The sequence below is a fragment of the Luteimonas fraxinea genome (assembly GCF_021233355.1).
Taxonomy (GTDB): domain Bacteria; phylum Pseudomonadota; class Gammaproteobacteria; order Xanthomonadales; family Xanthomonadaceae; genus Luteimonas; species Luteimonas fraxinea.
This window is the reverse complement of record NZ_CP089507.1, coordinates 686,760-1,609,505: the sequence shown is the minus strand read 5'-3', so window position 1 is coordinate 1,609,505 and position 922,746 is coordinate 686,760. Positions and strand designations below refer to the sequence as shown.

Genomic DNA, 922,746 nt, shown 5'->3' with positions numbered 1-922,746 from the left:
GTTTCGGCACCGCGGACCGCTACAACTTCGCGCCGAACAACCTGCTGCTGACCCCGTCGGAGCGCAAGTCGGTGTTCGGCCAGGTGCGTTTCGAGTTCACCCCGCAGGTCTCGGCCTACGCGCGCGTGCTCTACAACGAGCGCACTTCGGCCAACCAGGCCGCGCCCGAGCCGATCTTCCTCGGCACCGATGCCGGCGTGTACAACCCCTACGCAGAAAGCACGCTCACCATTTCCGCGCTCAATCCGTTCAATCCGTTCGGCTTCGACCTCACCACCGAGGGCGACAACCCGAACCTGTTCCTGCTCGCGCGTCGACCGGTCGAAGGCGGCCCGCGTCGCTACCAGCAGGACGTCAAGACCTGGTACGCGGCCGGTGGCCTGGAAGGCACGTTCGGTGTCGGCGTGCGCACCTGGAACTGGGACGTGAATCTGGTGCGCAGCCAGAGCCGCGCCGAGCAGACCAATTCGGGCAGCTACAACATCCGCCGCATCAACGAAGCGCTGGGTGATCCGGCCGCGTGCGCCGCGATCGCCGGCTGCACACCGCTGGATCTGTTCGGCGGCCCGGGCACGATCACCCCGCAGATGCTCGCCTTCATCCAGCCGATCGTCCGCGACGAGAGCAGCAACACGCTGACCCTGGCCTCGGCCAACGTCACCGGCGATCTGTTCGAGATGTGGGCCGGTCCGCTGGCATTCGCGGCCGGCGTCGAATACCGCAAGTACGAAGGCAGCTACACGCCCGATCCGATCACCGTCGCCGGCGAATACAACGGCGTGCCGTCGGGCATCACCCGCGGCGATTACGACGTCAACGAGGCCTACGCCGAGTTCAGCGTGCCACTGATGCGCGACACCGTGTTCGGCGAGACCCTCGATCTCAGCATCGCCGGTCGTTACTCCGATTACTCGACCTTCGGCGGCGAGACCACCGGCAAGGTCGGCCTGCGCTGGCAGCCGGTCGACGAACTGCTGTTCCGCATGAGCTACGCCGAAGGCTTCCGCGCGCCGTCGATCGGCGAGCTCTACGGCACGCTGAGCCGCTTCGACGCGACCCTGGTCGATCCGTGTTCCGGCGCCGCCGTGGTGTCGCCTGCCTGCGCCGCGGACGGTGTGCCGGCTGGCTACGAGCAGACCAATTCGCAGATCTCGGTGGTGACCTCGGGCAATGCCGATCTCGAACCCGAGCGCAGCCGCAGCCTGATGGTCGGCTCGGTCTGGAGCCCGTCGTTCGCCGACGAGGTGTGGTGGTCGGACCGCGTCGATCTCGGCGTGACCTTCTATCGCCACCACATCGACGACGCGATCCAGGCGCCTGATGCGCAGGCGATCCTCGAGCGCTGCATCGCCACGCGCGATCCGTTCTCCTGCGCGTCCTACGAGCGCAGCGATCGCGGCCAGATCATCCGCTTCGACGACATCCTCGCCAATCTCGGCACGATCAAGACCGACGGCTGGGACTTCACCGCCGCGTGGACGCTGCCCGAACGCGACTGGGGCCGCCTGCGCTTCGACGCCAAGACCACCTGGGTCACGCGCTACGAACTGGCGAACGAGACCGGCGAACTCGAACCGCGTCGTCCGGGCGTCGAGGTCAACAACAGCGCGATCCCCGAGTGGAGCGGCACCCTGGTCACCGACTGGACCCGCGGCCCGTGGTCGCTGGCGTGGACGGTGCGCTACATCGACAGCCTCGTCGAATCCTGCGGCGGCGCCAACGGCTTCCCGATCTGCGACGACAGCGACAACGACGTCAACGGCCTCGGTTCGACCACGTACCACGACCTGCAGCTGTCCTGGCGCAACACCGCCTGGCTCAAGGGCACGCGTCTGGCGCTCGGCGTCAACAACGTGACCGGCAAGGAACCGCCGGTGTGCCTGAGCTGCAGCCTCAACGGCTACGACGCCTCGACCTACGACCTGCCGGGCCGCTTCATCTACGCGCGTCTGGGTATCGATTTCTAATCGCGGTGAGGCGTCACTGATACGGGCGGATCGGCGCGAAGTGATCTGACGGATTGCGCCATCAAGCCCTCACCCGCTTCAACGGGGGAGGGCTTTTGTTTTCACAAGATGGGTAGAGCGCACCGAAACCCATCGTCGTCATCACCGCTGCCTGCATCTGAAAGGGCAAGAGATCAAAGCCCCTCTCCCGCTGGGAGAGGGGTTGGGGTGAGGGCAGCAGGTCGCGCGGTTCTCGATCAGCGCGCGCTCGATTCCGCTCTTTGCCATCGCGAGCGGCAAGACTGCAAAGATGGGTTTCGCTGCGCTCTACCCATCCGACGGAACGCGATGAAGCCTCAACGCCGCAGCGCGCTCTCGGGCACGTGCAGTTCGGTCGACAGCGCCAGATGGTCCGAGAACGCAGCCGGCAGCGCCTTCATGTCGGCGCACTTGAGATTGCCGGTGACCAGGATGTGGTCGATCGCGCGCTGCGGGCGCCAGCTGGGGAAGGTGTGCACCGCGCACGACGGCGGCTGCAGACCGGTCTGGCGATAGAGCACCGACATCTCCGGCCGGTCCGATGTGCAGTTGAAGTCGCCCATCAGCACCGCGTGCGGATGATCGGCCAGCACTTCGGCGATGAAGGACAGTTGCGACAGCCGCGACTGCGCGCCCAGCGACAGATGCGCCACCGCGACCACCAGACCCTCATCGCCTTCGCCGAATCGGCTCAGCAGCACGCCGCGGCCGGAGATGCGGCCGGGCAGGGCATGGTTGACGACCTCGATCGGCTCCAGCCGGCTCAGCAGGCCGTTGGCGCTGGACGCGACCGCACCAACGCGCCGGTTCGGCTGGTGGGTCCAGTACTCGAAACCGCCGCGCTCGGCGAGGTAATGCGTCTGGTTGGTGAAACCCGAGCGCCAGCTGCCCGGGTCGGCTTCCTGGAGACCCACGATGTCGTGGGTGCCGGCGAGCGTGGCGATGGCGTCGAGCGCCGTGCGCTTGCCGGCCGGCAGCAAGTGGGACCAGCTGCGCGTCGCGTAGTCGCTGTAGCGACGCGTGCTGGAGCCGGCCTGGATGTTCGCGCTCAGCAGCTTGAGCTTGCGCGATGCCTCGGCGGCCTGCGGATCAGAGTTGTTCACAACGTTGGACGCTTACTGCGCCGCACGCTCCATCGCGACCAGGTGGTCGGTGATGCGCAGGATGTCTTCCAGCGACTTGCCGCCGATCACGCGGTACTTGCCGTTGACGACGATCGTCGGCGTGGCGTTGATGCCGCTGCGCACGGCGAACTGGCGGGCGCGGCCGAGGTTGGCGTTGACCGCGAAGCTCTGCATCGTGCTGGTGAAGCGCTGCTGGTCGATACCCAGCGTGCCGTAGAACGCGGCGATCGCGGCGGCGTCGGCATTCGGGCGCAGCTTCTTCTCGAGGTGGATCGCGTTGAACGTGGCGTCGTGGGTGCGCGACAGCGTGCCCATCGTCTCGGACGCGAAGAACGCGCGCGGGAAGTTGTCGCTCTCGTCGAACACGGCCGGCAGCGCGACGAAGTTCACGTCGCCCGGCAGGCGCGCCTTCCACGCGTTGACCAGCGGTTCGAACGCGGCGCAGTGACCGCACCAGTAGGCGAACACTTCGGCCACTTCGATTTCGCCCGAGGCGTTGGCGAACGGCTGGCCGCCCTGGATCTCGACGTAATCGGTGCCGGCGACCGGGGCCGGGCCCTGCGGCGCGACGACCGGATTGCTGTTGGCGGCGGGTGCTTCGGCCTGCGGATCGGTCGGCGCGGCAGCGTCGCCGACCGGCGCGGCATCGGCAGCGGGCGCTGCAGGCGCGGTCTGCGCCGGCGTCGCGGCCGTGGCATCCGGCGCGGCGGCAGGATCGGGTTGCTGGCTGCAGGCCATGAGCAGGACGGGCGCGAGCATCAGGAGCAGGGTGTGGCGGATCTTCATGGTGTCTCTCTCGAAGGAAATCGTTCGATGGGCGGCGCGCGTCAGCGCTGGGCGCGTTCGCGTGCGATCAGCTGGTCGGCAATCACGAGGATGTCCTCAAGCCGCCGTCCCATCACCCGGTAACGGCCGTTGATGATGAGCGTGGGCGTGCCCTCCACGCCACTGCGCACCGCGAACGCGCGCGCGGCGTTCAGCCTTTCGTCGGTCGCCGGACTCGCCATCGCTGCCGCGAAACGGGCCTGCGAGCGCGCGCCCTGGGTCACGTAGAACGCCGCGATCGCATCGATGCTCGCACCGCTGCGCGGCAGGACGGATGTTTCGTGTACGGCCGAGAACACCGCGTGATGGCTGCGCGCATCGATGCGCTGGGCCTGGGCAACGAAGAAGCCGCGGGCGAAGTTGTCGCCGGCCGAGAACGCCGCCGGCAAGTAGGTGAAGCGCACGTCGCGCGGCGCCTTCGCGCGCCAGGTGTCGACCTGCTTCTGGAAGTGGAAGCAGTGCACGCAGCCGTAGGAGAAGATCTCGACGACCTCGATCTTGCCGTCGAGCGGCTGCCAGGGCTGGCCGTCGGCGATCAAGGCGTAGTCGAGGCCTTCGACCTGTGCGGCGGTCTGCGCGGCCGCCGGCAGCCAGGCGGATGCGGCGAGCGCGGCGATCGCGAACAGGTGGCGCCAGGCACGGGGCAGGGACGACATCGTCGGGTTACTCCGGAATGCGGACGCCGTGCACGCGTCGGCCCCGGCGCGCGGAAGCGCGGGGGCCGTCATCGGCACGGCGAAAAAGGGGATGTGCAGGTTCAAGTCGACAGGGTGCCGGAGGCCGGCACCGGGCACTGCATCACGGCGTTTCGGGCGCCGGTGCGGGCGCGGGCTCGGCGCCGGGCGCAGGTTCTGCGGCTTCGAGCGCTTCGTCGGCGGTCGCGTCGGTCGCCGGCACGGCCTGCTCTTCGGCCGGCACCGCCGGCGCCGGCATCGACGCGGCCTGGGCCTCGATCGCGGCCAGCATCGTCGGGTCGGGACGTGCATGCAGGCCCTGCATGTAGCTCGACACCGCTTCGATCTCTTCGTCGGTCAGCGACTTGGCGACCGCGGCCATCACGTTGAACAGATGCTTGTCGTCTTCGCTGCTCTGGCCTTCGCGGTAGGTATAGAGCCGCCCGGAGCTGTACCAGGCCTGCTGGCCGCCGACATGCGGATACGCCGGGCCGGGATTGCCGCTGCCCGCGGGGCCGTGACAGGCCATGCAGGCCGGAATGCTGCGCTCGGTGTCACCGCTGCGGAACAGCTTCTGGCCGACCTCAAAGAACTTCATGCCCTTGTAAGGGCCGGCGTCGACCACCGAGTCGTCGGCGATGCCGGCGCCACTGGTCTGCTGGGCGAAGTGCGCGCCGAGATCGCGCATGTCCTGCGCGCTGAGCGGCATCGCGAACGGCTGCATGATCGCGTTGACGCGCTCGCCGCTCTTGAACAGCGCGAGCTGGCGGGCCATGTAGCGCTCGCTCTGGCCGGCGATGCGCGGGTAGAGGCTGGGATCGGCGTCGGCGTTGCCGTCGAGGCCGTGGCACGCGGCGCAGGCGCCGGCGAGCTGGGCGCCCTTCTGCGGATCCCCATGCGTCGTCTTGGTGAGTTCGGCGACGGCGTTGTCGTCCAGGTCACGTGTTTCCACTGCCGGCGCGTCCGGCAACGGCTGCACGGTGGACTGCGCGAACGCGACAGCGCCCACGGCAATGACAACAAGACCGGCGATACCAATGGCGCGAGCGTGGCGCATTGCTGGGCTCCGAGATCTTTCAACGCCGGTCCGACAGGTGCCGGCCGCGAGTCTCCGGATTATGTTGGCCCGCACCGGGCGGGTCAAACCGCGCGGGCAAGCCGGCGCCGGTCGTGCCAAGCTATTGCGATGTCCAATCCCTTTGCACGCGCCAAATATCTGTTGGCCGCCCACACCCCGCAGCAGCTTCCTGCAGACGGCGGGTACGAGGTCGCATTCGCCGGCCGCTCCAACGCCGGCAAGTCCAGCGCACTGAATGCGCTGTGCCAGCAGAACGCGCTGGCCCGTGTGTCCAAGACCCCGGGCCGCACCCAGCAGCTGGTGTTCTTCGATTTCCCGCCGTACGACAACCGCTTCCTCGTCGATCTGCCCGGCTACGGCTACGCCAAGGTGCCGCGCGACCTGAAGGCGCACTGGCAGGCGTTCCTGGCCCAGTACTTCCGTGAGCGCCAAGCGCTCAAGGGCCTGGTCGTGGTGATGGATATCCGCCATCCGCTCAAGGAATATGACCGCCAGATGATCGCGTTCGCGGTCGAGCACGGGATGCCGGCGCACGCGCTGCTGACCAAGGCCGACAAGCTGGGCCGCGGCGCGGCGGGCAATACGCTGCAGGCGGTGCGCAAGGAACTGCTGGCGCTGCACGGCGACAAGGTCAGCGTGCAGACCTTCTCCGGCGAGACCAACATCGGCATCGACGAAGCGCGTGGCGTCATCGCGGGCTGGATGGAGATCGGCCGCCCGGCATCGGGCCGTGCACCGCGCGCGCCCCGCGCAACGGCCGCGCCGGGCACCCCCGACACCACGTCCTGATCCATCGCCGGTGGGGCGCCGCGGATTCCGCGGACCCACCGCGCAAGGCGCAGGCTGCGGCCTGCCGCGCTCGCGTCGGAATCGGGAACACTGCGACACCGCCGGCGGGGCCGACAGCGATGGGCGGGCCGCTTATAGTGCCGGCCTGCGGGCAGTGCCCGATCGCGAGTCCGAGCCTTGTCCAGCCCCAGCCACGTCGCCGACACCCCGATCACCGACCGCGCGACGCTCGTCGAGGTGCTCGCCTCGGGCGAGAAGCCGATCGGCGACTGGCGCATCGGCACCGAGCACGAGAAGTTCGGCTTCCGTCTCGATGACCTGCAGGCGCCCACCTTCGATGGCGACCGCGGTATCGAAGTCCTGCTGCGTGGCCTGACCCGCTTCGGCTGGGAACCTGTCGACGAGGGCGGCCGCACGATCGCGCTGCTCAAGGACGGCGCCTCGGTGACGCTGGAGCCGGCCGGCCAGCTGGAACTGTCCGGCGCCCCGCTGGAGACGATCCACGACACCTGCAGCGAGGTTGGTGCGCACCTGTTCGAGGTCAAGAGCGTCGCCGACGAGCTGCGCCTGGGCTTTCTCGGCATGGGCTTCCAGCCGAAGTGGCGCCGCGACGAGATGCCGTGGATGCCCAAGGGCCGCTACAAGATCATGCGCGACTACATGCCGAAGGTCGGCGACCTCGGCCTCGACATGATGACCCGCACCTGCACGGTGCAGGTCAACCTCGACTACGCGACCGAAGCCGACATGGTGAAGAAGTTCCGCGTGTCGCTGGCGCTGCAGCCGATCGCGACCGCGCTGTTCGCCGATTCGCCGTTCACCGAAGGTCGCCCGAACGGGTATCTCAGCTACCGCTCGCACATCTGGACCGATACCGACGCCGACCGCACCGGTATGCTCGATTTCGTGTTCGAAGACGGCTTCGGTTATGAGCGTTACGTCGACTACCTGCTAGACGTGCCGATGTACTTCTCCTACCGCGACGGCACCTATCACGACGCCAGCGGCCAGAGCTTCCGCGATTTCATACGCGGCGAACTGCCGGCGCTGCCGGGCCAGCTGCCGACGCTGCGCGACTGGTCGGACCACATGACCACCGCCTTCCCCGAGGTGCGGCTGAAGAAGTACCTGGAGATGCGCGGCGCCGACGGCGGCCCGTGGAACCGGCTGTGCGCGCTGCCGGCGTTCTGGGTGGGCCTGCTGTACGACGATGCCGCGCTGGATGCGGCTTGGGATCTGGTCCGCGACTTCACGATGGTCGAGCGCAACGCGCTGCGCGACGACGTGCCCAGGCACGGGCTGAAGACGCCGTTCCGCAGCGGCACCCTGCGCGATCTCGCCGTCGAGGCCCTGAAGATTTCCGCCGGCGGCCTGCAGCGCCGCGCGCGCCTCAACAGCCGCGGTCAGGACGAACGAGTGTTTCTCGACGCACTGATCGAAATCGTCGAGGCCAACGAGACGCCGGCCGAGCGCAAGCTCGCGCTGTTCCATGGCGCCTGGAACGGCGACATCGACCGCGTGTTCCGCGAGTTCGCGTACTGACGCACGCCTTGCACGACAGTCACGCGGGGCTTGTGTAACGTGGCTGGATGAACGCCCACGACGACCTCCCCCTGCCGCTGCGCGAAGTCGGTTTCGCGAAGACCGACACCCTGCTCCGCGATGACGTCCGCCGCCTCGGTGCGATGGTCGGCCACATGCTGTCCGAGCAGGTCTCGCCTGCGTTGCTCGACCAGGTGGAAGCGGTCCGCCGCGCGGCGATCGCGCGTCGCGAAACCGGTGCGCCGGTCGACACGCTCGCCGATGGCCTGGCCGATGTCTCACTCGACGATGCCGATGCGCTGGTACGCGCGTTCGCCGCGTATTTCGGCGCGATCAATCTCGCCGAACGCGTGCATCGCATCCGTCGCCGTCGCGATTACCAGCGTACCGGCGACGCGCCGCAGCCCGGCGGGCTCGAAGCTGTACTGCATGAACTCAAGGACGCCGGCGTCGACCTGCCGCAGCTCGAAGCCACGCTCGCGCGCCTGCATATCGAACCGGTGTTCACCGCCCATCCGACCGAAGCCGTGCGCCGCGTGTTGCTGGAGAAGGAACGCACGATCGTCGAGCGCCTGATCGCCGACATCGACCGCGAGCGCACGCCGACCGAGCGCCGCGCCGACGACGCGCGCATCGTGCTTGCGCTCACCTCGGCCTGGCAGACCTCGGAATCGCCGGCGCGCAAGCCGACCGTCGCTGACGAGGTCGAGCACGTCGGTTACTACCTGTCGAACGTGCTCTACCGCGTGCTGCCGGTGTTCTACGAAGCGCTCGGCGATGCGATCGAATCCGTCTACGGCGCGCGTCCGTCGCTGCCGCAGGTGCTGCGCTTCGGCACCTGGGTCGGCGGCGACATGGACGGCAACCCGAACGTCAATGCCGACACCATGCGCGCCGCGCTCGGCGCGCAGCGCAGTCAGGCGCTGGCGCAGTACCGGCGTGACCTGCGCGGGCTCGGCAACGTGCTGACCCAGACGCTGGGCCGCGCGACGATCGACGAAGCGATCACCGCGCGCGTCGACGATTACCGGCGCCGCCTGCCCGACGCTGACGCCACGCTCAACCCGCGCCACGCCGACATGCCGTACCGGCGCCTGCTCGACCTGATGCAGCTGCGCCTGCGTCTGACCGACGCCGACCATCGCGCGGGATACGCGGACGCCGATGCGTTCTTCGCCGACCTCGTGCTGATGGATACGAGCCTGCGTGGCAACCGTGGTGATCATGCCGGCCTGTTCGCGCTCGAACGCCTGCTGTGGCGCGCGCGCACGTTCGGCTTCCATCTCGCCGCGCTGGATCTGCGCCAGGATTCGGCCGTGCACGATGAGGTCCTCGGCCGCATCGACGGCAGCGACTGGGCCGCGCTAAAGGTCGATGCACGCGTCGAGCGTCTGCACGCGATGCTCGATGCGCCGCCGAAGGCCAACGGCGCACTGTCGAACGAAAGTGTCGCCTCGACGCTGGGCGTGTTCGACGCGGTCACCGATCTGCGCCGCAGTCATGGCGCATCCGCGACCGGCCTGTACATCATCTCGATGGCGCGCAGCGCCGCGGATGCACTCGCGGTGCTGGCGCTCGCCCGCATCGCCGGCTGCGTCGAAGGCGACCAGGTGCCGCTCGACGTGTCGCCGCTGTTCGAGACCGTCGACGATCTGCAGGCTGCACCGGTGGTGATGCGCGCGCTGTTCGACGACCCGCGCTATCGCGCGCATCTGGCGTCGCGAGGCGAACGCCAGACGGTGATGCTCGGGTACTCCGACAGCGCAAAGGACGGCGGCCTGCTGGCGTCGCGCTGGGCGCTGCAGCGCACCCAGGTCGAACTCACCGCACTCGCGCGCGAGGCCGGCGTGCGCATCGTGTTCTTCCACGGCCGCGGCGGCTCGGTGAGCCGCGGTGGCGGCAAGACCGGACGCGCGATCAATGCCGCGCCGCGCGGCTCCGTCGATGGCAGCTTGCGCGTGACCGAGCAGGGCGAAGTGATCCATCGCAAGTACGGCATCCGCGCGCTTGCGCTGCGCAATCTCGAACAGTCGACCGCCGCGGTGCTGCAGGCGACGCTGCGCCCGCGTGCGCCCGATCCGCGCGAAGACACCTGGCGCGCGATGGCGACCGATCTGGCCGACGTGTCTCGCGCGCATTACCGCGCGCTGGTGCACGAACGCGCCGACTTTCCCGACTACTTCCGCGCGGCCACGCCGATCGACGTCATCGAGCGGCTGCAGATCGGCTCGCGCCCGTCGCGCCGGCGCGATGGCGGCATCTCCAACCTGCGCGCGATTCCGTGGGTATTCGCCTGGGCGCAGAACCGTTCCGGCCTGACCGGCTGGTACGGCCTCGGCACCGCCCTGCAGCACGGCATCCAGACCTACGGCCAGCAGGCGATGACCGAGATGGCGCGCGACTGGCCGTTCTTCAGCGCCGCGCTCGACGACGTGGAAATGTTGCTGGCCAAGACCGACATCGCAATCTTCGAACGCTATTCGCGCCTCGCCGGCGACGCGCACGACGCGTTCTTCCCCGGCATCCTCGACGAATGTCTGCGCACGCGCGACGCGATCCTGCTGCTGAAGGAACAGGACGTGCTGCTCGCCGACGACTATCGCCTGCAGCTGTCTATCCGTCTGCGCAATCCCTACGTCGACCCGATCAGCCTGCTGCAGGTCGAACTGCTGCGCCGCTGGCGCGCTACCGAGCGCGAAGACGAGTCCTTGCTGAGCGCGCTGGTGTCGACCGTCAACGGCATCGCGGCGGGCATCCAGAACACGGGCTGAGTTGTCGACGGGCGTCGTGCAACTGTCGCGATGCCCGGCGCACACTCCGCTTTCCGCAACAGGAGCATTCCGATGACTGCAGACGACCTCGTCCTCCACACCAATCCCATGTCCCGCGGCCGCATCGCGCGCTGGATGCTGGAGGAAACCGGGCAGCCGTATCGCGTCGAGCTCGTCGGCTTCGACGGTGGCAACCGCTCGCCGGAATTCCTCGCGGTCAATCCGATGGGCAAGGTGCCGACGCTGGTGCATGGCGGCGCCGTGGTCACCGAGGCGGCTGCGATTTGTGCGTATCTCGCGGACGCATTCCCGCAGGCCGATCTGCTGCCGGATCCGACGCCGGCGTCGCGCGCCGCGTATTTCCGCTGGCTGTTCTTCGCCGCCGGCCCGGTCGAAACCGCGGTCACGGCCAAGTCGCTGGGTCTGCTGGCGCCGCCCGAACGATCGAGGATGGTCGGCTACGGTAGCTTCGACCAGACCGTCGACGTGCTGGAGCAGGCCGCGGCTTCCGCAGCACCGTGGATCACCGGCGCGCGCTTCACTGCGGCCGATGTCTATGTCGGCAGCCAGATCGCCTGGGGCCTGATGTTCAAGTCGCTGCCGGCGCGTCCGGCCTTCGTTGCGTACGTCGAGCGGCTGCAGGCGCGACCCGCGTGGCAGCGCGCCAGCGCGCTCGATGACGCGGCGATGCCGAAGCAGGATTGAGCCCGCGGCGGCGCCGAAACGCCGCTGTCACATTTCCCCGGTGCAATGCCATCCGCCATGGATGGCACGGGTCCGCGCGACCGCTGTCGCCGCGCGCCCGTTTCTGCACTGTCGTCCCCCGGTCAGTCAGCGTCTGCCGCATCACGACCCGGGACTTCCCATGCTGTTGTTCGTTTCTGTCTTCCAGCGGCTGCGCGCATGAGCGCCGTCGCCATCGCCGCCAACGACGACGGCGTATCCGCCGCCACAGCGGGTTTCGCCATGGTCTACCAGCCGATCGTGCGACTGCAGGACCACCGCGTGATCGCGCACGAGGCGCTCATGCGACCCGACGACGGCAGTTCGCCGCTGCAGCTGCTCGATCGCGCCCGCACCGAAGGCGTACTCGGCGAACTGGAGACGCGCGCGGTGCGCGGCGCGGCCGCCGGTTACGACTTCGCCGGCGGTGGCCTGTTGCTGCTCAATCTGAGCGCGCACGCGATCCTCGGCGGCAGCACGCGGCCGCAGCAGGTGCTCGAAGCGCTGCAGGCCGGTGGCCGCGACTTGCGCAACTACGTGGTCGAGATCACCGAGCGCGACATCGTCGAGGACTGCCAGCAGCTCGCGCATGCGATCGGCTATCTGCGCGCGGCCGGCGTGCGCATCGCGCTCGACGATTTCGGCAACGGGCATTCCAACTTCGAGCTGTGGCACGAGTTGTCGCCGGAGTTCGTCAAGATCGACCGCTTCCTCGTGCATGGCCTGGCCGACAGCGCGGGGCGGCTCAACATTCTCAAGGCGCTGGTGCAGGTGGCCGACGGCTTCGGCACCGAACTGATCGCCGAGGGCGTCGAGCGCATCGAGGATCTGCGCGTGCTGCGCGATCTCGGCATTCCGCTGGTGCAGGGCTACCTGCTCGGGCGGCCGTCGGCGACGATCTCGCGCACCGTGTCCGACGCGGTGCGCGCGACCGCGGACGACAAGATCCAGGTCTGGCCGCGCGACGACCGGCCCAGCGCGTTCCGTCGCATCCTCGCCGAACACATGCTGATCGAGGCACCGAGCATCCGCGACTCGGCGACCAACCACGATGCCGAAGTGCTGTTTCGGCAGAACCCGCAGCTGACCGCGATTCCGGTCGTCGATCGCGATGATCTGCCGGTCGGCCTGATCAACCGCCGCGCGTTCAACGAGCAGATGGCGATGCCGTTCGCACGCGAACTGCTCGGCCGCAAACCCTGCACGACGCACATGAACGCATCGCCGGTGCTGTGCGACGTGCGCCGCAGTGTCGACGAGATGTCGCAGATCCTGCTCGGCGAAGACCAGCGCTATCTCTACGACGGTTTCATCATCACCGACAACGGGCGCTATCGCGGCGTGGGCACCGGCGAGGCACTGGTGCGACGCGTGACCGAGCTGCGCATCGACGCCGCGCGTTACGCCAATCCACTGACCCAGCTGCCCGGCAATATCCCGATCACCGAGCACGTACGGCGGCTGGTCGAAACCGGCCAGGGCTTCGTCGCCTGCTACTGCGATCTCAACCACTTCAAGCCCTACAACGATCAGTACGGCTACTTCCTCGGCGACCGCATGATCCAGCTGGTCGCGTCCACGCTGTTGCGGCATGCCGATCCGCGCTGGGATTTCGTCGGCCATGTCGGCGGCGACGATTTCGTGATGCTGATGCAGAGCGACGACTGGGCGCTGCGTTGCGAGCGCGTGGTCGGTGAGTTCAATGCCGCAGCGCTGGCGCTGTTCGATCCCGAAGACCGTGCGCGCGGCGTGCTCGAAGGCGAGGACCGCAGCGGCCGCTACGCGACGTTCCCGCTGACCACGCTGACGATCGGCATCGTGCAGGTCGCCGCCGGTGAGCGCAGCGGCGCCGAGGACATCGCGTCGAGTGCGGCGCGCGCGAAACGCGAAGCCAAGCGTCGCGGCCTGTCGGTGCACGTGCTCGAACGCCAGGCCTGACAGCGCCAAACATCAGGACAGCGTGGCCGGCAGGTTGTGCGAACCGGCGACGTAGACGACCTCGAAGCGTCCATGCGCGGCGCTGCGCAGCGTCGTGCGGCCACCGAGGCGCAGGTCGTCCAGCAGCACGTCGCCTGCGATGGGCGTACCCGTCGATGGCGCGATGTCCAGACGCTGGCCCGGCACGAACGGCAAGACCGGTGCGCGGGTGAGGTAATGCGTGAGTTCCGGGCGACCGAAGCGCTCGCACAGCGCGGCGAAGCGCGGGCCGTCGAGAAAATCGTGCAGTGCGTCCGGCGTTCTCCACAGGTAGTACAGCGCGTAGCAGGGTGTGTCGCTCGCCAGCAGGAACAACTTGGCCGCGAGGCCGGGCAGCACGTCGAAGTCCGGCCCGATGACACGGATGCGCTCACGGATTTCGGTAAGCTGGGCGTCGGCCAGCGGGATCGCGTAATGGGTCACGAGCATCGGTGTACCCCGTCTTTCAGACGCGCGTTCGCGTGGTGATCGAACGGCCCCGGCCTCATGGCGCCGCAGCCGAGCGGTCGGCATCGGTCACATCGCCCACGGTGTAGAACTCGCTGGCGATCTTCCACCGGCCGCCCACGTCGATCAGTGTCAGCGTCTTCCAGCCTGCGCCGCCGCTGCCGTCGTCACGCAGGGTCACGAAACGCAGGGTGGCCTGTGCCAGCGCGCCGTCCTGCGCAATCCGGATATCGCTGAAGCCCTGACGGTAACGCCGGCCGCTGTGGAACACCGACCGGCGGAACGCGGCGACGCCGCGGGTCGCGCGCGAATCCAGCGCCGGGTCGACCTCGCCGGGTGCGCGCACGGCGTGGAAGGGGATGTCGTCGTCGAGCAGTGTGGTGGCGAACAGGGCTTCGTCGCCGGTGGACACCGCGGTCCGGTAGGTTTCCAGCACCTGCACGATCGCAGCGTGCGCCGGCGCCGGCGTGTCGGTGGCATGCACGCACGCCGCGCCCAGCAGGAGAGGTAGCAGCGCTGCACCGATGCGGCGGCGCGATGCGGGTGGGAGTCGTAGGCGGGGCATGTCGGCGACCTGTGTTCGAAGGTGTCGACGCAGTCTAGAAAGCCGGCCATGATCAGGAAAACGAGTTCTGCTCACCTGTCAGATTAGCGATGCTAACGACCAATCTGGATCTGTCCGCGCTCCGCACCTTCGTTGCCGCCGTCGAACTCGGCGGCTTCGGCCGCGCCGCGCGCGTGGTGCATCGCACGCCGGGCGCGGTGAGCCTGCAGCTCAAGGCGTTGGAGGACCGGCTCGGGCAGCCGCTGTTCGTCCGCGAGGGCAAGCGTCAGCGGCTGACGCCCGCCGGCGACACCCTGCTGCGGTATGCGCGGCGCCTGCTCGATCTCAACGACGAAGCGTTGCTGGCCCTGCGGGACATGGCCGCCAGCGGCGAAGTGCGGCTGGGCCTGCCGCAGGATCTGGCGGACGGCTGGCTCGCGCAGGCGCTCGGCCGGGTGACGCGCAGCTATCCGTTGGTGCGCGTGCAACTGCAGATCGGACGCAGCGCGGAGTTGCGCCGTGCGCTGGATGCGGGCGCACTGGATCTCGCGATCGTGTTCGGCGCGCAGGCAGTCGACGCCGGCGCGCAGGTCGCCTCGCTGGACGTGCACTGGTGGAGTCATCCGGACCTGTCGCTGCCCGCGGACGCGCCGGTGCCGCTGCTGGTGCTGGAGGCGCCGTGCAGATTTCGCGATGCGGCGATCACGGCGCTCGAACAGGCCGGGCGCACCTGGCGCATCGCTACGTCGAGCGGCAGCGTCTCCGCGTTGTGGTCGGCGGCCGAAGCCGGTCTCGGGGTCACGCCGCGCACGCCCTTGGGCGTGCCGTCTTGCCTGGCGCAGGCCGACGCGGCGCTCGCGCTGCCGAAGCTGGCACCGGTCGGGCTGCATCTCCACACGCTCGACGGGGCGACGCATCCGATCGTCGAGTACCTCGCTGCGCTTGTTCGCGATTCGCGCGCGGTCTTCGAAGCAGGCTCGCATCCATAGCGGCGCGCGTTACCCGCCAGGCGCGATCGCGCCGGTCCACGAGTCCGCTGAGGTGCAGCATCGCGTCCCTAGACTGTGCATCGACACGTTGCGGTTCGCGGGCGATTCCGTCGCTTCCCGCGCATATTCCGGGGCACGTCACTGCGTCAAAGCCCGTGCTCGCGTATACTCCCCCAGAGTATCGAGACGCCGTCGCCATGCCGCATTCGCCCGAGGAAAAAAAGCGTGTCCTGTTGCGCGTGCGTCGCATGCGCGGGCAGCTCGATGCGCTCGAGCGCGCGCTGGAGGCCGGCGCCGACTGCGGCCCCGTGCTGCAGCAGCTCGCCGCGCTGCGCGGCGCGGTCAACGGGCTGATGTCCGGCGTGCTCGAAAGCCATCTGCGCGAGGAACTCGGCCAGCCGGCCGACTCGCCCGAACACCGCCGCGCCAGCGTCGACGATGCCGTCGCCCTGGTGCGGACCTATCTCAAGTAACCATCGTTCTGTCGGGAGTCCATCATGAAATCACGTGCCGCCGTTGCGTTCGCCGCGGGCGAACCGCTGAAGATCGTCGAGATCGACGTCGCACCGCCGCAGAAGGGCGAAGTGCTGGTCAAGATCACCCACACCGGCGTCTGCCACACCGATGCGTTCACGCTGTCGGGCGACGATCCCGAAGGCCTGTTCCCGGCCGTGCTGGGCCATGAAGGCGCGGGCATCGTGATCGAAGTGGGCGAAGGCGTGACCTCGGTGAAGCCGGGCGATCACGTCATTCCGCTCTACACCGCCGAGTGCGGCGAATGCCTGTTCTGCAAGAGCGGCAAGACCAATCTGTGCGTCGCCGTGCGCGCCACGCAGGGCAAGGGCGTGATGCCCGACGGCACCACGCGCTTCTCCTACAACGGCGAGCCGGTCTACCACTACATGGGCTGCTCGACCTTCAGCGAATACACCGTCGTCGCCGAAGTCTCGCTGGCGAAGATCAACCCGGATGCGAATCCCGAACACGTCTGCCTGCTCGGTTGCGGCGTGACGACCGGCATCGGCGCGGTGCACAACACCGCCAAGGTGCAGGAAGGCGATTCCGTCGCCGTGTTCGGTCTGGGCGGCATCGGCCTCGCCGTGATCCAAGGCGCGCGCCAGGCCAAGGCCGGCCGCATCATCGCCGTCGACACCAATCCGTCGAAGTTCGAGCTGGCGAAGGAATTCGGCGCCACCGATTGCATCAACCCGAAGGATTTCGACAAGCCGATCCAGCAGGTCATCGTCGAGATGACGGACTGGGGCGTCGACCATTCGTTCGAGTGCATCGGCAACGTCAACGTGATGCGCGCCGCGCTCGAATGCGCGCACCGCGGCTGGGGCCAGTCGGTGATCATCGGCGTCGCCGGTTCGGGCCAGGAGATCTCGACGCGTCCGTTCCAGCTGGTCACCGGCCGCAAGTGGCTCGGTACCGCGTTCGGTGGCGTCAAGGGCCGCACGCAGCTGCCGGGCATGGTCGAGGACGCGATGAAGGGCGACATCGAACTCGCGCCGTTCGTCACCCATACGATGGGTCTCGACGCGATCAACGACGCCTTCGACCTGATGCACGAAGGCAAATCCATCCGCTCCGTGGTGCACTACTGATGACTGATTTCATGGATACCATCGCGCTCGAAGCCGCGATCGAACATCTCGACCTCGAACAGGAACAGCGCGATGCGATCGCGCAGCTCGACGACGGCGATCTCGAACAGATCGACCAGTCCATCCTGTCGGCGCTCGACAGCAGTTGGAAGAAGGCGGGCTTTATCGCCTCCGGTGTGATGATCGCCGCGCCCGACGAGCACGAGGAGCTGCCGGAAGTGCTGTACACGATCCGCATCCGCGCGCTGGTGCAGGCCGGTCGCATCGAAGGAAAGGGCGATCCGCAGGTGCTCAAGACCTTCGAGATCCGTCTGCCGCAGGGCGGCCGCTGACATGGCGCTGGAGCGCGTCGAGCACCGCGCCTGTTTCGGCGGCTGGCAGGACGTCTACGAACACGTCTCGAAGACGCTCGGCTGCACGATGCGCTTCGCGGTCTACCTGCCGCCGCAGGCCGAACACGCGAAGCTGCCGGTGCTGTACTGGCTGTCGGGCCTGACCTGCAACGAGCAGAACTTCATCACCAAGGCAGGCGCGCAGCGCTACGCGGCCGAGCACGGCGTGATGCTCGTCGCGCCCGACACCAGCCCGCGCGGCGACGATGTCGCCGATGCCGACGGCTACGACCTCGGCAAGGGCGCGGGCTTCTACGTCGATGCGACCCAGGCGCCCTGGGCCACGCATTACCGGATGTACGACTACGTCGTGAACGAGTTGCCGGCGCTGGTCGAGGCCGAACTGCCGGCGAACGGCGCACGTGCGATCAGTGGTCACTCGATGGGCGGTCACGGCGCATTGGTGATCGCGCTGAAGAATGCCGGCCGCTATCGCAGCGTGTCGGCGTTCTCGCCGATCGTCGCCCCGAGCCAGGTGCCGTGGGGCGAGAAGGCCTTCGGTGCGTACCTCGGCGATGACCGCGCTGCGTGGCGCGCATACGACGCGACCGCGCTGGTGGAACACGCGACCGAGCGCCTGCCGCTGCTGATCGACCAGGGCGATGCCGACGAGTTCCTCGACGGCCAGCTCAAGCCGCAGCTGCTGCAGGCCGCGTGCGAGGCCGCCGGTCATCCGATCGAATTGCGTCTGCAGCCCAGGTACGACCACAGCTATTACTTCATCCAGAGCTTCATCGGCGCGCACATCGCGCATCACGCGAAGGCGCTGCACGCCCAAGCCTGATCAAGGACGCGCATCGTTGGCGAAGAGCCGGCATGCGCGGTTCTCGTGCGTCCGCGCTGCATGCTAGCGTCGCGTTTCATGCGTTCCGGGGCGAAGACGATGTCGATACGACGGGTGTGGCTGCTGTGCTGGCTCTGTCTGCTGTGCGCGTCGTTCGCGGCAGGCGCTGCCACGGCGGTGCCGTCCTGGGGCGCGCCGCAGTCGAGCGCGGTCGACACGCCGCCCGAAGCGCTGAAGCCCGGGGCCTGGATCTGGGCGGGCGACGATCCCGCGCTCGGTCCGATGGTGATGGTCGTCAGCCTCGACGAGCAGCGCGGCTACGTCTATCGCAACGGGCTGCGGATCGCGGTGACCACGGTCAGCACCGGCAAACCCGGACACGCGACGCCGACCGGTGTGTTCACCATCCTGCAGAAGGATCGCGACCACCACTCGAACAAGTACAACAACGCCGCGATGCCCTACCAGGAGCGGCTGACCTGGGACGGCGTCGCGCTGCATGCCGGCGGTCTGCCGGGCTATCCGGAATCGCACGGCTGCGTGCATCTGCCGACCGAGTTCGCACGACGTCTGTTCGGCGCGACGACGCTGGGCATGACCGTGGTCATCGCCGAGGACGGACACGCCTCGGCCGATGCCGTGCATCCCGGGCTGCTGGCGCCGGTCGACCCCACCAGTGGTGCATCGATCGCGGCCCTGCCGCTCGACGACGGTCAGCCCTGGCGCTGGACCGCCGATGACGCGACCACCGGTCCGCTGTCACTGGTGCTCAGCCGCAGCGACCAGCGCCTGATCGCACTCGCCGACGGGCGCGAGGTCGGGCGCGCGCGGATCGTCGTGCCGCCGTCAACCGCGCCGCGCGGCACGCATGTCTACGTGATGGGCGCCGGCACGTTGCCGGTGCATGTGGATGGCGTCCCCGATGGCGAGTTGCCGCAGTGGCAGTCGATCGCGGTGCCGGGCCGCGAGGCCGATGCCGGCCAGACGCTCGATCCCGCGCTGCTGGCCGGGGTGCAGGTACCGCCGGGATTCGTCGAACGCGTGCTGCCGCGGCTGCGGCCCGGCACCGTGCTGGTGGCGACCGATGCGCACGTGCTGCCGGAAACCACCGGCCGCGGCCAGCGCGTGCTCGACGCGTTGCCACCGGAACACTGATCGCCGCGGCTCAGTCGCGCAGACGGAAATCGGTGTAGGCGAAGCGCGCGTCGCGCAGCACGGTCTCGCCCTGCACCAGCGGGAGCGGCGCGGCGAACATCGGGCCGTCGTACACACAGGTGTGGAACTCGCCGTGCTCGCCGCAGGGATCGATCTGCGGCGGCAGGGCATCGAGCAGGGTGCCGTCGAAGACGTGGCCGGCGAAACGCGCGTCGAGCTGGGTGGTGTCGACGCAGCACAGTGCCGCGGACAATCCCTGCTGCTGCATCTCCCGCGCAAGCGTCGGCGTGTCACTGCCGAACAACGGAAACAGCGCGTCCCAGTCCAGCTTCGCGCATTGCGCTTGCCGCCACGCGCGGATGTCGTCGAGGAACAGGTCGCCGAACGCGATCGTACGCAGGGCGGGCCAGCGCATGCGGGCCGATCGCAGCGCATCGGCGAATGCGGCCTCGTAGATCGTGTTGTCGGCAGCCTGCGGCATCCGGGCTTCGATCACCGGCAGACCTGCGGCGCGCGCCTGCGCATGCAGCACCTCGACGCGGATGCCCTGCATCGAGATGCGCTCGAAACCTTCGGTGATCGTCGTGACCAGCGCGACGACCTCGACATCGTCGCGCTGTCGCAGGACGTGCAGCGTCCAGGCCGCGTCCTTGCCGCCGCTCCAGGACAGGAGCACCGGCGTAGGCACTGCGGCCATCTCAGCCTGCGCGGACGTCGCGCAGTTCCCAGGCGCTGCCGGCGAGCAGGCGCAGGCGATGCTTGAGCACGGTGCTGGAGATCGAGGTGTTCACGACCAGATCGACGCCGAGATCGCGGTCTTCGCCGCTGACCTGCGCGCCGGGATCGGTGATGCCCAGCGACGGATCGACCTCGTCCGGATCCGGCTGCTGGTCGCGCCAGCGGGCGAACAGCGTGTCGCCGCGCAAGGCTTCCTGCAGTTCGGCCGCGATGCCGGCGGCGCCCTGCGCACGGATGGCGTGTTCGCCCGAAGCGCGGGCCTGCTCGGGTTCGGGCAGTCGGATCAGATAGCGGGTACTCATGCGGCGTCCATTCGGCGATACGAGAAGGCCGTCAGCCTAGCAACCGGGCGCGTTAGAAATCCGTCATGTGGGGCGGGTAGGCACGAGTCGCGCCCATTGTCCGAAGCGGGCACGGTTCAAAAACGCCATCACGGCTGCAGCTTCTTTACGGCCGTCATTCCCGCGCAGGCGGGAATCCAGTGCCTTCGCCCCTCGGGCAGGGCTGCATTCACTGCGCGTCGCGCGGTGCGGAGCGCGATACCTCACCGCACAGGCAGCGCTCCTGGATCGTGGCCAGGCGGCGCTTGATGACGCCGTTCCCGCCTACGCGGGACCGACGGGCCGGACGTCCACGCCCCGACGCCTTACGCGAACGCATGCGGCGGTGCCGCGAACCCGAGCGTCAGCGAGCCGGAGCCCACGTTGACCATGCCGGTCACGCTCATCACCGTCTCGAAGCGTTCGACGTGGTGTTCCTCGCACGCGGCGACCAGCGCGGCGTAGCCGGGCAGGGCGCGCATCTGGTCGAGCTCGCCGCCGTAGCTCAGGCACAGCGTCGGGGTAAGCAGGCCGGCGCGCACGCGCTCGACGGCGAACGCGAACAGTTTCTCGGCCGCAGGTTCGAAGCCGCGGACCTTGCCGACCGGGCCGGTGTCGCCGCGATGGCAGTGCAGGATCGGCTTGATGTCGAGCGCGCCGCCGATCAGTGCGGCGAGCAGGCTCACGCTCTTGTCGCCGCGATGCTTGATGCGCGCGCGGAGATAGCCGAGATCGCGCGGCACCATGTAGGCGTAGCTGCGTTCGGCGAGGAATTCGAGACGGCTGCGGATCTCCGGCGCGCTGGCGCCCGCGTCTCGCAGGCGCACCGCTTCGACCGGCAGGATGCCCTGGCCGGCGAACACCTGCTGCGAATCGACGATGCGCAGCGCGAACGGTGTGGTGCGGCCGGCTTGCGCGCGGATCGGCTTGTATTCGTTGAGGATTGCGAAGCTCGCGTGGGTCGCGTTGTCGTGGATCTGGCTGCGATGGCGCGTGACCGTCAGGCAGAACACGTAGTCGTAGTCGATGACCAGCTGCTCGAGGAACAGCGCCTTGATCTTGTCGGCGGGAAACGCCGAGGTCTCGGCGGTGTGGCGGCCGGTGACGTGGCTTTCGATGAAGTCCAGCGTCGCGCGTTCGTCGCGCAGGTCCACGAACTCGGACTGGCCGATCTTCACCGTCACCGGCAACAGATGGATGCCGTGAGCAGCCAGCCACTCCGGCGGCAGATCACAGGCCGAGTCGACGACGATTCCGATGCGCATGCGTGCTCCCATTTATCGCGTGGCCGGCGCCCGTCTGTGCCGACGGGTCGCGGGTCGGGCGCGCGTCGCGCCCGCTGGCACTCTACGCGATCGGCGCCGTAGCCCGCATCTCAGCTGCGTGCGGCGCCGACCGGCAGCTGCGCAAGGCGCTGCATTTCCGGCGTGTCGAGCAGGCCGGGATCGGTAAGCGCCGCGAGTGCGAAGTCGTGCGCGTCCTCGCCCCAGAACAGCGCGTCACCGATACGCAGCGTCGGCACGCCGAACACGCCGGCGGCGATCGCCGCATCGGTCTCCGCGCGCAGCCGTGCCTTGACCGCTGGCGCTTCGACATCGGCCGGTAACAGCTGCGCTGCGGCCAGCACAGGGGCCAGTGCCTCGACGCTGTCACCGGCCTGTCCCTGCGCCCAGATGTGCGCGAATACCGCGTCGATCACATCCGGGTCCGCATTGGCGGCGACCACCGTGCGCAGCGCCGCGATCGGGTTGAACGGATGCGCCGGCGGAAACACCAGTGCAACGCCGTCGCGTTGCGCGCGCCAAGCGACGTGCTGATAGGTGAAGGTGCGCTTGGCCGGAATCTCCGCCGGCCCGCGATTGCCGATCGCCGACAGCACCGCCGCGAACAGGATCGGCACCGGGCGGATGTCGTGCGTCGCGAGCAGTGGTTTCAGCCGGCGCCACTGCAGGTACGCGAAGGGCGAGACGACATCGAAGTACCAGATCGCAGGCATCGCAGGCTCCATCTTCGAATGTGCCGGTATCAGCGTGTGGCGCTTACTCCACGCCGCCGCCGACCCCGATCGCGACGATGTAGATGATCAGCGGCAGCACCACGATCGCGACCACGGCGCCGAACAGGAACACGCGGCGGCGTTTGGTCATCGGCGGCTTGGGGGTTTTCTCGTTGGAACTCATGGCGGGTATCCGGGCAGGCAGAAGCGCCCGATCCTAGGCATCCGCATGTGACGCGCGTGACGTGCAGCCGGACGGCGCAACCGCAACCGTGCCCGTCAGCTGCCTGCGCGTCGGCTCGCCGCCATCCGCTGGGCGCCGAGGAAGGCACGCATCGAGGCGGGCTTCACCGGCTTGGTCAGCACGCGATAGCCGCGGATGCGCGCGGTCTGCTTGAGCGTGTCGCTGCCGTCGGCGGTCAGCAGCGCGCCGGGCACGTCGGGCGCGATGCCGCGCAGCGCGTCGAGTGTGTCGAGGCCGTCGAGCCGGTCGTGCAGGTGGTAATCGACCAGCATCACGTCCGGTAATTCGTCCATGCACGCGATCGCCTCGTCGATGGTCTTCGCGCACAGTGGCTCCACGCCCCAGCGGCGCAGCAGTGCGCGCATGCCGGCGAGGATGTCGTCGTCGTTGTCGACGCACAGCACGCGCAGGCCCTGCAGCGATTCGTCGTGCAGCGGCGCCGGCGTGGCGGTGGGCGGCAGGCTCGCCATGACGCTGCGCGGCACGGTGATCGAGAACATGCTGCCGCGGCCGACGCTGGAGCGCGCATCGAGCGTGTGGCCGAGCAGACGCGAGATGCGCTGGCAGATCGACAGGCCCAGACCCAGACCGCGACCGTCCCAGTCGAAGTTCTGTTCGTAGCGATGGAACTCGTCGTAGATCTGGCTCATGTGGTGCTCGGGAATACCCGGCCCCGTATCCCAGACCTGCAAGGCGACCTGGTCGCCCCGGCGCCGCGCCGACAGCACGATGCGACCGGTACGCGTGTAGCGCAGCGCGTTGGCGAGGAAGTTCTGCAGCACGCGGCGCAACAGCCGGCGATCGCTGCGCACCGCGATCGGCAGCGCGTGCAGGCGGATGTCGAGCTTGCGCGCCTTGGCCATCGGCGCGTACTGGCCGGCGAGCTGGCGCATGAGTTCGGAGACGTCGAGATCGGTGATCTCGGGTTTCAGCGCGCCGGCATCGAGCCGCGAGACGTCGAGCAGACCGTCGAGCAGTTCCTCGGCCGCACGCAGCGACGTGTCGACACGTTCGGCAAGATGCTTCTGCTCGGCGCCGTCCTGGGTTTCGCGCAGCGCCGAGGTGAACAACCGCGCGGCATTGAGCGGCTGCAGCACGTCGTGGCTGACCGCGGTGAGGAAGCGCGAGCGCGATTCCTGCGCGGCTTCCGCTTCGCGCGTGCGATCGGCGACGCGCTGCTCCAGCGTCTCGTTGATGTCGCGCAGCTCGCGCTCCACGCGCTTGTAGTCGGTCACGTCGCTGTAGCTGGTCGCGTAACCGCCGCCCGGCAACGGCTGGCCGCGCAGTTCGATGACCTGGCCGTTGCCGAGCACGCGCTCGGACACGTGCGGCGAGCCCGCGCGCATGTAGGCGATGCGCTTGTCGATCTCGGTGTCGATGTCGATGACGTCGCGCGGGCCCAGCTCGCCGCGCTCGGCGTTGTAGCGGATCAGGTCGGCGACCGGACGGCCGACGTAGAGCATGTTGTCCGGATAGCCGAACAGGCGCTGGTAGCTGCGGTTCCAGGCGACCAGCCGCATCGTGCGGTCGACCACGCTGACACCGTGATCGATGTTCTCCAGCGTCGACGACAGCACTTCGCGGTTGAAGCGCAGTTCCTGGCCGGCCTCGTCGAGCATCGCGACGACTTCGTCGACCTCCATGCCCGAGCCCTTCAGCGCGCTGGTCATCAGCAGGCGCGCAGACGATGCACCAACGGCCGCCGCGAGCTGGCGTTCGGTGAACTGCAGCCAGGTGCGGTCGGCCGGCGCATTGAGCGCGAGCGGCTTGCCCTGCACCTGCGCGTGTTCGTCGAAGGCTGCGCGCGCGGTGCGTTCGCCGACGATGCGGCCGGTCAGCGTCAGCAGATCGGGAATGCCGACATTGCCGCTCCAGTCCTCGGACGCGAACGTGCGGCGCTCGGCGTAGGGATCGAGAAACGGCGCTGCGCGCAGGCGCTCGTCGAGCGTCGGCCGCCAGCGCGCCGACACCAGCAGCAGCGCGCCGACGTTGAGCAGCAGCGACCAGAACGTGCCGTGGGTCAGCGGATCCCAGCCGGCGAGTCCGAACAGTGCATGCGGCCGCAGCCAGTCGATGCCGAACGGACCGGTCGTCAGCCACTGCGGATCGAGCCAGCCCGACTGCGTGAGCGTCGGCAGCAGCAGCGTGTAGGTCCACACGCCGAAGCCGATCAGCAACCCCACCTCGACACCACGCCGGCTCGCGCCGCGCCAGTACAGGCCACCGATCAGCGCCGGCGCGAACTGCGCGACGGCCGCGAACGCCATCAGGCCGAATGCTGCGAGCGTGGTCTCGGTGCCGCTGGCGCGGTAGTAGCCGTAGGCGAGCGCGGCGAGGCCGACGATCGCGACGCGGCGGATCCACAGCACCGTGCGCGCGACGTTGCCGCCGTGGCGCTCGGCATAGCCGCGGCGCAGCAGCAGCGGCATCACCAGATCGTTGCTGACCATCGTCGCCAGCGCGACCGAGGACACGATCACCATGCCGGTCGCCGCCGAGAAGCCGCCGATGTAGGCGAACAGCGCCAGCGAATCGGCATTCATCGCCATCGGCAACGCGAGCACGAAGCTGTCCGGCGCCACCGGGCCGTCGCGGCCGAACAACGCCACGCCGGCGCTGGCGATCGGCAGCACCATCAGACAGATGATCACCAGATACCCGCCGAACAGCCAGCGCGCGCGGCGGATGTCGCGCACGTCGCCGCATTCGACGATCGCCACGTGGAACTGGCGCGGCAGGCAGATCAACGCCGCGAACGCGAGCAGACACTGCGCGACGAAACTGCTGGGCGGCGCGTTCTCGACCAGCGCGTGCGTCGCCTCGACGAGCTTCAGGTCATTGCTGTCGAACCACGCGATTGCGAACACGCCCACCGCGACCAGCGCGACCAGCTTGACCAGCGATTCCAGTGCGACCGCCAGCATCATGCCGGGCCGATGTTCGGTGGCATCGACCTGGCGCGTGCCGAACAGGATCGCGAACAGCGCCATCAACGCGGCGACGTAGAACGCCGGATCGCCGAACGGCGTGACCGGATCGTCCGGCCCGCCGAGCACGCCCAGACTGATCGCCACCGCCTTGTACTGCAGCGCCAGATACGGCACCGCGGCGACCAGCGCGATCAACGCGACCATCGCCGCCAGGCGCTGCGAACGGCCATAGCGCGAGGCGATGAAGTCGGCGATCGACACCGTGTTCTGTGACTGCGCGATCAGCGCCAGCCGCTCGAGAATGCGCCAGCCGAACAGCAGCAACAGCAGCGGTCCGAGATAGATCGGCAGATACCCCAGCCCCTGCCGCGCCGCCGTGCCCACCGCGCCGTAGAACGTCCACGATGAGCAGTACACCGCCATGCCGAGGCTGTAGACAGCGGTGCGCAGCCACGGCCGATCCGGGGACAGCGGACGCCGGTCGCCATACCAGGCCACACCGAACAACAGCGCGGCATAGCCCAGCGACACCAGCAGCAGTACCCAGCCCGGCACCATTCCCGTCCCCTCGATCCGAAGCGGCCGAGTGTACGGGGCGAGGGGCGGCGCGTGGGCCGGGGCGTGGGCCCGGAGGTTCTTCCGCTGCCGTTATTTCGCGTTCCCGTCGTGCGCGCTTCTGCCTTTGTGTTTGCCTCTGCCTCTGCTTGTGCTTGTGCTTGTGCGTTGGCGTTTGCTTCACCGCCGTCATTCCCGCGAACGCGGGAATCCATTCTGCTTTTGTGTTGTTTTGGATCCGACTCCGACTCCGACTCCGGCTTTGGACTCGGCTTTGGCTTTCAGCCTTTGACTTGAATCGAGCCGTAGAGCGAGCCGAGCACCGGAGCCTGGCGTGGCCGAAGAGCAGCCCATGTCTGAGCGCAGCGAGTTTGGGCTGCGTGCCGCGTCAGGCGAGGAGCACAGGGGACCGATGCGGCTTCATCGCATCGGCTCGCGTCCGGCGAAGACGGTTTTGCTTACTTTTGCCAAGACAAAAGTAAGCCGCGCGACAGCGCGGAAGCCCTGTCCTTGATCTTCGCTCCTGCGGTTGATTCCTTAATTTGCTTGGAGCGTCGAAGTCGAAGCAACGAGCTACGAAGCAGGCAAGTGCAGAGCTTTCGCCCGCTGCGCGTGCGAGTCCCTTTTGGATGGACCCAAAAGGAACCAAAAGGTCCCTTCGCCGGACGCGATCCGCCGCGATACAGCCGCGGCGGTCCCCTGCGCTTCTCGGCCGACGGGGCACGCAGCCCAAACTCGCTGCGCTCAGACATGGGCTGCTCTTCGACCCCGCCGCCCTGCGATGCTCGGCTCGCTTTACGGCTCGATTGAGATCAAACGCGTGGAGCGAAAGCGAAAGCCAAAGCCAAAGCCAAAGCCAAAGCGCAAAAGCCGAACAGCCGAACAGCCGAACAGCCGATGCGAGCGTCAGCTGGCGTCAGACCTTCGCCGGCGCCAGCAGATCCGCGTGATGCCGCGCGGCCACGTCGGGGTGCGAACGCAGGCGGCCTTTCAGCGTGTTCTGGCCGACCTGATGGAACAGCGGATTGTGGGGATCGCGGGTATAGCCGCTGGCCTCGCGGGCGAGGTCGGGCGGCAGCGTCAGCGCCGGCACTGTCGCGTCCAGGCGCGCGCCGAGGAAGAACGCGGCGGAGAGGCGTTCGGTGCCCGGCGGTGGGCTGCTGACGCGGTGCACGGCTGCCTTGAGGTAGCCGTCCGATGCCAGCTCCAGCAGCTCGCCGATGTTGACGATGTAGGTGCCGGGCCGCGGGATGGCGTCGATGATCCGGCCATCGTCGAGTTCGATCTGCAGACCGCCGACGCCGTCCTGCAGGATCAGCGTCAGCAGCTCGCTGTCCTTGTGCGCGCCCACGCCTTGGTCGTTCTCCACCCGCTCGCGGCCGGGGTAGCGGATCAGTTTCATCAGCTGGTACGGGTGGTCGCGATAGAGCGGGGCGAACACGTCGCGCGGCTGGCCGAGCGCTTCGGCGCAGGCCTGCAGCAGGCGGAGCAGGACATCGGTGACCGCGTCCTGCCAAGCCAGCACGACCGGACGGAATTCCGGGAGTGCCGCGGGCCACTGGTTGGGGCCCTGCAGACGGGTCCACGCCGGCACGCCGGGCGCCTGCGGCACCGCCTCGCGCTCGGCGCCGATGTCGATCTGTTCGCGCCAGTCGGCCTTGCCGCGGGTCAGTTCGGCGCCGACTTGGTTGTAGCCGCGGAAATGTGGGGAATGGACCATCGCGATGGCCTGCTTGTCCGCGTCGGGCAGAGCGAACAGCGCCCGCGCCTGCTGCAGCAGTGCGGCGTCGAGCTCGGGCGGTACACCGTGGTTCCCCAAGTAGAAGAAGCCGACCTCGCGTGCGCCCTGGCGCAGCGTCTGCAGCGCGGCGGCGCGATCGCCGGGGCTGCCGGCTTCGAGTTGCGACAGGTCGATCAGCGGCAGCTGTCGTTGGGTAGTGGACATGGTTCTATCCTCGGGGACAGACACATTGGAGAACAGGTGGCGCGACCGCACGCGCATCGCGTCGGCGTGTTCGACGATGAAAAAAGGAGACCCGGAGGTCTCCTTTTTTCGTCCGTCCAGGTGTGGCGCCGTCAGTACTTCGGGACGCCGCCATCCACGCTGTCGCTCCAGGCATCGATGCCGCCGGCGACGTTGTAGACGTGGGTGAAACCCTGGTTGCGGAAATGCTCGGCCGCCTGCTGGCTGCGACCACCGTGGTGGCACAGAAACGCGAGCGGTGTGTCCTTGGGCAACTGCTGCAGACGGGTGATCGCGTCGCCGTCGAGCACTTCGAACGGGCGCGCGACGCTGGCGGTGGCGCGTTCGTCCGGCGGGCGCACGTCGACGAGGGTCAGCGTGCCGGCGGCAAGACGATCGTTGGCGTCGGCCGGGCTGATGTCCTGCACCGGCTTGGGCGCGTTCGGGTTATCGATGACCAGACCGCGACCGCGGATGTCGTCGGCGAAGTCGATCGTCATGCCCTCGGCGCGGCGTGCGCCGGCGAGGTCGAACTGCACGTCGATGCCGTCGGCCTGGGCGATGATCGCCGAAGCGCTGCGCGGTGCGAGCTGCAGGCGGGTGCGGAAGTTGCCGTCGATGTCGACCTGCAGCACGTAATCGCCACCGGCATCGCCGACGGCCTTGGCGATCATCTCGCGCGCGGCCGGGGTGATCGAGATCGACGGCGGCGTGCGGTCCGGCGGGGCGACGCCGAACAGGCCGTGCAGCTCACCGCTGCCGACCATCTGCTCGATGATGTCGCTGCCGCCGACGAGCTCGCCGTCGACATAGAGCTGCGGAATCGTCGGCCAGTCGCCATAGGCCTTGATGCCTTCGCGGATCTCGCCGTCTTCGAGCACGTTGACGGTCGCGTAGTCGATGCCCACCGCTTCGAGCGCGGAGATGGCCTTGGCGGAGAAGCCGCACTGCGGGGTCGTCGGCGAGCCCTTCATGAACAGCACGGCCCGGTTGCCCTGCAGCAGGGTTTCGATGCGGGTGCGGAGAGCGGGGTCGAGAGACATGGCATGGATCCGGTGTGCGGGAACGATCCACATGGTACCGCGGGGCCCTCGATGCAAGCCCGCAACTGCCGCCTGCGGGCCCGGAACACCGCGTTGCGCGGCGGTGCCGATGGCATCATGCGCGCCATGTCCGTGCACCGCCCGCCCCGTCGTCCGCAGCTGTGGCTGCCGCTGCTGATCGCCTCGCAGCTGCTGATCGCGCTGGTCTGGTGGCAGTTGGGCTGGACGATCGGCCTGCCGCTGCTGCTGGCCAGCCACGCGCTGTGCCTGTGGGGCGTGCTGGCACCGGCCTCGCGGCTGTACGGCCCGGTGCTGACACGGCTGCCGGGCGAAGGCGTGTGGCTGACGATCGACGATGGTCCGTCCGATGACACCCGCGCGCTGCTCGATCTGCTCGATGCGCACGACGCGAAGGCGACGTTCTTCCTCGTTGGCGCGCGCGCTGCAGCGCGCCCGGACCTCGTGCGCGAGATCGCCGCGCGCGGCCATGGCATCGGCAACCACAGCCAGACCCATCCGCAGGCGATGTTCTGGGCACTCGGACCGGCGCGGATGCGGCGCGAGATTCTCGACTGCCAGCGCACGCTGGTTGAAATCTTGGGTCATGCGCCGGTGTGGTTCCGCTCGGTCGTCGGTCACACCAATCCGTTCGTGCATGCGCCACTGCGTGATGCAGGCCTGGCGCGCGTCGGCTGGAATGCGCGCGGATTCGATGCGGTGAAGGCGGATGTCGACGACGTGGTCGCGCGGATCGATGCCGACCTCGCGCCCGGCGCGATCGTGCTGCTGCATGAAGGCGCGAAGCACGGCGGCAATGTCGCGATGGTCGAAGGCGTGCTGATGCGGATGCGGGCGAAGGGATTGCGGGCGGTGTTGCCGGATCAGGCGGTCTGACGGTCCGTCGAAGCAACCAGCGATGCTTGATGGGTTGCGCTGCGATCTACCCGTCCTGCGCAGCTGCGATGCGGGCATGGTCGAATCTGACTTGTAGCGCGTGCTCCCATCCCTCACCCCAACCCCTCTCCCGGGGGGAGAGGGGCTCGAACCGCACGATGCGGCCGTTTGTAGGATGGGTAGAGCGCAGCGAAACCCATCGTAGGGCTGTCGCAAACAGCATCGATTAGCGAAAACTGGGCTTATTCCGCCCGCAACCAGGCCAGCACGGCACCGATGTCGTCGGCCTCCAGCAGCAGTTCCGCCACAGCGTGCTGACCCGTTGCCGCCGCCGTCGCGGCCAGCGCGGCGCTGCACATCAGTTCGCTCCAGTCGGGCGCGGCGACGAGGCCGGCGAGCAGCGGCAGGCGCGACAACGCGGTGACGTAGCCGTCGATCAGATGGTCCGGAATCTCCGCGTCGTGCGCGGCGCGGGCGAGTTCGATGCTGGCGGGCAGTACGAAGTGACTCGGCGTCGCGCGTTCCGGCGCCTCGGCGAGGATCGCGACGATATGCGGGACAGCGGCGAACGAGGCGGAGAACACCCTGCCTTCGTTGCACAGCGAATCCCACAAGGAGTGCCACGGTTCGCCGAGGCAGTCGTCTCCGCTCGCGCCATCGAGCTGCGCGAGCAGCGCGGGAATGCCGCGCGCATCGCCCTGCGCGCAACGCAATGTGGTCCAAGACGGATCGTCGAGCGCCAGCATCGGCGCATTCGGCAGGCCGTCGCGCGCGGTCACGTGCGGATGCCGACGATCAGCCAGTTGTTGAACGGCGTGTCGCCGTACAGCGGGCGCAGCGTCGTCTGCAGGCCTGCGCCTTCGAGCTGGCCGCGCAGGCCGACGGCGGTCGGATAGCTCTTCGCGCGCTCCTGCATCCAGCCGGCGAAATTGGCGAGGCGGTCGGTGATGCGCGAGGTGCGGCTGCGCGAGGTGTCGTCAGCGAGGCCGCTGCGGATCACCAGACGCGCGCCCGGCACCAGCATCGCGATCACGTTGTCGAGCAGTTCGCGCTGGCGCTCGGGCGACAGGTACTGCAGCACGTCGAGGATCGTCACGCTGCCATGGTGCGCCGGCAGGCCGACGCCGAGATCGAGCACGTCGAGCTGCACGTCGGCGAGTCCGGTGCGCGCGACGACTTCGCGGCCGCGACGGATCTTGGCCGCGTCGATGTCGACGCCGGTGAACGGCAGCGCCTGGCCATCGGCACGCAGTGCATGCGCGAGCAGGCCCAGGCCGCAGCCCAGATCGAGCACCGGCGCGGTCGTCGGACGCAGCGCCTGCAGCACGCCCGGATACAGCGGATCGGTGCGCAGCTTGGTCAGCGTGTAGTAGTAGTCGTAGCGGTTGCCCAGCGCGTGCTTCGGCAGGAATGCGCGCGCGATGTTGCGCGCGTCCTCGCGCGGATACGGTGCGGTGGAGAGCGGCGTGGTGTCGGAAGTGGTCGCAGTCATGCCCGCGACAATAAGCCGCGCGCGACCGGCAACGCCAGCTGCATCCACTCGGTATGCAGTGCAGCCAAGGGATGCAGGCCGTCGTCGGCGAGCATCTCCGCCTCGCCGCCCTGCGCGCGACTGACCGCTGCGATGTCGACGAAGGCAACGCCGTGCGCCGCGCAGATCGCTGCAGCAGCAGCGTTGTAGGCATCGAGTTCGCGCGCGATCGCGGCGACGTCGCGCCCCGAATGCGCACCGAACGGAGTCACGCCCCAGTCCGGAATCGCGAGCACGAAGACACGCGCCGCATCGCCACCGGCGAAGCCGGTCGCGCGGTCCAGCAGCGCCGAGAACGCCGGGCCGTACAGCGCAACGTCGCGGCCGCGGTACTGGTCGTTGACGCCGATCAGCAGGCTCACCAGATCGAAGGGGCCGACCGGTGCTGCGGCATCGATCGCCGCATCGAGTTCGTCGGTCGTCCAGCCGGTGGTCGCGATGACTTCCGGCGCGTCGAGCGCGATGCCCTCGTTGCGCAATGCATCGGCCAGCTGCACCGGCCAGCGGTCTTCGGCGGCGATGCCTTCGCCGATCGTGTAGCTGTCGCCGAGCGCGAGATAGCGGCGCGGGGCAGTCATCCGCCGGCGCGGGCCTGGCGCTTCGCGATCGGCACGACCTTGCGGGCGTCGGTGATCTGCCGTTCCAGCACGCGATGGATGCGGGCGAAGACCTCGCGCAGCTGCGCGGGTTCGGGCAGCAGCGTCACGCGGAAATGGTTGCGATAGGGCACGTTGAAGCTGTTGCCCGGCACCACCAGCACGCCTTCGGCTTCCATCAGTTCCAGCGCAAACGCGTGGTCGTCGAAGCCCTGGCTGAATTCCTCGGCGATGCCGGGGAACGCGTACAGCGCACCGGCCGGCGCGACGAGGCGCAGATACGGGCTCGCGTCGCAGGCCTCGACGACCGCGCGGCGCGCCTCGTGCAGACGGCCGCCGGGTGCGCACAGGGCGCTGATCGTATCGATGCCGGTCAACGCCGCTTCGATCGCGAACTGGCCGGGCACGTTCGCACACAGGCGCAGCGCACCGAGCAGGTCCATCGCATTGCGGAAATCGCGGCTGCGCACTTCGCTGCCCGACAGCACCGCCCAGCCCACGCGCCAGCCGCAGGCGCGATGCACCTTCGACAGGCCGCCGAAGGACACGCAGGGCACGTCACCGGCGATCGGCGCGATCGGTTCGAACGGCGCGTCGTCGTAGGTGATGCCGTCGTAGATCTCGTCGCACAGCAGCAGCAGCTCGTGCTTGGCGGCGATCGCGACGATGCGCTCGAGCAGCGCACGCGGATACACCGCGCCGGTCGGATTGTTGGGATTGATCAGCACGATCGCGCGCGTGCGCGGCGAGACCAGTGCTTCGAGTTCGTCGGGATCGGGCAGGAAGCCGTTGCCCTCCTTGCACTGGTAGAACACCGGGCGACCGTCGTTGAGGATCGTCGCCGCCGACCACAGCGGGTAGTCGGGCGAGGGCACCAGCACTTCGTCGCCGGGATTGAGCAGCGCACGCAGGGCGATGTCGATCAGTTCGCTCACCCCGTTGCCGACGAACACGCGCTCGGCCGACACGTCCTGCGTGCCGCGCGCGGCATGGAACGCGGCGATGGTCTCGCGCGCCGCCGGCAGGCCCTGCTGATGGGTGTAGGGATCGGTGTCGTGGATGCGTTCGGCGATCGCGCGCTGCAGGTGATCCGGCGCGCGGAAGCCGAACGCACCGGGATTGCCGATGTTGAGCTTGATCAGCGTGCGGCCCTGGCCCTCGAGTTCCCGCGCTCGCCGCGCGAGCTCGCCACGGATCTCGTAACGGACTTCGGTCAGGCGTTCACGGGTCTTCAGGGGGGCGGACATCGGCGGCGCTCGGCGCGGGAATGTCGCGCGATGCTAGCGGAAAAGCCGGGTGAATGCGGCCCGGGCCGACGAGTGGCGGAGCTCGGCGGTTCGCGCCGGGACGCCTGGCGCCCGTAGAATCCGCGGCATGACGACCGCCCGACGCAGCGCTTGAACCCCGCCGATCCGAGTCCCCCAGACGCCGCGCTGCGCGCGATCGGCTGGCCCTTCGACGGCGCCCCGTCGGGCCTCTGGGCCGAGGTCATGGCCACGCACGCACAGGCACTGCCGATGCGCGTGGTCGAGCAGCACCGCTCCGGATATCTGGTCGCCGGCGCGCCGGGCGAGGCGATCGCGGTCGAATCGCTGCCCGACTGGTTGCGCCGCAGCGGCTACCGCAAGGGCACGATCGCGCCGGAAGACCGCGCTGCGGTCGGCGACTGGGTGCTGGTCGAAGACGGCAAACGCATCGTTGCGATGCTGCCCCGGCGCAGCGCGATCAAGCGCGCCGCCGCCGGTGAGCACTACAAGCAGCAGCTGATCGCCGCGAACATCGACACCGTGCTGGTGGTCTGCGGACTCGACGCCGATTTCAATCCGCGCCGCATCGAGCGCTATCTGCTGCTGGTGCAGGGCGGCGGCACGCCGGTGATTGTGCTGACCAAGGCCGACAAGCCCGAGGCCGACATCGCCGCCGCCGTGGCCGCGCTGACCGAGATCGCCGGGCTCGGTGTGGCTGTAGTGCCGGTCAACGCGCGCGACCATGACAGCGCCGCGGTACTGCACCGCTGGCTCGGCCCCGGCATGACCGCAGTGCTCGTCGGTAGTTCCGGCGCGGGCAAGTCCACGCTGACCAACAGTTTGCTCGGCGTCGAACGCATGAAGACCGCCGCGGTGCGCGAAACCGACGACCGCGGCCGCCACACCACGACCCACCGCGCGCTGATTCCGCTGCCGTCGGGCGCCTGCCTGATCGACACGCCCGGCATGCGCGAACTCAAGCCGACCGGCGAAGAGGACCTGTCGGAAGGCGGATTCGCCGACGTCGAAGCGGTCGCGGCGCAATGCCGTTTCCGCGACTGCACGCATGGCGACGAACCGGGCTGCGCGGTGTGGGAGGCGGTTGATGCGGGCACGCTCGATCCGGGGCGCCTGGGCAGTTACCTGAAGCTGCGCGACGAACTCGCCGGCGCCGCGGGCCAGCTCGCGACGCGGATGGCGCAGAAGGTGGAGAGTCGGCCGTCCGGAAAAAAACCGGGTGCGAAGACGGGGGGGCGTCCGGGGGTGAAGCCGGCGAAGCGTGGGTCGGATTGGACGAAGGAGGAGTAGGGCGTTTCGGCGCTCTGGTCGCTTCGGTTCTGAAGCATCGCGACGGCGTCGGCCCTCACCCCAACCCCTCTCCCGGAGGGAGAGGGGCTCAGAAAGCGGGTGCTCGCCATGACCGAGCCCCTCTCCCGCTGGGAGAGGGGTTGGGGTGAGGGCAACCGGTCGCATTAACCGTCCCGACACGCGCGCTTTTGAACCGTCCCGACGTGCGGCGCTTCCCGAACCAGATGTCGCCCGCTTTGAGTCCCCCGCCCCAATCCGCTAGCGTGACCACACCGCCTGCCGGAGTCCCCGATGCCCGACGCCATCGCCCATCACGCCGCGCTCGATGCGCGCATGGTCGCGGCCGCGCGCGGGATCCGGGTGTTGAGTCTGGCGAGCTGGCCGCCCGAGGCGCAGCAGCGATTCCTGTCCGTGTTCGCGGTCGGGCGCCGGGAGATGCCGGAGATCGCGTATCCGGTGCTGGACTTTACCGACACCCGCCGAAAACTCGCCGCGATCGGCGCCGCCGCCGATACCGGGCATCCACTCGGCGCCTACATCGGCGAATCGACGCAGGCCTGGGACGAGGCCGCGCAGTTGCTGGAATCGCTCGGCACCCCTGCGGCCAGCGGCCACGCGATCGCGCTCTACGGGCGACCGGATGCGGCGCTGCCCGGCGGTGCGCTGACGACCTGTGATGCCGCGCGGCACTTCATCCACATCGCCGACGAACTCGATCCCGGCCTGCTCGCCGATGTCGAACATCCGACGCTCGATGCCGCCACGCTGCAGGCGCAGTTGCAGACTGATCTCGATGCGCACTTCGGCACGCGCGTGGTCGCGGTGGAACTCGATCCGGGCATGATCGCCAAGGCCGCAGCCGGTGCGTATCGCCTGCGTCTGCGCAGCGACGCGCGCTACTCGATTCACGACCGCGAACAGCTGCTGCAGCACGAGGCCTTCGTGCATTCGCTGACCGCGCTCAACGGCCGCGAGCAACCGCTGCTGCCGAGCCTGGCGATGTCGTCGCCGCGCACGACCTGCACGCAGGAAGGACTGGCGGTGTTCGCCGAGCAGATCACCGGCAGCATCGACATCGGCCGGATGAAGCGGGTGAGCCTGCGCATCGAGGCGATCGCGCGTGCACTCGACGGCGCGGATTTCCTGCAGGTGTTCGATTACTTTCACGACGCCGGGCAATCGGCAGCGGAAAGCTTCGCGTCCGCGCAACGCGTGTTCCGCGGCGTGCCGCTGACCGGTGGGCATGCCTTTACCAAGGACGCGGTGTATCTGCGCGGGCTGATCGACGTGCACACGTTTTTCCGCCAGGCCCTGGCCGCGCAGCGTCTGCCGCTGTGCCGGCAACTGTTCGCCGGCAAGATGACGCTCGACGACGTGCGACGCCTGTCACCCCTGTTCGACGACGGCACGCTCGCACCGCCGCGCTGGTTGCCGCCGTGGCTGGAGCGCACCGGCGGGCTGGCCGGCATGCTCGCGTTCTCGCTGTTCGCGAACCGGATCCGGATCGATCAGCTGTAAAAGCGTGCCATTGCCCGTGATGGGTAGAGCGCAGCGAAACCCATCGGCACAACCGGCATCAACGCTCGAACCGCGGCGGCGTCACCGTCGAATGCAGCAGCCGCACCGCATTGCCGAGCGTCACCGGATCGGCGCCTGACAGCAGCGCCTGCAGACGCGGTCGATCCGCATCGAGCCCCGGCACCAGGCCCACCCAGGCATCACGGCCGCCGTCTTTCGCGGCGTAGAGGCAGCGGTCGGCGATTGCGGTGGTCTGCTGCCAGTCGCCGAGCGTCGGCCACGCGGACGAGAACGGCCACGGCGCGAAGCCGATCGAGCAGGTCATGCGCAGGCTCGCGCCATGCGCGAGTGCGATCGGCGTGTCGGCCACGGTGCTGCGGATGCGTTCGGCCAGACCGGCCGCGGCATCAGCATCGTCGAGCCGCGCGACGAGCATGAATTCCTCGCCGCCCCAGCGCAGCAGCAGATCGCCGTCGCGGGTCAGGGCGCGCATGCGCGCAGCGAACTGCACCAGCGCTTCGTCGCCGGCCTGATGGCCGTGGCCGTCGTTGATGCGCTTGAACGCATCGATGTCGAGCATGAAGAAGAACAGCGTGTCCGAGCCGCGCCGGCCGGGCGCGTGCACGGCTTCGCGGGCCAGCCATTCCTGCAGCTCGCGACGGTTCGGCACCTGGGTGAGCGGGTCGAGGCGCGTGGCCGCATCGAGCTGGGCGTTGCTCTGCTGCAGCTGCCGGTTGGCCTGTTCCAGCTGCGCGGTGCGCTCGGCGACGGTGCGATTGAGCAGCTCGACGCGCTCGCGTTCGCGCTGCACCGCGCGCCGCGTGCGCCGCACGAAGAACGCCACGGCCAGCGCCGCCAGCAATGCGTACAGCACATAGGCCAGCGGATGCCGCCACGGCGGTGGTGGCATCGCGATCGTCAGCACGCGCGATTCGCCGAACTGGCCGTCGCGGCCCGCGGCCTGCACTTCCAGCCGGTAGTGCCCCGCCGGCAGATGGTTGAGCGAGAACTCGGTGCGCGCCTGGTGCGGATAGATCCAGCCGGTGTGCAGGCCGTCGACGCGATAGCGCAACTGCGCGGCGGCTGGCGCGAGGAAATCGATCGCGGTCATGCCGATGGTGAAGACGCTGTCCTCGTCGCGCAGATCGATGCCGGGCGTGTAGACGATGTCGGTCTCGGTGCCGCTGCGCGCATCGGTGTCGGACTGGCGGCTCAGCAGTTGCAGGCTGGTCAGCACCGGATGCGCGGACGCGCTGCGCCGCGGCAGCTGCATCGGCGCGATCACGTCCACGCCCATCGTGCCGCCGAAGTACAGCAGGCCGTCGCTGCCGGTGTAGGCCGAGCCGCTGTTGTATTCCTGGTTGCGCAGACCGTCGCGTCGGCCGAGGTTCTGCACGATGCCGCTCTCGGGGTCGTAGACGCTCAGGCCGAGATTGGTGCTCAGCCACAGGCGCCCGCCGATGTCGGGCAGGATCCGGTAGATCACGTTGTTGGTCAGACCGTCGCGTTCGGTCAGCACCGAGGACACACCGGTCGCGCGATCGATGCGGTACAGACCGGCCGCGAATGCGCCGACCCAGATCGCATCCGCGTCGCCGTGGATCGCCCACACCGAGCGGTGCATGCCCGCGCCGGAGGGCTCGACCTGCGCGAACACGCCGTCGCGCAGCCGCCACAGGCCGCGCGTATTGGTGCCCACCCACAGGCTGCCGTCCTGGTCGCGGTAGAGCACCGTCACCACGTCGCCGGCGATCGCCGCGAAGCGCGGATCGGCCTCGATTCGTCCGTCGCGCAGCTGCATCACGCCGCTGCGCGTGCCGATCCACAGCGCCTCGTCTTCGGCCAGCAGCGCGTCGATGCGCGCATCTGGCAGGCCGTCGAAGATGTCGACGCGGCCGTCAACGTGCAGACGACGCAGGCCGACCTGGGTGCCGACCCACCAGCCGCCATCGCGCGCGCGTTCGATCGCGCGTACCGACAGGTCCGCGAGTCCGGGGATCGCACACCAGCCCGCACGCGGACCGTCGCGCATGCGCAGACCGCTGTCGGTGCCGATCAGCATGCGCGCGCCGTCGCGACGGATCGCGCGGATGCTGTGGCTGTCCCAGTCGTCCATCGTGCCGACGCCCGCGCCGTCGTGACGGATCACCGAAGCCAGCGGCCGCACGCGATACAGGCCCGAGGTGTAGGTGCCGATCCACCACGCGCCGGTCGCGCCCTGATGGAAACTGGTGATCGCACTGCGCGGCGGATTGTCGAAGCGCAGGCGTCGCGGCCGGTCGCGGCCGGGCGCGAGCTGCACTACCGCACCGTTGCCGTAACCGGTCAGCACGCGGCCGTCTTCGAGCCGGATCATCGCCGTCGCGTCGACGCTGGCCACGCCGAGCACGGCCAGTGACCAGTGCCGCTGCAGACGCGCGGCGGTATCGAGCCGGAACAGGCCGGCATCGGCGGCGAGCACCCACAGGCCTTCGCGGCCTGCCTGCAGCGACACGCAACGCCGCGCGCCAGGCAATGCCGGCAGCCTTACCAGTCCGTCCGCTTCGACCGACCACAGCCCGCACGCCGCATCGAGGGCGACGGGGCGCTTGCGCGCCGCCGACCACGCGAGACCGACGATCTCGCCGGTCGCGCCCAGCCTGCGTGCGCCGCGGATCTCGGCGTCGATGTGATCCACGCCGGCCTCGGTGCCCAGCCATGCGCCGCCGGCCGGATCGAGCAGGATGCGCACCACGCGCGCATGCGACAGCCCGTCGGCGACGCCGAGCCGGCGCTGCGTCCACGTCGGCAGATGTACGACTTCCAGACCGGCATCGTTCGTGCCCAGCCACATGCGCGTGCGCTGCGGCTCGAAGGCGAGGCTGTCGATGCTGCTGCTGACCAGATTCGCGCCGCCGACCGGCTGGTCGGGCGCGTTGCGGTACGCGCGGAAGCGATGACCGTCGAAGCGGTTGAGGCCGTCCTGCGTCGCGACCCACAGAAAGCCCTGGTCGTCGCCGGTCATTGCCGAGACCGTCAGCTGCGACAGGCCTTCGTCGAGGCCGTACATCTCCAGGCTCAGCGGCGGATCGTCGACCGGGTCGGGCACCTGCGCCGACACGGTGAACGACGCGCACGCCAGCAGCGTCGCGGCCAGCAGCTGCGTCGCGATGCTGCGCACACGGCCGACCGCGCCGACGCTGCACGCATCGACATGCACTGGCTGGCACGCGCAGCGCGCGCTGGCGACGGCTTTCTTACGCAATTGGTGTTCCCCCTTTGCATAGTGTGCCTGCGAATTCCGTGCCAGCGTGACCGGCGTCGCATTCCGCGGTCCATGCCAGACTGCACGCCATGGACGCTGCTCCCACCATCCTCGTCGCCGACGACCACCCGTTGCTGCGCGCCGCCGTGCTGCATGCACTGCGCGACAGCCTCGGCCAGATCCGTGTGATCGAAGCCGCCACCGCGTCGGCGCTCGAACCCGCACTCGACGCGCATCCGGACATCGAACTGGTGCTGCTGGATCTGACGATGCCCGGCGCACGCGGTCTGTCGTCGCTGGTCTGGTTGCGAGGTGAGCGGCCGGAACTGCCGGTCGTGGTCATCTCGTCCAACGACCACCCGCGCACCGTGCGCCGCGTGCAGCAGTTCGGCGCGTCGGGCTTCATTTCCAAATCCGCGCCGGCCGAATCCATCGGCCAGGCAGTGGCGAACGTACTCGACGGCGGCAGCTGGTTTCCGCCGTTGACGGCGGAGCGTTCGGAAGAAGACGCGCAACTAGCCACGCGTCTCGCCCAGCTGACCCCACAACAGTTCCGCGTCCTGTTGGGCATCGCCGACGGCCTGCTCAACAAGCAGATCGCGCATCAGCTCGGCCTGGCGGAGAACACCGTCAAAGTGCACGTGACCGCGATCCTCAAGAAGCTCGAATGCCACAGCCGCACGCAGGCCGCGGTGCTGGTGAAGGCGTTGGAGCGGGAGGATGAGGCGTAGGGTTCTAAGCTTCTGCACGCGGACGCAACTTCAGTCCTCAGGGTTCTCCGACTCTCGTCGCCCCAGCGAACGCTCGGGCCCATTTTGATTTTCGTGTAGAGCCTCAGAATCCGAATGCATGACCAGCCATTCGGCTGTTGAAAAGCGTTTCCAGCGTTCGCTGGGATGACGGTAGTAAGGTTTCGCGAGCGCGAGCGCGAGTGAGCGGCGGTCGCCCACATTCCGTTATGTCTAGTCCCGTCATCCCGGCGAACGCCGGGATCCAGCGACTTGGCTTCGAGGAAAGTGCAAAGACACTGGATTCCGGCTTTCGCCGGAACGACGGTATTTAGGGACTCGCCGGGCGCGCAGCAGCGCGCCCCCTCAATACCCCCGCAACCGCATCTGCATCATCAGCGCCCGCAACGCAGGCGGCCGCACCGGTTTCGGCAGAAATCCCTGACCCGCATCGCGCGCCCGTGTGCGCAAGGCCGGGTCGGTTTCGCCGGTGACCAGGATCGCCAGCGGCACCGCGCTCCAGCGGTCGCAGAGGGTTTCGAAGAGAGTGGGGCCATGGTGTTCGCCCATGCGCACGTCGAGCAGCACGATGTCCGGCGCTTCGCCGCGGACCGCGGCGGCGAGTGCGGCGTGCGGGCCGTCGGCGAGCGGCACATCGCAGTCCCAGCGTTCCAGCAGCTGCCGCGTCGCGGCGCAAATCTGCGGGTCGTCGTCGATGACCCAGACGCGGCAACCGCGCAGCGGGGCGTCGTCTTCGGCCGGCACGCCCGGCGCGATGGGTTCGATGACCGGCTGCGCCGGCGCCTCGCTCAGCGGCAGGCAGACGCGGAACACGCTGCCGGTGCCGGGGCGCGAGCGCAGATCGATGCGGTGGCCGAGCAGGCGTGCGATGCGATCGACGATCGCCAGCCCCAGGCCCGCGCCGCGGTCGCCAGCGTTGCCGTCGTCGAGGCGGCGGAACTCCTCGAAGATCTCGCGCTGGCGGTTCGGCGGAATGCCCGGGCCGGTGTCGTGGACTTCGATCCACAGGCGGTCACCATCGCGGCGCACGCCGAGCACGATGCGGCCGCGCGCGGTGTAGCGCACCGCGTTCGACAGGAAGTTCTGCACCAGCCGCCGCAGCAGCGTCGCATCGCTGCGCACCCAGACGCGCGTGGGCACGTGATCGAAGCGCAGGCCGCGTGCCTGCGCGAGCACGCCGGTCTCGCGCGCCAGGCCTTCGAGCAACGGACCCAGCGCGACTTCGCGGATGTCGGTGCGCAGCGTGCCGGTCTCCAGTCGCGAGATGTCGAGCAGGCTGGCGAGGATGCCGTCCTGCGCCGACAGCGCGCCCTCGATGTTGTCGGCGATGCGCCGCGTCTCATCGTCGCGCAGACGCGCGCGCAGGCCGGCGGCGAACATGCGTGCGGCATTGAGCGGCTGCAGCAGGTCGTGCACCGCAGCGGCGGCGAAGCGGCCCTTGTAGCGGTTCGCGGCTTCGGCCTCGGCGCGTGCCTGTTCGAGATCGGCGGTGCGCTCCGCGATGCGGCGTTCCAGCGCGTCGGCCAGCGTGCGCAGTTCGCGCGCCGTGGTCTTGTAGGTCGTGATGTCGGCGTAGCTGGTGACGAAGCCGCCATCGGGCAGCGGATTGCCGCGGATTTCCAGCACCGTGCCGTCGTACTTCTCGCTCTCGCGCATGTGCGGCTTGCCGCTGCGCAGATGTTCGAGACGACGTTCGATCGCTTCCTCCACCGGGCCCGGACCCAGCAGCCCGCGACGCGCGTTGTAGCGGAACACCTCTTCGATCGGCGTGCCCACGCGTACCAGATCCGGCGGGAACCGGAACAGTTCGATGTAGCGCGCATTCCACGCGACGATGCGCAGCGCCGCGTCGATGATCACCACGCCCTGCGGCAGATGCGCCAGTCGCCGGCTCAGGCCGGTGTCGGCTTCCTGCGCCGCGGCGACCAGGCCGTCGCGCGCGCTGCGCAGTTCCTCGGCGTGATGCCGCACCAGGGTTTCGAGTTCGTCGCGGCTGCGCCGGCGCAGCGCACCGAGGCGCACGCGCTGTTGCAGGAACAGGGTGAGGAACACCAGCGCCGCCCAGGATACGCCGGCGATCGTCGCCCACTCGCGACCCGCGGCCGCGATCGGCGCGGCATCGTGCAGCAGATGCAGGGTCCAGTCGGTATCGGCGACCGGCGCGCGCTGCCACAGCCACGTGCCGGGCATCGCCGGCATGTCGACGCGCACCACCGCGCCATGCGCACCGGCGTTGCGCAGCACCTGGCCGGCATACGCGCGCAGCTGCTCGCCTTCGTACTGGCGCGTGGCCACGAGCTCCTGCCGCGCCTCGGTATCCAGCGGCGCGAGCACGCGATAGCGCCACGCCGCGCGGCTGGCGAGGAACACCACGTCGTGCGCGTCGCTGGCCAGCACCAGATCGCCGTCGTCGGGCCAGGTCTGTTCGATCGCCGCCAGTTCGATCTTGATCGCGATCACGCCGACCGCGCGGCCGGCATCGTCGCGCAAGGCCTCGGACAGGAAATAGCCGGGCACCGACGTGGTCACGCCGATGCCGTAGAAGCGTCCCCGGCCATCGCGCAGCGCCTGCTGCACGTAGGGGCGGAACGCGTAGTCCTCGCCGACATTGCTGCCGGCATCGCGCCAGTTGCTCGCCGCGATCGCGATGCCGCGTGCGTCGATCAGCGTCAGCGTCGATGCGCGCGTGGTGCGGTTGGCTTCTTCGAGGCGCTGGTTGAGGCGCGCCTGCGCGTCGGCGTCGACCGGTGCGGCCACGGCGGCGCGCAGGTCGGGATCCAGCGCCAGCACCTGGGGCAGCGCGCGGTAGCGTTCGATGCGCTGGTTGAGCGCCTGCGCCTGCAGGTCGAGCTGTTGCGCGGCTTGCGCCGATTGCGCGTCGAGCGCGCGCCGGGAGCCTTCGCGATAGCCGAGGCCGGCGACCAGCACGAGCCCGCCGCAGGCGATCAGCACGGTCAGCAGCAGGCGTCGCAGGCGCGGTTGCGTACGCATCGCGCGGACTCAGGCGCCAGGCATCGCGGACGCCGCGGGGGCGCGGCGTCCGCGCACGATCAGAAGTGCACCTGTGCGCGCACTTCCACGATTTCCGGACGGCTGGTCGCGCCGTTGCGGGTGGCGTTGGCGCGCACGTAGTTGGCCTGCAGCTTCACGTACGGGGTGAGGTACCAGTTCGCGCCGAAGGTCCAGTCGTGCTGGCGGCCGCCGTTCACCGGGCCATCGTCGAGATCGAGCGTGCTGTAGCGCGCGGCCAGCTCCACCGCGCCGTAGCCGTTGGCCGGCTTCGGGTTGGCGACGTTGCCGGCCGAATACACACGGCTCTCGCCGGTCAGCAGCCAGCTCGCCGCGAGATACCCGCCCTCGGCGGTGTAGTCGGACAGGCCGTTGTCGCGGGCGATGTCCGCGCGCAGCAGTTCGCCCTGCATCGACACCGGGCCGTTGATCCAGATGCCTTCCAGGCCGGTGCGCTGGATGTGGTTGACCGGCGCCAGGCTGCCGGTGTCGACCAGACGCGTGTCGGTGAGGTTGGTGCCGGGACGCGCGCGCAGGCGCGCCGTCGGGTCGAACTGCACACCGCGGCCGTCGGTCCAGCCCTGCGGGTTCTCGCGCGACGCGGCGATGCCCAGGTGCAGCACGTCGCCGGCGGCCTTGCGCGGCGTCCACGCGGCGCGCGCGGCGTAGGTCTGGCCGGGGTTGTCGCCCTGCAGATCCTGACCGCCGTAGCCGCCAACCTGGAACAGCGCCTTGTCCTGCTCGAGCGTCCATTCCACGCCGGTGCGGCGGCCCTGGTAGATCGCCTGGATCGGCGACGCCAGTTCCATGAACGTGCCTGCGCGCGAGCTGGTCACGCCTTCCAGACCCACCGGCACCTTCATGTAGCCGATGCGCAGCTTGCCGAGGTCGCGGTCGAAGAAGTGCTTGCTGTCGAAGCGCACGAACACGTCGAGCCAGCTCTTGGATTCGAAGTCGAAATAGACCATCGCGTCCCAGACGCCGGCCTTCTTGACCGTCGCGCCGAACTCGCGGCGGCGCAGGCCCTCGTTGTCCTCGAGGCGCGGGTGGCCCGCGAAGTCCGCGCTGTCCCAGGCGAAGTTGCCGGTGAGCGCGATCTCGGTCTCGTTGGCGAAGGTGAATTTCGGCGGCCAGGCCTGCGCGCCTTCGGCGGCGAAAACGGGCGTGGCGGCGGTGCAGGCGCACAGCACCAGAAGCGGGGGGAGAACGTTGCGCATGGAATCCTTGGGGAAGCGGCAACCGGACGCGGGGGCGGCGGGCTGCGGTGGGGGGCGATCGCGCGCAGGCGCGCGACCGGAGAAGTCTAGGGCGGCAGCGTCTCGCGGGCACGTGAGCTAATCCAAAAGGATTAGGAATGCGCCCTTTAACACCAATGCGCTATCGGCAGCGTGGACGCGCCCGCGTACAACGCATCGCCTGCATCCACATCCGCTGGATGCGCACACCCGGTACGCACCCATGCACGCCATTCCTTCCAATGTTCCGGCCGCGCCGCGGCTGCCGTGGTACCGCCAGCTGTATGCGCAAGTGCTGATCGCGATCGCACTGGGCGCGTTGCTCGGCCATTTCGAGCCGGCGTTCGCCGAACAGCTCAAGCCGCTCGGCGATGCCTTCATCAAGCTGGTCAAGATGATCATCGCGCCGGTGATCTTCCTGACCATCGTCACCGGCATCGCCGGCATGACCCACCTGCGCACGGTAGGCCGGGTGTTCGCCAAGGCGATGACCTACTTCCTGTTCTTCTCCACGCTGGCGCTGGTGATCGGCATGGTCGTCGCGCACGTGGTGCAGCCGGGCGTGGGCATGAATATCGATCCGGCTTCGCTCGACACCGCCGCGGTCGAAGGCTACGTGCAGAAGTCGCACGAGATGACGCTGACCGGCTTCATGCTCGACATCATTCCCGGCACGCTGGTCGGCGCGTTCGTCGACGGCAACATCCTGCAGGTGCTTTTCATCGCGGTGCTGTTCGGCATCGCGCTCGCGCTCGTCGGCGAGAAGGGCAAGCCGATCCTGTCGTTCCTGGAAACGCTGACCGTGCCAGTGTTCAAGCTGGTGCACATCCTGATGAAGGCCGCACCGATCGGCGCGTTCGGCGCGATCGCCTTCACCATCGGCAAGTACGGCCTGTCGTCGCTGGCGAACCTGGCGTGGCTGGTCGGCACGTTCTACGTCAGCGCGGCGCTGTTCGTGCTCGTGATCCTGGGCGCGGTGTCGCGCGCCTGCGGCTTCTCGATCTTCAAGCTGATCCGCTATCTGAAGGCCGAATTGCTGCTGGTGCTGGGCACGTCGTCGTCGGAATCGGCGCTGCCGTCGCTGATGGAAAAGATGGAAAAGGCCGGCTGCCAGAAGTCGGTTGTGGGTCTGGTCGTGCCGACCGGTTACTCGTTCAACCTCGACGGCACCAACCTCTACATGACGCTGGCCGCGCTGTTCATCGCCCAGGCAACGAACACCGAACTCACGCTGTGGCAGCAGATCACCCTGCTGCTGGTCGCGATGCTCAGCTCGAAGGGTGCCGCCGGCGTGACCGGCGCAGGCTTCATCACGTTGGCCGCCACGCTGTCGGTGGTGCCGACGGTGCCGGTCGCGGGCATGGCGCTGATCCTCGGCATCGACCGCTTCATGAGCGAATGCCGCTCGATCACCAACTTCATCGGCAATGCCGTCGCCACCGTGGTCGTCGCGCGCTGGGAAGGCGCACTCGACCGCGACCAGTTGGCCGCCGCGCTCGACGGCAAGCCGCTGCCGGTCGCCGCCGCGCCCGATCCGGCCGCAGGCCCGGGCGACCGCAACGTGCTCGCGCTGGACTGAGGGCGCGCACGAAGCTTGAAACGATTCACACGCAACGCCCTGGGAGGGGACCCATGACGACACGACACCGCTGGGCCGGCCTGATCGCCGGCCTCCTGCTCACCTGCACCGGCCTGGCGCATGCCCAGGCCGGCACGCAGATACTCGACCTGTGGCCGGACGGCCATCTGCCGCAGGTCGTCAGCGGCCCGGAACTGGTCGGCAACGAAGGCAGCTCGATGGGCGCGGTGACCCGTGTCTCGCAGCCGCGCCTGGAGATCCATCGCCCGGCGAATCCCAACGGCACCGCGGTGCTGATCCTCGGCGGCGGTGGCTACTTCCGCATCCAGGTCGGCACCGCGGCGCGACCGATGGCGCAGTGGCTCGCGTCGATCGGCGTGACCACGGCGGTGCTGTACTACCGCATGCCGGTCGACGGCTGGCCGGCATCGGCGCCGTTCGCCGACGGCCAGCGGGCGATGCGCCTGCTGCGCGCGAACGCCGGCGAACTCGGGATCGATCCCACGAAGATCGGCGTCATGGGTTCCTCGGCCGGTGCGAATCTCGCCGGCATCCTGTCGACGCGCTTCGACCACGATTTCTATCCGGCGCTCGACGCCAGCGACCGCCTGCCGTCGCGCCCGGATTTCCTGGCGATGCTCTACCCGGTGGTCACGCTGAAGCCGCCGTACGACACCACGCGCAGTCGTCGCGAACTCGCCACCCAGCCCGACGCCGTCGAGGCGTATTCGGTCGAAGGTCACGTGCGCAGCGACATGCCGCCGGTATTCCTCGCCCACGCCGCCGATGACCGCATCGCCGACGTCAACCACAGCCTGCTGATGTTCCAGGCCGCGCGCGCGCAGAACGTGCCGGCGGAACTGCACGTCTTCGATCGCGGCGGCCACAGCTGGGGGCTGGGCAAACCCGGCACGCAGGTCGCGCAGTGGCCGCGCCTGTTCGTGACCTGGGCGCGCGCGAACGGCTTCATGGCCGCGCCGCCGGTCAGCCTGCAGCCGCTCACCGGCCAGACCGCGCCGCTGGCACCGCCGCCGGTCGACAGCGACGACGCCGACCTCGAAGAAGACGGCGACTGAGCCGTCCACGCCTTTGCATCTGCTCCATGGGAGAGACAACCGAATGAATCGCACACACACCCGCGCGCTGGCTGCGGGCGCGCTGCTGGGCCTGGCCACGCTGCCCGCCTTTGCCGCCGATACCGCCACCGAAACCGAGCTGCGTGAACTGATCCGCCTGCAGGCCGAACAGATCCAGCAGCAATCCGCGCAGCTGCAGGCGCTCAATCAGCGCCTCGACGCGATGGGCGCACCGGCCGTCGCCGCAGCACCCGCCACCGCGCCCGTCGATGGCGTGCAGGCACAGATCGACGCCGCCGTTGCCGACACCCGCCAGGACGACATGGCGATCCTGCAGGCCCAGGTCGCGCAGCTCGCCGCGAGCGGCGGCACCGGCGGCGGTGGCGGCAACGTCAGCTGGCGCCGCGGCGGCCCCGAGTTCCGCAACAGCGATCGCAGCTTCACCTTCAATCCGCGCGGCCGCGTGCTGGTCGACTTCTCGTCCACCCACGGTTCCGACTTCGACACCCGCAACATCACCGGCACCAACCTGCGCCAGGCGCGTCTGGGCGCGCAGGGCACCATCGGTGCGCTGGGCTACAAGATCGACGCCGAACTCTCGGACAACACCGTCAGCCTGTCGGATGCCTACCTGAGCTGGGACACGATGCTCGGCAGCATTCCCACCGAGTTCTACGTCGGTAACAAGCTGAAAGACCGCGCCATCGATTCGAGCACCACACTGACCCGCACGCCCTTCATGGAACGCAACGCGGTCGCCAGCGTCGGCATGCCGGCGAGTGGCTACTTCGGCCTCGGCGTGCAGATGAAGATGATCGGCCAGAACTGGCACACCACCTTCGGCGTCACCGGCGACGACGTCGGCAACACCGGCACCGAGACCGATTCACTGACCTATTCGTTCCGCGGTCATGTGAATCCGATCAAGCGCCCGTCCGGTTTCCTGCATGTGGGTGGCTGGTACGTGCATGAGGATTACGGCGTCGACACCAACCGCATCAACCGCACTCCGCGGGTGGCCTCGCGCTTCAACGACAACGTGCGCGTGTCGGCCAGCGCCATCAACGATGTCACCGGCGAGAAGGTCTGGGGCGCGGAGCTGGGCGGGACCTGGCGCAACGTCTGGGCCTTCGCCGAGACCAGCGAAACCACGCTGCGCTCGACCTCGGTCGGCGAAGTCGACCAGAAGGCCCACTCGGCCTACGCCGGCTGGCTGATCACCGGCGAGAAGCCGGGTTTCAGCGCCCGCTCGGGCGTCTGGGGCACCACCCGCGTCGCGCGCCCGGTCACCGACGGCGGCATCGGCGCCTGGGAACTCGCCACGCGCTACGACAAGTACGACTTCACCGACGCCGCGCGCGGCGGCGAGGGCGATTCGTGGACGCTGGGCCTGAACTGGTACCTCAACAACTGGTCGCGCGTGATGTTCAACTACGTGCGCTGGAACACCGACAACCAGGTCGGCGCCTATGCGGGCATGGATTCGGGCAACACCTTCAACATCCGCACCCAGGTGGTGTTCTGACCGGCCGTTCCGACCGGTCCTGAAGCGGACCACACGCCCCCGTCCAGGGGTTTGCGCGGGGCGGGGTTAGAATCCTGTCCCGCGTCATTTTTTCCCAGAGTAGATCCCCCGACGATGTCCAACGACGAATTCCGCCAGGCCGCCCTCGACTATCACCGCGCGTCGCCGCCCGGCAAGATCACGGTCAGCGCGACCAAGCCGATGCTGACGCAGCGCGATCTCGCCCTGGCGTATTCGCCGGGTGTCGCCTACGCCTGCGAGGAGATCGTCAAGGATCCCAACGCCGCCAGCGAGCTCACCGCGCGCGGCAATCTGGTCGCGGTGATCTCCAACGGCACCGCGGTGCTGGGCCTGGGCAACATCGGCGCGCTGGCCGGCAAGCCGGTCATGGAAGGCAAGGGCGTGCTGTTCAAGAAGTTCGCCGGCATCGACGTGTTCGACATCGAAGTCGACGAGACCGATCCCGACAAGCTGGTCGAGATCATCGCCAGCCTCGAGCCGACCTTCGGCGGCATCAACCTCGAAGACATCAAGGCGCCGGAGTGCTTCATCGTCGAGCGCAAGCTGCGCGAGCGGATGAAGATCCCGGTGTTCCACGACGACCAGCACGGCACCGCGATCATCGTCGGCGCGGCGATCGTCAACGCGCTCGAGATCGCCGGCAAGCGCATCGAGGACGTCAAGTTCGCCACCACCGGCGCGGGCGCCGCGGGCATCGCGTGTCTGGACATGCTGGTCGCGCTGGGCCTCAAGCCCGAGAACATTCTCGCCTTCGACCGCGACGGCGTGATCCACACCGGCCGCGACAATCTCGATCCGGACAAGGCGCGTTACGCGCGCGACACCGACAAGCGCACGCTGGCCGAGATCCTCGTCGGCGCCGACGTGTTCCTCGGCCTGTCGGCGGGCGGCATCCTCAAGCCGGAAATGGTCGAGGCGATGGCGCCGAACCCGGTGATCCTGGCGCTGGCCAATCCGTATCCGGAAATCATGCCGGAGGACGCCAAGCGCGTGCGCCCGGACGCGATCATCGCGACCGGCCGCAGCGACTACCCGAACCAGGTCAACAACGCGGTCTGTTTCCCCTACATCTTCCGCGGCGCGCTCGACGTCGGCGCGACCGGCATCAACGAAGCGATGAAGCTCGCCTGCGTCCACGCGATCGCGCAGCTGGCGAAGGAAGAAGCCAGCGATCTGGGCAGCGCCTACGGCGAAGAGATCCCGAGCTTCGGACGCGAATACATCATCCCGCGCCCGTTCGACCCGCGCCTGCTGACCATCGTCGCCCCGGCCGTTGCCGAAGCGGCGATGGCATCGGGCATTGCGCTGCGTCCGATGGAGGACATGCGCGCGTATCGCGAGAAGCTCGGCCAGTTCATCCACCGCACGGGCCTCGTGATGAAGCCGGTCTACGACCGTGCGCGCGGCGACCGCCAGCGCATCGTCTACGCCGAAGGCGAAGAGGAAGTGGTGCTGCGCGCGGTGCAGACCGTGGTCGACGAAGGCCTGGCGACGCCGATCCTGATCGGCCGCCCCGACGTCATCGACATGCGCATCAAGCGCCTGGGCCTGCGTCTGGTCGCCGGTCGCGATTTCGAACTGACCAACATCAACGACGATCCCCGCTTCAACGAGTACTGGCAGCACTACCACGCGCTGACCTCGCGTCGTGGCGTGACGCCGGATTCGGCGAAGAACCTGCTGCGTTCGCGCCCCACGCTGATCGCCGCGATCATGGTCGACCGCGGCGAAGCCGACGCGATGATCACCGGCATCGTCGGCCGCTTCCACAAGAAGCTCGGCTACGTGCGCAGCGTGCTGGGTCTCGACCCGGGCCTGCAGAGCACCTCGGCGATGACCGGCGTGGTCAACGACCAGGGACTGTGGTTCTTCGTCGACACCCACGTGCAGCCCGACCCGACCGCCGAGCAGATCGCCGAGAGCACCATCCAGGCTGCGTACCGTCTGAAGCTGTTCGGCATCGAACCGAAGATCGCGTTGCTGTCGCACTCCAACTTCGGCAGCCACGACGACCCGAGCGCCCGCAAGATGCGCGAAGTCCGCGAGATCCTCGTGCGCCGCGCGCCGAAGCTGGAGTTCGACGGCGAGATGATGGGCGACACCGCATGGGACGAATCCCTGCGCCGTCGCATGCTCCCCGACACCACGCTGAGCGGTCGCGCGAACCTGTTCGTGTTCCCGAACATCGACGCCGCCAACATCACCTACAACATGATCCGCGTGATGACCGGCGGCGCGGCACTCGGCCCGATCCTGATGGGCGTCAACAAGCCCGCGCACATCCTCACCCCGTCCGCCACCCCGCGCCGCGTCATCAACATGACCGCGATCGCCTCGGTGGATGCGCAGATTCGAAAGGCGCAGCTGGCGGAGGGTTGATGGCCCGTTCGTGCGAGGTTTCGGCTTCGCGTTGAACAGCACCTTCCGCCAGCGGGGCATTGCGCCCTTTACGGGTGGAAGGTTGGCATGGGGGCAAACGGTCCGGTCGCGGCGGAGCTGATTTGGGCCGCTGCACCGATTTCGTTTCGATCGGCTGATGCGCCCGCCCTCACCCCAACCCCTCTCCCGGAGGGAGAGGGGCAGAAAAGCCAGAGCTCGCGATAACCGAGCCCCTCTCCCTTTGGGAGAGGGGTTGGGGTGAGGGCAGACGCCCGCAGTGATCCGCTCGAATGAAGGCGCACCCCCGCCTTAATCCCCAACGAACATCTCTCCGACCCCGCTCCGACGTGGCGCTGTCGATCCTGCGCCGCGACAAGCCGGGACGGATTCCCGGCAGAGCCTGCCGATGCGCAACCCTCCTTTCACCGGTGCCGGACGCCTGCTGCGTGCGACCGGGCATTCCTGGCGTGGCCTGGTCGACACCTGGCGCAGTGAAGCCGCGTTCCGCCAGGAACTGCTGCTCGCCGCCCCGTTGCTCGTCCTCGTGTTCGCGCTCGATCTCGCGCCGCTGTCGCGCGCCTTGCTGCTCGCCACGCTCGGCCTCGTGCTCGTCGTCGAACTGCTCAACACCGCGATCGAGGCGGTCGTCGATCGCGTCGGCGCCGACTGGCATGCGCTGAGCGGCAAGGCCAAGGACGCAGGTTCGGCGGCGGTTACGGTGAGTCTGCTGCTGCACGCCGCGGTCTGGATCTGCGTGCTGTGACCGCCGAATCCCTCACGCGCATGCCGGCACTGTTCGGCGTAGTCGCCGGCGCGGTTACATTCACGCTGCTGCTGGCCGCAACCGGCGGCGACGCCTGGTGGGCCGATCACCTCTACGCCTGGCAGGGCGGCACCTGGGCCGCGCGCGATGCCTGGTGGAGCGCGGAACTGCTGCACGTCGGCGGGCGCCGTTTCAGCATCAGCTGCTGGATGCTGGCGGCCGTTGCATTGGGCCTGACCTGGAGCGGTCACGTGCCGCAGGCATGGCGTCGCCCGCTGGGCTACGTGCTGGTGACGGTGCCGCTCGCCACCTTGCTGGTGGCGGTTCTCAAGACGCGTACCGGCATCGATTGCCCGTGGGATCTGCAGCGCTACGGCGGCACGCATCCCTGGCTGTCGCCATTCGACGCGCGCCCTGCAGCACTGGGCCCGGCGGCCTGTTTTCCGGCGGCGCATGCCGCGGCCGGCTATGCGTGGGTGGCGCTGTACTTCGCCTGCGCGGCAGCCGGTCCATCGCTGCGGAACTTGCGACATCTCGGCCTCGCGTTCGGACTCGCGCTGGGTCTGCTCTTCGGCATCGTGCAGCAGCTTCGCGGTGCGCATTTCCTGTCGCACGATCTGTGGGCGCTGACGCTGTGCTGGCTGATCGCGGCGCTGTCTGCACGCGTCTGGCTGCCTGCGCAGCTGCGCGACTCCATATCCACGCGCACGGTACCCATCCACGCAGCGCATGGCGCACTGCGATGAGTGCGCGTCCCTGGCGCGGGCAGCTGGTCCAGGCGCAACGCAGTGGCTGGCTGACGCGGCCGCAGGTCGCCTCCGAATCCCTGCTCGCAGGCACCTGCCTGTACTTCGTCGCGATCTGCAACGTCGGCTTCTGGCAGGCCGCCGTGCACGACGGCGCCTCGCCCGGTCTTCTGGCCTCGCTGTGCGTGGCGATCTTCGCGCTGCACGCATTCCTGTTCGGCTTCGTGGCGATCGGGCGCGCGCTGCGGCCGGTGCTCGCCACGCTGATCGTGGTCACCGCGATCGCCACGTTCTACATGCGCCATTACGCGGTGCTGTTCGATGTCGAGATGATCCTCAACGTCCTGCACACCGATCCCGCCGAGAGCCGCGAACTGCTGTCGCCATGGCTGGTGCTGCATGTGCTGCTGCAGGCCGGGCCGCCGCTGCTGGTGCTGGCGTGGGTCCGGGTGAGGCCGCGTCCGCTGCGCCAGGCGATCGCCGCGCGCGCGGTGTTTCTCGGTGCGATGGCGTTGCTGGCGACCATCGCCGTGCTGCTGTCGTCGCAGGGCATGTTCGCGCTGATGCGCAGCGATCACGCACTGCGTTACCGCATCACGCCCGGCAATCTCGTGGTGTCCACGGTGCGCGCACTGACCGAAGCGCCCGAACCGCCGCCGGGACAGCGCCTGCCGATCGCCGCCGACGCCGCGCGCGTGTCGCGTCCACCCGGCGAGAAGCCGAGGCTGCTGGTGCTCGTCGTCGGCGAAACCGTGCGTGCGCAGAACTGGGGCCTCAACGGCTACGCACGCCAGACCACACCGCAGCTGGCGCAACGCGACATCGTGAACTTCAGTGACGTGCAGGCCTGCGGGACCAGCACCGAAGTCTCGCTGCCGTGCATGTTCTCGCTGCAGGGCCGCGCGCATTACGACAAGGCCGCGATCCGTGCGCACGAGTCGCTGCTCGATGTCGTCGCGCGCAGCGGCGTGGACGTGCGCTGGCGCGACAACCAGTCCGGCTGCAAGGGTGTGTGCGACGGCACCGGCATCGAGCACACGCAGGCCAGCGACGCGCCCGCACTGTGCGAAGGCGACCGATGCCTCGACGACATCCTCCTGACCGGTCTGCGCGAGCGCATCGACGCCACGCCCGGCGATCTGATGATCGTGCTGCACCAGCTCGGTAATCACGGGCCGAACTATTTCGAGCGCTATCCCGCCGCGTACGAGACCTTCAAGCCTGCCTGCCACACCGCGGAGCTGAGCCGCTGCACACCGGCGCAGATCGCCAACGCCTACGACAACGCGATCGGCTACACCGATGCCTTCCTCGCCCGCGCGCTGGATCTCGTGCAGCAGCAACAGGGCCACGATGCCGCGTTGCTGTACGTGTCCGATCATGGCGAATCGCTCGGCGAATACGGCCTGTACCTGCACGGCGCGCCGTATGCGATCGCACCGTCGCAGCAGCTGCATGTGCCGATGATCGCGTGGGTGTCGTCCGGGCTCGCGGCTGACATGGATCTGGACATGCGCTGCCTGCGCGCACGGTCCGGCGCGCCGTTGAGTCACGACAATCTGTTCCATTCGGTGCTGGGGGTGTTCGGGGTTCGGACGAAGGCCTACGCGCCGGATCTGGATCTGTTTGCGCCGTGTCGTCGTACCGTTGCGCTGGAATGAGATTCGAGCCGGTCTGGTCCGCGCTGCCCTCACCCCAACCCCTCTCCCAGAGGGAGAGGGGCTCGGTTACTCGCAAGGCCAGCTTTTTGAGCCCCTCTCCCCTTGGGAGAGGGGTTGGGGTGAGGGCAGACGCCCGCAGCAATCCCACCGCAGTAACCACGCGCCAGAATTCCGTAAGACGGATAAAGCGAAGCGATTCCCATCGCCCCACCAGCGCCGCGAACACCCAGCAGCGCCAAACACTTCAAGCGCGCAACACGATGCGCAACCCACAACCCACTTACGGCGCGACCAACCCCCGCACCACATCAGGCAGCAATTCCAGCTCGTCCTTGAACACCAGCCCGTCGCCGACCGGCAATTCCTCACCCGGCGCACCGATGGCCGAGCCGGTCAGAAACACCACCGGCACGCCCGGCAGCATCGCGCGCGACAGGCCCATGGCTTCCGCACCGGAGAAACCCGGCAGGTTCACGTCCGACAGCACCATCTGCGGTCTGAAGTCACGCAGCAGGTCGGTCAGGCCCGCTTCGCCATACGCGCGGCGGACCTCCACTTCGATGCCCGCGTCGCGCAGGGCCAGCTCGGTGAGCTCGGCATCGTCGCGCGAGTCGTCGACGATCAGCACCCGCAGCGGCGCGCTCACGACCGTCATTCTTCGTCGGGCGTTTCGTTGAGCACGGCCCAGAACTTGCCGAGCGTGCGCACGGCTTCGAAGAACTGGTCCACGTCCACCGGTTTGACCACGTAGGCGTTCACGCCGAGGTCCCAGCTGCGCGCCAGATCGCTTTCCTCGCGCGACGACGACAGGATCACCACCGGCATGCGCTTGAGCGTTTCGTGCTCGCGCAGCTGCTTGAGCACTTCCAGGCCGTCCATGCGCGGCATCTTGATGTCGAGCAGCAGCACCGCCGGATCGCCCGGTGCGCGGTCGGCGTACTTGCCACGCTGCAGCAGATAGTCGAGCGCTTCCACGCCGTCTTCCACGTGCACGATGGGATTGGCGAGATGGGCGTCGCGCAGTGCGTCGATGGCCATTTCCGCGTCGTGCGGGCTGTCCTCGGCGAGGAGGATCGTGCGGATTTCGCTCATGTCAGGGAATGTCCTGGAGTTGAAGATGCACCCGCTTCGGAGACCGAAGCAGGCAGGGTGAAGTGGAACGTGGCGCCCTTGCCGGGCTCGGCCTCGGCCCAGATGCGACCACCGTGGCGACCGAGCACGCGACGCACGCTGGCCAGCCCCACGCCGGTGCCCGGGAACTCGGTCGCCGAATGCAGGCGCTGGAACACGCCGAACAGCTTGCCCGCGTACTGCATGTCGAAGCCGGCGCCATTGTCGCGCACGCTGAACTGGTAACCACCATCGGCGGCGCGGTGGCAGTCCACTTCGATCTGCGCCGGCTCGCTGCCGGTGCTGTACTTGACCGCGTTGCCCAGCAGGTTGAGCCACACCTGCCGCAGCATGTTCTCATCGCCGACGATGATCGGCAGCGGCGTGATCGTCCACTCGATGCGATGGCCGGGATATTCCGACGCCGCGTTCGAATCGAGCATCGCGCGGGTGTCGGCGACCATCGACTGCAGGTCCACGCTCTGCAGGCGCAGCGCGCTGCGGCCCAGGCGCGAATACACCAGCAGGTCATCGATCAGCGCCGACATGCGCCGCGCCGAACCCCCGATGACACCGAGGTAATGCGTGGTCTTCTCGTCGACCTCGGTGCCCAGGTGCCGGCCCAGCTTGTCGGCGAAGCCGGCGATGTGGCGCAAAGGCGCACGCAGATCGTGCGACACCGAATAGCTGAAGGCCTCCAGTTCGCGGTTGACGTCGGAAATCTGTTCCACCTTGCCTTCGAGCTGCTGGTTGAGCTCGCGGATCTGGCGTTCGCTGATCGTCTGCGCGGTCACGTCGGACGCGGTCACCAGCACCACCGCATCTTCGCGGTCGGGCAGCGGCATGCGCCGCGCGTTGATCAGCATGGTGCGTTCGATGCCGTCGACCGTGCTCTGGTTGAGGCGGTGGTCCCACAGCTCGCGGTCGCGGGCCAGCACGTCATGCAAGCGGCGCAGCGTTTCCGCGTTGTCCCACGCACCTTCGCCGATCTCCGCCAGCCGCTCGCCGCGGATCTCGCCGCCTTCCACGCCATAGAGTTCGGCGAACGCGGCGTTGTGCATCACCACGCGCTGGTCGCGGTCGATCAGCACGATCGGCTCGCGCACGCTGTCGAGCACCAGCGCCGAACGGTTACTCGCCCGCGCGGCCAGCCCTTCGGCCTGGCGGCGACCGCTCTGCTCGCGCAGCGCGAAATAGCTCGCGCCCAGCAGCAGGGCCAGCTGCACAAGCATCGACGTCCAGCGGGCGATGTCGGCGTTGCGGTCGGCGCGATACGCACGGTCCTTGCGGGCTTCGAGCAGACGCTGCTCGTCGGCCACGATGTCCATGATCAGCCGCTGGATGGGATTGAGCACCACCATGTTGTCGATCTGGTCGTCGGTCGCCGACTCGGCCGCGCGGGTGACTTCGGCGATCCGCGCCAGGCGCTGTTCCAGATTGCTGCGCAGTGCGCCCAGGCGCGCCTGCTGTTCCGGGTTGTCGCGGGTCAGCGCCAGCACCGCGTCCACGTTCGGCAGCACCCGCGCATTGGCGTCGTCGATGCGCTGGCGCAGAAGCGGGCTGTCGATGCCGCGGGCGCGGGTCATGGCCGCTGCTTCGAGGCTGCGTGCATCGGCGTTCACCGTCTGCATCAGCGATTCCACCTCGCGGGTGTGCAGCACCTTCTCGGTCGCGTAGTCCGCTTCGCTGATCGCCGCCCGCATGATCAGGAACGGCCCCACCACGATGGCCACGATCGCAATGCCCAGCGCGGGCAGGCGCCAGCGGCTCAGCAGGGAAGGAGCAGGTGCGGTGTGCGGCATCGGGGCGGGCGTCTCGCGCGGACGGAGCGGTCGCGCATGATGCCGCATCCACCCCTGAACACGGGATCATGGGGGTTGGCCCCGGCGCTGGCAACGCGGACCGTCCGCTGGCGTCCGGTGTCAGTCGCGTCCCCCTGTTAGAATTCAGGGTCCGAACGACCCCCATGAGACGCGGGCATGCGCGCCGCGCTGGAGCACAGAATGAACTGGCTGAACGACGTCCTGCAGAACGACCCCGATCCGACCGAGACCCGCGAGTGGGTCGAGTCGCTCAAAGCGGTCATCGACGTCGGCGGTCCGGAACGCGCCCACCAGCTGCTCGAGAACATGGTCGAGCTGACGCGCCGCGCCGGTGCGCATCTGCCGTTCGCGCCGACCACCGAATACGTCAACACCATCCCCACGCATCTCGAGCCGAAGATGCCGGGCAATTCTGAGCTGGAGTGGCGCATCCGCTCCATCATCCGCTGGAACGCGATGGCGATGGTGGTGCGTGCGAACCGCAAGCCCGGGGATCTGGGCGGCCACATCGCCAGCTTCGCCTCGTCGGCCACGCTGTACGACGTGGGCTTCAACCATTTCTTCCGCGCGCCGTCGGCCGATCACCCGGGCGACGTCATCGCAACCCAGGGCCACAGCTCGCCGGGCATCTACGCGCGCTCGTTCCTCGAAGGCCGCTTCACCGAGACCCAGCTCGACCATTTCCGCATGGAAGTCGACGGCCAGGGCATCTCGTCCTATCCGCACCCCTGGCTGATGCCCGATTACTGGCAGGTGCCGACGGTCTCGATGGGCCTGGGTCCGATCGCCGCCATCTACCAGGCGCGCTACTGGAAGTACCTCGAAGCCCGCGGCCTGATGCCGAAGTCCGACCGCAAGGTGTGGTGTTTCATGGGCGACGGCGAGACGGACGAGCCGGAAAGCCTCGGCGCGATCTCGGTCGCCGGCCGGGAAGGCCTCGACAACCTGGTCTTCGTCATCAACTGCAACCTGCAGCGCCTCGACGGCCCGGTGCGCGGCAACGGCAAGATCATCCAGGAACTGGAAGGCGGCTTCCGCGGCGCCGGCTGGAACGTCGTCAAGACCGTCTGGGGCAGCTACTGGGATCCGCTTCTTGCCAAGGACAAGGACGGCATGCTCAAGAAGCTGATGATGGAGACCGTCGACGGCGAGTACCAGAACTGCAAGGCGTTCGGCGGCGCGTACACGCGCGAGAACTTCTTCGGCAAGTACCCCGAAACCGCGAACCTCGTCGCCAACCTCAGCGACGACGACATCTGGCGCCTCAACCGTGGCGGTCACGATCCGCACAAGGTCTTCGCCGCCTACCAGAACGCGATGGACACCAAGGGCCAGCCCACGGTCATCCTCGCCAAGACGGTCAAGGGCTACGGCCTGGGCAGCGCCGGTGAGGCACTCAACCCGACCCACAACACCAAGAAGCTCGACGACGAAGCCGTGCGCACCTTCCGCGACCGCTTCAAGATTCCGGTGTCCGATGCGGCGCTCAAGGACGGCGAAATCCCGTTCTATCACCCGGGCAAGGATTCCGAGGAAGTGCAGTACATGCTCGAGCGCCGCCAGGCGCTGGGCGGCTTCCTGCCGCAGCGTCGCCGCAAGAGCACCGAGACGCTGAAAGCGCCGGAGCTCAAGGTGTTCGACCGCCTGATGCAGGACACCGGCGAGCGTTCGATCAGCACCACCATGGCGTTCGTGCAGTCGCTGTCGATCATCCTGCGCGATAAGCAGGTGGGCCCGCGCGTCGTGCCGATCGTCGCCGACGAAGCCCGCACCTTCGGCATGGAAGGCCTGTTCCGCCAGCTGGGCATCTACGCCCCGCAGGGCCAGAAGTACAAGCCGGTCGACCGTGACCAGCTCTCGTACTACCGCGAAGACGCGGCCGGACAGGTGCTGGAAGAAGGCATCACCGAAGCCGGCGCGTTCTCCAGCTGGATGGCCGCGGCGACCAGCTACAGCACCAACGACGTGCCGATGCTGCCGTTCTACATCTACTACTCGATGTTCGGCTTCCAGCGCATCGGCGACTCCGCGTGGCAGGCCGCCGACATGCGCGCCCGCGGCTTCCTGCTCGGCGCCACCGCCGGCCGCACCACGCTCAACGGCGAAGGCCTGCAGCACGAGGACGGCCACAGCCACCTGCTGGCCGGTGCCATCCCGAACTGCCGCGCCTACGACCCGACCTTCGCCGGCGAAGTGGCGGTGATCCTGCACTACGGCATGCAGCGCATGCTCGACCAGCAGGAAGACGAGTTCTTCTATCTCACCCTGATGAACGAGAACTACAGCCACCCGGCGCTGCCCGAAGGCGCGGCCGAGGGCGTCATCAAGGGCATGTACCTGCTCAAGGATGCCGGCAAGGCCAAGAAGGGCGAACTGCGCGTGCAGCTGCTGGGCTCGGGCACCATCCTGCGCGAAGCCATCGCCGCCGCCGAGCTGCTGGACAAGGACTTCGGTGTCACCGCCGACATCTGGTCCTGCCCCAGCTTCACCGAGCTGCGTCGCGACGGTTGGGATGCCGAGCGCTGGAACCGCTTCAACCCCGAAGCCAAGACCCCGCGCAAGGCCTACGTCACCCAGTTGCTCGAAGGCCGCCAGGGCCCGGTCATCGCCGCCACGGACTACGTCCGTGCGTTCGCCGATCAGATCCGCGCGTTCGTCCCGGCCACGTACACCGTGCTCGGCACCGACGGCTTCGGCCGCTCGGACACCCGCGCCAACCTGCGCCGTCACTTCGAGGTGGACCGTTACTACATCGCCCAGGCTGCGATCGAGGGCCTGATGAAGGACGGCAAGATGACCGGCAAAGATGTCGCCCGGGCGATCAAGCTGTACAAGATCGATCCGGAGAAGGCGAATCCGGTTGGGGTTTGAGGTCTTAGGTTAAGCGTTTGAAGGGCGGCTCTTGCCGCCCTTTTTTTTCTTTGTTTTGCATTATGGTTCGCCTAACACGTTAGCCTCTAGAACGGCGGCCTTCTGAAAGTTCGGCGCTGCATGGCTTAGGCCTAGAGGGCAAGCCACCTATTTAATTGGTGATTCAAATGATTGAAATCAGCAGCATTGATAAAGACGAAGTGATTTCTAGTTGGGTGCTCACGGGGTGTTGTGACTATCGGCATGCACTACAAGTCCTTTTTCCTCTGGTGGACAGGTTTGAAGCCCAAAGGAAGATACAAAGCCCTGCATTCTACGAGCGACTGCGTCGCGACATCCTTGGCGGATGCATAATGCCGCCAATAACGGTGGCTATCGTTGATCCCGAAGACAAATTCTCTTTAGATTTTGATTTCAAAAGCTATATAAACGAAAATCTAGCAAACGGATACATCTTAGACGGAATGCAGCGGCTTAATAACCTGAAGGCCGTGAGTGAAGACCCAGGTTTTGACGGAGAACGTCGCCTTTATGTCTCGATAGTTATTGCAGACAAAAAGGATATGCTTCTATATCGAATGATCACTTTGAACAACGGCCAGAAGCCAATGAGCCCAAGGCATCAGATCGAGGTTCTTACGCAAGAGCTATTTGATTTTCGTGAGCTCAGCGTAGACGTTCAGACTGAAAAGGAAAGATCGGAGCGCGTCGTCCGAGGAGCCTTCAATCTTGGTGACATATCCAAAGGTTATCTGGCTTTCTTAACCGAAAATTTGCACAACGATAATAACCGGATTATCGCGGAGAAGATGGATGAATTAATCATCTCAAAAATAATGCAGGCTGGTCCCGTTGAGGGCGTCCAGTTTCAGTCTGTCCTAGAGATGATTGATCGGTTCGCTGAAAACGCGCCCGCCAAAAACTGGCTAAAAGCACAGAACAATATCGTTGGATTCTGTGTGGGTGTTAAGCACTCTTATGATGAGCTTCAGGGAACAAACGCAGAAGAGTTTGGAACGCTTTGCGAGAAATTCGATGAAGCATTCAAAGCAATCAATGCATCGAAGGTCAACTTAGGAAAGTACAGAAGAGAGCTTTCCTTCAAATACATAAAGTCAATCAACGTCCTTAAAAAATTCAGCGTGGGCAATCTTATTGAATGGTGCAACGACGAGACGGCAACATAATGTCGATGAGCATCATTCTTGAAGATCGTGAGAATTTTTCAGCTCAAGGTCTGACGCAGTTTGAGTTCTCTCCAGAAATCCGGCCCGAAGCTGCATGCATCAGACTGCTTCTCGGTACCTGTGAGGTAACCAACACTCATACGGGGGTGAGGGTAGCGGTTGAGACGAATTTCTTAGAGTCGCCAGAGATAAAGAATGAGCGGGTTGATCTCTCTTTCTTGGATCATTATCAGGAGGGGTTGTCGTCCGTTGACTATCAGAACCATTTTATGGGGTCCCCTTCTAGAAATAGGGTTTTCTATCGCGATTTCCTTGACGAGATGTCAGTGGCTTGTAGTGCAGCAGAGCAGCGACTCGGGGTTTTGTCGTTTCTTCACGCTTATAGAGCATACGAAAGAATTTCATATGCCTTTCCATTGATCTACGCATCCAAAACCAGTGACTACATAGGATCATTCGGCAAGCTCAAGGATTGGATTTCAGATAAGAAGGCGGATGGATCCTCTGCTGGGGAATTGGCATTTTTCAAAAACTTCTTGCAAGCTTTCTACTCTGAAGACGAACGAAATGCGACGCTGGATTTCAACTTTATCGGTTCTGAAGACATCAGGCGCAAACAGTTCAGCTTGGTAAAAAATCATTTGCTAAAGTGGAATGAAGACGATGTAACAGTAAGCACAATAGAGAACGAGAGGATATCGGTAAAGTTTTCAGACCTGCATTCGCTTTTGTTGAGCACTAGAAATAGGTACTTTCATCAGATGAGTGGACGCGGCGACAACATAAAGCAATCGGGAATTGTCGACGCGGAGACATTCTTTCAGGTTCTGTCGAGGCCGTTAATAACTTACATTTCGGTAATCTTTCACGACATAATTGTTTTTGAGATGAGGCGGGAGTAGCTTCAGAGCACGGCCGCCTTGGATAATTACGCTGTGAGAGGAATTGAATTTCACGCGCTAACTAGGTTTTATAATTTTTGATACTGAGTTTACCGCTAAGCTGGCGCCTCGCGCTGGTCGGTGCTAGTAGATATTACGAGGTCGATCTATTGCTTCGATTGAGATGTGAACAGTGCTTGTGTCGATCCATTGCACTATCTCGTTTGCAGCCGCTTCGACGGACGCACTTACTGCGCATTTCCAAACAACAATTCGCCATTCCAGTTCGATGAATGCGTGCGTAGCATGCGCGTCCCTTTCGTGGTTGAGTTGCAACTTTGCATCCCAAAAATTATCGCCGAGTCACTGGGAGTCGTAAGCGCGGGCATCTTTCATGTAGATGTCAGAGCAACCGTATACAAAAACGGCGACCTTTCTACCAAGAAAGAGCAAGTCAGGATTGCCAAGAGGTTTGCAGCTATGCAATCGATACCTGAGCCCCTGTCGCCAAAGCGGACTTCGGAGCTCGAAGCCGGGCGCGGTATTATTTCAGCTGACTCGGGACATCAACGCTGAGCGCTTTTCTGCGGTCGTCACACCAACCATCTTCATGTAGCTAACGGTGCCAGGTTAACTTTGAGCTCCCGTCAGTAGTCAAAATTTGAGTAAGGTCGGGAAGCTTAAGATGCTAGTTTCGCGTGCGTAAGAGCGCAAAGTGACGGATTCGATTATCGACCAACGACGCGCTCGCTGAAGATGACGTCAGGGTGCGATCTTGATCCGTTCCATGGGCACCTCACTTCGATGATCTGCTGCGATACCTTTGTGGTCAGGTCGTACCAAAGATGCGCAATGCTATTGATCGTCATAAACAAGCGTGTCGCTGCATCGCACTCTTTCAGGCGCGTACATGACTGAGAAAATAAGTCCAGAGACCCGCTCGCGCATGATGGCGGGGATTCGGGGAAAGAATACGAGGCCAGAGTTGACCATCCGGCGTTGGCTGCACGCAGACGGATTTCGCTTTCGATTGTTCCGACGCGATCTGCCTGGCCGTCCCGACATTGTTCTGCCGCGATGGAATGTAGTTGTGTTCGCCCACGGGTGTTTCTGGCACGGTCATCAAGGATGTTCTTACTTTCGCCTGCCTAAAACGCGACCCGAATTCTGGGAAGGCAAGATCAGGCGAAACTCTGAGCGCGACCATGAGGCAATAGGCAAACTGGAAAAAGCAGGTTGGCGCATAGCAGTGATCTGGGAGTGCGCACTACGCAAGGAGCCAGAGGTAACGCTTAGTCGCCTATCCTCATTCATTCGGTCCGCACAGCAGAAGCTGGAACTCGGACCGGGTTAGCGCCAGCGGCGGCTTACGACAGTGCCTCCTGGACAACGCCCGCGATCTGATGCCCCAGCCACGGAGGCACAGCGTTACCGACCTGCCGCCGCTGGCTACCTGCTGGTCCCTCGAAGATGTAGTTGTCGGGAAAGGTCTGGAGACGGGCTGCCTCGCGCACAGTGAGGCTTCGCAGCTGGAGTGCATCCGGATGGATGTAGTAATGCCCATCCTTGGCAATGTGACTGGTCACCGTTGATGACGGAGCGTCGCTACGCTGGACCTTAAAACGGTCTACGAAGCGATTGTTCTCGAACCAACTGCGATGCATAGGATGAAGCTGGCTCGGAAACTCGTTGCAACCTCGTGGTGAGCGACCGTTCTCTGCGGTGAACGCAGCTGCAAATCCGTAGCGCATCAGGTCGCTTGCCATGTGTGCGCGCGCTTGGTGGTTGATCACGCCATTGAGGCGTGGATCACTAATGAATTTTTCCAAGTGCGCGGGCATCTTGCAATTCGTCTTGCCCTCCAGCCAGCGCTCGCCTGGTCCAATGTCGTCGCCCTGCAGGGCCTCGTCGGCAAGCTGCCTCAAACGCTCGGCCGTAGGCTTGTGGAGCGATCGCGAGTAGCTCGCGCAGTTGCGCAGTAACTTGTGCGAGAACTTTGGCCAAGAGTTAAAAGACGTATCGGTCAGATTGCTCCTCAAGCGCGGCAAGCCGCTGGTCATGTCGGCAACCGTATAGCGCTCTTGCTGCGGCTGAAGTGCCGAAATTGGACGCGCAGCACCATCAAGGACGCCGATCAGGATGACGCGATGACGCGCCTGCGGCAGTCCGAGTGCTTCGGCATGAACAACGAAATCACGAGGTTCCCAGTTCCTGCCGTCGCCGAGCGACTGGACAAGGGGCTCTATGTGATAGCGGGGGCCGCGGGGGCCGCCCGGCCGCTGCAAGCCTTCGAACATCTCGCTAAAGACGCTCTGTCCTGCCAACTTGGACGACAGCATGCCCTTTACATTTTCCAGTACGAAAACGGCAGGGCGGAACTTGGCGAGGATAGTCAGGTAATGCTGGTAGAGGTAGTGCCGTTCATCGTCTTCGGGCACATAGCCCGCCTTCCCGCGGTTGCGCGCCCGCCCAATGAGGGAAAATGCCTGGCACGGCGGGCCGCCCACGAGCACCCACGGCGTGCCGCGGTGCTCGGCCTCGGCCGAAACAGTCCGTATACGTCCGCGCAGCATTTCGTCGTGCTCTGGATCGCCCAACCTCAATTGCATGACCTCATGACAGGCGGCATCCCATTGGGACCGGGTTGCCTGAGTCCAAGGCTGCGGCGTCTGTCCAGCTGCGTAGTGGTAGTAGCTCTCTGGCACCTCTGCTGGCCGAAACTGGCGGAAGAAAGCACGAGTTCGCAATGTCTGCGCTGCGTGGACATCCATCTCCGCGGACGCCATCAGATCGAAAGCTCTAGACGAGCGCTCTCGTCCGAAGGCAGCGAAGCCCTCGCCGAGGCCGCCGGCACCCGCGAAAATGTCTACGACGGGAATTGCAGGCACGGATCAAATCCAATATCGGGGCGCTTGGGCGCGGGAAGATCGCAGGCGCGAGAGGCCAATGTCAAAGATTTTTACACGGTGCGATTGACCGCGGTAGCGTGTAGCTTACGGAAGCCAGTTTACGACAAGGAGGGCGGATCGGCTGGCCTCCTCCCGCAGCTGATCCCTGAAGAAAATACAGTTGCATGCGCGTGTTGCGAGCCGAAAAGCGGATGGACCAAGGTGGGTGGGGACTATGGAAGGCAGTGAACTGACGCTGCGGCCGAGCGCAGCAAGGTTGCTGGAGTCAATGCGGGACATCGGCTACTCCTTTGAGAGTGCCTTGGCTGATATCGTCGACAACTGCATCTCAGCAGCCGCGACTGAGATCCGGATCCTCAACGATCTCGATCCGGATGAAAGCCCGTTTCTCGCCATTGTGGACAACGGCCGAGGCATGAGGCCGGCTGAACTGACTGCCGCCATGCGCCATGGCAGTCGCAGCCCTCGCGAGATCCGTGAGGCTGGCGATCTGGGCCGCTTCGGCTTGGGCATGAAGACTGCCTCGTTCTCTCAGTGCCGACGCCTGACGGTGGCCTCGCGAGTGGATGGTGTCTGGGCGGCTCGCCGCTGGGACCTCGATCGGGTTATAGAGACCGATGATTGGTTGCTCCAGTGCCTCGGGGATGCCGAGATTGCTGCGCTACCGATGATCGACCAGATGGCAGGCGATGGGACACTCGTGCTCTGGCAGAAGCTCGATCGTCTCGACGCCGTAGGCTCTCGGCCCGAGCACGCATATGCGGCTCTCAACGAAATGTTTGCCACTGCACAGCGGCATCTTGCCCTGACCTTCCATCGCTTCATTGCGCCAGAGCCCCGCGATGGAGTGTCTCCTGTGCGGATGACGGTGAACGAAGCGCCGGTCGATGCTCTTGATCCATTCGCCCGCCTCGGCGAGCCCCAGTCGGAGGCGCACGAGGTCGAAATTCTGAGCCACGGCGGAAGCGATGTCGTCGTTCAGGCATTCACGCTTCCCCACCAGAAGCGATTGACCTTGACACAGCTCGCCGAACTTGAACTTGGTGAGAGCCTCGTGCAGACACAGGGGCTCTATGTCTACCGAGCGCGTCGCTTGATTGCCGGGGGCACCTGGCTTTTGGACTGGCCCGAAAAGCCGAACTTACAAAGCTGTTGCGGGTGCGAGTTGATGTGCCGACTTCACTTGATGCCCAGTGGAGCATCGATGTGCGCAAGTCGCGCGTGCGTACGCCGTCCATCATCCGTGAACGACTGCGGCCACTTGTCCGCCGTATGACAGAAGCAGCCAAGAGACCCTACACCTACCGCGGCGTGCGGGAGGCGGCGTCAGCAGGACTGCCGATGTGGGCGCGCGTAGAGGAACGCGGCGCTGTGCGTTACGAGGTGCGTCGTGAGCATCCGCTGATCGAGTCGTTGCAAAAGGCGGCTGGTACGCGAGCCAGCGTTGAGCCGCTTCTCATTGCGATCGAAACCACGCTGCCGCTGGAAGCCCTTTTCGCTGATGTAGCTGGCAGTCCGGAAACGGTCCGCCAGCAGGACATGGACGCAAGCGAGCTTGAACAGCTCCTTGCGGCCTTCGTCGAGGCCATGGCGCCTGGGCAGGACACTCTGCCAGCAGCCGTCGCAGAAGCAATTCTCGCCACTCCGATCTTTACCGCCCAGTCCACCGCGCGCACCGTTCTTGAGCAACTGCGACGCATTGAGACCTGACACAAGGACGATTCATGCCTCACGAGCAGCTTCTTGGCCTTGCACGCACCGCCATGGCGCAGCAAGCCGCGCAAACCCCGGAACAAATTCAAGATCGTGTGCGCGAGCTGGCCGCACTTCCGTTTCTGAGCCCTCCACCCACACAAAATGACATTCGCGAGGCAGCTCAGCAGATCGAGCGCGAGTTCAAGGTTGTGCTCGGAAGCTCGCACACGATCCAAGCAACTGGTCACCGGCCTTGGTTGCGTGCAAGAAAGCACGAGATCGAGTTTCGCTATTGGGACCGCTACCGCCGCTACCTGATTGCTGAGGGCTTGGGCGAGCCGGTGGTCAACAAGGTCAGCGAGATTACAGACACGATCGTAGACCTGGCGGGCGACCCGAAGATCGAGGGGGCTTGGTCGCGACGCGGTCTGGTCGTCGGGCATGTGCAGAGCGGAAAGACTGCGAATTACCTGGGCGTCATCAACAAGGCGGCGGACGCCGGTTACCGCGTCGTCATCCTGATTGCGGGCGTGCACAACAACCTGCGCTCGCAAACACAGGAGCGGGTCGACTTTGGGTTCGTAGGGCGCGACAGCGATCAATTACTCTCTAAGCAGGCCAACGCAGCCAAGGTGGGAGTCGGTGGCCTTGCCCCGGGATTTACCGCGACCGCCTACACGAGCCGGGCAACAGATTTCAGCAGGCCGAGAGCTGAAGGGCTAGGCATCCCGATCCAGAACAGCCGTGAGCCCGTTATCCTCGTTATCAAGAAGAACCCCGCGATCCTGCGGAACCTCATCGACTGGATCCGCGGGACCAGCACCGAAAGTGGCGGGTTGACACTGCCTATGCTCGTCATCGATGACGAGGCAGACAACGCATCCGTCAACACCTCAAAGGATCCTGAGGCACCGAGGACCATCAATCGCCTGATTCGGGAGCTTTTGAACCTCTCGGCGCGAAATGCCTATATTGGTTACACGGCTACACCGTTCGCCAACATTTTCATTGACCCTGATCAAGAGACCGATGGCCAAGGAAAAGATCTTTTTCCTCGCGACTTCATCGTTGGGCTTGACGCTCCTTCGAACTATGTTGGCGCGCACGACTACTTTCTGTCCGACGACGCGGACTGGTTGACGGTTGACCTTGAAGGAACCGAAGACTGGCTTCCGACGACACACAAGATCACCTGGACCGTCGAAGGGTTGCACGAAACCCTCATCGAAGCGATCGACTGCTTCGTGCTTTCTAAAGCTATCCGGTTCCTCCGTGGTCAGGGGGCCAAGCATCACTCCATGCTGGTCAATGTTTCGCGCTTCACATGCGTCCAAGGTGATGTTGCGCGCGAGATTGATCAGCATCTGACCGGTATGAAGGCATCGATCCAGAACCGCTACGCGTTACCGGTCGAAATTGCGTTGCGGGACCCGTCCATGCATTCCTTGCACAAGACATGGCAAAAGCATTACGCCCATGCGGACGAGGCTTGGGCTGCAATTCAGAGTGAGCTGCATCGAGCAGCTGCCAGCATGTCAGTCGTGCAGGTCAACGCCTCGAAACAGTCTGGCAAACTAGATTACAGAGCCCACGCCGAAACGGGTCTCAATGTAATAGCGGTAGGTGGCAACTCGCTCTCCCGGGGTTTTACCCTGGAGGGGTTGACGGTCAGCTATTTCCTTCGCAACACCCAGATGTATGACACGCTTTTGCAGATGGGGCGGTGGTTTGGCTACCGCGACGGCTTCAGGGATCTCTGCCGATTGTTCCTGCGAGAGGACGCCAGTGACTGGTATGGCTTTATCGCGGGCGCAACTGATGAACTCCGAGACGAAATCCGGCGAATGGAGCTCAATGGTCTGACGCCAATGGATTTTGGCTTTGCGGTGCGCAGTCATCCCGGCACTTTGATGATCACGGCCAAGGACAAGATGCGCACCGCGAAAGACATGGTGCGACAAGTGGGGCTCGCCAACTCGATGGTCGAAACATCGGTGCTGCTGTCGGCCGAGTCATCACGCACTGGCAATATGGCTGCGTTGGAAAGGGTTGTGAGGGCTGCGCAGAGCCTTGGTCCGTCCGAGGCGACAGGAGAGGAGCGAGTTCTCCCGACGCAGATTTTCCGTTCCATCCCGACAGAGCATGTGCTCGATTTCATCGCGTCGTTCGGGGTGCATCCGGGTTTGCTTGAGATGCAGGCCTCACCGCTCTCGGACTACATCCGCAAGCGTGGTTTCGCAGAGTGGGACATCGCGCTTTACTCAAGCAGTCGAGCGATTGGCGATGAGGTCCTGGATGTTCATGGAATAGCGGTTGGCGCGCAGAAGCGTTTTGTACATGATCGGAGAAACGCGCTTCTGGTGTCCGGAACAAAGCGTCGAGTGGCGTCTAGGGGAGCTGAGAAGGTCGGACTGAACCCGCTTCAGATCAGAGAAGCAATCAAGGCTCACGGCTCGGACATCAATGTCCCTGATAAGGCGTACCGCGCACAGCGTTCGCGGCCTCTTTTGATGTTGCACCTGCTGCGCGTCCACCATCGTGACCCAGACACCAAGCCTGACACGCCAGGGGCGATCCACGCTGCCTATGGTCTGAGCTTTCCCGATCTTCCTTCCGGTCAGAAGGAAGAGCTAGTGACCTACGCAGCAAATCTGGTCGCTTACCGGGAGCTGTTCGGCAACAGCGTGGACGAGGACGACGACGAAGAGGCGCCAGCCGATGCATGAGGATCCCTGGGCGCGCATTGAGCCCGCCGATCATCTGGTTGGCCATCGAATTGCCGAGGACCATCCGCTGGCCGTCTACTGGACACGCCGACATGATGGCGCGAGAGGAGTTCTGTTCAAGCATGCCCATGCGGAGCAGTTGCCAACCGAGCGACCCCTGCTGGAGGGCATTGTGGTCGAGATAGGGGACGCGCCGTCGTTGTCAGTAGCGCTCTATCTCAGCGACGAGACGCACCATGAAGTTTTCGATTTGATGTGCAGGGACATCATTGAGGCATCTAGTCGTGCGGTCGACACATCGCACGCCACCGCAGCGATCTTTCGTCGCCTCGATCACTGGCAAGCGATGCTCGCCGAGGGACGAAGCAATGATCTGACTACGCAGCAGGTGCGGGGTCTCATGGGGGAACTGTGGTTCCTAGACCAGATTGCGGCGCGTCGCGGCGTAGCTGCTGGTATCAGTGCTTACGTTGCCCCCGACGATCATCCACAGGACTTCGCACTTCCTCTTGGGCTTGTCGAGGTCAAGGCTAGACTTGCGGGCAGCTGTCAGCAGGTGTCCATCTCCTCGCTCGACCAGCTGGAAGCGGCAGGCATCCCGTTGGTTCTCTTGGTCGTCGAATTCATCCCTGACATGGAGGGTGGGTCCCTCAACGATGTGGTGGACGGGCTAAATGGCCAAGCCAACGAGGCTGGTGCTGCTTGGGAGGCGCGGCTTCGCATGTCGTTGCTGCGGCGGGACTACACGCGCTCCGACCGCTACAACGGACAGCGCTACCGTATTGGCGCCGTGCGCGCATTTCATGTCGAGCGGCAGTTTCCGCGCCTTGTGCGATCGACAACGGACATGCGCGTGCTCGGGGCTTCCTATTTGCTCGATTTGACGGGTCTTGGCGATTTCGAGGTCGAGCCTTATTCCACCATCGCGAGACTGTTGGGTTAGGTATGGACGAGGACACCCTGCGCTATCGCGAAACGCTTCTTGGCGAGATCCACGCTGAAGGACAGGCCGAGGGCGACTACAGTCGAACCCGCTTTATTGACCGAGCCTGCTCGCTTCTCGAAAGCGCCGAAGAACTTACTGAATATCACCTCTGTCGGGCGCATACCGTCAGTGCGAAGGGTGGGCTCGTGCAAGTCGACGCCTACTCGTTTTCGCCTTCGGACGGCGTGGTGAACCTGATCATCGCGGAATGGTCGGGCGCCGACTTTCCCGAACCGATCATGACGGAGGAGGCGCGTCGACTTGTCCAAGGTGCTTACAGGTTCCTGGAAGGCAGCGTGCACGAACGGCTCTCAGACCGCTGGGATGAGAGCAGCGATGCCCATTCCTTCTCGCGGGAGCTCTTTGCATTCGCTACCGGCGAAGAGTTCTCAAAGGTCTACATCTATCTTGTGTCTGACCGTCCGCTGGGTGCGCAGACCTCAAAGACATTCGATCTGCGCTTGGGCACAGCCGAGATCGAGGTGCAGCTCTGGGACATCACGCGCATGGCGCGCGTCGAGGCATCCAGCAAGGGGCGTGAAGACATACGCATCGATTTCCTGTCGGAGTATGGGCGGGGGGTGCCGGCGCTTGCCGCTGGATCGGATCCGGATGGGCGCTACACCTCCTATATGTGTGTGATCCCTGGCGGCGTGCTTGCAGGGCTCTACGACCGTTTTGGTGGGCGCATCCTCGAACAGAATGTGCGGGCATTCCTGGGTGAGGGGCGCAAGGTCAACAAGGGGATCAGGGAAACCCTGCGCACACAGCCAGAAATGTTCTTCGCCTTCAACAACGGCCTGACGGCAACGGCCGCCGATATCGAACTTGCGCGCACAGAAGAGGGCGATACCGAGATCGTGGCGGCCACAGGCCTGCAAGTCGTCAACGGCGGGCAGACGACGGCGTCGCTCTTTTGGGCGCACAAGGCGGGGGTGGACCTGTCGAAGGTGCAGGTCCAGATGAAGCTATCGCGTCTGGCAGAGGAGGGATTTGACGACGCCGTGCATAACATCGCGCGCTACGCCAACGCGCAGAATGCGGTTTCGGCATCCGACCTCTTCGCCGGCCATCCATATTTCAAGCGCCTCGAAATACAGTCGCGCGAGACGCTTGCCGCTGGCGGTGCTAACGGACTGGGCGGCTACTGGTATTTTGAGCGCACCACGGGAGGCTACAGGGTCGAGCAGCGCCGCCGCACCGGGACTGCACTAAAGGTCTGGCAGATGCTCAATCCAAAGTCCCAGTTGCTGACGAAGACCGATGTAGCGCGCTATGAGATGACGTTTGCCTGCCAGCCGCACTTGGTAAGCGCAGGCGCCCAGAAGAACATCGCGGCGTTTGGCAAGACAATTACGCAGTTATGGGACCAGAACCCCGAGAAGTTTGATGCTGCCTACTTCAGGCGCATCGTGGGCCGCGCCATCCTCACCCGCTCTCTCGATGCCCTGATCCCGAAGCAGCCATGGTATGGCGGCTCGATCCTGCGGCCATTGTCGACTTACACACTGGCATTGATGAGCCAGCGGATGAGCGAACTTGATATGGAGCCAGACTATGAGGCGATCTGGCGATCGCAGCGCGCAGCCCCCGAGTTCATCGATGAAGCGCTGCGCTTGGCCGAGCTCGTGCAGCCACTCCTCAAGGACATACCGCTCGAGCAGGTGCGTAACCGCCTCATCACGGAGTGGGTGAAGCGCGAGGGGTGTTGGACGCGTATTGAATCATCGTCCTTGCGGCTCGATGCGGCATTCATCCGCACGCTGCTGCCCGCGGCGGTGCTGGCGAAGGGCCCTGTGCCTTGGCATCTCCGTGCCCAGCAGCTTTGGCGCGAAGGCAAATGGAAGAAGCTCCACGCGTGGAACGAGGTCGAGCAGGTGCTGACGCTTGACGAGGCTGACCTAGTGAAATGGGCCTCAGTCGCAACGCCGTTCTCGCCCAAAGGCTTTAAGCTGACGAAGCTAAGGGAAGGTTACGACCGAGCGCTGGTGAACGGATTCGTCTGAGCTGGCAGGCATGGGCGAGTACATCGAATCTCACGCAATCTGAAGTCGCGCCGGGGGCTGCGTGCTAATCGCGTCCACAGTTTCTCGTTGCCGTCATTCGCACTTTTGCACAAGCTCGCGATGCGGTTTGATCTTGCGAACTTTGACCATGTGAACTTTGTTAGGCGCTGGAACCGTATGGCGCGCAGCGGCCAGCACCTTTACTAGGCGGCCGGCGGAAGTGTCTCCAATCGGGCAGCCGAAGCACTGCGTCGGCGTACATGGCGGCTAACATCGTCTCCATTCCGTCGATGACCAGCGGGCCGCGGGTGCCGATGTCGGGACCTTCATGTGGGCTTCCGCAGAAGCCGGAGGCACGAAATGCGCGCGCAGGCAGCCATCGATGCAGGTATCGGTATCAGGTCATAGGGGGCTGATACGCCCGTGACACAGCACCCCTTCGCTTTCCAAGTTAAAGCACTGTCGAGCCTTGCGTGCTGTTTGGTGCTGGAAGAAGAGGAATGGGCGCCAGCAGCCGAGGTGCTCGATTCCTCGGCCCACGTGTCCGGCTACCCGAGGAGACTCGGGGATCACGCGTTGCTGGCGCATTAAAAATTGCTTGTGGGAAGCCACAGCCGCTATCAGTGCACTTCTCGAAAACGGAGAGACAATCTCTTACACCCCGCTCAGCATGGGAAGCTAGCAGAAGGTGCTACATTTCATGAAGAGCCTGACGTAGCGGGAGTTTGCGAGGCATGCTGTCGATCCCAGTTGCCATTGCCGGTTCACGTGCCGAAAAAATCTCCTCGCGCCATCTTCTCTGCCCGCATCAAGCAAGCGCGGGATCTGAGGGGCATCCCGAGCCAACGGGCGTTGGGTGTGATGATGGGATTGACTAAGAAGCGCGCCAGTAGTCGAGTCAACCGCTACGAGAACGAGGCCAGCGGTGTCGATCTGGATGGCCTTGAGACGTTGGCTCAGGCGTTGCGCGTGCCGATGGCATATCTGGTGGCCGAAGACGAAGCTACGGCCGATATTCTTCTCTCCCTCGCGGCGCTCTCGGCCGGAGAGAGGCGCAAGCTAGCAGCTAGGCTTAAAGAAGAGTTCCAGACGTCGGCTACGCCGGAAGACGTAGTGCACGGTCCAGATGAGGCGTCGGGCTGAGAGCTCAGCGCTCTCCATACTCGTTGCCAGTGCGCCTGCTGTCCTTCAAGCGATGAGCTGACGCTCCTTCAACGCTTCGTTCCGGCCTTCAGCTCTGCAGCTATTCTTCGCTGCTCTGATGCAGTCATTCTTGCCACCACAAGGATGACCTCAGCTAGCGCATCGCTATCGGCGAGAAGATAGGCCAGAGGCACGCCGAGCTCCTTCGCCAACTTGGCGGCAGTGGCAAAGTCTGGCTCAGATGTACCAAGCTCGTATCGGGTAACTCTGCTAGACACCACGTCCTCCGAGAGTCCAATCCTCCTGCCGAGTTCTCTCTGAGAGATGCCCAATGCGAGGCGCGCCTCTTTCAGGCGTCGAGAGAACATCGCGTTGGTAGAAGGAAGTGCCATGACCCTTAGAAGCCGTTGCTGCAATGGCTACAGGATGGCTTTCCTGCCACAAGCATGTATGCTACAACAAATGTAGCAACCGGAACTGCTGGGGGACTTGCGCCGTTGGCGCAGCGGTGAGCGATGTCTTTGAGCAACGAGTTGCCCGCTGGCGCGGGAGGCTTTGTGTCGGCACCACTAGCTACATTAAATGTAGCTAGTGCTTAGTCGGATTTGAGAGCGGTAGATCCATTCATCGCATCGGCAATCGAAAAGGACGAAAGGAATCAGCATGAGGACACACACGTTACGTCGGGCCATCTCCATCGCCCTGTTCGCCGTCGCCAACGGCGCAACGAGCCTGGCCACCGCGCAGGACGCGGATCAACGCGAGGCGGCACAGGTCGCGAACGAAGCGCAGGACGCGCAGCACTTCGACCTGCCGCCAACCGCGCTTGATGCCTCGCTGGGTGCCGTCGGCGCGCAGAGCGGCCTTCGCATCACCTACCCGCCGTCGCTGGTGGCAAACCGGCCGGGGCCGGCGGTCCAGGGCCGCATGCACTGGCGCGAGGCCATGGCCCGGCTGCTGCAGGGCAGTGGGCTGGAATACCGGCAAGCCGACGACGGCACTGTGGTGATCGCGCCTGCACACGCGGAACCCGAGCGCCGCGTTGCACCCGCATCCGCGGATGCCCGCACATCACAGGGCGCGAACGCGACCGACCTCGAAACGATCACCGTCACCGGCACCCGCATCCGCGGCGGCACCACACCGTCACCGGTGATCACGCTCGGCAGCGAACGCATCCGCGAAGAGGGTTTCGCCGATCTCGGCGAAGTGATTCGCAGCGTGCCGCAGAACTTCAGCGGTGGGCAGAACCCTGGTGTCGCGGCAGGTGCCACGCAGGGCGCTGGCGGCCTAGCCAACCAGAATCTGAGTGGTGGCTCGAGCTTGAATCTGCGCGGCCTGGGCCCGGACGCCACATTGACGCTGCTCAATGGTCGGCGCCTGTCTTACGGCGGTTACGTGCAGGCAGTCGACATTGGCGCCATCCCGGTTGAGGCTGTCGAACGCATCGAGATCGTGCCCGATGGTGCATCGGCGATCTACGGTTCGGATGCCGTAGGCGGCGTGGGCAACGTGATCCTCAAGCGCGATTACGAAGGCGTCACGCTGGGGACAAGGTACGGCCGCTCCGCGGCAGGCGGTCTGGGCACGCGGGACTACGCAGTGACAGCAGGTGCGCAATGGGAGCGGGGTGGGGCAATCCTCACGTACAAGGACGTCTCGGTGGATCCCATTCGCGCAGATCAGCGCACCTACACAGCGCAGCTGCCTTCGCCCACATCCATCTATCCGGGAAGCGAACTTAGAAGCGCGTTGCTCAGCGTGCATCACGCGATAGGCGACGCGGCGGAGTTACGGCTTGATGCGCTGGCAACCCGGCGCAGCCAGGACTACAGCTACTACTACGAGACCACCACCGCGTCCTACAACCGGCTGACACCCGACACCCGCGCCAGCTTCCTGGCACCCGGCGTGGACATCTTTCTGCCCGGTGACTGGACGCTGACATTCGGCGCAACGCATGGCCGCGATGATCTGGAAAACTTGAACACTGGCGTGGACCTGGCGACGGCTGCAGTGGTGCCGCGGATCGACGAATGTCTGTGCAACGACAGTCGTTCCTATGAGGTGGGCGCAGAGGGGCCGGTGTTCGCATTGCCGGCAGGCGACATCCGCCTCGCGGCAGGCATGGGCACCCGACGCAACGCCTTCCAGCACCTCAACCACCTGACGGGTCGCACGACGCTGGATGCGGAAGAGGCAAGTCGTTTTGCGTATGCGGAGGCGGGGGTGCCGCTGATGGGCAGCGGGGCCGGTAAACCCGATGCCGCGCGCCTGGAGCTCACCGCGGCGCTGCGTCACGAGGACTACGACAGCTTCGGTGCTGTCACGACGCCCAGACTGCGCGCGCTTTACGCGCCCGGGAGCACTTTCACCCTCAAAGCATCCTGGGGGCGCTCCTTCAAGGCGCCTACGCTGTATCAAATGCATGCGAGTCGGCTTGCGCAGCTGGTGCCTGCTGCCTACGTGGGCGGCGCGGGGTACGCCCCCGAGGCGACCGTTCTGATTCAAGGCGGCGGTAACCGGGATCTGGACGCCGAGCGGGCGCGCACGCAGACCGCGTCAGTCGCGTTTCATCCGGATGCGGTGCCGGGGCTGCTTGCCGAGCTCACGTGGTTTCGGATCGCATACACCGATCGTGTGGTGCAGCCGATCACCAACGCGGCTCGCGCCCTGGCGGATCCCAACTACGCGCCCTTCGTGGAATACGCACCGAGCAGTCAGCGGTTGGATGAGGTGCTCGCGTCTGTAGAAAACTTCTACAACTCCACCGGCGCGGTGTATGTGCCGAGCGATGTGGCTGCACTCGTGCGTTACGGCTACACCAACGTGGCCGAGCAGCAGATTGAAGGCCTTGATCTATCCGGCTCCTATGGATTCGCGCTGGGGCCCGGCAGACTGACCGTGCGCGGCGCGGTGTCCTGGCTCGACATTGCGCAGAAGACCAGCCCGCTGGCGCCAGCGTTTGATGTGTCCGGCACCCTCTACAACCCTGCTCGCGTGAACGGCCGCTTTGGCACTGCCTGGTCGCAGGGCCCAGTCTCAGCCTCGCTCTTTGGCAACTACACAAGCGGCGTGACCGACACGGCACGCGCGCAGAAGACCGGCTCGTTCACCACATTCGATGCCGCGCTGCGATATGCAAGCGAGCGGCCCAGCGGACTGTTCTCCGGCACGGAGCTTGCGGTCAATGCGCAGAACATCTTCAACCGAAATCCGCCGCTGCATACGCCGTCGAGCTGGATCCACCCTGCGTACGATTCCACCAATTATTCGGCAATCGGGCGCTTTGTCAGCGTTTCGCTCTCGAAGCACTTCTGAGTCATGGACAGCCTCTTTACCGTGGGTTGGACTGCGTCGCACGCGCGCACACGTTTGTTGTTGCTACGCGTTGCTGCGCCTGTCTTGTTGGCGGTGACATCTACGGCGGCAGTCTCCGCAGAAGGAAATGCGCTCTCGCCCAGACGCTTGGTCGAAGTGACGGATCTGTCCGCACCTACGATCTCTCCCAGCGGAAGGCAGCTGGCGTTTCGATCCGAGCAAGCGTCGGTCGAACGGAACGACTACGACTGCTTCTGGTTTGTGCAGTCGTTGGAAGGCGGCGCTGCGCCGGTGCGAGTCGCGAGCTGTGGAACCCTCTCGCGGAACTCGGCGGGAGAGGTCTCGACTCCGCTGGTGCAGTGGTCGCCAGATGGGCGATGGATCTACTTCCTTGCCATGCTGGACGGGCGCGTCGATGTCTGGCGCGCGGCGGCTGACGGCTCCGGCGCGTTTCCGGTGACGCAGGACGCAGCAGACGTGCAGGAGTTCCGTCTCCATGCGAGCGGGCACCTTCTCGACTATCGAGTCGGCGCCGAGCGCGAGCGCGTGCTGCGGGCCGAGGCGGACGAGTACAGCAGGGGTATACGGATCGATGCGTCTGTTCCGTTGGGGCAGAACTTGTTCCGTTCCGGCACTGTGGATGGACGGCCCGCAACCCAGCGCCTGGGGGAGTGGTTCGATCGTGTCTCTTTGTTGCATGACGCGACGAGCCGTTGGGTGACCCTCGACGTGGGGACAGGTGAGGTGCGGCCCAGTGTGGGAGTGGAGAGTCCGGGCGGACCCGCGCTCGCTGTCTTAGCAGGCGCCAAGCCTGGCGCGCACTGGCAAGCTGCGAGCGAGCCAGATGGCACGCGCACTGCCGTCTTGACGCGTGTGGGCGACGGACGCGGTCTGTTGGAGCAGCCGGACGTCCAGTTGTCGGTACTGCATGGCGCTGCGCAATCACCCAAGGTTTGTGACGCCGCCTTGTGCGTAGGCCGGCAGATCACCGGCATCCAGTGGCGACCCGGCTCGGACGACGTTGTGTACACGGTGACCGACCCTGCTCGCGGGTTGGGCCAAGCCCTACTCTTGTGGAACGTACGGAATGACCAGGTCACAGAGGTTGCCAGCTCGGATGGACTGCTCAGCGGAGGCCGAGCGCGGTCCAGCCCATGTGGCTTGTCGCAGCATCATTTGGTCTGCGTGGCTGCAGATGCTCGCCGCCCACCACGCCTTGTGCAGATCGATCTCGAATCGGGCATGCAGGACGTCCTCTTCGACCCGAATGTGGGACTCGCCCATGCGATCGCCAATGGACCGGAGATCAGGTTGCTCCAGTGGCAGGACGATCACGGTCAGGCTTTCACAGGCCAGCTCTACCTGCCTAAGGCAGACGCCGGGCGTACCGCACCCTTGTTCATCAACTACTACCTGTGCACCGGATTCGTGCGCGGCGGGGTAGGGGATGAGTGGCCTCTACTGTCCTTTGCCGAGCAGGGAATAGCCGCGCTCTGTATCAACGCCGCTCCTTATCAGCTCAACGCGCGAGAGCGCTACGACGCCGGCCTTTCTGCGGTGCGCGGTGCAGTGCAGCTGCTTGCGAGCGAAGGAATTGTCGATCCCGCGCGTGTGGGGATGGGAGGGCTTAGCTTCGGCGCAGAGACCACCTTCTGGACGCTGATGCACTCGGACCTCCTGACCGCCGCATCCGTCGCATCGCCCGGGATCTCGACGCAGTACTACCGCCTAGGCAGCCTGATGGGCGATAGATTCCACGCGGGCCTGCAGTCCTACTGGCAACTCGGGGCTCCAGATGAAACGCAGGAGCAGTGGAAGCTGATTGCGCCCGATCTCAATCTGGACAAGTTGAAGGCACCGATACTCATGCAGTTGCCGGAGCAGGAGTTCATGCACTCAGTGGACTACGCCGTGCCGCTGTCACGCGCGAACCGCGCGGATGTCTATGTGTTTCCCCACGAGCCACACCAGAAATTTCAGCCTCGGCACAAACTTGCTGCGTACGAACGGAACCTCGACTGGTTTCGATTCTGGCTGAAAGGGCACGAGGACCAAGCTGTGGGAAAGCGCACTCAGTACGATTACTGGCGGAAGATGCGAACGCACTCGGGGGAAGAGCACGCGGCCACGTCACCGTGAACTGTCTTGCTGCCGAATCCAGTTTTCGACCCGGCAGAGATCGAGAACTCGCGTAAACGATCTGTCGCGGGACGGCATCTGTGTCCTGTTGAAGGCCCGGAGTGCATCCGCATCGATGAGGCCCTTCGAAGCGAGATGGCCGTCCAGCAAGAAAGCCTCCATCTGCAACTTGTTTCGCTGATAGGCCTCTCCCAGGAAGCCGATCAACGTGCCCTTGCTGCGGCGATTGAACACCTTCGCCGGCAACAGGTCCTGAAACGCGCCGCGTGCAACAGCACGGTTATTGCCGCCCCTGATCCACATCCAGCTAGGCGTTCGAAGACAGGCCTCCATAACAGGTTGGCTGAGAAGCGGCATACGGAGGAAGCGATGCATACGTCGGGGGGCGTAGTCCATGAAGATCTGATTGCCCGCCAGCTCATAGATCCGTTCCTGGTCGCCAGGCAAAGCTCCGGGCGGCGCATCGAACCAGGGGTGCTCAAGTGCCTGCGCAGCGGCGCCGCCGCAAGAGAGGAACGTCGTGTCCGGCCGATACGGCAGAGGCGCCACGCGCAGCTTGCGCAGTGCAAGCCGGGACGCGCGCCAAAGAGTGCACTCGTGCAGATGTGCGAGATCGTTCAAGGCACGCACACCGCCGACAACACCGAGTTCCTTGAACGCGTCAGCGGCCGGGGCCGCAGTTCTCAAGTAGCAGAAAACGCTATCTCCACCCGCGCCGACAAACGCGGCATTCGCGGCTGTTGCTGCCGCTGCTGACTCCATCGCTTGGTCGAGAGCCTGCTGCAACGGACCAACTCCAGGCCTGACGGGATCGGCCGGATCAACAAACGAGAACGCCAGCGCATCGAATGCGATCTCGTGCGTTCGCAACTCTGCAGGCAACGCATCGGCCACGGCGCCGGCGTACACGCGCTCATCTGAGCCGGGGTCGGGACTCAGCAGGGTAGAGCAGGCAACGCTGGCCGAAGTTTCGCGTAGCCCTGCAGCCACGATCGATGAATCCAGGCCGCCCGAGAGTTCCAGATGCACTGCGCCATCGATGCCCGCGAGCGCGCGCGTCGACATGAGAACAGCAGCTCTCACGGCGCACTCTGCCTCCTTGATGTCTGTAAAGCGCTTTTCAGGCGAGACCATCGCCCAGGGCGACCAGACCTGTTCGATCGTGACGTCCGAGCGCTGGATGCCGGCACATTCGCCGGGCAACAACTCAGCAACGCCATGCAGCGCTGTGCGCTGTGTGCGAAGAAATGGGAAGGTCAGGTAGCTGGCAAGATAGTCCCAATCGATTCGCCTGTCGTAGAGCTTCAAGGCGACAGCAATCCCGATATCCGAAGTGACAAAACTTCGGCTCCCATCGAAACCGTAGACGCACGCCATCCCGGATGACGCGCTTGGTGATCGCGTAACAGAGAGTTCTCCGTTCGGGCCAGCGTGCAGGAACACGTACTCGCCCCACCAGCGACGCACGATGAAGTCGCGAAGTGCGTTCGCATCGCTCACCATTGGGCACTGTTCGATATGGACGATGGGCTTGCCCACATCGTCGAACGCATGCCCGATGAGTGCAGTGCGATGGGGCAGGGCCAGGACGGGCGTGCCTTCCGCCGCGAGAACTTGGAAAGTGGAGTTCGACAAAGCGAAGTCCAGTGACCGCCGCTGCAATGACAGCTGACTCCCAACAGTCGGAGGGTGGCGGCCGATGTCTGCGCTCGACGTGATCAGGTAGCGGTAGCACATCTAGACGATTCCGATTGGCGTGTGTGAGCGCGCACTGCCCAGCGTGTCGTTTAAGACCGTATTGCCCACTTGAACCCAGCAGTGCGCTGAGAAAGGCTCACAGGTGACACCGAGGACAACCGGGGCGCTGAAATCTCGTCGCGCGAGGAAGAGCGAGAGCGCCAGGGAGTCGAGCAGGCAAGATGGTTCGATTGGCACATACCGCCGTACGCGTTGAAAGCGGTGCGCGATCTGCGCCAGGTGCTCGTCCACGACGCCCGGCTCATCAGCTAGCCGCCGGCGGCGCTTGTGTAAGAGGGAAGAACTCGCACTAAGCGATTCCTTCAAAGGCCGTGCCTTGAGCCGATACCGCACCCTTGCGAGGAGGATCGCAACCTCCAAAAGAAGGCGGAAGTCGATCCGCGTGCGAACCTCTTCGTGATCTTCAAGGCTGTGTTGCGCGGCGGGGATTGGGAATTCCCTGTCGGACGTTCCGAGCGCTCGCAAACCAGCCGCAATGTTCAATGGAAGTTGGAGATCCGTCTCGGCGTTCCTATCGCCTCGCAGAACTGCGTTGACGATGTGCTCTTGCTGCGCCGGCAGGCGGAAATAGCGGTCAGCTACGACATCAAGGAAGACGAGATGATCGTTGGCATGACAACACCAGAGATCTGGTCCCAATCTGTAAGCCATCTCCTGCTCCAAGCAAGTGGCGCGCCTTGCGGCGCGCCGTTGTTGCTCAGTCTTCGGAAATGCCGGGCATGGGCAGCCCGCCGAAGCCTTCGGTGGCGATCACGCCGCCCTGGGTCTCGACGCTAGCAACGCCGAGTTCGATCACCTCGTCCCGCGCATCGGCGGGGATGTTGTCGTTGGTCTTCATTGCAGTCCTCCTGGGTTGCGCCACGGAGCATCCGTGGCAGGTCCAACCTAGGAACCGGCACAAGTAATTCTCAATTGATTCTTGCTTGATGCAGCAGAAATACTTGACGCTTTGTGATCTCAGTCGCGAACATCGGGTCGATCACTCGGGAGGCTGCCGCAGTCAGCTACTCAATGCAGGGCATCTCGCTTCTGACTCAGGTGCGAGACGATCTTGGGGACCATTGCAATACGCCTTTGATGAAAAGCGCGCACGCCGGCCTTGAGCGAAGTGAGATCCCGCGCCGCCCAGTGGCTGTACAGCTCAGCGAGTTCGTCGTGGGCATTACCGATGAGGGATTGCTTGGCACGTCGGATCGGCGCGAGTTGGTCATTGGTTCGCTTCACTGCTTCATGCAGCTCCTCAAATTCGACAGCCTTCGCAATGGCGTCGAACAACTTCCATGTCGATTTCGGCAGGTCTTGGGGATCTAGTGGCGGCAGCGACTCTGCGGCCAAATGCGCGGCCGCGGTTCTATCGACAGCCTCAAGCAGGAGGATTTCCATCCAGTCGTAGCGGTCGCGCAGCGCTGCCTCGAAGGGCAGGGGCACATGAAAGCCGCCGCGGGCATGAAGCTCGACCAGGCCAGCCCCTGCCAGCCGATGGAGCGCGTACCGCACGGGCGTGACGCTTGTCCTGAACTCTCGCGCCAAAGTCAGTGGCTCGACGTGCTGGCCGGGCTGGTAGCGACCTTCCTGAATTGCCCGTCGAATGCGCTCGTAGAGAAATGTGCTCTTGGTGTGGATCGCGTTCATCGCGGAACTCCATGTCAGCGTAAAGCGTCGTCCTTGTTGAAAAGTACTACAGAGTAAAAGCTTGCGCGAATACCACTTTTTGCAATCGGTGGCCCGTAAGCGAATGCTATCTGGTGAGAGTCGTTTTCGAATCCGTCGAAAAACAAATCTTATGGCGCTGCTCCAGTCCCATGTGCGGCCGAGTGCACCAGCACGATCATCTTTCGTCAGGTCTGCTTCTCATTGGAACAACCTGCCATGCCGTGCCAAGACGCTGTGCGCGTTCGGCTGGATGAGTCGTCAGGTGGCAACAGAGCTTAGACGGTCCGTCCGTTGATGGCAGAGCGCATGCCAATTGTTCTGGGCGAGGCAAATATGGCGCCTCCCTTTCAGTGAACCGTCGAGCCTTCCGCGGTGCGCTCAGCCAGCTCGCTCAAGGCAGAGCACATTGAGCAGAAAGCTGACCACCTCATTCCCGTCTCCAGCGGCCACCGCTGTCTGCGCAGTGCGCCCGCCCAGCACGGCAATCGGATCGGAGCTGTACCAAGCCTCGACCTGCATTGGATCGTTCACTACGCTAACGGCCAACTCGAGCACCCGGCGTTCGGCCACCGGAGGCGTCATTGGTCCCTCTCCGCGCTAGTCGTCCCAGGCATTGCAACGACGAATCGGGCCCCACCGTGTGGGACAGGTTCGAAGTGCACTGTCCAGCCATGCGCCATGCAGATCTCCCGCACGATCGCCAGCCCCAATCCTGCCCCGTCACTCGCAACTGGCCCGCGCCAGAAGCGCGCGAACAGATGCACGCGATGCGCGCTTTCTACCCCGGGGCCTTCATCCGTGACGGCAAGGCCGCGTCGCGATACGTGGAGTGTCACGGTGCCGCCAAAGGGCGAATGGTTCACCGCGTTCTCGAGCAGATTCTTGAGCAGCACGAACGCCGCGCCGTCATCGAGATCCACCCACGCCTCGGGGCCGTCGTGACAGATCTGCAGGGTCACGCCTCGACGTTCGGCGAGTCGGCCGAGATAATCAACGCCGTCAGCCGCCAACGCCCACAACGATCGGCGGGCGAAGCGATAATTATGACCCTCACTGACCTCGGCCAGATGTAGCAGCTGCTTGACCTGGCGGCCCATCAGTCTGGTCTCGCGCAGCATGGCCTCGCGGTTCTGCCCGCCTAGTTCGATCTCCGCCTGCAAGAGTGCCAATGGCGTCTTGAGCTCATGGGCGGCATGCGCCAGAAACGCTTGCTGCACCCGAAATCCTTGTTCGAGCCGCTCGAGCGCGGAGTTCAATGCGTCGATCAACGGCGCCACCTCTGATGGCACGTCACCGATGTTCAGGCGCGCCCCCAGCGTACGCGGCCCGATACCCGCAGCGATCGCTGACGCACGCTGCAGCGGTGTCAGCGCGCGGCGCACGGTGAATAAGATCACTAGAAAGAACACCAGCAGTGCGCCTACCACGGTCGTTATCGCGGAGCCCAGGTAGAGTTCCCGCGCGTACTCGCCCAGCCGTGCTTCGAAGCGACTGCTGTGTGCGGCCTGAAGCCGATACGACACGCTGCCTGAGATTACGTCGCGCTCTCCTACCCGCAGTTGCACCCGCTCTCCGTCGTCACGAAGTTCCAGGCTGTCAGTACCGAGCGGCGTACGCTCCAGCGCCTGCAACGCCGGACCATCAAGGCTGGGGAGTACAGTTCGCCCGCTTACATCCACTACGCGAAACGCGGTGTCCTTGCGCAACGCGTCATACATGTCCGAGCTTGATACCGGCCTGTACAGCAAATCCCCGTTCGCAGCGATATCGAGACTGAGCTCAAGCTCATCTAGCTTTTCCTCCACTTCCGCATCAAGCAGATAGTCGGCATCGCGTACGTGGTGCAATACCAGCAGTAGCAGCGCAGCGGCGGCGGTTGCGGCAAGAAAGGCCGCCAGCGTCGCGCGCAGCAGCCGGGCTACCAGGCTAGCGGGGCGCATCGACGTCTCTCAAAGCGAATCCGTGCCCACGGATGTTTTCCAGAAAAAGCGCGGCATCGATCGCCGTCAGTTTTCGCCGCAGTCGGTGCACGGCGACGTCCAGGGCGTTCGGGGTGACAGCATCCGTCAACCCCCAAGCCGCCTGCTCAAGACTTTGACGGCGCACGGGCTGGCCATCGGCGCGCACCAGGCAAATGATCAACTGCAGCTCTGCTGGTGACAGCGTCACCACTTCGTCGCCGACAGCCATGCAGCCCGCCTCGGGAATCACACGTAATCCGCCACGGGTCATTTCAGTGGGCTGCATTGCGGGTGGCCTGCGCAGTAGCGCACGGACTCTGGCCAGCAGTTCCTCCATCGCGAACGGTTTGGCCAGATAGTCGTCGGCGCCCGCCTCCAGCCCATCTACGCGATCGCGCAGTGCATCACGCGCAGTCAGAATCAGACATGGCGTGCGACATCCATCGACGCGCAGGCGGCGGACCAGATCGAGCCCGTCTCCGCCCGGCAATCCGCGATCCACGATCAGCGCGCCGTAGTCGCGCTCGTTGAGCGGATGCCACGCCGATTCCATCGTGTGGAAGACATCTACGACGATCCCCGCTGGTTGCAGCCCGCGAACGATCAGATCGGCCAGGCGCTCGTGATCCTCGATAAGGGCAATGCGATTCATGAAGACGACCTGGCAGGACAAGAACGAGTGCGGGTCAGAACCCGCGTGAAACACCTAGCACCAGTTGCGCAGTGCCGCTCGTATCCCCTTCCAGCAGCGGACTGTCGCTGAGTTCATTCGGCAAAAACTGGTAACGCAACAGGCCTTGCAGACGCCACTTGCCGGCCAGCGGATGCGAGAACGCAACACCGACATGCGGCACCAGCGCTGCGTCGGGTTGGTAGCCGACACCCGCGAAGGTCTCCTCCGGCGCAACGCCGTAATAGTAGTTCGCCATGTCATCGGACATCCAACGTACGCCCACGCCGGGAATCAGCGTCGTGCGCCCCAGCTGCACGCGGTAACCGTAGTCCGCGGACAGCTCATATCCGCTACTGGTATCAGTGATGTCGGCCAGTGCACGCACGTGCAACTGGTGGGCGTCCCACTGCCATCGCGCCGCAATGCCTGCATCGGCCGCGTTGTCGCGGTCGTCCAGCCGGTCAAAGTCAACGCCATTGACTGCAAGTTCCTCCCGACCCAGATCTTTCGTGTCGAACCCGTCGAACCGGCCGGACACCATGGCGTCGAGCGAAAATTTCGGCGTGTTCCAAAGATGCATGCCCAGCGTGACGCCCTGCCAATAGAAGCGTTCACCCTGGAAATTGATCAAAGGTGCCGGGCGCAGCTGGATGTCTTCGCCGGCATAAGCGGTGTCCTTGGCCGAAACACCCAGACCAAGGGTCCAACGGTCATTGGCTGCCCTGACTTCCTGCTCGCTGGAATCTGATTGGGCGAACGCGGACAGCGGGAGCAGCAGCGCGAGGAACAGGACAGGTCGGATCATGGACAGAGGCCGCTTGGGAGGGGCGCCCACTGTGCGGGCTCGCCTCTTACACCAGACTTACGCGCCTGACGCCGTCGGCGCGACGTTCCCCTCAACTGAGTAGCAGGCTGCTTTGGAGTCCAATTCCCAACGAAGGAGATTGGACGTGTAGAAGCGTTTCAGCGAAGAACAGATCATCGGCTTCCTGCGTGAGGCCGAGGCCGGGCTGCCGATCAAGGAGTTGTGCCGTCGGCACGGCTTCAGCGAGGCGTCGTACTACTTATGGCGCAGCAACTTCGTCGGCATGAACGTGTCCGAAGCCAAGCGACTGAAGGAACGCGAGATCGAGAGCGCGCGGTTGAAGAAGCTGCTGGCCGAACAGTGCTTGAGAACGAGGTGCTCAAGGACGTGTTGCGGGAAAATGGTGAGCGCACCGGTCCGCCACGAGCATGTGCGCTACGTGGCCGGCAAGGGATTAAGCGAGCGGCGCGCCTTGCGCGTGGCGGGGATGAGCGCCAGTGCGTTGCGCTACACGCCGCGTCCGGATCGCAATGTCGAGTTGCGCGGGAAGACCCAGGCACTGGCGCATCTGCACAAGCGCTACGGCGTCGGAATGATCTATCTCAAGCTGAGGCAAGGCGGCCACGTCGTGAGCTACAAACGCGTGGAGCGGCTGTATCAGCAGGCGAAGCTGCAGGTCCGCGCGACGATCTGCGGCAGCCCGCAGATGTTGGCCAACTTCCGCCGGCTGCTCGACGCGCACGGCTTCGAAGCCGCCCCGCGCATCGGCACGCCGGGCCAGTACGTCTTCAAGCGCACGTTCGTCGAGAAATGGCGCTGAACCCACTACAATCGGCTATTCCTCGGAGAACACCGCATGAAGATCCTCGTGACCGTCGACGGCAGCGATATCAGCGGCCGCGCCCTCAAGTTCGCCGCCAAACTCTCCAAGCAATTCGTCAAGGCTGGCAGCGTGACCGTGTTGCACGTGGACCTGCCTGCGTTTCCCGGCGTCCAGCGCAAGATCGGTGCGGAGGCAATCCGCGCCTATCATCACGACAACCACGAGCACGTACTTTCGATCGCGCGCAAGGCGCTCGCACGCAGTCGCATCGAGGTCGAAGAGGTGCACGAGGTGGGCGAGGTCGCCGAAACCATCCTCGCGGTGGCCCGCAAGCGCAAGATCGACTTGATCGTCATGGGCTCGCACGGACGTTCGGCGGTCAAGGGCGTGCTGCTGGGCTCGGTCTCGACTAAAGTCATCGCCCAGACCGAGATCCCGGTCACGATCATCCGTTGACCGTTGACCGTTGACCGTTGACCGTTGACCGTCGGCAGGCGGGCACACACCCCGCCCCGCCTCAGCCCTGCAGCGCGGCCTTGATCGGGCCGCGCAACGATTTCGGCGTCGCCCGCGGCGCATGGCGGCCGATCAGGAACTTGGTGAAGTTCCACTTGATCGCACGCGCGCCCAGCACGCCGCGCTTCTGTGCCTGCAGCCAGGTCCACGGCGGATGTGCATCCGCGCCGTTGACGTCGATCTTGGTCGACATCGGGAAATAGACCGCGTAGTGGAGCGCGCAGAAATCCCGGATATCCGCCGCCGCGACTGGTTCTTGGTGCCCGAACTGGTCGCAGGCGAAAGCCCAGCGCCACCAGCCCCTGGTCGCGTTAGTCGCGCCACAGTAACTGCAGCCGGGCGTACTGCGGGGTGAATCCGCACTTCGACGCGGCGTTGATGATCAACAGTAGGCGATCTTCGAAATCGGACAGCGGTTGCGGCGAGCTGTCGAGGCTAGTGGCATGGAAGACGGTGCCGGCAGCGGAAGGCCGTCGTGCGGTGCACGCCCAGTCGCGAAGCAGCCTTGTGCACGCTCAGGCCTTCCTCCCGCGCCTGCGCCTGCGCCTGCGCCTGCGCCTGCGCCTGCTCCAGCCATTTGCTTCGATGGCGCAAACGCGCCAACGGCGTTTCGGTCAGGCGGTGAGCGTGACACCGCAGCCTCGGCACCTGAAATGCTGAAAGCCGTGCGCCTGCCCGTTACGCACCAGATGTCGGCTCTGGCAGTGCGGGCAGGCGCTGGGGCTCTGATGCCGGGCCAGAACCCATCGCTGGACACTTGGCTCTGCAGCGCCAACACCTGATCGCTGATGAAGCGTCAACTCGACCAACTGCGCCTGCAATCGCCTCAATTCGCGCTGGCGCATCGTCATCTCGGGGCCGGACAACCCGGCTGACACAGTAGAATCGGGCAGGACTGGATCAGGCGATGAGACCGTCACTACTCAACGCGAACCGCGCCTTCTGATAAGGAGGGCCCAACGGGGGTGAGCGACGGCGCCACTCGCCCAGGGTGTCGACATGGACCTCCGGATATTTCGCCGCCGCCCTCGTGCTGACAGTGGGAGGTGGAAGGCCAGCGCCTGCACGTTCCAGTTCGCGGTCAACGGCGGCGGCGCGTTGAGCGCGGTAGTCGTCTTCGCTCCGCTTCAGTTCAATCGTCATCCAGGGCGATGGTTTGGTTCCGTGACGCGAAAATAGTAACGGGTTCGTCACGCGCCTCGTCGAGCCCTGACTTGTCCACGCCCTTGAGCCCGTTCCACACGCGCGGGCTGCTGGCGATCATCATTTCCTCGACCTCGCCGAACGCCCCTCGCAGGCGGCCCTACTCCTGTTCGGTGTAGCGCTGCGACACGTCGGCGATGCCCTCTGCCCCGCGCACGTGGTGATGCAGCATCTGCGACACTAAACGGCTCTCGCCGAACGGCTGCTGGTGGACAGCGGGTGCATGCCCGCTGGCGGTATCGTCGACGCGGGCTTCGATGAACTGCGCTGGCCACTGCCGGTACGACCGGGCGACGAACTGCGCGTGGAAAGCGAAGTGCTGGACGTGTGCGCGTCGAAATCGAATGCGCGGATCGGTCTGGCAAAAGTCCGCACGACAACGCTGAACCAGTACGATGCCATCATGCAGAGATCCGTCGGGCGGTCCCGTGCACGGCATCGGTTGTGCAGGAGCGCGTGAAGGCCTTCCAACCGGTCCTGCGGTGTGCCTATCTGCAGGCCGGGCGCGTCAGGCGGCGCGCGCTCATCCCGCCATCCAGCCGATCACCAGTGCGTTGATCAGGTCGATGAAGAAGCCGCAGACCAGCGGCACGATGAGAAAGGCCCGCGGCGCGGCGCCATGCTCGCGCGTCACCGCACTCATGTTGGCGACGGCGGTCGCGGTCGAGCCCAAGGTGATACCGCCGAAGGCGGAGCACATGACCGCCGCCTCGTAGTTGCGTCCCATGACGCGGAATACGACGAAGACCGTGAACACGATCACCAGCGCGACCTGCAGCAGCATTACCGTCCCGATGAACAGCAGCATCGGTTGCAGGGCCCACAGCTGCAGCCCCATTAGCGCCATCGTCAGGAACATGCCCAAGCTGATGTCGGAGACCAGCGCCAGGCCCGGTTGCATCGTGTCGTAGCGCCACATGCGGCCGCCGCGCGGTGCGAACAGATCGCCGAGGCTGCGCAGCGTGATGCCCGCCAGCAGGCAGCCGACGAACGCAGGCAGGTGAAGCCCGGTGGTCGCGATCAGCGCGGATACGCCTTGGCCCAGCAACAGGGCAACATTGAGCCAGAGCAGCGCCAGCAGCACGCCGTAGTAGTCGAGCTGGTTGCGCGTGGCATCTCCATGCAGGGTGCCGACCTCGAGGCCGGCATCGGCCGATGGCATCACCGCATGGCGGCGCATCAGCCAGCTGGCGATCGGCCCGCCGATCACGCAGGCCGCGATCAGTCCGATCATGTTCGCTGCCAGGCCCAGCTCGCCGGCGCCTGCAATGCCCAGGGTTTCGACGAAATGCGGCGTCCAGGCCACCGTGGTGCCGACCCCGCCGGTCAGCGACACCGAGCCGACCATCAGCCCCGCACGCGGATCCAGCCCGAACAGGCCGGCCAGCACCATGCCCAGACCGTTCTGCATGACCATGAAGCCCGACGCCAGCAGCACCAGGATCGGCAATGCCCAGCCGCCCAAGGCCAGGGCGCGGATGTTGGAGTTCAGGCCGAGGGCGGCGAAGAAGTACAGCAGCAACATGTCGCGCGCGCCCAGCTCGAAAATCACTTGCAGGCCCGCGCCGTAGTACAGGGCGCAGACCACCGCCGCGCACAGGGTGCCGCCAACCACCGGTTCTGGAATGCCATAGCGGCGCAACAGCGCGACGCGGCCGGTCAGGCCCTTGCCGACAAACAGCAACAGGATCGCCAAGGTGAAGCTGACGAAGGCATCGACTGCGAGAACGCTGTCTGCGCCGGCTGCCATAAGCATCAGGGCTTTCCCCGTGGAGGGCGCGCGGTTGACGCTAAAGGGCGGGAAGGGCAGGGGGCAGGCAGACGGGAAAGGAGTGGCAGGACGCGAAATGGGGACATCGACATGTATGGATCGGCGCCGATGGCGCCCGGACTCCTTGCAGTGGAATAAGCGCGTCAATCGGGACCGGCCCGGATTTCTCTAGCAACCAGGTAGTCGTTAGCGCGCTCTGCATGCTAGCTTAACGAACTGCGAGTCGTTCATTGATCCAGGTCAAGGCGATCGGCGTTCGGCTGCCACACGCTCGCTTTTTCGCTCACTGGTTGGGTCGTCGAATGCGTATTGTCCTGCTCTCGCCGCCATCAGACATTGCTTCCGAGCAGGCGACACCGACCGCTGCCTTACGCCTGTCTGCGCCGCAGCTTGGTACGATGCTTCAGCAGGGGGCATGCCGGTGAACGGTCCGTTGCATGGCAAACGCGGCCTGGTCATCGGCATCGCCAACGATCGCAGCATCGGCTGGGGATGCGCGCAGGCGCTTCGCGATGCTGGCGCGGAGCTGGCGGCGACCTGGCAGGACGAGCGCGCACGCCCCCACGTCGCGCCATTGCTCGAGGGCCTGCCGGTCACGATCGCGCAGCCACTCGACGTGCGCGCCCCGGCGCAGATGCAGGCCCTGTTCGACGCGATCGCAACGCGTTGGGGCAGCCTGGATTTCCTGGTGCATTCGGTCGCGTTCGCGCCGCGGCAGGACCTGCATGGCCGCGTCGTCGACAGTTCGGCGGACGGTTTCGCGCTGGCCATGGATGTGTCGTGCCATTCGTTCATCCGCCTGGCGAAGCTGGCGGAACCGCTGATGCCCCACGGCGGCAGCCTGGTGACGATGAGCTACCTCGGCGCCGAGGACGTGGTCGACCGCTACGGCCTGATGGGCCCGGTCAAGGCGGCGCTGGAGAGCAGCGTGCGCTACCTCGCCGCGGAACTCGGGCCCGCGGGCATCCGCGTCAATGCGATCTCCCCCGGCCCGGTCGACACCCGCGCCGCCTCTGGGCTGGCCGGTTTCGAGGCCCTGCTGGCGCAGGCCGAGCAGCGCGCGCCGATGCGCCGCCTGGTCGGTATCGACGAGGTCGGCGCGCTATGCGCGTTCCTGGTCGGCGAGGGCGCGCGCTCGATCACCGGCGACACCCACTACCTCGACGCCGGCTTTCATCTGCTGAGCTGACGCCTTTTCCTGTTCACGGATGCCTGTCCCGATATCTACCACCAAGCGCAAACCCCTTCTCATCGCCGCGGTCGTCGTGGCCGGCGTCGCCATCGCCGGCTACGCCTGGTTCTCAAGGCCGGCGTCGGGGCCGGGCGAGGGGTTCGTCAGCGGCAACGGGCGAATCGAGGCGACCGAGATCGATGTCGCCAGCCGGATACCGGGCCGCCTGCGCGAGCTGCATGTACGCGAGGGCGATTTCGTCGAAGCGGGCCAAGAGCTCGGCCAGATGGACACCGACGTCCTGCGGGCGCAGCGCGACCAGGCCCAGGCCCAACTGGCCCAGGCCACTACCGCGGTCGCCACCGCGCGTTTCCAGGTGGCGCAGCAGGAAAGTCAGCACGCTGCCGCCACGGCCGGTGAGCGTCAATCCTCTGCTGGGCTGCGCGCGGCGCGGCAGCGCCTGGAGCGCAACCGCGCACTGGCCGCGCAACAGATGGTCTCGGCGCAGACGCTGGACGATGTCGCCACCGATGTGGCTAGCGCCGAGGCTGCGCTCGCCTCGTCACGCGCCCAGGTGGCCGCGGCGCTGTCGGTGATCGAGACCGCGCGCTCGCAGGTGGCCGGTGCCGAGTCGGCGGTCGACGCCGCCGCCGCCGCGATCGCCAGCATCAATGCCGACATCGCCGACGCTGCGTTGAAGGCACCGCGGGCGGGACGCGTGCAGTTCGTGGTCGCCCAGCCCGGCGAGATCGTGACCGGCGGCGGGCGGGTGGTGAACATGATCGACTTGTCCGACGTGTTCATGACCTTCTTCGTGCCCGAGGCCGTCGCCGGGCGTGTCGCATTGGGGGCCGAGGTGCGGATCGTGCTCGATGTCGCGCGTGACCGGCCGATCCCGGCCACCGTCTCGTTCGTCGCCAGCCAGGCGCAGTTCACGCCCAAGACGGTAGAGACCGCGAGCGAGCGCGAAAAGCTCATGTTCCGGGTCCGTGCCCAGGTGCCCGCGGAACTGCTGCGGAACTACCAGGAACAGGTGAAGACCGGCGTGCCGGGCGTGGCCTGGATCAAGCTCAATCCCGACGCGCAGTGGCCCGCGTCGCTGGCCGCCGCGCAGCGGGACTGACCGATGGCGAACGATGCGCCGCCGGTGGTGCGCTTGCAGGATGTCCGGCTGGCCTACGGCAAGGTGGACGCGCTCAGGGGCGTGGACCTGGACATTCCCGCCGGGTGCATGGCCGGACTGATCGGCCCCGACGGCGTGGGCAAGTCGAGCCTGCTGTCGCTGGTGTCGGGTGCACGGGCCGTGCAAACGGGGCGGGTCGAGGTGCTGGAGGGTGACATGGCCAGCGCGGGGCACCGCGCTGCGGCCTGCCTGCGCATCGCCTATATGCCGCAGGGGCTGGGCAAGAACCTCTATCCCACGCTGTCGGTCGAGGAGAACCTGCAGTTCTTCGCGCGCCTGTTCGGACACGGCCAGGCCGAACGCCGGCGCCGCATCGACGAGCTGACCCGCGCCACCGGCCTGCATCCCTTCCTTGATCGCCCCGCCGGTAAGTTGTCGGGCGGCATGAAACAGAAGCTCGGCCTGTGCTGTTCGCTGATCCACGATCCGGACCTGCTGATCCTCGACGAACCCACCACTGGTGTCGATCCGCTGGCGCGCGCGCAGTTCTGGGAGCTGATCGACAGTATCCGCGTCGACCGGCCCGGCATGAGCGTCCTCGTGGCCACCGCCTACATGGACGAGGCGCAGGGCTTCGACTGGCTGGTGGCGATGGACGAGGGCGAGGTGCTGGCTACTGGCACGCCGGCCGAACTGCTGCAGCGTACCGGCAGCACATCGCTGGAAGCCGCCTTCGTGGCGCTGCTGCCTGCGGAGAAGACCCGCCACCACGCGCCGGTGGTGATCCCGCCGCTGGACGTCGACGCCGACGACATCGCGATCGAAGCCCGGGACCTGACCATGCGCTTCGGCGATTTCGTGGCCGTGGACAGCGTGAGCTTCCGCATCCGCCGCGGCGAGATCTTCGGCTTTCTTGGTTCCAACGGCTGCGGCAAATCGACCACGATGAAGATGCTGACTGGCCTGCTGGCCGCCAGCGAGGGCCGGGCCTGGCTGTTCGGCCACGAGGTGGATCCCGACGACATCGCCACCCGCCGCCGCGTCGGCTACATGTCGCAGGCGTTTTCGCTCTACAGCGAACTGACCGTGGATCAGAACCTGGTGCTGCACGCGCGCCTGTTCCATGTGCCAGAGGGCGACATCCCCGCGCGCGCCGACGACATGGTCGCGCGCTTCGGATTGGAGAAGGTGAAGGACGAGTTGCCGTCGGCATTGCCGCTGGGCATCCGCCAGCGCTTGTCGCTGGCGGTGGCGATGGTGCACACACCCGAACTGCTGATCCTCGACGAGCCCACGTCGGGCGTGGACCCGGTGGCGCGCGATTCGTTCTGGCGGCTGCTGGTGGAACTGTCTCGCCGCGACAAGGTCACGATCTTCATCTCCACGCACTTCATGAACGAGGCCGAGCGCTGTGACCGCATGTCGATGATGCATGCCGGCAAGGTGCTCGACAGCGACGTGCCGGCGAAGCTCGTCGAAAAGCGTGGCGCACGCACGCTGGAGGAGGCGTTCATCGGGTACCTGGTCGAGGCCGGCGGCGGAGGCCCCGCGCAGGCCGACAGCCCGAACGCGGCAGTGGCCGACCCCGCGTTGCAGGAGGCGCCGCATCGGCGCAAACGCTTCAGTTTCCAGCGGCTGCTCAGCTACGCTTGGCGCGAAGCGCTGGAGCTGCAGCGCGATCCGGTGCGCGCCACGCTGGCGCTGGGCGGTTCGCTGATCCTGATGGTGGTCATGGGCTTCGGCATCGGCACCGACGTCAACGACCTGCGCTACGCCGTGTACGACCTCGACCAGTCCGCGCTGTCCAACAGCTACCAGCTCGACATCGCCGGCTCGCCGTACTTCCTTGAACAGCCGCCGATCACCGGCTACGACGATCTCGACCGGCGCATGCGCAGCGGCGAGCTGACCCTGGCGCTGGAGATTCCGCCCGGATTCGCGCGCGACGTGGCTCGCGGCACGCCGGTGGCGATCGGCGCCTGGTTCGACGGTGCGATGCCACAACGCGCGGAAACCGTGCAGGGTTACCTGCAGGGCATGCACCAGCACTGGCTGGCCGAGCAGGGCCGCATGCGCGCCGGCGCATCGGCCGCCGGCGAGATCTCAGTGCAGAACCGCTTCCGCTACAACCCCGACATCAAGAGCCTGCCGGCGATGGTGCCGGCGGTCATCCCGATGCTGCTGCTGATGCTGCCGGCGATGCTGACCGCGCTGGCGGTGGTGCGCGAGAAGGAGATGGGCTCGATCATCAATCTTTACGTCACCCCGGTCACGCGCACCGAATTCCTGATCGGCAAGCAGCTGCCCTACGTGGGATTGGCGATGGTGAACTTCCTGCTGATGGTGCTGCTGGCGGTGACCCTGTTCGGCGTGCCGGTCACCGGCAGTTTCACGACCCTGGTGCTGGCGTCGCTGGTGTTCTGCATCATCGCCACCGGCATGGGCCTGCTGGCGTCGGCGGTGACCCGCAGCCAGATCGCGGCGATGTTCTTCGCGATGATCGGCACGCTTATCCCGGCGATGCAGTTCGGCGGCATGATCGACCCGGTGTCCTCGCTCGACGGCATGGGCCGGGTGATCGGCGAGCTCTATCCGGCCAGCCACATGTTCACGATCAGCCGCGGCGTGTTCAATAAGGCGCTGGGCTTCGGCGATCTGTCGGCCAACGTGTGGCCGCTGCTGCTGGCCGCCCCGGCGATCGTCGGGGCGGCGATCCTGCTGCTCGGCAAGCAGGAGCGCTGAGATGCGGCGGACGCTGGCCAACATCTACCGCCTCGGGGTGAAGGAACTCTGGAGCCTGTGGCGCGACCCGATCATGCTCGCGCTGATCGTCTTCACCTTCACCTTCGCCGTGTACTCCTCGGCCTCGTCGATGCCCGAGACGCTCAACAACGCGCCGCTGGCGGTGGTGGACGAGGACAATTCCCAGCTGTCGCAGCGCATCGTCTCGGCGTTCTATCCGCCGCAATTCGCGCCGCCGGCGATGATCGGCCACGCCGAGGTCGACCCGGGGCTGGACGCGGGCACCTACACGTTCGTGATGAACATCCCGGTGAACTTCCAGCGCGACGTGCTGGCCGGTCGCGCGGCGCAGATCCAGCTCAACACCGACGCCACGCGCATGACCCAGGCGTTCACCGGCAGCGGCTACATCCAGCAGGTGACGATGGCGGAGATCAACGAATTCGTCAGCCGCTATCGCGGCCGCGCCGCGCCGCCGGTCGACCTGGCGCTGCGCGCGCGCTTCAACCCGGCGCTGGACAAATCCTGGTTCGGCGGGCTGTCGCAGATCATCAACCAGATCACGATGCTGTCGATCATCCTCACCGGCGCGGCGCTGATCCGCGAGCGCGAACACGGCACCATCGAACACCTGCTGGTGATGCCGGTCACCCCGGCGGAGATCATGCTTGCCAAGATCTGGTCGATGGGCCTGGTGGTGCTGGTGGCCGCCGCGCTGTCGCTCAACGTGGTGGTGCGCGGCCTGCTGGACGTGCCGGTGGCGGGATCGGCCACGCTGTTCTTCGCCGGCGCCGCGCTACTGCTGTTCGCCACCACGTCGCTGGGCATCTTCATGGCCACCGTGGCCCGCAACATGCCGCAGTTCGGCATGCTGGTCGTGCTGGTGCTGTTGCCCCTGCAGATGCTGTCGGGCGGCAGCACGCCCTTCGAGAGCATGCCGGCGGCGGTGCAGCGGGTCATGCAGCTCGCACCCACCACGCATTTCGTCGAACTGGGCCAGGCGATCCTGTTCCGCGGCGCCGGACTGGACGTGGTATGGCCCCGCTTCCTGGCACTGCTGGGCATCGGCGGCGCGTTGTTCTTCCTGTCATTGCAGCGCTTCCGCAACACCATCGCGCAGATGGCATGAGCGCCTCTTCCGTCTTCCACCGAGCAAGGAGCCAATCATGCAAGAGGTGACCCTGCTGCCGTTCCAGCTGTACCGTGCCAACCTCGAGTTGCAGTTGAGGATCTGCAAGCTGCTGCAGGAAGGCGGGCGGCACTGGCTGGAACTGAGCGAACACCTGAGCCGCGACGGCATCGTCGAAACCGACACCGAGCTGCGGGCGCTGCTTGAATCGGGCGATTGGCAATCACTGTCGGCGCTGCCGGCTGACTCGCTCGGTAGGCTGTTCCAGCAGCGGCTGGGGGACGGCCAGGCCGCGCTCCAGACTGCGATCAGAGCGCAGAACATCTTTGCCGAAGGTCTGCAGTCGGCGCTGTCGAGCTGGCAGCGGGCCACGACCGAAGTCTTGCCCGCGGCGGCGGAGGCGGACGTCTGGACCAATGGTCCGTGGGCGCCGTTGCTGGGCGCCTGGGCCGCGCCGCTGACGGCTGGCGCGCGCGCGCAGAAGGCGCACGCGGATGTAGCCGCGACCTCGGCTGCGCAGCCAGCCAAGCGCCCGGCACGCAAGACTGCCAGTCCGCCCATGCCCAAGCCGGCGGCTAAGCAGACCCCTGCGCGTAAAACATTCAGAACATCCGCCCGCACCAGGCCCTCGGGTGCGCTGCGTGGGGATTAATGCCGGCCACGCGCAGGTGGTGTCGACATCGGCCGCGCCGGACTGGCATGCACTGCCGGTCAACGCGGTGCTCGACATGCTGGATACATCCGCGCAGGGCCTGCGCGGCGAGACGGCTCAGGCGCGTCTGGCCGCGCATGGCCCAAACGCGCTGCCAGCGATGCGTCCGGTGCCGGCATGGCGGCGGTTCCTGCGCCATTTCAACGACCCGTTGATCCTGTTCCTGCTGGCCGCCGCGCTGGTCGCGCTGCTGTTGCAGCATGTTGTGGATGCAGCCGTCATCGCGGTGGTGGTGCTGATCAACGCGATCGTCGGATACATCCAGGAGGGACGTGCCGAGCAGGCGATGTCAGCGCTGCGCGCGATGCTGTCGGCCAACGCGCATGTCCAACGCGACGGCGCCCGGATCGAGGTGCCGGTGACCGGCCTGGTACCAGGCGACGTGGTGCTGCTGGAGGCTGGCGACCGGGTGCCCGCCGATGCGCGTCTGCTGCGGGGGCGCGGATTGCGGATCGACGAATCGGTGCTGACCGGCGAATCGGTGCCTGCCGACAAGACCAGTGAACCGGTCGCAGCGGATGCGGACCTGGCGACGCGGGCATCGATGCTCTATTCCGGCACGCTGGTCGCCTCGGGCCAGGCTAGTGTCGTGGTGGTCGCAACAGGGGCGGCGACCGAGGTCGGGCGCATCGGCACGCTGCTCGGTGGCGTGCAGGCGATCACCACGCCGCTGCTGGCACAGATCGGGCAGTTCGGCCGGCGCTTTACCCTACTGGCGCTCGTGCTGGCCGCGGCGCTGTTCGCGTTCGCCGTGCTGTGGCGCGACTACGCATGGCTGGATGCGCTGATGATCGTGGTGGCGCTGGCGGTGGGCTTGGTGCCCGAAGGCCTGCCCGCGGTCATCACCATCACCCTGGCCCTGGGCGTACGCCGCATGGCCACGCGCAACGCCATCATCCGGCGGCTGCCGGCGGTGGAGACGCTGGGCGCGACGACGGTCATCTGCACCGACAAGACCGGCACGCTGACCCGCAACGAGATGACCGTGCGCCTGGTGTGCACGGCCGCCGGCGCGGTGCAGGTCGAAGGCAGCGGCTATGCGCCCGAGGGCGCATTCGGGCCGGCGACCGGCGCCGAAGCCGCACGCACCGCTGCCGAGGGCGTCGCCCGCATCGGCGCGCTCTGCAACGACGCCCGCCTGCAGGACGTGGACGGCGCATGGCAGGTGGATGGCGATCCGATGGAGGGCGCGCTGCTCGCGCTGGCGTTCAAGGCCGGCGTCGACGTGTCCGCGCTGCACGCGCGCCATCCGCGTCTGGACGAGGTGCCGTTCGACGCTGGGTACCGTTTCATGGCCACCCTGCATGCCGAGCCCGATGGCGGTGCGCTGCTGTGCGTGAAAGGCGCGCCCGAGCAGGTGCTGGCGCTGAGTCGTGGGCAGTTGGACGCGGAGGGTAGCCTGCAGTCGCTCCAGCCGGAGGCTTGGCAGCAGGCGGTGGATGCAGCGGGCGCGCAAGGCCAGCGCGTGCTCGGCTTTGCCCAGGCGCGCTTGCCGCAGGTGCCGCCCGGGTTCGGCCTGTCCGACGTGAGCGATCTGGTGTTCGCGGGGATCGCCGGATTCATCGATCCCCCGCGCGAGGAAGCCAGGCGCGCGGTGGCCGAGTGCCGCGCGGCCGGCATCGCGGTGAAGATGATCACCGGCGACCATGCGGCGACCGCGCAGGCGATCGCCCGCCAGCTCGAAATCGCCGACGCTCCCACCGTCGTCACCGGGCGGGCGCTTGAATCGGTCTCCGATGCGGCGCTGCCGGCGCTGGTCGAACGCACCGACGTGTTCGCCCGCAGCAGTCCCGAGCACAAACTGCGGATCGTGCGCGCGCTGCAGTCGCTGGGGCACACCGCGGCGATGACCGGCGACGGGGTCAACGATGCACCGTCACTCAAGCAGGCCGACATCGGCATCGCCATGGGGCACAAGGGCACCGAGGCGGCCAAGGAGGCCAGCGAGATGGTGCTGGCCGACGACAACTTCGCCTCGATCGCTGCGGCGGTGCACGAGGGACGCGCCGTCTACGACAACATCCGCAAGGTGGTTGCCTGGACGCTGCCGACCAACGGCGGCGAAGCGCTGACCGTGGCGCTGGCGATCGTGCTGGGCTGGTCGCTGCCGATGACCGCGCCGCAGATCCTGTGGATCAACATGGTGCTGACGATCACCCTGGGCCTGGCACTGGCGTTCGAGCCGCCCGAGTTGGGGGTGATGCAGCGGCGTCCCCGGCGGCGTAGCGCAGCGCTGATTTCACCGTTCATGCTGTGGCGGATCGTGCTGGTGTCACTGCTGTTCAGCGTGGGCGCGTTCGGCATCTTCGGCTGGGCGCAGCAGCGAGGCCTGGATATGGACACCGCGCGGACGATGGTGGTCAACGTGTTCTGCGTGATGGAGATCGCCTATCTCTTCAGCGTGCGCTACCTGCATGGCAGCGCCTTCACCTGGCGCGGCCTGGTCGGTACGCCGGCGGTGCTATGGGCGGTGGCCGGTGTGGTGGTGGCGCAGTTGGCCTTCACTTATCTGCCGTGGATGCATCTGCTGTTCGACAGCAGGCCTGTGCCGTGGCTGGAGGGTGGGGTGATCGTGCTGGTGGGTGTCGCATTGCTGGTCGTTCTCGAATGCGAGAAATGGGTGTTGCGACGACTGGATGTCTTTGAAGAGCTGAAGCACGCGCCGGATCCATCCGTTGCGCGGACAGGAGAAACGCGATGAGCGTCAACGAATCGAACGGTAGCAGCGGCGTGCTGCTGGCAACCGACCGTGCACCGCGTTGCGACCGCGCGCTCGACCGCGCGCTCGTACTGGCACGCAGCCTGGGTGGGACGGCGGTCGCCGCGACCATGGTCGATCCGGGGACGCGCCAGGCCGAAAAAGTCCTGCGTCGTAAGCAGCCCGACTGGTACCGCGCCACCTCGCTGCGGACCCGTGCCGAGCGCTGGCTGCGACGCGAGGTCGCCCAGCCGGGCGTCGCGTGGCGCGTCCACGCGGGCGAGGGCGATGCCGGAGCGCAGCTCAACGGCATCCTCGACGGTTGTGCCGGCGACATGCTGGTGGTGACCGGGCCGGTGCGGCCGGGCGTGCTGAGTCCGACCGTGTTCGGTTCGACCGTCGACCACCTGCTGCGACGAGAGCGGATTGCGCTGCTGACCGTGCACGAGCGTGTGCATGGCGAATATCGCCATATGGTGGTGGCGAGTGATTTCTCCGCGCCGTCGCTGGCTGCGTTGCAGCGTGCACGCGCGTTGTTCCCCGCAGCGCGGCTCACGGTGCTGCATGGTTTCGAAGTGCCGTTGCTGGGACTCATGAACACCGGGCAGGACGAGACGGTCGCGCAGGTGCGCGCGCAGCTGCGCGAGGCGGGGCAGGCCCTGTTGCACAAGCACGCGCCTGATGCCGAACTGGTGGTGGAGCACGGCGATCCCGCGAGGCTGGTGCAGCAGCACGTCGAGAGCGTCGATCCGGATCTGGTCGTCGTCGGTACCCACGGGCGCGGTGCGGTGTACGAATTGCTCGTTGGCAGCGTCGCCCGGCGCATCGTTGCGGCCTCGGCCGTCGACACACTGCTCATCCGCAGTTGATGGACGCGCCGGCCACGCGGGGTGGCCGGTGCACGAACTGGAATGCACATGACCCCCACATCCACAGCCGACGACACGCTGCAGGTTCTGCGCAACCGCACCTTCGACGAACTGGTCGTCGGCGAGCGGGCTGTGCTCGAGCGCAGCCTGACGATGCAGGACATCCAGGTGTTTGCCGCAATGTCGGGCGACGTCAATTCCTTCCATGTCGATCCGGCATTCGCGGCCGGCGCCCGCTTCCACGAGGTCATCGCGCATGGCATGTGGGGCGGCGCGCTGATCTCGGCGGTGCTGGGCACGCGCCTGCCCGGTCCCGGAACGATCTACCGCAGCCAGTCGCTGCAGTTCCGTGCACCGGTCAAGGTCGGCGACCGGCTGCGGGTCGAGGTCGTCGTGCTGCGCAAGGACCCGGCCACGCGCGGCGTGGTGCTGGACTGCCGGTGCACCAACCAGGCGGGCCAAGTGGTCATCGAAGGCGAGGCGGATGTCGTGGCGCCGTCCGAACGCATCGAACGCGCGCGCACCATGCTGCCGGAGATCCGCCTTGATGCTGCAGGGGGCGAGGGACTGGTGCGCTTGCTGGCGCATGTCGCAGCGCTGCCGCCGATCCCGGTGGCGGTGGTGCACCCCTGCGATGCGCCGAGCCTCTCGGCAGCGCTGGCGGCGCAGGCGGCGGGGGTCATCGAGCCGATCCTGGTCGCGCCGCGCGCGAAGCTGGTCGCGGTGGCGGCCGAGGCCAGCCTGGACCTGTCCGGAATCTTGATCGAGGACGTGCCGCACAGCCACGCGGCGGCCGCGCGCGCGGCCGATCTCGCCCGCCAGGGCACGGTCGAGGCGCTGATGAAGGGCAGCCTGCACACGGACGAGCTGATGGCGGCGGTTGTCGCCTCGAGCGCCGGGCTGCGCACCGGGCGCCGGGTCAGCCACTGCTTCGTATTGCAGACGCCGCATTACCCGCGCGCGTTCATCGTCACCGATGCCGCCATCAACCTGGCCCCGGACCTGGCGCAGAAGGCCGACATCATCCGCAACGCGATCGAACTGGCGCAGGTGATCGGCGTGGTCAAGCCGCGCGTCGCGATCCTGGCCGCGGTGGAGACGGTCACCGCGTCGATGCCAGCCACGCTCGATGCGGCGGCGCTGTGCAAGATGGCCGACCGCGGCCAGATCACCGGCGCCGTGCTCGACGGTCCGCTGGCCTTCGACAACGCGGTCTCAATCGCGGCCGCGCGCACCAAGGGAATCGTGTCCGAGGTGGCGGGCCAGGCCGACATCCTGGTGGTGCCGGATCTGGAAAGCGGCAACATGCTGGCCAAGCAGCTGATGTACATGGGCCAGGCCGCCAGCGCCGGGATCGTCATGGGCGCGAAGGTGCCGGTGATCCTGACCAGCCGCGCCGATTCGGGCGCCTCGCGCCTCGCCTCATGTGCGATCGCCGCGCTGGTGGCGCATCACTATCGGACCACACCGCCGTGACCCGTGATCAGGTGCCCCACGATCCCGCCACGCATGCGCCGATGGCGCCCGCTTACGAGCACGAGCACGAGCATGTGGACGTGCGCGATCCTGTCGGGCAGGCGATGGCCCTGCTGCATGATCCCGTGTGCGGGATGGCGGTGGACGCGCGGTCAGCGCATCGACGCGAGCACGCTGGGCACGTGCTGCTGTTCTGCAGCGCGCACTGCGCGGCGCGTTTCGACGCCGACCCGGCACGCTGGCTGCACGCTGCGCCGGCCGGTAACGTGCCTGCAGCCGTCGTGGCAGACGGCGCGGTGTACCTGTGTCCGATGCACTTGCAGATCCGCCAGGACCATCCCGGCGCGTGCCCGATCTGCGGCATGGCGCTGGAACCGGAGATGCCAACGCCAGACGACGACACGCCCGAACTGCGCGACTTCTCCCGACGCTTCTGGTGGACACTGCCGCTGACCGTCTGCGTGTTCGGACTGGCGATGTTCGGCCACCGCCTGCACCTGTTCGACATGACGGTGCAAAGCTGGGTGGAATTCGCGCTGACCACACCCGTGGTGCTGTGGGCCGGGGCGCCGTTCTTCGTCCGCGGCTGGCAGTCGCTGCGCAACCGCAGCCCCAACATGTGGACCTTGATCAGCCTGGGCACCGGCGCGGCGTTTGCCTACAGCGTCGTGGTCACGGTCGCGCCCGGGGTGTTTCCCGCATCGTTCGCGTCGATGGGGCGGGTGTCGGTGTACTTCGAGGCGGCGACGGTGATCGTCTCGCTGACCCTGCTCGGACAGGTACTGGAACTCAAGGCGCGGGCGCAGACCTCGGCGGCGATCCGCTCGCTGCTCGGGCTGGCGCCTCGAACCGCGCGCAGACTCTCGGCCGATGGCGACGAGGCGGACGTGGCGCTGGCCGATGTCCAGGTCGGCGACCGCCTGCGCGTGCGCCCGGGCGAGAAGGTGCCGGTGGATGGCGTCGTGCTGGACGGGGCCAGCGCCGTCAACGAATCGATGCTGACCGGCGAGTCGGTGCCGGTGCGCAAGATGCCGGGCGACCGGTTGATCGGCGCCACCCTCAACACCACCGGTGCGCTGGTGATGCGCGCCGAGAAGATCGGCGGGGCCACCGTGCTCGCGCAGGTCGTGCAGATGGTCGCCACCGCGCAGCGCTCTCGTGCGCCGATGCAGCGCATGGCCGACACCGTGGCCGGCGGCTTCGTCATGGCGGTGGTGGCGATCGCGGTGGTCGCGTTCTTCGTCTGGGGCTGGTGGGGTCCGCAGCCGAGTTGGGTCTACGGCCTGATCAATGCGGTTTCGGTGCTGATCATCGCCTGCCCCTGCGCACTGGGGTTGGCAACGCCGATGTCGATCATGGTCGCCACCGGACGCGGTGCCAGCCACGGCATCCTGTTCCGGGACGCGGCCGCCATCGAACGTCTGGGCCAGGTCGATACGCTGGTGATCGACAAGACCGGCACCCTCACCGAAGGCCGTCCCGCGTTCCGCTGCGCGGTGCCCGCCCCGGGCTTCGACGCCGGTGAGGTGCTGCGGCTGGCGGCCAGCCTGGACCAAGGCAGCGAGCATCCGCTTGCCGCGGCCATCATGCGCGAGGCGCGCGAGCGGCAGCTGGATCTCGAGACCGTGGCGGCGTTCGAATCGGATTCGGGCATTGGCGTGCGCGGCATGGTCGAGCGCCGTGCGCTGGCGCTGGGCAACACCGGACTGATGCGCCAGGCCGGCGTGGCAGTCGATGGGCTGGTGGCCGAAGCCGAGGCCCTGCGTACCGAGGGCGCCAGCGTGATGTACCTCGCCGTCGACGGCCGGCTGGCGGGACTGCTGGCGGTCGCCGATCCGGTCAAGGCGGGCACGCCCGAGGCGCTGGCCGCGTTGCGTGCCGCCGGCCTGCGACTGGTCATGGCGACCGGCGACGGCTTGACCACGGCGCGCTCGGTGGCCGCGCGGCTGGGCATTGACGAGGTGCACGGCGAGGTGCAACCCGCCGACAAGCTGGCCCTGGTCGAACGGCTGCAGCGCGAGGGGTGCGTCGTGGCGATGGCCGGCGACGGCATCAACGATGCACCGGCGCTGGCGCGCGCCGATGTCGGCATCGCGATGGGCACCGGCACCGACGTGGCGATGGACAGCGCGGCCCTGACCCTGGTCAAGGGCGACCTGCGCGGCATCGCCACCGCCCGCGCGCTGTCGCAGGCGACGGTCGCCAACATGCGTCAGAACCTGCTGTTTGCCCTGGTCTACAACGGCCTGGGCGTGCCGTTCGCCGCCGGTGTCTTGTATCCGTTCACCGGCTGGTTGCTGTCGCCGATGTTCGCCGCGCTGGCGATGAGCCTCAGCTCGGCGTCGGTCGTGGGCAATGCACTGCGGCTGCGCCGGCAACGGATCGGCCCGTCCACACCCCAGGCCGCGTCGCGGAGCCGGGCATGAGGCTGCCTGCCGCCGCCGACCGCTATCCCACCCGCGGCGATCTGGTGCTGGTGCTCAACTGCGGGTCGTCGAGCATCAAGTTCGCGCTGTTCGACGCCGGACATGATCCGCTGCCGCGCACGCCGGTGTGGAACGGCAAGGTCCAGGGCATTGACGGTCCGGCGCCCACGTACGGCGAGACCGGCGTCGCACCGGCAGCGGTCGCGCTGGATCAGGCGCAGCCCTACCACGCGGCGCTGCAGCACATCCACGACGGGGTATTGGCGCGCCTGGGTGGACGCAGGCTGCGCGGCATCGTCCATCGTGTCGTCCACGGCGGCAGCCTGTACTCGGCGCCGGTGCGCGTGGACGCCACCGTGCTGGCCGACCTGAAGACCTACATCCCGCTGGCGCCGCTGCACCAGCCGTTCGCGCTCGAAGCGATCGAGGCACTGCTGGACGCGTGTCCGGAACTGCCGCAGGTAGCGTGCTTCGACACCGCGTTCCACGCCACGCTGCCCGACGTCGAGCAGGTCCTGCCGTTGCCGCACGCGCTGTGTCGGCCTGGGCTGCGCCGCTACGGATTCCACGGCCTGTCCTACGACTATCTGTCGGTCGCCTTGCCCGAGCGCCACGGCACGCGCGCACGCGGGCGGGTGATCGCCGCGCACCTGGGCAGCGGCGCCAGCCTGTGCGCACTGCAGGACCTGCGCAGCGTCGCCACGACGATGGGTTTCTCCGCGCTTGACGGTCTGATGATGGGCACCCGCACCGGGGCGCTCGATCCGGGTGTGCTGCTGTACCTGATGCAGGTCGAACACCTGACCTCCGAAGAGCTCGGCCGCATGCTTTACCACGCGTCGGGGCTGTTGGGGGTGTCGGGCATCTCGTCCGAACCGCGCGTGCTCGTGCAGCACGAAAGCGATGCCGGCGAAACCGGCGCGCGTGCGCGTCTCGCGCTGGCGTTGTACGTGCGCCGCATCGTCCGCGAGATCGGCGCGCTGGCCGCGGTGCTCGGTGGCCTAGACCTCCTGGTGTTCACCGCCGGGGTGGGGGAGCACAACGCCTTCGTCCGCGACCGCGTGTGCAGCGCGCTTGGCTGGCTGGGCATTGCGCTCGATCAAGGCGCCAACCAGGCCGATGCGCCGATCATCTCCACCGCCGACAGCCGCATCGTCGTGGGCGTGGAGCCGACCAACGAAGAATGGATCGCGGCCCGGCACGCGGCGTCGGCATTCGCCGCCGCATCGACCGGACGCGCGGTCGCAACACCGAACTGAAGGAGAACGTGATGCTGCTGGGGCTCGACGAATCGATCTGGAAAATGATCCTGCTGGTACTGGTGTTGCCGGTCCTCACGGTGGGCGCGCTCAACGTGATCTACCGCAAGCGCGGCGGCATCAGCCAGGGCTGGGGCGGCGTGCTGGTCGTCGCCCTGGCGGGCATCGTCGGCGTTCTGGTGATCCTCGACAAGGTGCGGCTTTGAGTCGCACGCGGCGACGGCCGCGTCGCCCCGGTCCACGGGCGCGCCTGCTCGTGGCCGCACCCGCGCTGGGGCTGGCGATGATGCCGCTGCTGGCATCGGCCCAGGACGCGGTCGACTGCCGCACCGAGGCTACGCAGCGCATCGGCGCGCCGGTGGTCAACCTGCGCATCGACAACGACACCTTCGGGGGCCGCGACCAGGACCAGGGCTACAGCAACGGGCTGCAGGTCACGCTGGTCTCGCCCAATCTGGTCGACTACACCGACGACCCCTGCCTGCCGTCGATCGCACGCAGGCTCAACCGCTACATGGATGCGCTGTACGCCGATGCGTTCGAGCAGCAGAACATGGTGGTGACCCTGGGGCATGCGATCTACACGCCCACCGATCCGGTGCCGGTCGCGCTGATCGAGGACGACCGGCCATATGCAGGCGCGCTGCTGGTTGGTCTTGGCTACAACGCACGTCACGGCGACCGCCTGCGCACCAGCCTGCTGCGGGTCGGCGTCGTGGGGCCCGCCGCCCTGGGCGGCAAAGTGCAGAGCGAGTGGCACCGCATCGTCGACGCGGACCGCTTCCGTGGCTGGGACAACCAGTTGCGCAATGAACCGGTGTTCCAGTACATCCACGAACGCATGCGGCGCTGGCCCGGCAGCGCGTCGCGCGATCGCGGCGTGTGGGATGCGATCGGGCATGCGGGCTTCAGCGTCGGCAACTTCGCCACCTACGCCAACACCGGCATCGAGTTCCGCCTGGGCCTGCGCCTGCCCGATGATTTCGGCAGTACGCCGGTGCGCCCGGCCGGTGAGAACACCGCGCCGCGGATCGTGTTCGACAACCGCTGGAACGGGCATCTGTTCGTGACCTCGGACGCCCGCTGGGTGCTGCGCGACATCACCCTGGACGGCAACACGTTCCGCGACAGCCATAGTGTCGACAAACGGGCGTTCGTCGCCGACGTGGGCTACGGCGTGGCAGTCACGCGCGGGCGCTGGAAGCTGGCCTTCGCCCGCTACCACCGAACCCGCGAGTTCGAGCGCCAGCGGGAACGACCGGTCTACGGCAGCTTCACCATCGGCCGGCAGTTCTGAGCCGCTTTTCCCTGGAGAACGATCCGCCCATGCGACGCCTCGTCCTGCCGATGCCCGGCAACCAGACCTTCGCCACCCGGCTGGCCGCCGCCTGCGACGGCGATCCCGGGCGGATCGAAACCCGCCACTTCCCCGACGGCGAGAGTTACGTCCGCCTGCTCGACGACCCCGCCGGGCGCGTGGTCGATCTGGTCTGCACCCTGGCGCGGCCCGACCCCCAGTGCCTGGCGCTGCTGTTCTCCGCCGATGCGGCGCGCGAGCTGGGCGCGACGTCAGTGAACCTGATCGCGCCGTACCTGGCCTACATGCGCCAGGACTGCCGCTTCCACGACGGCGAGAGTATCAGCTCGGGCACCTTCGCCCGCCTGCTGTCGTCGACGTTCGACCAGGTGGTGACGGTGGACCCGCACCTGCACCGCTACCCCGCGCTGGGCGCGCTGTACACGGTGCCCACGACCACCCTGCAGGCGGCGCCGTTGCTGGCCGACTGGATCGCCGCGCACGTGGACGCACCGCTGATCGTCGGTCCCGACGAGGAAAGCGCGCAGTGGGCCGGCGCGATCGCCGGGCGCATCGACGCCCCAACACGTGGTGCTGCGCAAGACCCGCCATGGCGACCGCGACGTCGAGATCGCCTTCCCCGACCTGTCGTCGTGGCGCGACCGCACGCCGGTGCTGGTCGACGATATCGCCTCGTCCGGGCGCACCCTGGCCGTGGCCGCGCGTATGTTGCGCGAGCAGGGCCTGAAGACCCCCGAGTGCGTGGTGGTGCACGCCCTGTTCGGCGACGACGCCTGGGAGACGCTGGTCCCGCTGTTCGCCCGCATCACCTCCACCGATGCGGTACCGCACCCCAGCAACCGCATCGCACTCGCGCCCCTGATCGCCGACGCGCTGGTCTGGGGTCTCCGGACTGAGCCGACGACGACAGGAGTACCGCTGACCACCGCCATATCGACACGTTTCTCCGGGAGAGAGCACACCATGCCGATCGACACCGACGTAAGCGCCCGCTGGCGCGCGGGCCACGGCCCGATCATCCATCGCGCCGACACCGGGGCGCACATCGACGCGCTGGTCGCGCAGCGCGCCTCAGCCCGGCCGACGATGTCTTCGTGCGGCATCGAACGGGTGCTCGACATCGACACCGAGGACCAGTTGGTCGCGTCGGTGCTGTCGAAGAAGATCGCAGCCGGCACCACCCACGTGCTGATCGACATTCCGGTCGTGCTGACCGCGAAGGGTCCGCAGCCCGGAGGCGGCCGAGCGTCCGGCGGACCTGCTGTCGACCACTGCCGCGGCGTTCGGCCTCAAGGTGCCGTGCCTGCAGACCGACGGCCACCAGCCGGTGGGACGCGGCTTCGGCCCGGCGCTGGAGGCCCGCGACGTGCTCGTGGTGCTGCACACCACGCCCGATGCGCCGCGTGACCTGCGCGCGCGCGCTGCCACGCTCGCCGGTGCGCTGCTGGAGATGGCCGGCGCGGCCGCGCTCGGCGCCGGTCTGGCCCTGGCCCTGTACACGCTCGACAGCGGACAGGCGCGCGACCGCTTCGAGCGCATCTGCCGCGCGCAGGGCGGTCTGCGCACGCCACCGCGGGCGGCCTGCGTGCAGGCCTTCGACAACCGCAAGCTGGCGCGGCTGGCCAAGCTTGCCGGGACGCCCGAGCGGCCGGTCGCCAGGCTGCACCTGGAGATCCGGCCTGGCGACGAGGTCGCACGTGGGCAGCCGCTGTTTTCGCTGCATGCGCAGACGCGGGGGGGGGGCGCTGGCGTATGCGCTCGACTATGCGCGCCGGGCCGGCGACATCGTCCAGATTGGTGACTGAGCCGGTGGCGGTCCGCGCGCCCACCGGCGCCCGCCTGGATTCAGGCGTCGGCGATCAGCGGCGCATCGTCTTCGGCGGCCCATGCCGGCAGCTGGAACGGGGCGCCGGAGACCTGCATGACGTTGCGCAGGCCTTGGCCGATGCGGACGATGTGCCCCAGGTCGTTCATCAGCGACCCCAATTGCACGCCATCGACCTGACGGTTGCGGGCCATGACGAACAGGTGCTGGCGGAACTTACGTTCGAAGGCCTGCGCCTGCGTCGCCAGCGCCGCCAGGCGCGGCGCCCACGCCGCCGGGTCAGGTTGCTCGAGCGCCAGGGCATGCAGCGCGCGCAGTTGGGTGAGCAGATGTCGGCGCAGCGCGAGGTAGGCGTCGCGGCGGGCCCCGTCCGCGCACGCCAGTTGCACGCTCAGGTTGACCTGCAGCTGGCGCGCGTCCTTGACCGCATTGACCAGTTGCAGGGCGACCAGCTGCGAGTGGGTCCACGCCTGCTGGTGGGCCTCGTCCAGCGGCACGTCCAGTTGCCCCATGAACGTCAGCAATTCGCCGTAGACCCCCTTGACGTGCCGCTGGTACACCGCCTCGGCATCCAGCGCGCGCGCGTCGGGGCGCGCTTCCAGGCGGGCCGCGTTGGGCTGGGCGCAGGTCAGCCGGTCGACTGGCAGGTACAGCGCGTGGCAGATCACCTCCAGGCTCAGGCGGGCCGAGGTGGCGCAGTTCGGCGGCCACGGCCATGAGCGCGGTGTCCGCCGATTCCAGCGCCGCGGCGTCCAAGTGCCGGGCCCGGGTGCGTGCGATAACGGTCGCACCGGCCAGTTCGGTGATCAGCACCTCGGGTTCGGCGCGGTCGGGCAGCCAGCGCTCCAGCGCCGCGGCCAGGGCCTGTTGGCACGGCCAGAACAGGGCCGCGCCGGATGCGTTGAACAGGGTGTGGAACAGCGCCAGCTGCAGTAGCGTGTTGTCGCCGAAGCCGCCCCAGCCGGCCAACGTGCGCACCAGCCAGGCCAGCGGAGCAAGCAACGCTAGTGCCAGGATGGCGGTGACGCCGTTGAACAGCACGTGCGCCAGCGCCAGCCGCTGGCCGCTGCGGCTGCCGCCGAGGACGCCGACGAAGGCGGTGCTGACGCTGCTGCCCACGTTGGCGCCGATCGCGATCGCCAGTGCTTGGCCCAGCGCCAGCTGCCCGCTCGCCAGCGCGGCCAGGGTCAGCATCAGCGTGGCATGGCTCGACTGCAGCACGACCGTGGCGAGCGCGCCGGCCCCGGCGAACAACAACGTGCCGGCGATCCCGTCGGCCCCGATGCCGCTCAGGTCGAATTCGCCGCCGAATGCGCCGAAGCCGACCTTGAGCTGGTCGATGCCCAGGAAGATAAAAGCCACGCCCAGCACCACTTGGCCGGCGGCCTTGCCACGCGCGCCGGTGAAACCGGCCAGCACGCCGAACACCAGCAGCGGCAGCGCCAGTGGCGACAGGCTGACGTCCTGGCCGGCCAGCGCCAGCAGCCAGATGCCGCTGGTCGCGCACAGGTTGGCGCCGAGGATGATCGCGATGCCGCCGGCCAGCTGGATCAGGCCCGCGCCGAGGAACGCGATGGTCAGCAACGACACCAGCGTGCTCGACTGCAGCAGCACGGTGCCGCCGATGCCGAACAGCAGGCCGCGCATGCGCGTGCGGGTGCTGCGGCCGAGCACCTGCTCCAGCCGGCTGCCGGCGAGCTGGCGCAGGCCGTCCTCCAGGCACTGCATGCCGAACAGGAAGATCGCCAGCCCCGCGCACAGCTGCAGCCAGCCCGCGTCGCGCCAGAACGACCACGCCAACGCGATCGCCGCGAGCGCGGCGAGCAGGAACCGGGCGGGCTGCGACGGACTCCGTGGATCTGGGGGCGTCGATTATCGGCCAATGCGCACCGCGCGTGGCCGGCCCGCAGCGCAGCGTCCCGGATCTGGCGATGGACGCACCGCCGCCTGCATTTCGGTCGATCCCGTTTTTTTTCCCACAGGCATCAAGGAGACCCCCATGCCGCAGACCTCCCTCCCGTCCCACGACCGTGCCGCGCCTTGGCAGGAAGTCGTGACGCCCGGCCGCTTCACCGGATTGAAGGTCGTGGTGACCGGTGCCGGCTCCGGCATCGGCCTGGCGACCGCCCTGCGCATCGTGCGCGAGGGCGGGCGCGTCGTGGCCAGCGATCTCGATGCCGGGCGGCTCGATGCGCTGCGCGCCGCCCAGCCCGAGGTCATCGTGCCGGTCGCCGGCGACATCACCGACGACGCGCACCTGGCTGCAATCATCGCGGCCTGCGACGGCAGCCTTGATGGCCTGGTCAACAACGCGGGCATCATCGACGGATTCACCGCGCTGGGCGACACCAGCGACACGCTGTGGGCGCGGGTGATGGACGTCAACCTCAACGCGCCGTTCAAGCTCACCCGCGAGGCGCTGCCGATGCTGCAGCGCTCGGGTGCGGCATCGGTGGTGAACGTGGCGTCGGAGGCCGGCCTGCGCGGCTCGACCTGCGGCACCGCCTACACCACGTCCAAGCACGCGCTGATCGGCATGAGCAAGAGCGCGGCGTTCTTCTATCCCGGCGTGCGCGTCAACGTGGTCGCGCCCGGGGCGGTGGCCACCAACATCGTCGGCACCGTCGCCTCGGAGTGGGCGTATGCGCGCGCGCAGGCGGTGAATACCGCCATCGGCCCGCCGCAGGCCCAGTCCGACCAAGTGGCCGCGTCCATCACCTTCCTGCTCAGCCGCGATGCGACTAACCTCACCGGGGCGGTGTTGCCCTCGGATGGTGGTTGGTCGGTACGCTGACGGCGGTGCCCGGCCACGGGTGGTCGATCGAGCGCACCCGTGGCAGTGGGCGGGGCCGTGCAGTTCGCGCAGATGCCGGCCGATAGCCTGGTTTTCCCAGACTGCAAACTTCAAATTCTCCACACATTCTTCTTCCAGAATGCATCGCCTCCGTCACGCGTGAGTCCCTGCATGTCCTCCGCCGCAGCCTCGACCCGGCCCCTGGCACTGCGCCGTGCCCCGATCGCCACACGGCGCCCGGTCGGCAGGCCATGGCTTGCCCGAAGGGGGCACTACAGGCGGGGGGATCACTTTGGGAAGGGTCTGCGGCTGAGGCAGCGGCGTGATGACCGGTACTGCGCGGGTCCGCGCCGCGTGCCCTTCTCCGCGCGAGGCGATGTCCGCACGCGGACCCGGCAGTCGTGGACCGCCCGCGTGATCGCGTGGAGGCGGCCTTGATGCCGCATCGTCCGTTTTGGAAGGGGATCAAGAGAGTGCTCCAGATCATCGTGTTGCTTTGCCTCGCCTTCGTCGTCGCGGTCGTGGTCATCCGCTGGCGGCACCCGCTGCCGCCGGTGGAACCGCGGACCGCGTCCACGCTGGCCGCCGACACCGGTGACACGGCGCTGGGCCGCGGAATCGCGGCGATCGTCGCGGACCGCGACCCCGTGCTGTCGGGCGTGCGCATGCTCGACGACGGCCGCGATGCGTTCGCCGCGCGTGTGTTGCTGGCCCGCGCCGCGGAGCGCACGCTCGACGTGCAGTACTACATCTGGCACGACGACCTGTCCGGCGGGCTGATGCTCGAAGCGATGCGCGACGCCGCCGAGCGTGGTGTCCGCGTGCGAATGCTGCTCGACGACAACGGCATCGCCGGACTGGACGCGCACTTGGCCGCGCTCGACCGCCATCCCAACGTCGAGATCCGGCTGTTCAACCCCTTCGTGATCCGCAGCCCGAAATGGCTCGGGTACGCCACCGATTTCCTGCGCCTGAACCGGCGCATGCACAACAAGAGCTTCACCGCCGACAACCAGGCCAGCATCGTCGGCGGGCGCAACGTCGGCGACGAGTACTTCGACGCCCGCGACGAGGGCCTGTTCGCCGACCTCGACGTGCTGACCATCGGTCCGGTGGTGGCCGAGGTCTCGGCCGACTTCGACCGCTACTGGGCCAGCGAGTCGGCGTATCCGGCCAGCCGCATCCTGCCCGCCGCCGGCGATGACGCGCTGGAGATGCTCGCTGCGCACGGCGGTGCCCTCGGGCACGATGCGGCGGCGGCCGACTACGTGCGCGCGGTGCGCGAGCTGCCGTTCATCGCGGAAATCCTGGACGGGCGGCTGGCGTTCGAATGGGCACCGATCCAGATGATCAGCGACGATCCGGCCAAGGGCGTCGGCCAGGCCGTCGGCGACGGGCTGCTGACCCATGCGCTGCAGGACGCGATGGCCCGGCCGGGCCGCGAGGTGCGGCTGGTGTCGGGCTACTTCGTGCCGACCGATGCCGGGGTGGAGGCGTTCACCGCCCTGGCCCGGGCCGGCAAGGACGTGGCCATCTTCACCAACGCGTTCGAGGCCAACGACGTCTGGGTGGTCCATGCCGGCTACGCGCACCACCGCCGCGCCTTGCTCCAGGCGGGTGTGCGCCTCTACGAGATGCGCGGTGCGCAGGCGGACGGGCCGCGTCCGCGCCGGCACCTGCTGGCCACGGGCAGCGGCTCGGGCAGCGGCGATGGCCCGGTGCTGCGCTCCAGCGGCGCCACCCTGCACGCCAAGACCTTCGCGATCGACCGCCGCGAGGTGTTCATCGGCTCGTTCAACTTCGATCCGCGGTCGATGCACCTCAACACCGAGCTCGGCTTCCTGATCGGCAGCCAGGCACTGGCCACGCGGATCTCCGACGCGTTCGACACCCGCATCCCCCTGACCACCTACGAGGTCGTGCTGGCGCAGGACGGCCGGCTGAACTGGATCGAGCGCGATCCCGACGGCGGCGCCGTCGTGCACGTCGCGTTACCAGGTCAAAGTGTAGTGAGCGATGAAGCCGAGCTCGCGTTCCCAGGAGCCGAAGCAACCGATTCGGGCCATCGCAGTCAGCGCTTCGTCGAGCGTCTTGTCGCTGAGCGCGCCGACGTTGACGCTCCAGGCCAGCTCGCGGCGACCTACCGCTTTCTGACGCTTTACATGCGTCTTCAGCTCGGCAACGACGGTCTTCAGCGTACGGCGAGGCACTAGGGTTACAGAAAAATCCTGGGCGTTCGTAGGGCAAACCACTGCAGCTCACCGACTTCTGAGGACCCGTGTGGACAGAGAACTACGGGCTGGAAGCGATGAACGGATGCGGGATAGGAAAATTCTTACAAGACATTAGGGGAATGGAGGGGTAGCGTCTCCGGCCCTACACAGGCAACTTGGCACTCAGCACGTGCGTGCGTTTGGGCAATACCTCCTCAGTTCCCCCAATCGCCGGTCCTCGGGCCAGCGCACGTTGCTCTTCTGTATGGATGCGGCCCGCGCGATCAGGTGGCGAGGTTTGGCTGTGAGGCGAATCCGGTGAGGTACGGGCTCGCTAAAGGTCGAAAAATAGGGACGGCTACTTGGCCGTCCCTTCTCTTTGCGCTTTGAGTCGCGTCCGCTCCGCATAAAGCTCAAGACTGCGGCTGTCCTCACGAGGCTCCGCTCTGTCCGTCCCATGGCCGCTGATGGCATCTTTGGATGAATGCGCGTTTTCGCACAGAAAAGCCTGGCTACGTGATGGTAGCGTGGCCAATGAGCCACGCTGATGCCAACGCCGACCAACTCTCCTACCTTGTCCAGCATGGACGTCTACGAAGTGCGTTGGAGCAGATCAACCAGGTTGCTGGGTGTCGGTTTACCGCCATCTTCAGATTCGACGACGGCGATCTTCGCAATCTTATCCTTGTAGATAAGGAAGACCTGCTTAATCTGGTCATGGACACGATTCCTGTCCGGGACTCTTACTGCATGTTTGTGCGGCAGTCTGAAGACGTCTTTTCAGTGGACGACTCTTTGACCGATGACCGTGTCCTCGGTCATGCGAAGCGGTCTGTGCAACGCACTTATATCGGATATCCACTTCGCACCTCTTCAGGGAAACTGTTCGGAACGCTTTGTCACTTTGATTTCTCCCCCGTGACGGTCTCTGACTTTGCAAAGAAGCTTACTGTTGAGTTTATTGCGAGCTTGAACCTAGAAGCGATCGAAGAGGCAGCGTTTCTGGATGTGGAAAGGCGATTCGAGTCGCTGCGTCTGATGACAGACTTGATCACAAGTTCTTCTGCGACCGTCGAGGAGGCGCTGGAGGCGTTTCGCGAATTCGCGGCGCCTCTCAACAGCGAGTCGGTCAGCCGCCTTTCAGCAGCACAGGCGTTTGCGATGCAAATCAAAGTAAACGATCTCGAAAAGTTGATCATCAAAAAGACAGCGCGTCGGGATGCCGGGATTTCGGCGCGCGACTGATCCTGTTTGAGGGGGCATGCGCGAGATCACAGGCGCCCTTCAGATGGACGCTGAGCTAGCGCGTCTGCGGGTGAGCAGCACCATTTCGATTCCGCAAAGCGGTTCGGTGGTGCGAGCATCGTAGAGTTCGACGGTCTGTTTGCTGCACGTCCGACACCAGCGACGGAAGCGGGCATGCCAGGCTTGGTCAGTCGGCAGATTGCTTCGATTGAGGAAGTCGCCAAGCGCGAACAAGCAGGAGTCAACGTTCTCAGACTCCTCCCAGTAAGGAACGTCGAAGATCCAATCAAAGTTCGGCGATTTTTTTTCGGCGAAGGCGCCGCAGCACTAGCCATGTGCGACTCTCCATGTGCCTAGCCTTGCGGCGAATAAGCAATACTACGCTCAGAGCAGCGTGGCGCCTGTGCGGTGGGACACACCTCCCGAAGACGATGCTGCAGTTGGGAGCGAACGTTGGCACTGCCGCTGGGCGCCCTGATGGCATTAGCCACGGGCTGAGGGAACACGCTGTCCATGCGCTTCGTACGCGATGTGAACTCAAGAATATTTCGGGCTTGTCTGCGATCATCGAGCGTGGCATCGTTCCGCGCCTTCAACCTTCTGTGCCCTGCATGCCCGTTCTTGAATAGCTCTGTTCAATGCGTTGGCGATGCTTGATGAGGGGCTGGCGCCGACGGAAGAGCCCCTTTACGAAACGCTTGCGAAAGCAGGGCTGGCCCATGCAGATTTTCCGCGGCTGACGCGGGCGGGGCGCGACCTTTTTGACGCGTTGCGGCTGCACCACGCGCCGGTTCAGTCCCGACGCCTTTAGCGACGGCCGGGCCTATCGAGTCCGGGACAGCTGATCCCATTCTCAGCCTTCACGTCTCTGAGTCCTTCGCTCACGAGGACATCGGCATGGTTCTGGTGAGTTCCACCATCTCGATGCCACCCACATGACCCAGCGAACGAAGCGTGTAACCCGTGTGGGCGGGTTGCTGCATGGCGCACCAGACACGAAAAGAAGAGGCCCAGCGGTCATCCCTCACCGCACCACTGCGCGCGAGGAAATCTGTCAGAGCAAACACACGTGATTCCTGGCAGTCGCCATCACGGCTCCAGTGGGGAATGGTGTGCCGGGAATTCTCCTAATTTCGGGCATGGCGATTGTGACCGGGAGCAAATGCCGAATGGCGGCATGTCGATGTTTGCGCTGCAATGCACGCCACCTCAGTTCTGACGAACACTCTATTCCCCGCATGCAGGCGCGCCCCGCGCCGCGCCCCTGCTGGGACTGGTATAGGCGTGAGAGAATGGCCTCATCGACCACGAAGGAGTGACATGGGGCATCAAGCGACCAATGCGGCAGAGGCGTTAGCGCAGGCCTCTACAACGATCATGGGCATGCTGGCGGTAGGCGAAAAGCCCCGTAGGGTCCTGTTCCCCGAAGCACTTGCTGACGAAATCCGACTTGCACTGTCGCTGACAGCCGGGGGGTTTCGTCGGCCTGAGGTGCCCCTTCACGTGCTGGGAATCCCTTACTACTTCGAAGGCACCGAACTTGTCGTGGAGCCTGCGTCCAATCCCTGAAGCGTCCGACCTCCCAACGGGTCAAGAATCTGCTGGATCTCGGCGTTGACGTTGATGGGCCGCAAGCCCAAGTGCCGCTCCGAACACAACGAGCGACGGAACTGTCAGTGCGGCAAACCCCATGACCTGAAACAGCTTGGCCGCGAGGATCCCTCCCAGCGAGAACGTGCCGAGCACGAGCAGCATGAGGCTAAAACGTTTGCGCGGAAGGCGATCCCCTCGCACCGTCTGCCCAACTACCAGTCCCAGGTCAGTGAAAAAACCTGTGAGGTGCGTGCTACGGATCGCCGATCCACTATAGAAAGACGTCATGGCGTTCTGAAGACCGCATGCCGCAGCCGCCAAGCTGGCTCCTAAACCATGTTGGCGTGTGAGCAGATAGCTGGCTAAAAGGAGCAGCACGCCTTCGATGCCGAGAGTCAGCACGTAAGCTTCCGAAAGCGCCTTGTCCTTAAGCACCAGTCCCCCGAGGAACGCTCCACCAAAAAAGCTTGCCATGACTGCAAGGAGGATCCCCGCGACGCCCCATTCTTGGTTGGCGATCGCAATGCTCTGAAGGGAGGCTGTTCCGGTTAGGTGGCTCAGCGCTTGATGCTCGAAGCCCAAGTAGCCCACCACGTTCACCATGCCCGCGGTGAACGCCAGCAGTGCCGTGCCGACCCAAGCAATTCGGGGCACCTCAATTCCCAAAGCCGCCTCCTTGAACGCATAGGATCTTGTGTTCGATAGAGCACATTATCGAGGCTAGAGGGTTGTGCCGTCATCTTCAGTTCGGCCAACAATGGGCCTGATATCGGAGGGGGTCAGAAGTGGACGGCCTCTAGCAGAAACTCAGGAGGTTGCTAACCCAGCCGTATTCGGTTGCCGCCTTGTTTCTTTGCTTCGTAGAGCGCCGCATCCGCTTTGGCGAACCAGTCTTGCCAGTCCTTCTCACCGTCAAAGAGGGCGGCGCCGACCGATACAGTCATTGGGCCTGACGGGCTTGACGACTGTTCCGCGACCACGCGTCGCATGCGCTCCGCCGCGCTCTCCAGGGCGTCGATTGAACCGATGGGTAGGACCATGACGAATTCTTCGCCGCCAAATCGATAAACCTGATCTCGCTCGCGAAGCTGGTTTTGAAGAACATGAGCCACCTGCTTGAGCACCACATCGCCGGCAGCATGGCCATGGGTATCGTTGACGGACTTGAATCGATCGAGATCGAGGATGAGCATGCCAATGGCCGAGCTTTTTCGGCTCACAGCCTGAACCAAGTCGGTCTCCATGGCACGACGATTGGGTAGTTGAGTAAGGGGGTCGAGCGAAGCGAGACTATGTAAAAAGCCGCTGTGGTCTCGTATCTGCACCGAAAAGAACAGTGAGAACAAAAAGATCAGGCACCAGGTCGTCAGTGTTGTGTAGAGGTAGACGCTGGAATCCCCGCTCAAAGAAAGAGCGCCAAAACCAATCAGAACCAACGAGCACGCGACAGCGACCTTGACCGGTGCAAGATAGAAGGAGGACATAAGCGCGAGGTAGATCCATCCGTGCGAGTCGAGGCCAACTCGATAGAGCACCGCACAGCAGAAAACTGTGTTGACTAAGCACATGAGCGAACCCGCGACCTCAGCGCGTCCTGGCGCCCACGCCCAGCGAACAATCGCGAGCGTCATGATGGTCACTGATGCATCGATGAACGCCTGCACGTAGTTCTGCTGCAAAATCCGGAAGACTGAGAAGCCCGCGGTTGCAAGGGCGATCATTGCACCCATGAAGGTAACGATGGCGAGGCGGTGGCTGACCTGCAACCTGTTCAACATGAAATCGTCCTGAAAGGGCGTCCAAATCCAGACGGGTATGTATATGTAGGCCCCTGAAGGATGAGAGAGGTGAGTCCGTCATCTTGAGCAGCTTCGGCTGGAGCAGTAGTGCGAGTCCGATTGGGCTCAGCAACCGCCAGTCGCGGTAGCCGTCAGATCGGCAGCGCCAGGTAGGCGTTGTTCGATGTTTCTGTCTTCACTGTCTTTAGACGGTGCCGACCCTATTCATATCGGCTTCTACACTACTGTCTGCCCCAAGATGAGCATTCCGCACCGGCGAACCACGGTCTTGCTTGTCGACGACGACGCGCGATTGGCCGCATTGACCACCGACTGGTTGGAAAAAAAAGGCATCGCGGTCGACTACGCAGCCAGTGGCTCTGACGCGCTGAACTTGGCCACGGAGCAGCGGTTTGACGCGATTCTACTTGACATCGACATGCCCGGGATGTGTGGGATCACGGTGTGCCGCAGGCTTAGAGATACTTCTAACGCTTCCACGCCGATCGTCATGCTCACGGCGCGCGACAGCATAGAAACCAAGGTCGCAGGCTTGGAAGCTGGAGCGGACGACTACGTGGTCAAACCCTTCTGGCCAGATGAGCTCATAGCGAGGATCGAAGCGCTAACGCGCAGGACGCGGAAGGAGGTCGCGCCTGAAGCGGTTGAACTCGACGGTGTCAGGGTCGATCCATGGTGTGGGGAAGTCACGCGGGATGGCAAGCTCGTCAGAGTTCTGCCGACGGGCATGGCGATCCTGCTCGCCCTAATGCGGGCGCATCCCCGGGCGCTAACGCGGCAAGAACTTTTGGTTGAAATCTGGGGAGCGCATTTGCCCGAATCGGATTCCCTTCGGAGTCATATCTATCAACTTCGAAAGCATCTGAACGCGGGATTCGACGAGCCTCTTATCGAGACACTGCCGGGCGCAGGTATGCGGTTTCGCGCCCCGCGGGCTGGTGAAGGAATTCGAGGTGCCTAGGTTTTACAGGTCGCATGCAATCGGGTCATCGAGCATCCAAGCGATTCCAAAGTTCTTCGCTGACCCCTTCCAATACTTCCAACCGAGGCTTACCGAACAGATAGCCTTGGAACAAAGGCACGCCTAGCTCGCGTAATTGAAGATACTCTTCGACCTGTTCCACGCCCTCCGCCAAGACGGTGCTGCCAAGAGCTTCAGACATCTGGACGATGCCCCGGATGATGGCCACACGATTTGCGTCTACGTGAACGTTCCGAACCAGCGCCATATCCAGCTTCAGTAAGTCAGGTTGGAAATCGGCCAAGAGACTCAGGCCGGCATAACCGGCCCCGAAATCGTCAATCGCCGTCATGAATCCGCGGCTCCGGTAGTCTCGAAAGATCTTTGTCAGGTGATCGTGGCTTCGCACCCGCTCGGATTCGGCCGTTTCGAACACAAGCATGTTTGTGGGGAAGCCGAATGCCTGCGCGGCCGCCAAAGTCAAACGGATGCACGCTGCGGGCTCATAGACCGCGTTTGGAAAGAAGTTGATCGATAAGCGCTGCTGTAGTCCGAGCCGCGCGGCGGTCTCGATAGCTTTCACTCGGCATGTCTGATCAAACCGATAAAGTTGGTCTGGCGTCACTCGGGCGATGACCTCGCCAGCGCCACCTCCCATGGCTGATCGGACTAGGGCTTCATAACCGAAAATGGAGCGGTCTCGCGCGTCCACAATCGGTTGAAACGCCATCCGGATATCGAAGTCGAGCTGTTCACCGGTGGCGCAAGCTTTGCACGGGGCAGGATCTGGAAACTGAGTGAGAAGTCTTTGCAGGTGCACGAGCCGCCTCGGCTACGTTCGCGTGAGGACGCAAATGTAATCGATTCGCAAGGTCGTGTGACGCTGCGGCAATGTGTCGTTTAGTGGGGTCGAGGGCTGTTGGAGCTTGCAGATCGCGCGTGCGTTTGATTGTGGGCCTAGTGCTGCCCGCGATGACCCAGTGGCCGCCTTCGACTCGCGTTGCCAACGCGCCCTAAGATCGAGCCCCGGGCCGGCTAAGGCAGAACAGCGCGGTGGAGCTGTACGCAGAAGAAGCGGCGGCTCGATTTGCGAATTTTTCACGAAAGATCGCCTCAGCGGCGGCCACTTCGTCATGGGCCGTGGACATTCGAGGAGTAGCTTGTCAGAGGGGCGCTGGAGGACGCATGGTCAAGACTTTGAAGCACGATGCAGACCGGCTGGCCTTGATTCGCAGCCTCGACCTGCTGTCTCTGGCAGGGAGCCCTGATCTTGATCGCATCACAGAGCTGGCTGCCTACGCCTTCCGGGTCCCCATCGCTTTGATATCGATTGTTGAAGAAGCAGAGCAACGGTTTATTTCTGCTGCAGGCACGCTCCTTGAGCGCACCGAGCTTGAAGCATCGATTTGCGCGCATGCCATTGAGCAGCAGGATGTTTTCGAGGTGGAAGATCTCTCGCTCGACGAGCGATTCCGAAGCAACCGCCTGGTCACGGGCTCGCCCAAGATGCGCTTCTACGCAGGCGCGCCGCTAATGATTTCGTCTGGCCATGCAATTGGGACCATCTGTCTGATTGATCACGTGCCACGCGCACTCACGGACGACGAGCGCGACAAGTTATGTTCGTTTGCGCGTTTAGTGGTGGGCCAAATATCCCTTTTGCGTTCCATCGGACGACGAGACCCGATGACTGGGCTGCCTAACCGGCAGCAGCTGGTGGGCGACCTCGTAGACATGCAGCGTACGAGGGCCGATGCAGGAATGCACTGGTTCTGCATTTTTGACATCTTGGATATCCAGAGCGCAAACCGGGTAGTCCAGGCCGTTGGTTTGGCCCCAATGGAATCGATCATCCGGCAGATCGGATACCGTCTCAGCGATCTACTGCCGTCCTCCTCGCCGCTCTACCACGTTGGTGTCACACGGTTCGCCTTTGTTGCAGAAGAACAAGCCGAGGGCGAATTGTGCGCTCTTTTGGCTCAGCTTAAGGCCGTAGCGAAACAGCCAGTGACCACGCATGGCCTTGTTCTCCAAGGCATGTTCTTCTGTGGCATCACAACGTTCGATCTCTCAGACACGTCGGACGTGTTGCGCCGGGGCGTGACGGCCATGCATGAGGCCATCGAGAAGCGGAAGACGTGGTGCCGTTACAACTTGGAGCGAGATGCCTCTCTCCAAAGGCGATACGCGCTAGCGACTGAGGTAGAGAGCGCAATCGAGAACGAGGAATTCTTCTTGATGTATCAGCCAAGACTCTGCATCGAGACCTTGCGGCTAAGGGGGGCAGAAGCATTGCTTCGCTGGCAACATCCAACGCTTGGGGCGATCAGTCCAAACGAGTTCATTCCGGTCATCGAAAGCACCATGCTCATGCCGACACTCACCCAGTGGGTGCTGCGTCGCGCCCTGCAACAAATGCAGGAGTGGGATGAGCTTGGCGTTGTTCTGGACGTCTCAGTGAATCTTTCAGCATCGGACTTCAACGATGGCACGTTGCCCGGTCAGGTGATGGCTACCGTAGAAGAGTTTGGAGTGGACCCAAAGCGTGTTGAGCTTGAAGTCTCCGAAAGCGAATGGCTACGCGGCAGAAGTGGGGTGGTAGAGCAGCTCGAGACGCTGCGATCTCATGGCTTCGCAGTGGCACTGGACGACTTCGGGTCGGGCTACAGTAATTTTTCCTACCTCAACGAATTTCCGGCGACCATCATCAAGCTCGACAGGTCATTGATCACCGGCATGGAGAACGACGCTCGCCGTTCGACGCTCGTGCGCACACTCCTAAAGCTTGCCGCCGAACTCGGCTATAAAACCGTGGCTGAAGGGGTTGAGTCGGCAGAACAGCTTGGTTTGCTCAAGAAGTGGCATTGCGTTGAGGCGCAGGGATTTTTTATCTCCAAGCCTCTTGAGCCGGATCGATTGCTGGAGCTGGTTAAAGCGTCGGCTTCTTCGTAGCGTAAAGTTCGTGTTGCCCGCTAATGGTTGTCTTTAGCCCCGCTGCGTGTTTTAACCGGGGCGGCAGATCTCCGGCCACGGTGTGCCGAAGCAGCCGCGGTTAGTCGATCCGAAATCGTCTGCTTGCACGGCTGTACTTGCATCGCTCTCGTACCTCAAGCCAGGCATTCGGTCGAATACGGCGCCAGCTGCAATAACAGGAATGGACGCGCTTCTCACGGCCGTAGCTAAGTGAACGGAATAGACAGGTGCGACAAGTTGTCGCGCGGCGGCGCTCGGCGACAGGTTTAAAATGCCATCCGACGGCATGCACACAACTGGATGCTGCTGAAGCAGAGATGTGAGGTCATGCGTGCGCCTCGCGATCAGTGGTATCGAGTGGCAGCCTGGAAGAAGATCGAAATGTACGATTGGTTCCCGATAGTCTTCATTGTGTTCAAGGTGGTCGTGCTTGGCACCGGCATGTTCTTCGCGATCAAGTGGCATCACGATCAGGCGAAAAAGGACGCGCAGGAGAAGAAAGACGCGCAAGGGAAGCGGGACGCGCTCGAGAAGAAGACGCAGTACGACGGCAGCGGGCCGTAAGCGGCCGCCATATACGTCAGCCCGGGTTTGTCCCGCTATCCGACTCAATCTCCACCGCGTCTCCGTTGAAGTAGACGACCACGCCCATGATGTGCAGCGGCAGTTCGTCGTCACGACGGGCCGATTGCGAGCGGCGCATGGAGAATTCGAGTTCCGGGCGCAGGCGCAGCGGAACCTGGATGCGCCGCGGACGTTTGCCCCGGGAGTGCATGAAGAGGATCTGGCCTTCGATGTCGGTGAGCAGGCTCAAATAAAATCCTTGCCGCAGTTCTTAGAGAGGAGTGCGAATGACTGCGTCGCCTCAGGCCCGGGCGGCGTCAGGCTGCCCAAGGCGAGCAGTGTCCGGATGTACGTCTCAAGAGTTGAGACGTGGCGCGGCCGCCCGGCGGCGTCGGCACGGGTGCGGGGATGCAGCAGGCCTGGCCCGAACTTGGGATGCTCCGGGCCTACTGCACCATCGGCCGCATGGCGCGCTCGTACGCGTTGTAAGCGGCCGCCGCATCGTTGTGTAAGGCCCCTGGAAGTAGCCATGACCGATGGCAGGCGCTGCGCGCATGGCGCGCGGCTAGCCTGCGCGTCGTGCCGAGGGGAATCGAGGGAGAGGGGTGTGGGTCGACGGTTCATTCGCTTCGTGCCGGCCGCGTTCGCGGTCGTGTGCGCACCTGCGTTCGCGGTCGAGATCGACGGGCGTATCGATGCCGACGAATGGACGGGCGCGCAGCACATTGTCGACTTCCGCAAGGTGCAGCCGCTGACCGGTGAGCCCGGCTCGTTGCCCACGGAAGCCTGGGTGCTGGCGACGCCGGACGGCCTGGCCGTTGCGTTCCGCAATGTGCAGCCGCCTGAGGTGACGCGCTCGCGCCAGAAGGTGCAGCGGGATTTCGAGGAGCAGGTGGACCGGGTCAACGTCTTCATCGATTTCGATGGCGATGGACGCACCGGCTACGCCTTCACCGTGAGTGCGAGCGGCGGCATCGCCGACGAGATCATCACCAACCAGAACGATTTCAACAGCGACTGGGACGGGCAATGGCGCCATGCCGTGGCCGAAGACGACGATGGCTGGTCGGTCGAGTTGCTGATTCCCTGGCACACCGCGCCGATGCGCGACGGCGTGGACGGGCAGCGCACGCTCAAGGTGTTTCTCGCGCGCGTGATCGGCTCCACCGGCGAACGCATGGCCTGGCCGGTGGCGAGCTTCGAGCGGCCGCGCTTCCTGTCCGACTTCGCGCCGATCACGGTGCCGGAGTACAGCCAGTCGCTGCTCGCGGTCACGCCGTATGTGTCGGGGTTGTACGACAACGTACGCAAGGGCCGCGACTTCAATGCCGGCGTGGACGTGTTCTGGAAACCGAGCAGTCGCTTCCAGCTCGCCGCCACCGTGCATCCGGATTTCGGCCAGGTCGAGAGCGACGATCTGGTGGTGAACTTCAGCGCCATCGAAACCTTCATCAGCGACAAGCGGCCGTTCTTCACCGAGAACCAGGGCATCTTCGAGCTGACCACGCCGTCGGACTTCAGCCAGCAGCTCTACACGCGGCGCGTGGGCAGCACCGGCGATATCCAGGCGGCGGTCAAATTCAACGGCAGCTTGGGCCGTGCGAACTACGGCGTGTTCGCCGCCGAGGAAGACGGGCCGACCGGCCGCGCCTACCAGGCGCTACGGTTGGTGCGCGATTTCGAATCCCAGAATCTGGGCGCGATGCTGACCCGCGTCGACGATCCGTTCCGGGCACGCGAGGCGACCGTGCTCGGCGTCGATCACAACTGGCGCCCGACCGAGCGCTGGAACGTGCGCACACGCCTGCTCGGCAGCCGCATCGAACAGGCAGGCGACACCGAACAGGATGTCGGCGCCACGCTGTGGGCCGATTACGAGATGGACGACGGCTGGCGCCAGCAGTGGATCGCCATGCATTTCGGCGACGCGCTGGAGATCAACGACTTCGGCTATCTGTCGCGCAACAGCACCAACTACCTGCACTGGGAAGTGCGCAAGCGCTTCACCGATCTGCCGGAGACCGCGCGCAACGCATCCATCGACTGGCGCTGGCGCGTCAGCACCAACCACAACGACCGCGGCGACAAGCTCGGCGACCAGTTCCGCATGAGTCGCCAGAGCCAGCTGCGCAATGGCGGCACTGGCGAGGCGCAGCTCGAGCTCGACAGCGCCGGCGTCAACGACCTGCTGCTGCGTGGCAACGGGCTGGTGAAGCTGCCGGAAAACTTCAGCGCGACGTACGAGTACGAGCGCCCGCGCGAAGGCAACTGGGCGCCCGAGTACGGCGTCGAAGTCTTCAGTGGCGGTCTCGCCGGCAACGACGAGATCGGCTATGCGGGCTGGCTGGGCGGCACGTATTTCGTCAGCGACGCGTTCCGGTTGAATGCGGAGCTCGTGGCGATCCGGCGGCCGGACTGGCTGATCTGGCAGGGCCCGGTCGAGCCTGGACTGGTCGGTGCGTTCGACGGTCGCGAAACGCGACTGAGTGCCGGCATGGACTGGACGGTCGACGCGCGCCAGGAGCTGCGTGTGAAGCTGCAGGCCATCGGCATCGGCGCGCGTGCCACTGGCGCGTGGCGTTTCGATCCCGCCGGCAACGCGATCGCGGGTACCGATGCCATCGACGATTTCAACGTCCGCAACCTCGGCTTCCAGGTGCGCTACCGCTACGAGCTGGCGCCGCTGTCGTATCTATACGTGGTCTACGCACGCGGTGGCTTCGCCCGCCAGTCGGGTAGCGACGGCGTCGACGATGCCTTGTACGACAGCCTGTCGCTGCGCGACGACGAACAGCTGATGGTGAAGCTGAGCTACCGCTTCGAGTTGTAGCGCGCACCGGGTTTCCGGCCCGTGGCGTCTCAGCCTTTGAGGCGGCCACCGGCCACGCTGCGCGGATGGAATGGCAGACCAACCCCTTGCTGCGGGAAGAGATCGGCGTGGCGCGGCGCGTGCCGCGGACGATTCCGCTGCTCTACGACTGGCGCGTGTGCGCCGGCGTCACGCTGCTGATGTGGAAGGGCAAGACGGTGGGCGCGGTGTATCCGGGCGGCCGCTACTGGCTCAAGTGGCGGCGCAGGGAATACGCCGGCACGGCAGCGTCGCCGGCACAGGCCAAACGGTTCATGGCGCGCTGGGTCGGGGCGCGTCGCCACACCGCGCCGCTGCTGGACGAGGACCTGCCGCCGAAAGCGCTGGTGCCGCTGGAGGCGTTCCTGCGCGAGTACGAGGCGCAGGGCTATTGAGCGCGCTGCGACCGATGCGCAGGACTGGCGCGTCGCCTCAAGCCGCGGATGCGACCAGCGGCGTTTCGGATTTCGTCGGGTAACTCAGCAGCCACAGCAGCACGAGCAGGCCACCGACCGGCGCCAGGCTGATGAGTTGCCACCAGGGGCTGAAACCGGCATCGCGCAGGCGCCGGGTGCAGGCCGCGATCCAGGGCAGCAGCACGACCAGCGATGCGAGTTGCAACGGCAACGGGCCGGTCGCCTCGCTGAGCAGGCCGGCGAGCGCCAGCACCATCGCCACGGCGAGCGCGAACCACCAGAAGTCCGCGCGTCCGGTGGTGCCGGTGAACGCCAGGCCGCGCAGCACGCCGTCGCGCATCGCCGCGATGGCCGGCTGGCTCGGCGCGGGTGTGCCCAGCAACAGGCGCTCGGCCGGCACTTCGAAGACGGCGGCGAGCGCGGTCAGGGATTCGGTCGATACCTTCGCCCCGGATTCGAGCCGCTGGATGGTCCGCAGGTTCAGCCCGCTGAGCTCGGCCAGTTGCTCCTGCGACCAGCGCCGGCCGGTCCTGAGTTCGCGGAGGTAAGCGCTGTTGATCTGCATGGACGTGCCTCGCTCGATGGTCCCGGATGGCGGCGATCTTCCCGCCGCCGGCGCCCCGGCGCTACGACTTGGAGCCGACTCGGGGACGACACGGGCCTGTCAGAGCCACTTTGGCGGGGATGTTCGCAGTCTGCTCGACGCCGGACGGCGCTGTTCGTCGCGGCAGGCCGGCGGTCCCGCGAACCGAACCTGCACGGACTGCAGTGCCCACACGCACGCACTGCGCTGCGGGCCGGGTTTGAGCGTACTGTGCAACGAGGACATCACGCGCGCGGGAAGCGCTCGCGGCGTCCGAAGCGAGGCGCTGCGAAGGCACTCCGGATCGCGCGACCCGCGATTCGGGAGAGATCGCATCGTCGAAGCGGTGACCGGACTGGCGTCTGGTGACCGGTCTGCAGGCAGAGCATCGCCAATCCATTGCGCTATGTAGGACACCCGGCAGACGAAGCCGACCGGAGGGACGGGGCGGTGTTCTGTAACGGCCACGAAGGCCGTTCTATCGATGCCTGGGCACCGACGTGCTTCAGGCGGGACGCTGTGGGTGACGACGTGCCCGACACGTACAACTGGTTACTGGACATCCCGTTCTGGGAAGAGACGCCGCTGGGTCACGAGTCGAAGATGTTCGCGCTCGATGATTTTCTGGCGCGCAGCAATCGACCGGGTGACCTGGCGTGGTATGCGCATTTCAGCCGATGGTGTCGCGTGCGGCATGCCGACACGCTGGAGCACTACGATGCCCGCTCGCTGGGGCCGGTGCACGGGGTGGAAATGCTGGTCGTCACGCGGCATCGGCCGTTCCGCCGGATGGGATCGGCGCAGACGGTCAACTGATGGGCGGGCAACGCATGCCGCCTTCCAGACGCGGCCACACCTGATCGCAACGCACGCGCGTTTACGGTGACGTCCTCTGCGAGCCCCGCTCGCGATCGCAGGAGCTCGCCATGCCAGAGCCGACCATGACCGCCATCGCCATCCGCGGCGGCACCGGCGATGCCGACGCGCTGCATCCGGTGCAGCTGCCGCGGCCGGTGCCCGACGACGGCGAAGTGCTGATCCGCGTGCGCGCGGCCGGCGTCAATCGCCCGGACATCGCCCAGCGCGGCGGCACGTACCCGCCGCCGCCCGGTGCACCCGACACGCTGGGCCTCGAAGTCGCAGGCGAAATCGTGCGCGGCGCGGGGCGCTGGAAGGAAGGCGATCGCGTCTGCGCGTTGCTGGGCGGTGGCGGCTACGCCGAGTACGCGGTGGCCGATGCGCGTCACGTGCTGCCGATCCCGGACGGACTCGACTGGGCGCATGCCGCAGCGCTGCCGGAAACCGTGTTCACCGTGTACGCCAACGTGTTCGAACACGGCGCGTTGCAGCCGGGCGAATGGCTGCTGGTGCACGGCGCGACGTCGGGCATCGGCGTGGCTGCGATCCAGATGGCCAAGGCGGCCGGCGCGCACGTACTGGCGAGCAGCCGCGGCGCGGACAAGGCGGCGCGAACCCACACCCTGGGTGCGGACGTCTCCGTCGACACGTCGACGATGGATTTCGGCGCGATCGCCAAGGAACATGGCGGCATCGACGTGGCGCTGGACATGGTCGGCGCGCCGACGTTCGACGCCACGCTGGACGCGCTGAATCCCAAGGGCCGCATCGTCTACATCGCGACGCTCGGCGGCCCGGTCCTGCAGGTGCCGGTGATGCGCCTGATGCAGAAGCAGGCCGTGCTCACCGGCTCCACCTTGCGGCCGCGCAGCGCGGACGAGAAAGCGAGGCTGGCCGTCGCCGTCGAGCGCATCGTCTGGCCGTGGATCGCCGACGGACGCGTCAACGCGATCATCGATCGCAGATTCCCGCTGCGCGAAGCTGCTGCCGCGCATGCGTATCTTGAGAGCGGCGAGCACTTCGGCAAGGTCGTGCTGGAGGTCGCATGAGCACCGCACCTGCAGAGTTCCCGGTCGGCACGATCGACGCGCACTGGATCACGCTCGACGACGACGTGATGGGCGGCCATTCCCGCAGCCGCGCCGAGGTACGTGCGGGCGTGCTGCACTTCACCGGCGCCACGTCGCTGGACGACAACGGCGGCTTCGCCTCGATCCGCGCACGCGGCGCGTTCGATCTCGACGGCGCGCGCGCGATGCGGCTGCGTGTTCGTGGCGACGGTCGCGCTTACCAGCTGCGCATCGCCACCGATGCACGGCATCGCGGTTCGAACGTCTCCTGGCGTGGCGACTTCGACACCCGCGCCGGTGCCTGGATCGAAGCGACCGTCGAGTTCGCCGACATGCAGCCGACGTATCGCGGCACGGTGCTCGACGGCCCGGCGCTGGACCTGTCGAAGGTCGAAGAAATCGGACTGCTGATCGGTGATGGGGATGCCGGCGAGTTCCGGCTGGAAGTCGAGTGGATCAGGCCGGTGGCGCGATAGCAGCCCGGAGCCCGGGCCCGCTACGATGCGCGCTGGCTTCGGACACAGGAATGGCCACCGGATGCGTCGGACAGGATGTCTGCTTGCGCTCGTGTTGTGGAGCGGCGCTGCGCACGCCGCGGTGTCGTGGGCGCCGATGCACCCGACGTCGGTCGTGCAGGCCTCGGGCGATCCGCTCGGACCGGACGGTGCGGCATTGGCACTGTCGACCGAAACGGCAGGCCCGTCGGGATCCGGCGCGATCACGTCTCTGGATGCGACGGCGTTCCGCGGTCGCGAGGTCGAGCTGTCGGGCATGCTCGAAGTCACGCAAGGTGTGGGCGCAGCAGCGCTGTGGTTGCGTGCGGACGGTCCTGGCGGGCGTCTCGCGTTCTCCAGCACGGGCAGCCGTCCTGTCACGCTGCAGAACAGCGCGCAGCCGCGCACGCTGCAGCTGTACATCCCGCCGTCCGCGACGCACCTGAAGTTCGGCATCACCCTTCAGGCGCCGGGTGCTCTTCGCGCCAGTGCATTGAGACTGAAGGCATTGGATGCGGCGCCGGACACAGGCTCTGCCTACACGCTGCTGGACACGGCGATCTCGACGATCCGGGCGCATGCGCTCCACACCGGACAGGTCGACTGGGCGGCGCAGTCACGTCGATTGACGCCTGCGCTGAAAGACGCGCCCCCGCAGGAGGCGCATGCCCACATCGACGCGGTGCTCGAAGCGCTCGGTGATGGGCACAGCGCACTCCTGCCCAGGCGTGCGGCAGCGGACTATCGCGCCGACGCCGTCGCCACGCAGCCGATCGAAGCGCATGTGCGCGATGACGTGGGCTACGTGCGGGTGCCGGGTGTGCGTGGATCGGATCGCGAGGCCGGCCGGGTCTTCAGCACCGCCCTGTGCCAGGCCATCGCATCGCACGGCGCTGCAGCGTCGTCGGGCTGGATCGTCGATCTGCGCGGGAATGGTGGCGGCGCGATGTGGCCGATGCTCGCCGGCTTGCGTCCCTTGCTGGGTGATGTGCACATCGGCGCCTTCAAAGACCGTGCAGGCGCGTCGAGCGCGTGGAAGCCCCGGCCGATCGATGCCTGCAGTGCGGACCTTGCACGCAGTCCGGTGGCGGTGCTCATCGGGCCGGGCACCGCGAGTTCGGGCGAAGCGGTGGCGATCGCATTCAAGGGGCGCGTCATGACGCGATTCTTCGGACAGACCACCGCCGGACTCGCGACCTCGAACCAGACGTTCCCTCTGCCCGATGGCAGCGTGCTGATGCTCACGACTGCAGTGTTCGCCGATCGCGCGGGACAGGCGTATCCGGACGGCGTTCCACCGGAAGTTCCAGTGGAGGCCTCGCAGGACGCGATCGACATCGCCGCGGACTGGCTGAAATCGCAGCGTCGTTGAGCGCGAATTGCGGGATGTCGAGTCGAATCAGGTGCGCGGCTGCGCCTGCTCTGCGTACCAGTCCGCATACGGCGAATTCCTGACCAGGTGCCGGTTGTAGTCCGGCGTGCCGTCGGTCCACCACACCGGGCCGCGTTCGCCGAGTGCGTGCTTGGCGGTGTCGACGTCGCGGCGCGCCTGCGTCAGCGCATCTGCGTCATCCGCCTGCTTTGCAGCTTTCACCGCGCGGCGCGCGTCCATCAACGCGTCGACGAGGCGCTGACGTTCCGCCTCCGGCAGCTCGGGATTGCTGGTGCGCCACAGTCGACCGCGCACGATCAGATAACGGCCGTCGGGTGTGCGCAGTTGCGGCATGCGAAGTGCGATGGGGTGTGGTGGTGCGCGAGTCTAGGCACGGACATCGTGTGCTGGACGCATGCGTGCTGCGATGCGCGCTTCACGGAATGCGAAGGCGTGCGCGGCGAGGATCGGTGTTCCGGGCCGTGGATGTGATGCGCGGCCGCAACGTACGAGGTCCGCATGTCCCAGACGAAATCCGCTGCGCTCGAGCCCTCATCCATCGCGAAGGCGCTCGCCGTCGCGGTGTTCTCGACCGCGTTGCTCGCCGCGTGTTCGCCCGCCGACGACGCAGCCGAACCTTCAGTCGACGCGCCTGCGATCGCGCCGACGCCGACTGCTGCCGACGAAGTTGCGCCCGAGCCTGTGACACCTGCACCGGTTGCGGCGAGCGGCACCGTAGGGGGCGACGGCTCTGAGATCGTGCTCGACACCTTGAGCGAGGCCGATCTGACCGGCGCGAATCTGTCGGGCGAACTGGCCTGCAGTTTTTCGGAGGACGGTCAGCAGCCATTGCTGCACGCGATGGGCGTCGTCGGTTCGCAGGATCCCGCGCAGGGCGTCGTCAAAGTCGCCGGGTATGTCGAACCCGTGCGCGCGCCGGGTGGCTTCGACGGCATGACGCAGAACCCGACATTCACTGGTCAGGGCAAGACGATCCGCATCGAAGAAACCGGCGCGGCGATCGGCGGTGGCGAGTCGCCGCCGCGTCCGGCGACGCTGACCTATCTGCGCGCCGATGGCGCCAGCCGCACGATCGAAGGCCGCTGGCAGTGCGGGCCCTGATGTCGCAGCGATAGCAACGCAGATGTCACGCAGCACATCAGGGCAGCTTCGGCTGCCCTGATGATGTCAGTGCTTGTGACGCAGACAGAACGCGAGGATCAGCGCTGACGCATCCGGTCCCTTGGCATCGGTATGGCTGCCTGACGGATCGCCGCCGCTCCACGCATGGCCCGCGCCGGCGATCAGCACGTGTTCGACACGAACTCGACCTTCGGCATCGACGAAGGCGGTGTGCGTGCACTCGCGGCCGTTGATCTTCGTGGTGCCCGACAGCTCGGCGCGCAGCGGCGCGACGGTCGTGTTGCCGGCCGTGGCATCGGCCACGATCGCGCTGCCGTTGTCGGGCCGCACGGTGTGGTCGGCGGTGCCGTGCACGACGATCGTCGGCACGCGCTGCGCATCGCCCTCGGGGCGCGTTTCAGGCCGCTTGCTGCGGCCCTGCATTGCGGCGAATGCGCCGGGCACGTCGGTCGCCGCGGCGAAGGGCAGACCCGAATGTGCGCCGACGGCGGCGAACCTGTCCGGATACGTGCGGCCGAGGATCACGGCCATCGCCGCGCCAGCGGACAGGCCGGCGACATAGACGCGGCGCGTATCCACGCGGTGATTCCGGGCGACGTCGTCGACGATACCGGCCAGGATCGCGGGCTCGCCGGCGTCACGCGTCTGGTCTTCGCTGCGGAACCAGTTCCAGCATTTCTGCCCGTTGTCGCGCGCGGTCTGCGCCGGGTACACCACGATCACACCGTGGGCATCGGCGAGGGCATTCATGCGCGTACCGGCCGCGAAATCCGCAGGCGTCTGCGTGCAGCCGTGCAGCATCATCATCAGCGGCGCGACGGCCGCATCGGCCGCATCGAGCCCCGGCGGCACGTACAAGGTGTAGCTGCGCGTGCCGGCGTGGTTGCTGTAGCTGTGTTCGGTGGTCGTGCCGCGCGCGGTACGCGTGGTCGGCTCAGCGCCATGCAGGTGCGCTGTCGCCTGATCCGGTGCGGGCGCCGCATCTGAAGACGACGTCTGCGAGGATGCCGGCGCGTCCGGCGACAACAGACCGGCCTGCTGCAGCGCGTCCTGGATCGTCTTCTGCACGCCGGTCGCATTGCCGTCGGCGTGGATGCCGGCGGACGACAGCGCATCCTGGATGGTGGTCTGGATCTGCTGCGCACCCGCAGTGCCGCGGGCGAGCACGGATTTCGGAACCAGTGCGGTCATCGCCGGCGCATGCCGACGGAACAGGGAACTGAAGGATTTCAAGAGAGGCGCCATGCGGAGAGGGGGAGTCCGCATGTGCAGCCTACGATCGGGCGTGTGAGCGCGATGATGCGGTGCAGCGCCGGGCCTGAACGGATGACGCGGGATGCAGCGCCAAAGCGACGGAGCGGGTTCGGTCCCCGCTCCGCGCAGGTCGATCAGGGCGAGACGCGGCCTTCGATCGAATCGTCGAGCGTCTTGCCGATCGCGGCACCGACGACCATCTTCGACGCGGCGACGAAATCGCCGTGCTTGTTGTCCCAGTAATAGCCGCCGGTCGGCTTCACCTGGATCACGGTGATGCGCGGGTCGTCCTTGCCCTCGGTGAACCAGGTTTTCATGATCGGGTTCCACAGGTCCTCTATGCGCTGGCGATCACGGCTGATCGTTGCGTGGCCATCAAGGGCGAGAAAGCCGGAATGCTTCGACGCCTGGAAGTACAGGCGCACGGCAGGATCGGCCTCGATCTCGGCATTCTTGTGACTGTCGGACGCACTGAGGAACCAGAGCGCGCCGGATGCGTCGGCCTCTTCGATCGCCATCGGCCGCGTGCCGCCGGTCTCGCTGCCGGACAGCGGCGTGGTGCAGAAGAAGCACGATTCGGCATCCTTAGTCATCTCGCGGATGCGCGCGGCCGCATCGGTGCCGGCGAGGTCCTCGCGGTTGTGTTCGGGCTGGTTGCGGTTGATCGAATCCATCGGTCTCTCCGGAAGATGTGGTGCGAAGCCGCGCGTTGCAGTGGTCAGCACAAGGCGCGGTGGATGGACGCGTCAGTGCGCGCTGGTGCCCGGCGTCGATGTCGCCTCGTCGTAGGACGTGCGGTTGGCATCGTCGGAGACGTTGGTGACCAGCGGGCGGTCGGTGCTCGACGGCGTGTCCTCTTCGATCTCGAGTGCAGCAGACGAACGGCGCTGCCAGGCCTGATACGCGAAGTAACCAAGTGCACCGACGGCGGCGATTCTGAGAAGTCCCATGGAGATGTCCTGTATCGGGTTGTGGGGTGAGCGCGGGTGGGTATCGGAGCGAGCACGCAGGCCATCCAGATCTGGCGGCCTGCGTGGAATCGGGACGCTGCGCCTGATGCCGTGAATCCGGAGCGATGCAACGGCATTCATTTGCGATGGGCCAGCGCATCGACAGGCGGGCTTCATGTCGCCAGACGCATCTGTCTGTGAAAACCGCGCGGGCCGAGGCATGGACACCGCCTGGCCGTGTCGCCAAGATGCTTGCGGGGAAAATCAGGACAGGGGGGCGTTATGGCGCGTTGGATGCGTCGTGTGTGCGGGGTGCTGCTGTGCATCGTGCCGGTCGTGGTATGGGCGCAGCCACCTGCGGTGGATCTGGCGCCGTATCTGCGGCAACCGCAGTTCCAGCGGGTGAAGATTTCACCGGACGGCGACTACTACGCGGTGATCACCGCACTCGAAGACCGGACCGCGCTCGCGGTGGTGCGTGCATCCGACAACGTGCCGACGGCCAAGGTGATCGGCAAGCGCGATTCGGTGGTCGAGGATTTCTGGTGGGCGAACGACGAGCGCATCGTGGTCTCGCTCGCCAGCAAGCGTGGGTCGCGCGACCAGCCGAGCTCGATCGGTGAACTGCATGCGGTGAATGCCGACGGCAGCCATCCGCGATTGCTGGCCAGCCCCTATGGCGCGCGCGGGCCATTGGATACCACGGTCCAGTTGCTGCTCGAGCCGTCGGTCTACCTGTTCGACACGTTGCCCGGCGACAGTCGCAAGGTGCTGGTATCGGCGGTCCCGCAGACCAGCGATCCCAACGTGCGCGTGGAGCGGCTCGACATCTACACCGGCCGGCGCGACCTGGTGGCGATGGTGCCCGTGCGACGCGCGACGTTCCTGGCCGACGCGCAAGGCCGCGTGCGCTTCGCGTCCGGCGCGAATGCCGACAACGTGCAGAAACTGTTCTATCGCGACGACGACGACAGTCCGTGGCGGCAGATCGACGCAACCGCATCGACTGCCCGGAATGCCTACGCGCTGGGGTTCTCCGACGACGGCCGTGTGGCGTATCTGCAGGTCGAACAACCCGATGGGCCGGATGCGATCGTGTTCTGGGATCCCGTCACCGACCGCTATACGGAGCTGCTGCGCGACGCGAAGGTCGACCCGTACGGCATTCTCTACGCGCTCGACGGACGCACGCCGATCGGCGCATCGTTCATGACCGATCGCGTGCGCAACCGGTTCTTCGACAACGCGCATCCAACCGCACGTCTGTATCGCAGTCTGGAACCTGCCTTCGATGGCGACGCGATCCGCATCACGTCGACCAGTGGCGACGGCCGCCTGGCGCTGGTGTCTCTGTGGAGTGATCGCAACAGCGGCGACTACTTCCTGTTCGACACCGTGGCCAAAACCGGCAGCCGGATCTTCGCGCAGCGCGAATGGCTGCATCCGGCGGACATGCTCGCCAGCCGCGAGGTGTCCTTCGCCGCGCGCGACGGCCGCCAGATCCATGGCTACCTGACCGTGCCGCGCGCACGACCGGCCCGGTGCCGCTGGTCGTCCTGCCGCATGGCGGGCCGTTCGGGGTATTCGACCAGTGGGCCTACGACGAGGACGGCCAGGTGCTCGCAGCCGCCGGCTATGCGGTGCTGCGCGTGAACTACCGGGGCTCGGGCAATTACGGCCGGGCGCACCTCGATGCCGGCGCGCAGGAGTGGGGCGCCGCGATGCAGGACGATCTCACCGACGCCACCCGCTGGGCGGTCGAGAGCGGTATCGCGCAGGCGGACCGAATCTGCATCTACGGCGCGAGCTACGGTGCCTATGCGGCGCTGATGGGCGCGGCGCGCGAACCGGATCTCTACCGGTGTGCGGTCGGCTACGTCGGTGTCTACGACCTGGAAATGCTCCATCGCGAGCAGTCGGCCGGCAGCCGCTCCGGCCGCACCTGGGCGAGCGAATGGATGGGTGCGCGCAACACCCTGGCCGCGCGCTCGCCGATCACGCTCGCCGACCGGATCCGCATCCCGGTGTTCCTTGCGGCCGGTGGGCAGGACCTGCGCGCCCCGCTGGCGCACAGTCAGCGCATGGAGCGTGCACTCAAGCGTAATGGGATGCCGGTAGAGACGCTGTACTACCCGAACGAGGGACACGGCTTCTACACCGAACCGCATCGACGCGAGTTCTACACGCGGCTGCTGGGATTCTTGTCGACCCATCTGGGCGGCGCGGTCGCGAAGTAGGCAGTTCGAAAGAGGCGCTGCGCGAGAGCGACAGCGCGCGCGGAACGGCACACGATCCTGTCGTGCTTCGTCCAGAACGCAGCTGTCTGGCCGGATCCCGCCGAGCGCGCCGTATCTATTGACGACGGCGCGACCGACCCACGCGTTTGCAGCCCGCATTTTCCGGCCGCGAAGTCCTGCGGCTGACACCGCTGCCTCCACGATTTCACATCGATCGCGTGCGCCAGGGCTCTAATGGAGGCGATCCACCGTTCGTGCGTCCCGCAAGCGCAAGTCCCGCACTTCGACTTGGAGGCCCAGATGCAGAACGACTTGCAGATCGAAGTGCGTCGTCAGCCGCAATCGCTCCTCCACGTGCATGTGCGCGGCGATGCGACGTTCGCCCACACGATGGCGTACTGGCACGCGATCGCCGAGGCGGTCGAACAGCAACCCGCGCAGTCGCTGCTGCTGGTGGACGAACTGATCGGGCCCGCGCTGACCGCGGGCGAGTGGGTCCGGCTCGTGAGTGAGCTCGGTCCGCGACTTGGACGCCTGCGGATCGCGCACGTGAAGCCGCACGGTCTCGACACCGTCGAGTACTGCGTGCTGTCGGCGATGGGCGCGGGTCTCGATGCGCGCGTGTTCGAAGACGCCCGCATGGCCAGCCTGTGGCTGCGCTACGGGCCCGTCGACGCTTAGGCGATCCGCCCACGCGCATGCAGCGCGTCGTAACCGGCGGTCTCAGCCGTAGCGCGCGAGGAACATGTCGACCGCCCCTTCGGCGACCTGGCGCTGCTGCGCGGCATCGAGTGCAGGTTGACCCATCGACATCTGCGGCCAGAACGCGAAGCCCTTCACCAGCGACTGCAGCTGGTGCGAGGCGAACAGCGGATCGTCGATCTTCAGTCGGCCATCGGCGGCGGCGGCGCGCACCCAGGTGGTGATGCCTTCCTCGCGGTCGCCGAGACGTTCGAGCATCTGCCGCGCGAGTTCGGGCGAGTGCAGGCCGGCCGCGATGGCGACGCGGGCGAGATCGACGAAATGCGGATCGTCGAGCAGGCGCAGCTTCTGGTCGACCAGTTCGAACAGCTGCGCGCGCAGCGGCCGGTCGGCGCGGTAGGCGAGATCGGGGCCGCCGACGCCACGCGCGAACATCTCTTCGAGGATGCGCAGGAACAGCGCGTCCTTGCTCGGGAAGTGGTTGTAGACGGTGCGCTTGGACACGCCGGCGGCCGCGGCGATGCGGTCCATTGTGGTCGCCTCGAAACCGGCGGCGCGGAATTCGGCCACGGCGGCATCGAGGATCGCCGCGTGCTTGCGGTCGGTCAGGCGGGTGGGCGTGTCGTCGGATCCGGGCATTCCGCAAGTTTACACCGGGGGGTTTACTTTCCGGATTCGATAACTACACTGCACGGTGTAGTTCCTGCCATGGATCCTCGAATGCCTGCGTCTTCCTCCGCCACGCCACGCCGCCGGATCCTGCGTCGCCTGGTCCTGTCGATCCTGTTCCTTTTCGGAGTCCTCGCCGTGAGTGCCTGCACCCTGTCGTTCGTCCGTACCAGCCAGCCCGTTGCCGACCATGTGGCCTCGCCGCAATCGGCCGAGGGCCGTTTCCGCAATCCGCAGCCGCGGCCGCCGATGGGCTTCGCGAATGGCGCGAAGCTGTGGTGGGATTTCATGTTCAACAAGCCCGGCGGCACCACGCCACCGCTGCCCACGCCGGTGCTGCCGATGACGCGCGCCGCGCTCGACGCCGCACCGGACCGCAGCCTGTATCGCCTCGGCCATTCGACGCTGCTGATCAAGCTGCGTGGCGGGTTCTGGATCACCGATCCGGTGTTCGCCGAACGCGCCTCGCCGGTGTCGTTCGCCGGGCCGAAACGTTGGCACGCGCCGCCGATCGCGCTCGAGGATCTGCCGCCGCTGCGGGGCGTCGTGCTGTCGCACGACCATTACGACCATCTCGATCGCGAAACCGTCGTCGCGCTGGCGCAGCGCACCGAGGTCTTCCTCGCCCCGCTCGGCGTCGGCGACCGTCTCGTCGCATGGGGTGTGCCGCAGGCCAAGGTGCGGCAGTTCGACTGGTGGCAGTCGGCCGAGATCGACGGCCTGCGCTTCACCGCGACGCCGGCGCAGCATTTCTCCGGTCGCGGCCTGTTCGATTCCGATCGCACGCTGTGGGCGTCGTGGGTGATCGAGGATCCCTCGAACGCCGCAGATGACGCCGGCCTGAAACTCTTCTTCAGCGGCGACACCGGTTACTTCGACGGCTTCGCCGAGATCGGCCGCCGCTTCGGACCGTTCGATGTCGCGGCGCTGGAGACCGGCGCCTATGACCGTCGCTGGGCCTTCGTGCACATGCAGCCAGAGCAGACCGTGCAGGCGCACGTCGACCTGCAGGCGCGCGTGTTGCTGCCGGTGCACAACGGCACCTTCGATCTGGCGATGCACGCCTGGGACGACCCGTTCGAGCGCGTCAGCGCGATCGCTGCCGAGCGGTACGTGCGCCTCGCGACACCGCGCATGGGCGAGCGTGTCGACCTGACCGCGCCGCAACCCGGCAGCGCTTGGTGGCGGGAGATGCGGCGCGAGTGATGCAGCATCGATGGGTGCGCAGCGCCAGGCCGATGCCACCGACACGGGTTTCGGAGTGGCAGAAGACGCTGGCGTCCATCGCGCTGCAGCTGGGTGCCCGCACCGGGGACGCGCCGCGTGCACCGGTCGAGGCGTTGTTGGATTCGTTGCACAACGGCGGCGATGCGCTTCGCAAGGCGATGTCGCGTTTGCAGAAATCGCGAATGGGTCAGCAGTGGCAGCGGCAGATGGATGACGCGTCAGACCGCGCGACGGCGCAGTTGCAGTGCGCTCCTGACCAGACGCCGGAGGGCGGCGCCCGCGGACCGTAAGAGCGCCTCGCATGCCTGCGTGCGGGTCATGGAAAACATCGCATCCTTGATCTAGGATTCCGGCCAGGCACCACACGGAATACGTCGGTGCGAATGGCGTCCCGCGGGACGCGCACACTGGATTTTCGAAAGGACTCGAACGTGATCAGAATTCTGTTGCTGGGCATGGCCCTGGTCGTCGGTGGCGTGTTGGCGTACGAACACGGGCACCGCATTTCCGAATCGGACGTGCGTGCGCACGTGCAATCACAGCTGGAGGCGACGCGCCGGTTCGACGGCGATGCGCTCTGCGATTCGATGGCCAAGGACTATCGCCTCCAGGGCGTGTACTACGTCGCTGGCACCCACGAGCGGCGGGACACACGGCGCGACGAGACGTGCCGCAATGCGCGGGACGGCCTGGCGGCCCTGCAGTCGGTGTCTGCGCATACCGGCGGGCTGCTGGCAGTGGATATCAGTTACGAGATCACCCGGATCGAACTGGCGCCGGGTGGCCGTCGTGCGTTGGTCGAGGCGACATCGACCGCGAAGATCGGCGGTCGACTGTTGTCACGCACGCGTGCAACAGGCCATCTGTCGCGCGCGTTCTGGCGGGTGCGCGATCACGGCGGCGAGGCGCAGAACTGGATCTATATGCCCTGACGCTGCTGCACGCGCGCACCCGCGGCTCAGGGCGCGCCGAATCCCGGACTCGAATGCGAGGTGCTGCGCGGCACCGACGTATCGAGGTCTTCGTCGGCGATCAGCGGATCGCCGTGCGGTGCGGTGCGCGCGCCTGCGTCCGGCAACGATCGCAGGTCCTGCTGCGGCAGCACGGTCTGTGCATCACGCTTGCGCTTCCACGCGCGGAACGCGAAATAGCTTGCCGCGCCAGCGGCAACGATCCTCAACATCTTCATGGCGACTCCATCGATCGGGTGGGGATCGACAGGGTGGCGAGGATGCGGTGAGCCGCACGTGACCCGCCGCATGCGTCGGAAAGCGAAACGTTCATGCCGTGATTCCGCCGCTGCGCAGCCTCGATGCGTCAGTCCATGTGCCGCAACGCATCGATCAGCGCCCGCAACGCCGGCGGTGTCTGCCGGCGGCTCGGGTGATAGAGGTGGTAGCCGGGAAACGTCGGGCACCACGCGTCGAGTACCTGCACCAGACGTCCGGCGGCGAGATCGTCGGCGACCTCGTGGTCCATCACGTAACCCAGGCCCACACCAGCCCGCACGGCGGCCAGCGTCAGCGGCACTTCGTCGACGACCAGCGGGCCCTGGGTGCGCACGTTGTACTCGCGGCCATCGCGTTCGAACTCCCATGGCAGCAGGCCCCCGGTGCTCTTGAGCCGGTAGCCGATGCAGGCGTGGCGATCGAGATCCCCGGGCGACACCGGCGGCGCATGGCGGGCGAAGTAGTCCGGCGTGCCGACGACGATCGTGCGCAGATCGGGACCGACGCGCACGGCGATCATGTCGCGGTCGACGTGTTCGCCGAAGCGGATGCCCGCGTCGAAGCCTTCGCCGACGAGATCGGTCAGGCCGTTGTCGATGCTCACTTCCACGCGCACGTCGGGATTGGCCAGCAGGAACGCGGGTAGTTTGGGTTCGAGCACCATCTGCGCGGCGTAGGCGAACGTCGTGATACGGACCGTGCCCGACGGTGCATCGCGCCAGTCGCCCAGCGCCAGCAGTCCGTGTTCGATCTCCGCGAGCGCCGGTGTCAGGGAACGCAGCAGGCGTTCGCCGGCCTCGGTCGGGGCGACGCTGCGCGTGGTGCGCGCGAGCAGGCGCACGCCGAGCCGGGTCTCCAGGCCGCGCATCGCATGGCTCAGCGCCGACGGCGACATGCCCAGCGTGCCCGCGGCCTTGGTGAAGCTGCGCGCGCGGGCCACGGCCGCGAAAGCCAGCAGATCGTTGAGTTCGCCTCGTTGCATTGCTGCAGTGTGCTCACAAGCCCATGCGGCCGGCAACGGCTAATCCTGCGCGGCCGTCGCGCCTAGCCTGTGTGCAGAGCGCCACCCCCGCGGCGACACGACTGGAGACCTCCATGGACCTGACCCATTACCGCAGCCTCGGCCGCTCCGGCCTGCTGGTGAGCCCGCTCGCGCTGGGCGCGATGACCTTCGGCACCGAGCGCTGGGGCACCGATGCCACCGCGTCGCGCGCCGTGTTCGATGCCTACGTCGAGGCCGGCGGCAATTTCGTCGACACCGCGGATCTGTATTCGGCCGGGCGCAGCGAGGAGATGCTGGGCGGCTTCATCGCCGATGCCGGCCTGCGCGACCGCATCGTGCTGGCGACCAAGTCCGGTTTCCCGCGCTTGCAGGGCAACGCACACGGCGGCGGCAACGGCGCGAAGAACATCCGCACCGCGCTCGACAGTTCGCTGACGCGTTTGCGCACCGATTACATCGATGTGTACTGGATGCACGTCTGGGACCGGCTGACGCCGCCCGAAGAGGTGCTGCTGACGATGACCGATGCGGTGCGGTCCGGCCGCATCCTGCATTACGGCTTCTCGAACACACCGGCCTGGTACGTCGCGCGTGTGGCGACGCTGGCGCAGGCACACGGCCTGCCGGTGCCGATCGGCCTGCAATACCAGTACTCGCTGCTCGATCGCGGCGTCGAACTCGAGATCCTGCCGGCCGGCAATGCGCTCGGTCTCGGCCTGGTGCCATGGAGTCCGCTCGGTGGCGGACTGCTGACCGGTAAATACAGTCGCGACAAGCTCGCCGATGCCGCGCGTGCCTCCCGGTTGCCGGGTGATGCGAGCGGCGACGGCGGTCAACGCAGCGATGACGACGGCCGCCTCGATGGCGACAACCCGTTCGGCGGCATGCTGTTCACCGAACGCAACTTCGACATCGTCGATGCGGTGCGCGCGGTGGCCGACGAGATCGGCCGTTCGATGGCCGAGGTCGCGCTCGCGTGGACGGCGCGTCGGCCTGGCGTCTCGTCGGTGCTGGTCGGTGCGAGCCGCGTCGAGCAGCTGCACCAGAACATCGCATCGCTGGATATCGAATTCACCGCGGCGCAGCAGGCGCGCCTCGACGCTGCGAGCGTGCTGCCGTCGATCAATCCCTACTTCATCTTCCAGTTGCCACCGCAGATGCTGTTCGGTGTCGCGCACGCGACCGGGTGGGCCGCGCGCTGACGTATCCACGCGGCGCGTGTCGCATCGCACGCCGCCCCCACGCAGTGACGACCCGCGCCTCTACACTGCATCGTCCTATCCACGGAACGCCGCATGCCGCCTCGTCCGCTGTCCACCACCGGTCGCATCTTCGCCTCCGCGGCGTTCTTCGAAGCGCTCACCTGGGCCGGTCTGTTGATCGGCATGCTGCTCAAGTACGGCACGCAGACCACCGAGCTTGGTGTGTGGTTCTTCGGCCGACTGCACGGCGTCGCGTTCCTGGTCTATCTCGCGGTCAGCCTGTTCGCGTGGATCCGTCTGCGCTGGCCGCTGTGGGCGGTGCTGGTCGCGTTGCTCGCCGCGATCCCGCCGCTGCTGACCATTCCAGTGGAGATGTGGTTCCGGCGACGCGGATTGCTGTCGGCGTCCCGCGACTGAGCGTGACCTATTCGAGGCCTCTTCTCTAGGCGTCTCTTCCCGAAATTGCACGACGGCAGCGTGTTCGACTTTCTTCTCGATCACCGGAATCCCTGCTGCCCTGCAACTTGACAGCGTTGTCATCGGGCCCGAAAGTCCCGCCCTTCGCGTGTGTCCGCACGCATCCGAACGCTTCGAAACTCCCTGGGGAGGGAACACATGGACCGACTCCGCCGGTCGCGGCTGCGCCTCGCGCTCACGCCGCTCGCCTTTGCCACGATGGCCTTCAGCGCTGCCGCGCAGGACACCGCCACTCGGACCACGCCGCCCGCGAACGACGAGGCGTCGACGCTCGATGCGGTGATCGTCACCGTCGAACGCCGCGAGCAGGATCTGCAGAAGTACGCAGGCACCGCGCAGGCGATCTCCGGTGACGATGCGCGCGCGCTGGGCATCAACAACGAACTGCGCAACATCCAGACCGTCGTGCCGGGCCTGAGCATGTCCAACCAGGAAGGCAACCTGGAGATCTTCATCCGCGGGGTGGGCTCGGCCAACAACACCGAGCTGGGCGATCCAGGCGCCGCGCCGCACATCAACGGTGCCTACATCGCGCGTCCGCGCGGCCTGGGCGGCATGTTCTACGACATCGAACGCGTCGAGATCAACAAAGGTCCGCAGGGCACTTTGCGCGGGCGCAACGCGCTCGCCGGATCGCTCAACATCGTCACCAAGCGGCCCGATCTCGAACAGTTCGGCGGCTACGTGCAGCTCGAAGCGGGCAATCGGGACCATCAGGCCGGCGAGTTCGCGATCAATCTGCCCCTCGGTGGCTGGGCGGCGCTGCGCTTCGCCGGTTACAGCGTCGAGAAGGACAGCTCGTTCCGCAACGCGGGTGATCCGCGCCTCGATCCAGCCGGCATCCAGGACGAGAAGGGCGGTCGCGTGTCGTTCCTCTACCAGCCCGACGACAAGCTCAGCGTGTTCGCAATGGCGGACATGGGCAAGGAAGGCGGCACCGGCTATCCGGGCGCCAATATCTGGAGCGCGGCCTGCGGCAGCGCCGATCCCGATACCTGTCCCGACAGCCCTGGTCTGTCGCCCGACGATCTCGACCTGCGCAACGTGGTCTATCGCGGCGCACAGGGCACGCTCGACAGCACCAACTGGGGCGCGATGGCGAACGTGAGCTACGACTTCGGCCCGATCGTCGCCGAATACAACACCAGCTATCGCGATGTGGACTACCGCCAGACCAACGCCGCCAGCGAAGGCATCCTGTGGGAAGGCCGCGACGTCAGTCCGCGTGGACCGGGCAACCCCGACGGTTTCGACTACGACAACTTCTCGACCCAGTACTGGGAGACGCTGTCGCAGTCGACCACGCACGAGCTGCGGCTGTCATCGAACGGCGATGGCCGCTTCCAGTGGACCGGCGGCGCCTTCCACTTCAACGAAGACCAGCAGGTCGGTTACCTGTCGCTCGCCGACAAGGGCACCTGGTTCTCCGGCACCGAGTTCACGATGCCGCGCGTCAACGGCCGCTCGACCGCGCTGTTCGCCGACGGCACATTCGAGGTCAACGACCGCACACGCGTGAAGGCCGGCGTGCGCCGCACGCGTGAAGCCAAGTCGCGTTACGGCATCGGCGGCAACTGGGCGCTGGGTCTGCCGGGCCAGGGCGGCGACTTCGCGACACGTCTGGGCACCGAAGGCTTCGCACCCGCCTTCATGAAGCGTCCGAACTTCGACGTGACCGGTCTGACCTCGGACGCGGACAAGGCGCGCTTCCTGCTCGAGGGCATCCTGCAGCACGGCCAGCGCGACACGATTCTCGACCAGATCGGCGGCGTGGCGAACGGAGGCGCCTTCGGTTGCGTCGATCGTCCCGACATCGGCGGCGACACGATCGACTGCCCGTACCAGCCGTGGGTCCAGGTCAACGCAATACCGTCGCAGCAGTTCGGCGAGAGCCGCTTCCAGTTCAACGACTGGCGCACGGGCGTCGAGTTCGATCTGACCGACGACCACATGCTCTACGCCACGGTGTCCACCGGCCACAAGTCCGGCGGCTTCAACGACACCTTCGACGTCAACGTGATTCCCGAGACCTTCAGTCCCGAGTCGATCAAGGCCTACGAGATCGGCAGCAAGATGAGCCATCGCTGGTTCGGGCGCCCGGGCTCGTTCAACGTCAGCGCGTTCTACTACGACTACACCGACCAGGTGTTCCAGGACCTGACGGTGATCTCGCTCAACGCGAACGGTGAGCCGGCCGGCTACTCGCTGGTCAACCGCAACATCGGCCGCTCGGCGATCTACGGTATCGAGGCCGAGAGCGTGACCCGCTTCGGCGCGGGCTTCATGCTGCACATCAATGCGCTGGCTCTCGACAGCGAAATCAAGGAAGGCACGGTCGGCGACGCACGCAGCCAGAACTACGGCGCCGGTGGTGTGACCTCGCTGATCGACCTGACCGGCAACGAGTTGCCGTTGGCCTCGCGCTTCACCGGCAACGTGCGCCTGCAGCACATGCGCGAGCTGTCGTTCGGTTCGCTCGACTGGCAGTTGCTGGCGTCCTACCGCTCGGCCTATTACCTGACCCAGTACAACAATCGCGACGTGGTGTACGTGGACCAGGCCGGCGATTTCGTGCGGCAGGAAACCGCGGCCGAAGCGGGCTTCCCGGACCGCCAGCGCGGTGAGGTCACGCTCAATGCGGGCATCGGCATCACCTCGCTCGACGGTCGCTGGCGCTACGAGCTCTACGGCAGCAACCTGCTCGACAACGACGTGTCGCAGAAGGCCATCGTGGGTTCGCGCCTCAACATCCGCTTTCTCAACGATGCACGTGCCTACGGCATGCGGGTGCGTTACCAGTTCTGATCGACAGGCGTGTCCTGTGCATCGGGACACGCAGCGCCTTCAGGCCACCGGGTGCCCGCGCATCCGGTGGCCTTATCGTTGGGTGATGCGTGCGCCGCGTGGCCTGGATCGGTATCGCGATCGCTTCAGCGCTTGACCGCCAACACGCCGTCGAGCGCGAGTTCGGTTTTCAAGCCCGATTTCTCCAGTCGCCGTGCGACTTCGCGCGGGACGTCGCGGCCGCTGGTCAGGCGGTTCGGTGCGCCGGTGTAATGGAACAGGCGGCCGCCACGACACAGCACGCGCGCGAGGTGGTCGTAGAACACCTGCGAATAGAGTTCGCCGGCGATGCCGAAGCGCGGCGGGTCGTGCAGCACCGCGTCGACGCTGGCGTCGGCGATGTCGACGATCGCCTGCGAGATGTCGGCGTGCGCGAGGTGCAGGCGGCTGCCGGTTTCCGGCGCGTCGGGATCGGGCGACCACGGGTTGAGCGTGCGCAGCCACAACACGTCTTCGTTCTTTTCGAACGAGCGAATCTTGGCGACGCCCGATTCGAGACAGCACGCGGCGAAGTAGCCGAGGCCGCCGCAGGTGTCGAGCACGGTCTTGCCGCGCGGCGCGACGAGCGCGACCTTCTGCCGCGCGTCCTCGATCGGCGAGATGCGCGCTGACACCAGCATCTTGATGCCGTCGATCTCGAACGTCGGCGGACCCCAGTCAGTCGGCACCAGCTTGATCAGCGAGCGTCCGTAGCGCGACACCGCGGTCCAGTCGTCGCCGTCCAATACATAGAGCGTGCGGTCCTTCAACGTGCCCGGCCACGGATACGCATGGCCGCGCCACGACCAGTGGTCGCCTTCGAACGTCACCGTGTCGACGTTGCGGCCCAGATCGAGCGAGCCCGTCCAGTCGCCCGCGCCGGCACGTCGCGCGGCCAGCATCGCGTCGGCGGTGTCGCGGGTCAGCAGGGGGCCGGTGGCGTGGGGCATCGCGGGATCGGGTCGCGGATCGGGCGGGCATCGTAACCGGTCCGCGTTCCGCCCCTGTCCGATTGTCCGCGCTTCGACGAGAATCGCGACTCCGGACGGATCCCGTCCCCTCATCGGAAGTCGTCGCATGCGCGTTGCCGCTTTGAGCCTGGCCGTCTCGGCTGGATTGCTGCTGTCGGGATGTGGATTCAACGTGTCGGGAAGCGGTGATGGCGACGGCGCCGCGTCGACCGCGAGGACGGACGACAGCGCGACAGCGCTGGCGCTCGACGGTGAGGTGTCCGGCGAGATCACCTCGTCGAGTGGCATCAACTACAGCGACGGCAGCCGCTACCAGCGCTTCTCGCTGCCGCTGACCGAAGGTCAGGCCGTATCGCTGACGCTGGAAGGCGCGCTGCCCGGCACATTGGCGGTGTTCAACGGCGATCAGCTGATCGCGCAAGGCGAGGGTCCGGGTCTTGCGTTCCGCGCGAAGTCGGCGGGCGACTATCTGGTCGCGGTCAGCGGTCGTGGCGCCGAAGCGTTCGGCCCGTTCCGCCTGGGCGCGAAGACCATCGCGGCCTACGACGGCAAGCCGCTGATGGGCGAGGGCGAAGTCATCGACTGGCTGACCGGCAGTGCGCAGGACTACACGCTGCACGTCGAGCGCCCGGGTCTGTACACGATCACGCTCGCGTCGAGCGCGTTCGATCCGGTACTGCGCGTGCGTGGCCCGAACGTCGAGGCCGAGAACGACGACAGCGGTGGCGGCACCGATTCGATGCTGCGCCTGTTCCTCGAGCCCGGTACCTACACCTTGAACGCGGCTGCGCTCGAAGACGCGGGTCGCGGCGATTTCAATCTCGCCGTGCGCTATGCACCGCTGCCGGGTGGAATGGTCACGCGTGACGGCACGGCACTGGTGTCGGGCCAGGTTGCCGTCGCGCGTGTCGACGGTGGCAGCGGCCGCCGCTTCGTGCTCGATGTGCCGAATGCCGCGCAGGTGACCTTCGAAGCGCGTTCCGACGAGTTCGACACCGTGCTGCACATCGACGGTCCGGGCGGCACCTTCGAAGACGACGATGGCGGTTCGGGCACCAACTCGCGCCTGTCGACGCAGCTCGCCGCCGGACGCTACGAGGTGCGTGTCGAAAGCCTGGGCGGCGGATCGGGCATGTTCGAAGTCGAAGCGCGCATCGACGGTGTGGACGCACCGGTCGTGGAAGCCGTGACTGCACCCTGAATTTCCGCAATGCGTTTGTGTGCGCGGCATGTGGACTCGCATGCCGCGACTGTTCTGGCGGCGTCGGGTTCCTCATCGCCGTAAACGGAACTTGAACGTATCGGTGTCGAATTCGTGCAGGACGCGTGAAGGTTTGTGTGCGCTTCAGCCTTGAAGGTCTTTACTGCGGCCCGCGACGCCCCCTTGGCGTTGCGGAATTTCCCCCGCAGACGCGCGATCGAGTCATCGATCGAGCGCGTCCAAGACCAAGAAAGGATGGCCCCGATGAAGAAGCTCCTGATTCCCGCCGCGATCGCGGCCGCGCTGTGCGCTCCCACTGCCTTCGCCCAGAGCGCCGGCGGGGACACCTACCGTCCTGATCTGCAGGTCGGCCAGGGCAATGCCTTCGTGGCCGGCAACGTCGGCCGCACCGACGGCGGCACCGCCGGCCGTTTCGGCACCGGCGATTTCAACGTGTTCGAAAGCCGCGACGGTCGCAAGACCGGCTACGGCCTGGTGGGCGGCTACCGCTGGAAGCTGTCGCAGAACTTCGGCCTCGGCGTCGAGGGTGGCTACGCGGACCTCGGCAATATCGAAGTGCGCAACATCAACAACGGCGACGACGTGAACCAGCGCGCCGACCGCAATGCGCTGCGTGGCTGGCAGGTGGGCGGAAACGCGCGTCTGAACGTCACCCCGGCCTGGTACGTCAGCGGCCGCGGCGGTTTCTTCCGCGCGTCCGACAACAACGTCGACTACTACAACTCGGTCGGCCAGGATCTCGGCCTCGAGAGCGGTGGCAGCGATGGCCGCAACAGCTGGTACGCCGGCGTCGGCACCGGCTGGAACGCCACAGAGAACTTCAGCGTCGGCGTGCATTACGACTACTACCGTGCGAAGTCCGGCGACGTGCGTGATCCGATCTCGGGCGCGCGCTTCGAAGGTCCGAAGCGCTCGACCGCGCTGCTGGGCCTGCAGGCCGAGTACACGTTCTGATCCAGCGTTGCTGATCTGCTGCAATGAAAACGGGCGCCCCAGGGCGCCCGTTTTTGTTTGCATCGCGTTCGTACGGTGGGTGGCGCGCAGAAAAACCTGCTGCACCTCGATACGCCGCGAATGATGGGTTTCGCTGCGCTCTACCCATCCTACGTGTGGGGTCCGTCGGCTCAGAACACGTAGTTGATGCTGACCAGCGCCGTGCGCGGCGCGCCCGGCATGCTGGTCGAACGCCAGTAGTCGGTGTCGGTGAGGTTGGTCACCGCCAGCGTCACCGTCCACGGCATCACGCGCCATCCGAGCGAGGCGTCCCAGCGCGTGTAGCCGGCGCGTTCGCTGGTGTTGGCGGCGTTGTTGAACACCGGGCCGCGATAGGTCACACCTACTTCGCCGTAGAACGCGCCTTCCGGTGCGTAACGGATGAACGCATTGCCGGTCTTGCGCGCGACGCCGATGCGGTACTTGTCCTCGTTCGCCGGCGTCATCTTGTCTTCGACGACCTTGGCTTCCTGCAGGCCGAACCCGCTGCGCAGATACCAGTCGCGTGCGAGTCGGCCGGTCAGGCTCGCTTCGACGCCGCGCGAACGCTCGCTGCCGCGCACCGCAAACGTGAAGGGTTCGTTCTCGGGATCCGGCCGATAACGCACGTTGTAGAGCTCGAGCTCGTACACCGCGAGTTGCGAAGACAGACGTCCGTCGAACCAGTCGCTCTTGAGGCCGGTTTCGAGCTGGCGCGAGTATTGCGGCTCTTCGTCGAACACCGCGTTCTCGGCGACGGCCACGCTCATCAGGCCGCGACCGCCGTAGGGCGCGAAGTTCTTGCTGTAGGACGCGTAGACGCTGTGCGCCTCGACCGGCTGCCAGATCACGCCCACACGCGGGCTGAGGGTGGTGCCGTCGTAGTTCCGGGTCTGGTTGGTGATGCGGTTGGTGGTGCGGAAGTCGAAGCGGTCGAAGCGCGCGCCGGCCAGCACCTTCCAGTGATCGCCGAACGCCATCAGGTCCTGCACGTACAGCGCTTGCGATTCCGCGCGGTGGCGGTTCGACGTGCGCGCCGCGCCGCGCGGTGTCTTCGGTGCGACCCACTGCGGGTTGTAGGGATCGACGCCGAAGGGATACGCCAGCGACGGGTCGGAGGTCGCCGCGGACGTCGACAGGTCCGGATTGCGCTGCTCGCGGCTGTCCTCGATGCCGACCAGCAGATCGTGTTCGATCGCGCCGGTGCGCAGGCGTCCGGTCAGATCGACCGTATTGCTCAGCGTGCGGTTTTCGGTTTCCTGCCAGGCGCGGGTGAAGGTCATCAGGCCGCGCGTGGTGCAGGGGCGGCCATTGCTCAGCAGGCGACCGTCGGTGCCGCAGTAGGTGCCGGCGTAGAGATGGTCGAAGTCCTGGCTGACCTCGCTCAGCGCTGCGGTCCATTTCACCGACCAGTCGTCGGTGATGCGGTAGTCGAGCACCGAGCGCGCCATGCGCATCGTGTCTTCGACGAAGTCGTGCGGGTGCGCATAGGCGATGCGGTGCGACACATCGGCCGGCAGCGCGTCGTAGGCCGGTGCGCGGTCGGGAATGCGATGGATCTTGTCGTAGGTGTACTGGCCCAGCCAGGTCAGGCCGTTGCCGTTGTCGAACAGCACGCTCGGCGAAATCATGCGGTTGTCGTTGGCGATGCCGCGACGGAAGCTGTCGGCTTCCTCGTAATCGGCCGTCAGGCGCACGGCCCACTGCGGCGACAGCACTTCGTTGATGTCGAGCGTGCCGCCCTGGTTGTTCCAGCTGCCGAACCGGACGTTGGCGCTGCTCACGCCGTCGAAGCGCGCCTGCTTGCTGACCAGGTTGACCATGCCGCCGCCGAGGCCGCGGCCGTACAACACCGAAGCCGGGCCTTTGACGATCTCGATACGCTCGACGTTCGCGGTGCTGCGACGCACCTGGCCGGCGGAGCGCACGCCATCGCGGTAGATGTCGTTGGAGTCGGCCTCGAACCCGCGCAGCAGGATGCCGTCGCCGCGCATGTCGTAACTGGTGTCCACGCCGGGCGTGCCGTCGAGCAGCACGCTGAGGTCGTTGAGGCCGTAGACCTTGGACTTGCTCATCTCCAGCGTGTTGATCGTCTGCGGCACGTCCTTGGGATCGAGCGCGGTCTTGGTTGCGGTCGACACGGTGCCCGGACGGCTGTCGTCGCGGTCGAGCACGTCAGCGGTCACGACGAGGGTGTCGAGCGTGGTCGCGGACGGCGGCGGCACCTGCGCGGCGGCCGGCAGCATCGCCAGTGACAGGCAGACGGACAGCGCGCGACGTGCGGGGCGCGGTACGCCCCCGGAGAGATTGGTCACTTGGATTCCCGGATGAATACGGCCGGCGGCCGGATTGGCGCGCATGCTAATGCGAATCATTCTCGCAAACAAGAGCCCAACATCAACGGGGTGGGTGCGGTATCGGAAAACGCCGTGTCGTCGCGTCGTGACTTCGCCTCCACGTGTCAGCACGGGGGCTGACCGGACGCCTGCCTGTCCCGGGCGGTTTCACGGGTGCGCCATGGCGCGCCGGGCCTGATGGCCGCCCAACCCCCGCACTGGAATTACCATGTCTTCAGTCAACGCCACGCCCCGCGTCCGCCTGCATATCGACGACACCGGAGGCGACGGCCGCCCGGTCGTGCTGATCCACGGCTGGCCGCTGTCCGCCGAATCGTGGAAGGCGCAGACCGGTCCGTTGCGCGATGCCGGCTATCGCGTCGTGGCCTATGACCGCCGTGGTTTCGGCCGCTCGGAAAAGCCGCCGACCGGCTACGAATACGACACGCTCGCTGCCGATCTCGCCGGCGTGCTCGAAGATCTCGATCTGCGCGACGTCACCCTCGTCGGCTTCTCGATGGGCGGCGGCGAAGTCGCGCGCTACATCGCCAACTACGGCGAAGACCGCCTGCACAGCGTCGTGTTCGCCGCTGCCGTGCCGCCGTACATGCTCAAGACGTCCGACAACCCCGACGGTCCGTTGACCGAAGACAAGGCCAAGGAAATGGAAGACGGCCTCAAGCAGGACCGCGACACCTTCTTCGACGGCTTCACCAAGGATTTCTTCAGTGCCAATAGCGAACTGAAGGTCGACGAGAAGACGCGCCAGGAGGCGATCGCGTTGTGCAAGCAGTCCGACCAGACGGCCGCACTCGGTTGCATGAAGGCCTTCGGCACCACCGATTTCCGCCAGGATCTCGAGAAGGTCACGGTGCCGACGCTGGTGTTGCACGGCGACAGCGACGGCACCGTGCCGTACGAGGGTTCGGGCAAGCGCACGCACGCGGCGATCGCCGGCAGCGAGGCCGTCGTGGTGCCGGATGCGCCGCACGGCTTCAACGCCAGTCACGCCGATGCGTTCAATCGGGCGCTGATCGCGTTCCTGCAGAAGTAAGGCTTCGACCGCGAAGACCGACTTCGAAGGCCGCGTCCATCCCGACGCGGCCTTCGTCTGTCCGGCTCACTGAATCGTCGCTCGCCAGCGGGCCCATGGCCGGCCGCATCGACGACCACGTCATGCCGACGCACGCACCTTGCACCCAGCCCCCGAACCGGAAGCCACGCCATGTCCGTTCCGACCCCCGACACCTTCGCCCGTTACGACGAGCGCCTCGCCACCCCAGGCCCCGACGAAGCGGAGCTGGCGGCCGATCTGGTCGAGGTGCTGCAGTCGATCCAGCAGATCACCCTGGAGGATGAAGGCCATGGCCTGCGCGCCGTCCACGCCAAGAGCCACGGCCTGCTCGAAGCCACGCTGCACATCGACGACGGCCTTGCGCCGGAGCTCGCGCAGGGCCTGTTCGCGCAGCCCGGTCGCTATGACACGGTGCTGCGCCTGTCGACGACGCCCGGCGATCTGCTGTCGGATCGCGTGTCCACGCCACGCGGTGTCGCGATGCGGATCTGCGGCGTCGAAGGTGCGCGTCTGGAAGGCAGCGAGGACATGGCCGTGCAGGAGTTCATCCTAGTCAATGGGCCGACCTTCAACTCGCCCAACGGCAAGTCCTTTCTGCGCAACCTCAAGCTGCTGGCCAAGACCACTGATCGCATGGACCGCACCAAACGTGTGATCTCGGCGATCCTGCGCGGTACGGAGCGCGGCCTCGAAGCCATGGGCGGCGAGAGCGCCACGCTCAAATCGATGGGAGGCGAGCCGCCGAACCATATTCTCGGCGAAACCTTTTTCACGCAGTTGCCGATCCGGCATGGCGACTACATCGCCAAGTACCAGCTGGTGCCGGTGTCCACATCGCTGCGCGCGCTGACCGACGTCCGCCTCGACCTCAAGGACGACGACGCGATCCGCGATGCGGTGGTCGCGTTCTTCGGCGCCAACACCGCCGAGTGGGAATTGCGCGCGCAACTGTCGACATCGCTGGCCGACATGCCGGTCGATGACGCATCGGCGGAGTGGGATGAGGCGCGCAGCCCGTTCCGCACCGTGGCGCGTCTGGTGGCCGGACCGCAGGCGGCGTGGACGCAGGCATTGAGCCGCGAGATCGACGATGGCGTGGGCTTCAGTCCTTGGCACGGCCTGGCCGCGCATCGCCCGCTGGGCGAGATCATGCGACTGCGCAAGCCGGCGTACGAGGCCTCGCACCGGTTCCGTGCGCAGCACAACGGACAGCCGCTGCAACGGGGATGTCCGTTCGCGGGCGCTGGTTCGCGCGCGTGATGTGTTGCGCTTGATCGGCACCGCGTCGTGGTGCGCATGACGCGACGCCGATGCCGCCCGCGCGCTGGCATCATGCAGCGATGCCGCCGCTGACCCTCGATCATCTGCGCCGCCATGCGGTGGCGCGATCCCTGTTCAAGCCCACCACGCTGATGCGCGCGGTCGGCAGGCTCGGCTTCGTGCAGGCCGATCCGATCCGCGCACCAGCGCGCGCGCAGGACCTGACGTTGCGCCATCGCGTGGTCGACTATCGCGCCGGTGATCTGGAGCGCCGCTATCCGCGACTGGCGCTCGAAGAGGATTTCTTCGTCAACTACGGCTTCCTGCCGCGCGAGACACAGGCGCTGATGCATCCGCGCACCGCGCGCGAAACCTGGACGCCCGCGCGCTGGCGGCAGGCGCAGGCCGTACGCGCCTTCATCGCCGAACGCGGCGCCGTGCATCCGCGCGAGGTCGACTCGCATTTCGCCCACGGCAAGGTCGCCAACTGGTTCGGCGGCTCGTCGAATGCCAGCACCCAGCTGCTCGACGGCATGCACTACCGCGGCCTGTTGCGCGTCGCCCGCCGTGATGGCGGCACGCGGGTCTATGCGCTGCGCGAGCCGGATGCGGCGCAACTGGATGCGGACGAGATCGACCGGCGTCTGGACCGGATGCTTGATCTGCTGGTGCACAAGTACGCGCCGTTGCCCGAAGCCAGCCTGCGCCAGTTGATGTCGTATCTCGGACGCGGCGTGCCGCAATGGCATGCCGCGCGCGCTGCAACGCTGACGCGCTCGCGTGCACGCCTCGGCGGCGCGCGCATCGAGGGTGTCGACTGGGTCTGGCCCGCCGACGAATCACCGCAGAGCCGGCGCTGGCGGCCCGATGCCGGTGTCCGGCTGCTGACGCCGTTCGATCCGGTGGTCTGGGACCGGCGTCGTTTCGAACTGCTGTGGCATTGGCGTTACCGCTTCGAGGCCTATACGCCGGCGCCGAAACGCCAGCTCGGCTATTACGCATTGCCGCTGCTGTGGGGCGATCGCGTGATCGGCTGGGGCAACGTGTCGGTCGTCGGCGGCGTGTTGAACGCAAGCTTCGGTCATGTCGACGGCAAGGCGCCACGCGACGCGGCGTTCCGCGACGGACTCGACGCCGAACTCGAACGCATGCGGGCGTTCCTCGGTCTCGCGTGACGCGTGCGACGCAGCCCGTGGCGCGTCGCACGCACATAGCGGCTTACTGGATCAGATTCACCTGCAGCACCGCCGTGTCGGTCAACAGGCCGAAGTGCCCGGTCGGGAGGGTGTGGCTCGCGGTCTCGGCCGGCAGCGTCGAGCTGTGCACGCCGGCGACGGTGCAGACGCCGCCGTAGCAGACGATCTGGTCGATCCAGGATTTGATCGAGTACGTCTTCATGCCGAGCGGCTTGCCGGCCAGCGATGCCAGCAGCGGACTGTTGATTGACAGACCCTGCGCGCCGCAGGTCGAGGTGACGACATTCCACGGATATGTGCCGCAGCTCCACAGGCCGCGATACGCACCGGCGATGCCGACGAAGGTCGCGACGTCGTTGACGAGGCCGTAGTTGACGATCTGCTTCGCCGCCAGGGTGACGCCCATCGAGTGGCCGATGACGTCGATCTTGCCGGTGCACGAGCGCGCGATCGCCTCGACCAGCGCGTCGAGGACGGGCGTTTCCTCGCTGCCGCTGTGGTCGTTGCACGCGGCGCAGGTCTTGCTGCCCCAGTCGGGGCGCAGGATCTCGAAATCGGTCCAGCCGCGGGCGCGCAGTTCCACGTAGGTGTTGTCGAAATGCGCGGGCTTGCCGGCATTGCCGTGCACCAGCACCACGGCGTCTCGGCACGCGGCTTGCGCGGCTTGCGCGGCCGAGGCGAAGAAGGCAACCAGCAGGATCAGCAGCAGTCGCAGCAGCCGCGTGTCGCGGCGATCGAAGAATCGGAGCATCGGACTTCTCCCACGGCCCGAAGGCCGCACGCAGGTGGCGCGGCCGACGGCGCCGGTCGCGAGCCGGCCATGTGGGGGAGAGGGCCAGTGGCCGGATGTCAGCACGCACGCGCCACGCGCGGCATTGGACCTTCGGCCAGTCGTGACGGCGTGCGCGTTTGGGGCGTCAGGGCTTCTCGCCGACCCAGACCTGCATCTCGACCGTCTGCAGCAGGCCGTAGTTGGTCAGGAACGCCACATCGGCCGCGTCGCGTCCGTAGGCGACGACGATGCGTCCGCCGCGCGGCGCCGACTGCGTCGCGTCGAAGGTGTACCAGCGGCCGTCGAGATAGGCCTCGAACCAGGCATGCAGGTCCATCGGTTCCAGGCCATGCAGATAGCCGACCACCATGCGCGCGGGAATGCGCAGGCTTCGGCACAGGGTGATGCCCACATGCGCGTAGTCGCGGCAGACGCCAGCGCCGTGTCCCATCGTGTCGAGCGCATCGGTGGTCGCATCGCTGACGCCGTAGCGATATTCGATGTGGCGACGGATCCACGCGACGATCGCGCCGACCTGGCCGGCGCGCGGGCCCGCCTCGTCGACGATCTCCAGCGCACGCTCGAACGTCCGGTCGCTCGGGCAGTAGCGGCTCGGCAGCAGATATTGCAGCGTGTGGTCGGGCAGGGCGGCCGGTGGCATCGGTGCGGTCCACGGCGCCACCGCGATGTCGCGTTCGGTCTCGACTTCCAGTTCGGTGCGGATGCGCATCCGACCGCTGTGCACGACGAAGCGCTGGCACAGATTGCCGAACGAATCGACGAATTCCGTGGGCCGCACATCGGGATCGAACGCGTAGTGCTCGCTGACCAGCCACTGGGCGTCACCACTGCGGGGACGGAGCATGGCGACGACGGCGCAGTCCACCTCCGCCTCGACGACGAGTTCGCAACCGGCCAGCAGGCGCATCGTGCATCCAGGAGAGGGAAAGACGCAGCGTGGGCGTCGCCGCGTGTAGCGGGTGTCGCGGTGGCGGCGCTGCGGCCGGGCGCGTAGGCTGACGCGCACCCATCAGCCCCTCCGATTCCCCGCCATGTCCGACGCCGAAGCGGCACAGCGCGATCTCGCGGCCATCAACCGCATCGCGGCCGTGCCCAAGATCCTCGAAGTCATCACCCGCACGACCGGCCTGCGTTTCGCCGCGGTCGCGCGCGTGACCGACACGCGCTGGACGGCCTGCGCGGTGCGAGACGAGGTGGCGTTCGGACTGGCGCCGGGCGGTGAACTGGAACTGCGCACGACGATCTGCGACGAGATCCGCCAGCATCGCCAGCCGGTGGTGTTCGGACACGCCAGCCAGCACCCGGAGTTCGCCGATCACCACACGCCGCGGCTGTACGGTCTGGAGAGCTACATCTCGGTGCCGATCCACCGGGCCAACGGCGAGTTCTTCGGCACGCTGTGCGCGATCGACCCGCTGCCGTCGGCGGTGGAGACGCCGGAAACCCTGCAGATGATGGAGCTGTTCGCCGAGCTCATCGGCACCCAGCTCGAAACCGACGAGAAGCACGCGTGGAGCGAGGCGGCGTTGCATACCGCGCTGGATGTCGCCAAGGCGCGCGAGCGTTTCATCCATGCGGTCGGCGACGACCTCAAGGAACCCATCCAGGCGCTGGTCATGGATGCGTACCTGATCCGCACGACGCCCGGCCTCGCCGACGACATCCGCGCGCGCGTGGTCGGCATGGAAACCAATCTCTGGCACATGGCGTCGGTGGTGGGCGGCATCAACGATTTCGCACACGACAGGTTGGCCAACGGCGTGCCGCTGGTGCGCACACCTGCCGCCGAGGTGGCGATCGAATTGCAGCGCGTGCTGTCGCAGGTGGTCAGCGCCCACCCCGAACGCGCGCTCGTCACGGCGGCGCGTGTCGAGCGCGATGTCGATTGCGATGTCGAACGCCTCGGCCAGTTGCTGGTGAATCTGGCGAACAACGTCCTGCGGCACGTCGCGCCGGATGCAACCGTGTCGATCGATGTCTCGACCACCGACGAGGCCCTGGTGTTCAACGTGCAGGCACCCGGTCTGGTGCTGTCGGGCAACGAACTCGACAGCGTGTCCGGCCCGCTGACCGGGCGTGGGATCGATACGCGCCCGCCGCGCTCCTGGGATTTCTTCATCGCTGGTGAGATCGCCCGCGCGCACGCGGGGCGGATCGACGCCGCGACGGTTGCCAGTGATACACGCCTGTCGTTCGTGATGCCGCTGCATGCGGCTGTTGTTGCAGAGACGCCGGCATCGGGCCACCTCGCCGAAGTGTGAGCCCTGCGGTTCGACAGTGGGCGAACTGCTGACGTCCTGACGTTTAGGACGAGACGGATACGTCGGGATTCACGGTCGTTCGACGATGCGGGCGCGAGCGTGACAGGCCCCGCCTTTCGAGAACAGCCGTCATGAACCAGCCCGCGCAGCAGCAGGATGTCCCCGGCGTCGAGAAAAAGCTCGATCCACCCGCCGACCATGGCGAAGACAGCTATCGCGGCAGCGGCCGGCTCGCAGGCAAGGTCGCGATCATCACCGGCGGCGACAGCGGCATCGGCCGCGCGGTCGCACTCGCGTATGCACGCGAAGGCGCCGACGTGCTGGTGAGTTATCTCAACGAAGACGAGGACGCGCGCGAGACGCAGCGCCTGGTCGAAGAGGCCGGGCAGCGCTGCACACTGATGCCCGGCGACATTGCCGATCCCGCGCACTGCCGCGCGATCGTGCAGACGGCCATCGACGTGTTCGGCCGCCTCGACATCCTCGTCAACAACGCCGCCTACCAGATGAGCTACGACTCGCTCGACGAGATTCCCGATGACATGTGGGACTACACCTTCCAGGTCAACGTCAGCGCGATGTTCCACCTGTGCAAGGCCGCGGTGCCGCACATGCAGCCCGGCGCATCGATCATCAACACCAGCTCGATCAATTCCGACAAGCCCAAGGCGACGCTGCTGCCGTATGCGGCGACGAAGGGTGCGATCGCGAATTTCAGTGCGGGTCTCGCGCAGCTGCTGGCCGACAAAGGCATCCGCGTGAACTCTGTCGCGCCGGGCCCGATCTGGACGCCGCTGATTCCGTCGACGATGCCGCCGGACGAAGTGGCGTCGTTCGGTTCGCAGGTCCCGCTCAAGCGTCCCGGCCAGCCGGCCGAATGCGCGCCGATCTATGTGCTGCTGGCGTCGGACGAAGCGAGCTACATGAGCGGTGGCCGTTACGCGGTGACCGGCGGCGCGCCGATCCTCTGATCCAGCTGAGCGTTTCCGTAATGGTGCACGGCGAGGCGCGATTTCTTCACCCCGGCATTGCGGCACGCGGTGCATATCGTTCCCACCCTGCAATCCAGCAGGCCGGAGACATCGACGTGGACAAGAATCGCAGCGAAGGCATCAAGAACCAGGTCAAGGGCACCGCGAAGGAAGTCGTCGGCAAGGTCACGGGCAACACCTCCAAGGAAGTGGCCGGCAAGGCACAGAAGACCGCCGGCAAGGTCCAGAGCGCGGTCGGCAAGGCCAACGACGACGCCCGCAAGGGCCGCTGAAGCGGCGGCAGGTGTCACGGATGGGCGGCTTCGGCCGCCCTTTTCGTGTGTGCGGTCTGGAGTGTCGCTGTTGCGGGATGACCAACCACAGCTCGATACGAGTGTCACTGTTCAGATCGCGAGATACGAGCACCTCTCCCTCAGGGAGAGCGCCTGCCCCGGACCTGATCCGGGGTCGACGCGCGAAGCGCGTCGGGTGAGGGCCCGTCTCCCGCGCGAAACAATTCCGAGACAGCGTGTGCGTCGTCAGACGTGCCTGTCCGCGCTCAAGGCGCCGTCACCCGCTCGAGTTCTTCGAGCATCGCGAACGCAGCACCGCGCGAACGCCCACACATCTCCAGCGAAGGCCGCAGCGATCCGCAGAACGCCGGCCGCTCCGGCCGCCCGAACAGGCGACACCGCAAACGATCATCCAACTGCACACATGCCACACCGGCCGGCTTGCCATCGGGCATGCCCGGAATCGGCGAGGTGATCGAAGGCGCGATGCAGCAGGCCGCGCAGCCGTCCCGGCATTGCACGACGGATCAGCGCGCGCCGCGCACGATCGCCAGCGCCAGCAGCACCAGTCCCGCCGCATCCAGCAGCGCCAGCGGCACCGCCAGCAGCGCGAACGTCATCTGCACCTGCGTCGCCGACATCGCCGCACCCATGACGTACATCTGCAGCAGCGGCCAGCCGAGCATCGCCAGCACATTCGTGAGCAGCAGCAACCCGAAGCCGAGCAGGCCTGCCCGGCGCGATGCGGGCGACAGCGTGCGGCGCTGCGTGACCAGCACCAGACCGACGACCAGCGCGATCAGGATCGGCAGCCGGCCCGGCAACTGGCTGGCGATCATCAACACAAGTTCGCGAAGGTCCATTACGAGACTCAGTCCGCGTTGACCAGCAGCGCATTGCGCGACTGCAGCGACTCGAACACCGCCGTGGTATCGGGCCGCACGCCGTGCCACAGCGCGAAACTTTCAGCGGCCTGTTCGACCAGCATGCCGAGTCCGTCGATCGTGTCGCGACAGCGATGCGCGCGCGCCCAGGCCAGGAACGGCACCGACGCTTCGGCATAGCTGAGATCGACGGCTGCGGTGCGCACGCCGACCAGCGATCGCGGCAAGGACAGCATCGTGCCGCCGCGCCCGGCCGAGGTGGCGTTGACGATCAGTTCGAACTCGCCCAGCTCGCCGAGCTGTTCGAGATAGCGCGGGTGCACGCGCCCGGGTTCGCCGAGCGCATCGGCCAGTGCATCGGTGCGGGTTGCCGTGCGGTTGACCACATAGAGTTCGCTGATGCCCGCATCGAGCAGCGCCGGCGCAACACCGCGCGCTGCGCCACCCGCGCCGACCAGCAGCGTGCGGCGACCACGCAGGTCGAGCCCGTGGCGCTCGGTCAGATCGCGGACCAGGCCCGCGCCGTCGGTGTTGTCGCCATGCCAGGCGTCGCCTTGGCGTACCAGCGTATTGACCGCGCCCGCGCGTTCGGCGCGCTCGCTGCGCGTCGATGCCAGTCCATGCGCGAGCTCCTTCAGCGGCAGCGTGACGTTCGCGCCGGTGCCGCCGTCGGCAGCGAATGCCGCGAGTGCATCCGCAAAAGACCCCGGCGCCGTATCGATGGCGTCGTAGGCAATCGCGATGCCGGTCTGCGCACCGAACGCGGCGTGGATGCGAGGCGACAGTGAATGCGCGACCGGGTGACCGAACACGGCAAGACGGGCTGGCGACATGGAAATCTCTGAATGCGACACGCCGGGCTGGCGTCGCCGCAGTCTAGCGGCGCGATGCGATTCCGGCGTCACGATGCAGGGGTTCTACCCGACGCCCCGGTACGGAAAAAAAGTGACAACGGCATGCGCCCGCCGGGTCAAAAAGTTGTATACAACGTCACAGAACCGATGGCGTGGTACGGCAGGGGGCTCGCCCGCGATCGGAAGGAAGGACGTCGATGCAGTCGGCAGTCGGACGGCATCGTCGTTTGGATCTGGCAGGTTCCATCACTAGGGGATACATCCGCATGTCACGCATTCGAAAGGTCGGGGTGGCTTCGGCCCTGCTCGGCCTCGCCGTCGTCGCGGTCGCGAGTACCGCACTTCCGTCCCGTGTCCCGGTCATCGGGAACGCGGTCGATTCCGCCAAAGCGAGCGTCGGTTCGCTGTTCGGCGCCACGTCGTCCGATGCATCCGTTGCGACCGCCACCGGCGGCCGCGCGGCCACGCCCGCAGCGCCGGCGCCACTGTCGTCCGGGACGCCCGAGCGCTACATCGTCGTCTTCGAAGAGCCCGCGCTCGCCGGTTACAAGGGCGAGATCAGCGGCCTCGCGGCGCCCGCCCGGCGCACCGATGCGCGCGGCAAGTCGCGCCTCGACGTCAAGAGCGCGACCGCGCGCAACTACGTCAACTACCTGCAGGGTCGACAGTCCGATCTCGTCGGCGCCATGGCGCTGCGTGTCGGTCGTCCGATCGATGTCGAATACCGTATGCAGCACGCACTCAACGGTGTGGTGGTCGAGCTGACCACGGCCGAAGCCGCGCGCATCGGGCAGCTGCCCGACGTGCAGCTGGTCGAGGCCTATCGCGAATACGTGCTCGACACCGACACCGGTCCGAAGCTGATCGGTTCCGAAGCCGTGTGGAACGGCACCTGGGCGGGTGCGACCGGCCAGTTCCAGGGCGAAGGCATCGTCTACGGCATTCTCGATTCGGGCATCAACTTCGGTGCGCCGTCGTTCACCGCGGTCGATCCGATCGACGGCTATCAGCACATCAATCCGCTGGGCGCCGGCAACTACCTCGGCACCTGCCAGACAGGCCAGGTCGACGCCGGTCGCTGCAACGACAAGCTGATCGGTGGCTACAACTTCGTCTGCGGCGCGCCGGGCAACCAGTGCGGCCTGCCGAACATCCGCGAAGAACCCGGTTTCGGCGACACCAACGGCCACGGCAGCCATGTGGCCTCCACGGTCGCCGGCAATCGCCGTGACGCCCTGTTCCGCGGCAACATGCGCCGGATCTCCGGCGTCGCGCCGCGCGGCAACATCGTCGCCTACGACATCTGCTACACCAACACTGCGACCGGTCAGGGCCTGTGCCCGAACAACTCGGCAGTGGCAGGCGTCAACCAGGCCATCGCCGACGGCATCGTCGACGTGCTGAACTACTCGATCGGTGGCGGCGCAGCACCGTGGAGCGAAGCCGTGTCGCTGGCGTTCCTCAACGCTGTCGATGCCGGCATCTTCGTGGCCTCGTCGGCCGGCAACAGCGGTCCGGGCCCGAACACCATGGGTCACCTGGAACCGTGGGTGTCGTCGACAGCCGCTGCCCAGCACGGTCGTGGCTCATTCGCGCTCGCGCTCAATGTGACTGGTCCGGGCGATGTGCCCGAGCCGCTGCAGCCGGTCCTCATCGAGGAGGGCAACACCGGTACGCCGTTCACCGCATCGATTCCCGGCACAACGCCGCTGCGGGTCAGCGCAACGATCGATACCGCGAGTGACGGCTGCGTGGCGTTTGCGGCCAATACGTTCCAAGGCGCCATCGCGGTGATCCGTCGCGGCACCTGCGGCTTCATCGACAAGGCCAACAACGCCCGGAATGCTGGTGCGGTCGCGGTCGTGATCGCGAACAACGCGGCCGGCGGCATCATTCCCGGGGCGGCCGGCGCCACCATCCCGGTCTTCGGCATGCCGCAGGCCGATGCCAACCTGCTGCGTGATTTCGTCGCTGCCAATCCGACTGCGACCGCCGGCGTGCAGTACCCGCCGCTGGTGCTGCCGAATGTCGCCGACGCACTCGGTGCCTTCAGCTCGCGCGGTCCGGCGGGCACGTTCGATCTGGTCAAGCCGGACGTCACCGCGCCTGGCGTGAGCATCCTCGCCGTCATCGCCGGCACCACGATCACCGGCTTCGAAAACGCGGTCGATCTGTACAACGGCACCTCGATGGCATCGCCGCACCAGGCCGGTGCTGCAGGCCTGATCCGCCAGGCGCGTCCGACGTGGTCGGTGCCCGAGATCAAGTCGGCGCTCGCGCTGACCGCCAAGACCGAAGTGTTCAAGGAAGACCAGGTCACGTTGGGCACGCCGTTCGACAAGGGCAGCGGCCGCATCCAGGTCGACCGGGCAATCAACGCCGGCCTGGTGATGCACGAGACCAAGGCGAACTACCTCGCGGCCGATCCGGCGCTGGGTGGTGATGTGTCGGCCCTCAACCAGCCGAGCATGGCGAGCCGCAACTGCTACACGAGCTGCAGCTTCGTGCGTACGTTCCGCAACCCGCACGGCAGCGCGTCGAGCTGGCGCATCAGCTTCGCGGGCGTCAACGCGACGGCAGTGCCGTCGACGCTGAAGGTGCCGGCCGGTGGCACGGCGTCGGTGCGCATCACCGTCAACACCCGTGCACAGGCAGCCAATGGCGTCTTCAGCTTCGGCGAAATGCGTCTGGAGTCGACGGGTCCGATCCTGGGTGTGCAGCGCGCACCGCTGACGCTGCCGATTGCGATCGCGATCCAGGCGCCGGTGGTCAAGCTGCCGGATTCGATCACCCTGGCACTGGCGGCGGGTCGCAGCGGTACGGCAACCGGTTCCGTCGGCAATGCAGGTGGTTCGCCGCTGAGCTACACCGTGGCCAACACCGGTAACGGCAGCCTGCCGGTCGCCGATCGTCTGCGTGGCACGTTGACCAACGGGTATCGCGGCATCCACCGCACCGATGCAGGCACGCCTGTGGCACAGATGGTGGCCGATGACTTCGTCATCGAGTCACCGACGCGCCTGACGTCGATCTTCAACGAAGGCTTTGCGGTCGGTGGCACCTTCACTGCGACGCAGGTGGGCTGGGCGATTTACCCGGATGTCAACGGACTGCCTGCCGGCAATCCGGTGACGACCCCGAATGCTGCGGTGTGGCGTTTCGCGGGTGCGACCAATGCCCCGGGCGTCCAGGTCTCGGGAGCCAATCTGGGCTTCAACTTCAACGCTGCGGGCCAGAGCAACGTCGTGCTGCAGCCGGGCCGCTACTGGCTCGTGGCATACACGCGCGGCGCGTACGCCACGACGTGGGCGTGGTACGCGTCGCCGGTCGGGAACGGCAGCTTCGCGTTCATCGAGATCGCCTCGTCGGGTGCCGGCAACTGGTCGCTGCTGAACAACTACGCAGGCCTGTCCATGCAGGTGCGCGGTGAAGTGGCGTGTGGTGCGCCGTGGCTCGGTGCGGTCACCCCGGCGTCGGGTACGGTGCAGCCGGGCGCGAGCCAGGCCAACCGTCTGGCGGTCAACGCGGCCGGTCTGGGCGCGGGTCGCCATGTCGGCCACCTGTGCGTGAGCAGCAACGATCCGGCGACGCCGAAGGCAGCCGCTCCGGTGGTGCTGACGGTCAACTGATCGATCGCTTCAAGCTGTACGAAAACGCCCGGGCTTGCCCGGGCGTTTTCTTTGGGGCCGTCGTAGCGGACGACACCCCGCGAGCCTCGATACCGTCGTTGTGATGCCACGCGCGGTGCCGATACAGCGGCGGATCATCACGCTGCGCGAAACGCAGAACGCCCGGCATTGCCCGGCGTTTTCCGTTGCACCTGGACGCGGCGTCGAGCGGCGCGGCTCAGCCCTCGCGCAACCAGCGCGCAGCATCGAGTGCGAAATAGGTCAGCACACCGTCAGCGCCGGCGCGCTTGAAGCCGAGCAGCGCTTCGAGCGCGCACTTGCGCTCGTCGAGCCAGCCGTTGGCAGCGGCGGCCTTGAGCATCGCGTACTCGCCGCTGACCTGGTAGGCGAACACCGGCACGCCGAACTCGTCCTTCGCACGGCGCACGATGTCGAGGTAGGGCATGCCCGGCTTGACCATGACCATGTCGGCGCCTTCGTCGAGATCCTGCGCGATCTCGCGCATCGCCTCGTCCGAATTGCCCGGGTCCATCTGGTAGGTCGACTTATCGGCCTTGCCGAGCGCGCCGGACGAGCCCACCGCGTCGCGGAACGGGCCGTAGAAGGCGCTGGCGTACTTGGCGGCGTAGGCGAGGATGCGCGTGTGCACGTGGCCTTCGGCTTCGAGCGCGTCGCGGATCGCACCAATGCGGCCGTCCATCATGTCGCTGGGCGCGACCACGTCGGCGCCGGCGCGCGCGTGGCTCAGCGCCTGCTGCACCAGCGCGTCGACGGTGATGTCGTTGACCACGTAGCCGCCGGCATCGGTGATGCCGTCCTGGCCGTGCGAGGTGTAGGGATCGAGCGCGACGTCGGTGATGACGCCGAGTTCCGGAAAGCGCGACTTCAGCGCGCGGATCGCGCGCTGGCACAGGCCGTCGTCGTCCCAGGCAGCGACCGCGTCGAGCGACTTGGCCTCGGGCGCTGTGACCGGGAACAGGGCGAGCGCCGGAATGCGCAGTTCGCTCGCGGTCTCGGCGACGCGCAGGAGTTCTTCGATCGACAGACGCTCGACGCCCGGCATCGACGGGATCGCAACGCGGCCGTCGGCCTCGTGCACGAACACCGGATAGATCAGGTCGTCGGCGGTCAGCGTGGATTCGCGCATCAGCCGGCGCGAGAAGTCGTCGCGGCGCATCCGCCGCATGCGGGTATCGAGTGGGGCCATGGCGCGGATTCTACGCGTGCGCCCGGCGGACGGCCTGCGACGCCGGGTCGCAGGCCGATGCGCGCGTCAACCGGCGTCGTGGACGCCGTCGATTTCCAGCGCCAGTTCGCGGCGACAGATCGCCGCGTGCAGCACCACGCGCGGCAGGCGGTCGCCGAAACGCGCATCGAAGGCTTCGGCGACTGCGGGCAGATCGGCGGCGTCACGTACGTAGACTTTCAAGCGCGAACCCGGACCGAACGCGGCCGGCAGGTCGGGGCGATGCGTGCGTGCCGACGCGATCAACGCATCGAAATTCGCGAAGGTCTCGTCGAGCTGGGCCAGCAGTTCGCCTTCGTGCTGCGAGGCGTGGCCGACGACGCTGGCCGTGCCCGACAGCATCAGCGGAATCGCGCTGCCGGCCGGCGGCAGCATCGCGCGGGCAAAGCTCGGCGCCTGCGGGCCGTACTGGCGCGGGTACTGGTAGGCGCTGACCTGGCGCGGGTTTTCGACCGGAATGCCCGGCACGCGCGCGGCCAGCCAGTAGACCTGGATCGTGCGCGCATCGTCGCAACGGCCGATCGCGGTCGCGGCGGGCAGCTGCGAAGTATCGAAGCTGCCCAGCCCACGCGCGCGGCCCACGCAGAACTGGCGATAGCGTTCGGTGTCGCCGTCGCCGTGGGTGATCGCGTCCAGGTAGTTCCAGATCCGCAGCAGATGCGGAAACTCGCTCTTGCCGATGAAACGGGTCAGTTCGCGGTAGGCGTGTTCGGCGGCGAGCAGGATGCCGCTGTGGTCGCCCTCACCGGTGTGGCCTTCGGGCTCGTCGACTTCGATCGCGCCGAACATCAGATGGCCGTCGGTCGACCACGCGATGTCGCCGTCGCGCCCGTGGCGCACCGGCGCCTGGCCACGCCAGACTTCCAGCGGCGCTGCGCCATAGGGCTGCAGCGGCACGCGTAACCAGCGCGGATCGTCGAGCACGGGCGCGGCGTCACCGAAGCCGAGGACGGCGAGCACGTCGGATTGCGCGAGCAGGTCAGCCGGCGCGGTACCGTCGACGTAATCGACGCGCAGGCGCGGAAGCGGTTCTGGGTGCAGCGGTGCCGGTCGGCTCATGGATTGCCCTCGTGCAGGGTGTCGCCGCGGAACTGTTCGCGGACCTGGCGGCGGCGCGCGAACCAGCCGCGCAACGCAGCGGGTGCGATCGCGATCGCGTTCACCGCATAGACCAGTCGGAACAGACGCAGGCGGCGCAACACCGCGGGATTGTCGAACACATCGCCGGCGAGCATCGAGATCACCGCCTGCTCGAGCTGCCAGTCATTGCGCGGCGCGGCGAACAGACGTTGCATCACCGGCGTGGTGAAGCGGTGGATGAACCAGCTGAAATGGCGCAGCCCGCGGCGCAGGCGCTGCTCCATCGCGCGCTGCAGTGCGCGTTCCGTGGACGGATCGCGCAGGGCGCCATCGACGACATCGGCCGCGTGCTCTGCGCTGTTCATGCCCAGATACACGCCGGACGAGAACACCGGATCGATGAACGCATATGCGTCGCCGGCCATCACCCAGCCCGGTCCGGTCATGCGCGTACACGCATACGAATAATTGCCGGTGGCGTGCACCGGCGCGACGCGTTCGGCGCCAGCCATGCGCGATGCGACCGACGGCGTACGCAGCAGCGTGCGCATCAGGAACGCCTCGTTGTCGAGGCCCTGGCGTTGCTTGAGATATTCGGGGAAACACACCGCGCCGACGCTCATGACGTCGTCGCCGAGTGGAATCAGCCAGTACCAGCCGAACTCGAAACGGTCGATGGTGATGTTGCCGGCGTCGTCGCCGTCACGGCGCTGCACGCCGCGGAAGTGGCTGAAGATCGCCGCCGACTGGTGCTTCGCGCTCTTGCGCTTGAGCTTGAGCTTGCTGCCCAGGAACGTGTCGCGGCCGCTGGCATCGACGAGGTAGCGCATCGCCACGTCGAGCCGGCCGCCTTCGGCATCACGCGCGACCGCGCCGGTCGGGCGTCCGTCGGCATCGTGGACCAGCGATTCGACCTTGACCCGCATGCGCGCATCGACGCCATTGACGCGCGCGTTGTCGAACAGCAGCGCATCGAACTCCGAGCGACGCACCTGGAAGGCGTAGCCGAACTTCGGATCGAGCGCGCGATCGAAGCGGAACACGTGGGTGGTGTCGTCGGCATCGTGCACCGGGAAATCGGCGCCGAGCTTGAGCGTGCCGATCGCGCGCACCTGCTCCAGCACGCCGAGGCGCTCAAGGATCGGCAGGTTCATCGGCAGCAGCGATTCGCCGATGTGGAAGCGCGGGTGCACGTCCTTGTCCAGCAGCAGCACCTTCCAGCCGCGCCGCGCGAGCGTCGTGGCCGCGGTGGTGCCCGCCGGGCCGCCGCCGATGACCAGGACGTCGACGTCGAGCCGGGTGGACTCGGAAGTGGCAACGGCGGTCGCGATCGGGCTCATCCTGAATCTGGGGGTGGTTCGGGCAGTCGCGCATCATAACGGGAAGCCTCCATGGCGGCCCGGAGTGCTTGCGCGCGCCGGTCCGATGCCGGATCGTGGCAGCCCTGTCATTCCACGGAAGTCCCGATGTCCGCCCAAACAGAAGCCGAACGCGCGCTCGCCGACCTGCTGGTCGAGAGCCTGAACCTGGAGGACGTGCAGGCGGCCGACATCGATCCCGAGGCGCCGCTGTTCAACGCCGGCCTGGGGCTGGATTCGATCGACGCGCTGGAACTCGCGCTGGCCGTCAGCAAGCGCTACGGCTTCCAGCTGCGTTCGGACAACGACGAAAACCGGCAGATCTTCGCCTCGCTGCGCGCGCTGTCGGCGCACATCGAGCAGCACCGCACCACTTGATCCTGCTGCTGCAATTGCTGCTGGGGCTCGGTTATACGGCCCTGGCGCATCTCGCCAGCCGCTGGCACCACGACGGCCTCGCGCTGGGCGCGCTGGTGCTGCTGATCGCGATGGTGGTCATCGAACCGCTGCTGGCCCGTCGCCCGTGGGCGTTCATCGCCACGCCGCTGCTGGGCTGGGGTGCGTGGGCGCTGTACGCCGCCGGGCATGCCGCGCTGCCGTTGCTGCTGGTGCCGGTGGTGTTCGTGGTCGCGATCGCGTGGCTGTTCGCACGCACGCTGCGCGCTGGTTCGGTGCCGCTGATCACCCGCATCGTGCTGGGCATCGAAGGCGGCGACGGTCCCGAGGCGCTGGGCCCGGATCTGCGCCGCTACACGCGCATTCTGACCGCCGCATGGGCCGGCGTGCTGCTGCTGATGGCCGGCGCAAACCTGCTGCTCGCGCTGATCGCCAGCCCCGCGGGGCTGCTGGAAAGCGTCGGCGTGGCGTCGCCGTTGCCGATCACCCAGGAGCAGTGGTCGCTGTGGGCGAATCTGCTGAACTACAGCGTGATCGGCGGTTTCTTCGTCATCGAGTTCGCGTTCCGCAAGCGGCGCTTCCCGGGCCGCTACAGCGGATTCTTCGATTTCCTGCGCAAGCTGGCCGGTCTGGGCCCGGTGTTCTGGCGTGATCTGCTGCGCTGACGCGGCATTCGCTGAACGCATTCCGCGCGATGCGCAGCTGTCACACGGGATATCCTAGCGACTCATGGAATACCGACAGACCCGTGCCGCACCCGGGGCCGTGGCGTTCGCGGCCTTGTCCGCACGCGCGATCAACGTCCTGGAGTGCCTGTACACCCTGCTATGGACGGCGGGCTGGATCAGCGTGTCGCTGCTCCGCCAGGCGGTGACGGGCCGGCGTGAGCTGGCGCTGGACATGGCGCGGACGCACTGGGCGCCGGGGCTGGTCCGTCCCGCCGGTGGATTGACCGTCGAAGGCGCGGATGCGATCGACTGGAACCGTCCGTATCTGGTGGTGGCCAACCACGAATCGCTGCTCGACATCTGCGTGCTGTTCATGGCCGTGCCGGTCCCGCTGCGTTTCCTGCTGAAACAGGAAATGTGCCGCGTGCCGCTGCTGTGCACCTACGCGCGCGCGACCGGCATGCTCTTCATCAGCCGCGAAGACCGCCGCGCCGGGCCGCTGTTGCGGCGCCAGGTCGCGGGCGTGCTGGGCGCGGGCCATTCGCTGTGCCTGTTCCCCGAAGGCACGCGCTCGCGCGACGGCCGCATGGCCGAGTTCAAGTCGGGGTCGTTCCAGGCTGCGATCGATGCCGGCGTGGATGTATTGCCGATCGCGCTGCACGGCACTGGCAAGGTGCTGCCGCCGACCGGGTTCTTCCGCACCTGCCGCGGTCCGATGCGCGCCACCGTGGGCACGCCGATCCGTGTGGAAGGCCGCGTCGGCGCCACCGGTCGCCAGGCGGTCGCGCGCGAAGCGCAGGACGCCGTGGCCGCGATGCTCGGCAGGCGCTGAGCGATGGCGTCGCACACGTTCGTCATCGATGCCGCGCATCCATGCTTGCCGGGCCACTTCCCGGGCCAGCCGCTGGTGCCGGGTGTGGTGATCCTCGATCGCGTGGTCGCGGCCGTCGAAGCCGCGCACGGTCCACAGGGCGCATTGCGGCTGCCGCAGGTCAAGTTCGTGCAGCCACTGCTGCCGGGCGAGCAGGCCGAAATCGCGCTCGAGGACACCAGCCGTGACGGCGTCTCGCGCTGGCGCTTCCGGGTGGAACGCGCGGGCGTGCTGCTCGCCAGTGGCGAACTCGTCGCCGACGGTCCCGCGCTGGCATGAGCAGCGAGTGGAAGGCACGCCGCGAAGGCGGCGGGCGGCTCGCGTTGCGCACGTTGCTGGTGTTCGCATCGAACTTCGGACGCGCCCCGGCGCGCGCGCTGCTGCATCCGATCGCGCTGTACTTCATGCTCCGCCGCGGCCCCGAGCGTCGCGATTCGCGCAAGTATCTGGCGCGCATGTTCGGCCGGCCGGCGACGCTGCGCGAGGTCGCGCGGCATTTCCGCACCTTCGCCGCGACGATTCTCGACCGCCTGTTCCTGCTCAGCGAGAACACCCGCCGCTTCGACGTGCACACGCAGGGACTCGAGGTGCTGCACGGGCATCTGGATGCCGGGCAGGGCGTGCTGCTGTTCGGCTCGCATCTGGGCAGTTTCGAAGTGCTGCGCGTGCTCGCGACCCAGCGGCCCGAGTACAAGATCCGCGTCGTGCTCGACCGCGCGCACGGCCAGGCGATGACCGAGCTGCTGGAAGCGCTGAATCCCGCAGTCGCGGCGACGGTGATCGACGCCGGCGAAAGCGGCCCGGCGGTCGCACTGGCAATCCAGGAAGGTTTGGCGCAGGGCGCGATGGTCGCGCTGCTGGTCGACCGCAGCCAGGAAGGCGGCGTCACGATGCCGGTGCCGTTCCTCGGCGCGCCGGCGCAGTTCCCGGTCGCGCCCTGGCTGCTGGCCTCGGTGCTCAAGGCGCCGGTGATGCTGGCCTTCGGCCTGTACCGTGGTGGCAACCGCTACGACCTGGTGTTCGAACCTTTCAGCGACGGCATCGACCTGCCGCGCCGCGAACGCCAGACCGGCGTGGCCGCGCTCATCCACCGTTACGCCGCGCGGCTGGAACATCACGCACGTAGCGCTCCCTACAACTGGTTCAATTTCTATGACTTCTGGACAGGCGCCGATGACACGCGCGACGATTTTCCGCCCGCGGCCGGCGCTCTGCCTGCTGCTGGCGACGCTGCTCGCGGTGCCGACGTGGGCGGCGGCGCAGACCGCTGAGACGCCGCGCGCGAACCAGTCGCGCGATCGCGTGCCCGCGCCGGTCACCGCGACCGGCCGCAGCGTCGATGCCGACTGGATCCTGCAGCGCCTGACCCAGCACGGCGCCACCTCGACGCCGTTCGTAGAACTGCGTACGTCCTCGATGCTCAAGCGCCCGCTGCAGCTGTCGGGCGAATACCGCCGCCCCGATGCCGACACGCTGATTCGCGAGGTGCGCGCGCCGTACGCGGAGACCACGACGATCCGCGCCGGTGAGGCGACCATTGCCCGAGAAGGCCGCAATCCGCGCACGTTCTCGCTGTCGCGCGTGCCCGAACTTGCCGCGCTGCGGGGCAGCTTCGGTGCGCTGCTGGCCGGTGACCGCAAGGCGCTGGAAACGGTCTACGCGCTCGAAGCCGACGGTGTGCCGGCCGACTGGACGCTGACCCTGACACCGCGCGATCCGCGCGTTGCCGGTCGGGTCACCGGCATCGTGCTGCGCGGTCGTGATGCCGAACTGCGCTGCATCGAAACGCGACCGAAGCAGGGCGATGCGCAGCCGACGCTGCTCGGCAGCGCCGCCACCGCCGCGGCCAGCGTGGACTCGCTCGAAGCCGCGCAGCGGCTGTGCCACGACGTTCCGCGTTGAGCGGGCGCCGCGGATTTCGCGACACGCTGCTGCAGCGTCCCGGCCTGCGGCTGACGCTGGCCGTCGCGTGGTTGCTTGCGCTGCTCGCGCTGGGCTGGATGGCCTCGGCGAAACTGGAATTCAGCGGCGACCTGCGCCGCTTCCTGCCCGACGCGCGCACGCCCGAGCAGCGTCTGTTGATGGAGGAACTCGGCGACGGCCCGGGTTCGCGCCTGCTGATGCTGGCGATCTCCGGCGACGCGCCTGAAGCACTCGCGGAACGCTCGCGCGATCTGCATGACGCACTGGCCGGCGACCCGCGCTACACCCTGGTCACCAACGGCGGTGAGGCCGGACTCGACGCGTTTCCGCAGGACCTGCTGCCCTACCGCTATCTGCTGACCTCGTCCTTCGACACTGCGCCGCTCGATGCCGACACCCTGCGCGATGCGCTCGATGCGCGCCTGCAGGATCTCGGCTCGCCCGCCGCAGGTCTGGTCGAGCCGCTGATCCCGTCCGACCCCACGCTGGAAGTGCTCGCGCTCGCCGAAGCCTGGCAGCCCGCCGGCGCGCCGCAGCGAATGCACGACGTGTGGTTCGACCAAGCCGGCACGCAAGCGCTGTTGCTGGTCGAAACGCGCGCCGCGGGCTTTGATCCGACCGGCCAGCTCGACGCCGTCGGCACGATCCGCGACACCTTCGCGCAGCAGGCGGGCGACAGCGGCGCGACGCTCGAAGTCGTCGGTCCGGGCGCGTTCTCGGTCGACATCGGCGGACGCACGCAGGCCGAGGCGCAGCGTATCGGCATGGTCGACACCATCGGCCTGATCCTGTTGCTGCTCGTCGCGTACCGCAGCTGGAAGATGCCGCTGCTCGGCGTGCTGCCGCTCGCGAGTGCGGGCATCGCCGGACTCACTGCCGTGGCACTGCTGTTTCCCGGCGGCGTGCACGGCATCACGATCGCGTTCGGCTTCACCCTGATCGGCGTGGTGCAGGATTATCCGATCCACTTCTTCAGCCACCAGCGCGCCGGCCTGTCGCCGTGGAAGAACGTGCGCGGCTTGTGGCCGGCGCTGTCGACCGGCGTCGTCGCGACCTGCATCGCGTACGCGACCTTCCTGTTCTCGGGCGTCGACGGCCTGCGCCAGCTCGCGGTGTTCACGATCTTCGCACTCGGCGTCGCCGCGCTGACCACGCGTTATCTGCTGCCGGGTCTGGTCGATCCGTCGCCACCGGATCTCGCCGAATCGCCGCGTCTGCAGCGTCTGTGGCACCGGATCGAAGCGCTGCCGCGTCCCAAGTGGTCGTTGGCAGTGCTGGCACTCGCTGCGTTTGGTGCGATCGCCTTCAGCCCCGGCGCGTTCTGGCAGAACGATCTGTCGAAACTGACGCCGGTCGATCCCGATTCGATGCAGCGCGACACCGAACTGCGCGCCGAACTCGGTGCGCCCGACGTGCGCTACGTGCTGGTCGCGCAGGCCGCCGACAGCGACGCCGCGCTCGGTGCGACCGCGGCGCTGCAGCCCGCGCTCGATGCGCTGGTCGCCGACGGCCAGCTCGATGGCTACGACATGGCTGCGCGGTATCTGCCCGGCGCCGACACCCAACGCGCGCGCCAGGCCGCGCTGCCCGACAGCACTGCGCTGCGCGCGATGCTCGCCGACGCGTTGACGGACTCCGCGTTCAACGACGACGCGTTCGAGCCCTTCGTCGAAGACATCGCCCGCGCCAAGGCCGCCGCGCCGTTGACGCGCGCCGATCTCGAAGGCTCGCCGCTGGCGACCGCGGTGTCCGGTCTGCTGCTGGAACACGAGGACCGTTCGACCGCGCTGGTCTCGCTCAGCGGTCTCGATGATCCGGCCGACGTCATCGCGCTCGCGTCGCAGGCCAGTGCGCCCGGCGTCGACGTGCGCCTGCTCGACATGAAGGACGCGTCCGAATCGCTGGTCATCGAATACCGCGGCCGCGTGCTCGCGTCGATGGCGGTCGCCCTGGTGCTGCTGGTCGCCACGGTGTGGATCGCGTTGCGCAGTCCGCGTCGCGTCTGGCGCGTGCTTCTGCCGACGCTGTTGACCTTGCTGGTGGTCGTCGCGGTGCTGCGACTGGTCGGCGTCGAACTGACCCTGTTCCATCTCGTCGCGTTGATCCTCGCCGCCGGTCTCGGTCTCGACTACGCACTGTTCTTCGAACACGCCGGCGACGACCGACAGGACCAGATCCGCACCCTGCACGCGATCCTCGTCTGCAGCCTGATGACGCTGCTGGTCTTCAGCCTGCTCGCGCTGTCGTCGATTCCGGTGCTGCGTGCGATCGGCAGCACGGTCGCACTCGGCGTGGTCTTCAACTTCGTGCTGTCGCTGCTGGTCGCGCGCCAGCGCGCGGCGATTATCGCTGCACGCGCCGAACCGGAGCCGGTGGCATGAGCCACGTCGATCGCGACACGATCCTGTCGATGATTCCGCACCAGGGCGCGATGTGCTTGTGGGATGCGGTCACCGCATGGGAAGACGCCAGCGTGACCCTGCGCAGCGCCAGCCATCGTGATCCGGCCAACCCGCTGCGCAGCGACGACCAGCTGCGCGCACTGCACCTGTGCGAATACGGCGCGCAGGCGATGGCTGTACACGGCGGCCTGCGTGCACGCGACAGTGGCGCACCCGTGCGCCCCGGCATGCTGGTCGCATTGCGCGGCGTGCAGCTGCGTGTCGCGCGGATCGACGATCTCGGCGGTGATCTCGAATGCGTCGCCGAAGTACTCGTCGAAGCCGGAGACAGCCAGCAGTACGCGTTCCGCATCCAGTGCGATGGCGTGCTGCTCGCCGAAGGGCGCGCGGCGGTAATGCTCGGGCCGCCGCAGGATGCCGCGTGAGCTGAAAGTTTCTGGAGTGCGTGGATCCACGCCGATGGGTTTCGCTTCGCTACCTGTCCGACGGTCAGATCGTCGCGCTTCGTGGGATGGGTAGAGCGCAGCGAAACCCCGTCGTTTTGAATGCACGACGACGTGCGATGACCGCCCGCTACAATCGCCGCATGACCAATTCCGCATCCACTACACCTGCGCGGCGCGCGCTCGTCACCGGCGGCAGCGGCGACATCGGCGGCGCGATCTGCCGTCGTCTCGCGGCCGATGGCCTGCATGTGATCGTCCATGCCAACGGCAATCTCGCGCGCGCGCAAGCCGTGGTCGCCGAGATCGTCGCCGCAGGCGGCAGCGCCGAGGCGGTCGCGTTCGATGTCGCCGACGGTGCGGTCACGCGACGTGCGCTCGACGGGCTGCTCGACGCGGGGCCGATCCAGGTGATCGTCAACAACGCGGGCATCCACGACGACGCGCCGATGGCCGGCATGTCGGAGGCGCAGTGGAAACGCGTCATCGATGTCTCGCTGCACGGCTTCTTCCACGTGACCCAGCCGCTGCTGCTGCCGATGGCGCGCAAGCGCTGGGGTCGCATCGTCAGCGTGTCGTCGGTCGCGGCGGTGACCGGCAATCGCGGGCAGACCAACTACGCGGCGGCGAAGGCGGCGTTGCACGGCGCATCGAAATCGCTGGCCCGCGAGATGGCGAGCCGCGGCATCAGCGTCAACGTGGTCGCGCCTGGCGTGATCGCCGGCAGCATGGCCGAGGACGCGTTCCCGGACGAGATGATCAAGCAGATCGTCCCGGCCGCGCGCGCGGGCACGCCGGATGAAGTCGCGGCGCTGGTCGCGTTCCTGTGTTCCGAGCCGGCCGGCTACATCAATGGCCAGGTCATCGGCATCAACGGTGGCATGGGCTGACCCCGAACTTTCCATGGAACAGGACGTCCCGATGCGCATGCTTCTTCTGAGTGTTGTTTTGGTTGCGGGCTGCACGCTCGCGACCAGCGCCGCCGCGGCCGACAAGATCCGGCTGCAAGTACCGGTACCCGTCGTAGAAGGCGCCGACATCGATGCCGAGATCCTCGACACCTGCGATGTCGCCGGCAACTTCAACACCGCGCTGATCCGCGAACTGCGCAAGGTCGCCGAGCCGGCGCAGGCGCCGCTGGCCGACATGCACGGCCGGGTGCTCAAGGTCGAGATCGTCGATGCGATCTGGGGCGGCAACTGGTTCATCGAACACACCCAGACGCTGCGCGTGCGCGGCGCGCTGTACGAGGACGGCACGCGTGTGTCCGGCTTCAACGGCGTCATGCAGGGCCGCGGCGGCGGACTGACCAGCGGCTGCTTCCAGATGAATTCGAACTTCCGAGCGCTGACCTGGCACATCAAGCGCTGGCTGCGGAATCCGGTCGACGGTGCGCGCATCGGGCAGGGCGGCTGACGCCTGTTTCGGGCGTGCCCGGATCCCGGATTCACTACGCGCGTCGCGCGTCCAGTTGCGCTTCAGCGCCATGAATCCGGATTCACGCCGGCAGTCGCATCATCCCTGCACCCGCCACGAGGATTCCCCGATGCGCGTTTCCCGTCTGCTTCCGTTGTTGCTCGGCGTCGGCCTGCTCGCCGGCTGCGCCAGTTCCCATGTGTTGACCGGCACGCCGCGTGCGCCGATCGACCCGTCGCAGGTGCGCATCTATCACGGCCCGCCGCCGGGCCAGTACGAAGAGATCGCGATCCTCAACACCAGCAGTGGCGCGCTGACATACGGCGAGCAGAACAAGGTCGATTCGGTGCTGCAGAAACTGCGCAACGAAGCAGCCAAGCTCGGGGCCAACGGCGTGCTGTTCCAGGGCACGGCTGACGGCTACCGCAATGGCGGCGTCAGTGTCGGTGGCGGCGTCGGGCGCGGCGGTGGCCGTTCCTTCTCGTCGGCCGGCGTGGGCGTCGACATCAGCCCGCAGCAGAAGTACGCCAGCGGCGTCGCGATCTGGGTGGCGAATCCGCCGCCGGTCGAATCGATGCCCGCGCCTGCGCCGGCAGTACCGCCGGTGCGCTGAGTCGAGCGATGCTGCAGACGACGCCGGCCGCAAAAAGCGGCCGGCGTTTTTGTTGGGGAGCCCGCGGCGTGCGGGGCGAAGCCGTGCTCAGTGCGCGCGCTTGTGCTCGAGCGCATCGGCGTCCGTGGTGCGCCGGTTCCACAGCGACAGCAGCGGCGAGGTCATGACCGTCGTGACCAGGGTCATGCCGAACATCAGGGTGAAGAGTTCCTGCCCGATCAGGCCGGCGTCCAGGCCAATCTTCAGCACCACCAGTTCCATCAGGCCGCGCGCGTTGATCAGCGAACCCACCGACAGGCTGTCGCGCCAGTCGTAGCCCGACAGGCGCGCGCCCAGCGTGCCGCCGATCATCTTGCCGGCGATCGCCACCAGCAGGATCAGGCCGAACGCGCCGAGGCCTGCGCCGACGAAGGCTTCGGACGTGGTGTTGAGACCGGCGAGCGCGAACACGATCGGCATCAGCAGCAGCATCGACACCGGCTCGAACGCCTTGGCCAGGTGATGCAGCAGGCGATTGTCGCGCGGCAGACAGACGCCGAACACGAACGCGCCGAACACAGCGTGCAGGCTGATCGCTTCGGCGAACGCCGCGCAGCAGACCAGGCCGATCAGGATCGCGATCAGCGTGCCGCGCGTCGGCGCGCCGTCGGCATCGCAACCGCGTTTCAGGATCCACGCATACAACGGCTTCAGCACGAGGAACGCGACCGCAACCAGTGCCACCGCGCCCGCGGCCACCATGCCCACGCCTGGTCCGCGATGCGCGCCGCCGATGGTCAGCACCAGCGCGAGGAAGATCCAAACGAAGCCGTCGTCGATGATCGCCGCGCTCAGTGCGAGTCGGCCGGCGCGGGTCTGGGTGAGGTTGCGATCCTTGAGGATGCGCGCGAGCACCGGGAACGCGGTCACCGACATCGCCGCGGCGATGAACAGCGCGAACGGCCAGAAGCCCAGTCCCTCGGGTGCGAAACGCGGATACAGCCACGGCGAGATCGCCAGACCCAGCGCCAGCGGCAGCGAGATGCCGAGCACGCCCACCAGACTCGCGGCGCGCACCTGCGAGCGCGTGCCTTCGACCGAACGCAGTTCGGCGCCGATGATGAACATGAAGAGCACCAGGCCGACGGTCGCCAGCGCCGACAACGGCGGCAGTGATGCGGCCGGAAACAGCGCGGCATGCATGTCCGGCAGCATCGCGCCGAACACCACCGGCCCGAGCAGCAGGCCGGCGGTCATCTCGCCGATCACCGGCGGCTGTCCGAAGTACTTCAGCACCCAGCCGCAGGCGCGTGCGGCGATGAGGATCACGGCCAACTGGAGCAGCAGGAGGGTCGTCATCGCGGCACAGGTTCCCGGGTCTTCAATGCGGCCATCCAGCCCGCGCAGCCGCAATCATCGACGGCTCAGGCGGCTTCGGCAACCGGCACGAACCACTGCGCCGGCAGCATCGACGCGTGTGCGCTGCTGTCGTGTTTCGCCAGCAATGCATCGAGGCCGTGGTCGCCGATGTCCGGAATCGCGGCGCGCGCGAGTGCCAGCACTTCGGACGCCAGTTGGCGCATCGCGGCCATCGAACGCTGGGTGCGCGCGAGATAGGCGGCGTCGTCGAGTTCGTCGGTCAGACCACCGTTCATTTCGCGGCACCACTCGACTTCGTACTGGTCGTAAGCACGCGCTTCGCGCAGATCGGGCGTCGCATCGCGCGTGCCCCATTCGCGCATCAGCGCCTGCATCGCCAGATTCAGTGCACGGCCCTCGGCGAAGGCGGGCTTGAGTTTGGCGAGGATCGACAGATCGGCCTGGCGTCGGCTGAAGAACAACGGCGCCAGCAGCGCCCAGTAGTACACGTAATCCCACAGCACCTTGATCGGCATGACCTGCGGGTGGCCGAAGATCGGGTACTGGTCCTGGTAGAGGGTCAGCGTGTTTTCGTAGAACGAGAAATACAGCTGCTGGTAGATCTCGGCGTACGGCGCGATCGCTTCGCCCGCGCGATCCTTGCCGATCAGTTCGCAGACGTAGGTGTTGCTGATCGCGATGAAGTCGCTGCCCGGCGAATAGAACGGATCGAGGAACAGGCCGGCCTCGCCGGTCAACGCCCAGCGGTGCTTCGAGTACACCTGCTTGCAGCCGTGCGAGAAGTGGCGCAGGAACAGGAAGTCCTGCAGCGTGTACTCCGGCTTGTCGAGCGCTTCGTGGGCGCGCGGCTGGTGCGTGCGCAGCCACTCCATCGCTTTCTCGAAGGTGTTCATGGTTTCGAGCGGATGCATCTTCGCGTCGCAGACGATGCCCAGCGAATGCGAACCCGAGGCCAGCGGGATCAGCCAGAACCAGTAGCCCGGGCCGCACATGTGGTTGGTCGAGTTCACGCGACGCGCCGGCGTGAAGCGGTCGCGCCACTGCGGATCGTCGGACCACTGGTCGAGATCCGACTGGCCGTCGATGCGCCACCACACCGCATTGCAGTCGTGGTCGTTGGACATCGCCAGACCGAGCTTGCGCTTGATCAGGCCGGCGCGGCCCGATGCATCGACGACCCAGCGCGCTTCGAGGGTCTGGCGTTCGCCGGCATGGTCGAAAGCAACGGTATGCGGTGCGTCTGTTTCCGACAGGTCCAGCGTGCGGACGACCGCTTCATCGCGGAAATCGACGCCCATCTCGCGCGCACGGTCGCCGAGGAAGTTCTCGAAGCGGCCGCGGTCGAGCTGCCACGACGGCGTAGGCAGCAGCTTGCTGACGCCCATTTCGCTGCAGGCCTGCACGTCGTATTCGCGATCGGTGAAGAAGTAGCGCAGGCCGTACTTGCGCACCTGCTCGGCTTCCAGATGGTCGCGCAGACCCAGCACGTCGGCGAAGTAGTGCGCGCCGATCTCGACCGTCGACTCGCCGACCTTGTGCGCCGCTTCGCGCACCGGATGGGCACGGCGTTCGATGACGGTGATGGCGAGCGCGGGATCACGCTGGCGAAGCTGCAGGGCGAGGGTCAGACCGGCGAGACCGCCGCCGAGGATCACGACATCGGTGCGGGCGTCGCCGCCGGAGGTGTGCGCAGTGCCTGGATTCATGCGGTGCCGGTGCCTTGTGCAGATTGAAGGTGTTCGATTGTGCCCGCTCAGGCCGCGTCGGCGTACCAGCGCGCGGACAGCGACGGTGGCGTGACCGGTGCATCGCCGAGCAATGTGGTCAGGCCGAAGTCGTCGATGTCGGCGTGGGCGCCTTGCGCGCGCTGCAGGATCTCGATCGCGAGCCAGCGCATGCGCGACACGTTGTCTTCGATGCGCGCGACCAGCGCATTGTCATCGAGCGTGTCGTTGAGTGCGGCGTTCATCGCGCGGAACCAGTCGATGCCGAACTGGTCGAGCAGGCGCGCGCCGGACGCGGCGCCGTCGCCTTCACTATTGCGGCGGCCCCATTCGCGCAGCAGCTGCTGCAGGGCGAGATTGAGCGCGCTCGCTTCGGTGAACGCAGGACGCAGTCGGCCGAGCACCGGCATGCTGGTCAGACGATCGGCGAAGAACAGCGGCGTCAGCAGCGACCAGTAATACGTGTAGTCCCAGATCACCTTGACCGGCATGACCTGCTCGTCGCCGAACAGCGGGTACTGGTCCTGATACAGGGTCAGCGTGTTCTCGTAGAACGACATGTACAGCTGCTGGTACAGCGCGACGTAGGGCCGGAAATCACTGCCCGCGCGGTCCTTGCCGATCAGATCGCAGATGTAGGTGTTGCCGATGGCGATGAAGTCGGTGCCCGGCGAGTAGAACGGATCGAGGAACAGCCCGGCCTCGCCGGTCAGCGCCCAGCGTTCGCGCGAGAACAGCTGCTTGCAGCCGTAGGAGAAGTGCCGCAGGAACAGGAAGTCCTGCAGCGTGTGTTCGCTGCGGTCGAGCGTCGCGGCGACCTGCGGCTGATGCGTGCGCAGCCAGTCCATCGCTTTCGCGTGGGTGTTCATGGTCTCGAGCGGATGCATCTTCGCGTCGCAGACGATGCCCAGCGAGTGCGAACCCGAGGCCAGCGGAATCAGCCAGAACCAGTAGCCCGGCCCACACATGTGGTTGGTCGAGCGCCAGCGGTCCGGCGGATCGCAACGCTGCAACCAGCCGGCGTCGTGCGACCAGGCATTGGGATCGATGATGCCGTCCACGCGCCACCACACCGCATTGGCGTCATGGTCATTGGGCTGGGCGAGATCGAGCTTGCGCTTGAGTAGACCGGCGCGGCCGCTGGCATCGATCAGCCAGCGGCTTTGCAGGGTGTGCGTCGCGCCATCGCGCTCGAATGCGATGACGTGATCGTCCGCGCCGTCGCCGGCCATCGTCAGTTCGCGCACCACGGCGGCATCTTCGAACTGCACGCCGAGTTCGCGCGCGCGCTCACCGAGGAAGTTCTCGAAACGGCCGCGGTCGATCTGCCACGACGGCGTCGGCAGCAACTGGCTCACGCCGAGTTCGGTGCACTGGTCGATCGCGTGGCTGCCTTCGGAGAAGAAGAACCGGAAGCCGAACTTGCGGATCTGTTCGCTTTCCAGATGCGCTTCCAGCCCCAGCACTTTGGCCAGGTAATGCGCGCCGATCTCGACCGTGGACTCGCCGACCTTGTGCGCGGCTTCGCGCACCGGATGCGCGCGACGTTCGATCACGGTGACCGCGCAGGTGGGATCGCGCTGGCGCAGTTGCAGGGCGAGGGTGAGCCCGGCGAGCCCGCCGCCGAGAATCGCGACATCGGTGCGGGTCGTGGTCTGCATCATCCAGCGCCTTGCATGGGTTCGGAAGCGAGCATCGCGTCGGGCGTTGCGCCGGGATCGAAGATCACCGGCGGATTCGCACGCTTGGCGCGCCAGGTGCGCAGCAGATCGCCACGCGTCAGCACCTGCTTGAGCACATGCAGGGTGATCAGTTTCAGGTCGCGATAGAGGCGGAAGTGACTCTTGCGGAACTGCTCGTCGGAATCCGCGCAGTGGTAGCGCGTCTCCACCGGTACCGACACCACGCCGCAGCCGAGCTGGCGCGCGGCGCTGATCAGGATCTGCGCTTCGAACACGAAGCCTTCGCCGGGAATGTCGTCGAGTGCGAGTACCGAGACCGGATACAGCCGCTGCCCGCTCTGCGTGTCGACCATGCGGTAACCGCAGGCCCAGGCGATGCCCCAGTCGCCGAAATCGTTGCCGATCCGCCGGTACCAGGGCTGGGTGCCACGCTTCTTCAGGCGCGCGCCGTTGACGATGCAGTTCGGATGGCGGTTCGCGGCTTCGATCATCCGCGGGATGTCGCTCGCGCGATGCTGGCCGTCGCCATCCATCGTGACCACCGCCGCGAAGCCGCGTCGCCGCGCTTCGGCGAATCCGTCGCGCAGTGCCTGGCCCTTGCCCATGCGCCGCGGATGTCGCAGCAGCGTGACCGGCAGGGCGGCGACGATGTCGGGCGTGGCGTCGTCGGAGCCGTCGTCGACGACGATCACATGCTCGCTGTACGCCAGCGCCTCGCTGACGACCTCGTCGATGCGCAGCGCCTCGTTGAGCGCCGGAATCACCACCGCAACATTGCCGCGGTGCAGATGCGGATGTTCAGCCATGCGCCGGCTCCGCTTGCGACTGCGCGTCGGCAATCTCCAGCGACAGCGAACGGTGTGGACCGGCGCGCAGCACGGCGCGCGATCCGCCGGTGGCCAGCGCATCGAACAACGGCAGCATCTGCGCCATCGCGTTGCGTTCGGCATGTGTGCCGAGCGGGCCGGGCGATTCGAGATCGGCGCCGTCGCGCAGGCTCGCGCTGATGCGGGGGCCGTCGCCGTCACGCACCAGCACCAGCGCGGCGCCGAGCAGGCCTTCGCTGTGCGTCACGGTGCCGAGCAGGCCGGCGGACGCGGTGTCGTAGGCGACCAGCAGCACGGCCGGCGTGCCGGTGGCGAGCTGCATCATCGCTTCGAGCAGGCCCTGGGCGAACGTCGCGTCGTAGGCGCTGAGCGCGGTCGTCGCCTCGGTGCAGTGCGCGCCGATGGTCCAGTAACCCGCCGCGGCGTTGTGCACGGAGTTATGGAACTTCGTCGGCGAGATCGCGGTGGGATCGGTCGACAGCGTGTCGCACATGTAATCGGTGATGCCCAGATCGCCGTGCGTCGAAGCGAACACCGACGGCAGCGTTTCCGGTGCGATGCCGGCATCGCGGCAGGCAGCCATCGCCACTTCGAGCGCGACCGCGACCGAGCCCGGCGCGCGTCGACGTTCGTTCGGCGCCAGCAGCTGCGGTGAGGGACGTGCCGGCGCGTTGTCGGGGCGGGTGCCGTCGCGTGCGAACGCACGGGCAGCGTCCCAGTCCGGCAGGCCGTCGGTCCAGAAGCCGATGCCGGCGATCGTCGCGGTCAGCGCGTTCACGCCGCCACCTTGCCGAACACCAGTGAACAGTTGTTGCCGCCGAAGCCGAAAGAGTTGTTCATTGCGAAGCGGATGTCGGCCTGCGCATTGTCGAAGCGGATCTGCGGGCCACACGCGGGATCGCGCACCGTGCTGTCGAGAATGCCCGGCAGCAGGCCGTTCTCCAGCGCGAGCAGGGCGAACACCGATTCGACGATGCCGGCCGCGCCGAGCGTGTGGCCGGTCCAGCCCTTGGTCGAACTGGCGTGCAGCATGGCCGGGAACAGCGCATCGACCGCGCGCGCCTCGACCGAATCGTTGGCCGGCGTCGATGTGCCATGCAGATTGAGATAACCGACGTCCGCGGATTCGATGCCGGCACGATCGAGCGCGTCGCGCATCGCCAGCGTCGCGCCAAGACCTTCGGGATGCGGCGCCGACATGTGGTGCGCATCGCTGGATTCACCGTAGCCGCGCAGCTGCAGGCCAGCGTCGCCGGCGGCCGCGCGCTCGAGTACGGCGAATCCGCCGGCCTCGCCCAGCGACAGACCATCACGCGTCGCGTCGAACGGGCGGCAGCGTTCGGTCGACACCAGGCCGAGCGCGTTGAAGCCGAACAGCACGCTGCCGCACAGCGTGTCGACGCCGCCGACCAGCGCCGCATCGACGAGACCGGCTCCGATCATCCGCGACGCCTGCGCGAATACTTTCGCGCTCGACGAACAGGCAGTGGCGACGGTGATGCAGGGGCCACGCAGACCGGTGGCGTGCTGCAGGAAATCGCCCAGCGAATGCGGGGTGTGCACGATCGGCCGGGCGAGATCGTCGGGGAAATCCCGCACGCCATCGGCGTCGGCATCCGCGCGCGCATAGGCTTCTTCGCTTGCGCCGATGCTCGATGTCGACGTGCCGACGACCAGCGCGACGCGATCCGCACCGTACTTCGCGACCATCGTGTCGAGCGCGGTGAGCACGCCGTCCTGCTGCAGCGCCAGCCACGCGAGCCGGTTGTTGCGGCATTCCCAGCGCGACAGTGCGGACGGCAGCGGCGCGTCTTCCACACCGTCGACGCGGCCGATCCAGGTCGGCAGCGGTGTCGGACCGAAATCGTTGCGGCGCAGTCCACCGCGTCGTTCACGCAGCGCCGCAGCCTGCGCGGCATTGCCACGGCCGAGCGCGGTAGTGGCAGTGAACGCGCGGATGGCGAGTGCCGGCATCGGCGGCGGGGACAGCGGTTCAGGCACGCAATGAATCCGGGGGCGATCAGGCGGCCGAGTATAGCGAGCGCATCGTGAGGCTAGACTTCAGGGTCAGCCCCAGTTCCGCACGCTTCGAGACCCTGCTTCACGATGGCCCGCACCCGCCTGCTGCACCGCCTGAACAGACTGGCCGACCGCGATGCCCTGCATACGCTCGTGGTCGCGGCGGCGGCCTGCGTGCTGAGCCTCGGGCTGGTCTACGTGGGCTACGTCGTGCACGTGTTGCGGATCGCGCGCAATGCGCCCTGCGTACCGGTCAGTGGCGAATGCGTGCTGGTGTTCGGCAAGCATTCGCCGCAGGGGCGGCTGGACGCGGATTTCCAGGCGCGGCTGTCGCGTGCGGCGACGCTGTGGACCTCGCATGCGCCGGGCAGTGTGCTGCTGCTCGGCGGCGGCCCGATCGGCAAGCCGACCGAAGCCGCGCTGGCGCGCGACGCCCTGTACGCGATGGGCGTGCCCGACGACGCACCGCTGGTGCTCGAGGACGCCTCGCGCGACACGCTGCAGAACCTGCGCAACGCGCGCAGTCTGCTGGCCGCCGCCGCGGTCGATCCCGACGCGCCCACGCGCCGGGTCACCCTGCTCAGCAGTCGCTACCACCTCGCGCGCTGCGCCCTGTTCGCACGTGGCCTCGGCCTGCACTGGGAACTGTGCGCGGCCGAACCCGCACTGTCCTGGCGCCCCGGCATGCTGTGGCGCATCGCCGGCGAGGCGGCCTACGTCTGCTGGCTCGACATCGGCATGCGCTGGGCGCGGTTGATCGGGCATCGACGGTTGATCGACCGGATCAGCTGAAGCGCGTCGCACGCGCGCAGTGATCGCACTGCCGTTGCCGTCGCGTCGATAAGTGCATGCGCGCGCCGTGTAGGCTGGTCGCGTCTTCGGCAGGGAGCGGCAGGACGATGCGGGCAGCAAACGTGGCAGGCGCGTGGACGCGCCGTTCGGTGGGACTGGCGGTTGCACTGGTTTGCGGCTTCGCATCGTGTGCCGCGCATGCGACGCGGATCGACGCCAGCTTCGAACACGGCGGTCTGCAGTTGCGGTTCTCCGAACCGATGCGCATCTGGGACAACCCGCGCAGCGATGGGCTCGTGCGCCTGCAGCCCGAACTGCCGACGACCTGCAGCTGGAGCAGCGACCTGTCGCTCGAATGCGATTTCGGCGATGCGATTCCAACACCTGCGACGCGTTATCGCGTCCAGGTCGCCGCGGGCCTGACCACGCAGCAGGGCGCGGCCGTCGCGCCGCGCGTGCTGGAGGCGGAGACCGAACGACCCACGCTCTCCGCGTTCGCCACCCGCTGGCGCGACGGCCTGCCGACGATTCGCATCACGTCGTCGCTGCCGGCCGCGCGCGAGGCCGTGGCCGCGGCACTGCGCCTGCGTGTCGACGGCAGGCCGGTGACCCTGCCAGCCTCGGCACTCGCGTCCGTTTCCACTCCGGGCCGCCGCCAGGCTGTCCACTTCGATTTCGACGTCCACGCGCTGGGCCTGCCCGAGGGGCACGACCGGATCGTCGAGCTGTCCGTCGCGCCCGGACTGCGCAGCACTGCCGGTCCGCTGCCCAGCACCCAGGACGCGTCGCTGTTGCGTGTGCTCGCGCATGAATCCTTCCGTGTTCGCGGCGGGCAGTGCGCGGCGCCGGGACGGCCGGCGTATGCGCGCAATCGCGATGGCGTGGTGTCGCTGGCCTGCGTCGCCGGCGAACCGGTCGAAGTCTGGTTCTCGCGCGCGCTCGAGCCCGCCGACGAGGCACGCTGGGTCGCCGCGCTGCCGGCGGGCGCGCGCTTCCTCAACTGGTCCGACCAGTCGGGCGTGTACGCCGACGATGGCCGGTCGATCGCGGCGGCGCCGGGCCGCTCGGCGCGCATGGTCTTCGAGACACCGGGGGCCGCCACGACGCTCGACGTGGGCGCCGGCTTGCGCGCCTCGGACACGTCGACCGCGATCGAACCTGCACGGATCGATCTGCGGATCGGGCCGTTCCGCCCCGGGCTGCGCGCACCCGGGCAGCGCCGCCTGATCGCAGACGGTGCGCAGATGCCGGCGGTGCTCGCCGAAGCGGTCAACACCGCGCGTGTCGACATCGACGTGACCGGCGTCGGTCGCACGCTGCACACCGGCCGCGCCGTCGCGCAAGCGCCTGCGCTCGCCCAGGCGCAGCCAATCGAATCGGATGTCACCACGCGCGTGCTGGGTGAAGGCGGCTGGGCGCGCTGGCGTCCGGACGTCGGCGCGAATCCCTCGACACTCGAATTCGCTGCCCCGGACTTCGATCTGTTCGCGGTCGCCGGGCGTCGCGAAGTGCTGGCCTGGGCGAACACCTGGGACGCGGATGCGCCGATCATCGGCGCGCAGGTGGAACTGCTGTGGATGGACCACGCCGACGCCACGCCGCGCGTGGTCGCTACTGCGAGAACCGACCGGGACGGCGTCGCGCGTCTGCGCGTCCCCGATGTCATCGCCGACAGCGCGCAAGCCGGGAACGGCTTTCCGATGTGGCTGCTGCGCGCCAGCCAGGGACGCGGTGACCGTGCGTTGCGGGCCGTGCTGCCGGCGTGGCAGCCGGCCGCGCACAACGTGAGTCTCGCCCAGGCCGCACCAATGCAGACCTGGGGTGTCTCCGACCGGCCGATGTACCGCAGCGGCGAGACCGTGCGTTACCGGCTGTGGCAACGCGAGCGCAGTGGTGGCCGGCTGCTGCGCCTCGAGACGCAGCCTGCGCATGCGCTTCAGCTGTTCGACCGTGGTCGAGGCCGGACGATCCTTCGCTGGGACGCCAAGCCCGACGCCGATGGCAGCATCGATGGCGAACTCGCGTTGCCGGTGCATCTCACCGATGGCACCTACTGCATCGGTATCGGTGAGGACCACGACGTGCAAGGCACCTGCTTCTTCGTCGGCACACACCGCGCGCAGGATCTCTGGGTCGAAGCCAAGGGCGATGCGCCGCGCGTGCTGCGCGACGGCGAACGGTTCGATGTCGATGTGTCGGCCGGCTACTACTCGGGCGGACCGGCGGCAGACATCGCCCTGTCACGCGTGACCGCGACCGTGACACCGCGCGGGATCGGATCGGCCTATCCACAGCACGCGGCGTACACCTTCATCGAATCCTTCGCCGGCCACGGGCCGGTCCGCCTGGCCGACGCGGTCGACCCGGCACCGGTCACCGGGCCTGACGGCCGCGTACGCATCGTCCAGCCCGTCACCATGCATGCGCCCGCCGCGACGCCGGTTCCGTTCGGTGATCTACGTGTCATCGCCGAGCTGCGCCCTGGCGATCGCGAGGCGACCGCGAGCAATGCGGCGACCGCGCGTTACAGCCGCTATGGCCGCTTCGTAGGTCTGCAGGTCGAGCCGCGCGCGTTCGATGCCAGCACGCCGGTGACGCTGCAAGGTCTGATCATCGATGCCGACGGCGCGGTCGTCGATGCACCGGTCGAGGTCGTGGTCGACTACCAGCCGCACGACGCCGCAGCGGACGCGGCGTCCAACGTGGTCGCGCGCTGTAGCGTGCCGACCCGCGAGGCGATGACCTGCGACGTGCCGCGCAAGGCGCCGGGGCGTTACCGGTTCACGGCACGCAGTGGTGACGCCGCGCCGGCAACGCTCGTGCGCCATGTCTGGGACGGCTGGACGGCTTCGACGGCGCGCCAGGCTCCGATGCTGGAACTGGCGGAGCCCGTGTCGACCGCAGGCGACGCGGCCCGTTTCGTTCTGCGCCAGCCGCACGCACGTGCCCGCGCCCTGCTGGTGTTCGCGGCCGGCGACGACACGCTGCTGACGCATCGGGTCGAGACTCTCGGCAGCACGCCCGCACAGCTCACCCTGCCCACGTCGCGCGCCTGGCGCGGGACACCCGTGCTGCATGCGTTCGTGCGCGATGCATCGCCGCCCGAGGTCGTTGGCGGCATCCGCGATGCTCCGGACGTGACGTCGCTGCGCGCCGACGTACCGATACCCGTGGAGGATGCTTCGGACGCAGCGGTCACGGTCGCATTCGATGTCGGCCAGGCGTCGCCCGGCGCGCGCCACGTGGTGCGCCTGCACAACGCCGGCCCCCGCCCGCGCGAGGTCACCCTGACCGTGGTCGACGATGCGCTGCGCGCGCTTGCAGCGCCGTTTCTCGCTTACTCGGATCCGGCGGGCTATGCATGGCTGGGCGGACGCCAGTACCAGGCGATGCCGGCCACCGCGGGCTTCTCGCAGTGGCGGCGGTCCGGCCGCTGGGAAGTTCGCCTGCCGTGGACGGCCGCCGGAGACGGCACCGCGACGACGGATGGCGGCGCTGCTGTGCCTCCGCCACCCGAGTCGCCGCCGGTCGTGTTCGATGATGCAAGCCCGATGGATACGCCTGCGCCCCCGTCGCCGCCCGCACCCACCCCGAGCATGGACATCGGTGCTAGCGTGGATCCGATGCCGTCGAGTCTCGATCAGATCGTGGTGACCGGCAGCCGTCTCGCCGATGCCGTCGCCGAGGCAGGCAGCGGTCGCCGTGATCTCGATATTGATGAGGCGCGTGACAGCGACATGGATCGCGCACTGCAGGCGAGTGCCCGCGTCCGTTCGCATTTCGCAGACGCGGCACTGTGGCTGCCGCGCGTGCGGCTGGCACCCGGCGAAACCCGCGAGGTGCCGCTGACGCTGCCCGACAATCTGACCCGCTGGCGCGCGATTGCGTGGAGCAGCGACGCCGACGATGACTTCCGCGTCGCCGAAGCGACGCTGGAAACAGGACTGCCGATCGAAGTGCGCCTGCAAACGCCGGTGCGGCTGTATCCCGGAGACCGCGCGCGCCTGGCCGCGAACCTGCGCCAGTCGGGCGACGCGCCGGCGGACGTGCAGGGGACGTTGCAGATCGAAGGCCTCGATCCGCCGGTGCGCGACGTGCAGTCGGTGACGCTGTCGCCGCGTGGACAGACCAGCATCGCGACCGCCATCGAGCCTGCGGTGCCTGGCACGCTGCAGGTGCTCGCAATGGCCGAGGCGGACGCCGGCAGCGATGCAGTCGCGGCGACGATTGAAGTCGCGCCGCCCACGATCCGCGGCCGCCGGCTGCAGGCCGGCTGGCTCGGCGATGCGCCGGTCTCGCTGGCGCTGCCGCAACTGCCGGACAGCGCGAGCAACGCGCATCTGCACGTCACCCTGCAGCACGGCGTCGCCGGCCTCGTCTCGCGCTGGACCGGCGACATGCGCGACTACCGTCATCGCTGCTGGGAACAGATCCTCAGCCGCGCCATCGCGGCCGCACTCGCGATCGAACGCGACGACACCGCCGACTGGCCCGGTGCCGAAGCAGCGGTGCGCGAAGCGCTCGACAACGCCGCCGTGTTCCAGAATCGCAGCGGCGATGTCCGTTTCTTCGCCGACGGCGAAGAGGCGATGTATGCCGGCGCCCGCGCGCAGTTCGCGCTGACCGCGTGGACGGTCCGCGCGTTCGACGAACTGCGCCGACTGGGCCATCCGGTCGACGCCGGCATCGACCAGCGTGCCCGAAATTTCCTCGCCGAGCGCGCACGTATCCCTTTGCCGAAGGACGCCGACGCCATCGCGGCCAACGAACGTGCATTTGCAGTCGGCATGTTCCATGACGCGCCGGCGGATCTGTTCGAGGACGCGTTCGCGCGCTGGGACTCGCTCGCGATGCCTGCACGCATCGCCCTGGCGTCGGGCATGCGGCACGCGAAGCACGCGTCGGCCGATGACGCACTCGCGCGCCTGCTGCAGGAGGCGCCTGCACAGGGTCCGGTGCGGACCTTGCGTGCCGCTGGCGATGCCACCCGTTGGATGGGTTCGCCGCTGCGCGAGCAGTGCGCGCTGATCGACCTTCTACGTGGCGATACGGCGTATGCCGGCGAGCGTCGCGCATTGATCGCGGGCCTCGGCGACCTGTATGCCGGTGGCACGCCGTCGGTCGATACGCAGAGCGGTGCGATCTGTCTGCTTGCACTGCGCGATGTGGCGCTGCCGGGCACCGGTACGGTGTCCGCCGCACTGCAGCCCGGTACGTCGGCCGAGCGTGTGCTGACCGTCGCGCCCGGTGACGTACAGGCGGAAACGCAGGACGCCCTGCCGGCGGATGGACGGCTCGCGATCGCCAACCGGTCCTCGGGCGATGCACCGGCCGGTTACATCGCCGAGATCGCGTTCGACGAGGACGCACGTCAGGCCCGCGCGTCGGCGGTCGGCTTCTCGATCGAGCGCCAGTACGCGGTATTGCGCGACGGTGCATGGACGCCGGTCGAGGGGGCCAGCGTGCGTGAAGGCGACTGGCTGCGCGTCACCCTGACTGTGCGCACCAGTGCGCCACGCTATTTCGTTGCCGTCACTGATGCGGCGCCGGGCGGACTGCGGCCGACCCATCTCGCACTGGGTGCGACGGCGGGACTCGATCTGCAACAGGTGTCCGACACCGGCAGTGCCTGGTTCGCGACGCGCCGCCTCGATCCGCGGTTGCCGCGTTTCTATGCCGAACGTCTGCCGGCGGGCACGCACGCGCTGCACTACTTCCTGCGCGCCGGCAACGGCGGCGACTATCTCGCCGCGCCGGCCACCGCCGAACTGATGTACGGCGGCGCCAGCAACGCACGCACTGCCGCGCTTCGCGTGGTCGTGGACGCGGGGCCCTGAGGCCCCGCGTCCCGGGTCATCAACGGCGCTGCTGTGCCGGGATGAACACCGTCTCCACCGCTTCGGCCAGCTGGTCCGGCGGCAGCAGGCCCTGGTCGAGCAGGAAGTTGTTGAACGCGCGGCGGTCGAACTTCGCGCCCAGCGCCAGTTCGGTGCGCATGCGCAGTTCGAGGATGCGGGTGTAGCCGTAGAAGTAGCTCGTGGCCTGGCCCGGTGCGTTGAAGGTGTAGCGGTCCAGTTCCTGGCGCGCCATCGCCGGCGACAGCATCACTTCTTCGGTCAGCACGCGACCGGCGCGTTCGCGGTCGATGGTGCCGAGGTTGAGCATCGGGTCGAGCATCGCGCGGGCGGCGCGCAGCAGGCGGAACTGCAGCGCGATCAGCTGGCCGTCGAGTGGCTCGTAGGGCACCAGTTCGGCTTCGGCATACAGCGCCCAGCCTTCGACGTTGACCGAGTTGAACGCGAACATCGAACGCGCCAGTGACACGCCGCGTTCGACCATCGCGGTGAACTGCAGCTCGTGGCCGGGGCGGCCTTCGTGCGCGGACAGCGTCCAGCGCACGGCGTCGAAGTTGAAATCGTCATAGGCCGCGTCGTCGCCGGTGCCGCCGGGGTTGCCGACCGGCAGCACGAACGTGCCCTGCTGACCGGTATTGCCGACCAGTGGCGCCGGGCGGAAATGCGGCGCGGGCTGCGCGGCCGATTCGGCGTCCGAACCCAATCGCATCTGCATCTCACGCTGGGGCACGTCGACGATGTTCTCGCGTTCGATGATCGGATCGATCGCGTCGATCACTTCGCGATAGCTCGCTTCCAGACGCGCATTGGGAATCGTGTCGCGCTTGAGCGCGGCGATCACCTCGCGATAGTCGGTCGCGTCGATGCCCTTTTCCTTGGCGACCAGCGGCGCGAGCTGCTGCATCTGCGCGCGGATTTCCATGAAGGCCAGCTGCGCGCGCTGCATCAGCAGCTGCGGGTCGACATCGGTGCCGTACTGCTTGAGCCCGAACGCATAGAGCTCGGGCGGCAGGCGCGTGTCTTCGCGCGCCTTCGGCAGCACGGTCGTGCGGGTCCACGTGGCGTAGTCGGTGATCTGCTTCGCGGCCGCGTCCAGCGCTTCCTCCGCACCTTCGACCTTGTATTCCTCGAACAGCTTGCGGATGCCGGCGATGTAGGTGTCGGTGCCGTCGAGTGCGCGTTGCACTTCGAGCTTCGCCGGCTGCAGCAGTTCGGGATTCGACAGGCGTTCTTCGTAGCGCGCCCGTGCGAGCTCGGTGATCGGCGGGCTGCCTTCGGTCAGGCCGGTGTAGCGCTTGAGACGGTCGATCGCCTTGGCCCGGCGTTCGGGCGGCGTCTGCGCCGACAGCAGATCGTTGATGCCGCCGAAGATCTGCTGCGGGGCATCCGACCACGGCAGCAGGTACTTCTCGTTGAGCGTGCTGCCTTCGATGCTCTGATCGATGCTGGTCAGAAGGATCTGCAGGTCCTGGCGCACGTTGGCATCGCGCTCGAGTTCGAGCTGGGTCTGCAGCTTCGTACGCGCGCCGGCGAGCGACGCGCGGTAGCGCGCGGCATTGTCGGGACCGAAGTCGGCGACCTGGTCGTCGTAGCCGGGCACGCCGAAGAAACCGGCGAATTCGGGCTGGAACGGCGCTTGGGCGTCGATCAGGATCTGCGAGAGTTCGTTGCTGCGCGTGACCCAGGCCGGCGATGCGGTCTGCGACGCGGCGACGGCGGCCTTGGCGTCATCGGTGTGGGCGAGGGCCGTGAGCGGCGCGGCGAGGGACAGGGCGATCGCGAGAACAAGCGGTTTCATGGCAGCACCAGCGGCAAGGACGAACGCCGACCGTAGGCGCTCGCGTGCGTGCCGGCAATGGCCGGAGGTCACGGCGCCGGCAGTGCGTGGTGTTCGACCGGCGTATCTGCTTCGGCAATCCGGATGATCTGCTCCAGATCGTTGTCGCCCGGCACGTACAGCAGCGACTCCCAGGTCCACGCACCCAACCGACGGTCGGCAGTCGCGATGAGGCGACCTTCGCCGCGCGGGCCTTCGATGCCGATCACCAGGTCAGCCCGGCCCGAGCCGCCGTCCTCGCTCGAGGTGCTGACCGAGCCCATCGGCATGAAGCCGGGCGTGATCGGCGTGCCGATCGTCGCGACGAGTTCCGGATGCGCGCGGGCGCGTGCCAGTGCATCGGCGTAGACATCCGAGCGCATCATCGAACCGCGGATCGCGAACAGCATCATCGCGACGAACGCCGCCACCAGTGCGACGAACGTGACCACGACGACCGGCAACGCCCACTTCCAGTTGCGCTGCCACCAGCCACGCGGCGGTGGCGGCACAGGCGCGGGACGCGGCGGCAATGGGGGCGGAATCGTGGACATGCGTGTGCTCAGGCGTGTGCGGTCAGGGCGCCAGGCAACGCGCGAAGAACGCTTCGCTGGTGCGATAGCGGTGCAACGCGTCGCGTCCGCGCAAGCCGTGCTTGGCACCCGGATACGTCATCAGTTCGAACGGCGTGCCGGCCTGCTGCAGCTGGCTCATCAGCCGCGTGGCATTGGTGAACAACACGTTGTCGTCGGCCATGCCGTGGATCAGCAGCAGCGCATTCGGCTTGATGTGGTCGGCGTGGGTGAACACGCTGGCCTCGCGGTAGCCGTCGACGTTGGCCTTCGGCAGATTCATGTAGCGCTCGGTGTAGTGCGTGTCGTAGAGCGCCCAGTCGGCGACCGGTGCGCCGGCGATGCCGCACGCGTAGGCGTCGGGCGCTTTTGCCAGCAGCATCAGCGTCATGTAGCCGCCGTTCGACCAGCCGTTGACGGCAATGCGGTCGCCGTCGACCCACGACTGCGACTTCAGCCATTCGACGCCGCGCACCTGGTCCTCGACCTCGACCGTGCCCTGGCGCTCGTACAGCGCGCCGACGAAATCACGGCCGCGACGCGGTGTGCCGCGGTTGTCCAGCGAAAACACCACATAGCCCTGCTGCGCGAGGTACTGGTGGAAGCTCGCGTCGGCGCGGCCGGGCCAGGTGTTCAGTACGGTCTGCGCGGCCGGTCCGCCGTAGACGAACACGACGACCGGATGCGGCTTGGTCTCGTCGAAGTCCGCCGGCTTGATCAGCGAGTAGTGCAGCGGCGTGCGGCCGTCGGCGGCGGTCAGCGTGCCGAACTCGGTGGGGCGATGCGCCGCGAGGAACGGCGCATAGGGATGACCGGGCGTGGCGAGATCGTTCTCGACCAGCGTCGCGAGCTGCGTGCCGTCGGCGCGGTGCAGTGCGATCTGCGGCGGCGTGGTCGTGTTCGACCAGCTGTCGACGTAGACCGACGCATTGCGCGCGAAGCTGGCGCCGTGCATGCCGGGTTCGGTCGACAGCGCGGTGTAGGCGCGCTTGCCGTCGAGGCCGACGCTGTAGAGCCGCGATTCGGTCGCGCGCGGCAGCGCCTTGCCGTTTTCGAGCGCCATGCCGGCGCGGAAGTAAGCCAGGCCTGCCGTGGCATCGACCGCCAGCAGTTCGTCGACCGGCCAGTCGCCCTGCGTGAGCTGGGTCATGCGGCGTCCGTCTTCGGACGCGAGATAAAGATGCTGGAAGCCATCGCGCTCGGACGACCACACGAAGCGGCCGTCATCGAGGAAGCGCAGGCTGTCGTGCAGTGGCACCCAGGTGCGGCCACGCTCGGTGACCAGCGTGCGCTGCGCACCGGTGGCGAGCGTGGTCTCGATGAGTTCGAGCGTCCGCTGGTCGCGCGACTGGCGCTGGAAGGTCAGGCGCTGCGCATCGCGCCACTGCACGCGGGCGAGATAGATGTCGGTGTTCCTGCCGAGATCGACGTCCTTCACCGTGCCGCCCTGCGGCGCGACGACATGCAGGGTCACGCGCACGTTGTCGTCGCCGGCAGCGGGATAACGCTGCTCGACGACTTCCGTGCGATCGGGATACACCTCGTAACGCTTCTGCACCGGCACCGGCGATTCGTCGATGCGCGCATACGCGATGCCGCTGTCGTCCGGCGCCCACCAGTAGCCGGTGTGGCGGTTCATTTCCTCGTCGGCGACGAACTCGGCGACGCCGTTGCCGATCACCTCGCTGCCATCGGTCGTCAGCTGGCGCTCGGCGCCGCTGGAGAGATCGATGACCCACAGATTGCGTGCTCGCACGAAACTGACGAAGCCACCGCCCGGCGACACCTTCGGGTCGGTCGCGAAGCCGCCGCCGTCGGTGAGCTGGCGCACCGCCTCGGAACCGGACTTCGACAGGTCGTACAGGTACAGCTCGCCGCCGAGCGGAAACAGCAGACGCTGCGCGTCCGGCGCCCACTGGTAATCGACGATGCCGGACTGGCCCGCAATGCGCTGCCGCTCGCGACGCGCCTTCTCGGCATCGCTGAGCGTTTCCTCGCCCGGCAGCACGACCTTCGAATCGACCAGCATCCGCGTCTGCCCGCTGGCGATGTCGTATTCCCACAGATCCAGCTGGTTGCGGTTCTCGTCCTTGCCGCGCAGGAAGGTCACACGCGAACCATCCGGCGCGACCTGCGGCTTCATCAGCGTCGGACCCGACAGCGGCGCATCGCCGGTGATGGCTTCGAGCGTGAGACCGCCGGAGGCGGGCGGCGTGGCGGCGAGGGCGGAGGCGGTGGCGATCATCAGGGCGGCAGCGGCAAGTACGGAGCGCATGGCGGGTCCATTGGAGCGAGGCGCCCAGTGTATCGGGTGGGCAGAGGGCGCTCCGGTGATGCTCAGTCCGCGCAGGCCTCGCGGCGCGTCGTGCCGTCCGACCAGCCGCCATGCGACGCGGATGCGAAAGAATGTGTGCTGATCCACGCGTGGCAGTGCAGACCGCCACGCGCGCTGATGCTTCAGGGCAACGCTGAAAAGCCGTCATTCCCGCGAAGGCGGGAATCCAGAGACTTTCAAGCCTTTAAACGTGAAGGCACTGGATTCCCGCCTTCGCGGGAATGACGAGCAAAAGCAGCCTTGATCAGCGTTGCCTCAGCGACGGCCCTGCCCGAACAACAGCTTCTTTTCCTCGTCGCTCATTGTCTTGCCGGCGTCGGGATTCACATCTTTCGCTCGCGCATACGCGCGCTCCGTAGCCGGGCGTGCCTTGATCGCGGCGTGCCAGCGCTGGACTTCGGGATACGGGGTCATGTCGATCGGCGCCTTGTCGTAGACGCCAATCCACGGATACGTCGCCATGTCGGCGATCGAATACGCGTCGCCGGCGATGAAGTCGCGACCCTTCAGGTGCGTGTCGAGCACCTGCAGCAGGCGGTTGGCCTCGTTGGTGTAGCGGTCGATCGCGTACGGAATCTTCTCCGGCGCGTAGACGTTGAAGTGGCCGTACTGGCCGGTCATCGGGCCGAGGCCGGCCATCTGCCAGAACAGCCATTCCAGTGTCTCGATGCGCGCGCGCGGATCGGTCGACAGAAACTGTCCGGACTTCTCCGCCAGATACAGCAGGATCGCGCCGGACTCGAACACGGACTGCGGCTCACCGCCGTCGGCCGGTGCGCGGTCGATGATCGCCGGCATCTTGTTGTTCGGCGAGAACGCGAGGTACTCGGGCTTGAACTGGTCGCCCTTGCCGATGTTGACCGGGTGGATCGTGTAGTCGAGGCCGGCTTCTTCGAGAAACAGGGTGACCTTGTGGCCGTTGGGGGTGGGCCAGTAGTGGAAATCGATCATGGGGATGACGCTCCGCGGGACAGGTGCATCGAGTCTAGGCGCGCGCCTGTAGGGCGGCGTGGATACGGAGCGCACGCTGCGTTGCGATGGTGGGGCTTGGGACGTGGATACGACGACGCCGCCTGGAGAGGCGGCGTCGGTGGGGAACGAAGCCCTCCCCCGCCAGCGGGGGAGGGTTGGGTGGGGGCAAGCGCTGATGCAAACTCGGTGCAGGATCCAGGCGGCTTTTTGTCTGCTTGCGAGCCAGGTTTTCCGGCGAGCGGATCGTTTGCCTCCATCCCAGCCTTCCCCCGCGAGCGGGGGAAAGAGTGGATCGCTTCAGCGCTTATTGCGTCTTGCAGTCGAGCTTGTGCGTCGCTTCGGTGCCGATGCGGATGTCGGCCAAGCCCAGCGTCAGGCCGGACGGCGCACGGATCGCGAACGGCGTGCTGACGCGGGTGGCGTCGAGGCCAGCGACGGTCAGGCACTTCAGCGGGACGCCTGCGGTGATCCATTCGCCGCGCGGCAGCGTGGCCAGCCACGGGCCGATCGGCAGTTCGGCCTTGCAGCCTTCACCGCAGCCCGCGTACAGCACGGTGTCACCCGACGCCGGCAGTGCATCGATGCGCAGCGTCGCCAGCAGCAATGAATCGCCATTGGTCTCGCGGCTCAGATCGGACGGCGAGTGCGACAGCAGTTCGGCAGTCGCGTTGCCGGTCCAGGTCAGCAGGCGCGCGCCTTCCTGGGTCTGGTAGTCGACAGCGGCGAGCGTGAGCGTGCCGTCCGGCGTGGCGACGCGCGGATGCAGGACGTCGGCGCCGCGACCATCGGCGCCGGTCACGACCAGGCGCAGGCCCGGGCCGGGCACGCCACGGGCGAAGTAGCCCGCGTCCTTGCCGTCCTCGGCACTGACGCCGGCGTCTTCCGGCAGCGCGGCGAGCTTGCCGTCGTCGGCGTAGGTCAGGCCATGCCCGAACGCGAACAGCGGGTCGTAGCCCTCCATGCCGACGTTGTTGACGTACTGGTTGCCGCGACGCGGCCACGAGAAGCTGAGCTTGCCCTTGAAGTCGTGCTGCGGCTTGCCGTCCGCGCCCTGCAGCAGCACGTCGGCAACGCCTGCACCTTCGGAGCCCGGCAGCCATGCGGCGACGAAAGCATTGGACGCGTTGATCTCGCGGTTCACCCACAGCGGGCGGCCGCTGAGGAACACCGACACCACCGGAATGCCTTCGGCGCGCAGGCGCTTGACCAGTTCGAGATCGGCATCGTCGCCGGGCTTGTACAGCAGGTTCGGCAGATCGCCGAGGAACTCGGCGTACGGATCCTCGCCGAACACGACGATCGCCACGTCCGGCTTCTGGCCGTACGTGCCGTCGACCGCGAGATGCGCCGTGCCGCCGGCCGCGGTGACCTGGGTGCGGATGCCGTCCCAGATGGTGTCCGCGTTCGGATAGTCCGCGCGCTTGGTGCCGGTGCCCTGCCAGTTGAGCGTCCAACCGCCGGACTGCTTGCCCATGTCGTCGGCGCCGTCGCCGGCAACGAGCACGCGCTGATTCGGCGCCAGCGGCAGCACGCCATCGTTCTTCAGCAGCACCAGCGATTCGCGCACCGCGCGGCGTGCGACCTCGCGATGTTCCGGCGCACCGAGCAGTTCGAACTTGCCGCCGAGTGCGCGCTCCGACGGCTTGGGCGCGTCGAACAGGCCCATGCGGAACTTGACCCGCAGGATGCGGCGCACCGCATCGTCGAGACGCGCCATCGGGAGCTCGCCCGACTGCACGTGCTTGACGGTGCTGTCATAGAGACCGCGCCAGCTGTCGGGCGCCATCGCCATGTCGAGACCGGCGTTGAACGTCGCCGCGCAGTCGGTGGTGGTGCAGCCCGGCAGCTGGCCGTGGCCGTTCCAATCGCCGACCACGAAGCCGCCGAAATTCATCCGGTCCTTGAGAACGTCGGTCAGCAACGCCTTGTGCCCGTGCATGCGCTGGCCGTGCACGCTGTTGAACGAGGCCATGACTGCCTGCGCGCCGGCTGCGATCGCCGGCGGATAACCCGCGCCGTGGATGTCGCGCAGCTGCGCTTCGGTCACCGCGGTTTCGCCCTGGTCCTTGCCGCCGGCGGTGCCGCCGTCGCCGAGGTAGTGCTTCACCGAGACCATCACGTGGTGATCGTCGAGGAAGTCCGGTGAGCCGGCCTTGCCCTGCATGCCTTCGACGACTGCCGGCGCGAACGCGGCGACGATGTCGGGCGATTCGGAATAGCCCTCGTAGGTGCGCCCCCAGCGATCGTCCTGCGGCACGGCGACGGTGGGCGCGAACGCCCACTCCATGCCGGTGGTGCGGGTTTCGATCGCAGTGACGCGGCCGATCTCGCGCATCAGCTCGGCATTGCGCGTCGCGCCCAAGCCGATGTTGTGCGGGAACAGCGTCGCGCCGACGATGTTGCTCTGGCCGTGCACGGCGTCGATGCCGAAGATCACCGGAATCGCCTTGCCGCCGCCGGCGGTGTCCATCGATGCTTCCCAGAACGCATCGGCGAGCTTCAGCCACTCGGCCGGCGCGGCGTCATAACGGCCGCCCGGATCAGAGTTGCCACCGGCGAGGATCGAACCGAGCCGGTACTTGCGCAGGTCTTCGGGGGTGATGTCGGCGATGTCGCCTTGCACGATCTGGCCGACCTTCTCCTCGACGGTCATCGTCGCCATCAGCTCGGTGATCTTCTGCTCGAGCGCGGGATCCTCGGCCAGCGGCCATGCGGTCTCGGGCCAGTTGGCCGGATCGATCGCAGCGGGATCGGCAGCATTCGCCGCCCCAGGCGCGGGCGCGGCAGCGGTTGCGGGTGCGTCGTCGCGCGCGCAGGCGCCGAGGACGAGCGCGGCGAGCATCGCGGGCAGCAATGCGCGATGGAAGGAACGGTGTGCGGGGCGATGCGACTGGATCATCGAAGGGCTCCGGATCAGGAGAGTGCGACCGGAGCCGCGGATGGGGCGGACGCCATGCTGCGCAGCAGCGATGACAGCGTTGTCAGGCGGCAGCTAGCATACCGGCGCACGCCCGTCGAAGCTTGCTGCAGAGCGTCATCCACGCGTACGGCACCGCACGTGGTGCACTCTGCGCTCTGGCAGAATGCGCCACCGGGAAGACGATGGCCGGATTGACCAACATGCGTGTGCGGATCGAGGATGTCGCGGAAGCGGCGGGCGTGTCGATGAAGACGGTGTCGCGCGTGCTCAACAATGAGCCGAACGTCTCTGAGCGCACGCGCGTGGCTGTGGAAGCGGCGGTCGAGAAGCTGCAGTACCGGCCGCTCGCGTCGGCGCGGCTGCTCGCCGGGCGCCGCTCGTATCTGGTCGCGATGCTCTACGACAATCCGTCGAGCAACTACCTCATGGAGGTCGAGCTCGGCGTGCTCGATGCCTGCCAGTCGCAGCACTACAACCTGATGCTCGCGCCGGTCGACTACACCGCCAAGGACATCGTCGCCAAGGTCGAGTCGATGATCGTGCAGTCGCAGCTCGACGGCGTGGTGCTGACGCCCCCGATCACCGACGACGCCAAGCTGCTCGCTCGGCTCGACGAGATGGGCATCCCGTTCGCCAGCGTGTCGGCGCAGGAACAGAACCGGCGCATCGGCGCCGTCGTCGACGAACGCAGCGCGGCGCGCGATGTCGTGCTGCATCTCGCCGGTCTCGGCCATCGCCGCATCGCCCACATCAAGGGACACCCCGCGCACGGTGCCAGCCGCTGGCGCCTGGCGGGGTATCGCGATGGTCTCAAACAATCGGGCCTCGCCTACGACGCCGCGCTGGTCGTCGCCGGCAAGTTCTTCTACGAGTCCGGTTTCGACGCGACCAATACCCTGCTCGATCTGCCGGATCCGCCGACCGCGGTCTTCGCCGCCAACGACGACATGGCCGCCGGCGCAATCTGCGCGATCTGCGAGCGCGGTCTGTCGGTGCCGAAGGACGTGTCGGTCTGCGGTTTCGACGACATGCCGATCGCGCGCCACATCTATCCCTCGTTGACCACCGTGCGTCAGCCCAGTCGCGAGATGGGCCGACTCGCCGGTCTCGAACTGCTCAAGGCGATTCGCGACAGCGGCGCCGGCGAAACGCTGGAACTGCCGTACGCACTGCAGGTGCGCAAGTCGACCGGGCCCGTGCGCGCCTGACGCGATGCCGCCGTTTCAGACGGGCGGCGCACCGGGCGCGTAACTGCGCATGTAGTCCATGTGCGTCGGTAGCTGTCGCACCGTGCGTTCGACGTCAGTACTGATCTGGCCGAGAAAATGCGACAGCTCGGCATCGCCCATCAGATCCGCTGACGGGTGGAAATGCTTCGGGTAGATGCCTTGGCCCATCATCACCTGGATCCACGAGTTCTCGGCAAACAGCTCGGTCGGCACGTGGAAGACGCGGCCGGTTTCGCGGAACAGATCGATGCGGTGTTTCAGCGTCGACGGAATCGTCATCTCGCGATAGTCGATCCAGTACTGCGTGTCGGTGCGGTTGTTGAGATGGAAATGCAGGATCACGAAGTCGCGCGTGTGCTGAATCTCTTCCGACAGGCGCGCGTTGTACTGGTCGATGTCCGGCTGCGAGACCACGCGCGGGAAGGTCTGCATCAGATGGATGATGCCGCGCTGGATCAGGTGGATCGTGGTCGATTCCAGCGGCTCGATGAAGCTGCCTGCCAGCCCCAGCGCCACACAGTTCTTGTGCCAGCACTGCTCGCGCTGTCCGGGGCGGAAGCGCACCGGCCATGGATCCTTGATGACCTCGCCTTCGATGCTCGACAGGAAACGTGCCTTCGCTTCGTCGTCGCCCATGTAGCGGCTCGAATAGACGATGCCGTTGCCCACACGGTGCTGCAGCGGAATCCGCCACTGCCAGCCGGCGGTGTCGGCGATCGCGCGCGTGTAGGGCACCGCGTCGCGCACCGCCGTGGTCTGCGTCGCCAGCGCGCTGTCGTTGAACAGCCAGTGCGACCAGTCGGTGAAACCGACGCCGAGCGCCTTCTCGATCAGCAACGCGCGGAAACCCGTGCAGTCTATGAAGAAGTCGCCTTCGATCTCCTCGCCGTTGGCGAGCACCAGAGAGGTGATGAAACCCGACGCATCATCGGTCTTCACTTCGGTGATCTTGCCTTCGACGCGCTTCGCGCCATTGTCTTCGCTGAAGGTCCGCAGGAAGCGCGCGTAGAGGCTCGCATCCATGTGGTACGCGTAGTTGAGGCGGCGCTTGGGCAGATGCGCGAAGCGGCCCTGTTCGGCGGCCTTGAGCTCGACGCAGTAGTCGCCGTAGTCGCCGGCGAGGCCGCGCTCGCGGCCCTTCATCCAGAAATGCTGGAAGCCCGCCGTCCAGTGGTCAGTGCCGGTCAGGCCGAAGGAATGGATGTAGTCGACGCCCTGGTCCAGCCAGTTCTCGAAGCTGATACCCAGCTTGATCGTGCCCTGGGTGGCGGCCATGAAATCCTGCTCCTTGATGTCGAGCAGGCGGTGGAAGGTCATCAGCGTCGGAATCGTGGCCTCGCCGACGCCGACGGTGCCGATCTCCTCCGATTCGATCAGGGTGATGTCGAGCACCTTGCCGAGCGTGCGCGAGATCGCGGCGGCGGCCATCCAGCCGGCCGTGCCGCCGCCGGCGATGACCACGCGCTTGACCGGACGAGCGGCGATGTCGGAATGGGTGTGCATGGCGGGGGCAATCCTCAGCGGTTCAGGCGTTTGAGCAGACGCGCGCGGATCTCGCGCGCGCGTGTTTCGTCGAGCGGTGCCAGGCTGCGACGGGCGGGCGCAGGCACGTGGCCGGCGACGGTGTCCTCGTCGTAGTCGAAGACGTAATGGCGGAACACGTCGCCCCAGATCGCGCGTTCGGTGGGCTGCAGATCGCGGATGCTCATGATCGCGAGCATCAGCGTGTCCATCGGCGTGTTCGCCCACGCCGGCGCCTGCCGCCACCAGTAGTTCACCAGCACGTTGAACGGCGTCTGCGCTTCCATGTGGTGCCACCACATGCTTGGAATGAACAGTGCATCGCCCGGCGCGAGGTCGGCGGACTGTGCGTGCGCCTGGGCCTGCGCGAAACGCGGGAAGCGGGCGTGATCGACATCGGCGAAATCGACCAGGCTCACCGCCTGGCCGGCCGGGGTGAAATCGAGCGGGCCGATGTAGAGATTCTCGAGCTGCTGCGGCGGAAACAGCGTGGCGCGTCGCGTGCCGGCGACCACGCAGGCGAGGTTGTCGGGCAGGTCCTGATGCGCGGCGATGCGCGTGCGGTTGCCGATCCAGATGCTGGCCAGCGCGTCGCGCCCGCCCAGTGGCAGGTCGTTCTCGGCGCGGAAGCCTGGCAACCAGGTGTCGATGGTCGTCGAGCCGACGTAGATCGCCGGCGCCGCCGGATCGACTGCGTACTTGAGCAGGGTCTTCAGCGCGACACCCAGCGGCACGTTCTCGCGGCGGAAGTTGAAGCCTTCCAGCGTATCGTCGTAGAAGAAGCGGCCATCGATCTCCGGCGGCCCGACCGTCGCGACCACGGGCGGACCGTCGGCGCGTTCGAAGCGGTGCAGATACTGCGCCACCGCATCGGGCGATTGCTGCGCCGCCTGCACGACCGGCCAGTCGGCCAGCAGGCCGCGCAACACCAGCGGTGTTTCCGAACGCAGCACGGCCTCCGGAATCGCGCGAGGATCGACCCCCGCGATCTCCGGAATGCGCTTATCGACCTGCAGCGCCGGCACGGTTCACCCGGTCGATCAGATCGCGGAAGCGGGCGACCGACGCCAGCATCATGTAGATCGGCTCCAGATGGCCGGCGCGGCCCAGCGATGCGAATGCATCGCCATCGAGCTGGCGCAGGCGGTCCTCGTCGATCGCGTAGTAACCAGACAACCGGTTGTCCGAGCCGTCGTCGAGGCGGATGTCGAGCACGAAGGGTTCGAGTAGCTGGTGCTGCAGCAGCGCGGCGACGAACGGCGCGTTGGTCTGCAGGCCCTGATGGATGGTGTTGAGCATCGAGCTCGCGCGTTCGAGATAGTCGCTGGTGCCGCCGTGCGGCAGGAACAGCGCCTCGCCGCGCGCGCTGCCCACGCGCGGATGGTCGAGATCGATGTGCATCAGCATCTCGTCGGCGGAGCGGCCGATCAGGAACGGCTGGCGCTCGATCGTGAGCGGGATGTAGGTCGCGTCCCAGCGGTCGTCGTCGAGGAACAGGTTCTGTCTGTCGGTGAAACCGAACAGCGCCAGCGGCTGGAACTCGCCGTCGGCGGACTTGCCGAACACGATCGGATAGTTCGCCTGCACGTTGCGGAACTCGGCGGGAAACGTGATCGCCCACATCACGGCGTCGCCGAGCGCGGCCCCATAGCCGGTGTCGACGCGCAGATCCTTGTGGTCGACGTTGTTGAGTTGCACGGTCCTGGACATCACGCTCGCCTAGACAGGGGACAGGCCCCGGGTGTGGATGTGGTCGATCAGTTCGCGGTGGCTGGGCAGCGCCGGAATCATTTTGCGCGCGAGATCGGACGCTTCGCGGAACGCCGCTTCGGCGCGCCCCGCATCGGACGCGCGACGTGTGGTGGCGCGTGTGTCCGGCTGGAATCCCATGCCGTAGAGAATGTACTGCCAGCTGGCCGAGGGGAACACCTCGTCCACGCGCGGCAGGTCGTAGCGCGACGGCGCCTGGTGGCGCCACAGCGCCAGCAGTTCGACCAGGCGCGCCGGCATGCGCGCAGCGTCGCGATGATCGCGCCAGTACGTGCTGTCGTCGCGGTGCGACAGCACGTAGTGCAGCTTCAGGAATTCGACCACGCGCTCCCAGCGATAGGCGAACGTGTCGTTGAAGCGCGCCGCAACGGTGTCCATCGTCGCGCGCGTGGCCGGCAGCTGATCGCTGAGCATCGTCGCGGCCAGTTCGACCAGCACCAGCGAGGACGCTTCCAATGGTTCGACGAACCCGCTCGACAGACCAATCGCCACGCAGTTGCGATGCCAGCTGCGGCGCCGGTAGCCGGGCTCGAACGACAGCGACTGGCGGGCGATGACCTCGCAATCCGCGCCGCCGGTGTCGGCGATGTAGCGCTGCAGGGTGGTCTCGACGGCCTCGGCATCGGTGTGTGCGCTGGAATACACGTGACCCACGCCGCGGCGCGCCGACAGGCCGATGTCCCAGATCCAGCCGTTGGCCTGCGCGGTGGAAATGGTCTGGCAGGCAATCGGCGTGTCGGCATCCGGATAACGCACCTGCAGCGCCAGTGCGCGGTCGTTGAAGAGCACGTCACTACAGGCCGTCCTGTCGATGCCGTAATGCTGGCCGATCAGCAGCGCCCGCATGCCGGTGCAGTCGACGAACAGATCGCCATCGATCGCGCCGCGCGCGCGGGTGCGCAGCGCGGCGATGTCGCCGTTGTCGTGGACGTCCACGCCTTCGACGTGATCCGACACCAGCCGCACGCCGAGGCGCTGCGTGCAATGCGCGCGCAGGAACAGGCCGAGCTTCGCCGCATCCAGATGGTAGGCGTAGTTGGCGACGGCGGCGTATTCGGGCGTGCCGAACTGCTTGGGCGCGCGGCCGGCATCGCAGAGCTGGGGCTGGAAACTCACCAGCCGGTCGTAGGGCACGTCGCCGTTCTGCATCCAGCCGGCAACGAGATCCGCGTCGTGATAGCCCTGCGGCAGCACGAAGGGATGGTGATAGTGATCTTCGGGGCGATCGTGGGTCCAGCGCACGAACTTCGAGCCCTGCTTGAAGGTCGCATCGCAGGCGCGCACGAAATCGGTCTCCGACACGCCCACGCGGCGCAGCGTGTCGCGCATCGTCGGCCAGGTGCCTTCACCGACGCCGATGGTCGGCACGTCCGGCGATTCGATCAGGGTCACGCGCAGGCCGGTCGGCGATGCGCTGTCGTGATCGGCGGCCAGCAAGGCCGCGGTCAGCCAGCCAGCGGAACCGCCGCCCAGAATGACGACGTGACGCAGCGGGCGGCTCAACGTGGCGTGCCCGCGCAGGCGGCCCGCGGATCACGGCGGGCACCGTGGAAAGACAGCGCCGCGGCATGGAGCCGCGGCGCATGGATGGCGACCGGAATCAGAACGTGTACCTGACGCCGAACATGTAGCGCGGACCGGTCTGGGTGCCGTACAGCAGCTGGCGTGCGTTGCGTCCGTGGGTGCGCTGGGTCTCGTCGGTCACGTTGATCGCCTCGGCCTGCAGGGTGAGGTTGTCGGTGACCTTGTAGCCCACGCTGACATCGAGCTGGCCGTATTCCTCGACGTACACAGGATTGGAGCGTTCGCTGTCGAAACCGCTCGACAAGAACTTGTCGCGCCAGTTGTAGGCCGCACGCGCCTGCCACGAGCCCTTGTCGTAGAACGCCACCAGATTGGCCGAGTCGCTGAGGCCGAGCAGCGCGAACTGGCCGCCGAGGTTGTAGTTGTCGTAGTTCAGATTGGGGCTGTCGACGTAGGTGTAGTTCGCCGCCAGACCGAATCCGCTGTTGCCGAATACGTGCTGCAGATTGACTTCGACACCGTCGAGCTTCGACGAGCCGGTATTCGCCGGCGTGGTGATGCGGAAGTCGGCGATCGGATCGCCCGGTAGCCCGGTGATCGTGCCCGTCGCGTTGCCACCGTCATCGTTCGGACCGCGGACCACGCCCGGCTGGCCGTTGAAGTTGGTGAAGATGTAATTGCGGATACAGGTCAGGTCGGTCGTCGGACAGGCATTGGCGACGGCCGCATTCCAGTACGCGCCGCCGATCGGCGTCGTCAGGTCGAACGGTGTCGCCTGGATGATCGTCGTGCCGATGTAGTTGTCGATGTTCTTCTGGAAGTAACCGAACGACAGGTAGCTCGCCTCGGCGTAGTACCACTCCAGCGACAGGTCGAAGTTGTCGGCCTTGAGCGGTTCCAGATCCGGATTGCCCTGCTGGCCGGTGCCGCCGTCGATGCGGACGGGCGTGTTGAGCGTCAGTCCGCCCTGGATGTCGCCCCAGCCCGGACGACCGATCGTGCGGCTGTAGCTGCTACGCAGGATCAGGCTGTCGGTCAGCTCGGCGCTGAGGTCGATGCTCGGCAGCCAGTGCGCGTAGTCGCCGTAGAGCGTATCGACCTGGGAGCCCTCGCGCTGGATGCCGATCTCGTTGTTGGAACCCCACAACAAGGCCGTTGCGACCGGCACGAGCGCGGTCGAGGTGACGTCGGTCTTCTCGTAGCGCACGCCCGCGGCGGCGTTCAGCTGGATGCCGATGTCCCAGGTCGAACTGATCTGGAAATACGCGCTCTTCGACTTCTCGGTGACGCGGCGATCGGTGTTGTAGGTCACAGGCGCGAGATACAGCGCTTCGTCGCCGGCGAACTGCGCCGCGAGATCGCGCACGGTCTTGAAGTCGAACATGAAAAATCCGTCGGTGAACGCCGGATTGCCACTGCCCGGGAACGCATCGAAGTAATCGGCCATGTTGCCGGGGATCCAGATGTTGTCCGGATAATCCTCGGCGCTGCCTTCCGCGCCGCCCCAGGTGTTGTCGCGCTGCACGTTGCCGTACGCGGTGCGGTTGTTGGCTTCCGTCGCCGCCACGCCGAAGTCGAGGCGCGAGTAGTCGCCGAACTTGAAGTGGCCGCGCGCCTGGACCTGTTCGATCTCCGACTTCATGTAGCTGCGGTGGAACACAGAACCGGTCACCAGCATGTCGGACGCGCGCGGGCCGGTGTAACCCGGCGGATACTGCACGGTCAGGATCGGGAAATCACCGCTGAAATCGGCCGTGGTGTTGCCGCGGATGAAGGCCGCCGTGCCCAGCGTGCCGCCGGAACCGTAAGGACTGTCCGGGCTGGTCTCCGCGGTCGACTTGTGCACGTCGAGTTCGAAACCGAGGTTGTCGGTCGCTTCCCATTCGACGTTGAAGCCGAGCGACTTGTTCTCGTTGCGGTTGGCGATGTCCGCACCGCCCATGGCCAGATCCTGGCCTCGGCATACGCCGGCATCGGTGCAGGCAAATGGCAGGATCTCGGTATAGAGCAGCGGCGCGGCCACCGGGCCATCGGTCCACGACGACGACGACGGGCCGTAGTTGAACCACACCGACATGTCGTTGCGCTGCTGCTGGATCTTGTTTTCGGAGTACGTGTAATCGAGCGTCGTGGTGATGCTGTCGGTCGGCGCCCACTGCAGCACGACCTGGCCATTGGTGCGCTGACGCTGCACGCCGGTGACCGAGTAGTTGAGGTTCTGCGGTACCGAATAGACATCGTCCGGACCGGGTCGGTTGACGATGTTCTCCGAACCTGGCGCGCCGGGCTGCGGAATCGTGCCCCAGTTCTCCTCGTCGCCGCGGAAACCGCGCCAGCCACCCGGCACCGACACTTGGTTGTAGCCCAGATCGCGTTCCTGGTAGCTGCCGGTCACCGCGATGCCGAAGCGGCCATCGGCGCTGGTCGTGCTGAAGATGCCCGAGACTTCCGGCGTGACCGAGCTGCCCTTGAAGTGGTCGGGCAGGTTGTCGAGCGAGGTGTCGTGTACGCCCTTGATGCCGACATTGGCCCGGAAGCCCGGGTTGTCGAGCGGACGCGCGGTCTTGATGTTGATCGTCGCGCCGATGCCGCCGGTCGGGGTTTCCGCGCGGCCGCTCTTGTAAACCTCGACCGCGGAAATGGCTTCCGAGGCGACGTTGGCGAAGTCGTAGGCACGCGAGTTGGACACGGTGCTGCCGTCGCCGTTGCTCGACGCCGGCATCTGGCGGCCGTTGAGCAGCACCAGATTGAAGTCCGGGCCGACGCCTCGCACCGTCACCCGCGAACCTTCACCGATCGCACTGCGGTCGATCGAGACGCCGGAGATGCGCTGCAGCGATTCGGCGAGGTTGGTGTCGGGGAACTTGCCGATGTCCTCGGCGATGATGCCGTCGACGATGCCGCGGGCATCGCGCTTGAGGTTCATCGACGATTCGAGGCTGCCGCGGATACCGGTCACGGTGACCGCATCGAGCGTGGTGGCGTCGGGACCGTCGGTGGCCGGCTCGGCGACCTGCGCCGCCAGCGGTGGCGCGAGCGCAAACAACAACGCAGACGTGAGAAGCCGCTTCTTCGGCGCGGCGTGCAATCGCTTCATGGATCTCCCCTCCCAAGGATTCGCATGCAGTTCGGTTGTGTACCCGCGCGTCCGGGGGAATGCGGGCGGTGTATTTCAGCGCGGATTGGATGTCAGGTTGACAGCGTTGTCAACGGGCAGGGTTCGACGGGGCGAAAACGCATTCGTAACGGGTCGAAACAGGGAATTCGTGCTGCGACGCAGCAGCCTGCTGCGAGATCAGGGCGGTGCTGCGACGGGTCGCAGCGGATGCGCTTCGGTGGTCAGCACCGTCGTCGCCGGATCGCGCGTCGCGGGGTCGGCATAGAGCAGATAGAAGTACTTGAAGGTCTCGGCGAGCACGAAGCTCTCCATGTCGTCCTTCTTCTCCTTGGTCACCACGTTCGCCAGTGCGGCGAAGCCGCTGTCGGTGCGCGTGTGGCGGACGAAGTCGTCGAACATCGTGCGGCCCATGTCGCGCCATGCGCGGTCGCCGGTCAGGCGATACAGATACCAGGCGGACTCGATGATCTCCGGCCGCAGCGGGTAGCCGGGCGACACGACCGTGCGGGCGCGATAATCCCAGGCTTCCGGTTCGATGCCGTGCGCCTGCCACATCGAGAACGCCGAGTGCTGCAGGCGCATGGCGCGGTCGAGATCGCCGGAGACCGCGAGCAGTCCGGGGAAGAAACGCATCCAGGGCGCCGAAGCGCGGCGCGATGCGCGCGCCGGTCGCCATGTCGACGTGGCCGTACCACAGCGCGCCGTCGACCTCGTCGGCGACGTGCGTGTTGAGCGCCGCGATGTGGGTGTCCCACATGGTCTTGCAGCGCGGCTCGGCGAACAGCTGCCAGCACTTCCACAGATATTCGTAATAGGAGTCGATGCGCGCGCCGACGTGGGTGCGGGTCTGCGTCCACTGGCCGGTCTCGACATCGAAGCGTTCGCCGACCAGGCCGATCGGCGAGCGCATGGCGTAGGTCGCTTCGAGCGCGCGCCAGGCCTTGTCCCAGTACACCTGCTTGCCGGTCAGCCGCGCGAGCGTGCCGTATTCGAGCAGCAGCGTGCCGGACTCGGCCGGGTTGCTCTCGGTACCGCTGGTCTTGCCGGTGCGCAGGTTGACGGTGACATAGGGCAGGCCGGTCGGCGAATCGAACGCCGGCAGCAGCCGCGTGCCGAGATCGTCGGCCAGCGCAAGCAGACGCGCGTCGCCGGTCATCTGGTAACCCGACAGCAGGCCACCGAGCAGGCGGATCACGATCTCGAAGTGCTTGACGTCGAGATCCTTGTCGAATGACAGCTGCGTCGCGATCAGCTCGCGCGCGGCGTCGGCTTCGTCGGTCAGGCCCATGACCAGCAGCGTGTCGAGTGCATCGACCGGCGTCATCAACAGCGACTGCGCATACCAGTCGCTGCCGGTGTTCGACAGTGGCTTGAGTGCATCGCGGCCCCAGGCGTACTGGCGGTAGCCGCGCCAGCCGTGCAGGAACTCGGCCTTGACGCGTTCGGCCATTACCGCGTCCGCGCCGTTGGCGTCGAGCCGGCGTTGCGCCTCTGGCGCAACGTGCACGACGGTGTGGGTGGCAGCTGTCCGTGCGGTCGGCGCTGTCGATGCACAACCCGCGAGCAGCGCGGCGCATGCTGCGAGTGCGATAGCGGCGGACTGCCGAGGAATCCGATAGCGCGGAAGGCTCATGCGTCGATGCTCCGGGTATGTGTGCCGCGCATCACCGCGAGTACGTCGTGGCAGGCGCCCATCGTGTGGTAGTCGGTCTTGCCGGCGGGACTCTTGAGGTCGTCGTATTTGCGGTTGCGCCGGTCGAGGATGCGGAACCACGCGCCGTGGGTATGGTCGACGAAGTGCCGCCACGCGTAGTCCCACAAACGCAGGTAGTCGTCGCGATACCGCGCGTCGCCGGTCGCGTCGAACAGCCGCCAGGCCGCGGCGATCGCTTCGGCCTGCACCCAGAAATACTTGTCGTCGTCGCACCAGAACATCGGCGTCTGCGCGAGGTCTGGTGGCGGCGCGCCGCGCGCGGGCGAAACGTCGCGCAGCGATTTGGGCGCGAACCCGTAGACGATGCCGCCGTGCTCGGCGTCCCAACCGTGCGCGAGCGCGGTGTCGTAGAGATGGCGCGCGGTCGGCAGCAACCACTCCGGCGCGGCATCGCCCAGGTGCGCGCGCAGCGACAGCAGCAGTTTCGCCCATTCGATCTGGTGACCGGGCTGGAAGCCCCACGGCCGGAACAGGTGCTTGGGATCACCCCGGTGGTAGTCCCAGTCGACTGACCAGTCCGCGTGCCAGTGTTCCCAGACCAGACCGCCCGACAACGCGGCCTGGCGGCGCGTCATGTGATCGGCCAGCTGCAGCGCGCGTTGCAGATAACGCGCATCGCCGCAGGCTTCGTGCGCGGCGATCAGTGCCTCGCACAGATGCATGTTCGCGTTCTGGCCGCGATAGCCGCTGTAGCGCCACTGCGCATCGGACTCGTCCCGATACAGGCCCGCATCCGCGTCCCAGGCGTGGCGTTCGAGCAGATCCCAGGTCTCGTCGATCCAGGTCTGCGTCGGCAGCCCGGCCTTGCGCGCGCTGGCGCAGGCGAGCAGCACGAAGGCCATCCCGTAGCTGTGGCGGGTGTCGTCTTCGATCGCGCCATCCTGCAGCGTCCAGACGTAGCCGCCGCGCTCCGCATCGCGATGCGCCGCGCGCAGGAAGCGCAGGCCGTGCATCGCGGCGGCGCGCCAGTCGTCGGCGTGACGCGAGTCGGCGAACTCGACCGCGGCCATCGCGTAGTCGTAGACGAAGCGCGTGCTGCTGACGAGATGACGATGGCCGCGGTCGTAGACGCTGCCGTCGTCGCGGAAATAGTGGAAGAAGCCGCCGTCGGGATCGATCGCACGCGGGTGATAGAACGCCATCGTGTCGGCGATGTGCGCGCGCAGCGTGGCCTGTGCGGTGAAGTCGGGCAGTGGCGTCGCGGGCAGGCTCATCGTGCGGTCTCCAGTAGCGCATGCACGGACGCCGCATCGGGCATTGCGTCGAACGCGCCGTGACGTGTGGTCGCGAGCGCGCCGGCGGCGGCTGCATGACGCAGCAGATCCTCGCGCACCGCATCGTCCTCGAACGCGGTGGCGAGTCCCTCTGCATCGATGCCAAGTGCGACCACGCGTTGCAGCAGTCCAGCGACGCAGGCATCGCCGGCGGCGGTGGTGTCGATCGCATCGACCGTGAAGGTGCCGGCCGTGCCGGCGCGCGTGCGCGTCCACCAGCGCATCGGGGCGGCGCCGTCGGTGACCAGCACCACCGCGGCGTCACCGGCGAACAGCCGCGCGATCGTGCCGGCGAGATCGCCATCGCCGGTCAGAAACGCCAACTCGTCGGCGCTGAGTTTGATCAGGCGCGCCGCCGCGAGCGCCTGCCACAGGGTCGGCGCGGGGTCGACGTCGCGCGGCCACAGCGCGGGCCGCAGATTGAGATCCAGACTCACCAGCGCGCCGGCATCCGCCGCGCGCACCATCGCCTGCAGGGTGGTCGCCGCGATCGCAGGCGCGGTCATGCTGTTCGAACACACGTGCAGCACGGCGACGTCGTCGAATGCGTCTTCGACGAAATCGCTGTCCTCGAACAGCAGGTCCGCGGCCGGCGGCCGGTAGAAACTGAAACTGCGTTCGCCATCCTCGGCCAGCGCGACGAAGGCCAGTGCCGTCGGTGCATCGGCGGTGCGCCGCACCTGCGAGACATCGACGTCGCGCGTGGCGAGTGCCGCGTGCAGCGCATCGCCGAACATGTCCTGCGCGAGCATGCCGATGAAGCGTGCGCGACCACCGAGCGCCGCCACGCCGACTGCGACATTGGCCGGCGCACCGCCGGGCTGTTCGACGAAGTGGCGCGTGCCGTCGCTGCCGTGCTCTGCGCGGAAATCGATCAGCGCCTCGCCGAAGCAGGCGACGATTTCGCGCGTGAATCCAGTGGGTGTCTGCACCGTCAATGCATCGCACCCGGAGGCGGCGCCGGCACGTCGGCCGTGGTCAGCGCGGCGCCACTCAGGCGCGAGCCGCGCAGGCCGTACCAGATGATGTAGACGTAGCAGACCAGCGGCACGACGAACGCATGCTGGATGCCGATGTTGTCGGCCAGCGCGCCCTGCGCGAGCGGGATCAACGCGCCGCCGACGATCGCCATCACCAACAGGCTCGAGGCCTTGCTGGTCAGCGTGCCGAGACGCTCGATCGCCGTGGTGAAGATGGTCGGGAACATGATCGAGTTGAACAGGCCGATCGCCAGCGCGCTCCACATCGCCACGTGCCCCGTGGTGCTCATCGTGACCACCAGCAACAGACAGACCATGCCGGCGGCGAAGCCGAGCAGCTTGCGTGCATCGATGACGGTCATCAGCGCCGCGCCGAGGAAGCGGCCGACCATCGCGCCGCCCCAGTAGAACGCGAGGAATTGCGAGGCGCGCGCTTCGGTCAGTCCACCGATCTCGGGCTCGGCCATGTAGTTGATCAGGAAGCTGCCGATCGCGACCTCCGCGCCCACGTAGCAGAAGATGCCCAGCACGCCCCAGCGCAGATGCGGCGTGCGCAGCGCTTCGAGATAGGTGTGGTGCACCGCCGGACTGGCTTCGGTGGAATCGCGCAGCGACGGAATGCGCATCAGCAGCACGAACACCGCCATCAGCAGCAGACCGCCGGACAGCAACAGGTAAGGCATTTCGACCGAGCGCGCTTCGGCGGCGCGATAGGCGATCTGTTCGGCCGCGCCCATCGCGGCGATCTCGTCGGCGCCGAGCACCGCGCCGACCAGGATCAGCGGACCGATCAGCAGCGGGAAGATCGTCGTGCCCAGCGAGTTCAGCGCCTGCGCGAGATTGAGGCGGCTGTGGGAGGTTTCCGGCCGGCCGAGCAGGCTGATGTACGGATTGGCCGCGACCTGCAGCAATGTGATGCCGCTGGCCAGCACGAACAGCGCGGTCAGGAACACCGGATACGAGGGCAGGCGCGCGGCCGGATAGAACAGCGCCGCACCGATTGCCGCGATCACCAGACCGATGACGATGCCCGCCTTGTAGCCCACGCGCGCGACGACGGCGCCGGCCGGCATCGACATCAGGAAGTACGCGCCGAAGAACGTGAACTGGATCAGCATCGTCTGCGTGTAGTTCATCGAGAACACCGCTTTGAGATGCGGAATCAGCACGTCGTTGAGACTGGTCAGGCCGCCCCAGGTGAAGAAGATCAGGCTGACCACCGCGATCGCGGCGGGATTGGACATCGTGCGGCTGGACGGATTCATGCGGCGCTACCTCGGGCCTGGGCGGGCGATGGGAATGCGGTGTCGGGCGCGGCGGCCGTGCTGGCACGGATCTGCAGCGCAACGGGGGCGATGGTGGTGTGGGGCGAGTCGGGCAGCGCACCGCGCAAGCGCGCGAGCACGAGTCGCGCGGCCTGCAGGCCACGGGCGCGCGGATCGGTGGCGACGGTGGTCAGCGGCGGCGAGGCGAACGCGGCTTCGGCGATATCGTCGAAACCGGTGACGGCGAAATCATGGCCGGCGCGGCGGCCGCAGCTCGCGAGGCCGGCGATCAGGCCGAGCGCGACGGCGTCGTTGTAGCAGACCGCCGCGGTCGGCGCGGGATCGCGTGCGAACAGCGCCGGCGTCTGCCGCGCGGCTTCGAGGCGCGTGGGCGCGCATTCGATCAGCCACGCGGGGTCGGGCGCGATACCGGCGTCGGCCAGCGCTTCGCGATAGCCGGCGCGACGCTCGCCGCAGGAACTCGAATCGCGATGGCCGCCGAAGAATGCGATCGCGCGATGGCCCTGCGCGAGCAGGTGTTCTGTGGCCAGACGCGCGCCGGCGCGGTTGTCGAGGGCCAGATAGTCCCAGTCGCCGGTGCCGCCGTCGTCGAGCGTGCGGTTGAACAGCAGCATGGGCAGCCGCGGCCCGCAGACCTTTCGCAGGCGCGCGGCGCTGCTGTGTTCGGCGGGCGAGAGGATCAGCGCGGCCGGCGCGTGCTCGACCAGCGAGGCCAGCACGGCCTGCTGGCGCTCGACCGATTCGCCGGTGCTGCCGAGCAGCAACACGTGGCCGGCTTCGGCCAGCGCCGCGTCGACGCCCGCGGCGAACTCGGCGAAGAACGGGTTCGCCAGATCGTTGACGACCAGCGCCACCGCATTCGACGCGCCCCCGTGGCGCAGGCTGGCGGCGCCGCGGTGATAGACATAGCCCTGGCGCTCCAGCTCGGCGCGGACCCGCGCGCGGGTGTCGGGATGCACCTGAGGGTTGTCGCGCAACACCATCGAGACCGTCGCCTTGGACAGTCCGCAAGCGGCCGCGATGTCGGCCAGGGTCACGCGTCGGGTCGGAGACATGCCAGGAATTTGAACCGGTTCAGACGCGCGTATGGTGACCGGCGCAGCGGTCCACGGCATCCTGCGGCGCAGCATGCGATGCCGGCGCACCGGTGCTAGGTTCGCCGCCATTGAACCGATCCAATCGAGGGTGCGATGGCGAAGCTGGGAGCGGCGATGGCACAGGCGGTATTCGCGATGGGTGCGCTGCTGGGGGCGGGCGCGGCGCTGGCGGACGCGCGCGACTTGGGCGAGAAGGCCTACGGGTCGGTCGATCCCTTCATCGGCACCGGCGGCGAGGGCCATACCTATCCCGGTGCGACGGTACCGTTCGGCATGGTCCAGCTGAGCCCGGACACGCGCATCCAGCCGCGCGCGCAGGCCTACGACTGGGCGGCCGGCTACCGCTACGACGACACCAGCATCGTCGGCTTCTCGCATACGCATTTTTCCGGCACCGGTCATTCCGATCTCGGTGACGTGCTGCTGATGCCGGTCACCGGCCCCGAAAAGCTCGAACGCGGTGATCCCGAAGTGCCCGGCAGCGGTTACGCCTCGCGCTTCCGCCACGACGACGAGATCGCACAGCCCGGCTACTACGCCGTCACCCTCGACGATTCGCGGGTGCGCGCCGAACTCACCGCGAGCGCGCGCGCCGGCGTGCACCGTTACACCTTTCCCGAGGGCACCGATGCGCGCGTGCTGCTCGACCTGCGCACGTCGATGTACGACTACCCCGGCAAGATCCTGTGGTCGCGACTGCGGCAGATGCCCGACGGCACGATCACCGGCTTCCGCGAGACCCGCGGCTGGGCGCCGGGCCGGCAGCTGTACTTCGCGATGCGCTTCTCGCGTACGCTGACCGGACACGCCTTCCACAACACCGAGACCGACATCGCCTACAAGGGCTTCGCGCCGCCGGGCGACGGCAGCCCGGGCGAGCGCGCGCAGATCGAAGGCCGGCAACTGGTCGGCACCTTCGACTTCGGCAAGCTCGATGCGCCGCTCGTGGTCAAGGTCGCGATCTCGTCGGTCGACGAGGCCGGCGCGATCGCCAATCTCGACGCCGAGGTGCCGGACTTCGATTTCGACCGCGTGCGCACCGCGGCCAAGGCCGACTGGACCGAAGCGCTGTCGGTGCTCGACATCGACGCACCCGAACCAGACCGCCGCAGCGCCTACACCGCGCTGTATCACACGCTGCTCGGCCCCACGCTCTTCATGGACGCTGACGGTCGCTACCGCGGGCCCGACCAGGCCGTGCACACGGCCGAGGGCTTCGCTCACTACTCGACGTTCTCGCTGTGGGACACCTATCGCGCGCTGCACCCGCTGCTGACGATCGTGCAGCCGGAGAAGCGCAATGCCGACTTCGTCGACTCTCTGCTCGCGCACCGGCAGCACAGTCCCTACGGGATTCTGCCGGTGTGGTCGTTTCACGGGCAGGAGACGTGGACGATGATCGGCTACCACGCGGTGCCGGTGATCGCGGACGCGTATCTCAAGGGCATTCGCGGTTTCGATGCCGACGCCGCGCTCGACGCGATGGTCGCCAGCGCGTCCTACGGTCCCTACGACGGCCTGCGCCAGTACATGGGACTGGGCTGGGTGCCGATCGACGAGGAAGGCGAGGCCGCGTCGAAGACGCTCGAATACGCCTACGGCGACTGGACGATCGCGCGCATGGCGCAGGCGATGGGCCGCACCGACATCGCGCGCCGGTTCGATACGCGCGCCGCCAACTGGCGCAACGCCTTCGACCCCGGCACCGGCTTCATGCGCGCGAAGAACCGCGACGGCAGTTTCCGCACGCCGTTCGATCCGACCGCCAGCGGTTACGGCACCGACTACACCGAGGGCAACGCCTGGCAGTACTCGTGGTACGTGCCGCACGACGTTGCCGGCCTGGCCGCGGCGCACGGCGGCGCCGACGCGCTGCTCGGCAAGCTCGATGCGGCCTTCGAGGCCGAGGTCGATCCGTCGATCTTCGAGCACATGGAAGACATCACCGGCCTGATCGGCTGGTACGCCCATGGAAACGAGCCCAGTCATCACGTCGCGTATCTCTACGCCTACGCCGGCCAGCCCTGGCGCACGCAGGCGCGGCTGAAGACGATCATGGACACGCAGTACGCCGACCGGCCCGATGGCCTGGCCGGCAATGACGATCTCGGCCAGATGTCGGCCTGGTATCTGTTCACCGCGCTGGGCTTCTATCCGGTCGCACCGGGCAGCGGCGAATACGTGATCGGCCGGCCGTTCCTGCCGCGCGCCACGCTGCGGTTGCCGAACGGCAAGCAATTCACCGTCATCGCCGACGGGCTTGAACAGGGCCACGGCTACATCGGCAGCGCCACGCTCGACGGCAAGCCGCTGCAGCGCGCCTTCCTGCGTCACGCCGAGATCCTCGCCGGCGGCGAACTGCGTTTCACGATGCAGGCCGAGCCGTCGCAGGCCTGGCCGGGCGCAGGGGCCGAGGCGCCGTATTCGATGACGCCGGCCGCCGCCGCGCGTTGAGCGCGGATGGCGGTCCACCGTTGAGCGGGCGGCGCGGCAGAGGCCGCGTCCGCCGTTCGCGCCAGGCGCGTCGACGACATTCCTGACCCTCCCAGATCCGGACGCGCTGCCGGACGGCACCGCGGGATGCGTTGTACCCAGCGCATGACAACGCTGTCAATCGTGCGAGGGACGCGTCCAGGTCGGCGCCCGCGTTGAGCGGGCTCGTGTACTCGAAATCGCGCTGTAGCGCTGCGCTGCAGCAATCCCGACGAAGCGCGTCATGACGGCGTTCGACCGCTTGCGCGAACCGCCAGATCAGGCGATTGGCAAAGTCATGGGCCCTCGCTACGCTCCGCGCACCCCACCCCCGGCCACACGCCCGCCATGTCGATCCAGCCCGCCGCGCCGACGCGCATGAATCCGCTCACCTACGTCATCTTCGGATCGCGTTGGCTGCAGCTCCCGCTGTACCTGGGCCTGATCGTCGCGCAGTGCGTCTACGTGTTCCTGTTCCTCAAGGAATTGACCCACCTGGTGACCGACGCCAATACCCTGACCGAGCAGGGAATCATGCTGCTGGTGCTGGGCCTGATCGACGTGGTGATGATCTCCAACCTGCTGGTGATGGTGATCGTCGGCGGCTACGAGACCTTCGTTTCGCGTCTGGGCCTGCAGAACCACCCGGACCAGCCGGAGTGGCTGAGCCACGTCAATGCGAGCGTGCTCAAGGTCAAGCTGGCGATGGCGATCATCGGCATCTCCTCCATCCACTTGCTCAAAACCTTCATCGCTGCCGGCGAAGTCGGCCTACCGGTCTGCGGTTCGGCTGACTTCATCACGGCCGCCACCGTGCATGCCCAGGCGCTCGCCGCGGGCCTGTCGCTGGCCGCGCCGGCCTGCACCAAGGTCACCCAGGCCGGCGTGATGTGGCAGACGATCATCCACGGCGGTTTCATCCTGTCGGCGATCGGTATCGCCTACACCGACCGGCTGATGACCAACAGCACCGCCAAGCGCGAGCACGTCACGCACTGAGCGCCGCGCCCGACCGGTCATCTGTGGCAGCATCGATGACGCCGTGACACGGGGACGTCGGGCTGCGATGCAGGACGGAGGGGCCAGCGAACAGGATCGATCGAACGTCGCGCGCGCGCGGCGTCGGCGCAATCGTGCGCTGCTGATCGGTGGGCTGCTGGTGGCCAGCGTCTGCGCCGCGGCCTTGGTCGTGGCCTGGAATGATCTGCGCGTGCGCCAGGACGCCGGCGAGCGCTATGTGCGCGACATGTCGGCTGGGCTCGCGCGCAACCTCGAGCTGACCCTCGGCAACCTCGATCGGGCCTTCACCGGCATCGGCGCCGACCTGGACGCGATCCGGCAGCGCGGGCCCGACGCGAGCGGCGCCCTGGTCGACGCAACCGTGCAGGGTGTGCTGTCGCGTCACCCGGACCTACAGGATCTCGCTCTGGTCGATGCGCGGCCCGACTTCGCGACGCCAGAAGGTCCGGACGGCACGCGTCTGCAGGCCGGTGATCCGTTGCCGGCGGTTGATGGCAAGGGCTGGGTGCTGCCGCTCGCGCTGGCCGTCTCTGACGCGCCCGATGGATCGCCGCGCTGGCTGCTGGGCCATCTGCGGGTGACCTCGCTGCATGCGCTGCTGCGCGAGCTCGATCTCGGCCGCAGTGGCACCGCGACCTTCGTGCACCGCAACGGCCAGATCGTCACGCGTTCCGATCCGGACGATGCCTACGTCGGCACCGATGTGGGCGAGTCGATGCTGTTCACGCAGGGCGTCAACCTGCATGAAGCCGGGTTACTCGAAGGGCGCAGCGATCTCGACGGCACGCGGCGTCTGATCGGCTTCCACGCCCTGTCGCGTTATCCGCTGATCGCGACGGTCGGCGTGGGGCGCGACGACCTGCTCGCAGGCTGGTGGACGTTCGTGGCTGCGCTCGCCACCGGTGCCGGGCTGCTGTTGCTCACGTGGCTGTTCGGTCTGCGCATGCTGGTGGTCGGCGCACGTCGCGAACGCGCCTTGAGCGCCGACATCGCGCGTTCGGCGGGTGCCATCACCGACCTCACCGCGCGCATGCGCGATGTCGAAGCGCAGTACCGCTATCTCTACGAGCGCCACCCGCTGCCGTCACTGGTCTACGACCGCGACACGCTGCAGCTGCTCGCCGTCAACGAAGCCGCCATCGCCGAATACGGGTATGCGCTCGAACGGTTCCTCGAGCTCACTGCGGATGCGATCGTCGTCGACATGGATGGCGACGCCGTGCGGCGCGAAGTCGCCCGTGACCCCGCGCCGCACATCGGCCGCCGCTTCCGTCACCGGCGCCGCGACGGCAGCACATTCGCGGTGACGGTCTATTCGAGCAGCCTGCAGTTCCTCGGCCGCCCCGCGCGCTTGGTGCTGGTACTCGACACCAGCGACCGCGAGCGCGTCGAAGCCGAACGCGAACGCAGCGAAGCGCGCTTCCAGATGGTCGCGCGCGCCACCAGCGATGCGATCTGGGACTGGGACATCGCCACCGGCCGCCTGTGGTGGAACGAGGGCTTCACCGCGCAGTACGGCTGGGACTGGCGCACGCATGCGGCGACGATCGACCAGTGGTCGGCGCTGCTGCATCCCGACGACGAGGCGCGTGTCGGGCGCGATCTGGACGCCGCACTGTCGACCGGCGCGACCGAATGGCACGCGCAGTACCGCCTGCGCTGCGAGAACGGGGACTACGCGTACGTCGAGGACCGCGGTACGATCCTGCGCGACGCCGACGGCCAACCCGTGCGTGCTGTGGGCGGCATGCTCGATGTCACCCGCCGCTTGCGCGACGAATCGGATCTGCGTCTGTTGCGCCGCGCGGTGGAAGCCACCGAGAACGGCATCATCATTGCCGATGCCTGCGCGGACGATCAGCCGATCGTGTACGTGAATCCGGCGTTCTCGCGCATCACCGGTTACGCGGCCGAGGACAGCATCGGACGCAATTGCCGTTTCCTGCAGGGCGACGAACGCGACCAGCCCGCGCTGCCTGCGATCCGCGAGGCCATCGAACAGGCACGCGAGGTCCGCGTGCAGCTGCGCAATTACCGGCGCGACGGCTCGCCGTTCTGGAACGAACTGCGCATGGCGCCGGTGCGCGACCAGGACGGCGCGCTCACGCATTTCGTCGGCATCCTCAACGACATCACCGAGCGTCGCCGCGCGGAAGACGCGCTCGCACATCGCGCCACCCACGACGAACTCACCGGGCTGCCGAACCGCGAGCTGGTGATGGCATGTCTGGCCAAGGCCGTGGCCCGCGCCGATGCCGGCGACAGCTGCGTCGGCCTGGTGTTCGTCGATCTCGACGATTTCAAACTCATCAACGACAGCCTCGGTCATGCGAGTGGCGACGAAGTGCTGCGCACCGTGGGCCGTCGCCTGCGTGCGACGTTGCAGCCCGGAGACACGGTCGGCCGCTTCGGCGGCGACGAGTTCGTGCTGGTGGTGAACGCCGCCGACCGCGATGCCGTCGCCCGCGCGACCGAGCGCGTATTCGCAGCGCTGTCGCAGCCGATGGAGATCGGCGCGGCGTCGCTGCAGATCACGCCCAGCATCGGCTACTGCCGTCATCCCGGCGACGGCGACGATCCGGCGCTGCTGCTGCGCCACGCCGACCAGGCGATGTACCAGGCCAAGCAGCAGGGCCGGAACTGCGTCGTCGCGTATCGCGACGAGTTCGGTACCCAGGCCAGCGAACGCCTCGCCCTGGTGTCGCAGCTGCGCGACGCGTTGCAGACCGACCAGTTCGCGCTCGCGTTCCAGCTGCAGTTCGACCAGCAGCGCCGGCCGGTCGGCATGGAAGCGCTGCTGCGCTGGCAGCATCCCGAACGCGGCCTGCTGACGCCCGACGCGTTCATCGCCGTCTGCGAGGACAGCGGGCTGATCGTGCCGATCGGGCGCTGGGTGTTGCGCGAGGCCGCGCGCCATCACCGGATCCTCGTGGCGCACGGTTGGGGCCATCTGCGGCTTGCGGTCAACGTGTCGGCCGCGCAGTTCCAGCAGGGACTGGTCGACGATGTGCTGTCGGTGCTGCGCGACTTCCAGCTGCCGGCCGGTATCCTCGAACTCGAGCTCACCGAAAGCGTGGTCATGGCGAGCCCGGACAACGTGATCCGCGACATGGCGACGCTGCGCGACGCCGGCGTGTGCATCGCGATCGACGACTTCGGCACCGGCTATTCCAGCCTCGCCTATCTCAAGCGCCTGCCGCTGCACCGGGTGAAGCTGGACCGCTCTTTCGTGCAGGATCTCGGCCGCGATCCGGACGACGAAGCAATCTGCGACGCGATCATCCGCATGGCGCAGCGGCTGGGCCTGTGCACCACGGCCGAGGGCGTGGAGACCGACCTGCAGTGGAACTGGCTGGCCGCGCACGGCTGCGAGGAGCTGCAGGGCTATCTGTTCGCCCGCCCGGTGCCGTTCGAGGACGCGCTGGCCTTGCTCAACCGCCCCGGCGGCGCCTGATCCGTCGCAGGGCCGGCGACGGCGACCGCGTAGAATGCGGCGATGGATGTGTCACACCTTATCGACGGCCTCAATGCCGCCCAGCGTCAGGCTGTTTCCGCGCCCGATGCCCACTACCTCGTCCTCGCCGGCGCCGGCAGCGGCAAGACCCGCGTGCTCACCCACCGGATCGCGTGGCTGAACGAGGTCGTCGGCGTGCCCGCGCACGGCATCTTCGCCGTCACCTTCACCAACAAGGCCGCGGCCGAGATGCGCCACCGCGTCGACGCGCAGTTGCGCAGCGGCGCACGTGGCATGTGGATCGGCACCTTCCACGGGCTCGCGCATCGTCTGCTGCGCCTGCACTGGCAGGACGCGAAGCTGCCCGAGAGCTTCCAGATTCTCGACAGTGACGACCAGCTGCGTCTGGTGAAGCGCGTCGTGCAGCAGCTCGAGCTCCAGGACGACGCACGCTTCCCGCCGCGGCAGATCGCGTGGTGGATCAATGCGCAGAAGGACGAGGGCCGCCGCCCGCAGCACATCCAGGACGGCGCGGACGAGTGGTCCGAGGTCATGCGCAAGGCGTATGCGCTGTACCAGGAGCGCTGCGACCGCGCGGGTCTGGTCGACTTCGCCGAGATCCTGCTGCGCGCGCACGAGCTGTTGCGCGACACGCCGGCGTTGCTCGCGCATTACCGGCAGCGCTTCGGCCATCTGCTGGTCGACGAATTCCAGGACACCAACGCGATCCAGTACGCCTTCGTGCGCGTGCTCGCCGGCGACACCGGCAAGGTGTTCGTGGTCGGCGACGACGACCAGGCGATCTACGGCTGGCGCGGCGCCCAGGTCGAAAACGTGCAGCGCTTCCTGCGCGACTATCCGGGCGCGGAGACGATCCGCCTCGAACAGAACTACCGCTCGAGTGCCAACATCCTCGGCGCCGCCAATGCGGTGATCGCGCACAACCCCGAGCGCCTCGGCAAGCAGCTGTGGACCGACAGCGGCGAAGGCGATCCGATCGATCTGTATTCGGCCTACAACGAGATCGACGAAGCGCGTTACGTCGTCGAACGCGCGCTGCAGTGGGTCCGCGATGGCGGCTCGCATGGCGACATCGCGATCCTCTACCGCAGCAACGCGCAGTCGCGCGCGATGGAAGAACAGCTCGTCGCCGAACAGGTGCCGTACCGCGTCTACGGCGGCGTGCGCTTCTTCGAACGCGCCGAGATCAAGGACACGCTGGCCTATCTGCGTCTGGTCGCCAACCGCGACGACGACGCGGCATTCGAGCGCGCGGTCAACACGCCGCCGCGCGGCATCGGCGAACGCACGCTCGGCGAAGTGCGCCAGCAGGCGCGCACGCACGGGATTCCGTTGTGGGAATCCGCGATGCGCTGCGCGCAAGGCAACGTGCTCGCCGGCCGCGCGCGCAATGCGCTGGCCGGGTTCGCGCAGCTGATCGACCAGCTGTCGGTCGAACTGGCCGAGTTGGCATTGAAGGACAAGATCGACCATGTGCTGGCGCGCTCGAACCTGCGCGTGCATTACGCCAACGAATCGAAGGGCAGCGCGGATTCGCGGGTCGAGAATCTCGACGAACTGGTGTCGGTGGCCTCGCGCTTCGTGCGCGGCGACGACGAAGAGAGCGCGCAGCTGACCGAGATGGTCGCGTTCCTCGCCTACGCCTCGCTGGAAGCCGGCGAAAGCCAGGCCCAGGCCGGCGAGGATGGCGTGCAGCTGATGACCCTGCACAGTGCCAAGGGCCTCGAATTCCCGTTGGTGTTCCTGGTCGGTCTGGAAGAAGGCCTGTTCCCGAGCGCGCGTACTGCCGAGGAAAGCGGACGCCTGGAGGAAGAGCGCCGGCTCGCCTATGTGGGCATCACCCGCGCGCGGCAGAAGCTGGTGCTGACCTACGCCGAAGCGCGGCGTCTGCACGGCCAGGACATGTTCGGCGTGCCGTCGCGTTTCCTGCGCGAAATCCCGCCGGTGCTGCTGCACGAAGTGCGGCCGAAGGCGCAGGCCACGCGCGCGTCGTTCCCGCAGCGCCAGCGCGATTTCGGCCACGCGAGTCTGGCGCCGTCGGTGGCCGTGCGTCTGGGCCAGAACGTCACCCACGTGAAGTTCGGCAGCGGCACCGTGACCGACATCGAAGGCGACGGCGCACATGCACGCGTGCAGGTCAATTTCGACGATGCCGGCAGCAAGTGGCTGGTGCTGGCTTACGCGAACCTGCAACCGGCCTGACGCTACTGCTTTTCGATCAGGCCGACGGCGGATCCGGGCGACGCGTGCGCGAGACCGCCTTCACGATGCCCAGGCCCAGCAGCACGATGACGCCGACGGCGATCCATTGCGGCGCGAGGCCGGCGAGGTGCGCGCCATAGGCAAGTCCGCCGATCAGCACGGCCATGCCCACGAGGTAGATGGAGAACGAAGACATCGGCCGCTCCTGTCGTGGAAGACGGCCGGATGCTAGCGAGCCGGTCGTGACGGTCATGCGCATTCAGCTGAACCGCGCGCATTGCCGGCCGAAGGGCCTCAGTCGCGGATTTCGAAGCTCTGGCTTTCGTCGAGCCCGCCGTCACCGTCGACGACGATCCAGCGGCTGCCGTTCTTTTCGAACAGCACCGGCACCGGGTCGCGGAACAGCGGACGGCGCACGAAGCGCAGGGTCCAGCCGAACTGTTCGAGTGTCGCGATCGCGCGGGTCTGCGCAGGCGTGAGCCCGGCGCGGAGCGCGACGGCGTCTGGATGATCAGTTTTGCGGCGGTCGGGGTGTTGCATCGGGCTCCTCGGCAGACTGGCGACAGCCCTCCGTGTGTCGCGCGCGGACCGATCGTACGTGAACGCGGCGCGCAGACCAAACCGACGCGACGACCATGACCTTCCGGCCACGCCCGTGGACGCGCGTGCGCGTACGCTGGGCGGCCTTCGGCCGCGACGCGGCCGCCTCGACTGGAGATTCCATGGCGTCCGCCGATTCCACGCCCGTTCCTTCCCGCTCCCAGGCACGCACGCGCTTCGCCGCAACGGTCGGCGGGCTGCTCGCCTTTGCCGTTGCGCCCGCCGCATTCGCCGCCGAAGGCATGTGGACGCTCGACAATCTGCCCAAGGCCCAGCTGCAGTCGCAGTACCAGTTCTCGCCGGACCAGGCGTGGGTGGACCACGCGATGCAGTCCTCGGTGCGCCTGGCCGGCGGTTGCTCTGGCTCGTTCGTATCCCCTGATGGCCTCGTGCTGACGAACGCACACTGCGTCGTCGGTTGCGTGCAGGGCCTGTCCTCGCCGCAGCGCGATCTGCAGAACGACGGTTTCGTCGCCGATGCGCGCGGTGAGGAACTGCAGTGTCCGGCCGAGGAACTCAACGTGCTGCGGGAGATCACCGACGTCAGCACGCGTCTGGCCAGCGCGGCCGACGGCAAGCAGGGCCAGGCTTACGTGGATGCGCGCAATGCCGAAAAGAGCCGCATCGAATCGGAATGCGTCGGCGATGACGAAGCGAAGACGCGTTGCGATGTGGTCGAGCTCTACAACGGCGGCCAGCAGCATCTCTACCGCTACCACCGCTATTCCGACGTGCGCCTGGTGTTCACGCCCGAGTATTCGGTCGGCTTCTTCGGCGGCGATCCCGACAATTTCAATTTCCCGCGCTACAACCTCGACGCCGCGCTGCTGCGCGCCTACGAGGACGGCAAGCCGGCGAACGTCGAGCATCACTTCACGCTCAACCCCCAGGGCGCCGAGCCGGGCGAACTGGTCATGGTCACCGGCCATCCGGGCCGCACCCAGCGCCAGCTCACCGTCGCGCAGCTGGAAACGGTGCGTGACGTCAGCCTGATCAACAACCTGCTGTGGCTGGCCGAACGCCGCGCGATGCTGGGCCAGTACGGCCGCAGTGACGACGAAGCCACGCGTCAGGCGCAGTCGGATCTCACGTTCACCGACAACAGCTACAAGGTGTTCCGCGGCCAGCTGCAGGCGCTGCTCGACCCGCAGGTGTTCGCCGGCAAACGCGCCGAGGAAGCGCGTCTGCGCGACGGTGTGGACGCCGCGCCTTGGAACGAAGTGGAAGCCGCGCAGGTCGTCGCGCGTCAGCTCGCCGTGCCCTACATGCTGCTCGAGCAGGGCCGTGGTTTCGACTCGCGCCTGTTCGGCATCGCCCGCACGCTGGTGCGCGGCGGCACCGAACGCGCGAAGGCCAACGACGCCCGTCTGCCGGAGTTCCAGGACGCCGGCCAGGGCCGTCTGCGCCAGACTCTGCTGAGCAAGGCGCCCGTGTATCCCGAGTTCGAGATCGCCAAGCTGACCTGGTCGCTGACCAAGTTCCGCGAACTGCTTGGCACCGACGATCCGCTGGTGAAGTCCGTGCTCGGCACGCAGTCGCCCGCACAGGTCGCCAAGGCACTCGTCGAAGGCTCGAAGCTTGCCGACGTCGCCGAGCGCGAGCGTCTGTGGAGCGGCGGCGCCGCGGCGATCGAAGCCTCGGACGATCCCTTCATCCGTCTGGCCCGCGCGGTCGATGCGCCGGCACGTGCGCTGCGTCAGCGCCAGGAGTCGGAGGTGGCGTCGATCGAATCGCGCGCCGCCACGCAGATCGCCAAGGTGCGCTTCGAGAAGCTCGGCACCACGGTGTATCCGGATGCGACGTTCACATTGCGCCTGTCCTACGGCGATGTCGCCGGCTGGGAAGAAAACGGCAAGGCGATCGAGCCGTTCACGACGATGGGCGGCGTGTTCGCGCGCAACACCGGCGCCGAGCCGTACGCGCTGCCGAAGCGCTGGCTGGATGCGGAAGGCCGCATCGCGCAGGACACGCGTTTCAACTTCGTCAGCACCAACGACATCATCGGCGGCAACTCCGGCAGCCCGGTGATCAACCGCGACGCGCAGGTCATCGGTCTCGCGTTCGACGGCAACATCCACTCGCTGGGCGGCAGCTTCTGGTACGACCCCAAGCTCAACCGCACGGTGTCGGTGCACAGCGCGGCGATCATCGAATCGCTGAAGTCGGTCTACGGCGCCGATGCGCTGGTGGGTGAGCTGCTGCAGAACTGATCGCGCTCTGCGCGTGTGTCACACGAACGGCGTCCCGGATTCGGGGCGCCGTTCGCATATGCGTCGACGTCTACGTCAGCGCCACCACATGCCCGTTAGCGCTGTCGGTGCTTGCCTGCAGCACGCGCATGACATCGAGCGCTTCGTCGAGAGTGACCGGAGGCGCCGCACTTTCGCAAATCGCATCGCGGATGCCGGCATAGAACACGCGGTAATCGCCTGCAGGTGCCGGCGATGGCGCGTCGTGCAGCGTGCCATCCGCGTCCACGCGCAGTAGTCGCCCGGGCGCGGGGTCGACACCCCAGCCGTCGCAGCCGGGCACCGCGCCATCGCGAAGCGCTGTTTCCTGCGGATCGAGTCCATGCTTGAACCAGCTCCCGCCGCTGCCGTGCACCGCGAACCGCAGGCTGGCGCCAGGCACCAGCGCGCCCGCATGCAGGATCACGCGCAGTCGCGGATAGCGCAGCACCACATGGAAGTAGTCGTCGACCACGGCGCCAGTGCGCTGGATCGCGATGTCGGCCTGCACCGCATCCGGCACGCCGAACAGCTGCAGGGCCTGATCGACCAGATGCGGGCCGAGATCCAGCCACAGCCCCGCGCCCGGACCCGCGCGGTCGCGCCAGCGATCGGGCACGGTCGGGCGGAATCGATCGAAATGCGAATGGACTTCGGCAATGTCGCCCAGCGTGCCGGCCTCGACCAGCGTACGCAGCGCGAGGAAATCGGCATCCCAGCGACGGTTGTGGAACACGCCGAGCAGTCGGCCGCTCGCGCGTGCTGCCGCGGCGACCTCCAGCGCTTCGCGCAGATCGATCGCGAACGGTTTGTCGACGACGACATGCTTGCCGGCCTGCAGCGCCGCGATCGCCAGCGGCGCATGTGTCGCGTTGGGCGAAGCGATGACGACGAGATCGATTGCAGGATCGTCGAACGCAGTCTGCGGATCCGCTTCGACGCGCGCGTCGGGCAGGTCCGCATGCACCTTGCCCGCGTCGCTGGACACCACGGTGTGCAGCGCAAATCCGGGCGTCGCCCGGATCAGTGGCGCATGGAACACGCGACCCGCGAGGCCATAGCCGACCAGCGCGACGCGCAACACCTCGCCCACGGACTTACCAGCCGAACAGCTTGAAATAGGTCTGCGGCACGTCGTCGCGGTCGCCGTCGATGCTGCCGTCGCCGTCGCGGTCGTAGAGGAAATACGCCGGACCGCGCGAGGGCACGACCTGCACCGCGCGCAGCTGGCCGGAGATGCGGTACTCGGTGATCTGATCGCCGTTGGACTCGGTGCGGGTCACCTGTTCGGCATCGGCAGGCACGCCGTCGGGCATGCCGGAACCGCCAGTCGTCGCGCATGCGGTCAGCCCGGCCAGGCAGGCGGCGAGCAGCGCGATTCTGAGACGTGTCATGACGGATTTCCCTGTGTCGGAGATTGAAGTCGCAGTATGCGCGCGCCTCGCGGATGCCGACGTGGACGCGGCGTCCGCGAACGGCCGTCGTGCTCAGTCGAGCGGGTCGTAGCTGAAGAGCCAGAGCTGCACATTGCCCTGCAGGACGCCCTGGTCGGTGTGAAACGCACCGGTCGACATCAGCTCTCCGACGAAGCTGTAGCGCTTGCCGACCTCCAGCCTGCCGCCCGGCATCAGCTGTTCGGTCTGCGACTGCAGATACAGCGTGGTGTCCTTGCCGTCCTCGGTGCGGACCACGACGGCACGCCAGCGGCCGTCGCGGACCACGTTCTCGTTGACTTTGAGCTGCTCGGGTTGCGGTGTCAGATCGGTGACGGTGGCCGTGAAGCGGGTCAGCGATCCCAGTGCCTGGTCGCGCTTGTCATCCCATTCGCGGCCTGCGCGACGTTCGGCCAGACGCGCGGCAGAGAAATCCAGTACCTCCTGGATCGACTGGAAGCGGATCTGGAACTGCACGCCGCTGCTGGTCAGCGAACGCACCTGCGACTCGACGATGCCGAGCAGACTCCGGCTGGAGATGCCGCAACCGTCCGCGTCCTGGCAGTCGCGCTGCCACGATTCGTTGATCCAGCGATCGAACTGCTTCACCGGATCGGCGAACTCCAGCTGCTTGGCGATGCCCGGCGCGAATGCCACCGCCGACGTGCCCTGACCGGGCGCGACGACGAACACGCCGCCATTGCCGAGATCGAGCTTGCCGATCCGCAACTGCCGCAGCATCGCCCACGCGTAGTCCTGTGCGCTCATGCCATGCAGATCGTCGACCACCAGCAGCGCCAGCTCGATGCCCTGTTTCTGCGCGAGGTCGTAGAGCGCGGTATCGAGGCCCTTGAGCAGCTCGGGATCGAGTCGTCCGGTTTCGTCGACGACGAAACGCCCGTACTTGAACGGAATGGTCTGCGCGGACGGCGCCGGCAGTCGCACGGATGCACTGCGTGGTGATGGCGTCGTCTGCGGCGGCGGCGTGCCCGTGCCGGTGCCGCTCTGGCAGTCGGCGCGGCCCGCCTGGCTGCAGGCTTCCATCCAGCCGTCGCCGATCGCCGCGAGGCGGTCACTGCGCGCGGGGTGGGTCGCGGTCACGTGATCGGCACCCAGCGAGGTCATCGCGCTGCGCGCATCGGCGAGGCTCGCGCCCATGCGCTGCAGCACGAAGCCGCTGAACTTGTCGGCTTCCAGCTCGATCGGCGGCTGGCTGCCGGTGCCGGTGATCGTGTGGCCCGACAGATGGTGGCCGATCTCGTGCGCCATGATGCTGACCGGCGCCCACGGATTGTCGTTCGTCGCCGCGCGCACCTCGCCGAGGAAATTGCGGTTGAACGCGATCACGCGCTGCGGAATCTTCTGTTCGTCGAACAGGATCACCGCCGCCGCATTCGCGACCGGGCCTTCGGTCACCACGAAGTTCTGCGGCAGGCCGGTGAAGCCCATCACCTGTTCGACCATCGAGCGGCAGTCGGCCGGCGCGTCGCCGGTCAGCGTTGCCGGATCGAGCAGTTCGGGACGGCCGTCGTAAGAGCAGGCCTGCAGCGTCGATGCGAGCTGCTCGACCAGCTCCGCGCGACCGGGCGCGTCGCCGCCAGCGGACGCGGCGGACGCAGGCGGCGTGGCCTCCCGATCCCCGCAGGCGGCCAGCAACAAGGCCAGCGGCAACACCGCAGGCAACGGACGGAACGAGCGGGCAAAAAAACGTCGGGACATGGCCATTCCTCTGGCGGCGTGGATCAGGGCGTTTGCGCGTAGACGATCGCAACGATGAGATGGGCGTAGGCGCGTCGCAGCAGCCAGTCGATCGCGATGAACACCACCAGCGCGAGCGCCAGGCGCCAACCCTCCCGGCGCAGGTCGAGCTCGAAGAACTGCCGGAAGGCGAGGGCCAGCACCACGGCTTTGACCGCGTACATGTACCACTTGGCGGCCTCGCGCCACGGCAGCACCAGAGCGGGATCGCGCATCGCCAGGAGTGGCAGCTGGTTGACCAGATTCAGCACGATGATCACCGCCAATGCATAGGCGGCCAGCACCATGTGTTCGACCAGGTTGTAACGGCGCCGCCCGAACACCAGCACCGTGCTGGCGACCACCGCGAAGAAGCCCAGGGTGAAACTCCAGTTTGCGTAGCGCTGCATCATCGCCATCGCATCGCGATACTGGGCGCCGCCCACTTGCAGGAAACCGCTCGCGTTGAGCACCAGCACCAGCAGCGCGACGCAGACCAGCAGCAGTTTCAGCGGATGCACATGGCGCACGCGCGCGCCCGCCACGTATTCGCGGGCCACGGTGCCGGGGCGCAGCAGCAGGCGGCCGGCAGTGCGCGCGACCGACAATTCGAACAGCCGCCACTTCTCCCAGGTTTCACGGCGCAGATCGCCCAGCTGCAGGCGCTGCGCCGCCTTCTGTCCGCATTGGCTGCAGTAGGGGCCTTCGCCCCATGCGGCGCCGCAATTGCGGCAGACGGTGCCTGCTGTCCAGTCGGTCGCGGGCGGCACGCCGTCCGGACGCGTCATCGGACCGACCACGCGTCCGGGCTGCGGATGGCGTGACACCGGTGATTCGACCAGCCCTGGCAGGACATGCGCATACAGACTCCCCGTATGGGCCGGATTATCGCGACGCGGTGTTCGGATTCTGTCAGTGCGCGCCGGGCGCGGCCCCGCGCCACGCAGCAGCATCCGGGGCTCCGGTTCGAACGCGGCGCGAACGACGGACCCCTTAGAATCCCCGAATGACGAAACGCCTCATCCTGATCGACGGGTCCTCGTACCTGTATCGCGCGTTCCACGCGCTGCCCCCGCTGACAAACGCAGACGGTGAACCCACCGGCGCCCTGTTCGGCATCGTCAACATGCTGCGCGCGACCTTGAAGGAGGCGCCGGACTTCGCGGCATTCGTCGTCGATGCGCCCGGCAAGACCTTCCGCGACGATCTCTACGACCAGTACAAGGCCAATCGCCCGCCGATGCCCGACGAACTGCGTGCGCAGGTCGAACCGATGTGCACCATCGTCGAGGCGCTGGGCTTTCCGATCCTGCGCGTCCCCGGCGTCGAGGCCGACGACGTGATTGGCACGCTGGCGCTGCAGGCCGCCGACGCCGGTATCGAGGTGACGATCTCCACCGGCGACAAGGATTTCGCCCAGCTGGTGCGCCCGCGCGTGACCCTGGTCAACACGATGAGCGGCAGCCGCATGGACAGCGACGACACCGTGCGCGAGAAGTTCGGCGTCCGCGCCGACCAGATCGTCGACCTGCTCGCGCTGATGGGCGACAGCATCGACAACATTCCCGGGGTGCCGAAGTGCGGGCCCAAGACCGCCGCGAAGTGGCTCACCGAATACGAATCACTCGATGGCGTGATCGCGAACGCGGGCAACATCAAGGGCAAGATCGGCGAGAACCTGCGTGAGGCGCTGCACCAGCTGCCGCTGAGCCGTGAGCTGGCGACGATCAAGACCGATGTCGCGCTCGATGGCGGCCCGGAAACGCTGATCCTGCGGCCGCGTGCGATCGATGCCCTGCGCGTGCTGTACGCGCGCTATGGCTTCGGCCAGGCGCTGAAGGATCTCGACGCTGCGGGCGATACCAGCGCTGCGTCGGCGGGCGCCGCCGCGGTCGCGATCCCCGCGCCGCCGTCGACACTCGATCCCGCGCTGTCGGTGCCGGGCGAGTACGAGACGGTGATGACGCGCGAGCAGCTCGATGCCTGGGTCGCGCAGCTGCAGGCCGCCGACGAATTCGCGTTCGACACCGAAACCGACGCGCTGGATGCGATGCGCTCGGGCCTGGTCGGTCTGAGCTTCGCGATCGAACCCGGCCGCGCCGCTTACATCCCAGTCGGCCATGACTATCCCGGTGCACCAGCGCAGCTCGACCGCGCGCTGGTGCTCGATGCGCTGCGCGGTGTGCTGGAAGACCCGGCCAAGCGCAAGCTCGGCCAGCACGGCAAGTATGACATCCACGTGCTGCGCCGGCATGGCGTCGAGGTGCGCGGCTACGCCGACGACACGCTGCTCGAGAGTTTCGTGCTCGACGCCGGCATCGCCCGCCACGATCTCGATTCGCTGGCCAAGCGCCATCTGGGCATGGAGACGATCAAGTTCGAGGATGTGGCCGGCAAGGGCGCCAAGCAGATCTCGTTCTCACAGGTCGCCATCGACGACGCGTCGAAGTACGCCGCCGAGGATGCCGACATCACCCTGCGACTGCACCGGGTCATGAAGCCGCGGATCGAGGCCGATGCGGGCCTTGCGCGCGTGTACACCGACATCGAGATGCCGCTGGTGCCGGTGCTCGCGCGCATCGAGGCCAACGGCGTGCGCGTCGATGCCGACGAACTGCGCCGGCAGAGCGCGGACCTGTCGAAGCGCATGCTCGCCGCGCAGCAGAAAGCGACCGAACTCGCCGGCCGTACCTTCAATCTCGATTCGCCTAAGCAGCTGGGCGCGTTGCTGTTCGACGAGCTGAAGCTGCCGGCGGTCGTCAAGACGCCGAAGGGCCAGCCGAGCACCAACGAGGAGGCGCTGGAGGCGATCGCCGACCAGCACGAACTGCCGCGCGTGATCCTCGAATACCGCGGCCTCGCGAAGTTGCGCAGCACCTACACCGACAAGCTGCCGGAGATGATCAACGCGACCACCGGTCGCGTGCACACCAGCTATCACCAGGCGGGCGCGGCGACGGGGCGATTGTCGTCGTCGGATCCGAACCTGCAGAACATTCCGATCCGCACCGACGACGGCCGCCGCATCCGCCGCGCTTTCGTCGCGCCGCCGGGCCGCAAGCTGATCGCCTGCGATTACTCGCAGATCGAACTGCGGATCATGGCCCACCTGTCCGAGGATCCGGGACTCGTGCGCGCGTTCGAATCCGGCGTCGACATCCACCGCGCGACGGCGGCCGAAGTGTTCGCCCGTCCGCTGGACGAGGTCACCGGCAACGAGCGACGCGCGGCCAAGGCGATCAACTTCGGTCTGATGTACGGCATGAGTGCCTTCGGTCTGGCGCGCAATCTTGGCATCGGCCGCGGCGAGGCGCAGGACTACATCGCGCTGTACTTCTCGCGATATCCGGGCGTGCGTGACTTCATGGACCGCACGCGGCTGCAGGCGCGCGAGACCGGTTATGTCGAGACGGTGTTCGGACGGCGGCTGACGCTGGATTTCATCCAGAAGGGCAATCCCTCCCAGCGCGCTGGCGCCGAGCGCGCCGCGATCAACGCGCCGATGCAAGGCACGGCGGCCGACATCATCAAGCGGGCGATGATCACGATCGACAGCTGGATCGCCGATCACGCGGACCGCGCGAAGATGATCCTGCAGGTGCACGATGAACTGGTGTTCGAAGCGGATCTGGATTTCGTCGACACGCTGCTGGCCGAGGTCGTGACCCGGATGACCAGCGCCGGCGCACTGCGGGTGCCGCTGGTCGTCGACAGCGGCATCGGCGACAACTGGGACGAGGCGCATTGATGCCCGTTTATCGCCGGAAATGTGCCTCTTCTGGCGGCGCCGGTGTTTGCGCGGATTGCGAGTAAATGCGGCCTGAATCCAACAGAAAATTAACCGGAATCTTCACGATCCATCCATCCGCAGAATGGTCTTATGTCCCTCGACAGATGCAAGGTCTGTCGCCAGATCGCTTCCTTCCCCTGGAGTGATCGACCGGAACCATCAGGCGTCTCCCCGCGCCCGGTTCCCCGAGCCCCGTAGGCCCCCCCTGCCTGCGGGGCTTTTTTATGTCCGGAATTTGCTGCGATGGTTGTTGCAGGCGTTGCGGGTGTGCCGAAGTATCAGAACGGCGCAGGGCACATGATGTGCAGCGACGCGCCGGTCGCCGGATGTTCGAACTTCAGCGATTCCGCGTGCAGCAACAGCCGCGGCGCGCGGTCATGTGCTTCGGGCGAGGCATACAGCGCATCGCCGAGGATTGGATGGCCGATCGCCCGCAGGTGCACACGCAGCTGGTGCGTGCGGCCGGTCTCGGGCATCAGCGCCAACCGGGTGCAGGGCGCCCTGTCCGTAGTCTGCGTGCGCGACAGGACCTGCCAGCGGGTCCTTGCGGGCTTGCCGCTGATGCAGTCAACCTGTTGCCGCGGCCGGTTCGGCCAGTCGGCCTGCAGCGGCAGATCGATCGTGCCGGCATCCGCGTCGGGCCAGCCATCGACGATGGCGACGTAGCGTTTGTCGACGCGACGTTCGGCGAAGGCATCACCGAGAGCGCGCTGCATCTCCGCGTTCTGCGCCAGCACGATGACGCCCGAAGTCGGCTGATCCAACCGATGCACGACGCGTGCGTCCGGCCACTGCGCCAGGGCGCGGGTCGCGAGGCAGTCCTGTTTGTCCGCGCCGCGGCCAGGCACCGACAGCAGGCCGCTGGGCTTGTCGAATGCCAAGAGGGCGTCATCGACATGCAGCAGGCGCAGGTCGTTCATCACGAGGACCGGCTGCGTGGCGTCGTCGAATGCGGTCACCGGCCGATCCGGCGTGTTCAGGCCAGCTCGGCCAGCCAGTCGCGCGGATGGAGGTAGGCCGCCAGGCGGGACTCGTCACTGCCGGCGTCCGGCGCGAACCCGTATTCCCAGCGCACGCGCGGCGGCAGGCTCATCAGGATCGATTCGGCGCGTCCGCCCGACTGCAGGCCGAACAGCGTGCCGCGGTCGTAGACCAGGTTGAACTCGACGTAGCGCCCGCGGCGATACAGCTGGAACTCGCGCTCCGCCTCACCATACGGCGCGTGCTTGCGGCGCTCGACGATCGGCAGATAGGCATCGAGGAAGCCGTCCCCGACCGCGCTCATGTAGGCGAAGTCGTTGTCGAAATCGCCGTGCAGGTCGTCGAAGAACAGGCCGCCGACGCCGCGCGTCTCGTTGCGGTGCTTGAGGAAGAAGTAGTCGTCGCACCATCGCTTGTGCGCGTCGTAGCGCGCCTGACCGCCGAAGGGTTCGCACAGGTCGCGCGCGGTGCGGTGCCAGTGCAGCACGTCCTCGTCGACCGGATAGAACGGCGTCAGATCGAAGCCGCCGCCGAACCACCAGGCCACGGTCTCGCCGTCGCGCACGGCGCGGAAGTGGCGCACGTTGGCGTGCGTGGTCGGCAGGTGAGGATTGTGCGGATGGAACACCAGCGACACGCCGCAGGCGCGCCACGAGGCGCCTGCGAGTTCGGGCCGGTTGGCGCTGGCCGACGGCGGAAGGGCCGTGCCGGAGACATCGGAGAAACCGATGCCGGCCTGCTCGAACACCGCGCCGTCGCGCAGGATACGGGTGCGGCCACCGCCGCCTTCTGCACGCTGCCACAGGTCTTCGACGAATCGGGCGCGGCCATCGGCGCCTTCGATTGCATGGCAGATCCGGTCCTGCAGGCCGGTCAGATAGTCGCGGACGGTGTCGAAATCGTTCATGGCCCGCATTGTAGGCGGCGCCCGTGTGGCGGCATTGATTGTGGTCAGTGCCGCGCGTCGCTCAGGCGTGCGCCTGGCGCCAGGTTTCGAGCTTTGCCGCGAGTGCGGCCGCCGTGTGTCCGAACGTGTCGGGCAGGGCGCCATCGAAGCCGGTCAGGCCGCGATTGACGCGACGCAGGCGCGCTGCGGCGTCCACGTGGTCGGCGAAGTCGATGCCGACCATCGTATGCAGGCCGACGCGTGTCGGGCCGAAACGCACGACATCGCGCCAGCCCCAGCGGGTGACCCGGAACAGCGAGCGCAGTTCGATGCCATCGGCATCGAGCCGCAGATGGTTCGCGCCGGGCAGCAGCGACACCAAGGCGACCAGTGCGCACAGCCCGAAGAATCCCCCGCACAGCCACGCGATCAGCAGATGGCGCTCGCCGATGACGACCGCCATCCACACGAACCCGGCCGAGATCGCCAGCAGCGCGAGCATCTTCCACGGCGACGGCCGCAGCAGCTCGACCGCCGGCAACGGGCCGGGCGCGGTCATTTCAGCGTGCGCTCGAACAGTTCATAGATGCGGCGGTACTGGTCATACCACGATGCCGGGTGCTGGTAGGCGTGGCGCTCGAGCGGGTAGCTCGCCAGTTCCCACTTGTCCTTGCGCAGCTCGATCAGGCGCTGGGCCATCATCACCGAGTCCTTGTAGAACACGTTGTCGTCGATCATGCCGTGCGCGATCAGCAGGTTGTCCTGCAGGCGGTCGGCGTATTCCATCGGCGAGGACTTCAGGTACGCCTCGGGGTCGATGTCCGGCGTATTGAGGATGTTCGCGGTGTAGGCGTGGTTGTACTGCGACCAGTCGGTGACCGGGCGCAGGGCGGCGCCGGCCTTGAACACGCCGGGCTCGCGGAACAGCGCCATGAAGGTCATGAAGCCGCCGTAGCTGCCGCCGTAGATGCCGACGCGGTCGCGGTCGGCCTGGTGGTGGTCGACCAGCCAGTCGATGCCGTCGAGGTAATCCTCGAGTTCCGGATGGCCCATCTGCCGGTAGATCGCCGTGCGCCAGTCGCGGCCATAGCCGGCGGACGCGCGGAAATCGAGATCCAGCACGATGTAACCCTGCTGCACCAGTAGGTTGTGGAACATCTGCTCGCGGAAGTAGTTCGGATAGCGGTCACTGACGTTCTGCAGGTAGCCGGCGCCGTGCACGAACAGCACGACCGGATACTTGCGGCCCGGCTCGTAGTTCTCCGGCGCGTAGAACTTGCCCCAGACCGTACCGGCGCCGTGCTTGGACGGAATCTGCACGTACTCGGGCTGCAGCCAGTCGTGCGCCTTGAACTCGGCCGTGCGGGTGTCGGTGAGCACGCGGACTTCACCGCCGGCGACATCGGCGACGGCGAGCTGCGGCGGCGTGTAGCTGCTGGAGGTGCGCAGCAGCAGGCGGGTCTCGTCGGGCGACAGCGCGAAGTCTTCGATGCCGCCGGTCTTCGTGAGTTCGCTGACCGTGCCGCCGCTCGCGCTGCAGACCTCGTAACGGCCCGGCCACTGCTGGTTGCACAGGAAGAAGAAGCGGCTGCCGTCGCGCGACATCACCGGCGACGAGACTTCCCACTGGCCCGAGGTCAGCGCGCGCGAGCGGCCGCCGTCGTTGAGATACAGATGCGAGTAGCCGGAGGTTTCCGACAGGAACCACAGCGTGCGGTTGTCGGGCAGCCAGCCGAACTCGTTGAAATCCCAGTTGATCCACGCGGCGTCGGTCAGGCGATCGCGGTTCTGCAGCGTCGCGCCGGCCAGATCGACAGTGGCGAGCCAGCGGTCCTTGTTGTCGACCGAGTGGATCGACAGCGCGACGCTGCGACCGTCATCGCTCCAGCGGATCGCACCGCCGCCACCGCCGCGGCCGTCGAGTTCCAGACGCACCGGACGGTTGCCCTTGAGCGCGTCCTTGCCGGCGGACCGGGGCAGGTCGGCCAGCGGATCGGTGCCGATGCCGGGCAGGGTGTCGGTCTTGAGCTCACGCGCCTGGCCGCTGGCCACATCCACCAGCCACAGCGTGTGCGGCAGCGGATCGTTGCGGCCGACGCGCGTGCGCACGTCCTCGAATTCCTCGTAGCCCGATTCGGTGACGTAGCGCGGCATCTTGCCCTCGCGCCCTTCATCGCCGCTCTTGGCGGTCGTCGCGACGATCAGCCGATCGCCGGCCGGTGACAGCGCGCTCCCGGCGATCGTGACGTCCTTGCCAAGGAACACCGGACCGGGGGCGCGCGTGGCATCGCTGCGGCGCCAGGTCTCGTTCTGCGTGCGCAGGCCGTCGCGGCGATCGCGCTCGACGCGGAGCGTTTCGATCATGCGCAACTGACGATCGCGCAGGTCGTCGTCCTTCGGCGGCTTGGCCGGATCGTCCTCGGCCTTGAGGCTGGCCAGCTGCGTGGTGCCGCGTTGCGCGTCCCAGCCGAACCAGTCGTTGCCGGCGCGCCAGACCAGACCGCCGGTCGTCGACCACTGCGGCTGCGCTTCCGGGGCTTCGGTGCGCGTGACCTGGGTCAGCGCGCCGGTGCGCAGATCGCGCACGAACAGATCGCCATTGCGCAGGAACGCCATGCGCGTGCCGGTGGCATCGGTGATCGGGTTCTGCGCATCGAGATCGGCGCGCGCGCCGTCTTCGACACGGGCCGAGGCACCGCCGGCGAGCGGCTGCTGCCAGGTCTCGCGGACACTGCTGCCCTCGCGCTTGAGCGTGTAGTACGCCGCCTGGCCATCCCAGCGCCACCATGCGCCTTCGACCGGCGCACCGATCCAGTCCGGATCGGCCATGATCCGCTCCATCGTCAGCGGCTGCGCAGGTTGCGCCAGGGCGGCGGGAGACACGAGGGCGCAGGCAAGCACCCAGCTCAACGGCAGTCGACGCATTCGACGGTTCCATGAAGCGAAAAGAAGCCGAAGTGTAACGGGCACGGCTGCCCGGGCCGCTCTGGCGAAGGTCATGGTCGGACCGCGACGCGATGTCGCGCGACGCCGTGCCTCATCCCGCTTTCACGCGCGCGCCCGCAGACTCGCTGCGCGCCGCCCCACCGGAGCCCTCCTTGGACGCCCTGCTGCTGTCGCGGATCCAGTTCGGATTCGTGATCTCGTTCCACGTGTTGTTTCCGGCCTTCACGATCGGTCTGTCGAGCTGGCTGGCGTTCCTGGAATTCCGCTGGCTGCGCACGCGCGACCCGGTGTGGCGCGAGCTGTACTTCTTCTGGATGCGGATCTTCGCCGTGTCGTTCGGCATGGGCGTGGTGTCGGGCATCGTCATGAGCTTCCAGTTCGGCACCAACTGGTCGGCGCTGAGCATCGCGGCGGGCAACATCCTCGGGCCGCTGCTGAGCTACGAGGTGCTGACGGCGTTCTTCCTCGAAGCCAGCTTCCTCGGCGTGATGCTGTTCGGCTGGGGCCGGGTGTCAGAAAAATTGCATTTCCTGTCGACGTGTCTAGTGGCGGTGGGCACGTTGATCTCGACGTTCTGGATCCTCTCGGCCAACAGCTGGCTGCACACGCCGGCGGGCTATGAGCTGATCGACGGCGTGTTCCATCCGGCCGACTGGATGGCGATCATCTTCAATCCCTCGTTCCCGTACCGGCTGGCGCACATGGCGCTGGCGGCGTTCATCACCACGTGCTTCGTCATCGGCGGGGTGGCGGCCTGGTATCTGCGCCGCGGCGAACACGTCGATGCTGCGACGCGGATGCTCAAACTCTCGGTCGCGTTCGCGGCGATCACGGTGCCGCCGCAGATCTTCGTCGGCGATCTGCATGGTCTGAAGACCGGCGAAGTGCAGCCGGTCAAGCTTGCGGCGATGGAAGCGCACTGGCACGAGAGCGCGCCCGGCGAGGGCGTGCCGCTGGTGCTGTTCGCGGTGCCGAACGTGGACGAAGAACGCAACGATTTCGAGATCGCGATTCCGCGGCTCGGCAGCGTGATCCTGACCCACAGCTGGGACGGCACGATCGCGCCGCTGACCGCGGTGCCGCGCGACGAACGGCCGCCGGTGGCGCCGGTGTTCTACGCGTTCCGGGTCATGGTCGGCATCGGCATGGCGATGCTGCTGCTCGCCGTCGTCTCGCTGTGGGCGTGGCGCCGGCGCTGGCTGTTCGAATCGAAGTGGCTGCTGAACACCTGGCGGCTGATGGCGCCGAGCGGTTTCATCGCGGTGCTGGCGGGCTGGTTCGTCGTCGAGATCGGCCGCCAGCCCTGGGCGATCCAGGGACTGCTGCGCACCGCGGATGCGGTGAGCGACATCGACCGCACCAGCGTGATCATTTCGCTGAGCGCATTCTTCATCGCCTACGCGGTGGTGTTCGGCGCCGGAGGCGGCTACATCCTCAAGATGATCCGCAAGGGCCCGCAGCCCATCGACGATGGCCCGGATCACGACGACGGCGAACGTACGCCGATGCGGCCGATCTCGGCGGCCGACGGCCCGGTGGGAGACGACTGATGGATCTCGACCTGCAGACCGTGCTGCCGGTGATCTGGTTCGGCGTGATCGGCTTCGGCGTGCTGATGTACGTGCTGCTGGACGGCTTCGTGCTGGGTCTGGGCGTGCTCGCGCCGTTCGCCGAAGACGGCGATCAGCTCGATCACATGATGACCACCGCCGCGCCGATCTGGGACGGCAACGAGACCTGGCTGGTGCTCGGCGGTGCCGGTCTTCTGGCGGCGTTCCCGCGCGCCTACGCGATCGTGCTGTCGGCGCTGTATCTGCCGGTGCTGCTGATGCTGATCGCACTGGTGTTCCGCGGCGTCGCATTCGAATTCCGCTTCAAGGCGCAGCGCGGCAAGCGCTTCTGGGGCGTCGCGTTCGCGCTGGGCTCGCTGCTGGCCGCGTTCGCACAGGGCGTGATCCTCGGCGCGCTGGTCGAGGGCATGGCGCTGGAGGAGGGCAAGTACGCCGGCGGCGTGCTGGACTGGTTCAGCCCGTTCTCGATGCTGACTGGCGCCGCGGTGGTGTTCGGCTACGCGCTGCTCGGCAGCGGCTGGCTGATCCTGAAGACCGAAGGCCGGCTGCAACAGATGGCGCGCACGCTGACCCGGCCGCTGGTGCTGGTCGTCGCCGCCTTCATGGGGCTGGTCAGCGCGTGGCTGCCGTTCCTCGACTCCGAGATCATGGCGCGCTGGTTCGAGGACGGGAATTTCTGGTGGCTGTCGCCGGTTCCGGTGCTGGCATTGGTCAACGCCGTCTGGCTGTGGCGCGCGGCGATGCGCGAGGGCCGCGACGCGCGCCCGTTTCTGCTGACGCTGAGTTTCTTCGGACTGGGATTTCTCGGGCTGGTGCTGGGCATGTGGCCGAACATCGTGCCGCCGTCGCTGAGCATCTGGGAGGCCGCTTCGCCGCCGTCGTCGCAGGGCTTCGTGCTGGCCGGACTGGTCGTGCTGCTGCCATTGATCCTCGGTTACACCGCGTGGTCGTACCGCGTGTTCCGCGGCAAGGTGGCGGCCGACGCCGGCTATCACTGAACCCCGTGTTGTCGGATTTCCGCGCTGCGCGGGCGCTGCGATACCCAAGTCCGTGGATATGCCGCACAATCCAGCGTGTTTCCGCGGTTCTTCGGCCATGCACGCCTACGTCTACAAAAGCCAGCGCAAGGCGGACACCTACGTGTACCTCGCCGAGCGCGACGCGTTCGACGTCCTGCCCGATCCGGTGCGCGCGCAACTGGGCGAACTGACCTTCGTGCTCGATGTGGCGCTGACGCCCGAGCGAAAGCTCGCCCGCGAGGATGCCGCGCTTGTCCGCGAGAAGCTGCGCACGCAGAAATTCCATCTGCAGATGCCGCCGCGTCTGGTCCACGATCCACTGACGGAGGACTGGGGCACCGATGCCTGAGTCCGCGCAGCGGCCGTCGTCCGCGTTCGCCCGTTCCCTGATCCTCGTGCTTCTGGCCGGCGTCGCGCTGGCTGCGCTGACGCTCGTCGGCGGTCCGCTCGCCGCGGTCGCTGGCGCGCTCGCACAGCCTGCATTCGCGCTGGTCATCCGTGGCTGGCGCACGCGCGCCGTGCCCGCGGGCGCCACGCTGCGGACCGATCTGCTGTCGCTGACCGGTGCCTGGGGCGGTGCCACGCTCGCGACGGCGGCGCTGGTCGCCTGGCCGCTGTCCGCGTTGCGGCAGGGCGGTGAACTCGGCGCGGCGCTCGCGTTGAGTGTCGCGGTCGGTCTCGCGGTGATCGGCTTCTGGCGCACCTGGCCGCTGTGGCATGCGATCGAGCGCGACGGCGGCGACCTGCGCACCCATTGGCGCGCGCTGTCGGAGCGCGAGACCGGTAACTGGCGCGGCGTCGGCGCAGCGCTGTGCGTGGCGGCGATCGTCGCGCTCGTGCTGGTGCCGGCCTGGCTGCCGGCCGGCGGCATCGGCCCGCGCGCAGGACTGGCCATCCTCGCCGTCCTCGCCTCGCTCGGTCTGCATGCCGTGCTGCAACGCCTCGCGCCGCCGGCCGCGTTGCCGATCCAGATCGTCGAAATGCAGGGCGATCCTGCGGTCGCGCTCTCCGAAGAGCCGCTCGACGCGGCGCCCGATGTCGCGCTGTATGCCGCCGCGCGCGCCGGCCGCGTCGATCGTGCACTGGCGCTGATTGAATCCGGCGCCGACGTCCGCGTGCTGCCGGCGGGGGATGATCGCGACCAGCGCAGCCTGCCGGTGCTGGCCGCCGTGCTGCCGGATCTGCGTCTGCTGCGCGAATTGATCGCGCGCGGCGTCGACGTCAATACCGCACACGCCGGCATGACCCCGCTGCTGGCCGCGACCCGCGACAGCTGGCATGGCCGCCCCGATGCGGTGATGACCCTGCTGGCCAACGGCGCCGACCCGCGGATCACCGATCACGAAGGCAATACGCCGCTGCATCTGGCCGCGCGCAGTTCCGATCCCGGCGTCGCCGCGCTGCTGCGCGATGCCGCGGCCGAACTCGAAGCGCGCAACCACGACGGCCTGACGCCGCTGGGCATGGCCTGCGCGGTCGGCAACTGGCGGCTGGCGAAGTTCCTGCTTGAACGTGGCGCGCGCGCCGAGGTCGACGGCGGCACGCCCGCGCTGTTGGCCGCGGCCGGTGGCGACGAGGACGATGCCGCCGGCGTGCAGCTGCTGCTCAAGCACAAGGCGCGGGTGGATGCGCGCGATGCGCTGCGTCGCAGCGCGCTGCATGTCGCGGCGTTCCAGGGTCACGACGAGATCCTCGCCGCATTGCTCGGCGCCGGTGCCGACGTGCGCGGTCGCGACAACGATGGCCGCACGCCGCTGCTCGAAGCCGCACGCGGCGGTCGACTGTCCGCGTTCGAAGCGCTGCTGGCCGGACACGCCGATGTCGCCGCTGTCGATGTCGCCGGCCGCAATGCGGTGATGCTGGCCTGCACCGCCGAACTGCCGTCGGCCGCGCTGCTGCAGCGCCTGCTGGAACTCGGCGTGCCGGCCGATGTGGCCGATGCCGAGGGTCGCAAGCCGGTCGACCGCGCCGCCGAAACCGGTCGCTGGACGCTGGTGCGTCTGCTCGATCCCGACTACCCGCTGCCGGCCAACATCGGAATCGGCGATGACGAAGACGGCGCCGTCGCCAGCGACCGCACGCCGGTGTTGCTGCTGCGCGCCAGCCTGCGCGAAGGGCGTTTCGACGACCAGGGCCCGTTGCTGCGCCTGCTCGGCGCGCGCGATCTCGGTGGTCTGCTGCTCGATCCAGAAATGCCGCCGTCGCTGGACCGCATCGAATGGCTGCTCGCGCAGGGCGCCGATGTCGAAGTGGCCGACGAGACCGGCGCGCCGCCGCTGTGCGCGCTGCTGGCGTCGGCGCCGCAGCATCTGCCGATCCTGCAGGCACTGCTGCGCCACGGTGCATCGCCGGGCGGCGCCGGCACGCTCGCGCGCTATCTCGCCGCCTGCAGCGATGACGACCAGGCTGCGCGCGCGTACGAGACGTTCGCGCTCGACCTGCTGGCGCGTGGCGCCGATCCCTTCGCGCCGTCGCCTGTTGGCGATCCGCCGCTGTCGCTGGCTGTGCGGCTGGGTTGGCTGCGGCTGATCGAACGCCTGGTCGGCCATGGTGTCGACCTCGATGCCCGCGACGCCCGCGGCATGACCGCGCTGCATCTCGCCGCCGCGCTCGGCCGCGAAGGCGCATTGAAGGTGCTTGTGCGGCATGGCGCCTCGCCGGCGGCCTGCGCCGCCGACGGCCAGACGCCGCTGGGCGTCGCCCTGTCCGCCGGTCGCCGCGATCTCGCCGACTGGCTCGACTGGCGCGGCTGGAAACTGCCGCGTCGCGCGCTGGAACCGATCGACCTGCCGGCCGCCGCGAACGCAGGCGATGCCGAAGCCGTGCGCCGCCTGCTGGATCTCGGCTTCCCGGTCGACACCGTGGACGCGCAGGGCTGCACCGCGCTGCTGCGCGCCGCCGGTGGCGGCCATCGCGACGTCGTCGATCTGCTGCTGTCGCGCGATGCCGATGCCGCGCGCGCCGCGCAGTCCGGCGCGACGCCGCTGTCGGCGGCGGTCAGCATGCGGCACGCCGAGGTCGTCGATCGCCTGCTCGCGTCGGGTGTCTCGCTCGACCAGCGCCTGCCGGGCGAAGTCAGCGTGCTGATGCTCGCCGCCGCACTCGGCCTGCCCGATCTCGCCGCGCGCCTGCTGACCGCCGGCGCCGACATCCACGCGACCGATGCGCAGGGCCTGACGCCCCTGCATTGCGCCGCGCTCTACGGCTTCACGTCGCGCGACCGACCGCGTCTGCTCGCGCTGTTCGACACCCTGCTGCTGGCTGGCGCCGAGGTCGATGCGCCTGCGGCCGGCGGCGTCACCCCATTGCTGCTGCTGCTAGGCGCCCGCGCCGAACCGGGCACCGCCTGCGACGAGGACGTGGTGCTGGCCGCGATGGAGCATCTGCTCGACGAGGGCGTCTCGCTCGATTCGCAGGACCAGCGCGGCTTCGGCCCGCTGCACCTCTCCGGCCTGCATGGCCAGCTGCGCCTCGCCCGCCGCCTGCTGCGCGCTGGCGCCGACCCCGACCTGCGCGACACCCTCAACCGCACCCCGCGCGAGATCGCGGTGATGCGTGGCTTCATCGACGTCGCCGCCGAGTTCGCCCCCGCCCAGAGCGGCGACGGCGTGTCGATGGCACGGTTTCTGCGCGAACAGCGCTGACGACCCGGGGTTTGCCCGGGCTTGTCCGGTGTCTGTGGGCGGGGGTAACTTGAGACCACAGTTCTCAAGGATGGACCCGCGATGAAACTTCAAAGAGTGTTCGGCGTGCTGCTGTCGATCGTGTGCCTCGTGCCGTTGATTGCAACAGCGCAGAGCGCACGCGAGATGCGACAGCAGGTCGAGGGCAGCATTCTGGTGACCGGCCACGTCGATATCGCGCTCGATGGCAGCATCAGTGACTACGCGCTGGATCAGCAGGGCAAGCTGCCCGAGCACGTCGTCGGCCTCATTGGACGTGCGATGCCTGCCCTGCGCTTCGAGCCCGTGCTCTCCGAAGGCGTCCCTGTGCTCGCTCGCGCAAAAATGAGCTTGCGCCTCGTGGCGACGCCTGCGGCTGACGGCAATATGACGATCGCGATCAAGGGCGCGAGCTTCGGCGAGGAGTTTTCGCCGGATGATACCGGGCGCGTCCAAGCCATCGAGATGAGTCCGCCCCGGTATCCGATGAACATCGCGCAGATTGGCGGTAAGGGCACTGTCTATCTGCTGGTGAAGGTCGGGCGGGATGGCCATGTGCAGGACGCGGCGGCCGAGCAGACCAATCTGACGGCGCTGGGAAGCGCGCGCCAGATGGACGCGATCCGACGTGGTCTGGAAAAAGCTGCACTGGACAAGGCGAAGGAATGGACGTTTTCGCCGCCAACCACAGGGGACGCCGTCTCCAGCGACTATTGGGTGGTTCGTGTGCCTGTCGACTTCACGTTGAGCGAGTCCGGACGGCGACCGGCGGATTCCGCGTACGGGCAATGGGTGGGCTATGTGCCAGGTGCCCAGACACGTCCGACTTGGGCCATGCCGGATCCTCCGGGTTTCAGCCCGGATGCGCTCGCCAGTGGCGCGTTGCATGCTGGGCAGTCGCGATTTCGCCTGCTCACGCCGCTCCAGGGCTGAGTGTTAGAAACCACGCGCCCCGCAATGCGGGGTTTTTTTCGGGGCACATGGTTCATACGCGGCCGAGCGATCGGATCGTCTGGCGTCGCCGCGCAGCGCGAGAAATCGCTGTGCGTCACGTCGGCTGTACTGATGGAAAAAATGCACCCGGGAACACTTGCCGCCCTTACGCGAAGTCGGCACAGTCAGCATCCGGTTCAATGCAGGACGCACCTATGCACCGATTGCTCTTCGCCGCGCTCGCCGTGGCTTTTCTCGGCAGCGCATCGCCGGCCGCCGATGCCCAGACTGCGCGGCAGGCGCGTGAAGAGCTTGAAGCCAGCATGCTGGTGACCGGGTATGTCGATATCGGCCTCGATGGTCAAGTCACGGACCTCGAAATTGATGAGGTGGAATCGTTGCCGCCCTATGTAATCGCGCTCATGGAGAGAGCCGCACCGACACTTCGTTTTGAGCCGGTTCTTGTCGACGGCGTACCGGCGCTTGCGCGCGCAAAGATGAGTGCTCGGCTTGTCGCAGCGTCCTCTGGAAAAGGCGGCGTGGAAATGCGGATCGCGAGTGCTCATTTCGGAGAACGGGATCTGAAGAATGATTCAAGCGTGATCCGGTTACTTCGTCGCTCGCCGCCACGATATCCGGAAGATGCGGTGCGTATGGGCGGACAAGGCACGGTGTACCTGCTGGTCAAAGTAGGCCGCGACGGTAAAACGCAAGATGCACATGCCGAGCAGGTCAATCTGACCGCGTTTGGCACCGCACAGCAGATGGAGCGCGTCCGTGCACTGCTGACCGAGGCCGCGGTCGATCAAGCACGCCGACGATGGACATGGACACCACCTTCGACTGGAGCATCGGCCGATCACGACTATTGGGTTGTACGCGTGCCAGTTGATTTTTTTCTTGGAAACTCAAGAGAACCGCGTTACGGGCAGTGGGCGAGCTATCACCCTGGCGAAATGAGCCATCCGGCTTGGGCGGCACCGACCGCGCCGGGTTTCCGTCCCGACGCGATCGCCTCGGGCGGCGCCGCTACGCCGGAGACATCGCGCTTCAAGCTGATGACGCCTTTCGAAGGCTGAGTGAGGCCTTCTCACGCGGGTGCGACTTCAAGCAAGCTGATCGCACGATCAACCTGTAGTTCCAAAGAAAAAGCCCCGCATCTGCGGGGCTTTTTCGTGCGCGAATACCCGCTGGGTTAGCGCTTCATCGACGAGAAGAACTCGTCGTTGGACTTCGTGCTCTTCATCTTGTCGAGCAGGAATTCCATCGCGGCGATCTCGTCCATCGGGTGGAGGAGCTTGCGCAGGATCCAGATGCGCTGCAGCAGGTCCGGTTCGATGAGGTAATCCTCGCGGCGCGTACCTGACTGGTTGACGTTGATCGCCGGGTAGACGCGCTTTTCGGTGATGCGACGGTCCAGATGCACTTCCGAGTTGCCGGTGCCCTTGAACTCTTCGTAGATCACCTTGTCCATCGCGCTGCCGGTATCGACCAGTGCGGTGGCGATGATGGTCAGCGAACCGCCTTCCTCGACATTGCGTGCAGCGCCGAAGAAGCGCTTCGGGCGGTGCATCGCGTTGGCGTCGACACCACCGGTCAGGACCTTGCCCGAGCTCGGCACGACGTTGTTGTAGGCGCGGGCGAGGCGGGTGATCGAGTCGAGCAGGATGACGACATCCTTCTTGTGCTCGACCAGGCGCTTGGCGCGCTCGATCACCATTTCGGCGACCTGCACGTGGCGCGCGGCCGGCTCGTCGAACGTCGACGAGATGACTTCGCCGCGCACGGTGCGCTGCATCTCGGTCACTTCTTCCGGACGCTCGTCGATCAGCAGCACGATCAGGTGCACGTCGGGATGGTTATAGGTGATGGCGCTGGCGACCTGTTGCATCATCATCGTCTTGCCCGCCTTCGGCGGCGAGACGATCAAAGCGCGCTGGCCCTTGCCCTGCGGGGCCATCAGATCGAGGATGCGGCCGGCGATGTCCTCGCTGGACCCGTCGCCACGCTCGAGCTTGAAACGCTTGCGCGGGAACAGCGGGGTCAGGTTTTCGAACAGCACCTTGCCCTTGCTGGCTTCCGGCGGCTCGCCATTGATCGTGTCGACGACCGACAGCGCGAAGTAGCGCTCGCCGTCCTTCGGCCAGCGGATGCGACCGAGCAGATGGTCGCCGGTGCGCAGGTTGAAGCGGCGGATCTGGCTGGGCGAGATGTAGACGTCGTCCGGGCCGGCGAGGTAGCTCGCCTCGGCCGCACGCAGGAAGCCATAGCCGTCGGGCAGGATCTCGAGCACTCCGTCGGCGACGACGCCTTCACCGTGACGGGTCAGAACTTTCAGCAGGCCGAAGATCACGTCCTGCTTGCGGGCACGCGCCACGCCTTCGATCGCGAGCTGGTCGGCGATGTCGAGCAGCTTGTGCGCCGGCATGCGCTTGAGGTCGCTCAGCGTGTACTGCGGGAAACCTTCCGGGATGTTCGGGGGCGGCAGGCGCTGGACGTGGTCGTTGCCACCATCCTGCGGCAGGCCGTCATCGCGGCCACCGCCACGCGGACGGTCACGCCGGTTCTTGAACCGGTCGCGGCGGTTGTTGCCCTGATCGTTGTTGTTGTTATTGCCACCGCCACCGCCACCGCCACCGCCGGCATTGCCGCCGTTGTTGCCGCGGTTCTGGTTCTGCTGGCCGCCACCGTGCTGGCGCGGCTCGCCGCCCTGCTGGGCGTGATGCTGGCCACCGTTCGGCTGGCCGTTGTTGCCCTGGTGGCCGCGCTGGGCATCGCCCTGCCCGGCGTCACCGGATGCTCTCGGCGCCTCGGACTGCGGTGCGGCAGCCTGCGGCGGTGGTGCGCTCGCGGGCGGTGCCTTGGGTGCGGATGCGTCCTGGGTCGCCAACGGCAACTGGGACTGGGAATCGGGGGATGCTGCGTCGGTGGCCTTCTTGGCCACGCGCGGCTTGCGCACGCGCTTCACGGCGGTGTCGCCCTCGGGCGTGCCGGGATCGGATGTGTGGTCGGACAAGCGGAAAATCCTCGCTCGGTTGCGAGCGCCCGGGACGGGCGGCGGCAGGAAAACGGACAGTCGGGAGTGACGCCAGATGGGTGCGGCGCGCGGTACACACGCCGGAGCAGGGCAAACCTAGCACTGCGTCCGACCGGCGGCAAGCAGTGGCCGCGCGGTCGGTTCAGACGGCAGGACGTCTTCGGACGACCTGCCGCCGGGTCGGAACGGGCCTCAGAGGGCCTTGTCGATCAGCTGGGCGAGCTGCGGCTTGCCCACGGCGCCGATCTGGGTGCCCTGCACCTGGCCGTCCTTGAACAGCAGCAGCATCGGGATCGAACGCACGTGGTACTTCAGCGCAGTGGCCTGGTTCTGGTCGACGTCGATCTTCACGATCTTGGCGCGACCGGCGTAATCACCGGCCAGTTCGTCGAGCGCCGGGGCGATCATCTTGCAGGGGCCACACCAGGGGGCCCAGAAGTCGACCAGCACCGGGACATCGGACTGCAGCACGGTGGCATCGAAATCGGAATCGCTGGCATGGATGACGGCGTCGGTCACAGGGGGCTCCGGGGGGGCTGGGGCGCGCTTGAGGCAGCGGCGCCGGGATGGATGTAAAATGGGGGATCGCCGACCGGAATCAAGGTGGCGCTCCTGCGGGACGACCCATGCGTCCTGCGCCCAGGCAGTCTGCCGTCGCGACTGCCTCCCACGCAAGCACGCGGCGCCCTCCAGTCGGCGACGCCCGGACACTTTCCTACGCATGAGCGACAAGCCTCTTACCGACATCACCTTCTCGTCCTTCGACCTGCATCCGGCGTTGCTCGCCGGGCTGGAAGAAGCCGGGTTCACCCGCTGCACGCCGATCCAGGCGCTGACGCTGCCGCTGGCCCTCAACGGCCGCGACGTCGCCGGCCAGGCCCAGACCGGCACCGGCAAGACCCTGGCCTTCCTGGTCGCGGTGATCAACCGCCTCCTGCAGAAGCCGGCGCTGGCCGACCGCAAGCCGGAAGACCCGCGCGCGCTGATCCTCGCGCCGACCCGCGAACTCGCCATCCAGATCCACAAGGATGCGGTGAAGTTCGGCAGCCACCTCGGGCTGAAGTTCGCCCTGGTCTACGGCGGCGTCGACTACGACAAGCAGCGCCAGATCCTCACCGAGGGCGCCGACGTCATCATCGCGACCCCCGGCCGCCTGATCGACTACGTCAAGCAGCACAAGGTCGTCAGCCTGCACGCCTGCGAGATGTGCGTGCTCGACGAAGCCGACCGCATGTTCGACCTCGGCTTCATCAAGGACATCCGCTTCCTGCTGCGTCGCATGCCGATCCGCACCGAGCGCCAGACGCTGCTGTTCTCGGCGACGCTGAGCCATCGCGTGCTCGAGCTCGCGTACGAGCACATGAACGAGCCGGAGAAGCTGGTCGTCGAAAGCGAGTTCATCACCAACGCCAAGGTGCGACAGGTGATGTATTTCCCCGCCGACGACGAGAAGCTGCAGCTGTTGCTGGGCCTGCTGTCGCGCAGCGAAGGCGCGCGCACGATGGTCTTCGTCAACACCAAGGCGTTCATCGAGCGGGTGGCGCGTGCGCTGGAAAAGGCCGGCTACCGGGTCGGCGTACTGTCGGGCGACGTGCCGCAGAAGAAGCGCGAGAGCCTGCTGAAGAAGTTCCAGGCCGGCCAGCTCGAACTGCTGGTGGCCACCGACGTCGCCGCGCGCGGTCTGCACATCGACGGCGTCAGCCACGTCTACAACTACGATCTGCCGTTCGATGCCGAGGATTATGTCCACCGCATCGGCCGCACCGCGCGTCTGGGCGCCGAGGGTGATGCGATCAGCTTCGCCTGCGAGCGTTACGCGCAGAGCCTGCCGGAGATCGAGGCCTACATCGAACAGAAGATTCCGGTCGAGCCGGTGACCTCCGAGCTGCTGACCGCACTGCCGCGCGCGCCGCGCGAAGGCGTGGCGTCGGACGACGAAGACGGCGACAGCATCAGCGAGATCTTCAAGGAAGTGCGCGAAGCGCGCGCCGTCGAAGACGCCAAGCGTGGCGGTGGTCGCGGTGCGGGCGCCGGCGCAGGTGGTCGTGGTGCGCCCGGTTCGCGTGGTCCGCGTCCGGCGGGCAGCGGCGAAGGTCGTGGCGAGCGCGGACCGCGCAAGCCGCGTCCGCCGCGTGTAGAAGGCGACGAAACCGCGGCTGCGCCGGCCGTTGCCGCTGCGCAGCCGGTGATCGATGCCGCCGGTTCGGTGGCGCAGGCGATGCCGGACGAATCGCGTCCGCCGCGCAAGCGTCGTCGCCGTCGCGCCGGCAAGAAGATCGAAGGTGCCGAGGGTGCATCGACGCAGAGCGGCGAGGCGATCGCAGCCGATGCACCGAAGCCGCAGGGCAACGGCGGCAAGGGTCCGCGCGAAGTGCGTCCGACCCAGCGTCCGGCGCCGGCGTCGAAGTCCGACAAGGCGCCGTCGCTGTTGAGCCGCATCGGTCGCGGCCTGCGTCGCCTGGTGTCGGGTGAGGACAAGCGCTGATCGCGGCTTGATGCTTGCGTGAGAAAGGGCCCCGCTTCGGCGGGGCTTTTTTGTGGCGCCTCTGGCGCATTCGTCGGATGGGTAGAGCGCAGAGAAACCCATCATTGGCGCACGATGGTGGTTCCGCGCGACCGTCTGCCCTCACCTCAACCCCTCTCCCAAAAGGAGAGGGGCTTGTCATGCGGCGGTGGTGTCCGTCGGTCGCTTCGTGCGTTGCCTTGATCCGGTTCGCTTGCGGAGCAGCGCCGCCGCACTCACTGCAGATCAAAGCCTGGCACACGCCCGACCATGACGCTGTTGTCCACATTCCCTGCGATACTGCCGCGCATGAGCGTTCTGCGATTCGACAACGTCAGCAAGCAGTATCCGGGCGGCCATGTGGCGCTGTCGGAAGTGAGTTTCGATGTGGCGGCCGGCGAGATGCTGTTCGTCACCGGCCACTCCGGCGCGGGCAAGAGTACGCTGCTGAAACTCATCCATCTGGCCGAGCGGCCGAGCCGCGGCGCGGTGGTGTTCGGCGAGCGCAATCTGCTCAAGGTGCGCGGCCGCAAGGTCGCGATGCATCGCCGCGACATCGGTGTCGTGTTCCAGGATCACCGCCTGCTGCCCGACCGCACCGTGTTCGACAACATCGCGTTGCCGCTGATCCTGCGCGGCATGCGCCGGCCGGAGATCGGCAAGCGCGTGCGCAGCGTGCTGGAGCGGCTGGCGCTGGGCGCGCGCGAACGTGCGCTGCCCACGCAGCTCTCTGCCGGTGAACAGCAGCGCATCGGCATTGCCCGCGCGATCGTCGGCGAGCCGATGCTGCTGGTCGCCGACGAACCCACCGGCAACCTCGATCCCACGCTGTCGGCCGAAATCATGGCGCTGTTCGCCGAGCTGCCCGAGCGCGGCACCAGCGTGTTGATCGCCAGTCACGACCTTGGTCTGGTGAAGCGCATGAAGAAGCGCACGCTGGTGCTCGACCACGGCACGCTCGCCGACGACATTTCGCCGGAGGACCTCGCCGATGCCTGAGGCGCCCCGCAACCAGCCCGTGCGCAGCGGCGCGTCGCCGATCGGTACCTGGGTCGACCATCACGGCTACAGCGTGCTGGCCAGCCTTGGTCGGTTGTTCAAGAAGCCGTGGTCGGCCGCGCTGACGATCGGCGTGATGGCGGTGGCGCTCGCGCTGCCGCTCGGCCTGTGGCTGGTGCTCGACAACGTCGGTCGCCTCGGCGGCAGCATCGACGCCTCGCGCGAGATCAGCGTGTTCCTCAAGCAGGACGTCGACGGTCCGCGCGCCGAAGCGCTGGCTGGCGAACTGCGTGGCCGCGGCGATGTCGGCAGCGTCGTGCATCGCTCGCCCGACGAGGGGCTGGCGGAATTGCGCGAGCGTGGCGAGTTCGGCGATGCGATCGACGTGCTCGGCGAGAACCCGCTGCCGCACGTGCTGATCGTGACGCCCGGTGGCGACGAGATGCTGCTGGCCGAATCACTGCGCACGCTGCCGGAATCGGAACTCGTCCAGCACGACGCGCAGTGGCGCGAACGGCTCGACGGCTGGCTGCGCTTCGGCGGCCGCGTGGTCTGGGTGCTGGCGGCGCTGCTCGGCATCGGCGCGCTGCTGGTGGTCGGCAATACGGTGCGGCTCGATATCCAGTCGCGCCGCGACGAGCTCGGCGTGCTGCAGCTGCTCGGCGCCACCGACGGTTTCATCCGCCGGCCGTTCCTGTATCTCGGTGCCTGGTACGGGCTGGCCGCCGGCGCGGTCGCGCTCGGTCTGCTGGCACTGGCCGGGCTCGCACTGCAGCCGCCGCTCGCCGAACTCGCGGCGAGCTATGGCGCGGCATTCGCGCTCCGTGGCTTCGGCCCGGTGGGCGTCGTGGCCGTACTGGCCGGTGCAACGGCGCTGGGCTGGTGCGGCGGCGGCATCGTCACCGGGCATTTCCTGCGCCAGACGCGGCCCACCGACACCTGATCCATGCACGACCTCCGTCATTTGGCCGGCGACGCGCCCCGGGTGATGGTCGTCGATGGCTCCAAGCTCGTGCGTCGACTGATCGGCGACGTGCTGCGGCAGGCGCTGGCCGATGTCGAAGTGGTCGAATGCACGGGGCTGGCCGAAGCCGTGGTCGCGCTCGATGCGGCGCCTGTCGATCTTGTCAGCACCGCGCTGTCGCTGCCCGATGGCGACGGACTGCAGCTCGCACGCCGCGTGCGTGAAGCCACCGGCCAGCGGTACGTCCCGGTGATCGTGGTCTCGGGCGACGCGCAGTCGCATCTCGAAGCGCGCCGTTTCACCGAAGACGTCACCGACCATTTCGACAAGGCGCTCGGGCATCGCGCGCTGGCGGAATTCATCCGCGGCTACGTGCAGCCGGCGCCGATTCCCGACGCGCACGTGCTCTACGTCGAAGACAGCCGCACGGTCGCACTCGCCACGCGGCGCATGCTCGAGGCGCAGCAGATGCGCGTGACCCACGTGCTCAGCGCGGAAGATGCACTGGCCTATCTCGATGCGTATCGCGATGGCCCGGCCGCGCCGGGCGCAGATCTGCTGCTGACCGATGTGTACCTCAAGGGCGAACTCAGCGGCCACGACCTGCTGCGCGCGGTGCGGCGTGATTTCGGCTACGGCAAGCGGCGCCTGCCGGTGCTGGTGATGACCGGCGACGGCAACCACGACAACCAGGTCGCGCTGCTGCGCGCGGGCGCCAACGATCTGGTCGTCAAACCGGCCGAAGAGCGGGTGCTGGCGACCAAGGCGCTGTTCCAGTTGCGGCTCGCAGCGATGCCGGGCTGAGCGTCCGCGTTACCCTGTGACGCCCCGCGCAGCATCGAGCCGAAGCATGTCGGACATCAGACTCGAACCTTCCTGGAAAGCGCACGTCGGCGACTGGCTGCGCCGCGAGGACATGCAGGCGCTGTCGGGGTTCCTGCGTCAGCGGAAAGCGGCGGGTGCGCGGATCTACCCGCCGGGGCCAGAGATCTTTGCGGCTTTCGATGCGACGCCGTTCGATGCGGTGAAGGTCGTGATCCTCGGCCAGGACCCGTATCACGGGGCCGGGCAGGCGCACGGGCTGTGTTTTTCCGTACGTCCGGACCAACGCGTGCCGCCGTCGCTGGACAACATGTACAAGGAACTCGAACGCGATATCGGCCTGCCGCGGCCTGATCACGGCTGGCTGATGCCCTGGGCGCAGCGCGGCGTGCTGCTGCTCAATGCGGTGCTGACGGTGGAAGAGGGCAAGGCCGGCGCGCATCAGGGCAAGGGCTGGGAAGGCTTCACCGATCACGTGGTCGATGTGCTCAACCGCGAGCGCGAGAATCTGGTGTTTCTGCTGTGGGGCAGCTACGCGCAGGCCAAGGGCAAGGTCATCGACACCAACCGCCACTGCGTGTTGCGCACCACGCACCCGTCGCCGCTGTCGGCCTATCGCGGCTTCCTCGGCAGCGGGCATTTCTCCAAGACCAACAATTTCCTGCGCAAGCGCGGGATTGCCCAGATCGACTGGTCGCTGCCGAAGCGATCGGAGGTCGACGCATGATCCGCAGCGTCGAGGCCACGCGCTACGTCACGCCACTGCGCGAAGGCGGCTCGCTGCCGGCGGTCGTCGAGGCCGACGACGACGGCATGTACGTCATGAAGTTCCGCGGCGCGGGGCAGGGCGCGAAGGCGCTGGTTGCCGAGCTGATCGGTGGCGAGTTCGCGCGCCTGCTGGGCCTGCCGATGCCGGAGATCGTCTTCATCGATCTCGATCCGGATCTGGCCGCGACCGAGCCCGATTCCGAGATCCAGCATCTGATCCGCGCCAGCGCAGGCTGCAACCTCGCGCTGGATTATCTGCCCGGCGCGATCAACTTCGACCCCGCGGTCGAGCCGCCCGATGCCGATCTCGCATCTCGGATCGTCTGGTTCGATGCCTTCATCTGCAACGTCGACCGCACTGCGCGCAATACCAATCTGCTGGTGTGGCACCGCCGGCTGACGCTGATCGACCACGGCGCGGCGCTGTATTTCCACCACGACTGGGACAGCGCGACGCGCATCGCGACCGGACCGTTCGCGCGGATCGCCGACCATGTGCTGCTGCCGTTCGCGAGCGCGCTCGATGCCGCTGATGCGGCGCTGTCTGCGCGCATCACCGAAGACGACATCCGCCGCATCGTCGCGCTGGTGCCCGACAGCTGGCTGGCCGTCGAACCCCGGTTCGCCGATGCCGATGCGCATCGCGCGGCCTATGTCGAGTTCTTCTGCACGCGCCTGGCGCACCGGTCGGCATTCGTCGGGGAGGCGCAACGTGCGCATGCAGCGGGTCTATGATTACGCGGTGATCCGGGTCGTGCCCCGGGTCGAACGCGAGGAGTTCATCAACGCGGGCGTCATCGTGTCGTGCCAGGGCGCGCGCACGCTTGTTGCGGCGATCGCACTGGACCCGGCGCGGCTGCACGCGCTCGATCCGCATGCCGATATGGACACCTTGCACCGGCATCTAGACGCGATCGTGCGCATCTGCCGCGGCGATGCCGATGGCGGGCCGATCGCTGCGCTGCCCGCGCGCGCGCGCTTTCACTGGCTCACCGCGCGGCGCAGTTCGATGATCCAGGTCTCGCCGGTCCACACCGGGCGTACCGACGATCCCGAGGGGCTGTGTGCGCGGCTGATGGCGCGCATGGTGCTGCCGCCCGGTCCCGTACGCGGCGCATAAAAAAACCCGGCAGCGTGCGGGCTGCCGGGTCGGCTACGGGCGAGGGAGGGATCGCCCGGAGTTCAGTGCACGGAGCCAAAGCTCCGCAGCGCGGTTCAGCGCTTGGTGGTCTTCGCGGTGGCCTTGACGACCTTTTCGGCTTCGGCGCGGACGTCGGCGGTGGCCGATTCGACGTGCGACTTGGCGAGGCCGGCGATGGCTTCGTGCGTCTTCACCGTGCGGCCCAGGGTTTCCTGGCCGGCGCTGACGAGACGCTCGACGTTCTCGCGTGCGACCTGCGCGCCCTTCGGCCACAGGGCCTTGAAGCCATCCATGTCACGCACTTCGATCGCTTCGTTGACGAAGGCGAACGTGGCGTTGGTGTTGTCGTTGAACGTCGAGATGTGGAGACCGAACAGCGTCTCGGCATTCTCGAGAGTCAGACGGTTGAACTGGGCGGCGGCATCGGCGAACTGACGCAACGCGGCCGTGAACTGCTCGTTGAGCTGGTAGGACATGGCGGTTACCTGCGTGAGCCGGCGGTCTGCCGGGTTTGTGCGGTGCAGCATATCGCAGCCATGTTGCATTGCAACAAACAGCCGATGAACGGTCGCCGTGCATTCAGTTATGTAGAAAGATCAGTGACTTGAAACCGTTTTCAGCGCGCAGGCAGGCGGCTTCAGAGACCGGTGTAACGGCAGCCCGAGGTGCAGGTTTCACGGATCACGATCGCGCTCAGCGCCGGCAGCGCGGGCTTGAGCCGCTCCCAGATCCAGATCGCCAAACGCTCGCTGGTGGGGTTGTCGAGCCCGGGAATGTCGTTGAGATAGTTGTGGTCGAGCTGGGCGTAGAGCGGGGCGAACGCGGCCTTCAGATCGCCGAAGTCCATGATCCAGCCGGTCTCCGGTCCGGGCTCGCCGGACACGTGCACCTCGACCTGGAACGAGTGTCCATGCAGACGCGCGCACTTGTGGCCTGGCGGCACGTTCGGCAGCCGGTGCGCGGCCTCGAGGGTGAAAACCTTGAAGATGTCCATGCGCGCATTCTCGGCCGTGACCGCCCGCGCGGCAATCGTCGCGGTGCTGACATGCGCGGCTGCCACCATCGTCGGTTCCTGTTTGCTCCGGCCGATACCCGATGTCACCACTGCGCTGCCTGCTGTCATTGCTGATCGCCACCGCCGCCATGACCCTGCCTGATCACGCCGCTTCCGCCGCCACACCCGCTGCCGAAGCGCCGCGCGTGATCGCCCATCGCGGCGCGAGTGCGCGCATGCCCGAGCACACGCTGGCGGCGTATCGCCGCGCGGTGGAGGACGGCGCGGATTTCATCGAACCCGATCTGGTGATGACCCGCGACGGCGTGCTGGTCGCGCGCCACGAGAACGAGATCGGCGGCACCACCGATGTCGCGTTGCATCCGCAGTTCGCCGATCGCAAGCGCACCCAGCGCATCGATGGCAGCGACGTCACCGGCTGGTTCACCGAAGATTTCACTCTTGCCGAACTGAAGACGCTGCGCGCACGCGAACCGTTGCCGGCGCTGCGCGGTGTCTGGTACGACCGCCAGTTCGCGGTGCCCACGCTGCACGAGATCATGGTGCTGCTCGACGATCTGTTGCGCGACTCGGGCCGCAACGTCGGCCTGATTCCGGAGATCAAGCATCCGACGCACTTCCGCACGATCAGGCTGCCGATGGAGCAGGCAGTGATCGATGTGTTCGCGAAGCACGAGGTGGCCACGCGCGTGCCGCTGGTCGTGCAGTCGTTCGAGCCGACCAGCCTGCGCACGCTGCGCGACATCGCCGCGCCGGTGTTGCCCGATCTGCGCCTGCTGCAACTGATCGGCGATCCGCGTGTGAAACCGGCGGATGTCGACGCCGCCGGCGGCGATCTGCGTTACCGCGACATGCTTGCCGTGGACGGCCTGCGCGCGATCGCGGCATACGCGTCGCTGCTCGGGCCGCACAAGTCGCAAATCGGCGAGGTCGGACGCGGCGGCCGGTTCGAGGGAACGACATTGATCGCCGATGCACACGCTGCCGGCCTGCAGGTCATGCCGTACACGTTCCGTCCCGAGAATCCGTATCTGCCGCGGAGCTTGCGCAGTGGCGGCGCCAATGCGCGCAACGAGGCCGGCGCGATCGCCGAGATGCGCGCGTTCCTCGATGCCGGCGTCGATGGTCTGTTCGCCGACGACCCCGCGCTCGCGCGGCAGGCCGTGGACGCGCGCTGAACCGACTGCATCCGCGCCACGCACTGCCGGCGTACGTCCCGTGAACCTCAACACGGGAGTCGCCCATGTCATTGCCCGCTGCCGAACGTGTCGTTGCGGCGCGCACGGTCTTCGTTGCGCTGCTCGCGTGTCTGTTCGCAGCGTTTCCGCTGGCGGCCGCCGAGCGCGAAGAGGCGCGGGCGCTGGCACGCGACGATGGCCGGCTGCTGTATCGGGAAGTGCATTACCAGGACCGTGACGGCGACGTCGCCAGGCGCGTGGTGCTGTACCGCTGCCCGGATGGCGCCGCGTTCGCGCGCAAGATCGTGCGCGCGCAGGTCAACGCCACGCAGCCGGACTTTGCGTTCCATGACGCCCGCAGCGGCTATCGCGAAGGCGTGCGCACGCGCGATGGGAAACGCGAGATCTTCGTCCAGCGTGGCGAAGGCGCGCCGCGGACCGCCGCGTTGCCGGCTGCCGACGATGCGGTGATCGATGCCGGTTTCGATGCCGCGGTGCGCACGCACTGGGCTGCATTGGGCGATGCGCCGCAGCGGCTGTCGTTCCTGCTGCCCGAGCGCTTCGCGTTCATGCCGGTGCGCGTGGCGAAAGTCGGTGACGCCGATGGCATGCGCCAGCTGCGCATGTCGGTCGACCGCTGGTTCGGCTTCGCGGTGCCGCCGATCGAGCTGCGTTACGGCCTGGACGACAAGCGGCTGCGCGAATTCGCCGGTCCCGGCACGGTCCGCGACGCGCGCGGCAAGCCGCGCGACGTGCGCATCGTGTTCCCCGCGCAGGCGCCGCGCGCCGTTGCCGCAAGCGAAGTCGCGGCTGCGCTCGAAGACCCGTTGAGCGGCCGATGCAGCACCTGATGCCCGTCCACCTGCGAACGGGTCGCGGCCACCGGATCGCACGATCGCGCTTGCGCGAACGGCGGGCGCCGGTGAGGATGGCGGTCCATCACTTCCCGGGATTCGCGCGCCGGATGCCACAGCACGATGCGACCGCAACTGCGACCGAACCCGGCCTCGACGTCTGGCTGGCACAGGTCGCCGACGGCAACCAGCGCGCTTTCGAATCGCTGTATCGCGCCAGTGCATCGCGCCTGCTCGGCGTGTGCATCCGTGTGCTGCACGACCGCGAAGAAGCCGAAGACGCCCTGCAGGACGTGTACGTGCGCATCTGGCGCAAGGCCGCGCAGTTCGATCCCGCGCGCGCCGCGGCGACGACCTGGCTGGCGACGATCGCCCGCAACACCGCGATCGACCGCCTGCGTGCGCGTCCGCAGCACCAGCTCGCGCCGGTCGAACTGATCGAGGCGATGCCGGACGACGGTGAAACGCCGCTGGAATCGACAGAGCGCGCCGGTGACCGTTCGCGTCTGGACACCTGTTTCGAGACGTTGGAGCCGCGACGCCGCCGCCTGATCCGCGCCGCGTTCTTCGACGGCGCGACCTACGAAGAACTCGCGCAGCGCGTGGGTTCGCCATTGGGATCGGTGAAGAGCTGGATCCGCCGCGGGCTGCTGCAGCTGCGGACATGCCTGGAGCCATGAACGTGCGCGATCCCGACTTCGACATCGACGACGACGGCGGTCCCGAGCCGCCGCGCGCGGATCTGCTCGCCGGCGAGTACGTGCTGGGCGTGCTCGACGCGCAGGCGCGTGCAGCGGCCGAGGCACGCATCGCACGCGATCCGGGCTTCGCACGTCTGGTCGCCGAGTGGGATCTGCGGCTTGCGCCCTGGTTCGCCGAATTTCCGACCGCCGACGTGCCTGCGCATGTGTGGCCGCGTATCCGCACCGCGCTTGGCTGGACACCCGTGGCCGCGAAGCCCGAAGGCCTCTGGCACAGCACCGGTTTCTGGCGCGGCGCCACGGCATTGGCGGCGGTCGTCGCGATCGTCGCAGTGCTCGTCGGCCGTGTGCCGGTCGACGACGACGCGCGCGAGGTGCCGGTGGTCGTCGCGCCGACGCCGATCCCCACGCCCACGCCTGCACCCGCCGCCGAGGCCCTCCCGGTCACCACGCTCGCGCACGAAGACGGCTCGCCGGCGTGGCTCGCCTCGGTCGATGCCGCGCATGGCCGCGTGCTCGTCGTACCGCTGCCGGCGGATGTCGATGCCGAAGGCCGCGTCGCCGAGCTGTGGTTGATTCCGGAAGGCGGCGCGCCGGCGTCGCTCGGCCTGCTGCCGCACGACCGCACGCGCGCCGTCGAGGTGCCGGCGGAACTGCATGCGGCGCTGATCGCAGGCGCCACGCTGGCAGTGTCGCTGGAGCCGCCGGGTGGCGCGCCGGATGGCGCACCGACCGGGCCCGTGGTCGCGAGCGGCGCATTGCGCATCTGATTCACCCACGCGTGGCGGCCACAGGCCGCCGCGCGTCCGCGCCTGACCATCGAGACGGTGAACGCATGCGCATCGCATGCATCCGTTTTTCACGTCCGCGCGTATTTCCTGACAGTCACACCCGCAGGAGTTCCCCATGTCGAGCGATTCCGGCCGCAACGCGACCGGTGCCCGCACATTGCGCGCGAGTCTGGGCCGCTGGTTCGATACCGGCGCCCAGGCGAACGAAGTGCGCGAAGGCGACGACCGGATCGACTGGCTGCGCGCGACGCCGTTCGTGGCGATGCATCTCGCCTGTCTGCTGGTGTTCTGGGTCGGAGTGTCGCCGATCGCGGTGATCGTCGCGGTCGCGCTGTACGCGATCCGCATGTTCGCGCTGACAGGTTTCTACCACCGCTACTTCTCGCACCGCACCTTCCGCACGTCGCGTGTCGTCCAGTTCGTCTTTGCGCTGATCGGTGCATCCTGCGTGCAGCGCGGTCCGCTGTGGTGGGCGGCGCACCATCGCAATCATCACCGCCACACCGAAACCCCACTCGATCCGCACTCGCCGCGTGTGCACGGCTTCTGGTGGAGCCACATGGGCTGGTTCCTGACCCGCGAAGGCTTCCGCACCGACTGGTCGCGCATTCCCGATCTGGCGAAATTTCCAGAATTGCGCTGGCTCGATCGTTTCGACACGCTGATTCCGGTGCTGCTTGCGGTCGGCCTGTTCGGTCTGGGCGCACTGCTCGAGCGCGTCGCGCCGGGCCTCGGCACCACGGGCGGGCAGATGCTGATCTGGGGTTTCTTCATCTCCACCACCGTGCTGTTCCACGCGACGGTGACGATCAACTCGCTGTCGCATCGCTTCGGCAGCCAGCGCTTCGAGACCGGCGACGACAGCCGCAACAACATCTGGCTGGCGCTGTTGACCTTCGGCGAGGGCTGGCACAACAACCATCACTTCTTCCCCGGCACCGTGCGTCAGGGCTTCCGCTGGTGGGAGATCGATCTGACCTGGTATGGCCTCAAGGCTATGTCGTGGGTCGGTCTGGTGCGTGACCTCAAGCCGGTGCCCGCATGGGTGCACGAGAAGGCACGCGGATGAGCCAGCGCATCGCCGTCGTCGGTTCGGGCATCGCCGGGCTCGCCACTGCGTGGTGGCTGTCGCAGCGCCATGCGGTGACGCTGTTCGAAGCCGACACGCGCCTCGGCGGTCACACGCATACGCATGCCGTGCAGATGGCAGGACGCGAGTACGCGGTCGACACCGGTTTCATCGTGTTCAATCCGCAGCACTATCCGCTGCTGAGCGGGTTGTTCGAATCGCTGGATGTCGCGTCGCAGCCGACGACGATGAGCTTCTCGGTGCACAACGAGGCCGACGGCCTGGAGTACAACGCGACCTCGCTCGACACGCTGTTCTGCCAGCGCCGCAATCTGCTGTCGCCGCGGTTCTGGGGCATGTTGCGCGACCTCAAGCGCTTCTATCGCGAGGCGCCGGCGCTGCTCGACGGCGATGACGCCGGGCCGACGCTCGGCGAGTACCTGCAGGCCAACCGCTACGGCGACGCGTTCCGCGATCTGCATCTGGTGCCGATGGCGTCGGCGCTATGGTCGTCGCCGAGCGCCGGCATCCTCGAGTTTCCGGCGCGCTACCTCGTCCAGTTCATGGCCAACCACCACATGCTGCAGCTGACCGGGCGCCCGGAATGGCGCGTGGTGCGTGGCGGCTCGTCGCGTTATATCGATGCCTTGCGCGCACGCTGGTCGGTGACCGAGCGCGTCGGCTGCCGGGTCGATGCGGTGCGTCGGGATGCAGCCGGCGTGCATGTGGCGTCCGCGGCGGGCAGCGAGCGTTTCGACCAGATCGTGCTGGCCTGCCACAGCGACCAGGCGCTGGCGCTGCTCGACGATGCCGATGGCGCCGAGCGCGACATCCTTGGCGCGATCCGCTACCAGACCAACGAGACCGTGCTGCATACCGATGCGCGTCTGCTGCCGCGCGACCCCAAGGCCTGGGCGGCATGGAACGCGCACGTGCCGGCGACGCCCAATGCCGCGTGCACGGTGAGTTACTGCATGCACCAGCTGCAGAGCCTCGACACACCCGAACCGCTGGTGGTCACGCTCAACCGCAGCGATGCGATCGATCCTGCGAAAGTGATCGCGCGCATGCGCTACGCGCATCCGGTCTACGACGCGGCGATGGTGGCCGCGCAGGGTCGGCGCGAGGAGATCCAGGGCCAGCGTCACACCTGGTACGCCGGTGCGTACTGGGGCTGGGGCTTCCACGAAGACGGCATCCGCAGCGCAGCACAGGTCGCGCGTGCATTCGGTCTCGGGCCGCTGGCGGCCGCCGGCCGCGCGCAGTCGACGCCGATGCCGGTGAGCGCAGTCGCATGAGCGGCGATGGCGATCGCGCCGACCACGTCGCACCGCTGCAGAGCGCGGTCTACGAAGGCGTGGTGCGCCATCGCCGGTACCATCCGGTGCCGCATGAATTCTCGTATCGCGTCGCGCAGCTGTGGCTGGATCTCGACGAGCTCGATCGTGTTTTCGACGGTCGCTGGCTGTGGTCGACCCGGCGCCCCGCGCTGGCCCGGTTCCGCCGCTCCGATTATCTGGGTCCGACCGATGTGCCGCTCGCCGAAGCCGTGCGTATGCGCGTCGAAGCCGCGCTCGGGCGCAGGCCTGCAGGTCCGATCCGGCTGCTGACGCATCTGCGCTACTTCGGATTCGTCTTCAATCCGGTGAGCTTCTACTACTGCTACCGCGCCGACGGCACGACGCTTGACTGCATCGTCGCCGAGATCACCAATACGCCGTGGAAGGAACGCCACGCCTACGTGCTGCCGGCCGCGGACGCCGAGCGTCATGGCCGCGCCCTGCAGTGGGATTTCGCCAAGGCGTTCCATGTGTCGCCGTTCATGGCGATGGATCACGGCTACCGCTGGCGGCTGACACCGCCGGTGGAGGATCTGCACATTCACATGGATGTGTTGCGCGAAGACGTGCGCGAATTCGACGCCACCATGACGCTGCAGCGGCGACCCTTGGACGCGGCCTCTCTGGCGCGCGTGCTGTGGCGCTACCCACTGATGACCGTGCAGGTCGTCGCCGCGATCCACTGGCAGGCGCTGCGTCTGTGGCTCAAGCGCAACCCGGTGCACGACCATCCGCGCCTGCCGGGCGCCGAACAGGAGCCTTTCCGATGAACCAGATCGCCGCCCATGCGACGCCGCGTGCGTTCGGCGCGCTCGAACGCACGCTGCGCACACGGCTCGTCGCCCAGTTCGCACAGATGCAGGGCGGCGCGTTGCGGCTCGACGATGCGCTCGGCAGCGAGACCTTCGGCGACGCTCAACTGCGCCCGGTACAGGTACGCGTGCACGATCCCGCGTTCTACCGGCTGGTCGCCGCCAACGGCAGCGTCGGTGCGGGCGAGTCCTATATGGAAGGCCATTGGGACAGCGACGATCTCGTCGGCCTGGTGCGTTTGCTGGTGCGCAATCGCGATCTGCTTGACGGCATGGAAACCGGCATCGCGCGCCTCGGCGGTCTGGCGATGCGCGGCTGGAACGCGCTGCGCCGGAACACGCGCGACGGCAGCCGCCGCAACATCGCCGCGCATTACGACCTCGGCAACGATTTCTTCTCGCTGTTCCTCTCGCCCGACCTGATGTATTCGTCCGCGCTGTTCGAGCGCGACGGTGACACGCTGGAAACCGCATCGACCCGCAAGCTCGATCGCATCTGCGAACGGCTGGCGCTGCGGCCCGGTGATCGGGTGATCGAGATCGGCACCGGCTGGGGCGGCTTTGCGCTGCATGCGGCGCAGCACTACGGCTGCCACGTCACCACGACCACGATCTCGCGCGAGCAACACGCGCTGGCGAGCGCGCGGATCGCCGAGGCCGGCTTGCAGGATCGGGTGACGCTGCTGCTGCAGGACTATCGCGATCTCGACGGCACCTACGACAAGCTGGTGTCGATCGAGATGATCGAAGCGATCGGCGCGCAGTATCTGGAGACCTACTTCGGCAAGCTCGGCAGTCTGCTCGAGCCGGACGGTGCCGCACTGGTGCAGGCGATCACGATCGAAGACCACCGCTACGCGCAGGCGCGCGATTCGGTGGACTTCATCAAGCGCTTCATCTTCCCAGGCAGTTTCATTCCGTCGATCTCGGCGATGCTCCAGGCCAAGACCGCAGCCAGCGATCTGCAACTGCTGCAGCAGGACGACTTCGGTCCCTCGTACGCCCGCACGCTGCAGATCTGGCGTGAGCGCTTTCTGTCGCGTCTGTCCGACGTGCGCAAGCAGGGTTTCGACGCACGCTTCGAGCGCATGTGGACCTTCTATCTCGCCTACTGCGAAGGCGGGTTCCGCGAGCGCTCGATCGGCGTATCGCACCTGCTGTTCGGCAAGCCGGGCCACGTGCGGGCGATGGCGTCATGAGCCCGCTCTGGACGCTGATGCTGGTCTGGGCGCTCGCCGCGATCGCGATGACCGGCGCATGGCGCTGGCAGAAGGCGCGCGACAACGCCGGCATCGTCGACGTGGTCTGGGCATGTGGTGTCGGCGGCGCGGCCATCGTGGTCGCACTGCTCGGCGATGGCGCGATGCTGCCGAGGATCCTGCTCGCCGTGCTCGGCGGGCTGTGGGGCCTGCGTCTGGCCGCGCATCTGTGGAAGCGCGTCGGCAGCGAAGACGAAGACGGCCGTTACGCCTACCTGCGCAAGCACTGGCACGGCGACCAGCGTAAGTTCTTCCTGTTCTTCCAGGCCCAGGCGCTGCTGGTCGCATTGTTCGCGCTGCCGTTCCTCGCCGTTGCGACCAACCCGGTGTCCTCGCTCGGTCTGCTCGCCGCAATCGCGGTGTGGCTGATCAGTGTCGGCGGTGAAGCAGTCGCCGACCGCCAGCTCGCCGACTTCCGCGCCGACCCGGCGAACCGCGGCAAGACCTGTCGCGAAGGCCTGTGGCGGTATTCGCGCCATCCGAACTACTTCTTCGAATGGCTGCACTGGCTGACCTATGTCGTGCTGGCCGCGGGCTCGCCGCTGTGGTGGCTGGCGCTGGTCGGGCCGGTGCTGATGTATCTGTTCCTGCGCTACGTCAGCGGCATCCCCTACACCGAGCAGCAGGCGCTGCGCTCGCGCGGCGACGACTACCGCGACTACCAGCGCACTACACCGATGCTGTTTCCGTGGTTTCCCCGCTCCGAATCCGCCCGTTCCGACCCCGAAGGACCTTCCGCATGAATGCCGTGGCCCGCCCCGAACTCGAACGCGACTCCGCCGCGCCCGGCCTGATCGGCATGGCCGAGCGGGGTCTGGTGCCTGACGCGGCGCTGCGCCTCGGCATCCGCCGCCTGTGCGCGCAGCGTCTGGCCGAAGAAGCCGAAGGCAGCGTGGAAGCGCAGTCGACGCGCTTCGACACGCTGCTGCAGTCGCTGCGCACCAGTCCAGTCGCCATCCACACCGATGCCGCCAACACCCAGCACTACGAGCTGCCGCCGGAATTCTTCGCGCTATGCCTCGGGCGCCGCTTCAAATACAGCAGCTGCTACTACCCGACCGGCAACGAGACGCTCGACGAAGCCGAAGACGCGATGCTCGCGCTGTACGGCGCGCGCGCCGAGCTGGCCGATGGGCAGGACATCCTCGAGCTCGGTTGCGGCTGGGGTTCGCTGACGCTGTGGATGGCCGAGCACTTTCCCGGGGCGCGCATCACGGCGGTCTCGAACTCGCGGCCGCAGCGTCTGCACATCGAAGCGCAGTGCAAGGCGCGTGGTCTCAGCAACGTGCGGGTGATCACCTGCGACGTGAACCAGCTCGAGCTCGACACCGAAGCCTTCGACCGCGTGGTGTCGATCGAGATGTTCGAGCACATGCGCAATTACCAGATCCTGATGACGCGCATCGGCACGTGGCTGCGCCCCGGCGGCAAGCTGTTCGTGCACATCTTCGCGCACCGCACGCTGATGTATCCCTATGAGACGGCCGGCGAAGACAACTGGATGGGGCGGCATTTCTTCACCGGTGGCCTGATGCCGGCGGCGGACACGCTGCTGCATTTCCAGCAGGGCGATCTGGGCATCGAACAGCGTTGGTTGCTCGACGGCACGCATTACGAAAAGACGTCGAACCACTGGCTCGCCAACCAGGACCGCAACCGCGACGCGGTGATGCGCGTGCTGGAGCAGGCCTATGGACGTGACGGTGCGAAGCTGTGGTTCCAGCGCTGGCGGATGTTCTGGATGTCCTGCGCGGAACTGTTCGGATACGAGCGTGGCCAGCAGTGGCTGGTCGCGCATTACCGGTTTGCACGCGCGGGCTGACCGCGACCGACGCCGTACTCACGGCAGGAGGGGTTTCATGGCGACTTCGAACCGGCGGTTTGCCGCTGGCCTGATTCTCGCGGGCATCGCCACCGGCATGCTCGCGGCCTGTGGAGGCGGCAACGTGAAGGAACAGATTCCCCCGGTCGCACATGTCGACGTCCCCCGTTTCATGGGCGACTGGTACGTGATCGCGCAGATCCCGACGCGTCTCGAGAAAGAAGCCTTCGATTCCGTCGAAACCTACACGCTGCGCGAGGACGGCAAGGTCGACACGACGTTCCGCTATCGCGACGGCGGCTTCGACGAGAAGATCAAGACGCTGCACCCGACCGGCACCGTGCGCGAAGGCACCGGCAATGCGATCTGGGGCATGCAGTTCGTGTGGCCGATCAAGGCCGAGTACGTGATCGTCTACGTCGACGACGACTACCAGCAGACCATCGTCGGCCGCAGCAAGCGCGACTACGTGTGGCTGATGGCGCGGACGCCGGTGATCTCCGACGCGGACTACGCGGCGCACATGGAACGCATCCGCGGACTCGGCTACGACCTCTCCTTGATCCGCCGCGTGCCGCAGTCGGCCGGCGATCCGGCGCGCGTGCCCGACGCGACCCGCGTCGAATAGACCGTTCCGGGCGCGGCGTCCGGCGATCACGGACGCCGCGCATAGAATGCGCGTCATGCAACGACGCACGCGCTTCCGCTGGGCCTGGTGGCTGCTGGCTTACGCCAGTCTGGGCCTCGGCATCGTGGGCGTGTTCGTGCCCGGCCTGCCGACGACGGTGTTCGTGCTGATCGCCGCCTGGGCTGCGGCACGCGGTTCGGATCGTCTGCATCGCTGGCTGCTGGCGCATCCGCGCTTCGGCCCGTCGATCCGCGACTGGCAGGCGCATGGCGCGGTCAGTCGCCGTGCGAAATGGCTCGCGACCGGCACGATGACGCTGTGCGCCGCGATCCTGCTCGTGTTGATGCTGTGGATACCGGCGCATCGCTGGTGGATGACCGCGCTGCCGATCGCGTGCATGGCCGCGGTGGCGACCTGGCTATGGCTGCGGCCGGAGCCGCCAAGCGTCTGATCAGTGGGAGCGCGCTTGCGCGCGAACGGTCTCCGCGCGCTTAGGGCGCGCCGGTCTCGGCCTTGTAGCGCTCGAGATAATCGCGGTAGCGCGTGTCGTTGAGGTTGCCAGACAGGCGATACGGCGGGGTGTAGGCGAACTGGAAGTCGTACTGGCCGTCGCGTTCGACGACCAGCGTGCTCGTGGTCCAGTCCTGGCCCTTCTGCGCGTGCATGATCCGGCCGATCTGCGCGAAGCCGGCCTTGGCCTCGGGCGACAGACGGAACGCGACCTTCTCCAGCGGACCATCGCCCTCGCGCGCAATCGCGAACGAAATGCTGCTGGTGCGCGGCGCGCCGCCGTCTTCGGACAGCGATTCGAAATCGACCACGAGGCGCAGCCAGTCGCGCGCACCCCATTCGCCGTCGTTCACATCCCGGACGCTCGCCGCGACGGCACGCACGGTGTCGGCATAGGCGGCATTGAGATCATCCATGGCGTGTTCGCATCACTTGTTGGGGAAGGTCTGGTCGATCCAGTCGCCGCCATCCACGCGATATTCCGCAACGAAGGTGTCGGGACGGTTGCTGGTGTTGCCCGGATTGTATTGGGGCGATACCCGCATATCCACCTCGTGCCCGTCGCCGGCGAGTCGCGCCAGTTCGTTCTCGAAGCGCTTGTACTCGCCGTTGTTGAGATTCGGCAGGCCATCGCCGATCGGCTTGCCATTGCCCGGCACGACGTTCAGACGGTTGGTCGGGCCGGCGAGGCGGTCGGCGATGATGTGGAAGCCGACGTCGGTCGCGCGGCCTTCGTTGCCGATGTCGCGCTGCAGGCCGGCATCGTTGCGACCGACGGGTTCCAGATCGACGCGGCCTTCGGCGCGGATCACGCGCGCCTGGTCGTCGGTGGTCCAGCGGTAGTTGCCGAATTCGTAGACGGTGTCCGGACGCGCGGCGTTGGCGGCGAGGTTGAAATCGTCCATCGACTCGAACGCCAGCACCCGACGTCCGCCGACGGTGCGGCCGCTGTCCGCGTCGGCAAGGATGTCGCCCAGATCCGCCTCGTCGGCGCCGCGAGCAGCCGTGGTGCGACCGGCATCGCCGGCAGCGTCGGCGCGATCGGCGACACGCGCAGCGTCCGCGGCCGTATCCGCGGCGTCGGCCACCTTCGCGCCCTTGGCCGCCTTGTCGGCGCCCTTGGTGCCGACCACGGCCAGCACCAGTTCGGTCGCGCCGCGGCCGATCGCTTCGCCGTAATTGCCGGCCTGCCAGTCGGCCTTGATCGGATCGACCACCGCATCGACCAGCAGGCCCGGGTTGCGGGCGAGGGTGGAGACGACCTCGGCGGCGGCCTCCATGCGCTCACCGCCGCGTGCAGCCGACGGCAACCACTCCGGTGCGTCGAGCGTGTTGCCGGTCGCCTGCTCGTACAGCCCGGTCACGCCGTCGACGGCGAGGCCCGCGGGGCTCAGGTCGTAGCTGGCCTTGAGCGCGTTGCCGCCGAGGGTGACCACGCCTTCGCCGGTCTCCCAAAGCACTTCGCCAGCGCCCTTGAAGAAGCCACCAGCCTGCGAGGCAGCGTTGCCCAGCCCATCGAGAATGCCCATCGTGCGGTCCTGTCGGCGCGGATGCCGCAAAGTCTGGGTGGGGCGGCAGACCCGGACAATCTGGGGCCGACCCTTGGTGCGCTGTCATCGTGCTGTCATCTGAACAGCAACGCCGGTGATGTCGCGCGCCACGCGCCGGGCTACACTTCCGCGCATGCACACCCGTCTCCTGCCGATCCTCGCCGCCACGCTGTTGTTGTCCGCCTGCGGCAACAAGGCCGACCTCCTGCAGCCGCGCCAGGTGCCGCCGGAAGACCGCGGCCGCTACATCTTCAAGTCGTCGATTCCGACCCAGGAACAGCTCGACGCCGAAGAAGAAGCGGCGTGGGAAGACGACGCCGACGAAGACACCACGGACGACGGCACGACCGACGACGCGACCGGTACGCCGCCCGCGCAGCCGGTGCCGCTGATCCGCGACGTGCCGCCGGCCACCACCGGAACGCCGTGAGCCTGCGCGACACCCGTTCGCACCGCTGTCGTCCCTGATGTCCGGAACCGTCTCCCCGCTGCGCTTCACCAAGATGCATGGTGCCGGCAACGACTTCGTCGTGCTGGACCTGCGCGGCGACGTGCCGCCGCCCGATGCCGCGCTGTGCCGCGCGCTGGCCGATCGCCACACCGGCGTCGGCTGCGACCAGATTCTCACCGTCGAGACCCCGCGCGCCACCGGCGTGCTGGCGCGCTACCGCATCTGGAACGCGGACGGCTCGGCCTCGCAGCAGTGCGGCAACGGCGCGCGCTGCGTGGCCGCGTGGCTGGTGCGCGACGGCGTGGGCGGTGACGGTTTCGTGCTGGAAAGTCCGGCCGGCCTGCATGCGGTCACGCGCGAAGGCGCGGGCTATCGCATCGCGATGGGCGTACCGGAGTTCGTGCCGGCGCGGATTCCGATGGCCGGTGTCGACACGGCGCAGCCGCTGTACACGCTGCCGGTCGACGGCATCGGCACGCTCGCGTTCGGCGCGGCGTCGATGGGTAATCCGCATGCGGTGATCGAAGTCGACGATGTCGCGTCTGCGGACGTCGCGCGCATCGGCCGCGCGCTGCAGGCCTCGGCCTGGTTTCCCGAATCTGTCAACGTCGGCTTTGCCCAGGTGATCGCGGATGACCGCATCCGCCTGCGCGTGTTCGAGCGCGGCGTCGGCGAAACGCTGGCCTGCGGCAGCGGCGCCTGCGCGGCCGTCGCGGTGCTCGCGCGCCGCGGTCGCACCGGGCGCAGCGTCGCCGTATCGTTGCCCGGCGGCACCCTGCACATCGACTGGCCCGCCGACGACGTCACCTTGTCGATGTCCGGACCGGCTGCATTCGTTTTCGAAGGGGAATTGTGATGAGCGAAACGACCGAGAAACTCGGCGCACACGAAGTCGCCACATGGCTGCGTCGCCACCCGAGCTTCCTGCAGCAGTTCCCGGATCTGGCGTTGACCCTGGTCGTGCCGCGCGAAGACGGCCCCGCCGCCTCGCTCGCGAGTTACCAGCTCGAAGTGCTGCGCGACAAGAACCGCGAACTGTCCAAGCGCCTGCGCGATCTGTTCGCGATCTCACAGGAGAACGAGCGTCTCGCGGTGCGCACGCACCAGCTCACGCTGGCGCTGATGCGCCAGTCCGATCCTGCGTCCACCGTGCGCGCGCTCGCCGCGACGCTGGCGGAAGACTTCAACGGAGATCTGGTGCGCATCGTGCTGTTCGCGCCGGTGCCGGGGCTGGAGGAAGACTGGTTGCAGGTGGTCGCGCGCGACGACCGTCTGCTGCAGCCCTTCGTCGATTGCCTGAAGGACGAGGAGCCGCTGTGCGGCCGCCTGCATCCGGACAAGCAGTCGCTGCTGTACGGTCCGCGCGTCGATGAAGTGCATTCGAGCGCGTTGCTGCCGCTGGCCGGCATCGGCCTGGTCGCGGTCGGCAGCCGCGACGCCAACCGCTTCTATCCCGGCATGGGCACGCTGTTCCTGCGCATGATGGGCGAAGCGTTCGCGACCGCGATGCGACGGTTCGACACCGCCGCCTGAGCGCACGCGCATGCACGCCGACGTCGACGCGTTCCTCGACCATCTGCAGATCGAACGGCGGATGTCGGTGCACACGCTCGACGCCTATCGCCGCGATCTGACCGCGCTGGTCGACTGGACCGGTGCGCAATCGCGCGGCGATCTGCGCGCGCTGCACGGCGAGGACATTCGCGCCTTCGTCGCCGCCGGCCACCGCGGCGGCCTGTCGCCCAAGAGCCTGCAGCGGCGCCTGTCCGCATGTCGCAGCTTCTACCAGTGGTTGCTCAAGCACGGCCACATCAGCGCGAATCCCGCGTCCGGCGTGCGTGGCCCGAAGGCGCCGCGCAAGTTGCCGCAGGTGCTCGATGTCGACGAGGCCACGCAACTGGTCGAAGTGCCGGTCGACGCTCCGCTCGGTTTGCGCGATCGCGCGCTGCTCGAACTGTTCTATTCGTCGGGCCTGCGCCTGTCCGAACTGGTCGGCTTGCGTTGGCGTGATCTGGATTTCGACGGCCGTCTGGTGACCGTGCTCGGCAAGGGCAGCCGCCAGCGCAGCGTGCCGGTCGGCAGTCATGCGCTGCGCGCGTTGACCGAGTGGCGCACCGAGAGTGGCGGCACGTCGGCGGCGCCAGTGTTCCCCGGTCGCGGCGGCGCACCGATTTCGGCGCGCGCCGTGCAGCTGCGCCTGCGCCTGCTCGCGCAGCGCCAGGGCCTGTTCAAGCGCGTGCATCCGCATCTGCTCCGCCATTCGTTCGCGAGCCACGTGCTCGAATCGTCTGGCGATCTGCGCGGCGTGCAGGAACTGCTGGGCCACGCGGACATCGCGACCACGCAGATCTACACCCATCTCGATTTCCAGCATCTGGCCAAGGTCTACGACGCCGCGCATCCGCGCGCGCGCCGCAAGTCCTGATGCACACCCGGAGTTGTCCATGAACCTGCGCATCGTCATCGGCCTGGCCGTCTCGGTTTCCCTGCAGATGCTGCTCGGCCTGCTCGCCGCGTCGCTGTTTCCGCCGGTGCCGTCGGGCGTGGCGCCGGTGTCGACCGCGGTGCAGGCCGGCGTGATCGCATTGCTGTCGTCGACCGGCGGCGCGTTCGCCGCGCGGCAGCCGTTCATGCGTGCCGCGCTGGTGTTGTGGGCGGTGGGCTGGGTGTCGAGCGTGCTCGTGGTGCAGCGCCTCGGTGGTGGGCAGTTCACGTTCGCCGATGCCGTGAGCGCGAACGCGATGGCGATCGTGATCTCCGGCATCGCGACCGTGCTGGGCGTGCGCGCGGGACGGCGTCTGGATCGCCACGTGCGCGGGCCTGCGGCCGACGCGACACCATGACGCAACGTCGGATGCCTTGATCCGGGCGGGCGCGGCCCCATCCAGTGGATTCGATCCTTGGAGGCCGCATGGACCCCAGCCAGAATCCCAACGTATTCCACGCCACGACGATCGTGTCGATCCGCAAGGGCGGCAAGGTGGTCGTCGCCGGCGACGGCCAGGTCACGCTCGGCCACACCATCATGAAAGGCAACGCGCGCAAGGTGCGTCGCCTGGGCGAAGGCGGCAAGGTGCTCGCCGGATTCGCCGGCGCCGCTGCCGATGCGTTCACCCTGTTCGAACTCTTCGAAGGCAAGTTGCAGCAGCACGGCGGCCAGCTGGTCCGCGCCGCGGTGGAGCTGGTCAAGGACTGGCGCACCGATCGCCGCTACGGAAAGCTCGAAGCACTGCTCGCCGTGGCCGATGCCGAGACCTCGCTGATCATCAGCGGCAACGGCGACATCATCGAACCCGACGACGGCATCATCGCGATCGGTTCCGGCGGCTCCTATGCCTTGTCGGCGGCGCGCGCGCTGCTCGCGCACACCGAACTCGATGCGCGCACCGTCGCCGTCGAGTCGCTCAACATCGCCGGCGACATCTGCATCTACACCAACCGCAACGTGGTGGTCGAAGAGTTGTGATCGACCTGCGGCGGCGCGTGGCGATCCGCCGGGTCGCACGCGTCCGCCGGTCGCGCGCACCCGCCCACGCTTCTACGGACACCCGATTCCCATGACGAATGCCAATTCCTCGACCATGACCCCGCGCGAGATCGTGCAGGAACTCGATCGCCACATCGTCGGCCAGAACGCCGCCAAGCGCGCCGTCGCGATCGCACTGCGCAACCGCTGGCGCCGCGCGCAGCTCGATGACGATCTGCGTAATGAAGTCATGCCCAAGAACATCCTGATGATCGGCCCGACCGGCGTCGGCAAGACCGAGATCGCGCGTCGTCTGGCGACGCTCGCCAATGCGCCGTTTGTCAAGGTCGAGGCGACGCGCTTCACCGAGGTCGGCTACGTCGGCAAGGACGTCGAGCAGATCATCCGCGACCTCGCCGACACGGCGGTCAAGCTGTATCGCGAACAGGCCAAGGTGCGCGTGCGCACGCAGGCCGAGGACCGCGCCGAGGACCGCATCCTCGATGCGCTGCTGCCCAAGCGCGAAGCCGCGCAGCCGGCGTTCGGTTTTGGCGCGCAGAGTGCGACCGTCGACATCGGCGCCGAGCCCTCGTCGAAGGAATCGGAGACGCGGCAGAAGCTGCGCCGCCAGTTGCGTGCAGGCGATCTCGACGATCGCGAGATCGAACTCGAACTCAGCGCCGGGCAGGGCATGGACATCATGACGCCGCCGGGCATGGAGGAAATGGGCCAGCAGCTGCGGCAGATGTTCGCCAATCTCGGCGGCGGCAAGACCCACAAGCGCAAGCTGACGATCCGCGCCGCGCGTCCGCAGCTGGTCGAGGAAGAAGCCGGCAAGCTGGTCAACGAGGACGATGTGCGCGAAGCCGCGATCGAGGCCTGCGAGCAGCACGGCATCGTCTTCATCGACGAGATCGACAAGGTCGCCAAGCGCAGCGAAGGCGGGTCGAGCGGCGCCGACGTGAGCCGCGAAGGCGTGCAGCGCGATCTGCTGCCGCTGGTCGAAGGCAGCACGGTCAGCACCAAGTACGGCTCGGTGAAGACCGACCACATCCTCTTCATCGCGTCGGGCGCGTTCCACCTCGCCAAGCCCAGCGATCTGATTCCCGAGATGCAGGGCCGCTTCCCGATCCGCGTCGAACTGACCGCGCTGACCAAGGACGATTTCGTCCGCATCCTCACCGAGCCCAAGGCGGCGCTGACCACGCAGTATGTGCAGCTGCTCAAGACCGAAGGCGTCGGCCTGACGTTCGCGCCGGATGCGGTGGACCGGCTCGCCGAGATCGCCGCGCACGTCAACGAGCGCCAGGAAAACATCGGCGCGCGTCGTCTGCACACGGTGCTCGAACGCCTGCTCGATTCGCTGAGCTTCGAGGCGCCCGACAAGGGCGGCACGGTGCTCATCGATCGCGCGTACGTCGACCAGCAGCTGGGTGATCTGGTGCAGGACCAGGATCTGAGCCGCTACATCCTCTGACGCATCCGCGTTCACCACGATCGAACCCCGGGCCCGCATCATTGCGGGCCCTTTCGTTGGAAACGTCGCGATGTCGAACGCCGCCTGCAAATCGGTACTCTTGGTGGCGCTGCTTGTGTCGTTGGGCGCGTGCACGCAACGCGATGCGGAGACGCCGGCATCCACGACCGCGTCTGTGGCGGTACCGGATAGCGATGCCGCGTCTTCCGCGGATACATCCGCACTGCCGGCGTCACCCGCCGGCACGCCCGCCCTGCCGGTCTACCGGACCTTCCGCGACGTCACGGTCGCCTGCGACAACATCCGCCGCTGCGCTGCGATCGGCGTCACCGACGCCGCGCCGGGACTGGTGCTGTCGTTGACCCGCGATGCCGGCGTCGATGGCACGCAGACACTGCTGCTGAGCGCGCCGTGGGCCGACGTGGACGCCTCGACACTGCGACTCGACGGTATCGCCGCACCCGCGATCGCGGCGTTGCCGTGGCAGCGCGATGCAGGTGAGAACGCTGCCTTGCGTATCGAGGATCCCGTAGCGATTGCGCGCTTCATCGATCTGGTCCGCAATGGCACGCGTCTGGGCGACGACCAGGACCGCAGCGTGTCGTTGTCGGGCCTCAACGCGGCGCTGCTCTACATCGACGAACATCAGCAGCGACTCGATACGCCCGGCGCGTGGGCACGACGCGGCGAGCAGGATGCCGCGGCGATTCCTGCGGCGCCGGCGTTGCCGGTCCTGGCGCAGCCCGCTTCGGCACCGCCGCCGTTGTCGGACGCCGATGCCGCGCGTCTGACGCGCAGCGTGCGTGACACGCAGGTCGCCGCGCTGCGTACGCACGAGTGCAACGAGGCGGGCGGCGATTTCGATGTCTCGCGCGAGGACGCCGCCCATCCGCTCGATGTGGATCACGCGCTGGTCTTCATCAGCTGCTACAGCGGCGCCTATCAGGGCTCGAGCCTGGTATTCCGCGCCGCGCGCGACGGCAGCGACGTCACGCGGCTGACCCTGCCGGCGCCGAAACTCTCCGACGACAGCGTGAACCCCAGCGAGGATTTCGACCTGCTGGTCAGCCCGGGCCTGGATGCCGCCAACGGCACGCTCGCGCAGTTCGCGAAGGGCCGCGGCATCGGCGACTGCGGCTTCGAAGCGACATGGCAGTTCGATGGCCAGGCATTCCAGCTGTCGCACTACGCCGAGATGCAGACGTGCGGTGGCCTGAGCGCCGATGCATGGCCGGTGCTGTGGCGCGTGGCCGAGCCTGCCGCCGCGCCTTGAGCCCGCCGGGCGACGGCGCCACAATCGCCCGCCCTGTCCGGTGCGCCGCCCATGTCCGTGTTGCTTCGACTCGTCGCGATCCTGCAGATCGCCGGTGGTTTCTACGGCCTCGCCAGCACGCTGATGCGGCTGGCCTCCGGCGGCTTCGGCGGTAGCGCGGTGCTGGTGCTGGTGATCGGCCTGCTGCTGTCGACGTTCGCGATGATCGCCGGCGTGCTGCTGCTCGAAGGCGACGCCCTCGGCGAGCGCCTGTCACGGATCGCGCTCGCCCTGCAGATTCCGGTCATCGCCACGCCGTGGCTGAGCTACGCCTGGCACGCCGGCGCCACGGTGCCGCTGCAGTTCCGTTTCGGCCGCAGCGTCGTGGTCGACCTCGACTGGTCGGTGCCGTCGGAGGCCTTCCGGCTCGCGCTGGCTGGCCCGTCGACCGCGGCGCTGGGGGTGAACCTGCTCGCGCTCATCCTGTGGATGGTGCTGCGCTTCTCCCGTCGCTGAGCGGGTCCGGAACACCGGGCATCGCGTGAAGGGCCAGATAGGCCAATTGGGGTATATTTCCCCATGCCCGCCGCAGGAGCGACCGCGATGACGATGTCCCTCAAGCTCGACGCCCTCGATGCGCTGCCGCGCACGCCGGCCTCCGACGTCAAGAAACTCGGCTGGCGCGGCGTGATGAAGACCATCGCCCGCGGCGGCAAGGTTGTGGTGACGAATCACAACACGCCCGAGGCGGTGATCCTCTCGGCCGAGGAATACGGCGCCATCCTGCAGGCACTCGACGCCGCCGGCGCGGCGCAGCGTTCGGCGCTCGACACCCTGCGCACACGTTTCGACGCGCGCCTGGCCACGCTGCAGGCCGACGACGCCGGCACGCGCCTGCGTGACGCGATGCGTGGCCCCGCGCGGCTGCGCGGCAAGGTCAAGGCCGGCGCGACCTGCTGAGCGTGGCGCGTCCGGTCCTCTACGTGCTGGCGGGCGTCAACGGCGCCGGCAAGAGTTCGGTCGGCGGCCATCTGCTCGAACGCGCCGGCATGACGTGGTTCAACCCCGACACCTTCGCGCGCGAACTGGCCGCCGCAACCGGCTGCACGATGCCCGAAGCGAATGCGGAGGCCTGGCAGGAAGGCATGCGCCGGCTCGACGTCGCACTCGCACACGGCCATAGCCATGCATTCGAAACCACGCTGGGCGGCAACACCGTGCCGGCGCGCATCGCAGAAGCCGCGCGCACCCACGGCGTGCTGATGTGGTTCTGCGGGCTGTCCTCGGCCGAGCAGCACATCGCGCGCGTGCAGGCGCGCGTCGCGGTCGGCGGCCACGACATTCCCGAAGCCAGCATCCGCGCGCGGTGGACGCGTGCGCGCGAAAACCTGATCGCGTTGATGCCGGTGGTCGCGCAGCTGCAGGTCTACGACAACAGCGTCGAAGTCGCGCGCGGGAAAGCGGTGCCGGATCCGGTGCTGCTGCTGGAGATGGTCGACGGCAGGCTGGTGGTGCCGGATGCGGATGATCTGGCCGCGCTGGCGAAGACGCCGGAGTGGGCGAAGCCGGTGTTGGAGGCGGCGTTGGGTTTCTGAGAATCGACGTGGCTAAGTCGCCAGGCACCCTGTCATTCCAGCGGTTTTCAACAGCCGAATGGCTGGTCAGGCTGGAATCCATTTTGATCTTGCTTGGGGTCCGCTAGGCGGACCCTGAAACAACTGTCGTGCGCTCGACAACACCAGTACCGGTTACCTCAGCGGAACAGACATCCGAAAGCGAAAATGGATTCCAGCGGACGCTGGAATGACGGGCAACAGCAGCGGACTCACGGCGCGCGCGACGCCGGCGCCTCGCCAGCGTCTTCCCGCACCGCCGCGCCCGTATCCACACTGACCTCCACTGACATGCCGGGCCGCAACCGCGCCGCCAGCGGCTGATCGCGATCCACCGCGATCCGCACCGGAATCCGCTGCGCGATCTTGACGAAGTTGCCGGTCGCGTTGTCCGCGGGCAGCACGCTGAACTCCGAACCGGTCGCGGGTGAAATGCGCTCGACGCGACCGGTCAGTCGCGCGCCACCCAGTGCGTCGACGGTGAAGCTCGCCGGCTGGCCGACGCGCATGTCGACCATCTGCGTTTCCTTCATGTTCGCCAGCACCCAGACATCGGCTGGCACCACGGCCATCAGCTGCGTGCCCGCGTTGACCAGCGCGCCCTGGCGCACGGTGACCTGGCCGAGCAGGCCGTCGTCGGGCGCGGTGATGCGCGTGTTGTCGAGATCGATCTTCGCCAGACGCACCGCCGCTTCGGCGCTGGCGACCGCGGCTTCCAGACTCTCGCGGTTGACGTCGACACTGCGCGCATCCTGTTCGGAAATGTCGAGCGATGCGCGTGCCTGCGCGGCCGACGCACGTGCCTGCGCATCGCTGGCGCGGGCGAGATCGCGGTCGTGTTCGGAAATGAGTTTCTGCGCGGCGAGTTGTTCGATCCGGCGCAGGTCGATCGCGGCGACGTTCGACTGCGCGCGCGTCGCGGCGATGTCGGCAGCGCTGCGTGCGATGCCGGCTTCGGCACTGCGTCGCGACTGTGTGGCGTTCGCCAGCGCAGCCTGCTGCACGCGCAGGTTGGCCTCGGCCTGTTCGAAACGCTGGCGGTAGATGCGGTCGTCAATGGTCACCAGCAGCTGCCCACGCGTCACCGCCTCGAAATCCTGCACCGCGACCTCGGTGACATAGCCCGAGACCTGCGGCGCGATCAGCGTCACGCGGCCGCGCACGGTCGCGTTCTCGGTGCTCTGCACACTGCTGCCGAACGGCGGCAGGCGCCAGGCGTAGAGCACCAGCAACACGCCGGCCAGCGCGACCGCGGCGAACGCGGCGATCTGCAGCACGCGTCGGCGACGTGACGGCGCGGCCGGCTGTTCGGGTGGGGGTGTCGGGGCGGGTGCGCTCATGCGGAATCCGGGGCGGCAGAAGAGGGTGGCGATGCGGGCGTTGCCGGCGCGGCGCGCAGACGCGCCCAGACCCGCGACGCGATGATCCACACCAGCGTGCAGAACGCGATGAAGGCGATCAGCAGGAAGACATCGTTGTAGGCCAGCACATTGGCCTCGCGCGTGGCCGCGCTGCCGAGCGCGCGTACCGCGAGTGCGTTGCGCTGCGCGGGATCGGCGATGGTCGCGGAGTAGCCGTTCGCGGTGGCCTGCACGCGCGCGGCGACCAGCGGATCGAGCAGGGTCAGGTGCTCGGTCAGCACGCTGGAATGGAACTTCTCGCGCATCGTCTGGAACGTGCCCAGCAGCGCGGAGCCGAGAAGGCCACCGAGGTTCTGGGTCATTCCGAACAGCACGACGAAACTGATCAGGTTGCGGGGCTGGCTGATCACCGGACCGATGCCGGCGATCAGCATCGGCCCGAGGAAGAACGTGCTGCCGAACGCGAGCAGGAACTGGCTCACATACATCTGCTCGGGCCGGGTGACGTTGCTCGCCTGCGCATCCATCAGCGCACCGGTCATCATCAGCGCCAGCGAGATCAGTACAGGTTGCCAGGTCTTCGCAGGGTTGATGGTCAGCGCGCTCGTCGCCAGTCCGGCGACGCTGCCGATGAGCACGATCACGAACAGCGTGCGCATCTGCTCGTTGCCGAGGCCCAGCGCCTGCAGGAATCCGACCGCGCCGGTCGCCTGCTCCGACAGCACGATGCGGATCAGCACGATCGCCAGCGCCAGCCGCAGCATCGAGCCGGTCGCGAGCCAGCGCGTATTGAGCAGCGGCCGCGCACGGAAGTGTTCGATCGCGATCGCCGCCGTCACCAGCACGAACGCGCCGGCCAGCGCCCAGCCCAGCCACGCGGTTTCCGTCCACCATGCGAGCCGTCCCTGCGCGAGCACCGCGGTCAACAGCGCGATGCCGGGCGCGAACAGGCCGAAGGTCACGAAGTCCAGCGGCTCGAAGGCCTTGTGGCGATCACCGGGCGGCAGTTTGAGCAGCAGCACGCCACCGAGCGCGACCAGCGCCAGCCCGAGTTCGAACATGTACAGCCCGCGCCATTCGCCGAACTCGAGCAGATCGGTCGAGAACACGCGCGCCAGTGGCAGTGCGAGCTGCGCGATGCCCAGGCCGATCACCAGGCCGCGCAGACGATGCTTCTGCGGAAACGCCTGCAGCATGTAGTACAGGCCCAGCGTGTTGAGCGCGGCGCCGGCGATGCCGTGGCCGGCGCGCACCGCGATCGCCGAGCCCAGATCGTTGACGAACAGATGCGCCAGCGTGATCAGCGCATAGAGAATCAGGAACGCCTCGGTGAACAGCCGCAGGCCGAACTGCTGGCGGAATTTCACCAGCAGGATGTTCATCGACACGTTGGTCATCACGTAGGCCGCCGGCAGCCAGGCGATCTCCGATGCATACGCGCCCAGCGCGCCCTGCAGGTTGACCAGATTCGCGGTGACCAGCGCGTTGCCGAGGCCACCGGTCATCGCGACGATGAAACCGACGATGCCGAACGCGATGCGACGCCGCGTGGAATGCAGCGGCGTCGATGGCGAGCCCGGCATCATCGGCCGCTCGTGCGGCGCCCAGTCGCGGGGCGCGTAGCGATGCGCGCGCACGGTCGCGGACGGCGGGGAAGCGGGCGGGACGCGCGACATGACGCCAGTCTGGACCCGGCTCCAGCCAGCGACAAGACGACCGGTGGACCGGTCCGTTACACCGCGCCGCGCGCCATGGATCAGGTCGGATTCAGTGGCCGGCGACGCGCGTCGCCCCCGGCTTGTCGTGCACGCCGAGCCGTTCGACCAGCGTCGCGCTCGCGGCATTGAGGCCGAGTACGTCGACGTCGACGCCGCGTGCGCGCAGTTTCATCACCACGGTGTCGAGTGCGCCGATCGCGCTGAGATCCCAGAAGTGCGCGTGTGTCAGATCGATCACGATGCGCGGCACGGGTTCCAGCAGATCGAAGGCGTCGCCGAACGCATTGGCCGATGCGAAGAACACCTGGCCGCGCACGACGTAGCGGCGGGTGCCGTCGGCATCGATCGAATCCTCGACATCCAGCAGCCGGCCGACGCGCCGGGCGAAGAACAGCGCCGACAGCAACACGCCGGTCAGCACGCCCTTGGCGAGATCGTGCGTGGCCACGGTGACGACGACGGTGCTGAGCATCACCACGCTCGATCCCGGCGGATGCCGGCGCAGATCCAGCAGCGACTGCCAGCTGAAGGTACCGATCGAGACCATGATCATCACCGCGACCAGCGCGGCCATCGGAATCATCCCGACCCACGGCCCGGCGAACACCACCAGGGCCAGCAGCACGGTGCCGGCAACCATCGACGACAACCGCCCGCGACCGCCGGATTTCACGTTGATCACCGACTGGCCGATCATCGCGCAGCCGGCCATGCCGCCAAGGAAGCCGGTGGCGATGTTGGCCGCGCCCTGACCCACGCATTCGCGGTGCTTGTCGCTGGGTGTGTCGGTCATGTCGTCAACGATGCGCGCGGTCAGCAGCGATTCCAGCAGGCCGACCACGGCGAGCGTTGCCGACACCGGCAGCACGATGCGCAACGTCTCCAGCGTCCACGGCACGTCGGGCAGCAGGAACACCGGCAGGCTGTCGGGCAGCGCGCCCATGTCGGACACGGTGCGCACGTCAATGCCCATCGCGGCGACGAGCACGGTCATCGCGACGATCGCGACCAGCGGCGACGGCACGGCGCGGGTGAGGCGCGGCAAGCCGTAGATGATCGCCAGCGCCGCCGCGCACAGTGCGTACACCGTCCACGGCATGCCGATCAGTTCCGGCAGCTGCGCGGCGAAGATCAGGATCGCCAGCGCATTGACGAAACCGGTGATCACCGAGCGCGAGACGAAGCGCATCAGCGATGCGAGTTTCAGCACGCCGGCGAGGATCTGGAACACGCCCGCGAGCAGGGTTGCGACCAGCAGGTATTGCAGGCCGTGATCGCGCACCAGTGTGACCATCACCAGCGCCATCGCACCGGTGGCGGCGGAAATCATCGCGGGTCGGCCGCCGACGATCGCGGTGACCACCGCCATCGAGAACGAGGCGTAAAGACCGACGCGCGGATCGACGCCGGCGATGATCGAGAACGCGATCGCCTCGGGAATGAGTGCGAGCGCGACGACGAGTCCGGCGAGCACGTCGCCGCGGACGTTGCCGAACCATTGCTGGCGCAGCGGAATCTTGAGGTGCATGGGAAAGCCCTGACGAGGCCGGACACGCAGCGGTGTCTGGCGGAATGACGGTGCATGGCATAGCGCAGCGTCGCCCGATGGGCGGCGCGGGAGCGGCGGCTATGGTGGCGTGATCGTCATCGGGGGCGGGGCGGGTGACGCGAAGGCGCGCAGTCTAGCGCAGGCAGGGACAGCTCAGAACCTGTTCGAGGTCCGTCGCGAGCGCCGCCAGATGGCGCGTGGTGGAGCGCAGGAAGCGCAGCGTACGTGTGGTACGTGAGCATTCCGAGCACCGCACGCGCGCCAGCTGACAAGCGCAGCAGGACATTGAACAGGTTCTCAGTCCTCGCCGATGTCCTCGTTCCAGACTTCAGGATGCGCGGCGATGAAGCCGCCGAGCAGGTCCACGCATTCCTGGCTCTGCATGTCGATGACGTCGACGCCGGCCTCGCGCAGCCAGTCGATGCCGCCCTGGAAGGTCTGTGACTCGCCGACGACGACGGTGCCGATGCCGAACTGGCGGACCAGGCCGCTGCAGTACCAGCACGGCGCGAGCGTCGTGACCATGATCGTGTCCCGATAGGAGCGCTGGCGCCCGGCCTTGCGGAACGCATCGGTCTCGCCGTGGATCGACGGGTCGCTTTCCTGCACCCGGCGGTTATGGCCGCAGCCGAGCAGGCGGCCGTCCTGGTGATACAGCGCCGCGCCGATCGGAATGCCACCTTCCGCAAGGCCTTGACGGGCTTCGGAAATCGCGGTGTCGAGCAGGGCGCGGTAGTCGGGCGTGGCGATCATGCAGGCGGTCTTCGATACATCGGGCCCGCGAGTCTGCCTGCCGCATCCGTCGCGGTCGAGCGTGAGACGCCGCGGCAACTTCTTAACGATCGCGTGGCAGAATCCGTGGCCCCCAAGAGCGCGATGCAAGAACACCTATGGAATGGCTGTCCGACCCCACGATCTGGATGGGGCTGGCGACCCTGGTAGTCCTCGAGATCATTCTCGGCATCGACAACCTGGTGTTCATCGCGATTCTCGCCGACAAGCTGCCACCGGAGCAGCGCGACAAGGCCCGTGTGATCGGCCTGTCGCTGGCCCTGCTGATGCGGCTGGTCCTGCTGGCGCTGGTGGCGTGGATCGCCGGTCTGATCACACCGTTGTTCACTGTCTGGGGCAACGACTTTTCCGGGCGCGATCTGATTCTACTGATCGGCGGCGTGTTCCTGCTGTTCAAGGCGACGATGGAGCTGCACGAGCGGCTCGAAGGCCAGCAGAGCCAGACGAGTACCAAGCGCGTCTACGCCTCGTTCGGCGTCGTGCTGACCCAGATCGTCGTGCTCGATGCGGTGTTCTCGCTCGACTCGGTGATCACCGCGGTCGGCATGGTCGACCATCTCGGCGTGATGTACGCGGCGGTCACCATCGCGATGGCGGTGATGCTGCTCGCCAGCAAGCCGCTGACCAACTTCGTCAACAAGCATCCGACCGTCGTTGTGCTGTGTCTGGGCTTCCTGCTGATGATCGGCTTCAGCCTGGTCGCCGAGGGCCTGGGCTTCAAGATTCCGAAGGGCTATCTGTACGCGGCGATCGCGTTCTCGATCCTGGTCGAAGCGTTCAACCAGTGGTCGCGCTTCAACCGCGAGCGCCACGCGCAACAGCTGCCGTTCCGCCAGCGCACCGCCGATGCGGTGCTGCGTCTGCTCGGCACGCGCCCGACCGCGCACGTCGAGGACGGCGCGATCGACGTGCCGCAGGGCGAGGGCGAAGAACGGCTCGAAGCCGCCGAGCACGACATGATCCGCAGCGTGCTCACGCTGGCCGAGCGCCCGGTGTCGAGTGTGATGACGGTGCGCAGCGACATCGAGTGGATCGATGCGACACGCGGCATCGAGCACGCGACCGCGCGCCTTATCGAATCGCCGCATACGCGCCTGCTGGTCTGCGACGGCGAACTCGACCAGATGCTGGGCATCGTGCAGAGCGGCGATCTGCTGTCGAGCGTGCTGCAGGGCCGCGCGCTGAACGTCACCGACTTCGTGCGCGAACCGCTGGTCGTGCCCGAGGGCACCTCGACGCTGCGCGTGCTGGAGCAGATCCGCGCGCATCCGATTCCGCTGGCGGTGGTCGTCGACGAATACGGCAGCCTCGAGGGCATGGTGACCGCGAACGATCTGCTGGCGACGATTGCCGGCGATCTGGTCGACACCCAGGACGCCGACTACGCGGCCAGCCGCGGCGACGACGGCATCTGGCTGGTCGACGGCTCGATGTCGCTGCAGGATCTGGAGCAGACCACCGGCATCGTGCTGCCGCGCGAGGCCACCTACGTCACCCTGTCGGGCCTCGTGCTGCACCTGCTCGACCGCATGCCGGTTGAGGGCGACACGGTGACCGTCGGCGCCTGGCTGCTGCAGGTCGAATCGCTGGAACGGCGCCGCGTCGGCAAGCTGCGGATCGCGCCGGTCCCGGATGAGGGATAATCAGGCCATGAGCGACGAATCCAACAAGCCCGGCACCACCCATTTCGGTTTCCGCGATGTCCCCACCGGGGACAAGCAGAAGCTGGTCGGCGAGGTGTTCTCCTCGGTCGCAGGCAACTACGACCTGATGAACGACCTGATGAGCCTCGGCATCCACCGGGTGTGGAAGCGCTACTTCGCCGCGACCGCGCAGGTGCGCACCGGCGATCGCGTGCTCGATCTGGCTGGCGGCACCGGCGACATCGCGGCGCTGCTGAAATCCCGTGTCGGCGAATCCGGCGAGCTGGTGCTCGGCGACATCAACGCCTCGATGCTGCGCGTCGGCCGCGACCGCATGACCGACCGCGGCAACGTGCGCGGCTTCGAGTACGTGCAATGCAATGCCGAGACGCTGCCGTTCCCGGATGCCAGTTTCGATCTGGTGACGATCGCCTTCGGCCTGCGCAACGTCACAGACAAGGACGCCGCACTGCGCGAAATGCTGCGCGTGCTGAAAGTCGGCGGCCAGGCGCGCGTGCTGGAGTTCTCGGAAGTGAAGGCGGACTGGTTCAAGCCGATCTACGACTTCCATTCCTTCCAGATCATGCCGCGGCTGGGCAAGCTGTTCGCACGGGACAGCGACAGCTACCAGTACCTGTCGGAATCGATCCGCAAGCATCCGCCGCAGGATGCGCTCAAGGGCATGATGGAAGCGGCCGGTTTCGCGCGCTGCAAGTACCGCAATCTGAGCGGCGGCATCGTCGCGATCCACGACGGCTACAAGGCCTGAGGCGATTCCTGCTCGTCATCACGGCTTTCGCCGGGATGACGAGGTAATGGATGAGCCTGCGCTCAGTCGAGCGCGCCCCCATCCGCCGGCGACGCCGCCGCGAGCGCACGCCATTGCGGCATCAGGTGCAGGGCGCCGACGCGCTGCAGATAGTCGTGATCGACCTCGGTGCCGTTGACGAGCGCCGAAGCCACGTGCACCGCGCCGGTGATCCAGAACGCGCCCGACATCCGCGTCGGATGCTGGTGATAGGCGACGGCTTCGACGATCGGTGTCGGCAGGCCCCACAGACCCAGCAGATACGCGCCGGCGATGCTGTGCGGCACGTCGCCGAGGCTGTCGGGCGGCAGCAGACGGCCGACATCGGCGAGCAGGCCTGCGGTCGCGGCTACGCCGGCGCCGCTGCCGGGCAGGATCTGGCCGGCCAGCCACGAAGTGCGCAGTGCGCGTTCGCGCATGCCGTCCATGTCCGGTCCGGAGGCGAAGACTTCGCTGGCCAGCACCAGCCGTCGCAGCGCGTCCTGGCCGAGACGCACGACCGCGGTGCGCAGATCGCCGATCTCGCGGCCGATCGCGTAGTACGCGGAGTTGCTCAGGCGCAGCACGCGCGCGGCGAGCGCGGGATCCTGGGCGACGATCGCGGTGATCGCATGCGTGCCGGCATCGGGATCGCGCAGCAGTCGGGTCAGCGCGAGGTACTGCTTCGGCGCCGAGGGCAACGCACCGATGCGTTCGATCGCGCGCTTGAGCTGTGCGTCGTCGAGCAGGTGCTGCAGGTCGAGCACGCCCTTCACCGCGTCGACGACGGTCTGCGCGTCCAGCGGTTCGGGCAGCACGCGATGCGCATGTTCGAGCGCGTCGACCGCGCGCGCGTTGTCGCCGGCTTCCATCAGCACGATGCGCACCGCATGCGGGTGGCGCACGCGCACTTCGTCGAGCAGCAGGCGGCAGCGGCTCCAGCCACTGTCGGCGGTGCACACCAGTGCGTCGGGATCGAGGTCGGCGGCCGAGCCGGTCGCGCCGTCATCCAGTGGCAACCAGCTGACCTGCCAGTCGAGACCGCGCGCGGCGATCTCCGCCTGCAGGCGCTCGACTTCGTCACCGCGCTCCCACGCTACGACCAGATGCACGGCGTCTCCTTGTGCGATATGAACAGGCGCGATGATAGCAACGCGATGCCGCGCGGAACGCGCCTTGAACGTGTTCTGCGATCAGTCCGCATCGCGTCCGGCCAAGGGCAGGCGCAATGTGATCCGGGTGCCATCCGCGGATGCCGATTCGGCGAAATCAATGCTCGCCAGCGCGGCGCGTTCGCGCATCGCGGTGCGGCCGAAACCGGACGCGGCGTCGAGGTCGTGACCGTGGCCGTTGTCGATGATCTGCAGCTGCAGTGCATCGCGTTCCGCGCGCAGTTCGATGCGAACGCTGCGCGCCTGCGCATGGCGCAATGCGTTCGTCAGCGCTTCCTGCGCGATGCGGTAGGCGGCGATTTCCACCGCATGGGTCGGCCGCGGCAGATCCGATTCGGCCTCGAAGCGCACCTCGACTTCGCCGAGCGGGATGCCATCCGCCAGTCCCTGCAGCGCGGCTGCGAGGCCCTGGCTGGCGAGCAGCGGCGGATGCAGGCCGTGCGAGACCGCGCGCACGCGCGCCAGTGCCGCATCGGCGAGTACGACGACATCGTCGGCCAGGGTTTCGCGCGGATCATCGACCAGCGCGCCGGACAATGCGTGCGCACTCAGGCGCAACGCGCTGAGGATCTGGCCGAGGTCGTCGTGCAGATCGCGGGCGAGCGCGCGCCGTTCGGCGTCGATGCGGTCCATCCAGTCGGGCGCGCGCGTGCTCATGCGGATCTCATTCGATCGCCGCGATGCTCGCGCGGCGGCGTTCGTAGCCGGTCAGCCAATGGCCGAAATCGGCCAGCGGCAATGCCTGCGAGTAATAGAAACCCTGCACTTCGTCGCAGCCGAGCTTGCGCAGGAAATCCGCCTGCGGCGCGGACTCGACACCTTCCGCGGTGACCTGCATGTCGAAGTTGCGCGCGATCAGCAGGATCGACCGCACGATCGCCGCGTCGCCGCGATCTTCCATCACGTCGCGCACGAAGCTGCGGTCGATCTTGACCCGGTCGACGGCGAGGTGGTGCAGCATCGACAGCGATGCATAGCCGGTGCCGAAATCATCGTAGGCGGCCTTGACGCCGCGCTGGCGCAACGCCTGAAGCGTGGCTGCCGCGGCGCCGTCATCGCGCAGGGCGATGGTTTCGGTGAGTTCGAGTTCCAGCGAGGACGGCGGCAGGCCGCTGCCACGCAGTGCCGAGTCGACTTCGTGCAGGAAATCCTCGTGGCCGAACTGAGACGGGAACAGGTTCACGCTGACCGTCATCGCATGGCCGTCGACCTTCGGCCACGTGGCCGCGTCGCGACAGGCGCGATCGAGAATCCACCAGCCGACGGTCGCGGCGATGCCGCTCATCGCCAGTGCCTCGATGAAACTCACCGGCATCAGCAGGCCGCGCTCGGGATGGCGCCAGCGCAGCAGCGCTTCGGCGCCGGTCGGGCGGCCGGTTTCCAGATCGATCTGCGGCTGGTAGTGCAGTTCGAATTCGTGCTCGTTGGCCGCGCGGCGCAGTTCGAGATCGAGCCGGCGACGATCGATCGCTTCGGTGCGCATGCTCGGCTCGAAGCGGCGCAGCTGCTGCCCGCGGCTGCGCTTGGCGTAGTGCATCGCCAGCTGCGCGCGCGCGACGAGTTCCAGACTGTCGGTCGCGCCGTCGTCGCCGGGCGTGCCGGGAATCAGCGGTTCGGGACTGGCGTCGTCGTCGGCCGCGTCGAGCAGCACGCCAACGCAGGCATCGAGATGCACGCGGTGCATGTCGACTTCGCAGGGCTGGGCGAGATCGAGCAGGATCGCGTTGAGCAGTGCTTCGGTCGCACGCGGCTTCTGCCCGTTGACCGACAACGCGATCGCGAACTCGTCGCCGTCGAGGCGTGCGAGAAACGCATCCATCGGCAGACGCGCGAGCAGCCGTGCGGCGACGACCTGCAGCATGGTGTCGGCCATGCCCGGGCCCAGCGTCACGCTGATCGAGCGGAAATTGTCGAGGCCGAGCACCGCGACCGCGGTCGGCATCTGCTGGGCGCGGCGTGTATCGAGCGCACGCAGCAGACCGGCGCGATTCGGCAGGCCGGTCAGCGGATCTTCTTCTGCGCGGGTCGCGTCGAGCAAAGCCTCGACGTAGTCCGACATCGCATCGTCGGCGGGCGGCGGACTCATGCGGCGACTGCGGCGCTGTCGTCGGGGACGGCGGCGGCCATGCGCGTGTGCAGCCAGGCCAGCGCACTGCGGTAAGCCTCGGCGCCGCGGCCGGTCAACGGGCCATTGCCGGCGATGCTGCGCGCATCGCGCAGACGGGTGTCGACCGGAATCGCATCCGACCACACCAGGCCTTCGTAGCCGGCGTAGAGATGTTCCAGACTCTGGCGGCCGCTGCCGGTGCGGCCGTCGTAGAGCGTCGGCAGGATCGCGCGCATCAACGGCCGCTTGCGCGACCGTTCGACCATGTCGGCGGTGCGCAGCATGTCGGCGAGACCGTGCAGCGCCAGCGGATCGGTCTGGGTCGGCATGACGAGGCAGTCGGCGGCAGCCAGTGCATTGACCATCAGCAGACTCAGCGTCGGCGGACAGTCCAGCAGCACGTGGTCATAGAGTTCGGACACGCCACCAAGCGCGCGCTGCAAGGCCATGCCGAGGCCGGGCTGGGTCGCGCTGCGGCGTTCGAGCGTAGCGAGTGCAGGCTGCGCGGCGACCAGGCGCAGACGTTCGATCGCGGTGGTGCGCGACAGTCCATCGAGCGATGGCGTCTGCGCGACGAAGACTTCATGCGTGCCGATCGGCGGCGGCTGGCGCGGCACGCCGAAGGCGCGGGTCAGCGACGCATGCGGATCGAGATCGACCACCAGCACGCGGGCGTCGTCGGCGAGGTTGCGCGCCAGGCACAGCGTGGTCGTCGTCTTGCCGACGCCGCCCTTCTGGTTCGCGATCGCCCACACCCGCACGTCAGTGCGCCCCTGCCGCGGGATCGACCGGCTCGGCGGGCGCTGCGGCCACCGCGACCGTCGCCGTGGACTGCGGCACGGCATCGGGCCCCTGCGGCGCGGCGAGGATCACGAGCATGACGCGGCGATTGGTATTCCGACCTTCCACGGTCGCATTGTCGGCGATCGGCTGGAATTCGCCATAGCCCACGACGCCCAGTCGCGACTGGGCGATGCCCTCGGCCGCGAGGATGTGAACGACGCTGGCCGCGCGCGCGGTCGACAGCTCCCAGTTCGACGGGAACGCGGCGGTGCGGATCGGCTGGTTGTCGGTGTAGCCCTCGACGCGCATCGCGTTGGGCACGTCGCGCAGCACCGCGGCGACCTTGCGGATCGTGGCGCTCGCGGTGGTGCTGGGCGCGGCGACGCCGCTGGAGAACAGGATGTCGCTCTGGATCTCGACTTCCAGATAGTTGTGCCCGCGGCGCAGCGTGACCAGATTCTTCTGCACCAGATCCGACAGCGCGACCTGCAGGTCGCGGCCCAGCGAGACCAGCTCACCTTCGCCCTCGCGTTCGCCGCGGCCGGTGCCGTCGAACTGGCCGCCCTGGGCCTGCGACTCGGGGCCGGTCGCGTAGCGCGGCATGTCGATGGCCTGCTGCAGACGCTGCTGGATCATCGAACTCGCCGGCGCCGGGCCGTTCTTCGCGGCGGCTGTCATCAGCGAAGGACGGTCGTAGGACGAGCCCAGGCGCTGGGTCTTGCCCAGCTGCAGCGGACTCATCGAACGCGGCGGTCCACCGAAGGCCGCGTTGAGCGAGTCGGAGACCGCGCGGTACTTGCCTTCGTTGACCGAGGAAATCGCGTACATGACCACGAAGAACGCGAGCAGCAACGTCACCAGGTCGCCGTAGGGGATGGCCCAGGCTTCATGGTTGGCGTGTTCTTCGTGGACGTGCTTCCTGGCCATGGGTCAGTGCACGTAGCCGGCCAGACGCGACTCGATGTTGCGCGGATTCTCGCCCTGGGCGATCGCGATCAGCCCCTCGACGATCATCTCGCGCTCCTCGGTCTGCGCATTGATCAGCGCCTTGAGCTTGTTGGCCATCGGCAGCAGGAACAGGTTGGCCGCGCCGATGCCGTAGATCGTCGCGGTGAACGCCGCCGCGATACCGCCGCCGAGCTTGCTCGGATCGGCGAGGTTCTTCATCACCGCGATCAGGCCCAGCACCGCGCCGATGATGCCGAGCGTCGGCGCATAGATGCCCATGCCCTCGAACACCTTGGCCGCGGCGAGATCGCCCTGGCTCTGGTGGTGCATGTCGGTCTCGAGCACGGCGCGGATCGAATCGGGCGCGATGCCGTCGACGACCATCTGCAGGCCCTTCTTGGTGAACGCGTCCTGCTGCTCGGCGACCTGCGACTCCAGGCCCAGCAGACCCTGCTTGCGCGCGGTGTTCGCCCATTCGACGAGGCTGGCGAGGATCGCGGCGCGGTCCTGGGACGGCGGCTTGAACACCCATTTGGTGATCTTCATCGCCCGCTTGAAGGTCACCAGGCTGGTCTGGATCAGGATCGACGCCACCGTGCCGCAGATCACGATGACGAACGCCGCCGGCGACCACAGGCTGGACAGGCCCGCACCTTTCAGCACGCTGCCGATCAGCACCGCGACGAGCGCGAGGATGAATCCGATGACGCTGAGCTTGTCCATGGAGTCGTTAACGGTCGCGGCGAAGATTTCTGAAGAGGGGATGTGCACACGGGCACGCCCCGGCGTCGGGCCACCGCGGCGACGGATTTCCGTCGGCGGGGGTCACGGGGAGAGGGGATGCAAGAGGTGGGCCGCGTGGCGTTGCGGGCGGCGGGCGGCTGAACCGATCAAGCCGGGCAGGTGACCGGTCTTAGGACAACACCTCTCCCTCCGGGAGAGGTCGACGCGCGAAGCGCGTCGGGTGAGGGCAACCGCAAGTGCAGTGCTTTCGCCCGCTGCGCGCGCGAGTTCCTTTTTGACGGGCCAAAGAGGAACCAAAACCCCCTTCGCCGGACGCGATCCGCCGCAATACAGCCGCGGCGGTCCCCCGTGCTTCTCGGACGACGGGGCACATTGGGACCTTCACGGTTCCGCAGCCCAAACTCGCTGCGCTCAGACATGGGCTGCTCTTCGACCCCGACGCCCTGCGATGCTCGGCTCGCTCGACGGCTCGATTCAGATCAAGAGCAGCAGGTCTGCGAGCGTTGCAGAGGTTGAGGAATTCAATCTTTGCGCCCTCACGCCCTCGCCAACTGACGCCCTCACACCATCACCCACTGACGAACGCCCCTCAATCCCGCCCGTCGTCGAATCTGTCCGGATCCCGCTTCCAGTCCGACATGCGGGCGCGCAGGCGGACCATGGCCTGGCCGTGGATCTGCGAGACGCGTGATTCGCTGACCGACAGCACGGCGCCGATCTCGCGCAGGTTGAGTTCCTGTTCGTAGTACAGCGACAGCACCAGCGCTTCGCGTTCGGGCAGGCCTTCGATGGCTTCGACCAGGGCGACGCGGAAGGCGTCGTCCTCGAAGGCGCGCGCGGGGCTGGCGGAATCACGGACCGCGAGGCGGGCCTCGCCGTCGTGTTCTTCCAGGTGCGCGTCGAAACTGGTCAGCTGGCCGCGGGCGACGTCCTCGACCATGCGGTGGTACTCGTCGAGGGTGATCTCCATGTGCGCGGCGATCTGCGCGGGTACCGCGCTGCGTCCGGTCTCCTGCTCGATCGCGCGCACGGCGGCGATCATGTCGCGATAGCCGCGGTGCACCGAACGCGGGGTCCAGTCGCCGCGCCGCATCTCGTCGATCATCGCGCCGCGTATGCGGATCGATGCATAGGTCTCGAAGGTCGCGCCGGGATGGGACTGGTAGTTCCGCGCCGCGTCGATCAGGCCGAGCATGCCGGCCTGCACGAGATCCTCGATCTCGACGCTGGGCGGCAGCCGCGCGGCGAGGTGGTGGGCGATGCGGCGCACCAGCTCGCCATGACGCTCGACGATGTCCGCCGGCGAGCCGGTCTGGGTCGCGCGGTAGCAGGCGGTGGCGGTGGCATTCATGCGGGCAGGCCTCCGGTGGACTGGGCGCCAGAGGCGACCAGCCGGTCGACGAAGAATTCGACATGGCCGCGCGCGACCGCCGGCGACTGCCAGCTGCGCGCGCGACGGGCGATCCCGCGATAGGCGACCGCGGACGGCGCCGACGGGAACGCGTCGACGACGGCTTCCTGGCGCTGCACGGCGCGGCGCAGCCACTCATCGCGCGGAATCGAACCCAGGTGATTCAGGGTGACGTCGAGGAAACGCGCGGTCACCCGCTGCAGCTTCTCGAACAGCGCCGGGCCCTCGCTCGCGTCCTGCACCTGGTTGCACAGCACCTGCACGCGCTGCACGCCGCGGTCGCGGTTGAGCACCTTGATCAGCGCATAGGCGTCGGTGATCGATGCGGGTTCGTCGCAGACCACGACGATCACATCCTGCGCGGCCTGGCAGAACGTCAGCACGCCATCGGCGATCCCGGCGGCGTTGTCGACGATCATCGTGTCGATCGAACGGTCGAGTTCGGAGAACGCGTGCACCAGGCCCACGTGTTCCTGCGGGGAGAGCTGCGCCATGTGCTGCTTGCCGGACGCGGCCGGCACCACCATCAGCCCGTTCGGGCCTTCGAGGATGGTGTCGGCCAGATCGCAGCGGCCGGCGAACACGTCGGCGAGGGTGAAGCGCGGCGACAGGCCCAGCATCACGTCGACATTGGCCAGGCCCAGATCGGTATCGAGCAGCAGCGTGCGCTGGCCGGCGTTGACCATCGCCGCGGCGAGGTTCACCGCGGTCGTGGTCTTGCCGACGCCGCCCTTGCCGCTGGCGACGGCGATCACGCGGGGTGCGGCGGTGGCGGGTGCGGCATCAGACGGCATGACGGGTCTCGAACGCATCGGTGGCGGCGGTGTCGGCGACGGGCGCGTGGCGGCCGGCAGCCATCGCCTGGACGATGCGCAGCCGGTTGCCCGATTCGATGTCGGCGTCGGCGTTCTGGCCGTCGGCGGTGTAGGCGATCGGCAGACCGTTGCGCACGGTCACCGACAACGCCGAACCCAGATAGCCGGTCTCGTCGAGCTTGGTCAGGATCAGGCCTTCCGGCGAGCACGGACGGTAGCGACGGATGACTTCGTGCATGTCCTGCGGATTGCCGTTGGCCGGCAGCACCAGCAGGCTGCGGACCTTGCGCGCGGTGCGCAGCCACAGGATCTGGTTGAACAGGGCGCGGTCGTTGGGCGCGTAGCCGGTCGTGTCGACCAGCACCAGCGGATAGTCGGCCAGCTGCGTCAGCGCCTGCTGCAGGCCGGACATGCCGCGCGCTTCGCAGACGGTGATGCCGAGCTTGCGGCCGTGCGCCTGCAGCTGTTCGTGCGCGCCGGGGCGTTCGCAGTCGGTGGTGATCAGCGCGACGTCGCGCGCACGGTGGCGGGCGGCGAAACGCGCGGCCAGCTTGGCCGCGGTGGTGGTCTTGCCGGCGCCGGTCGGGCCGACGAGGGCGATCACGCCGCCGTCGTCGATCGGCTCGCAGGCGCTGACTTCGAGCGTGCGTGCGAGCGCGTCGAGCATCGGGCCCTGGATCGCATCGACCGGCAACGCCGGATCGAGCTGGGCGGCGACCGACTGCGCCAGCGCGTCTTCGCAACCGAATGCGCGCAGTGCATCGAACGCGGCGGCGCGCGCCGGCGAACCGCGCAGGCGCTCGCGCTCGAACTGCGCCATCTGGGTTTCCATCAGCTGGCGCAAGCGCGCCATCTCGTCGCGCATCGCGGTGATCGCGGGTGCTTCGGGTTCCGGCGACGGCACCAGCGACAGCGCCGGTGCGGTGGCGACCGCGGGACGTGGCGCTTCGAAAGATGCTTCGACGGCAACGGATTCTTCAACCGCCATTGGCTGCGGCGCCCGCGGCATGCGCGTGCCCAGCATCGCGGCGAACGATGGCGCCTCGTCGGCGATCAATGCGTCGAGTGCGTGCGTGTCGTCGGCGCGCAGTTCGGCATTGGCCGCGGCGAAGGTCGCGCGCGTCGGCGAGGCCGGCTGCAGCGGCAGGCTGCGCGCAACTTCGGCCACGGCAGCGGCCGGGCGGATCGCCGAGGTGAGTTCTGCCAGCGTGGGACCGTCGCTGTCCTTGAGGCGGGCACGTGCGCGGTCGCGCAGTGCGGCGGTGTCGGCGGGTGCGACGGGTGCGGCAATCGGCGCATCGACAGGCGCAGGCTGGCGGCCGTGTCCCAACGCCGCGGCGAACGCGGCGGCGGGATCGACGATGGCGCGTTCGAACACGGTGCGCGCAGGCGCGACCGGCGCGGCTTCGACGACCGGCGCTGCAGGCGTCGGAATTCCGGCATCGGCGACCGGCGTCTCATCGGCTTCGGCAGCGCGCAGCACGCGGGCCAGCGCGGCTTCGTCGTAGCCCAGGGAGGCGACCACCTCGATGCCCTCGGCGACGCCGCGGGTGGACAGGATCACCGCATCGGGGCCCAGCGCTTCGCGGATCTTCCGCAGCGCGGTGCGCATGTCCGGGGCGATGAAACTCTTGATCTTCATGGTCCTCTCCGCGGCTGCCGGATTTCCGGCGCGCCGACCGTGTCAGTGGCGGGCAATCGAACCGCGGGTCATCCCACGGCGCCGACCAGACGCAGACGTTTGTCTTCGGGAACCTCGGCGTAGGCGAGTACGGACAGCGACGGAACGCTGTGCCGCACCAGCCGCGCCACCGAGGCGCGGACTCCACCGGGAACGAGCAGCACGGCGGGTTCTCCGCGGCTCTCCTGGCGGGTGACGCACTCGCTCAAGTTCTGATGCAGACGCTCGGCGAGTCCCGGTTCGAGCGCTGCGCCCTGGCCGTTGACCGAGTCCTGCAATACCCGTTCCAGCTGCGGCGCCAGGGTGTAGACGGGAAACTCTTCGGCCATGCCGTTGAGCTCCTGCACGATGAAGCGGCCCAGCGCGACGCGCACCGCGGCGGTGAGCTGCGCCGGGTCCTGCGTGTGCACGCCGTGCTCGAGCAGGGTTTCCACGATCTGGCGGATCTGTCGCACCGGCACGCGATCGGCCAGCAGCGACTGCAGCACCTTCACCACCACCGACAGCGGCAGCAGCTTCGGCGTCAGGTCTTCGACGAGCTTCGGCGTCGCCTTCGACAGCGTCGACAGCAGCTGCTGCACTTCGTCGTGGCCCAGCAGCTCGGCGCTGCGCTCGCGCACCAGATGCGAGAGATGGGTCGCGACGACCGTGGCCGCGTCGACCACGGTGTAGCCGAGCGATTCGGCATGCGCGCGCTGGCTCGGCAGGATCCACGTCGCGTCGAGACCGAACGCCGGGTCCTTGCCGGGAATGCCGTCGAGCGGGCCGAACACGCGGCCCGGATCGAGCGCGAGTTCGCGATCGGGGTGGATCTCGCCGCCGGCGACCGGCACGCCGTGCACCATCACCCGGTACGCGCCCGGTGCGAGTTCGAGGTTGTCGCGCACGTGCACGGCGGGAATCAAAAAGCCGATGTCCTGGGTGAGCTTGCGGCGCACACCTTTCAGGCGCGCCAGCAGTTCGCCGCCCTGGGCTTTGTCGACCAGCGCGATCAGCTTGTAGCCGACTTCCAGCGCCAGCGGCTCGACCGGGCGGATCTCGTCCCAGCTCAGTTCGGCCAGCGGCGAGCTGGCGGCGGTCGCGGCGACGGCCTCGGCGTCGCGTTTGGCCTGCGCCTCCGCCTCGGGTGCGCCGCGCAGCTTCCACGCCACGAATCCGAGGATGCCGGCCAGAATGAGGAACGGCAGGTTCGGCATGCCCGGGATGATGCCGATCAGGAACATCATCACCGCCGCGACGGTGAGTGCGCGCTGGTGACCGAAGACCTGCTTCGACACCGCCTCGCCCATTTCCTGCTCGCCAGTCGAACGCGTGACCAGCATCGCGACTGCGGTCGCGACCAGCAGCGCCGGCAGCTGCGCGACCAGGCCGTCGCCGATGGTGAGCAGCGTGTAGGTACGCATGGCTTCACCGAAGCTCATGTCGTGCGACAGCACGCCAATCAGCACGCCGCCGACCATGTTGATGACCAGGATCAGGATGCCGGCGATGGCGTCGCCACGGACGAACTTCGAGGCGCCGTCCATCGAGCCGTAGAAGTCGGCTTCGTCGCGGACTTCCTGGCGGCGGGCCTTGGCTTCCTCGCGGGTCAGCACGCCGGCGTTGAGGTCGGCGTCGATCGCCATCTGCTTGCCCGGCAGGGCATCGAGGATGAAGCGCGCCGAGACTTCCGAGATGCGGCCTGCGCCCTTGGTGACGACGACGAAGTTCACGATGGTCAGGATCGCGAACACGATGATGCCGACCGCGAAGCTGCCGCCGATCACGAAGTGGGCGAAGGATTCGATGACCTTGCCGGCCGCGCCCGGGCCTTCGTGGCCATGCAGCAGCACCACGCGGGTGGAGGCGACGTTCAGTGCGAGGCGCAGCAGCGTGACCAGCAGCAGCACGCTCGGGAAGATCGAGAAGTCCAGCGGCTTGCGCACGTAGACCACGGCCAGCATCACCACCAGCGACAGCGCGATGTTGATCGTGAACAGTGCGTCCAGCACCGGCGGCGCCAGCGGGATGATGATCATCGCCAGCAATGCCAGCACGACGATCGGCGCCGCGGCGCCGGCCTTCATCGCACCGAATGCGCCGCCGACGGAGAACCGACCCGGTTGTGCCCTCATCGCGCCGGTCCGTTGACGCCGGTGTCGGCCGTCGGGTCGTAATCGACCGCGCCCTCGGGGCCGGCGTCGAGCTCGGCCAGCGACGGCATCGGCCCACGGCCGGGCGCCCAGGCGCGGAGCTGGTACACGTAGGACAGCACTTGTGCGACGGCGGCGTAGAGCTTCACCGGGATTTCCTGATCGACCTGTGCCTGTCTGTACAAGGACCGTGCCAGCGGCGGCGCCTCGACGATCGCGATGCGGTGCTTGTCGGCGATCGCGCGGATCGCCAGCGCCAGTTCGTCGACGCCCTTGGCCACGACGACCGGCGCGCGCATGTCGCCATCGGCCTTGTACTTCAACGCGACGGCGTAGTGGGTCGGGTTGACCAGGATCACGTCGGCCTGCGGCACGGCGTCCATCATCCGCCCGCGCGACATCTGCGCCTGCACCTGGCGCACGCGCGCCTTGAGTTCGGGATTGCCTTCGCTTTCCTTGTATTCGTCGCGGATTTCCTGCTTGGTCATCTTCAGCTTGTTGCGGTACTGGATGTGCTGCCAGGGCACATCGATCAGTGCCAGCACGCCCAGCGCGCCGACCATCGCCAGCAGGGCGTTCATCGCGGTGTCGATGCCGCCGGCGACCGACTGCTCCAGCGACGCCAGCGGCATCGACAGCAACGATGAGAACGCGTGGTAGACCATCAGCATGCCGACGCCGCCGATCAGCAGGACACGCAGCAGCGAGCGCACGAGTTCGGCCGCGCCTTCCTTGCCGTAGATCCGGCCCAGGCCGGTCTTCGGATTGAGACGCTTGAAATCGGGCTGCAGCGACTGCCCGGCGAAGCGCAGGCTGCCCATCGCCGCCGGCGCGATCGCGCAGGCGAGCAGCGCGGCGACGAACAGCGGCGTCATCGCCAGCAGCAGTCGCCCGAACAGGCCAGCGGCATGCGGCAGCAGACGATCCTGGGTGCCGAGCATCGACGCATCGATGGTCAGCGCGCCGCGCATCCAGTCCATGCTGGTCGCGCCGATGCTGCCGGCAGTCGCCTTGAGCGCGAGCACCGCGCAGCCGAGCACGGCCACATTGGCCAGCTCGCGCGAGCGCGGCACGTTGCCTTTTTCCCGCGCTTCCCGAAGCCGTTTTTCGGTGGGAAGTTCGGTCTTGTCCTCCTGGTCCGTCTCGCTCATCGCCCGGGCCTCAGCCGATCAGCCCGCGCGCGGCGAGAAAGGCCTGGTCGAACAACGCCTGCACCGGCGCCAGCAACTGGCGCATCAGCAGCATCAGCAGGATCAGACCGGTCAGCAGCGACACCGGCAGACCGATTGCCATCGGATTGAGCTGCGCCGCCGCGCGCGACAGCACGCCGAATGCGATGTTGACCGACAGCAGCGCCATCACGACCGGCAAGGCCAGCAGCACCCCGGCGCGTAGCGCGGTCGCGAAGAACGCGGGCACCGCCGACAGCAACGCCTGCAGATCCGGCAGCGCCTGGCCGATCGGCAGGCTGGCGTAGCTGTCGTGCAGCAGCCCGATCAGCGCCAGATGACCGTCGAGGGTGAAGAACAAAAGCGAGAAGACGAGAAAGAACCACTGCGACAGCACCGGCGACGACGCCCCACTGAGCGGATCGGCCATGGTCGCGAACGACAGGCCCATGCCCTGCGACACCAGCTCACCGGCCAGCTGCCCGGCCTCGAACGCCATCCGCAGCACCAGCCCGATCGCAACCCCCACCGTGAACTCGCGCAGCACGCCGAGCACTGTCGCCGAGTCCACCGCCATCGGCGGCGGCGCCGGCAGCACCGTGCTCATCGTCGCCGACAGCGCGATCACCAGAATCAAACGCGCCCGCACCGGCATCGTCCGGCCCCCGATCGCCGGCAACACCTGCAATGCCGCGCCGATCCGGATCGCATGCCACAGCACGGCCGCGAGCATCGCGAACATGTCGACGCCGGTCGAGGTGGTGAGGGTGACGGTGTCCATTGCGGGTCGAGCGGTCCGGGCGATCGCGGCGGGAGGGCCGTGATGGCGGGATGCAGGATTTGTGCCGGGAGCGTGCCGGCTTCGCGCTGTGACGCTCCGGCTTTGGGATTTGGGCTGTGAGCTGTGAGCTTCAGCACCTCTCCCTCTGGGAGAGGTCGACGCGCACAGCGCGTCGGGTGAGGGCAGGTGCTCGCTGGTCTGTTGCCGACCTCATGAGCGTTCCGCGCTCGGCGGTGTTCGGCAGATTTGCAAGATCAAACGCTTTCGTCCGCTGACGCGGCCGAGTTCATTTCTTTTGGTTGACCCCAAAAGAAACGGAACCAAAGAAAAACGTCTCCCCGATAAGTCCGAAGCCCGCGTCTTCTTGGTCCACCGGGATTTTCCGACTCGGCATCGTGCCTCGGTCGAAAAACGCCGCACATCTATGTGCGGCGCCCTCCGGGTGTGCTCGCGCGGCTGGCTGCCTATGGAAAAGCAAAAAAGCAGACTGAGTGCGAGGTGGCGTGGGTTCTGGCTGCAGCAGATGGTGCAAAGCTTGCGCTAGTTCGCCTACATCGCTTGCCGTCATTCCCGCGAAAGCGGGAATCCATGTGACGTTGCGTCTGGAATCCCGACCCGCTCGAAAGGTCGAAAGTCCCTGGATTCCCGCCTGCGCGGGAATGACGGTTAAGAGCCAGTACTGCTCCTATCTCAGGTTTCGGTCCGGTGGTCGGCCGCAGTGCGCGCATGCTCGCTGTCGCTGTCGCTGTCGCTGTCGCTGTCGCTGTCGCTGTCGCTGTCGCTGTCGCTGTCGCTGTCGCTGTCGCTGTCGACGTGCTGTTGCTCTGGCACTCGCCGTCCGCAACGCGCTCCCACAGCCGCAAACCTGGAGGGCGCCGCCCATGGATGGGCGGTGTTTTCCGACCGAGGCAGGATGCCGAGTCGGAAAATCCCGGTGAGCCAAAAGCTGCGGGTTTCGGACTTGTCGGGGTGACGTTTTTCTTTGGTTCCGTTTCTTTTGGCGTCAACCAAAAGAAATGAACTCGGCCGCGTCAGCGGACGAAAGCTCTGTTTTGCAAAGGCGTCGAGCAGAGCGCCAGGACAACTCACTCAGCATACGAAAGCATCCGACCCCCGGAAAGGTCGAGCGACAGCACCCAATCACCCGATCAAATGCGGAATCCGATGAAACAGCTCCGTCGTGAACGCCACCATCCGCCCCAGCAGGAAATGCCCGACGAGCGCGAACGTCGCGACCAGCGTGATCGCCTTGAGCACGAACGCGATCGTCGGCTCGTTGATTTGCGTGGCGGCCTGCAGGATGCCGACGATCACGCCGATCGCCAGCACCGCGACCAGCGGCGGGCCGCCGAGGACCAGCGCCATCTGCATGCCGCGGGAGATTTCGGTGAGGGCGGTTTCCGGGGTCATGGCATCAGACCGCGTTGAAGCTGGCGGCGAGCGAGCCGACGACCAGCACCCAGCCGTCGACCAGCACGAACAGCAGGATCTTGAACGGGGCGGAGATCAGCATCGGGGACATCATCATCATGCCCATCGACATCAGCACGCTGGCGACGACGAGATCGATGATCACGAACGGAATGAAGATCAGGAACGCGATCTCGAACGCGGTCTTCAGTTCGCTGGTCAGGAACGACGCGGCGAGCACGCCGAACGGCACGTCTTCGGCGCTGTTGTAGGGACCGCTGTTGGACAGACCGGCAAAGGTCATCAGATCGGTTTCGCGCACCTGCGCCAGCATGAAGCCGCGGAACGGGTCGCTGGCCGCGGCCCAGGCGCTGCGGAAATCCAGGGTGCCGTCGAGGTAAGGCGCAATGCCCGCGCTCCACGAGGCGTCGAACACCGGCGTCATCACCATGAAGGTGAGAAACAGCGCCAGCGCCAGCAGCACCTGGTTGCTCGGGGTCTGACCGGTGCCCAGTGCCTGCCGCAGCAGGCCCAGCACGATGATGATGCGGGTGAACGCGGTCATGCCCAGCAGCGCGGCCGGCAGCAAGGTGATGCCGGTCATCAGCGCCAGCACCTGCAGCGGCATGCTGACCGTCTCGCCGCCGACCTGACCGACGGTCACTGCCGGCATCGACTGTGTGGCGAGATCGGCGAAGCCGGGCGCGCCGCTGTCGGGAATCGCGGGCGCGGCGATCGGTGCCGGCATGGGCGACGGCGCGGTCTGCGCGAGCGCGCTGCCGGCGAAGGGCAGCAGCGCGCCGAGCAGCAGCGTGGCGATGCGGGTGCGGAACGTGGCGCTGATCACGGCTTCTTCTTTCCGAACTGTTGGGCGAGCACCTGGGCGAAGACCGGCGTCGGCTTCGCTTCGGGCACCGGCAGGGGCGTGTCGAGCGTGTGCAGCACGCGGGTCCCGGTGGCGCCGGTGCCCACGAGCAGCTGGGTGTCGCCGACGGCGATCACCACCACGCGTTCGCGCGGGCCGAGCGACAGCGAACCGAGCACGCGGAGCGCCGGATTGCTGGCGCCGCCGATGCCCGGCATGCGCCGGGCGAACCAGCCCAGCGCCACGATCAGGCCCACGACGAGGACCAGTGCAAGGACCGCGCCACCGATGCTGCCGGCGCTGCTCGCGGACGCAACCGGCGTCGCGCTGCCGGGCGTCGCGACCTGCGCGGTTTTCTCCGTCGACGGACGCCCGAGCGGCTGCGCGACGGCGGGCGTCGCAGTGATCGCCTGCGCGCCGATCGCAGTGGCCGGCGCGGCAGGGCCGGGCATGTCGACGACGAAGGCATCGACGCCGAAAGCGGTTGCGGGTGCTGGAGATGGATCGACAGCCGCATCGGCTGTGGACGCAGCGCCGATCGTGACCGGTGCCTGCGCCGCGGCGAGCGTGGCGTGGGCGGCGAGGGCGCTGGTCATCGCGGTCACTTCAGGCGCTTGATGCGCTCGGCCGGACTGACCACGTCGGTCAGGCGCACGCCGAAGCGGTCGTTGACGACGACGACTTCGCCGTGCGCGATCAGCGTGCCGTTGACGTAGACGTCGAGCGGCTCGCCGGCTGCGCGTTCCAGTTCGACCACGGCGCCCGGGGTGAGCTGCAGCAGGTTGCGGATCGGCATGCGGGTGCGGCCGACTTCGAGCGAAAGCTGCACCGGCACGTCGAGGATGACGTCGAGATTCAGATCGCCCGCGGGCGCGGCAGCGGCCTCGGCGGTCAGCGGATCGAACGCGGCGGTGGTGGCGGTGTCGGTGCTCATGGGGTCGCGGCCTGGAACTCGTGGGAATCGTTGGACGGGATCACCTGCGGAAACTTCAGCTGGGTGACCTTCAATGCGTTGAAGCCGTTGTGGGTGCCGAACTCGCCTTCGAACATCGGCGTCGACTCGACCTCCATCTGCACGGGGCGTGCCAGCTCGATCGGGATCACGTCGCCGACTTTCAGTCGCGAGAGTTCACGCAGGCTGATCTGGCGATGCGCCAGCGACACGCTGAGCTCCAGCGCCGCGGCTTCGACGCCCGCGCGCAGGTGCCGCGCCCAGGTCTCGTCGGAATCGCTGCGCTGGCGGCGCGGGCCAGTGGCCTCGAGGTGGTCGCGCAGCGGTTCGAGCATCTTGTAGGGCAGGGCGATGTGCAGATCGCCGCCGCCGCCGTCGAGCGCGATGCTGAAACGGCTGATGACGATGTGGTCGCGCGGGTCGATCAGTTCGACCTGCAGCGGATTGCTCTCGGTGCCGGTGTGGGTGAATTCCAGCGCCTGCACGGGCAGCCAGGCGGTCGTCATGTCGGAGAACACCTGGCGCAGCATCAGCTGCACGATGCGCTGCTCGGTCGGCGTGAACTCGCGCTCGGCGACCTTGGCCGGGAAACGCCCGCCGCCGCCGAAGAAGTTGTCGACCACGGTGAACACCAGCCGCGGTTCGAACACCACCAGCGCATTGCCGCGCAGTGGCCGCGCCTGGATCACGTTGAGGTTCGCCGGCTGCGGCAGCGAGTGCATGTACTCGTCGAAGCGCACCACGTCGACGCCGCGGATCGTGAGTTCGCACGAGCGCCGCAGCAGGTTGAACAGGCCGACCTTGAAGGCCAGCGCGAAGCGTTCGTTGACCGCGTCCAGACCCGGCAGGCGGCCCCGCACCACGCGGCCCTGGCGGGCGAAATCGTAGGGACGCACTTCGCCCGGCGCCGCCGGCGCATCGGTGCCCACCGCGCCGCTGTCGACGCCGTGCAGCAGCGCGTCGATCTCGTCCTGCGACAGCAGCTCGTTGCTCATCACTGCACGACCAGACTGGTGAAGATGACGGCCTCGGCCTTGTCCGGCTGGCCTTCCTCGCGCAGCAGCTTGCGCACTTCGGCCAGGCCCTGCTCCTGCAGGCGTTCCTTGCCGCTGCGCTGGCCGAGCTGCGCGGCGGTCTGCTGACCGAACAGCAGCAGCAGACGGTTGCGGATCGCCGGCGCCTGCGCCTCGATGGCCGCATGCGTCTTGGCATCGCGCGTCATTACCTGCACGTCGGCCTGCAGAAAGCGGGTCGCGTCGGTGTCGGCGAGATTGACGACGAAGGAGGGATCGAGCGCGAAGTAGGTCGCCGCGGCCTTGGCAGGCGTCGCCGCAGCAGCCGCTTCGCCTTCGGGCGCATGCGCTGGCGCGTTGTGCTGGGTCCACCACCAGCCACCGCCGGCACCACCGGCCAGCAGCACCACCGCGCCGATGATCAACGGCAGCTTGCTCTTCTTCTTGGGGGCGGACGGTTGGGCAGGGGCAGCGGACACGGGACGACTCCGGAGATGGATGTCTACCGGATGCAAGGCGTGTGCCGGGGCGCCGACATGGCGGCTGCCGGAAAGCCGACAGCCCCGCGGGTGCGCTATTCGTAGGATGGGTCGAGCGCAGCGAAACCCATCACCTGGAGCCCGAGGTCAAGGATGACCCGCTACCGACGCGATCACACGCCAGGCGCCACCTGGTTCTTCACGGTCAATCTCGCCGATCGGCGGCAACGCCTGCTCGTCGAGCGGATCGCCGTGCTCAGAGCTGCGTTCGCATCCGTTCGCGAACGGCATCCCTTCAAGATCGAGTCGATCGTGGTGCTGCCGGACCATCTCCACGCGATCTGGACCCTGCCGGCAGACGATGCGGACTATCCGCTGCGTTGGCGACTGATCAAGGCAGCGTTCTCGCGGGGCCTCGATGCGGGTGAGCCTCGATCACGGAGCCGGGCGTCGGCTGGCGAGCGTGGCGTCTGGCAGCGTCGGTATTGGGAGCACCGAATCCGGGACGAGACGGATTTCATGCGCCATGTCGATTACATCCATTTCAATCCGGTGAAGCACGGACACGTGGCGTGTGTCGTGGATTGGCCGTGGTCGAGCTTCCATCGATATGTGCGGCGCGGCGTCCTGCCACCTAGCTGGGCGGGAGATGCATCCGACGCGAACAATTCTGGCGAACGGAAACAGCTTGGCCGTTCCGGTTTGCAGGTGATGGGTTTCGCTGCGCTCTACCCATCCTACAAAGGCATGGCGGCGCGACCGTAGGATGGGTAGAGCGCAGCGAAACCCATCAATGCCATCTCGCAGTGATGCGAAACTCAGGCGTACTCGTCCAGCAACCCGCGATTGCGCAGCACCGGCGCCGGCGTCGATGTCGCGACATTCGCGCTCGCGCCCTCATCGCCGAAGCCGGTACCGCCGAAGCCCAAGGCACTCTGCCCCTGCGACTGCGGTGCGTTCTGCTGGCGCTGGCCGACATCGGCCTGACCGAGCTGCAGGCCATGCTGACCGAGCATCTCGCGCAGTTTCGGCAACGTCGCTTCCAGCGCCTGGCGTACGTCGGCGTTGGCGCTGGCGAATTCGGCCGAGACGCGGGTGCCGTCGAGCTGGATCTTCAGATCGATGCGGCCCAGGTGTTCGGGATTGAGGCGGATCTCGGCATGACCGAGTTTCTGCTCCGCGGCCCAGGCCACGCGGGCGCCGAGGGCGTCGTCGAAGCCGGCGTCGAGGTCGGTGGGCATCTGTACCGGCGGCATCACCGTCGACGGCGCGCTGGGTCCGCGGGTGGAGCCGTGTACGGCGAGCGGAACGCCGGGCGGCAGCGACTCGAGGCCATCGATCGCGCCGGCATCTTCGCGTTCGACATCCTGCGATGCGGCGAGTGCGATCTGCGCTGCCGTCGCAGCTGCGATCGGTGCAGCAACCGCAGCGGTTTCGTTCGCGCGCGGCATCGCGGGCAGTTCGGACAGCAGCGATGACAGATCGATCGCGCCTGCACCGGCATCGGGTGTCGCGGCGGGGGGTGCGTTCGCGATCGGCAGCGCCTGCGCGGGCAATACGGGTGCGCGCATGCCGGCGAGCAGATCGGCTGCGTCGGTCGCTGGCGTCGATTCAACGGGCGCAGTCGGCGGCGCGAGGCCGGACAGCAAGGCGAACATCTGCTGCGACAGCGTATCGTCCGGCGACACGGCGACGACATCGCGCTCACTCATTTGCGGCAGCGTCGGCAGCAACGCGGCGGCATCTGTCGGCAGCGCGAGCAATGCGGGATCGATCGCCGCGGTCTCCATAGGCACGACCAGACGCGCATCGAGCCGCGCTTCGATCGGCGTCGCGTGTCGCGTCGTCGGCACACCGGGTTGCACGAGCGGCGACGGGCCGCCGGCGGTCAGCATCGGGTTCATGGGGGCATTCGGGTCGACGGGAACGGGGCGCGTGGTCGGCGCATCACCACCCATCTGCAGGGCGGCTGCGAGATCGGCCGCGACGCGTGCGAAATCGGTGCCGATCGCGTCCGGCGCGACGCCGGTACGTGCGGGCGTAGCAGTCGCGGCGACCGCCGGTGTCGCGGCGAAGAGATGCAGGGGCGACGAGCCGCTCATGCCACGTCCTCCGCGGTCGCGGCGTTGCGCGGACGGCGGCCGCCGATCTCGTCGAGTTCGCGCTGGGCCTTGGCCTGTTCGACCTTGGCTTCCTGCGCGCGGTAACTGTCGGCGAGCTTTTCCAGCACCAGCGTTTCGCGGCTGGCGAGCATCAGACGCGCGCGTTCGACATCGCTGACCTGGCGGCTGTGATCGACGATGCCGGCCTGCTGCACGACCGCGGCATTGAGGCGCTCGCGGAACGCCATGCGGTTGACCAGCAGCGCCGGCGAGATGCTGACCGAGCCGGGCGACGCAGCGTATTCGTCGGCGTAGCGGCGCAGCGCTTCGAGGCGATCCTGTTGCTCGCGCACCACTTTCTCGCGCTCGGCGACGCGGCGCGCGGCCTCGTCCTGGCGCTGTTGCACCACCTTGATCAGCGGGTCGAGTCGTTGCGAACGCATGGTGATCAGGTCCCGTGGGTCGGGTTGAGCGGAAAGGGTTGACCGGCGGCGTCATCGAGCAGGCGTGCGAGTGCGTCGCGGCTGGCTGGCACGTCGGCGGATTCGCGCACGTCCTGGCCGAGGAAATGCTGGATCGCGGGCCAGCGCTGCAGGGCTTCGTCGACGGTCGGATCGCTGCCGCGCTGGTAGGCACCGATCGCGATCAGATCGCGCTGCGCGCCGTGCGCTGCCATCAGGCGCTTGAGCTTGCGGATGCGCTCGCGCCACGGCGCGTCGGTGATGTCCTGCATCACGCGGCTAACCGACTGTTCGATGTCGATCGCCGGGTACTGGCCGGACTCGGCGATGCGACGCGTCAGCACGATGTGGCCGTCGAGGATCGCGCGTGAGGCGTCGGCGATCGGTTCCTGCTGGTCGTCGCCTTCGGTGAGTACGGTGTAGAACGCGGTGATCGAGCCGTGCCCGTCGGCGCCCATGCCGGCGCGTTCGACGAGTGCGGGCAATTTGGCGAACACGCTCGGCGGATAGCCGCGCGTGGTCGGCGGCTCTCCGACCGACAGGCCGATCTCGCGCTGCGCCTGGGCGAATCGCGTCAGCGAATCCATCAGCAGCAGCACGTCGAGGCCCTGGTCGCGATACCACTCGGCGATCGCGGTCGCGCGCAATGCGCCGTGCAGGCGTGCGAGCGGCGGCCGGTCGGCTGGTGCGGCGACGACGACGGCGCGGCGCAGGCCTTCTTCGCCGAGTGTGGCCTCGACGAAATCGCGCACTTCGCGGCCACGTTCGCCGATCAGACCGACGACGATGACGTCGGCCTGGGTGAAGCGGGTCATCATGCCGAGCAGGGTGGATTTACCCACGCCGGAGCCGGCGAACAGACCGACGCGCTGGCCACGACCGATCGGCAGCATCGCGTTGATCGCGCGCACGCCGACGTCAAGCGATTCTTCGATCGGCTGGCGCGACAGCGGATTGATCGGCGTGCCGGCGAGCGGCACGTAGCTCTCGGCGCGGATCGGACCCTTGCCGTCCAGCGGTTCGCCATCGTTGTCGATGACGCGGCCGAGCAGGCCTTCGCCGACCGCGACCTCGCCCTTGCGACGCGTGCTGAGCACGCGCGCATTCGGCAGCAGGCCCTGCAGATCGCCGGTGGGCATCAGAAAGGTGCGGTCGCCGGAGAAGCCGACGACTTCGGTATCGACCCAGCGGTCGCCGGACGTGGCGACACGGCAGCGCGAACCCAGCGGCGCCGTGCAACCGGAGGCTTCGAGCGTCAGCCCGACCGCGCGACGCAGCACGCCTTCGCGCACCAGACCGCGATATTCGACATCCGGCGTCGCGCCGCGCAGGCGTTCGGCCAGGCGCAGACTGCGCGCGCCATGCCAGCCGGCGAGTGTGTCGTCGTGCGCGGCGATCGCCGTCGCCTGCATCGCCGGGCTCATCATCATGGCGCGTCGCCTTCGTCGGCCTGCAGCGTGTCGAGCACGGCCTGCATGCGCGCGGCGACGGTGCCGTCGATGCGAACGCCTTCGCTGTGCAGACGCAGTTCGCCGCGGCCGAGCGACGGATCAGGCGTCACGCGCACACCGGCGAGGCCTGACAGATGTGGCGCGAGCACGTTGAAGTCGTCAGGCTGCAGACGCAGTTCGATTTCGCGCGTGGCGCTGCCGACCGCGTCGAGCGCTTCGCGCACCAGATCGGCGAGCAGGGTGGGATCGGCGGCATAGGCGCGACCGACCAGCGCACCGGCGATGCGCACGGCGAGGTCGGACAGTGCATCGGTGACTTCGCCGTCCAGCCGCGCGAGCGGTCGGGTGAAGCCGTCGAGCACGCCCTGCAGTTGCGCGATGCGGCGCTGGATTTCGGCCTCGCCCGCAGCGAGACCGGCGGCGTAACCGGCCGCGTGGCCGTCCTGCTGCGCGGCGTCGCGCAGTGCTTCGATCTCGGCGGCGGTCGGTGGGCGCGGCACGTCGGCGGCGCGCGGCACCGCACGCGGCGCTTCGCCGAAACCCGGTGCGATCCAGCGCTCGGCGTTGTCCATGTTGATCGCGACGGCGTTCAGACGAAGTCCTCCGAACGGGTCTGCAGCGTGATGTCACCGGACTCGGCCATCTTGCGCACCTGCGCGAGGATTTCCTTCTGCGCGGCTTCCACTTCGGCCAGACGCACCGGGCCTCGTGATTCCATGTCGTCGATCAGGATCTCGGCCGCGCGCTGCGACATGTTGCCGGTGACCTTGGTGCGCACGCGCGGATCGGCGCCACGCAGCGCGAGCGCCAGCGTGTCGGACGACACCTCGCGCAGGATCGCCTGCATCGTGCGGTCTTCCATCGTCGCCAGATTGTCGAAGGTGAACATCAGATCGCGGATCTCGTCGCCCAGCGCGCCGTCGGCTTCGCTGATCGACTGCAGCAGCGCTTCGTCGCTGCCAGCGTCCATGAAGTTCAGGATGCTGGCCGCGACCTTGGCGCCGCCGACGACCGCGGGCTTCGCGGTCTGGGTGCCGGAGAACTGGCGCGCCATCACGTCGTTGAGTTCGGTCAGCGCGTGCGCGGGAATGCTGTCGAGCGTGGCCACGCGCATCAGCACGTCGCCGCGCAGCGCTTCGGGCAGGCACTTGAGCACTTCCGCGCCCTGGTCGCCGTCGAGATGCGCGAGCACGATGGCGATGATCTGCGGATGCTCGTGACGCACGAGATCGGCGATCGCCTTGGGTTCCATCCACTTCAGCGCGTCGAGGCCGGGCGTGTTCTGGCCGGTCAGGATGCGGTCGATGACGCCGCTGGCGCGTTCTTCGCCCAGCGCCTGCATCAGCACCGCGCGCACGTACTCGTCGGCGCCATCGCCGATCTTGGCCGGCTGGGTGATCACGTCGGCGAACTCGCCGATCACGCGCTCGACGGTGCGGTGCGAGATGTCGCCGACGGTCGCCATCGCGACGCCGAGCTTCTGCACGTCCTTGGCATCCATGTGGCGCAGCACTTCAGCGGCCTGCGCTTCGCCGAGCGAGAGCAGCACGACGGCGGCGCGCTGGGTGCCACTCAGGGAGTCGGATGCATCAGCCATCGGAAGCCACCATCTCGCGCACGACCTGGGCCACGCGCTTGGGATCGGCGCTCGCCGCGTCGCGCGCGGTCCGCAGGTTCTGGTCGAAGCCCGGCGCCGGCGGCAGCGCGGGCTTCGGGGAATAGGCGGGCGAGAGCTTGACCGGCACGTCGTCGTCGTCGACGACTTCGGCGGTCACGGTGCCGAGGTTGTTGCTGCCGGCACCGGCGCCCGCGGGCACGAGTTCGCTGCCCGCGGCGCGCTGACGTGTGCCGATCAGCTGACGGAAGGCGGGACGCAGCACGAACACGATCACCAGCAGCACGGCAAGGCCGCCGAGCACCATGCGCGCGATCTGCAGCATCTGCGGGTCCTGCCAGATCGGCGGGCCGGCCGGTGTTTCGATCGCTTCGCGGGCGAACGGTGCGTTGACCACCGACACCGCGTCGCCGCGCTGCGCATCGAAACCGATCGCCTGCTGCACCAGGGTTTCGATGCGGGTGATTTCGGCTTCGTTGAGCGGACGCGCGGCGACCGCTGCGCCATCGGCGCCCGGCGTGCCGGCGACGTTGTCGACCAGCACCGCGGCAGTGACACGGCGGATGCGCGGCACGGCCTGGCGGGTGTGGGTGAGCGTGCGATCGATCTCGTAGTTGCGCGTCGAACTGCGGCTGCCCGGACCGGTGGCCGTGGCCTGCGCGGTCTGCGTCGGCGGGTCGGCGGGATTGGTGGTGTTGGCCGCGTTGGGCGTGTTGGCGACGGCGCCGGGCACGCCCTGCGCGGGCGTGGTCGCGCCGAGGTTGCCGCTTTCGGAGAGCTGCTCGCTGCGCACGATCGCCGCCTGCGGACCGTAGGTTTCGCTGGCCTGCTCGGTGGTCGCGAAGTCCATGTCCACGCTGACCTTGGCGCTGACGCGGCCGGGGCCGGTCATCGGCGCCAGCAGTTCCTCGATGCGCTGCACGTACAGCGCTTCCTGGCGGCGCTGCTGTTCGAACTGCTTGCCGGTGATCGCTTCGGCGCTGTCGGGATCGGGATTCGACAGCAGGCGACCGAACTGGTCGACGACGGTCACGCGCTCGGGCGAGAGGTCCGGCACGCTGGACGCGACCAGACGCTCGACCGCATCGATCTGGCTCTGCTCCAGCGCCTGGCCCGAATGCAGCTGCAGCACGACCGACGCGCTGGCCGGCTCGTTCTGGCGGGTAAAAGCGGACGGCTTCGGAATCGCGAGATGCACACGCGCTTCGCGCACCGGGCGCAGATTGGAAATGGTGCGTGCGAGTTCGATTTCCATCGCGTGCTGGTAGCGCGCGTTCTCGACGAACTGGCTGGTGCCGAAACCCTGATCGCCCTGCAGCGATTCGAAACCGGCCGGGCCGGCGGCGGTCAGACCGGCAGAGGCCAGCGCCATGCGCGCGGCACCGGCCTGGTCGGCGGGCACCGACAGGCCACCGGTCGCGGCGTCGAGGCGCACCGGAATCTGCGCAGTGCGCAGCGTGTCGGCGGCCTGGCTGGTCGACTTGGCGTCGAGGCCGGCCGAGACCGTCACGAAGTCCGGCTTCTGGGTCCAGAAGAACAGCCACAGGCCCAGCGCGATGGTCGCCGCGACCAGCAGGAACAGGCCCGCCTGGCGCACGACCGGAATGTCCTGGAAACGGCCGAGGTCGCGCAGTGCGGCGGCGGCCTTCGGAAGTCCTGAGTTGGGAACGGGGACGGCGCTCATGGGCGGGAATTCGGCAGTCGGAAATGAAGGTGGAAGAGCGGGGCGGAACGGTCAGGCGTGTCGCACTTACACCGGCATGTTCATGACGTCCTGGTAGGACTGGACGAGGCGGTTGCGGACCTCGACCGTGGCGCGGAACGCGACCGACGACTGCTGCATCGCGACCATCGTGCGGGCGAGATCCGCGCGCGGATCGCCGAGTTCGAACGCGGTCTGCATCGCACTGCTGTGGGCCTGGGTCTGGCTGACCTTGTCGATCGCGCCCGACAGCAGCTCACCGAATCCCGGTGCCTTCGTACCGCTGTCGACGCGGCCCAGCTGGGCGTTGCCGAGACCGGTGTCGATCGCATTGCTGTTGCCGACATCGCCACGCGCGCGGGTTTCGTGCGCACGGATCTGGCTGAGGATCGAAGAAATGGCGTCGGTCATCGGGGTGGCTTCGCAGCGGCTCTACGCTGTTCAGGCAATTCCCGTGCCAGCGGCTCGTCAGAAACCTGCCGCAGCTGCCGTGGTGGTGTCGGCTTCGCGGTCGATGCCGTACTTGCGCAGCTTCTCGACCAGCGTCGTGCGACGCAGGCCCAGCAGCGGCGCCGCATGTGCGACGACGCCATTGGCCTGCGCGAGTGCGGCGCGGATCAGCTGCAGTTCGATGGCGGCGATGTGGTCGCGCAGATCGATGCCTTCGCTGGGCAGCGCATCGAACGATGCCGTCGTCATATCGACACCTGCGTTCGGCATCGCCGGTGACGGTGCGGCGACGAGACGAGCGATCGGCGCTTCCGGTTCGGCGATCTGGCGCAGCACCGGCGCTTCGTCGAGCAGTTCGCCGGTCGGCATCGCTGCGCGGTAGCGCGGCGGCAGATCCATGGCGCGCACGGTGCCGGCCGGGTGCAGCACGGCCAGACGCTCGAGCAGGTTCGACAGTTCGCGCACGTTGCCCGGCCAGCGGTGACGTTGCAGCGTGGCGACGGCGTCCTGCGACAGCGTGACCTGGCCGCGGCCCTGCTCGGCCTGCTGGCGCGAGATCGCCGCGATCAGCGACGGCAGATCCTCGGTGCGCTCGCGCAGCGCCGGCAGTTCGATCGGAAACACGTTGAGGCGGTAGAACAGGTCCTCGCGGAACTGGCCGTTCTCGATGCGCGATTCCAGATCGCGATGGGTCGCGGCGATCACGCGCACGTTGCACTTGATGGTGCCGGTGCCGCCGACGCGTTCGAAGCAGCGTTCCTGCAGCACGCGCAGCAGCTTGACCTGCATCGGCAGGCTCATGTCGCCGATTTCGTCGAGCAGCAGCGTGCCGCCTTCGGCCATCTCGAAGCGGCCCTTGCGCTGGGTCAGTGCACCGGTGAACGCGCCCTTCTCGTGGCCGAACAGTTCGCTCTCGAGCAGATCGGCGGGAATGGCGCCGCAGTTGACGGCAACGAACGGCTTCTCGCGACGGGCGGAACGCTCGTGCACGGCGCGCGCGGCGACTTCCTTGCCGGTGCCGGACTCACCGAGGATCAGCACGGTGGTGTCGTGCGGGGCGACCTGATCGATCATGCGGTTGAGCGCGACGACGCCGGCGCTGTGGCCGGTCGGGCCGCTCTGCGGGCGCGCGGCGCGTGCCTGCGCTTCGGCATGGTTGATCGCCGCGCGCTGCAGGCAGTCCTGCAGCTGGCTGCGGCGCAGCGGGAAGTCGAGCGACCACACCGACTGGCGGTGCAGGCGCGAACGCCACGCGGCGTCGGGCGCATGGCCCGGCAGTTCCAGTACCGGCGGGTGCAGCGACTGCTTCGACAGCCACGCGGCGAAGCCGGCGAGCTCGGCCTCGTCGATGTCGCCCACGACCACGGCCAGCCAGTCCTCGGCGCGCGCACGGGTCAGGTCCAGGTCCTCGAGGCCGGCGACGATGCGCGGCGTGTACTCCATGAACTCGAGCAGCGTGGCGACGCGCTCGGCGCGCTCCATGTCCTGTTCGATCACGAGGATGCGGGCGGTGTTCATCAGGCAGCGACCTGCAGGGCGACGACGGGACGGTTGGAGTGGCGGGCCTTGGCGGGACCGATCGACAGCTGGTCGCGATACTTGGCGACGGTGCGGCGGGCGATGCGCACGCCCTGGCGGGCGAGGATGCCGGCGATGACGTCGTCGGCCAGCGGCGCATGGCGCGGCTCATCGTCGATCAGGCGCTTGACCATCGCGCGGACCGCGCTGCCCGACACGTCGGCGCCTTCCAGGCGCACCGCGAACAGGCGCTTGAGTTCGATCGTGCCGCGCGGGGTCTGGATGTACTTGCCGGCGACGATTCGCGAGACGGTGGATTCGTGCACGCCGATCGCATCGGCGACTTCGCGCAGGGTCAGCGGCAGGATCGCCTCGTCGCCCTGTTCGAGAAAACCGCGCTGACGCTCGACCAGCAGCTGCGCGGTGCGGAACAGGGTGTCGTTGCGCATCGCCAGGCCGCGGACCAGCCAGCGGGCCTCGTCGAGCAGACCGCGCAGCACGCTGTGGTCGCTGCCGGCGAGCGCGCGCTCGCAGTGCGCGCTGATGCGCACGCGCGGCGTGGTGTGACGGCCCAGCGCGACGCGCCAGGCGCCACCGGCGTGCCAGGTGACGACGTCGGGAATGATGTGGCTGTCCTCGATCGACGCCGGTGCTTCGACCGGATGCGCGCGCAGCGACAGGATCAGGGCGACGGCATCGCGCACCGCGGTGACATCCACCGACAGCGCGGCGGCGAGCGCGGCATCGTCGTGCGCGGCCAGCAGGCCGACGTGATCGGCGAGGATGCGCAGCGCCAGCGAACGGGCGTCGGAGGGGGCGAGCACGCGCAGCTGCGCGGACAGGCACTCGGTCGGATCGCTCGCGGCCATGCCCGGCCATTCGCCGTGCAGCAGACGCTGGCGCGCGATGTTCAGATCGTCGCCACGGCCCGGGAATTCGGTCTCGCCTTCGGCCAGCAGCTCGACGAGCGACTGCTCGAGGTAGCCGTTGTCGTCGCAGCGATCAAGCCAGAACGCGGCCAGCGGCAGATCCTTGGCAGCCCAGTCCAGCGCGAGGCGCGCGAGCAGGCGCTGGCGCATGTCGGTGGACTCGCCGTCGGCGATGCGCGCGGTGGCGTCGTCATCGAAACCGCCGGCGCTGCCGTTGCTGCCCATGCCCGACAGGAAGGCCGGCTCGGGCAGTTCGTCCCAGGCCGCGGCTTCGAAGCCGGCGATATCGGATTCGGGGGTCTCGGTGTCCAGCTCCGGCTCGTCCTGTTCGAGCAGCGGATTGCGCTCGAGGGTCTGCTGGAGTTCGGTGGCCAGCTGCTGCGAGGTCAGCTGCAGCAGGCGGATGGACTGGAGGAGTTGCGGCGTCAGATTGACGCCTTGCGCCATCCCGGCGCGAAGAGTGCCCTTGATCACTTCGAATCCCCTCGGCCGACACCCCGTCAGCCAGTGGAGATATCGTGAAGTCGGGATGTCGGCGCACGAATCGGGGCAAACCCGGCGCCTATTCAGGGCGTACCTGTAGGTGTGTAGGGGCGGCCCTGACTTTGTGTCGTGAAAATGACGTGAAAACCATGTGAAGTGACGCGGAATGACGCGGCGCGTCACGTGTGATGGCGATCACAAGTCGGGTTTTCGGCGCTTTTCGCGTGCAGTTCGAATTGACGGACGCATCTGGCAAGACGCGTGCCGCGGGACTCCATGTAGGGGTGGCCCGCCTGCAACCCGCCCGGAGGATGGGTTTAGCGCAGCGAAGCCCGGCGAAACGCCGGTGCTGACGCCTGGAAATCGGCTTGGTTAGGTGAGAAACACCCGTCGCAACGACGCGTTTCCGACGCCATCGATCTGCAGGCGCCGCGCGATGGGTTTCGCTGGGCTCGACCCGGCCGCAAACGCGCTTTGGTGCCTCTCAGGGCCGATCGTGGTGCCGCATCGCGATGCGCAGCAGTTCGCCGGCATTCCGGCACCCGAGCGCTTCCATCATCCGCGAGCGGTGGGTTTCGACGGTCTTGATGCTGATCGCCAGATCGGCGGCGATCTGCTTGGTGCTGCGGCCGGCGCCGAGGGCGTTGAGGATCTCGCGCTGCCGTCGCGGCAGGTTTTCGACATCGCCCGGCGCCCGCTCGGCGCGATAGCTGCGCAGCTGTGGCGCGGAGACCTGCGGACTGAGGAAGGTGCGGCCGGCGGACGCGGCGCGCAGGGCAATTTCCAGCTCCGCCGGCGGCGCATCCTTGACCACGTAACAGAGCGCGCCGCGCGACAGCGCTTCGCGGACGTGCAGCACGTCTTCGTGCATCGACAGGATCACGACCTGGCTCTCGGGCACGGCCAGCCGCAGTTCGGCCAGCGCATCGAATCCGCTGCGGCCCTTCAACGAGAGATCGAGGACCACGATGTCGGGCAGCGTCTGACGCGCGCGCATGACCGCGTCGTCGGCGTTGCCGGACTCTCCCACCACTTCGACGCCGTCCATTGCCTCGAGCAGACGGCGTACGCCCGCGCGCACCAGCGCATGGTCGTCGCAAATCAGTACCCGAATCACGTCCGTGACCCCACTCCTTGTGTCCCCCGGTCTGTACCTTAACGAAGATCAAGACCGTGCGACAGGCTGGACATCACGTGCGGAGTGCGATCAACGTCGGCGAATCTCCGCAACCTCGCGGCGATGGATGCGGAACACGTGGCGTTCGAGCGCGTCCGACAGCGAGGGCGACAGCGGTCCGAAGCACAACCAGACACGCGTGACCTCGCCGTCGCCGGCGGCGCTCGCGATGACCGTCGCCGGCACCATCAGCGGCGTCGGCAACCAGTCGCTGGCCGACATACGGAACGTGCCTTCGGTGCCGACCGCGAACGCGCCGCGCACCTGCACCTCGGCGCCCCGCGCCGACCACACCAGGCCCACGGGCGCGTCGAGTGCGCCTTGCGCGGCGGCGAAGCCGGTCATCAGCAGGGTCAACACATCGAGCTTGGCTTCGAGCCGCAGCAGCGCGGGATCGGCCGGATGCTCGGGATCCTCGACACGCGGCGCTCCGTCGTCGATGACCGCGAGGCCGCGTAGCAGGGCTTCGCCCTGCAGCGCCAGACGATCGCGGCTGGCGTCGTCCAGCGCGCCGGGCAGGAAGGTTGCCGAGCGCGTTTCGTGCAAGGTGAGGATGTCGCCGAACAGCGCCTCGTGCGCCTGCTCCGGCGTCAGCGTCGGAAGATCGACCGCACTCATGCGAGTGCCCGCAGCCAGGCGTTGGCGCCGCGGCGTCCATGACCCAGACGCGCGAGTTCTTCAGAAGCCGCATCGCGGGCGCCGCGCAGTTCCTCGATCAGTACGCCATGCGCGGCCAGCAGGTCCAGCCAGGGCTGGCGCGCGACGACCTTCAGATCGACCTTGGCCAGCGCGAACACGATCTCGCCGTGATGCGAATCGAGCAGCGCCGCAGCGGTGTCCCAGTCTTCGGCGGCGATCGCCGCGCGGACATCCTTGACCGGCAGGTCGGGTACGCGATCGAGCGCGGGCGGCTGGGACGACATCGTTCAGTCCTTGGGTGCGATCTGGCGCCAGGCGCCTTCGATGTCGCCGAGGATGTCATCGATCTCGCGCAGCGGCGAGGCATCGTTGTTGAGGTTGGCTTCGAGCAGGCGACGCTGGCAGTAGTCGTACAGCGCCGAGAGTCCATCGGCGATCTCGCCGCCGGCTTCGAGATTCAACGAGCTGTTGAGGCCGCCGATGATCGCGCAGGCATCGGTGATCGCATGCGCCTTGCGCGGCACGTCGCCACGTTCCAGGCAGGCCAGCGCCAGACGGATGCGCTCGCGCGCGGTCGACAGCATGATCGCGATCAGCTGGTGCGGGCTGGCATCGAGCGCCGCACTGGCGGCGCCGGTCTGCTTGTACTGGTTGGCGAGATTGCGCGCGTGCATATTCATTCTCACGAGGCACTCGTCGAGGACGAGAGTTGCTGGGTCAGGAAGTTGCTGCTGCTCTGGAGCTTGGTCACCAGCGTGTCCAGCGCGATGAACTGCGCCTTGTAGCGCGCCTCGGCCAACGACATGCGCCGGTCAAGTGCGTCGCGCTGCTGGGTCAGGTTCTTGGTGCGCTGGGTCAGGCTTTCGTCGCGGGTCTTGAGCGGACCGTCGAACGCGAGCAGATCGGTCATCTGCTTGTTGATTCTGGTGCCGAGCGTATCGCCGGCGCCGAACACCTTGCCCACGACTGCGGGATCTTTGGCGACCGCCGCGGTGAAGTCGGCCTCCTTCAGCGTCAACTTGCCGTCCTTTGCGATCTCGATCCCCATGGCTTTGAGCTGGGTAACATCGCTGCCGACCATATCGCGCAGCTGGCGCGTCATCCCGCGGACCATCGCGTCGCCGTTGAGCGCTGCAGCGGTCTTCGTGGTTTCGTTGTAGGACGTCAGGCTGGTGATCGTCGACAGCGCGGCGTTGTATTTCTCGACGAACGTCTTCACCGATGCCAGCTGGGCCGCGGTGTCGATGCCGACAGTCATCTGCACAGAAGTGCCCGGCTTCGCTTCGGTCAGGGTGAAGCTGATGCCGGGCAACAGATCGGTGATGGTGTTGGAGGCGCTAGTGCGGATGATGCCGTCGAGAACGATCACCGCATCCTCCGCGGCAACCAGTTGCGTCATGACACCTGTGCCGGTGCCGGTGCCGTCGTAGGTCAGCTTCGCGAGGCCACCGTCGCCGCCGCTCGCACTGACCGTGATCTCATTTGCCTTGCCGCTGTCGACCGCGCCCAGAACCAGGCGCGCACCGCCATCACCGTTGACCAGCGTGGCCTGCACACCTTTGCCGGCCGCCTTCGCATTGATCGCATCGCGGATGTCGGCCAGCGAGTTCTTGCCATCGACGATCTCGATGTCGAACTGGTGCGTGCCGGCGGAGATCGACAGCGTGCCGGTGCCGACTGCTTTGGCTGCTTCAGTATCGAGCGGCCCCGATGCGAGCTTCTGCGCGCTGGCAAGTTGCTTCACTTCGACCTGGAACTGGCCGGACGGGGCGCCAGACGCGGCAGACGCAGTGAACGCGCCTGTGGTCGACAGGCCCACGGTACGCGGTTGCGAAGAGGCAGGTGTCGACAGCGTGCGGATCGCGGACTGCAGGGCCGACATTGCAGAGCGAAGTGTCGCGACTGCGGACACCTCGGACTTGATCTTGGTTTCGGTCCGCGCGAGACGGTTGTCCGCGACCGCACGCTCGGCGGCGACCAGTTGCTGCGCTGTCGTCGCCGGATCGAGGCCGGATCCAACGGTGCCCAGGCCGGCCATCAGCGATGGCCTCCAGCCCGCGACACGCCTGCGCGCGCCGGGCGACCGGTCTGCTGCATGGCGATGTCGAAGTCTGTGGTCATGACGGCCCTGTCTGGCGATGAAGATGAGACGGATCGAGTCGTGTCGCCCTGTTCCGCTGCGGCCGCGGCATCGAAGCCGCAGCGGAACAGGGCGTGGCGAGAACGCCACGCCCCGGTGTTGCGATCAGCGGATCAGGCTGAGAACGTTCTGCGAGCTCTGGTTGGCCTGGGCCAGCATCGCGGTACCGGCCTGCTGCAGGATTTGGTTGCGGGTCAGCGCAGCCGATTCCTTGGCGAAGTCCGCGTCCTGGATGCGGCTGCGGGCGGCCGACAGATTCTCGGAGTTCACCGACAGGTTGGAGACGACCGAGCTGAAGCGGTTCTGCACGGCGCCGAGGTCGGCGCGGGTGGAGTTGACCGAAGCCAGGTAGCCGTCGACCGCGGTCAGCACATTGTTGGCACCGATGGTGCCGGCGTCGAGAATGTTGATGCCGCCAGGCGTGCCCGGAACTGCGTCCACGGCATCTACCGCATCCGATCCAACCACCGGCGGAGTTGCGTCCGGATCAGCCGGAACGGCCGGAATAGCAGGACTACCCGGCGTGCCAGCCACTGCAGCGGTGTTGGCCGCCCCGAAAAGCGTCGCGAGGTTCGACAGGCTGATCTTGATCTGGTCGTTCTCGGTTGCATTGGCGCCGACCTGGATCGTCACTTCGCTGGCACCCGTACCGGTGGTCGCGAACAGCTTGGTGTCGTTGAACTTGGTGTTCTCGAGAACGCGCGCGATTTCCGAGCTCAGCTGGGTCGCTTCGGCCTGCAACGCGGTTTTGTCGGTGTCGCTGTTGGTGCCGTTGGCGGCCTGCACGGCCAGCTCACGGATGCGCTGCAGGTTGTCGCCGATCGAGGTCAGCGCGCCTTCGGCGGTCTGCGCCAGCGAGATGCCGTCGTTGGCGTTGCGTGCGGCCTGGTCCATGCCGCGGATCTGGCTGGTCATGCGCTGCGAGATCGCGAGGCCGGCGGCGTCGTCCTTGGCGCTGTTGATGCGCAGGCCCGAGGACAGGCGCTGCAGGGAGGTGGCGAGATCGTTGCCGGACGCGCTCAGGTTGCGCTGGGCGTTGAGCGACATCACGTTGGTGTTGATGACTTGGGACATGGAAGCTCTCCTGGAGGTTGGGTCCGGCGGCGACGAGGGGCCTTGCCGGTTCCGCAGGGTGTTGGCCGGGATTGGCCCTCGCCGCTGCTGACATGGATAACGGCACCCCCGGGGGATCCTTTAGGGCGGATCGCGAAATATTTTTCGGCGATCGGCTGGAAAGGCTGTTGTCGGAGCGGGGAAGGTGATAGGCGGGCGTCGTTGCAGCTGATGCGCGCGCGTTCGATTGGACGCAGGCGTGCGTCGTGCGCGTTGACGCTGCGTAGGATGGGTAGAGCGCAGCGAAGTCCACCGTGGCGATGCCTGTGGCTCGCGACGACTTGGGGCGGGAAGTCGGGGTTCGCTTGAGCGTCAGCCCTCACCCCAACCCCTCTCCCAGAGGGAGAGGGACTACGAAGCAAACGCTCGCGATATCCGAACCCCTCTTCCAAAGAGAGAGGGGCTACGAAGCAAACGCGCGCGATACCGAGCCCCTCTCCCTCTGGGAGAGGGGTTGGGGTGAGGGTAGACGCCGCGTTACAGCAGATCGAAGATCGACATCTGCTGCACCTTGATCAGCGTGCGTTGCGCGGCTTCGAGTGCAGTCGACTGCAATGCGAGACGACTCGCGGCCTCCGTCGGATCGACGTCGCGCAGGTTCGACAGCATCGTTTCCAAGCCTATACCGTAGGCGCCGCGACCGTCCTTCGCGTCGTCGAGTGCGGCGAGGCGCGTGCCGGTGTCGCTGCGTGCGGACAGGAAGTGATCCTGTGCGCTGCTGATGTCGCCGAGTGCGGCCTGGATCGCGTTCTGTCGCGTGGCTTTCTCGGCAGCCGTGATCGCCGGCGCGTCGAGTGCGTCGGCCAGGGTTTCGATCGTCGCGAACACGTCCTGCGTCGGTGCCTTCGCGATCGTGAACGTGTCACCGGCCGCAGGCGCGCCGCTGAGCGTCATCTGGATGCCGGCGGCGGAGATCGACGTGCCTGCGACGTACGGCCCGCTGGCGACCACGCCGCCGGCATTGTCGCGAAGCTCGTAGGCATCGGGCGCGGTGAAGTGCACGGTCAGACTGCGGCCGCCCCAGGTCGCGGTGTTGGTGACCGCGCCACTGCCGATCACGCCGCTGCCGGTGTTGCCGGCGCCCGCGGTCGTGCGGCTCAGGCCGTCGCCGGTGCGGATGCGCAGGAACAGGTCGCTGCCGGGATCGGTATCGCCGACGCGCAGACCCGGCGCGACTTCGACCTGATTGCGGCCGTCGTCGCCGATGTAGCTGACACCGCCATTCGCATCGACGACGAACGGCGACACGCCGTCGCGCGATCCCGCGAACAGGCGATTTCCGGTGCCATCGTCGCGATTGCCGATCGCGATGATCGCGTCCTTGATCTGCCGCAGTTCGCCGGCGATCGAGGCGCGATCGGCATCCGACAGCGCGCCGTTGCCGGCCTGCACCGTCAGCTGCCGCGCACGATCGAGCTGCGTGCCGACATCGGTCAGCGCCTGCTCCTGCGTGCGCAGGCGGTGTTCGATCAGCGCCGAGTCCTTGTCCTGTTGTTCCAGCGTCGACAGCGCGTGTTCGAGGCGCTTGGCGTTCGCCATGCCCGACGGATTGTCGGCGCCGTTGATGAGTTTCTGCTGCGTGGTCAGTTCGAGCTGCGCGCGCGCGACGTTCGACTGCTGACGCAGCAGCGCCGACAGGCCCTGCTGATGGATGCCGGCGGTGGACAGGCGGAGTGTCATGGCAGGCCCTTATCGACTGACCGAGACCAGCAGGGTCTGGAACAGCGTGTCGGCGGTCTTGAGGACCTGCGCCGCCGCCTGGTAGGCCTGCTGGTACTTCATGAGATTGGTGGCTTCCTCGTCGAGGTTGACGCCGCTGACCGATTCGCGCTCGGCGGTGACCTGCGCATCGATCGCCTGCTGCGCTTCGAGTCCGAGCGAGGCATGGCGCGCTTCGACGCCGGCCTTGGCGACGAGTTCGCTCAGGCCGACGGTCAGCGAGACCGTGCCGCCATTGAGCGTGCCCGCGGTATCGAGGCCGGAGAACACGAGTGCATTGGCGTTGCTCGAAGAGCGCGCCGGTGTGCGGCCGAGGGTGAAGCCGTCGCCGGGCGACGGCGTGCCGGCGAGCGTGATCGACCACGCGCCGTCGGGATCGCTGATCGGGCTGCCCGGCGTCCACGTGAACGGACCGGCGCCGTCGACCGTGTACTGGGTGCTGTCGAGGAATTCGATGCTCGCGCCGTTGAAGCCGGCGAAGGCTGAGGCATTGGTCACGCTGGTCGAGGCGACGCGCGCGTTCCCCAGATTGCCGAGATCGCTGGTCGACGTCATCGCGCTGGCGGCGGCGATCTTCGCCGGGTCGTTGAACGCGAGTTTCAGACTGCCGGCCGCGTCGGCGGTCGGGCGCAACGCGAAACGATCGCCGGCGGCCGCGCTGCCACTCATCACCAGCGACACGCCCTCGACCACGAAGGGATCGGCCGCGGTGCCGCTGCCGGTCATCGCGACCGGCGCGCCATCGCTGCGCTGCGCGGTCCAGCTGCTGCCGTCGAAGCGCAGGGTCAGGTCCTGGCCCTTCAGCGCGCCCGCATCGGCGATGCCGGTCTGGAACGCGGCCGAGCCGGTGTTCGCCGCGTTGCCGGCGATGCGCGGCGGCGAGAAGGTGAAGAGGTCGGCGCCGACATCGCCGTTGTAGTCCACGCCCGCGCGCTGCGCGGCGTTGAACTCGGTCGCGAAGACGGTGGCGAGACGGCCCAGCTCGTTGCGCGCCGGATCGAGCACGCGGCCACGGAACTCGAGCAGGCCGCCGAGCGATCCGGAGACATTGCTGTCGGCCAATCGCACCGGCGTGCCGTTGCCGGTGTCGAGGCCCAGCTGCATTCGGTCGGGCTGATACGGATCCTGCAGCGTGGTCAGCGTCGACGCCTTGGCGCCGAGCACCAGCGGCTGGCCGCCGAGGGTGAACACGTTGAGCGAGCCGTCGTCGGCCTTGATGACGCTGGCGCCGGTGAGGTTGGCGAGCTTGCCCACGCGCAGGTCGCGCGCATCGAGCATGTCCGGCGTGGCCGACGGGCCGCTCGCGGCAATCGCCTTGTTGAGGTCGGCGATCTCGCGCATCAGCTGGTTGGCGTCGCCGATCTTGCCGGTCAGGCTGGCATTGGTTTCGGCTTCGATCGTCGACAGCTGCGTGTCGAGCGAATTCCAGCGCGTGGTCAGCGCCTGCGCCGCAGCCAGCAGCGCACTGCGCGCCGTCGTGGATGTGGGATCGGCAGCAACGCCGCGACTGGCATTGAAGAATGCATTGAACGGCTGCGACAGACCGGTCGAGCCGTCGGAGAACAGGCTGTCCACGCGCGTCGCCATCGACGACAGGCTGGCCAGTCGACCGACCTCGCCGCTGCTGTCGATCTGGCGGCCGAACACCAGGCCATCGGCGAGACGCTGGAGGCGCGCGACATCGACGCCCTGGCCGATGTAGCCGCCACCGGCCTGCGGCGTGCCCGCGCGCGCGGCCATGTCCACACGCTGGCGGCTGTAGCCCTCGGTGGTGGAGTTCGCGACGTTGTGGCTGATCGTGCCCAGCGCGCGCTGGAACGCGAGGAGGGCGGAACTGCCAGTGGAGAGCATGCCGGTCATCGGAATCCTTTAGTACCGCGGCCCGGTCGACCTGCGGTTGCCGAGCGAGGCGAGCAGGGCGACATCGGGTTCGCCCATCGACTGCGCTGCAAGACGTGTGCCGGGCGCGGGCATCGCACCGGCGTAGCGCACGCCGGTGTCGTAGGCGGGCAGGCCGCGCTGTTCCATGCCGGCGATCGCGTTGCTGATCGTGGGGCCGTTGGCGATCGCGGTGAGCTTGGCGGCGTAGCGCGGATCGGTGGCGTAGCCGGCGCGCTGCAGCGCAGTTGCGAATCGATGCACGTCCTCGCCGGTGCCGCGCGCGGCGGCATAGCGGTCGTTGCCGATCAGGCGCGTGTAATCCGCGAAGCTTTCGGCGGGCGAGCCGTAGGCGCGGAAGCGCGCCTGCTCGGTCTGGCGCACGCCGTTGACGTATTCGTGGGTACCGGTCTTGACGCTCTCGCCCGACCAGCGGCTGCCGGCCTTGATGCCGAACAGATTGTTCGAGTTCACGCCCTTCTCCCCGGCCAGACGGCGGCCCCAGCCGGTCTCGAGCGCGGCCTGCGCGACGAGTGCCTTTGCCGGCACGCCGAGTTCGGCCGCAGCCTTCTGCGCGTGCGGCCAGATCGACTGCACGAAGGCTTCGGGGCTGCTGGCATCGAGCGTGATGCCGGTATCGAAGCCGGTATCGGACGGCGGTGCGGGCATCGCGGGCATCGGCAGCGCCTGCAGCGACACGCCGCTGCGCGTGGACGCGAGCGACAGCGTGCCGCCGGGCGCGGCAGTCGGCATCGCGCTGCCGCCGGGGTTCGAGAGTTCACCCGCCGGGCGCAGGCCCAACGTCATGCCCGCAGGCGGCTGCGCGAGCGGCAGTGCAGGTGCGCCGGTGGTGCCGGGCAGACGCGTATCCAGCGGCACCTCGTCGACGGCTTCGCCGGTGCTGCGCTGCAGCTGGCGCTCGATCTGCGAGGCCAGGCCGAGGCCCTTGCCTTTGGTGATCTCACGCGCGAGCTGCTGGTCGTACATGTCGCGATAGGTGCTGTTGTCGCCGCCGAGTGGATCGCCCGACGTCGTGCTGCGCATCGACTTCACCAGCATGTGCGCGAACTGCGTTTCCAGTTCGCGCGCGGCTTCGCGGATGCGCGGCTGCGACGGTGTCGCAGCGGCATCCAGCGGCATGGCGGTGGCGGCAGCGATGCGCATGGCGGAGGCGTCAGATGATCTCGAGCTCGGCGCGCAGGGCGCCGGCGCGCTTGAGCGCTTCGAGGATCGCGACCAGATCGCCCGGCGCCGCGCCCACCGCATTCACCGCACGCACGATCGATTCCAGCGAAGTGCCGCCCTGGAACATGAACATCTTGCCGCCGTCGGCGGTCGCGCTGACCGTCGACTGCGGCACCACCACGGTCTGGCCGCCGCGCGAGAACGCTTCGGGCTGGCTGATCGCCGCGCCTTCGACGACCGACACCGTCAGCGAGCCGTGCGACACCGCGGCCGGCAGCACGACGACCATGCCACCCATGACGACGGTGCCAGTGCGCGCATTGACGACGACCTTGGCCGCGGCGGTGCCCGGGCTCACGTCCAGCGATTCGAGCTGGGCAAGAAAGCCGATGCGATCCATCGCCGGCGGGGTGATCTCGATGGTCACGCCATCGATCGCCTGCGCGGTGCCGATGCCGAAGTTGCGGTTCACCGCCTCGACGATGCGCGAGGCGGTGGTGTAGTCGAACTGGTGCAGGTTGAGCGTCACCGTGCCATCGGCGCTCTGGGCGTTGCCCGGCACCGCGCGCTCGACGATCGCGCCGTTGGGAATGCTGCCGCCATTGGGGGCGTTGACCGAGATGCGTGAACCGTCGCGGCCTGCCGCGCCGAAACCGCTGACGACCAGCGTGCCCTGCGCGATCGCGTAGATCTGCCCGTCGGCGCCGCGCAGTGGTGCCATCAACAACGCGCCACCACGCAGCGAACCGGCGTTGCCGATCGACGACACGGTGACGTCGATCGTCTGGCCCGGCTTCGCGTACGGCGGCAGCTCCGCCTGGATCGCGACCGCGGCGACGTTCTTGAGCTGCGGATTCACGCCCGGCGGAATCGTCACGCCCAGCTGGTCGAGCATCGTCTTGAGACTCTGCACGGTGAAAGGCGTCTGCGAGGTGCGGTCACCGCTGCCGTCGAGACCGACGACGAGGCCGTAGCCGACCAGTGGATTGCCACGCACGCCGGCGACCTGCGCCAGGTCCTTGACGCGTTCGGCGTGCACCGGCGCGGCGGGCAGTGCGAGCACCAGCGTGCCCAGCAGTGCGGCGCTGAACGTGATGGCGCGTGAGATGAAAGTCGCGGAAACGGAAGACATGTCGGCAGGCCTCAATAGGGCGCAGCGGCGGAATTGAAGAAGCGACCGAGCCAGCCCATCGCGTTCGAGCGCGCCATCGCGCCGCGGCCGCCGTAGACGATGCGGGCGTCGCCGACGCGGTCGGAGGTCACGCGGTTGTCGGGGCCGACGTCAGACGGACGCACGATGCCCTGCACCTGCACCAGTTCGTCGCCCTGGTTGAGGCGCACCTGCTTCTCGCCGGCGACGCGCAGGTTGCCGTTGGGCAGACGTTCGATGACGGTCACGGTGATGTTGCCGGCGAGCGCATTGCTCTGCGTCGAGTTGCCCTGGCCGTTGAAGCCGCGCTTGGCTTCCACTTCGGCTTCGAGCACGTTGCGGCCGTTGAGCGTGACGTTCTGGCCGAACAGCGTGGGCGCGCCCATGCCGATCGTCGAATTCTTGCTGATGCCGGTCTGCGCATTGCTGCGCGCGCTGGTGCTCTCGACCAGCACGACGGTCAGCAGGTCGCCGACCTCGCGCGCCTTGTTGTCCTGGAACAGGCGGATACCCGGATTGCCGCTGCCATCGGTGGCGCCGGCGAAGATCGAACCGCCGCCATCGCCCGATACCGGCTGCACGTACGCCGCACGCGGTCCGTAGGCGGCCGTCGCCGCGGCTGGATGCTGCGGGAACGGCACCACGTCGCCGACGAAACTCGCGCAGCCCGACAACGGCAGTGCGGCGAGCACGAGAGTGGGAAGCAGCAGGCGCATGGTCGCGATCACAGGTTGTTGTTGAGGTAGCCGAGCATCTGGTCGACGGTCGAGATCGCCTTGGCGTTGGTCTCGTACGCGCGCTGCGTTTCGATCATCGACACCAGTTCTTCGACGGTGTTGACGTTCGAGCTTTCCAGCGAGCCCTGGATCAGCAGGCCCGCACCGCTCTCGCCAGGTGCGCCGGTCTGTGCCGGGCCCGAGGCGCTGGTCTCGGTGTAGAGGTTGCCGCCCAGCGATTGCAGGCCGGTCGGATTCACGAAATCGGTGAGGGTCAGTGAACCGATCTGGGTCGATTCGCTCTGCCCCGCGAGCTGCACGCTGATCGTGCCGTCGCTGGCGATGGTGATGCTCTGCGTGCCTTCCGGCACCTGCAGACCCGGCTGTACCGGATAGCCTTCGTTGGTCACCACTTCGCCTTCGGCGTTCATCTGGAACGCGCCGTCGCGGGTGTAGGCGCTGCTGCCGTCGGGCATCAGCACCTCGAAGAAACCGCGGCCGTTGATCGCCACGTCCATCGCGTTGCCGGTCTGCGACAGGTTGCCCTGCACGAAGGACTTCGCGGTCGTCGCCACGCGCACGCCGGTGCCGGTCGCCATGCCGCTGGGCAGCGTGGTCTGCTCCGACGACGCACCGCCGGGCTGACGCTGCACCTGGTACAGCAGGTCTTCGAAATTCGCGCGGTCGCGCTTGAAGCCGGTCGTGTTGACGTTGGCCAGATTGTTGGAAATGACCGCCATGCGCGTCTGCTGCGCGTCGAGGCCGGTCTTGGCGATCCAGAGTGCCTGTGTGGTCATGGCGGTCTATTCCTGAAAGATGGGATCAGCGCGAGGACAGCAGTGAATTGGCCGAACGCGCGGACTCGTCTCCGGCCTGCAAGACGCGTACCTGCATCTCGAACTGGCGCGAGAGCTGGATCATCGACACCAGCGCACCGGTCGCATCGACGTTGCTGCTCTCCAGCACACCGTTCTGCAGCACCGCACCCGCGGCCGGCACCGGCGCCGGACGGGCCGCGCTCGCGCGCAGCAGGCCGTCCTCGCCGCGCACGAGATCGGCGGTCGTGGTCTCGACCACCTGCAGCCGGCCGACCTGGGTCATCGACGAACGCGGCGAACCCTGCGGAATCACCGACACGGTGCCGTCGGCGCCGATCTCCATGCCGTCGTTGGGCGGAATCGCCATCGGCTGACCGCCCGCATCGAGCAGCTGCAGCCCGGTGCCGGTGGTCAGCAGACCGTTCTGGCTGACCCGCAGATCGCCGGCGCGGGTGTACGCGGTGCCGCCGGTGGGGTCCTGCACCGCGAACCAGCGATCGGCATTAAGCGCGACATCCAGCGGACTGCCCGTCGTGCTGAGCGCCCCGGTCGCATTGCTCACCCCGACCACGCGCTCGGCCGTGGCCACCCGCGACGACAAACCGTCGCCTGTGACCGGCATCGCAGTCGTGGCGCTCAAGGTCGCACGGAAGCCGACGGTGTCGACGTTGGCGAGGTTGTGGGCGACGTTCGCCTGCGCGCGCAGCGAGGCGCTGGCGCCGGTCATCGCGATGTAGAGGGCTTTGTCCATGGAACTGGACGTGCAAGGGCTGTGCCGCGGGGCGCGCCGGGCCTTGGGTGTTCGCTCCTGTTCGCCAGTAACGGCGCTCTACTCGGCGCGTTTCCTGCCTCGCTGAAGCCAAGCACCTCTCCCTCTGGGAGAGGTCGACGCGCACAGCGCGTCGGGTGAGGGATGCCGTTGCTCGGCTCTGGTTCTGGCTCCGGCTCTGCGGTTGCCTTTGCCTTTGCTTCGGCCGTTGCCCTTGATCTCGAATCGAGCCGTAGAGCGAGCCGAGCACCGGAGCCTGGCGTGGCCGAAGAGCAGCCCATGTTTGAGCGCAGCGAGTTTGGGCTGCGTGCCGCGTCAGGCGAGGAGCGGAGGGCACCGATGCGGCTGTATCGCATCGGCTCGTGTCCGGCGAAGACGGTTTTGCTTACTTTTGCCAAGACAAAAGTAAGCCGCGCGACAGCGCGGAAGCCCTGTACTTGATCTTCGCTCCTGCGGTTGATTCTTTCCAAAATCAAAGTCGCAAAGCGACAAGCGAAGAAGCCCAGGCAAGTACAGAGCTTTCGCCCGCTACGCGTGCGAGTTCCTTTTTGACGGGCCAAAAAGGGAACCAAAAACCCCCTTCGCCGGACGCGATCCGCCGCGATACAGCCGCGGCGGTCCCCTGCGCTTCTCGGACGACGGGGCACGCAGCCCAAACTCGCTGCGCTCAGACATGGGCTGCTCTTCGACCCCGCCGCCCTGCGATGCTCGGCTCGCTCTACGGCTCGATTGAGATCAAAAAGAGCACCCTCATCCGCCCCTTCGGGGCACCTTCCCCCAGAGGGGGAAGGACTGGAGCAACACAGCAAAAAAGCAAGCCAATGCGAAGTGAAACCGCCCGCCGCGCGGCGACGGGCGCTTGCGCTTATCAACGCAGATTGATCACCGTCTGCGTGATCTGGTCCTGCGTCTGGATCATCTGCGCGTTCGCCTGGAAGTTGCGCTGGGCGGTGATCATGCTGACCAGCTGTTCGGTCAGGTCGACGTTCGAGGCTTCCAGCGCGCCGCCCTGGACCAGGCCGAACTGCGAGGTGCCGGCGGCGCCGCGCAGTGGCTGGCCGGATTCGAAGGTTTCGGAGAATGCGTTGTCGCCGGCCTGCTGCAGGCCCTGCGGGTTGGCGAACATGGTCAGTGCGACCTGGCCGAGCGGCTTGGAAACGCCGTTGCTGTAGCTCGCCTGGACCACGCCTTCGGCCGAGACCGAGATGCCCGACAGGCTGCCGGTGGCGTAGCCGTCCTGGGTCAGCTCCGACACGGCGAACTTCTGGCCGTACTGCACCGAGTTGCCCAGTTCCAGCGCCAGCGTCATCGGACCGGCGCCGCCCGGCGGGGTGTGGGCGGGCAGGGCGATGTTGCCGCCGGCCGGCGAGATCAGCGCGCCGGTGTCGGAGTACTGCAGGGTCTGCGGGGTGCCGACGTTCACGCCGTCGATCTGGGTCTGCACCGTCCACTCGTTGTCGTTGGCGGTCTTGGTGAAGTACAGCGACTGCGAGTGCGAGGCGCCCAGCGAGTCGAAGACCGTTACCGACGTGGTGTGGCTGTAGGTGGTCGGATCGGTCGCGTCGAATGGGGTGTTGGTCGGCGCGGTCGCGTTGCCCGGCAGGGTCACGCCCACGTTGACCTTGGTGCTGACCTTCGGCGGCGCATCGCCGGTCGCCAGCTGCAGATCGTTGAGCTTGCCGGTGTTGAAGCTGCGGCCGTCGCCGGTGGGCGCATAGACCTGCAGGCGCTGGCCCGACGGATTCACCACGAAGCCGGTGTTGTCGGTGGTGAAGTTGCCGGCGCGCGAGTAGACCGTCTGGCCGTTGTTGGACAGGGTGAAGAAGCCCTGGCCCGACACGCCCATGTCCAGCGCCTGGCCGGTGAAGTCGATGTTGCCCTGGTTGAACTGCTGGGCCACGCGCTGCAGGCGCGAGCCGGCGCCGACGGCGTTCTTGGCCAGGCCATACGGCGAGACCGCGAACACGTCGCCGAACTCGGCGCGGCTCTGCTTGAAGCCGATCGTGTTGGCGTTGGCGATATTGTGCGAGGTGACGCTCAGATCGGACGAGGCGGTGTTCATGCCGCTCAGGGAAATACGGAAGCTCATCGGGATTCTCCGGAAGAGTCGGGTACGGATTGAGGAGGAGGAAGCGGCGGTCAGCCGATGCGACGGACGGCGGCGAGCGAGTGGCTGCCGATGCCGGCCATGTTCAACGTCAGGCCGCTGGCCTCGATGGAGACGCTCTCCACCTTCGCCTTCACGCGCACCGACAGGGCTTCGCCCGTGCCGGCACCGTCGGCGGCGCTGCCCGCGACCGCCTTGATCGTGTAAGTGCCGCCCGCGGCCGGAGTGCCGGCATCGGTCAGGCCATCCCAGTCGAACGCGGTTGCGCCGGCGGCGGAGGCCTGCACGGTCATGCGGCGCACCGTGGTGCCGCCTGAATCGACGATCTCGATCGTCTGCGCACCGGCGCGGGTCGCCTGGATTTCGCCACTGAGCGGCGCACCGGCCGCCAGCTGCACCTTCGAGGTTTCCACCAGTGCGTCGTGGCCGACGAGGCTGGCCGCGCGCAGGGTCTGGTCGGACTCCATGACGCTGGCCATCGAACCCATCGCCGTCTGCATCTGGTCGATGCCCTGCACGGTGGAGAACTGCGCCAGCTGGCCGAGGAACTGCTGGCTGTCGAGCGGCTTGAGCGGATCCTGGTTCTTCAGCTGCTCGGTCATCAGCAGCAGGAAATTCGCCTGGCCCAGCGCGCCGGTCGATTTCTCGGCGGTGGTCTGCTTCGGCGTGAGGCCGAGGCCTGCGAGGGTACTGGTGTCGACGGTGGCCATGGTGGCGGTCTCGAAGGGGCGGGCCGTCAGCGGCCCATGTTCAACGTGGCCAGCGCGGTTTCCTTCGCGCTGTTGAAGACCTCGACGTTCGCCTGGTAGCTGCGCGAGGCGGAAATCAGATCGACCATCTGCGCCACCGGATCGATGTCCGGCGCGTAGACGTAGCCGTTGCCGTCGGCCAGCGGATGGCCCGGCTCGTAGCGCTTGATCGGCTGCGCCTGGCTGTCGAGCACCTGCGTGGCGCGCACGCCCTGCAACGCCGGATTGTTCCCGACCTGCTCGGTGGTGAAGATCGGCTGCTTGGCGCGGTAGACGGTGTTGGGATCGCCCGACACCGAATCGGCATTGGCCATGTTCGAGGCGACGGTGCTCAGTCGCACCGACTGGGCGTTCATCGCCGAACCGGCGACGTCGAAGATCGGCAGATTGCTCATGGATGCGGTCCTTACTGGCCGGTGATCGCGGTCAACATGCCGCGCACCTTGGCTTCGACGAACGACAGCGAGGCGCGGTACTCGAGAGAGGCCTGCGCGAACGCCGCGTTCTCGCGGTCGCCGTCGACGGTGTTGCCGTCCAGGCTGGGCTGGCTGCTCGGCCGCAGGTAATGCGCGTTGGTCGCCGCGGTGGAGATCGCATTGCCCTGTTCCAGCGGCCCGCCGCGCTGCGCCGCCAGGGCGGCATTGAGGGCCCCGTTAAAATCGAGGTCCTGCGCCTTGTAATGCGGCGTGTCGGCGTTGGCGATGTTGGCGGCCAGCAACTGCAGACGCTGCTCGCGGACTGCGAGCGCGGTGCCGTGGATGCCTAGGAAGTCGGCCATGCTGCCCTCCAATGGGCGGGGTGTCGTTCCGATCAGGCAAGCCGCGTGCCAGAGGCGGTGCGACGGGCTTGCAGCGACATGACGGGTTGGAGTGGGCGCGCGTTGTTGATGTCGGGACTGGGGGTGTCGGGTTTCTGTCGCGGCCGTGATCAATACGCGCGTGCCGTGACGCATCCAGGGTCCGTGCAACCGGCGTTCCCCGCGTTTCACTTTCGTCATCCCGGCGAAGGCCGGGATCCAGCGCCTCGGCTTTCAGCCGTCAGCAATCCAGCGTTTCGGGCTCTACAGACCACGTCACTGGACTCCGGCCGACGCCGGAATGACGGCAGATGAGGACGAGACGGACCAGCGCCGGCACATCCCTTGCACCTCTCCCGCGCATGGACACTCCGCGCGCCCGACTCCGATCCTTCTGCCTGCCCGCCGCCCTATTGCTTGCGTGCGCGTCACCCGCATTCGCCGAGTCCGCCCCGCAGCCCCTCGACGCCATCCGCGCCGCGGCCCTGCAGGCCATCGGCGGACCGGACGCCGCTGGCGAAGCCCGGCTCGACTCACGCCTGCGGCTCGCTGCCTGCAGCCAGCCGCTCGAAGCCGTCGCCACCAGTCCCCGCATCGCCCAGGTGCGTTGCGGCGATGCGCCCGGTTGGCGTCTGTATGTCCCGGTCACGCTGCGCCGCGAGGCCGACGTGGTCGTCGTCACCGGCCCGGTCCGTGCCGGCGAACCCATCGATCCATCGAAACTGAGTGTGCAGCGCCGCGAGGTCGGCCATCTGGACGGTGCGGTCTTCAGCGATCCCGCCGAACTCGCCGGCCGGATCCCGGCCCGCGGTCTCGGCGCCGGCAGCGTGCTGACCGGCAACGACGTGCAGGCCGGGCAGCCGGTCAAGCGCGGCGATCCGGTAGTGCTGGTCTCGCGCGCGGGCGGCGTGGAAGTTCGCGTGCCCGGCGTCGCGCTGGGCTCGGCGCGGGTCGGCGAGCGGGTCGCCGTGCAGAACAGCGGCTCGAACAAGGTGATCCGCGGCCGGCTGACCCCGGAGAGCGGCGTGGTCGAGGTCGTCCTCTGAGCCCCATCTCCGGAAGCTGAACGTGTCATCACAACTTCGCATCGCGCGGGGCCTCAAGTTCCGCCGCGGGTGGCCGTTATCGTGTTCGTACCGAGAACGAGGAGCCTCCCGATGACCCACAGGATCGACGCACCGCCTCCGGCGGTCCGCGCGGCGGAAGCCACCGCACTGTCGTCCGTCGGCCGCACCGGCGCCCCGCGCAACGAACCCGTCGCGGCGACCCCGGCGGTCGACCGCGTCATCCTGACCGGCGACGCCGAAGGACTGCAGGCCATGGGACGCGAACTGGGCACCGCACCGGCGGGCATCGACATGGCCCGCGTGAACGCACTGAAGGCGGCGATCGCCGACGGCAGCTACGCCATCGACGCCCCGACCATCGCCACCCGCATGCTGGGCCTGGAGCGCCAGCTGGAGGGCGCGCGATGAGCGCCGTCATCCAGTCCGGCGCCCTCGACGCCCTTGAAGGCGCGCTGCAAGCGGAACGCCAGGCGCTGCTCGACAACGACGTCGTCGCGCTGCTGGCCTCTACCGAAGCCAAGGTCCGCGCCCTGCGCCAGGCCGAAGCCGCCCCGCCGGATCTTTCCGTGGCCGACCGCATCGCCGCCCTGCGCATCCTCAACCAGGCGAACAGCGTGCTGCTGTCGCGCCGTCGCCGCGAAGTCGACTGGGCGCTGCGGCACATGGGCCGCACGGAATCGACCGGCACCTACGGCGCGAACGGCTACACCGGCACCCGCGCGCAGGCACGGCAGTTGGCGGTGGTCTGAGGCACGCTCTGCTCTGATTCCTTTTGAAGGCCCGCGAAAGCGGGCCTTCTGCTTTCTTGGGCAATCAGGTTCTCGACGTTGTGCTTGGCGCACCGCCCGCACTACTTGTTGCCCGTAGCCAATTGCGCATTGAGCCGCACGCCCGTCATTCCAGCGAACGCCGGGCTTTCAACGGACGCATGTCCGGTCATCCATTTTGATTTTTCTCTTCGCTCCGGATCTTGCTCCGGCTCCGGTGTTGGCTCCGGTGTTGGCTCCGGTTTTGGCTGTTGCTGTTGCCGTTCGCCCTCGACGTCAATCGAGCCGTAGAGCGAGCCGAGCATCGCAGGACGACGGGGTCGTAGAGCAGCCCATGTCTGAGCGCAGCGAGTTTGGGCTGCGTGCCCCGTCGTCCGAGAAGCGCAGGGGACCGCCGCGGCTGTATCGCGGCGGATCGCGTCCGGCGAAGACGGTTTTGCTTACTTTTGCCAAGACAAAAGTAAGCCGCGCGACAGCGCGGAAGCCCTGTACTTGATCTTCGCTCCTGCGATTGATTCTTTCTTTTGCTCGAACGTCGAAGTCGCAAAGCGACGAGCGAACAGGCATAAGCAAGTACAGGGCTTTCGCCCGCTGCGCGTGCGAGTCCCTTTTGGATGGACCCAAAAGGAACCAAAAGGTCCCTTCGCCGGACGCGAGCCGACGCGATGAAGCCGCGTCGGTTCCCTGCGCGCCTCGCCTGACGCGGCACGCAGCCCAAACTCGCTGCGCTCAGACATGGGCTGCTCTTCGGCCACGCCAGGCTCCGGTGCTCGGCTCGCTCTACGGCTCGATTCAGATCAAGAGATGGGAGCCACAGCCACAGCCGCAGCAAAAGCCAAAGCCAAAAGCAAAGCCAAAGCCGAAGCCAAAGCCAAAGCCGAAGCCGAAGCCGAAGCCGAAGCCGAAGCCGAAGCTAAAGCCGAAGCAGAAGCCGAAGCCGAAGCCGCACGAGTGTGCGATTCCGCACACTCCACAGGCCCGCCATCCCCCCGCGCTAGACTGTGCATCCCTGTCCGTTGCCAAACTTCCTTATGCGATCGAAGCTGGATGTCCGCCGGTTCCTGCCGGCTCTGCTGCTCGCCCTGCTGGCCGTTGGTTGCCAGCGCGAATCCGGAGAACAGACCGCCGTGACCCCCGCGACCGGTCCTGCGCCTGCCGCCGTCGACCGTGATGAGCATTCCTACGCCGAGCCCGACAAGGTCGTCACCGAAGACCTGGCGCTCGACATCGCGCTGGACTTCGATGCGAAGACCATCGCCGGCACCGCGACCTACACGCTGCAGTGGAAGGACCAGGCCGCGACGCAGCTGGTGCTCGACACGCGCGATCTGACGATCTCCAAGGTCGAAGGCGAAGCCGCCGGCGGCCAGTGGCAGCCGCTGCAGTACGCGCTGGCGCAGGCCGATGCGACGCTCGGCAGCAAGCTCACCATCGAAACGCCCGCGCGCAACGCCAAGGTCCGCGTGACCTACGTGACCTCGCCGGACGCGTCGGGTCTGCAGTGGCTCACGCCGGAGATGACCGAAGGCAAGCAGTTGCCCTTCATGTTCAGCCAGTCGCAGCAGATCCACGCGCGTTCGTGGGTGCCACTGCAGGACACGCCGGCGATCCGCTACACCTACACCGCGCACGTCACCGCGCGCCCAGACGTCATGGTGCTGATGAGCGCCGACAATGATCCGGCCGCGCAGCGTGATGGCGACTACAGCTTCAAGATGCCGCAGAAGATTCCGTCGTACCTGATGGCGATCGCCGCCGGCGATCTGGTGTTCAAGGAAATCTCGAACCGCAGCGGCGTGTGGGCCGAGCCGGCGATGATCGATCGCGCGGTGGCGGAGTTCGCCGATACCGAGAAGATGATCGCGACCACCGAGCAGCTCTACGGCCCGTACCGCTGGGAGCGTTACGACCTGCTGATCCTGCCGCCGTCGTTCCCCTACGGCGGGATGGAGAACCCGCGTCTGTCGTTCATCACCCCGACCGTCATCGTCGGCGACAAGTCGCTGGTCTCGCTGATCGCGCACGAGCTCGCGCACAGCTGGTCGGGCAACCTGGTGACCTTCTCCAGCGCCAAGCACGGCTGGCTCAACGAAGGCTTCACCAGCTACGTCGAGAACCGCATCGTCGAGTCGCTGTACGGCAAGGAAGTCAGCGACATGGAGTACGTGATCGCGCGTAACTCCCTGCGCGAGAACATCGCGTCGATGCCCGAAGCCACGCAGGCGCTGGCGGTCAAGCCGGATGTCGCACTCGATGCCGACGACGCGCTGAGCGCGGTGTCCTACGACAAAGGCGCGTGGTTCCTGCAGTTCCTCGAGCAGCGCTTCGGTCGCGAGAACTTCGATGCGTTCCTGCGCGGCTACTTCGACCACTTCGCGTTCCAGAGCATCACCACCGAGCAGTTCCTCGCATACGCCAAGGAGAATCTGTTCGACAAGTTCCCCGACACCGTGACCGAGGCCGAGATCCAGGAATGGGTCTACGCGCCGGGCATTCCGGGCTACGCGCCGCAGGTGATGTCGCGCAACTTCGGCATCGTCGATTCTGCGCGTCTGGCGTGGCTGGGCAGCGCGCAGCTGCCGCCGCGTCAGATCACCGACGCGTGGTCGACCCAGGAATGGCTGCACTTCCTCGAAAGCCTGCCGCCGACGCTGACCGTCGAACAGCTGGCCCAGCTCGATGAGGCCTACAAGTTCACCGGCACGGAGAACGGCGAGATCGCAATGCGCTGGTATCCGCTGGCGGTGCGCAGCGGCTACACGCAGGCGAACGAGGCACTGGCCGAGTTCACCGCGCGCGTCGGCCGTCGCAAGCTGATCATGCCGATCTACACCGCACTGGTGCAGACCGAGCCGGGTCTCGCGCTGGCGAAGCAGATCTTCGCAACCGCGCGTCCGGGCTATCACCCGATCACGACCGGTTCGGTGGAGAAGCTGATCAACGAGGCCAAGCCCGCACCGGCGCCGGCACCGGCTGAAACGCCTGCGGCAGATGCGGCTGCGCCTGCCGATCCGGCGGCGCCAGCACCGGCACCCGCCAACTGAGGCGATGCAGGCATTGAGCCATCCGTTCGCGGCCGCCCTCGTGGCGGCCGCGTGCGTTGCGGCCATCGGCATCGCCGCGTTCGCCTGGGTGTTGTTCCGCGAGCCGCGGCAGCTGATCCGCGCCGAATACGGGCGCCAGCGTCGACGCTTGCGGCTGGCCGTGCATCGCGCGCGCATCGACGGCCTGCACTGGTGCTGGACCGAACGCGCGGGCACTCATGCAACCGCGCCGACGCTGGTGATGCTGCACGGCTACACCGGCAGCAAGGAGAACTGGTACCGGCTGGTGCCCGAACTCGATGCGCGCTTCCGTCTCGTGATGCCCGACCTTCCTGGCTGGGGCGACAGCGAACGCATCGCGAATGCCGACCACGGCTTCGTCGCCGAAGCCGCGCACGTCGCTGCGTTTCTGCGGCATCTCGATGCAGGCCCGGTCGTGCTGCTGGGGCATTCGATGGGCGGCGGCATCGCCGCACTGGTCGCCGCGAAATATCCCGATCTCGTCGCGCGCGTCGGTCTGCTCGATGCGGCCGGCGTGCACTTCGAGGACAACGCCTTCGGTCTCGCCGTGCTCGACGGTCGCAATCCCTTCGGCATCGAGGACACAGCGTCGATGGAGCAGTACCTGTCGGTGCTGTTCCACGAGCGCAGTGCGCGGCCGCCGCTGCCTTGGCCGGGCACGATCGCCTTCGTGCGCCATCGCCGCAACGAGGCCGCGTTCGAACAATCGGTGCTCGATCGCATCGGCCGCAGCGACGAACGGTTCGCGCCCGGCGATGCTGCCGGCGACATTCGACAACCTGCCTTGCTGATCTGGGGCGCACACGATGAAGTGATCGATCCGAGTGCGATGGCCCTGTACGCTGCGCGCATGCCGCAGGCGCGTCAGGTGCTGCTCGACCGCAGCGGCCACATGACCCTGATGGAGCAACCGCGCGACGTCGCCGACGCGGTGCACTGGCTGATCGAACGAGGAACGCCCGCATGACATCCCGACACCTGCTCGCCACTGCACTGCTCGCCGCGTTGTTGCCGTTGACCGCCTGTCAGGACCGCGAAGCCCAGGCCGCCGCACAAGCGCAGGCCCAGGCCGCCGCTGCGGAAACACAGGCCGAAGCCGGCGAGCGCGATTTCGAAGCCGCTGTCGCGGTCGAGAACTGGGCGCTGGCGAAGGCGCAGGCCGATGTGCTGCTGGCCCGCTATCCCGACACCGCCGCCGCGGAGCGCGTGCGCGCGAAGTTCGACGACGTCGCGGCCAAGGGTGAAGCGTTGCGCGAAACCGCGCGCACCCAGGCGCTGTGGATCTACAACACCGCGAACGTCGAAGGTGGCGAACAGCTGTCGGCGGCGATCTACGCCAAGGACAACATCGATGTCGACGGCACCGGTGCGAAACGCGTGCAGCTGATCTTCCGCGATCACCCGTCCTGGGGTCGCAGCAGCTACCTCGTGCTGCAGGCCGGCGATTTCGACTGCGTTCCCAGCTGCCGCGTCAACGTGCGCGTCGACGACGGCGAACCCCGCCGCATGGCCGCCAACCGCCCGCAGACCGACGAAGCCATCGCGATGTTCATCGACGACGAACGCGCGCTGTGGCGCCTGCTCGATGGTGCGAAGACGGTGTCGATCGAGTTTCCGGTGAAAGCGGGTGGCACGCGGACGGCGGTGTTCGAAGTGGCGGGGCTGGATCGGGCGAAGTTGCCGAAGTGGGGATGACGCGGGAATCGGCGTCATCGCAAGGCTCGCAGGGCATCAGCAGCTGAAGTTCGCGCCGATCTGCCATTCCGTCATTCCAGCGAACGCTGGGCTTTCAACGGACGCATGTCCGGTCATCCATCTTGATATTCGCGGGGTCTTCGATCGCGAGTGATCTCCCGCCGACCGCGAAAATGGATTCCAGCCTTCGCTGGAATGACGGGGGCGGAGGTCTTCGTGGATCCCCGGAAATTAACTGCCGTCATTCCGGCGAAAGCCGGAATCCAGCGACCTACGCTTTCCGGTATTCAAAGCGATCAGGCAGACACAACGCAGAGCCGAAGTCACTGGATGACCAGCCATTCGGCTGTAAAAGAGCACCTCTAGTTTTCGCCGGGATCACGGCAGGTTTTGAATACGACAGACATCAGCGCAAAGCCGACGCCTTAGCGGCAATTCGCCTGCGCCACCGACAACCGTTGACCCGCCGCATTCCGCTCCCGCGTCGCCACCCGCTGCTGCGCGTCGCGTTGCGCGCGCAGGCCGCTCTGATCCGTGGGATCGCGCGCGTCGCCGCCGCGTGCGGCGCGCTGGGTTTCGATCGCCGCGACGCGACGTTGTGCGCTCGCCACGCGGGCATTGCTGGTCGGCTGGATCGAGCGCGATGCGGCCTGCACGCAGCGTTCGTGCGCAGCGTCGCGTGCCGCGTTCGCGCCGACATGCGTGGGCAGGCGCGGCGAGGGTTCCGCCTGACGCAACACCGGCGCAGCACGCGGCGGTGGATCGGCAGGATTGCGCAGCTGCTGCGCGAAGGCGGGCGCTGTCGCGGTGGCGATCAACAGCATCAGCAGAAGTGGAGTGCGCATGGGACTGTCCGGGTGCACGCAGAACATCGCGTTCGAACGTTCTAGATGCCGTCGCGATGCAGACAGGTCAATGCAGCGCGGTCCACAGGTTCAGGCACGGGCCGGCTGCCACGCCATCAAAGCGCGCGGTGGCGCCCGTCCTGCGTGTCGTTCGGATCGAGACTTGCCAGCGGTGCCGGCGGTTGCGCCGGCACTTCCGCCGGCATTGCCACCGGTTCGCGCGCGGCGCCATCGAGCATGCGTGCACGGCGCCAGCCGCCCCAGCGGTAGTAGCCGATCGACAGCAGCATCGCGAGCAGCGCGCTGGCCGGGAAACTCCACCAGATCGCATCCACGCCGAGCGTCGGCTGCAGCAGCGTCGCGAACGGCACGCGCACGCCCCATAGCGTGACCGCGAGGATCACCAGCGGCGGCATGACCGCGCCGGTCGAGCGCACCACGCCGAACAGCACGAAGGTCACGCCGAAGAACAGGAACGACCAGATCGCGATGCGGTTGAGATGACGCGCGGTCTCCAGCGCGACGCTGGCCTCGCCGAGGAACAGCGACAGCGCAGCGCGATCGAGCAGCAGCAACAGACCGATCAGTGCGCCAGTCATCAACACGTTGAAGCCCACGCCGGTGGCGGCGATGCGCGATACGCGATCCCAGTGCCCGGCGCCGACGTTCTGCGCCGCCATTGTCGAACAGGCCGCGCCGATCGCCATCGCCGGCATCTGCACATAGGTCCACAACTGCAGCGCGGCGCCATAGCCCGCGGTGGTGTCGACGCCGTGCGCGTTGACCATCGAAATCATCGCGATCATCGCCGCCGACAGCATCACCATCTGCAGGCCCATCGGCAGGCCCTTGGCCAGCAGCGCACGCACGATGGTCCAGTCGGGCTTGTAGAGATGCCGCTCGGTGCGATGGATCCACAAGCGGTGTTTCCGGTGCCGCAGCCAGGCGAGCAGGGCGGTCAGACCGAGCGCATTCGCGATCAGGCTCGCCAGCGCCGCGCCGGCCATGCCCATCGCCGGCAGCGGCCCGACGCCGAGCATCAGCATCGGCACCAGCACGATGTCGAGCGCGACCACCAGCAACAGGAACAGGAACGGCGTCCGTGCATCGCCGGCGCCGCGCAGAATCGCCGACAGAAATGCGAACGCGTACAGGAACGGCACCGCGAGAAAGATCAGTTTCAGATAGGCGTCCGCATGCGGCAGCGCATCGGCCGGCGTGCCCATCCACAGCAGCACGTGGCGCGACAGCGGCAGGCCGACCAGTGCGACCAGCACGGACGCGGTGAGGAAGAACGTCGCGCTGGTACCGATCACGCGCTTGGCGCCGGGCAGATCGTCGCGGCCGATCGCCTGCGCTACCAGGATCGTCGCCGCCATGCCGACACCGAACACCGCGCCCAGCAGCAAGAACAGGATGTTGTTGGCATTGGCGATCGCCGCCAGCGCGCCCTCGCCGAGGAAACGCCCGATCCAGACCGCATTGACCGAACCGTTGAGCGACTGCATGACGTTGCCGCCCAGGATCGGCAGCGCGAACGCGAACAGCGTCGGACCGATCGCACCGCGGGTCAGATCGCGTGGAGGGGCGGGGGTGTCGGCAGGTCGGCGTCGCGGCATCCGCGCATTCAATCGGGAAGCGGATCGCGGTGTGGTGAGGATGGGTTCGCACTTCACGCGCGCCCCCATCCCACCCTTCCCCGCGCGCGGGGGAAGGGTGGGATGGGGGCGAAGCAGCCGGTCGCGCGGTGACAAACCACTGACCATGCCCAAGCGCCCGGTTTTGTTTCGCCGAAACCTGAGGGTCTGCCCCCTCCCAGCCCTCCCCCGCGAACGGGGGAGGGCTTCAACCCTAGGAGGGCTGGCGCGACCTACCCGCACCCGAACTGTGACCCATGCACGCTGGGGCACCCCCCATCTGTCGCGCGCCTCCGAAGGCCCGGACACTTCAGTTATCCGGGGGATGTGCCCGACCGATCCAGGAGCCTGCCGTGAGCCTCAACGCCCTCTCGTCATCCGACACCAGCAACCGCCTGCAGGACTTGCCGCCGCCCGGCGAGGCCACGCAGTCCTACACCGCGCAGTGCGGCGACACGCTGTCGGAGATCGCAAAGGCCCACGGCGTCAGCCTCGAAGGCCTGCTGGCGGCGAATCCGCAGGTGAACAATCCCGACGTCATCTATCCCGACCAATCCATCGCACTGCCCGCCGGCACCAAGCCGCTGAGCAGCGACGCGACTTCCGTCAACGGCGCGGCACCGGCGAATGCGACCCAGAGCACCTACACCGGCGGCCCGCTGGATCGCACCCAGCTGGCCCAGCTGTTCCACGAGGCCGGCTTCCGTGGCGAGAATCTGGTGAGCATGGTCGCCATCTCGATGCGCGAATCCACCGGCGATCCAGCCGCGTTCAACGGCAACGCCGCCACCGGCGACAAGTCGTATGGCCTGACCCAGATCAACATGATCGGTGCGATGGGCCCCGAACGCCGCGAGGCCTTCGGCCTGACTTCGAACGAGCAGCTGTTCGACCCGCAGACCAATGCCCGCGTCGCGTTCGAACTGTCCAACAACGGCACCAACCTCTCGCCTTGGGGCGCCTACAAGGGCCTGACGAATACCTACAACACCGACGTTTCCGCAGCGCGCACGGCCGTCGCCGATGCGCAGGCGCAGGGCCTGCTGGGCACGCCGTTCAACGGCGGCGCACGCACCGAGGGCACCGCGCCCGTGCAGCAGAACGCACCGGCCTCGTCCACGCCGACGCTGGAACGCAACGACCGCGGCCCCGCCGTTACCGATCTGCAGACCCGTCTGGCGGCTGCGGGCTTCAGCCCGGGCACGGCCGACGGCATCTTCGGCGCACGCACCGAGGGTGCGGTGCGCAGCTACCAGGCGAGCCGTGGCATCGAGGTCGACGGCGTCGTCGGCCAGAACACCTGGGCCCAGCTCAACGGCGCGCCTGCGGTCGAGAAGCCGCCGGCAACCGAGCCTGTCGCGCCGGGTGAAGTCGCCCAGGTTGCCGACGGCCCGAGCAATGCCCGCATCGCCACCCTGCATCCCGAACTGCGCGGCCAGGCCGCCGAGTTCGTCAATCGCGTCGAACAGGAACTGGGCATCACCCTGCGCGTGACCCAGGGCTTCCGCACCTACGCCGAGCAGGACGCGCTCTACGCCCAGGGCCGTACCACGCCGGGCGACATCGTCACCAATGCCCGCGGCGGCTACAGCAACCACAACTTCGCCACCGCCTTCGACGTCGTCGAAGTGCGCCCGAACGGCAGCATCAACTGGAGCCCCGACTGGGATGCCATCGGCCGCGTCGGCACCGACATGGGTCTGGAATGGGGCGGCAACTGGACGACCTTCGTCGACCGCCCGCACTTCCAGCTCGACACCGGCCTGAGCACGGCGGACATGCGCAGCCGGATCGCGAACGGCAACGTGGATGCGGAAGGATTCGTCAACCTGCGTTGATGCCCGGACTGGTCAGCTTCACCGGAACAGGGCGCCGTAAGGCGCCCTTTGTGTTTGCGTCACTCGGGGTCTACTCGATTTCTTTCAGATATCCGGACAACTGTTTCGGATCGTTCGTAACCTCGATTCCCGAGATCACCCAACCTCCTGGCGCACGATAGAACGTCATGTGCCAGAAGACGAAACCACCCGCCATCTTGTGCAGATAGACAGCGCGCTTGAACGACGGCGCGTATTCGCGCTCGCGGATCAGCTCCATTCCCTGGAATCTGCCCAACGCTGAGACTTTGGGCCCGAACTCGTCCTTGAACATCATCCGCCAATGGGCGAGGTCGTATGCCGCGTATCCCAGCGATTCGTTCTGCTGCAGAAGCGCGGTGGTCGCATCTTCAAAGTCGGATGTCGACAGCGTCTCGGAAAAGCGATCGACCAACTGGTGCGGGGTGAGGCTTTGCCCATGCGAGGCCAGCGGAAGTGCAAGCAGAGCCATGAAGATCAATCGTTTGATCACTGCGTATGCGTTCATGCGTGGATTGCGGGTGCGGAAAAGTTGGGCTGACATCTCCGCTGTGTGAGCGAATTGGCGCAGTCGTAGTGAAGCCCAGAGTGGTGATGATCAGTAATAACTGAGCCGCAGGTTATTGACGAATGTCTGCAGATCCTCAATGGCCTCCGCATCACCGCTCATCGCATTGAGTGCATCCATGGTCTGCTCCGGAGTCAGACGCTCACCGTTGCTCCCAGGCAAGCCGCCGAAGCCTGACGATTCCAGGATCAACGGTACAACGGCTCTGGCAGCAAAGCCCTCGGTTTCTCCCGTCGCGGCGAGTACTTCGGCCACGTCGGGTGCGAAGCCCGCCGCTGTCAGGAACTCGATTGATGATTCTCGTGCGGCCTGGCCGCTTTCGAATTCCGCCAGACTGGCTTGGCCGAAGAGGGAAGCCACGATCATCGTGCCGCCAACCACCCAACCGACCGGTCCGGAGGCCACCGAGAGCACGATGGTCCCCACTCCCGCGAGACCGTGCAGTCCGGCTTCGAGCCCATCTCCTTCGGCGATCGCCTCGGCCATATAAGCGAAGTCGCCGACCGACGAGAAAACGCCGAGAGCCTTGCCCCAATTCGCAGCGCCCAAGGGGCCAAGACGGCCGCGCGCATCATCCAGCGCACTTGCCGCGGAGAGGTCCACGCTGCCGGGACGCTGCAGCAGTGCGATAGCAGCGCTGCCCAGGCCGGCAGCCGCGCCCAGTGTCGCGACCTGATCGCGGACTGTCGGGTCGTCGATCGCCTGGCTCGCGTACTTGTTGAGTGCGAGAACACCCGCGGCGACGCCCAGCGAGCGCAGCAAAGTACCGGCGACCGTATCGGTGCCGAAACCCTCGATTCCGTTGAGCGCGCTGTCCAGACGTGTAGCAGCGCTCTCGACTGCCGCCGCTGATGCATTGCTGGGGAGATTCGCGAACTCGTCGAGCGAACTGATCGCCGCGCGATACGCATTGGCATCTCCGCCGTACAGGCCAGCAACACGATCGCCCAGTGCGTCAAGCTGCGATCGGGCCGCAGCGGCGCTGGCAGCGTTGCCGTGTTCGAGGTCGCCGAAGATCAGCGAGACCTCCTGTTGGATCGCGTGATTGCCGATCTGGCGCAGCGTGTCCGCGCCGGCCGCGCCTGCGCGTGCAGGATCCGCGAGAGCGATCATCGCGTCTGCTTGAGGACCGGTGAGGAACGAGCGGTCGCGGCTGGCCGCGAGGTTCACTGCGTTGAGCACTGCCTCGCTGTTGAAAAGGTCGCGCAGCGCGCCGTCGACAGGTCCGGTCAGCGAGTCGGGTAACCCGCTCACGCCGGCCAGCAGCTCGCGCATCTGTCCGGCCCGTTCGATCAGCCTGCCTTCCAGCTGCGCAAAGTCCGCCTGCCAGTCGGCGTCCTGGTTCGCCAGCCAGGCTTCGACGGCCGCACTCGTCGCTTCGGCCGGCAGGCCCTCATTGTCCTGCAGCAATGTGCCCAGTTCGCCCAGCATTTCCTGATAGGTCTCGAGATCGCTGGAGATATCGTCCCCTATCGATTCGCCCGCAGACACAAGCTGCTCGGTCGCCACGGCGGCGGTTTCGAGGTCGCCGTTCCGGGACAGCTGCGAAATGATCTCCAGGGCCAAACCCGGGCTCGCGCCGCTCTCGACAGACTGGCCCAGTGCGACCGCGAGTGGATAACCTTGACCCCTGTCCACACCGTTGGAGGTGAACATGATCGCGATATCGGTGCGTAGCTGATTGCCTTCAGGTGTGTCTCCGAGAGCGCCCACTGCATCCGCAATCCTTCCGAAGGACTCGCCGCCCGCCGCCGCCGGGTTGCCCAGATACTGCGGTCGCAGCTGCGCAATGTTCGCGATCGTGTCCAGGTTGCCTTGGATCACCGCATACGCGAGATCCGGTGGCAATCCGTCGGTCAAGCTCTGTAAACGCGCCGAAGATTCGTTCGACGCCCAGACCGATTCGCGCCCGGTCAGTGCGTCGCCCTCTTTGCCTGCATAGGGTTCGGCCACCCAGGGTTCCACCTGTTCCCGTATCAGGGTCGCGAGCTCGGGACTCGTGGTGAGATAGCGTCGGTCCTCCTCAGACAATCCGTCGAGCCCTGCCGACAGCGTATCCATCACCGCTGCTGCATCTGATTGCGCGGATGCCTCGTCAAGCAGGGCCTGGACTTCGGGTCGTTGCGAGAGCGGCTGCAACAGCGCCAGTTCTTCGGTCGCCCGGTGCACGATCTCTACCGCAGCGGGATCGCCCTCATACCGCTGCAGCAACGGAGCCGCCGCGACTTCCAACTGCGATGTGCCCGGGATCACCGGCCCGACGAACGGCGGCGTTGCGTCGAGTTCGGCCAGAATTGCAGCTTCGAACGCCTCGCGTGCAATCCCCGCGTTGCTCGCCGCAGCGGTATAGAAGTGAGGCGGCGCGACATCCACAGCCTGGCGCGCTTCTTGCCAGGCTTCGTATGCAGATGCCGTGTGCGCCGGCGTGCCCGGTTGCGCGTTCGCTGCACTGACGGGTTGGGCCGGCGGTGTGGCCTGGGCGGGAGTCGGCGCGTAGCCACGGTAACCGTCGATGGTGGGATGCATGAAGCGCTCCGGGCATGATCTGAGACATTGCCCGCGGACCTGCGCACCCGGACACTCGGGTCGACCCTATAACGGGGACTCAATTCAGAGAGTTTCGAGCTCGTCGCCAGCGCGACTCTCGCCCTGATTCAGACAGATCGAAGCGTGGCAGCCAATTTGAGCAGGTCCTAAGGAACTCCGGCACTGCGTTCAAATCGTCGGAGAAAACGCTGAGAGAACTCGGCAATCATTAATTTCAGGGAGCGGCGCCCGCGCGCCCTCTGATCGTCCTGCGTACAAGCAATGACCGGTTAGCCGCCGAACGGCCAGAAGGTAAGCGTCCCAAATCCATTATGTCGCTCAAATGCTTCATGGATTGGAGTGATATCGATTTCTGGGTTGGCGACCCGATCCTGCAAACCAATCCAATAGCGGCTGTTGTCGCCCCAGGGCTCGTTAACGGCTGCCGGTAAGCCATGAAAGTTGAAGACGATCCGATCGTCCTTGAACCAGACGCGACGCACATCCGTTACGCCGGGGACGGAGCGGAGAAGGCGAATGAGTGGTCCGAAGATCAGCCAGCTGCTGGTGACCTCGAAGCCGACCAGATGCCCGTCGTCTCGAACGCTCGGAAAGGTTTTCAAAGGGTGGCGCCTGATCAGGTCATGTCGTGAAGTGGCGTTGGGTCGAATGAATTGTTAGGCGGTCACTGCGTATACATACGTCGCGCCAGCAATCGGACCAATCAGAGCGCCAAAGAGTAATGCCCCCGCACGCGACCTGCGAGGGCCGAACCAGTACGCGATGCTCCCGACGACAATCGATATCGCCAAGATGCGTACGGCCGCGAATGCCGCATAGGGCCAGTCAATAGCGCGATAGTAATTCCACATGCTGCAGCCAAAGATGGCGGACAGGGCGATAAATGACGCGATGGCTGCTAGCGCCGCCAGAGACATGTTGTTCCCATCGCGACCGGTCAAGCTCATTTCGGCACACCTCCCAACGCCCAAGTTAAGCCGCAATGCGAAGCGGAATCGTCTTGAATGAATTGTTAGGCGGCTGGCCGACGCCGGCAACCTGGAACGCCATTATTTGTCTGAGTCCGCGCGGACTTGCCAGCGGAAGCTAAAAAAAACACCAAGAAGCCCAAGTGGCATACAGATGACCCATTGTGCTGTGTGATTGGGAATCACAGAGAAAACAAGCCAGCAAGCCAGCGCTGTGAGCGCGAAGCCGACATACAGTCGCCACGAGCAGAGCAGCTCGCCAATATCCAGAATCAGATCTATGAGCCCTAGCATTGCTCCCCCTTGCGGCCTAAGGCCTGAATCAGGCCGTGCCGTGAAGCGTCGTCGGCTTGAATTAATTGTTATGCCGCACTATCGGGCTCCCAGCGTCGGTAGACAAGATGAATGAGCGGATTCAGGGCGCTTGGAAAGGGAGCGCTCACATGTTGCTCTTCCAATTCCCAAGGTGCGGCGAAGTCCGCTGCTACCTCGGTTGCCGCGCAAGAGCAACTCTCTTGCGCGGGACCCATGGCTATACCGTCATACTCAAAACGGAGGCGAACAACGAACGCGCTCTCATCGGCCTCGATGGAGGCTTGACGCAGTTCGGGGTGGACCTCGCCCCAGAGGGCGCGAATTAGAGAGAGTACTAGCGCTTGATGGGATGCGATGCTGTCCATGCGATCTAGCGCCTGAACTCAGCCGCGCCGCGAAGCGGCGTTGGCTCGAATGAGTTGTCAGGACCCACGTTGCGGTAGACGCCGACCAGCCAGAACAGAAGGCCGGCGAGAAATCCGAGCGGAGCAGAAAGCAATGCAAACTTGTACCAGACGATAAAGCTATCAAGCAGGTCGAGGCTGACGGCTGCAAGGACGCCAACGGCAAAGCCACACAGGCCAATTTGCCACCAACCTGTCCAGCCGCGCCAACGAGCAAGCAAAAGTAGTGGAAGTCCGAATAATACTGAGGCTGGCACTACTACTGCTGTTCCGTACCAAGCGAATAACCCAAGAGCTCCCGGGCAGGATCCGCCAGCAGGATCAACGCCAACCAGCCAGGCCGTACATGCTGCAATAGGAAACGCGAAGATGGCTAAGACCATCGCGAGAAGCATCCCTATAGCTATCCGAACTTGGCGCATGTTGGTGTGGGCCCTAACGCCTAAGTTAAGTCGCGCCGCGAAGCGGCGTCGGCGTGAATGAATTTTTAGGCATCGGACTTTCCGCTTCGATTGGCCAGATTGATTGCCATGTCTTGGTCGTTGAGCGAGAGGAACAGATAAATAGCAACAGGAGGAACTAGAGATCCCAAGCCATACAGCCATGGGCTCTTTCTTTGCGCACATGCTGCCTTAGACATGAACCAGGCCACGAATGGCATCGTCGCAAGCACCGGCAGAACTGCGAGATTCGTGCCGTATCCAAGCTCATTGAGAGCAAGCGTAAGGGCTGCCGTTCCAAGTAGTGCAGCGATAAAGAGAAGAGCGGCCCGCCCGAGGTTCTTCTCCAAGTGCACGAATGGATTGAGCATGATGTCTAACACCTGGATTAAGCCGACCCTCGACGCGGGTTCGGCTTGGATGAATTGTTAGGCAGCATAGGTAGCACGGACCAAGTCAATGCTGCCACTTTGGCAGGCCGCAATGTACGCAAGCGCGCGCGAGGCCAGTAATACAAAGCGCCACTGAAGAAGCGCTCTCGGCAGCGCGGGCAACGAAAGAGTTGCAGGCGCATAGCGGCATAGAGGAACGCGACTATCCAGCTGACTGCTATCCCCAAGAACGTCCAGCTTGGTGCCAGGAAAAGCGACAGCAGGTAGGCCAACGACACAGCAACAAGAAATCCAACTACCCAAGTAAGCCAGAAGAGACGAGAGCGATGCCGATAATCGCTCCATGCATCAGCGTATGAGTAGTTGATCATGCGACCTAACGCCTGAATTGAGCCGCGCCGCGAAGCGGCGTCGGCTTGAATGAATTGTTAGGCGCCATCCCGTAGCTCGATTGTTTGAAGTTGCGGAAACCGAGCAATGATCTGACTTGCCTCATTCCAATGATCCTCAAGAAACTGACCTTCAATCGGAAAGAACATAGTTGCCAAATCACTGAATCGGAACTCGATGCCCCGAGCGGGCGAGAACTGTCTATGGATCGAAAGAGGTATACGGTTCTCGCGAAGATGCCATATGAGCTCGTCAATCACGACATTCCAGGCTTCTTCTTCCAGCTTGACTAATCCAGTCCATGAGCGCCTAACTAGTATTCGACCCCGGATTCGGAGTGTTGCGCCGAGTATGCGTCGGGTGTGGGCCAGTCGCAAAGTGGTGCCTTGTGAATGGAATCAATGGATTGACGCATGCGTGCCAGCACACGTGTTCGCACGGCCCACTGGGTTATCAGGCAGGAGCCGACAAGCGGTGTTATGCGACGAAAGTGGGGTGTGACGCAGATAGTCGGAGGTCGGCACAAGCGCCGATCTTCAGATGACGGCTCTGGCGGAACGTCGCCGGCTTCGAGCAAGAAAAAAGGCGCCCCGAAGGACACCCTTGTTTCACTCGTCGCAATGTCGCCCGACTCAAACAGTCGTCTTGCTCTCCAACGCATACCCGAACTGCTGCCGGAACTGCAGCGAGAACTCGGCGTAATCGAAACGCTGGTTCTGCGTGCCGGGATGTTCGACTTTCAATGCGCCCATCAGGTTGCCGATGCGGCCGATGGTCAACCAGTCGCAGCCCTTTTCGATGCCGAACAGCAGGCCGGCGCGGAAGGCGTCGCCGCAGCCGGTGGGATCGGTCACGCGACGCTCGTGCGCCGGCGGCACGTCGTGGATCTGCCCTTCTGCGTAGATGACGACGCCCTTGGGGCCGCGCGTGCAGATGTAGGCGCGCACCTTGCCGGCGATGACGGCCTCGTCCCAGCCGGTGCGTTCCTGCAGCAGGTTGGACTCGTAGTCGTTGACGACGACGTAGTCGGCCAGCTCGATGAAGTTGCGCAGTTCTTCGCCGTTGAACAGGGGCATGGCCTGGCCGGGGTCGAAGATGAAGGGAATCTTGCCGTCAAAGAACTCCTGCGCGTTCTGCAGCATGCCTTCGCGGCCGTCGGGGCCGACGAGGCCGATGGTCACGCCCGGCACGTCTTTCACGTGGTTCTCGTGGCTGCGCATCATCGCGCCCGGGTGGAAGGCGGTGATCTGGTTGTTGTCCAGATCGGTGGTGATGAAGGCCTGCGGCGTGAACAGGTCGGGGATCTCGCGGACCTGCGACAGATTGATGCCGTGTTCTTCGAACCACTCGCGGTAGGGGCCGAAGTCCTGGCCCACGGTGCCCATCGGGATGGGGTCGCCGCCGAGCAGTTTCAGGTTGTAGGCGATGTTGCCGGCGCAGCCGCCGAACTCGCGACGCATCCGCGGCACCAGGAACGAGACGTTCAGGATGTGCACCTTGTCCGGCAGGATGTGGTTCTTGAACTGGTCGGGGAACACCATGATGGTGTCATAGGCCAGGGAGCCGCAGATCAGTGCAGACATCGGGCGGAAGCTCGCGCGGAAAGGCCGCACAGGGTACCGGCGCAGGGGGCGGGAGGCCAGCGCGGAGGCCGCTGCGGCGCGCCGCAGGGACCCGGAACAGCGGCCTACCGGGCGCGCAACTGGGGGTGCCCCGGGGCCGCGGGGAGGCCGCTTTTTTGCTAGGCTAATCCGCTTCGTTTCGCCTCCCTGCCGGACGCCCTCTCCCGATGTTCAAGAAGTTCCGCGGTCTCTTCTCCAATGACCTGTCCATCGACCTGGGCACCGCAAATACCCTCATCTTCGTCCGCGGCCAGGGCATCGTGCTCAACGAGCCGTCGGTCGTCGCCGTGCGCCAGGACCGGAGCGCCGGCCAGAAGGTCGTCGCCGCCGTAGGCACCGAAGCCAAGCAGATGCTCGGCCGTACGCCCGGCAACATCACCACGCATCGTCCGATGAAAGACGGCGTCATCGCCGATTTCACCTACACCGAGGAGATGCTGAAGTACTTCATCAAGAAGGTGCACAAGTCGCGGTTCCTGCGTCCGAGCCCTCGCGTGCTGATCTGCGTGCCGGCCGGTTCCACCCAGGTGGAAAAGCGCGCCATCAAGGATTCGGCGCTGGAAGCCGGCGCGCGTGACGTATCGCTGATCGAGGAGCCGATGGCGGCTGCGATCGGCGCCGGCCTGCCGGTCACCGAGGCGCGCGGTTCAATGGTCGTCGACATCGGCGGCGGCACCACGGAAGTCGCGGTGATCGCGCTCAATGGCATCGTCTACTCACAGTCGGCCCGCATCGGCGGCGACCGCTTCGACGAGTCGATCATCAATTACGTGCGCCGCAACCACGGCATGCTGATCGGCGAATCCACCGCCGAGCGCATCAAGCTCACGATCGGCTGCGCCTATCCACAGGAAGAGGTGATGGAGATGGAAGTCTCCGGCCGTCACCTCGCCGAGGGCGTGCCGAAGATCGTCACGATCAGCTCCAACGAAGTGCTCGACGCGCTGCGCGAGCCGCTGTCGGGCATCGTCGAAGCCGTGAAGCAAGCGCTCGAGCAGACGCCGCCGGAACTGTGCGCCGACGTGGCCGAGCGCGGCATCGTGCTGACCGGTGGTGGTGCGCTGCTGCGTGACCTCGACCGTCTGATCAGCGAAGCCACCGGCCTGCACGTGCAGGTCGCCGAGGATCCGCTGACCTGCGTCGCCCGCGGTGGCGGTCGTGCGCTGGAGCTGCTGGACCTGCACGGCAACGAGTTCTTCGCGGACTGATGGCGTCGGGAGCGGCGATCGGAGCGAAGTTCTGGTCGCCATCCCGTCGTCGATGTCCTCAAGCGCCGCCGCGTTCGCAAGACCCGTCGCCCCGCCGGTGTTCAACCGGCGGCTGGCTGTCCGGGCCGGGACCTGTTCCCAGGATCAAGATGGGCCCCAGCGTTCGCCGGGGCGACGACAATGCGGCCTTCGACTGTTGAGCCCACGTCCGAGATGACGCCGAGCGACTGCCCCTGATGTCCTCCTACGCCAGCTCTCCCGCGCCCCGGCCCGGCGATGTCGCCGGCACGCTGCGTCTGCTCGCCTATCTCGCGCTGTCGTGTGCGCTGGTGGTCAGTGATCATCAGGGCGGCTGGCTGTCGCAGTTCCGCCAGCAGGCCAGCGTGGCGATGCAGCCGTTGTGGTGGCTGGCGGGTCTGCCGTCGCGGCTCGGCGACAGCATGCGCAACGATGCCGCCACACGTACCCAGCTGTCTGCAGACAACCGCCGCCTGCGCAACGAACTGCTGGTGCTCAACGCCGGCCAGGCGCGGCTGCGCGTGGAAGCGGTCGAGAATGCGCGGCTGCGCGCGCTGCTCGGCGCGGTGGAGCAGGGCAGTCTCGACGTGCAGCTGGCGCCGATCCTCGATGTCGACCAGGACCCCACGCGCCAGCGCCTGCTGCTCGATGCCGGCAGCCGCAACGGCGTGCGCGTCGGCCAGAGCGTCATCGATGCCGGCGGCCTGCTCGGTCAGGTCATCACGGTGACGCCGCTGACCTCGACCGTGCTGCTGGTGACCGATCTCGAGCACGCGGTGCCGGTGATTATCGCCCGCAACGGCGTGCGTCTGGTCGCCTACGGCAGCGGCCGCGCCGATCATCTGGCGCTGCGCAACGTGCCGCTGTCGGCCGATGTCGAAGTCGGCGACACGCTGGTGACCTCGGGTCTGGGCGGCCGCTTTCCGCCGGGTTTTCCGGTGGGCACGATCACCGAACTGCAGCCCGACGACAGCCGCGCGTTCCTGGTCGGCGATCTGACCCCGGCCGCGCAGCTCGACCGCGGTCGCGACGTGCTGCTGCTGCGCGATGTGGTGGTGCCGGTGACAACGGCCGATCTGGAAGCCGCCGCTGCCGAGCGCGAAGCGGCCGCGCGCGCGCAGGCCGAGGCCGACGCGGCCGCAGCGCCGGTCGGCGGCACCGAAGCGACGACGCCCGACACCGGCGATACGTCACCCGCTGACGCGCCGCCGGCGACGCAAACACCGACACCGCCCTCGACACCGCCCGCGCAGGCGCCGCAGCGATGAGCCGTCGCCGCAATCCCTGGATCCTGCCGGCCAGCCTGTTCGTCGCGCTGCTGCTCGGCCTGCTGCCGCTGCCGCCGGGCCTGCAGCCGTTCCGGCCATTTTGGCTGGCGCTCGTCGTCGCCTACTGGGTGATCGAGGATCCCGATCGCGCCGGTCTGGGCTTCGCGTTCTCGATGGGCCTGATCGCCGATCTCGCGTTTGGTGGTCTGCTCGGCGAACAGGCGCTGCGGCTGGTCATGATGGCCTTCATCCTGCAGCGCTTCCGCTCGCAGCTGCGCTTCTTCCCGGTCGCGCAGCAGGCGCTGGCGATCGGCGGCCTGCTGCTCAACGACCGCGTCATCAGCGCAGCGATCCATGTCGCGCTCGGCGTGCCGCAGCTGCCGTGGGCGTACTGGCTGGCGCCGCTGATCGGCATGCTGCTGTGGGCGCCGCTGTATCTCGTCATGGACGCACTGCGCTTCGGGCGTAAAACCTGAGCCATGGCCAGACGCGGTCGCCGTCCCGATATCCGCAACAACGCCACCGAAGCCGCCGCGTTCCGCACGCGTGCGGTGATCGGATTCGGCGCCGTCGTGATCGCGCTGGGCGTGCTCGCCGGCTGGTATTTCAAGCTGCAAGTCATCGACCACGACATCTACGCCAAGCGCTCGGAAGCCAACCGCATCAAGCCGCGACCGGTGGTGCCGGGGCGCGGGCTGATCCTCGACCGCAAGGGCCGCATCCTGGCCGAGAACGAACAGGCGTATCGCCTCGAAGTCACGCCGGAGGAAGCCGGCGACACGCGTCAGCTGATCAGCGAGCTGTCGCGGATCATCGCGCTGTCGCCTGACGACATCGCGCGCTTCGACCGCGAGCGCAAGGCGCAGCGCGGGTTCCGCGCGGTCACGCTCAAGCTGCGCATCAGCGAGGACGAGATGGCGCGCTTCGCGCTCGACCGCTGGCGTTTCCCCGGCGTCGAAGTGGTGCCGTATCTCAACCGCTACTACCCCTACGGCGATCTGTTCGCGCACGTGGTCGGGTACGTCGGCCGCACCGACGAGAGCGACGTCACGCGCTACGGCCAGGCGCATCTGCTGTATCCGCAGACCGGACGCACGGGGCTGGAGCGGTATTACGACGAGGCGCTGCGCGGCAAGATCGGTTACGAGCAGGTCGAGACGAATGTCGAAGGACGCGCGCTGCGCCGGCTCGGCCTGCTGCCGGCGACCGCCGGCGCGGATCTGCGCCTGAGCGTCGACGCCGATCTGCAGCAGGCCATGGTGCTGGCCTTCGGCGGTCTGCACGGCTCGGCGGTCGCGGTGGAACCGGCGACCGGCAACATCCTCGGCATGGTCAGCCTGCCGAGCTTCGATCCCAACCTGTTCGTCAACGGCATCTCGCATGACGACTACCGCAGCCTGATGGACGATCCCGCGCGTCCGCTGTTCAACCGCAACGTGCTCGGCGGCGGCCCGCCGGGTTCGACGATCAAGCCGCTGGTTGCGCTGGCCGGTGTCGACAGCGGGCTGCGCACGCCGGAATCGCGCGTGTTCTCGACTGGCGAGTTCTTCATTCCCGGGCAACGCCGCGGCTATCGCGATGCCGCGCGCGGTGCCGGCTGGACCGACCTGCGCGATTCGATCGCGCGTTCGGTGAACTACTACTACTACCAGCTCGCCTACGAGATGGGCATCGAGCGTTTCGACCAGTACATGACGCGCTACGGCTTCGGGCAGCCGACCGGCATCGATCTGCTCGGCGAGAACGCCGGCATCGTGCCGTCGCCGCGCTTCAAGGCATCGCGCACGCGCGAGCCCTGGTACGCGGGCGAAACGGTGATCGCCGGCATCGGTCAGGGTTACTGGATCGCGACCGCGCTGCAGCTCGCGCGCGGCACCGCGGCGATCGCCAATGGCGGGGAACTCAACACGCTGCATCTGGCCAACGAACGCCGCGACGGTTTCGACGCGCCGTGGCGTCTGGTCCCGCGCCCGGCGTCGACGTCGATCACCGACAACCCGGCGCATCTGCGCGCGGTGCAGGAAGGCATGGTCACCACGATCCACGGCCGCGGCACCGGCACGCGCATGGCGATCGGCGCCGAATACCGCATGGCCGGCAAAACCGGTACCGCGCAGCGCGTGAGTCGCCGCGGCAGCGCGAGCATGGACCCGCGCAGCCTGCCGTATCACCTGCGCCATCAGGCGCTGTTCGTCGGCTACGCGCCGGCCGAGAACCCGACGATCGCCGTCGCGATCACCGTCGAACACGGTGGCTACGGTGGCAGCACGGCGGCACCGATCGCGCGCCGCATCTTCGATGCCTGGCTGCTCGGCAAGATGCCTGAAGTCGAAATCGACGCCGCCACCGGCGCACCGGCCGCGGTGGCCGCGATCGTGCCCGAGGCCGACCTCGCACCCGAGCCCTCATTCGAAGCGGTGGTCGCCGGCGTGCGCACCGCGCCGCGCGATGCCAACGGCAAGTTCCCGGGCGTGATGCCGACCGCGTCGCCTGCGCCTGTGAACAACGCCGCACCGCCGACGGAGCCGACGCCATGAACGTGATCCTGCGCTGGCTGCTGGAGATGCTTCAGCGTTTCACCCGCACGCTGGACTGGCCGCTGCTCGCCGCGCTGGTCGCGCTGATGTGCATCGGCCTCGCCGTGCTGCACAGCGCGACCAACCAGAACGTCGCGATGGTCGCGTCGCAGGGCAGCCGTTTCGTCATCGGTCTCGGTGCGATGTGGGTGTTGTCGCGCATTCCCGCCGTGCAGCTGCGTCGTTTCACCCCGGCTGCGTACGTCGCATCCTTGCTGCCGCTGATCGCCGTGCTGTTCATGGGGACCGGCCGCAGCGGTCAGCACTGGCTCAATCTCGGCGTGTTCTACGTGCAGCCGGCCGAGCTGATGAAGCTGTCGCTTCCGATGATGGCGGCCTGGTGGCTGGGCCAGCAGCCCACGCCGCCGCGGCTGGGCACGATCGCGATCACCGCTGCGATCATCGGTCTCCCGACCGGCCTGATCCTGCTGCAGCCCGATCTGGGCACCGCGGTGCTGGTGGCCTCGGGCGGCGTGTTCGCGCTGTATCTGGCCGGGCTGTCGTGGTGGTGGTTCATCGGCGGCGCCGCGGCGTTCGCGGTGGCCGCCCCGGCGGCGTGGTTCTGGTATTTCCAGCAGTACCAGAAGGACCGCATCCTGACCTTCCTCGATCCCGAATCCGATCCGCTGGGCACGGGCTGGAACATCATCCAGTCGAAGATCGCGATCGGTTCCGGCGGTTTCTCGGGGCAGGGCTGGGGCGATGGCTCGCAGTCGCATCTCAATTACGTGCCCGAGCACACCACCGACTTCATCTTCGCGGTGCTGAGCGAGGAATTCGGGTGGCTGGGCGTCAGCGTCGTGCTGGGCCTGTACCTGTTCATCGTCGGCCGCTGCCTGTGGATCGCCAGCGAGGCGCGCGATGGATTCTCGCGGTTGCTGGTCGGCAGCCTGGGCCTCGCGCTGTTCGTCTACGTCATAGTCAACGGCGGCATGATTTCCGGCCTGCTGCCGGTGGTCGGCGTGCCGATGCCGCTGCTGAGTTTCGGCGGCACGGCGGCGGTCTCGCTGCTGGCCGGCTTCGGCGTGGTGATGGCCGTGCAGGCGAGTGCGACGCGGCGCCGCTGAGCGACATCTCAATCCTTACCGGCCCTGACTGCGCCCGCGCAACGCTGCGTGCCGCGCGCACGTGCGTGCTAACCTCGCCGCCGATGAGCCGACGCCCTTTTTTCCGACTCGCCGTGGCCGCGCTGCCGTTCGCATTGGCAGCGTGTGCGACACCCGTTAACCCGTCCGATGGCCATGCCGAGGACTACGGTGCGGTGACGCCGCTGCCCGAGCCTGCGCGCGCTGAAGGCGCCCTGCTGGCGCCGGTGCCGCAGCCACCCGAACGCCCGGTCGCGCCGACCTCGGTCACCGATCCGGCGATCCCACGCGCGCAGCGCGTCGAGAACTTCGTCGACTACACCGTGCAGACCTACGGCGCCGATCCGGCGCACGTGCGCAGCGTGCTGTCGAAGGCGCAGGTGCAGCAGGCGATCCTCACCGCGATCAGCCGCCCGGCCGAAGCGGTGCGTCCGTGGCGCGACTACCGACCCATCTTCATCAACGACGCGCGCATCAACGGCGGCGTGGCGTTCTACCGCGAGAACCGCGCCGCGCTTGATCGCGTGGCCGCCGACACCGGCGTGCCGGCCGAGTACATCGTCGCGATCATCGGGGTGGAAACCAGCTACGGCCGCATCACCGGCAACTGGAAGGTGATCGACGCGCTGTACACGCTGTCCTTCGACTACGCGCCGCGTGCGCCGTTCTTCGCCGGCGAACTCGCGCAGCTGTTCGCGCTGGAGAAGGCCGAGCCGCAGCTCGATGTGCTGGAACTCAAGGGCAGCTACGCCGGCGCGATGGGCATGGGCCAGTTCATGCCGTCGAGCTATCGCCTGTGGGCGAAGGATGGCGACGGCGATGGCCGCCGCGACTTGCTGACCCACAAGCCTGATGTCTTTGCGTCGATCGCCAATTACTTCGTCGTGCACGGCTGGCAGCGTGGCGGCCCGGTCGTGTCCCGCGCACAGCGCGCTGCGTCGGCGGCCGACTTCAAGCCCGAGAACTGGGATCCGGTGTATCCACTGTCTGATCTGGCGAAGCGCGGCTACACGCCGGCGCCCGGCCAGCCGACCGGCGAAGGCGCGACGTTGCTGTCGCTCGATGGCGAGGCCGGCATGGAGTACTGGCTGGCGTATCGCAACTTCTACGTGATCACCCGCTACAACCGATCGCCGATGTACTCGCTGTCGGTGCACCAGCTCGCACAGGCGATCCGGGCCGGGGTCGGTCCGTGATCCGATGGCTGCTGCCGCTGGCGTCGGTGGCCCTGCTGGCGGGCTGCGCGGGAAATGCAAAGCGTGGCGCCGCGCCTGCCGCAGGCAGTACCGTCTCGGCGCCGGCACACGGCGGCAGCACGCACCGGCCGGCATCGGGCCAACGCGGCGTCTCGCCGTATGCGCCCGCGCAGGAAGACCCGAACACCCGGGGCCATTACACCGCCGGCGGCCTGTACCGCCCGGGCGTGCCTGACAGCCTTCCCGACTATCTGCCCAACGTCGACGCGATTCCGGAGCCGGAGGTCGTCGATCTGCCGCGTTCGCCGGTCGGCAACCGCAGCCCCTACCAGGTGCTGGGCAAGAGCTATCGCGTGCTCGACGACCACAGCGAATTCGCCGAGACCGGCACCGCGTCCTACTACGGCGCCAAGTTCCACGGCCGCCTGACCTCGAACCGCGAGGTCTACGACATGTACGCGTTCACCGCCGCGCACAAGTCGCTGCCGCTGCCGAGCTTCGCGCGCGTGACCAATCTCGATACCGGCAAATCGGTGGTCGTGCGTGTCAATGATCGCGGCCCGTTTCACGAAGGCCGCGTCGTCGATCTGAGCTACGCCGCGGCGGTGAAGATCGGTATCCATCCTGCCGGCACGGGTCGCGTCGAAGTACGCGCTTTGAGCCCGGGCGAGAACGCCCGCAACGATTACGACGCCGTCGCCAGCGCGCCTGCGCCGCGTCCGACGGTTGTTCCCGCGACCGCCACCGCATCGGTCGCGCCCGCAGCCACGACCACGGCAGCCGCCAGCGCGATGGACGCGATCGTCGAGGCCCTGCCGATCGCCAGTGCCCAGGCCGGCGAGCGCCCCGCGCCCGCACCGCAGGGCGACGCGTCGAACGGTCGCTTCAACATGTATCAGAACGGCAAGGTCATGACCGCGGACGATTTCGACGCCTGGCTCGCCTCGCGCGGCATCAAGCTCGAGAACGGCCGTCAGGTGCCGCTGCATCCGCAGCCCGCAGCGACACCGGCTGCGACGCCGGCCGCCGCACCGGTTGCAGTGGCTGCCGTGACCGCACCAACGCCGATGCCTCCGCCCGTGCGCACCGCCGCTGCCGCCCTGGGCGGCGTGACCCTGCAGGTCGCCGCCTTCGGCGCCCGCGCCAACGCCGAACGCGCGCTCGCTACATTGCGCGGCGCCGGTATCGCCGCGGCCCAGCTGCAGGACGGCACCGCCGCCGGCAAGCCGGTCTGGCGCCTGCGCGTGGGCCCGGTCGAAGCGACGCAGGTCGCCGAAGTGTCCTCGCGCGTCGCCGGCCTCGGCTTCGGCGCGCCCACCGTCGTCCGCGATTGAATCCTGTCCATCAACCGCCGGTCGACGCGGCCGGTTCCCCGGAGTTGTGCATTACATGAAAGTGTCCGTAGTCGTTTCGCGCATGTTGCTGGCCGCGCTGGCCACCGCCACGGTGGGTATCGCCGTCGCGCAGGATCCCGCGCCTACGCCGCAGCCCGCGCCCCGGCCTGCCGCGCCTGCCGCCGCCGCGCCCGCGCTCAGCGACGACCTGCCGACGCCGCCCCCGCCGACCATTACCGGCACCGCCTGGATCGTCATGGATTTCGCCACCGGCCAGATGCTGGCGGGCGACAATCCGGACGAGCGCGTCGAGCCGGCGAGCATCACCAAGGTGATGACCAGCTATGTGATCGCCGCCGAGCTCGCCGCCGGCAAGATCAAGCCTGACGACCAGGTGCTGATGAGCGAGAACGCCTGGCGCAAGGGCGGCGCGGGTACCGACGGCAGCTACAGCGGTTTCCCGGTCAACCAGCGTGCGCCACTGCTGGACATGGAAATCGGCATGGTCGTGCAGTCCGGCAATGACGCCGCGATCGCACTGGCCGAGCACGTCGCCGGCAGCGAGGAAGCGTTCGCCCAGTTGATGAACGCCTACGCCGCGCGCATCGGCATGAAGAACAGCCACTTCGAGAACGCGACCGGCCTGTCGGGCCCGGAGCATTACTCGACGGCGCGCGACCTCGCGATTCTCGGCCGCGCGATGGTGCGCGACTTCCCTGAGGAATACGCGCACAACAAGATCAAGGAATTCACCGTCGGGCCGATCACCCAGCACAACCGCAACCGTCTGCTGTGGCGCGACGACAGCGTCGACGGCATCAAGACCGGTCACCACAGCGGCGCCGGCTATTGCCTGATGGCGTCGGCCCTGCGCGGCGACCAGCGTCTGATCTCGGTGGTCATGGGCTCGACCAGCGAGACACAGCGCGCCACCGATTCGCTGGCGCTGCTCAACTGGGGCTTCCGCTTCTTCGAAACCCACGCCGTCTACGACGCCGGCAAGGCCGTCGCGACGCAGAAGGTCTGGAAGGGCAAGACCAACGAAGTGCAGCTGGGCGTCGCCGAGCCGATGCTGGTCTCGATGCCGCGCGGCAAGTACGCGCAGCTCAAGCCGTCGATGGACATCCCGCAGACGCTGGAAGCCCCGATCGAAAAGGGCCAGGCCATCGGCACCGTGCGCGTCGAACTCGACGGCAAGGTCATCGCCGAGCGTCCGCTGGTCGCGCTGGAAGCGGTGGAAGAAGCCGGTTTCTTCAAGCGCCTGTGGCACGAGTTCCTGATGTGGTGGAACGCCTAAGAGCGGGTGCTTCGTCAAACCCTTCCCCCTCTGGGGTAAGGTGCCCGAAGGGCGGATTAGGGTGCTGTTGAAGCCGTCCGCGTACTGCCCCGGCCCTCACCCGACGCGCTGCGCGCGTCGACCTCTCCCAGAAGGAGAGGTGTCATTGGATTTGCTGTATCCACCGCTTGGGTTCGGCGACCTCTGCCCCGATAATCCCGCGATGGACATCTCCTCCGACAACCCCGACCACGGCTTCCAGTTTCCTGGCGTCTTCGAGATCACCGCGATGGGGCCGGCCGCTGCCGGACTCGATGCCGAGATCCCGCGCCTGCTGACCGCAGCCGGTATCGCCGTGCTCCACGAAACCGTCACCGCGCGCGAGTCGAGCGGCGGCAAGTACGTGTCGATCAAGCTCAGCATCCGTGCCGAATCGCGCGAGCAGTACGACGCCGCGCACGCGGCCCTGCGCGACCATCCCGAAGTGAAGTGGACGCTGTAACACATCGATCGGGACGCCGCGCATGATCCGCCAGCTGCTCTATCGCAGCGGCCAGCTGCATGAGTTCACCGGGCCGGACATGGCGCGTCTGCTGTTACAGGCCCGCACCTTCAACGCGCGTCACGGCATCGGCGGCATGCTGCTGTGGCAGGACGGGCTGTTCATGCAGTTGCTCGAAGGCCCGGCTGCCGCGGTCGATGCGCTGTATGCGCGCATCGCCTCTGATCCACGCCACTGCGAGGTACGTCTGATGGTCCGCGCCGAACGCACCGCGCCGCTGTTGCCCGGCTCGCACATGGCCTGGTGCGAGGCACCGCTGGACGGGGAAGCGCTTGAGTTCGAGGGGCTCGAAACCGACAGCCAGGCGCTGGCGCTGCTCGAAAGCGCGCGCAGCGATCGTGTCGCCGCGGCGATGCGCGATTTTTTGCACGGCGCGCCGGTCCCCATCGGCGGACTCGGCTGCGCGCGCGTCATGGAGCGGGTGCTGTGAGTACGCCGGCGATTGTTCGTCAGCTCGGCCGGCAGCCCTACAAGCCGGTGTGGCGCGCGATGCAGCGCTTCACCGATGCGCGCGGCGCGAACGGCACGGACGAGCTGTGGGTTGTCGAGCACGATCCGGTGTTCACCCTCGGCCAGGCCGGTAAGCCCGAACACGTGCTCGCGCCCGGCGATATTCCGGTGGTGCAGGTCGATCGCGGCGGGCAGGTGACCTATCACGGCCCCGGCCAGCTCGTGGTCTACCCGCTGCTGAACCTGCCGCGGCTGAAGATCGGCGTGCGCGAGTACGTCTGCAGGATCGAACAGTCGATCATCGACACCCTCGGCGACTGGAACATCGAAGCCGTGCGCCGCGAGGGCGCGCCGGGCGTCTACGTCAACGACGCCAAGATCGCCGCGCTCGGCATCCGCGTGCGTCGCGGCTGCACCTTCCACGGTCTGGCGTTCAACGTCGTAATGGATCTCGAACCCTTCCAGCGCATCAATCCCTGCGGCTACGAAGGCCTGCAGGTGGTGTCGTTGAGCGATCTCGGCGGGCCGTCCTCGCCCGACGCGGTGGCACCCATGCTGCTCGAGAATCTGGCCGCGCAGTTCGGACTGTCGATGACCGCGGGGCCGCCGCCGGTGTTGTAGGCGCGTGGGCGGTGGACATGTTCGAGACGAAAATTGCTGCGCTAGGCCAGATTTTCGTCGGCTTGCAGGCCCGTAGTGGTGCTACGGGTCAAAAGCTGGCGGAAAATGGACCGGGCAGCGGGCTCTGCAGTCCGGACGATTTCTGCCGCTCACGCGCCTGGCCCACTGAATGACACGCAGCGTCCCCGGCGCCTGGCAAGACAGTGCCGGACCGGGGGCCTACAATGACCCTCCGCCCGCAGTCCTGGCCGCCATGTCCTCTTCCGTCGACAAATCGATCCCGCTGCAGGTGGTGTCCACCCCGCCGCCGGCGTCGCTTCAGACCGGCGTCAAGCAGGTGGCGGGCGATAAGATCGCGCGCTCGCCGGTGCAGTTCGCCGATGCGCCCGTGCTGCGCAAGCCGTCGTGGATCCGCGTGCGCATTCCGTCCAACGGCGCGGTGGCCGCGCTGAAGGCGAAGCTGCGCGAGAACCGTCTGGTCACGGTCTGCGAAGAAGCCAGCTGCCCGAATATCCATGAATGCTTCGGCCACGGCACCGCGACCTTCATGATCCTCGGCGAGGTCTGCACGCGCCGCTGTTCGTTCTGCGACGTCGCCCACGGCCGGCCCAAGCCGCCGGATGCGAGCGAGCCGCTGAACCTCGCGAACACGATCGCCGACATGGGCCTGAAGTACGTCGTGATCACGTCGGTCGACCGCGACGATCTGCGCGACGGCGGTGCCCAGCATTTCGTCGACTGCATCCGCGAAGTCCGTGCGCAGTCGCCGCACATCCGCATCGAAGTGCTGACGCCCGACTTCCGCGGCAAGGGCCGCATGGAGCGCGCGCTGGAGATCCTCAAGACCAACCCGCCCGACGTGTTCAACCACAACGTCGAGACGGTGCCGGGTCTCTACCGCAACGTGCGCCCGGGCGCGGATTACCAGTGGTCGCTCGACCTGCTGAAGAAGTTCAAGGCCCAGCATCCGGACGTGCCGACCAAGTCCGGCATCATGCTCGGCCTCGGCGAGAACATGGAACAGGTGCAGGGCACGCTGCGTGACCTGCGTGCGCATGATGTGGAGATGGTCACCATCGGCCAGTACCTGCAGCCCAGCGCGCACCACCATCCGGTGCTGCGTTACTGGACGCCCGAAGAGTTCCGCGCGCTCGAGGATTACGGCATGGCACTGGGTTTCAGCCACGTTGCCTCCGGCCCGCTGGTGCGCTCGTCGTACCACGCCGACCAGCAGGCGATGGACGCCGGCGTAGCTGCCTGATTCCGGTTCGGATACTGCCCGACCCGCGTTGTAGTTCGGCACCGCAGAAGAGCTGCACCTCTCCCTCTGGGAGAGGTCGACGCGCAAAGCGCGTCGGGTGAGGGCAGGGCGTCATGGATCATTCCAGACGTGTTCCCTTTTTCCTGTCCCTTGGGCACTCCGTCTCCGGAAGGTCACGCGCGTCCGGGATAATCGATAACCCCGGCTGTGTTCGCCGGGACTTCCGATCCGCCTCCTGCGACTGACGCCGCGATGAACGCAGCGTTGATTCATCCTGTTTCCGTACAGTCGATTGCATGCAACGTGCAACTTTCGGCACTGTCGACACGTCTGTTCACGCGACACGCTCGAAGGCATGTCGCATGATGACCGCATCCGCAATCCAGGACCCTGCATGAAAGCTTCCCGCGTCGTTTCCGGCTCCCTGATCGCTCTCGCGCTGGCGGTACCGCTCGCGCTGATGGCCAGGCCCGACGCCATCGCCAATGTGCCGATGACGCCGAACGCCGACCAGGTGGCCGCATCGAAGCTCGTCTACGGATTGCTGTCCGACAGCCGCTACGCCTACCGGCCGCGCGCGCTCGACGCGAGCCTGTCGGGCGAGATCTTCGACCGCTATTTCGAGAATCTCGACGCCGGCAAGCTGTTCTTCACCCAGCAGGACATCACCCGCTTCGAACCGCTGCGCGCAGGCATGGGCGCAGCCGTCCGCGACGGCGATGTGGCTCCTGCGCTGGAGGTCTTCGCGCTCTACAAGCAGCGCGTCAACGAGCGCATCACCGGCGCGCGCGAACTGCTCAAGCAGGACATCTTCGATTTCAGCGGCAGCGATCGCTGGGAATACGACCGCGAGGACGCGCTGTGGGCCGCCGATTCCACCGAGCTCGACGCCCTGTGGCGCCAGTCGGTGCGCAACGACTGGCTGCGCTTGAAGCTCGCCGGCAAGGCCGACGACGAGATCCGCAAGACGCTCGACCGTCGCTACCTCAACACCGCGAACACGGTCGCCGCGCTCAACGACGAAGACGCCTTCAGCAGCTTCCTCAACGCCTACACCGGTTCGATCGACCCCCATACCGATTACTTCAATCCGCGTGCGGCGCGTCTGTTCAACCAGAGCATGTCGCTGTCGCTCGAGGGCATCGGCGCGCAGTTGCAGAAGCAGGACGACGTGGTGGTGATCCGCGAGGTCATCGCTGGCGGTCCCGCTGCGATCAGCAACCGCTTCAAGCCGGGCGATCGCATCGTCGGCGTCGGCCAAGGCACCAACGGCCCGATGGAAGACGTGATCGGTTGGCGCATCGACGACGTGGTCGACAAGATCAAGGGTCCGAAGGACACGCAGGTGCGCCTGGACGTCATTCCCGCCGAGGCCACGCTCGACAGCGAGCCGGTGCGCATCACGCTGACCCGTGCGCGCGTGCGTCTGGAAGAGCAGGCGGCCAAGGCCGAAACGCTCAAGCTGCCGGCCGATACCGAAGGCGGCCGCGAGAAGCAGATCGGCGTGATCAAGCTGCCGGCGTTCTACCAGGACTTCGAAGGCCGCCGTAACCGCGATGGCGAATACGCGTCGGCGACGCGCGACGTCGCGCGCCTGCTCGAAGCGTTCAAGACGCAGAAGGTCGATGGCGTCGTGCTTGATCTGCGCAACAACGGTGGCGGTTCGCTCAACGAGGCGGTCGAACTGACCGGTCTCTTCATCGACCAGGGCCCTGTGGTGCAGGTGCGCGAATCCGGCGGCCGTGTCGGCGTGCAGGGCGATCGCGAACCGGGCGTGGCCTGGGACGGTCCGCTGGCGGTGCTGATCAACCGCGGTTCGGCGTCGGCGTCGGAAATCGTTGCGGGTGCCATCCAGGATTACGGCCGCGGCCTGATCATCGGCGAAACCACCTTCGGCAAGGGCACGGTGCAGAACCTGGTCGACCTCGACCGCTGGCCGGCGAACGAGACCAAGCGCTTCGGCCAGGTGAAGCTGACGATCGCGCAGTTCTTCCTGCCGGGCGGCAGCAGCACGCAGAACAAGGGCGTCGAGCCGGACATCCATTTCCCGGTGACGGTCGATGCGACCGAATTCGGCGAAAGCACCTACGACAACGCCCTGCCGTGGACGCGCATCGCCGCGGTGCCGCACACCCAGTACGGCGATTTCGCGCCGCTGCTGCCGCGCCTCGAGCAGCTGCACGACACGCGCGTCGCGACCGACAAGGAATTCGTCTGGTGGGCCGAGGACATCGCCGAATTCCGCGCCGAGCGCGAGAAGAAGTTCGTGTCGCTCAACGAGGCCGAGCGTCGCGCCGAGCGTGACCGCCAGACCGAGAAGCGCCAGGTGCGTCAGGAAGAGCGTCGGGCGCTGGGTCTGGAACTCGATCCGCTGGCCGAGGATTCGGACGACGACGGCCTGCAGGCCAACGAGCGTGCAATCGCCCAGCAGAACCGTCTGGAAAAGGCGGCCGAAGAACGCCCGGATCCGCTGCTGCGCGAATCAGCGGCGATCCTGGCCGATGCGGTGCGTCTGCTCAACGCCGACCGCGATCTGTCGGCGACGGTGTTGCCGGTGTCGACCGCGCCGGGCCGCTGGGCGCGCTGATCCGCTGACACGTTTCAAGACGAAGCCGCCGCGAATGATCGCGGCGGCTTTTTTTTGTCGGGGCGTCCGCACGGGATTTCGGCACCCCGATACCGTCATTCCGGCGAAAGCCGGAATCCATTTTGCTTTCGGCTGCTCGCGGGCGGCGAAGACATCGCGAAGATCAAGATGGATTCCGGCTTTCGCCGGAATGACGGAGTAGAGGGGCTCCGAGAGCTCCTCGTACTTCTCCCGATTGCCGCACCGCTGCAACACCACCGTTCCAGCCGTGCAACGGGGCGCGGGCGTAGAATTCCGCTCCCGCATCCGCGGTCGTCTTTTTCTTCGGAACCTCCATGAGCGTCGCGCCGGTGTCGCGTCCCGCCTCGGTCCTGGCCATCGCGCTGGCGCTAGCGGCCGTCTATCTCGTCTGGGGGTCGACCTATCTCGCGATCCGCTTCGCCCTCGAAGGCGGCTATCCGCCGCTGCTGATGGCAGGCATGCGTTTCATCGTCGCCGGTGGCCTGATGTACGCGGCGCTGCGCCTGCGCGGTGTGCCGGCGCCGACGCGCAACCAGTGGAAGACCCTGCTGGCGATGGGCGTGCTGCTGCTCGGTCTAGGCAACGGCATGGTCTGCATCGCCGAACAGAGCGTGTCATCGGGTCTCGCCGCAGTCGCGGTCGCGTCGGCGCCGATCTGGATCGCATTGTTCGCAGCGATCCGCGGTGATCGTCCCTCCCGCGTCGAATGGGCAGGCCTCGCAGTCGGTTTCGCCGGCGTGTTGTGGCTCAACGCCGGCAGCTCGCTGACCGCGACGCCGACCGGTCTGATCGCCCTGCTGATCGCGCCGCTGGCCTGGGCCTTCGGTTCGGTGTGGAGCCGCGGCCGGGATCTGCCGTCGCCGTTCATGGCGGCCGCGGCGCAGATGCTCGCCGGCGGCGTGATCATCCTCGCGGTGGGCCTGCTGATCGGCGAACGCTTCCATGAGCTGCCGACGCTCAAGGGCACGCTGTCGGTCGCGTATCTCGCGTCCTTCGGTTCGATCATCGGTTTCACCGCCTACGTCTGGCTGCTGCACAACGTGCGCCCGACGCTCGCCGGCAGCTACGCCTACGTCAATCCGGCGATCGCCGTGCTGCTCGGCGCGTGGCTCGCCTCGGAGCGCTTCCACGTCAACGATCTCGGCGCGATGGCGGTGATCCTGGTCGCCGTCGTCGCGATCACGCTGGGCCGCGCGCGCGCGAAGAAGCCGGTGCCGACACCGGCCGCAGCGATCGCCGGAGAGGATCCATGATCGACGCCGCACAGAGCCGCCGCGGATTGTGGATCGCGGTCGCGGCCTTCGTGATCTGGGGCCTGATGCCGCTGTACTGGTACGTGTTGCGGGACGTGCCGTCGCTGCAGATCGTGCTGCACCGCTCGATCTGGTGCGCGATTCTGGTCGCGGCGTTCCTGACCATCCGCCAGGGCCGCGGCTGGCTGCGCGAGATCTTGGCGCAACCGAAGCTCGCCGGCATGCTCGCGATGTCGGGCTGTCTGATCGCGGCGAACTGGGCGCTGTACGTGTGGGCGGTCAACAGCGGCCACGTGGTCGAAGCGAGCCTGGGCTACTTCATCAATCCGCTGCTCAACGTCGTGATCGGCGTGGTGTTCCTGCGCGAGCGGCTGTCGCTGCCGCAGTGGATCGCGGTCGCGCTGGCCGGCGGCGGCGTCGCCTGGCTGACATTCAACTACGGCAGCTTTCCGTGGATCGCGCTGTGCCTGGCGACGTCGTTCGCGCTGTACGGACTGATCCGCAAGTTCGCCGCGGTCGAAGCGGTGCAGGGACTCGGCGTCGAGAACCTGTTCGTGTTCGGTCCTGCGCTGCTCGCGCTGGTGTGGTTCGAGACGCAGGGCGGCGGCGGTTTCTTCTCGCTGCGCTGGGGTGGCTGGACCGACGTGCTGCTGGTGCTCGGCGGCGCGCTGACCGCGATCCCGTTGATCTGTTTCGCCTATGCGGTGCGCCGCGTGCCGCTAACCGTGGTCGGCCTGCTGCAGTACATCGGCCCGACGCTGCAACTCTTGCTGGGCGTGTTCTTCTTCGGCGAAGCCTTCGGCATCGACCGCGCGGTCGGCTTCGGCTTCATCTGGGTCGGGCTGGTGGTGTTCGCGGTCGACGGCTATCTGCAGTCGCGCCGGCGGATCGTCGCGCAGCAGGCGTAACCGCGCCGCTATCTCGCATCCGGCTCTAGCGTGCAGCGAGCGCGGTCTGCGGACAGGCCGGTGCGTTGAACCAGTCGACGACGGTCGGCGCGAGACGGTCGAGCCGCATCGGCAGGCTGAGGTGGTCTTCGCCGGCGAGTTCCAGATAACGCGCACCCGGCACGGCTGCCGCGAGTGCGCGGCCATGTTCGACCGGCACGTGGCGATCCGCGTCGCCGTGCACCAGCAGCACGCAAGCCGGCGCCTGGGCCAGTGCGGCACCGACATCGACGCCGTCGAGCGGCAACGACAGCGTGTCGCCCGCGCGCACGATCGCTGCGTCCAGCACCGAGGCGTCGATGCGCCAGCGCAGCCAGCGCCGCGTGAGCTGCGCGTGCCAGCTGCCGCCGTCTTCGTCGAGCATGTGCGGCACCATGTCGCGGATCGCGGCGCCTGCGTTGTCGAAGGATTCCAGCGCGACGACGCGCTCGGCCTGCAGGCGCGGATCAGCCGCCGCGAACAGCGCCGTCGCCGCGCCGTAGGACACGCCGAACACGTGCAGCGGGCCGGCGATTTCGCCTTGCTCGCGTAGTGCGGCGACCGCGTCGACGACATCGCCTGCCTCGCGCGTGCCGTAGCCCGATGGCGCATGCCCGGAGCGGCCGTGGTTGCGCAGGTCCAGGGTGATCGTGCGATAGCCGGCTTCCGCCAGCGCGATCGACCACGGCAACAGCGAGCCGCCATCCATCATCCAGCCGTGCAGCAGCACGACGGTGCCGCGCGGCGTGGCCGACGGCGCGGACGGCGCGTGGAAATCGAGGGAAAAGTCGACGCCGTGCGGATCATCGGCCGGTCGCGTCCACGCGTAGTCCATGCCGTAATCACCCGGATCGAGCGCACGCCAGAACATCGAAACACCTTCGCTCGTGGTGACGTGTCCGCTGCGGTTCGGCAGCCGCGCAAATGCGGCCTCGACACGATCGGTCTGCAGCAACGGCGATGCACCGGGCGGCGCGACCAGCTTCGACGCCAGCGAATTCGCCATGCCCGGCCACGACGAGAATCCGGCGACGAGCAGACAAGCGGCGAGGAGGGCGGCGAGGCGGAGCATGGCAGCGGGCGGAGGCGAGGCGGCCGCGCAGACTAGCGACGCTGCGCCAGGCGTCGCTATCGCACTGCGATGACAGCTGCATGACAGACGGTCGCCGTTCATCGGCGTGAGCCGGTCGCTGCACCGGCCTTCTGGCACAGTGCGGCCATGTCGATCTGTCACGCCGGACTTTGCCGATGACCACCGCGCATGCCGCAATCGTGCTCGCCGCTGGTGGCAGCACGCGTCTGGGCCGGCCCAAGCAACTGCTGCGCCGCGACGGCGAAAGCCTGGTCGCGCGCGTCGTGCGGCTGGTCGCGGAAACGCATCCCTGCCGGCTCGTGGTCATGCTCGGCGCGTATCACGACGCGGTCGCCGCCGAGCTCGCGCCGTCGCCGCACGGCTTCGTCGAACTGCACGAGGTGCCGGACTGGCGCGAAGGCCTGTCCGCCAGCCTCGTCGCCGCATCGCGCGCGTTGCAGGCACATCGCGGGCCGGTGCTGGTGACCGGCATCGATCAGCCTGCGCTCAACGCGCTGCACCTGCGCGCGCTGCTGGACGGCTCGCGCAGTGTGCGTTCGGGCTGCGCGGCGGTGATGCACGGGGAGCGCCCTGGCGCGCCGGCGGTGCTGTCGCACACGCTGTTCGCGCAGGTGGATGCGCTGGAAGGGGATCGTGGATTCGGATCGTTGCTGGCGGCGTTGCCGGAAGAGGATCTGTTCCAGTTGCAGGCGCCTTCGTTGGCGCAGGACATCGACACGTCGGATGACGTGGCGCAGGCGCTGGCGGACGGGTTGCTGGATCGCGGGGTTTAAGCGAGAAGAGACGTGGGATGGGTAGAGCGCAGCGAAACCCATCCGTTTGATTGATCGAGATCACTCTGCCGCGAGCGTCGGTCCCTCACCCCAACCCCTCTCCCGTGGGGAGAGGGGCTCTAAGCGTCGCTGCTAGCGCCATCCGTTTCTTCGGGGTCGTGCTGGGAATGCTCTGAGTGAAAACGTCTTCGCCAATCAACCCGCGCGCGACATCATCCACATTACGAACACCGCGCCCACCACGCCCATCACCATCGCCGCATTGCGCCAGCGTTTCGCGCGGCGCTGATAGCGCGCGACGCGTTCGTCGTTGAGTGCGGTGGCGCGCGCGATCCACGGCGCGGTGTCGCGTTCGGCCTGGGCGTAGATGACTTCGGCGCGCGCGGGATCGGCTTCAGCGCGCAGCGCGGCATCTTCGTAGCGTTCGAACGCGCGCTTCTGTAGTGACTGGATTTCGCGTGCGATGTCGGCGTTCGACAAGGTTTCGGGCGATGCGGCACTCATGTCGCGCGCAGCGCCGCGGTGACGGGCAAACGCGCGGCGCGCAGGGCCGGGAACAGGCCGCCGACGAGACCGATCCCCAGCGCCCACTTCAGGCCGTTCCACAGCAGTTCCGGCGAGACCTTGAACTGGAACACCACCTGGCTGAAGTTGCTGCCCAGCGTGCTGACGCTGTAGCCGTTGAAGATGCTCCACGCGAGCAGGCCGCCGAGCAGGCCGCCGAGCAGCGCGAGCAACATCGTCTCCAGCATCACCGCGACGACCACCGGCAGGCCACGGAAGCCGATCGCGCGCATCGTTGCGATCTCGCGTGCGCGGCCCGCGACCGCGGCGTACATCGTATTGAGCGCGCCGAATACCGCGCCGACCGCCATGATCGCGCCGATCACCGTGCCCAGCACATTGATCAGCGTCGCCAGCTGACCGGACTGCTTGCCGTAGTAGGCACGCGTCGTCGAGACATCGAGTTTCAGGCGCTGGTCGGCATCCATCGCGGTCTTGAACGCGGTGAAGCCGGCGGTGCCGTCGGTGCGCACGGTGATCGACTGGTAAGCGCCACGGTTGTAGGTGGACGCCAGCGTTTCGCCGTCGGTCCACAGTTCCGAATCGTGAGCATCACCGGATGCGAACACACCGACCACGGTCCACTGCTGGTTGCCGAGGTTGAGCGTCTTGCCGACCTCGAGTCCGCGGAACTGGCTGCGCGCGCCCTGGCCGACGACGATCTCGCGCAGGCCCGGCGCGAACTTGCGGCCTTCGATCACCTGCACCTTGTCGTGCACGGCCCAGGCGAGTTCGCCGACGCCGCGGAACTGCGCATTGACGTCGGTGCCGTCGGCCTTCGACGGTAGGTTGACCACCTGAGACAGCTCCGGCGACAGCAGCGGGCGGCCCTGCGCATCGCGCGCGATGCCAGCCAGCGTTCCGATCAGCGGCACCTGGTCGCGGGTGATCACCGAATTGGTTTCGGCCTGCGAGCCGCCGCGCAGCACGATCGCCGAGGTTTCGTCACCGGTGCTGTTGAGCGTGGCCTTGAAGCCTTCGCCCATCGCCAGCATCGCCACCAGCACGCCGACCACGCCGGCGATGCCGACCACGATCACCGACGACGCGCCCCAGCGCTGCGGCAGGCTGCTGATGCCGATGCGCGCCGCTGCCAGCGCCAGCCGGCCGCCGCGCGTGAGCACCAGCCACAGCGCGATGGCGACCGCGATTGCCAGCACGCCGTACCAGGGCAGCAGCACCCACACCGCGAGGCCGACGACGAGCGCGACGATCGACAGCAGGTTCCAGAGCCGTGGGCTTTTCATGTCGGTCCGATCCGGTTCGTCGTGCAGCGGAAAGAAGTGCGATGGGCCATGACGTCAGCGCCCCGCGAGCGCATCGACGATCTTCAGCCGCTGCGCACGCAGCGCCGGCAACACGCCGACGATGATGCCGATGCCGATCATCAGGCCGAGCCCGATCAGCCAGGTCTGCGCCGGCACCGTGGGCAGCGCGATCACGCCGCCGCTGGCTGCGCTCACCCCGGGCATGATCGCCGACGCGAGACCGAGGCCGACCAGCCCGCCGATCACCACCAGTAGCACCGATTCCACCATCACCAGCACCAGGACGGTGCCGTCGGTGAAGCCGAGCGTCTTCAGTGTCGCGAGTTCCGGAATGCGCTCACGCACGGCCTGCGCCATCGTGTTGCCGGTCAGCAGCAGCAGGGTGAAAAACACTGCGCCCATGATCGCGGTGACGATCAGGCCGATGTCGGCAAACTGCTTGGCGAACGCCTGCTGGAAGGCCGACTCGGTCTGCGATTTGGTCTCGTGATCGGAGTTCGCCGAGATCGCATCGATCGCCTGCGCCACGCGCGAGGCCTGGTCGGCGTTCGACAGCTGCACGGTGAACCAGCTGACCTGGTTCTTGATGTAGTCGTTGGATTCGTCGAAGTATTTCCAGTTCATCATCAGCTGGTTCTCGGCGCCGACGTTGCTGCGGTCCTTGGCGCGGAAGATCGCCTTGAGCTCCAGCGGCCAGTCGTTGCTGCCGCCGCGCGGAAAGATCGTCGCCTGCATCGGAATCGTGTCGCCGATCTTCCAGCCGAACTTGTTGGCCAGCGCTTCGCCCACGGCCGCGCCGGTACGTGTGTCGCGGAAGGCCTGCAGCTGGTCGGGCGGCACGTCGTACTCGCCGTAGACGTCGAAGAAGTTCGGCGCGACGGAGAAGTTCGGGAAGAAGTTGCGCTGGTCCTGGTAGATGCCGCCGAACCACATGGCGTACGTCACCTTGCGCACGCCGGGAATCGACTCGATCTGCGCCTGCAGACGCACCGGCAGCGACTGCGTGATCGACAGGCGCGAGGCGACGATCAGCCGGTTCGCGCCGTCGACGCTGCCGCCGGCATTGAAGGCCACGCGTACCGAATCGAGCATGCCGAACAGCAGGAACGCTGCGACCACCGACAGCAGCGTCAGCAGTGTCCGCGTCTTGCTACGGAACAGCTGGGCCCACACCAGCGACAGGTATTTCATCGTGTGGTCTCCGAAGAAGCGTGAGTCAGTGCGCGCCGATGGGCGTGTCGACCAGCTCGCCCTTGTCGAGGTGGATCGTGTGGGTCGCGTACTCGGCAGCCTTCGGATCGTGGGTCACCATGACGATTGTCTTGCCGTGCTCGCGGTTGAGTTCCTGCAGCAGGCCGAGGATCTCCTCCGCGCTCTGGCGGTCGAGATCGCCGGTGGGTTCGTCGCAGATCAGGAAGGTCGGGTCAGACACGATCGCGCGGGCGATCGCCACGCGCTGCTGCTGGCCGCCTGACAGTTCGTTGGGCTTGTGCGTGCGACGGTCGGCGAGGCCGACGAGGGTCAGCGCGATTTCCGCATTGCGCTTGCGCTGCGCGCCGCTAAGCGTGGTCAGCAGCAACGGCAGTTCGACGTTCTTCTGCGCGTTGAGCATCGGCATCAGGTTGTAGAACTGGAACACGAAGCCGACGTGGCGACTGCGCCAGTTCGACAGCTGGCCGGCGCTCATGCGGTCGATGCGCTCGCCTTCGATCTCGATCTCGCCCGAGGTCGGCGTGTCCAGCCCGCCGATCAGGTTCAGCAGCGTGGTCTTGCCCGAACCCGACGGGCCCATCAGCGCGACGAAATCGCCCTGCGGAATATCGAGATCGATGCCGTGCAGCACGTCGACCTTTTCCGGGCCGCGCTGGTAGGTCTTGTGCAGGTTGCGGATGCTGACGAGGGACGACATGGCGCACTCCGGGTTGGATGCTGCTCGGTGGATGTGGGGTGCGATCAGCGCGTGTCGGCGTCGCTGGCGGCCATGCGCACCTTCGCGCCGTCGGCCAGCGTCTCGGGCGGATCGAGCACGACGGTGTCGCCGGCGTTGACGCCCGACAGCACCTGGCGGTCGTCGCCGAGTGCGACGCCGGTCTTCAGCGCCTGCTGCGTCACCGTGTTGTCCTCGCCGAGCACGAAGGCGACATCGGCGCCGTCGCGCTGCACGATCGCTGAGCCGGGCACGCGCACGCCGCTGGGCTGCTGCGCATCGGCGGCCTTCGGCGCTTCGAGGAAGCTCACGCGCACGCCCATGTCCGGCACGATGCGCGCGTCCTTCTGCTTGATCGCGATGCGCACCTTGACCGTCGCCTTGCCGCGGTCGGCGGCCGGAATGATCGCGATGACCTCGGCGGGAATCCTCCAGTCCGGATACGCATTGAGCGTCGCCTCGACCGGCATCTTCGGCTGCACGCGACCGATGAAGGCCTCGCCGACGTCGACTTCGACTTCCAGCGAATCCATGTCGACGATCGTGCCGATACCCGTGCGGGTGAAGCCACCGCCGGCCGACAGCGGCGAGACGATCTCGCCCGGCTGCGCAGCCTTGGCGGTGACCACGCCGGCGAACGGCGCGCGCACGACGGTGTTGTCGACTCCGAGATCGGCGATCGCCAGCGAATCGGAGGCGACCTGGGTGTTGCGCTGCGCGGTGACCAGCTGCGCGCGCAGTGCATCGCGCTGGGCGACGGCCTGGTCGAACTGCGAACGCGAGACCAGCTGCTGCGCGACCAGTGACTGCAGACGCGTGGCCTCGGCCTCGGCCTGCGCCAGCTGTGCCTGCACGCTACCGGTCTGGCTGCGCGCGGCGGCGAGCTGCGAAGCCGACAGATTGCGCTGCGCATCGGCGTCGATCGGATCGAGCGTCGCCATGATGTCGCCGGCCTCGACGCGCTGGCCTTCCTCGATCAGCACCTCGCGCACGCGGCCGGTGATCTTCGAGGACACGGTCGCAGTGCGACGCGCGACGACGTAGCCGGTGGCGTCGAGTACTGATGCATTCGCGCCGCCGGCAGTGATCGCGACCACCGGCGCGGTGCGCACTTCGACGCCGCCATCGCGTCCGAACAGCGCCCAGCCGGCGACCAGCAGAAGCAGCAGCACGACGACCGCGATGGCGATCCACAGGCCACGCCGCCGTGGCGGCTCGGGCGGCGCCTTGCGGTCGATGCGGAGTTCGTTGAGCAGGTCGGCCTTGGTATTCATGGGTTCCATGGAAAGCAGGACGTGACGACAGGCGCGAGTGTGACCGCGGGGGTCGGGCGATCCAACCTGCCGGAAGTCAGTTTCCGACGGGGCGCCGAACGACGCATCCGCACTGGCGGGCCGGGCCGAGTCTGCGCGCATCGGGCACGGCGGTCACCTGACGGCTGTCACCTGCAGTGGATGACGCCTGCGACTGACCGCGCGGCGTGCGCCACCCGAGACTGCACGCAACCCGGAGGAACCGCGATGCGCCCAGTCCCGTTCACTGCAGACCCTTTGAAAGCGACGTCGACGCCGCTGGCCAGCCTGCGTGGCGTGCGTCGTCGCCGCGGCGCCGTGCAGGCGCTCGACGGCGTGGATCTCGCGCTGCCTGCCGGCCAGGTGACCGCGCTGCTCGGCGTCAACGGCGCCGGCAAGACCACCGCGATCGAGATCCTGCTCGGCCTGCAGCCGGCCGATGCAGGCGAGGTCACGCTGTTCGGGCGGCATCCGTCCGATCTCGAAGCGCGCCGGCACATCGGCGTGATGCTGCAGCAGGCGCAGCTGCCCGAGCGGTTGCGTGTCGATGAGCTGCTCGCGCTGACACGCAGCTGGTATCCGCAGCCGCGCAGCGTCGCCGACTGCGTCGCGCTGGGCGGACTCGACGGATTGCTGGACCGGCGCTACGGCCGGCTGTCGGGCGGGCAGCAGCGCCGCGTGCAGTTCGCGCTCGCGCTGTGCGGGCGACCGAAGCTGCTGTTTCTCGACGAACCGACCACTGGGCTCGACATCGGCGCGCGCCAGCAGGTGTGGCGCGCGATCCGCAGCCTGGTCGCCGACGGCGTCGGCATTCTGCTGACCACGCACTATCTGGAAGAAGCCGAAGCGCTGGCCGATCGCGTGGTCGTGCTCGATGCCGGACGCGTGCGCGCCGACGGCAGCGTCGGCGCGGTGCGGGCGCAGGTCGCGCAGCGACGCATCCGCTGCAAGAGCGTTGTGCCTGCCGATGTCGTCGCGACGTGGCCAGGCGTGCGCTCGGCCGATGTCATTGACGGGCAGCTGGTGGTGATGGCCGAACAGGCGGAATCCGTGCTGCGCTGTTTGCTGGATGCGGATCCGCGCCTCGGCGATCTCGAAGTCCAGCGCGCCGGCCTCGTCGAGGCCTTCGTGGCGATGACGGCGACCGCCGACGGCATGACTGGTTCGAAGCAGGAGGCTGCGTGATGGACACGACACTCGACACCGGTACACGCGTCAACCTCTGGCGCTGCTATCTGCTCGACACGCGCTGCGAACTGCTGCGGCTGCTGCGCGAGCCGATGTACATCATTCCGACGCTGCTGTTTCCGGCGTTGTTCTACGTGATGTTCGGCCTGCTGCTCGGCGGGCGCGGCAGCGGCGAGGCGGCGCGTTATCTGCTCGCGACCTACGGCGTTTTCGGCGCGATGGGCGCGGGCCTGTTCGGCTTCGCGGTGACGCTGGCGATCGACCGCGAGCGCGGCTTTTTCGCCTTGCGTCGTGCGCTGCCGGCGCCGCCGAGTGCGTGGCTGGTGTCGCGGCTGCTGATCGCGATGCTGTTCGCGCTGGTCATCGTGCTGGAACTCGCGGCGCTGGCGGTCGTGTTCGGTGGCGTGTCCATGACGGCGGGGCAATGGGCCTTGCTGTGGACGGTGACCGTGCTCGGCGCGCTGCCGTTCTGCGCGATCGGCCTGCTGCTCGGCAGCATCGCCAGCGCGAATGCGGCGCCGGCGTGGGTCAACCTGCTGTTCCTGCCGATGGCCTTCCTGTCCGGCCTCTGGCTGCCGCTGTCGATGCTGCCCGGGGTATTCGCGACGCTCGCGCCGCTGTGGCCGGCCTGGCATCTGGCACAGGTCGCGCTTGGCGTGACCGGCCAGGCAGGCACGGCGCCGCTGTGGCTGCATCTGCTGGTGCTGACCGTCGTGACCGTCGCCTGCTGCGTGCTCGCGCTGCGCCGCCTGGCGCGTGCGGTCTGAGATCATCCGCTTCACTTTCGGGGAGAACGCAATGACGCAGACGGATCGACAGGGCCAGCGTCGCTGGCCCGGCGTCGCGGCGGTGGTGGCACTGGTGGCGGTGCTCGGCGCCGCCGTGGCCGTCGCCGTCGCCGGGCGCGAGCAGGCGACGGATTCGACGGCAGCGCCGGTGACCGAAGGCCGGCTCGCCATCCGCAACGCGCGCATCTTCGATGGCGTGGACGTCATCGAACGCGGCACGGTGCTGGTGCGCGACGGGCTGATCGAAGCGGTCGGCGCCGATGTCGCGGTGCCGGACGGCGTCGCCGTGGTGGATGCTGACGGCAAGACGCTGCTGCCCGGTCTGATCGACGCCCACGTGCACGCCTGGGGCAACGCGCAGCAGGACATGCTGCGCTTCGGCGTGACTACCGGGCTCGACATGCACGGCATGCCGGACCGTCTGCCGGCACTGCGCGCACAACGTGAGTCCACCGCGCCGACCACGCAAGCCGATCTGTGGGCTGCGGGCTATGCGATCACCGCGCCCGGCGGGCACGGCACGCAGTTCGGATTTCCGGTGCCGACCGTCGATGCGGACACCGACATCCCGGCCTTCATCGCCGCCCGCGTGGCCGAAGGCGACGACTTCATCAAGCTGATCGTCGAGGATCTCAGCGGCTACGGCGGCACGCGCAGGTTGCCGACCCTGACCGCCGCGCAGGTGCGCGCCGTCGTCGATGCCGCGCATGCGCAGAAGCGCATCGCCGTCGCCCACGTGTCCACGCAGGCCAGCGCCCGGGCGGTGCTGGATGCCGGCATCGACGGCTTCGTGCACGTTACCGACGATGCCGTGGTCGACGACGCCTTCGTTGTCGAGGTCGCGCGTCGCGATGTGTTCGTCGTGCCGACGCTGGTGGTGATCGCCTCGGTGGCCGGTGCTGATGCGGGCCGGCAGCTCGCGGATGATCCCGCACTGTCGCCGTGGCTGACGCCGGAACAGCGCGACAGCCTTGGCGCGCGCATGTCCACCGCACCGAAGCCGGCGCGCTTTACCGATGCGATCGACAGCGTGCGTCGGCTGCACGCGGCAGGCGTGACGATCCTCGCCGGCAGCGATGCCCCCAATTCCGGCACCGCCCAGGGCGCGAGCCTGCATGGCGAACTGGCATTGCTGGTGCAGGCCGGGCTGACGCCGCAGCAGGCGCTGGTCGCAGCGACGTCCGCGCCGGCCACGCGCTTCGGCATCGCCGACCGCGGTCGCATTGCGCCGGGTCTGCGCGCCGATCTGGTACTGGTCGACGGCAACCCGCTCGAGGACATCACCGCGACGCGGCGCATCGACACGGTGTGGAAGAACGGCGCGCGCGTCGAACGCACGCGGTCAGCGGCCGCAGCATCTGCCGGTACCGTGCCGGACGACACCCGCATCAGCGATTTCGAAACCGGACTCGACGCCCGCTTCGGCAGCTGGGCGCCGACCACCGACCAGATGGCCGGTGGCGCCTCGTCCGTTGCGCACGCGCGCATCGACGGCGGCGCGGACGGTTCGGCCGGCGCGCTGTCGGTCACCGGCGAAATCAAGCCGGGCTTCGCGTTCCCGTGGTCGGGCGTGATCTTCTTCCCGGCCGCGCAGGCGATGCAGCCCGCGGATCTGTCGTCGCGCAAGACACTCGTGTTCCACGTGCGCGGCGACGGGCGCCGCTACAGCGCCCTGCTGTTCTCCGGCGCATCGTCGAACGCGATGCCGGCGGTGCAGAGTTTCGAGGCCGGCAGTGGCTGGACCGAAGTGCGACTGCCGCTCGACGGATTCGCCGGCGCGGACCTGTCGCAGGTGCGTGGCATCGCGTGGACCGCCGGTCAGCCGGAGGGCACGTTCGCCTTCGCACTCGACGACGTGGAGCTGCGCTGAAATGCAGGCCGACCGGTACGGCGCAGAACAGCCGCCACTTCTGACGGACTCCTGAGATGGCTAGGCTGCGCGATATGGACACGCTCCCGAGCCCGACACCGCTGCGGACCTTCGCCGGTCTGCGACCAGCGCCGGATTCGATCATCGGTTGCGCGCTGCGTCAGGGCCGGCCGGCGTGGAGCGAAGGCATCCACGTGTTGTGGTCGGTGTGGGTGTTCGTCGTGCCGATCTTCTCGCCGCAGGGCTACGACCTGCGCTGGCTGCTGCTCACCCTGCTGTCGTACCCGCTCTTCATCGCTTTGTACGCGGGTGCGCTGTTGCTGCCGGCGCGCCGCTCACCGTGGTGCGCGCTCGGCATGATCGCTTTGTGTTTCACGCTGTTGCCCTGGTACGTGTCGAGCCTCAGCTACTTCGTGTTCGGCTGTGTGTTCCTCGGCGCGTTGTCGCGCACGTCGGTATGGCGTTACGTGCTCGCGCTGATCGTTTTCAACGCGGTGCTGATGACCTGGGCGCGCGTGCTCGGCTATCCCTGGGCGGCGCTGGCCTGGATGCCGGTGACGACGGTGATGATCGGCCTGCTGGTGCACGTGGAGCGGCTGAAGAACCGGCAGGACGCCGCGCTGCGCCTGTCGCACGACGAGGTGCGCCGGCTGGCCGCCGTCGGCGAGCGCGAACGCATCGGCCGTGATCTGCACGATCTGCTCGGCCACACGCTGTCGATGGTCGCGTTGAAGGCCGATCTCGCCGCGCGGCTCGTCGAGCGCGATCCTGCCGGCGCCCAGCGCGAGATTGGCGAAGTCGGCGGCATCGCCCGCGATGCGCTGACCCAGGTGCGGCAGGCGGTCAGCGGCATCCGCGCTGCGGGGCTGGCAGCCGAACTCGCATCCGCGCGCCTGCTGCTCGAGACCGACGGCGTGGCCTTCGGCTACAGCCTCGATGCCGACGTTGCCGGCGCCGGCCTGTCGCCTGCGGTGGAGACGGCGCTGGCGATGACGTTGCGTGAATCGGTGACCAATCTGCAGCGCCACGCGCATGCGCACACGGCGCAGGCGCAGTTCTCGCGCGAAGGCGACGCGATTCGGCTGCAGGTCAGCGACGACGGTCGCGGCGGCGCGATCGTGCCCGGCAATGGTCTGTCGGGTATGCGCGAGCGCATCGAAGCACTGGGCGGGCAGTTGCGCATCGACAGCGGGGCCGACGGCACGCGGATCGATGCGCGCATTCCGCTCGGCGCTGCCGGCTGATCCGCAACGCACGCACCTCCGTTCTTTTCGACCGTCGTCCAGCTGCTACCGTCACTGCCATGTCGCGCATGCCCACGTCCGAAGCGCCGCTCCGCATCCTCATCGCCGAGGACCAGTCGATGCTGCGCGGCGCGCTGACGGCGCTGCTGAATCTCGAAGACGATCTGTCGGTGGTCGGCAGCGTCGGCGACGGCGAATCGGCCTGGCGCGAACTGCAGCGCCTGTCGCCCGACATCCTCGTCACCGACATCGAGATGCCCGGCCTCACCGGTCTCGAACTCGCGCAGCGCATCCAGCGCCACGAACTCCCGGTCCGCGTGGTGATCGTCACCACCTTCGCCCGCGCGGGTTTCCTGCGCCGCGCGCTGGATGCCGGCGTCGGCGGGTATCTGCTGAAGGACGCACCGGCCGAACAACTCGCCGATGCCCTGCGCCGCGTCCACGACGGCGGCCGCGCGATCGATCCCCAACTCGCACTGGAAGCCTGGAGCGAGCCCGACCCGTTGAGCGAGCGCGAACGACAGACGCTGCGACTCGCCGGGCAGGGCATGAGCGCCAGCGAGATCGCCGCGCAGCTGAAGCTCTCGCACGGCACCGTGCGCAATTACCTGTCGGAAGCGATCGGGAAGCTGGGCGTCGGCAACCGGATCGAGGCGTACCGGCTGGCGCGGCAGAAGGGGTGGTTGTAGGCGGCGTCACCGCCTGACGCGTGCGACCAACACGCGCCTTCCCCCGCAGGCGGGGGAGGGCTGAACAGTCGAGCGCTCTTACGTCGCCAGCCCTACCGCTACCAGCGACTCCCGCTCGATCCGCGCATAGATCTCGAACTCGTCATGCACCTGTGCACCGAGCGCCTTTTCGAACGCATCGCGATTCGACTGCGCCGCAAACGCGCGCTGTTCGCCGCCGCCAAGGTTCGACTGGAAGATGCCGGCCGCGCTGACCGGCAGGAAGTCTTCGTAGACCACCGGGTCTGCTGTCACGAGTCCCATACTGATCGCATCGTCGACGCTGCCGCGTGCAACGGCTGACCGATCCGCAAGCCCCGCATCGGTCAGCGCGTAGCGGTAGTAGCCGAGGCCCTCGCGACGCAGCGTGTCGTCGTCATCCGGGAAATCATTGAATGCCGTGGCCAGGCGCGTGCCGTAGTCGCCGGTGCTGCCGGCGCCGCCCGCATCGCGTGCCCGTGCGAGCAGGCTGTCGTAGAGCGCGCGGCCCTTCGGCGTCAGCGCGAGGCCGCGCTGTTCGATCTCGCCGAAGCGCGCGGTGTGCGTGCCGGCGTCGGCGCTGTCGCCGGCGGGGAACAGCACCGGCTCCTGCAACGCCTTGAAGCTGGTCTGGCGCAGCAGGATCGGGCAGCGACGACGTGGCGGGCCTTCGATCACCGCCTTGGCGTCGATGCCGCGCGCCTGCATCGCGTCCTGCGCGGCGTCGATATCGAGCGTGCGCGGGGTCAGATGGTTGATGTGCGGGCCGCGGAAGCAGACCACGTCGGCGATCAGGCGATGTGCGGACAGCAGCGCCTGGTAAGTCGCGTGCGACACGGTGGCTTCGCTGTGCCAGCGGAAGGTTTCCAGCGCTTCGGCAACGAATTCGGCGGCTTCGCCGGCGGTGAGGCCACCGGCCTGCTCGAAGCGTTCGATCAACGCGAGCGCTGGCGGGGTGAAGATTTCGCGCGCTTCGAGAACCGCGGCCGCCTGGTCGCGCAGCGCGGCGTCTTCGATCAGTTCGAGACGCAGCAGGGACGTGAACACCCGGAACGGGTTGCGCGCGAGCGCCGCGGCATCGACCGGACGGAACGCGGTCGCGTGCACCGGCACGCCGGCGACGGCGAGGTCGTAATAGCCGACCGGATGCATGCCCATCACCGCGAACAGGCGACGCAGCGTCGCGAGCTCGCGCGGCGTGCCGACACGGATCGCGCCGTGACGTTCCGCGTCCAGCCGGTCGAGCGCATCGCTGCGCTGCAGACGCGCGGCCAGCGACGGATCGCGCGCCAGCGTCGCGGCGTTCACCTCCGACACCAGTTCCATCAGCGTGCCGTACAGCGGCACCTCGTCGCGGTACATGCGCGACATCGCCTGCGCGAACAGGCTGCGGATCTCGTCGGGGGACAGCGGCGTCGAAGCGTTCATCGGGGACCGGGCGAAGGACCGGGCGCTGCCCGGCGAAGCGCCCATTTTCGCCTGTCGGCGGCCGCCGCGGGAACCTCGTAGGCATGCGCGTCGTGTCCGCTTCAGGCAGCGGGTGGCCGGCAGGCGCATGTGTCGCCGCTGCTACGCTATGCCACCGCCGCGCACACCGAGGACCGACCGATGCAGACTCCAATGCCGCTGGGCGCCCGCGTGGTCGCGCTGACCGCGCTGCTGTGGAACCTGTTCGGCCTGCTGGTGTTCGTGCTGCAGGTGTCGATGACGCCCGAACAGCGCGCCGCGCTGCCGCTCGACCAGCAGCAGATCAATGCGGCGATGCCGATGTGGATCTACGGCGTGTTCGGTCTGGCGACGCTGGCCGGCTCGGCCGGTTCGATCGCGTTGCTGTTCGCGCGTCGCTGGGCGGAACCCGCGCTGCGGGTGTCGTTCATCGCGATCGTCGTGCAGATGGTCGCCAGCTACGCGCTGACGCCGGTCTGGGCCTTGACCGGCCTGCGCGGGCTGGGCCTGCCGCTGCTGCTGATCCTGGTGGTCGCGTCGATGTGGCTGTTCGTGCGCGGCGCCGCGCGTCGCGGTTGGTTGCGCTGACGCAGCCTCAGACGCGCGACTTCAGCAGCGCCCACGCCGCGCGTAGGCCCAGTGCCTCGCCGCCCTGCGGATGGCCCGCGCGGCTGCTGTCGTTCCAGGCGTAGGTATCGAGATGCGCCCATGGCGTCTCCGCCGGCACGAAGCGTTCGAGATACAGCGCCGCGGTGACCGCGCCGGCCATGCGTGAGCCGGCATTGGCGAGATCGGCGATGCCGCTGGTGAGATAACGCAGATACGGCCGCCACAACGGCATGCGCCACATCGGATCGCGCGTTGCTTCGCCGCCGGCGATCCAGGCGTTCGCCAGTGCATCGTTGTTGGAGAACAGCGCCGGCAGGTCCGGGCCCAGCGCGATGCGCGCCGCGCCGGTGAGCGTGGCGAAATCGAGGATCGTGTCCGGCGACTGCTCGCCGGCGAAGGTCAGCGCATCGCACAGCACCAGACGGCCTTCCGCGTCGGTGTTGTCGATCTCAACGCTGATGCCCTGGCGCGTGGCGATGACTTCGCCCGGGCGGAATGCGTCCGGACCGATCGCGTTTTCGACCGCTGGCACCAGCAGGGTGATGCGCAGCGGCAGCCTGCGCGCCATCACCAGTTCGGCCAGCGCGATCGCATGCGCCGCGCCGCCCATGTCTTTCTTCATGTTGCGCATGCCGTCGGCCGGCTTGAGGTCGAGCCCGCCGGTGTCGAAGCACACGCCCTTGCCGACGATCGCGATATGCGGATGTGCGGCGTCGCCCCAGGTCAGATGCAGCAGGCGCGGTGCGCGATGCGAGGCGCGGCCGACCGCGTGGATCGCCGGAAAATTCTGCTCGAGCAGTGCGTCGCCGACGATGCTGTCGAAGCGCGCGCCGTGCGCCTGCGCGATCTCGCGGACCACCGCTTCCATCTGCTCCGGGCCCATGTGCTCGGTCGGCGTATTGACCAGATCGCGCACGCGTGTGGTCGCGGCGATGACGTCGACGGTCTCGGCATCGGCCGCGTCCACCGCGAGTCGAGCCGGCTTGCGCGCCGTCGTCTTGTAACGGGTGAAGCGGTACGCGCCGAGCCCCCAGCCCAGCTGCAGCGTCGCCGCATCGTGCGCACCGGCCACGCGCCAGTCGCCTTCCGGCAGCCCGTAGACCGCATGCGCGTAGCTGTCCGGATCGAGCGCGTCGCCGATGCCGATCACCGCGCCTTCGAGGCCACCGTCACCGGGCAGCAGCGCCAACGTACCGGGCGCCGCGTCGAAGGCCTGCGCATCGAGCCAGGCCTGCACGACGGCCGGCTGCGTGTCGCGCCAGGCCGCGTAGCCGTCGCGCGTGACGATGTGCAGCGCACGCGCGTCCTGGGAGGCGGTGGCGAAGAGGTCGATCGTGGTGTCGGTCATGGGAACGCCAGGGTCAGGTGCAGTCGGCGGTGGTCGGCATGGCATCGAGCCAGTCGGCGAGCGCGGTGAGCGTGTCGAATTCGAGATCGGGCGTCAGCGTCGGATGTTCCCAGCGCCGGTCCTCGCGATTGATCCAGCAGGTGCGCAGACCCGCGCGCGCGGCGCCGGCGACGTCCATCTCGATGTGGTCGCCGACGTGCAGCACGTCGCCATGCGCGCAGCCGAGTCGATCGCAGGCGGCGTGGAAAATACTCGCGTCGGGCTTGGCCACGCCGTGCTCGCGCGAGCCCAGGGTGAACGCGAACAGATGGCCGATGCCGACGCGATCGAGATCCGCGTTGCCGTTGGTCACCGCCGCCACCGGCACCCGCGCCGCGATGCGCTCGAGCGCGGCGAGGCTGTCGGGGTAGTACTCGACCTTGTTGCGCTCGGCGTAGAACACCTCGTACGCGGCATCCAGCAGCCCGAGATCACCGCCGCTGTCGCGCAGGGCGTGCTCGATGGTCAACTGCCGCAGCGCGGACAGGTCGTGCATCAGATGTGCGTTGTCCGCGAACACCCGCGTGCGCAGATCGCGCATCTTCTCGATCGGATACATGTCCGCGGTCGCGGGGCTGTGCGTGCGCAGGAACGCATCGAGCGTCTGCTCGACCCGCGCGCCGATCGGCGCGAACGGCCAGAGGGTGTCGTCGAGATCGAGGGTGATGGCGCGGATGGGGAACGTCATGGGGCCATTGTAACGGGTGGGCTCTGACGCTCTTGCAGTTGTCCTGGGCTCGTCTCCCTATGGGAGAGGTCGACGCGCGTAGCGCGGCGGGTGAGGGCGATGGTTCCTCGCGAGGTCGGCCCGACATGAAGATCAAACCCGTTTTTCAGCACACGCATCCGAGTTCATATCTCCCGGTCGCTGCGCACCCGTGCAGTGTGAGCGGCGAAGCCACCCCAATGACACGAGTCGAAAAAGCTGGATCAGACAGGCCAGTAAGAGAGGTAGAGCGCAGCGAAACCCATCGGCGCTGTGCGTGAGGTGAACGTCAATGGGCAGTTACGCTCGCGCTCGACGGCTGAAATGGAGTTTGTTCGCTGCCGAGGCGATGGGTTTCGCTGCGCTCTACCCATCCTGCGAGGATGCTTCGGGCTTCAAGCCAGCAACCGCGCCCATCCCTCGAAGCCTTCCACGCGCGCCAGCACCAGCTTCACGCAGACGATCAATGGCACCGCCAGCAGCAGGCCGACGATGCCCCACATCCAGCCGAACAGCATCAGCGCGAGGATCAGCATCAACGGCGAGATCGCCATGCGGCGGCCGAGCACGATCGGGGTGACGAACTGGCCTTCGATCGTGTGCAGCAACAGGTATACCGCTGCCGGAATCACCGGCGCCCAGGCCGCGTTCGGCCAGGTGCCTTCGTAGCTGACGAAGCCCATCAGCAGCATCAGCAGCACGCCGATCAGCGGGCCGACGTACGGCGCGAAGTTCAGCAGTGCGACGACGGTGCCCCACAGCAGAGCGTCCTGCAGCGGCAGCTTCATCCACACCAGCACGCCGGCGAACACCGCGCCGAGCAGGGTATTGATGATCGAAATCGTCAGCACGTAACGCGAGATCTCGCGTTCGATGGATTGCATGATGTCGACGGTGAGCTTGCGCCGCTGGCGATCGGGCAGCATCGCGATCGCGTTCTTCTGCAGGTTCTCGCCGTAGACCATGAAGAAGAACGTCAGCAGCACGACGGCGAGCACCGACGCCAGCATCTTCGGCGTCGCGACGATCGTGCGCCACGAGCTGTTGTCCTGGATCTGCACGAGCTGCACGCGGCGCTGCGGGCGATCCTCCGTGGCGCGTGCGAAGGATTCGGCGGCCTGGCTGGCCTGGTGCACCGGCTGCGTCATCGCCTTGAGGCGCGGCGAGAGCGTGCGCAAGGTTTTCGGTGCCTGCTGCACCCATTCGCTGGCCGGGCCGTAGAGCTGCAGGCCGAGTGCGCCGGCGCCGGCGATGCCGAGGCTCAGCACCAGCAGCGCGCCGAGGAAACGTGGAATCCACAGCCGGCGCAGCGCACGCAACACCGGATTGCCCACCAGCGCGAAGAACACCGCGAGCAGGATCGGCAGGATCACCGTCTGCGCCGCCCACAGCGTCGCCAGCACGGCGAGCGTCGCCAGCACGATGATCGCGGTCGACGCGCGCGGGCGCGGCGTGACCGGAGTCGGCACAGGCAACGGCGCGTCGTCCTCCGGCGGGGGACTGATGGGTGTGCTCATCGGCGGTCAGGCAATCGGGCGCTCAGCGCCCGGATTCCGACAACTCGGTCGCCGCTTCGGCGGGACGCGGTTGCTCCGATAACACCGGATCGGGTCGACCACGATCCGTGCGCGGCACAGAAGTGGCCGCGTCCGGCGTGGTGCCCGGCTGCGTCGTGCGCTGGGTCTGGGTGCCGCCAGCGGACACGACCTGCGCCGCCGCGGCAGCACCTGCCGCAGCCGCTGCCTGCGTGTCCGCAGTGCCGTCCGTCTTCGCCGCCACGTTGTCCGCGGCGGCATCGGCCGTCTGCGCAGCGTCGTCGGCGGTCTCGGCCGCTTTCTCCGCGGTCGCTGCGGCGACAGTGGCCTGCACCGAGGTCAGCAAGCCCGACAACGCACTGAGCAACTGGATCGACTTCGGGCCACCCAGCTTGCCGAGCTTGGTCAACGCACGGCGCGGTTCCAGATGACCGGTCGCGAAGCCCATCACCAGACCGGCGATGAGAATGCGCGGCGGGGTCCAGGCTTCACGCCAGCTCGTGCTCAATGCGCGGTAGCGGTCGGTGGTCTGCACCACGCGACCGTCGACCAGCGTCTCGGCACGTTCGACGCGATTCTTGAGGCCTTCGAAATTCATGACGCCTTCGCCTTGTCGGATGCGGACGTGGTCAGGGACGTCTCGTCCTCGTCGTCGTCATCGCCGTGTCCGGCCTCGGAGAACATGCCGAGGCGCGACAGCTGGCGACGCGTGGCATGCATGCCGGCGTAGTCGAAGAACACCGAGACACGCCAGGCGGCGATCGCGGTGACGACCAGGCTGATCAACGTGGAGATCGAAATCGACGCCAGCCACGACAGACCCCAGGACTGCAGCAATGCAATCGCGGCGCCCATCGCCAGCAGCCACGCCGATGCGCCGAACACCACGGACACGGCCGACCATGCCAGCGCACGCCCGAGGGCACTGCGCGACAAGGCCATATCGGCCGCGACCAGCTTGCGCAGGGCGCGGCCGCTGTCGAGGCCGGAGCTGAAGGTCTCAGTGGCCGCCGCACGGATGCGGCGGATGCTTTCGTCGAGGTGTGGTGCTTCGCCGGGCGCACGATGTGCGCTGCCGGCGGGTTCCTCGCGCGGGTCTTCCCCGGTCACGCGCTCGGTCACGAAACGCCGCGCTTACTTGCTGCGCGCGAGCTTGGCGATGATCCAGCCGGCCGCGAACGCGGTGCCGAATGCGGCGATCGGACGCTCGCGGATCAGATCCGCAGCGCTCTCGACCAGATCGCGGCCCTTGTCGAGCAGCACGTCGTACTGTTCCTTGGCGGCGGTGCCACCTTCCTCGAATGCGGCGACGCCGGCAATCGCGGAATCGGCGAGGTCGGACTTCACGGTCGCGCGGCCGAGCTTGAGCTCGTCACCGGCCACGCTCGCGGCGTTCTTGACCGCGGCGCCTGCATCGCGGGCGGCCTGGGCAAGGTGCGAACCTGCCTCGCCAAGATGGGTCTTCACCGCGTCGGTCGAAGTGGGGCTCATGGTCGTGCTCCTGTCAGTTGGACGGTGCCACGCAGAGCGCGCGGCACGTGGGGATTGGGTCAACGCATGATCACGTCGACGATGCGTCCGCGACGTGAAATGCGCAGCACGAGATCGGCCGGACGGTCAGCGAGCGAGTCGCGGAAACCTGCGAGATCGCGGAACTGGCCGCTGTTCGCCGCGAGGATCAGATCGCCATTGCGCAGGCCGCTCTGGAATGCGCGGCTGCCGGGTTCCACCGTTTCCACCAGCACGCCGCCGGCGCGCTGGTTCTGGCGACGCAGCGCTTCGGGCAGGTCGGCGAACATCGCGCCGGCCAGACGCGCATCGACACTCGCGCCATCGCGCGGCAACGCGGTCAGACGTGTCTCGATCTTCACCGTGCGGCCGTCGCGCAACACGTCCAGCGTCACCGGCGTATCGAGTGCCTGCAGGCCCTGGAAGTTGCGCAGCGATTCGCTGTTGTCGATGCGCTCGCCGTTCGCGGCCACCACCACGTCGCCGGTGCGCAGGCCCGCGCGCGCTGCAGGCGAACCGCCGTACACGCGCGTGATCACCGCGCCGCGTGGCGTATCGAGTCCAAGGCCCTGCGCGATGCGCGCATCCACCGTCTGCGTGTCGATGCCCAGCGTGCCGCGCTGCACACTGCCGGTCGTCGCCAGTTGCATCATCACGTTGCGGGCCAGGCCGATCGGAATCGCAAAGCCCAGCCCGATGTTGCCGGCCATGCTTCCCTGCGTGTTAAAGCTCGCGGTATTGATGCCCACCAGCTGGCCGCGCAGATTCACCAGCGCGCCGCCGGAGTTGCCCGGATTGATCGACGCATCGGTCTGGATGAAGTTCTGGAAACCCACGCCCGGCACGTTGCTGCGGCCGACCGCTGAAATGATCCCGGAGGTCACCGTCTGCCCGAAGCCGAACGGATTGCCCACGGCGACGACGAAATCGCCGACCTGCAGGTTCGCATCCTGCGCGAGCGGAATCGCGGTGAGGTTGTCGGCCTTGATCCGCATCAACGCGACATCGGTGTCGACATCCGAACCGATGAACTCCGCTTCCACCGTGCGGCCGTCGGCCAGCGTCACCGACACGTCGTCCGCGCCTTCGATCACGTGGTGGTTGGTCAGCACGTAGCCCTGCTGCGCATCGACGATGACGCCCGAGCCCAGCGACTCGTTCATCCGCTCCTGGTCGAGTTCCGGAAACATGCGGCGGAAGAAGGGGTCGTTGCCGAACGGGCTCACGCGCACGCGCTGCTTGGCGTGCACAGACACCACCGATGGCGTCACCGTCTTGAGCATCGGTGCCAGCGAGGGCAGCGGCGCGCCGTCGACCGCGGCCGGCAAGGCGGCCATCGTCGGCACTGCGGCAACTGTCGCCGGCGTCGCACCCGCGGGTTGCTGCACCACGTCGCGGATCGCGGTCGCGGCGAAGCCACCGAACGCGGCGGCGCAGGTCAGGGCGAGAAGTGTGGTCTTGGCGCGCATGGAGCGTCCCCTGTCGGCAGTGGGTCGGGATGATCGACGCCGGAGCGTGGAAAACGGGTCGAAGACGGCCTCGAAGTACCGTCCGCGGGGCCAGCAGTGTGGCCCGCAGCATTTGAATCGGTGTTGAAAGCCGCATTCAGATGATGCGCCCGAATGCCGCCGGCGACATCTGTCATAGGTCCTGCCGACAATCGCCGGTCGCCGGGATTTCCGGTTGACACCGGTCGGAGTCCGGGCGTAGCGTGGACCCCCGTCGCCGCCACTACATATTGGGTGTCGGCGTTGGAAATTCCCAACACGTGGGGCTTTCAACGGTCAGCGACACTTCGCAGCAAAGGGGATGCACGCGATGGGTTCGAACGTCACGGAGAAGACGGCCCCAGGCCGCAACCGGCCCTGTGCCTGCACCCGCATCATTCTTTTGAATTCCGCACGGATCGACGGCGCCTGATGCGCCGACGGTCCGCTCGCGTCCGCAACACGTACACGACAGGCGACCGGTCCACACCGGCGCGATTCCAGGAGCGCACAGCAGCATGAGCACGGTTCGCCTCGCGGCGGTGAAGTCCGATCCCGGTCCCGAAATTCCGATGCAGCCCGCGTCGGACGACATCTGGGACAAGAAGTACCGCCTCAAGACCAAGCAGGGCGTGGCCGTGGATGCCGACATCGACGGCACCTACCAGCGCGTGGCGAAAGCGCTCGCCGAAGCCGAGACCACCGTCGAGAAGCAGCGCCACTGGCACGAGCGCTTCCTGTGGGCGCTGCGCCGCGGTGCGATTCCCGCCGGCCGCATCACCTCCAACGCCGGCGCGCTCGAACACAAGCCCGCGACCAGCACGATCAACTGCACCGTGTCGGGCACGATCGTCGATTCGATGGACGGCATCCTCGAGAAGGTCCATGAGGCCGGTCTCACGCTGAAGGCCGGTTGCGGCATCGGCTACGAGTTCTCCACGCTGCGGCCCAAGGGCGCGTTCGTCGCCGGCGCCGGCGCGTACACCTCCGGCCCGATGTCCTTCATGGATATCTACGACAAGATGTGTTTCACCGTCAGTTCCGCCGGCGGTCGCCGCGGCGCGCAGATGGGTACCTTCGACGTCAGCCATCCCGACGTGCGCGATTTCATCCGCGCCAAGCGCGAAGACGGTCGCCTGCGCCAGTTCAATCTCTCGCTGCTGATTACCGACGGTTTCATGGAAGCGGTCGACACCGACGCCGACTGGCCGCTGGTGTTTCCGATCAACGAGAAGGAAGCCGGCGATTTCGATCTTGCCGATGTCGAGCAGGTGATCTGGCGCGAATGGCCGCAGACCAAGGGCTACGTGTCCCGCGACGACGGCCTCGTCGCCTGCAAGGTCTACGGCAAGGTCCGCGCGCGGCATCTGTGGGACATGATCATGGTCTCGACGTACGACTACGCCGAGCCGGGTTTCATCCTCATCGACCGCGTCAACGAGATGAACAACAACTGGTGGTGCGAGACCATCCGCGCGACCAATCCCTGCGGCGAGCAGCCGCTGCCGCCTTACGGCGCTTGCCTGCTCGGTTCGGTCAACCTCACCAAGTTCGTGCGCGAGCCCTTCACCGAGCGCGCGCGCTTCGACTGGGAGGAATACAAGGAAGTCGTGCGTGTGTTCACCCGCATGCTCGACAACGTGGTCGAGGTCAACGGCTTGCCGCTGCAGAAGCAACGCGACGAGATCATGCGCAAGCGTCGCCACGGCATGGGCTTCCTCGGTCTCGGCAGCACCGTGACCATGCTGCAGATGAAGTACGGCGAGCCAGATTCCTGCGAGTTCACCGAGCGGATCGCGCGCGAGATGGCCGTCGCCGGCTGGGAAACGGGTCTGACCCTGGCGCAGGAAAAAGGCCCGGCGCCGATCATGGAAGAGCGCTTCGAAGTTACCGCCGCCATGCTGCGCAAGCGCCCGGAAATGGCGAAGGACGGCTGGAAGCTCGGCCAGGAAATTCCCGGCAAGGTGCTGCACGCCAAGTACTCGCGCTACATGCAGAAGATCGCCGAGGTCGCGCCCGATCTCGTCGACCAACTGGCCGAGGCCGGCGCGCGCTTCACCCACCACAGCTCGATCGCGCCGACGGGCACCATCTCGCTGTCGCTGGCCAACAACGCCTCCAACGGCATCGAGCCGTCGTTCGCGCATCACTACAGCCGCAACGTGATCCGCGAAGGCAAGAAGTCCAAAGAGAAGGTGGACGTCTTCTCGTTCGAGCTGCTGGCCTACCGCGAACTCGTCAATCCGAAGGCCATGCCGTATTCGGACGAACCCGACGCGCAGCTGCCGGATTACTTCATCGCTGCCGACGACATCACCCCCAAGGCGCATGTCGACGTGCAGGCCGCCGCGCAGATCTGGGTGGACAGCTCGATCTCCAAGACCGCGAACGTCCCGACGGATTACCCGTACGAGGATTTCAAAGACATCTACCGCTACGCGCACCAGCAGGGCCTCAAGGGCTGCACCACGTTCCGCTTCAACCCCGCCGCGTTCCAGGGCGTGCTGGTCAAGGAAGCGGATCTCGCTGCCACCACCTATCGCTTCGAGCTGGAAGGCGGCGAAGTGCTGGAGGTCGCGGGCAACGAACAGATCGAATACGACGGCGAAATGCATACCGCCGCCAATCTGTTCGACGCGCTGAAGGAAGGGTATTACGGCAAGTTCTGAGCAGTGCCGCGACGCGTCGGCGGCAACGCCGGCGCAGAAACGGCAACACGCTTTGCAGTCGCATCACCGTCGTAACCGCAATTGCTGCTCCCCTGTGCACCGGCTTCGCGCTACATTTCCGCCGCGGACGAAGTGCTCCGTGAAAGATCACTGACGAGGACACCGATAATGAGTAACGGAAACGGGGTTGCAGACACCCTGACGCACGCCGCCGAAGACGTCGCCGAGAAGGCGAAGGAAATCGTCGCAGAAGTCAAAAAGCGCGCGAACGCTGTCGCGAAATCCGCGAAGAAGAGCGCGCAGGATGCAGAGAAGACCGTCACCAAGCGCGTCACCAAGGTGCGCAAGGCCGCGACCAAGCGTGCCGAAACGGCGAGCAAGGCCGTGAGCAAGCGCGTGACCGCGGTGAAGAAGAAGCTGGCCGCTGCCAAGACCGCCGCGTCGTCCGAGATCGCCGCGCTCAAGCGCAAGGGCGCCGGCAAGACCACCGCGAAGAAGGCCACCAAGAAGACCGCCAAGAAGACGACTGCGAAGAAGGCCACCGCGAAGAAGGCTCCGGCCAAGAAGGCAGTCGCCAAGAAGTCGGTCGCCAAGAAGGCACCGGCGAAGAAGGCCGCCACCAAGAAGTCGGCGACCCGCAAGACCGCCGCCAAGAAGGCCGCGGCCACCCGCAAGGTCAACGCGACCAAGAAGACCGTCAAGAAAGCGGTGAAGAAGGTCGCCAAGAAGGCCGCCGCCAAGACCGCGACCGCCAAGCGCAGCGTCGCCGCCCGCAAGGGCGTCGCCAAGAAGACCGTCAAGACCGCCAAGCGTTCGGTCGCCGCCAAGAAGGGCGCCACCAAGCGCGCGTCGAAGAAGGCCTGATCCACCCGCTTCAAAGCCGCGCTCTCGATAAGAGCGCGCGGTCGCTTTAAAGCCCCTCTCCCTCCGGGAGAGGGGTTGGGGTGAGGGAAGGACGACATCCCGATCTCCACCCACCCAGCTTCAAAGCCCCTCTCCCTCTGGGAGAGGGGTTGGGGTGAGGGCCGCAGCCCGCCGAGTCCCAAACCCGCGCACACCAAAACACCAGCACAGCCCCACCCAGGACACCCGCCATGGCCGTCAAGATCGACCGCAAGATCACCGGATACGCCGTCGTCAAACCGGAAGACAAGCCCGTCGAGGGCACGTCCGTCCCGCGCGAGATCGTCGAGGCGGAACTGCCCAAGGCCGATGTCATCCACATGCACGAGCGCATCGAGCGCCCGGACGTCCTGATCGGCAGCACCTACAAGATCAAATCCCCGCTGGTCGAACACGCCATGTACGTGACGATCAACGACATCGTGCTCAACGCCGGCTCCGAGCACGAGCAGCGTCGCCCGTTCGAGATCTTCATCAACTCCAAGTCGATGGACCACTTCCAGTGGATCGTCGCGCTGACGCGCATCATGTCCGCCGTGTTCCGCAAGGGCGGCGACGTGACCTTCCTCGTCGAGGAAATGCGCGCCGTGTTCGACCCGAAGGGCGGCTACTTCAAGGCCGGTGGCGTGTACATGCCATCGCTGGTCGCCGAGCTCGGCATGATCGTCGAGGACCATCTGAAGTCCATCGGGATGATGCACGACCCGGAAATGAGTGAGGCACAGAAAGCCCTGATCGCCGAGAAGCGCAAGCAGATCGCCCAGCGCGAAGGCTCAAAAAAAAACAGTGACGTAAGCAGCGCGCCGCGCGCGCCCAGCAGTGCCGACGATCACCCCGAAGACATCGAAATCACCGGCGACGGCGCGAGCTTCCCGCCGTCCGCAACCATGTGCCACAAGTGCAGTACGAAGGCGCTGGTGCTGATGGACGGGTGCGCGACGTGTTTGAATTGTGGGTATTCGAAGTGTGGGTGAGGTCCAGGCCTTTGCTTTCACACGGCAAGGGTCACAGGTTCAATCCCTGTACCGCCCACCGTGAAACTAGCGTTTTCCGCGATGCCGGCCTCGTGCCGGCATCTTCGTAAGCAGGCTAAGTGCAGGGACGCGACATGCGCAGGTTCTTCGTTTGGATTGTACCGACTTTCGGTGCCCTGATCCTGGGCAAGCTGGTCGACACCTACTTCCCGACAGTCTTCCCGGCGGCTATCTCGAGCCTGACGGCGCCCGTTCCCGCTTGGTCGCTCATCTCTGCAATCGGCGCTGCCGCTTACCTCGGATATCGCCTCTGGAGCGCGACCAGCGTCAACCGCGTAGCTCCCGCACCTTTGGCAACTCGCTTTAGTCCAGCGGAGCAGATCGTGCTGATCTTCTTGTCGAGAGCGACAGCAGAGCTCGACGAAGATTCCATCACGGGCGAGCTTTCCCGAGACGGGCAATACACGCCGCTCCAGATCAAGGCCGCGCTGCACTCTCTGTACGGACAACAGCTAGTGAACTACCACATAAGCGGCAACTTCCGCGGCACCTACAGGCTGTCTCAGACGGGATTCAACGCCGCTGCCGCTATCGAGTGATGGGTTTCCAGAGCTGACCCAAACCGCTGCCGGCCCTGAAGGAAGCTGATTCCCTTGCGCAGCGCTTGTGGTGGGGATCCCTTCTGAGGAATACGCGCGACGAGAGGGCGCTAGGCCCGCCTGATGCGCGCGCCGCAGCTTCACGCTGTCCCAGTTGCTTCGCAGGTCTAGTCCCAGCGCACACTGTTGCCTTTCGACTAGCGCTCCGTGCGCCCGTCGAGGCCCGGAATGCTGATCTGTCTTGCACCCTTGCGATGCTCTAGAACCTCGATCACTTCGTAGTCTGTTTTCGCACCTGACTCCGATTGCCACTGCGTAACTTTGACCCGGCACACCAGCACATCGCCCTTGCTGAAAGAACGCTCACTGGTGTTTACCTCCGCCAGAAAATCGGCGTCAGTGATCTTCGCGGAGATGGTGGAGTTGCCATCGGACAACCGCCATTTGTTGTCATCCTTGAACGCCAAGGAGACAATCGAAAACGCCATCTTTCGCTCATCCTCAAGGATCAGCTCGTCTTCGCCGGCGGGGGGTGAAAAGTAGGCCCGTTCGGAATCGTAGATCACGACGGAGAAATCCACGTCGGATCCTGCCGCGAACGAATCGATACCAGGCCGCTCAAGCGGTGCGAGTACTTCGTGAAACGCTTCTCGCACTGCAACGTCGCGCAGCAATGCGAGTACCTGAAGTTCAACCTCCAATCGGTCCGCATCCACTAAGATCACCGCACGGCCATTCTCGAGCAAGGTCACGCTCGTGATACGCCGGCCGCGCAGCCACTTCAGCACCTGCGCCAAACCGTTGTAGCCCTTCTTGCCCATGATGCCGAGCAGCGTCAGGATTCCCGCAGCTTGGGTGACCGCTGTCGCCGTGTCCCCAGCGAACATGTCGCGAGCGACTTTCAGCAAGCTGACCATCGTATTGAAATCGACGTTGAAGCTGCCCGTCTTGAAAGACCCAACGACGTTGATCTTCGCCTTCGCTTTATCACCGTGCAGAGCCTTGACGCTGGCATCTAACAAGTCAGCCATCGCCAGGAGGGCGGGCGCCAGCTCGCGCGCATCCATCTCGTGCCGGGCGAGAGCGGGTCCGTCGTAGGTGATCCGGAACTGGGTCATGCCTTCCACGGTAGATGCGCTCCGTCGCAGTTTCGGGGAATCAGATGCGGCGGGAGCCTACTGATTCAGGCGAGAGCCGTACAGTGCCACTGCGCGACCTACTCCTCTGGTGAAGCGGTCCAACTGCATCGCAGCATGTGCGACCCGCATGCGGATGATCCCCGGCATGCACTCCAGACACGCCACCAAAGCCGCCCTCCGCCGCTCTCAGGAGCCGCGCGTGATTCCGCCCGCCGGCCTTGCTGAGATGCCCTCCCTCGGCCATTCGATCTTCAATGACCGCGGATGGCGCAATCCGCTTCGCGGCGACTACTTCGACCGGTCACTCTGGGAGGCGTATCAGGTCGGCCCAGAATCCGCTCGTGTCCTGGCCGGTGTGCAGCTCGCGGCAGACGGCATGTTCGAGGTCAGCAGCGGCGATGCGTTCGCCAAGGTGGCTGACCCGCAGGCCGCCTTCGAGCTGGCGGCGGGCTGGGCGATCGTGAAGCTTGTTCCGTAAGGCCGCGGGTTTGCCGGTGGCGCGGCCGCGCTTCATGCTGCGGCTCCACGCGCGGAGGTGCTGAGATGGGGGCTCATATCACGATCGGGGCGAGCGGCCCGGACTTGCCCACACTGTTCATTGGGGCATGCGCGGTGATCGCTGCGATCGCCGTTCCGTACTTTCAACGTCAAGCACAGATCCGCGACGATAAGGCGCAGCAAGATGCGCTTCGGCACGTAATGCGACATGCGCTACGCCAGCCGGTCGGCACTTTCGCCGACCGCTGTCGAGCGCTGGCAGACAACATGCGAGACGACTCCTGGCGCGCTCGACGCCCGCCAAAGACACTGTTCCGGCGGCCTCCAGAATTCGACCAGTTCCGCCCACACCTGCATCTGCTTGGCGAAATAGGCACGCTCGTCAACGCCGTTGTCAGCGACCAGAACAACGCGTGGCTGATCGTCAAAGCGCTGCGCGTGGACGACGGACTGAATGATCAATGGCTCAGCTCGATGGCGGACAGCCTCATCGATATGGCGAGGCGCGCAGAGAGATGCAAAGACCTGCTGCAGCTTGAGCCCGAGCATTAGGCAGCCCCGCACCCTCGCGCAGCCTTCGGTGGGTTCGACAGCTAGCCGATGACGATGCTGCCGCCCAGATCAATCAGATCGCGCCCATCTTTCGCACGATGATTCCGCCCGAAGAACCGGGGGTCAGAGTGCGGTTTCCATGGAGAACCGCGCGTCAGCTTCAGTTTTTTTCGGCTCGCTCAGCGCGCGGACAAGCCCTACAGCTAGACGTCCGGATCGCTACGCAGCTGACCTTGACGTCACCGCGTGCCCCGTAGCAGACTCGATCCCAAGGAGCGTAGAAACTCCTCTCATAGCGGTCCCCACCTCCGTCAATCTGGTGGGTTTTTTGTGCCTGCACGCTTGCAGGCATGGACCGACGCGATGCCTGCGTCGGGAGGGCGGCTAATACAACACCCTTCGGGGAAATACGCCCGCCGGCTATGAGCGGTTTCTAACCTCCCGACTTCCCGTCCACATCCGTGGACGGGCACTTCAGGGAATGAGGAGACGACGATGTCGAAGTTGACGACAAAAGTTCGCGGCGAATTGGGCTATTTCCTGCCGGAGGACGGCCAGTTCCGGCTGCGCAAGCTGCATCAGCACATCGAGTTCCTGTCACGCCTGGCGGAGCCACGCGTGGACGAGGAAGAGGACGGCCCGGAGATCGACCATCCCGCATTGGCCGGGTGCCTGGAACTGCTGGCCGAACAGGTGCAGCAGGTACTGGACACGGTGTCCTGGCCGGCCCGCTTGCAGGAGAAGACCCAGGCAGGTGCCGCGCGTGTCGAGGCCGATGATGAGGGCGAAGACGAAGACGAAGACGAAGCCGGCGAGGACGACGAGGACGAGGACGAGGACGAGCGCGAGACGTCTCGCGACGCCGTGCACGCGGGGCGTGTGTCGAAGAAGAGCGCCGAGGACTTCGCCTTCGGCATGACGCTTGACCAGCTGGACGAGTCCGACCGGTTGCTCGACCTGCTGCGCGCGCAGGGCGATCTGCTGATGGCGGCCGGTGGTGCGGATGTCGCGGACGGCACCATCACCGTGATCGGCGCCGCGATCTTCGAAGGGGCGGACGAGATGAAGGACTTGATCCGGCAGGTCAATGCGCAGGTGCTCGACGCATTGCCGCGGGCCGGCGCGCAGGTGCGTGAGATGCCGGCCGTGTACGGCCATGCCGGTGGCGTCGTCGAGCGCAAGGCAGCGCGCTTGCATTGATTTAGGTGAGAGGGGAGGGCAGCGCGGCGCCGCCGCGCTGCCCTCTGGGCCGGGTGCGCGTCGGCATCCGTTTCAGAATGCCTGACCCCGACCCGCCCGCTAAACTGCGCGCCCCGCTTTCGCATTCGACAAGGATCCCGCCATGACCTCCATCACCACGCCATCCGGCCTGCAGTACGAAGACACCGTCGTCGGTACGGGCAAGGAAGCGCAGCCCGGCCGAAATGTGACCGTGCACTACACGGGCTGGTTGTTCGAGAACGGCGTGCAGGGCGCGAAGTTCGATTCGAGCAAGGATCGCGACGAGCCCTTCATCTTTTCCCTGGGCGGCGGCATGGTCATCAAGGGCTGGGACGAAGGCGTGCAGGGCATGAAGGAAGGCGGCCAGCGCACGCTGATCATTCCGGCGAGCCTCGGCTACGGCGCACGCGGTGCCGGTGGCGTCATCCCGCCCAATGCCACGCTGAAGTTCGACGTCGAGTTGCTGGGCGCCTGAGTCCGGCGGCGCACGCAGCGGCAGCGCTTCACGCCCGCGGATTGCGGGTGGACTTAGGGTCGACGTCCGCGCCCACCGGCTTTCGCCGCGCCCGGCGCATCCACCTGCATCGGAGGACACGGCCATGGCATCCGGACACACGCTCACGCCCGCGGTTGAACTCGTCGGGCAACCCGCGAAGCGCTTCCCCAACGAGAGCGACGCGTACCGCAAGGCACGCAACGCGCTGCTGGTCGAGGAGGTCGAAGTGCGGCGACATCTGTCGCGCGTCGCGGCACAGCGGCGCGCGTTGCCGCCGGGCGGCGAGGTCACGCGCGATTACCGCTTCACCGGCGCGGATGGCGACGTGGGCCTCGCCGACCTGTTCGGGCGGCACGACACGCTGATCGTCTACAGCATGATGTACGGGCCGCAGCGCAAGCAGGGCTGCCCGATGTGCACGTCGCAGCTCGCATCGTGGGCGCCGGAGGTACGGCACCTGCAGCAGCGCGTTGCGATCGCGGTGGTCGCGCGCTCGCCGTACCCGCGCCTGGCCGCCTACGGGCGCGAGCAGGGCTGGACCGACATGCCGCTGTACGCAGACGACAGCGGCGACTTCACCGCGGACTTCGTCGGCGAGCGTGATGCGGACATGCCCGCCTACACCGTGTTCTCGCGTCGCGACGGCACGCTGCGGCATTTCTGGAGCGCCGAAGGTGGCGCGCATCTCGCCGATCCCGGCCAGGATCCGCACAACGGGCCGGACATGAATCCGCTCTGGATCCTGCTCGACACCACGCCGGAAGGTCGCGGCACGGACTGGTATCCGCGGTTGGATGACGTTGCGCGTCGAGATTGATGCGCCGCTCGCAGCGCGGCGCATCGTCGCCGCAAACGGCGCTTGCCGGGTGATCTCCGTCAGGTCGCCACGACATCCACCGCACCCGCCTGATCAGCCTCGAGATCCCGATCCAGCAGGCAGTCGATGAAGGCGCGCAGCGCGGGGCGCATGTGCCGCCGGTGGGCGTAGTAGAGGTACGGGCCCGGCACCGTCGGCGACCAGTCGGCGCAGCCGGTCGTGGTCGCGGAGGCGATCGAACGCGCCACGCAGGGCGTGCGTCAGGGCGAGTGAGCGCCGCGCTGCGATGTCCGGTCCATTTGGCGGTGGCGCAGCGGATCGGCGGTTTGCATGGCGCATCTGCCGCCGCTCCGGAATTCCGGATCCAGATACCTGATGAGTGCAGCCCGCCGGGCTGACACAAGACTGCACCACGCGCGCCTTCGCGGGCGTGTCACAAACCTAAACCTGGATTCTGTAACGCGGGACGTTCCGTCACGCGACCAATGAACCCCACCGTTGACACTCTCCGGCACACCCAGACGCTGGAGCTTCAGATGACTTCCAATCTCACCCGTATTCCGCTCGCCATTGCGATGTCCTCGATGCTGGCACTTGCCGTCGGTTGTTCGAACGACCGCACTGCTGACGACCAGGCCGCCACGACGCCTGCGACTGATCCCGCGATGCAGGCCCCGCCGCCTGCCGCGACGCCTGACACGACCGCAACGGGCGCTCCGCGCACCGACGCGCCGATGGACGGTTCGGCGAACGGCATGAACAACGGCATGGAATCCGACCAGCCGGGCTCCGATACGTGGATCACCACCAAGGTGAAGTCCTCGCTGCTGGCCGACTCCGACGTGTCCGGTCTGAAGATCGACGTCGAAACCGTCAATGGCGTCGTGACGCTGACGGGTCAGGTCGAGCAGGCCACGCAGGTCACCGAGGCCACGCGCATCGCGCGTGAGATCGAAGGCGTGACCGATGTCGTGACCACCAATCTCGTCACGACCCAGTAAGTCCTGACCTCTGCGGATCGGGCTACACGCCCGACTCGCAGTGTTTCTCGGATTCACTGGAAACAGATGCCGCGCACCGTCGGGTGTGCGGCATTTTTTGTGGGCCTCTTCCGGTACAAAGGGGCCAGGTCACTGACCGCCCTTGGCTGATCGGACCGGCCGCGGCTCGCAAAGCGCTTGCTCGATTCGACGCGTCACGCGGGCTGCAGACACGCCTCGCGCCATGCGACGATGCGCAACGGAATCGGGGAGGAGCAGGATGCTCGCTTGGTTGTTCGGAAAGAAAACACCTGAGGCGCACGACGCGCCGGAGACCCACGCCGCGCACGCGCGCATTCCCGTGCAGATGCACTGGCGCGCCGACATGGCGCTGCCCGTGCCGGACTGGCAGGCGATGGACGCCGCGCTCCCCGAGGACGCGGACGCGCATCTGCTGCACGGCTATTACGACGCCGCGGCAGCGCACTGGCTCGACGTGCTCGCCACCGCCTTGCCCGCCGACTATCGGCAGACGGGCACGAAGGATTTCCTGTTGCTCTCGGCGCAATCGGCGCGCGAGTCTGCGCTGGTGCTGCGCAGCTGCACGCAGGCCTTGCGGGCGATCCGCAGCAGCCTCGGCACGCTGGCCTGCGATACCGGTTATGGCCGCCACGTGGTGCTGGTGTTCGCCAGCCAGGACGATTACTACGCGTATCTGTCGCAGTACCAGGGCGACGATGACGCGGTGCCGATGTCGAGCGGCGTTTTCATCAACGCCGGTTACGGGCATTTCGCGAGCTGGCATGACGGGCTGGACGAACTGGAAGCGGTCGTGGTCCACGAACTCACGCACGCGCTGCTGGCGCATCTGCCGATGCCGGCCTGGTTGCACGAAGGCTTCGCGGTGAACGTGGAGCGCACGCTGCTGCCGCGGCTCGCCGATCCGCGCCTGGCGCTGTATCGCCCCGACGAGATGGCCGCGCGCCATGCGGACTGGTGGAACGCGACGACGATCCAGACGTTCTGGTCGGGCACCGCATTCCACACCGCAGGCGAGGGTGTCGAGCTGGCCTACGAACTCTCCCGCGAGATCACTGCACTCGTCGCGCGCGACGACGAAATCGCGTTCCGCGCATTCGCGGCGATCGCCGACAGCGACGATGCCGGCAACGCCGCCGCGATCGACACGCTGGGGTATCCGCTCGAACACCTGATCGAAGCGGTGCTGGGCGAGGGCGACTGGGCGCCGAAGCCGGAAACGTGGACCGAGGCCCGCGCGGCCTAGCGCAGGCGTACGATCCGCGGGAACAGCGGGCGTGGATGACGTTACGCCGCGCTGGCCCCGGACCTTGAGGACACCGTCATGCGTCGATTCGCGCTGTGCGTACTCGTTTGCCTCGTCGCGCTACCGGCGTTTGCGGCCGCCCCCGGTCTGGACGGCGACTGGGTCGTCGACCTGTCCAGCAAACCCGGTGAGGTCTATACGCAGCCGATGCAACTGTCGCTGGCGGCCGACGGCACGGTGAGTGGCAGCTTCTACGGCAGCGCGATCGAGGCCGGGCGCTGGAAGCAGGACCGAGGGCGCCTGTGCGCGAGTTTCCGCACGACAGACGGCGCTGGCCCGTATCACACGGCAGTGTGTCTGGCCGGCGCTGTCGCCAGCGGCCAGACCTGGGCCGAGCATCGCGACTTCCTTTTCAACTGGAACGCGATGCGCCCTGCGCCATAGCGCGCCTTGGGGCGGTCGCGCTGGCGTGTGCCTGCGGTCTTCTCCAGCGGCGGCAAAGTGTGGGCGCCGCGTCTGGCGCTGAACCGATGCCGCGTCCCGGCGGTGTCCGACCCGCGTGCCTGTGGCGAATCCCCGCTTACAGGAATGCCAAGCGCATACTCCCGGCCTCCCACCCAGCGGCCACGCACATGATCGACCCGATTCCATTGGAAGACCTGGCGCTTCTCGACGTTCTGCAGCAGATCAGCCAGGCCAGTGAATCGACGCCGGTGGAAGCCGAGATGACGCGGCGCCTGATCGAAGGCGCGCTGGTCGAGGACCACGAGGATGGCGTGCGCCTGACCCATGCCGGTATCGCGCTGTGCAAATCGCTGCAGCACCGGGTGGCGGCGGACAAGCTGGCTAGCGAGATCATCGAGAAGCGTGAAAGCGCCGCGGAGGTCCTGCGTCCGTTGCCGGGCGAGCAGCCGCTGGTCGAGCCGCCTGCGATTCCCTGACGCGACGGCTTACGGCGCCCGACTGGCGCGCTCGGTGAGCGCGCCGTTTTCGTAGACGGCCAACGCATCCGGCGATGACGCCACGCCGGTTTCGAACTCGAAACGCAGATCCCGTTCCTGTGCGAAGAAGCGGGTGGTCGATTCCGGATACAGCAGTACGACGAAGTCGCCGGCGGTCAGCTTGAGGTGCTCGCCTTCGACGACGACCGAAATCTCGCCGATGCGCGCCGAGCGATAGCTGCCGGCGTAGGCGGCGAGCGTCGCCGCAGGTAACTGGATCGCTACCGGTGGCGTGTACGGCGCCGGCCCGTGCGCGTAACTCAGTACGCGATGCATCCGCCAGCGGCCGTCGTGGAATTGCCAGAGATTGGTGAACTCGGCTTGCCCGTCCAGACGCTCCGGTGCATCGCCGCTGCGCACATGGAAGCGATGGCGACCCGACAGGATCGCGTAGCCATCGGCAAATGGATGGAACACGAGACTGTTGTCGATGACCTCGCGACGCAGTCGCATGTCGGGCGTCGCGCAGGGGCCGTTGCGCAACGAGTTGACGACGCCGGTGCGCGTCGTCGTGCGTCCGGTTCTGTCGTGATAGAACTCGACGTCCTCGGTGAGCAGCGCGCCGATCGCGGTCATGTCGCAGGCGTTGTACGCGGTCCAGAAGGCCGCGTCGGCGGCGCGCACATCGCGTTCGGCATCCGGCGTCTGCGCAGTCGCTGCGGCACATGCCATCAGCAACGCGGATGCGACGGCGAGTGGGGCGATGCGCATGCGGGTGAGCCTGTATGTGGACGGACCTCACCGTAGCCGGGCGATGCGCGCGTCGCGCCGGCCGGAAGACACCCTGCCGGATGGCGTGACGGATGTGCGGCGGCCTGCACGCGAGCAACCGCTGCGGCACCCACTTTGGAGTTGGCCGCTCAGGCGCGGCGAAGCCGTTCTTCCAACAGACGTGTTTGCGCGTCAGCGCTGGGGGCACACCGATGTACGTTCCGAAATGGCTGTTGGCGTTGGGTTGCGTTGTCTTCGTCGCACTCGCGGTCTGGACCTGGCTGCTGGCGAACGGCCGCAATCCATTGCCGTTTCCGGACGGCGGCTCACGCATCTTCGCGGCCGCTTCGCCGGAGGCCAAGGCGGCAATCGTCGACGTGTTGGCACGCAACGGACTGCGGGAGCGCTTCCGCGTCGATACCGACGGCGTGCTGCGATCGATCCTGTTCGACGGCACGATCATCAACTGGTCCGCGCCCGGCGTGACGCGCAGGCTGCGTGGCGCGACATCGGCCATCGGGCTCGTCGCCGACGACCCCCTCGTGCAGGCGCAAGACGCGGCAACCGTCTTGCGATCGCATGGCTTCAGCGCCGATGTGGTGCAGGACGCGGAACCGGGTGTCCCCATCGTGTTCCTGCTCACCGACGCGATGCCCGGCACCGTGCTCAACTTCCGCCCGCATGTGATCCACATGCCGCGGCCGCCGAAGCCGTAGACGCGTCGAGCGTCAGGCGAACAACGGCGTCGAACAGCCGGCGAGACTCACATCTCCGCGTCGATCGTCTCGTCCAGCCGGTCCGAGCCCACCATGTAGCCGCCGGCTTCGATCGCATCGCGCACTTCGAGCAGGGCGATGCCGAGTGTGTCGAGGTCCGCCGTCTCCGCCATGCCGACGATCTCGATGCAGCGGTCGTTGAACCACGTCCAGAACTGGCGGTAGGTCTTGCCCTGCCAGTGTTCGTGGCGGATGGCCTGGTAAAGCTCGCCCACGGCGATGGTCAGGTCGTCGCGCATCAGAATTCCGCCTGGCCGGGCAGCAGTCCGCGCAGTTCGGCGTCGGTGAGATTGCGCCACTGGCCGGGTTTGAGATGCGCCAGCTTGACCGGTCCGATGCGCACGCGGATCAGCTGTTTCACGCGCAGCTTGAAGTGCGCGGCCATCAGGCGGATCTGCCGGTTGAGGCCCTGGACCAGGATGATGCGGAAGCCGAACTTGCCCAGTGGGCTGGTGCGGCAGGGCAGGGTGGTCTGGCCGTGGATCGGCACGCCGCGCGACATGCCGCGCAGCACCTCCTGACTCACCGCGTGGTTCACGGTGACCAGATATTCCTTCTCCAGCTTGTTCTCGGCGCGCAGGATCGCGTTGACGATGTCACCGTTGCTGGTCAGCAGGATCAGGCCTTCGGAATCCTTGTCGAGCCGGCCGATCGGGAAAATGCGCTCGCGATGGTCGACGAAGTCGACGATGTTGCCCTTCACCGATGCTTCCGTGGTGCAGGTGATGCCGACCGGCTTGTGCAGCGCGATGTAGACGTGGCGCCGCTTGCCGGGCGCGGTGGTCCGCTGCAGCAGCGCCTGGCCGTCGATCATGACGGTGTCGCCTTCGCCCACTTCCGCGCCGACGCGTGCGCGCATGCCGTTGACTGTGACCCGGCCTTCGCCAATGAGTCGATCGGCTTCGCGCCGCGAGCAGGCGCCGGTGTCGCTGATGTGCTTGTTCAGGCGCATGGGCGCGTGCGGTGCCGGTGATCGCGAAGGGCACGCAGTCTGGCAGATCAAACGTGTGGGGTCACCGCAGCGGGCGGCCGCGCTGAAAGCCGGCCACAAAAAAACCCGGACGTTTCCGCCCGGGTTCTTTGGCGCCGCTTACGCGGCACAGGTCGCGTAGAACTTACTCGGCCTGGACTTCTTCAGCCTGCAGGCCCTTCTGGCCCTGCGCGACCTTGAAGGAAACCTTCTGGCCTTCCTGGAGCGACTTGAAGCCGCTGCCCTGGATCGAACGGAAGTGGACGAACAGGTCGTCGCCGCTCTGCGGGGTGATGAAGCCGAAGCCCTTGGCGTCGTTGAACCACTTGACGGTGCCGGTCTGACGATCAGACATGGTGTTACTCCTTGGATCAGTTATTGGAAGCACGGCCCGCAAGTGCGGTGCCGGGACTGTATCGAGCAAGGGGTAACGCGAAGCGATGGAGCGGATCGTCTGGAGAGTCATTGCTGACCCTGGAACCTGTGATCAACCGCATCGGAGCCACGATGTACCGTGATCCCGCTTTGAACAGTGGGTGCACCTTACAGCACTTTTCCGATTTGTCTGTGAACTGTGAGCACGCGATTGCAGGCCAAGGCGCAGGCGGGACCGACAAATGGCGGTGCGACGGGCTAAACCGGTGTTTTCCGGGTCGAAGCAGGGGTCATCGCGATAGTCGATCCAGAGGTGCCAGTGCGCCAAAAAGCCGTCAGCGGACGCCTGACCTGCGCGAAACACGCTTTTCGGGTGTCTCGTTCAGCCCTGGCGGCGTGTGGTGGATTCCGGCTGCAGGTCGTCGAAGACGCCCGCATTGCACGGCGCCGCTCAGCGGGAATCCAGTACGTCGTGCATCGCCGCGACCAGCGGTCCGTAGGGTCCCTGTGTCTCCCATGCGTACAGCGAGACCACCATGGCCTGCTCGGATCCGAAGAGCCGGCAGCGCCGCATCCGGTGGCCTGTCGCCGCGCGCACCGGCAGCAACGAGATGCCCAGCCCCGCTTCGACGGCGGTGGTCACGTTCTGCAGGCTGCTGCCGGAAAACGCGACATACCAGCGCCGCCCATCGGCCTCCGCGCGCGCGAACATCTGCTCGCGATACAGACCGCCCGGCGGAAAGGTCACCAGCGGCAATGGATCCGGCCATGTGCCAGCCGCCGTGGTTTCGAACCACGCGATCGGTTCCGGAAAGCTCACGCGACAGTCGGGCGCCGGGGCGGATTCCTTGACCACGATGATGTCGAATTCCCCGTCGCGATAGCGCGCCGTCAAGCCGCGGCTGAGGCCGGTGGTGACGTCGAGACGGATATGGCGATGGGCAGCCGCGAATGTGGCGAACAGTCCGGCCATCTCGAGCGTCAGGATGTCGTCCGCCAGGCCGATGCGCACGGGCACCGTGCCGGACCGATCGCCCAGTGCGAGCGTGGCTTCGTCCTGCAGCGCGAGAATGCGACGGGCATAACCGGACAGACGCTCGCCGGCAACGGTCATGCGCGCGGGGCGCGCGTCACGATCGATCAGCGGCTGGCCAAGCTGGTCCTCGAGCCGCGCGATCTGCTGGCTGATCGTGGATTGGGTCATGTTCAAGTGCTCGGCCGCGCGGGTGAAGCCGCCGCCATCGATCACGGCGATGAAGGCGCGGAGCAGGCGCGGGTCGATCATCTGGTTCATGCATGCAAAGTATCCAGATATTTAATTTCTGAATACCAGGGCGCCGCTCTACAGTCCTGGCAACAGACACAGGATCGGACACGATGACCAACCGCAGAGAATTCCTGCGCCGCAGCGGCGGCATCATGACGGCGGGCGCTGCCCTGGGATTCCTGCCCCTGCACGCGCAGGCGCAGGCGGCAGACGCCGCAAGCGTGGCGGAGATCGCCCACGACCACTATCTGTTGACCGACGTGCGCCTGGAAACCGGCTTCGTACGCGATGGCGATGTGGTGGTCGGCACCGAGACGGCGCTACACACGCTCGAAATCGAAGGCGGTCGTATCGTCGCGATCCACGACGCGCCGGTGGGGAGCCTGCCGCGCTACAGCGCCCACGGACTGCTGGCGCTGCCGCCGATGCGCGACATGCACATCCACCTCGACAAGACCTTCTATGGTGGTCCGTGGCAGGCGCCGCGGCCGCGCAAGGGCAAGACGATCATGGACATGATCGCCTACGAGGAAACGCTGCTGCCGCAGTTGCTGCCGACCTCGCAGGCGCGCGCCGAGGCGTTGATCGTGCTGCTGCTGTCGAACGGCACCACGACCGCGCGCAGCCACTGCAACATCGATCCGGTCAGCGGATTGCGGAGCCTGGAACATCTGAATCGCGCGTTGGCCGACCGCCAGGCGTCGTTCGATTGCGAGATCGTCGCGTTTCCGCAGCATGGCCTGCTGCACTCGAAGGTCGACGGCTTGATGCGCGAATCGATGGCGCTGGGCGTCACCCATGTCGGCGGGCTGGATCCCACCAACGTGGACGGCGCGATGGAAGCCTCGCTGGACGCGATGTTCCAGATCGCGCTGGATCACGACAAAGGCGTCGACATCCATCTGCACGAATCCGGCCCGTCGGGCGTCGCGGCCTTGCGTTACATGGTCGAGACCGTCGAGGCCAACGCGCCGCTCCAGTCGCGCGTGACCTTCAGTCATGCCTTCGCGCTGGCCACGCTGGACGCGGGCGAACTGGTGGAGCTGGGCGGGCGGATGGCGGCGCAGGGCATCGACGTGGCGTCGACCGTGCCGATCGGCCGTTCGGTAATGCCGCTGCAGGCACTGCGCGACATGGGCGTGCGGGTGATGTCGGGCACGGACAGCGTCATCGATCATTGGTCGCCCTTCGGCACCGGCGACATGATCGACAAGGCGAATCTGTACGCGCAGCTCTACGCGGGCAGCGACGAGCACAGCCTGTCGCGGTCGTTGTGGATCGCGACCGGCGATGTGCTGCCCTTGGACGACGCAGGCGCGCGCGCTTGGCCGAAGACGGGTGATGCGGCGGCCTTCGTGCTGGCCGAGGCGAGCTGCTCGGCCGAGGTGGTGGCGCGCTGCTCACCGCGTCGCGCGACCTTCCACGAGGGGCGTCTGGTGTCGGGCGGGATCGACGCCGCCTAGCGCGCGGTGTGCATGCTCACGCGGACCAAGCGCCGCGTGGCCTAGGGTCTCCGCTCACTTTGCACCGACCGGATTCCTCCATGGCCCACGACACCGCCGCATTATCAGCCGATTACATCGCCGCACAGAAGGCGCGCCTCGAGGCGATGCGCGACGAACTGGGCGCAGACAACCAGGCATCCGCAGCTGAAGAAGCCGAGTTGCAGGCCGATTCGATCGACGAACCGCACGGTTCGGGCGACGACGCCCAGAAGACCAACCTGCGCGACAACAATGCCGCGCTGATCGAGCACAACGCCGCGCGCCTGGCGGCCGTGACCCGTGCGCTGCAGAAGATCGAGGACGGCACCTATGGTCTGTCCGATCGCAGTGGCGCACCGATTCCCAAGGCCCGTCTCGATGCGCTGCCGGAAAGTCTGTGGACCGTCGAAGAAGACGAAGGCGCGTAAGACGTGGCGCCGGATAATCAACGCAAGGCGGGACAGATGACGCAGCAGGCACTGGTGGTGGGCGCGACGGGCATCGTGGGCAGCGCGCTGGCGAAACAGCTGCTGGCAGCGGGCTGGGACGTGCATGGACTGGCGCGACGGCCGGATGCCTTGCCGACGGGCGTGCAGGGCGTCGCGGCGGATCTCTCCGATGCGCAAGGCACACGCGCGGCGCTGGCGGGACTCGCGCCCAGCCATGTGTTCATCACCACGTGGTCGCGGCAAGCCAATGAGGCGGAAAACATCCGCGTCAACGCGGCGATGGTGCGCAACCTGCTCGATTCGCTGCAGCCGGCGGGTTCGGTGCGGCACGTCGCGCTGGTGACCGGGCTGAAGCATTACCTCGGTCCGTTCGAAGCGTATGCACGAGGTGCGCTGCCGCAGACGCCGTTCCGCGAGGAACAGCCGCGGCTCGATATCGAGAATTTCTATTACGCGCAGGAAGACGAATTGTTCGCCGCCGCTGCGCGCGACGGCTTTCACTGGAGCGTGCATCGCCCGCACACGGTAATCGGCGCGGCCGTGGGCAACGCGATGAACATGGGCACGACGCTCGCCGTCTACGCCTCGCTGTGCAAGGCGACGGGCCGGCCGTTCCGCTTCCCCGGTTCGACCGCGCAGTGGGAAGGCCTGACCGACATGACCGATGCACGTCAGTTGGCGAAGCATCTGCTGTGGGCCGCAACCACGCCGGCTGCGGCCGACGAAGCGTTCAACGTGGTCAACGGCGACGTGTTCCGCTGGCGCTGGATGTGGGGCCGCATCGCCGAGTGGTTCGAGCTCGAACCCGCGCCGTTCGACGGCACATTGCAGCCGCTGGAAATGCAGATGGCGGATGACGCCGAGGCGTGGACGCAACTGGCGACGGCGCACGGCTTGATAGAAGCCGACATCCAGCGCCTGATCTCGCCCTGGCATACCGATGCCGATCTGGGCCGGCCGCTGGAAGTGGTGACCGACATGTCCAAGAGCCGGCGCATGGGCTTTCTGGATTACCAGCCCAGCGACGACGCGTTCTTCGATCTATTCGCGATGCTGCGCGCGCAGCGGCTGATTCCGTAACGAGGGAAATCGCGCGTCACGGCCGATTGATCCGGCCGGGCGCAGGGTGATCCGGTCATCCACGGAGCATCCGCCATGAGCATTCCGCAGACACCCGACAGCATGAAGAAGTCGCAGCAGGACAAGGCGCCGCCGCATAAGCCTGAAACGGAGAAGCCGCCGAAGCTGTCCAACGACGACGTCGGCGACCAGGCCGAAGAGCGGCAGGGCGGGCACTGAGTCCGGTTGCGGAGAGATCGCATGGACGACGCGCCCTACCAGCCGATCAGTTGCGACTTCCACGATCTGCTGGAAGCCGCGGCGACGCGGCGTTCGGTGGTGACGCTAGAGATTCGCGAAGGCGCCGATGCCATCGAGCGTGTGCAGGCGCGCATCGGTGACATCGTGACGCGGCCCGACGGCGAATACGTATTGCTCGACAGCGGCAGGTCGGTGCGGCTCGACCGCATCGTGTCGATTAATGGCGCGCTGCTGGCCGATTACCCGGAATAGAATCGGGGTGCGGGATCAGGCGCCTGTGCCTGACTTCTTATCGCGTGCGGCGTGGAGCATCTCACCGCCGCTGGCCAAGGCTTTCTTCAGCGCGTCGGCGCCATAAGGCTTCTGCAGCACGTAATGCGCGCGCAGACGGTCCGGCACACCTGCTGCGCCGTAGCCGGTCATGAAAATGTAGGGAATGCCGCGCGCGTCGAGCGCATCGGCAATCGGAAAGCTCTGCTCGCCGCCGAGGTTGATGTCGAGGATCGCGAAATCGAAATCGCCGGCATCGATGATCCGCAACGCCTGGGCGACATTCGAGGCGACGGCCGGCGACACGTAGCCGAGATCATCGAGAAAATCCTCCAGCAGCATCGCCAAGATCGATTCGTCCTCGACGATGAGGATGGCGGCATCGGTACCGATCATCGGGCTTCCGTTTCCAGTTCGGCTTCCGCAAACGTTTCGGACGGCGCGCTTTCCAAGGGCGCGGTGGCGCGGAACACCACGCCGTCCGGCGCGTAGGCCAGTTCGACATCGCCGCCCAGATCGTTGCGCAGGCCGCGTTCGAGCAGGCGCGAGCCGAAGCCGCGGCGCTTCGGCGCCTCGACGGCCGGTCCGCCGCATTCGCGCCAGGTGAACTGCATCGCCGCGCCTTCGCCGGCGTGCGTGCAATCCCAGGTGATGTGGACTTCGCCGTCGTCGCGCGACAGCGCGCCGTACTTCACTGCGTTGGTCGCGAGTTCGTGCAGTGCCATCGCGAGGGCGAGCGCGCGCTGCGGATTGACCCGGCATGGCGGACCGGACAGTTCGAAGCGCTGCCCGACTTCCGTCTCGTAGGGCGCGATCGCGCCTTCGACGATGTCGTGGATATCGGCGCTGTGCCAGTTCTCGCGCGTGAGCACGTCGTGCGCCCGCGACAACGCGAACAGGCGAGATTCGATACGTGCGCCGCCGTCGTCGAGATCCTGCGCGGTGCCCAGGGTCTGACGCACCAGCGACTGTACGGTGGACAGGGTGTTCTTGACCCGGTGGTTCAGTTCGTTGACCAGCAGTTCGAGGTGTTCCTCGTGCAGACGCCGGTCGGTCACGTCGCGGGTGCTGCCGGCGATCGCCTCGACTTCGCCGTCAGCACCGATCACCGGCGTAAAGATGTAGTCGTAGATGCGCACACCCTTGGCGTGGTGCGGGAACGGCACGTCGCCGCGGATCGGCGCGCGGGTGGCGATGACACGCTCGATCTCCTCGTCGTGCATCGCCGCGTGCCAGGGCTCGTAACCCACTTCCAGACAGGTCTTGCCGGCCGCTTCCTCCCAGCGCATGCCCCACATCGTCAGCAGCGCGTCGTTCGCGTAAACGAACCGGTGCTGCAGATCGAAGACGTAGAGCAGATCGGGCGTGGCCTGCAACAGCGCCTCATAGGCGCGCAATGTGGCGGGATCACGCGGTTGGGCAAGTTGCACGACACGGGCTCGCGAGGCGGTGGCCGACTCTAGCACCGGGGTTTGTGGGCATTCCGTCATGACGGCGCCCGGAATCTGAATGCCGGCCAGCCGACGCCGGAGCGAGCGCGCCGCCGGTGAAGAAGTCGCTGCGGGCCGCCCGCGTACGCTACAGGCCCGCCAAGACGGCCGAGCGCACCCATGAACACAGAAGGCCGTTATTCCATCGCCGCCACGGTCACGCCTACGGCGGACAAGCCCGGCAAGTGGACCGCTGAAGGTGCCTTGTATGTGGCCGGATCGGATGCGCCCATCGAAACCGTGCTGGCGGGCGACAGCTTCGAGACGCCGCAGGTGGCCGAGGTCGCCGGGATCGAGGCGGCCCGGCAGGTGGCCTCGACCCGCGACGACGCACCGGGTGATGCGATTGCGGTCGATCCCGCCTGACGGCGCTCAGGCGTCCAGCGGTCGTTCCAGCTGGTCCCACAACGGGTCAGGCACGGTGTCGAGTCGTTCCAGTTGCGGCCTGCCGAACAGATAGCCCTGGAACAGCGGCACCCCGAGCGCGCGCAGGCGACGGTATTCGGCTTCGGTCTCCACGCCTTCGGCGAGCAGCGTGCAGCCGATCGCATCGGCAATCTGCACGACGCCGCGGACGATCGCGGTGCGCACCGGGTCGGTGTCGATGCCGCGGATCAGCGCGATGTCGAGCTTGAGCAGGTCGGGCTGGAAATCCGCCAGCAGCTTCAGACCCGCATAGCCGGCGCCGAAATCATCGATCGCGGTCAGAAAGCCGCGATTGCGGTAGTCGCGGAAGATGCGCGTCAGGTGTTCGTGATCGCGCACCTGTTCCGACTCCGCGGTCTCGAAGATCAGCTTGTCGGTCGGAAAGCCGAACATCTGCGCGGCGGTCAGCGTCAGACGGATGCAGGTTGCCGGCTCATAGACGGCGTTGGGAAAGAAGTTGATCGACAGCCGTTGCTGCAGGCCCAGCCGCGCGGCGGTCTCGATGGCCTTGACCCGGCAGGTCTGGTCGAAGCGGTACAGCTGCGCCGGCGTGACCCGCGCGATGACCTCCGCTGCGACGCCACCATCTTCGGTGCGGACCAGCGCCTCGTAACCGAAGATCGACCGGTCGCGCGCATCCACGATCGGCTGGAACGCCATGCGGACGTCGAAGTCGAGCGTGTCGTCGCTGCCACAAGCTTTGCAGGGATGCGGCGAGGGCGCGGCGCCGAAGAATTTTTCGAGATACATGCCAGGTCCCGTCCGGTGGGGATCCGCATGCCGGATGCACTGCGGACGACCGCCATCCTACGACCGGCCGACGCGTCGATGTGCGCGTTGGCGCACTTTACGGTGTTGTTGTTTGCAGGCGCGGGTGACGCGCCGACGTACGGCTCACGCGTTGGAATAAGCGCTGGTCGGCGCCCGGGCGTTCTCGATCGCCTCGAAAGCGGTGTGCCGCGGATCAGCCCGCTTGCGGCAACACGCATTCGTCGGGAACGCCATGCTTGGTCGCGAGCGCATGGAGTTCTTGGTTGATCCAGTCGCGCTCATCCGGCGGCGCGCTCTCGCGTAGACGCACCGCCATATTGGCGAGCGCCGCGATCTTCTTGAGGCGATCGCTCTCGGAATCCCCATAGTGATGCAGGCTCACATCGAGGTCCTGCAGCGCGGCAGTCGTGGCGTCGTTGATCGGCATGGGCTGGGCGTCCAGAGGGATGCGCAACTGTAGAGCGGGCGCGTGCACAGTGCGTCATGGACGCACGTGGCCATTGCGCAGATTCGACATGATTCACAGGGTCCGCGCGGTTATTGACGTCCGTTAGCCATGCGCGTGAAACGGCACGCCTTCAGGCCGATGTCACACTGCGGCGCCGCTTCGCATCACGACGTCGCACGTTCGCTGCTGCGATCCGAACAAGGAAGACACGTGGCACGACCCGACGAATTCGATTCAGTACAAAGCTTGCACGGTCGTTCTCCATGAGCAGCGCGCCGCCGGCACAGCCTTCCCGTACGCGCGCCTTCGTCGCCGACACCACGGCGCTGGTGCTGTTCTTCACCGTGACCGGCGCGCTCAACAAGCGCTTCGTCTCCGGCATGTCGTGGGACGAAGTGCTGCATGCCCGCCTGCTCGGCGCGGCCTTGATGATTCCGGTGGCGCGACCCTATGGCCTGTGGCGCGACTGGCTGATGCGGCGCGCCGGTCCATCGAACCTGTCGCGCATCGCGTGGGACAGTCTGGCGCTGGTGTCGTTCCAGGTGCCGATCTACGCGGCGATCATCGCGATCAGCGGCGCTTCGGGTCGCGGCCTGCTGCTCGGCGTGCTGGGTGCGACCGCGATCATGCTGGTGTCGGGTCGGCCCTACGGCGCGTTCCTCAACTGGGTCAGGCGCCTGTTCGGCTTGCCGCCGGGTGGCGAGAAGCCGATGAGTCTCCAGGACTGACTGCTGCGACGCGTTGATCGAATCCCGCACGCAGAACGGGCTGGCGCTGTGGGAGCCAGCCCGCGTGTTCCATCCGAGAACGATGCGTCAGACGAACGACGCGCGCAGTCGCTCGCCGGCATAGGCCTGTGCTTCAGCCGCCTTCTCGACGACCGCGGCCGCACCGAAGAATTCGTGCGCAACGCCGGTGTAGATCCTGCGCTCGACCGGCACGCCCGCCTGCGTCAGCGCCTTTTCGAGAATGCCGCCATCGCTGCGCAGCGGATCGAGCGTCGCGTTGATGATCGTCACCGGCGGCAGGCCGGACAGATCCGCGTGCACGAGGTCGAGGCGCGGGTCCTGCTTGTCTTCGTCGCTGTTGATCAGATGCGACACGAACCACTCGATCATCGCCTTGTTCAAGGGTTTTGCGATCGCGTTCTCGATGTAGGACTCGGTGTGCAGGCTGCCGGTCTGCGCAACGGGGTAGACGGCCAGCACGTGGCGCGGCTGGATGACGCCGGTGTCGCGCGCAGCCACCGCGGTGGCGACGGCAAGATTGCCGCCTGCACTTTCGCCAGCGAGCGCGAGGCGTGTCGGATCGCCACCCAATTCGGCCGCATGCGCTGCCACCCACTGGTAGCTGGAAATCGCATCGTCCCAAGCGGCAGGAAAGCGATGCTCGGGCGCCTGCCGATAGTCCACCGAGACGACGATCGCGTTCGCTTGCTTCGCGAGACCGCGCGCACCGGCGTCGTAGACCTCGGCATCGGCGATGACCCAGCCGCCGCCGTGGAAGTAGACGATCACCCGTGCGTTCCGTGCGCCGTCGGGCCGGTATACGAACGCGTGCAACGCGCCGTTCGCGGTCGGAATCGCGATGTCTTCGCGGGTCACGCCGGGCACCAGCGATTCGGGCGTCGTGTCGCGGCCCTGCGCCCGCAGCACGCTCGCGACGGCATCTGCAATGGTCGGCTGCCGGCGCGCCTCGGCGGCGCTGAGCTTTTCGATCGCTTTCGGCGCCAGTGCGTCGTGGGCTTTGGCGAGCTCGTGCATGTCGTCGTCCGCGCGGATTGCACCGACCACGTTCGAGATCGTGTCGACGATCGGGTTGGGCTTGCCGGTGTCGCGCATGGGAGGCATCCGTGAAGTGGGGGCCTGATCCTCTGCGTGTCGCCGTGAGCGGACAGCGATTCCGCCGTGAGCCCGGAGTGAGTGAAGCCTGTGGAGCATGCAGGGCGCGCGCGACAGGGCTACGCTGCGTGGACACGTCCCGCAGGGCGCTCCGGATGAAGCCGATCCATGTGCTGCTGTGCTGCGCGCTCTCCGCGTTTGCAGGCGCGCTGCTGTGTTACGCCGTGATGCGGACGCCGGATGCGGACATCGAGCGCCTCGAACCAGCAGTCACGTCGTCGTTCGACAGCGCGAGGCATCCCTCGGTTGTGTCGGACAGCCCTGTGGATGTGCCACGTGACGCGAGCAATCCACTAGTGACGGCGTCTCCAGCGAGCGCCGTTGCGACATCGGCGGACGAAACCGGAGCTTCGACCGGCGATACACGCGCCCAGACCGCGCCGCGATCGTCAGGCGCCGGCCCGATGCCGATGTCGGACGCCAACCTGCGCCGCGCCGAGGAGGTCATCGCCGACATGCGACTGCGCAGCAGCGACGTGGATGATCTGTACACGCTACTGGACAACGAAGGCCGCGATCCGGACTGGTCCGACGCCGCCGAAGCGCAACTGGCTGCTTTTCTGCGCACACACGGCGGTGGCTATCACGGTCTGGAAGTGAAGCCGCCACGCTGCAGTGCGCGCGTCTGCGAGATCGTCGTTGTGGCGCGGCCGGGCCTCGGCACGGAAGACGCGCACGCGAACTGGCAGCGTCTGCTGGTCGAGATGTTTTCCCAGCCATGGTTCCGCAATGGTTTCGTCGATGAGCGGATGGGCATGACGCTCAAGGACGGATCGCCCGTCTACGTGACGAACTTCGTGCGCGCGGAACCGGCGCCGTGACACGCGGTCCAGCGGCGCTGCTGCTGTTGGCGATGGGGTCGTGCCCGATCATGGCCGCGGAACCGGCTGCGTTCGCATGGCCCGATGGCCAGCGGGCCGCAGTGAGCCTCGCCTACGACGACGCGCTCGACTCGCAACTCGACATGGCGATTCCCGCGCTCGATCGCCGTGGATTGAAAGGCAGCTTCTATCTCACGATGTCGTCCGACACGGTGCGCACGCGTATGGACGACTGGCGCGCGGCGGCGCGGAGCGGGCACGAGCTCGGCAACCACAGCCTGTTCCACCAGTGCGCGGCTTCGAAGCCGGAACGCACGTGGGTCACTCCGCAGCATGATCTCGATGCGATGACCGTCGCGCAGATGCAGGAACAAGTGCGGCTGGCATCGACGATGCTGCAGGCGATCGACGGCGCCACATCGCGGACCTTCACCGTGCCCTGCGGCGACACGCAGGCGCACGATGGCGATTACGTCGCGGGACTCGCGGCGGACTTCGTGGGCATCAAGGTGATGGGCGGCGCCGTGGTGCCCGACATGCACACCCTCGACGCGCATGCAGTGCCGGTGGAGGCGCCGGTCGGTCTCGACGGCGATGCACTGGTCGCGCTGGTCGAAGACGCCGCGCGCCGCGGCACGATGGTGAACCTCACTTTCCACGGCATCGGCGCCGAGCACCTTGCGGTGTCGAGCGAAGCGCATGCGCAACTGCTCGATCACCTCGCCGCGCACCGCGACCGCTTCTGGACCGCGACCTTCCGCGAGATCATGACGTGGGTGCGCGACCGGCAGGCGGCGGCAGGCGCACAACCCCACCGCGCATTGGACGCACCTTGACCCGACACATCCTGTTCGTCTGCAGCCGCAACCGGCTGCGCAGCCCGACCGCCGAACAGCTGTTCGCGGACTGGCCCGGTGTCGAGACCGCATCGGCCGGTCTGAGCCCGGACGCCGAAGTGCCGGTGACGCCGGAACTGCTGGCATGGGCCGACACGATCTTCGTCATGGAACGCGTGCATCGCGCGCGTTTGAGCGAACGGTTCCGGCCGCATCTGCGGCATGCGCGGGTGATCTGTCTGGAGATTCCGGACGATTTCGATTTCATGGAGCCGGCGCTGGTGCGCCTGCTCGAAGCGAAGGTGCCGGCGCATCTGCCGCGCGGACCTGGCGTGATGCGGCGAGCGGACTGACGCGTCCCGTCAGCGGACGATCTGCGCGGCCGGGATCCGGATGAGGTAGTCGCTGCCGATGTCGAGCGCGGTTTCCACCAGGAGTTGATAGCCCAGCACGTCGCAGCTGCGCTTGGCGATGCTGGTGCCGAGCCCGAGCGAGCCGTTGGGATTGAGGCCGGCGAGATCCTCGGCGACGCCGCGCGCATCACGGTCGTTCATGCCGCTGCGATCGCCGCCGCCGCGTGCGCGCACCGACAGTTGCAGACCATCGGCATCGTGCGTGCACTGCACGCAGACGAGGGTCGCGCGTCGCTCCAGTGCCACGCGCACGAGGCTGCACAGGGCGCGCAGCAACAGCGGCGCGTTGGTGCGCAGCACGACATCGGTCGCTTCGACTTCGAGCCGCGTGCCGTGTACGCGCATCGGCAGCGACATCGAATGCGCGAGGTCGTTGAACACGCCCGACAACGGCACCTGCGCGCTGGGCTGCAGGTCCTGGTCGGCTTCTTCTGCAGTGGCGTCGGCGACCTGGCGGAAATCGGTCTCCAGCGTGCGCGCCGCATCGAGCGCCAATGCCAGCAACTCCTTCTCATCGTCGGAGTGCGTGAAGCTCGCCAGCTCGCCGAGCACGGTGGTGATCGTGGTCAGCGGCCCGCGGAAGCCGCGCGTGGCGAGAACGTTGAGGCGCGAGCGATAGCGGTTGGCGCGGCGCGCGCTTTCCAGCGCACGTCGCAGTTCGAGCTGGATGCTGGCCTGGCGCACGGCGCCATGCAGGGATGCGCGCTCGGTATCGGTGAGCACGCGCGGGCGGGTGTCGAGCACGCACAGCGCGCCGAGTGCGCGGCCGGAATCCGACAGCAGTGGCAGACCGCTGTAGAAACGGTAGCCGGCCTCGGTCACGAACGGTTCGTCGGCGAAGACCGGGTGGCGCGCGAGATCGGTGACTTCGATCGGTGTGCTGTGCGCGATGACCTGTCGGCAGACGACGGTGAGATCGGGACCATCGTCGTTGGCGGGCGCCGTCTCGGGCGGGGCGTCGGGCGCACGCTCGCGCGCGAACCACGCCGAGACCTGCGGGTCGAACGTCAGCTGCGCGTAGGCCACATCGAGGCTGCGCTTCAGGCCGTCGAGCAGATCGTCGAAGGCGTGGCGCAACGCGGTATTGGTCACGGACGCGACCGCGAGGTCGGCCAGATTGCCGGACTGGCTGAAGAAACGATCGCCGGTGGTCACGACGCCCTCCCCGGGCAACTCGTCCTCTGGCGTGAATCCTATGTGAAGGCGCATGCGCTGTGCCAGTCGTCGATCAATGGGCGGCGCGCATGTCGTCCAGGGTCGACACCGGCAGATGGTGACGGTCGACGAGGATCTGCAGGCTGTCGAGGAACCAGGGCCGGTCCAGCGGCACGATCATGAACTGCAGCGCGTCGGCCACATTCGCGAAGGCTGCCAGGCGCGACAGCTGTGTCGCGCCATTTCCGGACATGCGGACCAGCTCGCCGTCCAGGTCTTCCAGCACCGCATTGGCGGTGTCGCGAGTGGTCAAGGTGTTCTCCCGGTCGATGGGGGAACCTAGCAGCTGACCGTTGCGGGAGTCCTCACATCCAGATCGCGTTGCAGTGCGAACGCGCAATCCAGCTCAGACTGCGGGCTGCAGATCCGCAGCGTTGCCGGTCAACGGCAGCACGAGCGGCGGCACGACGGCCGTTTCCGCGAGCGACAGGAAGCGCGTGGCCAGCGCATCGACATCGGCATGGAAGGCAGCGGCGGCGCCGCGGTCCAGCAGCCGGTCGGCTTCCTGGCGCAGCGGCTGCGCGTATTCCTCGAAGGCTTCCAGCGCCTCGCCGCGGCTGGTCGACGCCAGCAGGATCTCGTGGCTCATCAGCCGCAGCGATTCGAGCCGGCGATCCAGCAGACGCTGCAGGCCGGCCAGCGCGCCGTGCGGTTCGAATGACGCGGCGAACGAGCGCGTCAGTGCCACGACGTCGGGTGCGACGTCGACCACGTCGTAATCGAAATGGCAGACGGTGCCGAACACCGCATCTCCCGACGCCACCGGAAAACCGACATAGGTGCGGACCACGGGACGCTTGGGATGACCCTCCAGGCGCAGATCACCCGAGGCGTCGGTGACCAGGAAGGCATCGCGCGACTGCTGCACGAACACGCAGTAGGTCTGATCGATCGGGGCCGCCTGCATCGTCGGGGCGTAGGGATCCTGCCGGTCGATGAGAACGAGGTTGCGCAGATCCGCATCGCTGAAGCGGAAAAACGCGGTGAACCGGCAACCCGAGAGCAGGTTGAGCGTCTCGAGCGCGCTGCGCAGCCGGCCCTCGGCCACGAGGCCGTTGAGTTGATCGAGGGTGGTCTGCGTCATGCGCGTAGCGTAGCGCGGCACGCGGCCTTCCGCGGCGCGTCCGTGCGGAGGGTGTGCCGCGCCCGACAGCTGCCGCTCAGTCGCCGCACCATGGCGTGTGCGCCCGTGATCAATCGAGGTACTCGCCGCTGCCGGCACCGTCCTTGTGCCGCAGGCGCGCGGCGGCCATCACATCGGGCGGCAACAGGCGCGCGTTGAGCCCTCGCCGGGTTCTGCTGGCGTCGCGCGGCATCCAGTGGGTCACGCAGCCGCAGGTCCGGCAGCGGTGGAAGTCGACGTGGCGCCCGTTCCAGGCATACGTCACGGTCAGCGACGCGTCGGGCAGGCCGAGTTGTTCGGCTTCGAAGTAGGCCCACACCACGCCGTAGCGGCGGCACAGCGAGCAGTTGCACTCGGTGACCTCGACGGGGGCGGCATCGACGGCGATTTCGATCGCGCCGCAATGGCAGGTGGCGAGGAGGGGGCTCATCGACCGGCCGCCTGAAGTGGATGCGCGGCGCGGGTCACGGAACGGCAGACGGGCATGCGGACTCCGGAGCAGCGGCGATTCGCGATCCTAGCGGGCCATGGTGGTGATGGCGTCATGCCCCGCCGCAGCCCGCCCAGCGACGCATCGACACCACATGCCGCTCCGGCCGGACGTGGCAGAATCCGCCACCCCTTCGGAGTGTACCATGCATCAGGCCGCCGCCAAGTTGCCCGCCCACGCCGAGTCCCGGCGCCTGTCCGCGTTGCGCAGCTACGGGATTCTCGATACGCCGGCCGAGACGGTGTTCGACGACATCACCCGGATCGCCGCGGCCGTCTGTGGCACGCCGATCTCGGTGGTCAACCTGATCGATGCCGACCGCCAGTGGTTCAAGTCCGAGATCGGCCTGGGCGTGCGCGAGACGCCGCTCGACACGTCGATCTGCGCGCACGCGATCCTCGAACACGACTTTCTCGAAGTCCCCAATACGACCGCCGATGCGCGCTTCTCCAGCAATCCGCTGGTGACCGGCGATCCCGGCCTGCGGTTCTACGCCGGCGCGCTGCTGAAGACGCCCGACGGTCTGCCACTCGGCACCGTCTGCGTGCTCGACACCGTGCCGCGCGAACTCACGGCCGTGCAGGTCGACACCCTGCAGGCGCTGGCGCGGCAGGTCATGGCGCAGCTCGAACTGCGGCGCATGCTGATCGAGGCGCAGGCGCTGAACCAGCACCGTGCACGCGTACTCGCGACCGCCGGCCACGACCTCAAAGGCCCGCTGCGCGCCGCGCTTTACGCGCTGACGAAAGCACGCGCCGCCGGTGGCGAGGAACGCGACGCGCGCCTGGAAAGCGCCGAGCAGGATCTTGGCTACATCAACCAGAAGTTCGGCGACATGATCGCCGGCGCCACCGGCAAGGGCGGCGCTGCGGCACCTGAGCTGCGTCCGACCGATCTGGCGCCGGTGCTGGGCGAAGTGGGCCGCGTGTGGACACGCGCCGCGCGCCGCAAGCGCATCGAACTCGTCATCGATCCGTCGCCGTGCATCGCCAGTACCAATGCCGGTCTGCTCGAAACGCTGCTCGGCAACCTCGTTTCGAACGCGATCAAGTACACGTCCGACGGTGGCCGCGTCAGCGTCGACTGCAGCGCCGGCGAAGAGACGATCGAGATCGTCGTCGCCGACACCGGCATCGGCATGGACGCCACCCGCGTCGAGGATTACTTCACCGCATTCCGTCAGGCCGACGCCGCGTCCGAAGGTCTCGGCATCGGCCTGTGGATCGTCCGTCAGGCCGCCGACGTGCTGGGCACGCGTATCGACGTGCAGTCCGCACTCGGCGAAGGCACGCGGGTGTCGGTGTCGCTGCCGAAGGTCTGAGGCCTGTGCCGGGTGACCCCGCTCCGGTCTGATCCGGGGCTTTCGCAGCGTTCGAATGCGGACAGCGCACATGCTGCGTTGCGGCTCGGGCGTGCGTGGTTCCGCCGTTAGAGTGGTGCGACTGCGCCTGCTCGCGCTGGAGCCCACGATGAAACGAGTGCTCGTTTGCCACGCGTTGCGCGCGATCGCCTGTCTGGCGCTGTGCGTGAGTGGCGTGTCCGTGGCCGCGGCTGATGGTCCGGCGGTGGTTCGCATCGTCGCGACGGCGGACGGCCATCAGCTGCAGGTCGACGGCACGCCGTTCCGCATCCGCGGCGCCGGCCTGCAGGACGGCGACCAGGAAGCGCTGGCCGCACGCGGCGCGAATTCGTTCCGGACTTGGCACACCCCAGAGGATCCGGCGCAGGTACGCACGATGCTCGACCGCGCGCAGCGCAACGGGTTGATGGTCGCGATGGGCCTGCATGTCGGCAAGGAACGTCACGGTTTCGACTTCGGTGATGCCGCCGCGATCGCGGCGCAGCAGGCGCGCCTGCTCGAGCAGGTGCGCGCCTACAAGGATCACCCCGCGGTGCTGATGTGGGTCGTCGGCAACGAACTGAATCTCGAAGGTCGCGATCCGCGGGTCTGGGACGTGGTCGAAGCGATCACACGCGCGATCCACGCCGACGATCCGAACCATCCGGTGATGACACCACTGGCCGGATTCGATCCCGCGCTCGCCGACCTGCTACGCACGCGCGCGCCGTCGCTGGATCTGATCGGCGTGCAGCTCTACGGCGACATCGTTGATCTGCCGCGCAAGCTCGAGGCCGCTCGCTGGGACGGGCCTTATGTCGTCACCGAATGGGGCCCGACCGGTCACTGGGAAAGCCCGCTGACGTCCTGGGGCGCACCGGTCGAAGACGACGCATCGCGCAAGGCGGCGCTGCTGGTCGATCGCTACACGCGCATCATCGAGGCCGATGCCGCGCAGGGGCTCGGGTCCTATGTGTTCCTGTGGGGCCAGAAACAGGAACGCACGCCGACCTGGTACGGCCTGTTCCTGTCCGGCGGCGAATCCACGCCGGGCGTCGATGCGATGCAGCAGCTGTGGACCGGGCGCTGGCCGGCGAACCGTGCGCCGGCGATCTCACCGCTGCGCATCGATGCGCGTGTCGCCACCGACAGCGTGGTGCTGGTGCCCGATGCCGAACATCGCGCGCATGTGGTCGCGACCGATCCCGACGGCGATCCGCTCGTCTTCCGCTGGATCGTGCGCGAGGAGAGTCGGGCGACGTCGATCGGTGGCGATCCGGAAACCTTGCCGCCCGAGATGCCGCTGCGGCTGGCCGAACATGCAGGCGGCACACTGCGTTTCTCCGCGCCTACGACGCCGGGTGCCTACCGGTTGTTCGTCGAAGTGCGCGACGTCCAGGGCCATGCCGCCTACGCGAATTTCCCGTTCCATGTCGGGCCGCCGCCAGCGCAATGAGCCGCAGGCGTGTGCGCCGTCACTGCGCAGGCACGATCCGCAACACCCGCCCGCTCGCACTGTCGGTCAGCAGATACAGCGCGCCGTCCGGCCCGCTGCGGACATCGCGGATGCGCTCGCCGAGTTCGGTGAACAGGATGTCCTGCTTGCCTGGTGTGCCGCCGGCCATCGGTACGCGACGCACGCTGCGTTCGGCCAGCGCCGAGACGAACAGGCTGCCGCGCCATGCGGGGAACAGGGCGCCGTCGTACCAGACCATGCCGGAAGGCGCGATCGACGGCGTCCAGTGCGTCAACGGCGCGGTGATGCCGGGCCAGCTGCGATAGGGCGTCACCCGCGCGCCGGTGTAGTCGACCCCGTCGGTGGTGATCGGCCAGCCGTAGTTCGCGCCGGCCGTGATCGCGTTGAGTTCGTCGCCGCCCTTGGCGCCGTGCTCGTTCGAATACAGCACGTTGCCGACGCGCACCATCGCCTGCGGATTGCGATGGCCGGTCGACCAGATTTCGGGCAGGGCGCCCTCACGGCCGACGAAGGGGTTGTCGCGCGGCACGCGGCCGTCGGTGTGCACGCGGATCGACTTGCCCAGATGCGTGTGCAGACGCTGCGCATCGGTACGTTCGAGATTGCCGTCGCCCATCGCGGTGACCAGCGTGCCGTCGGCGAGCAGCGCCATGCGGCCGCCGAAGTGCTGGCCGGCGCGCTTGGCGGGTTGCGAGGTGAACACCGGCGTGACGTCGTGCAGACGCGTGCCGTCAAAGCGTGCGCGCACGATGCGCAGGTGGTTCGCCTCCGCGGTGCCGTGTGCGAACGACAGATAGACGATGCCGGACTGCGCGAAGCCGGGATCGACCATGACGTCGAACAGGCCGGCCTGTCCCATCGCCAACACCTGCGGCACGCCGTCGACCGGTGCGTCGCGCAGCGCGAATGCGCCATCGCCGCCGCGTTCGATAACGCGCAGGCGGCCCGCGCGTTCGGTCACCAGCATGCGGCCGTCGGGCAGGAAGGCGAGCGACCACGGATGGTCCAATCCGCCAGCGACGGTCTCAACGCGATAGTCGCGCGTGTCGGCCATCGCGGCGCCAGCCAGCAACATCGACACGACTGCGATGCATGCAATGCCGATGCGCGCGAACGGCCTGCGTGTCACGCGTGGCAACGGCAGGCGGGGGGACGCGATCGACATGCACACTCCACATTCGGCGCCGCGACTACGGCATCATCGCGTCAATGATGCTGCATGACACCTGCTGATGACGATTTCCCGTACGACCCGCACCATTGGATGGGGCCGGCGCATCGCCGCGTTTCTCGCCGCGCTGCTGCTCGCCACCGCATGGGGCAGCGTCGTGCAGACGCAGTTCAATCTGCAGGCACTGGCGGCGCTGGATGTCGACATTCCACTGCAGGTGCGCGGACTGACCACGCTGCAGGATCTCGTGGGCTTCGGCCCGGCCTATGCCGGCATCGTGCTGGCGGCGTGGCTGCCTGCGTTTCTAGTCGCCGCCCTGCTGGTGCGCGCATGGCCGCAGGCACGTGTGCCCGTCTACGCGCTTGCGGCCGGTGTCGGCTTGATCACTGCGGTGCGCGTCGTCGATGCGGTCGCACCGATGCCGGTGCTGATCGACGCGACGCGCGGCGTCAGTGGATTGCTGGCGATGGCGATGGGCAGTCTGCTCGCCGGCGCCGCGTTCGCCTGGTGGACGCGCGCGCGGCGCAGTCGCTACTGATCGCGACGCCGGCCTGACGATCAGACCGGTTCGATCAGCGCGAGGATGTTGCCCTCGCTGTCCTTGAACCACGCGGCCTTCGCGCCGCCGCCGGTGAACACACCGTCGTCCCAGGCGCCGGCGTCATCGTCGAGGTCGTAACGCTCGAACACCACGCCGCGCGCTTCCAGTGCGCGTTTCACCGCGTGGATGTCGTGCACCTGCCAGAACGCCTGGCTGGCCTTCGACGTACCTGCGTTCGGTGTCGGATACAGGGAGCACGCGGTGCCGCCCGCGAAGCGATAGGTCGCACCGCCCGCGGTCTCGTCGCTGGCGTGCAGCCCCAGCGTGTCCTCGTAGAAGCGGCGCGCACGCGCGACGTCGCGCGCGGGCAGATAACTGTAGATCGGGAAGTCCTGCAGCATGGCGATGCCTCCGATGGGTCATCGGTATCACGCGCCCGCCGCGGTGAAGCGGATGTGGCAATCGAGCGCAGTGCGCAGACAGCTGCCTGTATCGACGGCAACGGCCGAGGCCGCTTGCGGACTGAATGCCCGTTCGTCTCGATCGACTCACGAGGACCGGCGGAGGGTGCGCGTACGGCGATTCCCGCCGTTGGAGCCTCCCATGAGCAATCAGCACCAGACGCCGCAGTCCCCGAACAACCAGGGCCAGCAGGGCAACGATCGTCAGGACGATGCGACGCGTCAGCAGCCGCAGCGTCAGACGCCCGGCAGCAGCGAAGAAGAAGAATAAGCGGCGTCTCGTACGCCGATGTATGACACGGCGTGACGCTCCAGTTGCGGAGCGTCACGCGATACGGATCAGGCGACGGCCTTGTCCAGATCCGCGACGCGATAGCCCGCGCCGGTGATGGTGTGCAGCAACTGCACATCCTGGTCGCGGTCGACGGCCTTGCGCAGGTTGTAGAGATGGCTGCGCAGCGTGTCGGAATCGGGCAGCGTCAGGCCCCAGATTTCCTGTTCGATCTCGCGACGGCTGACCACGCGCGGTGCTTCGCGCATCAGGATGGTCAGGATCTTCAGCGCGATCGGCGCGAGGTTGAGCTCACGGCCACCACGCTGCACGCGCAGCGAGGCCGGGTCCAGCACGAGGTCCGCGATCTGCAGCACGCTGGCACCGATCTCGCGACGGTCACGGCGGATCAAAGCACGCACGCGCGCCTCGAGTTCCTTGATGTCGAACGGCTTGGTCAGATAGTCGTCGGCGCCGGCTTCGAGGCCTTCGATCTTTTCTTCCAGCGAATCGCGCGCGGTGAGCATCAGGATCGGCGTGGTGCTGCGATGCTCGGTGCGCAGGCGGCGGCAGACTTCCAGTCCGCCTAGTCGCGGCAGCATCAGATCGAGCACGATGACGTCGAACTGGATCTCGGTTGCGAGGTTGACCGCATCGAGTCCGTCCGCCGCGTAATCGACCTCGAAGCCGCGGCTTTCGAGGAACTCGCCCACGGGTTCGGAAATGTTGCGGTTGTCCTCGACGAGCAGGATGAGACCGCCGGGACTGTGGTGCGCCATGGAACGACTCCGGACTACAGGATTAAGGTTCGCGAAGCTCGCATCACGGCGGTGGAAATCCGGTGAAAACCCGTGTGCGTTTCCGCACATATGGCGACCCGTTCGGGGACGTTGGGCGGGGGTTCGCGGCATCGCCCTGGCCGTCACGCGGCGGGTGCAAGATCGGCGTACCACCCTGCCTAGGCCTCCCGATATGGAAACCCAGCAGTTGCACCGCGGCCGTCTGATCGATCATCTGCAGCTCGTCGTCGCCGATCTCGACGCCAGCCGTCGCTTCTACCAGACGGTCCTCGATGTGCTCGACGTGCCGATCGGCGGCGAGGGCCCCGGTTTCTTCTGGGCCGACGAACTGTTCGTCTCCAGCCTCGACAGCGAAGCCGCGGCCGGCGTGCCGACCGGGCGCCATCATCTGGCGTTCCAGGCGCGCGACCGGGCGATGGTGGACGCCTTCCACGCTGCAGCGCTCGCCGCGGGCGGGCGCGACCACGGCGCGCCGGGCGAGCGTCCGTATCACCCGGGCTACTACGCGGCCTTTGTGCTCGACCCCGACGGCAACAACATCGAGGCGGTCTTCCACGGCGAAGCCAGCCGTAATGCGGCGTCGGTAGAGATCACGTTCGAGGAATGACCGGCGCAGGGCCGGTCCAGTCAGTCGACCAGTGCCGGCTGCGGCGATTCGAGTTCCGTCCGGTCGCGACCGGCGTGCTTGGCCGCGTACATCGCGGTGTCGGCGCGTTGCAGCAGTGCATCGACGCCGGCGTCGTCGGCGCGCAGCGCGCTGATCCCGGCACTCAGCGTGACCTGCATGCCGGGTTTGTCGAGCACGACGCCCGTGCTCGCCAGCATCGCGCGCAGGGTGTCGACCCGCATGCGGGCGTGATCGGGATCGGCGCCCGGCAGGATCACCAGGAACTCCTCGCCGCCCATGCGCGCCACGTGGTCGGCGCTGCGGAACGCGCCACGCAGCGCGTGCGCGACATGGCGCAGCACGCGATCGCCGCACTCGTGGCCGTAAAGATCGTTGATGCGCTTGAAATGATCGAGATCGATGAAGGCGACGGTCAGTGGCGCGCCGCTCGCGCGTGCGGCCTCGATGCTGCGTTCGAGCTGCTCCAGCGCCGCGCGGCGGTTCGGCAGGCCGGTCAGCGGATCGGTCTGCGCCAGACGCGTCATCTCGTCACGTTGCTGGCGCAGCATGCCCAGGCGCAGGGTCAGGACCATGCTGCAGGTCAACGCGAGCCAGCCGCCCGACAGCATGAAGGCCTCGACCTTCCACAGCGCCAGCGTCATCGGCGCGAAGGCTTCCAGCGCGGCGACTGCCAGGAACGGCAGCACGCCGGCCAGCAGCGAGGCGCCGCCGCCGCGTCGCCGTGCCAAAGCCGTGATCGCGACGCCGGCAAACGCCAGCGCCAGCAGATAGAAACCGACTTCCGTCGCGACCGACATCGTCGCCAGCACGACCGGCGGCAACAGCGGGGCGCACAGCCCGGCGATGACCAGTGCACGCGCGCCCCAGCGCACGCCGCGCTCGACCTGCGGCAGGCGACGCCGCAGCCAGGATTGCCGCACCAGCGCCAACGTAGTCACGCCGACCAGGGCGACTGCCAGGCCCACCATCGCCTCGACCGCAAAGCCGGCAATCGGCAGCCACGGCCGCGGCCAGGCCCACATGCCCGACAGCAGCGCCAGCCAGATCGCGAACACGCTCACCGTGGTGGCATAGGTCAGGAACGCGCGCTCGCGCGTGGCGACGAAACTCAGCAGCGCCGACATCACCAGCGTCAGCACGACGGCCAGCGAGGCGACGCGGATCGCGAAGCGGCCGATGTCCGCGCGCTGCACCGGCGCGGGTTCGCCGAGCTGCACGATCGGCCGCCACAGCGGCAGGGGGTTGGCGTCGTATTCGATCTCGATCGGTGCGGTGTCGCCGGCATCGGGCACCAGCACCGTGCCGACGCCGGCACGGAAGCGCGAGTCGAGCGTGCGCGCATCGGCCAGCGTGCCGCAGCGGTCGCGCTGGCCGTGGCGGATGTCGACTTCGCCCGACAGCGCATTGAGCACCACCACCGCCTGCGGATGTCCGGACCAGCCGCCCTCGGGCGCCGGCAACTGCAGCACCTGCCGACCCGGGCGATGCACGTGAACGCATTCGTGCTGGGCGTCGGAGACGAGCGCGGGCGCGCCGGTGACCACGGGCGCGGCCGTGCCGAGCTGCCCGCAGGCCGCCAGCATGCACACCAGTAATCCCCCTGCGATGGACATGGCCATCGCCCGCCAACCCCGCCTTCGCATCATCGTTTGCGCCGAAGACACCCTGCCTCCCGGAATGGGAGCTTCGGAAAGTGTAACGGCCGCGTCGTGGATTTCTTGAGTCGCACATCACGGCGGCTGCCAGGACCGTCGACGTGCGCGGGTCTAAGCTGTGCTGCCTCCGTCGAACCGAACGCCGCCCATGGGTGTCCGCGCCATCCTCCATCTGCTGCTGCATGCCGCCGTGCCGGCGCTGCTGGCCTGGCTGTTCTGGCGCGAGCGTTTCGGCCGGGCCTGGGCGCTGCTGATGCTCGGCTGGATCATCGACATCGATCACCTGCTGGCCGATCCCATCTACGCACCGGGGCGTTGCGGCATCGGCTTCCATCCGCTGCACACCGCGCCGGCGATCGCGGTCTATGCCGGTCTGACGGTGCCCAAGCGCACGCGGCTGTTCGGCATCGGCCTGCTGGTGCACATCGCGCTCGATGCAATCGATTGCGTCTGGATGCGTCATGTCGGCTGACGGCGCGCGCGTATTGCTGGTCGGTGCCACGGGTCTCGTCGGCGGCCATGTGCTGGACAGGCTGCTGGCGGATTCGCGCATCGTGCACGTGATCGCGCCGGTGCGGCGCCCGCTGCCACGTCGCGATGCGCGCCTGCAGGCACCGGTCGTCGATTTCGATGCGCTGCCCGACGACGCCGCGCTGTGGTCGGTCGATGCGGTGATCTGCACGCTCGGCACGACGATGCGCGTGGCTGGCTCGCGCGAGGCCTTCCGCCGTGTCGATCACGACTACCCGCTGGCGACCGCCGCGCTCGCGAGGCGTTATGGTGCGCAGGCGTTCGCACTGACCTCGGCGATGGGCGCCGATGCGCAGTCGCGGTTCTTCTACAACCGGGTCAAGGGCGAGCTGGAAATCGCGTTGCAGGCGCAGGGCTGGCCGTCGCTGACGCTCGTGCGTCCGGGTCTCATCGGCGGCGATCCCAGCGAAGCGCGGCCTGCCGAACGCGCCGCCGCGGTCATGCTCGGTGCGCTGGGTCCGGTGTTGCCGAAGCGCTGGCGCATCAGCCCCGCATCGCGCATCGCCGCCGCCCTTGTCGAGCACGCACTGGCCGCCGCGCCCGGATGCCGTATCGTCGACGCGGCCGCATTGGCCTGAGCGCAGCCAGCACCGATTCAAGCGCGCAGTGCTAGCGTCGAACTCCGGGCCGACGCTGCCCGCCCACGAAACCGGAACAGGCCTCGCCATGCGGATCACGTCAGTGTTGTGGATTTCCCTGCTCGCCACGCCCTTCATGGCGCACGCGGCGGAGGATGATCGCGTCGACCTGAGCCTGCCGTCGCAGCCGATGTTCACCGGCGAAGCGGCATTCGGCGGCGGTGAATACACCGGTCCGCGCACCGACACGCCCGAGTATCGCGGCCGCTACGGCGACGAACTGGTGCGTCGCGGCGGCTGTCCGACCGGGCCCGACGGTAGCGAACGCACGGTCACCGGCAGTGTCACCACCGGCATCGGCTATTCCTCGCGCGGCGGCAACAGCAACTTCAATGCCGCCGACCTCAGCCTGTGCAAGGAAACCGTCAGCGACGCCGGCAACATCAACACGATGCAGCTCAACCTGCGCGTGGCCCAGTTCGATGGGCCCGGCTACTACGGCCGCGGTTTCGGTCCCTACGGTGGCTATGGCGGTTATGGTGGCTACGGCGCCGGCGGTTACTTCGACGGTTTCGGCGCGGGCTTCAACGACATCCACGGCCCGTATCCATCCGGCCGCATCCGCGGCGAATCGTGGACCGAAGGCCGTCAGCCCTGGCGCTGAGCGTTCCGGTGCGACAATGCTGGATGTTTGAACGTCAGAGGTAACGCAGCCACGCGACGTCGCGTCGGCGTGCCTTGAGCCGCGCGAAGGCCGCGGTCGGCGGCTGCAGCAGCAGCGCCAGTGCGATCGAGATCGCCACCAGCGTCGCCACGCTGTCGAAGCCGAACACCGCGCCCTGGTTGGTGCCCCACAGTGCCACCGCGGCCAGGTACAGCAGCTTCAGCACATACAGGTGCAGCAGATAGAAGAACATCGGCGCGGCGCCCAGCGCGGACAGCGGCTGCAGGCGACGCGCCAGTGCGGGCGACTCGTACAGCCGCAGCAGCAACAGGCCGACGCCGAGTGTGAGCAGCACGAACTGCAGCGACGGCGGGTACTTGGTCACATTGAAGAACGCCATCAGCGTGCGCGTGGTGTCGGCCTGCAGCGTCCAGGCCGCGTCGCCGTAGACGTTCGCCATGCGCAGCATCAGGAAGCCGCCAAGCGCACCGAGCCCGCTCCAGAGCAGCAGCGCATGCCGGCGCGATGCCGGGGCCTCGCGTGCGAACCACGGGCCGGCCGCCCAGCCCAGCGCGATGACGCCGATCCACGGCAGCAGCGGATATGACGTGCGCGCACGCAGTGCATCGCCGAACTGCAGCCAGTCACGCTGGTGCAGCACCGCCCACAGGGCGTGCAACGGATGGTCTGCGGCCAGGCGCACGCCATCGAGCAGGTTGTGGCCGGCGATGATTGCCACCGCCAGTGCGATCAAGGCTGCGCGTGGCAGCCACAGCAGCGCCGAGAGCGCCAACATGCTCAGCCCGATCGCCCAGATCACCTGCAGGTACAGCGTCTGCGGCGGAAGTTCGAAGGTCCACGCGAAATTGACCAGGGTCAGTTCGAGCACGACGAGAAACAGGCCGCGCTTGAACAGGAAGGCCGAGGCCGCGCGGCGGCCATCCGGCTGGCGGCTCGCGTACAGCCAGGCCGACAGGCCGGTCAGGAACACGAACACCGGCGCGCACAGATGCGCCAGCAGGCGGGTGAAGAACAATGCGGGTGAGGCCGTGGCCACATCGACCGGATCGCCCATCTGCACGTGCAGGAAGAAGGTTTCGCGGACGTGGTCGAGCAGCATCAGCACCATCACGGTGCCGCGGAGCAGATCAATCGACGACAGGCGGGCCGTCGGCGCCGCGGGCAGAGCGTTGGCAGACACAGCGGAACCGGGAACCATCAATCGTTAGATTATTACATAACAGGCATGGCCGGCCTGTCGTCCTGAACGCAGCGCTGTGTTGCGAACGCCCCCATGCCGCGCCGCTCACATTTGCCTGCCTACGCTGGCATTCGCCGTATCGCGGCGCAGACCAATGAAAAGTGGAGGCGATGATGACGATGAAGATTCCGAAGAGTGCCCTGATCGTAGTGGCGGATGGCGGCTCGGCCCGCGTGTTCAGTAACACCGGTGACGAGCGCAACCTGGCCCTGAAGCAGGAAGCACTGCTGGAAGGCATGAACCTCGATGACGAAGGTCCGTCCGGTTCGATGCCGTCGGAATCCAGCGCCTCGCAGCTCGACGAGGCCACGTTTGCCAAGCAGCTGGCCAAGGGCCTCAACGATGGCGCGCTGAAGAACAAGTACGCGCATCTGGTGCTGATCGCCGATGCGAAGACGCTGGGCCGCGTGCGTCCGCTGCTGCACAAGGAAACCCAGCAGCGTCTGGTCGGCGATCTCGCCAAGGATCTGACCAACGCGCCGCTCGAAGACATCCAGCGTTCGCTGTCCTGATGACGGCCACCAGCGGCTATCGCGAAGCGGCACCGATGCGCGATGAGGTCGACGCGATGCGTGGGCCGCTGGTGATCGAATTCGGGACCGAATGGTGCGGCCATTGTCAGGCCGCGCGACCGGCGATCGCGTCTGCGCTCGCCGGTCGCGATCCCGTCGAACACCTTAAGATCGAGGACGGCAAGGGCCGTCCGCTCGGCCGCAGCTTCTCGGTGAAGCTGTGGCCCACACTGATCGTGATGCGCGATGGCGTAGAACTCGCACGCGTCGTGCGTCCGACGGATGCAGCCGCCGTCACCGAAGCGCTGCGCGCGCTGGACTAGCGCAGCCGCGTAAGTCGGGCCTTGGGTGGTCCGCGATGTCGTGACACATGGGGACTGCCTGGCACACAGAATCGCCAGGGTGCATCGATCGCATGGCGGATGCCGATGCGGGTCGTGACCAAAGGTGGCTGTGGCGGCGGCGTGCCGTCATCGCCGATCCAGATGCGCGACGTGCGCTGGGTGATGTCGAGACCGCCATCCTCGCGTGTCACGCCCAGTGACGGCGCCAGTCGTCCTGGCCCTGATGCGAGCAATGTCGGCGTCGTCGTACGCCGCGCCTCGGCCATGGTGTCCAGGCCCGCGAGCGGCTCGACCGCGCGAATCAGTACTCCATGCCCGGACCGCTGTCCGCAGACCGCATTGATCGCCCAGTGCATGCCATAGATGAAGTAGACATACAGATGCCCGGCCGCGCCGAACATCACCGCATTGCGCGGCGTCGGCCCACGGAACGAGTGCGCTGCGGGATCGTCGCCGCCGCAATAGGCTTCGACCTCGACGATGCGTGCGCGGCGCCCATCGGCGGTAACCAGCACTTTGTTGAGCAGTTCGGGCGCGACGACATCCGCATCGCGGGCGTAGAAACGACGGGGCAGGGGACGCATGCGTACAGCGTGCGCGCAGTCGCGTGGTTCGCGCGCGAATGACCGCTCATTCCGCGGCGCGCGGACCGTCCTTGCGCGGGATGAAGGTGATCTCGCCCGAGGTCTCGAGCACCGCCAGTTCGATCTCGCTGAGCGTCGCGTATCCTGCGGCGCGGCGTGCGATCGCGAAATCCTGCTCGCTGATGGCCTGGCGCGTGAGTTGTTCGCGAAACACCTCGCCGCGACGCGCCAGAATCACCGGCACGCCCTCGATGAACCGGTCGAAGCGGCGGCTGTGCGCCGACAGTCTGCCGACCAGTGAGTTCAGCCCGAGCAGCGTCGCTGCGAGAATCAGACCGCCGAGTAGTGAACTGTCTTCGCCGATCAGCGAGTTCTGCACCGCATTGCCCAGCAGCACGACGACCAGCAGATCGAACGGCGTCAGCTGGCCGACCGTGCGCTTGCCGGTCAGGCGCATCAGCACCAGCACCACCACGTACACGACGACCGCGCGCAGCACGAATTCCCACCACGGCATGCTCAGCGAAAACAGACTGTCGAATGCACCACTCATGAGGCGTCTCCGCCGGCGGCGCCGGTGTCCCGGCTTATCGCGCAGCCGATGTGGCGCGTCAGTGAATGCGGAGTTCCGGCACGACCCGGGTTGGAAAACCCGGCGCGCGCGCGCGCGCAGCAAGGTGGAAGTGAGTCGCCACACACGATGTCGTCATGCGAGACGTGTGAGGATGGTGGTGTGCCCGGCGGCCTCCTCACCGTCGATGGACACCCTGCAATGCCTCCCTTCAGCTTCACCCTGCGGCATAACGCCGCCACCTTCGACTGGGAACTCGCCGCTGCCGGCGACGCCGCACCTTCGCACCACGCCACGCATTCGTCCGCATTCGAGATGCTCGCCGCAAATCCCTTGATCGTTGCGCGTGGCGCGACCGTGCGCGTCTTCGGGGCCGATGGCGGTTACGAGCACGAGCGCACGTATGCGCCCGCTGCATCGAAGACCGCGAAGTTGAGCTGCGACACCACCGTTTCGACCATCGCGCTCTAGAGCGCATGCCATCCGCGCATGGCGCAGATCGGGTCATGGCCGCGCGATTCCTGCGGACGTTGCACTGATGTGCCTGCGGCGCGTCCAATCAACGCGGATTCACAGCGACACGCGCGTCCGCGCGCAGTGCTGACGTTGACCTGCGCACTCAGTATTGCTGCGGCGGATCCTGCGGCTGGTTCGGTGCGGGCGGGTCCTGCATCGGTTGCGGATCCCGCTCCGGATCGCCGGGCGTCGGCAGTGGCGGATCGACCGGCTGGTCCGGCATCGGATCGTGCATCGGATGCGGAATGCTGCCGGGCACGTCATCGGGCGGCGTCGGGGGTTGCGAAGGATTCGGCATCTGCATGGCGTCGTCTCGGTGCGGGTAGTGCGGCTACCGTGGCCGCGACCGCGCCATGCACACGTGAAATCCGCGCCTGCTTCACGCGTCGCGTCGCAGGCTGTTCGCATGTCGCAACGCGTGCGCCACATCGTTTATCCAGAGTCCGCCGATGCGTAGGTTCGTGCAGGCCATCGCGGCCGATGCCGTGCCGGGCGCGCTGTCTGCCGATATAGGAGTCGCGCTGTCAGACGCGCCTCCGCGCTACAACATCGCCTCCAACGGCGATGCGCGCGTGCTGTTGATGCACGACGGCGAAGTGGCGGTGGATACCCTGCGCTGGGGGCTGGTGCCGCGCTGGTCGAAGCTGCCGGAGACCGCGTACAGCACCATCACCGCGCGCCTCAATCGCGCACCGACGAGCCGCATCTATGCCAGGCCGTGGGCATCGCGGCGGTGCGTCGTGCCGATGAACGGCTATTACAAGTGGGATCGCAGCGGCGCACGGCCCGTGCCGCATTTCATCCAGGCGCGAAGTGGAGAACTGCTGTTCGCAGCCGGCGTCTGGGATCTGTGGGAGCGCGAGCTGCCACCGCTGGCCTCGTTCGCGTTGCTGACGATGCCGAACACCGCGATTCCGCGGCCGCTGTCGCCCGACGGTCCGCTGTTTCTGCCGGCCTCGAAGCTCTTCGCCTGGCTGTCCGATCCCGCGCCCGATCCCACGCGGATCGCCGGCACGCCGCAGCCGGAACTCGAGGCCTATCCCGTCTCGAAGCGGATCCGCAGCCGCGATGTCGACGATTACACCCTGCTCGAACCCGCACCGCCGGACGCGCCCGACGAGACGGACGACGATTTCGACCCTGACGGGGACGTCGACGAGGACTGACGGAAATCTCACATCGCAGCGCTATCGTCCGCGCTTCCCCCAATCTGTTCCGGAGTCCACCATGCCGAACCTGCGCACCGCCTGTCTCGCGCTGTCCCTCGCCGCCGTCGGCGCCCCCGCCTTCGCCCAGGCCCCGCCCACCGACGCGCAGGCCGCCTACATGGGCGCGCATGTCTTCGATCGCCAGATCGAAGTGTTCCGTGAGTTCTGTGCCAAGGATCCGGCCGGCGCGCAGGCGCTCGACACCGGCGTGACCCAGTTCCGTCTCAACAATCCCGACTATGTCGCCGCGAAGGGCACCAAGCCGGATTCGCCCGAATTCGCCGCGACTGTGCAGGCCGTCGATGCGCAGTTCGACCAGGTCGCCGGCACGATGCGCACGCAGCTCGCGTCGCGGCCGGTCGGTCCGCAGTGCACAACGCTCGGCGACCAGCTGCGGCAGGCGCGTTTCGCGGCGCTGCTGGAGCAGGCCAAGCGCGGTGCACCGCCAGCGCCTGCAACGCCCTGACGCAACGCGCTAGAACGGCGCGCCGTCGACGGGATCGCGCGGCGGCGCCGGCAGCGCATGGATGCGCGCGCGTGTCGCCGCATCCGGCGCGTCGCGCTGCAGATCCCAGTCCTGTCCCTCGGGATAGGCGCCGACCACGCGGAACGCGTCGTCGGCATCGATACAGCGATGGCCGGTGCCGACCGGCAACAGCAGTGCGTCGCCTGCTTCGAGCGTGATGACACTGCCGCCGGGTCCACCGATTTCCAGTCGCGCGCGACAGGCGTGCACGCCCAGCACTTCGTGCGCGGTCGAATGGTAATGGTGATAGTCGTAGACGCCGCCGCGCCAGTCCGGCGGCCAGTCGTGCGACGCGAACACGCGCTCGAAAGCCGGCGCATCGGGCACATGGCCATCAGCTGAGCGCATGCCGCGATACACGCGCACCGCGATCGATGGATTGTTCGGCACCCAGTCGTTTGGGCCGAGGACCAGATGTTCGATGCGCATTTCAGGCTCCGGACGGATCTGCCGGCAGCCTGCCTGCGCACGCGTCAGCGCGCCGGGAAGTCAGCCCTGCAGCGCGACGTGCAGCGGCGCGTCGCTGTCCCAGCGTGCGCGGCCGTCGAGCTCGGGCAGTTCGACGAGTACGGCGGCGCCGACGACCGTCGCCCCCTGCTGCCGCGCCAGTGACAACGCCGCGCGCAGCGTGCCGCCGGTGGCGAGCACGTCGTCGACCAGCACCACGCGCGCGCCGGGCGGCAAGGCATCGGCGTGCATTTCCAGCCGGTCGCTGCCGTATTCGAGTGCGTAGTCGTGCGCCAGCGTACGCGCCGGCAGCTTGCCCGGCTTGCGCACCGGCACGAAGCCCGCGCCCAGTGCATGCGCGAGCGCGGCCGCAAAGATGAAGCCGCGCGATTCGATGCCGATGAAGGCATCGGGCACCGCGTCGCGCCATGGCGCGGCCATCGCATCGATCGCATCGGCGAAGCCGCGTGCATCGGAGAGGACCGGCGTGATGTCCTTGAACACGATGCCGGGTTTGGGAAAGTCCGGGATTTCCCGGATCAGCGACGACCAGTGCGGCATCGGGGAGGGCTCGTTCGGCGGGCGACGATCATGGCCGCACACGCGTTCCGACACAATGTGCACGCCACGCGGCGTATACAGCCGCGACCCGCTTCCGGTGCCGTCATGCCCCAGTTCCAGCCCATGTCGCACCGGTGGTCGGCCATCGTGCTCGCCGCCGCACTCGTGGCCGCCGCGCCGGTCGAAGCGCGCACCGTGTGGCGCTGCGTCAAGGGCGGCACCGTGAGCCTGTCGACCGCGCCCGAGCCGGGCTCGAAATGCGAGGCCCGCGAGATCGCCGACGACGCGGTGCAAACGCCGAATCTGTGGGGCTCGATGGGCGTCTTCAGCGGCGTGCTGTACGAGCGCGAGCAGGACGGCGTGATGGTCTACGGCACGCGCCGGCTGCCGGGTTCGCGCGAGTACCTGCGCTTCACCGCGCAGACGCCGCCCGGCGAACCCGCACACGAAGGCCTGGGCAATGTCGGCGCGCCGCAGCTCAAACCGCACTCGGCGCTGTTCGCGGCGAACGCGAAGACCTATGGACTCGACGAGGCGTGGCTGCGCGCGATCGCCCACGCCGAAAGCGGCTTCGACGCCACGGCGGTCTCGCCGAAAGGCGCGCGCGGAGTGATGCAGCTGATGCCGGATGTCATTGCCGATTACGGCGTCGTGGATCCGGATGCACCGGCCGAATCGATACGCGCCGGCGCGCGGCATCTGCGTGGTCTGCTGCGCCGCTACAACGGCGACCGCACGCTCGCGCTCGCGGCCTACAACGCCGGCATCGGCACCGTCACGCGGTTCGATGGCGTACCGCCGTATGCGGAAACGCGCGCCTACATCGACAAGGTGGAGGCGCTGTACGTGCGGTATCGCGCGGCGCTGGGCAACCCGATCGAACGACCGGAAATCTGAAACCCCCGGAACGAAAAAGGCCGCGGTTCCCCGCGGCCTTCGATGCGACGCGTGGGCGATCAGCCCTCGCGCGGTGCCAGCCGGATCAGGCGGCCGTCCTTGCCGTCCTCGATCACGTACAGCGCGCCATCCGGGCCCTGCGCGACATCGCGGATGCGGCCGCCCATCGCGAAGCGCTCGGCCTCGCGCGCGCTGTCGCCGTCGATCTCGATGCGCACCAGCGTCTGGCCCGACAGGCCGCCGATGAAGGCGTTGCCGGCCCATTCCGGGAACAGCGTGCCGCTGTAGAACGCGAGGCTCGACGGCGAGATCACCGGCGTCCAGGTGATCGCCGGCTTCTCGAATTCAGGACGCGTGTCGTGGTCGGGAATCGGACGGCCGTCGTAGTGGTCGCCGTTGGAGACGGTCGGATAACCGTAGTTCGCGCCACGCTTGACGAGGTTGAGTTCGTCGCCGCCGGCCGGGCCCATCTCGCTGTTCCACAAGCGGCCCTGCGTGTCGAACGCGAGACCGAGCGGATTGCGATGGCCGAGCGACCAGACCTGCGACGCGACTTCGCCTTTGCCGGCGAACGGGTTGTCGTCCGGCACGCTGCCGTCGTCGTTGAGGCGCACGATCTTGCCGAGGTTGGACTGCATGCTCTGCGAGGGATCGAACTTCTGCCGCTCGCCGGAGGAGATCAACAGCTTGCCGTCGCCATCGAACGCGATGCGATGGCCGTAATGGCCATTGCCGTCGACCTTGGGCACCTGGCGCCAGATCACCGAGACGTCCTGCAGCGCGCCGGCGTCGAGATCCAGACGCGCACGTGCGACCGCCGCGCCGCGACCGCCTTCGCCGTCTTCCGCATAGCTCAGGTAGACGATGCCGTTCTCCGCGAACTGCGGATGCGGCTTGATGTCGCCCAAGCCGCCCTGGCCCGCGTTGGCGACGGCCGGTACACCGGAAATCTCGCGCGCTTCGCCGCCGGGCAGCGTCACGTGCTTGAGCACGCCGCTCTTCTCGGTGATCAGCACGCTGCCGTCGGGCAGGAAGCCGATCGCCCACGGTTCGTTGAAGCTGGCGATCGCGGTGCTCGCGAACGGCAGGCCTTCAATCGCATCGGCGGCGGGCGCTGCGGTCGCGTCGGAAGTCGCTGCCTGCGGCGCTGCCGCGTCCTGCGTCGCGGTGCCGTTGGCGGCATTGCCGTCGCAGCCCGAGAGCCACAACAGCGAAGCGGCGAGGGTGGTCAGAACGAGGGGTCGCGTGCGTGTCATGCGTATCTCCAGGGCGCAATCGGGGTAAACCCGAGTGTCGCATACCGGTTCGTGGAGACCGTTTGACGTACCGTCGAACATCGGCTCGTAAACGTTGTGTTCGATTCAGCGATTTCTCTGCGCGCTGTCGATCACGGCGCGTCTGCGCATCGTCCAATGCATCACCGTCATGAAGCGCTTCGCCCGCACGCAATCACGCGTCATGAACGGACCGCCTAGAGCGTGCGGCACGCGATGTGGTTAAGCGTTCGTAAGCGGCGGCGATCGTGACGTCCGGTCCATTCATTCGCGCGCTTGCAAGGTGGGTCCCGTGCGGTATCCACGACGAGGACGACTCACCACCCCGCGCAACAAACCCAAGTTTTGAAATACGGAGAAGACGCTCATGAAGAATGCACGCAAGCCGCTGACCGCGATGATCGCCCTGGGTGTTGCCCTGGCCATGCCGATGGCGTTCGCGCAGGATCCGACCTCTTCCACCACGCAAGCGCCGCCGACCACCGATGCGGCGACCACCACGCAGGACTATGCGCAGGACGCCACGGCCGAAGCGCCGCAGGCCCAGCAGGGCCAGGTGACCTGGGCGGATCTCGATACCGACGGTGACGGCAAGTTGAGCCAGGCCGAAGCGGCGGGCCTCGAAGGCCTCGCGCAGGTCTTCAGTGAAGTCGATGCCGACGGCGATGGCTTCATCACGCCGGAAGAATATCGCGACTTCGTGAACCGTCAGGCTGCAGGTGCGGGCGCTGCCGAAGAGTGATGCCGGCACGCCTATGACGTGATCGACGTGACGTGATCACGCGCCAAGGGGCGGCCTTCGGGCCGCCCTTTTTTGTGTGCGCGTCGCGGCGACGTGTCACGCGGGCAGCGCATAATTGGCGCATGACCGGAATCCGCATGATCGGCTTCGATGCCGACGACACGCTCTGGCGCAGCCAGGATTATTTCGACGATGCCCAGGCCGAATTCGAGCGCATCGTCGGCCGCTATGTCGACCTCGCCGATGTGCGCGTGCTCGATGCGCTGTACGCGGTCGAGACCGCCAACATCGAGGTGTTCGGCTACGGCGTGAAAGGCATGACGCTGTCGATGATCGAATCGGCGACGCAGATCACCGGTGGCCGGATCGCCGCGCTCGATCTGCATCGCATCGTCGAGATGGCCAAGGGACTGCTGCGGCATCCGGTGGAGCTGCTGCCCGGCATCCGCAAGGCGGTCGAAGCCGTGGCCGCGGATTTCGAAGTGGTATTGATCACCAAGGGCGACCTGTTCCATCAGGAAGCCAAGGTGCGCGACTCGGGTCTGTCGGATCTGTTCCGGCGCATCGAGATCGTCAGCGAGAAGGATCCGCCGACCTATACGCGTCTGCTCGCCGAGTTCGACATCGATGCGGGCCAGTTCCTGATGATCGGCAATTCGCTGCGCTCGGATATCGCACCGGTGCTCGCACTCGGTGGCTGGGGCGTGCACATGCCGTATCGCACGACCTGGGCGCATGAAACGGAAGCGAAGATCGACGCGGCGCTCGATGCGCGGATGTGCGTGGTCGCCGACCCCGATGCGTTGCCCGACGCGGTCGCGATGCTCGCCGCGCGCGCATCGGCCTCTCGCGAGGATTGATCGGCAAGGTCGCGCAACCGCGGCGTAAACGCTTCCATCGTCGGTAAACGTTTACAGTTTGAATCGTTTATTTACGCGTCCGCGTTTCCGGTGCCGTACGCAGCGAAATTGCATGCCTGTTCATTCCCGGGGCGCCATGTTGGATCCATGGCCGCTGCGGTGGCGGCCCACTGGAGAGACGCCATGATCCCCAACACCCTGACCCGATGGCTCGCGCCCGGCCTGCTCGCTGCAGGCCTGTCGGCCGCCGCACTTGCGCCGGCGCCGGCGCACGCCCAGTCCAACGACGACCTGGTGCAGGTCATCGTCGATGTCGCCGACGTGGTGCTGCGCGGCAACCAGCCGTATTACCGCGGCGACTACGACAACCAGCTGCGCGTGTCCTACGACAACCGCGGCCGCCCGGTGTATTACCGCAACGCGCCGCGTCACGACCCGCGCTACAACGCGCGTCATTACCGCAATGGCCCGCCGCGCCACGCGCCCGCGCACGGCTGGCGCAACCAGCAGCAGGTGCGTCGCGAGACCTGCGACCGTCGTGGCCGCTGCACCGTGCAGTACTACGATCCGCGCGAAGACCGGTCGCGCGATCGCCGCTGGCGCTGAGCCCGGCGCCGCGTCGCGGCAGCCCATCGCATTCAGCCATCCGCCACGCCGCAGTCATCGACTGCGGCGTGTGTCTGTCCGGACCTTCTGCTAGCGTTGGCCCATGCGCTGCCATCTCCGCACCCGTCCATTTCACCGTCCGCTCGCTGCGGTCCTGTCCGCATGCGTGCTGTTTGCAGGCGTGCCCGCAAGCGGCATCGCGTCCGAGCCGATGACCTGCGAACTGGCATTCACCGCCGGGAACTGGTCGATGCATCACCGCACCGCGCGCGGCAGCGGCGAACTCCGCTGCGCCGACGGGCGCACGTTGCCGGTACGGGTCAGCGTCAAGGCCCACGGCGGCGACGCGCTGCGCATCGACGCAGGCGCGGCGAGCTTCAGTGGCGTGGAGGACCCGCGCGACGTGATCGGCGCCTATGTCGCCAACGGCCAGGTCGGCAACGATCTGGCGATGCGCAAGGGCGCGATCGCGCTGCGCGTAACCGGCACCGGCGACTGGTGGCAGCAGGGCGGACGCCCGGGCACGCTGGTCATCGCCGCGCGCTGAAGTCGTTGCGCCGGCTCGCCGGCGCGTATCGAACTCGAATCAGTCCGCCAGCAGGCGGTTGTCCTCGTTGCGCGGCAGTTCGCGCATCGTGTTTTCGGCGTCGAGTCCGATCCGTGCGGCGACGCGGTCCAGCGCCAGCCACCAGACGCCCAGCAGCACGATGACCACGCCGATCCCGATGCCCCAGCGCCACAGACGGGTCGAGCGGTCTTGCGGGCGGGAAGTGGCCATAGCGGCTGTCCTTGGATTGCGGGCGTGGGGTATCGTCGTTCACCGCGTGTCGCAGGCACGTCGCGGTCGACGCGGCGTGCGGCGGCACCCATGCCGGACAACGCGCGCGGCGCGATCGTCCGGCCAGTCGAGGAACCATGCGATGCCCATCCGTTCCGTCCTGATCGCCGTGCTGCTGACCGGCAGCGCGCTGCCGGCGATGGCGCAGGACGCTGCCGACGCGCCGGCCGCGGAGGCAGCGCCTGCAATCGCGGTCTGGTCGGCGGCGAGCGGTGACGAGTGGCTCGATACCTGGCTGGCCGACGTCAACACCTACGCCGGTCGCTATCGCGGCGCCTTCATCGATGAGCTGGTGCGCTACCAGGGCGCGCCGCGTGTGTTCGTGACCGAGCTGCTGGATGCCGGCGCGCGGCCGGCGGATGTCTATCTGGCCTGCGCGACGGCGCGTGCGCTGGGGCGGACGTGCCGGGAAATCGTCGGCGAATGGCGGCTCGATCCGGCCGGCGGCTGGAGCGAGGTGCTGGCAAAACTGGACGCGGGCCGCGGCACCGAGACGTTCACCCGTGTGCGCCGCGGACTGGTGTCGAGTTTCGACCGCTGGGCGCGCCCGATCCGTCTGGACGCGGCCTTGCGCCGCGCATTTCCCGACCGCGAAGGTTGAAGCCGCCGGACGTCGCTGACGCGACGCCCGGACGCCGAATCAGCCGATCGCCAGCGTCTTGTTCTTGCGTTCGGCCAGACGCTTCTCGAGGTAGTGGATGTTCTGTCCACCGGCCGCGAAGCCCTGGTCGCGCATGATCCGCTGCTGCAGCGGGATGTTGGTCTTGATGCCGTCGACGACCATCTCGCTCAGCGCCACGCGCATGCGCGCGATCGCGGTTTCGCGATCCGGGCCGTGCACGATCAGCTTGCCGATCATCGAGTCGTAGTTCGGCGGCACCGCATAGCCTTCGTAGACGTGCGTGTCGACGCGCACGCCGGGGCCACCCGGTGCGTGGAAGTGGCGGATCGTGCCGGGCGAGGGCATGAAGGTGTCCGGATCCTCGGCGTTGATGCGGCACTCGATCGCGTGACCGGTCAGCACCACGTCTTCCTGCTTGATCGACAGCTTGTGGCCCGACGCGATCATCAGCTGCTCGCGCACCAGATCGACGCCCGTCACCAGCTCGGTCACCGGATGCTCGACCTGGATGCGGGTGTTCATTTCGATGAAGTAGAAGCGGCCGTCCTCGTAGAGGAACTCGAACGTGCCCGCGCCGCGGTAGCCGATGCGGATGCAGGCATCCACGCAGACCTTGCCGATCTGCGCGCGCGCTTCGAGCGTGATGCCGGGTGCCGGCGCTTCCTCGACGACCTTCTGGTGGCGACGCTGCATCGAGCAGTCGCGCTCGCCCAGATGGATCGCGCCACCCTGGCCGTCGGCCAGCACCTGGATCTCCACATGGCGCGGGTTCTCGAGGAACTTCTCCATGTAGACCATGTCGTTCGAGAACGCGGCCTTGGCTTCCTGCTTGGTCGTCGCGATCGCGTTGACCAGTGCGGCCTCGGTGTGGACCACGCGCATGCCGCGTCCGCCGCCGCCACCGGCCGCCTTGACGATGACCGGATAGCCGATCTCGCGGGCGATCTTGACGTTGGTCGCCGCGTCGTCGCCGAGCGGGCCGCCGGAACCGGGCACGCAGGGCACGCCGGCTTCCTTCATCGCGCGGATCGCCTCGACCTTGTCGCCCATCAGGCGGATGGTCTCGGCCTTCGGCCCGATGAAGATGAAGCCCGACTGTTCGACGCGTTCGGCGAAGTCGGCGTTCTCGCTGAGGAAGCCGTAGCCGGGGTGGATCGCCTGGGCGTCGGTGACCTCGGCCGCGGCGATGATCGCCGGCATGTCGAGATAGCTCTGCGCGGACGGCGGCGGGCCGATGCAGACCGACTCGTCGGCCATCGCCACGTGCTTGAGATTGCGGTCGACGGTGGAGTGCACCGCGACCGTGCGGATGCCGAGGGTGTGACACGCGCGCAGAATGCGCAGCGCGATCTCACCGCGATTGGCGATGACGACTTTTTCCAGCATCGCGGCGGCCTCAGCCGATCACGAACAGCGGCTGGTCGAATTCGACCGGCTGGCCGCTCTCGCACAGGATCGCGACGACCGTGCCCGAGGTCTCGGCCTCGATCGGGTTGAACATCTTCATCGCTTCGATGATGCCCAGCGTGTCGCCGACCTTGACCTGCTGGCCGACCGAGACGAACGACGGCTTGTCCGGTGCGGGCGAGGCGTAATACGTGCCCACCATCGGCGACTTGGTCACCACGCCGGCGGGCAGATCGTCGCCTGCGGCCTTCGGCGTGCCGCCGGTGGCGGCGTCGACCGGCGAGCTCATCGGCATCACCGGCTCGGCGGCGCGCGGCGCGGCAGCGGCCGGCGCGGGGGCATACATCACCGGCGCGGCAGCCGCGTTGCGCGACAGGCGCACGGACTCTTCGCCTTCCTTGATCTCGATCTCGGTCAGGTTGGACTCTTCGAGCAGGTCGATGAGCTTCTTGATCTTTCTCAGGTCCATGCGGGCCTCTCTCTTTGCGTGGGTCGCGCAACCGCGCGAATACGGAACGGGATGGATTCGGGTCGGGTGTCAGCCGGCGCGCAGCCGGGCGATCGCGGCGTCGAGCGCGTAGCGGTAGCTGTCGGCGCCGAAGCCGCAGACCACGCCGATGGCGAGGTCACTGAAGTAACTGGTGTGCCGGAACGGCTCGCGGCGGTGCGGGTTCGACAGGTGGATCTCGTAGAACGGCAGGGCGACCGCGGCCAGTGCGTCGCGCAGGGCCACCGAGGTGTGGGTGAACGCGGCCGGGTTGAGCAGGATCAGCGCGGTGCCGTCGCTGCGGGCGGCCTGTACGCGGTCGACCAGCACGTGCTCGGCGTTCGATTGCAGGCTCTGCAGCGTATGGCCGGCGGCCTGCGCGGTCGTCTGCAGCGCGGCGTCGATGTCGGCCAGCGTCGCGTGCCCATAGACCTCCGGCTCGCGGGTGCCGAGCAGGTTGAGGTTGGGACCGTGCAGGACGAGGATCGAGGCCATCGGGGACGGGGTGCGGCGGGTGCGCGAAGTCTGCGGGATGTCCCCGATGGTGTCCAGTTCGCAGACGTTTGACGATTTTAAACGTCCGTTTGAATTTCTGCGGTCAGGGCGCGACCCAGTCGTCGATCTCGCCATGGGCAAAGGGACCGATCCGTTGCTTGAGCATCCGCCCGTCCGGCGACAGCAGCACGGTGTACGGCAGTACGCCGCGCGGATTGCCCAGGCGCACGCCGGCGTCGGCCGGTCCGGGCGCATTCAGGGCGATGGCGTAGTTCACCGGAATCCGCTCGAGGAATGCCCGCACGGCCTCGGCGTCGTCGAGTGCAATGCCCAATACCTGCACGCCGGTGCCGCCCTGTTCGCGGGCGAAGCGGTCCAGCTCGGGCATTTCCTCGATGCAGGGCCCGCACCAGCTGGCCCACAGGTTCACCAGCACCGGACGACCCGCATAAGCGTTCGGCATCTGCAGCGTCGGTCCGTCGAGGCCGGCGATGTCGAACGGCGCGATGACATCGCCGCGGCGCGCGACGGTCACGCCTTCGGGCGGCGCAGGCGCGGTGGCGCTGAGCGTGTCGGCATACAGACGTTGCCCGGCCTCGGTCCCGAGCAGCGGTCCCGGACCGCCGACGAACAGGCTGGCGAGCACACCGAGACCGCCGGCGACGACCGCGATCGCGACGACCGTCAGCGGGCCGACCTTCATTGCGCCGGACCCGTGCGCCCGAGCGCGTCGACGATGATCGCGTCGCTGAGCAGCGCAGGCAGCACCACACCATCACCGCCGCCAGCCGGATACACCACATACAGAGGTACGCCAACCGCGCCATGCGCCTCGAGGAAGGCGCCGATTTCCGGATCCACGTTGGTCCAGTCGCCGACCATGTAGGTCGCGCCGGCATCGGCCATCGCGGTCTTGAACGTGGCGCCTGACAGCACCCGGCGCTCGTTGGCCTTGCAGGTCACGCACCAGTCGGCGGTCATGTTGACGAACACCGGCGTGCCGGCGGCGCGCAAGGCGGCCAGGCGCTGCGCGGAGTAGGCGACGTGCGTGCCGCTTTCGCTGGCAGCGGTGTTCGCCGTCGCCGGCGTCGTGAGCCGTCCGACAGCGATCACCGGCAGCAAGGCTACCAGTGCGAGCGCCAACGCGAGTCCGCGATGCAGCACATGGCCGGTCCAGCGGCGACGTTCGAACCACCACAGCGCCAGCGCGAGCACGGTCATGCCGCCGACCAGCAGCGCCATCGCATCGACGCCGCGCTGCTTGCCGAGCACCCACGCCAGCCACAGCGCGGTCAGATACATCGGGAATGCCAGCACCTGCTTCAGCGTTTCCATCCACGCGCCGGGCTTCGGCAGGCGATCGGCCAACGCGGGCACCAGACCGATCAGCAGGAACGGCAGGGCGAGTCCCAGGCCCAGCATCAGGAACACCGCCAGCGCCATCGGCGTCGACGCGGTGAACGCGTAGGCGAGCGCGCCGCCCATGAAGGGCGCGATGCAGGGGCTGGCGACCACGCAGGCCAGCACGCCGGTGAAGAAGTCGCCGACCGGGCCGGTGCGTCCCGCCAGCGCGTGGCCGACGTTGCCGATGCGCCCGCCGAGGCTGAAGACGCCCGACAGGCTCAGACCGACCGCGAACATCAGATAGGCGAGCGCCGCGACGAACCACGGTTGCTGCAACTGGAAGCCCCAGCCCATTGCCTGGCCCGCGGCGCGCAGGGCGATCGCGAGCAGGCCGACCAGCGCGAACGCGACCAGCACGCCGGCCGTGTACCAGAGCGCATGCGAGCGTGCGGCCGCGCGGCTGCCGCCACTCTTCGCAATGCCCAGCACCTTCAGCGACAGGATCGGCAGCACGCAGGGCATCAGGTTCAACAGCACGCCGCCGAGCAGCGCCAGGCCGAGGGCGGCGAACAGGCCGATCGAGTCGGCGCCAGGCGGGCGCGTGCGCGATGCGTTGTCGGCGCTGGCGTCGGGGGTGTCGGCATCGGGAGTCGGTCCGCTCGACGCGTCGGTGTCGCCGGTCGCGACAGGCGACGGGCTTTCGAGCGTTGAGGTGTCGTCCGTATCGGCAGTCGCGTCCGTCGTAACGGCGTCGCCAGTCGATGCGGCGCCCGCCAACGCAGCCGCGGCTTCGGCCACCGTCTGAGCACGGCCCGCCGGCAAAGCGACGCGCACGGTGCGGGTCATCGGCGGATAGCAGATGCCCTCGTCCTGGCAGCCCTGGAATGTCGCAACGACCTCGACCTGTGCGGCCTCGGCCGTCGTGCGCACCAGCGGCAGCGGCACGTCGACCTGGTCGAAATAGACGGTGACGTCGCCGAAGTGCGCGTCGTGATGCGCCTGTCCGGCCGGCCAGCGCGGTGCGCCGGCGCGGATGCCCTCGGCGCCGCGGACCTCGAAGCGGTTGCGGTCGCGATAGAGGTAATAGCCCTTGGCCGGGGTGAAGCGCAGCAGGATGGTGTCGCCGTCGCCCGCGATGGCCTCGAACGCGAACGCGCGCTCTGGTGGCAGCGCATCGTTCGCACCGGTGAGCGTAGGAGCGCGGCCGGCGCCGTTGCCGCCGAGCGCCTGGCCGAAGGCGGCGAAGCCCGAATCGCTCGCGGCTGGCGCGTGCGCAGCACCCGCAGCGCCACGCGGCAACGCGACCTGCAGCATGCGCGTCTGCGGCGGATAGCAGATGCCCGCATCCGCGCAGCCCTGGTATTTCACTTCGACCTGCATCGTGTCGACGCCGTCGGCCGCCGCGCCGGTCAGCACGCCGGTGACCCGGCCGCGATAGGTCTCGACTTCGCCGAAGAATTCGTCGGTGTGCTTGCGGCCGGACGGCAACTGCAGCGGATTGGTCTTGAAGCCGCGTTCGACCCGCGCGCCCATGCGATGGCGATACAGGTAATAGCCGTCGGCGATGGCCCAGCGGATCTCGATCCGGTCCGGCGCCACCGCCTCGGCCGAGACCTTCAACGCTTCATCGACCGGCAACACATCGTCGAAACCGATGCCCTGCGCCCAGGCCGGCAGGCCGGCGAACAGCAGCATGCAGGCCATCAGCCACACGGCGAAGGAGCTGGGCCGGCGATCGCGGCCGGATATGACATCGGAGGAGGGCGCACGCATCGCGGCAGTATCGCAGGCCGTCACGGCCGATGCCCGAACGCAGGTTCAGCGCCCACCCCTCCCGCGGAGGGTGTCGGCGTGACCGCATCGGCGGTCTCGATTGCACGCACGCCCTGCGGTCGGTTTCCTGCGGGCGGCGTCTTGGCAGGGGACTGAAGCAGATCGAGCCCCCAGCGCCCTGCACGGCGTCTCCACGCGTCCGCCTCCACGCTGACGCGCCGCCGTGCGGACGCAGCATCCCGCCAGTGGGAGAAAGATGTCGCACGCATTACTGAACCGGTCGGTATAATTACTGATCTTCCCCAGACCAGCCGAATCGCCTGGCGATTCCCACAGAGTTCGATGCGCCCGATCATCTCTTTCCTTGCCGCAGCCGTTCTGGCTTGCGCTGCATTTCCCGCCGCCGCCCAGAGCGCCCCTGTCGATATCGGCATCGGTGCGTCCGCGACCCGCGAAAACGAAACCACCTTCGTCGCCAGCGTGGCCTGGCTGCCGGAATGGCGCCGCACGCAAAACGGTGTGCTGCGCTGGGATGTCGGCGCGGTCTACGTGCGTGGCCGCGACAACACGCGGTTCGATCTGTCCGAAGACGCTGGCGTGTTCCATGGCGGTGCCCGCTACGAGCGCAACAACGGGTTCGTCGCCGGTTTCGGTGTCGGCGTGCAGGCCGGGCGCACCAGTGCGCTGTCGGGCAATCCGCAGTTCGTCAGCACGGTCGGCTGGCGCTGGGAGCGCTTCTCGCTGCTGGCCCGGCACATCTCCAACGCCAGCATTAAGCAGCCGAACGACGGCGAGACGATGCTGCTCGCGGCGTGGCGCTTCCGCTGACGGCGGACTGACACCGCTCGCCTGATCCCGGCTTGCGTCCGATCAGGCGGCGACGTCTATACACCTCTGCACCTCAAGCGCCGCCGGCCTGCGGGTCGGTCGGCGGTCGCGATGTGTCCGCGTGTCTGCCGTCCTGGCGACCGCGCGCGCACCAGCGGACGGAAATTTTTCACGCCCGCCCTTGCATTCCGTTTCCCCGTGCCCATCTCCGGTCCCGTCCTGGTTCTACCGGGTGCGTGCGCCGCGGTTTCTGGCAGTCGCCCTATGCGAGTGCTAGAATTGGCGACCGATTTCTTTCCAATCAATTACTTAGCGAGGCTGTAATGAGCAACCTGAAGCCGCTTTACGACCGCATCGTGGTCAAGCCTGTCGAGGCCGAAGAGAAGAGCGCCGGCGGCATCCTGATTCCGGACAACGCCAAGGAAAAGCCCACCAAGGGTGAAGTCGTCGCCGTCGGCGAAGGCAAGGCCCTGGACAACGGCAGCGTGCGCGCGCCGAAGATCAAGGTCGGCGACATCGTGATCTACGGTCAGTACGCCGGCAGCGCCTACAAGGCCGACGGCATCGAATACAAGATCGTCAAGGAAGACGACGTCCTCGCGATCGTCGGCTGATCCGCAGCGGACGCACCGCGTCCGCGCGATCCCGCGATCGACCCGGCGGGCACCGCCCGCCCTTCAATCCCCTTTCATTTCTGAGGTAATACCGCAATGGCTGCGAAGGAAATCCGCTTCGGCGAAGACGCACGTTCCAAGATGGTGCGTGGTGTGAACATTCTCGCCAATGCCGTCAAGGCAACCCTGGGCCCGAAGGGCCGCAACGTCGTGCTCGAGAAGAGCTTCGGCGCGCCGACGATCACCAAGGACGGCGTGTCCGTCGCGAAGGAAATCGAGCTGGCCGACAAGTTCGAGAACATGGGCGCGCAGATGGTGAAGGAAGTCGCGTCCAAAACCTCCGACAACGCCGGTGACGGCACCACCACTGCGACCGTGCTGGCGCAGGCGCTGATCCGCGAAGGTTCGAAGGCCGTCGCGGCCGGCATGAACCCGATGGACCTCAAGCGCGGTATCGACCAGGCCGTCAAGGCTGCCGTCGCCGAACTGAAGAGCCTGTCCAAGCCGACGGCTGACGACAAGGCGATCGCGCAGGTCGGCACGATCTCCGCCAACTCGGACGAGTCGATCGGCACGATCATCGCCGACGCGATGAAGAAGGTCGGCAAGGAAGGCGTGATCACCGTTGAAGAAGGCTCGGGCCTGGACAACGAACTCGACGTCGTCGAGGGCATGCAGTTCGACCGCGGCTACCTGTCGCCGTACTTCGTCAACAACCAGCAGTCGATGTCGGCCGAGCTGGATGACCCCTTCATCCTGCTGTACGACAAGAAGATCTCGAACGTCCGTGACCTGCTGCCCGTCCTCGAAGGCGTGGCCAAGGCCGGCAAGCCGCTGCTGATCGTCGCCGAGGAAGTCGAAGGCGAAGCGCTGGCGACCCTGGTCGTCAACACGATCCGCGGCATCGTCAAGGTCTGCGCCGTCAAGGCACCGGGCTTCGGTGACCGTCGCAAGGCGATGCTCGAAGACATGGCCACCCTGACCGGCGGCACCGTGATCTCCGAGGAAGTCGGCCTGACGCTCGAGAAGGCGACCATCGCCGACCTCGGCCGCGCCAAGAAGATCCAGGTCTCGAAGGAGAACACCACGATCATCGACGGCGCCGGCGAAACCGGTGGCATCGAAGCCCGCATCAAGCAGATCAAGGCGCAGATCGAGGACACCTCGTCCGATTACGACCGCGAGAAGCTGCAGGAGCGCGTGGCCAAGCTGGCCGGCGGCGTTGCGGTAATCAAGGTCGGCGCATCGACCGAGATCGAGATGAAGGAAAAGAAGGCCCGCGTCGAAGACGCCCTGCACGCCACGCGCGCAGCGGTCGAAGAAGGCGTGGTCCCCGGTGGTGGCGTGGCGCTGGTGCGCGCGCTGCAGGCGATCGGCGAGCTCAAGGGCGCGAACGAAGACCAGAACCACGGCATCATCATCGCCCTGCGCGCGATGGAAGCGCCGCTGCGCGAGATCGTCACCAACTGCGGTGAAGAGCCGAGCGTCGTGCTCAACAAGGTTAAGGACGGCACCGGCAATTACGGCTACAACGCCGCGACCGGCGAGTACGGCGACATGATCGCGTTCGGCATCCTGGACCCCACCAAGGTCACCCGTTCGGCCCTGCAGAACGCGGCCTCGATCGCCGGTCTGATGATCACGACCGAAGCGATGGTCGCCGAGCTGCCGAAGAAGGAAGAGCCGGCGATGCCGGGCGGCGGCGGCATGGGCGGCATGGGCGGCATGGATTTCTGATCCAGCCCCATCCGCTGCACCGTTGACGAAAAACCCCGCCGCGAGGCGGGGTTTTTTTCCGTCTGGACGTTCTCGTGATTCCCGGGCGCCCGGATCGCTGGATCCTGTAATGTGACGTGTATCACCTTATGGTGAGATGGCAGGGCGGGTGCGCGGGGTGGCATACCGGCACGATCGCGGCGCGGATTCTTTCGGAACAGGGACTGGACGATGTGGCAGACAGGGACGACGCGCACTGGCGCGATGCACGGGGTGCGCGCGTGAGCAACGGACGCATGCACGATTTCCGCAAGGCCATCGGCAAGGCGCGCGCCTGGCAATGCGCATGGCCGATCGCGGTGTGGGTCGGAATGCGCTACGCGCTGACCGGCAACAGCGGACGCTTCCGCAGCCACGGCGGCTGGCGCGTGTCGCGCATCGTGCGCGGGTGACTGGCGCGTTTTGAGCAGGCCGGTTCAGCGCGTCCCTTCGCAGCGTTGATCCTGACGCGCATCGCGTCCGCAGCGTGCGCGCGGTAGCGGTGTGCGTGCAGGCAATCGTCACTGCCACTCGCTCATGCTTCAGCGATGCTGGCGAACTCTCCCGATCCGTGGTGGCGCGTGCACCGCAGCGGCCTGCGCCGCGCGGCTATCGTCGCGTGCGCGCTGTATCTGCTGTATCTCGTCGCAGCCAACGTGTTCCTCAACAGCGCGTTCGGCGACGGCGTGATCAACCGCAAGCCCGAGCGTTTCCATGCGCGCTGGGACTGGGCGATGAGCCTGTATCCAGGGCACATCCACGCGCGTGGCATCGTCATGGGCGGCCATGCGCGCACGAACCTGTGGACGATCGCCAGCCCGCGCGCCAACGGGCGCATCCGGATTCTGCCGCTGCTCGGACGCGAGATCACATTCGGCAGAATCCGCGCGCAGAACGTGTCGGTGCACGTCGCGCGCACGCCGCACGATCTGCCGACGACGGTGCGTCCCGGCAAGTCGCCGTGGACGATCCGCTTCGCCGCGATCACCACGCCGAGCCTGCTGCGGCTGGATTTCTACGACGCGCGTGTGACCGGTCACGGCGAGGCGCGCTTCGAATTCGAAAAGACGCTGCAGGGCGGCGCGATGGAAGTCGGTCCGTCCACGCTGACGATGCCGGACGCGACCCTTCAGATCAGCGACGTGACGGTGCTGCGCGAGGGCATGCTCGAGTTCGAGATCGCGATTCCCGCGCACATCCGCGAGCAGGCGCAGGGAGAGGAGAAGCTGGTGCTGCTCGATGCGCACATGCGCGTCGATGGTCCGGCGCCGGGCATCGATCTGGTCGCGCGCAACGACGACGCCCTGCCGATCGGCACATCCGGTTTTGTGGGTCATCTGCGCGCCGATCTGACCCTGGAGCGCGGCGTGCTGATGCCGGGCAGCCAGCTCGACTGGTCGGCGCCGGTGTATTCCAGCGCGGCCGACGGCACGCCGCTGCGACACCCGCTGGGCGTGGCCTTGCGCACATCGTCCGACGCGATCCTCGTCGCCGCGCGCGTGCCGGCGCCGGCGTCGGGCACGCCGTGGCTGCGTGCCGACCTGCGTGTTGCGGATCGCCGTATCGGCCCGGACGACTGGTTGCGACCGGTGCGCGCGCTGGGCGGCACGGTCGAGACGCAATGGCCGGCAGTGCCGCTGCGCTGGATCGACGTGATCCTGCGCGACGTCGACTGGCTGGCGTTCGACGGCCGCGCCGATCTCGACGCCGACGTGCGCCTGCACGAGGGGCAACTGCAGCCCGGCAGCCGCATCGATCTCGACCATGCAGCGCTGACCGCGCGCGTGCTCGACAACCGTTTCAGCGGCAATGCGCACGCCCGCATGCGGATGCGCGACGACGCCCAGGCCGGTCAGCGCACGACGATCGGCATCGTGCTTGACCGCTTCACGCTCGCGCCCGAATCAGCGCCGGACCGGATCGATCTGCGCGGCCGCGATCTGCGGCTGGATCTGAGTTCCACCGGCGCGCTGGCCGAGTTCCACGAACGTCTCGATGCGCGCCTGCGCTTCGACGATGCGCAGGTGCCGGACCTGCGCACCTACAACCGCTATCTGCCCGGCGACAGTGCACGTCTGGTTGGCGGCAGCGGCCATGCCAGCGGCGACATCCGTCTCGACAACGGTGGCGAGATGATCGGCGGGCGCATGCGCGTGCGCGGTCAGGATGTGCGCGTCGCGCTGGGGCCGTCGCAACTGTCGGGCAACGTCGATCTCGACAGCCGCCTGTCGCGCATGCAGCGCGTCGGACGGCGTTACAAGATCGATGCGATGGCGCTGCGTCTCGACGGTGTGCGGCTCGACGGCTCCGGTGGCGACGATGCGCCGTGGTGGGCAAAGCTCGCACTTGAAAACGGCACGCTGGACTGGCGCGAACCCTTCGAAGTCACCGGCCGCGGTCGCGTCGACATGCGTGATGTCAGCGTGCTGCTGGGCCTGTTCGCCGAGCGCAGTGTGTTCCCGCGCTGGATCGGCAATCTGATCGATTCGGGCGAAGCGCACGCGACCGGCGACCTGCGTCTGCGCGGCAACGAGCTGGTGTTCGATCGCGTGCAGGCCAGCAACGACCGCATCGACATGCAGGCGCGCTTGCGCATCGCCGACGGCACGCCGAACGGGGATCTGTATGCGCGCTGGGGTGTGCTCGGCATGGGCGTCGAGCTGCAGGGCGGCGACCGCAAGCTGCACATCGCCGGTGCGCGCGACTGGTACGAATCCCGGCCGCCGCTGCTGCCCGAGTGAAGGCGGCGGGTCGCGATGGTCGCGACTGCAACCGTCGCACCGCGCGGAGCGCCGTGTTATCAATGGCGCCATGACCTCGCGCCCCGCCAGCTATTTCTATTGGTATGCGTTTCCGACGCCACAGGCGGCGGACGGTCGGCGCGCGCCCTGACACCAGGTCGCACGTATGTCCCGGAAGCCGCCAGAGACCCTGGCGGCTTTTTTCGTTTCCAGCCTTCCGTTTCCGAGATCGACCATGCCCCCGCACACCGACGACCTCCGCATCCGCGACCTGCAACCGCTGACCCCGCCCGCCACGCTGCTCGCCGAACTGCCCTGCAGTGACGCGATGTCGACGACCGTCGCCGACGCCCGCGCGGCCTGCCACGCGATCCTGCACGGCGAGGACGACCGCTTGATCGTCATCGTCGGCCCGTGCTCGATCCACGACCCGGTCGCGGCGATGGAGTACGCGCACCGCCTGCGCGCGCTGCGCGACACGCATGGCGACGCGCTGGAACTGGTGATGCGCGTGTACTTCGAGAAGCCGCGCACGACGATCGGCTGGAAGGGTCTGATCAACGATCCCGATCTCGACGGCAGCTTCCACATCGACAAAGGCCTTCGTCTGGCGCGCGGGCTGCTGCGCGAGGTCAATGCGCTGGGCCTGCCGGCTGGTGTCGAATTCCTCGACATCATCAGCCCGCAATACATCGCCGATCTGGTGGCCTGGGGCGCGATCGGTGCGCGCACGACCGAGAGCCAGGTGCATCGCGAGATGGCGTCGGGGTTGTCGTGTCCGGTCGGCTTCAAGAACGGCACCGGCGGCGACGTGCGCATTGCGGTGGATGCGGTCGGCGCGGCCTCGCATCCGCACCATTTCCTCGCCGTCGGCAAGGACGGGCGCTGCGCGGTGGCCTCGACGTCCGGCAATCTGGATTGCCACGTGATCCTGCGCGGCGGCGCGGTGCCCAACTACGACGCGGCGCACGTCGAGTCTGCATCGGGCGTGCTGCAGGCGCAGGGTCTGCGCGCGGCGTTGATGATCGATGCCAGCCACGCCAACAGCAGCAAGAATGCCGACAACCAGCCGAAGGTCATCGGTGACATCGCGCGTCAGCTCGAAAGCGGCGAGCGCCGCATCGTCGGCGCGATGATCGAAAGCCATCTCGTTGCAGGCAAGCAGGCGCTGGTGCCGGGCGCGCCGCTGGTCTACGGCCAGAGCATCACCGACGGCTGCATCGACTGGGGCACGACGGTGCGCACGCTCGACCGTCTCGCGGATGCGGTGCGGACGCGCCGCGCGCCGGCGGATTCGCAGGCGGCCTGAGCCTGCAGAAAAGCTAGGCCGCGCTGCCCGCCGCCATGCCCGAGGCCCAGGCCCACTGGAAGTTGTAGCCGCCGAGCCATCCGGTGACGTCGAGCACTTCGCCGATGAAGTACAGCCCGGGCGCGTGCTGTGATTCCATCGTGCGCGACGACACGCCGCCGGTATCCACGCCGCCAAGCGTGACCTCAGCTGTGCGGTAGCCCTCGGTGCCGCTGGCGACCAGCGGCCAGGCCTGCAGCAGCGCGGCGGCGTCCTGCAGCTGCGGCGGGGTGAACTGCTTCATTGGCCGGTTCGGCAGCCAGATCTCGCACAAGCGCTGCGCGAACCGGCGTGGCATCAGTTCGGCCAGCACGTTCTTCAGTTCGGTGCCGGGGCGCTCGGCCTGCTGCGTCTGCAGCCACGCCAGCGCATCGCGGCCAGGCAGCAGGTCCAGACGCAGATCGTCGCCGGGTTGCCAGTAGGACGAGATCTGCAGGATCGCAGGGCCGCTGATGCCGCGGTGCGTGACCAACATGCGGTTGCGGAAGAACGCGCCGTTGCAGCCGGCTTCGACATCGAGTGCGACGCCGGAGAGTTCGTCCAGTCGTTCCTGGTGTTTGCCACTGAGCGTCAGCGGCACCAGGCCCGCGCGCGTCGGCACCAGCGTGTGGCCGAAGCCGCGCGCGAGGTCGTAGCCGAAGCCGCTAGCGCCCATGCTCGGAATCGACAGGCCGCCGGTCGCGACGATCAGCGAGGCGCAGCGCAGTCGCCCGGCTGCGGTGTCGATCACGTAGCCGTCGTCGACGCGTCGCGGCAACTGCACCGTGCAGTGCGTGCGCAGCTGCACGCCGACGGCGTCGGCCTCGTCGAGCAGCAACTGCACGATCTGCTTCGAGGAGCCATCGCAGAACAGCTGGCCCAGCTCTTTCTCGTGCCAGGCGATGCCGTGGCGGTCGACCAGCTCGATGAAATCCTGCGGCGTGTAGCGTGCCAGCGCGGACTTGCAGAAGTGCGGGTTGTCCGAGAGGTACTGGGCCGGCGTGGTGCCGGTGTTGGTGAAATTGCAGTGGCCGCCGCCCGACATCAGGATCTTCTTGCCGACCTTGTTCGCGTGGTCGACCACCAGCACGCGGCGCCCGCGCTGGCCGGCCGCGATCGCCGCCATCAGGCCGGCCGCGCCGGCGCCCAGCACGATGACGTCCCACTCGGTGGACGGCAGGGCGGTGGAGGCGGGGGCAGGAACAACGGACATCGCAGCACGGGTCGGGCAGGGGCGCGCAGTCTAGCGGTCGCCGGTCGCGGCTGTCGTCGGAGGCCGTCGTCGACGTATTCACGCACGCGTGCCTAGGCTGTCGCACCTCCCAGCCGATGCGCGCGCATGGACCTCAAGAGCGGTTACCCCTTCTGGGCCGTGCGCAACGGTCTGATGCACGCGTTCCCGCGGCTTGAAGCCGACGTGGCCTGCGACGTGCTGGTCATCGGCGGCGGCATCACCGGCGCGTTGATCGCCGACGAACTCGCCACGCACGGAAATTCGGTCGTCGTCGTCGAGCAGCGCGACATCGCCTGGGGCAGCACGGCCGCGAGCACCGCGCTGCTGCAGTACGAGATCGACACCCATCTGGTGGATCTGGCCAAGCGCTACGGCGAGGACGATGCCGCAATGGCGTATCGCGCCTGCGGCGAGTCGATCGACATGCTGGGCGAGGTCGCACGCGGCCTGCGCGATGTGGATTTCGAACGCGCCGACAGCCTGTACTACGCCAGCCGCAGGCGCGACGTCGCCAGCCTGCGCGAGGAATACGACGCGCGTCGACGCCACGGCTTCGACATCGAGTATCTGGAATCGGAACCGCTGAAGGCCGAATACATGATCGACGCGCCCGCTGCGCTGCGCAGCAAGCAGGCTGCGCAGGTCGATCCCTACCGCTTCGCGTCACGGCTGCTCGCGCGACTGGTGAAGCGTGGCGCGCAGGTGTTCGACCGCACCGCGATCCTGCGGCTCGATGCGCGTCCGCGCGATGTCGTCGCGACTACCGACAACGGCGCGCGCATCCGCGCCCGCCACGTCGTGATCGCTGCCGGCTACGCCAGCCAGCACTGGCTGCCGAAGCAGGTCGCGCGCAACCGCAGCAGCTATGCCTTCGTCACCGATCCGATCTCCGAAGCCCAGCTCGGTCCGCTCACCCACACCCTGGTCTGGGAAACCGCGCGGCCCTATCTCTACATGCGAACCACCGGCGACCGGCGCCTGCTGATCGGCGGCGAGGACGACGATGTCGACGTGCCCGCAAGGCGCGACGCGCGCGTGGAGAAGAAGGCGCGCGTGCTGATGAAACAGATCGCGAAGATACGCCCGGATCTCGACCTGACGCCCACGTTCTCCTGGGCCGGCACCTTCGCCGAAACCGAAGACGGCCTGCCGTTCTTCGGCCCGCACGCCGCGACGGGCAAGCGCGTGCATTTCGCGATGGCCTATGGCGGCAACGGCATCACCTATTCGATGCTGGGCGCCGGCCTGCTGCGGGCGCTGATCGAGCGGCGCAAACATCCGCTGGCGGCCCTGTTTTCCTTCGATCGTCTGGACCGCTGACAGCGCCGCGCGCGTATGGATAATCGGTGCGATGACCGCACCGTCGCCCTGGCACCTGTACCTGCTCGAATGCCGCAACGGCAGCTGGTATGCCGGCATCACCAATGATCTCGACGCGCGGTTCAAGGCCCACGCGGCAGGGCGCGGCGCGAAATACACGCGCGGCAACCCGCCGGTGCGCATCCTCGCCAGTCGCGGCTATCCCGATCGCGCCAGCGCCTCGCGCGCCGAATGGCAACTCAAGCGCCAGCCGCGTGCGCGCAAGCTGGCCTGGCTGCAGGCGCCCGAGTCGACGCTGGATATCCGCGCCGGCGGCCTCGACGATCCACGCGTCATCGGGTTGCTGCAGGCGCACCTCGACGCGATGGCCTTGCACTCGCCGCCCGAAAGCATCCACGCGCTGGATCTGTCCGGGCTGCGCGCGCCGGGCGTGTCGTTCTGGGGTGCCTGGCGCGGCGATGCGCTGGCCGGCTGCGGCGCGCTGAAGGATCTCGGCAACGGGCATGGCGAACTCAAATCGATGCGCACCGACGCCGCGCACCTCCGCCAGGGCGTCGCATCAGCAATGCTCGCGCACCTGATGGCCACGGCGCGCGCGCAGGGCTGGCAGCGGCTGAGCCTGGAGACCGGTACCGCCGCCGCGTTCGCCCCGGCGCATGTGCTGTACGCGCGCCAAGGCTTCGCGCCCTGCGGTCCGTTCGGCGATTACATCGACGATCCCTTCAGCACCTTCATGACCCGCACGCTGGACGACTGAGCGCCACGCGCGGGCGTGAACGCGCCGGGCGCACTGGCTATAGTCGTGCGCTGTCGTGTTCCCCCAGGTTGTCCATGTCGCACGTGTCTCCCGCATCGCTTCCCACCATCGCCTGCGCCGCTGGCGGCACCGGCGGGCATCTGTTTCCGGCCGAGGCGCTGGCGCGTGAACTGCAGCGCCGCGGACATCCGGTGGTGATCTACACCGAGCGCCGCGGCGCTGCGTACACGCAGGCGCTCGCCGGGCTCGACCACGTGGTGCTGCCGGCACGCAGCCTTGAAGGTGGGCTGTCGGGCAAGCTGGCGGCCGGCCTGACGATCCTGCGCGCGACGGCGCAGGCACGCGCCGACATGCGCCGTCGCGGCGTGCGTCTGCTGGTCGGGTTTGGTGGCTATCCGAGCTTCGCGCCAGCGTTGGCGGCCAGGAGCCGCGCGCTGCCGCTGCTGCTGCACGAGCAGGGCGCGCGCCTGAGCATGGCCAACCGCAAACTGCTGCGCTTCGCCGATGGCGTGGCGACGTCGTTCCCGGACACCGCCGGTCTCGACGGCTTCGACGCCGCGCGCATCGTCGACACCGGTAATCCCGTGCGCCAGGCGATCCTCGATGCGCGCGGCGACTATCCATTGCTCGATGCGGCTGCACCGCTGCGCCTGCTCGTCGTCGGCGGCAGCCAGAGCGCGCGCGTGTTCGGTGACGTCGTGCCGCCGGCTCTGCTGCAACTGCCCGGATCGATCCGCCAACGTCTGCAGGTCTCGCTGCAATACAAGGGTGATGCGACCGACCAGATCGAACGCACGCTGCGCGACGCCGGCATCGACGCGACCGTGCGGCCGTTCTTCGACGACATGGGCGCACGCCTGCGCGATGCGCATCTGGTGATCACCCGCGCCGGCGCGACCACGGCTGCCGATCTGCTCACCGTCGGCCGTCCGGCGGTGCTGGTCCCGATTCCCGCCGGCGGCTCGCGCGACGAGCAGCGCCGCAACGCCGAAACGCTGGCCGCGGCCGGCATCGGCTGGTGTGTGCCCGAATCCGAACTCACGCCCGAGCATCTGTCGAAGTTGCTCGCAGACGCCTTCGCATCGCCGACCGTCCTGCCCGATGCCGCGCGCGCCTCGGCGGCGCTCGGTCGACCGCAGGCCGCGTCGACGCTGGCCGATCTCGTGCAGTCCACGCTGGCCCGGCACGCATGAGCGCCCGCCGCGACGACTGCGATGTGCTGGTCGTCGGCGGCGGCCACAACGGACTGGTCTGCGCGGCGTATCTCGCGGGCGCGGGCTTGCGCGTGCGCGTACTGGAACGTCGCGGCGTCGTCGGTGGCGCGGCCGTCACCGAAGAATTCCATCCGGGCTTCCGCAACTCGCTGGCGAGCTACACCGTCAGCCTGCTCAATCCGAAGGTGATCGCGGACCTGCGGCTGGCGCAGCACGGCCTGCGCGTGGTCGAGCGGCCGTACTCGAATTTCCTGCCGCTGCCCGACGGTCGTGCATTCCGTCTGGGCGGACCCGACGGCGCCGCTGAACTCGCGCGCTGGTCGCCGCGCGATGCGGCGCGTCTGCCCGAGTATTACGCGATGCTCGATCGCGTGGTCGTCGTGCTGCGTGCGCTGATGCATGCGACGCCGCCTAACGTCAGCGACCGCTTCGTACTCGCCGACTGGCTCAACTCGCTGACCGTCGCGCGGCAGCTGAAATCGCTGGACATGCGCGGCCGCCGCGACCTGCTCGATCTGTTCTCCAAATCCGCCGGCGAACTGCTCGACGACTGGTTCGAATGCGAACCGCTGAAGGCCGCGCTGGGCTGGGATTCGATTGTCGGCAATTTCGCCAGTCCCTACACGCCAGGCTCGGCCTACGTGCTGCTGCATCACGTGTTCGGCGAGGTCAACGGCAAGAGCGGCGTCTGGGGTCACGCGATCGGTGGCATGGGCGCAATCAGCGATGCGATCGCGACCGAGTGCCGCGCGCGTGGCGTGGTGATCGATACCGATGCGGACGTGGCGCAGGTGCTGGTCGAGAACGGTCGCGCGGTCGGCGTCGCACTCGTCGACGGACGCACACTGCGCGCGGGCGTGGTGGCGTCCAACCTCAATCCGAAGCTGCTCTACACGCGTCTGGTCGCACCCGAACATCTCGACGAGGACACCACCGCGCGCATCCGCCGCTACCGCTGCGGATCCGGAACGTTCCGAATGAATGTCGCCCTGTCGGAACTGCCGGATTTCCGCGCAGCACCGGGCACGACGCTGCAGCCGCATCATCAGAGCGGCATCCTGATCGGCGATTCGCTCGGCTATTTCGAGCGCGCGTACTTCGATGCGAAATCGCGCGAACACAATCCCGGCTGGGCGCGCGCGCCGGTCGTGGAACTGGTGATCTCGTCGACGCTCGACGACAGCCTCGCGCCGCCCGGCCAGCACGTCGCCAGCCTGTTCTGCCAGCACGTCAATCCGGTGATCGAGGACGCCGACGGCGGCTGGGACGCGCACCGCGACACCGTCGCGCAACTGATGATCGACACGGTGGATGCGCAGGCGCCGAACTTCGCGCGCAGCGTGCTCGGCTATGACGCGCTGACGCCTTTCGATCTGGAACGCCGGCTCGGCCTCATCGGCGGCGACATCTTCCACGGCGCGCTGGGCCCGGACCAGTTGTTCAGCGCACGGCCGCTGCTCGGGCAGGGGAACTATCGCGGTGCGCTGGGCGGCCTATACCTCTGTGGCTCCGGCTCGCACCCGGGTGGCGGCGTCACCGGACTCCCAGGGCGCAACGCCGCGCGCGAGATCCTGCGCGACTTGCGGCGCGGCCCAAGACCCTGAACAGGCGAGGGTTTTTTGTGGCCGCCATCCATGGCAGCCACCCGCTGGGCCGTCGCTCCGCGACGTCAAAAATCGCTCCAGGCGATTTTTTGAACCCGCCGGTATCGTTTTGCAATGCAGCGTGCAAAGCGGTAACGACTCTTTCACTATCGCCCTGCACCCGACGTGGGGGAGGGAGCAAGGCCCGCAACCGGTTTACCGGTCGCGGGCTTTTTTTTGCCTGACGTTTCTGCAGGGCATGCCGCAACGCCACGCGTCCGGGCGCGATACCCGCATCGCGATGCGACAATCCGCGGATGCCTGACGCCCCGTTGCCGCCCGAACTCGACGCCCAGATCGACCGCCTGATCGCGCGACTGCCGGATACCACCCGCAACGATGCCGATGCCATCGCGCGCATCCGCCCGGTCGCGCTCGCCAGCGATTTCGCGCTCGACGTCTTGCAGCGTCAGCCGGACGCGCTCGCGCAACTCCTGAAAGACAGCGCGCAACACGGCATCGCGCCACCCGCACTCGACGCCGGCAACCGCAGCGAATGGCCGGCGTTGCTGCGTCGCTATCGCACCGCGTGTTCGGCGCGACTGGTGTGGCGTGACGTGCACGGTCTCGACGATGTCGACGCCACGCTGGCTGGCAGCACGGCGCTGGCGGAAACCTGCCTGACGCTCGCGCTCGACGCGCTGGAAGCGGAGTTCGCCCAGCGCTACGGCCAGGTGCGCGATGCCGACGGGAATGTCGTGCGTCTGGTCGTGTTCGGCCTCGGCAAGCTCGGCGGCGGCGAACTCAATTTCAGTTCCGACATCGATCTGATCTACGGCTTCGCGACCGCGGGCGAGAGTGATGGCGCGCGCGCACTCGCTGCCGAGGACTACTTCACCCGGCTGGGCCAGCAGCTCGCGAAGCTGCTCGACGAGAACACCGCCGACGGTTTCAGCCATCGCGTCGATCTGCGGCTGCGTCCGTTCGGCAGTGCCGGCCGTATCGCGCTGAGCTTCGCGGCGATGGAGCAGTACTTCCAGCACGAGGGCCGCGACTGGGAACGCTATGCCTGGCAGAAGGCGCGGCCCGTTGCCGGCGACATCCAGGCCGGCGAGCGGTTCCTGTCGCAGCTGCGGCCTTTCATCTACCGCCGCTATCTCGACTACGGCGCGCTCGACGGCCTGCGGCAGATGAAGGCGATGATCGCGGCCGAGGTCGCGCGCAAGGAATTATCCGACGACATCAAGCGCGGCGATGGCGGCATCCGCGAAATCGAATTTCTCGCCCAGGCCTTGCAGCTGATCCGCGGCGGCCGCGAGCCGGCGCTGCGCGACCGGCGTCTGTTGCCGACGCTCGAGGCCTTGCACGCGCATGCGCAGATCGATGCGGAGACGCTGGCGTTGCTGCAACGCGCGTATCGATTCCTGCGCCAGTTGGAGAACCGGCTGCAGATGCTTCGCGATGCGCAGACGCACATGTTGCCTGCCGATCCGCTGGACCGTCTGCGGATCGCGCGCGGAATCGGATATGCCGACTGGGACGCGCTCGTCGATGCACTGCGCGCTGTGCGCGCGTCGGTCGCGCAGGAGTTCGATGCGCTGTTTGCCGTGCGTAGCCAGCAGCGGGCGGTCGAGACGGATGACGATCTCGCTGGCTACTGGCGTGCGCTGCCCGAGGGCGGCGAGCGCGCGGTGCTCGAAGCCACGGGTTTCAATGACAGCACTGAAGTCGACGCGGCGATGCGCGATTTCGCGCGTTCCCCGAGCGTGCGCGATCTGTCCGACAGCGCGCGCACGCGACTGGACAGGCTCATGCCGGTACTGCTGCAGGCGTCCGCGCCCGCGGACCGTCCGCTGCAGGCGATCCGCCGGCTGCTCGCATTGCTTCACAACATCCTGCGGCGCGCGAGTTATCTGGCCCTGCTCGACGAACGCCCGGCGGCGCTGGCGCGTCTGGTCGATGTGGTCACGCGCAGCGCGTTTCTCGCCGAACGGCTCGCCGCGCATCCGTTGCTCCTCGACGAACTGCTCGACACGCGCGATGAAGGACCGCTGCTGCAGCGTGGCGAGATGGCCCAGGCCTGCGCGCGCGCGTTGCGGCAGCCGGATCTCGAAGCCGGCCTGCTGGATCTCAACGAGACCCGCCAGCAGCTGAGCTTCCGCATCGCGCTCGCGACGCTCGATGGGCGCCAGTCCGGACAGGACGCCACACGCCAGCTCGCGTGGCTGGCCGACGCGGTGGTCGACACCGTGCTGGCGCTGGCGATGCGCGATCTCGAATCCACGCATGGCGCGCTGCCTGACGCGCGGTTCGCGGTGATCGGCTACGGCAGCCTCGGCGGCGAAGAACTCGGCTTCGGTTCCGATCTCGACCTTGTATTCCTTTACGACGCGCCCGCCGATGCGCAATCCACCGGCGCGCGTCCGCTCGATGCACAGCGCTGGGCCGCGCGGCTGGGGCAGAAGATCGTCGCGCTGCTGGGCACCGTCACCGGCGGCGGCCGTCTTTACGACGTCGACGTGCGCCTGCGCCCGGACGGCGGCAAGGGGCTGCTGGTCTCGTCGCTGGCCAGCTACGCCGAATACCAGCGCGAGCGGGCCTGGACCTGGGAACACCAGGCGCTGGTGCGCGCGCGCTTCGTGGCCGGGCATGACGATATGGCTGCCGCGTTCGAAGACGTGCGCCGCGACATCCTGGCGACCCCGCGCGATCCGGCGAAGCTGCACGAGGACGTGCTGTCGATGCGCCGGCGCATGCGCGCCGAGCTGGACCGCAGCGCAGGCGACCGTTTCGATCTGAAGCAGGGCGCGGGCGGTCTGGTCGATCTGGAATTCCTGCTGCAGTGGCTGGTGCTGCGCGAGGCGGCGACGCGGCCTGCCTTGCTCGCGCCGCGCGCGACGCCGCTGCTGCTGGAAGCGGCGGGTGCAGAAGGCCTGCTCGATGCGGGCACCAGCGCCGGGCTGCGGGCGGCTCACGCCACGCTGCTGGAACTCGGGCTGGACTGCACGCTCGACCGCCGGACCCGGATCGTGGTCGAGACGCCCGAGCTGGAATCCGCACGCGAGACGATCCGTTGCGCTGCGGGTTGGACCTGAATGCGATGGTTTTCATGCGAGGTTGCCGGGCGGCGCCGCAGACTCGATTCCAGGATGCACAGTGACGGCCGGGAGCAGTGATAGTCCCGAACGTGAGTATGAGTCAACGAAATTTCCGAATTCGTTCTGTGAATGGAACACTCGGGAACTCCTGTGCGTCTTAGCAGTCATAGGTATCGACTGCTAACATCCCTCCCCATGAGCACGCAGACCATGTCCCACGCCCTGGTTGCCAACAGCCTCCCGACCCTCAACCCGCTGGGTTCGCTGGATGCCTACATCGGCGCCGTGCACCAGATCCCGGTGCTGTCGGTCGAAGATGAGCAGGCGCTGGCGCAGCGCTACCGCGACGACGACGATCTCGACGCCGCACGCGAGCTGGTGCATTCGCACCTGCGCTTCGTCGTGCACGTGGCCCGTGGCTACAACGGCTACGGCCTGCCGCTGGGCGATCTGATCCAGGAAGGCAATATCGGCCTGATGAAGGCGGTCAAGCGTTTCGACCCCGACGTGGGCGTGCGCCTGGTGAGCTTTGCCGTGCACTGGATCCGTGCCGAGATGCACGAGTTCATCCTGAAGAACTGGCGCATCGTGAAGGTCGCGACGACCAAGGCGCAGCGCAAGCTGTTCTTCAACCTGCGCAAGAGCAAGAAGCGTCTGGGCTGGCTCAACGCGAGCGAGGTCCGTGCGGTTGCTGCCGATCTCAACGTGTCCGAGCGCGAAGTGCTCGAGATGGAGTCGCGCCTGTCCGGTCGCGACATCGGTTTCGACGCGCCCGCAGGCGAGGACGACGACAACGCGCCGCCGGCGCCGGTCGCCTACCTCGTCGCACAGGATGAAGATCCCGCGCAGGCCTATGAGCGTCGCGACAGCGAGGGCAGCAAGCTGGATCTGCTGCGCGAAGGCATGGCCACGCTGGATGCGCGTTCGCGCGACATCATCAGCCGCCGCTGGCTCGACGACGAGCACAAGGTGACGTTGCAGGAACTGGCTGACGAGTACGGCGTGTCCGCCGAACGCATCCGCCAGGTCGAAGCCAACGCGCTGAAGAAGATGAAGGCGCTGTTCGCGGCCTGATCTTCGGCTCGAATGCGACATGTGAAACGGCCCGCGCAAGCGGGCCGTTTCTGTTTGAATCTCTAGTTCTTACAAGGAGGTAGGCATGAGATCGAAATGGCTGGACGCTGCGGTGGTCCTGACGCTTGGCACAGGACTGCTCTATGCAGGCGGCCACTATTACCGGCAGAGCTACTTGGCGACCTTCGGGTTGAGCGCCGAGCAGTTTCAGAAGAGCGGCGAAGCGCTGATGTTCTTCGGCTTTCATGCGGGACTGACAGGAGGTGCTAAATACCTCTTGTGGGGAATCGCAGTCCTGTATGCCGGTCTAGTCTTGCTGATCCTGTGGCTCGTGATCGGAAAAATGGCGCGGATTCAGATCAGATGGCGGGCGAGGCGAATCGCAAGCATCCGTGCATCGAGGCAGGTTCCCAGAAAGCGCCATCGTTCGCTGAAGATCCCTGCGTTGAACACGCTGGATAGAATCGCGACCGTACTACCAGCAGTATCGATCGCCTTCGGAGCAGTTCTGCTGGCTCTGGCCGGCGCCGAGAAGCTTGGGAAATCACGTGCCGAGAGTGTCATCGCGAACTTCGATGGCGTTTCTAGAGCGGCGTTGCGTTTGGACAACGGTGCGAGCGTTCGCGTGGGGCCATTGATCGTCTGCGATGACTCAGCTTGCGCCTATCTGATGCAGAAGGGCGTCCTAGTCCTGCGCCGCGATCATATTGTCAGCGCCAGCGTAACCACGCGATGACCGGATCGGTCACCACTTGAACAGCACCAGGCTGATCGCCAGCGCGGCCATGCCCGAGACCAGGCCGTACACCGTTTCGTGACCCTTGGCGTAGCGCTTGGCCGCGGGCAGCAGTTCGTCGAGGGCGAGGAAGACCATGACGCCGGCGATCAGGCCGAACACGACGCCGAACACCGGTTCGGACAGGAAGGGGCGCAGCACGGCATAGCCGATGAGCGCGCCGATGGGTTCGGCCAGGCCCGACAGCAGGCAGGCGAGGAAGGCGTAGAGCTTGTTGTTGGTGGCGAAGTACACCGGCACCGCGATCGCGATGCCTTCGGGAATGTTGTGGATCGCGATCGCAAAGGCGAGTGGCATGCCGACGCCCGGATTCTCGAGCGTCGCGAAGAACGTCGCCAGACCTTCGGGAAAGTTGTGCGCGGTGATCGCGACGGCGGTCAGCAGGCCGACGCGCTTGATGTAGCTGGTGTTGTGCTCGCGGAAGTAGGGATCGTCGACTTCCAGACGCTCGTGCGGGTTGGGCACCAGCCGGTCGATGGTGACGATGAAGAGCACGCCGCCGAGGAACGACAGCGTGCCCCAGGTGAAGCCGAGCTGCGGACCGTAGGCGTTGGTGAAGGCGAGGATCGACTTGTCGAGGATCTCGGTCAGCGACACGTAGACCATCGCGCCGGCGGCGAAGGCCAGGCCGAACGACAGCAGGCGCGCGTTCGGCTGCTTGGAGAACAGCACCAGCAGGCTGCCGAGGCCTGTGGCGAGGCCAGCCGCGGTGGTGACCGCGAGCGCGATCCAGAAGTTGTGGGTCGAGATTTCGAGCATGCGCGGAACGCCGGAACGTGTGGGGGGAGCGACTCAGCCTGGCTGCAGATCCGGCTTGGGTGGGCGCGCGGCCATGCTAGCCGATGCGCGGTGCGTCGGGCTCTTCGCTCGTCGGCTTGGTGACCGGTTCGGCATCGAGGGGCGGGCCGAAGATGATCCGCGCCGCGCGCTGGTAGCTCCAGTACGCCATGGTCCAGTTGAGCAGCACGACCACGCGGTTGCGGAAGCCGATCAGGAAGAACACGTGGGCGATCAGCCAGAACCACCAGGCGAGTGCGCCGGACAGTTTTAGCCGACCGAAGTGGACGACTGCGGCCATGCGCCCGATCGTGGCCAGGTTGCCGAAGTCGCGGTAGGCGAACGGCGTCGTCGCCTGCCCGCGCAGGCGCGCGCGGATGCTGGTCGCGACGTGCCGCCCCATCTGCTTGGCGGCCGGCGCGACGCCCGGCACGGGCTGGCCTGCGCTCTGGATCGCGGCGAGGTCGCCGGCGACATAGATGTCCGGATGGCCCGGCACACGCAGATCGGGTTCGACCTGCACGCGGCCGGCGCGGTCGCGCGGCGCATCTAGCAGGGCGCCGAGCGGCGACGCTGCCACGCCCGCGGCCCAGATCACCGTCTTCGCGGCGACGCGCTGGTCGCCGAGGCGGTAGCCGTCGGCATCGATGTCGGCGACCGGCGTGCCGGTCTGCACCTCGACACCGAGTTTCTGCAGCTGGCGACGCGCCTTCTCCGAAAGATCGTCCGGGAACGACGACAGCACCCGCGGCCCGGCTTCGACCAGGCGCACTTTCGCCAGGGCCGGATCGATGTTGCGGAACTCGCTGCGCAGCGTGTGCCGCGCGATCTCCGCCAGTGTGCCGGCGAGCTCGACGCCGGTCGGGCCACCGCCGACGACAGCGAAGCTGAGCCACGCGGCGCGCTTCTCGGGATCGGTTTCGGCCTCGGCGCGCTCGAAGGCGAGCAGCAACTTGCGCCGCAGCAGCAACGCGTCGTCGAGCGTTTTCAGGCCCGGCGCATGCGCGGCCCAGTGATCGTTGCCGAAGTAGGCATGGGTGGCGCCGGCAGCGAGTACCAGCGTGTCGAAGCCGAGGCTGGTGCCGTCGGCGAGCGCGAGCGTTTTCGCGGCGGTGTCGATGCCCTGCACCTCGGCCAGCCGCACCTCGACGTTGTCCTGGCTGCGCAGGATGTGGCGCAGCGGCGCGGCGATGTCCGGCGCCGACAGGCCCGCGGTCGCCACCTGGTAGAGCAGCGGCTGGAACAGATGATGGTTGCCGCGATCGACGAGGGTGATGCGCACCGGATCGCGCGCCAGCGCACGCGTGGCCCAGAGGCCGGCGAAACCGCCGCCGACGATGACGACATGGGGAATGCGATCGGAACTGGGCATGTGATCGACGTGCGTGGGGGTGGCCGATTGTAGGCGGCCACCCGGTAACGCTTCGTCAGGACGCGCGCTGCACGCGTACGTGTGCAGCGGTCGAACGCCGGCGCGTGCGCGCGCCGGCGTCATGCCTCAGAGCCGCGCGCGCTGCGCGGCGAGAGCGTCGTGCTGCGCGGTCCAGTCGACGAGGCGCTGACGCTCCTGGTCGACGACGGCCGCCGGCACCTTGTCGCTGAACTTCGCGATCTTCGCGGCGCTCTTGTCCTTCTCCGACAGCACGCGGGCGATTTCCTTGTCCAGGCGCGCGCGCTCGGCGTCCAGATCGACCAGACCTTCCAGCGGCACGAGCAACTTCACGTCACCGACCAGGCCGGTTGCGGCCGGCGGCGGATCGCCGTCGACAGCATCGATACGTTCGAGGCGGTTGAGGAACTTCAGCTGCGAGTCGAAGCGCTGCAGACGCGCGCGTGAGGCGTCGCTACCGGCCTGCACCAGCAACGGCACCTGCTTGCCCGGCGACACGCCCAGCTCGCTGCGCACGCGGCGCAGCGCGGTGACCATCTGCTTGAGCCATTCGACGTCGGTCGTGGCCTGTGCGCAGCGCGCGATCAGCTCGCCGTCGGGCGCCGGGTAGGGCCGCAGCGAAATCGTCGCGTCCGCGATGCCGACGCGCGGTGCGACCTGGCGCCACAGCTCTTCGGTGACGAACGGAATCAGCGGGTGCAGCAGACGCAGCAGCGATTCGAGCACGTGCAGCAGCGTGTGCCGGGTGCTGTTCGCGGCGGCCGCGTCATCGGCCGCTTCCGGCGTCCTGCCTTCAGCGGCACTTGTGCTTCCATGCACGGTGCCGAGCAGCGCCGGTTTGGCGAGTTCGACGAACCAGTCACAGAAGTCGTTCCAGGCGAATTCGTACAGCGTCTGCGCGAGCAAATCGAAGCGGTAGCTGGTGAAGTGCGCGCGTGCCTCGTCGGCGGTCGTCGCCAGACGCGCGAGGATCCACTTCTCGGCGTCGGTCGTCGGCTCGGGCGCACCCTCGGCGCTGAAGCCTTCGGTGTTCATCAGCACGAAACGCGTTGCGTTCCACAGCTTGTTGCAGAAATTCTTGTAGCCCTCGGCGCGGCCGAGATCGAACTTGATGTCGCGGCCCGGGCCGGCCAGCGCGGCCATCGTGAAGCGCAGCGGGTCGGCGCCGTGGGCGATGATGCCGTCCGGAAATTCCTTGCGCGTCGCCTTCTCGATCTTCGGCGCGTCCTTGGGCTTCATCAGCCCGGTGGTGCGCTTGGCGACCAGGTCTTCGATGGTGATGCCGTCGATGATGTCCAGCGGATCGAGCACGTTGCCCTTCGACTTCGACATCTTCTGGCCGTCGCGGTCGCGCACCAGGCCGGTCATGTAGACATCGCGGAACGGCACCTGGCCGGTCAGGTGATCGGTCAGCATGATCATCCGGGCGACCCAGAAGAAGATGATGTCGAAACCGGTGACCAGCACGCTCGACGGCACGAAGTGCTCGAAGCCGCGCTCGGCCATCGCCGTCTCGTCCGGCCAGCCCATCGTGTTGATCGGCCACAGACCCGACGAGAACCAGGTCTCGAGCACGTCGGTGTCCTGGGTCAGCACGACCTCGGCGCCGAGCCCGTTGCGCGCACGCGCTTCGGCCTCGTCGCGGCCGACGTAGGCCTTTCCGTCAGCGTCGTACCACGCCGGAATGCGGTGGCCCCACCACAGCTGGCGGCTGATGCACCAGTCCTGGATGTTCTCCATCCAGTGGCGATAGGTGCTGGTCCAGTTCGGCGGGACGAACTTCACTTCTCCGCTTTCGACGAGCTCCATGCCGCGCTTGGCGAAGCCTTCCATCGCGACGAACCACTGGTCGGTCAGGTAGGGCTCGATGACCTGGCCGGTGCGATCGCCGCGCGGGACCTGCAGCTTGTGCGGCTTCGTTTCCACGAGGAAACCGCCGGCTTCGAGATCGGCGAGCACGACCTTGCGCGCATCGAAGCGATCGAGGCCCCGGTACTCCTCGGGCGCGTTCTCGTTGACCGCGGCGTCCGGCGTGAACAGGTTGATCATCGGCAGGTCGTGGCGCTGGCCGACCTGGTAATCGTTGAAGTCGTGCGCGGGCGTGACCTTGACCACGCCGGTGCCGAACGCGCGGTCGACGTAGCCGTCGCCGATCACCGGGACCCGGCGACCGGTCAAAGGCAACACGACCGATTGGCCGATCAGATGCGCGTAGCGCGCGTCGTCCGGGTGCACCATCGCCGCGGTGTCGCCGAGCATGGTTTCCGGACGCGTCGTCGCGACGACGAGATAGTCGCGCGTCTCGCGCAGCGTCTCGACGCCGTCGGCATCGACTTCGACGTGTTCGTAGCTCGCGCCATCGGCAAGCGGATAGCGGATCGACCACAGCGAACCGTCTTCTTCCTCGCTGACGACTTCGAGATCCGAGATCGCGGTCTTGAGCACCGGATCCCAGTTGACCAGGCGCTGGCCGCGATAGATCAGGCCTTCCTCGTGCAGACGCACGAAGGCTTCGACGACTGCCTGCGAGGGCAGCGGATCCATCGTGAAGGTCTTGCGCGACCAGTCACCCGACGCGCCGAGGCGACGCATCTGGCGCTCGATCGTGTCGCCGGACTGCCCCTTCCACTCCCACACCTTCTCGATGAAACCGTCGCGGCCCAGCGAGTCGCGGGTTTCGCCCTTGCCTTCAAGCGCGAGATTGCGCGAGACCACCATCTCTGTCGCGATGCCGGCGTGGTCGGTGCCCATCTGCCACAACGTGCGATGCCCCAGCATGCGGTGGTAGCGGATCAGCGCGTCCTGCAGCGTGTGCTGGAACGCGTGGCCCATGTGCAGCGTGCCCGTGACGTTCGGCGGCGGCAGCAGGATCGTGTACGCCGGGCCATCGCCCTGCGGCTGGAAGACGCCGCTCTTCTCCCATTCCGCGTACAGGCGGGCTTCGAAGGTGCCGGGGTCGTAGCTTTGGGCGAGGGACATGGGGAGGGCCGTGATGGGTGATTCGTAATTCGGGATTGGAAACGCGAAGCGGCATCAAGCGATCGGCCCAGTGCTCTTTCGAATCACCAATCGCCAATCACCCGTTACCGCGTCTCACATATCGTGCTTGGCGAGATCGAGGCCGGCGGCCTTGTACTGCTTCCAGCGCTCGCGCAGCGGTTCGCGGGCCGAGTCGTCGGCCGGCACCACTTCGAGCACGCGCTCGAAACCCGGCGGCGCCACTTCGTCGCGCAGATTGATGACCAGCGCGCGCATCGGCGCGTCGAAATCGGGCGTGGCGATGAGGACGGGTGTTTCGTCGTCCTCCTCGTCCATGCCGGCGATCTGGTGCGGGATGTAGGCGTCTTCGCCCATGTCCCACAGCAGATCGTCGAGCGCTTCGGCCTGTTCGGCGTCGCGGGCGAGGATCAGCGTCCACAGTTCGGCCGCATAGGATTTGCGGACCAGTTCGCACACCAGACGCAGCGGTTCCTCGCGGAAGCGCGGCTTGGCGATCAGGTAGAAGTCGGCGCGGGCCATGGCAGTGGCGGTCGGGCCGGAACCGGGGACGCGGCGCGATGCCGCGTCCCCGCAAGGCCCGGACCGGTCAGTCGACCTGGTCCATGAGCCACTGGCTCAGCAGGCCGACCGGGCGGCCGGTGGCGTAGGCCATCTTGCCGCTGCCGCTGGCACTGCCGGCGATGTCGAGATGCGCCCAGCGCTGGCCTTCGGTGAAGCGCGACAGGAAGCAGCCCGCGGTGATCGCGCCGCCCCAGCGTCCGCCGATGTTGTAGACGTCGGCGAAGTTGGAATCGAGCATCGACTGGTATTCGTCCCACAGCGGCAGACGCCAGGCGCGGTCGAACACGTGCTCGCCGGCAGCAAGCAGCTCGGCGGCCAGATCGTCGTGCTTGCTCATCAGGCCGGTGGCCTGCGTGCCGAGCGCGATCATGCAGGCGCCGGTCAGTGTGGCGACGTCGACCAGTGCGGCCGGCTCGAAACGCTCGGCGTAGGTCAGCGCGTCGCACAGGATCAGGCGGCCTTCGGCGTCGGTGTTGCCGACTTCGATGGTCTTGCCCGACATGCTGGTGATGACGTCCGACGGGCGATACGCGTCGCCGTCGATGCCGTTCTCCACCGCCGGCACGATCACGTGCAGGTTGATCGGCAGATCGAGACCGACCGCGGACACGAACGTGCCCATGACCGTCGCCGCGCCGCACATGTCGAACTTCATTTCCTCAATGCCGCCCTGCGTCTTGAGGTTGACGCCGCCGGTATCGAACGTGATTCCCTTGCCGACCAGCACGAAGGGCTTGGCGTCGCCGCCGTTCTTCCAGCTCAGCACGACCAGGCGCGGACGGTTGGCCGAACCGCGCGCCACGGCGAGCAGCGAACCCATGCCCAGCGCTTCCATCTGCGTCTCGTCGAGGACTTCGCACGAGGCCTTGTCGAAGCGCGACGCGAAGGTCTGCGCCTGCTCACCGAGATAAGCCGGATTGCAGATGTTCGGCGGCAGGTTGCCGAGCTCGCGGGCGAACTTCACGCCGGCAGCGATCGCCTTGCCCTGCGCCAGCGCATCGGCGTCGTCGCCGACGATCGAGATCGCGGTCAGCGTGTCGGGCTCGCGCTTCTTGTTCTTGGCGCCCAGCGTGGCCACGTAGCGGTACGCGGCGTGGTCGGCGGCGACCACGGCCTGGCGGATCTTCCACGCGGCGTCGCGGCCGGCAACGTCGAGATCGGCCAGCGCGATCGCAGCGCTCGTGCTGTTGCCGTCGCGCAGCGCACGCACCGCATCGGCGACCGCCTTGAGGTACTGCGGCACGCCGAACTTGGCGCGCTCGCCCAGACCGATCGCCAGCACGCGCGGCGCGGTGACGCCCGGCAGATCGTGCAGCAGGCTGGTACGACCGGCCTTGCCGGACAGATCGCCACGGGTGGCGAGGGCAGACAGACGACCGCCACTGGCGGTGTCGATCGCGGCGGCGGCGCCGGCCAGCGGGCCGTCCGCGAAGACGCCAATGACGAGGCAATCGCTGGACAGGGTGGCGGGGGGCGCTTGGTTCAGGGTGAATTCGAGGGTCATCAACCAGATTCCATGGGGTGATCGGTACACTTCACGGTCCAGCGCGCGGCGCCCAGTCAGGCTTGCCGCTGCAGAAGCGCCGTGGTGGCGCGGCTGGACGAACCCCCAAGTCTAAAGCAAAGCCCCCACACACGATGTCGAAGCTCGACCGATACCTGTCCCGCGAGTTGGCCCAGTCCACGTTCGCCGCCCTCGTGGTGCTGCTGATCGTGAGCCTGGGCGGCGTGTTCGCGGACGTACTGAGCGACATCGCCCGCGGCCGGGTGCCGGCCAAGCTGATGCTGGCCCAGCTGGGCCTGTCGGTCATCAGTTATATGCCGCTGATCCTGCCGCTGGGCCTGATGCTCGGGCTGATGCTGGGCTTCGGTCGGTTGTACCGGGATTCGGAAATGCCGGTGCTGACCTCGGTCGGTATCGGCCCGCGCCGCCTGCTGCGGCCGCTGTCGCTGGTGGTGGGACCGATGCTGCTGGTGATCGGCGCCTGTTCGCTGTGGCTGGGCCCGTGGGCACGCGACTATTCGCAGCAGATGATCGAGGCCGGTCAGCGCAGCCTGCTGGTGACCGGTCTTGAGGCCGGCCGCTTCGTTGAGTTCCCCGGCGGTGGCGGCGTGGTCTACGTCAATGCGATGTCCGACGACGGCAGCAAGCTCGGCCGCGTGTTCGTTTATCGGCAGGACGAAGGGCGCATGGATGTCACCACCTCGCTGACTGGCGCGCTGAGCATCGACGGCACCGAGCGTTTCCTGCGTCTCGATGAAGGCTTCCGCGTTGAAGGCCCGCTCGATGCCGGTCTCGACTACCGGCTGATGCGCTACGCCAGCAACGAGCTGCGCCTGCCGGCGGTCGAATCGCGCGCCGATGGCGATGATCCGGAGCTGCAGCCGACGCTCTCGCTGTTCGGCGATGCGCGCCCCGAAGCCCATGCCGAGCTGCACTACCGCCTTGCCCCGGTGCTGCTGACGCTGGCGTTCGCGCTGCTGGCCGTGCCGCTGGCGCGCAGCCCGCCGCGTCAGGCGCGCTACGGCCGGATGATGACCGGCTTCCTCGCTTATGTGATGGGCATGAATCTGATGATGCTCGGCAAGGACTGGGTCGCCGAAGGGCGCATTCCGGTACTGCTGGGCCTGTGGTGGCTGGTGCTGCCGCTGCTCGGCTTTGCGGCCTGGATGTATTTCACCGATGGCCGGGTGACTGCGCCCAAATGGAGGCGCGCGAAATGAGGCCTTTGCTGCGTATCCATGATCTGTATGTCGCCAAGGTCGTCACCGTGATGGTGCTGGCGACCTGGGTGGTGCTGGTCGGTCTCGACGCGCTGATGGCCGGCGTCAACGAGATCGGCGCCGTCGGGCAGGGCGACTACACCTATTTCGGCGCGATCACCTACATCCTGCAGACGCTGCCACGCCGCGCCTATGTGATGTTCCCGACCGCGGCGGTCATCGGCTCGCTGATGGGCCTGGGGCAGCTGGCGGCGACCTCGGAACTGATTGCGATGCGCGCCGTGGGCCTGTCGCGCACTCGATTGAGCGTGTCGGTCGCGCTGCCGCTGCTGTTGATGACGGCGGTGATGGTGATCAACGGCGAAACGCTCGGCCCGATGGCCCAGCGCAGCGCCGACAGCATGAAGTCGGCTGCGCGCTCGAGCGACATGATCGTGGGCCGCTATTCGGGCCTGTGGGCGCGCGAGGGCGATACGTTCCTCAATGCGCAGAACGGCACCGAGATCAGCGATGGGGCAGGCGCGCGCATCCAGCTGCAGGACGTGCGCCTGTTCGAATTCGCCAGCGACGGGCGGCTGGAATCGGTGGCGCACGCCAAGACCGCCGAGCACGGCGTCGACGGCTGGCTGCTGCGCAACGTGCAGCGCACCTGGTTCGAACCGCGCGCGGTGACGCGTACCGAAGCGCTGGAAGAACACTGGGATTCGCAACTCGACGCGACCACGCTGGCCGCCAGCGCCAGCAACATCTGGCGCCCGCGCTACATGCCGGCAAGCGAACTGCGCGCGGGCATCGAGTACCGGCACCGCAACCAGCTCGATGCCAGCGAGTTCGAAGAGCATTACTGGGGCAAGTGGTTCTATCCGCTCAACGTGCTCGCGCTGTGTCTGGCTGCGATCCCGTTCGCATTCGGCTCCTTGCGCAGCGGCAACGCAGGCAAGCGCCTCTTCATCGGCGTCGTCTTCGCGCTCGGCTTCTGGCTGGGTCAGACGCAGATCGTGAAACTCGCCGCCGTGTACCGCATCGATTACCGCCTGGCGTATCTCGTACCGCCTGTGGTGATGCTGATCATTTCGTGGAGCCTCTTCCGACGCCGGAGTGGGTGAGGCGCACCCGTTCGCGCGGCACTGCCGCGCGGGTGCGCCGAACGCCCGGCGTGCTTCGCCGGGCCGGACGGGAGCTGGAACGACTCGTCAAAAAGACATCAACGTGCGGCGCGCGCGGTGCCGAATGCGTCGCGAGGCCGGACGAGGCTCGACGGCGGACGGCTGTTGCGGCCAACCCGAACGCCGTCATCCCGGCGCAGGCCGGGATCCAGTGACTGGGCTCGGCGCGATCCGCGTATCGGGTACTCAGTCAATCGGCTGCTGAAAGAGCGATCTCGCTTCTGCAGTGAAAGCGCAGAGAGAACCGTCAAACGAGTCCAAGTCTCTGGATCCCGGCCTCCGCCGGGATGACGAGTTCAGGCGCCAAGCCGGCGTTGTGTCCGGGTGCGATACGGGCGTGACGAATCAATTGCCCTGCAATCCCCGCTTCGCCTCCCGCACCACCCGCGTCCGACTCGCCCGGTCATGCCAGGTCAGCCGCTCACGATCGACCCACGCCCACCAGAAGCCCAAGCCGCCGGCCAGCAGCGACACCGTCGCCACACCGAAGCGCACCCACAACGCCCGCGTCGATGCCCGTCCGCCGTCCATTGCGCGCACACGCAAACGCCACGGCCGCATGCCGAGCGTCTGTCCGCCATTGCGCCAGCTGATGACGGCATACAGACCGGTCACCAGCCAGCACGCCGCCCACAATGCGAGCTGCAGTCCACTCAGCGGCGCGATGTTCTCGTGCGCATCGTGGTGGCCGAGAAAGGTAAAGGCCGCAGTGAATGCCGCCGACAGCAGCAGCCACAAAGCCAGCGCCGGCCACAGGTCGTAGACCATCGCCAACAGGCGCCAGCCGATCCAGGGGCGGGGCGGGATGACGGGCGGCATCGAGGTGTCGGACATCGGCAAAGCATAGCCGCAGCGTCGAGCGTCTAAGCTGTCGTCGATGTCCAGCCGCAGCACCACGACGACACCTGCAGAACGCCGCGCGCTCGCGGTCGCATTGCCGCCGTTGCGCGACGAGGATCGCCGCGATATCGAGGGCTTTCTCGATGCGTTCTGGGCCGAGCACGGCATCGCGAACCAGACCGCGGCCGCGTACCGGCGCGATCTCGAAGGGCTCGCGCGCTGGCGCGACGGACGCGATGGCGGGATTGCGCACGCCGATCGTGTCGCCTTGTTCGAACATCTCGCCTGGCGCACGCGGCACGGCTGGTCGCCGCGCAGCAATGCACGCCTGCTGTCCGCGCTGCGCGCGTTTTTTGCGCATCGCCAGCGCCGGCACGGACGCGTCGACGATCCCACTGCGCTGCTCGATCCGCCGAAGCTGCCGCGCTCGCTGCCGAAGGCGCTCGGCGAGTCCGAGATCGACGCGCTGCTCGGCGTGCCCGACACCACCAGCGTCGACGGCCTGCGCGATCGCACGATGCTGGAGCTGATGTACGCATGTGGCCTGCGCGTCAGCGAACTGGTCGACCTGCCGGCGAACGGCGTCAACCTGCGCCAGGGCGCATTACGCGTGACCGGCAAGGGCGAGCGCACGCGCCTCGTGCCGCTGGGCGAGGAAGCGCAGCACTGGCTGCAGCGCTATCTCGATGAAGCACGTCCGACGCTTGCCGGCGGCAAGAGCCTGGCGCGCGATGCTGCCGGTGATACGCCGTTGTTCCTGACGGCGCGCCGCACGGCGATGAGTCGGCAACAGTTCTGGGTGCTGGTGAAGCGCCACGCCGCCGCGGCCGGCATCGACCCCGCCCGCATCAGCCCGCACGGCCTGCGCCACAGCTTCGCCACCCATCTGCTCAACCACGGCGCCGATCTGCGCGCGCTGCAGATGCTGCTCGGCCACAGCTCGCTGTCGACGACGCAGATCTACACGCTGGTGGCGCGCGAACAGCTCAAGCGGCTGCACGCCACGCATCATCCGAGGGGGTGAGCGGTCGTGTTTGCGAGCCATCGGCTCGCACGACCGCGAACGCCCGGCGTGCTTCGCCGGGCCGGACGGGCGACGAAGCGAAGGGCCGACAGCAGTTCGATCAAGCCCGCGCGGATACGTTGGACATCCCGCATGCATCGCCGGGTCAGCGCTTCCTGCGGCTAATGAGTTTTCCCGCCAGCCCTCACCCGACGCGCTACGCGCGTCGACCTTTCCCGGAGGGAGAGGTGCGGATTCAATGTGCGCTAGCAATACGCTGGTTCGTTCGCGTCGATCACTGCGCTATGCGCGCGCCGCTTGTTGAATGTGATCCGCCCGGAGGGGGCCCGCCGCATAGACCGAATGCATCGATCAAACCTAGCGCCGCTTGATTGGACGTGTGATCCGTCGAAGCTTCGGGATTGAGCCCCTCTCCCCCGGGAGAGGGGTTGGGGTGAGGGCAGCAGATCGCAGTGAACCCTCCACGCGAACCGCGAGCGATGGGTTTCGCTTCGCTCAACCCATCCTACGAAGCAGAACGACTCCACGTCGCTGCGCGTTCGAGCGCGCCAAACCGGGGCTTCCATCGCCAAGCCTGGCCCACCAAGCCACCACCCGAGCCCCACCATGAACGCCCCCAGCCCCGCTCCAAGGCACCCGGAGCCCGCCCCATCCCTTCATGCCAGAATGGCCGCCCCCGGGATCGCCCCCGCTGTTGGTCGTCAGATTCGATGAAGCGATACGTGTTCGCGCTGCTTGGCGCCTTCAGCCTGTCCGCCTGTGCCCAGAGCCCGGGTGCGCCCGACGCCGCCGCAGCAGCGACGCCCGCGACGCCGGCACCAGCCGCGATCGAAGCGCCGGCCGGTTCGCCCGCTGCCGAGGCACGCGACGCGATCCTGTCGATCAATCCCCGCGTGTCGATCGAAAGCGTGTCCGATGCGCCGCTGCCGGGCTTTCAGGAAGTCGTGGTCTCCGGGCAGGTGCTCTACGTCAGCAACGACGGCCGCTACGTGCTGCAGGGCAGCCTGTTCGATGCGCGCGAGAAGCGTGATCTGAGCCAGGCCGGCTTGTCGAAGCTGCGCCAGCGCCTGTTGTCAGAAGTGCCGGAAGACCAGCGCATCATCTTCGCGCCGGCCAATCCGAAGTACACGGTGTCGGTCTTCACCGACGTCGAGTGCGGCTACTGCCGTCGTCTGCACGAGGAAATCGCCGAGTACAACAAGCGCGGCATCGCGATCGAGTACCTGGCGTACCCGCGCATGGGCCCCGGCAGCGACGATTTCCGCCTGATGGAATCGGTCTGGTGCGCAGCCGACCGCAAGAAAGCGCTCACCGATGCCAAGGCCGGCCGTCGTGTCGATTCCAAGGCCTGCGAGAACCCGGTCGCCTCGCATTACGCACTCGGCCAGCGCGCCGGCCTCACCGGTACGCCGATGATCATCGCTGCCGACGGCACCCAGATGCCGGGCTACATGCCGCCGGACCAGCTGCTCGAAGCGCTGCAGCGTCTCGATGGCGAGGCCGCTGGCGGCAGTCGCTGAGCGAAGACCCCCGCGCACGCGCGCGGTGGGGGCAGCGGGCGCGGCCATTGGCTACAATGGCCGGCCCTGAAATACGGTTTCCCCGGACATGATCGTCCTCGAGGGCCAGCAGGCCCTGTCGCTGTTCCGCCGCGAACGGCTTGAAGCACGTCTGCAGTCGGTGTCGCCCGCGCTTTCCGTCGCCGGTGCCTGGCATGTCTACTTCGTCGAAGCCGAGGCCGGGCAGTCGCCCGACGATGCCACGCTGCGACGCATCCTCGAGGTCGATGCCGGTTCCGCACCGGCGCGCGTCGATGGCGCGGTCTCGCGCTACGTCTCGCCGCGGCTGGGCACGATTTCGCCGTGGGCCAGCAAGTCGACCGAGCTGCTGCGCGGCGCCGGCCTGCCGGTGCATCGGGTCGAACGCGGCCTGCGGCTGGATCTGCGCGGCTGGCCGGGCGATGCGGCTACGCAGGCAGCGGTCTCGAAGTTGCTGCACGACCCGATGACGCAGTCGCTGCTGGGCGACGTGGACGCCGCCGACGCGCTGTTCGCGGCGCCCGCCCGCGGCGCGCTCGAACGCATCGCGCTCGATGATCTCGACGCCGCCAACCGTCGCCTCGGCCTGGCGCTGGCCGACGACGAGATCGCCTACCTGCGCGAGCGCTTCGGCGCGCTGGGCCGCGATCCCGCCGACGTCGAGCTGATGATGTTCGCGCAGGCGAACTCCGAGCATTGCCGGCACAAGATCTTCAACGCGTCGTGGACCATCGACGGCGAGGACATGCAGCGCAACGGCCGCGCGCAATCGCTGTTCGGCATGATCCGCCACACGCACGCGACCACGCCCGAACACACGCTGTCGGCCTACAGCGACAACGCCGCGGTCGTCGAAGGCTATCCGGCGCGTCGCTTCCGGCCCGATCCGGTGTCGTTCGAATACCGCAGCGAACCGCTGATCGACAGCGCGTTCTGCATCAAGGTCGAGACCCACAACCATCCGACCGCGATCTCGCCGTTCGCGGGCGCGGCCACCGGTGCCGGCGGCGAAATCCGCGACGAAGGTGCGACCGGCCGCGGCGGCAAGCCCAAGGCCGGCCTGACCGGGTTCTCGGTCTCGCACCTGCGCATTCCGACGCTGCCGCAGCCGTGGGAGGCGCCCCGCGCGCTGAATCCGCGCATGGCGCCTGCGCTCGAAATCATGCTCGACGGCCCGCTCGGCGGCGCCGCGTTCAACAACGAGTTCGGCCGCCCGAACCTGCTCGGCTACTTCCGCAGTTTCGAACTGCCCGAAGGCGACGACGGTCTGGTGCGCGGCTACGACAAGCCGATCATGCTGGCCGGCGGCCTCGGCGCCATCGATCGCGCGATGGTCGAGAAGAAGACGCTGTCGGCCGGCGACGCTGTCGTCGTGCTAGGCGGTCCGGCGATGCTGATCGGCCTGGGCGGCGGCGCGGCGAGTTCGGTCGCTTCGGGCGAAAGCGCAGAGGATCTCGACTTCGCCTCCGTGCAGCGCGACAACCCGGAGATGGAGCGTCGCGTACAGGAAGTCATCGACCGCTGCGTGGCGCTGGGTGACCGCAACCCGATCCTGTGGTTCCACGACGTGGGCGCGGGTGGTCTGTCGAACGCGATCCCCGAGCTGCTGCACGACTCCAGCGTAGGCGGCGTCATCGATCTCGATCGCGTGCCCAGCGACGATCCGTCGCTGTCGCCGATGCAGCTGTGGTGCAACGAATCGCAGGAACGTTACGTGCTCGGCATTCCGCAGGACCGCGTCGAGGAATTCGAAGCGATCTGTGCGCGCGAGCGCTGCCCGGTCGCGATCGTCGGCGTGGCGACGGCCGAAGAACATCTGACGGTCGGCCATGGCGCGACGCTGGAGACGATCGGCAGCGGTCGTGACTGGCCGATCGATCTGCCGATGGACGTGCTGTTTGGCAAGCCGCCGAAGATGCATCGCGATACCGCGCGCACCACGCCGCATCGCTGGCCGGCGCTCAACAGCCGCGCCGTCGACCTGCACGAAGCCGGTCTGCGCGTGCTCGCGCATCCGACGGTCGCGTCGAAGTCATTCCTGGTCACGATCGGCGACCGCAGCGTCGGCGGCCTGACCGCGCGCGACCAGATGGTCGGCCCGTGGCAGCTGCCGGTCGCCGATTGCGCGATCACGCTGTCCGGTTTCGACGGGTTCACCGGCGAGGCGATGGCGATCGGCGAACGCAGCCCGCTGGCGCTGATCGACTCCGCCGCCGCGGCGCGCATGGCCGTAGGCGAGGCGATCACCAATCTGTGCGCCGTGCCGGTCGAGACCCTGCACCGGGTCAAGCTGTCGGCGAACTGGATGGCTGCCGCCGGACACGCTGGCGAAGACGCGCGCCTGTTCGATGCCGTGCATGCGGTCGCGATGGAATTGTGCCCCGAGATCGACCTGTCGATTCCGGTCGGCAAGGATTCGCTGTCGATGCAGGCGCAGTGGCAGGCCGACGGCGCTGCGCACAAGGTCGTCTCGCCGGTCTCGCTGGTGGTCACCGCGTTCGCGCCGGTGCCCGACGTGCGCACGCAGCTGACGCCGTTGCTCAGCCGCGAGTCCGACACCGAGCTGTGGCTGATCGGCCTGGGCGCCGGCAAGCAGCGTCTCGGTGGTTCGGTGCTGTCGCAGTGTTTCGAAGGCTTCGGCGGCGCGGTTCCAGACGTCGACGAACCCGAGCGCCTGAAAGCATTCTTCGAGCTGATCTGCGAAGCGCGTGAGGCTGGTCTGCTGATGGCCTATCACGACCGCTCCGACGGCGGCGCGTTCGCCGCGCTCTGCGAAATGGCGTTCACCGCGCATGTCGGCCTCGACATCGATCTCGAAGGCTGGGGCGACGACCGCAACCGCGACGCGCTGCGCACGCTGTTCTCCGAAGAACTGGGCGCGGTGGTGCAGATCTCCGCAGAGGACCGCGCTGAGTTCGCCGATCTCGTCGCACGTCACGGCCTGATCGAGTGCGCCCAGCGCATCGCCCGTCCGACGACCGCGAATGCGATCCGCGTGCTCGACGGCGAGGACGTGCTGGCCGAGTGGAAGTGGGAGACGCTGTTCGACGCCTGGTGGTCGGTCACCCATGCGATGCAGGCATTGCGCGACAACCCGGAATGCGCCGAAGAAGAACGCGCAAGCGCGCGGCGCTTCGATGCGCCTGCGATGCGTCCGGTGCTGACCTTCGATCCGTCGGAAGACGTCGCCGCGCCGTACATCTCGACCGGCGCACGACCGAAGGTCGCGGTGCTGCGCGAGCAGGGCGTCAACGGCCAGATCGAAATGGCGTCCGCGTTCGACCGCGCGGGCTTCACCGCGATCGACGTGCACATGAGCGACCTGATCGCCGGCCGGGTGGATCTGGCGACGATGCAGGGCCTCGTGGCCTGCGGCGGCTTCAGCTACGGCGACGTGCTTGGCGCGGGCCGCGGCTGGGCGACGTCGGTCCTGGAGACCGCCGAACTGCGTGCGGCGTTCGAACGCTTCTTCGCCCGCAGCGACACGTTCTCGCTCGGTGTCTGCAACGGCTGCCAGATGCTGTCGCAGCTCAAGCCGATCATCCCCGGCGCCCAGCACTGGCCGCGCCTGCTGCGCAATCGCAGCGAACAGTTCGAGGCGCGCTTCGGCCTGCTCGAAGTCGAAGAATCGCCGTCGCTGTTCTTCACCGGCATGGCCGGTTCTCGGATTCCGGTGGCGATCGCCCATGGCGAAGGTCGCGTGCAGTTCGACGACGATGCCGACCGGATCGCAGCGACCGTGGCTTTGCGCTATGTCGATGGCAACGGACAGGCCATGAGCTACCCGGCGAATCCGAACGGCTCCCAGGACGCCATCGCAGGCTTGGCCTCGACGGATGGCAGGGCAACGATCCTGATGCCGCATCCCGAGCGCACACCGCGCACGGCCAACCTCAGCTGGGCGCCGGCCGACTGGCCGGAAGACAGCCCGTGGTTACGGATGTTCCGGAACGCGAGGCGGCATCTCGGATGACGTGACGCACTGCGTCACTTTTCGCAAAAACCGGTCGGGCCGGGAGACGCAAACGTCTCCCGGCCCGATCTGCATTTGAAGGTCCCTGAGCGCCTGCAAGCCCACCGTGGCGCGGTTTTATCAGAATTTTCTGACGCTCTGGAGCCTCGGCCTGAATAGCCTTCGTTGAATAAAATCAATACGATGCAGATTGAATTGAATCTGGAATATTCGATACAGGCGTAAGTGACTCGGGACAAGGCATATTCGAGTTCGGACTGTCGAATCTGCTTCGCAGTGCTTGACGGCACGGATTGCCCGGGAGGAGTATCGGGTCACAGTTTGGCGTTTGGGGAAGATTCAAGTTGCGTACATCCCGCCTTCATGTAGCGCGTTCCCGCGCTGCAGAGCCGCTTCCGGAGTACGGAACGGCCAACGCCTGAGACACCCGGAAGCCGCAGCGGTCGCTCGACGACGCTGCGGCTTTTTTTTCGCCGAAATTCCAATCAAACCAAGCACTTCGAGGGGCTCGAAATGAATCGCATCTATCGCAAGGTATGGAACAAGTCGCTGGGCCAGGTGGTGGTCGCCTCCGAGCTGGCATCCAGCGACAGCGCTGGCGCATGTGACGGCGGTGGCGCCGCTGCGCACGGCCGTTCGCCGCTTGCAATCGCCCTGAGCCTGATGCTGTTCGGCATGGCCTCACCCATGGCCCTGGCGCAAGCCGTTTGTGACGCCAATGGAAATCCGATCGGCACGGCCGTCGGGGCGGACAGCACGGCGTGCGGTGTGGGCGCGCAGGCAACCGGCGCTGCATCGACCGCATTCGGCCGTGCCGCCATCGCCAGCGGTCTGCGCGCTACGGCAGTTGGCGCCCGCGCCAATGCCACCGGCGACAACGCCACGGCGGTCGGCAACAACGCCCAGTCGACCGGTAACGCCTCGACCGCGCTCGGTCGCAACGCCACGGCCAGCGGCGCCAATGCCGCAGCGGTCGGCGTCAACAGCACTGCATCGGAAACCAACACCACCGCTCTGGGCACCGGCAGCAACGCCACGGCCACCAACAGCTCGGCGGTCGGTCGCGGCGCCAATGCGGTCGACACCAATGCGGCCGCCTTCGGCGCGCTCTCGAATGCATCGGGCCTCAACTCGACCGCGATCGGCACCGCTGCGATTGCAGGCGGCAGCTCCGCTGTCGCACTCGGTCGCGGCAGCCAGGCGCTCGGCGGCGTATCGACTGCCGTCGGTACCAACAGCACCGCGTCCGGCGACGGTTCGGTCGCGCTCGGCACCTCGGCCAGCGCCGAGGCGGTGCGTTCGACCGCGCTGGGTCGCGGTGCGGTCGCCAGCGCCAACGGCAGCGTGGCGCTCGGCCACAACTCGGTTGCCGATCGTGCGAATACCGTTTCGGTCGGCACCGCGGATGCCCAGCGCCAGATCACGAATGTGGCCGCGGGTACGCAGGCGAGTGATGCCGTGAACCTGGCGCAGCTCGACGCGGTAGCAGACGCAGCAGAAGCCTCGGTGCGTCATTTCCAGGCGACGGGTGTCGACGACGCCAGTGCCACGGGTGACAACGCCGTTGCGGCGGGTGCAGGTGCGTCCGCGTCCGGTGACGGCAGTGTGTCCACAGGCGCGCTCGCCGATGCCTCGGGCGCTGAAGCGACGGCCGTCGGCTATGCAGCTGATGCGTCGGGCGAGGGTGCGACTGCGATTGGCGCGGAAAGCAACGCGGCGGGTTCGCAGGGCGCGGCATTTGGTCTGGGTGCATCGGCAGGTGGCGATTTCACGACCGCCATCGGTGCCAACGCCGATGCCAGTGGCTTCAACAGCACAGCGGTCGGCAACGCAAGCAGCGCATCGGGTGTGCTCGGTCTGGCCGTCGGTGCCGACAGCGGCGCGTCGGGTGACTTCAGCACGGCGATCGGTACGGTCGCGGTCGCCTCGGGCGACGAAAGCGTGGCACTGGGTCTGTTCGCCGAGGCTTCGGCAGCCGGCAGCGTCGCCATCGGCGCGTTCTCGGTCGCGGACCGCGAGAACAGCGTGTCGGTCGGTTCGGCCGGCGGTGAGCGTCAGATCACGAATGTGGCCGACGGTACCGAGATCACCGATGCGGTGAATTTGGGGCAGTTGGAAGATGCGACGGCACAGCTCGACTACGTGCAGGCGACGGGTGACGGCCAGGCGTTCGCGTCCGGCGATGACGCCACGGCAGTCGGCTCAAATGCGTTTGCAGATGGTGATTACAGCACCGCCTTGGGTGCATCAAGCGACGCCTACGGCGTCGGTGCTTCGGCAATCGGCAGCGGCGCGGCCGCGCAGGCCGACTACGCGACGGCGGTTGGTTACAACGCCTCCGCGCAAGGCCAGAACAGCGTCGCGCTTGGCGCCTTGGCGCAGGCGGACGGCGCAGGAAGCGTCGCAGTCGGCGGTCAGGCTGTTGATGAGAACGGCAATCCGCTGCTGATTGATGCCGATGGCAACCCGATCGAAACCGGCGCAGCGAGCGCGGGTGTAGGCGGCACCGCGTTGGGCGCGAGCGCCGACGCTTCTGGCTTCGCCTCGACGGCGGCAGGTGTGGGTGCGGCTGCAACCGGCGCGCAGGCGTCGGCCTTCGGTGCGGTGGCTAATGCAACGGGCGATTTCTCTACCGCGGTCGGTACGGAAAGTGCGGCGACCGGCGCGAACAGCGTGGCGGTCGGTGCGGGTGCCAGTGCAACGGGCCTCTACGCGACTGCAGTCGGTAGCGGTTCGCGTGCAACTGCGGCGAACGCGACGGCGCTTGGCGAGTTCGCCTGGGCGACCGGTGCCAACGCGACTGCGGTCGGTGAATTTGCATGGGCGACCGGTGCGGGCACGACTGCGCTGGGTCAGGACTCCTATGCAACGGGCGTAAGTGCGACTGCGCTCGGACTGGGTGCTTATGCGTCAGCGGCTAACAGCGTAGCCCTCGGCGCTAATGCGCTCGCCAACCGGGCGAACACCGTGTCGGTGGGTACGGCGACCAATCAACGTCAGATCGTCAACGTCGCCGCGGGTACACAGGCGACCGACGCAGTGAATCTGGCGCAGCTGGACGCCCTGGCCGACGTCGCGGAAGAAACCAGCAAGTACTTCACCGCGACCGGTGGCGTCGACAACGACAACGCCGCTGCAGCCGATGGCGAGTACGCCACGGCAGCGGGCGAAAGTGCGTACGCAGGCGCTGACGGGGCATCGGCATTCGGCAGTGGCGCCTTCGCGATCGAAGCGGCATCCACCGCAATCGGCATGAACTCCAGCGCGAGCGGCGAAGGCAGCGTCGCCGTGGGCGGCCTGTCCGAAGCGAGCAGCATCGAGTCGGTCGCTGTGGGGTATGCGGCTGCCGCGACCGGCGAGACCGCGACATCGGTCGGCGCCGAGAGTGCCGCGAGCGGTGCCGAGTCGGCAGCGTTTGGGTACGGCGCACAGGCCACCGACGACTACGCCACGGCAGTTGGTGGTGGCGCGGCGGCGTCCGGCCTCAACAGCTCGGCATTCGGCAACGCGAGCGCGGCCTCCGGTTCGAGCAGTGTTGCATTGGGTGCAGACAGCAACGCATCGGGTGAATACAGCACGGCGGTCGGGGCTTCGGCGACGGCGACCGGTTACAACAGCGTGGCGGTGGGTGGTGCGTTCTTCGGCCTCGCGGCTGCGGAGGCATCCGGCGACTTTGCTACCGCACTCGGCGGTGCTGCGGTTGCATCGGGTGAGAACAGCACGGCACTCGGCAACTTCGCCGAGGCGTCCGCGGTGAACAGCGTCGCACTTGGCGCGGATTCGATCGCGGATCGCGAGAACAGCGTGTCGGTCGGCAGCGTCGACAACGAACGCCAGATCACCAACGTCGCGGCCGGTACTGAAGCGACGGACGCGGTGAATCTAGGTCAGTTGGATGAGGCAACCGCCAACAGCAAGTACTTCCGCGCAACAGGCGAGGGCGAGGCATACGCGCTGGGTACGGATTCCACGGCATCCGGCTCGGATGCTTACGCCGAAGGTGACTACAGCACCGCAATCGGTGCTTCCAGCAGCGCCAATGCCGATGGGGCTTCGGCCTTCGGCAGCGGCGCGACCGCGCAGTCGACGAACTCGACCGCGGTCGGTTTCAACGCGACTGCATTCGGTCAGAACAGTGCAGCGCTCGGTGCTGGCGCGCAGGCCGATGGGCCTGCCAGCGTCGCGATCGGCGGCAATGCGGTCGACGAAGACGGCAATCCTCTGCTGAGGCTCGGTGGCGCACCTGTCGAGACATCAGCGACCAGCGCAGGCGTGGCCGCGACGGCTGTCGGCGCGAGTGCGGACGCATCGGGCTTTGCTTCGGCGGCAGTCGGCGTAGGTGCTAGCGCGATCGGCGATCAGTCGTTGGCATTGGGTGCCGTGTCGACGGCATCTGCCGATTTCGCGACGGCGATCGGCTCGCAGGCGACCGCCAGCGGCGCCAGTAGCGTCGCTGTTGGCGGACCTGCCGATCTGATCCCCGGCTTTGGCCTCCTGGTGTCGACCTCCGCGTCGGGTGACAACGCTGCAGCGTTTGGTGCGGGCACCGTGGCGTCGGGCAACAACAGCACGGCACTTGGCACCCTCAGCGCCGCAGAAGGCGACGGCAGTACGACGGTCGGCTACTTCGCCTATGCAGCAGGTACCAATGCCACCGCGATCGGCAGCGAGTCCTGGGCCAGCGGCGCCGACAGCCTCGCGCTGGGCTACTACTCCACCGCGCGTGGTGTGAACAGCGTTGCGTTGGGCGCCAACTCCACCGCGACGCGGGCGAATACCGTGTCAGTCGGTGATGTCGGCAGCGAGCGTCAGATCACCAGTGTCGCCGCTGGCACAGAGGGCACCGATGCGGTGAATTTGGATCAGCTGGAAACGGCTACGCAGTACAACAAGTACTTCGCGGCGACCGGCAACAACGCAGATGCGGCGGACGATGTCGGCGCCTTCGCTGACGGCCTCAACGCGACCGCGGCCGGCGATGCCAGCAATGCACTAGGTGATGGTGCTTCCGCATTCGGCAGCGGTGCGTTCGCGGGCGCCGATCTCGCTACCGCGATCGGCTTTAACGCCACCGCATCGGCGGCCAATGCGATCGCGATCGGCGCAACGGCCGAGGCCAACGGTGAGTACGCCGTCGCCTTGGGCGCCGAGAGTCTGGCGAGCGGCGAACTGTCGACCGCGACCGGCGCCGGTGCGGTCGCCAGTGGCGACGGTGCGCTGGCCAGCGGCGCGTTGGCGGAAGCGTCTGGCGTCGAAGCGATGGCGGTCGGATTCTTCGCCGATGCGTCCGGCGAAGTCGCTACCGCAGTCGGTGCAGAGAGCATCGCCAGTGCCGAGGAAGCCGCAGCCTTCGGCTTCCGCGCGGAAGCATCCGGTATCTACGCGACGGCCGTGGGTGGCAATGCGGCCGCGACCGGTGCCAACAGCTCGGCGTTCGGCAATGCCAGCACCGCGTCCGGCACCAGCAGCGTGGCATTGGGTGCGGACAGCACGGCGTCCGGTCTGTACAGCACCGCGGTCGGTCAGGCAGCGACCGCATCCGGTTACAACAGCGTTGCAGTGGGTGGTGCATTCTTCGGCATCGCGGCCGCAGAGGCATCCGGCGACTTCGCTACCGCACTCGGCGGTGCGGCGGTTGCATCGGGCGAGAACAGCACGGCGCTTGGCAACTTTGCCGAGGCGTCCGCGGTGAACAGCGTGGCGCTGGGCGCGGATTCGGTTGCGGATCGGGACGACAGCGTGTCGGTGGGTTCGGCAGGCAACGAACGTCAGATCACCAATGTCGCCGCCGGTACGGAGACGACGGATGCGGTGAACGTCGGTCAGCTGGCAGACGCCACGGCCTACAACCAATACTTCCGCGCAAGCGGTGACGGCGAGGCGCTGGTCAACGGCGAAGACGCCACGGCTGCAGGCTCGAACGCCTACGCCGATGGCGACTACACAACGGCCATCGGTGCGTCGAGCGATGCGTTCGGTGAGGGCGCATCGGCGCTGGGCAGTGGTGCCATGGCGCAGGCCGACTACGCCACCGCCGTCGGCTTCAACGCGCTGGCCAGCACGACCAACGCGCTGGCAATGGGTTCGTACAGCGAAGCCGCCGGTGAGTTGAGCGTCGCGGTCGGCAGCTCGGCGTATGCCAGTGAAATTGGCGCGGCGGCCATCGGCAGCAGCGCGCAGGCGACCGGCGCCTATGCCTCGGCCGTGGGCACCGAAGCCGCAGCGTCGGGTCAGCAGGCGACGGCGACCGGTTTCCGCAGTAATGCCTCCGAGAATGCGGCATCGGCGTACGGCAGCTATTCCGCTGCTTCAGGCTTCGGCGCGACTGCGCTCGGTTACGGTGCCGAAGCGGGCGCCGATTACGCCACTGCAGTCGGTATCGCCGCACGGGCCTCGGGCGTCAGCAGCGTTGCCGTCGGCGAGTACAGCGAAGCGACTGGTCTGGAAAGCGTCGCAGTGGGCGGTACGGCCTTCGGATTCATCCCGGTCCGTGCGTCCGGCGAAGGCGCGTCCGCCTTCGGTTCCGGTGCCTGGGCTACCAGTGATTACGCCACCGCACTGGGCTGGATCAGCAGCGCCGATGGTGAGAACTCGACCGCGGTAGGTGCGGCGTCCTGGGCGGAGGCCGACGACGCGTCGGCGTTCGGCTACGGCGCATATGCCAGCGCCGAGAACAGCGTCGCACTGGGTGCCGGATCCGTCGCGGATCGCGCGAACAGCGTGTCGGTCGGTGAGTCCGGTGCAGAGCGCCAGATCACCAACGTGGCCGCGGGCACACAGGGCACCGATGCGGTCAATGTCGATCAGCTGGAAGAGGCCACGCAGTACAACAAGTACTTTGCGGCCACCGGCACGGGCGACCCCGATGGTGATGTCGGTGCCTACGCCGAAGGCGATTTCGCAACTGCATCCGGTGAAGGCGCCAATGCCTTCGGTCTGGGCGCGTCGGCGTATGGCGCTGGTGCGCAGGCGGATGGCCAGTTCGCGACGGCATCGGGTTACGGCGCCTCCGCAACGGCCAACTCTGCGACCGCGGTCGGCGGCACGCTGGAGTTCGTCGATGCACAGGGTGCGACCGTGACCGTGCAGACCACCGCCAATGCGGATGGCGCGTCGGCCTTCGGCGCGGGCGCGACTGCGTCCGGTGCGTACGCCACCGCGACCGGGGCACGCGCTTCGGCAACCAATACGCAGTCGACGGCAACGGGTTACACCAGCACCGCGAGCGGTCTGGCGTCGACGGCCAACGGCGGCTTCAGCACCGCCAGCGGTGATTTCGCAACGGCATTGGGTTACAGCGCGACTGCATCGAACACGCGGACCACGGCAGTCGGTATCCAGGCAACGGCGAGCGGCACGAATGCAACGGCGGTGGGCAACACGTCGACTGCCAGTGGCGCGAGCAGCGTGGCCTTGGGCACGGCGTCGCGTGCGACCAATCTCAACAGCACCGCTCTCGGCGGCACGGCGTGGGCGACAGCGGACAACACCACGGCAGTGGGTCAGTTCGCATGGGCCACGGCCATCGGCGCCACCGCGGTGGGTCGCGATTCGTATGCAACTGGCGTGAACTCGATGGCGCTCGGCCTGAGCGCCTATGCGACTGCGGCCAACAGCGTCGCGATTGGTGCCAACGCGTTCACCAATCGTGCGAACACGGTGTCGGTAGGCGATGTGGGCGACGAGCGTCAGATCACCAATGTCGCAGCCGGTACGGTGGGCACCGATGCGGTCAATCTGGATCAGCTCACCGAAGTCAGTGATGCGGTGGCAGGCAACGCGCGATATTTCCAGGCGGATGGTGCGCAGGACGGCAGCGACGACGCCGTCGCAAGTGGCGCGAACAGTGTCGCGGTCGGCGCCGGTGCATCTGCGACCGGCGCGGCGAGCGTGGCGATCGGCCATCTGAGTGGTGCGGCCGGTGCACGTTCGGTGGCCATCGGCGAGTTCGCCGAGTCGCGTGGGACGGACGGCACCACGGTGGGCTACTTCAGCCGCGCTGGCGCCACGGGTTCCGCATTTGGTTCGGGTGCGAGCGCGTTGAACATCTTCGACGCGAATGGCGCGCAGTTCGCTTCAGCGTTCGGTTACAACGCGGTGGCGAGTGGCAACCGCGCCACCGCACTCGGCAGCCAGGCGTTCGCGCCGCAGGACGATGCGACGGCGGTCGGCTACAACGTCAACGCGGTCGCCGTCGGCGCGACCAGCGTCGGCAGCAACAGCATCGTGCTGGCGCAGAACGGCACTGCGGTCGGTGTCGGGGCCCGGAGCTTCGCCGGCAACAGCGTGGCGCTGGGCGCGGGTTCGTTGGCAGATCGTGCCGACAGCGTGTCGGTCGGCAGCGCCGGCAATGAGCGTCAGATCACCAATGTCGGAACTGCGACGGAAGGAACCGATGCGGTCAACCTCGATCAGCTGCAAGGCGCGATCGCGGGCGTAGACGCTGAAGGCAACCGCTACTTTGCTGCGAGCCCTGCCGAAGGTGACGTGGGTGTCGGCGCAACCGCAAGCGGTGTGAATTCGGTTGCCGCGGGTGAACTGGCGGAAGCGTCCGCAGAGAACACGGTCGCGGTCGGTGCGAATTCCAGTGCCACCGGAGTTCGTTCGACGGCCGTGGGCCAGGGCGCATCCGCAAGCGATGAGGAGGCTGCGGCATTCGGCCAGGCGGCCAATGCATCGGGCTTCCATTCGACAGCGATCGGCGCGCTGGCCGAGTCCAGCGGTCGCGGCGCGACCGCGATCGGTTGGGATTCGACGGCATCCGGCGCGCTGTCCACCGCGTTGGGCAATTCCGCCTCTGCCACCGGCGAGAACAGCACGGCACTGGGTCGCGCGGCGACGGCGTCCGCGCTGCGGACGACGGCGGTCGGCCAAGGCGCATCGGCCAGCGATGAAGAATCGGCAGCGTTCGGTCAGGCGGCCAACGCGTCTGGCTTCCATTCGACGGCGATCGGCGCGCTTGCGATCTCCAGCGGTCGCGGTGCGACTGCGATCGGCTGGGATTCGGATGCCACGGGCGCACTGTCCACGGCAGTCGGCAACCAGGCGGCCGCCACCGGCGACAACAGCACGGCGCTGGGTCGCCAGGCTGCAGCCTCGGGCCTCAACAGCACTGCAGTCGGCCAGACCGCAGTCGCCAGCGCGGACAACAGCGTGGCGCTGGGTCAAGGCGCCGTGGCGGATCGCGCCAACACGGTGTCGGTGGGTGCGAGCGGAAGCGAGCGCCAGATCGTCAACGTGGCGGAAGGTACCGAAGATACCGATGCGGTGAACCTGGCCCAGCTCCGTCGGATCTCCGACGGCGCTGGCGAAAGCCTCAATGCCGGCCTGCAGAGTGTTGCGGACGCACTGGGCGGCGGTTCGATGGTGGACACGGCGTTCGGGACGATCTCGACGCCCAGCTACTCGATCCAGGGCAGCAACTACGCCGGCATCGAGGCGACCTTCGGTGCACTCAACACCGAAATTACCCAGCTGAAGCAGCGCGTCGGCGCGGTCGAGACGGTGATCGAAGCCGGCGACGGCACCAACGATCGCGTCGCGGTCGGCGGTGACGGCACCGGCACCGATGACGCGAGTGTCGGGGCGGGTACGAATGCGGTCGCGGTCGGTTCGAATGCCGCGGCCAACGGCCAGAACGGTGTCGCTGTCGGCGGCAACGCGTATGCCCACGGCCCCAACGACACCGCGATCGGCGGCAACGCACGCGTCGATGCGGACGGCAGCACGGCTGTCGGTGCCAACACCAGCATCTCGGCGAATGCGACGAATGCAGTGGCGGTGGGCGAAGGTGCGTCGGTGACGGCGGCCTCCGGCACGGCGGTCGGCCAGGGCGCGAGCGTGACCGCACAGGGTGCGGTGGCGCTGGGTCAGGGTTCGACGGCCGATCGTGCGAACACGGTGTCGGTGGGCAGCGCGGGCAACCAGCGCCAGATCACCAATGTCGCGGCGGGCACGCAGGCAACGGATGCGGCGAACGTGGGTCAGGTGGATGCTGCGCGGACCCAGGCCGTCGCGACCTCCAACGCCTACACGGACCAGAAGTTCGCCGCGTGGAACGACAACTTCGACACCTTCAAGGGTGACGTCGATCGTCGTTTCTACGACACCGATCGCCGCATCGACCGTCAGGGCGCGATGGGCGCTGCGATGCTCAACATGGCGACCAGCGCCGCGGGCATCCGCACCGAGAACCGCGTCGGCGTCGGCGTCGGCTTCCAGGGTGGCGAGAGCGCGCTGTCGGTGGGCTACCAGCGTGCGATCAGTGAGCGCGCGACGGTCACCGTCGGCGGTGCGTTCAGTGGTGACGAAAAGTCGGTCGGCGTGGGTGCCGGTTTCGGCTGGTAAGGACTGACCGTCGCGTCGCCGTTGCACAACGGTGACGCGATGGAGACGGGCGGGGCAACCGGGCCGCGAAGGCGGTCCGGGACTCGGCGACAGGGGTGCAGCGGACCTACGCTGCGCGGATCGGTCGCCGCATTCCATCATTTCTGCAGAGAGAGGGTTCCAATGAAGAAGGGCATCATTCCGTGCACGCTTGCGGTCGCAGTTGCAGCGGCACTGACCGTCGGCGGCGTCAACGCGGGCAAGACCTCGCGCGCCGCCGGCAACGTCTCCACCGACAACATCGAAGGGCGCGTCGACGCGCAGCCGGTGAAGCGCCTGATCATCGAGTACCGCGACGGAACCCGCGAGAAGAGCAACCAGGCCGCGGTCGTCACGAACATCCAGGGCGCGCTGGTGCGTTCGGGTCTCGTGCGCGGCGCGAGCAAGGCTTCCAACGTCAGCTATCAGCGCAAGCTCGCGACCGGCCATGAGCTGGTCAACCTGGCCAGCGGTCTCGACGCGGTCGAAGCCGATGCGCTGGTCCGCCAGATCGCCGCGGATCCGAACGTGAAGTCGGTCAGTGTCGACCGCGTGCGCCAGATCGCAGCGGTGCAGCCGGCCTATGTGCCGAACGATCCGGACTTCCAGGAATACCAGTGGCACATGCGTGCGCCGGACGGCGGCGCGACCTTCGATGGTGGCCCGAACCGTGGCGGCGCGAACGTGCCGGCTGCATGGGACCTCTCTGACGGCGACGGCATCACCATCGCAGTGCTCGATACCGGCATCACCGCGCATCCCGACATCGACACCTCGCTGGCCGACGTCGGTTACGACTTCATCACCGACGCCACGACGTCCGGCCGTGCGACCGCCGGCCGCGCGCAGGGTGGCTGGGACCTGGGTGACTGGACGATCAACTATCCGGGTGCCGCGACCTGCCAGCAGCGCAACAGCTCCTGGCACGGTACGCACGTGGCGGGCAGCGCCGGTGCGCAGCTCACCGACAACGGCATCAGCCTGACCGGCGTCGCCTATGGCGCGAAGCATTTGCCGGTGCGTGTGCTAGGCCATTGCGGTGGCGCCGAGGCCGACATCGTCGATGCGATCATCTGGGCTGCCGGCGGTACCGTCGCCGGTGTTCCGGCCAACCAGAACCCGGCGCAGGTCATCAACCTGAGCCTGGGTGGATCCGGTCCCTGTTCGTCAGCCGAAGCCGCTGCGATCGCGCAGGCCAATGCGCTGGGCGCAACGGTCGTGATCGCCGCGGGCAACAGCAATGGCGACGTCGCCAACTTCTCGCCGGCCAACTGTCCGGGTGCGATTGCGGTGGCGTCGAACGGCGTGACCAGTGCGCGCGCCTACTACTCGAACTACGGCGCCGGGATCGACATTTCGGCACCGGGTGGTGGCGTGTTCGCGAACGATGCCGGCAGTGGTACGCAGATCTATGACGGTTTCGTCTGGCAGGCAAAGAATCCCAGCCTGACGACGCCAACGCCATTGGCCGACATCAATCCGTCCACGACGGGTACGGGCGGGTCCGCGGGAACCTCGCAGGCGTCTCCCCATGTCGCGGGTGTCGTCGCCCTGATGCAGAGCGCGCGTCTCGCCGCCGAGCTTCCGCTGCTGACACCGGTCGAAGTACTCGACATCCTGAAGCAGACGGCGACGCCGTTCGCGATCACGCCGGCAGCCAATCGTCAGATCGGACCTGGCATCGTCAACGCCAGTGCCGCCGTTCTGAAGGCGATCGAGCCGCCGTGCGAAGTCGATTGCGCCCCGCCTGCGACGCCGATCGTCAACGCGACGCCGGTACGCGCGCTCTCCGGCGCTGCCGGCGGCGAAACGCTGTACAGCATCGAAGTGCCGTCGGGTGTCTCCGGTCCGCTGAGCATCACCACGACCGGCGGCAGCGGCGATGTCTCGTTGCACGTCAGTCTGGACGAGGCGCCGGCGGCCACGGGTACGTGGAACTCCTCGCGCCCGGGCAATGCGGAAACGATCCGTATCAATGCCCCGGTTGCGGGTACGTACTACATCAAGCTGACGGGCGTTCGCGCGTATTCGAACGTCACGCTGCAGGCGCGTTTCTCCCTGCCGCCGGTCTGATTCAAGACCCGACCCGCGTTCGCGCGGGTCGGGTGTGACCGTGATGTCTGGCCGGCGGATGCATGCATCCGCCGGCTTTTTTGTGGGGCTCTGACGGGGTTCGGCCGGAGGCGTCAGCAGAAGAAACGGAGCGATGAATTCCGCTCGCGCGCGGGGTGCCGTTGCCTGAGCTGCACGGTGAGCTCTCAACCGCCCCCTGCGTCCAGCACCGTGTCGCCCAGCGCACGTCCCAGCCCCTGGAACGCGGTTTCGGCCTGCGTGATGTCGTCGAAATCTTCCGCGCACGCGAGTACCAGCGTGGCGCCTTCGCGGGCGCGTCCGGGATCGATCACGCCGACGTTGCAGGCGCGTCGCAACTGCGTGCCGGTCTTCTGCGCGAAATCGGTGTCGGGTGGCAGGCCAGCGCTGATGCGGCGGTCGCCGGTGCTGATGGCGCGCATGTGGTCGAGCATGCGGCGGGTGCTGTCGGCGGACACCAGTTCGCCGGCTGCCAGGCGGTCCAGCACGGTGGCGAAGGCGGGCAGGGTCGCGGTGTTGCGATCGCCGCGGTAGTAGGCGTCGAACACGGATTCGAGCGTGTCGGCATCCAGATCCGCACGCGGCACGCCGAGTTCTTGCGCCAACGCCTGCAGACGCGGCTCGCCTGCGTCGGCGTTGCGCAGGCGCACGATCGCCATGTTGTCGAGCTGCGCGACGCCCGGATGCACCGGGTCGTACGCGTCGTAGCGCACCTGCAGGATCGTCGTGACCGGTCCGAAGCCGCCGCCGGTCCAGTCGCGGATGCGTGCGTTGAGATGGTCTTCGCCGACTTTGCGTATCAGCATGTCGGTCGCGGCGCTGTCGCTGTCGCGCAGCGATTTTTCCAGCAACGCGGCGATGCTGAACGTCTCGCCGGGCTTGTGTTCGAGCATGTCGCCGGAGCCGTCGACGAAATCCGTCTGCGCGAGCGTCAGCGTCTCATCGAGGGATAGCGTGCCGGCGTCGACCTGTTCGAGCACCGCGATCGCGACCGGGATCTTGATCGTCGACGACAGGTACCAGGCGCGGTCGTCACCGCGATCCAGCGTGCCCGGCTGCGCACCGTAATGCCGCACGTGACGCCGAAACGTCCGGGCATCGCGTCATCGAGTGCTGCGACGCGTGTATCCAGCGCAGCGACCCACGGCGCATCGGCCTGGAGTGCGGCATCGACGATGGACTGCGCGGCCGGATCATCGGTCGGTGGCGGTGCGTCGCCACCGCGGCAGGCCGCCAGCAAGGCGACGGCCAGCAGGACGGGAACGAATCGATGCAGGCGGCGGGCGTGGGTTCGTGATGTCATCGGGCAGGTGTGTGCGGCGGGATGGAATCCAATACCCCGGATGCGGTGATCGCTGCGCCAAGCTCGCGCAATGCGCGTTCGCTGGCAGCCGTGCCGGCGCCGCGGGCGCAGGCGGCGATGACCACCCGCGCCGATGCGTTGCCGTCGCGTGCCGGCAGACTGACGATGCCGGAATCGCAGATGCGCCGGTACTGGGTGCCGGTCTTGTGCGCGAAGCGCGCATCCGCCGGCAGGCCCGCGCGGATGCGCTGCTTGCCGGTCTGCACACGGGCCATCACGTCCAGCAGATAGCGCGTGCTGTCGGGGTCCAGTGCACGACCTGCTTGCAACGCCGTCAGCATGTGGCCGTAGTCGCGCAGCGTGGCGCTGTTGATGTGGGTGGCGTAATAGGACTCGAACGCACTGTCGAGATCGGGCAGCAGGAAGTCGGCAGGTGTTACGCCGAGCAGTCGCGCGAGCGTGCGCACGCGCACCTGGCCGCTGCCGACGCGCTGCAGGGCCAGCATGTCCTGCGAGGTGAGTCCGGCGGCGCCGGGATGGAACATGCCGTAGGCGAGGCGACGCACATCGGCCAACGTGGTGATGCGCACGTCCCGCGCGATCAGTTCCGACGCAACCGCGTTGACCTGGCCGAGGCCGACGGTGCGTATCAGCACGTCGCTCGCGGTGTTGTCGCTGTGGATGATCATCTGCTCGATGAGCCAGCCGATGGTCAGCCGATCGCCGGCGCGATGCGCGTTGGTGCGGCCGGCGCCATCAACGAAATCGCTGTCGAGTAGCGTGATCTGCGTGTCGAGCGTCAGCCAGCCCTGCTCGATCTCGCGTAGCACCGCGATCGCGATCGGCACCTTGACGCCGGACGCGAGATACCAGATCTCGTCGCCGCGGAAGTCGTACTCCGGGCCGTCGCCGAGTCGCTGCACGTGCACGCCCAGTTCGCCGGCAAAACGTGCATCGATGGCGTGCACGCGGCGGTCGAGTTCGGTCGACCAGCGTGGCGTGGCGGCAGGCGGCGATGCCACCAGTGCGGTCTTCGCGATGGCGGGCTTTGTCGGCAACGGCGCTGTCGCGGCGGGCGTGACCGGCTGCGCAAGCGCCGGGCCGCCCATCCAGGGCAGCGTGATCGAGGCGGCAACGAACAGGTGGCGCAGGCGTCTCAGCATGGGTTCGCAAGCCTGGTGGCGCGGCGCTTCACTTGCGCTGAACTACCGTATCGGGCGCGCGTTTCAGTGCGCGCTTCATCGTGCCCCACAGCCAGATCCAGGTCGCGGTCGCAGCCAGCAGCAAGAGAGTCAGCAGCAACGCGCGTTCGTAGGTCACCGACTGGTACAGACCCAGCACTTCGCGCAGAAGCAGGAAGATCACACTGATGTGCACGATGAAGGCCATCATTGCGTCGCTGCCGATGACCGCGATCGGTCGCAGCCACTTCGCCAGCCATTCGCCGCCCGCGACCGCGAGCGCCAGCAACGCGAATGCGCCGCCCGTGCTGAAGAGCATGAACATCAACTGCGGCGGATGCTTGCCGGTGTTGCGCGCAATGTCGACCAGCAGAGGGCGCAGATCGCCGGCGCGGATCAGGAACCAGGCGAACAGCGCCGCGGATACGAGTGCCAGTGCGCCTGCCAATGCCCAGCGCGTGCGCGGCGCGCGATAGGCCTGCAGCAACACGCCGCCGATCAACAGGCCGATGAGGATCAGAGGCCCGCGCGCGAGCTGGCCCCAGGTGTAGTAATCGGGATGCTCGACGATCAGCGCCTGCAACTGCGGCACGCCCCAGAAATCGAAGTGGTGCAGCAGCCACCATGATGCGAAAGCGACCGGGATCGGGCTCAACCAGCGCAGCACGGCGGGCGTCTTCGCCCACAGCGGCAGCAGCCATGGAATCCACAGCAGGGCGATCGCATAGAAGCCGAGGATTTCGACGAACGACGGGAAATCCCGGTAGAGCAGCGTGTCGACGATCGCGGCGGTGTCGTGGCGGCCGTACATCTCCACGACGGTCAGAACCTTGTACCAGAACAGCACCACCAGGCCGCGCCACAGCAGGCGGTTGCGTCGCTGCGGCCAGTCCGGCGCCGTGGTCTTGGGCATGAAGGCGACGGCGAGCGCGATGCCGAAGACGATCACGAACAGCGACGAGGAGAACTTGGTGATCGCGTGGACCGACACCTGGCCCCACGCGGGGAAATCGTCGAGCGGCATCAGGCCGTTGGTGCCGTGACTGAGGATCATCAGGCAGACCGCGAAGCCGCGGGCGAGATCGATCGCCCCGATGCGACCGGTGTAGGCCGTCCCGACGTTCGCGCCTGGCGACTGCACCGGCGTCTCCGCGGGTGCACCCGTGGCACTCATGCCGTCGCCTCGTGAGGCGCGGATCGTGTCCGGCCGTGTGCCTGCAGGATCCGCATTGGCGCGGTGCCGGTAGCGCGCGCGAAGCAGCGGAAACGCCTGGTGGAAGCCGCTGCGCGACAGGAGTGCGTGCGCAGCGCGCGGGCAGGAGACGGCACCTGGACCATGCGGATCCTTCGAGGTCGGGGTTCTGCATTCCATCAGCGCGACCGTGATGGACCGGTCAGCGGGTCCACGCCGATCTGGGATACTGTCGCGCCAGACTTCCGCACGACCGCAGTCCGATGTCCATCACGTCCAAGTCCCGCCGCGACGCCCGGCGTCGCAATGCACCGCGTCGCAGCGACGGCAGCGCAGGCGCACCGCAGATCCACGCACAGCTCAAGGGTCCCGATGAGCGCGTGCTCGCCGGCGCGACCTATCACGAAGGCGAGTGGACGCTCGTGCTACGGGGCGAGCCGGTCGCGACGACGCACAGCGCCGCGATGGTGCTGGCGATGCTGCGGCACACCGCCGCATCTCGACATGCGAACGGCATCGCCACGCGACTGTCGGTGTCCAAGGCGCTCGACGCCGCCGCGAGCGCCGAGGCGCAGGCGCAAGGCCGCACGCTGACCGAGCATCTGGACTGGCTCGAAGCTGAGCGCCGCACCCGCAATGCGCCGCCCGAGGCGCCGCCCACCGCGCACTGAGGCTGCGGTGCATCCGGCTGCACGATGAACCGTGCAGGCCGCGTCGGGATGGCGACACCGCGACGCCGGTATCATGCCGCGGTCCCGGTTTCCGACCCGCCCCGATGCGCTCCGTCTGCTCCCTGCCACGTTTGACCGCCATCGCTGCCGCCGTTCTCGTGCTGGCCGCGTGCGGGCGCGACGTGCGCGAGGACGCGCCGTTCATGGGTGAATCCTTCGATTCCGACGAGACCTATTCGCGCACCTACGAGCTGCCGCCGGCGCAGGTGTGCAGCGCGGCGCGGTTGGCGCTGCTCGGCCAGGGCTACGCGGTGGCCAAGTCCAGCGACGATGCGGTGGAAGCGTCGAAGAACTTCCAGCCCGAGGACGACGTGCACACCCAACTGTCGGTGCGCGTGTCCTGCGTGTCGCGCGGCAACGACCGCTCGCTGCTGTTCGTCAGCGCGCTGCTCGACCGCTATGTGATGCGCAAGAGTTCCAATTCGGCGAGCGTCGGCGTCGGCGGCATTGGCTCGCTGTCGCTGCCGGTCGGCAGCCGCGAGGACTCGCTGGTGCGCACCGCCAGCAGCACCGTGCAGGACACCGGCTTCTACCGCCGCTTCTTCGAACGCGTCGGCTTCTACGTGCCCGCGCCGAGCAGCCGCGACCGCAAGCCCAGCGCCGACGAGATGCGCCGCGAAGATCCGCCGCCGGCGGACCTCAAGCGCGGCGCCGAGGCTACGACCGACCCGCTTCCGCAGGGCTGATCCGCGGCGGCGCCCGGCGCCGTCGAACTGCTAAAGTCGGCCGATCCGTAATCGATGGGATGGCCGTGCAGTGAATGCGGTGCTCGAGGATTCCACAGCGACGCCCGACACGCCCGAGGCGCGTATCGTCGCGCGCCTGCGCGCCAGCGGCCGGCTCAAGGACGTCGATCTGGCGCGCGCCCAGCGCTTGCACGCCGAAGCCGGCGGCAGCCTGCTGACCCTGCTCGGGCGGCTGGGCCTGGTCTCGGAACGCGACCACGCAGAAGCCTGCGCCGCCGAGCTCGACCTGCAACTGCTCGGCGCCAAAACCGTGCCGGAAGATCCGCCGGAACTCGTCGACGGCGCGCAGCCGTTGTCGGTGCGGTTCCTGCGCCAGTTCCACGTGCTGCCGATTGGCGAAAGCCGCGGCCGCCTGCATGTGTGGATGTCCGATCCGCACGACGACTACGCGCTCGACGCCGTGCGGCTGGCGACCGGCTGCGACATCGCGCCCGCCGTCGGTCTGCGCTCGGAGATCGACGATCTGATCGAGCGCTGGTACGGCCAGGGCCGCAGCGCGATGGGCACGATCATCGAATCCGCTGACGGCGAAGGCGGCGGCGATGTCGACGACGTCGAGCATCTGCGTGATCTTGCATCCGAAGCGCCGGTGATCCGGCTGGTGAACCTGGTGATCCAGCGCGCGGTGGAACTGCGCGCATCCGACATCCACATCGAGCCGTTCGAAAGCCGGCTGAAGGTCCGGTATCGCGTCGACGGCGTGCTCATCGACGGCGAGAGCCCGCCGGTGAATCTGACCGCGGCGGTGATCAGCCGCATCAAGATCATGGCGCGGCTCAACATCGCCGAGCGCCGTCTGCCGCAGGACGGCCGCATCATGCTGCGCGTGCAGGGCAAGGAGCTCGACCTGCGCGTATCGACGATGCCGACCGCGCACGGCGAAAGCGTGGTGATGCGTCTGCTCGACCGCGAGACGGTGGTGTTCGACTTCTACCGGCTCGGCTTCACCGACGAATTCCTGCCGCAGTTCAACAAGGTGCTCGACCAGCCGCACGGCATTCTGCTGGTCACCGGTCCGACCGGTTCGGGCAAGACGACGACGCTCTACACCGCGCTGTCGCAGCTCAATACGCCGGACGTCAAGATCATCACCGTCGAAGATCCGGTCGAATACCAGATCGAAGGCATCAACCAGATCCAGGCCAAGCCGCAGATCGGTCTCGACTTTGCGCACGCACTGCGCTCGATCGTCCGCCAGGATCCGGACATCATCATGATCGGCGAAATGCGCGATCTGGAAACCGCGCGCATCGCGATCCAGTCTGCGCTGACCGGCCATCTGGTGCTCAGCACGCTGCACACCAACAACGCTGCCGGCGGCATCACCCGCATGCTCGACATGGGCGTCGAGGATTACCTGCTGACCTCCACCGTCAACGGCATCCTCGCCCAGCGCCTGGTGCGCAAGCTCGAGCCGACGCATCGCGTGCGTTATGCCGCATCGCCCGAGGAGATCGAACGCTTCGAACTGCGCCGCTTCCAGCCCGAGGGTGAGATCGTGCTGTATCGCCCGGGCCCGTCTGCCGGTGCGCCGACCGGGTATCTGGGCCGCACCACGATCGTCGAGTTCCTGGTCATGAACGACACCCTGCGCCGCGCGGTGATGCGCCACGCCGGCATGGGCGAACTCGAACAGCTCGCTCGCGAATCGGGCATGCGCACGATGTACGAGGACGGCATCCTCAAAGCGCTGGCCGGCGAGACAACGATCGAGGAAGTGCTGCGGGTGACGGAGGACGCGTGATGTACCGCTGCAACCGACGCCCTGGCCGACGAGGGAACCCATGAGACTGGCAGGACTGGCGTGCGCGGCAGCCTTGTTGGCATCGGCCTGTGGAGGAGATCGGGATGTGGATAGGCAGGGCGCTGATGCCGATGTCGTAGTTGCGAATGGAAACGTCGAACAGCCCGCTGACTGGACCGACCGAGAGGCATCCACCGACACAGTTGCGCCTCAAGCCGACGCACGCGCAACGGGTCAACCCGGTAACGACGCCAATTTCAACGCACCGATGTCTCCGCCCACGCGTCGGGCGCAGGCCTTGCCGCAGTCGCGCGCTCCCATCGAATCACGGTTGATGCAGGACGGTGCGCTGATGTCCGATACGTTCGGAATGATCAACGATGGGCAGGCTTGGAAGGACGCTGTCCGTGCGTTCGAGAACGAAGGGCTGACCGATCCAGACGCGAGAGATTTGCACCAGTTGTTCGGCGATTGGCTGCGCACATCGCTGGGTCGCCATGGGCTCGAGATCTCCGGCTTCGGCTGTGGACGCAGCCTGTGTGCCGCGACGATTCCGATCGTCGCGCCGGATGCAGCTCAGCGGTACGCCGCGTGGTACGGAACAGACGGCAACGAGCCGCCGATGCCGCTGCCGGTGTTTGCCCAGATGGCGTTCACCTGGCCAAACGGCGCCAGCGAGATGCGGATCCTGTTCTCGACGGATCCGGACGTGACCGTGGTCAACGCGCCGTGAGATACACGCTCCCATGACCCTCTACCGCTACAAAGCCCTCAACACCCGCGGTGAAACGCTCGACGGCACGATGGATGCCGGCAGCGAAGCCGAGGTTGCGCTGCGTCTGCAGGAGCAGGGGCATCTGCCGATCGAGGCGCGGCCGGCGAGCGAGGCGCGGGCGGTCGAGGACTGGAAGGCGCTGTTCAAGCCGAAGCCGTTTTCGGGCCAGCGGCTGGTGCAGTTCACCCAGCAGCTCGCGACGCTGCTCAATGCGGGGCAGCCGCTGGATCGTGCACTGACGATCCTGCTCGATCTGCCTGAAGAACCCGAAGCCAAGCGCACGATCACCGAGCTGCGTGATGCGGTGCGTGGCGGCGTATCGCTGTCGACCGCGCTCGAACGCCAGCACGGCACGTTCTCTCGGCTGTACGTGAACATGGTGCGCGCCGGTGAAGCCGGTGGCAGCCTCGAAGACACGCTGCAGCGCCTTGCCGATTACCTCGAGAGCGCGCGCCTGTTGCGCGGACGCGTAGTCAACGCGCTGATCTATCCGGCGATCCTGATCGTCATGGTCGGCGCGTCGCTGATGTTCCTGCTCGGCTACGTGGTGCCGCAGTTCGCGGCGATGTACGACAGTCTCGATGCGGAACTTCCGGTGTTCACCAAGATCGTGCTCGGTCTCGGCGAGTTCGTGCGCGACTGGTGGATCCTGATGCTGGCGGTGCCGGTGATCGCGATCTATGCGTTCGTGCTGAAGCTGCGCGATGCGCGATTCCGGTTGCGCTTCGATGGCTGGCTGCTGCAGCGGCGCATCTTCGGTCCGCTGGTTGCTCGTATTGAGACCGCGCGGATTGCCCGCACGCTCGGCACGCTGCTACGCAACGGCGTACCGCTGATCGCAGCGCTCGGCATCGGCCGCAAGGTGCTGGGCAATCTCGCGCTGTCGGCGGACGTGGAAGCGGCCGAATCCGAGGTCAAGAACGGTGTCGGCCTGTCGACGGCGCTGGGACGCGGCAAGCGCTTTCCGCGGCTCGCGATCCAGATGATCCAGGTCGGCGAGGAATCCGGCGCGCTTGATGCAATGCTGCTCAAGACCGCGGACACCTTCGATCAGCAGACCGGCACGTCGCTCGATCGCATGCTGGCTGCGCTGGTACCGGCGATCACGATGCTGCTCGCGCTCGTGGTGATGGTGGTGATCCTCGCGGTGCTGGTGCCGATCTACGACCTGACCAGCGTCATCGGCTAGGTTCAGCTGCGCGGCGTCATACAATGCGATCCAGACTCTTGAACGAGGCAGTGTCGATGCAGCCCATCCGCAGATCGCGTCCCCTCGGCAGCCCGCGCACCGCGCAGGGCGGCTTCAGCCTGATCGAGATCATCCTCGTCGTCGTGCTGATCGGCGGCATCGTGGCGTTCGCCGCGACCCGCATCCTCGGCGGCGGCGACCGTGCCCGCGTGAATCTCGCCAAGGCGCAGGTGCAGACGCTGGCCGAAAAGGTGCACCAGTACGAGATGGACACCGGTACGCTGCCCAACTCACTGGGCGACCTCGTCACCCAGCCCGGCGGCGCCAGCGGCTGGCTCGGCCCGTACGCGAAAGACGCCGAACTGCGCGATCCCTGGAACACGCCCTACGAGTTCGCGACGCCGGGCAACAGCCAGCCGTTCGACATCGTCAGCTACGGCGCAGATCGCAAGCCGGGCGGCGACAGTGTGAACACGGATATCCGCTACGAATAAGCGGTCTCCGCGCCGTGGAAAGCGGCGCCGATGATGCTAGATTCCGGGGCTGCTCCCGCTCCGGAACTTCGCCGCGCCAGATGTCGCATCGCATCGCCAGGGTCCGCGGTTTCTCGCTGCTCGAAGTGCTGCTGGTCGTCGGCCTGATCGCCGTGACCGGTGTGCTGGCGGCCGCCGCCATGAGCGGCGGTTTCGATCGCATCGCGCTGCAGTCGACGAGCAAGACCATTGCCGCGCAGCTGCGTTACACGCGGGCACAGGCGATTTCGACCGGCGAACCGCAGCGCTTCGTGATCAATCCGCAGGCGCGTACCTGGCAGGCGCCCAATGGCCGCCACGGCACGATTCCCGAGCCGCTCGCGGTCGAGTTCACCGGCGCGCGCGAACTGCAGTCGAACGACAGCGAAGGCGCAATCCTGTTCTTCGCCGATGGCGCGGCCACCGGTGGGCGTGTGCGCGTGTTGCTGCGCGATGCCGCGTGGCAGGTGGACGTGGCCTGGCTGACCGGCGAAGTGCGTCTGTCCCGCGCGAACGCGAACGAATGAATCATCGCAGCCAGCGCGGCTACACCCTGATCGAAGTCATCGTGGCGTTCGCGGTGCTGGGCATCGCGCTGATGCTGTTGCTGGGCACGCTGTCGAATGGCACGCGCCAGGTGCGCTGGGCCGCGGATTCGGGACGCGCGGCGTTGCATGCGCAATCGCTGCTGGATGGCATCGGCATCGAGATTCCGGTGGTGCCGGGCAGTACCACTGGCGAGTTCGAAGACGGGCGCTATCGCTGGACGCTGGAGATCGCGCCTTACGTCGATCCGGCGATGCCGCCTGCAATGCTCGATCCGTCCGGCCAGCAACTTTTCGAAATCGCGCTCGCCGTGGACTGGGGCGAACGCGGTCCGCGCGAGCGTCTGCAGGTGCACACGTTGCGGCTGCGCGAACCGGATGCGCTCGGAGTGCCGATGCCATGAGGCATGCGCGCGGATTCACCCTGATCGAAGTGCTGCTGGCGACGGTGCTGCTCGCGGCCGGACTCGCCCTGGCGCTGACCACGTTGCGCGCCGCGACCGCGACCGTTGATCGCGGCGAGGCCCTGTCGCAGCGCAGCGAGCGCATGCGCGCCGTCGAAGGCTTTCTGCGCCGGCGTATCGCCTCCGCGCAGCAGATCGCGTTCCAGACCGACGAGAACACCGGCGAGATCTCGCAGTTCGTCGGCGAACCGCAGCGCCTGCGCTTCGTCGCCGATCTGCCGAATTATCTCGGGCAGGGCGGGCCGCATCTGCACGACATCGCGGTCGACGAGGTGCGCGGTACCCAACGTCTGACGGTCGCCTTCGGCATGGTGATGACCGGCCGCACGATCGAACCGCCGAGTCCGCGCCCGCCCGAGCCGCTGGTCGACGATCTGGTCGAGCTGCGGATGCGCTATCGCGGCTTCGACGACGCCGGCGCGCTCGGCGAGTGGCAGGAGCGCTGGGGGCCGGCCGCGCTGCCGTTGCAGGTCGAGGTGCAGATCGAGACCGAGCGTGACGGCGCCTGGCCGACGCTCGTGGTCACGCTGCCGCAGGGCACCGGGCAGGCTGCGCCGGTGGCGATGCCATGAATGCGCGCGCACATCGCGGGGCCGCACTGCTGCTGGTGCTGTGGCTGATCACGTTGCTGGCGGCGCTGGTCGGTGCGTTCGCGCTGACCGCGCGCATCGAACAGCAGCAGGGTCGCGTGCTCAGTCGCGGCGTCGCCGGCGACCAGGCCGCGCGCGCGGGCCTGGAGTACGCGTTGACCCGGCTGGCGATGGATGATCCCGCGCTGCAGTGGCAGCCCGACGGACGTCCTTACGGCTGGCGGTTCCACGACATCGACGTGGCACTCGAAATCGTCGACGAGACCGGCAAGGTCGATCTCAATGCCGCCGACGGCCTGCTGCTGGCTGCATTGCTGCAGACCACCGGCGCCGAGCAGAGCGTCGCGGTGCAGGTCGCCGGCGCAATCGTCGACTGGCGCGATGGCGACGATTTCGTGCAGATCACCGGTGGCGCGGAAGCCGCGGACTATGCCAGCGCGGGGCGGCCCTACGGCGCCAAGAACGCGCCGTTCGAAAGCGTCGCCGAGGTCGAGCAGGTGCTCGGCATGACGCCCGAGCTGTACGAGGCCGTCGCGCCGTATCTGACGATCTACAGCCGTCTGCCGTCGCCCGATCCGCAGTTCGCCGCCGGCCCCGTGCTGCAGGCGATGGGCGTCGAGGCCGATCCGATCCTCGCGGCTCGCGAAGCGACCGCCGCGCAACTGGCCGGCGCTCTGCTGGGCAGCGGTAGCGGCACGTATAGTATCGAGAGCCAGGCGCGGCTTCCGGAGGGGCGGACCGCGCGGCTGCGGGCAGTCGTCAGAACCGGCGGTGGCGCCGTACCGGGCACGGCCTACACCGTGCTGCGTTGGGAAGAAGGAGCGTCACCACGATGATGTCCGCGACACCCGCAACTCCGGGCGAGACCGTGCCCGGCCGCCGCGCCTGGCGCCTGGACGGCCGCACGTCGGCGCGCGTCCGGACGTTCCTGTCGTGGTGGGGGGCGGCGCTGTCGGCCTGGTTGCCGGCGCGTGTGCGTGAACTGTTCGGCCTCGCCAGCCGGCGTCTGCTGCTGGTCGGCAACGGTGGCGATGTCGCATTGCAATTGCAGGGCGCCGACGGCGTGCGCGATCTCGCGAGCGTGCCGCGCGCCTCTTTCGACGAATCTGCCGGCGATCCGCTGGCCGCGCTGCTCGCGCCGCGCACGATCGATCTGCCGCGCTGGCTGCTGCTGCCCGCACGCACCGGTCTGCGTCGGCGCCTGACCCTGCCCGAAGCCGCCGGCGACCGGCTGCACGATGTGCTGGGTTTCGAGATCGACCGGCAGACGCCGTTCGCCGCCGCTGACGTGCGTTACGACCACCGCGTGCTGGGCCGGCGCGGCGATGGCCAGATCGACGTGGAACTGGTGGTGGTGCCGCGCGCCGCGATCGACGCGCAACTCGCCGCGCTCGGCCCGCTGGCGCCGATGCTGGCCGGTATCGATCTTGCCGGCGACGCCGGCCCGCTGGGCGTCAACCTGATCGACGATGCGCGTCGTCGCCGCCGCGAAGATCCACAACGTCGCGTGCAGCTGATGATCCTCGGCATCGCGGTGCTGCTGACCGCGTTCGGCCTGTGGCAGATGCGCGAGAACCGCAGCGCCGCCGCCGATGCACTGGAAGCGAGCGTCGCCGCCGAAGCCACACGTGCGCGCGCGGCCTCGGCGCAGCGCCAGCAACTCACCGATCTGCGCGAAGGCATGGCCTTCCTGCAGGCACAACGCGCCGCGCGGCCGTTGACAGTGGCGGTGCTCGATGAACTCGCGCGCCGGCTGCCGGATTCCACGTCGCTGGAGAAGGCCGCGATCGAAGGCGACCGCGTGTTGCTGATCGGTCTGAGCACCGAAGCCTCTGCGCTAGTCGGGCAACTGTCGGGCTCCACGCTGTGGCGCGCACCCGCGCTCGCCGGCGCGCTGCAGAACGATCCGCGCACGCGCTCCGACCGTTTCACCCTGACCGCCGAACTCGTACCGCCCGCGACTGCGCCGGCGCCCGCCTCCACACCGGCACAGGAGCCCGTGCGTGCGGACGATGCCCGATAGGCCCGTGTCGGCCCGCGACCGCTGGCTGGCGCTCGCGCTGCTGCTGGGCGTGCTGTTGCTGGGATACCTGCTGCTGATCCATCCGTGGTGGACGCAGCCCATGCGCGAACTCGGCACGCGCATCGACACGCTGCAGGAACGCGAGCTGCGCATCCGCCGCGAACTCGAACAGGCACCGCAGGTGCGCGCCGAACTCGAACGCGCGCGCGCGGCGATGGACGACACGCCCGGCTTCATGCCGCAGGCCGGCGTGGAACTCGCGACCGCGGCGCTGGTGCAGCGGCTGGAGAGCGCCGTGCTCGACGCGAGCCCCGGCAATCGCAGCTGCGCGATCAGCAACCGCTCGCCGATCGCCGGCCAGCGCAGCGACAAGTACCCGCGCGCGACCGTGCAGGTGCGCCTGCGCTGCGGCAATGCCGAGCTGGCGGCGGTGCTGCACTCGCTGGAGACCGGCACGCCGCGGCTGTTCATCGACAACCTCAACATCCTCAGCCAGCGGCACACGCTCGCGGCCGGTGCGACCAGTGGCGGTGTCGATGTGAGTTTCGATCTGTCCGGTTACGTGCTGCCGGCCCCCGGCGCGGCGCCGGCGGCCAATGCCGCCGCGCGTGCACGCCCGGCTGCGGCCAACGGAGGCGCCGATGCGGATTGATGCCACCAACGCGCGCACCTGGCTGGTCGCCGCGGTCGGCGGTTGGGCGTTGCTGTTCGCGCTGCTGTCGCTGGCCGGACTCGGCAGTCGCATCGGCACGCTGGAGGACGATGGCGTGGTCGCCGCGCCGGTCGGTCCTGCGCCCGGCGACATCGCGCCCGCGCCGCCGCTGTCGAGCTTCGACGAGGTCGCCGCGCGTCCGCTGTTCTCCGGCGACCGCCGCCCGCATCCCTTCTTCATCGATCCGCAGGACGAAGGCGAGGGCGCCGGCACGGGCTTCGACTACGTGTTGACCAGTGTGCTGCGTACGCCCGACTTCGCGATGGCGATTCTGCAGCCCAATGGCGGCGGCGAATCGATCCGGCTCAAGGTCGGCGAAGGTCCACCCGAGGCCTCGAACTGGCTGCTCGATTCGGTGGATGCACGCAGCGTGGTGTTCACCACGCCCGAAGGCCCGCGCACGCTGGAACTGCGCGTGTTCGACGGCAGTGGCGGACAGCCGCCGACTCCGATGACGCCGACGCCGCCGCCGGATGGTCAATCGCCGGCGCAGGCCGCCTCGCGCCCGCCTGCGACGCCGACGCCGCCCCCGGCGACCGGCAGTCCGGGCGCCACGACCGGACGTGCCACCGCCACGGCCCGCGCCTCGGAGCCTGGCGCCAATGGACAGCCACGCGGCGCGGCTGCGCCGCAGACGACGCCCGTCGACGCTAGTGGCGGTGTCACGCCGGAAGCCGCGCCGGCCGCCGGCCCGTCCGAAGCCCAGGTCGAAGCGATCCGTCGCCGGATCGAAGAACGGCGCGCACGTTTGCGCCAGCAGCAACAGCAACCCAATTCCGCCCAGGACTAGACTCCCGTCGATGAAGCCTTCCCAGACGCCAGCCTTCCACCTCCGGGCGATCGCCCTCGGTACCGGCATCGCACTGCTCGCCGGCTGCGCCACCGCGCCGACCGCTTCGATGCGCCGCGATGCCGACCTGCGCCAGGGCGCGGAGGCGGGCACTTCCTCCGCCGACACCGCATCGGCGACGGGCGCACGCACCCAACCCCTGCTTGGCGATGACGAGCGTCCGCAGCCGCAGATCCGCCGCGGCAGCGGCACCGTGCTCAACCAGCGGGCTGCGTCAGCCGCGCCGCCCACGCTGGGCGCGACCAGCGGGCAGGCCTCGTTCAATTTCGAAGGCGAATCGGTGCACGCCGTCGCCAAGGCGATCCTCGGCGACATGCTCGGCCAGAACTACGTCATCGCGCCGGAAGTGCAGGGCACGGTGACGCTTGCGACGCCGCAGCCGGTGAGCGCGGCACAGGCGTTGAGCCTCTTGGAAATGGTGCTGGGCTGGAACAACGCCCGCATGATCTACAGCGACGGCCGCTACAACATCGTCGCCGCCGACACCGCGCTCGCGACCGGCACCGTCGCGCCGCGCACCGGCAGCACCGGCGCCGCGCGCGGTTTCGAAGTCCGCACCGTGCCGCTGCGCTACATCTCCGCGACCGAAATGGAGAAGGTGCTCGAGCCGTACGCGCGCCCGAACGCGATCGTCTCCGCCGACAACGCGCGCAACGTCATCACGATTTCCGGCAGCCGCTCCGAACTCGACAACTACCTGCGCACGATCGAGATCTTCGACGTCGACTGGCTGTCGGGCATGTCGGTCGGCGTGTTCCCCTTGCAGTCGGGCAAAGCCACGCAGGTCGTCGCCGATCTGGAAAAGGTGTTCGGCCAGGACAGCGAATCGCCGGTCTCGGGCATGTTCCGCTTCATGCCGCTGGAGGGCGCGAACGCGGTGCTGGTGATCACGCCCCAGGCCGACTATCTCGGCGAGATCCAGCAATGGCTGGAGCGCATCGACAACGCGGGCCAGGACCCGAAGCTGTTCTCCTATGAACTCAAGTTCATCAAGGCACGCGAACTCGCGCAGCGCCTGTCGGAAGTTTTCGGCGGTGGCAGCGGCAGCAGTGGCGGCCAGGATGCGGCTTCGCTGATGCCGGGCCTGACCGGTAACACGCTGCGCACCGGCGGCACGGATGGCTCGTCCGGTTTGGACAGCGGCAGTGGCAGCAGTTCCGGACTCGGCAGCAACAATCGCGGTAGCGGCTCGGGCATGGGGCGCGGTGGTGGCAGTAGCGGTGGTGGCGGCAACGTGGGTCAGATGCAGCTCAGCGAACAGCAGGAGGGTCCTAGCAGCGTGACGCTGGAAGTGGAAGGCGACCGCGTCGGTGTATCGGCGGTCGACGAAACCAACACGCTCCTGATCCGTACGACCCCCGCTGCGTGGCGCTCGATCCGCGATGTCGTCGAACGGCTCGATGTCATGCCGGCGCAGGTGCATATCGAGGCGCAGGTAGTGGAGGTCGCGCTGAGTGGCGATCTGCAGTACGGCGTGAACTGGTTCTTCGAGCGGGCGGTGACGGATGCGGGACTTCCCAATGCAGTGGACCGTACGACGTGGGCCGGCATCGCCGGCGCCATTACAGGTGTCGATACAGGTGCCGGTCCTGCAGGCTTGGGCTGGACCTTCCTCGGCAGAAACGCCGCAGCGGTCGTCAGTGCGCTCGATGAAGTCACCGACGTGCAGATCCTGCAGTCACCGTCGGTGTTCGTGCGCAACAACGCCATGGCCGAATTCAATGTCGGCGCGAGCATCCCGATCTCGTCGAGCAGCGTGAACCCGATCCTCGGTGACAGCCAGTTCACCCAAGTCCAGTACATCGAGACCGGCACGATCCTCAAGGTACGGCCGCGCGTGACCCGCGACGGCATGGTGTTCCTCGACATCGTGCAGGAAGTGAGTTCGCCGCAGCCACAGAACACCGCCGATTCGCAGGGCAACGTGCGCATCGATACGCGTCGGCTCAAGACCGAAGCGGCCGTGCAGGCCGGCGATACGGTGATGCTCGCGGGGCTGATCCGGGACGACGTCGGTCGAGTCTCGACGGGTTTCCCCGGGCTCAGCAGAATCCCGGTTCTCGGCGGACTTTTCGGCCGGCAGAGCTCGCGTACCGAGCGCAGCGAAGTCATCGTCCTGCTGACGCCGACCATCGTGCGCAATCCTCAGGAAGCACGCAGGTTGACGGACGAGTACGGCAGCCGCTTCCGCGCGCTGCAGCCGCTGCAGAGCCCGCGGGACTGAGGGCCGCAATGCGCGGAGACACTGCGCATGGCTGAGTTGCCGGTCATCCTGCTGCCGGTCGGGCACGATGACGACGCGCTCGATGCGTGTCTGGCCGCGCTCGATGCCGGTACGCCTGCGGGCACGCGGATCTGGCTCGCCGACGATGCGCGTATTGGCCCGCGTGGCGCGGAGATCGTGCAGCGCTGGCTCGCCAGCACGCCGTTGCAGGCCGACTACACCTGCCGCCAACGCTCGATCGGCGAGGTCGCGCATCTCGACGACGTGCTGCGCGCCTGCGGCGACGCCGATGTCATCGTGCTCGCACCTGACGCGATTCCCGCGCCGGGCTGGGCCAATGCACTCGCAGCCTGCTTCGCGCGCGATGCGTCGATCGCGACGGCGACGCCGTGGTGCAACGCTGGCGAGTCCGCAGCCTGGCCGCGGATCGGCGAGATCAATCCAGTGCCCGATGCGCCGTCGCGTCTCGCGCGTGCCTGCCAAGCGCTGCCGCCGCTGTATCCCGAACTGCCGGCCGCGATCGGGCATGCGGTCCTGCTGCGCGGCAATGCGCGACGCAAGGCCGGCGGCCTCGATGCGTCGAGCTACCGCTCCTGGTACGCCGCGCTGATCGACCTGTCGCTGCGCATGGCCGGCCTGGGCTGGCGCAATGCGCTGTGCGAGACCGCATTCGTCGCGCGCGGCGGCGAGGGCGGTCCGGCCGACGGCGACATGGACGCGCTCGCGGTGCGCTGGCCGGCGTGGCATTCGCGGCTCGCGACCTTCCTGATGCAGGACCCGCTGTACGCGACGCGCGTCGCGTTGCAGCGCGGCTTCGATGCGCTGGAGAACGCGCCGGCGCAGCAGCAACTCTTTGAAGCGGACGACGCGGCTGATGCGGTCGATGACGCGTCCCCGGTCGCCGTGTCCCATCCGGACGACGACGGCACCATACACACTGCACCCGACGCAGCGGACAATGTGTCTTTCACCGAAGACGCGCTGCCCAAGTGACCGCTGCAAATTCCGCCACGCCCGACATCGTCGCCGTCGTCGTCACCCATCGCAGCGGCAGCACGATCGACGCCTGTCTGACGCGCCTGCGCGCGGCCGACGGCGTCGCGCAGATCCGCGTCGTCGACAACGCGTCTGATGACACGACGCTGGCCATCGTGCAGCGGCACGCCTCGCTCGATCCGCGCGTGCACTTCATCGGCAATCCCGACAATCCCGGCTTCGCCGTCGCCTGCAACCAGGGTGCGCGCGATGGTGACGCGCCGTGGATCGCCTTCGTCAACCCGGATTGCCTCGTAGATGCCGATTCGCTCGCGCGCCTGCGCATGCATGCCGATGCCCTGGCCGCGCCGTGTCTGCTCGGCACCGAACTCGTCGGCGAAGATGGCGCGCGCGATCCCGCCGCGCGTCGCCGCGATCCGGAATTCGCCGCGATGCTGCGCGATCCGCAGGCCCGTGTGCTCGCTGTGCCGCGCGATGCCGCGCAGCCGCTGCAACGCGTGCAGGCGATCTCCGGCGCGCTGATGCTGCTGCCGCGCACGCTGTTCGACCGCATCGACGGTTTCGACACCGGCTACCGGCTGCATGCCGAAGACCTGGACCTGTGCCGGCGCGCGCGCGAGGCGGGTGCGGTGATCGCGGTCGCCAACGACATCGCTGTGCTGCACGTGCGCGGCGTCTCCAGCCGCTCGCGGCCGGTGTTCGTCGAATGGCACAAGCATCGCGGCCTGTGGCGCTACTTCCAGCGCTTCGAGGCCGCGCACCGCAACTGGCCGCAACGCGTCGCGGTGTGGGCGATGATCTGGGCGCGGTTCCCGATCGCGGTGCTGCGCCGCGCCGTGCAGGCGGCAGGCTGACCGATGGCCGCGATTGCCTCCCTGCTCGACACCGATCTGTACAAGTTCACGATGATGCAGGCGGTGCTGCACCAGCACCCCAGCGCGGTCGTGCAGTACCGCTTCAAGTGCCGTACGCCCGGCATCGATCTGGCGCAGTTCATCGAGGAGATCGATGCGGAGATCGATGCGCTGTGCGCGCTGCGCTTCAGCGCGGACGAACTGGCATACGTGCGCGCGCTCCGATTCGTGAAGCCGGATTTCGCCGACTTCCTCGGCCTGTTCCATCTCGATCGCAAGTACATCGAGCTGCGCGCGTCGACCGATGTGCCGGGCGAGATCGAACTCAGGATCACCGGGCCGTGGCTGCATACGATCCTGTTCGAAGTGCCGCTGCTGGCGATCATCAACGAGGTCTGGTTCCGCAACACCACGCAGGCCGATTTCGCCGAAGGCGAGCGCCGTCTGCAGGCCAAGGCTGCGTTGCTGCGCGACGTCGCCGGTTATGAAGACTGCCGGATCGCCGACTACGGCACGCGGCGCCGTTACTCGCAGCACTGGCACGGCCACATGCTGCCGCTGCTGCGCGATGCGCTGGGTGACCAGTTCGTCGGCACCAGCAACGTCCACTTCGCGCGCATTCATGGCATGACGCCGCACGGCACGATGGCGCACGAGTATCTGCAGGCGTTCCAGGCGCTCGGGCCGCGGCTGCGGGATTCGCAGGTCGTGGCACTGGATTCGTGGGCGCACGAATATCGCGGCGATCTCGGTATCGCACTGTCGGATGTCGTCGGGCTGGATGCGTTCCTGCGCGATTTCGACATGTACTTCTGCAAACTCTTCGACGGCGTGCGCCACGACTCGGGCGATCCCTTCGTCTGGGGCGACCGGATGCTCGCGCACTTCGCCGACAACCGCGTAGATCCGTCGAGCAAGATCCTGGTCTTCAGCGACGGCCTCGATATCGACAAGGTCAAACGCCTGCACGCCTACTTCCGCGGCCGCTGCAAACTGGCCTTCGGCGTCGGCACGCATCTGACCAATGATCTCGGGCCGACACCGCTGAGCATCGTCATCAAGATGGTCCGCTGCAACGGCCAGCCGGTGGCCAAGCTCAGCGATTCGCCGGGCAAAAGCATGTGCGACGACCCGGGCTATCTGACCTATCTGCGCCAGGTGTTCGGACTGCCGGCCGACACCGCGGCCTGATCGCCGCACACGAAACCCGCGCGGGTTTCATCGGGATGACATGGGGCTGCGGTGGAATACGCGGTTGCGGCGTACCGCGCCGTGTTCCTCCATCGTCCGGATTCCGCATGACCCTCCACGTTGCTTCTTCCCGGCACGCGCGCCGCGCGTCCTGCTCCGTCCTGTTGCTGGCCCTGATGGGCAGCGCATACGCCACCGATCGCGATGACGGCCGCGCTTGGCGCGCCGGGGACCACCACGTCCATAGCGAGTGGAGTGTCGACTGGGATACGACCACAACGCCGCCGACGCCGATCCGTGGCGGCGATTCGCCGTACTCGCGCACGCGCAATGCCGAGGAGGCACGTCGCCACGGTCTGGTGTGGATGGTGCACACCGATCACGGCGGCCCGAACCATTCGGCGGTGACGCACGATTCGGCGTGGCCGGCGCTGCAGCAGGCGCGCAACGATGTGCCGGAGGTCCTGCAGTTCCACGGCATGGAGTTCGACGTTCCGGCCGGCGAACACGCTTCGCTGATCATGGCGCCGGGCGCGCACGAGAACACGATGCTGGTCGATCTGGAGCGGCGTTTCAGCCGCCGCGAAGTGGACGACGACGCGCGCGACACGCCGGAGGCGATGCTCGCCGCGCTGCGCCACATGCAGGCGCAGCAGCCGCAGCCGCTGATGTTCGTCAATCATCCGGCGCGTACCGCGACCGGGATCGGCGTCTGGGGCAAGGTCGACCCGCAGGAACTGCGCAATTGGCAGGACGCCGCGCCGGACGTCCTCGTCGGCATGGAAGGCGCGCCGGGCCATCAGGCCGACCGCCGCCATCGCGGGCTGTATCGCAACGATGCGGCGAAGACCTGGGGCGGCTTCGACCAGATGACCGCGCAGCTCGGCGGTGTGTGGGACACGCTGCTCGCCGAAGGCCGCCGCTTCTGGATCACCTCGACGTCGGATTCGCATCGCAACATCGACATGGGCGGCGCGGACTTCTGGCCCGGCCAGTACAGCAAGACCTACGTGCTGGCGCGCCACGACAGCGCGGACATCTTCGAAGGCCTGCGGAACGGGCGCATGTTCGCGGTGACCGGCGACCTGATCGACACGCTCGATCTGCAGGTCGAAGCCGAAGGCTCGGCGCCGGCCACGATGGGCGGCACGCTGCAGGCCGCTGCCGGTGCGCAGCTGACGGTGCGCGTGTCGGTCACGGTGCCCGACGGCGCCAATTTCAACGGCGACCGCAATGCGATCGACCACATCGACGTGATCGCCGGGCAGGCGTCCGCCGACGGTACGCCGGACATGAGCGTCCACACCGTGCGCGCCGCGCAGTGGCAGCAGACCGGCAACCGCATCGCATTCGACTTCACGCTGCCGGCGCCGGAGACGCGGGGTTTCGTGCGCGTGCGCGGCACGTCGAACACACAGATCGAGCCGACCCCGGACGCTGCCGGTGAGGATCCGTGGCAGGACCTGTGGTTCTACTCGAATCCGGTGTTCGTCGAGGTTGCGCGCTGAGGCTTTTGGCGCAAGCCAACGAAACCAAAAGATGGGGCACCTCTCCCTCTGGGAGAGGTCGGCGCGCGGAGCGCGTCGGGTGAGGGCAGGAAATCACAGACGGTTTCCACCGCACGCGCGCGATAAAGCCGCCCTCACCCCAACCCCTCTCCCCGGGGGAGAGGGGCTCTGACCTGCAGGTTCGTCTGGAGCTTGCGCGTGCTCAGCGATGCCGGTTGATCGCATCCCGCAACGTGCGCGCCTCGCGCGCCGCCGCGTCCGCGTAGTCGTCGCCGTTCGACGCGTAAAGGATCGCGCGTGAGGAACTGACCATCAGGCCGGTGCCGTCGGCGGTCTTCGCATGCGTGACCACCGCTTCGACATCGCCGCCCTGCGCGCCGACACCCGGCACCAGGAACGGCATGTCGCCGACGATCGCGCGCACTTCGCGCAGCTGCTCCGGCCAGGTCGCACCGACGACCAGCGACACGTTGCCGTGGCCGTTCCAGTCACGCGCGACGGTTTCAGCGACGTGCTGGTACAGCGGACGCGTGCCACCGGCATGCGCAACCGGCAGGTCCTGCAGATCGGCCGCGCCCGGATTCGAGGTGCGGCACAGGATCACGACGCCCTTGTCGCTGCGGTCGAGGAACGGCTGCACCGAATCACGACCGAGGTAGGGATTCACCGTCACCGCATCGGCCCCGAATCGCTCGAAGGCCTCAGTGACGTAGCGCTGCGCGGTGCTGCCGATGTCGCCGCGCTTGGCGTCGAGGATCACCGGCACGCCCGGGTGTGTGGCATGCAGATGCGCGATCAGCCGTTGCAACGCGTCTTCGGCGCCGAGCGCGGCGAAGTGCGCGATCTGCGGCTTGAACGCGCAGGCGTACTCGGCGGTCGCATCGGCGATGTCGCGGCAGAACGCGAACACCGCATCGGAATCGTTGGCGAAACGCGCGGGGAACTTCGCCGGTTCGGGGTCGAGACCGACGCAGACGAGCGTGTCGGCGGACTGCCAGCGCGCACGCAGCGCCTGCATGAAGGTGTGCGTCATGGAACGGCTCTCAGGTGACGATGATCGGCGCGCCGTGAGTGACGACGACCGTGTGTTCGAACTGCGCCCCGAAGCCCTTCGGGCAGATCAGCGACCAGCCGTCGTCCAGATCTTCGGTGCGTGTGGCGTGGGTCGCCAGGAAGGGCTCGACCGTGATCACCATGCCGTCGTGCAGGCGGCGGGTGTCACGGGGATCGAAATAGCCGGGAATCGACCCGGGCGCTTCGTGCAGCGCGCGACCGACGCCGTGGCTCTGCAGATTGCGGATGATGCGGAAACCACGGCGCGCGGCGACGGTCTCGATGGTGCGGCCGATGCTGCTGAGCAGTTCGCCCGCACGCAGCTGGGCGATGGCGGCATCGCGCGCTTCGCGCGTCGCATCGAGCAGACGCTGCTGCGCCGCGCTCGCGGTGCCGACGACGAAGCTCGCGCCGGTGTCGGCGAAGAAACCGTCCAGTTCAGCAGACACGTCGATGTTGACCAGATCGCCTTCGCGCAGCGGCGTCGCGTCAGGGATGCCGTGGGCGACGACGCGATTGACGCTGATGCAGGTCGCAGCCGGGAAGCCGTAGGTCAGCACCGGCGCGGACTGTGCGCCGGCGTCGTGCAGCATGTCGGCGCCGATAGCGTCGAGCTCGCGCGGCGTCGTGCCGGTCACTGCCTGCTCGCGCATCGTCGACAGGATGCGCGCGACGAGTGCGCCGGCGCGCTTGAGGCCTTCGAGTTCTTCCAGGGTCTGGATGGTCATCTGTGGGTCCTCATGGAAAAAAATCAGTGGCTTCTATTTTCTCGACCGTCATTCCCGCGTAGGCGGGATACGTTTTTCAACAGCCGAATGGCTGATCATCCATGGATGTCAGGCCGATATCAAAGGCACTGGATGATCAGCCATTCGGCTGTTGAGCAGCGCTTCCCGCCTGCGCGGGGATGACGATCCGGCAAAGCCGCGCCTGTGGTGCAGGCGCGGGCCGGATCTGTCACTTCAGCGCCTTGAACCGCAGACGCTTCGGACCCGCGTCGTCGCCCATGCGGCGGCGCTTGTCTTCTTCGTACTCGCGGTAGTTGCCCTGGAAGAACTCGACGTGGCTGTCGCCTTCGAACGCGATGATGTGCGTGGCGATGCGGTCGAGGAACCAGCGGTCATGCGAGATCACGAACGTGTTCCCGGGGAATTCCAGCAGCGCGTCTTCGAGCGAGCGCAGGGTTTCGATGTCGAGATCGTTCGACGGTTCGTCGAGCAGCAGCACGTTGCCGCCCTGCAGCAGGGTCTTGGCCATGTGCAGACGACCGCGCTCACCACCCGACAGCGAGCCCACCAGCTTCTGCTGGTCCTGGCCCTTGAAGTTGAAGCGGCCGATGTAGGCGCGCGACTGGATCTCGACGCCGTTGATGTTGAGGATGTCGAGACCGCCGGAGATCTCCTGGAAGACGTTGTGGTTGCCCTCCAGCGCATCGCGGCTCTGGTCGACGTAGGACAGCTGCACGGTCGGACCGACGACGATCTGGCCCGAATCCGGCTTTTCCTGCCCGGTGATCATCTTGAACAGCGTGGACTTGCCCGCGCCGTTCGGACCGATGATGCCGACGATCGCGCCCGGCGGAATGATCATCGACAGGTCGTCGATCAGCAGGCGGTCGCCGAACTTCTTGGTAACGCCCTTGAACTCCATCACCGCATTGCCCAGACGCTCGCCCGGCGGGATGAAGAGTTCGTTGGTCTCGTTGCGCTTCTGGTAGTCCACCGACTGCAGTTCTTCCAGTCGGGCCAAACGCGCCTTGCCCTTGGTGCGGCCGCCCTTGGCGTTCTGGCGCGACCACTCCAGTTCCTTCTGGATCGCCTTCTGGCGTGACTTTTCCTGGTTGTCTTCCTGCTTCAGGCGCTCGTCCTTCTGGGTCAGCCACTCGGTGTAGTTGCCCTTCCACGGGATGCCGCGGCCGCGATCGAGTTCGAGGATCCACTCGGCCGCGTTGTCGAGGAAGTAACGGTCATGGGTGACCGCCACGACGGTGCCGGTGTAGCGCGCGAGGAACTGCTCCAGCCATTCCACCGACTCGGCGTCGAGATGGTTGGTCGGTTCGTCGAGCAGCAGCATGTCCGGCTTCTGCAGCAGAAGGCGGCACAGTGCGACGCGGCGCTTCTCGCCGCCCGACAGGTTGCCGACCTTGGCTTCCCACGGCGGCAGGCGCAGCGCATCGGCGGCCACGTCCAGCTGGTTCTCCAGCGTGTGCGCATCGCCCGCGGCGAGGATCGCCTCCAGGCGCTCCTGTTCCTTGGCCAGCGCGTCGAAATCGGCGCCTTCCTCGGCGTAGGCGTCGTAGACCTTGTCGAGCGCAGCCTGGGCCTGCAGCACTTCGCCCACGCCTTCCTCGACCGCTTCGCGGACCGTCATCTCCGGATCGAGTTCGGGTTCCTGCGCCAGATAGCCGACCTTGGTGCCGGCCTGCGCGCGGGCTTCGCCTTCGAAATCCGAATCCACGCCGGCCATGATCTTCAGCACGGTGGACTTGCCCGAGCCGTTGAGGCCCAGCAGACCGATCTTCGCGCCCGGGAAGAACGACAGCGAGATGTCCTTGATGATCTGCCGCTTCGGCGGGACCACCTTGGACACGCGGTTCATGGTGTAGATGTATTGCGACATGGGGGCTCCGGTTGTGCCGGCCCGCGCCGGGGCCCGGTCGGGCGGCGTCGGGGGAGGAAGGGATGGCGACGATTATAACGGCTCGCGCCCGGCGGGGCCGCGCGCCGGGCGGGCCGGCGCTACAATGGCCGGCCTCGCCGTTCACTGTTCCGGAGCCATCGATGTTCCAGCGCGACGCCCGTCTCGAAAGCTACGATCCCGAACTCGCCCAGGCCATCGCGAACGAGGTCCGACGCCAGGAAGACCACGTCGAGCTGATCGCCTCGGAGAACTACTGCAGCGCGCTGGTGATGGAGGCGCAGGGCAGCCAGCTGACCAACAAGTACGCCGAAGGCTATCCGGGCAAGCGCTATTACGGTGGCTGCGAGTACGTCGATATCGCCGAGCAGCTCGCGATCGACCGTCTCAAGCAGCTGTTCGATGCCGACTACGCGAACGTGCAGCCGCATTCGGGCTCGCAGGCCAATCAGGCCGTCTACTTCGCGCTGCTGCAGCCGGGCGACACCATCCTCGGCATGTCGCTGGCGCACGGCGGTCATCTGACCCACGGCGCCAAGGTCAACGCATCGGGCAAGCTGTTCAATGCGATCCAGTACGGCGTCGACGATTCCGGCCTGATCGATTACGACGAAGTCGAGCGCCTTGCGGTCGAGCACAAGCCGAAGATGGTCGTCGCCGGCTTCTCCGCGTATTCGCAGGTCGTCGACTGGGCGCGCTTCCGCGCGATCGCCGACAAGGTGGGCGCGTACCTGTTCGTCGACATGGCGCACGTCGCCGGTCTTGTCGCGGCGGGCGTCTATCCGACGCCGGTGCCGCACGCGCACGTTGTCACTTCGACCACGCACAAGACCCTGCGCGGTCCGCGTGGCGGCATCATCGTGGCCAGCCAGCAGGGCGCCGGCGAGCAGTTCGACGAGATCGCCAAGAAGCTGCAGTCGATCGTGTTCCCCGGCATCCAGGGCGGTCCGCTGATGCACGTGATCGCCGGCAAGGCGGTCGCGTTCAAGGAAGCGCTGGAGCCCGCGTTCAAGACCTACCAGCAGCAGGTGGTCAAGAACGCGCAGGCGATGGCCAAGGTCATCATCGAGCGCGGCTACAAGATCGTGTCGGGCGGCACTGAGAACCATCTGATGCTGGTCGACATGATCGGCAAGGACGTCAGCGGCAAGGACGCGGAAGAAGCCCTCGGTCGCGCCCATATCACCGTCAACAAGAACTCGGTGCCCAACGATCCGCGCAAGCCCTTCGTGACCTCGGGCCTGCGCCTGGGCACGCCGGCGGTGACCACGCGCGGTTACGTCGAGCAGGACTGCACCGATCTCGCCCACTGGATCTGCGACGTGCTCGATGCACCGAAGGACGAAGGCGTCATCGCCACCGTGCGCGACAAGGTCGCCGCGCAGTGCGCGAAGTATCCGGTGTATGGCTGAGGTGCCGGGATTCGGAATGCGGGACTCGGGATTGGCGAAGTGCCAACTCCCGGAGATTTCCGCTGTTTCGAATCCTGAACCCCCACTCCCGAATCTCCACGCCTGATGCATTGCCCCTTCTGCCAGCACACCGACACCCGCGTGATCGATTCGCGCGTGTCCGAGGACGGCGCGACGATCCGTCGCCGTCGCGAGTGCGAAGCGTGCGGGGAACGTTTCAGCACGCTGGAGACGATCGAGCTCAAGCTGCCGACGATCATCAAGGGCGACGGGCGGCGTGAGCCTTTCGATGCGCGCAAGCTGCGCCTGAGCATGGATCGCGCGCTGCACAAGCGGCCGGTGTCGGAAGAGCAGATCGAAGCGACGGTGCGCGCGGTCGTGCACCACCTGCGCATGACAGCCGAACGCGAGGTGTCCTCGCGCCGGGTCGGCGAATTCGTCATCGCGGAACTGCGCAAGCTCGACCACGTCGGCTTCGTGCGGTTCGCGTCCGTGTACCGCTCGTTCGAGGACGTCGCCGATTTCCGCGAAGAACTCGACCGGCTCGAGCGCGATCTGCCGGGCGATGGCCAGCTGCCGTTGCTCGAAGGCGAGACGGTGCCGGCAGGCAAGGGCTCGCGCAGGCGCTGAGCGGGGCTCGGTCGCAAGTTCTGTTCTCTGCGTCCGCGATCATCCTCTGCGCACCGTTGCAGCATTCGCGTTCTGCGCATCCATCCCGCTCGTGATCGAACACGCTGTCAGGAGAGCCTCAGATGACCGATTTCACCGCCGACGACCATCGCTTCATGGCGCAGGCGTTGCGCCTGGCCGAACGTGGGGCGTGGACGACGCGGCCCAATCCGATGGTCGGCTGTGTCCTCGTCGCCAGCGGCGAGGTGGTCGGTGAGGGGTTCCATGTGCAGAAGGGCGGCCCGCATGCGGAAGTGGTCGCGCTGCAGGCGGCCGGCGACCGTGCGCGGGGCGCGACGGCGTACGTGACCCTGGAGCCCTGCGCGCATACCGGCAGCACCGGGCCGTGTGCCGACGCGCTGATCGCGGCCGGGGTGTCGCGGGTGGTCGCCGCGATGCGCGATCCGTTCCCGCAGGTCGACGGTGCCGGCTTCGATCAGCTGCGCGCGGCGGGCATCGAGGTCGAATCCGGGCTGATGGAGACGCAGGCGCGTGCGCTCAATCGCGGCTTCCTGTCGCGCATCGAACGCGGACGGCCGTGGCTGCGGATCAAGCTGGCCTGCAGCATCGACGGACGCACCGCGATGGCGAACGGCGATTCGAAATGGATCAGCGGCGATGCGTCGCGCGCGGATGTCATGCGCTGGCGTGCACGTGCCGGCGCGCTGTTGACCGGCAGTGGCACGGTGCTGGCGGACGATCCGCAGCTGACCGTGCGCCTCAACGAAGACACGCCGTTCGCGGTGCCGCTGCGCGTGGTGCTGGACGCGGGCCTGGCGACGATCGCGCGCGGCAACGTGCGCGACGGCGCGGCGCCGACGCTGTACGTGCACGCGCACGACACCAAGGTGCCGCACGGCTTCGACGCGCCGCGGGTCTCGATGCCACGCGGCGCCGACGGCCAGCTCGACCTGCACGCGGTGCTGGCGACGCTGGGCGAGGGCGGCATCAACGAGATCCAGGTCGAAGCCGGCGCGACCCTGTCAGGCGCGTTCCTGCGCGCGGGCCTCGTCGACGAACTGCTGCTCTACGTCGCGCCGATGTTGCTGGGCGAGCGCGGTCGACCGCTGTTCGACGGCCTGGGCATCGACACGATGGCGCAGCGGCTGCATCTGCAGACGATCGAGACGCGCCAGGTGGGCGACGACCTGCGTCTGCTGCTGCGGCCGAAGCCGGCTTCGTGATGCGTTTCGGAAAATGTCCGCTTTTCGTATGAGCTGTCCGATCCGTTTCTAGCGTGGCCGTCAGCCGGAACGGGCCCCGAAGGGCCCGTTCCATGACAGCTGCAGGACTGGATCAGAAGCTCGCGCGCACACCCACCTGGAACTGGGTGGTGTCGCTGTACTTTTCGACTTCGCCGACCAAGCCCCACGTGCGGGTCAGGTTGATCTGGCCACCGAGCACACCGAAGAAGTTGTCGTCGAGATCCTCGCCATCCGCATAACCGGCCTTGATCCACGCTTCGGTCTTCGGCGACGGCTTGCCGCGCAGGCCGGCGGTGCCGCGCCACAGGTTGACGTGGTCGCGGATGGTCTCGCGGAACGTTCCGGTACGCAGATCGGATTCCACGCCCAGGCGCACGTAGGCGATGTCGGCAGTGAAGTCGAGGCGATCGGCGACGTCCATGCGATAGCCGATGCCGATCTCCGCCTCGTCGACCGTCAATTCCGCATTGATGGTAGAGGCGCGCCAGGTCTTGCTGACCTCCGAGTAGCCACCGAACACATAGGTCGTCGGGGCGACCGCAAACGAGCCGCGGATGTAGCCGCCATCGCCCTTGTCGAGGAAGTCGTCTTCGATCTGCAGCTGGGTCCAGCCAGCTTCAACGAAGGTATAGCTGGGCATGTCAGCCGCGGTGGCAGCGCACGGCAGTGCGGCCAGCAAGCTGGCCAGAAGGATACTCCGCATTGAAAATGTCTCCGGTCAATGAAATCCATGTCGCCCGGCCATTGCGGCGGGGCAAAAGCGACGTACTTGTCGCGGCGCGGATTCTATCGTTTTCTTCGCGGGGCGCCAGATGGTGCAAAGTTGAACCGTGTGTGCAATGAAGCGTCCCGGGTTCGCGGGCAGCCGTGCAACGGCGCGCTGCTAGAATGCGCAGGCCGGCCTTGCCGGCAACACACAATCGAATGTCTTCGGGGCGGGGTGGAAGTCCCCACCGGCGGTAGGCGCGGCGACGCGCGAGCCCGCGAGCGCTGCCGGCACACGCCGGCGGGTCAGCAGATCCGGTCGAACTCCGGAGCCGACGGTCAGAGTCCGGATGCGAGAAGACGACCTCATGCGTGGCCTTCCGGCCGTGCACGCTGTCGCGTCCCGGACCGTTCCCTTTCGGCTTGACCGTGCGGGTGCGCCCTGTGCGGACGGAGGCAGCGACATGTTCACCGGACTGATCGAAGGCGTCGGACGCCTGGTTTCCACCGAGTCGCGTGGCGGCGATGCGCGGCTGCGCATCGCGGTCGGCACGCTGCCCTTCGACGGCGTGGCGATGGGCGAGAGCATCGCGGTCAATGGCGTTTGCCTGACCGTGGTCGCGTTCGACGACGCGCATTTCGAGGCCGATGCCTCGACCGAAACCCTGTCGCTGACCACGCTCGGCGCGCTGGCGCCGGGCCGTGCGGTGAACCTGGAACGCGCGATGCGCCCGACCGATCGCCTTGGCGGCCATATGGTCAGCGGTCATGTCGACGGCGTCGGCAGCGTCGCTTCGGTGCACGACGATGCGCGCGCGCAGCGCTGGCGCTTCGATGCGCCGGCCGCGCTGCTGAAGTACGTCGCGCACAAGGGCTCGATCTGCGTCGACGGCGTCAGCCTGACGGTCAACGCCGTCGATGCCACCGGCTTCGAGGTCGCGCTGGTGCCGCACACCGTCGCGCATACCGCGTTCGGCAGCACGCCTGTCGGCGAGGCGGTGAATCTGGAAGTGGATCTCGTCGCGCGTTACGTCGAGCGTCTGCTCAGTGCGGGCGTCGTTTCTGCGGGAGCGTCGGCATGAACTTCGCCCCCGTCCCCGAACTGCTGGAAGAGATCCGCCAGGGCCGCATGGTGGTCATCGTCGATGACGAGGACCGCGAGAACGAGGGCGATCTGATCATGGCCGCCGAGCTGGTCAAGCCGTCGGACATCAACTTCATGGTCACCCACGGTCGCGGCCTGGTGTGCCTGCCGGTGACGCCCAGCCGCGCCGCGCAGCTGGGTCTGGCGCCGATGGTCCGCGCGAACACCGCGCAGTTCCAGACCAACTTCACGGTGAGCATCGAGGCCGCTGAAGGCGTGACCACCGGCATTTCGGCGCACGACCGTGCGCATACGATCCGCACCGCGGTGAAGGCGAATGCCAAGCCCGAGGATCTGCACCAGCCGGGCCACATCTTCCCGCTGGTCGCCCAGCCCGGCGGTGTGCTGACCCGCGCCGGTCACACGGAAGCCGGCGTCGACCTGGCAATGCTCGCCGGTCTCGAGCCGGCCGGCGTGCTGGTCGAGATTCTCAATCCCGACGGCAGCATGGCGCGCCGTCCGGAACTGGAGGTCTTCGCCCGCGAGCACGGCCTGAAGATGGGCTCGATCGCCGATCTCATCGCCCATCGCCTCGCCACCGAGCACACCGTCGAGCGCATCGACGAGCGCGAGATCGAGACCGAATTCGGCGCCTTCCATCTGGTGACGTATCGCGACCGCATCGCCCACGAGCTGCATTTCGCACTGGTGCGCGGTACGCCCGACGCCGACACGCCCACGCTGGTGCGCGTGCAGGTGGAGAACCCGCTCGCCGATCTGCTGCACTGGCGCCGCGACGATTTCGGCGTGGCCGGCAGCGATGCGCTGCGCGCGATCGCCGAGGCAGGGCAGGGCGTGATGGTGGTGCTGTCGGCGCCGCGTGACTCCGACGCCCTGCTGGCGCGCCTGCGCAAGGAAACCGTGGTCCGGCCGCCGGGCAAGGACAAGGACGTGGGCCAGTGGCGTCGCAATGGCGCGGGCGCGCAGATCCTCGCCGATCTCGGCCTCGGCCGGCTGCGCGTACTGGGCACGCCGCGCAAGCAGGTGGGCCTGGCCGGCTATGGCCTCGAAGTCGTCGAATACGTCACGGCCTGACCCACGTTAAACTGACCGGCCTTGCGTGAATCCCCGATGCCCATGAGCTACATCGAAGGCGACCTGCGCGCCCCGGCCGGCGCGCGTTACGCGATCGTCGCCAGCCGCTGGAACCCCAAGATCACCGACGCCTTGATCGCCGGCGCGCGCAAGGCTTTCGCCGATCACGGCGTCGCCGAGGACGCGGTCGACGTGATCCGCGTGCCGGGTGCCTGGGAGATCCCGGTGGTTTGCGCGCGGCTCGCTGCCGCCGGCGCACACGCCGCGCTGCTGGGCCTGGGCTGCGTGGTGCGCGGTGACACGCGCCACTACGAGCAGGTGGCCGACGGCTGCAGCGACGCGCTGATGCGCGTGGCGCTCGACAGCCGGGTGCCGGTCGCCAATGGCGTCCTCGCGGTCGAGGACTACGTCGACGCCGAAAAGCGGGCCGGTGGCAGCCACGGCAACAAGGGCGAAGAAGCGGCGCTGGTCGCCATCGAAATGAGCAACCTGTTGGACAAGATCGGATGAACCAGACCCGCAAACCCCATGGTGTCGACCCGGTGCTGCGCTCGCGCGCGCGCCGCCGCGCGCTGCAGGCCATCTACGCGATGCAGATGTCGGGCACCGAGCCGCGCGAGATCGTCGCCCAGTTCGCGCACGAGCAGGCCAAGGAAATCGCCGATCTCGCGTACTTCGAGGATCTGGTCCACGGCGTGGGCACGCGCTACCGCGAACTCGACGCGTCGCTGGCGCCGTTCCTCGACCGCACGATCGAAGAAGTCGATCCGATCGAGCGCGCGATGCTGCGCATTGCCGCCTACGAACTGCAGCACCGCATCGACGTGCCGTATCGCGTCGTCATCGACGAGGCGCTGAAGACGGTCAAGCGTTTCGGTTCCGAACACGGCCACACCTACGTCAACGGCGTGCTCGACCGCGCCGCGGCGGAATGGCGCGCGCCGGAAGTCGGCGCGCTGCGCGGGCGTTGAGCCCCGCACGGCTGCAATGGCCGGCGAGTTCGACCTGATCGACCGCATCCGCGCGCGCATCGTCGCGCGCGACGACGTGGTGCTGGGCATCGGCGACGATGCCGCGCTGCTGCAGCCGCCCGCCGGCATGCAGCTCGTCGTGGCGATGGACACGCTCAATGCCGGCATCCATTTCCCGCATGACACCGTTCCGGCCGACATCGGCTGGAAAGCGCTGGCGGTGAACCTGTCCGATCTCGCGGCGATGGGCGCCACGCCGGCGTGGTGCACGTTGTCGCTGTCACTGCCCGAACCGGATGTCGCGTGGGTGGATGCGTTTCTGGATGGTTTCGACGCGCTCGCGCGTCAGCATGCGGTGGCGCTGGTCGGCGGCGACACCACGCGCGGGCCGCTGTCGGTGTGCGTGACCGTGTTCGGCTTTGTTTCCCCTGACCGCGCGCTGCGGCGCGACGGCTCGCGTGTCGGCGACGATGTCTGGGTCAGCGGCACGCCGGGCGACGCCGCAGCGGCGCTCGCGCAATGGTCGTCAGGGCGCGCGCGTGATCCGGCGTTGCGCGCTCGGCTTGACCGGCCGACACCGCGGGTCGCGCTCGGTCTGCGTCTCTCCGGTTTCGCGAATGCCGCGATCGATATTTCCGATGGTCTACTGGCCGATCTCGCCCACGTCTGCCGCGCCAGCGCCGTGTGCGCCGAGATCGACATCGATGCGTTGCCGGTGTCGGATGCGCTGCGCGCCGCTGCGTCCGAACCGGACACGCGTCGCACGCTGCAGGCGAGTGGTGGCGACGATTACGAGCTCTGCTTCACCGCGCCGGTGTCGCGTCGTGCTGCGATTGCTGCCGCTGCGCTGGATGCGGGTGTGTCGGTGAGCCGGATCGGGCGCCTCGTCGAGGGGCAGGGCGTCGTCGCGACTGCGGGCGGCGCGCTCTGGGCGCCGGTGCGCGCTGGTTGGGATCACTTCGCCGGGTGAAGCGCTCCGTCGGCTGAGATCGGGCATGCCGGGTTGGCATTGCGGATGTTGGTCTGGTTCTGGTTGTGGTTCTGCGGCAGCGTCTGCGGCGCTTTGGCTCCGGCTTTGGCGTTGGCTTTGGCTTTGGCTCTGGCTTTGGCTTTTGACTTGAATCGAGCCGTCCGGCGAAGGGGGTTTTTGGTTCCCTTTTTGGCCCGTCAAAAAGGAACTCGCACGCGCAGCGGGCGAAAGCCCTGCACTTGCTGTTTGCTTCTCAGCTTTGGCGTTGAATCTTTCTCTTCGCCAGACGAATCGTTCGCAGAGCGAAGATCAAGGACAGGGCTTCCGCGCTGTCGCGCGGCTTACTTTTGTCTTGGCAAAAGTAAGCAAAACCGTCTTCGCCGGACGCGATCCGCCGCGATACAGCCGCGGCGGTCCCCTGTGCTTCTCGGTCGACGGGGCACGCAGCCCAAACTCGCTGCGCTCAGACATGGGCTGCTCTTCGACCCCGCCGCCCTGCGATGCTCGGCTCGCTTTACGGCTCGATTGAAATCAAAGGCTGAAAGCCAAAGCCAAAGCCAAAGCCAAAGCCGAAGCCGAAGCCGAAGCCAAAGCCAAAGCCAAAGCCGAAGCCGAAGCCGAAGCCAAAGCCGAGGCCGAAGAAAGAACTAGGCCAGAGCCTGGCCGCCGCCAAAGCAAGCCCACGACGAAACGAACAATCGAACACCAAGCAGAGTCGCGTCCCGCCAGGACGGATCAATCATCCGCGCGAAACGCATCCTCGATCCACCGCAGCGTCGGCGCATCGGCATCGCCGCTCGCTTCCACCACATCGAACCGGCACGGCAGATCCCGCAGCCCACGTTCGCGCATCAGGAACTGCTGCGCAGCCAGCACCAGTCTCCGGCGTTTGCCGGCATCGATCGAGGCCGCGCCACCACCGAACGCCGCGGTGCGGCGATGGCGGACTTCGACGAACACAACGACGCGTGACGCGCCGCGTGCGTCGAGCATCACCAGATCGAGTTCGCCGCCGCGGAAACCGATGTTCGCGGCGAGGGGGCGCAGGCCGGCGGCCTGCAGGTGCGCGGCCGCTGCCCGCTCGACGGCAGCGCCATCGCGCCGCCGGTCGTTCAACCGCCGGCGTCCGCCTGCGGCACCACGTAGCCGTTGCGCCAGGTGGCCCATGCGGGCTGGCGCATGACGTTGCCGTCGCCGGCGATGCGCAGCATGCCGGTCGCGCCGCCGATGGCGGAGTCCGGCGTGCGGGCGAGATGTTCCAGATAGCCGCTCAGCAGCCAGGCATCGAAACCGAACGCGAACAGACGCGCGGCGCCGCCACGCGCGGTCGGCAGGTCGCGCGAGACCTCGGTGAGAGGCGGCAGCGAACGCGCGCTGGCGCCGGTCGACCAGCTTTCGGTCGGGAACACGATGCCGTCGAGAATCTGGTCTTCTTCCGCCTTGCCGGTGCCCTGTGCGAGCAGCGAGCTGCCCACGCGCGGGCGCGTGGCGAGACCGGCGACCGACAGCTGCGGCGCCAGCACGCGGGCCTGGTTGCCGCGGATCGCGAGATACACCGCGTCCACACCGGCGCCGCCGGCCAGCGCGTTCTGCAGCGCCGGCGTCTGGTCGACAGGGGTGTCACCGATGATCGCGAGCGTCGCCACGACGCTGCCGCCGTTCTGGGCCAGGCGCGCGGTCAGCGCATCGACGCTGCGACGCGCGGCGTCTTCGCCGTTGCTCAGCACCAGCACGTTGCGCGCGTTGCGCTTGAGCAGGTACTGCGCGGCGGCGTCGCCTTCATCTTCGGGCGCCAGCGAGAACGCGGCTGCGTTGCCCGGCGCCTGCACGGAGCCGCGGTTGAGCGCGATCACCGGCACCTGCGCGGGGCTATGGAACAGCGCGTCGACTTCCTCGCGGCCGAGCGGACCGACAACCTGGTCGGCGCCCTCGGCGATCGCGCGGCTGTAGGCGTTCGCGGTGCCGGCCGCGGTGCCGGCGGTGTCGTAGAACGCGAGTTCGGGCCGCTCACGGCGCTCGCCGTAGTAACCGGCCAGCAGGCCATCGCGCACCGGCGCGGCGGCGGTCGCGAGTGCGCCGCTCATCGGCAGCAGCACGGCGAGCTTGCGCGGCGGGCGGTAGCCATCGCGCTCGGCGGCGGGGCGGGTGTCGTCGAAGGTCCAGCGACCCGGCGCGGCCGGGGCTTCCGACGGTGCGGCGACCGGGCCGGCGCTGCCGGTAGTCTGCACGGTCGCGCAGTTGGCGAGCACCGCGGCCAGCGCAGCGCCGGCGAGCAGGCGCAGAGCGCGGGGCGGCGCACCGACGGCGCGCGTCGTGCGCGTGCGGGCGTTCGAAGGCTGGGCCGTTGCTGCCATGTCGCGGTTCCGCTGCGGGATAATGGGCGCATTCTAGCGTTCCCGGTGTGCAGACGATGAGCGATCCTTCCCGCGCCCCCGGCGTCCTGCACGTCGTGGCGACGCCGATCGGCAATCTGGGCGACCTGTCGCCGCGCGCGCAGGCAGTGCTGCGCAGTGTCGACGCCATCTGCGCCGAGGACACCCGGCACACGCGCCAGCTGCTGGGCCACTTCGGTATCGAGCGCCCGCTGATCGCCCTGCACGAACACAACGAGGACGGCCTGGCCGCGCGTCTGGTCGAGCGCCTGCAGGCCGGCGAGTCGCTGGCGCTGGTCAGCGATGCTGGCACGCCGCTGGTCAGCGATCCCGGCTTCCGGTTGGTGCGCGCGGCCCGCGAGGCCGGTCTTCGCGTGTCGCCGGTGCCGGGGCCGAGCGCGTTGATCGCCGCGTTGAGCGTCGCCGGTCTGCCGAGCGACCGGTTCGTGTTCGAAGGCTTTCTGCCGGCGAAGGCCGGCGCCCGCCGCGAACGCCTGCAGGTGCTCGCCTCCGAGCCGCGCACGGTGCTGTTCTACGAGTCGTCGCACCGCATCGAGGAAATGCTGGCCGACGCCGTGCAGGCTTTCGGCGGCGCGCGTGCGGCCGTTGTGGCGCGCGAACTGACCAAACTCTTCGAGACCGTGCTCGACGGTCCGCTGGAGATTCTGGCCGCGCGTGTTGCCGTAGAGGCCGACCAGCGCAAGGGCGAGTTCGTCGTGCTGATCGAAGGCGCGGGCGACGATGTCGATGCGCGACTGGCCGAGGGGCGCCGTGTCTACGCACTGCTGGCGCGCGAGATGAAACCCTCGCTCGCGGCCAAGCTTGCCGCCGATATCACCGGCGCGCCCCGCAAGTCGCTGTACGGGCAGGGAACTCCGGACGCCTGATCGCGTCGAACGGTGTCCCAAGGAAGGAAGTCACCGCATGCAGTCCCGATCCGCCCGCGGCCTGATGGCCGTCGCGCTGTGCGTCGTCATGGCCGGTTGCACCTACTCGCTGAAAGAGTCGCATCTGGTCCGACCGATGCCTGCGCCGCCGCCCGATCTCGCCGTGCTGGCCGCCACCCATGCCGGCTATACCGCCACAGAATCGCGGATCGACACGCCTGACGACGTGTCGATCTATCGCGTGGACCTGAAGCGCGCCAACGCCCGGGCGACGGTGCTGTACTTCGGCGGCAACGGCTTCCGGACCGGCTTGCATGCCCGGCGCATCTTCGACGCCTACGCGGGGCTGCCAGTGGATCTAGTGCTGGTGGACCATCGCGGCTACGGTGCCAGCACCGGCGCGCCGACCATCGACGGGCTGCGCGCGGATGCGTTGCAGGTCTACGACCAGGTGCGCGCCGAGACGACAGGCCGGCCGCTGATCGTGCACGGCCAATCGCTGGGCAGCTTCTCTGCCGGGTACGTGGCCGACACGCGGCAGCTCGATGGCCTGGTGCTGGAAAGCTCGATGACCACCGCCGAGGACTGGACCCGGGCGATGCGCGCGCGGGCCGGCTTCTGGACGCGGCTGGCGGTGCGGCGTTTCGATATCGCGCCGGCCCTGCAGAAGACCGGCAATCTCGAGGTCGCGCGTCGGCTGGACGAACCGGTGCTCTACGTCGTCGGCGAACTGGATGTCACCACGGCGCCGAAGTTCTCGCAGGCGCTGTTCGATGCGACGCCATTGCCGGCCACCGACAGGCAACTGGTGGTCGTGCCCGGTCGTGGCCACAACGACGCCACGCTGTCGCCGGAATTCGGCGTCGCGTTCACCAGGTTGCTGGAACGGGCATCCGCCGACTGAGTGCATGGGGCCGGTCTGCAGTGTCACCGGCGTGCCACAATGCGCGCGGCGGAGTCGGCCAGACAGTCGCGTCATCCCGGGTGCTTGCATCCGGCGATGCCGAGGAAAGTCCGGGCTCCACAGGGCAAGGTGCCAGGTAACGCCTGGGCGGCGCGAGCCGACGGAAAGTGCAACAGAAAGATACCGCCCAAGACTGCTTCGGCAGGACGGCAAGGGTGAAATGGTGCGGTAAGAGCGCACCGCGAGTCTGGCAACAGACCGGCACGGCAAACCCCACCTGGAGCAAGACCAAATAGGGACCTCATGACGTTGCCCGCGTCGGGTCCGGGTAGGTTGCTCGAGCGTACCGGTGACGGTGCGCCTAGAGGAATGACTGTCCACGACAGAACCCGGCTTATCGGCCGGCTCCGCCACCTTCTTATCTGAAGCCTCCGAAGGACTGGAGGCTGGGTCATGTGTGGCGCGGTCCAGGCCGAGGCCGTACGGCGCCGTTGCCATTCGTTCTGGAGGACCACGTGGAGGCCGCGCTGGAACGGCATGGCATGCGCCTCGAGCGCTCCGCGGATCCTGTCGGAGTTGGAGAACGATCGTTCCGGTGTCAGCGCTGGGAGCGGGCGATTCGGGATCACCGCATGTTCCGGCCCTCACCCGACGCACTGTGCGCGTCGACCTCTCCCGGAGGGAGAGGTGTCGGGTTGGCGGGTTTCATCTGGCATACCGGCCTGATGGACGGCGGCGGCCTCCCCGATCGAGAGAACCCCGGCGTCCGGTCCTGCCTGTTTCGAGGCTCGATGCGACCTGAATCGACCTGACCAGCTGTTCGCCCGCGCAACACCACTCTGGCCAGCCCTCGAAACACTTGAATGCTGCGCCGCAACAAGCCGATTACGTGAAGCCCACGTGAGGGTTCCGTTCATTGCCAAATTCACGCAAATCTCAAAATTTGAGACGAAACAGAAGCTTGTGGATAAAGCTTGAACAAGTCTCTGAAGAGTGCTGCAAGTCATTGACCAGACAGGTGAAAAGTTCTCGACAAAGCTGTTGACAACCCAAATGGTGGGTCCTAAGGTGGCGACTCGTGGGGAAACCGGGAAATTCGTGGTTTTCCGAACGCCGAAGCCCGCTTCAGACGGGCACTCAACGGGCAGGAACGGACGTGTTGCAGGGCGAGACCGCCATCACCATCGACGAGAAGGGCCGACTGGCGATTCCAACCGCCTATCGGGACTTCGTCGCCCGTGAATGCGACAACCGGCTGGTCCTGACCTACAACCCCTTTGATGCCGGCGGGTTGTATCTCTACCCGTTCAAGGCCTGGGAAACGCTGCGCGACCAGGTCAATGCGCTGCCGCGCACGCTCGCCCGCAACCGCACCCTGCAGCTGAAGCTGGTTGGCGCCGCCACCGTGCTCGAGCCCGACGCCAGTGGCCGCATCGGCATTCCGTCCAGCCAGCGCAACACGGTCGGCATCGACCGCCGCGCGGTGCTGGTGGGCATGGGCGACAAGTTCGAACTCTGGAGCGAGCAGGCGCATCAGGCGCATATCCGCCAGACCCTGACCGACGAGGACATGGCGGGCGACGATCTCGAAGGATTGCCGTTGTGACCGCCGGTGGTACGGATGTGATGTCCGGCCACCTCCCGGTGTTGTACGCGCAGGTGCTCGACGGCCTGCACGTGCGCCCGGATGGCCGCTACCTCGATGGCACCTTCGGCCGCGGTGGCCACGCCGCCGGCGTGCTCGCGCAGCTGGGCGCCGATGGCCGCCTGCTGGTGATGGACAAGGATCCCGAGGCGGTCGCCGTCGCGCAGGCCCGCTTCGGCGCTGACCCGCGCGTGTCGATCTTCCGTGGCAGCTTCATCGAGCTGACCGGCTGGCGCGAAGTCGCGCAGGCGCCGCTCGATGGCGTGCTGTTCGATCTGGGTGTGTCCTCGCCGCAGCTCGATGTCGCCGAGCGCGGTTTCAGCTTCGGCAAGGACGGTCCGCTCGACATGCGCATGGATCCGGACGCGGACGAGAGCGCCGCCGAGTGGATCGCCCGCGCCGACGAGGCTGCGATCGCCGACGTGCTGTGGACCTACGGCGAAGAGCGCATGAGCCGCCGCATCGCGCGTGCGATCGTGGCGCGTCGCGCCGAGACGCCGTTCCTGCGTACCGCCGATCTGGCCGCGGTGATCGGCGCCAATGTGCCGCGTGGCAAGTCCAAGCCGGGTCAGAAGGAAACGAATCCGGCGACGCGCTCGTTCCAGGCGATCCGCATCCACATCAACCGCGAACTGGCCGATCTCGAAACCGGTCTCGATGCCGCACTCGCGGCGCTGCGACCCGGTGGCCGCCTCGCGGTGATCAGCTTCCACTCGCTGGAAGACCGCATCGTCAAGCGCTTCATCGCCGGTCATGCGAAGGCGCCGGCCGGCAATCGCCGTCTGCCCGAAGCCGCGCCGTTCGTGCCGCGCCTGCGCATCGTCGCCGATGCGACCAAGGCCGACGACGCCGAGCTGCGTGCCAACCCGCGCGCCCGCAGCGCAGTGCTGCGCGTCGCCGAAAAACTGGAGGCGGCGGCATGAAGTTGCGCCATCTCGTCGTCGCGATCCTGCTGGCCGCCAACGTGATCACCGCGATCGGCGTGGTGCACGCGCGCCACGATTATCGCCAGCTCTACATCGATCTGACCCGTCTGGAGCGCGCGCGCGACGAACTCAACATCGACTTCGGCCGTCTGCAGCTCGAGCAGGCGACGTGGGCGATGAGCAACCGAGTCGACCAGGTCGCGCGCGAACGTCTGGGCATGCGATTCCCCGAGACGGCCGAGATCGTCGTGGTGCGCCCATGAACTTCCGCAAGTTCATCAAGGCCGGCGACGGCCACGCCAAAAAGCCGCGCAAGCGCGCGCAGTTCGATCTGCGTCTGCGCCTGATGCTGGTCGGCGGCGCGCTGGGTCTGGGCGCGGTCGCGCTGGTCGGCCGCGCGGTGGATCTGCAGCTGATCGACAACGCGTTCTACCAGCAGAAGGCCGACGCGCGCTTCCGCCGCGAAGTGCCAATTCCGGCCTCGCGCGGCATGATCACCGACCGCAACGGCGAGCCGCTGGCGATCTCCTCGCCGGTCGAATCGCTGTGGGCGAATCCGCAGGAACTGAGCAAGCATCCCGACCGTCTGCCCGAACTGGCCCAGGCCACCGGCCTGCCGCTCGAGGAGCTGTCGCGCGCGGTGTCGCAGCGCGCCGACAAGGAATTCATGTACATCCCGCGCCACCGCCGGATCAGCCCGGTGGCGGCCAAGCGCGTGCTCGATCTCGGCGTGCCGGGCGTGTTCTCGCAGCGCGAATACCGCCGCTTCTACCCGCAGGGCGAGGCGGTCTCGCACGTGCTGGGCTTCACCAACATCGACGACAACGGCCAGGAAGGCGTGGAACTCGCGTTCGACGAATGGCTGGCCGGTGTGCCGGGCGCGCAGAACGTGATCCGCGATCGCCACGGCCGCATCGTCGAACACGTGAGCCTGGTGCGCGCCGCCGAGCCGGGCAAGGATCTGGTGCTGAGCATCGATCGCCGCATCCAGTTCCTCGCGCATCGCGAACTGCGCCGCGCGCTGGAAGAAACCGGCGCGAGCGCGGGCTCGATCGTCGTGCTCGAAGTGGCGACCGGCGAAGTGCTGGCGATGGCCAACCTGCCGACCTACAACAACAACCGCGTCACCGGCGAGAACCGCGACGCGCATCGCAACCGCGCGGTGACCGATCTGCTCGAGCCCGGCTCGACGATGAAACCGATCACCGTGGCCGCTGCGCTGGAGAAGGGCGTCATCTCGCCCGCCAGTACGTTCAACACCAGCCCCGGCTGGATTCCGAACGGCCGCTTCCGCACCAGCGATTTCCGCAACTACGGCGTGCTCGACACAACCGGCATCATCACCAAGAGCTCGAACGTCGGCTCGGCGATGATCGTGCACAAGCTCGAGAACCAGTACTTCTACGACTTCGTGCGCAGCTTCGGCTACGGCCAGAGCACCGGCAGCGGATTCCCGGGCGAAGCCGCGGGCCTGTTTCCGGATCCCTCGCGCTGGAGCGGCACCAGCAAGCAGGGCATGTCCTACGGCTACGGCCTGTCGGTCACGCCGATGCAGATCGCCCACGCCTACGCCACGCTCGGCAACCACGGCCGCTCGATCGCGCCGACCTTCGTCAAGGGTCACGCCGGCGAATCGCGCCAGGTGGTCTCGGCCGCGGTCGCCGACGAAGTGGTGCGGATGATGCAGACCGTCACCGAGCCCGGCGGCACCGGCACGCGCGCGGCGATCCTCGGCTATCACGTCGCCGGCAAGTCCGGCACGGCGCGCAAGGCCAGCGGCGGCGGGTATGCGCGGCGCTACCTCGCGTTCTTTGCAGGTCTGGTGCCGGTCGAGAATCCGCGCTTCGCGATGGCCGTGGTCATCGACGATCCGGATACGTCAAAGGGCGGTTCCACCTACGGCGGCGGCTACGTGTCCGCGCCGGTGTTTCAGCGGGTCATGGACGGCGCGCTGCGCCTGATGGACGTGCCGCCCGACGACATCGACACCTGGCTGGCCGCGCAGGCCACGGCCGATGCGAAGCGTGCGCGCGAGCAGGGCCGCACCGTGCCCGCGCCGTCGACGCCTGCGGCCGCGCCGGTCGTGTCCGCCGTGCAGAGCACGCCGGTCGCCGCGACGCACGTCGCTGGAGGCCAGCGATGAGCCGCGCGATGGCCCTCAACGCACTGCTGCCCGACGTGGCTGCGGTGCCGGCCGACACGGTGATCACCGGTCTGGTGCAGGACAGCCGCGCGATCCGTCCGGGCGATGCTTTCGTCGCGATCGGCGGCTTCGGCACGCACGGCCTGCATTTCACCGACACCGCGCGCGCCGCCGGCGCCAGCGCGATCCTGTTCGAACCGCCGGTGCCGGCGGAGATTCCGTCGCTGCCGGCCGATGCGATCGCCGTCGCCGGCCTGCGTGTGCGCATGGGCGCGATGGCCGATGCGTTCCACGGCCAGCCCTCGCACGCGATGACGATGGTCGGCGTGACCGGCACCAGCGGCAAGACTTCGACGGTGCAGCTGCTCGCCCAGGCCTTCGAAGCCATCGGCACGCGCGCCGGCACCATCGGCACGCTCGGCGCCGGTCTGCATGGCGCGGTCGAGCCGACCGGTTTCACCACGCCGCTGGTGCTGCAGACGCATGCGCTGCTCGCGCAGCTGCGCGACGCCGGCGCAGCTGCGGTGGCGATGGAAGTCAGCTCGCACGCGCTCGACCAGGGCCGCGTCGATGCCGTGCATTACGACGTCGCGGTGTTCACCAATCTCACCCGCGACCATCTCGACTACCACGGCGACATGGCCGGCTACGGCGCGGCGAAGGCCAAGCTGTTCGTGCGCGAGGGCCTCAAGGCCGCCGTGATCAATATCGACGACGCCTTCGGCGCGACGCTGCCCGCGCAGCTCGCCGACAGCGTCCGTGCGATCACGATCAGCGCCGCCGGCAATGCCGCCGCCGACATCGCCGCACACGACATCGCGCTCGACGATCGCGGCATCGCGTTCACGCTGCGCATCGACGGCCAGTCGCTGCCGGTGCGCGCGGCGCTGCTCGGCCGCTTCAATGTCGACAACCTGCTGGTCGTTGCCGGCGTGCTGCGCGCGCTGGGGTACGCACCTGCGGACATCGTGCGCGTGCTCGCCGGCCTGCAGCCGATTGCCGGCCGCATGAACCGCCTCGGTGGCGGCGACACACAACCGCTTGTCGTCGTCGACTACTCGCACAAGCCCGATCCGCTGCAGCAGGCACTTCAGTCGCTGCGCGGTCATCTGCGCGGCGAACTGGTCTGCGTGTTCGGCTGCGGCGGCGAGCGCGACACCGGCAAGCGTCCGCAGATGGCGGCCATTGCCGAAGCGAATGCCGACCGCGTCATCGTCACCGACGACAACCCGCGCGGCGAAAACGGCGATGCGATCGTCGCCGACATCATGGCCGGCTTCGCACTGCCCGACGCCGTCACGATCGAGCGCGATCGCCGTCGCGCGATCGAACGTGCGATCGGCGAATCGAAGCCGGGCGACATCGTGCTGATCGCCGGCAAGGGTCACGAGCCCTACCAGGAAATCGACGGCGTGCAGCACGCCTTTGACGACCGCGTCGTCGCGCAGGCCGCGCTGGATGCACGTGATGTGGGAGGCGCGCGATGAATCCGCTGTCGCTCGCCCGCATCGCACAGCTGGTCAACGGTCGCCTGCACGGCGTCGACAGCGATTTTCCGATCGATGCCGTCGCCACCGACACACGCAAGCTCGATGCGGCTGAGGTGCATGCACTGCTGTTCGTCGCGCTGAAGGGCGACAACTTCGACGGGCATGATCACGTCGCCGATGCCGCCGCCCGCGGTGCGCGCGCAGCACTGGTCGCGCGTCCGCTCGACATCGCGCTGCCGCAGATCGTGGTCGGCGATCCGCAGCTCGCGCTCGGTGCATTGGCGACCGCGGTGCAGCGCGCGCGCGCCGCGACGGTCGTGGCGATCACCGGCAGCAACGGCAAGACCAGCGTCAAGCAGCTGGTCGCCGCGATCCTGTCGCGTCACGCACCTACCAGCTTCAATCCCGGTAACTTCAACAACGAGATCGGTCTGCCGCTGGCCGTGCTCGATGCACCGGAGGACGCGGTGTTCGCGGTCTACGAGATGGGCGCCGGCAAGCCGGGCGACATCGCGTATCTGACCGCCATCGCGCAGCCGCGCATCGCACTGGTCAACAACATCGCGCCGGCGCACATGGAACGCATGGGCAGCCTGCTCGGCATCGCCGACACCAAGGCCGCGATCTACGACGCGCTGCCGGCCGACGGCACCGCCGTCATCAATGCCGACGACGCCTTTGCCCCGTTCTTCGCCGAACGCGCGCACGGCCGTCGCCTGCTGCGCTTCGGCATCGAGGCGACCGCCGACGTGTCCGCGCGCGACGTGCGTCTCGACGATGCCGGTGCGCGTTTCCGTCTGCTCACGCCCGCGGGCGAGGCCGACGTCACGCTGCCGCTGCCCGGTCGCCACAACGTGCGCAACGCGCTCGCGGCGACCGCCATCGCGCTCGCCGCCGGCGTGCCGCTGGCCACGATCGTCGCCGCGCTCGACAGCGCCGAAGCGGTCGCCGGCCGTCTGGTCCGTTACACGCTGGCCGAAGGCGCGGTGCTGATCGACGACAGCTACAACGCCAATCCCGGCTCGCTCAACGCCGCCATCGACACGCTCGCCGCCGGCGGCGGCGATCGCTGGCTGGTGCTCGGCGACATGCGCGAACTCGGCAGCGACGGCGCGGCGATGCACGCCCAGGCCGGCGTGCGCGCGAAGTCCGCCGGCATCGCACGGTTGTATGCGCTGGGCGCACTGAGCGCGGCCGCGGCCGATGCCTTCGGCGACGGTGCGCGCCGATTCGATACCCACGAAGCGCTGATCGAAGCGCTGCGGGCCGACCTGCACGCTGATGCGCGCGTACTGGTCAAGGGCTCGCGCGGCAGTGCGATGGACCGTGTGGTCACCGCGCTGCGCACCACTGAAGGAACCGGACATGCTGCTTGAACTCGCCCGCTGGCTGCAGGGTCTGGAAGACTTCTTCAAGCTGTTCGAGTACCTGACGTTCCGCGGCATCCTCGCGGCGCTGACCTCGCTGCTGCTGTCGCTGTGGCTGGGCCCGGCGGTGATCCGCAAGCTCGCCCAGTTCAAGGGTGGCCAGCCGATCCGTCAGGACGGACCGCAGACGCATTTCTCCAAGGCCGGCACGCCGACGATGGGTGGCGCGCTGATCCTGCTGACGATCTTCCTGTCGGTGCTGATGTGGGGCGATCTGCGCAACAGGTATGTCTGGGTCGTGATGGGCGTAATGGTCGCCTTCGGTGCGATCGGCTGGTACGACGACTGGATCAAGATCGTCAAGCGCGATCCCAACGGTCTGAAGTCGCGCTGGAAGTACCTGCTGCAGTCGATCTTCGGCCTCGCCGCCGGCCTGTACCTCTATCTGTATGCCGATGTCGCCGCAGCCACCACGTTCTACGTGCCGCTGTTCAAGTCGATCGCACTGCCACTGGCCGGCATCAGCTTCGTCGCGATCGCCTACTTCTGGATCGTCGGCTTCTCGAACGCGGTGAATCTCACCGACGGCCTCGACGGTCTGGCGATCATGCCGACGGTGCTGGTCGCCTGCGGCCTGGGCGTGTTCGCCTACGCCTCGGGCAATGCGGTGTTCTCGAACTATCTGCAGATCCCGCAGGTGCCGGGCGCGGGTGAACTGGTGATCATCTGCGCGGCGATCGCCGGGGCCGGGCTCGGGTTCCTGTGGTTCAACACGTATCCGGCCATGGTCTTCATGGGCGACATCGGTGCGCTGGCGCTCGGCGCCGTGCTCGGCACGATGGCGGTGATCGTGCGTCAGGAACTGGTGCTGGTGATCATGGGCGGCATCTTCGTCATCGAAACGCTGTCGGTGATGATCCAGGTCGCCAGCTTCAAGCTGACCGGCAAGCGCGTGTTCCGCATGGCGCCGATCCACCACCACTTCGAACTCAAGGGCTGGCCCGAGCCGCGCGTGATCGTGCGCTTCTGGATCATCTCGGTGATCCTGGTGCTGGTCGGCCTCGCCACGTTGAAGGTGCGCTGATGGCCCGGACCTACGACACCATGGCCCACGACAGCGCCGCCGCCCGTCAGGCGACGCGCATCGACGACATCGTCGGCCGCTTCGATCCGTGGCTGGTCGGCATCATCGTGTCGATCGCGACGCTCGGCGTGATCATGGTCGCGTCGAGCTCGATCGCGATCGGCGAAGACATGCGCGTCGGCCGCTACTACTTCCTGACGCGTCATCTGATGTTCCTCGCGCTGGGCGTCGGCCTCGCGTTCGCGGTGATGCGCACCGAACTCAAGACCGTCGAGAAGTACGACCGCTTCGTGCTGCTGGCCTGTTTCGGCCTGCTGGCGCTGGTGTTCGTGCCCGGCCTCGGCCGTTCGGTCAACGGCGCACACCGCTGGATCAACCTGGGCATCTCGAACTTCCAGGTGGTCGAGGCGGTCAAGGTCATCTACATCGTGTGGCTGGCGAGCTATCTGGTGCGCTTCCGCGACGAGGTCAACGCGACCTGGCCGGCGATGCTCAAGCCGCTCGGCGTCGCCGTCGCGCTGGTCGCCCTGCTGCTGCTGCAGCCCGACTTCGGTCACGCCTCGCTGATCCTCGCGGTGACCGCCGGCATGCTGGTGCTCGGCGGCGTACACATGCCGCGCATGGCCGCGCCGGTGGTCATCGGCCTGCCGATCTTCGCCTTCATCGCGATTCTCGAACCGTATCGCGTGCGTCGCCTGACCTCGTTCCTCGATCCCTGGGCCGACCAGCTCGGCGCCGGCTACCAGCTCAGCAATGCGCTGATGGCGGTGGGCCGCGGCGAGTTCGCCGGTGTGGGTCTGGGTGCGTCGGTGCAGAAGCTGTCGTACCTGCCCGAGGCGCACACCGACTTCATCTTCTCGGTGCTGGCCGAAGAACTCGGCTTCATCGGCGTGTGTCTGGTGATCGGCCTGTTCGTCGCGCTGGTCGGCCGTGCGTTCTGGGTCGGCCTGAAGTGCGTCGAGATGCGCCGCCACTTCGCCGGCTACTGCGCGTTCGGTGTGGCGCTGATGATCGGCCTGCAGAGCATGGTGTCGATCGGCGTGAATCTCGGCCTGCTGCCGACCAAGGGTCTGACGCTGCCGCTGGTGTCTTCGGGCGGTTCCAGCGTGATGATGACCTGCGTGGCGATGGGCCTGCTGCTGCGCGTCTCGTACGAACTCGACCGCGCCCAGCGCCAGGTCGCCCGGTTGCGCGGCGATGCCGCAGCGCCGGCGCCCGCCGGCCCGGTGCCCCCCACCACCCAGCCCCCGCTGCCCGTGCAGTCGGCGTCGCTGTCGCGCGGCACCAGCCGCCTGCAGCAGCGTGTCGAGCCGAGCTTCGGCGGCAGGAGCCAAGCATGATCCGTCGTCTCCACCAGACCCGCGGCCTGTCGAAGGAAGACTTCGCCAAGGTGTTCTCGCGCGTGCATTTCGTCGGCATCGGCGGCATCGGCATGAGCGGCATCGCCGAAGTGCTGTGCACGCTGGGCTACAAGGTGTCGGGTTCCGACACTGCCGACAGCGCGACTACGCGTCGCCTCACACGCCTCGGCGCGACGGTGCATCGCGGTCACGCCGCGGCCAACGTGCTGGGCACCGATTGCGTGGTCGTGTCGAGCGCGATCCGCCACGACAATCCCGAACTGATGGAAGCGCGCGCGCAGCGCATTCCGGTGGTGCCGCGCGCGGAGATGCTCGCCGAGCTGATGCGCTTCCGACGCAGCATCGCGGTGGCCGGCACGCACGGCAAGACGACCACGACGTCGCTGACCGCGAGCGTGCTTGCCGAGGGCGGTCTCGATCCGACCTTCGTCGTCGGTGGCCAGCTGCTGGCAGCAGGCGCGAATGCACGGCTGGGCAGCGGCGACTGGCTGGTGGCCGAGGCCGACGAGAGTGACGGCAGCTTCCTGCGCCTGAATCCGCTGATCGCGATCGTCACCAACATCGACGCCGATCATCTGGAGAATTACGGCGGCGACTTCGCCCGTGTGCAGGCCGCATTCCACGAATTCCTGCACCGCCTGCCGTTCTACGGCCTGGCGGTGCTGTGCATCGATGACGCCGAAGTCGCGCGTCTCGCGTCCGAAACGCCGCGTCACGTGATGACCTACGGTCTGTCTGAAGACGCCGACGTGCGCGCCGAAGACATCGGCCAGGACGGTGCGGCAATGACGTTCACGCTGTGTCTGCCCGAGAACACCCGCGTCCGCGCGCGTCTTGCGCTGCCCGGCCGCCACAACGTGCTCAACGCACTTGCCGCCGCTGCAGTGGGCTGGCAGCTCGGCGTCGCGCCGGAAGCGATCGTCGCTGCGCTCGGCCGCTTCGAAGGCATCGGCCGCCGCTTCAATCTGCTCGGCGAACTGGTCACCCCGACCGGCGCGCGCGTGCAGCTGGTCGACGACTACGGCCATCACCCGAAGGAACTCGCCGCGGTGTTCGAAGCCGCGCGTGGTGGCTGGAGCGATCGTCGCCTCGTCGTCGCGTTCCAGCCGCACCGTTACAGCCGCACGCGTGACCTGTTCGACGATTTCGCCGGGGTACTGTCGGATGTCGACGCGCTGGTGCTGACCGAGGTCTATCCGGCCGGCGAAGCGCCGATCGCCGGCGCGGATGCGAAAGCACTGGCGCGTGCGATCCGTGCGCGTGGCCGCATCGATCCCGTCGTCGTCAATGGCGCCGACGAACTCGCCGGCGTGTTGCCCGACATCCTGCAGGACGGCGATCTGCTGCTGATGATGGGCGCCGGCGACATTGGCGCGGCCGTGCAGCAGCTGGCGCAGTCCGGTTTCCAGGTGACGGAGGCCGCGCGATGAGCCTGACGCTGTCGCCGCCGCGTTTCACCGATCCGGCCGTGTTCGGTCGCGTCGCCGTGCTGCTCGGCGGCCCGGGTTCGGAGCGCGAAGTCTCGCTGCAGTCGGGGCAGGGCGTGCTCGATGCGCTGCGCTCGCGCGGCGTCGATGCGCATGCCGTCGACGGCGTGCCCGCGCTCGCCAAGGACATCGTCGCCGGCCGCTTCGACCGCGTGTTCAACATCCTGCACGGCGGTGATGGCGAGAACGGCGTGGTGCAGGGTCTGTGTGATGCGTTCGCGATTCCGTACACGGGTTCGCGCGTGCTGGGTTCGGCGCTGACCATGGACAAGATCCGCACCAAGCAGGTGTGGATGAGCCTCGATCTGCCGACGCCGCGCTACCGCCGCCTGCAGCCCGGCGACGACGTGCATGCGGCCGCGCGCGAGATCGGTCTGCCGGTCATCATCAAGCCGTCGAAGGAAGGTTCGAGCGTCGGCATCAGCCGCGTGTTCGAAGACGCCGACCTGGACGCCGCGGTGGAACTCGCCGCGCGCTATCCCGGCGAACTGCTGATGGAGCAGATGGTCGAGGGCGACGAACTGACCGTCGCGGTGATCGAAGACGTCGAAGGCCCGCGCGCGTTGCCGTCGATCCGCATCGTGCCCAAGGGCGCCTGGTACGACTACGAAGCCAAGTACGTGTCCGACGACACCCAGTACCTGTGCCCGGGCCTGGACGGCGACGACGAGATGCGCATCGGTGCGCTCGCGGTCGATGCGTTCGTGTCCGCCGGCTGCAGCGGCTGGGGCCGCGTCGACGTGATGCGCGACCGTCGCACCGGCGCGCTGCTGCTGCTCGAAGTGAACACCGCGCCGGGCATGACCAGTCACTCGCTGGTGCCCAAGGCCGCGGCGAAGATCGGCATCGACTATCCGGCGCTGTGCTGGCGCGTGCTCGAAGCGACCATCCCCTCGGAGGTGGCGCCGCGATGAACCAGGCGTTCGGCACGATGGCGCGGGTCCTGGCGTGGGCACTGGCGATTGCGCTGGTGGCCCTGCCTGTGGTCGCCGTCGTCAACGGCTGGATCGGCGCCGAGCGCTGGCCGCTGCGCGTGCTGCGCGTCAACGACGGTCTGGAGCAGGTCGACACCGCGCGCGTGCGCGCCGCGGTGCTGCCGCATGCGCAGCGTGGCTTCTTCGCCGTCGATCTCGGCGATGCGCAGCGCGATGTCGCACGCGTGCCGTGGGTCGCGGGCGTCGAAGTGCGCAAGAAATGGCCGGACGTGCTGGAAGTGCGGATCGCCGAACACGTGCCGTTCGCGCACTGGGGCGACGCGCGCCTGCTGTCGACGCGCGGCCGGCTGTTCGCCGCCGAAGGCGTCGAGGCGCCGGCGGAGATGCCGCGCTTCGACGGTCCGGAAAACCGCATCGCCGACATCGTCGCGCTCTACAACGAATCCCGCGATCTGTTCGGCGGTGCCGGCGTGCAGGTCGAACGCGTCGTGCTCGACGCACGCGGCAGCTGGCAGCTGACGCTGTCGAGCGGCACCGAAGTCATCGTCGGCAGCCAGGAAGCGCGCCTCCGCCTGGCGCGGTTCGCGCGGATGCTGCCGCGCCTGACCACCGGCCGCAGCGAGCCGCTCGCGCGCGCCGACCTCCGCTACACCAACGGCTTCGCTCTCGTCTGGGCGCAGCCCGAACCGGCCGAAGCCGCTGCCGCTGCCGCTGCAGGCGCCGCGGCGCCGGCCGGCGCACCTGCCAACCGCGTCGCGGTGGCCCCGATCTCCCACGCACTCCGCATCCAGAAGCACGGCCTCACATGAACCGCAAAGGCGACAAGACGCTCATCGTCGGACTCGACATCGGCACCTCGAAAGTGGTGGCGCTGGTCGGCGAGTATTCGCCGGGCAATCCGATCGAAGTCATCGGCATCGGCAGCCACGAATCGCGCGGGCTCAAGCGCGGCGTGGTCGTCGACATCGAATCGACAGTCCAGTCGATCCAGCGCGCAGTGGAAGAGGCGGAGCTGATGGCCGGCTGCGAGATCCGCTCGGTCTACGCGTCGATCTCCGGCAACCACGTGCAGTGCCGCAACTCGCCGGGCATCGTGCCGATCCGCGACAACGAAGTGACCTGGGCCGATCTGGACCGCGTGCTCGACGCCGCCAAGGCCGTCGCGATTCCGGCCGACCAGAAGATCCTGCATGCGATTCCGCGCGAGTACGTGCTCGACGATTCGCAGGAAGGCATCCGCAATCCGGTCGGCATGACCGGCGTGCGCCTCGAAGTGCATGCGCACCTCGTGGTGTGCGCGCAGTCGGCCGCTGCCAACATCAGCAAGTGCGTGCAGCGCTGCGGTCTGCAGATCGACGATCTGATCCTGTCGTCGCTGGCCTCGAGCACTGCGGTACTCACCTCGGACGAGCGCGAGCTCGGCGTGGTGCTGGTCGACATGGGCGCGGGTACGACGGATCTGGCGGTGTTCGTGCAGGGCGCGATCTGCCACACGGCTTCGCTGCCGATCGCCGGCGACAAGGTCACCGAAGACATCGCGCACATGCTGCGCACGCCGACGCCGGAAGCCGAGCAGATCAAGGTCCGCTACGCCTGCGCGCTGGCGCAGCTGGCGACCAGCGAGGAATCGATCCAGGTGCCGAGCGTCGGCGATCGTCCGCCGCGTCGCCTGCCGCGCCAGTCGCTGGCGCAGGCGGTGCAGGCGCGCTACGAGGAGATCTTCGAGATGGTGCAGGCCGAACTGCGCCGCTCGGGCTTCGAGCAGCACGTCCGCGCCGGCATGGTGCTGACCGGTGGCGCTTCGAAGATGGAAGGCGTGGTCGAACTCGCCGAGGAAATGCTGCAGATGCCGGTGCGCGTGGGCATTCCGCAGCACGTCACGGGCCTGGGCGAGGTGGTCGGCAATCCGGTGCACGCCAGTGGCGTGGGCCTGCTGCTGATGGGCAGCCAGATCGAACACCCGCGGCGTCCGGTGGTTTCCGGCGGTCGCGCCGGCGGGTGGGTGAAAAAGATGTGGGCGCGGTTCAACGGCGAATTCTGATTCGCGCCAGTGCGGGATGCGGCGGGCAGGGCGACGGCGACAGACGCAAGTGCGGCATGCAGTACCTAAACCAATAGATGCCGGGAAGGACGTGGACACCACGCCGAACCCGGCCCAAACCCAGAGGACGACGGACATGGCACATTTCGAACTGGTCGAGAAGATGGCTCCAAACGCGGTGATCAAGGTCATCGGCGTCGGTGGCGGCGGTGGCAACGCGGTCGCACACATGGTCAACAACAGCGTCGACGGCGTGGAGTTCATCACCGCCAACACCGATTCGCAGGCGATCAAGAACTGCGGCGCCAAGCTGCAGCTGCAGCTCGGCAGCAGCGTCACCAAGGGTCTGGGCGCCGGCGCCAACCCGGAAGTCGGCCGTCAGGCCGCACTCGAAGACCGCGAGATCATCATGGATGCGCTGCAGGGCGCGGACATGGTGTTCATCACCGCCGGCATGGGCGGCGGCACCGGCACCGGCGCAGCCCCGGTCGTCGCGCAGCTGGCCAAGGAGATGGGCATCCTGACCGTCGCCGTGGTCACCAAGCCGTTCCCGTTCGAAGGCCGTCGCCGCATGCAGGTCGCGCTCAAGGGCATCGAAGAGATGTCGGCGCATTGCGACTCGCTGATCACCATTCCCAACGAGAAGCTGATCACCGTCCTGGGCCGCAACGCCACGATGATCCAGGCGTTCCGCGCCGCCAACGACGTGCTGCTGGGCGCCGTGCAGGGCATCGCCGATCTGATCGTCCGTCCGGGCCTGATCAACGTCGATTTCGCCGACGTGCGCACCGTGATGTCGGAAATGGGCCTCGCGATGATGGGCACCGGCAACGCACGTGGCGACGACCGCGCGCAGGCTGCCGCCGAAGCCGCGATCCAGAACCCGCTGCTCGACGACGTCAACCTGGCCGGCGCGAACGGCATCCTGGTCAACATCACCGCGGGCGCGGACTTCACGATGGCCGAGTTCGACGAAGTCGGCCGCACCGTCGAGAACTTCGCCAGCGAAGACGCGACCATCGTCATCGGCACCGTGCTCGATCCCGACATGCAGGACGAAGTCCGCGTGACCGTGGTCGCCACCGGCCTCAACCGCGCACCCGCGCGCGCCACTGGCTACAACGGTGACAGCGCCGGCCGCGGCAAGCCGCAGGTGCAGCTGATCAGCAACAATCAGCGTGGCGTCCGTGACGGCACGACCGGCATGCTGATCGACGACGAGTCCGACGCCGTGGCCCCGTACAGCCCGGGCCACAGCATCGCGGCATCGCTGCGCGGCAACGGTGGCGGCGCTTCGGCGGCATCGCCGCTGCGCGGTGCGACCCGCGCCGAGTCGTCGGACGCGCCGAAGGCGGCCGATTTCGGCAGCGACAGCAGCTACCTGGACATCCCGGCGTTTCTGCGCCGCCAGGCCGACTGATCCGCGTCGATCGCGGCAGTCCGTTGCGCGCGCACCGTTGAGCGGTGCGCGGCGATGGCATGCCGCTGCATGGCGGATCGTCCTCCCGCCATGAAGTTTTGCCCGGCGTCGCGTTGTCCGCGCGGCGCCTTTGGGTCCACCGGGTTTTCCGGTGGACCGTTTTCCGGCGCTGCCGTGCGGATTTCCGCATGCATCCAGCGCCTTGATGCACCGTCGCGCTTTCGTTCAGGTTCAGGCGGTGCCGTGATAATCTGCCCCCCGGTTCCGATGACAGTCCCATGACGGACACGCGGATCCTCCCTCCCTGCGGACTCCCCCATGCCCCGCCAACGCACCATCAAGAACGTGATCCGCGCGACAGGCGTCGGCCTGCACAGTGGCGAGAAAGTGTTCCTGACCTTGCGTCCGGCAGCGCCCGACACCGGCATCGTGTTCCGCCGTGTCGACCTGGACCCCGTGGTCGAGATTCCGGCTGACGGCAACCTCGTCACCGAAACCACGTTGTGCACCGGCCTGAGTTGTGGCCCGGCCAACGTGCAGACCGTCGAACACCTGATGTCCGCGCTCGCGGGCCTGGGCGTCGACAACCTCTATATCGAACTGTCCGCGGCCGAAGTGCCGATCATGGACGGCTCGTCCGGTCCCTTCGTGTTCCTGCTGCAGTCGGCCGGTGTGGTCGAGCAGGACGCGCCCAAGCGTTTCATCCGCGTGCTCAAGCCGGTGGAAGTCCGCGAAGGCGACAAGATCGCGCGCTTCGAGCCCTACGACGGCTTCAAGCTCGATTTCACCATCGCCTTCGATCACCCGGCGATTCCGGTCGCGCAGTCGCGCGCCGAAGTCGAGTTCTCGACCGAGGCCTACATCCGCGAAGTCAGCCGCGCACGCACCTTCGGTTTCATGCGCGATCTCGAATACATGCGCGAGCGCAACCTCGGCCTCGGCGGCTCGATGGACAATGCGATCGTGCTCGACGAGTTCCGTGTGCTCAACGACGACGGCCTGCGTTACGCCAACGAGTTCGTGCGCCACAAGATCCTCGACGCGGTGGGCGATCTGTATCTCGCCGGTCATCCGATCCTCGGCCGCTTCGTCGGCTACAAGTCCGGCCACGCGCTCAACAACAAGCTGGTGCGCGCATTGCTGGCTGAAGCGGATGCGTGGGAAAAGGTCAGCTTCGACAAGACCGCGCCGGCGCCGGTCGCCTACGGCACGCCCGCGATCGCCTGATCCGCGGCATTCACCTTCGGCAATCTCCGATGAACTCCGGTGACATCGCACCCGGACGGTTCAGGGCTAGCCGCGCACCTAACAGAAATTTAACTCTAAATTTCTGAATATTTAATTTTCAGTTAACTTCCTGCCGTGGAACCGCCGGTAGGATGCCCGCTCCCCTTCACCCGACGTCCACGTCGATGACCAGGGGAAAACGGATCTCCCGACTCATCGCGTCCCGTTGTCGTCGTCATCTGGCGGTTGCAACGAGGCCAGCGCGGCTGCCACAGCCCTGCGGGCCACGGCGGACGGCGGTGTCGGACGTGCGCGGCCTGCATCGACCTCCGGTCGAAGCGGTCGGGTCGAGGTCCTGATCACGATGTCGCTGACATCCAGCCCGATGGACCGGGCGGCGTCGAGCAGCACATCGGCCGACAGGCGCAGCCTGGCGTGCCAGATGGGCGAATCGACGAGGAAGACCAGCCTGCTGCCATCGACATTGGCCAGCCGCGCATGCGGCGCCAGCGACGGAGGCAGCAGGGGAACGAGGCGGCGGTCCAACGCGTCGAGCCACATGGCCCGGCGGATCGGATCGGCCGACGCACCACCCAGTGCCGCGTCCAGCGCGGCCGTCGGAATCCCGCTACGGGATGCACCGATTCGGGGTGGCTTGGACCTGGACCTGAAATCAGACATTGGCACGCATGACTCTAGATTCGTTGTTGAATGATATGCGCGGCCGCGCTGCGCAGGTGGCCGCCAAGGCCCGCGCACTCGCGGTACGCAAGCCCCTCACCGTCATGACCGCCGTCGCGGTCGCCAGCCTGTGCGGCGGCGCCGCGCTCAATGCCGCCGAAGTCGCGCGCATGCATGGCGTGGCCACGGCGAACGAGCAGGGCATCGAAGACACCCGCCGCGACGCGCAGCGCGAGATCAACGCACTCGCCGCCCGCATGGGCGAGCTGCAGGCGCAGGCGAACCGGCTCAACGCGCTCGGCGACCGCCTCGCACGTGGCGCAGGCCTCGAAGACGGCGAGTTCGATTTCGACCGTCCGGTCGGTCAGGGTGGTGCGGAACCGGCGCGCGACATGCCGGCCCGCAAGCTGCTCGGCGGCATGGACGCGCTCGACGGCGACCTCGCCAGCTCCGGCCAGCAGCTTTCGGTACTCGAAGCGCTGCTGTTCGATCGCCGCATCGAACAGAACGCACTGCCGTCGCGCTCGCCGGTCGCCAGCAGCTTCGTGACCTCGTCCTACGGCTATCGCGCCGACCCGTTCGGTCGCGGCGGCCAGTTCCACAAGGGCATCGACTTCGACGCCCGTACCGGCGACCGCGTGATGACCGTCGCCGATGGCGTGGTCAGCTATTCGGGCGTGCGCAGCGGCTACGGCAACGTGGTCGAAGTCGACCACGGCAACGGCTACGTCACCCGCTACGCGCACAACTCGCGCAACGTGGTGAAGGTGGGTGATCTGGTTCGCGTTGGCGACGAGATCGCCAAGGCCGGCTCGACCGGCCGCTCGACCGGCGCCCACGTGCATTTCGAAGTCTGGGAAAACGGCCGCGTGCAGAACCCGCGCCAGTTCCTCGGCGATATGGGCGTCAGCCGGCAGTAAGCGCACCACCGCGCTTGCGCAGGATGGGTAGAGCGCAGCGGTACTCATCTGCGCTTGGCCAATTCGCGTCGCTGGAGGATCGACACCTCTCCCTCCGGGAGAGAGCCTGCCCCGGACCTGATCCGGGGTCGACGCGCAAAGCGCGTCGGGTGAGGGCAGCACGTCCGCACGTGCCACGCACACCAGCCGCACCGCCGGCACAGCGCAGCGAGCAGCGCCACCACCACGCTTGAAAACGCGGCTGCGCTCCCCAAGCTACAATGCGTGTTGCCATCGAGGGCGCCAGGCGCCCTTTTTCTTGTTTGCGGATTCGGGGGAAACCGCCCCGGGCCGCGTTCCGTCTCCAGAACCCGGACTTCCAATGCTCAATCGCCTGCTCACCAGCGTCTTCGGTAGCCGCAACGACCGTTTCGTCAAACAGCTCGAGAAGATCGTGGTGAAGATCAACGCGCTCGAGCCGCAGATGGAGGCGCTGTCGGACGCCGAACTGCAGGCCAAGACGCCCGAGTTCAAGGAACGCGTCGCCAACGGCGAAACGCTCGACAAGGTGTTGCCCGAAGCCTTCGCGGTGTGCCGCGAGGCCAGCAAGCGCGTGCTGGGCATGCGTCCCTACGACGTGCAGCTGATCGGCGGCATGGTGCTGCACATGGGCAAGATCGCCGAGATGCGCACCGGTGAGGGCAAGACGCTCGTCGGCACGCTGCCGACCTACCTCAACGCACTCGAGGGCAAGGGCGTCCACGTCATCACGGTCAACGATTATCTGGCCCGCCGCGACGCGGCGCAGATGGGCAAGCTCTACAACTGGCTGGGCCTGTCGGTCGGCGTGATCTGGCCAGGCATGCCGCACGGCGAAGCCAAGCGCGATGCCTACCGCGCCGACATCACCTACGGCACCAACAACGAATTCGGCTTCGACTACCTGCGCGACAACATGGCGCTGTCGAAGGCCGATCGGTATCAGCGCACGCTGAACTACGCGATCATCGACGAGGTCGACTCGATCCTGATCGACGAAGCGCGCACGCCGCTGATCATCTCCGGCCCGGCCGACGATTCGCCGGAGCTCTACATCAAGGTCAACCGGATCGTGCCGTCGCTGGTGCGTCAGGAAACCGAAGAAGGCGACGGCGACTTCTGGGTCGACGAGAAGGCCAAGCAGGTCCACCTGTCCGAAGCCGGCCAGGAACACGCGGAAGAACTGCTGCGCAAGGCCGGCATCCTCAATGAGGAAGACAGCCTGTACGCACCGCAGAACATCCACGTCGTGCATCACCTCAATGCCGGCCTGCGCGCGCACGCGATCTACCAGCGCGACGACCACTACATCATCCGCGACGGCGAAGTCATCATCGTCGACGAGTTCACCGGCCGTACGTTGCCGGGCCGTCGCTGGTCCGATGGTCTGCACCAGGCGGTGGAGGCGAAGGAAGGCGTGCCGGTGCAGCGCGAGAACCAGACGCTCGCCAGCATCACCTTCCAGAACCTGTTCCGCATGTACGGCAAGCTCTCGGGCATGACCGGTACCGCGGATACCGAAGCGTTCGAGTTCGAAAGCATCTATTCGCTCGAAGTCGTGGTGATCCCGACGCATCGCCCGATGATCCGCAAGGACGCGCCCGATGCCGTGTTCCTCAACCGTCCGGGCAAGTACCGCGCGGTCGCACGCGAAATCCAGGCCGCCAACGAACGCGGTCAGCCGGTGCTCGTCGGCACGACGTCGATCGAAGTGTCGGAACTGCTGTCCGAGCACCTGCGCAAGGAAGGCATCCACCACGAAGTGCTCAATGCCAAGCAGCATGAGCGCGAGGCGACGATCATCGCGCAGGCCGGTCGTCCGGGCGCGGTGACCATCGCGACCAACATGGCCGGTCGCGGTACCGACATCGTGCTGGGCGGTTCGCTCGAAACCGAACTCTCGACGCTGGAAGCCGAGACCGGCGTGCCGGTCGACGACGCGACGAAAGCCAAGCTGCGCAGCGAGTGGCAGGTGCGCCACGACGCGGTCAAGGCCGCCGGCGGCCTGCACATCATCGGCACCGAACGCCACGAATCGCGCCGCATCGACAACCAGCTGCGTGGCCGTTCGGGCCGTCAGGGCGACCCGGGTTCGAGCCGCTTCTATCTGTCGCTCGAAGACAACCTGATGCGCATCTTCGCCGCCGACTGGGTGCAGAAGGTCATGGCGCGCATGGGCCTGCAGGAAGACGACATCATCGAGTCGCCGCTGGTCACCAAGCAGATTGCGAACGCGCAGCGCAAGGTGGAAGCGCATAACTTCGACATCCGCAAAAACCTGCTGGACTTCGACGACGTCAACAACGACCAGCGCAAGGTGATCTACGGCCAACGCGACGAGCTGCTGGACGCGGAGAGCATCAAGGACAACGTCGACGGCATCCGCGCCGACGTCATAGCCGGCATCGTCGGCCGCTACGTCCCGCCGCAGTCGATCGACGAACAGTGGGACCTGCCGGGTCTGGAGTCGGAGATCGACCGCGAGTTCAGCGTGCGTCTGCCGTTGACCGAGATGGCCAAGACCAGCGAAGAGCTCGATTCCGAGCAGATCGCCGATCACGTGCAGCAGGAAGTCGATCGCCTGTTCGCCGAGAAGGAAGCCTCGCTCGGCGACGAGACGATGCGCATGCTCGAGAAGCACATCATGCTCAACGTGCTCGACCAGGGCTGGAAGGAGCACCTGGGTCGCATGGACTACCTGCGCCAGGGCATCCACCTGCGCGGCTACGCGCAGAAGCAGCCGAAGCAGGAATACAAGCGCGAAGCGTTCGAGCTGTTCTCCGAGATGCTCGACAAGGTCAAGCACGACGTCGTAACGATGCTGGCGCGCGTGCGCGTGCGCAGCGAAGACGAGATCGCCGCGCTGGAAGCCGAAGAGCGCCGCCAGGTCGAAGCCAAGCTCAACCAGGCCCAGTTCCAGCACGCCGACGCCGGCGGCTACGGCGCCGACGAGGAAGCCGAAGACGTGCGCGCTGCCGCTGCATCGCAGGGCGCACAGGCGCCGATCGTCCGCGACGGCGATAAGGTCGGCCGCAACGATCCGTGCCCCTGCGGCAGCGGCAAGAAGTTCAAGCACTGCCATGGGCAGTTGAGCTGAGTTCCTATCAGTTTGTTTCCTGATACCTCTCCCTCCGGGAGAGGTCGACGCGCAACGCGCGTCGGGTGAGGGCTTGGTGATTCTCGAGTGTCATTCGCCAAGTCGCGCCCTCATCCCAGCCTCTCTCCCAGCAAGAGAGGGGCTCAGCTGGGTCGAAGCCCAAGGCGATCGAGCGGTCTTTCTGCAACTGCGTCAATCACGCGTCTCCTTCCGTGAGAGAGCCTGCCCCGGACTTGATCCGGGGTCGATGTGCGAAGCGCGTCGGGTGAGCGCGGGGCTCTCGCGAGCGACGCCCTCACACCAATCCTGCCCCGAGGGAAGGGCGCTCGAGCTGCACCTGCGCAGCGAGTGCGAACCTGACCATCACGACGGCTGGCAAACCGCCCGTACCCCGCCTAACCTGACTGCCCTCTCCGGATTCCCGAGCGGCATGAGCGAACGCGTCATCGAGGTCGTTGCCGGCGTCATCACCGACAAGCGCGGCCGCATCCTGCTGTCACGCCGCACGCCCAATCGCGACATGCCGGGCCTGTGGGAGTTCCCGGGCGGCAAACGCGAGCCCGGCGAAACGCCCGAGGCTGCCCTGATCCGCGAACTCGACGAAGAGTTGGGCATTCACGTCACCGTGGGCCCTCCGCTGATGGCGGTGCCGCAGCAGTATCCGAGCAAACGTCTGCGACTCGACGTCCGTCATGTCACGCATTGGGATGGTGTGCCGAAGGGAAAGGAAGGTCAGGCGCTGGCCTGGGTCGCGCCCGAGAAACTCGGTCGTTACTCGATGCCGCCGGCAGATCTGCCCGTCGTCGCCGCATTGCAGACCCCCGACCGTTATCTCGTGACGCCGCCACCCGGCGACACGGACGCGCCCTGGCTGCAGGCTCTCGATGACGCCCTGCGACGCGGCATCCGGCGGATCCAGCTGCGCCTGCCGGGCATCCCGGACGAGCGCCAGAACGCGCTGCTGCAGCAGGCAGCCGCCCGCTGTCGCAGGCGCGACGCGCAACTCCTGTTCAACGGACCCACTGAAGTCGCGCTGGCGGCCGGCGTGGGCGTGCATCTGAAATCATCCGTCCTGCAGACGCTCACCGAGCGCCCGGTCCCCGAAGGCACCCTGCTGGCGGCCTCCTGCCACACCGCCGACGACCTGTCCCACGCGGCGCGTCTGAGCTGCGACTTCGTCGTCCTCGGCCCTGTCGCCGAGACTGCCAGCCACCCCGGCGAACCCGGCATCGGCTGGACCGCCTTCGCCCGCCTGCGCGAGACCACGGCCCTGCCGATCTACGCCATCGGCGGCATGACGCCCGACGACATCCCCGAAGCCCGCCGCCATGGCGCCCAGGGCATCGCCGCAATCCGGAGCCTGTGGTCACCCGGCTGAGCGCATCGCGCGCTGCGCATTCCGTTGGATGGGTAGAGCGCAGCGAAACCCAGCGCGCCCGTCCGATAGAGACGACGCGAGCGTCCCGCCTCTCAGCGAAAGAGACTTCGGGTCCAGCCCGCCCGACTTCTGCTGCAACTCCCCTGAGGCCTCAAGAGACCTGCGCGCGTCAGCTGACTGCCCGCCTCACGAGAGTGCGGGCGAACGCCGCGTAGCGATGGCAGTCATCGAAGCGCGCTACGCCACGCGCAAGCGACGCGCATCGCTAATCGACCGCACATCGCTAATCGACGCAGTTCTGCAGAGCCCCTCTCCCCCCGGGAGAGGGGTTGGGGTGAGGGCAAATGCTCGCGATAACGCCTGGCCCGATCAACGCGGCACGCGCTTCTCATGTCTGATGACGCGAGGGTTTTGCTTCCAGAGCGCGGGCAAATCGTATCGGCAGGCCGTCTTCGGAATCGAACAACGCGGATACAGATGTCTGCTTGCCGACGTGCCGCGTTGAGGCGCTTTACCCGGTGCCGCGATCGGTACGAATGGGTGGGGCCGCAATAGTTGCGCGACGTACGGCTTCCCAGCGAAGGGTTTCGCTTCGCCTTACACATCCAACAGACGACAGGTCTCGCTGACGCACATGCTGCGGGGCGACACCTTCCCGCTTACGAACCCGACGCCGCCATCCCACGATACGTCCCATCCAGCACGTCCACCGCCGCATCCAGCGCCTCGAGCGTCCCGTCGTTGACGATCACATCGTCCGCAATCGCCAATCGCGCCTCGCGCGAAACCTGCGCAGCCACCATCCGCTCAGCAAGAATCTCGTCGATTCCGTCGCGCGCCAGCAGTCGTGCCAGCTGCAGGTCACGCGGCACGTCGATCGCCAGCACGCGATGCAGCCACGGATATGCCGCGCGCCCGCCTTCGGTCAGCAATGGAATCGCCGCGACCGCATAAGGCCCGGGCGCCGCCTCACAGGCTGCACGCAACGCAGCACGTACACGCGGATGGATGATGGCTTCCAGCCGTACACGAGCCTGCGGATCCTCGAAGATGCGACGCCGCATCGCGGCGCGATCGAGGCTGCCGTCTTCCGCGAGCGCATCCGCCCCGAACGTATCGACGACCGCAGCCAGGCCCGTACTGCCCGGCGCGACCGCCTCACGCGCAGCCAGATCGGCATCCGCCACCACGATGCCGCGTCGCTCGAACGCCTGCGTCGCCGCGGTCTTGCCCGAGGCGATGCCGCCGGTCAGGCCGATGATCAACACGCTCATCGCGAAACTGCGGTCAGCCGAGGCCGGCGAGTTGTTTGTAGCTCTCGACCAGGTCGTGACCCCACATGAAGGTCACCCAGCCCGCGATGGCCAGGTACGGCCCAAACGGAATCGGCGTCGACCGGTCACGTCCCTGCACCGCGAGCATGATCGACCCGATGATCGCGCCAGCCACGGCCGACAGCAGAATGATCGGCAGCAGCCCGCTCAGCCCGCACCAGGCGCCCAGCGCGGCCAGCAACTTGAAGTCTCCGTGGCCCATACCTTCCTTGCCGGTCGCCTGCTTGAACAGCCACCAGACCGTCCACAGGCTCGCGTAGCCCACCACCGCGCCCAGCAGGGCGGGTTTCGCGGGCATGTAGAGGTTGTCGAGACTCGCGATCAACCCCAGCCACATCAGCGGCAGGGTGAGCGAATCGGGCAGCAACTGGGTCCGCACGTCGATGCCCGAAGCCGCGACCAGGAACCCGGTCAGCACCAGCGCCCCGAAACCCTGCCAACCGAAGCCGAAGCGCCACACGCACGCCACGAACAGCAGCATCGTCAACAACTCGACGGCTGGATACTGCGCCGAGATCGGCGCCTTGCAGCTGCGGCACTTGCCACGCAGCGCCAGCCAGCTCAGCACCGGGATGTTTTCGTACCACGACAGCTGATGGCCGCAATGCGGACAATGCGAACGCTCGACGACGATCCCCGGTGGCGGCGGATCGTAGAGCTCCGGCTCGCCGAGGATCTCGCGGGAATCGCGCTTCCACTGCCACTCCATGCGCCGCGGCAGGCGCAGGATCACAACGTTGAGAAAGCTGCCGACCAGCAAGCCGAAGCCGGCGGCCAGCGGAAAGCCCAAGGCGGGGTTTTGATCGAGAAACGCCACTTACAGAAGCACCACGGAAGCGCGCATCAGACGACTGCTGCCAGCTTGAAGATCGGGAGGTACATGCCGATGACCATGCCGCCCACGAGGCCACCGATGAATACCATGATCATCGGCTCCAGCAGGCTGCTCAGTGCATCGACGGCGTTGTTCACCTCTTCCTCGTAGAACTCTGCGACCTTGAACAGCATGGTGTCGAGCGCACCAGCTTCTTCACCGATTGCGGTCATCTGCACCACCATGTGCGGGAACAGATTGAGCTGGCTCATCGCCATGTTGACTTGATAGCCTACCGACACGTCATCGCGCATCCGAAGTACTGCTTTCTCATAAACAGTATTGCCTGTCGCTCCTGATACGGTTTCGAGCGCTTCGACGAGAGGCACACCTGCCTTGAATGTTGTTGCCAAAGTGCGGGCGAAGCGAGCAATGGCAGCGTTGTGCAACAGCTGACCAATCACGGGCAACTTTAACAACATCCTGTCTATGCCGTGCTGCAGCGGAACCGATCTCCTATATGCGAACAGGAAAGCTGCGATTCCGCCACCGACGAAAATCAGTGCCAGCCACCAATAAGCGACCATGAGCCTGCTAGCTGACACGATCAGCTGCGTGAAAGCGGGCAATTCGGCGCCGAAATTCTCAAAGACAGACTCAAACTGCGGCACAACGAAAATCAAAAGAATCGCGCTGACAATGATGGCGACTGCGATGACAGCGATCGGATAGAAAAGCGCCTTCTTAATCTTTCCTTTGAGTTTTTCGGTATTTTCTTTGTAGGTCGCAATGGTGTCGAGCACCGTTTCCAGTACGCCGGCAGATTCGCCTGCGCGAACGAGGTTCTGAAACAGCTCGTCGAACTGCACCGGGTGCTTTGCCATCGATTCGTTGATCGATGAGCCCCCCTCGATATCCAAGCGCATCGTGTTGAGCATCTTGGCCATGCGCGGGTTCTTGTTGCCGTTTCCCACGATCTCCAGCGCCTGCACAACTGGCACACCCGATTTGATCATCGTGGCGAACTGCCGGCTGAAAACAGAAATATCTTTGGGCGATATTTTTTTGCCCGCCGCGCCGAACAACGGCTTTGGTTTGGCTTTGACCACGCCGGGCTGTATGCCCATCCGGCGTAGCTCTGCGCGCAACATGTTCACGTTCTTGGACTGCTGCTCGCCTTTCATCTTGACGCCGCGCTTGTCGGTGCCTTCCCAGATAAAGGTATCGAGCGTCACGCCCTCACGGAGAGGCTGCGCGGGTCGCTTTGCGACAGGCTTACGGACGGCAGTGCGGGTGGTGGACATGCGGGCGTTCCCCAGATGGGCCGGCTATCCCCAGCCGGGCAGATGGCCGCATGGTAGCGGCTTGGCGTGCAAAGTGGCAGGCCGGTCCGTGACCGGTTGCCGGGTTCCAGTTCGATAGCTCGAATCCAGGCCTTTTCATTGTGGGAGCGCGCTCGCGCGCGACAGGACTCTGCCCGGGAGGCCACATCGCGCGCGAGCGCGCTCCCACAGGGGGTCAGTCCTTCGTCACCCGGTTGATTTCCGCCAGGCTCGTCAGTCCCTGCCGTGCCTTTTCGAGTGCAGACTTGCGTAGATCGTGCACGCCTGCACGCTCGGCAACTTCGGCAATCTGAATTGCGTTGCCACCCTGCAGAATGATTTCCTGGATCTGCTCGCTCATCGGCATGACCTGGTACACACCCACGCGGCCCTTGTAGCCGTTCGTGCATTCATCGCACCCCACGGCTTCGTGGATGTCGACACCGGCGCGGACCTGATCTTCGCTATAGCCCTCGGCCAGCAGTGCATGTTCGGGAAGCTCGACCCGCTTTCTGCACTTCGGGCACAGCCGTCGTGCCAGCCGTTGCGCGATGACCAACGTCACCGAGCTGGTGATGTTGTAAGGCGCGATACCCATGTTCATCAGGCGCGCAATGGTCTGGGGCGCGTCATTGGTGTGCAGGGTAGACAGCACCATATGACCGGTCTGTGCCGCCTTGATGGCAATCTCGGCCGTCTCCAAGTCGCGGATTTCGCCGACCATGATGATGTCCGGGTCCTGTCGCAGGAACGAACGCAGTGCGGCGGCAAAGGTCATGCCTCGCTTGTTGTTCTGCTGCACCTGGTTCACGCCCGGTAACCGGATTTCTACAGGATCCTCGGCGGTCGAGATGTTGCGGGTCTCGTCGTTGAGGATGCCCAGTGCCGTGTACAGGGAGACCGTCTTACCTGAGCCTGTGGGGCCGGTTACCAGCACCATGCCATAGGGCTTGTGGATTGCCTCGAGAAACAGCTTCTGTTGCTCGGGTTCATAGCCCAGCTTGTCAATGCCCAGCTTGGCCGCACTGGCATCGAGGATACGCAGCACCACCTTCTCGCCGAACAGCGTGGGCAGGGTGCTGACGCGGAAGTCGATCTGCTTGGTCTTCGAGAGGTTGAGCTTGATTCGGCCGTCCTGGGGTACGCGTTTCTCGGCGATATCCAGCTGCGCCATGACCTTCAAGCGTGCAGTGATGCGGCCGTTGAGCTTGACCGGCATCTTCGCAACCTGTTTGAGGATGCCGTCGATGCGCAGACGCACTCGGTAGTCCGTCTCGTATGGCTCGAAGTGGATGTCCGACGCGCCGCGCTTGATCGCATCCACCAGTACCTTGTTGACAAACTTGACGATCGGCGTGTCGTCTTTGCCGTCGACCACATTTTCGAGTTTGCCTGGATCGTCGTCATTGCCGACATCCAGCGCATCCAGTCCGTCAGAGCCCTCTAGGGTTTCGCCGAAATTGTCGGAAGACTGCAGCCAGATTTCGAGCGTCCGTCGGATGCTGTCCTCATCGATCAGGATCGGTTCGACCGTGAGGTTTGTGTGGAATTTGATCTCGTCCAACGCGTGTGCGTTGGTGGGATCAGAGACTCCGACAAACAAACGCGCTCCACGCTTGAAAAGCGGAAGTACGGCATGCTTCTGGAGCAGTTCCTCACTGACCAACTTGACCGCATTCGCCTGAGCGTCAATCGCTGACGCGTCCATGATCGGCATCCCAAACTCGACCGACTGCGCCGCCGCTATCTGCGCAGATGTAACAAGTTTGTGTTCTCGCAAGTACGACACGATTTGCTTGCGTGCTGTCGTCGCTCGCTCTAGTGCGTCGCGAGCTGTCGCGTCGTCTAGAGCGCCGTCAAGGACGAGCCTTCGTGCAATGCCGGTGATGCCTACCAGATTCGGGGATTGTGCTGCGTTCATAGACTTCCTCTCGGGCCGCTAGTCAAGAATACTTCGATGCAGGCCTCGCGCTTCAGATAATTTGGCCAGCATCTTAGCTTTCTAAGCTGAGCTCAGCTATCTCACTATGGCGGCAAATCGGTTCACCGTCTCGAGCTGTGCTGGGGGAGTCGAAAGTCCGCAAAGTAGGTCTGTTCTGTGGCATTTCTGTAGCCGTCTTCTGTTTTACCCATGAAGTGCTGTGGAGATCTTCAACGGTTTGTGACCCATAGCCGATTTGCACTAGGTCGCCAAAAAAAAACTCCGGCAGGGCCGGAGTTTTTTAGCGACGCAAGTCGGCGAAGAAATCAACCGCGGCACTCGGCCGGAACACGCGACTTATTGGTGTTGCTGGCGGTGCATGCCCAAGTGATCGGGCCGGCCGGAACGGTGCTTGCCGCGGGCGTGCCAACCAGTGCGGCGCCTTCCGAGTTCGGTGTGAGCGTAAGCGTGCCGCCGCCTGCTGCGGCCGTCAGGGTGACCGTGATAACGCCAGTCGTATTGGCCAGCGCTACGCCATTTGCAGCCACGTTTTTGGTTGCTGCAGTTGTCGCGGTCCAGCCTTGGGCAAGCGGTGCTCCGGCCGACGCATTCTCTGCGACGAGAGTCTTCGCCGCCGACGCGCGAGCAAGGCCTTCGGTCGTGCGGGCGCGGACGGTGTAGTCCTGATAAGCCGGCAGCGCGATGGCGGCCAGGATGGCGATGATCGCGACAACGATCATCAGTTCGATCAGGGTGAAGCCCTTCTGCATCTTCTTCATGGTGTATCCCCTAGGAGTGATTGATTTCACGTGCCGCGTGGCCGGCTGGTACCGATCCGTGGGCAGCCGTGCAACATGCACGTGCGATGGAGATAACGCATGAGGCGTGCCAACTTTCTCAAGGGGGATTGCCTTTGAAATGCAGGCGTTGCCTCGCGTGTGGCCGCGTGCGGGAGCGGATGGTGTCCCGTTTCGTCACTTGATGACGCAACGCGTCGGGATGCAGTCGATGCGCAGCGAAACACTGCAGAGGCTTCACTGACGATTGGAGTTGGGTGTTCTGCAGAGCGATCGCGCTTAGGAAGTGCGCTGGCGTTAAAAAACTGGATGTCCCGTGCGCTGGTGCGATCCAGCCACGCCGAGCGAATTCGAGTGATGGGTTTCGCTGCGCTCTACCCATCCTACGAGTGGCGCGCGTCAGTCGATCCCGAGCTTCTTGAGCTTGTAGCGCAACGCCCGGAAGGTGATGCCCAAGGCCGCCGCGGTCTTGGTCTTGTTGTAGCGGTTTTCCTGTAGCGACTGCTGGATGGCAGCGCGCTCGATGTCCTCGATGAACGAGGGCAGGGCGGTGCCGGCGGTTTCATACGGACTGACGGTGCGCGGGTCGCGGGGCTGGCCGGGGTTCGGCGGAAGCGCCTGGTGGACGTCGGTGGCGAACGGCGACGTGATCTGCGGCTGCGCTGCCTGCTGCAGGGTCCGTGGCAGCGGCAGGTGCAGGTCGGCGGCGCTGATCCGATCATCGTCGGCCATGGCCAAGGCGCGTTCGAGCACGTTCTCCAGCTCGCGGACGTTGCCGGCAAACCCGTAGGATTCGAGCGCGGCGACGGCATCCGGTGCGAGCGTGGGCGCGGCGCGGTGCATGGCCTGGGCGAGGCGGCGCAGGATGGCATCGGACAGCAGCGGCAGGTCACCGGTGCGCTCGCGGAGCGCGGGCACGTTCAGGCCGATGACGTTGATGCGGTAATAAAGGTCGTGGCGGAAGCGGCCGTCGTTGACCAGTTGCGACAGATCCTTGTGCGTAGCTGAGAGGATGCGCACGTCGACCTGGATTTCAGCGGCAGCACCGACCGGCCGGATCGACTTTTCCTGGATCGCGCGCAGCAGTTTGACCTGCATCGGCAGCGGCAGCTCGGCGATTTCGTCGAGGAACAGGGTGCCGCCGTCGGCGGCCTGGAACAGGCCGGGCTTGTCGCTGTGCGCACCGGTGAAGCTGCCCTTCTTGTGGCCGAAGAACTCGCTTTCCATCAGTTCGGTCGGAATGGCCCCGCAGTTGACCGGCACGAACGGCCCGTTGGCGCGCGCGCCCTGGGCGTGGATGGTGCGGGCGACGAGTTCCTTGCCGGTGCCCGATTCGCCTTGGATGAACACCGGCGCCTGGCTGCGGGCGACCTTGGCGATCGTATTGCGGAGCGTGACCATTACGTCGGAGGTGCCGAGCAGGCGGCTGCTCTGTTCTTCAGTGGTGCGTTTGGCGCGTTCGCCGAGTTCCAGTGCCTGGCGGACGAGGCCGCGCAGCACATGGATGTCGACCGGCTTGCTGACGAAATCGAAGGCGCCGACTTTCAGGGCCTCGACCGCTGCCTCGACATTGCCATAGGCGGTGATCATGGCGACCGGCATGCCGGGATAGCGGGTGCTGATTTCGCCGACGAGTTCCAGGCCCGAGCCGTCCGGCAGGCGCATGTCGGTCAGGCAGAGGTCGTAAGCCGAGGAGGCCAGCAGTTCGCGGGCGGCGGCAAGGGTGGGCGCGGTTTCAGTGCGCAGGCCCATCCGGCTGAGAGTGAGCACCAGCAGTTCACGAATATCGTGTTCGTCATCGACGATCAGGACGCTGCGAGTTTCACTCATTGATTCGCTACACAAATGGAACTGAGGTGTGACGCATAGTGACAGATTCTGTCAAAAGTGACGAGGGTCACACTGGTGACGCGCGTCACGATGATGGGGGGATGGGGTGCCGGTATTGGGTGTGGATTCCGGTACGCGGAGAATTTCCAGCGTGGGCGTGCGGAAGCCGGAAGAAACGCAGTCGTGCGCATTGAAGCTGTGATGGTGCGGACTGCGAGACCGTCACCTCAGCGCAGGCTGGGGTCCATTCTGATTCTGCATTTGGCGCTGCATGATTCCATTCACCAAGACAAATCCTCTTCCGCTTGAAAAAGAATGGGACGAGGTGAAAGTCGATGTTGCCGCCCAGGTGAGTCGCTGGGCCCCGGCCTGCGCCGGGGCGACGGCATTCTTACCGGTTCACGCGTAAGGCTCGGCAGCATTCCTCTTTTTCGCCGCGGAAATGGATCCCAGCGTGCGCTGGGATGACGAGCGGGGGGGGGGGGGGGGGCGCAAAAAAGTGGGTCGGCACAAGCCTCGGCGCTGGCGATAACCTTGCTGCCGCGAGTGATGGAGCGTGGCGGACTAGTTCCGCAACAACGTCTGCCGCGCGGCCAGCGTGACGCGGAAGCACGCGCCGCCGCCGGGGACGGCGACATATTCGAGGTGCGCTTCATTCGCCCGGCACAACTCATGGCCGATGTAGAGACCCAGGCCCGTGCCGCTTTCCGAGGTGGTGAAGAACGGGCGGAACAGCTGGGCAGAGACGGCGTCCGGAATACCGGGGCCGCGGTCGAGGACGCTGAGGGTGGGACACTCGCCGGCCTGTTCGAGGCGCAGCGTGATGCGCGCCGGTTCGCCGGGCATGCGGCCGTAGCGGACGGCGTTGTTGACCAGCGCGGTCAGCACCTGCTGCAGGTGGCGCGGGTCGAAGATCGCGCGCAGCGTGGGCTGGTCGCAACTGACCTTCAGTTCGGCGTTTTCTTCGGTGACGATCATGCGGTAGTCCTGCACGAACGCATGCGCAGCGGCAACCAGGTCCACGTGTTCGGGACGGGCGCGCTCGCGGCGGGCAAGGCCGAGCACGCTTTCGACGATACCGTTCGTGCGCACGCACTGCTGGTGGATGATCTGCAGCAAGCGACGATCGGCCTCGCCGATCTGATCCGACTCTTCCATCAGCTGGGTGGCGTAGCTGATCGCGGCGAGCGGATTGCGGATCTCGTGCGCGAGGCTGGCGGAGAAGCGTCCCATCGTGGCGAGGGTCAACGATTCTGCGCGGCGCGAGACCAGCGAGGTGTCGTCGAGGAACACGAGGGTGCTGTCGCTCTCGGCCAGCAGGCGCACGAAGCGCGGCATCACGTCGGTGTGTTCGCGCAGCGTCAGCGGGGCACTGTCGACGCTGCCGCTGCGTAGCCATTCGGCCAGACGCATCGCCAGTGGCGGCGCGAGGTGGCCCAGCGTGCGGCCGTGCAAGCCATCCTCGCCGGGTGTCTCGGTGTCGCCGATCAGCAGCGTGGCGGCTTCGTTGGTCAGGCGGATGTGGCCGGTGCCGTCGACCAGCAGCACGCCGGTCTGCATGCGGCGGATGATCAGTTCGTTGATCTCGGCCAGGTTCGCGGCCTCGGCGCCGCGGCGGTCCGCCAGTTCCTGCGTGTCGCGGACCTGCTTGCCCAGCTGACGGGTCAGCGAGGCGGCGGCAAAGAAGCCCAGGCCGAACATCAGCATTTCGGCGAAGGGACGGTCGAACGTGCCGGTCCCGAACAGACCCACCAGGCGCTCGGCCAGCAGCGCCATCGAGGCGCCCACGGCGATCAGGATGCTGGTGCGAAGGGTGACGAACAGCGAGGCCGCACCGATGTTGAACAGCAGCAGCATCGCGATGCCGGGCGCGACTTCGGGGATCGCATGGGTGATCAGCGTGGCGACCACGATGTCGACGACGACGCCCACCACCGCATGGCTGGGGAAGTCGGCCTTCGCGCGTCGGGCGTGCAGCAGCAGGCCGACCGAGGCGATCAGATAGCCGATGCCGACCGAGATCGCGACCGGCGTATCGGTCACATCACCGAGCGTCGCGCCCCACGGGCTGAACACCAGCAGCGCCAACAGGGCGGCTTCCAGTACCCGGTACAGCGCGAACAGCGAGAGTTCGCGTTGCAGCAACGACGGGGAGAGCTTGGAGGCTGCAATCAAGGGCACGGGCACGTTCCATCGGAGCCGGACGGCCGAGTATAGGCGGCGTTCCGGAGCGGCCGGGTGGGGTGGTTTTGCCCGCCGCCGCCGCATGGGCGAGAATAGCGGACCCCGTCGGCCCGCCGCGCGTCACGCGCCGCCCGTCGACCGGTGTCATTTCCTCCTCCGTACGGACCCCACATGAACTTCCACGAATACCAGGCGAAGCAGTTGTTTGCCGATTACGGCATCCCCGTGCCGGCAGGACGCGTCGCGTCCACCGCCGACGAAGCAGTCGAAGCAGCGAACTCCCTGGGCAAGGGTCCCTGGATGGTCAAGGCCCAGATCCATGCGGGCGGTCGCGGCAAGGCCGGCGGCGTGAAGTTCTGCAAGACCACCGACGACGTGAAGGCCGCTGCTGCCAAGATGCTCGGCACCAAGATGGCCACCTATCAGACCGCTGGCGTTGAACTGCCGGTCAATCTGGTGCTGGTCACCGAAGCCGGTGAGATCGCCAAGGAACTGTATCTGTCGGTGCTGGTCGACCGCGGCACGCAGTCCATCACCTATATCGTCTCGAGCGAGGGTGGCGTGGACATCGAGCAGGTCGCTGCCGAGACGCCGGAGAAGATCGAGAGCCTCAACGTCAGCTTCGTGGAAGGCTTCCAGGCCTACCAGGGCCGCGAGATCGGCTTCAAGATCGGCCTGACCGCCAAGCAGGCCAACCAGCTCGCCAAGATCATGGGCGGCCTGTACACCCTGTTCAACGAGAAGGACCTGGCGCTGGTCGAACTGAACCCGCTCGCGATCCTCGACAACGGCGACCTGTACGCCCTCGACGGCAAGGTCGACTCCGACGACAACGCCGCGTTCCGTCACAAGGATCTGGCGGCGATGCGTGACGCCACGCAGGAAGACGAGGCCGAGGCGCGTGCCAGCCAGTACGACCTGAACTACGTGACCATGGACGGCAACATCGGCTGCATGGTCAACGGCGCAGGCCTGGCCATGGCGACGATGGACGTGATCGCACTCAACGGCGGTTCGCCGGCGAACTTCCTCGACGTCGGCGGCGGCGCGACCAAGGAGCGCGTGACCGAAGCGTTCAAGCTCATCCTGTCGAGCGACAAGGTGAAGGCGATCTTCGTCAACATCTTCGGCGGCATCGTCCGCTGCGACATGATTGCCGAAGGCATCATCGCCGCGGTCAAGGAAGTGGACGTCAAGGTGCCGGTGATCGTGCGCCTCGAAGGCACGAACGTCGAAGCGGGCAAGAAGCTGCTGGCCGAATCCGGCTTGGCGATCACCGCAGCCGACGACATCAACGACGGCGCAAAGAAGGCCGTCGCGGCTGCCGCCTGATTCCGAACGAATCTATTTCCTTCCCTTCTCCCTTCGGGAGAAGGTGCCCGAAGGGCGGATGAGGGCGCTTGCATCCAGGCAGCCCTCACCCCAACCCCTCTCCCAAGGGGAGAGGGGCTCAACAGGACCATTCCATGAGCGTTTTGATCAACAAGAACACCAAGGTGATCGTGCAGGGCTTCACCGGCCAGCAGGGCACCTTCCACGCCACCCAGATGGTGGAATACGGCACCCAGGTCGTCGGCGGCGTCACGCCGGGTAAGGGCGGCACCACGCACATCAATCTGCCGGTGTTCAACACCGTGCGCGAAGCCGTCGACGCCACCGGCGCCGATGCCTCGGTGATCTACGTGCCGCCGCCGTTCGCGGCCGACGCGATCCTCGAAGCGGCTGCGGCCGGCATCAAGGTCATCGTCTGCATCACCGAAGGCATCCCGGTGCTCGACATGCTGCGCGTCAAGAACGTGCTGAAGTCGCATCCGGACGTGACCCTGGTCGGTCCGAACTGCCCGGGCGTGATCACGCCGGGCGAGTGCAAGATCGGCATCATGCCGGGCCACATCCACATGCCGGGCAAGATCGGCATCGTGTCGCGTTCGGGCACGCTGACCTATGAAGCGGTCAAGCAGACCACGGCGGCAGGCCTGGGCCAGTCGACCGTCATCGGTATCGGCGGCGACCCGATCAACGGCCTGAACTTCGTCGACTGCCTCAAGCTGTTCAACGAAGATCCGCAGACGCTGGGCATCATCATGGTCGGCGAAATCGGCGGCGATGCCGAGGAAGCGGGCGCCGAGTACATCAAGGCGCATGTCAAGAAGCCGGTCGTCGGCTTCATCGCCGGCGCGTCGGCCCCTCCGGGCAAGCGCATGGGCCACGCCGGTGCGATCGCATCGGGCGGTTCGGGCACGGCCGAAGGCAAGTTCAAGGCGATGGAAGCGGCCGGCGTGAAGACCGTCCGTTCGCCGGGCGACCTGGGCGAAGCGATCGCTGCGCTCGTGAAGTAATCGCGCCTTCCGCGTGATTCGAAGAGGCCGCCTCCGGGCGGCCTTTTTTTTGTGGCGCGATGGCGTTGCTGCGACATGCATCTGCGCGGGCCCTGCGATCACGGCCGCTATGATGGACGCCCCCGACCGCGTGCCTGCCGACATGACCGATCCCCTGCGTATCGCACTCGCCCAGTTCGACTTTCCGGTCGGCGATGTCGGCCGCAATGCCGAGCGCATCGCTGAGATGATCGCGGCCGCGCGCGACGAGTTCGGCGCGCACGTCGTGGTGTTTCCGGAACTCGCGATCAGCGGCTATCCGCCGGAGGACCTGCTGATGCGGCCCTCGTTCCTGATCGATTGCGAAGCGGCGCTGATGCAGATCGCCAAGGACGTGCGCGGCATCGTCGCCGTCGTCGGCTGGCCGGAGTCGGCGGGCAGCGTGCTCTACAACTCGGCCAGCGTGCTGCGCGACGGCAAGCTCGAGCGCACCTATCGCAAGCGCGAACTGCCGAACTACAACGTGTTCGACGAACGCCGCTACTTCCACGTCGATCCGGACGGCGAGCCCTGCGTGGTCGACGTGGGTGGTGTGCCGGTCGGCGTGCTGGTCTGCGAGGACCTCTGGTTCCCCGAGCCGCTGGCCGATACCGCGGCTGCGGGCGCGGCCGTCGTCGTCGTGCCGAACGCCTCGCCCTACGAGCGCGGCAAGCACCGCCAGCGCGATGCGCTGCTGGCCGAACGTACCCGCGAGAGCAGGGTGGCGCTGGCCTACGTCAATGTCGTCGGCGGGCAGGACGCGCTGGTGTTCGACGGCGCGTCTGTCGTCGCCGATGCCGACGGCACCGTGCATCCGGCGGCGATCGCGTTCGATGACCAGTGGCTTGTCGTAGATTTCGATCCCGCGACGCGCGCGTTCTCGCCGGTCGTGTGGGTCGACGACGGCGACGAGAGCATCGACGCGCTGGCCTGGCGCGCGGTAGTGCGCGGCACGCGCGACTACTGCGGCAAGAATGGATTTTCGAAGGCGTGGGTCGGGTTGTCGGGCGGCATCGATTCGTCGGTGGTGCTGGCGATGGCGGTCGATGCGCTGGGTGCAGAGAACGTCACCGCGGTGCGTATGCCGTCGCGGTTTACGGCGGGGCTGAGCAACGATCTGGCGGCCGAGCAATGCGAGGCGCTGGGCGTGCGCATGCTGACCATTCCGATCGAGCCGCCGTTCCAGGGATTCCTGGACACGCTGTCCGACGTCTTCGAGGGCAAAGAGGTCGACATCGCCGAGGAAAACCTGCAGTCGCGCACCCGCGGCGCGATCATGATGGCGCTGTCGAACAAGCACGGCGGTCTGCTGCTGACGACCGGCAACAAAAGCGAATACGCGGTCGGCTACGCGACGATCTACGGCGACATGTGCGGCGGCTACGCGCCGATCAAGGATCTCTACAAGACCGAAGTCTTCGGCCTGTCGAAGTGGCGCAACACCGTCGGCGGCGCACCGGTGATTCCGCCCGCGGTGATCGCGCGGCCGCCATCGGCCGAGCTGCGCGACAACCAGTTGGACCAGGATTCGCTGCCGCCCTACGACGTGCTCGATGCGATCCTGCGCCGTTACGTCGACCAGGAGGAATCGCGTGACGAGATCGTAGCCGCGGGTTTCGATGCGGCGACCGTCGACAGGGTGTTGCGGCTGGTCCGCATCAGCGAATGGAAGCGCCACCAGGCCGCACCGGGGCCGAAGATTTCGCGGCGTGCGTTCGGGCGCGAGCGCCGGTATCCGATCAGCAACCGGTATGAAGGGTGAGTGCATTCCTAGACGAGTTGCGGTTTCTCACCCCTTCCCCCGCATGCGGGGGAAGGTTGGGATGGGGGCATCGGGTCCGGTCTCGGACGAGTAATCTGCAATTGATGCTTTGGCGCTTGTTTCAGGTTTCCGCCCAGTCTGACGGGCTGCCCCCACCCAACCCTCCCCCGCACGCAGGGGAGGGCCTGAAGCGGGCTCGCCGAGTGGGTCTGCCATGCTTGCCCTGATCCAGCGCGTCAGCGAAGCCGCCGTTCGCGTCGACGGCGCGGTCATTGGCCGGACCGGGCCCGGTCTTCTGGCGCTGGTCGGCATCGAGCCCGGCGACGGCGAGGCCCAGGTCGCGCGTATGGCCGAGCGCCTGTTCGCCTACCGGGTATTTTCCGACGACGCCGGCCGCATGAATCTGTCGCTGGCGCAGACCGGCGGCGGCCTGCTTCTGGTCAGCCAGTTCACGCTCGCGGCGGACACCCGATCGGGCAACCGGCCCGGCTTCAGCACCGCGGCGCCGCCGGAGGAGGCTGAACGGATCTTTGACCGGCTGGTCGCCGTGTGCCGGTCGCGCCACCCGGGGGTGGAAACCGGTCGGTTCGGTGCCCATATGGAGGTCAGCCTGGTCAACGATGGCCCGGTCACCTTCCTGCTCAGGGCATGATCCCGGCCTCGCAGGTGGTACAATTACGGGTTCACTTTTCAGACGGTGCGCCACATGGCGAATGAACGTCCCGCCCAGCAGTCCGACATCAAGATCCTGATCAGCAAGGGCTTGGAGCAGGGCTATCTGACCTATGCCGAAGTCAACGATCACCTGCCCGACGACATGGTCGATCCGGAGCAGATCGAAGACATCATCGGCATGATCAACGGCATGGGCATTGCTGTCCATGAAGTGGCGCCCGATGCGGAAACGCTGCTGCTGGCCGGCGAATCCAGCGGTAACCGCGAAGTCGACGAGACCGCTGCGGAAGAAGCCGCGGCTGCGCTGACTTCGCTCGATACCGAAGGTGGTCGTACCACCGATCCGGTGCGCATGTACATGCGCGAGATGGGCACGGTCGAGCTGCTGACCCGCGAAGGCGAAATCGCCATCGCCAAGCGCATCGAGGAAGGCCTGAACCAGATGATGGCCTCGGTGGCCAGCTTCCCGTGGTCGGTCCAGCTGCTGCTCGAAGAATACGAACTGCACAAGGGCGGCAAGAAGCGCCTGGCTGAAGTCGTGGCCGGCTTCAACGACCAGTTGCTCGAAGAGCTGGCGGCCGAGGAAGAAGCGGCGTCGGGCAATGCGCCGGCTGTCGTGGAAGCCGAAGAAGAAGCCGAAACCGACGAGGAAGAATCCGACGATTCGTCCGACGAGGAAGAGAGCACCGGCCCGACCGGTCCGGATCCGGAAGAAGTCCTGCGTCGCATGGACCTGATGGCGGACCTGTTCAACAAGTTCCAGAAGTCGTACGCCAAGAATGGTGCGACGGCGAAGGCGTCGATCAAGCTGCGCGCCGAGATGGCCGACGTCTTCATGACGTTCAAGCTGCCGCTGCCGCTGACGGACCTGCTGGTCCGCAAGCTGCGCGAGGTCGTGTCCGAGCTGAAGGACCACGAGCGTCGCATCCTCGACCTGTCGACCCGCGTCGCCAAGATGCCGCGCAAGGATTTCATCCGCGCATGGGACGGCAACCAGACCAATACGGGCTGGGCGGACGAGATGATCAAGCGCAAGCAGAAGTGGTCGTCCGGCCTGAAGGATGTGCGTGACCAGATCGTCGCCGAGCAGGAAGCCACGCTCGCGATCGAGAAGGCGATGGGCGTGACCCTGGGTGATCTCAAGGAGATCAACCGCGCAATGGCTTACGGCGAAGCCAAGGCCCGCAAGGCCAAGAAGGAAATGGTCGAGGCCAACCTGCGTCTCGTGATCTCGATCGCCAAGAAGTACACCAACCGCGGCCTGCAGTTCCTCGACCTCATCCAGGAAGGCAACATCGGTCTGATGAAGGCGGTCGACAAGTTCGAGCACCGTCGCGGCTTCAAGTTCTCGACCTACGCCACGTGGTGGATCCGCCAGGCGATCACGCGCTCGATCGCCGACCAGGCGCGCACGATCCGCATCCCCGTGCACATGATCGAGACGATCAACAAGCTCAACCGCATTTCCCGCCAGATGCTCCAGCAGTACGGCCGCGAGGCCACGCCGGAGGAGCTGGCCAAGGAAATGGACATGCCGGAAGACAAGATCCGGAAGGTCATGAAGATCGCGAAGGAACCGATCTCCATGGAGACCCCGATCGGCGACGACGAGGACTCGCACCTGGGCGACTTCATCGAGGACACCAATGTGGAGTCCCCGATCGACGCGACCACCAACACCAACCTCATGGAGACGGTCCGCGACGTGCTCGCCGGCCTCACCCCTCGCGAGGCGAAGGTGCTGCGTATGCGCTTCGGCATCGACATGAATACCGATCACACCCTCGAGGAAGTCGGCAAGCAGTTCGACGTCACCCGCGAGCGGATCCGTCAGATCGAGGCCAAGGCGCTGCGCAAGCTGCGTCATCCCTCGCGCAGTGAGCAGCTGCGGAGCTTCCTCGACGTCGAATGAGTCGAGGTTGCACCTGGCAAGAAAAAGCCCGCCGGAAGGCGGGCTTTTTTGTGGGCGATGGGGCCGCGCGTACGCGCGTTTCAGAGCACCGTCGGTGTCCCCGTGCCCACGATCACCACATCTGCCTTGCGGCGTGCGAACAGGCCGACGCTGACCACGCCCGGAATCTGGTTGAGCTTCGCTTCCAGCGCCACCGGGTCGGTGATCGACAGGCCGTGGATGTCGAGCACCCAGTTGCCGTTGTCGGTCTTCACGCCTTCGCGCCAGACCGGCTGGCCGCCGGTGGTCTCGAGGATCGTCCGGGCGACGAGGCTGCGCGCCATCGGGATCACTTCGACCGGCAGCGGGAACGTGCCCAGCGCCGGGACCTGCTTCGCCGGATCGATGATGCAGATGAACTGCTTGCTCGCCTCGGCGATGATCTTCTCGCGCGTCAGGGCGGCGCCGCCGCCCTTGATCAGGTGTTTGCCCGGGTCGCACTCGTCGGCGCCGTCTACGTACAGCGCCAGCGGACCGGTCGCGTTGAGGTCGAGCACGTCGATGCCGTGGCTGCGCAGACGCTCGGTGCTCTGGTCCGAGCTCGACACGGCGCCGTCGATCCGGTGCTTGATGCGGGCCAGCGCGTCGATGAAATAGGCGACCGTCGAGCCGGTGCCGACGCCGACGATCATGCCGTCTTCCACGTACTCGATCGCCTTCTCGGCGGCCAGGCGCTTGCCTTCGCTCATCGCTTCTTCTCCAGGGACAACAGCAGTTTCCACTGCGCGGACGTGACCGGCAGCACCGACAGGCGCGCGCCCTTGCGGATCAGCGCGAATTCTTCGCCGAGTGCGGCGCTGTGCTCGCGGATTTCCGCCAGCGAAATGGGGTGGGCAAGCGTGCGCACGTAGCCGACATCGACCAGGAACCAGCGCGGCGTCTCTTCGCTCGCCTTCTCGTCGAAGTACTTCGACGACTTCTTGAACTGGCTGGGATCGGGATACGCCGTCGACGCGACCTCGGCGATGCCGTAGATGCCCGGCACGTCGGTGTTCGAGTGATAGAACAGCACGCCGTCGCCGACGCGCATGCCGTCGCGCATGAAGTTGCGCGCCTGGTAATTGCGCACGCCCGTCCAGGGCTCGGTGCCGACGCGGGCCAGGTCGTCGATCGAGAAGTCCTCGGGCTCGGACTTCATCAGCCAGTAGCGCTTGCGGGTGCTCATCGCGTCTCGGTCAGGCAGCTGTGGGCGGGTGGAACGTGTTCGATTCGGTGCAGATCGCGTCGAGCGGCACATCCCAATCCGCGGCGTCGAGCGCCTCCACCTGCTGCAGCGCGAATGCCGCGCCTACGAGCAACGGCGACGCGGCCTGCACGCGACGGAATTCGAAACTGCGGTCGTACCAGCCGCCGCCCATGCCGAGCCGGTGGCCGCGCGCGTCGAAGCCGACCAGCGGCGTCACGACCAGCGCCATCGCGCTCGCGTCGAGCGCGGAGGCCGGCTCGATATCGGGTTCGGGAATGCCGTAGCGATTGGTGACCAGCGGATCGCCGGCGCGCCAAGGCGCGAAACGCAGCACTTCGTCGTGCAGAACAGGCAGGCAATAGATCAGCCCGGCGGGCAGGCGCATCTGGAAGACGTGGAGGCCGATCTCGCCATCGCTCGCCCAGTAGCCAGCGACGTAGCCGGATTCGGGCAATGCGGGCAGTGCGAACAGTTGCGTCGCGAGGCCTTCGGCGGCGGCGATGCGCGCGGGCGCAGGCAGGGCGCGGCGCTGGTCGCGCAGGCGTCGGCGGAGGGCGGGGCGGTCGGTCATGCGGCCGGGCTCGTCGTCGGAAGTGCCGGCGACGCGGCGGGCAGGCTCAAAAAATACGTTCTCCGCCGATGTCGATGCAGGCGAAACGACCTTGAACCCGGGGTTCAAGTGGGAACGCTGGGATTCCTTTGGGCTTTCCGCTCGGGGGCGGACTGGCACTCCCGGTTTCCTGACGTCCCCGGTGTCGTTATTAAGGGACAAGGCGAATGTTTTGCACGCTGTCGAACACGGCAGAGAACGCAGGTGCAGTATAGCCAATCGACCCGCGGCGCGTGTTCCGTTCGTCGGTCGCGACGTGGTGGGCGGCGGCGGGGATTCAGTTGCGTGGAGGCGTCGCGAAGACGCGCGGCTCAGCGCTGTTCGGCGTCGAGCACGTCGAGCTTGCGGTGCAGCGCCGCGACCGAGTCGGAGACCTCGCGTGAGCCGTGCGACTGGCCCTCGCCGAGCAGCTGCAGTTCGTGCGCAAGATTCAGAGCGGCGAGGATCGCGATGCGATCGACCGCGGCCATGCGGTTGGCGCCGCGGATCTCGCGCATCCGCGTGTCGAGCAGCTTGGCCGCCGCCATCAGGCTGTCGCGCTCGTCGGGCGTGACGCCGACGGTGTACTCGCGATCCAGCACGCGCACGCTGACGGCTTCTGTCGCACTCATGTGTGCTGCTCCAGTGACTTGAGCCGCGCGATCATCGCTTCGACCCGCGAGCGTGCCTGCTCGTTCTTCGACAGCAACTGGGCGCGTTCGCCGACGATGGATTCCTGCTGCTGGCGCAGGCTGCGGTTCTCGTCGCTGAGGATGCGGACACGCTCGATCAGCGCATCGAGGCGCGACGTCAGTCTCTGCAGCTGGGCGATGACGTCGGGTTCGGTCATTGCCGCACCATAGGCAGCGCGCAGGTGGCGGTCAAGGCAGCACGGCCAGTGGTGCGTCGCGGGCGAGGAGCAGGCCGTCGGGGCGCCAGTTGCGCATGAAGGCCAGGCACTGCAGCGCGTCGAGCGGCGGCGAGAGCCAGAAGCCCTGGATCTCGTCGCAGCCGCGCTCGGCGAGGAAGCGCATCTGCGCTTCGGTCTCCACGCCCTCGGCCACCACACGAAGGCCCAGCGAGTGCGCCATCGCGACGATGGTCGGGGTGATCGCCGCGTCCTCGGCGTCGTGCGGCAGGCCGTCGACGAAGGCCTTGTCGATCTTGATCGTGGTGATCGGCAGCCGCTTGAGATACGCCAGCGAGGAATAGCCGGTGCCGAAATCGTCGATCGCCAGCGACACACCGAGCGCGCGGAAGGCCTGCAGGCGCTCCGCGGTCTGCTCGGCATTGGCCATCAGCACGCTTTCGGTGAGTTCGAGTTCGAGCAGATGCGGCGGGATCCCCACATCGTCGAGCACGCGTCCGACCACACCGACGAAATCGCCGCGCAGCAGCTGCAGCACCGAGACGTTGACCGACACGTTGAGCTCGTCCATGCCGTGCTGGCGCCAGCGTTGCAGCACCAGGCAGGCCTCGCGCAGCACCCATTCGCCGATCTCCAGGATCAGCCCGCTTTCCTCGGCGATCGGAATGAACTCGGCCGGCGGAATGTCGCCGTGTTCCGGACTCGACCAGCGCAGCAACGCTTCGACACCGGTGATGCGCGGCGGCGACAGCGACAGGCGCGGCTGGAACACGAGGCGCAGTTCGCCGCGGTCGAGCACCTTGCGCAGCGCGCCGGAGATCGTCGCGCGCTGGCGCACCGCCAGATCCATGTTGTCGTTGTAGCGCATGAAGGTGCGGCGCCCGGCGGCCTTGGCCTGGTACATCGCGGTGTCGGCCTGCTTGAGCAGTTCCGTCGGCACCTGTGCGTGATCGGGGTACAGGCTGATGCCGATCGACGGTGAGATCGAGACCTCGCGGCGGTCGTCGAGCAGCAGAGGCGCCTCGAACGCATTGATGATCTCGCGCGCGATGCGTTCGGCGTCGTCGGGCTTCTCGAGATCTTCCAGCACGACGGTGAATTCGTCGCCGCCCAGCCGCGCCACGGTGTGCTGCTCGCCGACCGTCTGCTGCAGACGCACCGCGGCCGCGCGCAGGATGCGGTCGCCGGCGGCGTGGCCCAGCGAATCGTTGATGTCCTTGAAGCGGTCCAGATCGAGGAACAGCACCGCCAGGCGCGTGTCCTCGCGATGCGCGCGGACGATCGCGCGCGACAGGCGCTCCGACAGCAACGAGCGGTTCGGCAGGCTGGTCAGCGTGTCGAAGTTGGCGAGGTAGCGCAGTTCCTGTTCGGTGCGCTTCTGCTGGGTGATGTCGTTGAACACGCAGACGTGCAACACGCTGTCGTCGTCGGCATCGCGCACGGTGCGCAGCTCGAGCGCGGTCAGCAGTTCGTCGCCGTCCTTGCGGCGCTGCCACAGCTCGCCGCTCCAGTGGCCCTGGCGCCCGGCCTGCGTGCGGATGTGGCGATAGAAGGCGCTGTCGTTCTGTTCGCTGTCGAGCAGCGACGCGCTGCGACCGAGCACTTCGGTCTCCGCGTAGCCGGTCATGCGCAGGAAGGCGGGATTGACCGAGACGTAGCGGAAATCCGCGTCCATCACCGCGACTGCTTCGCCCATGCTGCGCAACACCGTGGCAGCGATCTGGCGCTCGCGTTCGGCCTCGCGCGTCGCGGAGACATTCAGCGCGGTGCCGGCGATGCGCAGCACGTTGCCGTCGTCATCGCGTTCGACCGCGCGCCCGCGCACACGCACCCACGCCCAGCCGCCGGTGCCGTCGGCGACGCGTACCTGCGCCTGGTAGCGGCCGGATTCGCCGTCGAGGTAGCGACGCAGCGTCTCGCGCGCGAGCGCCATGTCGTCGGGATGCACGAGGTCGTCGACGGGCAGACTGTCTTCGAGCAGGCGGCCATCGCCATTGGGCTCGTCTTCGAGCAGGCGTCGCAGCTGGCCGCTGCCGACGTCGTAATCCCAGTAGCGTTCGCCGGTCGCCCACAGCGCGAGCTTCAGCCGGTCGCGGCGTTCGTTGATTTCGGCGACGTAGGCGTCTTCGCTGCTGCGCCTGCGCACCACCATGACCACCAGCAGTACCAGCAACGCGATCAGCACCGCGGCGCCTGGCACGTGCAGCTGGCTGGGTTCGATCACGCGGCGGCGCTCCATGCCGGGGTCGGCGAACGCGAGTGTAGGCATGCCGGCGGTCCGGCAACAAGCGTGCGCACGGTCACAGGATGGCCATTGGTAGAATGGCGCACCCCTGCCCGAGAGTGCCAACCGTGTCCGAAACCCTGCCCAGCCTTGCCGAAGTCGACGCCGAGATCCGCCACCTCCAACTGGCGATGCCCGGCAGCGAACTGCATGGGGGTCTCAGCGGCTGGTTGGCGGGCGGTGGCGACGATCTGGCCGCCTGGTTGGCGCCGGTGCTGGCAGACGCCGCGCTGCCCGCACCCGCGGCCGGCAGCGCGCTCGACCGGATGCGCGTGGCCACCGCCACCCAGCTGGAAGATCGTGATTTCGCATTCGCACTGCTGATGCCCGAAGACGGCGAACCGCTGTCGGTGCGCAGCGCCGCGTTGTTCGACTGGTGTCGTGGATTTCTCGGCGGCTTCGGCCTGGCCGCGGGCGAGCGTTCGTCGCTGTCGGAAGAAGGCAACGAGGCGCTGGCCGACCTGGCGCGTCTGGCGGCGGCACAGCCGGATCCAGACGACGAAGACGATGCGGTCGAAGAAGACGCGCTGACCGAGATCGAAGAGTTCGTGCGCGTGGCGGCGCTGTTGCTGCATGGCGACGCCGCATTGGGGCCGCGTCACCGCAATCGGCTGAACTGACATGGCGAGCGCGACCGGCATCACCGCGGCCACCTACGAGAAGCGTCGGCGCCAGCTGATGCGGCTGGTCGGCGACAACGCGATCCTCGTGCTGGCCAGCGCGCCCGAGCGGGTGCGCAGCCGCGATACGCATCACGCCTACCGGCAGGATTCCGACCTCTGGTATCTCACCGGCTTCGCCGAACCCGACGCGGTGCTGGTGCTGGTGCCGGGCCGCAAGCACGGCGAGGCGCTGCTGTTCTGCCGCGAACGCGACCTGGAGCGCGAAGGCTGGGACGGTCCGCGGGTCGGTCCAGAGGGCGCCGTCGAAGCGCTGGGCATGGACGATGCGTATCCGATCGACGATCTCGACGAGATTCTGCCCGGCCTGCTCGAAGGGCGCACGCGCGTCTATTACCACTTCGGCCGCGATACCGAATTCGACCTGCAGCTGATCGGCTGGCTCAACCGCGTGCGTGCGCAGGTGCGGGTCGGTGCGCAGCCACCGCACGAATTCCTGGAACTGGGTCATCTGCTCGACGAGATGCGTCTGTTCAAGGACGCCGGCGAGCTCAAGCTCATGCGGCGCGCGGCGAAGATCAGCGTCGATGCGCATGCGGCGGCGATGCGCGCGGCGCGTCCCGGCATCCATGAGTACGCGCTGCAGGCCGAGCTGGAGTACGTGTTCCGTCGCCACGACGCGAGTCCCGCCTACGAAAGCATCGTCGGTGCGGGCGCCAACGCCTGCGTGCTGCATTACCGCGCTAACAACGCGCAGGCGCGCGACGGCGACCTGGTACTGATCGATGCCGGTGCCGAATATCGCGGCTATGCGGCCGACATCACCCGAACCTTCCCGGTCAACGGCCGTTTCACGGCTGCGCAGCGTGCCCTGCACGAAGTCGTCGAATCCGCGCAGCAGGCCGCGCTGGCGCAGGCGCGGCCGGGTGTCGCGTACGAGGCCGGCCACAACGCCGCGGTCGAAGCGCTGACCGAAGGCCTGCTGCGGCTCGGCCTGTTGAAGGGCAAGCTGGCGAAGAACATCGCCGACGGCAGCTACAAGCGGTTCTATCGCCACAAGACCGGGCACTGGATCGGTCTTGACGTGCACGACGTCGGTGACTACCGCATCGAAGGCGAATCGCGTCTGCTCGAGCCGGGCATGGTGTTCACCATCGAGCCCGGCCTGTACGTGTCGACCGACGACACCAGCGTCGATGCGAAGTGGCGCGGTATCGGGATCCGGACTGAGGACGACGTGCTGGTGACGAAGACCGGGCATGACGTGCTGACGACCGGTCTGGCGCGCACGGCAGACGAGATCGAGGATTTCATGGCGCGCAAATAAGCGCGCGTGTTCGGTCCGCAGCGCGCCTGGCGCGCTTCATCTTGAGGTGTCAGCGGGCGCTCGACGCGCCCGTCGTGATCAGGCGGCCGCGTTCTCTTCCGCCCACGCATCGCGCGTGAGGTTCTCGGGCGCGTCGTCAGTGCAGACCACATCGTCCTCGATGCGGATGCCGCCGTAGGGACGGAAGGCTTCGATGCGATCCCAGTCGATGCTGTCGCCGTGGCCGGCCGCCTTCAGGTCCTCGAGCAGCATGTCGACGACGTAGACACCCGGTTCGATGGTCACGACCATCCCCGGCTCCAGCACGCGGGTCAGGCGCAGGAACGGATGGCCATCGGGCTTGGCGATGACGCCGCCGGTCTCCGACGCCGCGAAGCCGGCCACGTCGTGCACCTGCAGGCCGATGCCGTGGCCGAGGCCGTGCGGGAAGAATGCGGCGCTGACGCCGGTGGCCAGCGCGGCTTCCGGCGACACCTTGATCAGACCGAAATCGCGCAGCACGCCGGCGAGGGCGAGGTGCGCATCGAGATGCATCTGCTTGTAGTCGGTGCCGCTGCGCACCTGCGCGACCATCGCCTGCTGCGCGGTGTCGACCGCTTCGATCATCGCCTGGAACTCGCTGCCGGTATCGGTGGCGTAGGTCCGGGTGATGTCGGCAGCGTAGCCGGCGTGACTCGCGCCAGCATCGATCAGGAAGCTGCGCACCGGATCGGGCGGCAGGCGCCCGAGCTCGGTGTAGTGCAGCACTGCCGCATGCTCGTTGAGCGCGACGATGTTGCCGTAAGGCAGTTCGTTTGCGTCCTGACCGGCCGCCTGGCAATAGGCCAAGTGGATTCCGAACTCGCTGGCGCCTGCGCGGAACGCACGCTCGGCCGCCGCATGCGCACGCACGCCGCGACGCGACGCTTCGCGCAGCATCGACAGTTCGTACGGGGTCTTGAACGCACGGTGGTAGTCGAGATGGTCGATGACCGCCTGCGGATTGTTCGGCTTGTAGGCGCCGTAATGCCCCAGCGCACTCTGCGGCTCACCGAGAATCGCGCAGCGCGCCGCGTTCTTCGGCAGATGCTGCTGCGCGTCTTCGGGCTTGCGGATCACGACGATGTCGAAGTGCTCGACCCAATAGCCCGACGGCGCTTCCGGCACGACATGCCAGTAATCGCGCGGCTGCAGATACACCAGCTTCGGTCGCGCGCCTGGCGTGATCACCAGCCAGCTGCCCGGATTGCGCGTCAACGGCAGCCAGGCCTTGAATTGCGGATTGACCGCGTACGGGTAGTCGCGGTCGTCGAACATCTGGTAGTGCAGCGTGCCGCTGGGAATGACGAGATGTTCCAGGCCCGCGCGCTCGAGCGCGGTGGCGGTGCGCGCCTGCAGCGCCGCAAGGTGGTCGGCGTATAGGCTGGCGGCGGACGAAGCAGGCGTAGACATCTTGATCCCGGGGCGGCGAGTGGATCGGCCTATTCTGCCGTATTGACGGAGGGGTGTTGTTCTGTGCGCTTCTTTCCTGCGTTTTGCAGGCGGTTGGGCAAGTGCTGCTTGTCGCATCTGCCTAGGACCATGCTTTTGCTGTGCGAGATCGCGACGTCATGCCGATGACTGCAGACCCGTAGGGCGCCGCACAAGGATGTGCGGCGTTTTTCGACCGAGCCAGGATGGCGAGTCGAAAAATCCCGGAACGAATGACTGGCCGGATTTGCTCCGTCGGGGCTGGCCCTTTTCTTTGGTTCCGTTTCTTTGACTCGCATCTTCGATGCTCGCCCCTTCGGGGCCGGCTGCGCCGTTCGCACTGCGTGCGTGGGTCCAGCAAAAGAAATGAACCCGCTCGCCGCAAGGTGAGTGGAAGCGTTGGACTTTGATGTTCGCTTTTGATTGCGGAGCGACCCGCCCCAGCGCGGAGCAAGATCAACCGCTCTCGTCCGCTGACGCGGCCGAGTTCATTTCTTTTGGTTGACGCCTACGCGCGCAGCGCGAACGGCGCAGCCGGCCCCGAAGGGGCGAGCATCGAAGATGCGAGTCAAAGAAACGGAACCAAAGAAAAACGTCTCCCCGACACGTCCGAAGCCCGCGGCTCTTAGCGCACCGGGATTTTCCGACTCGGCATCCTGCCTCGGTCGGAAAACGCCGCACGTCCTGTGCGGCGCCCTACGGGTGAGTGACAGCCGCAACGGCGGATCGGAAATCAGAAGCGGGTCTCTCGCACGCTTAGCGCTAGGGAGCCCACCGGCGAGATCGCGTCTCGGGAGATCTCAACGAACGTCAGAATCGGCAGCGTAAACGTCAGGCGTAATGACTCCCCGGCGCATTGACCCACCCCTGCAACCGGTGCGCCAGCGATGGTGTCGTCGCGATGAAGCGGAAACCCGCCCAACTGGCCCCGGCAAGCGTCGCATCGTCGAGCCACAACAGATGCGCGCCGATCTCGACCGGCGCGTCCGGCGCATCAGGTAGGGTGAAGGACAACTGATACAGCGCGTCCTCGACGAACGGCTCGCTGGCGATCAGCAGCATGCCGGTCTCCGACAGGTTGCCGACGCGGCCGATGACGCGGGCGGTCATCGCGTCGGTCACCAGGATCACGTCCGGCGCCTTGCGACGCTTCGCGCGGCGGAACTCCTGCATCATGCCGTCACCTCCGAAGTGCGGCTTTCACCGCGGCCGGCGAAGCTGCGCAGGGCGCCCATCGCGGCCTGCCAGGCGCGGTCGACGAGGTGCCCGCGGTCAGCGGTCACGACGCGGGCATTGCCGGTCGCCATCAGTCGTGCGACGGCGTCCATCGACTGCTCGCCCGTGCGCTGCCCACGCTGGTTGACGAACAGCACGTGGTCGGTGATCGGGCTGTACCAGGACATGCGACGGCGAACCATGTCGCCCTGCTGGTTGGTAGTGAATTCGATCCAGGTGCCGAACGGCAGCGTGCGCAGGTGGTCGTACTGCGCCTGTTCCTCGGCCGTGCGCACCGGCGGCTTTTCGCGGCGTGCGGCGCCGGCTTCCTCGCCCAGACGCGCGCGCGCCTTGAGCTTCATCGCCAGTTCGGTGCGCGACGCGGCATCGTCCTCGTCGCTGCGATGGCTGGTCAGGCGCTGGGCGATCACGGTCGCCTCCTCGCCGTGGTAGCCGACCTGGCCGAGCGCGGATTCGACATCGGACTGCAGTGCTTCGTCCGCGCGCGGCACCGCGTCGAGCGATGCTTCGACGATGCGGCGGGTCATCCGCAGCTGGTGTTCGGCCTCGCTGGACGATTCGCCGTGACGCAGCAGGGTCAGCGTGAGCACGTCGGCCCAGGCTTGATCGAGCAGCGCGCGCGAGAAGCGCGGCAGGCGACGGTCGCCGACGATGCCCTGCATCAGCTCGTCGGCACGTGCGCGCGCGGCGGCCAGCTTCTCGCGACCACGGGCGGCCTCGATGTGGCGACGCTCCTGCAGCTCGGCGGTGCGGGCCTGCGTCTGCAGTTGTGCCTGCACGCGCGCATTGCCTTCGGCGAATACGGCGACGTCGCCTTCGTAGTTGCCGACCACGAACGCGACCGCAGCACGCAGGGCGGCCTGCACGCGCGGATCGAAGGCGGTGTCGTCGTGCCAGTTGGCGGCGCTCTCGGCGACGGTGTTGAGCAGCTGGCGCGCGGGGTGGCGCTGGCGGGTGAAGAAGGAATGGTCCTGCAGGGCCGCACGCAGCACCGGGATCTGCAGTTCGCGCACCAGCGGCGCGGCCGGCGCCTCGCTGCGGATTTCCTGTTCGATGTGCCCGTAGAGCATGCCGAGCAGTTCGAACGCGTCTTCGTCCTGCGGCGCCAGCATCGCGCCTTCGCCGCTGCGCTGACGTGCCTGCGCGAGCAGCGAACGCTTGATCTCCACCAGAGTGCGGCCACCGCCCTGCGGCTGCTGCTGGAGTTGCCGGAGCGCATCGGACACTTCACTGGTCGCCAGCTGGCGGCGCGGCAGCGGAGAGTCGGTGCGCGGCTGGAACTTGCGCAGCAGTTCGCGGCGTCCGGACATCAGCGCCTGCAGGCGCGCGTAGGCAGCCTCGTGCGACTGCGCATCGTCCGCCTCGTCGTCGTCGACGGTCTCGGGTTCGCCCCAGCCGGTGTACGGACGCTGGGCGTCGTCCACCTGCGGGCGTGGCATTTCAACGGTTTCGGCAGTCCTTGCCACGCGGGAAGCTTCCTTGGGTTCGACGGCCTCGGCCCGCGCGCGCATCGGCACGAACGTCAGCGAGGGCAGGATGCCGTCGTCGGCGAGCTGCGCATCCAGGCGCTCGAGGACACGGGCATAACCGGGCATCACCACCCGGTCGAAAATGCGGTAGAGCAACAACCGCGCGTCGTGCTCGATCTCGAGCATGCGGGCGGCCGAGGCGATCGCCCGGCACAGGCACTGCGGGCCCAGCGGGAGGCGCTCGGCATCGAAGGCGGGCGAGGCGGCGAGCACGCCGAAGCGCTGGCCCAGCAGATGCAGCGACAGATTCGCGCGGCCTTCCTGGCGGCTCGCGATCTCGCGCAGCACCGTGCCTTCGTCCATCACCGTGTCTTCGACCAGGCTCAGCGGCCCGAACGAGGCGGTGTCCAGCGGCGTCGGCGGCGGAGGCGGCGCAGGTGTACGGATGGCCGCAATCGAGCCTTCCAGTGCGAGCAGGAACCGCGGCAAGAGGTCGGCGCGATTGGCGCGGAACGCACGCAGCGTGGCCATGTAGCCCGATTCGAGGCCCGGATTGCGCGCATGGTCGGCAAGCCGGAACAGTTCCTGTTCGAACTCGGACACGAGGCTGGAGAGGCCGCCATCGAGTTCGTTGGACACGAACGACAGCGCACGCTCGAGCGTGCGGCGCACGCGCGGGGGCAGGCCTGCCGCGGCAAGCGAACGGGGCGGTGGTGGGTAGTGTGCGGTCGCAGGCATTCCGGTTGCCGGGCTGGGCATCGATCACATTCTTTAGCATGCGCGCGCGGCCGTCACCACTGGCGTGCGAACACAAGTGGCAGCCCGCGCGCGGGCGGGGCATCCGGTTGGTAATAACGGATCGTGCTGGCGGCACCGGCCACGCGCCTGCTGCGTTGCGGCAGGCGGCTGCGCGCGGCGTCAGTCTTCGAGGAACAGGGCGACGACGTCGTTGGTGAAACGCCGGCCGAGTTCGGTCGGCACCACCCGGTCGGCGTCGCGCTGCAACCAGCCTCTGTCGATGGCGATGGCCAGCGGGGCATCAATGGCCGAGGGCGGAAGGCCGGTCGTGGCCTCGAAGCCGGACAGGGTGAAGCCGTCGACCAGTCGCAGCGTATTGAGCATGTACTCGAACGGACGACGCGCCGGCTCGATGCGCTCATCCCCGCCGATGCCGGCCTGCGTGCCGGCGCCTGCCAGCCACGCAATGGGGTGCTTGGATTTCCAGCGGCGCAGGATCGTCTGCTCGCTGCCCAGCGTGAGCTTGCCGTGCGCGCCGGCGCCGATGCCGAGGTAGTCGCCGAAGCGCCAGTAATTGAGGTTGTGCGCGCACTGTCGTCCGGCGCGCGCATATGCGGACACTTCGTATTGCGCATAGCCGGCGTCGGCCAGCAGCGCCTGGCAACGTTCCTGCATGTCCCAGGCGAGATCGTCGTCGGGGATGCCGGTCGGCGGGCGGGCGGCGAACACGGTGTTGGGTTCCAGCGTGAGCTGGTAGTGCGAGATGTGCGTCGGCGCGAGCTCGATCGCGCGCAACACATCGGCCTCGGCCATCGCCAGCGTCTGGTCGGGCAGGGCGTACATCAGATCGAGATTGAAATTGTCGAAGCCGGCATTGCGGGCCAGATCGACGGCTGCGGCCGCCTGCGCGCTGTCGTGGATGCGACCGAGTTTCTTGAGCGTGGCGTCGTCGAAGGTCTGGATGCCGAAGCTGATCCGGTTCACGCCGGCGCGCCGGTAATCCTCGAAACGGCCGTGCTCGGCGGTGCCGGGATTGGTCTCCAGCGTGATCTCGGCCTCGGGCGCGAATCGCAGCCGCGAGGACGCGCCCTGCAGGATGCGTTCGATCGCGTCGGCCGGAAACAGGCTCGGCGTGCCGCCGCCGAAGAACACGCTGTGCACGGTGCGGCCCCAGACCAGCGGCAGGTCCTGGTCGAGATCGGCCAGCAGTGCATCGACGTAGGCGTCGAACGGTGGCGTGCCGCCCTTGAACTCGTGCGAGTTGAAATCGCAGTACGGGCATTTGCGCACGCACCAGGGCAGGTGCACGTACAGCGAGAGCGGCGGCGGGATCAGCATCGACAGAAGGTCAGGGCGGCGGGCGGCATGCGCAAGTGCGCGCGGCGATCGATCAGGCCAGCAGGCCGGACGAGGCCAGCTGGTCGCGCAGCGCCTGCAGCGCCAGTGCGCGGTGGCTGATGCGGTTCTTCTGTTCCGGCGGCATCTCGGCCGCGGTCAGACCCTTTGCGGGATCGAGGAACACCGGGTTGTAGCCGAAGCCGTGGTGCCCGCGCGGCGCAACGAGGATGCGGCCTTCCCAGCTGCCTTCGGCGATAAGCGGCTGTGGATCGTCGGCATGGCGCAGCAGCACGATTACCGCATAGAAGCGGGCGGTGCGTTGCGCCTCCGGCAGGCCGTCGAGTGCCTGCAGCAGCTTGGCGTTGTTGGCAGCATCGTCGGTCGGGCTGCCGGCATAGCGCGCGCTGTAGAGCCCGGGCGCGCCGCCCAGCGCATCGACGATCAGGCCGGAGTCGTCGGCCAGCGCCGGCAGGCCGGTGACCTGCGAGGCATGCCGCGCCTTGATCAATGCGTTCTCGACGAAGGTGGTGCCCGTCTCCGGCACATCGTCCACGCCGAGCTCGCGCTGCGGCACGATCGTCAGCGGCAGATCGGCCAGCATCGCGCGCAGTTCGAGGAGCTTGCCGGCGTTGCCGCTGGCCAGGACGAGGGTCTTCATGCGGCAGGCTCCAGCAGATCCCATTTCGTGCCGTACAGATCGACGAACACCGCGACCGTGCCGTAGGGCTCGACGCGCGGCGCTTCGAGAAAGGTGACGCCGGCCGCTGTCATCGACGCATGGTCGCGTTCGAAGTCATCGGTATAGAGAAAGTGGTCGACCCGGCCGCCGGTCTGGTCGCCGATGCGCTCGCGCTGCGCGTCATTGGCAGGCTGCGCCAGCAGCAATGACGCATCGTCCGCATCGCCGGGGCCGATCTGCACCCAGCGTTTGCCGTCGCCGAGCGGGCGATCCTCGAACACCCGGAAATCCAGCGCACGCGTGTACCACGCGATGGCCGCGTCGTAGTCAGCCACCAGCAGTGTGGTCAACGCGATGCGGCGCTTCGCGCGTCCGGATGTCATCCGGCGATGGCTTCGCGCTGCAGGGCGACGAGCTGGGCGACGCCGGCTTCGGCCAGCTGCATCATCGCGTCCATCTCGGCGCGGCGGAACGCGTGGCCTTCGGCGGTGCCCTGGACTTCGATGAAACCGCCACCGTCGTTCATCACGACATTCATATCGGTGTCGCAGTCGCTGTCCTCGGCGTAGTCAAGATCGAGCACCGGGACGCCGCGATAGATGCCCACCGAGACCGCCGCGATCGCACCGTGCACCGGATCGCGAGTGATCTCGCGACGGCCGCGCAGCACGCCGATCGCATCGACCAGCGCGATGTAGGCGCCGGTGATCGCAGCGGTGCGGGTGCCGCCGTCGGCCTGCAGCACGTCGCAGTCGAGCGTGATGGTGCGTTCGCCGAGTGCCTTGCGGTCCACGCAGGCGCGCAGGCTGCGGCCGATCAGGCGCTGGATTTCCAGCGTGCGGCCACCCTGCTTGCCGCGCGAGGCTTCGCGATCGTTGCGGGTGTTGGTGGCGCGCGGCAGCATGCCGTACTCGGCCGTCACCCAGCCCTCGCCCTTGCCGCGCAGGAAGCCCGGCACGCGGTTCTCGACACTGGCCGTGCACAGCACGCGGGTGTCGCCGAAGCTCACCAGCACCGAGCCCTCGGCATGACGCGTGAAGCCGCGCTCGAAGCGCACGGCGCGCAGCTGATCGGCAGCGCGGCCGCTGGGACGGGTGAAGTCGGACATGGAGAGCCTGCAGGGGGAAAGCGGGCGTGGATTCTAACAGTGGCGCCGGAACCGCCCCGGTAGGCGGTGGCATACTCGTCCGCCGTTTTCCGCAGTGAACTTGCCGATGATCCGCAGCATGACCGCCTTCGCTTCAGGCGAGCGCAGCACCGAGTGGGGCACGCTGGCCTGCGAACTGCGCGCGGTGAACCACCGCTTCCTGGAACTCGGCACGCGGATGCCCGAAGAGATGCGTGCGGCCGAACCCGCGCTGCGCGAGCGCATCGCGACGAAGGTCTCGCGCGGTAAGGTCGATCTGGGCCTGCGCCTGCGCAGCGCCGAGGGCGGCGGTGAGCTGCAGCTCAACCAGGCGCTGCTGACCCAGCTGCAGAATCTGGCCCAGGACCTGCGCGGCGGATTTCCGGAACTGCGCGCCAGCCTGACCGAGTTGCTGCAGTTCCCCGGCGTGCTGCAGTCGCGCGGTGTCGATCCGGCGGCGCTGCAGGTCGAAGTGCTGGCGCTGCTCGACACCGTGCTCGAAGACTTCATCGCCGCGCGCGAGCGTGAGGGCGGCAAGCTGGTCGCCGCGATCCTGGAGCGCGTCGACGGCATCGCCGCGATCGCCGCCGAGATCCGTGTGCTGATGCCGCAGATCGGCGAGGCCCAGCGCGCCAAATTGCAGGCGCGTCTCGACGATCTGCCGCACCCGGTCGAGCCGGGCCGGATGGAGCAGGAACTGGTCATGTGGCTGCAGAAGCTAGACGTGGACGAGGAGCTCGATCGCCTCGACAGCCATGTCGTCGAGATCCGCCGCGTGCTGAGCCAGCGCGAGCCGCAGGGGCGTCGGCTCGACTTCCTGCTGCAGGAATTCAATCGCGAGGCCAATACGCTGGGCTCGAAATCGGTCGATCGCCGCAGCTCCCAGGCGGCGATCGAACTGAAGGTACTGATCGACCAGATCCGCGAGCAGGTGCAGAACATCGAGTGATCCCGCGCGGCCTGGCCGGCCTCCGGCGCGGGCCCGCGTAAAGCGGTACGATGCGCGGCCTTTCGAGCGCTGGAGACGGGCGTGACCCCCGAATCCCACCCTGCCGCGGACACGTCGCCGATGCGCGGCACGCTGTTCATCGTCGCCGCGCCGTCGGGCGCCGGAAAATCCAGCATCGTCAACGCCTGTCTGGCGCGCGATCCGGACATCGCCCTGTCGATCTCGTTCACCTCGCGCCTCGCGCGTCCGGGTGAGCGCCATGCCGAGCATTACCACTTCGTCGGCAAGGACGTGTTCCAGCAGATGATCGATGCCGGCGACTTCTTCGAGTACGCGCAGGTGCACGGCGACTGGAAGGGCACCGCGCGCCAGTCAGTGGAACCGCAGCTCGCCGCCGGCAAGGACGTACTGCTGGAGATCGATTGGCAGGGCGCGCGCCAGGTGCGCGACAAGGTGCCCGAGGCCGTGAGCGTCTTCATCCTGCCGCCGTCGCGCGAAGCGCTCGACCAGCGCATGCGCAAGCGCGGCCAGGACAGCGAAGCGGTGATGGCCCAGCGCCTCGCCGCCGCGCAGGAAGAGATGTCGCATTACGACGAGTTCGACTTCGTCGTGGTCAACGAGGATTTCGACACCGCCGTGGGCGAGATGTGCGCGATCTTCCGCGCCAGCCGGCTGCGCCGCGAACGCCAGGCCGAGCGCCACGCCGCGCTGATCGCGCGTCTGTTGCGCGAAGAGGCGGCCGCAGCGGCGTCGAACGCAGGCTAACTGTTTGATTCCTATAGCCGGCGCTTGCGTCGGCATGGGCCCGGCGCTACGATGCGCGACCCTTTTTCGTCAATTCGCGCGGCCGATCCGGTCGCCGGGAGCCCGTATGGCCCGCATCACCGTAGAAGATTGCCTGGAAGTCGTCGACAACCGCTTCGAGCTGGTCATGCTGGCCGCACGCCGCGCCCGCCAGCTCGCCAACGGCGTCGAATCGCAGCTCGACAACAGCGAGAACGACGACAAGCCGACCGTGCTGGCATTGCGCGAAATCGCTGCGCGCCGCATCGATCAGCCCTTCATCGAAGCCGTCGACAAGTCCGAGCGCGAGCGCAAGGAACGTGAGGCGCTGGAATGGGCCGCTGCCGAAGTCGTGGCCGACGAGGACATGGGCAAGGGCGACGATCTCTGATCCGCCTGCCGCGCGTTTGACGCGCGCAACGTGTCGCTTCACCGACGACCCCGCTCCGGCGGGGTCGTTGCGTTTGAGGACGCCGCGGAAAGGTCCGCGTCGTCCTGTGCGGATGTGGTTCCAAAACCATGACCATGCCCGTAGGCTTCGTGGATGACGCCCGCCGCACCCGCCACCGTCCCCGCAATGCCCGATGTCCCCGCGGACGACGCGGTGCCCGAGTACATGCGTGTGCTCGAGCGGGCGGCGCAATACCTGCCCGACGAGCAACGCGTGCAGCTTCGGCGTGCCTGGTCGGTCGGCGCCGCCGCGCACTCGGGCCAGATGCGCAAGTCCGGCGAGCCCTACATCACCCATCCGGTCGCGGTGGCGGTGGTGCTGGCCGAGCAGAAGGTCGACATCGAGACCCTGGTCGCGGCGATCCTGCACGACACGATCGAAGACACGCCGCTGACGCGCGAGGCCCTGGCCTCTGCATTCGGCGAAACCGTTGCCGAACTGGTGGAAGGCGTCACCAAACTCGACAAGCTCAACTTCGGCAGTCGTCAGGAAGCGGACGCGGAAAGCTTCCGCAAGATGATGCTGGCGATGGCGCGCGATCTGCGCGTGATCCTGATCAAGCTCGCCGACCGCCTGCACAACATGCGCACCCTCGGCGCGCAGCCGGGCCCGTCGCGCGAGCGCATCGCGCGCGAAACGCTCGACATCTACGCGCCGATCGCCCAGCGCCTGGGCATGAACAAGATCAAGGCCGAGCTGCAGGATCTCGGCTTCCACGCGCTGTATCCGATCCGGCACATGGTGCTTGAGCGGCGTATCCGCAACCAGCCGCTGGTGCGCCGCGAAGCGCTGGCGAGCATCGAGGCGCAGCTGGCGCAGCGGCTCACCAGCGCGGGCCTGCAGTACCGTCTCGTGGGCCGGGTGAAATCGCCGTGGAGCATCTACAACAAGATGCAGGGCGAGGGGAAAACCTTCACCCAGGTCATGGACGTGTTCGGCTACAGGATCATCGTCGGCAACGCGGCCGACTGTTACCACGCGCTGGGCATCGCGCATTCGGTGTTCAAACCGCTCGACGGGCGCTTCCGCGATTTCATCGCGATCCCCAAGGCCAATGGCTACCAGTCGCTGCACACCGTGCTGTTCGGTCCTTACGGCGCACCGATCGAGGTGCAGATCCGCACCGAGGAAATGGAACTGATCGCCGAGCGCGGCATCGCCGCGCACTGGGCGTACAAGCACGGCGGCGAAGGTCCGAACAGTGCGCAGTCGCGTGCGCACACGTGGATCGCCGGGCTGCTCGAATCGCAGCGGGCGACGGGTTCGTCGCTGGAGTTCCTCGAGAACGTCAAGGTCGATCTGTTCCCGGACGAGGTGTACTTGTTCACGCCGAAGGGCGACATCATGTCGCTGCCGCGCAATTCGACCGCGCTGGACTTCGCGTACTCGGTGCACACCGACATCGGCAACCAGGCGGTGGCCGCGCGTGTCGACGGCAAGCTGGTGCCGCTGCGCACGATGCTGTCGAGCGGGCAGCGGGTGGAGATCGTCACCGCGAAGTCGTCGATGCCGCGTCCGCAGTGGCTGGAGTTCGTCGTCACCGGCAAGGCGCGCACGTCGATCCGCGCGCAGCTCAAGCATCTGCAGCACGAGGATGCGGTGCAGCTGGGTCATCGCATGCTCGATCGCGCGCTGGAACAGCTCGGGACTTCGCTGGACCGGTTGCCGCAGGAACGCCTCGACGCGTATCTGGTCGAAGCGAAGTATCCGCGGCTCGAAGAACTCATGGCCGACATCGCGCTCGGCAACTGGATGCCGGCGCAGGTCGCACTCGCGCTGGCGCAGCACGATGGCGGTGTACCGACCGAGCAGATCGCGCGCGCCGGCGAGACGATCCGCATCCGCGGCGACGAGCGCGGCGTCATCACGTTCGCCAACTGCTGCATGCCGATTCCCGGCGACGACATCATGGGCTACCACACCACCGGCCGCGGCATCGTGGTGCATCGCGTGGATTGCCCGAACGTCGCCGAGTTCCGCAAGTCGCCCGAGCGCTGGGTCGCGATCGACTGGGACCGCGAGGTCGTCGGCGACTACAACGTCGCGCTGCGCATCGAGGTCGAAAACCATCCCGGCGTGCTTGCGCAGGTGGCCGCGGCAATCGCACGCGTGCACTCCAACATCGACGGCGTGGAGTACCTGGAGCGCGACAGCACGATCGCGGCGATCCGCTTCTCGATCGAGGTCAAGGGCCGCAAGCATCTGGCCGAAGTGATCCGTCGGACACGCCGCCTGCCGGTTGTGCACGGCGTGCAACGGATGTAATCCGAACCGCGGCGCGGCGTGCGCCCGCTAGAATGCGGGCTTTCCCGTTGCCGGAGTTCCACGATGCCCCGCACGCCCATTTCCACGTCCGACGCGCCCGCCGCAATCGGTCCGTATTCGCAGGCCGTCCGCGCCGGCGACACCGTGTATTTCTCGGGCCAGATTCCGCTCGACCCGGCCACCGGCGAGATCGTCGCCGGCGACATCACCGCGCAGGCGCGTCGCGCGTTCGACAACCTCAAGGCCGTGGCGACTGCGGCCGGCGGCAGCCTCGACGACATCGTCCGCGTCGGTCTCTACGTCACCGATCTGGGCGAGTTCGCCCAGGTCAACGCAGTGATGGCGGAATACTTCGCATCGCCGTATCCCGCGCGCTCCACCATCGAAGTGCCAGCGCTGCCGAAGGGCGCGCGCTTCGAGGTCGATGCGGTGATGGTGCTCGGCTGAGTTCCGCCGGTCCCGCATGAGCCGGTCCGGCACCCACGCGCCGACGCTCGCCGACGCGGGTCAGACGCCGGTGTCCGCGTTGTCGGGCGTCGGGCCGAAGGTCGCGGAAAAGCTCACCGCGCGCGGGCTCGCGACGATCGGCGATCTGTGGCTGCACCTGCCGCGGCAGTACGAGGACCGCACGCACGTCACGCCGATCCGCCATCTGCGCGGCGGCGTGCCGGCGCAGATCGAAGGCACGGTCGAAGCGATCGAGAAGGGATTCCGACGCCGGCCGATGCTGCGCGTCGCGATCGGCGATGGGTCCGGCGGCACGCTGGTGCTGCGGTTCTTCCACTTCCGCGCTGCACAGGTCGCGCAGCTCGCCGTGGGCACGCGGCTGTGCTGTTTCGGGACACCACGGCCGGGCCAGCAGGGTCTGGAAATCGTGCACCCGAGTTATCGCGTGCTCGACGACGACGCGATCACCGTGCTGGACGATCGTCTCGATCCGGTTTATCCCGCAATCGAAGGCGTCGGCCCACAGGTGCTGCGGCGGCTGGTGGGCCAGGCGCTCGATCGACTGCCCGGCGACGCCGCGCTCGAACTGTTGCCAGGCGATGCACTGGGCGCGCTCGGCATGCCGACGCTGCGCGACGCGTTGCTGTACGTGCATCGCCCGCCGAGTGATGCGGACATCGGAATGTTGGCCTCCGGCCGTCATCCGGCGCAGCGCCGACTGGTGCTCGAGGAAATGCTCGCCCACCACTTGAGCCTGCGCCGGCAACGCATCGCGCTGCAGGCGCATCGTGCGCCGGCGTTGCGGCCCGGACCGCTCGCCGCTGCATTGCAGGCCTCGCTGCCGTTTGCGCTGACCGGCGCGCAGTCGCGCGTGCATCGCGAACTGCTGGTCGATCTCGCCCGGCGCAAGCCGATGCTGCGACTGGTGCAGGGCGATGTGGGCAGCGGCAAGACCGTCGTCGCCGCGCTGGCTGCCGCGGCCGCGATCGATGGGGGCCGTCAGGCCGCGCTGATGGCGCCGACCGAACTGCTGGCCGAACAGCACGCGCAGAACCTGCGCGCGTGGTTCGAGCCGCTCGGCGTGCGCGTGGCCTGGCTCGCCGGCAAGGTCACCGGACGCGCACGCGCGGCGGTGCTGGCGGATATCGCATCGGGTGCTACGCCGCTCGTGGTCGGCACGCATGCTTTGATGCAGGCCAGCGTCGCCTTTCACGACCTCGCACTCGCGATCGTCGACGAGCAGCACCGCTTCGGCGTCCACCAGCGCCTCGCGTTGCGCGACAAGGGCGCGGGCGGCGATCAAGTGCCGCACCAGCTGGTGATGACCGCGACGCCGATTCCGCGCACGCTGGCAATGTCCGCCTATGCCGATCTCGACGTCTCGGCGATCGACGAGCTGCCGCCGGGACGCACGCCGGTGCAGACGGTCGTGCTCAGCAGCGAACGACGGCCGGCGCTGATCGAACGCATCCGCCACGCCTGCGCCGACGGGCGTCAGGCGTATTGGGTGTGCACGTTGATCGACGATTCCGACGAAGTCGTCGCGCAGGCCGCGCAGACGACGTTCGAGCAGCTGTCGGCCGCGCTGCCTGAAATCCGTGTCGCACTCGTGCACGGACGCATGAAGCCGGCTGCCAAGCAGGAGGCGATGCGCGCGTTCAAGCAGGGCGATATCGATCTGCTGGTAGCGACGACCGTCATCGAAGTCGGCGTCGACGTGCCCAATGCCTCGCTGATGGTGATCGAGAACGCCGAACGTCTCGGCCTTGCGCAGCTGCACCAGCTGCGCGGTCGCGTGGGGCGGGGCAGTGCCGCGTCGAGTTGCGTGTTGCTCTACCAGGCGCCGCTGTCGCGGATGGCGCGGGAGCGTCTGGACACCATGCGCACCACGAGCGACGGCTTCGTCATCGCCGAGAAGGATCTCGCGCTGCGAGGCCCGGGCGAGCTGCTCGGCACGCGCCAGACCGGTCTGGCCGAATTCCGCTTGGCCGATCTCGCGCGCGACGCGGACCTCTTGCCGGATGTGCACCGGATCGGCGACGCGATGCTGAAAACGCAGCCAGCGCTGGCCGAGCGCGTGGTGTCGCGCTGGATCGGCAGCGCAACACGCTACGCAGCAGCCTGAATAGGTTGGGTTTTTGGTACGAAGTCGTGCTTAAGGACTTCACGGTTCCATCACATTAGGGAAATACCGTAGGGATTCACGTAGCGGGCGTGATTCACCGCACATTTCATTGCTTTTCATCCATGCGGCGAACGGGATAATTCTGAGACGTTAGATATCACCGGAAGGCGGGTCCGACCCCCGCATGCCCAGGGAGGGACAAATGGAAACCCAGTTGCGTATTTTCATCGCAGACGATCATCCATTCACGCTGGCGGGCGTGCGCGCCGAGATCGAGCGGGCAGGCGAGCCCTTCGTGGTCGCCGGTGAAGCGTCGAACGGCGCTGCCCTGCTGAAGCTTCTGGAGGCATCGCACGCCGGCGATCTGTTGGTCACGGATTTCTCGATGCGGGGCCCGCAGCTGCGTGATTGCGACGGCCTGCCGCTATTGCTGACCCTGCGCCGCCAGTTTCCCGCGCTGCCGATCATCGTGCTGACCGAGGTCGAGAATCCGGCCATGTTGCGCGCCATGGTGGATGCCGGTGTGCGCGGTCTGGTCGACAAGATTTCGGCCCGCAACGAACTGCTCACCGCGATCCAGAAGGTCGCCTCGGGACGGATCCATTTCTGTCGCGCCATGCGCACGGTGCTCGACCAGGCCGGCGGACTCGACAAGCCGCAGGTCCGCATCTCCCCCCATGAAGCGGAAGTCGTGCGCCTGTTCGTCGGTGGTCTGACCGTCAGCGAAATCGCCGTCCGTCTTTCGCGCAGCGTGAAGACGATCAGCCGTCAGAAGAACGACGCGATGCACAAGCTGGGTTTGGACAACAACAGCCAGCTGTACGCGTACGCACGCGATCACGGTCTGACGTCTTAACCGCCAAAGCCCCGCGCGGCCTCCTTAACAAGTGCGTCGAAACCTGAGCGTAGTACGGCGTTTCGACGCTGCGTTCCCCCGGTATCGTCTATCCACGAACGCCCGCTCGATCCGTCGGCCGGGCGTTTCTGTTGCGGCGGTCGCCGTCACGGACGACGCGGGCGATAATGCGGCATGACCGATAAAATCCCGCTCCTGATCGATACCGACCCGGGCGTCGACGACGCGCTCGCGCTGCTGCTGGCCTTCGACGACGACGCGCACGACATCGTCGGGCTGACCATCGCCGCCGGCAATGTCGGCCTGTATCACACCATCGCCAATGCATTGAAGCTCTGCGAAGTGGTCGGTCGCACCGATGTGCCCGTGTTCGCCGGCGCCGCGTCGCCGTTGCTCCACGCCGCGCCCGACGCGGCCTATGTGCACGGCAACGACGGTTTCGGCGACATCGGCTACGCGCCGGCATCGCGCGGGGTCGAGGCCGAACACGCCGCGCTGGCGATCCTGCGCCTGTCGCATGTACATGCCGGTCGTCTGGTGCTGGTCGCCCTGGGGCCGCTGACCAATGCCGCGCTGGCGTTGAAGCTCGATCCGACGCTGCCGTCGCGCGTGGCGCGCTTCGTCGCGATGTCCGGGGCGGTGACCGGGCACGGCAACATCACGCCCAGCGCCGAGTTCAATGCCTACTTCGATCCCGAAGCGGCGAAGATCGTGTTCGACGCCTTCCCGGTGTTCGACCTGTCGGACTGGGAAGCCACCGTCGCCCACGGCCTGCCGCACGACGCGGTGCTCGGCTGGATGCAGGCTGGCGGCGAGATCGGCCGGTTCTACGAGGCGATCTCGCGCAAGACCCGCGAGTGGTCCGCGGACCGGCGCGGCGACGACTGGCATTCGGCCGACGCACTGGCGATGGCCTGGGTACTCGAGCCCCAATCCGCGCAGGAGGTCATCGAGCGTCCGCTCGATGTCGTGCTCGACCATGGGCCTGCCCGCGGTGCGACAATCGTGGACTGGAACCGCCTGCTCGGCCGGCCCGACAACGCCCGCATTCTGATGCGCTACGACGCCGCCCGGTTCCATGCGCGGATCCGGCGCGTGCTGGGCCGTTGAACGGAATGCATCCGGCGGCTTGCGCCGGGGTCCGGTCGATGGTTAAAATGCCGCTCTTCCCTTGCGCAACTTTGGTGCCGCCATGAAGGCCGACATCCATCCCGAATACCGCGAAGTCGTCTTCCAGGACGTCACGTCCGACGGTTTCAAGTTCCTCACCCGCTCGACCCTCGCCGCCACGGCGAAGGAAAAGATCCAGTGGGAGGACGGTAATGAATATCCGCTGATCAAGATCGAAGTGTCTTCGGCCACGCATCCGTTCTACACCGGCCAGAACAAGATCATCGACACCAGCGGTCGCGTCGACAAGTTCCGCAGGCGCTACGCCAAGTAAGCGTGTGTGGAATGGTGCGTGCCGCGATGCGGCGCGCATCGTCCGACGACATCAGCGGCCGCCCTTGGGCGGCCGTCTGCATTCCGGCTCTCCGTGTTTCGCTGCCGCATCGATGCGGTGGCGCGCTTCGCCATGTTCGACTTTCGTGCAATGCCGCGTACCGGCGCGCATGGAATCGCTATGCGATAATTGACGCATTGCGGCACGCGCCGCCCGCCAGGCCGGATGGTGTTGCTGTCCGGAGAAATGAGGAGCCTCCAGAGTGTCTGAATCCAACGCCAAGCTCGACCAGGTCACGCTCGATGCCGCCGGCAAAACGGTGACGCTGCCCGTTCTGCACGGCACGCTCGGCAACCCCTGCATCGACATCTCGAAGCTGCCCAAGGAAACCGGCTGCTTCACCTACGACTCCGGCTTCACCGCCACTGCCAGCTGCAAGTCGGCCATCACCTACATCGATGGCGACGAAGGCGTGCTGCTGTACCGCGGTTACCCGATCGACCAGCTGGCCGAGAAGTCGAGCTTCCTCGAAGTCGCGTATCTGCTGCAGGCCGGCGAACTGCCGACCGCCGACGAATTCGCGAAGTTCGAGCACGAAGTCACGCATCACACGATGATGCACGAGTCCCTGAAGAGCTTCCTGCAGGGCTTCCGCCACGATGCGCATCCGATGGCGATGCTCGCCGCGTCGGTCGCGTCGATGTCGGCGTTCTATCACGACACGCTGGATCTGCAGGATCCCGAACAGCGCCGCCTCGCCGCGATCCGCCTGATCGCCAAGGTGCCGACGCTGGCCGCTGCCGCGTACCGCTATTCGATCGGCCAACCGATCCGCTACCCGCGCAACAGCCTGAACTACGTCGACCGCTTCCTGCACATGATGTTCGAAGTGCCGAGTGAGCCGCTGGAGCTCAACCCGGTCGTCGCCAAGGCGATGGACCTGCTCTTCATCCTGCACGCCGATCACGAGCAGAACGCGTCGACCTCGACCGTGCGTCTGGTCGGTTCGACCGGTGCGAACCCGTACGCGTCCGTCGCCGCCGGCATCACCGCACTGTGGGGCCCCGCGCATGGCGGCGCCAACGAAGCGGTGCTCAAGCAGCTGGCCGAGATCGGCACGCCGGACAACGTCGAGAAGGCGATCCTGCGGGCCAAGGACAAGAACGACCCGTTCCGTCTGATGGGCTTCGGCCACCGCGTCTACAAGAACTTCGACCCGCGCGCGAAGATCATCCGCGAGATGACCCACAAGGTCCTCGGCGAGCTGGGCGTCAACGATCCGTTGCTCGACGTCGCGATGAAGCTGGAAGAAGCGGCGCTGAAGGACGACTACTTCGTGGAGCGCAAGCTTTACCCGAACGTCGATTTCTACAGCGGCATCATCTACAAGGCGCTCAACATCCCGACTGAAATGTTCACGGTGATGTTCGCGATCGGTCGCACCGCCGGCTGGGTGGCGCACTGGCTGGAGCAGCAGGTCGATCCGGAAGCCAAGATCGGCCGTCCGCGCCAGATCTACACCGGCTACGACGTGCGTGATTACAAGGGCGCCAGCCAGCGCTGATTGATTGGACAAAAGCGGGGTCTTCGGATCCGGCGCGTCACGACAGGGCGGCCTTCGGGCCGCCTTTTTCGTGGCTGGATCGCCTCGCCACCTGTCAGATCTTTCCCGCGATCAGGCCGGGCGTTCTCCCGCTGTTGGGATGTGGGGCGCTCGTCGGACTGGCTTTGACATGCGCTGGTCCGCGTCCCGTAGCTCACGGGTCGCCCGGCGTCTGGCTCACTCGAAGGGGAAGTTCGAATGAAGATGCGACGGGTGTGGATCGCGATGCTCGCTTGCGGCGCGGTGCTGGCTGTGGCGAATGTGGCGGCGCAGGAAATGTCGTTCCGCAGTGGTCTGATCACGGGCATCAGCCGATGCAGGTCGCGGCCGCCGCTGCTCCGCAGCAGGCCAAGCCATCCCAGGCCGGCGGCGCGTTCGGCCGTGCCCTTGGCCGGATGGCCGGACGTGCGGCGTCGCGCGTTACCGGCGAGTACTCGTACGAAGCGTATGAGGTGGCCAGCGGCGCCGCCCAGGATGTCGTGCAAGGCGCTGCTGCCGCGTCGGCGGCGGGCGTGCCGACGGTCACGGCCTGCATGGTGATGCTCAAGTTCGATGACGGCAGCGTGTCGGCGATCCGCGCCGCGAGCGCCGATGGTCTGCGCGTCGGCGCCCGCGCTCGGCCGTTCCGCACGGGGCAGAGTGCGCAGATCGTCACGGAGTAAGCGCGGCGCGCCATCGCTGCGATGGCACGCAGACTCAGCCGGCGCCGTGTTCCAGCGCGATCAACTGCTCGAGTTGCGATCTGGACGCACGGCGCATCGGCTTCTCGTCCATCGTGGACAGCGGCGCCTGCCGCAGACTCGCCTCCGGCAGCACCGTCAGATCGAAGGTCAGATCTTCGGCCGCGAACACCCAGACATCGAAATCGCCCGCGCGCTGGCGGTCCAGGCGAAGACGACGCATCCGGCTTTCGGCCGGGATGCCGTGATCGTCCAGAAAGCGCGCGAGGCCGCCGGTGTCGTCGGTATGTACATGCAACGTCACCGCGGAATGCGCGTCGGCCGTGCCTTCGAGCACGGGGCCGACGAGGCGTGGTGAGAACCGTTCGAAGAAACCCATCGCGCGCATCGCCGCTTCGCGTCGCTCGCGCAGCGCATCGGTCTGGCGCGCGCCCACGAACAGCCGCTGGTACTCGCGCAGTGCGTCTTCGATCTCCCGATTGCGCGGCAGCGACGCATCGTCGTGGATGCCGAGCCGGCTCGCGGCTTTGAGTTTGGCGACATGAAAGTCGCGGATGCCGCCTTCGGCCATGAGGCGGGCGGCCTCGTGCGCGAGACGATGGCGGCGTTCGCGGGTCTGTGTCTCCGCGTGCTGACGTGCGCGGTGCATGCGCGTCCCCTGTTGTCGATCACCTGGGATCGACTTTACGCTTGCGCCGTGACGGGTCAACACACGGCGCGAGGCGCTTCAGCTGGCAGACGCTTCGAGTTCGCACCGGCGTCGGCCGACGCGCTGATCAGCCGGCGACGCGACGCGTGCGTCGGCCATGCCCGGGTCGATCAGAAGATGTCGAACGCTTCCTCGGCCGGCACGTCGTCGATCTGCAGATCGATCTCCGACTCCATGCGCTCCAGGTCTTCGGCCTTGACGTACTCGATGATGCCGCCCTCGGCCGCCGTCGGCAGCAGGCGACCACCCGCGGTCACCGCGACGCGCACCATGCCTTCCGGCGGCTCGTTCGCGACTTCGGGCACGCCGTCGAGTGCGACGCGCATGAAGTCGATCCAGATCGGCAGGGCCGCGCGGCCACCGTACTCGCGGAAACCCAGCGAGCGGTTGTCGTCGCGGCCGACCCAGACGGACGTCACGAGGTTGCCGCCGAAGCCGGAGAACCAGGCGTCGCGATGATCGTTGGTAGAACCGGTCTTGCCGCCGACGTCCTCGCGTTCGAGCACGCGCGCTGCGGTGCCGGTGCCGCGACGCACGACATCGCGCATCATCGAGATCATCTGGTAGGCCACGCGCTCGTCGATCGCACGCGGCGCCATCACCGGGGCAGCGCCATCGGCGCGCGGCTCGGGCGGCTTCGGGGCTTCGACCGGTGCCTCGGTGATCTCGCGCTTCTCGGCGGCCGGGCCCAGATTGAATCCGTCGACCACATTCCCTGGCGTCGACGGCTGGCCCGGCGTACCGCCGGTGCCGCAGCCGCGGCAGGCACGCGCCGCGTTCTCCTTGAACACCAGCGTGCCTTCACGGTCACGCACTTCGTCGACGAACCAAGGCGTCACGCGGAAGCCGCCGTTGGAGAACACCGCGTAGCCGCGGGTCACATCCAGTGGCGTCAACGACGGCGTGCCCAGCGCAATGGACAGGTTCGGCGGCAGCTGCGATTCCTCGAAGCCGAAATGGCTGATATAGCGACGTGCGTAGTCGACGCCGATCGCATCGAGCAGGCGCACGGCCACGAGGTTGCGCGACTGCACCAGCGCCTCGCGCAGGCGCATCGGGCCGACGAACCTGCCGTCGGAGTTCTGCGGGCGCCAGTCCTGGCCGCGACGCATGCGGAACAGCACTGGGGCGTCGAGCACGATCGAGGCCGGGTTGAAGCCCTTCTCGAACGAGGCGGCGAAAATGAAAGGCTTGAAGCTCGAGCCCGGCTGGCGACGCGACTGCGTGGCGCGGTTGAAGTTGCTGCCGGCGAAGCTGAAACCGCCGATCAGTGCGCGCACCGCGCCATCGTCGGGCTCTATCGAGACCAGTGTCGCCTGTGCGCGCGGCAGCTGTTCGAGCTGCCAGGTGATGACCGGCGGCGGCAGAGCCTCGGGCGCGGTATCGGCAGGCGCCTTGGCCGGCGTTTCGATGCGACGCACGCGGGTCAGGTCGCCGCGCGTCAGCAGTGCGGCCGGGCTCTTGCCGGTCCAGCGGCTGGCAGCGGCATCGAGCGTCACGGTGCTGCCGTCGGATAACACGACATCGGCCGTGCCTTCGCCGCTACGCACGACGACCGCCGGCAACATGCCGCCCTGCGGCGCGATGCCGCGCAGACGGCGCGCGGTGGTCTCGGCGTCTTCGCCGGCTGCCAGTTCGAACGTGTCCGCCGGCTTCACCCAGCCGTGGCGACGGTCGTAGGTGGTCAGGCCGCTGCGCACGGCCAGCTCGGCGGCCGCCTGCATCGTCGGGTCGATCGTGGTGGTGACGTGGTAGCCGCGGGTCAGCACGTCGCCGCCATAGCGCGCAACCATCTCCAATCGCACCATTTCCGCCACGTACGGCGCGAAGACTTCGATCGGGCGCTCGTGCGGGCTCGCGTGCATGTCGACCGCGCGCGCAGCGGTGGCTTCCTGCGCGCTGATGAAGCCGAGTTCCTGCATGCGCGCGAGCACGTAGACGTCGCGACGCTCCTTCGCACGCTCGGGGTTGCTGAGCGGATTGCCGCTGGACGGGAATTTCGGGATCGCTGCCAGCGACGCCATCTCATCCAGATCGAGTTCGGCCAGCGATTTTCCGTAGTAGAACTCGGCGGCCGCCGCCACGCCGTAGGCGCGATTGCCGAAGAAGCTCTTGTTGAGATAGAGCTCGAAGATCTCGTCCTTGCTGAGGTTCTGCTCCATCTTCCGCGCGAGCAGCATCTCGGCGAACTTGCGCGTGAAGCTGTATTCCGAACTCAGAAAGAACTGGCGCGCGACCTGCTGGGTGATCGTCGAGCCGCCCGGCACGCGGCGGTCATTGGTCGTGGCCAGCAACCACAGTGCGCGCGCGACACCGCGGTAATCGATGCCGCCGTGTTCGTAGAAACGCGCGTCCTCGGTCGCGAGGAAGGCCTGCTTCAGGCGCTCGGGCACCTCTTCGATGTCCACCGGATACCGGCGCGTTTCGCCGAACAGCGCGATCAGCCGGCCGTCCCGTGCATAGACGTACATCGGCTCCTGCATTTCGATGTCGCGCAGTGCTTCGACATCGGGCAGCTTGGACGCGACCGCCGCGTAGAGGATGCCGCCGGTGATCGCGCCGAGGATGCCGAGCACCAGCACCAGGACCAGGGTCCAGCGCAGCAGACGGCGGAAGCGGGAGGGGCGGGGCTTGGGCGTCGACGAAGGGGCTGGGCTCATGGCGGCAAAGTATAGGGGAGGTGTCCAGGGGGCGCCGACGCGGCGATGTGGAACGGAGCTTGCATGACGCTCCCGCCGGCTGTGACCGCCGGTGGTTCAGCTTTCCGGAATCGAAGGCGCGTGTTGCCAATACCCGGAAAGTCCGCTATTTAATGCGCCGGGACACGATGCGTGGCTAAACGCTCGTGGCAAAGGGGATATTCCGTGGGGCTCATCACAAAAAGCCAGGTGCCGATCATCGGCGTCGATATCAGCTCGACTGCGGTCAAGCTGCTGCAGCTGTCGCGCCAGGGCAATCGCTACCGCGTGGAGCACTACGCGGTCGAACCGCTGCCGCCCAATGCGGTGGTCGAGAAGAACATCGTCGAGGTCGAGGCCGTGGGCGAGGCTATCCGCCGCGCGGTGTCGCGCTCGGGCACCAAGGCCAAGCACGCATCGGCCGCGGTCGCGGGTTCGGCGGTCATCACCAAGACCATCCCGATGCCGGCGGATCTCGACGAGGACGATCTCGAATCGCAGGTCGAGCTCGAGGCGGTCAACTACATTCCGTATCCGATCGAGGAAGTGAACCTCGACTTCGAGGTGCTCGGGCCGATGCCCGGCAACGCCGAAATGGTGCAGGTGCTGCTCGCGGCCTCGCGCTCGGAGAACGTCGAACTGCGCGCCTCCGCGCTGGAACTGGGCGGGTTGACCGCCAAGGTCATCGACGTCGAGGCCTTCGCGGTCGAGAACGCGTTCGCGATGATCGCCGGCACGCTGAGCATGCCGTCCGACGGCGTGGTCGCGCTGGTCGATGTCGGCGCGACGATGACCACGCTCAACGTGCTGCGCAACGGGCGCAGCCTGTACTCGCGCGAACAGGTGTTCGGCGGCAAGCAGCTCACCGACGAGGTGATGCGCCGCTACGGCCTCAGCTACGAGGAAGCCGGTCTGGCCAAGCGCCAGGGCGGTCTGCCCGAGAGCTACGAGGTCGAAGTGCTCGAGCCGTTCAAGGAAGCGATGGTCCAGCAGGTCAGCCGTCTGCTGCAGTTCTTCTACGCCGGCAGTGATTTCAATCGCGTCGACCAGGTGGTCCTGGCCGGTGGGTGCGCGTCGATCCCGGGCGTGGCCGACATGGTCGAAGAGCAGCTGGGCGTGCAGACCGTGCTCGCCAATCCGCTGGCGCAGATGACGCTCGGCCCGCGCGTGCAGGCGCATGCGCTGGCCCAGGATGCGCCCGCGCTGATGATCGCCTGCGGGCTGGCCCTGAGGAGCTTCGACTGATGTCCAGGATCAATCTCCTCCCGTGGCGCGCCGAACGGCGCAAGCAGCGGCAGAAGGAATTCGGTGTCATGGTCGGCATCGCTGCGGCGGCCGGCGTGGCGCTGTGGTTCCTCGTGAACATGTATTACAACGCGCAGATCGACGGCCAGAACGAGCGCAATGCGTTCCTGCAGCAGCAGATCGCCGCGGTCGACACACAGATCACCGAGATCGAAGCGCTCGAATCGCAGCGTGCACGCCTGTTGGCGCGCAAGGCCGTGATTGAGGAACTGCAGGGCAACCGCTCGCAGATGGTCCATCTGTTCGACCAGCTGGTGCGCACGATTCCTGATGGCGTGCTGCTGACCTCGCTCAAGCAGGAAGGCCAGACGCTGACCCTCGAAGGTCGCTCGCAATCGAACGCGCGCGTCAGTACCTACATGCGTTCGCTCGATGGCTCCGGCTGGATGACCGGCCCGCAGCTGTCGGTGATCGAAGCGCGTGACGGCGTGCCGGGCCTGCCGTATGCGTTCACCCTGAGCGTGCAGCTGTCCACGCCGGCCGCCAAGGAAGCTGCGGCAGCCGAGGGCACCGATCCGGCTGCGCCGGCCGGCGCCGTGCCCGAGGCCGCGCCCATCGCTGCACCCGCTGCAGAAGGAGCCGCGTCGTGAGCAAGAAGAAGATGTCGCTGCGCGAGCTGGACTTCAACAACACGGGTTCGTGGCCGCGCGAATACAAGATCGGCGCCTGCATCCTCGTGGGCCTGCTGATCTTCTTCCTGCTGTGGTACGTGATCACGCGGGAGAAGGGCGACGAGCTGACGAATCTTGAAGCGCAGGAATCCACGCTGCGCGCCGACTTCGAGACCAAGCAGGGCAAGGCCGCGAATCTCGAGCCGCTCAAGCAGCAGCTGGCCCAGATGGAGCAGCAGCTGCAGCAGATGCTGCGTCAGCTGCCGAGCAAGACGGAGATGCCGGATCTGATCGTCGACATCTCGCAGACCGCGATCGCGACCGGCATCCAGAACGACCTGTTCAAGCCGGGCGAGGAAATGCCGCGCGAGTTCTATGCCGAGCAGCCGATCGCGCTGCGCATGGTTGGCAGCTATCACCAGTTCGGTGCCTTTGTCAGCGGCGTCGCGTCGTTGCCGCGCGTGGTCATCATGACGATGCACGACATCTCGCTGAAGCCGCGTGGCGCTGGCACCGACGGCCTGGCGGGCATCGGACCGAATTCCAGCCTCGAGCTTTCGGGCACCGTGAAAACCTACCGATACCTCGACGAAGAAGAGACCGCCGCGCAGGCCCAGGCCGCGCAGGCGACGGAAGGGGCGCCGTGATGGCCGTCGGGACAAACAACATGATGCGCGGCATTGCGCTGCTTTCCCTGGCACTCGCAGCCTCGGGCTGCGGTCGCGGAGTCACCAGCGAGCCGGGCGAGGCGCCCAACCTCGAAGTCTGGGCCGAAGAGGTCAAGCAGCGTCCTGCACCGGCGCTCGAGCCGTTGCCGGTGATGCAGCAGTTCGAAACCTTCGAATATTCGGCGCAGGGGATCCGCGATCCCTTCAGCAATGCGTTTACGGACGATTCGGGCGGCAGTGGTCCGCGCCCGGATTCGGACCGGCGCAAGGAAATCACCGAGCAGTACCCGCTCGACAGCATGTCGATGGTGGGCACGATTGGAACCGGTGGACGCATCGTCGGTCTGGTGCTCGCGCCCGACAAGGTGACCTACCGCATTACCCCGGGCAATTACCTGGGTCAGAACGATGGCCGCGTCACTTCGGTCAATGAAAATCGCATCGAGCTCGTCGAGCTCGTGCCCGATGGCGCCGGCGGCTGGTTGGAACGTCCGGCTTCGCTCGCGCTGAACGAACAATGATGAGGGGAAGCAACATGACCGTGAGCAATGCGGGAAGCCTGCAGTCGGGCCGGATGAAATCGGTGCGTGCCGGCGCGCTCGGTCTTGCCATAGGATTGGTGGGGACGTTCAGCGGCGCCCATGCCGCGCAGGCGCCGACGCATGCGTCGATGCTGCCGCTGCTGCAGGCAACGACTGCTGCAGCGCAGCCCGCCGGGGCGGTTGCCGTGACGGATATCGACTTCCGTCGCGGCGACGGTGGCTCTGGGAAGCTGGTGCTTCGTTTCGATGGTGATGGCGCCGCGCCCGACCTGCGTACGCAGGGCGGCAACGTCGTCATCAACCTGGGCGGCGCGACTCTGCCGGCGTCGTTGCAGCGTCCGCTCAACGTGACTGACTTCGCCACGCCTGTGCAGCGCATCGATGCACGCCAGGGCGCAGACGGCACGCAGGTGGTGCTCACTGCGCGCGGAGAGTTCGAGCCGATGGCGTATCAGAGCGGTCGCGACTACATCGTCGAGATCATCCCGCGCACCGGCGCTGCCGCCAGCGACCGCGCCGTGGGTGCGGCGTCGACGGCCGCGACGATGGGCCAGGCGGCCTCGGCGACGGTGTCGGATGTCCGCGCCTACAGCGGCGCACCGGTGACGTTCAACTTCCAGGACGTGCCGGTGCGCACGGTGCTGCAGCTGATTGCCGACGAATCCAACCTCAACATCGTCGCCAGCGACAGCGTGACCGGCAGCGTGACCCTGCGGCTGCAGAACGTACCCTGGGATCAGGCGCTGGACATCGTCCTGCAGGCCAAGTCCCTCGACAAGCGTCGCAGCGGAAACGTGGTCTGGGTCGCGCCGCAGAGCGAGATCGCCGCGTTCGAACAGGCCAAGGAAGACGCGCGTCTGGCGATCGAAGAGCGTGCGGAGATGACCACCGAGTACATTCCGATCAGCTATGGCAATGCGGAGGATATTGCGAAATTGCTGACCGAAGAGAGCAAGAGTGGTTCGGGCGGTGGTGGTGCTGCAGGTGGCGCGTCGCAACAGAGAGGATTCCTGTCTTCGCGCGGCAGTCTGAGCTTCGATCGTCGTACCAATACGTTGCTGGTGATCGATATCCCGAACCGTGTCGGCGAGATCAAGCGTCTGGTCAATATGCTCGACAAGCCGGTCGATCAGGTCATCATCGAGGCGCGGATTGTGATTGCGAATGAATCGTTTGCCCGTGATCTGGGGGCGCGATTTGGTGTCAGCAGTGTGGTGGACAGGCCTGTGGATGGGCGAGTCGATTTCGGCGGCGCTTTTGGCGAGAACGGTCCCGGTGGATTCAACGTCAATCTGCCTGCGGGAGTGGGCGGTGCCCCCGCGCTCGGATTTACGATCCTTGGCAATGCGATCAACTGGAATGTCGAGTTGTCAGCATTGCAGCAGGACGGGCGAGGGGAGGTGATTTCGAATCCCCGCGTCGTCACCAGTAACCAGCGTGAAGCCGTGATCAGCCAGGGCCAGGAAGTCGGCTATATCACGGTAACGGGTGGGCAGAGCAACAGCGTTCCGACAGTGGAATTCAAGGATGTCCTGCTGGAGCTGAAGGTCACACCGACCATCACCAATGACGGCCGCGTCTTTCTTGCAATGGATATCAAGAAGGACGAGATCGAAAGATTTGTGGAATACGACGGAATCGGGTCGGTTCCGTTGATCGCCAAGCGCACGGTGACGACCGCGGTTCTTATTGACGACGGGCAAACCGTCGCAATTGGCGGTGTCTACGAGTTCACCGATCGCAGTCAGGTGTCCAAAGTACCGTTCCTTGCGGACATTCCGGTACTTGGCAACCTGTTCAAGAGTCGGAATCGTGAGAAGGGTAAAGCCGAACTGTTGATCTTCGTGACCCCCAAGGTCATGCGAGTGGCACAGCGTCCGGTCAACTGATCGGCGCGATCAGCCAGACGTTCAGCAACGGGGCCTTCGGGCCCCGTTCGCGTTTCCGGATCAATGGTTTGGCTGGCGTTGTGAACTGAAGGCGCGGGTTCCGGTCAAACTGGGCCTCTGCGCGATGGGCGCCGGTGATCGAGGATGGCGATGGATCTGGTGGACGGAACTGCGGGCGGGCTGCATGCGCGGTTCGTGGCGCTGCGCGATGCGCTGTCGGAAGAGATCATCGGGCAGTCGGCGCTGGTCGAGCGGTTGCTCGTGGCGCTGTTGGCGGATGGGCATCTGCTGGTCGAAGGCGCGCCGGGATTGGCGAAGACGATGGCGGTGCGGGCATTGGCGGCGCGGCTGGATGCGGATTTCGCGCGTGTGCAGTTCACACCGGATCTGCTGCCCGCGGACCTGACCGGTACCGAGATCTGGCGGCCGCAGGACGGGCGGTTCGAGTTCCAGGCCGGACCGATCTTCCATCCGCTGCTGCTCGCCGACGAGATCAACCGGGCGCCGGCCAAGGTGCAGTCCGCGCTGCTGGAGGCGATGGGCGAGCGGCAGGTGACAGTGGGCCGGCAGACGTATCGCTTGCCGGACCTGTTCCTGGTCATGGCGACCCAGAATCCGATCGAGCAGGAGGGCACGTTCCCGCTGCCGGAAGCGCAGCTGGACCGGTTCCTGATGCATGTGCGCGTGGGCTATCCGGAGGCGGGCGCAGAAGCGCGCATCCTGCAGCTTGTGCGCGAGCGTGCGCTGGCCCAGCTCGACGACGCGTCGGCACCCGTCGAGCGCATACCGCTGGCGCAGTTGTTCCAGGCGCGGCGCGCGGTGCTGGAGATGCATATGGCGCCTGCGGTGGAGCGCTATCTCGTCGAGCTCGTACTGGCGTCGCGCGATGCCGGCCGCTACGACGCGGCGCTGGCCGCACGCATCGCCTGGGGCGCCAGCCCACGCGGTTCGATCGCCCTGGAGCGATGTGCACGCGCGACTGCGTGGCTCGCCGGACGCGACTTCGTCACGCCCGACGACGTGCGCGCCGTGGCGCCCGATGTGCTGCGCCACCGCGTACTGCCGAGCTACGAGGCCACGGCCGAGGGCTGGGACGGCGAGCGTCTGGTGCAGGCGCTGATCGAGCGGGTGCCGCTGCCGTGAATCCGGGTGAGGCGGACGTTGCGCCGGGCGTGCGTCCATCGCTGGCGGAACTGGTCGGACTGCGTCCGCTCGCGCGGCAGCGTGGCCCTGCACGGCGTGCCCGCGCCGGTGTGCGTGCGCTGGCGCCATCGCCGCAGCGCGGGCAGGGTATGGAATACGCGGAGTCGCGCGACTACGTGGCCGGCGACGATGCGCGGCACATCGACTGGCGCGTGACCGCGCGCACCGGACGTCCGCACACCAAAACCTTCCAGCGCGAACGCGAACGGCTGACATTGATCGTCGCCGACACCGCAGCCGCGCTCTATTTCGGTACGCGTGTCCGCTTCAAGTCGACACAGGCCGCACGCGCCGGCGCAATCGCGGCCTGGGCGGCGGCCGCGGACGGTGACCGCATTGCCGCGTTGCGCGGTTCGGTCATCGAGGCGCCCGTGCCGCCCGCCGGTGGCACGCGCGGTGCGCTGCGCGTACTGCATGCGTTGACCCGCTGGTATGCGGCGCCGCCGGAAGGCGACGCAGGACTGGGCGTGGCGATGGATCATGCGCGGCGCCTGTTGCGCCCCGGCTCGCGTCTGCTGGTGCTGGCGGATGCCGGCAGCGTCGCCGCGGTGCCGGCGCGTGACTGGGCGGCGGTCGGCGCGCACTGCGATGCACTGGTACTGCTGCTCGACGATCCGCTCGAGCGCGGGCCGCCGCGCGGTCGCCTTAGATTCGCGAGTGAGGATGGGCGGGTCGATCTCGATCTGTCGGGCGAGCCGCAACGCGCACGCTGGCGCGAGGCCTTCGATGCGCCGCGCGAGGCGGCGATCGCGCATCTCCGACGCGCCGGCATCGGCGTCGAGTCCTTGTCCAGCGATGCGCCGAGCGACGCCTGGCTGTCCGCATTCGCCCGTGGCCGGATGGGCTGATGGCGACGATGCCTGACCTGGTGTTGCGCGACATCCATCAGCCGTCCGCGCCGTCGTGGTGGCCACCGGCGGTCGGTTGGTGGTGGTTGGCGGCCGCGCTGCTGGTGCTGGTCTGCGCTGTAGTGGGCTGGCGTCTGTTCCGCGCATGGCGGCGGCGGCGCTGGCAGCAGCTGTTCGATGCGGAGGTCGCGGCTGCGCCGGACGCGGCTGGGCGGATCGCCGCGATGTCGTCGCTGCTGCGCCGCGCGGCGCGTCGGCATCGACCCGATGCCGATCGCCTGCATGGCGACGAATGGCTGTCGTTTCTCGACACCGGTGTACCGGGCGCGCCGTTCACGACCGGCGACGGCATCGCGTTACGGGACGGCGCATTCCGGCGTGATGCCGAAACTTTGGACACCACCGCACTGCACGCACTCGCACGCGCGCGTTTCATTGCGTTGATGCTGGGCCGCCGCCGATGACCGGTGAGCTGCCTGCATGGCTGCCGGCGCTGCGCGAAATGTTCGCGTGGCCCTGGTGGCTGCTCGCGATTCCGCTGCCCTGGCTCGCGCGTCGTTTCCTGCCTGCGTCGCAGAGCCGCGGCGGTGCGCTGCGCGTGCCCTATCGCGGGCTTGATGCATTGGCGACCTCCGGCAGCGCAGCCGGTGCTTCGAAGACGCCTTGGCTGTTGTGGGCGGCGTGGTGCCTGCTGTGTATCGCTGCCGCACGCCCGCTGCAGTGGGGCGAGGCAGAACAACCGCCGCGCAGCGCGCGCGATCTGATGCTCGCCGTCGATCTGTCGGGCAGCATGAGCGAAGAGGACATGTTCGTCGGGCGACGGCCCGTGGACCGGCTCACTGCAGCGAAGGCGGTCATCGCTGATTTTCTTGAGCGTCGCGCTGGCGATCGCATCGGTCTGATCGTGTTCGGCCAACGCGCCTACGCGATGACGCCGATGACGCTGGACCGCGAGAGTGTGCGCCAGCAGCTCGACGCGACCATGGTCGGTCTGGTCGGGCGCGAGACCGCGATCGGCGATGCGGTCGGCCTTGCGGTCAAGCGGCTGCAGGATGCGCCGCGCGGCCAGCGGCTGCTGATCCTGCTGACCGATGGTGTCAGCAATGCCGGCGCACTGACACCCGACAAGGCCGCCGAACTGGCGCGCGATGAAGGTGTCCGCGTGCACACGATCGCATTCGGCAGCGACGCTGGCGCGGGCGGTCTGTTCGGCTTCCAGATGCCCGGCAGCGAACCGGCAATCGACGAGGCCGCGCTGCAACGTATCGCCGACACCACTGGCGGTCGTGCATTCCGTGCGCGCGATACCGATGAGCTCGCCGGCATCTACGGCGAGATCGATCGTCTCGAACCTGTCGAGCAGCCCGGCCCCGCATTACGCCCGCGTATTGAACGTTATCCGTTGCCGCTCGGCGCGGCGTGTGGATTGCTGATGCTCGCGCTGCTGCCGCAGTTGCGCCTGCGTCGCGAGGCGGCCGCATGAACCTGCCGTTCGATGCAGTGCAGTTCGCGCGTCCGGCCTGGCTGTGGGCGCTGCTGGCGTTGCCGCTGCTGGCCTGGATCTGGTGGCGACGTCGACGCAGCGCGGAGGCCTGGCGCGAGGCGGTGGATCCGCATCTGCTCGCGCATCTGCTCGAAGCGCGTCCGGATCGGCGCGGTCTATTCGGGCTCGTTGCGTGGCTGCTCGCCGGCTTGCTCGCGGTGCTGGCACTGGCCGGGCCGGGATGGCGCGAAGTCGCGGTACCGCTCGACACGCAGGGTATGTCGCCGCTAGTCGTCGCGCTCGATCTGTCGACTGCGAGTACCGCAAGCGATCTGCCGCCCTCGCGGCTGTTGCAGGCGCGCGCGAAGCTCGCGCAGTTGCTGGCCGAACGTGGCGCGGGCCAGGTCGCGCTGGTCGCGTATGCCGACGATGCTTTCACCGTCGCGCCGCTGACCGACGATGCGCGCAACGTGGCGCTGTATCTCGATGCGTTGTCGCCCGGAATCATGCCCGTCGATGGTCAGCGCGCCGATCGTGCGATCGCGCATGCGACGCGTCTGCTGCGACAGGGACAGGCGTTGCGCGGCGACATCCTGCTGGTGACCGGCAATGCCGACACGGCGGCCGTCGCGGAAGCGGGCTTCGCCGCGCGCATGGGCTATCGGGTCTCGGTGCTCGGACTCGGCACCGCGGCCGGCGCGGCCTATCGCGATGCCGATGGCGCGCTCGCGCATGCGCGGCTCGAGACGGTCGCGTTGCGCGCGCTGGCGGTGGCTGGCGAAGGCCGCTATCACGCGTTGTCGATCGACGACGGCGATCTGCGCGCGCTCGGCGTACTGACGCCGGAGATGACCGCAGGCGGGGCGTCGGCACGCAGCGATACGAGCGTGCGCCGCGTGCTCGATGAAGGTTACTGGCTGGTGCTGCCGTTGCTCGCGCTGGTGTTGCTGGCCTTCCGCCGCGGCTCGGGCTTCGCCTGTGTGGCGGTACTCGCGTTGTTGCCGGCCCTGCTGCCGATGCCCGCACTGGCGCAGGCGCCGGCCGCGACGCCCTGGCAGCGCGCCGATCAGGTAGCAGACGCCCGGATGCGCGCAGGCACGTCGGCCTATCGCGGCGAACGCTACGACGAGGCCCTGAAGACGTGGACCGGATTGCCGGGCGCCGATGCCGCGTACAACCGTGGCAATGCGCTGGCGCGGCTGGGTCGTTTCGATGATGCGATTGCGGCCTATGACGAGGCGCTGTCGCAGCAGCCGGGCATGGCCGATGCGCAGGCGAACCGCGCCGCCGTCGAGGCCGCGCGCAGCCGCAAGCCGCCACCGGGACAGGGGCAGGATCCGCGCGCGCCGCAGAAACCGCGCGACGACGGTGACAGCCAATCCAAGCCTGGCGAAGCCGGCGATCCTTCGAACAGCCAGCCTGGCGATGCGCAGGGGCAGGGCGATCAGCGTCCCCCGCCCGACGCCCTGGAACCGCAGGCATCCGACACGCCGCCGCCGGCGGATGCACAGGCGCAGCGCGACGCGGATGCGCAGCAGCGCGAACAGATGCAGCGCGCACTCGAAGGCCAAGCGGACCCGTCCGATGAAGACGCAGCCGACGCCGGCGCAACGGGTGCCGAAACCGGCGACGAACGTGAGCAGGCGAATGCCGCGTGGCTGCGGCGCGTGCCCGACGATCCGGGCGGATTGCTGCGAGCCAAGTTCCGGCTCGAACACGAACGTCGCGCAACGGGAGGCGACCGATGAAGGCTGTGCGTTCGAAGGGCGCGCGATCCGCGGCGTGGATGGTCGCGATGCTGTTGCTGTGCTGCCTCGTCGGGGTTGCGCAGGCGCAGACGCGCGCGTGGCTCGACCGCGACCGCATCGCGTTCGGCGAGACGACCACGCTCAACGTCGAAACCGACGGCGCAGGCGACACGCCCGACTGGGCGCCGCTCGCGCGCGATTTCGATGTCAGCGGCCACACCAGCCGCCGTGAGGTCGAGATCACCGGCGGCCGGCGCGTGACGCGCTCGCTGTTCGGCGTCGCGCTGCGGCCGCGCCGGGAAGGCGTGCTCACGGTGCCGGCCCTGCAGGTCGGCGGCGCACGCACCGCGCCGCTGTCGCTGAGCGTCGCCCCCGCTGCGGTCACGGCTGCGCGTGATGGCGCGCCGGCCTTCATCGAAGCCGACATCGACGTGCAGTCGCCGTACGTGCAGCAGTCGGTGGGCTACGTGCTGCGGCTGTATTACGCGACGCCGTTGGTGTCGGGCAGCCTCGACCAGCCCTCGCCCGAGGGCGCGTCGATGCAGCGCATCGGCAGCGACGTGCAGTACAGCCGCGACATCGACGGCCGCCGCTACAGCGTCGTCGAACGCCGCTACCAGATCGTGCCCGAGCGCAGCGGCACGCTGTCGATTCCCGGCGCGCGCTTCGAAGGGCGCGGCGCAGGCGGCGGCATGTTCGACGACGTGTTCAATCGCGGGCCGCGCGAGCTGTCGGCGAACGGACCGCCCAGCGTGCTCGACGTGCGCGCGATGCCCGCGAACGCGCCGCAGCCGTGGCTGCCGCTGTATGGCGTGCAGGCGCGCTGGCTGGAGGCGCCGACTGAAGGTCGCGCCGGCGAGGCCAGCACCTTCGTGCTGGAGGCGGTGTTCGATGGCGCGGTCGGCACGCAACTGCCGGAGATCCCATTGCCGCCGTTGCAGGGCGCGCAGGTGTTCGCCGAACCGCCGCAGTACGACGAAAGTTTCGAGGACGGCCGGCCGCGGGTGCGGCTGACGCGGCGCTACTCGGTGGTGCCGCGTGCCGAGGGCAGCCTGCAAGTGCCCGGCCCGCGGATCGCCTGGTGGGATGTGCGCGCCGGCGCGGCGCGGACCAGCGGTCCGCCTGCGGTGTCGCTGGCGGTCGCGGCCGGTGAAGTGCTGCCCGGTGCGGCGCCACAGGCTGAAGTCGACGCGGTAGCATCGACAAGCATGTCGACAGCGTCCGATGCGGGTGGTTCGAAGCTTTGGCCCGCACTTGCGGCCCTGCTCGCCGCGCTATGGCTGGCGACCGCGTGGGTGGCGTGGCGCTTGTACCGCCAGCAGCCGATCGGCCTGGTGCGCGCAGGCGTCGCGTCGTCGGCGCATGGCGACGCGCCAGTTCCCCTGCAATCGTCCGGCTCGGCGGGCCAGGCCCAGCGCCGCCTGATGCATGTGCTGCAAACGGGCGAGCCGGCGGATGTCGAAGCCGCCTTGCGCGCGTTGTCCGACCCGCCCGCGGCGGATCTCGATACGCTCGCGGCACGTCTCGATGCGGCCGCCCAGCGCGAGGCTGTCGGCCTCTGGCAGCGGGCGCGTTGGACCGGGGGCGACCTGCCTGGCGCGCGTCAGGCGCTGCGCGCGGAGTTCCGCAGCGGCGCGTCGTGGCGCGATGCGCCTGCGCGTGCGCCGCGCGGCCCGGACCTGCCGCCGCTGTACCCGCGCCGTTGAGCCCCGCTTCCTGCTAGCCTCCGCGCTTTCCCGCGGTCTCCACGCCATGGCCGATTCCAACGCTCCCGTACGTTCCCGCATGCCGCTCCACTGGAAGATCGCGATCGGCTTCGCGGCCGGTCTCGTCCTCGGCCTGATCGCGCACTACACCGGCCTGACCTCCTGGACGCTGGCCGATCCCGCATCGGCCGCCTGCACCGGCGCGGAGCCGTCGTGGCAGTGCCGACCGTTGATCGAGAGCTTCGTCGGCTGGGTCACCGAGCCGCTCGGCACGCTGTTTCTCAGCCTGATCTTCATGCTGATCGTGCCGCTGCTGTTCTCGGCGCTGGTGATCGGCGTGTCGGAAATGGGCGATGTCGCGGCGCTCGGCCGGATCGGCTGGCGCACGCTCGCGTGGACCGTCGTGCTGTCGGGTATCGCGGTGGTGGTGGGACTGGTGATGGTGAACCTGTTCCGCCCCGGCGACGGTGTGGATCCCGCGCTCGCGCAGCAGCTGCTGGCCGAAGGCGCGCAGCGCATCGCGGCGATTGTGCGCGACAGCAAGGAAGGCGCGACCGGCATGGACATGCTGATGTCGATCGTGCCGCAGAACGTGGTGGGCGCCGCATCGGACAACGCCAACATCCTGTCGCTGATGTTCTTCGCGCTGATGTTCGGCATCGGCCTGGTGCTGACGAAGTCCGAGGCTACCGCGACGCTCAAGCGCGGCATCGAAGGTCTGTTCGAAGTGTCGATGACGCTGATCGGCCTGGTGATCCGCCTCGCGCCGATAGCGGTGTTCTGCTTCATGTTCAATCTGGCCGTGCTGTTCGGCTGGGATCTGCTGTTGCGTCTGGGCGCCTATGTGCTGGTCGTAGTCGGCGCGCTGGCGCTGCACATGCTGGTGACGTATTCGCTGGCGCTGAAGTTCGTCGGTGGCTGGTCGCCGCTGGCGTTCTTCCGCGGCGTGCAGGAAGCGATGCTGATGGCGTTCTCTACCGCGTCGAGCAACGCTACGCTGCCGACCGCGCTGCGCATCGCCGACGAGAACCTCAAGCTGCCGCGCAAGGTGTCGCGCTTCGTGCTGACCGTCGGCGCGACCGCCAACCAGAACGGCACCGCGCTGTTCGAGGGCGTCACGGTGATCTTCCTGGCCCAGTTCTTCGGCGTGGACCTGTCGATCTGGCAGCAGGTGCTGGTGATGCTGGTCTGCATCCTCGGCGGCATCGGCACGGCCGGTGTGCCCTCGGGTTCGCTGCCGGTGGTGGCGCTGATCTGCACGATGGTCGGCGTGCCGGCCGAGGGCATCGGCCTGGTGCTGGGCGTCAACCACTTCCTCGACATGTGCCGGACCACGGTCAACGTGACCGGCGATCTCGGCATCGCGGCGCTGGTCTCGCGTGGCGAGGACGACGCGCCCGAGCCGTTGAAGACGGCCTGACGACCGGCTGCTCGCGGACATGAAAACGCCCGGCGATGCCGGGCGTTTACGTGAAGCGGAACGCGAGATTTACTGCAACAGCGAGCGCAGCATCCAGGCGTTCTTCTCGTGGGTCTGCAGACGCTGGATCAGCAGATCCTCGGTCGGATCGTCGTCGGCGTCGTCGGCCACATCCAGCGCCTTGCGCGCGCTGCGGCACACGGCCTCGTTGCCGACGACCAGCTGGCGCACCATCTCGCGCCAGTCCGGCGCCTTCTCCAGGCCCGGCTCTTCCTTGATCGACGACAGCTGGATGAACTCGCCATACGAACCCGGCGCGTTGTAGCCCAGCGCGCGGATGCGCTCGGCGATCTCGTCCAGCGCATTCCATTGTTCGGTGTACTGGCCCTCGAACATCACGTGCAGAGCGTTGAACATCGGCCCGGTGACGTTCCAGTGGAAGTTGTGGGTCTTGAGATACAGCGTGTAGGCATCGGCGAGGAACACCGACAGATGCTGGGCGACCGCCTTGCGATCGGCGTCGCTGATCCCGATATCGATGGCCGGCGCCTTCGACTGTGCGTCCGGCGATGCAACGGCCGGCGCAACCGGTGTCTTGGAGGATTTGGACTTGCTCGGCTTGGTCTTGGCCATGACAGGACTCCGGTGATGAGGGGATTGCGCCCACAATATGGGCGCATCCGTTGTGGATTTGTGACTTGAGGGCGGGTTCGAGCGTGACGCAGCATTCCAGCGACAAGGCGGTGAACGGCGCGTTGAAAGACGCGCAAACCGCGATCGAAACCGCGTCGACGCGCGACCGTGGTCGGCTGCTCGGGCTGCTCGGTCGCTGGCGGCGCGCACCTGGCGATGCGTCGGCGCGCGAGGCGTTCGAGACGCGCTTGCAGGCCTCCATCCGGCAGCGCGAGACGCGCGCCGCGCAACTGCCGCGTGCCGAAGTCGATCCGGTGTTGCCGATCGCCGGCAAGGCCGAGGAGATCGTCGCGCTGATCCGTGCGCACCAGGTCGTCGTCGTCGCCGGCGAGACCGGTTCGGGCAAGACCACGCAGTTGCCCAAGCTGTGCCTGGCCGCCGGCCGCGGCGCCGCTGGCCTGATCGGCTGCACCCAACCGCGCCGCATCGCCGCGCGCACGGTGGCGAAGCGGGTGGCCGAAGAACTGCAGGTGCCGAGCGGCGGCCTGGTCGGCTACCAGGTCCGCTTCAACGACAACGTCAGCGATGCGACCGCGATCAAGTTCATGACCGACGGCATCCTGCTCGCGGAGATCGGCTCCGATCGTTGGCTGTCGGCCTACGACACGATCATCATCGACGAGGCGCACGAGCGCAGCCTCAACATCGATTTCCTGCTGGGCTATCTGAAGCAGCTGCTGGGCCGGCGCCCGGATCTCAAGCTGATCGTGACCTCGGCGACGATCGACACCGCGCGCTTCGCCGAACACTTCGACGGCGCGCCCGTGGTCGATGTCGAAGGCCGCGGCTTTCCGGTCGACGTGCGCTACCGGCCGCTGGAAGGCGAGGGCGATGACGCCGGCGAACGCAGCGTGCTCGACGGCATCGTGTCGGTGTGCGACGAAATCATGCAGATCCGCGGGACCGGCGACACGCTGATCTTCCTGCCCGGTGAGCGCGAAATCCGCGATGCGCATCAGGCGCTCGAGCGCCGCAAGTACCGCCACACCGAAGTGCTGCCGCTGTATGCGCGGCTGTCGGCCAAGGACCAGGATCGCGTGTTCAATCCCGGGCCGCAGCGGCGCATCGTGCTGGCAACAAATGTGGCCGAGACCTCGCTGACGGTGCCGCGCATCCATTACGTGGTCGATCCGGGTCTTGCCCGCGTCAAGCGCTACAGCCCACGGCAGAAGCTCGACCGTCTGCACATCGAGCCGGTCAGCCAGGCCAGCGCCGACCAGCGCAAGGGCCGTTGCGGTCGCATCGCGCCGGGCACGTGTTTCCGCGTGTTCTCGGAAGCCGATTTCGCATCGCGCCCCGCGTATACCGATCCCGAAATCCGGCGCGCATCGCTGTCGGGCGTGATCCTGCGGATGCTCTCCTTGGGCCTGGGCGATATCGAATCCTTCCCGTTCGTCGAACCGCCGGATCCGCGCGCGGTCGCCGACGGCTGGCAGCAGCTGGCCGAACTGGGCGCGATCGATGGTGCGCGCACGCTCACCGCGACCGGCCGTACGATGGCGAAGCTGCCGGTCGACGCCAAGCTCGCGCGCATGCTCGTCGCCGCGCGTGCGCATGGCTGTCTCGATGCGATGCTCGCGATCACCTCGTTCCTCGGCATCCAGGATCCGCGCGAGCGGCCGTCCGACCAGCGCGGCGCAGCCGATGCGGCGCACGCGCAGTTCGCCGATCCGAGGTCCGAATTCGTCGGCATCGTGAAACTGTGGGACGGCTACCGGGAGGCGCATGCCGATCTCACCCAGTCGCAGCTGCGCAAATGGTGCGACCGCAACTTCCTCGGCTTCCTGCGCATGCGCGAGTGGCGCGAGCTGCATCGCCAGCTGCGGCTGCAATGCGAGGAGCTCGGCTGGTCGATCGAGGCGCGTGCCGGCGCAGTCGTAGATGCGGATCCGCGCATGGCGGCTAAGGCGGAAGCAGCGGCATTCATCGCGCTGCATCGCGCGCTGATCGCAGGCCTGCCGACCCAGGTCGGCCATCGCGCCGATCCCGGTGGCGGCGGGCGCGTGTCCGGCCAGTACGAAGGCCCGCGCGGCCGACGCTTCCAGCTGTTTCCCGGTTCGCCGCTGTCGAAGAAGCCGCCGCCGTGGGTGCTGTCGGCGACCTTGCTGGACACCGAGAAGGTCTGGTCGCTGACCAACGCGGCGATCGAGCCGGACTGGGTCATCAGTGAACTCGATCATCTGCTGGCGCGGCGCCACCACGATCCGCGCTGGTCGCGTTCGCAAGGGCGCGTGGTCGGCAGCGAACAGATCAGCCTGTTCGGTCTGGTGCTCGCACCGAAGAAGCCGGTCGATTACGGGCGGTTGTATCCGGACGAATCGCGCGCGCTGTTCCTGCGCGACGGACTGGTCACCGGCGAGATCAACACACGCGCGACGTTCGTCGAGCGCAACCTGCGCACGCTCGAACGCGCGCGCGAAGAGGAAGCCAAGCAGCGCCGCTCGGGACTCGTCGTCGACGAAGACTGGATGGCGCAGTGGTACGCGCAGCGCCTGCCCGCCGATGTGCTGTCGGCGCAGGCGCTGGATGCGTGGTGGCGCAAGGCGCCCGAGGCGGCGAAGCAGGCATTGGCCTGGAGCCGCGACGATCTGCTGGTCGCCGATGGCGTGGATGCCGATCTGTTCCCGGCCTTCATCGCGCTTGGTGAGGCGCGGCTCGCCGTGTCGTACCGCTTCGAGCCGGGCGCGGTCGATGACGGCATGACCGTTTCGGTGCCGCTGCATCTGCTCAACGCGATCGATCCGGTGCGGTTGTCGTGGCTGGCGCCCGGCTTCGTCGAGGACAAGGCCGCGGCCTTGATCCGAAGCCTGCCGAAGGTACTACGCCGCAATTTCGTGCCGGCACCGGATTTCGCGCGTGCATTCGCGCAGGCCTGGCGAGACGGCGATGCCGATGCGTTCACCGGCACCATGGCGCGGTTCCTCAAGAAGCTCGCCGGCGTCGACATCGCCGCATCGGATTTCGACGAGGTGGCCCTGGAGCCACACCTGCGCGCGAACCTGCGTCTGGTCGACACGGGCCGCGACCGCAAAGGCACCACGGTGCTCGCCGAATCGCGCGATCTCGACGACCTGCGGCACCGCTTCGGCGAGCGCGCGGCACGGGCCTTCGCCGCGCACGCCGCCGATGGCCTGCAGCAAGGCGGGCTGACGACGTTTCCGGAGACACCGGTCCCAGTGTCGATTCCTGGCGCCGGCGGCCTGCCGGCGTATCCCGCATTGCAGGACGACGGTGACAGCGCGTCACTTGCGGTCCACGCTGACGCGACGCATGCGCGGCGCCTGCATCCGCAGGGCGTGCGGCGCCTGCTGACGATCGCACTGGCGGATCGCGTGCGGCATGCGCGCAAGCAACTGCCGGTCGCGCCGAAGACGGCGTTGCTCTATGCCGCGATCGAATCCGCGGCGCCGCGCGACGGCAAGCCCGGTGACCGCTTGCGCGAGGATCTCGTCGACGGCGCGCTCGCCGCGCTGCTCGCCGAGGGGCTCGACACGATCCGCGATGCCGATGCCTTCGCCGCGCATCGCGACGCGGTCGGCAAGGCGCTGTTCGGTGAAGCGATGGCGCGCCTGCGACAGGCGGAGGCGATTCTCGATCGCGTTGCCGAAGTCCGCGCGAAGCTCGAATCGAAGCTGATGGGCTGGGCGCGTGCGAACCTCGACGACATGCAGGCCCAGCTGCACGCGCTGGTGCCGCCGGGATTCCTGCGCACGGTGCCGGCGACGGCGCTGTCGGAATACGCGCGCTGGCTGCATGCGTTGTCATTGCGCGCCGAACGGGCGCAACGCGATCCGCAACGCGACCAGCAGCGCATGCTCGACGTCAAACCCTTCGTCGACGCGCTTGCCGAAGCCGCCGCGCGCGGCCGCAGCGACGCGCCCGACTGGCAGGCGCTGCGCTGGGATATCGAGGAGTTGCGGGTGTCACTGTTCGCCCAGGAACTGGGCGCGAAGGGCGGCGTGTCGCCGAAGAAACTGGCGACGCGGGTGGCGGCGCTTAATTGATGCGTTCGACGCGGACGCGCAGGTTGTAACCGGCGACGCGCATCCACCAGCCGCCCATACGGGCAGGCTCGATCTGGACGGCCGGCCCTTCGGCACGCACGCCTTCCATCGATGTCTCGCCGACCTGCTTCCAGACCTGGCCGTTGGCGAGCGTGTACTCGCGCCCGCGCCTGAAACCTTCGAATCGGCCGGTCAGTGTGCTGCTCACCGGCTCGGGTGCCGATTCCGGTGGCGTACGCAGCTGTGCCGCTTCGCGGCGTCCTTCGGCACGCGCTTCCGCAAGCTGTGCTTCGGCAGGTGCCTGCGCGGCCGTCGTCTGGGTGGCCATCCATTGCTCGAGTGCGCGCAGTTCGGCCGGATCGAGCTTGTGCAGGCCCGACGTGCGGAATTGCGTGTTCCCCATACGCGTTTCCAGCGTGGAAGTCTGCGCCCAGGCGGCGCTGGCGCCTGCAAGCGACAGGGCGAGGATCAGAAAGGAAGTTGCGCGCATCGTATGGATCCTAAAAGAAGCGTCGGTTGGTTGCTCAGCGAACCCGCTCGACCTTGGCCTGGGCGTTGTAACCATCGACCTGCAACCACCAGGCACTCAGCAGGCCAGGACGAACCCGGACGCCGATGTTCTGGCCACGCGCACCGGCGATCGACGCGTTGTCGGTCTGCTTCCAGACCTGGCCGTTCGCCAGCGTGTACTCGCGACCGCGCGCGAAGCCCGCAAACGCGCCGGGGATGGTGCTCTCGACCGGCTCGCGTGACTCGGCCGGGCGCACGCCTTGGTCCGACGCCACGGCCGCTTCACGGCGACCTTCTTCGCGGGCCTGTGCGATGCGCGCTTCGACATCCGGGGAGGCAACAGGCGCGGCCTGCGACGTGCCACGCGCCAGCAGTTCGTTGAGGCGTGCGAGCTCGGCGTCGCTGAGCTTCTCCAGACCCGCCGCACGGAACTCGGCATCCGTCAGGCGATCCTCGATCCGCGTCTGCTGCGCGAATGCGGGCACGGCTGCGGCAAGCGCCGCCGCGATCAAGACACTGTGGACTGCACGCATGCTCTGTTCCTCTGGTCGGGGCGCCGCTAGTGTAGACCGTCCTGCCCGCATCGAGCGGCCGATGCCCGAGCCTCCGGACAACCTGCGCGACCGCCTGCTGGCGCTGCCGACGATGGCCGCGTCCGGCCCATCGCTGCGCGCTTTGCTGGCGTCGCTGCCGGACGATATGGAGATCGTGGCGGGCGATGCGGCCGTGCTGCTGGATACCGTCGGTTCGCTGGGTCTGCTCGGCGCCGACGTCGAAGTCGTCGCGACCGCGCTCGCCGATGCGGTGCCCGCGTGGCGGCCTCTGCTGGTGGCGCGACTGCCGGCGATCGTCCCGCTGATCGAAGGTCTGGCCGCCGCGCACCAGGTCTGGTCGCTGCATGCCGAGCACGCGAGCGAAGGCAATCCCGAAGGCCTGCGGCGTCTGCTGCTGGCGCTGATCCGCGACCTGCGTCTGGTGCTGGTGCTGCTGGCGCGGCAACTGGCCCTGATGCGCGCGGCCGCACGCAGCGAGGATGATGACGCGCGCCGTGCGCTGGCGTCCCTGACCCGCGACATCCATGCGCCGCTGGCGAACCGGCTCGGCATCTGGCAGCTGAAGTGGGAACTCGAGGATCTCGCGTTCCGCTATCTCGAGCCTGACACCTATCGCCGTATCGCCGGCCTGCTCGACGACAAGCGCACCGGTCGCGAGCGCCACATCGAAGCGGTTCGCGTGCAGCTCGGCGAGGCGCTGGCCGCGCAGGGCGTGCGTGGCGAGGTGGCAGGCCGGCCCAAGCACATCTTCAGCATCTGGAAGAAGATGCAGCGCAAGCAGGTGCCGATCGGCGAGCTCTACGATCTGCGCGCGGTGCGTGTGCTGGTCGACGACATTCCCGCCTGCTATGCCGCGCTCGGCGTGGTGCATGCGCTGTGGACGCCGATCCCCAGCGAGTTCGACGATTACATCGCCCGGCCCAAGCACAACGACTACCGCTCGCTGCATACCGCCGTGGTCGGACCGGACGGCAAGACGCTGGAAGTGCAGATCCGCACCCGCGAGATGCACGAGGCGTCCGAACTGGGCGTCGCCGCGCACTGGCGCTACAAGGAGAGCGGCGGTTCGCAGCGCTCGTCATCGGCCGGCGATGCCGCGCTGGAGCGTCGGATCGAATGGATGCGACGCCTGCTCGATGCGCACACGGAACCGGCGGGCGAGGGCGATCCGTCGCTCGCAGGCGCTCTCGGTACCGAACTGGTCGAGGACCGCGTCTTCGTGCTGACGCCCAAGGGCGAAATCGTCGACCTGCCGCAGGGCGCGACGCCGCTGGATTTCGCCTATCACGTGCACACGATGGTCGGGCACCGCTGTCGCGGCGCGAAGGTCGACGGCCGTATCGTGCCGCTGGACTATGTGCTGCACAGCGGCGAGCGGGTCGAAATCCTGACCGCGAAGACGCCGTCGCCGCGTCGCGACTGGCTGGTGGTGTCCAACGGCTTCCTGGCCAGTGCGCGCTCGCGCGAGAAAGTCCGCAACTGGTTCCACAAGCTCGACCGTGCGCGCAATCTGCAAGCCGGTCGCGAGCTGCTGGACAAAGATCTGCGACGCCTCGGCCTGCTGCAGGCGGATCTCGTGCCGGTGCTGTCGCGCTTCAATGTCGCCACCGTCGACGATCTGCACGTGCTGGTCGCGCTCGGCGATGTCGGCCCGAACCAGGTCGGGCGTGCGCTGCTTGAACTGGAGCGCGAACGCGAGGCGCCGACCGAAGCGGCCGCACCGACCTTGCCGCTGCGGCAACCGCGCCGCCTGCCCAAGACCGCCGATTCCGAGTTCCATGTGGTCGGCGTCGATAATCTGCTGGTGCAGGTCGCGCGCTGTTGCCGGCCGGTGCCGGGCGAGCCGATCGCTGGCTATCTGACCCGCGCGCGCGGCGTGACCGTGCACCGCCGTGATTGCCCGTCGTTCCTGCGGTTGTCGGCGCACGAGCCGCAGCGCGTACTGCCGGTGGAGTGGGGGCGTGCGAGTGGCGGCCATGCATCTGACATCGTCGTCGAGGCCGTCGACCGCCGGCATCTGCTCAAGGATCTGAGCAATGCGATCGCGCAGGAGGACGTGCACGTGCTGTCGATCCAGAGCGAGTCCCTCGGGTTGTCGCGCGTGCGCCTGCAACTGCGCGTGCGGGTCGCGGACTACGGCCAACTCGCCCGTCTGCTCGGCAAGCTCGACGGCATGCCCGGCGTGGACGCTGCGCGCCGGTGACGCGTCCGTTCATTGGCGGCTTTCATACTGCGCCGCGTGCGACGCGAATCCGACATGCCTGACCATTCCGCACCGCCACCGCGTGAGCGCTTGGCGCGCGCGTCGTCGCGAGCGCGATCCACCGCGGCCGATGCACTGCAGCGTCGGCGCGGCTGGTGGATCGCGGCCGGTGTGCTCGCGGTCGTGGTGGTGCTGGTGGTGCTGGTGCGCCTGTTTCTGGTCGACCGGCTCTGGCCGGAAACCCGCGCGCAGGCCTTGCTCGACGAGGCAGCAGTCGCGACCGCGGCGGGACGCCTGAGTACGCCCGATGGCGACGGCGCCCGACAGCTCTACGAAGCAGCGCTCGCACTGGATCCCGACGATGTCCGTCCCCGCGCCGGGCTGGCCGAGGTCGCGCGCGCGGCGGTGGTGCAGGCGGCGACCGCGGTCGAGGCAGGTCGCTTCGACGAGGCGCATATCGCGCTGCGACTCGCCAATGAACTCTCGGCGCCTCGCGAGCATGTCGATGCGGTGACGGCCGCGCTGCGTCAACGGGAAGCGTCGGGTGCCGGGCTCGATCGCCTGGTCGCCGAGGCGCAGGCTGCGCAGGCGGCCGGCATGCTTGACGCGGGCGAGCACAGCGCGTTGCCGTTGTATCGACGCGTGCTGGCACTACAGCCCGACAATGCCGACGCCCTGCGCGGTCGCGAAGATGCACTGGCCTCGCTGCTGGAGGACGCGCGGCGTCGTCTGCGCGAAGGCGGTCTGCGCGAAGCGGCCGACTTGATCGCACGCGTGCGCGAATACGATGCCGGCCACGTCGATCTGCCCGACACCGACGCGCGACTGACCGAAGAACTCGATGCGCTGCGCCGCCGCGCCGCGCGCAGTCTGGAGGCCGGCCATGTCGAACGCGCGGTCGCCGAGTGGCGCACGCTGCTCGCGTTCGATCCAGCTGACGCACGCGCGCAACGTGGCCTGCACGATGCCGGCGCTGCCTACGCAGCTCGCGCGGAACGCTTCGCGCGCGACTTCAATTTCGCCGATGCCGACGCGCAGCTGCGCGAAGCGCGTGCGCTGGCGGCCGACAGCGATGCCGTGCGCACGGCCGGCGAACACGTCGAGCGCTCGCGCGCACGCCACGCGCGCCTCGGGCCGCAACTGCCGCCCGCCCAACGCCGCCAGCGTGTGGACACTCTGCTGCGGCAGGCCGCTGCCGCCGAAGCGCGCGGTGATCTGCTGACGCCGCCCGGCGACAGTGCCTACGACAAGATCCGCGCCGCGCGCCTGGTGGCGCCCGACGATGCGGCGGTCGCACGCGCCTCGTCGCGCCTGCTGCCGTCGGCCCGGCAATGTTTCGATGCAGGCTTACGCGCAAACAGCCTGGCGCGCGCGCGCGCCTGCCTCGATGCCCGCGAAGTGCTCGGCGACGAAGGCAACGCCGTGCGCGAAGCACGCCGGCGGCTGGCGCAGCGCTGGCTCGCGATCGGCGATGAGCGTCTCGGCGCGGGCAATCTGGTCGGCGCGGAGGCTGCGCTGGCATCGGCGCGCGATGTCGACGCCGGCGTGCCGGGCCATTCGGAATTCGCGCGGCGGCTCAGGACCGCTTCGATGAAGCCGGATTGACTTGGAAAGCGCTGGTTTCAGGGGTTTGCAGAAGATGGGCAGATCGTGCCCTCATCTCTCTGCCCGGTAACCATGGCGCGCCTTCTCGACGGATAGGACAGTTCCGAGATCAGTGATCTCGGAGGTTTACGGCAATGAGCTCCGCAAGCAACTGCGCGCTCTCGTGCCATGACATCATCGATTTTGCCGGGTGCGAAGTCGGCGCGTGCAGCCAGTTCTCGACTGCAGCTGCCCAACTGCAGGGCGCATCTGCGTCGAGAAAGTGGGGGTATGTCCCCAGAACTTCGCGAAATACCGGCAGCGGGCGAGCCAGGATCGGCAGTCCTATGCTGGCTGCTTCCACGAGCGGCAACCCGAAGCCCTCCGCCTTGGATAGCGCAAGCAGCGCAGTGGCGTGAACGTACAGGGCAGCAAGCTCGACATCGTTTGCATCCTCGAGCCAGAACAATGCGGTGCCATTCAACGGATGCTGCCGCAGTTGCCGCTCCAATGCATCCTCGGACCAGCCGCGCCGACCAACAATCACAAGGTTGGCGGCCTCGCCCCGGTCCCACAACGCCTGGCAGATGCGCAGCGCGTCTGCATGACCCTTGCGCGGCTCGATCGTCCCCACCGAAAGCAGGGTAGCGCCGCGTTGCAATGCTTCTCGCACCGCTGGTCTGATCGAACCTAGTTCCGCGACCCCAGGTGAAAAGTCGGCACCCAGCGCGAAAGACCCGACGTGGGGCGAGCGGCCGAACTGATACCGAGCATCTTCCGGAAGCCAACCCGAGATGGCCTCTGCCGTTGTTCTGGATACGCAGGCGATGCAGTCAGACAGGTAGGCGACCTGTCGCAGCCAGCTGTCGAACACTTGTCGAGCATGTGGATGGAAGTACTCGGGGTGGCTGATGGGCAGGATGTCGTGGGCAACGAAGCACGTGGCCACACCACCTCGACGCCAGTCTGCCAATCGCGACGCGGCCGCGATCGTTGCCTCCGGTGCCCAGTCCAGACCGACGAAGACGTCACCGGGATGAGGCATCACGATGCCGTCGCGGTGGACCGTTTCAGCCTTCGCCAACGTCCCGGCGAAGTGCTCGGCGTGTCTGTAGTGCCCGTCTGCGAAGCGCACCGGCACGACGCGCACACCTTCGGGTGGCGCGCGCAGCCATTCGCGCAGAATGCTGCGCGTGACTCGATGCGTCCCGGTGCCGATGTCATTGGCGGCGATGCTGCTGACATCTACCAGCCACTGCGGCGTGGAGGTGCGCGGACGCATGCTGCACACCGAGAATGCCGCCTGAGCGACGTCGTCCGCTGTCGCCCGGCCAGGCAGCCCAGCCAGGTCGTCGAGCAAGGCTGTTTCCGTATCGCGCTGGAATGGGGCTGTCCTGGTTGCATCCCGAGGCCCCTCTGCGGCATCGCGCTGTCTGATCGCGGCCTCCAGGCCGACGCGTGCGCGGGTCGCGACGGCATCCCAGCTGAAATTTGTCGCCCGTTGCAGGCCATGGGCGCGCATCGCCTGCGCGCGTACCGGGCTGTCCAGGACGGCTGCCATGCGGGTCGACAGGGCAGCGACATCGCCGGGGGGGACGAGCAGGTCGGGGTGGCCCACGACTTCGGGCAGGCTGCTGACATCGCTGCAGATCACCGGGGCCCCGCATGCCATGGCTTCGAGGGCGGGCAGGCCAAAGCCTTCCTGCAACGAAGGGAACACGAACAGGGCGCATTGCCGATACAGCTCGATGAGCGTCGCGTCGTCGACATGTCCGACGAAAACACGGCGGGAGGCATCGATACCCAGCCGGTCGGCCTGGGCATTGAGCGCACGCAGGGCCTCGCGATCGTCTCCGGTCACGACCAGTTGATGGCGTGCACGGAGTCCTTCGGGCATTCGCGCGAAGGCTTCCAACAGTGCGGGAACATTCTTGCGCCTGTCGAGTCCACCGCTGCACAGCACGTAAGGGCGTTCGATTCCGAGACTTGAGAGAACAGCCGCGCACGGAACAGAATCGAATGCCGAGGGCGAGAAGCGCGCGTCTACGCCTGTCCCGATCACGGTCACGCGCTGCTGATCCAGACCGAGACGTTCGGAAGCATCCTGCGCGCTCCACTGCGAAATCGAGAGCACGATGTCGGCACGCAGAAGCTGGTCCGCGCGCTTGCGATACCAGGTTCTGGCCAGGATGCCGGGCAAATGCTGGTCCAGATCCTGCAACGGAATCACGTCGTACAGGATCGCCGCGTGCAGTGCCCGTGTCTTGTCGAAGTCCGGGAGCACAGCATCCTCATCGAAACCCTCGAAAAGACTGCTGTGCAATACGATGTCAGGCGCGATCGTATCGATTGCGTGCGCGAACAAACGCGACGCCGACGCATTTCGCCAACGGTTGGTCGGCGCCTCCTCCGCTGTGCCGTACGGAAGTCGCAGGTAGTGTCGTTGCTCGGCCGGAACTGTGTCGCCCAATTCCGTAAGTAGCGCGTCGGTCGCTGCTTCGAGCGGCGCGCTCAGCGCGAGGTGAATATCGAGTCCGTCCGATTGGCGAAGAAAAGCCTTGGTCAACTCGCGTGTATAGCGCCCAATGCCCCGGCGATGGCTGCGCGTTTGCGCGCCGGTCAGATCAATCAGCAACTTCATGGCGTGTCGTCGATGTTCAACCGCGCCATCAGTGCCTCTTGGATGGGGCGAGCCTCCTCGGGCAGATGGCGGGCATCCACCTGCAACGCGGATGGCGTGTAGAGGCTGACGGTGATGCGGTTGCGAAGCCATAGGTCGAGCGTGGGCATCGACGTGATCGCACGACCGAGCCAACGCTTGATGCTCGGGTGTCGGATGACGAATTTTTTAAGAGCCAACAGCATCGTCAAGTCTTGGTAGGTGCCGGCAAGCGTGCGGCCAGCGTAGCGCGGACCTGATCGAGCGAGAATCGTTGACGCATGATCAGGCGCCCGTTGTCCGACAGCCGCTGCCACAATGCCGGATTCTCGTGGAGATCTACGGCGGCAGAGGCCAGCGCGGAGGCTGCGTCTTCAATCATGGCGTGGGTCCGGCTTTCCAGTTGCAGCCCTTCTGCGCCGATGGGGGTGGTGACCACGGGTAGCCCGTGCACCAGCGCCTGGGTCACTTTGCCTTTGACGCCGGCGCCGAAGCGCAAGGGTGCGATGCTGATCCGGCACGTGGCCAGAAGCGATGCAAGGTCGGGGACATGCCCGTGGAACATTACGCCTGGATGGCGCTCGCGCACGATGCCAGCTGCTTCGACGATGCCGTCGCCTACGACGTGCAAGTGAACATCAGGCAGCTGTGCGCGGATTCGTGGAAATATTTCGCGCAGCAACCAGGTGATCGCGTCAATGTTAGGAGGGTGGCGCCCCCCGCCTACGAACAGCAGGCCGCTACGGCCATCGAACGGTGCGATGCAGTCTACGTAATCGTGCAGATTTGGCACGACATCGATCTGTGCATCGGGGACGAGATCGTGGAGATAGTCGCGTTCGGCAGTGCTCACCACCCACGTCGCATCCGCATGACGAATCATGCGCATCTCATGACGGCGGGTCTGGGCAGCGATCGTGCGCCGGAGCGCGCTCTGATGTAAGTACGCTTCGCGACGCTCGCGTAGATGGTGGAGATCCACGGTGTCGAGGATCTGCAGCGCATGAGGTAGTGCGTGGCGCAGCAATGGCATCCAATGCCAAGCGAGATGGTAGCGGCACACGATGATCGCGCTGTACGGCGTCGTCGCGTCGAGGAGCCAATGCGGATATCCATCGACCGGAAACAAGACGTGGACATCGATGGCGCGTAACCGTTCGACATCTTCGGCTGAGGGCGCTTCATCTTCGCAATACAGCGTGACCGCGTACCCGAGCGACACCAGCAGCTGCATCAGGGTGTACATGCGCAGCGATCCAGAATCGCGGTCAGGACGTGGCGGCGCAGTGTCAATCAACAGGATGCCCGCGCGATCCTGGCTTTCCAGAGCCACTGGGCCCGGTGTTGCGCCGCTCGACGGATTGGCCGGGCGACGCAGGGCGGATACGCCACGAGAGCCCAGCGCGACGCACAGACGATGCAGGCGGGCATGCAGGCGCCGCCATTGGAATGGCAGATAAACAGTGAGCAAATCGATGGGCGACAGGCGAACGGCCGACCGTGGAGCAGGGCCAACAGGCATGGGCGTTCGACTAGACTGCGAAGGTTCAACGCATATGTTGGCACACCTCCTACCGCATCACGCAGATCATGGCCCGGATCGATTACGAAGACGACGACACCGACGATCTGAACGACGACGCGCCGCCCGCCTGGCGACGGCGCGCGGTGACCGCGGTGCTCGCACTGGTCGGTCTCGGACTCGGTTTTTTGATTCCCTACACGCTGTATTTGAACCACCAGGTCAGCGAGAAGTTCGGGGCGCTGACCTGGCAGGTGCCGACGCGCGTCTATGCGCGTCCGCTGCAGATCACGCCGGGCGTGGCGATGAACGCCGCGACGCTCAAGACCGAGCTCGACGCTGCGGGCTATCGCGAAGGCGACGGCGTCAAGCCGGGCACGTACGCGAGCGAGGGCGGGCGCTGGACGATCTCCAGCCGCGGCTATCGCGATGTCGACGGCGCCGTGGCGCCCGGCCGTGTGCAGCTCACGCTGTCAGGTGGGCGCGTGTCGCGGCTGCGCGATGGCGAGGGCGAGCGCGCGCTCAAGGTCGCGCGCATGGATCCGGCGCGTATCGCCACGCTCTATGGCCAGCGCCAGGAAGAGCGCCGGCTGGTGCGCATCGACGAAGTGCCGCAGTTGCTGACCGACACGCTGCAGGCGGTCGAGGACAAGGATTTCGCGCATCACCACGGCATCGACCTCAGCGGCATGGCCCGCGCGGCGATGATCAATCTGCGCGCCGGCGAGACGCGGCAGGGCGCGAGCACGCTGACTCAGCAGCTCGCGCGCAGCGGCCTGCTCGGCATCGGCCGCGAGCAGACCTATACGCGCAAGTTCAACGAAATCCTGTACGCGATGCTGATCGAGGCGCGTTACGGCAAGGGCCCGATCCTCGAGGCCTATCTCAACCAGGTGTATCTGGGCCAACGCGGCGCGCAGGCGATCCACGGCGTCGCCGCGGGCGCGGAGTTCTGGTTCGGCCGTCGTCTCGACGATCTGGAAACCGAGCAGGTCGCGCTGCTGGTCGGCATCATCCGCGGCCCCTCGCATTACGACCCGCGCCGCAATCCGGAACGCGCACTGGAACGCCGCGATTTCGTGCTCGGCAAGATGCTCGAATCCGGCCTGATCGATCAGGCCGCGCACGACCGCGCCGTCAAGCGGCCGCTCGGCGTCACCGAGACCCCCGGCAGCATCGCCGCGAACCGCTTTCCCGCCTATGTCGATCTCGTGCGTCGCCAGCTGGCGCGCGACTATCCGACCGGCGAACTGCAGGGCGCAGGCCTGTCGGTGATGACCGCAATGGCGCCGTCGGCGCAGGCGTATGCGGAAGGCTCGACGGTGCGCACGATCAAGGATCTGAGCACGGGCAAGCGGCCGCCGCTGCAGGCCGGACTCGTCGTGACCGACGTGCATTCGGGCGAAGTGGTGGCTGCGGTCGGCAGTCGCGATCCGGTCGAGCACGGGTTCAATCGCGTGGTCGAAGCGCATCGCCCGGTCGGCTCGCTGCTCAAGCCCTTCGTGTACCTGCTCGCGTTCGGTAATCCCGCGCAGTATTCGCTGGCGAGCTGGGTCGACGATTCGCCGGTGACGATCACGCTGGAGAACGGACAACGTTGGTCGCCAGGCAATTCCGACGGCCGCAGCCACGGCACGGTGCGGATGATCGATGCGCTGGCGCGCTCGTACAACCAGGCGACGGTGCGCATCGGCGAAGCCGTCGGCGCGCGTGCGCTGGCCGATCTGGTGCACGTGCTCGCCGGCGTGCGCGCCACGCCCAATCCGTCGCTGACGCTTGGTTCGATGGACCAGAGCCCGTATGCGATGGCGCAGCTCTACCAGTTCCTCGCCTCCGGTGGCGAGATCCAGCCGTTGCGCGCGGTGCGCGGCGTGATCGACGAGCAGGGACGCGTCGTCAACCGTTATGACAACGCTCCGCGCCCCGCGCAGGAAGGCGACGCGATCGCTGCGCGCCTGGTAACGCTGGGGCTGCAGCACGCGGTGACCTCGGGCACAGGCCGCCAGCTGGTCAGCGACGGCCTCGGCCGGCTCAATGCCGCCGGCAAGACCGGCACCAGCAACGACGGCCGCGACAGCTGGTTCGCCGGCTGGACCGGCGATCACCTGGCCGTGGTGTGGGTCGGCAACGACCAGAACGAGCAGACCGGTCTCTACGGCGCGACCGGCGCGATGCGCGTGTGGTCTGGCATCTTCTCGCGCCTGCCGAGTGCACCGCTCGAAGTCGGCGACGCGGGTCTCGAGTGGCAGTGGGTCGCGCAGTCCAACAGCACCGACGCCGACTGCCCCGACGCGCGCCGCTTCGCCTTCGTCGCCGGTTACGCGCCGCCGTACCAGCCGTGCCCGACCTACGATCCGAACCAGACCTTCGTCGACGCGGATGGCAATCTCGTCGATGCGACCGGCGCACCGGTGCAGCAGGAGCGCCGCGGCTGGCGCGAGTTCTTCGGCTTCGGCCGTGATGAGGAGGCCGCGCCACCGGCCGACACCGCGCCGCCGGCCCCCGCGCCGGCGCCTGCGCCCGCACCGCCTGTCGAGGAGTCACCCTGATGCATCCGTTCCGTCTCGCGTTCCGTCTGTCCGCGCTGTCCGCCGCGCTCGTGCTCGTCGCCTGCGCCAGTCCGTCGCCGACCACCGCCGACGCCGCGCCGGTGTCGACCATTCCGCCGGCGACCATGGTCCAAGCGATCCGCGCCTCCGCTGGCGATGGCGACGGCGAACTCGCCGTGCAGCCGCTGCGCGATCCGATGGTCGAGGACCTGCGCGCACGTGCGGTCACGCTGGAAGCGCAGGGCGATCTGGCGGGCGCCGTCGCCGCACTCGATGAGGCGATGACGATCGTCGACAGCGATCCCGCACTGCTGCAGGAGCGCGCGGAACTCGCGATCCTGCAGAACGATCTGCCCAAGGCCACGCAGCTGGCCGAACGCGCCTACGCGCTCGGCGCGCAGGTGGGGCCGTTGTGCCGCCGTCACTGGGTCACGCTCGAACAGGTACGGCTGTCGACCGGCGATGCCGAAGGCGCGACCCAGGCGCGCGGCCAGGCCGACGGCTGTCGTGTCGCCGGACCCAATCGCTACTGATCGCGCCACCGGCCGGGCCCGTGCTCGACGCGCGTGACGCCCGCCTCGCGGACCGCAGCCGCGAGGCCCTCGTCGAAGGCGGCCTGCTGGCGGAGCGGATTCCCGCTTTCCGGCCGCGCGTCGCCCAGCAGTCGCTGGCGATGGCGGTCGCCGATGCGATCGACCAGCGCGCCACGCTGCTCGCCGAAGCCGGCACCGGTACCGGCAAGACCTTCGCGTACCTCGTGCCGGCGCTGCTGTCGGGTCTGAAGACGATCGTCTCGACTGGCACGCGCGCGCTGCAGGACCAGCTGTTCCATCGCGACCTGCCGCGCGTGCGCGATGCGCTCGGCAGTGGACTGCGCAGCGCGCTGCTCAAGGGCCGCGCGAACTATCTGTGTCTGTATCGCCTGGAGCAGGCGCGTGGCGAACCGCGGCTGGCCTCGCGCGAACAGATCCACCAGTTCCAGCGCATCGTTGCCTGGGCCGGGCGCACGCGCATGGGCGACATGGCCGAACTCGACGGCCTGCCCGAAGACACGCCGCTGCTGCCGCTGGTGACCTCGACCGTCGACAACTGCCTCGGCAACGACTGCCCGTTCTGGAGCGAGTGTTTTCTTGTGCAGGCGCGCCAGCGTGCGCAGGCCGCGGATGTGGTCGTGGTGAATCACCATCTGCTGCTGGCCGATCTGGCGCTGAAGCAGGAAGGCTTCGGCGAGATCCTGCCGGGCGCGCAGGTGTTCATCGTCGATGAGGCCCACCAGTTGCCCGAACTCGCGGCGCAGTTCTTCGGCGAGGGCATGAGCGCGCGGCCGTTGGTCGAGCTGGCGCGCGACGCGATTGCCGAATGCAAAGAGGTGCCCGGCGCGTTGCCGGTGCTGCAGTCCCCGGCGCATGCGCTGGAAGAGGCGACGCGCGCGCTGCGCACCGCGATGGACGGGCTGCCGCCACGTGGCACCCGCTATCGCGCGCTGTACGAACCTGCGGTCGAGGACGCGCTGCACGCGCTCGACGACGCACTGCTGCATCTGCGCGATGCGCTCGGTCCGCTGCGCGAAGCCTCGCCCGGTTTCGACAGCTGCCACGCCCGTGCACAGACTTTCGTCACGAAGCTGCGGCGCTGGAACGATGGCAGCGCGGCGGCGGATTCGATGTTCGACGACGAAGCGCCCGTCGAAAACGCCGAGGCGCCGCCGCTCGACGACGGCGTGCTGTGGTATGAGCTCACCCCGCGCGGCTTCCGCCTGCAGCGCACGCCACTGGATGTCTCGGCGCCGCTGCGTACGCATCGCGAAGCCTCGGGCGCGGCGTGGATCTTCACGTCGGCGACGCTGGCGGTCGACGGTCACTTCGATCACATCGCAGAGCGCTTGGGCATCGAAGCGCCGCAGACCCTGCTGACGCCGAGCCCGTTCGACTGGCCGCATCAGGCGCTGTGCTACCTGCCGCCCAAACTGCCGCAACCTTCGGCCCAGGACTACACGCGCGCCGTTGTCGATGCGGTGCTGCCGGTGCTCGAAGCCTCGGCCGGACGCGCATTCCTGCTGTTCGCGTCGCATCGCGCCCTGCGCGAAACCGCGGCGCTGCTGCGCGATGGCAGCCGCGACTGTCCCTGGCCGCTGTTCGTGCAGGGCGAGGCGCCGCGCCACGTGCTGCTGCAGCGCTTCCGCGAGTCGGGCAACGGCGTGCTGCTGGGCGCAGCGAGTTTCCGCGAAGGCGTCGACGTCGCCGGCGACGCGCTGAGCGTCGTGGTCATCGACAAACTGCCGTTCGCCGCGCCCGACGATCCGGTATTCGAGGCGCGGCTCGATGCGATCCGCCGCGCCGGCGGCAATCCGTTCCGCGACGAGCAGTTGCCGCAGGCGGTGATCGCGCTCAAGCAGGGCGTGGGCCGCCTGATCCGCACCGAATTCGATCGCGGCGTGCTGGTGCTGTGCGATCCGCGCCTGCTCGGCCGCAGCTACGGTGGTGTGTTCCTCGATTCGCTGCCGCCGCTGCCGCGCACCCGGGAACTGTCGACCGTCGCGGCATTCTTCGCGAGCCGCGAAGTGCCGGTGCCTGCGACAATGCCAGTGGACACGCCGTCCGAATTCTCCGTCCCGACTCCCGAATCCCTGTCCCGATGAAACTGCTCGCGTTCGAAACCGCCACCGAGGCCTGCTCCGTCGCCATCTGGGACGACGGCCGTGTGCTGGAGCGTTTCGAAATCGCGCCGCGCCGGCACGCTGAACTCGCATTGCCGTGGGCAGAGGCGCTGCTGGCGGAAGCCGGCATCGCGCGCAGCCAGCTCGACGCGGTGGCGGTCGGCCGCGGCCCCGGTGCGTTCACCGGCGTGCGTCTTGCGATCGCACTGGTGCAGGGCATCGCACTGGCGCTCGATCGACCGGTCGTCGCGCGCTCCACGCTCGAGGTGCTGGCGATGCGCGCCCAGGCTGCGCCAGGCACGCAGGTCCTGGCCGCGATCGACGCGCGCATGGGCGAAGTCTACAGCCAGGCCTTCGTCCACGAAGCCGATGGCCTGCGCGCACTCGGCCCTGCGCGCGTGTCCGCGCCCGATGCAGTCGAACTGCCGGGCGATGCCGCCGCATGGTCGGGTGTCGGCACCGGCTTCTCGGCGGTCGACGGTGCATTGCAGTCGCGTCTGCGCGCGCGCTTCGCGCGGATCGACGCGACCGCGCTGCCGCGCGCGGCGGATCTCGCACACATTGCAGCTGCAGCATTCGCACGCGGGGAAGCAGTCGCGCCCGAGCGCGTCGAACCCGCCTACCTGCGCGACAACGTCGCGCTGACCCTCGTCGAACAGATCGCCTTGCGCGCCTCCCGCCGCGCTGCGGAACCCGGCACGCCGGGCACGGTCTGACACCGGCCCCTCATGGAGAGCGCGACATGACCGCGACGTCCCCACCGCCTTCGCCCTGGCGCGCCGGTCAGCGTGGCGCGCGCCTGCGTGGCTGGTTGCGCCGCGAAGGCCTGCCGCTGGTCTGTCTGCTCGGCCTGCTGCTGGTCGCGCGTTCGTCGCTGGCCAATCACTACTACGTGCCCAGCGGCTCGATGGAGCCGACGCTGCTGCCGGGTGACCGCGTCGTCGTCGACATGCGCGCCTACGGCCTCCGCGTGCCGTTCACGCAATGGGCGGTGTGGGGAGGCGATGCGCCGGCGCGCGGTGATGTCGTCGTGTTCCGCTCGCCTTCGGACGGCATCCGCCTGATCAAACGCGTGGTCGCCGTCGGTGGCGACCGTGTCGATCTCGTCGACGGCAGGCTGGCGATCAACGGTGCGCCACTCGCCGATCCGTTCGATGCGCCGGAGGACTTCGGCGACGTGCAGGTCACGCTGAACCTCGACTCGGGTGGCGGCCCCGACCTCAACGGTCTGCAGGTGCCCGATGGTCAGGTGCTGGTGCTCGGCGATCATCGCGGTGCCAGCATCGACGGGCGCTACTTCGGCTTCGTCCCGGCGGCGGCGATCTACGGTCAGGCGCGCGGCGTGTTCTGGCGCACGGGTGATGGTTTTGGTTGGCGGAAGCTTTAGGGCACCGCTGAAAAGTCGTCATTCCCGCCCTCGCGGGAATGACGAATAAAGAGAGACTTGATCAGCGTTGCCTCAGGGCACCCGGGCAAAGGTCTGACGCCTGACGCTCGAAGCCGCACTGAAGCACACCTCTCCCTCTGGGAGAGGTCGACGCGCAAAGCGCGTCGGGTGAGGGCAGCGCCTCTCCAGAAAAAACTTCATGGAAGAACTGCCAACGCACGCAGACCTCACCGATCGTCGATCAACTCTCCAGCCGGTAGGAAATTCCACGTCCGGGTGACGTGCAACACATCGATCTCGTCACCCGTCGCCGGCAACGGCGGATAGGGCTCGGCCAGCCGTGCGATGCGCAGCGCAGCGTCGTCGAGCATCGCCGTGCCGCTGCTGCGGATAATGTCGGCGCGTTCCACCGAACCGTCGCGGCGGATCGCCACACTGATCACCAGCTCACCGGCCAGCTGCCGGCGCCGTGCTTCGTCGGGATAGTTGAGATTGCCGACGCGCTCCACGCGGTCCACCCATTGCCGCAGGTACGCGGCGTACGCGTATTCCTGCGTGCTCGCCGAGACGAACTTGCGCTTGGGCCGGCGGGCGTAGCGCTCCGAACGCATGTGGATCTCGGCCGCAAGCCGTGCCATTTCCAGATCGCGCTCGATCTTCTCCGGCCCTCGCGGCAGCGTCGAGGGATCGGTCTGCGTGGTCGGGTCTTCGACAGGCAACGCCGTCTCGCCGCGCGTGCTCGCGACCACGCGGTCGAGCGGCGGCGGCTGCGCATCCGGCGACTGCGCGCGCAGTTCCATCGGTGCGACGCCGGTCGTGTCTTGCGGCACCTGGCCGATCTGCGCTTCGCGCGGGCGGTTGGTCTGCTCGTGCTCGCCGCCGCCCTGGTTGCTGGCCTGGGCGAGGAAGTCGGCCTGGGCCTGGGTCAGCGGACTCGTGGTTTCGGTCAGGATCACGTCCAGCGTCGGCATCACCGGCGCGGCGTCCTCGGTCGCGAAGCCGATGCCCAGCACCAGCAGGCCGTGCACCAGCAGCGACAAGACAAGCGTCGCACCGAGGCGCGCGCCGTCGTCGATCTGCGGAGGCGGCGGGGCGGCCTGCATCGTCGGCAGTGCGGGTCGCGTCAGGGCGTGTGCGTGGCGACCGGGCCGCGCTCGATCGCGTCGAACAGCAGGCCGGCGATGTTGGTGCCGTAGGCGGCGTCGATCTCGCGGATGCAGGTCGGGCTGGTGACGTTGACCTCGGTCAGCCAGTCGCCGATGACATCCAACCCGACGAAGCGCATGCCGCGCGCGGCGAGCGTCGGACCGACCTGCGCGGCGATCCAGCGATCTCGCTCGCTCAACGGACGCGCTTCACCACGGCCACCGACCGCGAGGTTGCCGCGGAACTCGTCGCCCTGCGGAATCCGCGCCAGGCAGTAGTTGACCGGCACGCCGTCGATCAGCAGGATGCGCTTGTCGCCATCGACGATCTCCGGCAGATAGCGCTGCGCCATCGCCAGGCGACGGCCGCCGTCGGTCAGCGTTTCCAGAATCACATTGAGGTTGGCGTCGCCGGCGACGGCGCGGAAGATCGAGCGACCGCCCATGCCGTCGAGTGGCTTGAGCACGGCGTCGCGATGTTCGGCGACGAAGGCTTTCAGCGAGGGCGCATCGCGACTGACCAGCGTTGGCGGACAGCACTGCGGAAACGCCAGCGCGCCGAGCTTCTCGTTCATGTCGCGCAGGCCCTGCGGATCGTTGACGATCATCGCGCCCTGCCGCTGCGCCACGCCCAGAATCTGCGTGTCGCCGACAAACTCCGGATCGACCGGCGGGTCCTTGCGCATCAGCACCACGTCGCCTTCGCCGAAACGGCGCAGCGCTGGCGTGCCGAGGGTGTACCAGTCGTTCGGGTCTTCGCGCACGGTCAGCGGTGCGGTCCGTGCGACTGCCTCGCCGCCGGTCATCGCCAGACCGCCCGGAATCACGTAGTGCAGGCGATGGCCGCGGCGCTGCGCTTCGAGCAGCATCGCGAACGTCGAGTCCTTGGCGATCTTGATCGACCCGATCGGGTCCATCACCACGACGACATCCAGGGACATGCGTACGACCTGCGGAATAGGGACGCACGATCTTATCAGGGGCGGTTCCCTTGCCGCGCCGCCGCATTTCGAGGCGCTGCGCACAAAGCGCGTGAAAATCTTGACAGGCCGACGCCGGGCCGCGGTATAACTCCGTCCTGCACCGGCGCGCGAAGTCCCGCGCCGCGCACCAGGGGAGAATGCATGACCAGTGACGACAAGCCGTCCTCCGGCAGCCTCGATGGCTTGCGGGTGATGGTGATCGACGACTCGAAGACCATCCGGCGCACCGCCGAGACGCTGCTGCGTCGCGAAGGGGCCGAGGTCGTCACCGCCGTCGACGGATTCGAGGCGCTCGCCAAGATCGCCGACCAGAAGCCGCAGATCATCTTCGTCGACATCATGATGCCGAGGCTGGACGGGTATCAGACCTGCGCGCTGATCAAGAACAACCAGGTGTTCCGCAATACGCCGGTGATCATGCTGTCGTCCAAGGACGGCCTGTTCGACAAGGCGCGCGGCCGCATCGTCGGCTCCGAGCAATACGTCACCAAACCATTCACGCGCGAGGAACTCCTCGACGCGATCCGTACGCACGTCACCGCCTGATCAGGGGAGAGCAGGGCATGGCACGCATCCTGTTGATCGAGGATTCGCCGACCGATACCGCGGTGCTGACGCAGTGGCTGGAACGGCACGGGCATGAGGTCACCGCATCGGGCAACGCCGAGGACGGCATCGTCGCGTGCAAGCGCGAGCGCCCCGACCTCGTGCTGATGGACGTGGTGCTGCCGGGCATGAGTGGCTTCCAGGCCACGCGTGCGCTGGCCAAGGACGCCGAAACATCCGGCATCCCGGTCATCATCATCAGCACCAAGGGCATGGAAACGGACAAGATGTGGGGCATGCGCCAGGGCGCGAAGGGCTACATCGTCAAGCCGCCGACCGAGGACGCGCTGATCAGTCAGGTCAACGCGGTTCTGGCGAGCTGATGTCCACCACGCAATCCATCGACGCGCCCGCCACGGGCGCGTTCGCACTTCTGGCCGAGTACGAGCGGCGCAGCCTGGCGCATCGCATCGGTCTACCCGACCAGCTCGACGCGCCCGGCCTGTGGCGCGGCGTCGGCTACCGGATCGGCCGGCGCATGCTGGCCTCGTCGTTCGACGAGGTCATCGAGATCCTGCCGATGCCGCCGGTGACGCCGGTGCCCGGCGCGCAGCCGTGGGTGCTCGGTGTCGCCAACATCCGCGGCAGCCTGCTGCCGATCGTCGACCTCAAGCAGTTCCTCGAAGGCGAGCGCACGGTTCTGCAGGAAAGCCAGCGCGTGCTGATCGTGCGCCAGCCCGGCGGCGACGTCGCGCTGACGATCGACGAACTGTTCGGCCAGCGCAGTTTCCTCGAGGAAGACGAGGTCTCGGCCGACCGCATCGCCGAAGGCCGCTACGGCCACTTCGTCGAGCGCGCGTATGCGCATGCCAACGCGACCTGGGGCGTTTTCAGCCTCGAACGTCTCGGTCGCACCCCGGAATTCAGACACGCCGCGGCCTGATGGCCGCCGTCGCACCCAGCATCAGGAACGGACAGCCCGCATGAGCACAGCCGCCGATACTCTCGCCATCAAACGTCGCACCTTCGGCACGAACTTCTGGGTCGTGGTGCTGGTCGTGGCCGGTGCGATCCTGGTCCTCAACACCGGTTACGGCACGTGGAAGGCCTCGGCCCTCGGCGGCGCCAGTACCTCGGCCTCGAACCTGCGCGTGGACAGCCAGCGGCTGGCCAACCAGGGCAGCGACGCGGTCCGCGGCAACGCGGCGGCATTCGCCACGTTCAAGGCCACGCGCGCGCAGATCGACGGCGACATCCAGCAGCTCAACGCCAGCTATGGCGACACGCCGGGCGTCTCCGGCGCGGTCGCCAAGGTCACCGAAACCTGGACGCCGCTCGGCGCCAGCGCGCAGCGGCTCGCCGACAGCGAAGCTGCAGTGACCGCATTCGCCGGCCAGGCCCAGCGCTTCAGCCAGGGCGTGCCGCAGTTGCAGGCGCTGCTCGACGAACTGGTGCGTGCGATGTCGAGCAGCGGCTCGCCGTCCTCGCAGGTCTACATGGCGCTGCGCCAGGTGGTGATCGCCGGCGACATGGCGCGCCGCGTGACCGAGGTGCAGTCCGGCGGCGCCGGCGCGGCGATCGCGGGCCAGGGGCTGCGTCGCAACGCGGAAGATTTCCAGCAGGTCATGACCGGTCTGCGCGAAGGCGACCCGTCGCGCGAACTGCAGGCACTGACGAACGGCAATGCGCTCGCCGCGCTGACCCGCGCCGACGAGGCCTGGGCGCAGATGCGCGCCGAACTCGAAGCCATCCTTGGCAGCAGCGAGCAGCTGTTCCAGGCGCAGGCCGCGGCCGGCGCACTGGTGACCGGTTCCGATCAGCTGCTGAGCGACAGCGAATCGCTGTTCAACGCTTTCACCGCGTTCGGTTCGCTGACCGACCGCAGCATCCTCGGCAACATCTGGATCAGCATCGTCGCCGGCCTGATCGCACTGGTCGCCATCGCCGGTCTGCTCGTCTCGCTGAACCGCGCGCAGCGCGAACGCTACGAGACCACGATGGAACTCAACAACCGCAACCAGGAGGCGATCATGCGCCTGCTGGACGAAATGGGTTCGCTCGCCGAAGGCGACCTGACGGTCAAGGCAACGGTTACCGAGGACATGACCGGCGCGATCGCCGACTCGATCAACTTCGCGATCGAGCAGCTGCGCAGCCTCGTGCAGACGATCAACGACACCTCGGTGCAGGTCGCCTCCAGCGCGCAGGAAACCCAGGCCACAGCGATGCATCTGGCCGAAGCGGCCGAGCACCAGGAGCAGGAAATCAACTCCGCGTCGGACCGGATCAACGAGATCGCGGTCAGCATCGACCAGGTGTCGAAGAACTCGGCCGAATCGGCCGACGTGGCGCAGCGCTCGGTGCAGATCGCGACCAAGGGTGCGGGCGTGGTGCGCGAGACGATCGCCGGCATGGACTCGATCCGCGACCAGATCCAGGAAACCTCGAAGCGCATCAAGCGGCTGGGCGAAAGCTCGCAGGAGATCGGCTCGATCGTCGAACTGATCAACGACATCTCCGAGCAGACCAACATCCTGGCGCTCAACGCCGCGATCCAGGCGGCCTCTGCCGGTGAAGCCGGCCGCGGTTTCGCGGTCGTGGCCGACGAAGTGCAGCGCCTCGCGGAACGCGCGACCAATGCGACCCGCCGCATCGAAACGCTGGTGCAGACGATCCAGTCCGACACCAACGAAGCGGTGACGTCGATGGAACAGACGACCTCCGAAGTGGTTGCCGGTGCGCGCCTGGCCGAAGACGCAGGCACCGCGCTGGGCGAGATCGAAAGCGTCTCGACCAGCCTCGCCGACCTGATCCAGGGCATCTCCTCGGCCGCGCACCAGCAGTCCTCGGCCGCGACCAACATCACCACGGCCATGCACACGATCCAGTCGATCACCAAGCAGACCTCGCAGGGTGCGAACCAGACCGCGGCATCGATCGGCAACCTGGCGCAGCTGGCCGCCGACCTGCGTCGCTCGGTCGCCGACTTCAAGCTGCCGGCCTGAGCCACGGAACGGATTCCATGACCGTCTGCTTCATTCGCGCTGACGCGCGCGGCGTCCTTCGCGGAGCCGCCGCATGAGCGGTCTGCGCGATGCCATCGACCACACGATGCTCGGCTGGATCAAGCCGGAGCTGGACGAAGTGCTGCGCCAGGCGCGGATCGAACTGGAAGGCTTCGTCGACGCGCCGGACGATCCGGGCCGCATGCGTCTGTGCGCCGGCTATCTGCACCAGGCGCAGGGCACGTTGCGCATGGTCGAGCTGTACGCGCCGGCGATGGTCGTCGAGGAAATGGAGCGGCTGGCCGATGCGCTGCGCGACGATACGACCGCCGACCGCGACATCGCCTCGGCTGCGCTGCTGCGCGGCATGGTGCTGCTGCCCGATTACCTCGAACGCCTGCAGGGCGGGCATCGCGATATCCCGATCGTGCTGCTGCCGCTGCTTAACGAGCTACGCGCCGCGCGCGGCGAAACCGGGCTGAGCGAAAGCATCCTGTTCGCGCCGGATCTGGCGCGCGCGCTGCCCGACACCGCGCCGGTCGAAGACGCCGGCATCGATCCCGACGCCGCACTGCGCCAGTTGCGTGTCGCGCTGCAGGCCTGGCCGGCGACCGGCAGCCCCGGCGATACCGGTGCACTGGTATCGGGCCTGTCCGCACTCGCCGCACAGGCCGGCGCCGAAACCCAGCGCCGCATGTTGTGGGTCGCCTCGCGCGTCGCCGACGCACTGGCCGATGGCGCGTTCGCGCCGGTCGTGCATCCCACGCTGCGCCAGGTGTTCGCCGGCGTCGAACGCGAAGTGCGCCAGTATGCGCAGGCCCCGCGCCTCGACGCGACGCTCGCCGACGGCGCGCAGGAACCGACGCGCCAGTTGCTCTATCACGTCGCCCACAGCGACGCCGCGCATCCCGCGCTCGACGCGTTGCGCGAGGCTTTCGACCTGCAGGCGCAACTGCCGAGCGAGGCGGAGCTCGAACATGCACGCGGCAGCCTCGGCGGCCGCAACCGCGCGCTGCTCGGCACGGTTGCCGCCGCGGTCAAGGAAGACCTGCTGCGGGTCAAGGACGCGCTGGATCTGCATCTGCGCACCGGCTCGACCGACATCGCCGGCCTGCAACCGCAGGTCGAAGTGCTGGCCGGCGTCGCCGACACGCTCGGCATGCTGGGGCTGGGTGCGGCGCGCACCGTGGTGCAGCAGCAGCGCGACACGATGCGCGGCATCGTCAGCGGCGCCACGCCGGCCAGCGAAGACACGCTGCTCGATGTCGCCGGGGCGCTGCTCTATGTCGACGCGACGCTCGACGACCAGGTCTCGCGTCTCGGCGCCGAGGTCACCGACGGCTCTGACGACACGCTCGCCGTCGAGGCGCAGCAGTCGATGGCGGTGCTGGTCCGCGAGGCGATCGCCAATTTCTCCGACGCGCGCCAGGCGCTGGTCGCGTTCGTCGAAACCAGCTGGGATCACGCCGAGCTGCAGGAAGTCCCGCGTCTGCTGGCCGAGGTCGGCGGTGCGCTGGCGATGCTGGAACTGCCGCAGGCCGTCAGTTATCTGGCCGGCGTGCGGTTGTACGCCGAGCGCGAACTGATCGCGCGTCAGCGCGTGCCCAATGGCCGCCAGCTCGACACTTTTGCCGATGCGCTGGCGAGTCTGGAGTACTACCTCGAAGCCCTGCGCGAGCAGCGCCCGAACCGCGCCGACATTCTCGACATCGCGCGCAGTTCGCTGGAAGCGCTGGGCTACTGGCCGCTGCCGGAAGCGAGCGTTTCCGACGAGACCGTCGTCGACGACAGTCCGTTCGACGAAGACGACAGTGCGACAGCCGGCTTCCACCTCGACCAGTTCGCACGCGGCATCGAGGTGTGGGAACCACCGGCGGCCGAGGTCGAACCGACGCCTGCCGCAATCGCGGGCACGGTGGATGCATCGCTCGCGCCGACGCCTGCGCCGGCGCGTAATGTCGCCGGTGGTTTCGAGGACGTCGGCGACGAGATCGACGACGAAATCCGCGAAGTGTTCCTCGAGGAGTTCGCCGGCGAGATCGAGAATCTCGACGCCCTGCTGCCGCCTTGGCGCGCGCAGCCGGACAACATCGAACTCGTGCGGCCGATCCGGCGCGTGTTCCACACGCTCAAGGGCAGCGGCCGGCTCGTTGGCGCAAAGGCGCTCGGCGAGTTCAGCTGGTCGATCGAGACCATGCTCAATCGCGTGATTGATGGTCGCCCGGCGACGCCGGCCGTGATCGAGATGGTCGACCAGGCGTTCTACACGCTGCCCGAACTGCAGGCGGTGCTGCGCGGCGAAGCCACGCTGCGTGCCGATCTGGACACGATGCAGGCCAATGCGGCACGCATCGCTGCCGGCGATGACACCTTGCCGGTGCAGCCCGCGGCGCTCGCGGTTGCTGCTGACACCGTCGAAGTCGAAGTTGAAGACGTGTCGGCGCCGGTGGATGTCGAATCCGACGTCGCCCCGGTTGCGACAGACGACGATGCGACCCCCGAGATCCTGGACCCAACGCCAGCCGCCGCGTCCGACGAAATCGAGACCGTGCCCGCATCCGTCGACGCGCTGCTGCTCGAAATTCTCGACAACGAAGTGCAGGGCCATCTGCAGACCGTCGGCGACTGGCTCGGTGCGATCGATGCCGGCGTGCCTGCCGATGGCGAGCGCCTGCTGCGCGCGCTGCACACCATGCACGGCGCGTTCGCGATGGCCGAAGTGCCGGCGATTGGCCTGCTGCTCGGTCCCGCAGAGGAATACGCACGCCGTCTGGTCGCCGCCGGCACTGCGCCGGAGGCCGATGTCACGCCTGTGCTCGACGCGGTCTGCGTCGCCGCCCGCGAGGCGCTGCGCCAGTTGCATGAGCCGGAGCCGCGTATCGCGGTACTGACCGCGTTGGCCGACCAGGTCGGCGCATTGCGCGATCGCCTGCCCGAAGCACCGGTCGAACGGTTCAAATTCGATCTGCCCGACGACATCGATGCGCTTGACGATCTGTCCGATTCGACGTCGATCGCACTCGACGAAGACGATGAGGCCGGGCAGGTGCAGCCGGACTCCGAGCGTCTCGAGGCCGAGCGCGCTGCGCAGGCGGAAGCCGAGCGGCTCGAAGCCGAGCGTGCAGAGAGCGAGCGTGTCGAGGCCGAGCGTCTCGAACAGGAACGCTTGGATGCAGAACTTCTCGCGCTTGCAGAAGCCGAGCGCCTCGAATCGGAACGCGTCGAACGCGAGCGTCTGGAACAGGATCGTCTCGACGCCGCGCGTCTCGCGCAAGCCGAAGCCGAACAGACCGAAGCGGCGCGCCTCGACGCCGAGCGTGTCGAGACCGAGCGTCTGGAGCAGGAACGCCTCCTTGCCGAGCGTGTCGCACAGGCAGAAGCGGAACAGGCGGAAGCGGCCCGGATCGAAGCCGAGCGTCTCGAGAACGAGCGCGCGGAAGAGGAGCGTCTCGCCGCCGAGCGCGCCGCTCAGGAAGAAGCCGAGCAGGCGGAAGCCGCACGACTCGACGCCGAGCGTGTCGAGTCCGAGCGGCTGCAAGCAGAGCGGCTCGCCGCCGAGCGTGCTGCGCAGGACGAAGCCGAGCGGGCCGCGCTCGCGCGCCTCGAGATCGAACGGGCGGACGCGGAACGCGTCGAAGCGGAACGCGCCGCAGCCGAGCAGCAGGTACAGGAACGTCTGGCGGCCGAGCAGGCTGCAGAGGCGGCCGAGATTGCTGCGGCGGCGGGTGAGACCGCGGTGGAAGACGTCGAAGTCGAAGACGCGCGCCAGGCGGATGCCGCGCGGATCGCGATCGAAGCGTTCGAGAAGTTGCGCCGTCAGGCCCACATCGACGCCAGTGTGCTGGTCGCCGAGCGTGCCCGCTTCGATCAGGACGAAACCGCACGTCGTCTGCGTGATGCCGAGTCGGCAGCCGCGGAGGCAAGCGCGCCGACCGTGATGGAATCCCTCGACGTTGCTGCAGACGACATCGATGCAGTCGGGATCGTCGACGCGGCGTCCGATGTCGAAACGTCATCGAGCGAGGACGTCGCGACGTCGCCGGAGATCGGATCGGCGGATGTTGCCGATGATGCGCTGGTGTTTGACATCATCGATGTCGATGAGGCTGCGGATGCAACGGCAGATTCGCCGGACAACGCCGACGCGGAAGCCGTCGAAACCACAGAGCCCGCGGCGGACATCGAAGCGGATGCGTCGACCGTCGACCCTGAAGTCGACGACGTCGCAGCCGCGCCACCTTCCGACCTCGAAGCCGCGCCAGTCGATTCGATCGACGACGAGACCGAAGTATCGACGGACACTACCGAAGCGTCGGCAAATAACACCGAAACCGAGGCCCCGGCCGATGCCGCCGCCCCCGCAGCCGCTGACGATCTGCCAGCCAACGAAGACGACCCCGATGCCGCGCTTGCGCTCGACGGTCTCGATCCGGAACTGATCGACATCTTTGTCGAGGAAGGGATCGACCTGCTCGACCATTCCGACGCGCTGCTGGCGCAGTTGCGTGTCGCGCCCGACAACCGCGACGCGGTGGCCGGTCTGCAGCGTGATCTGCACACACTCAAGGGCGGCGCGCGCATGGCCGGCCTGATGGAGATCGGCGAGCTGGGTCATGCGATGGAGACCCTGCTCGAATCCGTGGCCGAGCGTCGGCGCACGCTGCGCCGTGGCGACGTGACGCTGCTCGAACGCGGTTTCGACCGTCTGCACACGATGGTGACCCGCGCTGGCGACCGCCGTGCGATCGGCCCGTCGCAGGCGCTGGTCGATGCGTTCAGTGGCAAGCGCCCGAGCGAATCGCAGGCCGCGTCTCCGACGCCCGCCGACGAGGCACCGAAGGTCGAACTCGCGCCGCTGTCTGCGCCGTTGCCGCTCGACAGCGGCACCGCCGAGGATGAAGAGAACGCGCTGCGCGGCTCGCAGGAGCAGGTGCGCATCCGCGCCGACCTGCTCGACAAGCTGGTCACCTACGCCGGCGAGGTCGCGATCTATCGCGCGCGTCTGGAGCAGCAGCTCGGTGCGTTCCGCGGTGCGATGAACGAACTCGCGCAGACCAATACGCGTCTGCGTGATCAGCTGCGCCGCCTCGACAGCGAGACCGAAGCGCAGATTGTCGCGCGCTACCAGCGCGAAGGCGAGGACACCGATACCACCTTCGATCCGCTGGAACTCGACCGGTTCTCGACGCTGCAACAGCTCTCGCGTGGTCTCAGCGAGACCGCGTCCGACTTCGGCAGCCTGCAGCAGATGCTCGAAGACCAGACCCGCCAGTACGAGACGCTGCTGACCCAGCAGTCGCGGGTGAGTTCGGATCTGCAGGAAGGCCTGATGCGCACGCGCATGGTGCCGTTCGACGGCCTCGTGCCGCGACTGCGTCGTGTGGTCCGCCAGGCCGCGCAGGACACCGGCAAGCAGGTGCAGCTGCGCCTCGAAGGCACGCAGGGCGAGCTGGATCGCAACGTGCTCGAACGCATGGTCTCGCCGCTGGAACACATGCTGCGCAACGCGGTCGCGCATGGACTGGAGGCGCCCGACGCACGTCGCAGCGCCGGCAAGGCCGACGAGGGCAGCGTCCATATCGCCGTCCGCCGCGAGGGCTCGGAAGTGGTGCTGGAAGTCGGCGACGACGGCGCCGGTCTCGACCGCGCCGCGATCCGCCGGCGCGCCGAGGAACGCGGCCTGCTGCAGGCGAGCGCCGACGTCGCCGATGTCGATCTCGACGCGTTGATCCTGCAGCCGGGCTTCTCGACCGCGACCGAAGTGAGCCGTCTGGCCGGTCGCGGCGTCGGCATGGACGTCGTCGCCAGCGAAGTCCGCCAGCTCGGCGGCACCTTCGATATCCGCTCGCGCGATGGCGCGGGCACCACGTTCACGCTGCGCCTGCCGCAGACGCTGGCCGTCACCCAGGCCGCGTTCGTGCGCATCGGCGAAACCAGCTTCGCGGTGCCGATCGCATCGGTGCGCGGCGTCGGTCGTATCGCCCGCACCGAAGCGAAGCCCGGCGCGATCTATCGCTACGGCGGCGAGGACTATCCGCTGTACGACCTCGGTCGCCTCGTCGGTCAGCCTTCGGCGCGTGCGGAAGGCCAGTTGCAGATGCCCTTGCTGCTGATCCGCGCCGGTGAACTGCGCGCGGCGGTAGCGGTCGATGAGATCGTCGGCAACAAGGAAATCGTGGTGAAGCCGGTGGGTCCGCAGATCACCTCGATCCCGGGCATCTTCGGCGCGACGATCATGGGCGACGGCCGCGTGGTCGTGATTCTCGACATCGCACCGCTGGTGCGTCGCCACGGCAACCAAGCCGCACAGATCGATGCGCCCGTGCAGACAGCGGAGCCTGCGGTCGAACGTCGCGCGGTGCCGCTGGTGATGGTCGTCGATGATTCGGTGACGATGCGCAAGGTCACCGGCCGCGTGCTGGAGCGCCACAACTTCGAGGTCGTGGCCGCGAAGGACGGCCTTGATGCGCTGGAGCGCATGGACGAGCGCGTGCCCGATCTGATGCTGCTCGACATCGAGATGCCGCGCATGGACGGCTACGAACTCGCGACGCAGATGAAGGCCGATCCGCGTCTGCGCGACGTGCACATCATGATGATCACTTCGCGTACCGGCGAGAAACATCGCCAGCGCGCGTTCGAGATCGGCGTCGACCGCTATCTCGGCAAGCCCTACCAGGAGCCCGAGTTGCTGCGCCATGTCTACGAACTGCTGAAGCTGGAGCGCGACGATGACTGACGCGATCCGCACCGTGGTGCTGGCGCGCGCAGGTGCCGCGTGTGATCGCGTGGTCGAAGGCCTGACCGAAGCCGGCGCCGAACTGGTCGCGACGCTCGATCCCTCGCAGCACGCGCCGGAAGCACTCGAAGCGCTGGCGCCGTCGGTACTGGTGGTGGTGCTCGATCCCGTCGACGAGGACGCACTCGAAGCCTTCGAGCCGGCCTTCGCCGCGCCCGGCCGCACGGTGATCTTCGAAGAAGCCGCGCTGGTGCTCGAGCGCACCGGCTGGGATGCCGCGCGCTGGGTCCGTCATCTTGCCGCGAAGCTGCGGGGTGTCGGCGATGTGCTGCCGCCATCGGCGTACAACGATACGCCGGACGAGGGGTCCCCGCTGACGCTGGAGTTCGATGCGCACACGGAAGCTGCGGCGTTCGTTGCTTCGGAAGCGCCAACGGCGCCGGAAATCGAAAGGCCGATCACACCGGAATCGACATCCGACGATGGGACGCATCTCGCATTCGATCCGGTCGCGGCCGAGTTCGACGCACCGCCGAGCGTGCAGACGCCTGCTGTGGAGTTCAGTTTCGATTTCGAACTCGCCGAATACGACGAGAGCAGCTACATCCCGCCGGCTGCGCCGCCGGGCGAAGTGCGCGATCTCAACGAGAATCTGGCCGCGTGGTCGGATGAGTCGACCGCGCCGGTCGAGCCGCCGGTCGCGGATGCGATCGAGGCCGATGCATCGATCGATGCGCCCGTAGAGCCCGCACCCGTACCGGCCGTCGAGTCGACATCCGAACCGTTGACGCTGCTCGATGGCGATGCGTTGCCGTCCTTCCGCGCTGCGGCGCCGGTTGAAGACGACGCGCCCGCTGCAGTCACGCCGGCCAAGACGCTGCAGCGCGATCTGTCCGATCTGGAATCACGCATTTCCGGGTTGAGCCTCACCGATACCGACAGCTACGGTAACGGACCGGTCAAGGGCGTCGTGCTGATCGAAGGCGGTCTGGGCGGCCCCGACGCGGTGCGCCAGTTGCTGGGTGCATTGCCCGAAGGCTTTCCGCGTCCGGTACTGGTGCGGCTGCAACTCGATGGCGGTCGTTACGACCGGCTCGTGCGGCAGATGGAACGCGCGACCGCGATGCCGGTGCAGCTGGCCGAAGCGGGCATGACCGTCTCGCCTGGCGAGGTCTATTTCCTGCCGCCGGATCTGATGCCGAACGCGGCCGGTGGCGCACTGCGTTTCGCCGAAGCCGGCGACATCACCGCTCTCGCCGATGCGGTGCCGGCCGACGACAGCGCATTGCTGTTCCTCAGCGGCGCTGATCCGTCGCTCGTCGACGTGGCGATGGGCCCGGCGTGGCAGGGCGCACTCGTTGGCGGCCAGAGCGAAGAAGGCTGCTACGACCCGATCGCCGCGCGCGCGGTCGCGCAGCGCGGTGGTCCGTCGGGCAGTCCGACCGATATCGCCGACTGGCTGATCGCGCGCTGGATGCCGAGCGCGCGCCGTTTCGATTCCGGAGGGTTGTCGCTGTGAGCGCAGATCAAGAAATCCGCGGTGTGCTGATCCGCGCCGGCGCGACGCAGCTGCTGCTGCCCAATGCGACGATTTCGGAGGTGCTGTCCTACTCGCCGCCCGAAGTGGTGGCGAATGCACCCGACTGGCTGTTGGGCCGTCTACGCTGGCGCGGCTGGCGTCTGCCGCTGGTCGCCTTTCCGGTGCTGTCGAAGCAGGGCGACGAACGCGCCGAACTGGCCAGCAAGGTTGTCGTGCTGAAGACGCTGGGCGGCGATGCGCGCCTGCCGTTCTTCGCGCTGCTGACCGAAGGTTTCCCGCGGCTGGTGACGATTTCCGAAGCGAATCTGCTCGACGAATCCGACGGCGACGGCGATGCGCTCCCGTTCGCGGTACGCGCCCGCGTGCGCCTCAACGACGACGTCGCGCTGATTCCCGATATCGACCTGATCGAACAGTCGGTGCGCGAGGCGCTGTCTGCCTGAGTCGCCGTTGGCGCTCAGCTGCCGGGAATGCTCGAACTTGAGACCGGCGCTCAGGTGGCGAGATCACCGAACCGCGCCTGCAGCGCCGCGATCGCGGCCATGCCGGCGGTCTCGGTACGCAAGATGCGCGGGCCCAGTCGCAATCCATTGAAGCCGGCGGCGATCAACGCCGCACGATCGTTCGTGGACCAGCCGCCTTCCGGCCCGATCGCGAGCACGATGCTGCCGGACGGCGGCGTCATCGTCGCGAGACCCGATGTCGCATCGGGATCGAGCAGCCAGCGCGAGGCGTCTGCAGGCAGATCTGCAAGTGCGGCCGCGAGCGCGCGCGGCGGCGCGACTGCCGGAATCCTCGAACGCCAGCTCTGTTCGCAGGCCGACACCACCACACTGCGCCAGTGCGCGAGGCGCTTGGCCGCGCGCTCGGCGTCGAGCTTCACTTCACTGCGATCGCTGGAGACCGGCACGAAGGCGGCGACGCCGAGCTCGGTCGCCTTCTGCAGGATCCAGTCCATCTTCTCGCCGCGCGCGATGCCCTGGACCAGGGTGATCGACAGCGGCGACTCCAGATCGATCACGCGGTTACCGGTGATCTCGGCCACCGCGCTGCGCTTGTCCACGCGCACCAGGCGTGCGTCGTGATCGATGCCGTCGCCGTTGAACAGTACGCAGGCATCGCCTTCGCGCAGGCGCAGTACACGCACCAGATGCGCCACGGCGTCGTCGGGCAGTTCGACCGGCTGGCCGGTGGCGAGCGGGCGATCGACGAAGGCGCGGATCACACGCATGCGGTGCCCGCCTCGATGGCTTCGGCGGTGACGTCGGCGAGCAGCTGCAGCTGTGCATCGTCGATGCAGTAGGGCGGCATCCAGTAGAGGATGTCGCCGAGCGGACGCAGCAACACGCCGCGTTCGACCGCGTGCCGATAGGCGCGCAAACCGACGCGCAGCGCCGGATCGAACGGCGTGGCCTTGTCGCCATCGCGGGTGAGTTCGAACGCGACGATCATGCCGGTCTGGCGCGTGTCGGCAACGTGCCGGTGCGCACCGATCTGCGCCGCGAGTGTCGCCATCTTCGCGGCCGTGTCGCGGTTGCGCGCAAGCACGTCATCGGTGGCGAAGATGTCAAGCGAGGCCAGCGCCGCGGCGCAGGCCAGCGGATTGCCGGTGTAGCTGTGCGAATGCAGGAAGGCGCGCTCGCGCGAGGCGTCGAGAAAGCCGTCGTACAGCGCCTGCGTCGCCAGCACTGTCGACAGCGGCAGGAAGCCGCCGGTCAGGCCCTTCGACAGGCACAGCAGATCCGGCTGCACGCCGGCCTGTTCGAATGCGAACAGCGTGCCGGTGCGTCCGAAGCCGACCGCGATCTCGTCGGCGATCAGGAACACGCCGTGCACGTCGCACAGTTCGCGCACGCGCTTGAGATACACCGGGTCGTGCATGCGCATGCCGCCCGCGCATTGCACCAGCGGTTCGAGGATCAGCGCGCAGATCTCACCGGCATGCGCGTCGAGCAGATGCGCCAGCGCATCGGCCGCGTCTTCGGCATGACCGGCCGCGCTCTGGCCGGCACGCGCGGTGTAGGCGTCGGGCGAGGGCGCGAAGACCGACTCGCACAGCAGCGGCGCGTAGACGCGGCGGTACAGCGGAATGTCGCCGACCGCGAGCGCGCCGAGCGTCTCGCCGTGATAGCCGTTCTGCAGCGCGACGAACTTGGTCCGGCGCGGTTCGTCGCCGCGGTTCTGGAACCACTGGAACGCCATCTTCAGGGCGACTTCGACGCCGGCCGAGCCGTTGTCGGCGAAGAACACCTTGGTCAGCGGCGGGCGGCCCGGTTCGCGCGGGGCCACGGCGAGCAGGCGTTCGGCAAGCTCCACCGCAGCGGGGTGCGTGCAGCCGGCCAGGATCACCTGTTCCAGCGTGCGCGCCTGCGTGGCGATGGCCTCGGCGATGCGCGGCTCGGCATGGCCGTGCAGGTTGGTCCACCAGCTGCTGCCCGAATCGAGGATCTTCCGGCCGCCGGCCTCGATCAGCCAGGCGCCTTCGCCGCGCACGATCGGCAACATCGGCTGGATGTCGGGATGCTCGCGCATCTGGGTGCAGGGGTGCCAGACCGCGGCGAGGTCGCGGGTCCGCCAGTCGTTGCCGTCGGCTAGAATGGCCGCATCGTGAATCTGTCCAGTCATCCCGTCATTATCGCTCCCCAGCGCCGCCACCGTGCAGACGGGAGGGCGCCCGCATGAGCAAGACGCTGCCGACCATCCACGAGGTCACCGAGCACGAAGCGGCGCTGTACCGCATGGAGCGGCTCGATCTGGAGTTCTCCAACGGCGAACGGCGCCTGTACGAACGTCTGCATGGCCGCGGCCATGGCGCGGTGATCGTGGTGCCGATGCTGGATACGGAGACCGTGCTGCTGGTGCGCGAGTACGCCGCCGGCTTCCATCGCTACGAGCTGGGTCTGGTCAAGGGCCGCATCGACGCGGGCGAGTCCGCGCTCGAAGCCGCCAACCGCGAACTCAAGGAAGAGATCGGCTATGGCGCGCGCAGTGTCGAAGCGCTGCGCTCGATCTCGTTGGCGCCGCAGTACATGAGCCACCAGGCGACGCTGGTCATCGCGCGCGATCTGTATCCCGAGCGCCTGGCCGGCGACGAGCCCGAAGAGCTCGACGTAGTGCCGTGGAAGCTCGATGCACTGCACGAGCTGATCCTGCTCGATGAGTTCTCCGAAGGCCGTTCGATCGCCGCGCTGTTCATCGTCCGCGACTGGCTGCGTCACCACGGTGGCTGACGCCGCCGGACCCGTCACCGCAGCGGTCCGCGACGGCGTCATCGCGATCGCACGCGCCGCGGCCGACGCGATCCTCGCCGTCTACGCCGAAGACTTCGACGTCATCCGCAAGGCCGACGCCAGCCCGGTCACCGCCGCCGATCTGGCCGCGCACCGCGTCATCGTCGACGGCCTGCGCGCGCTGACGCCCGATATTCCGATCGTCTCCGAAGAATCCGCCGTCGTGGTGCCTGCTGAGGAGCGCCGCGCATGGACGCGGATGTGGCTCGTCGATCCACTCGACGGCACGCGCGAGTTCGTCAAACGCAATGGCGAGTTCACGGTCAACATCGCGCTGATCGACAACGGCGTCGCGGTGTTCGGTGTGATCCAGGCGCCGGTGACCGGCGCGCTGTGGCATGGCGCACCCGGGCATGGTGCGTTCGTCCGCGAAGGCGATCGCGATACCGCACTTCACGCGCCGCGTCACGATCCCGCGAGGCCCGTCGCGCTGCGCGTCGCCGCGAGCCGCTCGCATCGCGATCCGCGCACGACGGCGCTGCTCGAGCGGATCGGCGATGTGACGCCGGTGCCGCTGGGCTCTTCGCTGAAGTTCTGCCGGCTCGCCGAGGGCGGCATGGATGTCTATCCGCGCTTCGGTCCGACCAGCGAGTGGGACACCGCGGCCGGCCAGGCGATCCTCGAAGGCGCAGGCGGCGCAGTGCTTGACCCGCAGGGCCGGCCGTTCCGGTACAACCAGCGCGACACGATCCTCAATGGCGATTTCATCGCGCTGGGCGATCCGTCGTTGCCGTGGCGTGACTGGCTCGATCCGCGCGACTAGACGTCGCTTCGACAGGACGTATGGACGCCTTTCGGCGCCCCGGGCAAACGCAGACACGCACGACGCTGGCTAGACTGGCGCACGCCGCATCCCACGTCAGGCCACAGGATTTCCCATGTCGCATGCCCCCGGCGATATCCATCGCATCCTCGACATCATGGCGCGCCTGCGCGATCCGCAGAGCGGCTGTCCCTGGGACGTCAAACAGGATTTCGCGTCCATCGCCGCCTATACGATCGAGGAGGCCTACGAGGTCGCCGACGCGATCGATCGCGGCGATCTGCCCGGTCTGTGCGATGAACTCGGCGATCTGCTGCTGCAGGTCGTCTTCCACGCGCAGATGGCGCAGGAGCAGGGCGCGTTCGCGTTCGGCGATGTCGTCGATGCGATCAGCGACAAGATGATCCGCCGGCACCCGCACATCTTCGGCGACGTCTCGGCCGACGATGCCGAGACCGTGCTGCGCAACTGGGAGGCGATCAAGCGCGAGGAGCGTGCCGCGGCGGGCGAGACGGACGCGTCGGCACTGGCCGGCATCGCACGCGGGCTGCCGGAATGGCAGCGCGCGGTGAAGCTGCAGCAGCGCGCCGCGCGTGTCGGCTTCGACTGGTCGGGCCCGGAGCCGGTGATCGCGAAATTGCACGAGGAGATCGACGAGGTGCGCGTGGAGTTCGACGCGGTCGCTGCCGATCCGGATGACACTGCGGCGCAGGATCGACTCGAAGAAGAACTGGGCGATCTGCTGTTCGTCGCGGCGAATCTCGCGCGGCACGCGAAGGTCGATGTCGGCGCCGCATTGCGGCGAGCCAACCACAAGTTCGAGCGTCGCTTCCGCGCGATGGAAACGATGGCCGAGGCCGAGGGCAGTGCGCTCGCAGGCCAGTCGCTGGACGCGCAGGATGCGTACTGGAACCGCGCCAAGCAGGCCGAGCGCGAGACATGAAAACGCTGCTGCTGTTCGTCGCGACCGCGTTCTTCGAGATCGTCGGCTGCTATCTGCCGTGGCTGTGGCTGCGCAAGGACGGCAGCGCGTGGTTGCTGCTGCCGGCCGCCGCCGCTCTGGCCGCGTTCGTGTGGCTGCTGACCCTGCATCCCACCGCCTCCGGGCGCGTGTACGCAGCCTACGGCGGCGTCTACGTCGCGGTCGCGCTGCTGTGGCTGTGGCGCGTCGACGGCATCGTGCCCGGTCGCTGGGATCTGCTGGGCGCCGCGCTGTGCCTCGGCGGCATGGCGGTGATCATGTTCGCCCCGCGCAGCGCCTGACGACGGTTGACGCACGCAGGCACCGGTGCGATCAATGGCGCGTACACCACCAGCTCTGGGAGGACGCATGCGCCGCTTCGCCAGCTTCCGCGAGTTCTATCCGTTCTATCTCGGCGAGCACGCGCATCCGGTGTCGCGACGCCTGCATTTCATCGGCAGCTGCGGCGTGCTCGCGCTGGTCGGCGTGGCGATCTGGCAGCGCAATCCGATGTGGCTCTGGGCCGCACTGGTCTGCGGTTACGCCTTCGCGTGGGTCGGACACTTCTTCTTCGAGAAGAACCGGCCTGCCACGTTCAAGCATCCGATCTATTCCTTCATCGGCGACTGGGTGATGTTCAAGGACATCCTGATCGGCCGTATACGCTTCTGACAGCGGCGGTCACTCCAGGAAGATTAGCCAGGCCGCCACCACGATCAGCGCGAAACCCGCCCAGTGGTTCCACTTCAGCGGCTGGCCCAGATACCAGGTCGAAAAGCCCGCGAACACCAGTAGCGTGATGACCTCCTGCATGCCCTTGAGCTGCGGCGCCGAATAGACCGCGGCGCCGATCCGGTTCGCCGGCACCATCAGCATGTACTCGAAGAACGCGATGCCCCAGCTGACGACGATGACCGTCAGGATCGGCACACTGCGGTACTTGAGATGCCCGTACCAGGCGAACGTCATGAAGATGTTCGAGCCCAGTAGCAGCAGGATGGGCAGATAGCGCTCGTAGCCGGGCATGACGGGATTTCCGAAGGGGGCGGGGACGGCGCAGATCGTAGCGCCAAGCCCGTTGTGACGCGGGCGATCCACGAAATCTTCACAAATCCTGCACTGTGAAAGTGGGAAATTCACAAAGCTTAATCCACACGCACCCAGCTACGGAGTCGTACATGCGCGCAGGTCAGGAACCCGGAGGCCTCGTCCTCATCGTCGAGGACAACCGCAACATTTCCGAGATGGTCGGCGAGTATCTGGAAGGTCGCGGCTTCGAGGTCGACTACGCCGCCGACGGTCTGGATGGCTATCGCCTGGCCACCGAAAACAATTACGACGTGATCGTGCTCGACCTGATGCTGCCGCGTCTGGACGGCATCGAAGTCTGCAAGCGCCTGCGTGAGGACGCGCGCAAGTCGACGCCGGTGCTGATGCTGACCGCGCGCGACACGCTCGACGAAAAGCTCACCGGCCTGAGTTCCGGCGCCGACGACTATCTGACCAAGCCCTTCGCGATCCAGGAACTCGAAGCGCGTCTGCGTGCGCTGATCCGCCGCGAGCGTCGCCAGGTGGGTTCGGAAGTGCTCAAGGTCGCCGACCTGGTGCTTGATCCGGCCAGCATGCGCGCCACCCGTGGTGGTACCGAACTGCAGCTCTCGCCGATCGGCATGAAGCTGCTGACGATCCTGATGCGTGAATCGCCGCGTGTGGTGAACCGTCAGGAGATCGAGCGCGAGATCTGGGGCAACAGCCTGCCGGACTCCGACACCCTGCGCAGCCATCTCTACAACCTGCGCAAGATCATCGACAAGCCCTACGACAAGCAGCTGCTGCACACCGTGCAGAGCGCCGGGTATCGCATCGCCGACATCGAGCAGTCGCCGGCCTGAGCCGACGACGCGCCGTTCGACCATGCCCCAGGGGCTGCCCAACCGCATCCGTGATGCGTTCACCTTCCAGGCGGTCATCGCCGGGATGACGCTCATCGTCTGCGTGATGACCGCGGCCTTTATCGGCCGCGAGGTCGTCGCGCGGCAGTGGCTGCAGGCCGAGGCCGATGCCTGGTGGCAGGCCAAGGCCACCGACGCGTCATATCCGCCGCCGTTCGGCGTGAACCTGCAGGGCTATTTCATGCCCGCCGGTGGCGGTGAACTGCAGGCGATCATCGGTGGCGATCGCGCGGTCGCGAATCTGCTGTGGTTCAAGGGCGCACCCGAGGGCTTCTCGCCGCGGCGCGACACCGAAGGCGTGCTGCTGGTCGACCGGCGCGAGGCCGGCACTCTGTATCTCGCCGCGTCGCTGTCGCTGTTCGATCGCATCCTCGCGCTGGCCGCGGGTGGCCTCGCGCTGCTGATGATGGCGACGATGTTCGTCGTCTCGTGGATGACCTACCGCACGTCCAAACGCATGGTGCTGCCGATCCACCGGTTGGCCGACGAAGTGGGCCGCTGGAACCCGTCCGACAACGACGACGGCGTGCCCGCGGCGCTGACCACGCGCGACGATGCCGGACGTGAAGCGCAGGCATTGACCAGCGCATTGCACGGGCTCGGTGACCGCATCGGCGCCTTCGTGCGCCGCGAGCGCGAGTTCACCCGCGACGCCAGCCACGAACTGCGCACCCCGCTGACGGTGATCCGCGTCGCCAGCGACATGATTGCCGCCGATCCGGCCACGCCGCCGCACCAGCAGCGTCCGCTGCTGCGCATCCGCCGCGCGACGCAGGACATGGAAGCGGTGATCGACGCGCTGCTGGTGCTCGCGCGCGAGCGCGGCGTCATGCCACAGAGCGAAGTGTTCGACGTGGTCGAGGTGGTCGAAGAGGAAATCGACAAGGTGCGGCCACTGTTCGAAGGTAAGCAGCTGTCGCTGACATTCGATATCCAGGGCCGGCCGCGGCTCGACGCGCCGCCGCGCGTGCTCGGCGTGATGCTGGGACATCTGCTGCGCAACGCCTGGGCGTTCACCGAAACCGGCGGCGTCGAGGTGATTGTCGATCGCGACCGCATCATCGTCCGCGACACCGGCATCGGCATGACGCCCGACGTGCTCAAGCGCGTCTATGACCCGTTCTACCGCGCCGATCCGTTCTCGCAGTCCGGCAAGGGCATCGGCTTGTCGATCGTGCGTCGCCTCGGTACGCGCTTCGGCTGGCCGGTCGCACTCGACAGCGCGCCCGACGAGGGCACCACGGTCACCATCGTGCTCGGCGACCGTCTGGTCTGAATCGACGCCGACGCGATGTCGGCGCCAGCAAGTCAGAAGCAAAAAAAGTCCGCGCTCCGGTCAACTCCACGCCACGCGATGCGTTAGCGTCTCCAGTTGCCCATCAAGACCGGACCCATGTCGACCCGTCCCAAGCCCCGTCGCCGCGCCGTATCGCGCCTCGTTCCCGTCATCGTGATCGCCGCCGTCGTCGCCGGCGGTGTCTGGTTCTGGTCGCAGCGCAATGCCGCCGCCGCGGAAGGCGCCTGGCGCACCACGCCGGTCGAACGCGGTGACATTCGCGTGGTGATCTCGGCCACCGGTACGCTCAGCGCGACCTCGACGGTCGTGGTCGGCAGCCAGGTGTCGGGCCAGATCACCGACGTGCTGGTCGACTTCAACGATCCGGTCACCCAGGGCCAGGTGCTCGCGCGCATCGACCCGGCGACGTTCCAAGCGCAGATCGAACAGGGCTCGGCCCAGGTCAACAGTGCGCGCGCGTCGCTGGCGCAGGCTCAGGCCAGCCTGCGCAACGCGCAGCTCGATTACGACCGCAAGGCCTCGCTGGCCGGCCAGCAGCTGGTCGCGCGCAGCGATGTCGATCTCGCGCGCGCCGCGCTCGATCAGGCCAAGGCGCAGGCGAACGCCGCGCAGGCACAGATCGTCCAGCAAACTGCATCCACGCAGACCTCGCGCATCAACATGGAGCGCACGGTGATCCGCTCGCCGGTCGACGGCACGATCCTCACGCGGTCGATCGAACCCGGCCAGACCGTCGCCGCGAGCCTGCAGGCGCCGGAGCTGTTCACCATCGCCGAGGACCTGCGCAAGATGCGCATCGAACTCGCGGTCGACGAAGCCGATATCGGCCAGGTGCAGGTCGGTCAGGCGGTGACGTTTACCTCCGACGCGTTCAACGACCGCCGCTTCAACGGCACCGTCGAGCAGGTGCGCCTGGCAGCTACGACGACGAACAACGTGGTGACGTATCCGGTGGTCGTCGCAGTCGACAACGCCGACGGCACGCTGTTGCCGGGCCTGACCGTCAATGCCGAAATCGAAGTCAGCAACCGCGAGGACGTGCTGAAGATCGCGAACGCGGCGCTGCGTTATCGGCCGGCCGACGCCGCCGACATCGCCGCGGCCGCGCGCCCCGAAGGTGGCAACGCGCCGCGCGGCGGCGGGCTGGCCGACGATCTCGCCGCCGCGGCGGCCGCGATGCAGCTCACCGCGCCGCAGCAGGCCGCATTCGACAGCGCGCTTGCCGCGATGCGCGAGCGTCAGCAGGCGCCGCGTCCGAGCGGCCCGCCGGGTGGTCAGCGCGGCAATGCAGGTGGCGGTCCGCCGCCCGGCATGAGCATGGGTGGTGGCAGCAGCGATCCCAGCGTGCAGGCGCAGATCCGCCAGCGGATGATGGATCGCTTCCAGCAGACCTTCGCCGACTTCACCGCGACGCTCGACGCCAACCAGCGCGCGCAGTGGAACCGCACGCTGGCTGCGACCGTCGGCGCGACCCGCGTTACCGTGTACCGCCTGGTCGATGGACGTCGCGAGGCGGTGCCGGTGCGACTCGGAGCCAGCGACGGCAGCATGACCGAGGCCTCGGGTGGTGTGTCGGAAGGCGATCTGATCGTCACCGGCGAGCGCGCGGCGACCCGATGAGCACGACCGACGTTGCGCCGCAGGCCGGTACCCGGCCGCCGGTCATCGAGACCCGCGGGCTGGAGAAGATCTATTCGGCCGGCACCGAGGCTGAAGTGGTCGCGCTCAAGGGCGTGCACATGTCGATCGCGCACGGCGAGTTCGTCGCGATCATGGGTCCGTCGGGCTCGGGCAAGTCGACGCTGATGAATCTCGTCGGCTGTCTCGACACGCCGACCGGCGGCCAGTACCTGTGCGACGGCATCGACGTCGCCACGCTCGACCGCGAGCAACTGGCCGAGCTGCGCCGCGACAAGATCGGGTTCGTGTTCCAGGGCTTCAATCTGCTGCCGCGCATGACCGCGCTCGAGAACGTCGCGATGCCGCTCGGCTACGCGCGCGTGCCGAACGAGGAACGCGCCGAACGTGCGCGCGAGGCGCTGGCCTCGGTCGGTCTGGAGAACCGCGGCACGCATCGTCCGAGCGAACTGTCGGGCGGTCAGCAGCAACGTGTGGCGATCGCGCGCGCGCTGATCAACCGGCCGCCGGTGCTGCTCGCCGACGAACCCACGGGCGCGCTCGACACCAAGACCGGCGAGGAAATCCTCAGCCTGTTCAAACGTCTGCGCGACGACGGCCACACCGTCGTGCTGATCACCCACGATCCCGAAGTCGCCGCACACGCTGACCGCACCTTCGTCATGCGCGACGGCGAGCTGCACGAGGAAGGCCCCTACGACACTCGCGCGCACGCGCAGACCGGAGCCGCGTCATGACCTATCTCGATGTCTTGCGCACCGCGATCTTCGCGCTGCGCGGCAACTGGATGCGCAGCGCGCTGACGTCACTGGGCGTGATCATCGGTATCGCCGCGGTCATCGTCATGGTGTCGGTGGGTCAGGGCACGCAGGCCGAGATCGATCGCATGGTGTCGGGCCTGGGCTCGCAGCGACTGGACATCTCGCCGGGCTCGCGGCGCACGCCGGGCGGCGCGCGTCAGTCGGGCAGCAGTTTCTTCACCTTGAACGAGGGCGACGCCGAAGCGATTCGCGGCGAGATTCCCGAAGTACAGCTGGTCTCGGGTTCGCTGCGCGGCAGCAGCCAGATCGTGTTCGCCGAGAAGAACTGGGCCAGCAGCTGGCAGGGCGTGCAGCCGGATTTCTTCGAGATCAACGGCTGGACGGTCGTCGAAGGCGCCGGCTTCGAACCACAGGACTACAGCGGCGCCGGCAAGAACGTGATCATCGGCGAGACCGTGCGGCGCGAACTGTTCGGCGAGGACAGTGGCGTCGGTCAGACAGTGCGCATCGGGCGTACGCCGTTCGTGGTCGTCGGCGTGCTGAATTCGAAGGGGCAGGGCGGCTTCGGCCAGGACCAGGACGACGTGATGATGGTGCCGCTCGAAACCGGGCGCCGGCGTCTGCTCGGCGCGATGGGCATGCCGGCCGGCGCGGTGATGCAGATCGCGTTGACGGTCGGCAACGCCGACGATCTGCCTTATGTACAAGGCGAAGTGGAAGCGCTACTGCGGCAGCGCCACCGCATCGCGCCCGGCGCGGAAGACGATTTCAGCGTGCGCAACATTTCCGAAATCGTCGCCACGCGCACCGCGACGACGCGGCTGATGTCATTGCTGCTCGGCGCGGTCGCGACGATCTCGTTGATCGTCGGCGGCATCGGCATCATGAACATCATGCTGGTGTCGGTGACCGAGCGCATCCGCGAAATCGGCCTGCGCATGGCGGTCGGCGCCGGACCCACCGATGTACGCCGCCAGTTCCTCGCCGAAGCGATGCTGCTCTCGCTCGGTGGCGGCGTGCTCGGCATCGCGATCGGCGTCGGCGGCGCCTTGCTGGTGGGCCGTTTCAGCGATCTGCCGACCGCACTCAACAGTCAGATCGTGCTGCTGGCCGCGGGCTTCTCGGTCGCGACCGGCCTGTTCTTCGGCTACTACCCGGCGCGCAAGGCCTCGGAACTCGATCCGATCGACGCGCTGCGGCAGCAATAGGGTCGGCAAGAAAAAGGGCGCCCGAGGGCGCCCTTTTTCATCGTGCATCCGCGCGATCAGCGCGTGTAGAGCAGGCGGTTCGGCGAACCCGTGCCGGGGTTGCTGACCCGGTTCGGTGTCGAGTTGCTGTAGAGCCAGTTGCGCACCGTCGCCGGCGAGGCCGAGGGATTGTTGGTCAGATACAACGCCGCGGCGCCGGCCACGTGCGGCGAGGCCATCGAGGTGCCGCTGATGGTGTTGGACGCGGAGGTGCTGGTGGACCAGGCCGAGGTGATCGAGCTGCCCGGCGCGAAGATGTTCACGCAGCTGCCGATGTTGGAGAACGAGGAGCGCGCATCGGTCGAGGTGGTCGAACCCACGGTCACCGCATTGGCCACGCGCGCCGGCGAGTAGTTGCAGGCGTTGGCGCCGTTGTTGTTGCCGGCCGCGACCACGACGGTAACGCCGCTGTTGATCAGGTTGTTGGTCGCGTTGTCGGTCGCGGTCGACGCCGGGCCACCGAGGCTCATGTTGGCGACGGCCGGCAGCACGCGGTTGGCGCGCACCCAGTCGATGCCGGCGATGATCGTCGAGTTGGCGCTGCCGCCTGTGCAGCCGAACACGCGCACCGGGACCAGACGCACCTGCTTGGCCACGCCCCAGGTCGTGCCACCTACGGTGCCGGCGACGTGCGTGCCGTGGCCGTTGCAGTCGTTGCTGCCGCGGCCATCGTTGATCGCCGAGTAGCCCGACAGCAGGCGCGTGCCGAACTGCGTGTGGCCCGTGCGGATGCCGCTGTCGATGATGTAGGCGCGCACGTTGGCTGCCAGCGGGTCGTAGACGTAGGTGCCGTTCAAGGGACGGTCGCGCTGGTCGATGCGGTCCAGGCCCCAGGTGGCGCCGGTCTGCGTGGCCGACAGTTCGACGTAGCCGTCCTGCTCGACGAAATCGACGCGCGGATCGTTGAGCAGGCTGGCCAGCTTGCGGTCGTCGGCGTTGACGACCATGCCGTGCAGCGCATGCGTGTAGAGCTGGGTGACCTTGAGGTCATGCTGCGCGGCGACATCGACCACGCGCTTTTCGACTTCCGCTGCGACGGCCGCATCGGGCGAGGCCACGAGTGCCTTGTCGAGTCGGCCGGCGAGGCGGTCCGCATCGACACGTTCGCGGATCTCGTCGCTGTTGAAGACGACGATGTACTGGCCGGGGATGGCGTTGTCGACCTTGCGCAATTCCGCGGCGAACGCGGGCGAGACAAGGACGGAGGCTACGGCGAGAACGAGCAGGCGCTTGTGGATCATCGTGGATTCCTTGATGAAGGGTGGCTACCGCGGTTTCCCCCTGTTCCTGTCCCGGGTGACACGCATGCGCGCCGCACCGGTTGCTCGACGCTGGCGGCGACGGTTGCAGGTGTCAATGAACAGGGAAACGTGCACACCCGACGCCCGCTCGCGCTGTGCGCGAGCACACGGAAATGGCCGTGTAACCGGTTCAAGCGCAGGCGGGAATCATTTCCATCGCGCAGAATCAGCAAGGCTGCGTCGGCGTGACGCGCGCTTGGATCGGTCGATTCGCGCATCGCGTTGCACGAGCGCCCGTCATCCCGGCGCACGCCGGAATCCCACGACTTTCCAGTGATCTGCACCTGGCGTTACCGGGTGTTGCATTACCTGCGCCCGGCCGCGTGCGACCGCCCGGTTCAACGCACCAGATACGGCCCGATGATGTCTTTCCACATCGCGTAACCCGCAGCGTTCATGTGCAGATGATCGGCAATGAACAGGTCCTCGCGCGGCACACCGTCGGCATCGAGCATCGGCGTGAACACATCGATGTAGGCGACATTGCGCTGGGTCGCGGCCCAGTCGCGCAACGCGGTGTTGGCGTCGAGCTGCACGCCGAGCAGGTTTGCGCGCGAGGGACTGGGCTTGATGCCGAGCAGGGCGATCGGCGTGCCCGGCTGGGTCGTGCGGATGCGGGTGACGAAGGCCTGCGTGTCGGCGAGGACCTGCGCAGCCGAGCGGCCCTCGGCGATGTCGTTGTCGCCGGCGTAGAGCACGATCTGACGCGGCCGGTAGCGCAGGGCGACTTCATCGGCGTACCAGATCGCGTCGCGGACCTGCGAGCCGCCGAAGCCGCGGTTGAGCACGGTCGCGTCCGGGAAATCCGCGGCCAGCGTTTCCCACATCCGCACCGACGAGCTGCCGGTGAAGACGATCGGGCGCTCGGGTGGAGGCGTGGCGGCGTCTTCGGCCGCGAAGCGCGCCATGTCCGTGGCCCATTCCGGCGAGGACACCGGGTCCAGACCTGCAAGCACGCCGCTGCCAGTGGCGCAGCCTGCGAGCAGGCCGACGGCGAGCAGCGCGGTGGCGCACAGGGCCCGGCAGCGGTGGGACAGATGGCGAATGGACATGGTGTCGCTCCTGGAAAATGCGCCGGCCAGTCAAACAGCCGTCGGCCGGCAATGCAAACCGGGACCGCCGTCGCCTTGCAGGCGATGTGTCAGAATTGCCGCAACGCGACTGCCCGACGCCTCCGGCCCACCATGTCCCCGACTGTTCCGCGGCCCGCGCCTGGCTGCAGCGTGGCGCGCCCCGCGCGGCCTGCCGTCCGACGGGTGCCGTGAACCATGGCAGACGGGATCGGTCATCGCCCACGCGGCTTCGTGCGCATGTTCCAGGCGACCGTCTGGTCCTGCCAGGGCCTGCGCGCGGCTTGGCTGCACGAGTCCTCGTTCCGGCTCGAGGTGTATCTGCTGGTCGTGCTCGCGCCGCTGGCGATCTGGCTGGGCGCCGACGGCGTGGAGCGTGCGCTGCTGCTCGGCAGTTGTCTGCTGGTGCTGGCCGTGGAATTGCTGAACTCGGCGATCGAAGCCGTGATCGAGCGCTACGGCCCTGAATTCCACGAACTCGCGGGTCGAGCCAAGGACATGGGCTCGGCCGCGGTGTTCGTCACGATGGTCAATGTAGTGGTGGTGTGGGGCCTGATCCTGCTGCCGCGCTGGCTGTGAGCGTGGTGGCGGCCGGGCGCCGCGCCGATCGAATCTCAATGAGGATGTGTCACCGATGATGGAATTGATTACCGACCCGCAGGTCTGGATCCTGCTGATCACGCTCAGTGCGATCGAAATCGTGCTGGGCATCGACAACCTGGTCTTCATCTCGATCGCGGTGGCCAAGCTGCCGGTCGAACAGCGCGAGTTCGCGCGCAAGTTCGGTATCGCGGTCGCGTGCATCACGCGTATCGGCCTGCTGCTGATGCTGGCCTGGCTGGCCGGTCTGACCGAGCCGCTGTTCGAACTGTTCGGCCGCGGCATCTCGGTCCGCGATCTGGTGCTGATCCTCGGCGGTCTGTTCCTGATCGTGAAGGGCGCGATGGAGATCCGCGAGCAGCTCAAGGGCGAGGACGGCGAAGCGCACGGCACGCTCGGCAAGGCGACGGCTTCGTTCGGCGCGGTCATCGCACAGATCGCGGTCATCGACATCGTGTTCTCGCTCGACTCGGTGATCGCCGCCGTCGGCATGGCCGGCGATTACGTGCCGGTGATGGTCTGCGCGATCCTGCTGGCGGTCGCGGTGATGCTGCTGGCGGCGCAGCCGCTGGGCAAGTTCATCGACGCGAACCCGACGGTGAAGATGCTGGCGCTGACCTTCATCGTGCTGATCGGCATGTACCTGCTGCTCGATGGGTTCGGCCTGCACATTCCGAAGGGCTACATCTACGGTTCGATGGGCTTCTCGGCCGCGGTCGAGATGCTGAACCTGTGGGCCAAGCGCAATGCGATGCGCGTGCGCGGCGAGCGCACGCCGCCGGTGGACGAACCGACCGATCCGTTGCCGCGTTGATCCGATGACGATCCTCCACCAGATCGATCCGATCGCGGTCCACCTGCCACAGGTGGGCCCCTTCCATCCGTCGATCCACTGGTACGGATTGATGTACCTGCTGGCGTTCGGCACCGCCTGGCTGCTCGGACGCAGCCGCATCCGCGCCGAGCGCCTGCCGGGCGTCGATGTCGAGCAGTTCGGCGATCTGCTGTTCTACGGCATTCTCGGCGTGATTCTGGGTGGCCGGATCGGCTACGTGCTGTTCTATGCGTTCGGCGATCTGATGCGTGACCCGCTGATGCTGGTCAAGGTCTGGGATGGCGGCATGAGTTTCCACGGCGGCCTGCTCGGCGTGCTGGTGGCGGCCTGGTGGTGGACGCGCAAGCAGGGTCTGCACTTCTTCGACGTCATGGATTTCGTCGCACCATGGGTGCCGCCGGGTCTCGGTCTTGGCCGTGTCGGCAACTACATCGGCGCCGAGTTGTGGGGCAAGTACACGCAGGCCGGCTGGGGCGTGGTGTTCCCGACCGATCCCGCGTTTCGCGGCTGGTCGGCCGAGCGCCTGCAGAGTGAATTCGCGACCGGCGCGCTGGACCAGTTCGCCCGTCATCCCTCGCAGCTCTACCAGGCGTTTCTCGAAGGCCTGGTGATGTTCGTCGTGCTGTGGTGGTTCTCACGCAAACCGCGGCCGCGGTATGCGGTGTCGGGCCTGTTCGCGCTGCTGTACGGCGTGTTCCGCTTCATCGTCGAGTTCGTCCGCGTGCCCGATGCCGAACTCGGCTATCTGGCCTTCGGCTGGCTGACGATGGGCCAGGTGCTGTCGCTGCCGCTGATCGCGCTGGGCCTGTTCCTGCTGTGGCGTTCGCGCAGTGCGCCGACCCTGCAGCCGGTGCCGCCCGCGGCCACCGTCGACACGAAGTAAGCGATGCATGCATCGCCCCGCATGATCCGGAGATCGCGATGAAGCAGTACCTCGATCTGCTGCAGCACGTCCTCGAGCATGGCGCCGAGAAGTCAGATCGCACCGGCACCGGCACGCGCAGCGTGTTCGGCTGGCAGATGCGCTACGACCTCAATGCCGGTTTCCCGCTGGTGACGACGAAGAAGCTGCACCTGCGCTCGATCATCCACGAGCTGCTGTGGTTCCTGCAGGGCGACACCAACGTCGCCTACCTGCGCGACAACAAGGTCAGCATCTGGGACGAATGGGCCGACGCCGATGGCGAACTGGGCCCGGTCTACGGCAAGCAGTGGCGGCGCTGGACAACGGCCGACGGCCGCACGATCGACCAGATGCAGTGGCTGGTCGACGAGATCCGCCGCAATCCCGATTCGCGTCGACTGGTGATCAGCGCCTGGAACGTCGGCGAGCTGTCGGAGATGGCGCTGATGCCCTGCCACGCGCTGTTCCAGTTCTACGTCGTCGACGGCAAGCTCAGCTGCCAGCTCTACCAGCGCAGCGGCGACATCTTCCTCGGCGTGCCGTTCAACATCGCCAGCTATGCGCTGCTGACCCACATTGTCGCGCAGGTCACCGGCCTGGGCGTCGGCGATTTCGTGCACACGCTGGGCGATGCGCATCTGTACTCGAACCACTACGAACAGGCCCGCGAGCAGCTGACCCGCACGCCGCGCGCGCTGCCGACGCTGCGGCTCAATCCGGACGTCACCGATCTGTTCGGGTTCCGCTTCGAGGACATCGCGATCGAAGGCTACGATCCGGCGCCGGCGATCAAGGCGCCGATCGCGGTATGACGCTCGCGCGCATCGCGCTGGCGTTCGTCGTGTCGCTGGGCTCGGCGGGTTGCCAGCAGACGCCGACGCGCGATGGCGGCACGTCGGCGTCGTCCGCGGCGTGCGCGGGTGCATCGCCAGTCGATGCCGCGGAGACGTTCTATCGGCAAATCGTCGCGCTGAATCCCCGCGGGCTGCCGTCGGCGGACGCGATGCGCACGCTCGGCCCGTTGCTGTCATCCGGCATGCAGGCTTCGATTGCGCAGGCGCGCGTCCGCCAGCAGGCCGAGATCGTGGCGTCTCCCGATGACAAACCGTCCTTCATCGAAGGCAGCCTCTTCACCAGCCTGTTCGAAGGTCCGACTGCGGTGCTGTCGGCAGAGGCCGATCCCACCGCGCCCACGCGCGTGGCGGTCGAGATGACCTATGTCGGGCAGGGCGACGCTCGCTGGCGCGACCATGCGCTGATGCGCTGCGAGAACGCGCAGTGGCGCGTCGACGACGTCGAGTTCGGTGGCGACTGGGACTTCGCGTCCGATGGTCGCCTGCGCAACGCGCTGGACGCCGAATGAGCAGGCCGGCGCTGGTCCTCGTCGCGGCGCTCGATCGCCACCGTGCGATCGGTCGCGGCAATGCGATGCCCTGGCATCTGCCCGACGATTTCCGCCACTTCAAGGCGCTGACGCTCGGCAAGCCGGTGCTGATGGGGCGACGCACCGCGGAATCGCTGGGACGCGCGCTGCCCGGCCGGACCAATCTGGTGCTGACCCGCAGCGGACGCGTCCCGTTCGACGGCATGCAGGCCGTCGCGACGCTCGACGAGGCGATCGCCATGGCCGCCGCGCAGAATGCGGGCGAGTTGTGCGTCATCGGCGGCGGCGAGATCTACTCGCTCACCCTGCCTCAGGCGGACGTGCTGCAGTTGACCCACGTCGACACGATAGTCGACGGCGCGGATGCGTTCTTTCCCGTCTGGGATGCCGCGAGGTGGCGCGAGGTCTCGCGCATCCCGCACGCAGCAGATGCGCGTCATGCGCATGCCTTCGAGTTCGTCGAGTACCGCCGCGCCTGATCAGCGTGCTGCGCGTGCGAGGGGCAGCGTCGGCCGGTAGTGGCCGATGATCGTGTGATCGAACAGCAGGTCCTGTTCGCGCGTGCCGCGCGCGATGTTGTGCAGGATCAACGGCGTACCCGCTGCGCTGCGGCGATCCGACACGATGCCGATGTGCAGCAGGCCATTGCGCAGCCGCCAGGCGACGATGTCTCCGGGGCGGAAATCCGCGGGCTTCTCGCCGATCGCACGTTGCCAGCCTTGCCGCTCGAACCAACGCATGTGGTTGGGCACGCGTCGGTGATCGATGTTGCGATCGGGCGCGCGGGCGCCCCAGTCGTTCGGATATGTGGCAAATGCGGTACGCATGTCCTCGTGGATCGCACGCTGCAGATCCAGTCCCTGTGTGCGCATGGCGCGCACGATGACATCGGTGCAGACGCCGCGGTCCTCGGGCACGTCGCCACCGGGATACGAAAGACGCACATAAGCCGGGTCATAGCGCACGGTCACGCCAACCTGTGCCCGTGCCGCATCGACCAGCGCCGGCGTCGCTGCCGCCTGCAGGGCAACGCAGGAGAACAGCAGGAGCAACGCCAGCCGCGCCACCGCCCGCATCGGGATCAGGCCTGGACCTTCCGCGGCGGCAGGCCGGACACATCGCGGCCGGGCACCTGCACCAGGTGCAGGGTTTCGGCATCGAGCTGCAGCGCGGTGAGCGTGCCGCCCCAGACCGCGCCGGTGTCGAGTGCGTGCACGCCCAGGCCCAGGAACAGGCCCAGCGTCGACCAGTGGCCGCAGACGATCTTCAGATCGCGCTCGGCGCGGCCGGGCACTTCGAACCAGGGATAGATGCCGGGCTGCTGGGTGCCGGGCGTGCCCTTTTCCTCGAACGCGATGCGCCCGCGCGGCGAGCAGTACCGCATGCGCGTGAACACGTTGATGATCGCGCGGTCGCGGTCATAGCCGGTCAGGTTGGGCGACCACGCGGGGCGATCGCCGTACATGTTGCGCAGCAGTTTCTTGTAGCCCGGGCCGCGCAGCTTGTTTTCGATCTCGCGCGCGTGACGCTGCGCCAAATCGACGTCCCAGCGCGGCGCTAGCCCCGCATGCAGCATCATCCAGCCGAGTTCGCGGTCGACGTGCAGCAGCGGACACGCACGCAGCCAGTCGAGCAGCACGTCGCGGTCGTGTGCGAACAGCACGCCCTGCAGATCGGCGTTGACCTTGCGCTGGTCTTCCTCGCGCCGCTCGGCGATGGCCAGCAGCGAGAGGTCGTGATTGCCGAGCACGCTGACCACGTTGTCGCGCAGCGAATGCACCAGTCGCAGCGTCTCGACCGATTCGCCGCCGCGGTTGACCAGATCGCCACAGAACCACAGACGATCGACCGCCGGGTCGAAGCGGATCGCTTCGAGCAGTCGCTGCGTCGGGCCGTAGCAGCCCTGCAGATCGCCGATCGCCCAGACGGCCATCAGTGCAGGGTTCGCGGGATCGAGAGCGTGAACGGCGGAATCGGCGCATCGAACTGCGCACCGTCGTCGCCGACCATGTCGTAGGAACCTTCCATCGTGCCGACCGCGGTCGATAGCACCGCGCCCGAGGTGTAGGTGAAGGCCTCGCCGGGCTCCAGACGCGGCTGTTCGCCGACCACGCCGTCGCCATGCACTTCCTCGATCCGGCCATTGGCGTCGGTGATGACCCAGTGGCGGGCCATCAGCTGCGCAGGCAGGCGGCCGGTGTTGCGGATGCGGATCGTGTAGGCGAACACGTAGCGGTCGTCGTCGGGCGTCGATTCCTCGTCGAGGAAGCGCGTCGCGATCTGGATCTCGAGTGTGTAGTCGGCTGTCTCGTCCATGCTGGAGACAGTGTATCCGCAGGCCATGAATGCATCGACTACGTTGTCACCGGATGATTCGCCAGACGCACGAAATCCACGACTGCGAGCTGCTCTGCGCGCAGTTGTGGATCGATGCCGGCAGCGGTGATCGCATCGCTGTCCATGAGCGTCGACAGCGCATTGCGCAGCGTCTTGCGACGCTGGCCGAACGCGGCGCGCACGATGTCGGAGAAGCGCCGGGGATCGTCGATGCCGACGGTGTCGGCCGGACGCGGCTTCAGGCGCACGACGGCCGAATCCACCTTCGGCGGCGGACGGAATGCGCCGGGGCCGACGACGAACAGCATCGTGACTTCGCAGTAGGCCTGCAGCATCACGCTGAGGCGGCCATAGACCTTGCTGCCGGGACCCGACGCCATGCGCTCGACGACTTCCTTCTGCAGCATGAAATGCATATCGGTCACGACCGCCGCATGGTCAAGCGCGTGGAACAGGATCGGCGACGAGAGGTTGTAGGGCAGGTTGCCGACGAGCCGGATCGGCGCATCGCCGGCGAGCGCGGTGAAGTCGACGTCGAGCACGTTCGCGTGGATCAGTTCCAGTTCGCCATGCGCGGCGGCCTGCAGCGTCAGCGGCTCGAGCAGATCGCGGTCGAACTCGATCGCGGTCAGCGCGCCGTGACGCTTGAGCAGCGGAAACGTCATCGCACCCTGGCCGGGGCCGATCTCGACGAGCCGGTCGCCGGGCTGCGGATTCACCGCCAGCACGATGCGATCCACGACGCCGCGCTCGTGCAGGAAGTTCTGGCCGAGGGATTTTTTCGGCGGTTCGGAGAACGCGCCGGGCGCGGCAGGGGAACGCATCATCGTGTGGTCAAGCCGAAACGGAAGGAGGGGTGGGTCACAGCAGGCGCGTGCCGGGCGCGACGTCGCCGTCGGGCACGCACAGTCGCACGTGGCCGTCGGCATCGTGGAAGCCGGTGACCAGGCATTCGGACATCAACGGGCCGATCTGCTTGGGCGGAAAATTGACCACGCCGACCACCAGCCGGCCGACCAGCGCCTCGGGCGTGTAGTGCGCAGTGATCTGCGCGCTGGACTTGCGCACGCCGAGCTCCGGGCCGAAATCGACGTGGAGGATGTAGGCCGGGCGGCGCGCTTCCGGGAACGGTTCGGCTGACACCACGCGGCCGACGCGCAGATCGACGCGCATGAACTCGTCCCAGCCGATCGTGTCGTCCGCGCTCACGCGGCGTGCCTGCGGTTGCGGCCGAGCGCGGTGCACTGGTCGATCGCCGCGAACAGGCTCGACGGGTCCGCGCGGCCGCTGCCGGCCAGTTCCAGCGCGGTGCCGTGGTCAACGGCGACACGCGGGTAGGGCAGGCCGAGGGTGAGGTTCACCGCGGATTCGAAGCCGCTGTACTTGAGCACCGGCAGGCCCTGGTCGTGATACATCGCCAGCACCGCGTCGGCGTTGGCCAGGCGTGCGGGCAGGAACGCGGTATCCGCCGGCAGCGGGCCCTCAAGCAGCAGGCCGCGTGCGCGCAGGCGTTCGAGCACCGGCGTGATGGTCTCGATTTCCTCATGGCCGAGATGTCCGGCTTCGCCGGCATGCGGATTGAGGCCCAGAACGGCGATGCGCGGTGCGGCGATGCCGAAGTCCGAGCGCAAAGCGGCGTCGAGGATGCCGATCACGCGTTCCAGCAGCGGCGCGGTGATCGCGTCCGGCACGGCGCGCAGCGGCAGGTGCGTCGTCGCCAGTGCGACGCGCAACGTCGGGTTCGCCAACATCATCACGACATCGCAGCCGGCGTCGTGGGCCAGCAGCTCCGTGGTGCCGGTGTAGGGCACGCCACCGGCGTTGATCGCCGCCTTGTGCACAGGGCCGGTGACCATGCCGTCGAAACGGCCGTCGCGGCAGCCGGCTGCGGCATGCAGCAGGCCGTCGAGCACGCTGCGGGCGTTGCGCAGATCCGGGGTGCCGAAGGCTGTGACCGCGGCGTGCGGCAGTTCGATCAGGCGCAGCGTGCCGGGCGCCACATCGGTGGCTTCGGCATCGGTGAAGACGATCGAGAGGCCGATGGCATCGGCCGCGCGTTGCAGGGTGGGACGGTCGCCGATGGCGACGAGGTCGCAGTCCCAGGCGCGCCAGGCGGCGCGCACGCAGAGTTCCGGCCCGACGCCGGCCGGTTCGCCCGGGACCAGCGCCAACCGGACGGGTCGCATCTCAGCCGCCGCTGCCGATCTCGGGATCGCGGTTCGGACCGACGCGGACACTGACGTAGGCTTCGCCGCGCAGTTCGCGCACGTAGCGGTCCCACTCGTCCTCGAGCTTGCGCTGGCCGATGGCTTCGCGGGCCTGGGCACGACGGTTGTTGTCGTTGCCGGCTGCCTGGCGCGTGGCCTGGCGCTGGACAATGTGCCAGCCGGCCTGGGTGCGGAAGGGCTCGGAGACGTCGCCGTCGCCGATCGCCGCGACTTGGCCGCCGAAGTCAGGGCCGAACTCGTCCTGGGTGAACCAGCCGAGGTCGCCGCCGTTGGCCTTCGTGGCGTTGTCTTCCGAGCTCTCGCGCGCGACTTCGGCGAAGTCCGCACCGCCGACAAGGCGGGCGCGCAGGCTGTCCGCACGACCCTTGGCGGCGGCATCGTTGCCCGGCTCGCTGCGGATCAGGATGTGGCGCGCCTGGTACTCGGTGACCGAGCCGGCATCGGCCGACTGCGCGGCTTCGCGGCGGTCGACGAGCTGCAGGATCTGGAAGCCGCTCGGGCCACGGATCGGGCCGATCGTCTGGCCGGGCTGCAGGCTGGTGACCGCACTCGCGAACGCAGCCGGAATCTCGTCGGCACGACGCCAGCCCAGATCGCCGCCTTCCAGCGCGTTCGGGCTGTCGGAGTAGCGCACGGCCGCGGCCGAGAATTCCATCTCGTTGCGGTCGAGCAGCGACTTGATGCCGTCGACCTTCTGCTGGCCGGTCTGGATCTGCTCCGGCGTCGCGCCTTCCGGCAGTGCCACCAGGATGTGGGCGAGACGGTACTGCGCGCCGGTCGCTTCGGCCGACAGCGCCGCATCGACTTCCGCGTCGCTGACCGAGATACGGGTCTGGGCGAAACGCTGACGCATGCGCTGGATCATCAGTTCTTCGCGCAGCGAGGCGCGGAAGTCGTCGAACGACATGCCGTCGCCCGCCAGCTGCTGGCGCAGCTGATCCATCGTGAAGTTGTTCTGCTGGGCGATCGCGGCGATGGCCTGATCAACTTCCTGATCGCTGACGCGCACGCCGGTACGCTGCGCGTTCGCGGTCTGCAGGCGCATCGTGATCAGCCGCTCCAGCACCTGGCGCTCGAGGATTTCTTGCGGCGGCAGCTGGTCCTGGCGGGTCGCGTACTGGCCGCGGATGTTGGTGACCGCGCGCTCGAGTTCGCTGGCGAGAATCACGTCCTCGTCGACGACGGCGGCGATGCGGTCCAGCGGCTGGAGGTCCTGCGCGTGCGCAGTCGATGCGAACAGCGCGGCAGCGGCCGCGAGGGAATAGATCAGTGTCTTCATTGGCTCAGGCCGGGGGTCAGGGTCTCATCGTCGTCGCTGTTGCGCAGCTCGGACGGCGGCACGAGATAGAGGTCATCGCGGTAATAACCGAGAATAGCACGGCGCAAACGGTCTTCCGTGTTGGGTCCGGCCGAGCCCAGACCCTTCAGTTCAAGTTCGAACATGATGGCGTTGTTCAGCTCGCCCTGGCGATTGCGCAGGTAGCGACGGCCGACGACGCGCGCCGCGAGACAGCAGCTGTCCCACTGCACACCGGCCACTGCTTCGAGCAGACGGCTGTCGGTGAACGAGTAGTAATAGCGGCCGACGATGCTCCACGCCGGGCTGATCGGATACAGGAACGACAGGTCGGCCTGCTCGATCAGATCCGCGCGGCGGCGGTAGGCGAAGTTGGCGATGCCTTCCTCGCCGATCAGGTAGCGCGTGCGCAGCGACATCAGGTCTTCGCGGCGGAACTTGGGATCCCACTGGTAACCGGCGCTAACCGTCCAGCGGTCGTTGATCGCGTAGGTCGCGTCGGTGACCCAGGCCGAGCGGCCCTGTTCGACCTGCGCTTCGCCGGGAATCGTGACCCGCGAATCGGAGAGATAGACGATCTGGCCGAGGCTGGCCGACAGTTTTTCCTGGCCGTCGGATTCGCGGATCAGGCGCGTGCTGACCGCCATCGTGATCTGGTTCGCGTCGGCTTGGCGGTCGGCACCGGAATAGCGGTTGTCGCGGAACAGCTGGCCCCAGCCGAAGGTCAGCGGGGTGGTGTCGAACAGCGGCAGCGCGGACTGGTCGCGGTACGGCGAGTTCAGATAGAACAGCCGCGGCTCGAGCGTGTGCAGATACTCCTCGCCGCGCCAACTGGTGTTGCGGTCGAAGAACAGGCCAGCGTCGATCGAGCCGATCGGCTGGCTACGGCTCGGCGAGCTGTTGCTGTAGAGCGCCAGCGTATCGGCGGGCACGGGCTGATCGCCCGGGATACCGAGTTCGGCGCGTGCGCGCTGCGCGGCGATCTGGTCTGTCAGTGCGCGGTCCAGCGCGTAGCTGGTGTGGCGCCAGGCGAGCGTCGGTCGCACGAACCACGCCGCGCCTTCGAACGGCAGCGAGATATAGGGCTTCAGATCGAGACGGCTGCCACCCGGACGCGCGGCATCGTCGATGTGCGCGAAGCGCGTCGCAGTGGTGTCGACGCCGGCGTTGATCCAGTCACCGTACGGGCGCTGCCAAGTGAACGAGGCATGCGGCAGCCGGTTGTAGGGCAGCACGGATTCGGGAAGCGTGTAGTCGGTCAGCAACTGGTAGTCGCCGAGCACGCTCGCATTCCAGTAGCCGCGGTCGCCCGACGAGCCCTGGCCGAACACGCCGATCTGGCTCAGCGCGCTGACCGACGAAATGCCGTCGACGTTGTTGCTCGAGTCTTCCAGATACCGCGGGTCGCTCATCCAGGTCAGATTGGCGCGGCCCTGCCAGGTCGGGTTGATGTCCAGCGACCCGCCGAAGCCGAGGAATGCGCGGTCGGCCTTGCGCCGGTTCTCGACGATCGGCACCTGCTCTTCTTCGAGCTCGCGCTCGCGACTGGTCAGCTTGTCAGACGGCAGATAGGCCACGTCCAGTTCGCCACGCGTGCGATCGGTCGCGAAGCGGAATTCGGTGCCCAACTGCACGCCGCGCCGGCTCATGAAGCGCGGCTCAAGCGTCATGTCGTAGTTCGGCGCGAGGTTCAGATAGATCGGCTGGGTGTAGTCGAAGCCGTTGCGACCAGACTGTGAAATGCGCGGGAACAGCAGGCCGGTCAGGCGCCGCTCGTCGATCGGGAAGCGGAACCACGGCACGTACAGCACCGGCACCTTGCCCACGCGCAGGGTCGCGTTGCGCGCGGTGCCCATGCCCATGTCGGTGTCAATGTCGATCTGGCCGGCCTTCAACTCCCACCAACGGTCGCTGGGTGTGCAGGTCGAATAGGTCGAACCGAGCAGGGCGCCGACGGTGCCGTCCATGCGGATGTGGTCGGCGCCGCCATTGCCGCGGCGCGCGGTCAGCTGGTATTGCACGCTGTCCATGCGGTAGGACTCGGCGATCGTGTCGCCCTCCACACGATCGGCTACGACGCGCATGCCGCGATCCTGGTAGCGCACATTGCCGTCGGCGACGAAGGTGCCGTCGTCCTGCGAGAACTGCAGGTCATCGGTGCCGAGGAACTGGTCGCCGCGGCGCAGGGTGACGTTGCCGGTGACATTGCCGGTGAAGTCGCTGTCCACGCCGGCCAGGCCGTCGAAGGCGTCGCCGTCGATGTCGGTGGGCTGGGCTTCGCGCTGTTCGACCGTGCCGACCGGCGCCTGGGCGTCGGTGAAGGCCGGCACCGCGTCCTCGATCGGACACAGCGCCCAGTAGTTCGGACGGAGCCTGTCGTCGGCGTTGGCGGACAGCGAAACCGCGATGCAGAACGGAAGGGGAAGCAAGCGGAGGGCTGTGCGCACGGTCGATCCGTTCAGCGGGAAAAACGGGCGCCAGCATGACCGATCCACCGGGCAGCGGCAATGCGGCTCGAAGACATCCTGTTCACCTGCGATATCAGTAATTCCGGGCCGGCTGGGCGACCGGCTGAAGACACGTCAGCCGGCCAGGGCGCGCAGGTGCGCGACGCTGCTTTCGCGCAGCGCCTGCAGGTCGTAGCCGCCCTCGAGCATCGAGACGATCCGGCCTTCGCAGTGCCGCTCGGCAATCGCGACGAGTTCGCCGGTCAGCCAGCCGAAATCTTCGGCATCGAGCTGCAGCTGGGCCAGCGGATCGCGCCAGTGCGCGTCGAAGCCGGCCGAGATCATCAGCAGCTGCGGCGCGAAGGCATCGATCTCGGGCAGCAGGCGTTCGCGCCAGGCTTCGCAGAAGCGGCGGCTGCCGGTGCCCGCGGTCAGCGGCAGGTTGACGATGTTGCCGACCCCCCGCTCGTCGCGGCGCCCGGTGTCGGGAAACAGCGGCATCTGGTGCGAGCTGACGTATTGCACCCGCGGTTCGGCCTCGAAGATCGCTTGGGTGCCGTTGCCGTGGTGCACGTCGAAATCGACGATCGAGATCCGGGTCAGGCCGTAGCGGTCGAGCGCGTGCGCAGCCGCCACGGCGATGTTGTTGAACAGGCAGAAGCCCATCGCGATGTCGCCGGTGGCGTGGTGGCCGGGCGGGCGCACCGCGCAGAACACGCGGCGCTCCGTGCCGCCCTGCACCGCATCGACCGCGGCGACGCCGGCGCCTGCCGCATGCAGCGCGGCCTGTGCCGAGCCCGGGGACAGCACGGTATCGCTGTCGAGCGGAATGCGGCCGCTTGGTTGCGAATCGAGCACGGTGGCGAGCAGAGCGGCGTCGTGGACGCGCAACAGCTGGCCGCGGGTCGCGGGCGGCGCCTGGCGCAGATCGAGATCGGGGAACGCGGTCCGCAGTGCCTCGATGACGGCGGCCAGGCGCTCGGGGCGCTCGGCATGGCCGGGGCCGGTGTCGTGGTCCAGCAGACTCGGATGCGAGAACACCGGCACCCGCCGCTGGTCACTGCCACCGAAGCCGACCGGATGGTGCATCGCTCAGCGCCGCCGCTCGTGGTGCCACAGCACTTCGCCGTGGCCACTGGCGCGCGCCAGCACCCGGGCGAGCACGAACAGCAAGTCCGACAGTCGGTTGAGATAACGCACCGCCTGCGGGCGGACGTCCTCGACCCGCGCCAGCGCGACCGACTCACGCTCGGCGCGGCGGACCACGGTGCGGGCGATGTGGCAGCGCGCCGCCGCTTCGCCACCGCCGGGCAGGATGAAATCCTTCAGCGGCGGCAGATCGTCGTTGTAATGGTCGAGCTGCTGCTCGAGACGCTCGATATCGGCGTCCTCGATCGCGGCGTGACCGGGAATGCACAGCTCGCCGCCGAGATCGAACAGCTGGTGCTGGACGGTCGTCAGCAGGGTGCGGATGTCGTCAGGCACGTCGGCCGCCAGCAGCAGGCCGATCGTCGAGTTGGCCTCGTCGACAGTGCCGTAGGCGGCCACGCGCAAGGAATCCTTGCCGACCCGGGCGCCGTCGCCGAGCCCGGTCGAGCCGTCGTCGCCGGTGCGGGTGTAGATCTTCGAAAGACGGTTGCCCATCCGCGCGACGTCAGTCGGCGTGCAGCGGACGGACGCTGGTCGCCGGCTTCGGCAGCACGCGCGTCAGCAGCACGTGGGCCATCGCAGCGGCGCCGACGTACAGGGCGGCGGTGCGCATGTAGGGCAGCAGCCAGTCGCTGTAGTTCTTCCACCAGCCGGCGAGCGTGGGATCGGCGACGGAAGCGCTGATCCAGTAGAAGCTGCCCTGCGCCAGCAGATGGCAGATCGCCACCGAGGCCACCAGTGCCACGACCAGCTGGCCGATCGCGACCGGCGCCGACGCCGACAGATGACGACGCAGCAGGCCGCCACCGGCCCACAGCGCGAAATACGCCGGCACCAGGCACCAGTAGGCCGGCGACACGCAGTAGTGCTGCCAGAACGACAGGCCCTGGCTGCTGATGACGAACCAGTCCACCGCGACCGCCAGCACCATCAGCGCCGGAAACGCCCAGCGCTGCCAGTTGGCCAGATAGAAGCCGCCGATGAAGAACACCGCCCACGAAGCATCGGGAATCGCGGCGAAATGGTGCAGCCGGGTCGCGGCCATCAACGCGGCCAGCAGGGCGAAGATCGTGGCGCGGCGGGCGGTGAGGGTCATCGGACAGCTCCGGTGCAACGTCGGGTCGAGCGCGCATTCTAGCGGAGCCGCAGCGCGGGGCGCAGAGGGCGGCGCGTATCATCGCGGCCATGGTCGAAACACATCCAGAGCCGGTGCATCCGGTCCTCATCGTCGGCGGTGGTCTGGTCGGCGCCAGTCTTGCGATTGCGCTGGACCGCGCGGGGGTCGATGCCGCGCTGGTCGAAGCCACACCGCCGGCGTCGATGCCGGCGGTCTTCGACGAGCGCAACCTCAGCTTTGCCGAGGCCACGGTCAACGCCTTGACCGCCCTCGGCGTGCTGCAGAAGCTGCGCGCGCCGGGCGGTCCGATCCGCGAGATCCACGTCAGCCGCGCCGGCGACTTCGGCCGGGTGAAGCTGGCCGCAGCCGATTACGCACGCGACGCATTCGGCCAAGTCGTCGTCGCGCGCGATTTCGGCGAAGCGCTGGAAGCGCGTCTGGCGGAGCTGCCGCGTCTGGTGCGGTATCGGCCGGCGCGCTTCGCGGGATTCGACGGGTTTGAAGACGGCCATCGCGTGGTCCGGCTGAGCGGGCCAGACGGCGAAACCCGCGTGCGGGCGCAGTTGGTGGTCGGCGCCGACGGTGTCGACAGTGCGGTGCGCCAGGCGCTCGGCATCGACGCCGAGACCCACGACTACGCGCAGACATTGTTCATCGCGCGTCTGCGCGCGGCGCGTGCGTCGGATGGCCGCGCATTCGAGCGCCTGACCGACACCGGCCCGACCGCGCTGCTGCCGCGTGGCGACCGGCACTACGGTCTGGTCCACGGTGTTTCAAGCGAAGAAGCCGATGCCGTCGCCGCACTCGATGACGCGGCATTTCTCGCGCGCGTGCAGGCGGCGTTCGGCTGGCGCGCGGGACGGTTCCTGTCGGTCGGTCCGCGCAGCCGCCATCCGGCGAGGCGCGTGGTCGCCGCGCGCTGCATCGACACGCGCGCCGTGCTGGTCGGCAATGCGGCGCAGAGCCTGCATCCGATCGGCGCACAGGGTTTCAACCTGGGTCTGCGCGATGCGCTCACCCTGGCCGAAGTCATCGCCGGCGCGGCCGATCCCGGCGCGTCGGCGATGCTCGAATGCCACGCCGCGCGTCGCCTGGACGATCGCACGCGCACGCTCGCGTTCTCCGACGGCCTTGCCCGCGTGACGTCCAATCCCGCACGCCTGCTGCGGCCGCTGCGCAGTCTCGGCCTGCTGGCGATCGATCGCGATTCCGCATTGCAGGCGATGCTCGCCGGCGGTGCGATGGGCTATCGCGGCGACGTGCCGGCGCTGTGCCGGGGAGCCGCCGCATGAGCCGCCGCGAGCGACGCGATGTCGTGATCGTCGGCGGTGGCGTGGTCGGCGCCGCGTGCGCGCTGGCGCTGGCCGCGCAGGATCTCGATGTGGTGCTGGTCGAGGCACGCGCGCCCGCCGCGTGGTCGGCGGCGAGTCCCGATCTGCGGGTCTATGCGTTCGCGCACGACAGCGCCCGCCTGCTGCGTTCGGTCGGCGCCTGGGACGATGTCCGGACCGCACGTGCGCATCCCTACCGGCGCATGCAGGTCTGGGATGCGGGCGGTGGCAGCGAGCTCGTGTTCGACGCCGACCAGCTCGGCATGCGCGAGCTCGGCTGGATCGTCGAGCACGGCCTGCTGGTCGATCGGCTGTGGGCGCGGCTGGCCGCGGCCGGTGTCGATGTGCGGGCGCCTGCGCAGGTGGAGGCCCTGGACCAGGACGCCGACGGCGTGACCCTGCGCCTCGATGCGGGCAGCCGGATCGAGGCGCGTCTGGCGATCGCCGCCGACGGCGCCGCGTCGACGCTGCGCACACTCGCCGGCATCGGCACCCGTGCGCACGACTACGCGCAGGCCGGTGTGGTCGGCTATGTCGACAGCACCGGACCGCATCGCGACACCGCGTGGCAGCGCTTCCTGCCGACCGGTCCGCTGGCGTTGCTGCCCGTCGAACAGGGCCGCAGTTCCATCGTCTGGACGCTGCCCGCCGATGAAGCGACGCGCATGCGCGAACTCGACGACGCGGCGTTCTCGGATGCACTGACGCGCGCGTCCGGCGGCCGGCTCGGCACGTTGACGCCGGTCTCGCCGCGCGCCGCGTTTCCGCTGCGGCGCCAGCTGGCCGATGCGCAACTGCAAGGCCGCGTGCTGGTGATCGGCGATGCCGCGCACGTCGTGCATCCGCTGGCCGGGCAGGGCGTGAATCTCGGCCTGCGCGATGTGATCGGGCTGGCCGAGAGCGTCGGTGACGCGCGTCGTCGTGGCGCGCGCTGGGATGCGCCGCAGCGGCTCGCGCGCTGGGCACGCACGCGACGCAGCGAAAGCGCGGTCGCCGCGCACGCCTTCGAATCGATCAACCGCGCCTATTCCAATGAATCGTTGTTGCCGGTGCTGCTGCGCAGCCATGCGCTCGGCATTGCGCAGGCCTTGCCGCCGCTGCGCAATCTGCTGTGGAAGCGGGCGGCGGGACTTTGAGTCCGGCGTTCCGATTGCTGGTCGCCACGCTGCTGGCGTGCGCCGCTGCACCGACGTTCGCGATGACCCAGTGCCCGGTCGAATCGGTCAAACCGGGCTGGTTCGTCGCGCTTGGTTACGGCGTGCTCGCGCTCGCCGCATGTCTCGGATTCGCCGCGCCGGTGTTCACGTGGCGGCGCACCCGGGATGTCCGACCGAGCAAGCGCGCGCTGTGGCTGCTCGGCGCCTGCGTGGTGATGCTGGGCGTGTGGCTCGCCGGCCTGATGATCTGGCTCGGCGCGTTCGTCCTGCCCTGCTGAACGCGCCCGTCAGTGCGCGAGCGCGGGCTTGCCGCGCATGCGGCGGATCAGCGCGATGATGCCCACCACGATGCCGCCGGCAACGATGCCGACCACCGCGTTGATCACCGTCGGCAGCATCGCGCCGAGCACCATGCCGACTTCCGGCAGCGCGCCGAGGCCGGTCGCCGCGTCGTCGATCCAGGTCTGCACGTCGTGCACGCCGTGGGTCAGGATGCCGCCACCGACGAGGAACATCGCCGCGGTGCCGACGATCGCCAGCGTCTTCATCAGCCACGGCGCGACGCGCAGGATGCCGCGACCGATCGCCTGCGCCGCGCCGGACGCGCGCTTGCTCAGGTACAGGCCGGCGTCATCGAGTTTGACGATGCCCGCGACGAGGCCGTAGACGCCGACCGTCATCAGCGCAGAGATGCCGACCAGCACGCCGACCTGGGTCGCGAATGCGGCGCCGGCGACGGTGCCGAGGGTGATCGCGATGATCTCTGCCGACAGAATCAGATCGGTACGCACCGCGCCGCGGATCTTGTCGCGCTCGAACGCCACCGGATCGACGTCCGTGCCGGCGAGCGCCGCGGTGCGACCCGGCTTGGCGGCGTCGTCCTCGGCTTTGTGCAGCACTTTGTGCAGCACTTTCTCGAAGCCTTCGTAGCAGAGGAACAGGCCGCCGGCCATCAGCAGCGGCGTGACTAGCCACGGCAGCCATGCGCTGATCGCGAGTGCCGCCGGGACGAGGATCAGCTTGTTGCGCGCCGAGCCCTTGGCGACCGCCCAGACCACCGGCAGTTCGCGGTCGGCCTGCACGCCGGTGACCTGCTGCGCATTGAGGGCGAGATCGTCGCCGAGTACGCCGGCGGACTTGCGCGCGGCCACCTTGGTCATCAGGGCCACGTCGTCGAGCACGGTGGCGATATCGTCGAGCAGGGTGAGCAGGCTGGACGCCATGCGGGTCAATCCGGAGGGGAGGGCGCGCGCAGTATGCAGCGCCGATGTGGCGGCTGCGTCAGCGCGTGAGCGCCCAGGCGGCGAGGCCGAAGGCCAGCATCGCGACAGTGCTGGCGACCACCGCGAGCACCTGCGCGCGCAGCAGGCGCTGTTCGACACGTGCCGCGCCCAGCTGCAGCACTTCGATGGTCTTCTGCATGTCGGCGGCGAGCTTGCCGATCGAGTCGGCGTTCTGGCTCGCGGCGTCCTGCAGTTCGGTGATCTGTGCGTCGAGTACGTCATTGCGGCGCTGCTGCCCCAGGTCGACCAGGGGCGGCGGCGTGCGGGTGAAGATCGGCCGCGCCAGTCGGACGATTTCCGGCAGGTACGGGGCGACGACGGTGATCCAGCCTGCAGCCATGACGCGTGCTCCGGTTGTCGACTCAGTCGACGCTGGCGTAGACCGTGATCTCTTCGCGGTCGTGATAGAGCTGACGCGCGCGGATCACCAGGTTCTCGTGCTCGCCGGCGTTGTTGGCGAACAGGTCCAGCGCCAGCAGCGTTTCCTGCCAGCGTTTCTTCATCGGCAGCTTGAGGTTGAAGACCGCATTGCGGCACCAGCCTTCGCGGAACCAGGTCGCCATGCGCTCGGCGACCTTGCGCGGCTGCTCGACCATGTCGCAGACCATCCAGTCGACCGCGCCGACGGGCTGGTAGCGGAAGCCGTCGACGCGGTGGTGATCGACCAGGCCGGTCTCCATCAGGTCGGCCTGCATCGGGCCGTTGTCGACCGCGACCACGCGCATGTGCTCGCGCGTCAGCACCCAGGTCCAGCCACCGGGCGCAGCGCCCAGATCGACCGCCCGCATGCCGGGCTTGATGCGGGCGTTGCGCTCGCGTTCGGTCAGCAGCGCCATGAAGGCTTCTTCGAGCTTCAGCGCCGAACGCGAGGGCGCATCGGCGTGCGTGCGCAGGCGCGGAATGCCCATCGCCCACGGCGCGCTGTCGCCGACCACGGACTGCGCGATGTAGGCGTGCGTGCCCGAGACGAAGAACACATGCAGACGCGGGAAGCGCGTCTCGTCCTTCTGGCTCAGGAAGCCGCGCTTGCGCAGCGCCGGACGGAGCGCATTGCCGAAGCTGCGCGCGAGGCCGGCGAGCTGCTTGCCCTCGTCGGATTCGGGGTGCTCGACCATCAGTTCGCCGTGGCGACCGCGGCCCGCCAGCACTTCGAAGATCGGCGTGATGCGGTCGGTCGGATCGAGGTCGCGCAGTTCGGCCAGCAGCATCATCTTCTGGCGCGCGAAGATCAGTTCGCGGAACGGCAGCTCGCTGGTCAGCGACGGGCCGTTGTCGGAATGGAACAGCACATAGCCGTCGCCGCGATTGGTCTGCGCGTAGCCCGCGACATGCACGCCGGCGGCGCGTTCGGTCAGTTCCGCGGCGAGGTCGGGCTCGAAGCCCGGGCGGCAATAGCAGAGCAGGCCGCTGATCGCGTGCAGCGGCGAGGTGGCGTCGGCCGGCTCGGCGACGGCGTCGGTGTGGTCGGTGTCGATGTCGCTCATGTCAGTACTTCGCCCCGTCGGTTTCGCCATAGGTGCGCAGCACCGCGCGCGCGTCGTCGCGCAGCAGGTCGCGCACGACTTCGATGCCGCGCTGGTTCAGCGCGCCGATCCAGTCTTCCGGTAACGGACCTTCGTCGAACGGCGTCAGTGCCTCGACGTCTTCCGAGCGTGCGCCGATCAGCAGCCGGTCGATGCCGGCCCAGACGGTCGCGCCGTAGCACATACAGCAGGGCTGCGAGGACGTCGCCAGGGTGATCGGGCCACCGCGCTCATTGAGGCGCGGCGTCTGCAGGCGCTGCTGGGCGAGCATGTACGCCATCGTTTCGGCGTGCGCGACCGAGCAGGTATGCGGCATCACCCGGTTCACGCCGACGGCAATGATGCGGTCGTCGCTGCCGAACACGGCCGCGCCGAACGGGCCACCGCTCTGCGCCTCGATGTTCATCCGCGAGAGATCGATCGCGAGTGCGACCTTGGCGTCATCGCCGACGTAGGCGCGCGACACGTCGACGTGTTCGTGCACCCACGCGGGCAGGGTCAGGTGGACCTGGGCATACAGCATTGGAAATTCCGGAAAAGAAGCGGGGGATCAGCGCAGCAGGCTGCCCGGCGCGGGCGCCTCGCAGCGCGAGTTGACGCAGGCGCAGGACTGGATCTCGACGAAGCCGCAGACCCCGGCGATGCCGCGACGTGCGCAGTCGGCCTGCACCGCCTGCGGATCGACCTGCGCGTTCGCATTGACGCAGGCCGGCTGGTAGCCGCAGCAGCTACCGACGTTCTTGACCGCGCAATCGCTGTCGACGCGGCAGCTGGTGTCGAGATCCGGCACGCCCGACGGTGCGACGGGTCGATCGATGACCGGCGCATTCGGCGGCGGCGCGGCCTCGGCGACCGGCGGCGCAGGCGCAGCGCACGCCACCAGTGCCAGCAACAGCAGGGCAGGCAACAGGCGGAACGACAGGGCGCGCAGGCGGATCATGCCGGGGATGTTACCGCTCCAGCGCGTCCAGCGCCTCGAGCGCCCGCTGGAACCGGACATGGTCGGGCGCATCGGCCTCGGGGTGCTGCGACAAGTAGGTCCGCAGCGCCAGCCGGTATTCGGCGATGAACGCTGGATTGGTGGGGCTGGCGTCGTACTGGCGTTGTGCGCGCATGACGGCCTGCACGTCCTCGCGGCGTTGCAGGTCGCGGCCGTGTTCGGACGCGGCGGTCAGGATCACCACATTGCGCGCGAAGCCGGGCACGTACTTGACCTCGAAGCGCTGACCCAGTGGCGGAATCTCGATCGCGTTGCGCAGCGGATACAGCGTCGCCGTCGTGGTGGAGAATCCGAAGATCACATCGCGCCCGTCTTCGGTGCGCAGCACGCCCTCGTATTTCCAGACGTACTGCTCGTTGAGCTTGGAGCTGGTCTGGCGCGCGTCGATCAGCACCGCGGTGCCGCGTGTGCCCACCGCATTGAGAAACGCGGCATTGACGAACTGCATGCAGAACAGCGCCAGCATCCACGCGACGAAGGTGGCGATGCCCCAGCCGGCGTTGCGGCGCCAGATCGACATGCCGATCCCGAACGCCAGATACACCGGGATCATCCAGAACGGATGCTGGTTGAGCAGGTACAGCAGCATCGAGATCAGCGTCATCGGCGGGGCGTCCTGTCCGTCGGTGCGGGTCTGCGTCGAGGACGCGTGCGGATCGGGGGCAGCGATCCGCGATGCGTCGGTGAATCAGCCCGCGCGTCGGCGCGGGCGTATCACCTGAGCGTCAGCCGCCCGCCTTGTCCGCTGCCCAGGTATCGCGCAGGGTCACGCTGCGGTTGAACACCGGCTTCGCAGCCGTGTGGTCGACGCGATCGGCGACGAAGTAACCGAGACGCTCGAACTGGAATGACTGCTCGGGCGCGGCCGTCGCGGCAGCCGGTTCGACGTAGCCGGTCACGCTGCGCTTTGACTCGGGATTCAGATGGTCGCGGTAGGTCTTGCCGGTCGACTCGTCGTCCGGCTTTTCGACCACGAACAGCCGGTCGTAGAGGCGGACTTCGGTCTCGACCGCATGCGCTGCGCTGACCCAGTGGATCGTCCCCTTGATCTTGCGGTTCGCGCCTTCCATGCCGGGACGCGATTCGGGATCGAGCGTGCCGCGCAACTCGACGATCGCACCGCTCTCGTCCTTGATCACCTCGTCGCAGCGCACGATGCCGGCGCCGCGCAGGCGCACTTCGCCGCCCGGAATCAGCCGCTTCCAGCCCTTGGGCGGTACTTCGGCGAAATCGTCGTGCTCGATCCACAGCTGGCGCGAGAACGGCACCTCGCGCACGCCCTGCGCTTCGTCCTTCGGGTGGTTCGGGAAGCTCAGTGTTTCGGCATGGCCGTCTGGCAGGTTGGTCAGCACCAGCTTCAGCGGATTGACCACCGCCATGCGGCGCGGCGCGCGGGCGTCGAGATCGTCGCGCAGCGCGCCTTCGAGCACCGAGAAATCGATGACCGAATTCTGCTTGCTGATACCGACACGATCGACCAGCAGACGCAGGCTCGCCGGCGTGTAGCCGCGGCGGCGCAGGCCCTGCAGCGTATACATGCGCGGATCGTCCCAGCCGTCGACCAGGCCTTCGCCGACCAACTGGGTGAGCTTGCGCTTGCTCATCACCGTGTAGTTGATGTTGAGGCGCGAGAACTCGATCTGGCGCGGCTTCGCGGCGACGACCGGCAGCCCGCGTTCGGTCAGCGACGCCAACAGGTCCGGATTGCCGGCCAGGTCGACGCGGTCCACCACCCAGTCGTACAGCGGGCGGTGGTCTTCGAATTCCAGCGTGCACAGCGAATGGGTGATGCCTTCGATCGAATCGCCCAGCGCGTGGGCGAAGTCGTACATCGGGTAGATCGGCCAGGCGTCACCGGTGTTCTGGTGGGTGACCTGCTTGATCCGATACAGCGCCGGGTCGCGCAGATTCATGTTGCCGCTGCTCATGTCGATCTTCGCGCGCAGCGTGCGCGTGCCGTCCGCAAACTCGCCCGCACGCATGCGCTGGAACAGGTCGAGGTTCTCGTCGACGCCGCGGTCGCGGAACGGCGAGTTGCGGCCCGGCTCGATCAGGGTGCCGCGGTACTCGCGGATCTGCTCTGGGGTGAGATCGCAGACGAAGGCGTCGCCCTGTTCGATCAGCTTCTGCGCGGCGCGGTAATAGACATCGAAGTAATCCGAGGCGTGGCGCAGCTCGGCCCACTCGAAGCCCAGCCAGCGCACGTCGTCCTCGATCGCGCGGACGAACTCGAGGTCTTCCTTCTCCGGATTGGTGTCGTCGAAGCGCAGATTGCAGCGGCCGTCGAATTCGGCGGCGATGCCGAAGTCCAGGCAGATCGCCTTGGCGTGGCCGATGTGCAGGTAGCCGTTGGGCTCGGGCGGGAAGCGCGTGCGTACCGCGGCGTGCTTTCCGCTGGCCAGATCCTCGCGGACGATCTGCCGGATGAAGTCCTGGCGTGCCGGGGTGGCGGGATCGGTCGAGGGAACGGCGGATTCGGCGGAAGACATGGAGGCTCGGACGGCGGCTGCGGGAGAGCCGTGCAGTGTAGCGGACGGTCCACATGCGACGCGCCCGCGTCATGTGTGACGGGGTGGTCGCGATTTCTGTGATGGGCTCCTGCCATAATTCCGTGACGACGGTACGGAAACCGTGGCACGCGAGTTGCGATGGACAGGGTGAGACCAAGGGGGCGGCGCATGCGCGATCCAGCGCATCGGGGCATCGGACACAGCGGAAGGCGATCGCATTCGGTCGACGGGCGGGCGTACCGATGGAGGTAACCGCGTCGCGCGCGATGCCCGGCCACGGCTGGGTGCTGGCTGCATGTCTTCTCTTACTGATGGGCCTGTTCGCGGCGCTGGTGTCCGCCACCCAGTTGCGGCCCGGCGAAACCCGACCGGTTGAGGTCGCGCCGTCTTCGGATGGCGTGGTCCAGCTGCGCTTCGAATTGCCGGTCGAGGCAACGACGCGCTGGGCGCTGTGGTTCCCGCGCGAGCCGGTCAACCGGCTGCAGCTGGTCGCCGCCGATGGCTGGCGCAGCGAGGCGCTGGACTTCTTCAGCGTGGGCGCCGACGAGGGCATCCTGCCGGCCGGTTACGCGTTCCTGCTGCCGCGCAATGCGCACGGACCCATGGCGATCGAGGCCGAGGTCGACGGCGGACTGCATGGCAGCCTGCGGCCGGTGCTCGCGCAGGCGACCGACATCCGCCGGGTCGAACGCTCCGGCGTCGCGCTGGCGGGCGCCGTCTACGGCGGCCTGCTGACCCTCGCCGCGTTGGCACTGGCGCTGGCCTACGCGTCGCGTGACCGGTTGTTCATCGGCTTCTTCGGTTTCACCGTCGCGCTGGTGCTGCTGCTGCAGGCGATGAACGGACACCTGTACGGGCTGCCGGGCGTGCGGTTCTTCGGCCTGTGGCAGCTGCAGGGTCTTTCAGCGCTGACGCTGGTGCACGCGGCCGCCGCGCTGTGGCTGATCGAGGCTTACACGATGCGCGGGCGAAGCTATCGCCATGCGCGGCTGGTGCGCGGCATCGGCATCGGACTGATCGCGCTGGCGGCCGTGTTCCTGCTCAATCTGCCGTGGCTGGCGCGGGTCTCCCAGGCCGTGAGTGCGGTCGGCTGGACGCTGGCAGGGATCGCCGTCATCGGCATGCTGGCCGACGCCGCGCGGCGCGGCGTGTCCATGGCCTGGGCGTTGACCGTGGCGACCGCGCTGACGGTGCTGGCCGGCGTGTGGGTGGCGCTGGCGCGGCATGGCCTGGCGCCGGAAGGCCCGCTGCTGCATTACGGCTACCAGGGCGCCGCGGTCGCGTTCGCACTGCTGCTCGCGCTCGCGCTGACCCATCGCATCGGCGATTACCGCGACCAGCGTGACCAGGACAGGCTTGCCCGCCAGGACACCGAGCGCAAGATGCGCCGCGAGGCCGCGCGCGCGGATCTGTCGACGGCCTTGCAGACCCAGCTCAACGGGCTCGATCCGGGCGAGATTCCGTGGCAGGGCTTCCGCCTGCTGATGGACCATCTGCTGCCGCTGGTCCCCACCGAGTCCTGCATCGCGGTACTGCGCGGCTATCAGGGCCGCGACCATCTACTGGTCGAGCCGTCCGACGCATTGCCGTCGGTCGAACACGAGATCAACCGCCGCGGGCTGATCCTGCGCCGGCAGGCGACCGCGGGCCTGGCCCTGCAGCAGCCGGTGCGGCCGTCCGCGGGTGGGCCGGTGGTGGCGATGGAAGCGCTGATTCCGTTCCAGGTGCGCGCGCCGGGCTGGGGCGTGCTGCTGCTGCGCCGCGCCGGCGGCGAAGGCTTCACGACCGACGAGATGTCGGTGATCGGCGAACTCGCGCGCGTCGTGCAGTTGCATGTCGATCAGGCCGCGGCCGCGGTCAAGCTGCGCCGCTCGGCGGAGATCGACGCGCTGACCGGCACGATGAACCGCCGCACGATCGACGTCTGGATCGAACGTACCTTCGCCGAAGCCGAACGCAGCGGCCGGCCGGTCTCCGTCTTGTTCATCGATCTCGACCACTTCAAGTCGGTCAACGACCGGTTCGGTCACGCCTGCGGCGACGAATGCCTGCGCGAAGTGTCGACCGCGCTGCGCAGCGTGCTGTCGGAGGCCGACATGTTCGGCCGCTACGGCGGCGAGGAATTCATCGCGGTGCTGCCGGGCCGCGATGGCGCCGAGGCACGCGCGGTCGGCGAGCGCATGCGCACCGCGGTCGAGAACTGCGAAGTGCGACACGAGGGCCAGCGCGTGCGGTTGACGGTGAGCATCGGCATCGCCACGCGGCAGCGCGGCGAAGACGAGCCGGCCGCGGCGATCGCGCGCGCCGACAAGGCGCTGTATGCGGCCAAGCGCCAGGGCCGCAACTGCGTGCAGGTCGCACCCGCCGTCTTCAGCTGAGGTCTGCCGCAGCTGAAAACCGCCGCGCGGCGCTGCTACGCTGCGCGTCCCCCACGCGAGTTCCTCCGATGCACGACACCCCGGCCGGTCGCGCCGCCCTCGCGTGGATGCTGACCGGCGCCGCGCTGATCGGCACCAACGGCCTGATGGTGCGGCTGGCCGGCACGCCGCCGACGGTGTCGGCCTTCTACCGGATGCTGTTCGCCGGCGTGCTGCTGGCGCTGTTCGTGCATCTGCGCCGCGACTGGCGTCCGCTGCCGCAACGCATGTGGTGGCTGGCGCTGCTGCCGGCCACCGCATTTGCTGCCGACCTGTGGCTATGGCACCGGAGCATCCTGCTGATCGGCCCGGGCCTGGCGACGCTGCTTGCCAATGCGCAGGTGTTCTTCATGGCGCTGGCCGGCGTGCTGCTGTTCGGCGAACGCGTCGGCCTGCGGTTCGTGGCCGGCATTGCGTTGGCGTTCTTCGGCCTGTGGCTGATGCTCGGCGCGGACTGGGCGACGCTGCCGGCCGATTACCGCTGGGGCGTGTGGCTCGGGCTCGCGACCGGGCTGTGTTATGCGGTCTACAACATCGGGCTGCGTCATGTGCAGCGCGCCGGCAATGTCGGCGCGTCGAGCGCAGCTACTTCTGCGCCGGTGGCGCAAGTGCTGGCGATGGTGTCGCTGCTGTGCGCGGGGCTGCTGGGGCTGGCGGGCGTCGCCGAAGGCGTGTCGTTCGCGATTCCGACCTGGCAGGCGCTGGGCTGGTTGCTGCTGCTCGCCGCGCTCGGCCACTGCCTGAGCTGGATCCTGATCTCGCGCGCCATGCAGCACCTCTCGGTCGCACTGGTCGGCCTGCTGCTGCTCGTGCAGCCGGTCTGCGCGTTCCTGCTCGACATCCTCGTGCTGCAGCGCGAAACCCTGCCGCGCGAGTGGCTGGGTCTGGCTTTCACCCTGACCGGCATCTTCCTCGCGAGCCTGAAGAGGCGCACGCGGATGCCGCAGCAGCAAGTCTGAAGCCCTTGGAAGCGGGCATGCGCGCCCGCATCCAGAACGGACGGCAATCTGCCGCGAACCGGAGATATCGCGATGCTCGGAATCGGAGCCTGGAAACAGCGTCTGCCGCGGCCCCAGGACGCGCTGCCCGGTCGCGATACGCCGGTGACGCTGCACAACGCGCACGCGGTGCACGGCCGCCCGCTGCAGGATGCGTTCGAAGGTCTGGAGCAGGTGCAGTTCGGCATGGGCTGCTTCTGGGGCGCGGAACGCAAGTTCTGGTCGCTGCCGGGCGTGGTCACGACTGCGGTCGGCTATGCCGGCGGCGTGACGCCGAACGCGACGTATCGCGAAGTGTGTTCCGGGCAGACCGGGCACACCGAAGTGGTGCTCGTCGTCTACGACCCGGCGCAGGTCGCGTTCGAAACGCTGCTGCAGACGTTCTGGGAAAGCCACGACCCGACCCAGGGCATGCGTCAGGGCAACGACACCGGCACCCAGTACCGCTCGGCGATCTACTGCACGGCGCCCGCACAGGCCGCGCTGGCGCACCGCAGCCGCGACGCCTACGCGGCGAAGCTGCAGGCGGCGGGCTACCCGGACATCACCACCGAGATCCTCGACGAAGCGCCGCCGTTCTATTACGCCGAGAACGAGCACCAGCAGTACCTGCACAAGAATCCCGGCGGGTATTGCGGCATCGGCGGTACCGGCGTGGCCTGCCAGGTCGGCGTGCCGCTTTAGTTCGCGATCGACAGCGTTGTGCGATCAGCCTGGGCCGATCGCGCACACGTAGATCAGTTCGCAGGCGCCGCCACCGCTGTCCTCGCGCGTCAGTGATGTGCGCCATTGGGAGCCGTCCGGGGCATCGACGTCGACCAGCCATCCGTCGATGCGCACGTCGTCGCCCGCACGCAGTTTCGACAGGGCGCGGGCGACGCCGGCATTGGCCGGAATCATGTGCATGTTCGCGCTGCTGCGCATGATCTCGTCCGGCGGCAACGGCGGCTCGCCCTGCCAGCGGTAATGATAGAAGCGGCCGCCCTGGCCGAGTTCGAGCCGATCGAGCACTGAGTCCTCTCGCATCCGGCCCCAGCCGAGCGCGAGATCGGTCGGCGACAGCGATGCTTCCCGGCCGACCCGGTAGTCGCGTCGCAGCAGCAGCCGCGCTTCGATGCTGATGCCCGCGCGTGGCGTCAGCGTGCCGGCCTTCAGCGCAAACGGTTTCAGGTCGTGCGGTACCGGGCTCTGCAGCGGCACTGCGCCGGTCTGCACACGCGGCGGAAACGGGCACGCGTTCGAGATCCCGTCGGCGTGCGCAGGCGGCGCGGGCACGCGCGGTGACATCGGTGAGAACCACCAGCCCACCGCGACAAGCACGGCCAGCGCGAGCATCGTGCGCAGGCTCATTCGGCCCGCACTGTCCAAGTCTTCATGCGATATCCCCAGCCGCACTCCACGGCCCTGGACGGATGTTGATCGGGTCGATGCGCCGCGGCAAGGCGCCTGCCGTCTTAGACGGTTGCGTGCTCGAACAACGCGGGCGGCAGATCGCGCAGCACGCCCGCCAGTTCCAGCAGAAACGCGTGCATGGCCGAGCTGCGGCGCCAGACCAGGGCGATGCGCCGGGTCGGGCGGGTGTCGCTGAAATCGAGCAGGCGCAGATGCGGCGACGGCGCGACCGGCGGTTTGGTCGCCAGTACCGGCAGCAACGTCACGCCGACATTCGCGGCGACCATCTGCCGCAGCGTTTCCAGACTGGTAGCGCGGAACTCGGCGTGTTCGCCGGCGCCCGACAGACGACAGACGTCCAGTGCCTGTTCGCGCATGCAGTGTCCGTCCTCAAGCAGCAGCAGCTTCTGCGACGACAGCTCCTGCATGCTCAGGCGTTCGCGTGCGGCGAGTGGATGCTGGTCGGACACCGCGAGCAGGAACGGTTCCTCGAACAGGAACTCGGCATGCAGCGCGTCCTCGTCGACCGGCAAGGCGAGGATTGCAGCATCCAGGCGACCGTCGCGCAGGCGCGTCAGCAGCACGTCGCTCTTCTCTTCGACCAGCAGCAGTTCCAGCTGCGGAAACCGCGCGCGCAGCGGCGGTACCGCGTGCGGCAGCAGATACGGGCCCAGCGTCGGAAACAGGCCGAGGCGGATCGAACCGGCTTCGGGATCCATGCTGCGCCGGGCCAGCGCCTTCATCTGTTCGACGTCGCCGACGATGCGACGTGCGCGGTCGGCGACCTGCACGCCGATCGGCGTCAGCATTACCTTGCGCGGTGCGCGTTCGACGAGCGCGACGCCGAGTTCTTCTTCGAGCTTGCGGATCTGCGTCGACAGCGTCGGCTGGCTGACGAAACACGCGGCCGCGGCGCGGCCGAAATGCCGCTCGTCGGCGAGCGCGACCAGATAGCGCAGGTCGCGCAGGTTCACGGCGCGCGCTCCACGCACGTCCCGGATCGCGCAGGCGATGCCGGGATGTGCAGGGCGCGGGCCTTGCGCGGGATCACGCCGCTTCGGCCTCGGCCGTCTCGACGACCGGCACGCGGATCAGATGATCGAACGCGCCGAGCGCAGCCGTGGCGCCCTGGCCCATCGCGATGACGATCTGCTTGTACGGCACCGTCGTCGCATCGCCGGCAGCGAACACGCCGGGCACCGAGGTCTGGCCGCGGTCGTCGACGATGATCTCGCCACGCGGCGACAGCGCGACCACACCGTTGAGCCACTCGGTATTGGGCAGCAGGCCGATCTGCACGAACACACCCTCCAGTTCGACACGGTGGCTGTCGCCGCCGATGCGGTCGCGGTAGACCAGCGCATTGACCTTCGCGCCGTCGCCGAGCACTTCGGTCGTCTGCGCGCTGGTCACGATGCGCACGTTCGGCAGGCTGCGCACCTTGCGCTGCAGCACTTCGTCGGCGCGCAGCTGCGCGTCGTACTCGATCAGGGTGACGTGGGCGACGATGCCGGCCAGATCGATCGCGGCTTCGACACCGGAATTGCCGCCGCCGATCACCGCCACGCGCTTGCCCTTGAACAGCGGGCCGTCGCAATGCGGGCAATAGGCCACGCCCTTGTTGCGGTACTGGTCTTCGCCGGGCACGCCCATCTGCCGCCAGCGCGCACCGGTCGACAGCACCACGGTGCGCGACTTCAGCGCCGCGCCGTTCTCGAGCTTGATCTCGACCAGGCCGTCATCGCCCGCCGGCACCAACTGTGTAGCGCGCTGCAGATCCATGACGTCGACGTCGTACTCGCGCACGTGCTGCTCGAGCGCGGCCGCCATCTTCGGGCCTTCGGTTTCCTTGACGGAGATGAAGTTCTCGATCGCCATCGTGTCCAGCACCTGGCCGCCGAAACGCTCGGAGGCCACGCCGGTGCGGATGCCCTTGCGCGCGGCGTAGATCGCCGCCGCCGCGCCGGCCGGACCGCCGCCGACGACGAGCACGTCGAAGGGCTTCTTCGCTGCGATCTTCGACGCTTCGCGCTTGGCCGCGCCGGTGTCGAGCTTGGCGACGATCTGCTCCAGCGTCATGCGGCCTTGGTCGAACTTCTGGCCGTTGAGGAACACCGTCGGCACCGACATGATCTCGCGCGCCTCGACTTCCGACTGGAACAGCGCGCCGTCGATCGCCACGTGGCGAATGCGCGGATTCAGCACGGCGGCAAGGTTCAACGCCTGCACCACGTCCGGGCAGTTCTGGCACGACAGCGAGTAATAGGTTTCGAACAGGTAATCGCCATCGAGCGCCGCGACCTGCTCGATCGTGTCCTTGGCCGCCTTCGACGGATGACCGCCGACCTGCAGCAGCGCCAGCACCAGCGACGTGAACTCGTGACCCATTGGCAGGCCGGCGAAGCGCACGTCGATGTCGGTGCCCGGCGAGGTCAGCGCGAACGACGGCTTGCGCGCGTCGGTGCCGGCGGCGTCGACGGTGATCTTCGGGCTCGCATCCTTGAGGTCTTCGAGCAGCGACAGCAGCTCGCGCGACTTCGCGCCGTCGTCGACCGAGGCGACGATGTGGATCGGGCGCACCGCGCGCTCCAGATAGGCCTTCAACTGCGCCTTGAGATCGGCTTCCAACATGGCAACGCTCCTGACGACGGGTGGGGGCGTCCGCGACACGCCGTTGAGCGGCGCATCGGAACCGGGGGAGAGGGGTGGACCGCAGCCGGCGGGGGAGGGTGCCGGCTGCGGTCCACCCCCATCCGCGCTGGGCGGGATGGGGGCGGAAACGGCGCGATGGACTGCGCCGTCGGGTCGTTCGATCAGATCGGAACGATCAGATCTTGCCGACCAGGTCGAGCGACGGGGCGATGGTCTTCTCGCCGTCCTTCCACTTGGCCGGGCAGACCTCGTTCGGGTTGGCGGCGACGTACTGGGCAGCCTTGAGCTTGCGCAGGGTCTCGCTGACATCACGGGCGATCGCATTGTCATGGATCTCGAGAGTCTTGATCACGCCGTCCGGGTTGATCACGAAGGTGCCGCGCAGGGCGAGGCCGGCTTCTTCGATGTGCACGCCGAACGCGCGGGTCAGCTGGTGGGTCGGATCGCCGACCAGCGGGAACTGCGCCTTGCCGACGGCCGGCGAGGTCTCGTGCCACACCTTGTGCGAGAAATGCGTGTCGGTGGTGACGATGTAGACCTCGGCGCCCAGCTTCTGGAACTCGGCGTAGTTGTCGGCGGCGTCTTCGACTTCGGTCGGGCAATTGAAGGTGAAGGCAGCCGGCATGAAGATCAGGACCGACCACTTGCCCTTGAGGCTCTCGTTGCTGACTTCGATGAACTCGCCGTTCTGGAATGCGGTGGTCTTGAACGGCTGGACTTCGGTGTTGATGAGGGACATGAAAGCTCCTGGACGGGGGAAGGCGGGCGACTCGAAAATCGCGGCCGGCGAATCCGGCTGCGCATAGAGTAGGCGGCGCCTATCGATATGGGAAATCGATTATAGGAATTCAATCGATAGTCTTGGGCTATCGGTTTCCGTTCAGGAATTGACGGCGGGAAACGGTTCCACAGGGGCTTGCAATCGCTGTTGCGCTGCAGCAATATCGGGTCAACAGGCGTCGCGCAGCGGTTTCACGCGGCGCCAGCGGCCCTCCGGGGCTGCGTACCGGATTCCGTGTCCGTACCTCCCTCCCACACGTCCACGGAATTTTTGAAGGCGGCCTCGGCCGCCTTCATTTTGTCTGCTATTCGGCTTCGGTCGGATCCAGACCGATGAACGTCCGGATCGCCGGCAGTACCTCGGGCGCGCGCTCCGGGTCATAGAACGCGGCGGCGGTGACGAAGTGGTTGCCGCCCGAGACGATTTCCAGCGTCGAGTCCACGCCTTTTCGGCGCAGCGCGAAGTCCAGCTTGCGGCTGTTGCCGACATCGACCGTGCGGTCGCCGTCGCCATGGATCAGCAGGAACGGCGGCTCGTCGCCGTCGACGAACCGCACCGCCATGGCCTCGGGCCACTGGCTGCGCGGGCCGAAGATCTCCTCGAGCTTGCCGCTGATGACGAAGTCGTAGGGGCCCGACAGGCCGATCACGCCGGCCAGATCCTTCGGCTTGAGTTCGACCGCGGCCAGGTGCCGTGCGTCCGTGCCAAGCAGCGCGGCGATCTGCGCGCCGGCCGAATGGCCTGCAATGAACACACGGTTCGGGTCGCCGCCGTATTCGGCAGCGTGGTCGACGGTCCAGCGCACCGCGTGCGCGGCATCGCCCATGAAGGCCGGGAAGCCGGCGGCCGGCCAGGTGCGGTAATCCGCGACGATCGCCACCACACCGTTCTGCGCCAGGCGGCTGCCGACGAAGCGGTACTGCGCGCGCGTGCCGTACTGCCAGGAGCCGCCGTAGAAGAACAGCACCACCGGCGTATCGGGCGCGGCGTTCTGCGGGCGGTAGATGTCGAGCGCTAGACCGCGCGTGGTGTCGTAGACCGCAGTGGCATCCGGCTGTGTGCTGTCGCGATTGACGAAGCCGAAAAACGCGCTCTGACAGCCCGAGACCAGCAGGGCAAGCGTGGCGGCGACACAGGCGTGGATTGAACGGCGCATCGGTGATCTCCTCGAGGTGCGACACCATGCCCGGCCGGGGGCCGGCTACGATGTGAAGTCATGATTACGAATCCGAGTCCCGCGTTGGATGCATTGCTGCGCGACGCCGCCGCCCGCATCGACGCGACCGACGCGCGCTGGCTGCTCGCACATGCCGCCGGGCGCTCGCAGACCTGGCTGTACGCGCACGCACGCGATCCCGCGCCTGACGGCGTGGCCGCACGTTTCGAGTTGCTGGTCGCGCGCCGCGCCGCGGGCGAGCCGGTCGCCTATCTCACCGGTGTGCGCGGTTTCTTCGGGCTGGATCTGGCGGTGACGCCGGCGACGCTGATTCCGCGGCCGGAAACCGAACTGCTGGTCGAACTGGCGCTGGCGCAGCTGCCTGCCGAAAACGCACGACTCGTGGATCTCGGCACCGGCAGCGGCGCGATCGCTCTGGCGATCGCACGCGAACGACCCGACGCAGCGGTGCTGGCGACCGATGCCAGCGTGGAGGCACTCGCAGTCGCCCGTGCGAATGCGCAGGCGCTGGCGGTGTCGAACGTGCGCTTCGCCCACGGCGACTGGTACGCGCCGCTGGCCGGCACGCACTTCGACGTGATCGCCAGCAATCCGCCCTACATCGAAGATGCCGACCCGCATCTGGCGCAGGGCGATCTGCGCTTCGAACCGGCCTCGGCGCTGTCGTCCGGTGCCGATGGTCTGGACGCGATCCGCGTTCTCGCCGCGGGTGCGCTTGCGCACCTCGCGCCGGGCGGCTGGTTGTTGGTCGAACACGGTTTCGCACAGGGCGCGGCGGTACGCGCGCTGTTCGAACATGCGGGCCTTGTCGAGGTCGCGACCGAGCGCGATCTGGAGGCGCGGGATCGCGTGACGCTGGGCCGTGCGCCCGGGCTCCAAAGGGCCGGCTGATAGACTGGCGGCCGGTTTTTCCCGGATCCACGCGCATGCGCCAGCTCTATCCCGCCATCGAACCCTTCGACACCGGCACGCTCGCCGTCGACGACCGCCACACGCTCTATTACGAGCAGTGCGGCAATCCGAAGGGCAAGCCGGTGGTACTGCTGCACGGCGGTCCGGGTGGCGGCTGCAGCCCGAAGATGCGCAGCTTCCATGACCCGGCCAAGTACCGGATCGTGCTGTTCGACCAACGCGGCGCCGGGCGTTCGACGCCGCATGCCGATCTCGTCGACAACAGCACCTGGGATCTCGTCGCCGACATCGAGAAGCTGCGCACCCATCTGGGCATCGACCGCTGGCAGGTGTTCGGCGGCTCCTGGGGCTCGACGCTGGCGCTGGCCTACGCGCAGACGCATCCGCGCCAGGTCACCGAACTGATCCTGCGCGGCATCTTCATGCTGCGCCGCTGGGAACTGGAATGGTTCTACCAGGAAGGCGCGTCGCGCCTGTTTCCGGAAGCCTGGCAGCAGTACATCGCCGCGATTCCGGAAAGCGAGCGCGGCGATCTGATCGCCGCGTTCCACAAGCGCCTCACCAGCGACGACGAAGCCACCCGCCTGGCAGCCGCGCGCGCATGGAGCGTGTGGGAAGGCGCGACGAGCTTCCTGCACATCGACGCCGATTTCGCCGACAGCCATGCCGATGCGCAGTTCGCGCTCGCGTTCGCGCGCATCGAGAACCACTACTTCACCAATGCCGGTTTCTTCGAGGTCGACGACCAGCTGCTGCGCGATGCCTACCGCATGGTCGACATCCCCGGCGTCATCGTCCACGGCCGCTACGACGTGGTGTGCCCGGTGCAGAGCGCGTTCGACCTGCACCAGGTGTGGCCGAAGGCCGAACTCGTCGTCACGCCGACCTCGGGCCATTCCGCGTTCGAAGCCGAGAACGTCGACGCGCTGGTGCGCGCGACCGACCGCTTCGCCTGACGCACGCGCCGCAGGCGATCTGCGGCGACGTCATCTCAAACTATCGATGCACGACGGCAGGTCCGTCGCGCACAGGAAATTCCGATGTCTGAAGAAGAACTCGTCGTCAAGGACAGCAACGGCGCCCGTCTCGCCGACGGTGACGCGGTCACCGTGATCAAGGACCTCAAGGTCAAAGGCACCAGCGTCACGCTCAAGCGCGGCACGCTGGCCAAGAACATCCGTCTGACCGACGACCCCGACCTGATCGAATGCAACGTCGAGAAGGTGAAGGGTCTGGTGCTGCGGACGGAGTTCGTCAAAAAAGCTTGATGCGCAGCCAGCGCTCGTGCGGACGCGCGCTCAATCCGCCGGCGAACCATCCGGATTGAAGTCGACCATCCACAGCCCGGCCCAGAGCTTGAGATCGAGCTCGAAGCCTTCCGCATGTTTGCGCATCAGCCACGCCGGCGCAGTCGCGCGCGGCACGGTGTGGACGATGATCGCTTCGTCATCCACGCCGCCGCCGTCGCCGACCCGCGTCAGCTCGCGTGCACGCACGAAGGCGACGCGCTCGTTGCTCATGCCGGCGGTGGTCGGTCCGGTCAGCAGCACGTCGACGCGGCCGGCGGACCAGCCGGTTTCCTCGATCAGTTCACGCCGCGCGGCGTCTTCCAGCGAATCGGTGGAACCGCCATCGCCGACCAGGCCAGCCGGCATTTCGATCGTGCGGGCGCCCAGCGGCACGCGGTACTGCTCGACGAACAGCACTTCGTCGTCGGGCGTCACCGCGATCACCAGCACCGCCACGCCGTTGCCGCCGTGCGTGCGTTCGCAGGCTTCCCATTTGCCGTGGCGGACCAGCCGCAGCCAGTCGCCCTGATAGAGGACTTCGGTGTGTTCGCGCATCGATGGATTCGTCATGCGCCGATGCTAACGCGCGGCCGTGACGACCGACAGCGCGCTCAAGCCATCGCGGGCGGCGCGTAATCCAGGCCGGCGACGCTGTGCAACCGACGCCGCGTCAGCGGTCCGAAGCGCAGCGCTTCGCACAGTGCGTGCAGCGCTGCGGCATCGCCGCTGCGACGCGCGAATCCGGTCGTGCCTTCGCCGAGCGGCGCATCGCAGGCGATCGTCGTCAGCTGGCGGTACAGACGCGCGGCATCGGCGTGTTGCCGCAGCTTCGGCCCGACCTGTCCGGCGCCGCGGAAGCGCAGGAACTGGATCTCGTCGCTGCGTTCCAGCAGTGCGTCCAGCGTCCGGAAGTGATGCAGCAGACTCGCCGCGGTCTTGCAGCCGATACCGGGCACGCCCGGGATGTTGTCGACCGTGTCGCCGCACAGCGCGAGGTAGTCGGCCATCTGATGCGCCTCGACGCCGTGGCGATCACGCACCCCAGCCGCGGTCCAGCGCACGCCGCGCGCGTAGTCCCATTGTTCGTCCGCGCCTTCGAGCAGCTGCGACAGATCCTTGTCTGCCGACACGATCACGCCGTGATGCGCACGGGCGCGACCGGCAACCAGCGCGCTGCCGATCAGATCGTCGGCCTCGTATTCGGTGTCGGCCAGCACCACGAATCCGAGCGCACGGCACAGCGCCTTGCACTGCGCGAACTGGCGACGCAGTTCGTCGGGCGCGGGCGGGCGGTTCGCTTTGTACGCCGGGTAGATGCGGTTGCGGAAACAGCTGTCGAGCGCTTCGTCGAACGCGATCGCTATGTACCGCGGATTCGTCCGCTCCACCAGCTCGGCGAGAAAGCGCGCGAAGCCGTGCACCGCATTGGTCGGCCAGCCCTCGGCGTCGCGGAACTCGTCGGGCATCGAATGCCAGGCGCGGAACACGTAGAGGCTGGCGTCGACCAGATACAGCGGCGCGGAGGGCGGCGTTGGCGTCGCCTGCAGCGTCTGCGGCGGCAGGGTCACGGCGCGTGCCAGTCGGTCAGCAGGGTAGCCGGGTCCGGACGCTCACGCTCCGGCGCTTCGATGCGCGGCGTCCCGATGTGGATGAAGCCGGCGACGCGCTCGTTCGCATCGAGACCGAGCAGGGCGAGGACTTCGGGATCATAGGCGGGCCAGCCCGAGAGCCACGAGCCACCGAAGCCCAGCGCCTGCGCGGCCTGCAGCAGGGCGAAGCAGACGCTGCCGGCGGTCAGCAGGCGCTCCACCTCGGGAATCTTGGTGTCCTCGGGATCGAGTACCGCGACGACGACGATCACCAGCGGCGCATGCGAGAACCGCCGGCGGTCCTTGTCGAGGGCGCCGTCGCCAATGTCGGGATCGCGTTCCATCGAGCGCGCCGCGAGCCGTTCGCCGAGTGCGTCGCGATCGGCGCCTGCGATGCGCAGGAAGCGGAAGGGCACGCGCTTGCCGTGATCGGGCACGCGCGAGGCCGAACGCAGCATGCGCAACAGGGTGGCGTCGTCCGGACCGGGCGCTTCGAGCTGCTTGGCGGGGACGGATCGGCGTGCGTCGAGCGCGGCGAGCGCCTCGTGTTCAGTATTTGCGGAGATGGTCACAGACCTGCCGTGGGGGTTCGGGAATCTTATGCACGGGGCATTACGCCCCTTCCCCCGATTCTCTCCCAAATGACGCATCACCACGACATCGGTGCCGGTTCCGGCTCGCGTGCGGGTCCCGCCCGCGACGCTGCGCGCGTCCTCGAGACGCTGCGCCACGACGCCGTGACCGCCTTGGGCGGGGTGCTGTCGGGCTTCTGGAGTGCGATCGAGGAACAGGTGCGACTCGCCGCGCTCGCCCGCCACGACTACATGGTCGCGCAGGAAGAGCGCATGGCCGTGCTGGAGCTCAACCAGCGCGCGCTGGAACTGGCCACGCGCTTCCGCAAGGCGATCGAAACCGAATTCGACCAGTGGCTGGCCGACCGCCCGGCGCCGCCGGTGGCCGATGGGCTGTCGCTGATGTCCGAGGGCGAGCTCGAAGTGCATCTGGCTGCGCAGCAGATCGTCGAGCTGATGGACCATCAGTTCCTGCATCCGCTGGCCGCGCTCGGCGATCGTCTGGACGCGCTGGCCGCGCGACTCGGCATCGAAGGCGTACACGCGAATCCGCTGCGTCCGGAAGTGCCGGTCATCGCTTTCATGCGCCTGTTCAAAGCCGACGAACTGCCGGCCGGCCTGCGCACGATGGTGTTCAACCAGTTCGACAAGCGTCTACCCGGCATCCTTGCCGAGGTTTACGCCCGTGCGAACGCATCGCTCGATGCCGCGGGCATCGGCCCTGGCGCCGTCTCGCAGCAGCCGCAGACGCAGCCCCGGCCGGTCGTGCATGCCGCTGCGCCGGCGCGCTCCACGCGCCACGATGCTGCCGGCGAAAGCTGGGTGCCCGACGGCGGCGTGGTCGCGCACGCGGAACCCGAAAGTCACGTGACGACCGGCGGTACCGACGCGCCCGCGTACGGGCCGCTGTCGGCCGGTCTGATGGATGTGCTGGCCGCGCATGGCCATGCACCTGCCGGTACGGCTGCGCCACGTGGTTACCGTGATCTGGTGCGCGAACAGCTGCACCAGTGGCGCGAACGTCGTGCGCATGACATGACACCGGACGCTGGCGCCGATGGCGCGGGCGGTCCGGTGCTGGGCATGTCGCAGCTGCTGAGCGTCGCGCGGATGCTGCAGGGCGACGATCCCGCGCCATTCGCACGCGCACTGGTCGGCGACGACCGCCGCCGCCTCGGGGATGTGATCCGCGACGAACTACTGCGCGGCCTGCGCGAGCTGGGCGTGGACACCGAGCAGACGCCGCTCCGCCGCGAGGACGAGGACGCGATCGATCTGGTCGGCATCCTGTTCCAGGCGCTGTTCGACGCCAACGATCTGCTGCAGCAGGCCCGCGACATCTACGGTCGGCTGGTGATGCCCTATCTCAAGGTCGCGCTGACCGACGACTCGATGTTCAACCAGCGCGCGCATCCCGCACGCCGGCTGCTCGACGCGGTGACCGAGGCCTGCGACGGCAACGTCGGTGATACCCCGCAGGATCGCGATCTGCTCGACCAGGCGGGCCGCGTCGTCGACCGCGTCGTCGACGAATACGAAAGCGACCAGGCGGTGTTCGAACTCGCCGCCGGCGAATTGCGCGAGCGCCTCGACCAGCAGCGCCGACGCGCCGACGTCGCAGAACGGCGTGCGGCCGAAGCGATCCACGGCCGCGAACGGTTGCAGCAGGCGCGCCGCAGCGTCGACGACATGGTCGCCTCGCGCCTGTCCGAGCGCCGGCTCACGGCCGCGGTCGCGTTCTTCCTCGATCGCCATTGGCGTCACCATCTCACTCAGACCTGGCTGCGTGACGGACCGGACTCGGCGCGGCACCTCGCCGCGATCGGTATCGGCGATGCGATGGCCCAGGTCGACTTCGACGCCGCGCACGCGCTCGGCACTGCGGTCGCCGACGAACTGCTCGCGCTGCAGGTGCCGTTGGCCGAGTGCTATTCCAGCTGCGGCCTCGATGCGAACGCTGCGCGCGATGCGGTGGCGCGGATCATCGCCGCGCTGGCGCTGCCCGACACGCCGCGCAGCGTGCATTCGCCGCAGTCGCCCGAGGTCGAGGACGAAGGGCCCGATCCCGCGTTGCGTCTCGCGGGCGGCCACGATGCGTTGGCCTTCGATCCGACGATCGCCGTGCGCATGCGCCAGCTGCGTGTCGGCCAGTGGTTGCGACTGGTCGACGACAACGGTCGCGAATCCGCGGCGCGTGTCGCGTGGATCAGTCCCCTGACCCAGCGGCTGCTGATCGTGAACCGTCGCGGCATCCGTCGCATGGTGGTCTCGCCGGAGGAACTGGCGGCGCTGGTCGGTGCGGGCCGCGCCGTCGTACGCGCGGTGGATGCGCCGTTCGACGAAGCGATGAAGCAGCTTTGGCAACAGCTCAACGCCGCGAACGATCCTGCCGGCGACGCTGCGACCGCGTGATAGTTGTGCGCTACCGTTAAGACGCGCGGCGGACGCTTGCGTTATTGTCCGGCGATCTTATGGGGGACGGAGTGGGCGCGATGCCCGTGTCGACGCAAGGACCGGGCGATGCCCTGCGGACGGAAACGCCCGCGCAATTGATGGAAGGAATCCGTCGCGAGGCCACCGCGCGGCTGTTGCCGCTGCTCGGCGAAACCCTGCGCGCCGAACGCGCGCGCCTGCAGCGCGCCTGCGATGAAGCAACGCAGGACAGTCTGGCGCGTGATGCCGATGCCGAAGATCTGACCAGCCTGACCGTGCTCGCCGCCGAGCTGATCCAGCACGAACATCGTTGGCAGAAAGCGCTGGGCGAGGTGTTCGCCGCATGGCCCGAACCGCCCGCGTCGCATGCGCGCAGCGCGTTCTCGCTGCTGTCGGACGACGAACTGCAGGCGCAGTTGATCGGACAGCCTGTCGCCGAAGCGCTTGATCGGCGATTCGAGAGCCTGCGCGACATCATCGATCGCCGGCTGCATACGTTAGCCGGTCGGCTGCAGTACCGCGGCCGGCCGTCCAATCCGTTGGCTGCGCGTTTTCTCGTCGAGAGTTTCCTGCGCGCCTTCGAAGCCGGCGACTGTGGTCGTCGCCTGCGTGCGTCTTTGCTGCGTCGGCATGAAGCGCTGCTCGATGCCGAACTAGGCGGGCTCTACGGCTGGTGCAACACACGTCTGGCCGAAGCCGGCTGCGCCCTGGCGGGCGACAGTGACCACGCGTCGTTGATTGCGGGCCTCGGCGGCTCCACGGAGACGTTGCCGGCCAACAAGACCCGCATCTGGGAGCAGGGCAACGCGGTCGCGCAGGCGGGCCCGGGTGCCTCGCCTGCCGCGCGCGCCGACGCGCCCCGCGGCAATCTGCTGCGTCGACACGCGCGGCGCCAGCGCGATGCCCGGCGCGCGGAGCTCGACGCCGCCGAACGCAGCTTCCGCCGCGACGAATTCCTGTCGACGCTCGCGCTGCTGCAGTCCGAACGCGATCTGCCGCCCGGCGACACGCACGCGGTCCGTCTGCGCGAAGGCCTGTATGCGGTGGCTGGCGGTCTCGGCATCGATCGACACACCGTCGCCTTCGACGGCGAGCAGGACGAGGCGCTGATCCTGATCGGTGCGTTGTTCGACCTGATCGCCGCGCGCCATCAACTGACGCCTGCGGCGCGCGAGCGGTTCGCGCTGCTCTCGGTGGCCTGGCTGCATCTCGCGCTCGAGGATGCGCATCTGTTCGAACCGTCCTCGCCGCCTGCGATGCAGCTGCTGTCGGCGCTGGTCGAATTGTGGGACGGCATCGATCCCGACGACCCGCAGTCGATCGAGCAGCAGGCGCTCGCCGACCGTGTCGCCGATGCGGTGCTCGACGGATCGCAGGGCGATGGCCGGGTGTTCCCCGCGCAGCTCGCGCAGATCGACGGTGCGCTCGCCGCGAACCGTCGCCGCGCAGAAGCAGTGGAGCGCCGCACCTGGCAGGCCCTGCGTGGTCGTGAACGCCTCGATGCAGCGCGACGCCAGTCGCGGATCGAACTCGCACGCCGGCTCGACGGTCGTCCGCTGTTGCCGTCGGTCGCCGGTTTTCTGGATGTCGAATGGCGCCAGGCGCTGGCGCAGTCCTGGCTGCGCGATGGCGACACTTCGGATCGCTATCGCGAAGTGCTGTCGCTCGGCGATGCGCTGGTCGAATCCGACGGGTTGGCCGCGAACGACGGTGGCAGTGCGGTCGCCGATCGCCTGCTCGGCATCCTGCCCGCGCTGCGCGACTGCTGCGCGCAATGCGGCAACGACGCGAACGCCACCGAGGCGCGGCTGGCCGGCCTGGTCGCGGAGCACGCCAGCCCGACGGCGCGGCAGGTGCACGTGCCGACGCCGCCGACCGACGACGACGCCCCGCTGTTGCCGGACGACGCCGATCCGCAGGCGGGCCTTGCCGACACTACCTTCGCCGAGGGCCAGCGCTTCGTGCAGCCTGACGGCGCAGGCGCGGGGCGGACCTTGCGGCTCGCGTGGCGCAGCTCGCTCAGTGGCGCCTGCCTGCTGGTCAACGCGACGGGCGCGCGCGAATTTCTGCTGATGCCGGCCGAACTGCACGCGATGATCGAGGCCGGCCAGTTGCAGGCCCGTCCCGGTGGCGGCGCGGTGTCCCAGGCGCTGGCGACACTCGCGGCGCAAGCCAGCACAGCCTGATCGATCCGCTGCCGGCGCGCGCCATGCCGCGACCGGCGACATGGCCTAGGATGAGCGCGACTCCAGGCGAGGACGATGTCGATGGCGGTGACGATCGGCGTGGCGCGTGAAACCGCGGTAGGCGAACGGCGCGTGGCGCTGACGCCGGAGACCTGCAAGAAACTCGTGGCAGCCGGCGCGCAGGTGCGCGTCGAGCGTGGACTTGGCAGCGCTGCTCATTTTTCCGATGACGCCTATGCCGATGCCGGCGCCGCCCTGGTCGACGACGCGCACGCGGCGTTGTCGGGTGCGGATGTCGTGCTGTGCGTGCGGCCGCCGGAGATCGGGCGCCTGCAACAGCTCGACGCTGGCGCGACGCTGGTCGGTGTGCTGCAGCCGGACGCCGATGCCGCACGTGGCGACGCGATCGTCGCGCGCGGATTGATCGCGTTTCCGCTCGAACGCCTGCCGCGCACGACGCGCGCGCAGTCGATGGACGTGCTCAGTTCGCAGGCCGGCATGGCCGGCTACAAGGCGGTGCTGATCGGCGCGCAACTGGCGCCGCGCTTTTTTCCGATGCTGACCACCGCGGCCGGCACGATCCGGCCGTCGAAGGTGCTGATCGTCGGCGCTGGCGTTGCCGGCCTGCAGGCGGTCGCGACCGCGAAGCGGCTCGGCGCGCAGGTCGAGGGCTTCGACGTGCGCCCGGAAACGCGCGAGCAGATCGAATCTTTGGGCGGACGTTTCCTCGATCTCGGCGTCAGCGCCGCGGGCGAGGGTGGGTATGCGCGCGCGCTGACCGACGAGGAGCGCGCCGAACAGCAGCGTCGTCTCGGTGATCACCTCAGAGGCATCGACGTCGTCGTCTGCACAGCGGCGGTGCCGGGACGGCCCGCGCCGAAGATCGTCACCGCGGCGATGGTTGCCGGCATGCGGCCGGGCAGCGTGATCGTCGATCTGGCGGCGGAGAGCGGCGGCAACTGCGAGGCGACGCGGCCGGGCGAAACGGTGGATGTCGGCGGCGTCATCGTCGCCGGACCACTGGATCTCGCCTCGATGGGCGCCACGCACGCGAGTGAGATGTTCGCGCGCAACGTGTTCAATTTCGTCCAGCTGTTGCTGGTCGATGGTGCGCTGGCGCCGGACTGGAGCGACGAACTGCTGGCCAAGACGGTGTGGCCGGCGCGCGCTGCCGCGGAAGACGCTGCGGCCTGAAGTCGGGGGCTTCCTGGCATGTGAAGTGGGGACGCGATTGGTTCCACTGCGCGCTACCCATCCTGCGGATAGCGCTCCGCCGTCATCAGGGGCCGCGCGATTCGCGACGCGGCGGCGCCGGGTTGTCCGCGGCCCATCGGCGGCGCTGTTCGGGCGTCATCTGCTTCCAGCGTTCGCGCAGGGCTTCGCGCTCGGCTTCCGGCAGCGTGCGCAACTTGCTGTAGAGCGCGCGGGCTTCTTCGCGCTGGTCGGGCGGCAGCTGCTTCCAGCTGTGCAGGCCGTGACGGGCCTCGGCGCGTTCGGCCGGCGTCATCGACTGCCAGCGTCGCGCGTGCTCGAGCATGCGGCCGCGTTCCTGCGCGTCGGCGCCGTTCCAGCGCTCGCGCACTGGGCCGATCAGTTGTTCGCGCTGCGCGGGCGTGAGCTGGTCCCAGGCCGGCGGCGGCGCGGACTGGGCGATCGCGGCGTTGCCGCACAGGAGCAGCAGTGGCAGTGCAGTGGCGAGGAGAACGGTTCGGGTCAGTGACATGGTCATTCCACGGCAAGCAGGGTCGACTCGTTGGCGGCGAGCCAGCGATAGAAGTCGGGTGATTCGTCGTAGCCGGCCAGCGCTTCGTCGACGCCTTCGTCGATGTGCGCGGCCGATTCGGCGGCCGCCAGCACGGGCGTGGCCGTCGGCGCATCCGAGGCCGGCATCAGCATGCGTGCGCCGATCGCGAGCGCACACACCGCAGCGAATCCGGTCGCCAGCGGCATGCCCCAGCCGCGACGCGCCGGCGTGGTCGCCTGCGACGCGGCATGGCGTGCGCGATGCAGGCGCGTGGTGGTCGCAGGCGTGATCGTGTCCTGCGCCTGGACGTAGAGCGCGCGCAGCGCGGCATCGTCCTGCGGGTCGTGCGACCGGTTCATCGGAATTCCTCCAGGTGCTTCTGCAGCGCTTCGCGGGCGCGGAACAGATGGGTTTTCACCGAGCCCTCGCCGCATCCCATGATGCGGGCGGTGGTCTCGACATCGGATTCTTCGAGCACGCGCAGCGAAAATGCTTCGCGCTGGCGCCGCGGCAGTTGCCGCAAGGCCTTTGCCAATCGTCCCCAGGCCTCGCGCCCGTCGTGGTTGCGGGCCGGGTCCGGACCGGCATCGGCCCAGTCGATCTCTTCGCCGTCCGGCGCGCGCGCATCGCTGAGCCAGCTCAGCCGGAACGTGCGTCGGCGCTGCACGTCGATGATCCGGCTGCGCAGCACCGTCCAGAACAACGGCGTCCATTCCGACGGCGGACGGTCGCGATAGCCGAGCATCTTGATCATCGCGTCCTGCACCGCGTCCAGCGCGTCGTCGCGGTGGCGCAGCCCGAGTTCGGCGAAGCGGAAGGCGCGGCGTTCGACGCTGGCGAGAAAGCCTTCCAGCGTCGTCGGCAGCACGGGAGTGGCGGCGTCCGCCGCGACGGGAGAGTCGGTCACGTCGCCAAGCCTACCGTGCGCGATGTGCGCATGCGGGTCGGGAAAGTGGCTGCCATCCATCGTCGGGTCGTCGCCAGGGGCGGGGTGTGCACAGGTCAACGCGCGTCCGGCGCGGCGGTTGACGTGGCAGGTGTCGCGCGGCTGGCACGCCGTTCAACGGCGGTTATGATGCGGGCGACTGACCCGGGGAATCGCAATGATCGATGGTGTCGTGGCGCTGTACATCTTCATGCTGGCGGCGATCGCCGGCCACGTGATCATCTCGCGGGTGCCGGTGATCCTGCACACCCCGCTGATGTCGGGTTCGAACTTCATCCACGGCATCGTGCTGATCGGCGCGATGCTGGTGCTGGGCCACGCCGACACGACGCTGGAGAAGGCGATCGGCTTCATCGCCGTGCTGATGGGGGCGGGCAACGCCGCCGGCGGCTATGTGGTGACAGAGCGGATGCTGGAGATGTTCAAGCCGTCGGGCCGGCCGGGGAAGCCGGAGTGAGGGCCGCCATTCCGTTGGTCGCGCGCGCAGGACGTGTCGCATGAGCGGCCTGCAGTGGCTCGTCGCTGCCAGCTATTTCATCGCCGCCACGCTGTTCCTGCTCGGCCTGCAGCGCATGGCCTCGCCGCGCACCGCGCGTTCGGGCATCCAGTGGGCTGGCGTCGGCATGGTGCTGGCGACGGTGGCGACGTTCTTCGTGCCGGGGCTCGCGAACATCGGCCTGATGCTGGTTGCGATCGCGCTGGGCACCGGCCTCGCCTGGGTGTCGGGCAAGAAGGTCGCGATCACCGACATGCCGCAGATGGTCGCGCTCTACAACGGCCTGGGCGGCGGTTCGGCGGCGGCGATCGGTGCGGTCGAACTGCTGCGCTGGTCGGCGGCGGGCGGCGCGCCGGCCAGGTTGTCGCTGGTGCTCGCGGTGCTGGGCGCATTGATCGGCGCGATCGCGCTGTCGGGCTCGGTGATCGCCTGGGCCAAGCTCGACGGGCGCATGGACAAGCGCTACGTGTTCCCCGGCCAGCAGCTCTTCAATCTGGCGGTGTTCGTCGGCGCGCTGATCGCCGGCGGCCTGATCGTGCACGCGCTGGGCGTGCCGGCGATCGTGGTGTTCTTCGTGCTGGCACTCGCGCTGGGCGTGCTGATGACGCTGCCGATCGGCGGCGCGGACATGCCGGTGGTGATCTCGCTCTACAACGCGCTGACCGGGCTGGCGGTCGCGTTCGAAGGCTATGTGCTGGGCAACGAGGCGCTGATCATCGCCGGCACCATGGTCGGCGCGGCCGGCATGCTGTTGACGCGGTTGATGGCCAAGGCGATGAACCGCTCGATCGCAAGCGTGCTGTTCTCGAGCTTCAGCGCCGGCGGCACCGCGGCGGCGATCGAAGGCAGCCAGAAACCGATCGAGGCCGCCGATGTCGCCGCGCAGATGGCGTATGCGGAGCGCGTGGTGATCGTGCCCGGCTACGGCATGGCTGTGGCCCAGGCGCAGCACAAGCTCTGGGAGCTGAGCCAGCGGCTGATCGAACGCGGGGTCAAGGTGCGCTTCGCGATCCACCCGGTCGCCGGGCGCATGCCCGGGCACATGAACGTGCTGCTGGCCGAGGCCGGCGTGCCCTATGACCTGATCGTCGACATGGACGACGTCAATCCGGAATTCCCGAACACCGACGTGGTGCTGGTGATCGGCGCGAACGATGTGGTCAATCCGGTCGCGAAGACCGACCCGCAGAGCCCGATCTACGGCATGCCGATCCTCGATGTTGTGCTGGCGAAGAACGTCGTGGTGATCAAGCGCGGCAAGGGCACCGGTTTCGCCGGCATCGAGAATGCGCTGTTCTATGCCGACAACACCCGCATGCTCTATGGCGACGGCGCCGAAGCTGCGGGCGCGCTGGTCGCGGAACTCAAGGCCCTCGACGGCGGCCACTGAGCCGCCGCGCGGTTCAGCGCGACGCCACTGCCGCGATCACGAGCGCGGCACCGAGCCAGGCCAGATCGACCGTCGAGTTGGCGAGCGTCGCCAATGTGTACGCATGGTGCGGGCCGAGTTTGAGCAACGACTCCCAAGGCAGCATGCCCATCGGCCGGGCGAGCTGCGACGCGACGATGCCGAAGTTCGCGATCACGATCGCCAGCACGGTGGCCACGGTGCCGGCGAGCGCGCGCAACACGCCGGGGCGGGCACGGGCGAGGCGCAGCAACCAGGCCGCATCGAACGCGGCGATGACCGCCATCCAGCTCGTCTGCGTGCCACGCGCGTCGGCCAGCAGGATCCAGGCGGCAGCGATGCCGAAACTGCCGAGCAGCAGCAGGGCGGTCGCCATCGGCCAGCGCCGGGCGCCCGCGGGGTGGTGCCTTGGCGGCATGGAAGGCTGCATCGCGGAAACGGCCGATCAGCATACCGGCGCGCGGCGATACAATGACAGACCTTGTCGTGGCCGCCCCTGGCCACCATCTGATGGTCCTATGTACTCCCGCAGCAGCGAACCCGTCCGTTTCGAGCGCGATTGCGCCGCCGTCCTCGTGCCGGCAGGCGAACACGTGACCCTGCCCGCGGGCAGCGCCGGCTACATCACCCAGGCACTGGGTGGCAGCTACACGCTGTTCGTGGAGGGCAACCTGTTCCGGATCTCCGGCCGCGATGCCGATGCGATCGGCAAGGAGCCGCCGGTGCCGCTGGAACTGCCCGATGGCGCCGACGACGCCGCAGTGGAGCGCATGGTTTGGAACCAGCTGCGCACCTGCTTCGATCCCGAAATTCCGATCAACGTCGTCGATCTGGGGCTGATCTACGAGGCCGAGGTGCAGCCGACCGATGATGGCCAGCGCCGGCTCGAGGTCAAGATGACGCTGACCGCGCCGGGCTGTGGCATGGGCGACATCCTCGTCGACGACGTGCGCAGCAAGCTGGAGCTGATTCCCACGGTCGTCGAGGCCGATGTGGAACTCGTGTTCGACCCGCCGTGGAACCGCTCGATGATGTCGGAAGCCGCGCGCCTCGAAACCGGCATGCTCTGACGCATTCGCGGGCTTTCTGCCGCGTCAGCCGCGTTTCTGCCGGCGGCGCGCCTCATTGCTCTGGCTAAGGGCGGTCCCCGGAAAACGTCTTTAAGTGCGCCCTGCGAACCTCTGTGTTCGTGGTGTGCCGGCGCGCGCGCTGTCATCCGGTGTCAATGGAATCCAGATGACACGGCGCATCCACTCTGTCGTCCGCTGACCCACTCCATTCAGCGTGCGTTCGATCCCGAAACCATGACCCACATCGTCAATATGTGACGGTGTGCGCCATTATTCATGAAACTTTAACGGTTTCTTGCGTTGCGAACGGGTCGCACTGTCGCGTAGCGTCAGTTTGCGGTCAGTTTTGTCACGTCCGCATTCGTTGCGGAGTCGGCGTTGCCCGGAGTTCAGGCGGCGGCGACGGCTCCCGATCTGCCGCCCAAGCGCGGCTCTCACCCACAGGTTTGGGGGTTATCGGATGTCGAATCACCCGTATCACGCGCCGCGCCGTCGTCTGCTCGTCGCCGCCACGTCCCTCGCGCTCGCGGCCCTGGCGCCGCTGTCGCTCAACGCCACGGACCGGCTCAACCTCGGCGGCCTGCAGTCGTCCGACACCCACGACCGCTTCATCGTCAAATACCGCGACGGCTCGGCGCTCCAGGCCGACCCGGCCGCGATCGACACCGCGCTGCGCGCATCCGCCAGCCGGATCGCGGTCAGTGGCGGCGGCAAGCAGCTGCGCCTCGAACACGTCCGGCGCATGACGCTGGGCGCCGACGTCGTGCGCACCAGCCGCAAGCTCGACCGCGCGGACGCCGAATCGCTGATGCGGCAGATCGCCGCCGACCCGAACGTAGAATTCGTCGAAGTCGACAAGCTCAACCAGGTGTTCTGGACCCCGAACGATCCGCGCTTCAGCAGCCAGTACGGCTTCGGCACCGGCGCAGGCGGCATCCGCGCGACCACCGCCTGGGACACCACCAAGGGTGCGGGCGCTGTCGTCGCGGTGCTCGATACCGGCATCACCAATCACAGCGATCTCAACGCGAACATTCTTCCCGGCTACGACTTCATCATCGATACCGCGGTGTCGGGTGACGGCGGCGGGCGCGATGCGGATCCCAGTGATCCGGGCGACTTCTACAACGGTCGCGCGTCGAGCTGGCACGGCACGCACGTGGCCGGCACGGTTGCGGCGGTCACCAACAACGGCGTCGGGGTCGCGGGCACCGCGCCCGATTCGAAGGTCGTGCCGGTGCGCGTGCTCGGTCGCGGCGGCGGTTACGACTCCGACATCGCCGATGCGGTGATCTGGGCGTCGGGCGGCACCGTCAGCGGCGTGCCCGCGAACGCGAATCCGGCCGAGGTCATCAACCTCAGCCTCGGCGGCGCCGGTACCTGCGGCAGCGCGATGCAGAGCGCGATCAACGGCGCGGTCAACCGCGGCACCACGCTGGTCATCGCCGCAGGCAACAGCAACGCCAATGTCTCGGGCTTCTCGCCGGCCAACTGCAGCAACGTGATTTCGGTGGCGTCGAATACCAGCACCGGCGCGCGTTCGAGCTTCTCCAACTACGGCACCGGCATCACGATCTCGGCGCCGGGTTCGGGCATCGTCTCCACGCTCAACAGCGGGCAGACCACGCCGGGCAGCGAGAGCTACGCGACCTACGACGGCACCTCGATGGCGGCGCCGCATGTCGCCGGCGTCGTCGCGCTGATCCAGTCGGTGTCCAATCCGGCCAAGACACCGGCGCAGATCAAGACCCTGCTGACCAGCACCGCGCGCGCGTTCCCGTCGACGCCGTCCCAGCCGATCGGTGCGGGCATCGTCGATGCGGCAGCGGCCGTTGCGGCTGCGACCGGCGGCACCGTGCCGAACCCGGATCCGGGCACCGGCACCGGCGGTCTGCAGAACGGCGTGCCGGTCACCGGCGTGTCGGGTGCGGCCAACAGCACGCGCACGTGGACGTTCACCGTGCCGTCGGGCGCCAGCAACCTGGTCATCGCGATCTCTGGCGGCAGTGGCGACGCCGACTTGTACGTGCGCCGCGGCAGTGCGCCGACGACGTCGACCTACGACTGCCGTCCGTACCGCACCGGCAATACCGAGAGCTGCGCGTTCGCAACGCCGCAGGCGGGCACGTACCACGTGCTGGTCCGCGGCTACACATCGTTCTCCGGGGTCACGCTGCGCGCCAGCCACAACTGAGGCGGGTTCGGGGAGTTCCGGGGGAGGAAGGGCAGGCAGCGGACATCGTGATCGTGATGTCCGTCGCCGGCGGAGCATGCCGCACGCGGTGTGCTCCGTTTTTATCGGTCACCACTGAGGGGTAGAGAACAGGATGAAGACTCTTATCGCATGCATCACCGCCGGCACGCTGTCGGTCGGTGCTGCCGCGGCGGCGACGCGCGACGCGCGACCGGCCGCGTTCGACAACCGGCTGCCGGCCGAACAGACGGTCGAACTTAAGCGCATGCCGGCGGTCGACGCCGCGCGTCTGCGCGCCGAGGATGCGCGACAGGATCGCGCGATGGGACAGCGCCCGATCCGCTTCGCGACACCGCACGCCGTCGACCTGACGCCGAACAACGCCGGTGACTGGGACGAGATCGCCGGCGGGAATCTGGTCTGGCGCCTGCGCGTGGAATCGAAGGACGCGCTGTCGCTGAATTTCGGCTTCTCCGAGTTCCATCTGCCCGAAGGCGCGCGCCTGCTGGTCTATCCCGAAGGCCTGGCCAAGAACGCCAATCCCGAGGCGATCCAGACCTTCACCGCCGCGGACAACAAGGCCAGCGGCAGTCTGTGGACGCCGATCGTGCCGGGCGACAACGCGATCATCGAAGTGGTGGTGCCGAAGGCGCGCATGGGCGAGCTCAAGCTGCGCCTGAGCAGCATCAACCACGACTACGTCGGCTTCGGCCGCCTCGCCCGTGAAGGCGCGCTGGCCGAGACGAAGGGTGTGTCGGGCAGCTGCAACGTCGACACGGTGTGCCCGGACGGCGACGACTTCCGCGACGAGATTCCGTCGGTCGGTGCGTACTCGCGCTTCGGCACGTTCTACTGCAGCGGCTCGCTGGTCAACAACACCGCCAACGACCAGAAGATGTACTTCCTGACCGCGAACCATTGCGGCATGGGTACCGCGGATGCGGCGGCCAGCATCGTCGTCTACTGGAACTACCAGAACTCCACCTGCCGCACCCCGGGCAGCGCCGAGAGCGGCGCCAACGGCGACGGCAGCCTCGCGCAGAACCAGACCGGCGCCGTGGTCCGCGCGACCAGTGCCGCGTCCGACTTCACCCTGCTCGAGTTCGACGACGCCGCCGATCCGGCATTCAATCTGAGCTGGTCGGGCTGGGACCGTCGCGATCTCGCCCCGGCAGGCGCGACCGGTATCCATCACCCGCGCGTCGCCGAAAAGCGCATCACCCACTCGGACAACCCGCTGCGCGTGGAAGGCTATCTGGGCGCAAGCGGCAATACCCACCTGTGGGTGCAGTGGAACCAGCGCGGCACCACCGAAGGCGGTTCGTCGGGTTCGCCGATCTACAGCCCCGAAGGCCGCGTGATCGGCCAGCTGCACGGCGGCTACGCCTCGTGCACGACGACGGGCGCGGATCACGTCGACTGGTACGGCCGACTGTTCACCTCGTGGACCGGCGGCGGCACCGCAGCGACGCGCCTGAGCGACTGGCTCGATGCCGCGGGCACGGGCGAGGAGTTCGTCGACACGATCGGCGCCGATGGCGGCGGTACCCCGGGCGTGCCGGTGGCCGGCTTCGACTTCACCGTCGACAACGACACGCTGACCGTGACCTTCACCGACACCTCAAGCGACGACGGCGACATCGTCAGCCACGCCTGGGCGTTCGGCGATGGCACGACCTCGACCGAAGCCAATCCGGTCAAGACCTACGACGCAGCCGGTGTGTACTCGGTCGCGTTGACGGTCACCGACGACGAGGGCAACACCCGCACCCGCACCCAGCAGGTGGAAGTGGGTGACCTCACGCCGGATGCGACCGAACTGACCAACCGCACGCCGGTGTCGGGCCTGTCGGGCGCGGCCGGCGCCGAACTGCTCTACAGCATCACCGTGCCGGAAGGCGTCAGCGGTCCGCTGTCGATCACGACCTCGGGCGGCAGTGGCAACGTCACGCTGTACGTCAGCCAGGATGAAGAGCCGCAGGCCGATGCCTACGACTTCATCTCGCAGCGTCCGGGCAACAACGAGGTGGTGCGCATCGCCAACGTCGAGGCCGGCACGTACTACGTGAAGGTGGTCGGCGTGACCGCGTTCGCCAACGTCAGCGTGCAGGCGCGTCACAACCCGCCGAGCGACGGCGGCGGTGACGGCGGTCTGCAGAACGGCGTGCCGGTGACCGGCCTCGCCGGTGCCACGGGCAGCCAGCAGTTCTGGACGATCCAGGTGCCGGCCGGCACCAGCAGCCTGCGCGTCGCACTGAGCGGCGGCACGGGCGATGCGGATCTCTACGTCCGCGCCGGCTCGCAGCCGACCACCACGGCCTACGACTGCCGCTCCTGGGTCGTCGGCAACAACGAAACCTGCACCATCAGCAATCCGCCGGCGGGCACGTACCACGTGCTGGTCAACGCCTACGCGACATTCAGCGGCGCATCGCTGGTCGCGACCTGGTAACGGCGCACGCGTTCACCCCGGGCACGCCCGGGGTGGAGGCATGATCGCGGGGTCGCACGCGGACGCGTGCTCCGCGGAGACCGCCATGCACCGACGTCATCCTCATTTCGCGCGGCGCTTCGGCGCCGCGTTCTTCGTTCCGGCCCTGTTGCTGTCTGGTTGCGCGATGGGCGGCGATCCGCCTGCCACCACGTCCACCGAGGTCAGCGCCATGCAGCAGCGTTTCATCGTCCGCTACACGCCCGGCAGCGCGCCGGAACGCGATCCGGCGCTGGTCGCCGACCGCATCGCCCAGAGCGCCCGCAGCGCGGGTCTGGTTGATGGGAAGGGCGTGCCCGGCAAGGTGACCTGGCTGCGCCGGCTCGCGGTCGGCGCCGATGTCGTCTCGGTCGATCCCCAGCTCGATGCCGCACAGGCGCAGCGGCTGCTCGATGCGCTCAATGCCGAGCCCGACGTCGAATACGCCGAGCCCGACAGTCGCATGACCATCGGTCCGGGTCCGGAGATGCGGATGCGCGGACCCGCGGTCGACTGAGCCTTCAGCCCAGCGGTTCGAAGCGGTTGGCTTCGACGTTCTTGCGGACTTTGAGCGGATCCCAGATGCGACCGTTCATCGCCACGTACACGCCCGGCGGCTTGGACTGCACGGCCCCGACGGCGGTGCCGATGTTGAATTCCGCATCCGAGCCGCGGAACCGCGCCGGGCTCAGCGCGCCGGTCAGGATGATGGTCTTGTCGGTGATCGACGCGAGCACCTTGGCGGTCTCGACCATCGAGTCGGTGCCGTGGGTCAGCAGCACGTGCTTGGCCGGCTGCGCGGCGATCGTCGCGCGGATCAGTTCGCGGTCGTCGTCGGTGAGGTGCAGCGAGTCCTTGCGGATGATCGGAATCACCCGGAACCGGAACGCGACACCGAGTTCCTCGAGCATGCGACCGATCTGCGGATCGCCGACCTGGAAATCCGACTTGTCGTCGAAGTAGATCTTGTCGATCGTGCCACCGGTGGTGACGATCAGCAGTTCGTCCATCGTGATGCGGTCCTGCAGGCAGCGAATCGGGCCGCCCATGATACCGGCGTGCGCGTTGCCCGCCGCCGCCGCGTTCAGCCCATGGGCGGACGACCCTTCGAGAAGCGCGCACGCATGCCGGGCAAGCTGGCCGAAAACACCACCGCCAGCGACAGCGCGATCCCGGCCCACGGCCACAGGCCCAGCTCCGGATGCGACCAGGCGTACATCACCCCGTGCGAGAACCAGAACAGCGCGGCGATGCCCGACCACAGCGGTGCGCTCGGCCGGCGCAGCAGCACACCGGCGAACAGCAGCAGCGGCGGCAGCACGAACACCAGCAGGGCCGCGCCGAAGTGCGCATCGTTGCGATACCAGACGGCGTACAGCGCCGCGATCAGCACCAGCGACGTCGCCAGTACGCGCGTGGCCGGCGGCCGCATGCCGCTCATGCGCCGAGCTTCGCGGCGAGCGTGGCGATGCGCCGGCCGAGCGCGCGCGCGAGCATGGCCTCGTCTTCGGTCGGCTGGGGATCGTCCTGTTGCCCGGCGACGTGACTGGCGCCGTAGGGCGTACCGCCGCCGCGCGTGGTGGTCAGCGCCGGCTCGGTATACGGAATGCCGGCGATCACGCAACCGTGGTGCAGCAGCGGCACCAGCATCGTCAGCAGCGTCGCTTCCTGGCCGCCGTGCTGGGTGGCGGTCGAGGTGAACACCGCCGCCGGCTTGCCGACCAGTGTGCCGCTGGCCCATTCGGCGCCCAGTCCATCGAGAAAATGCTTGAGCGGCGCGGCCATGTTGCCGAAGCGCGTGGGGCTGCCGAGCAGCAGGCCGGCGCATTCGGCGAGATCCGCGCGGTCCACGTACGGCGCGCCGTCTTCGGGCACCGGCGGCGCCGCCTGCTGCGTGACAGCCGCCACCGGCGGCACCGTGCGCAGCCGCGCCTGCATGCCATCGACCTCGCCGATCCCGCGCGCGATCTGCCGTGCGAGGCGGGCGACCGAACCGTTGCGGCTGTAGTAGAGAACGAGGATGTCGGGCATGAGGACGCCTGTTTGCGGGGAAGGAAAGAGCAGGATCTAAAGCGTTTCGCTTTTGCAGCGGCAGGAGCTGGGGCGCGTCGTGCGCTCTGTATTCTCGCGCAGTGAGCGATGCGTGGGGAGTCGCTCAAGCCCAGCACCTCCATGGATACCGTCATTCCGGCCTTCGCCGGAATGACGGGTGAGCGTGTTCGATGCATCCCCAAGCAAACCGCTTTGCTACGCTTCGCCGATGGAGCCACTCGCCACTTTCAACCGCTGGACCGACCGTATGGCGGACCGTGCACGCGCGCTGAGCTTTTCGCGCTTCCTGTGGCGTCGCTTCATCGACGACCGTCTGTTCGAAGCCGCGGGCGCACTCGCGTTCACCACCGTGTTCGCGCTGGTGCCGCTGTCGATGGTGGTGTTCGGCGTGCTGTCGGTGTTTCCGGCATTCGGCCAGTGGCGCGACCAGCTCAGCGACTACATCTTCTCCAACTTCGTGCCGGACTCGGCGCGCGCGGTAGAGCAGGTGCTGCTGCAGCTCTCCACTAACACCGGCCAGCTGACGACGATCGGCGTGATCGCGCTGGTGATCTCGGTGCTGGTCACACTGCTCAGCGTAGAGACCACGTTCAACCGCATCTGGCGGGTGAAGTCGGCGCGGCCCACGTTCGGGCGCTTCCTCGTCTACTGGACGGTGCTCACGCTCGGTGCGCTGGTGGCGACGGCGAGTCTCGCGGTATCGGCGCGCTTCTTCGCGCTGGAAATCTTCAGCACCGATTCCGGCCGTCTGCTGCGTGGCCTGATGCTGTGGGCAGCGCCGATGCTGATCGAACTCGCCGCGTTCACCACGATCTTCCGCGTGGTGCCGCATCGCACGGTGCAATGGCGCCACGCGCTGGCCGGCGCGACGCTGGCGGTGCTGCTGTCGGAAATCGTGAAGTGGGCGATCGGTCTGTATCTGGGCAGTTTCGATGCCTACGAAAAGATTTACGGACAGATCGCATTTCTGCCGATCTTTCTGCTGTGGGTGTATCTGAGCTGGGTCGCGATCCTGCTCGGCGCGTCGTTCGCGTCGTCGATCTCGGCGTTCCGGTACCAGCCTGCGAATATGCGGCTGCCGGGTGGTTTCGAACTCTACGGCCTGCTGCGCATGCTGGGCCGCTTCTCGGCCGCGCGCATCCAGGGACGCGGACTGCACAGTGACGAAATCCAGACACTGGAGCCGATGCTCACCGACGCGCTGGTGCAGCAGATGCTCGCGCAGCTGGAAGAGATCGCACTGCTGCGTCGCGCCGAATCCGGCGAGTGGATTCTCGCGCGCGATCTCGACGGCCTGACCGTCGGCGAACTCTACGAAGCCTGCGATCTGCGCATTCCTGTCGCCGAGGCGCATCTGCCATGTCGCGACGATGCGCTGGGCGTGACCGCATCGGCCGCCCTCGACGAATTGCGCATTCCGCTGCGCGACCTGCTCAAGCGGCGGGTCGGCAGCCTCTACGAATCTCCGGAGATTTCCGCATGAACCGCCTCGCCTCCTGCATCGCACTCGCCCTGTTGCTCGCAGCCTGCAAGCCCGATGGCCAGACACCTGCCGCTGCGCCCGATGCCGCAACGCCGACGTCTACGCCTCCTGCGACGTCGACCGATACGCCGGCAACTGCCGCATCGAAAACGCACCCTGCGTTGCAGGTCGAGACGATCGACGGTGCCCGCTTCGATCTTGCTGCACATCGCGGCCAGTGGGTGGTCGTGAACTTCTGGGCGACCTGGTGCGCGCCGTGCCTGAAGGAGATGCCGGAACTCTCGGCGCTCGACGCGATGCGCGAGCACGTGCAGGTGATCGGCCTCGCCTACGAGGAGATCGAACCCGACGACATGCGCGCGTTCCTGCAGAAGCATCCGGTGGTCTATCCGATCGCGATCATCGACACCTTCGACCCACCCGCCGATTTCGACACGCCGCCCGGCCTGCCGATGACGTATCTGATTGGCCCTGAAGGTCAGGTGGTCGAGAAGATCCTCGGCCCGGTCACCGCCGAGCGGCTGGAAACACTGATCGCTGGTGCGGGCGGGCCTGCGGTCGAAGCCTGAGGCGCGCTCAGTCTTCTAACGGCGCGAGCGGCGGCAGCACGTCGTAGCGCTCCGGCCGCGGCTTGAGCTTGAGTTTCGGGAAGCGCAGCGAGGGCGCATCGACGTGGCTGTCGGGCAGCCGGTCGAGCAGGTCACGGAGTAACGTCAGCCGGCCTCGGCGCTGGTCGTTGAAATCAACCAGTGTCCAGGGCGCGTGCGATGTATGCGTCGCGCGCAGCATGGTGTCGCGGGCGCGGGTGTAATCGTCGTAGCGCGTACGCGCGGCAACATCGACCGGCGACAGCTTCCAGCGCTTGAGCGGATCGTGCAGGCGCTCGGAAAACCGCGCTTCCTGCTGCGCCTGGTCGCAGCCCAGCCAGTACTTGAACAGCAGGATGCCGTCGTCGACCAGCTGCTGTTCGAACGCAGGCGCCTGGGCGAGGAAGGTGTCGACCTGCGACGGTGTCGCATAGCCCATCACCGATTCCACGCCGGCGCGGTTGTACCAGCTGCGGTCGAAAAGGGCGATTTCGCCGGCCGACGGCAGATGCGTCACGTAGCGCTGGAAATACCACTGGCCGGCTTCGCGATCGCTGGGTTTGGGCAACGCGACGACGCGGCACTGGCGTGGATTGAGATGCTCGGAAATCGACTCGATCGCACCGCCCTTGCCGGCAGTGTCGCGACCTTCGAACAGCACCAGCAGGCGGCGGCCGCTGTGTTGCAGCCAGCGGGCGACGGCGGCGAGTTCGATCTGCATCGGTTCGAGGGCGGCCTCGTAGGCCTTGCGCTTGAGCGGTTTCATCGCGGGCTCCTGTGCGGTGGAACGCTAGTCGCGTGACTTGCGCGGTGGCGCCTGCGCCATCGTGCGGGCGACTTCCAGCAGTGCGCCCTGCTGGCGCGTGTTGAGCGTGCGGTACGCGGCGAGCAATTCATGTTCGCCCTTGGTGCGCGCCGGGTCGAGCGTGGCAGCGAGCGTCGCCAGCAACGCGCCGGCGGGGACGCCGAACGCGCGGGCCAGTGCATCGAGCTGCGCGCTGCCGGGTGTCTTTTCGCCGCGCATCCAGGCAGACACCGTCGCTGCACCGACGCGCGGAATCGCGGCGGCGATCTCTGCGGCGGTCAGGCCGCGGGCCTTGGCGAGCAGGCGCAGCGTCTGGTCGAGGGCCATCAGGCTTCTTTCAGGCGCGGACGGATCGTCGCCAGATTGCACGGCTTGGTGCGCGCGTCGAGCTGGTGGCGGACGATCTTCTCCCACGCCGTGCGGCAGGCCGATGTCGAGCCTGGCAGGGCGAACACGAAGGTCGCATTGGCGAGGCCGGCAAAGGCGCGTGACTGCAGCGAGGACGTGCCGATCTCCTCGACCGACACCGCGCGGAACAGTTCACCGAAGCCGGGCATTTCCTTGTCCAGCAAGGGCAGCAGCGCTTCGGGCGTGGAGTCGCGTCCGGTGAAGCCTGTGCCGCCGGTGACGAGGATGCCGTCGACGACGGGATCGGCGATCCACTTCGATACCAGTGCCCGCATCGCGTAGCGGTCATCGGGCAGCAGGGCGCGCTCGGCGATCCCGTGGCCTGCGCCGGTCAGGGACTCGACGAGGTAGTCGCCGGAGCTGTCGGTGTCGAGGGTGCGGCTGTCGGACACCGTCAGCACGCAGATCTGGAGGGGGATGAAATCGGTCTGGCTGCTCATGCGGCGAGGGTACCCCACCGGTGTGGACGGCCGCATCGGGATGCGCGGTCGCTGCGCGGATCGAAACCGCGCACTTCAGGCCGCGTTGCGACTTACTGCGCGGTCATGCGCGCCAGTTCGTCGGCCTGGTGTTCCTGCGACAGCCGCGCGATCAGGCCGTCGAGACTGCCTTCGAGCACGTTCGGCAGGTCGTACAGCGTGAGTCCTTCGATGCGGTGATCGGTGATCCGCCCCTGCGGATAGTTGTAGGTGCGGATGCGCTGGCTGCGGTCCCCGCTGCCGACTTGCAGCTTGCGCACTTCGGCAGTCGCGGCGGCGCGGCGCTCGGCTTCGGCGTCGGCCAGCATCGCGCGCAGGCGCTTCATCGCCTTGTCGCGGTTGGCGTGCTGGCTGCGCTCGGTCTGCGATTCGACGACGACGCCGGTCGGCACGTGGGTGATGCGGATCGCCGAATCGGTCTTGTTGACGTGCTGGCCGCCGGCGCCGGACGAGCGGAAGGTGTCGACCTTGAGGTCGGCAGGATTGAGTTCGATCGGTTCGCCCGCGTCCTCGATCGGAATGATCGCCACGGTCGCGGCCGACGTGTGGATGCGGCCCTGCGATTCGGTTTCCGGCACGCGTTGCACGCGGTGCGTACCGGATTCGAACTTGAGCCGCGCATAGGCGCCGCTGCCGTCGACCGCGGCGATGACTTCGCGGAAGCCGCCGTGTTCGCCCGTGCTCGCCGATTCCACTTCGACGCGCCAGCCCTGCCGCTCGGCGTAGCGCTGGTACATGCGGAACAAGTCGCCGGCGAAAATCGCGGCTTCGTCACCGCCGGTGCCGGCGCGGATCTCGAGATAGAAGCCGCCGTCGTCGCGCGCGTCGCGCGGCACCAGCAGCGCAAGCAGATCGGCCTCCAATGTTTCCAATCGCGCATCGGCGGCAGCAATTTCTTCCTCGGCCATCTCGCGCATGTCGGCATCGTCGAGCAGGCTGCGCGCAGCCTCGCGATCCTCGAGCGCGCGCCGCTCGTCGGCCAGCGCGCTCGACAGCGGTTCGAGCTGGGCGAACTCGCGCGACAGCGCACGGAACCGCGACTGGTCCGCGACAGTCGCGGGATCGGACAGCAGGCGTTCGAGTTCTTCGCGGCGTTCGGCCAGCGCTTCGAGCTTACGGCGCAGGGTCGGCAGCATCGGGTGTCCGGGACTCGGGTTCGGGCGGCAGCAGCGCATCGAGGCTGTCGGCCAGCGTGTCGTCGCCGCGCAGCGCGGCGTCGCGCAGGGCGGTGGTCGGCAGATGCAGCAGCCGGTTGGTCAATGTATGCGCCAGCAGTTCCAACACCGCGTCGGGGGACTGGCCGGCGGCGAGTTGCTGGCGGGCGCGGGCGAGCGCTTCACCTCGGACTGCTTCGCCGTGCGCGCGCAGGCGTTTGATCGGCGCCAAGCGTCCGCGCGCGGCATTCGACTCGCCAAAGCGGGTGACCTGCAGATCGATGATCGCGTCGGCATCGGCGGCGGCCTCGCGGCGGCCGCGGCGGTTGTCGTCGAGCGTGCGTTCCAGATCGTCGACGGTGTAGAGGAACACGTCGCGCAGCTCGGCCACATCGGGCGCGATGTCGCGTGGCACCGCCAGATCCATCAGCAGCATCGGCCGGTGCTTGCGCGCGGCAAGCGCGGCGGCGACCTGCGCGCGGCCGATGATCGGCGTACGGCTGGCGGTGGCCGACAGCACGATGTCGGCGAGGAACAGATGCCGGTCGAGTTCATCGAGTGGCAGCGCGATACCGCCATGCCGCGCGGCCAGTTCCTGCGCGTGCGCGTAGGTGCGGTTGGCGATCAGCAGGCGTTTGACGTTGGCCTGCGCGAGATGGCGCGCTGCCAGTTCGATGGTCTCGCCGGCGCCGATCAGCAGTACCGCCGAATCGGCCGGGCGCGCAAACGATTCCTGCGCAAGCCGCACCGCGAGCGAGGCTACCGACACCGGACTGTTGCCGATGCGGGTCTCGCTGCGTGCGCGCTTGGCGGTGACGAAGGCGTGCTGGAATACGCGATCGAGTTCGCTGCCGAGCGTGCCGGCCGCGCGCGCGCTGGCCCAGGCCTGCTTCACCTGGCCGAGGATCTGCGGCTCGCCCAGTACCAGCGAATCGAGCCCGGTCGCGACGCGGAACAGATGTCGCACCGCGTCGGCGTCGCGATGCCGGTACAGATAGGCCTGCAGCGAACCACCGGCCAGCGCCGCGTCGTCGCCCGGATGCGTCGCCAGCCAGTGCGCCAGCGCGCTGCCATCGTCGTCGCACACGGCGTAGAGCTCGGTGCGGTTGCAGGTCGACAGCAACGCGACCTCGCGCACGGGCGGCAACGCACGCAGCTGCGCGAGCGCCGCGTCGAGCGCATCGCCGGCAAACGCCACCCGTTCGCGCAGGGCGACCGGCGCGGTCTGGTGGTTGATGCCGAGTGCGTAAAGGCTCATGGGCTGGCGTGCCTGCCGGAGAGGCGATTCCGTTCAGGCGCTTGCGATAAGCTGCGGACGAAGGCGCCCATTTTACGGCCCGGTTGCCCCAGATGCCCGTTTTCTCTCCGCCCCGGACCGCGCGACTGCGCGCAGCCCTGCTGGTGCCCCTGCTCGGACTGGCCTACGCGGCCCACGCGCAACGCGGCGATCTCGACCGCACCGACACCCTCCACGAGGATCTGCTGGGCGCGACGCTCGCCGGCGAGTTCGCGGTGCAGGCCGGTCGTCTCGACGAGGCCGCCAACTGGTATCTCGACGCCGCCCGCCAATCCGACGGCGATCCCGGACTGGCCGAGCGCGCCACCCGCATCGCCCTGCTGGCCGGCGACGACCGCCGTGCCGCGCAGGCACTGGACCTGTGGCGCCGCCACGCGCCCGATTCGCTGCCGATGCGCGCCGCCGAAGCCACGTTGTCGTTGCGCGCCGGTCGCGACCGCGTCGCCCGCCGTCAGCTCGAAGCCCTGCTGCGCAGCGACGATCCGGCCGGCTGGCGCCATGCCTTCACGGTGCTCGGCGGCGGCGCCCGCGATCAGGCCCAAGCCGCGCGTCTGCTCGGCCAGCTCGTCGACAGCGGCGCGATTCCCGATGCGCTGCAGGCCTGGATGGCCTTCGGCGGCCTCGCCCAGCGGCTGGACCGCACCGATCTGACCGAACGCATTCTCGAAAACATTGTGGCGCGCTTCCCCGGCGAGCCCCGTGTCGCGCTGCTGCGCGCGAGCCAGTTGCGCGAATCGGGCCGCCCCGACGAGGCGCGCCAGGCCCTGGCGGCGCTCGGCGATGCGGCCTTGATCGGCCCTGATCTGCGGATGGGCATCGCTGGCGAATACGAGGCGCTGGGCGATCTCGCCGATGCCGAACGCACGCTCGCGATGGGTCCACAGGACGGTCGCACTTATGTGTTGCGTGCCTCGCTGATGGCGCGCGCCGAGAACAAAGTGGCGCTCGCCGCGCTGTATGACGAGGTCAAGGCGGTCGCGCTGACGCCGAACCCGGCGCAGCGCCTGCTGCTCGGCCAGATGGCCGAGTATCTGGAGCAGTACGACGAGGCGCTGGACTGGTATCAGACCGTGCCCGGCGGCCCCGAACGCGCGCAGGCCCGACTGCGTGGCGCGCGCGTGCTGCACGAACTCGGTCGTCAGGACGATGCCTGGGCGCGGCTGCGCGAGCTGCAATCCGATGGCACCTCCGACGAGGACATGCGTCGCAACGCCTATCTGCTGGAAGCGGAACTCCGGCAGAAGGGCGACGATCCAGCCGAGCTCGACGTCTACAACCGCGGCCTCGCTGCGATGCCGGACGATCCGGCGGTGCTCTATTCGCGTGCACTGATGTGGGAGCGCCGCGACGACATCCCGCGCGCCGAGGCCGACCTGCGCCGCGTGCTGGTGGCAGATCCCGAAAACATCGCCGCGCTCAACGCGCTCGGCTACACCTTGGCCGATCGCACCACGCGCTACACCGAAGCGTTGGAACTCATCGACCGCGCGCGCGTGGCCGAGCCCGACAATGCCGCGATCATCGACAGCTACGGCTGGGTGCTCTATCGCCTGGGCCGTAACGAAGACGCGCTGGTCGAACTGCGCCGCGCGTTCTCGATGATGAAGGACGCCGAAGTCGCCGCGCATATCGGCGAAGTGCTGTGGGTGCTCGGTCGCCATGACGAAGCGCGCAAGTACTTCGACGAAGCCCGCGGCATCGACCCGGAGAACCGCTCGCTGATCCGCGCGCTGGAGAAGACCGGCGCATGAATATCCGGTTCGTATTCGCAGCGGTCGCGGCGTTCGGGTTGGCCGCCTGTACCAGCGTGCCGGTGCGGCCGCCGCTGCAGACCGTCGATCTCGCGCCCGCCGCACTCGCCGATGCGCAGGCGCGACTCGCCGCGCGCGAAGCCTCTGTACGCGCGCTGCCGCAACTTGCATTCAACGGCCGTGTGGCGATGTCCAACGGGCGCGATGGCGGCAGTGGCCGCATCGAATGGCTGCAGACCGGCGGCGATTACCGGGTGACATTGAGCGCACCGGTGACCCGGCAGAGCTGGCAGCTGCAGGGCGGTCCGCAGGGCGCACGCATCGACGGCCTCGACGGCGGCCCGCGCGAAGGCGCCGATGTGGGTCTGTTGCTGCGGGAGGCCACCGGCTTCGAGATTCCCGTCGCTGCGATGGCGGCCTGGGCCGCGGGCGTGCGGGCCGATGTCGCGGTGTCCGGCCCCGCCGAGGTCGCGTTCGACGCCGGCGGTCGCCTGGCGCAGGTGCAGCAGGACGGCTGGACCATCGATTATCTCGAGTGGCAGCCCGAGCCAGCCGCGGGCGCAGCGCCGGCGCTGCCGACCCGCATCAACGCCCAGCGCGGCAGTGCGCGCGTGCGTCTCGTCGTCGACAGCTGGACGCTTGGCGACGCCACGGGCTTGTCTTCGACACCATGAACGACGCGGATCCCGCTGGCGACTGGTCGAGCTGGCCGGCGCCGGCCAAGCTGAACCTGTTTCTGCGCATCACCGGCCGCCGCGACGACGGCTACCACGCGCTGCAGACTGTGTTCCGGATGCTCGACTGGGGTGACACGATCCGGCTGCGGCCGCGCGCTGATAACAGGATCCGGCGCATTGGCGACTCTGTCGCGGGTCTGGCCGAGGCTGATGACCTTGTCATACGGGCGGCGCGGCTGCTGCAAAAAGAAGCGAATGTCGCGCAAGGTGTCGACATCGCCGTCGAAAAACGCATTCCATCCGGGGCTGGCCTCGGCGGCGGATCGTCCGACGCGGCCACCGTCCTGCGCGCCCTCGATCACCTGTGGCAAACGAATCTCGGCGAGGACCGTCTCGCCACACTCGGCCTTGCGCTGGGTGCCGATGTGCCGGTGTTCGTCCGCGGCCGCAACGCCTGGGCGGAAGGGGTCGGGGAGTCGCTGGTCCCGATCGACCTGCCGCCGGCCTGGTATCTGCTTGCCGACCCCGGTGTGCACGTGAATACCGCGGGTCTGTTCCAGAGCCCTGAATTGACGCGAAATGCTGCACCCGCGACAATGGCGGACTTCGTTTCAGGTGCATCGCTCGGCAACGCGTTCGAGCCGGTCCTGCGTCGCCGCGAACCTGCCGTCGAGGCCGTGTTCGAGGTGATGTCAGAGGTCGGAACGCCACGCTTGACCGGGACGGGCAGCGGCTGCTTCGTCGAATTCGCCACGCGCGAATTCGCCGAGGCCGCGCAAGTGCAGGCCGCATCGCGGGTGTCGTCCCGTGTGGTCGGCGGCGCGGCGCGCTCGCCGTTGCTGGATGCGCTCGAAGCGGGAGGTTGAGGGCGGTGGCTGGTGGTTGTCGATTCGGAGTGCTTATCCCGAGTCGACACCCACGAATCACCGCTTTCTAGGGGCGTCGCCAAGTGGTTAAGGCACCGGGTTTTGATCCCGGCATTCGCAGGTTCGAATCCTGCCGCCCCTGATATCCGTGCCGGGATTTGCGTGGTGATCGCCACGTGCCGGCATGGCCACTCCTCCATCCGCTCGGTCAGAGCGACGCGGAACTGCAGACATGAAAGAAGAACGCAATCTCCTGATCTTCTCGGGCAACTCGAACCGCCCGCTGGCCAAGGCCGTATGCCGTGAACTCGGCGTGCGCCAGGGCAAGGCGCTGGTGTCGACGTTCTCCGACGGCGAAGTGCAGGTCGAGATCGAAGAAAACGTCCGCCGCCAGGACGTGTTCGTGATCCAGCCGACCAGCGCGCCGTCGGCCGAGAACCTGATGGAACTGCTGGTGCTGATCGACGCGCTCAAGCGCGCCTCGGTGTCCAGCGTGACCGCGGTGATCCCGTACTTCGGTTACTCGCGACAGGATCGTCGCCTGCGTTCGACGCGCGTGCCGATCACGGCGAAGGTCGTTGCGAAGATGGTCACCGCCGCCGGCGCCGACCGCGTGCTGACGATCGACCTGCACGCCGACCAGATCCAGGGCTTCTTCGACATTCCGGTCGACAACGTCTACGCCTCGCCGCTGCTGCTGGCCGACATCTGGCGCGCGCACGGCACCGACAACATGGTCGTGGTCTCGCCCGACGTCGGCGGCGTGGTGCGCGCCCGCGCGATCGCCAAGCGCCTCGACGATGCGGACCTGGCGATCATCGACAAGCGCCGTCCGCGCGCCAACGTCGCCACCGTGATGAACATCATCGGCGACGTGAACGGCAAGACCTGCGTGCTGGTCGACGACATCGTCGATACCGCCGGCACGCTGTGCGCCGCGGCGGCCGCGCTGAAGGCGCAGGGCGCCACCAAGGTCGTCGCCTACTGCACCCACGCGGTGCTGTCGGGCGCGGCGATCGACAACCTCAACAAATCGCAGCTCGACGAGATGGTGGTCACCGATACCATCCCGCTGTCGGAGGCCGCGCGCAATTGCTCGCGCATCCGCCAGCTCAGCGTCGCCGAGCTGCTGGCCGAGACGATCCGCCGGATCGCGTTCGGAGAATCGGTCAGTTCGCTCTACGTCGACTGACCTGCTGCAACGTCTCGTCTGGTCGCGGACGAGACGCTTCACCGCCGCGAGGCGGTTTCAATCCTGAAAAGTGAATACAGAACATGGCTACCACGCATGAAATCAAGGTGCAGCGCCGCGAAGACGAGGGGAAGGGTGCGAGCCGCCGCCTCCGTCTTGCCGGCAATGTGCCTGCCGTCGTCTACGGCGGCGACCTCAAGCCCGTCAGCATCGAGCTGAGCCACAACGATGTCTGGCTCGCCAGCCAGCACGAGTGGTTCTACGCCTCGATCCTCGACCTGAGCCTCAACGGCGACGTCCAGAAGGTGCTGCTGCGTGACATGCAGCGTCATCCCTTCAAGCAGCAGATCATGCACCTGGACTTCCAGCGCGTGAACGCGAACGAGACGATCCGCACCGCCGTGCCGCTGCACTTCCTCAACGAAGACACCTCGCCGGCCGGCAAGGCTGCCGACGTCGTGATCACGCACGAGCTCAACGAAGTCACCGTGACCTGTCTGCCGGGCGATCTGCCGGAGTTCATCGAGATCGATCTCGGTGCGATGGTCGTCGGCGATATCGTCCACCTCTCGCAGGTCAAGCTGCCGAAGGGCGTCGAGATCCCCGAGCTGTCGCTGGGCGCGGACCACGACGTTGCCGTCGTCGTCGCCAAGCATGGCCGCGTGGAAGCCGAGCCGGAAGACGAGACCGACGAAGCGTCGGCTGACGTCCCGGCCACCAAGGCCGCGAAGGACGACGAGTAATCGTCGCGTGGGTGCGCCTTCGGGCGCGCCCGCGTTGCCGTATCGATGGCAGGACTGCGACTGATCGTCGGGCTGGGCAATCCCGGACCCGAGCATGCACGGACCCGGCACAACGCCGGGTTCCGTTTTGTCGACGAACTCGCCGCCAAGGCGGGCGCGTCGTTCCGGCTCGACAGCAAACTGTTCGGCGAGACCGCGAAGATCGACATCGCCGGTCAGCCGGTCTGGCTGTTGAAACCGGCCACCTTCATGAACCTCAGCGGCAAGTCGGTCACCGCTGCGCTGCGGTTCTGGAAATTCGAACCCGAACAGGCGCTGCTGGCGCACGACGAACTGGATCTGGCGCCCGGTACCGCGCGGTTGAAGTTCGACGGCGGCCATGGCGGCCAGAACGGGCTGCGCGACACGATGCAACTGCTCGGTCACGGCAAGTTCCACCGGTTGCGCGTGGGCATCGGCCATCCGGGCAGCAAGGACAAAGTCACGCCGTGGGTGCTCGGGCGTGCGAACGCCGACGACGACATCCTGATCGGACGCGCGATCGACGATGCGATCGATGTGCTGCCGCTGGCGATGGACGGCAATTTCATGGATGCGATGACGCGGCTGCATACGCAGCGGTGAAGTCGTCAGGGCGCGCGTGGCGCGCTGTCAGCGCACCTTCGGTGCGGTCAGTCGCGTCAGTAACTTCGGCGCCATGGTCCGCCTGGCGATAGAATTCCTGCCTCTTCCGGGCGTCGATTCGCAGTTTTCTCTGTTCGGCTGCTCCGCAGCTTCTACTGACGCAGGCGGCGCAGCCGCCGACTGACTCCCCTCACCAGCGGCGCAGCCGCCATCTGACGGACTCCACATGGGCATCAAATGCGGCATCGTCGGCCTGCCGAACGTCGGCAAGTCGACCCTCTTCAATGCGCTGACCAAGGCGGGTATCGCCGCGGCCAACTTCCCGTTCTGCACCATCGAGCCGAACGTCGGCATCGTGCCTGTGCCGGATCTGCGCCTCAATGCGCTGGCGGCGATCGTCAAGCCGCAGAAGGTGCTGCCGACGGCGGTCGAGTTCGTCGACATCGCCGGCCTCGTCGCCGGCGCGGCCAGCGGTGAAGGCCTGGGCAACAAGTTCCTGTCGCACATCCGCGAGGTCGACGCGATCACACACGTGGTGCGCTGCTTCGAGAATCCGGACGTCATCCACGTCAACAACAAGGTCGACCCGATCGCCGATATCGAGACCATCGATACCGAGCTCGCGCTGGCCGATCTGGATGCCGTCGAGCGCGCGCTGCAGCGCGCCGAGCGTTCGGCCAAGACCGGCGACAAGGACGCGAAGATCCGCGCCGAAGTGCTGGGTCGCGTGCACAAGGGCCTGGCCGACGGCCAGCCGGTGCGCGCACTGAAGCTGTCCGACGACGACAACGCGGCGATCCGCGATCTGTTCCTGCTGACCGCCAAGCCCGTGCTCTACATCGCCAACGTGCTCGAGGACGGTTTCGAGAACAACCCGCACCTCGATGCCGTCCGCGCACGCGCAGCGGGCGAGGGCGCCGAAGTGGTGCCGGTGTCGGCGGCGATCGAGGAAGAGCTCTCGCAGCTCGACGATGCCGATCGCGACGCATTCCTCACCGATCTCGGCCTCGACGAGCCGGGCCTGAACCGCGTGATCCGTGCGGCCTACGGCCTGCTGACGCTGCAGACCTACTTCACCGCGGGCGTCAAGGAAGTGCGCGCGTGGACGGTCAGGATCGGCGCGACGGCGCCGCAGGCGGCGGCGGTGATCCACACCGATTTCGAGAAGGGTTTCATCCGCGCCGAGGTGGTCGGCTACGACGATTTCATCCGCTACAACGGCGAATCCGCGGCGAAAGAGGCGGGCAAGTGGCGCCTGGAAGGCAAGGAATACATCGTCAAGGACGGCGACGTGATGCATTTCCGCTTCAACGTCTGACCGGTCACGACTGGTTGATCCTGCGAGAGGCGCCTGCGGGCGCCTTTCGTGCGAAAGGATGCGAAGGATCCACGGAAATTCGCACGTGACCATGGCGCCGCGGCGCCGGGGCGGTTAAGATGCGCGCCCGTCTGCACAGGTCATTGGCCAGGCGACGGGTGCGGTGAAATCCAACGCCTTCCAGCGTTGACAGAACCGGGAACTGGCCCCAAAATCGCGGGCTGTTTACACCGGCAAGACGAAAGCGCCGGAGGGATACCCAAGCGGCCAACGGGGGCAGACTGTAAATCTGCTGGCTTACGCCTTCGGTGGTTCGAATCCACCTCCCTCCACCATCTTTCGGGCCGGTGGAAACAAGTGCAGTGCGACAGGTTGTAATGCGGTATGCGGGTCCCGGTGCGGGAGTAGTTCAATGGTAGAACCTCAGTTTTCCAAACTGATTACGAGGGTTCGATTCCCTTCTCCCGCTCCATTGAACGTTCCAGGCGGTACCCCAGTTCCACATCGTTGCTCACGTAGCTCAGTCGGTAGAGCACCTCCTTGGTAAGGAGGAGGTCGAAGGTTCGATTCCTTTCGTGAGCACCATCCTCCGCGGTTCCGCTTCCAGTGCGGATCCGACGCGGCACGCAGTCACCACCTCACCAGATTTCGAGACAGAGCAGCCATGGCAAAGGGTAAGTTCGAGCGCACCAAGCCCCACGTGAACGTGGGCACGATTGGTCACGTTGACCACGGCAAGACGACGCTGACCGCGGCGCTGACGAAGATCGGTGCGGAGCGTTTCGGCGGCGAGTTCAAGGGCTACGACCAGATCGACGCGGCGCCGGAAGAGAAGGCGCGCGGCATCACGATCTCGACGGCGCACGTGGAATACGAATCGGCCACGCGTCACTACGCACACGTCGATTGCCCGGGTCACGCCGACTACGTCAAGAACATGATCACCGGCGCTGCGCAGATGGACGGCGCGATCCTGGTGTGTTCGGCTGCTGACGGCCCGATGCCGCAGACCCGCGAGCACATCCTGCTGTCGCGTCAGGTCGGCGTGCCGCACATCGTCGTGTTCCTGAACAAGGCCGACATGGTCGACGACGCCGAGCTGCTCGAGCTGGTCGAGATGGAAGTGCGCGAGCTGCTGTCGAAGTACGACTTCCCGGGCGACGACACCCCGATCATCCACGGCTCGGCCCGTCTGGCGCTCGAAGGCGATCAGAGCGAGATCGGCGTGCCGTCGATCCTGAAGCTGGTCGACGCGCTCGACACCTTCATCCCGGAGCCGGAGCGTGACGTCGACAAGGCATTCCTGATGCCGGTCGAAGACGTGTTCTCGATCTCGGGCCGCGGCACGGTCGTGACCGGTCGTATCGAGCGCGGCATCATCAAGGTCGGCGAAGAAATCGAAATCGTCGGTATCCGTCCGGTGCAGAAGACGACCGTCACGGGCGTTGAAATGTTCCGCAAGCTGCTCGACCAGGGTCAGGCAGGCGACAACGCCGGTCTGCTGCTGCGCGGCACGAAGCGCGACGACGTCGAGCGTGGCCAGGTGCTGGCCAAGCCGGGTTCGATCAAGCCGCACACCGAGTTCGAAGCTGAAGTCTATGTCCTGTCGAAGGACGAAGGCGGCCGTCACACGCCGTTCTTCAAGGGCTACCGTCCGCAGTTCTACTTCCGCACGACCGACATCACGGGTGCGTGTGAACTGCCGGAAGGCACCGAGATGGTGATGCCGGGCGACAACGTGAAGATGGTGGTCACGCTGATCAACCCGGTGGCGATGGACGAAGGTCTGCGCTTCGCGATTCGCGAAGGCGGCCGTACCGTCGGCGCCGGCGTGGTGGCCAAGATCATCAAGTGATCCGACGGCCCGGGTGTGCACACGCACATCCGGGTCGACGTTCATTCCGGCGCGAGCCGGAATGCAGTGGTTTTCTCAGGGTGCCAACCCCGTCAAAACCGCGACAAGGCGGGCCGGCAACCCGGTCCGCCTTCGCCGTCTAAGGGTGTCCGAAGCCGGTTGTTGTTCCAATCCGTACGCCAGTAGCTCAATTGGCAGAGCAGCGGTCTCCAAAACCGCAGGTTGGGGGTTCGAGTCCCTCCTGGCGTGCCATTCGCGGAATCGTCCGCGCGGGTGAGGACGCATTGCGGTCCACCCCGTCAACCGAGCAGTCGCAAACCGATGAGTCGCCGGGAATTGAACAGCAGAGTTGAACAATCCAAGGGTGCGTCTTCGACGGACCTCGCCAAATACGCTGCCGCGATCGTGCTGGTCGTCGCCGGCGTTTTCGCTTTTTACTGGTTCCAGGCGCAGCTGGCCACGCCGGTGCGCAGCATCATCGTCGCGTTGTGCGTCGTAGGCGCCACCGCGGTCTTCCTGACGACGGACAAGGGTCACAAGACCCGTGATTTCTTCTCGGAGACCCGCTTCGAGATGCGCAAGGTCGTCTGGCCGACGCGCCAGGAGGCGATTCGCCTGACCTGGATCGTGATCATCGCCGTGGCGATCATCAGCCTGATCCTCGCCGGCTTCGACCAGATCATCCAGTGGCTGATCCGCCTCGTTCTGAGGCAGTGACGGAGTAACGATTCAGATGGAAACCGAAGGCGTCAAGCGCTGGTACGTCGTGCATGCCTATTCCGGCTTCGAGAAGTCGGTGGCCCAGGCGCTGCGCGATCGCATCGTGCGCACCGAGATGCAGGACAAGTTCGGCGACGTGCTGGTGCCGACCGAAGAAGTGATCGAAATGCGCTCCGGCCAGAAGCGCCGTTCCGAGCGCAAGTTCTTCCCGGGCTATGTCCTGGTGCAGATCCTGACGTCGGACGACGGCGGCATCCCGCGCATGGACAACGAGAGCTGGCACCTGGTCAAGGAAACGCCGAAGGTGATGGGCTTCATCGGCGGCACCGCCGACCGCCCGCTGCCGATCCGCGACGACGAAGCCGCCGTGATCCTGGATCGCGTGCAGGAAGGTGTCGAGAAGCCGCGTCCGAAGGTGCTGTTCGAGCCGGGTCAGATGGTCCGCGTGACCGATGGTCCGTTCAACGACTTCAACGGCGTGGTCGAGGAAATCAACTACGAGAAGAGCCGCCTGCGCGTTGCAGTGCTGATCTTCGGCCGTTCGACCCCGGTCGAGCTGGAATTCGGTCAGGTCGAGAAGGCCTGAACCCCGCCGCGCCCGTCTGTGACGGGCGCGCGAAACCCTGCTATAGTGCGCGGCTCACTGTCCGGTGCGCCGGGCAACCGCACAGGCCGCCGTATGGGCGGCCTTTCGCGCGAGATGGACAACGTGAATCCGGGACACGTGTATTCCCGGAACGATGGGGAGCCTGATTCAAGGCGCTTGCACCCGGAGAGAAGAAGACAATGGCGAAGAAAGTCGTCGGTTACATCAAGCTGCAGGTCAAGGCCGGTCAGGCCAACCCCTCGCCGCCGGTCGGTCCTGCGCTGGGTCAGCGCGGCCTGAACATCATGGAGTTCTGCAAGGCGTTCAACGCAGCGACCTCCAAGCTCGAGCCGGGTCTGCCGACTCCGGTCATCATCACGGCCTACTCGGACCGTACCTTCACCTTCATCACCAAGAGCACGCCGGCATCGGTGCTGCTGAAGAAGGCGGCAGGTGTGGCCTCGGGCTCCAAGCGTCCGAACACCGAAAAGGTGGGCAAGGTGACGCGCGCGCAGCTCGAAGAGATCGCCAAGGCGAAGGAAGCCGATCTGACGGCAGCCGAGCTGGAAGCAGCAGTGCGCACCATCGCGGGCTCCGCCCGTTCGATGGGCCTGACGGTGGAGGGCTGAGACCATGGCACAGACCAAGCGACAGAAGAGCATCCAGGCTGCCGTGCAGCCGGGCAAGAACTACGGCATCGATGACGCCCTGAAGATCGTCAAGGACAACAGCAGCGCGAAGTTCGCCGAAGCCGTGGACGTCGCCGTCCGCCTCGGCGTCGATGCGCGCAAGTCCGACCAGCAGGTGCGCGGTTCGACCGTGCTGCCGCAGGGCACGGGCAAGAGCGTCCGCGTCGCGGTGTTCGCGCCGGCCGGTGCCAAGGCTGATGAAGCCCTGGCCGCCGGTGCCGACATCGTCGGCATGGACGACCTGGCCGAGAAGATGCAGGCCGGCGACATCAATTACGACGTCGTGATCGCGACGCCGGATGCGATGCGCGTCGTCGGCAAGCTCGGTACGGTGCTGGGCCCGCGCGGCCTGATGCCGAACCCGAAGGTCGGCACCGTCTCCGCGAACCCGGGTGAGGCTGTGAAGAATGCGAAGGGCGGCCAGGTCCGTTACCGCACCGACAAGGCCGGCATCATCCACTGCACGATCGGCAAGGCCGACTTCGATGCGGAGAAGCTGAAGGAAAACCTGCAGGCGCTGCTGGCCGACCTGGTGAAGGCCAAGCCGGCCACCGCCAAGGGCCAGTACCTGCAGAAGATCTCGGTGAGCTCGACCATGGGTCCGGGCGTCACCGTCGACCAGTCGTCGCTGAGCATCGCGCGCTGATCGCAACGCAATAAACGCGCCGTCCCGCTCGCGGGGCGGCGCGATTTGGGGGCATCGCGACGGACCTTGTGTCCGGCGCGGCGCCGTCAAAGACCGCAGGCGCGGTGGAGATCGACGTGGCGACGGGCAGGGATGCTCGAACTGGCAGGGAATCGCCGCCACCGATGATCGAGACCGCTTAATCCCGAGGTGCTTGCACCGAAAGGCCTGCGTAGATGGTGATGCCTTTCTGAAGTTTTCTGGTGCGACATCCGTCCAGCCAGGCAGAAGGCCACCACCGGGATGCGCCACGCATCCCCGGCCTCCATGGATTGGAAGCCGCTCAGGACCGCAAGCGGCAGGAGCCGTGAGCGGAGTTCACAATGAGGAGTGATTAATGGCTCTCAATCTGTCCCAGAAGCAGGAAGTTGTCGCCGAGCTGGCAGAAGTCGCCGCGAACGCCCACTCCCTGATTGCTGTCGAGTACGTGGGCACCACGGTCAGTCAAATGACCGCGATGCGCAAGAAGGCTCGTGAGACCGGTGTGTACTTGCGCGTTGTCAAGAACACCCTGGCCGCACGTGCGGTGGAAGGTACCAGCTACGAGTGCTCCAAGGACTCGCTGGTCGGACCTCTGCTGTATGCGTTCTCGACCGAGGAGCCCGGCGCAGCCGGTCGCCTGATCAAGGAATTCGCGAAAGACAACAGCAAGCTGGTGCCCAAGCTCGTCGTCGTGGAAGGCCAGCTGTATCCGGCCGGCCATGTCGATGTGCTGGCCTCGCTGCCGACGCTCGACCAGGCGCTGTCCATGCTGGCCCGCGTGCTGTCCGAACCCGCTGCGATGTTCGCCCGTGCCGTCAAGGCCGTCGGCGACAAGCAGGGCGGTGGCGACGAAGCACCTGCGGAAGCAGCAGCCGAGACGGCCGAAACGGCCTAAGTCCGGCCTGTCGGTTCAACGAAACCTATCCCAGAAAATTTTTCAAAGGTAATCATAATGTCCCTTACCAACGAACAGATCGTCGACGCCATCGCCGAGAAGTCCCTGATGGAAGTGATGGAGCTGGTCAAGGCCATCGAAGAGAAATTCGGCGTCTCCGCCGCTGCTCCGGTTGCCGCAGCTGCTGCTGCCGGCCCGGCTGCCGCTGTCGAAGAGCAGACCGAGTTCACCGTGGTCCTGAAGGCCACCGGCGAGAAGAAGGTCGAGGTCATCAAGGTGGTCCGCGCGATCACCGGCCTGGGTCTGAAGGAAGCCAAGGACCTGGTCGAAGGCGCTCCGAAGGACGTCAAGGAAGGCGCCACGAAGGAAGAAGCCGAGAAGATCAAGAAGGATCTCGAGGCTGCAGGCGCGGCCGTCGAAATCAAGTAAGCGGCACTTGGCATCGCAGCACATGCTTGCGATGCACCGGGGCCGGGGGCGAAAGCTCCCGGCCCTTGGTCGTTCCTGAAATCGGGCGACCGAACGTACACGCAACACGCAACACGACAACTGACGCAGTTGTCAGTGGGTAGTAGCGGGAGATGGCGTGCTGGTGCCGGCAATACCAGCGACTACCCAGTGACAGCTCCATGTTCCGGATCGCGAGTCGATCCCATCCGATCCAACGAGGCGTACTCCCCATGACGACGTCCCAGCTCCCGTCGAGCCAGCAGCAGACCTACTCGTTCACCGAGAAGAAGCGCATCCGCAAGAACTTCGGCAAGCGCCGCGAGATTCTCGAGGTGCCGTTCCTCCTGGCCATCCAGGTCGATTCCTACCGCGAATTCCTGCAGGCCGATCGCGATCCCACCAAGCGTGAAGACCGTGGTCTGCACGCCGCGCTGAAGTCGGTGTTCCCGATCGTCAGCTACAACGGCTACGCCGCACTCGAATACGTCGGCTACAAGCTCGGCGAGCCCGTGTTCGACGAGCGCGAATGCCGCAACCGTGGCCTGAGCTACGGCGCCCCGCTGCGCGTGACCGTGCGCCTGGTGATCTATGACCGCGAGTCGTCGCAGAAGGCCATCAAGTACGTGAAGGAGCAGGAGGTCTACATGGGCGAGATTCCGCTCATGACCGAGAACGGCACCTTCATCATCAACGGCACCGAGCGCGTCATCGTCTCGCAGCTGCACCGCTCGCCGGGTGTGTTCTTCGATCACGACCGCGGCAAGACGCACAGCTCGGGCAAGCTGCTCTACAGCGCCCGCATCATTCCGTACCGCGGTTCCTGGCTCGACTTCGAGTTCGACCCGAAGGACGCGCTGTTCACGCGTATCGATCGCCGCCGCAAGCTGCCGGTGTCGGTGCTGCTGCGCGCGCTCGGCTACAACAACGAAGAGATGCTCAACGAGTTCTTCGACATCAACAGCTACCACATCCTGCCGGAAGGCGAGGGCGTGCAGCTGGAACTCGTGTCGGAGCGTCTGCGTGGCGAAACGCTGAACTTCGACCTGCTCGATGGCGAGAAGGTCATCGTCGAAGCCGGCAAGCGCATCACCGCGCGTCACGTCAAGCAGCTCGAAGCCGCAGGCATCACCGCGCTGGCCGTGCCGGACGACTACATGGTCGGTCAGATCCTGTCGCACGACGTGATCGACCCGGCAACGGGTGAGCTGGTCGCGACCGCGAACGACGAGATCACGCTCGAGACTCTTGAAGCGCTGCGCAAGGCATCGATCGAGACCATCGGCACGATCTGGGTCAACGACCTCGATCGCGGTCCGTACCTGTCGAACACCCTGCGCATCGACTCGACCAAGACGCAGCTCGATGCGTTGGTCGAGATCTACCGCATGATGCGTCCCGGCGAGCCGCCGACCAAGGATGCCGCGCAGAACCTGTTCCACAATCTGTTCTTCACGTTCGAGCGTTACGACGTCTCCGGCGTGGGCCGCATGAAGTTCAACCGTCGCCTGGGCCGCAAGGAAACCGAAGGCGCGTCCGTGCTGTACGACGCGAAGTACTTCGCCGAGCGCAAGGACGAGGATTCCGTGCGTCTGCGCGGCGAGTTCGGCCAGACGTCCGACATCCTCGACGTCATCCGCGTGCTGACCGAGATCCGCAACGGTCGCGGCGTCGTCGACGACATCGATCACCTCGGCAACCGCCGTGTGCGTTCGGTCGGTGAAATGGCCGAGAACGTGTTCCGCGTGGGCCTGGTCCGCGTCGAGCGCGCCGTGCGCGAGCGCCTGACGATGGCCGAGGCCGATGGCCTGACCCCGCAGGAGCTGATCAACGCCAAGCCGGTCGCGGCGGCGGTCAAGGAATTCTTCGGCTCCTCGCAGCTGTCGCAGTTCATGGACCAGAACAACCCGCTGTCGGAAGTCACGCACAAGCGTCGCGTCTCGGCCCTCGGCCCGGGCGGTCTGACCCGCGAGCGCGCCGGCTTCGAAGTGCGCGACGTGCATCCCACGCACTACGGCCGCGTCTGCACCATCGAAACGCCGGAAGGCCCGAACATCGGCCTGATCAACTCGCTGGCGACCTTCGCACGCACCAACCGTTACGGCTTCCTCGAGACGCCGTACCGCAAGGTCGTCGACAGCCGCGTCACCGACGACATCGAGTACCTCTCGGCGATCGAAGAGAACGACTACGTCATCGCACAGGCCAACGCCGTCCAGGACGACAAGGGCACGATGACGCAGCAGTTCGTCGACTGTCGCTTCCAGGGCGAGTCGCTGCTCAAGCCGCCGGCGGAAATCCATTACATGGACGTCTCGCCGATGCAGACCGTGTCGGTCGCCGCCGCGCTCGTGCCGTTCCTCGAGCACGATGACGCGAACCGCGCACTGATGGGCGCCAACATGCAGCGCCAGGCCGTGCCGACGCTGCGTGCGCAGAAGCCGCTGGTCGGTACCGGCATCGAGCGCGCCGTGGCGCGCGACTCGGGCGTGACCGTGAACGCCCGCCGTGGCGGCGTGATCGAGCAGATCGATGCCGGTCGCGTCGTGGTCAAGGTGCATGAAGAAGAGATCTCCGGCGAGCACGATGCCGGCGTCGACATCTACAACCTGATCAAGTACACGCGTTCCAACCAGAACACCTGCATCAACCAGCGTCCGCTGGTCGTCGTCGGTGACGTGGTCGCGCGCGGCGACGTGCTGGCCGACGGTCCTTCGACCGACATCGGCGAGCTCGCGCTGGGCCAGAACATGCTCGTCGCGTTCATGCCGTGGAACGGCTACAACTTCGAAGACTCGATCCTGCTGTCGGAGCGCGTCGTCAAGGAAGACCGTTACACGACGATCCACATCGAGGAAATGACCGCGGTCGCCCGCGACACGAAGCTGGGACCGGAGGAAATCTCCGCCGACATCCCGAACGTGTCCGAGAACGCGCTCAACCGTCTCGACGAATCCGGCGTGGTGTACATCGGTGCGGAAGTCCGCGCCGGCGACATCCTGGTCGGCAAGGTCACGCCGAAGGGCGAGAGCCAGCTGACCCCGGAAGAGAAGCTGCTGCGTGCGATCTTCGGTGAGAAGGCGTCCGACGTGAAGGACAGCTCGTTGCGCGTGCCGCCGGGTATGGACGGCACCGTCATCGACGTGCAGGTCTTCACCCGCGACGGCATCGAGAAGGACAAGCGCGCCAAGCAGATCGAAGAGTCCGAGATCAAGCGCGTCAAGAAGGACTTCGACGACCAGTTCCGCATCCTCGAAAGCGCGATCTATGCGCGTCTGCGTTCGCAGATCCAGGGCAAGGTCGCCAACGGCGGTCCCGGCCTGAAGAAGGGCGACACGGTCAGCTCGCTGGTGCTCGACGGCCTGAAGAAGTCCGACTGGTTCCAGATCCGCATGAAGGACGAGGACGCGGCCGACGCGATCGAACGTGCGCAGAAGCAGATCGACGCGCACCAGAAGGAGTTCGAGAAGCGCTTCGCCGACAAGCGCGGCAAGATCACCCAGGGCGACGACCTCGCACCGGGCGTGCTGAAGATGGTCAAGGTCTATCTGGCCGTGAAGCGCCGCATCCAGCCGGGCGACAAGATGGCCGGCCGTCACGGCAACAAGGGTGTCGTGTCGACCATCGTGCCCGTGCAGGACATGCCGCACATGGCCAACGGCAACACGGTCGACATCGTGTTGAACCCGCTGGGCGTGCCGTCGCGTATGAACATCGGCCAGATCCTCGAAGTGCACCTGGGCCTCGCGGCCAAGGGGCTCGGCGAGAAGATCCAGCGGATGCTCGACGCGCAGGCCAAGGTGGCCGAACTGCGCAGCTTCCTCGACCAGATCTACAACCACGACAAGGCCGTGTTCGCACAGCGCGTCGATCTCTCGCAGTTCAGCGACGAAGAGCTGCTGAAGCTCGCCGGCAACCTCACCGACGGCGTGCCGATGGCCACCCCGGTGTTCGACGGCGCGGCGGAGTCGGAGATCAAGGCGATGCTCGAGCTGGCGGACATGCCGACCAGCGGTCAGCACCGTCTGTTCGACGGCCGCACCGGCGAGGCGTTCGAGCGCGAAGTGACCGTGGGCTACATGCACATGCTCAAGCTCAACCACCTCGTGGACGACAAGATGCACGCGCGTTCGACCGGTCCGTACTCGCTCGTCACCCAGCAGCCGCTGGGCGGCAAGGCGCAGTTCGGCGGCCAGCGCTTCGGCGAAATGGAAGTCTGGGCGCTGGAAGCCTACGGCGCGGCCTACACCCTGCAGGAAATGCTGACGGTGAAGTCCGACGACGTGCAGGGCCGCAACCAGATGTACAAGAACATCGTCGACGGCGAACACGAGATGGTCGCGGGCATGCCCGAGTCCTTCAACGTGCTGGTCAAGGAAATCCGTTCGCTGGCGATCAACATGGAGCTGGAGGAGCACTGAGGCAGGACGTCCGACGCGCGGCGCGTGAGCGTGCCGCGCGCGACACCGATCCAACACTGCCCAGGTTCCCCTTTCCCGGAGTAAAGACATGAAAGACCTGCTCAATCTCTTCAACCAGCCGCGCCAGATTCCGGACTTCGATGCGATCAAGATCGCGCTCGCCAGCCCGGACCTGATCCGTTCGTGGTCGTTCGGCGAAGTGAAGAAGCCCGAGACGATCAACTACCGCACGTTCAAGCCCGAGCGTGACGGCCTGTTCTGCGCCGCGATCTTCGGTCCGATCAAGGACTACGAGTGCCTGTGCGGCAAGTACAAGCGCATGAAGCACCGTGGCGTGGTCTGCGAAAAGTGCGGCACCGAAGTCACGCTGGCCAAGGTGCGCCGCGAGCGCATGGGTCACATCGACCTGGCGTCGCCGGTCGCGCACATCTGGTTCCTCAAGTCGCTGCCGTCGCGCATCGGCCTGATGCTGGACATGACCCTGCGTGACATCGAACGCATCCTGTACTTCGAAGCGTTCGTCGTGACCGAGCCGGGTCTGACCCCGCTCGAGCGCAGCCAGCTGCTCAACGAAGAGCAGTACATGCAGATGCGCCAGGAACACGGCGACGACTTCGACGCCGCGATGGGCGCCGAGGCGGTCTACGACCTGCTGCGCACGATCGACCTGCAGGCCGAGATGGTCCGTCTGAAGGAAGAGATCTCCGCCACGGGTTCGGAAACCAAGCTCAAGCGCCTCACCAAGCGCATCAAGCTGGTCGAGGCCTTCATCGAGTCGGGCAACCGTCCCGAGTGGATGATCATGACCGTGCTGCCGGTGCTGCCGCCGGACCTGCGTCCGCTGGTCCCGCTGGACGGCGGACGCTTCGCGACCTCGGATCTCAACGATCTGTACCGCCGCGTCATCAACCGCAACAACCGCCTGCGTCGCCTGCTCGAACTCAATGCGCCCGACATCATCGTGCGCAACGAAAAGCGCATGCTGCAGGAATCGGTCGATGCGCTGATGGACAACGGCCGTCGCGGCCGTGCGATCACCGGTACCAACAAGCGCCCGCTCAAGTCGCTCGCCGACATGATCAAGGGCAAGCAGGGTCGCTTCCGCCAGAACCTGCTTGGCAAGCGCGTCGACTACTCGGGCCGTTCGGTCATCGTGGTCGGCCCGACGCTGCGTCTGCACGAGTGCGGTCTGCCGAAGAAGATGGCGCTCGAGCTGTTCAAGCCCTTCATCTTCGCCAAGCTGCAGCGCCGTGGCCTCGCCACGACGATCAAGGCCGCCAAGAAGCTCGTCGAGCGCGAAGAGGCCGAGGTGTGGGACATCCTCGAAGAGGTGATCCGCGAGCATCCCGTGCTGCTCAACCGCGCGCCGACGCTGCATCGTCTGGGCATCCAGGCGTTCGAGCCGGTGCTGATCGAAGGCAAGGCGATCCAGCTGCATCCGCTGGTGTGTACCGCGTTCAACGCCGACTTCGACGGTGACCAGATGGCGGTCCACGTGCCGCTTTCGCTGGAAGCCCAGCTCGAAGCGCGTGCGCTGATGATGGCGTCGAACAACATCCTGTCGCCCGCCAACGGCGAGCCGATCATCGTGCCGTCGCAGGACGTCGTGCTCGGTCTGTACTACATGACGCGCGCTCTGGAGAACATCCCGGGCGAGGGCATGATCTTCGCGAACATCGCCGAAGTGCGTCGTGCGTTCGACAACAAGGCCGCCGGCCTCCACGCCAAGATCAAGGTCCGCATCAACCAGACCGTGATCAGCGAGGACGGTTCGCGCGAGAAGGTGACCTCGATCGTCGAGACGAGCGTGGGTCGTGCGCTGCTGCTCGAAATCATGCCCGACGGCTTGCCGTTCGAGCTGGCCAACGTCGAGCTCAACAAGAAGAACATCTCGCGCCTGATCAACGCCTGCTACCGCCGTCTGGGTCTCAAGGACACGGTCGTGTTCGCCGACAAGCTGATGTACACCGGCTTCGGCAACGCGACGCGTGCGGGCGTGTCGATCGGTATCAACGACATGACCATCCCGACCGAGAAGGCCGGCATCCTGGTCGAGGCCGAAGCCGAGGTGCTGGAAATCCAGCAGCAGTACCAGTCGGGTCTGGTCACCGCCGGCGAGCGCTACAACAAGGTCGTCGACATCTGGTCGCGTACGAACGAGCGCATCGCCAAGGCGATGATGGACACGATCGGTACCGAGAAGGTCCTCAACGCCAAGGGCGAAACCATCGACCAGAAGTCGATGAACTCGCTCTACATCATGGCCGACTCAGGTGCCCGTGGTTCGCAGGCGCAGATCCGTCAGCTGGCCGGTATGCGCGGCCTGATGGCCAAGCCGGACGGCTCGATCATCGAGACGCCGATCATCGCGAACTTCCGCGAAGGTCTGAACGTCCAGGAATACTTCAACTCCACCCACGGTGCCCGTAAGGGTCTGGCCGATACCGCGCTCAAGACCGCGAACTCCGGTTACCTGACCCGTCGTCTCGTCGACGTGGCGCAGGACGTGGTGATCACCGAAGTCGACTGCGGCACGATGGACGGTCTCACCATGACCCCGATCGTCGAAGGCGGCGATGTGGTCGAGCCGTTGCGCGACCGCGTGCTGGGTCGTGTCGTGGCCGAGGACGTGTTCCTGCCGGGCAACGACGAGGATCCGATCGTCACCCGCAACACTCTGCTCGACGAGCAGTGGGTGCAGCGCCTCGAAGAGGCCGGTGTGCAGTCGATCCAGGTCCGTTCGACGATCACCTGCGAAGCCGGCTTCGGCGTCTGCGCCAGCTGCTACGGCCGTGACCTCGGCCGCGGCCACCTGGTCAACCAGGGCGAGGCCGTGGGCGTCGTCGCTGCGCAGTCGATCGGCGAACCCGGTACGCAGCTGACCATGCGTACGTTCCACATCGGTGGTGCGGCGTCGCGTGCGGCCGCCATCGACAACGTGACGGTCAAGACCACCGGCTCGATCAAGTTCAACAACCTCAAGCACGTCAAGCACGAGAGCGGCAACCTCGTCGCGGTCTCGCGTTCGGGCGAACTGTCGGTGCTCGACGGCCACGGCCGCGAGCGCGAGCGTTACAAGCTGCCCTACGGCGCGACCATCACCGTCAACGATGGCGATGCGATCAAGGCCGGCCAGACCGTGTCGAACTGGGATCCGCATAACCACCCGATCGTCTCGGAAGTCGCAGGCTTCATCCGTTTCGTTGACTTTGTCGACGGCATCACCGTCATCGAGAAGACCGACGATCTGACCGGCCTCGCTTCGCGCGAGATCACCGATCCGAAGCGTCGTGGTTCGATGGGCAAGGATCTGCGTCCGATCGTCCGCATCGTCGATGCGAAGGGCAACGACCTCAACATCCCGGGCACCGACCTGCCGGCGCAGTACCTGCTGCCGCCGCGCTCGATCGTCAACCTGCAGGACGGCAATGCCGTCGGCGTGGGCGACGTGGTGACCAAGGTGCCCCAGGAAGCGTCGAAGACCCGCGACATCACCGGTGGTCTGCCGCGCGTGGCCGATCTGTTCGAAGCGCGCAAGCCGAAGGACCAGGCGATCCTCGCCGAGATCTCCGGCATCGTCAGCTTCGGCAAGGACACCAAGGGCAAGCAGCGCCTGATCATCAAGGGCACCGACGGTGTCGATCACGAAGAGCTGATTCCGAAGTACCGCCAGATCATCGTGTTCGAAGGTGAGCACGTGGAGAAGGGCGAGACGGTCGTCGACGGCGAGCCGGGTCCGCAGGACATCCTGCGTTTGAAGGGTGTCGAGGAACTTGCGTCCTACCTGACCAAGGAAATCCAGGACGTCTATCGCCTGCAGGGCGTGAAGATCAACGACAAGCACATCGAGGTGATCGTTCGCCAGATGCTGCGCAAGGTCGAGATCACCGACCAGGGCGACAGCCGCTTCCTCAACGGTGAGCAGGTCGAGCGTCAGCGCGTGATCGAGGACAACGTCAAGCATCTCGCCAAGAACGAGCTGCCGGCGAAGTTCGATCCGGTGCTGCTGGGTATCACCAAGGCATCGCTGGCCACCGAGTCGTTCATCTCGGCCGCGTCGTTCCAGGAGACCACCCGCGTGCTCACCGAGGCGGCCGTTCGCGGCACGCGCGACAGCCTGCGCGGTCTGAAGGAAAACGTGATCGTGGGTCGTCTGATCCCGGCCGGTACCGGTCTGGCGTACCACGCCCGTCGTCGTCGCGCCGCCTCCGGCCTGACCGACTCGGAAATGGACGCACTGTCGGGCAGCAGCACGACCAAGGCCGATGCCGAAGTCGTTGCCGCACCGGCTGCGCCGGAGCAGGTGATGCTCGAAGATGCACCGGTGACGCCGACGGCTGACAACGACGGCGAAGCACGCTAAGATTGCACTCAATTTGGTGGCCCCTCGTGGGCCACCCAGACTCCGAAAAGAGGCGCAGGACGCGGCTCGTATTCGGTCCAGGATGGACGGGAGACGTTGTATGCCGGGTGGCGCCCTTCGTGGGCGTGCCAGCGGCGGTATGACCCGCGTTGACGGTACTCGTCAGCGCGGGCTATACTTTTTCGTCTGACAGGCGGCCTATCCGTCTGTCTTCGTTTTCACCGGGCTCCGGCCCGAACCAAAGACCCGAGACCTGATGGCAACGATCAACCAGCTGGTGCGGAAGCCGCGCAGCCCCGAAACCTACAAGAGCACTTCGCCGGCACTGGCGAACTGCCCGCAGCGCCGTGGCGTCTGCACCCGCGTGTACACCACGACCCCGAAGAAGCCGAACTCGGCACTTCGCAAGGTCGCCAAGGTGCGCCTGACCAACGGTTACGAAGTCATTTCGTACATCGGCGGCGAAGGCCACAACCTGCAGGAGCACAGCGTGGTCCTGATCCGTGGCGGTCGCGTCAAGGATCTCCCGGGCGTGCGTTACCACACCGTGCGCGGTTCGCTCGACGCCTCCGGCGTTGCGAAGCGCAAGCAGAGCCGTTCGAAGTACGGCACCAAGCGTCCGAAGGGCTGAGGAATAGACAATGTCGCGTAAAGGAAACACCCCGCAGCGTTCGGTGCTGCCCGACCCGAAGCACCACAGCGACACGATCGCTCGCTTCATCAACATGGTCATGAAGAGCGGCAAGAAGTCGATCGCTGAAAAGATCGTCTACGGTGCCATGGACGTCATCAGCGAAAAGAACGGCAATCCGCTCGAGCTCGTCGAAAAGGCGCTGGGCAACATCTCGCCGGCCGTCGAAGTGAAGTCGCGTCGCGTCGGTGGTGCCACGTACCAGGTGCCGGTCGAAGTGCGCGCCTCGCGTCGCATGGCACTGGCGATGCGCTGGTTGATCGAGTCGGCGCGCAAGCGCGGCGAGAACACCATGCCGCGCAAGCTGGCCGCCGAGCTGATCGACGCGTCCGAAAACCGTGGTGGCGCGATCAAGAAGCGCGAAGAAACCCACCGCATGGCCGACGCCAACAAGGCGTTCGCGCACTACCGCTGGTAAGCGGCTCCCGCGGGTGCCGGTTGATTCCGGGGCCCGTCGGCACCATCTAGGTGCCTCCAGGCGGTCACAGACCGCACGCAGGATCCGAAGGCCGCCGCAAGGCGGCATTCGTCCATTCAAGCGATTCCATCGCGAAGGCTCCGTGTTCCAGCGGGACTTCGCCATTCAATACGAGAAACCGACGTGGCTCGCACGACACCCATCGAACGCTACCGCAACTTCGGCATCATGGCCCACATCGATGCCGGCAAGACCACGACTTCCGAGCGCATCCTGTTCTACACCGGCGTCAGCCACAAGATCGGTGAAGTGCACGATGGCGCCGCCACCATGGACTGGATGGAGCAGGAGCAGGAACGCGGCATCACCATCACTTCGGCGGCCACCACGGCGTTCTGGAAGGGCATGGACAAGTCGCTGCCCGAGCACCGCTTCAACATCATCGACACCCCCGGACACGTCGACTTCACCATCGAAGTCGAGCGCTCCTTGCGCGTGCTCGACGGCGCGGTGTTCGTGCTGTGTGCGGTCGGTGGCGTGCAGCCGCAGTCCGAGACCGTGTGGCGCCAGGCCAACAAGTACCAGGTGCCGCGCCTCGCGTTCGTCAACAAGATGGATCGCACCGGTGCGAACTTCAACAAGGTCGTCGACCAGTTGAAGGCGCGTCTGGGTGCGTACGCCGTGCCGATGCAGGTGCCGATCGGCGCCGAAGACGGTTTCGAGGGCGTGGTCGATCTGCTCAAGATGAAGGCGATCCATTGGGATACCGCTTCGCAGGGCACGACGTTCGAGTACCGCGACATCCCGGCGAACCTGCTCGAGGAATCCACCGAAGCGCGCGGTTTCATGGTCGAGGCTGCGGCCGAAGCCAATGAAGCGCTGATGGACAAGTACCTCAACGAAGGCGAGCTGACCGAAGAAGAGATCATCTCCGGTCTGCGCGAGCGCACTCTGAAGGTCGAGATCGTGCCGGTGTTCTGTGGCACGGCGTTCAAGAACAAGGGCGTCCAGGCGATGCTCGACGGCGTGATCCAGCTGCTGCCGTCGCCGTCCGACCGTCCGCCGGTGCAGGGCATCGACGACGACGAGAAGGAAGACACCCGCACCGCCGACGACAAGGCGCCGTTCTCGGCGCTGGCGTTCAAGATCATGACGGACCCGTTTGTGGGCTCGCTGACGTTCTTCCGTGTTTACTCGGGCGTGCTCAACGCCGGCGACCAGGTGTACAACCCGGTCAAATCGAAGAAGGAGCGCGTGGGTCGTATCCTGCAGATGCACTCCAACAACCGTGAAGAGATCAAGGAAGTGCGCGCGGGCGACATCGCCGCCGCAGTCGGCCTGAAGGACGTGACCACCGGCGACACGCTGTGCGCGCAGGATCACATCATCACGCTCGAGCGCATGATCTTCCCGGAGCCCGTCATCTCGATGGCGGTCGAGCCGAAGACCAAGTCGGACCAGGAAAAGATGGGCCTCGCGCTCGGTCGCCTGGCGCAGGAGGATCCGTCCTTCCGCGTGCGTACCGACGAAGAGTCCGGCCAGACCATCATCGCCGGCATGGGCGAGCTGCACCTGGACATCATCGTCGACCGCATGAAGCGCGAGTTCAACGTCGAAGCCAACGTCGGTAAGCCGCAGGTTGCGTATCGCGAGACGATCCGCACCCAGGACGTGAAGTCGGATTACAAGCACGCCAAGCAGTCGGGTGGTAAGGGTCAGTACGGTCACGTCGTGATCGAGCTGTCGCCGCTGACCGATGCCGATCGTGCCGATCCGAAGTTGGCCGGCGATATCAAGGACGATTTCCTCTTCATCAACGACATCACCGGTGGCGTGATTCCGAAGGAATTCATCCCGTCGGTCGAGAAGGGCATCCGCGAAACGATCACCAGTGGTCCGATCGCCGGCTTCCCGGTCGTGGGCGTCAAGGTCAAGCTGGTGTTCGGCTCGTACCACGACGTCGACTCGTCGGAAATGGCGTTCAAGCTGGCGTCGTCGATGGCGTTCAAGCAGGGCTTCGTCAAGGCGAGTCCGGTGCTGCTCGAGCCGATGATGAAGGTCGAGATCGTCAGCCCCGAGGATTACCTCGGTGACGTGATGGGCGACGTGAGCCGTCGTCGCGGCATCCTGCAGGGTCAGGACGACAGCCCGTCGGGCAAGATCATCAACGCGATGATCCCGCTGGGCGAAATGTTCGGCTATGCGACGACGCTGCGCTCGATGTCGCAGGGTCGCGCGACGTTCTCGATGGAGTTCGATCACTACGCGGAAGCGCCGACGAACATCGCCGAAACCGTCATCAAGAAGTAATCCCTCGGGATTGGAATCCGGCGCCGCAACGCGGTGCCGGATTTCCGGATCCCAGTTTCCAATCCCGAATCAATAGATAGAAAGGTGAATCACCATGGCTAAGGGTAAGTTCGAGCGCACCAAGCCCCACGTGAACGTGGGCACGATTGGTCACGTTGACCACGGCAAGACGACGCTGACCGCGGCGCTGACGAAGATCGGTGCGGAGCGTTTCGGCGGCGAATTCAAGGGCTACGACCAGATCGACGCGGCGCCGGAAGAGAAGGCGCGCGGCATCACGATCTCGACGGCGCACGTGGAATACGAATCGGCGAACCGTCACTACGCCCACGTCGATTGCCCGGGTCACGCCGACTACGTCAAGAACATGATCACCGGCGCTGCGCAGATGGACGGCGCGATCCTGGTGTGTTCGGCTGCTGACGGCCCGATGCCGCAGACGCGCGAGCACATCCTGCTGTCGCGTCAGGTCGGCGTGCCGCACATTGTCGTGTTCCTGAACAAGGCCGACATGGTCGACGACGCCGAGCTGCTCGAGCTGGTCGAAATGGAAGTGCGCGAGCTGCTGTCGAAGTACGACTTCCCGGGCGACGACACCCCGATCATCCACGGCTCGGCCCGTCTGGCGCTGGAAGGCGACCAGAGCGAAATCGGCGTGCCGTCGATCCTGAAGCTGGTCGACGCGCTCGACACCTTCATCCCGGAGCCGGAGCGTGACGTCGACAAGGCATTCCTGATGCCGGTCGAAGACGTGTTCTCGATCTCGGGCCGCGGCACGGTCGTGACCGGTCGTATCGAGCGCGGCATCATCAAGGTCGGCGAAGAAATCGAAATCGTCGGTATCCGTCCGGTGCAGAAGACGACCGTCACGGGCGTCGAAATGTTCCGCAAGCTGCTCGACCAGGGTCAGGCAGGCGACAACGCCGGTCTGCTGCTGCGCGGCACCAAGCGTGACGACGTCGAGCGTGGCCAGGTGCTGGCCAAGCCGGGTTCGATCAAGCCGCACACCGAGTTCGAAGCTGAAGTCTATGTCCTGTCGAAGGACGAAGGCGGCCGTCACACGCCGTTCTTCAAGGGCTACCGTCCGCAGTTCTACTTCCGCACGACCGACATCACGGGTGCGTGTGAACTGCCGGAAGGCACCGAGATGGTGATGCCGGGCGACAACGTGAAGATGGTGGTCACGCTGATCAACCCGGTGGCGATGGACGAAGGTCTGCGCTTCGCGATTCGCGAAGGCGGCCGTACCGTCGGCGCCGGCGTGGTGGCCAAGATCATCAAGTGACCTGACGGCCCACGCGCGCATCGCGCGCGTGGCTGCCGGAAGGTCATCCCCGCGCAGGCGGGGATCCAGTGACTTTCAGCCCGAAATTCCAGGTAAAAACGAAAGTCCCTGGATTCCCGCCTACGCGGGAATGACGATCGAAAAACGGACCGGCCCAGCCGGTCCGTCCGGTCTTCGAGGGGCAGGGCTTGCGCCCACCCGTCGATACCCGCTATGATGCAAGACCCTCGCGGGCAGGCCTTCATCGGATGTCCGCGAAATCGCGAAATGAGGTGCAGGATGCCCTCGTCTTCGCCAGACACGGAAATGTCGCGAGGCTGTGCTCCACCCGTTCCGGAAATGTCCGGAGCACGAAGGGATGGAGCGGATCACCGCGTCTGTATTTCTGTGATCTGGGCGGATCGGGAAACCGGTCTGCCTTTTGTTTTACATGGAACGGCCCCGGGGCGCGGGTGAATGCCTCGGACAGCCACGAATCAATGGGGTTCTGCGCACCCAGCCGCAGGCCCGTCGCTCTTTCAACCAAGGATATTTCCGTCATGACGGACCAAAAAATCCGGATCCGCCTCAAGGCATTCGATCACCGCCTGATCGATCGCTCGGCAAGCGAGATCGTCGAGACCGCGAAGCGTACCGGTGCACAGGTGCGCGGCCCGATCCCGCTGCCGACCAAGATCGAGCGTTACACCATCCTGACGTCGCCGCACGTCGACAAGGATGCGCGTGACCAGTACGAGACCCGCACGCACAAGCGCGTGCTGGACATAGTCGACCCGAACGACAAGACCGTTGATGCGCTGATGAAGCTTGAGCTCGCAGCCGGCGTCGACGTCCAGATCAAGCTGACCTGAGGACCGCACCATGACCGCGAAGATTCATTCGTTGGGCATCGTCGGCCGTAAGGCCGGCATGAGCCGAGTGTTCACCGAAGACGGCAAGTCCGTGCCGGTGACGCTGATCGAGGCAACCCCGAACCGCATCACCCAGATCAAGACCGTCGAGACCGACGGTTACAGCGCCGTGCAGATCACCGCAGGCGTCAAGCGCGCATCGCTGCTCAACAAGCCGGAAACCGGTCACCTCGCCAAGGCGAAGGTCGAAGCCGGCCGCGGCCTGTGGGAGCTCCGCGTGGCCGACGACAAGATCGCCGACTTCAGCGTCGGTGGCGAGATCAGGGCCGACATCTTCGAAGTGGGCCAGATCGTCGACGTCCAGGGCGTCACGAAGGGCAAAGGCTTCCAGGGCACGATCAAGCGCTGGAACTTCAAGATGGGCGACGCGACGCACGGTAACTCGCTGTCGCACCGCCAGCCGGGTTCGCTCGGTCAGCGCCAGACGCCGGGCCGCGTGTTTCCGGGCAAGAAGATGTCCGGCCACATGGGTGCCGACGTGCAGACCACGCAGCGCCTGCAGATCGTGCAGGTCGACGCCGAGCGCGGCCTGATCGCCGTCAAGGGCGCCGTACCTGGCGCGCCGGGCGGTGACGTGATCGTGCGTCCGTCGAGCAAGGCATAAGGAGTAGCACGATGGAACTCGCAATCAACAACAGCAGCACGAAGCTGTCGGTCTCCGACGAAGTCTTCGGCCGCGATTTCAGCGAAAACCTGGTCCACCAGGTCGTCGTTGCCTATCGCAACGCCGGTCGCGCTGGCACCAAGGCGCAGAAGACGCGCTCTGAAGTCAACGGCACGACCAAGAAGTCGAAGAAGCAGAAGGGCGGCGGTGCGCGTCACGGCGCGCTGACGGCTCCGATCTTCGTCGGCGGTGGCGTGACCTTCGCGGCCAAGCCGCGCAGCTTCGAGCAGAAGGTCAATCGCAAGATGTACCGCGCGGCGATGTCGGCGATCCTGTCCGAGCTCAACCGCCAGGGCCGTCTGACCGTCGTCGAGACGTTCGACCTCTCCGAGACCAAGACCAGCGGCATGGTCGCCAAGCTCAAGGAATTCGATCTGGGCAAGCGCCCGCTGATCGTGACCGAAGACGCTTCGGAGCACCTGTACCTGTCGGCACGCAACCTGCCGTACGTCGAGATCCGCGACGTGCAGGGTCTGGATCCGGTCGCGCTGGTCGGCGCCGATACCGTGCTGATCACCACCGATGCGGTGAAGAAGATCGAGGAGTGGCTGGCATGAACGACGCCAAGCTCTATGAAGTGATCCGTGCGCCGCGTGTGTCCGAAAAGACCGCGCGCCTGCAGGAAGTGTCCAACCAGTACGCGTTCGAAGTCTCGACGGTCGCCACCAAGGCGGACATCAAGGCCGCGATCGAGAAGCTGTTCGACGTCAAGGTCGAGGCCGTCAATGTGTTGAACGTGAAGGGCAAGAACAAGTCCTTCCGTCAGCGCCAGGGCACCCGCGGCGATTGGCGCAAGGCCTACGTGAAGCTGGCCGACGGCCAGTCGATCGACGTCATGAACGCGAAGGTCTGAGGAAGCCCCGATGCCATTGATGAAGTTCAAGCCCACTTCGCCCGGCCGCCGTTCCGCGGTCCGCGTCGTGCACCCCGATCTGCACAAGGGTGCTCCGCACGCTGCGCTGGTCGAGAAGAAGACCAACACCGGTGGTCGCAACCACCACGGCCGCATCACCACCCGTCACATCGGTGGTGGCCACAAGCAGCACTACCGCATCGTCGATTTCAAGCGGGACAAGGAAGGCATTCCGGCGCGCGTCGAGCGCATCGAATATGACCCGAACCGTACCGCCCACATCGCGCTGCTGTGCTATGTCGACGGCGAGCGCCGTTACATCGTCGCGCCGAAGGGCCTGAAGGCCGGCGACCAGGTGATCTCCGGTTCGGATGCCCCGATCAAGACGGGTAACACGCTGCCGCTGCGCAACATCCCGGTCGGTTCGACGATCCACTGCATCGAGATGAAGCCGGGCAAGGGTGCGCAGATCGCGCGCGCCGCCGGTGCCGGCGTGCAGCTGGTCTCGCGCGAAGGCGTCTACGCCACCGTGCGTCTGCGTTCGGGCGAAGTGCGTCGCGTGCCGTCCGAGTGCCGCGCCACGATCGGCGAGGTCAGCAACGACGAGCACAGCCTCGAGAAGCTGGGCAAGGCCGGTGCGAAGCGCTGGCGCGGCGTCAAGCCGACCGTCCGCGGCGCGGCCATGAACCCGGTCGACCATCCGCACGGCGGTGGTGAAGCGAAGGCCGGTCAGGGCAACCCGCACCCGGTTACTCCCTGGGGCGTTCCGACCAAGGGCTACAAGACCCGCCATAACAAGCGGACGCAGCAGTTCATCGTGCGCGATCGCAGGAGCTGATAGACCATGGCACGTTCACTCAAGAAGGGTCCGTTCGTCGACCACCACCTCGTCAAGAAGGTGGAAGCCGCGGGCACCAACACCAAGAAGCCGATCAAGACCTGGTCGCGTCGCTCGATGGTTCTGCCGGACATGATCGGTTTCACCATCGCTATCCATAACGGCAAGAACCACGTCCCGGTGCTGGTCAACGAGAACATGGTTGGCCACAAGCTCGGCGAATTCGCGTTGACGCGGACCTTCAAGGGTCACGGCGGCGACAAGAAGTCGGGCAGGTAAGGAGCGCACAATGGACAAGGCAACGAAAGCCCGCCTCGAAGAGCAGAAGCGCGCTCGCACCGAGGTCAACAAGCGCACCGCGATCCTTCGCACCGCGCGCATTTCGCCGCAGAAGGCACGTCTGGTCGCTGACCAGGTCCGTGGTCTGCCGGTCGAACGCGCCGTCGGCCTGCTGAAGTTCTCGGACAAGAAAGCCGCTCACATGATCAAGAAGGTCGTCGAGTCGGCCATCGCCAACGCCGAGAACAACGCTGGCGCGGACGTCGACGAACTCACGATCGCCACCATCACGGTCGACGAAGGTCCGACGCTGAAGCGCTTCATGGCGCGCGCAAAGGGACGCGGTACTCGCATCCTCAAGCGCACCAGCCACATCACCGTCGTCGTGGGAGAGGGCAAGTAATATGGGTCACAAAGTTCATCCCATCGGCATCCGCCTCGGCATCGCCAAGGACTGGAATTCCAAGTGGTATGCCGGCAAGAAGGAATACGCCGACTACCTCGTCGCCGACCTGAAGGTCCGCGAGATGCTGCGCAAGCGTCTCGCTTCGGCCGGCATCAGCAAGATCCTGATCGAGCGTCCGGCAAAGACGGCGCGCGTGACGATCCACACCGCCCGTCCGGGCGTGGTGATCGGCAAGCGCGGCGAGGACATCGAGAAGCTGCGCAAGGACGTCAGCGACATGATGGGCGTTCCGGCGCACATCAATGTGACCGAGGTCCGCAAGCCGGAACTCGACGCGCAGCTGGTGGCCGAGTCGATCGCGCAGCAGCTCGAGCGTCGCATCATGTTCCGCCGCGCGATGAAGCGCGCTGTCGGTAACGCGATGCGCCTCGGCGCACTGGGCATCAAGGTCAACGTCGCCGGCCGCCTCAACGGCGCCGAGATCGCACGTTCGGAGTGGTACCGCGAAGGTCGCGTGCCGTTGCACACCCTCCGCGCCGACGTCGACTACGGCTTCGCCGAAGCCAAGACGACCTACGGGATCATCGGCATCAAGACCTGGATCTACAAGGGCGAAATCTTCGATTTCAGCCAGGTGGGCCAGGAGAAGCAGGACGACACGCCGCGTGGCGGAGACCGTGGTGATCGCAATGACCGCGATCGTCGGGGTCCGCGTCGCGAGCGCGAGGCGAGGGACTAATCATGTTGCAACCCAAGCGAACCAAATACCGCAAGATGCACAAGGGCCGTAACGACGGCCTGGCATGGAGCGGCAACGCAGTCAGCTTCGGCGAATTCGGTCTGCGGTCCACCGCAACCGGCCAGCTGACCGCACGTCAGATCGAAGCCGGTCGTCGTTCCATCAGCCGCCACGTCAAGCGCGGCGGCAAGATGTGGATCCGCGTGTTCCCGGACAAGCCGATCACCAAGAAGCCGATCGAAGTCCGAATGGGCTCCGGCAAGGGCAGCGTCGAGTACTGGGTCGCGCAGATCCAGCCCGGCCGCATGATCTTCGAGATCGAGGGTGTCGAGGAGGAGGTGGCGCGTGAAGCGTTCCGCCTGGCCGCCGCGAAGCTGTCGGTCACCACCCAATTCGTGACCCGGACGGTGCGCTGATGGCTACGACGAAGGAACTCCGCGAGAAGTCGGTCGAGGATTTGCAGTCGCATCTCCTCGAGCTGCACAAGGAGCGTTTCTCGCTCCGCATGCAGAAGGCCACTGGCCAGCTGACCAAGACGCATGACACCCGTCGGGTGCGCCGCGAGATTGCGCGCGTGAACACCCTGATCGGTCAGAAGAAGTAAGGACCCGACCATGAATACCGAAAAGAAGCAGCGTACGGTCCAGGGCCGCGTGGTCAGCAACAAGATGGACAAGACCGTCACCGTGCTGGTGGAGCGTCAGGTCAAGCACGCCCTGTACGGCAAGTACATCAAGCGTTCGACCAAGCTCCATGCCCACGATGCCGAGAACGCGTGTCAGGAAGGCGACCTCGTGAAGGTCGTCGAGATTGCACCGATGTCCAAGACCAAGAACTGGCGGGTGGCGGAAATCGTCACGCGCGCCGCCGAATAACGAGGAGGGCATACCATGATCCAGATGCAGAGCCACCTCGATGTGGCGGACAACAGCGGTGCCAAGGAAGTGATGTGCATCAAGGTGCTGGGCGGCTCGAAGCGCCGTTACGCCGGCATCGGCGACATCATCAAGGTGTCCATCAAGGAAGCGATTCCGCGTGGCAAGGTCAAGAAGGGCGAGGTCTATGACGCCGTCGTGGTGCGTACCCGCAAGGGTGTGCGTCGTGCCGACGGTTCGTTGATCCGCTTCGACGGCAATGCCGCCGTGTTGCTCAACAACAAGCAGGAGCCGATCGGCACCCGCATCTTCGGGCCCGTGACCCGTGAACTGCGTTCCGAGAAGTTCATGAAGATCGTCTCGCTCGCGCCTGAAGTGCTCTGAGCGGAGAAACGAAAATGGCTAATCGAATCAAGAAGGGCGACCACGTGATCGTGATCGCCGGCAAAGACAAGGGCAAGCGTGGTGACGTGGTGCGCGTGGTCGGCGAGAAGGTCGTCGTCTCGAACATCAACATCGTCAAGCGCCACACCAAGCCGAACCCGCAGGCGGGTCAGGCCGGTGGTGTGGTCGAGCGCGAAGCGCCGATCCATGCTTCGAACGTGATGCCGTTCAACCCTGCCACCGGCAAGGGCGAGCGCATTGGAACCAAGACACTCGAGGATGGACGCACGCTGCGCGTGTTCCGCTCGAGCGGTGAGGCGCTCGACGCCTGAGGATGCAGAAATGACGACCCGTCTGGAACAGTTCTACAAGGATGAGGTGGTACCGAAGCTCATGGAGCAGTTCGGTTACGCCAACATCATGCAGGTCCCGCGCCTGAGCAAGATCACCATCAATATGGGCGTGGGCGAAGCTGCCGCGAACAAGAAGGTGCTGGAAAACGCGACCGCCGACATGGCCAAGATCAGCGGCCAGAAGCCGCTGGTGACCAAGTCGCGCGTGTCGGTGGCCTCGTTCAAGATCCGCGACGGCTGGCCGATCGGCTGCAAGGTCACGCTACGTCGCAATGGCATGTACGAGTTCTTCGATCGCCTGGTCAACGTCGCGCTGCCGCGCGTCCGCGACTTCCGTGGTGTGTCCGGCCGTTCGTTCGATGGTCGCGGCAACTACAACATGGGCGTGAAGGAACAGATCATCTTCCCGGAAATCGACTTCGACGCCGTCGACGCGATCCGCGGTATGGACATCGCCATCACCACGACCGCCCGTACCAACGAAGAAGCCAAGGCCCTGCTGGAAGCCTTCCGCTTCCCGTTCCGCAACTGATCCGAAGGCAGAGCACTTATGGCAAAGACGTCCATGATCAACCGCGAGGTCAAGCGCAAGAAGCTGGCCAAGCAGCACGCCGAAAAGCGTGAGGCGCTGAAGAAGATCATCAGCAGCCCGACCGCGGGTTACGAAGAAAAGGCCGACGCAGTCAACAAGCTGCAGAAGCTTCCGCGCGATTCGTCGCCGGCCCGCCAGACCACGCGTTGCGCGCTGTCCGGCCGCCCGCGTGCCGTCTACAGCAAGTTCGGCCTCGGCCGCAACAAGCTGCGCGAAGCCACCATGCGCGGCGACGTGCCTGGCCTGCGCAAGGCCAGCTGGTAAGAGCGTCGCACTGCAGGTCTGGCGTTCGCGCGCCAGACCTGTAGAATACCGGCCCTCACGCTGTACCCCGCCCGAGTTCCGTGCGGGTCAAAAACTAGTGTTCGCGCAAGCGGATATCGGTGCACTCAGAAGGTAATCATCATGAGCATGACTGATCCCATCGCCGACATGCTGGTCCGCATTCGCAATGCGGCCGCTGTTGGCAAGCAGACGGCGTCGATGCCGTCGTCCAAGATCAAAGTCGCAATCGCCACCGTCCTGAAGGACGAGGGTTACATCAGCGACTTCCGCGTGACCGAGAATGGCGCCAAGGCCGAACTCGAGATCGTTCTCAAGTATTACGAAGGCCGTCCGGTCATCGAGACCCTGAAGCGTTTCTCGCGCTCGGGTCTGCGCCAGTACCGCGGCAAGGACGCGCTGCCGAAGGTCCTCAACGGCCTGGGCGTGTCCATCATTTCCACGTCCAAGGGCATCATGACCGACGCGAAGGCACGCCAGCACGGTGTCGGCGGTGAAGTCCTGTGCTTCGTGGCTTAAGGGAGTAACGCACAATGTCCCGAGTTGCCAAGAAGCCGATCGCCCTTCCGAAGGGTGTCGAGCTCAACATCCAGCCCGAGCTGGTCAGCGTGAAGGGCCCGAAGGGCACCCTGTCGCTCATCAAGCCGTCGGATATCGAGATCACCATCGAAGACGGCAATGCGCTGCTTTCGGCCAATGATCCGTCGCAGATCCCGCTCACCGGTACCCTGCGCGCGATCGTCGCGAACATGGTGCACGGCGTGTCGCAGGGCTTCGAGCGCAAGCTAGAGCTGGTCGGCGTCGGTTACCGCGCAGCGGTCCAGGGCAAGGACCTGAACCTCTCGCTCGGTTTCTCGCATCCCGTCGTGTTCCAGGCGCCGGAAGGCATCACGCTGACCACGCCGACCCAGACCGAGATCCTGGTCCAGGGTGCAGACAAGCAGCTCGTCGGTCAGGTCGCCGCCAAGATCCGCGGATTCCGTCCGCCGGAGCCGTACAAGGGCAAGGGCGTGAAGTACTCCGACGAGACCATCATTCGCAAGGAAGCCAAGAAGGCCTAAGGCCCATCCGCTTTCCGGGGATCAAGATCATGAGCATCAAGAACAACGCCCGCCTGCGCCGCGCCAAGACCACGCGTTCGCACATCCGTGTCCTCGGCGTGCCGCGCCTGTCGGTGCTGCGCACCGGCCAGCACATCTACGCCCAGCTGTTCAATTCGGATGGTTCCAAGGTGCTGGCTGCGGCCAACACCACGCAGTCCGACGTCAAGGGCGGCCTGAAGAACGGCAAGAACGCCGACGCCGCAACCGCGGTGGGTCGTGCGATTGCAGAGAAGGCCAAGGCCGCGGGTATCGAGAAGGTCGCATTCGACCGCTCGGGTTACCGCTACCACGGTCGTATCAAGGCACTCGCCGACGCTGCCCGCGAGGGTGGTCTGCAGTTCTGATTCGAACGCTGTCGGCGCCGGGCTTCGTGCCCGGCGTCGCCTGACCTGCCGGCACGGGATGTGCCGGACGCCCGCGGCCTTATGTGCCGCGTCCGCGTTTCACCGAATCACTTCCCAACTCCAAGCGGCATCAGCCGTACATCCTTCTACCAATACAGGCAATCCAGATGGCAAACGAAAGGGAAAACCGCGGCCGCGATCGCAATCGCGACCGTGAGGAACTCGACGACGGCATGATCGAGAAGCTGATCACGGTCAACCGTGTCAGCAAGACCGTCAAGGGCGGTCGTCAGTTCACGTTCACCGCGCTGACGGTCGTCGGCGACGGCAACGGCAAGGTCGGTTTCGGTTACGGCAAGGCGCGCGAAGTGCCGGTCGCGATCCAGAAGTCGATGGAGCAGGCCCGCAAGAACCAGAAGGCCGTCGATCTCAACGGCAGCACCCTGTGGCACACGGTCAAGTCGCGCCACGGCGCAGCAAACGTGTTCATGCAGCCCGCGTCGGAAGGTACCGGCGTGATCGCCGGTGGCGCGATGCGCGCCGTGCTCGAAGCCGTCGGCGTCAAGGACGTGCTCGCGAAGGCGGTGGGTTCGCGTAACCCGATCAACCTCGTGCGCGCCACGATCCGCGGCCTCAACGAAATGCACTCGCCGGCGCAGATCGCTGCCAAGCGTGGCAAGAAGGTGGAGGATCTGATCAATGGCTAAGAACGAATCCACCGGCGGCACCGTCAAGGTGCGCCTGGTCAAGGGTCTGCGCGGTTCGCAGGCCAAGCACCGCCTTTCGGTGAAAGCACTCGGTCTGGGCAAGCTCAACGACGTGCGTGAACTGAAGGACAGCCCGCAGGTTCGTGGCCTGATCAACAAGGTCCATTACCTGGTCCAGGTCGAGGAATAATCGAAATGAAGCTCAATTCTCTCAAGCCCGCACAGGGCGCCCGCACCGAGCGCACGCGCGTCGGTCGCGGTATCGGTTCGGGCCTGGGCAAGACTGCCGGCCGCGGCCACAAGGGTTCGTTCGCGCGCTCGGGCAAGGGCAAGATCAAGGCCGGCTTCGAAGGCGGCCAGATGCCGCTGCGCAAGCGTCTGCCGAAGGTCGGCTTCCGCTCCAAGCTGAAGCTCGACGTGGCCGAAGTGATGCTCTATCAGCTCGACAAGCTCGATGGTGACGTCGACTTCGCCGCGCTGCGTGCCGCCAAGCTGGTGCCCAGCACTGCCAAGCGCGCGAAGATCGTCCTCAAGGGCGAGATCAGCAAGAAGCTCGTGCTCAAGGGCGTGCTCGCCACGGCCGGTGCCCGCGCGGCGATCGAAGCCGCTGGCGGCAAGGTCGAGGAGTAAGCCGGATGTCGCGTAGCGGCAGCGCAATGGGTGGGGTCGGCGCCGGGCTCGGTAAATTCACCGAGCTCCGCCAGCGCCTGCTGTTCGTGCTCGGTGCTCTCGTCGTCTATCGCATCGGGTGCTTCATCCCGGTGCCGGGCGTCAATCCCGAGGCCATGCTGCAGCTGATGGAACAGCAGCAGGGCACCATCGTGGACATGTTCAACATGTTCTCGGGTGGTGCGCTGTCGCGTTTCAGCCTGTTCGCACTGAACGTGATTCCGTACATCTCAGCGTCCATCGTGATGCAGCTGCTGGTGCAGGTGGTGCCCAGCCTGAAGGCCATCCAGAAGGAAGGCGAATCGGGCCGGCGCAGGATCACCCAGTGGTCGCGCATCGGTGCGATTCCGCTGGCGATCTTCCAGTCGGCGGGTATCGCGGTCGCGCTGCAGAGCTCGGGTGCCAACAACGGTATTCCGGTCGTCTACTCGCCGGGTATGGGCTTCGTGGTCACCGCTATCATCGCGCTCACCGCCGGCACCATGTTTCTGGTGTGGCTGGGCGAGCAGGTGACCGAGCGCGGCATCGGCAACGGTGTGTCGCTGATCATCTTCGCCGGCATCGTGGCGGGTCTTCCGGGCGCTGTGCTGGGCACGTTCGATTCGCTGCGCAGCGGTGACATGAGCCCGATCGCAGCGATCCTGCTGGTGATCGTGGTGCTGGCGGCGGTGTTCTTCGTGGTGTTCGTCGAGCGTGGCCAGCGTCGGATCACGGTCAACTACGCACGTCGTCAGGGTGGTCGCAACGCGTACATGAACCAGAGCTCGTTCCTGCCGCTCAAGCTCAACATGGCAGGCGTGATTCCGGCGATCTTCGCGTCCTCGATCATCATGTTCCCGGCAACGGTGACCACGTGGTTCGGTGAAGCGACCTCGTCGAGCGGTTGGCAGCAGACGCTGCAGCGCGTCGCGCAGGCGATCTCGCCAGGCGAGCCGCTGTACGTGTTGCTGTTCGGTGCGCTGATCGCGGGCTTCGCGTTCTTCTACACCGCGCTGGTGTTCAACAGCCAGGAAACGGCCGACAATCTGAAGAAGTCGGGCGCGCTGATTCCGGGCATCCGTCCGGGCAAGGCGACCGCCGAATACATCGACGGTGTGCTGACCCGCCTCACGGCAGTCGGCGCGGCGTACCTGGTGCTGGTCTGTCTGTTGCCTGAGTTCATGCGCGCCGAGTTCGGCAGCTCCTTCCACTTCGGCGGCACCTCGCTGCTGATCGTGGTGGTGGTGATCATGGACTTCATCGCGCAGGTCCAGTCGCACCTGATGTCGCACCAGTACGAAAGCCTGCTGAAGAAGGCGAACCTCAAGGGTTCGCGCAGCGGCGGCGGCCTCACGGGCCGTTGATGTTCCGCCGGACGGCCTTGACGGTCGTCCGGCACAGTTCTCGCGATATGGGTACTCCCCATGTCGCATCGCACCGCCCGACAGGGCGATGCACGAAGTCCGGACGTACGCGCCGGACTTCAGATGGGCGACTCGCGCGGCGGTCTCGTGTGCGAGTGGTCCAGGAAGATCCGCACGCCAGAGTAGCGCGCGGGGCAGGCGAGGGGAGTTCCCCGAAAGCTGCCGGTCCTGGACTGTCGCCGGAGCATGGGCACGCTCCCCATGCCGGGTTCACTGGCGCCTTGGCGCCGTGGGCTTCCTGAAACCACGAGGCCCTGCTATTATTTCTTGTTCCCTTTTGCCGGGATTGAACCCCTGGCAGCAAACCAGTTGGAGATCCGCGCATGGCGCGTATTGCAGGTGTGAACCTGCCTGCCCAGAAGCATGTCTGGGTTGGGCTTCAAAGCATTTTCGGCATTGGCCGTACCCGTTCGAAGAAGGTCTGCGAGGCTGCAGGCGTGACCTCGACCACCAAGATCCGCGATCTGTCCGAACCGGAAGTCGAGCGTCTGCGCTCGGAAGTCGGCAAGTACGTGGTCGAGGGCGACCTGCGTCGCGAAGTCGGCATGGCCATCAAGCGTCTGATGGACCTGTCGTGCTACCGCGGCCTGCGTCACCGTCGTGGTCTCCCGCTGCGTGGTCAGCGCACCCGGACCAATGCACGCACCCGCAAGGGTCCGCGCAAGGCCATCAGGAAGTAAGGAGTTAAGCCATGGCCAAGCCCGCAGCTACCAAGACCAAGAAGAAGATCAAGCGCGTCGTCACCGACGGCATCGCGCACGTCCACGCTTCGTTCAACAACACGATCATCACGATCACCGACCGCCAGGGCAACGCGCTCTCGTGGGCGACCTCGGGAGGTGCGGGTTTCCGCGGCTCGCGCAAGTCGACCCCGTTCGCAGCCCAGGTCGCCGCAGAGAAGGCCGGCAAGGTCGCTCTCGATTACGGCGTCAAGTCGCTTGAAGTCCGCATCAAGGGCCCGGGTCCGGGTCGTGAGTCGGCCGTGCGCTCGCTGAACAACGTGGGCTACAAGATCATCAACATCATCGACGTGACGCCCATCCCGCACAACGGATGCCGCCCGCCGAAGAAGCGTCGCGTCTAAAGGAGCGATAAGAAATGGCTCGTTACATCGGTCCTACCTGTAAGCTCGCGCGCCGTGAAGGCGCCGACCTGTCCCTCAAGAGCCCGACCCGTGCGCTCGACTCGAAGTGCAAGCTGGAGCAGAAGCCCGGCCAGCACGGTGCCGGTACCGGCGCGCGTCGCAGCAAGCTCTCGGATTACGCCACCCAGCTTCGCGAGAAGCAGAAGGTCAAGCGTATCTACGGTCTTCTCGAGCGTCAGTTCCGCAACTACTACAAGAAGGCGTCGAACAAGAAGGGCAACACGGGTGAAAACCTGCTGCAGCTCCTCGAGACCCGCCTCGACAATGTCATCTACCGCATGGGCTTCGCGGTGACCCGGCCGGCCGCGCGCCAGCTGGTGTCGCACCGTGGTGTCACGGTCAATGGCCAGTCGGTGAATCTGCCGTCGTACCAGGTCAAGGCAGGCGACGCGATCGCACTGTCGGAGAAGGCACAGAAGCAGCTTCGCGTGCAGGAAGCGCTCACCGTGTGGTCGACGATGGATCTGTCCCCGTCGTGGGTCGAAGTCGACTCCAAGGCGTTCAGTGGTGTGTTCAAGTCCGTCCCGGATCGCGCAGATCTGCCGGCAGACATCAACGAAGCGCTGATCGTCGAGCTGTACTCGAAGTAATTCAACCAGGTACCGCCGCGTCGTAAGCGCGGCGGTCCTCAGGAGACACACACACATGACGGCTACCGCCAACCAGGTCCTGCGTCCCCGCGGCCCTCAGATCGAACGTCTCGCGGGCAACCGCGCGAAGGTCGTGATCGAGCCGCTGGAGCGTGGGTATGGGCACACGCTGGGCAATGCCCTGCGTCGCGTGCTCCTGTCGTCGATTCCGGGCTTCGCGATTACCGAAGTCGAGATCGACGGCGTGCTGCACGAGTACAGCACCATCGAGGGCCTGCAGGAAGACGTGCTGGAAGTCCTGCTGAACCTCAAGGACGTCGCCATCCGCATGGGCACCGGCGAGAGCTCGACGCTGTCGCTGTCGAAGACGGGCGCGGGCGTCGTGACGGCCGCCGATATCAAGACCGACCACAACGTCGAGATCCTCAACGGCGAGCACATCATCTGCCATCTGACCAAGGACGCGTCGATCAACATGCGTCTGAAGATCGAGCGCGGTTTCGGCTACCAGCCGGCGTCCGCACGTCGTCGTCCGGACGAGGAGACCCGCGCCATCGGTCGCCTGATGCTGGACGCGTCGTTCTCGCCGGTCCGTCGCGTGGCCTATGAAGTCGAAGCGGCGCGCGTCGAACAGCGCACCGACCTCGACAAGCTGGTGCTCGACATCGAAACCAACGGCACGATCGATGCCGAGGAAGCCGTGCGCACCGCCGCCGACATCCTCACCGATCAGCTGTCGGTGTTCGGCGACTTCACGCACCGCGATCGCGGCGCGGCGAAGCCGCAGGCACCGGGCGTCGACCCGATCCTGCTGCGTCCGATCGACGATCTGGAGCTGACGGTGCGTTCGGCCAACTGCCTCAAGGCCGAGAGCATCTATTACATCGGCGACCTGATCCAGAAGACCGAAGTCGAACTGCTCAAGACCCCGAACCTCGGCAAGAAGTCGTTGACCGAGATCAAGGAAGTCCTGGCGCAGCGCGGCCTGGCACTGGGCATGAAGCTCGAGAACTGGCCGCCGACCGGCGTGTCCGCTCACGGCATGCTCGGCTGATAGACCCGGAAGGCGTGCCCACGGGCACGCCTTTCGACCGTCGTGAGACAGGCCTCAAGGCCCGCCACGATTGCCGGTGAAGGACGACCGGTTCCGGACCATCCGCAGTCCAAGTTCCAACGCCAGGATGGCGCCAAAGCCTCACACAGACCTACCATTCCCATCTGAAGGATCCATCCCATGCGCCACCAGAAAGCCGGTCGCAAGTTCAACCGCACCAGCGCCCATCGTGAAGCGATGTTCCGCAACATGGCCGCTTCGCTGATCAAGAGCGAACTCATCAAGACGACCCTGCCGAAGGCCAAGGAACTGCGTCGCGTCGCAGAGCCGCTGATCACCCTCGGCAAGATCGACAGCGTCGCCAACCGTCGTCTCGCTTTCGCGCGTCTGCGCGACAAGGAAGCCGTCGGCACGCTGTTCACCACCGTCGGCCCGCGCTACAGCGCGCGTCCGGGCGGCTACCTGCGCATCCTCAAGTGCGGCTTCCGCGCCGGCGACAACGCGCCGATGGCGTACGTCGAGCTGGTCGACCGCCCGCAGGCGTCGGTCGAAGCCGAGTAATCCCGATCGTGACGACCTGCGCCACGTGCGCAGGTTCCCGTCATCGATGGAACGAAGCCCCGGCATCTGCCGGGGTTTTTGTTTGCGCGGCGCGGGACGATAATCGCGACACCCTATCGACGGTCTGCCCATGAATCCTGTCCGCTGGTCGTTCCGCACGCTGATGTTCGTCGGCGCCGTCGCCTGTTTCGCCCTGATCGGTTTCGCGATCTATTCGCAGCTGCAGTGGGGTCTCGAGCCGTGTCCGCTGTGCATCTTCCAGCGCCTGGCCTTTGCGGCGCTCGGCGTTGTGCTGTTGATCGCGGGCATCCACGCGCCGCGCGGGCGCGGTGGCCGCACAGCCTATGGGCTGCTCGGCTTCGCAGCGGCCGCGGTCGGCATCGGCATCGCCGGACGTCATGTGTGGCTGCAGATGCATCCGTCGGGCTTCGCGACCTGCGGCGCACCGTTCGCCTTCATGCGTGAAACGATGGACACGCCGACGCTGATCCAGAAGGTGCTGACCGGCTCCGGCGACTGCGGCACCGTCGACTGGACCTTCCTCGGCCTGTCGATGCCCGCTTGGAGCCTGGTGTGGTTCCTGCTGCTGGCCGCAGTCGCGCTCTTCGCCGGTCTGCGCACACGCCGCTGAGCGGTTGCCTGCGTTTTGACGCAGGGCAGCAAACTGCGATGATGGCCGCCCGCGAGAGGAACACCCCATGTCGTCGTCCAACGAGCGCAGTCTGCATCCCGTGAACCTGCCCGAAGACTGGCAGCCGGAGAGCTGGCGCACGCGCCCGGCCAAACAGCTGCCGACCTATCCCGATCAAGCCGCCCTGGCGGCCGTGCAGGAAGAGTTGCGTGCGCTGCCGCCGCTGGTGACGTCGTGGGAAATCCTGAGCCTCAAGCAGCAGCTGGCCGAGGCCCAGGAAGGCCGCCGCTTCCTGCTGCAGGGTGGCGACTGCGCCGAGAACTTCGGCGACTGCACGTCCGACGTCATCTCCAACCGGCTCAAGGTGCTGCTGCAGATGAGCCTGGTGCTCGTGCACGGCATGCGCCTGCCGGTCGTGCGCGTCGGCCGTTTTGCTGGCCAGTACGCGAAGCCGCGTTCGGCCGACACCGAGACGCGTGATGGCGTGACCCTGCCGTGCTACCGCGGCGACGTGGTCAACGCGCCGGCGTTCACGCCCGAGGCACGCATTCCGGATCCGCGTCGCATGGTGCGCGCGCATGCGCGTTCGGCGATGACGATGAACTTCGTGCGCTCGCTGATCGACGGTGGTTTTGCCGATCTGCACCACCCCGAGTACTGGGGCCTGGAGTGGGTGGGCGAATCGCCGCTGGCCGAGGAGTACCAGCGCATGGTCTCGGGCCTCGGCGACGCCGTGCGTTTCATGGAGACGTTGGCCGGCACGCAGGTGCACAACCTCAACCGCGTCGACTTCTACACTTCGCACGAAGCGCTGCTGCTGCCGTACGAAGAAGCGAACACGCGTCAGGTGCCGCGCCAGTGGGGCTGGTTCAACCTCAGCACGCATTTCCCGTGGATCGGTGTGCGCACCGCGGCGCTCGACGGCGCGCACGTGGAGTACTTCCGCGGTCTGCGCAATCCGATCGGCGTCAAGGTCGGCCCGACGTCGACGCCTGACGAGTTGCTGCGCCTGATCGACGTGCTCAATCCCGACGACGAACCCGGCCGCCTGAGCCTGATCCACCGCATGGGCGCGACGCAGATCGCCGAGCGTCTGCCGGCCTTGCTCGAGGCGGTGCGTCGCTCCGGCCGTCGCGTGCTGTGGATCTGCGATCCGATGCACGGCAATACCGAGTCGACCAGCAACGGCTACAAGACGCGCCGTTTCGACAACATCCGCAGCGAGATCGAGCAGGCGTTCGACCTGCACGCCGCGGCCGGCACGCGCCTGGGCGGTGTGCATCTGGAACTCACCGGCGAAGACGTCACCGAGTGCATGGGCGGCGCACGGGCGCTGACCGAGACCGATCTAGAGCGCGCCTACAAGAGCCAGGTCGATCCGCGTCTGAATTACGAGCAGGCGCTGGAGACGGCGATGCTGATCGTGCGCAAGCAGGTGCAGGTCAGCGGGCTGTCGCGCCAGTAACGCCGCCGGCCGCCTGTAGCGGCAGTGCGTGCAGTTCAGTCGTCGGGCACTTCCGCCGCCGCGGCTGCGGGCATTGCAGCGGTCACGGTCGCCTCCTGCGACGTCAGGACACGTCCGGATTCGGTGCGCGCGTCGAGATCCAGAGCGCGCGCGTCGATGCGGGCCGCCGCTGCGGTGCACGTGGCGGCATCGGCAATGCCGTCGGGGACGTACCGGTCGCGGAACGCGTGTGCTTCGTCGATGATCATGGCGTTCCGGCCCTCGACGAATTCGCGTCGGCTTCTTGCGACGCCGTGCGCGTCCAGCAGGTCTTTCAAGCGGGTCATCCAGCGCAGCGCGAGCTGGATCACGCCGTCATTGCGTGCCTCCCAGGCGGCGTAAGCACTACGCGTTCGTGCCGACAGGTGCTGGAAGCGCGCCGCAGGCATCGACGCGTGCGGATCGGGCGAAGCAGGCCGCGGCCAGCGTCTGGACGGCGGCGAACGTCGGTTCGATCAGACGATCGTCCGCGCGCGTCCGGCGCGTTCGTGAGCAGTACAAAGCCGAGCGCCAATGCCGGGCGGCGCGTCTTCAGGCTGGAAAGGACCATGGGCAGGACACGCCACGCGCGACGGATGTCGTACGACGAGCTTGGCGGTGACGCGCGCTTGCAACCCTCGGCTCAGACCGCGCCGCGCCGTCGGCGCAGATCGCGCGCGAGCACCAGCACGATCATCAGGTTGAGCAGGAAAACACCCCAGGTCATCCAGTCCGGGTGCTGCCACAGCGCGTAGATCTCGAACGGCAAATACGCGGCCGCGCCGATCACGCCCAGCCATGACGCCCACGCGCGATGGCCCCACAGACCCCAGCCTTCGAACAGGCGCATCACGGCATAGATCATGGCGACGCCGATGGCGATGTGCAGCCGTTCCGGGGTGATCGCATCGAGCATCGCGGTGCCGCTGCGTTCTGCGTCGACACCGAAACGCGCGAGCACGTGCTCGAGTTCGTGCTGCAGCGCGTCCGGGCCGATCGCCGCGAGTGCACCGGCGACGAGCAGGGCGAAGACGCCCTTGGCGGCCTCGAACAGCGCGATCGCGCGCAGGCCTTTGTGGGTGTCGGTGCGATCGTCGGTCATCAGAACAGGGCGTCCTGTCGGGGTGGCGCGGGCAGTGCCGCGCCGGTCAATGGCCACGCGCCGAGCGCGTCGTAGCGGCCACCGGGATTGAACAGCAATTCGAAGTTATCGACGTCGAGGCTGTCGGCGCCGCAGTCCACCGCGTCGAGCCACGTCTGCGGCGGCAGTCCCCGTTCGAGGAACGCGAGCGTGACATGCGGCCGCGTGGTCCGCTCCATCGGCGCGATACCCGCGCGACGGACCGCGTCATGGCTCGCATCGCACAGGGCCTGCAGTGCGGGGCAGGGCGCCGGCAGCGCGACGACTGCGCCGGAGTGGCGCCAGTAGGCGAGACGTTCGAGGGTGAAGCGGTGTGGCGGAATCCGGGTCGCCGCGTCGGCGAATGCATCCAGAAGCGCCGGCGCGACCACGGGGCCTGCGGTCTCACCCACGAAACAGAGCGTGACGTGCCACTGGTCGGCGCGCCGCAGTTGCAAAGAAGGCGCGTCCGATGGACGCGCCTCCTGCAAACGGTGCAACACCGTTGCGAGCACCGCCCGGCCGTCGGCACTGGGCCGCCACGCCGGGAACAGCGCCTGGCTCACGCTGCGCGGGACGCGCGCTTGCGATCGCTCTCGGTCAGGAACTTCTTGCGCAGGCGGATTTCCTTCGGCGTGACTTCGACCAGCTCGTCGTCATCGATGAAGTCCAGCGCCTGTTCCAGCGAGAACTTGATCGCCGGGGTCAGCGCGATGGCATCGTCCTTGCCCGACGCGCGCATGTTGGTCAGCGGCTTGGTCTTGATCGCGTTGACGGTCAGATCGTTGTCCTTGGAGTGGATACCGACCAGCTGACCCTCATACACGTTGTCGCCTTCGGCAGCGAACAGCTTGCCGCGCTCCTGCAACGGGCCGAGCGAGTAAGCCGGCGTGGCGCCCGGCGCATTGGCGATCATCACGCCGTTGAGGCGCTTGGCGATCGCACCGGTTTCCTTCGGGCCGTAACGGTCGAACACGTGGAACAGCAGGCCGCCACCCTGGGTCAGGGTCTTGAACTCGTTCTGGAAGCCGATCAGGCCGCGGGCCGGGATTTCATAGTCCAGACGCACGCGTCCCTTGCCGTCCGACTCCATATTCTTCAGCTGGCCCTTGCGGATGCCGAGCTTCTCCATCACGCCGCCCTGGTGCTGCTCTTCGACGTCGACCACCAGCTGCTCGATCGGCTCCATCTGCTGGCCGTCGATCTCCTTGATGATGACTTCCGGGCGCGACACGGCCAGCTCGAAGCCTTCGCGGCGCATGTTCTCGATCAGCACCGACAGATGCAGTTCGCCGCGGCCGGAGACCAGGAACTTGTCCGCGTCTTCCAGCTGCTCGACCTTCAGCGCCACGTTGTGCACGGTCTCGCGCTCGAGGCGGTCCTTGAGCTGGCGGCTGGTCAGGAACTTGCCGCCGGACAGATCCTTGTTGCCTGCGAACGGCGAGTTGTTGACCTGGAAGGTCATCGAGATCGTGGGCTCGTCGACGGTCAGCGCCGGCAGCGCTTCCGGGGTATCCAGCGCGCAGACGGTGTCGGAAATGGTCAGGTCCTGGATACCGGAGATGGCGACGATGTCACCGGCCTCGGCGGAATCCTGCTCGATGCGCTCCAGGCCCAGGAAGCCCAGCACCTGCATGACCTTGCCCTGGCGCTTCTTGCCTTCACGGCTGATCACCGAGACCGGCATGTTCTTCTTCAGGGTGCCGCGCTGGATGCGGCCGATGCCGATCACGCCCACGAAGTTGTTGTAGTCCAGCTGGCTGATGCGCATCTGGAAGGCGCCGTCCGGGTCCACTTCCGGCATCGGTGCGTGCTGCATGATCGCTTCGTACAGCGGGGTCATGTCGCCCGAGCGCGCGGCGTCGTCGAGGCTCGCGTAACCGTGCAGCGCCGAGGCGTAGACGATCGGGAAGTCGAGCTGCTCGTTGGTCGCGCCGAGCTTGTCGAACAGGTCGAACACCTGGTCGATCACCCAGTCCGGACGCGCGCCCGGACGGTCGATCTTGTTGACGACGACGATCGGCTTGAAGCCCATCGCGAACGCCTTCTGGGTCACGAAGCGCGTCTGCGGCATCGGGCCGTCCATCGCGTCGACCAGGATCAGCACGGTGTCCACCATCGACAGCACGCGCTCGACCTCGCCGCCGAAGTCGGCGTGGCCCGGGGTGTCGACAATGTTGATGCGGTTGCCGTTCCAGGTGATCGCCGTGTTCTTGGCGAGGATCGTGATGCCACGTTCCTTTTCCTGGTCGTTGCTGTCCATCACGCGCTCGGCGAGCACGGTGCGCTCGGAGAGGGTGCCCGACTGCTTCAGCAGACAGTCGACGAGGGTGGTCTTGCCGTGGTCGACGTGGGCGACGATGGCGATATTGCGCAGGCGTTCGATGGACATGGGCAAGGCTGCGCCAGAGTCGAAGACCGGGGCGCACAAGAGTCAGTGAAAGAGCCCAGCATTATACGGTGTTGCGCTGCCGCATGGCGGACCGCTTGAAACCGGGTATTGAAACCGCGTGCCGGAAGCCACATGTCGCGGGTTCGTCGGCATGCCGATGACTTTTCCCTTCCAACAGGATTCCTCATGTCCCTGAACGCCGTATTCGACACCGACCGTGGCCAGATCAACGTCGAGCTGTTCGCCGACAAGGCGCCGCTGACCGTTGCCAATTTCGTCAACCTGGCCCAACGCGGCTTCTACGACGGTCTGAGCTTCCATCGCGTCATCGCCGACTTCATGGTCCAGGGCGGCTGCCCCGAAGGTTCCGGCCGTGGCGGCCCCGGCTACAAGTTCGAAGACGAGACCAACAACGGCGTCAAGCACGACCGTGGCGTGCTGTCGATGGCGAACGCGGGCCCGAACACCAACGGCAGCCAGTTCTTCATCACCCACATCAAGACCGACTGGCTGGACGGCAAGCACACCGTGTTCGGCAAGGTCACCGAAGGTCTGGACGTGGTCGACGCGGTGAAGCAGGGCGATGCGATCAAGTCGATCAAGATCGTCGGCGACACCGAAGCGGTGCTTGCGGCCAAGGCCGACCGCGTCGCCGAGTGGAACAAGACGCTCGCTGCCTAAGCGACACCGACAGGCCGGCCATTCGCCGGCCTGTTTTCTTTGGGGGAATGGAATGGCCTCGAGCAGCACGTGGTGGTGCGGTCTGGTGTTGGCGCTGGGTGTCGGCGCGCTGTCCGCTTGCGGGCCTTCTTCGCCCGATTCCGACGTCGACAGCATGGGTCCCGATCTCGCGGAGGCGCCGCAGGCGCAAGATCTCGAACGCAGCCTCGAAGGCATCTGGAGCACCGGCGTCTCCGGCGGCGACGATGCCGAAACGATTTACGCCATCGAGTGGCAGAGCGTCGGCGGCCTGCGCATCCTGCGCGACGGCAGCTGGCTCGCAGGCACGGTCGAGGATGTCGATCTCGACAACCAGACCCTGGCCTTCCACATCACCCGTGAGAACGGCCCCGACGAAACGGTGACCCTGCGCAAGGTGCAGGACGCGGCGTCCGGCGAGGGCTTCCACCTGCGCGTCACCTGGGCGCAGGGACAGACCGAGACGCTGGGCTTCGTGCGCCGGCTGACCGATCGCGACCGGCAGGAGATCGTGCTGGAAGTCCGTCAGAGCGCGGTGCTGCCCGAGGCGGTCGCGTGTGGCGGCGATGCGCCGGCCAGCAGCCTGCGGGCGACGCTGGCCTGCAGCCAGAGCGAGTTCGCGGAACTCGATCGCGGCCTGCGCACGCAGCTGGTCGAACTGTCGGCGCGGTATCCCGATGGCGACCGCACCGCGGCCGCGGTCGTCCAGCAGCTCGATGCCTGCAAAACACCCGAGTGCCTGCGCGACGCCTACGCGCAATGGCAGACCTATTTCGACGAGAACTACGACCTCGGCGACGTGCTCGATTACCTCTGAATCCGCGCCTCGCCGCGCGTCGCGCCGGCGGTCGCCACAGGGCTGCGTGGTACCATCTGCCGCCGAAAATCAGCGCTTCCGCCGCATTCCCGACGCTTCAAGAAGAGATTCCTCCGATGCCCCAGCTCGCCGCGCGGACCGCTCGCGCCAAGCCCAGCGCCATCATGCAGGTCGCCGAAAAGGCGAAGCGCCTGAAGGCCGAAGGCCGGGACATCATCAGCTTCTCGATCGGCGTGCCGAATTTCCTGCCCGGTCCGCATGTGTATGCGGCCGCGCGCGAGGCGCTTGAGCGCGACAGCGGACAGTACGGCAGCAACCGCGGCAGCGATGCGCTGCTCGACGCGTTCATCGGCCATCTCGATCGCATCGGCCTGCCGGGCTACACCCGCGCGCACTGCGCCAGCGGCATCGGCGCCAAGCACATCCTCTACACGCTGGCCGAAGTGCTGCTCGACGAAGGCGACGGCTTCGCGTTCGCGACGCCGTACTGGACGACGTATCTGGACATCGCCGAGATCGTCGGCGCCGACATCCAGCTGCTGCCGTGCCCGCCCGAACAGGACTACAAGCTGACCCCGGCGCAGCTCGATGCCGCGCTGGCACGCAAGCCCAAGGTCTTCCTGTTCAACAATCCGTCGAACCCGACCGGCATGGTCTACACGCGCGACGAGATCGCCGCGCTGGCCGACGTGCTGGTGCGCCATCCGGACACCTGGATCATCACCGACGACATCTACAACCGGATGGTCTTCGACGGCATCGGCTACCACAACGTCGTCCAGGCGCGACCCGAGCTGCGCGAGCGCACGATCTTCGTCGACTCGCTGTCCAAGACCTATGGCATGCCGGGCTGGCGCGTCGGCCTGCTGGCCGGCCCCGAAAACGTCGCAAAAGCCTTCGCGACGATGAACTCCAACCACATCACCAACGTGCCGGAAGTCGTCACCGCCGCCGCGGTCGCCGCGCTGTCCGGCCCGCAGGACGTGCCGACGGCCAAGTGCGCCGAATTCCAGGCGCGCCGCGACGTGGTGATGGCGGCGCTGGCGGAGATTCCGGGCGTGGTCTGCCCGAAGCCTGCCGGCGCGTTCTACGTGTTTCCCGACATCAGCGTCGCGTTCGGCAAGTCACACGGCGACCTGCGCATCGGCAGCGACGTCGACCTGTGCAATGCGCTGCTCGAAACCAAGGGCGTGGCCTGCGTGCCGGGCTCGGCGTTCGGCGAGCCGCGCGCGTTGCGCATCAGCTACACCTGTCCCGAAGCGCAGCTCGCGCCCGGGCTGGCCCGCATCCGCGAATTCTTCGCGGAGCTGACCTGACCGGCCGGCCCCCGCCGACCGGATGCTTCCCACCCACGTGACCGTTTGAACGAACGAGAGGATTGACGATGAAGAAGCCCGTCCGTGTTGCCGTGACCGGCGCTGCCGGCCAGATCGGCTATGCGCTGCTGTTCCGGATCGCCTCCGGCGAAATGCTGGGCAAGGACCAGCCGGTGATCCTGCAGCTGCTCGAACTGCCGATCGACAAGGCACAGGCCGCGCTGAAGGGCGTGATCATGGAGCTCGAGGATTGCGCGTTCCCGCTGCTGGCCGATGTCGTCGGCACCGACGATCCGGAAGTCGCGTTCAAGGACGCCGACATCGCCCTGCTGGTCGGCGCGCGTCCGCGCGGCCCGGGCATGGAGCGCAAGGATCTGCTGCTCGAGAACGCCAAGATCTTCACCGCGCAGGGCGCGGCGTTGAACAAGGTCGCCTCGCGTGACGTCAAGGTGCTGGTGGTCGGCAACCCGGCCAACACCAATGCCTACATCGCCATGAAGTCGGCGCCGGATCTCAACCCGCGCAATTTCACCGCGATGCTGCGCCTCGACCACAACCGCGCGCTGAGCCAGCTGGCGACCAAGGCCGACGTGGCCGTGGGCGACATCGAGGGCCTGATCGTGTGGGGCAACCACAGCCCGACCATGTATCCGGACTACCGCTTCGCGACCGCGAACGGCCAGAACCTGAAGGACAAGGTCGGTGATGCCGACTGGAACGCCAACACCTTCATCCCGCAGGTCGGCAAGCGCGGCGCGGCGATCATCGAAGCGCGTGGCCTGTCCTCGGCCGCATCGGCAGCCAACGCCGCCATCGACCACATCCACGACTGGGTGCTGGGCAGCAACGGCAAGTGGGTGACGATGGGCGTGCCGTCCGACGGCAGCTACGGCATTCCCGAAGGCGTGATCTTCGGCTTCGCGGTGACCACCGAGAATGGCGAGTACACGCTGGTCAAGGACATCGAGGTCGACGACTTCAGCCAGAAGGCCATCGACAAGACGCTGGCCGAGCTCGAGGAAGAGCGCAGCGGCGTGGCGCATCTGCTGGGCTGAGCCCTGTAGAGTGTCGAGAAAAAGCCGGGCCTTGTGCCCGGCTTTTTCGTGGGCGCGCGCGTGGATTCCGCGCGGTGTAGACCATTGTCGTAACGCGTCTTTCCGGTGCGCGGACTAGCCTGCCGGATTCGCAACCGGGAGGGTCGACATGGGCTACGAGGAATTCCACCGCCGCTCCATCGAGGACCCCGACGGGTTCTGGGGCGAGCAGGCGCAGGCGATCCACTGGCACAAGGCGCCCGATCGGATCCTCGATTATTCGAATCCGCCGTTCCGCAAATGGTTCGTGGGCGGCGAGACCAATCTGTGTTTCAACGCCGTCGACCGGCATCTCGACGCGCGTGGCGACCAGCTCGCGCTCGTCGCGATCTCGACCGAAACGAACGAGACGCGCGAGATCACCTACGCGCAGCTGTATCGCGAGGTCAACGACTTCGCTGCCGTACTCAAGGCGCTGGATGTCGGCCGCGGTGATCGCGTCGTCATCTACATGCCGAACATGGCCGAGGCCGCGTTCGCGATGCTGGCCTGCGCGCGCATCGGCGCGGTGCACTCGGTGGTCTTCGGCGGTTTCGCCGCGCACAACCTCGCGCTGCGCATCGACGATGCGAAGCCCGCGCTGCTGATCGCCGCCGATGCCGGCAGTCGCGGCGGCAAGGTCATTCCGTACAAACCGCTGATCGATGCCGCCTGCGCGGAAGCGCAGTCACCGCCGCCGCACGTGCTGATCGTCGATCGCGGGCTCGATCCCGGCTATACGCGCGTCGAAGGGCGCGACGTCGATTACGCGACCATCCGCGCGCAGCACGCCGGCACCGATGTGCCGGTGGAATGGCTGGAATCCAACGAACCCAGCTACCTGCTCTACACCTCGGGCACCACCGGCAAACCCAAGGGCGTGCAGCGCGATGTCGGCGGTTATGCGGTGGCGATGGCGCTGTCGATGTGGTCGATCTACGACATCCGTCCGGGGCAGGTGATGTTCACCACGTCCGACGTGGGCTGGGCGGTCGGGCATTCGTACAACGTCTACGGACCGCTGATCGCAGGCGCGACGGTGATCCTCTACGAAGGCCTGCCCTTCAGTCCGGACGGCGGCATCTGGTGGAAGATCTGCGCCGACTACGGCGTGCGCACGATGTTCTCCTCGCCGACCGCGATCCGCGTGCTGAAGAAACAGGATGCGAAGTTCCTGACCCAGTACGACCTGTCGAAACTCGAATATCTGTTCCTCGCCGGCGAGCCGCTCGACGAACCCACCGCGAGCTGGATCAGCACCGGCCTCGGCGGCACCACGATCATCGACAACTACTGGCAGACCGAAACCGGCTGGCCGGTGCTGGCGCTGATGCCCGGCGTCGAACTCAAGCCGGTGAAGTTCGGTTCGCCGGGCCTGCCGACGCCGGGTTACGACCTGCGCGTGATCGACGAAGCCACCGGCGAACGCGTGCCGCCCGGCACCAAGGGCGTGCTGGTGATCCAGCCGCCGCTGCCGCCGGGCTGCATGACCACGGTGTGGAACGACGACGCGCGGTTCCTGTCGAGCTACTTCTCGCACTTCAACGAACTGCTCTACAGCTCGCTGGACTGGGCGATCCAGGACGAGGACGGCTACACCTTCATCCTCGGTCGCACCGACGATGTCATCAACGTCGCCGGCCATCGACTCGGCACACGCGAGATCGAGGAATCGGTGTCGAGCCATCCGGCGGTCGCCGAGGCCGCGGTGATCGGCGTCGCCGACGAGCTCAAGGGGCAGGTGCCGATCGTGTTCGTGACGCTCAAGCAGGCATCTGCAAACGCGGACGCGCAGCACGCGACCGCCGGCGAAATGATGCGCACCGTCGCCGATCAACTCGGCGCCGTCGCACGGCCGGCGCGGGTCTACGTGGTCAACGCGCTGCCGAAAACGCGCTCGGGCAAGTTGCTGCGGCGGTCCTTGCAGGCGCTCGCTGAATCACGTGATCCGGGCGATCTGTCGACGCTCGATGATCCGAATGCGCTGGAGGAAGTGCGCCGTGTGCTGGCGCGGGGCGCAGACGCAGGCTGAGCCTTCAGTCCGCCGGCGCAACCCCAGTGTAATGCGCGCGCGGGCGGATCAGCATGCCGAGTTCCTGCTGCTCCAGCGCGTGCGCCAGCCATCCTGCGAGCCGGCCGGCGGCGAACATGCAGAGCGCCGGCGTGGCGGGAAGCCCGTGCACGAAACAGATCGCCGCGAGCATGCCGTCGATGTTGGGATGGCGGCCGCTGGTCTCGGCCGCGGAATTGAGCACGGCTTCGACCTGCTGCATGCGTGCATCGCCCGCATGACGGGCGCGCAGCATCGCCAGCACTTCTGCGGCCCGCGGATCGCCGTCGGGATACAGCACGTGGTGGAAGCCGGGCAGATCGTCGCCGCGCTGCCAGCGCTCGGCCACGAAAGTGGCAGGCGAGGGTGCATCGCAGGCCTCGCGAATCAGCGCGTGCGCACGCGCGGTCGCGCCGCCATGGCGTGGCCCGGACAGCGCCGCGAGGCCTGCGCAGACCGTCGCGTGCAGGTGCGCGCCGGTGGACGCGACCACGCGTGCGGCGAAGGCCGACACGTTGAGTTCGTGATCCGCACACAGCACCAGCGCCGCGCGCACGAGATCGGCGAATGCTGCATCGCCCGGACGCCAAGCATCGGCGAGCAGGACGTGGACAGGGCGCGCATCCGGTGAGCCTGCGATCAGCAGCGCCGCGTTCTGGCGCAGCAACGTCGCCGCGACGCCGCGCTTGGCCGCTGGCGCGGCGCTCAGCGAATGCCGCAGATCCGGTGCGAGCAAGGGGATTGCGGCCATCGCGCGCTCGATCGGCGGCAAGCTGGCATCGCCGGCAATCGCGGCGACGCGCGCGGGCCAGTCGCCGGTCGCGGCGTCGAAGGGATCGGCATCGCCGCAATCCCACAAAAGCCGCGCGGTGTCTTCGAGCGTGGCGCCGCTGCGGACCATCGCGACCGCGGAACGTCCGCGGTAATACGGACTGTCGGGCCGGATCAGCGAGATCCGCGTTTCCATCACCGGCAGGCCGCGGTCGAGACTCTGCGCCGCCCCGCGCGCCGCGCCGCGGCCTGCGCGCTTGCGCTGGGTCAGGCGTTCGACATCCTGTCGCAGATAGACGCGGCTGCGATGGTCGGCGCCGGGTCGCGATTCCAGCAGCCCGCGGCTGACGTAGGCGTAGAGCGTTGCGGTGCTGATGCCGAGCGCGGCGCAGGCCTCGGCGGCGGACATCAGGTCGCCATCGTTCGCATTCACAGTGAATCCCGATGTATTGATTGATTCGATCAAGATTGATCAACCATTCGGATGGTGCCAGATTGCACGCCATCGCGGTACACCGCAGCTCCGGAGTCGGATCCATGACCACGCTTTCCGCAGGCGCGAAATTCCGCGCCGCGCTCGCCGCCGAATCGCCGTTGCAGGTGATCGGCGCGATCAACGCCAACCACGCGCTGCTGGCCAAGCGCGCCGGCTTCCAGGCGATCTATCTGTCGGGCGGTGGCGTCGCCGCGGGCTCGCTGGGTCTGCCGGATCTGGGCATCAACACGCTCGAAGACGTGCTGATCGACGTGCGCCGCATCACCGATGTCTGCGACCTGCCGCTGCTGGTCGACATCGACACCGGCTTCGGCGCGAGCGCGTTCAACATCGAGCGCACCGTAAAGTCGCTGATCAAGGCCGGCGCAGCGGCGTGCCATATCGAAGACCAGGTCGGCGCCAAGCGCTGCGGGCATCGTCCGGGCAAGGAGATCGTGTCGCAGGGCGAGATGGTCGACCGGGTCAAGGCTGCGGCCGATGCGAAGACCGATCCAGATTTCTTCCTGACCGCGCGCACCGATGCGATCCAGGTCGACGGCGTCGACGCCGCGATCGAACGCGCCATCGCCTGCGTCGAAGCCGGCGCCGACGGCATCTTCGCCGAGGCCGCCTACGACCTCGACACCTATCGCCGCTTCGTCGATGCGGTCAAGGTGCCGGTGCTCGCCAACATCACCGAGTTCGGTGCCACGCCGCTGTTTACGCGCGACGAGCTGGCGTCTGCGGGCGTCGCGATCCAGCTGTTCCCGCTGTCGGCGTTCCGCGCCGCGAACAAGGCCGCCGAAGCGGTGTACACCGCGGTGCGCCGCGACGGTTCGCAGCAGGCCGTCGTCGACGCGATGCAGACCCGCGAGGAACTCTACGAGCGCATCGGTTATCACGCGTTCGAACAGCGCCTCGACGCGCTGTTCGCGTCCAACAAGCAGTAAACGACTCCCGATCTTTCATCCGTGCCCGCGGGCATCCAACGGAGATTCCAGATGAGCGACACCGCCACCACCGCCCCCGGCTTCAAGCCGAAGAAATCCGTCGCGCTGAGCGGCACGGCCGCCGGCAATACCGCGCTGTGCACCGTCGGCCGCAGCGGCAACGATCTGCACTACCGCGGCTACGACATTCTCGATCTCGCGCGCACCAGCGAGTTCGAGGAAATCGCCTATCTGCTGGTCCACGGCAAGCTGCCGACCGAAGCGGAACTGCGCGGCTACAAGGCCAAGCTGAAGTCCCTGCGCGGCATTCCGGCGGCGGTCAAGGCCGCGCTGGAAGAACTGCCGCCGTCGGCGCATCCGATGGACGTCATGCGTACCGGCGTGTCGGTGCTCGGCTGCGTGCAGCCGGAGAAGGACGACCACAACCATCCGGGCGCGCGCGACATCGCCGACAAGCTGATGGCCTGCCTGGGTTCGATGCTGCTGTACTGGTACCACTGGAGCCACAACGGTCGCGCGATCGACGTCGAGACCGATGACGATTCGATCGGCGGACACTTCCTGCATCTGCTGCACGGCCACGAACCGCGCGACTCCTGGGTCAAGGCGATGCACACCTCGCTGATCCTCTACGCGGAGCACGAGTTCAACGCATCGACCTTCGCCTGTCGCGTCATCGCCGGCACCGGCAGCGACATGCACAGCGCGATCACCGGCGGCATCGGCGCGCTGCGCGGCCCCAAGCACGGCGGCGCGAACGAAGTCGCGTTCGAAGTGCAGAAGCGCTACGACACGCCGGACGAAGCGGAAGCCGACATCAAGGCGCGCGTGGAGAAGAAGGAAGTGATCATCGGCTTCGGCCATCCGGTCTACACCGTCAGCGATCCGCGCAACGAGGTGATCAAGCAGGTCTCGAAGGAACTGTCGGACGAGGCGGGCAGCCGCAAGATGTACGACATCGCCGAGCGCCTGGAGACGGTGATGTGGGACATCAAGAAGATGTTCCCGAACCTCGACTGGTTCAGCGCGGTGAGCTATCACATGATGGGCGTGCCGACGGCGATGTTCACGCCGCTGTTCGTCATCGCACGCACCGCCGGCTGGAGTGCGCATGTCATCGAGCAGCGCATCGACGGCAAGATCATCCGCCCGAGCGCGCACTACACAGGTCCAGAGGACCAGGCGTTCGTGCCGATCGCCGAGCGCAAGTAACGCCGTCCTGCATTGGTCCCCGCACACGCGGGACCCACGGTCCGTCATTCCCGCCTGCGCGGGAATGACGAGCGTTAGACACTCTCTTTTTTCAGACAGCCAGCCATGAACAGCCAGCACCGCAAACCCCTTCCCGGCACGAAGCTCGACTGGTTCGACGCGCGCGCCGCCGTTGAAGCCCTCGCGCCCGGCGCGTACGACCGCATGTCCTACACCGCGCGCGTGCATGCCGAGAATCTGGTGCGGCGCTGCGAGCCCGCGCAGCTCGACGATGCGCTGCGGCAGCTGATCGAACTGCGACAGGACATCGACTTTCCGTGGTATCCGGCACGCGTGGTCTGTCACGACATCCTCGGCCAGACCGCGCTGGTCGATCTCGCCGGTCTGCGCGATGCGATCGCCGACCAGGGCGGCGATCCGGCGAAGGTCAATCCGGTCGTGCCGGTGCAGCTGATCGTCGATCACTCGCTGGCGGTGGAATGCGGCGGCTATGACCCGGATGCATTCGCGAAGAACCGGACGATCGAAGACCGTCGCAACGCCGACCGTTTCCACTTCATCGACTGGACCAAACTCGCGTTCCACAACGTCGAGGTGATTCCGCCGGGCAACGGGATCATGCACCAGATCAATCTGGAGAAGATGTCGCCGGTGGTCTACGTGCAGGACGGCGTCGCGTTTCCGGATACCTGCGTCGGCACCGACAGCCACACGCCGCACGTCGATGCGCTGGGCGTGATCGCAGTCGGCGTCGGTGGCCTCGAAGCCGAGAACGTCATGCTCGGCCGCGCGTCGTGGATGCGCACGCCGGAGATCGTCGGCGTCGAACTGGCAGGGCGTCCCGGCCCGGGCATCACCGCGACCGACGTCGTACTGGCGCTGACCGAGTTCCTGCGCAAGTCGAAGGTGGTCGGCGCGTATCTGGAATTCCGTGGACCCGGAGCGGCTGCGCTGTCGGTCGGCGATCGCGCGACGATCTCCAACATGGCGCCCGAGTACGGCGCGACCGCGGCGATGTTCTTCATCGACGACAACACGCTCGACTACCTGCGCCTGACCGGTCGCGAAGACACCCAGGTCGCGCTGGTCGAAACCTATGCGAAGGCCGCCGGCTTGTGGGCCGATGCGCTGGTCGGCGCCGAGTACGTGCGCACGCTGCACTTCGACCTGTCGAGCGTAGTGCGCAACATGGCCGGCCCGTCGAACCCGCACAAGCGCGTGGCGACCAGCGATCTCGCCGCCAGCGGCATCGCCGGCGCATGGGAGATGCCGACCGACGGCACCATGCCCGACGGCGCGGTGATCATCGCCGCGATCACCAGCTGCACGAACACCTCGAACCCGCGCAACGTCATCGCCGCCGCGCTGCTGGCCCGCAACGCGAACGCGCGCGGCCTGACGCGCAAGCCGTGGGTCAAGAGTTCGCTCGCGCCGGGGTCCAAGGCCGTGCAGCTGTATCTCGAAGAAAGCGGCCTGCTTCCGGATCTCGAGCAACTCGGTTTCGGCATCGTTGCTTTCGCGTGCACCACCTGCAACGGCATGAGCGGCGCGCTGGATCCCGCGATCCAGCAGGAGATCGTCGACCGCGACCTGTACGCGACCGCCGTGCTCAGCGGCAACCGAAATTTCGATGGCCGCATCCACCCCTACGCCAAGCAGGCCTTCCTCGCGTCGCCGCCGCTGGTCATCGCGTATGCGATCGCCGGCACCGTACGCTTCGACATCGAGAAGGACGTGCTCGGCATCGACCATGACGGCAACGCGGTCACGCTCAAGGATCTCTGGCCGTCGGACGAAGAGATCGACGCGGTGGTCAAGGCCAGCGTGAAACCGGAGCAGTTCCGCGCCGTCTACGGCCCGATGTTCAAGCTCCACGTCGATACCGGCGAGCGCGTTGCGCCGTTGTACGACTGGCGCGAGATGAGCACCTACATCCGCCGTCCGCCGTACTGGGAAGGTGCGCTGGCCGGCGCGCGCACGCTGACCGGTATGCGCCCGCTCGCGGTGCTCGGCGACAACATCACCACCGATCACCTGTCGCCGTCGAACGCGATCATGGCCGACAGCGCGGCCGGCGAGTACCTCGCGAAGATGGGCGTGCCGGAAGAGGACTTCAATTCCTACGCGACCCATCGCGGCGATCATCTGACCGCGCAGCGCGCCACGTTCGCCAATCCGAAGCTCGTCAACGAGATGGCGATTGTCGACGGCACGGTGCGTCAGGGCTCGCTGGCGCGTATCGAACCGGAAGGCCAGGTCGTGCGTATGTGGGAAGCGATCGAGACCTACATGGACCGCAAGCAGCCGCTGGTGATCATCGCCGGCGCTGACTACGGCCAGGGCAGCTCGCGTGACTGGGCGGCCAAGGGCGTGCGTCTGGCGGGCGTGGAAGCGATCGTCGCCGAAGGCTTCGAGCGCATCCACCGCACCAACCTGATCGGCATGGGCGTGCTGCCGCTGGAGTTCCAGCCCGGCGTGACCCGCCTGACGCTCGGCATCGACGGCACCGAAACCTTCGACGTCACAGGCGACCGAACCCCCCGCGCGATGCTCACGCTGGTGATCCACCGCCATGACGGCACGCAACTGTCGGTGCCGGTGATCTGCCGACTCGACACCGCGGAAGAAGTCTCGATCTATGAAGCCGGTGGTGTGCTGCAGCGGTTCGCGCAGGATTTTCTGGAGTCGTCCAAAGCCGCATGATCTAGCCCCTCTCCCCCTGCGGGAGAGGGGTTGGGGAGAGGGGAATGGATCAACGCACATTCGCCAAACACCTGCGTCGAAGCATGACCGACGCCGAGCACGTGCTCTGGCGTCATCTCCGCGCCCACCGCTTCGATGGACAGAAGTTCCGCCGCCAGCAGCCAATCGGTCCGTACATCGTCGACTTCGTGCATTTCGATGCGCGTGTGATCGTGGAGGCCGATGGCGGGCAGCATCTCGATTCACCACAGGACGTCGCACGCGATGCGTGGCTGAGGCAGCAAGGCTTCCGCGTGCTGCGCTTCTGGAATCACGACATCCTGCAGCGCACGGAAGCGGTGCTTGAAGCAATCTGGAATGCGTTGCGGGAAGCACCCCTCTCCCCCGACCCCTCTCCCGCAAGGGGAGAGGGGAGACAAGCCAAAACAGAGCAAGTGACTGTCATGACCTACGCCCCCCAACTCCGCATCCCCGCCACCTACATGCGCGGTGGCACTTCGAAAGGCGTGTTCTTCCGCCTCGAAGACCTGCCCGCCGCCGCGCAGGTGCCCGGTTCCGCGCGCGACGAATTGCTGATGCGCGTGATCGGCTCGCCCGATCCCTACGCCAAACACACCGACGGCATGGGCGGCGCGACCTCGTCCACCAGCAAGTGCGTGATCATCGGGCCGGCATCGGTGCCGGATCACGATGTCGACTATCTCTACGGCCAGGTGTCGATCGACACCGCGTTCGTCGACTGGAGCGGCAACTGCGGCAACCTCAGTACCGCGGTCGGTCCGTTCGCGATCGCCAACGGCTTCATCGATGCGGCGCGGATTCCGCGCGACGGCACCGTCGCGGTGCGCGTGTGGCAGGCGAACATCGGCAAGACCATCATCGTGCACGTGCCGGTTGCGGACGGGCAGGTGCAGGAAACCGGCGATTTCGAGCTTGATGGCGTGACATTTCCGGCGGCGGAGATCGTGCTGGAGTTCGTCGATCCCGCCGACGAGGGCGAGGGCGATGGCGGCGGTGCGATGTTCCCCACCGGCCATCTCGTCGACGATCTCGAAGTGCTAGGCGTCGGTACGCTGCGCGCAACGCTGATCAATGCCGGCATTCCGACGATCTTCGTCGACGCCGCTTCGATCGGTTGCACCGGCACCGAGTTGCAGGACGCGATCAACGGCGACGCGAAAGCGCTCGCGATGTTCGAGACGATCCGCGCACATGGCGCGGTGCGCATGGGGTTGATCAAAGATGTGTCGGATGCGTCGAAGCGCCAGCACACGCCGAAGGTCGCATTCGTCGCGCCGCCGCAGGATCACGTGGTGTCGAGCGGCAAGGCGATCGCGGCCGGCGACATTGATCTGCTGGTGCGCGCGCTGTCGATGGGCAAGCTGCACCACGCGATGATGGGCACGGCGGCGGTTGCGATCGGCACGGCAGCAGCAATTCCCGGCACGCTGGTGAATCTGGCCGCAGGCGGCGGTGCACGTAGCTCGGTGCGCTTCGGTCATCCCTCGGGGGCGCTGCGTGTCGGCGCGGAGGCGGTCGAGGTCGACGGACAGTGGACCGTGTCGAAGGCGATCATGTCGCGCTCGGCGCGCGTGCTGATGGAAGGTGCGATCCGCGTGCCCGGCGACACGCTGGGCTGATCCCGCAGCGACGCAACTCCATCGACGGCCCTTCATCGCGAACGTGTCGCGCGTCGCGGTTTCGACCTTGGTCTGACTGGTTCCGGGCCTCCCCGCGTGCAAGGGTCCATGCGGGGGACGGCAACGCCGTCAGTGGAAGGGGACGAAGCGATGGAGATCGCGATCGCGATACCCGCGAAGACCGACGCGGGTCGGGCGGAAATCGAAACGCGTGCGCAGCGCCTGCCGGCTGCATTGCGCTCGCTGCTGTTACTCGTCGACGGTCAACGCGGCGCGCTGGAACTCGATGCCATCGCGCGCCGGCTGCATGCGCCGGCGGATGCACTCGAACAACTGGCGGCGCTCGGGCTGGTCACTGCATCGGGCGTAGGCGCCGTGCATCCAGCCAATGCCGCAGCTTCGATCCACGAAGGGCGCAGCGACAGTGATGCGCAACGCCACCTGATTCTTTACGCACTGATGAACGATGCGACACGCGCGCATCTCGGGCTCGTCGGCGGATATCTCACCCAGCTCAAGCTGGAACGCGCCGACGATGCGGCCGCGCTCGAAGCCCTGTTGCCGATGCTGCAGACGGCGCTCACCAAGGCGCGCGATGCGCGCGTGGCCGCGGAGATCATTGCAGGCATACGCGCCGCGGCGGACACCGGCGCAGGCGCTGCGTAAGCAAGCCCGCCGCAGCACATCGAACCGGCGCGCCGCATGATGCGACGCGCCAGTTCGACGGATCGATCAGATCAACCCTTCGGTAGTCATCGCCGCGCGGACGCCGTCGTCGGCAAGCATGCGCGCGTCGAAGGCGTGCAGGTTGTCGAGCCCGCCCAGATCGAGCTTCAGGCGCTTTGCCCACTGCAGGGTGACGAACAGATACGGATCGGCAATCGAACGCGTACCGGTGAGGTAGTCGCGGCCGGCGAGCTGTGCGTCGATGCGCTCATACAGGCCGCGGATCTTCTGCATCGCGTGCTTGCGCGTGCGATCCACGACATCCGCGTCTTCCAGATATTTGGTGCTGCCGAACAGCGGATGGAACGACGGATGCAGGTCGGCATTGAGCAACGCGAGCCAGCGGTTGACCTCGGCGCGTCCCTGCGGTGAACCGTCGCCACCGAGCTGCGCGTCGGGATGGCTGTCGGCCAGATAGTTGAGGATCGCGGCGTTCTGGGTCAGCACCCAGTCGCCTTCGACCAGCACCGGCACCGCGCCGGCGGGATTGAGTGCGAGGAACGCGGGTTCCTTCATCTGCGTCGCGTCGACGACGCGCGCTTCGAACGGGGCGCCGATCCACTGCAGCACGATGTGGTCGGCCAGCGAACAGGCGCCGGGCTTGGTATGGAGGATGCGCATGGCGGTCCCAGGGTTGTACGGGCCGCCATCATGCGCCGGGCGTCGCGGCCGGGGAAGCCGGCGACGCGGGCGGTCAGCCGCGTTCGCTGTCGGTCGTCGGACGCGCCGGGCGCAGCGACTGCACGCGCAGGAAGGTGTGATCACCGATCGTCGCCACCTGGTGCGCACTGCGCCAGGCCGGCGCGGCAATCGCGTGGGCCATGAAGTGGCTTGCGCCGGGCACGACCTGACGGCGCTGCTCGGGCGGCAGCGACCAGTTGCGTTCCGACTCCAGCGCCACGCTGACCGCGCGGGTCCAGGCATTGGTGTTGGCGAGCTTGGTGTTCGGCGACAGGATCGTCGGCGCGAACTGCTTGCGCGCGGTGACCACTTCGCACATCGACTCACCCCACAGACCGCTCTCCTGGCGGCGCAGGGCCACCTCGGCGACGGCTTCCTGTCCACGGACGGACTGGTCTCGGGCTTCCAGATACACCGTCGTGCTCAGACAGAGCGAATCGGCGGCGGGGGGCGGCAGCACGGAGGCCAGCCACATCACCCATTCAAGTTTCATCAACGACTCCTTTCTGCGTTGCGCCGGGCCGCACGTCGCCGTCCTCCTCTTGAGAAGAACGCAGGCAACTGCAGGAACCGGCATGGCGTATTGGGGAGGGCGGCGGACTCTGTGGTGCGCTTGATCGCCCGGGCACCGAAGTCCGCAGAAGGCGGGTCGGGCCGGTGTGCCGCCGAAGGTGGCGGAACGAAGTGACGGCACGGTAGCCCCGGTTTTTCGAATCAAACGTGAATGCGGGGCACTGGCGCGGGGGGGATTTGTGTGGCTGGGCCGACGATCTCGCAGTGCCTATTCAGGTTTATCGCGGTCGCGTGGCGCTCAAGCCCATCGCCCGGTCGTCGAATCCGGAACCTGAACAGGACGACGTTTTCTTCAGAGATGGGCGGCCAGATGACTCGCCTGCGCGATCGCGCGCTTGGCATCGAGTTCTGCGGCCACGTCGGCGCCACCGACCAGATGCACGACCGTGCCGCTCGCCTGCAGGGCGTCGAACAGGTCGCGACGCGGCTCCTGGCCGGCGCAGATCACGATGTGATCGACGTCCAGCATCTGCTCTGCGCCATCGACGCGGATGCGCAGGCCGGCATCATCGACGCCGAGATATTCGACACCGCCCAGCATCGTCACGCCCTTGGCCTTGAGCGTGCTGCGATGGATCCAGCCGGTGGTCTTGCCGAGCCGCGCACCCGGGCGGCCGGGGCTGCGCTGCAGCAGCCACAGTTGTCTTGCGGGCGGCGCAGGCGCGGCAGGCACCAGGCCGCCGGGCTGTTCAAAGGTCGGGTCGATGCCCCACTCGCGCATCCAGGTGCCGGTATCGAGGCTCGGCGACTGGCCGGCATGCTCGACCAGAAACTCGCCAACGTCGAAACCGATGCCGCCGGCGCCGATGATCGCCACGCGCGCGCCCGGCACGACGCGGCCTTCGATGACATCCACATAGCCGACCACCTTGGGATGGTCGCGGCCGGGAAAGTCGACCGCGCGCGGCACCACGCCGGTCGCCAGCACCACGGCGTCGAATTCGGTGAGATCCGCAGCCGCGACGGGGGTCGACAGGCGCACGTCGACGCCGGTCTCTTTCAGCCGTGTGCGGAAGTAGCGCAGTGTCTCGTCGAACTCTTCCTTGCCCGGGATACGCCGGGCGAGGTTGAACTGGCCGCCGATGTCGGCCGCTGCATCGAACAGCGTCACTGCGTGCCCGCGTTGCGCGGCGACGGTCGCGCACGCCAGGCCTGCCGGACCGGCGCCGACCACGGCGACACGCAGCGGCGTCGCTGCAGGGAAATAGTTGAGTTCGGTTTCCGCACAGGCACGCGGATTGACCAGGCAGCTCGCAGTACGGTTCGCGAACACGTGGTCCAGGCAGGCCTGGTTGCAGGCGATGCAGGTATTGATGCGCTCGGGTGTGCCGGCGCGCGCCTTGGCGACCCACTGCGGATCGGCCAGCAGCGGCCGCGCCATCGACACCATGTCGGCATCGCCTCGGCTGAGGATGCGTTCGGCGACGTCGGGCATGTTGATGCGGTTGGTCGCGATCAGCGGCAGCGTCACGTGCGGGCGCAGCTTGGCGGTGACGCCGGCGAACGCGGCGCGCGGCACCGAGGTGGCGATCGTCGGCACGCGCGCCTCGTGCCAGCCGATGCCGGTGTTGATCAACGTCGCGCCGGCCGCTTCGACCGCGCGCGCCTGCTGCACGATGTCGTCCCAGGCCGAGCCGTCCGGCACCAGTTCCAGCATCGACAGGCGGTAGACGATGATGAAATCGTCGCCCGCCGCTGCGCGCACGCGGCGCACGATCTCGGTCGCGAAGCGCATGCGTTGCGCGGTGTCGCCGCCCCAGGCGTCGGCGCGTGCATTGGTGCGCCGGCTGAGGAACTGGTTGATCAGATAGCCCTCGCTACCCATCACTTCGACGCCGTCGTAGCCGGCCTCGCGGGCGAGCTTGGCGGCATGCGCGTAGGCGTCGATCGTGCGTTCGACGCCGCGCGCCGACAGCGCCCGCGGGGTGAATGGGTTGATCGGCGCCTTGATCCGGCTCGGCGCGACCTGCAGCGGGTGATAGCCGTAGCGGCCGGCGTGCAGCAGCTGCAGGCAGATCTTCGCGTCGTGGCCGTGCACGGCGTCGGTGACCTGCCGGTGCCGGCGCGTTTCCCAGCGCCACGACAGCTTGCCGCCGAAGGGTTTGAGCCAGCCGGCGATATCGGGCGAGAAGCCGCCGGTGACGATCAGGCCGACGCCGCCCTCTGCGCGCTCGGCGAAATAGCGCGCAAGCTTGGGGAAATCCGCCGCGCGATCTTCGAGGCCGGTGTGCATCGAGCCCATCAGCACGCGGTTGCGCAAGGTGGTGAAGCCCAGATCGAGCGGCGCCAGCAGATGCGGATAGGAAGCGGCGACGGGCTGGCCGGAGGCTGGCGTCATGATCAGGATACGCGTGCGTATGGATCGCCCAGCGTGCCGGGAAAGCCACGTCCGGGCAAGCGCGGCGGACTCAGGCGGCCACGCGCGGGCTGTCAAGAGTTGCCACTGCCGGGCCGCGCCCTGAACATGTCGCGCCCCGCACCAGGGACGGCTGCCATCCAACCTTTCCAGGACTACCTGCGCGACGGCATCGTCGCCGCCGATCTGCCGGACCTGCATCCGCTGCTGGCGGCGCGCGAACAGCTGCGCGCGTTCTCGACGCTGTTCCACGGCGGCGAGGAGATCGTGATGGTGCGCCTGATGGTGCTGCGCGCGATCGGCGAACGCGGCGACGCGCCGGACTGGTCGCCGCAGGAACTGCGCGAGCATTTCGCCTGGCTCGATCCGGTGAAGTTCGACACGGTGATCGGCCGACTGCGCGACAACGGCCTGCTGGCCTGGGACGCGCACAGCCATCGTTACCGCATCAGTCCGGTCGGCCGACAGGCGCTGTCGGCGCTGGGCCTGCTGGTGCAGTTCAATGCCGAAGGCGACGAGCTTGCCTACGTCACTGCACAGCTCGCCGCCGGCCAGGCCGTCGGCAAGGTCGGTGCGGCGGATTTGCAGCATCTGCTGTCGCGACTCAACGAACTGCGCGAGGATTTCGACCAGGCCGTGCTCAGCGGTTCGGAGCACCGCATCCGCCAGGCCGCGGACACGCTGCAGTCGGTGTGGCACTGGGTGGAGAAGGGCACCGAACTGATCCGCGCGATCGCGGCCGACGACGATCTCGACGTGGCCACGCATCGCGTCGCGCAGCAGATCGGCCGCGCGCAGAGCGCAATGCTGCGCCAGGCGTCGGTGTTCCAGCGCGCTTTGAACCAGCTCGACCGGCATCGCGTGCATCTGGGCGCGAGCGGCTTGTCGTCGTCGGACGTCAACCGCTTCCTGCGCGCCTGCGATCCGGCCGCGCTCGCCGACATGGCCAACGGCGCGCTGACCATCGCGCCGCAGCCGGCATTCGTGCTCGGGCCGATCGCGCTTGACGTCGCCGAGTACGAACTCGTCGAACGCGAACGCGAAGCCGCCGATGAGGCCGGCCTGCCGCCGCCGCGCGAGGCGCCCGAGGATCTGCAGGCGCCGGTCGCCGCCGACGACTACGCGCACGCCGCGCAATGGCTCGACCAGCTGCGCGCGCTCGACACGGCCGCGCCGCTCGGCGACTGGGTGCCGCAGGACAGCTTCGCGGTCAGTGCGTACCGCCTGTCGCTGCTGGGCCTGATCGGCGATGCCGGCGCGGAGCACCGCAGCGGCGTCAGCGCGCGGCTCGCGCAGTTGCCGATGCAGTGGCGCGTCGACGCCGCATTTGATCGTATCGACCGCGCCGGTGTCGCATTGATGAGCCGCGGGCGCCTGTTGCCCGCGGGCGTCGACGACGCGGCCGCGCCCGACATCCAGATGCCCGACATGACCGCGCACGGCATCACCGACGACGTCGACAGCGACGATGCCGTTGCGCCCGTCGCGCGCCGTCGCCGCGCCGCCACACCTTCCGCGGAGACCGGCACCTCGCCGGCACCCGCACGACGCAAGAAGACCGCATGACCGACTCCACCGCTTCCCTGATCGCGCGGCTGCTGGCCGAGCGCTGGCTGCCGCGCGAAGATCGCGCCGTGCGCCAGATGCTGGTCGATGCCGAGCTGCGCGAGGACATCGACCGCCGCCTCGCTGCCGCCGGGCTGCGCCTGCTCGAACATCCGTACGCGGCGCACGTTGCGGTCGGCATCGCGCGCCAGCACGAGGCCGACGTGTTCGGCCACGGCGATGCCTGGGCCGCGAGCAATCTGCAGCTCAGCCGCGATGCGCTCGCGTTGCTGGTGGTGTTGTGGTCGCTGCTGGTGCTGCCCAAGCGCCAGCGGCAGATCGCGCGCCAGCAGACCGATCTGTCGCAGGACCAGGAACAGATGTTCGCCGAGCTCAAGCCGGTGCCGGTCGGCGCTGAAGTCGTCGAGCCGGTCAACGAACGCACGCTGCTCGCGGACTTCGGCGCGCAGCTCGGCGGCAAGGGCCGCATCCACATGAATCTCGGCACGCTGCAGCGGCAGGGCTTCATCGCGCGGCGCAAGGAGCGGATCCACGAAGGCCCGCTGTTGGATCTCGCGTTCGACTACGAACGCATCGCCAGTCGCGTGATGGACGGCGCACTGGCGCACGTGATCGCCGAGAGCCGTGTCGGGCAGGGACTGGGCGCGGACGACGTCGACGATCCGGACGACACGATCCACGACGCCGACATGACCGAAGAGGCGCAGGCCGATGTTTGAGTTCCGCAGTCTCGAAGTCGTGCATTGGGATTACTGGCAGCGCTATGCCCTGCCGCTCGATGCCTCGATCATCACCGTTGTGGGCCCGAACGGTTCCGGCAAGACCACGCTGCTCGATGCGCTGCGTACGCTGCTGGCGATCGACGATCGCGACATGGCGCGCGACTACAAGACCTATCTGCGCCACAACGGCAAGCCGTTTGCGTGGCTGCGCGCGGTGGTCAGCAACCCCGTCGATCGACGCGGCCGGCGCGCGTTCTTCCCGTGCATGGACGAGCAGGTGACGATCGCCTGCCGCGTGCGCAAGCGCGGCGGCGACTGGACCCGCGATTACCAGATCGTCGCCGGCGATGTGCCGGTGGAAGCGCTCGATGCCGGCGGCGAATGGCTGGGCGTGCGCGACTATCGCGTGCGTCTCGCCGGCGCCGGCCTGAGCCGCGCGATCTGTCGCGTGCTGACGCTGGAGCAGGGCGCCACCGACAAGCTGTGCCAGCTGTCGCCACGCGAACTGCTGCAACTCGTCTTCGACGTGTTCGAGGACAAGGCGGTGATGGACGACTACCAGCGCGCCCGCGCCGAGCAGTTCGACATCGACAAGGAAATCGCCGAACTGCAGCAGGGACTCGCCGAGCTGCACATGCGGCTCGAATCGTCGCGCGCCGATGTGCGGTCCTACGAGGACGGCATGGCGCTGCGCAACCAGCGGCAGATTCTGGAAGCGGAAATCGCGCCGAAAGTCGAACTGGCCGACCTGCGCGCGACCATCGATGGCGCGAAGCCGCGACTCACCGGCCTGCGTCGTGGCCTGCGCGAACGCAGTCAGGCGTACGACGCACTGGAGGCCGAAGACGCGGCGTCGATCGATGCGCGCGCCGGCCTGCAGCAGTCGATCGCCGATGCGCGCGCGGCGTTGAAATCGGCCGAGACGCGGTTCACCGGCGCACGCGATCAGGCGCGTGACGCCGAGCAGCTGGTGCGGCGCCATGACGAACTCGCGCGCCTGCAGGCGGAACGCGGCGGCGCGGACGTCGATGCGCTCAGCCAGGAAGTCGAGCAGGGCCGGCGTCGCCAGGCCGAGCTGCGTCTGGAGGCCGAACGCGATCGCACCCGTGGTGGCGAGATCGCCGCTCAGGTGGCCGCGCTGCGTGGCGGCGGGCGTGTCGTCGAACCCTTCGAGCGCGAGTTCCGCGCTGCGCTCGATCGCGCCGACATCGGCCATGCGGTGCTGACCGAACTGGTCGAGATCGCCGATCCGCAATGGGCGGTCGCGCTCGAAGCCGTGCTCGCGCCGTACCGGCATCTGCTGGTGCTCGATTCGGCGAAGGACGCGCGCGCGGCCTGGCAGCTCGGCGAGCGCCTGCAGTACCGGCACTTCGTCGTTGCGGAACGCGCGCCGGCCGGTCCGGCGACGCGCGGCTCGCTGCTCGAGGTCGTGCGCTTCAATGCCGATCCGCCGGCGTGGCTGCCGCGTCAGCTCGATCGCGTACAGCGCGTCGCCGATGTCGAAGCCGGCCAGCGTCTGCCCAAGGGCCAGGACTGGATCACCGCGCAAGGCTATCTGCGCGAGCACCGCGGCGGTCGCCACATCGGCGGCGGCCAGCACCACTTCGGCACCGGCGCGCGCGAGGCGCGGCTTGCGTCGTTGCATGCCGAAGCCATCGCATTGCAGGAACGCGCGCAGGCACGCGAGGACGCGCTGACCGCGCTGGGTCGCGAGGTCGATGCGGCGCAGTCGCGCCTGCTCGGGCTCGATGCCGGGCAGGAACTGGTGACGCGCGCGGCCGAGTTCGCCGATGCGCAATCGCGCCTGCCGGCGCTGGCCGAGGCCGCACAGGCCGCCGCCGAAGCGCTGACCGTCGCGCGCGCTGCGCTCGATGCCGGCGAACGGCTGGACAAGGACGGCAGCATCGCCGCCGCCACGCGCGCGGGCGAACTGCGCACGCTGGCGCAGGAACTGCGCGATCGCGGCAGCCAGATCGCGCAGGAGCGCGTGGCGCTGGTGCAGCGTCTGGTCGATTTCCGCAAGCGCCGTGCACGAATGCCGGCTGCATGGCGCACGCGCGAAGCGCTGCGCGAGGCGCGCGAGGCCTACGAAAGCGCAGGTGCGGTGCGGCGCGAACTCGAGCGCATCGACGAGCGGCTCGCACGCGGCAGCTTCGTCGAGGACGCCGCCTGCGTGGCGATGCGCGACAAGTTCGCCGCTGACCACGACGCACTCGAAGCGGCGATCGGAAAGCGCGAGGCGCATCTGCACCGCGCGCGGCGCCTCACCGAGGACGCGCGCGGCGCCTACATCAACGTGCTGCGTGCGACCGTGCGTCGCTACCGCAAGAACCTCACCGCGCTCGGCGAACTCGCCGGCATCGGTGTCGATGTCGGCATGCCGGAACTGGCGAACGAGGATGTCGCGCTTGCGCAGGCCGGGCTCACCGTGCGGTTCGATTTCGACCGCAAGGGCTGGATCGGCCTCGACGACGGCGAGGCGTCCGGCGGCCAGCAGGTGATGAAATCGCTGCTGCTGCTGGTCGCACTGCTGCGCGACGAGGACCAGCCGGGCGGCTTCGTCTTCATCGACGAACCGTTCGCACATCTCGACGTCGCCAACATCGAGAAGGTCGGCCGCTTCCTGCGCAGCACGGATGCGCAGTACATCCTGACCACGCCGATCACCCACAACCTCAACGTGTTCGAGCCGTCGGATCTGGTGCTGGCCACCAGCAAGCGGCGCGCGGGCAGTGCGTGGGCGGAACCGGTCGCCGTGCTCAAGCGCGACCGGACGGAGGCGGCGCACGCCGCGGCGTGATCGCGGCCGCGTCGCCGCGGTGAAGACGCGTGGAAACGGCACGCGTCCATCACGGCTGAGTTCTGCGGAGAGCGGCTGGTTGAAGTCCTGCAGGTCGCGATGCAGACCGCACCGGAATTAAAGCGGTGCGATTGGCGGCGCCACGCTGCGCGGTGCGAACAGCGGCAGGGTGCGGCCGCACAGCGGGCCGATCAGCAACGCGAATGCCAGCGTGCCCCAGCCGACATTGCCGCCCAGCCACCAGCCGGTGGTCAGCACCAGCGCTTCGACGAGCGTTCTCGCGATCCAGATCGGCACGCCGGTCCGTGCGTGCAGGCCGGTCATGAGTCCATCGCGTGGCCCGGCGCCGAACTGCGCGCCGATGTAGAGCCCCGTCGCCAGTGCGAGCAGCAGCAGGCCTGCGGCGAACACGCAGACCTGCAGCACGACGCCATGTATGTCGGGCAGCAGCCACAGCCCGAGCTGCGCGCTCGGGCCGATCAGCAGAACATTCAGCAGCGTGCCGAGGCCCGGCTTCTGCCGAAGCGGCAGCCACAGCACGAGCACGCCGATGCCGATCAGGTTCGTCACCAGACCGAACGACAGGCCGCTCTGCACGGAGATGCCTTGGGTCAGCACGTCCCAGGGCGCGACGCCCGATGCCGGCACGGACCATCAGGCTGATGCCGATGCCGTAGAAGAACAGGCCGGTCAGCAAACGCACTAGGCGTTCGACGCGCGACGGAAGGACTGCGTGCATCCGGGGATCCAAAGGCGATTACGAGAAACGTCCGGCCCTGAGTGGACCGGACGTCTAATCGAAACGACAGTATTGCAGCATCAAACCGTGCGGGTCATGCCCAGCCGGCGACCACCACCTTGCCGATCGTGCTGCCGGATTCGAGACGGCGATGCGCTTCGCGCAGGGTCTCCGCGTTGATTGGCGAGAGCATGTCCGACAGCGTGCCGCGCAGCGAACCGGTGTCGATCAGTTCCGCGACACGCGCGAGAATCCTGCCCTGCTCGTCCATGTCGGCGGTACGGAAGCGCGGCCGCGCGAACATCATTTCCCAATGAATGCCGATGCTCTTGGCCTTGTAGGGATCGCCGATCTTCAGCGCGCCGGCCGGCTCCACGATCAGGCCGACATGACCCAGCGGCGCGAGCAGTTCGCCCAGCGCGGTCCAGTAGCGGTCGGTGTCGGCGAGATTGAGCGCAGCGTCGACGGTCTCGAATCCGAGCGCCTGGAGCTGCGGCGCGAGATCCTCGCGGTGGTCGATGACATGGTCGGCGCCCATGATCCGGCACCACGCGATGGTCTCCATGCGCGACGCGGTCGCGATCACGGTGAAGCCGGCCAGCTTCGCGAGCTGGATCGCGATCGACCCGACACCGCCGGCGCCGGCGATGACCAGCAGCGTCTTGCCGGCGCCGTCCCCGTCGATATCGAAAGGCATGCGCTGGAACAGCAGCTCCCACGCGGTGATCGCGGTCAGGGGCAGGGCGGCGGCCTGGGCGAAGTCCAGCGAATTCGGCTTCTTCGCGGCGATGCGCGCGTCGACGAGCTGGAATTCGGCGTTGCTGCCGGGACGGGTGATGTCGCCAGCGTAATAAACGGCGTCGCCCACCTCGAAACCGGTGACCTCGTTGCCGATGGCGTCGACCACGCCGGCCGCGTCGTAACCGAGCACCTTCGGATTCGCTTCGGTCTGCGGCTTCGGCGCACGCACCTTGGTGTCGACCGGATTCACTGAAACCGCCTCGACGCGCACGCGCAGGTCATGCGGGCCGGGCTCGGGCAGATCGAGTTCGACATCCTGCAGCGACTGCGGATCGTCGATCGGGAGATAGCGGGTCAGGGCGACGGCTTTCATGCGGAGTCCTTGAAGAGTGAAGCGGCCTGCGCATTGTCGACCCCACGCGTTCCGGTCGAACAGCGATAGGATCGCCAATCACCTTCAAGGGATTCTTTTGAATCGATGGACCGGATCGGCGACATCGCCCTGTTCCTGCGCGTGCTCGACACGGGGTCGATCAGCGCCGCCGCGCGCAGCCTCGATCTGTCGCCGGCCCTGGCGAGCCAGCGTCTGAAGCGGCTCGAGGACGCACTGGGCGTGCGGCTGCTGCACCGGACCATGCGGCGTCTGCATCCCACGCCTGAAGGCCTGCGACTGGCCGGCGAGGGACGCACGCTGGTCGAAGCACTCGACGGCCTCGCCGGCAGCCTGCGCGAAAGCGGCGGCCAGGCGGTCGGCGGCACGCTGCGGGTCACGATGTCGGCGTCGTTCGGCCGCCAGCACATCTCGCCGCGCCTGCCGCGCTTTCTCGCCGCGCATCCCGGCCTGCAACTCAGCGTGCACATGAGTGACCAGCAGGTCGATCTCGTGCGTGAAGGCTTCGATCTCGCGATCAGGATCGGCGATCTCGATGACTCGCAGCTCGTCGGACGTCAGATCGCAGCCAATCCGCGCGTCCTCGTCGCGTCGCCCGATTACCTGGCCCGTCGCGGCATCCCTGCAGCACCAGACGATCTCGCTGCGCACGATTGCCTGGTGCTCGTCGGCAGTCGTGGCCGTCAGGATCGTTGGCAACTGCTCGACGGCGCAGGCGGCGAGACGACCATTACCGTGACCGGGCCACTGGAAAGCAATCTCGGTGAAGTGCTGCGTGACGCAGCGCTGGAAGGGGCGGGCATCGCGATGCATGCGCTGTGGCATGTGGCGGGCGATCTAAGGGCAGGGCGCCTTGTGCGGGTGCTTCCGGGCCATGCGCCACCGGAAACCGGCATTCACGCGGTGATGCCCGATCGCATATTCGTGCCCCCGCGCACGCGTGTATTCGTTTCATTCCTGCAAACGGAATTCGGATCGACGCCGCACTGGCACACGTAACCAGCAGATAATCGTTAAGCCGCACGCAGGCGGGAATGCGGAAACGTCAATTCCACATAAAGCGACGGTTAAGAGCGCCGCACGTTCTTGACGCCACGCGCACATCGTCTTCACGACAATTCCGCCGCGTTGAGGTTCCTGACCAAACCAAAGCCAAGATGAATACCCGGCCAGGTTGGTGTAGGAAGCTCTCAACCGTTATGTTAGCGTTAACAACGTCTTCACGCTGCTGACTTTAGGCTATGTGCAAGGCGTTTGCGTTTGACGCCTCATCCGATGCCACGACGCATTCCCCCTTTTCTAGGAGCTGAAAAAACATGAACAAGAAACTCCTCTGCGCCGCGCTGCTCGGCGGTCTTGGTCTGGCGGGTCACGCCAGCGCCCAGGAGTTCGACGACCGTTGGTACCTCACCGGTTCGACGGGCTTCAACTTCCAGGCAGAAGATCGCCGCACCGACGACACCCCGTTCGTCACGCTGGGCATGGGTAAGTTCATCAGCCCCAACTGGTCGATCGACGGTGAGCTGAACTACCAGAACCCGGGCTTCGACAGCTCGGTCGAAGGCGCCAACAACGATCTGAACTGGAGCCAGTACGGCATCTCGGTCGACTTCCGCTACCACTTCATCTCTGAAGGCCGTGGCTGGAATCCCTACCTGCTGGCCGGTGTCGGCTACCAGCGTTCGGAAGAAGAGTTCGACGCGTTCCCGAGCCCGAACTCGCCCGGCGAGCGTAAGGAAGGCAACCTGGCCGCGAAGGTCGGTGCCGGTCTGCAGACCACCTTCGACAAGCGCGTTGCCGTGCGTGCCGAAATCGCTTACCGCGCCGACTTCGACGACAACAGCGTCGCTGCGAACGGTTCGCGTGATTGGGCGGGCTACCCGCACAACGCTGAAGAAAGCTACTTCGGCGACGTGATGGCCTCGGTCGGTGTCGTGATTCCGCTCGGCCCGCCGCCGGCTCCCCCGGCTCCGCCGGCTCCGCCGCCGCCGCCGCCGGCTCCGGCACCGGCTCCGGCTCCGCCGGCTCCGATCACCATCGATCTGAATGGCGTCAACTTCGACTTCGACCGTGCGACGCTGCGTCCTGACGCGGTGGCAATCCTCAACGAAGCCGTCGAAATCCTGAAGCGTTACCCGGAGCTGCGCGTTGAAGTCGCCGGTCACACCGACTCGGTCGGTACCGATGCCTACAACCAGCGTCTGTCCGAGCGTCGCGCCAAGGCGGTCTATGACCACCTCGCCAGCAACGGCATCATGGCCGACCGTCTGGTGGGTCCGACCGGTTACGGCGAAAGCCGCCCGATCGCGCCGAACACCAATGCTGATGGTTCGGACAACCCGGAAGGCCGTGCGCGCAACCGCCGCACCGAGCTGAACGTTCAGAACTAAGAACGTCCGGTAGTGACACCAGAAAGCCCGGCCTCGTGCCGGGCCTTCTGTTTGTGGGGCCTGAGAATTTCTTGGTTTGCAGACCAATCGAGCGATCTAGGTCTGCAGGGGACAATGGTCGGCAAAACGGTGCGTCGAACGCGCGATAGCGTGAATGCGCGAATGTCCGGTTTTCCCTTGTATGGCGTGTACTTGCCGCCTACACTTCAGGCCAATTCGACCTCGGGGATTGCCTCTCATGCGTGCCTTGTTCCTGTTGCCTCTGCTGGTGCTGCCACTCGCCGGCCATGCCGCTGACTGCAGCACCCTCGATACCCGTACCGCGCGTCCCGTGCAGGCCACCGTGCTCGAGCCCGTGTCTCCGGAACTCGCCGCGCCGACGTATCGTCTGGGTACAAGCGCGGTGCTCGCGCGTGCCTATGACGAGGCGCAGTCAGCCGAGCAGGTCGTGCTGCGTCTCGAGATCGAGAAGTGCCAGAACGTCGCGATGGCCGCGCCGGCGGCGGGCGCGGTGAGCGCCAACGATCCTGCTGCCTACGTCAAGCAGACCGAGTTCGACAACACGCCGTACCGCTTCAACATGACCCAGGGCGGCAAGCGCATGACCGCCGACGATTTCGACGCGTGGATCAAGGCCAACGGCTACACGGTTGGCAGCCGTCGCGCTGATCCGAACGCGCCGGCTGCACCGGCCGCGGCGGAAACCGCACCGCCCGGCGAGACCCCGCCCGTCGAATGAGTGCTGCGCGTCTCAGCATCGACGGTATGACGACGGCCCGCGCAAGCGGGCCGTTCGCATGTCGAGGTGCCGCGTCTTGAAGCGTGTCGTGCGTCCGCCGCGGTATGGCCTCGCGCGGGTGCTGTCGAAGCGCGGGCTGTGCTCGCGCAGCGAAGCCGAGCGGCGTGTGCGCGATGGGCGCGTACGGGTTGCCGGCAAGATCGTGCGCGATCCGGAATTTCCGGTGGCACTGGACGCGTCGAACATCGTGCTCGATGGCGATGCGTCGCGCGCAACCGCGCATCAGTACCTCGTACTCAACAAGCCGCGCGGCCTGGTCACCACGGCGCGCGACGAACACGGCCGCGACACGGTCTATCGTTGTTTCGACGGTGCGGATCTGGGCTGGATTGCGCCGGTCGGCCGGCTCGACAAGGCCAGCGAAGGCCTGCTGTTGTTCACCAGTGATCCCGCGTGGGCTGCACGGGTGACCGATCCCGAGCAGGGGCCGCAGAAGACCTATCACGTGCAGGTCGACGGGCTGCCTGACGACGCCTTGCTCGAAGCGCTGGTGCTCGGCGTCGACGACGCGGGTGAGCGGCTGCAGGCCGCGTCTGCACGTCTTCTGCGTCAGGGCGAGCGCAACGCCTGGCTGGAAATCGTGCTCGACGAGGGTCGCAACCGGCAGATCCGCCGACTGCTCGCTGCGCATGATCTGGGTGTGCTGCGACTGGTGCGCGTCGCGATCGGCGATCTCGCGCTGGGCGATCTGGCCAAGGGCGCGTGGCGTCCCTTGGAGGCCGGCGAAATCAGCGCGCTGGCGCGTCCGTCGGATCCCGCCACCGGCTGAGGCGCGTCGCGAGCAGGGCTTCGACGACTTCGCGTGCGCGCACGTCGCCCGGCCCGCGCGCGTCGTGACCCTTACCCTTGTCGTGATTGCAGCGTGCGCAGGCAAGCGCGAGGTTGCGTGGATCGTCCGCATCGTCGCCGACCTGCGCCGTCAACACCGACGCCGCGCGTCGGCCGAACCAGGCTTGCGGCACCACGTGCTCCAGTGTCGCGAGACCGAGCGGCTCGCCGTCGTCGCGCACCTGCAACGCGCTCCGGCAGTGCAGGCAACGCGTCGACCAGATGCCGTCGTCGAGAGCGGCGAGGGCGTCAGTCTGCGCCGCGAGTAGCAGACGCCGTCGCAGCGCGGCGCGCATGGCTCAGGCCTTCAGCACGCCCAGCTCGTGACCGATGCGGGTGAACGCATCGATCGCGCGGTCCAGGTGTTCGCGCGTGTGCGCGGCGCTGATCTGGGTACGGATGCGCGCCTGCTCCTTCGCGACGACCGGGAAGAAGAAGCCGATCGCGTAGATGCCTTCCTCGAGCAGCCGCTCGGCGAAACGCTGCGCGAGCTTCGCGTCGTAGAGCATGACCGGACTGATCGGATGCACGCCGGGGCGCACGTCGAAACCGGCGGCGGTCATCTTCTCGCGGAAGTAGCGGGTGTTCTCGACCAGCTGCGTGCGCAGGTCGCCGGCGGCGTCGAGCATCTCGAACGCCTTGATGCCGGCCGCGACCACGTGCGGCGGCAGCGAGTTCGAGAACAGGTAGGGGCGTGAGCGCTGACGCAGCAGTTCGATGACTTCGCGCTTGGCCGTGGTGAAGCCGCCGAGCGCGCCGCCCATCGCTTTGCCGAGCGTGCCGGTGACGATGTCGATCTTCTCCAGCACGCCCTTGACTTCCGCAGAGCCGCGGCCGGTTTCACCGAGGAAGCCGGTCGCGTGGCACTCGTCGATGTGCACCAGTGCGTCGTACTTCGCGGCGAGCGTGGTGATTTCATCGAGCGGTGCGATGAAGCCGTCCATCGAGAACACGCCGTCGGTCGAGATCAGGATGGTGCGTGCGCCGTCGGCGCGTGCCTGCTGCAGCTGCTTCTCCAGATCCGCCATGTCGCAGTTGGCGTAGCGGTAGCGCTTCGCCTTGCACAGGCGGATGCCGTCGATGATCGAGGCGTGGTTGAGCGCATCGGAGATGATCGCGTCCGCTTCGCCGAGCAGCGGCTCGTACAGGCCACCGTTCGCATCGAAGCACGCGGCGTAGAGAATCGTGTCCTCCTTGCCGAAGAAGTCCGCGATGGTCTGCTCGAGCTGCTTGTGCAGATCCTGCGTGCCGCAGATGAAGCGCACCGACGCCATGCCGAAGCCGTGCGTATCGAGCGCATTCTTCGCGGCGGCAATGATGTCCGGATGGTCGGCGAGGCCCAGGTAATTGTTGGCGCAGAAGTTGAGCACCGTGCGGCCGTCTTCGAGGGTGATCTCGGCCGACTGCGGGCCGGTGATCACGCGCTCGGCCTTGAACAGCCCGGCGTCGCGGATCTCGTCGAGGGTGTCGGCGTAGCGCTGGGTCAGGGACATGCGAGGCGATCCGGAAGGCGGGTTACCCATTTTACCCGGCAGGATCGGACGCGGCTGTATCGCGTGCGTCGCACCAAGCATTCCACGCCTCCTGTAAGTCGGCCAGGTCGGTCGGCAGGCCGTGCTGCGCGCCAGTGGCCGCCAGCCAGTCGGTGAATTCGACGCCGCTGGCCACGGCGGCGCTGATCGTCGCCAGGATGTGTGGATCACTGCTGGCATCGATCAGGAAATCGGCGAACAGCAGCGATTGCGAATAGAACATGCCGCCGGCTTCTGCATCGGGGCCGCGCATCGTCATCACCTGTACGCCCGAGGCACTCTGGGTTCCGCCTTGCGCCTGCATCAACGCACGCTTCTGCGCGGTGACGGGATGCGCCATCGTCAGGAACTCGGCAAGCGGCCGGATCGCAGGCGAAGACTGACGCCAGGCTTCAAGGAAATGACGTTGGCGCGATGCGCGACCCGTGCTGCCCTCCATCAGTACGGCCGAGGCCTCGTCCAGCCAGTCGGGCGCGGGCGTTCCATATGCGTCTGGCGAAGGCGTCGCATCAGGCCAGAAGGCGGCGCGGTACTGCGCATGGCCGAGTTCGTGGCGCAGCAAGTCGACATGCTGGGCTTCGACCTGGGACAGGATCGTTTCGATCCTTGCCGCATCGGCATCGGGCGTAGCGCGACGGATGACGATTTCGATCTGCGCGCGCTTGTCGGCTGGCGACAGCCAGCTCTGGGCAAACCCCAGGTCATGGGTCTGCGCGAATCGTTCGGCATCGTCACCGCTGACGGTCGAACTCAGGACCAGCAGGCCCGGCGGCAGGCTTCGGCCGAAGACCTGCCCGAACTGGATGGCGGCGGCATCCAGTGCCGTCGCAGCCAATCGGGCGTCGTCCTGCGTGTCGGCGTAGGCCAGTCCATGCGCGGCTGCCAGACAGACCGCAGCGGGCGGTTCGGGCGCGTCCGGACACGCGGGCGCGCCGGCTGCGAACGCGGCGGGTATCGCCGCCGCGAGTCCAGACAGCAAGAAACCACGAAGAACCTCACGTCCGTTGCGCATACACCACCTCCTGTGGAATTCAGCAGGTGAGCCTAGGGCCGTGCGGCAGGTCTTTGGACGTGCCACACGTCATGCGGCGCGAACGCGTCAGCGGGTTCTCCGCGCCGCGCCAAGCTCAACGCCAGTCGAGGACGACCTTGCCCGACTTGCCCGATTCCATCAGGTCGAAGCCTTTCTGGAATTCGTCGGCCGGCAGCTGGTGGCTGAGCACCTTGCCGAGCGGGAAACCCGACAGCACGAGCTGGGTCATCTTGTACCAGGTCTCGTACATCTTCCGGCCGTAGATGCCCTGCACGGTGAGGCCCTTGAAGATGATGCGGTCCCAGTCGATACCGGCGCCCTTGGGCAGGATGCCGAGCAGCGCGACCTTGCCGCCGTGGTACATGCAATCGAGCATGTCGTTGAACGCGGCCGGGTTGCCGCTCATCTCCAGGCCCACGTCGAAGCCCTCCATGTGGAGGTCCTTCATGACGTCCTTGAGCGAGGTGTTGGACACGTTGACCACGCGCGTGGCGCCCATGTCGGCGGCCAGCTTGAGGCGGAAATCGTTGACGTCGGTGACCACCACGTTGCGCGCGCCGATGTGCTTGCAGATGCCCGCGGCCATCACGCCGATCGGACCGGCGCCGGTGATCAGCACGTCCTCGCCGACGACGTCGAATTCCAGCGCGCAGTGCGCGGCGTTGCCGTAGGGATCGAAGAACGCGGCCAGTTCGCTCGGAATCTGGTCGGGGATAGGCCACAGATTGGTTGCCGGCATCACCACGTATTCGGCGAACGCGCCGTTGCGGGTGACGCCGATGCCGACGGTGTTCGGACACAGGTGCGGCTTGCCGGCGCGGCAGTTGCGGCAATGGCCGCAGACCAGGTGACCCTCAGCCGAGACGCGCTGACCGACTTCATAGCCGGTGACCGCCGAGCCCAGCTCGACGATGCGTCCGACGAATTCATGGCCGATGACCAGACCCGGCGTGATCGTGCGCTGGCTCCACTCGTCCCACAGGTAGATGTGCAGGTCGGTGCCGCAGATCGCGGCCTTCTCGACGCGGATCAGCACGTCGTTCGGGCCGGGCGCCGGCACCGGCACTTCGGCCATCCAGATGCCTTTTGTCGCGTCGCGCTTGACCAGCGCCTTCATTGTCTGGGCCATGTGTCGTGTCTGCGGATGCCGGAAAGAGCCGGCGATTATACGGCGCGGCCCCGTCGCGGCCGTGCTGCACCCGCACGTCAGCCAGCCGGCGTTGGCCTGCGCCGGGCGGGCGGGTTGGCTAGACTTGGCCCCCCGTCACGATCCACAGGACCACCATGCGCCATCCGTTACTGGCCGCGACGCTGCTGGGCGTCTTCTTCAGTTGCAGTGCGCCAGGGGTGGTGGCGGGCGAGGGCATGTGGGTGCCGCAACAGTTGCCCGACATCGCGCCGGCGCTGCGCAAGGCCGGTTTGAAGCTGGATCCGAACCGCCTGGCCGATCTGACCGGCGACCCGCTGGGCGCCGTGGTCTCGCTCGGCGGCTGTACCGCGAGCTTCGTCTCGTCGCAGGGTCTGGTGCTGACCAACCACCACTGCGCCTACGGCGCGATCCAGCTGAATTCGACCCCCGAGAACAACCTGATGCGCGACGGCTTCAATGCCGCGGCGATCGGTGACGAGATCTCAGCCGGCCCGAATGCGCGCATCTACGCGCTCGACAGCATCCAGGACGTCACCGCCGAAGTCCGCGCCGCGATCGACGCCGCGCCCGACGGCCTGGCCCGTACGACCGCGCTCGACACGATCGAGAAGACCCTCGTTGCGCGTTGCGAAGCCGATGCCGCGTACCGCTGCCGTCTTTACAGCTTCCTCGGCGGCAACAGCTACCGGCTGTTCCGCAACCTCGAAATCCGCGACGTGCGCCTAGTCTACGCGCCGGCGGGCGGCATCGGCAGCTTCGGCGGCGATGTCGACAACTGGATGTGGCCGCGCCACACCGGTGACTTCGCGTTCTACCGCGCCTATGTCGGCCGCGATGGTCGCCCGGCCGAGTATGCGCAGGACAACATTCCCTACACCCCGCAGCGTTTCCTGCGCCTGGCCGACAAGCCGCTGCGCGAGAACGATTTCGTCATGGTCGCCGGCTATCCGGGCCGCACCAGCCGCTACGCGTTCGCCGACGAGTTCTCCGAAACCGTCGCCTGGCGCTACCCGCAGATCGGCCGTCATTACCGCGCGCTGATCGATCTGGTCGAAGCGCGTGGCAAGGAAGACCCCGAGATCGACGTGCGCTACGCCAGCGCGGTGCGCGGCTGGCAGAACACGCTGAAGAACTATGAAGGCCAGTTGCAGGGCTTCGAGCGCATCGGCGCGCTGGCGCGCAAGCAGTCCGAGGAAGCGGCAGTGCTCGAATGGCTGCGCAGCCGCGGCGGCGATGGCGCGGCCGCGCTCGATGCGCACGCGAAGATCGTCGCGCTCGATGCACAGGCCAAGGCCACGCGCGAGCGAGATCTGGTGCTGTCGCTGCTCGACAACAGCGGCCTGCTGTCGACCGCCAATCGTCTGTACCGGCTGTCGATGGAGAAGGAAAAGCCTGATTCGATGCGTGAGCAGGGCTACCAGCAGCGCGACCTGCCGTCGATCGAAGGCGGCCTCAAGCAGATGGACCGCCGCTTCGTGCCGGCGATGGACCGTGAACTCACGCGCTATGCGTTGCTGCAGTACATCCAGCTGCCGCCCGAGCAGCGCATCCAGGCGATCGACACCTGGCTGGGCGGCAACGACGCGGCGGCGATCGACCGCGCGTTGGACCGGCTGCAGCGCAGCACGCTGGCCAACAGCGATGAACGCCTGAAGTGGTTCGCTGCCGACCGCCACGAATTCCTGCGCAGTCGCGACCCGGCGTTGATGTACGCCGCCGCGGTGACGCAGGAACTGCTGCAGATCGAACTCGCGTCCAAGGCCCGTGCTGGCGATCTGCTGCAACTGCGCCCGACCTATCTGCAGGCCGTCGCCGATTACCGCGCCGGCCGCAAGGAAGCCGTGTATCCCGACGCGAATTCCTCGCTGCGCATCACCTTCGGCAACGTCGTGGGTTACACCAATCTTGCCGGCGCGCAGCAGACCCCGTTCACGCGTCTGGAAGAGATTCCGCCCAAGGCAACCGGCACCGAGCCCTTCGACGCGCCCAAGGCGCAGCTCGATGCGATCGCCGCCCGCCGTGACGGCGGTCTGGCCGATCGCCGCCTGCGCAGCGTGCCGGTGAACTTCCTGTCCGACCTCGACGTGACCGGCGGCAACTCCGGCTCGCCCGTGCTCGACGCCGACGGTCGCCTGACCGGCCTGCTGTTCGACATGACATGGGAAGCGGTGGTGTCGAACTGGGTGTTCGACCCGGCGATGACGCGCACGATTTCGGTCGACCAGCGCTACATCCGCTGGGTCATGCAGGAAGTCGATCCGGCGCCGCGTCTGCTGCAGGAAATGGGCGCGTCCGCGCGTTGAGCCGTCTGTCCGCGTGCCCCGGTCGTGTGTCCGGGGCGCGCTTGCATGCCCATGCTCGATCTCACTGGCCCGCATGCGAAGGCACTGTGCTTGCGGCGCCACCGCGATCGCCTCCCGTAAACTGACGCGCCGGCATCGCCGGAGCCCCCCATTCGAGGAACCGCGCGATGAGAATCCTGCTCGCCCGCCACGGCGAAACGCCGTGGAATGCCGAAGGCCGTTACCAGGGACAGGAAGACATCCCGCTGTCGGAGGTTGGTGAACGTCAGGCGACGCTGCTGGGCGCGCGTCTGGCCGATGTCCGCATCGATCGCGCAGTCGCCTCGCCGCTGTCGCGCGCCGATCGCACGGCGCGTCTGGCGCTTGGCGAAACACGCGCGTCCACACTGTTGACGGATCCCGGCCTCGCAGAAATCGCCCACGGCACCTGGGAAGGCCTGCTCGCCAGCGAGATCCGCGAGCGCGATCCCGAACGTCTGACTGCCTGGCGCGACGCGCCCGACACTGTGCAGATGCCCGGCGGCGAATCGCTGCAGCAGGTGTTCGACCGCGCTTGGCCCGCATTCGCGCGCGCCGTCGATGGCCTCGGCCCGAACGACACCGCGCTGATCGTCGCCCACGACGCCGTCAACCGCGTGATCCTGTGCCGCGTGCTCGGCATTCCGTTGTCGCGCCTGTGGACGTTCCGCCAGGCGCCGACGACGTTGAACCTGCTCGAAGGCCCGGATGTCGACCATCTCGACGTCGTGCGTCTCAACGATTGCGCGCACCACACCGCATTCTTCGGCGAGGCGGTCCACCGCGCGCTATGAGTGAACCCCGTTCGCTGGCCGACTGGCTGTCGGCGATCGAAGCGCGCCACCCGACCGAAATCGAGATGGGTCTCGACCGTGTCGGCGCGGTCTACGCGCGCATGGACTGCGGCCGTCCCGCGGCGCGGGTAATCACGATTGCCGGCACCAACGGCAAGGGTTCGACGGTGGCGTTCGTCGAATCGGTCGCACGCGCGGCGGGCTGGCGCGTCGGCGCGTACACCTCGCCGCATCTGCTGGCCTACAACGAGCGCGTGCGCATCGATGGCGTGGACGTCGACGACGCCGCGCTGGTCGAGGCGTTCGAGGCGGTCGAGGCCGCGCGCGGTGACACGCCGCTGACTTATTTCGAGACCGGCACGCTGGCCGCGCTGTGGCTGTTCGCGCGCGCTGAGCTGGATCTGGCCGTACTCGAGGTCGGGCTCGGTGGCCGGCTCGATGCGGTCAACATCGTCGAGCCCGACGTTGCGGTGATCACCACGGTCGGCCTCGATCATCAGGACTGGCTCGGGAACGACGTCGAGACGATCGGGCTGGAGAAAGCCGGCATCGCGCGCGCGTGGAAGCCGCTGATCGTCGGCGATACCGATCCGCCGGCCAGCGTGTTGCGGCACGCCTACCGAATCGGCGCGGTCGCGGTCCGGGGTGGCAGCGATTTCCTCTACGCGCCGACGGATTCGGGCACCTGGAACTGGCGCGAGGTCGGCTTCGAAGTCGAGCTGCCGATGCCGACGCTGGCCGCGCCGGTGCAGTTGCGTAATGCCGCCGTTGCGATCGCCGCGATCCGCGCGCTGGATCGCGATCTCGACGATGCCGCGCTCGCCGCCGGAATCGCTGGCGCCACGGTGGCTGGCCGCCTGCAGCGCTTCGAGCGCGACGGCGTGGACGTCGTCGTCGACGTCGCGCACAACCCGCAGGCGGCGCAGGCGCTGGCCGACTGGCTGATCGCCGCGCCGGCGGCTGGGCGCACGGTCGCGGTGTACGCCGCGCTTGCGGACAAGGACGCGCCGGGCGTGGTCGGCGCGCTGGCGCCCTCGATCGCGCACTGGCATCTGGCCGGGTCGACGGTCGCCGGTGCGCGCGGCCAGGACGCCGCCACGCTGCGCGCACGCCTGTCGGAGGTGTTGGACGACGACGTCACCGGGCATGTCGACGTTGCAACGGCGCTGTCTGCCGCGCTCGCCGAGGCCGCGCCCGGCGACCGCGTGCTGGTGTTCGGCACGTTCCACGCCGCGGCGGCCGCTCTACAGGTGTTGCAGGGCAGGCGTTAAGAAGCAGGGCGGGACGGCGCGTATAATTCGCGCGGCAACCCGTGTCCGGATCCCGCATGTCGCCTGCATTGAAACAACGCCTGATCGGCGCCGCCGTGCTGATCGCGCTCGCGGTCATTTTCCTGCCGATGCTGATCAAGGGCCCTGCGCCCGCGAGCGGCCTGCCGGACATGTCCCTCGACGTGCCCGATGCGCCGAATGCCGACTACAAGACCGTCGATCTGCCGCTGATCGCGCCGCCACCGGCGCGCGAAGGTGGCGCTCTCGCCGGTGCGCCGTTGTCGGAAGCCGCGCCTGCAGCGCCGGCGGCCACGCGCCCGGACGGCAGCGCGCTGCCGACCGTTGACACGTCCGAACAGGATAATCCGCTGCCTGCGACCGTCGCCGGCGGCGGTTACGCCGTGCATTACGCCGCGTTCGCCAGCGAAGCGGACGCCGAGGCGATCCTGCGCCAGCTCGGCGAGTCCGGCCTGCGCGGCTATCGCGAGAGCTTTACCCTCAACGGCAAGCCCGCCCAGCGCGTGCGCCTGGGGCCGTATGCCAACCGCGCCGATGCCGAGATCGTCCGCGTGCGCGCAGCGCAGGTCCGCGATGACGTGACCCCGCGGGTTGTCGCGCTCGACGCGGGCACCCGCCCGGACGTACCGCGCCCGGAAACGCCAGCGCCGACGCCGCCTGCACCCGCCGCATCACGCCCGGCAGCTGCACAGACGCCTGCCACGCCGAGCACCGAACAGCTGCCCGAAGAAGCGCCCGCCGCGCGGACGCCTGCACGCACGCCGCCTGCGCAGACGCCGCCGGCTGCCACTCCTGCGACGCCGCCACCGGCACCGCCCACAGCGGCGCCGACGTCCGGCACCGGCTTCATCGTGCAGCTGGGCGCCTTCAGTAATGCGGCCGAAGCCAATCGTCTGCGCGATCGTCTGCGCGGCGCCGGCATCACCGCGTTCACCGATTCGGTCGACACCGACAAGGGCCGCCTGACCCGGGTCAAGGCCGGCCCGGTCGCGTCACGCGGCGAAGCCGACCAGCTCAAGACGCGCGTCCGCAGCGCGGTGGGCGTCGACGGTCTGGTCCGTTCGCACCCCTGACCGGCGCCGAAAAGAAAGCCGTCCCACACTTCACACCGGCGCGTCCGCGCGCCTCAAGCAGAACTGGAAATCGAACATGTGCGGGATCGTCGGGATTGTCGGAACCTCTGAAGTCGCAGCCGCGTTGTACGACGGCCTGACGGTGCTCCAGCACCGCGGGCAGGATGCGGCCGGCATCGCCGTCTCCAGCGGCACGGTGATGCGCGTGCACAAGGGCAACGGCCTGGTGCGCGATGTGTTCGACACCAAGGCAATGGATCTGCTGCAGGGCCGCGTGGGCATCGCGCACTGCCGCTACCCGACGGCCGGCAGCGAAGGTCACGACGAAGCGCAGCCGTTCTACGTCAACTCGCCCTACGGCATCGCGCTCGCCCACAACGGCAACCTGGTCAACACCGACCAGCTGCGCCAGCAGGTGTTCGAGACCGACCGCCGCAACGTCAACACCGACTCGGATTCCGAAGTCCTGCTCAACGTGTTCGCGCATGAGCTCGACCGCGAGAAGGCGTTGACCCCCGAAGCCGCGTTCCGCGCCGTCGAAGGCGTCAATCGTCGCGCCAAGGGCGGTTACGCCGTGGTCGCGACGGTGCTGGGTCTGGGCCTGATCGCGTTCCGCGATCCGCACGGCATCCGCCCGCTGGTGCTGGGCAAGCGCGAGACCGCTGAAGGCACCGAGTACGCGGTGGCGTCGGAATCGGTCGCGCTCGACATCCTCGGTTTCGAACACCTGCGCGACGTCGAGCCGGGCGAGGGCATCGTGATCACGCCGCGTGGCGAACTGCACCACCGCCAGTGCGCGCCGCAGCAGCCGCACGCGCCGTGCATCTTCGAATACGTGTACTTCGCGCGTCCGGACTCGATGATCGAGAACATCTCGGTGCACAAGGCGCGCATGCGCATGGGCGTCACGCTGGGCGAGAAGATCCTGCGCCTGCGTCCCGATCACGACATCGACACGGTGATTCCGATTCCGGACACCTCGCGCGACGCCGCGCTGGAAATTTCCAACACGCTCGGCGTGAAGTACCGCGAGGGCTTCATCAAGAACCGTTACGTCGGCCGCACCTTCATCATGCCGGGGCAGGGCGAGCGCGCGAAGTCGGTCAAGCGCAAGCTCAACCCGATCCCGCTGGAATTCCGCAACCGCGTGGTGCTGCTGGTCGACGATTCGATCGTGCGCGGCACCACGTCCAAGCAGATCGTGCAGATGGCCCGCGACGCCGGCGCCAAGAAGGTCTATCTCGCTTCTGCCGCGCCGCCGGTGCGTCACCCGAACATCTACGGCATCGACATGCCGTCGGTCGACGAACTGGTCGCGCACAACCGCACCGAGAAGGAGATCGAGGAATTCCTCGGTTGCGACTGGCTGATCTACCAGGACCTCGCCGACCTCGAAAGCGCGGTCGCCGGCCCGAAGTTCCCCGAGCGCCGCTTCGACAGTTCCTGCTTCAGCGGTGAATACGTCACCGGCATCGAGGCGGGCTACTTCGAGCGACTGCAGCAGCTGCGCAGCGACGACGCGAAGAAGAAGCGCCGCGCGTGAGCACGGTAGTGGTCGCGGACGCCGCGGATCTGTTCGCGGCCGCGCGCCACTGCCTCGATGCGCGCGATCCCGATGACAAGATCGCGCTGACCGGCGCCTACGCGCGCCGGTTCCGCGAAGGCGCGTTGCCGCTCGACACGAACGCACGCGCCCCGGCGCCGATCGGCATGCCGGGACGCCCCGAGCGCCCGAAACTCGTGCATCCGCGCGAGCTGCCGCGGCGTGGTTTCGGCAGCGACGAAGGCCGTGCGGCTTTCATCCACGCGATCGCGCATATCGAACTCAACGCGATCGATCTCGGCTGGGACGCCGTCTACCGGTTCCGCGATCTGCCCGCCGACTACTACGCCGACTGGGTGTCGGTCGCTGCCGACGAGGCGCGTCATTTCGTGCTGCTGCGCGACCGGCTGCGTGCCCTCGGGTTCGACTACGGCGATTTCGACGCGCACAACGGCCTGTGGGAAATGTGCGAGAAGACCGCGCACGACGGCATGGCGCGCATGGCACTGGTGCCGCGTGTGCTCGAGGCGCGCGGGCTGGACGTCACGCCCGGCATGATCGTGAAGCTGCGCTCGCTCGGCGACCACGAGACCGTCGTCGTGCTCGAAGTGATCCTGCGCGAGGAAGTCGCGCACGTCGCCGCCGGCAGCCGCTGGTTCCGCTGGTTCTGCGCACGCCGCGGTGTGCAGCCCGAGTCGACGTTCCGCGATCTGCTGTCCGAGTACGCGCGCGCCGTGTTGCACGGCCCGTTCAATATCGACGCACGCGCCGCGGCGGGATTCAGCGAAGAGGAACTCGCATCGCTGCAGGCGATCGCCGAACGCTGATCGCTGCACTGCTCCAGCAAGCTGCGATCAGATCGTTGCGGGCAGCGCCGACAGTTCCAGCCGCCCGTCCGCATACGCACGCAACACCGATCCCTGTTCGAACCAGTCGCCGAGCACGATGCGGCGGCAATCGCGGCCGGCAACCTGCAGGTCGTGGATCGCAGGGCGGTGCGTATGGCCGTGGATCATCGTGTCGACGCCATACCGCGTGAACCAGTCCTCGACCGTTGCTGGCGCCACATCGGTGACCGTTTCCATGGTGCCGTCGCCACGCAGCGTGGCCGCGCGCGCCTGGCTGGCATCGCGTGCGTGCTGGGCGAATGCGAGCCGCGCCGGCAGCGGCTGCGCGAGCATGTGCGCCTGCCACGCCGGATTGCGCACCTGGTTGCGCACCGCCTGGTATTCGACATCGCCGGTGCACAGCAGATCGCCGTGGGTCAGCAGCACCGGGCGGCCGTAGAGCGTGATCACCGCAGGGTCGGGCAGCAGTGACATGCCAGCGCGTCGCGCATAGTCGTGGCCGACGAGGAAATCCCGATTGCCGTGCATGAAGGCGACCGGCACGCCGGCGTTCGACAGCGCGGTCAGACGCTCGGCGACCTGCGCGCCGGCCTCGGACGGATCGTCATCGCCGACCCACGACTCGAACAGATCGCCGAGCACGTACAGCGCATCGGCGCCGCGCGCCTCGCCGTCGAGAAACGCGAGGAACAGCGCGGTGATCTCCGGACGCGCCGGATCCAGATGCAGGTCGGAGATGAAAAGCGTCGTCATGGCGCCATTGTAATCCGGCCGCCGGGGCCGGCTGGGCGTGCCGGTTAGAATGCGCGCTGTCCCCGCACCGAGTCCCGCGCATGTCCTGCCGCACCCGTTTCGCCCCCAGTCCCACCGGCTATCTGCACATCGGCGGCGCGCGCACCGCGCTGTACTGCTGGCTGGAGGCGCGGCGTCGCGGCGGCGAGTTCGTGCTGCGCATCGAAGACACCGACCGCGAGCGCAGCACCCAGGCCGCGATCGACGCAATTCTCGAGGCGATGGAGTGGCTGGGCCTGGGTTACGACGAAGGTCCGATCTACCAGACGCACCGTCTGGACCGCTACGCCGAAGTCGCCGAGCAACTGGTCGCCGACGGCAAGGCCTACTACGCCTACGAGTCGAAGGCCGAACTCGATGCGATGCGTGAAGCGGCGATGGCCGCGGGCGACAAGCCCCGCTACAACGGCGCGTATCGCGAACGCAACGAGCCGAAGCGCGACGATTCCAACCGCGTGATCCGCCTGAAGAATCCGCTCGAAGGCACCGTGGTCTGGGAGGACAAGGTCAAGGGCCGCATCGAGATCGCCAACAGCGAACTCGACGACCTGGTGATCTTCCGCCCCGACGGCTACGCGACCTACAACTTCGCCGTCGTCGTCGATGATCTGGACATGGGCATCACCGACGTCGTCCGCGGCGATGACCACGTCAACAACACCCCGCGGCAGATCAACATCTACCGCGCGCTCGGCGCGGAAGTCCCCGCGTTCTCGCACCTGCCGATGATTCTCGACGAGCAGGGCGCGAAGCTGTCCAAGCGCACCGGTGCCGCCGACGTCATGCAGTACCGCGATGCGGGCTATCTGCCGCACGCGTTGCTGAACTATCTCGTGCGTCTGGGCTGGTCGCATGGTGATCAGGAAATCTTCTCGATCACCGAGATGCAGCAGCTGTTCGACCTCAAGGACGTCAACGCCAAGGCCGCGCGCCTCGACATGGCCAAGCTGGGCTGGCTCAACCAGCAGTACCTGAAATCCGATGACCCGGTTGCAGTCGCCGCGCATCTGGAATGGCATCTGCGCAATGACGGCTACGACCTGTCGGCAGGCCCGGCGCCGGCCGATGTCGTCGTCGCGCTGCGCGACCGCGTGCAGACGCTCAAGGAAATGTCCGAGCGCGCGGCGGTCTGGTATCGCCCGATTGCCGCGTATGACGAGAAGGCGGTCGCCAAGCATCTGAAGGTGGAAGCCCGCGCACCGCTGGCCGATGTCCGCGCGCGTTTCGCCGCATTGCCGGACTGGAACGTCGAGGCCATCGACGCGGCGTTCCGCGAGACGGTCGAAACGCTGGGTCTCGGCATGGGCAAGGTCGCGCAGCCGTTGCGTGTCGCGATCACGGGCACGCAGGTGAGTCCGGATATCGGGCATACGGTGTATCTGGCGGGACGCGAGGAAGCGCTGGCGCGGATCGATGTGGTGATCGGGATGATTCCGGAGGGGGACGCGGCCTGAGCCGCGTCGCTCTGGATTCTGTTTCGCGGGTTGCTCTGCTCTTGCGATCGCGCCTGATTACCCATTGCCGACAGTGCTCTGCTTTTCATGAGCCTTGACGTGGCAACGCTGCATAGAAACCCGTAGGGCGCCGCCCATGGATGGGCGGCGTTTTCCGACCGAGGCAGGATGCCGAGTCGGAAAATCCCGGTACGCGTAACGCCGCGGGCTTCGGACGTGTCGGGGAGGCCGTTTTCTTTGGTTCCGTTTCTTTTGGGCCAGCAAAAGAAATGAACCCGCTCGCCGCAAGGCGAGTGGAAGCTGTGGACTTTGCTTCTCGCCGAAGGCGAAGCGCCAACACGCGCAGGCGAAGATCAAACGCTTTCGTCCGCTGACGCGGCCGAGTTCATTTCTTTTGGTGGACGCCAAAAGAAACGGAACCAAAGAAAAACGTCTCCCCGACAAGTCCACAGCCCGCGGCTTGTCGTGCACAGGGATTTTCCGACTCGGCATCCTGCCTCGGTCGGAAAACGCCGCACATCCATGTGCGGCGCCCTCCGGGTTAGCAAGTGCTGCGTGCCGTCGTGGAACAGCAGCGGTCAGCAAGCGTACGGATTCCTGGCGAGTCCCACGCGCGGGGGGCATCGCGAGTCGGACACTGGCCTGAAGCAACCACGTCGAACCTCGCGCGAAGACACCGCCACGCTTGAGTCAGTGCCCCCTCGCACCCATCATGGACGGATGGCCAAGCACGACCACACCTGCACGGATCCGCACCACCACGTCGATGACGCCGCGAGCTTCATCCGGGCGGTGGAGCACGCCTCCAGTGAGCGCGGCCTGCGGCTGACGCCGATCCGCGCGTATGTGCTCGGGTTGATCGCCAAGGCCGGCAAGCCGCTCAAGGCCTACGATCTGCTCGACCAGGTCCGCGAAGGCGACGGTCCTGGCGCGGCTGCGCCCCCGACGGTGTACCGCGCGCTGGATTTCCTGCTGGCCAACGGCTTCATCCACAAGCTGCAGTCGGTCAATGCCTTCGTGGCCTGCCACCACCCCAGCACCGCGCAGCATTCGGTGCCGTTCCTGATCTGCGACCGCTGCCACAGCGCCGTGGAACTGGAAGACGAGGCGGTCGTCGCTTCGCTCGACGAGCGCGCCCGCGCGCTGGGGTTCGTGCCGCAGGCGCAGACGCTGGAAGTGCACGGTCTCTGCGCGCAATGCGCGGACGCTGCCGCGGACTGACCGCAGCGGTCGGAATCGGGTCGCTCAGGCCGCGACAGGCGCGCGGGCATGCAGAGGGGCCTCGCGGATCGGCAGATTGGACGCGGCCGCCAGCAGGGCCAGCGCCATGTCGGCGTACCAGACCCACAGATAGGATCCGGTCTTCGCGACCGCGACGCCGCCCAGCCACGCGCCGAAGAAGGCGCCGGTCTGGTGCGAGAGCAGGGTCAGGCCGAACAGCGTCGCCAGATAGCGCGGCCCGAACAGCTTGCCGACGAGGCCGGCGGTCGGCGGCACGGTCGCCAGCCAGCTCATGCCCAGGCCGATCGCGAACAGCATGAAGGTGGTCGGCGTCGGTGGCGACAGCACGTAGATGAAGATCATCACCGCGCGGCTGATGTAGATCGCGGTCAGCAGCCACTTCATGCGGTAGCGCTGGCCGAGCCAGCCGGCGCCGATGCTGCCGACGATGTTGAACAGACCGATCAGAGACAGCGCCATTGCCGACACACCGGCCGACAGGCCGCACATCGCGATCTCGGTCGGCAGGTGGGTGACCAGAAACGCGATGTGGAAGCCACAGGTGAAGAAGCCCAGGTGCAGCAACCAGTAGCTGCGATCGCGCAGGGCGATGCGCAGTTGCGCGCGTAGGCCGATGTCGTCCGCAATCGGCAGGACAGTCGCACCGGGCGCCGGGGGCGGCAGTTTGCGCCGACGCAAAGGCCAGGCCAGCGGCAGCGTCGCCAGCGCGGTGGCCGCCATCGCCCATGCAGCGGCAGCCCAACCGAATGCACCGATCATCGTGGTCGCGAATGGCGCGTAGAGGAACTGCCCGAACGAGCCGCCGGCATTGACCACGCCCGACGCCATCGAGCGCTTCTCGGCGGGAATCACCCGCGCGGTGCTGCCGATCAGGATCGAGAAACTGCCTGCGCCCGCGCCAGCTGCGCTGATCAGACCGAGCGTCAGCAGCAGGCCCCATTCGGACGCGAAGAACGGCGCGGCCGCCATGCCGGTGATCAGCAGCACGCCGCCGAATACCAGCACGCGGCCACTGCCGCGCTGGTCGGCGATCGCGCCGAACACCGGCTGCACCGCGCCCCAGACGAACTGGCCGACGGCCAGCGCGAAACTGATCGCGGCGATGCCGAGGCCCGTATCCGCGGCAATCGGTTGCACGAACAGGCCCAGCGACTGCCGGATGCCCATCGTGATCATCATCATTGCGGTGGCGGCCAGCACCAGCGGCCACCAGCGCGAGCTGACGGGCGCGCTCATGCCGCGATTTTCCGGGTGACGCGGTCGAGCACCGCGTGCAAACGGCCGACCTCGTCGACACCCATCAGCGCTTCGACCTGCACCTGCGTTGCGCGCCACAACGGCTCGGCCTGTTCGATCACCGCGGCGCCCGGGGCCAGAACTTCGATCCGGCGCTGGCGTGCATCGTCGGGATCGCGCTGCAGGCGTACCCAGCCGGCGGCGACCAGATGCTTGAGGTCGCGGCTGAGCGTGCTGCGCTCCATGCCGAGCGTGGTGGCAAGCTCGCCGACGGTGCGCGGCTGGATCTGCGCACGGCGCAGGATCGCGTACTGGTTGACGTTGAGCCCGGCCGGGGCAAGCGCCTGGTCGTAGCGCTGGGTCATCATCCGGCTCAGCTTGCGCAGCCGGTGGCAGCTGCAGCCGAAGGTGGGGGAATCGAGCGGGTCGGGCGCGGCGTCGGCCATTGCGTGTATCTGCATCGGGTTTTGGATGTATATACACCTAATCCATCGCGAGCGCCGAGGCTGGCGATGCGAGCACGCGACAAGCCCATAAAAAAGCCCCGCACCGGAGACCGGGGCGGGGCGGTGACGCACGCGTCACTGGAGAGAACGGGGACCAGTCAGCGCACGCTGATCAGAAATAGACGCGGATGCCGCCGGCGATGGTGCGACCCGGCAACGGCGCGAAGTCGCGCAGCAGCGAGGTGTGCGGGCGGGCTTCTTCGTCGGTCAGGTTGCGGCCGTCGAGGAACAGTTCCCACTGCGTGCCGTCTGCTTCGCCGACTCGCCAGGCGACACCGGCATTGACCAACGTGTAGCCGGGGCTCGGGTCTTCGAGCGCGGCCACGCGGTCCTGCTTCTGGTAGCGCACCGCGCCGACGTTTGCGCGCCAGCCGCCCAGGGTCCAGTTGATGTCGGCGCCGATACGCGACGGTGCGATGCGCGGGAGGTCGCCGCCCAGCGCGATATCGGTTTCGTAGTTGTGCGCATGGTCGCCATGCGGCACCGCAAACTGCACCGTGCGCGTGCCGCTGCCGTCGAGCTCGGCGCGCACCACATCACCGAACACGCGCAGGTCGAAATCACCGGCGTCGGATTCGAGCAGGTGAAATTTCGCTTCGGCTTCGGCGCCGCGGAAGGTCGCATCGCCCTGTGTCCACAGCCGCACCGGAAAGCTCTGTTCGGCGATGCCGGTATCGGTGAGGTAGGTGAAGCGCTTGAACTGCGTCTGGTAGACGGCGGCCTTGAACTCGACGCGATCGGTGTGCGCGTGCAGGCCGATTTCGAGGCGCTGGCCGCGCTCGGTGTCGAGATCCGCATCGCCGATTTCGATCGAGCGCGTGGCGATGTGTGGGCCGGCCGCGAACAGTTCCTCGTTGGTCGGTGCGCGCTCGGAGACGTCGGCGCCGAAGCGCAGGTCGAACACGTCCGACAGGTGCCAGATCGCCGCGCCCGACAGGCTGCTGGCATCGAACTTGCGCGAATTCCCCGTGATCGGGTCGATCTCCACCCGCTCGTGACGGCCGCCGAGCTCGAGCTTCACCGGGCCGAATTCCTTCTCCTGCACGACGAACAGGCCGAGGGTGTCGGTCACGCTCGGCGGCACGAAGGCTTCTTCGCCGACGGCACTGAAATCGACATGGCCGATCTGCAGGCCGAACGCGCCGTCCCAACCGTTGAACGTCTTCTGCACCGCTTCGATGCGCGCCTCGGTGCCCTTGTTGGTGAAGCGGGTCGCGGCGGTGCCGCCTTCGAGTTCGACGTGCTCGTAGTCGTTGTAGGCCGCACGCACATTCAATGCGCTCAGGAACGGCAGTGGATCGTAGAGGCCGCCCTTCAGATCGACGCGGTTCTGCACCATGTCGATGCGCACCGAGCCGTGTTCGTCATGACCTTCTTCTTCGTGGTCATGGTCGTGATCGTGGTCATGGCCGCCTTCTTCGGCATGCACGTGCGCGCCGTCGGGCAGGCCGTAGTTGGTGCGGTAGGTGCTGACCGCGACGCCAAGATGACCGCGCTCGCCGAAGTAGGTCGCGCCGACGGCGCCGGCGCGCGTGCGGATCGAACTGTTGGGCAGCGTGCCGAAGGCGTTTTCTTCTTCCGCGTGTTCGTGGTCGTGATCATGGTCGTGATCGTGGTCTTCGGGCACCTGGGCGAAGCCGGGGATGTCGAAGTCACCGGTGTTGCGGATCAGGCCGTCGACATGCAGCACGAGGTTTTCGCCACTCACGCCGTCGAGGCGGAACATGCCACTGCGCTCGTCGTTGCCGCTGGCGGCGCGCAGCTCGGCGCGGCCGCTGATCGGACGGTCGGGGACTTCGCGCGCGATGCGACCGTCGACCACATTGACCGCGCCGCCGATCGCGCCGCTGCCATACAGCAGGTTGGCCGGGCCCTTGAGCACTTCGATCTGGTCGGCGAGGAAGGGTTCGATGCTGACCGCGTGGTCGGCGCTGACCGTTGAGGCGTCCATGCTGCCGATGCCACCCGAGAGCACCTGCACGCGCGGGCCCTCCTGGCCACGGATGATCGGTCGGCCGACGCCGGTGCCGAACGAGCCGCTCTGCACACCGGGCAGCGAGGACACGGTGTCGCCGAGGTTGCCGGCCTTGCGATCCTCCAGCGCGTCGCCATACAGCACCTCTACCGGGTGGGCGAGATTCTCGGCGTCGCCGCCGAGTGGGGTGGCGGTGACCTGCACGCGGTCGAGCGTGGTCGGATGCGCATGGGTCTGGCTGGTGGACTGGGCGAACGCGGCGGCCGGCAGCAGCAGGGCCACGGCGATGGCGAGACGGGTCGGGACGAGGGCGGAACGGCGGCTTCTGGTCATTGCGGATGCAGTACACTGGTGGGCGAAGAGTGAATGTTATAATGTTACGCAAATCCTCGCACCCCCCAAAAGACATGCCTGCACACAATTCCACCCTGCAGCGCGCAGACCGCGTCGGCTTCGCCGCGTCGTTCCTGTGTGCAGTCCATTGCGCGCTGCTGCCCGTCGCGCTGGCGCTGCTACCGGCGTTCGGTCTCAACGTGGGCGGCTGGGTCGATATCGACCAGGCCTTCGTCGTGTTCGCCACGCTGCTGGGCGCGACCACGCTGACGCTCGGTTGGCGCCGCCATCGCGCGTTCCACGCCTGGATGCTGCTGATTCCGGGTCTGGCGCTGGTCTGGGCGGGCTCGTTCACGCATCTGCACGACCACACCATCACCCATGCCGTCGTGATGACCATCGGCGGCCTGCTGCTGGCCGGCGCGCATCTGCTGAACCTGCGCCTGACCCACGCCCGCGCGGGGCGCTGAGCGGCTTCACAGATCGGGCCGCGTGCTAGAATCCGCGGTCCTGTGCGCCCTGGCGGCGCACGTACGCGCCAAACGAATTCAACACGCAGCACTCCAGGAGCACAGTAATGGGCAAGGGCGACCGCAAGACCCTCAAGGGCAAGCGCTACAACTCGAGCTACGGCAACAGCCGCTCGAAGGGCCTCATCAAGGCCACCGGCACCGCGACCGCACCGGTCGTGAAGAAGGCCGCCGGCAGCAAGACCGTCGCCAAGGCACCGGCGAAGAAGGCCGTCGCGAAGAAGGCCTGAGTTTCAGGTCCCGCCGCGCGTCGAAAGCCCCGCATCCGCGGGGCTTTCGCGTTTCAGGGGAGGGCGATCGGCCTCAGGCCAGGCGCTTACCACCGGCGAACGACATCGCCAGCAACGGGCCGCCGAGCCAGTAGACGAGTTCGGCCGGCTGCGCGACCTGCCAGCAGGCGAAATCCGCGCGCTGACCCACGGCCAGCGTGCCGCGATCGGACAGGCCGAGCGCGCGTGCTGCATGTACGGTCGCGCCGCGCAGGGCCTCTTCCGGCGTCAGCCGGAAATGCGTGCACGACAGCTGCATTGCCTGGCGCAGCGACAGCAGTGGCGACGTGCCTGGATTGCAGTCGGTCGCGACCGCCATCGGCACGCCGGCCGCGCGGAATGCATCGAGCGGCGGCAGTGTGGTTTCGCGCAGTACATGGAACGCGCCCGGCAGCAGCACCGCGACCGTGCCCGCCGCCGCCATCGCGGCGACACCGGCGGGCGAGGTGTGTTCGACATGGTCGGCCGACAGGCCACCGAACTCCGCCACCAGCCCAGCACCTGCGCCATCGCTGAGCTGGTCGGCGTGCAGTTTCACCGGCAGGCCGAGCGTGCGCGCCACCTCGAACACGCGGCGCGTCTGATCGACGCTGAAGGCGATGCGTTCGGCGAATGCGTCGACGGCATCGACCAGGCCTTCCTCATGCAGACGCGGCAACCACTCGCAGACCGCGTCGATGTAGGCATCACCGCGGCCGGCGAATTCCGGCGGCAGGGCGTGCGCGCCGAGGAACGTGGTGCGCACGGTGATGCCGAGCACCTCGCCGATCCGCCGGGCGACGCGCAGCATCTTGCGTTCGTTGTCGAAGTCGAGGCCGTAGCCGGACTTGATCTCCAGCGTCGTTGTGCCATCGGCGACCAGCGCACGCGCGCGCGGCAACGACTGCGCGAGCAGTGTGTCCTCGTCGGCATCGCGCACTGCGCGCACCGTCGAGACGATACCGCCACCGGCGCGCGCGATGTCTTCATAGCTCGCGCCCTGCAGGCGCTGTTCGAACTCGGCAGCGCGGTTGCCCGCGAACACCGCATGCGTGTGGCAGTCGATGAGCCCGGGCGTGACCAGGCCAGTGGTCTCGACGACGAGATCGGCGTTGGCTTCCGCGTCCGCGGGCAGTCCGCTGCGCGGACCGGCGTAGACGATCACATCGTCGCGCCAGCCGAGCGCACCGTCTTCGATCAGCCCGTAGCCGCTGTCGTCCGACAATGTGGCAAGCGTCGCGCCCAGCAGCAGTCCGTCCCAGGATTCAGTCGCCATCGTTGCCGCCACCGTCGTTGTAATCGGCGCGGTCGTGCTGCTTGCGCGGGCGGTGGCGGTCCACCGGAAGATCGTCGGCCGAGCGGCGCCTCCCGAGCATCCGGACGCCGATCCAGCCCACGATCCCGCCGATTACGAGGCTTACAGCGACCAGCTGCATGATGTTTGTCGAGGACATCGGATGTTCCCGGGCGGAAGACCGGCTAGCCTACCGCACACGTTTTCGAGGAGCCGGCCCGATGCACGATGTTCCCGCGATCCACGCCGCGCGCACGCCCGCAGGCTGGCGTCTGCCCGGTATCGCGAACCTCCATTCGCATGCGTTCCAGCGGGCGATGGCCGGCCTGGCGGAAGTGCAGACCGATCCCGCCGACTCGTTCTGGACCTGGCGCGAGACCATGTACCGGATAGCCGGGCGCTTCGATCCTGACAGCCTGCGCGCTGTCGCCACGCAGCTGTATGTCGAGATGCTGGAAGCCGGTTACACGACGGTCTGCGAATTCCATTACGTCCATCACGCGCCCCACGGTGCGCCGTACGCGCCTGCGAGCGCGATGGCCGATGCGTTGATCGACGCCGCGCGCGCGACCGGCATCCGGCTGACGCTGCTGCCGGTGCTGTACATGACCGGCGGTTTCGACGGGCGGCCGCTCGGCGAACGCCAGCGACGCTTCGGCCATGACGTCGACGGCTATCTGCGGCTGTTCGCCGATCTGCACGCGCGCCAGGACGACACGCTGCGCGTCGGCTGCGCGCTGCACAGCCTGCGCGCGGTGCCGGCCGATGCGATGCACGCGGTGCTGGCCGCACTGCCGGCGGATGCACGCCTGCACATCCATATCGCCGAACAGATGCCCGAAGTCGACGAGTGCATCGCAGTGCGTGGAGCGCGACCGGTCGCATGGCTGCTCGACAACGCGCCGGTCGACGCGCGCTGGACGCTGGTGCACGCGACGCATCTCGATGCTGCGGAAGTCGCCGGCATCGCCCGCAGCGGCGCGACGGTCGTGCTGTGTCCCACGACCGAAGCCAATCTCGGCGACGGTCTGTTTCCGCTGCGCGATTACCTCGACGCCGGCGGCGCCTGGGGCATCGGTTCGGACTCGCACATCTCGGTCTCTCCGGTCGAGGAACTGCGCTGGCTCGAGTACGGCCAGCGTCTCGTCACGCATCGCCGCAACATCGCGGTCGCAGCGGCGACACCCAGCGTCGGCGCGACGCTGTTCGCAGGTGTGCAGGCGAGCGCCACAGCATCGACCGGTTTCAACGCGCTCGACGACGCAGTCGTGCTGGACGCGGATGCGCCGCAGCTGGCCGGCGCGACGGAGCGTGACGTACTCGATCGCTGGCTGTTCGCCGGCAACCGCCCGCTGGTGCGCGAGGTGCACGTGGCCGGGCGGCAGGTCGTTGCGAACGGACATCACGCGTTGCATGAGACCACCGCGCGCGGGTACGCGAACGCGATGCGGGGGTTGCTGGCGTAGACGCGCCGGTGGTGTGGGAGCGCGCTTGCGCGCGATGGGGCTTCCCAAGCAAGCCCATCGCGCGCAAGCGCGCTCTCACAGCCAGTCCGCGTGTGCCTCGGCTCCGGCGACGAACCACAAAAAGGCCGATCCATCCGCCGGATCGGGCGTTTCATCGCACACCCGTGCACAGGCCGCGTCGCCGCCGCAGCATGGCGACGTTCCCATGGACAGGAGATCCGCATGTTGCCCAACACTTTGACCCTCGCCGCGATGCTCGCCATCAGCGGCAGCGCATCCGCGACGACCGACGCCGCACTCGCCGGCATCGTCGACCAGCGTCTGGCTGGTGACCGCACCGGCGCCTGCTTCTCCGTCGCGCTCATCGATGGCGACAGCGTGGCGCGGACGTATCGCTGCGCCGATGGCACGGCGACGCCGCGCATCGGCACCGACAGCGCGTTCGAGATCGGCTCGGTCAGCAAGACGATGACCGCGGCGCTGCTCGCGCAGTTGATCGCCGACGGCCAGGCCTCGCTCGACGATCCGCTGTCGGCCTATCTGCCTGCGGGTACCGCGGTACCGACGTTCGAGGGGCAGCCGATCCTGCTGCGCCACGTCGTCACCCACACGTCCGGCCTGCCCGCATTGCCGGCGCGCATGCAGATCACCAATCCCGCCGATCCCTACGCCGCGCTGACGCCGGAGGCGCTGCTGGCCTCGCTGGGCGACGTCACCCTGACGCGCGCGCCCGGCACGCAGTTCGAGTACTCCAACTTCGCGTCGATGCTGCTGTCGTATGCGGTCGCGCAGCGCGCCGGCCAGCCGTTCGAGGCGCTGATCGACGCGCAGCTGTTCGCACCACTCGGCATGACGCACGCCTACATCGCGCAGCGACCCGATGGCGTGCGCGCCGCGGTGGGACATCTGCCCAACGGCAGCGAGACGCCGGCGTGGACGATTCCCGGCGACATGGCCGGAGTCGGCGGCGTGCGGGCCACGCTCGATGACATGGTGCGTTACGTGCAGGGCCAGCTTGGTCATGCGGACGGCTCGGCCGCCGCACCGTTGCTTGCTGCCCTGCAGACGACGCAGCAGCCTGTCTCAGAACAGCCGCCAATGGCGATGAACTGGATGATCGCGCCGCTGGCCGGTCGCAGTGTGCTGATGCACGAAGGCGGCACGGGCGGCTTCTCGTCGCTGGTCGGATTCGATCCTGAGCGCAGGCGCGGTGTTGTGATTCTGTCGGACACGTCGCTGACCGCGCTGGGCGGTCTCGGCAGCCTTGGGGCACATCTGCTGGATCCGTCGGCGCCGGTCGGCAAGCCGCGCAAGCTGGCGACACCGCCGTCGGAACTCGTCGACGGTCTGGTGGGCACCTGGCAACTCAGCGCCGGCATGCAGGTCGAGCTGGCGCGCAAGGGCGACGCGCTGACGATCCATCCCGCCGGCCAGCCAATCTTCGAACTGGGTTACGACGATGCAGGTGATTTCTTTCCCGTGCAGTTCGACGCACTGCTGTCGCCGAAGCGCGCAGCGGATGGCAGCTACAGCTTCGTCTGGCACCAGGGCGGCGGCGCGATGGCGGCGACACGTGCGACCGATGCCGCGCCAACGGCAGCGCAGGCGCCCGATGTGCCACTTGCCGATTACGCCGGCGACTACACGCTGATGCCGGGTTTCGCGCTGAAGGTCGACAGTGCCGATGGCCGCCTGCGGGCGCAGGCGACCGGGCAGGGCGCGTTCCCGCTCGATGCGACCGGGGCCGACACCTTCGCTGCGCCGGCATTCGGCATCGAGCTGCGCTTCCAGCGCGGCACCGATGGCGAGGTGACTGCGCTCGAACTGCATCAGGCCGGACAGGTGCTGCGTGGCGCGCGTGGCTGAGCACACGCCGATGCAGGCATCTTCCGTGTCGCTGCGCCAGCCGCTCCCGGACGATGTCGTCGTCGGCGGCGAGTTCCCGTGGACGCGCTATCGCCGCTATCCCGTCTTCAGTGCGCGCTGGCTCGCCGGACGCACGCTGCTGTTCGGCAGCGTGATCCTCGGGTTTTCACTGCTGACGCTGCTGGGCGCGCTGGTCGGCCCGGTCAGCCGGGCCGGCGCGTTCACCGCGTCCGGCTACATGTTCGTCGCGTTTCTGCTGATGACCACCGCCGGCCCGTTGCTGGCGACCTGGGTGCGTCATCGCGGTCTGTCGCTGCCACGCGAGCGGACCTGGGTCGTGCTGTCGTTGTGCCTCGGCATCGTGCTGTCCTGGAGCGTCGACAGCTGGGCGAGCGCGCAGATCGAGCACTTCATGGTCAACGAGATGGGCACGGGGCCTTACGACGTCGACACGATGCGCGCGCACTACGAGGGCGGCGCGGCGAAAGCCGGTGCGGTCTTCATCAAGATCCTGACGCTGGCCGTCATCTACGGTCTGCTGGGCGGTGGCACAGCGCTGCGCGCCTACTTCAGCGAACAGCGTCGCATTGCCGAAAGCCGGCACCGGATCGAACTCGTCGCCCTTCAATCGCAGAAGCGCGAATCGGACCTGCGACTGGGCGCTTTGCAGGCGCAGGTCGAGCCGCATTTCCTGTTCAACACGCTGGCCTCGGTGCGTGCGCTGGTGCGCCAGGACGCGTCGCGCGCGGAGGCCACGCTCGACGCACTGGTCGATTACCTGCGCGCGACCATTCCGCGCCTGCGCGATGGCGAAGCGGCGTTGCGGTCGACGCTCGGCGAACAGCTCGACCTGTGCGCGCACTATCTGGAACTGATGCGTCTGCGCACCGCCGATCGCCTGCGTTACGACATCGAGGCCGACGCCACGCTGCGCGCGCTGCCGTATCCGCCGCTGTTGCTGATCACGCTGGTCGAGAACGCGATCAAGCACGGCATCGAGCCGAAGCCCGGCGCGGGGCGCGTCGTCATCCGTGCGTGGGCGACGGACGGCACGCTGCATGTGGCGGTCACCGATGACGGCGCGGGCCTGCAGCCGGGTGTCGGTGGCGGCATGGGGCTGGCGAATGTGCGCGATCAGCTCGCCACGCGCTTCGGTCCACGCGCGTCGCTGCGTCTGACCGGTGCTCCCGATGGCGGCGCGCAGGCCGAACTCCGCACCCCGATGGACGGACCCGCATGAACGACGCTGCCATTACCGCCCTGATCGCTGAGGACGAAGCGCCGCAACGCGCGGCGCTGCTGGAGATGCTCGAAACCGCCTGGCCGGCGCTGGAGGTCATTGCCGCCTGCGAAGACGGCATCGCGGCGCTGCAGGCTGCCGCCGAGCACCGTCCGCAGGTCGCGTTCCTCGACATCCGCATGCCCGGCGTCGGCGGGCTCGATGTCGCGCGCGCGGTCGTCGCCGGCGACGGGCTGGTGGTGTTCACCACGGCGTACGACGAATACGCGATCCGCGCGTTCGAGGCGGGCGCCGTCAACTACCTGCTCAAGCCGGTAACGAAAGCACGGCTGCGTGTCGCGATCGAGCGTCTGCAGGCACGCCTCGCGCAGCCCGCAGCGGATGATCTGCAGGCGCTGGTCGAGGATCTCGAGGCGCGTCTGCGCCCGCAGGGAGAACGCCAGATCCGCTGGATCAGCGCGAGCGTCGGCGATCACGTGCGCATGATCGGCATCGACGAGGTGCTGTTCTTCCAGGCGCAGGACAAATACGTGCGCGTGGTCACCGCCGATGGCGAGGCGCTGATCCGCACGCCGGTGAAAGAGCTGCTGGCGGGGCTCGACCCCGACGTGTTCTGGCAGGTGCATCGCGGCACCGTGGTCCGCGTGTCGACGATCGACCGCGTGCGCCGCGACGAACTCGGCAAGGCGCGTATAGAATTGCGCGGTCATCGTGAATCGCTGCCGGTGAGTGCGGCGTTCGTGCATCGCTTCCGGAAAATGTAGGCGCGCAGCGCACCGGTGCGTGGACGGCCGCGCCCACCGCATCCGCAACGCCCCGACCACTATCCTGTGCGCATCCAGTCGGGAGTCGCACATGCAGGTCGACATCGCCATCGTCGGGGCCGGGCCGGTCGGGCTGTGCTTCGCACGCGCGCTGGCGGGCAGCGGGTTGAAGGTCGCGCTGTACGAGCGGCAGGCGCACGCGGCCATCGCGCAGCCGGCATTCGACGGGCGCGAGATCGCATTGACGCATGCCTCGCGCGAGATCCTCGAGCGCCTCGGGTTATGGGCGAAGTTCGACCCTTTCGACATCTCCGAACTGCGCGATGCGCGCATCTTCGATGGCGAGCGCACGGACGGGCTCACGATCACCGCACGCGACGGCCGCAGCGCGCAGCTCGGGTGGCTGGTGCCGAACCAGCGCATCCGCCAGGCCGCGTTCGACGTGGTGGCCGATGCGCCCGACATCACCGTGCAGGGCGCGTCATCGGTGCGCGACGTTGTCCAGCATGCCAATGGCGTGACGCTCGCATTGGAGGACGGCGTGCGCGTCGAAGCGCGTCTGTTGATCGCGGCCGACAGCCGGTTCGCGGGCGTACGGCGCCTGCTCGGCATCGGCGTGCGGACGCGCGATTTCGGCATGCGCATGCTGGTGTGTCGCGTCGCGCATACGCAGCCGCACCATCATGCGGCCTGGGAGTGGTTCGATCAGGGGCAGACGCTGGCGCTGCTGCCGCTCAACGGGAATCGCGCCTCCGTCGTACTGACGCTGCCGCCACAGCAGATGGCCGAAGTGGAAGCGCTCGACGATGCCGCGTTCGCCGTCGACATGCAGCGCCGTTTCCGCGACCGGCTCGGCACGATGACGACGATCGGCACGCGGCATGTCTATCCGCTGGTCGGCGTCTACGCGGATCGTTTCGTCGCCGGTCGCGCGGCACTGCTGGGCGATGCCGCCGTCGGCATGCATCCGGTCACCGCGCACGGATTCAATCTGGGCCTGCAGGGTGCCGATCGGCTGGCGCACGCGATCCGAGAAGCGCATGTAGCCGGCCGCGACATCGCCGGTGCCGGATTGCTGGAACGCTGGGCGCGGACACATCGCGCGTCGAGCTGGCCGATGTATACGGCGACCGGCCTCGTCGCGAGCCTCTACACCGACGACCGCGCGCCGGCACGATTGCTGCGGGGTGCGACGCTCCGCATCGCCCAGCGCATCGCGCCATTCCGGCGCCTGATCGCCGGACATCTCACCCAGGCGCGCTGAGCTACAGAAGCCGATCCGCGCGTGGCCATGCGCCTTCCAGCGTCAGCAGGAATTCCTTGGTCGGCAGGCCACCGCCGAAGCCGGTAAGCGCGCCGCTGGCGCCGATGACGCGGTGGCAGGGCACGACGATTGACAACGGATTGCGGCCGTTCGCCGCGCCCACCGCGCGACTCGCTCTGGGTTTCTCGACCATGCGCGCGAGTTCGACGTAGCTGGCGGTCTTGCCGTAGGGAATGCGGGTCAGCGCGTCCCAGACCTGTCGTTGGAACGGCGTGCCGCGTGCGGCGAACGGCAGGTCGAAGGTCTGACGTGTGCCGGCGAAGTACTCGGCAAGCTGCTGCGCGGTCGCATCGAGCACGGCATGCGCGCCGTCGCGCCAGTCGTTACCGCGCGGCACCGGATGGCGGTGTTCGGCAAATTCGACGGCGTGCAGGCCGGCATCGGAGGCGGCCAGAAACAATGGGCCAACCGGGCTGTCGATGGTGCGGGTGAATACCGTGGTCGTGACTGGGCTCATGGCGATGGACTCCGGGTGGAACGGACGCGCGGACGCGTCGATGGCGCAGTGCGCGCGGGTATGGATGCAGACGCTTCGCGCCACAGATGGAAGACCGCGTAGCCGCGCCAGGGCCGCCAGGCTTCTGCGTGCGCACGCAGCGCCTTCGCCGACATACGTGTGCCATCGGTCGGCAGCATCTTCTGCAGCACGAGATCCTCGGCGGGGAACGCATCGGGGTGGCCGAGCGCACGCAGCGCGATGTACTGCGCGGTCCACGGACCGATGCCGGGCAGGGCGACCCAGCGTTCGACGAAGTCGTCGAGCGTGCGTGCGCGGTCGAAATCCACGCGGCCGTCAAGCAGCGCGGCGGCGATGCCACGGATCGTCGCAATGCGGCTGCCGATCAGGCCGAGGCCGTCGAAGTCGGCATCGACGAGTGCGTCCGGCGTCGGAAACAGATGGGCGAAGCCCTGCGCGGCGATGGTCTCCGGCAATGGCGTACCGAAGCGCTGCGACAGCCGTGCGGTCAACGTGCGCGCGGCGGCGACGCTGACCTGCTGGCCGATCACCGCGCGTACCGCGATCTCGAAACCGTCCCAGCCGCTGGGCAGGCGCAGGCCGGGCCGCGCGCGCAGCAGAGGCGCCAGGCGCGCGTCGTGGCCGAGATGCGCGGCGATCGTGTCGGGATCTGCGTCGAGATCGAACATGCGGCGCACGCGTTGCACGGTGTCCTGCAGGTGCGACGGTGCACAGCCATGTAACTGCAGTCGCACTGCGGTCGGCGCCGCGTCGCTCCGCGTGCCCGGCCATGCGTCGACACGCAGCCAGCCGGACGTGTCCGCATTACCGATCACGCGGGTGTAGGCGATTTCGTCGACGACCTCGATGCCGGGCAGCGCACGGCCACGCAGGAAGTCGAGCATCGCCGGAAAATCATACGGCGGGCGGTAGCCGAGGCGCAGCGTCAACGCGTCGCCGGTCGCTTCGCGCGGCTCCTTGCGCAGATCGCGCGGCGGCATGCGGTAGGCGTCCTGGAACACGGCGTTGAAGCGCCGCACGCTATTGAAGCCGGCCGCGAGCGCGACTTCGGTGATCGGCAGCGCCGTTTCGGTCAGCAACTGCTTGGCGAACAGCAGACGCCGCGTGCCGTGTACGCCGACCGGCGCGGCGCCGAGCCGTTCGACGAACAACCGCCGCAACTGTCGCTCGCCGATATGCAGGCGCTCGGCGAGTGCCGAAAGCGGTGCTTCGTTCAAGGCACCCTGTTCGATCAAGGCCAATGCACGCGCAACGATGTCGTCGCCGCGATGCCAGTGACCGTTGGACGGTGCGAGTTCCGGCCGGCAGCGCAGGCAGGGGCGAAAGCCCGCGGCCTCGGCTGCGGCGGCGTTCGGGTAGTAGGTGACGTTGACGGCTTTCGGCGCGGGTGCGGGACAGACCGGCCGGCAGTAGATGCGGGTCGTGCGCACCGCGGTAAAGAACAGGCCGTCGAAACGCGCGTCCCGGCTCAGGCGCGCCTGTTCGCAGATGTCGGTCGCGGGCAGGGGTGGGGGCATGCGATGCAGGCTAGCACCGGGGGTGGGTGGCGACTGGCCGGATTCGGACATGGATGTTGGATGTGTCGCGAGGGTCTTCCCTCACCCCAACCCCTCTCCCGGAGGGAGAGGGGCTCAAGCGCTTCGTGATCGGACGGTCTCCTGCGGAAAGCTTCAGACACATGACGCGGCGACTATGCAAAGCCCCTCTCCCCTTGGGAGAGGGGTTGGGGTGAGGGCAACCGGTCGCATCCAACCCGAACCCGGAACTCCAAATTTCTACTCTCCGAAACGCAGCGGCACTCTCCGCGAATCCAACGCCGCGCAATCAACCCAGCCTCACCTCACCCCATCCCGCAACGCCGGCACCAGCGTCTCCGCATTCCCGTCATTCTTGGCAGGCGTCACTCCGATCAGCCGCGCGAGCATCGGATACAGGTCCACATTGTCAAAGCCCTCCAGCGTCACGCCGCGACGGAACGCCGGTCCATTCGCAATGAACACCGCACGCATTTCCGGCAGGTCGGGGTCGTAGCCGTGCGAGCCGCGGGTATGCGTCGGACGTCGGGCCAATGCGTCGCGCGGGACGGCATCCCAGCCCTTGTGCATCTGACAGACGATCGGCGGCACGCGCGGATGGGTACCGAATTTCCAGCGCGCCGGCATCTCGCCCTTGCGCCAGCAGTCGTACTGCGCGTGCGCGCCAAGCAGCTTGCGTTCCACCTGCGCTTCAAGGCCGGCGTTGGGCATGATGCCGATGACCTGGCCGGTCGAGGTCACGCGCGCTTCTTCCATCGTGACGATGTCCTCGACTGCGATCGCCTGGCCCGGCGGCACTTCGGCCATGCCGTGGTCGGACACCACGACCAGGTTCACGCGGTCCTGCAGGCCGCGCGTGCGCAGGCCGTCGACCAGTCGTCCCAGCGCCGCGTCGACCGCCTGCAGCGCGGCGTGCAGCTGCGGCGAATCCGGGCCGTAATTGTGTCCGGCCGAGTCGGTGTGTTCGAAATACAGCGTCGCGAATGCGGGGCGCGTGGCGGCGGGTTCGGACAGCCAGTCGAGCACCATGTCGACGCGCGTATCGAGCGGGCGTGTGTCGTCGAAGGGATACCAGCGCGTCGGACGGACACCGTGCACCGGCGCTTCGCTGCCCGGCCACGACAGCGTCGCGGTGCGCAGGCCGGCGTTCTCGGCTGTCACCCACAGCGGCTCGCCGTCGCCGTACCAAGCGCCGTTGCCGACGGCCTCGCGATCCGACAGGCGGAAGTCACCAAGCGTCGAATCCACCATCGAGTTGTGAATCAGGCCGTGGTGGTCGGGCCGCAGACCGGTGACCAGCGTGTAGTGGTTGGGGAACGTGAGTGATGGATACGACGGCCGCATCCAGGCCTGCACGCCGTCGCGCGCCAGTGCATCGAGATGCGGGGTTTCGCCGCGGCCGAGATAGTCGGGGCGCAGGCCGTCGAGCGAGACCAGCAGCAGGGTGGGGCGCGCATCCGCGACGGGCGTCGAGGCGGACATAGCGTCGGAATCCGACGGCGGCGCGACTGTGGCACAGGCGGTCAGCAGCAACAGCGGAAGCAGCGCAAACGCGCGCAGACAGGTCGATCGAGGCATCCGCATAGGATACCGGCGCGACATGACGGCTCGCAGTCAGCCGCATGAAGCGATGCCCAACGCTGTCGACACGCGGGCTGAACATTCATCGCCTGCAGACCACGGCGCGGTGCATCGCGCGTATCGTGTCGCCACCGATGGACTGCACCGGGAGGTGCCTCATGAAGCATGCATGGTGGACGGCGGCGATCTTCGCCGGCCTCGCGTTCGGTGCGGTCTCACAGGTCGCCCACGCGCAGCAGCAACAGGAAGAGGAAGAGGAATCCGCACGTGATCGTGGCCAGCGCGCCAGTCCGTCGGATCGCTTCTGCATCCGCGAAACCGGTTCGCGCGTCACCGCGGCCCGTAATGCGCGCTCCAAGCGTGCCGAGCAGGAATGCACCACCGGCGGCGGCCGCGTCTACACGCGCGAGGACATCGACCGCACCGGTTCGGTGGACGTCAAGGACGCGCTGCGCAGGCTCGACCCGTCGATCAACTGATTCCGATCAATTGCGGCACGCAGGCGCCCGGCTCCGGCCGGGCGTTTGCATGTCCGGCGTCAGCAGGCGTCGCTGCGTCCCGTGGTCCACAGCAGGCCGCGCAGCAGTTGCGCGCGAAACACCGAATCGGCATACAGCGCCGGGTCGTGGCCGAAGCCGGTGTACCAGGCGCGGCCGCCGGCGTTGGTATGGCACCAGGCGATGGGATGGTCGTCGCCCATGCGCCCGGCGGGATGCGAGGCGGGATCGATCGACGCGGTCACCTGGACGAACGATCGCGGATTGCGCCGGTAGTCGTAGATCTCGTCGGTGACGCGCCAGTCGCGCAGGCCGTCCGGCCCGGCGTTATGTTCGAACACCACACGCACCGACTGCAGGCCTTCGGGATGGCGTGCGAACCACGCGCCGACCAGATCGCCGTACCAGGGCCAGGTGTAGCCGCTGTCGGCGGCGGCGTGCACGCCCATGAAGCCGCCACCTGCGGCGACGTAGCGTTCGAACGCGGCCTGCTGCGTGGGGTCAAGCACTTCTCGCGTCGTGCTGACGAACACCACCGCGTCGTAGCGCGCGAGCTCCGCATCCGTGAACAGCGCCGCGTCCTCGGTCGCATCGATCGCGAATCCGGACTGCGCACCCAGCGCCTGCAAGGTATCCAATGCGACGGGGATCGAGTCGTGGCGGAAGCCGGCAGTGCGTGAGAACAGGAGCACACGTGTCGCCGTTTCGCTTGAGGCGGACGTGGTGAGCTGCGTCGATCCGGCCTGCGTGGCGCAGCCGGCGAGGGCCACCGCGCAGACGGCGGCGAATACGGAGCGAGGATTCATGGCGCGAGGATAGGGCGACGGTGCACCCGCGCTCACGCCGCAGCGCACCAGTCGGCGCCGGGATGCGATGCGATAATCGCCGCATCGACTTCAACGGAATGCCGCAATGACCGACGCTTCGCGCCACGACCCGTCCCGCACGATCCGCGCCCCGCGCGGCAGCGAGCTGACCTGCCGGTCGTGGCTCACCGAAGCGCCGTTCCGCATGCTGCAGAACAATCTCGATCCCGACGTCGCCGAGCGCCCGGAAGACCTCGTCGTCTACGGCGGCATCGGCCGCGCCGCGCGTGACTGGGCCTGCTACGACGCGATCCTCGAATCGCTCAAAACCCTCGGCGATGACGAAACACTGCTGGTGCAGTCCGGCAAGCCGGTCGGCGTGTTCCGCACGCACAGCGATGCGCCGCGCGTGCTGATCGCCAACTCCAATCTGGTGCCGCACTGGGCGACGTGGGAGCACTTTCACGAACTCGATCGCAAGGGCCTGGCGATGTACGGCCAGATGACCGCGGGTTCGTGGATCTACATCGGCAGCCAAGGGATCGTGCAGGGCACGTACGAGACCTTCGTCGAGATGGGGCGCCAGCACTACGGCGGCGACCTGACCGGCAAGTGGATCCTCACCGCGGGTCTCGGCGGCATGGGCGGTGCACAGCCGCTGGCCGCGAGTCTCGCCGGCGCGTGTTCGCTGACCATCGAGTGCCAGCAGAGCCGGATCGATTTCCGCATCAAGACGCGCTACGTCGATGAGCAGGCCACTGACCTCGACGACGCACTTGCGCGCATCGAGAAGTACACGCAGGCAGGCGAAGCGAAATCCATCGCGCTGCTGGGCAACGCCGCCGAGGTGCTGCCGGAGCTGGTGAAGCGCGGCGTGCGTCCCGACTGTGTCACCGACCAGACCAGCGCGCACGATCCCGTTCACGGTTACTTGCCGATCGGCTGGAGCGTCGAGCGCTGGCTCACTGAGCAGTCCGCGAATCCCGAGGCCGTGCGCGATGCTGCCAAAGCCTCGATGCGCGTGCACGTTGAAGCGATGCTCGCGTTCCACGCTGCTGGCATTCCGACCGTCGACTACGGCAACAACATCCGTCAGATGGCGCAGGACGAAGGCTGCACAAATGCCTTCGATTTCCCGGGCTTCGTGCCGGCCTACGTGCGCCCGCTGTTCTGCCGCGGCATCGGCCCGTTCCGCTGGGTCGCGCTGAGCGGCGATCCCGAAGACATCGCCAAGACCGATGCCAAGGTCAAGGAACTGATTCCCGACGACGCGCATCTGCACCGCTGGCTCGACATGGCCGCCGAGCGCATCGCCTACCAGGGCCTGCCTGCGCGAATCTGCTGGGTGGGCCTGGGCGTGCGCGACAAGCTGGGCCTCGCGTTCAACGAGATGGTGCGCAACGGCGAACTCAAGGCGCCGATCGTGATCGGCCGCGACCATCTCGATTCCGGCTCCGTTGCCTCGCCCAATCGCGAGACCGAAGCGATGCAGGATGGTTCCGATGCTGTCAGCGACTGGCCACTGCTCAACGCGATGCTCAACGTTGCCGGCGGCGCGACCTGGGTGTCGCTGCATCACGGTGGTGGCGTGGGCATGGGCTACTCGCAGCATTCCGGCGTGGTCATCGTCTGCGACGGCACCGCGGAAGCTGACACGCGCATCGCCCGCGTGTTGTGGAACGACCCCGGCACCGGCGTGATGCGCCATGCGGACGCGGGCTACGACATCGCGAAGGACTGCGCGAAGGCGCAGGGTCTGAATCTGCCGATGGCGCGCTGAGGCGCGAACGCCTTTGGGCAAACGCCGATGTCGATCGCGCGCGTGTGCAGGCGACCCATGGTCGCGGCCCGCGCCCGGTCGACGACGTTGCAGGCGGGTGTGACAGCAAGCATCCAATTTCCGGGGAGCGGTGCGATGAAGTGCGTTGAACGTCTGGCCGCGTGCGCGGTGTTGTGGCTCTCGATCGCCCCATCCACGTTGGCCGCGCCGCTCTTGCGTGGCGACGCGCTGCACGTCTGCAACGCGCTGAGTGGCTTCACCAATCTGCGCGACGGACCTGGCGCCAGCAGGTCCGACGTCGTGACCCGGATGCCGAACGGCCAACGGCTCAGATTCGCGAACGCCGAGCGGACGCCCGAGGGGCATGTCTACTACCGCGTCGCCATGCTGGATGCGGAGGGCGACGCGATGCGCAGTGGCTATGTGCACCACGAGGCCGTGCGCGCGACGTGCGACATGCCGGCCACGCAGAACGATGCGCTCGCGCGGCTGGCGGCCAGCATCGCCGCGGACAATCCTGAGCTCGCTGCGTCCGACATCGTGGCCGTCAATGCGGACTTCGATGGCACTTCGATCGACCTCAAGCATTTGCTGCAACTGCAGAACCTCTCCGCACTGGCGGCGTGGAAGACGCTCGAATTCATCGACCTCACCGGGTCGGGTGTCACCGATCTGGCGCCGCTGTCCGGCCTGCAGGCGCTGAAGACGTTGAGCCTGTACGAAACGGCAGTGCGCGACATCACGCCGCTGTCGAAGGTGCGTGCTTTGGAGACGCTGAATCTCCACGGTACGCAGATCGCCGATGTGGACGCGCTGTCGGGCCTGCAGAGCCTGCACACGCTGTATCTGTCGACGAGTCGCGTGCGCGACATCGGCGGGCTCGGCGGTCTGCCCGATCTGCGTGTGCTGACGCTGTCGGAGACGCAGATCGACGATCTGTCGCCGCTCGCATCCTTGTCGTCGCTGCGCAATCTCACCCTGTCGAGTGCAGGGGTGCGCGACACCGCTTTCCTGCGCGATAAGCCGCTGCTGAAGACGCTGGATCTCGACGGCAACGACATCGATGATCTGTCCGTGATCGCAGCGCTGCCGGCGCTGGAAAGCGCGATGCTCAGCACTAATCCGTTCACCGACATCGCGCCACTGGCGCAGATGACGACGCTGCGCACGCTGTCGCTGGCCAACAGCACCGCGGCGGACTACAGGCCGCTGGCGAAGCTGACGGGTCTGACCCGTCTGGAACTCGCCGGTAGCGGCATCGTCGATCTCGCGCCGCTCGCCACGCTCACCCGGCTCGAATCGCTTGCGCTGGGCGGCACACGCGTTGCGCGCATCGATGCCGTCGCCCGGATGCCGTCGTTGCGCATGCTGTATCTGTTCGACACGCAGGTCGACGATCTCGCGCCGCTGGCGGGTCTGCGGCAGCTGGAACGGTTGTCGCTCGGCAGCACGCCCGTCGCCGATCTGTCGCCGCTCGCCGGCCATCGCGCGATGCGCGTGCTCGATCTGCGACGGACGCGTGTCACGGACTTTTCGGCGATCGCGCCGATGACTTCACTCGTGGAGCTGGATCTGGCCGGCACCTCGTTCACTGCGATGTCGACGCTGGCGCCACTGAAAGCGCTGCAGACACTGGATCTGTCGGAGACCGCCGTCGACGACGTCTCGGTGCTCGCAACCCTGCCCGAACTGCGCTGGGTGCGCTTGGAAAAAACGAACGTGCGCGACGTGTCACCGCTGCGGTCGATGACCACGCTGCGTTCCCTGCGGCTGACCGGATCGCCGGTCGGGAATGTGGACGTGCTGTCGGCGCTGGCTGACGCGGGGCTCGATATCCGCACCGACTAGTGCGATCGGGAGATGACGGGTCCAGGGTCAATTCCGGGACTGCACCTCTTTCCAAGGTCCACCAGACGCTGGTGTTGTGTGGTGAACTGGTGCCGCGATGGCGGCCCTATCCCTCTTTTAGTGACACACCGGGTGATGACCATGAACGCTTGTGCGCGCGGGGCGATCGCCATGCTGGTGCTGTGCCTTGCATGCGTCTCCCATGCGCAGGAGCAGCGACCGCTACTGGACGCCCTGCAGGCAATGGGTGTGGGAACAGCAGCGGTCGATTCGAAAGCCGGACGCGGTGATTCGACGTTCAACGGACCCGAGTTCGACGAGGCCAGCAACGAGTGGCGGATGATGATCGAACGCGGCGACGGTGCCATGTACCGGCGATTCTTCGTGTCGCTCAACGAGTCTTCCGGCGTGGTCTGCGTCCATGAGCTGGCCAGCGAGTGCGCGCAGCGCGACGACGCCGTCTTGGCATTGCAGGCTGCCCGAGACAAGCGCCGAGGCCTTGCCGATGCGGCGCTGAATCCACCGCCCGATCTTCAGGGCGTCATGATCGCGGTGATACGTCACCAGCGGAGCGCCGGCGGTTACCTGGCCGGCACCCGCATGCCGCTGTACGTAACGCTGCATTTACCTGGTGGCGATCGCCCGATCGACCTCTCCGCGGAATCGATTCGATCGCTGGGCGATACGGGCCTGCAGCTGCGGGCGGGCTCAGACTGGAAAGCGCCGGAGAGTGGTGCGCAAGAGCACGTTGCAATGACGATGAGCGTCGGCACGCCGACGCGACGGGCGGACGGGGACTACGACATCACGTTCGGATTCTGGTGCGGTCCGCTCTGCGCCTCCAGCCATAGGGCGGTCTTGCGCCATGGAGCGTCGGGATGGCGTGTGATCTCCTCGCAGATGGACTGGATCTCGTGATCAGCAGCGAACGCTTCCAGGTTCGCTTGCCGAGCGGAAGAAGCGCTTTCAGCTTCGGTTGAATGCCTGCATGTGAGTCGGGCTGGTCTGGTCAGAACCCGATGACGATGCTGCACCGTCGTCGCAGGTGCTCCCTGCGAAGCCTTCAACCAGACACGCGTTGTACGAGCCATTCGACGATCGCATCGAACCGCTCCTGCTCGAGCGCGTGTCCACGCTCGACGCGCAGCGCGGTGATGAAGTCACCAGCGGCCCGCGCTACGACCTGATCGGCGTCGCGCGAATATTTGTCTTCGGTCCCCGACACCACCAGCGTCGGGCGCGGGCCGATGGCCGCCAGCACGTCGTGCGTGTCGATCAGCTGCGCCAGGCCCGGTACGGCTTCGAACAGGGTGATGCCAGTCTCTTCGCGGCGGCGGGTGTCGAAGCTGCAGACCGCGCCACTGATGCAGGCGAAGCGGCAGCGCGGGTCGACGGCAGCGTGGTACAGCGCGGTGTAGCCGCCGTACGAATGGCCCGCGATGCCGACGCGGCGTGCGTCGAGTCCGGCGGCGTCAATCAGCACGCTCAACGCACGCTGGGCGTCGTCGAGGCCCTTGCGCATCAGCGTGTCGCCGTCGAGCAGGCGGTAGCTCATGGCGCTGTAGTGCTGCAGCCAATCGTAATAGTGCGGCTCCACGCCGTGCACGTTGCCGCGGCGATCCTCGAACGTGAGGGCGTCCGGCGCCAGCACTGCGAGGCCGCGACGCGCGAGCGCCGGGCCGAAGGCCTGGAACGGGCTGCCGACATCGCCGGCGATTTCGCTCTTGCCGAAGTGGAACTCGCCGTTGTGCTGGTGGAAGACCACCACGCCGCCTCGGGCGCGCTGCGCCGTGGGCATGAAGAGGAACGCTGGAATGATGTCGCCTTCCAGGCCGCGGTATTCAATCCGTTCCCGGGTGAATCCGTCGAACGTATCGACGTCGCCATGTTCGAATGCGACGGACACAGGCGCCGCAAGCCGGAGGCGTTCTCGAAGCATTGCGCCGATGTCGTTGGTCATGACGTTCCCCGGAGAAGGTGTGCCGATTCCCGATGTTCGAGTCGCGTTCCTGATGCCCGCGCATGTGTCGAATGCACGAGCGCTCAATGATGCGTGTGCGCGTCGGCATCCGAAGCAGGCGCGTCAGCAGGAAGGCCGCGGTCCTGCAGCCAACGCTGCATCTGCGCGATCTCGGTTTCCTGCGCGGCGATGACCTGCTGCGCGAGGGCGCGCACCTCCGGGTCGGTGCCGTGTTCGAGCACGACATGGGCCATGTCGATGGCGCCCTGGTGGTGCGGAATCATGCCGCGCATGAAGTCGACATCGGCATCGCCGGTGAAGCCGGCGCCCATGCCGGCGTGCATGGCGTCATTGACGCGCTGGTAGGCCAATGTGGATGCGCTCGCGGTGTCGCCTTCGGCCGCGGTGGTCGCGGGCACGGATTCGACAGCGGCAGGCGGCGTTGCGTCGGCCTCGGCCGTGGATGCGGTGTCGGGCGCATCAGGCGCACAGGCGGCGAGCAGGGCGGTCATCGCCATCAACGGGATCAGGCGCATGCGGGCGGTCCTCGGGGTTGCGTGGAGCGCGACACCATGCCCGGTCGACTCGGGGCCTGTCCAATGGATGCGTTCGAACCCGGAGTCGCCTCGCCGGCCGGCAACTGGGAGAATGCCGGGAACCGCCCCGTTCCCGCCCGAGACCACCTTGAACCAGTCGGACCCCAACACGTTGCACGGCGCGCGCGACACCGAACGCGTCGAACTGGCGCTCGCCGCCGGGGCGATCGTCGGTACGTGGTTCTGGGACATCGCGCGCGACAACGTGACGATCGACGATGCGCTCGCCGAAGCCTTCGGGCTCGATCCGAAGGCGGCGCGTGGAGACCTGCGTCTCGACGAGATCGTCGCCTATGTGCATCCCGAGGATCGCGCAGGGCTGCAGGCGGCGATCGAGGACGCCGTGCGGCGGGGCGGCCGCTACGCGCACGCCTATCGCACCCTGGGCAAGGACCGCGAGTACCGCTGGATCGAAGCGATCGGCCGGGTCGATCACGACGCGGACGGAGAAGCGGTCGGCTTTCCCGGTGTGCTGATCGACATCGAGGAACGCCGGCGCATCGAAGCCGAGCGCGACGAGGCGCAGACGCTGCTGCGGTCGTTCGTCGAAAGCGCGCCGGGCGTGATGTACGCCAAGGACCGGCAGGGTCGCATTCTGATCGGCAATCACGGCACGACCGAACTGATCGGGCGCCCGCCCGAGGCCTACATCGGCCGCACCGATGCCGAGCTGCTCGGCGACGCCGCGCAGGCCGCCGCGGTGATGGAAACCGACGAACGGATCATGTCCAGCGGTCGCGCGGAACAGGTCGAGGAGGACGTGAGTTTTCCCGACGGACGACGCGCCTGGTGGCTGTCGACCAAGGCGCCGCTGCGCGATGCCGACGGCACGGTCACCGGGCTGGTCGGCACCTCGCTCGACATCACCGATCGCAAAGCGGCCGAGGCGCGGCATCAGGAGATCGAGGGGCGCTACCGGCTCGCGGCGCGCGCGACCAACGATGCGATCTGGGACTGGCGCATGGACGACGGTCACGTCGTCTGGAACGAGGCGCTGACCACGCTGTTCGGGCATGCGGAGACGGAGACCGGTGCGCAGTGGTGGATCGACCACATCCATCCCGACGACCGTGCGCGGATCGATACGCAGATCCACGCCGTCATCGAAGGCGACGGCTCGGTCTGGACAGGCGAATACCGGTTCCAGCGGGCCGATGGCAGTTATGCGGCCGTGCTCGATCGCGGCACCGTGCTGCGCAATGTCGCCGGCGAACCGGTGCGCATGATCGGCGCGATGCTGGACCTGTCGGCGAGCAAGGCCGCCGAGGCCGCGCTCGCGCAAAGCGAGGAACGTCTGCGCCTGGCGACCGATGCGGGTGACATGGGCTTCTGGGATGTCGACCTCGTCCACAACGCGCTGATCTGGCCGCCCCGCACGAAGGCCATGTTCGGCATCTCGGCAGATGCCCCGGTGACGCTGCGCGATTTCTATGACGGCCTGCATCCGCAGGATCTCGAGGCCACGAGCGCCGCCTTCGACGCGGCGGCCGATCCCGCCCGGCGCGCGCTCTACGACGTGGAGTACCGCACCATCGGCAAGGAGGATGGCGTCGTGCGCTGGGTCGCGGCCAAGGGGCGCGGCCTGTTCGAAGGCGAGCGCTGTCTGCGCGTGCTCGGTGTCGTCATCGACGTGACCGAACGCAAGCGCGCCGACGCGCGCCTGCAGGAATTGAACGAGCGGCTGGAAAGCCGCGTGCTGGCGGAAGTCGCCGAGCGCACCCGTGTCGAAGATGCGCTGCGTCAGAGCCAGAAGATGGAAGCAGTGGGCCAGCTGACCGGCGGCATCGCGCACGACTTCAACAACATGCTCGCGGCCGTGGTCGGACCGCTGGATCTGCTGGCCTCGCGCCTGAAGGACCATCCCGATCCACGCACCAAGCGCTACATCGACATGGCGATCGACGGTGCGAACCGTGCCGCGCAACTCACCCAGCGCCTGCTCGCGTTCTCGCGGCAGCAACCGCTGCAGCCGGTGCCGGTGGATGCGAACCGCCTGATCGCGGGCATGTCGGATCTGCTCGCGCATTCGCTGGGCAGCAGCGTGCGGTTGCAGACCGATCTCGCCGCGGACCTGTGGTCCACGCACGTCGATGCCAACCAGCTCGAGAATGTGGTCCTCAATCTCGCGGTCAACGCACGCGACGCGATGCCCGGCGGTGGGCGATTGACGATCGCAACCTCGAACTGCGAGATCGCGCGTGGCAGCGCTGCCGATCCGCAGGACGTGCCGCCCGGCCAGTACATGCTGATCACCGTGTCCGACGACGGCAGCGGCATGCCGCCGGACGTGATGGCCAAAGCCTTCGATCCGTTCTATACGACCAAGAAGGTCGGCAAGGGCACCGGGCTCGGGTTGTCGCAGGTCTACGGCTTCGTACTGCAGTCGGCCGGCCATGTGCGGATGACGTCGGACGTCGGGCAGGGTACGGTCGTGCGGATCTGGCTGCCGCGACTCGAAGGTCAGGTCGATGTGGCCGCGTTGGCCGATGTGGACGCCACCACGCCGCTCCGCGGTCATCAGGAATTGGTGCTGGTCGTCGACGACGAACCGGCGGTGCGGCAGTTCTCCACCGATGCCTTGAACGAACTCGGCTACCGCGTGCTCGCCGCGGATGGCGCCGCCAAGGCGCTGCAACTGCTGGAGACGCATCCCGACATCGTGCTGCTGTTCACCGACGTGGTGATGCCCGAGGTCAACGGCCGCCAGCTGGCCGACGCAGCGCTGAAGCGCCGGCCGGATCTCAAGGTGCTGTTCACCACCGGCAACAGCCGCAACACGCTGGTGCAGGACGGCGTACTCGATGCGGGTGTGCAGTTGATCGGCAAGCCGTTCACGGTCGATGCGCTGGCCACACGGATGGCGGCGGTGCTGGGCGTCACGCCCGACGCCTGAAGGGTCGATCGCGCTCCGGCGGGTCGACCGCCGGAAGTCAGGATGGCGAACGCCACGGGCGCGCGGCGGTAGCGCCCGTTAGATTCGATGCAGCACCGATACGAGCGCCGCCAGTGACTGCCACGCAACACAACATGAGACACGTCGCGCTGGCGCACTCGCGCAGCTGGCGTGTGTGGCTGGTGGCCGCAGTCCTGCTGGCCGAACTGGCGCATCTGGCCTGGGAGCATCTGCATGGCGGCATCGTCAGCCACCATCTGCTTGCTCGCCCGGACCTGCCGGCGGTGTGGAATGGCTGGGGTCTGGTGCTGCTGCCCGCATTGACGTGGTTCGTCACCGGGCGCGTTGCGCGACGCGTCGAACGACATGCCAACCCGGGCCGCGCGATGCGCATTGCGTGGCTCGGATTCGTCATCGCGGCTGCACTCGGTGCTGCGCTTTCGATTGCGTTCGTCAGCGGGGTGGAAGACGCCGCGTTCGCGGTGCTGTTGTCGGCGCTGGTGCTTGGCCTAGTGCTGCCGGCTTATCGCGCCGAGTGCCTGCTGGGCTTCGTGCTGGCGATGACCTTCACGTTCGGCGCGGTGCTGCCGCTGCTGATCGGCGGCATCGTGGCGACCGTGTCGGCCATCGCGCATCTGGGCCTGTATGCGCTGGCACGGCGTGTGTGGCGCCGGACACGTGGGCGCGCGGCGCTCGCCTGAAGTAACGGGTTGTGCAGCGGCCTGTGCGTCGCCATCTTGTGGGAACCCGCGAACTGCCGGAACTCCCATGAGCCGTTTCGATCTCACCCCGCCTTCCGCCGAACAGCGCTCCGCGCTCGAGGCCGACCTGTCCGCCGACGAGCGCCGCGTGCTGCTGCAGCACGGCACCGAGGCGCCGTTCTGCGGCGTGTTCCTCGACAACAAGCGCGAGGGCACCTACTGCTGCCGCCTGTGCGCACTGCCGCTGTTCCGCTCCAGCGCGAAGTTCGATTCGGGCACCGGCTGGCCCAGTTTCTTCGCGCCCTACGACCCGGACCACATCACCCTGATCCGGGACACCAGCCACGGCATGGTCCGCGTCGAGGAAGTCTGCGCGCGCTGCGGCAGCCACCTGGGTCATGTGTTTCCGGACGGCCCGCCGCCGACGCACGAGCGGCACTGCCTGAATTCCGTGGCGCTGACCTTCGTCGGCGAAGGTGAAGCGCTGGCCGATCCATTGCAGCGCGGTGGCGCGGAAGCCGGCGCCGCCTGAGGCGATGCTTCAATCCGCACATGCAAACGGCGCCCTCGAGGCGCCGTTTGCGTTTGAGCGAGCCGGGAGTCGCGATCAGGGCGTCAGCACGACCTTGCGGCAGGCGTCTTCCTTGCCGTCGAAGATCTCGTAACCCTTGGCTGCATCGGCGAGTGCCATGCGGTGCGAAATGATCACGTCCGGCTGCAGGCGGCCTTCGCCGATGTGTTCCAGCAGTTCGGGCATGTACTTCTGCACATTGGTCTGGCCCATCTCGAAACGCAGGCCTTTGTCGAAGGCATCGCCGAACATGAAGGCATGGATGAAGCCGGCATACACACCCGGCACGCTGACCGTGCCGGCGCGACGCGTTGCCGCGATGCACTGGCGCAATGCGGCGCCGCTGCTGCCTTCGAGCTTGAGCTGGGTGGCGATGGTATCCGCCTTGCTGCCCTTGGCTTCAAAGCCCACCGCGTCGATCGTCGCGTCCACGCCGCGACCATTGGTCTGCGAAATGATCTCTTCCGCCGGGTCGTCGGTGTCCTCGAAGTTGATCGGAATCACGCCGTAGGTCGCGACTGCGAAGTCGAGGCGGTACTGGTAGCGGTCGATCATGAAGATGCGCTCGGCGCCGAGCATCTTCGCGCACGCCGCGGCCATCAGGCCGACCGGACCGGCGCCGAAGATCGCAACCGTCGACCCCCTGGTGACGCGCGCATTGAGCACGGCCTGGTAGCCGGTCGGCAGGATGTCGGACAGGAACAGCACCTGCTCGTCGGGCAACGCATCGGGTACGACGATCGGGCCAACGTTGCCCTTGGGCACGCGCACGTACTCGGCCTGGCCGCCGGGCACGCCGCCATAGAGATGGCTGAAACCGAACAGCGCCGCAGGCGGCCGCATGCCCTTGGAATTGAGTGCGGCGCCGGTGCCCGTGTTGGTGGTTTCGCATGCGGAAAACTCGGCCAGACGGCAATGGAAGCAGTCGCCGCAGGCGATGACGAACGGGATCACCACGCGGTCGCCCTTGCGCACGTTGGTCACATCACTGCCGACGTCTTCGACGATGCCCATGAACTCGTGGCCGAGGATGTCGCCCTTGTGCAGCTCGGGAATCTTGCCGCGGAACAGATGCAGGTCCGAGCCGCAGATCGCGGTCGCGGTAACGCGCAGCAGGATGTCGTCGGCGTCCTGCAGGACCGGATCGGGCACGGTGTCGACCCGCACATCCTTGCTGCCGTGGTAGGTGAGCGCTTTCATCGTGTCGTCCTGTGCAATGGATTGCGCCCATCTGACGCAGACCGATGGCAGGAACACGTGACGCGGAGATCGTGATGGCGTGATTCGGGTGAAGCGGCGGATGGATGAAAGCGGGTTGGATCGCGGTGTAAGGCGGATGGCGGTGGTGGCGCTGCGGTCGTGTATCCGCGGAGTGGGCGTAGATGCGAGTGCGATGAATGCGCGCGTCGTTCTCTGTGCAGCAGGGGGATGCGCGAATTGCGAGGCGTGGGACGCGTCTCTTGTGTTGGCTACTGGCCGCACCCCTCACCCGACGCGCTTCGCGCGTCGACCCCGGATCGAGTCCGGGGCAGGCGCTCTCCCAGAGGGAGAGGTGTAACGGTCCGCGTCGCGTTCCAGGCATCCGCGCTCAACCCGCCTCGAACGCTGCGATCTCGTCGAGCAGGCGCTGGCTGCGGCGGATGCCGTCTGCGCCGTCGGCGCAGTTGATCGGGCCCTCTGCTTTGGCGAGAAGGCGTGCGCGGTTGCGCCAGGCGTAGAACCAGGTCGCGGCGAGGCCGACACCGCCGATGACCAAGCTCCAGACGATCCAGGCCGGCGTGGCGCCCGACGACGGCGCATCGCCGAGGCCGGCGAATGCGACCACGACCGGCAGCCACATGACCCACCACGGTGCGCCGCACAGTCCCGAGTTCAATGCGTAGACACGCAGCAACGCGGCCAGCTGGCGCTGGATCTGCAGCACTGGCGCGGCGTAGTCGACGCGGCCTGCCAGAACCAGCGTCGCGGTCGCGCCGAGGATCGTGAGCACGCCGAAGGCATGCACCGCGATGCCGGCGATCAGCAGTCCGGCGACATCGGTGTTGCGGGTCCAGCAGGCGACGCCGAGCACGATCAGCGCGATGCCGAGTGCGGCCTGCAGCCAGTGGCCGAGCTTCAGCGGGCGCAGCTGTCCCCTGGCCCGCACCAGCCGGGTTTCGCGCAGCAAGGCGAGCTGCACGGCGTCGCTGCGGGCCATGCGTGTTTCCAGCGATTGCCAGGCGGCTTTCAGGTCATCGGGTTCCATGGCGGGTCCTCTAGAGTTCGTGGCGGATGCGCTGGCGCAGCCGGCTGATCTTGGTGGCGACGTTGGTTTCGGAGAGGCCGAGGATTTCGGCGATGTCGCGGTGGCTGCGGTCGTCGAGATAGAGCAGCAGCAGGGCGCGATCGAGCGGCGCCTGGGCGTGGATGAAGCGGTGCAGGGCGCGGACCTGCTGTTCGGCCTGCGGGTCGCGCGGCGCGGGATCGGCGAGGTCGTGCAGGGTCTCGTCGAGGGGTACCGCATGGCGATGACGCACCGTCGCGCTGCGCACCGCGCTGATCGCCACGTTCAGCGCGATCCGGTACATCCAGGTGCTGAAGGCCTTGGCCGGGTCGTATTTCGGCCACGCGCGCCACAGCTGCACGGCGATTTCCTGGGCCAGATCGGCGCGGTCGTCCGGATCGCGGCAGTAGCTGGCGGCCACGGTCGCGACGATGCCGTGGTGGTCCTGCAGCAGCCGGGTGAATGCGGCGCGGTCGTGCGCGAGGGGCATCGTGGTGTCCATGGAAGTCCGTGTCGAACCTGTCATGAGGTGGTTCGCGCGGGGGCGGCGGATATCACACGTTGAGGCGGCCGATCCGGCAAGCCGATGGGCGCGCAGGCCCGGCGCGGCACGTCTGAAGCTCGTGTTCGTCGCAGGCGATGCTGATCGAGTTCCTCTTCACGTCATTCCCGCGAAGGCGGGATCCAGAGGCTTTCAAGCCGTTGAGCGCCAAGGCACTGGATGACCGGACATGCGTCCGTTGAAGAGCCCGCCTTCGCGGGAATGACGATTTTTTCGACGTTGCCCTAATACCTCTTCGCTATTGACGCCGATCCCACCCGCTCCGGTGCCTATACTCGCCATCCCTTGCCCCCACGCAGGCCCATCCAAGATGACTGCTTCAAGCTCCGCGGCGCCACCCGCCGCTCCCAATGCGGCCCGGCCGGCCAGCCTGCGCCGGTCCGTGTCGAACACCCTGAAGGGTTCGGCCGGCAACCTCGTCGAGTGGTTCGACGTCTATGTGTACTCGGTGTTCGCGGTCTATTTCGAGTCGCAGTTCTTCTCGCCCGACGACAAGAACTCCACCCTCTACGTCTGGGCGATCTTCGCCGCGACCTTCCTGATGCGCCCGATCGGCGCCTGGTACTTCGGCCGCTTTGCCGACCGCTACGGCCGGCGCCTGGCACTGACGGTGTCGGTGTCGGTGATGGCGGGCTGTTCGTTCCTCATCGCGATCAGCCCGACCGCCGAGCAGATCGGCATCTGGGCCGCGGTGCTGTTGCTGATCGCGCGCCTGATCCAGGGCTTCGCGACCGGCGGCGAGTACGGCGCGAGTGCGACCTACATGTCCGAGGCCGCGATTCCCGGCCGTCGTGGCTTCCTGTCCTCGTTCCACTACGTGACCCTGGTCGGCGGCCATGTGCTGGCGCAGGCGACGCTGCTGGCGATGCTGCTGCTGCTCGATACCTCGCAGATCTCCGAGTGGGGCTGGCGCGTGGCGTTCGGCATCGGTGGCCTCGCCGCGATCGTGGTGTTCTGGCTGCGCCGCACGATGGACGAATCGCTGGAATCGGATTCGATCAAGGCCGCCAGGACCGGTGGCGCGGAGGCGTCGGGCTCGATCCGCGAGCTGTTCGTGAACCAGTGGCGTCCGCTGCTGCTGTGCTTCCTGATCACCGCGGGCGGCACGGTCGCGTTCTACACCTACTCGGTCAACGGTCCGAAGATGATCCAGACCGCGTTCGCCGGCGACGACGTCATGGTGGGCACGCTGATCAACCTCGGCCTGCTGACCTTCCTGATGGTGCTGCAGCCGATCGGCGGCTGGCTGTCGGACAGCGTGGGCCGCAAGAGCCTGCTGGTGTTCTTCGGCATCGGCGGCGTGCTCTACACCTGGTATTTGGTGACGGCGTTGCCGCAGCAGACGAGCGCACTGTCGGCCTTCATCATCCTGGGCATCGGTTTCATCATCCTGACCGGCTACACGTCGATCAACGCGGTGGTGAAGGCGGAACTTTTCCCGACGCACATCCGTGCGCTGGGTGTGGGCCTCGGCTACGCGCTGGCCAACTCGGCCTTCGGCGGCACCGCGCCGCTGCTGTACCAGGCCGCGCTGAAGTCGGACCAGGTGATCACGTTCGCCATCTACGCCACCGTCATCATCGCGGTCTCGCTGGTGGTCTACGTCTTCTTCCTGAAGAACAAGGACCAGAACTGGCTCGACGACGAAGCGCATATGCGCGACCGGATCGCCAAGCGCCGCTGATCCTCGCGTGACCTCTGAAGCCATCCGCCCCGTGTACGGAGCGGGTGGCTTTTTCTTTGGGCGACGTGACCGCACGCCCGTCCCGCGGCACGCCTTACTCGTGTGCTTGCGCTCCCGGTTCTCCATCGAACCGGTAGATGTCCATCGCCAGAAAGCCCATATCGATGCCGGCATCGATGCGTTGCGCGCGCATCGGCGTGCCGCCGGCGCCCATCGCGACGTACAACGGCAGCAGGTGTTCATCGGTCGGATGCGCGCGTTCGGCAAACGGGGCCTGCTTCCGGTAGTCGAGTAGTGCGTCCACATCCTCTGCCGCCAGCCGCTGCTCCAGCCAGTCGATGAAGGGCTGCACATAAGGCGCCTGACGCGCTTCGTCATAGCTGCGCCAGTCGTGCAGGTTGTGGGTGATGCTGCCCGAGCCGATCACCAGCACGCCCTCGTCGCGCAACGGCGCCAGGGCGCGGCCGATCTGGAACTGGTGCGCCGGGCCGAGACCCGGCTGGATCGACACCAGCACCACCGGAATGTCGGCGTCGGGATACAGCAGCCGAAGCGGCACCCACACGCCGTGATCGAGACCGCGTTGCGGGTCGAGCTGCGGCGGCAGTCCGGCCGCCTGCAGCAGGTCAGCCACCCGCGCGCTGAGCGCGGTGTCGCCGGGCGCGGGGTATTGGATATCGAACAACGCCTGCGGAAAACCGCCGAAATCGTGGATGGTCTCGGGCGTCGCCGCGCTACCGACCAGCGGCGCACGCGCCAGCCAGTGCGCGGACGCGATGACGATCGCTCTGGGTCTGGGCAGTGTGCGCGCGAGTTCGGCCAGGCGTTCGCCGACCTGGCCCGGTTGCAACGCGGTCATCGGCGAGCCATGCGAGATGTAGAGGGCGGGCAGGCGGGTCATCGGTGCGCTCCAGAGCGGCCGGCAACGCGCGCGGCCACGATGCGGACAGGCTATGCCTCCAAGTGGGGGCGTTAAACGGCCGCGCCAGCGAAGAACTGTTGCGGCGCAGGGCACAATCCAGGCGCGGCGCGGTGATGCGCGTGCCCAGGGAATCCAATCGCGCCCCTGCGGCGTATGACCTCATGTCTCCGCCTGCACGTTGCCCACACGGCGCTATGCCCAAGCTGCCTGCCACCGCCGTTTCGAAGGTCACGCCCCTGCACGGGGCGGTTCGCATGTCCAAACTGCTCGCCGATCCGGCTCCCGACGCGGTGTTCTGGTCCGACCAGATGACCCGCGTGGCGGCGAATGCCGACGTCGACTGCTTCATGCGGATCTACGACCACTTCGCGCCGCGGCTCAACCGCTATCTGCTGGGCCAGGGTATTCAATCCGCGCAGGCCGAGGATCTGGTGCAGGAAGCGATGCTGCGGCTGTGGCGCCGCGCGCGTTCCTTCGATGCCAAACGCGCCAGTCTCGGCACTTGGCTGTTCCGCATCGCGCGCAACCTGCATATCGATTCGCTGCGTCGCGGCGCGTCGGCGACCGCGTGGCCCGACGATGTCGAACTGCTGCACGACGACGATGGCGAGATCGGCGCGAGCGGGCCCGAAGCCTTCACCGATCATGTCGGCCTCGGCCGCGCGATCGATGCGCTGCCGGTCGGCCAGGCGCGTCTGATCCGCATGTCGTATCTCGAATCCAAGAGCCATTCCGAAATCTCCAATGAGCTCGGCATGCCGCTGGGCTCGGTGAAGTCGACGCTGCGCCGTGCGTTCGCGAAATTGCGGCGCGGGTTGGGAGGCGAAGCATGAACGTGCCGGTCCGCCATCTCGATCACGCCACGCTGGTCGGCTATTCGGCCGGCGCGCTGCCGGTCGCGTTCGCGGCCGTCGTCGCCAGCCATCTGGAACTATGCGCGAGCTGTCGCGCGCATCTGCATGCGGCCGATGCAATCGGCGCGCGCCTGATCGAGCAACAGGAAGGCGCGCCGTTGTCGGCACCCGCGCGCGATACGTTCCGTGCGCGGCTTGAAGGCGAAGCGCTTGCGCCGCCCGTCGTCATTGCCGAGCCGGCGCCTGTCGATCCCGATCTGCTGCCCACGCCGCTGCGGCCCTGGTTCGGCGAGCGGTATTCCACGCTGCGCTGGCGCGCGGTGGGACCGGGCATCCATCTGTTGCGCGCGCAGGACGAGGCACTCGGCGCGCAACTGCTGATGCTGCGCACGGCGTCGGGCAAGCGCATGCCGATGCACAGCCACGGCAATAACGAACTGACTCTGATCCTGCGCGGCGCCTACGACGACGTGCTCGGCCATTTCGGCCCCGGCGACGTCGCCGATCTCGATCACGAGACCGAGCACCAGCCGGTCACCAGCCACGGCGTGCCGTGCATCTGCGTGGCTGCGTCCGATGCGCCGATGCAGTTCAGCGGCTGGATCGCGCGCGCGATGCAGTCCGTGCTGCGGCTCTGACCCGCACGCGTAGGCGTGCAACTGGCGCGCTACTCGCGCGCGTCGTGGCAGGCTGTGCGGCCCGATCCCATGCGAGGCCCGCCGATGCAGCCCTTCCGACCCCTCTCCGGCCTGGTGTGTGCCGCACTGCTCGGCGGTTGCGCGGGCGGTCCCGCGATGTCGGCTAGCGAGCGTCCCGCGATCGGCGGATTGACCGCCTACGCGCCGGGCTTCGATGCCGTGATCGCGTCCGACGCAAAGATCGAGCGTCTGGCCGAGGGCTTCACCTGGGCCGAAGGCCCAGCGTGGATCGAGGATGGCGGCTATCTGCTCTTCACCGACGTGCCGCAGAACCGCATCCATCGCTGGTCGGAAGCGGAGGGCCTGTCGGTGTTCCTGGAACCCTCCGGCTACGACGGTCCACCCACCGATGTGCTGCGCGAGGCCGGCGCGAACGGCCTGCACGCGGAGCCGTCGGGCACGGTGCTGCTGGCCGATTCCGGCAGCCGCACGCTGGCACGGCTCGATCCGCGGACCAAAGAGAAGACCGTGCTGGCGCGCGCATTCGACGGCCGCCGCTTCAACAGCCCCAACGATGTCGTGCGCCGTAGCGACGGCGCGATCTTCTTCACCGATCCGCCGTACGGCCTGAAGGATCTCGATGAGTCGCCGGTCAAGGAATTGCCGTTCAACGGCGTCTACCGGCTCGATACCGACGGCCGTGTGCATCTGCTCGACGACGGCCTGACCCGTCCCAACGGCATCGCGCTGTCGCCCGACGAACGCACGCTGTATGTCGCCAATTCCGATCCCGAACGCGCGATCTGGATGGCGTATGCACTCGACGCCGAAGGCGCCGTCACCTCGCGACGCGTGTTCGCCGATGCCGGTGATCTGGTCGGCGACGACGCGCCCGGTCTGCCGGACGGCATGACCGTCGCCGCGAATGGCACCGTGCTCGCGACCGGTCCCAGCGGCGTGCTGGTGTTCGCGCCGGATGGCACGCGGCTCGGTCGTATCGAAACCGGCGGCGCGGTCGCCAATGTCACCTTCGGCGGCGACGGTCACACGCTGTATCTGGCGTCGGACAGCTTCATCGCGCGCGTGCGCTTGAAGATCGCAGGGCCTGCGACGTCGAAGTAATACACAACACGTCGCGCCCGGATCGCTGACCTGCATGCTCACTACGCTCGCCATCGCCCATTACCGTTCGTTGCACACGCTGGTCGTGCCGATGGGGCGGCTGAATCTCGTCACCGGTGCCAACGGCAGCGGCAAGTCCAGCCTGTATCGCGCGCTGCGCCTGTTGGCCGAAACCGCGCAGGGCGGCGTGGTGTCGGCGCTGGCGCGCGAAGGTGGCCTGCAGTCCACGCTGTGGGCTGGGCCGGAAACGCTCAGCGCACGCATGCGCCGCGGCGAGGTGCCGATCGAGGGTGGCCCGCGACAGCAGCCGGTCTCGTTGAAGCTCGGCTTCGCCGGCGGTGACTTCGGCTACGCGATCGATCTCGGTCTGCCTGTGCCCTCGCAGTCGCTGTTCGCGCAGGATCCCGAGATCAAGCGCGAGGTGATCTGGGGCGGCCCGTTCCTGCGTCGGGGCAACACGCTGGTCGATCGCCGCGGTGCGCTGGTGCACGTGCGAGACGGTCGCGAATGGCGCGTCGCCGGTGAGCATCTGAATCCGTTCGAGAGCCTGTTCGGCCAGATCGCCGATCCGCGCAATGCGCCCGAAGTGCTGCAGCTGCGCGAAACGATCCGCGGTTGGCGCTTCTACGATCACTTCCGCGCCGATGCCGATGCGCCGGCGCGTCTGCCCCAGCTCGGCACGCGCACGCCGGTCCTCAGTCACGACGGCCACGATCTCGCCGCGGCCTGGGCGACGATCCGCGAGATCGGTGATGTCCAGGCGCTGGATGCCGCGGTCGCCGATGCATTTCCCGGCGCGCGCGTCGAGGTGCTGGTGGAAGGCGGGCGCTTCTCGCTGCAGTTCCGCCAGCACGGGTTGCTGCGGCCACTGTCGGCCGCCGAGCTGTCGGACGGCACGCTGCGCTATCTGCTGTGGATCGCCGCGCTGCACACACCGCGCCCGCCGCCGCTGATGGTGCTCAACGAACCCGAGACCAGCCTGCATCCCGATCTGCTGCCGGCCCTGGCGCGACTGATCGCCGGTGCATCGCGGCGCACCCAGGTCTGGGTGGTCTCGCATGCGACGCGGCTGATCGCCGCACTAGAGCAGAGCCCGGACTGCAATCCGGTCCAGCTGGTCAAACGCGACAGCCAGACGACGATCGACGGGCAGGGCATGCTGGATGCGCCCGCCTGGTACTGGCCGGAGCGCTGAGGCCGCAACGGTTCACCAGATCGACGCGCGTGCCGATGGCGCGACGAACAGCGCGTGCCCTTCGCGCACCTCGAACGCGTCGTACCAGGCCTGCAGATTCCGCACAACGCCGTTGACCCGGTAGCGCGCGGGCGAGTGGTAGCCCTGCTCGATGTCGGATTTCAGCGAGGCCTCGGTGTCGAGACAGCGCCACAGCTGCGCCCATCCGAGGAAGAAACGCTGTTCGCCGGTGAAGTCGTCGCGCTTCGCGCGGGTGTCGATGCCGTGCGCGGCGGCGTAGAGACGATAGGCATCGAGCGCGATGGTCACGCCGACCAGATCCGACAGGTTCTCGCCGAGACTGCGGCGCCCGTCGAGATGCGCGCCGGGCAGCGGCTCATACGCATCGAACTGCGCGATGAGCACGTCGGTGCGCGCATCGAACGCCGCGCGTGTCGCAGGCGTCCACCAGTCGCGCAGATTGCCCTGGTCGTCGAAGCGCGAGCCCTGATCGTCGAAACCGTGCGCCATCTCGTGGCCGAGCACGGCGCCGATCGCGCCGAAGTTCACCGCGGCGTCGGCGGTCGCATCGAACGCGGGCGCCTGCAGCAGTCCGGCCGGAAACGTCACCACATTGAGCTGCGGACTGAAGCTGCCATCCACCGACTGGGGCGGCAGATGCCAGCGGTACGGCAGCGTGGGATCCACGAGATGACGCGACTCCAGCGCAACCTTGGCGGCAAGCAGGCGATGGATGTTGCCGATCGGATCGGTCGGCGCAATGTCGACCTCGGCGTAATCGCGCAGATCATCCGGATAGCCGAGCCGCAGGCCCATCGCGTCGATTTTCGCCAGCGCGGTCGCGCGCGTGTCGGCATCCAGCCAGTCCGCGGCCTCGATGCGCGTGCGGAAGGCCTGCTTCATGAAGGGCGCCATCGCATCGATCGCGTCGCGGCTTTCAGGCGGGAAGAACTGTGCGACGTATCGCGCACCTACGAGTTCCGGAAGATTCTGGCTGACGAACTGGATGCCGCGGTCCGCGCGCGATCGCGGGGTGGTCTGGCCGGCCAGCGTCGTGCCGTAGAACTGGAAGCTGGCGTCCTGGTAGGCCGTCGGCAGCAGGTGCGCGTGGTTGTGGATCCAGTGGAAGGCGATATACGCGCGCCATGTGTCCACCGGCGTCCCGGCGAAGATCGCCGCGCAATCGCGAATCGCGGTGTCGGTGTTGAGCACGATGGTGTCGACGGGCGGATGGCCGGTCGCGGTGAGATACGCCACCCACGGGAAGCCCGGCGCATAGGCATCGAGTTCCGACACCGGCATCGGGTGGTAGTTGCGCCTGCGGTCACGCAGCAGTTCGGCGTTCCACTGCACCGCGGAGAGACGCGTCTCCAGTGCGAGCACAGCCGCGCCGCGAGCTTCGCCGTCGTCGATGCCGGCGCGCGCCAGCGTCTGCGCGATGTAGTCGACGTAGGCCGCGCGTTGCGCGGTGCTTGTGGCGTCGGTCATTGCGTACTGGCTCGCCCGCGGCAGGCCCACGACGCGGCCGTTGGCGATCTGCTGGTCGAGATGCAGCAGGCTGCGGCGTGTGTCTCCCGCATCCAGGAACACATAGGCACCCGCGATGGTGTGCGACATCGGGTGCGCCATCCATGCGGCGACGCCGTCGGCGCTGTCGATCGCCATGATCGCGTCCAGGTCCGCCTGGATCGGCTGCAGGCCCGCGCGGTCGATTGCCGCGACGTCGGCGTAGCTGGTGTAGAGATCTGCCAGCTTGCTGCTGCCTGTGGGCTGCGCCGCTGCATCCTCGATGATCGTGCGGATGCGCGCTTGCGTGCGCAGGAACATCGCGTTCAATTCGTTGTACTGCGTGTAGCCGGCAGGACGTTGTGCAGTCTCCAGCCACCCTTTGTTGACGTAGGTGTAGAAGTCGTCGCCCGGCGCGATCCCGGTCTGCATGTGTGCGAGATCGATGCCCCAGCCACCGGCCGTCTGCGTGCCCGGACTTGCGAATGCGCGCGGTGTCGCAATGGCCAGCGGAAGCAGTGCGAGGCCTGCGCACAGGCGGCGTCGTGAATGATTCAAGTCTGGCGGCGTGCGGTATGCGGGCACAGGCTGCTCCGGGAAGAGGTGTCGTTCTGCGCCACCGGCACGCAGTCGCGCACGTGATCACCACCAGCCTGCGGGTTCAGGCCGGTGGTGCAGGGCGTGTCGGGTTGCAGCGCCGCCATCGGCTGCACTGCGCGATCCTCAGGACTCAGAGGCGCTCGATCAGACCGTTGCGGATTGCCGCATCCATCAGCGCACGGGCTTCGCGTTCGGCGCGCGCGCTGGCGGTCTGCTGGCGCGTCGCGAGTGCGGTCTGTTCGCGTGCCAGCGCCACCTGCTGTGTGGCGAGGCGCTGCATCTCCGCCTGCATCCCGGCCTGCTGGGTCTGCAGCGCGGCAGTGACGTTCGCATCGACGGTCGCCCGGACGTTGACGTTCGCAAGCGCGCGCTGCGCAGTCTGCACCGCGATCTCCGCCTGGCGTGCGCCGAGCGTGCCCTGCTGCCCACCGAGCGTGCCCTGGCGTGCGCCGAGTGCGCCCTGCGCCGCGCCGAGTGCGGTCACTTCGGCGTATGCATCGCGGATCGCCTCGATCGTGGCGCGGTCGCGGACCACGTAGCGCGCATCGCCGCGACGCATCCACAGCACTGGCGCATCGCCGTGACGTACTGCCTGGGCTTCGCGCAGATCGGACGTGGCACTGACCGCGATGCTGTGGTCGTCGTCGAGCAGCACGAACGCGTTCTCTCCAGCCTCCATGCCCAGCGTGAACGTGCCGCGCAGCCCAGCGCCAAGTGGTTCGGGCGGTGCGACCGGCGCGGGCGGTGCCGGTGGTGCCGGTGGTGCGGCAGGCCGCGGCGGCGCGGCGGGGGCCGGCGGCGCGGGCATGTCGGCCGGATCGACGGCGACGCCATTCCGGGTTGCGGTCGTCGTCGACGTGCGTGTCGTAAGTGGCGTCGGCTTCGATGCAGGCGCCGGACGCGCTGCGGCGACGGGGGGTGTCTGCGGTGCGGCGGCCGGTGTCGCAGCGGTCAGGCGATAGGGCATGACACCGACGACGCCGATCGCGACGGTCATCAGCACCGCGACGATGCGCGGGAAGGACGAAGTGGTCTGCAGCATGGTGAGTCTCCGCTTGAGCAGGGTGAAGTCGGGCGAGGCACTGGCCAGCCCGGCGCAGGGACGCGGTGCGACGCCGAGGCGCAGCAACAGCTGGCCGTATTCGCGCGCGCAGTGACGGTTGCCTTCGAGCACGGCGGCATCGCAGGCGGCTTCGCGGCTCAGGCCGTATTCGCGTGCGGCCAGATGGGCGAGGGGATGGAAGAAGAACAGGTGTTGCGCGAGTGCCGGCACGAGGCCGAGCCACAGATCACGGCGCTGCAGATGCACCAGTTCGTGGGTCAGCGCCATATCGAGTTCATCGGGCTGCATCGAGTCCGCGTGGTGCGCAGGCAGCAGCAGGACCGGGCGCCACGGACCGACGAGCTGCGGCGAATCGATCGCATCCGACAGGCGCAGACGCGGAGGCGCACGCAGGCCATGTGCCTCGGCGGCGAGCGCGAGTGCATGCAGCAGGCTGCGGTCGCGACAGCGCACCGACGTGCGCAGCAGGCGGCGCGTCGCGAGGCAGCCACGCAGGCTGCGCGTGACCATCACGCTGAGACCCAGCAGCCATGCCACGGCGAGCGCGAGCGGCCACGACCACGCGGGCGATGCCGCAGTTGCCTGTGTCGGTGCGAACACGATGGACGCCTCGTCCGACGTGATCGCCGGCGCGACCTGTGCGACCTGCAGCGCGGGCTGCACCGCTTCGGCGGGCAGCAGCGGAAGCCCCATCGGACTGGACCACGCAAGACCAACCAGCAGCTGCAGCGCGACCAGCCACCACAGCCAGCACCGGGTCGCGGCGGACAAGCGCGGCACGAAGCGGCACAGCGCCCAGACCACCGCAACGAGAATCGCGGACTGCACGCTCGCGGCCAGCAGGCGCGGCAGCAGGATGTCGCTGATCAGTTCGAGGGCCATCTCAACGCTCCTTGCGCTTGGATTGCAGATTGGCGACCAGCGCCTCGAGTTCGGCAAGCTCGTCGGCGCTGACGTCCTTGCGCTCCGACATCCACGCGACGAATGGCGACACCGAACCCTGCAGCGTCTTCTCGACGAAACTGCCGACCGCATTGCGCACCACGTCGTCCTGGCGCGCGGTGGCCGAGTAGCGGTACACGCCGCCGTCGCCCTGTTTGCGCTTGAGGTAGGACTTCGCGCGCAGGCGTTCCATCATCGTCAGCACCGTGGAGCGGGCCAGCCCGCGCGGCTCCCCAAACGTCGCCGCGACCTCGCCGACAGAGGCGGCGTCGTGCTCGGCGATATGCTGCAGAAGGGCCAGCTCCTGGTCCCCGACGGTCTTGCTGCGCATGGCATGTTCCCTGGTGACTACAACTGTAGGCAGATTGCGCCTGACTACAGATGTAGTCAATAGGTGGGATGTCATTCCGTCGTCTGGCGGGGGCAGCGCATGTGGCCGCGCGCGCGACGCCGGTTTCCAGCTGAAGGTTCAGCGGCATCCCGTCATCAGCTGACCGTGCTTCCGTCGACATCCATCCGGCACACATGACGACGCCGCCGATGCGCTGACGTGCGTGATGCGGCGACTGTCAGACAACGGCTGTCCGTCGATCTGTGACCGCCCGGATGCGCTGGAGACGTGCCCACGCACCACGCACGCAGTGGTCGCGTACTCGCAGCACGACACAACTGGCACGCATCCGGTGCGCTTGATCGCGACATCGTGCGGTGCAGGCGCTTCTCTGCACGGGCAGTGCTGCAGCCAGCGCCGCTCAATCGAGCCCGAACGATCCGGTTTCCACCGCGCCTGCGCGCGTGTAGCGCGACACGACGATGCCAGTCGGCGACACGACGGATGTCTGCAGTGAGAAGGTCACCGCCTGCGCATCTGTGCCGAACAGCCGCTTGCCGGCGCCGAGCAACACCGGGAACGTCATCAGCTGCAGAGTGTCGACGAGATCCGTCGCCAGCAGCTGCTGCACGAGCGCGCCGCTGCCCTGGGTCAGCAGATCGGGGCCGTCCTGCGCTTTCAACGTGCGCAGCGCGCCGATCACGTCGTCGCCCAGCGCACGGCTGTTCTGCCAGTCCAGCGATTCGGGTCGATGTGTGGCGACGTGCTTGGTCACGCCGTTGAACAGCTTCGCGAGGTGTGCGTCGTTGTCGTCGGCCCGCACACGCGGCCAGTGCGCGGCGAAGATGTCGTAGGTGTGGCGGCCGAGCAGCAGGTCGAAGGGCTGCGCGAACAGGGCGTCGATGGACGCGCCGAACACCGGATCGGCGAAGGGCACGGTCCAGCCGCCGTAGGCGAATCCTTCGCTGGTATCTTCCTGCGGCCCGCCAGGGCCCTGCAGGACGCCGTCGAGGCTGACGAACGCTGCAACGATGAGCTTGCGCATGGTGTGTCTCTGGTTGCGTGGTGGCCGCCGGGCGGCGGTCTCATCATGACGACGCACGCACGTGTGCGGAATCGACATCCGATGCGTGCGATCCCGCAACGCATGACGCGGCCACGTGGGGTCGTGCGCGCTGATGCAGGCGTGCTCATGGGTTCACATCGGCGTGGCTAGACTCGCCGCCACTCCACTTCGCGGACTCCTCGCCATGATCAAGCGCCTCGCTTCCGTCGCACTCGTTGCCCTGCTGGCCGCCTGCAGCGCGCCTGCCGAACGCAGCACCGATGCGGTCACGCCCGTCGGCGGCCCCGACAAGGCGACCGTGACCAACGAAGCCGACTGCCAGCGTGTGGGTGGGCAGTGGACCCAGCTCGGCCGCGCGCCGGTCAAGCAGTGCCTGCGCCAGACGACCGACGCCGGCAAGGCATGCACGGATTCCGAGCAGTGCGAAGGCCAGTGCCTTGCGCCCGAGGGCAGCGTCGACGGCACCCAGCTCGGCGGCACGTGCAGCGTCGATACCAATCCTTTCGGTTGCCAGCAGCGCCTGCGCGACGGTGTGGCATCGACGATCTGCGTCGACTGAATGGCACGCATTGCCCGGCGTCATGCCGGGCGATGACCGCGGCAACTTCATGGGGCCTGCATAAGGCGGGGCATAGGGTCGATGTTCACCCGCGCCCCGGAGGCGTCATGACCAGTCCCATTTTCAAGTTTGGTGTGCCGATGCTGCTCGCGCTCGCGTCGACACCCGTGTTCGCCCAGCAACTCCAGCAGCCCACGACGCCTGCCCGTCCGGCGACGCAGCCTGCTGCCGCGCCGATGACGCCTGCAGTGCCGGCAACGCCGTCGCAGCGTGGCCAGCCGCCGGGCACGATTCCGTCCAACGGTCCCGCCCCGCAGATGCGACCGCAGCCGGCGACGCCTGCGAACCAGCCGATCGCGCCACGTGCGATGCCCACGCAGGTGCGTGACGCGCAGGGCCGCATCGTGCCCGGCGCGCAGGAAGTGGTGCCCGGTCGCGCACGCGATCCGGTGACCGGTCAGGAATTCCAGACCACGCCGCCGCCGCGTCCGTAACTCGTTCTGTCAGAGAAGCGCGCCGCCGATGACCGGCGGCGCGCATGCCGACCTCAGTCGAGGGTCGGATAGTCGGTATAGCCGGCGTCGCCACCGCCATAGAACGTCGCCTGATCCGGCGTGTTGAGCGGTGCATCCTCGCGCAGCCGTCGCACCAGATCCGGATTCGCGATGAAGGGGCGTCCGAAGGCCACGGCATCGGCGTGGCCGGACGCGACCGCCGCTTCCGCATCGGCCTTGTCGTAATCGTTGTTGACGATCCACGCGCCGGTGCCACCAGCCTTCGCATACGTCGCCTTCAGCGCGGCGTAGTCGAACGGCGCATCGCCCTGCGTGTAATCGCGCTCGCCACCGGTCGCACCTTCGATGATGTGCACGAACGCCAGACCGAGCGTCGCCAGCACCTCAACGACGTGCGCGAACAGCGGCTGCGGATCCGGATCGTGTGCATCGTTGGCCGGTGTGACCGGCGAGATGCGGATGCCGGTGCGATCGCCACCGATCTCGTCGACCACGGCGCGCATGACTTCGCCCAGGAACCGCGCGCGGTTCTCGATGCTGCCGCCGTAGGCATCCGTGCGCGCATTGCTGCCGCTGCGCAGGAACTGGTCGATCAGATAACCGTTGGCGGCATGCACTTCGACGCCGTCGAAACCGGCGTCGATCGCGGCGCGCGCCGCGCGGCGGTAGTCCTCGACGATGCCAGGCAGCTCGTCGAGTTCGAGCGCACGCGGCGTGGAGGTGTCGACGAAAGTGCCGTTGCCGTCGGCGTCATGGATGAAGGTCTTGCTCTTGGCCGCGATCGCCGACGGCGCCACCGGCGCCTGGCCGTCGGGCTGCAGCGAGGTATGCGAGATGCGACCGACATGCCACAACTGCACGACGATGCGGCCGCCTTCGGCATGCACTGCGTCGGTGACGCGGCGCCAGCCCTCGAGCTGCGCCGGCGCGTACAGACCCGGCACATCGGCGTAGCCCTGACCCTGATGGGTGATCGCGGTGGCCTCGGTGACCAGCAGGCCGGCGGTCGCGCGCTGCGCGTAATAGAGCGCGGTGCGCGGCGGCGGAATCGCGTCCGGCGAACGGTTGCGGGTCAGCGGCGCCATCACGACGCGGTTGGCGAGCGACAATGCGCCGGCGGTCAGGGGATCGAACAAGGTCGGCATCGGGGGAGGTTCCTGGCAGTGAGCGCCAAAACTGCTGCGCGCGACGCCGCTTTTCAAGCGCGGCGATGGCGCGCACTACGGGATGCTCCGTTGCGAATGCGCGTAAGGCCGTCATCCCACCGTCATCACCACGGGCCAACCGGGCAGGCGCTAGCGTCCATTCACCTGATGCCGAGCCTGTCCCCGATGCCGCAAGCGAATGTCCGTAACCCCGTCATCGAACGCACGGCGATGGCGCGATGAGCGTGCTCGACCAGATCGGCGCGGCCGTCGCGCGTGAACTCGCATTGCCGGATGTGGACACCTCGACGACGATCGTCGTGCGCGTGCTCGTCGCCGCGATCCTCGGTGGCATGGTGGGCTGGGAGCGCGAGCACAAAGGTCGCGCGGCGGGGCTGAAGACCCACATCCTGGTGTCGATCGGCTCGGCGCTGTTCGTGCTCGCGCCGTTGTTGAGCGGTATCGACGGTGGCGACGTGACCCGCGTGATGCAGGGCATCGTGTCCGGCATCGGGTTTCTCGGCGCCGGCGCGATCTTGAAGCTCGACAAGGGCGAGCGCATCGAAGGCCTGACCACGGCGGCCGGCGTGTGGATGACCGCCGCGATCGGCATGGCCGCGGGCATGGGTCAGGAGATGGTCGCGCTCGCGACGACGGTCATGGCGCTGCTCGTCGTCAGTGCCCTGCCGAAGCTGCAGCGTCCGAATGCGAACCCGGGACGCGAGGTGCAGCCCGACGACTGAGACGCGTGGCGCGGGACTGAACAGTTCCACCGCGCATTGGGGTTTTCGCGACGGCGGTTTCATCTGCGGGCCCGCACGGTGGGTGCTCGAACCCAACGCAAGCGGAGATTCCCGAGATGAGCAACAAAGACGAAATCAAGGACGGCGGCCGCGATCTCAACCGCGACCCGATCACCAAGGCGCCCGGCGCGCATCCGATCGGCGTGGGTGTCGGCGGTGCAGCAGGCGGCGCGGCTGCAGGCGCAGCGGCTGGCACGGTATTCGGACCGGTCGGCACCCTGATCGGTGCAGCCATCGGCGTCGTTGCCGGCGCAGCGGTCGGCAAGGGCGTCGCCGAGCGCATCGACCCGACCGGCGAAACCGAGTACTGGCGCGACGCGCATCGCGAACGCGACTACGTGAAGGCAGATCACGATTACGACCGCGACTACGCACGGGCCTATGGCCTGGGTCTGCAGGCGCGCGAAGCCGAGCGCACCCGCGACTGGGGCGAGTCTGAAGCGTCGCTGCAGGAGGAATGGGAATCGGCACGTGGCGAGTCCCGTCTTGCCTGGGATGACGCGCGTCCCGCTGTCCGCGATGCCTGGGACCGCACCGATCGCACCTACGATCTGTACGAGCGCAGCGATGCCTATTACGCCGATGCGTTCGAGAAGGCGCCGTATCGCGATGCCGATGCGGACTACAGCCACTACCAGCCGGCCTATCGCTACGGCGCGTATGCACGCACCCGCCATGCGGACCGCGCCTGGGATGACAGCCTGGCGGCCGAGCTCGAAAGCGACTGGACCAACCGTCGCGGCGATTCGCCGCTGGACTGGGATCGCGCGAAGGCTGCGGTGCAGGACGCGTACGTCTCGCATGACCGCTACACCGGCGGCGGCTACATCCGCGAGAACAGCGGCCGTGACGATACCGACCGGTTCCGCGTCGGCTGAGTCTGCGGGTCACTGAGAAACGGAAAGGGCGCGCCAGTTGGCGCGCCCTTTCTTGTTCTGGGGAAGCTGGCGCCTGTGACCTGTGGGTGCGTTGTGCGCTTTGACTGCACAGCAAAAATGGATCCCAGCGTGCACTGGGATGACGGCCGTGAGGGGCCGTGCGACGGCGGTGCGGACCGGGCGGAGTGCTCTGTCACCGCCGCATGCATTGAATACTCCGCCCGTCATCCCAGCGCACGCTGGGATCCATCTTGATCTTCGCGTCCTCCTGCACGAAAACTGGCCGGCCGGCCGGCACGCGCGTGATGCAATGCACGCGCGCGTCGTCCTCAATCGCTGCGACGACAGAACGCCATCAACCTCAGCGGTTCCCGCCCAACTCCACCACCGGCTTGAACCCGCCGTAGATCATCCGCTTGCCATCGAACGGCATCGGATTCTTCTCGGGATCCATGCGCGGATCGCTGCCATCCATCATCTTCGCGAACGCGGCATCGCGAGTCGCCTTGTCGGGCCATTCGATCCACGAGAACACGACCGTCTCGTCGTCCTTGGCCTGCACGGCCTTGCGGAAATCGGTGAGGGTGCCGTCCGGCACGTCGTCGGCCCAGCACTCGAGGATGCGCGACGCGCCCAGTTCCATGAAGAACGCATCGCCGCTGGTGGCGTGGTCGATGAACTTCTGCTTGTTCGCGGTGGGAACGGCGATGACGAAACCATCGATGTAGGACATGGCGGAACTCCTGTCGGTGCGCGGTTTGCGCGGGTGTACTGCGGCAGTCTGCTGCAGGCTTCGTATAGGACGACGCAGCAGCGTCGACCATTTCGACATCCCGGCGCAGCGCATTCAGCGAATGCCGCGTCCGCTCAGCCGGATTCCGATGCCTCATCGAACGCGCCGAGGATCGGGCAGGGGCCACGGCCGCCGCGGCCGCAGCGGTGCGCCAAGGTGGCCAGCGCATCGCGCGCCTGCTGCAGTTCCGCGATGCGGGCATCTAGCGCGGCGATGCGCTCGGTCGCCAGGCTGCGCACGCGACTGCGGTCGCGTGTCGCATCGAGGGCCAGCAGTTCGGCGATGCCGTCGAGGGTGAAGCCGGCTGCCTGCGCACTGCGGATGAAACGCAGCCGGCGCAGGTCCGCTTCGCCGTAGCGCCGGATGCCCGCGCCGCGCGACGGTGTGTCCAGCAAACCGCGGCGCTGGTAGAAGCGGATCGTCTCGACGCCGACACCGCCTGCATCCGCCAACGCGGAAATCGTCATCGCGTCCACGCTTGACTCCGTACCCTGGTACGGACGGTATACAGGGCGGTATCCGGCGCCGGCAAGGCGTCGCTTCGAGGAATTCCGATGTCGACGTCCGCCTCCCGCCCGCGCGCGGCGCTCCACCGCATGGTCATGCCCGGCCATGTCTGCCCGTTCGGCCTGAAGGCGCGGCATCTGCTGCGCAGCCACGGCTACGACGTCGAAGACCACTGGCTGGAGACGCGCGAGGCCACCGATGCGTTCAAGGTGGCGCACGACGTCAAGACCACGCCGCAGGTCTTCATCGACGGCATACGCATCGGCGGCCACGACGATCTGCGTCGTTTCCTGGGGTTGAAGGTGCGCGACCCGAAGGCGACGACGTATCGGCCGGTTGCCGCGTTGTTCGCGATGGCCGCGCTGATGGCGCTCGCGCTGTCCTATGCGGTTTACGGCAGCGTGCTGACGGTGCGCGCGGCCGAATGGTTCGTGGGTTTGAGCATGTGTGTGCTCGCGCTGCTGAAACTGCAGGACGTGGAGACCTTCTCCAGCATGTTCCTCAACTACGACCTGCTGGCGAAACGCTGGGTGCCGTACGCGACGCTGTATCCGTTCGCCGAGGGGCTCGCCGGCGTGCTGATGGTGGCCGGCGCGCTGACCTGGTTCTCCGCGCCGCTGGCGCTGGTGATCGGCGGTATCGGTGCGGTCTCGGTGTTCAAGGCGGTCTACATCGGGAAGCGCACGCTCAAATGCGCCTGCGTCGGTGGCGGCAGCAACGTGCCGCTGGGTTTCGTGTCGCTGACCGAGAACCTGATGATGGTCGCGATGGCGATCTGGATGCTGCTCGCGCCGCTGTTATGGCCGGGCCTGCACGCGGCGATGTGAGCCGCATGCAGGCGCGCTGCTTCATTCGACTTCGAACTCGCCGACGAACACTGTCTCGCGTGCATCCGACAGGCGCAGCGTGATGCGCTGGTCGGTCTGCGCCGCGGTGCCGAAGCCGGTGCTCAACCACAGCTGCAGCGTCGTGGCGCCGGTGACCAGCTGCTGGTGCTGGCCGAAGAAGTTCGCTTCCACGCGATAGATGCCGGGCTTGGCATCGCGCAGCGCGAATTCTTCCGGACCGTAGCCGCGGGTGAAGTCCGGCGACATGCGCGCGCCCTGACGGGTCAGCCGGTTGCCGTAATAGGCCTTCTCGCCGTCCGGGTCGGTGACCCACAGATCCATGTCGCTGTCGTCGCTGTCCCAGCTCAGTACCGCGCGCAGGTCCAGCGGCAGATTGCGCAGCAGGCGCGGGTCGATGGCCGAGGTATCGAGCGGCGCCGGCGCGGTCGCAACCAGTGCATTGAGTTCGGCCAGCGCGGTCAGTTCGATCTCGGCGAACCGGCCGTTCCAGTCGCCGTCGACGACCTCGGCGAGCAGATCGATCGCGCGCTGGCGGTTCCCGATCGCTGCACACGCGAGTGCGAGATCGCGTAGGCTCTGCGGTTCTTCCGGCCGCATCGCCAGCACGCGTTCGAGAACCGGCACGGCGAGGTCGTCGCGCTTCATTTCGCGCAGGCGGTAGGCCAGCACGCGCAGCACATGCGGGTTGTCGAGATCCAGTTCGGCGAGGTTCGACAGCACGCGCAGTGCGAGCGCGGTCTCGCCGCGACGCTGCAGCACATCGGCTGCATCCAGATAGAACGCGGTGCCCTGGACCTCGGCATCGCGCGCATCGAGATAGCGCGCGTAGACCTCGCCATCGGGCGCCTCTCGCAGGCTTCGGGCGAGCGGGGCATCGGACTGCCAGGGATTCAGGCGGATCGTCGCGGCTGGGGACGCAGCGACGGATGCATTGGCCAGATCGTTCGCGCTGCCCGCGATCGGCGCCGGTGCGGACCGCATCGCCATCGGCGCCGCTGCGGCTTCGGCCATCATCATCGGCGCGGCAGCAGGCGCGGGTGCGGGCGGTGGCGGTGGCATTGCGCCCATGGAGTCCAGCGCTTCCTGCGCCGCAGCGATCTGCGGCGGCGCGTCCTTCGGAAACACGCGTTCCCACCACGCGATGCGCTCGGCCCAACCGCGCGCGACGGCATCGCGTCGCGTCTGCCGGTCGCGCGCCTGCGTGGCCGCGGTCTGCAGGCGTGCGGCGGCCACCGCTTCGGCGATGGAGGCGGGCGCTGCGATGTCGAAGCGCACGTAATCCTCGATGCGTTCGAGCACCAGCAGGGATGTGCCGGGTGTCACCAGTTCGAAGCGCTGCCCGAGTGCGGCAATGCGCTGGCGGTTGCGCTCGGGTTCGGCCTGCAACGCCGCAAGCTGGAAGCGTGCCCACTGCAATGCGGCCAGCTCACCCTGTGGCGTGCGCGCAGCATCGATCGACAGCGGGATGCGCTGCGTGCGGCCGCCGGTGCGCACCACCAGCGTCAGGTCGGCGCGCTGCGCATCGAGTCGGCCGGCGATGCGCAAGATGCCGGGCATCGCCACGTTCGACTCGGCGACGAGTTCGCGTGCGCCGATGCCTTCGATCGCATCGAGAATTGGTTCATCACGCAGCAGTGCGCGGGTCGCGGCGGGCAATGCGGCGGCATCGCGCAGGTCGATCGCGCGTCCATGCCGCGCCTGTGCCAGCGCGGCCAGTCGCGCCGTGTCGCCGTTCGCCGACTGCACGGTGTACAGACGCTGGCCGTCGGCGAGCGCCGGGAACGCGTCGGCGCCGTGGTTGAACAGGCCGTCGCCGAACAGCAGGAACTCGGGCGTGTCCGCTGCAGGTGTCCAGCCGCCGGCTGCGGTCGCGCCGTCGTAGACCGTCGACTCCAGTTCGCAGCGCAGCGCCCGCCAGTCGCCGCCGCGCACCTGGAAGCGCTGCGGCGCCTCCGCGACATCGCGCAAACGCAGCAGTTCCACCTCGATGTCGCCGGCCGCGCGGAAATACGCGTCCAGCAGCGCGAATTCCAATGCATGCGCACGTGTGCGGCCGGACATCGAGCTGTCCCACAGCAGACTGACGCGGCGCGGCAGCACGCGCGGCGTATCGGCCGCGTCGACCGGCACATCGGCCACGAACCAGGTCGCGCCGTCGCGGCGCTGCAGTTGCACGGCCGGTCGCCGTTCGAATGGCACCTTCAGCGTCGCGATGCCGGCATCCGCGATGTCGCCAGCGCGCAGCGTGATGCGGTGACCTGCGCCGGATCGCGTGATCACGGGTGTGCCCACGAGTCCGGACAGCACCGGTCGACCGGATGTTGCCAGCGTCAGCTCGATGCGGTCGAGCCCGCGGGCGAATGCGAGCGGCAGCGTCACCGTGTCCGCACGTCCGTCGCGCTGCAGCGGTGCCATCAGCACCAGCCGCACCTGCCGGGTGCCGCCGGGCGCGAACGGGTAGACGCGCAATCGGAACGCGTCACCCGCCGTTTGTTCGAGCAGGCCCGGATCGACACCCTCGCGGACGATGGTCTCGAACACCTCACGGCCGCGATCCTTCGGGACCGGCACCGCATCGCGCATCATGCCGTCGATGTCCAGCGCAAAGCCGACGATCTGCTGGCCCGGCGCGAGCGGGAACTGCAGATTGCCTTCGAGCACGCGGCTTGATGGATTGCGGAGCGTCAGATCGATCGTCGTCCGCGCGACACCGGCGCCGGTCTCCACGCGCATCGACGCGGATTCGAGTTGCACCGGCGATTCGCCGGCATCGGCGACCACCAGCGGCGGTGCGACGAGATCGGGCATGCGCTGGGCCGTCGTCATCGTCGGCAACAGCACGGTCAGACAGAGCAGGGCACAGAGGCCGAAGCGGAGACGAGACATGGCGACATCCTTGGGCAGTGCTGTCTTCAACGGACGTCGGCCGCGAGTGGGGTTGCAACTGGGCATTCGGCCCCCTTCACGTGCCCATTCAGATTGATGCGGGAGGATCGCCGCCTTCAAGCATTTTCGGGAGCATCCCCATGAGCGCACAGGGTTCGGCTGGCAACGTCATTGCCGCGATCTGCAGTTTCTTCATTCCCGGCCTCGGCCAGCTGGTGCAGGGCCGCGTCCTGTCGGCCATCCTCTGGTTCGCCGCTGCGTGCATCGCGTTCGTGATCACCTGGCTGCTCACGGTGTCGCTGCTGCCGTTCGGCTGGTTCGTGGTCAGCATCTTCGCCTGCATCAACGCCGCGATGTATCGCCGCTGAGACAGCACGGGCCGGCAATGCCGGCCTGTTGTTGCATGTCACCCGGCGGGCTTTACTTCGGCTTGCCGTTCTCGACGCCGGTATCGCTGCGGACATCGTCCGCGAACGAACGCCCCGTCGCATCGCGATCGCCCAACTGGTCGTCGAGTTCCGGATCCAGCAGATCGGCCTGGTCATCGAGGCCGATGTTGTCGATCGCGGATTGCGAGCGTGGATCGCGCAACGGCGGGCCGTCGGTGTCCGGCAGGTCGTCGTAATCGCGCAGTGTCTTCTCGTCCGCGGGCGCTGCCGGACGCGTGGGGTTGGACGTGCTCATGTGCGGTCTCCTCGAGTGGAGCTGCAGCCTGCGCGTGTCGATGTCACGCCGCCGGCAAACGGATGTAAACCCTGTGCGATGAGTGGCGCCGCCGACGCGCGGCTATAGTCCTGCGGATGGCCGCCGGACGCGGCCGATGCTGGGGAGGCGAGGTGGACGACGCGCAGGCGACAGGACAGCGGATTCTCCGCACGGCAACGATCGCGGGCTTCGCACTCGCCGGTGCATTGCTGGCGGCGTTCGTGTCGTGGCAGGTCGTGATCCACATCGCCGAGCAGCGCCTCGGCGGTTACGCGACCATGCTGTTGGAGCGCGCGCAGGAACTCGACGACGAGTCCCGCCAAACACTCGACACCTTCAACCGGCAGCCGCAGGCGCGCTGCACCGATCGCGAAGTCGAGCAGATGCGCGAGGCGGTGTATCGCACCTACTTCGTCAAGGACATCGGGCGCGTCGAGAATGGACAGCTGCGCTGCACGGCGAGTCTGTTCCGTTTGCCGGTGCCGGCTGCGATCGATCCGCCGCAACTGGTGACCCGCGACGGTCTCCAGGTCGCGACGATGGAACTGCAGCTGCTCGCGAGCGGCAGCCGCGCGCCGGTACTGGCGCTGGGCGACACCCGGGTGATCCTTGACCCGCTCGCGTTCCGCCTGCGGCCCGCACCCGACATCGGTTTCACGATGGGCTATGTCGACGGCGGTGAACGCTTCCTGCCGCTGTACGGCGCCGCCACGCAACTCGACGCGGCCACGCTGCGCGCAGGGCAACCGCTTGATCGCGACGGCGTGCTGGTCTATCCGATGTGCGCACGCGACCACGCGGTCTGCGTCGTGAGCACGTTGTCGAAGACCGCGCTGTCGGACAGCCAGTGGCCGCTGTTGCTGGTGTGCACGGTGCTCGGTGCGGGCGCAGGCGCAGCGGTCGGGCTGGCGTTGCTGCTGGCACATCTGCGCCGGCATTCGGTCGAAGGTCGCCTGTTGCGCGCGATCGACCAGGACGCACTCGACGTCGAATACCAGCCGGTCGTGCGGATCACCGACGGCGCCCTCGTCGGCGCCGAAGCGCTGGTGCGCTGGCGCGACCGCGATGGCCGCATGGTCTCGCCCGTGCGCTTCATCCCGATCGCGGAGGAGAACGGCAGCATCGGCCGTATCACCCAGCTCGTGCTGCGCCGTGTGGCCGCCGACTTCGGCGACGTGCTGGCCGCACCGGGCGAATTCCGCATCAACGTCAACATCTCGGCCGCGGATCTCGACAACAGTCGCTTCCACGCCAGCATGGCGCAGACACTCGACGCCGCCGGCATCGCACGCGAACGCATCGGCATCGAACTCACCGAGCACTCCACGACCGCCCGCGACATCGCCGTGTCCGGCACCAAACGCCTGCGCGAACTCGGCCACCACGTCTACATCGACGACTTCGGCACCGGCTATTCCAGTCTCGCGTATCTGGCCGAACTCGACGTGCACGCACTGAAGATCGACCGCTCGTTCACCCGCACCATCGGCACGGACGCTGTGAAAGTCAGTCTGGTCCCACAGATCATCGACCTCGCCCGTACGCTCGGGCTGCAGGTGGTCATCGAAGGCGTCGAGACAGAAGCCCAGCGCGACTGGCTGCGCGCGGTCGACTACCCCCTCTACGCACAGGGCTGGCTGTTCGGCCGGCCGATGCCGGCGGCTGAGCTGCGCGCGCTGCTGAACGCGCAGCGCTGAAAAAATCAGGCAGCGCGGCTGCGCTCGAAGGCGCGTCGTGCGCGCGGCGAGACGAGATCGTCGCTGGCGCGCCATGCGGCCTGGACCTCGGCGCGCACGTCGTGCCATGCGCGGAGGCGGCCGTCGAACTCCCACATGCGACGCAGCACGGGCTCGATGTCTTCCCACGGGCGTTCGGGATAGGACGCGCGGCCGTTGCGGCCGAGCGAGATCACGAGGGTGCGGTCCGAGTCGTGCTTCATGCGGAGGTACTGCCGGTTGGGAGCGCGCAGGCTACGGTCCGGTTCGTCTCGTTTCCGTGAACCCGACAGTCGATTTCGATGACAGCGCTGGTGTGTTCAGCAACGGATGCGATGTGTCGCGGAAAAGCAAAATCCAGTCTTGATCGACATGCGCGGAGGCGCGCAGTCATACACCCGCGTTGCTGCAATGCAACTCAGAACAGCGGCTTGATGATCTGGATCGTGCCCCACAGCGAAACCACCCAGACCGCGCTGCGCAGATAGGGAATGCCGATGGCATAGATCGGCAGATAGGCGACGCGCGCCCAGAAATAGACTTGCGCGCCGAGTGCGGTGCCGGCGTCGGCGCGGCCTGCGACGACGACCGCCAGTACCGCGGCAGCGAACAGCGGAAACGTTTCGAGGAAATTGCGACTGGCAGCCGCGGTACGCACCGCAGCGCCAGTCAACGGCGGGATGTCCGCGCCATCACGATTGCTGGCATTCCAGCGCACGCCGCGTTGCGCGGTCGCGAACGCGGCGGCCACGCCGATATGGACGAGGCCGAGGACGATCGCCCAGCCGAGAATCTGCAGTTCGATCGTCATCGTCCGTGCTCCTTGCGTGGTGTCAGCCGGCAACCGCCTTCGCAATCGCCTCGTTGAACGCCGGAATGTCGTCCGGCTTGCGGCTGGTGATGAGGTTGCCGTCGACGACGACCTCGGAATCTTCCCAGTGTGCGCCCGCATTGACGAGATCGGTCTTCACCGAAGGCCACGACGTGACCTTGCGACCCTTCGCCAGACCGCTCTCGACCAGCAGCCACGGGCCGTGGCAGATCGCCGCGACCGGCTTGCCGGCATCGCCGAACGCGCGCACGAAGGCCACTGCCTCCTTGTCGGCGCGCAGCACGTCCGGGTTCATCTGGCCGCCGGGCAGCACCAGCGCGTCGTAGCTGCCGGGGTCGGCCTTGGACAGCGCTACGTCGACGTCGACACTGCGACCCCAATCCTTCTTGTCCCAGCCCTTGATCGAACCGGCATCGCCAGGCGAGATGACATCGACCTGTGCGCCGGCGTCTTTCAGCGCCTTGAGCGGCTGTTCGAGTTCGGACTGTTCAAAGCCGTCGGTGGCGAGGATGGCGATCTTTTTGCCGTCGAGATTCTGCATCGGGGTATCTCCGGGGGATGGGAGCGACGATGCTGGGCGAGGCCGGGTACCCCCGCCGTGAAGCGCCCGTTTGCCGCGCGTGAGCTTCCAGTCTCGCCTCGTGAGACGCGCCGCGGCCACGCTTGCGCCCCGTTATCGAAAGCGCCGGAGCAGGCCCTTGAACGCAATTCTCAAGCCTGTCCAGGCACTGGCGACCACAAGCGATGCCGTGACCGGCAGCGCGCTGGCGACGAAGCTCGCGGCGAAATATCCGGGCCGCGTGACCGGCACCCTGCTGCTGCCCGGACAGGCCGGCGACTACGCGCCCTTGCCCGACGATGTGCCCGAGGGCTTGGCACGCGCGCTGCGCAGTCGCGGTATCGACCGGCTCTACCGCCATCAGGCGGAAGCCTGGACCGCGACGCAGGCCGGTCGCCATCTCGTCGTGGCGACGCCGACCGCCTCGGGCAAATCGCTGTGCTACACGCTGCCGGTGCTGTCGGCGGCGATCACCGCGCGCAGCAAGGCGCTGTACCTGTTCCCGACCAAGGCGCTGGCGCAGGACCAGGTGGCGGAACTGCTGGAACTCAACGCGGCCGGGGAACTCGGCCTGCGCGCGGCGACCTTCGACGGCGACACGCCCGGTGATGCGCGCCAGGCGATCCGTATCAACGGCGACATCGTGGTCAGCAATCCGGACATGCTGCACCAGGCGATCCTGCCGCATCACACCAAGTGGGCGCAGTTCTTCGAGAACCTGCGCTATGTGGTGATCGACGAGATCCACACCTACCGCGGTGTGTTCGGCTCGCACGTCGCCAACGTCATCCGCCGGCTCAAGCGCGTCTGCGCGTTCTATGGCGTGACCCCGCAGTTCATCCTGTGCTCGGCGACGATCGGCAATGCGCGCGAGCACGGCCGTGCGCTGGTGGAGGTGGACGACGACGCGCTGGAGTCGATCCTCGAATCCGGTGCGCCGCGCGGCAACAAGCACGTGCTGCTGTGGAATCCGCCGGTGATCAATCCCGATCTCGGCCTGCGTGCGTCGGCGCGTTCGCAGTCCAACCGCATCGCGCGTATGGCGATCCGTGCCGGCCTAAAAACGCTGGTGTTCTGCCAGACGCGGTTGATGGTCGAGGTGCTGACCAAGTACCTCAAGGAAGTCTTCGACCACGACCCGCGCAAGCCCAAGCGCATCCGCGCCTACCGCGGTGGCTATCTGCCGACCGAGCGCCGCGCGGCCGAGCGCGAAATGCGCGCGGGCAATATCGACGGCATCGTCAGCACGTCGGCGCTGGAACTCGGCGTCGACATCGGCAGTCTCGATGTCGTCGTGCTCAACGGCTATCCGGGCAGCATCTCGGCGACGTGGCAACGCTTCGGTCGCGCCGGTCGCCGGCAGCAGCCGTCGGTCGGCGTGCTGGTCGCGAGTTCCGAACCGATGGACCAGTACGTGGTGCGGCATCCGGAATTCTTCGCCGACGCCAATCCCGAGCACGCGCGCATCGAACCCGACCAGCCGCTGATCCTGCTCGATCACATCCGCTGCGCTGCCTTCGAACTGCCCTTCGTCGACGGCGACATGTTCGGGCCGGTCGCGCCTTTGCCGTGGCTCGAAGTGCTGGCCGAATCCGGCGTGCTGCACCACGAGGGTGATCGCTGGGAATGGATCGCCGACAGCTATCCGGCGCAGGCGGTGAACCTGCGCTCGGTCGCGGACGGCAATTTCGTCGTCGTCGATCGCACCGACGGCCGCCAGACGATCATCGCCGAGGTCGATTACTCCGCTGCGGCGCTCACGCTGTACGAAGGCGCAATCCACATGGTCCAGTCCGAGCCGTTCCAGGTCGAGCGCCTCGACTGGGAAGGCCGCAAGGCCTACGTGCAGCGCACGCACGTCGACTACTACACCGACGCGATCGACTACACCAAGCTGAAAGTTCTGGACGACGAAGAACAGGCCGACGCCGGGCAGGGCAGTGCGCATCTGGGCGAGGTGCACGTGGTGCGGCGCGTGTCGGGCTACAAGAAGATCCGCTTCCACACGCACGAGAACATCGGCTACGGGCCGGTGAACCTGCCCGACCAGGAACTGCATACGAGTGCGGTGTGGTGGCAGCTGCCGCAGCAGGCGCTGGATCGCGCGTTCGATGCACGCCACGAGGCGCTCGATGGCTTCCTCGGCGCGTCGTATGCGTTGCATCTGGTTGCGCAGGTCGCGGTGATGGCCGAGAGCCGCGATCTGCAGAAGGCGGTGGGCAGCGGCGATGGCACCTGGTTCGCGACCGCCGACCAGCGCGGCCGCGGCCAGTTGCGCGATGGCGATGGCGCAGCGCTGGACTTCGAAGGCATCGGCCGGTTCACGCCGACGCTGTATCTCTACGACAACTACCCGGGCGGCGTGGGCCTGTCGTCGCCGCTGTACGAGCGCCGCGATGAACTGCTGGCGCAGGCGGCGGCGCTGGTTGCGTCTTGCAGTTGCCGCGCCGGCTGCCCGGCCTGCGTCGGGCCGATCCTCGCCTCGGAAGAAGATGCCGAACGCACGCCGCGTCAGCTCGCTGCGCGCGTGATCGAACTGCTGGTCGAAGCGCCACAGCCGCCCGCATGAGTGCACTCGCCAAACGCCTCGGTCTGCTGCGCAGCCAGGCCGGCACCGCATTGCCGTCGGTGATCCCGACGCCACCGATGCCGACCACCGCGCCTCGCGCGCAGTGGCCGCGCGCCGACGGGGCGCGCTCGCCGGAAGAGGTCGTCGCGCAGCTGCGCAAGTTGATGAAGCTGCGCGTACCGACGCCGGCAGCGCGCCCGACAGGACCGGTCGATCGCGCGCTGCCCGGCGAAGAAATCGCCCCGGGCCTGCGCTATCTCGAACAGACCGCGCCGTGGCCGCACGAGGACGCCGAACTCGCGCTCTACGACATCCGCCACGAGCCGGCACACCGTTCGGATCTGCTGGCCTTCGACACCGAAACCACTGGTCTTGCCGGCGGTACAGGCACGCGCGCCTTCATGATCGGCGCCGCCGATTTCATCGATGGACGCATGCGCATCCGCCAGCTGTGCATCACCACGCTGGGTGCCGAGCGCGAGATGCTGAAGACGTTTTCGAAGTGGCTGCGACCGGCGACGGTGCTCGTCAGCTACAACGGCCGCAGCTACGACCGCCCGCTGCTGACCACACGCTATCGCCTCGCACGGCTGCGTGATCCGCTGATCGAGCTGCGCCATGTCGATCTGCTGCATCCGGTGCGGCGTCGCTATCGCGGCGTCTGGGCGAACTGCAAGCTGGCGACGGTCGAGCGTGAACTGCTCGGCGTGTTGCGCGAGGACGATCTGCCCGGCAGCGAAGCACCTGCGGCGTGGCTGGATTACCTGCGCGGCGGCAGCGCGGACAAGCTGCGTCGCGTGGGCCTGCACAACGCGCAGGATCTGCGCAGCCTGTTCGGCGTGCTGGAGGCGATGCGCGACGAGGCCGTCGTCGATACGGTGGTCGTCCCAGACGATGTGGACCCTGCAATGACGGAAACCGACTTCGACTGAGCCGGATGGCGCGTGTCGGCGAAGCGACAGCGCATCGCACGCGCACGCTCCATCGCGTCGCATCGCGTTCACGTCACCTGAATCGCGACAGTGCTTGAATCGATGGGCCCAGCAGTCCCGAATCGCCATCCACCGGCGATCAGTCCGCGCCACTCTGGAGCCCCATGGAACTACGCGAACGCCGGCCAGTGACGGCCGACCCTGTGCCACCGCGCGCCACACTCCGTGCGCGCGATGCGTTCGCGATCACCATCGGCATCGTCGTCGGTGCCGGCATCTTCCGCACGCCGTCGTTGATTGCCGGTGCATCCGGCAGCGAATTCGTGATGCTCGCGGCGTGGGTGGTCGGCGGCATCCTGTCGATCGTCGGTGCGCTGTGCTACGCCGAACTCGCGACCACCTATCCGCAGGCCGGCGGCGACTACAACTATCTGCGCCGCGCCTACGGGCCACGTCCCGCCTTCCTGTTCGCCTGGGCGCGCGTGTCGGTGATCCAGACCGGCTCGATCGCGCTGCTGTGCTTCATCGTGGGCGACTACATGGGCCAGCTGTTCGACCTCGGGCCGTGGTCGTCCGCGCTGTATGCCGGCGCTGCGGTCGTGTTGCTGACCATCGTCAACTGGATCGGCACGCGCCAGGGCGCGGCGGTGCAGACCTGGCTGACGATCGCCGAGATCATCGGCGTGCTGGTGATCGTCGTCGCCGGCCTGATGTTCGCGCCGACCGATATCGCGCCGATTCCCGGCAGCGGCGGTGAAAGCGCGATCGGTCTGATCCTCGTGTTCGTGCTGCTGACCTATGGCGGCTGGAACGAGGCCGTCTACGTGACCTCCGAAGTACGCGATGCCAAGAAGTGGATGCCGCGCGTGCTGATCCTGAGCCTGATCGCGGTCGCTTCGCTCTACGTGCTGGTGAACCTCGCTTACCTGAAAGTGCTGGGTCTCGGTGGCATGGCCGAACACAACGCGGTCGCGGCCGAAGTCATGGGCCGTGTGTTCGGGCCGACGGGCGCGGTGCTGATGAGCGTGATCGTCGTCGCCGCAGCGCTGACCTCGGCGAACGCGACGCTGATCACCGGCGCACGCAGCGTCTACGCTGTCGGTCGTGATTTCCCGGCGCTCGGCTTCATCGGTCGCTGGGATGCGCGCAGCGGTACGCCGCGCGCTGCGATCGTGACCCAGGGTGTGCTCGCGCTCGCACTGGTCGGGCTCGGCGCTTTCGCACGCGATGGCTTCGAGGTTGCGGTGGAATACACCGCGCCGGTGTTCTGGCTGTTCTTCCTGCTGGTCGGCATCTCGCTGTTCGTGCTGCGCCGGCGCGATCCCGATCTGCCACGTCCGTTCCGCGTGCCGCTGTATCCGGTACTGCCGCTGCTGTTCTGCGCGACCAGCGCCTACCTGCTGTATTCCAGCCTGGCCTACACCGGACGCGGGGCGCTCGTCGGCGTCGCCGTGCTCGCGGTCGGTGGCCTGCTGCTGTTGCTGTTCAAACCGACCCCGCATCCCGAGGAGACGCCGCCATGAAGTCGAAGAAGACCCTGATCGCACTCGCCATCTGCACGCCATTCCTGCTGGCCTGCGCCGACAAGGCGGTCAACGCCTACGAGCCGGCGGACGGCAACGCCACAAGCGCGGCGGCGAACGAAGACGCGATGAACACCACGCACACCGTGACCGCCGCGATCGGCCCGGATTCGCCGCACGCCGAAGGCGCGCCGCCGCCGTCGCGCGAACCGGACGTCATCTATGTGCCAACGCCCGAGCCGGTGGTCGACGCGATGCTCAACCTGGCCGGCGTCAAGGCAGGCGATGTGCTCTACGACCTGGGCTCGGGCGATGGGCGCATCCCGATCGCCGCGGCGCAGCGCTTCGGTGTGCGCGGCGTCGGCATCGACATCAATCCGGTGCGCGTGCGCGAGGCGAATGCGAACGCGGAGACGGCCGGCGTCACCAATCTGGTGACGTTCAAGGAGGCCGACCTGTTCAAGGAAGACATCAGCGAGGCCAGCGTGGTGACGCTGTATCTGCTGCAGAGCCTCAACGTGAAGCTGCGGCCCAAGCTGCTGGCCGAACTCAAGCCCGGCACGCGCATCGTCAGCCATGCCTTCGACATGGCAGACCAGTGGGAACCCGAGCAGACCCAGGAGGTCGACGGCACGCGCATCTATCTGTGGACCGTGCCCGAGCGCTGAGACCTGTCTCACCGCGTCGAACAGGTTTCGAGCACGCGCGCCGTCGGTCGTATGCCGGCGGCGCGATGGCATCATCGTCGCCCCCTGCAAGAGAACACGCCGCCATGACCCGCATCGCTCCGCTCGTCCTGTCGCTCGCCGCGCTATCGGCGGCCTCCGTGTCCGCGTCGCCGTACGGCGGCGAACTGCAGGGCTTCGACTATCCGCATCCGCGCCAGGCGCACGCGCTCACGTCGCAGGGGCAGTCGCTGTCGATGGCCTACATGGACGTGCGGCCCGAAGGCGCGGGCAACGGCCGCACGGCGGTGCTGCTGCACGGCAAGAATTTCTGCGGGCCGACGTGGGACGACACGATCACCGTGCTCGTCGAGGCCGGCTGGCGGGTGATCGCGCCGGACCAGATCGGCTTCTGCGGATCGACCAAGCCGCGCGGCTACCAGTTCTCGTTCGCCCAGCTCGCAGCGAACACGCATGGCCTGCTCGAGACGCTGGGCGTCGAGCGCGCGGTGCTGATCGGGCATTCGATGGGCGGCATGCTGGCGACGCGCTACGCGCTGCAGTATCCCGACGCGGTCGAGCAGCTGGTGCTGGTCAACCCGATCGGGCTCGAGGACTGGCAGGCCGAAGGTGTGCCATACGCCAGCATCGACGCGATGGTCGAGGGCGAGCGCAAGACCACGTTCGACAGCATCAAGGCCTACCAGCTGAAGTTCTATTACGACGGCCGGTGGGCGCCGCGCTATGACCGCTGGGTCGACATGCTGGCTGGCATGTACGCCGGCCCCGATCGCGAGATCGTCGCCTGGAACCAGGCCCAGACCTCGGAGATGGTGTTCACCCAGCCGGTGGTCCACGAGTTTCCGAAGCTGCGCGTGCCGACGCTGCTGATGATCGGTGGCAAGGACCGCACCGCACCCGGTGCGAACCGCGCGCCGGAGGCGGTTGCCGCACGCTTGGGCGATTACCCGGCGCTGGGCCGCAAGGCCGCCGATGCGATTCCCGACGCGCAGCTGGTCGAGTTTCCCGCGCTCGGCCATTCGCCGCAGGTCGAGGCGCCGGACGAGTTCCACGCCGCGTTGCTGCGTGGGCTGACGCCGCGCTGAGGTGCGTGCCTGTCGACGGCGCGTGATGCGACCGGCGCCGCGATGGGGCCGACATTCATTCCGCATTCGTCCGGCGCGGGGCGCACCCCCTAGACTGTCGGGCATCGTCGCGCACCGCGCGTGCCCGCCCACAGGACCTGTCTTCCGATGTCGATCCGGCGCCTGCCACTGCTGCTGTTGTTGACCGCCTGCATCGCACTGGCGGCCTGCCAGCGCACCGCGGAAGACACCACGCCGCCGGTCGAAACGGTCGAGGTTGCGAGCCCGGAAGAAGGCGGCGCGGTCAGCAGCGCGCCGGTCGATGTCGACGCCGTGCCGGCAGTGCCGGTGGCCGAGCCCGACACCGGCGGCGTGGACTGGTCGCCGATGACGCTGCCCGCGGGCACGGCGTCGATCAGTTGCGAACTCGATTACGCCAACGCCGGCGACGGCACCCCGCTGACCGCGTTCGACCACGACGCGCTGCGCGAGGCGATGGCCGACTGCGCCGAACGTGGTGTGTTCCGGCTGCGCTTCAAGGGCCGGGTCACGGAGGATTTCACCCGTCTGATGAAGCGGCTGGCGGTGGTCGCCGACGAACTGTCGATCAACAAGCGCGTGCTCGATATCGATTCCAGCGGCGGCATGGTCGAAGAGGCCATCCGCGCCGGCGACGTGATCGCCGAGACCCGCTGGACGATCTGGGTGCGCGAGGGCGCGGTGTGCCACAGCTCCTGCGTGTTCCTGCTCGCCGGCGGCGACACCCGCCTGATCGGCGGACGCGTCGGCATCCACCGCATCATCCGCATGAGCTCCAGTGCCTCCACCCGCGCCGAGCTCAACCGCGAACTGCGCGCGGTCTACGGCCGCGTGCGCGATTACCTCGAGCGCAACGGCGCCGCGGTCGCGGTGGCCGACCTGATGATGGCCGTGCCCAACCGCAGCCTGCGCATCCTCACCCCGGACGAACTCAAGCTCTACGGCCTCGACGGCGTGAACCCGGCCCAGGACGATCTCGACCGCCTGCGCTTGATGCGCAAGTGCGGCCAGGATTTCGTCGCCCGCCGCGATGCGTATGCGCGCGCGTTCGACACCACGTGCAATGCGCCCGACCGTGACGTTGAACAGATGGCGAACTGCGGCCTCGAACTGCGCGGCAAGTTCGGTTTTCCGGATGAGCAGTGCCCGACCGAGAGCCCGCTGTCGGAATTCGATCTGGTCGGTGCGCTGACCGCAGCGGCCGGCAATGCAAGCCGCCTGCGCATTCTCGGCGTACCGATCGGCGAGCCGCGTCCGGCTGCACGTCCTGCAACGCCGGTGCGTGCGACGCCGGTGCCTGCACCCGCGGCCGTTTCTGCCGAATCGCGGGCTGCGAGCGAGCCTGCGGACGAGGGCGATGCGGCAGCGGATGAAGAGGCGGAGGCGCCGCTTCCGTAATCGGCGTAGGGGTTTTGCGCTGGGCAGGCGTTGCTGTGGCGCCAGGCATTAGGACCGGCGTCCTGCCACTAAGAATTGCTCGAAGCCTGCAAGTTCAGGGTTTAACCGCCCGCCATGAACCGAGCACCTCTCCCTTCGGGAGAGGTCGACGCGCGCAGCGCGTCGGGTGACGGCAGGGATTTGACTAGGCATCCGTGGAAAGCCTCGCGCTGGCCTGGAAGATCCGCGACCTGTCTCCCTCACCCCAACCCCCGCTCCGCGCCCCGGCCCTCGCGTTGCCGCGAGGACGTTCGTCGGCACGCGAGCCAGTGGCTCGCAAGCGTGCCATCTCACCCCAAAGGGAGAGGGGCTCTAGTTCGCGTGTATGCCGAACCCCAGGAGTTCAAAGGGGGCTAACGCCTCACCCCTCCGCCAGAAACCCGCCCGACTGCCGCTTCCACAGCTGCGCGTACACGCCATCGCCGGCGACCAGCACTTCGTGCGTGCCCTGTTCGACGATGCGGCCGCGGTCCATGACGATCAGGCGGTCCATCGCCGCGATCGTCGACAGGCGGTGTGCGATCGCGATGACGGTCTTGCCCTGCATCAGGCGGTAGAGGTTTTCCTGGATCGCGGCTTCCGCTTCCGAGTCCAGCGCCGACGTGGCTTCGTCGAGCACCAGGATCGGCGCGTTCTTGAGCAGCACGCGGGCGATGGCGATGCGCTGGCGCTGGCCGCCGGAGAGCTTGACGCCGCGCTCGCCCACGTGCGCGTCGTAGCCGGTGCGGCCCTTGGCGTCACTCAGGGTCTGGATGAAGTCATACGCCTCGGCCAGCTTCGCTGCTTCGATCATCTCGTCTTCGCCCGCATCCGGTCGGCCGTAGAGGATGTTCTCGCGCACCGAACGGTGCAGCAGCGAGGTGTCCTGGGTGACCATGCCGATCTGCGCGCGCAGCGAATCCTGTTCGATCGTCGCGATGTCGGTGCCGTCGATGCGGATCGTGCCGGCCTCGCGGTCGTAGAAGCGCAGCAGCAGATTCACCAGCGTCGACTTGCCGGCGCCGGAACGGCCGACCAAACCGATCTTCTCGCCAGGCCGCACGTGCAGGTCCAGACCTTCGATGACGCTGCGGTCGTTCTGGCCGTAATGGAAGTCGACATGCTCGAAGCGGATGTCGCCGGCGATCTTCGCGAGCGGCTTGGCATCCACCTCGTCCTCGACGGTGGGTGCGAGCGAGATCGAATTGATGCCGTCGCGCACGGTGCCGATGTTCTCGAACAGCGCCGACAGTTCCCACATGATCCACTGCGACATGCCCAGCATGCGCAGCGCCAGTGCGATGGCAACCGCGATCGCGCCGGTGCTGATCGCGCCCTGCTGCCACAGCCACAGGCCCAGCCCGGTGACCGAGCCGACCAGCAGCATGTTGAGCATGTAGTTCGCGGCGTTGACGATCGTCACCAGACGCATCTGCCCGTGCACGGTATGCAGGAAGCCGTCCATCGCCTCGCGTGCGTAAGCCTGTTCGCGCTGCGAATGCGAGAACAGTTTGACCGTCGCGATGTTGGTGTAGCTGTCGACGATGCGGCCGGTCATCACCGAACGCGCATCGGCCTGGCGTTCGGAAATCCGGCTGAGCCGCGGCACGAAGCGCCACATCAGCGCGCCGTAGAGCAGCAGCCAGCCGATGAAGGGCAGCATCATCCGCCAGTCGGCCGCGGCGGCGACGATGATCGCGCCGGTGAAATAGACGATGACGTAATTGCCGACGTCGAGCAGCTTGATCACCGTCTCGCGCACGGCCAGCGAGGTCTGCATCAGCTTGGTGGCGATGCGCCCGGCGAACTCTTCCTGGAAGTAGCTCATCGATTGCCGCAGCAGATAGCGATGCACGTTCCAGCGGATCCGCATCGGGAAGTTCCCGAGCAGGGTCTGGTGGATGACCATCGCGTTGAACCAGGTCAGCAGCGGCAGCGCGATCAGCACCAGCACCGCCATCAGGGCGAGGCGCCCGCCCTCGGCCGCCATGAACGTGTCGGGCGTGTGCGAAGTGAGCCTGTCGACCAGCGAACCGACATAGGCATAGAGCACGACTTCGGCCACCGCGATCAGCGCGGTGAACGCCGCCATCAGCAGCAGCCAGCGGCCGCTGCCGCGCACGTAGTGCATGCAGAACGCGAACAGCGTGGTCGGCGGCTGCGTCGGAATCGACGGCGGGAAGGGATCGATACGGTTTTCGAACCAGCGGAGCATGGGGAATCCAGGGGCGGCGCGGCGGGCGCGCGGGACAGGCGGTCTATTGTCGGCGATGGCGGTCGCCGATGGCGCGACGCGAGGCGAACGCTGCGTGTGGTCAGGGCACGTCGAGCACGATGCGGCCCGGATGATGACGTCCGATCGCGCGCGAGGCCGCAGCGGCATCGGCCAGCGGAAAGCGTGCGTCGATGTGCAGATGGAAGGGTCCGCGCGCCGCGGCGCGGCAGGCCGCATGCACCTGCCGCGCACCGGCGCCGGCACCGAACGTCGAGGATGCGATGTCGTCGCGCACGGGGGGCGCCGTGACGCCGCGTGGCCAAGCGATACGTCCGCCGGAACGGAGCGCATCCACGATCACGCCCGCATTCGGCGTCTGCGCGGTCAGCAACGCGGCATCGAGCCCGTCCGGGGCGAAGATCCGCAGGGCCGGCGCCAGTGCATGGCGTCGGCCGTCGATGGCCATGTCCGCGCCGAGGCGTTCCGCCAGCGCCACGCCGTCTGCTCCGGAGGCAACCGCGAGTACGCGCGCGCCACGCTGGCGCGCGAACTGCAGCGCCATGTGGCCGATGCCGCCGCTGGCGCCGAACACCAGCACCGTGTCGCCGGGGCCGAGTGCCAGCGCGACCGCGACCGCGTGCATGGCCAGACCACCGTCGACCGGCAGCGCGGCGGCCTGCGGCAGGGTCAGACGCGGCGGCACCGGCCACAGATGGTCCACATCGACGACGACGAACTGGGCGTGGAAGCCGTGCTTGGGACTGCGCAGCGGCAGCAGGCCGCAGACCCGGTCGCCCTCGCGCAGCCGCTGCACGACAGCGCCCACCTCCACGACCGTGCCCGCACCTTCGGCGCCCGGCACGTACGGAAACACCGGCGCATCCGAAGCGAACGGCGCCAGCGCGCCTTCGCGCTCCAGCACGTCCCAGTGACCGAAGCCCGCCGACAGCACCCGCACCAGCGCCTGGCCGGGGCCGGGCAGGGGAATCGGACGTTCGACCAGCGACAGCACTTCGGGCCCGCCGAAGCGCTCGAAGGCGAGGGCGAACATGGTGTCGTCCGCGGTCTCGCACGCGATGCCGACCTCATCGGAGCCGGAAGCGGGGTGCGGCGTGCAGTCGTCGAAGGTCATCAGGCGGCCATGGACAGCAGGAGGAATGTCGCGCAGGCTATGACCTCAACCAATGTTGAGGTCAAGCGATGGCGACGCGTGCACGGCGTGCGGATGAGGTGCTCTCGGTCGGCGAACTGGCCGCGCGCAGCGGCGTGGCGGTCTCGGCGCTGCATTTCTACGATCGCCAGGGTCTGATCCACGGCGGCCGCAACGCGGGCAACCAGCGGCGCTATGGTCGCGAGGTGCTGCGGCGCGTGGCGATCATCAAGGTCGCGCAACGTGCCGGCATTCCGCTGGCCTCGATCCGCGAAGCGTTGGACACATTGCCCGACGGGCACACGCCGACCACGGCCGACTGGACGCGGCTGTCGCGCCGCTGGCGCGCGGAACTCGACGCGCGCATCGACCAGCTCACGCGCCTGCGCGACCAGCTCGACGGCTGCATCGGGTGCGGCTGTCTGTCGTTGAAGGCCTGCCCGCTGCGCAATCCCGAGGATGTCGCCGGTGCACGCGGGCCGGGCGCGCGTTACCTGGAAGGCTGAGGCGGCTCGGCGGGAGGCGTCGGTTCCGGTACGTTCTTTTTCTTCTTGTTCGGACTTGCGACCGCTGCGATCCGCGCGGCGAGGCTGTCGCCCATCGAGCGGCTGAAACGCACCAGATCGGTGACTACGAGGCCGCGATACCAGGCAATGCCGGCGACCGCTTCGATCGCCTTGTCGTCGCCGACCGTCGCGGCAAAGGCTTTCGTCCACGCATCTTCGACATCGAGCGCCACCGCGTACGGCAACAGCCGCACGTAGCGCGCGGCGTCGAGGGTGGACATCGCGGGCGCATCACCGTGACGGCGTCCCGCCTTCGCGCCGCCGGCCAGATGACGGCGCAGACCTTCCGCGTGCGCTAGCAGCTGTCGCCCTTCGGTCGTGGGCGCACGCACCAGCAGCGCGAACCCGAGCAGCATCGGCGCCATCAATATGACCACCAGCACCGTCGCCGGCAGCGAAGGCGAGTGCCACGCGAGCCACAGGGCCGGCACCGAAGCCGCGAGCGCGATCGCCAGCGCGCCGAGAATGCTGCCGCCATGCGCGCGGAACAGCGCCGGCACGAAGCGTTTGCGCAGGGCGAGTTCGTGGGCCTTGCAGGCCTGCGCGACCCGCGCCTGCTCGCGGCTGCGCAGGTCCACCGCGTCATCGGGTTCCGGCAGCAGCGCGGTCAGCTGCGCGCGCTGTTCCATCGTCGGCAACGTGTGTGCGCCTGCGTGCGTACGTTCGATCCGCCAGCCGGTGCGCGCGCCCTGCGGTGTGCGATGGAGGCACAGATGATCGTCGACCGCGCTGGCCAGCAGGTCGGCTGCGAAGCTGCGCGCGTCGTAGCGCATGCGGCGCAGGTAACGCAGGCCTGCAGGCGAAAAGCCGGTCGGTGGTTCGTGGCGCTCGGGTGCGGCGCCCGGCGTCTGCGGATGGCGGACGCGCCGCCAGCGCAGCACGCAGTACGCCGCCAGCACCAGCAGTCCGACCAGCGCGACCAGCAGTCCGGCGTTGTCCTGCAGCCACCACAGGGCGCGCTGACGCGACGTCGGCGCGGCGATCACATCCTTGGGAAATGCCAGCCGCACGTGCAGCCCGGTGTGCGGCTGCAGCGCTTGCGTCAGCGTCCAACGCGCGGTGCCCGCGGCCGACAGGGACACGTGGAAATCGCGTCCGGTCGCGCCGGTGATGCCTTCGGCGCGCAAGGTGTCGACCGCGACGGCCCGCGGCAGGGTCACCGTGACCGAGCCCTGCTCGACCGGCACCGACTGATCACTGCCGATCGCGTCGAGCGACAGCGCATCACGCGTGTCACCGAACAGCGGTTGCCGCGTGGTGCGGTAATGCAGCGTGTAGACCGGCTGCGACGGCACCTTCAGATGCCCGGCGTCGCCGGTGCGCAGACGCAGCACGCGGCCGACCCGTTCGATCCGCCACGGCTCGACGCGGCCGTCGCGCAGCACGTCCTGCATCTCCAGATCGGTGACCACGACATCGCCATACGGATCGCGATCGCGGACCGGGAGATCGCGGACCAGGCCATGCCGGAACGTGCGGCCTTCCGCGCGCAGTTCGATGCGTTCGGTGACATCGAGGCGGCCGTCGGCGAGTACGCGCACGTCCACGTCGTGACGCAGGATCCGCTCCTGCGCCCACGCCGGCAGCGCGAGGCAGGCGAGCAGCAGGAGCGCGCACCGCATCAGCCCGCCAACTCCACCGGTACCGGTTGCCGGCTGCCGTCGTCGGCCTGGAAAAAGCCGGCCTCGTCGATCCCCGTCAGCCGCGCGACGAACGTGTCCGGCACGCGTTGCACCGCGTCGTTGAGATCGCGCACGGCGCCGTTGTAGAAGCGTCGCGCGTACTGCAGCTGCGCTTCGACATCAACGAGATCGGTCTGCAGCTGCGCGAAATTGTCGCTGGCCGCGAGCGCCGGATAAGCCTCCCGCAACGCGATCAGGCGGTTGATGCCGTCGCCGAGCGACTGCTCGAGATCCGACAGCGTCGCGGCATCGGATGTACCCATCGCCCGCGTGCGCAGCGCGGTCACCGCATCGAGCGTGGCGCGTTCGTGACCTGCATAGGCCTGCACCGCGCTGACGAGCTGCGGCACCAGATCGTGACGACGCATCAGCTGCACGTCGATGTCGGCCCACGCGGTCCGTACCTGGTTGCGCAGACGCACCAACCGGTTGAACACCACGACCGCCCACGCCAGCAGTGTCGCGATCAGCAGCACGCCGATGATGGTGGCCGTCATCGACGATCGCCTGCGATGTCCGGAGCTCGATCCATGGATCACACGGCAGCAGAGAAGCGGCTGAGCATACCTGCTGAAAGCGACCCGTCGACCCCGGGAGAACCCTGCGTGCGGGGCGCTTGCCGGCCGCGATGCAATGCGTACACTCGGTCCACTTCAAGCAGTTCTGCGAGGAACGTCACGAATATGAACACCCTACGCCTGTCGCTGTCGGCCGCTCTGCTGGTCGCTTTCGCCTCCGCTGCACACGCACAACAGCCTGCCGCCCAGCCCGCAGCGCAGCCCGGCGCCGCCGCGCAGCAACAGCTCACGCCCGAGCAGCAGGCGCAGGTCGCGCGCCAGGACGCCGAGATGGGCGCCGCCGCGGTGCAGGTCATGCAGATGATCGATGGCAACCGCGCCGGCGAAGTCTGGGATGGCGCTTCGGCGACGATGAAGAGCGCTGTGACCCGCGACGAGTTCGTGCGCCAGCTCAACATCGATCGCAACCGCCTCGGCGCGCCGACCAAGCGCGACCAGCCGGTCGTCAGCCGTTCGCAGTTCCGCGCCGGCGAAGCGGTGCCGGAAGGCATCTACATCAACGTCGCGTCGCCGACCACGTTCGCCAGCCAGCCGCAGGCCGTGCGCGAGCTGGTGTCGTTCCGTCTCGACGAGGACCGCACCTGGCGCGTGTCGGGCTACAGCGTTCGCTGAGCCGACAGTCAATTGCTTTTTGCCGGACGGCGCCTGCGGGCGCCGTTCGTGTATCCGCGCCTCAGTGCGCGGCGATGACGCGGATCACCTGGCCGTCGAGTTCGACGGTCTGGTCCGCGCGGATCTTGCAGGTCTTGCGCAGCTCGACGACACCGTCGACGAACACCGCGCCGCTGGCGACGATGGCCTTGCCGGCGCCGCCGCTGTCGCACAGGCCTGCAAGCTTGAGCAACTGGTTGAGTTCGACGTGGTCGCGTTCCAGCGGAAATTCGATTGGCGCGGGCATGGTCGGTCTCGTGATGCGGGCCGGCATTATCGGTGATCGCGCTGTAGACGCGTCACACGTGCGACGGGTCACATTCATCGCGACGCGAATACTTGCGGGCTGGGCGCGGTCAGTAGGTGTGCGTTACCGTACACGCTGACCATTCAGGATCACTGCAATGGCTGCAAGCCGATCGCGCCCTACAGGTGCCTGCCGTCCATGATGCGTGCACCGCTGCCGTCCGACGAAGTCGCGCGCCAGGCCACGCTGGACGCCTACCGAATCCTCGACACGCCGCGCGAGGCCGCCTATGACGATCTCGTCGCGATTGCCGCGGTGATCTGCGATGTGCCGATGGCGGTCATCACCCTGATCGACCACGACCGGCAATGGTTCAAGTCGGCGCACGGTGTCGAGGGTGACAGCACGTCGCGCGAGATCGCGTTCTGTGCGCACGCGATTCTCGATCCGTCGGAGACGATGATCGTCACCGATGCCCGCAAGGACCCGCGCTTCAGCGGCAATCCGATGGTGACCGGTGGGCCGCACGTCCGCTTCTACGCCGGTGCCCCGATGCGCGCCGCCGATGGGCACGTTCTGCGTCATCGACGACAAGCCGCGCGAACTCGAACCCGAACAGCGCAGCGCGCTGGAAGCATTGTCTCGGCAGGCCTCGCGGTTGATGGAACTGCATCGCATCAGCCAGGAGTTGCGCCTGCAGCTCGAAGAGCGCGGCTGGTACGAACAGCAATTGCTGCACTACCAGCAGGAACTGGAGAACCAGAACGCGGATCTGGAGGAGCAGTCGTCGACCGATCCGCTGACCGGTCTCGCGAACCGTCGCGCGTTCTCGCGCACGCTGGACCAGGCGATCACCCAGGCGCATGCGCTGGGCAATCCGTTGTCGGTCGCGATCGTCGACATCGACCACTTCAAGTCGATCAACGATCTGCACGGCCACGCCGAGGGCGACCGCGTGCTGCAGACGCTGGGCGCGATGTTGTTGTCGACGGAAGCCGCGCGCGGGCGCGTGGCGCGGTTCGGCGGCGAGGAGTTCGTGCGGCTGCTGCCGGATCGCGCATTGGCCGACGCCGCGCGAGAATCGGAATATCTGCGCGAAGCAGTCGCCGCGATGCCGACCGGATTGCCGGTGACGATCAGTATCGGCGTGGCGGCGTTGCAGCCCGAAGAGGATGCGTCCTCATTGCTCGCCCGCGCCGACCAGGCCCTGTACAAGGCGAAGCACGAAGGGCGCGACCGGGTCTGCGCGTTGGCCTGAGGCCGTGTATCGCGACGGAAAGCCACGCGTCGGACGGGGCGAGCGCAGCGAAACACATCAGTGCCCTGTCACGGTTCGCATCCCGGGTTGATGACCCACCGTGTGCGCCACCCATTACCCGCCTGACGAACGCGAGGCGAGCGCGATCCGCGGTTCGTTGCCGCGGTCGGCGAGATGGCAACGATGGGTTTCGCTGGCGCTCTACCCATCCTACGAACAGTGTGCGATGCGGATTTCAGTCCGCGATCTGCTTGGCTTCGCCGGCGGCAAGGTTCTCCGGATGCACGATGCGCCGTGGACGCGACAGCAGTGGGTACACCAGCACCGCGGCCAGGATGATCGCCACGCCCGCGTAGAAGCGCGGCGTCAGCTCATGCTGTTCGCCGAGCAGGACGATGGCGAGCGCGATCGCATAGACCGGTTCCAGATTGACCGCGAGCTGCGCGGCAAACGCGCTCATGTGGCGCAACGCGACCAGCGACAGCGCGAACGGCAGCAGCGTGCAAGCGAAGGCGAGCAGCAGCAGATGGGCGCCGTCGTGCAGGCCCGGCAGCGTCAGCAGACTGCCGGCGAAGGCCGGGAACAGCAGCGGCATCAGCGGTGCGAGCAGGGTCAGCGTCAGCGTGCCGGCGCCGAGTTCGAGCGCGGTCACCGTCAGTGGATCTGCGCGTTCGACCAGACGCTTGTTCAAGGACCCGAAGCAGGCGACGAACAGCGCCGACAGCGCGCCGACCGCGACGCCGACGCGCATGCCGTCGGGAATACCGCCGACCACCAGCGCCACGCCCGGCAGCACCGCGATGCCCAGCGCGAGTTCGCGCCACGAGAAGCGGCTGCGTGCGACCAGCGGTTCGATCAGCGCGATGAACACCGTCGCCAGCGCCATGCAGGTCGCCGCGACCGAGGCATTGGCGAGCTTCACCGCGCCGTAGAAGGTCAGCCAGTGCAGCGCGACCAGTGCGCCGACGCCGGCGTAGGCCAGCAACAGGCGCGGCGGCAGGGCGCGCACGCCGCGCCAGACCCGCGGCAGCAGCATCAGCGTGCCGGCGACCAGCAACATCCGCCACCACACCAGCGGCAACGCGGGCAGGGTGATCAGCTTGCCGAGGATGGCGGTGAAGCCCCACAGCAGGACGCAGAAGTGGATCTGCCAGTGGGCTTTCGTCGTGGGCTGCATCGGGAGGGCGCCGGCAAGGGCGCGCATTATCCATCGCCGATGCCCGCCGCGGGCGGACGCCGGTCAGCGCGGCGCGGCGTCCTGTTTAGAGGACAAGGTTTCCGTGTCGGCCTGCCGTTGCTGCGCCCGGCCCAGCCAGATGCCCAGCGCCGCCCAGACCAGCGCCAGCGGCACGACCACACTCACCAGCCCGCCGAGCGCCAGGCCCAGCCGTCCGAGCACGCCCTCGGTCTGCGCGCCGACCACGTCGCCGACGCGGTAGACAAAGGTGTCGATGAAGGCCTTGGCCTTGTACTTGTCCTCGCGGCCGACGACGGTGAACAGCGTCTCGCGCGCGGGGCGGGTCAGGCCGCGCTGGATCGCGCGGTTGGTCGACTCGAGCAGGATCAGCACCAGAAACGAGCCGTAGATCGCCAGACCGATGAAGCCGACCGCCATCGCGATCGGCAGCAGCGCCAGCGCGAAGGCCAGTCCGAGCCGGCGGATGATGTGGCCGGTCAGGGTGACCTGCAGCACCAGCACCGCGACCTGGGTCCACATGTCGATATTGCCGAGCAGGCCGGTACGTGCATCCAGATCGGTTTCGGCTACGGCCACCATCTGCAGGCGGGTGAAGTAGATGAAGGTCGCGACGATGGTCATGATCACCACGTAGCCGGCGATGCCCATCAGATAGCGCGACGCGAACACCGCGCGGATGCCGGCCAGCGCGCTGCCGCCGATACGCACCGCCTCCTGGTCCTGCATCGTCGTATCGCGTGGCCCGTCGGTGCGCAGCCGCACCAGCCACCAGGCCAGCGCGATCGATACACCGAGAAATGCGGCGGCGACCAGCAGCAGCGCAGGTGTGCCCAGCGGCTCTGCCAGCCGCGCGGCGAGCCAGGGCCCGAAGATCGCGCCGAGCGTGCCACCGACCGCGATCAGCGCGAACAGCCGCTTGCCCTGATCGCTGCTGAAGCGATCGGCGAGCAGCGCCCAGAAGACCATCGTCACGAACAGGTTGAAGACACTGAACCAGACGTAGAACACCTGGCCACTGCGCGCGCCGACCGCGCCCGGTGCGAACACCAGTAGCGCCCAGAATCCGACCAGGCTCAGCGCGAAGAACGCATACGTCGCCGAGATGAAATGCAGCCGCCGCAGCCGCGCGACCAGCCAGCCGAATACCGGATTGACCAGCAGCGTGACGACCGCAGTGCCGATGAACAGCCAGCGCACGCTGTCGAGTCCGCGCTCCATGCCCAGCGCGTCGCGCGCGGGCCGCAGCATCATCAGTGCGGTCAGGATGCAGAAGAAGAACAGGCCCGCGACCAGCACCGGCGCGGCCTCGCCGCGGCGCAGGTTGAACAGATCGGCGATCTTTCCGTCGGACATCGCGGGCCGGCCCTCAGGCGAACCGGGCGACAAGTTCGTCCTGCTGCGCCGCGCTCAGCAAAGGCCCTCTTCCGGCGCGTAGCTGGTCGGCCTGGCGGTCGGGACGACCCGTCGCCGGGATCACCGCAGTCACTGCCGGATGGCTGATCGCGAATTTCAGGAACAGCTGCGACCAGGAGGTCACGCCGACGTCGCCTGCCCATTCCGGCAACGTCGAATCCTTGACCCGCGCGAACAGCTTGCCGTCGTCGAACGCGCGGTTGATCAGCACCGCGATACCGAGTTCCTGCGCGACCGGCAGCACGGTCTGCGCGGCCTGGGGTGCGTTGACCGAATAATTGACCTGCACGAAATCCGGACGATGCGCGCGCATCGCCGAGACGAGCGCGGCGTGGCCGCTTTCGAGATAGTGGGTCAGGCCGATGTATCGCGTCGCGCCGGAGGCCTTCAGCTGCTGTGCGTAAGGCCAGGCGATGTCGAGCGCGCGCAGGTTGTGGACCTGCAACAGTTCGACGTGATCGGTCTGCAGGCGACGTTGGCTTTGCCTCCACTGCGCCTCCATCGCGGCTCGATCGTCGGCGGCGATCTTGGTCGCCAGGAAGCAGCGGTCGCGCCAGCCGCCGGAGGCCAGCAGGGCGCCCAGCACTTCGTCCGCGTTGGTGTAGTTAGGGGATGTGTCGAACAGCGTGGCGCCGCCATCGAAGAAAACCTTGATCGTCTCCTGGAGGCGCGCGAAGTCCGGCGAGTCCAGCGCGATCTCGTAGCTGCCGGACGTGCCGGCGCCTATCGCCGGCACGGTTTCGCCGGTGGACGGAATCGCGCGCGTGATCAACGTGCCCGGATTGGCTGCGGGCGGCGGCGCAGCGCCGGCAGGAGCCGGTAGCGGCGGTACAGCGGTATCGCGGCTGCAGGCCGCGAGCGGGGCCAGGGCGAGGCCGGCGGCGGCGAACGAGGCGGCGCTGAGGAAACGGCGACGGGACGACATGGCGGACACTCCTGCATCGGGTCGGCTACCGATCATAGGCGGTTCGCCCGGGCAGGGTCGGGCGCCAGGCCCGCGGACGATGCCGGACGCCACGCAACGCGTTTGACGTTTTCGGCCCGATTCGAAAAATCCGCCAGCCACCACGCGGCATCGACGGCGACAGAATGTACGCTGTGCGCCCGGCCGGACCTGACCCGTCGTGCCGGTTCGCCGTACCGCGTGTTGCCGCCCCAGGCGCGACCGCGATGGCGACGCCGAGGGGGTGGCCGGGTCCATGGCCGGGAGGGCCGACGCAACAATGACGCTGGACGAACGCAAGCTCGCGGTGAACGAGCTGAAGGTGGGGATGTATGTCTGCCGCCTGGACCGGCCGTGGGAAGGCACGCCGTTCCTGTTGCAGGGGGTGATGATCGAGTCCGAAGACGATATCCGGACCTTTGACGGTCTGTGCGCGTATGTTTTCGTCGATGTCGAGCGGGGCCTTGCGCCAGTTGGCCCGGCGTTGCAGTTGCTGGATGCTGCGCCGCCGAAACCTGCCGCGCCGCTGAAACCGCGCTGGCGCGCCTACGGCAACGACGAGATATCGGCGCTGCAGGGCGCGGCGACCTATCCCGAACAGATCGAGTTCGAACAGGAACTGCCGCAGGCGCGCGAAGCGCACGCACAGGCCGCGGCGTTCGCCGAACGCGTGCTCGACGACGTGCGCGAGGGCCGCGCGGTCGCGGTCGAGGAAGTGCGCAGTGCGGTCGAGCCCATGGTCCGCAGCCTGGTGCGCAACGCCGACGCATTCCTGTGGCTGGATGCACTGCGCGCGCGCGGCGCCTACGAATACCGGCACGCGCTGTCGTGCAGCGCACTCGCGGCCGCCTTCGGCCGTCATGTCGGTTTGCCGCAGGAGCTGCTGATCGACATGGCCAGCGGCGCGCTGCTGCTCGATGTCGGCAAGTTGCGGCTCGATCCGGATCTGCTCGGCAGCAGCGCCGCATACGATGACGATGCGCGCCGGCGGATGCAGGCGCATGTCGAGCAGGGCCTCGCGATCGTCGATGCCGGCGGCGCGGTGCCCGAGCACGTCCGAGACATGATCCGCACGCATCACGAATGGATCGATGGCGGCGGTTATCCGCGGCGGCTTGAAGGCGATGCGATTCCGCTGCTGGGGCGGGTTGCCGCGGTCGTCGATGCGTATGACGCGATGACCAGCGAACGCCCGCACCAGCCGGCGGCCGCGCAGCACATCGCGCTGCAGTCGCTGTACCGCGGCCGCGGCAGCCAGTTCGCGGCCGAGATCGTCGAGCAGTTCATGCAGTGCATGAGCGTCTATCCGATCGGCGCGCTGGTGGAACTGAGCAGCGGCGAAGTGGCGATCGTCACCGCGCAGAACGCGGCGCGGCGCCTGCAGCCGCGGGTGATGGTGCTGACCGATCCGGACAAGCAGGTGCTGTCGCAGTTCCACTCGCTCGACCTGATGGTGCGCGCCAACAGCGACGATCCGGTGCGGATCGCCAGCGCACTGGCGCCCGGCGCCTACGGTCTCGATCCGGTCGATCTGTTCCTGTGACGCGGATGCGGGTCATCCCGTGCTGAACCACTCGGCGGCGCTGGCCGAAGTGACCGCATGCCTGCAGGCGGCGCGATCAGACGCGCCGCTCGGCGTGGTCGTGTTGCGCGCGCAGCGCGTGCGTGAGATCGAACTCACGCTGGGCTACGCGGCTGGCGAAGCGCTTGGGCACGCGATGCAGACTGCACTGGAAGCCGCGGTGCGGCCGGGCGATCGTGTGGTGCGGATCGGCGAGCACGATTTTCTGGTCCTGTTGCCCGCATTGCGCGGCCGCGCGCACGCGGCGCTCGGCGCAGCCAAGTTCGTGCGCGCCCTGCAACAGCCGCTCGACTTCGGCAGTCAGCGGGCACAGGCCTCTGTCGTGGCCGGTATCGCGATCGCGCCGGAAGACGGTGATGAGGCCGAGTTGCTGTGCCGCCGCGCCGACCGCGCCTGCGACGACGCCCTGGACGGCGTCGAGCGTCACGCGTTCTGGAAGGCGCCGCCTGTTCCGCTCGATACGCTGCATGACGATCTGCGCGCGGCCATTGCCGACAACCAGCTCGTCGTGCATCTGCAGCCCATCGCAGCGCTGCCCGATCGCCGTATCCACAGCTTCGAGGCGCTTTCGCGCTGGACCCATCCTCGACTCGGCAATGTGCCGCCGGACGTCTTCATCGACGTGGCCGAGCGCGGCGGCATGATCGGCGAACTCACGCGCTGGAACGTCAACGTCGCGCTGCGCCATCTGGCGACACTGCGCAGGGCAGGGCAGGCGACGCGTATCGCGGTGAACCTTTCGGTCGATGCCCTGCAGTTGCCCGGCTTCGTCGACCAGGTGCTCGACCTGCTGCGACTTTGGGATGTACCCGGCAACGCGCTGGTGTTCGAGATCACCGAAAGCGCGCTGATGCGGGACATCGTGCGCTGCAGTCATCTGCTGGGCCAGTTGCGGGAGGGCGGCGTCCGCATCGCGATCGACGATTTCGGCACCGGCTATTCCTCGCTGGCGTACCTGCGGCGGCTGCCGATCGACAAGTTGAAGATCGACCGCAGCTTCGTGCGGGACATGGTCGACGACCTGCGGGCGCGCCGGATCGTCGCGACGATGATCGAGCTGGCGCACGATCTCGATCTGACGGTCGTGGCCGAAGGCATCGAGGACGAAGCCACGCTCGCACTGCTGCACGAGGCGCGCTGCGACTTCGTGCAGGGCTATCTGATCGGGCGGCCTGCGCCTGCTGACGACGTCATTGGCGCGGCTTTGGAGCGGTCAGCTCTGTCGCATCCGCAGCCGCATAACGAATAGCGGCAGCTTTAGCGCAAACGCGCGGCCACCGCGTCCCAGTTCACCAGCTGCCAGAACGCGTCGAGATACTTCTGCCGGTTGTCGCGGTAGTCGAGATACCAGGCGTGTTCCCACAGCGAGATCGCCAGCAGCGGCGTGTCCTGTCCGGTGATCGGCGTGGCCGCGTTCGCGGTCGCCGCCAGCGCGAGGCGGCCGTCGGGACGCTGCAGCAGCCAGACCCAGCCTGCGCCGAACGTCGACAAGGCCAGTGCGTCGAAACGCGAACGGAATCCGGCGAAGTCGCCGAACTGGCGCGCGATCGCTTCGGCCAGACGGCCTTTCGGGTCGCCACCACCACCGGCCGCGGCAGGCTTGAGCGAGTGCCAGTAGAAGCTGTTGTTCCAGACCTGCGCGGCGTGGTCGAAGGCCGCACCCTGCGCCTTGCGGACGATAGTCTCCAGCGGCGCGTCGGCGAGTTCGCCACCCGCGAGCAGGGCGTTGAGCCGCTCGATATGACCGCGTTGCAGATGCCCGTGATGCTGGTCGAGCGTGTCGCCCGACAGATGCGGCTCCAGCGCGGTGCGGTCGTAGGGCAGGGCGGTGAGTTCGAGGGGCATGGACGGCGGTCCGTTGGTCGATGGCGACGACGCGATAGAATGCACCAATTCCGAAACCCGATCCCCGCAGGCCCCGTGCCTGCGGCGAGGTCCACAGGGAGCGTCACCGTGTCGATCCTCGAAGACATCCAGGCCGAAATCGACGGTCATGCCATCGTGTTGTTCATGAAAGGCACGCCGCAGTTTCCAATGTGCGGGTTTTCCAGTCGCACGGTGGCCGCGCTGCACGAGGCCGGTGCGAAGGATTACCGCACGATCAACGTCCTCGATGCGCCTGAGATCCGCGCCAACCTGCCACGGTTCTCGAACTGGCCGACGTTCCCGCAGCTCTTCATCCACGGCGAATTGATCGGTGGATGTGACATCACCCTCGAACTGCACGAATCCGGCGAGCTGTCGCGCATGGTGGCCGAGGTGCTGGCGGCGTGATTACGGCGGCTTCCGAGGTCGTGCCGGGCGCGTTGGCCGGGCGCGTCGTGCTGGTCGTGGGCGCCGCGGGTGGACTCGGTGAGGCGGCATCGCTGGCCTGCGCCGATGCCGGTGCATCGCTGGTGCTGCTCGGTCGACGCGTGCCCAAACTCAATCGTCTGCACGACCGCCTGCAGACGGCCGGCGCGGCGCCCGCGCTGTATCCGCTCGATCTCGAAGGCGCCAGCCCGGACGATCATGCCGAGCTCGCCGCGCGGATCGAGGCGGAATTCGGCCGGCTCGACGGCATCCTGCACGTCGCTGCGTCCTTCGATGGACTGACCCCGCTTGAGCTCACTGATCCGGCCGCGTTCGCACGCGCGCTGCACGTCAATCTCACCGCGCGCTGGTGGCTGACCCAGGCCTGCCTGCCGTTGCTGCGCCGCGCCGGCGATTCCTCGGTGGTGTTCGCAATCGACGATCCGGCGCGTACAACCGGTGCCTACTGGGGCGGCTACGGACTGGCCCAGGCCGGGCTGTCTGCACTGGTCGGCATGCTGCAGGCCGAACTTGGCGATGCGCCCGTCCGCGTCAGTGGCCTGCTGCCGCCGCCGATGCGCACGCCGCTGCGGGCCAGGGCGCACGTCGAGGCCGAAGATCGCATCGCCCGGTCGCCCGTTGAGGTCGCCGCCCACTGCGTCGCGTTGCTGTCGTCTGCAGGCGCGTCGCGTCGCGGACAGCTGTGGGCACCAGACGGGACGCGCTCCGCATGACCATCGCCTCCGCTGCGCTGCTGCTGTTCCTGATCCTGGATCCGCTGGGCAACATCCCGGTGTTCCTGAGCATGCTGCGGCGGCTCACCCCGCAGCGGCAGCGCATCGTGCTGGCCCGCGAGCTGCTGATCGCGCTGGTCGTGCTGATGCTGTTCCTGTGGGCCGGCAAGTACGCGCTCGAGGTCATGCACCTGCGCCAGGAGTCGGTGGCGATCGCCGGCGGCATCGTGCTGTTCCTGATCGGCATCCGCATGATCTTCCCTCCGCCGGAAGGGCTGATGGGTGAGATCCCGGACGGCGAACCTTTCATCGTGCCGATGGCGATCCCGCTGGTCGCCGGCCCATCCGGCATGGCCGCGGTGATGCTGATGGGCAGCAACGAGCCTGACCGGCTCGGCGAATGGAGCCTCGCGCTGCTGATCGCCTGGGGTGCGACGGCCGCGATCCTGTTCTCGGCGACCTATCTCTACAAGCTGCTCGGTGCGCGTGCGCTGACCGCGATCGAACGACTGATGGGCATGCTGCTCGTCGCAATCTCGGTGCAGATGCTGCTCGACGGCCTCGTCAGCTACCTCCGTGCGGGCCTCGCGCCCATGTGAGTGCGGCGTGACCACAGTGCGACAAGGACTTACGCGTCTTTGTTCCAGCGGGTCATAAAACTCAACGCGGTCAGTGGTTTGCGCCTGCCCGCGGCTGTCATGGCACTGTCACTTCGATTGTTTACCGTGTTAACCTGTTGTTAACCACGGCGCTTCGCCGCGAGCCGTGGCGGGGCCCCCATTCTTGTTTCAAGACCTGACCGTCGCTCGCCATCCGGCCTGCGCCGCAATCCACGTATCGAGGCTATACAACCCATGAACCACTCGCATCGCGCCCGACTCTCCAAGCTGTCGCTCGGCCTGATCGTTGCCCTTGCAGCCGCTCCCGCATTCGCGCAGAGCACCGCCGCCGGTGTCGGCGGCCAGGTGACCGGCGCCGGCGGCGCCCCGGTGACCGGCGCAGACGTGACCATCGTGCACACCGAGTCCGGCACCGTCAGCCGCGCCACGACCGATGCGAGCGGCCGCTACAACGCGCGCGGCCTGCGCGTGGGTGGTCCGTACACGATCACCGTGACCAAGCCGGGCGAGGGGACGAAGACCGAGGACAACATTTTCCTCAACCTCAACCAGGTCAATACCGTCAATACCGCGCTGACCGGCGACATGACGACGCTGGCCACGGTCACCGCGACTGCGGTCGGTGGTTCGGAGATCTTCAGCGCCAACAAGATGGGCACCGGCACCAACGTGACGAGCGAGCAGCTCGAGTCGCTGCCGTCGATCAGCCGTACGCTGCAGGACTACGCACGCCTTGATCCGCGCGTCAGCCACACCGACAAGGCGCGTAACGAAATCTCGATCGGCGGCCAGAATCCGCGTTACAACGCGATCCGCGTCGACGGCATCAACAGCGGCGACACCTTCGGTCTGGAAACCAACGGTCTCTCGGCACCGCGTCAGCCGTTCTCGATGGACACGATCGACGAAATCGCGATCGACGTCGCCAATTACGACGTCACCATCACTGGCGGCGTGGGCGGCGTGATCAATGCCGTGACCAAGTCCGGTACCAACACGTTTACCGGTTCTGTCTACGGCATCTACCGTGACAACGACTGGTCGGGCAAGAACCAGAACGATATCCGCCCAGTGCTGTTCGACAGCGAGAACACGCTGGGTGCGACCTTCGGCGGTCCGATCATCAAGGACAAGCTGTTCTTCTTCGTGAACTACGAGAAGTACACCGGCAAGGACATGTTCATCGGCAATTCGAGCTTCGGCCCGAATGGTTCCGGCGCCAGCAACATCGTCAACATCAACCAGAGCGATATCGATCGTATCGTCGATATCGCACGCACCCGCTATGGCTTCGATGCCGGCGCGCTTGCGCTGCCGTCCCTGGACACCGAGTCCGAGGAATACGGCATCAAGATCGACTGGAACATCAACGAGGACCATCGCGCGACGTTCCGTTACGCGAAGTCTGAGCAGAACCAGCCGTACCTGCAGGGTTTCGGCAACAACTCGCTCGCGTTGAATACGTATCACTACGTCAAGAACTACGACATCACCACTTGGACCGCGCAGTTGTTCAGTGACTGGAACGACAGCTTCTCGACCGAAGCGAAGGTCTCGTACCGTGACTACTTCGTGCCGCGCGTGCCGCTGGCGAATCTGCCGTCGATCGGTATCAACCTCGACGGCCGCTTCCTGAACTTCGGCACCGAAGCGAACACCCACGAGAACGCTGTCGGCACCGAAACCTGGAACGCGTTCTTCGCGGCCAATCTGTTCCTCGGCGACCACACGGTGAAGTTCGGCTTCGACTACGAAGACAACGACATCTACAACCTGTTCGGGCGCAACCTCAACGGCGTTTACACCTTTACCGGTACCGGTGCGACGCCGCAGGCGCGTATCGACAACGCCATTGCGAACTTCGCGGCAGGCCGGGCCAGCGCCTACCAGCTGTTCTACCCGCGCGATGGCGTGCGCGACAACATGGCGGCTGCCTTCACTCTCAAGAACCTCGGTCTGTTCATCCAGGACACCTGGGCCGTCAACTACAACCTGACCCTGTCCATGGGTCTGCGTTACGACGAGCCGAGCGTGCCGACCGCGCCGTTCTACAACCCGCGTGCGGAAGCTGCCTTCGGTTTTGACAACAGCGTGACCATCGACGGCAAGGGCCTGTGGCAGCCGCGTTTCGGCTTCAACTACACCTTCGACAGCGAGCGTCCGACCCAGCTGCGCGGCGGCGTGGGTCTGTTCCAGGGTCAGGCGGCCAATGTGTGGCTGTCCAATCCGTACTCGAACTATGGTCGTGATGCGTACGTGGATTACCAGTACACGGCGGCCCAGGGCTTCAACGGCTTCGATCCGGATCCGGCGAACCAGTGCCAGCTCATCAATTTGAACGGCCGCGTTTGTCCGCCGACGGCTGCCAGCGGTGCCACGGAAACGATCGACTTCATCGATCCGTCCGTCCGCCAGCCTTCTGTCTGGAAGGCCAATCTCGCATTCGAGACCGAACTGCCGCTGTGGGGCATGGTCGCGTCCGCGGAAGGCGTCTGGACCCAGGTCAAGAACGCCTTGTTCTACCAGGAGCTCAACCTGGGTGATCCGAACGCCGTGTACGGCTACGGTGCGGGCCAGGATGGTCGCCTGATCTACTGGAACAACAACGGCGTCAATCCGGCGAACTGGAACAATGCTGGCACGGGTACCGGCACCACGCCCCGCGGCAACAATCGCAAGACAGGCTTCAACAACGCGATCATCGCGCGCAACACCGACGAGGGTGAGAGCCAGCAGTACACGTTCGCGTTGAACAAGCCCTTCAATAACAGCGACTGGTTCTGGCAGGTGGCGTACACCTACACGCGTGCCACCGAAATCAACCCGCTGACCAGCTCCACGTCGGGCTCGCAGCTGGGCAACTCGGCCGTATTCCAGGCAAACGAAGAAGTGGCGGGTCGCTCGAACTACGAGATCCGTGACCGCTTCTCGGCGGCGCTGACCTGGAAGCACGCGTTCTTCGGTGACAACAACACCTCGGTGTCGATGTTCTACGAAGGTCGTTCGGGTCGTCCGTTCAGCTACACCTTCGACAACGATGCCAACGGCGACGGTCGTCTCAACGATCTGCTGTACATCCCGGCGGGTCGCGGCGACGTGCTGTTCGGCAACGCTGCGGAAGAGCAGGCGTTCTGGGCCTACGTCGAAGGCGACGAGTACCTGCGTTCGCACATGGGCCAGATCGCCGGCCGCAATGCGGTGCGCAACGACTGGGTGAACCAGTTCGACATCCGTATCTCGCAGGAACTGCCGGGCTTCTTCCGCGGCAACAAAGCCGAAATCGCGCTGGACATCCTCAACGTCGGCAACCTGATCAACAAGGATTGGGGTCGTATCGAGGAAATCGGCTTCCCGGCAATGAAGGGCATCGTCGAGTACGGCGGTATCGATCAGACAACAGGCAAGTACGTGTACCGCTTCAACGATCCGGACACCGCCAACATCTACGACGACAAGGGCGTGTCGCGTTGGGCTGCGCAGGTGAGCTTCCGCTACAAGTTCTGATCCATTGATGGCGCTGTAATCGAGAACGGCCGGGGAAACCCGGCCGTTTTCTTATGTGCGGGGTCCTGCGCTACAGTGCCGCACCCATACGAAAAGCGAAGCAAGAATGAGCAACGAGATTGGGGCGGCGACGGCGCTGCCCACGGTGAATGCCTACGTCTATCCCCGCGGCGGCCTGGACGTCCTGTCCCGCGATGAAGTCGCCCGTCTGAAGGACGCCTCGACTGGCGGCATGCACGACCTGCTGCGCCGCTGCGCGCTCGCGGTGCTGACCAGCGGCAGCGCGTCCGACGATCCGCGCGCGGCGCAGGAGCTGTATCCCGATTTCGATATCCAGGTGCTGCAGCAGGATCGCGGCATCCGCATCGAGCTGGTCAGTGCGCCGGCGATGGCCTTTGTCGATGGCCAGATCATCCGCGGCGTCGCCGAGCTGCTGTTCGCGGTCGTGCGCGATCTCGCCTACACCGCGATCGAACTCGGCCCCGAATACGCGACCGATCTCGAGTCGTCCGCCGGCATCACCAATGCGGTCTTCGGCCTGCTGCGCAATGCGCGCCTGCTGCAGCCGGGCGATCCGAACATGGTGGTCTGCTGGGGCGGTCACTCGATCAACCGCGTCGAGTACGACTACACCAAGCTGGTCGGTTACGAGCTCGGCCTGCGCGGCATGGACATCTGCACGGGCTGCGGTCCCGGCGCGATGAAGGGCCCGATGAAGGGCGCCAACGTCGCCCACGCCAAGCAGCGCCAGTACCCGGCGCGCTACATCGGCATCACCGAGCCGGGCATCATCGCCGCCGAATCGCCGAACCCGATCGTCAACCAGCTGGTGATCATGCCGGACATCGAGAAGCGTCTCGAATCGTTCGTGCGTCTCGGTCACGGCATCATCGTGTTCCCAGGCGGCGTCGGTACGGCGGAGGAAATCCTCTATCTGCTGGGCCTGTTGCTGCAGGAAGAGAATCGCGACATCCCGTTTCCCTTCATCCTGACCGGCCCGACCGCGTCGGCGCCGTACTTCGAGCAGATCGACCAGTTCATCCGCCTGACCCTCGGCGACGAAGCCGCGTCGCGCTACGAGATCATCGTCGCCGATCCCGAGCAGGTCGCGCGCCGCATGTCGGCCGGCATCCGAAAGGTCAAGGAGTACCGGGTAGGCCACAAGGACTCGTTCTATTTCAACTGGTCGCTGTCGATTCCACTCGACCTCCAGCAGCCCTTCGTGCCCACGCACGAGGCCATGGCCGCACTCGACCTGCACCACGGACGTCCCCCGCACGAGCTCGCCGCGGACCTGCGTCGCGCCTTCTCCGGCATCGTCGCCGGCAACGTCAAGGAAGACGGCCTGCGCCGTGTCGAGGAGTTCGGCCCGTTCCGCATCAACGGAGACCGCGACATCATGCAGTCGCTGGACGCCCTGCTGCGCGCCTTCGTGGAGCAGCGGCGGATGAAGATCGCGGGTGAGTACAAGCCCTGTTATGAGGTCGTCGCCTGACAGCGAGTCCTGGATGGCGGGGCCTAGCGCCCGTTTCCAGCTGCCCGCAGGTTGAAGTCGGACGGCGCGTGGTCAGGCCCGCTCGCCCGTCGACCGCTCGTCCGATCGAGTTGCCCGTCTGTCCGCTTCGCCTTGCGTCGGGGCGTAGGGTTCCTAGACTTGCGATGGGCCAAAGTGGCCGCCGCTTCAGGGGATGGCATGCGACGCATGCAGGCAAAGGGGTTCACGTTGATCGAGCTGATGGTCACGATCGTGATCGTGGCCATTCTGGCTGCGATTGCATTTCCCAGTTTCCAGAACACGCTACGGTCCACCCGCGTGTCGGGTGCGTCGAACGAGTTTTCGGCGGCGTTGGCGCTCGCCAGGACGGAAGCGATCCGCAGCACGCGCAGCGCTGGCATCTGCGGGGCGAATGCTGCGGGTACCGCCTGCGTCAACAGCACGCAGTGGCCTGATGGGATGCTCATCTGGCTCAACGCGGACGTGGCTGCGCCGGACTACGACGCCGCCGATACGCTCGTGCGGTTCGTCCAAGGCAAGAAAGGCCTGGCACTCAGCGTGCCGGTCAGCAGCGCGACGGGCAACGCGCAGTTTCGCCTGCTGTTCGACAGTCGCGGTCGTCTCGCCGACCAGCCGGCGGCGGGCCGGATTGCGACGCTCAAGAGCGAGCAATGCCCGTCGGGGCAAACGCTCGCGCGCAATTTTGCAATCAACGCCGCGGGGCAGGCCAACATGACGCGAGTGAACTGCTCATGAGACGAGGCATCCATTACCGCGGCGCACCTTCGCGACACAGCGCCTCGGGCGGCTTCACGCTGATCGAAATTTTGATCGCGCTTGTCGTGCTCGCCGTTGGTCTGTTGGGTCTGGCAATGCTGCAGACCATGAACCTGCGCTACACCAAGAGCGCGCAGCAACGGACACAGGCGACCGTGTTGGCGGGGCAGCTTCTCGACACGATGCGAACCAATCGAAGCGAGGTGTCTGCTTACGTGATGACCGACAGCGATTTCGCGTCCGTCACGGTGCCAGCAACCGGTTGCGTTGCAGGCGCAACGTCCACCGCGTCGACAAATGCGACCCGCTGGAAATGCGAAGTCAAAGCGAATCTGGGCGCTGACGCAACGGCCTCCGTCAGCGTGACGCCTGCTTCTCTGGTCACTGTGAACATCAGATGGGACGAGTCGCTGGTCAACAACGCAACGGGTTCGACCGGAAACGTGATTCTGGAGACGACGCTGTGAATCGATCCGCAGCGCGCGTGCGCGAAGCCGGCGTTTCCCTGATCGAGCTGATGGTCGCGCTTCTGATCGGAAGTCTGTTGTTGCTGGGCGTGCTCCAGATCTTTGAAGCGTCGCGCGTGTCCTATCAGCTGTCGACAGGTCTGGCGCGCAACCAGGAGAACGCCCGGTTCGCCATGGATTTTCTCCAGCGCGAACTGCGGATGGCCGGTCATCTTGGTTGCGTGAATGATCAGTCGCGCTTCTTGCCCGAGAACACGTCTGGCACACGGCTCGCACTGGCTTCCACATTTACCACCACGCCGGCCGGCTACACCACGGCGAGCTTCCCGCTGCGCTTCGACATGGGCATTCAGGGGTTTGAATTTGTCGGTTCGGCTGGTGGCAATCAGGTCACCTTGCCTGCCACGCCTGTCGTGGCAAGCGGTGCGGCGGCATGGCTGCCGCAAGTGGACGCAGGCCTGTACGGGAATCTCAGCAATCCGGTCGCCGGCAGCGACATTGTCGTACTGCGCTATTTTTCGCCGATGGGTGCGCAGATGCAGTCGTTCAATCCGGCTGCAACCCCGATGACTATCAGTGTCGATGCGACGCAGGTGCCGAGGCTGACGGAAGGCCTCGCGAATCCGGGATTGTTCGGGATTTCCGACTGCATGAACGCCGCGGTCTTCCAGGCGACCTCGCGCACCAACGGGCTGTTGACAGTCGGCGTTGGTGGGTTGAACGCGATCGCGTTGACCGGAAACGAATCGTTCGTGATCGGCCAGGCGCGCGTCTACCGGGCTGAGGTCGTCGTGTTCTATGTTGGCATCAACGCGTCACAGAATCCGTCGCTTTACCGCCTGCGCTACAGCGCTGTGCCGGGTGGCGCCTTGGTGGTCGAGAACGAGGAGCTCGTCGAAGGCGTCGAGTCGCTGCAGCTGCGTTACGGACAGGACAGTGCGACCTCCGCGACGGTAAGGCCCACGGGCAATATCGGCAGTGGACTGGTGGCATCCGCACTACTGCCGACGGCTGACCCGGTCACCGCCTGGCGTCGCGTCGGATCGGTCGAAATCGGTCTGGTCGTCCGGAGTACGGAGCGTGCAGCGGCACCTATGCGCGAAGCTGGCGCGGCCGAGCTTTCAGCGCTCGGTGTGCGGTTTGCGACGCCCGATGACGGGCGCTATCGCGCCGTGTACGAAGACACCATTGCGCTACGCAATCGATTGTTCGGGAACTGATCATGACGCTCTCAATGAACTCACCGGCCCGGCAGCGCGGCGCCGTGCTCTATGTTGCATTGATCATCCTGATTCTGCTGACGCTGATCGGCATCGTGGCGATGCAGGTCGCCGGACTCCAGGAAAGGATGTCGTCGAATTACGAAGCGACCAATCGCGCATTCCAGAATGCGGAAGGCGAAGCGCGACTGCGCGAAACTGCGCTGAAGACTGCAGTGCTCGCCGGGCAGTTGCCTGCGACCAACATCGCGCCTCGCAATTGCACCGCGGCATTCGATCCGCAGGGCTACGGCGGCGCCGCGCCCCACGTTCGGCGAATGGATCTGTGTTTTGCGTGGGGGGCGATGGATCTTCCTGTAGACGAGTCGGAGCGCACCGATCACATTTATCAGGTCACTTCGTTCGCCCGCGATCGAAGTTCCGCTCTGCTGTCCAGCTCCGAAGCGGTGATCGACACCGTCTTCATTCCCTGATCCGGTGACTCCCATGACGCTCTCATCCCGCAAGACAAAAGTCAGCCTCGCAGTCGCCGCAGTTGCGATCGCGTTTGCGGGCGTCTCGGTCGTCAAGTCCGATCCTGCGTATCTGTTCTCGGCGCCGCCGATCGTTGCGCAGACGCCGCTGTACATCAAGGATGCGCAGCCGCCGTTGAACATGATCGTCATGGGGCGCGACCACAAAAATTATCTGCCCGCTTATAACGATGCTTCTGATCTGGACGGAGACGGATCTCTCGACATTGGCTATCGCGGTTGGCAGCTCAAGAGCCCGGCGCCGACCGATGGCAGTTCGAAATTCAAGATCGACTACTACGGATACTTCAACTCCAACGTCTGCTACGAGTGGGAAGGCGATCGCAGTCCGACCGGCAACGGACGTTTCGTACCCAAGTCGGTCGCCAGCGACAAGAAGTGTTCGTCGCAGTGGAGTGGCGATTTTCTGAATTATCTGTCCATGTCTCGCATGGATGCACTGCGGCGCGTGCTGTACGGCGGTTGGCGTCAGACAGATACGGCTGCCAGCACGATCCTGCAGGGCGCGTTCTTCCCCCAGGATGGTCATAGCTGGGGCAAGGAGTACCAGAGCACTGCGCGTGACGGCTACAACATTGCGGACTATGCGCCGCTGAGCACGCCCGGAATCGGCAAGTACCACCTGTTTGCAGTGACCTCCATGGTCGACAACAGCTCGCCGATGCTGCGCGTTCTGGAGAATGGTGATTACCGAATCTGGAACTGGGTGTCGATCGAAGGTCCGGTGGCCGGCAACTCCTGTTTCACCGCGAACAATGCCCGTGTCAACTGCCTCGACGGCTCGCGCAACTGGGCGGTTGTGCCGTCCACGCAGTATCAGAATCTGAACATCACGACGTGGCGGCGGGCTTTGGGAAGCGGTTCGCCAGCCACCGCTGTCGAGATGGCCGCGCTCTTCACGGCGCAGGCGACTCCGCTGAACCTTTGCGGCAACGGGCCCATTGCGCAGATCGACACATCAGGCGGCAACAACAATCCGTTCGGGGGGCGAAACGGCTGTGGCCAAGATAATTATCTGACCCAGATCACCGGCTCCATCGTGATTCCGGTCGCGGGCACCTACCGTTTCGCCGTCGACGGCGATGACGCGGTGGAATTTTGGTTGAATGGGGTACGCCGAGTGGGCTGGTATGGCGGCCATGGCAGCAACCGGAGCGACACGAATCTCGACCAGTATTCGGTCTCGCTGAATTTGGCTGCGGGCACATATCCGATCATGTTCCGTCACCAGGAGGGCACGGGTGACGACAACTGGGGGCTATTGACGTTCAGTCCTGCCTCAGCGCGGCGACGAACCGATTATCTCGTGCGCGTGGAAACCTGTCCCGCGACGGCGAATCTTCGCGACGAGAGCTGCAAGGTGTACGGCACCGCGCCGAATCTCAGCTACAAGCCGACCGGCATCCTGCATGACTACGGTGAAACCCAGCGGATGTATTTCGGGCTGATCACCGGCTCGCAGCGCAACAATCTCGAAGGCGGCGTGCTTCGCCGCAATATTTCCAACTTCGCAGACGAAATCGATCCCGCGACGGGTGTGTTCCGCACCAATGTCAATGGCATTGCACGCACCATCGACCGCTTCCGCATGATCGGCGGCGGCTATCAGGGACAGGCAGCGGGCTACAACAACCTCAACAGCGACGTGAACTGGAGCTGGGACGCCAACCAGGGCAATTGCCCGACGCCGAATTCGTCCGTGCCGCTCGCAAATGGCCAGTGCCGGATGTGGGGCAATCCGGTTGCCGAGATGATGTACGAGAGCATGCGCTACTTCGCGGGTGCGGGCGCTGCGACGCCCAGGTTTGCGACGGGCGGAAGCGACCGGGGCGGCGAAGAAGAGCGGCAGATGGGGCTGGAGACCGAAACCTGGCGCGACCCCTATGCAGCATCCGGCGGCTATCCGTCCTGCGCGCGGCCTTACCAGACCATCATCAGCGATATCAATCCGAGCTACGACGGTGATCTTCCGGGAAGCAGTTTCGCGGGTGCGATCACGAACCAGGGCAACACGCCCGCCACGATTTCCGGGTTCAGCGCCGCATCCGAAGGCCAGGCGATCTGGAATGCAGAGTTCGGTGGCCCGCGCGATGTCTTTATCGGCGAGTCCGCAGGTGTCACCGACGGTGCGCCAACGGTGAAACGTGCGACGAGCTTCGGGAATATCCGCGGACTGTCGCCGGAGGAGCCCACCAAGAACGGCACCTACTATGCGGCAAGCGTCGCCCGCTTTGGTCGAAACACCGATCTGAGCGCGGCTGGGGGACAACAGAACCTCAGCACGTACTCCATCGCGCTGGCATCGCCGCTGCCGCGCATCGAATTTCCAGTCAACGGGCGGACGATTACGATCGTGCCGTTCGCAAAAACTGCGAGCGGTACGTTCGGTCAAGGGCCTCGCAAGCCGACGAACAACATCGTGCACTTCTACGTCGAGAGTATCGCCAACCTCCCGGGCCAGCCGACGGATACTACGATCAACGGGGGGCGGCCCTACGCGGTGTTCCGGATCAATTACGAGGATTCGGAGCAGGGCAACGATTACGACATGGACGCAATCGTTCGCTACACCGTGCTCGCGAACGCAGATGGCACCACCATCACAGTGACACTCGACTCCGAGTACGCGGCGGGCAGCGCCGACCAGAACATGGGGTACGTGATCAGCGGCACCACCCAGGATGGCGTGTATCTGGAGGTTCGCGATCGTGACTCCGGTGCGGGTAGCTTCATTCCCTACGATCTGAACACGCCGAACCCGACACTTCCGGGTGGTTGCCGCAGCATCACGACCGGGCTGTGCGGTCAGCAGTTGCCATTGACGTCGACGCGGTCCTTCTCGCCCTCGTTGACGGGAACCGCGGCGGTGCTGCTGAACAATCCTCTCTGGTATGCCGCAAAGTACGGCTCGCCCAACTCGCCCCAGTGGGACAGTAATGGTGACGGCGTTCCCGACAATTACTTCCTGGTCACCAATCCGCTCAACCTGAAGGACCAGTTGTCACGCGCCTTCGAAGATATTGCCAATCGTGACCTCGCGGTGGGTGTGTCCACGATCAGCGGTGCCCGCGTCGGCGACAGCTCGTTCACCCTGCAGCCGACGTTCCGGCGTGCGCGCAACGGAAAGGACTGGACCGGCAATCTTTCAGCGGTATCGCTCGATTCGCAGGGCCGACTGGGCACTACGCTCTGGTCTGCACAGGCGGGAATCCCGGCTGCGGCGTCGCGGAATATCTGGACGATCCGTTCGCTCGACGGTAACGGGCAGCCGACTTCGAAGGTGCAGTTTGCAACCGGCAACGTCACGCTGGCGCAGATGGGAATCACCAACACGCTGACGCAGTACGGCAAGACGTACACGGCGGACGAGATCGTGGAATATCTCCGAGGCGATCAGCGCAATGAGCTGGGGGCTGGCAACGCCGGCACGCTGCGTGTGCGGTCTTCGGTGTTGGGCGATATCGTCAATTCTGAGCCGGTGGTCGTGGCACCGCGCGCAGACTTCGGCTACGGGTCGTACAGCGGCGCCATGTTCTCCGGCTATTCGGGCGCGGGCGGTTATGTGAGCCAGAAGGCAGGTCGCCCGACGGTGGCGTATGTCGGCGCGAACGATGGCATGTTGCACGCGTTCGATGCGAGCACGCAGCCCTGCGCGGCACCGAATGCGAATGTGGCGTGCGCTCGGCCGGGAGTTTCCGGACGGGAACTGTTTGCGTTCATTCCGCAAGCGGCGTTGGGGGCACTGGGTACTTTGCCCACACCGGACTTGCGCTTCGAGCACAAGTATTTCGTGGATGGACAGATCACCGTGGGTGATGCCAAGCAGACTGCGTCTGACGCCAGCTGGAAGACGTTGCTGATCGGCTCGGGCGGTGGTGGCGCGAAGTCGGTGTTCGCACTCGATGTCTCGGCGCCTGCCACGTTGGCAGCGACCCAGATTCTCTGGGAGCGGAACGCCAACATCGACAACGATATCGGCAACGTGTACGGCAAGCCTTTGCTGGTGCCGCTTCAGAATGGGAAGTGGGGCGTGCTGTTTGGCAATGGCTATGGTGGTCAGCGCAGCGACCCGTCGCTGTACGTGCTGGACGCGTTCACCGGTGAGGTGATCACCAAGCTGACCGGCAACGATGGCGCCGTGGCTTCGATAACGTTGTTTGGCTTCAGTGTGCCTTGTGGCTTGTTGGGCGGGATTCTGGATCAGGCCTGCCGTGCCGGGGGTACCGATCCCGTCAATGGTCTGGGTCAGATCACCGCAATCGACCGCGATGGGGACGGCCGTGTCGACACCGTGTATGGCGGGGACTTGCAGGGCAATCTGTGGAAGTTCGATCTGTCGAATGCCAGTGCCGCGAACTGGAGTGTCGCCAACAGCAATACGCCGCTGTTCCGCAGCCAGGCCACCACGAACGAAGCGGGACTGACGCAGCGCCAGCCAATCACCGGCGGTCTGCGGGTTGCTGCCGGGCCCGGCAATGGCGTGATGGTGTACTTCGGCACGGGGCGATATGTCTTCGAGCGTGACAACGATGTGCCGGCGTCGCCGCAGGTGCAGTCGCTGTACGCGATCTACGACGATTCACGCGTCACAACGACTCCCATTACCCGCGCCAATCTGCAAATCCAGTCCATCGGCACACAGTCGACCAATGGTGAGTTCATCACGCGCAGCATTTCCCGCACGCCGGTGAATTATTTCGGTAGCGGCGCCGTACGTGGCTGGTATCTCGACCTGAAGATTGGCACTGGTGCCGGCACGGGAGAACGATTTATCGCGACGCCGCGCATCCAGAGCGGACGCGTGTTCTTCACCACGTATTCGCCAACTGCGAACAGTTGCGATCCGGGTGGCAGTAACTTCCAGTACGGCCTGGATCTGCTGTCGGGTGCAGGCGCTCTGGCTAACGTGCAGGTGTTGCCGAGCGCCACGGTCGCCTGCACAGGCGCGGACTGTGGCGCGGTCGCCATCGGTAGTGCAGATGGCGCGGTGCAGCCACCGGTGGTGGGTAGCGCGGTGGCCAACATCAATCCTGTGCAGCGCATCAATCCGACATGTGATCCTGCCGTCAGCAGCTGCGCGACCTTCGAGCAGTGCCAGGTCGTTATTTATCCCGGTGGCTTCGTGCTGCCCCGTCCTTGTGGCCGGCAATCGTGGAGGCAGCTGAAATGATGGATTTGCGCATCGGTGGGAACTATCGAACAGGCCGGCATCGGGTCGCCGGCTTCACCCTGATCGAACTGATGGTGGTGGTGGCTGTGATCGCGATCCTTGCGTCCATCGCACTGCCGTCCTATCAGGAATCGATCCGCAAGGGCCGGCGCGGGCAGGCGAAGGTGGATCTGCTCGACGTCGCGCAACGTGCAGAACGACACCGTACCGTCAATGGCAGCTTCACGAGTTTTGCGCTGGCGACCGCAGAAACGCGTTCGCCCCGCGGCACGGGACAGGCGTATTACACCATTTCACGGGTGGACAATGCCGCCAATCCCGCCGTCCTCCAGCTCCAGGCGGTGCCTGTTGCGGGCACCTCGCAGGCGCAGGACGCAAGGTGCAGGACCCTGACGTTGAATCAGGCAGGCCAGAAAGGCGTGACGGGTTCTCCTGCCCCGACCATGACGGCCACAGAGTGCTGGTAATGCAATCGATATGCATGCAGTTGGCATGAAAAAAGCCGCGAGTGATCGCGGCTTTTTTCTGACACTTGGCGCCCGAAGTTGGACTCGAACCAACGACCCCCTGATTAACAGTCAAGTGCTCTAACCGGCTGAGCTATTCGGGCTGGGGAGGCACATTCTAGTCGGTTCACCGCGCGGGTCAAGCGCCATGTCATCGTCTTGCAGTGGGTGACGGATAGCTCCTGCTGTGCGGATCTGGTCAACGCTTGCGTGCACGTTGCAGGCGCCTTGAACACGAAGTGGGAATGCTCATCGAAACGGACAGGCTTGTTCGCCGTTGGGTCTAGCACTGCGCACCCGCCCCAGATTGTTCACCACCACCTGTCCGCCCAGTGCATCGCCGCGGCAGACATTGATCGTCAGGTTGGTGCCTGCACTGCGCCCGTCGCGCTGATATCTAACGAAGTTGCGGGTTGAAGCGAGGCGAATGCTCTGCGGCGCGCCGGATGGCGCGTTGGCGACCCGGATGAGGTCGTCTTCCGTGTCGGGCTGACGGTTGCCGTCAGGATCGGTGAAGACGATCCAACCGTGGCTCCAGTCGGCGTCCGGGCGGCAGCCGAGCAGGGCATTGCCGGGGCAGGCGACCACCTGATTCCGGCGCATGATCGCCGTGCTGCGGGCCATTGCGAGGTCCGCGCTGATCAGGTGCAAGGCGGTCTGGACACGATGCCGGGCCAGCGTCTCGACGAATGCGGAGAGTCCGAACGTGCCGAGAAGCGCGAGGATGGCAAGCGTGGTCATCAGCTCGATGAGAGTGAGTCCGTGTTGCTGGCGCATGAGGACATCCTTGTCCTGTCGCTGGGCGGGGCCTTCGGCGTGCGGTGGCGAGTGGTTCCGTCATGTCCCGTTCGCTGCGTCCGTCTCAAGTCCTGCACCGGGTACCTGCGATCCTGCAGGTCGTTCAGAGTCGGCCTGTTCCCGCGGCGTTGCAGCCGGCCGGCGTCCCGCATGGAGGTCGGAAACCGCCCACTGCTACCGTGGGCGGTGGCGTCGCGAGGATGTCCGGGCCCTGACCGCATCTGGCTGGTGGCGCCGCGCTTCTGTTGTCGCCGGTCGCTTCCGTCCCCATGTCCCGTGCTCCCCGGATTGCCCCTCGCCATGAACGAAGTCATCCATCCCGCCGCGTTCCAGCTCGTCTCGCCCTACCAGCCGGCGGGTGATCAGCCGCAGGCGATCGAAAAGCTGGTCGATGGCTTCGAGGCCGGGCTGGCGCATCAGACGCTGCTCGGCGTCACCGGGTCCGGCAAGACCTACACGATCGCGAATGTGATCCAGCAGGTCCAGAAGCCGACGCTGGTGATGGCGCCGAACAAGACGCTGGCCGCGCAGCTATACGGCGAGTTCAAGTCGTTCTTTCCGCACAACGCCGTCGAGTATTTCGTCAGCTACTACGACTACTACCAGCCCGAGGCCTACGTGCCGTCGTCGGATACGTACATCGAGAAGGACAGTTCGGTGAACGAGCACATCGAGCAGATGCGTCTGTCCGCGACGAAGGCGCTGCTCGAGCGCCGCGATGCGATCGTGGTCTGCTCGGTGTCGGCGATCTACGGCCTCGGCGATCCGAACGAGTACTTCCGGATGGTGCTGCACATGGTGCGCGGCGAGCGCATCGACCAGCGCGAGCTGATCCAGCGCCTGACCGCGATGCAGTACAGCCGCAACGACACCGAGTTGCGCCGTGGTACCTACCGTGTGCGCGGCGAGGTCATCGACATCCATCCGGCGGAATCGGAAATGGACGCGCTGCGCATCGAGCTGTTCGACGGCGAGATCGAGCGCATCACCCAGTTCGATCCGCTGACCGGCGAGACCAAGCGCACGCTGCCGCGCTACACGATCTATCCCAAGTCGCATTACGTCACCACGCGTCGCACGACGCTCGAAGCGGTGGAGGCCATCAAGGCCGAACTGCCGCCGCGGCTGGAGCAGTTCTACGCCGAGAACAAGCTGGTCGAGGCGCAGCGGCTGCAGCAACGTACCCAGTTCGATCTGGAGATGATGGCCGAGGTCGGCTACTGCAACGGTGTGGAGAACTATTCGCGGCATCTGACCGGGCGCATGCCCGGTGAGGCGCCGCCGTGCCTGTTCGACTATCTGCCGCCCGACGCGCTGCTGGTCGTCGACGAGTCGCACGTGACCGTTCCGCAGATCGGCGCGATGTACAAAGGCGACCGATCGCGCAAGGAAACGCTGGTGAACTTCGGCTTCCGCCTGCCTTCGGCGATGGACAACCGGCCGCTGAAGTTCGAGGAGTGGGAAGGCCGTGCGCCGCGCGCGATCTTCGTGTCGGCGACGCCCGGCAAGTACGAGCTGGAGAAGTCGGAAGGGCAGATCACCGAACTGGTCGTGCGTCCGACCGGCCTGATCGATCCGCAGGTCGAGATCCGCCCGGTCGCCAGCCAGGTGGACGACGTGCTCGGCGAGATCCGCGAGCGGGTCGAGATGGGCGATCGCGTGCTGATCACGGTGCTGACCAAGCGCATGGCCGAGAACCTCACCGAGTACCTCGGCGAACACGACATCAAGGTGCGCTATCTGCACTCGGACATCGACACCGTCGAGCGCGTGGAGATCATCCGCGACCTGCGGCTGGGCAAGTTCGACGTGCTGGTGGGCATCAACCTGTTGCGTGAAGGTCTGGACATGCCCGAGGTGTCGCTGGTCGCGATTCTCGATGCGGACAAGGAAGGCTTCCTGCGTTCGGGCGGTTCGCTGATCCAGACGATCGGCCGCGCGGCGCGCAACCTGCGTGGCAAGGCGATTCTGTACGCCGACCGCATCACCAACTCGATGCAGATGGCGCTCGACGAGACCGACCGTCGCCGGGCGAAGCAGGTCGAGTACAACACCGAGCACGGCATCACCCCGACGTCGGTGGCGCGCGCGATCGTCGACATCATGGAAGGCGCCCGCGCCGAACCCGAGATGGAGAAGAAAGGGCGCGGCAAGAGCCGCAAGGTTGCCGAGCCGGCCGAGAATTACACCGCGCTGTCGCCCGACAAGCTGGCCTCGCGCCTCAAGGCGCTGGAGCAGCAGATGTACCAGCACGCGCGCGACCTGGAGTTCGAGGCCGCCGGTCGCATCCGCGATCAGATCCGTCAGATCAAGGATGCGAGCCTGGTCCGATAAAAATTTGCACGTGGGGTATTCGACAACGCGCGAATCCGGTGTATGATTCGCACCCTTCGGGCGGTTAGCTCAGCGGTAGAGCACTACCTTGACATGGTAGGGGTCACAGGTTCGAACCCTGTACCGCCCACCACCTCCAACCCTTGATGCAGCAGGGTGAGGTGGCACGAAGATCCGGCGCGGATGGAGATCGTCTCCGCGCCGATGTGACGCAGGGTTGGCCGAGCGCCCCGTCACGCTGAATCCGTTTTTAATTCTGAAGACCGATGCCCGGTCGCATGCGTGTGTCCGACGATCAGGCCGACATGTCGCACGCAGTCCCGTCGATGTGCGCTGTGGCGCCTGATCGTCGGCCTCGCACGCACGCGCTTTCATCACACCGCCGCGGGCGATCGGGGCGCAACCTAGCGGCAAGCAGGCCGTCGGCTTGACAGGATCCTCCATGCACGCTGCTTCGAGGATGTCCCGCCGCTGGCTGCGCTTGCGCCGCCGGTTCGGTCGGTTGTCGCACACCACCGTTTCGTCCGACCTCGAGACCGAGGCGCCGCTCCGCGCGCAGCTCTTCAGCGCCGAGCAGATGGAATTGCACGGCAAGGCGCTCGCGCTGACGCATCGCATCCATGCCGGCCGCGTGCCGGATCGTTTGCTGGCGCGACTCAGCGACAACGCGGCGCTGCTCGAAGACGCGCGCACGTTCCTGTCGCTGATGGTCCGCGACGACATCCGCATCACCCCGGCCGGCGAGTGGTTGCTCGACAACTATCACCTGATCGAAGAACAGGTCCGGCTGGCACGGCGCCATCTGCCCAAGGGCTACAGCCGCGAGCTGCCGGCGTTGTCGCAAGGCGCGTCGGCGGGTCTGCCGCGGGTGTACGACCTGGCGATGGAAGCGGTCGCGCACGGCGACGGCCAGGTGGATGCGGTCACGCTCAGCCGCTTCGTCGCGGCCTACCAGTCGGTCACGCCGCTGACGCTCGGCGAACTGTGGGCGATCCCGATCATGCTGCGCCTCGCGGTGCTGGAGAATCTGCGGCGCATGGCCGCGGGCGTGATCCGCGACGGCCGTGATCATCGACGTGCGCGGCGCTGGGCCGAGCGTCTCAATGCCACCGCGTCCGAGTCACCGAAGGATGTCGTGCTGGTCGTGGCCGACATGGCGCGTAGCCAGCCGCCGGCCACTGGCGCGTTCGTCGCCGAACTGACGCGTGGCCTGCACGGCCGCGGCGCGTTGCTGTCGCTGCCGCTGACATGGATCGAGCAGTGGCTGACCGACAGCGGCCTGCGCATCGAGGCACTGGTCCATGCCGAAAGCCAGCAGCAGGCGGCCGACCAGGTGTCGATCGGCAACAGCATCGGCAGCCTGCGTTTCCTCGCGAACATGGATTGGCGCGAGTACGTCGAGACCATGAGTCTGGTCGACGCGGCGCTGCGCGAAGACCCGGGCGCGACCTACGGTCTGATGGACTTCGCCACCCGCGATCATTACCGCCATGCGGTCGAAACGATCGCCAGGCGCTCCGGCGCCAGCCAAGTGCAGGTCGCGCAGACCACCGTGCAGCTGGCGCAGGCGCATCCCGCCGACAGCATCGAAGCGCACGTCGGTTATTACCTCGTCGACGACGGCATCGACCGCACCGTGGCGACGCTCGCATCGGCGCACGGACACCGCAAGGCGCACATGGCGCCACGCACCGTGCCGCTGCCGGTCTATCTGGCGATGATCGCCGTGGTCGTCGCACTGGCGACCACCGGCCTGGTCGGACAGTCAGGCGCGCATCTGGTCCCCTGGGCGCCGACGTGGGTGCTGGTGCTGCTGGGGCTGCTGGTCTTCAGCGAACTCGGAATCGCGCTGACCAACTGGCTGGCCACGGTGATCGTCGCGCCGAAGCCGCTGCCGCGGCTGGATTTCTCGCTCGGCCTGCCGGCGAGCGAACGCACGCTGGTCGTCGTGCCGTGCATGTTCGGCGACATCGCCAGCGTCGATACGCTGGTCGAAGGTCTCGAGGTGCGCTTCCTCGCCAATCGCGATCCGCATCTGCATTTCGCCCTGCTCAGTGACGATCTCGACGCCGACCAGCAGACATTGCCCGGCGATGCTGCGGTGCTGGCGCATGCGTCCACGTTGATCGCGGGCCTCAACCAGCGCTATCTCGCCGACAGTCCCGCGCCCGGCGGCGACCGGTTCTTCCTGTTCCATCGGCCGCGCACCTGGAATGCGGGCGAAGGGCGCTGGATCGGCGAGGAGCGCAAGCGCGGCAAGCTCGCCGCGTTGAACGGCTTCCTGCGCGGCGCCGGCACGGGTGCGTTCCAGCAGATCGTCGGCCGCACCGAAGTGCTGGCCAACGTGCGCTACGTGATCACGCTTGATACCGACACGCGGCTGCCGCGTGATGCCGCGTGCGCCTTCGTCGGCACGCTGGCGCATCCGCTCAATCGCGCGGTGTTCGATCCGAAGCGCAATCGCGTGACCCGGGGCTACGGCATCCTGCAGCCGAGCGTCGGCAGCAGTTTCAGCGGCCGCCGCATCAGCCGCTATGCACGTATGTACGGCAGCGAGCCGGGCATCGATCCGTACACGCGCACGGTCTCGGACGTGTATCAGGACCTGTTCGGCGAAGGTTCCTTCGTTGGCAAGGGCATCTACGACGTCGATGCGTTCGAGCAGGCACTGCACGGCCGCTTCCCCGACAACCGCATCCTCAGCCACGACCTGCTCGAAGGCTGCCACGCGCGCGCCGGTCTGGTCAGCGACGTGCGTCTGTACGAGGACTACCCGGCGCGCTACGCCGCTGACGTCAAGCGTCGCCATCGCTGGATCCGCGGCGACTGGCAGCTGCTGCCCTGGGTGATGCCGTGGGTGCCGACCGCGAAGGACGGCAGCGTGCGCAATCCGCTGTCGTGGCTGTCGCGCGGCAAGCTGCTCGACAACCTGCGCCGCAGTCTGGTGCCCGCCGCCGCGCTCGTGCTGCTGGTGTTCGGCTGGGCCACGCTTGCCGCGCCGCTGGCGTGGACGTTCTGGCTGCTGACGGTGTTCTTCGCGCCGGTGCTGATCCCGGCGCTGCGCGATCTGCTGTCGAAGCCGGCGGACATGCGTCTCGACACGCATCTGCTGCAGGTCGGAGACGCGACCGGTCGCGGCCTCGTGCGCGCCGCGGTCAACTTCGCCTGCCTGCCTTACGAGGCGATGTTCAGCCTGTCGGCGATCGCGTTGACCCTGTGGCGCACGCTGGTGAGTCGCCGCCATCTGCTGCAGTGGAATCCGTCGAGCGAGGTCGAGCGTTCGCTCGGCAGCGGCATGGCCGCGGAACTGCGCAGCATGTGGGGCGCGCCGGTGTTGTCGGTGCTGATCGGGCTGCTGGTGATGCGCACGAATCCCGCGGGCCTGTGGGTCGCCGGACCGGTGCTGCTGCTGTGGACGATCTCGCCGCTGCTGATGGCGTGGCTGGGACGCGCGCCGCCGCAGCGCAGCGCGCAGCTGTCGACGGTCCAGCTGGACTTTCTCGGCCGCCTGGCGCGTCGCACCTGGGCGTTCTTCGAGGTCAACATCCGCGAAGAAGACCACTGGCTGCCGCCCGACAACATCCAGGAACATCCGTCGCTGGTCGTCGCGCGCCGCACCTCGCCGACCAACATCGGCCTGTCGTTGCTGGCGAATCTCGGTGCCTGGGATTTCGGTTACCTGCAGACCGCTGCCGTGGTGCAGCGCACGCAGCGTGTGTTCGCCACGCTCGATCGCATGGAGCGTCACCGCGGGCACTTCTACAACTGGTACGACACCGAAACGCTGGCGCCGTTGCCGCCGCGCTACATCTCCACCGTCGACAGCGGCAATCTCGCCGGGCATCTGCTGACCTTGCGCCAGGGACTGCTGGGTTTGATCGACGCGCCGGTGCTCGCCCCGCAGACCTTCGCGGGTCTCTCGCACACGCTGGGCGTGCTGCGCGAGCTGCACGCGGTGCAGGAGAACGCGGATCCGGCGTGGAACGTCGCGATCGATGCATTCGATGCGCGTCTCGCGATCGCGCTGGCCACGACGCCGGACACGCTGCGCGATGCGATGGCGACGGTCGAAGCTTTGGCCGCGCTCGCCTTGCCGCTGGCGGCGCTGTCGCCGCCGGTCGATACCTACGATCCACAGGAAGACGCGCCGGCGCACTGGTCCGCGCGTCTGATCGATGCCTGCGAGCACGCTCGCCAGGCGCTGGGTGCGTGCCTGCCCGCATCGGCCGCCACGGCCGGCAGTCTGACCGCCGAGGACGGCGTGCCGTCCCTGCGGGCGCTGTGCGCGCCGGGTATCGCGCCAGATGTGCGCGCCTGGGCCTGCGCGCAGGTCCACGAGCTGGAGCGCCTGGCGCACGTTGCGGGCCAGTTCTCGCTGATGGAATACGGCTTCCTCTACGACCGCGCGCGGCATCTGCTGTCGATCGGTTACGACGTCGACAACCGCCGTCTCGATCAGGGGCATTACGATCTGCTCGCTTCGGAAGCGCGTCTCTGCAGCTTCGTCGCGGTCGCGCAGGGCCAGTTGCCGCAGGACACGTGGTTCGCACTGGGTCGCCTGCTGACCGAGGTCGACGGCGACGCGACGCTGCTGTCGTGGAGCGGTTCGATGTTCGAATACCTGATGCCGCAGCTGGTGATGCCGAGCTACCCGGACACGCTGCTCGACCAGACCGCGTGCCACGCGGTGCAGGCGCAGATCGCGTATGGCCGCCAGCACGACGTGCCCTGGGGCATTTCGGAGTCCGGCTACAACACCGTCGACACGCGGATGAACTACCAGTACCGCGCGTTCGGCGTGCCGGGGCTCGGGCTCAAGCGCGGACTCGGCGAGGATCTGGTGATCGCGCCCTACGCAACGATGATGGCGCTGATGGTCGCGCCGGAAGCGGCGACGCAGAATCTGCAGCGGCTCGATGCGGCGGGTTTCTCGGGGCGTTTCGGCCTGTTCGAGGCGATCGACTACACGCCCTCGCGCCTGCCGCGCGGACAGACGCATGCGGTGGTCCGCTCCTTCATGGCGCATCACCAGGGCATGGGTTTCCTCGCGCTCGATCATCTGTTGCGCGAGCAGCCGATGCAGAAACGCTTTGTCGCCGACGCCGAGTTCCAGGCCACGTTGTTGCTGCTGCAGGAACGCGTGCCGCGCACCGGCGTGTTCCGGCCGCACGAGGTCGAATCGGTCGGCGTGCGCACCAGCAGCGGCGGTGACGAAACCCAGCTGCGCGTGTTCCGTACGCCCGACACCACACGTCCCGCCGTGCAGATGCTGTCGAACGGCCGAATGCATGCCTTGCTCACAAGCGCCGGTGGTGGCTACCTGCGTCAGCACGACATGGCGGTGGTGCGCTGGCGCGAAGACGGCACGCGTGATCAGTGGGGCAGCTTCTGCTATCTGCAGGATGTCGAGAACGGCGACATGTGGTCGGCCGCGCACCAGCCGACCTGCGTGCCGGTGGAGCATTACGAGGCGATCTTCTCAGACGCCAAGGCCGAGTTCCGTGGTCGCCGGCGCGGCATCGAGACGCATCTGGAGATCGCGATCTCGGCCGAGGACGACATCGAGCTGCGTCGCCTGCGCCTGAGCAACCGCTCGCGCCGCTCGCGCACGATCGAGATCACGACCTATGCCGAGGTGGTGCTGGCGCCGGCGATCTCCGACGAGCTGCATCCGGCCTTCAGCAACCTGTTCGTGCAGACCGAAATCGTGCGCGACAAGCAGGCGCTGCTGTGCACGCGTCGCCCGCGTGCGCACGACGAAATCCCGCCGTGGATGTTCCATCTCGTCGCCGCGCACGACGCCGACATCGTCGACATTTCCTACGAGACCGATCGCGCGCGCTTCATCGGCCGCGGACTGACACCGCGCGATCCGCTGGCGATGCGCAGCACGGGCCCGCTGTCGGATACCGCCGGCTCGGTGCTCGATCCCGTCGTGGCGATCCGCGTGCGCGTGACGCTGGCACCGGAGCAGACTGCGATCCTCGATCTGGTCACCGGTGTCGGTGGCGATCGTGACGCGTGCGCCGCGCTGCTCGACAAATACCGCGACCGGCGCCTGGCGGACCGCGTGTTCGATCTTGCATGGACCCACAGCCAGGTCGTGCGCCGCCAGATCAATGCGACGCAAGGCGACGCGCAGCTGTACGAGCGCATTGCCGGACTGCTGACGTTCGCGCACCCGTTCCTGCGCGCAGACAGCGCGGTGCTGCTGCAGAACCGCCGCGGGCAGTCGGGACTCTGGGGCCATTCGATCTCCGGGGATCTGCCGATCGTGCTGGTGCAGATCGCGGTGGCGGAGAACATCGAACTCGTGCGGCAGATGGTGCAGGCGCACGCGTACTGGCGCCTCAAGGGCCTGCAGGTCGATCTGGTGATCTGGAACGAGGACCAGGTCGGCTACCGCCAGGAACTGCAGGAGCAGATTCTCGGTCTCGTTTCGGCGGGGCCGGAAGGCAATGTGCTCGATCGTCCCGGCGGCATCTTCGTGCGGCCGGCGCAGCAGATCTCGCAGGAGGACCGCATCCTGATCCAGTCGGTGGCGCGGGTGATCGTCAGCGACCAGTACGGCACGCTGGCGGCGCAGGTCGCGCGTCACGTGGCGCCGGCGCGCAGCGCGCCGCTGCTGGTGGCGAGCGATCCGGCTGCACGCCCGTCGCTCGATGACGACGACGCGGCCGTGGCGAACGTGGTTGCGGGCCTCTATGGCCTGCCGCCGGCGCGCGATCCGGATGCGCACGACGAGGATCCGTGGCCGTTCGAAGCGGTTGCCGATGCGGTGCTGTACGACAACGGGCTGGGCGCGTTCGCCGCCGATGGCCGCGAGTACGTGATCGTGCTCGACGATGACGCGACGACGCCGGCGCCCTGGTCGAACGTCATGGCCAATCCGAAGCTCGGCAGCGTGGTCAGCGAGAGCGGGCCAGGCTACACCTGGTTCGAGAACGCGCACGAGTTCCGGCTGACGCCGTGGCACAACGATCCGGTGTCCGACACCGGCGGCGAAGCGTTCTATCTGCGCGACGAGGAGAGCGGTCACGTGTGGTCGCCGATGCCATTGCCGATGCGCGGCCGTGGCGCGTATCGCACGCGCCACGGCTTCGGCTACAGCGTCTACGAGCACGTCGAGGACGGCATCGCCAGCGAGCTGTGGATCTACGTCGGCCTGCGCGATGCGGTGAAGTTCTCGGTACTGAAGCTGCGCAATCTGTCCGGGCGGGCGCGCCGGCTGTCGGCGACCGGCTACGTCGAGTGGGTGCTCGGCGACATCCGGGTGAAGTCGCAGATGCATGTCGTGACCGAGCAGGACACGGCGACTGGCGTGCTGACCGCCCGTAATCCCTACAACACCGAATTCGGCGGGCGCGTCGCGTTCTTCGATGTCGATGGCGATCGCCGTACGTTCACCGCGGACCGCACCGAGTTCCTCGGCCGCAATGGCAGCCTGCGTGATCCGGATGCCTTGCGTCGCGAGCGCCTGTCGGGCCGCCTCGGCGCGGGCCTCGACCCGTGCACCGCGATCCAGGTGCAGGTGGATCTCGCACCCGAGCAGGCCACCGAAACCGTGTTCCGGCTCGGCATCGGCGACGACATGCACGCCGCGCTGCAGCTGGCGACGGCTCTGCACGGTTCGATGCCCGCGCACGATGCGCTCGACGGCGTGCGCCTGCACTGGCTGCAGACGCTCGGCGCCGTGCGGGTGGAAACGCCCGAGCCGGCGACCGATCTACTGGTCAACGGCTGGCTGCTGTACCAGACGCTGGCCTGCCGGTATGTCGCGCGCAGTGGTTACTACCAGTCCGGCGGCGCGTTCGGGTTCCGCGACCAGTTGCAGGACACGATGGCGACCGTGCACGCGATGCCGGCGCTGACCCGCGCGCATCTTCTGCTCAGTGCCGAGCACCAGTTCCCGCAGGGTGACGTGCTGCACTGGTGGCACCCGCCGGCCGATCGCGGCGTGCGCACGCGCTGCTCCGATGACTACCTGTGGCTGCCGCTCGCGGCCTGCCGCTATCTGGAAGTCACCGGCGACGCCAGCGTGCTCGACGAGCGCGTCGGTTTCATCGAAGGCCGTCTGGTCAATGCCGACGAGGAGTCGTACTACGACCTGCCGGTGAACTCGGGACGCGTGCAGTCGTTCTACGACCACTGCGTGCTCGCGCTGGAACGCGGCATGGCGCTGGTCGGCGAGCGCGGCCTGCCGCTGATCGGCACCGGCGACTGGAACGACGGCATGAACCGGGTGGGCGAGGGCGGCCGCGGTGAAAGCGTGTGGCTGGGCTTCTTCCTCTACGACGTGCTGCAACGCTTCATCTCGGTCGCGACCGCGCGCGGCGACGCCACGTTCGCGGCTACGTGTGTCGCGGCTGCGGAACGCCTGCAGGCCAATCTCGAAGCCGAAGC

The 922,746-nt window shown here is 67.3% G+C and carries 826 protein-coding genes, 8 tRNA genes, 2 other RNA genes, 18 pseudogenes and 1 riboswitch (2 of these 855 running past the window's edge); of the genes and pseudogenes, 499 read left to right on the top strand and 355 right to left on the bottom strand.

Annotation, left to right across the window (positions count from 1 at the left end):
• Positions 1-1,967, top strand: the 3' portion of a protein-coding gene (locus LU699_RS07205; protein ID WP_232136216.1) for a TonB-dependent receptor plug domain-containing protein. 907 nt of this gene lie to the left of the window's left edge; the window shows 1,967 of its 2,874 coding nt (coding positions 908-2,874); its start codon lies beyond the left edge, outside the window; it ends in the stop codon at positions 1,965-1,967.
• A 335-nt stretch (positions 1,968-2,302) separates the two neighbouring features.
• On the opposite strand, the gene LU699_RS07200 is transcribed toward LU699_RS07205, so the two are convergent.
• From LU699_RS07200 to LU699_RS07185, 4 genes are all read right to left on the bottom strand, one after another.
• Positions 2,303-3,088, bottom strand: coding sequence for an endonuclease/exonuclease/phosphatase family protein (locus LU699_RS07200; RefSeq protein ID WP_232136215.1), 786 nt, complete (start codon positions 3,086-3,088; stop codon positions 2,303-2,305).
• Positions 3,089-3,100: 12 nt separating this feature from the next.
• On the bottom strand, positions 3,101-3,895 hold the full coding sequence (locus LU699_RS07195; RefSeq protein WP_232136214.1) for a thiol:disulfide interchange protein DsbA/DsbL: 795 nt from the start codon (positions 3,893-3,895) through the stop codon (positions 3,101-3,103).
• 41 nt (positions 3,896-3,936) lie between these two features.
• Positions 3,937-4,590: a thiol:disulfide interchange protein DsbA/DsbL gene (locus LU699_RS07190; RefSeq protein ID WP_232580532.1), complete on the bottom strand. Its 654-nt coding sequence runs from the start codon at positions 4,588-4,590 to the stop codon at positions 3,937-3,939.
• Positions 4,591-4,732: 142 nt separating this feature from the next.
• On the bottom strand, positions 4,733-5,665 hold the full coding sequence (locus LU699_RS07185) for a c-type cytochrome (RefSeq protein ID WP_425491212.1): 933 nt from the start codon (positions 5,663-5,665) through the stop codon (positions 4,733-4,735).
• Between the two features lie 129 nt (positions 5,666-5,794).
• Here LU699_RS07185 and yihA point away from each other — a divergent pair, with 129 nt between their 5' ends.
• From yihA to LU699_RS07160, 5 genes are all read left to right on the top strand, one after another.
• A complete protein-coding gene (gene yihA / locus LU699_RS07180) occupies positions 5,795-6,475 on the top strand; it encodes a ribosome biogenesis GTP-binding protein YihA/YsxC (protein WP_232136212.1) in 681 nt (226 codons plus the stop codon).
• A 177-nt stretch (positions 6,476-6,652) separates the two neighbouring features.
• A complete protein-coding gene (locus tag LU699_RS07175; RefSeq protein ID WP_232136211.1) occupies positions 6,653-8,017 on the top strand; it encodes a glutamate--cysteine ligase in 1,365 nt (454 codons plus the stop codon).
• 47 nt (positions 8,018-8,064) lie between these two features.
• Entirely contained in the window at positions 8,065-10,788 is a 2,724-nt protein-coding gene (ppc, locus tag LU699_RS07170; RefSeq protein WP_232580531.1) for a phosphoenolpyruvate carboxylase, read from the top strand.
• Between the two features lie 72 nt (positions 10,789-10,860).
• Positions 10,861-11,493: a glutathione S-transferase family protein gene (locus tag LU699_RS07165; protein ID WP_232136209.1), complete on the top strand. Its 633-nt coding sequence runs from the start codon at positions 10,861-10,863 to the stop codon at positions 11,491-11,493.
• A gap of 198 nt (positions 11,494-11,691) precedes the next feature.
• Positions 11,692-13,449 carry a GGDEF domain-containing protein gene (locus tag LU699_RS07160; protein WP_232136208.1) on the top strand — a complete coding sequence of 586 codons (1,758 nt, stop codon included), beginning with the start codon at positions 11,692-11,694 and terminating at the stop codon, positions 13,447-13,449.
• 12 nt (positions 13,450-13,461) lie between these two features.
• On the opposite strand, the gene LU699_RS07155 is transcribed toward LU699_RS07160, so the two are convergent.
• Both LU699_RS07155 and LU699_RS07150 read right to left on the bottom strand, forming a co-directional pair.
• Positions 13,462-13,917: a DUF4865 family protein gene (locus LU699_RS07155; RefSeq protein WP_232580530.1), complete on the bottom strand. Its 456-nt coding sequence runs from the start codon at positions 13,915-13,917 to the stop codon at positions 13,462-13,464.
• A 55-nt stretch (positions 13,918-13,972) separates the two neighbouring features.
• Entirely contained in the window at positions 13,973-14,500 is a 528-nt protein-coding gene (locus LU699_RS07150; RefSeq protein WP_232136205.1) for a Cif family virulence factor, read from the bottom strand.
• Between the two features lie 89 nt (positions 14,501-14,589).
• On the opposite strand from LU699_RS07150, the gene LU699_RS07145 reads away from it, so the two are divergent.
• From LU699_RS07145 to LU699_RS07120, 6 genes are all read left to right on the top strand, one after another.
• Positions 14,590-15,468 (top strand): LysR substrate-binding domain-containing protein, encoded by an 879-nt coding sequence (locus tag LU699_RS07145; protein ID WP_232136204.1) that lies wholly within the window; start codon positions 14,590-14,592, stop codon positions 15,466-15,468.
• A 197-nt stretch (positions 15,469-15,665) separates the two neighbouring features.
• Complete coding sequence (frmR, locus tag LU699_RS07140; RefSeq protein WP_232136203.1) at positions 15,666-15,941, top strand: formaldehyde-responsive transcriptional repressor FrmR; 276 nt, start codon at positions 15,666-15,668, stop codon at positions 15,939-15,941.
• A gap of 24 nt (positions 15,942-15,965) precedes the next feature.
• Positions 15,966-17,075, top strand: coding sequence for an S-(hydroxymethyl)glutathione dehydrogenase/class III alcohol dehydrogenase (locus tag LU699_RS07135; protein ID WP_232136202.1), 1,110 nt, complete (start codon positions 15,966-15,968; stop codon positions 17,073-17,075).
• A complete protein-coding gene (locus LU699_RS07130) occupies positions 17,075-17,407 on the top strand; it encodes a DUF3658 domain-containing protein (protein WP_232136201.1) in 333 nt (110 codons plus the stop codon). The genes LU699_RS07135 and LU699_RS07130 overlap by 1 nt, the downstream gene beginning before the upstream one ends.
• 7 nt (positions 17,408-17,414) lie before the next feature.
• The gene (fghA, locus tag LU699_RS07125) at positions 17,415-18,251 is read left to right on the top strand and encodes an S-formylglutathione hydrolase (protein ID WP_232136827.1); all 837 of its coding nucleotides are present in this window, start codon (positions 17,415-17,417) and stop codon (positions 18,249-18,251) included.
• A 99-nt stretch (positions 18,252-18,350) separates the two neighbouring features.
• Positions 18,351-19,406: a L,D-transpeptidase gene (locus LU699_RS07120; protein ID WP_232136200.1), complete on the top strand. Its 1,056-nt coding sequence runs from the start codon at positions 18,351-18,353 to the stop codon at positions 19,404-19,406.
• 10 nt (positions 19,407-19,416) lie between these two features.
• Here LU699_RS07120 and LU699_RS07115 read toward each other — a convergent pair whose 3' ends face one another.
• From LU699_RS07115 to grxD (LU699_RS07080), 8 genes are all read right to left on the bottom strand, one after another.
• On the bottom strand, positions 19,417-20,103 hold the full coding sequence (locus LU699_RS07115) for a Dph6-related ATP pyrophosphatase (protein ID WP_232136199.1): 687 nt from the start codon (positions 20,101-20,103) through the stop codon (positions 19,417-19,419).
• A 1-nt stretch (position 20,104) separates the two neighbouring features.
• Positions 20,105-20,446 carry a hypothetical protein gene (locus tag LU699_RS07110; protein ID WP_232136198.1) on the bottom strand — a complete coding sequence of 114 codons (342 nt, stop codon included), beginning with the start codon at positions 20,444-20,446 and terminating at the stop codon, positions 20,105-20,107.
• A 344-nt stretch (positions 20,447-20,790) separates the two neighbouring features.
• Positions 20,791-21,729, bottom strand: coding sequence for a DegV family protein (locus LU699_RS07105; protein ID WP_232136196.1), 939 nt, complete (start codon positions 21,727-21,729; stop codon positions 20,791-20,793).
• Positions 21,730-21,839: 110 nt separating this feature from the next.
• The gene (locus tag LU699_RS07100; RefSeq protein WP_232136194.1) at positions 21,840-22,460 is read right to left on the bottom strand and encodes a 2-hydroxychromene-2-carboxylate isomerase; all 621 of its coding nucleotides are present in this window, start codon (positions 22,458-22,460) and stop codon (positions 21,840-21,842) included.
• 43 nt (positions 22,461-22,503) lie between these two features.
• Positions 22,504-22,644, bottom strand: coding sequence for a hypothetical protein (locus LU699_RS07095; protein WP_232136193.1), 141 nt, complete (start codon positions 22,642-22,644; stop codon positions 22,504-22,506).
• Positions 22,645-22,739: 95 nt separating this feature from the next.
• Complete coding sequence (locus tag LU699_RS07090; RefSeq protein WP_232136192.1) at positions 22,740-26,192, bottom strand: hybrid sensor histidine kinase/response regulator; 3,453 nt, start codon at positions 26,190-26,192, stop codon at positions 22,740-22,742.
• 913 nt (positions 26,193-27,105) lie between these two features.
• On the bottom strand, positions 27,106-28,134 hold the full coding sequence (locus LU699_RS07085; protein WP_232133881.1) for an isopenicillin N synthase family dioxygenase: 1,029 nt from the start codon (positions 28,132-28,134) through the stop codon (positions 27,106-27,108).
• A gap of 131 nt (positions 28,135-28,265) precedes the next feature.
• Positions 28,266-29,195 carry a Grx4 family monothiol glutaredoxin gene (gene grxD, locus LU699_RS07080; RefSeq protein WP_232133882.1) on the bottom strand — a complete coding sequence of 310 codons (930 nt, stop codon included), beginning with the start codon at positions 29,193-29,195 and terminating at the stop codon, positions 28,266-28,268.
• 117 nt (positions 29,196-29,312) lie between these two features.
• Between grxD (LU699_RS07080) and LU699_RS07075 the strand changes: the two genes are divergently transcribed.
• Positions 29,313-30,089 carry a polysaccharide deacetylase family protein gene (locus tag LU699_RS07075; protein WP_232133883.1) on the top strand — a complete coding sequence of 259 codons (777 nt, stop codon included), beginning with the start codon at positions 29,313-29,315 and terminating at the stop codon, positions 30,087-30,089.
• Between the two features lie 242 nt (positions 30,090-30,331).
• Here LU699_RS07075 and LU699_RS07070 read toward each other — a convergent pair whose 3' ends face one another.
• Genes LU699_RS07070 through LU699_RS07055 form a run of 4 tightly spaced genes read right to left on the bottom strand, consistent with a single transcriptional unit; the run spans position 30,332 to position 33,463 of the window.
• The gene (locus LU699_RS07070; protein ID WP_232133884.1) at positions 30,332-30,868 is read right to left on the bottom strand and encodes a hypothetical protein; all 537 of its coding nucleotides are present in this window, start codon (positions 30,866-30,868) and stop codon (positions 30,332-30,334) included.
• Complete coding sequence (locus tag LU699_RS07065) at positions 30,865-31,581, bottom strand: class I SAM-dependent methyltransferase (protein WP_232133885.1); 717 nt, start codon at positions 31,579-31,581, stop codon at positions 30,865-30,867. The genes LU699_RS07070 and LU699_RS07065 overlap by 4 nt, the downstream gene beginning before the upstream one ends.
• Positions 31,578-32,198: an SGNH/GDSL hydrolase family protein gene (locus LU699_RS07060; RefSeq protein WP_232133886.1), complete on the bottom strand. Its 621-nt coding sequence runs from the start codon at positions 32,196-32,198 to the stop codon at positions 31,578-31,580. Before LU699_RS07060 ends, LU699_RS07065 begins: the two co-directional genes overlap by 4 nt.
• Positions 32,195-33,463 carry an aminotransferase class I/II-fold pyridoxal phosphate-dependent enzyme gene (locus tag LU699_RS07055; RefSeq protein WP_232133887.1) on the bottom strand — a complete coding sequence of 423 codons (1,269 nt, stop codon included), beginning with the start codon at positions 33,461-33,463 and terminating at the stop codon, positions 32,195-32,197. The genes LU699_RS07060 and LU699_RS07055 overlap by 4 nt, the downstream gene beginning before the upstream one ends.
• Before the next feature lie 150 nt (positions 33,464-33,613).
• On the opposite strand from LU699_RS07055, the gene rsgA reads away from it, so the two are divergent.
• Entirely contained in the window at positions 33,614-34,771 is a 1,158-nt protein-coding gene (rsgA, locus tag LU699_RS07050) for a ribosome small subunit-dependent GTPase A (protein ID WP_232133888.1), read from the top strand.
• Between the two features lie 276 nt (positions 34,772-35,047).
• Positions 35,048-36,289 carry a peptidase MATCAP family protein gene (locus LU699_RS07045; protein WP_425491657.1) on the top strand — a complete coding sequence of 414 codons (1,242 nt, stop codon included), beginning with the start codon at positions 35,048-35,050 and terminating at the stop codon, positions 36,287-36,289.
• Between the two features lie 58 nt (positions 36,290-36,347).
• Here LU699_RS07045 and LU699_RS07040 read toward each other — a convergent pair whose 3' ends face one another.
• Positions 36,348-39,533 carry a ligand-binding sensor domain-containing diguanylate cyclase gene (locus LU699_RS07040; protein WP_232133890.1) on the bottom strand — a complete coding sequence of 1,062 codons (3,186 nt, stop codon included), beginning with the start codon at positions 39,531-39,533 and terminating at the stop codon, positions 36,348-36,350.
• An 89-nt stretch (positions 39,534-39,622) separates the two neighbouring features.
• Between LU699_RS07040 and LU699_RS07035 the strand changes: the two genes are divergently transcribed.
• Positions 39,623-40,264: a LuxR C-terminal-related transcriptional regulator gene (locus LU699_RS07035; protein WP_232133891.1), complete on the top strand. Its 642-nt coding sequence runs from the start codon at positions 39,623-39,625 to the stop codon at positions 40,262-40,264.
• A 363-nt stretch (positions 40,265-40,627) separates the two neighbouring features.
• On the opposite strand, the gene LU699_RS07030 is transcribed toward LU699_RS07035, so the two are convergent.
• Both LU699_RS07030 and LU699_RS07025 read right to left on the bottom strand, forming a co-directional pair.
• Positions 40,628-43,273 carry a hybrid sensor histidine kinase/response regulator gene (locus LU699_RS07030; RefSeq protein ID WP_232133892.1) on the bottom strand — a complete coding sequence of 882 codons (2,646 nt, stop codon included), beginning with the start codon at positions 43,271-43,273 and terminating at the stop codon, positions 40,628-40,630.
• Positions 43,274-43,332: 59 nt separating this feature from the next.
• A complete protein-coding gene (locus LU699_RS07025; protein WP_232133893.1) occupies positions 43,333-44,508 on the bottom strand; it encodes an OprO/OprP family phosphate-selective porin in 1,176 nt (391 codons plus the stop codon).
• Positions 44,509-44,749: 241 nt separating this feature from the next.
• On the opposite strand from LU699_RS07025, the gene LU699_RS07020 reads away from it, so the two are divergent.
• The 7 genes from LU699_RS07020 (at position 44,750) to LU699_RS06990 (ending at position 54,276) form a co-directional block, all read left to right on the top strand.
• A complete protein-coding gene (locus LU699_RS07020; RefSeq protein ID WP_232133894.1) occupies positions 44,750-46,105 on the top strand; it encodes a dicarboxylate/amino acid:cation symporter in 1,356 nt (451 codons plus the stop codon).
• A 53-nt stretch (positions 46,106-46,158) separates the two neighbouring features.
• Entirely contained in the window at positions 46,159-47,181 is a 1,023-nt protein-coding gene (locus tag LU699_RS07015; RefSeq protein WP_232133895.1) for an alpha/beta hydrolase, read from the top strand.
• A gap of 43 nt (positions 47,182-47,224) precedes the next feature.
• Complete coding sequence (locus LU699_RS07010; protein WP_232580528.1) at positions 47,225-48,706, top strand: OprO/OprP family phosphate-selective porin; 1,482 nt, start codon at positions 47,225-47,227, stop codon at positions 48,704-48,706.
• 114 nt (positions 48,707-48,820) lie between these two features.
• Entirely contained in the window at positions 48,821-51,106 is a 2,286-nt protein-coding gene (locus tag LU699_RS07005; protein WP_232133897.1) for an NADP-dependent malic enzyme, read from the top strand.
• A 406-nt stretch (positions 51,107-51,512) separates the two neighbouring features.
• Positions 51,513-51,869 (top strand): diacylglycerol kinase, encoded by a 357-nt coding sequence (locus LU699_RS07000; protein ID WP_232133898.1) that lies wholly within the window; start codon positions 51,513-51,515, stop codon positions 51,867-51,869.
• Positions 51,866-52,615: a phosphatase PAP2 family protein gene (locus tag LU699_RS06995; RefSeq protein ID WP_232133899.1), complete on the top strand. Its 750-nt coding sequence runs from the start codon at positions 51,866-51,868 to the stop codon at positions 52,613-52,615. Before LU699_RS07000 ends, LU699_RS06995 begins: the two co-directional genes overlap by 4 nt.
• Positions 52,612-54,276: a phosphoethanolamine transferase gene (locus LU699_RS06990; protein ID WP_232133900.1), complete on the top strand. Its 1,665-nt coding sequence runs from the start codon at positions 52,612-52,614 to the stop codon at positions 54,274-54,276. The genes LU699_RS06995 and LU699_RS06990 overlap by 4 nt, the downstream gene beginning before the upstream one ends.
• Before the next feature lie 280 nt (positions 54,277-54,556).
• Here LU699_RS06990 and LU699_RS06985 read toward each other — a convergent pair whose 3' ends face one another.
• Genes LU699_RS06985 through LU699_RS06975 form a run of 3 tightly spaced genes read right to left on the bottom strand, consistent with a single transcriptional unit; the run spans position 54,557 to position 57,188 of the window.
• Complete coding sequence (locus LU699_RS06985; protein ID WP_232133901.1) at positions 54,557-54,922, bottom strand: response regulator; 366 nt, start codon at positions 54,920-54,922, stop codon at positions 54,557-54,559.
• A gap of 5 nt (positions 54,923-54,927) precedes the next feature.
• Positions 54,928-55,368 (bottom strand): response regulator, encoded by a 441-nt coding sequence (locus LU699_RS06980; RefSeq protein WP_232133902.1) that lies wholly within the window; start codon positions 55,366-55,368, stop codon positions 54,928-54,930.
• Positions 55,365-57,188 carry a sensor histidine kinase gene (locus LU699_RS06975; RefSeq protein ID WP_232133903.1) on the bottom strand — a complete coding sequence of 608 codons (1,824 nt, stop codon included), beginning with the start codon at positions 57,186-57,188 and terminating at the stop codon, positions 55,365-55,367. Before LU699_RS06975 ends, LU699_RS06980 begins: the two co-directional genes overlap by 4 nt.
• A 201-nt stretch (positions 57,189-57,389) precedes the next feature.
• On the opposite strand from LU699_RS06975, the gene aceE reads away from it, so the two are divergent.
• From aceE to LU699_RS06960, 3 genes are all read left to right on the top strand, one after another.
• Entirely contained in the window at positions 57,390-60,080 is a 2,691-nt protein-coding gene (gene aceE / locus LU699_RS06970; protein ID WP_232133904.1) for a pyruvate dehydrogenase (acetyl-transferring), homodimeric type, read from the top strand.
• Positions 60,081-60,247: 167 nt separating this feature from the next.
• Positions 60,248-61,267, top strand: coding sequence for a hypothetical protein (locus tag LU699_RS06965; protein WP_232133905.1), 1,020 nt, complete (start codon positions 60,248-60,250; stop codon positions 61,265-61,267).
• Complete coding sequence (locus tag LU699_RS06960; RefSeq protein WP_232580527.1) at positions 61,267-62,169, top strand: hypothetical protein; 903 nt, start codon at positions 61,267-61,269, stop codon at positions 62,167-62,169. The genes LU699_RS06965 and LU699_RS06960 overlap by 1 nt, the downstream gene beginning before the upstream one ends.
• A gap of 342 nt (positions 62,170-62,511) precedes the next feature.
• Here LU699_RS06960 and LU699_RS18420 read toward each other — a convergent pair.
• Positions 62,512-62,682 (bottom strand): annotated as a pseudogene (locus LU699_RS18420) (hypothetical protein); the annotation flags it as partial.
• Between the two features lie 376 nt (positions 62,683-63,058).
• Between LU699_RS18420 and LU699_RS06955 the strand changes: the two are divergent.
• Entirely contained in the window at positions 63,059-63,502 is a 444-nt protein-coding gene (locus LU699_RS06955; RefSeq protein WP_268738998.1) for a very short patch repair endonuclease, read from the top strand.
• Between the two features lie 13 nt (positions 63,503-63,515).
• On the opposite strand, the gene LU699_RS06950 is transcribed toward LU699_RS06955, so the two are convergent.
• The gene (locus LU699_RS06950; RefSeq protein WP_232133907.1) at positions 63,516-65,036 is read right to left on the bottom strand and encodes a DNA cytosine methyltransferase; all 1,521 of its coding nucleotides are present in this window, start codon (positions 65,034-65,036) and stop codon (positions 63,516-63,518) included.
• Positions 65,037-65,271: 235 nt separating this feature from the next.
• Between LU699_RS06950 and LU699_RS06945 the strand changes: the two genes are divergently transcribed.
• From LU699_RS06945 to LU699_RS06920, 6 genes are all read left to right on the top strand, one after another.
• The gene (locus LU699_RS06945) at positions 65,272-66,333 is read left to right on the top strand and encodes an ATP-binding protein (protein WP_232580526.1); all 1,062 of its coding nucleotides are present in this window, start codon (positions 65,272-65,274) and stop codon (positions 66,331-66,333) included.
• Between the two features lie 65 nt (positions 66,334-66,398).
• Complete coding sequence (locus LU699_RS06940) at positions 66,399-66,767, top strand: hypothetical protein (protein WP_232580525.1); 369 nt, start codon at positions 66,399-66,401, stop codon at positions 66,765-66,767.
• A 14-nt stretch (positions 66,768-66,781) separates the two neighbouring features.
• Complete coding sequence (locus LU699_RS06935; RefSeq protein ID WP_232580524.1) at positions 66,782-69,478, top strand: Z1 domain-containing protein; 2,697 nt, start codon at positions 66,782-66,784, stop codon at positions 69,476-69,478.
• Entirely contained in the window at positions 69,471-70,421 is a 951-nt protein-coding gene (locus LU699_RS06930) for a PD-(D/E)XK motif protein (protein ID WP_232133910.1), read from the top strand. Before LU699_RS06935 ends, LU699_RS06930 begins: the two co-directional genes overlap by 8 nt.
• A gap of 2 nt (positions 70,422-70,423) precedes the next feature.
• On the top strand, positions 70,424-72,469 hold the full coding sequence (locus LU699_RS06925) for an AIPR family protein (protein WP_232133911.1): 2,046 nt from the start codon (positions 70,424-70,426) through the stop codon (positions 72,467-72,469).
• Between the two features lie 750 nt (positions 72,470-73,219).
• Complete coding sequence (locus LU699_RS06920) at positions 73,220-73,612, top strand: helix-turn-helix domain-containing protein (protein ID WP_232580523.1); 393 nt, start codon at positions 73,220-73,222, stop codon at positions 73,610-73,612.
• A gap of 68 nt (positions 73,613-73,680) precedes the next feature.
• Here LU699_RS06920 and LU699_RS06915 read toward each other — a convergent pair whose 3' ends face one another.
• Complete coding sequence (locus LU699_RS06915; protein WP_232133913.1) at positions 73,681-74,004, bottom strand: helix-turn-helix domain-containing protein; 324 nt, start codon at positions 74,002-74,004, stop codon at positions 73,681-73,683.
• A 271-nt stretch (positions 74,005-74,275) separates the two neighbouring features.
• Here LU699_RS06915 and LU699_RS06910 point away from each other — a divergent pair, with 271 nt between their 5' ends.
• The gene (locus LU699_RS06910; protein ID WP_232580522.1) at positions 74,276-76,933 is read left to right on the top strand and encodes a TonB-dependent receptor; all 2,658 of its coding nucleotides are present in this window, start codon (positions 74,276-74,278) and stop codon (positions 76,931-76,933) included.
• A 3-nt stretch (positions 76,934-76,936) separates the two neighbouring features.
• The gene (locus tag LU699_RS06905; protein ID WP_232133915.1) at positions 76,937-79,072 is read left to right on the top strand and encodes an Atxe2 family lasso peptide isopeptidase; all 2,136 of its coding nucleotides are present in this window, start codon (positions 76,937-76,939) and stop codon (positions 79,070-79,072) included.
• On the opposite strand, the gene LU699_RS06900 is transcribed toward LU699_RS06905, so the two are convergent.
• The 8 genes from LU699_RS06900 to LU699_RS06865 all read right to left on the bottom strand — a co-directional run bounded on the left by LU699_RS06900 (position 79,064) and on the right by LU699_RS06865 (position 85,922).
• The gene (locus LU699_RS06900; RefSeq protein WP_232133916.1) at positions 79,064-80,707 is read right to left on the bottom strand and encodes an asparagine synthase-related protein; all 1,644 of its coding nucleotides are present in this window, start codon (positions 80,705-80,707) and stop codon (positions 79,064-79,066) included. The genes LU699_RS06905 and LU699_RS06900 overlap by 9 nt on opposite strands.
• A gap of 102 nt (positions 80,708-80,809) precedes the next feature.
• Positions 80,810-81,481, bottom strand: a complete 672-nt coding sequence (locus LU699_RS06895; RefSeq protein WP_232133917.1) for a lasso peptide biosynthesis B2 protein — start codon at positions 81,479-81,481, stop codon at positions 80,810-80,812.
• 46 nt (positions 81,482-81,527) lie between these two features.
• Positions 81,528-81,668: a benenodin family lasso peptide gene (locus LU699_RS06890; RefSeq protein ID WP_232133918.1), complete on the bottom strand. Its 141-nt coding sequence runs from the start codon at positions 81,666-81,668 to the stop codon at positions 81,528-81,530.
• Between the two features lie 170 nt (positions 81,669-81,838).
• Complete coding sequence (locus LU699_RS06885; protein WP_232133919.1) at positions 81,839-82,462, bottom strand: GntR family transcriptional regulator; 624 nt, start codon at positions 82,460-82,462, stop codon at positions 81,839-81,841.
• Between the two features lie 399 nt (positions 82,463-82,861).
• Positions 82,862-83,065: a hypothetical protein gene (locus LU699_RS06880; RefSeq protein WP_232133920.1), complete on the bottom strand. Its 204-nt coding sequence runs from the start codon at positions 83,063-83,065 to the stop codon at positions 82,862-82,864.
• The gene (locus LU699_RS06875) at positions 83,062-84,423 is read right to left on the bottom strand and encodes a sensor histidine kinase (protein WP_232133921.1); all 1,362 of its coding nucleotides are present in this window, start codon (positions 84,421-84,423) and stop codon (positions 83,062-83,064) included. The genes LU699_RS06880 and LU699_RS06875 overlap by 4 nt, the downstream gene beginning before the upstream one ends.
• Positions 84,410-85,096, bottom strand: a complete 687-nt coding sequence (locus tag LU699_RS06870) for a response regulator transcription factor (RefSeq protein WP_232133922.1) — start codon at positions 85,094-85,096, stop codon at positions 84,410-84,412. Before LU699_RS06870 ends, LU699_RS06875 begins: the two co-directional genes overlap by 14 nt.
• Before the next feature lie 34 nt (positions 85,097-85,130).
• Positions 85,131-85,922, bottom strand: a complete 792-nt coding sequence (locus tag LU699_RS06865) for a MipA/OmpV family protein (protein ID WP_232133923.1) — start codon at positions 85,920-85,922, stop codon at positions 85,131-85,133.
• A 151-nt stretch (positions 85,923-86,073) separates the two neighbouring features.
• Between LU699_RS06865 and LU699_RS06860 the strand changes: the two are divergent.
• The 3 genes and pseudogenes from LU699_RS06860 to LU699_RS06850 form a co-directional block, all read left to right on the top strand.
• A pseudogene (locus tag LU699_RS06860) lies at positions 86,074-86,604 on the top strand (transposase); the annotation flags it as partial.
• Positions 86,602-86,742 (top strand): annotated as a pseudogene (locus LU699_RS06855) (ferredoxin--NADP reductase); the annotation flags it as partial. The pseudogenes LU699_RS06860 and LU699_RS06855, both read left to right, overlap by 3 nt.
• Before the next feature lie 36 nt (positions 86,743-86,778).
• Positions 86,779-87,201 (top strand): universal stress protein, encoded by a 423-nt coding sequence (locus LU699_RS06850; RefSeq protein WP_232149804.1) that lies wholly within the window; start codon positions 86,779-86,781, stop codon positions 87,199-87,201.
• Positions 87,202-87,262: 61 nt separating this feature from the next.
• Here the strand turns inward: LU699_RS06850 and LU699_RS06845 are convergent.
• Positions 87,263-87,674, bottom strand: a pseudogene (locus LU699_RS06845) (glutathione peroxidase).
• Between LU699_RS06845 and LU699_RS06840 the strand changes: the two are divergent.
• A complete protein-coding gene (locus tag LU699_RS06840) occupies positions 87,613-87,921 on the top strand; it encodes a hypothetical protein (RefSeq protein ID WP_232580575.1) in 309 nt (102 codons plus the stop codon). The pseudogene LU699_RS06845 and the gene LU699_RS06840 overlap by 62 nt on opposite strands.
• Here the strand turns inward: LU699_RS06840 and LU699_RS18415 are convergent.
• Positions 87,876-88,106 carry a transposase-like zinc-binding domain-containing protein gene (locus LU699_RS18415; protein WP_425491653.1) on the bottom strand — a complete coding sequence of 77 codons (231 nt, stop codon included), beginning with the start codon at positions 88,104-88,106 and terminating at the stop codon, positions 87,876-87,878. The genes LU699_RS06840 and LU699_RS18415 overlap by 46 nt on opposite strands.
• Before the next feature lie 287 nt (positions 88,107-88,393).
• Entirely contained in the window at positions 88,394-88,525 is a 132-nt protein-coding gene (locus LU699_RS18315) for a hypothetical protein (RefSeq protein ID WP_269781353.1), read from the bottom strand.
• Between the two features lie 162 nt (positions 88,526-88,687).
• Here LU699_RS18315 and LU699_RS06835 point away from each other — a divergent pair, with 162 nt between their 5' ends.
• A complete protein-coding gene (locus tag LU699_RS06835) occupies positions 88,688-88,924 on the top strand; it encodes a hotdog family protein (protein ID WP_232133925.1) in 237 nt (78 codons plus the stop codon).
• A gap of 63 nt (positions 88,925-88,987) precedes the next feature.
• Here LU699_RS06835 and gltS read toward each other — a convergent pair whose 3' ends face one another.
• On the bottom strand, positions 88,988-90,382 hold the full coding sequence (gltS, locus tag LU699_RS06830) for a sodium/glutamate symporter (RefSeq protein ID WP_232580521.1): 1,395 nt from the start codon (positions 90,380-90,382) through the stop codon (positions 88,988-88,990).
• Between the two features lie 274 nt (positions 90,383-90,656).
• Between gltS and fabI the strand changes: the two genes are divergently transcribed.
• From fabI to LU699_RS06750, 16 genes and pseudogenes are all read left to right on the top strand, one after another.
• A complete protein-coding gene (gene fabI / locus LU699_RS06825) occupies positions 90,657-91,424 on the top strand; it encodes an enoyl-ACP reductase FabI (RefSeq protein WP_232149801.1) in 768 nt (255 codons plus the stop codon).
• A gap of 76 nt (positions 91,425-91,500) precedes the next feature.
• Positions 91,501-92,529: an HlyD family secretion protein gene (locus LU699_RS06820; RefSeq protein WP_232149799.1), complete on the top strand. Its 1,029-nt coding sequence runs from the start codon at positions 91,501-91,503 to the stop codon at positions 92,527-92,529.
• A 3-nt stretch (positions 92,530-92,532) separates the two neighbouring features.
• On the top strand, positions 92,533-95,271 hold the full coding sequence (gene rbbA / locus LU699_RS06815; RefSeq protein WP_232133929.1) for a ribosome-associated ATPase/putative transporter RbbA: 2,739 nt from the start codon (positions 92,533-92,535) through the stop codon (positions 95,269-95,271).
• Between the two features lies 1 nt (position 95,272).
• The gene (locus LU699_RS06810; RefSeq protein ID WP_232133930.1) at positions 95,273-96,400 is read left to right on the top strand and encodes an ABC transporter permease; all 1,128 of its coding nucleotides are present in this window, start codon (positions 95,273-95,275) and stop codon (positions 96,398-96,400) included.
• Positions 96,401-96,437: 37 nt separating this feature from the next.
• Entirely contained in the window at positions 96,438-97,052 is a 615-nt protein-coding gene (locus LU699_RS06805) for a hypothetical protein (RefSeq protein WP_232133931.1), read from the top strand.
• The gene (locus tag LU699_RS06800; RefSeq protein WP_232149796.1) at positions 97,042-99,813 is read left to right on the top strand and encodes a cation-translocating P-type ATPase; all 2,772 of its coding nucleotides are present in this window, start codon (positions 97,042-97,044) and stop codon (positions 99,811-99,813) included. Before LU699_RS06805 ends, LU699_RS06800 begins: the two co-directional genes overlap by 11 nt.
• On the top strand, positions 99,810-100,679 hold the full coding sequence (locus LU699_RS06795; protein WP_232133933.1) for a universal stress protein: 870 nt from the start codon (positions 99,810-99,812) through the stop codon (positions 100,677-100,679). The genes LU699_RS06800 and LU699_RS06795 overlap by 4 nt, the downstream gene beginning before the upstream one ends.
• 48 nt (positions 100,680-100,727) lie before the next feature.
• The gene (locus LU699_RS06790) at positions 100,728-102,155 is read left to right on the top strand and encodes a bifunctional enoyl-CoA hydratase/phosphate acetyltransferase (protein WP_232133934.1); all 1,428 of its coding nucleotides are present in this window, start codon (positions 100,728-100,730) and stop codon (positions 102,153-102,155) included.
• A gap of 134 nt (positions 102,156-102,289) precedes the next feature.
• Positions 102,290-104,581: a heavy metal translocating P-type ATPase gene (locus tag LU699_RS06785; protein WP_232134731.1), complete on the top strand. Its 2,292-nt coding sequence runs from the start codon at positions 102,290-102,292 to the stop codon at positions 104,579-104,581.
• Positions 104,578-105,840, top strand: coding sequence for an acetate/propionate family kinase (locus tag LU699_RS06780; protein WP_232133935.1), 1,263 nt, complete (start codon positions 104,578-104,580; stop codon positions 105,838-105,840). Before LU699_RS06785 ends, LU699_RS06780 begins: the two co-directional genes overlap by 4 nt.
• Entirely contained in the window at positions 105,765-106,046 is a 282-nt protein-coding gene (locus LU699_RS06775; RefSeq protein ID WP_232580574.1) for a hypothetical protein, read from the top strand. Before LU699_RS06780 ends, LU699_RS06775 begins: the two co-directional genes overlap by 76 nt.
• Before the next feature lie 77 nt (positions 106,047-106,123).
• On the top strand, positions 106,124-107,137 hold the full coding sequence (locus tag LU699_RS06770; protein WP_232134732.1) for a lipid A deacylase LpxR family protein: 1,014 nt from the start codon (positions 106,124-106,126) through the stop codon (positions 107,135-107,137).
• Positions 107,138-107,166: 29 nt separating this feature from the next.
• Positions 107,167-107,454, top strand: a pseudogene (locus LU699_RS06765) (ribose-phosphate pyrophosphokinase-like domain-containing protein); the annotation flags it as partial.
• 271 nt (positions 107,455-107,725) lie between these two features.
• Positions 107,726-107,851, top strand: a pseudogene (locus LU699_RS06760) (ribose-phosphate diphosphokinase); the annotation flags it as partial.
• Between the two features lie 270 nt (positions 107,852-108,121).
• Positions 108,122-108,565 carry a hypothetical protein gene (locus LU699_RS06755; protein ID WP_232134786.1) on the top strand — a complete coding sequence of 148 codons (444 nt, stop codon included), beginning with the start codon at positions 108,122-108,124 and terminating at the stop codon, positions 108,563-108,565.
• A complete protein-coding gene (locus LU699_RS06750; protein WP_232580520.1) occupies positions 108,525-108,959 on the top strand; it encodes a hypothetical protein in 435 nt (144 codons plus the stop codon). Before LU699_RS06755 ends, LU699_RS06750 begins: the two co-directional genes overlap by 41 nt.
• Before the next feature lie 44 nt (positions 108,960-109,003).
• On the opposite strand, the gene LU699_RS06745 is transcribed toward LU699_RS06750, so the two are convergent.
• A complete protein-coding gene (locus LU699_RS06745; protein ID WP_232580519.1) occupies positions 109,004-109,372 on the bottom strand; it encodes a hypothetical protein in 369 nt (122 codons plus the stop codon).
• A complete protein-coding gene (locus LU699_RS06740; RefSeq protein ID WP_232133938.1) occupies positions 109,263-110,783 on the bottom strand; it encodes a Na/Pi cotransporter family protein in 1,521 nt (506 codons plus the stop codon). Before LU699_RS06740 ends, LU699_RS06745 begins: the two co-directional genes overlap by 110 nt.
• A 199-nt stretch (positions 110,784-110,982) precedes the next feature.
• On the opposite strand from LU699_RS06740, the gene LU699_RS06735 reads away from it, so the two are divergent.
• From LU699_RS06735 to LU699_RS06725, 3 genes are all read left to right on the top strand, one after another.
• Entirely contained in the window at positions 110,983-111,777 is a 795-nt protein-coding gene (locus LU699_RS06735) for an SDR family NAD(P)-dependent oxidoreductase (RefSeq protein ID WP_232133939.1), read from the top strand.
• A gap of 665 nt (positions 111,778-112,442) precedes the next feature.
• Positions 112,443-113,990 carry a phospholipase D family protein gene (locus tag LU699_RS06730; RefSeq protein WP_232580518.1) on the top strand — a complete coding sequence of 516 codons (1,548 nt, stop codon included), beginning with the start codon at positions 112,443-112,445 and terminating at the stop codon, positions 113,988-113,990.
• Positions 113,991-114,470: 480 nt separating this feature from the next.
• The gene (locus LU699_RS06725) at positions 114,471-115,235 is read left to right on the top strand and encodes a GAF domain-containing protein (RefSeq protein ID WP_232133941.1); all 765 of its coding nucleotides are present in this window, start codon (positions 114,471-114,473) and stop codon (positions 115,233-115,235) included.
• Between the two features lie 1,590 nt (positions 115,236-116,825).
• Here LU699_RS06725 and LU699_RS06720 read toward each other — a convergent pair.
• Complete coding sequence (locus LU699_RS06720) at positions 116,826-117,494, bottom strand: YoaK family protein (RefSeq protein WP_232149790.1); 669 nt, start codon at positions 117,492-117,494, stop codon at positions 116,826-116,828.
• A 152-nt stretch (positions 117,495-117,646) separates the two neighbouring features.
• Complete coding sequence (locus LU699_RS06715; protein ID WP_232133943.1) at positions 117,647-118,606, bottom strand: GGDEF domain-containing protein; 960 nt, start codon at positions 118,604-118,606, stop codon at positions 117,647-117,649.
• A gap of 184 nt (positions 118,607-118,790) precedes the next feature.
• Here LU699_RS06715 and LU699_RS06710 point away from each other — a divergent pair, with 184 nt between their 5' ends.
• Positions 118,791-119,588, top strand: coding sequence for a response regulator transcription factor (locus LU699_RS06710; RefSeq protein WP_232133944.1), 798 nt, complete (start codon positions 118,791-118,793; stop codon positions 119,586-119,588).
• A 25-nt stretch (positions 119,589-119,613) separates the two neighbouring features.
• On the opposite strand, the gene LU699_RS06705 is transcribed toward LU699_RS06710, so the two are convergent.
• Entirely contained in the window at positions 119,614-120,318 is a 705-nt protein-coding gene (locus tag LU699_RS06705) for an EAL domain-containing protein (RefSeq protein WP_232134733.1), read from the bottom strand.
• A gap of 455 nt (positions 120,319-120,773) precedes the next feature.
• Here LU699_RS06705 and LU699_RS06700 point away from each other — a divergent pair, with 455 nt between their 5' ends.
• Both LU699_RS06700 and LU699_RS06695 read left to right on the top strand, forming a co-directional pair.
• Positions 120,774-122,540 (top strand): putative bifunctional diguanylate cyclase/phosphodiesterase, encoded by a 1,767-nt coding sequence (locus tag LU699_RS06700; protein WP_232133945.1) that lies wholly within the window; start codon positions 120,774-120,776, stop codon positions 122,538-122,540.
• Between the two features lie 321 nt (positions 122,541-122,861).
• On the top strand, positions 122,862-123,125 hold the full coding sequence (locus tag LU699_RS06695; RefSeq protein WP_232133946.1) for a hypothetical protein: 264 nt from the start codon (positions 122,862-122,864) through the stop codon (positions 123,123-123,125).
• A 16-nt stretch (positions 123,126-123,141) separates the two neighbouring features.
• On the opposite strand, the gene LU699_RS06690 is transcribed toward LU699_RS06695, so the two are convergent.
• Positions 123,142-123,375 (bottom strand): hypothetical protein, encoded by a 234-nt coding sequence (locus LU699_RS06690; RefSeq protein WP_232133947.1) that lies wholly within the window; start codon positions 123,373-123,375, stop codon positions 123,142-123,144.
• A gap of 357 nt (positions 123,376-123,732) precedes the next feature.
• Between LU699_RS06690 and LU699_RS06685 the strand changes: the two genes are divergently transcribed.
• Complete coding sequence (locus tag LU699_RS06685; RefSeq protein WP_232580517.1) at positions 123,733-125,955, top strand: DUF5916 domain-containing protein; 2,223 nt, start codon at positions 123,733-123,735, stop codon at positions 125,953-125,955.
• 65 nt (positions 125,956-126,020) lie between these two features.
• Positions 126,021-126,368, top strand: a complete 348-nt coding sequence (locus tag LU699_RS06680; RefSeq protein ID WP_232133949.1) for a hypothetical protein — start codon at positions 126,021-126,023, stop codon at positions 126,366-126,368.
• 37 nt (positions 126,369-126,405) lie between these two features.
• On the opposite strand, the gene LU699_RS06675 is transcribed toward LU699_RS06680, so the two are convergent.
• Positions 126,406-126,954 carry a DUF805 domain-containing protein gene (locus tag LU699_RS06675; RefSeq protein ID WP_232133950.1) on the bottom strand — a complete coding sequence of 183 codons (549 nt, stop codon included), beginning with the start codon at positions 126,952-126,954 and terminating at the stop codon, positions 126,406-126,408.
• A gap of 537 nt (positions 126,955-127,491) precedes the next feature.
• On the opposite strand from LU699_RS06675, the gene LU699_RS06670 reads away from it, so the two are divergent.
• From LU699_RS06670 to LU699_RS06655, 4 genes are all read left to right on the top strand, one after another.
• Positions 127,492-127,788 (top strand): hypothetical protein, encoded by a 297-nt coding sequence (locus LU699_RS06670; protein ID WP_232133951.1) that lies wholly within the window; start codon positions 127,492-127,494, stop codon positions 127,786-127,788.
• 110 nt (positions 127,789-127,898) lie between these two features.
• Positions 127,899-128,879, top strand: coding sequence for an NAD(P)H-quinone oxidoreductase (locus tag LU699_RS06665; RefSeq protein WP_232133952.1), 981 nt, complete (start codon positions 127,899-127,901; stop codon positions 128,877-128,879).
• On the top strand, positions 128,876-129,376 hold the full coding sequence (locus LU699_RS06660) for a CIA30 family protein (RefSeq protein ID WP_232133953.1): 501 nt from the start codon (positions 128,876-128,878) through the stop codon (positions 129,374-129,376). Before LU699_RS06665 ends, LU699_RS06660 begins: the two co-directional genes overlap by 4 nt.
• A gap of 61 nt (positions 129,377-129,437) precedes the next feature.
• Positions 129,438-130,766: a S41 family peptidase gene (locus tag LU699_RS06655; protein ID WP_232133954.1), complete on the top strand. Its 1,329-nt coding sequence runs from the start codon at positions 129,438-129,440 to the stop codon at positions 130,764-130,766.
• A 27-nt stretch (positions 130,767-130,793) separates the two neighbouring features.
• Here LU699_RS06655 and LU699_RS06650 read toward each other — a convergent pair whose 3' ends face one another.
• The gene (locus LU699_RS06650; protein ID WP_232133955.1) at positions 130,794-131,120 is read right to left on the bottom strand and encodes a hypothetical protein; all 327 of its coding nucleotides are present in this window, start codon (positions 131,118-131,120) and stop codon (positions 130,794-130,796) included.
• Positions 131,121-131,285: 165 nt separating this feature from the next.
• Between LU699_RS06650 and LU699_RS06645 the strand changes: the two genes are divergently transcribed.
• On the top strand, positions 131,286-131,888 hold the full coding sequence (locus tag LU699_RS06645) for a hypothetical protein (protein ID WP_232133956.1): 603 nt from the start codon (positions 131,286-131,288) through the stop codon (positions 131,886-131,888).
• A 66-nt stretch (positions 131,889-131,954) separates the two neighbouring features.
• On the opposite strand, the gene LU699_RS06640 is transcribed toward LU699_RS06645, so the two are convergent.
• The 3 genes from LU699_RS06640 to LU699_RS06630 all read right to left on the bottom strand — a co-directional run bounded on the left by LU699_RS06640 (position 131,955) and on the right by LU699_RS06630 (position 134,113).
• Positions 131,955-133,100: an extracellular catalytic domain type 1 short-chain-length polyhydroxyalkanoate depolymerase gene (locus LU699_RS06640; protein ID WP_232133957.1), complete on the bottom strand. Its 1,146-nt coding sequence runs from the start codon at positions 133,098-133,100 to the stop codon at positions 131,955-131,957.
• Between the two features lie 197 nt (positions 133,101-133,297).
• Entirely contained in the window at positions 133,298-133,837 is a 540-nt protein-coding gene (locus tag LU699_RS06635; protein ID WP_232133958.1) for a pyridoxamine 5'-phosphate oxidase family protein, read from the bottom strand.
• Positions 133,838-133,909: 72 nt separating this feature from the next.
• Positions 133,910-134,113, bottom strand: a complete 204-nt coding sequence (locus LU699_RS06630; RefSeq protein WP_232133959.1) for a hypothetical protein — start codon at positions 134,111-134,113, stop codon at positions 133,910-133,912.
• A gap of 282 nt (positions 134,114-134,395) precedes the next feature.
• Here LU699_RS06630 and LU699_RS06625 point away from each other — a divergent pair, with 282 nt between their 5' ends.
• From LU699_RS06625 to LU699_RS06620, 3 genes are all read left to right on the top strand, one after another.
• Positions 134,396-135,766, top strand: a complete 1,371-nt coding sequence (locus LU699_RS06625) for a hypothetical protein (protein ID WP_336246143.1) — start codon at positions 134,396-134,398, stop codon at positions 135,764-135,766.
• The gene (locus tag LU699_RS18375; protein ID WP_327058785.1) at positions 135,655-136,350 is read left to right on the top strand and encodes an alpha/beta hydrolase family protein; all 696 of its coding nucleotides are present in this window, start codon (positions 135,655-135,657) and stop codon (positions 136,348-136,350) included. Before LU699_RS06625 ends, LU699_RS18375 begins: the two co-directional genes overlap by 112 nt.
• A gap of 300 nt (positions 136,351-136,650) precedes the next feature.
• Entirely contained in the window at positions 136,651-137,031 is a 381-nt protein-coding gene (locus LU699_RS06620) for a hypothetical protein (RefSeq protein ID WP_232149786.1), read from the top strand.
• A gap of 42 nt (positions 137,032-137,073) precedes the next feature.
• Here the strand turns inward: LU699_RS06620 and LU699_RS06615 are convergent, their stop codons facing one another.
• Positions 137,074-137,691: a TetR/AcrR family transcriptional regulator gene (locus LU699_RS06615; protein WP_232133961.1), complete on the bottom strand. Its 618-nt coding sequence runs from the start codon at positions 137,689-137,691 to the stop codon at positions 137,074-137,076.
• A 120-nt stretch (positions 137,692-137,811) separates the two neighbouring features.
• Here LU699_RS06615 and LU699_RS06610 point away from each other — a divergent pair, with 120 nt between their 5' ends.
• The 3 genes from LU699_RS06610 (at position 137,812) to LU699_RS06600 (ending at position 139,880) form a co-directional block, all read left to right on the top strand.
• Complete coding sequence (locus LU699_RS06610) at positions 137,812-138,927, top strand: MBL fold metallo-hydrolase (protein ID WP_232134734.1); 1,116 nt, start codon at positions 137,812-137,814, stop codon at positions 138,925-138,927.
• Entirely contained in the window at positions 138,927-139,238 is a 312-nt protein-coding gene (locus LU699_RS06605; RefSeq protein ID WP_232149785.1) for a hypothetical protein, read from the top strand. Before LU699_RS06610 ends, LU699_RS06605 begins: the two co-directional genes overlap by 1 nt.
• A 141-nt stretch (positions 139,239-139,379) precedes the next feature.
• On the top strand, positions 139,380-139,880 hold the full coding sequence (locus LU699_RS06600; protein WP_232133963.1) for a hypothetical protein: 501 nt from the start codon (positions 139,380-139,382) through the stop codon (positions 139,878-139,880).
• 26 nt (positions 139,881-139,906) lie between these two features.
• Here the strand turns inward: LU699_RS06600 and LU699_RS06595 are convergent, their stop codons facing one another.
• Entirely contained in the window at positions 139,907-140,137 is a 231-nt protein-coding gene (locus LU699_RS06595) for a hypothetical protein (protein WP_232133964.1), read from the bottom strand.
• A gap of 128 nt (positions 140,138-140,265) precedes the next feature.
• A complete protein-coding gene (locus tag LU699_RS06590) occupies positions 140,266-141,159 on the bottom strand; it encodes a LysR family transcriptional regulator (protein WP_232133965.1) in 894 nt (297 codons plus the stop codon).
• Between the two features lie 113 nt (positions 141,160-141,272).
• On the opposite strand from LU699_RS06590, the gene LU699_RS06585 reads away from it, so the two are divergent.
• From LU699_RS06585 to LU699_RS06575, 3 genes are all read left to right on the top strand, one after another.
• Positions 141,273-142,382 carry an aldo/keto reductase gene (locus tag LU699_RS06585; RefSeq protein WP_232133966.1) on the top strand — a complete coding sequence of 370 codons (1,110 nt, stop codon included), beginning with the start codon at positions 141,273-141,275 and terminating at the stop codon, positions 142,380-142,382.
• Between the two features lie 93 nt (positions 142,383-142,475).
• Positions 142,476-142,799, top strand: coding sequence for a DUF3817 domain-containing protein (locus LU699_RS06580; RefSeq protein ID WP_232133967.1), 324 nt, complete (start codon positions 142,476-142,478; stop codon positions 142,797-142,799).
• Between the two features lie 198 nt (positions 142,800-142,997).
• Entirely contained in the window at positions 142,998-145,664 is a 2,667-nt protein-coding gene (locus LU699_RS06575) for a TonB-dependent receptor (RefSeq protein ID WP_232133968.1), read from the top strand.
• 125 nt (positions 145,665-145,789) lie between these two features.
• On the opposite strand, the gene LU699_RS06570 is transcribed toward LU699_RS06575, so the two are convergent.
• Positions 145,790-146,632: a class I SAM-dependent methyltransferase gene (locus LU699_RS06570; protein WP_232133969.1), complete on the bottom strand. Its 843-nt coding sequence runs from the start codon at positions 146,630-146,632 to the stop codon at positions 145,790-145,792.
• A 127-nt stretch (positions 146,633-146,759) separates the two neighbouring features.
• Here LU699_RS06570 and LU699_RS06565 point away from each other — a divergent pair, with 127 nt between their 5' ends.
• Positions 146,760-147,854 carry an ABC transporter substrate-binding protein gene (locus LU699_RS06565; protein WP_232133970.1) on the top strand — a complete coding sequence of 365 codons (1,095 nt, stop codon included), beginning with the start codon at positions 146,760-146,762 and terminating at the stop codon, positions 147,852-147,854.
• Between the two features lie 264 nt (positions 147,855-148,118).
• On the top strand, positions 148,119-148,829 hold the full coding sequence (locus LU699_RS06560) for an outer membrane protein (protein WP_232133971.1): 711 nt from the start codon (positions 148,119-148,121) through the stop codon (positions 148,827-148,829).
• Between the two features lie 170 nt (positions 148,830-148,999).
• Here the strand turns inward: LU699_RS06560 and LU699_RS06555 are convergent, their stop codons facing one another.
• Complete coding sequence (locus tag LU699_RS06555; protein ID WP_232133972.1) at positions 149,000-151,162, bottom strand: TonB-dependent receptor; 2,163 nt, start codon at positions 151,160-151,162, stop codon at positions 149,000-149,002.
• Positions 151,163-151,412: 250 nt separating this feature from the next.
• Between LU699_RS06555 and LU699_RS06550 the strand changes: the two genes are divergently transcribed.
• The 3 genes from LU699_RS06550 (at position 151,413) to LU699_RS06540 (ending at position 154,693) form a co-directional block, all read left to right on the top strand.
• The gene (locus LU699_RS06550; RefSeq protein ID WP_232133973.1) at positions 151,413-152,237 is read left to right on the top strand and encodes an alpha/beta fold hydrolase; all 825 of its coding nucleotides are present in this window, start codon (positions 151,413-151,415) and stop codon (positions 152,235-152,237) included.
• 171 nt (positions 152,238-152,408) lie between these two features.
• Positions 152,409-153,518, top strand: coding sequence for a catalase family protein (locus tag LU699_RS06545; protein ID WP_232133974.1), 1,110 nt, complete (start codon positions 152,409-152,411; stop codon positions 153,516-153,518).
• A gap of 80 nt (positions 153,519-153,598) precedes the next feature.
• Positions 153,599-154,693, top strand: coding sequence for a DNA glycosylase AlkZ-like family protein (locus tag LU699_RS06540; protein WP_232133975.1), 1,095 nt, complete (start codon positions 153,599-153,601; stop codon positions 154,691-154,693).
• Positions 154,694-154,736: 43 nt separating this feature from the next.
• Here LU699_RS06540 and LU699_RS06535 read toward each other — a convergent pair whose 3' ends face one another.
• Entirely contained in the window at positions 154,737-155,465 is a 729-nt protein-coding gene (locus tag LU699_RS06535; protein ID WP_232580516.1) for an alpha/beta fold hydrolase, read from the bottom strand.
• 166 nt (positions 155,466-155,631) lie between these two features.
• Positions 155,632-156,414 carry a transglutaminase domain-containing protein gene (locus LU699_RS06530; protein ID WP_232133977.1) on the bottom strand — a complete coding sequence of 261 codons (783 nt, stop codon included), beginning with the start codon at positions 156,412-156,414 and terminating at the stop codon, positions 155,632-155,634.
• Positions 156,415-156,538: 124 nt separating this feature from the next.
• On the opposite strand from LU699_RS06530, the gene LU699_RS06525 reads away from it, so the two are divergent.
• The 3 genes from LU699_RS06525 to LU699_RS06515 all read left to right on the top strand — a co-directional run bounded on the left by LU699_RS06525 (position 156,539) and on the right by LU699_RS06515 (position 159,032).
• On the top strand, positions 156,539-157,768 hold the full coding sequence (locus LU699_RS06525; RefSeq protein WP_232133978.1) for a GAF domain-containing sensor histidine kinase: 1,230 nt from the start codon (positions 156,539-156,541) through the stop codon (positions 157,766-157,768).
• A 131-nt stretch (positions 157,769-157,899) separates the two neighbouring features.
• On the top strand, positions 157,900-158,739 hold the full coding sequence (locus LU699_RS06520) for an SDR family oxidoreductase (protein ID WP_232133979.1): 840 nt from the start codon (positions 157,900-157,902) through the stop codon (positions 158,737-158,739).
• 116 nt (positions 158,740-158,855) lie between these two features.
• Positions 158,856-159,032, top strand: a complete 177-nt coding sequence (locus LU699_RS06515; protein ID WP_232133980.1) for a CsbD family protein — start codon at positions 158,856-158,858, stop codon at positions 159,030-159,032.
• A gap of 266 nt (positions 159,033-159,298) precedes the next feature.
• On the opposite strand, the gene LU699_RS06510 is transcribed toward LU699_RS06515, so the two are convergent.
• The 3 genes from LU699_RS06510 to aroE are packed head-to-tail and all read right to left on the bottom strand — an operon-like array spanning position 159,299 to position 160,749.
• Entirely contained in the window at positions 159,299-159,553 is a 255-nt protein-coding gene (locus LU699_RS06510) for a YkgJ family cysteine cluster protein (RefSeq protein WP_232133981.1), read from the bottom strand.
• Positions 159,554-159,559: 6 nt separating this feature from the next.
• Complete coding sequence (locus LU699_RS06505; RefSeq protein ID WP_232133982.1) at positions 159,560-159,895, bottom strand: hypothetical protein; 336 nt, start codon at positions 159,893-159,895, stop codon at positions 159,560-159,562.
• A gap of 8 nt (positions 159,896-159,903) precedes the next feature.
• On the bottom strand, positions 159,904-160,749 hold the full coding sequence (aroE, locus tag LU699_RS06500; protein ID WP_232133983.1) for a shikimate dehydrogenase: 846 nt from the start codon (positions 160,747-160,749) through the stop codon (positions 159,904-159,906).
• Between the two features lie 287 nt (positions 160,750-161,036).
• Between aroE and LU699_RS06495 the strand changes: the two genes are divergently transcribed.
• A complete protein-coding gene (locus tag LU699_RS06495) occupies positions 161,037-164,399 on the top strand; it encodes a S8 family serine peptidase (RefSeq protein ID WP_232149782.1) in 3,363 nt (1,120 codons plus the stop codon).
• 217 nt (positions 164,400-164,616) lie between these two features.
• Here LU699_RS06495 and hemB read toward each other — a convergent pair whose 3' ends face one another.
• The 3 genes from hemB to LU699_RS06480 form a co-directional block, all read right to left on the bottom strand.
• Entirely contained in the window at positions 164,617-165,606 is a 990-nt protein-coding gene (hemB, locus tag LU699_RS06490) for a porphobilinogen synthase (RefSeq protein ID WP_232133985.1), read from the bottom strand.
• 66 nt (positions 165,607-165,672) lie between these two features.
• The gene (locus tag LU699_RS06485) at positions 165,673-166,704 is read right to left on the bottom strand and encodes a chorismate transformation FkbO/Hyg5 family protein (protein ID WP_232133986.1); all 1,032 of its coding nucleotides are present in this window, start codon (positions 166,702-166,704) and stop codon (positions 165,673-165,675) included.
• Positions 166,701-168,065 carry an NAD(P)/FAD-dependent oxidoreductase gene (locus tag LU699_RS06480; RefSeq protein ID WP_232133987.1) on the bottom strand — a complete coding sequence of 455 codons (1,365 nt, stop codon included), beginning with the start codon at positions 168,063-168,065 and terminating at the stop codon, positions 166,701-166,703. Before LU699_RS06480 ends, LU699_RS06485 begins: the two co-directional genes overlap by 4 nt.
• 126 nt (positions 168,066-168,191) lie before the next feature.
• Here LU699_RS06480 and LU699_RS06475 point away from each other — a divergent pair, with 126 nt between their 5' ends.
• The 11 genes from LU699_RS06475 (at position 168,192) to LU699_RS06425 (ending at position 176,815) form a co-directional block, all read left to right on the top strand.
• A complete protein-coding gene (locus LU699_RS06475; RefSeq protein WP_159680767.1) occupies positions 168,192-168,461 on the top strand; it encodes a phosphopantetheine-binding protein in 270 nt (89 codons plus the stop codon).
• The gene (locus LU699_RS06470; protein WP_232133988.1) at positions 168,458-169,144 is read left to right on the top strand and encodes a COG4648 family protein; all 687 of its coding nucleotides are present in this window, start codon (positions 168,458-168,460) and stop codon (positions 169,142-169,144) included. The genes LU699_RS06475 and LU699_RS06470 overlap by 4 nt, the downstream gene beginning before the upstream one ends.
• 64 nt (positions 169,145-169,208) lie before the next feature.
• Positions 169,209-169,979, top strand: coding sequence for a lysophospholipid acyltransferase family protein (locus tag LU699_RS06465; RefSeq protein ID WP_232133989.1), 771 nt, complete (start codon positions 169,209-169,211; stop codon positions 169,977-169,979).
• A gap of 3 nt (positions 169,980-169,982) precedes the next feature.
• Positions 169,983-170,297 (top strand): ApeI family dehydratase, encoded by a 315-nt coding sequence (locus LU699_RS06460; protein ID WP_232133990.1) that lies wholly within the window; start codon positions 169,983-169,985, stop codon positions 170,295-170,297.
• Complete coding sequence (locus tag LU699_RS06455; RefSeq protein ID WP_232133991.1) at positions 170,294-171,289, top strand: lysophospholipid acyltransferase family protein; 996 nt, start codon at positions 170,294-170,296, stop codon at positions 171,287-171,289. The genes LU699_RS06460 and LU699_RS06455 overlap by 4 nt, the downstream gene beginning before the upstream one ends.
• On the top strand, positions 171,192-171,920 hold the full coding sequence (locus LU699_RS06450; protein WP_232133992.1) for a LolA-related protein: 729 nt from the start codon (positions 171,192-171,194) through the stop codon (positions 171,918-171,920). Before LU699_RS06455 ends, LU699_RS06450 begins: the two co-directional genes overlap by 98 nt.
• Positions 171,921-172,018: 98 nt before the next feature.
• Positions 172,019-174,322, top strand: a complete 2,304-nt coding sequence (locus LU699_RS06445; RefSeq protein ID WP_232134735.1) for an MMPL family transporter — start codon at positions 172,019-172,021, stop codon at positions 174,320-174,322.
• Positions 174,319-174,768, top strand: coding sequence for a hotdog family protein (locus LU699_RS06440; RefSeq protein ID WP_232133993.1), 450 nt, complete (start codon positions 174,319-174,321; stop codon positions 174,766-174,768). The genes LU699_RS06445 and LU699_RS06440 overlap by 4 nt, the downstream gene beginning before the upstream one ends.
• 161 nt (positions 174,769-174,929) lie before the next feature.
• Positions 174,930-175,676, top strand: a complete 747-nt coding sequence (fabG, locus tag LU699_RS06435; RefSeq protein WP_232133994.1) for a 3-oxoacyl-ACP reductase FabG — start codon at positions 174,930-174,932, stop codon at positions 175,674-175,676.
• A gap of 31 nt (positions 175,677-175,707) precedes the next feature.
• On the top strand, positions 175,708-176,202 hold the full coding sequence (locus tag LU699_RS06430; protein WP_232133995.1) for a hypothetical protein: 495 nt from the start codon (positions 175,708-175,710) through the stop codon (positions 176,200-176,202).
• A gap of 130 nt (positions 176,203-176,332) precedes the next feature.
• On the top strand, positions 176,333-176,815 hold the full coding sequence (locus LU699_RS06425; RefSeq protein ID WP_232133996.1) for a hypothetical protein: 483 nt from the start codon (positions 176,333-176,335) through the stop codon (positions 176,813-176,815).
• 87 nt (positions 176,816-176,902) lie between these two features.
• Here LU699_RS06425 and LU699_RS06420 read toward each other — a convergent pair whose 3' ends face one another.
• The 6 genes from LU699_RS06420 to LU699_RS06395 form a co-directional block, all read right to left on the bottom strand.
• Positions 176,903-178,153, bottom strand: coding sequence for a cation:proton antiporter (locus LU699_RS06420; RefSeq protein WP_232133997.1), 1,251 nt, complete (start codon positions 178,151-178,153; stop codon positions 176,903-176,905).
• Between the two features lie 65 nt (positions 178,154-178,218).
• Positions 178,219-179,880, bottom strand: a complete 1,662-nt coding sequence (locus tag LU699_RS06415; RefSeq protein ID WP_232133998.1) for an NAD(P)/FAD-dependent oxidoreductase — start codon at positions 179,878-179,880, stop codon at positions 178,219-178,221.
• A gap of 47 nt (positions 179,881-179,927) precedes the next feature.
• Positions 179,928-181,559 carry an NAD(P)/FAD-dependent oxidoreductase gene (locus LU699_RS06410; RefSeq protein ID WP_232133999.1) on the bottom strand — a complete coding sequence of 544 codons (1,632 nt, stop codon included), beginning with the start codon at positions 181,557-181,559 and terminating at the stop codon, positions 179,928-179,930.
• Positions 181,559-182,386, bottom strand: a complete 828-nt coding sequence (locus tag LU699_RS06405; RefSeq protein WP_232134000.1) for a glycosyltransferase family 2 protein — start codon at positions 182,384-182,386, stop codon at positions 181,559-181,561. The genes LU699_RS06410 and LU699_RS06405 overlap by 1 nt, the downstream gene beginning before the upstream one ends.
• Positions 182,379-183,185: a beta-ketoacyl synthase chain length factor gene (locus tag LU699_RS06400; RefSeq protein WP_232134001.1), complete on the bottom strand. Its 807-nt coding sequence runs from the start codon at positions 183,183-183,185 to the stop codon at positions 182,379-182,381. The genes LU699_RS06405 and LU699_RS06400 overlap by 8 nt, the downstream gene beginning before the upstream one ends.
• Entirely contained in the window at positions 183,182-184,381 is a 1,200-nt protein-coding gene (locus LU699_RS06395) for a beta-ketoacyl-[acyl-carrier-protein] synthase family protein (RefSeq protein ID WP_232134002.1), read from the bottom strand. The genes LU699_RS06400 and LU699_RS06395 overlap by 4 nt, the downstream gene beginning before the upstream one ends.
• 132 nt (positions 184,382-184,513) lie before the next feature.
• On the opposite strand from LU699_RS06395, the gene LU699_RS06390 reads away from it, so the two are divergent.
• Positions 184,514-185,218, top strand: coding sequence for a YdcF family protein (locus LU699_RS06390; protein ID WP_232134003.1), 705 nt, complete (start codon positions 184,514-184,516; stop codon positions 185,216-185,218).
• A gap of 107 nt (positions 185,219-185,325) precedes the next feature.
• Complete coding sequence (locus LU699_RS06385) at positions 185,326-191,055, top strand: alpha-2-macroglobulin family protein (RefSeq protein ID WP_232134004.1); 5,730 nt, start codon at positions 185,326-185,328, stop codon at positions 191,053-191,055.
• A gap of 19 nt (positions 191,056-191,074) precedes the next feature.
• On the opposite strand, the gene LU699_RS06380 is transcribed toward LU699_RS06385, so the two are convergent.
• The 5 genes from LU699_RS06380 to LU699_RS06360 form a co-directional block, all read right to left on the bottom strand.
• Positions 191,075-192,871, bottom strand: a complete 1,797-nt coding sequence (locus LU699_RS06380; protein WP_232134005.1) for a DUF885 domain-containing protein — start codon at positions 192,869-192,871, stop codon at positions 191,075-191,077.
• Between the two features lie 68 nt (positions 192,872-192,939).
• Positions 192,940-193,443, bottom strand: a complete 504-nt coding sequence (locus tag LU699_RS06375) for a cytochrome c oxidase assembly factor Coa1 family protein (protein ID WP_232134006.1) — start codon at positions 193,441-193,443, stop codon at positions 192,940-192,942.
• 22 nt (positions 193,444-193,465) lie between these two features.
• Entirely contained in the window at positions 193,466-195,736 is a 2,271-nt protein-coding gene (locus tag LU699_RS06370; RefSeq protein ID WP_232149775.1) for a S9 family peptidase, read from the bottom strand.
• Positions 195,737-196,051: 315 nt separating this feature from the next.
• The gene (locus LU699_RS06365; protein ID WP_232134008.1) at positions 196,052-196,747 is read right to left on the bottom strand and encodes a glutathione binding-like protein; all 696 of its coding nucleotides are present in this window, start codon (positions 196,745-196,747) and stop codon (positions 196,052-196,054) included.
• A gap of 325 nt (positions 196,748-197,072) precedes the next feature.
• A complete protein-coding gene (locus tag LU699_RS06360; RefSeq protein ID WP_232134009.1) occupies positions 197,073-199,667 on the bottom strand; it encodes a glycoside hydrolase family 3 protein in 2,595 nt (864 codons plus the stop codon).
• 203 nt (positions 199,668-199,870) lie between these two features.
• Between LU699_RS06360 and LU699_RS06355 the strand changes: the two genes are divergently transcribed.
• Positions 199,871-200,896 (top strand): LacI family DNA-binding transcriptional regulator, encoded by a 1,026-nt coding sequence (locus tag LU699_RS06355; RefSeq protein WP_232134010.1) that lies wholly within the window; start codon positions 199,871-199,873, stop codon positions 200,894-200,896.
• A 15-nt stretch (positions 200,897-200,911) separates the two neighbouring features.
• Here the strand turns inward: LU699_RS06355 and LU699_RS06350 are convergent, their stop codons facing one another.
• The 11 genes and pseudogenes from LU699_RS06350 to LU699_RS06305 form a co-directional block, all read right to left on the bottom strand.
• Entirely contained in the window at positions 200,912-202,420 is a 1,509-nt protein-coding gene (locus LU699_RS06350; protein ID WP_232134011.1) for a tryptophan halogenase family protein, read from the bottom strand.
• 14 nt (positions 202,421-202,434) lie between these two features.
• Positions 202,435-203,454: a cupin-like domain-containing protein gene (locus tag LU699_RS06345; protein ID WP_232134736.1), complete on the bottom strand. Its 1,020-nt coding sequence runs from the start codon at positions 203,452-203,454 to the stop codon at positions 202,435-202,437.
• Positions 203,441-204,148: a SapC family protein gene (locus LU699_RS06340; RefSeq protein WP_232134012.1), complete on the bottom strand. Its 708-nt coding sequence runs from the start codon at positions 204,146-204,148 to the stop codon at positions 203,441-203,443. The genes LU699_RS06345 and LU699_RS06340 overlap by 14 nt, the downstream gene beginning before the upstream one ends.
• A 9-nt stretch (positions 204,149-204,157) precedes the next feature.
• The gene (locus LU699_RS06335) at positions 204,158-205,711 is read right to left on the bottom strand and encodes a tryptophan halogenase family protein (RefSeq protein WP_232134013.1); all 1,554 of its coding nucleotides are present in this window, start codon (positions 205,709-205,711) and stop codon (positions 204,158-204,160) included.
• A gap of 97 nt (positions 205,712-205,808) precedes the next feature.
• Positions 205,809-208,829, bottom strand: a complete 3,021-nt coding sequence (locus LU699_RS06330; RefSeq protein WP_232134014.1) for a TonB-dependent receptor — start codon at positions 208,827-208,829, stop codon at positions 205,809-205,811.
• A 198-nt stretch (positions 208,830-209,027) separates the two neighbouring features.
• Positions 209,028-209,432, bottom strand: a complete 405-nt coding sequence (locus LU699_RS18410; protein WP_425491656.1) for a glycoside hydrolase family 47 protein — start codon at positions 209,430-209,432, stop codon at positions 209,028-209,030.
• A gap of 109 nt (positions 209,433-209,541) precedes the next feature.
• A pseudogene (locus tag LU699_RS18405) lies at positions 209,542-210,300 on the bottom strand (glycoside hydrolase family 47 protein); the annotation flags it as partial.
• Between the two features lie 179 nt (positions 210,301-210,479).
• Positions 210,480-211,778 (bottom strand): AGE family epimerase/isomerase, encoded by a 1,299-nt coding sequence (locus tag LU699_RS06320; RefSeq protein ID WP_232134016.1) that lies wholly within the window; start codon positions 211,776-211,778, stop codon positions 210,480-210,482.
• On the bottom strand, positions 211,775-212,770 hold the full coding sequence (locus LU699_RS06315) for a carbohydrate kinase family protein (protein WP_232134017.1): 996 nt from the start codon (positions 212,768-212,770) through the stop codon (positions 211,775-211,777). Before LU699_RS06315 ends, LU699_RS06320 begins: the two co-directional genes overlap by 4 nt.
• Before the next feature lie 2 nt (positions 212,771-212,772).
• Positions 212,773-214,083, bottom strand: a complete 1,311-nt coding sequence (locus tag LU699_RS06310) for a sugar MFS transporter (RefSeq protein ID WP_232134018.1) — start codon at positions 214,081-214,083, stop codon at positions 212,773-212,775.
• Positions 214,080-215,159: a LacI family DNA-binding transcriptional regulator gene (locus LU699_RS06305; RefSeq protein WP_232134019.1), complete on the bottom strand. Its 1,080-nt coding sequence runs from the start codon at positions 215,157-215,159 to the stop codon at positions 214,080-214,082. Before LU699_RS06305 ends, LU699_RS06310 begins: the two co-directional genes overlap by 4 nt.
• A 135-nt stretch (positions 215,160-215,294) precedes the next feature.
• Here LU699_RS06305 and LU699_RS06300 point away from each other — a divergent pair, with 135 nt between their 5' ends.
• The 4 genes from LU699_RS06300 to uvrD all read left to right on the top strand — a co-directional run bounded on the left by LU699_RS06300 (position 215,295) and on the right by uvrD (position 224,370).
• The gene (locus LU699_RS06300; protein ID WP_425491652.1) at positions 215,295-217,655 is read left to right on the top strand and encodes a GH92 family glycosyl hydrolase; all 2,361 of its coding nucleotides are present in this window, start codon (positions 215,295-215,297) and stop codon (positions 217,653-217,655) included.
• Between the two features lie 366 nt (positions 217,656-218,021).
• Positions 218,022-218,672, top strand: coding sequence for a TIGR00645 family protein (locus LU699_RS06295; RefSeq protein ID WP_232134020.1), 651 nt, complete (start codon positions 218,022-218,024; stop codon positions 218,670-218,672).
• Between the two features lie 67 nt (positions 218,673-218,739).
• Positions 218,740-222,147, top strand: coding sequence for an EAL domain-containing protein (locus LU699_RS06290; protein ID WP_232580515.1), 3,408 nt, complete (start codon positions 218,740-218,742; stop codon positions 222,145-222,147).
• Between the two features lie 42 nt (positions 222,148-222,189).
• Positions 222,190-224,370, top strand: coding sequence for a DNA helicase II (gene uvrD, locus LU699_RS06285; protein ID WP_232134022.1), 2,181 nt, complete (start codon positions 222,190-222,192; stop codon positions 224,368-224,370).
• A 16-nt stretch (positions 224,371-224,386) separates the two neighbouring features.
• On the opposite strand, the gene LU699_RS06280 is transcribed toward uvrD, so the two are convergent.
• Positions 224,387-224,566 carry a hypothetical protein gene (locus LU699_RS06280; protein ID WP_232134023.1) on the bottom strand — a complete coding sequence of 60 codons (180 nt, stop codon included), beginning with the start codon at positions 224,564-224,566 and terminating at the stop codon, positions 224,387-224,389.
• Between the two features lie 98 nt (positions 224,567-224,664).
• The gene (locus LU699_RS06275; protein WP_232134024.1) at positions 224,665-224,910 is read right to left on the bottom strand and encodes a hypothetical protein; all 246 of its coding nucleotides are present in this window, start codon (positions 224,908-224,910) and stop codon (positions 224,665-224,667) included.
• Between the two features lie 182 nt (positions 224,911-225,092).
• Between LU699_RS06275 and LU699_RS06270 the strand changes: the two genes are divergently transcribed.
• A complete protein-coding gene (locus LU699_RS06270; protein WP_232580514.1) occupies positions 225,093-227,180 on the top strand; it encodes a S46 family peptidase in 2,088 nt (695 codons plus the stop codon).
• Between the two features lie 70 nt (positions 227,181-227,250).
• On the opposite strand, the gene LU699_RS06265 is transcribed toward LU699_RS06270, so the two are convergent.
• The 4 genes from LU699_RS06265 to LU699_RS06250 all read right to left on the bottom strand — a co-directional run bounded on the left by LU699_RS06265 (position 227,251) and on the right by LU699_RS06250 (position 231,195).
• Entirely contained in the window at positions 227,251-228,291 is a 1,041-nt protein-coding gene (locus tag LU699_RS06265) for an oxidoreductase (protein WP_232134026.1), read from the bottom strand.
• 4 nt (positions 228,292-228,295) lie between these two features.
• Positions 228,296-228,592, bottom strand: coding sequence for a DUF2782 domain-containing protein (locus tag LU699_RS06260; RefSeq protein WP_232134027.1), 297 nt, complete (start codon positions 228,590-228,592; stop codon positions 228,296-228,298).
• 93 nt (positions 228,593-228,685) lie between these two features.
• Entirely contained in the window at positions 228,686-230,350 is a 1,665-nt protein-coding gene (locus LU699_RS06255) for a TPM domain-containing protein (protein ID WP_232134028.1), read from the bottom strand.
• A gap of 23 nt (positions 230,351-230,373) precedes the next feature.
• Positions 230,374-231,195 (bottom strand): DUF3667 domain-containing protein, encoded by an 822-nt coding sequence (locus LU699_RS06250; RefSeq protein ID WP_232134029.1) that lies wholly within the window; start codon positions 231,193-231,195, stop codon positions 230,374-230,376.
• Positions 231,196-231,374: 179 nt separating this feature from the next.
• On the opposite strand from LU699_RS06250, the gene polA reads away from it, so the two are divergent.
• The gene (gene polA, locus LU699_RS06245) at positions 231,375-234,116 is read left to right on the top strand and encodes a DNA polymerase I (protein WP_232134030.1); all 2,742 of its coding nucleotides are present in this window, start codon (positions 231,375-231,377) and stop codon (positions 234,114-234,116) included.
• A gap of 320 nt (positions 234,117-234,436) precedes the next feature.
• Here the strand turns inward: polA and LU699_RS06240 are convergent, their stop codons facing one another.
• The 4 genes from LU699_RS06240 to LU699_RS06225 all read right to left on the bottom strand — a co-directional run bounded on the left by LU699_RS06240 (position 234,437) and on the right by LU699_RS06225 (position 238,941).
• Complete coding sequence (locus LU699_RS06240) at positions 234,437-235,117, bottom strand: RluA family pseudouridine synthase (protein WP_232134031.1); 681 nt, start codon at positions 235,115-235,117, stop codon at positions 234,437-234,439.
• 17 nt (positions 235,118-235,134) lie between these two features.
• Positions 235,135-236,046: an oxygen-dependent coproporphyrinogen oxidase gene (gene hemF, locus LU699_RS06235; RefSeq protein ID WP_232134032.1), complete on the bottom strand. Its 912-nt coding sequence runs from the start codon at positions 236,044-236,046 to the stop codon at positions 235,135-235,137.
• A 61-nt stretch (positions 236,047-236,107) separates the two neighbouring features.
• The gene (locus LU699_RS06230) at positions 236,108-236,584 is read right to left on the bottom strand and encodes a PH domain-containing protein (protein ID WP_232134033.1); all 477 of its coding nucleotides are present in this window, start codon (positions 236,582-236,584) and stop codon (positions 236,108-236,110) included.
• A complete protein-coding gene (locus LU699_RS06225; protein WP_425491194.1) occupies positions 236,581-238,941 on the bottom strand; it encodes a S9 family peptidase in 2,361 nt (786 codons plus the stop codon). The genes LU699_RS06230 and LU699_RS06225 overlap by 4 nt, the downstream gene beginning before the upstream one ends.
• 182 nt (positions 238,942-239,123) lie before the next feature.
• On the opposite strand from LU699_RS06225, the gene LU699_RS06220 reads away from it, so the two are divergent.
• The 6 genes from LU699_RS06220 (at position 239,124) to LU699_RS06195 (ending at position 247,235) form a co-directional block, all read left to right on the top strand.
• Positions 239,124-240,521, top strand: a complete 1,398-nt coding sequence (locus LU699_RS06220; RefSeq protein ID WP_232580513.1) for a cytochrome ubiquinol oxidase subunit I — start codon at positions 239,124-239,126, stop codon at positions 240,519-240,521.
• On the top strand, positions 240,521-241,540 hold the full coding sequence (gene cydB / locus LU699_RS06215; protein ID WP_232134036.1) for a cytochrome d ubiquinol oxidase subunit II: 1,020 nt from the start codon (positions 240,521-240,523) through the stop codon (positions 241,538-241,540). Before LU699_RS06220 ends, cydB begins: the two co-directional genes overlap by 1 nt.
• 97 nt (positions 241,541-241,637) lie before the next feature.
• Positions 241,638-241,910 carry a YcgL domain-containing protein gene (locus LU699_RS06210; RefSeq protein WP_232134037.1) on the top strand — a complete coding sequence of 91 codons (273 nt, stop codon included), beginning with the start codon at positions 241,638-241,640 and terminating at the stop codon, positions 241,908-241,910.
• Entirely contained in the window at positions 241,903-245,205 is a 3,303-nt protein-coding gene (locus tag LU699_RS06205; protein WP_232134038.1) for an ankyrin repeat domain-containing protein, read from the top strand. The genes LU699_RS06210 and LU699_RS06205 overlap by 8 nt, the downstream gene beginning before the upstream one ends.
• 81 nt (positions 245,206-245,286) lie before the next feature.
• A complete protein-coding gene (locus tag LU699_RS06200; RefSeq protein WP_232134039.1) occupies positions 245,287-246,156 on the top strand; it encodes an energy transducer TonB in 870 nt (289 codons plus the stop codon).
• A gap of 215 nt (positions 246,157-246,371) precedes the next feature.
• A complete protein-coding gene (locus LU699_RS06195; protein ID WP_232134040.1) occupies positions 246,372-247,235 on the top strand; it encodes an energy transducer TonB in 864 nt (287 codons plus the stop codon).
• A 116-nt stretch (positions 247,236-247,351) separates the two neighbouring features.
• Here LU699_RS06195 and rho read toward each other — a convergent pair whose 3' ends face one another.
• Together rho and trxA are read right to left on the bottom strand one after the other, a co-directional pair.
• Positions 247,352-249,172 (bottom strand): transcription termination factor Rho, encoded by a 1,821-nt coding sequence (gene rho / locus LU699_RS06190; protein WP_232580512.1) that lies wholly within the window; start codon positions 249,170-249,172, stop codon positions 247,352-247,354.
• Between the two features lie 213 nt (positions 249,173-249,385).
• Entirely contained in the window at positions 249,386-249,712 is a 327-nt protein-coding gene (gene trxA, locus LU699_RS06185; RefSeq protein ID WP_232115954.1) for a thioredoxin, read from the bottom strand.
• Positions 249,713-249,914: 202 nt separating this feature from the next.
• Here trxA and rhlB point away from each other — a divergent pair, with 202 nt between their 5' ends.
• The 7 genes from rhlB (at position 249,915) to LU699_RS06150 (ending at position 256,369) form a co-directional block, all read left to right on the top strand.
• Positions 249,915-251,678, top strand: a complete 1,764-nt coding sequence (gene rhlB, locus LU699_RS06180) for an ATP-dependent RNA helicase RhlB (RefSeq protein ID WP_232134042.1) — start codon at positions 249,915-249,917, stop codon at positions 251,676-251,678.
• Positions 251,679-252,005: 327 nt separating this feature from the next.
• Positions 252,006-252,695 carry a cell division ATP-binding protein FtsE gene (ftsE, locus tag LU699_RS06175; RefSeq protein WP_232134043.1) on the top strand — a complete coding sequence of 230 codons (690 nt, stop codon included), beginning with the start codon at positions 252,006-252,008 and terminating at the stop codon, positions 252,693-252,695.
• Positions 252,688-253,638: a permease-like cell division protein FtsX gene (gene ftsX / locus LU699_RS06170; protein WP_232134044.1), complete on the top strand. Its 951-nt coding sequence runs from the start codon at positions 252,688-252,690 to the stop codon at positions 253,636-253,638. The genes ftsE and ftsX overlap by 8 nt, the downstream gene beginning before the upstream one ends.
• Positions 253,639-253,641: 3 nt before the next feature.
• Entirely contained in the window at positions 253,642-254,463 is an 822-nt protein-coding gene (locus tag LU699_RS06165; RefSeq protein WP_232134045.1) for a response regulator, read from the top strand.
• Positions 254,464-254,509: 46 nt separating this feature from the next.
• A complete protein-coding gene (ung, locus tag LU699_RS06160) occupies positions 254,510-255,208 on the top strand; it encodes a uracil-DNA glycosylase (protein ID WP_232134046.1) in 699 nt (232 codons plus the stop codon).
• Positions 255,208-255,984: a HipA family kinase gene (locus tag LU699_RS06155; protein ID WP_327058787.1), complete on the top strand. Its 777-nt coding sequence runs from the start codon at positions 255,208-255,210 to the stop codon at positions 255,982-255,984. Before ung ends, LU699_RS06155 begins: the two co-directional genes overlap by 1 nt.
• The gene (locus LU699_RS06150; RefSeq protein WP_232134048.1) at positions 255,968-256,369 is read left to right on the top strand and encodes a DUF3037 domain-containing protein; all 402 of its coding nucleotides are present in this window, start codon (positions 255,968-255,970) and stop codon (positions 256,367-256,369) included. Before LU699_RS06155 ends, LU699_RS06150 begins: the two co-directional genes overlap by 17 nt.
• A 95-nt stretch (positions 256,370-256,464) precedes the next feature.
• Here LU699_RS06150 and LU699_RS06145 read toward each other — a convergent pair whose 3' ends face one another.
• Entirely contained in the window at positions 256,465-256,866 is a 402-nt protein-coding gene (locus LU699_RS06145) for a phasin family protein (RefSeq protein WP_232134049.1), read from the bottom strand.
• 161 nt (positions 256,867-257,027) lie between these two features.
• The gene (queD, locus tag LU699_RS06140; protein ID WP_232134738.1) at positions 257,028-257,384 is read right to left on the bottom strand and encodes a 6-carboxytetrahydropterin synthase QueD; all 357 of its coding nucleotides are present in this window, start codon (positions 257,382-257,384) and stop codon (positions 257,028-257,030) included.
• 101 nt (positions 257,385-257,485) lie between these two features.
• Between queD and LU699_RS06135 the strand changes: the two genes are divergently transcribed.
• From LU699_RS06135 to LU699_RS06080, 12 genes are all read left to right on the top strand, one after another.
• Positions 257,486-258,583 carry a glycerophosphodiester phosphodiesterase family protein gene (locus LU699_RS06135; protein ID WP_232134050.1) on the top strand — a complete coding sequence of 366 codons (1,098 nt, stop codon included), beginning with the start codon at positions 257,486-257,488 and terminating at the stop codon, positions 258,581-258,583.
• Between the two features lie 65 nt (positions 258,584-258,648).
• On the top strand, positions 258,649-259,434 hold the full coding sequence (locus LU699_RS06130) for a hypothetical protein (protein WP_232134051.1): 786 nt from the start codon (positions 258,649-258,651) through the stop codon (positions 259,432-259,434).
• A gap of 113 nt (positions 259,435-259,547) precedes the next feature.
• A complete protein-coding gene (locus tag LU699_RS06125) occupies positions 259,548-260,117 on the top strand; it encodes a sigma-70 family RNA polymerase sigma factor (RefSeq protein ID WP_232134052.1) in 570 nt (189 codons plus the stop codon).
• A complete protein-coding gene (locus LU699_RS06120; protein ID WP_232134053.1) occupies positions 260,102-260,908 on the top strand; it encodes an anti-sigma factor in 807 nt (268 codons plus the stop codon). The genes LU699_RS06125 and LU699_RS06120 overlap by 16 nt, the downstream gene beginning before the upstream one ends.
• Positions 260,909-261,044: 136 nt before the next feature.
• On the top strand, positions 261,045-261,998 hold the full coding sequence (locus LU699_RS06115; RefSeq protein WP_232134054.1) for an acyl-CoA desaturase: 954 nt from the start codon (positions 261,045-261,047) through the stop codon (positions 261,996-261,998).
• Positions 261,995-263,296 carry an NAD(P)/FAD-dependent oxidoreductase gene (locus tag LU699_RS06110; RefSeq protein ID WP_232134739.1) on the top strand — a complete coding sequence of 434 codons (1,302 nt, stop codon included), beginning with the start codon at positions 261,995-261,997 and terminating at the stop codon, positions 263,294-263,296. The genes LU699_RS06115 and LU699_RS06110 overlap by 4 nt, the downstream gene beginning before the upstream one ends.
• Complete coding sequence (locus tag LU699_RS06105) at positions 263,293-264,108, top strand: DUF1365 domain-containing protein (RefSeq protein ID WP_232134055.1); 816 nt, start codon at positions 263,293-263,295, stop codon at positions 264,106-264,108. The genes LU699_RS06110 and LU699_RS06105 overlap by 4 nt, the downstream gene beginning before the upstream one ends.
• A complete protein-coding gene (locus LU699_RS06100; protein ID WP_232134056.1) occupies positions 264,105-265,349 on the top strand; it encodes an SAM-dependent methyltransferase in 1,245 nt (414 codons plus the stop codon). The genes LU699_RS06105 and LU699_RS06100 overlap by 4 nt, the downstream gene beginning before the upstream one ends.
• Positions 265,346-266,152, top strand: a complete 807-nt coding sequence (locus LU699_RS06095; protein ID WP_232149749.1) for a DUF1295 domain-containing protein — start codon at positions 265,346-265,348, stop codon at positions 266,150-266,152. The genes LU699_RS06100 and LU699_RS06095 overlap by 4 nt, the downstream gene beginning before the upstream one ends.
• Positions 266,149-267,231, top strand: coding sequence for an SAM-dependent methyltransferase (locus LU699_RS06090; RefSeq protein WP_232134058.1), 1,083 nt, complete (start codon positions 266,149-266,151; stop codon positions 267,229-267,231). The genes LU699_RS06095 and LU699_RS06090 overlap by 4 nt, the downstream gene beginning before the upstream one ends.
• Positions 267,232-267,268: 37 nt before the next feature.
• Positions 267,269-267,859, top strand: a complete 591-nt coding sequence (locus tag LU699_RS06085) for a lipocalin family protein (protein WP_425491100.1) — start codon at positions 267,269-267,271, stop codon at positions 267,857-267,859.
• A gap of 55 nt (positions 267,860-267,914) precedes the next feature.
• On the top strand, positions 267,915-268,310 hold the full coding sequence (locus tag LU699_RS06080; protein ID WP_232134059.1) for a YbaN family protein: 396 nt from the start codon (positions 267,915-267,917) through the stop codon (positions 268,308-268,310).
• Between the two features lie 40 nt (positions 268,311-268,350).
• Here LU699_RS06080 and LU699_RS06075 read toward each other — a convergent pair whose 3' ends face one another.
• Both LU699_RS06075 and LU699_RS06070 read right to left on the bottom strand, forming a co-directional pair.
• Positions 268,351-268,785 (bottom strand): hypothetical protein, encoded by a 435-nt coding sequence (locus LU699_RS06075; protein ID WP_232134060.1) that lies wholly within the window; start codon positions 268,783-268,785, stop codon positions 268,351-268,353.
• A 12-nt stretch (positions 268,786-268,797) separates the two neighbouring features.
• Positions 268,798-269,898, bottom strand: a complete 1,101-nt coding sequence (locus LU699_RS06070) for a DNA/RNA non-specific endonuclease (protein WP_232134061.1) — start codon at positions 269,896-269,898, stop codon at positions 268,798-268,800.
• 154 nt (positions 269,899-270,052) lie between these two features.
• Between LU699_RS06070 and LU699_RS06065 the strand changes: the two genes are divergently transcribed.
• The 11 genes from LU699_RS06065 to LU699_RS06015 all read left to right on the top strand — a co-directional run bounded on the left by LU699_RS06065 (position 270,053) and on the right by LU699_RS06015 (position 278,160).
• On the top strand, positions 270,053-270,349 hold the full coding sequence (locus tag LU699_RS06065) for a hypothetical protein (RefSeq protein ID WP_232134062.1): 297 nt from the start codon (positions 270,053-270,055) through the stop codon (positions 270,347-270,349).
• Between the two features lie 37 nt (positions 270,350-270,386).
• The gene (dapF, locus tag LU699_RS06060; protein WP_232134063.1) at positions 270,387-271,226 is read left to right on the top strand and encodes a diaminopimelate epimerase; all 840 of its coding nucleotides are present in this window, start codon (positions 270,387-270,389) and stop codon (positions 271,224-271,226) included.
• On the top strand, positions 271,226-271,903 hold the full coding sequence (locus tag LU699_RS06055) for a DUF484 family protein (protein ID WP_232134064.1): 678 nt from the start codon (positions 271,226-271,228) through the stop codon (positions 271,901-271,903). Before dapF ends, LU699_RS06055 begins: the two co-directional genes overlap by 1 nt.
• Before the next feature lie 10 nt (positions 271,904-271,913).
• On the top strand, positions 271,914-272,795 hold the full coding sequence (gene xerC, locus LU699_RS06050) for a tyrosine recombinase XerC (RefSeq protein ID WP_232134065.1): 882 nt from the start codon (positions 271,914-271,916) through the stop codon (positions 272,793-272,795).
• Between the two features lie 19 nt (positions 272,796-272,814).
• On the top strand, positions 272,815-273,213 hold the full coding sequence (locus tag LU699_RS06045; protein WP_232134066.1) for a hypothetical protein: 399 nt from the start codon (positions 272,815-272,817) through the stop codon (positions 273,211-273,213).
• Between the two features lie 68 nt (positions 273,214-273,281).
• The gene (gene hslV / locus LU699_RS06040; RefSeq protein ID WP_159680638.1) at positions 273,282-273,836 is read left to right on the top strand and encodes an ATP-dependent protease subunit HslV; all 555 of its coding nucleotides are present in this window, start codon (positions 273,282-273,284) and stop codon (positions 273,834-273,836) included.
• Positions 273,837-273,927: 91 nt separating this feature from the next.
• Positions 273,928-275,313 (top strand): ATP-dependent protease ATPase subunit HslU, encoded by a 1,386-nt coding sequence (hslU, locus tag LU699_RS06035; protein WP_232134067.1) that lies wholly within the window; start codon positions 273,928-273,930, stop codon positions 275,311-275,313.
• A 70-nt stretch (positions 275,314-275,383) separates the two neighbouring features.
• The gene (locus LU699_RS06030; RefSeq protein WP_232134068.1) at positions 275,384-276,586 is read left to right on the top strand and encodes a DUF1176 domain-containing protein; all 1,203 of its coding nucleotides are present in this window, start codon (positions 275,384-275,386) and stop codon (positions 276,584-276,586) included.
• 51 nt (positions 276,587-276,637) lie between these two features.
• Positions 276,638-277,081 (top strand): hypothetical protein, encoded by a 444-nt coding sequence (locus LU699_RS06025; protein WP_232134069.1) that lies wholly within the window; start codon positions 276,638-276,640, stop codon positions 277,079-277,081.
• 87 nt (positions 277,082-277,168) lie between these two features.
• Positions 277,169-277,525 (top strand): type II toxin-antitoxin system prevent-host-death family antitoxin, encoded by a 357-nt coding sequence (locus LU699_RS06020; protein WP_232134070.1) that lies wholly within the window; start codon positions 277,169-277,171, stop codon positions 277,523-277,525.
• 2 nt (positions 277,526-277,527) lie between these two features.
• Entirely contained in the window at positions 277,528-278,160 is a 633-nt protein-coding gene (locus tag LU699_RS06015; RefSeq protein ID WP_232134071.1) for an ATPase, read from the top strand.
• Positions 278,161-278,390: 230 nt separating this feature from the next.
• Here the strand turns inward: LU699_RS06015 and LU699_RS06010 are convergent, their stop codons facing one another.
• From LU699_RS06010 to LU699_RS05995, 4 genes are all read right to left on the bottom strand, one after another.
• On the bottom strand, positions 278,391-279,518 hold the full coding sequence (locus tag LU699_RS06010; RefSeq protein ID WP_232134072.1) for an HlyD family secretion protein: 1,128 nt from the start codon (positions 279,516-279,518) through the stop codon (positions 278,391-278,393).
• Entirely contained in the window at positions 279,515-281,215 is a 1,701-nt protein-coding gene (locus LU699_RS06005; protein WP_232134073.1) for an MFS transporter, read from the bottom strand. Before LU699_RS06005 ends, LU699_RS06010 begins: the two co-directional genes overlap by 4 nt.
• Positions 281,216-281,306: 91 nt before the next feature.
• Entirely contained in the window at positions 281,307-282,785 is a 1,479-nt protein-coding gene (locus LU699_RS06000) for a SulP family inorganic anion transporter (protein WP_232134074.1), read from the bottom strand.
• 318 nt (positions 282,786-283,103) lie between these two features.
• Complete coding sequence (locus LU699_RS05995; RefSeq protein ID WP_232134075.1) at positions 283,104-283,559, bottom strand: nucleoside deaminase; 456 nt, start codon at positions 283,557-283,559, stop codon at positions 283,104-283,106.
• 137 nt (positions 283,560-283,696) lie between these two features.
• On the opposite strand from LU699_RS05995, the gene LU699_RS05990 reads away from it, so the two are divergent.
• Together LU699_RS05990 and ubiE are read left to right on the top strand one after the other, a co-directional pair.
• Positions 283,697-285,241 carry a TerC family protein gene (locus LU699_RS05990; protein WP_232134076.1) on the top strand — a complete coding sequence of 515 codons (1,545 nt, stop codon included), beginning with the start codon at positions 283,697-283,699 and terminating at the stop codon, positions 285,239-285,241.
• 7 nt (positions 285,242-285,248) lie between these two features.
• Positions 285,249-286,010 (top strand): bifunctional demethylmenaquinone methyltransferase/2-methoxy-6-polyprenyl-1,4-benzoquinol methylase UbiE, encoded by a 762-nt coding sequence (ubiE, locus tag LU699_RS05985; protein ID WP_232134077.1) that lies wholly within the window; start codon positions 285,249-285,251, stop codon positions 286,008-286,010.
• A gap of 62 nt (positions 286,011-286,072) precedes the next feature.
• On the opposite strand, the gene LU699_RS05980 is transcribed toward ubiE, so the two are convergent.
• The 19 genes from LU699_RS05980 to LU699_RS05890 form a co-directional block, all read right to left on the bottom strand.
• The gene (locus LU699_RS05980; RefSeq protein ID WP_232134078.1) at positions 286,073-287,140 is read right to left on the bottom strand and encodes an HDOD domain-containing protein; all 1,068 of its coding nucleotides are present in this window, start codon (positions 287,138-287,140) and stop codon (positions 286,073-286,075) included.
• 81 nt (positions 287,141-287,221) lie between these two features.
• Positions 287,222-287,857: a sensor histidine kinase gene (locus tag LU699_RS05975; protein ID WP_232134079.1), complete on the bottom strand. Its 636-nt coding sequence runs from the start codon at positions 287,855-287,857 to the stop codon at positions 287,222-287,224.
• A 7-nt stretch (positions 287,858-287,864) separates the two neighbouring features.
• On the bottom strand, positions 287,865-289,286 hold the full coding sequence (locus tag LU699_RS05970; protein ID WP_232134080.1) for a putative bifunctional diguanylate cyclase/phosphodiesterase: 1,422 nt from the start codon (positions 289,284-289,286) through the stop codon (positions 287,865-287,867).
• The gene (locus LU699_RS05965; RefSeq protein WP_232134081.1) at positions 289,283-290,068 is read right to left on the bottom strand and encodes a ParA family protein; all 786 of its coding nucleotides are present in this window, start codon (positions 290,066-290,068) and stop codon (positions 289,283-289,285) included. The genes LU699_RS05970 and LU699_RS05965 overlap by 4 nt, the downstream gene beginning before the upstream one ends.
• A 1-nt stretch (position 290,069) precedes the next feature.
• The gene (motD, locus tag LU699_RS05960) at positions 290,070-291,017 is read right to left on the bottom strand and encodes a flagellar motor protein MotD (protein WP_232134082.1); all 948 of its coding nucleotides are present in this window, start codon (positions 291,015-291,017) and stop codon (positions 290,070-290,072) included.
• 3 nt (positions 291,018-291,020) lie between these two features.
• Positions 291,021-291,761 carry a flagellar motor protein gene (locus tag LU699_RS05955; protein ID WP_232134083.1) on the bottom strand — a complete coding sequence of 247 codons (741 nt, stop codon included), beginning with the start codon at positions 291,759-291,761 and terminating at the stop codon, positions 291,021-291,023.
• A gap of 610 nt (positions 291,762-292,371) precedes the next feature.
• Positions 292,372-293,133, bottom strand: coding sequence for an RNA polymerase sigma factor FliA (locus LU699_RS05950; RefSeq protein WP_232134084.1), 762 nt, complete (start codon positions 293,131-293,133; stop codon positions 292,372-292,374).
• Positions 293,130-294,005, bottom strand: coding sequence for a MinD/ParA family protein (locus LU699_RS05945; protein WP_425491182.1), 876 nt, complete (start codon positions 294,003-294,005; stop codon positions 293,130-293,132). The genes LU699_RS05950 and LU699_RS05945 overlap by 4 nt, the downstream gene beginning before the upstream one ends.
• The gene (gene flhF, locus LU699_RS05940; RefSeq protein ID WP_232580511.1) at positions 293,977-295,650 is read right to left on the bottom strand and encodes a flagellar biosynthesis GTPase FlhF; all 1,674 of its coding nucleotides are present in this window, start codon (positions 295,648-295,650) and stop codon (positions 293,977-293,979) included. Before flhF ends, LU699_RS05945 begins: the two co-directional genes overlap by 29 nt.
• Before the next feature lie 68 nt (positions 295,651-295,718).
• Complete coding sequence (flhA, locus tag LU699_RS05935; RefSeq protein ID WP_232134741.1) at positions 295,719-297,755, bottom strand: flagellar biosynthesis protein FlhA; 2,037 nt, start codon at positions 297,753-297,755, stop codon at positions 295,719-295,721.
• Positions 297,756-297,799: 44 nt separating this feature from the next.
• Positions 297,800-298,972 carry a flagellar biosynthesis protein FlhB gene (flhB, locus tag LU699_RS05930; RefSeq protein ID WP_232134087.1) on the bottom strand — a complete coding sequence of 391 codons (1,173 nt, stop codon included), beginning with the start codon at positions 298,970-298,972 and terminating at the stop codon, positions 297,800-297,802.
• Between the two features lie 10 nt (positions 298,973-298,982).
• Positions 298,983-299,771, bottom strand: a complete 789-nt coding sequence (gene fliR / locus LU699_RS05925; RefSeq protein WP_232134088.1) for a flagellar biosynthetic protein FliR — start codon at positions 299,769-299,771, stop codon at positions 298,983-298,985.
• 690 nt (positions 299,772-300,461) lie between these two features.
• Complete coding sequence (locus LU699_RS05920) at positions 300,462-300,602, bottom strand: hypothetical protein (protein WP_232580510.1); 141 nt, start codon at positions 300,600-300,602, stop codon at positions 300,462-300,464.
• Positions 300,603-300,911: 309 nt separating this feature from the next.
• Positions 300,912-301,181, bottom strand: a complete 270-nt coding sequence (locus tag LU699_RS05915; protein ID WP_232134089.1) for a flagellar biosynthetic protein FliQ — start codon at positions 301,179-301,181, stop codon at positions 300,912-300,914.
• A 4-nt stretch (positions 301,182-301,185) separates the two neighbouring features.
• On the bottom strand, positions 301,186-301,929 hold the full coding sequence (gene fliP / locus LU699_RS05910) for a flagellar type III secretion system pore protein FliP (protein ID WP_268738756.1): 744 nt from the start codon (positions 301,927-301,929) through the stop codon (positions 301,186-301,188).
• A 95-nt stretch (positions 301,930-302,024) separates the two neighbouring features.
• Positions 302,025-302,642, bottom strand: a complete 618-nt coding sequence (fliO, locus tag LU699_RS05905) for a flagellar biosynthetic protein FliO (RefSeq protein ID WP_232134091.1) — start codon at positions 302,640-302,642, stop codon at positions 302,025-302,027.
• A gap of 5 nt (positions 302,643-302,647) precedes the next feature.
• The gene (gene fliN / locus LU699_RS05900; protein WP_232134092.1) at positions 302,648-302,980 is read right to left on the bottom strand and encodes a flagellar motor switch protein FliN; all 333 of its coding nucleotides are present in this window, start codon (positions 302,978-302,980) and stop codon (positions 302,648-302,650) included.
• A complete protein-coding gene (gene fliM, locus LU699_RS05895) occupies positions 302,977-303,993 on the bottom strand; it encodes a flagellar motor switch protein FliM (RefSeq protein ID WP_425491651.1) in 1,017 nt (338 codons plus the stop codon). Before fliM ends, fliN begins: the two co-directional genes overlap by 4 nt.
• The gene (locus LU699_RS05890; RefSeq protein WP_232134094.1) at positions 303,993-304,490 is read right to left on the bottom strand and encodes a flagellar basal body-associated FliL family protein; all 498 of its coding nucleotides are present in this window, start codon (positions 304,488-304,490) and stop codon (positions 303,993-303,995) included. Before LU699_RS05890 ends, fliM begins: the two co-directional genes overlap by 1 nt.
• Positions 304,491-304,643: 153 nt before the next feature.
• Here LU699_RS05890 and LU699_RS05885 point away from each other — a divergent pair, with 153 nt between their 5' ends.
• Positions 304,644-305,255: an REP-associated tyrosine transposase gene (locus LU699_RS05885; protein WP_232134095.1), complete on the top strand. Its 612-nt coding sequence runs from the start codon at positions 304,644-304,646 to the stop codon at positions 305,253-305,255.
• A 53-nt stretch (positions 305,256-305,308) separates the two neighbouring features.
• Here the strand turns inward: LU699_RS05885 and LU699_RS05880 are convergent, their stop codons facing one another.
• The 26 genes and pseudogenes from LU699_RS05880 to flgB all read right to left on the bottom strand — a co-directional run bounded on the left by LU699_RS05880 (position 305,309) and on the right by flgB (position 332,151).
• A complete protein-coding gene (locus LU699_RS05880) occupies positions 305,309-306,592 on the bottom strand; it encodes a flagellar hook-length control protein FliK (protein ID WP_232134096.1) in 1,284 nt (427 codons plus the stop codon).
• Positions 306,589-307,035 (bottom strand): flagellar export protein FliJ, encoded by a 447-nt coding sequence (gene fliJ / locus LU699_RS05875; protein ID WP_232134097.1) that lies wholly within the window; start codon positions 307,033-307,035, stop codon positions 306,589-306,591. The genes LU699_RS05880 and fliJ overlap by 4 nt, the downstream gene beginning before the upstream one ends.
• Positions 307,036-307,040: 5 nt before the next feature.
• Positions 307,041-308,477: a flagellar protein export ATPase FliI gene (gene fliI / locus LU699_RS05870; RefSeq protein WP_425491106.1), complete on the bottom strand. Its 1,437-nt coding sequence runs from the start codon at positions 308,475-308,477 to the stop codon at positions 307,041-307,043.
• A 2-nt stretch (positions 308,478-308,479) separates the two neighbouring features.
• On the bottom strand, positions 308,480-309,076 hold the full coding sequence (locus tag LU699_RS05865) for a FliH/SctL family protein (RefSeq protein ID WP_232134098.1): 597 nt from the start codon (positions 309,074-309,076) through the stop codon (positions 308,480-308,482).
• 17 nt (positions 309,077-309,093) lie between these two features.
• The gene (gene fliG / locus LU699_RS05860) at positions 309,094-310,080 is read right to left on the bottom strand and encodes a flagellar motor switch protein FliG (protein ID WP_232134743.1); all 987 of its coding nucleotides are present in this window, start codon (positions 310,078-310,080) and stop codon (positions 309,094-309,096) included.
• Positions 310,081-310,093: 13 nt separating this feature from the next.
• Positions 310,094-311,803, bottom strand: a complete 1,710-nt coding sequence (gene fliF, locus LU699_RS05855; RefSeq protein WP_232134099.1) for a flagellar basal-body MS-ring/collar protein FliF — start codon at positions 311,801-311,803, stop codon at positions 310,094-310,096.
• A 66-nt stretch (positions 311,804-311,869) separates the two neighbouring features.
• Positions 311,870-312,232, bottom strand: a complete 363-nt coding sequence (gene fliE / locus LU699_RS05850; protein ID WP_232134100.1) for a flagellar hook-basal body complex protein FliE — start codon at positions 312,230-312,232, stop codon at positions 311,870-311,872.
• A 57-nt stretch (positions 312,233-312,289) separates the two neighbouring features.
• Positions 312,290-313,789, bottom strand: coding sequence for a sigma-54 dependent transcriptional regulator (locus LU699_RS05845; RefSeq protein WP_232134101.1), 1,500 nt, complete (start codon positions 313,787-313,789; stop codon positions 312,290-312,292).
• Positions 313,789-315,189: an RNA polymerase factor sigma-54 gene (gene rpoN / locus LU699_RS05840; RefSeq protein ID WP_425491105.1), complete on the bottom strand. Its 1,401-nt coding sequence runs from the start codon at positions 315,187-315,189 to the stop codon at positions 313,789-313,791. The genes LU699_RS05845 and rpoN overlap by 1 nt, the downstream gene beginning before the upstream one ends.
• A 496-nt stretch (positions 315,190-315,685) precedes the next feature.
• Positions 315,686-316,315, bottom strand: coding sequence for a response regulator (locus LU699_RS05835; RefSeq protein WP_232134745.1), 630 nt, complete (start codon positions 316,313-316,315; stop codon positions 315,686-315,688).
• A 93-nt stretch (positions 316,316-316,408) separates the two neighbouring features.
• Positions 316,409-316,996, bottom strand: coding sequence for a PilZ domain-containing protein (locus LU699_RS05830; protein WP_232134102.1), 588 nt, complete (start codon positions 316,994-316,996; stop codon positions 316,409-316,411).
• Positions 316,993-317,301 carry a hypothetical protein gene (locus LU699_RS05825; protein ID WP_232134103.1) on the bottom strand — a complete coding sequence of 103 codons (309 nt, stop codon included), beginning with the start codon at positions 317,299-317,301 and terminating at the stop codon, positions 316,993-316,995. The genes LU699_RS05830 and LU699_RS05825 overlap by 4 nt, the downstream gene beginning before the upstream one ends.
• A 3-nt stretch (positions 317,302-317,304) precedes the next feature.
• Complete coding sequence (gene fliS / locus LU699_RS05820; protein WP_232134746.1) at positions 317,305-317,697, bottom strand: flagellar export chaperone FliS; 393 nt, start codon at positions 317,695-317,697, stop codon at positions 317,305-317,307.
• A gap of 2 nt (positions 317,698-317,699) precedes the next feature.
• Positions 317,700-319,055, bottom strand: a complete 1,356-nt coding sequence (gene fliD, locus LU699_RS05815; protein WP_232134104.1) for a flagellar filament capping protein FliD — start codon at positions 319,053-319,055, stop codon at positions 317,700-317,702.
• Positions 319,056-319,262: 207 nt separating this feature from the next.
• On the bottom strand, positions 319,263-320,231 hold the full coding sequence (locus LU699_RS05810; RefSeq protein ID WP_232134105.1) for a flagellin N-terminal helical domain-containing protein: 969 nt from the start codon (positions 320,229-320,231) through the stop codon (positions 319,263-319,265).
• Positions 320,232-320,747: 516 nt separating this feature from the next.
• Entirely contained in the window at positions 320,748-321,950 is a 1,203-nt protein-coding gene (gene flgL / locus LU699_RS05805) for a flagellar hook-associated protein FlgL (RefSeq protein WP_232134106.1), read from the bottom strand.
• 9 nt (positions 321,951-321,959) lie between these two features.
• Positions 321,960-323,849 carry a flagellar hook-associated protein FlgK gene (gene flgK, locus LU699_RS05800; protein WP_232134107.1) on the bottom strand — a complete coding sequence of 630 codons (1,890 nt, stop codon included), beginning with the start codon at positions 323,847-323,849 and terminating at the stop codon, positions 321,960-321,962.
• 99 nt (positions 323,850-323,948) lie between these two features.
• Positions 323,949-325,031 (bottom strand): annotated as a pseudogene (flgJ, locus tag LU699_RS05795) (flagellar assembly peptidoglycan hydrolase FlgJ); the annotation flags it as partial.
• Between the two features lie 10 nt (positions 325,032-325,041).
• A complete protein-coding gene (locus LU699_RS05790; protein ID WP_268738748.1) occupies positions 325,042-326,184 on the bottom strand; it encodes a flagellar basal body P-ring protein FlgI in 1,143 nt (380 codons plus the stop codon).
• Positions 326,185-326,195: 11 nt separating this feature from the next.
• Positions 326,196-326,918 carry a flagellar basal body L-ring protein FlgH gene (gene flgH, locus LU699_RS05785; protein WP_232134109.1) on the bottom strand — a complete coding sequence of 241 codons (723 nt, stop codon included), beginning with the start codon at positions 326,916-326,918 and terminating at the stop codon, positions 326,196-326,198.
• An 8-nt stretch (positions 326,919-326,926) separates the two neighbouring features.
• Positions 326,927-327,715: a flagellar basal-body rod protein FlgG gene (gene flgG / locus LU699_RS05780; RefSeq protein WP_232134110.1), complete on the bottom strand. Its 789-nt coding sequence runs from the start codon at positions 327,713-327,715 to the stop codon at positions 326,927-326,929.
• Between the two features lie 25 nt (positions 327,716-327,740).
• The gene (locus LU699_RS05775) at positions 327,741-328,487 is read right to left on the bottom strand and encodes a flagellar basal body rod protein FlgF (protein WP_232134111.1); all 747 of its coding nucleotides are present in this window, start codon (positions 328,485-328,487) and stop codon (positions 327,741-327,743) included.
• An 886-nt stretch (positions 328,488-329,373) separates the two neighbouring features.
• The gene (gene flgE, locus LU699_RS05770) at positions 329,374-330,594 is read right to left on the bottom strand and encodes a flagellar hook protein FlgE (RefSeq protein ID WP_232134112.1); all 1,221 of its coding nucleotides are present in this window, start codon (positions 330,592-330,594) and stop codon (positions 329,374-329,376) included.
• Positions 330,595-330,644: 50 nt separating this feature from the next.
• A complete protein-coding gene (locus LU699_RS05765) occupies positions 330,645-331,322 on the bottom strand; it encodes a flagellar hook assembly protein FlgD (RefSeq protein WP_232134113.1) in 678 nt (225 codons plus the stop codon).
• A 26-nt stretch (positions 331,323-331,348) separates the two neighbouring features.
• Positions 331,349-331,756, bottom strand: a complete 408-nt coding sequence (gene flgC, locus LU699_RS05760; protein ID WP_232134114.1) for a flagellar basal body rod protein FlgC — start codon at positions 331,754-331,756, stop codon at positions 331,349-331,351.
• 11 nt (positions 331,757-331,767) lie between these two features.
• A complete protein-coding gene (gene flgB, locus LU699_RS05755) occupies positions 331,768-332,151 on the bottom strand; it encodes a flagellar basal body rod protein FlgB (protein ID WP_425491098.1) in 384 nt (127 codons plus the stop codon).
• A gap of 368 nt (positions 332,152-332,519) precedes the next feature.
• Here flgB and flgA point away from each other — a divergent pair, with 368 nt between their 5' ends.
• From flgA to LU699_RS05740, 3 genes are all read left to right on the top strand, one after another.
• Positions 332,520-333,203: a flagellar basal body P-ring formation chaperone FlgA gene (gene flgA / locus LU699_RS05750; protein ID WP_232580508.1), complete on the top strand. Its 684-nt coding sequence runs from the start codon at positions 332,520-332,522 to the stop codon at positions 333,201-333,203.
• A 111-nt stretch (positions 333,204-333,314) separates the two neighbouring features.
• Entirely contained in the window at positions 333,315-333,632 is a 318-nt protein-coding gene (gene flgM / locus LU699_RS05745) for a flagellar biosynthesis anti-sigma factor FlgM (protein ID WP_232134117.1), read from the top strand.
• Positions 333,629-333,973 carry a flagellar protein FlgN gene (locus LU699_RS05740; RefSeq protein WP_232134118.1) on the top strand — a complete coding sequence of 115 codons (345 nt, stop codon included), beginning with the start codon at positions 333,629-333,631 and terminating at the stop codon, positions 333,971-333,973. Before flgM ends, LU699_RS05740 begins: the two co-directional genes overlap by 4 nt.
• 101 nt (positions 333,974-334,074) lie before the next feature.
• On the opposite strand, the gene LU699_RS05735 is transcribed toward LU699_RS05740, so the two are convergent.
• Both LU699_RS05735 and LU699_RS05730 read right to left on the bottom strand, forming a co-directional pair.
• On the bottom strand, positions 334,075-334,296 hold the full coding sequence (locus LU699_RS05735; protein WP_232134119.1) for a hypothetical protein: 222 nt from the start codon (positions 334,294-334,296) through the stop codon (positions 334,075-334,077).
• 487 nt (positions 334,297-334,783) lie between these two features.
• Positions 334,784-334,960 (bottom strand): hypothetical protein, encoded by a 177-nt coding sequence (locus LU699_RS05730; RefSeq protein ID WP_232580507.1) that lies wholly within the window; start codon positions 334,958-334,960, stop codon positions 334,784-334,786.
• 62 nt (positions 334,961-335,022) lie between these two features.
• Here LU699_RS05730 and LU699_RS05725 point away from each other — a divergent pair, with 62 nt between their 5' ends.
• The 3 genes from LU699_RS05725 to LU699_RS05715 are packed head-to-tail and all read left to right on the top strand — an operon-like array spanning position 335,023 to position 338,751.
• Positions 335,023-337,035 (top strand): M1 family metallopeptidase, encoded by a 2,013-nt coding sequence (locus LU699_RS05725; RefSeq protein WP_232134121.1) that lies wholly within the window; start codon positions 335,023-335,025, stop codon positions 337,033-337,035.
• 4 nt (positions 337,036-337,039) lie between these two features.
• Positions 337,040-338,023, top strand: coding sequence for an alpha/beta fold hydrolase (locus tag LU699_RS05720; RefSeq protein WP_232147782.1), 984 nt, complete (start codon positions 337,040-337,042; stop codon positions 338,021-338,023).
• Positions 338,020-338,751, top strand: a complete 732-nt coding sequence (locus LU699_RS05715) for a hypothetical protein (RefSeq protein ID WP_232134123.1) — start codon at positions 338,020-338,022, stop codon at positions 338,749-338,751. Before LU699_RS05720 ends, LU699_RS05715 begins: the two co-directional genes overlap by 4 nt.
• A gap of 425 nt (positions 338,752-339,176) precedes the next feature.
• Here LU699_RS05715 and LU699_RS05710 read toward each other — a convergent pair whose 3' ends face one another.
• The gene (locus LU699_RS05710; RefSeq protein WP_232134124.1) at positions 339,177-339,596 is read right to left on the bottom strand and encodes a hypothetical protein; all 420 of its coding nucleotides are present in this window, start codon (positions 339,594-339,596) and stop codon (positions 339,177-339,179) included.
• Positions 339,597-339,712: 116 nt separating this feature from the next.
• Complete coding sequence (locus LU699_RS05705; protein WP_232134125.1) at positions 339,713-341,215, bottom strand: MATE family efflux transporter; 1,503 nt, start codon at positions 341,213-341,215, stop codon at positions 339,713-339,715.
• Positions 341,216-341,586: 371 nt separating this feature from the next.
• On the opposite strand from LU699_RS05705, the gene LU699_RS05700 reads away from it, so the two are divergent.
• On the top strand, positions 341,587-343,071 hold the full coding sequence (locus LU699_RS05700; protein WP_232134126.1) for a peptidoglycan-binding protein: 1,485 nt from the start codon (positions 341,587-341,589) through the stop codon (positions 343,069-343,071).
• A gap of 70 nt (positions 343,072-343,141) precedes the next feature.
• On the opposite strand, the gene LU699_RS05695 is transcribed toward LU699_RS05700, so the two are convergent.
• The 7 genes from LU699_RS05695 to LU699_RS05670 form a co-directional block, all read right to left on the bottom strand.
• Positions 343,142-343,597 (bottom strand): hypothetical protein, encoded by a 456-nt coding sequence (locus LU699_RS05695; RefSeq protein ID WP_232134127.1) that lies wholly within the window; start codon positions 343,595-343,597, stop codon positions 343,142-343,144.
• Positions 343,598-343,687: 90 nt separating this feature from the next.
• Complete coding sequence (locus tag LU699_RS05690) at positions 343,688-346,183, bottom strand: hypothetical protein (protein WP_232134128.1); 2,496 nt, start codon at positions 346,181-346,183, stop codon at positions 343,688-343,690.
• Positions 346,184-346,473: 290 nt separating this feature from the next.
• Positions 346,474-346,806, bottom strand: a complete 333-nt coding sequence (locus LU699_RS05685; RefSeq protein WP_232134129.1) for a hypothetical protein — start codon at positions 346,804-346,806, stop codon at positions 346,474-346,476.
• Between the two features lie 728 nt (positions 346,807-347,534).
• Complete coding sequence (locus LU699_RS18500) at positions 347,535-347,852, bottom strand: MafI2 family immunity protein (RefSeq protein ID WP_484497417.1); 318 nt, start codon at positions 347,850-347,852, stop codon at positions 347,535-347,537.
• A 5-nt stretch (positions 347,853-347,857) separates the two neighbouring features.
• Positions 347,858-348,286, bottom strand: coding sequence for a hypothetical protein (locus LU699_RS05680; RefSeq protein WP_232134130.1), 429 nt, complete (start codon positions 348,284-348,286; stop codon positions 347,858-347,860).
• A 92-nt stretch (positions 348,287-348,378) separates the two neighbouring features.
• A complete protein-coding gene (locus LU699_RS05675; RefSeq protein WP_232134131.1) occupies positions 348,379-348,702 on the bottom strand; it encodes a hypothetical protein in 324 nt (107 codons plus the stop codon).
• 1,043 nt (positions 348,703-349,745) lie between these two features.
• Positions 349,746-350,696, bottom strand: a complete 951-nt coding sequence (locus LU699_RS05670; RefSeq protein WP_232134132.1) for a carbohydrate kinase family protein — start codon at positions 350,694-350,696, stop codon at positions 349,746-349,748.
• 206 nt (positions 350,697-350,902) lie between these two features.
• Between LU699_RS05670 and LU699_RS05665 the strand changes: the two genes are divergently transcribed.
• The 15 genes from LU699_RS05665 to rarD all read left to right on the top strand — a co-directional run bounded on the left by LU699_RS05665 (position 350,903) and on the right by rarD (position 368,359).
• Complete coding sequence (locus tag LU699_RS05665) at positions 350,903-351,943, top strand: rod shape-determining protein (protein ID WP_232134133.1); 1,041 nt, start codon at positions 350,903-350,905, stop codon at positions 351,941-351,943.
• A gap of 236 nt (positions 351,944-352,179) precedes the next feature.
• Positions 352,180-353,229, top strand: coding sequence for a rod shape-determining protein MreC (gene mreC / locus LU699_RS05660; protein WP_232134134.1), 1,050 nt, complete (start codon positions 352,180-352,182; stop codon positions 353,227-353,229).
• A complete protein-coding gene (gene mreD / locus LU699_RS05655; protein ID WP_232134135.1) occupies positions 353,226-353,705 on the top strand; it encodes a rod shape-determining protein MreD in 480 nt (159 codons plus the stop codon). The genes mreC and mreD overlap by 4 nt, the downstream gene beginning before the upstream one ends.
• 3 nt (positions 353,706-353,708) lie before the next feature.
• Positions 353,709-355,766 (top strand): penicillin-binding protein 2, encoded by a 2,058-nt coding sequence (gene mrdA / locus LU699_RS05650; protein WP_327058875.1) that lies wholly within the window; start codon positions 353,709-353,711, stop codon positions 355,764-355,766.
• Positions 355,763-356,872 (top strand): rod shape-determining protein RodA, encoded by a 1,110-nt coding sequence (gene rodA, locus LU699_RS05645; protein WP_232134136.1) that lies wholly within the window; start codon positions 355,763-355,765, stop codon positions 356,870-356,872. The genes mrdA and rodA overlap by 4 nt, the downstream gene beginning before the upstream one ends.
• An 83-nt stretch (positions 356,873-356,955) precedes the next feature.
• Positions 356,956-358,086, top strand: a complete 1,131-nt coding sequence (gene mltB / locus LU699_RS05640; RefSeq protein ID WP_232134137.1) for a lytic murein transglycosylase B — start codon at positions 356,956-356,958, stop codon at positions 358,084-358,086.
• Entirely contained in the window at positions 358,083-359,420 is a 1,338-nt protein-coding gene (locus tag LU699_RS05635; protein ID WP_232134138.1) for a septal ring lytic transglycosylase RlpA family protein, read from the top strand. The genes mltB and LU699_RS05635 overlap by 4 nt, the downstream gene beginning before the upstream one ends.
• 55 nt (positions 359,421-359,475) lie before the next feature.
• Positions 359,476-360,717: a D-alanyl-D-alanine carboxypeptidase family protein gene (locus LU699_RS05630; RefSeq protein WP_425491032.1), complete on the top strand. Its 1,242-nt coding sequence runs from the start codon at positions 359,476-359,478 to the stop codon at positions 360,715-360,717.
• A 202-nt stretch (positions 360,718-360,919) separates the two neighbouring features.
• Complete coding sequence (locus tag LU699_RS05625) at positions 360,920-361,198, top strand: DUF493 family protein (RefSeq protein ID WP_232134139.1); 279 nt, start codon at positions 360,920-360,922, stop codon at positions 361,196-361,198.
• Positions 361,199-361,220: 22 nt separating this feature from the next.
• A complete protein-coding gene (locus tag LU699_RS05620; RefSeq protein ID WP_232134140.1) occupies positions 361,221-361,688 on the top strand; it encodes a BLUF domain-containing protein in 468 nt (155 codons plus the stop codon).
• Positions 361,658-362,329 carry a lipoyl(octanoyl) transferase LipB gene (lipB, locus tag LU699_RS05615; protein ID WP_232134749.1) on the top strand — a complete coding sequence of 224 codons (672 nt, stop codon included), beginning with the start codon at positions 361,658-361,660 and terminating at the stop codon, positions 362,327-362,329. Before LU699_RS05620 ends, lipB begins: the two co-directional genes overlap by 31 nt.
• Positions 362,330-362,582: 253 nt before the next feature.
• Positions 362,583-363,590 carry a lipoyl synthase gene (gene lipA, locus LU699_RS05610; protein WP_232134141.1) on the top strand — a complete coding sequence of 336 codons (1,008 nt, stop codon included), beginning with the start codon at positions 362,583-362,585 and terminating at the stop codon, positions 363,588-363,590.
• A 394-nt stretch (positions 363,591-363,984) separates the two neighbouring features.
• On the top strand, positions 363,985-366,177 hold the full coding sequence (locus LU699_RS05605; protein ID WP_232134142.1) for a carboxy terminal-processing peptidase: 2,193 nt from the start codon (positions 363,985-363,987) through the stop codon (positions 366,175-366,177).
• A 335-nt stretch (positions 366,178-366,512) separates the two neighbouring features.
• A complete protein-coding gene (gene yedA, locus LU699_RS05600) occupies positions 366,513-367,451 on the top strand; it encodes a drug/metabolite exporter YedA (RefSeq protein ID WP_232134143.1) in 939 nt (312 codons plus the stop codon).
• Positions 367,448-368,359 (top strand): EamA family transporter RarD, encoded by a 912-nt coding sequence (rarD, locus tag LU699_RS05595; protein ID WP_232134144.1) that lies wholly within the window; start codon positions 367,448-367,450, stop codon positions 368,357-368,359. Before yedA ends, rarD begins: the two co-directional genes overlap by 4 nt.
• Positions 368,360-368,384: 25 nt before the next feature.
• Here rarD and LU699_RS05590 read toward each other — a convergent pair whose 3' ends face one another.
• Positions 368,385-369,449, bottom strand: a complete 1,065-nt coding sequence (locus LU699_RS05590; protein ID WP_232134145.1) for an alpha/beta fold hydrolase — start codon at positions 369,447-369,449, stop codon at positions 368,385-368,387.
• 176 nt (positions 369,450-369,625) lie between these two features.
• Here LU699_RS05590 and LU699_RS05585 point away from each other — a divergent pair, with 176 nt between their 5' ends.
• The gene (locus LU699_RS05585; protein ID WP_232134146.1) at positions 369,626-370,243 is read left to right on the top strand and encodes a nucleotidyltransferase family protein; all 618 of its coding nucleotides are present in this window, start codon (positions 369,626-369,628) and stop codon (positions 370,241-370,243) included.
• A gap of 195 nt (positions 370,244-370,438) precedes the next feature.
• Here LU699_RS05585 and LU699_RS05580 read toward each other — a convergent pair whose 3' ends face one another.
• Genes LU699_RS05580 through LU699_RS05560 form a run of 5 tightly spaced genes read right to left on the bottom strand, consistent with a single transcriptional unit; the run spans position 370,439 to position 375,276 of the window.
• A complete protein-coding gene (locus LU699_RS05580; protein ID WP_232134147.1) occupies positions 370,439-370,747 on the bottom strand; it encodes a hypothetical protein in 309 nt (102 codons plus the stop codon).
• A complete protein-coding gene (locus LU699_RS05575) occupies positions 370,744-372,054 on the bottom strand; it encodes an ABC transporter permease (RefSeq protein WP_232134148.1) in 1,311 nt (436 codons plus the stop codon). Before LU699_RS05575 ends, LU699_RS05580 begins: the two co-directional genes overlap by 4 nt.
• Before the next feature lie 54 nt (positions 372,055-372,108).
• A complete protein-coding gene (locus tag LU699_RS05570) occupies positions 372,109-373,266 on the bottom strand; it encodes an ABC transporter permease (RefSeq protein WP_232134149.1) in 1,158 nt (385 codons plus the stop codon).
• A gap of 25 nt (positions 373,267-373,291) precedes the next feature.
• On the bottom strand, positions 373,292-373,984 hold the full coding sequence (locus LU699_RS05565) for an ABC transporter ATP-binding protein (protein WP_232134150.1): 693 nt from the start codon (positions 373,982-373,984) through the stop codon (positions 373,292-373,294).
• 44 nt (positions 373,985-374,028) lie between these two features.
• Entirely contained in the window at positions 374,029-375,276 is a 1,248-nt protein-coding gene (locus LU699_RS05560) for an efflux RND transporter periplasmic adaptor subunit (protein ID WP_232134151.1), read from the bottom strand.
• A 246-nt stretch (positions 375,277-375,522) separates the two neighbouring features.
• Here LU699_RS05560 and LU699_RS05555 point away from each other — a divergent pair, with 246 nt between their 5' ends.
• From LU699_RS05555 to LU699_RS05535, 5 genes are all read left to right on the top strand, one after another.
• Positions 375,523-376,479 (top strand): ABC transporter ATP-binding protein, encoded by a 957-nt coding sequence (locus tag LU699_RS05555; protein WP_232147803.1) that lies wholly within the window; start codon positions 375,523-375,525, stop codon positions 376,477-376,479.
• Positions 376,479-377,249: an ABC transporter permease gene (locus LU699_RS05550; RefSeq protein WP_232134153.1), complete on the top strand. Its 771-nt coding sequence runs from the start codon at positions 376,479-376,481 to the stop codon at positions 377,247-377,249. Before LU699_RS05555 ends, LU699_RS05550 begins: the two co-directional genes overlap by 1 nt.
• Before the next feature lie 31 nt (positions 377,250-377,280).
• Positions 377,281-379,140 (top strand): CIA30 family protein, encoded by a 1,860-nt coding sequence (locus LU699_RS05545; protein ID WP_232134154.1) that lies wholly within the window; start codon positions 377,281-377,283, stop codon positions 379,138-379,140.
• A 56-nt stretch (positions 379,141-379,196) separates the two neighbouring features.
• The gene (locus tag LU699_RS05540) at positions 379,197-380,384 is read left to right on the top strand and encodes a sensor histidine kinase (RefSeq protein WP_232134155.1); all 1,188 of its coding nucleotides are present in this window, start codon (positions 379,197-379,199) and stop codon (positions 380,382-380,384) included.
• 68 nt (positions 380,385-380,452) lie between these two features.
• Complete coding sequence (locus LU699_RS05535; RefSeq protein ID WP_232134750.1) at positions 380,453-381,073, top strand: response regulator transcription factor; 621 nt, start codon at positions 380,453-380,455, stop codon at positions 381,071-381,073.
• A 78-nt stretch (positions 381,074-381,151) separates the two neighbouring features.
• Here LU699_RS05535 and hglS read toward each other — a convergent pair whose 3' ends face one another.
• Complete coding sequence (gene hglS / locus LU699_RS05530; protein WP_232134156.1) at positions 381,152-382,519, bottom strand: 2-oxoadipate dioxygenase/decarboxylase HglS; 1,368 nt, start codon at positions 382,517-382,519, stop codon at positions 381,152-381,154.
• Positions 382,520-382,699: 180 nt separating this feature from the next.
• On the opposite strand from hglS, the gene LU699_RS05525 reads away from it, so the two are divergent.
• On the top strand, positions 382,700-383,125 hold the full coding sequence (locus LU699_RS05525) for a hypothetical protein (protein ID WP_232134157.1): 426 nt from the start codon (positions 382,700-382,702) through the stop codon (positions 383,123-383,125).
• A 7-nt stretch (positions 383,126-383,132) separates the two neighbouring features.
• Here the strand turns inward: LU699_RS05525 and LU699_RS05520 are convergent, their stop codons facing one another.
• The 7 genes from LU699_RS05520 to LU699_RS05490 all read right to left on the bottom strand — a co-directional run bounded on the left by LU699_RS05520 (position 383,133) and on the right by LU699_RS05490 (position 389,752).
• Positions 383,133-384,494 (bottom strand): leucyl aminopeptidase family protein, encoded by a 1,362-nt coding sequence (locus tag LU699_RS05520; RefSeq protein WP_232134158.1) that lies wholly within the window; start codon positions 384,492-384,494, stop codon positions 383,133-383,135.
• A 13-nt stretch (positions 384,495-384,507) separates the two neighbouring features.
• A complete protein-coding gene (locus LU699_RS05515) occupies positions 384,508-385,221 on the bottom strand; it encodes an HAD family hydrolase (protein ID WP_232134159.1) in 714 nt (237 codons plus the stop codon).
• 413 nt (positions 385,222-385,634) lie between these two features.
• Positions 385,635-386,756, bottom strand: coding sequence for an AI-2E family transporter (locus LU699_RS05510; RefSeq protein WP_232134160.1), 1,122 nt, complete (start codon positions 386,754-386,756; stop codon positions 385,635-385,637).
• A 22-nt stretch (positions 386,757-386,778) separates the two neighbouring features.
• Positions 386,779-387,372 (bottom strand): hypothetical protein, encoded by a 594-nt coding sequence (locus LU699_RS05505; protein WP_232134161.1) that lies wholly within the window; start codon positions 387,370-387,372, stop codon positions 386,779-386,781.
• Entirely contained in the window at positions 387,369-387,884 is a 516-nt protein-coding gene (locus LU699_RS05500; RefSeq protein ID WP_425491655.1) for a phage holin family protein, read from the bottom strand. Before LU699_RS05500 ends, LU699_RS05505 begins: the two co-directional genes overlap by 4 nt.
• A gap of 24 nt (positions 387,885-387,908) precedes the next feature.
• Positions 387,909-388,265, bottom strand: a complete 357-nt coding sequence (locus tag LU699_RS05495) for a hypothetical protein (RefSeq protein ID WP_232134162.1) — start codon at positions 388,263-388,265, stop codon at positions 387,909-387,911.
• A gap of 59 nt (positions 388,266-388,324) precedes the next feature.
• A complete protein-coding gene (locus LU699_RS05490; RefSeq protein ID WP_232147807.1) occupies positions 388,325-389,752 on the bottom strand; it encodes a Do family serine endopeptidase in 1,428 nt (475 codons plus the stop codon).
• A 536-nt stretch (positions 389,753-390,288) separates the two neighbouring features.
• Here LU699_RS05490 and LU699_RS05485 point away from each other — a divergent pair.
• From LU699_RS05485 to LU699_RS05465, 5 genes are all read left to right on the top strand, one after another.
• The gene (locus LU699_RS05485) at positions 390,289-392,439 is read left to right on the top strand and encodes an adenosylcobalamin-dependent ribonucleoside-diphosphate reductase (protein WP_232134164.1); all 2,151 of its coding nucleotides are present in this window, start codon (positions 390,289-390,291) and stop codon (positions 392,437-392,439) included.
• A 168-nt stretch (positions 392,440-392,607) separates the two neighbouring features.
• A complete protein-coding gene (locus tag LU699_RS18370; RefSeq protein WP_327058743.1) occupies positions 392,608-393,303 on the top strand; it encodes a hypothetical protein in 696 nt (231 codons plus the stop codon).
• Positions 393,304-393,533: 230 nt separating this feature from the next.
• Entirely contained in the window at positions 393,534-394,316 is a 783-nt protein-coding gene (locus LU699_RS05475) for a TSCPD domain-containing protein (protein ID WP_232134165.1), read from the top strand.
• Positions 394,311-394,374, top strand: a tRNA-Val gene (locus LU699_RS05470). Before LU699_RS05475 ends, LU699_RS05470 begins: the two co-directional genes overlap by 6 nt.
• Positions 394,375-394,450: 76 nt before the next feature.
• Positions 394,451-394,915, top strand: coding sequence for a hypothetical protein (locus tag LU699_RS05465; protein WP_232134166.1), 465 nt, complete (start codon positions 394,451-394,453; stop codon positions 394,913-394,915).
• 197 nt (positions 394,916-395,112) lie between these two features.
• On the opposite strand, the gene LU699_RS05460 is transcribed toward LU699_RS05465, so the two are convergent.
• On the bottom strand, positions 395,113-396,033 hold the full coding sequence (locus LU699_RS05460) for an LAPAL motif-containing putative phage structural protein (RefSeq protein WP_484497418.1): 921 nt from the start codon (positions 396,031-396,033) through the stop codon (positions 395,113-395,115).
• Between the two features lie 148 nt (positions 396,034-396,181).
• Here LU699_RS05460 and LU699_RS05455 point away from each other — a divergent pair, with 148 nt between their 5' ends.
• The 5 genes from LU699_RS05455 to LU699_RS05435 all read left to right on the top strand — a co-directional run bounded on the left by LU699_RS05455 (position 396,182) and on the right by LU699_RS05435 (position 399,638).
• On the top strand, positions 396,182-396,532 hold the full coding sequence (locus tag LU699_RS05455; protein WP_232134168.1) for a hypothetical protein: 351 nt from the start codon (positions 396,182-396,184) through the stop codon (positions 396,530-396,532).
• A gap of 65 nt (positions 396,533-396,597) precedes the next feature.
• Entirely contained in the window at positions 396,598-397,104 is a 507-nt protein-coding gene (locus LU699_RS05450; RefSeq protein WP_232147809.1) for a hypothetical protein, read from the top strand.
• 495 nt (positions 397,105-397,599) lie between these two features.
• Complete coding sequence (locus tag LU699_RS05445) at positions 397,600-398,304, top strand: XAC0095 family protein (RefSeq protein ID WP_232134170.1); 705 nt, start codon at positions 397,600-397,602, stop codon at positions 398,302-398,304.
• A gap of 142 nt (positions 398,305-398,446) precedes the next feature.
• Positions 398,447-398,800: an FKBP-type peptidyl-prolyl cis-trans isomerase gene (locus LU699_RS05440; RefSeq protein ID WP_232134171.1), complete on the top strand. Its 354-nt coding sequence runs from the start codon at positions 398,447-398,449 to the stop codon at positions 398,798-398,800.
• 124 nt (positions 398,801-398,924) lie between these two features.
• Positions 398,925-399,638, top strand: coding sequence for a DUF899 family protein (locus LU699_RS05435; RefSeq protein ID WP_232134172.1), 714 nt, complete (start codon positions 398,925-398,927; stop codon positions 399,636-399,638).
• A gap of 59 nt (positions 399,639-399,697) precedes the next feature.
• On the opposite strand, the gene LU699_RS05430 is transcribed toward LU699_RS05435, so the two are convergent.
• Positions 399,698-399,886 (bottom strand): hypothetical protein, encoded by a 189-nt coding sequence (locus LU699_RS05430; protein ID WP_232134173.1) that lies wholly within the window; start codon positions 399,884-399,886, stop codon positions 399,698-399,700.
• Positions 399,887-400,174: 288 nt separating this feature from the next.
• Here LU699_RS05430 and LU699_RS05425 point away from each other — a divergent pair, with 288 nt between their 5' ends.
• The 4 genes from LU699_RS05425 to LU699_RS05410 all read left to right on the top strand — a co-directional run bounded on the left by LU699_RS05425 (position 400,175) and on the right by LU699_RS05410 (position 402,844).
• Positions 400,175-400,639 (top strand): BON domain-containing protein, encoded by a 465-nt coding sequence (locus LU699_RS05425; protein ID WP_232134174.1) that lies wholly within the window; start codon positions 400,175-400,177, stop codon positions 400,637-400,639.
• Between the two features lie 259 nt (positions 400,640-400,898).
• Positions 400,899-401,903, top strand: coding sequence for a hypothetical protein (locus LU699_RS05420; protein ID WP_232134175.1), 1,005 nt, complete (start codon positions 400,899-400,901; stop codon positions 401,901-401,903).
• Between the two features lie 78 nt (positions 401,904-401,981).
• Complete coding sequence (locus LU699_RS05415) at positions 401,982-402,347, top strand: hypothetical protein (protein WP_232134176.1); 366 nt, start codon at positions 401,982-401,984, stop codon at positions 402,345-402,347.
• Between the two features lie 188 nt (positions 402,348-402,535).
• A complete protein-coding gene (locus LU699_RS05410) occupies positions 402,536-402,844 on the top strand; it encodes a hypothetical protein (protein WP_232134177.1) in 309 nt (102 codons plus the stop codon).
• A 9-nt stretch (positions 402,845-402,853) separates the two neighbouring features.
• Here the strand turns inward: LU699_RS05410 and LU699_RS05405 are convergent, their stop codons facing one another.
• A complete protein-coding gene (locus tag LU699_RS05405; protein ID WP_232147812.1) occupies positions 402,854-403,615 on the bottom strand; it encodes a nuclear transport factor 2 family protein in 762 nt (253 codons plus the stop codon).
• Positions 403,616-403,707: 92 nt separating this feature from the next.
• On the opposite strand from LU699_RS05405, the gene LU699_RS05400 reads away from it, so the two are divergent.
• On the top strand, positions 403,708-404,331 hold the full coding sequence (locus LU699_RS05400; protein WP_232147813.1) for a hypothetical protein: 624 nt from the start codon (positions 403,708-403,710) through the stop codon (positions 404,329-404,331).
• 47 nt (positions 404,332-404,378) lie between these two features.
• Here the strand turns inward: LU699_RS05400 and LU699_RS05395 are convergent, their stop codons facing one another.
• From LU699_RS05395 to LU699_RS05380, 4 genes are all read right to left on the bottom strand, one after another.
• Positions 404,379-404,630 carry a hypothetical protein gene (locus tag LU699_RS05395; RefSeq protein ID WP_232134180.1) on the bottom strand — a complete coding sequence of 84 codons (252 nt, stop codon included), beginning with the start codon at positions 404,628-404,630 and terminating at the stop codon, positions 404,379-404,381.
• Entirely contained in the window at positions 404,630-405,343 is a 714-nt protein-coding gene (locus LU699_RS05390; RefSeq protein WP_232134181.1) for a pseudouridine synthase, read from the bottom strand. The genes LU699_RS05395 and LU699_RS05390 overlap by 1 nt, the downstream gene beginning before the upstream one ends.
• A 163-nt stretch (positions 405,344-405,506) precedes the next feature.
• On the bottom strand, positions 405,507-405,716 hold the full coding sequence (locus tag LU699_RS05385) for a cold-shock protein (protein ID WP_100321765.1): 210 nt from the start codon (positions 405,714-405,716) through the stop codon (positions 405,507-405,509).
• A gap of 471 nt (positions 405,717-406,187) precedes the next feature.
• Entirely contained in the window at positions 406,188-407,030 is an 843-nt protein-coding gene (locus LU699_RS05380; protein ID WP_232134182.1) for a LysR family transcriptional regulator, read from the bottom strand.
• An 83-nt stretch (positions 407,031-407,113) separates the two neighbouring features.
• On the opposite strand from LU699_RS05380, the gene LU699_RS05375 reads away from it, so the two are divergent.
• From LU699_RS05375 to LU699_RS05355, 5 genes are all read left to right on the top strand, one after another.
• Positions 407,114-408,466 carry an amidohydrolase family protein gene (locus LU699_RS05375; protein ID WP_232134183.1) on the top strand — a complete coding sequence of 451 codons (1,353 nt, stop codon included), beginning with the start codon at positions 407,114-407,116 and terminating at the stop codon, positions 408,464-408,466.
• A gap of 80 nt (positions 408,467-408,546) precedes the next feature.
• Positions 408,547-408,915 (top strand): TraR/DksA family transcriptional regulator, encoded by a 369-nt coding sequence (locus LU699_RS05370; protein ID WP_232134184.1) that lies wholly within the window; start codon positions 408,547-408,549, stop codon positions 408,913-408,915.
• A 36-nt stretch (positions 408,916-408,951) separates the two neighbouring features.
• The gene (locus tag LU699_RS05365) at positions 408,952-410,016 is read left to right on the top strand and encodes an SDR family oxidoreductase (protein ID WP_232134185.1); all 1,065 of its coding nucleotides are present in this window, start codon (positions 408,952-408,954) and stop codon (positions 410,014-410,016) included.
• A gap of 75 nt (positions 410,017-410,091) precedes the next feature.
• Positions 410,092-410,235: a hypothetical protein gene (locus LU699_RS05360; RefSeq protein ID WP_232134186.1), complete on the top strand. Its 144-nt coding sequence runs from the start codon at positions 410,092-410,094 to the stop codon at positions 410,233-410,235.
• Positions 410,236-410,256: 21 nt separating this feature from the next.
• Positions 410,257-410,508 (top strand): Rho-binding antiterminator, encoded by a 252-nt coding sequence (locus LU699_RS05355; protein ID WP_232134187.1) that lies wholly within the window; start codon positions 410,257-410,259, stop codon positions 410,506-410,508.
• 15 nt (positions 410,509-410,523) lie between these two features.
• On the opposite strand, the gene LU699_RS05350 is transcribed toward LU699_RS05355, so the two are convergent.
• The gene (locus LU699_RS05350; protein WP_232134188.1) at positions 410,524-410,922 is read right to left on the bottom strand and encodes a response regulator; all 399 of its coding nucleotides are present in this window, start codon (positions 410,920-410,922) and stop codon (positions 410,524-410,526) included.
• Positions 410,919-411,956 (bottom strand): sensor histidine kinase, encoded by a 1,038-nt coding sequence (locus LU699_RS05345; protein WP_232580506.1) that lies wholly within the window; start codon positions 411,954-411,956, stop codon positions 410,919-410,921. The genes LU699_RS05350 and LU699_RS05345 overlap by 4 nt, the downstream gene beginning before the upstream one ends.
• A gap of 180 nt (positions 411,957-412,136) precedes the next feature.
• On the opposite strand from LU699_RS05345, the gene LU699_RS05340 reads away from it, so the two are divergent.
• Positions 412,137-412,382, top strand: a complete 246-nt coding sequence (locus LU699_RS05340; protein WP_232134190.1) for a hypothetical protein — start codon at positions 412,137-412,139, stop codon at positions 412,380-412,382.
• Between the two features lie 6 nt (positions 412,383-412,388).
• On the opposite strand, the gene LU699_RS05335 is transcribed toward LU699_RS05340, so the two are convergent.
• Together LU699_RS05335 and LU699_RS05330 are read right to left on the bottom strand one after the other, a co-directional pair.
• Positions 412,389-413,192, bottom strand: coding sequence for an EAL domain-containing protein (locus tag LU699_RS05335; protein ID WP_232134191.1), 804 nt, complete (start codon positions 413,190-413,192; stop codon positions 412,389-412,391).
• Between the two features lie 214 nt (positions 413,193-413,406).
• Positions 413,407-413,640: a hypothetical protein gene (locus tag LU699_RS05330; RefSeq protein WP_232134192.1), complete on the bottom strand. Its 234-nt coding sequence runs from the start codon at positions 413,638-413,640 to the stop codon at positions 413,407-413,409.
• Positions 413,641-413,924: 284 nt separating this feature from the next.
• Here LU699_RS05330 and alaE point away from each other — a divergent pair, with 284 nt between their 5' ends.
• Positions 413,925-414,389, top strand: a complete 465-nt coding sequence (gene alaE / locus LU699_RS05325; RefSeq protein WP_232134193.1) for an L-alanine exporter AlaE — start codon at positions 413,925-413,927, stop codon at positions 414,387-414,389.
• 87 nt (positions 414,390-414,476) lie between these two features.
• Here alaE and LU699_RS05320 read toward each other — a convergent pair whose 3' ends face one another.
• Complete coding sequence (locus LU699_RS05320; protein ID WP_232134194.1) at positions 414,477-415,502, bottom strand: alpha/beta hydrolase; 1,026 nt, start codon at positions 415,500-415,502, stop codon at positions 414,477-414,479.
• A gap of 77 nt (positions 415,503-415,579) precedes the next feature.
• On the opposite strand from LU699_RS05320, the gene LU699_RS05315 reads away from it, so the two are divergent.
• The 3 genes from LU699_RS05315 to LU699_RS05305 are packed head-to-tail and all read left to right on the top strand — an operon-like array spanning position 415,580 to position 417,572.
• Positions 415,580-416,383: a hypothetical protein gene (locus LU699_RS05315; protein WP_232580505.1), complete on the top strand. Its 804-nt coding sequence runs from the start codon at positions 415,580-415,582 to the stop codon at positions 416,381-416,383.
• On the top strand, positions 416,380-417,219 hold the full coding sequence (locus tag LU699_RS05310; RefSeq protein ID WP_232134196.1) for a polysaccharide deacetylase family protein: 840 nt from the start codon (positions 416,380-416,382) through the stop codon (positions 417,217-417,219). The genes LU699_RS05315 and LU699_RS05310 overlap by 4 nt, the downstream gene beginning before the upstream one ends.
• The gene (locus tag LU699_RS05305) at positions 417,216-417,572 is read left to right on the top strand and encodes a low molecular weight protein tyrosine phosphatase family protein (protein ID WP_232134197.1); all 357 of its coding nucleotides are present in this window, start codon (positions 417,216-417,218) and stop codon (positions 417,570-417,572) included. The genes LU699_RS05310 and LU699_RS05305 overlap by 4 nt, the downstream gene beginning before the upstream one ends.
• A gap of 9 nt (positions 417,573-417,581) precedes the next feature.
• Here LU699_RS05305 and LU699_RS05300 read toward each other — a convergent pair whose 3' ends face one another.
• The 4 genes from LU699_RS05300 to LU699_RS05285 form a co-directional block, all read right to left on the bottom strand.
• Positions 417,582-418,787, bottom strand: coding sequence for a GAF domain-containing protein (locus tag LU699_RS05300; protein WP_232134198.1), 1,206 nt, complete (start codon positions 418,785-418,787; stop codon positions 417,582-417,584).
• A 73-nt stretch (positions 418,788-418,860) separates the two neighbouring features.
• Positions 418,861-419,100: a hypothetical protein gene (locus tag LU699_RS05295; RefSeq protein ID WP_232134199.1), complete on the bottom strand. Its 240-nt coding sequence runs from the start codon at positions 419,098-419,100 to the stop codon at positions 418,861-418,863.
• 93 nt (positions 419,101-419,193) lie between these two features.
• Positions 419,194-419,931 (bottom strand): GAF domain-containing protein, encoded by a 738-nt coding sequence (locus LU699_RS05290; RefSeq protein ID WP_232134200.1) that lies wholly within the window; start codon positions 419,929-419,931, stop codon positions 419,194-419,196.
• Between the two features lie 109 nt (positions 419,932-420,040).
• On the bottom strand, positions 420,041-420,400 hold the full coding sequence (locus LU699_RS05285; RefSeq protein ID WP_232134201.1) for a GFA family protein: 360 nt from the start codon (positions 420,398-420,400) through the stop codon (positions 420,041-420,043).
• Positions 420,401-420,605: 205 nt separating this feature from the next.
• On the opposite strand from LU699_RS05285, the gene LU699_RS05280 reads away from it, so the two are divergent.
• Together LU699_RS05280 and LU699_RS05275 are read left to right on the top strand one after the other, a co-directional pair.
• Positions 420,606-421,781, top strand: a complete 1,176-nt coding sequence (locus LU699_RS05280; RefSeq protein ID WP_232134202.1) for a GAF domain-containing sensor histidine kinase — start codon at positions 420,606-420,608, stop codon at positions 421,779-421,781.
• Positions 421,782-421,929: 148 nt separating this feature from the next.
• Entirely contained in the window at positions 421,930-423,255 is a 1,326-nt protein-coding gene (locus LU699_RS05275) for a glycoside hydrolase family 2 TIM barrel-domain containing protein (RefSeq protein ID WP_232580504.1), read from the top strand.
• A gap of 19 nt (positions 423,256-423,274) precedes the next feature.
• Here the strand turns inward: LU699_RS05275 and LU699_RS05270 are convergent, their stop codons facing one another.
• Entirely contained in the window at positions 423,275-424,441 is a 1,167-nt protein-coding gene (locus LU699_RS05270; RefSeq protein ID WP_232134204.1) for a PQQ-dependent sugar dehydrogenase, read from the bottom strand.
• A 67-nt stretch (positions 424,442-424,508) separates the two neighbouring features.
• Between LU699_RS05270 and LU699_RS05265 the strand changes: the two genes are divergently transcribed.
• Positions 424,509-424,985 carry a hypothetical protein gene (locus LU699_RS05265; RefSeq protein WP_232134205.1) on the top strand — a complete coding sequence of 159 codons (477 nt, stop codon included), beginning with the start codon at positions 424,509-424,511 and terminating at the stop codon, positions 424,983-424,985.
• Positions 424,986-425,005: 20 nt separating this feature from the next.
• Here the strand turns inward: LU699_RS05265 and LU699_RS05260 are convergent, their stop codons facing one another.
• Positions 425,006-425,389, bottom strand: a complete 384-nt coding sequence (locus LU699_RS05260; protein WP_232134206.1) for a VOC family protein — start codon at positions 425,387-425,389, stop codon at positions 425,006-425,008.
• Positions 425,390-425,591: 202 nt separating this feature from the next.
• Here LU699_RS05260 and LU699_RS18310 point away from each other — a divergent pair, with 202 nt between their 5' ends.
• Positions 425,592-425,720, top strand: coding sequence for a hypothetical protein (locus tag LU699_RS18310; protein ID WP_268738613.1), 129 nt, complete (start codon positions 425,592-425,594; stop codon positions 425,718-425,720).
• A 68-nt stretch (positions 425,721-425,788) separates the two neighbouring features.
• Here the strand turns inward: LU699_RS18310 and LU699_RS05255 are convergent, their stop codons facing one another.
• On the bottom strand, positions 425,789-426,499 hold the full coding sequence (locus tag LU699_RS05255) for a response regulator transcription factor (protein WP_232134207.1): 711 nt from the start codon (positions 426,497-426,499) through the stop codon (positions 425,789-425,791).
• Positions 426,500-426,692: 193 nt separating this feature from the next.
• Here LU699_RS05255 and LU699_RS05250 point away from each other — a divergent pair, with 193 nt between their 5' ends.
• Complete coding sequence (locus LU699_RS05250) at positions 426,693-427,127, top strand: VOC family protein (RefSeq protein ID WP_232134208.1); 435 nt, start codon at positions 426,693-426,695, stop codon at positions 427,125-427,127.
• A 20-nt stretch (positions 427,128-427,147) separates the two neighbouring features.
• Here LU699_RS05250 and LU699_RS05245 read toward each other — a convergent pair whose 3' ends face one another.
• On the bottom strand, positions 427,148-428,761 hold the full coding sequence (locus tag LU699_RS05245) for a GGDEF domain-containing protein (protein ID WP_232147845.1): 1,614 nt from the start codon (positions 428,759-428,761) through the stop codon (positions 427,148-427,150).
• Positions 428,762-428,951: 190 nt separating this feature from the next.
• Between LU699_RS05245 and LU699_RS05240 the strand changes: the two genes are divergently transcribed.
• The 3 genes from LU699_RS05240 to LU699_RS05230 all read left to right on the top strand — a co-directional run bounded on the left by LU699_RS05240 (position 428,952) and on the right by LU699_RS05230 (position 430,576).
• On the top strand, positions 428,952-429,275 hold the full coding sequence (locus LU699_RS05240) for a DUF6122 family protein (RefSeq protein WP_232134210.1): 324 nt from the start codon (positions 428,952-428,954) through the stop codon (positions 429,273-429,275).
• Positions 429,265-429,912: an NAD(P)H-binding protein gene (locus LU699_RS05235; RefSeq protein ID WP_232134211.1), complete on the top strand. Its 648-nt coding sequence runs from the start codon at positions 429,265-429,267 to the stop codon at positions 429,910-429,912. The genes LU699_RS05240 and LU699_RS05235 overlap by 11 nt, the downstream gene beginning before the upstream one ends.
• A gap of 88 nt (positions 429,913-430,000) precedes the next feature.
• Positions 430,001-430,576 (top strand): hypothetical protein, encoded by a 576-nt coding sequence (locus LU699_RS05230; RefSeq protein WP_232134212.1) that lies wholly within the window; start codon positions 430,001-430,003, stop codon positions 430,574-430,576.
• A 34-nt stretch (positions 430,577-430,610) separates the two neighbouring features.
• On the opposite strand, the gene LU699_RS05225 is transcribed toward LU699_RS05230, so the two are convergent.
• A complete protein-coding gene (locus LU699_RS05225) occupies positions 430,611-431,795 on the bottom strand; it encodes an acetyltransferase domain-containing protein (RefSeq protein ID WP_425491035.1) in 1,185 nt (394 codons plus the stop codon).
• Between the two features lie 155 nt (positions 431,796-431,950).
• Between LU699_RS05225 and LU699_RS05220 the strand changes: the two genes are divergently transcribed.
• Both LU699_RS05220 and LU699_RS05215 read left to right on the top strand, forming a co-directional pair.
• Positions 431,951-432,349 (top strand): host attachment family protein, encoded by a 399-nt coding sequence (locus tag LU699_RS05220; protein ID WP_232134213.1) that lies wholly within the window; start codon positions 431,951-431,953, stop codon positions 432,347-432,349.
• Positions 432,349-432,672, top strand: coding sequence for a thioredoxin family protein (locus tag LU699_RS05215; protein WP_232134214.1), 324 nt, complete (start codon positions 432,349-432,351; stop codon positions 432,670-432,672). The genes LU699_RS05220 and LU699_RS05215 overlap by 1 nt, the downstream gene beginning before the upstream one ends.
• On the opposite strand, the gene LU699_RS05210 is transcribed toward LU699_RS05215, so the two are convergent.
• Positions 432,669-433,277 (bottom strand): DNA-3-methyladenine glycosylase, encoded by a 609-nt coding sequence (locus LU699_RS05210; protein WP_425491183.1) that lies wholly within the window; start codon positions 433,275-433,277, stop codon positions 432,669-432,671. The genes LU699_RS05215 and LU699_RS05210 overlap by 4 nt on opposite strands.
• Before the next feature lie 46 nt (positions 433,278-433,323).
• Entirely contained in the window at positions 433,324-433,830 is a 507-nt protein-coding gene (locus LU699_RS05205) for a DUF421 domain-containing protein (RefSeq protein WP_232134215.1), read from the bottom strand.
• Between the two features lie 219 nt (positions 433,831-434,049).
• Between LU699_RS05205 and LU699_RS05200 the strand changes: the two genes are divergently transcribed.
• A complete protein-coding gene (locus tag LU699_RS05200) occupies positions 434,050-434,319 on the top strand; it encodes a hypothetical protein (protein WP_232134216.1) in 270 nt (89 codons plus the stop codon).
• A 148-nt stretch (positions 434,320-434,467) separates the two neighbouring features.
• Here LU699_RS05200 and LU699_RS05195 read toward each other — a convergent pair whose 3' ends face one another.
• Positions 434,468-434,668 (bottom strand): hypothetical protein, encoded by a 201-nt coding sequence (locus LU699_RS05195; protein WP_232134217.1) that lies wholly within the window; start codon positions 434,666-434,668, stop codon positions 434,468-434,470.
• A 145-nt stretch (positions 434,669-434,813) separates the two neighbouring features.
• Here LU699_RS05195 and LU699_RS05190 point away from each other — a divergent pair, with 145 nt between their 5' ends.
• Positions 434,814-435,530, top strand: coding sequence for an SOS response-associated peptidase (locus LU699_RS05190; RefSeq protein ID WP_232134218.1), 717 nt, complete (start codon positions 434,814-434,816; stop codon positions 435,528-435,530).
• 61 nt (positions 435,531-435,591) lie between these two features.
• A complete protein-coding gene (locus LU699_RS05185; protein ID WP_232147859.1) occupies positions 435,592-436,038 on the top strand; it encodes a hypothetical protein in 447 nt (148 codons plus the stop codon).
• 9 nt (positions 436,039-436,047) lie between these two features.
• Here the strand turns inward: LU699_RS05185 and LU699_RS05180 are convergent, their stop codons facing one another.
• Together LU699_RS05180 and LU699_RS05175 are read right to left on the bottom strand one after the other, a co-directional pair.
• Complete coding sequence (locus tag LU699_RS05180) at positions 436,048-436,527, bottom strand: cupin (protein WP_232134220.1); 480 nt, start codon at positions 436,525-436,527, stop codon at positions 436,048-436,050.
• Between the two features lie 60 nt (positions 436,528-436,587).
• The gene (locus LU699_RS05175) at positions 436,588-437,106 is read right to left on the bottom strand and encodes an adenine phosphoribosyltransferase (protein WP_232134221.1); all 519 of its coding nucleotides are present in this window, start codon (positions 437,104-437,106) and stop codon (positions 436,588-436,590) included.
• A 105-nt stretch (positions 437,107-437,211) separates the two neighbouring features.
• Between LU699_RS05175 and LU699_RS05170 the strand changes: the two genes are divergently transcribed.
• The gene (locus LU699_RS05170) at positions 437,212-438,003 is read left to right on the top strand and encodes a lytic transglycosylase domain-containing protein (RefSeq protein WP_425491037.1); all 792 of its coding nucleotides are present in this window, start codon (positions 437,212-437,214) and stop codon (positions 438,001-438,003) included.
• 59 nt (positions 438,004-438,062) lie between these two features.
• Here LU699_RS05170 and LU699_RS05165 read toward each other — a convergent pair whose 3' ends face one another.
• Positions 438,063-439,259 (bottom strand): PQQ-dependent sugar dehydrogenase, encoded by a 1,197-nt coding sequence (locus LU699_RS05165; RefSeq protein WP_232134222.1) that lies wholly within the window; start codon positions 439,257-439,259, stop codon positions 438,063-438,065.
• Positions 439,260-439,644: 385 nt separating this feature from the next.
• On the opposite strand from LU699_RS05165, the gene LU699_RS05160 reads away from it, so the two are divergent.
• The 4 genes from LU699_RS05160 to LU699_RS05145 all read left to right on the top strand — a co-directional run bounded on the left by LU699_RS05160 (position 439,645) and on the right by LU699_RS05145 (position 442,032).
• Positions 439,645-440,019 carry an EF-hand domain-containing protein gene (locus tag LU699_RS05160; RefSeq protein ID WP_232134223.1) on the top strand — a complete coding sequence of 125 codons (375 nt, stop codon included), beginning with the start codon at positions 439,645-439,647 and terminating at the stop codon, positions 440,017-440,019.
• Between the two features lie 122 nt (positions 440,020-440,141).
• Positions 440,142-440,879 carry an HAD family hydrolase gene (locus LU699_RS05155; protein WP_232134224.1) on the top strand — a complete coding sequence of 246 codons (738 nt, stop codon included), beginning with the start codon at positions 440,142-440,144 and terminating at the stop codon, positions 440,877-440,879.
• Positions 440,880-441,062: 183 nt separating this feature from the next.
• A complete protein-coding gene (locus LU699_RS05150) occupies positions 441,063-441,485 on the top strand; it encodes a hypothetical protein (RefSeq protein ID WP_232134225.1) in 423 nt (140 codons plus the stop codon).
• 103 nt (positions 441,486-441,588) lie between these two features.
• Positions 441,589-442,032, top strand: coding sequence for a hypothetical protein (locus LU699_RS05145; protein WP_232580503.1), 444 nt, complete (start codon positions 441,589-441,591; stop codon positions 442,030-442,032).
• Between the two features lie 39 nt (positions 442,033-442,071).
• Here the strand turns inward: LU699_RS05145 and LU699_RS05140 are convergent, their stop codons facing one another.
• On the bottom strand, positions 442,072-442,263 hold the full coding sequence (locus LU699_RS05140) for a hypothetical protein (RefSeq protein ID WP_232134227.1): 192 nt from the start codon (positions 442,261-442,263) through the stop codon (positions 442,072-442,074).
• A gap of 142 nt (positions 442,264-442,405) precedes the next feature.
• Between LU699_RS05140 and LU699_RS05135 the strand changes: the two genes are divergently transcribed.
• Entirely contained in the window at positions 442,406-442,924 is a 519-nt protein-coding gene (locus LU699_RS05135; RefSeq protein WP_232134228.1) for a hypothetical protein, read from the top strand.
• Positions 442,925-442,963: 39 nt separating this feature from the next.
• Here the strand turns inward: LU699_RS05135 and accC are convergent, their stop codons facing one another.
• The 5 genes from accC to LU699_RS05110 form a co-directional block, all read right to left on the bottom strand.
• Positions 442,964-444,331, bottom strand: coding sequence for an acetyl-CoA carboxylase biotin carboxylase subunit (gene accC, locus LU699_RS05130; RefSeq protein ID WP_232134229.1), 1,368 nt, complete (start codon positions 444,329-444,331; stop codon positions 442,964-442,966).
• Between the two features lie 10 nt (positions 444,332-444,341).
• Positions 444,342-444,821 (bottom strand): acetyl-CoA carboxylase biotin carboxyl carrier protein, encoded by a 480-nt coding sequence (gene accB / locus LU699_RS05125; RefSeq protein WP_232134230.1) that lies wholly within the window; start codon positions 444,819-444,821, stop codon positions 444,342-444,344.
• 69 nt (positions 444,822-444,890) lie between these two features.
• Positions 444,891-445,334 carry a type II 3-dehydroquinate dehydratase gene (gene aroQ / locus LU699_RS05120; protein ID WP_232134231.1) on the bottom strand — a complete coding sequence of 148 codons (444 nt, stop codon included), beginning with the start codon at positions 445,332-445,334 and terminating at the stop codon, positions 444,891-444,893.
• A gap of 103 nt (positions 445,335-445,437) precedes the next feature.
• Positions 445,438-446,037: a TlpA family protein disulfide reductase gene (locus tag LU699_RS05115; RefSeq protein WP_232134232.1), complete on the bottom strand. Its 600-nt coding sequence runs from the start codon at positions 446,035-446,037 to the stop codon at positions 445,438-445,440.
• Positions 446,034-448,451, bottom strand: coding sequence for a protein-disulfide reductase DsbD family protein (locus LU699_RS05110; RefSeq protein ID WP_425491185.1), 2,418 nt, complete (start codon positions 448,449-448,451; stop codon positions 446,034-446,036). The genes LU699_RS05115 and LU699_RS05110 overlap by 4 nt, the downstream gene beginning before the upstream one ends.
• A gap of 342 nt (positions 448,452-448,793) precedes the next feature.
• Here LU699_RS05110 and LU699_RS05105 point away from each other — a divergent pair, with 342 nt between their 5' ends.
• The 6 genes from LU699_RS05105 (at position 448,794) to LU699_RS05080 (ending at position 455,698) form a co-directional block, all read left to right on the top strand.
• Entirely contained in the window at positions 448,794-449,279 is a 486-nt protein-coding gene (locus LU699_RS05105; protein WP_232134233.1) for an acyloxyacyl hydrolase, read from the top strand.
• 323 nt (positions 449,280-449,602) lie between these two features.
• Complete coding sequence (locus tag LU699_RS05100) at positions 449,603-449,893, top strand: co-chaperone GroES (protein ID WP_232134234.1); 291 nt, start codon at positions 449,603-449,605, stop codon at positions 449,891-449,893.
• A gap of 96 nt (positions 449,894-449,989) precedes the next feature.
• On the top strand, positions 449,990-451,630 hold the full coding sequence (groL, locus tag LU699_RS05095) for a chaperonin GroEL (RefSeq protein ID WP_232134235.1): 1,641 nt from the start codon (positions 449,990-449,992) through the stop codon (positions 451,628-451,630).
• A gap of 260 nt (positions 451,631-451,890) precedes the next feature.
• The gene (locus LU699_RS05090; RefSeq protein ID WP_232134236.1) at positions 451,891-452,061 is read left to right on the top strand and encodes a hypothetical protein; all 171 of its coding nucleotides are present in this window, start codon (positions 451,891-451,893) and stop codon (positions 452,059-452,061) included.
• A gap of 135 nt (positions 452,062-452,196) precedes the next feature.
• Positions 452,197-454,389 (top strand): hypothetical protein, encoded by a 2,193-nt coding sequence (locus LU699_RS05085; RefSeq protein WP_232134237.1) that lies wholly within the window; start codon positions 452,197-452,199, stop codon positions 454,387-454,389.
• Between the two features lie 235 nt (positions 454,390-454,624).
• Positions 454,625-455,698, top strand: coding sequence for a 3-deoxy-7-phosphoheptulonate synthase (locus LU699_RS05080; protein ID WP_232580502.1), 1,074 nt, complete (start codon positions 454,625-454,627; stop codon positions 455,696-455,698).
• 13 nt (positions 455,699-455,711) lie between these two features.
• Here the strand turns inward: LU699_RS05080 and LU699_RS05075 are convergent, their stop codons facing one another.
• Complete coding sequence (locus tag LU699_RS05075; RefSeq protein WP_232134239.1) at positions 455,712-456,929, bottom strand: BaiN/RdsA family NAD(P)/FAD-dependent oxidoreductase; 1,218 nt, start codon at positions 456,927-456,929, stop codon at positions 455,712-455,714.
• Between the two features lie 126 nt (positions 456,930-457,055).
• Here LU699_RS05075 and LU699_RS05070 point away from each other — a divergent pair, with 126 nt between their 5' ends.
• From LU699_RS05070 to LU699_RS05035, 8 genes and pseudogenes are all read left to right on the top strand, one after another.
• Positions 457,056-458,270, top strand: a complete 1,215-nt coding sequence (locus LU699_RS05070) for an NAD(P)/FAD-dependent oxidoreductase (protein WP_232134240.1) — start codon at positions 457,056-457,058, stop codon at positions 458,268-458,270.
• A gap of 31 nt (positions 458,271-458,301) precedes the next feature.
• Positions 458,302-458,562, top strand: a pseudogene (locus tag LU699_RS05065) (GIY-YIG nuclease family protein); the annotation flags it as partial.
• 72 nt (positions 458,563-458,634) lie between these two features.
• Entirely contained in the window at positions 458,635-459,027 is a 393-nt protein-coding gene (locus LU699_RS05060; protein ID WP_232134756.1) for a GNAT family N-acetyltransferase, read from the top strand.
• Positions 459,028-459,101: 74 nt separating this feature from the next.
• Positions 459,102-460,220 (top strand): UDP-N-acetylglucosamine--N-acetylmuramyl-(pentapeptide) pyrophosphoryl-undecaprenol N-acetylglucosamine transferase, encoded by a 1,119-nt coding sequence (locus tag LU699_RS05055; protein ID WP_232134241.1) that lies wholly within the window; start codon positions 459,102-459,104, stop codon positions 460,218-460,220.
• Positions 460,217-461,845 carry a phytoene desaturase family protein gene (locus LU699_RS05050; RefSeq protein ID WP_232134242.1) on the top strand — a complete coding sequence of 543 codons (1,629 nt, stop codon included), beginning with the start codon at positions 460,217-460,219 and terminating at the stop codon, positions 461,843-461,845. The genes LU699_RS05055 and LU699_RS05050 overlap by 4 nt, the downstream gene beginning before the upstream one ends.
• A gap of 296 nt (positions 461,846-462,141) precedes the next feature.
• Positions 462,142-464,919 (top strand): bifunctional [glutamate--ammonia ligase]-adenylyl-L-tyrosine phosphorylase/[glutamate--ammonia-ligase] adenylyltransferase, encoded by a 2,778-nt coding sequence (glnE, locus tag LU699_RS05045; protein ID WP_232134243.1) that lies wholly within the window; start codon positions 462,142-462,144, stop codon positions 464,917-464,919.
• Between the two features lie 198 nt (positions 464,920-465,117).
• A complete protein-coding gene (rpoH, locus tag LU699_RS05040; RefSeq protein ID WP_232134244.1) occupies positions 465,118-465,996 on the top strand; it encodes an RNA polymerase sigma factor RpoH in 879 nt (292 codons plus the stop codon).
• Between the two features lie 85 nt (positions 465,997-466,081).
• On the top strand, positions 466,082-466,732 hold the full coding sequence (locus LU699_RS05035) for a hypothetical protein (RefSeq protein ID WP_232134245.1): 651 nt from the start codon (positions 466,082-466,084) through the stop codon (positions 466,730-466,732).
• Between the two features lie 9 nt (positions 466,733-466,741).
• On the opposite strand, the gene zupT is transcribed toward LU699_RS05035, so the two are convergent.
• The 5 genes from zupT to LU699_RS05010 form a co-directional block, all read right to left on the bottom strand.
• A complete protein-coding gene (gene zupT, locus LU699_RS05030; RefSeq protein WP_232134246.1) occupies positions 466,742-467,551 on the bottom strand; it encodes a zinc transporter ZupT in 810 nt (269 codons plus the stop codon).
• Between the two features lie 76 nt (positions 467,552-467,627).
• Positions 467,628-468,941, bottom strand: a complete 1,314-nt coding sequence (locus LU699_RS05025; RefSeq protein ID WP_232134247.1) for an NAD(P)/FAD-dependent oxidoreductase — start codon at positions 468,939-468,941, stop codon at positions 467,628-467,630.
• 126 nt (positions 468,942-469,067) lie between these two features.
• Complete coding sequence (locus tag LU699_RS05020) at positions 469,068-471,938, bottom strand: valine--tRNA ligase (RefSeq protein ID WP_232134248.1); 2,871 nt, start codon at positions 471,936-471,938, stop codon at positions 469,068-469,070.
• Between the two features lie 114 nt (positions 471,939-472,052).
• On the bottom strand, positions 472,053-472,478 hold the full coding sequence (locus LU699_RS05015; protein ID WP_232134249.1) for a DNA polymerase III subunit chi: 426 nt from the start codon (positions 472,476-472,478) through the stop codon (positions 472,053-472,055).
• Positions 472,479-472,545: 67 nt separating this feature from the next.
• Positions 472,546-474,024: a leucyl aminopeptidase gene (locus tag LU699_RS05010; protein ID WP_232134250.1), complete on the bottom strand. Its 1,479-nt coding sequence runs from the start codon at positions 474,022-474,024 to the stop codon at positions 472,546-472,548.
• 134 nt (positions 474,025-474,158) lie between these two features.
• Between LU699_RS05010 and lptF the strand changes: the two genes are divergently transcribed.
• Together lptF and lptG are read left to right on the top strand one after the other, a co-directional pair.
• A complete protein-coding gene (lptF, locus tag LU699_RS05005; protein ID WP_232134251.1) occupies positions 474,159-475,244 on the top strand; it encodes an LPS export ABC transporter permease LptF in 1,086 nt (361 codons plus the stop codon).
• The gene (lptG, locus tag LU699_RS05000) at positions 475,187-476,350 is read left to right on the top strand and encodes an LPS export ABC transporter permease LptG (protein ID WP_425491195.1); all 1,164 of its coding nucleotides are present in this window, start codon (positions 475,187-475,189) and stop codon (positions 476,348-476,350) included. The genes lptF and lptG overlap by 58 nt, the downstream gene beginning before the upstream one ends.
• Positions 476,351-476,755: 405 nt before the next feature.
• Here the strand turns inward: lptG and LU699_RS04995 are convergent, their stop codons facing one another.
• Complete coding sequence (locus tag LU699_RS04995; RefSeq protein WP_232134757.1) at positions 476,756-477,244, bottom strand: RDD family protein; 489 nt, start codon at positions 477,242-477,244, stop codon at positions 476,756-476,758.
• Positions 477,245-477,287: 43 nt separating this feature from the next.
• Between LU699_RS04995 and xerD the strand changes: the two genes are divergently transcribed.
• The 5 genes from xerD (at position 477,288) to LU699_RS04970 (ending at position 496,223) form a co-directional block, all read left to right on the top strand.
• A complete protein-coding gene (gene xerD / locus LU699_RS04990) occupies positions 477,288-478,274 on the top strand; it encodes a site-specific tyrosine recombinase XerD (protein ID WP_232134253.1) in 987 nt (328 codons plus the stop codon).
• A 710-nt stretch (positions 478,275-478,984) separates the two neighbouring features.
• A complete protein-coding gene (locus tag LU699_RS04985; protein WP_232134254.1) occupies positions 478,985-479,794 on the top strand; it encodes a DsbC family protein in 810 nt (269 codons plus the stop codon).
• Positions 479,795-479,882: 88 nt separating this feature from the next.
• Positions 479,883-483,785 carry a phosphoribosylformylglycinamidine synthase gene (gene purL, locus LU699_RS04980; protein WP_232134255.1) on the top strand — a complete coding sequence of 1,301 codons (3,903 nt, stop codon included), beginning with the start codon at positions 479,883-479,885 and terminating at the stop codon, positions 483,783-483,785.
• A gap of 513 nt (positions 483,786-484,298) precedes the next feature.
• Positions 484,299-494,132 (top strand): ESPR-type extended signal peptide-containing protein, encoded by a 9,834-nt coding sequence (locus LU699_RS04975; RefSeq protein ID WP_232134256.1) that lies wholly within the window; start codon positions 484,299-484,301, stop codon positions 494,130-494,132.
• A gap of 162 nt (positions 494,133-494,294) precedes the next feature.
• Positions 494,295-496,223, top strand: coding sequence for a S8 family serine peptidase (locus LU699_RS04970; RefSeq protein WP_232134257.1), 1,929 nt, complete (start codon positions 494,295-494,297; stop codon positions 496,221-496,223).
• 185 nt (positions 496,224-496,408) lie between these two features.
• Here LU699_RS04970 and LU699_RS04965 read toward each other — a convergent pair whose 3' ends face one another.
• The 3 genes from LU699_RS04965 to LU699_RS04955 form a co-directional block, all read right to left on the bottom strand.
• Positions 496,409-497,317: a serine hydrolase gene (locus LU699_RS04965; protein WP_232580501.1), complete on the bottom strand. Its 909-nt coding sequence runs from the start codon at positions 497,315-497,317 to the stop codon at positions 496,409-496,411.
• Between the two features lie 223 nt (positions 497,318-497,540).
• Entirely contained in the window at positions 497,541-498,707 is a 1,167-nt protein-coding gene (locus tag LU699_RS04960) for a serine hydrolase (RefSeq protein WP_232134259.1), read from the bottom strand.
• Positions 498,708-498,735: 28 nt separating this feature from the next.
• Positions 498,736-499,899 (bottom strand): acyltransferase family protein, encoded by a 1,164-nt coding sequence (locus LU699_RS04955; RefSeq protein ID WP_232134260.1) that lies wholly within the window; start codon positions 499,897-499,899, stop codon positions 498,736-498,738.
• Positions 499,900-500,180: 281 nt separating this feature from the next.
• On the opposite strand from LU699_RS04955, the gene LU699_RS04950 reads away from it, so the two are divergent.
• From LU699_RS04950 to LU699_RS04865, 18 genes and pseudogenes are all read left to right on the top strand, one after another.
• Positions 500,181-500,588, top strand: a complete 408-nt coding sequence (locus LU699_RS04950; RefSeq protein ID WP_232134261.1) for a hypothetical protein — start codon at positions 500,181-500,183, stop codon at positions 500,586-500,588.
• Positions 500,589-500,719: 131 nt separating this feature from the next.
• Positions 500,720-501,334 carry a DUF2242 domain-containing protein gene (locus LU699_RS04945; protein ID WP_232134262.1) on the top strand — a complete coding sequence of 205 codons (615 nt, stop codon included), beginning with the start codon at positions 500,720-500,722 and terminating at the stop codon, positions 501,332-501,334.
• Positions 501,335-501,404: 70 nt separating this feature from the next.
• Positions 501,405-503,138: a type II secretion system ATPase GspE gene (gene gspE, locus LU699_RS04940; RefSeq protein WP_425491039.1), complete on the top strand. Its 1,734-nt coding sequence runs from the start codon at positions 501,405-501,407 to the stop codon at positions 503,136-503,138.
• 352 nt (positions 503,139-503,490) lie between these two features.
• Positions 503,491-503,871 carry a hypothetical protein gene (locus LU699_RS04935; RefSeq protein ID WP_232147911.1) on the top strand — a complete coding sequence of 127 codons (381 nt, stop codon included), beginning with the start codon at positions 503,491-503,493 and terminating at the stop codon, positions 503,869-503,871.
• Positions 503,872-503,884: 13 nt separating this feature from the next.
• Positions 503,885-505,102: a type II secretion system protein XpsF gene (gene xpsF, locus LU699_RS04930; protein WP_232134264.1), complete on the top strand. Its 1,218-nt coding sequence runs from the start codon at positions 503,885-503,887 to the stop codon at positions 505,100-505,102.
• A gap of 56 nt (positions 505,103-505,158) precedes the next feature.
• The gene (gene gspG / locus LU699_RS04925) at positions 505,159-505,596 is read left to right on the top strand and encodes a type II secretion system major pseudopilin GspG (RefSeq protein WP_232134265.1); all 438 of its coding nucleotides are present in this window, start codon (positions 505,159-505,161) and stop codon (positions 505,594-505,596) included.
• A gap of 80 nt (positions 505,597-505,676) precedes the next feature.
• Positions 505,677-506,141, top strand: a complete 465-nt coding sequence (gene xpsH, locus LU699_RS04920; protein WP_232134266.1) for a type II secretion system protein XpsH — start codon at positions 505,677-505,679, stop codon at positions 506,139-506,141.
• On the top strand, positions 506,138-506,563 hold the full coding sequence (gene xpsI, locus LU699_RS04915; protein ID WP_232134267.1) for a type II secretion system protein XpsI: 426 nt from the start codon (positions 506,138-506,140) through the stop codon (positions 506,561-506,563). Before xpsH ends, xpsI begins: the two co-directional genes overlap by 4 nt.
• Positions 506,560-507,195 (top strand): prepilin-type N-terminal cleavage/methylation domain-containing protein, encoded by a 636-nt coding sequence (locus LU699_RS04910; RefSeq protein ID WP_232134268.1) that lies wholly within the window; start codon positions 506,560-506,562, stop codon positions 507,193-507,195. The genes xpsI and LU699_RS04910 overlap by 4 nt, the downstream gene beginning before the upstream one ends.
• Entirely contained in the window at positions 507,192-508,049 is an 858-nt protein-coding gene (locus LU699_RS04905; protein WP_232134269.1) for a type II secretion system minor pseudopilin, read from the top strand. The genes LU699_RS04910 and LU699_RS04905 overlap by 4 nt, the downstream gene beginning before the upstream one ends.
• Positions 508,049-509,236 (top strand): PilN domain-containing protein, encoded by a 1,188-nt coding sequence (locus tag LU699_RS04900; protein ID WP_232134270.1) that lies wholly within the window; start codon positions 508,049-508,051, stop codon positions 509,234-509,236. Before LU699_RS04905 ends, LU699_RS04900 begins: the two co-directional genes overlap by 1 nt.
• Positions 509,226-509,888 (top strand): type II secretion system protein GspM, encoded by a 663-nt coding sequence (gene gspM, locus LU699_RS04895; RefSeq protein ID WP_268738614.1) that lies wholly within the window; start codon positions 509,226-509,228, stop codon positions 509,886-509,888. Before LU699_RS04900 ends, gspM begins: the two co-directional genes overlap by 11 nt.
• On the top strand, positions 509,878-510,738 hold the full coding sequence (locus LU699_RS04890; RefSeq protein ID WP_232134272.1) for a general secretion pathway protein GspN: 861 nt from the start codon (positions 509,878-509,880) through the stop codon (positions 510,736-510,738). Before gspM ends, LU699_RS04890 begins: the two co-directional genes overlap by 11 nt.
• Positions 510,739-510,748: 10 nt before the next feature.
• On the top strand, positions 510,749-513,022 hold the full coding sequence (gspD, locus tag LU699_RS04885; protein ID WP_232134273.1) for a type II secretion system secretin GspD: 2,274 nt from the start codon (positions 510,749-510,751) through the stop codon (positions 513,020-513,022).
• Positions 513,023-513,049: 27 nt separating this feature from the next.
• Positions 513,050-513,883, top strand: a pseudogene (locus tag LU699_RS04880) (glycosyltransferase family 2 protein); the annotation flags it as partial.
• Positions 513,884-514,011: 128 nt separating this feature from the next.
• Positions 514,012-514,872 (top strand): glycosyltransferase family 2 protein, encoded by an 861-nt coding sequence (locus LU699_RS04875; RefSeq protein WP_232134275.1) that lies wholly within the window; start codon positions 514,012-514,014, stop codon positions 514,870-514,872.
• 3 nt (positions 514,873-514,875) lie between these two features.
• Positions 514,876-516,063, top strand: coding sequence for a nicotinate phosphoribosyltransferase (gene pncB / locus LU699_RS04870; protein ID WP_232134276.1), 1,188 nt, complete (start codon positions 514,876-514,878; stop codon positions 516,061-516,063).
• 107 nt (positions 516,064-516,170) lie between these two features.
• Entirely contained in the window at positions 516,171-517,571 is a 1,401-nt protein-coding gene (locus tag LU699_RS04865; RefSeq protein ID WP_232134277.1) for a CehA/McbA family metallohydrolase domain-containing protein, read from the top strand.
• Between the two features lie 202 nt (positions 517,572-517,773).
• Here LU699_RS04865 and pyrF read toward each other — a convergent pair whose 3' ends face one another.
• From pyrF to ettA, 3 genes are all read right to left on the bottom strand, one after another.
• Positions 517,774-518,604 carry an orotidine-5'-phosphate decarboxylase gene (pyrF, locus tag LU699_RS04860; protein WP_232580499.1) on the bottom strand — a complete coding sequence of 277 codons (831 nt, stop codon included), beginning with the start codon at positions 518,602-518,604 and terminating at the stop codon, positions 517,774-517,776.
• A gap of 10 nt (positions 518,605-518,614) precedes the next feature.
• The gene (gene map / locus LU699_RS04855) at positions 518,615-519,352 is read right to left on the bottom strand and encodes a type I methionyl aminopeptidase (protein WP_232134279.1); all 738 of its coding nucleotides are present in this window, start codon (positions 519,350-519,352) and stop codon (positions 518,615-518,617) included.
• A gap of 229 nt (positions 519,353-519,581) precedes the next feature.
• Positions 519,582-521,243, bottom strand: coding sequence for an energy-dependent translational throttle protein EttA (gene ettA / locus LU699_RS04850; RefSeq protein WP_232134280.1), 1,662 nt, complete (start codon positions 521,241-521,243; stop codon positions 519,582-519,584).
• Positions 521,244-521,404: 161 nt separating this feature from the next.
• Between ettA and glyA the strand changes: the two genes are divergently transcribed.
• The 3 genes from glyA (at position 521,405) to ribD (ending at position 524,526) form a co-directional block, all read left to right on the top strand.
• On the top strand, positions 521,405-522,673 hold the full coding sequence (glyA, locus tag LU699_RS04845; protein ID WP_232134281.1) for a serine hydroxymethyltransferase: 1,269 nt from the start codon (positions 521,405-521,407) through the stop codon (positions 522,671-522,673).
• A gap of 105 nt (positions 522,674-522,778) precedes the next feature.
• Positions 522,779-523,303, top strand: a complete 525-nt coding sequence (nrdR, locus tag LU699_RS04840) for a transcriptional regulator NrdR (RefSeq protein WP_232134282.1) — start codon at positions 522,779-522,781, stop codon at positions 523,301-523,303.
• 122 nt (positions 523,304-523,425) lie between these two features.
• The gene (gene ribD, locus LU699_RS04835) at positions 523,426-524,526 is read left to right on the top strand and encodes a bifunctional diaminohydroxyphosphoribosylaminopyrimidine deaminase/5-amino-6-(5-phosphoribosylamino)uracil reductase RibD (protein ID WP_232134283.1); all 1,101 of its coding nucleotides are present in this window, start codon (positions 523,426-523,428) and stop codon (positions 524,524-524,526) included.
• 112 nt (positions 524,527-524,638) lie between these two features.
• On the opposite strand, the gene LU699_RS04830 is transcribed toward ribD, so the two are convergent.
• Complete coding sequence (locus LU699_RS04830) at positions 524,639-525,250, bottom strand: hypothetical protein (protein WP_232134284.1); 612 nt, start codon at positions 525,248-525,250, stop codon at positions 524,639-524,641.
• A gap of 219 nt (positions 525,251-525,469) precedes the next feature.
• Positions 525,470-525,618, top strand: a riboswitch (FMN riboswitch).
• A 98-nt stretch (positions 525,619-525,716) separates the two neighbouring features.
• On the opposite strand from LU699_RS04830, the gene LU699_RS04825 reads away from it, so the two are divergent.
• From LU699_RS04825 to thiL, 5 genes are read left to right on the top strand one after another with little or no spacing between them, the layout of a single operon-like run.
• Positions 525,717-526,334: a riboflavin synthase gene (locus tag LU699_RS04825; RefSeq protein ID WP_232134285.1), complete on the top strand. Its 618-nt coding sequence runs from the start codon at positions 525,717-525,719 to the stop codon at positions 526,332-526,334.
• Positions 526,331-527,431 (top strand): 3,4-dihydroxy-2-butanone-4-phosphate synthase, encoded by a 1,101-nt coding sequence (gene ribB / locus LU699_RS04820; protein ID WP_232134286.1) that lies wholly within the window; start codon positions 526,331-526,333, stop codon positions 527,429-527,431. Before LU699_RS04825 ends, ribB begins: the two co-directional genes overlap by 4 nt.
• A 42-nt stretch (positions 527,432-527,473) precedes the next feature.
• Complete coding sequence (gene ribH, locus LU699_RS04815; RefSeq protein WP_232134287.1) at positions 527,474-527,941, top strand: 6,7-dimethyl-8-ribityllumazine synthase; 468 nt, start codon at positions 527,474-527,476, stop codon at positions 527,939-527,941.
• Positions 527,938-528,402: a transcription antitermination factor NusB gene (nusB, locus tag LU699_RS04810; protein WP_232147929.1), complete on the top strand. Its 465-nt coding sequence runs from the start codon at positions 527,938-527,940 to the stop codon at positions 528,400-528,402. The genes ribH and nusB overlap by 4 nt, the downstream gene beginning before the upstream one ends.
• 16 nt (positions 528,403-528,418) lie before the next feature.
• Entirely contained in the window at positions 528,419-529,372 is a 954-nt protein-coding gene (gene thiL, locus LU699_RS04805) for a thiamine-phosphate kinase (RefSeq protein ID WP_232134289.1), read from the top strand.
• A 514-nt stretch (positions 529,373-529,886) separates the two neighbouring features.
• Here thiL and LU699_RS04800 read toward each other — a convergent pair.
• The 3 genes from LU699_RS04800 to LU699_RS04790 are packed head-to-tail and all read right to left on the bottom strand — an operon-like array spanning position 529,887 to position 531,726.
• Positions 529,887-530,078, bottom strand: coding sequence for a hypothetical protein (locus LU699_RS04800; RefSeq protein WP_232580498.1), 192 nt, complete (start codon positions 530,076-530,078; stop codon positions 529,887-529,889).
• 29 nt (positions 530,079-530,107) lie between these two features.
• Positions 530,108-530,488 carry a YraN family protein gene (locus tag LU699_RS04795; RefSeq protein WP_232134291.1) on the bottom strand — a complete coding sequence of 127 codons (381 nt, stop codon included), beginning with the start codon at positions 530,486-530,488 and terminating at the stop codon, positions 530,108-530,110.
• A complete protein-coding gene (locus LU699_RS04790; protein ID WP_232147931.1) occupies positions 530,485-531,726 on the bottom strand; it encodes a penicillin-binding protein activator in 1,242 nt (413 codons plus the stop codon). Before LU699_RS04790 ends, LU699_RS04795 begins: the two co-directional genes overlap by 4 nt.
• Before the next feature lie 56 nt (positions 531,727-531,782).
• Between LU699_RS04790 and rsmI the strand changes: the two genes are divergently transcribed.
• The 17 genes from rsmI to lpxC all read left to right on the top strand — a co-directional run bounded on the left by rsmI (position 531,783) and on the right by lpxC (position 550,661).
• Positions 531,783-532,631, top strand: a complete 849-nt coding sequence (rsmI, locus tag LU699_RS04785) for a 16S rRNA (cytidine(1402)-2'-O)-methyltransferase (RefSeq protein ID WP_232134293.1) — start codon at positions 531,783-531,785, stop codon at positions 532,629-532,631.
• Positions 532,632-532,668: 37 nt separating this feature from the next.
• Complete coding sequence (locus LU699_RS04780; RefSeq protein ID WP_232134294.1) at positions 532,669-533,535, top strand: alpha/beta hydrolase; 867 nt, start codon at positions 532,669-532,671, stop codon at positions 533,533-533,535.
• A gap of 50 nt (positions 533,536-533,585) precedes the next feature.
• An RNA gene (gene rnpB / locus LU699_RS04775) (RNase P RNA component class A) lies at positions 533,586-533,948 on the top strand.
• Positions 533,949-534,691: 743 nt separating this feature from the next.
• Positions 534,692-535,141 (top strand): division/cell wall cluster transcriptional repressor MraZ, encoded by a 450-nt coding sequence (locus tag LU699_RS04770; RefSeq protein ID WP_232134295.1) that lies wholly within the window; start codon positions 534,692-534,694, stop codon positions 535,139-535,141.
• A 20-nt stretch (positions 535,142-535,161) separates the two neighbouring features.
• Positions 535,162-536,103 (top strand): 16S rRNA (cytosine(1402)-N(4))-methyltransferase RsmH, encoded by a 942-nt coding sequence (gene rsmH / locus LU699_RS04765; protein WP_232134296.1) that lies wholly within the window; start codon positions 535,162-535,164, stop codon positions 536,101-536,103.
• The gene (gene ftsL / locus LU699_RS04760) at positions 536,100-536,369 is read left to right on the top strand and encodes a cell division protein FtsL (protein WP_425491041.1); all 270 of its coding nucleotides are present in this window, start codon (positions 536,100-536,102) and stop codon (positions 536,367-536,369) included. The genes rsmH and ftsL overlap by 4 nt, the downstream gene beginning before the upstream one ends.
• The gene (locus LU699_RS04755; protein WP_327058744.1) at positions 536,366-538,249 is read left to right on the top strand and encodes a peptidoglycan D,D-transpeptidase FtsI family protein; all 1,884 of its coding nucleotides are present in this window, start codon (positions 536,366-536,368) and stop codon (positions 538,247-538,249) included. Before ftsL ends, LU699_RS04755 begins: the two co-directional genes overlap by 4 nt.
• Positions 538,246-539,736, top strand: a complete 1,491-nt coding sequence (locus LU699_RS04750; RefSeq protein ID WP_232134297.1) for a UDP-N-acetylmuramoyl-L-alanyl-D-glutamate--2,6-diaminopimelate ligase — start codon at positions 538,246-538,248, stop codon at positions 539,734-539,736. Before LU699_RS04755 ends, LU699_RS04750 begins: the two co-directional genes overlap by 4 nt.
• Complete coding sequence (locus tag LU699_RS04745; protein WP_327058745.1) at positions 539,733-541,115, top strand: UDP-N-acetylmuramoyl-tripeptide--D-alanyl-D-alanine ligase; 1,383 nt, start codon at positions 539,733-539,735, stop codon at positions 541,113-541,115. Before LU699_RS04750 ends, LU699_RS04745 begins: the two co-directional genes overlap by 4 nt.
• Positions 541,105-542,190 (top strand): phospho-N-acetylmuramoyl-pentapeptide-transferase, encoded by a 1,086-nt coding sequence (mraY, locus tag LU699_RS04740; RefSeq protein ID WP_232134298.1) that lies wholly within the window; start codon positions 541,105-541,107, stop codon positions 542,188-542,190. Before LU699_RS04745 ends, mraY begins: the two co-directional genes overlap by 11 nt.
• Complete coding sequence (gene ftsW / locus LU699_RS04735; RefSeq protein WP_232134299.1) at positions 542,190-543,530, top strand: putative lipid II flippase FtsW; 1,341 nt, start codon at positions 542,190-542,192, stop codon at positions 543,528-543,530. The genes mraY and ftsW overlap by 1 nt, the downstream gene beginning before the upstream one ends.
• A complete protein-coding gene (gene murC, locus LU699_RS04730; protein ID WP_232134300.1) occupies positions 543,527-544,981 on the top strand; it encodes a UDP-N-acetylmuramate--L-alanine ligase in 1,455 nt (484 codons plus the stop codon). The genes ftsW and murC overlap by 4 nt, the downstream gene beginning before the upstream one ends.
• Positions 544,978-545,952 carry a D-alanine--D-alanine ligase gene (locus LU699_RS04725; RefSeq protein ID WP_232134301.1) on the top strand — a complete coding sequence of 325 codons (975 nt, stop codon included), beginning with the start codon at positions 544,978-544,980 and terminating at the stop codon, positions 545,950-545,952. Before murC ends, LU699_RS04725 begins: the two co-directional genes overlap by 4 nt.
• Positions 545,949-546,782: a cell division protein FtsQ/DivIB gene (locus tag LU699_RS04720; protein WP_232134302.1), complete on the top strand. Its 834-nt coding sequence runs from the start codon at positions 545,949-545,951 to the stop codon at positions 546,780-546,782. Before LU699_RS04725 ends, LU699_RS04720 begins: the two co-directional genes overlap by 4 nt.
• Complete coding sequence (gene ftsA / locus LU699_RS04715; protein ID WP_232134303.1) at positions 546,779-548,014, top strand: cell division protein FtsA; 1,236 nt, start codon at positions 546,779-546,781, stop codon at positions 548,012-548,014. Before LU699_RS04720 ends, ftsA begins: the two co-directional genes overlap by 4 nt.
• 136 nt (positions 548,015-548,150) lie before the next feature.
• Entirely contained in the window at positions 548,151-549,434 is a 1,284-nt protein-coding gene (ftsZ, locus tag LU699_RS04710; protein WP_232134304.1) for a cell division protein FtsZ, read from the top strand.
• A gap of 318 nt (positions 549,435-549,752) precedes the next feature.
• Positions 549,753-550,661, top strand: coding sequence for a UDP-3-O-acyl-N-acetylglucosamine deacetylase (gene lpxC, locus LU699_RS04705; RefSeq protein ID WP_232134305.1), 909 nt, complete (start codon positions 549,753-549,755; stop codon positions 550,659-550,661).
• Between the two features lie 213 nt (positions 550,662-550,874).
• On the opposite strand, the gene LU699_RS04700 is transcribed toward lpxC, so the two are convergent.
• Complete coding sequence (locus LU699_RS04700; RefSeq protein WP_327058746.1) at positions 550,875-551,342, bottom strand: DciA family protein; 468 nt, start codon at positions 551,340-551,342, stop codon at positions 550,875-550,877.
• Between the two features lie 8 nt (positions 551,343-551,350).
• Between LU699_RS04700 and LU699_RS04695 the strand changes: the two genes are divergently transcribed.
• The 3 genes from LU699_RS04695 (at position 551,351) to LU699_RS04685 (ending at position 556,755) form a co-directional block, all read left to right on the top strand.
• Positions 551,351-552,262, top strand: a complete 912-nt coding sequence (locus LU699_RS04695; RefSeq protein WP_425491042.1) for a M23 family metallopeptidase — start codon at positions 551,351-551,353, stop codon at positions 552,260-552,262.
• 361 nt (positions 552,263-552,623) lie between these two features.
• Positions 552,624-555,377, top strand: a complete 2,754-nt coding sequence (gene secA / locus LU699_RS04690; RefSeq protein WP_232134306.1) for a preprotein translocase subunit SecA — start codon at positions 552,624-552,626, stop codon at positions 555,375-555,377.
• 430 nt (positions 555,378-555,807) lie between these two features.
• Entirely contained in the window at positions 555,808-556,755 is a 948-nt protein-coding gene (locus tag LU699_RS04685; protein WP_232134762.1) for a Nudix family hydrolase, read from the top strand.
• A gap of 659 nt (positions 556,756-557,414) precedes the next feature.
• Here the strand turns inward: LU699_RS04685 and coaE are convergent.
• The 8 genes and pseudogenes from coaE to LU699_RS04650 all read right to left on the bottom strand — a co-directional run bounded on the left by coaE (position 557,415) and on the right by LU699_RS04650 (position 567,041).
• On the bottom strand, positions 557,415-558,029 hold the full coding sequence (coaE, locus tag LU699_RS04680) for a dephospho-CoA kinase (protein WP_232134307.1): 615 nt from the start codon (positions 558,027-558,029) through the stop codon (positions 557,415-557,417).
• A gap of 13 nt (positions 558,030-558,042) precedes the next feature.
• On the bottom strand, positions 558,043-558,906 hold the full coding sequence (locus tag LU699_RS04675) for a prepilin peptidase (protein WP_232134308.1): 864 nt from the start codon (positions 558,904-558,906) through the stop codon (positions 558,043-558,045).
• 26 nt (positions 558,907-558,932) lie between these two features.
• On the bottom strand, positions 558,933-560,207 hold the full coding sequence (locus tag LU699_RS04670) for a type II secretion system F family protein (protein WP_232134309.1): 1,275 nt from the start codon (positions 560,205-560,207) through the stop codon (positions 558,933-558,935).
• Between the two features lie 214 nt (positions 560,208-560,421).
• Entirely contained in the window at positions 560,422-562,146 is a 1,725-nt protein-coding gene (gene pilB, locus LU699_RS04665) for a type IV-A pilus assembly ATPase PilB (protein WP_232134310.1), read from the bottom strand.
• 326 nt (positions 562,147-562,472) lie between these two features.
• Positions 562,473-562,925, bottom strand: coding sequence for a pilin (locus tag LU699_RS04660; RefSeq protein WP_232580497.1), 453 nt, complete (start codon positions 562,923-562,925; stop codon positions 562,473-562,475).
• Positions 562,926-563,342: 417 nt separating this feature from the next.
• Positions 563,343-563,501, bottom strand: a pseudogene (locus LU699_RS18400) (helix-turn-helix domain-containing protein); the annotation flags it as partial.
• A gap of 129 nt (positions 563,502-563,630) precedes the next feature.
• Positions 563,631-564,773 (bottom strand): annotated as a pseudogene (locus tag LU699_RS04655) (sigma-54-dependent transcriptional regulator); the annotation flags it as partial.
• A gap of 564 nt (positions 564,774-565,337) precedes the next feature.
• Positions 565,338-567,041 (bottom strand): sensor histidine kinase, encoded by a 1,704-nt coding sequence (locus LU699_RS04650; protein WP_232580496.1) that lies wholly within the window; start codon positions 567,039-567,041, stop codon positions 565,338-565,340.
• Positions 567,042-567,128: 87 nt separating this feature from the next.
• Between LU699_RS04650 and sucC the strand changes: the two genes are divergently transcribed.
• The 5 genes from sucC (at position 567,129) to rpoD (ending at position 573,663) form a co-directional block, all read left to right on the top strand.
• A complete protein-coding gene (gene sucC / locus LU699_RS04645; protein ID WP_232134314.1) occupies positions 567,129-568,289 on the top strand; it encodes an ADP-forming succinate--CoA ligase subunit beta in 1,161 nt (386 codons plus the stop codon).
• Positions 568,290-568,423: 134 nt separating this feature from the next.
• A complete protein-coding gene (gene sucD, locus LU699_RS04640) occupies positions 568,424-569,296 on the top strand; it encodes a succinate--CoA ligase subunit alpha (protein ID WP_232134315.1) in 873 nt (290 codons plus the stop codon).
• A gap of 142 nt (positions 569,297-569,438) precedes the next feature.
• Positions 569,439-571,076: an NAD+ synthase gene (locus LU699_RS04635; RefSeq protein ID WP_232134316.1), complete on the top strand. Its 1,638-nt coding sequence runs from the start codon at positions 569,439-569,441 to the stop codon at positions 571,074-571,076.
• A 214-nt stretch (positions 571,077-571,290) separates the two neighbouring features.
• Positions 571,291-571,728, top strand: coding sequence for a D-aminoacyl-tRNA deacylase (dtd, locus tag LU699_RS04630; RefSeq protein WP_232134317.1), 438 nt, complete (start codon positions 571,291-571,293; stop codon positions 571,726-571,728).
• Positions 571,729-571,782: 54 nt separating this feature from the next.
• Positions 571,783-573,663 (top strand): RNA polymerase sigma factor RpoD, encoded by a 1,881-nt coding sequence (gene rpoD, locus LU699_RS04625; protein ID WP_232134318.1) that lies wholly within the window; start codon positions 571,783-571,785, stop codon positions 573,661-573,663.
• An 80-nt stretch (positions 573,664-573,743) separates the two neighbouring features.
• Here rpoD and rpiA read toward each other — a convergent pair whose 3' ends face one another.
• The 7 genes from rpiA to LU699_RS18305 all read right to left on the bottom strand — a co-directional run bounded on the left by rpiA (position 573,744) and on the right by LU699_RS18305 (position 578,614).
• The gene (rpiA, locus tag LU699_RS04620) at positions 573,744-574,391 is read right to left on the bottom strand and encodes a ribose-5-phosphate isomerase RpiA (protein WP_232134319.1); all 648 of its coding nucleotides are present in this window, start codon (positions 574,389-574,391) and stop codon (positions 573,744-573,746) included.
• Complete coding sequence (locus tag LU699_RS04615; protein WP_232134320.1) at positions 574,388-574,867, bottom strand: EVE domain-containing protein; 480 nt, start codon at positions 574,865-574,867, stop codon at positions 574,388-574,390. Before LU699_RS04615 ends, rpiA begins: the two co-directional genes overlap by 4 nt.
• A gap of 10 nt (positions 574,868-574,877) precedes the next feature.
• Positions 574,878-575,459: a 5-formyltetrahydrofolate cyclo-ligase gene (locus LU699_RS04610; protein ID WP_232134321.1), complete on the bottom strand. Its 582-nt coding sequence runs from the start codon at positions 575,457-575,459 to the stop codon at positions 574,878-574,880.
• A gap of 55 nt (positions 575,460-575,514) precedes the next feature.
• Positions 575,515-575,699, bottom strand: a non-coding RNA gene (gene ssrS, locus LU699_RS04605) — 6S RNA.
• 110 nt (positions 575,700-575,809) lie between these two features.
• Positions 575,810-576,109 carry a cell division protein ZapA gene (locus LU699_RS04600; protein ID WP_232134322.1) on the bottom strand — a complete coding sequence of 100 codons (300 nt, stop codon included), beginning with the start codon at positions 576,107-576,109 and terminating at the stop codon, positions 575,810-575,812.
• Positions 576,106-576,327: a TIGR02449 family protein gene (locus LU699_RS04595; protein WP_232134323.1), complete on the bottom strand. Its 222-nt coding sequence runs from the start codon at positions 576,325-576,327 to the stop codon at positions 576,106-576,108. Before LU699_RS04595 ends, LU699_RS04600 begins: the two co-directional genes overlap by 4 nt.
• Before the next feature lie 31 nt (positions 576,328-576,358).
• The gene (locus LU699_RS18305) at positions 576,359-578,614 is read right to left on the bottom strand and encodes a putative bifunctional diguanylate cyclase/phosphodiesterase (protein WP_269781349.1); all 2,256 of its coding nucleotides are present in this window, start codon (positions 578,612-578,614) and stop codon (positions 576,359-576,361) included.
• 83 nt (positions 578,615-578,697) lie between these two features.
• Here LU699_RS18305 and LU699_RS04575 point away from each other — a divergent pair, with 83 nt between their 5' ends.
• Together LU699_RS04575 and LU699_RS04570 are read left to right on the top strand one after the other, a co-directional pair.
• A complete protein-coding gene (locus tag LU699_RS04575; RefSeq protein ID WP_425491044.1) occupies positions 578,698-579,249 on the top strand; it encodes a UPF0149 family protein in 552 nt (183 codons plus the stop codon).
• A gap of 1 nt (position 579,250) precedes the next feature.
• A complete protein-coding gene (locus LU699_RS04570; protein WP_232134324.1) occupies positions 579,251-580,576 on the top strand; it encodes an aminopeptidase P N-terminal domain-containing protein in 1,326 nt (441 codons plus the stop codon).
• Positions 580,577-580,654: 78 nt separating this feature from the next.
• Here the strand turns inward: LU699_RS04570 and pepQ are convergent, their stop codons facing one another.
• From pepQ to rph, 7 genes are all read right to left on the bottom strand, one after another.
• Positions 580,655-582,007, bottom strand: coding sequence for a Xaa-Pro dipeptidase (pepQ, locus tag LU699_RS04565; protein WP_232134325.1), 1,353 nt, complete (start codon positions 582,005-582,007; stop codon positions 580,655-580,657).
• 849 nt (positions 582,008-582,856) lie between these two features.
• Positions 582,857-583,201: a PilZ domain-containing protein gene (locus tag LU699_RS04560; RefSeq protein ID WP_232134326.1), complete on the bottom strand. Its 345-nt coding sequence runs from the start codon at positions 583,199-583,201 to the stop codon at positions 582,857-582,859.
• Complete coding sequence (locus LU699_RS04555) at positions 583,198-585,468, bottom strand: DUF1631 family protein (protein WP_232134327.1); 2,271 nt, start codon at positions 585,466-585,468, stop codon at positions 583,198-583,200. Before LU699_RS04555 ends, LU699_RS04560 begins: the two co-directional genes overlap by 4 nt.
• A 180-nt stretch (positions 585,469-585,648) precedes the next feature.
• A complete protein-coding gene (gene hemW, locus LU699_RS04550; protein ID WP_232134765.1) occupies positions 585,649-586,812 on the bottom strand; it encodes a radical SAM family heme chaperone HemW in 1,164 nt (387 codons plus the stop codon).
• Between the two features lie 46 nt (positions 586,813-586,858).
• Positions 586,859-587,464 carry an RdgB/HAM1 family non-canonical purine NTP pyrophosphatase gene (gene rdgB / locus LU699_RS04545; protein WP_232134328.1) on the bottom strand — a complete coding sequence of 202 codons (606 nt, stop codon included), beginning with the start codon at positions 587,462-587,464 and terminating at the stop codon, positions 586,859-586,861.
• A complete protein-coding gene (locus tag LU699_RS04540) occupies positions 587,461-587,868 on the bottom strand; it encodes a VOC family protein (protein WP_232134329.1) in 408 nt (135 codons plus the stop codon). The genes rdgB and LU699_RS04540 overlap by 4 nt, the downstream gene beginning before the upstream one ends.
• Positions 587,865-588,593, bottom strand: a complete 729-nt coding sequence (gene rph / locus LU699_RS04535; protein WP_232134330.1) for a ribonuclease PH — start codon at positions 588,591-588,593, stop codon at positions 587,865-587,867. The genes LU699_RS04540 and rph overlap by 4 nt, the downstream gene beginning before the upstream one ends.
• Before the next feature lie 106 nt (positions 588,594-588,699).
• Here rph and LU699_RS04530 point away from each other — a divergent pair, with 106 nt between their 5' ends.
• The 11 genes from LU699_RS04530 to LU699_RS04480 all read left to right on the top strand — a co-directional run bounded on the left by LU699_RS04530 (position 588,700) and on the right by LU699_RS04480 (position 600,196).
• Entirely contained in the window at positions 588,700-589,560 is an 861-nt protein-coding gene (locus LU699_RS04530) for a YicC/YloC family endoribonuclease (protein WP_232134331.1), read from the top strand.
• 120 nt (positions 589,561-589,680) lie between these two features.
• Entirely contained in the window at positions 589,681-590,325 is a 645-nt protein-coding gene (gene gmk, locus LU699_RS04525; RefSeq protein WP_232134766.1) for a guanylate kinase, read from the top strand.
• A 106-nt stretch (positions 590,326-590,431) separates the two neighbouring features.
• The gene (rpoZ, locus tag LU699_RS04520) at positions 590,432-590,734 is read left to right on the top strand and encodes a DNA-directed RNA polymerase subunit omega (protein WP_159680144.1); all 303 of its coding nucleotides are present in this window, start codon (positions 590,432-590,434) and stop codon (positions 590,732-590,734) included.
• A 153-nt stretch (positions 590,735-590,887) separates the two neighbouring features.
• A complete protein-coding gene (locus LU699_RS04515; RefSeq protein ID WP_425491045.1) occupies positions 590,888-593,059 on the top strand; it encodes a RelA/SpoT family protein in 2,172 nt (723 codons plus the stop codon).
• 63 nt (positions 593,060-593,122) lie between these two features.
• Positions 593,123-593,506: a RidA family protein gene (locus LU699_RS04510; RefSeq protein ID WP_232134333.1), complete on the top strand. Its 384-nt coding sequence runs from the start codon at positions 593,123-593,125 to the stop codon at positions 593,504-593,506.
• A gap of 16 nt (positions 593,507-593,522) precedes the next feature.
• The gene (gene recG / locus LU699_RS04505) at positions 593,523-595,631 is read left to right on the top strand and encodes an ATP-dependent DNA helicase RecG (protein WP_232134334.1); all 2,109 of its coding nucleotides are present in this window, start codon (positions 593,523-593,525) and stop codon (positions 595,629-595,631) included.
• 202 nt (positions 595,632-595,833) lie between these two features.
• Complete coding sequence (locus LU699_RS04500) at positions 595,834-596,487, top strand: response regulator (RefSeq protein ID WP_232134335.1); 654 nt, start codon at positions 595,834-595,836, stop codon at positions 596,485-596,487.
• A gap of 174 nt (positions 596,488-596,661) precedes the next feature.
• A complete protein-coding gene (locus tag LU699_RS04495) occupies positions 596,662-597,597 on the top strand; it encodes a nucleoside hydrolase (RefSeq protein ID WP_232134336.1) in 936 nt (311 codons plus the stop codon).
• Positions 597,598-597,679: 82 nt separating this feature from the next.
• Positions 597,680-597,931 carry a type B 50S ribosomal protein L31 gene (locus LU699_RS04490; RefSeq protein ID WP_232134337.1) on the top strand — a complete coding sequence of 84 codons (252 nt, stop codon included), beginning with the start codon at positions 597,680-597,682 and terminating at the stop codon, positions 597,929-597,931.
• A 262-nt stretch (positions 597,932-598,193) separates the two neighbouring features.
• Positions 598,194-599,495 (top strand): citrate synthase, encoded by a 1,302-nt coding sequence (locus LU699_RS04485; protein WP_232134338.1) that lies wholly within the window; start codon positions 598,194-598,196, stop codon positions 599,493-599,495.
• Positions 599,496-599,848: 353 nt separating this feature from the next.
• Entirely contained in the window at positions 599,849-600,196 is a 348-nt protein-coding gene (locus LU699_RS04480; RefSeq protein ID WP_232134339.1) for a hypothetical protein, read from the top strand.
• A gap of 34 nt (positions 600,197-600,230) precedes the next feature.
• Here LU699_RS04480 and LU699_RS04475 read toward each other — a convergent pair whose 3' ends face one another.
• Entirely contained in the window at positions 600,231-600,863 is a 633-nt protein-coding gene (locus LU699_RS04475; RefSeq protein ID WP_232134340.1) for a hypothetical protein, read from the bottom strand.
• A 170-nt stretch (positions 600,864-601,033) separates the two neighbouring features.
• On the bottom strand, positions 601,034-603,583 hold the full coding sequence (locus tag LU699_RS04470; protein ID WP_232134341.1) for a penicillin-binding protein 1A: 2,550 nt from the start codon (positions 603,581-603,583) through the stop codon (positions 601,034-601,036).
• Positions 603,584-603,787: 204 nt separating this feature from the next.
• Between LU699_RS04470 and LU699_RS04465 the strand changes: the two genes are divergently transcribed.
• From LU699_RS04465 to LU699_RS04410, 12 genes are all read left to right on the top strand, one after another.
• On the top strand, positions 603,788-604,846 hold the full coding sequence (locus LU699_RS04465) for a pilus assembly protein PilM (protein ID WP_232134342.1): 1,059 nt from the start codon (positions 603,788-603,790) through the stop codon (positions 604,844-604,846).
• On the top strand, positions 604,846-605,496 hold the full coding sequence (locus LU699_RS04460) for a PilN domain-containing protein (RefSeq protein ID WP_232134343.1): 651 nt from the start codon (positions 604,846-604,848) through the stop codon (positions 605,494-605,496). The genes LU699_RS04465 and LU699_RS04460 overlap by 1 nt, the downstream gene beginning before the upstream one ends.
• Positions 605,493-606,164, top strand: coding sequence for a type IV pilus inner membrane component PilO (locus LU699_RS04455; protein WP_232134344.1), 672 nt, complete (start codon positions 605,493-605,495; stop codon positions 606,162-606,164). The genes LU699_RS04460 and LU699_RS04455 overlap by 4 nt, the downstream gene beginning before the upstream one ends.
• 20 nt (positions 606,165-606,184) lie before the next feature.
• The gene (locus LU699_RS04450; protein WP_232134767.1) at positions 606,185-606,706 is read left to right on the top strand and encodes a pilus assembly protein PilP; all 522 of its coding nucleotides are present in this window, start codon (positions 606,185-606,187) and stop codon (positions 606,704-606,706) included.
• A gap of 14 nt (positions 606,707-606,720) precedes the next feature.
• A complete protein-coding gene (locus tag LU699_RS04445) occupies positions 606,721-608,616 on the top strand; it encodes a type IV pilus secretin PilQ (protein ID WP_232134345.1) in 1,896 nt (631 codons plus the stop codon).
• A gap of 144 nt (positions 608,617-608,760) precedes the next feature.
• Positions 608,761-609,759, top strand: a complete 999-nt coding sequence (locus LU699_RS04440; RefSeq protein ID WP_232134346.1) for an AAA family ATPase — start codon at positions 608,761-608,763, stop codon at positions 609,757-609,759.
• On the top strand, positions 609,756-610,667 hold the full coding sequence (locus tag LU699_RS04435) for a DUF58 domain-containing protein (RefSeq protein WP_232134347.1): 912 nt from the start codon (positions 609,756-609,758) through the stop codon (positions 610,665-610,667). Before LU699_RS04440 ends, LU699_RS04435 begins: the two co-directional genes overlap by 4 nt.
• Positions 610,667-611,131, top strand: coding sequence for a DUF4381 domain-containing protein (locus tag LU699_RS04430; RefSeq protein ID WP_232134348.1), 465 nt, complete (start codon positions 610,667-610,669; stop codon positions 611,129-611,131). Before LU699_RS04435 ends, LU699_RS04430 begins: the two co-directional genes overlap by 1 nt.
• Entirely contained in the window at positions 611,128-612,150 is a 1,023-nt protein-coding gene (locus tag LU699_RS04425) for a vWA domain-containing protein (RefSeq protein WP_232134349.1), read from the top strand. Before LU699_RS04430 ends, LU699_RS04425 begins: the two co-directional genes overlap by 4 nt.
• Positions 612,147-613,898: a tetratricopeptide repeat protein gene (locus LU699_RS04420; RefSeq protein ID WP_232134350.1), complete on the top strand. Its 1,752-nt coding sequence runs from the start codon at positions 612,147-612,149 to the stop codon at positions 613,896-613,898. Before LU699_RS04425 ends, LU699_RS04420 begins: the two co-directional genes overlap by 4 nt.
• Complete coding sequence (locus LU699_RS04415) at positions 613,895-615,604, top strand: BatD family protein (protein ID WP_232147972.1); 1,710 nt, start codon at positions 613,895-613,897, stop codon at positions 615,602-615,604. Before LU699_RS04420 ends, LU699_RS04415 begins: the two co-directional genes overlap by 4 nt.
• A 46-nt stretch (positions 615,605-615,650) precedes the next feature.
• Positions 615,651-617,024, top strand: a complete 1,374-nt coding sequence (locus tag LU699_RS04410; RefSeq protein WP_232580495.1) for a dicarboxylate/amino acid:cation symporter — start codon at positions 615,651-615,653, stop codon at positions 617,022-617,024.
• A gap of 69 nt (positions 617,025-617,093) precedes the next feature.
• Here the strand turns inward: LU699_RS04410 and LU699_RS04405 are convergent, their stop codons facing one another.
• Positions 617,094-617,657 carry a Dps family protein gene (locus LU699_RS04405; protein WP_232134353.1) on the bottom strand — a complete coding sequence of 188 codons (564 nt, stop codon included), beginning with the start codon at positions 617,655-617,657 and terminating at the stop codon, positions 617,094-617,096.
• A gap of 83 nt (positions 617,658-617,740) precedes the next feature.
• Here LU699_RS04405 and hrpA point away from each other — a divergent pair, with 83 nt between their 5' ends.
• Positions 617,741-621,721, top strand: a complete 3,981-nt coding sequence (hrpA, locus tag LU699_RS04400; RefSeq protein ID WP_232147973.1) for an ATP-dependent RNA helicase HrpA — start codon at positions 617,741-617,743, stop codon at positions 621,719-621,721.
• Here the strand turns inward: hrpA and LU699_RS04395 are convergent.
• Entirely contained in the window at positions 621,714-622,211 is a 498-nt protein-coding gene (locus LU699_RS04395; protein WP_232134354.1) for a hypothetical protein, read from the bottom strand. The genes hrpA and LU699_RS04395 overlap by 8 nt on opposite strands.
• A gap of 34 nt (positions 622,212-622,245) precedes the next feature.
• Positions 622,246-622,764 carry a hypothetical protein gene (locus tag LU699_RS04390; protein ID WP_232134355.1) on the bottom strand — a complete coding sequence of 173 codons (519 nt, stop codon included), beginning with the start codon at positions 622,762-622,764 and terminating at the stop codon, positions 622,246-622,248.
• A gap of 61 nt (positions 622,765-622,825) precedes the next feature.
• Between LU699_RS04390 and LU699_RS04385 the strand changes: the two genes are divergently transcribed.
• Positions 622,826-624,988, top strand: coding sequence for a RelA/SpoT family protein (locus LU699_RS04385; RefSeq protein ID WP_232134356.1), 2,163 nt, complete (start codon positions 622,826-622,828; stop codon positions 624,986-624,988).
• 54 nt (positions 624,989-625,042) lie between these two features.
• Positions 625,043-626,593, top strand: a complete 1,551-nt coding sequence (locus LU699_RS04380; protein ID WP_232134357.1) for a hypothetical protein — start codon at positions 625,043-625,045, stop codon at positions 626,591-626,593.
• 109 nt (positions 626,594-626,702) lie between these two features.
• On the opposite strand, the gene LU699_RS04375 is transcribed toward LU699_RS04380, so the two are convergent.
• From LU699_RS04375 to LU699_RS04365, 3 genes are read right to left on the bottom strand one after another with little or no spacing between them, the layout of a single operon-like run.
• Positions 626,703-629,213, bottom strand: coding sequence for a glycosyltransferase family 4 protein (locus LU699_RS04375; protein ID WP_232134358.1), 2,511 nt, complete (start codon positions 629,211-629,213; stop codon positions 626,703-626,705).
• Entirely contained in the window at positions 629,210-629,437 is a 228-nt protein-coding gene (locus tag LU699_RS04370; RefSeq protein ID WP_232580494.1) for a hypothetical protein, read from the bottom strand. Before LU699_RS04370 ends, LU699_RS04375 begins: the two co-directional genes overlap by 4 nt.
• Positions 629,438-629,439: 2 nt before the next feature.
• Positions 629,440-630,477, bottom strand: coding sequence for a glycosyltransferase (locus LU699_RS04365; protein WP_232147976.1), 1,038 nt, complete (start codon positions 630,475-630,477; stop codon positions 629,440-629,442).
• Between the two features lie 344 nt (positions 630,478-630,821).
• On the opposite strand from LU699_RS04365, the gene mrcB reads away from it, so the two are divergent.
• Genes mrcB through lepB form a run of 5 tightly spaced genes read left to right on the top strand, consistent with a single transcriptional unit; the run spans position 630,822 to position 637,345 of the window.
• On the top strand, positions 630,822-633,302 hold the full coding sequence (gene mrcB, locus LU699_RS04360; protein ID WP_232134361.1) for a penicillin-binding protein 1B: 2,481 nt from the start codon (positions 630,822-630,824) through the stop codon (positions 633,300-633,302).
• The gene (locus LU699_RS04355; RefSeq protein ID WP_232134362.1) at positions 633,302-633,835 is read left to right on the top strand and encodes a tetratricopeptide repeat protein; all 534 of its coding nucleotides are present in this window, start codon (positions 633,302-633,304) and stop codon (positions 633,833-633,835) included. The genes mrcB and LU699_RS04355 overlap by 1 nt, the downstream gene beginning before the upstream one ends.
• A gap of 20 nt (positions 633,836-633,855) precedes the next feature.
• A complete protein-coding gene (gene yoaA, locus LU699_RS04350) occupies positions 633,856-635,940 on the top strand; it encodes a DNA repair helicase YoaA (RefSeq protein ID WP_232134363.1) in 2,085 nt (694 codons plus the stop codon).
• Positions 635,937-636,674, top strand: a complete 738-nt coding sequence (gene tsaB / locus LU699_RS04345; protein WP_232134364.1) for a tRNA (adenosine(37)-N6)-threonylcarbamoyltransferase complex dimerization subunit type 1 TsaB — start codon at positions 635,937-635,939, stop codon at positions 636,672-636,674. The genes yoaA and tsaB overlap by 4 nt, the downstream gene beginning before the upstream one ends.
• A gap of 26 nt (positions 636,675-636,700) precedes the next feature.
• Positions 636,701-637,345 (top strand): signal peptidase I, encoded by a 645-nt coding sequence (gene lepB, locus LU699_RS04340; protein ID WP_232134365.1) that lies wholly within the window; start codon positions 636,701-636,703, stop codon positions 637,343-637,345.
• A gap of 227 nt (positions 637,346-637,572) precedes the next feature.
• Here lepB and LU699_RS04335 read toward each other — a convergent pair whose 3' ends face one another.
• Positions 637,573-638,448 carry an energy transducer TonB gene (locus tag LU699_RS04335; RefSeq protein WP_232134366.1) on the bottom strand — a complete coding sequence of 292 codons (876 nt, stop codon included), beginning with the start codon at positions 638,446-638,448 and terminating at the stop codon, positions 637,573-637,575.
• A 20-nt stretch (positions 638,449-638,468) separates the two neighbouring features.
• Positions 638,469-639,431, bottom strand: a complete 963-nt coding sequence (gene gshB / locus LU699_RS04330; protein WP_232134367.1) for a glutathione synthase — start codon at positions 639,429-639,431, stop codon at positions 638,469-638,471.
• Between the two features lie 183 nt (positions 639,432-639,614).
• Here gshB and pilG point away from each other — a divergent pair, with 183 nt between their 5' ends.
• The 8 genes and pseudogenes from pilG (at position 639,615) to LU699_RS04295 (ending at position 651,746) form a co-directional block, all read left to right on the top strand.
• The gene (pilG, locus tag LU699_RS04325; protein ID WP_232134368.1) at positions 639,615-640,019 is read left to right on the top strand and encodes a twitching motility response regulator PilG; all 405 of its coding nucleotides are present in this window, start codon (positions 639,615-639,617) and stop codon (positions 640,017-640,019) included.
• Between the two features lie 17 nt (positions 640,020-640,036).
• The gene (locus tag LU699_RS04320) at positions 640,037-640,402 is read left to right on the top strand and encodes a response regulator transcription factor (protein ID WP_232134369.1); all 366 of its coding nucleotides are present in this window, start codon (positions 640,037-640,039) and stop codon (positions 640,400-640,402) included.
• On the top strand, positions 640,402-640,962 hold the full coding sequence (locus LU699_RS04315) for a chemotaxis protein CheW (RefSeq protein ID WP_232134370.1): 561 nt from the start codon (positions 640,402-640,404) through the stop codon (positions 640,960-640,962). The genes LU699_RS04320 and LU699_RS04315 overlap by 1 nt, the downstream gene beginning before the upstream one ends.
• 40 nt (positions 640,963-641,002) lie before the next feature.
• A complete protein-coding gene (locus tag LU699_RS04310) occupies positions 641,003-643,024 on the top strand; it encodes a methyl-accepting chemotaxis protein (RefSeq protein WP_232134371.1) in 2,022 nt (673 codons plus the stop codon).
• 73 nt (positions 643,025-643,097) lie between these two features.
• Positions 643,098-645,875: pseudogene (locus LU699_RS18395) on the top strand (Hpt domain-containing protein); the annotation flags it as partial.
• 1,251 nt (positions 645,876-647,126) lie between these two features.
• Positions 647,127-649,763: pseudogene (locus LU699_RS18390) on the top strand (response regulator); the annotation flags it as partial.
• Entirely contained in the window at positions 649,756-651,282 is a 1,527-nt protein-coding gene (locus LU699_RS04300) for a chemotaxis protein CheB (RefSeq protein WP_232134373.1), read from the top strand. The pseudogene LU699_RS18390 and the gene LU699_RS04300, both read left to right, overlap by 8 nt.
• Positions 651,279-651,746, top strand: coding sequence for a chemotaxis protein CheW (locus LU699_RS04295; RefSeq protein WP_232134374.1), 468 nt, complete (start codon positions 651,279-651,281; stop codon positions 651,744-651,746). Before LU699_RS04300 ends, LU699_RS04295 begins: the two co-directional genes overlap by 4 nt.
• Before the next feature lie 50 nt (positions 651,747-651,796).
• Here the strand turns inward: LU699_RS04295 and LU699_RS04290 are convergent, their stop codons facing one another.
• Together LU699_RS04290 and bioA are read right to left on the bottom strand one after the other, a co-directional pair.
• Positions 651,797-652,534, bottom strand: a complete 738-nt coding sequence (locus LU699_RS04290) for a 16S rRNA (uracil(1498)-N(3))-methyltransferase (protein ID WP_232134375.1) — start codon at positions 652,532-652,534, stop codon at positions 651,797-651,799.
• On the bottom strand, positions 652,525-653,928 hold the full coding sequence (gene bioA / locus LU699_RS04285) for an adenosylmethionine--8-amino-7-oxononanoate transaminase (RefSeq protein ID WP_232134376.1): 1,404 nt from the start codon (positions 653,926-653,928) through the stop codon (positions 652,525-652,527). The genes LU699_RS04290 and bioA overlap by 10 nt, the downstream gene beginning before the upstream one ends.
• A gap of 53 nt (positions 653,929-653,981) precedes the next feature.
• On the opposite strand from bioA, the gene nudE reads away from it, so the two are divergent.
• The 5 genes from nudE to LU699_RS04260 all read left to right on the top strand — a co-directional run bounded on the left by nudE (position 653,982) and on the right by LU699_RS04260 (position 656,989).
• A complete protein-coding gene (nudE, locus tag LU699_RS04280; RefSeq protein ID WP_232134377.1) occupies positions 653,982-654,533 on the top strand; it encodes an ADP compounds hydrolase NudE in 552 nt (183 codons plus the stop codon).
• A complete protein-coding gene (gene cysQ / locus LU699_RS04275; protein ID WP_232134378.1) occupies positions 654,526-655,356 on the top strand; it encodes a 3'(2'),5'-bisphosphate nucleotidase CysQ in 831 nt (276 codons plus the stop codon). The genes nudE and cysQ overlap by 8 nt, the downstream gene beginning before the upstream one ends.
• Positions 655,357-655,471: 115 nt before the next feature.
• A complete protein-coding gene (mazG, locus tag LU699_RS04270; RefSeq protein ID WP_232134379.1) occupies positions 655,472-656,299 on the top strand; it encodes a nucleoside triphosphate pyrophosphohydrolase in 828 nt (275 codons plus the stop codon).
• A complete protein-coding gene (locus tag LU699_RS04265; RefSeq protein WP_232134380.1) occupies positions 656,296-656,619 on the top strand; it encodes a YnfA family protein in 324 nt (107 codons plus the stop codon). Before mazG ends, LU699_RS04265 begins: the two co-directional genes overlap by 4 nt.
• A 67-nt stretch (positions 656,620-656,686) precedes the next feature.
• Positions 656,687-656,989 (top strand): Mpo1-like protein, encoded by a 303-nt coding sequence (locus tag LU699_RS04260; RefSeq protein WP_232134381.1) that lies wholly within the window; start codon positions 656,687-656,689, stop codon positions 656,987-656,989.
• A gap of 9 nt (positions 656,990-656,998) precedes the next feature.
• Here the strand turns inward: LU699_RS04260 and LU699_RS04255 are convergent, their stop codons facing one another.
• Positions 656,999-657,343 (bottom strand): DMT family protein, encoded by a 345-nt coding sequence (locus LU699_RS04255; protein WP_232134382.1) that lies wholly within the window; start codon positions 657,341-657,343, stop codon positions 656,999-657,001.
• A gap of 152 nt (positions 657,344-657,495) precedes the next feature.
• Here LU699_RS04255 and LU699_RS04250 point away from each other — a divergent pair, with 152 nt between their 5' ends.
• The 5 genes from LU699_RS04250 to LU699_RS04230 all read left to right on the top strand — a co-directional run bounded on the left by LU699_RS04250 (position 657,496) and on the right by LU699_RS04230 (position 663,173).
• Entirely contained in the window at positions 657,496-658,209 is a 714-nt protein-coding gene (locus LU699_RS04250; RefSeq protein ID WP_159680050.1) for a response regulator transcription factor, read from the top strand.
• Between the two features lie 22 nt (positions 658,210-658,231).
• Positions 658,232-659,545: a sensor histidine kinase gene (locus LU699_RS04245; RefSeq protein WP_232134383.1), complete on the top strand. Its 1,314-nt coding sequence runs from the start codon at positions 658,232-658,234 to the stop codon at positions 659,543-659,545.
• 117 nt (positions 659,546-659,662) lie between these two features.
• Complete coding sequence (locus LU699_RS04240) at positions 659,663-661,186, top strand: efflux RND transporter periplasmic adaptor subunit (RefSeq protein ID WP_232134384.1); 1,524 nt, start codon at positions 659,663-659,665, stop codon at positions 661,184-661,186.
• Positions 661,183-661,941: an ABC transporter ATP-binding protein gene (locus LU699_RS04235; RefSeq protein ID WP_232134385.1), complete on the top strand. Its 759-nt coding sequence runs from the start codon at positions 661,183-661,185 to the stop codon at positions 661,939-661,941. Before LU699_RS04240 ends, LU699_RS04235 begins: the two co-directional genes overlap by 4 nt.
• A complete protein-coding gene (locus LU699_RS04230) occupies positions 661,938-663,173 on the top strand; it encodes an ABC transporter permease (protein ID WP_232134386.1) in 1,236 nt (411 codons plus the stop codon). The genes LU699_RS04235 and LU699_RS04230 overlap by 4 nt, the downstream gene beginning before the upstream one ends.
• A gap of 56 nt (positions 663,174-663,229) precedes the next feature.
• Here LU699_RS04230 and LU699_RS04225 read toward each other — a convergent pair whose 3' ends face one another.
• Both LU699_RS04225 and LU699_RS04220 read right to left on the bottom strand, forming a co-directional pair.
• Positions 663,230-664,453, bottom strand: a complete 1,224-nt coding sequence (locus tag LU699_RS04225; protein ID WP_232134387.1) for a S8 family peptidase — start codon at positions 664,451-664,453, stop codon at positions 663,230-663,232.
• A gap of 398 nt (positions 664,454-664,851) precedes the next feature.
• Positions 664,852-665,565: an SGNH/GDSL hydrolase family protein gene (locus tag LU699_RS04220; RefSeq protein WP_232580492.1), complete on the bottom strand. Its 714-nt coding sequence runs from the start codon at positions 665,563-665,565 to the stop codon at positions 664,852-664,854.
• Between the two features lie 216 nt (positions 665,566-665,781).
• Here LU699_RS04220 and LU699_RS04215 point away from each other — a divergent pair, with 216 nt between their 5' ends.
• Genes LU699_RS04215 through LU699_RS04190 form a run of 6 tightly spaced genes read left to right on the top strand, consistent with a single transcriptional unit; the run spans position 665,782 to position 669,785 of the window.
• Positions 665,782-666,162: a diacylglycerol kinase gene (locus LU699_RS04215; protein WP_232134389.1), complete on the top strand. Its 381-nt coding sequence runs from the start codon at positions 665,782-665,784 to the stop codon at positions 666,160-666,162.
• A 55-nt stretch (positions 666,163-666,217) separates the two neighbouring features.
• Positions 666,218-666,997, top strand: coding sequence for a TerC family protein (locus LU699_RS04210; protein ID WP_232134390.1), 780 nt, complete (start codon positions 666,218-666,220; stop codon positions 666,995-666,997).
• A gap of 4 nt (positions 666,998-667,001) precedes the next feature.
• Positions 667,002-667,901 carry a prolipoprotein diacylglyceryl transferase gene (lgt, locus tag LU699_RS04205; protein WP_232580491.1) on the top strand — a complete coding sequence of 300 codons (900 nt, stop codon included), beginning with the start codon at positions 667,002-667,004 and terminating at the stop codon, positions 667,899-667,901.
• Positions 667,902-667,939: 38 nt separating this feature from the next.
• Positions 667,940-668,734 carry a thymidylate synthase gene (locus LU699_RS04200; protein WP_232134392.1) on the top strand — a complete coding sequence of 265 codons (795 nt, stop codon included), beginning with the start codon at positions 667,940-667,942 and terminating at the stop codon, positions 668,732-668,734.
• Positions 668,731-669,285 carry a YqhG/Tai3 family protein gene (locus LU699_RS04195; protein ID WP_232134393.1) on the top strand — a complete coding sequence of 185 codons (555 nt, stop codon included), beginning with the start codon at positions 668,731-668,733 and terminating at the stop codon, positions 669,283-669,285. The genes LU699_RS04200 and LU699_RS04195 overlap by 4 nt, the downstream gene beginning before the upstream one ends.
• Positions 669,282-669,785: a dihydrofolate reductase gene (locus LU699_RS04190; RefSeq protein ID WP_232134394.1), complete on the top strand. Its 504-nt coding sequence runs from the start codon at positions 669,282-669,284 to the stop codon at positions 669,783-669,785. Before LU699_RS04195 ends, LU699_RS04190 begins: the two co-directional genes overlap by 4 nt.
• Here the strand turns inward: LU699_RS04190 and LU699_RS04185 are convergent, their stop codons facing one another.
• The 11 genes from LU699_RS04185 to LU699_RS04135 form a co-directional block, all read right to left on the bottom strand.
• Positions 669,786-670,382, bottom strand: a complete 597-nt coding sequence (locus LU699_RS04185) for a DUF1287 domain-containing protein (RefSeq protein WP_232134395.1) — start codon at positions 670,380-670,382, stop codon at positions 669,786-669,788.
• A 5-nt stretch (positions 670,383-670,387) separates the two neighbouring features.
• Positions 670,388-671,239, bottom strand: coding sequence for a symmetrical bis(5'-nucleosyl)-tetraphosphatase (locus tag LU699_RS04180; protein ID WP_232134396.1), 852 nt, complete (start codon positions 671,237-671,239; stop codon positions 670,388-670,390).
• Positions 671,239-671,622: a Co2+/Mg2+ efflux protein ApaG gene (gene apaG / locus LU699_RS04175; protein ID WP_232134397.1), complete on the bottom strand. Its 384-nt coding sequence runs from the start codon at positions 671,620-671,622 to the stop codon at positions 671,239-671,241. Before apaG ends, LU699_RS04180 begins: the two co-directional genes overlap by 1 nt.
• Positions 671,623-671,660: 38 nt before the next feature.
• Positions 671,661-672,467 (bottom strand): 16S rRNA (adenine(1518)-N(6)/adenine(1519)-N(6))-dimethyltransferase RsmA, encoded by an 807-nt coding sequence (gene rsmA, locus LU699_RS04170; protein WP_232134769.1) that lies wholly within the window; start codon positions 672,465-672,467, stop codon positions 671,661-671,663.
• Between the two features lie 37 nt (positions 672,468-672,504).
• Complete coding sequence (locus LU699_RS04165) at positions 672,505-672,852, bottom strand: tRNA-binding protein (RefSeq protein ID WP_343218360.1); 348 nt, start codon at positions 672,850-672,852, stop codon at positions 672,505-672,507.
• Positions 672,849-673,829, bottom strand: a complete 981-nt coding sequence (pdxA, locus tag LU699_RS04160) for a 4-hydroxythreonine-4-phosphate dehydrogenase PdxA (RefSeq protein WP_232134398.1) — start codon at positions 673,827-673,829, stop codon at positions 672,849-672,851. The genes LU699_RS04165 and pdxA overlap by 4 nt, the downstream gene beginning before the upstream one ends.
• Before the next feature lies 1 nt (position 673,830).
• Positions 673,831-675,150 carry a peptidylprolyl isomerase gene (locus LU699_RS04155; RefSeq protein ID WP_232134399.1) on the bottom strand — a complete coding sequence of 440 codons (1,320 nt, stop codon included), beginning with the start codon at positions 675,148-675,150 and terminating at the stop codon, positions 673,831-673,833.
• Positions 675,147-677,615, bottom strand: coding sequence for an LPS-assembly protein LptD (gene lptD, locus LU699_RS04150; protein ID WP_232147983.1), 2,469 nt, complete (start codon positions 677,613-677,615; stop codon positions 675,147-675,149). The genes LU699_RS04155 and lptD overlap by 4 nt, the downstream gene beginning before the upstream one ends.
• A 135-nt stretch (positions 677,616-677,750) precedes the next feature.
• Complete coding sequence (locus tag LU699_RS04145; RefSeq protein WP_232134771.1) at positions 677,751-678,662, bottom strand: histone deacetylase family protein; 912 nt, start codon at positions 678,660-678,662, stop codon at positions 677,751-677,753.
• A gap of 45 nt (positions 678,663-678,707) precedes the next feature.
• Complete coding sequence (locus LU699_RS04140) at positions 678,708-679,259, bottom strand: cob(I)yrinic acid a,c-diamide adenosyltransferase (RefSeq protein WP_232134401.1); 552 nt, start codon at positions 679,257-679,259, stop codon at positions 678,708-678,710.
• 10 nt (positions 679,260-679,269) lie between these two features.
• On the bottom strand, positions 679,270-679,860 hold the full coding sequence (locus tag LU699_RS04135) for a hypothetical protein (RefSeq protein WP_232134402.1): 591 nt from the start codon (positions 679,858-679,860) through the stop codon (positions 679,270-679,272).
• Between the two features lie 89 nt (positions 679,861-679,949).
• Between LU699_RS04135 and ubiH the strand changes: the two genes are divergently transcribed.
• The 3 genes from ubiH to LU699_RS04120 are packed head-to-tail and all read left to right on the top strand — an operon-like array spanning position 679,950 to position 682,647.
• Positions 679,950-681,173, top strand: coding sequence for a 2-octaprenyl-6-methoxyphenyl hydroxylase (ubiH, locus tag LU699_RS04130; RefSeq protein WP_232134403.1), 1,224 nt, complete (start codon positions 679,950-679,952; stop codon positions 681,171-681,173).
• Complete coding sequence (locus tag LU699_RS04125) at positions 681,170-682,348, top strand: FAD-dependent oxidoreductase (protein WP_232134404.1); 1,179 nt, start codon at positions 681,170-681,172, stop codon at positions 682,346-682,348. Before ubiH ends, LU699_RS04125 begins: the two co-directional genes overlap by 4 nt.
• Complete coding sequence (locus LU699_RS04120) at positions 682,345-682,647, top strand: hypothetical protein (protein WP_232134405.1); 303 nt, start codon at positions 682,345-682,347, stop codon at positions 682,645-682,647. The genes LU699_RS04125 and LU699_RS04120 overlap by 4 nt, the downstream gene beginning before the upstream one ends.
• Positions 682,648-682,656: 9 nt before the next feature.
• Here the strand turns inward: LU699_RS04120 and LU699_RS04115 are convergent, their stop codons facing one another.
• The 7 genes from LU699_RS04115 to LU699_RS04085 form a co-directional block, all read right to left on the bottom strand.
• Positions 682,657-683,592, bottom strand: a complete 936-nt coding sequence (locus tag LU699_RS04115; RefSeq protein ID WP_232134406.1) for a DUF808 domain-containing protein — start codon at positions 683,590-683,592, stop codon at positions 682,657-682,659.
• A gap of 58 nt (positions 683,593-683,650) precedes the next feature.
• On the bottom strand, positions 683,651-683,992 hold the full coding sequence (locus tag LU699_RS04110; RefSeq protein WP_232134407.1) for a hypothetical protein: 342 nt from the start codon (positions 683,990-683,992) through the stop codon (positions 683,651-683,653).
• A 22-nt stretch (positions 683,993-684,014) separates the two neighbouring features.
• A complete protein-coding gene (rlmM, locus tag LU699_RS04105; RefSeq protein WP_232134772.1) occupies positions 684,015-685,064 on the bottom strand; it encodes a 23S rRNA (cytidine(2498)-2'-O)-methyltransferase RlmM in 1,050 nt (349 codons plus the stop codon).
• A 73-nt stretch (positions 685,065-685,137) separates the two neighbouring features.
• On the bottom strand, positions 685,138-685,698 hold the full coding sequence (locus LU699_RS04100; RefSeq protein WP_232134408.1) for a nucleoside deaminase: 561 nt from the start codon (positions 685,696-685,698) through the stop codon (positions 685,138-685,140).
• 27 nt (positions 685,699-685,725) lie between these two features.
• Complete coding sequence (locus LU699_RS04095) at positions 685,726-686,115, bottom strand: hypothetical protein (protein WP_232115337.1); 390 nt, start codon at positions 686,113-686,115, stop codon at positions 685,726-685,728.
• 10 nt (positions 686,116-686,125) lie between these two features.
• The gene (locus LU699_RS04090; protein ID WP_232134409.1) at positions 686,126-686,779 is read right to left on the bottom strand and encodes a hypothetical protein; all 654 of its coding nucleotides are present in this window, start codon (positions 686,777-686,779) and stop codon (positions 686,126-686,128) included.
• A gap of 121 nt (positions 686,780-686,900) precedes the next feature.
• Positions 686,901-688,664 (bottom strand): glutamine--tRNA ligase/YqeY domain fusion protein, encoded by a 1,764-nt coding sequence (locus tag LU699_RS04085; RefSeq protein WP_232134410.1) that lies wholly within the window; start codon positions 688,662-688,664, stop codon positions 686,901-686,903.
• Between the two features lie 263 nt (positions 688,665-688,927).
• Here LU699_RS04085 and LU699_RS04080 point away from each other — a divergent pair, with 263 nt between their 5' ends.
• The 3 genes from LU699_RS04080 to msrA all read left to right on the top strand — a co-directional run bounded on the left by LU699_RS04080 (position 688,928) and on the right by msrA (position 692,784).
• Complete coding sequence (locus tag LU699_RS04080) at positions 688,928-691,063, top strand: sensor domain-containing diguanylate cyclase (RefSeq protein ID WP_232134411.1); 2,136 nt, start codon at positions 688,928-688,930, stop codon at positions 691,061-691,063.
• A gap of 68 nt (positions 691,064-691,131) precedes the next feature.
• Positions 691,132-692,061: a DMT family transporter gene (locus tag LU699_RS04075; protein ID WP_232134412.1), complete on the top strand. Its 930-nt coding sequence runs from the start codon at positions 691,132-691,134 to the stop codon at positions 692,059-692,061.
• Between the two features lie 72 nt (positions 692,062-692,133).
• A complete protein-coding gene (gene msrA / locus LU699_RS04070) occupies positions 692,134-692,784 on the top strand; it encodes a peptide-methionine (S)-S-oxide reductase MsrA (RefSeq protein ID WP_232134413.1) in 651 nt (216 codons plus the stop codon).
• Between the two features lie 24 nt (positions 692,785-692,808).
• Here the strand turns inward: msrA and LU699_RS04065 are convergent, their stop codons facing one another.
• The 5 genes from LU699_RS04065 to LU699_RS04045 form a co-directional block, all read right to left on the bottom strand.
• Complete coding sequence (locus LU699_RS04065) at positions 692,809-693,450, bottom strand: hypothetical protein (protein WP_232134414.1); 642 nt, start codon at positions 693,448-693,450, stop codon at positions 692,809-692,811.
• Positions 693,451-693,554: 104 nt separating this feature from the next.
• Positions 693,555-694,466 (bottom strand): LysR substrate-binding domain-containing protein, encoded by a 912-nt coding sequence (locus LU699_RS04060; protein ID WP_232134415.1) that lies wholly within the window; start codon positions 694,464-694,466, stop codon positions 693,555-693,557.
• Positions 694,467-694,539: 73 nt separating this feature from the next.
• Complete coding sequence (ahpF, locus tag LU699_RS04055) at positions 694,540-696,123, bottom strand: alkyl hydroperoxide reductase subunit F (RefSeq protein ID WP_232134416.1); 1,584 nt, start codon at positions 696,121-696,123, stop codon at positions 694,540-694,542.
• A 196-nt stretch (positions 696,124-696,319) separates the two neighbouring features.
• A complete protein-coding gene (ahpC, locus tag LU699_RS04050; RefSeq protein ID WP_232134417.1) occupies positions 696,320-696,883 on the bottom strand; it encodes an alkyl hydroperoxide reductase subunit C in 564 nt (187 codons plus the stop codon).
• A gap of 346 nt (positions 696,884-697,229) precedes the next feature.
• Positions 697,230-698,081 (bottom strand): alpha/beta hydrolase, encoded by an 852-nt coding sequence (locus LU699_RS04045; RefSeq protein WP_232134418.1) that lies wholly within the window; start codon positions 698,079-698,081, stop codon positions 697,230-697,232.
• 60 nt (positions 698,082-698,141) lie between these two features.
• Here LU699_RS04045 and prmC point away from each other — a divergent pair, with 60 nt between their 5' ends.
• From prmC to LU699_RS04030, 3 genes and pseudogenes are all read left to right on the top strand, one after another.
• Positions 698,142-698,993, top strand: coding sequence for a peptide chain release factor N(5)-glutamine methyltransferase (prmC, locus tag LU699_RS04040; protein WP_232134419.1), 852 nt, complete (start codon positions 698,142-698,144; stop codon positions 698,991-698,993).
• Between the two features lie 35 nt (positions 698,994-699,028).
• On the top strand, positions 699,029-699,970 hold the full coding sequence (gene pip / locus LU699_RS04035) for a prolyl aminopeptidase (protein WP_232134420.1): 942 nt from the start codon (positions 699,029-699,031) through the stop codon (positions 699,968-699,970).
• A 102-nt stretch (positions 699,971-700,072) separates the two neighbouring features.
• Positions 700,073-700,282: pseudogene (locus tag LU699_RS04030) on the top strand (alkylphosphonate utilization protein); the annotation flags it as partial.
• 30 nt (positions 700,283-700,312) lie between these two features.
• On the opposite strand, the gene LU699_RS04025 reads toward LU699_RS04030, so the two are convergent.
• From LU699_RS04025 to LU699_RS04015, 3 genes are read right to left on the bottom strand one after another with little or no spacing between them, the layout of a single operon-like run.
• Positions 700,313-700,873 (bottom strand): NUDIX hydrolase, encoded by a 561-nt coding sequence (locus LU699_RS04025; protein ID WP_425491048.1) that lies wholly within the window; start codon positions 700,871-700,873, stop codon positions 700,313-700,315.
• Positions 700,874-700,914: 41 nt separating this feature from the next.
• Positions 700,915-701,871 carry a 5'-3' exonuclease gene (locus LU699_RS04020; RefSeq protein WP_232134421.1) on the bottom strand — a complete coding sequence of 319 codons (957 nt, stop codon included), beginning with the start codon at positions 701,869-701,871 and terminating at the stop codon, positions 700,915-700,917.
• Positions 701,868-702,464: a nitroreductase family protein gene (locus tag LU699_RS04015; protein WP_232134422.1), complete on the bottom strand. Its 597-nt coding sequence runs from the start codon at positions 702,462-702,464 to the stop codon at positions 701,868-701,870. Before LU699_RS04015 ends, LU699_RS04020 begins: the two co-directional genes overlap by 4 nt.
• Positions 702,465-702,533: 69 nt before the next feature.
• On the opposite strand from LU699_RS04015, the gene LU699_RS04010 reads away from it, so the two are divergent.
• From LU699_RS04010 to LU699_RS04000, 3 genes are all read left to right on the top strand, one after another.
• Positions 702,534-704,876, top strand: coding sequence for a DUF1631 family protein (locus tag LU699_RS04010; RefSeq protein WP_232580490.1), 2,343 nt, complete (start codon positions 702,534-702,536; stop codon positions 704,874-704,876).
• Between the two features lie 59 nt (positions 704,877-704,935).
• Positions 704,936-707,083, top strand: coding sequence for a DUF1631 family protein (locus LU699_RS04005; RefSeq protein WP_336246140.1), 2,148 nt, complete (start codon positions 704,936-704,938; stop codon positions 707,081-707,083).
• 81 nt (positions 707,084-707,164) lie between these two features.
• A complete protein-coding gene (locus LU699_RS04000; protein WP_232134425.1) occupies positions 707,165-708,277 on the top strand; it encodes an NAD(P) transhydrogenase subunit alpha in 1,113 nt (370 codons plus the stop codon).
• Positions 708,278-708,362: 85 nt separating this feature from the next.
• On the opposite strand, the gene LU699_RS03995 is transcribed toward LU699_RS04000, so the two are convergent.
• Genes LU699_RS03995 through LU699_RS03985 form a run of 3 tightly spaced genes read right to left on the bottom strand, consistent with a single transcriptional unit; the run spans position 708,363 to position 709,794 of the window.
• A complete protein-coding gene (locus LU699_RS03995; RefSeq protein WP_425491049.1) occupies positions 708,363-708,812 on the bottom strand; it encodes a DUF3106 domain-containing protein in 450 nt (149 codons plus the stop codon).
• Positions 708,809-709,186: a hypothetical protein gene (locus tag LU699_RS03990; protein WP_232134427.1), complete on the bottom strand. Its 378-nt coding sequence runs from the start codon at positions 709,184-709,186 to the stop codon at positions 708,809-708,811. Before LU699_RS03990 ends, LU699_RS03995 begins: the two co-directional genes overlap by 4 nt.
• Positions 709,183-709,794, bottom strand: a complete 612-nt coding sequence (locus LU699_RS03985; protein WP_425491187.1) for an RNA polymerase sigma factor — start codon at positions 709,792-709,794, stop codon at positions 709,183-709,185. Before LU699_RS03985 ends, LU699_RS03990 begins: the two co-directional genes overlap by 4 nt.
• A 136-nt stretch (positions 709,795-709,930) precedes the next feature.
• On the opposite strand from LU699_RS03985, the gene LU699_RS03980 reads away from it, so the two are divergent.
• Positions 709,931-710,230, top strand: a complete 300-nt coding sequence (locus LU699_RS03980) for an NAD(P) transhydrogenase subunit alpha part 2 (RefSeq protein WP_232115306.1) — start codon at positions 709,931-709,933, stop codon at positions 710,228-710,230.
• 40 nt (positions 710,231-710,270) lie between these two features.
• The gene (locus tag LU699_RS03975) at positions 710,271-711,659 is read left to right on the top strand and encodes an NAD(P)(+) transhydrogenase (Re/Si-specific) subunit beta (RefSeq protein WP_232134429.1); all 1,389 of its coding nucleotides are present in this window, start codon (positions 710,271-710,273) and stop codon (positions 711,657-711,659) included.
• A 13-nt stretch (positions 711,660-711,672) separates the two neighbouring features.
• Here the strand turns inward: LU699_RS03975 and LU699_RS03970 are convergent, their stop codons facing one another.
• Entirely contained in the window at positions 711,673-712,053 is a 381-nt protein-coding gene (locus tag LU699_RS03970) for a hypothetical protein (RefSeq protein ID WP_232134430.1), read from the bottom strand.
• A 142-nt stretch (positions 712,054-712,195) separates the two neighbouring features.
• Here LU699_RS03970 and sufT point away from each other — a divergent pair, with 142 nt between their 5' ends.
• The 4 genes from sufT to LU699_RS03950 all read left to right on the top strand — a co-directional run bounded on the left by sufT (position 712,196) and on the right by LU699_RS03950 (position 717,928).
• Entirely contained in the window at positions 712,196-712,747 is a 552-nt protein-coding gene (gene sufT, locus LU699_RS03965) for a putative Fe-S cluster assembly protein SufT (protein ID WP_232134431.1), read from the top strand.
• Between the two features lie 460 nt (positions 712,748-713,207).
• On the top strand, positions 713,208-714,941 hold the full coding sequence (locus LU699_RS03960) for a S8 family peptidase (RefSeq protein WP_232134432.1): 1,734 nt from the start codon (positions 713,208-713,210) through the stop codon (positions 714,939-714,941).
• 133 nt (positions 714,942-715,074) lie between these two features.
• Complete coding sequence (locus LU699_RS03955; RefSeq protein WP_232134433.1) at positions 715,075-717,393, top strand: pre-peptidase C-terminal domain-containing protein; 2,319 nt, start codon at positions 715,075-715,077, stop codon at positions 717,391-717,393.
• Positions 717,394-717,478: 85 nt separating this feature from the next.
• Entirely contained in the window at positions 717,479-717,928 is a 450-nt protein-coding gene (locus tag LU699_RS03950; protein WP_232134434.1) for a hypothetical protein, read from the top strand.
• A gap of 4 nt (positions 717,929-717,932) precedes the next feature.
• Here the strand turns inward: LU699_RS03950 and LU699_RS03945 are convergent, their stop codons facing one another.
• From LU699_RS03945 to wrbA, 3 genes are all read right to left on the bottom strand, one after another.
• Complete coding sequence (locus LU699_RS03945; RefSeq protein WP_232134774.1) at positions 717,933-718,421, bottom strand: asparaginase domain-containing protein; 489 nt, start codon at positions 718,419-718,421, stop codon at positions 717,933-717,935.
• A gap of 74 nt (positions 718,422-718,495) precedes the next feature.
• Entirely contained in the window at positions 718,496-718,843 is a 348-nt protein-coding gene (locus tag LU699_RS03940) for a DUF2069 domain-containing protein (protein WP_425491196.1), read from the bottom strand.
• Positions 718,844-718,848: 5 nt separating this feature from the next.
• Positions 718,849-719,442, bottom strand: coding sequence for an NAD(P)H:quinone oxidoreductase (wrbA, locus tag LU699_RS03935; RefSeq protein ID WP_232134436.1), 594 nt, complete (start codon positions 719,440-719,442; stop codon positions 718,849-718,851).
• Positions 719,443-719,671: 229 nt separating this feature from the next.
• Between wrbA and LU699_RS03930 the strand changes: the two genes are divergently transcribed.
• Both LU699_RS03930 and LU699_RS03925 read left to right on the top strand, forming a co-directional pair.
• The gene (locus LU699_RS03930) at positions 719,672-720,946 is read left to right on the top strand and encodes a YihY family inner membrane protein (protein ID WP_232134437.1); all 1,275 of its coding nucleotides are present in this window, start codon (positions 719,672-719,674) and stop codon (positions 720,944-720,946) included.
• Positions 720,943-721,515 (top strand): TlpA family protein disulfide reductase, encoded by a 573-nt coding sequence (locus tag LU699_RS03925; protein WP_232134438.1) that lies wholly within the window; start codon positions 720,943-720,945, stop codon positions 721,513-721,515. Before LU699_RS03930 ends, LU699_RS03925 begins: the two co-directional genes overlap by 4 nt.
• Before the next feature lie 7 nt (positions 721,516-721,522).
• Here the strand turns inward: LU699_RS03925 and ppk2 are convergent, their stop codons facing one another.
• The 5 genes from ppk2 to hemA all read right to left on the bottom strand — a co-directional run bounded on the left by ppk2 (position 721,523) and on the right by hemA (position 725,637).
• Complete coding sequence (gene ppk2 / locus LU699_RS03920) at positions 721,523-722,299, bottom strand: polyphosphate kinase 2 (RefSeq protein WP_232134439.1); 777 nt, start codon at positions 722,297-722,299, stop codon at positions 721,523-721,525.
• 24 nt (positions 722,300-722,323) lie between these two features.
• Entirely contained in the window at positions 722,324-722,665 is a 342-nt protein-coding gene (locus LU699_RS03915) for a helix-turn-helix domain-containing protein (RefSeq protein ID WP_232134440.1), read from the bottom strand.
• Complete coding sequence (gene moaB / locus LU699_RS03910; protein WP_232134441.1) at positions 722,665-723,186, bottom strand: molybdenum cofactor biosynthesis protein B; 522 nt, start codon at positions 723,184-723,186, stop codon at positions 722,665-722,667. The genes LU699_RS03915 and moaB overlap by 1 nt, the downstream gene beginning before the upstream one ends.
• Positions 723,187-723,278: 92 nt before the next feature.
• Entirely contained in the window at positions 723,279-724,361 is a 1,083-nt protein-coding gene (gene prfA / locus LU699_RS03905; RefSeq protein ID WP_232134442.1) for a peptide chain release factor 1, read from the bottom strand.
• Positions 724,339-725,637, bottom strand: a complete 1,299-nt coding sequence (hemA, locus tag LU699_RS03900; RefSeq protein ID WP_232134443.1) for a glutamyl-tRNA reductase — start codon at positions 725,635-725,637, stop codon at positions 724,339-724,341. The genes prfA and hemA overlap by 23 nt, the downstream gene beginning before the upstream one ends.
• A 92-nt stretch (positions 725,638-725,729) precedes the next feature.
• On the opposite strand from hemA, the gene LU699_RS03895 reads away from it, so the two are divergent.
• The 54 genes from LU699_RS03895 to LU699_RS03630 all read left to right on the top strand — a co-directional run bounded on the left by LU699_RS03895 (position 725,730) and on the right by LU699_RS03630 (position 769,041).
• Complete coding sequence (locus tag LU699_RS03895; RefSeq protein WP_232148016.1) at positions 725,730-727,427, top strand: tetratricopeptide repeat protein; 1,698 nt, start codon at positions 725,730-725,732, stop codon at positions 727,425-727,427.
• Positions 727,424-728,101: a lipoprotein insertase outer membrane protein LolB gene (gene lolB / locus LU699_RS03890; RefSeq protein ID WP_232134445.1), complete on the top strand. Its 678-nt coding sequence runs from the start codon at positions 727,424-727,426 to the stop codon at positions 728,099-728,101. The genes LU699_RS03895 and lolB overlap by 4 nt, the downstream gene beginning before the upstream one ends.
• A complete protein-coding gene (gene ispE, locus LU699_RS03885) occupies positions 728,098-728,970 on the top strand; it encodes a 4-(cytidine 5'-diphospho)-2-C-methyl-D-erythritol kinase (RefSeq protein ID WP_232134446.1) in 873 nt (290 codons plus the stop codon). The genes lolB and ispE overlap by 4 nt, the downstream gene beginning before the upstream one ends.
• Positions 728,971-729,039: 69 nt before the next feature.
• A tRNA-Gln gene (locus LU699_RS03880) sits at positions 729,040-729,112 on the top strand.
• A gap of 90 nt (positions 729,113-729,202) precedes the next feature.
• The gene (locus LU699_RS03875) at positions 729,203-730,162 is read left to right on the top strand and encodes a ribose-phosphate diphosphokinase (RefSeq protein ID WP_232134447.1); all 960 of its coding nucleotides are present in this window, start codon (positions 729,203-729,205) and stop codon (positions 730,160-730,162) included.
• An 83-nt stretch (positions 730,163-730,245) separates the two neighbouring features.
• Positions 730,246-730,905, top strand: a complete 660-nt coding sequence (locus LU699_RS03870; RefSeq protein ID WP_232148022.1) for a 50S ribosomal protein L25/general stress protein Ctc — start codon at positions 730,246-730,248, stop codon at positions 730,903-730,905.
• A 45-nt stretch (positions 730,906-730,950) separates the two neighbouring features.
• Positions 730,951-731,529 carry an aminoacyl-tRNA hydrolase gene (gene pth, locus LU699_RS03865; protein WP_232134449.1) on the top strand — a complete coding sequence of 193 codons (579 nt, stop codon included), beginning with the start codon at positions 730,951-730,953 and terminating at the stop codon, positions 731,527-731,529.
• Positions 731,530-731,755: 226 nt separating this feature from the next.
• Positions 731,756-732,847: a redox-regulated ATPase YchF gene (ychF, locus tag LU699_RS03860; protein WP_232134450.1), complete on the top strand. Its 1,092-nt coding sequence runs from the start codon at positions 731,756-731,758 to the stop codon at positions 732,845-732,847.
• 249 nt (positions 732,848-733,096) lie between these two features.
• A tRNA-Tyr gene (locus LU699_RS03855) sits at positions 733,097-733,182 on the top strand.
• Positions 733,183-733,245: 63 nt separating this feature from the next.
• Positions 733,246-733,319: transfer RNA gene (locus LU699_RS03850), tRNA-Gly, on the top strand.
• A gap of 37 nt (positions 733,320-733,356) precedes the next feature.
• Positions 733,357-733,432: transfer RNA gene (locus LU699_RS03845), tRNA-Thr, on the top strand.
• A gap of 79 nt (positions 733,433-733,511) precedes the next feature.
• A complete protein-coding gene (gene tuf, locus LU699_RS03840) occupies positions 733,512-734,702 on the top strand; it encodes an elongation factor Tu (protein WP_232134451.1) in 1,191 nt (396 codons plus the stop codon).
• A 176-nt stretch (positions 734,703-734,878) separates the two neighbouring features.
• Positions 734,879-734,954: transfer RNA gene (locus tag LU699_RS03835), tRNA-Trp, on the top strand.
• Between the two features lie 84 nt (positions 734,955-735,038).
• A complete protein-coding gene (gene secE / locus LU699_RS03830) occupies positions 735,039-735,419 on the top strand; it encodes a preprotein translocase subunit SecE (protein WP_232134775.1) in 381 nt (126 codons plus the stop codon).
• 16 nt (positions 735,420-735,435) lie between these two features.
• On the top strand, positions 735,436-736,008 hold the full coding sequence (nusG, locus tag LU699_RS03825; protein WP_232134452.1) for a transcription termination/antitermination protein NusG: 573 nt from the start codon (positions 735,436-735,438) through the stop codon (positions 736,006-736,008).
• A 200-nt stretch (positions 736,009-736,208) separates the two neighbouring features.
• Positions 736,209-736,637 carry a 50S ribosomal protein L11 gene (gene rplK / locus LU699_RS03820; RefSeq protein ID WP_055246815.1) on the top strand — a complete coding sequence of 143 codons (429 nt, stop codon included), beginning with the start codon at positions 736,209-736,211 and terminating at the stop codon, positions 736,635-736,637.
• A gap of 4 nt (positions 736,638-736,641) precedes the next feature.
• A complete protein-coding gene (gene rplA / locus LU699_RS03815) occupies positions 736,642-737,343 on the top strand; it encodes a 50S ribosomal protein L1 (protein WP_232134453.1) in 702 nt (233 codons plus the stop codon).
• 376 nt (positions 737,344-737,719) lie between these two features.
• The gene (rplJ, locus tag LU699_RS03810; RefSeq protein WP_232115258.1) at positions 737,720-738,259 is read left to right on the top strand and encodes a 50S ribosomal protein L10; all 540 of its coding nucleotides are present in this window, start codon (positions 737,720-737,722) and stop codon (positions 738,257-738,259) included.
• A gap of 57 nt (positions 738,260-738,316) precedes the next feature.
• Positions 738,317-738,688, top strand: coding sequence for a 50S ribosomal protein L7/L12 (gene rplL, locus LU699_RS03805; protein ID WP_232134454.1), 372 nt, complete (start codon positions 738,317-738,319; stop codon positions 738,686-738,688).
• Between the two features lie 251 nt (positions 738,689-738,939).
• Positions 738,940-743,127 (top strand): DNA-directed RNA polymerase subunit beta, encoded by a 4,188-nt coding sequence (rpoB, locus tag LU699_RS03800; RefSeq protein WP_232134455.1) that lies wholly within the window; start codon positions 738,940-738,942, stop codon positions 743,125-743,127.
• Between the two features lie 88 nt (positions 743,128-743,215).
• On the top strand, positions 743,216-747,490 hold the full coding sequence (rpoC, locus tag LU699_RS03795; protein ID WP_232134456.1) for a DNA-directed RNA polymerase subunit beta': 4,275 nt from the start codon (positions 743,216-743,218) through the stop codon (positions 747,488-747,490).
• 256 nt (positions 747,491-747,746) lie between these two features.
• Positions 747,747-748,121, top strand: a complete 375-nt coding sequence (gene rpsL / locus LU699_RS03790; RefSeq protein WP_101924969.1) for a 30S ribosomal protein S12 — start codon at positions 747,747-747,749, stop codon at positions 748,119-748,121.
• Positions 748,122-748,131: 10 nt separating this feature from the next.
• Positions 748,132-748,599 (top strand): 30S ribosomal protein S7, encoded by a 468-nt coding sequence (gene rpsG, locus LU699_RS03785; RefSeq protein ID WP_232115252.1) that lies wholly within the window; start codon positions 748,132-748,134, stop codon positions 748,597-748,599.
• 183 nt (positions 748,600-748,782) lie between these two features.
• Positions 748,783-750,909, top strand: coding sequence for an elongation factor G (fusA, locus tag LU699_RS03780; RefSeq protein WP_232134457.1), 2,127 nt, complete (start codon positions 748,783-748,785; stop codon positions 750,907-750,909).
• 94 nt (positions 750,910-751,003) lie between these two features.
• Positions 751,004-752,194, top strand: coding sequence for an elongation factor Tu (gene tuf / locus LU699_RS03775; RefSeq protein ID WP_232580488.1), 1,191 nt, complete (start codon positions 751,004-751,006; stop codon positions 752,192-752,194).
• A gap of 539 nt (positions 752,195-752,733) precedes the next feature.
• Positions 752,734-753,045, top strand: coding sequence for a 30S ribosomal protein S10 (rpsJ, locus tag LU699_RS03770; protein ID WP_047137645.1), 312 nt, complete (start codon positions 752,734-752,736; stop codon positions 753,043-753,045).
• A gap of 10 nt (positions 753,046-753,055) precedes the next feature.
• On the top strand, positions 753,056-753,709 hold the full coding sequence (gene rplC / locus LU699_RS03765; protein ID WP_232134458.1) for a 50S ribosomal protein L3: 654 nt from the start codon (positions 753,056-753,058) through the stop codon (positions 753,707-753,709).
• Between the two features lie 11 nt (positions 753,710-753,720).
• Positions 753,721-754,326: a 50S ribosomal protein L4 gene (gene rplD, locus LU699_RS03760; RefSeq protein ID WP_232134459.1), complete on the top strand. Its 606-nt coding sequence runs from the start codon at positions 753,721-753,723 to the stop codon at positions 754,324-754,326.
• On the top strand, positions 754,323-754,622 hold the full coding sequence (rplW, locus tag LU699_RS03755; RefSeq protein WP_232134460.1) for a 50S ribosomal protein L23: 300 nt from the start codon (positions 754,323-754,325) through the stop codon (positions 754,620-754,622). The genes rplD and rplW overlap by 4 nt, the downstream gene beginning before the upstream one ends.
• Positions 754,623-754,632: 10 nt before the next feature.
• A complete protein-coding gene (gene rplB, locus LU699_RS03750) occupies positions 754,633-755,460 on the top strand; it encodes a 50S ribosomal protein L2 (protein WP_232134461.1) in 828 nt (275 codons plus the stop codon).
• Between the two features lie 6 nt (positions 755,461-755,466).
• On the top strand, positions 755,467-755,739 hold the full coding sequence (gene rpsS, locus LU699_RS03745; protein ID WP_055246837.1) for a 30S ribosomal protein S19: 273 nt from the start codon (positions 755,467-755,469) through the stop codon (positions 755,737-755,739).
• Positions 755,740-755,749: 10 nt separating this feature from the next.
• On the top strand, positions 755,750-756,142 hold the full coding sequence (rplV, locus tag LU699_RS03740; RefSeq protein ID WP_232134462.1) for a 50S ribosomal protein L22: 393 nt from the start codon (positions 755,750-755,752) through the stop codon (positions 756,140-756,142).
• A 1-nt stretch (position 756,143) separates the two neighbouring features.
• Entirely contained in the window at positions 756,144-756,884 is a 741-nt protein-coding gene (rpsC, locus tag LU699_RS03735) for a 30S ribosomal protein S3 (protein ID WP_232134463.1), read from the top strand.
• 2 nt (positions 756,885-756,886) lie between these two features.
• Positions 756,887-757,300: a 50S ribosomal protein L16 gene (gene rplP / locus LU699_RS03730; protein WP_232115896.1), complete on the top strand. Its 414-nt coding sequence runs from the start codon at positions 756,887-756,889 to the stop codon at positions 757,298-757,300.
• Positions 757,300-757,488: a 50S ribosomal protein L29 gene (gene rpmC, locus LU699_RS03725; RefSeq protein WP_159679895.1), complete on the top strand. Its 189-nt coding sequence runs from the start codon at positions 757,300-757,302 to the stop codon at positions 757,486-757,488. Before rplP ends, rpmC begins: the two co-directional genes overlap by 1 nt.
• A gap of 10 nt (positions 757,489-757,498) precedes the next feature.
• Positions 757,499-757,759 carry a 30S ribosomal protein S17 gene (gene rpsQ / locus LU699_RS03720; RefSeq protein WP_150928979.1) on the top strand — a complete coding sequence of 87 codons (261 nt, stop codon included), beginning with the start codon at positions 757,499-757,501 and terminating at the stop codon, positions 757,757-757,759.
• A gap of 15 nt (positions 757,760-757,774) precedes the next feature.
• The gene (rplN, locus tag LU699_RS03715) at positions 757,775-758,143 is read left to right on the top strand and encodes a 50S ribosomal protein L14 (protein ID WP_055246849.1); all 369 of its coding nucleotides are present in this window, start codon (positions 757,775-757,777) and stop codon (positions 758,141-758,143) included.
• 14 nt (positions 758,144-758,157) lie between these two features.
• Positions 758,158-758,475, top strand: a complete 318-nt coding sequence (rplX, locus tag LU699_RS03710) for a 50S ribosomal protein L24 (RefSeq protein ID WP_232115895.1) — start codon at positions 758,158-758,160, stop codon at positions 758,473-758,475.
• A 10-nt stretch (positions 758,476-758,485) separates the two neighbouring features.
• Entirely contained in the window at positions 758,486-759,028 is a 543-nt protein-coding gene (gene rplE, locus LU699_RS03705; RefSeq protein ID WP_159679889.1) for a 50S ribosomal protein L5, read from the top strand.
• A gap of 18 nt (positions 759,029-759,046) precedes the next feature.
• A complete protein-coding gene (gene rpsN, locus LU699_RS03700; RefSeq protein WP_232134464.1) occupies positions 759,047-759,352 on the top strand; it encodes a 30S ribosomal protein S14 in 306 nt (101 codons plus the stop codon).
• 141 nt (positions 759,353-759,493) lie between these two features.
• Positions 759,494-759,889, top strand: a complete 396-nt coding sequence (gene rpsH / locus LU699_RS03695) for a 30S ribosomal protein S8 (RefSeq protein WP_232134465.1) — start codon at positions 759,494-759,496, stop codon at positions 759,887-759,889.
• 14 nt (positions 759,890-759,903) lie between these two features.
• On the top strand, positions 759,904-760,431 hold the full coding sequence (rplF, locus tag LU699_RS03690; RefSeq protein ID WP_232134466.1) for a 50S ribosomal protein L6: 528 nt from the start codon (positions 759,904-759,906) through the stop codon (positions 760,429-760,431).
• Between the two features lie 29 nt (positions 760,432-760,460).
• Positions 760,461-760,817, top strand: coding sequence for a 50S ribosomal protein L18 (gene rplR, locus LU699_RS03685; protein ID WP_232134467.1), 357 nt, complete (start codon positions 760,461-760,463; stop codon positions 760,815-760,817).
• A gap of 167 nt (positions 760,818-760,984) precedes the next feature.
• Positions 760,985-761,524 carry a 30S ribosomal protein S5 gene (gene rpsE, locus LU699_RS03680; protein WP_232134468.1) on the top strand — a complete coding sequence of 180 codons (540 nt, stop codon included), beginning with the start codon at positions 760,985-760,987 and terminating at the stop codon, positions 761,522-761,524.
• Entirely contained in the window at positions 761,517-761,714 is a 198-nt protein-coding gene (gene rpmD, locus LU699_RS03675; protein WP_232134469.1) for a 50S ribosomal protein L30, read from the top strand. Before rpsE ends, rpmD begins: the two co-directional genes overlap by 8 nt.
• 5 nt (positions 761,715-761,719) lie before the next feature.
• Positions 761,720-762,154: a 50S ribosomal protein L15 gene (rplO, locus tag LU699_RS03670; protein WP_268738619.1), complete on the top strand. Its 435-nt coding sequence runs from the start codon at positions 761,720-761,722 to the stop codon at positions 762,152-762,154.
• Between the two features lie 5 nt (positions 762,155-762,159).
• Entirely contained in the window at positions 762,160-763,536 is a 1,377-nt protein-coding gene (secY, locus tag LU699_RS03665) for a preprotein translocase subunit SecY (protein WP_232580487.1), read from the top strand.
• A 383-nt stretch (positions 763,537-763,919) separates the two neighbouring features.
• Entirely contained in the window at positions 763,920-764,276 is a 357-nt protein-coding gene (rpsM, locus tag LU699_RS03660) for a 30S ribosomal protein S13 (RefSeq protein WP_232134471.1), read from the top strand.
• Positions 764,277-764,287: 11 nt separating this feature from the next.
• Positions 764,288-764,680 carry a 30S ribosomal protein S11 gene (rpsK, locus tag LU699_RS03655; RefSeq protein WP_232134472.1) on the top strand — a complete coding sequence of 131 codons (393 nt, stop codon included), beginning with the start codon at positions 764,288-764,290 and terminating at the stop codon, positions 764,678-764,680.
• A gap of 14 nt (positions 764,681-764,694) precedes the next feature.
• Positions 764,695-765,330, top strand: a complete 636-nt coding sequence (rpsD, locus tag LU699_RS03650) for a 30S ribosomal protein S4 (RefSeq protein WP_159679869.1) — start codon at positions 764,695-764,697, stop codon at positions 765,328-765,330.
• A 55-nt stretch (positions 765,331-765,385) separates the two neighbouring features.
• Positions 765,386-766,384 (top strand): DNA-directed RNA polymerase subunit alpha, encoded by a 999-nt coding sequence (locus tag LU699_RS03645; protein WP_232134473.1) that lies wholly within the window; start codon positions 765,386-765,388, stop codon positions 766,382-766,384.
• A 180-nt stretch (positions 766,385-766,564) separates the two neighbouring features.
• Positions 766,565-766,945, top strand: coding sequence for a 50S ribosomal protein L17 (rplQ, locus tag LU699_RS03640; protein ID WP_232134474.1), 381 nt, complete (start codon positions 766,565-766,567; stop codon positions 766,943-766,945).
• Positions 766,946-767,075: 130 nt separating this feature from the next.
• The gene (locus LU699_RS03635) at positions 767,076-767,576 is read left to right on the top strand and encodes a disulfide bond formation protein B (protein ID WP_232134475.1); all 501 of its coding nucleotides are present in this window, start codon (positions 767,076-767,078) and stop codon (positions 767,574-767,576) included.
• Positions 767,577-767,643: 67 nt separating this feature from the next.
• Positions 767,644-769,041: a class II 3-deoxy-7-phosphoheptulonate synthase gene (locus tag LU699_RS03630; RefSeq protein WP_232134476.1), complete on the top strand. Its 1,398-nt coding sequence runs from the start codon at positions 767,644-767,646 to the stop codon at positions 769,039-769,041.
• Between the two features lie 35 nt (positions 769,042-769,076).
• On the opposite strand, the gene LU699_RS03625 is transcribed toward LU699_RS03630, so the two are convergent.
• The 4 genes from LU699_RS03625 to typA all read right to left on the bottom strand — a co-directional run bounded on the left by LU699_RS03625 (position 769,077) and on the right by typA (position 772,571).
• The gene (locus tag LU699_RS03625) at positions 769,077-769,469 is read right to left on the bottom strand and encodes a hypothetical protein (RefSeq protein ID WP_232134477.1); all 393 of its coding nucleotides are present in this window, start codon (positions 769,467-769,469) and stop codon (positions 769,077-769,079) included.
• A 233-nt stretch (positions 769,470-769,702) separates the two neighbouring features.
• Positions 769,703-770,161 carry a DUF2127 domain-containing protein gene (locus tag LU699_RS03620; RefSeq protein ID WP_232134478.1) on the bottom strand — a complete coding sequence of 153 codons (459 nt, stop codon included), beginning with the start codon at positions 770,159-770,161 and terminating at the stop codon, positions 769,703-769,705.
• Entirely contained in the window at positions 770,161-770,745 is a 585-nt protein-coding gene (locus LU699_RS03615) for a 2'-5' RNA ligase family protein (protein ID WP_232134479.1), read from the bottom strand. Before LU699_RS03615 ends, LU699_RS03620 begins: the two co-directional genes overlap by 1 nt.
• Positions 770,742-772,571, bottom strand: a complete 1,830-nt coding sequence (gene typA, locus LU699_RS03610; RefSeq protein ID WP_232134480.1) for a translational GTPase TypA — start codon at positions 772,569-772,571, stop codon at positions 770,742-770,744. The genes LU699_RS03615 and typA overlap by 4 nt, the downstream gene beginning before the upstream one ends.
• 186 nt (positions 772,572-772,757) lie before the next feature.
• Between typA and LU699_RS03605 the strand changes: the two genes are divergently transcribed.
• The 5 genes from LU699_RS03605 (at position 772,758) to prpE (ending at position 778,508) form a co-directional block, all read left to right on the top strand.
• Positions 772,758-773,252: a peptidylprolyl isomerase gene (locus LU699_RS03605; RefSeq protein WP_232134481.1), complete on the top strand. Its 495-nt coding sequence runs from the start codon at positions 772,758-772,760 to the stop codon at positions 773,250-773,252.
• Positions 773,253-773,304: 52 nt separating this feature from the next.
• Positions 773,305-774,087, top strand: coding sequence for a hypothetical protein (locus LU699_RS03600; protein ID WP_232148029.1), 783 nt, complete (start codon positions 773,305-773,307; stop codon positions 774,085-774,087).
• Positions 774,088-774,203: 116 nt separating this feature from the next.
• On the top strand, positions 774,204-775,403 hold the full coding sequence (locus LU699_RS03595; protein ID WP_232134483.1) for an aminotransferase class I/II-fold pyridoxal phosphate-dependent enzyme: 1,200 nt from the start codon (positions 774,204-774,206) through the stop codon (positions 775,401-775,403).
• A gap of 68 nt (positions 775,404-775,471) precedes the next feature.
• Positions 775,472-776,458: a malate dehydrogenase gene (locus LU699_RS03590; RefSeq protein WP_232115877.1), complete on the top strand. Its 987-nt coding sequence runs from the start codon at positions 775,472-775,474 to the stop codon at positions 776,456-776,458.
• Positions 776,459-776,606: 148 nt separating this feature from the next.
• Positions 776,607-778,508 (top strand): propionate--CoA ligase, encoded by a 1,902-nt coding sequence (gene prpE / locus LU699_RS03585; RefSeq protein WP_232134484.1) that lies wholly within the window; start codon positions 776,607-776,609, stop codon positions 778,506-778,508.
• 4 nt (positions 778,509-778,512) lie between these two features.
• Here the strand turns inward: prpE and LU699_RS03580 are convergent, their stop codons facing one another.
• Positions 778,513-779,730, bottom strand: a complete 1,218-nt coding sequence (locus tag LU699_RS03580) for a citrate synthase family protein (RefSeq protein WP_232134485.1) — start codon at positions 779,728-779,730, stop codon at positions 778,513-778,515.
• 104 nt (positions 779,731-779,834) lie between these two features.
• On the opposite strand from LU699_RS03580, the gene prpB reads away from it, so the two are divergent.
• The 6 genes and pseudogenes from prpB to LU699_RS03550 all read left to right on the top strand — a co-directional run bounded on the left by prpB (position 779,835) and on the right by LU699_RS03550 (position 786,943).
• A complete protein-coding gene (prpB, locus tag LU699_RS03575) occupies positions 779,835-780,722 on the top strand; it encodes a methylisocitrate lyase (RefSeq protein ID WP_232580486.1) in 888 nt (295 codons plus the stop codon).
• A gap of 51 nt (positions 780,723-780,773) precedes the next feature.
• The gene (prpC, locus tag LU699_RS03570; RefSeq protein WP_232134487.1) at positions 780,774-781,934 is read left to right on the top strand and encodes a bifunctional 2-methylcitrate synthase/citrate synthase; all 1,161 of its coding nucleotides are present in this window, start codon (positions 780,774-780,776) and stop codon (positions 781,932-781,934) included.
• A gap of 105 nt (positions 781,935-782,039) precedes the next feature.
• Positions 782,040-784,637, top strand: coding sequence for a Fe/S-dependent 2-methylisocitrate dehydratase AcnD (acnD, locus tag LU699_RS03565; protein WP_232134488.1), 2,598 nt, complete (start codon positions 782,040-782,042; stop codon positions 784,635-784,637).
• A gap of 44 nt (positions 784,638-784,681) precedes the next feature.
• Positions 784,682-784,990 (top strand): annotated as a pseudogene (locus LU699_RS03560) (endonuclease domain-containing protein); the annotation flags it as partial.
• A gap of 90 nt (positions 784,991-785,080) precedes the next feature.
• Positions 785,081-786,277 carry a 2-methylaconitate cis-trans isomerase PrpF gene (gene prpF / locus LU699_RS03555; protein WP_232134777.1) on the top strand — a complete coding sequence of 399 codons (1,197 nt, stop codon included), beginning with the start codon at positions 785,081-785,083 and terminating at the stop codon, positions 786,275-786,277.
• Between the two features lie 150 nt (positions 786,278-786,427).
• On the top strand, positions 786,428-786,943 hold the full coding sequence (locus LU699_RS03550) for a hypothetical protein (protein ID WP_232134489.1): 516 nt from the start codon (positions 786,428-786,430) through the stop codon (positions 786,941-786,943).
• Positions 786,944-787,009: 66 nt separating this feature from the next.
• Here LU699_RS03550 and LU699_RS03545 read toward each other — a convergent pair whose 3' ends face one another.
• The 3 genes from LU699_RS03545 to LU699_RS03535 form a co-directional block, all read right to left on the bottom strand.
• The gene (locus LU699_RS03545) at positions 787,010-787,624 is read right to left on the bottom strand and encodes a glutathione S-transferase family protein (RefSeq protein ID WP_232134490.1); all 615 of its coding nucleotides are present in this window, start codon (positions 787,622-787,624) and stop codon (positions 787,010-787,012) included.
• Between the two features lie 73 nt (positions 787,625-787,697).
• Positions 787,698-788,177 carry a cell wall hydrolase gene (locus LU699_RS03540; protein ID WP_232134491.1) on the bottom strand — a complete coding sequence of 160 codons (480 nt, stop codon included), beginning with the start codon at positions 788,175-788,177 and terminating at the stop codon, positions 787,698-787,700.
• Between the two features lie 372 nt (positions 788,178-788,549).
• The gene (locus LU699_RS03535) at positions 788,550-790,595 is read right to left on the bottom strand and encodes an NADPH-dependent 2,4-dienoyl-CoA reductase (RefSeq protein ID WP_232580485.1); all 2,046 of its coding nucleotides are present in this window, start codon (positions 790,593-790,595) and stop codon (positions 788,550-788,552) included.
• Positions 790,596-790,721: 126 nt separating this feature from the next.
• On the opposite strand from LU699_RS03535, the gene LU699_RS03530 reads away from it, so the two are divergent.
• Genes LU699_RS03530 through LU699_RS03520 form a run of 3 tightly spaced genes read left to right on the top strand, consistent with a single transcriptional unit; the run spans position 790,722 to position 795,701 of the window.
• Positions 790,722-792,179 (top strand): hypothetical protein, encoded by a 1,458-nt coding sequence (locus LU699_RS03530; RefSeq protein WP_232134493.1) that lies wholly within the window; start codon positions 790,722-790,724, stop codon positions 792,177-792,179.
• On the top strand, positions 792,176-792,898 hold the full coding sequence (locus LU699_RS03525; protein ID WP_232134494.1) for a hypothetical protein: 723 nt from the start codon (positions 792,176-792,178) through the stop codon (positions 792,896-792,898). The genes LU699_RS03530 and LU699_RS03525 overlap by 4 nt, the downstream gene beginning before the upstream one ends.
• Positions 792,891-795,701 (top strand): AAA family ATPase, encoded by a 2,811-nt coding sequence (locus LU699_RS03520; protein ID WP_232134495.1) that lies wholly within the window; start codon positions 792,891-792,893, stop codon positions 795,699-795,701. The genes LU699_RS03525 and LU699_RS03520 overlap by 8 nt, the downstream gene beginning before the upstream one ends.
• 117 nt (positions 795,702-795,818) lie before the next feature.
• On the opposite strand, the pseudogene yczE reads toward LU699_RS03520, so the two are convergent.
• Positions 795,819-796,440, bottom strand: a pseudogene (yczE, locus tag LU699_RS03515) (membrane protein YczE).
• A gap of 94 nt (positions 796,441-796,534) precedes the next feature.
• Positions 796,535-797,554, bottom strand: a complete 1,020-nt coding sequence (locus LU699_RS03510; RefSeq protein ID WP_232134496.1) for a zinc-binding alcohol dehydrogenase family protein — start codon at positions 797,552-797,554, stop codon at positions 796,535-796,537.
• A 105-nt stretch (positions 797,555-797,659) separates the two neighbouring features.
• On the opposite strand from LU699_RS03510, the gene LU699_RS03505 reads away from it, so the two are divergent.
• The 4 genes from LU699_RS03505 (at position 797,660) to LU699_RS03490 (ending at position 801,530) form a co-directional block, all read left to right on the top strand.
• On the top strand, positions 797,660-798,571 hold the full coding sequence (locus LU699_RS03505; RefSeq protein ID WP_232580484.1) for a LysR family transcriptional regulator: 912 nt from the start codon (positions 797,660-797,662) through the stop codon (positions 798,569-798,571).
• Positions 798,572-798,888: 317 nt separating this feature from the next.
• On the top strand, positions 798,889-799,962 hold the full coding sequence (locus LU699_RS03500) for an OmpA family protein (RefSeq protein WP_232580483.1): 1,074 nt from the start codon (positions 798,889-798,891) through the stop codon (positions 799,960-799,962).
• A gap of 238 nt (positions 799,963-800,200) precedes the next feature.
• Positions 800,201-800,701, top strand: coding sequence for a hypothetical protein (locus LU699_RS03495; protein WP_232134499.1), 501 nt, complete (start codon positions 800,201-800,203; stop codon positions 800,699-800,701).
• A 58-nt stretch (positions 800,702-800,759) separates the two neighbouring features.
• The gene (locus LU699_RS03490) at positions 800,760-801,530 is read left to right on the top strand and encodes a pseudouridine synthase (RefSeq protein WP_425491650.1); all 771 of its coding nucleotides are present in this window, start codon (positions 800,760-800,762) and stop codon (positions 801,528-801,530) included.
• On the opposite strand, the gene LU699_RS03485 is transcribed toward LU699_RS03490, so the two are convergent.
• The 4 genes from LU699_RS03485 to tdh form a co-directional block, all read right to left on the bottom strand.
• Positions 801,490-801,885, bottom strand: coding sequence for an HNH endonuclease (locus LU699_RS03485; RefSeq protein ID WP_232134501.1), 396 nt, complete (start codon positions 801,883-801,885; stop codon positions 801,490-801,492). The genes LU699_RS03490 and LU699_RS03485 overlap by 41 nt on opposite strands.
• 3 nt (positions 801,886-801,888) lie before the next feature.
• Positions 801,889-803,082 (bottom strand): glycine C-acetyltransferase, encoded by a 1,194-nt coding sequence (kbl, locus tag LU699_RS03480; protein ID WP_232134502.1) that lies wholly within the window; start codon positions 803,080-803,082, stop codon positions 801,889-801,891.
• Positions 803,083-803,113: 31 nt separating this feature from the next.
• On the bottom strand, positions 803,114-804,133 hold the full coding sequence (locus tag LU699_RS03475; RefSeq protein WP_232134503.1) for a hypothetical protein: 1,020 nt from the start codon (positions 804,131-804,133) through the stop codon (positions 803,114-803,116).
• A 115-nt stretch (positions 804,134-804,248) separates the two neighbouring features.
• On the bottom strand, positions 804,249-805,283 hold the full coding sequence (gene tdh / locus LU699_RS03470; RefSeq protein ID WP_232134504.1) for an L-threonine 3-dehydrogenase: 1,035 nt from the start codon (positions 805,281-805,283) through the stop codon (positions 804,249-804,251).
• Positions 805,284-805,519: 236 nt separating this feature from the next.
• Here tdh and LU699_RS03465 point away from each other — a divergent pair, with 236 nt between their 5' ends.
• The 6 genes from LU699_RS03465 to LU699_RS03440 all read left to right on the top strand — a co-directional run bounded on the left by LU699_RS03465 (position 805,520) and on the right by LU699_RS03440 (position 813,151).
• A complete protein-coding gene (locus LU699_RS03465) occupies positions 805,520-807,607 on the top strand; it encodes a S46 family peptidase (RefSeq protein WP_327058882.1) in 2,088 nt (695 codons plus the stop codon).
• Between the two features lie 167 nt (positions 807,608-807,774).
• On the top strand, positions 807,775-808,419 hold the full coding sequence (locus LU699_RS03460) for a histidine phosphatase family protein (RefSeq protein WP_232134506.1): 645 nt from the start codon (positions 807,775-807,777) through the stop codon (positions 808,417-808,419).
• Positions 808,416-809,690 carry a bifunctional tetrahydrofolate synthase/dihydrofolate synthase gene (folC, locus tag LU699_RS03455; RefSeq protein ID WP_232134507.1) on the top strand — a complete coding sequence of 425 codons (1,275 nt, stop codon included), beginning with the start codon at positions 808,416-808,418 and terminating at the stop codon, positions 809,688-809,690. Before LU699_RS03460 ends, folC begins: the two co-directional genes overlap by 4 nt.
• A gap of 56 nt (positions 809,691-809,746) precedes the next feature.
• Positions 809,747-810,781, top strand: a complete 1,035-nt coding sequence (locus LU699_RS03450; RefSeq protein WP_232134508.1) for an SPOR domain-containing protein — start codon at positions 809,747-809,749, stop codon at positions 810,779-810,781.
• A gap of 76 nt (positions 810,782-810,857) precedes the next feature.
• Positions 810,858-812,324, top strand: a complete 1,467-nt coding sequence (purF, locus tag LU699_RS03445; RefSeq protein WP_232134509.1) for an amidophosphoribosyltransferase — start codon at positions 810,858-810,860, stop codon at positions 812,322-812,324.
• Positions 812,321-813,151: a ferritin-like domain-containing protein gene (locus LU699_RS03440; protein ID WP_232134510.1), complete on the top strand. Its 831-nt coding sequence runs from the start codon at positions 812,321-812,323 to the stop codon at positions 813,149-813,151. The genes purF and LU699_RS03440 overlap by 4 nt, the downstream gene beginning before the upstream one ends.
• Positions 813,152-813,178: 27 nt before the next feature.
• Here LU699_RS03440 and lpxH read toward each other — a convergent pair whose 3' ends face one another.
• A complete protein-coding gene (lpxH, locus tag LU699_RS03435; RefSeq protein ID WP_232134511.1) occupies positions 813,179-813,925 on the bottom strand; it encodes a UDP-2,3-diacylglucosamine diphosphatase in 747 nt (248 codons plus the stop codon).
• Between the two features lie 80 nt (positions 813,926-814,005).
• On the opposite strand from lpxH, the gene gltX reads away from it, so the two are divergent.
• Both gltX and LU699_RS03425 read left to right on the top strand, forming a co-directional pair.
• Complete coding sequence (gltX, locus tag LU699_RS03430) at positions 814,006-815,418, top strand: glutamate--tRNA ligase (RefSeq protein WP_232134512.1); 1,413 nt, start codon at positions 814,006-814,008, stop codon at positions 815,416-815,418.
• A 720-nt stretch (positions 815,419-816,138) separates the two neighbouring features.
• Positions 816,139-816,639, top strand: coding sequence for a transcriptional repressor (locus tag LU699_RS03425; protein WP_232134513.1), 501 nt, complete (start codon positions 816,139-816,141; stop codon positions 816,637-816,639).
• A gap of 24 nt (positions 816,640-816,663) precedes the next feature.
• On the opposite strand, the gene LU699_RS03420 is transcribed toward LU699_RS03425, so the two are convergent.
• The 3 genes from LU699_RS03420 to LU699_RS03410 all read right to left on the bottom strand — a co-directional run bounded on the left by LU699_RS03420 (position 816,664) and on the right by LU699_RS03410 (position 820,710).
• The gene (locus LU699_RS03420) at positions 816,664-817,896 is read right to left on the bottom strand and encodes an MFS transporter (RefSeq protein ID WP_232134514.1); all 1,233 of its coding nucleotides are present in this window, start codon (positions 817,894-817,896) and stop codon (positions 816,664-816,666) included.
• A complete protein-coding gene (locus LU699_RS03415; RefSeq protein WP_232134515.1) occupies positions 817,893-818,342 on the bottom strand; it encodes a MarR family winged helix-turn-helix transcriptional regulator in 450 nt (149 codons plus the stop codon). Before LU699_RS03415 ends, LU699_RS03420 begins: the two co-directional genes overlap by 4 nt.
• A gap of 172 nt (positions 818,343-818,514) precedes the next feature.
• Positions 818,515-820,710, bottom strand: a complete 2,196-nt coding sequence (locus LU699_RS03410; RefSeq protein WP_232134516.1) for a TonB-dependent receptor — start codon at positions 820,708-820,710, stop codon at positions 818,515-818,517.
• A 74-nt stretch (positions 820,711-820,784) separates the two neighbouring features.
• Between LU699_RS03410 and LU699_RS03405 the strand changes: the two genes are divergently transcribed.
• Together LU699_RS03405 and LU699_RS03400 are read left to right on the top strand one after the other, a co-directional pair.
• On the top strand, positions 820,785-821,180 hold the full coding sequence (locus LU699_RS03405) for a MerC domain-containing protein (RefSeq protein ID WP_232134517.1): 396 nt from the start codon (positions 820,785-820,787) through the stop codon (positions 821,178-821,180).
• A gap of 107 nt (positions 821,181-821,287) precedes the next feature.
• The gene (locus LU699_RS03400; protein ID WP_232134518.1) at positions 821,288-821,470 is read left to right on the top strand and encodes a 30S ribosomal protein THX; all 183 of its coding nucleotides are present in this window, start codon (positions 821,288-821,290) and stop codon (positions 821,468-821,470) included.
• A gap of 73 nt (positions 821,471-821,543) precedes the next feature.
• Here the strand turns inward: LU699_RS03400 and hutI are convergent, their stop codons facing one another.
• Complete coding sequence (gene hutI, locus LU699_RS03395) at positions 821,544-822,764, bottom strand: imidazolonepropionase (RefSeq protein WP_232134519.1); 1,221 nt, start codon at positions 822,762-822,764, stop codon at positions 821,544-821,546.
• Complete coding sequence (locus tag LU699_RS03390; protein ID WP_232134520.1) at positions 822,754-822,942, bottom strand: hypothetical protein; 189 nt, start codon at positions 822,940-822,942, stop codon at positions 822,754-822,756. The genes hutI and LU699_RS03390 overlap by 11 nt, the downstream gene beginning before the upstream one ends.
• Positions 822,943-823,003: 61 nt before the next feature.
• Between LU699_RS03390 and LU699_RS03385 the strand changes: the two genes are divergently transcribed.
• From LU699_RS03385 to ubiM, 5 genes are all read left to right on the top strand, one after another.
• A complete protein-coding gene (locus LU699_RS03385) occupies positions 823,004-824,248 on the top strand; it encodes a formimidoylglutamate deiminase (protein WP_232134521.1) in 1,245 nt (414 codons plus the stop codon).
• Between the two features lie 222 nt (positions 824,249-824,470).
• On the top strand, positions 824,471-826,114 hold the full coding sequence (locus LU699_RS03380) for a serine hydrolase (protein WP_232134522.1): 1,644 nt from the start codon (positions 824,471-824,473) through the stop codon (positions 826,112-826,114).
• Between the two features lie 10 nt (positions 826,115-826,124).
• A complete protein-coding gene (locus LU699_RS03375; RefSeq protein WP_232134523.1) occupies positions 826,125-827,354 on the top strand; it encodes a sensor histidine kinase in 1,230 nt (409 codons plus the stop codon).
• Positions 827,351-828,118, top strand: coding sequence for a LytR/AlgR family response regulator transcription factor (locus tag LU699_RS03370; RefSeq protein WP_232134524.1), 768 nt, complete (start codon positions 827,351-827,353; stop codon positions 828,116-828,118). Before LU699_RS03375 ends, LU699_RS03370 begins: the two co-directional genes overlap by 4 nt.
• Before the next feature lie 91 nt (positions 828,119-828,209).
• Entirely contained in the window at positions 828,210-829,382 is a 1,173-nt protein-coding gene (gene ubiM / locus LU699_RS03365) for a 5-demethoxyubiquinol-8 5-hydroxylase UbiM (protein WP_232580481.1), read from the top strand.
• 1 nt (position 829,383) lies between these two features.
• Here the strand turns inward: ubiM and LU699_RS03360 are convergent, their stop codons facing one another.
• The 3 genes from LU699_RS03360 to LU699_RS03350 all read right to left on the bottom strand — a co-directional run bounded on the left by LU699_RS03360 (position 829,384) and on the right by LU699_RS03350 (position 833,039).
• Positions 829,384-829,899: a methylated-DNA--[protein]-cysteine S-methyltransferase gene (locus LU699_RS03360; protein WP_232134526.1), complete on the bottom strand. Its 516-nt coding sequence runs from the start codon at positions 829,897-829,899 to the stop codon at positions 829,384-829,386.
• Positions 829,896-831,437 (bottom strand): DNA-3-methyladenine glycosylase 2 family protein, encoded by a 1,542-nt coding sequence (locus tag LU699_RS03355; protein WP_232148074.1) that lies wholly within the window; start codon positions 831,435-831,437, stop codon positions 829,896-829,898. The genes LU699_RS03360 and LU699_RS03355 overlap by 4 nt, the downstream gene beginning before the upstream one ends.
• Positions 831,438-831,755: 318 nt before the next feature.
• On the bottom strand, positions 831,756-833,039 hold the full coding sequence (locus LU699_RS03350) for an alkaline phosphatase family protein (RefSeq protein ID WP_232148076.1): 1,284 nt from the start codon (positions 833,037-833,039) through the stop codon (positions 831,756-831,758).
• Positions 833,040-833,194: 155 nt separating this feature from the next.
• Between LU699_RS03350 and LU699_RS03345 the strand changes: the two genes are divergently transcribed.
• Positions 833,195-833,515 (top strand): hypothetical protein, encoded by a 321-nt coding sequence (locus LU699_RS03345; protein WP_232134528.1) that lies wholly within the window; start codon positions 833,195-833,197, stop codon positions 833,513-833,515.
• Between the two features lie 59 nt (positions 833,516-833,574).
• Here LU699_RS03345 and LU699_RS03340 read toward each other — a convergent pair whose 3' ends face one another.
• Positions 833,575-834,339: a ThuA domain-containing protein gene (locus LU699_RS03340; protein WP_232134529.1), complete on the bottom strand. Its 765-nt coding sequence runs from the start codon at positions 834,337-834,339 to the stop codon at positions 833,575-833,577.
• Between the two features lie 106 nt (positions 834,340-834,445).
• Between LU699_RS03340 and hutU the strand changes: the two genes are divergently transcribed.
• The 3 genes from hutU (at position 834,446) to LU699_RS03325 (ending at position 838,885) form a co-directional block, all read left to right on the top strand.
• Positions 834,446-836,119: a urocanate hydratase gene (gene hutU / locus LU699_RS03335; RefSeq protein ID WP_232134530.1), complete on the top strand. Its 1,674-nt coding sequence runs from the start codon at positions 834,446-834,448 to the stop codon at positions 836,117-836,119.
• A gap of 135 nt (positions 836,120-836,254) precedes the next feature.
• The gene (locus LU699_RS03330; RefSeq protein WP_232148080.1) at positions 836,255-837,967 is read left to right on the top strand and encodes a leucine-rich repeat domain-containing protein; all 1,713 of its coding nucleotides are present in this window, start codon (positions 836,255-836,257) and stop codon (positions 837,965-837,967) included.
• 141 nt (positions 837,968-838,108) lie between these two features.
• Positions 838,109-838,885 (top strand): hypothetical protein, encoded by a 777-nt coding sequence (locus LU699_RS03325; RefSeq protein WP_232134532.1) that lies wholly within the window; start codon positions 838,109-838,111, stop codon positions 838,883-838,885.
• Between the two features lie 145 nt (positions 838,886-839,030).
• Here LU699_RS03325 and LU699_RS03320 read toward each other — a convergent pair whose 3' ends face one another.
• Both LU699_RS03320 and copM read right to left on the bottom strand, forming a co-directional pair.
• The gene (locus LU699_RS03320; RefSeq protein WP_232134533.1) at positions 839,031-839,927 is read right to left on the bottom strand and encodes an alpha/beta hydrolase family protein; all 897 of its coding nucleotides are present in this window, start codon (positions 839,925-839,927) and stop codon (positions 839,031-839,033) included.
• Positions 839,928-840,010: 83 nt separating this feature from the next.
• Complete coding sequence (copM, locus tag LU699_RS03315; RefSeq protein ID WP_232134534.1) at positions 840,011-840,463, bottom strand: CopM family metallochaperone; 453 nt, start codon at positions 840,461-840,463, stop codon at positions 840,011-840,013.
• 148 nt (positions 840,464-840,611) lie between these two features.
• On the opposite strand from copM, the gene LU699_RS03310 reads away from it, so the two are divergent.
• From LU699_RS03310 to msrB, 3 genes are all read left to right on the top strand, one after another.
• Positions 840,612-843,416, top strand: coding sequence for a PAS domain-containing hybrid sensor histidine kinase/response regulator (locus tag LU699_RS03310; protein WP_232134535.1), 2,805 nt, complete (start codon positions 840,612-840,614; stop codon positions 843,414-843,416).
• Positions 843,417-843,550: 134 nt separating this feature from the next.
• Complete coding sequence (locus LU699_RS03305) at positions 843,551-844,117, top strand: hypothetical protein (RefSeq protein ID WP_232134536.1); 567 nt, start codon at positions 843,551-843,553, stop codon at positions 844,115-844,117.
• A 67-nt stretch (positions 844,118-844,184) separates the two neighbouring features.
• On the top strand, positions 844,185-844,649 hold the full coding sequence (msrB, locus tag LU699_RS03300) for a peptide-methionine (R)-S-oxide reductase MsrB (protein WP_232134537.1): 465 nt from the start codon (positions 844,185-844,187) through the stop codon (positions 844,647-844,649).
• A gap of 75 nt (positions 844,650-844,724) precedes the next feature.
• Here msrB and LU699_RS03295 read toward each other — a convergent pair whose 3' ends face one another.
• The 3 genes from LU699_RS03295 to LU699_RS03285 form a co-directional block, all read right to left on the bottom strand.
• On the bottom strand, positions 844,725-845,888 hold the full coding sequence (locus tag LU699_RS03295; protein ID WP_232134538.1) for a zinc-dependent alcohol dehydrogenase: 1,164 nt from the start codon (positions 845,886-845,888) through the stop codon (positions 844,725-844,727).
• 388 nt (positions 845,889-846,276) lie between these two features.
• Positions 846,277-846,933 carry a hypothetical protein gene (locus LU699_RS03290; RefSeq protein ID WP_232134539.1) on the bottom strand — a complete coding sequence of 219 codons (657 nt, stop codon included), beginning with the start codon at positions 846,931-846,933 and terminating at the stop codon, positions 846,277-846,279.
• A gap of 10 nt (positions 846,934-846,943) precedes the next feature.
• Positions 846,944-847,441, bottom strand: coding sequence for an RNA polymerase sigma factor (locus tag LU699_RS03285; protein WP_232134540.1), 498 nt, complete (start codon positions 847,439-847,441; stop codon positions 846,944-846,946).
• A gap of 382 nt (positions 847,442-847,823) precedes the next feature.
• Here LU699_RS03285 and LU699_RS03280 point away from each other — a divergent pair, with 382 nt between their 5' ends.
• Positions 847,824-849,197 carry an MFS transporter gene (locus LU699_RS03280; protein WP_232134541.1) on the top strand — a complete coding sequence of 458 codons (1,374 nt, stop codon included), beginning with the start codon at positions 847,824-847,826 and terminating at the stop codon, positions 849,195-849,197.
• Positions 849,198-849,291: 94 nt separating this feature from the next.
• Here LU699_RS03280 and LU699_RS03275 read toward each other — a convergent pair whose 3' ends face one another.
• Entirely contained in the window at positions 849,292-850,098 is an 807-nt protein-coding gene (locus LU699_RS03275) for a dioxygenase family protein (protein ID WP_232134542.1), read from the bottom strand.
• Positions 850,099-850,373: 275 nt separating this feature from the next.
• On the opposite strand from LU699_RS03275, the gene LU699_RS03270 reads away from it, so the two are divergent.
• The 4 genes from LU699_RS03270 (at position 850,374) to LU699_RS03255 (ending at position 853,928) form a co-directional block, all read left to right on the top strand.
• Positions 850,374-850,952 (top strand): sigma-70 family RNA polymerase sigma factor, encoded by a 579-nt coding sequence (locus LU699_RS03270; protein WP_232134543.1) that lies wholly within the window; start codon positions 850,374-850,376, stop codon positions 850,950-850,952.
• Positions 850,949-851,611 carry a ChrR family anti-sigma-E factor gene (locus tag LU699_RS03265; RefSeq protein WP_232134544.1) on the top strand — a complete coding sequence of 221 codons (663 nt, stop codon included), beginning with the start codon at positions 850,949-850,951 and terminating at the stop codon, positions 851,609-851,611. The genes LU699_RS03270 and LU699_RS03265 overlap by 4 nt, the downstream gene beginning before the upstream one ends.
• 69 nt (positions 851,612-851,680) lie before the next feature.
• Positions 851,681-852,733, top strand: a complete 1,053-nt coding sequence (locus tag LU699_RS03260; RefSeq protein WP_425491189.1) for an SMP-30/gluconolactonase/LRE family protein — start codon at positions 851,681-851,683, stop codon at positions 852,731-852,733.
• A gap of 34 nt (positions 852,734-852,767) precedes the next feature.
• Positions 852,768-853,928 carry an AAA family ATPase gene (locus tag LU699_RS03255; RefSeq protein ID WP_232134545.1) on the top strand — a complete coding sequence of 387 codons (1,161 nt, stop codon included), beginning with the start codon at positions 852,768-852,770 and terminating at the stop codon, positions 853,926-853,928.
• Positions 853,929-853,940: 12 nt separating this feature from the next.
• Here LU699_RS03255 and LU699_RS03250 read toward each other — a convergent pair whose 3' ends face one another.
• The 5 genes from LU699_RS03250 to LU699_RS03230 form a co-directional block, all read right to left on the bottom strand.
• Entirely contained in the window at positions 853,941-855,992 is a 2,052-nt protein-coding gene (locus LU699_RS03250; protein ID WP_232134546.1) for a M13 family metallopeptidase, read from the bottom strand.
• The gene (locus LU699_RS03245; protein WP_232134547.1) at positions 855,989-856,147 is read right to left on the bottom strand and encodes a hypothetical protein; all 159 of its coding nucleotides are present in this window, start codon (positions 856,145-856,147) and stop codon (positions 855,989-855,991) included. Before LU699_RS03245 ends, LU699_RS03250 begins: the two co-directional genes overlap by 4 nt.
• A 17-nt stretch (positions 856,148-856,164) precedes the next feature.
• Entirely contained in the window at positions 856,165-857,979 is a 1,815-nt protein-coding gene (locus tag LU699_RS03240; protein WP_232134548.1) for a M56 family metallopeptidase, read from the bottom strand.
• A 1-nt stretch (position 857,980) separates the two neighbouring features.
• The gene (locus tag LU699_RS03235) at positions 857,981-858,370 is read right to left on the bottom strand and encodes a BlaI/MecI/CopY family transcriptional regulator (RefSeq protein WP_232134549.1); all 390 of its coding nucleotides are present in this window, start codon (positions 858,368-858,370) and stop codon (positions 857,981-857,983) included.
• A gap of 421 nt (positions 858,371-858,791) precedes the next feature.
• Complete coding sequence (locus LU699_RS03230; protein ID WP_232134550.1) at positions 858,792-859,415, bottom strand: dihydrofolate reductase family protein; 624 nt, start codon at positions 859,413-859,415, stop codon at positions 858,792-858,794.
• A 205-nt stretch (positions 859,416-859,620) separates the two neighbouring features.
• Here LU699_RS03230 and LU699_RS03225 point away from each other — a divergent pair, with 205 nt between their 5' ends.
• The gene (locus LU699_RS03225; protein WP_232134551.1) at positions 859,621-859,995 is read left to right on the top strand and encodes a hypothetical protein; all 375 of its coding nucleotides are present in this window, start codon (positions 859,621-859,623) and stop codon (positions 859,993-859,995) included.
• A 107-nt stretch (positions 859,996-860,102) separates the two neighbouring features.
• Positions 860,103-860,489, top strand: a complete 387-nt coding sequence (locus LU699_RS03220) for a hypothetical protein (protein WP_232134552.1) — start codon at positions 860,103-860,105, stop codon at positions 860,487-860,489.
• Positions 860,490-860,542: 53 nt separating this feature from the next.
• Here the strand turns inward: LU699_RS03220 and LU699_RS03215 are convergent, their stop codons facing one another.
• Positions 860,543-861,655, bottom strand: a complete 1,113-nt coding sequence (locus LU699_RS03215; protein ID WP_232580480.1) for an alkene reductase — start codon at positions 861,653-861,655, stop codon at positions 860,543-860,545.
• Positions 861,656-861,894: 239 nt separating this feature from the next.
• Here LU699_RS03215 and LU699_RS03210 point away from each other — a divergent pair, with 239 nt between their 5' ends.
• Both LU699_RS03210 and LU699_RS03205 read left to right on the top strand, forming a co-directional pair.
• Positions 861,895-862,398 (top strand): MgtC/SapB family protein, encoded by a 504-nt coding sequence (locus LU699_RS03210; protein WP_232134554.1) that lies wholly within the window; start codon positions 861,895-861,897, stop codon positions 862,396-862,398.
• Positions 862,399-862,514: 116 nt separating this feature from the next.
• A complete protein-coding gene (locus LU699_RS03205) occupies positions 862,515-863,336 on the top strand; it encodes a hypothetical protein (protein WP_232134555.1) in 822 nt (273 codons plus the stop codon).
• Between the two features lie 361 nt (positions 863,337-863,697).
• Here LU699_RS03205 and LU699_RS03200 read toward each other — a convergent pair whose 3' ends face one another.
• Positions 863,698-864,069 carry a DUF1428 domain-containing protein gene (locus tag LU699_RS03200; RefSeq protein WP_232134556.1) on the bottom strand — a complete coding sequence of 124 codons (372 nt, stop codon included), beginning with the start codon at positions 864,067-864,069 and terminating at the stop codon, positions 863,698-863,700.
• Positions 864,070-864,203: 134 nt separating this feature from the next.
• Entirely contained in the window at positions 864,204-864,596 is a 393-nt protein-coding gene (locus tag LU699_RS03195; RefSeq protein WP_232134778.1) for a MerR family transcriptional regulator, read from the bottom strand.
• An 87-nt stretch (positions 864,597-864,683) separates the two neighbouring features.
• Here LU699_RS03195 and LU699_RS03190 point away from each other — a divergent pair, with 87 nt between their 5' ends.
• Positions 864,684-865,463 (top strand): glutaredoxin family protein, encoded by a 780-nt coding sequence (locus LU699_RS03190; RefSeq protein WP_232134557.1) that lies wholly within the window; start codon positions 864,684-864,686, stop codon positions 865,461-865,463.
• 21 nt (positions 865,464-865,484) lie between these two features.
• Here LU699_RS03190 and LU699_RS03185 read toward each other — a convergent pair whose 3' ends face one another.
• On the bottom strand, positions 865,485-868,370 hold the full coding sequence (locus LU699_RS03185; RefSeq protein ID WP_232580479.1) for a VIT domain-containing protein: 2,886 nt from the start codon (positions 868,368-868,370) through the stop codon (positions 865,485-865,487).
• Between the two features lie 140 nt (positions 868,371-868,510).
• Here LU699_RS03185 and LU699_RS03180 point away from each other — a divergent pair, with 140 nt between their 5' ends.
• Positions 868,511-868,738, top strand: a complete 228-nt coding sequence (locus tag LU699_RS03180; protein WP_232134559.1) for a hypothetical protein — start codon at positions 868,511-868,513, stop codon at positions 868,736-868,738.
• Between the two features lie 52 nt (positions 868,739-868,790).
• Here the strand turns inward: LU699_RS03180 and LU699_RS03175 are convergent, their stop codons facing one another.
• Entirely contained in the window at positions 868,791-869,054 is a 264-nt protein-coding gene (locus LU699_RS03175) for a hypothetical protein (protein WP_232134560.1), read from the bottom strand.
• Between the two features lie 152 nt (positions 869,055-869,206).
• On the opposite strand from LU699_RS03175, the gene LU699_RS03170 reads away from it, so the two are divergent.
• The gene (locus LU699_RS03170; RefSeq protein WP_232580478.1) at positions 869,207-870,772 is read left to right on the top strand and encodes an EAL domain-containing protein; all 1,566 of its coding nucleotides are present in this window, start codon (positions 869,207-869,209) and stop codon (positions 870,770-870,772) included.
• A gap of 5 nt (positions 870,773-870,777) precedes the next feature.
• Here the strand turns inward: LU699_RS03170 and LU699_RS03165 are convergent, their stop codons facing one another.
• From LU699_RS03165 to LU699_RS03155, 3 genes are all read right to left on the bottom strand, one after another.
• Entirely contained in the window at positions 870,778-871,014 is a 237-nt protein-coding gene (locus LU699_RS03165) for a hypothetical protein (protein ID WP_232134562.1), read from the bottom strand.
• Positions 871,015-871,208: 194 nt separating this feature from the next.
• On the bottom strand, positions 871,209-871,601 hold the full coding sequence (locus LU699_RS03160) for an MAPEG family protein (RefSeq protein ID WP_232134563.1): 393 nt from the start codon (positions 871,599-871,601) through the stop codon (positions 871,209-871,211).
• Positions 871,602-871,623: 22 nt separating this feature from the next.
• Complete coding sequence (locus tag LU699_RS03155; RefSeq protein WP_232134564.1) at positions 871,624-872,163, bottom strand: type 1 glutamine amidotransferase domain-containing protein; 540 nt, start codon at positions 872,161-872,163, stop codon at positions 871,624-871,626.
• Positions 872,164-872,320: 157 nt separating this feature from the next.
• Between LU699_RS03155 and LU699_RS03150 the strand changes: the two genes are divergently transcribed.
• The 6 genes from LU699_RS03150 (at position 872,321) to LU699_RS03125 (ending at position 880,392) form a co-directional block, all read left to right on the top strand.
• Entirely contained in the window at positions 872,321-874,750 is a 2,430-nt protein-coding gene (locus LU699_RS03150; RefSeq protein ID WP_268739006.1) for a DEAD/DEAH box helicase, read from the top strand.
• Complete coding sequence (locus LU699_RS03145) at positions 874,747-875,682, top strand: ribonuclease H-like domain-containing protein (RefSeq protein ID WP_232134565.1); 936 nt, start codon at positions 874,747-874,749, stop codon at positions 875,680-875,682. Before LU699_RS03150 ends, LU699_RS03145 begins: the two co-directional genes overlap by 4 nt.
• 164 nt (positions 875,683-875,846) lie before the next feature.
• Entirely contained in the window at positions 875,847-877,205 is a 1,359-nt protein-coding gene (locus LU699_RS03140) for an APC family permease (RefSeq protein ID WP_232134566.1), read from the top strand.
• Complete coding sequence (locus LU699_RS03135) at positions 877,202-877,873, top strand: SAM-dependent methyltransferase (RefSeq protein ID WP_232134567.1); 672 nt, start codon at positions 877,202-877,204, stop codon at positions 877,871-877,873. Before LU699_RS03140 ends, LU699_RS03135 begins: the two co-directional genes overlap by 4 nt.
• Positions 877,874-877,977: 104 nt before the next feature.
• Entirely contained in the window at positions 877,978-878,976 is a 999-nt protein-coding gene (locus LU699_RS03130; RefSeq protein WP_232134568.1) for an alpha/beta fold hydrolase, read from the top strand.
• Positions 878,977-879,123: 147 nt separating this feature from the next.
• Positions 879,124-880,392, top strand: coding sequence for a COG3904 family protein (locus tag LU699_RS03125; RefSeq protein WP_232134569.1), 1,269 nt, complete (start codon positions 879,124-879,126; stop codon positions 880,390-880,392).
• A 400-nt stretch (positions 880,393-880,792) separates the two neighbouring features.
• On the opposite strand, the gene LU699_RS03120 is transcribed toward LU699_RS03125, so the two are convergent.
• Entirely contained in the window at positions 880,793-882,625 is a 1,833-nt protein-coding gene (locus LU699_RS03120; RefSeq protein WP_232134570.1) for an ABC transporter ATP-binding protein, read from the bottom strand.
• Between the two features lie 100 nt (positions 882,626-882,725).
• Positions 882,726-883,757, bottom strand: a complete 1,032-nt coding sequence (locus tag LU699_RS03115) for a quinone oxidoreductase family protein (RefSeq protein WP_232134571.1) — start codon at positions 883,755-883,757, stop codon at positions 882,726-882,728.
• 68 nt (positions 883,758-883,825) lie between these two features.
• Here LU699_RS03115 and soxR point away from each other — a divergent pair, with 68 nt between their 5' ends.
• Positions 883,826-884,281 carry a redox-sensitive transcriptional activator SoxR gene (gene soxR / locus LU699_RS03110; RefSeq protein ID WP_232134572.1) on the top strand — a complete coding sequence of 152 codons (456 nt, stop codon included), beginning with the start codon at positions 883,826-883,828 and terminating at the stop codon, positions 884,279-884,281.
• Here soxR and LU699_RS03105 read toward each other — a convergent pair.
• On the bottom strand, positions 884,266-885,963 hold the full coding sequence (locus LU699_RS03105; protein WP_232134573.1) for a DUF2207 family protein: 1,698 nt from the start codon (positions 885,961-885,963) through the stop codon (positions 884,266-884,268). The two genes, soxR and LU699_RS03105, sit on opposite strands and share 16 nt — an antisense overlap.
• Complete coding sequence (locus LU699_RS03100) at positions 885,963-886,520, bottom strand: LemA family protein (RefSeq protein WP_232134574.1); 558 nt, start codon at positions 886,518-886,520, stop codon at positions 885,963-885,965. The genes LU699_RS03105 and LU699_RS03100 overlap by 1 nt, the downstream gene beginning before the upstream one ends.
• A gap of 186 nt (positions 886,521-886,706) precedes the next feature.
• On the opposite strand from LU699_RS03100, the gene LU699_RS03095 reads away from it, so the two are divergent.
• On the top strand, positions 886,707-887,213 hold the full coding sequence (locus tag LU699_RS03095) for a DUF4019 domain-containing protein (protein WP_232134575.1): 507 nt from the start codon (positions 886,707-886,709) through the stop codon (positions 887,211-887,213).
• Between the two features lie 61 nt (positions 887,214-887,274).
• Here the strand turns inward: LU699_RS03095 and LU699_RS03090 are convergent, their stop codons facing one another.
• Positions 887,275-887,499, bottom strand: coding sequence for an RNA-binding S4 domain-containing protein (locus LU699_RS03090; RefSeq protein WP_232134576.1), 225 nt, complete (start codon positions 887,497-887,499; stop codon positions 887,275-887,277).
• A gap of 198 nt (positions 887,500-887,697) precedes the next feature.
• Here LU699_RS03090 and LU699_RS03085 point away from each other — a divergent pair.
• A pseudogene (locus LU699_RS03085) lies at positions 887,698-888,757 on the top strand (sensor domain-containing diguanylate cyclase).
• 235 nt (positions 888,758-888,992) lie between these two features.
• Here the strand turns inward: LU699_RS03085 and LU699_RS03080 are convergent.
• The 3 genes from LU699_RS03080 to LU699_RS03070 form a co-directional block, all read right to left on the bottom strand.
• Positions 888,993-889,934 carry a DMT family transporter gene (locus LU699_RS03080; RefSeq protein ID WP_232134577.1) on the bottom strand — a complete coding sequence of 314 codons (942 nt, stop codon included), beginning with the start codon at positions 889,932-889,934 and terminating at the stop codon, positions 888,993-888,995.
• Positions 889,935-889,997: 63 nt separating this feature from the next.
• Positions 889,998-891,308: an NTP/NDP exchange transporter gene (locus LU699_RS03075; protein WP_232134578.1), complete on the bottom strand. Its 1,311-nt coding sequence runs from the start codon at positions 891,306-891,308 to the stop codon at positions 889,998-890,000.
• A 13-nt stretch (positions 891,309-891,321) separates the two neighbouring features.
• Entirely contained in the window at positions 891,322-892,293 is a 972-nt protein-coding gene (locus LU699_RS03070) for an aldo/keto reductase (RefSeq protein WP_232134579.1), read from the bottom strand.
• 298 nt (positions 892,294-892,591) lie between these two features.
• Between LU699_RS03070 and LU699_RS03065 the strand changes: the two genes are divergently transcribed.
• Together LU699_RS03065 and LU699_RS03060 are read left to right on the top strand one after the other, a co-directional pair.
• Positions 892,592-893,854, top strand: coding sequence for an HD-GYP domain-containing protein (locus LU699_RS03065; protein WP_232134580.1), 1,263 nt, complete (start codon positions 892,592-892,594; stop codon positions 893,852-893,854).
• 19 nt (positions 893,855-893,873) lie between these two features.
• The gene (locus tag LU699_RS03060) at positions 893,874-895,142 is read left to right on the top strand and encodes a putative bifunctional diguanylate cyclase/phosphodiesterase (protein ID WP_232134581.1); all 1,269 of its coding nucleotides are present in this window, start codon (positions 893,874-893,876) and stop codon (positions 895,140-895,142) included.
• Positions 895,143-895,150: 8 nt separating this feature from the next.
• Here the strand turns inward: LU699_RS03060 and LU699_RS03055 are convergent, their stop codons facing one another.
• A complete protein-coding gene (locus tag LU699_RS03055; protein WP_232134582.1) occupies positions 895,151-895,738 on the bottom strand; it encodes a superoxide dismutase in 588 nt (195 codons plus the stop codon).
• 108 nt (positions 895,739-895,846) lie between these two features.
• On the opposite strand from LU699_RS03055, the gene grxD (LU699_RS03050) reads away from it, so the two are divergent.
• From grxD (LU699_RS03050) to LU699_RS02995, 11 genes are all read left to right on the top strand, one after another.
• Complete coding sequence (gene grxD / locus LU699_RS03050) at positions 895,847-896,167, top strand: Grx4 family monothiol glutaredoxin (RefSeq protein WP_232134583.1); 321 nt, start codon at positions 895,847-895,849, stop codon at positions 896,165-896,167.
• Complete coding sequence (locus LU699_RS03045) at positions 896,167-896,919, top strand: SDR family NAD(P)-dependent oxidoreductase (RefSeq protein ID WP_425491197.1); 753 nt, start codon at positions 896,167-896,169, stop codon at positions 896,917-896,919. Before grxD (LU699_RS03050) ends, LU699_RS03045 begins: the two co-directional genes overlap by 1 nt.
• Entirely contained in the window at positions 896,916-897,518 is a 603-nt protein-coding gene (locus LU699_RS03040) for a YhgN family NAAT transporter (protein ID WP_232114615.1), read from the top strand. Before LU699_RS03045 ends, LU699_RS03040 begins: the two co-directional genes overlap by 4 nt.
• 255 nt (positions 897,519-897,773) lie before the next feature.
• The gene (locus LU699_RS03035; protein WP_232134585.1) at positions 897,774-901,043 is read left to right on the top strand and encodes a TonB-dependent receptor; all 3,270 of its coding nucleotides are present in this window, start codon (positions 897,774-897,776) and stop codon (positions 901,041-901,043) included.
• Between the two features lie 106 nt (positions 901,044-901,149).
• Positions 901,150-902,538, top strand: a complete 1,389-nt coding sequence (gene ppnN / locus LU699_RS03030; protein ID WP_232134586.1) for a nucleotide 5'-monophosphate nucleosidase PpnN — start codon at positions 901,150-901,152, stop codon at positions 902,536-902,538.
• Positions 902,539-902,736: 198 nt separating this feature from the next.
• A complete protein-coding gene (locus LU699_RS03020; protein WP_269781335.1) occupies positions 902,737-903,294 on the top strand; it encodes a GspH/FimT family pseudopilin in 558 nt (185 codons plus the stop codon).
• Positions 903,291-903,782: a type IV pilus modification protein PilV gene (gene pilV / locus LU699_RS03015; protein WP_232134587.1), complete on the top strand. Its 492-nt coding sequence runs from the start codon at positions 903,291-903,293 to the stop codon at positions 903,780-903,782. The genes LU699_RS03020 and pilV overlap by 4 nt, the downstream gene beginning before the upstream one ends.
• A complete protein-coding gene (locus LU699_RS03010; protein WP_232134588.1) occupies positions 903,779-905,002 on the top strand; it encodes a PilW family protein in 1,224 nt (407 codons plus the stop codon). Before pilV ends, LU699_RS03010 begins: the two co-directional genes overlap by 4 nt.
• Before the next feature lie 2 nt (positions 905,003-905,004).
• Complete coding sequence (locus LU699_RS03005; RefSeq protein WP_232134589.1) at positions 905,005-905,475, top strand: pilus assembly PilX family protein; 471 nt, start codon at positions 905,005-905,007, stop codon at positions 905,473-905,475.
• 13 nt (positions 905,476-905,488) lie between these two features.
• Complete coding sequence (locus LU699_RS03000; RefSeq protein WP_232134590.1) at positions 905,489-910,705, top strand: PilC/PilY family type IV pilus protein; 5,217 nt, start codon at positions 905,489-905,491, stop codon at positions 910,703-910,705.
• Entirely contained in the window at positions 910,705-911,172 is a 468-nt protein-coding gene (locus LU699_RS02995) for a type IV pilin protein (RefSeq protein ID WP_232134781.1), read from the top strand. Before LU699_RS03000 ends, LU699_RS02995 begins: the two co-directional genes overlap by 1 nt.
• A gap of 66 nt (positions 911,173-911,238) precedes the next feature.
• Here LU699_RS02995 and LU699_RS02990 read toward each other — a convergent pair.
• Together LU699_RS02990 and LU699_RS02985 are read right to left on the bottom strand one after the other, a co-directional pair.
• A tRNA-Asn gene (locus LU699_RS02990) sits at positions 911,239-911,315 on the bottom strand.
• Between the two features lie 145 nt (positions 911,316-911,460).
• Positions 911,461-911,988, bottom strand: a complete 528-nt coding sequence (locus LU699_RS02985) for a GspH/FimT family pseudopilin (RefSeq protein ID WP_232134591.1) — start codon at positions 911,986-911,988, stop codon at positions 911,461-911,463.
• Positions 911,989-912,309: 321 nt separating this feature from the next.
• On the opposite strand from LU699_RS02985, the gene uvrB reads away from it, so the two are divergent.
• The 3 genes from uvrB to LU699_RS02970 all read left to right on the top strand — a co-directional run.
• On the top strand, positions 912,310-914,343 hold the full coding sequence (gene uvrB / locus LU699_RS02980; RefSeq protein ID WP_232134592.1) for an excinuclease ABC subunit UvrB: 2,034 nt from the start codon (positions 912,310-912,312) through the stop codon (positions 914,341-914,343).
• Between the two features lie 58 nt (positions 914,344-914,401).
• Positions 914,402-914,476 (top strand) — tRNA-Val (locus LU699_RS02975).
• A 327-nt stretch (positions 914,477-914,803) separates the two neighbouring features.
• Positions 914,804-922,746: the 5' portion of a glycoside hydrolase family 94 protein gene (locus LU699_RS02970; RefSeq protein WP_425491190.1), read on the top strand. 793 nt of this gene lie beyond the right edge of the window; 7,943 of the gene's 8,736 nt are visible here — the first part of the coding sequence; it begins with the start codon at positions 914,804-914,806; the stop codon falls past the right edge of the window.

Coding starts and splice junctions, on each gene's coding strand:
- LU699_RS07195 (WP_232136214.1), bottom strand. CDS start 3,895: ATGAAGATCCGCCACACCCTGCTCCTGATGCTCGCGCCCGTCCTGCTC.
- LU699_RS07190 (WP_232580532.1), bottom strand. CDS start 4,590: ATGTCGTCCCTGCCCCGTGCCTGGCGCCACCTGTTCGCGATCGCCGCG.
- LU699_RS07185 (WP_425491212.1), bottom strand. CDS start 5,665: ATGCGCCACGCTCGCGCCATTGGTATCGCCGGTCTTGTTGTCATTGCC.
- yihA (WP_232136212.1), top strand. CDS start 5,795: ATGTCCAATCCCTTTGCACGCGCCAAATATCTGTTGGCCGCCCACACC.
- ppc (WP_232580531.1), top strand. CDS start 8,065: ATGAACGCCCACGACGACCTCCCCCTGCCGCTGCGCGAAGTCGGTTTC.
- LU699_RS07165 (WP_232136209.1), top strand. CDS start 10,861: ATGACTGCAGACGACCTCGTCCTCCACACCAATCCCATGTCCCGCGGC.
- LU699_RS07160 (WP_232136208.1), top strand. CDS start 11,692: ATGAGCGCCGTCGCCATCGCCGCCAACGACGACGGCGTATCCGCCGCC.
- LU699_RS07155 (WP_232580530.1), bottom strand. CDS start 13,917: ATGCTCGTGACCCATTACGCGATCCCGCTGGCCGACGCCCAGCTTACC.
- LU699_RS07150 (WP_232136205.1), bottom strand. CDS start 14,500: ATGCCCCGCCTACGACTCCCACCCGCATCGCGCCGCCGCATCGGTGCA.
- LU699_RS07145 (WP_232136204.1), top strand. CDS start 14,590: ATGCTAACGACCAATCTGGATCTGTCCGCGCTCCGCACCTTCGTTGCC.
- frmR (WP_232136203.1), top strand. CDS start 15,666: ATGCCGCATTCGCCCGAGGAAAAAAAGCGTGTCCTGTTGCGCGTGCGT.
- LU699_RS07135 (WP_232136202.1), top strand. CDS start 15,966: ATGAAATCACGTGCCGCCGTTGCGTTCGCCGCGGGCGAACCGCTGAAG.
- LU699_RS07130 (WP_232136201.1), top strand. CDS start 17,075: ATGACTGATTTCATGGATACCATCGCGCTCGAAGCCGCGATCGAACAT.
- LU699_RS07120 (WP_232136200.1), top strand. CDS start 18,351: ATGTCGATACGACGGGTGTGGCTGCTGTGCTGGCTCTGTCTGCTGTGC.
- LU699_RS07115 (WP_232136199.1), bottom strand. CDS start 20,103: ATGGCCGCAGTGCCTACGCCGGTGCTCCTGTCCTGGAGCGGCGGCAAG.
- LU699_RS07110 (WP_232136198.1), bottom strand. CDS start 20,446: ATGAGTACCCGCTATCTGATCCGACTGCCCGAACCCGAGCAGGCCCGC.
- LU699_RS07105 (WP_232136196.1), bottom strand. CDS start 21,729: ATGCGCATCGGAATCGTCGTCGACTCGGCCTGTGATCTGCCGCCGGAG.
- LU699_RS07100 (WP_232136194.1), bottom strand. CDS start 22,460: ATGCCTGCGATCTGGTACTTCGATGTCGTCTCGCCCTTCGCGTACCTG.
- LU699_RS07095 (WP_232136193.1), bottom strand. CDS start 22,644: ATGAGTTCCAACGAGAAAACCCCCAAGCCGCCGATGACCAAACGCCGC.
- LU699_RS07090 (WP_232136192.1), bottom strand. CDS start 26,192: ATGGTGCCGGGCTGGGTACTGCTGCTGGTGTCGCTGGGCTATGCCGCG.
- LU699_RS07085 (WP_232133881.1), bottom strand. CDS start 28,134: ATGTCCACTACCCAACGACAGCTGCCGCTGATCGACCTGTCGCAACTC.
- grxD (WP_232133882.1), bottom strand. CDS start 29,195: ATGTCTCTCGACCCCGCTCTCCGCACCCGCATCGAAACCCTGCTGCAG.
- LU699_RS07075 (WP_232133883.1), top strand. CDS start 29,313: ATGCGCGCCATGTCCGTGCACCGCCCGCCCCGTCGTCCGCAGCTGTGG.
- LU699_RS07065 (WP_232133885.1), bottom strand. CDS start 31,581: ATGACTGCGACCACTTCCGACACCACGCCGCTCTCCACCGCACCGTAT.
- LU699_RS07060 (WP_232133886.1), bottom strand. CDS start 32,198: ATGACTGCCCCGCGCCGCTATCTCGCGCTCGGCGACAGCTACACGATC.
- LU699_RS07055 (WP_232133887.1), bottom strand. CDS start 33,463: ATGTCCGCCCCCCTGAAGACCCGTGAACGCCTGACCGAAGTCCGTTAC.
- LU699_RS07035 (WP_232133891.1), top strand. CDS start 39,623: ATGGACGCTGCTCCCACCATCCTCGTCGCCGACGACCACCCGTTGCTG.
- LU699_RS07030 (WP_232133892.1), bottom strand. CDS start 43,273: ATGCGTACGCAACCGCGCCTGCGACGCCTGCTGCTGACCGTGCTGATC.
- LU699_RS07025 (WP_232133893.1), bottom strand. CDS start 44,508: ATGCGCAACGTTCTCCCCCCGCTTCTGGTGCTGTGCGCCTGCACCGCC.
- LU699_RS07020 (WP_232133894.1), top strand. CDS start 44,750: ATGCACGCCATTCCTTCCAATGTTCCGGCCGCGCCGCGGCTGCCGTGG.
- LU699_RS07015 (WP_232133895.1), top strand. CDS start 46,159: ATGACGACACGACACCGCTGGGCCGGCCTGATCGCCGGCCTCCTGCTC.
- LU699_RS07010 (WP_232580528.1), top strand. CDS start 47,225: ATGAATCGCACACACACCCGCGCGCTGGCTGCGGGCGCGCTGCTGGGC.
- LU699_RS07005 (WP_232133897.1), top strand. CDS start 48,821: ATGTCCAACGACGAATTCCGCCAGGCCGCCCTCGACTATCACCGCGCG.
- LU699_RS07000 (WP_232133898.1), top strand. CDS start 51,513: ATGCGCAACCCTCCTTTCACCGGTGCCGGACGCCTGCTGCGTGCGACC.
- LU699_RS06990 (WP_232133900.1), top strand. CDS start 52,612: ATGAGTGCGCGTCCCTGGCGCGGGCAGCTGGTCCAGGCGCAACGCAGT.
- LU699_RS06980 (WP_232133902.1), bottom strand. CDS start 55,368: ATGAGCGAAATCCGCACGATCCTCCTCGCCGAGGACAGCCCGCACGAC.
- LU699_RS06975 (WP_232133903.1), bottom strand. CDS start 57,188: ATGCCGCACACCGCACCTGCTCCTTCCCTGCTGAGCCGCTGGCGCCTG.
- aceE (WP_232133904.1), top strand. CDS start 57,390: ATGAACTGGCTGAACGACGTCCTGCAGAACGACCCCGATCCGACCGAG.
- LU699_RS06965 (WP_232133905.1), top strand. CDS start 60,248: ATGATTGAAATCAGCAGCATTGATAAAGACGAAGTGATTTCTAGTTGG.
- LU699_RS06960 (WP_232580527.1), top strand. CDS start 61,267: ATGTCGATGAGCATCATTCTTGAAGATCGTGAGAATTTTTCAGCTCAA.
- LU699_RS06955 (WP_268738998.1), top strand. CDS start 63,059: ATGACTGAGAAAATAAGTCCAGAGACCCGCTCGCGCATGATGGCGGGG.
- LU699_RS06945 (WP_232580526.1), top strand. CDS start 65,272: ATGGAAGGCAGTGAACTGACGCTGCGGCCGAGCGCAGCAAGGTTGCTG.
- LU699_RS06940 (WP_232580525.1), top strand. CDS start 66,399: ATGTGGGCGCGCGTAGAGGAACGCGGCGCTGTGCGTTACGAGGTGCGT.
- LU699_RS06935 (WP_232580524.1), top strand. CDS start 66,782: ATGCCTCACGAGCAGCTTCTTGGCCTTGCACGCACCGCCATGGCGCAG.
- LU699_RS06930 (WP_232133910.1), top strand. CDS start 69,471: ATGCATGAGGATCCCTGGGCGCGCATTGAGCCCGCCGATCATCTGGTT.
- LU699_RS06925 (WP_232133911.1), top strand. CDS start 70,424: ATGGACGAGGACACCCTGCGCTATCGCGAAACGCTTCTTGGCGAGATC.
- LU699_RS06915 (WP_232133913.1), bottom strand. CDS start 74,004: ATGGCACTTCCTTCTACCAACGCGATGTTCTCTCGACGCCTGAAAGAG.
- LU699_RS06910 (WP_232580522.1), top strand. CDS start 74,276: ATGAGGACACACACGTTACGTCGGGCCATCTCCATCGCCCTGTTCGCC.
- LU699_RS06905 (WP_232133915.1), top strand. CDS start 76,937: ATGGACAGCCTCTTTACCGTGGGTTGGACTGCGTCGCACGCGCGCACA.
- LU699_RS06895 (WP_232133917.1), bottom strand. CDS start 81,481: ATGGCTTACAGATTGGGACCAGATCTCTGGTGTTGTCATGCCAACGAT.
- LU699_RS06890 (WP_232133918.1), bottom strand. CDS start 81,668: ATGAAGACCAACGACAACATCCCCGCCGATGCGCGGGACGAGGTGATC.
- LU699_RS06885 (WP_232133919.1), bottom strand. CDS start 82,462: ATGAACGCGATCCACACCAAGAGCACATTTCTCTACGAGCGCATTCGA.
- LU699_RS06880 (WP_232133920.1), bottom strand. CDS start 83,065: ATGACGCCTCCGGTGGCCGAACGCCGGGTGCTCGAGTTGGCCGTTAGC.
- LU699_RS06875 (WP_232133921.1), bottom strand. CDS start 84,423: ATGCGCCCCGCTAGCCTGGTAGCCCGGCTGCTGCGCGCGACGCTGGCG.
- LU699_RS06870 (WP_232133922.1), bottom strand. CDS start 85,096: ATGAATCGCATTGCCCTTATCGAGGATCACGAGCGCCTGGCCGATCTG.
- LU699_RS06865 (WP_232133923.1), bottom strand. CDS start 85,922: ATGATCCGACCTGTCCTGTTCCTCGCGCTGCTGCTCCCGCTGTCCGCG.
- LU699_RS06850 (WP_232149804.1), top strand. CDS start 86,779: ATGAAGATCCTCGTGACCGTCGACGGCAGCGATATCAGCGGCCGCGCC.
- LU699_RS18415 (WP_425491653.1), bottom strand. CDS start 88,106: ATGCGCCAGCGCGAATTGAGGCGATTGCAGGCGCAGTTGGTCGAGTTG.
- LU699_RS18315 (WP_269781353.1), bottom strand. CDS start 88,525: ATGATCGCCAGCAGCCCGCGCGTGTGGAACGGGCTCAAGGGCGTGGAC.
- LU699_RS06835 (WP_232133925.1), top strand. CDS start 88,688: ATGCCCGCTGGCGGTATCGTCGACGCGGGCTTCGATGAACTGCGCTGG.
- rbbA (WP_232133929.1), top strand. CDS start 92,533: ATGGCGAACGATGCGCCGCCGGTGGTGCGCTTGCAGGATGTCCGGCTG.
- LU699_RS06810 (WP_232133930.1), top strand. CDS start 95,273: ATGCGGCGGACGCTGGCCAACATCTACCGCCTCGGGGTGAAGGAACTC.
- LU699_RS06805 (WP_232133931.1), top strand. CDS start 96,438: ATGCAAGAGGTGACCCTGCTGCCGTTCCAGCTGTACCGTGCCAACCTC.
- LU699_RS06795 (WP_232133933.1), top strand. CDS start 99,810: ATGAGCGTCAACGAATCGAACGGTAGCAGCGGCGTGCTGCTGGCAACC.
- LU699_RS06790 (WP_232133934.1), top strand. CDS start 100,728: ATGACCCCCACATCCACAGCCGACGACACGCTGCAGGTTCTGCGCAAC.
- LU699_RS06785 (WP_232134731.1), top strand. CDS start 102,290: ATGGCGGTGGACGCGCGGTCAGCGCATCGACGCGAGCACGCTGGGCAC.
- LU699_RS06780 (WP_232133935.1), top strand. CDS start 104,578: ATGAGGCTGCCTGCCGCCGCCGACCGCTATCCCACCCGCGGCGATCTG.
- LU699_RS06775 (WP_232580574.1), top strand. CDS start 105,765: ATGGATCGCGGCCCGGCACGCGGCGTCGGCATTCGCCGCCGCATCGAC.
- LU699_RS06770 (WP_232134732.1), top strand. CDS start 106,124: ATGATGCCGCTGCTGGCATCGGCCCAGGACGCGGTCGACTGCCGCACC.
- LU699_RS06755 (WP_232134786.1), top strand. CDS start 108,122: ATGCCGATCGACACCGACGTAAGCGCCCGCTGGCGCGCGGGCCACGGC.
- LU699_RS06735 (WP_232133939.1), top strand. CDS start 110,983: ATGCCGCAGACCTCCCTCCCGTCCCACGACCGTGCCGCGCCTTGGCAG.
- LU699_RS06730 (WP_232580518.1), top strand. CDS start 112,443: ATGCTCGACGACGGCCGCGATGCGTTCGCCGCGCGTGTGTTGCTGGCC.
- LU699_RS06725 (WP_232133941.1), top strand. CDS start 114,471: ATGAATGCGCGTTTTCGCACAGAAAAGCCTGGCTACGTGATGGTAGCG.
- LU699_RS06715 (WP_232133943.1), bottom strand. CDS start 118,606: ATGTTGAACAGGTTGCAGGTCAGCCACCGCCTCGCCATCGTTACCTTC.
- LU699_RS06710 (WP_232133944.1), top strand. CDS start 118,791: ATGTTTCTGTCTTCACTGTCTTTAGACGGTGCCGACCCTATTCATATC.
- LU699_RS06705 (WP_232134733.1), bottom strand. CDS start 120,318: ATGGCGTTTCAACCGATTGTGGACGCGCGAGACCGCTCCATTTTCGGT.
- LU699_RS06700 (WP_232133945.1), top strand. CDS start 120,774: ATGGTCAAGACTTTGAAGCACGATGCAGACCGGCTGGCCTTGATTCGC.
- LU699_RS06695 (WP_232133946.1), top strand. CDS start 122,862: ATGCTGCTGAAGCAGAGATGTGAGGTCATGCGTGCGCCTCGCGATCAG.
- LU699_RS06680 (WP_232133949.1), top strand. CDS start 126,021: ATGGAATGGCAGACCAACCCCTTGCTGCGGGAAGAGATCGGCGTGGCG.
- LU699_RS06675 (WP_232133950.1), bottom strand. CDS start 126,954: ATGCAGATCAACAGCGCTTACCTCCGCGAACTCAGGACCGGCCGGCGC.
- LU699_RS06665 (WP_232133952.1), top strand. CDS start 127,899: ATGCCAGAGCCGACCATGACCGCCATCGCCATCCGCGGCGGCACCGGC.
- LU699_RS06660 (WP_232133953.1), top strand. CDS start 128,876: ATGAGCACCGCACCTGCAGAGTTCCCGGTCGGCACGATCGACGCGCAC.
- LU699_RS06655 (WP_232133954.1), top strand. CDS start 129,438: ATGCGTCGGACAGGATGTCTGCTTGCGCTCGTGTTGTGGAGCGGCGCT.
- LU699_RS06650 (WP_232133955.1), bottom strand. CDS start 131,120: ATGCCGCAACTGCGCACACCCGACGGCCGTTATCTGATCGTGCGCGGT.
- LU699_RS06645 (WP_232133956.1), top strand. CDS start 131,286: ATGTCCCAGACGAAATCCGCTGCGCTCGAGCCCTCATCCATCGCGAAG.
- LU699_RS06640 (WP_232133957.1), bottom strand. CDS start 133,100: ATGACCGCACTGGTTCCGAAATCCGTGCTCGCCCGCGGCACTGCGGGT.
- LU699_RS06635 (WP_232133958.1), bottom strand. CDS start 133,837: ATGGATTCGATCAACCGCAACCAGCCCGAACACAACCGCGAGGACCTC.
- LU699_RS06630 (WP_232133959.1), bottom strand. CDS start 134,113: ATGGGACTTCTCAGAATCGCCGCCGTCGGTGCACTTGGTTACTTCGCG.
- LU699_RS06625 (WP_336246143.1), top strand. CDS start 134,396: ATGGCGCGTTGGATGCGTCGTGTGTGCGGGGTGCTGCTGTGCATCGTG.
- LU699_RS06620 (WP_232149786.1), top strand. CDS start 136,651: ATGCAGAACGACTTGCAGATCGAAGTGCGTCGTCAGCCGCAATCGCTC.
- LU699_RS06615 (WP_232133961.1), bottom strand. CDS start 137,691: ATGCCCGGATCCGACGACACGCCCACCCGCCTGACCGACCGCAAGCAC.
- LU699_RS06605 (WP_232149785.1), top strand. CDS start 138,927: ATGCAGCATCGATGGGTGCGCAGCGCCAGGCCGATGCCACCGACACGG.
- LU699_RS06595 (WP_232133964.1), bottom strand. CDS start 140,137: ATGAAGATGTTGAGGATCGTTGCCGCTGGCGCGGCAAGCTATTTCGCG.
- LU699_RS06590 (WP_232133965.1), bottom strand. CDS start 141,159: ATGCAACGAGGCGAACTCAACGATCTGCTGGCTTTCGCGGCCGTGGCC.
- LU699_RS06585 (WP_232133966.1), top strand. CDS start 141,273: ATGGACCTGACCCATTACCGCAGCCTCGGCCGCTCCGGCCTGCTGGTG.
- LU699_RS06580 (WP_232133967.1), top strand. CDS start 142,476: ATGCCGCCTCGTCCGCTGTCCACCACCGGTCGCATCTTCGCCTCCGCG.
- LU699_RS06575 (WP_232133968.1), top strand. CDS start 142,998: ATGGACCGACTCCGCCGGTCGCGGCTGCGCCTCGCGCTCACGCCGCTC.
- LU699_RS06570 (WP_232133969.1), bottom strand. CDS start 146,632: ATGCCCCACGCCACCGGCCCCCTGCTGACCCGCGACACCGCCGACGCG.
- LU699_RS06565 (WP_232133970.1), top strand. CDS start 146,760: ATGCGCGTTGCCGCTTTGAGCCTGGCCGTCTCGGCTGGATTGCTGCTG.
- LU699_RS06560 (WP_232133971.1), top strand. CDS start 148,119: ATGAAGAAGCTCCTGATTCCCGCCGCGATCGCGGCCGCGCTGTGCGCT.
- LU699_RS06550 (WP_232133973.1), top strand. CDS start 151,413: ATGTCTTCAGTCAACGCCACGCCCCGCGTCCGCCTGCATATCGACGAC.
- LU699_RS06545 (WP_232133974.1), top strand. CDS start 152,409: ATGTCCGTTCCGACCCCCGACACCTTCGCCCGTTACGACGAGCGCCTC.
- LU699_RS06540 (WP_232133975.1), top strand. CDS start 153,599: ATGCCGCCGCTGACCCTCGATCATCTGCGCCGCCATGCGGTGGCGCGA.
- LU699_RS06535 (WP_232580516.1), bottom strand. CDS start 155,465: ATGCTCCGATTCTTCGATCGCCGCGACACGCGGCTGCTGCGACTGCTG.
- LU699_RS06530 (WP_232133977.1), bottom strand. CDS start 156,414: ATGCGCCTGCTGGCCGGTTGCGAACTCGTCGTCGAGGCGGAGGTGGAC.
- LU699_RS06525 (WP_232133978.1), top strand. CDS start 156,539: ATGTCCGACGCCGAAGCGGCACAGCGCGATCTCGCGGCCATCAACCGC.
- LU699_RS06520 (WP_232133979.1), top strand. CDS start 157,900: ATGAACCAGCCCGCGCAGCAGCAGGATGTCCCCGGCGTCGAGAAAAAG.
- LU699_RS06505 (WP_232133982.1), bottom strand. CDS start 159,895: ATGGACCTTCGCGAACTTGTGTTGATGATCGCCAGCCAGTTGCCGGGC.
- aroE (WP_232133983.1), bottom strand. CDS start 160,749: ATGTCGCCAGCCCGTCTTGCCGTGTTCGGTCACCCGGTCGCGCATTCA.
- LU699_RS06495 (WP_232149782.1), top strand. CDS start 161,037: ATGTCACGCATTCGAAAGGTCGGGGTGGCTTCGGCCCTGCTCGGCCTC.
- hemB (WP_232133985.1), bottom strand. CDS start 165,606: ATGGCCCCACTCGATACCCGCATGCGGCGGATGCGCCGCGACGACTTC.
- LU699_RS06485 (WP_232133986.1), bottom strand. CDS start 166,704: ATGAGCCGACCGGCACCGCTGCACCCAGAACCGCTTCCGCGCCTGCGC.
- LU699_RS06480 (WP_232133987.1), bottom strand. CDS start 168,065: ATGAGCCCGATCGCGACCGCCGTTGCCACTTCCGAGTCCACCCGGCTC.
- LU699_RS06475 (WP_159680767.1), top strand. CDS start 168,192: ATGTCCGCCCAAACAGAAGCCGAACGCGCGCTCGCCGACCTGCTGGTC.
- LU699_RS06465 (WP_232133989.1), top strand. CDS start 169,209: ATGGAATACCGACAGACCCGTGCCGCACCCGGGGCCGTGGCGTTCGCG.
- LU699_RS06460 (WP_232133990.1), top strand. CDS start 169,983: ATGGCGTCGCACACGTTCGTCATCGATGCCGCGCATCCATGCTTGCCG.
- LU699_RS06455 (WP_232133991.1), top strand. CDS start 170,294: ATGAGCAGCGAGTGGAAGGCACGCCGCGAAGGCGGCGGGCGGCTCGCG.
- LU699_RS06450 (WP_232133992.1), top strand. CDS start 171,192: ATGACACGCGCGACGATTTTCCGCCCGCGGCCGGCGCTCTGCCTGCTG.
- LU699_RS06445 (WP_232134735.1), top strand. CDS start 172,019: ATGGCCTCGGCGAAACTGGAATTCAGCGGCGACCTGCGCCGCTTCCTG.
- LU699_RS06440 (WP_232133993.1), top strand. CDS start 174,319: ATGAGCCACGTCGATCGCGACACGATCCTGTCGATGATTCCGCACCAG.
- fabG (WP_232133994.1), top strand. CDS start 174,930: ATGACCAATTCCGCATCCACTACACCTGCGCGGCGCGCGCTCGTCACC.
- LU699_RS06430 (WP_232133995.1), top strand. CDS start 175,708: ATGCGCATGCTTCTTCTGAGTGTTGTTTTGGTTGCGGGCTGCACGCTC.
- LU699_RS06425 (WP_232133996.1), top strand. CDS start 176,333: ATGCGCGTTTCCCGTCTGCTTCCGTTGTTGCTCGGCGTCGGCCTGCTC.
- LU699_RS06420 (WP_232133997.1), bottom strand. CDS start 178,153: ATGACGACCCTCCTGCTGCTCCAGTTGGCCGTGATCCTCATCGCCGCA.
- LU699_RS06415 (WP_232133998.1), bottom strand. CDS start 179,880: ATGAATCCAGGCACTGCGCACACCTCCGGCGGCGACGCCCGCACCGAT.
- LU699_RS06410 (WP_232133999.1), bottom strand. CDS start 181,559: ATGCAGACCACGACCCGCACCGATGTCGCGATTCTCGGCGGCGGGCTC.
- LU699_RS06405 (WP_232134000.1), bottom strand. CDS start 182,386: ATGGCTGAACATCCGCATCTGCACCGCGGCAATGTTGCGGTGGTGATT.
- LU699_RS06395 (WP_232134002.1), bottom strand. CDS start 184,381: ATGCCGGCACTCGCCATCCGCGCGTTCACTGCCACTACCGCGCTCGGC.
- LU699_RS06390 (WP_232134003.1), top strand. CDS start 184,514: ATGGCCCGCACCCGCCTGCTGCACCGCCTGAACAGACTGGCCGACCGC.
- LU699_RS06385 (WP_232134004.1), top strand. CDS start 185,326: ATGCGGGCAGCAAACGTGGCAGGCGCGTGGACGCGCCGTTCGGTGGGA.
- LU699_RS06380 (WP_232134005.1), bottom strand. CDS start 192,871: ATGAAACCGCTTGTTCTCGCGATCGCCCTGTCCCTCGCCGCGCCGCTC.
- LU699_RS06375 (WP_232134006.1), bottom strand. CDS start 193,443: ATGTCCACGATTCCGCCCCCATTGCCGCCGCGTCCCGCGCCTGTGCCG.
- LU699_RS06370 (WP_232149775.1), bottom strand. CDS start 195,736: ATGCGCTCCGTACTTGCCGCTGCCGCCCTGATGATCGCCACCGCCTCC.
- LU699_RS06365 (WP_232134008.1), bottom strand. CDS start 196,747: ATGATCGATTTCCACTACTGGCCCACCCCCAACGGCCACAAGGTCACC.
- LU699_RS06360 (WP_232134009.1), bottom strand. CDS start 199,667: ATGATCCAGTCGCATCGCCCCGCACACCGTTCCTTCCATCGCGCATTG.
- LU699_RS06355 (WP_232134010.1), top strand. CDS start 199,871: ATGGCCGGATTGACCAACATGCGTGTGCGGATCGAGGATGTCGCGGAA.
- LU699_RS06350 (WP_232134011.1), bottom strand. CDS start 202,420: ATGCACACCCATTCCGACATCGCCGCTCGTCCGGTCAAGCGCGTGGTC.
- LU699_RS06340 (WP_232134012.1), bottom strand. CDS start 204,148: ATGTCCAGGACCGTGCAACTCAACAACGTCGACCACAAGGATCTGCGC.
- LU699_RS06330 (WP_232134014.1), bottom strand. CDS start 208,829: ATGAAGCGATTGCACGCCGCGCCGAAGAAGCGGCTTCTCACGTCTGCG.
- LU699_RS18410 (WP_425491656.1), bottom strand. CDS start 209,432: ATGCGCCTGCAGCACTCGGCGTTCTCGATGTGGCAGGCGCACGGCATC.
- LU699_RS06320 (WP_232134016.1), bottom strand. CDS start 211,778: ATGAGCCTGCCCGCGACGCCACTGCCCGACTTCACCGCACAGGCCACG.
- LU699_RS06310 (WP_232134018.1), bottom strand. CDS start 214,083: ATGAATCCGTCCAGCCGCACGATGTCCAATCCCGCCGCGATCGCGGTG.
- LU699_RS06305 (WP_232134019.1), bottom strand. CDS start 215,159: ATGTCTCCGACCCGACGCGTGACCCTGGCCGACATCGCGGCCGCTTGC.
- LU699_RS06300 (WP_425491652.1), top strand. CDS start 215,295: ATGGCGAAGCTGGGAGCGGCGATGGCACAGGCGGTATTCGCGATGGGT.
- LU699_RS06295 (WP_232134020.1), top strand. CDS start 218,022: ATGTCGATCCAGCCCGCCGCGCCGACGCGCATGAATCCGCTCACCTAC.
- LU699_RS06290 (WP_232580515.1), top strand. CDS start 218,740: ATGCAGGACGGAGGGGCCAGCGAACAGGATCGATCGAACGTCGCGCGC.
- uvrD (WP_232134022.1), top strand. CDS start 222,190: ATGGATGTGTCACACCTTATCGACGGCCTCAATGCCGCCCAGCGTCAG.
- LU699_RS06280 (WP_232134023.1), bottom strand. CDS start 224,566: ATGTCTTCGTTCTCCATCTACCTCGTGGGCATGGCCGTGCTGATCGGC.
- LU699_RS06275 (WP_232134024.1), bottom strand. CDS start 224,910: ATGCAACACCCCGACCGCCGCAAAACTGATCATCCAGACGCCGTCGCG.
- LU699_RS06270 (WP_232580514.1), top strand. CDS start 225,093: ATGGCGTCCGCCGATTCCACGCCCGTTCCTTCCCGCTCCCAGGCACGC.
- LU699_RS06260 (WP_232134027.1), bottom strand. CDS start 228,592: ATGACACGTCTCAGAATCGCGCTGCTCGCCGCCTGCCTGGCCGGGCTG.
- LU699_RS06255 (WP_232134028.1), bottom strand. CDS start 230,350: ATGTCCCGACGTTTTTTTGCCCGCTCGTTCCGTCCGTTGCCTGCGGTG.
- polA (WP_232134030.1), top strand. CDS start 231,375: ATGACGAAACGCCTCATCCTGATCGACGGGTCCTCGTACCTGTATCGC.
- hemF (WP_232134032.1), bottom strand. CDS start 236,046: ATGAACGATTTCGACACCGTCCGCGACTATCTGACCGGCCTGCAGGAC.
- LU699_RS06230 (WP_232134033.1), bottom strand. CDS start 236,584: ATGACCGCGCCCGGCCCGTTGCCGGCGGTCGAGCTGCTGCGGCCGTCG.
- cydB (WP_232134036.1), top strand. CDS start 240,521: ATGGATCTCGACCTGCAGACCGTGCTGCCGGTGATCTGGTTCGGCGTG.
- LU699_RS06210 (WP_232134037.1), top strand. CDS start 241,638: ATGCACGCCTACGTCTACAAAAGCCAGCGCAAGGCGGACACCTACGTG.
- LU699_RS06205 (WP_232134038.1), top strand. CDS start 241,903: ATGCCTGAGTCCGCGCAGCGGCCGTCGTCCGCGTTCGCCCGTTCCCTG.
- LU699_RS06200 (WP_232134039.1), top strand. CDS start 245,287: ATGAAACTTCAAAGAGTGTTCGGCGTGCTGCTGTCGATCGTGTGCCTC.
- LU699_RS06195 (WP_232134040.1), top strand. CDS start 246,372: ATGCACCGATTGCTCTTCGCCGCGCTCGCCGTGGCTTTTCTCGGCAGC.
- rhlB (WP_232134042.1), top strand. CDS start 249,915: ATGAGCGACAAGCCTCTTACCGACATCACCTTCTCGTCCTTCGACCTG.
- ftsE (WP_232134043.1), top strand. CDS start 252,006: ATGAGCGTTCTGCGATTCGACAACGTCAGCAAGCAGTATCCGGGCGGC.
- ftsX (WP_232134044.1), top strand. CDS start 252,688: ATGCCTGAGGCGCCCCGCAACCAGCCCGTGCGCAGCGGCGCGTCGCCG.
- LU699_RS06165 (WP_232134045.1), top strand. CDS start 253,642: ATGCACGACCTCCGTCATTTGGCCGGCGACGCGCCCCGGGTGATGGTC.
- ung (WP_232134046.1), top strand. CDS start 254,510: ATGTCGGACATCAGACTCGAACCTTCCTGGAAAGCGCACGTCGGCGAC.
- LU699_RS06150 (WP_232134048.1), top strand. CDS start 255,968: ATGCAGCGGGTCTATGATTACGCGGTGATCCGGGTCGTGCCCCGGGTC.
- LU699_RS06145 (WP_232134049.1), bottom strand. CDS start 256,866: ATGTCCTACCAGCTCAACGAGCAGTTCACGGCCGCGTTGCGTCAGTTC.
- queD (WP_232134738.1), bottom strand. CDS start 257,384: ATGGACATCTTCAAGGTTTTCACCCTCGAGGCCGCGCACCGGCTGCCG.
- LU699_RS06135 (WP_232134050.1), top strand. CDS start 257,486: ATGTCACCACTGCGCTGCCTGCTGTCATTGCTGATCGCCACCGCCGCC.
- LU699_RS06130 (WP_232134051.1), top strand. CDS start 258,649: ATGTCATTGCCCGCTGCCGAACGTGTCGTTGCGGCGCGCACGGTCTTC.
- LU699_RS06125 (WP_232134052.1), top strand. CDS start 259,548: ATGCCACAGCACGATGCGACCGCAACTGCGACCGAACCCGGCCTCGAC.
- LU699_RS06120 (WP_232134053.1), top strand. CDS start 260,102: ATGCCTGGAGCCATGAACGTGCGCGATCCCGACTTCGACATCGACGAC.
- LU699_RS06115 (WP_232134054.1), top strand. CDS start 261,045: ATGTCGAGCGATTCCGGCCGCAACGCGACCGGTGCCCGCACATTGCGC.
- LU699_RS06110 (WP_232134739.1), top strand. CDS start 261,995: ATGAGCCAGCGCATCGCCGTCGTCGGTTCGGGCATCGCCGGGCTCGCC.
- LU699_RS06105 (WP_232134055.1), top strand. CDS start 263,293: ATGAGCGGCGATGGCGATCGCGCCGACCACGTCGCACCGCTGCAGAGC.
- LU699_RS06100 (WP_232134056.1), top strand. CDS start 264,105: ATGAACCAGATCGCCGCCCATGCGACGCCGCGTGCGTTCGGCGCGCTC.
- LU699_RS06095 (WP_232149749.1), top strand. CDS start 265,346: ATGAGCCCGCTCTGGACGCTGATGCTGGTCTGGGCGCTCGCCGCGATC.
- LU699_RS06090 (WP_232134058.1), top strand. CDS start 266,149: ATGAATGCCGTGGCCCGCCCCGAACTCGAACGCGACTCCGCCGCGCCC.
- LU699_RS06085 (WP_425491100.1), top strand. CDS start 267,269: ATGGCGACTTCGAACCGGCGGTTTGCCGCTGGCCTGATTCTCGCGGGC.
- LU699_RS06080 (WP_232134059.1), top strand. CDS start 267,915: ATGCAACGACGCACGCGCTTCCGCTGGGCCTGGTGGCTGCTGGCTTAC.
- LU699_RS06075 (WP_232134060.1), bottom strand. CDS start 268,785: ATGGATGATCTCAATGCCGCCTATGCCGACACCGTGCGTGCCGTCGCG.
- LU699_RS06070 (WP_232134061.1), bottom strand. CDS start 269,898: ATGGGCATTCTCGATGGGCTGGGCAACGCTGCCTCGCAGGCTGGTGGC.
- LU699_RS06065 (WP_232134062.1), top strand. CDS start 270,053: ATGCACACCCGTCTCCTGCCGATCCTCGCCGCCACGCTGTTGTTGTCC.
- dapF (WP_232134063.1), top strand. CDS start 270,387: ATGTCCGGAACCGTCTCCCCGCTGCGCTTCACCAAGATGCATGGTGCC.
- LU699_RS06055 (WP_232134064.1), top strand. CDS start 271,226: ATGAGCGAAACGACCGAGAAACTCGGCGCACACGAAGTCGCCACATGG.
- xerC (WP_232134065.1), top strand. CDS start 271,914: ATGCACGCCGACGTCGACGCGTTCCTCGACCATCTGCAGATCGAACGG.
- LU699_RS06045 (WP_232134066.1), top strand. CDS start 272,815: ATGAACCTGCGCATCGTCATCGGCCTGGCCGTCTCGGTTTCCCTGCAG.
- hslV (WP_159680638.1), top strand. CDS start 273,282: ATGGACCCCAGCCAGAATCCCAACGTATTCCACGCCACGACGATCGTG.
- hslU (WP_232134067.1), top strand. CDS start 273,928: ATGACGAATGCCAATTCCTCGACCATGACCCCGCGCGAGATCGTGCAG.
- LU699_RS06030 (WP_232134068.1), top strand. CDS start 275,384: ATGTCGAACGCCGCCTGCAAATCGGTACTCTTGGTGGCGCTGCTTGTG.
- LU699_RS06025 (WP_232134069.1), top strand. CDS start 276,638: ATGTCCGTGTTGCTTCGACTCGTCGCGATCCTGCAGATCGCCGGTGGT.
- LU699_RS06020 (WP_232134070.1), top strand. CDS start 277,169: ATGACGATGTCCCTCAAGCTCGACGCCCTCGATGCGCTGCCGCGCACG.
- LU699_RS06010 (WP_232134072.1), bottom strand. CDS start 279,518: ATGAGCGCACCCGCCCCGACACCCCCACCCGAACAGCCGGCCGCGCCG.
- LU699_RS06005 (WP_232134073.1), bottom strand. CDS start 281,215: ATGTCGCGCGTCCCGCCCGCTTCCCCGCCGTCCGCGACCGTGCGCGCG.
- LU699_RS06000 (WP_232134074.1), bottom strand. CDS start 282,785: ATGCACCTCAAGATTCCGCTGCGCCAGCAATGGTTCGGCAACGTCCGC.
- LU699_RS05995 (WP_232134075.1), bottom strand. CDS start 283,559: ATGATCGCCACGCCCGACTACCGCGCCCTGCTCGACACCGCGATTTCC.
- LU699_RS05990 (WP_232134076.1), top strand. CDS start 283,697: ATGGAATGGCTGTCCGACCCCACGATCTGGATGGGGCTGGCGACCCTG.
- ubiE (WP_232134077.1), top strand. CDS start 285,249: ATGAGCGACGAATCCAACAAGCCCGGCACCACCCATTTCGGTTTCCGC.
- LU699_RS05975 (WP_232134079.1), bottom strand. CDS start 287,857: ATGAGCACGCGCGCGCCCGACTGGATGGACCGCATCGACGCCGAACGG.
- LU699_RS05970 (WP_232134080.1), bottom strand. CDS start 289,286: ATGAGTCCGCCGCCCGCCGACGATGCGATGTCGGACTACGTCGAGGCT.
- motD (WP_232134082.1), bottom strand. CDS start 291,017: ATGGCCAGGAAGCACGTCCACGAAGAACACGCCAACCATGAAGCCTGG.
- LU699_RS05955 (WP_232134083.1), bottom strand. CDS start 291,761: ATGGACAAGCTCAGCGTCATCGGATTCATCCTCGCGCTCGTCGCGGTG.
- LU699_RS05950 (WP_232134084.1), bottom strand. CDS start 293,133: ATGAATGCCACCGCCACCGCCTGCTACCGCGCGACCCAGACCGGCTCG.
- LU699_RS05945 (WP_425491182.1), bottom strand. CDS start 294,005: ATGCGTTCGAGACCCGTCATGCCGTCTGATGCCGCACCCGCCACCGCC.
- flhF (WP_232580511.1), bottom strand. CDS start 295,650: ATGAAGATCAAGAGTTTCATCGCCCCGGACATGCGCACCGCGCTGCGG.
- flhA (WP_232134741.1), bottom strand. CDS start 297,755: ATGAAGGCCGGCGCCGCGGCGCCGATCGTCGTGCTGGCATTGCTGGCG.
- flhB (WP_232134087.1), bottom strand. CDS start 298,972: ATGAGCGAGACGGACCAGGAGGACAAGACCGAACTTCCCACCGAAAAA.
- fliR (WP_232134088.1), bottom strand. CDS start 299,771: ATGGACACCGTCACCCTCACCACCTCGACCGGCGTCGACATGTTCGCG.
- LU699_RS05915 (WP_232134089.1), bottom strand. CDS start 301,181: ATGACCCCGGAAACCGCCCTCACCGAAATCTCCCGCGGCATGCAGATG.
- fliP (WP_268738756.1), bottom strand. CDS start 301,929: ATGCCGGCACCGATCGCCGCGCCCGCGATTCCCGACAGCGGCGCGCCC.
- fliO (WP_232134091.1), bottom strand. CDS start 302,642: ATGACCAGCGCCCTCGCCGCCCACGCCACGCTCGCCGCGGCGCAGGCA.
- fliN (WP_232134092.1), bottom strand. CDS start 302,980: ATGAGCACCGACACCGCCACCACCGCCGCGTTCGATCCGCTGACCGCC.
- fliM (WP_425491651.1), bottom strand. CDS start 303,993: ATGAGCAACGAGCTGCTGTCGCAGGACGAGATCGACGCGCTGCTGCAC.
- LU699_RS05885 (WP_232134095.1), top strand. CDS start 304,644: ATGACCCGCTACCGACGCGATCACACGCCAGGCGCCACCTGGTTCTTC.
- LU699_RS05880 (WP_232134096.1), bottom strand. CDS start 306,592: ATGAGCGGCTCGTCGCCCCTGCATCTCTTCGCCGCGACACCGGCGGTC.
- fliJ (WP_232134097.1), bottom strand. CDS start 307,035: ATGCGTTCGCAACGACTCGACCCGCTGATCAAGGTGGTGCAACAGCGC.
- fliI (WP_425491106.1), bottom strand. CDS start 308,477: ATGAGCCCGGCGATGCAGGCGACGGCGATCGCCGCGCACGACGACACA.
- LU699_RS05865 (WP_232134098.1), bottom strand. CDS start 309,076: ATGGACAACGCCGAGCGCTGGATCGCACCGGGTTTCGGCGAAGCGCCG.
- fliF (WP_232134099.1), bottom strand. CDS start 311,803: ATGAGCGCCGTCCCCGTTCCCAACTCAGGACTTCCGAAGGCCGCCGCC.
- fliE (WP_232134100.1), bottom strand. CDS start 312,232: ATGACCGACGCCATTTCTTCGATCCTCAGCCAGATCCGTGCGCACGAA.
- LU699_RS05845 (WP_232134101.1), bottom strand. CDS start 313,789: ATGAACACCGCCCGCATCCTCGTGATCGAACAGGACATGGAGCGCGCC.
- LU699_RS05830 (WP_232134102.1), bottom strand. CDS start 316,996: ATGAGTGCGGTCGATCTTCCGACGCTGACGCCGGAGCAGGCGCACGAG.
- LU699_RS05825 (WP_232134103.1), bottom strand. CDS start 317,301: ATGTCGTCCCAGCCGCCCGCGCTCGATCGCGTACCCGACCTGCCGGTC.
- fliS (WP_232134746.1), bottom strand. CDS start 317,697: ATGAATATGCACGCGCGCAATCTCGCCAACCAGTACAAGCAGACCGGC.
- fliD (WP_232134104.1), bottom strand. CDS start 319,055: ATGGCCGGCCTGGGCACCGTTGGATCCGGCCTCGATCCGGCGACGACA.
- LU699_RS05810 (WP_232134105.1), bottom strand. CDS start 320,231: ATGTCCCAAGTCATCAACACCAACGTGATGTCGCTCAACGCCCAGCGC.
- flgL (WP_232134106.1), bottom strand. CDS start 321,950: ATGACACTCCGCCTGTCCACCGCCGGCATCCATCAGCAGGGCCTGTCG.
- flgK (WP_232134107.1), bottom strand. CDS start 323,849: ATGACCGGCATGCTCTCCACTGGCAGTTCCGCCCTCCTCGCGTTCCAG.
- LU699_RS05790 (WP_268738748.1), bottom strand. CDS start 326,184: ATGTCTTCCGTTTCCGCGACTTTCATCTCACGCGCCATCACGTTCAGC.
- flgH (WP_232134109.1), bottom strand. CDS start 326,918: ATGCGCCTGCTGCTTCCCACTCTCGTGCTCGCCGCACTGCCGTTGTCG.
- flgG (WP_232134110.1), bottom strand. CDS start 327,715: ATGACCACACAGGCACTCTGGATCGCCAAGACCGGCCTCGACGCGCAG.
- LU699_RS05775 (WP_232134111.1), bottom strand. CDS start 328,487: ATGGACAAAGCCCTCTACATCGCGATGACCGGCGCCAGCGCCTCGCTG.
- flgE (WP_232134112.1), bottom strand. CDS start 330,594: ATGAGCTTCCGTATTTCCCTGAGCGGCATGAACACCGCCTCGTCCGAT.
- LU699_RS05765 (WP_232134113.1), bottom strand. CDS start 331,322: ATGGCCACCGTCGACACCAGTACCCTCGCAGGCCTCGGCCTCACGCCG.
- flgC (WP_232134114.1), bottom strand. CDS start 331,756: ATGAGCAATCTGCCGATCTTCGACGTCGCCGGTTCGGCGATGAACGCC.
- flgA (WP_232580508.1), top strand. CDS start 332,520: ATGGACACTCCGCGCGCCCGACTCCGATCCTTCTGCCTGCCCGCCGCC.
- flgM (WP_232134117.1), top strand. CDS start 333,315: ATGACCCACAGGATCGACGCACCGCCTCCGGCGGTCCGCGCGGCGGAA.
- LU699_RS05740 (WP_232134118.1), top strand. CDS start 333,629: ATGAGCGCCGTCATCCAGTCCGGCGCCCTCGACGCCCTTGAAGGCGCG.
- LU699_RS05735 (WP_232134119.1), bottom strand. CDS start 334,296: ATGCTCGGCTCGCTCTACGGCTCGATTGACGTCGAGGGCGAACGGCAA.
- LU699_RS05725 (WP_232134121.1), top strand. CDS start 335,023: ATGCGATCGAAGCTGGATGTCCGCCGGTTCCTGCCGGCTCTGCTGCTC.
- LU699_RS05720 (WP_232147782.1), top strand. CDS start 337,040: ATGCAGGCATTGAGCCATCCGTTCGCGGCCGCCCTCGTGGCGGCCGCG.
- LU699_RS05715 (WP_232134123.1), top strand. CDS start 338,020: ATGACATCCCGACACCTGCTCGCCACTGCACTGCTCGCCGCGTTGTTG.
- LU699_RS05710 (WP_232134124.1), bottom strand. CDS start 339,596: ATGCGCACTCCACTTCTGCTGATGCTGTTGATCGCCACCGCGACAGCG.
- LU699_RS05705 (WP_232134125.1), bottom strand. CDS start 341,215: ATGCCGCGACGCCGACCTGCCGACACCCCCGCCCCTCCACGCGATCTG.
- LU699_RS05695 (WP_232134127.1), bottom strand. CDS start 343,597: ATGAACGCATACGCAGTGATCAAACGATTGATCTTCATGGCTCTGCTT.
- LU699_RS05690 (WP_232134128.1), bottom strand. CDS start 346,183: ATGCATCCCACCATCGACGGTTACCGTGGCTACGCGCCGACTCCCGCC.
- LU699_RS18500 (WP_484497417.1), bottom strand. CDS start 347,852: ATGGACAGCATCGCATCCCATCAAGCGCTAGTACTCTCTCTAATTCGC.
- LU699_RS05680 (WP_232134130.1), bottom strand. CDS start 348,286: ATGCTTCTCGCGATGGTCTTAGCCATCTTCGCGTTTCCTATTGCAGCA.
- LU699_RS05675 (WP_232134131.1), bottom strand. CDS start 348,702: ATGCTCAATCCATTCGTGCACTTGGAGAAGAACCTCGGGCGGGCCGCT.
- LU699_RS05670 (WP_232134132.1), bottom strand. CDS start 350,696: ATGTCTGCACTGATCTGCGGCTCCCTGGCCTATGACACCATCATGGTG.
- LU699_RS05665 (WP_232134133.1), top strand. CDS start 350,903: ATGTTCAAGAAGTTCCGCGGTCTCTTCTCCAATGACCTGTCCATCGAC.
- mreC (WP_232134134.1), top strand. CDS start 352,180: ATGTCCTCCTACGCCAGCTCTCCCGCGCCCCGGCCCGGCGATGTCGCC.
- mreD (WP_232134135.1), top strand. CDS start 353,226: ATGAGCCGTCGCCGCAATCCCTGGATCCTGCCGGCCAGCCTGTTCGTC.
- mrdA (WP_327058875.1), top strand. CDS start 353,709: ATGGCCAGACGCGGTCGCCGTCCCGATATCCGCAACAACGCCACCGAA.
- rodA (WP_232134136.1), top strand. CDS start 355,763: ATGAACGTGATCCTGCGCTGGCTGCTGGAGATGCTTCAGCGTTTCACC.
- mltB (WP_232134137.1), top strand. CDS start 356,956: ATGAGCCGACGCCCTTTTTTCCGACTCGCCGTGGCCGCGCTGCCGTTC.
- LU699_RS05630 (WP_425491032.1), top strand. CDS start 359,476: ATGAAAGTGTCCGTAGTCGTTTCGCGCATGTTGCTGGCCGCGCTGGCC.
- LU699_RS05625 (WP_232134139.1), top strand. CDS start 360,920: ATGGACATCTCCTCCGACAACCCCGACCACGGCTTCCAGTTTCCTGGC.
- LU699_RS05620 (WP_232134140.1), top strand. CDS start 361,221: ATGATCCGCCAGCTGCTCTATCGCAGCGGCCAGCTGCATGAGTTCACC.
- lipA (WP_232134141.1), top strand. CDS start 362,583: ATGTCCTCTTCCGTCGACAAATCGATCCCGCTGCAGGTGGTGTCCACC.
- LU699_RS05605 (WP_232134142.1), top strand. CDS start 363,985: ATGAAAGCTTCCCGCGTCGTTTCCGGCTCCCTGATCGCTCTCGCGCTG.
- yedA (WP_232134143.1), top strand. CDS start 366,513: ATGAGCGTCGCGCCGGTGTCGCGTCCCGCCTCGGTCCTGGCCATCGCG.
- rarD (WP_232134144.1), top strand. CDS start 367,448: ATGATCGACGCCGCACAGAGCCGCCGCGGATTGTGGATCGCGGTCGCG.
- LU699_RS05590 (WP_232134145.1), bottom strand. CDS start 369,449: ATGCTCCGCCTCGCCGCCCTCCTCGCCGCTTGTCTGCTCGTCGCCGGA.
- LU699_RS05585 (WP_232134146.1), top strand. CDS start 369,626: ATGACCACCGCGCATGCCGCAATCGTGCTCGCCGCTGGTGGCAGCACG.
- LU699_RS05580 (WP_232134147.1), bottom strand. CDS start 370,747: ATGAGTGCCGCATCGCCCGAAACCTTGTCGAACGCCGACATCGCACGC.
- LU699_RS05575 (WP_232134148.1), bottom strand. CDS start 372,054: ATGAAAAGCCCACGGCTCTGGAACCTGCTGTCGATCGTCGCGCTCGTC.
- LU699_RS05570 (WP_232134149.1), bottom strand. CDS start 373,266: ATGAAATACCTGTCGCTGGTGTGGGCCCAGCTGTTCCGTAGCAAGACG.
- LU699_RS05565 (WP_232134150.1), bottom strand. CDS start 373,984: ATGTCGTCCCTCGTCAGCATCCGCAACCTGCACAAGACCTACCAGCGC.
- LU699_RS05560 (WP_232134151.1), bottom strand. CDS start 375,276: ATGAATACCAAGGCCGACCTGCTCAACGAACTCCGCATCGACCGCAAG.
- LU699_RS05555 (WP_232147803.1), top strand. CDS start 375,523: ATGCGCCCAGTCCCGTTCACTGCAGACCCTTTGAAAGCGACGTCGACG.
- LU699_RS05550 (WP_232134153.1), top strand. CDS start 376,479: ATGGACACGACACTCGACACCGGTACACGCGTCAACCTCTGGCGCTGC.
- LU699_RS05545 (WP_232134154.1), top strand. CDS start 377,281: ATGACGCAGACGGATCGACAGGGCCAGCGTCGCTGGCCCGGCGTCGCG.
- LU699_RS05540 (WP_232134155.1), top strand. CDS start 379,197: ATGGCTAGGCTGCGCGATATGGACACGCTCCCGAGCCCGACACCGCTG.
- LU699_RS05535 (WP_232134750.1), top strand. CDS start 380,453: ATGCCCACGTCCGAAGCGCCGCTCCGCATCCTCATCGCCGAGGACCAG.
- hglS (WP_232134156.1), bottom strand. CDS start 382,519: ATGAACGCTTCGACGCCGCTGTCCCCCGACGAGATCCGCAGCCTGTTC.
- LU699_RS05525 (WP_232134157.1), top strand. CDS start 382,700: ATGCAGACTCCAATGCCGCTGGGCGCCCGCGTGGTCGCGCTGACCGCG.
- LU699_RS05520 (WP_232134158.1), bottom strand. CDS start 384,494: ATGACCGACACCACGATCGACCTCTTCGCCACCGCCTCCCAGGACGCG.
- LU699_RS05515 (WP_232134159.1), bottom strand. CDS start 385,221: ATGACGTTCCCCATCCGCGCCATCACCCTCGATCTCGACGACACCCTC.
- LU699_RS05510 (WP_232134160.1), bottom strand. CDS start 386,756: ATGAGCACACCCATCAGTCCCCCGCCGGAGGACGACGCGCCGTTGCCT.
- LU699_RS05505 (WP_232134161.1), bottom strand. CDS start 387,372: ATGAATTTCGAAGGCCTCAAGAATCGCGTCGAACGTGCCGAGACGCTG.
- LU699_RS05495 (WP_232134162.1), bottom strand. CDS start 388,265: ATGAGCCCCACTTCGACCGACGCGGTGAAGACCCATCTTGGCGAGGCA.
- LU699_RS05490 (WP_232147807.1), bottom strand. CDS start 389,752: ATGCGCGCCAAGACCACACTTCTCGCCCTGACCTGCGCCGCCGCGTTC.
- LU699_RS05485 (WP_232134164.1), top strand. CDS start 390,289: ATGAGCACGGTTCGCCTCGCGGCGGTGAAGTCCGATCCCGGTCCCGAA.
- LU699_RS18370 (WP_327058743.1), top strand. CDS start 392,608: ATGAGTAACGGAAACGGGGTTGCAGACACCCTGACGCACGCCGCCGAA.
- LU699_RS05475 (WP_232134165.1), top strand. CDS start 393,534: ATGGCCGTCAAGATCGACCGCAAGATCACCGGATACGCCGTCGTCAAA.
- LU699_RS05465 (WP_232134166.1), top strand. CDS start 394,451: ATGCGCAGGTTCTTCGTTTGGATTGTACCGACTTTCGGTGCCCTGATC.
- LU699_RS05460 (WP_484497418.1), bottom strand. CDS start 396,033: ATGACCCAGTTCCGGATCACCTACGACGGACCCGCTCTCGCCCGGCAC.
- LU699_RS05455 (WP_232134168.1), top strand. CDS start 396,182: ATGCGGATGATCCCCGGCATGCACTCCAGACACGCCACCAAAGCCGCC.
- LU699_RS05450 (WP_232147809.1), top strand. CDS start 396,598: ATGGGGGCTCATATCACGATCGGGGCGAGCGGCCCGGACTTGCCCACA.
- LU699_RS05445 (WP_232134170.1), top strand. CDS start 397,600: ATGTCGAAGTTGACGACAAAAGTTCGCGGCGAATTGGGCTATTTCCTG.
- LU699_RS05440 (WP_232134171.1), top strand. CDS start 398,447: ATGACCTCCATCACCACGCCATCCGGCCTGCAGTACGAAGACACCGTC.
- LU699_RS05435 (WP_232134172.1), top strand. CDS start 398,925: ATGGCATCCGGACACACGCTCACGCCCGCGGTTGAACTCGTCGGGCAA.
- LU699_RS05425 (WP_232134174.1), top strand. CDS start 400,175: ATGACTTCCAATCTCACCCGTATTCCGCTCGCCATTGCGATGTCCTCG.
- LU699_RS05420 (WP_232134175.1), top strand. CDS start 400,899: ATGCTCGCTTGGTTGTTCGGAAAGAAAACACCTGAGGCGCACGACGCG.
- LU699_RS05415 (WP_232134176.1), top strand. CDS start 401,982: ATGCGTCGATTCGCGCTGTGCGTACTCGTTTGCCTCGTCGCGCTACCG.
- LU699_RS05410 (WP_232134177.1), top strand. CDS start 402,536: ATGATCGACCCGATTCCATTGGAAGACCTGGCGCTTCTCGACGTTCTG.
- LU699_RS05405 (WP_232147812.1), bottom strand. CDS start 403,615: ATGCGCATCGCCCCACTCGCCGTCGCATCCGCGTTGCTGATGGCATGT.
- LU699_RS05400 (WP_232147813.1), top strand. CDS start 403,708: ATGTGCGGCGGCCTGCACGCGAGCAACCGCTGCGGCACCCACTTTGGA.
- LU699_RS05395 (WP_232134180.1), bottom strand. CDS start 404,630: ATGCGCGACGACCTGACCATCGCCGTGGGCGAGCTTTACCAGGCCATC.
- LU699_RS05390 (WP_232134181.1), bottom strand. CDS start 405,343: ATGCGCCTGAACAAGCACATCAGCGACACCGGCGCCTGCTCGCGGCGC.
- LU699_RS05385 (WP_100321765.1), bottom strand. CDS start 405,716: ATGTCTGATCGTCAGACCGGCACCGTCAAGTGGTTCAACGACGCCAAG.
- LU699_RS05380 (WP_232134182.1), bottom strand. CDS start 407,030: ATGAACCAGATGATCGACCCGCGCCTGCTCCGCGCCTTCATCGCCGTG.
- LU699_RS05375 (WP_232134183.1), top strand. CDS start 407,114: ATGACCAACCGCAGAGAATTCCTGCGCCGCAGCGGCGGCATCATGACG.
- LU699_RS05370 (WP_232134184.1), top strand. CDS start 408,547: ATGGCCCACGACACCGCCGCATTATCAGCCGATTACATCGCCGCACAG.
- LU699_RS05365 (WP_232134185.1), top strand. CDS start 408,952: ATGACGCAGCAGGCACTGGTGGTGGGCGCGACGGGCATCGTGGGCAGC.
- LU699_RS05360 (WP_232134186.1), top strand. CDS start 410,092: ATGAGCATTCCGCAGACACCCGACAGCATGAAGAAGTCGCAGCAGGAC.
- LU699_RS05355 (WP_232134187.1), top strand. CDS start 410,257: ATGGACGACGCGCCCTACCAGCCGATCAGTTGCGACTTCCACGATCTG.
- LU699_RS05350 (WP_232134188.1), bottom strand. CDS start 410,922: ATGATCGGTACCGATGCCGCCATCCTCATCGTCGAGGACGAATCGATC.
- LU699_RS05340 (WP_232134190.1), top strand. CDS start 412,137: ATGAACACAGAAGGCCGTTATTCCATCGCCGCCACGGTCACGCCTACG.
- LU699_RS05335 (WP_232134191.1), bottom strand. CDS start 413,192: ATGTATCTCGAAAAATTCTTCGGCGCCGCGCCCTCGCCGCATCCCTGC.
- LU699_RS05330 (WP_232134192.1), bottom strand. CDS start 413,640: ATGCCGATCAACGACGCCACGACTGCCGCGCTGCAGGACCTCGATGTG.
- alaE (WP_232134193.1), top strand. CDS start 413,925: ATGAGCAGCGCGCCGCCGGCACAGCCTTCCCGTACGCGCGCCTTCGTC.
- LU699_RS05320 (WP_232134194.1), bottom strand. CDS start 415,502: ATGCGCGACACCGGCAAGCCCAACCCGATCGTCGACACGATCTCGAAC.
- LU699_RS05290 (WP_232134200.1), bottom strand. CDS start 419,931: ATGACGCAGACCACCCTCGATCAACTCAACGGCCTCGTGGCCGAGGGC.
- LU699_RS05285 (WP_232134201.1), bottom strand. CDS start 420,400: ATGAGCCCCCTCCTCGCCACCTGCCATTGCGGCGCGATCGAAATCGCC.
- LU699_RS05280 (WP_232134202.1), top strand. CDS start 420,606: ATGCATCAGGCCGCCGCCAAGTTGCCCGCCCACGCCGAGTCCCGGCGC.
- LU699_RS05275 (WP_232580504.1), top strand. CDS start 421,930: ATGAAACGAGTGCTCGTTTGCCACGCGTTGCGCGCGATCGCCTGTCTG.
- LU699_RS05270 (WP_232134204.1), bottom strand. CDS start 424,441: ATGTCGATCGCGTCCCCCCGCCTGCCGTTGCCACGCGTGACACGCAGG.
- LU699_RS05265 (WP_232134205.1), top strand. CDS start 424,509: ATGACGATTTCCCGTACGACCCGCACCATTGGATGGGGCCGGCGCATC.
- LU699_RS05260 (WP_232134206.1), bottom strand. CDS start 425,389: ATGCTGCAGGACTTCCCGATCTACAGTTATCTGCCCGCGCGCGACGTC.
- LU699_RS18310 (WP_268738613.1), top strand. CDS start 425,592: ATGAGCAATCAGCACCAGACGCCGCAGTCCCCGAACAACCAGGGCCAG.
- LU699_RS05255 (WP_232134207.1), bottom strand. CDS start 426,499: ATGGCGCACCACAGTCCCGGCGGTCTCATCCTGCTCGTCGAGGACAAC.
- LU699_RS05250 (WP_232134208.1), top strand. CDS start 426,693: ATGGAAACCCAGCAGTTGCACCGCGGCCGTCTGATCGATCATCTGCAG.
- LU699_RS05245 (WP_232147845.1), bottom strand. CDS start 428,761: ATGTCCATCGCAGGGGGATTACTGGTGTGCATGCTGGCGGCCTGCGGG.
- LU699_RS05240 (WP_232134210.1), top strand. CDS start 428,952: ATGGGTGTCCGCGCCATCCTCCATCTGCTGCTGCATGCCGCCGTGCCG.
- LU699_RS05235 (WP_232134211.1), top strand. CDS start 429,265: ATGTCGGCTGACGGCGCGCGCGTATTGCTGGTCGGTGCCACGGGTCTC.
- LU699_RS05230 (WP_232134212.1), top strand. CDS start 430,001: ATGCGGATCACGTCAGTGTTGTGGATTTCCCTGCTCGCCACGCCCTTC.
- LU699_RS05225 (WP_425491035.1), bottom strand. CDS start 431,795: ATGGTTCCCGGTTCCGCTGTGTCTGCCAACGCTCTGCCCGCGGCGCCG.
- LU699_RS05220 (WP_232134213.1), top strand. CDS start 431,951: ATGACGATGAAGATTCCGAAGAGTGCCCTGATCGTAGTGGCGGATGGC.
- LU699_RS05215 (WP_232134214.1), top strand. CDS start 432,349: ATGACGGCCACCAGCGGCTATCGCGAAGCGGCACCGATGCGCGATGAG.
- LU699_RS05210 (WP_425491183.1), bottom strand. CDS start 433,277: ATGCGTCCCCTGCCCCGTCGTTTCTACGCCCGCGATGCGGATGTCGTC.
- LU699_RS05205 (WP_232134215.1), bottom strand. CDS start 433,830: ATGAGTGGTGCATTCGACAGTCTGTTTTCGCTGAGCATGCCGTGGTGG.
- LU699_RS05200 (WP_232134216.1), top strand. CDS start 434,050: ATGCCTCCCTTCAGCTTCACCCTGCGGCATAACGCCGCCACCTTCGAC.
- LU699_RS05195 (WP_232134217.1), bottom strand. CDS start 434,668: ATGCAGATGCCGAATCCTTCGCAACCCCCGACGCCGCCCGATGACGTG.
- LU699_RS05190 (WP_232134218.1), top strand. CDS start 434,814: ATGCGTAGGTTCGTGCAGGCCATCGCGGCCGATGCCGTGCCGGGCGCG.
- LU699_RS05185 (WP_232147859.1), top strand. CDS start 435,592: ATGCCGAACCTGCGCACCGCCTGTCTCGCGCTGTCCCTCGCCGCCGTC.
- LU699_RS05180 (WP_232134220.1), bottom strand. CDS start 436,527: ATGCGCATCGAACATCTGGTCCTCGGCCCAAACGACTGGGTGCCGAAC.
- LU699_RS05175 (WP_232134221.1), bottom strand. CDS start 437,106: ATGCCGCACTGGTCGTCGCTGATCCGGGAAATCCCGGACTTTCCCAAA.
- LU699_RS05170 (WP_425491037.1), top strand. CDS start 437,212: ATGCCCCAGTTCCAGCCCATGTCGCACCGGTGGTCGGCCATCGTGCTC.
- LU699_RS05165 (WP_232134222.1), bottom strand. CDS start 439,259: ATGACACGCACGCGACCCCTCGTTCTGACCACCCTCGCCGCTTCGCTG.
- LU699_RS05160 (WP_232134223.1), top strand. CDS start 439,645: ATGAAGAATGCACGCAAGCCGCTGACCGCGATGATCGCCCTGGGTGTT.
- LU699_RS05155 (WP_232134224.1), top strand. CDS start 440,142: ATGACCGGAATCCGCATGATCGGCTTCGATGCCGACGACACGCTCTGG.
- LU699_RS05150 (WP_232134225.1), top strand. CDS start 441,063: ATGATCCCCAACACCCTGACCCGATGGCTCGCGCCCGGCCTGCTCGCT.
- LU699_RS05145 (WP_232580503.1), top strand. CDS start 441,589: ATGCGCTGCCATCTCCGCACCCGTCCATTTCACCGTCCGCTCGCTGCG.
- LU699_RS05140 (WP_232134227.1), bottom strand. CDS start 442,263: ATGGCCACTTCCCGCCCGCAAGACCGCTCGACCCGTCTGTGGCGCTGG.
- LU699_RS05135 (WP_232134228.1), top strand. CDS start 442,406: ATGCCCATCCGTTCCGTCCTGATCGCCGTGCTGCTGACCGGCAGCGCG.
- accC (WP_232134229.1), bottom strand. CDS start 444,331: ATGCTGGAAAAAGTCGTCATCGCCAATCGCGGTGAGATCGCGCTGCGC.
- accB (WP_232134230.1), bottom strand. CDS start 444,821: ATGGACCTGAGAAAGATCAAGAAGCTCATCGACCTGCTCGAAGAGTCC.
- aroQ (WP_232134231.1), bottom strand. CDS start 445,334: ATGGCCTCGATCCTCGTCCTGCACGGTCCCAACCTCAACCTGCTCGGC.
- LU699_RS05115 (WP_232134232.1), bottom strand. CDS start 446,037: ATGAAGGTCGGCCCGCTGACGGTCGTCGCGATCGCGGTCGTCGCCGGC.
- LU699_RS05110 (WP_425491185.1), bottom strand. CDS start 448,451: ATGCGTGCGCCCTCCTCCGATGTCATATCCGGCCGCGATCGCCGGCCC.
- LU699_RS05105 (WP_232134233.1), top strand. CDS start 448,794: ATGCGCCCGATCATCTCTTTCCTTGCCGCAGCCGTTCTGGCTTGCGCT.
- LU699_RS05100 (WP_232134234.1), top strand. CDS start 449,603: ATGAGCAACCTGAAGCCGCTTTACGACCGCATCGTGGTCAAGCCTGTC.
- groL (WP_232134235.1), top strand. CDS start 449,990: ATGGCTGCGAAGGAAATCCGCTTCGGCGAAGACGCACGTTCCAAGATG.
- LU699_RS05085 (WP_232134237.1), top strand. CDS start 452,197: ATGCTGGCGAACTCTCCCGATCCGTGGTGGCGCGTGCACCGCAGCGGC.
- LU699_RS05080 (WP_232580502.1), top strand. CDS start 454,625: ATGCCCCCGCACACCGACGACCTCCGCATCCGCGACCTGCAACCGCTG.
- LU699_RS05075 (WP_232134239.1), bottom strand. CDS start 456,929: ATGTCCGTTGTTCCTGCCCCCGCCTCCACCGCCCTGCCGTCCACCGAG.
- LU699_RS05070 (WP_232134240.1), top strand. CDS start 457,056: ATGGACCTCAAGAGCGGTTACCCCTTCTGGGCCGTGCGCAACGGTCTG.
- LU699_RS05060 (WP_232134756.1), top strand. CDS start 458,635: ATGGCCTTGCACTCGCCGCCCGAAAGCATCCACGCGCTGGATCTGTCC.
- LU699_RS05055 (WP_232134241.1), top strand. CDS start 459,102: ATGTCGCACGTGTCTCCCGCATCGCTTCCCACCATCGCCTGCGCCGCT.
- LU699_RS05050 (WP_232134242.1), top strand. CDS start 460,217: ATGAGCGCCCGCCGCGACGACTGCGATGTGCTGGTCGTCGGCGGCGGC.
- glnE (WP_232134243.1), top strand. CDS start 462,142: ATGCCTGACGCCCCGTTGCCGCCCGAACTCGACGCCCAGATCGACCGC.
- rpoH (WP_232134244.1), top strand. CDS start 465,118: ATGAGCACGCAGACCATGTCCCACGCCCTGGTTGCCAACAGCCTCCCG.
- LU699_RS05035 (WP_232134245.1), top strand. CDS start 466,082: ATGAGATCGAAATGGCTGGACGCTGCGGTGGTCCTGACGCTTGGCACA.
- zupT (WP_232134246.1), bottom strand. CDS start 467,551: ATGCTCGAAATCTCGACCCACAACTTCTGGATCGCGCTCGCGGTCACC.
- LU699_RS05025 (WP_232134247.1), bottom strand. CDS start 468,941: ATGCCCAGTTCCGATCGCATTCCCCATGTCGTCATCGTCGGCGGCGGT.
- LU699_RS05020 (WP_232134248.1), bottom strand. CDS start 471,938: ATGTCCCTCGCCCAAAGCTACGACCCCGGCACCTTCGAAGCCCGCCTG.
- LU699_RS05015 (WP_232134249.1), bottom strand. CDS start 472,478: ATGGCCCGCGCCGACTTCTACCTGATCGCCAAGCCGCGCTTCCGCGAG.
- LU699_RS05010 (WP_232134250.1), bottom strand. CDS start 474,024: ATGACCCTCGAATTCACCCTGAACCAAGCGCCCCCCGCCACCCTGTCC.
- lptF (WP_232134251.1), top strand. CDS start 474,159: ATGTCGAAGCTCGACCGATACCTGTCCCGCGAGTTGGCCCAGTCCACG.
- LU699_RS04995 (WP_232134757.1), bottom strand. CDS start 477,244: ATGTCCGACACCTCGATGCCGCCCGTCATCCCGCCCCGCCCCTGGATC.
- xerD (WP_232134253.1), top strand. CDS start 477,288: ATGTCCAGCCGCAGCACCACGACGACACCTGCAGAACGCCGCGCGCTC.
- LU699_RS04985 (WP_232134254.1), top strand. CDS start 478,985: ATGAAGCGATACGTGTTCGCGCTGCTTGGCGCCTTCAGCCTGTCCGCC.
- purL (WP_232134255.1), top strand. CDS start 479,883: ATGATCGTCCTCGAGGGCCAGCAGGCCCTGTCGCTGTTCCGCCGCGAA.
- LU699_RS04975 (WP_232134256.1), top strand. CDS start 484,299: ATGAATCGCATCTATCGCAAGGTATGGAACAAGTCGCTGGGCCAGGTG.
- LU699_RS04970 (WP_232134257.1), top strand. CDS start 494,295: ATGAAGAAGGGCATCATTCCGTGCACGCTTGCGGTCGCAGTTGCAGCG.
- LU699_RS04960 (WP_232134259.1), bottom strand. CDS start 498,707: ATGCTGAGACGCCTGCGCCACCTGTTCGTTGCCGCCTCGATCACGCTG.
- LU699_RS04955 (WP_232134260.1), bottom strand. CDS start 499,899: ATGAGTGCCACGGGTGCACCCGCGGAGACGCCGGTGCAGTCGCCAGGC.
- LU699_RS04950 (WP_232134261.1), top strand. CDS start 500,181: ATGTCCATCACGTCCAAGTCCCGCCGCGACGCCCGGCGTCGCAATGCA.
- LU699_RS04935 (WP_232147911.1), top strand. CDS start 503,491: ATGTCCGATACGTTCGGAATGATCAACGATGGGCAGGCTTGGAAGGAC.
- xpsF (WP_232134264.1), top strand. CDS start 503,885: ATGACCCTCTACCGCTACAAAGCCCTCAACACCCGCGGTGAAACGCTC.
- gspG (WP_232134265.1), top strand. CDS start 505,159: ATGCAGCCCATCCGCAGATCGCGTCCCCTCGGCAGCCCGCGCACCGCG.
- xpsH (WP_232134266.1), top strand. CDS start 505,677: ATGTCGCATCGCATCGCCAGGGTCCGCGGTTTCTCGCTGCTCGAAGTG.
- xpsI (WP_232134267.1), top strand. CDS start 506,138: ATGAATCATCGCAGCCAGCGCGGCTACACCCTGATCGAAGTCATCGTG.
- LU699_RS04910 (WP_232134268.1), top strand. CDS start 506,560: ATGAGGCATGCGCGCGGATTCACCCTGATCGAAGTGCTGCTGGCGACG.
- LU699_RS04905 (WP_232134269.1), top strand. CDS start 507,192: ATGAATGCGCGCGCACATCGCGGGGCCGCACTGCTGCTGGTGCTGTGG.
- LU699_RS04900 (WP_232134270.1), top strand. CDS start 508,049: ATGTCCGCGACACCCGCAACTCCGGGCGAGACCGTGCCCGGCCGCCGC.
- gspM (WP_268738614.1), top strand. CDS start 509,226: ATGCCCGATAGGCCCGTGTCGGCCCGCGACCGCTGGCTGGCGCTCGCG.
- LU699_RS04890 (WP_232134272.1), top strand. CDS start 509,878: ATGCGGATTGATGCCACCAACGCGCGCACCTGGCTGGTCGCCGCGGTC.
- gspD (WP_232134273.1), top strand. CDS start 510,749: ATGAAGCCTTCCCAGACGCCAGCCTTCCACCTCCGGGCGATCGCCCTC.
- pncB (WP_232134276.1), top strand. CDS start 514,876: ATGGCCGCGATTGCCTCCCTGCTCGACACCGATCTGTACAAGTTCACG.
- LU699_RS04865 (WP_232134277.1), top strand. CDS start 516,171: ATGACCCTCCACGTTGCTTCTTCCCGGCACGCGCGCCGCGCGTCCTGC.
- pyrF (WP_232580499.1), bottom strand. CDS start 518,604: ATGACGCACACCTTCATGCAGGCGCTGCGTGCGCGCTGGCAGTCCGCC.
- map (WP_232134279.1), bottom strand. CDS start 519,352: ATGACCATCCAGACCCTGGAAGAACTCGAAGGCCTCAAGCGCGCCGGC.
- ettA (WP_232134280.1), bottom strand. CDS start 521,243: ATGTCGCAATACATCTACACCATGAACCGCGTGTCCAAGGTGGTCCCG.
- glyA (WP_232134281.1), top strand. CDS start 521,405: ATGTTCCAGCGCGACGCCCGTCTCGAAAGCTACGATCCCGAACTCGCC.
- nrdR (WP_232134282.1), top strand. CDS start 522,779: ATGCATTGCCCCTTCTGCCAGCACACCGACACCCGCGTGATCGATTCG.
- ribD (WP_232134283.1), top strand. CDS start 523,426: ATGACCGATTTCACCGCCGACGACCATCGCTTCATGGCGCAGGCGTTG.
- LU699_RS04830 (WP_232134284.1), bottom strand. CDS start 525,250: ATGCGGAGTATCCTTCTGGCCAGCTTGCTGGCCGCACTGCCGTGCGCT.
- LU699_RS04825 (WP_232134285.1), top strand. CDS start 525,717: ATGTTCACCGGACTGATCGAAGGCGTCGGACGCCTGGTTTCCACCGAG.
- ribB (WP_232134286.1), top strand. CDS start 526,331: ATGAACTTCGCCCCCGTCCCCGAACTGCTGGAAGAGATCCGCCAGGGC.
- ribH (WP_232134287.1), top strand. CDS start 527,474: ATGAGCTACATCGAAGGCGACCTGCGCGCCCCGGCCGGCGCGCGTTAC.
- nusB (WP_232147929.1), top strand. CDS start 527,938: ATGAACCAGACCCGCAAACCCCATGGTGTCGACCCGGTGCTGCGCTCG.
- thiL (WP_232134289.1), top strand. CDS start 528,419: ATGGCCGGCGAGTTCGACCTGATCGACCGCATCCGCGCGCGCATCGTC.
- LU699_RS04790 (WP_232147931.1), bottom strand. CDS start 531,726: ATGGCAGCAACGGCCCAGCCTTCGAACGCCCGCACGCGCACGACGCGC.
- rsmI (WP_232134293.1), top strand. CDS start 531,783: ATGAGCGATCCTTCCCGCGCCCCCGGCGTCCTGCACGTCGTGGCGACG.
- LU699_RS04780 (WP_232134294.1), top strand. CDS start 532,669: ATGCAGTCCCGATCCGCCCGCGGCCTGATGGCCGTCGCGCTGTGCGTC.
- rsmH (WP_232134296.1), top strand. CDS start 535,162: ATGTCCGGCCACCTCCCGGTGTTGTACGCGCAGGTGCTCGACGGCCTG.
- ftsL (WP_425491041.1), top strand. CDS start 536,100: ATGAAGTTGCGCCATCTCGTCGTCGCGATCCTGCTGGCCGCCAACGTG.
- LU699_RS04755 (WP_327058744.1), top strand. CDS start 536,366: ATGAACTTCCGCAAGTTCATCAAGGCCGGCGACGGCCACGCCAAAAAG.
- LU699_RS04750 (WP_232134297.1), top strand. CDS start 538,246: ATGAGCCGCGCGATGGCCCTCAACGCACTGCTGCCCGACGTGGCTGCG.
- LU699_RS04745 (WP_327058745.1), top strand. CDS start 539,733: ATGAATCCGCTGTCGCTCGCCCGCATCGCACAGCTGGTCAACGGTCGC.
- mraY (WP_232134298.1), top strand. CDS start 541,105: ATGCTGCTTGAACTCGCCCGCTGGCTGCAGGGTCTGGAAGACTTCTTC.
- ftsW (WP_232134299.1), top strand. CDS start 542,190: ATGGCCCGGACCTACGACACCATGGCCCACGACAGCGCCGCCGCCCGT.
- murC (WP_232134300.1), top strand. CDS start 543,527: ATGATCCGTCGTCTCCACCAGACCCGCGGCCTGTCGAAGGAAGACTTC.
- LU699_RS04725 (WP_232134301.1), top strand. CDS start 544,978: ATGAGCCTGACGCTGTCGCCGCCGCGTTTCACCGATCCGGCCGTGTTC.
- LU699_RS04720 (WP_232134302.1), top strand. CDS start 545,949: ATGAACCAGGCGTTCGGCACGATGGCGCGGGTCCTGGCGTGGGCACTG.
- ftsA (WP_232134303.1), top strand. CDS start 546,779: ATGAACCGCAAAGGCGACAAGACGCTCATCGTCGGACTCGACATCGGC.
- ftsZ (WP_232134304.1), top strand. CDS start 548,151: ATGGCACATTTCGAACTGGTCGAGAAGATGGCTCCAAACGCGGTGATC.
- lpxC (WP_232134305.1), top strand. CDS start 549,753: ATGCCCCGCCAACGCACCATCAAGAACGTGATCCGCGCGACAGGCGTC.
- LU699_RS04700 (WP_327058746.1), bottom strand. CDS start 551,342: ATGTCTGATTTCAGGTCCAGGTCCAAGCCACCCCGAATCGGTGCATCC.
- LU699_RS04695 (WP_425491042.1), top strand. CDS start 551,351: ATGACTCTAGATTCGTTGTTGAATGATATGCGCGGCCGCGCTGCGCAG.
- secA (WP_232134306.1), top strand. CDS start 552,624: ATGCTCAATCGCCTGCTCACCAGCGTCTTCGGTAGCCGCAACGACCGT.
- LU699_RS04685 (WP_232134762.1), top strand. CDS start 555,808: ATGAGCGAACGCGTCATCGAGGTCGTTGCCGGCGTCATCACCGACAAG.
- coaE (WP_232134307.1), bottom strand. CDS start 558,029: ATGAGCGTGTTGATCATCGGCCTGACCGGCGGCATCGCCTCGGGCAAG.
- LU699_RS04670 (WP_232134309.1), bottom strand. CDS start 560,207: ATGTCCACCACCCGCACTGCCGTCCGTAAGCCTGTCGCAAAGCGACCC.
- pilB (WP_232134310.1), bottom strand. CDS start 562,146: ATGAACGCAGCACAATCCCCGAATCTGGTAGGCATCACCGGCATTGCA.
- LU699_RS04660 (WP_232580497.1), bottom strand. CDS start 562,925: ATGAAGAAGATGCAGAAGGGCTTCACCCTGATCGAACTGATGATCGTT.
- LU699_RS04650 (WP_232580496.1), bottom strand. CDS start 567,041: ATGCGGCGGCGGCGGGCAAAACCACCCCACCCGGCCGCTCCGGAACGC.
- sucC (WP_232134314.1), top strand. CDS start 567,129: ATGAACTTCCACGAATACCAGGCGAAGCAGTTGTTTGCCGATTACGGC.
- sucD (WP_232134315.1), top strand. CDS start 568,424: ATGAGCGTTTTGATCAACAAGAACACCAAGGTGATCGTGCAGGGCTTC.
- LU699_RS04635 (WP_232134316.1), top strand. CDS start 569,439: ATGACCGATCCCCTGCGTATCGCACTCGCCCAGTTCGACTTTCCGGTC.
- dtd (WP_232134317.1), top strand. CDS start 571,291: ATGCTTGCCCTGATCCAGCGCGTCAGCGAAGCCGCCGTTCGCGTCGAC.
- rpoD (WP_232134318.1), top strand. CDS start 571,783: ATGGCGAATGAACGTCCCGCCCAGCAGTCCGACATCAAGATCCTGATC.
- rpiA (WP_232134319.1), bottom strand. CDS start 574,391: ATGAGCGAAGGCAAGCGCCTGGCCGCCGAGAAGGCGATCGAGTACGTG.
- LU699_RS04615 (WP_232134320.1), bottom strand. CDS start 574,867: ATGAGCACCCGCAAGCGCTACTGGCTGATGAAGTCCGAGCCCGAGGAC.
- LU699_RS04610 (WP_232134321.1), bottom strand. CDS start 575,459: ATGACCGACCGCCCCGCCCTCCGCCGACGCCTGCGCGACCAGCGCCGC.
- LU699_RS04600 (WP_232134322.1), bottom strand. CDS start 576,109: ATGAGTGCGACAGAAGCCGTCAGCGTGCGCGTGCTGGATCGCGAGTAC.
- LU699_RS04595 (WP_232134323.1), bottom strand. CDS start 576,327: ATGACCGAACCCGACGTCATCGCCCAGCTGCAGAGACTGACGTCGCGC.
- LU699_RS18305 (WP_269781349.1), bottom strand. CDS start 578,614: ATGCCTACACTCGCGTTCGCCGACCCCGGCATGGAGCGCCGCCGCGTG.
- LU699_RS04570 (WP_232134324.1), top strand. CDS start 579,251: ATGGCGAGCGCGACCGGCATCACCGCGGCCACCTACGAGAAGCGTCGG.
- pepQ (WP_232134325.1), bottom strand. CDS start 582,007: ATGTCTACGCCTGCTTCGTCCGCCGCCAGCCTATACGCCGACCACCTT.
- LU699_RS04560 (WP_232134326.1), bottom strand. CDS start 583,201: ATGATGCAGGAGTTCCGCCGCGCGAAGCGTCGCAAGGCGCCGGACGTG.
- LU699_RS04555 (WP_232134327.1), bottom strand. CDS start 585,468: ATGCCTGCGACCGCACACTACCCACCACCGCCCCGTTCGCTTGCCGCG.
- rdgB (WP_232134328.1), bottom strand. CDS start 587,464: ATGAAGACCCTCGTCCTGGCCAGCGGCAACGCCGGCAAGCTCCTCGAA.
- LU699_RS04540 (WP_232134329.1), bottom strand. CDS start 587,868: ATGACATCCGGACGCGCGAAGCGCCGCATCGCGTTGACCACACTGCTG.
- rph (WP_232134330.1), bottom strand. CDS start 588,593: ATGTCCGACTTCACCCGTCCCAGCGGCCGCGCTGCCGATCAGCTGCGC.
- LU699_RS04530 (WP_232134331.1), top strand. CDS start 588,700: ATGATCCGCAGCATGACCGCCTTCGCTTCAGGCGAGCGCAGCACCGAG.
- gmk (WP_232134766.1), top strand. CDS start 589,681: ATGCGCGGCACGCTGTTCATCGTCGCCGCGCCGTCGGGCGCCGGAAAA.
- rpoZ (WP_159680144.1), top strand. CDS start 590,432: ATGGCCCGCATCACCGTAGAAGATTGCCTGGAAGTCGTCGACAACCGC.
- LU699_RS04515 (WP_425491045.1), top strand. CDS start 590,888: ATGACGCCCGCCGCACCCGCCACCGTCCCCGCAATGCCCGATGTCCCC.
- LU699_RS04510 (WP_232134333.1), top strand. CDS start 593,123: ATGCCCCGCACGCCCATTTCCACGTCCGACGCGCCCGCCGCAATCGGT.
- recG (WP_232134334.1), top strand. CDS start 593,523: ATGAGCCGGTCCGGCACCCACGCGCCGACGCTCGCCGACGCGGGTCAG.
- LU699_RS04500 (WP_232134335.1), top strand. CDS start 595,834: ATGGAAACCCAGTTGCGTATTTTCATCGCAGACGATCATCCATTCACG.
- LU699_RS04495 (WP_232134336.1), top strand. CDS start 596,662: ATGACCGATAAAATCCCGCTCCTGATCGATACCGACCCGGGCGTCGAC.
- LU699_RS04490 (WP_232134337.1), top strand. CDS start 597,680: ATGAAGGCCGACATCCATCCCGAATACCGCGAAGTCGTCTTCCAGGAC.
- LU699_RS04480 (WP_232134339.1), top strand. CDS start 599,849: ATGCAGGTCGCGGCCGCCGCTGCTCCGCAGCAGGCCAAGCCATCCCAG.
- LU699_RS04475 (WP_232134340.1), bottom strand. CDS start 600,863: ATGCACCGCGCACGTCAGCACGCGGAGACACAGACCCGCGAACGCCGC.
- LU699_RS04470 (WP_232134341.1), bottom strand. CDS start 603,583: ATGAGCCCAGCCCCTTCGTCGACGCCCAAGCCCCGCCCCTCCCGCTTC.
- LU699_RS04460 (WP_232134343.1), top strand. CDS start 604,846: ATGTCCAGGATCAATCTCCTCCCGTGGCGCGCCGAACGGCGCAAGCAG.
- LU699_RS04450 (WP_232134767.1), top strand. CDS start 606,185: ATGATGCGCGGCATTGCGCTGCTTTCCCTGGCACTCGCAGCCTCGGGC.
- LU699_RS04445 (WP_232134345.1), top strand. CDS start 606,721: ATGACCGTGAGCAATGCGGGAAGCCTGCAGTCGGGCCGGATGAAATCG.
- LU699_RS04440 (WP_232134346.1), top strand. CDS start 608,761: ATGGCGATGGATCTGGTGGACGGAACTGCGGGCGGGCTGCATGCGCGG.
- LU699_RS04430 (WP_232134348.1), top strand. CDS start 610,667: ATGGCGACGATGCCTGACCTGGTGTTGCGCGACATCCATCAGCCGTCC.
- LU699_RS04425 (WP_232134349.1), top strand. CDS start 611,128: ATGACCGGTGAGCTGCCTGCATGGCTGCCGGCGCTGCGCGAAATGTTC.
- LU699_RS04420 (WP_232134350.1), top strand. CDS start 612,147: ATGAACCTGCCGTTCGATGCAGTGCAGTTCGCGCGTCCGGCCTGGCTG.
- LU699_RS04415 (WP_232147972.1), top strand. CDS start 613,895: ATGAAGGCTGTGCGTTCGAAGGGCGCGCGATCCGCGGCGTGGATGGTC.
- LU699_RS04410 (WP_232580495.1), top strand. CDS start 615,651: ATGGCCGATTCCAACGCTCCCGTACGTTCCCGCATGCCGCTCCACTGG.
- LU699_RS04405 (WP_232134353.1), bottom strand. CDS start 617,657: ATGGCCAAGACCAAGCCGAGCAAGTCCAAATCCTCCAAGACACCGGTT.
- LU699_RS04395 (WP_232134354.1), bottom strand. CDS start 622,211: ATGCGCGCAACTTCCTTTCTGATCCTCGCCCTGTCGCTTGCAGGCGCC.
- LU699_RS04390 (WP_232134355.1), bottom strand. CDS start 622,764: ATGCGTGCAGTCCACAGTGTCTTGATCGCGGCGGCGCTTGCCGCAGCC.
- LU699_RS04385 (WP_232134356.1), top strand. CDS start 622,826: ATGCCCGAGCCTCCGGACAACCTGCGCGACCGCCTGCTGGCGCTGCCG.
- LU699_RS04380 (WP_232134357.1), top strand. CDS start 625,043: ATGCCTGACCATTCCGCACCGCCACCGCGTGAGCGCTTGGCGCGCGCG.
- LU699_RS04375 (WP_232134358.1), bottom strand. CDS start 629,213: ATGAAGTTGCTGATTGATCTGACCGGCGCGCAAACGCGCAGCCATCGC.
- LU699_RS04370 (WP_232580494.1), bottom strand. CDS start 629,437: ATGCTGTTGGCTCTTAAAAAATTCGTCATCCGACACCCGAGCATCAAG.
- LU699_RS04365 (WP_232147976.1), bottom strand. CDS start 630,477: ATGTACACCCTGATGCAGCTGCTGGTGTCGCTCGGGTACGCGGTCACG.
- mrcB (WP_232134361.1), top strand. CDS start 630,822: ATGGCCCGGATCGATTACGAAGACGACGACACCGACGATCTGAACGAC.
- LU699_RS04355 (WP_232134362.1), top strand. CDS start 633,302: ATGCATCCGTTCCGTCTCGCGTTCCGTCTGTCCGCGCTGTCCGCCGCG.
- tsaB (WP_232134364.1), top strand. CDS start 635,937: ATGAAACTGCTCGCGTTCGAAACCGCCACCGAGGCCTGCTCCGTCGCC.
- lepB (WP_232134365.1), top strand. CDS start 636,701: ATGACCGCGACGTCCCCACCGCCTTCGCCCTGGCGCGCCGGTCAGCGT.
- LU699_RS04335 (WP_232134366.1), bottom strand. CDS start 638,448: ATGCAGGCCGCCCCGCCGCCTCCGCAGATCGACGACGGCGCGCGCCTC.
- gshB (WP_232134367.1), bottom strand. CDS start 639,431: ATGTCCCTGGATGTCGTCGTGGTGATGGACCCGATCGGGTCGATCAAG.
- pilG (WP_232134368.1), top strand. CDS start 639,615: ATGACCAGTGACGACAAGCCGTCCTCCGGCAGCCTCGATGGCTTGCGG.
- LU699_RS04320 (WP_232134369.1), top strand. CDS start 640,037: ATGGCACGCATCCTGTTGATCGAGGATTCGCCGACCGATACCGCGGTG.
- LU699_RS04315 (WP_232134370.1), top strand. CDS start 640,402: ATGTCCACCACGCAATCCATCGACGCGCCCGCCACGGGCGCGTTCGCA.
- LU699_RS04310 (WP_232134371.1), top strand. CDS start 641,003: ATGAGCACAGCCGCCGATACTCTCGCCATCAAACGTCGCACCTTCGGC.
- LU699_RS04300 (WP_232134373.1), top strand. CDS start 649,756: ATGACTGACGCGATCCGCACCGTGGTGCTGGCGCGCGCAGGTGCCGCG.
- LU699_RS04290 (WP_232134375.1), bottom strand. CDS start 652,534: ATGCGTGTGATCCGCGCCTTCGTCGATCGCCCGCTCGCCACCGGCCAG.
- bioA (WP_232134376.1), bottom strand. CDS start 653,928: ATGACTGGACAGATTCACGATGCGGCCATTCTAGCCGACGGCAACGAC.
- nudE (WP_232134377.1), top strand. CDS start 653,982: ATGAGCAAGACGCTGCCGACCATCCACGAGGTCACCGAGCACGAAGCG.
- mazG (WP_232134379.1), top strand. CDS start 655,472: ATGTCGCATGCCCCCGGCGATATCCATCGCATCCTCGACATCATGGCG.
- LU699_RS04265 (WP_232134380.1), top strand. CDS start 656,296: ATGAAAACGCTGCTGCTGTTCGTCGCGACCGCGTTCTTCGAGATCGTC.
- LU699_RS04260 (WP_232134381.1), top strand. CDS start 656,687: ATGCGCCGCTTCGCCAGCTTCCGCGAGTTCTATCCGTTCTATCTCGGC.
- LU699_RS04255 (WP_232134382.1), bottom strand. CDS start 657,343: ATGCCCGGCTACGAGCGCTATCTGCCCATCCTGCTGCTACTGGGCTCG.
- LU699_RS04250 (WP_159680050.1), top strand. CDS start 657,496: ATGCGCGCAGGTCAGGAACCCGGAGGCCTCGTCCTCATCGTCGAGGAC.
- LU699_RS04245 (WP_232134383.1), top strand. CDS start 658,232: ATGCCCCAGGGGCTGCCCAACCGCATCCGTGATGCGTTCACCTTCCAG.
- LU699_RS04240 (WP_232134384.1), top strand. CDS start 659,663: ATGTCGACCCGTCCCAAGCCCCGTCGCCGCGCCGTATCGCGCCTCGTT.
- LU699_RS04235 (WP_232134385.1), top strand. CDS start 661,183: ATGAGCACGACCGACGTTGCGCCGCAGGCCGGTACCCGGCCGCCGGTC.
- LU699_RS04230 (WP_232134386.1), top strand. CDS start 661,938: ATGACCTATCTCGATGTCTTGCGCACCGCGATCTTCGCGCTGCGCGGC.
- LU699_RS04225 (WP_232134387.1), bottom strand. CDS start 664,453: ATGATCCACAAGCGCCTGCTCGTTCTCGCCGTAGCCTCCGTCCTTGTC.
- LU699_RS04220 (WP_232580492.1), bottom strand. CDS start 665,565: ATGTCCATTCGCCATCTGTCCCACCGCTGCCGGGCCCTGTGCGCCACC.
- LU699_RS04215 (WP_232134389.1), top strand. CDS start 665,782: ATGGCAGACGGGATCGGTCATCGCCCACGCGGCTTCGTGCGCATGTTC.
- LU699_RS04210 (WP_232134390.1), top strand. CDS start 666,218: ATGATGGAATTGATTACCGACCCGCAGGTCTGGATCCTGCTGATCACG.
- lgt (WP_232580491.1), top strand. CDS start 667,002: ATGACGATCCTCCACCAGATCGATCCGATCGCGGTCCACCTGCCACAG.
- LU699_RS04200 (WP_232134392.1), top strand. CDS start 667,940: ATGAAGCAGTACCTCGATCTGCTGCAGCACGTCCTCGAGCATGGCGCC.
- LU699_RS04195 (WP_232134393.1), top strand. CDS start 668,731: ATGACGCTCGCGCGCATCGCGCTGGCGTTCGTCGTGTCGCTGGGCTCG.
- LU699_RS04190 (WP_232134394.1), top strand. CDS start 669,282: ATGAGCAGGCCGGCGCTGGTCCTCGTCGCGGCGCTCGATCGCCACCGT.
- LU699_RS04185 (WP_232134395.1), bottom strand. CDS start 670,382: ATGCGGGCGGTGGCGCGGCTGGCGTTGCTCCTGCTGTTCTCCTGCGTT.
- LU699_RS04180 (WP_232134396.1), bottom strand. CDS start 671,239: ATGGCCGTCTGGGCGATCGGCGATCTGCAGGGCTGCTACGGCCCGACG.
- apaG (WP_232134397.1), bottom strand. CDS start 671,622: ATGGACGAGACAGCCGACTACACACTCGAGATCCAGATCGCGACGCGC.
- rsmA (WP_232134769.1), bottom strand. CDS start 672,467: ATGCGTTCCCCTGCCGCGCCCGGCGCGTTCTCCGAACCGCCGAAAAAA.
- pdxA (WP_232134398.1), bottom strand. CDS start 673,829: ATGCGACCCGTCCGGTTGGCGCTGGTCCCGGGCGAACCGGCCGGCGTC.
- LU699_RS04155 (WP_232134399.1), bottom strand. CDS start 675,150: ATGAAGACACTGATCTATTCCCTCGCGGCCGCTGCCGCGCTGTTCGCA.
- LU699_RS04140 (WP_232134401.1), bottom strand. CDS start 679,259: ATGGGCAACCGTCTTTCGAAGATCTACACCCGCACCGGCGACGACGGC.
- LU699_RS04135 (WP_232134402.1), bottom strand. CDS start 679,860: ATGACCCTCACCGCCCGCCGCGCCACGATCTTCGCCCTGCTGGCCGCG.
- ubiH (WP_232134403.1), top strand. CDS start 679,950: ATGGTCGAAACACATCCAGAGCCGGTGCATCCGGTCCTCATCGTCGGC.
- LU699_RS04125 (WP_232134404.1), top strand. CDS start 681,170: ATGAGCCGCCGCGAGCGACGCGATGTCGTGATCGTCGGCGGTGGCGTG.
- LU699_RS04115 (WP_232134406.1), bottom strand. CDS start 683,592: ATGGCGTCCAGCCTGCTCACCCTGCTCGACGATATCGCCACCGTGCTC.
- LU699_RS04110 (WP_232134407.1), bottom strand. CDS start 683,992: ATGGCTGCAGGCTGGATCACCGTCGTCGCCCCGTACCTGCCGGAAATC.
- LU699_RS04100 (WP_232134408.1), bottom strand. CDS start 685,698: ATGCTGTATGCCCAGGTCCACCTGACCCTGCCCGCGTGGGTGCACGAA.
- LU699_RS04095 (WP_232115337.1), bottom strand. CDS start 686,115: ATGATCCGCCTGCGCGCCCTGTCGTTCCGCCTGTTGCCTGCCCTGCTG.
- LU699_RS04090 (WP_232134409.1), bottom strand. CDS start 686,779: ATGACGCTGATCTCGATGCTGCTGTACCTGCTCAACCAGCATCCGTTC.
- LU699_RS04085 (WP_232134410.1), bottom strand. CDS start 688,664: ATGTCTTCCGCCGAATCCGCCGTTCCCTCGACCGATCCCGCCACCCCG.
- LU699_RS04080 (WP_232134411.1), top strand. CDS start 688,928: ATGGAGGTAACCGCGTCGCGCGCGATGCCCGGCCACGGCTGGGTGCTG.
- LU699_RS04075 (WP_232134412.1), top strand. CDS start 691,132: ATGCACGACACCCCGGCCGGTCGCGCCGCCCTCGCGTGGATGCTGACC.
- msrA (WP_232134413.1), top strand. CDS start 692,134: ATGCTCGGAATCGGAGCCTGGAAACAGCGTCTGCCGCGGCCCCAGGAC.
- LU699_RS04065 (WP_232134414.1), bottom strand. CDS start 693,450: ATGAGCCTGCGCACGATGCTCGCGCTGGCCGTGCTTGTCGCGGTGGGC.
- ahpF (WP_232134416.1), bottom strand. CDS start 696,123: ATGTTGGAAGCCGATCTCAAGGCGCAGTTGAAGGCCTATCTGGAGCGC.
- ahpC (WP_232134417.1), bottom strand. CDS start 696,883: ATGTCCCTCATCAACACCGAAGTCCAGCCGTTCAAGACCACCGCATTC.
- LU699_RS04045 (WP_232134418.1), bottom strand. CDS start 698,081: ATGCGCCGTTCAATCCACGCCTGTGTCGCCGCCACGCTTGCCCTGCTG.
- prmC (WP_232134419.1), top strand. CDS start 698,142: ATGATTACGAATCCGAGTCCCGCGTTGGATGCATTGCTGCGCGACGCC.
- pip (WP_232134420.1), top strand. CDS start 699,029: ATGCGCCAGCTCTATCCCGCCATCGAACCCTTCGACACCGGCACGCTC.
- LU699_RS04025 (WP_425491048.1), bottom strand. CDS start 700,873: ATGACGAATCCATCGATGCGCGAACACACCGAAGTCCTCTATCAGGGC.
- LU699_RS04010 (WP_232580490.1), top strand. CDS start 702,534: ATGACGCATCACCACGACATCGGTGCCGGTTCCGGCTCGCGTGCGGGT.
- LU699_RS04005 (WP_336246140.1), top strand. CDS start 704,936: ATGGGGGACGGAGTGGGCGCGATGCCCGTGTCGACGCAAGGACCGGGC.
- LU699_RS04000 (WP_232134425.1), top strand. CDS start 707,165: ATGGCGGTGACGATCGGCGTGGCGCGTGAAACCGCGGTAGGCGAACGG.
- LU699_RS03995 (WP_425491049.1), bottom strand. CDS start 708,812: ATGACCATGTCACTGACCCGAACCGTTCTCCTCGCCACTGCACTGCCA.
- LU699_RS03990 (WP_232134427.1), bottom strand. CDS start 709,186: ATGAACCGGTCGCACGACCCGCAGGACGATGCCGCGCTGCGCGCGCTC.
- LU699_RS03985 (WP_425491187.1), bottom strand. CDS start 709,794: ATGGATGGCAGCCACTTTCCCGACCCGCATGCGCACATCGCGCACGGT.
- LU699_RS03980 (WP_232115306.1), top strand. CDS start 709,931: ATGATCGATGGTGTCGTGGCGCTGTACATCTTCATGCTGGCGGCGATC.
- LU699_RS03975 (WP_232134429.1), top strand. CDS start 710,271: ATGAGCGGCCTGCAGTGGCTCGTCGCTGCCAGCTATTTCATCGCCGCC.
- LU699_RS03970 (WP_232134430.1), bottom strand. CDS start 712,053: ATGGCGACCGCCCTGCTGCTGCTCGGCAGTTTCGGCATCGCTGCCGCC.
- sufT (WP_232134431.1), top strand. CDS start 712,196: ATGTACTCCCGCAGCAGCGAACCCGTCCGTTTCGAGCGCGATTGCGCC.
- LU699_RS03960 (WP_232134432.1), top strand. CDS start 713,208: ATGTCGAATCACCCGTATCACGCGCCGCGCCGTCGTCTGCTCGTCGCC.
- LU699_RS03955 (WP_232134433.1), top strand. CDS start 715,075: ATGAAGACTCTTATCGCATGCATCACCGCCGGCACGCTGTCGGTCGGT.
- LU699_RS03950 (WP_232134434.1), top strand. CDS start 717,479: ATGCACCGACGTCATCCTCATTTCGCGCGGCGCTTCGGCGCCGCGTTC.
- LU699_RS03945 (WP_232134774.1), bottom strand. CDS start 718,421: ATGGACGAACTGCTGATCGTCACCACCGGTGGCACGATCGACAAGATC.
- LU699_RS03940 (WP_425491196.1), bottom strand. CDS start 718,843: ATGCGGCCGCCGGCCACGCGCGTACTGGCGACGTCGCTGGTGCTGATC.
- wrbA (WP_232134436.1), bottom strand. CDS start 719,442: ATGCCCGACATCCTCGTTCTCTACTACAGCCGCAACGGTTCGGTCGCC.
- LU699_RS03930 (WP_232134437.1), top strand. CDS start 719,672: ATGGAGCCACTCGCCACTTTCAACCGCTGGACCGACCGTATGGCGGAC.
- LU699_RS03925 (WP_232134438.1), top strand. CDS start 720,943: ATGAACCGCCTCGCCTCCTGCATCGCACTCGCCCTGTTGCTCGCAGCC.
- ppk2 (WP_232134439.1), bottom strand. CDS start 722,299: ATGAAACCGCTCAAGCGCAAGGCCTACGAGGCCGCCCTCGAACCGATG.
- LU699_RS03915 (WP_232134440.1), bottom strand. CDS start 722,665: ATGGCCCTCGACCAGACGCTGCGCCTGCTCGCCAAGGCCCGCGGCCTG.
- moaB (WP_232134441.1), bottom strand. CDS start 723,186: ATGAGCAGCCAGACCGATTTCATCCCCCTCCAGATCTGCGTGCTGACG.
- prfA (WP_232134442.1), bottom strand. CDS start 724,361: ATGCTGCCGACCCTGCGCCGTAAGCTCGAAGCGCTGGCCGAACGCCGC.
- hemA (WP_232134443.1), bottom strand. CDS start 725,637: ATGAGCCTTTACGCACTCGGCATCAACCACCAGACCGCGCCGGTCGCC.
- LU699_RS03895 (WP_232148016.1), top strand. CDS start 725,730: ATGCCCGTTTTCTCTCCGCCCCGGACCGCGCGACTGCGCGCAGCCCTG.
- lolB (WP_232134445.1), top strand. CDS start 727,424: ATGAATATCCGGTTCGTATTCGCAGCGGTCGCGGCGTTCGGGTTGGCC.
- ispE (WP_232134446.1), top strand. CDS start 728,098: ATGAACGACGCGGATCCCGCTGGCGACTGGTCGAGCTGGCCGGCGCCG.
- LU699_RS03875 (WP_232134447.1), top strand. CDS start 729,203: ATGAAAGAAGAACGCAATCTCCTGATCTTCTCGGGCAACTCGAACCGC.
- LU699_RS03870 (WP_232148022.1), top strand. CDS start 730,246: ATGGCTACCACGCATGAAATCAAGGTGCAGCGCCGCGAAGACGAGGGG.
- pth (WP_232134449.1), top strand. CDS start 730,951: ATGGCAGGACTGCGACTGATCGTCGGGCTGGGCAATCCCGGACCCGAG.
- ychF (WP_232134450.1), top strand. CDS start 731,756: ATGGGCATCAAATGCGGCATCGTCGGCCTGCCGAACGTCGGCAAGTCG.
- tuf (WP_232134451.1), top strand. CDS start 733,512: ATGGCAAAGGGTAAGTTCGAGCGCACCAAGCCCCACGTGAACGTGGGC.
- nusG (WP_232134452.1), top strand. CDS start 735,436: ATGGAAACCGAAGGCGTCAAGCGCTGGTACGTCGTGCATGCCTATTCC.
- rplK (WP_055246815.1), top strand. CDS start 736,209: ATGGCGAAGAAAGTCGTCGGTTACATCAAGCTGCAGGTCAAGGCCGGT.
- rplA (WP_232134453.1), top strand. CDS start 736,642: ATGGCACAGACCAAGCGACAGAAGAGCATCCAGGCTGCCGTGCAGCCG.
- rplJ (WP_232115258.1), top strand. CDS start 737,720: ATGGCTCTCAATCTGTCCCAGAAGCAGGAAGTTGTCGCCGAGCTGGCA.
- rplL (WP_232134454.1), top strand. CDS start 738,317: ATGTCCCTTACCAACGAACAGATCGTCGACGCCATCGCCGAGAAGTCC.
- rpoB (WP_232134455.1), top strand. CDS start 738,940: ATGACGACGTCCCAGCTCCCGTCGAGCCAGCAGCAGACCTACTCGTTC.
- rpoC (WP_232134456.1), top strand. CDS start 743,216: ATGAAAGACCTGCTCAATCTCTTCAACCAGCCGCGCCAGATTCCGGAC.
- rpsL (WP_101924969.1), top strand. CDS start 747,747: ATGGCAACGATCAACCAGCTGGTGCGGAAGCCGCGCAGCCCCGAAACC.
- rpsG (WP_232115252.1), top strand. CDS start 748,132: ATGTCGCGTAAAGGAAACACCCCGCAGCGTTCGGTGCTGCCCGACCCG.
- tuf (WP_232580488.1), top strand. CDS start 751,004: ATGGCTAAGGGTAAGTTCGAGCGCACCAAGCCCCACGTGAACGTGGGC.
- rpsJ (WP_047137645.1), top strand. CDS start 752,734: ATGACGGACCAAAAAATCCGGATCCGCCTCAAGGCATTCGATCACCGC.
- rplC (WP_232134458.1), top strand. CDS start 753,056: ATGACCGCGAAGATTCATTCGTTGGGCATCGTCGGCCGTAAGGCCGGC.
- rplD (WP_232134459.1), top strand. CDS start 753,721: ATGGAACTCGCAATCAACAACAGCAGCACGAAGCTGTCGGTCTCCGAC.
- rplW (WP_232134460.1), top strand. CDS start 754,323: ATGAACGACGCCAAGCTCTATGAAGTGATCCGTGCGCCGCGTGTGTCC.
- rplB (WP_232134461.1), top strand. CDS start 754,633: ATGCCATTGATGAAGTTCAAGCCCACTTCGCCCGGCCGCCGTTCCGCG.
- rpsS (WP_055246837.1), top strand. CDS start 755,467: ATGGCACGTTCACTCAAGAAGGGTCCGTTCGTCGACCACCACCTCGTC.
- rplV (WP_232134462.1), top strand. CDS start 755,750: ATGGACAAGGCAACGAAAGCCCGCCTCGAAGAGCAGAAGCGCGCTCGC.
- rpsC (WP_232134463.1), top strand. CDS start 756,144: ATGGGTCACAAAGTTCATCCCATCGGCATCCGCCTCGGCATCGCCAAG.
- rplP (WP_232115896.1), top strand. CDS start 756,887: ATGTTGCAACCCAAGCGAACCAAATACCGCAAGATGCACAAGGGCCGT.
- rpmC (WP_159679895.1), top strand. CDS start 757,300: ATGGCTACGACGAAGGAACTCCGCGAGAAGTCGGTCGAGGATTTGCAG.
- rpsQ (WP_150928979.1), top strand. CDS start 757,499: ATGAATACCGAAAAGAAGCAGCGTACGGTCCAGGGCCGCGTGGTCAGC.
- rplN (WP_055246849.1), top strand. CDS start 757,775: ATGATCCAGATGCAGAGCCACCTCGATGTGGCGGACAACAGCGGTGCC.
- rplX (WP_232115895.1), top strand. CDS start 758,158: ATGGCTAATCGAATCAAGAAGGGCGACCACGTGATCGTGATCGCCGGC.
- rplE (WP_159679889.1), top strand. CDS start 758,486: ATGACGACCCGTCTGGAACAGTTCTACAAGGATGAGGTGGTACCGAAG.
- rpsN (WP_232134464.1), top strand. CDS start 759,047: ATGGCAAAGACGTCCATGATCAACCGCGAGGTCAAGCGCAAGAAGCTG.
- rpsH (WP_232134465.1), top strand. CDS start 759,494: ATGAGCATGACTGATCCCATCGCCGACATGCTGGTCCGCATTCGCAAT.
- rplF (WP_232134466.1), top strand. CDS start 759,904: ATGTCCCGAGTTGCCAAGAAGCCGATCGCCCTTCCGAAGGGTGTCGAG.
- rplR (WP_232134467.1), top strand. CDS start 760,461: ATGAGCATCAAGAACAACGCCCGCCTGCGCCGCGCCAAGACCACGCGT.
- rpsE (WP_232134468.1), top strand. CDS start 760,985: ATGGCAAACGAAAGGGAAAACCGCGGCCGCGATCGCAATCGCGACCGT.
- rpmD (WP_232134469.1), top strand. CDS start 761,517: ATGGCTAAGAACGAATCCACCGGCGGCACCGTCAAGGTGCGCCTGGTC.
- rplO (WP_268738619.1), top strand. CDS start 761,720: ATGAAGCTCAATTCTCTCAAGCCCGCACAGGGCGCCCGCACCGAGCGC.
- secY (WP_232580487.1), top strand. CDS start 762,160: ATGTCGCGTAGCGGCAGCGCAATGGGTGGGGTCGGCGCCGGGCTCGGT.
- rpsM (WP_232134471.1), top strand. CDS start 763,920: ATGGCGCGTATTGCAGGTGTGAACCTGCCTGCCCAGAAGCATGTCTGG.
- rpsK (WP_232134472.1), top strand. CDS start 764,288: ATGGCCAAGCCCGCAGCTACCAAGACCAAGAAGAAGATCAAGCGCGTC.
- rpsD (WP_159679869.1), top strand. CDS start 764,695: ATGGCTCGTTACATCGGTCCTACCTGTAAGCTCGCGCGCCGTGAAGGC.
- LU699_RS03645 (WP_232134473.1), top strand. CDS start 765,386: ATGACGGCTACCGCCAACCAGGTCCTGCGTCCCCGCGGCCCTCAGATC.
- rplQ (WP_232134474.1), top strand. CDS start 766,565: ATGCGCCACCAGAAAGCCGGTCGCAAGTTCAACCGCACCAGCGCCCAT.
- LU699_RS03635 (WP_232134475.1), top strand. CDS start 767,076: ATGAATCCTGTCCGCTGGTCGTTCCGCACGCTGATGTTCGTCGGCGCC.
- LU699_RS03630 (WP_232134476.1), top strand. CDS start 767,644: ATGTCGTCGTCCAACGAGCGCAGTCTGCATCCCGTGAACCTGCCCGAA.
- LU699_RS03625 (WP_232134477.1), bottom strand. CDS start 769,469: ATGCCTGCGGCGCGCTTCCAGCACCTGTCGGCACGAACGCGTAGTGCT.
- LU699_RS03620 (WP_232134478.1), bottom strand. CDS start 770,161: ATGACCGACGATCGCACCGACACCCACAAAGGCCTGCGCGCGATCGCG.
- typA (WP_232134480.1), bottom strand. CDS start 772,571: ATGTCCATCGAACGCCTGCGCAATATCGCCATCGTCGCCCACGTCGAC.
- LU699_RS03605 (WP_232134481.1), top strand. CDS start 772,758: ATGTCCCTGAACGCCGTATTCGACACCGACCGTGGCCAGATCAACGTC.
- LU699_RS03600 (WP_232148029.1), top strand. CDS start 773,305: ATGGCCTCGAGCAGCACGTGGTGGTGCGGTCTGGTGTTGGCGCTGGGT.
- LU699_RS03595 (WP_232134483.1), top strand. CDS start 774,204: ATGCCCCAGCTCGCCGCGCGGACCGCTCGCGCCAAGCCCAGCGCCATC.
- LU699_RS03590 (WP_232115877.1), top strand. CDS start 775,472: ATGAAGAAGCCCGTCCGTGTTGCCGTGACCGGCGCTGCCGGCCAGATC.
- prpE (WP_232134484.1), top strand. CDS start 776,607: ATGGGCTACGAGGAATTCCACCGCCGCTCCATCGAGGACCCCGACGGG.
- prpB (WP_232580486.1), top strand. CDS start 779,835: ATGACCACGCTTTCCGCAGGCGCGAAATTCCGCGCCGCGCTCGCCGCC.
- prpC (WP_232134487.1), top strand. CDS start 780,774: ATGAGCGACACCGCCACCACCGCCCCCGGCTTCAAGCCGAAGAAATCC.
- acnD (WP_232134488.1), top strand. CDS start 782,040: ATGAACAGCCAGCACCGCAAACCCCTTCCCGGCACGAAGCTCGACTGG.
- prpF (WP_232134777.1), top strand. CDS start 785,081: ATGACCTACGCCCCCCAACTCCGCATCCCCGCCACCTACATGCGCGGT.
- LU699_RS03550 (WP_232134489.1), top strand. CDS start 786,428: ATGGAGATCGCGATCGCGATACCCGCGAAGACCGACGCGGGTCGGGCG.
- LU699_RS03545 (WP_232134490.1), bottom strand. CDS start 787,624: ATGCGCATCCTCCATACCAAGCCCGGCGCCTGTTCGCTGGCCGACCAC.
- LU699_RS03540 (WP_232134491.1), bottom strand. CDS start 788,177: ATGAAACTTGAATGGGTGATGTGGCTGGCCTCCGTGCTGCCGCCCCCC.
- LU699_RS03535 (WP_232580485.1), bottom strand. CDS start 790,595: ATGACGCCAGCCTCCGGCCAGCCCGTCGCCGCTTCCTATCCGCATCTG.
- LU699_RS03530 (WP_232134493.1), top strand. CDS start 790,722: ATGTCGCGCCCCGCACCAGGGACGGCTGCCATCCAACCTTTCCAGGAC.
- LU699_RS03525 (WP_232134494.1), top strand. CDS start 792,176: ATGACCGACTCCACCGCTTCCCTGATCGCGCGGCTGCTGGCCGAGCGC.
- LU699_RS03520 (WP_232134495.1), top strand. CDS start 792,891: ATGTTTGAGTTCCGCAGTCTCGAAGTCGTGCATTGGGATTACTGGCAG.
- LU699_RS03510 (WP_232134496.1), bottom strand. CDS start 797,554: ATGAAAGCCGTCGCCCTGACCCGCTATCTCCCGATCGACGATCCGCAG.
- LU699_RS03505 (WP_232580484.1), top strand. CDS start 797,660: ATGGACCGGATCGGCGACATCGCCCTGTTCCTGCGCGTGCTCGACACG.
- LU699_RS03500 (WP_232580483.1), top strand. CDS start 798,889: ATGAACAAGAAACTCCTCTGCGCCGCGCTGCTCGGCGGTCTTGGTCTG.
- LU699_RS03495 (WP_232134499.1), top strand. CDS start 800,201: ATGCGTGCCTTGTTCCTGTTGCCTCTGCTGGTGCTGCCACTCGCCGGC.
- LU699_RS03490 (WP_425491650.1), top strand. CDS start 800,760: ATGTCGAGGTGCCGCGTCTTGAAGCGTGTCGTGCGTCCGCCGCGGTAT.
- LU699_RS03485 (WP_232134501.1), bottom strand. CDS start 801,885: ATGCGCGCCGCGCTGCGACGGCGTCTGCTACTCGCGGCGCAGACTGAC.
- kbl (WP_232134502.1), bottom strand. CDS start 803,082: ATGTCCCTGACCCAGCGCTACGCCGACACCCTCGACGAGATCCGCGAC.
- LU699_RS03475 (WP_232134503.1), bottom strand. CDS start 804,133: ATGCGCAACGGACGTGAGGTTCTTCGTGGTTTCTTGCTGTCTGGACTC.
- tdh (WP_232134504.1), bottom strand. CDS start 805,283: ATGGCCCAGACAATGAAGGCGCTGGTCAAGCGCGACGCGACAAAAGGC.
- LU699_RS03465 (WP_327058882.1), top strand. CDS start 805,520: ATGTGGGTGCCGCAACAGTTGCCCGACATCGCGCCGGCGCTGCGCAAG.
- LU699_RS03460 (WP_232134506.1), top strand. CDS start 807,775: ATGAGAATCCTGCTCGCCCGCCACGGCGAAACGCCGTGGAATGCCGAA.
- folC (WP_232134507.1), top strand. CDS start 808,416: ATGAGTGAACCCCGTTCGCTGGCCGACTGGCTGTCGGCGATCGAAGCG.
- LU699_RS03450 (WP_232134508.1), top strand. CDS start 809,747: ATGTCGCCTGCATTGAAACAACGCCTGATCGGCGCCGCCGTGCTGATC.
- purF (WP_232134509.1), top strand. CDS start 810,858: ATGTGCGGGATCGTCGGGATTGTCGGAACCTCTGAAGTCGCAGCCGCG.
- lpxH (WP_232134511.1), bottom strand. CDS start 813,925: ATGACGACGCTTTTCATCTCCGACCTGCATCTGGATCCGGCGCGTCCG.
- gltX (WP_232134512.1), top strand. CDS start 814,006: ATGTCCTGCCGCACCCGTTTCGCCCCCAGTCCCACCGGCTATCTGCAC.
- LU699_RS03425 (WP_232134513.1), top strand. CDS start 816,139: ATGGCCAAGCACGACCACACCTGCACGGATCCGCACCACCACGTCGAT.
- LU699_RS03420 (WP_232134514.1), bottom strand. CDS start 817,896: ATGAGCGCGCCCGTCAGCTCGCGCTGGTGGCCGCTGGTGCTGGCCGCC.
- LU699_RS03415 (WP_232134515.1), bottom strand. CDS start 818,342: ATGGCCGACGCCGCGCCCGACCCGCTCGATTCCCCCACCTTCGGCTGC.
- LU699_RS03410 (WP_232134516.1), bottom strand. CDS start 820,710: ATGACCAGAAGCCGCCGTTCCGCCCTCGTCCCGACCCGTCTCGCCATC.
- LU699_RS03405 (WP_232134517.1), top strand. CDS start 820,785: ATGCCTGCACACAATTCCACCCTGCAGCGCGCAGACCGCGTCGGCTTC.
- LU699_RS03400 (WP_232134518.1), top strand. CDS start 821,288: ATGGGCAAGGGCGACCGCAAGACCCTCAAGGGCAAGCGCTACAACTCG.
- hutI (WP_232134519.1), bottom strand. CDS start 822,764: ATGGCGACTGAATCCTGGGACGGACTGCTGCTGGGCGCGACGCTTGCC.
- LU699_RS03390 (WP_232134520.1), bottom strand. CDS start 822,942: ATGTCCTCGACAAACATCATGCAGCTGGTCGCTGTAAGCCTCGTAATC.
- LU699_RS03385 (WP_232134521.1), top strand. CDS start 823,004: ATGCACGATGTTCCCGCGATCCACGCCGCGCGCACGCCCGCAGGCTGG.
- LU699_RS03380 (WP_232134522.1), top strand. CDS start 824,471: ATGTTGCCCAACACTTTGACCCTCGCCGCGATGCTCGCCATCAGCGGC.
- LU699_RS03375 (WP_232134523.1), top strand. CDS start 826,125: ATGCAGGCATCTTCCGTGTCGCTGCGCCAGCCGCTCCCGGACGATGTC.
- LU699_RS03370 (WP_232134524.1), top strand. CDS start 827,351: ATGAACGACGCTGCCATTACCGCCCTGATCGCTGAGGACGAAGCGCCG.
- ubiM (WP_232580481.1), top strand. CDS start 828,210: ATGCAGGTCGACATCGCCATCGTCGGGGCCGGGCCGGTCGGGCTGTGC.
- LU699_RS03360 (WP_232134526.1), bottom strand. CDS start 829,899: ATGAGCCCAGTCACGACCACGGTATTCACCCGCACCATCGACAGCCCG.
- LU699_RS03355 (WP_232148074.1), bottom strand. CDS start 831,437: ATGCCCCCACCCCTGCCCGCGACCGACATCTGCGAACAGGCGCGCCTG.
- LU699_RS03350 (WP_232148076.1), bottom strand. CDS start 833,039: ATGCGGATGCCTCGATCGACCTGTCTGCGCGCGTTTGCGCTGCTTCCG.
- LU699_RS03345 (WP_232134528.1), top strand. CDS start 833,195: ATGAAGCATGCATGGTGGACGGCGGCGATCTTCGCCGGCCTCGCGTTC.
- LU699_RS03340 (WP_232134529.1), bottom strand. CDS start 834,339: ATGAATCCTCGCTCCGTATTCGCCGCCGTCTGCGCGGTGGCCCTCGCC.
- hutU (WP_232134530.1), top strand. CDS start 834,446: ATGACCGACGCTTCGCGCCACGACCCGTCCCGCACGATCCGCGCCCCG.
- LU699_RS03330 (WP_232148080.1), top strand. CDS start 836,255: ATGAAGTGCGTTGAACGTCTGGCCGCGTGCGCGGTGTTGTGGCTCTCG.
- LU699_RS03325 (WP_232134532.1), top strand. CDS start 838,109: ATGAACGCTTGTGCGCGCGGGGCGATCGCCATGCTGGTGCTGTGCCTT.
- LU699_RS03320 (WP_232134533.1), bottom strand. CDS start 839,927: ATGACCAACGACATCGGCGCAATGCTTCGAGAACGCCTCCGGCTTGCG.
- copM (WP_232134534.1), bottom strand. CDS start 840,463: ATGCGCCTGATCCCGTTGATGGCGATGACCGCCCTGCTCGCCGCCTGT.
- LU699_RS03305 (WP_232134536.1), top strand. CDS start 843,551: ATGAGACACGTCGCGCTGGCGCACTCGCGCAGCTGGCGTGTGTGGCTG.
- msrB (WP_232134537.1), top strand. CDS start 844,185: ATGAGCCGTTTCGATCTCACCCCGCCTTCCGCCGAACAGCGCTCCGCG.
- LU699_RS03295 (WP_232134538.1), bottom strand. CDS start 845,888: ATGAAAGCGCTCACCTACCACGGCAGCAAGGATGTGCGGGTCGACACC.
- LU699_RS03290 (WP_232134539.1), bottom strand. CDS start 846,933: ATGGAACCCGATGACCTGAAAGCCGCCTGGCAATCGCTGGAAACACGC.
- LU699_RS03285 (WP_232134540.1), bottom strand. CDS start 847,441: ATGCCCCTCGCGCACGACCGCGCCGCATTCACCCGGCTGCTGCAGGAC.
- LU699_RS03280 (WP_232134541.1), top strand. CDS start 847,824: ATGACTGCTTCAAGCTCCGCGGCGCCACCCGCCGCTCCCAATGCGGCC.
- LU699_RS03275 (WP_232134542.1), bottom strand. CDS start 850,098: ATGACCCGCCTGCCCGCCCTCTACATCTCGCATGGCTCGCCGATGACC.
- LU699_RS03270 (WP_232134543.1), top strand. CDS start 850,374: ATGTCCAAACTGCTCGCCGATCCGGCTCCCGACGCGGTGTTCTGGTCC.
- LU699_RS03265 (WP_232134544.1), top strand. CDS start 850,949: ATGAACGTGCCGGTCCGCCATCTCGATCACGCCACGCTGGTCGGCTAT.
- LU699_RS03260 (WP_425491189.1), top strand. CDS start 851,681: ATGCGAGGCCCGCCGATGCAGCCCTTCCGACCCCTCTCCGGCCTGGTG.
- LU699_RS03255 (WP_232134545.1), top strand. CDS start 852,768: ATGCTCACTACGCTCGCCATCGCCCATTACCGTTCGTTGCACACGCTG.
- LU699_RS03240 (WP_232134548.1), bottom strand. CDS start 857,979: ATGGCCCTCGAACTGATCAGCGACATCCTGCTGCCGCGCCTGCTGGCC.
- LU699_RS03235 (WP_232134549.1), bottom strand. CDS start 858,370: ATGCGCAGCAAGACCGTCGGGGACCAGGAGCTGGCCCTTCTGCAGCAT.
- LU699_RS03230 (WP_232134550.1), bottom strand. CDS start 859,415: ATGCGCAAGCTCATCGTTGCAGCGTTCGTCAGCCTCGACGGCGTCCTG.
- LU699_RS03225 (WP_232134551.1), top strand. CDS start 859,621: ATGATCAAGCGCCTCGCTTCCGTCGCACTCGTTGCCCTGCTGGCCGCC.
- LU699_RS03220 (WP_232134552.1), top strand. CDS start 860,103: ATGACCAGTCCCATTTTCAAGTTTGGTGTGCCGATGCTGCTCGCGCTC.
- LU699_RS03215 (WP_232580480.1), bottom strand. CDS start 861,655: ATGCCGACCTTGTTCGATCCCCTGACCGCCGGCGCATTGTCGCTCGCC.
- LU699_RS03210 (WP_232134554.1), top strand. CDS start 861,895: ATGAGCGTGCTCGACCAGATCGGCGCGGCCGTCGCGCGTGAACTCGCA.
- LU699_RS03205 (WP_232134555.1), top strand. CDS start 862,515: ATGAGCAACAAAGACGAAATCAAGGACGGCGGCCGCGATCTCAACCGC.
- LU699_RS03200 (WP_232134556.1), bottom strand. CDS start 864,069: ATGTCCTACATCGATGGTTTCGTCATCGCCGTTCCCACCGCGAACAAG.
- LU699_RS03195 (WP_232134778.1), bottom strand. CDS start 864,596: ATGACGATTTCCGCGTTGGCGGATGCAGGCGGTGTCGGCGTCGAGACG.
- LU699_RS03190 (WP_232134557.1), top strand. CDS start 864,684: ATGTCGACGTCCGCCTCCCGCCCGCGCGCGGCGCTCCACCGCATGGTC.
- LU699_RS03185 (WP_232580479.1), bottom strand. CDS start 868,370: ATGTCTCGTCTCCGCTTCGGCCTCTGTGCCCTGCTCTGTCTGACCGTG.
- LU699_RS03180 (WP_232134559.1), top strand. CDS start 868,511: ATGAGCGCACAGGGTTCGGCTGGCAACGTCATTGCCGCGATCTGCAGT.
- LU699_RS03175 (WP_232134560.1), bottom strand. CDS start 869,054: ATGAGCACGTCCAACCCCACGCGTCCGGCAGCGCCCGCGGACGAGAAG.
- LU699_RS03165 (WP_232134562.1), bottom strand. CDS start 871,014: ATGAAGCACGACTCGGACCGCACCCTCGTGATCTCGCTCGGCCGCAAC.
- LU699_RS03160 (WP_232134563.1), bottom strand. CDS start 871,601: ATGACGATCGAACTGCAGATTCTCGGCTGGGCGATCGTCCTCGGCCTC.
- LU699_RS03155 (WP_232134564.1), bottom strand. CDS start 872,163: ATGCAGAATCTCGACGGCAAAAAGATCGCCATCCTCGCCACCGACGGC.
- LU699_RS03145 (WP_232134565.1), top strand. CDS start 874,747: ATGAGTGCACTCGCCAAACGCCTCGGTCTGCTGCGCAGCCAGGCCGGC.
- LU699_RS03140 (WP_232134566.1), top strand. CDS start 875,847: ATGGAACTACGCGAACGCCGGCCAGTGACGGCCGACCCTGTGCCACCG.
- LU699_RS03135 (WP_232134567.1), top strand. CDS start 877,202: ATGAAGTCGAAGAAGACCCTGATCGCACTCGCCATCTGCACGCCATTC.
- LU699_RS03130 (WP_232134568.1), top strand. CDS start 877,978: ATGACCCGCATCGCTCCGCTCGTCCTGTCGCTCGCCGCGCTATCGGCG.
- LU699_RS03125 (WP_232134569.1), top strand. CDS start 879,124: ATGTCGATCCGGCGCCTGCCACTGCTGCTGTTGTTGACCGCCTGCATC.
- LU699_RS03120 (WP_232134570.1), bottom strand. CDS start 882,625: ATGCTCCGCTGGTTCGAAAACCGTATCGATCCCTTCCCGCCGTCGATT.
- LU699_RS03115 (WP_232134571.1), bottom strand. CDS start 883,757: ATGACCTTCGACGACTGCACGCCGCACCCCGCTTCCGGCTCCGATGAG.
- soxR (WP_232134572.1), top strand. CDS start 883,826: ATGGCGACGCGTGCACGGCGTGCGGATGAGGTGCTCTCGGTCGGCGAA.
- LU699_RS03105 (WP_232134573.1), bottom strand. CDS start 885,963: ATGCGGTGCGCGCTCCTGCTGCTCGCCTGCCTCGCGCTGCCGGCGTGG.
- LU699_RS03100 (WP_232134574.1), bottom strand. CDS start 886,520: ATGACGGCCACCATCATCGGCGTGCTGCTGATCGCGACACTGCTGGCG.
- LU699_RS03095 (WP_232134575.1), top strand. CDS start 886,707: ATGAACACCCTACGCCTGTCGCTGTCGGCCGCTCTGCTGGTCGCTTTC.
- LU699_RS03090 (WP_232134576.1), bottom strand. CDS start 887,499: ATGCCCGCGCCAATCGAATTTCCGCTGGAACGCGACCACGTCGAACTC.
- LU699_RS03080 (WP_232134577.1), bottom strand. CDS start 889,934: ATGCAGCCCACGACGAAAGCCCACTGGCAGATCCACTTCTGCGTCCTG.
- LU699_RS03075 (WP_232134578.1), bottom strand. CDS start 891,308: ATGTCCGACGGAAAGATCGCCGATCTGTTCAACCTGCGCCGCGGCGAG.
- LU699_RS03070 (WP_232134579.1), bottom strand. CDS start 892,293: ATGTCGTCCCGTCGCCGTTTCCTCAGCGCCGCCTCGTTCGCCGCCGCC.
- LU699_RS03065 (WP_232134580.1), top strand. CDS start 892,592: ATGACGCTGGACGAACGCAAGCTCGCGGTGAACGAGCTGAAGGTGGGG.
- LU699_RS03055 (WP_232134582.1), bottom strand. CDS start 895,738: ATGCCCCTCGAACTCACCGCCCTGCCCTACGACCGCACCGCGCTGGAG.
- LU699_RS03040 (WP_232114615.1), top strand. CDS start 896,916: ATGACCATCGCCTCCGCTGCGCTGCTGCTGTTCCTGATCCTGGATCCG.
- LU699_RS03035 (WP_232134585.1), top strand. CDS start 897,774: ATGAACCACTCGCATCGCGCCCGACTCTCCAAGCTGTCGCTCGGCCTG.
- ppnN (WP_232134586.1), top strand. CDS start 901,150: ATGAGCAACGAGATTGGGGCGGCGACGGCGCTGCCCACGGTGAATGCC.
- LU699_RS03020 (WP_269781335.1), top strand. CDS start 902,737: ATGCGACGCATGCAGGCAAAGGGGTTCACGTTGATCGAGCTGATGGTC.
- pilV (WP_232134587.1), top strand. CDS start 903,291: ATGAGACGAGGCATCCATTACCGCGGCGCACCTTCGCGACACAGCGCC.
- LU699_RS03005 (WP_232134589.1), top strand. CDS start 905,005: ATGACGCTCTCAATGAACTCACCGGCCCGGCAGCGCGGCGCCGTGCTC.
- LU699_RS03000 (WP_232134590.1), top strand. CDS start 905,489: ATGACGCTCTCATCCCGCAAGACAAAAGTCAGCCTCGCAGTCGCCGCA.
- LU699_RS02995 (WP_232134781.1), top strand. CDS start 910,705: ATGGATTTGCGCATCGGTGGGAACTATCGAACAGGCCGGCATCGGGTC.
- LU699_RS02985 (WP_232134591.1), bottom strand. CDS start 911,988: ATGCGCCAGCAACACGGACTCACTCTCATCGAGCTGATGACCACGCTT.
- uvrB (WP_232134592.1), top strand. CDS start 912,310: ATGAACGAAGTCATCCATCCCGCCGCGTTCCAGCTCGTCTCGCCCTAC.